856 protein-coding genes, 5 tRNA genes, 6 pseudogenes and 1 riboswitch (1 of these 868 cut by a window edge) are annotated in these 908,651 nt (G+C 63.8%); of the genes and pseudogenes, 469 read left to right on the forward strand and 398 right to left on the reverse strand.

The genetic code is table 11. From position 1 onward, the window contains the following. The first annotated feature begins 52 nt into the window (after positions 1–52). The 4 genes from A6B35_RS09975 (at position 53) to A6B35_RS09990 (ending at position 6,074) form a co-directional block, all read left to right on the forward strand. The gene (locus A6B35_RS09975) at positions 53–1,336 is read left to right on the forward strand and encodes an alpha/beta hydrolase (RefSeq protein ID WP_006203940.1); all 1,284 of its coding nucleotides are present in this window, start codon (positions 53–55) and stop codon (positions 1,334–1,336) included. A gap of 152 nt (positions 1,337–1,488) precedes the next feature. Further along, entirely contained in the window at positions 1,489–2,502 is a 1,014-nt protein-coding gene (locus A6B35_RS09980) for an Lnb N-terminal periplasmic domain-containing protein (RefSeq protein WP_040583287.1), read from the forward strand. A 305-nt stretch (positions 2,503–2,807) separates the two neighbouring features. Then, complete coding sequence (locus A6B35_RS09985) at positions 2,808–4,124, forward strand: hypothetical protein (protein WP_006203938.1); 1,317 nt, start codon at positions 2,808–2,810, stop codon at positions 4,122–4,124. Positions 4,125–4,166: 42 nt separating this feature from the next. Further along, the gene (locus A6B35_RS09990; RefSeq protein ID WP_006203937.1) at positions 4,167–6,074 is read left to right on the forward strand and encodes a mechanosensitive ion channel domain-containing protein; all 1,908 of its coding nucleotides are present in this window, start codon (positions 4,167–4,169) and stop codon (positions 6,072–6,074) included. Between the two features lie 75 nt (positions 6,075–6,149). On the opposite strand, the gene A6B35_RS09995 is transcribed toward A6B35_RS09990, so the two are convergent. The 12 genes from A6B35_RS09995 to A6B35_RS10050 form a co-directional block, all read right to left on the reverse strand. Then, a complete protein-coding gene (locus tag A6B35_RS09995) occupies positions 6,150–6,440 on the reverse strand; it encodes a hypothetical protein (RefSeq protein WP_006203936.1) in 291 nt (96 codons plus the stop codon). Between the two features lie 201 nt (positions 6,441–6,641). Beyond that, the gene (locus A6B35_RS10000) at positions 6,642–7,709 is read right to left on the reverse strand and encodes a glycosyltransferase family 4 protein (protein WP_006203935.1); all 1,068 of its coding nucleotides are present in this window, start codon (positions 7,707–7,709) and stop codon (positions 6,642–6,644) included. Next, positions 7,706–8,563, reverse strand: a complete 858-nt coding sequence (locus tag A6B35_RS10005; RefSeq protein ID WP_244425971.1) for a glycosyltransferase family 2 protein — start codon at positions 8,561–8,563, stop codon at positions 7,706–7,708. The genes A6B35_RS10000 and A6B35_RS10005 overlap by 4 nt, the downstream gene beginning before the upstream one ends. Before the next feature lie 239 nt (positions 8,564–8,802). Beyond that, positions 8,803–10,626 (reverse strand): glycosyltransferase, encoded by a 1,824-nt coding sequence (locus A6B35_RS36430; protein ID WP_202799454.1) that lies wholly within the window; start codon positions 10,624–10,626, stop codon positions 8,803–8,805. Positions 10,627–10,716: 90 nt separating this feature from the next. Then, positions 10,717–12,039, reverse strand: a complete 1,323-nt coding sequence (locus A6B35_RS10015; protein WP_006203932.1) for an NAD(P)/FAD-dependent oxidoreductase — start codon at positions 12,037–12,039, stop codon at positions 10,717–10,719. Between the two features lie 11 nt (positions 12,040–12,050). Next, positions 12,051–12,938 carry an ABC transporter permease gene (locus A6B35_RS10020; protein WP_050900768.1) on the reverse strand — a complete coding sequence of 296 codons (888 nt, stop codon included), beginning with the start codon at positions 12,936–12,938 and terminating at the stop codon, positions 12,051–12,053. Between the two features lie 11 nt (positions 12,939–12,949). Beyond that, a complete protein-coding gene (locus tag A6B35_RS10025; RefSeq protein WP_040583295.1) occupies positions 12,950–13,900 on the reverse strand; it encodes an ABC transporter permease in 951 nt (316 codons plus the stop codon). 106 nt (positions 13,901–14,006) lie between these two features. Next, the gene (locus tag A6B35_RS10030; protein WP_040583285.1) at positions 14,007–15,677 is read right to left on the reverse strand and encodes a peptide ABC transporter substrate-binding protein; all 1,671 of its coding nucleotides are present in this window, start codon (positions 15,675–15,677) and stop codon (positions 14,007–14,009) included. A 58-nt stretch (positions 15,678–15,735) separates the two neighbouring features. Further along, a complete protein-coding gene (locus A6B35_RS10035) occupies positions 15,736–17,067 on the reverse strand; it encodes an NAD(P)/FAD-dependent oxidoreductase (RefSeq protein WP_040583284.1) in 1,332 nt (443 codons plus the stop codon). Positions 17,068–17,069: 2 nt separating this feature from the next. Beyond that, the gene (locus A6B35_RS10040) at positions 17,070–17,753 is read right to left on the reverse strand and encodes an SDR family NAD(P)-dependent oxidoreductase (RefSeq protein WP_006203927.1); all 684 of its coding nucleotides are present in this window, start codon (positions 17,751–17,753) and stop codon (positions 17,070–17,072) included. A 38-nt stretch (positions 17,754–17,791) separates the two neighbouring features. Next, a complete protein-coding gene (locus A6B35_RS10045; RefSeq protein WP_167361597.1) occupies positions 17,792–18,511 on the reverse strand; it encodes a MarR family winged helix-turn-helix transcriptional regulator in 720 nt (239 codons plus the stop codon). 41 nt (positions 18,512–18,552) lie between these two features. Further along, positions 18,553–20,199, reverse strand: coding sequence for an ABC transporter ATP-binding protein (locus tag A6B35_RS10050; protein WP_040583283.1), 1,647 nt, complete (start codon positions 20,197–20,199; stop codon positions 18,553–18,555). 196 nt (positions 20,200–20,395) lie between these two features. Here A6B35_RS10050 and A6B35_RS10055 point away from each other — a divergent pair, with 196 nt between their 5' ends. Continuing rightward, the gene (locus A6B35_RS10055; RefSeq protein WP_006203924.1) at positions 20,396–20,788 is read left to right on the forward strand and encodes a GFA family protein; all 393 of its coding nucleotides are present in this window, start codon (positions 20,396–20,398) and stop codon (positions 20,786–20,788) included. A gap of 57 nt (positions 20,789–20,845) precedes the next feature. Here the strand turns inward: A6B35_RS10055 and A6B35_RS10060 are convergent, their stop codons facing one another. Next, positions 20,846–22,363, reverse strand: coding sequence for a winged helix-turn-helix domain-containing tetratricopeptide repeat protein (locus A6B35_RS10060; RefSeq protein WP_193364568.1), 1,518 nt, complete (start codon positions 22,361–22,363; stop codon positions 20,846–20,848). A 227-nt stretch (positions 22,364–22,590) separates the two neighbouring features. On the opposite strand from A6B35_RS10060, the gene A6B35_RS10065 reads away from it, so the two are divergent. Next, on the forward strand, positions 22,591–22,851 hold the full coding sequence (locus A6B35_RS10065; RefSeq protein ID WP_006203922.1) for a DUF1127 domain-containing protein: 261 nt from the start codon (positions 22,591–22,593) through the stop codon (positions 22,849–22,851). 102 nt (positions 22,852–22,953) lie between these two features. On the opposite strand, the gene A6B35_RS10070 is transcribed toward A6B35_RS10065, so the two are convergent. From A6B35_RS10070 to A6B35_RS10095, 6 genes are all read right to left on the reverse strand, one after another. Continuing rightward, a complete protein-coding gene (locus A6B35_RS10070; protein ID WP_006203921.1) occupies positions 22,954–23,994 on the reverse strand; it encodes an EscU/YscU/HrcU family type III secretion system export apparatus switch protein in 1,041 nt (346 codons plus the stop codon). A gap of 168 nt (positions 23,995–24,162) precedes the next feature. Continuing rightward, the gene (sctV, locus tag A6B35_RS10075; protein WP_006203920.1) at positions 24,163–26,331 is read right to left on the reverse strand and encodes a type III secretion system export apparatus subunit SctV; all 2,169 of its coding nucleotides are present in this window, start codon (positions 26,329–26,331) and stop codon (positions 24,163–24,165) included. Then, positions 26,328–26,519, reverse strand: coding sequence for a hypothetical protein (locus A6B35_RS36580; protein ID WP_006203919.1), 192 nt, complete (start codon positions 26,517–26,519; stop codon positions 26,328–26,330). The genes sctV and A6B35_RS36580 overlap by 4 nt, the downstream gene beginning before the upstream one ends. 137 nt (positions 26,520–26,656) lie before the next feature. Then, the gene (locus A6B35_RS10085) at positions 26,657–27,055 is read right to left on the reverse strand and encodes a hypothetical protein (protein ID WP_006203918.1); all 399 of its coding nucleotides are present in this window, start codon (positions 27,053–27,055) and stop codon (positions 26,657–26,659) included. Positions 27,056–27,093: 38 nt separating this feature from the next. Further along, entirely contained in the window at positions 27,094–28,095 is a 1,002-nt protein-coding gene (locus A6B35_RS10090) for a SctD/MshK family protein (RefSeq protein ID WP_006203917.1), read from the reverse strand. Between the two features lie 122 nt (positions 28,096–28,217). Next, positions 28,218–28,400 carry a hypothetical protein gene (locus A6B35_RS10095; protein WP_040583278.1) on the reverse strand — a complete coding sequence of 61 codons (183 nt, stop codon included), beginning with the start codon at positions 28,398–28,400 and terminating at the stop codon, positions 28,218–28,220. 214 nt (positions 28,401–28,614) lie between these two features. Between A6B35_RS10095 and A6B35_RS10100 the strand changes: the two genes are divergently transcribed. Continuing rightward, positions 28,615–29,469 carry a MurR/RpiR family transcriptional regulator gene (locus A6B35_RS10100; RefSeq protein WP_006203915.1) on the forward strand — a complete coding sequence of 285 codons (855 nt, stop codon included), beginning with the start codon at positions 28,615–28,617 and terminating at the stop codon, positions 29,467–29,469. Between the two features lie 75 nt (positions 29,470–29,544). Beyond that, a complete protein-coding gene (locus tag A6B35_RS10105; protein ID WP_006203914.1) occupies positions 29,545–40,692 on the forward strand; it encodes a LysM peptidoglycan-binding domain-containing protein in 11,148 nt (3,715 codons plus the stop codon). A 19-nt stretch (positions 40,693–40,711) separates the two neighbouring features. On the opposite strand, the gene A6B35_RS10110 is transcribed toward A6B35_RS10105, so the two are convergent. Both A6B35_RS10110 and A6B35_RS10115 read right to left on the reverse strand, forming a co-directional pair. Continuing rightward, complete coding sequence (locus tag A6B35_RS10110; protein WP_006203913.1) at positions 40,712–41,644, reverse strand: LysR family transcriptional regulator; 933 nt, start codon at positions 41,642–41,644, stop codon at positions 40,712–40,714. Positions 41,645–41,647: 3 nt separating this feature from the next. Next, positions 41,648–42,297, reverse strand: a pseudogene (locus tag A6B35_RS10115) (L,D-transpeptidase). Positions 42,298–42,536: 239 nt separating this feature from the next. On the opposite strand from A6B35_RS10115, the gene A6B35_RS10120 reads away from it, so the two are divergent. The 12 genes from A6B35_RS10120 to A6B35_RS10175 all read left to right on the forward strand — a co-directional run bounded on the left by A6B35_RS10120 (position 42,537) and on the right by A6B35_RS10175 (position 51,634). Further along, on the forward strand, positions 42,537–43,187 hold the full coding sequence (locus A6B35_RS10120) for a type III secretion protein (protein WP_244425970.1): 651 nt from the start codon (positions 42,537–42,539) through the stop codon (positions 43,185–43,187). 18 nt (positions 43,188–43,205) lie between these two features. Continuing rightward, positions 43,206–43,832: a hypothetical protein gene (locus tag A6B35_RS10125; protein WP_006203909.1), complete on the forward strand. Its 627-nt coding sequence runs from the start codon at positions 43,206–43,208 to the stop codon at positions 43,830–43,832. A gap of 100 nt (positions 43,833–43,932) precedes the next feature. Continuing rightward, complete coding sequence (gene sctJ, locus A6B35_RS10130; RefSeq protein WP_244425969.1) at positions 43,933–44,682, forward strand: type III secretion system inner membrane ring lipoprotein SctJ; 750 nt, start codon at positions 43,933–43,935, stop codon at positions 44,680–44,682. Then, the gene (locus A6B35_RS10135) at positions 44,679–45,296 is read left to right on the forward strand and encodes a SctK family type III secretion system sorting platform protein (protein ID WP_006203907.1); all 618 of its coding nucleotides are present in this window, start codon (positions 44,679–44,681) and stop codon (positions 45,294–45,296) included. The genes sctJ and A6B35_RS10135 overlap by 4 nt, the downstream gene beginning before the upstream one ends. A 4-nt stretch (positions 45,297–45,300) precedes the next feature. Continuing rightward, on the forward strand, positions 45,301–45,918 hold the full coding sequence (gene sctL / locus A6B35_RS10140; protein ID WP_006203906.1) for a type III secretion system stator protein SctL: 618 nt from the start codon (positions 45,301–45,303) through the stop codon (positions 45,916–45,918). Then, positions 45,915–47,273 carry a FliI/YscN family ATPase gene (locus A6B35_RS10145; protein ID WP_006203905.1) on the forward strand — a complete coding sequence of 453 codons (1,359 nt, stop codon included), beginning with the start codon at positions 45,915–45,917 and terminating at the stop codon, positions 47,271–47,273. Before sctL ends, A6B35_RS10145 begins: the two co-directional genes overlap by 4 nt. Next, positions 47,260–47,748, forward strand: coding sequence for a hypothetical protein (locus A6B35_RS10150; RefSeq protein WP_006203904.1), 489 nt, complete (start codon positions 47,260–47,262; stop codon positions 47,746–47,748). Before A6B35_RS10145 ends, A6B35_RS10150 begins: the two co-directional genes overlap by 14 nt. A 155-nt stretch (positions 47,749–47,903) precedes the next feature. Further along, a complete protein-coding gene (gene sctQ, locus A6B35_RS10155; protein ID WP_006203903.1) occupies positions 47,904–48,884 on the forward strand; it encodes a type III secretion system cytoplasmic ring protein SctQ in 981 nt (326 codons plus the stop codon). After that, a complete protein-coding gene (gene sctR / locus A6B35_RS10160) occupies positions 48,877–49,530 on the forward strand; it encodes a type III secretion system export apparatus subunit SctR (protein ID WP_006203902.1) in 654 nt (217 codons plus the stop codon). The genes sctQ and sctR overlap by 8 nt, the downstream gene beginning before the upstream one ends. 14 nt (positions 49,531–49,544) lie before the next feature. Beyond that, positions 49,545–49,814, forward strand: coding sequence for an EscS/YscS/HrcS family type III secretion system export apparatus protein (locus A6B35_RS10165; RefSeq protein ID WP_006203901.1), 270 nt, complete (start codon positions 49,545–49,547; stop codon positions 49,812–49,814). A gap of 9 nt (positions 49,815–49,823) precedes the next feature. Next, positions 49,824–50,639, forward strand: a complete 816-nt coding sequence (sctT, locus tag A6B35_RS10170; RefSeq protein WP_006203900.1) for a type III secretion system export apparatus subunit SctT — start codon at positions 49,824–49,826, stop codon at positions 50,637–50,639. A gap of 167 nt (positions 50,640–50,806) precedes the next feature. Then, complete coding sequence (locus A6B35_RS10175) at positions 50,807–51,634, forward strand: D-glutamate cyclase family protein (protein WP_006203899.1); 828 nt, start codon at positions 50,807–50,809, stop codon at positions 51,632–51,634. A 50-nt stretch (positions 51,635–51,684) separates the two neighbouring features. Here A6B35_RS10175 and A6B35_RS10180 read toward each other — a convergent pair whose 3' ends face one another. Further along, complete coding sequence (locus A6B35_RS10180) at positions 51,685–52,635, reverse strand: LysR family transcriptional regulator (protein WP_006203898.1); 951 nt, start codon at positions 52,633–52,635, stop codon at positions 51,685–51,687. Positions 52,636–52,726: 91 nt separating this feature from the next. Here A6B35_RS10180 and A6B35_RS10185 point away from each other — a divergent pair, with 91 nt between their 5' ends. From A6B35_RS10185 to A6B35_RS10285, 21 genes are all read left to right on the forward strand, one after another. After that, positions 52,727–53,635, forward strand: a complete 909-nt coding sequence (locus tag A6B35_RS10185; protein ID WP_006203897.1) for a dioxygenase family protein — start codon at positions 52,727–52,729, stop codon at positions 53,633–53,635. Positions 53,636–53,638: 3 nt separating this feature from the next. Continuing rightward, the gene (locus tag A6B35_RS10190; RefSeq protein WP_006203896.1) at positions 53,639–54,598 is read left to right on the forward strand and encodes a VOC family protein; all 960 of its coding nucleotides are present in this window, start codon (positions 53,639–53,641) and stop codon (positions 54,596–54,598) included. Beyond that, positions 54,595–55,254 carry an alpha/beta hydrolase gene (locus A6B35_RS10195; protein ID WP_006203895.1) on the forward strand — a complete coding sequence of 220 codons (660 nt, stop codon included), beginning with the start codon at positions 54,595–54,597 and terminating at the stop codon, positions 55,252–55,254. The genes A6B35_RS10190 and A6B35_RS10195 overlap by 4 nt, the downstream gene beginning before the upstream one ends. Further along, a complete protein-coding gene (locus A6B35_RS10200; protein ID WP_006203894.1) occupies positions 55,251–56,315 on the forward strand; it encodes a maleylacetate reductase in 1,065 nt (354 codons plus the stop codon). The genes A6B35_RS10195 and A6B35_RS10200 overlap by 4 nt, the downstream gene beginning before the upstream one ends. A gap of 26 nt (positions 56,316–56,341) precedes the next feature. After that, positions 56,342–57,616 (forward strand): ABC transporter substrate-binding protein, encoded by a 1,275-nt coding sequence (locus A6B35_RS10205; protein ID WP_006203893.1) that lies wholly within the window; start codon positions 56,342–56,344, stop codon positions 57,614–57,616. A 60-nt stretch (positions 57,617–57,676) separates the two neighbouring features. Further along, complete coding sequence (locus A6B35_RS10210) at positions 57,677–58,393, forward strand: ABC transporter ATP-binding protein (protein ID WP_006203892.1); 717 nt, start codon at positions 57,677–57,679, stop codon at positions 58,391–58,393. Continuing rightward, positions 58,393–59,094: an ABC transporter ATP-binding protein gene (locus A6B35_RS10215; RefSeq protein ID WP_006203891.1), complete on the forward strand. Its 702-nt coding sequence runs from the start codon at positions 58,393–58,395 to the stop codon at positions 59,092–59,094. The genes A6B35_RS10210 and A6B35_RS10215 overlap by 1 nt, the downstream gene beginning before the upstream one ends. A gap of 64 nt (positions 59,095–59,158) precedes the next feature. Then, a complete protein-coding gene (locus A6B35_RS10220; RefSeq protein ID WP_006203890.1) occupies positions 59,159–60,022 on the forward strand; it encodes a branched-chain amino acid ABC transporter permease in 864 nt (287 codons plus the stop codon). 9 nt (positions 60,023–60,031) lie between these two features. Then, a complete protein-coding gene (locus A6B35_RS10225) occupies positions 60,032–61,081 on the forward strand; it encodes a branched-chain amino acid ABC transporter permease (RefSeq protein ID WP_006203889.1) in 1,050 nt (349 codons plus the stop codon). After that, positions 61,081–62,835, forward strand: a complete 1,755-nt coding sequence (locus A6B35_RS10230) for an FAD-dependent oxidoreductase (RefSeq protein WP_006203888.1) — start codon at positions 61,081–61,083, stop codon at positions 62,833–62,835. The genes A6B35_RS10225 and A6B35_RS10230 overlap by 1 nt, the downstream gene beginning before the upstream one ends. A gap of 9 nt (positions 62,836–62,844) precedes the next feature. Beyond that, entirely contained in the window at positions 62,845–63,735 is an 891-nt protein-coding gene (locus A6B35_RS10235) for an intradiol ring-cleavage dioxygenase (RefSeq protein WP_006203887.1), read from the forward strand. 66 nt (positions 63,736–63,801) lie between these two features. Next, positions 63,802–64,620: an SDR family NAD(P)-dependent oxidoreductase gene (locus A6B35_RS10240; RefSeq protein WP_006203886.1), complete on the forward strand. Its 819-nt coding sequence runs from the start codon at positions 63,802–63,804 to the stop codon at positions 64,618–64,620. 71 nt (positions 64,621–64,691) lie between these two features. Continuing rightward, complete coding sequence (locus tag A6B35_RS10245; protein WP_006203885.1) at positions 64,692–65,999, forward strand: ABC transporter substrate-binding protein; 1,308 nt, start codon at positions 64,692–64,694, stop codon at positions 65,997–65,999. Between the two features lie 25 nt (positions 66,000–66,024). Beyond that, positions 66,025–66,753 carry an ABC transporter ATP-binding protein gene (locus A6B35_RS10250; RefSeq protein WP_006203884.1) on the forward strand — a complete coding sequence of 243 codons (729 nt, stop codon included), beginning with the start codon at positions 66,025–66,027 and terminating at the stop codon, positions 66,751–66,753. Next, the gene (locus A6B35_RS10255) at positions 66,750–67,478 is read left to right on the forward strand and encodes an ABC transporter ATP-binding protein (protein WP_006203883.1); all 729 of its coding nucleotides are present in this window, start codon (positions 66,750–66,752) and stop codon (positions 67,476–67,478) included. Before A6B35_RS10250 ends, A6B35_RS10255 begins: the two co-directional genes overlap by 4 nt. After that, positions 67,465–68,328, forward strand: coding sequence for a branched-chain amino acid ABC transporter permease (locus A6B35_RS10260; RefSeq protein ID WP_006203882.1), 864 nt, complete (start codon positions 67,465–67,467; stop codon positions 68,326–68,328). Before A6B35_RS10255 ends, A6B35_RS10260 begins: the two co-directional genes overlap by 14 nt. Further along, positions 68,325–69,350, forward strand: coding sequence for a branched-chain amino acid ABC transporter permease (locus tag A6B35_RS10265; RefSeq protein WP_006203881.1), 1,026 nt, complete (start codon positions 68,325–68,327; stop codon positions 69,348–69,350). Before A6B35_RS10260 ends, A6B35_RS10265 begins: the two co-directional genes overlap by 4 nt. Before the next feature lie 13 nt (positions 69,351–69,363). Then, complete coding sequence (locus tag A6B35_RS10270; RefSeq protein WP_006203880.1) at positions 69,364–70,380, forward strand: zinc-dependent alcohol dehydrogenase; 1,017 nt, start codon at positions 69,364–69,366, stop codon at positions 70,378–70,380. Positions 70,381–70,391: 11 nt separating this feature from the next. Next, positions 70,392–71,180, forward strand: coding sequence for an alpha/beta fold hydrolase (locus A6B35_RS10275; protein ID WP_006203879.1), 789 nt, complete (start codon positions 70,392–70,394; stop codon positions 71,178–71,180). A gap of 27 nt (positions 71,181–71,207) precedes the next feature. Continuing rightward, positions 71,208–72,428, forward strand: a complete 1,221-nt coding sequence (locus tag A6B35_RS10280; protein ID WP_006203878.1) for an acyl-CoA dehydrogenase family protein — start codon at positions 71,208–71,210, stop codon at positions 72,426–72,428. A gap of 63 nt (positions 72,429–72,491) precedes the next feature. Then, complete coding sequence (locus A6B35_RS10285) at positions 72,492–73,040, forward strand: flavin reductase family protein (protein ID WP_006203877.1); 549 nt, start codon at positions 72,492–72,494, stop codon at positions 73,038–73,040. A 125-nt stretch (positions 73,041–73,165) separates the two neighbouring features. On the opposite strand, the gene A6B35_RS10290 is transcribed toward A6B35_RS10285, so the two are convergent. The 8 genes from A6B35_RS10290 to A6B35_RS10325 form a co-directional block, all read right to left on the reverse strand. Continuing rightward, positions 73,166–74,662 carry an HAL/PAL/TAL family ammonia-lyase gene (locus tag A6B35_RS10290; protein WP_065518311.1) on the reverse strand — a complete coding sequence of 499 codons (1,497 nt, stop codon included), beginning with the start codon at positions 74,660–74,662 and terminating at the stop codon, positions 73,166–73,168. 249 nt (positions 74,663–74,911) lie between these two features. Next, positions 74,912–76,804, reverse strand: a complete 1,893-nt coding sequence (locus A6B35_RS10295; protein WP_006204263.1) for an ABC transporter ATP-binding protein — start codon at positions 76,802–76,804, stop codon at positions 74,912–74,914. Next, positions 76,804–78,690, reverse strand: a complete 1,887-nt coding sequence (locus tag A6B35_RS10300; RefSeq protein WP_425277667.1) for an ABC transporter ATP-binding protein — start codon at positions 78,688–78,690, stop codon at positions 76,804–76,806. Before A6B35_RS10300 ends, A6B35_RS10295 begins: the two co-directional genes overlap by 1 nt. A 151-nt stretch (positions 78,691–78,841) precedes the next feature. Next, positions 78,842–79,615, reverse strand: a complete 774-nt coding sequence (locus tag A6B35_RS10305; protein WP_006204265.1) for an SDR family NAD(P)-dependent oxidoreductase — start codon at positions 79,613–79,615, stop codon at positions 78,842–78,844. 39 nt (positions 79,616–79,654) lie between these two features. Beyond that, complete coding sequence (locus A6B35_RS10310) at positions 79,655–80,383, reverse strand: SDR family oxidoreductase (protein WP_006204266.1); 729 nt, start codon at positions 80,381–80,383, stop codon at positions 79,655–79,657. 1 nt (position 80,384) lies between these two features. Next, positions 80,385–81,431: a tagatose kinase gene (locus tag A6B35_RS10315; RefSeq protein WP_006204267.1), complete on the reverse strand. Its 1,047-nt coding sequence runs from the start codon at positions 81,429–81,431 to the stop codon at positions 80,385–80,387. 213 nt (positions 81,432–81,644) lie between these two features. Beyond that, complete coding sequence (locus tag A6B35_RS10320; RefSeq protein ID WP_006204268.1) at positions 81,645–82,880, reverse strand: ROK family transcriptional regulator; 1,236 nt, start codon at positions 82,878–82,880, stop codon at positions 81,645–81,647. A 15-nt stretch (positions 82,881–82,895) separates the two neighbouring features. Further along, complete coding sequence (locus A6B35_RS10325; RefSeq protein ID WP_006204269.1) at positions 82,896–83,852, reverse strand: sugar phosphate isomerase/epimerase family protein; 957 nt, start codon at positions 83,850–83,852, stop codon at positions 82,896–82,898. Between the two features lie 429 nt (positions 83,853–84,281). Between A6B35_RS10325 and A6B35_RS10330 the strand changes: the two genes are divergently transcribed. From A6B35_RS10330 to A6B35_RS10390, 12 genes are all read left to right on the forward strand, one after another. Continuing rightward, the gene (locus A6B35_RS10330; RefSeq protein ID WP_006204270.1) at positions 84,282–85,238 is read left to right on the forward strand and encodes a helix-turn-helix domain-containing protein; all 957 of its coding nucleotides are present in this window, start codon (positions 84,282–84,284) and stop codon (positions 85,236–85,238) included. 528 nt (positions 85,239–85,766) lie between these two features. Next, positions 85,767–87,182 (forward strand): extracellular solute-binding protein, encoded by a 1,416-nt coding sequence (locus A6B35_RS10335; protein ID WP_244425997.1) that lies wholly within the window; start codon positions 85,767–85,769, stop codon positions 87,180–87,182. A gap of 103 nt (positions 87,183–87,285) precedes the next feature. After that, entirely contained in the window at positions 87,286–88,167 is an 882-nt protein-coding gene (locus A6B35_RS10340) for a carbohydrate ABC transporter permease (protein WP_006204272.1), read from the forward strand. Beyond that, a complete protein-coding gene (locus A6B35_RS10345) occupies positions 88,167–89,003 on the forward strand; it encodes a carbohydrate ABC transporter permease (RefSeq protein ID WP_006204273.1) in 837 nt (278 codons plus the stop codon). Before A6B35_RS10340 ends, A6B35_RS10345 begins: the two co-directional genes overlap by 1 nt. 4 nt (positions 89,004–89,007) lie before the next feature. Further along, complete coding sequence (locus A6B35_RS10350; protein ID WP_006204274.1) at positions 89,008–89,247, forward strand: DUF2160 family membrane protein; 240 nt, start codon at positions 89,008–89,010, stop codon at positions 89,245–89,247. Between the two features lie 29 nt (positions 89,248–89,276). After that, the gene (locus A6B35_RS10355) at positions 89,277–90,320 is read left to right on the forward strand and encodes an NAD(P)-dependent alcohol dehydrogenase (RefSeq protein WP_006204275.1); all 1,044 of its coding nucleotides are present in this window, start codon (positions 89,277–89,279) and stop codon (positions 90,318–90,320) included. A 12-nt stretch (positions 90,321–90,332) separates the two neighbouring features. Then, positions 90,333–91,394, forward strand: a complete 1,062-nt coding sequence (locus A6B35_RS10360) for an ABC transporter ATP-binding protein (protein ID WP_006204276.1) — start codon at positions 90,333–90,335, stop codon at positions 91,392–91,394. Between the two features lie 573 nt (positions 91,395–91,967). Beyond that, positions 91,968–93,548 carry an ABC transporter substrate-binding protein gene (locus tag A6B35_RS10370; protein ID WP_040583393.1) on the forward strand — a complete coding sequence of 527 codons (1,581 nt, stop codon included), beginning with the start codon at positions 91,968–91,970 and terminating at the stop codon, positions 93,546–93,548. A 132-nt stretch (positions 93,549–93,680) separates the two neighbouring features. Continuing rightward, positions 93,681–94,538 carry a carbohydrate ABC transporter permease gene (locus tag A6B35_RS10375; RefSeq protein WP_006204278.1) on the forward strand — a complete coding sequence of 286 codons (858 nt, stop codon included), beginning with the start codon at positions 93,681–93,683 and terminating at the stop codon, positions 94,536–94,538. 3 nt (positions 94,539–94,541) lie between these two features. Next, entirely contained in the window at positions 94,542–95,381 is an 840-nt protein-coding gene (locus A6B35_RS10380) for a carbohydrate ABC transporter permease (protein WP_006204279.1), read from the forward strand. Between the two features lie 72 nt (positions 95,382–95,453). After that, positions 95,454–96,512: an ABC transporter ATP-binding protein gene (locus A6B35_RS10385; RefSeq protein WP_006204280.1), complete on the forward strand. Its 1,059-nt coding sequence runs from the start codon at positions 95,454–95,456 to the stop codon at positions 96,510–96,512. Positions 96,513–96,524: 12 nt separating this feature from the next. Continuing rightward, the gene (locus A6B35_RS10390; RefSeq protein WP_006204281.1) at positions 96,525–97,484 is read left to right on the forward strand and encodes a carbohydrate kinase family protein; all 960 of its coding nucleotides are present in this window, start codon (positions 96,525–96,527) and stop codon (positions 97,482–97,484) included. A gap of 65 nt (positions 97,485–97,549) precedes the next feature. Here A6B35_RS10390 and A6B35_RS10395 read toward each other — a convergent pair whose 3' ends face one another. After that, the gene (locus A6B35_RS10395) at positions 97,550–98,554 is read right to left on the reverse strand and encodes a sugar-binding transcriptional regulator (RefSeq protein WP_006204282.1); all 1,005 of its coding nucleotides are present in this window, start codon (positions 98,552–98,554) and stop codon (positions 97,550–97,552) included. Positions 98,555–98,730: 176 nt separating this feature from the next. Here A6B35_RS10395 and A6B35_RS10400 point away from each other — a divergent pair, with 176 nt between their 5' ends. The 6 genes from A6B35_RS10400 to A6B35_RS10425 all read left to right on the forward strand — a co-directional run bounded on the left by A6B35_RS10400 (position 98,731) and on the right by A6B35_RS10425 (position 105,260). Next, positions 98,731–99,534: a hypothetical protein gene (locus A6B35_RS10400; protein WP_139032238.1), complete on the forward strand. Its 804-nt coding sequence runs from the start codon at positions 98,731–98,733 to the stop codon at positions 99,532–99,534. Between the two features lie 134 nt (positions 99,535–99,668). After that, positions 99,669–100,301 (forward strand): hypothetical protein, encoded by a 633-nt coding sequence (locus A6B35_RS10405; protein WP_006204284.1) that lies wholly within the window; start codon positions 99,669–99,671, stop codon positions 100,299–100,301. A gap of 233 nt (positions 100,302–100,534) precedes the next feature. After that, on the forward strand, positions 100,535–101,863 hold the full coding sequence (locus A6B35_RS10410) for an NAD(P)H-dependent oxidoreductase (RefSeq protein WP_006204285.1): 1,329 nt from the start codon (positions 100,535–100,537) through the stop codon (positions 101,861–101,863). Further along, positions 101,860–102,894, forward strand: a complete 1,035-nt coding sequence (locus tag A6B35_RS10415; RefSeq protein ID WP_040583397.1) for a thiamine pyrophosphate-dependent dehydrogenase E1 component subunit alpha — start codon at positions 101,860–101,862, stop codon at positions 102,892–102,894. The genes A6B35_RS10410 and A6B35_RS10415 overlap by 4 nt, the downstream gene beginning before the upstream one ends. Next, on the forward strand, positions 102,894–103,892 hold the full coding sequence (locus A6B35_RS10420) for an alpha-ketoacid dehydrogenase subunit beta (protein WP_006204287.1): 999 nt from the start codon (positions 102,894–102,896) through the stop codon (positions 103,890–103,892). Before A6B35_RS10415 ends, A6B35_RS10420 begins: the two co-directional genes overlap by 1 nt. 3 nt (positions 103,893–103,895) lie before the next feature. Next, positions 103,896–105,260, forward strand: coding sequence for a pyruvate dehydrogenase complex dihydrolipoamide acetyltransferase (locus tag A6B35_RS10425; RefSeq protein ID WP_065518180.1), 1,365 nt, complete (start codon positions 103,896–103,898; stop codon positions 105,258–105,260). Between the two features lie 68 nt (positions 105,261–105,328). On the opposite strand, the gene A6B35_RS10430 is transcribed toward A6B35_RS10425, so the two are convergent. Then, the gene (locus tag A6B35_RS10430; RefSeq protein ID WP_006204210.1) at positions 105,329–105,835 is read right to left on the reverse strand and encodes a MarR family winged helix-turn-helix transcriptional regulator; all 507 of its coding nucleotides are present in this window, start codon (positions 105,833–105,835) and stop codon (positions 105,329–105,331) included. A gap of 93 nt (positions 105,836–105,928) precedes the next feature. Here A6B35_RS10430 and A6B35_RS10435 point away from each other — a divergent pair, with 93 nt between their 5' ends. Then, positions 105,929–107,395 carry an MFS transporter gene (locus A6B35_RS10435; RefSeq protein ID WP_202799456.1) on the forward strand — a complete coding sequence of 489 codons (1,467 nt, stop codon included), beginning with the start codon at positions 105,929–105,931 and terminating at the stop codon, positions 107,393–107,395. 19 nt (positions 107,396–107,414) lie between these two features. Here the strand turns inward: A6B35_RS10435 and A6B35_RS10440 are convergent, their stop codons facing one another. From A6B35_RS10440 to A6B35_RS10470, 7 genes are all read right to left on the reverse strand, one after another. Continuing rightward, entirely contained in the window at positions 107,415–108,422 is a 1,008-nt protein-coding gene (locus tag A6B35_RS10440; RefSeq protein ID WP_006204212.1) for a phosphoglycerate dehydrogenase, read from the reverse strand. Positions 108,423–108,525: 103 nt separating this feature from the next. Beyond that, positions 108,526–109,299 (reverse strand): SDR family NAD(P)-dependent oxidoreductase, encoded by a 774-nt coding sequence (locus A6B35_RS10445; RefSeq protein ID WP_006204213.1) that lies wholly within the window; start codon positions 109,297–109,299, stop codon positions 108,526–108,528. A gap of 10 nt (positions 109,300–109,309) precedes the next feature. Next, the gene (locus A6B35_RS10450) at positions 109,310–110,644 is read right to left on the reverse strand and encodes a dihydroorotase (RefSeq protein ID WP_006204214.1); all 1,335 of its coding nucleotides are present in this window, start codon (positions 110,642–110,644) and stop codon (positions 109,310–109,312) included. A gap of 15 nt (positions 110,645–110,659) precedes the next feature. After that, positions 110,660–111,583 (reverse strand): allantoinase PuuE, encoded by a 924-nt coding sequence (locus A6B35_RS10455; protein ID WP_006204215.1) that lies wholly within the window; start codon positions 111,581–111,583, stop codon positions 110,660–110,662. A gap of 12 nt (positions 111,584–111,595) precedes the next feature. Further along, positions 111,596–112,612 carry an NAD-dependent epimerase/dehydratase family protein gene (locus tag A6B35_RS10460; RefSeq protein ID WP_006204216.1) on the reverse strand — a complete coding sequence of 339 codons (1,017 nt, stop codon included), beginning with the start codon at positions 112,610–112,612 and terminating at the stop codon, positions 111,596–111,598. A 36-nt stretch (positions 112,613–112,648) separates the two neighbouring features. Beyond that, the gene (locus A6B35_RS10465; protein ID WP_006204217.1) at positions 112,649–113,416 is read right to left on the reverse strand and encodes an SDR family NAD(P)-dependent oxidoreductase; all 768 of its coding nucleotides are present in this window, start codon (positions 113,414–113,416) and stop codon (positions 112,649–112,651) included. Beyond that, positions 113,416–114,645, reverse strand: a complete 1,230-nt coding sequence (locus tag A6B35_RS10470; RefSeq protein WP_244425995.1) for an MFS transporter — start codon at positions 114,643–114,645, stop codon at positions 113,416–113,418. The genes A6B35_RS10465 and A6B35_RS10470 overlap by 1 nt, the downstream gene beginning before the upstream one ends. A gap of 368 nt (positions 114,646–115,013) precedes the next feature. On the opposite strand from A6B35_RS10470, the gene A6B35_RS10475 reads away from it, so the two are divergent. The 7 genes from A6B35_RS10475 to A6B35_RS10505 all read left to right on the forward strand — a co-directional run bounded on the left by A6B35_RS10475 (position 115,014) and on the right by A6B35_RS10505 (position 122,156). Next, positions 115,014–115,364 (forward strand): RidA family protein, encoded by a 351-nt coding sequence (locus tag A6B35_RS10475; RefSeq protein WP_006204219.1) that lies wholly within the window; start codon positions 115,014–115,016, stop codon positions 115,362–115,364. A 32-nt stretch (positions 115,365–115,396) separates the two neighbouring features. Then, on the forward strand, positions 115,397–116,827 hold the full coding sequence (gene hydA, locus A6B35_RS10480) for a dihydropyrimidinase (protein ID WP_006204220.1): 1,431 nt from the start codon (positions 115,397–115,399) through the stop codon (positions 116,825–116,827). Then, complete coding sequence (locus tag A6B35_RS10485) at positions 116,812–117,726, forward strand: nitrilase-related carbon-nitrogen hydrolase (RefSeq protein ID WP_006204221.1); 915 nt, start codon at positions 116,812–116,814, stop codon at positions 117,724–117,726. The genes hydA and A6B35_RS10485 overlap by 16 nt, the downstream gene beginning before the upstream one ends. Before the next feature lie 62 nt (positions 117,727–117,788). Next, complete coding sequence (locus tag A6B35_RS10490; RefSeq protein WP_006204222.1) at positions 117,789–119,063, forward strand: Coenzyme F420 hydrogenase/dehydrogenase, beta subunit C-terminal domain; 1,275 nt, start codon at positions 117,789–117,791, stop codon at positions 119,061–119,063. Continuing rightward, positions 119,060–120,223: an NAD(P)/FAD-dependent oxidoreductase gene (locus A6B35_RS10495; protein WP_006204223.1), complete on the forward strand. Its 1,164-nt coding sequence runs from the start codon at positions 119,060–119,062 to the stop codon at positions 120,221–120,223. Before A6B35_RS10490 ends, A6B35_RS10495 begins: the two co-directional genes overlap by 4 nt. Continuing rightward, positions 120,220–121,494, forward strand: a complete 1,275-nt coding sequence (locus tag A6B35_RS10500; protein ID WP_006204224.1) for a Zn-dependent hydrolase — start codon at positions 120,220–120,222, stop codon at positions 121,492–121,494. Before A6B35_RS10495 ends, A6B35_RS10500 begins: the two co-directional genes overlap by 4 nt. Beyond that, the gene (locus A6B35_RS10505; RefSeq protein WP_006204225.1) at positions 121,491–122,156 is read left to right on the forward strand and encodes a cysteine hydrolase family protein; all 666 of its coding nucleotides are present in this window, start codon (positions 121,491–121,493) and stop codon (positions 122,154–122,156) included. The genes A6B35_RS10500 and A6B35_RS10505 overlap by 4 nt, the downstream gene beginning before the upstream one ends. Here A6B35_RS10505 and A6B35_RS10510 read toward each other — a convergent pair. The 5 genes from A6B35_RS10510 to A6B35_RS10530 are packed head-to-tail and all read right to left on the reverse strand — an operon-like array spanning position 122,141 to position 128,596. Further along, on the reverse strand, positions 122,141–123,634 hold the full coding sequence (locus A6B35_RS10510) for an N-acyl-D-amino-acid deacylase family protein (protein ID WP_006204226.1): 1,494 nt from the start codon (positions 123,632–123,634) through the stop codon (positions 122,141–122,143). The two genes, A6B35_RS10505 and A6B35_RS10510, sit on opposite strands and share 16 nt — an antisense overlap. A gap of 30 nt (positions 123,635–123,664) precedes the next feature. Beyond that, entirely contained in the window at positions 123,665–125,206 is a 1,542-nt protein-coding gene (locus A6B35_RS10515) for a trimethylamine methyltransferase family protein (RefSeq protein WP_006204227.1), read from the reverse strand. A 20-nt stretch (positions 125,207–125,226) separates the two neighbouring features. Next, on the reverse strand, positions 125,227–126,198 hold the full coding sequence (locus tag A6B35_RS10520) for a D-2-hydroxyacid dehydrogenase (protein WP_006204228.1): 972 nt from the start codon (positions 126,196–126,198) through the stop codon (positions 125,227–125,229). A gap of 10 nt (positions 126,199–126,208) precedes the next feature. Continuing rightward, positions 126,209–127,117: a dihydrodipicolinate synthase family protein gene (locus A6B35_RS10525; RefSeq protein ID WP_006204229.1), complete on the reverse strand. Its 909-nt coding sequence runs from the start codon at positions 127,115–127,117 to the stop codon at positions 126,209–126,211. Positions 127,118–127,177: 60 nt separating this feature from the next. Continuing rightward, positions 127,178–128,596, reverse strand: a complete 1,419-nt coding sequence (locus A6B35_RS10530; protein ID WP_244425996.1) for an MmgE/PrpD family protein — start codon at positions 128,594–128,596, stop codon at positions 127,178–127,180. A gap of 184 nt (positions 128,597–128,780) precedes the next feature. Between A6B35_RS10530 and A6B35_RS10535 the strand changes: the two genes are divergently transcribed. From A6B35_RS10535 to A6B35_RS10545, 3 genes are all read left to right on the forward strand, one after another. Next, complete coding sequence (locus A6B35_RS10535) at positions 128,781–129,668, forward strand: LysR substrate-binding domain-containing protein (RefSeq protein WP_040583381.1); 888 nt, start codon at positions 128,781–128,783, stop codon at positions 129,666–129,668. A gap of 193 nt (positions 129,669–129,861) precedes the next feature. Beyond that, a complete protein-coding gene (locus A6B35_RS10540; protein WP_006204232.1) occupies positions 129,862–131,517 on the forward strand; it encodes an ABC transporter substrate-binding protein in 1,656 nt (551 codons plus the stop codon). 145 nt (positions 131,518–131,662) lie between these two features. Then, complete coding sequence (locus A6B35_RS10545) at positions 131,663–134,083, forward strand: GcvT family protein (protein ID WP_006204233.1); 2,421 nt, start codon at positions 131,663–131,665, stop codon at positions 134,081–134,083. A gap of 38 nt (positions 134,084–134,121) precedes the next feature. Here the strand turns inward: A6B35_RS10545 and A6B35_RS10550 are convergent, their stop codons facing one another. The 3 genes from A6B35_RS10550 to A6B35_RS10560 all read right to left on the reverse strand — a co-directional run bounded on the left by A6B35_RS10550 (position 134,122) and on the right by A6B35_RS10560 (position 137,293). Further along, complete coding sequence (locus tag A6B35_RS10550) at positions 134,122–135,027, reverse strand: allantoinase PuuE (RefSeq protein ID WP_006204234.1); 906 nt, start codon at positions 135,025–135,027, stop codon at positions 134,122–134,124. Positions 135,028–135,052: 25 nt separating this feature from the next. Beyond that, positions 135,053–136,120 (reverse strand): pyridoxal phosphate-dependent aminotransferase, encoded by a 1,068-nt coding sequence (locus tag A6B35_RS10555; RefSeq protein ID WP_040583376.1) that lies wholly within the window; start codon positions 136,118–136,120, stop codon positions 135,053–135,055. Positions 136,121–136,306: 186 nt separating this feature from the next. Further along, a complete protein-coding gene (locus A6B35_RS10560; RefSeq protein ID WP_006204236.1) occupies positions 136,307–137,293 on the reverse strand; it encodes an aldo/keto reductase in 987 nt (328 codons plus the stop codon). Between the two features lie 163 nt (positions 137,294–137,456). Between A6B35_RS10560 and A6B35_RS10565 the strand changes: the two genes are divergently transcribed. The 5 genes from A6B35_RS10565 to A6B35_RS10585 all read left to right on the forward strand — a co-directional run bounded on the left by A6B35_RS10565 (position 137,457) and on the right by A6B35_RS10585 (position 142,139). Further along, positions 137,457–138,671, forward strand: a complete 1,215-nt coding sequence (locus A6B35_RS10565) for an ABC transporter substrate-binding protein (protein WP_006204237.1) — start codon at positions 137,457–137,459, stop codon at positions 138,669–138,671. Positions 138,672–138,764: 93 nt separating this feature from the next. Further along, the gene (locus tag A6B35_RS10570) at positions 138,765–139,646 is read left to right on the forward strand and encodes a branched-chain amino acid ABC transporter permease (RefSeq protein ID WP_006204238.1); all 882 of its coding nucleotides are present in this window, start codon (positions 138,765–138,767) and stop codon (positions 139,644–139,646) included. Beyond that, a complete protein-coding gene (locus A6B35_RS10575; protein ID WP_006204239.1) occupies positions 139,643–140,686 on the forward strand; it encodes a branched-chain amino acid ABC transporter permease in 1,044 nt (347 codons plus the stop codon). The genes A6B35_RS10570 and A6B35_RS10575 overlap by 4 nt, the downstream gene beginning before the upstream one ends. Then, positions 140,683–141,411 carry an ABC transporter ATP-binding protein gene (locus A6B35_RS10580; RefSeq protein WP_006204240.1) on the forward strand — a complete coding sequence of 243 codons (729 nt, stop codon included), beginning with the start codon at positions 140,683–140,685 and terminating at the stop codon, positions 141,409–141,411. Before A6B35_RS10575 ends, A6B35_RS10580 begins: the two co-directional genes overlap by 4 nt. Continuing rightward, positions 141,408–142,139, forward strand: a complete 732-nt coding sequence (locus A6B35_RS10585; RefSeq protein WP_006204241.1) for an ABC transporter ATP-binding protein — start codon at positions 141,408–141,410, stop codon at positions 142,137–142,139. Before A6B35_RS10580 ends, A6B35_RS10585 begins: the two co-directional genes overlap by 4 nt. Positions 142,140–142,147: 8 nt before the next feature. On the opposite strand, the gene A6B35_RS10590 is transcribed toward A6B35_RS10585, so the two are convergent. Beyond that, on the reverse strand, positions 142,148–142,894 hold the full coding sequence (locus A6B35_RS10590; RefSeq protein WP_040583382.1) for a FadR/GntR family transcriptional regulator: 747 nt from the start codon (positions 142,892–142,894) through the stop codon (positions 142,148–142,150). Between the two features lie 113 nt (positions 142,895–143,007). On the opposite strand from A6B35_RS10590, the gene A6B35_RS10595 reads away from it, so the two are divergent. Together A6B35_RS10595 and A6B35_RS10600 are read left to right on the forward strand one after the other, a co-directional pair. Then, entirely contained in the window at positions 143,008–143,931 is a 924-nt protein-coding gene (locus A6B35_RS10595) for an NAD(P)-dependent oxidoreductase (RefSeq protein ID WP_006204243.1), read from the forward strand. A 189-nt stretch (positions 143,932–144,120) separates the two neighbouring features. Beyond that, positions 144,121–144,969, forward strand: a complete 849-nt coding sequence (locus A6B35_RS10600; protein ID WP_006204244.1) for an AraC family transcriptional regulator — start codon at positions 144,121–144,123, stop codon at positions 144,967–144,969. Positions 144,970–145,260: 291 nt separating this feature from the next. Here the strand turns inward: A6B35_RS10600 and A6B35_RS10605 are convergent, their stop codons facing one another. Continuing rightward, positions 145,261–146,064: a FadR/GntR family transcriptional regulator gene (locus A6B35_RS10605; protein WP_006204245.1), complete on the reverse strand. Its 804-nt coding sequence runs from the start codon at positions 146,062–146,064 to the stop codon at positions 145,261–145,263. A 3-nt stretch (positions 146,065–146,067) separates the two neighbouring features. Beyond that, the gene (locus tag A6B35_RS10610; RefSeq protein WP_040583384.1) at positions 146,068–147,504 is read right to left on the reverse strand and encodes an FAD-binding oxidoreductase; all 1,437 of its coding nucleotides are present in this window, start codon (positions 147,502–147,504) and stop codon (positions 146,068–146,070) included. A 155-nt stretch (positions 147,505–147,659) separates the two neighbouring features. Between A6B35_RS10610 and gloA the strand changes: the two genes are divergently transcribed. Beyond that, positions 147,660–148,073: a lactoylglutathione lyase gene (gene gloA / locus A6B35_RS10615; protein ID WP_006204247.1), complete on the forward strand. Its 414-nt coding sequence runs from the start codon at positions 147,660–147,662 to the stop codon at positions 148,071–148,073. Between the two features lie 101 nt (positions 148,074–148,174). Here gloA and A6B35_RS10620 read toward each other — a convergent pair whose 3' ends face one another. The 4 genes from A6B35_RS10620 to A6B35_RS10635 all read right to left on the reverse strand — a co-directional run bounded on the left by A6B35_RS10620 (position 148,175) and on the right by A6B35_RS10635 (position 152,887). Then, positions 148,175–149,143, reverse strand: a complete 969-nt coding sequence (locus A6B35_RS10620; RefSeq protein ID WP_006204248.1) for an ABC transporter permease — start codon at positions 149,141–149,143, stop codon at positions 148,175–148,177. A gap of 9 nt (positions 149,144–149,152) precedes the next feature. Beyond that, positions 149,153–150,655, reverse strand: coding sequence for a sugar ABC transporter ATP-binding protein (locus tag A6B35_RS10625; RefSeq protein WP_006204249.1), 1,503 nt, complete (start codon positions 150,653–150,655; stop codon positions 149,153–149,155). 5 nt (positions 150,656–150,660) lie between these two features. Continuing rightward, positions 150,661–151,644 (reverse strand): ABC transporter permease, encoded by a 984-nt coding sequence (locus A6B35_RS10630; protein ID WP_006204250.1) that lies wholly within the window; start codon positions 151,642–151,644, stop codon positions 150,661–150,663. A 160-nt stretch (positions 151,645–151,804) separates the two neighbouring features. Beyond that, positions 151,805–152,887 carry a sugar ABC transporter substrate-binding protein gene (locus tag A6B35_RS10635; RefSeq protein WP_006204251.1) on the reverse strand — a complete coding sequence of 361 codons (1,083 nt, stop codon included), beginning with the start codon at positions 152,885–152,887 and terminating at the stop codon, positions 151,805–151,807. A 199-nt stretch (positions 152,888–153,086) separates the two neighbouring features. On the opposite strand from A6B35_RS10635, the gene A6B35_RS10640 reads away from it, so the two are divergent. Both A6B35_RS10640 and A6B35_RS10645 read left to right on the forward strand, forming a co-directional pair. Then, a complete protein-coding gene (locus A6B35_RS10640; RefSeq protein WP_006204252.1) occupies positions 153,087–154,754 on the forward strand; it encodes a GMC family oxidoreductase in 1,668 nt (555 codons plus the stop codon). 161 nt (positions 154,755–154,915) lie between these two features. Then, entirely contained in the window at positions 154,916–156,409 is a 1,494-nt protein-coding gene (locus A6B35_RS10645; protein ID WP_040583378.1) for an aldehyde dehydrogenase family protein, read from the forward strand. 90 nt (positions 156,410–156,499) lie between these two features. On the opposite strand, the gene A6B35_RS10650 is transcribed toward A6B35_RS10645, so the two are convergent. Further along, complete coding sequence (locus A6B35_RS10650) at positions 156,500–156,733, reverse strand: hypothetical protein (RefSeq protein ID WP_006204254.1); 234 nt, start codon at positions 156,731–156,733, stop codon at positions 156,500–156,502. A 270-nt stretch (positions 156,734–157,003) separates the two neighbouring features. Between A6B35_RS10650 and A6B35_RS10655 the strand changes: the two genes are divergently transcribed. Next, complete coding sequence (locus A6B35_RS10655; protein WP_006204255.1) at positions 157,004–157,324, forward strand: hypothetical protein; 321 nt, start codon at positions 157,004–157,006, stop codon at positions 157,322–157,324. 25 nt (positions 157,325–157,349) lie between these two features. Here A6B35_RS10655 and A6B35_RS10660 read toward each other — a convergent pair whose 3' ends face one another. Continuing rightward, positions 157,350–157,541, reverse strand: coding sequence for a hypothetical protein (locus tag A6B35_RS10660; protein WP_006204256.1), 192 nt, complete (start codon positions 157,539–157,541; stop codon positions 157,350–157,352). Between the two features lie 157 nt (positions 157,542–157,698). Here A6B35_RS10660 and A6B35_RS10665 point away from each other — a divergent pair, with 157 nt between their 5' ends. Beyond that, positions 157,699–158,136 carry a VOC family protein gene (locus A6B35_RS10665; RefSeq protein ID WP_006204257.1) on the forward strand — a complete coding sequence of 146 codons (438 nt, stop codon included), beginning with the start codon at positions 157,699–157,701 and terminating at the stop codon, positions 158,134–158,136. Between the two features lie 36 nt (positions 158,137–158,172). Here A6B35_RS10665 and A6B35_RS10670 read toward each other — a convergent pair whose 3' ends face one another. The 8 genes from A6B35_RS10670 to A6B35_RS10705 form a co-directional block, all read right to left on the reverse strand. After that, a complete protein-coding gene (locus A6B35_RS10670; RefSeq protein ID WP_006204258.1) occupies positions 158,173–159,513 on the reverse strand; it encodes a PAS domain S-box protein in 1,341 nt (446 codons plus the stop codon). Positions 159,514–159,757: 244 nt separating this feature from the next. After that, entirely contained in the window at positions 159,758–161,107 is a 1,350-nt protein-coding gene (locus A6B35_RS10675) for an HlyD family type I secretion periplasmic adaptor subunit (protein ID WP_006204259.1), read from the reverse strand. Beyond that, positions 161,104–162,849: a type I secretion system permease/ATPase gene (locus tag A6B35_RS10680; RefSeq protein WP_040583379.1), complete on the reverse strand. Its 1,746-nt coding sequence runs from the start codon at positions 162,847–162,849 to the stop codon at positions 161,104–161,106. Before A6B35_RS10680 ends, A6B35_RS10675 begins: the two co-directional genes overlap by 4 nt. A gap of 70 nt (positions 162,850–162,919) precedes the next feature. Beyond that, positions 162,920–167,563, reverse strand: coding sequence for a DUF5801 repeats-in-toxin domain-containing protein (locus A6B35_RS36165; RefSeq protein WP_065518181.1), 4,644 nt, complete (start codon positions 167,561–167,563; stop codon positions 162,920–162,922). Positions 167,564–167,920: 357 nt separating this feature from the next. After that, positions 167,921–171,442: a DUF5801 repeats-in-toxin domain-containing protein gene (locus A6B35_RS10690; protein ID WP_006206443.1), complete on the reverse strand. Its 3,522-nt coding sequence runs from the start codon at positions 171,440–171,442 to the stop codon at positions 167,921–167,923. Between the two features lie 403 nt (positions 171,443–171,845). Next, positions 171,846–172,493 carry a LuxR C-terminal-related transcriptional regulator gene (locus A6B35_RS10695; protein ID WP_040584214.1) on the reverse strand — a complete coding sequence of 216 codons (648 nt, stop codon included), beginning with the start codon at positions 172,491–172,493 and terminating at the stop codon, positions 171,846–171,848. A gap of 238 nt (positions 172,494–172,731) precedes the next feature. After that, positions 172,732–173,340: an NAD(P)-dependent oxidoreductase gene (locus A6B35_RS10700; protein WP_006206441.1), complete on the reverse strand. Its 609-nt coding sequence runs from the start codon at positions 173,338–173,340 to the stop codon at positions 172,732–172,734. A 47-nt stretch (positions 173,341–173,387) separates the two neighbouring features. Beyond that, on the reverse strand, positions 173,388–174,026 hold the full coding sequence (locus tag A6B35_RS10705) for a DsbA family protein (protein ID WP_006206440.1): 639 nt from the start codon (positions 174,024–174,026) through the stop codon (positions 173,388–173,390). A gap of 111 nt (positions 174,027–174,137) precedes the next feature. Between A6B35_RS10705 and A6B35_RS10710 the strand changes: the two genes are divergently transcribed. Both A6B35_RS10710 and A6B35_RS10715 read left to right on the forward strand, forming a co-directional pair. After that, a complete protein-coding gene (locus A6B35_RS10710; protein ID WP_040584220.1) occupies positions 174,138–175,058 on the forward strand; it encodes a LysR family transcriptional regulator in 921 nt (306 codons plus the stop codon). Between the two features lie 69 nt (positions 175,059–175,127). After that, the gene (locus tag A6B35_RS10715; protein ID WP_006206438.1) at positions 175,128–175,397 is read left to right on the forward strand and encodes a hypothetical protein; all 270 of its coding nucleotides are present in this window, start codon (positions 175,128–175,130) and stop codon (positions 175,395–175,397) included. Between the two features lie 51 nt (positions 175,398–175,448). On the opposite strand, the gene A6B35_RS10720 is transcribed toward A6B35_RS10715, so the two are convergent. Next, entirely contained in the window at positions 175,449–176,390 is a 942-nt protein-coding gene (locus tag A6B35_RS10720) for a GlxA family transcriptional regulator (protein ID WP_006206437.1), read from the reverse strand. A gap of 87 nt (positions 176,391–176,477) precedes the next feature. Here A6B35_RS10720 and A6B35_RS10725 point away from each other — a divergent pair, with 87 nt between their 5' ends. Further along, on the forward strand, positions 176,478–177,623 hold the full coding sequence (locus A6B35_RS10725; RefSeq protein WP_006206436.1) for a DJ-1/PfpI family protein: 1,146 nt from the start codon (positions 176,478–176,480) through the stop codon (positions 177,621–177,623). 7 nt (positions 177,624–177,630) lie between these two features. On the opposite strand, the gene A6B35_RS10730 is transcribed toward A6B35_RS10725, so the two are convergent. The 16 genes from A6B35_RS10730 to A6B35_RS10805 all read right to left on the reverse strand — a co-directional run bounded on the left by A6B35_RS10730 (position 177,631) and on the right by A6B35_RS10805 (position 193,568). Then, on the reverse strand, positions 177,631–178,719 hold the full coding sequence (locus A6B35_RS10730) for a Gfo/Idh/MocA family protein (RefSeq protein WP_006206435.1): 1,089 nt from the start codon (positions 178,717–178,719) through the stop codon (positions 177,631–177,633). A gap of 56 nt (positions 178,720–178,775) precedes the next feature. Beyond that, the gene (locus A6B35_RS10735) at positions 178,776–179,540 is read right to left on the reverse strand and encodes an ATP-binding cassette domain-containing protein (RefSeq protein ID WP_006206434.1); all 765 of its coding nucleotides are present in this window, start codon (positions 179,538–179,540) and stop codon (positions 178,776–178,778) included. Next, positions 179,537–180,541, reverse strand: a complete 1,005-nt coding sequence (locus A6B35_RS10740; protein WP_040584213.1) for an ABC transporter permease — start codon at positions 180,539–180,541, stop codon at positions 179,537–179,539. The genes A6B35_RS10735 and A6B35_RS10740 overlap by 4 nt, the downstream gene beginning before the upstream one ends. Beyond that, positions 180,538–181,527 (reverse strand): sugar ABC transporter substrate-binding protein, encoded by a 990-nt coding sequence (locus A6B35_RS10745; RefSeq protein WP_006206432.1) that lies wholly within the window; start codon positions 181,525–181,527, stop codon positions 180,538–180,540. The genes A6B35_RS10740 and A6B35_RS10745 overlap by 4 nt, the downstream gene beginning before the upstream one ends. 444 nt (positions 181,528–181,971) lie before the next feature. After that, complete coding sequence (locus A6B35_RS10750) at positions 181,972–183,009, reverse strand: ROK family protein (protein ID WP_006206431.1); 1,038 nt, start codon at positions 183,007–183,009, stop codon at positions 181,972–181,974. Then, positions 183,009–183,731, reverse strand: a complete 723-nt coding sequence (locus tag A6B35_RS10755) for a ribulose-phosphate 3-epimerase (protein ID WP_006206430.1) — start codon at positions 183,729–183,731, stop codon at positions 183,009–183,011. The genes A6B35_RS10750 and A6B35_RS10755 overlap by 1 nt, the downstream gene beginning before the upstream one ends. Then, the gene (locus A6B35_RS10760; RefSeq protein WP_006206429.1) at positions 183,728–184,561 is read right to left on the reverse strand and encodes an alpha/beta fold hydrolase; all 834 of its coding nucleotides are present in this window, start codon (positions 184,559–184,561) and stop codon (positions 183,728–183,730) included. The genes A6B35_RS10755 and A6B35_RS10760 overlap by 4 nt, the downstream gene beginning before the upstream one ends. Further along, a complete protein-coding gene (locus A6B35_RS10765; protein WP_006206428.1) occupies positions 184,561–185,379 on the reverse strand; it encodes a sugar phosphate isomerase/epimerase family protein in 819 nt (272 codons plus the stop codon). Before A6B35_RS10765 ends, A6B35_RS10760 begins: the two co-directional genes overlap by 1 nt. Then, entirely contained in the window at positions 185,379–186,455 is a 1,077-nt protein-coding gene (locus A6B35_RS10770; RefSeq protein WP_006206427.1) for a Gfo/Idh/MocA family protein, read from the reverse strand. The genes A6B35_RS10765 and A6B35_RS10770 overlap by 1 nt, the downstream gene beginning before the upstream one ends. Positions 186,456–186,459: 4 nt before the next feature. Then, the gene (locus tag A6B35_RS10775; RefSeq protein WP_006206426.1) at positions 186,460–187,281 is read right to left on the reverse strand and encodes a sugar phosphate isomerase/epimerase family protein; all 822 of its coding nucleotides are present in this window, start codon (positions 187,279–187,281) and stop codon (positions 186,460–186,462) included. 58 nt (positions 187,282–187,339) lie between these two features. Then, a complete protein-coding gene (locus tag A6B35_RS10780; protein WP_006206425.1) occupies positions 187,340–188,182 on the reverse strand; it encodes a carbohydrate ABC transporter permease in 843 nt (280 codons plus the stop codon). Positions 188,183–188,187: 5 nt separating this feature from the next. Beyond that, a complete protein-coding gene (locus A6B35_RS10785) occupies positions 188,188–189,084 on the reverse strand; it encodes a carbohydrate ABC transporter permease (protein WP_006206424.1) in 897 nt (298 codons plus the stop codon). Positions 189,085–189,217: 133 nt separating this feature from the next. Then, a complete protein-coding gene (locus tag A6B35_RS10790; protein WP_006206423.1) occupies positions 189,218–190,465 on the reverse strand; it encodes an ABC transporter substrate-binding protein in 1,248 nt (415 codons plus the stop codon). Between the two features lie 112 nt (positions 190,466–190,577). Further along, positions 190,578–191,723 carry an ABC transporter ATP-binding protein gene (locus tag A6B35_RS10795; protein WP_006206422.1) on the reverse strand — a complete coding sequence of 382 codons (1,146 nt, stop codon included), beginning with the start codon at positions 191,721–191,723 and terminating at the stop codon, positions 190,578–190,580. Positions 191,724–191,813: 90 nt separating this feature from the next. After that, positions 191,814–192,764, reverse strand: a complete 951-nt coding sequence (locus A6B35_RS10800) for a PfkB family carbohydrate kinase (protein WP_006206421.1) — start codon at positions 192,762–192,764, stop codon at positions 191,814–191,816. Between the two features lie 3 nt (positions 192,765–192,767). After that, positions 192,768–193,568: a beta/alpha barrel domain-containing protein gene (locus A6B35_RS10805; protein ID WP_006206420.1), complete on the reverse strand. Its 801-nt coding sequence runs from the start codon at positions 193,566–193,568 to the stop codon at positions 192,768–192,770. Between the two features lie 162 nt (positions 193,569–193,730). Between A6B35_RS10805 and A6B35_RS10810 the strand changes: the two genes are divergently transcribed. The 3 genes from A6B35_RS10810 (at position 193,731) to A6B35_RS10820 (ending at position 196,905) form a co-directional block, all read left to right on the forward strand. Beyond that, positions 193,731–194,492: a DeoR/GlpR family DNA-binding transcription regulator gene (locus A6B35_RS10810; RefSeq protein ID WP_006206419.1), complete on the forward strand. Its 762-nt coding sequence runs from the start codon at positions 193,731–193,733 to the stop codon at positions 194,490–194,492. 267 nt (positions 194,493–194,759) lie between these two features. Then, positions 194,760–195,908, forward strand: a complete 1,149-nt coding sequence (locus A6B35_RS10815; protein ID WP_006206418.1) for a Gfo/Idh/MocA family protein — start codon at positions 194,760–194,762, stop codon at positions 195,906–195,908. 13 nt (positions 195,909–195,921) lie between these two features. Further along, positions 195,922–196,905, forward strand: a complete 984-nt coding sequence (locus tag A6B35_RS10820) for an alpha/beta hydrolase (protein WP_006206417.1) — start codon at positions 195,922–195,924, stop codon at positions 196,903–196,905. Here the strand turns inward: A6B35_RS10820 and A6B35_RS10825 are convergent. Next, a complete protein-coding gene (locus A6B35_RS10825) occupies positions 196,902–197,924 on the reverse strand; it encodes a LacI family DNA-binding transcriptional regulator (RefSeq protein WP_040584212.1) in 1,023 nt (340 codons plus the stop codon). The genes A6B35_RS10820 and A6B35_RS10825 overlap by 4 nt on opposite strands. A 269-nt stretch (positions 197,925–198,193) precedes the next feature. Between A6B35_RS10825 and A6B35_RS10830 the strand changes: the two genes are divergently transcribed. The 3 genes from A6B35_RS10830 (at position 198,194) to A6B35_RS10840 (ending at position 201,008) form a co-directional block, all read left to right on the forward strand. Continuing rightward, positions 198,194–199,144, forward strand: a complete 951-nt coding sequence (locus A6B35_RS10830) for a sugar kinase (RefSeq protein ID WP_006206415.1) — start codon at positions 198,194–198,196, stop codon at positions 199,142–199,144. Next, entirely contained in the window at positions 199,141–200,427 is a 1,287-nt protein-coding gene (locus tag A6B35_RS10835) for a D-tagatose-bisphosphate aldolase, class II, non-catalytic subunit (RefSeq protein ID WP_006206414.1), read from the forward strand. The genes A6B35_RS10830 and A6B35_RS10835 overlap by 4 nt, the downstream gene beginning before the upstream one ends. 92 nt (positions 200,428–200,519) lie before the next feature. Beyond that, the gene (locus A6B35_RS10840) at positions 200,520–201,008 is read left to right on the forward strand and encodes a nucleoside deaminase (protein ID WP_006206413.1); all 489 of its coding nucleotides are present in this window, start codon (positions 200,520–200,522) and stop codon (positions 201,006–201,008) included. Positions 201,009–201,028: 20 nt separating this feature from the next. On the opposite strand, the gene A6B35_RS10845 is transcribed toward A6B35_RS10840, so the two are convergent. Beyond that, a complete protein-coding gene (locus A6B35_RS10845; protein ID WP_006206412.1) occupies positions 201,029–201,568 on the reverse strand; it encodes an Lrp/AsnC family transcriptional regulator in 540 nt (179 codons plus the stop codon). A gap of 48 nt (positions 201,569–201,616) precedes the next feature. Between A6B35_RS10845 and A6B35_RS10850 the strand changes: the two genes are divergently transcribed. Further along, positions 201,617–202,807 (forward strand): MFS transporter, encoded by a 1,191-nt coding sequence (locus A6B35_RS10850; RefSeq protein WP_006206411.1) that lies wholly within the window; start codon positions 201,617–201,619, stop codon positions 202,805–202,807. Between the two features lie 69 nt (positions 202,808–202,876). Beyond that, on the forward strand, positions 202,877–203,302 hold the full coding sequence (locus A6B35_RS10855) for a GNAT family N-acetyltransferase (protein ID WP_006206410.1): 426 nt from the start codon (positions 202,877–202,879) through the stop codon (positions 203,300–203,302). On the opposite strand, the gene A6B35_RS10860 is transcribed toward A6B35_RS10855, so the two are convergent. Then, a complete protein-coding gene (locus A6B35_RS10860) occupies positions 203,299–204,414 on the reverse strand; it encodes an anhydro-N-acetylmuramic acid kinase (RefSeq protein WP_006206409.1) in 1,116 nt (371 codons plus the stop codon). The genes A6B35_RS10855 and A6B35_RS10860 overlap by 4 nt on opposite strands. Positions 204,415–204,739: 325 nt before the next feature. Between A6B35_RS10860 and A6B35_RS10865 the strand changes: the two genes are divergently transcribed. From A6B35_RS10865 to A6B35_RS10885, 6 genes are all read left to right on the forward strand, one after another. After that, on the forward strand, positions 204,740–205,429 hold the full coding sequence (locus A6B35_RS10865) for an SDR family NAD(P)-dependent oxidoreductase (RefSeq protein WP_040584217.1): 690 nt from the start codon (positions 204,740–204,742) through the stop codon (positions 205,427–205,429). Between the two features lie 74 nt (positions 205,430–205,503). After that, positions 205,504–205,641 (forward strand): hypothetical protein, encoded by a 138-nt coding sequence (locus tag A6B35_RS36170; protein ID WP_157999237.1) that lies wholly within the window; start codon positions 205,504–205,506, stop codon positions 205,639–205,641. 24 nt (positions 205,642–205,665) lie between these two features. After that, the gene (locus A6B35_RS10870) at positions 205,666–206,520 is read left to right on the forward strand and encodes a MetQ/NlpA family lipoprotein (protein WP_006206406.1); all 855 of its coding nucleotides are present in this window, start codon (positions 205,666–205,668) and stop codon (positions 206,518–206,520) included. A gap of 79 nt (positions 206,521–206,599) precedes the next feature. After that, positions 206,600–207,685 carry a methionine ABC transporter ATP-binding protein gene (locus A6B35_RS10875; protein WP_006206405.1) on the forward strand — a complete coding sequence of 362 codons (1,086 nt, stop codon included), beginning with the start codon at positions 206,600–206,602 and terminating at the stop codon, positions 207,683–207,685. Continuing rightward, positions 207,666–208,322 (forward strand): methionine ABC transporter permease, encoded by a 657-nt coding sequence (locus tag A6B35_RS10880; protein ID WP_006206404.1) that lies wholly within the window; start codon positions 207,666–207,668, stop codon positions 208,320–208,322. Before A6B35_RS10875 ends, A6B35_RS10880 begins: the two co-directional genes overlap by 20 nt. A 181-nt stretch (positions 208,323–208,503) precedes the next feature. Beyond that, complete coding sequence (locus tag A6B35_RS10885) at positions 208,504–209,523, forward strand: isopenicillin N synthase family dioxygenase (protein WP_006206403.1); 1,020 nt, start codon at positions 208,504–208,506, stop codon at positions 209,521–209,523. A gap of 266 nt (positions 209,524–209,789) precedes the next feature. On the opposite strand, the gene A6B35_RS10890 is transcribed toward A6B35_RS10885, so the two are convergent. Both A6B35_RS10890 and A6B35_RS10895 read right to left on the reverse strand, forming a co-directional pair. Further along, complete coding sequence (locus tag A6B35_RS10890; protein WP_006206402.1) at positions 209,790–210,905, reverse strand: aminomethyl transferase family protein; 1,116 nt, start codon at positions 210,903–210,905, stop codon at positions 209,790–209,792. A gap of 67 nt (positions 210,906–210,972) precedes the next feature. Next, the gene (locus A6B35_RS10895) at positions 210,973–211,749 is read right to left on the reverse strand and encodes an ABC transporter substrate-binding protein (protein ID WP_006206401.1); all 777 of its coding nucleotides are present in this window, start codon (positions 211,747–211,749) and stop codon (positions 210,973–210,975) included. A gap of 217 nt (positions 211,750–211,966) precedes the next feature. On the opposite strand from A6B35_RS10895, the gene A6B35_RS10900 reads away from it, so the two are divergent. From A6B35_RS10900 to A6B35_RS10920, 5 genes are read left to right on the forward strand one after another with little or no spacing between them, the layout of a single operon-like run. Beyond that, positions 211,967–213,352: an SWIM zinc finger family protein gene (locus tag A6B35_RS10900; protein WP_244426131.1), complete on the forward strand. Its 1,386-nt coding sequence runs from the start codon at positions 211,967–211,969 to the stop codon at positions 213,350–213,352. After that, entirely contained in the window at positions 213,349–214,794 is a 1,446-nt protein-coding gene (locus A6B35_RS10905; RefSeq protein ID WP_006206399.1) for a DUF5691 domain-containing protein, read from the forward strand. The genes A6B35_RS10900 and A6B35_RS10905 overlap by 4 nt, the downstream gene beginning before the upstream one ends. A 19-nt stretch (positions 214,795–214,813) precedes the next feature. Next, positions 214,814–215,893 carry an ATP-binding protein gene (locus A6B35_RS10910; protein WP_006206398.1) on the forward strand — a complete coding sequence of 360 codons (1,080 nt, stop codon included), beginning with the start codon at positions 214,814–214,816 and terminating at the stop codon, positions 215,891–215,893. Between the two features lie 5 nt (positions 215,894–215,898). Then, complete coding sequence (locus A6B35_RS10915) at positions 215,899–218,148, forward strand: DUF5682 family protein (RefSeq protein ID WP_006206397.1); 2,250 nt, start codon at positions 215,899–215,901, stop codon at positions 218,146–218,148. After that, entirely contained in the window at positions 218,141–219,382 is a 1,242-nt protein-coding gene (locus A6B35_RS10920; RefSeq protein WP_006206396.1) for a VWA domain-containing protein, read from the forward strand. Before A6B35_RS10915 ends, A6B35_RS10920 begins: the two co-directional genes overlap by 8 nt. A gap of 23 nt (positions 219,383–219,405) precedes the next feature. Here the strand turns inward: A6B35_RS10920 and A6B35_RS10925 are convergent, their stop codons facing one another. Continuing rightward, positions 219,406–220,131: an MgtC/SapB family protein gene (locus tag A6B35_RS10925; protein WP_006206395.1), complete on the reverse strand. Its 726-nt coding sequence runs from the start codon at positions 220,129–220,131 to the stop codon at positions 219,406–219,408. A gap of 193 nt (positions 220,132–220,324) precedes the next feature. On the opposite strand from A6B35_RS10925, the gene A6B35_RS10930 reads away from it, so the two are divergent. From A6B35_RS10930 to A6B35_RS10980, 11 genes are all read left to right on the forward strand, one after another. Next, positions 220,325–221,299, forward strand: coding sequence for a sugar-binding transcriptional regulator (locus A6B35_RS10930; protein WP_006206394.1), 975 nt, complete (start codon positions 220,325–220,327; stop codon positions 221,297–221,299). 45 nt (positions 221,300–221,344) lie between these two features. Continuing rightward, positions 221,345–222,790: an ABC transporter substrate-binding protein gene (locus A6B35_RS10935; protein ID WP_006206393.1), complete on the forward strand. Its 1,446-nt coding sequence runs from the start codon at positions 221,345–221,347 to the stop codon at positions 222,788–222,790. 157 nt (positions 222,791–222,947) lie between these two features. Continuing rightward, the gene (locus A6B35_RS10940; protein WP_006206392.1) at positions 222,948–223,871 is read left to right on the forward strand and encodes a carbohydrate ABC transporter permease; all 924 of its coding nucleotides are present in this window, start codon (positions 222,948–222,950) and stop codon (positions 223,869–223,871) included. 9 nt (positions 223,872–223,880) lie between these two features. Beyond that, entirely contained in the window at positions 223,881–224,738 is an 858-nt protein-coding gene (locus tag A6B35_RS10945; RefSeq protein WP_006206391.1) for a carbohydrate ABC transporter permease, read from the forward strand. 5 nt (positions 224,739–224,743) lie between these two features. After that, the gene (locus tag A6B35_RS10950; RefSeq protein ID WP_006206390.1) at positions 224,744–225,862 is read left to right on the forward strand and encodes an ABC transporter ATP-binding protein; all 1,119 of its coding nucleotides are present in this window, start codon (positions 224,744–224,746) and stop codon (positions 225,860–225,862) included. Next, the gene (locus tag A6B35_RS10955) at positions 225,859–226,983 is read left to right on the forward strand and encodes an ABC transporter ATP-binding protein (RefSeq protein ID WP_065518182.1); all 1,125 of its coding nucleotides are present in this window, start codon (positions 225,859–225,861) and stop codon (positions 226,981–226,983) included. Before A6B35_RS10950 ends, A6B35_RS10955 begins: the two co-directional genes overlap by 4 nt. Continuing rightward, entirely contained in the window at positions 226,983–228,536 is a 1,554-nt protein-coding gene (locus tag A6B35_RS10960) for an FGGY-family carbohydrate kinase (RefSeq protein WP_006201971.1), read from the forward strand. Before A6B35_RS10955 ends, A6B35_RS10960 begins: the two co-directional genes overlap by 1 nt. Before the next feature lie 10 nt (positions 228,537–228,546). Beyond that, the gene (locus A6B35_RS10965) at positions 228,547–229,587 is read left to right on the forward strand and encodes a 2-hydroxyacid dehydrogenase (protein ID WP_006201970.1); all 1,041 of its coding nucleotides are present in this window, start codon (positions 228,547–228,549) and stop codon (positions 229,585–229,587) included. Between the two features lie 45 nt (positions 229,588–229,632). After that, positions 229,633–231,150 carry a glycerol-3-phosphate dehydrogenase gene (locus A6B35_RS10970; protein ID WP_006201969.1) on the forward strand — a complete coding sequence of 506 codons (1,518 nt, stop codon included), beginning with the start codon at positions 229,633–229,635 and terminating at the stop codon, positions 231,148–231,150. Further along, a complete protein-coding gene (locus A6B35_RS10975) occupies positions 231,150–232,223 on the forward strand; it encodes a class II aldolase/adducin family protein (protein ID WP_006201968.1) in 1,074 nt (357 codons plus the stop codon). Before A6B35_RS10970 ends, A6B35_RS10975 begins: the two co-directional genes overlap by 1 nt. Positions 232,224–232,306: 83 nt before the next feature. Next, positions 232,307–233,248, forward strand: a complete 942-nt coding sequence (locus A6B35_RS10980) for a sugar phosphate isomerase/epimerase family protein (RefSeq protein WP_006201967.1) — start codon at positions 232,307–232,309, stop codon at positions 233,246–233,248. Positions 233,249–233,306: 58 nt separating this feature from the next. Here the strand turns inward: A6B35_RS10980 and fba are convergent, their stop codons facing one another. Further along, entirely contained in the window at positions 233,307–234,371 is a 1,065-nt protein-coding gene (fba, locus tag A6B35_RS10985) for a class II fructose-bisphosphate aldolase (protein ID WP_006201966.1), read from the reverse strand. A gap of 272 nt (positions 234,372–234,643) precedes the next feature. On the opposite strand from fba, the gene A6B35_RS10990 reads away from it, so the two are divergent. From A6B35_RS10990 to derI, 3 genes are read left to right on the forward strand one after another with little or no spacing between them, the layout of a single operon-like run. Beyond that, positions 234,644–235,414, forward strand: coding sequence for a DeoR/GlpR family DNA-binding transcription regulator (locus A6B35_RS10990; RefSeq protein ID WP_006201965.1), 771 nt, complete (start codon positions 234,644–234,646; stop codon positions 235,412–235,414). A gap of 42 nt (positions 235,415–235,456) precedes the next feature. Continuing rightward, a complete protein-coding gene (locus tag A6B35_RS10995; protein ID WP_244425920.1) occupies positions 235,457–236,185 on the forward strand; it encodes a triose-phosphate isomerase in 729 nt (242 codons plus the stop codon). 26 nt (positions 236,186–236,211) lie between these two features. Continuing rightward, entirely contained in the window at positions 236,212–236,655 is a 444-nt protein-coding gene (gene derI / locus A6B35_RS11000; protein ID WP_006201963.1) for a D-erythrulose-4-phosphate isomerase, read from the forward strand. Here derI and dhaL read toward each other — a convergent pair. From dhaL to mtnK, 5 genes are all read right to left on the reverse strand, one after another. Then, positions 236,652–237,290, reverse strand: coding sequence for a dihydroxyacetone kinase subunit DhaL (gene dhaL / locus A6B35_RS11005; protein ID WP_006201962.1), 639 nt, complete (start codon positions 237,288–237,290; stop codon positions 236,652–236,654). The genes derI and dhaL overlap by 4 nt on opposite strands. An 8-nt stretch (positions 237,291–237,298) precedes the next feature. After that, positions 237,299–238,306, reverse strand: coding sequence for a dihydroxyacetone kinase subunit DhaK (locus A6B35_RS11010; protein WP_006201961.1), 1,008 nt, complete (start codon positions 238,304–238,306; stop codon positions 237,299–237,301). Between the two features lie 73 nt (positions 238,307–238,379). Then, complete coding sequence (locus A6B35_RS11015) at positions 238,380–238,853, reverse strand: 6,7-dimethyl-8-ribityllumazine synthase (protein WP_006201960.1); 474 nt, start codon at positions 238,851–238,853, stop codon at positions 238,380–238,382. A gap of 76 nt (positions 238,854–238,929) precedes the next feature. Continuing rightward, positions 238,930–239,074: riboswitch (FMN riboswitch) on the reverse strand. 79 nt (positions 239,075–239,153) lie between these two features. Continuing rightward, positions 239,154–240,248, reverse strand: coding sequence for an S-methyl-5-thioribose-1-phosphate isomerase (gene mtnA / locus A6B35_RS11020; RefSeq protein WP_006201959.1), 1,095 nt, complete (start codon positions 240,246–240,248; stop codon positions 239,154–239,156). Beyond that, a complete protein-coding gene (mtnK, locus tag A6B35_RS11025) occupies positions 240,245–241,516 on the reverse strand; it encodes an S-methyl-5-thioribose kinase (RefSeq protein WP_006201958.1) in 1,272 nt (423 codons plus the stop codon). The genes mtnA and mtnK overlap by 4 nt, the downstream gene beginning before the upstream one ends. Positions 241,517–241,652: 136 nt before the next feature. Here mtnK and A6B35_RS11030 point away from each other — a divergent pair, with 136 nt between their 5' ends. The 3 genes from A6B35_RS11030 to A6B35_RS11040 all read left to right on the forward strand — a co-directional run bounded on the left by A6B35_RS11030 (position 241,653) and on the right by A6B35_RS11040 (position 245,326). Beyond that, the gene (locus tag A6B35_RS11030) at positions 241,653–243,164 is read left to right on the forward strand and encodes a sugar ABC transporter ATP-binding protein (protein ID WP_006201957.1); all 1,512 of its coding nucleotides are present in this window, start codon (positions 241,653–241,655) and stop codon (positions 243,162–243,164) included. Between the two features lie 66 nt (positions 243,165–243,230). Then, complete coding sequence (locus tag A6B35_RS11035) at positions 243,231–244,226, forward strand: ABC transporter permease (protein ID WP_006201956.1); 996 nt, start codon at positions 243,231–243,233, stop codon at positions 244,224–244,226. Positions 244,227–244,273: 47 nt separating this feature from the next. Then, positions 244,274–245,326: a substrate-binding domain-containing protein gene (locus A6B35_RS11040; RefSeq protein WP_006201955.1), complete on the forward strand. Its 1,053-nt coding sequence runs from the start codon at positions 244,274–244,276 to the stop codon at positions 245,324–245,326. A gap of 67 nt (positions 245,327–245,393) precedes the next feature. Here the strand turns inward: A6B35_RS11040 and A6B35_RS11045 are convergent, their stop codons facing one another. The 3 genes from A6B35_RS11045 to A6B35_RS11055 all read right to left on the reverse strand — a co-directional run bounded on the left by A6B35_RS11045 (position 245,394) and on the right by A6B35_RS11055 (position 249,812). Next, positions 245,394–246,464, reverse strand: a complete 1,071-nt coding sequence (locus A6B35_RS11045) for a D-alanine--D-alanine ligase family protein (RefSeq protein ID WP_040582702.1) — start codon at positions 246,462–246,464, stop codon at positions 245,394–245,396. A gap of 234 nt (positions 246,465–246,698) precedes the next feature. Continuing rightward, positions 246,699–248,753, reverse strand: coding sequence for a bifunctional aldolase/short-chain dehydrogenase (locus tag A6B35_RS11050; RefSeq protein WP_065518183.1), 2,055 nt, complete (start codon positions 248,751–248,753; stop codon positions 246,699–246,701). Positions 248,754–248,846: 93 nt separating this feature from the next. Next, positions 248,847–249,812 (reverse strand): sugar-binding transcriptional regulator, encoded by a 966-nt coding sequence (locus A6B35_RS11055; RefSeq protein WP_006201951.1) that lies wholly within the window; start codon positions 249,810–249,812, stop codon positions 248,847–248,849. Positions 249,813–250,004: 192 nt separating this feature from the next. Here A6B35_RS11055 and A6B35_RS11060 point away from each other — a divergent pair, with 192 nt between their 5' ends. The 5 genes from A6B35_RS11060 to A6B35_RS11080 all read left to right on the forward strand — a co-directional run bounded on the left by A6B35_RS11060 (position 250,005) and on the right by A6B35_RS11080 (position 258,804). Beyond that, positions 250,005–251,645 carry an acyl-CoA synthetase gene (locus tag A6B35_RS11060; protein WP_006201950.1) on the forward strand — a complete coding sequence of 547 codons (1,641 nt, stop codon included), beginning with the start codon at positions 250,005–250,007 and terminating at the stop codon, positions 251,643–251,645. Positions 251,646–252,041: 396 nt separating this feature from the next. Beyond that, the gene (locus A6B35_RS11065; RefSeq protein WP_006201949.1) at positions 252,042–252,650 is read left to right on the forward strand and encodes a TetR/AcrR family transcriptional regulator; all 609 of its coding nucleotides are present in this window, start codon (positions 252,042–252,044) and stop codon (positions 252,648–252,650) included. A 75-nt stretch (positions 252,651–252,725) separates the two neighbouring features. Then, positions 252,726–253,862, forward strand: coding sequence for an efflux RND transporter periplasmic adaptor subunit (locus tag A6B35_RS11070; RefSeq protein WP_167361598.1), 1,137 nt, complete (start codon positions 252,726–252,728; stop codon positions 253,860–253,862). A gap of 256 nt (positions 253,863–254,118) precedes the next feature. Next, positions 254,119–257,265 (forward strand): efflux RND transporter permease subunit, encoded by a 3,147-nt coding sequence (locus A6B35_RS11075; protein ID WP_006201947.1) that lies wholly within the window; start codon positions 254,119–254,121, stop codon positions 257,263–257,265. A gap of 189 nt (positions 257,266–257,454) precedes the next feature. Next, positions 257,455–258,804: an LLM class flavin-dependent oxidoreductase gene (locus tag A6B35_RS11080; protein ID WP_040582698.1), complete on the forward strand. Its 1,350-nt coding sequence runs from the start codon at positions 257,455–257,457 to the stop codon at positions 258,802–258,804. 71 nt (positions 258,805–258,875) lie between these two features. On the opposite strand, the gene A6B35_RS11085 is transcribed toward A6B35_RS11080, so the two are convergent. The 16 genes from A6B35_RS11085 to A6B35_RS11155 all read right to left on the reverse strand — a co-directional run bounded on the left by A6B35_RS11085 (position 258,876) and on the right by A6B35_RS11155 (position 276,387). Further along, positions 258,876–260,585 carry a trimethylamine N-oxide permease gene (locus tag A6B35_RS11085; RefSeq protein WP_006201945.1) on the reverse strand — a complete coding sequence of 570 codons (1,710 nt, stop codon included), beginning with the start codon at positions 260,583–260,585 and terminating at the stop codon, positions 258,876–258,878. A gap of 248 nt (positions 260,586–260,833) precedes the next feature. Then, a complete protein-coding gene (locus A6B35_RS11090; protein WP_006201944.1) occupies positions 260,834–263,203 on the reverse strand; it encodes a trimethylamine N-oxide demethylase in 2,370 nt (789 codons plus the stop codon). Positions 263,204–263,467: 264 nt separating this feature from the next. Further along, positions 263,468–264,094 (reverse strand): sarcosine oxidase subunit gamma, encoded by a 627-nt coding sequence (locus tag A6B35_RS11095; RefSeq protein ID WP_006204471.1) that lies wholly within the window; start codon positions 264,092–264,094, stop codon positions 263,468–263,470. Then, positions 264,087–267,071: a sarcosine oxidase subunit alpha gene (locus A6B35_RS11100; RefSeq protein WP_006204472.1), complete on the reverse strand. Its 2,985-nt coding sequence runs from the start codon at positions 267,069–267,071 to the stop codon at positions 264,087–264,089. Before A6B35_RS11100 ends, A6B35_RS11095 begins: the two co-directional genes overlap by 8 nt. Next, positions 267,071–267,346: a sarcosine oxidase subunit delta gene (locus A6B35_RS11105; RefSeq protein ID WP_006204473.1), complete on the reverse strand. Its 276-nt coding sequence runs from the start codon at positions 267,344–267,346 to the stop codon at positions 267,071–267,073. The genes A6B35_RS11100 and A6B35_RS11105 overlap by 1 nt, the downstream gene beginning before the upstream one ends. 17 nt (positions 267,347–267,363) lie before the next feature. Next, positions 267,364–268,617: a sarcosine oxidase subunit beta family protein gene (locus tag A6B35_RS11110; protein ID WP_006204474.1), complete on the reverse strand. Its 1,254-nt coding sequence runs from the start codon at positions 268,615–268,617 to the stop codon at positions 267,364–267,366. A 36-nt stretch (positions 268,618–268,653) separates the two neighbouring features. Next, positions 268,654–269,961 (reverse strand): type III glutamate--ammonia ligase, encoded by a 1,308-nt coding sequence (glnT, locus tag A6B35_RS11115; RefSeq protein ID WP_006204475.1) that lies wholly within the window; start codon positions 269,959–269,961, stop codon positions 268,654–268,656. A gap of 35 nt (positions 269,962–269,996) precedes the next feature. Continuing rightward, the gene (locus A6B35_RS11120) at positions 269,997–271,325 is read right to left on the reverse strand and encodes an FMN-binding glutamate synthase family protein (protein ID WP_065518184.1); all 1,329 of its coding nucleotides are present in this window, start codon (positions 271,323–271,325) and stop codon (positions 269,997–269,999) included. A 6-nt stretch (positions 271,326–271,331) separates the two neighbouring features. Further along, positions 271,332–272,063: a GltB/FmdC/FwdC-like GXGXG domain-containing protein gene (locus A6B35_RS11125; RefSeq protein WP_006204482.1), complete on the reverse strand. Its 732-nt coding sequence runs from the start codon at positions 272,061–272,063 to the stop codon at positions 271,332–271,334. 4 nt (positions 272,064–272,067) lie between these two features. Further along, on the reverse strand, positions 272,068–272,964 hold the full coding sequence (locus A6B35_RS11130; RefSeq protein ID WP_006204483.1) for a class II glutamine amidotransferase: 897 nt from the start codon (positions 272,962–272,964) through the stop codon (positions 272,068–272,070). Positions 272,965–273,048: 84 nt separating this feature from the next. Continuing rightward, on the reverse strand, positions 273,049–273,375 hold the full coding sequence (locus A6B35_RS11135) for a hypothetical protein (RefSeq protein WP_006204484.1): 327 nt from the start codon (positions 273,373–273,375) through the stop codon (positions 273,049–273,051). Beyond that, a complete protein-coding gene (locus A6B35_RS11140; RefSeq protein ID WP_006204485.1) occupies positions 273,372–274,061 on the reverse strand; it encodes a hypothetical protein in 690 nt (229 codons plus the stop codon). Before A6B35_RS11140 ends, A6B35_RS11135 begins: the two co-directional genes overlap by 4 nt. A gap of 51 nt (positions 274,062–274,112) precedes the next feature. Beyond that, the gene (locus A6B35_RS11145; protein ID WP_006204486.1) at positions 274,113–275,516 is read right to left on the reverse strand and encodes an APC family permease; all 1,404 of its coding nucleotides are present in this window, start codon (positions 275,514–275,516) and stop codon (positions 274,113–274,115) included. A gap of 14 nt (positions 275,517–275,530) precedes the next feature. Continuing rightward, positions 275,531–275,692, reverse strand: a complete 162-nt coding sequence (locus tag A6B35_RS34355; protein WP_006204489.1) for a hypothetical protein — start codon at positions 275,690–275,692, stop codon at positions 275,531–275,533. A gap of 16 nt (positions 275,693–275,708) precedes the next feature. Next, the gene (locus A6B35_RS11150) at positions 275,709–276,086 is read right to left on the reverse strand and encodes a hypothetical protein (RefSeq protein ID WP_006204490.1); all 378 of its coding nucleotides are present in this window, start codon (positions 276,084–276,086) and stop codon (positions 275,709–275,711) included. Positions 276,087–276,099: 13 nt separating this feature from the next. After that, the gene (locus A6B35_RS11155; RefSeq protein ID WP_006204491.1) at positions 276,100–276,387 is read right to left on the reverse strand and encodes a hypothetical protein; all 288 of its coding nucleotides are present in this window, start codon (positions 276,385–276,387) and stop codon (positions 276,100–276,102) included. Positions 276,388–276,671: 284 nt separating this feature from the next. On the opposite strand from A6B35_RS11155, the gene A6B35_RS11160 reads away from it, so the two are divergent. From A6B35_RS11160 to A6B35_RS11175, 4 genes are read left to right on the forward strand one after another with little or no spacing between them, the layout of a single operon-like run. Next, a complete protein-coding gene (locus A6B35_RS11160) occupies positions 276,672–277,805 on the forward strand; it encodes an aminomethyl transferase family protein (protein WP_006204492.1) in 1,134 nt (377 codons plus the stop codon). 40 nt (positions 277,806–277,845) lie between these two features. Then, positions 277,846–278,442 carry a dimethylamine monooxygenase subunit DmmA family protein gene (locus tag A6B35_RS11165; RefSeq protein ID WP_006204493.1) on the forward strand — a complete coding sequence of 199 codons (597 nt, stop codon included), beginning with the start codon at positions 277,846–277,848 and terminating at the stop codon, positions 278,440–278,442. Continuing rightward, on the forward strand, positions 278,439–279,404 hold the full coding sequence (locus tag A6B35_RS11170) for a PDR/VanB family oxidoreductase (protein WP_006204494.1): 966 nt from the start codon (positions 278,439–278,441) through the stop codon (positions 279,402–279,404). The genes A6B35_RS11165 and A6B35_RS11170 overlap by 4 nt, the downstream gene beginning before the upstream one ends. A 9-nt stretch (positions 279,405–279,413) precedes the next feature. Then, complete coding sequence (locus A6B35_RS11175) at positions 279,414–280,454, forward strand: heme-dependent oxidative N-demethylase family protein (RefSeq protein ID WP_006204495.1); 1,041 nt, start codon at positions 279,414–279,416, stop codon at positions 280,452–280,454. 47 nt (positions 280,455–280,501) lie between these two features. Here the strand turns inward: A6B35_RS11175 and A6B35_RS11180 are convergent, their stop codons facing one another. Further along, a complete protein-coding gene (locus A6B35_RS11180; RefSeq protein WP_006204496.1) occupies positions 280,502–281,212 on the reverse strand; it encodes a helix-turn-helix domain-containing protein in 711 nt (236 codons plus the stop codon). 320 nt (positions 281,213–281,532) lie between these two features. Here A6B35_RS11180 and A6B35_RS11185 point away from each other — a divergent pair, with 320 nt between their 5' ends. Continuing rightward, positions 281,533–282,891 (forward strand): NAD(P)-binding domain-containing protein, encoded by a 1,359-nt coding sequence (locus A6B35_RS11185; protein ID WP_006204497.1) that lies wholly within the window; start codon positions 281,533–281,535, stop codon positions 282,889–282,891. A gap of 17 nt (positions 282,892–282,908) precedes the next feature. Here the strand turns inward: A6B35_RS11185 and A6B35_RS11190 are convergent, their stop codons facing one another. The 9 genes from A6B35_RS11190 to A6B35_RS11230 form a co-directional block, all read right to left on the reverse strand. Continuing rightward, positions 282,909–284,888: an ABC transporter permease gene (locus A6B35_RS11190; RefSeq protein ID WP_006204498.1), complete on the reverse strand. Its 1,980-nt coding sequence runs from the start codon at positions 284,886–284,888 to the stop codon at positions 282,909–282,911. Further along, positions 284,885–285,964 carry a quaternary amine ABC transporter ATP-binding protein gene (locus A6B35_RS11195; protein ID WP_006204499.1) on the reverse strand — a complete coding sequence of 360 codons (1,080 nt, stop codon included), beginning with the start codon at positions 285,962–285,964 and terminating at the stop codon, positions 284,885–284,887. Before A6B35_RS11195 ends, A6B35_RS11190 begins: the two co-directional genes overlap by 4 nt. Positions 285,965–286,038: 74 nt before the next feature. Further along, positions 286,039–287,013, reverse strand: coding sequence for an ABC transporter substrate-binding protein (locus A6B35_RS11200; RefSeq protein ID WP_006204500.1), 975 nt, complete (start codon positions 287,011–287,013; stop codon positions 286,039–286,041). 397 nt (positions 287,014–287,410) lie between these two features. After that, positions 287,411–287,656, reverse strand: a complete 246-nt coding sequence (locus A6B35_RS11205; protein ID WP_006204501.1) for a hypothetical protein — start codon at positions 287,654–287,656, stop codon at positions 287,411–287,413. Positions 287,657–287,757: 101 nt separating this feature from the next. Then, positions 287,758–288,543, reverse strand: a complete 786-nt coding sequence (locus A6B35_RS11210; protein WP_006204502.1) for a glucose 1-dehydrogenase — start codon at positions 288,541–288,543, stop codon at positions 287,758–287,760. An 11-nt stretch (positions 288,544–288,554) separates the two neighbouring features. Continuing rightward, the gene (locus A6B35_RS11215; RefSeq protein WP_006204503.1) at positions 288,555–289,319 is read right to left on the reverse strand and encodes an SDR family oxidoreductase; all 765 of its coding nucleotides are present in this window, start codon (positions 289,317–289,319) and stop codon (positions 288,555–288,557) included. 123 nt (positions 289,320–289,442) lie between these two features. Continuing rightward, positions 289,443–290,951: a sugar ABC transporter ATP-binding protein gene (locus A6B35_RS11220; RefSeq protein WP_006204504.1), complete on the reverse strand. Its 1,509-nt coding sequence runs from the start codon at positions 290,949–290,951 to the stop codon at positions 289,443–289,445. Between the two features lie 50 nt (positions 290,952–291,001). Continuing rightward, complete coding sequence (locus tag A6B35_RS11225) at positions 291,002–291,940, reverse strand: sugar ABC transporter substrate-binding protein (protein WP_006204505.1); 939 nt, start codon at positions 291,938–291,940, stop codon at positions 291,002–291,004. A 132-nt stretch (positions 291,941–292,072) separates the two neighbouring features. Further along, a complete protein-coding gene (locus A6B35_RS11230; RefSeq protein ID WP_202799460.1) occupies positions 292,073–293,056 on the reverse strand; it encodes an ABC transporter permease in 984 nt (327 codons plus the stop codon). A 237-nt stretch (positions 293,057–293,293) separates the two neighbouring features. Here A6B35_RS11230 and A6B35_RS11235 point away from each other — a divergent pair, with 237 nt between their 5' ends. Continuing rightward, positions 293,294–294,256, forward strand: coding sequence for a sugar-binding transcriptional regulator (locus A6B35_RS11235; RefSeq protein ID WP_006204507.1), 963 nt, complete (start codon positions 293,294–293,296; stop codon positions 294,254–294,256). Between the two features lie 24 nt (positions 294,257–294,280). Here A6B35_RS11235 and A6B35_RS11240 read toward each other — a convergent pair whose 3' ends face one another. The 5 genes from A6B35_RS11240 to A6B35_RS11260 all read right to left on the reverse strand — a co-directional run bounded on the left by A6B35_RS11240 (position 294,281) and on the right by A6B35_RS11260 (position 300,817). Beyond that, the gene (locus A6B35_RS11240) at positions 294,281–294,883 is read right to left on the reverse strand and encodes a hypothetical protein (protein ID WP_006204508.1); all 603 of its coding nucleotides are present in this window, start codon (positions 294,881–294,883) and stop codon (positions 294,281–294,283) included. A 99-nt stretch (positions 294,884–294,982) separates the two neighbouring features. Beyond that, the gene (locus A6B35_RS11245; protein ID WP_006204509.1) at positions 294,983–296,476 is read right to left on the reverse strand and encodes a xylulokinase; all 1,494 of its coding nucleotides are present in this window, start codon (positions 296,474–296,476) and stop codon (positions 294,983–294,985) included. Between the two features lie 21 nt (positions 296,477–296,497). Continuing rightward, on the reverse strand, positions 296,498–297,820 hold the full coding sequence (locus A6B35_RS11250) for an NAD(P)H-dependent oxidoreductase (protein WP_006204510.1): 1,323 nt from the start codon (positions 297,818–297,820) through the stop codon (positions 296,498–296,500). A 448-nt stretch (positions 297,821–298,268) separates the two neighbouring features. Then, complete coding sequence (locus A6B35_RS11255) at positions 298,269–299,159, reverse strand: DUF427 domain-containing protein (protein ID WP_006204511.1); 891 nt, start codon at positions 299,157–299,159, stop codon at positions 298,269–298,271. A gap of 2 nt (positions 299,160–299,161) precedes the next feature. After that, positions 299,162–300,817: an ABC transporter substrate-binding protein gene (locus A6B35_RS11260; RefSeq protein WP_065518185.1), complete on the reverse strand. Its 1,656-nt coding sequence runs from the start codon at positions 300,815–300,817 to the stop codon at positions 299,162–299,164. A gap of 114 nt (positions 300,818–300,931) precedes the next feature. Here A6B35_RS11260 and A6B35_RS11265 point away from each other — a divergent pair, with 114 nt between their 5' ends. Further along, complete coding sequence (locus A6B35_RS11265) at positions 300,932–301,852, forward strand: LysR family transcriptional regulator (RefSeq protein ID WP_006200694.1); 921 nt, start codon at positions 300,932–300,934, stop codon at positions 301,850–301,852. 7 nt (positions 301,853–301,859) lie between these two features. Here the strand turns inward: A6B35_RS11265 and A6B35_RS11270 are convergent, their stop codons facing one another. The 9 genes from A6B35_RS11270 to A6B35_RS11310 form a co-directional block, all read right to left on the reverse strand. Continuing rightward, on the reverse strand, positions 301,860–303,887 hold the full coding sequence (locus A6B35_RS11270) for a dipeptide ABC transporter ATP-binding protein (protein ID WP_006200693.1): 2,028 nt from the start codon (positions 303,885–303,887) through the stop codon (positions 301,860–301,862). After that, positions 303,880–304,764, reverse strand: a complete 885-nt coding sequence (locus A6B35_RS11275; protein WP_006200692.1) for an ABC transporter permease — start codon at positions 304,762–304,764, stop codon at positions 303,880–303,882. Before A6B35_RS11275 ends, A6B35_RS11270 begins: the two co-directional genes overlap by 8 nt. Next, positions 304,761–305,651, reverse strand: a complete 891-nt coding sequence (locus tag A6B35_RS11280) for an ABC transporter permease (RefSeq protein WP_006200691.1) — start codon at positions 305,649–305,651, stop codon at positions 304,761–304,763. Before A6B35_RS11280 ends, A6B35_RS11275 begins: the two co-directional genes overlap by 4 nt. Before the next feature lie 74 nt (positions 305,652–305,725). Then, on the reverse strand, positions 305,726–308,068 hold the full coding sequence (locus A6B35_RS11285) for a molybdopterin guanine dinucleotide-containing S/N-oxide reductase (protein ID WP_040582222.1): 2,343 nt from the start codon (positions 308,066–308,068) through the stop codon (positions 305,726–305,728). Positions 308,069–308,199: 131 nt separating this feature from the next. Further along, a complete protein-coding gene (locus tag A6B35_RS11290) occupies positions 308,200–309,864 on the reverse strand; it encodes an ABC transporter substrate-binding protein (RefSeq protein ID WP_006200689.1) in 1,665 nt (554 codons plus the stop codon). A gap of 228 nt (positions 309,865–310,092) precedes the next feature. Further along, positions 310,093–311,277 carry a mandelate racemase/muconate lactonizing enzyme family protein gene (locus A6B35_RS11295; RefSeq protein WP_006200688.1) on the reverse strand — a complete coding sequence of 395 codons (1,185 nt, stop codon included), beginning with the start codon at positions 311,275–311,277 and terminating at the stop codon, positions 310,093–310,095. A gap of 1 nt (position 311,278) precedes the next feature. Further along, the gene (locus A6B35_RS11300) at positions 311,279–312,382 is read right to left on the reverse strand and encodes a mandelate racemase/muconate lactonizing enzyme family protein (RefSeq protein WP_040582229.1); all 1,104 of its coding nucleotides are present in this window, start codon (positions 312,380–312,382) and stop codon (positions 311,279–311,281) included. A 25-nt stretch (positions 312,383–312,407) separates the two neighbouring features. Next, positions 312,408–313,100, reverse strand: coding sequence for a GntR family transcriptional regulator (locus tag A6B35_RS11305; RefSeq protein WP_006200686.1), 693 nt, complete (start codon positions 313,098–313,100; stop codon positions 312,408–312,410). Positions 313,101–313,195: 95 nt separating this feature from the next. Then, entirely contained in the window at positions 313,196–313,984 is a 789-nt protein-coding gene (locus A6B35_RS11310) for a HalD/BesD family halogenase (RefSeq protein WP_006200685.1), read from the reverse strand. Positions 313,985–314,090: 106 nt separating this feature from the next. Here A6B35_RS11310 and A6B35_RS11315 point away from each other — a divergent pair, with 106 nt between their 5' ends. Continuing rightward, positions 314,091–315,026, forward strand: coding sequence for a LysR substrate-binding domain-containing protein (locus A6B35_RS11315; RefSeq protein ID WP_006200684.1), 936 nt, complete (start codon positions 314,091–314,093; stop codon positions 315,024–315,026). 95 nt (positions 315,027–315,121) lie between these two features. On the opposite strand, the gene A6B35_RS11320 is transcribed toward A6B35_RS11315, so the two are convergent. Genes A6B35_RS11320 through A6B35_RS11330 form a run of 3 tightly spaced genes read right to left on the reverse strand, consistent with a single transcriptional unit; the run spans position 315,122 to position 319,721 of the window. Continuing rightward, positions 315,122–316,273, reverse strand: a complete 1,152-nt coding sequence (locus tag A6B35_RS11320) for an efflux RND transporter periplasmic adaptor subunit (protein ID WP_040582227.1) — start codon at positions 316,271–316,273, stop codon at positions 315,122–315,124. Between the two features lie 14 nt (positions 316,274–316,287). Beyond that, positions 316,288–319,476 carry an efflux RND transporter permease subunit gene (locus A6B35_RS11325; RefSeq protein WP_006200682.1) on the reverse strand — a complete coding sequence of 1,063 codons (3,189 nt, stop codon included), beginning with the start codon at positions 319,474–319,476 and terminating at the stop codon, positions 316,288–316,290. Next, positions 319,470–319,721: a hypothetical protein gene (locus A6B35_RS11330; RefSeq protein WP_006200681.1), complete on the reverse strand. Its 252-nt coding sequence runs from the start codon at positions 319,719–319,721 to the stop codon at positions 319,470–319,472. The genes A6B35_RS11325 and A6B35_RS11330 overlap by 7 nt, the downstream gene beginning before the upstream one ends. A 247-nt stretch (positions 319,722–319,968) precedes the next feature. Here A6B35_RS11330 and A6B35_RS11335 point away from each other — a divergent pair, with 247 nt between their 5' ends. Further along, entirely contained in the window at positions 319,969–320,550 is a 582-nt protein-coding gene (locus A6B35_RS11335) for a TetR/AcrR family transcriptional regulator (RefSeq protein ID WP_006200680.1), read from the forward strand. Positions 320,551–320,850: 300 nt separating this feature from the next. Here the strand turns inward: A6B35_RS11335 and A6B35_RS11340 are convergent, their stop codons facing one another. The 6 genes from A6B35_RS11340 to A6B35_RS37155 form a co-directional block, all read right to left on the reverse strand. After that, entirely contained in the window at positions 320,851–321,873 is a 1,023-nt protein-coding gene (locus A6B35_RS11340; protein WP_006200679.1) for a LacI family DNA-binding transcriptional regulator, read from the reverse strand. Between the two features lie 50 nt (positions 321,874–321,923). Beyond that, positions 321,924–322,718: an ATP-binding cassette domain-containing protein gene (locus tag A6B35_RS11345; RefSeq protein ID WP_006200678.1), complete on the reverse strand. Its 795-nt coding sequence runs from the start codon at positions 322,716–322,718 to the stop codon at positions 321,924–321,926. 3 nt (positions 322,719–322,721) lie between these two features. Continuing rightward, positions 322,722–323,708 (reverse strand): ABC transporter permease, encoded by a 987-nt coding sequence (locus tag A6B35_RS11350; RefSeq protein ID WP_006200677.1) that lies wholly within the window; start codon positions 323,706–323,708, stop codon positions 322,722–322,724. Between the two features lie 121 nt (positions 323,709–323,829). After that, complete coding sequence (locus A6B35_RS11355; protein WP_006200676.1) at positions 323,830–324,762, reverse strand: sugar ABC transporter substrate-binding protein; 933 nt, start codon at positions 324,760–324,762, stop codon at positions 323,830–323,832. 249 nt (positions 324,763–325,011) lie between these two features. Next, positions 325,012–326,169, reverse strand: a complete 1,158-nt coding sequence (locus tag A6B35_RS11360; RefSeq protein ID WP_006200675.1) for a fumarylacetoacetate hydrolase family protein — start codon at positions 326,167–326,169, stop codon at positions 325,012–325,014. An 84-nt stretch (positions 326,170–326,253) separates the two neighbouring features. Next, a complete protein-coding gene (locus A6B35_RS37155) occupies positions 326,254–326,388 on the reverse strand; it encodes a hypothetical protein (RefSeq protein WP_280110130.1) in 135 nt (44 codons plus the stop codon). An 11-nt stretch (positions 326,389–326,399) separates the two neighbouring features. On the opposite strand from A6B35_RS37155, the gene A6B35_RS11365 reads away from it, so the two are divergent. The 7 genes from A6B35_RS11365 (at position 326,400) to A6B35_RS11395 (ending at position 333,921) form a co-directional block, all read left to right on the forward strand. After that, entirely contained in the window at positions 326,400–327,683 is a 1,284-nt protein-coding gene (locus A6B35_RS11365; protein ID WP_006200674.1) for an NAD(P)/FAD-dependent oxidoreductase, read from the forward strand. A 97-nt stretch (positions 327,684–327,780) separates the two neighbouring features. Beyond that, positions 327,781–328,668, forward strand: a complete 888-nt coding sequence (locus tag A6B35_RS11370) for an ABC transporter permease (protein ID WP_006200673.1) — start codon at positions 327,781–327,783, stop codon at positions 328,666–328,668. Further along, entirely contained in the window at positions 328,665–329,498 is an 834-nt protein-coding gene (locus A6B35_RS11375) for an ABC transporter permease (RefSeq protein WP_006200672.1), read from the forward strand. Before A6B35_RS11370 ends, A6B35_RS11375 begins: the two co-directional genes overlap by 4 nt. Positions 329,499–329,524: 26 nt before the next feature. Beyond that, complete coding sequence (locus tag A6B35_RS11380) at positions 329,525–330,595, forward strand: ABC transporter substrate-binding protein (RefSeq protein ID WP_006200671.1); 1,071 nt, start codon at positions 329,525–329,527, stop codon at positions 330,593–330,595. Between the two features lie 180 nt (positions 330,596–330,775). Further along, entirely contained in the window at positions 330,776–331,384 is a 609-nt protein-coding gene (locus tag A6B35_RS11385) for a cupin domain-containing protein (RefSeq protein WP_006206641.1), read from the forward strand. Next, complete coding sequence (locus tag A6B35_RS11390; RefSeq protein WP_006206640.1) at positions 331,374–332,459, forward strand: ABC transporter ATP-binding protein; 1,086 nt, start codon at positions 331,374–331,376, stop codon at positions 332,457–332,459. Before A6B35_RS11385 ends, A6B35_RS11390 begins: the two co-directional genes overlap by 11 nt. Before the next feature lie 34 nt (positions 332,460–332,493). After that, positions 332,494–333,921, forward strand: a complete 1,428-nt coding sequence (locus tag A6B35_RS11395) for an aldehyde dehydrogenase family protein (protein ID WP_006206639.1) — start codon at positions 332,494–332,496, stop codon at positions 333,919–333,921. 373 nt (positions 333,922–334,294) lie between these two features. On the opposite strand, the gene A6B35_RS11400 is transcribed toward A6B35_RS11395, so the two are convergent. Beyond that, entirely contained in the window at positions 334,295–334,996 is a 702-nt protein-coding gene (locus A6B35_RS11400; protein WP_006206638.1) for a GntR family transcriptional regulator, read from the reverse strand. A 235-nt stretch (positions 334,997–335,231) separates the two neighbouring features. Between A6B35_RS11400 and A6B35_RS11405 the strand changes: the two genes are divergently transcribed. From A6B35_RS11405 to ggt, 5 genes are all read left to right on the forward strand, one after another. Continuing rightward, positions 335,232–336,272 carry an ABC transporter substrate-binding protein gene (locus tag A6B35_RS11405; RefSeq protein WP_006206637.1) on the forward strand — a complete coding sequence of 347 codons (1,041 nt, stop codon included), beginning with the start codon at positions 335,232–335,234 and terminating at the stop codon, positions 336,270–336,272. An 87-nt stretch (positions 336,273–336,359) separates the two neighbouring features. Continuing rightward, a complete protein-coding gene (locus A6B35_RS11410; RefSeq protein ID WP_040584288.1) occupies positions 336,360–337,442 on the forward strand; it encodes an ABC transporter ATP-binding protein in 1,083 nt (360 codons plus the stop codon). After that, the gene (locus A6B35_RS11415; RefSeq protein ID WP_006206635.1) at positions 337,442–338,365 is read left to right on the forward strand and encodes an ABC transporter permease; all 924 of its coding nucleotides are present in this window, start codon (positions 337,442–337,444) and stop codon (positions 338,363–338,365) included. The genes A6B35_RS11410 and A6B35_RS11415 overlap by 1 nt, the downstream gene beginning before the upstream one ends. Beyond that, positions 338,362–339,162, forward strand: a complete 801-nt coding sequence (locus tag A6B35_RS11420) for an ABC transporter permease (protein WP_006206634.1) — start codon at positions 338,362–338,364, stop codon at positions 339,160–339,162. The genes A6B35_RS11415 and A6B35_RS11420 overlap by 4 nt, the downstream gene beginning before the upstream one ends. A gap of 19 nt (positions 339,163–339,181) precedes the next feature. After that, a complete protein-coding gene (gene ggt, locus A6B35_RS11425) occupies positions 339,182–340,768 on the forward strand; it encodes a gamma-glutamyltransferase (RefSeq protein ID WP_006206633.1) in 1,587 nt (528 codons plus the stop codon). A gap of 85 nt (positions 340,769–340,853) precedes the next feature. Here ggt and A6B35_RS11430 read toward each other — a convergent pair whose 3' ends face one another. Further along, positions 340,854–341,546: a FadR/GntR family transcriptional regulator gene (locus A6B35_RS11430; protein WP_006206632.1), complete on the reverse strand. Its 693-nt coding sequence runs from the start codon at positions 341,544–341,546 to the stop codon at positions 340,854–340,856. 189 nt (positions 341,547–341,735) lie between these two features. Between A6B35_RS11430 and A6B35_RS11435 the strand changes: the two genes are divergently transcribed. The 8 genes from A6B35_RS11435 to A6B35_RS11470 all read left to right on the forward strand — a co-directional run bounded on the left by A6B35_RS11435 (position 341,736) and on the right by A6B35_RS11470 (position 348,942). After that, positions 341,736–342,731, forward strand: coding sequence for an ABC transporter substrate-binding protein (locus A6B35_RS11435; RefSeq protein ID WP_006206631.1), 996 nt, complete (start codon positions 341,736–341,738; stop codon positions 342,729–342,731). Between the two features lie 9 nt (positions 342,732–342,740). Further along, positions 342,741–343,568: an ABC transporter permease gene (locus A6B35_RS11440; RefSeq protein ID WP_006206630.1), complete on the forward strand. Its 828-nt coding sequence runs from the start codon at positions 342,741–342,743 to the stop codon at positions 343,566–343,568. 1 nt (position 343,569) lies between these two features. Beyond that, positions 343,570–344,373 (forward strand): ABC transporter ATP-binding protein, encoded by an 804-nt coding sequence (locus tag A6B35_RS11445; protein ID WP_040584280.1) that lies wholly within the window; start codon positions 343,570–343,572, stop codon positions 344,371–344,373. A gap of 9 nt (positions 344,374–344,382) precedes the next feature. Beyond that, on the forward strand, positions 344,383–345,135 hold the full coding sequence (locus tag A6B35_RS11450; protein WP_006206628.1) for an ABC transporter permease: 753 nt from the start codon (positions 344,383–344,385) through the stop codon (positions 345,133–345,135). Next, positions 345,135–345,833 carry a fumarylacetoacetate hydrolase family protein gene (locus A6B35_RS11455; RefSeq protein WP_006206627.1) on the forward strand — a complete coding sequence of 233 codons (699 nt, stop codon included), beginning with the start codon at positions 345,135–345,137 and terminating at the stop codon, positions 345,831–345,833. Before A6B35_RS11450 ends, A6B35_RS11455 begins: the two co-directional genes overlap by 1 nt. After that, positions 345,826–347,346 (forward strand): acyl--CoA ligase, encoded by a 1,521-nt coding sequence (locus A6B35_RS11460; RefSeq protein WP_040584279.1) that lies wholly within the window; start codon positions 345,826–345,828, stop codon positions 347,344–347,346. Before A6B35_RS11455 ends, A6B35_RS11460 begins: the two co-directional genes overlap by 8 nt. Next, positions 347,346–348,329 (forward strand): 2-dehydropantoate 2-reductase, encoded by a 984-nt coding sequence (locus A6B35_RS11465; RefSeq protein ID WP_006206625.1) that lies wholly within the window; start codon positions 347,346–347,348, stop codon positions 348,327–348,329. Before A6B35_RS11460 ends, A6B35_RS11465 begins: the two co-directional genes overlap by 1 nt. Before the next feature lie 259 nt (positions 348,330–348,588). Next, entirely contained in the window at positions 348,589–348,942 is a 354-nt protein-coding gene (locus A6B35_RS11470) for a nuclear transport factor 2 family protein (protein ID WP_006206624.1), read from the forward strand. Positions 348,943–349,040: 98 nt separating this feature from the next. Here A6B35_RS11470 and A6B35_RS11475 read toward each other — a convergent pair whose 3' ends face one another. Both A6B35_RS11475 and A6B35_RS11480 read right to left on the reverse strand, forming a co-directional pair. Further along, the gene (locus tag A6B35_RS11475; RefSeq protein ID WP_006206623.1) at positions 349,041–349,520 is read right to left on the reverse strand and encodes an SRPBCC family protein; all 480 of its coding nucleotides are present in this window, start codon (positions 349,518–349,520) and stop codon (positions 349,041–349,043) included. Beyond that, positions 349,517–349,870, reverse strand: a complete 354-nt coding sequence (locus A6B35_RS11480) for an ArsR/SmtB family transcription factor (RefSeq protein WP_006206622.1) — start codon at positions 349,868–349,870, stop codon at positions 349,517–349,519. The genes A6B35_RS11475 and A6B35_RS11480 overlap by 4 nt, the downstream gene beginning before the upstream one ends. 175 nt (positions 349,871–350,045) lie before the next feature. Here A6B35_RS11480 and A6B35_RS11485 point away from each other — a divergent pair, with 175 nt between their 5' ends. Then, a complete protein-coding gene (locus A6B35_RS11485; RefSeq protein ID WP_006206621.1) occupies positions 350,046–350,393 on the forward strand; it encodes an ArsC family reductase in 348 nt (115 codons plus the stop codon). Between the two features lie 156 nt (positions 350,394–350,549). Here the strand turns inward: A6B35_RS11485 and A6B35_RS11490 are convergent, their stop codons facing one another. From A6B35_RS11490 to A6B35_RS11500, 3 genes are all read right to left on the reverse strand, one after another. Beyond that, positions 350,550–350,912, reverse strand: a complete 363-nt coding sequence (locus A6B35_RS11490) for a DUF488 domain-containing protein (protein ID WP_006206620.1) — start codon at positions 350,910–350,912, stop codon at positions 350,550–350,552. Positions 350,913–350,936: 24 nt separating this feature from the next. After that, on the reverse strand, positions 350,937–352,193 hold the full coding sequence (locus tag A6B35_RS11495; protein ID WP_006206619.1) for an aminopeptidase: 1,257 nt from the start codon (positions 352,191–352,193) through the stop codon (positions 350,937–350,939). Between the two features lie 84 nt (positions 352,194–352,277). After that, positions 352,278–353,192 carry a LysR substrate-binding domain-containing protein gene (locus tag A6B35_RS11500; RefSeq protein WP_040584276.1) on the reverse strand — a complete coding sequence of 305 codons (915 nt, stop codon included), beginning with the start codon at positions 353,190–353,192 and terminating at the stop codon, positions 352,278–352,280. 97 nt (positions 353,193–353,289) lie between these two features. On the opposite strand from A6B35_RS11500, the gene A6B35_RS11505 reads away from it, so the two are divergent. The 3 genes from A6B35_RS11505 to sbmA all read left to right on the forward strand — a co-directional run bounded on the left by A6B35_RS11505 (position 353,290) and on the right by sbmA (position 356,316). After that, positions 353,290–353,493 (forward strand): hypothetical protein, encoded by a 204-nt coding sequence (locus A6B35_RS11505; protein WP_040584286.1) that lies wholly within the window; start codon positions 353,290–353,292, stop codon positions 353,491–353,493. 284 nt (positions 353,494–353,777) lie between these two features. Further along, positions 353,778–354,935 (forward strand): YbfB/YjiJ family MFS transporter, encoded by a 1,158-nt coding sequence (locus A6B35_RS11510; protein ID WP_006206616.1) that lies wholly within the window; start codon positions 353,778–353,780, stop codon positions 354,933–354,935. Between the two features lie 121 nt (positions 354,936–355,056). Further along, positions 355,057–356,316, forward strand: a complete 1,260-nt coding sequence (sbmA, locus tag A6B35_RS11515; protein WP_006206615.1) for a peptide antibiotic transporter SbmA — start codon at positions 355,057–355,059, stop codon at positions 356,314–356,316. Between the two features lie 31 nt (positions 356,317–356,347). Here sbmA and A6B35_RS11520 read toward each other — a convergent pair whose 3' ends face one another. Beyond that, the gene (locus A6B35_RS11520; RefSeq protein WP_006206614.1) at positions 356,348–357,355 is read right to left on the reverse strand and encodes a polysaccharide deacetylase family protein; all 1,008 of its coding nucleotides are present in this window, start codon (positions 357,353–357,355) and stop codon (positions 356,348–356,350) included. Positions 357,356–357,558: 203 nt separating this feature from the next. On the opposite strand from A6B35_RS11520, the gene A6B35_RS11525 reads away from it, so the two are divergent. Both A6B35_RS11525 and der read left to right on the forward strand, forming a co-directional pair. Beyond that, positions 357,559–358,224 (forward strand): tetratricopeptide repeat protein, encoded by a 666-nt coding sequence (locus A6B35_RS11525; RefSeq protein WP_040584283.1) that lies wholly within the window; start codon positions 357,559–357,561, stop codon positions 358,222–358,224. 66 nt (positions 358,225–358,290) lie between these two features. Beyond that, on the forward strand, positions 358,291–359,718 hold the full coding sequence (gene der / locus A6B35_RS11530; protein ID WP_006206612.1) for a ribosome biogenesis GTPase Der: 1,428 nt from the start codon (positions 358,291–358,293) through the stop codon (positions 359,716–359,718). A gap of 241 nt (positions 359,719–359,959) precedes the next feature. On the opposite strand, the gene A6B35_RS11535 is transcribed toward der, so the two are convergent. Next, on the reverse strand, positions 359,960–360,880 hold the full coding sequence (locus A6B35_RS11535) for a LysR substrate-binding domain-containing protein (protein ID WP_006206611.1): 921 nt from the start codon (positions 360,878–360,880) through the stop codon (positions 359,960–359,962). A 113-nt stretch (positions 360,881–360,993) separates the two neighbouring features. Here A6B35_RS11535 and A6B35_RS11540 point away from each other — a divergent pair, with 113 nt between their 5' ends. From A6B35_RS11540 to A6B35_RS11570, 7 genes are all read left to right on the forward strand, one after another. Next, positions 360,994–362,295, forward strand: a complete 1,302-nt coding sequence (locus tag A6B35_RS11540) for an MFS transporter (protein ID WP_006206610.1) — start codon at positions 360,994–360,996, stop codon at positions 362,293–362,295. 143 nt (positions 362,296–362,438) lie between these two features. After that, positions 362,439–363,623, forward strand: a complete 1,185-nt coding sequence (locus A6B35_RS11545; protein WP_040584274.1) for a cell wall hydrolase — start codon at positions 362,439–362,441, stop codon at positions 363,621–363,623. A gap of 267 nt (positions 363,624–363,890) precedes the next feature. After that, positions 363,891–364,286: an AtpZ/AtpI family protein gene (locus A6B35_RS11550; RefSeq protein WP_006206608.1), complete on the forward strand. Its 396-nt coding sequence runs from the start codon at positions 363,891–363,893 to the stop codon at positions 364,284–364,286. A gap of 67 nt (positions 364,287–364,353) precedes the next feature. Then, positions 364,354–365,112 (forward strand): F0F1 ATP synthase subunit A, encoded by a 759-nt coding sequence (locus tag A6B35_RS11555; RefSeq protein WP_006206607.1) that lies wholly within the window; start codon positions 364,354–364,356, stop codon positions 365,110–365,112. A 66-nt stretch (positions 365,113–365,178) separates the two neighbouring features. Next, positions 365,179–365,403 (forward strand): F0F1 ATP synthase subunit C, encoded by a 225-nt coding sequence (locus tag A6B35_RS11560; protein WP_006206606.1) that lies wholly within the window; start codon positions 365,179–365,181, stop codon positions 365,401–365,403. Positions 365,404–365,468: 65 nt separating this feature from the next. Continuing rightward, positions 365,469–366,065: a F0F1 ATP synthase subunit B gene (locus A6B35_RS11565; protein WP_006206605.1), complete on the forward strand. Its 597-nt coding sequence runs from the start codon at positions 365,469–365,471 to the stop codon at positions 366,063–366,065. Positions 366,066–366,075: 10 nt separating this feature from the next. Further along, on the forward strand, positions 366,076–366,567 hold the full coding sequence (locus A6B35_RS11570; RefSeq protein WP_006206604.1) for a F0F1 ATP synthase subunit B: 492 nt from the start codon (positions 366,076–366,078) through the stop codon (positions 366,565–366,567). A gap of 303 nt (positions 366,568–366,870) precedes the next feature. On the opposite strand, the gene A6B35_RS11575 is transcribed toward A6B35_RS11570, so the two are convergent. Both A6B35_RS11575 and A6B35_RS11580 read right to left on the reverse strand, forming a co-directional pair. Then, a complete protein-coding gene (locus A6B35_RS11575) occupies positions 366,871–367,566 on the reverse strand; it encodes a ribonuclease HII (protein WP_006201973.1) in 696 nt (231 codons plus the stop codon). Between the two features lie 159 nt (positions 367,567–367,725). After that, the gene (locus tag A6B35_RS11580; RefSeq protein ID WP_006201974.1) at positions 367,726–368,880 is read right to left on the reverse strand and encodes a PA0069 family radical SAM protein; all 1,155 of its coding nucleotides are present in this window, start codon (positions 368,878–368,880) and stop codon (positions 367,726–367,728) included. Positions 368,881–369,029: 149 nt separating this feature from the next. Between A6B35_RS11580 and A6B35_RS11585 the strand changes: the two genes are divergently transcribed. Beyond that, on the forward strand, positions 369,030–369,533 hold the full coding sequence (locus tag A6B35_RS11585) for a glycosyltransferase family 2 protein (RefSeq protein ID WP_040582707.1): 504 nt from the start codon (positions 369,030–369,032) through the stop codon (positions 369,531–369,533). A gap of 204 nt (positions 369,534–369,737) precedes the next feature. Continuing rightward, positions 369,738–370,709: a hypothetical protein gene (locus tag A6B35_RS11590; RefSeq protein ID WP_006201976.1), complete on the forward strand. Its 972-nt coding sequence runs from the start codon at positions 369,738–369,740 to the stop codon at positions 370,707–370,709. 9 nt (positions 370,710–370,718) lie between these two features. Here A6B35_RS11590 and moaB read toward each other — a convergent pair whose 3' ends face one another. From moaB to A6B35_RS11620, 6 genes are all read right to left on the reverse strand, one after another. Further along, positions 370,719–371,270, reverse strand: coding sequence for a molybdenum cofactor biosynthesis protein B (moaB, locus tag A6B35_RS11595; protein ID WP_006201977.1), 552 nt, complete (start codon positions 371,268–371,270; stop codon positions 370,719–370,721). Then, entirely contained in the window at positions 371,257–372,153 is an 897-nt protein-coding gene (locus tag A6B35_RS11600; RefSeq protein WP_006201978.1) for a 4-(cytidine 5'-diphospho)-2-C-methyl-D-erythritol kinase, read from the reverse strand. Before A6B35_RS11600 ends, moaB begins: the two co-directional genes overlap by 14 nt. A gap of 25 nt (positions 372,154–372,178) precedes the next feature. After that, positions 372,179–372,364 carry a hypothetical protein gene (locus A6B35_RS11605; RefSeq protein ID WP_006201979.1) on the reverse strand — a complete coding sequence of 62 codons (186 nt, stop codon included), beginning with the start codon at positions 372,362–372,364 and terminating at the stop codon, positions 372,179–372,181. An 83-nt stretch (positions 372,365–372,447) separates the two neighbouring features. Next, positions 372,448–373,311, reverse strand: a complete 864-nt coding sequence (locus A6B35_RS11610) for a S49 family peptidase (RefSeq protein ID WP_006201980.1) — start codon at positions 373,309–373,311, stop codon at positions 372,448–372,450. A gap of 141 nt (positions 373,312–373,452) precedes the next feature. Further along, positions 373,453–374,253: a tRNA1(Val) (adenine(37)-N6)-methyltransferase gene (locus A6B35_RS11615; RefSeq protein WP_006201981.1), complete on the reverse strand. Its 801-nt coding sequence runs from the start codon at positions 374,251–374,253 to the stop codon at positions 373,453–373,455. Then, positions 374,253–374,477 (reverse strand): putative signal transducing protein, encoded by a 225-nt coding sequence (locus A6B35_RS11620; RefSeq protein WP_006201982.1) that lies wholly within the window; start codon positions 374,475–374,477, stop codon positions 374,253–374,255. The genes A6B35_RS11615 and A6B35_RS11620 overlap by 1 nt, the downstream gene beginning before the upstream one ends. Before the next feature lie 161 nt (positions 374,478–374,638). On the opposite strand from A6B35_RS11620, the gene A6B35_RS11625 reads away from it, so the two are divergent. The 5 genes from A6B35_RS11625 to A6B35_RS11645 all read left to right on the forward strand — a co-directional run bounded on the left by A6B35_RS11625 (position 374,639) and on the right by A6B35_RS11645 (position 379,649). After that, entirely contained in the window at positions 374,639–375,655 is a 1,017-nt protein-coding gene (locus A6B35_RS11625) for a polyprenyl synthetase family protein (protein ID WP_006201983.1), read from the forward strand. 81 nt (positions 375,656–375,736) lie between these two features. Next, on the forward strand, positions 375,737–376,405 hold the full coding sequence (locus A6B35_RS11630) for a GntR family transcriptional regulator (protein ID WP_006201984.1): 669 nt from the start codon (positions 375,737–375,739) through the stop codon (positions 376,403–376,405). A 266-nt stretch (positions 376,406–376,671) separates the two neighbouring features. Then, positions 376,672–377,271 (forward strand): biotin transporter BioY, encoded by a 600-nt coding sequence (locus A6B35_RS11635; RefSeq protein WP_006201985.1) that lies wholly within the window; start codon positions 376,672–376,674, stop codon positions 377,269–377,271. Positions 377,272–377,277: 6 nt separating this feature from the next. After that, entirely contained in the window at positions 377,278–377,694 is a 417-nt protein-coding gene (locus A6B35_RS11640; protein ID WP_006201986.1) for a DUF1284 domain-containing protein, read from the forward strand. A gap of 179 nt (positions 377,695–377,873) precedes the next feature. Further along, complete coding sequence (locus A6B35_RS11645; protein ID WP_006201987.1) at positions 377,874–379,649, forward strand: tetratricopeptide repeat protein; 1,776 nt, start codon at positions 377,874–377,876, stop codon at positions 379,647–379,649. A 53-nt stretch (positions 379,650–379,702) separates the two neighbouring features. Here the strand turns inward: A6B35_RS11645 and A6B35_RS11650 are convergent, their stop codons facing one another. Next, complete coding sequence (locus tag A6B35_RS11650; protein WP_006201988.1) at positions 379,703–380,164, reverse strand: GNAT family N-acetyltransferase; 462 nt, start codon at positions 380,162–380,164, stop codon at positions 379,703–379,705. Positions 380,165–380,305: 141 nt separating this feature from the next. Between A6B35_RS11650 and A6B35_RS11655 the strand changes: the two genes are divergently transcribed. From A6B35_RS11655 to A6B35_RS11665, 3 genes are all read left to right on the forward strand, one after another. Beyond that, positions 380,306–381,280: a glycine--tRNA ligase subunit alpha gene (locus A6B35_RS11655; RefSeq protein WP_006201989.1), complete on the forward strand. Its 975-nt coding sequence runs from the start codon at positions 380,306–380,308 to the stop codon at positions 381,278–381,280. Positions 381,281–381,679: 399 nt separating this feature from the next. Continuing rightward, entirely contained in the window at positions 381,680–383,848 is a 2,169-nt protein-coding gene (gene glyS / locus A6B35_RS11660) for a glycine--tRNA ligase subunit beta (RefSeq protein WP_006201991.1), read from the forward strand. A gap of 109 nt (positions 383,849–383,957) precedes the next feature. Further along, positions 383,958–384,278, forward strand: a complete 321-nt coding sequence (locus tag A6B35_RS11665; RefSeq protein ID WP_006201992.1) for a hypothetical protein — start codon at positions 383,958–383,960, stop codon at positions 384,276–384,278. A gap of 146 nt (positions 384,279–384,424) precedes the next feature. Here A6B35_RS11665 and A6B35_RS11670 read toward each other — a convergent pair whose 3' ends face one another. Together A6B35_RS11670 and A6B35_RS11675 are read right to left on the reverse strand one after the other, a co-directional pair. After that, a complete protein-coding gene (locus A6B35_RS11670; RefSeq protein WP_006201993.1) occupies positions 384,425–384,814 on the reverse strand; it encodes a hypothetical protein in 390 nt (129 codons plus the stop codon). A 139-nt stretch (positions 384,815–384,953) separates the two neighbouring features. Beyond that, positions 384,954–385,430, reverse strand: a complete 477-nt coding sequence (locus A6B35_RS11675) for a hypothetical protein (RefSeq protein ID WP_040582710.1) — start codon at positions 385,428–385,430, stop codon at positions 384,954–384,956. Positions 385,431–385,595: 165 nt separating this feature from the next. Between A6B35_RS11675 and A6B35_RS11680 the strand changes: the two genes are divergently transcribed. The 3 genes from A6B35_RS11680 (at position 385,596) to A6B35_RS11690 (ending at position 388,761) form a co-directional block, all read left to right on the forward strand. Next, complete coding sequence (locus tag A6B35_RS11680; RefSeq protein WP_006201995.1) at positions 385,596–386,561, forward strand: L-threonylcarbamoyladenylate synthase; 966 nt, start codon at positions 385,596–385,598, stop codon at positions 386,559–386,561. 18 nt (positions 386,562–386,579) lie between these two features. Beyond that, positions 386,580–388,010, forward strand: a complete 1,431-nt coding sequence (locus tag A6B35_RS11685; protein ID WP_006201996.1) for an FAD-binding oxidoreductase — start codon at positions 386,580–386,582, stop codon at positions 388,008–388,010. Between the two features lie 184 nt (positions 388,011–388,194). Next, a complete protein-coding gene (locus tag A6B35_RS11690) occupies positions 388,195–388,761 on the forward strand; it encodes a DUF6101 family protein (protein ID WP_040582704.1) in 567 nt (188 codons plus the stop codon). Between the two features lie 66 nt (positions 388,762–388,827). Here A6B35_RS11690 and ubiA read toward each other — a convergent pair whose 3' ends face one another. Both ubiA and A6B35_RS11700 read right to left on the reverse strand, forming a co-directional pair. Beyond that, on the reverse strand, positions 388,828–389,811 hold the full coding sequence (gene ubiA / locus A6B35_RS11695) for a 4-hydroxybenzoate octaprenyltransferase (protein ID WP_006201998.1): 984 nt from the start codon (positions 389,809–389,811) through the stop codon (positions 388,828–388,830). 51 nt (positions 389,812–389,862) lie between these two features. Further along, a complete protein-coding gene (locus tag A6B35_RS11700; protein ID WP_006201999.1) occupies positions 389,863–390,774 on the reverse strand; it encodes a LysR family transcriptional regulator in 912 nt (303 codons plus the stop codon). Positions 390,775–390,864: 90 nt separating this feature from the next. On the opposite strand from A6B35_RS11700, the gene A6B35_RS11705 reads away from it, so the two are divergent. Beyond that, on the forward strand, positions 390,865–391,659 hold the full coding sequence (locus tag A6B35_RS11705; RefSeq protein ID WP_006202000.1) for a phytanoyl-CoA dioxygenase family protein: 795 nt from the start codon (positions 390,865–390,867) through the stop codon (positions 391,657–391,659). Between the two features lie 162 nt (positions 391,660–391,821). Next, positions 391,822–393,105: a phosphoribosylamine--glycine ligase gene (purD, locus tag A6B35_RS11710; protein WP_006202001.1), complete on the forward strand. Its 1,284-nt coding sequence runs from the start codon at positions 391,822–391,824 to the stop codon at positions 393,103–393,105. 90 nt (positions 393,106–393,195) lie between these two features. Here the strand turns inward: purD and A6B35_RS11715 are convergent, their stop codons facing one another. Together A6B35_RS11715 and A6B35_RS11720 are read right to left on the reverse strand one after the other, a co-directional pair. After that, positions 393,196–394,311, reverse strand: a complete 1,116-nt coding sequence (locus A6B35_RS11715; RefSeq protein WP_040582705.1) for a glycoside hydrolase family 25 protein — start codon at positions 394,309–394,311, stop codon at positions 393,196–393,198. A 131-nt stretch (positions 394,312–394,442) separates the two neighbouring features. Further along, positions 394,443–394,679: a hypothetical protein gene (locus A6B35_RS11720; RefSeq protein WP_006202003.1), complete on the reverse strand. Its 237-nt coding sequence runs from the start codon at positions 394,677–394,679 to the stop codon at positions 394,443–394,445. 194 nt (positions 394,680–394,873) lie between these two features. Between A6B35_RS11720 and A6B35_RS11725 the strand changes: the two genes are divergently transcribed. The 6 genes from A6B35_RS11725 to A6B35_RS11750 all read left to right on the forward strand — a co-directional run bounded on the left by A6B35_RS11725 (position 394,874) and on the right by A6B35_RS11750 (position 400,725). Next, positions 394,874–396,643 (forward strand): acyl-CoA dehydrogenase family protein, encoded by a 1,770-nt coding sequence (locus A6B35_RS11725; protein WP_006202004.1) that lies wholly within the window; start codon positions 394,874–394,876, stop codon positions 396,641–396,643. A gap of 19 nt (positions 396,644–396,662) precedes the next feature. Then, a complete protein-coding gene (locus A6B35_RS11730) occupies positions 396,663–397,418 on the forward strand; it encodes a crotonase/enoyl-CoA hydratase family protein (protein ID WP_006202005.1) in 756 nt (251 codons plus the stop codon). Positions 397,419–397,660: 242 nt separating this feature from the next. Further along, positions 397,661–398,980, forward strand: a complete 1,320-nt coding sequence (locus A6B35_RS11735; RefSeq protein WP_006202006.1) for a hypothetical protein — start codon at positions 397,661–397,663, stop codon at positions 398,978–398,980. Then, positions 398,973–399,566 carry a hypothetical protein gene (locus A6B35_RS11740; protein WP_006202007.1) on the forward strand — a complete coding sequence of 198 codons (594 nt, stop codon included), beginning with the start codon at positions 398,973–398,975 and terminating at the stop codon, positions 399,564–399,566. The genes A6B35_RS11735 and A6B35_RS11740 overlap by 8 nt, the downstream gene beginning before the upstream one ends. Then, positions 399,563–400,141, forward strand: a complete 579-nt coding sequence (locus tag A6B35_RS11745) for a hypothetical protein (protein WP_006202008.1) — start codon at positions 399,563–399,565, stop codon at positions 400,139–400,141. The genes A6B35_RS11740 and A6B35_RS11745 overlap by 4 nt, the downstream gene beginning before the upstream one ends. Before the next feature lie 14 nt (positions 400,142–400,155). Further along, positions 400,156–400,725 (forward strand): hypothetical protein, encoded by a 570-nt coding sequence (locus tag A6B35_RS11750; protein ID WP_006202009.1) that lies wholly within the window; start codon positions 400,156–400,158, stop codon positions 400,723–400,725. Between the two features lie 22 nt (positions 400,726–400,747). On the opposite strand, the gene pdxH is transcribed toward A6B35_RS11750, so the two are convergent. Continuing rightward, the gene (gene pdxH / locus A6B35_RS11755) at positions 400,748–401,365 is read right to left on the reverse strand and encodes a pyridoxamine 5'-phosphate oxidase (RefSeq protein ID WP_006202010.1); all 618 of its coding nucleotides are present in this window, start codon (positions 401,363–401,365) and stop codon (positions 400,748–400,750) included. Between the two features lie 41 nt (positions 401,366–401,406). Here pdxH and A6B35_RS11760 point away from each other — a divergent pair, with 41 nt between their 5' ends. The 4 genes from A6B35_RS11760 to A6B35_RS11775 all read left to right on the forward strand — a co-directional run bounded on the left by A6B35_RS11760 (position 401,407) and on the right by A6B35_RS11775 (position 404,481). Then, positions 401,407–401,868, forward strand: a complete 462-nt coding sequence (locus tag A6B35_RS11760; protein WP_006202011.1) for an RT0821/Lpp0805 family surface protein — start codon at positions 401,407–401,409, stop codon at positions 401,866–401,868. Positions 401,869–401,969: 101 nt separating this feature from the next. Further along, positions 401,970–402,899: a DnaJ C-terminal domain-containing protein gene (locus tag A6B35_RS11765; RefSeq protein ID WP_065518186.1), complete on the forward strand. Its 930-nt coding sequence runs from the start codon at positions 401,970–401,972 to the stop codon at positions 402,897–402,899. A 108-nt stretch (positions 402,900–403,007) separates the two neighbouring features. Next, complete coding sequence (gene fabI, locus A6B35_RS11770; RefSeq protein WP_006204308.1) at positions 403,008–403,826, forward strand: enoyl-ACP reductase FabI; 819 nt, start codon at positions 403,008–403,010, stop codon at positions 403,824–403,826. A gap of 67 nt (positions 403,827–403,893) precedes the next feature. Next, positions 403,894–404,481 (forward strand): histidine phosphatase family protein, encoded by a 588-nt coding sequence (locus A6B35_RS11775; protein WP_006204309.1) that lies wholly within the window; start codon positions 403,894–403,896, stop codon positions 404,479–404,481. A 10-nt stretch (positions 404,482–404,491) separates the two neighbouring features. On the opposite strand, the gene A6B35_RS11780 is transcribed toward A6B35_RS11775, so the two are convergent. Next, positions 404,492–404,746, reverse strand: coding sequence for a DUF1344 domain-containing protein (locus tag A6B35_RS11780; protein ID WP_006204310.1), 255 nt, complete (start codon positions 404,744–404,746; stop codon positions 404,492–404,494). A gap of 183 nt (positions 404,747–404,929) precedes the next feature. Between A6B35_RS11780 and aroC the strand changes: the two genes are divergently transcribed. Both aroC and ribB read left to right on the forward strand, forming a co-directional pair. Then, the gene (gene aroC / locus A6B35_RS11785) at positions 404,930–406,030 is read left to right on the forward strand and encodes a chorismate synthase (RefSeq protein WP_006204311.1); all 1,101 of its coding nucleotides are present in this window, start codon (positions 404,930–404,932) and stop codon (positions 406,028–406,030) included. Positions 406,031–406,060: 30 nt separating this feature from the next. Beyond that, positions 406,061–407,161, forward strand: coding sequence for a 3,4-dihydroxy-2-butanone-4-phosphate synthase (ribB, locus tag A6B35_RS11790; protein ID WP_006204312.1), 1,101 nt, complete (start codon positions 406,061–406,063; stop codon positions 407,159–407,161). 55 nt (positions 407,162–407,216) lie between these two features. On the opposite strand, the gene A6B35_RS11795 is transcribed toward ribB, so the two are convergent. Beyond that, the gene (locus A6B35_RS11795) at positions 407,217–408,440 is read right to left on the reverse strand and encodes an MFS transporter (RefSeq protein ID WP_006204313.1); all 1,224 of its coding nucleotides are present in this window, start codon (positions 408,438–408,440) and stop codon (positions 407,217–407,219) included. Between the two features lie 120 nt (positions 408,441–408,560). On the opposite strand from A6B35_RS11795, the gene A6B35_RS11800 reads away from it, so the two are divergent. The 10 genes from A6B35_RS11800 to A6B35_RS11845 all read left to right on the forward strand — a co-directional run bounded on the left by A6B35_RS11800 (position 408,561) and on the right by A6B35_RS11845 (position 417,358). Further along, the gene (locus tag A6B35_RS11800) at positions 408,561–409,178 is read left to right on the forward strand and encodes a TetR/AcrR family transcriptional regulator (RefSeq protein WP_040583414.1); all 618 of its coding nucleotides are present in this window, start codon (positions 408,561–408,563) and stop codon (positions 409,176–409,178) included. 107 nt (positions 409,179–409,285) lie between these two features. Then, a complete protein-coding gene (locus A6B35_RS11805) occupies positions 409,286–410,272 on the forward strand; it encodes a hypothetical protein (RefSeq protein ID WP_006204315.1) in 987 nt (328 codons plus the stop codon). Positions 410,273–410,353: 81 nt separating this feature from the next. Further along, complete coding sequence (locus tag A6B35_RS11810; protein ID WP_006204316.1) at positions 410,354–411,280, forward strand: histone deacetylase family protein; 927 nt, start codon at positions 410,354–410,356, stop codon at positions 411,278–411,280. 3 nt (positions 411,281–411,283) lie between these two features. Further along, positions 411,284–411,535: an exodeoxyribonuclease VII small subunit gene (locus A6B35_RS11815; RefSeq protein WP_006204317.1), complete on the forward strand. Its 252-nt coding sequence runs from the start codon at positions 411,284–411,286 to the stop codon at positions 411,533–411,535. A 46-nt stretch (positions 411,536–411,581) separates the two neighbouring features. Next, a complete protein-coding gene (locus tag A6B35_RS11820) occupies positions 411,582–411,848 on the forward strand; it encodes a DUF2277 domain-containing protein (protein WP_006204318.1) in 267 nt (88 codons plus the stop codon). Positions 411,849–411,857: 9 nt separating this feature from the next. Continuing rightward, positions 411,858–412,778, forward strand: coding sequence for a pirin family protein (locus A6B35_RS11825; protein WP_006204319.1), 921 nt, complete (start codon positions 411,858–411,860; stop codon positions 412,776–412,778). A gap of 63 nt (positions 412,779–412,841) precedes the next feature. Next, the gene (dxs, locus tag A6B35_RS11830) at positions 412,842–414,800 is read left to right on the forward strand and encodes a 1-deoxy-D-xylulose-5-phosphate synthase (protein WP_425312830.1); all 1,959 of its coding nucleotides are present in this window, start codon (positions 412,842–412,844) and stop codon (positions 414,798–414,800) included. Between the two features lie 149 nt (positions 414,801–414,949). Continuing rightward, positions 414,950–415,243, forward strand: a complete 294-nt coding sequence (locus A6B35_RS11835) for a hypothetical protein (protein ID WP_006206351.1) — start codon at positions 414,950–414,952, stop codon at positions 415,241–415,243. 112 nt (positions 415,244–415,355) lie between these two features. Further along, positions 415,356–416,120, forward strand: a complete 765-nt coding sequence (locus A6B35_RS11840) for a TlyA family RNA methyltransferase (protein ID WP_006206350.1) — start codon at positions 415,356–415,358, stop codon at positions 416,118–416,120. Next, complete coding sequence (locus A6B35_RS11845) at positions 416,117–417,358, forward strand: class I SAM-dependent RNA methyltransferase (protein ID WP_006206349.1); 1,242 nt, start codon at positions 416,117–416,119, stop codon at positions 417,356–417,358. Before A6B35_RS11840 ends, A6B35_RS11845 begins: the two co-directional genes overlap by 4 nt. An 8-nt stretch (positions 417,359–417,366) precedes the next feature. Here A6B35_RS11845 and tldD read toward each other — a convergent pair whose 3' ends face one another. Beyond that, positions 417,367–418,779, reverse strand: a complete 1,413-nt coding sequence (tldD, locus tag A6B35_RS11850) for a metalloprotease TldD (protein ID WP_006206348.1) — start codon at positions 418,777–418,779, stop codon at positions 417,367–417,369. 135 nt (positions 418,780–418,914) lie between these two features. After that, positions 418,915–419,460 carry an invasion associated locus B family protein gene (locus tag A6B35_RS11855; RefSeq protein ID WP_040584183.1) on the reverse strand — a complete coding sequence of 182 codons (546 nt, stop codon included), beginning with the start codon at positions 419,458–419,460 and terminating at the stop codon, positions 418,915–418,917. A gap of 478 nt (positions 419,461–419,938) precedes the next feature. Here A6B35_RS11855 and coxB point away from each other — a divergent pair, with 478 nt between their 5' ends. The 13 genes and pseudogenes from coxB to A6B35_RS11915 all read left to right on the forward strand — a co-directional run bounded on the left by coxB (position 419,939) and on the right by A6B35_RS11915 (position 430,194). Next, a complete protein-coding gene (gene coxB, locus A6B35_RS11860; protein ID WP_006206345.1) occupies positions 419,939–420,772 on the forward strand; it encodes a cytochrome c oxidase subunit II in 834 nt (277 codons plus the stop codon). Between the two features lie 38 nt (positions 420,773–420,810). Beyond that, positions 420,811–422,463 (forward strand): cytochrome c oxidase subunit I, encoded by a 1,653-nt coding sequence (ctaD, locus tag A6B35_RS11865; protein ID WP_006206344.1) that lies wholly within the window; start codon positions 420,811–420,813, stop codon positions 422,461–422,463. Positions 422,464–422,536: 73 nt separating this feature from the next. Beyond that, positions 422,537–423,481, forward strand: a complete 945-nt coding sequence (locus A6B35_RS11870; RefSeq protein ID WP_006206343.1) for a heme o synthase — start codon at positions 422,537–422,539, stop codon at positions 423,479–423,481. Between the two features lie 2 nt (positions 423,482–423,483). Continuing rightward, positions 423,484–423,645, forward strand: coding sequence for a hypothetical protein (locus A6B35_RS34370; protein ID WP_081482316.1), 162 nt, complete (start codon positions 423,484–423,486; stop codon positions 423,643–423,645). 8 nt (positions 423,646–423,653) lie between these two features. Next, positions 423,654–424,283, forward strand: a complete 630-nt coding sequence (locus A6B35_RS11875) for a cytochrome c oxidase assembly protein (RefSeq protein ID WP_006206341.1) — start codon at positions 423,654–423,656, stop codon at positions 424,281–424,283. A 1-nt stretch (position 424,284) separates the two neighbouring features. After that, positions 424,285–425,166: a cytochrome c oxidase subunit 3 gene (locus A6B35_RS11880; protein ID WP_006206340.1), complete on the forward strand. Its 882-nt coding sequence runs from the start codon at positions 424,285–424,287 to the stop codon at positions 425,164–425,166. Positions 425,167–425,310: 144 nt separating this feature from the next. Continuing rightward, positions 425,311–425,781 carry a L,D-transpeptidase family protein gene (locus A6B35_RS11885; RefSeq protein ID WP_006206339.1) on the forward strand — a complete coding sequence of 157 codons (471 nt, stop codon included), beginning with the start codon at positions 425,311–425,313 and terminating at the stop codon, positions 425,779–425,781. A gap of 45 nt (positions 425,782–425,826) precedes the next feature. Continuing rightward, positions 425,827–426,213, forward strand: coding sequence for a DUF983 domain-containing protein (locus A6B35_RS11890; RefSeq protein WP_006206338.1), 387 nt, complete (start codon positions 425,827–425,829; stop codon positions 426,211–426,213). Next, on the forward strand, positions 426,210–426,965 hold the full coding sequence (locus A6B35_RS11895; protein ID WP_006206337.1) for an SURF1 family protein: 756 nt from the start codon (positions 426,210–426,212) through the stop codon (positions 426,963–426,965). The genes A6B35_RS11890 and A6B35_RS11895 overlap by 4 nt, the downstream gene beginning before the upstream one ends. A 70-nt stretch (positions 426,966–427,035) precedes the next feature. After that, positions 427,036–428,046 carry a 4-hydroxy-3-methylbut-2-enyl diphosphate reductase gene (ispH, locus tag A6B35_RS11900; protein WP_006206336.1) on the forward strand — a complete coding sequence of 337 codons (1,011 nt, stop codon included), beginning with the start codon at positions 427,036–427,038 and terminating at the stop codon, positions 428,044–428,046. 7 nt (positions 428,047–428,053) lie between these two features. Beyond that, positions 428,054–429,016, forward strand: a complete 963-nt coding sequence (locus A6B35_RS11905; RefSeq protein WP_006206335.1) for a homoserine kinase — start codon at positions 428,054–428,056, stop codon at positions 429,014–429,016. A 5-nt stretch (positions 429,017–429,021) separates the two neighbouring features. Further along, positions 429,022–429,552: a ribonuclease HI gene (gene rnhA / locus A6B35_RS11910; protein ID WP_040584195.1), complete on the forward strand. Its 531-nt coding sequence runs from the start codon at positions 429,022–429,024 to the stop codon at positions 429,550–429,552. Positions 429,553–429,592: 40 nt separating this feature from the next. Continuing rightward, positions 429,593–430,194, forward strand: a pseudogene (locus A6B35_RS11915) (histidine phosphatase family protein). Positions 430,195–430,196: 2 nt separating this feature from the next. On the opposite strand, the gene A6B35_RS11920 reads toward A6B35_RS11915, so the two are convergent. From A6B35_RS11920 to A6B35_RS11930, 3 genes are all read right to left on the reverse strand, one after another. Continuing rightward, positions 430,197–430,673: a DUF2938 domain-containing protein gene (locus A6B35_RS11920; RefSeq protein WP_006206332.1), complete on the reverse strand. Its 477-nt coding sequence runs from the start codon at positions 430,671–430,673 to the stop codon at positions 430,197–430,199. 98 nt (positions 430,674–430,771) lie between these two features. Then, entirely contained in the window at positions 430,772–431,254 is a 483-nt protein-coding gene (locus tag A6B35_RS11925) for a peroxiredoxin (RefSeq protein ID WP_006206331.1), read from the reverse strand. Between the two features lie 124 nt (positions 431,255–431,378). Beyond that, entirely contained in the window at positions 431,379–432,185 is an 807-nt protein-coding gene (locus A6B35_RS11930; RefSeq protein ID WP_040584193.1) for a protein-disulfide reductase DsbD domain-containing protein, read from the reverse strand. Positions 432,186–432,400: 215 nt separating this feature from the next. Here A6B35_RS11930 and A6B35_RS11935 point away from each other — a divergent pair, with 215 nt between their 5' ends. Further along, positions 432,401–433,009 carry a YqgE/AlgH family protein gene (locus tag A6B35_RS11935; protein ID WP_040584182.1) on the forward strand — a complete coding sequence of 203 codons (609 nt, stop codon included), beginning with the start codon at positions 432,401–432,403 and terminating at the stop codon, positions 433,007–433,009. A 3-nt stretch (positions 433,010–433,012) separates the two neighbouring features. Here the strand turns inward: A6B35_RS11935 and A6B35_RS11940 are convergent, their stop codons facing one another. The 4 genes from A6B35_RS11940 to thrC are packed head-to-tail and all read right to left on the reverse strand — an operon-like array spanning position 433,013 to position 439,220. Next, entirely contained in the window at positions 433,013–435,901 is a 2,889-nt protein-coding gene (locus A6B35_RS11940; RefSeq protein WP_006206328.1) for an EAL domain-containing protein, read from the reverse strand. 3 nt (positions 435,902–435,904) lie between these two features. Next, entirely contained in the window at positions 435,905–436,501 is a 597-nt protein-coding gene (locus A6B35_RS11945) for a GNAT family N-acetyltransferase (RefSeq protein ID WP_006206326.1), read from the reverse strand. Between the two features lie 14 nt (positions 436,502–436,515). Next, the gene (locus tag A6B35_RS11950; protein ID WP_006206325.1) at positions 436,516–437,808 is read right to left on the reverse strand and encodes a M16 family metallopeptidase; all 1,293 of its coding nucleotides are present in this window, start codon (positions 437,806–437,808) and stop codon (positions 436,516–436,518) included. A gap of 14 nt (positions 437,809–437,822) precedes the next feature. Next, positions 437,823–439,220 carry a threonine synthase gene (gene thrC / locus A6B35_RS11955; protein ID WP_006206324.1) on the reverse strand — a complete coding sequence of 466 codons (1,398 nt, stop codon included), beginning with the start codon at positions 439,218–439,220 and terminating at the stop codon, positions 437,823–437,825. A 128-nt stretch (positions 439,221–439,348) separates the two neighbouring features. Between thrC and A6B35_RS11960 the strand changes: the two genes are divergently transcribed. Beyond that, on the forward strand, positions 439,349–440,071 hold the full coding sequence (locus tag A6B35_RS11960) for a hypothetical protein (protein WP_006206323.1): 723 nt from the start codon (positions 439,349–439,351) through the stop codon (positions 440,069–440,071). 29 nt (positions 440,072–440,100) lie between these two features. On the opposite strand, the gene A6B35_RS11965 is transcribed toward A6B35_RS11960, so the two are convergent. After that, positions 440,101–440,790, reverse strand: coding sequence for an HAD family hydrolase (locus A6B35_RS11965; RefSeq protein WP_006206322.1), 690 nt, complete (start codon positions 440,788–440,790; stop codon positions 440,101–440,103). Positions 440,791–440,981: 191 nt separating this feature from the next. Between A6B35_RS11965 and A6B35_RS11970 the strand changes: the two genes are divergently transcribed. Further along, the gene (locus A6B35_RS11970; protein WP_006206321.1) at positions 440,982–442,115 is read left to right on the forward strand and encodes a site-specific DNA-methyltransferase; all 1,134 of its coding nucleotides are present in this window, start codon (positions 440,982–440,984) and stop codon (positions 442,113–442,115) included. A gap of 1 nt (position 442,116) precedes the next feature. Here the strand turns inward: A6B35_RS11970 and A6B35_RS11975 are convergent, their stop codons facing one another. Then, positions 442,117–442,731, reverse strand: a complete 615-nt coding sequence (locus A6B35_RS11975; protein ID WP_006206320.1) for an HAD family hydrolase — start codon at positions 442,729–442,731, stop codon at positions 442,117–442,119. Beyond that, positions 442,728–443,945, reverse strand: coding sequence for an A/G-specific adenine glycosylase (gene mutY / locus A6B35_RS11980; RefSeq protein WP_006206319.1), 1,218 nt, complete (start codon positions 443,943–443,945; stop codon positions 442,728–442,730). The genes A6B35_RS11975 and mutY overlap by 4 nt, the downstream gene beginning before the upstream one ends. Before the next feature lie 49 nt (positions 443,946–443,994). Between mutY and A6B35_RS11985 the strand changes: the two genes are divergently transcribed. From A6B35_RS11985 to smc, 3 genes are all read left to right on the forward strand, one after another. Further along, positions 443,995–444,504 carry a DUF721 domain-containing protein gene (locus A6B35_RS11985; protein ID WP_006206318.1) on the forward strand — a complete coding sequence of 170 codons (510 nt, stop codon included), beginning with the start codon at positions 443,995–443,997 and terminating at the stop codon, positions 444,502–444,504. A 141-nt stretch (positions 444,505–444,645) separates the two neighbouring features. Continuing rightward, positions 444,646–445,389 (forward strand): DsbA family protein, encoded by a 744-nt coding sequence (locus tag A6B35_RS11990; protein WP_040584180.1) that lies wholly within the window; start codon positions 444,646–444,648, stop codon positions 445,387–445,389. 108 nt (positions 445,390–445,497) lie between these two features. Then, on the forward strand, positions 445,498–448,956 hold the full coding sequence (gene smc, locus A6B35_RS11995; protein WP_006206316.1) for a chromosome segregation protein SMC: 3,459 nt from the start codon (positions 445,498–445,500) through the stop codon (positions 448,954–448,956). 167 nt (positions 448,957–449,123) lie between these two features. On the opposite strand, the gene A6B35_RS12000 is transcribed toward smc, so the two are convergent. From A6B35_RS12000 to A6B35_RS12035, 9 genes are all read right to left on the reverse strand, one after another. Continuing rightward, the gene (locus A6B35_RS12000; RefSeq protein ID WP_040584179.1) at positions 449,124–449,564 is read right to left on the reverse strand and encodes a DUF411 domain-containing protein; all 441 of its coding nucleotides are present in this window, start codon (positions 449,562–449,564) and stop codon (positions 449,124–449,126) included. A gap of 58 nt (positions 449,565–449,622) precedes the next feature. Further along, on the reverse strand, positions 449,623–449,901 hold the full coding sequence (locus A6B35_RS12005) for a copper-binding protein (protein ID WP_006206314.1): 279 nt from the start codon (positions 449,899–449,901) through the stop codon (positions 449,623–449,625). 12 nt (positions 449,902–449,913) lie between these two features. After that, the gene (locus tag A6B35_RS12010) at positions 449,914–450,393 is read right to left on the reverse strand and encodes a cupredoxin domain-containing protein (RefSeq protein WP_040584177.1); all 480 of its coding nucleotides are present in this window, start codon (positions 450,391–450,393) and stop codon (positions 449,914–449,916) included. A 36-nt stretch (positions 450,394–450,429) separates the two neighbouring features. After that, complete coding sequence (locus A6B35_RS12015; protein ID WP_040584176.1) at positions 450,430–451,791, reverse strand: multicopper oxidase family protein; 1,362 nt, start codon at positions 451,789–451,791, stop codon at positions 450,430–450,432. Between the two features lie 17 nt (positions 451,792–451,808). Continuing rightward, entirely contained in the window at positions 451,809–453,266 is a 1,458-nt protein-coding gene (locus tag A6B35_RS12020; protein ID WP_040584192.1) for a TolC family protein, read from the reverse strand. Beyond that, entirely contained in the window at positions 453,260–453,493 is a 234-nt protein-coding gene (locus A6B35_RS34375) for a hypothetical protein (protein WP_006206310.1), read from the reverse strand. Before A6B35_RS34375 ends, A6B35_RS12020 begins: the two co-directional genes overlap by 7 nt. An 84-nt stretch (positions 453,494–453,577) precedes the next feature. Beyond that, positions 453,578–453,991 carry a hypothetical protein gene (locus A6B35_RS12025; RefSeq protein ID WP_006206309.1) on the reverse strand — a complete coding sequence of 138 codons (414 nt, stop codon included), beginning with the start codon at positions 453,989–453,991 and terminating at the stop codon, positions 453,578–453,580. Positions 453,992–454,286: 295 nt separating this feature from the next. Beyond that, positions 454,287–454,361: transfer RNA gene (locus tag A6B35_RS12030), tRNA-Gln, on the reverse strand. 121 nt (positions 454,362–454,482) lie between these two features. After that, entirely contained in the window at positions 454,483–454,827 is a 345-nt protein-coding gene (locus A6B35_RS12035) for a VOC family protein (protein ID WP_006206308.1), read from the reverse strand. Positions 454,828–455,077: 250 nt separating this feature from the next. Here A6B35_RS12035 and ppdK point away from each other — a divergent pair, with 250 nt between their 5' ends. The 3 genes from ppdK (at position 455,078) to A6B35_RS12050 (ending at position 459,924) form a co-directional block, all read left to right on the forward strand. Beyond that, a complete protein-coding gene (ppdK, locus tag A6B35_RS12040) occupies positions 455,078–457,762 on the forward strand; it encodes a pyruvate, phosphate dikinase (protein WP_006206306.1) in 2,685 nt (894 codons plus the stop codon). Between the two features lie 105 nt (positions 457,763–457,867). Next, on the forward strand, positions 457,868–459,058 hold the full coding sequence (locus A6B35_RS12045) for a glycosyltransferase family 9 protein (protein WP_244426126.1): 1,191 nt from the start codon (positions 457,868–457,870) through the stop codon (positions 459,056–459,058). Positions 459,059–459,186: 128 nt separating this feature from the next. Then, positions 459,187–459,924: a polysaccharide deacetylase family protein gene (locus tag A6B35_RS12050; RefSeq protein WP_006206304.1), complete on the forward strand. Its 738-nt coding sequence runs from the start codon at positions 459,187–459,189 to the stop codon at positions 459,922–459,924. A gap of 63 nt (positions 459,925–459,987) precedes the next feature. Here A6B35_RS12050 and A6B35_RS12055 read toward each other — a convergent pair whose 3' ends face one another. Both A6B35_RS12055 and A6B35_RS12060 read right to left on the reverse strand, forming a co-directional pair. Then, positions 459,988–460,377 (reverse strand): DUF427 domain-containing protein, encoded by a 390-nt coding sequence (locus tag A6B35_RS12055; RefSeq protein WP_006206303.1) that lies wholly within the window; start codon positions 460,375–460,377, stop codon positions 459,988–459,990. 123 nt (positions 460,378–460,500) lie between these two features. Continuing rightward, on the reverse strand, positions 460,501–460,857 hold the full coding sequence (locus tag A6B35_RS12060; protein WP_006206302.1) for a hypothetical protein: 357 nt from the start codon (positions 460,855–460,857) through the stop codon (positions 460,501–460,503). A gap of 184 nt (positions 460,858–461,041) precedes the next feature. On the opposite strand from A6B35_RS12060, the gene A6B35_RS12065 reads away from it, so the two are divergent. After that, positions 461,042–462,670, forward strand: a complete 1,629-nt coding sequence (locus A6B35_RS12065) for a fatty-acid--CoA ligase (RefSeq protein WP_006206301.1) — start codon at positions 461,042–461,044, stop codon at positions 462,668–462,670. Between the two features lie 82 nt (positions 462,671–462,752). Continuing rightward, entirely contained in the window at positions 462,753–463,538 is a 786-nt protein-coding gene (locus A6B35_RS12070; RefSeq protein ID WP_040584174.1) for a DUF1499 domain-containing protein, read from the forward strand. 3 nt (positions 463,539–463,541) lie between these two features. Here A6B35_RS12070 and A6B35_RS12075 read toward each other — a convergent pair whose 3' ends face one another. Continuing rightward, positions 463,542–464,450, reverse strand: a complete 909-nt coding sequence (locus tag A6B35_RS12075) for an MBL fold metallo-hydrolase (protein WP_006206299.1) — start codon at positions 464,448–464,450, stop codon at positions 463,542–463,544. A gap of 114 nt (positions 464,451–464,564) precedes the next feature. Between A6B35_RS12075 and A6B35_RS12080 the strand changes: the two genes are divergently transcribed. From A6B35_RS12080 to A6B35_RS12130, 11 genes are all read left to right on the forward strand, one after another. Beyond that, on the forward strand, positions 464,565–465,158 hold the full coding sequence (locus A6B35_RS12080; RefSeq protein ID WP_006206298.1) for a biotin transporter BioY: 594 nt from the start codon (positions 464,565–464,567) through the stop codon (positions 465,156–465,158). A 256-nt stretch (positions 465,159–465,414) separates the two neighbouring features. Continuing rightward, a complete protein-coding gene (rfbA, locus tag A6B35_RS12085) occupies positions 465,415–466,296 on the forward strand; it encodes a glucose-1-phosphate thymidylyltransferase RfbA (RefSeq protein ID WP_006206297.1) in 882 nt (293 codons plus the stop codon). Next, the gene (rfbC, locus tag A6B35_RS12090) at positions 466,297–466,851 is read left to right on the forward strand and encodes a dTDP-4-dehydrorhamnose 3,5-epimerase (protein ID WP_006206296.1); all 555 of its coding nucleotides are present in this window, start codon (positions 466,297–466,299) and stop codon (positions 466,849–466,851) included. Between the two features lie 25 nt (positions 466,852–466,876). Further along, on the forward strand, positions 466,877–467,974 hold the full coding sequence (gene rfbB, locus A6B35_RS12095) for a dTDP-glucose 4,6-dehydratase (RefSeq protein ID WP_006206295.1): 1,098 nt from the start codon (positions 466,877–466,879) through the stop codon (positions 467,972–467,974). Further along, positions 467,971–468,876 (forward strand): dTDP-4-dehydrorhamnose reductase, encoded by a 906-nt coding sequence (gene rfbD, locus A6B35_RS12100; protein WP_006206294.1) that lies wholly within the window; start codon positions 467,971–467,973, stop codon positions 468,874–468,876. The genes rfbB and rfbD overlap by 4 nt, the downstream gene beginning before the upstream one ends. After that, positions 468,863–470,029, forward strand: a complete 1,167-nt coding sequence (locus A6B35_RS12105) for a DegT/DnrJ/EryC1/StrS family aminotransferase (RefSeq protein ID WP_006206293.1) — start codon at positions 468,863–468,865, stop codon at positions 470,027–470,029. Before rfbD ends, A6B35_RS12105 begins: the two co-directional genes overlap by 14 nt. Beyond that, the gene (locus A6B35_RS12110; RefSeq protein ID WP_050900890.1) at positions 470,026–470,529 is read left to right on the forward strand and encodes a GNAT family N-acetyltransferase; all 504 of its coding nucleotides are present in this window, start codon (positions 470,026–470,028) and stop codon (positions 470,527–470,529) included. The genes A6B35_RS12105 and A6B35_RS12110 overlap by 4 nt, the downstream gene beginning before the upstream one ends. Then, a complete protein-coding gene (locus tag A6B35_RS12115) occupies positions 470,507–471,433 on the forward strand; it encodes an ABC transporter permease (RefSeq protein ID WP_202799474.1) in 927 nt (308 codons plus the stop codon). The genes A6B35_RS12110 and A6B35_RS12115 overlap by 23 nt, the downstream gene beginning before the upstream one ends. Beyond that, complete coding sequence (locus A6B35_RS12120) at positions 471,430–472,170, forward strand: ABC transporter ATP-binding protein (protein WP_006206290.1); 741 nt, start codon at positions 471,430–471,432, stop codon at positions 472,168–472,170. Before A6B35_RS12115 ends, A6B35_RS12120 begins: the two co-directional genes overlap by 4 nt. 61 nt (positions 472,171–472,231) lie before the next feature. Then, entirely contained in the window at positions 472,232–475,948 is a 3,717-nt protein-coding gene (locus A6B35_RS12125; RefSeq protein ID WP_157999236.1) for a glycosyltransferase, read from the forward strand. A gap of 18 nt (positions 475,949–475,966) precedes the next feature. After that, the gene (locus tag A6B35_RS12130; RefSeq protein ID WP_006206288.1) at positions 475,967–477,142 is read left to right on the forward strand and encodes a glycosyltransferase family protein; all 1,176 of its coding nucleotides are present in this window, start codon (positions 475,967–475,969) and stop codon (positions 477,140–477,142) included. Position 477,143: 1 nt separating this feature from the next. Here A6B35_RS12130 and A6B35_RS12135 read toward each other — a convergent pair whose 3' ends face one another. Next, entirely contained in the window at positions 477,144–477,764 is a 621-nt protein-coding gene (locus tag A6B35_RS12135) for a class I SAM-dependent methyltransferase (protein ID WP_006206287.1), read from the reverse strand. A gap of 426 nt (positions 477,765–478,190) precedes the next feature. On the opposite strand from A6B35_RS12135, the gene rfbF reads away from it, so the two are divergent. The 8 genes from rfbF (at position 478,191) to A6B35_RS12175 (ending at position 486,623) form a co-directional block, all read left to right on the forward strand. Beyond that, on the forward strand, positions 478,191–478,961 hold the full coding sequence (gene rfbF, locus A6B35_RS12140; protein ID WP_006206286.1) for a glucose-1-phosphate cytidylyltransferase: 771 nt from the start codon (positions 478,191–478,193) through the stop codon (positions 478,959–478,961). Continuing rightward, positions 478,958–480,034 (forward strand): CDP-glucose 4,6-dehydratase, encoded by a 1,077-nt coding sequence (gene rfbG, locus A6B35_RS12145; RefSeq protein ID WP_006206285.1) that lies wholly within the window; start codon positions 478,958–478,960, stop codon positions 480,032–480,034. Before rfbF ends, rfbG begins: the two co-directional genes overlap by 4 nt. Then, positions 480,031–480,594, forward strand: coding sequence for a dTDP-4-dehydrorhamnose 3,5-epimerase family protein (locus A6B35_RS12150; protein WP_006206284.1), 564 nt, complete (start codon positions 480,031–480,033; stop codon positions 480,592–480,594). Before rfbG ends, A6B35_RS12150 begins: the two co-directional genes overlap by 4 nt. Beyond that, positions 480,591–481,817: a class I SAM-dependent methyltransferase gene (locus A6B35_RS12155; protein WP_006206283.1), complete on the forward strand. Its 1,227-nt coding sequence runs from the start codon at positions 480,591–480,593 to the stop codon at positions 481,815–481,817. The genes A6B35_RS12150 and A6B35_RS12155 overlap by 4 nt, the downstream gene beginning before the upstream one ends. Continuing rightward, on the forward strand, positions 481,817–482,707 hold the full coding sequence (locus A6B35_RS12160) for an NAD-dependent epimerase/dehydratase family protein (RefSeq protein WP_040584173.1): 891 nt from the start codon (positions 481,817–481,819) through the stop codon (positions 482,705–482,707). Before A6B35_RS12155 ends, A6B35_RS12160 begins: the two co-directional genes overlap by 1 nt. Positions 482,708–482,960: 253 nt before the next feature. Further along, positions 482,961–484,949 carry a nucleoside-diphosphate sugar epimerase/dehydratase gene (locus A6B35_RS12165; protein WP_006206281.1) on the forward strand — a complete coding sequence of 663 codons (1,989 nt, stop codon included), beginning with the start codon at positions 482,961–482,963 and terminating at the stop codon, positions 484,947–484,949. A gap of 180 nt (positions 484,950–485,129) precedes the next feature. Beyond that, positions 485,130–486,062, forward strand: coding sequence for a glycosyltransferase family 2 protein (locus tag A6B35_RS12170; RefSeq protein WP_040584171.1), 933 nt, complete (start codon positions 485,130–485,132; stop codon positions 486,060–486,062). A 3-nt stretch (positions 486,063–486,065) separates the two neighbouring features. After that, positions 486,066–486,623, forward strand: coding sequence for a sugar transferase (locus A6B35_RS12175; protein ID WP_006206279.1), 558 nt, complete (start codon positions 486,066–486,068; stop codon positions 486,621–486,623). Here A6B35_RS12175 and A6B35_RS12180 read toward each other — a convergent pair. Continuing rightward, complete coding sequence (locus tag A6B35_RS12180; RefSeq protein ID WP_006206278.1) at positions 486,611–487,555, reverse strand: NAD-dependent epimerase/dehydratase family protein; 945 nt, start codon at positions 487,553–487,555, stop codon at positions 486,611–486,613. The genes A6B35_RS12175 and A6B35_RS12180 overlap by 13 nt on opposite strands. An 18-nt stretch (positions 487,556–487,573) precedes the next feature. Beyond that, complete coding sequence (locus tag A6B35_RS12185; protein ID WP_006206277.1) at positions 487,574–488,839, reverse strand: O-antigen ligase family protein; 1,266 nt, start codon at positions 488,837–488,839, stop codon at positions 487,574–487,576. A 491-nt stretch (positions 488,840–489,330) separates the two neighbouring features. Here A6B35_RS12185 and cysD point away from each other — a divergent pair, with 491 nt between their 5' ends. From cysD to cysQ, 3 genes are read left to right on the forward strand one after another with little or no spacing between them, the layout of a single operon-like run. Then, positions 489,331–490,236 (forward strand): sulfate adenylyltransferase subunit CysD, encoded by a 906-nt coding sequence (gene cysD / locus A6B35_RS12190; RefSeq protein WP_006206275.1) that lies wholly within the window; start codon positions 489,331–489,333, stop codon positions 490,234–490,236. A 2-nt stretch (positions 490,237–490,238) separates the two neighbouring features. Next, a complete protein-coding gene (gene cysN / locus A6B35_RS12195; RefSeq protein WP_006206273.1) occupies positions 490,239–492,176 on the forward strand; it encodes a sulfate adenylyltransferase subunit CysN in 1,938 nt (645 codons plus the stop codon). 10 nt (positions 492,177–492,186) lie between these two features. Beyond that, complete coding sequence (gene cysQ / locus A6B35_RS12200; RefSeq protein WP_006206272.1) at positions 492,187–492,975, forward strand: 3'(2'),5'-bisphosphate nucleotidase CysQ; 789 nt, start codon at positions 492,187–492,189, stop codon at positions 492,973–492,975. A 3-nt stretch (positions 492,976–492,978) separates the two neighbouring features. On the opposite strand, the gene A6B35_RS12205 is transcribed toward cysQ, so the two are convergent. From A6B35_RS12205 to A6B35_RS12220, 4 genes are all read right to left on the reverse strand, one after another. Then, positions 492,979–494,148 (reverse strand): DegT/DnrJ/EryC1/StrS family aminotransferase, encoded by a 1,170-nt coding sequence (locus tag A6B35_RS12205; protein ID WP_006206271.1) that lies wholly within the window; start codon positions 494,146–494,148, stop codon positions 492,979–492,981. 329 nt (positions 494,149–494,477) lie between these two features. Then, positions 494,478–495,401 carry a carbohydrate kinase family protein gene (locus A6B35_RS12210; RefSeq protein WP_006206270.1) on the reverse strand — a complete coding sequence of 308 codons (924 nt, stop codon included), beginning with the start codon at positions 495,399–495,401 and terminating at the stop codon, positions 494,478–494,480. Beyond that, positions 495,398–495,844 carry an RbsD/FucU family protein gene (locus tag A6B35_RS12215; RefSeq protein ID WP_006206269.1) on the reverse strand — a complete coding sequence of 149 codons (447 nt, stop codon included), beginning with the start codon at positions 495,842–495,844 and terminating at the stop codon, positions 495,398–495,400. The genes A6B35_RS12210 and A6B35_RS12215 overlap by 4 nt, the downstream gene beginning before the upstream one ends. A 3-nt stretch (positions 495,845–495,847) precedes the next feature. Then, complete coding sequence (locus tag A6B35_RS12220) at positions 495,848–497,071, reverse strand: ROK family transcriptional regulator (protein ID WP_006206268.1); 1,224 nt, start codon at positions 497,069–497,071, stop codon at positions 495,848–495,850. Between the two features lie 269 nt (positions 497,072–497,340). Here A6B35_RS12220 and A6B35_RS12225 point away from each other — a divergent pair, with 269 nt between their 5' ends. The 10 genes from A6B35_RS12225 to bglA all read left to right on the forward strand — a co-directional run bounded on the left by A6B35_RS12225 (position 497,341) and on the right by bglA (position 513,503). Then, complete coding sequence (locus A6B35_RS12225) at positions 497,341–498,318, forward strand: sugar ABC transporter substrate-binding protein (RefSeq protein ID WP_425277682.1); 978 nt, start codon at positions 497,341–497,343, stop codon at positions 498,316–498,318. Between the two features lie 155 nt (positions 498,319–498,473). After that, a complete protein-coding gene (locus A6B35_RS12230; protein WP_006206266.1) occupies positions 498,474–499,535 on the forward strand; it encodes an ABC transporter permease in 1,062 nt (353 codons plus the stop codon). 2 nt (positions 499,536–499,537) lie between these two features. Continuing rightward, entirely contained in the window at positions 499,538–500,320 is a 783-nt protein-coding gene (locus A6B35_RS12235; protein ID WP_006206265.1) for an ATP-binding cassette domain-containing protein, read from the forward strand. A gap of 142 nt (positions 500,321–500,462) precedes the next feature. Beyond that, positions 500,463–502,925, forward strand: a complete 2,463-nt coding sequence (locus tag A6B35_RS12240) for a glycogen/starch/alpha-glucan phosphorylase (protein WP_006206264.1) — start codon at positions 500,463–500,465, stop codon at positions 502,923–502,925. 121 nt (positions 502,926–503,046) lie between these two features. Beyond that, a complete protein-coding gene (gene glgB, locus A6B35_RS12245; protein ID WP_006206263.1) occupies positions 503,047–505,260 on the forward strand; it encodes a 1,4-alpha-glucan branching protein GlgB in 2,214 nt (737 codons plus the stop codon). A 35-nt stretch (positions 505,261–505,295) separates the two neighbouring features. After that, complete coding sequence (gene glgC / locus A6B35_RS12250; protein WP_006206262.1) at positions 505,296–506,561, forward strand: glucose-1-phosphate adenylyltransferase; 1,266 nt, start codon at positions 505,296–505,298, stop codon at positions 506,559–506,561. Positions 506,562–506,582: 21 nt separating this feature from the next. Continuing rightward, entirely contained in the window at positions 506,583–508,028 is a 1,446-nt protein-coding gene (gene glgA / locus A6B35_RS12255) for a glycogen synthase GlgA (protein WP_006206261.1), read from the forward strand. A 3-nt stretch (positions 508,029–508,031) separates the two neighbouring features. Further along, positions 508,032–509,660, forward strand: a complete 1,629-nt coding sequence (locus A6B35_RS12260) for an alpha-D-glucose phosphate-specific phosphoglucomutase (RefSeq protein ID WP_006206260.1) — start codon at positions 508,032–508,034, stop codon at positions 509,658–509,660. 199 nt (positions 509,661–509,859) lie between these two features. Beyond that, positions 509,860–511,872: a glycogen debranching protein GlgX gene (glgX, locus tag A6B35_RS12265; protein WP_065518187.1), complete on the forward strand. Its 2,013-nt coding sequence runs from the start codon at positions 509,860–509,862 to the stop codon at positions 511,870–511,872. Next, positions 511,872–513,503, forward strand: a complete 1,632-nt coding sequence (gene bglA / locus A6B35_RS12270) for a beta-galactosidase BglA (protein WP_006203812.1) — start codon at positions 511,872–511,874, stop codon at positions 513,501–513,503. Before glgX ends, bglA begins: the two co-directional genes overlap by 1 nt. 9 nt (positions 513,504–513,512) lie before the next feature. On the opposite strand, the gene A6B35_RS12275 is transcribed toward bglA, so the two are convergent. After that, a complete protein-coding gene (locus A6B35_RS12275; protein ID WP_156788612.1) occupies positions 513,513–515,306 on the reverse strand; it encodes a pilus assembly protein TadG-related protein in 1,794 nt (597 codons plus the stop codon). Beyond that, positions 515,306–515,752: a TadE/TadG family type IV pilus assembly protein gene (locus tag A6B35_RS12280; RefSeq protein WP_081482331.1), complete on the reverse strand. Its 447-nt coding sequence runs from the start codon at positions 515,750–515,752 to the stop codon at positions 515,306–515,308. The genes A6B35_RS12275 and A6B35_RS12280 overlap by 1 nt, the downstream gene beginning before the upstream one ends. Before the next feature lie 479 nt (positions 515,753–516,231). Between A6B35_RS12280 and A6B35_RS12285 the strand changes: the two are divergent. From A6B35_RS12285 to A6B35_RS12300, 4 genes and pseudogenes are all read left to right on the forward strand, one after another. Continuing rightward, a pseudogene (locus tag A6B35_RS12285) lies at positions 516,232–517,329 on the forward strand (peptide ABC transporter substrate-binding protein); the annotation flags it as partial. A 477-nt stretch (positions 517,330–517,806) separates the two neighbouring features. Beyond that, the gene (locus tag A6B35_RS12290; RefSeq protein WP_006206673.1) at positions 517,807–518,730 is read left to right on the forward strand and encodes an ABC transporter permease subunit; all 924 of its coding nucleotides are present in this window, start codon (positions 517,807–517,809) and stop codon (positions 518,728–518,730) included. After that, positions 518,723–519,850 (forward strand): ABC transporter permease, encoded by a 1,128-nt coding sequence (locus A6B35_RS12295; RefSeq protein ID WP_006206672.1) that lies wholly within the window; start codon positions 518,723–518,725, stop codon positions 519,848–519,850. Before A6B35_RS12290 ends, A6B35_RS12295 begins: the two co-directional genes overlap by 8 nt. A gap of 17 nt (positions 519,851–519,867) precedes the next feature. Then, a complete protein-coding gene (locus A6B35_RS12300; protein ID WP_006206671.1) occupies positions 519,868–521,487 on the forward strand; it encodes an ABC transporter ATP-binding protein in 1,620 nt (539 codons plus the stop codon). A 27-nt stretch (positions 521,488–521,514) separates the two neighbouring features. Here A6B35_RS12300 and A6B35_RS12305 read toward each other — a convergent pair whose 3' ends face one another. Together A6B35_RS12305 and A6B35_RS12310 are read right to left on the reverse strand one after the other, a co-directional pair. Continuing rightward, entirely contained in the window at positions 521,515–521,856 is a 342-nt protein-coding gene (locus tag A6B35_RS12305) for a hypothetical protein (RefSeq protein ID WP_006206670.1), read from the reverse strand. 215 nt (positions 521,857–522,071) lie between these two features. Next, positions 522,072–523,961: a bifunctional sugar phosphate isomerase/epimerase/4-hydroxyphenylpyruvate dioxygenase family protein gene (locus A6B35_RS12310; RefSeq protein WP_006206669.1), complete on the reverse strand. Its 1,890-nt coding sequence runs from the start codon at positions 523,959–523,961 to the stop codon at positions 522,072–522,074. A gap of 160 nt (positions 523,962–524,121) precedes the next feature. Between A6B35_RS12310 and A6B35_RS12315 the strand changes: the two genes are divergently transcribed. After that, positions 524,122–524,793 (forward strand): TetR/AcrR family transcriptional regulator, encoded by a 672-nt coding sequence (locus tag A6B35_RS12315; protein WP_065518189.1) that lies wholly within the window; start codon positions 524,122–524,124, stop codon positions 524,791–524,793. On the opposite strand, the gene A6B35_RS12320 is transcribed toward A6B35_RS12315, so the two are convergent. The 6 genes from A6B35_RS12320 to A6B35_RS12345 form a co-directional block, all read right to left on the reverse strand. After that, positions 524,790–525,680, reverse strand: coding sequence for a shikimate dehydrogenase (locus tag A6B35_RS12320; protein WP_006204774.1), 891 nt, complete (start codon positions 525,678–525,680; stop codon positions 524,790–524,792). The two genes, A6B35_RS12315 and A6B35_RS12320, sit on opposite strands and share 4 nt — an antisense overlap. Positions 525,681–525,752: 72 nt before the next feature. After that, positions 525,753–526,517, reverse strand: coding sequence for an amino acid ABC transporter ATP-binding protein (locus A6B35_RS12325; RefSeq protein ID WP_006204773.1), 765 nt, complete (start codon positions 526,515–526,517; stop codon positions 525,753–525,755). Positions 526,518–526,542: 25 nt separating this feature from the next. Beyond that, entirely contained in the window at positions 526,543–527,322 is a 780-nt protein-coding gene (locus A6B35_RS12330; protein ID WP_425312838.1) for a transporter substrate-binding domain-containing protein, read from the reverse strand. A gap of 98 nt (positions 527,323–527,420) precedes the next feature. Continuing rightward, positions 527,421–528,071, reverse strand: a complete 651-nt coding sequence (locus A6B35_RS12335) for an amino acid ABC transporter permease (RefSeq protein ID WP_006204771.1) — start codon at positions 528,069–528,071, stop codon at positions 527,421–527,423. 13 nt (positions 528,072–528,084) lie between these two features. After that, positions 528,085–528,753, reverse strand: a complete 669-nt coding sequence (locus A6B35_RS12340; protein WP_006204769.1) for an amino acid ABC transporter permease — start codon at positions 528,751–528,753, stop codon at positions 528,085–528,087. 561 nt (positions 528,754–529,314) lie between these two features. Continuing rightward, a tRNA-Pro gene (locus A6B35_RS12345) sits at positions 529,315–529,391 on the reverse strand. 201 nt (positions 529,392–529,592) lie between these two features. Between A6B35_RS12345 and A6B35_RS12350 the strand changes: the two genes are divergently transcribed. After that, on the forward strand, positions 529,593–531,113 hold the full coding sequence (locus A6B35_RS12350; RefSeq protein WP_006204767.1) for a phosphomannomutase/phosphoglucomutase: 1,521 nt from the start codon (positions 529,593–529,595) through the stop codon (positions 531,111–531,113). A gap of 19 nt (positions 531,114–531,132) precedes the next feature. Here A6B35_RS12350 and A6B35_RS12355 read toward each other — a convergent pair whose 3' ends face one another. After that, complete coding sequence (locus tag A6B35_RS12355) at positions 531,133–532,020, reverse strand: NmrA/HSCARG family protein (RefSeq protein WP_006204766.1); 888 nt, start codon at positions 532,018–532,020, stop codon at positions 531,133–531,135. Between the two features lie 100 nt (positions 532,021–532,120). Between A6B35_RS12355 and A6B35_RS12360 the strand changes: the two genes are divergently transcribed. Both A6B35_RS12360 and A6B35_RS12365 read left to right on the forward strand, forming a co-directional pair. Then, entirely contained in the window at positions 532,121–533,020 is a 900-nt protein-coding gene (locus A6B35_RS12360; protein WP_006204765.1) for a LysR family transcriptional regulator, read from the forward strand. A 47-nt stretch (positions 533,021–533,067) separates the two neighbouring features. Beyond that, positions 533,068–535,308, forward strand: a complete 2,241-nt coding sequence (locus tag A6B35_RS12365) for an AGE family epimerase/isomerase (protein ID WP_006204764.1) — start codon at positions 533,068–533,070, stop codon at positions 535,306–535,308. A 72-nt stretch (positions 535,309–535,380) separates the two neighbouring features. On the opposite strand, the gene betB is transcribed toward A6B35_RS12365, so the two are convergent. Genes betB through betI form a run of 5 tightly spaced genes read right to left on the reverse strand, consistent with a single transcriptional unit; the run spans position 535,381 to position 541,659 of the window. After that, entirely contained in the window at positions 535,381–536,844 is a 1,464-nt protein-coding gene (gene betB, locus A6B35_RS12370; RefSeq protein WP_006204763.1) for a betaine-aldehyde dehydrogenase, read from the reverse strand. Positions 536,845–536,902: 58 nt separating this feature from the next. Then, on the reverse strand, positions 536,903–538,555 hold the full coding sequence (gene betA, locus A6B35_RS12375; protein ID WP_006204762.1) for a choline dehydrogenase: 1,653 nt from the start codon (positions 538,553–538,555) through the stop codon (positions 536,903–536,905). After that, on the reverse strand, positions 538,548–539,549 hold the full coding sequence (locus A6B35_RS12380) for a threonine/serine dehydratase family protein (protein ID WP_006204761.1): 1,002 nt from the start codon (positions 539,547–539,549) through the stop codon (positions 538,548–538,550). Before A6B35_RS12380 ends, betA begins: the two co-directional genes overlap by 8 nt. After that, complete coding sequence (betC, locus tag A6B35_RS12385; RefSeq protein ID WP_040583551.1) at positions 539,549–541,045, reverse strand: choline-sulfatase; 1,497 nt, start codon at positions 541,043–541,045, stop codon at positions 539,549–539,551. Before betC ends, A6B35_RS12380 begins: the two co-directional genes overlap by 1 nt. 23 nt (positions 541,046–541,068) lie before the next feature. Next, a complete protein-coding gene (gene betI, locus A6B35_RS12390) occupies positions 541,069–541,659 on the reverse strand; it encodes a choline-binding transcriptional repressor BetI (RefSeq protein ID WP_006204759.1) in 591 nt (196 codons plus the stop codon). Between the two features lie 202 nt (positions 541,660–541,861). Between betI and A6B35_RS12395 the strand changes: the two genes are divergently transcribed. Both A6B35_RS12395 and A6B35_RS12400 read left to right on the forward strand, forming a co-directional pair. After that, complete coding sequence (locus tag A6B35_RS12395; RefSeq protein WP_006204758.1) at positions 541,862–543,028, forward strand: acetyl-CoA acetyltransferase; 1,167 nt, start codon at positions 541,862–541,864, stop codon at positions 543,026–543,028. 28 nt (positions 543,029–543,056) lie between these two features. Continuing rightward, a complete protein-coding gene (locus A6B35_RS12400; protein ID WP_006204757.1) occupies positions 543,057–544,061 on the forward strand; it encodes an asparaginase in 1,005 nt (334 codons plus the stop codon). Here A6B35_RS12400 and A6B35_RS12405 read toward each other — a convergent pair. Beyond that, positions 544,054–545,430, reverse strand: coding sequence for a TIGR03808 family TAT-translocated repetitive protein (locus A6B35_RS12405; protein ID WP_006204756.1), 1,377 nt, complete (start codon positions 545,428–545,430; stop codon positions 544,054–544,056). The two genes, A6B35_RS12400 and A6B35_RS12405, sit on opposite strands and share 8 nt — an antisense overlap. A gap of 117 nt (positions 545,431–545,547) precedes the next feature. On the opposite strand from A6B35_RS12405, the gene greA reads away from it, so the two are divergent. Continuing rightward, positions 545,548–546,021 carry a transcription elongation factor GreA gene (gene greA, locus A6B35_RS12410; RefSeq protein WP_006204755.1) on the forward strand — a complete coding sequence of 158 codons (474 nt, stop codon included), beginning with the start codon at positions 545,548–545,550 and terminating at the stop codon, positions 546,019–546,021. A 6-nt stretch (positions 546,022–546,027) separates the two neighbouring features. Here greA and A6B35_RS12415 read toward each other — a convergent pair whose 3' ends face one another. From A6B35_RS12415 to A6B35_RS12425, 3 genes are read right to left on the reverse strand one after another with little or no spacing between them, the layout of a single operon-like run. After that, a complete protein-coding gene (locus A6B35_RS12415) occupies positions 546,028–546,255 on the reverse strand; it encodes an AbrB/MazE/SpoVT family DNA-binding domain-containing protein (RefSeq protein ID WP_006204754.1) in 228 nt (75 codons plus the stop codon). Positions 546,256–546,315: 60 nt separating this feature from the next. Then, positions 546,316–548,439 (reverse strand): methylmalonyl-CoA mutase, encoded by a 2,124-nt coding sequence (gene scpA / locus A6B35_RS12420; protein WP_006204753.1) that lies wholly within the window; start codon positions 548,437–548,439, stop codon positions 546,316–546,318. Further along, positions 548,436–549,878, reverse strand: coding sequence for a methylmalonyl-CoA mutase subunit beta (locus A6B35_RS12425; RefSeq protein ID WP_006204752.1), 1,443 nt, complete (start codon positions 549,876–549,878; stop codon positions 548,436–548,438). The genes scpA and A6B35_RS12425 overlap by 4 nt, the downstream gene beginning before the upstream one ends. A gap of 245 nt (positions 549,879–550,123) precedes the next feature. Between A6B35_RS12425 and A6B35_RS12430 the strand changes: the two genes are divergently transcribed. After that, the gene (locus A6B35_RS12430; RefSeq protein WP_006204751.1) at positions 550,124–551,671 is read left to right on the forward strand and encodes a helicase HerA-like C-terminal domain-containing protein; all 1,548 of its coding nucleotides are present in this window, start codon (positions 550,124–550,126) and stop codon (positions 551,669–551,671) included. Between the two features lie 51 nt (positions 551,672–551,722). Here the strand turns inward: A6B35_RS12430 and A6B35_RS12435 are convergent, their stop codons facing one another. Both A6B35_RS12435 and A6B35_RS12440 read right to left on the reverse strand, forming a co-directional pair. Further along, positions 551,723–552,364, reverse strand: coding sequence for a Kelch repeat-containing protein (locus A6B35_RS12435; protein WP_081482240.1), 642 nt, complete (start codon positions 552,362–552,364; stop codon positions 551,723–551,725). Continuing rightward, on the reverse strand, positions 552,268–552,768 hold the full coding sequence (locus tag A6B35_RS12440; protein WP_006204749.1) for a Kelch repeat-containing protein: 501 nt from the start codon (positions 552,766–552,768) through the stop codon (positions 552,268–552,270). Before A6B35_RS12440 ends, A6B35_RS12435 begins: the two co-directional genes overlap by 97 nt. A 267-nt stretch (positions 552,769–553,035) precedes the next feature. Between A6B35_RS12440 and A6B35_RS12445 the strand changes: the two genes are divergently transcribed. Then, on the forward strand, positions 553,036–553,971 hold the full coding sequence (locus tag A6B35_RS12445) for a LysR substrate-binding domain-containing protein (RefSeq protein ID WP_006204748.1): 936 nt from the start codon (positions 553,036–553,038) through the stop codon (positions 553,969–553,971). Positions 553,972–554,029: 58 nt separating this feature from the next. Here A6B35_RS12445 and A6B35_RS12450 read toward each other — a convergent pair whose 3' ends face one another. Then, positions 554,030–554,797, reverse strand: a complete 768-nt coding sequence (locus A6B35_RS12450; protein WP_006204747.1) for a hypothetical protein — start codon at positions 554,795–554,797, stop codon at positions 554,030–554,032. A 56-nt stretch (positions 554,798–554,853) separates the two neighbouring features. Further along, on the reverse strand, positions 554,854–555,336 hold the full coding sequence (locus tag A6B35_RS12455; protein ID WP_342342495.1) for a GlcG/HbpS family heme-binding protein: 483 nt from the start codon (positions 555,334–555,336) through the stop codon (positions 554,854–554,856). Here A6B35_RS12455 and A6B35_RS36175 point away from each other — a divergent pair. Both A6B35_RS36175 and A6B35_RS12460 read left to right on the forward strand, forming a co-directional pair. Next, positions 555,296–555,652 carry a hypothetical protein gene (locus A6B35_RS36175; protein WP_167361592.1) on the forward strand — a complete coding sequence of 119 codons (357 nt, stop codon included), beginning with the start codon at positions 555,296–555,298 and terminating at the stop codon, positions 555,650–555,652. The genes A6B35_RS12455 and A6B35_RS36175 overlap by 41 nt on opposite strands. 182 nt (positions 555,653–555,834) lie before the next feature. Continuing rightward, positions 555,835–556,836: an MBL fold metallo-hydrolase gene (locus A6B35_RS12460; RefSeq protein ID WP_244426028.1), complete on the forward strand. Its 1,002-nt coding sequence runs from the start codon at positions 555,835–555,837 to the stop codon at positions 556,834–556,836. A 76-nt stretch (positions 556,837–556,912) separates the two neighbouring features. Here A6B35_RS12460 and A6B35_RS12465 read toward each other — a convergent pair whose 3' ends face one another. Then, positions 556,913–557,953, reverse strand: coding sequence for a LysR family transcriptional regulator (locus tag A6B35_RS12465; protein ID WP_244897088.1), 1,041 nt, complete (start codon positions 557,951–557,953; stop codon positions 556,913–556,915). A gap of 65 nt (positions 557,954–558,018) precedes the next feature. Here A6B35_RS12465 and A6B35_RS12470 point away from each other — a divergent pair, with 65 nt between their 5' ends. From A6B35_RS12470 to A6B35_RS12490, 5 genes are all read left to right on the forward strand, one after another. Continuing rightward, the gene (locus A6B35_RS12470; RefSeq protein ID WP_065518190.1) at positions 558,019–558,765 is read left to right on the forward strand and encodes an RraA family protein; all 747 of its coding nucleotides are present in this window, start codon (positions 558,019–558,021) and stop codon (positions 558,763–558,765) included. Beyond that, entirely contained in the window at positions 558,758–559,768 is a 1,011-nt protein-coding gene (locus A6B35_RS12475; RefSeq protein WP_244425834.1) for a D-2-hydroxyacid dehydrogenase family protein, read from the forward strand. Before A6B35_RS12470 ends, A6B35_RS12475 begins: the two co-directional genes overlap by 8 nt. A 1-nt stretch (position 559,769) precedes the next feature. Continuing rightward, positions 559,770–560,558: an SDR family oxidoreductase gene (locus A6B35_RS12480; protein ID WP_006199684.1), complete on the forward strand. Its 789-nt coding sequence runs from the start codon at positions 559,770–559,772 to the stop codon at positions 560,556–560,558. Next, positions 560,555–561,913 carry an MFS transporter gene (locus A6B35_RS12485; RefSeq protein ID WP_244425836.1) on the forward strand — a complete coding sequence of 453 codons (1,359 nt, stop codon included), beginning with the start codon at positions 560,555–560,557 and terminating at the stop codon, positions 561,911–561,913. The genes A6B35_RS12480 and A6B35_RS12485 overlap by 4 nt, the downstream gene beginning before the upstream one ends. Before the next feature lie 87 nt (positions 561,914–562,000). Beyond that, positions 562,001–562,387, forward strand: a complete 387-nt coding sequence (locus A6B35_RS12490) for a RidA family protein (protein ID WP_006199686.1) — start codon at positions 562,001–562,003, stop codon at positions 562,385–562,387. A gap of 168 nt (positions 562,388–562,555) precedes the next feature. Here the strand turns inward: A6B35_RS12490 and A6B35_RS12495 are convergent, their stop codons facing one another. Both A6B35_RS12495 and A6B35_RS12500 read right to left on the reverse strand, forming a co-directional pair. Then, entirely contained in the window at positions 562,556–563,359 is an 804-nt protein-coding gene (locus A6B35_RS12495) for a L,D-transpeptidase (protein WP_006199687.1), read from the reverse strand. Between the two features lie 199 nt (positions 563,360–563,558). Then, positions 563,559–564,221 carry a haloacid dehalogenase type II gene (locus A6B35_RS12500; RefSeq protein WP_006199688.1) on the reverse strand — a complete coding sequence of 221 codons (663 nt, stop codon included), beginning with the start codon at positions 564,219–564,221 and terminating at the stop codon, positions 563,559–563,561. 151 nt (positions 564,222–564,372) lie between these two features. Between A6B35_RS12500 and A6B35_RS12505 the strand changes: the two genes are divergently transcribed. The 4 genes from A6B35_RS12505 to A6B35_RS12520 all read left to right on the forward strand — a co-directional run bounded on the left by A6B35_RS12505 (position 564,373) and on the right by A6B35_RS12520 (position 567,605). Continuing rightward, entirely contained in the window at positions 564,373–565,251 is an 879-nt protein-coding gene (locus A6B35_RS12505) for a branched-chain amino acid aminotransferase (RefSeq protein WP_006199689.1), read from the forward strand. A gap of 207 nt (positions 565,252–565,458) precedes the next feature. Next, positions 565,459–566,055, forward strand: coding sequence for a superoxide dismutase (locus tag A6B35_RS12510; protein ID WP_006199690.1), 597 nt, complete (start codon positions 565,459–565,461; stop codon positions 566,053–566,055). A gap of 152 nt (positions 566,056–566,207) precedes the next feature. Beyond that, positions 566,208–566,645, forward strand: coding sequence for a c-type cytochrome (locus A6B35_RS12515; RefSeq protein WP_006199691.1), 438 nt, complete (start codon positions 566,208–566,210; stop codon positions 566,643–566,645). 9 nt (positions 566,646–566,654) lie between these two features. Further along, entirely contained in the window at positions 566,655–567,605 is a 951-nt protein-coding gene (locus A6B35_RS12520; protein ID WP_006199692.1) for a c-type cytochrome, read from the forward strand. 50 nt (positions 567,606–567,655) lie between these two features. On the opposite strand, the gene A6B35_RS12525 is transcribed toward A6B35_RS12520, so the two are convergent. Further along, positions 567,656–568,045 (reverse strand): SET domain-containing protein, encoded by a 390-nt coding sequence (locus A6B35_RS12525; protein WP_040581859.1) that lies wholly within the window; start codon positions 568,043–568,045, stop codon positions 567,656–567,658. A 179-nt stretch (positions 568,046–568,224) separates the two neighbouring features. After that, positions 568,225–570,336 (reverse strand): S9 family peptidase, encoded by a 2,112-nt coding sequence (locus A6B35_RS12530; protein ID WP_006199694.1) that lies wholly within the window; start codon positions 570,334–570,336, stop codon positions 568,225–568,227. Positions 570,337–570,473: 137 nt separating this feature from the next. On the opposite strand from A6B35_RS12530, the gene A6B35_RS12535 reads away from it, so the two are divergent. Both A6B35_RS12535 and A6B35_RS12540 read left to right on the forward strand, forming a co-directional pair. Next, positions 570,474–570,845 (forward strand): SH3 domain-containing protein, encoded by a 372-nt coding sequence (locus A6B35_RS12535; protein ID WP_006199695.1) that lies wholly within the window; start codon positions 570,474–570,476, stop codon positions 570,843–570,845. 415 nt (positions 570,846–571,260) lie between these two features. Next, on the forward strand, positions 571,261–571,686 hold the full coding sequence (locus tag A6B35_RS12540; RefSeq protein ID WP_040581861.1) for a Ros/MucR family transcriptional regulator: 426 nt from the start codon (positions 571,261–571,263) through the stop codon (positions 571,684–571,686). Positions 571,687–571,825: 139 nt separating this feature from the next. On the opposite strand, the gene A6B35_RS12545 is transcribed toward A6B35_RS12540, so the two are convergent. Continuing rightward, entirely contained in the window at positions 571,826–572,254 is a 429-nt protein-coding gene (locus A6B35_RS12545) for a SufE family protein (RefSeq protein ID WP_006199697.1), read from the reverse strand. A 117-nt stretch (positions 572,255–572,371) separates the two neighbouring features. Further along, the gene (locus tag A6B35_RS12550) at positions 572,372–572,752 is read right to left on the reverse strand and encodes a DUF5330 domain-containing protein (protein ID WP_006199698.1); all 381 of its coding nucleotides are present in this window, start codon (positions 572,750–572,752) and stop codon (positions 572,372–572,374) included. Positions 572,753–573,285: 533 nt separating this feature from the next. Here A6B35_RS12550 and A6B35_RS12555 point away from each other — a divergent pair. The 3 genes from A6B35_RS12555 (at position 573,286) to A6B35_RS12565 (ending at position 576,207) form a co-directional block, all read left to right on the forward strand. After that, positions 573,286–575,016, forward strand: coding sequence for an ATP-binding protein (locus A6B35_RS12555; protein ID WP_006199699.1), 1,731 nt, complete (start codon positions 573,286–573,288; stop codon positions 575,014–575,016). Then, complete coding sequence (locus tag A6B35_RS12560; protein ID WP_006199700.1) at positions 574,991–575,776, forward strand: peptidoglycan-binding domain-containing protein; 786 nt, start codon at positions 574,991–574,993, stop codon at positions 575,774–575,776. The genes A6B35_RS12555 and A6B35_RS12560 overlap by 26 nt, the downstream gene beginning before the upstream one ends. An 83-nt stretch (positions 575,777–575,859) precedes the next feature. Then, entirely contained in the window at positions 575,860–576,207 is a 348-nt protein-coding gene (locus A6B35_RS12565) for a DUF1491 family protein (RefSeq protein WP_006199701.1), read from the forward strand. A gap of 15 nt (positions 576,208–576,222) precedes the next feature. On the opposite strand, the gene A6B35_RS12570 is transcribed toward A6B35_RS12565, so the two are convergent. The 3 genes from A6B35_RS12570 to A6B35_RS12580 all read right to left on the reverse strand — a co-directional run bounded on the left by A6B35_RS12570 (position 576,223) and on the right by A6B35_RS12580 (position 578,804). Next, a complete protein-coding gene (locus tag A6B35_RS12570; protein ID WP_040581835.1) occupies positions 576,223–577,284 on the reverse strand; it encodes a DUF2336 domain-containing protein in 1,062 nt (353 codons plus the stop codon). Positions 577,285–577,678: 394 nt separating this feature from the next. Continuing rightward, on the reverse strand, positions 577,679–578,227 hold the full coding sequence (locus A6B35_RS12575) for a DUF1254 domain-containing protein (RefSeq protein ID WP_006199703.1): 549 nt from the start codon (positions 578,225–578,227) through the stop codon (positions 577,679–577,681). After that, positions 578,220–578,804, reverse strand: a complete 585-nt coding sequence (locus A6B35_RS12580) for a DUF1214 domain-containing protein (RefSeq protein ID WP_006199704.1) — start codon at positions 578,802–578,804, stop codon at positions 578,220–578,222. The genes A6B35_RS12575 and A6B35_RS12580 overlap by 8 nt, the downstream gene beginning before the upstream one ends. A 371-nt stretch (positions 578,805–579,175) precedes the next feature. Between A6B35_RS12580 and A6B35_RS12585 the strand changes: the two genes are divergently transcribed. After that, positions 579,176–580,351 carry a DUF930 domain-containing protein gene (locus tag A6B35_RS12585; RefSeq protein WP_006199705.1) on the forward strand — a complete coding sequence of 392 codons (1,176 nt, stop codon included), beginning with the start codon at positions 579,176–579,178 and terminating at the stop codon, positions 580,349–580,351. 59 nt (positions 580,352–580,410) lie between these two features. On the opposite strand, the gene A6B35_RS12590 is transcribed toward A6B35_RS12585, so the two are convergent. Further along, positions 580,411–582,570: a transglycosylase domain-containing protein gene (locus A6B35_RS12590; protein ID WP_006199706.1), complete on the reverse strand. Its 2,160-nt coding sequence runs from the start codon at positions 582,568–582,570 to the stop codon at positions 580,411–580,413. A 156-nt stretch (positions 582,571–582,726) separates the two neighbouring features. Then, complete coding sequence (locus A6B35_RS12595) at positions 582,727–583,365, reverse strand: TetR/AcrR family transcriptional regulator (protein ID WP_006199707.1); 639 nt, start codon at positions 583,363–583,365, stop codon at positions 582,727–582,729. Positions 583,366–583,478: 113 nt separating this feature from the next. Between A6B35_RS12595 and A6B35_RS12600 the strand changes: the two genes are divergently transcribed. Both A6B35_RS12600 and A6B35_RS12605 read left to right on the forward strand, forming a co-directional pair. Continuing rightward, complete coding sequence (locus A6B35_RS12600) at positions 583,479–585,890, forward strand: GcvT family protein (protein WP_006199708.1); 2,412 nt, start codon at positions 583,479–583,481, stop codon at positions 585,888–585,890. A 12-nt stretch (positions 585,891–585,902) separates the two neighbouring features. After that, positions 585,903–587,456: a trimethylamine methyltransferase family protein gene (locus A6B35_RS12605; RefSeq protein WP_006199709.1), complete on the forward strand. Its 1,554-nt coding sequence runs from the start codon at positions 585,903–585,905 to the stop codon at positions 587,454–587,456. Between the two features lie 16 nt (positions 587,457–587,472). Here A6B35_RS12605 and A6B35_RS36185 read toward each other — a convergent pair whose 3' ends face one another. Both A6B35_RS36185 and A6B35_RS12610 read right to left on the reverse strand, forming a co-directional pair. Then, the gene (locus tag A6B35_RS36185; RefSeq protein ID WP_006199710.1) at positions 587,473–587,637 is read right to left on the reverse strand and encodes a hypothetical protein; all 165 of its coding nucleotides are present in this window, start codon (positions 587,635–587,637) and stop codon (positions 587,473–587,475) included. 102 nt (positions 587,638–587,739) lie between these two features. Then, positions 587,740–588,129, reverse strand: a complete 390-nt coding sequence (locus A6B35_RS12610; protein WP_006199711.1) for a hypothetical protein — start codon at positions 588,127–588,129, stop codon at positions 587,740–587,742. A 315-nt stretch (positions 588,130–588,444) separates the two neighbouring features. Here A6B35_RS12610 and A6B35_RS12615 point away from each other — a divergent pair, with 315 nt between their 5' ends. After that, positions 588,445–588,699: a hypothetical protein gene (locus tag A6B35_RS12615; protein WP_006199712.1), complete on the forward strand. Its 255-nt coding sequence runs from the start codon at positions 588,445–588,447 to the stop codon at positions 588,697–588,699. Beyond that, positions 588,696–588,962 carry a DUF1488 family protein gene (locus tag A6B35_RS12620; protein WP_006199713.1) on the forward strand — a complete coding sequence of 89 codons (267 nt, stop codon included), beginning with the start codon at positions 588,696–588,698 and terminating at the stop codon, positions 588,960–588,962. The genes A6B35_RS12615 and A6B35_RS12620 overlap by 4 nt, the downstream gene beginning before the upstream one ends. Before the next feature lie 302 nt (positions 588,963–589,264). On the opposite strand, the gene A6B35_RS12625 is transcribed toward A6B35_RS12620, so the two are convergent. Then, positions 589,265–589,750: a cupin domain-containing protein gene (locus A6B35_RS12625; protein ID WP_006199714.1), complete on the reverse strand. Its 486-nt coding sequence runs from the start codon at positions 589,748–589,750 to the stop codon at positions 589,265–589,267. Positions 589,751–589,853: 103 nt separating this feature from the next. Here A6B35_RS12625 and A6B35_RS12630 point away from each other — a divergent pair, with 103 nt between their 5' ends. From A6B35_RS12630 to A6B35_RS12705, 16 genes are all read left to right on the forward strand, one after another. After that, positions 589,854–590,564 (forward strand): TetR/AcrR family transcriptional regulator, encoded by a 711-nt coding sequence (locus A6B35_RS12630; protein ID WP_139032166.1) that lies wholly within the window; start codon positions 589,854–589,856, stop codon positions 590,562–590,564. 133 nt (positions 590,565–590,697) lie between these two features. Next, complete coding sequence (locus tag A6B35_RS12635; RefSeq protein WP_006199716.1) at positions 590,698–591,105, forward strand: DUF3168 domain-containing protein; 408 nt, start codon at positions 590,698–590,700, stop codon at positions 591,103–591,105. Positions 591,106–591,278: 173 nt separating this feature from the next. Beyond that, positions 591,279–591,578 (forward strand): hypothetical protein, encoded by a 300-nt coding sequence (locus A6B35_RS12640; protein ID WP_006199717.1) that lies wholly within the window; start codon positions 591,279–591,281, stop codon positions 591,576–591,578. A gap of 90 nt (positions 591,579–591,668) precedes the next feature. Beyond that, entirely contained in the window at positions 591,669–592,334 is a 666-nt protein-coding gene (locus A6B35_RS12645; RefSeq protein WP_006199718.1) for a response regulator transcription factor, read from the forward strand. Next, positions 592,318–593,751 carry an ATP-binding protein gene (locus A6B35_RS12650; protein ID WP_040581839.1) on the forward strand — a complete coding sequence of 478 codons (1,434 nt, stop codon included), beginning with the start codon at positions 592,318–592,320 and terminating at the stop codon, positions 593,749–593,751. The genes A6B35_RS12645 and A6B35_RS12650 overlap by 17 nt, the downstream gene beginning before the upstream one ends. Positions 593,752–593,869: 118 nt before the next feature. Continuing rightward, on the forward strand, positions 593,870–594,313 hold the full coding sequence (locus A6B35_RS12655; RefSeq protein WP_006199720.1) for a hypothetical protein: 444 nt from the start codon (positions 593,870–593,872) through the stop codon (positions 594,311–594,313). Positions 594,314–594,496: 183 nt separating this feature from the next. Further along, entirely contained in the window at positions 594,497–595,633 is a 1,137-nt protein-coding gene (ccmI, locus tag A6B35_RS12660; protein WP_006199721.1) for a c-type cytochrome biogenesis protein CcmI, read from the forward strand. A 3-nt stretch (positions 595,634–595,636) separates the two neighbouring features. Then, positions 595,637–596,080: a cytochrome c maturation protein CcmE gene (gene ccmE, locus A6B35_RS12665; RefSeq protein WP_006199722.1), complete on the forward strand. Its 444-nt coding sequence runs from the start codon at positions 595,637–595,639 to the stop codon at positions 596,078–596,080. Between the two features lie 5 nt (positions 596,081–596,085). Next, positions 596,086–598,068, forward strand: coding sequence for a heme lyase CcmF/NrfE family subunit (locus A6B35_RS12670; RefSeq protein WP_006199723.1), 1,983 nt, complete (start codon positions 596,086–596,088; stop codon positions 598,066–598,068). After that, on the forward strand, positions 598,065–598,529 hold the full coding sequence (locus tag A6B35_RS12675) for a cytochrome c-type biogenesis protein (protein WP_006199724.1): 465 nt from the start codon (positions 598,065–598,067) through the stop codon (positions 598,527–598,529). Before A6B35_RS12670 ends, A6B35_RS12675 begins: the two co-directional genes overlap by 4 nt. Positions 598,530–598,649: 120 nt before the next feature. Further along, positions 598,650–600,200, forward strand: a complete 1,551-nt coding sequence (locus A6B35_RS12680) for a Do family serine endopeptidase (protein WP_006199725.1) — start codon at positions 598,650–598,652, stop codon at positions 600,198–600,200. 207 nt (positions 600,201–600,407) lie between these two features. Beyond that, positions 600,408–601,082 (forward strand): response regulator transcription factor, encoded by a 675-nt coding sequence (locus tag A6B35_RS12685; RefSeq protein WP_006199726.1) that lies wholly within the window; start codon positions 600,408–600,410, stop codon positions 601,080–601,082. 7 nt (positions 601,083–601,089) lie between these two features. After that, positions 601,090–602,565 (forward strand): sensor histidine kinase, encoded by a 1,476-nt coding sequence (locus A6B35_RS12690; protein ID WP_006199727.1) that lies wholly within the window; start codon positions 601,090–601,092, stop codon positions 602,563–602,565. Further along, positions 602,565–605,591, forward strand: coding sequence for a bifunctional [glutamine synthetase] adenylyltransferase/[glutamine synthetase]-adenylyl-L-tyrosine phosphorylase (locus A6B35_RS12695; protein ID WP_006199728.1), 3,027 nt, complete (start codon positions 602,565–602,567; stop codon positions 605,589–605,591). Before A6B35_RS12690 ends, A6B35_RS12695 begins: the two co-directional genes overlap by 1 nt. Then, the gene (locus tag A6B35_RS12700) at positions 605,588–606,064 is read left to right on the forward strand and encodes an EF-hand domain-containing protein (protein WP_006199729.1); all 477 of its coding nucleotides are present in this window, start codon (positions 605,588–605,590) and stop codon (positions 606,062–606,064) included. The genes A6B35_RS12695 and A6B35_RS12700 overlap by 4 nt, the downstream gene beginning before the upstream one ends. 62 nt (positions 606,065–606,126) lie before the next feature. Further along, on the forward strand, positions 606,127–606,513 hold the full coding sequence (locus A6B35_RS12705) for an ester cyclase (protein WP_006199730.1): 387 nt from the start codon (positions 606,127–606,129) through the stop codon (positions 606,511–606,513). Here A6B35_RS12705 and A6B35_RS12710 read toward each other — a convergent pair. Both A6B35_RS12710 and pepN read right to left on the reverse strand, forming a co-directional pair. Further along, on the reverse strand, positions 606,510–608,831 hold the full coding sequence (locus tag A6B35_RS12710; RefSeq protein ID WP_006199731.1) for a PAS domain-containing sensor histidine kinase: 2,322 nt from the start codon (positions 608,829–608,831) through the stop codon (positions 606,510–606,512). The genes A6B35_RS12705 and A6B35_RS12710 overlap by 4 nt on opposite strands. 199 nt (positions 608,832–609,030) lie before the next feature. Further along, positions 609,031–611,676: an aminopeptidase N gene (pepN, locus tag A6B35_RS12715; protein ID WP_006199732.1), complete on the reverse strand. Its 2,646-nt coding sequence runs from the start codon at positions 611,674–611,676 to the stop codon at positions 609,031–609,033. Between the two features lie 180 nt (positions 611,677–611,856). Between pepN and A6B35_RS37510 the strand changes: the two are divergent. From A6B35_RS37510 to A6B35_RS12725, 3 genes and pseudogenes are all read left to right on the forward strand, one after another. Next, positions 611,857–612,000, forward strand: a pseudogene (locus tag A6B35_RS37510) (hypothetical protein); the annotation flags it as partial. 102 nt (positions 612,001–612,102) lie between these two features. Continuing rightward, positions 612,103–612,285: pseudogene (locus A6B35_RS37515) on the forward strand (hypothetical protein); the annotation flags it as partial. Beyond that, the gene (locus A6B35_RS12725) at positions 612,285–613,259 is read left to right on the forward strand and encodes a DMT family transporter (protein WP_006199734.1); all 975 of its coding nucleotides are present in this window, start codon (positions 612,285–612,287) and stop codon (positions 613,257–613,259) included. The pseudogene A6B35_RS37515 and the gene A6B35_RS12725, both read left to right, overlap by 1 nt. Before the next feature lie 48 nt (positions 613,260–613,307). Here the strand turns inward: A6B35_RS12725 and A6B35_RS12730 are convergent, their stop codons facing one another. From A6B35_RS12730 to A6B35_RS12740, 3 genes are all read right to left on the reverse strand, one after another. After that, positions 613,308–614,123 carry a helix-turn-helix domain-containing protein gene (locus tag A6B35_RS12730; protein ID WP_006199735.1) on the reverse strand — a complete coding sequence of 272 codons (816 nt, stop codon included), beginning with the start codon at positions 614,121–614,123 and terminating at the stop codon, positions 613,308–613,310. A 53-nt stretch (positions 614,124–614,176) separates the two neighbouring features. Beyond that, a complete protein-coding gene (locus tag A6B35_RS12735; protein WP_006199736.1) occupies positions 614,177–615,058 on the reverse strand; it encodes a uracil-DNA glycosylase in 882 nt (293 codons plus the stop codon). Positions 615,059–615,127: 69 nt separating this feature from the next. Continuing rightward, positions 615,128–615,772: a hypothetical protein gene (locus tag A6B35_RS12740; RefSeq protein WP_081482034.1), complete on the reverse strand. Its 645-nt coding sequence runs from the start codon at positions 615,770–615,772 to the stop codon at positions 615,128–615,130. Between the two features lie 197 nt (positions 615,773–615,969). Here A6B35_RS12740 and A6B35_RS12745 point away from each other — a divergent pair, with 197 nt between their 5' ends. Continuing rightward, positions 615,970–617,649 carry an electron transfer flavoprotein-ubiquinone oxidoreductase gene (locus A6B35_RS12745; protein ID WP_006199738.1) on the forward strand — a complete coding sequence of 560 codons (1,680 nt, stop codon included), beginning with the start codon at positions 615,970–615,972 and terminating at the stop codon, positions 617,647–617,649. Positions 617,650–617,753: 104 nt separating this feature from the next. Continuing rightward, positions 617,754–618,353, forward strand: coding sequence for a DUF922 domain-containing protein (locus tag A6B35_RS12750; protein ID WP_006199739.1), 600 nt, complete (start codon positions 617,754–617,756; stop codon positions 618,351–618,353). Between the two features lie 11 nt (positions 618,354–618,364). On the opposite strand, the gene A6B35_RS12755 is transcribed toward A6B35_RS12750, so the two are convergent. The 5 genes from A6B35_RS12755 to A6B35_RS12770 all read right to left on the reverse strand — a co-directional run bounded on the left by A6B35_RS12755 (position 618,365) and on the right by A6B35_RS12770 (position 622,202). Further along, the gene (locus A6B35_RS12755; RefSeq protein WP_006199740.1) at positions 618,365–619,396 is read right to left on the reverse strand and encodes an endonuclease/exonuclease/phosphatase family protein; all 1,032 of its coding nucleotides are present in this window, start codon (positions 619,394–619,396) and stop codon (positions 618,365–618,367) included. A gap of 102 nt (positions 619,397–619,498) precedes the next feature. Next, positions 619,499–620,959 carry an AMP nucleosidase gene (locus A6B35_RS12760; RefSeq protein WP_244425839.1) on the reverse strand — a complete coding sequence of 487 codons (1,461 nt, stop codon included), beginning with the start codon at positions 620,957–620,959 and terminating at the stop codon, positions 619,499–619,501. Between the two features lie 272 nt (positions 620,960–621,231). Beyond that, positions 621,232–621,426 (reverse strand): hypothetical protein, encoded by a 195-nt coding sequence (locus A6B35_RS12765; RefSeq protein WP_006199742.1) that lies wholly within the window; start codon positions 621,424–621,426, stop codon positions 621,232–621,234. Positions 621,427–621,466: 40 nt separating this feature from the next. Further along, entirely contained in the window at positions 621,467–621,619 is a 153-nt protein-coding gene (locus tag A6B35_RS36190) for a hypothetical protein (RefSeq protein ID WP_006199743.1), read from the reverse strand. A gap of 241 nt (positions 621,620–621,860) precedes the next feature. Beyond that, complete coding sequence (locus A6B35_RS12770; protein ID WP_006199744.1) at positions 621,861–622,202, reverse strand: DUF2147 domain-containing protein; 342 nt, start codon at positions 622,200–622,202, stop codon at positions 621,861–621,863. Between the two features lie 436 nt (positions 622,203–622,638). On the opposite strand from A6B35_RS12770, the gene A6B35_RS12775 reads away from it, so the two are divergent. The 3 genes from A6B35_RS12775 to A6B35_RS12785 all read left to right on the forward strand — a co-directional run bounded on the left by A6B35_RS12775 (position 622,639) and on the right by A6B35_RS12785 (position 624,501). Beyond that, positions 622,639–622,905 (forward strand): SEL1-like repeat protein, encoded by a 267-nt coding sequence (locus tag A6B35_RS12775; protein ID WP_006199745.1) that lies wholly within the window; start codon positions 622,639–622,641, stop codon positions 622,903–622,905. 223 nt (positions 622,906–623,128) lie between these two features. Next, on the forward strand, positions 623,129–623,311 hold the full coding sequence (locus tag A6B35_RS12780) for a hypothetical protein (RefSeq protein WP_006199746.1): 183 nt from the start codon (positions 623,129–623,131) through the stop codon (positions 623,309–623,311). Between the two features lie 68 nt (positions 623,312–623,379). After that, positions 623,380–624,501, forward strand: coding sequence for an ABC transporter substrate-binding protein (locus tag A6B35_RS12785; protein ID WP_006199747.1), 1,122 nt, complete (start codon positions 623,380–623,382; stop codon positions 624,499–624,501). Between the two features lie 61 nt (positions 624,502–624,562). On the opposite strand, the gene A6B35_RS12790 is transcribed toward A6B35_RS12785, so the two are convergent. From A6B35_RS12790 to A6B35_RS12825, 8 genes are all read right to left on the reverse strand, one after another. Then, on the reverse strand, positions 624,563–626,527 hold the full coding sequence (locus tag A6B35_RS12790) for an acetyl/propionyl/methylcrotonyl-CoA carboxylase subunit alpha (protein ID WP_006199748.1): 1,965 nt from the start codon (positions 626,525–626,527) through the stop codon (positions 624,563–624,565). 49 nt (positions 626,528–626,576) lie between these two features. Continuing rightward, a complete protein-coding gene (locus A6B35_RS12795; protein ID WP_006199749.1) occupies positions 626,577–626,951 on the reverse strand; it encodes a hypothetical protein in 375 nt (124 codons plus the stop codon). A gap of 120 nt (positions 626,952–627,071) precedes the next feature. Then, positions 627,072–627,602, reverse strand: coding sequence for an O-acetyl-ADP-ribose deacetylase (locus A6B35_RS12800; protein ID WP_006199750.1), 531 nt, complete (start codon positions 627,600–627,602; stop codon positions 627,072–627,074). Position 627,603: 1 nt separating this feature from the next. Next, complete coding sequence (locus tag A6B35_RS12805; protein WP_006199751.1) at positions 627,604–629,211, reverse strand: carboxyl transferase domain-containing protein; 1,608 nt, start codon at positions 629,209–629,211, stop codon at positions 627,604–627,606. A 9-nt stretch (positions 629,212–629,220) separates the two neighbouring features. Further along, entirely contained in the window at positions 629,221–630,129 is a 909-nt protein-coding gene (locus tag A6B35_RS35495) for a hypothetical protein (RefSeq protein WP_139032167.1), read from the reverse strand. Positions 630,130–630,139: 10 nt separating this feature from the next. Then, on the reverse strand, positions 630,140–631,303 hold the full coding sequence (locus A6B35_RS12815) for an isovaleryl-CoA dehydrogenase (protein WP_006199754.1): 1,164 nt from the start codon (positions 631,301–631,303) through the stop codon (positions 630,140–630,142). 65 nt (positions 631,304–631,368) lie between these two features. Continuing rightward, entirely contained in the window at positions 631,369–632,025 is a 657-nt protein-coding gene (locus A6B35_RS12820) for a TetR/AcrR family transcriptional regulator (RefSeq protein ID WP_006199755.1), read from the reverse strand. A gap of 71 nt (positions 632,026–632,096) precedes the next feature. Then, complete coding sequence (locus A6B35_RS12825) at positions 632,097–632,381, reverse strand: acylphosphatase (protein WP_006199756.1); 285 nt, start codon at positions 632,379–632,381, stop codon at positions 632,097–632,099. A 201-nt stretch (positions 632,382–632,582) separates the two neighbouring features. Between A6B35_RS12825 and A6B35_RS12830 the strand changes: the two genes are divergently transcribed. After that, positions 632,583–633,119, forward strand: a complete 537-nt coding sequence (locus A6B35_RS12830) for a MarR family winged helix-turn-helix transcriptional regulator (RefSeq protein WP_006199757.1) — start codon at positions 632,583–632,585, stop codon at positions 633,117–633,119. A gap of 53 nt (positions 633,120–633,172) precedes the next feature. Here A6B35_RS12830 and A6B35_RS12835 read toward each other — a convergent pair whose 3' ends face one another. The 3 genes from A6B35_RS12835 to A6B35_RS12845 all read right to left on the reverse strand — a co-directional run bounded on the left by A6B35_RS12835 (position 633,173) and on the right by A6B35_RS12845 (position 637,687). After that, on the reverse strand, positions 633,173–634,606 hold the full coding sequence (locus tag A6B35_RS12835; protein ID WP_006199758.1) for an HlyD family type I secretion periplasmic adaptor subunit: 1,434 nt from the start codon (positions 634,604–634,606) through the stop codon (positions 633,173–633,175). After that, positions 634,603–636,345 (reverse strand): type I secretion system permease/ATPase, encoded by a 1,743-nt coding sequence (locus A6B35_RS12840; RefSeq protein WP_050900688.1) that lies wholly within the window; start codon positions 636,343–636,345, stop codon positions 634,603–634,605. The genes A6B35_RS12835 and A6B35_RS12840 overlap by 4 nt, the downstream gene beginning before the upstream one ends. 151 nt (positions 636,346–636,496) lie before the next feature. Next, positions 636,497–637,687 (reverse strand): CAP domain-containing protein, encoded by a 1,191-nt coding sequence (locus A6B35_RS12845; protein ID WP_006199760.1) that lies wholly within the window; start codon positions 637,685–637,687, stop codon positions 636,497–636,499. Between the two features lie 383 nt (positions 637,688–638,070). Between A6B35_RS12845 and A6B35_RS35500 the strand changes: the two genes are divergently transcribed. Continuing rightward, on the forward strand, positions 638,071–638,211 hold the full coding sequence (locus tag A6B35_RS35500; RefSeq protein ID WP_156788614.1) for a hypothetical protein: 141 nt from the start codon (positions 638,071–638,073) through the stop codon (positions 638,209–638,211). Positions 638,212–638,303: 92 nt separating this feature from the next. Here A6B35_RS35500 and A6B35_RS12855 read toward each other — a convergent pair whose 3' ends face one another. Continuing rightward, positions 638,304–639,416: a pyridoxal phosphate-dependent aminotransferase gene (locus tag A6B35_RS12855; protein WP_006199680.1), complete on the reverse strand. Its 1,113-nt coding sequence runs from the start codon at positions 639,414–639,416 to the stop codon at positions 638,304–638,306. 257 nt (positions 639,417–639,673) lie between these two features. Between A6B35_RS12855 and A6B35_RS12860 the strand changes: the two genes are divergently transcribed. Continuing rightward, a complete protein-coding gene (locus tag A6B35_RS12860; RefSeq protein WP_040581830.1) occupies positions 639,674–641,359 on the forward strand; it encodes a tetratricopeptide repeat-containing sulfotransferase family protein in 1,686 nt (561 codons plus the stop codon). A 210-nt stretch (positions 641,360–641,569) separates the two neighbouring features. On the opposite strand, the gene A6B35_RS12865 is transcribed toward A6B35_RS12860, so the two are convergent. The 3 genes from A6B35_RS12865 to A6B35_RS12875 form a co-directional block, all read right to left on the reverse strand. Then, a complete protein-coding gene (locus tag A6B35_RS12865; RefSeq protein WP_006199678.1) occupies positions 641,570–642,745 on the reverse strand; it encodes a porin in 1,176 nt (391 codons plus the stop codon). 96 nt (positions 642,746–642,841) lie between these two features. Next, complete coding sequence (locus A6B35_RS12870; protein ID WP_006199677.1) at positions 642,842–643,081, reverse strand: GIY-YIG nuclease family protein; 240 nt, start codon at positions 643,079–643,081, stop codon at positions 642,842–642,844. A gap of 95 nt (positions 643,082–643,176) precedes the next feature. Then, a tRNA-Ser gene (locus A6B35_RS12875) sits at positions 643,177–643,267 on the reverse strand. A 454-nt stretch (positions 643,268–643,721) separates the two neighbouring features. Here A6B35_RS12875 and A6B35_RS12880 point away from each other — a divergent pair. Together A6B35_RS12880 and A6B35_RS12885 are read left to right on the forward strand one after the other, a co-directional pair. Next, complete coding sequence (locus tag A6B35_RS12880) at positions 643,722–644,876, forward strand: porin (protein ID WP_006199676.1); 1,155 nt, start codon at positions 643,722–643,724, stop codon at positions 644,874–644,876. Between the two features lie 239 nt (positions 644,877–645,115). Then, the gene (locus A6B35_RS12885) at positions 645,116–646,195 is read left to right on the forward strand and encodes a tyrosine-type recombinase/integrase (protein ID WP_006199675.1); all 1,080 of its coding nucleotides are present in this window, start codon (positions 645,116–645,118) and stop codon (positions 646,193–646,195) included. A 58-nt stretch (positions 646,196–646,253) separates the two neighbouring features. Here A6B35_RS12885 and A6B35_RS12890 read toward each other — a convergent pair whose 3' ends face one another. Next, on the reverse strand, positions 646,254–647,153 hold the full coding sequence (locus A6B35_RS12890) for an alpha/beta fold hydrolase (protein ID WP_006199674.1): 900 nt from the start codon (positions 647,151–647,153) through the stop codon (positions 646,254–646,256). 85 nt (positions 647,154–647,238) lie between these two features. Further along, positions 647,239–649,284: a lytic transglycosylase domain-containing protein gene (locus A6B35_RS12895; RefSeq protein WP_065518192.1), complete on the reverse strand. Its 2,046-nt coding sequence runs from the start codon at positions 649,282–649,284 to the stop codon at positions 647,239–647,241. Positions 649,285–649,577: 293 nt separating this feature from the next. On the opposite strand from A6B35_RS12895, the gene dapA reads away from it, so the two are divergent. The 3 genes from dapA (at position 649,578) to A6B35_RS12910 (ending at position 651,778) form a co-directional block, all read left to right on the forward strand. Next, entirely contained in the window at positions 649,578–650,459 is an 882-nt protein-coding gene (gene dapA / locus A6B35_RS12900; protein WP_006202220.1) for a 4-hydroxy-tetrahydrodipicolinate synthase, read from the forward strand. A gap of 25 nt (positions 650,460–650,484) precedes the next feature. Next, complete coding sequence (gene smpB / locus A6B35_RS12905) at positions 650,485–650,964, forward strand: SsrA-binding protein SmpB (RefSeq protein ID WP_006202221.1); 480 nt, start codon at positions 650,485–650,487, stop codon at positions 650,962–650,964. A gap of 91 nt (positions 650,965–651,055) precedes the next feature. Next, a complete protein-coding gene (locus A6B35_RS12910; RefSeq protein WP_006202222.1) occupies positions 651,056–651,778 on the forward strand; it encodes a glycoside hydrolase family 25 protein in 723 nt (240 codons plus the stop codon). 55 nt (positions 651,779–651,833) lie between these two features. Here the strand turns inward: A6B35_RS12910 and A6B35_RS12915 are convergent, their stop codons facing one another. Beyond that, positions 651,834–652,196 carry a winged helix-turn-helix transcriptional regulator gene (locus A6B35_RS12915; RefSeq protein WP_006202223.1) on the reverse strand — a complete coding sequence of 121 codons (363 nt, stop codon included), beginning with the start codon at positions 652,194–652,196 and terminating at the stop codon, positions 651,834–651,836. A 112-nt stretch (positions 652,197–652,308) separates the two neighbouring features. Between A6B35_RS12915 and A6B35_RS12920 the strand changes: the two genes are divergently transcribed. Beyond that, complete coding sequence (locus A6B35_RS12920; protein WP_006202224.1) at positions 652,309–653,325, forward strand: zinc-binding alcohol dehydrogenase family protein; 1,017 nt, start codon at positions 652,309–652,311, stop codon at positions 653,323–653,325. 7 nt (positions 653,326–653,332) lie between these two features. Here the strand turns inward: A6B35_RS12920 and A6B35_RS12925 are convergent, their stop codons facing one another. Beyond that, positions 653,333–654,004: a uracil-DNA glycosylase gene (locus tag A6B35_RS12925; protein WP_006202225.1), complete on the reverse strand. Its 672-nt coding sequence runs from the start codon at positions 654,002–654,004 to the stop codon at positions 653,333–653,335. Beyond that, a complete protein-coding gene (locus tag A6B35_RS12930; RefSeq protein ID WP_006202226.1) occupies positions 654,001–654,582 on the reverse strand; it encodes a LabA-like NYN domain-containing protein in 582 nt (193 codons plus the stop codon). The genes A6B35_RS12925 and A6B35_RS12930 overlap by 4 nt, the downstream gene beginning before the upstream one ends. A 315-nt stretch (positions 654,583–654,897) precedes the next feature. On the opposite strand from A6B35_RS12930, the gene rpoZ reads away from it, so the two are divergent. From rpoZ to A6B35_RS12950, 4 genes are all read left to right on the forward strand, one after another. Next, positions 654,898–655,299 (forward strand): DNA-directed RNA polymerase subunit omega, encoded by a 402-nt coding sequence (rpoZ, locus tag A6B35_RS12935; protein WP_006202227.1) that lies wholly within the window; start codon positions 654,898–654,900, stop codon positions 655,297–655,299. Between the two features lie 111 nt (positions 655,300–655,410). Further along, positions 655,411–657,639 carry a RelA/SpoT family protein gene (locus tag A6B35_RS12940; protein WP_006202228.1) on the forward strand — a complete coding sequence of 743 codons (2,229 nt, stop codon included), beginning with the start codon at positions 655,411–655,413 and terminating at the stop codon, positions 657,637–657,639. A gap of 24 nt (positions 657,640–657,663) precedes the next feature. After that, on the forward strand, positions 657,664–658,242 hold the full coding sequence (gene pyrE, locus A6B35_RS12945) for an orotate phosphoribosyltransferase (RefSeq protein WP_006202229.1): 579 nt from the start codon (positions 657,664–657,666) through the stop codon (positions 658,240–658,242). Positions 658,243–658,323: 81 nt separating this feature from the next. Next, positions 658,324–658,704, forward strand: coding sequence for a VOC family protein (locus A6B35_RS12950; protein ID WP_006202230.1), 381 nt, complete (start codon positions 658,324–658,326; stop codon positions 658,702–658,704). A gap of 113 nt (positions 658,705–658,817) precedes the next feature. Here the strand turns inward: A6B35_RS12950 and A6B35_RS12955 are convergent, their stop codons facing one another. Then, positions 658,818–659,321 (reverse strand): MarR family winged helix-turn-helix transcriptional regulator, encoded by a 504-nt coding sequence (locus tag A6B35_RS12955; RefSeq protein ID WP_006202231.1) that lies wholly within the window; start codon positions 659,319–659,321, stop codon positions 658,818–658,820. An 83-nt stretch (positions 659,322–659,404) separates the two neighbouring features. Here A6B35_RS12955 and A6B35_RS12960 point away from each other — a divergent pair, with 83 nt between their 5' ends. The 6 genes from A6B35_RS12960 (at position 659,405) to era (ending at position 663,707) form a co-directional block, all read left to right on the forward strand. Continuing rightward, on the forward strand, positions 659,405–659,920 hold the full coding sequence (locus tag A6B35_RS12960; RefSeq protein WP_006202232.1) for a DUF417 family protein: 516 nt from the start codon (positions 659,405–659,407) through the stop codon (positions 659,918–659,920). A gap of 205 nt (positions 659,921–660,125) precedes the next feature. Next, positions 660,126–660,710, forward strand: coding sequence for a DUF2062 domain-containing protein (locus tag A6B35_RS12965; RefSeq protein ID WP_040582772.1), 585 nt, complete (start codon positions 660,126–660,128; stop codon positions 660,708–660,710). Then, positions 660,707–661,120 carry a holo-ACP synthase gene (gene acpS / locus A6B35_RS12970; RefSeq protein WP_006202234.1) on the forward strand — a complete coding sequence of 138 codons (414 nt, stop codon included), beginning with the start codon at positions 660,707–660,709 and terminating at the stop codon, positions 661,118–661,120. Before A6B35_RS12965 ends, acpS begins: the two co-directional genes overlap by 4 nt. A 77-nt stretch (positions 661,121–661,197) precedes the next feature. Continuing rightward, entirely contained in the window at positions 661,198–661,947 is a 750-nt protein-coding gene (gene lepB / locus A6B35_RS12975) for a signal peptidase I (protein ID WP_040582773.1), read from the forward strand. A gap of 2 nt (positions 661,948–661,949) precedes the next feature. Beyond that, positions 661,950–662,705, forward strand: a complete 756-nt coding sequence (gene rnc, locus A6B35_RS12980; RefSeq protein WP_040582775.1) for a ribonuclease III — start codon at positions 661,950–661,952, stop codon at positions 662,703–662,705. Between the two features lie 69 nt (positions 662,706–662,774). Then, the gene (era, locus tag A6B35_RS12985; RefSeq protein ID WP_006202237.1) at positions 662,775–663,707 is read left to right on the forward strand and encodes a GTPase Era; all 933 of its coding nucleotides are present in this window, start codon (positions 662,775–662,777) and stop codon (positions 663,705–663,707) included. A 57-nt stretch (positions 663,708–663,764) separates the two neighbouring features. On the opposite strand, the gene A6B35_RS12990 is transcribed toward era, so the two are convergent. Next, complete coding sequence (locus tag A6B35_RS12990; RefSeq protein ID WP_006202238.1) at positions 663,765–664,565, reverse strand: CPBP family intramembrane glutamic endopeptidase; 801 nt, start codon at positions 664,563–664,565, stop codon at positions 663,765–663,767. Between the two features lie 245 nt (positions 664,566–664,810). On the opposite strand from A6B35_RS12990, the gene recO reads away from it, so the two are divergent. Continuing rightward, positions 664,811–665,572, forward strand: a complete 762-nt coding sequence (gene recO, locus A6B35_RS12995; RefSeq protein WP_006202239.1) for a DNA repair protein RecO — start codon at positions 664,811–664,813, stop codon at positions 665,570–665,572. 9 nt (positions 665,573–665,581) lie between these two features. Here recO and A6B35_RS13000 read toward each other — a convergent pair whose 3' ends face one another. Next, a complete protein-coding gene (locus tag A6B35_RS13000) occupies positions 665,582–666,046 on the reverse strand; it encodes an NUDIX hydrolase (protein ID WP_006202240.1) in 465 nt (154 codons plus the stop codon). Positions 666,047–666,308: 262 nt separating this feature from the next. On the opposite strand from A6B35_RS13000, the gene A6B35_RS13005 reads away from it, so the two are divergent. From A6B35_RS13005 to A6B35_RS13030, 6 genes are all read left to right on the forward strand, one after another. Next, positions 666,309–669,092 carry a DUF2339 domain-containing protein gene (locus A6B35_RS13005; protein WP_006202241.1) on the forward strand — a complete coding sequence of 928 codons (2,784 nt, stop codon included), beginning with the start codon at positions 666,309–666,311 and terminating at the stop codon, positions 669,090–669,092. Between the two features lie 137 nt (positions 669,093–669,229). Further along, on the forward strand, positions 669,230–669,748 hold the full coding sequence (locus A6B35_RS13010) for a sigma-70 family RNA polymerase sigma factor (protein ID WP_006202242.1): 519 nt from the start codon (positions 669,230–669,232) through the stop codon (positions 669,746–669,748). Then, entirely contained in the window at positions 669,745–670,536 is a 792-nt protein-coding gene (locus A6B35_RS13015) for an anti-sigma factor family protein (RefSeq protein WP_006202243.1), read from the forward strand. Before A6B35_RS13010 ends, A6B35_RS13015 begins: the two co-directional genes overlap by 4 nt. A 207-nt stretch (positions 670,537–670,743) precedes the next feature. Next, a complete protein-coding gene (locus A6B35_RS13020; RefSeq protein ID WP_006202244.1) occupies positions 670,744–671,850 on the forward strand; it encodes a peptidase C39 family protein in 1,107 nt (368 codons plus the stop codon). After that, positions 671,847–673,310: a RimK family protein gene (locus tag A6B35_RS13025; RefSeq protein WP_006202245.1), complete on the forward strand. Its 1,464-nt coding sequence runs from the start codon at positions 671,847–671,849 to the stop codon at positions 673,308–673,310. The genes A6B35_RS13020 and A6B35_RS13025 overlap by 4 nt, the downstream gene beginning before the upstream one ends. Before the next feature lie 17 nt (positions 673,311–673,327). Further along, entirely contained in the window at positions 673,328–673,600 is a 273-nt protein-coding gene (locus tag A6B35_RS13030; RefSeq protein ID WP_006202246.1) for a DUF3303 domain-containing protein, read from the forward strand. Positions 673,601–673,625: 25 nt separating this feature from the next. On the opposite strand, the gene A6B35_RS13035 is transcribed toward A6B35_RS13030, so the two are convergent. Next, positions 673,626–674,579, reverse strand: coding sequence for a LysR substrate-binding domain-containing protein (locus A6B35_RS13035; RefSeq protein WP_006202247.1), 954 nt, complete (start codon positions 674,577–674,579; stop codon positions 673,626–673,628). A 109-nt stretch (positions 674,580–674,688) separates the two neighbouring features. Here A6B35_RS13035 and A6B35_RS13040 point away from each other — a divergent pair, with 109 nt between their 5' ends. Then, the gene (locus A6B35_RS13040) at positions 674,689–675,579 is read left to right on the forward strand and encodes a fatty acid desaturase family protein (protein WP_006202248.1); all 891 of its coding nucleotides are present in this window, start codon (positions 674,689–674,691) and stop codon (positions 675,577–675,579) included. A gap of 13 nt (positions 675,580–675,592) precedes the next feature. On the opposite strand, the gene A6B35_RS13045 is transcribed toward A6B35_RS13040, so the two are convergent. From A6B35_RS13045 to ygfZ, 6 genes are all read right to left on the reverse strand, one after another. Continuing rightward, positions 675,593–675,895 (reverse strand): DUF6958 family protein, encoded by a 303-nt coding sequence (locus A6B35_RS13045; protein WP_006202249.1) that lies wholly within the window; start codon positions 675,893–675,895, stop codon positions 675,593–675,595. Then, complete coding sequence (locus tag A6B35_RS13050; RefSeq protein ID WP_006202250.1) at positions 675,888–676,424, reverse strand: GFA family protein; 537 nt, start codon at positions 676,422–676,424, stop codon at positions 675,888–675,890. Before A6B35_RS13050 ends, A6B35_RS13045 begins: the two co-directional genes overlap by 8 nt. After that, on the reverse strand, positions 676,421–677,056 hold the full coding sequence (locus tag A6B35_RS13055; protein ID WP_006202251.1) for a TetR/AcrR family transcriptional regulator: 636 nt from the start codon (positions 677,054–677,056) through the stop codon (positions 676,421–676,423). The genes A6B35_RS13050 and A6B35_RS13055 overlap by 4 nt, the downstream gene beginning before the upstream one ends. A gap of 195 nt (positions 677,057–677,251) precedes the next feature. Further along, positions 677,252–679,393, reverse strand: a complete 2,142-nt coding sequence (locus tag A6B35_RS13060; protein WP_006202252.1) for a putative bifunctional diguanylate cyclase/phosphodiesterase — start codon at positions 679,391–679,393, stop codon at positions 677,252–677,254. A 65-nt stretch (positions 679,394–679,458) separates the two neighbouring features. After that, positions 679,459–680,097 carry an HD domain-containing protein gene (locus A6B35_RS13065; protein ID WP_006202254.1) on the reverse strand — a complete coding sequence of 213 codons (639 nt, stop codon included), beginning with the start codon at positions 680,095–680,097 and terminating at the stop codon, positions 679,459–679,461. Continuing rightward, positions 680,097–680,957 (reverse strand): CAF17-like 4Fe-4S cluster assembly/insertion protein YgfZ, encoded by an 861-nt coding sequence (gene ygfZ, locus A6B35_RS13070; protein WP_006202255.1) that lies wholly within the window; start codon positions 680,955–680,957, stop codon positions 680,097–680,099. The genes A6B35_RS13065 and ygfZ overlap by 1 nt, the downstream gene beginning before the upstream one ends. An 82-nt stretch (positions 680,958–681,039) precedes the next feature. On the opposite strand from ygfZ, the gene A6B35_RS13075 reads away from it, so the two are divergent. Then, complete coding sequence (locus A6B35_RS13075; RefSeq protein WP_006202256.1) at positions 681,040–682,371, forward strand: dihydroorotase; 1,332 nt, start codon at positions 681,040–681,042, stop codon at positions 682,369–682,371. Between the two features lie 30 nt (positions 682,372–682,401). On the opposite strand, the gene A6B35_RS13080 is transcribed toward A6B35_RS13075, so the two are convergent. The 4 genes from A6B35_RS13080 to A6B35_RS13095 form a co-directional block, all read right to left on the reverse strand. Further along, a complete protein-coding gene (locus A6B35_RS13080; protein ID WP_040582788.1) occupies positions 682,402–683,205 on the reverse strand; it encodes a dihydrolipoyllysine-residue succinyltransferase component of 2-oxoglutarate dehydrogenase complex in 804 nt (267 codons plus the stop codon). Between the two features lie 237 nt (positions 683,206–683,442). Next, the gene (locus A6B35_RS13085) at positions 683,443–683,700 is read right to left on the reverse strand and encodes a hypothetical protein (protein ID WP_006202258.1); all 258 of its coding nucleotides are present in this window, start codon (positions 683,698–683,700) and stop codon (positions 683,443–683,445) included. A 353-nt stretch (positions 683,701–684,053) separates the two neighbouring features. Continuing rightward, positions 684,054–684,425 carry a TIGR02301 family protein gene (locus A6B35_RS13090; protein ID WP_006202259.1) on the reverse strand — a complete coding sequence of 124 codons (372 nt, stop codon included), beginning with the start codon at positions 684,423–684,425 and terminating at the stop codon, positions 684,054–684,056. A 48-nt stretch (positions 684,426–684,473) separates the two neighbouring features. Continuing rightward, on the reverse strand, positions 684,474–684,902 hold the full coding sequence (locus tag A6B35_RS13095; protein ID WP_006202260.1) for an NUDIX hydrolase: 429 nt from the start codon (positions 684,900–684,902) through the stop codon (positions 684,474–684,476). 112 nt (positions 684,903–685,014) lie between these two features. On the opposite strand from A6B35_RS13095, the gene A6B35_RS13100 reads away from it, so the two are divergent. Beyond that, positions 685,015–685,791 carry an SOS response-associated peptidase gene (locus tag A6B35_RS13100; protein ID WP_006202261.1) on the forward strand — a complete coding sequence of 259 codons (777 nt, stop codon included), beginning with the start codon at positions 685,015–685,017 and terminating at the stop codon, positions 685,789–685,791. Between the two features lie 67 nt (positions 685,792–685,858). Here A6B35_RS13100 and A6B35_RS34395 read toward each other — a convergent pair whose 3' ends face one another. Next, a complete protein-coding gene (locus A6B35_RS34395; protein WP_006202262.1) occupies positions 685,859–686,014 on the reverse strand; it encodes a hypothetical protein in 156 nt (51 codons plus the stop codon). 384 nt (positions 686,015–686,398) lie between these two features. Between A6B35_RS34395 and cysS the strand changes: the two genes are divergently transcribed. The 8 genes from cysS to A6B35_RS13140 all read left to right on the forward strand — a co-directional run bounded on the left by cysS (position 686,399) and on the right by A6B35_RS13140 (position 693,485). Beyond that, positions 686,399–687,847: a cysteine--tRNA ligase gene (gene cysS / locus A6B35_RS13105; RefSeq protein WP_006202263.1), complete on the forward strand. Its 1,449-nt coding sequence runs from the start codon at positions 686,399–686,401 to the stop codon at positions 687,845–687,847. Then, the gene (locus tag A6B35_RS13110; protein ID WP_006202264.1) at positions 687,844–688,230 is read left to right on the forward strand and encodes a VOC family protein; all 387 of its coding nucleotides are present in this window, start codon (positions 687,844–687,846) and stop codon (positions 688,228–688,230) included. Before cysS ends, A6B35_RS13110 begins: the two co-directional genes overlap by 4 nt. Positions 688,231–688,239: 9 nt before the next feature. Beyond that, entirely contained in the window at positions 688,240–688,731 is a 492-nt protein-coding gene (locus A6B35_RS13115) for a GFA family protein (RefSeq protein WP_040582789.1), read from the forward strand. After that, positions 688,728–689,204: a GFA family protein gene (locus tag A6B35_RS13120; RefSeq protein WP_006202266.1), complete on the forward strand. Its 477-nt coding sequence runs from the start codon at positions 688,728–688,730 to the stop codon at positions 689,202–689,204. Before A6B35_RS13115 ends, A6B35_RS13120 begins: the two co-directional genes overlap by 4 nt. Beyond that, complete coding sequence (gene pip / locus A6B35_RS13125) at positions 689,201–690,151, forward strand: prolyl aminopeptidase (RefSeq protein ID WP_006202267.1); 951 nt, start codon at positions 689,201–689,203, stop codon at positions 690,149–690,151. The genes A6B35_RS13120 and pip overlap by 4 nt, the downstream gene beginning before the upstream one ends. Continuing rightward, entirely contained in the window at positions 690,148–691,770 is a 1,623-nt protein-coding gene (cimA, locus tag A6B35_RS13130; protein WP_193364560.1) for a citramalate synthase, read from the forward strand. Before pip ends, cimA begins: the two co-directional genes overlap by 4 nt. Positions 691,771–691,853: 83 nt before the next feature. Beyond that, positions 691,854–692,783, forward strand: a complete 930-nt coding sequence (gene rarD, locus A6B35_RS13135) for an EamA family transporter RarD (RefSeq protein WP_006202269.1) — start codon at positions 691,854–691,856, stop codon at positions 692,781–692,783. Positions 692,784–692,798: 15 nt separating this feature from the next. Next, complete coding sequence (locus A6B35_RS13140; RefSeq protein ID WP_006202270.1) at positions 692,799–693,485, forward strand: glutathione S-transferase family protein; 687 nt, start codon at positions 692,799–692,801, stop codon at positions 693,483–693,485. Positions 693,486–693,497: 12 nt separating this feature from the next. Here the strand turns inward: A6B35_RS13140 and A6B35_RS13145 are convergent, their stop codons facing one another. Then, on the reverse strand, positions 693,498–694,496 hold the full coding sequence (locus A6B35_RS13145; protein ID WP_006202271.1) for a transporter: 999 nt from the start codon (positions 694,494–694,496) through the stop codon (positions 693,498–693,500). A 168-nt stretch (positions 694,497–694,664) separates the two neighbouring features. Further along, positions 694,665–694,955: a muconolactone Delta-isomerase family protein gene (locus A6B35_RS13150; protein WP_006202272.1), complete on the reverse strand. Its 291-nt coding sequence runs from the start codon at positions 694,953–694,955 to the stop codon at positions 694,665–694,667. A gap of 115 nt (positions 694,956–695,070) precedes the next feature. Between A6B35_RS13150 and A6B35_RS13155 the strand changes: the two genes are divergently transcribed. Then, the gene (locus tag A6B35_RS13155) at positions 695,071–695,955 is read left to right on the forward strand and encodes a LysR substrate-binding domain-containing protein (protein ID WP_006202273.1); all 885 of its coding nucleotides are present in this window, start codon (positions 695,071–695,073) and stop codon (positions 695,953–695,955) included. Positions 695,956–696,048: 93 nt separating this feature from the next. Here the strand turns inward: A6B35_RS13155 and A6B35_RS13160 are convergent, their stop codons facing one another. Beyond that, complete coding sequence (locus tag A6B35_RS13160) at positions 696,049–696,660, reverse strand: LOG family protein (RefSeq protein WP_006202274.1); 612 nt, start codon at positions 696,658–696,660, stop codon at positions 696,049–696,051. Positions 696,661–696,772: 112 nt separating this feature from the next. Here A6B35_RS13160 and A6B35_RS13165 point away from each other — a divergent pair, with 112 nt between their 5' ends. The 4 genes from A6B35_RS13165 (at position 696,773) to A6B35_RS13180 (ending at position 701,475) form a co-directional block, all read left to right on the forward strand. Next, a complete protein-coding gene (locus A6B35_RS13165; protein ID WP_040582779.1) occupies positions 696,773–698,323 on the forward strand; it encodes a LysM peptidoglycan-binding domain-containing protein in 1,551 nt (516 codons plus the stop codon). Positions 698,324–698,433: 110 nt separating this feature from the next. Then, positions 698,434–698,781 (forward strand): ArsR/SmtB family transcription factor, encoded by a 348-nt coding sequence (locus A6B35_RS13170; RefSeq protein ID WP_006202276.1) that lies wholly within the window; start codon positions 698,434–698,436, stop codon positions 698,779–698,781. Positions 698,782–698,800: 19 nt separating this feature from the next. Continuing rightward, positions 698,801–700,681: an ABCB family ABC transporter ATP-binding protein/permease gene (locus tag A6B35_RS13175; protein ID WP_006202277.1), complete on the forward strand. Its 1,881-nt coding sequence runs from the start codon at positions 698,801–698,803 to the stop codon at positions 700,679–700,681. Between the two features lie 452 nt (positions 700,682–701,133). Then, positions 701,134–701,475: an antibiotic biosynthesis monooxygenase gene (locus A6B35_RS13180; protein ID WP_006202278.1), complete on the forward strand. Its 342-nt coding sequence runs from the start codon at positions 701,134–701,136 to the stop codon at positions 701,473–701,475. On the opposite strand, the gene A6B35_RS13185 is transcribed toward A6B35_RS13180, so the two are convergent. Then, positions 701,454–702,323 carry an SMP-30/gluconolactonase/LRE family protein gene (locus A6B35_RS13185; RefSeq protein WP_006202279.1) on the reverse strand — a complete coding sequence of 290 codons (870 nt, stop codon included), beginning with the start codon at positions 702,321–702,323 and terminating at the stop codon, positions 701,454–701,456. The genes A6B35_RS13180 and A6B35_RS13185 overlap by 22 nt on opposite strands. A gap of 240 nt (positions 702,324–702,563) precedes the next feature. Here A6B35_RS13185 and A6B35_RS34400 point away from each other — a divergent pair, with 240 nt between their 5' ends. The 3 genes from A6B35_RS34400 (at position 702,564) to pssA (ending at position 705,439) form a co-directional block, all read left to right on the forward strand. After that, positions 702,564–703,421, forward strand: a complete 858-nt coding sequence (locus A6B35_RS34400) for a DMP19 family protein (protein WP_157999210.1) — start codon at positions 702,564–702,566, stop codon at positions 703,419–703,421. A gap of 500 nt (positions 703,422–703,921) precedes the next feature. After that, positions 703,922–704,620, forward strand: coding sequence for a phosphatidylserine decarboxylase (locus tag A6B35_RS13200; RefSeq protein ID WP_006202282.1), 699 nt, complete (start codon positions 703,922–703,924; stop codon positions 704,618–704,620). A 3-nt stretch (positions 704,621–704,623) separates the two neighbouring features. Beyond that, positions 704,624–705,439 (forward strand): CDP-diacylglycerol--serine O-phosphatidyltransferase, encoded by an 816-nt coding sequence (gene pssA / locus A6B35_RS13205; protein WP_006202283.1) that lies wholly within the window; start codon positions 704,624–704,626, stop codon positions 705,437–705,439. 219 nt (positions 705,440–705,658) lie between these two features. Here the strand turns inward: pssA and A6B35_RS13210 are convergent, their stop codons facing one another. Together A6B35_RS13210 and A6B35_RS13215 are read right to left on the reverse strand one after the other, a co-directional pair. Beyond that, positions 705,659–707,881 (reverse strand): AMP-binding protein, encoded by a 2,223-nt coding sequence (locus A6B35_RS13210; RefSeq protein WP_006202284.1) that lies wholly within the window; start codon positions 707,879–707,881, stop codon positions 705,659–705,661. Between the two features lie 141 nt (positions 707,882–708,022). Beyond that, positions 708,023–708,430 (reverse strand): tautomerase family protein, encoded by a 408-nt coding sequence (locus A6B35_RS13215; RefSeq protein ID WP_006202285.1) that lies wholly within the window; start codon positions 708,428–708,430, stop codon positions 708,023–708,025. A gap of 113 nt (positions 708,431–708,543) precedes the next feature. Between A6B35_RS13215 and A6B35_RS13220 the strand changes: the two genes are divergently transcribed. Beyond that, complete coding sequence (locus A6B35_RS13220) at positions 708,544–709,407, forward strand: LysR substrate-binding domain-containing protein (RefSeq protein WP_006202286.1); 864 nt, start codon at positions 708,544–708,546, stop codon at positions 709,405–709,407. 130 nt (positions 709,408–709,537) lie between these two features. Here the strand turns inward: A6B35_RS13220 and A6B35_RS13225 are convergent, their stop codons facing one another. From A6B35_RS13225 to A6B35_RS13235, 3 genes are all read right to left on the reverse strand, one after another. Next, complete coding sequence (locus A6B35_RS13225) at positions 709,538–710,425, reverse strand: DMT family transporter (protein ID WP_006202287.1); 888 nt, start codon at positions 710,423–710,425, stop codon at positions 709,538–709,540. Between the two features lie 94 nt (positions 710,426–710,519). Next, a complete protein-coding gene (locus A6B35_RS13230) occupies positions 710,520–711,407 on the reverse strand; it encodes a DMT family transporter (protein WP_006202288.1) in 888 nt (295 codons plus the stop codon). A gap of 150 nt (positions 711,408–711,557) precedes the next feature. Continuing rightward, positions 711,558–713,075, reverse strand: coding sequence for a S10 family peptidase (locus A6B35_RS13235; RefSeq protein WP_006202289.1), 1,518 nt, complete (start codon positions 713,073–713,075; stop codon positions 711,558–711,560). Positions 713,076–713,250: 175 nt separating this feature from the next. Between A6B35_RS13235 and A6B35_RS13240 the strand changes: the two genes are divergently transcribed. Further along, complete coding sequence (locus A6B35_RS13240; protein WP_006202290.1) at positions 713,251–713,757, forward strand: OsmC family protein; 507 nt, start codon at positions 713,251–713,253, stop codon at positions 713,755–713,757. Between the two features lie 217 nt (positions 713,758–713,974). On the opposite strand, the gene A6B35_RS13245 is transcribed toward A6B35_RS13240, so the two are convergent. From A6B35_RS13245 to A6B35_RS13315, 15 genes are all read right to left on the reverse strand, one after another. Next, positions 713,975–714,196, reverse strand: coding sequence for a hypothetical protein (locus A6B35_RS13245; RefSeq protein WP_006202291.1), 222 nt, complete (start codon positions 714,194–714,196; stop codon positions 713,975–713,977). Between the two features lie 135 nt (positions 714,197–714,331). Then, complete coding sequence (locus A6B35_RS13250; RefSeq protein WP_006202292.1) at positions 714,332–714,961, reverse strand: hypothetical protein; 630 nt, start codon at positions 714,959–714,961, stop codon at positions 714,332–714,334. 84 nt (positions 714,962–715,045) lie between these two features. Continuing rightward, positions 715,046–715,801 (reverse strand): SDR family NAD(P)-dependent oxidoreductase, encoded by a 756-nt coding sequence (locus A6B35_RS13255; RefSeq protein ID WP_065518193.1) that lies wholly within the window; start codon positions 715,799–715,801, stop codon positions 715,046–715,048. A 21-nt stretch (positions 715,802–715,822) separates the two neighbouring features. Continuing rightward, on the reverse strand, positions 715,823–717,292 hold the full coding sequence (gene purF, locus A6B35_RS13260; RefSeq protein WP_006203700.1) for an amidophosphoribosyltransferase: 1,470 nt from the start codon (positions 717,290–717,292) through the stop codon (positions 715,823–715,825). Between the two features lie 111 nt (positions 717,293–717,403). After that, positions 717,404–718,087 (reverse strand): CvpA family protein, encoded by a 684-nt coding sequence (locus tag A6B35_RS13265; RefSeq protein ID WP_006203701.1) that lies wholly within the window; start codon positions 718,085–718,087, stop codon positions 717,404–717,406. Positions 718,088–718,128: 41 nt separating this feature from the next. Beyond that, positions 718,129–719,547, reverse strand: coding sequence for a DNA repair protein RadA (gene radA, locus A6B35_RS13270; protein ID WP_006203703.1), 1,419 nt, complete (start codon positions 719,545–719,547; stop codon positions 718,129–718,131). Positions 719,548–719,789: 242 nt separating this feature from the next. Further along, entirely contained in the window at positions 719,790–721,280 is a 1,491-nt protein-coding gene (locus A6B35_RS13275) for a replicative DNA helicase (RefSeq protein ID WP_065518194.1), read from the reverse strand. Between the two features lie 230 nt (positions 721,281–721,510). Then, positions 721,511–721,795 carry a hypothetical protein gene (locus tag A6B35_RS13280; protein WP_006203704.1) on the reverse strand — a complete coding sequence of 95 codons (285 nt, stop codon included), beginning with the start codon at positions 721,793–721,795 and terminating at the stop codon, positions 721,511–721,513. A 146-nt stretch (positions 721,796–721,941) separates the two neighbouring features. After that, entirely contained in the window at positions 721,942–722,904 is a 963-nt protein-coding gene (locus A6B35_RS13285; RefSeq protein WP_006203707.1) for a small ribosomal subunit Rsm22 family protein, read from the reverse strand. A gap of 117 nt (positions 722,905–723,021) precedes the next feature. After that, the gene (locus A6B35_RS13290; protein WP_006203712.1) at positions 723,022–723,342 is read right to left on the reverse strand and encodes a YnfA family protein; all 321 of its coding nucleotides are present in this window, start codon (positions 723,340–723,342) and stop codon (positions 723,022–723,024) included. A gap of 80 nt (positions 723,343–723,422) precedes the next feature. After that, positions 723,423–724,712 (reverse strand): cyclopropane fatty acid synthase, encoded by a 1,290-nt coding sequence (locus A6B35_RS13295; protein ID WP_040583234.1) that lies wholly within the window; start codon positions 724,710–724,712, stop codon positions 723,423–723,425. Between the two features lie 300 nt (positions 724,713–725,012). Next, complete coding sequence (gene rplI, locus A6B35_RS13300; RefSeq protein ID WP_006203714.1) at positions 725,013–725,597, reverse strand: 50S ribosomal protein L9; 585 nt, start codon at positions 725,595–725,597, stop codon at positions 725,013–725,015. A gap of 255 nt (positions 725,598–725,852) precedes the next feature. Next, positions 725,853–726,101 carry a 30S ribosomal protein S18 gene (gene rpsR, locus A6B35_RS13305; RefSeq protein ID WP_006203718.1) on the reverse strand — a complete coding sequence of 83 codons (249 nt, stop codon included), beginning with the start codon at positions 726,099–726,101 and terminating at the stop codon, positions 725,853–725,855. Continuing rightward, positions 726,101–726,601: a 30S ribosomal protein S6 gene (gene rpsF / locus A6B35_RS13310; protein WP_006203719.1), complete on the reverse strand. Its 501-nt coding sequence runs from the start codon at positions 726,599–726,601 to the stop codon at positions 726,101–726,103. Before rpsF ends, rpsR begins: the two co-directional genes overlap by 1 nt. A 316-nt stretch (positions 726,602–726,917) precedes the next feature. Beyond that, the gene (locus A6B35_RS13315; RefSeq protein WP_006203720.1) at positions 726,918–728,843 is read right to left on the reverse strand and encodes an LTA synthase family protein; all 1,926 of its coding nucleotides are present in this window, start codon (positions 728,841–728,843) and stop codon (positions 726,918–726,920) included. Positions 728,844–729,122: 279 nt separating this feature from the next. Here A6B35_RS13315 and fabD point away from each other — a divergent pair, with 279 nt between their 5' ends. The 7 genes from fabD (at position 729,123) to gmk (ending at position 735,648) form a co-directional block, all read left to right on the forward strand. After that, the gene (gene fabD / locus A6B35_RS13320) at positions 729,123–730,064 is read left to right on the forward strand and encodes an ACP S-malonyltransferase (protein ID WP_006203721.1); all 942 of its coding nucleotides are present in this window, start codon (positions 729,123–729,125) and stop codon (positions 730,062–730,064) included. 60 nt (positions 730,065–730,124) lie between these two features. After that, positions 730,125–730,862, forward strand: a complete 738-nt coding sequence (gene fabG, locus A6B35_RS13325; RefSeq protein WP_006203722.1) for a 3-oxoacyl-[acyl-carrier-protein] reductase — start codon at positions 730,125–730,127, stop codon at positions 730,860–730,862. A gap of 202 nt (positions 730,863–731,064) precedes the next feature. Then, positions 731,065–731,301 carry an acyl carrier protein gene (locus tag A6B35_RS13330; RefSeq protein ID WP_006203723.1) on the forward strand — a complete coding sequence of 79 codons (237 nt, stop codon included), beginning with the start codon at positions 731,065–731,067 and terminating at the stop codon, positions 731,299–731,301. Positions 731,302–731,335: 34 nt separating this feature from the next. Beyond that, the gene (gene fabF / locus A6B35_RS13335) at positions 731,336–732,598 is read left to right on the forward strand and encodes a beta-ketoacyl-ACP synthase II (protein ID WP_006203724.1); all 1,263 of its coding nucleotides are present in this window, start codon (positions 731,336–731,338) and stop codon (positions 732,596–732,598) included. A 102-nt stretch (positions 732,599–732,700) separates the two neighbouring features. Next, positions 732,701–733,921 carry an endolytic transglycosylase MltG gene (gene mltG / locus A6B35_RS13340; RefSeq protein ID WP_006203725.1) on the forward strand — a complete coding sequence of 407 codons (1,221 nt, stop codon included), beginning with the start codon at positions 732,701–732,703 and terminating at the stop codon, positions 733,919–733,921. Between the two features lie 174 nt (positions 733,922–734,095). After that, on the forward strand, positions 734,096–734,986 hold the full coding sequence (locus A6B35_RS13345) for a YicC/YloC family endoribonuclease (RefSeq protein WP_006203726.1): 891 nt from the start codon (positions 734,096–734,098) through the stop codon (positions 734,984–734,986). A 5-nt stretch (positions 734,987–734,991) separates the two neighbouring features. Continuing rightward, positions 734,992–735,648: a guanylate kinase gene (gmk, locus tag A6B35_RS13350; RefSeq protein ID WP_006203727.1), complete on the forward strand. Its 657-nt coding sequence runs from the start codon at positions 734,992–734,994 to the stop codon at positions 735,646–735,648. Positions 735,649–735,861: 213 nt separating this feature from the next. Here gmk and rsmA read toward each other — a convergent pair whose 3' ends face one another. The 7 genes from rsmA to A6B35_RS35510 all read right to left on the reverse strand — a co-directional run bounded on the left by rsmA (position 735,862) and on the right by A6B35_RS35510 (position 744,000). Then, a complete protein-coding gene (rsmA, locus tag A6B35_RS13355; protein WP_006203728.1) occupies positions 735,862–736,698 on the reverse strand; it encodes a 16S rRNA (adenine(1518)-N(6)/adenine(1519)-N(6))-dimethyltransferase RsmA in 837 nt (278 codons plus the stop codon). Positions 736,699–736,708: 10 nt separating this feature from the next. After that, the gene (pdxA, locus tag A6B35_RS13360) at positions 736,709–737,737 is read right to left on the reverse strand and encodes a 4-hydroxythreonine-4-phosphate dehydrogenase PdxA (RefSeq protein WP_006203729.1); all 1,029 of its coding nucleotides are present in this window, start codon (positions 737,735–737,737) and stop codon (positions 736,709–736,711) included. Positions 737,738–737,811: 74 nt separating this feature from the next. Next, a complete protein-coding gene (locus tag A6B35_RS13365) occupies positions 737,812–738,744 on the reverse strand; it encodes a peptidylprolyl isomerase (RefSeq protein WP_006203730.1) in 933 nt (310 codons plus the stop codon). A 202-nt stretch (positions 738,745–738,946) separates the two neighbouring features. Further along, positions 738,947–741,367 (reverse strand): LPS-assembly protein LptD, encoded by a 2,421-nt coding sequence (locus A6B35_RS13370; protein ID WP_006203731.1) that lies wholly within the window; start codon positions 741,365–741,367, stop codon positions 738,947–738,949. Then, positions 741,367–742,452 (reverse strand): LPS export ABC transporter permease LptG, encoded by a 1,086-nt coding sequence (lptG, locus tag A6B35_RS13375; protein WP_192181349.1) that lies wholly within the window; start codon positions 742,450–742,452, stop codon positions 741,367–741,369. The genes A6B35_RS13370 and lptG overlap by 1 nt, the downstream gene beginning before the upstream one ends. Continuing rightward, complete coding sequence (gene lptF / locus A6B35_RS13380) at positions 742,449–743,651, reverse strand: LPS export ABC transporter permease LptF (RefSeq protein ID WP_006203733.1); 1,203 nt, start codon at positions 743,649–743,651, stop codon at positions 742,449–742,451. Before lptF ends, lptG begins: the two co-directional genes overlap by 4 nt. Continuing rightward, positions 743,638–744,000, reverse strand: coding sequence for a hypothetical protein (locus A6B35_RS35510; RefSeq protein ID WP_139032232.1), 363 nt, complete (start codon positions 743,998–744,000; stop codon positions 743,638–743,640). Before A6B35_RS35510 ends, lptF begins: the two co-directional genes overlap by 14 nt. 3 nt (positions 744,001–744,003) lie before the next feature. Here A6B35_RS35510 and A6B35_RS13385 point away from each other — a divergent pair, with 3 nt between their 5' ends. From A6B35_RS13385 to A6B35_RS13425, 9 genes are all read left to right on the forward strand, one after another. After that, positions 744,004–745,509: a leucyl aminopeptidase gene (locus tag A6B35_RS13385; protein ID WP_006203734.1), complete on the forward strand. Its 1,506-nt coding sequence runs from the start codon at positions 744,004–744,006 to the stop codon at positions 745,507–745,509. A 10-nt stretch (positions 745,510–745,519) separates the two neighbouring features. Beyond that, on the forward strand, positions 745,520–745,969 hold the full coding sequence (locus tag A6B35_RS13390) for a DNA polymerase III subunit chi (RefSeq protein WP_006203735.1): 450 nt from the start codon (positions 745,520–745,522) through the stop codon (positions 745,967–745,969). Positions 745,970–746,062: 93 nt separating this feature from the next. After that, positions 746,063–747,052 (forward strand): 3-oxoacyl-ACP synthase III family protein, encoded by a 990-nt coding sequence (locus A6B35_RS13395; protein ID WP_006203736.1) that lies wholly within the window; start codon positions 746,063–746,065, stop codon positions 747,050–747,052. 2 nt (positions 747,053–747,054) lie between these two features. After that, positions 747,055–748,041: an NAD-dependent epimerase/dehydratase family protein gene (locus A6B35_RS13400; protein ID WP_006203737.1), complete on the forward strand. Its 987-nt coding sequence runs from the start codon at positions 747,055–747,057 to the stop codon at positions 748,039–748,041. Then, entirely contained in the window at positions 748,038–748,862 is an 825-nt protein-coding gene (locus tag A6B35_RS13405) for an MBL fold metallo-hydrolase (RefSeq protein WP_006203738.1), read from the forward strand. The genes A6B35_RS13400 and A6B35_RS13405 overlap by 4 nt, the downstream gene beginning before the upstream one ends. Further along, on the forward strand, positions 748,859–750,109 hold the full coding sequence (locus tag A6B35_RS13410) for a F390 synthetase-related protein (RefSeq protein ID WP_065518195.1): 1,251 nt from the start codon (positions 748,859–748,861) through the stop codon (positions 750,107–750,109). The genes A6B35_RS13405 and A6B35_RS13410 overlap by 4 nt, the downstream gene beginning before the upstream one ends. A gap of 20 nt (positions 750,110–750,129) precedes the next feature. Beyond that, positions 750,130–751,257, forward strand: a complete 1,128-nt coding sequence (locus A6B35_RS13415; protein WP_040583192.1) for a GNAT family N-acetyltransferase — start codon at positions 750,130–750,132, stop codon at positions 751,255–751,257. Continuing rightward, on the forward strand, positions 751,254–752,252 hold the full coding sequence (locus tag A6B35_RS13420) for a Rieske 2Fe-2S domain-containing protein (RefSeq protein ID WP_006203694.1): 999 nt from the start codon (positions 751,254–751,256) through the stop codon (positions 752,250–752,252). Before A6B35_RS13415 ends, A6B35_RS13420 begins: the two co-directional genes overlap by 4 nt. 91 nt (positions 752,253–752,343) lie before the next feature. Then, a complete protein-coding gene (locus A6B35_RS13425) occupies positions 752,344–752,727 on the forward strand; it encodes a VOC family protein (protein WP_006203692.1) in 384 nt (127 codons plus the stop codon). An 87-nt stretch (positions 752,728–752,814) separates the two neighbouring features. On the opposite strand, the gene A6B35_RS13430 is transcribed toward A6B35_RS13425, so the two are convergent. Together A6B35_RS13430 and A6B35_RS13435 are read right to left on the reverse strand one after the other, a co-directional pair. Next, positions 752,815–753,978 carry an ATP-grasp domain-containing protein gene (locus tag A6B35_RS13430; protein ID WP_006203691.1) on the reverse strand — a complete coding sequence of 388 codons (1,164 nt, stop codon included), beginning with the start codon at positions 753,976–753,978 and terminating at the stop codon, positions 752,815–752,817. 99 nt (positions 753,979–754,077) lie between these two features. Next, positions 754,078–755,253, reverse strand: a complete 1,176-nt coding sequence (locus tag A6B35_RS13435) for an amidohydrolase (RefSeq protein ID WP_006202637.1) — start codon at positions 755,251–755,253, stop codon at positions 754,078–754,080. 105 nt (positions 755,254–755,358) lie between these two features. Here A6B35_RS13435 and A6B35_RS13440 point away from each other — a divergent pair, with 105 nt between their 5' ends. From A6B35_RS13440 to A6B35_RS13460, 5 genes are all read left to right on the forward strand, one after another. Next, positions 755,359–756,189 (forward strand): helix-turn-helix transcriptional regulator, encoded by an 831-nt coding sequence (locus A6B35_RS13440; RefSeq protein WP_006202635.1) that lies wholly within the window; start codon positions 755,359–755,361, stop codon positions 756,187–756,189. 158 nt (positions 756,190–756,347) lie between these two features. Continuing rightward, the gene (locus A6B35_RS13445; protein WP_006202634.1) at positions 756,348–757,616 is read left to right on the forward strand and encodes an ABC transporter substrate-binding protein; all 1,269 of its coding nucleotides are present in this window, start codon (positions 756,348–756,350) and stop codon (positions 757,614–757,616) included. After that, positions 757,616–758,551, forward strand: a complete 936-nt coding sequence (locus tag A6B35_RS13450) for a carbohydrate ABC transporter permease (protein WP_006202633.1) — start codon at positions 757,616–757,618, stop codon at positions 758,549–758,551. Before A6B35_RS13445 ends, A6B35_RS13450 begins: the two co-directional genes overlap by 1 nt. A gap of 14 nt (positions 758,552–758,565) precedes the next feature. Beyond that, positions 758,566–759,393: a carbohydrate ABC transporter permease gene (locus A6B35_RS13455; protein WP_193364561.1), complete on the forward strand. Its 828-nt coding sequence runs from the start codon at positions 758,566–758,568 to the stop codon at positions 759,391–759,393. Between the two features lie 85 nt (positions 759,394–759,478). After that, positions 759,479–760,375 (forward strand): aminoglycoside phosphotransferase family protein, encoded by an 897-nt coding sequence (locus A6B35_RS13460; protein WP_006202631.1) that lies wholly within the window; start codon positions 759,479–759,481, stop codon positions 760,373–760,375. 40 nt (positions 760,376–760,415) lie between these two features. Here the strand turns inward: A6B35_RS13460 and A6B35_RS37160 are convergent, their stop codons facing one another. The 3 genes and pseudogenes from A6B35_RS37160 to A6B35_RS13470 form a co-directional block, all read right to left on the reverse strand. After that, positions 760,416–760,682, reverse strand: coding sequence for a cytochrome b (locus A6B35_RS37160; RefSeq protein ID WP_280110135.1), 267 nt, complete (start codon positions 760,680–760,682; stop codon positions 760,416–760,418). A gap of 37 nt (positions 760,683–760,719) precedes the next feature. Further along, positions 760,720–760,959: pseudogene (locus tag A6B35_RS37165) on the reverse strand (cytochrome b/b6 domain-containing protein); the annotation flags it as partial. Next, complete coding sequence (locus tag A6B35_RS13470) at positions 760,940–761,416, reverse strand: MarR family winged helix-turn-helix transcriptional regulator (protein WP_006202630.1); 477 nt, start codon at positions 761,414–761,416, stop codon at positions 760,940–760,942. The gene A6B35_RS13470 and the pseudogene A6B35_RS37165, both read right to left, overlap by 20 nt. 97 nt (positions 761,417–761,513) lie before the next feature. Between A6B35_RS13470 and A6B35_RS13475 the strand changes: the two genes are divergently transcribed. The 8 genes from A6B35_RS13475 to A6B35_RS13510 all read left to right on the forward strand — a co-directional run bounded on the left by A6B35_RS13475 (position 761,514) and on the right by A6B35_RS13510 (position 767,051). Further along, positions 761,514–761,882 (forward strand): antibiotic biosynthesis monooxygenase family protein, encoded by a 369-nt coding sequence (locus A6B35_RS13475; protein ID WP_006202629.1) that lies wholly within the window; start codon positions 761,514–761,516, stop codon positions 761,880–761,882. 105 nt (positions 761,883–761,987) lie between these two features. Next, positions 761,988–762,320: an ArsR/SmtB family transcription factor gene (locus A6B35_RS13480; RefSeq protein WP_006202628.1), complete on the forward strand. Its 333-nt coding sequence runs from the start codon at positions 761,988–761,990 to the stop codon at positions 762,318–762,320. A 70-nt stretch (positions 762,321–762,390) separates the two neighbouring features. Beyond that, the gene (locus A6B35_RS13485; RefSeq protein ID WP_006202627.1) at positions 762,391–762,900 is read left to right on the forward strand and encodes an arsenate reductase ArsC; all 510 of its coding nucleotides are present in this window, start codon (positions 762,391–762,393) and stop codon (positions 762,898–762,900) included. 2 nt (positions 762,901–762,902) lie between these two features. Beyond that, the gene (locus A6B35_RS13490) at positions 762,903–763,592 is read left to right on the forward strand and encodes an aquaporin (protein WP_006202626.1); all 690 of its coding nucleotides are present in this window, start codon (positions 762,903–762,905) and stop codon (positions 763,590–763,592) included. Next, the gene (gene arsC / locus A6B35_RS13495) at positions 763,589–764,011 is read left to right on the forward strand and encodes an arsenate reductase (glutaredoxin) (RefSeq protein WP_006202625.1); all 423 of its coding nucleotides are present in this window, start codon (positions 763,589–763,591) and stop codon (positions 764,009–764,011) included. The genes A6B35_RS13490 and arsC overlap by 4 nt, the downstream gene beginning before the upstream one ends. A gap of 65 nt (positions 764,012–764,076) precedes the next feature. Continuing rightward, the gene (locus tag A6B35_RS13500) at positions 764,077–764,397 is read left to right on the forward strand and encodes an ArsR/SmtB family transcription factor (protein ID WP_006202624.1); all 321 of its coding nucleotides are present in this window, start codon (positions 764,077–764,079) and stop codon (positions 764,395–764,397) included. Between the two features lie 48 nt (positions 764,398–764,445). Beyond that, positions 764,446–765,840: an FAD-dependent oxidoreductase gene (locus A6B35_RS13505; protein ID WP_006202623.1), complete on the forward strand. Its 1,395-nt coding sequence runs from the start codon at positions 764,446–764,448 to the stop codon at positions 765,838–765,840. Beyond that, positions 765,837–767,051: an MFS transporter gene (locus A6B35_RS13510; protein WP_006202622.1), complete on the forward strand. Its 1,215-nt coding sequence runs from the start codon at positions 765,837–765,839 to the stop codon at positions 767,049–767,051. Before A6B35_RS13505 ends, A6B35_RS13510 begins: the two co-directional genes overlap by 4 nt. 57 nt (positions 767,052–767,108) lie before the next feature. Here A6B35_RS13510 and A6B35_RS13515 read toward each other — a convergent pair whose 3' ends face one another. Continuing rightward, on the reverse strand, positions 767,109–767,885 hold the full coding sequence (locus tag A6B35_RS13515; RefSeq protein WP_006202621.1) for an OmpA family protein: 777 nt from the start codon (positions 767,883–767,885) through the stop codon (positions 767,109–767,111). A gap of 150 nt (positions 767,886–768,035) precedes the next feature. After that, the gene (locus tag A6B35_RS13520; RefSeq protein WP_006202620.1) at positions 768,036–771,269 is read right to left on the reverse strand and encodes a DUF6212 domain-containing protein; all 3,234 of its coding nucleotides are present in this window, start codon (positions 771,267–771,269) and stop codon (positions 768,036–768,038) included. A 205-nt stretch (positions 771,270–771,474) separates the two neighbouring features. On the opposite strand from A6B35_RS13520, the gene A6B35_RS13525 reads away from it, so the two are divergent. Next, the gene (locus tag A6B35_RS13525; RefSeq protein WP_006202619.1) at positions 771,475–772,488 is read left to right on the forward strand and encodes a glycosyltransferase family 2 protein; all 1,014 of its coding nucleotides are present in this window, start codon (positions 771,475–771,477) and stop codon (positions 772,486–772,488) included. A 29-nt stretch (positions 772,489–772,517) separates the two neighbouring features. Here the strand turns inward: A6B35_RS13525 and A6B35_RS13530 are convergent, their stop codons facing one another. Together A6B35_RS13530 and A6B35_RS13535 are read right to left on the reverse strand one after the other, a co-directional pair. Then, positions 772,518–772,808, reverse strand: coding sequence for a hypothetical protein (locus tag A6B35_RS13530; protein ID WP_139032213.1), 291 nt, complete (start codon positions 772,806–772,808; stop codon positions 772,518–772,520). 140 nt (positions 772,809–772,948) lie between these two features. Then, positions 772,949–775,624 carry a DUF6212 domain-containing protein gene (locus A6B35_RS13535; protein ID WP_006202617.1) on the reverse strand — a complete coding sequence of 892 codons (2,676 nt, stop codon included), beginning with the start codon at positions 775,622–775,624 and terminating at the stop codon, positions 772,949–772,951. Between the two features lie 236 nt (positions 775,625–775,860). On the opposite strand from A6B35_RS13535, the gene A6B35_RS13540 reads away from it, so the two are divergent. The 3 genes from A6B35_RS13540 to A6B35_RS13550 all read left to right on the forward strand — a co-directional run bounded on the left by A6B35_RS13540 (position 775,861) and on the right by A6B35_RS13550 (position 780,049). Beyond that, positions 775,861–776,376, forward strand: coding sequence for a hypothetical protein (locus A6B35_RS13540; RefSeq protein ID WP_139032212.1), 516 nt, complete (start codon positions 775,861–775,863; stop codon positions 776,374–776,376). A gap of 85 nt (positions 776,377–776,461) precedes the next feature. After that, positions 776,462–777,265 (forward strand): hypothetical protein, encoded by an 804-nt coding sequence (locus A6B35_RS13545; RefSeq protein WP_139032211.1) that lies wholly within the window; start codon positions 776,462–776,464, stop codon positions 777,263–777,265. A gap of 765 nt (positions 777,266–778,030) precedes the next feature. Beyond that, a complete protein-coding gene (locus A6B35_RS13550; protein ID WP_157999211.1) occupies positions 778,031–780,049 on the forward strand; it encodes a sulfatase-like hydrolase/transferase in 2,019 nt (672 codons plus the stop codon). A 341-nt stretch (positions 780,050–780,390) separates the two neighbouring features. On the opposite strand, the gene A6B35_RS13555 is transcribed toward A6B35_RS13550, so the two are convergent. From A6B35_RS13555 to A6B35_RS13565, 3 genes are read right to left on the reverse strand one after another with little or no spacing between them, the layout of a single operon-like run. Continuing rightward, positions 780,391–781,365 (reverse strand): NAD-dependent epimerase/dehydratase family protein, encoded by a 975-nt coding sequence (locus A6B35_RS13555; protein WP_006202612.1) that lies wholly within the window; start codon positions 781,363–781,365, stop codon positions 780,391–780,393. Between the two features lie 26 nt (positions 781,366–781,391). Then, the gene (locus A6B35_RS13560; protein ID WP_006202611.1) at positions 781,392–782,441 is read right to left on the reverse strand and encodes a glycosyltransferase family 2 protein; all 1,050 of its coding nucleotides are present in this window, start codon (positions 782,439–782,441) and stop codon (positions 781,392–781,394) included. Next, positions 782,438–783,364: a lysylphosphatidylglycerol synthase domain-containing protein gene (locus A6B35_RS13565; RefSeq protein WP_006202610.1), complete on the reverse strand. Its 927-nt coding sequence runs from the start codon at positions 783,362–783,364 to the stop codon at positions 782,438–782,440. The genes A6B35_RS13560 and A6B35_RS13565 overlap by 4 nt, the downstream gene beginning before the upstream one ends. 442 nt (positions 783,365–783,806) lie before the next feature. Here A6B35_RS13565 and A6B35_RS13570 point away from each other — a divergent pair, with 442 nt between their 5' ends. Beyond that, entirely contained in the window at positions 783,807–784,376 is a 570-nt protein-coding gene (locus A6B35_RS13570; protein WP_006202609.1) for a DUF995 domain-containing protein, read from the forward strand. Between the two features lie 209 nt (positions 784,377–784,585). Here A6B35_RS13570 and galE read toward each other — a convergent pair whose 3' ends face one another. From galE to A6B35_RS13585, 3 genes are all read right to left on the reverse strand, one after another. Next, positions 784,586–785,572, reverse strand: a complete 987-nt coding sequence (gene galE / locus A6B35_RS13575; protein ID WP_006202608.1) for a UDP-glucose 4-epimerase GalE — start codon at positions 785,570–785,572, stop codon at positions 784,586–784,588. Continuing rightward, positions 785,569–786,609 (reverse strand): UDP-glucuronic acid decarboxylase family protein, encoded by a 1,041-nt coding sequence (locus tag A6B35_RS13580; RefSeq protein WP_006202607.1) that lies wholly within the window; start codon positions 786,607–786,609, stop codon positions 785,569–785,571. Before A6B35_RS13580 ends, galE begins: the two co-directional genes overlap by 4 nt. An 869-nt stretch (positions 786,610–787,478) precedes the next feature. Beyond that, positions 787,479–787,958 (reverse strand): carboxymuconolactone decarboxylase family protein, encoded by a 480-nt coding sequence (locus tag A6B35_RS13585; protein WP_006202606.1) that lies wholly within the window; start codon positions 787,956–787,958, stop codon positions 787,479–787,481. An 85-nt stretch (positions 787,959–788,043) separates the two neighbouring features. Here A6B35_RS13585 and A6B35_RS13590 point away from each other — a divergent pair, with 85 nt between their 5' ends. From A6B35_RS13590 to A6B35_RS13620, 7 genes are all read left to right on the forward strand, one after another. Beyond that, on the forward strand, positions 788,044–788,703 hold the full coding sequence (locus A6B35_RS13590; RefSeq protein ID WP_040582878.1) for a TetR/AcrR family transcriptional regulator: 660 nt from the start codon (positions 788,044–788,046) through the stop codon (positions 788,701–788,703). Positions 788,704–788,711: 8 nt separating this feature from the next. Further along, complete coding sequence (locus tag A6B35_RS13595) at positions 788,712–789,329, forward strand: hypothetical protein (RefSeq protein WP_006202604.1); 618 nt, start codon at positions 788,712–788,714, stop codon at positions 789,327–789,329. Then, complete coding sequence (locus tag A6B35_RS13600) at positions 789,326–790,192, forward strand: 23S rRNA (adenine(2030)-N(6))-methyltransferase RlmJ (protein WP_006202603.1); 867 nt, start codon at positions 789,326–789,328, stop codon at positions 790,190–790,192. Before A6B35_RS13595 ends, A6B35_RS13600 begins: the two co-directional genes overlap by 4 nt. Positions 790,193–790,331: 139 nt before the next feature. Further along, positions 790,332–790,784: a hypothetical protein gene (locus A6B35_RS13605; RefSeq protein WP_006202602.1), complete on the forward strand. Its 453-nt coding sequence runs from the start codon at positions 790,332–790,334 to the stop codon at positions 790,782–790,784. A gap of 177 nt (positions 790,785–790,961) precedes the next feature. After that, positions 790,962–791,576, forward strand: a complete 615-nt coding sequence (locus A6B35_RS13610) for a LysE family translocator (protein WP_040582888.1) — start codon at positions 790,962–790,964, stop codon at positions 791,574–791,576. Positions 791,577–791,860: 284 nt separating this feature from the next. Beyond that, complete coding sequence (locus A6B35_RS13615; protein ID WP_006202599.1) at positions 791,861–792,436, forward strand: TetR/AcrR family transcriptional regulator; 576 nt, start codon at positions 791,861–791,863, stop codon at positions 792,434–792,436. Next, on the forward strand, positions 792,433–793,269 hold the full coding sequence (locus A6B35_RS13620) for a DMT family transporter (protein WP_006202598.1): 837 nt from the start codon (positions 792,433–792,435) through the stop codon (positions 793,267–793,269). The genes A6B35_RS13615 and A6B35_RS13620 overlap by 4 nt, the downstream gene beginning before the upstream one ends. A gap of 7 nt (positions 793,270–793,276) precedes the next feature. Here A6B35_RS13620 and A6B35_RS13625 read toward each other — a convergent pair whose 3' ends face one another. After that, positions 793,277–793,876 (reverse strand): TetR/AcrR family transcriptional regulator, encoded by a 600-nt coding sequence (locus A6B35_RS13625; protein ID WP_065518199.1) that lies wholly within the window; start codon positions 793,874–793,876, stop codon positions 793,277–793,279. Between the two features lie 458 nt (positions 793,877–794,334). Between A6B35_RS13625 and A6B35_RS37350 the strand changes: the two genes are divergently transcribed. Beyond that, positions 794,335–794,499 (forward strand): DinB family protein, encoded by a 165-nt coding sequence (locus A6B35_RS37350; protein ID WP_342342497.1) that lies wholly within the window; start codon positions 794,335–794,337, stop codon positions 794,497–794,499. A 436-nt stretch (positions 794,500–794,935) separates the two neighbouring features. On the opposite strand, the gene A6B35_RS36435 is transcribed toward A6B35_RS37350, so the two are convergent. Next, positions 794,936–795,439, reverse strand: a complete 504-nt coding sequence (locus A6B35_RS36435) for a hypothetical protein (protein ID WP_193364556.1) — start codon at positions 795,437–795,439, stop codon at positions 794,936–794,938. Between the two features lie 186 nt (positions 795,440–795,625). Further along, complete coding sequence (locus A6B35_RS35515; protein WP_139032196.1) at positions 795,626–795,826, reverse strand: hypothetical protein; 201 nt, start codon at positions 795,824–795,826, stop codon at positions 795,626–795,628. A 291-nt stretch (positions 795,827–796,117) separates the two neighbouring features. On the opposite strand from A6B35_RS35515, the gene A6B35_RS13640 reads away from it, so the two are divergent. From A6B35_RS13640 to A6B35_RS13655, 4 genes are all read left to right on the forward strand, one after another. Further along, a complete protein-coding gene (locus A6B35_RS13640) occupies positions 796,118–796,714 on the forward strand; it encodes a glutathione S-transferase (protein WP_040582537.1) in 597 nt (198 codons plus the stop codon). A gap of 39 nt (positions 796,715–796,753) precedes the next feature. Beyond that, positions 796,754–797,215 carry a TfoX/Sxy family protein gene (locus A6B35_RS13645; protein WP_006201596.1) on the forward strand — a complete coding sequence of 154 codons (462 nt, stop codon included), beginning with the start codon at positions 796,754–796,756 and terminating at the stop codon, positions 797,213–797,215. Positions 797,216–797,288: 73 nt separating this feature from the next. Next, positions 797,289–797,711, forward strand: coding sequence for a GFA family protein (locus A6B35_RS13650; protein WP_006201595.1), 423 nt, complete (start codon positions 797,289–797,291; stop codon positions 797,709–797,711). 123 nt (positions 797,712–797,834) lie between these two features. Next, positions 797,835–799,106, forward strand: a complete 1,272-nt coding sequence (locus tag A6B35_RS13655) for an ROK family protein (protein WP_006201594.1) — start codon at positions 797,835–797,837, stop codon at positions 799,104–799,106. 210 nt (positions 799,107–799,316) lie between these two features. Here the strand turns inward: A6B35_RS13655 and A6B35_RS13660 are convergent, their stop codons facing one another. The 6 genes from A6B35_RS13660 to A6B35_RS13685 form a co-directional block, all read right to left on the reverse strand. Then, positions 799,317–800,792 (reverse strand): amidase, encoded by a 1,476-nt coding sequence (locus A6B35_RS13660; RefSeq protein ID WP_006201593.1) that lies wholly within the window; start codon positions 800,790–800,792, stop codon positions 799,317–799,319. Between the two features lie 14 nt (positions 800,793–800,806). Then, positions 800,807–801,766 (reverse strand): cyclase family protein, encoded by a 960-nt coding sequence (locus A6B35_RS13665; RefSeq protein ID WP_006201592.1) that lies wholly within the window; start codon positions 801,764–801,766, stop codon positions 800,807–800,809. Then, entirely contained in the window at positions 801,763–802,557 is a 795-nt protein-coding gene (locus A6B35_RS13670; protein WP_006201591.1) for an ATP-binding cassette domain-containing protein, read from the reverse strand. Before A6B35_RS13670 ends, A6B35_RS13665 begins: the two co-directional genes overlap by 4 nt. A gap of 2 nt (positions 802,558–802,559) precedes the next feature. Then, positions 802,560–803,624 carry an ABC transporter permease gene (locus A6B35_RS13675; RefSeq protein WP_244425911.1) on the reverse strand — a complete coding sequence of 355 codons (1,065 nt, stop codon included), beginning with the start codon at positions 803,622–803,624 and terminating at the stop codon, positions 802,560–802,562. A 54-nt stretch (positions 803,625–803,678) separates the two neighbouring features. Next, positions 803,679–804,608, reverse strand: a complete 930-nt coding sequence (locus A6B35_RS13680) for a sugar ABC transporter substrate-binding protein (RefSeq protein ID WP_006201589.1) — start codon at positions 804,606–804,608, stop codon at positions 803,679–803,681. A 433-nt stretch (positions 804,609–805,041) separates the two neighbouring features. Continuing rightward, positions 805,042–805,701 carry an outer membrane protein gene (locus A6B35_RS13685; RefSeq protein ID WP_006201588.1) on the reverse strand — a complete coding sequence of 220 codons (660 nt, stop codon included), beginning with the start codon at positions 805,699–805,701 and terminating at the stop codon, positions 805,042–805,044. Between the two features lie 412 nt (positions 805,702–806,113). Between A6B35_RS13685 and A6B35_RS13690 the strand changes: the two genes are divergently transcribed. The 6 genes from A6B35_RS13690 to A6B35_RS13715 all read left to right on the forward strand — a co-directional run bounded on the left by A6B35_RS13690 (position 806,114) and on the right by A6B35_RS13715 (position 811,271). Beyond that, the gene (locus A6B35_RS13690; RefSeq protein ID WP_006201587.1) at positions 806,114–806,878 is read left to right on the forward strand and encodes an SDR family oxidoreductase; all 765 of its coding nucleotides are present in this window, start codon (positions 806,114–806,116) and stop codon (positions 806,876–806,878) included. Next, positions 806,875–808,947 carry an excinuclease ABC subunit UvrC gene (gene uvrC / locus A6B35_RS13695; RefSeq protein WP_006201586.1) on the forward strand — a complete coding sequence of 691 codons (2,073 nt, stop codon included), beginning with the start codon at positions 806,875–806,877 and terminating at the stop codon, positions 808,945–808,947. The genes A6B35_RS13690 and uvrC overlap by 4 nt, the downstream gene beginning before the upstream one ends. Positions 808,948–809,087: 140 nt before the next feature. After that, on the forward strand, positions 809,088–809,684 hold the full coding sequence (gene pgsA / locus A6B35_RS13700; RefSeq protein WP_006201585.1) for a CDP-diacylglycerol--glycerol-3-phosphate 3-phosphatidyltransferase: 597 nt from the start codon (positions 809,088–809,090) through the stop codon (positions 809,682–809,684). A 1-nt stretch (position 809,685) separates the two neighbouring features. Further along, positions 809,686–809,943: a molybdopterin converting factor subunit 1 gene (gene moaD / locus A6B35_RS13705; RefSeq protein ID WP_006201584.1), complete on the forward strand. Its 258-nt coding sequence runs from the start codon at positions 809,686–809,688 to the stop codon at positions 809,941–809,943. A 4-nt stretch (positions 809,944–809,947) separates the two neighbouring features. Next, positions 809,948–810,427 (forward strand): molybdenum cofactor biosynthesis protein MoaE, encoded by a 480-nt coding sequence (locus A6B35_RS13710; RefSeq protein WP_006201583.1) that lies wholly within the window; start codon positions 809,948–809,950, stop codon positions 810,425–810,427. Between the two features lie 79 nt (positions 810,428–810,506). After that, positions 810,507–811,271 (forward strand): YbaY family lipoprotein, encoded by a 765-nt coding sequence (locus A6B35_RS13715; RefSeq protein WP_006201582.1) that lies wholly within the window; start codon positions 810,507–810,509, stop codon positions 811,269–811,271. Positions 811,272–811,391: 120 nt separating this feature from the next. Here A6B35_RS13715 and A6B35_RS13720 read toward each other — a convergent pair whose 3' ends face one another. Both A6B35_RS13720 and ndk read right to left on the reverse strand, forming a co-directional pair. Continuing rightward, positions 811,392–811,928 carry a class I SAM-dependent methyltransferase gene (locus tag A6B35_RS13720; protein ID WP_006201581.1) on the reverse strand — a complete coding sequence of 179 codons (537 nt, stop codon included), beginning with the start codon at positions 811,926–811,928 and terminating at the stop codon, positions 811,392–811,394. Between the two features lie 137 nt (positions 811,929–812,065). Further along, the gene (ndk, locus tag A6B35_RS13725; RefSeq protein WP_006201580.1) at positions 812,066–812,488 is read right to left on the reverse strand and encodes a nucleoside-diphosphate kinase; all 423 of its coding nucleotides are present in this window, start codon (positions 812,486–812,488) and stop codon (positions 812,066–812,068) included. 181 nt (positions 812,489–812,669) lie between these two features. On the opposite strand from ndk, the gene A6B35_RS13730 reads away from it, so the two are divergent. Next, a complete protein-coding gene (locus tag A6B35_RS13730) occupies positions 812,670–812,870 on the forward strand; it encodes a hypothetical protein (protein WP_006201579.1) in 201 nt (66 codons plus the stop codon). A 6-nt stretch (positions 812,871–812,876) separates the two neighbouring features. On the opposite strand, the gene bluB is transcribed toward A6B35_RS13730, so the two are convergent. After that, the gene (gene bluB, locus A6B35_RS13735) at positions 812,877–813,512 is read right to left on the reverse strand and encodes a 5,6-dimethylbenzimidazole synthase (protein ID WP_006201578.1); all 636 of its coding nucleotides are present in this window, start codon (positions 813,510–813,512) and stop codon (positions 812,877–812,879) included. Positions 813,513–813,645: 133 nt separating this feature from the next. Beyond that, complete coding sequence (locus A6B35_RS13740; RefSeq protein ID WP_006201577.1) at positions 813,646–814,335, reverse strand: glutathione S-transferase family protein; 690 nt, start codon at positions 814,333–814,335, stop codon at positions 813,646–813,648. Between the two features lie 116 nt (positions 814,336–814,451). Between A6B35_RS13740 and A6B35_RS13745 the strand changes: the two genes are divergently transcribed. The 3 genes from A6B35_RS13745 (at position 814,452) to A6B35_RS13755 (ending at position 816,814) form a co-directional block, all read left to right on the forward strand. Next, positions 814,452–814,964, forward strand: coding sequence for a DinB family protein (locus tag A6B35_RS13745; protein ID WP_006201576.1), 513 nt, complete (start codon positions 814,452–814,454; stop codon positions 814,962–814,964). Positions 814,965–815,191: 227 nt separating this feature from the next. After that, entirely contained in the window at positions 815,192–815,785 is a 594-nt protein-coding gene (locus tag A6B35_RS13750) for a hypothetical protein (protein ID WP_006201575.1), read from the forward strand. A gap of 240 nt (positions 815,786–816,025) precedes the next feature. After that, positions 816,026–816,814 (forward strand): GGDEF domain-containing protein, encoded by a 789-nt coding sequence (locus A6B35_RS13755; RefSeq protein WP_006201574.1) that lies wholly within the window; start codon positions 816,026–816,028, stop codon positions 816,812–816,814. Between the two features lie 88 nt (positions 816,815–816,902). Here the strand turns inward: A6B35_RS13755 and A6B35_RS13760 are convergent, their stop codons facing one another. The 6 genes from A6B35_RS13760 to A6B35_RS36195 all read right to left on the reverse strand — a co-directional run bounded on the left by A6B35_RS13760 (position 816,903) and on the right by A6B35_RS36195 (position 820,824). Further along, positions 816,903–817,205 (reverse strand): DUF982 domain-containing protein, encoded by a 303-nt coding sequence (locus A6B35_RS13760; protein WP_006201573.1) that lies wholly within the window; start codon positions 817,203–817,205, stop codon positions 816,903–816,905. A gap of 157 nt (positions 817,206–817,362) precedes the next feature. After that, entirely contained in the window at positions 817,363–817,548 is a 186-nt protein-coding gene (locus A6B35_RS13765) for a hypothetical protein (protein WP_040582535.1), read from the reverse strand. Between the two features lie 85 nt (positions 817,549–817,633). Continuing rightward, on the reverse strand, positions 817,634–817,936 hold the full coding sequence (locus A6B35_RS13770; RefSeq protein WP_006201571.1) for a hypothetical protein: 303 nt from the start codon (positions 817,934–817,936) through the stop codon (positions 817,634–817,636). 144 nt (positions 817,937–818,080) lie between these two features. Continuing rightward, the gene (locus A6B35_RS13775) at positions 818,081–818,398 is read right to left on the reverse strand and encodes a hypothetical protein (protein WP_006201570.1); all 318 of its coding nucleotides are present in this window, start codon (positions 818,396–818,398) and stop codon (positions 818,081–818,083) included. An 80-nt stretch (positions 818,399–818,478) separates the two neighbouring features. Further along, entirely contained in the window at positions 818,479–820,557 is a 2,079-nt protein-coding gene (locus A6B35_RS13780) for an ATP-dependent helicase (RefSeq protein WP_006201569.1), read from the reverse strand. Positions 820,558–820,656: 99 nt separating this feature from the next. Then, the gene (locus tag A6B35_RS36195) at positions 820,657–820,824 is read right to left on the reverse strand and encodes a hypothetical protein (RefSeq protein WP_006201568.1); all 168 of its coding nucleotides are present in this window, start codon (positions 820,822–820,824) and stop codon (positions 820,657–820,659) included. 133 nt (positions 820,825–820,957) lie between these two features. Here A6B35_RS36195 and A6B35_RS36200 point away from each other — a divergent pair, with 133 nt between their 5' ends. Then, entirely contained in the window at positions 820,958–821,125 is a 168-nt protein-coding gene (locus tag A6B35_RS36200; protein ID WP_006201567.1) for a hypothetical protein, read from the forward strand. 361 nt (positions 821,126–821,486) lie between these two features. On the opposite strand, the gene A6B35_RS13785 is transcribed toward A6B35_RS36200, so the two are convergent. Beyond that, positions 821,487–822,440, reverse strand: a complete 954-nt coding sequence (locus A6B35_RS13785) for a LysR substrate-binding domain-containing protein (RefSeq protein ID WP_006201566.1) — start codon at positions 822,438–822,440, stop codon at positions 821,487–821,489. A gap of 111 nt (positions 822,441–822,551) precedes the next feature. Here A6B35_RS13785 and A6B35_RS36205 point away from each other — a divergent pair, with 111 nt between their 5' ends. The 4 genes from A6B35_RS36205 to A6B35_RS13805 all read left to right on the forward strand — a co-directional run bounded on the left by A6B35_RS36205 (position 822,552) and on the right by A6B35_RS13805 (position 825,199). Beyond that, positions 822,552–823,385: a hypothetical protein gene (locus tag A6B35_RS36205; protein ID WP_006201565.1), complete on the forward strand. Its 834-nt coding sequence runs from the start codon at positions 822,552–822,554 to the stop codon at positions 823,383–823,385. Between the two features lie 58 nt (positions 823,386–823,443). Further along, positions 823,444–824,391, forward strand: coding sequence for a DMT family transporter (locus A6B35_RS13795; protein ID WP_006201564.1), 948 nt, complete (start codon positions 823,444–823,446; stop codon positions 824,389–824,391). Then, positions 824,384–824,587 (forward strand): hypothetical protein, encoded by a 204-nt coding sequence (locus A6B35_RS13800; protein ID WP_006201563.1) that lies wholly within the window; start codon positions 824,384–824,386, stop codon positions 824,585–824,587. The genes A6B35_RS13795 and A6B35_RS13800 overlap by 8 nt, the downstream gene beginning before the upstream one ends. A 165-nt stretch (positions 824,588–824,752) precedes the next feature. Continuing rightward, positions 824,753–825,199 (forward strand): Ros/MucR family transcriptional regulator, encoded by a 447-nt coding sequence (locus tag A6B35_RS13805; RefSeq protein ID WP_006201562.1) that lies wholly within the window; start codon positions 824,753–824,755, stop codon positions 825,197–825,199. A 131-nt stretch (positions 825,200–825,330) separates the two neighbouring features. On the opposite strand, the gene A6B35_RS13810 is transcribed toward A6B35_RS13805, so the two are convergent. Beyond that, a complete protein-coding gene (locus A6B35_RS13810) occupies positions 825,331–825,531 on the reverse strand; it encodes a hypothetical protein (protein WP_006201560.1) in 201 nt (66 codons plus the stop codon). Between the two features lie 343 nt (positions 825,532–825,874). On the opposite strand from A6B35_RS13810, the gene A6B35_RS13815 reads away from it, so the two are divergent. The 7 genes from A6B35_RS13815 (at position 825,875) to A6B35_RS13845 (ending at position 834,992) form a co-directional block, all read left to right on the forward strand. Beyond that, on the forward strand, positions 825,875–827,752 hold the full coding sequence (locus tag A6B35_RS13815) for an ABC-F family ATP-binding cassette domain-containing protein (protein ID WP_006201559.1): 1,878 nt from the start codon (positions 825,875–825,877) through the stop codon (positions 827,750–827,752). An 87-nt stretch (positions 827,753–827,839) separates the two neighbouring features. Continuing rightward, positions 827,840–829,984 carry a molybdopterin-dependent oxidoreductase gene (locus A6B35_RS13820; protein ID WP_006201558.1) on the forward strand — a complete coding sequence of 715 codons (2,145 nt, stop codon included), beginning with the start codon at positions 827,840–827,842 and terminating at the stop codon, positions 829,982–829,984. A 179-nt stretch (positions 829,985–830,163) separates the two neighbouring features. Continuing rightward, positions 830,164–830,973 (forward strand): agmatinase family protein, encoded by an 810-nt coding sequence (locus A6B35_RS13825; protein WP_006201557.1) that lies wholly within the window; start codon positions 830,164–830,166, stop codon positions 830,971–830,973. 62 nt (positions 830,974–831,035) lie between these two features. Further along, positions 831,036–831,809 carry a 4-hydroxy-tetrahydrodipicolinate reductase gene (dapB, locus tag A6B35_RS13830; RefSeq protein WP_006201556.1) on the forward strand — a complete coding sequence of 258 codons (774 nt, stop codon included), beginning with the start codon at positions 831,036–831,038 and terminating at the stop codon, positions 831,807–831,809. Between the two features lie 175 nt (positions 831,810–831,984). Continuing rightward, on the forward strand, positions 831,985–832,998 hold the full coding sequence (locus A6B35_RS13835; protein WP_006201552.1) for an ABC transporter substrate-binding protein: 1,014 nt from the start codon (positions 831,985–831,987) through the stop codon (positions 832,996–832,998). A gap of 159 nt (positions 832,999–833,157) precedes the next feature. Continuing rightward, complete coding sequence (locus A6B35_RS13840; RefSeq protein ID WP_006201551.1) at positions 833,158–834,012, forward strand: ABC transporter ATP-binding protein; 855 nt, start codon at positions 833,158–833,160, stop codon at positions 834,010–834,012. Positions 834,013–834,113: 101 nt separating this feature from the next. Then, positions 834,114–834,992 carry an ABC transporter permease gene (locus A6B35_RS13845; protein ID WP_006201549.1) on the forward strand — a complete coding sequence of 293 codons (879 nt, stop codon included), beginning with the start codon at positions 834,114–834,116 and terminating at the stop codon, positions 834,990–834,992. Here A6B35_RS13845 and A6B35_RS13850 read toward each other — a convergent pair whose 3' ends face one another. Next, positions 834,993–836,345, reverse strand: coding sequence for a sensor histidine kinase (locus A6B35_RS13850; protein ID WP_006201548.1), 1,353 nt, complete (start codon positions 836,343–836,345; stop codon positions 834,993–834,995). Then, entirely contained in the window at positions 836,335–837,003 is a 669-nt protein-coding gene (locus A6B35_RS13855; protein ID WP_006201547.1) for a response regulator, read from the reverse strand. The genes A6B35_RS13850 and A6B35_RS13855 overlap by 11 nt, the downstream gene beginning before the upstream one ends. A 484-nt stretch (positions 837,004–837,487) precedes the next feature. Here A6B35_RS13855 and A6B35_RS13860 point away from each other — a divergent pair, with 484 nt between their 5' ends. Further along, positions 837,488–837,721, forward strand: a complete 234-nt coding sequence (locus A6B35_RS13860; protein ID WP_006201546.1) for a DUF680 domain-containing protein — start codon at positions 837,488–837,490, stop codon at positions 837,719–837,721. Positions 837,722–837,818: 97 nt separating this feature from the next. Here A6B35_RS13860 and A6B35_RS13865 read toward each other — a convergent pair whose 3' ends face one another. Genes A6B35_RS13865 through purM form a run of 3 tightly spaced genes read right to left on the reverse strand, consistent with a single transcriptional unit; the run spans position 837,819 to position 840,138 of the window. Then, positions 837,819–838,343: a SixA phosphatase family protein gene (locus A6B35_RS13865; protein ID WP_006201545.1), complete on the reverse strand. Its 525-nt coding sequence runs from the start codon at positions 838,341–838,343 to the stop codon at positions 837,819–837,821. A gap of 11 nt (positions 838,344–838,354) precedes the next feature. Beyond that, positions 838,355–839,062, reverse strand: a complete 708-nt coding sequence (gene purN / locus A6B35_RS13870; protein WP_006201544.1) for a phosphoribosylglycinamide formyltransferase — start codon at positions 839,060–839,062, stop codon at positions 838,355–838,357. Beyond that, positions 839,059–840,138: a phosphoribosylformylglycinamidine cyclo-ligase gene (gene purM, locus A6B35_RS13875; protein ID WP_006201543.1), complete on the reverse strand. Its 1,080-nt coding sequence runs from the start codon at positions 840,136–840,138 to the stop codon at positions 839,059–839,061. Before purM ends, purN begins: the two co-directional genes overlap by 4 nt. Positions 840,139–840,398: 260 nt before the next feature. On the opposite strand from purM, the gene A6B35_RS13880 reads away from it, so the two are divergent. From A6B35_RS13880 to hdaA, 3 genes are read left to right on the forward strand one after another with little or no spacing between them, the layout of a single operon-like run. Then, positions 840,399–840,956 (forward strand): CDP-alcohol phosphatidyltransferase family protein, encoded by a 558-nt coding sequence (locus A6B35_RS13880; RefSeq protein WP_006201542.1) that lies wholly within the window; start codon positions 840,399–840,401, stop codon positions 840,954–840,956. Beyond that, positions 840,928–842,130 carry an AI-2E family transporter gene (locus A6B35_RS13885; RefSeq protein WP_006201541.1) on the forward strand — a complete coding sequence of 401 codons (1,203 nt, stop codon included), beginning with the start codon at positions 840,928–840,930 and terminating at the stop codon, positions 842,128–842,130. The genes A6B35_RS13880 and A6B35_RS13885 overlap by 29 nt, the downstream gene beginning before the upstream one ends. Beyond that, positions 842,130–842,834 carry a DnaA regulatory inactivator HdaA gene (gene hdaA / locus A6B35_RS13890; RefSeq protein WP_006201540.1) on the forward strand — a complete coding sequence of 235 codons (705 nt, stop codon included), beginning with the start codon at positions 842,130–842,132 and terminating at the stop codon, positions 842,832–842,834. Before A6B35_RS13885 ends, hdaA begins: the two co-directional genes overlap by 1 nt. A 245-nt stretch (positions 842,835–843,079) precedes the next feature. Here hdaA and A6B35_RS13895 read toward each other — a convergent pair whose 3' ends face one another. Further along, positions 843,080–844,090: a GlxA family transcriptional regulator gene (locus A6B35_RS13895; RefSeq protein ID WP_006201539.1), complete on the reverse strand. Its 1,011-nt coding sequence runs from the start codon at positions 844,088–844,090 to the stop codon at positions 843,080–843,082. Between the two features lie 118 nt (positions 844,091–844,208). On the opposite strand from A6B35_RS13895, the gene A6B35_RS13900 reads away from it, so the two are divergent. Continuing rightward, on the forward strand, positions 844,209–845,033 hold the full coding sequence (locus A6B35_RS13900; RefSeq protein WP_006201537.1) for an alpha/beta fold hydrolase: 825 nt from the start codon (positions 844,209–844,211) through the stop codon (positions 845,031–845,033). A 123-nt stretch (positions 845,034–845,156) separates the two neighbouring features. Here A6B35_RS13900 and A6B35_RS34435 read toward each other — a convergent pair whose 3' ends face one another. The 3 genes from A6B35_RS34435 to A6B35_RS13910 form a co-directional block, all read right to left on the reverse strand. Next, positions 845,157–845,354, reverse strand: a complete 198-nt coding sequence (locus A6B35_RS34435; RefSeq protein ID WP_081482111.1) for a hypothetical protein — start codon at positions 845,352–845,354, stop codon at positions 845,157–845,159. Positions 845,355–845,584: 230 nt separating this feature from the next. Continuing rightward, positions 845,585–845,661 (reverse strand) — tRNA-Pro (locus A6B35_RS13905). A gap of 109 nt (positions 845,662–845,770) precedes the next feature. Further along, positions 845,771–846,937, reverse strand: a complete 1,167-nt coding sequence (locus A6B35_RS13910) for a flavin-containing monooxygenase (RefSeq protein WP_040582554.1) — start codon at positions 846,935–846,937, stop codon at positions 845,771–845,773. Positions 846,938–847,240: 303 nt separating this feature from the next. On the opposite strand from A6B35_RS13910, the gene A6B35_RS13915 reads away from it, so the two are divergent. Continuing rightward, on the forward strand, positions 847,241–847,546 hold the full coding sequence (locus tag A6B35_RS13915) for an ETC complex I subunit (RefSeq protein ID WP_006201534.1): 306 nt from the start codon (positions 847,241–847,243) through the stop codon (positions 847,544–847,546). 56 nt (positions 847,547–847,602) lie between these two features. Further along, positions 847,603–847,679, forward strand: a tRNA-Arg gene (locus tag A6B35_RS13920). Positions 847,680–848,012: 333 nt separating this feature from the next. On the opposite strand, the gene A6B35_RS36590 is transcribed toward A6B35_RS13920, so the two are convergent. After that, a complete protein-coding gene (locus A6B35_RS36590; protein WP_006201531.1) occupies positions 848,013–848,288 on the reverse strand; it encodes a PilZ domain-containing protein in 276 nt (91 codons plus the stop codon). Positions 848,289–848,598: 310 nt separating this feature from the next. Then, positions 848,599–848,844 (reverse strand): DUF982 domain-containing protein, encoded by a 246-nt coding sequence (locus A6B35_RS13930; protein ID WP_006201530.1) that lies wholly within the window; start codon positions 848,842–848,844, stop codon positions 848,599–848,601. 433 nt (positions 848,845–849,277) lie between these two features. Between A6B35_RS13930 and A6B35_RS13935 the strand changes: the two genes are divergently transcribed. Further along, complete coding sequence (locus tag A6B35_RS13935; RefSeq protein ID WP_006201529.1) at positions 849,278–849,637, forward strand: ArsR/SmtB family transcription factor; 360 nt, start codon at positions 849,278–849,280, stop codon at positions 849,635–849,637. Between the two features lie 347 nt (positions 849,638–849,984). Here the strand turns inward: A6B35_RS13935 and A6B35_RS13940 are convergent, their stop codons facing one another. From A6B35_RS13940 to A6B35_RS13960, 5 genes are all read right to left on the reverse strand, one after another. Further along, positions 849,985–850,791: an ABC transporter permease gene (locus A6B35_RS13940; RefSeq protein ID WP_006201527.1), complete on the reverse strand. Its 807-nt coding sequence runs from the start codon at positions 850,789–850,791 to the stop codon at positions 849,985–849,987. Positions 850,792–850,794: 3 nt separating this feature from the next. Beyond that, complete coding sequence (locus A6B35_RS13945; RefSeq protein ID WP_040582531.1) at positions 850,795–851,628, reverse strand: ABC transporter permease; 834 nt, start codon at positions 851,626–851,628, stop codon at positions 850,795–850,797. Positions 851,629–851,652: 24 nt separating this feature from the next. Continuing rightward, positions 851,653–852,765, reverse strand: a complete 1,113-nt coding sequence (locus A6B35_RS13950) for an ABC transporter substrate-binding protein (RefSeq protein ID WP_006201525.1) — start codon at positions 852,763–852,765, stop codon at positions 851,653–851,655. 83 nt (positions 852,766–852,848) lie between these two features. Beyond that, a complete protein-coding gene (locus tag A6B35_RS13955; RefSeq protein ID WP_006201524.1) occupies positions 852,849–853,940 on the reverse strand; it encodes an ABC transporter ATP-binding protein in 1,092 nt (363 codons plus the stop codon). Positions 853,941–854,044: 104 nt separating this feature from the next. After that, entirely contained in the window at positions 854,045–854,932 is an 888-nt protein-coding gene (locus tag A6B35_RS13960; protein WP_006201523.1) for a LysR substrate-binding domain-containing protein, read from the reverse strand. An 82-nt stretch (positions 854,933–855,014) separates the two neighbouring features. Here A6B35_RS13960 and A6B35_RS13965 point away from each other — a divergent pair, with 82 nt between their 5' ends. The 3 genes from A6B35_RS13965 to A6B35_RS13975 all read left to right on the forward strand — a co-directional run bounded on the left by A6B35_RS13965 (position 855,015) and on the right by A6B35_RS13975 (position 859,234). After that, a complete protein-coding gene (locus A6B35_RS13965; RefSeq protein WP_040582529.1) occupies positions 855,015–856,619 on the forward strand; it encodes a zinc-binding metallopeptidase family protein in 1,605 nt (534 codons plus the stop codon). Between the two features lie 21 nt (positions 856,620–856,640). After that, complete coding sequence (locus A6B35_RS13970; protein WP_006201521.1) at positions 856,641–857,573, forward strand: dimethylarginine dimethylaminohydrolase family protein; 933 nt, start codon at positions 856,641–856,643, stop codon at positions 857,571–857,573. 221 nt (positions 857,574–857,794) lie between these two features. Beyond that, a complete protein-coding gene (locus tag A6B35_RS13975; RefSeq protein WP_006201520.1) occupies positions 857,795–859,234 on the forward strand; it encodes an FAD-binding oxidoreductase in 1,440 nt (479 codons plus the stop codon). A gap of 78 nt (positions 859,235–859,312) precedes the next feature. On the opposite strand, the gene A6B35_RS13980 is transcribed toward A6B35_RS13975, so the two are convergent. Both A6B35_RS13980 and A6B35_RS13985 read right to left on the reverse strand, forming a co-directional pair. After that, positions 859,313–859,522, reverse strand: coding sequence for a hypothetical protein (locus A6B35_RS13980; protein ID WP_006201519.1), 210 nt, complete (start codon positions 859,520–859,522; stop codon positions 859,313–859,315). Then, positions 859,519–859,695: a hypothetical protein gene (locus tag A6B35_RS13985; protein ID WP_006201518.1), complete on the reverse strand. Its 177-nt coding sequence runs from the start codon at positions 859,693–859,695 to the stop codon at positions 859,519–859,521. Before A6B35_RS13985 ends, A6B35_RS13980 begins: the two co-directional genes overlap by 4 nt. A 101-nt stretch (positions 859,696–859,796) precedes the next feature. On the opposite strand from A6B35_RS13985, the gene A6B35_RS13990 reads away from it, so the two are divergent. Then, positions 859,797–860,117: a hypothetical protein gene (locus tag A6B35_RS13990; protein ID WP_006201517.1), complete on the forward strand. Its 321-nt coding sequence runs from the start codon at positions 859,797–859,799 to the stop codon at positions 860,115–860,117. A 25-nt stretch (positions 860,118–860,142) separates the two neighbouring features. On the opposite strand, the gene A6B35_RS13995 is transcribed toward A6B35_RS13990, so the two are convergent. Next, positions 860,143–860,730 carry a TetR/AcrR family transcriptional regulator gene (locus tag A6B35_RS13995; RefSeq protein ID WP_006201516.1) on the reverse strand — a complete coding sequence of 196 codons (588 nt, stop codon included), beginning with the start codon at positions 860,728–860,730 and terminating at the stop codon, positions 860,143–860,145. 125 nt (positions 860,731–860,855) lie between these two features. Here A6B35_RS13995 and A6B35_RS14000 point away from each other — a divergent pair, with 125 nt between their 5' ends. After that, positions 860,856–861,671, forward strand: a complete 816-nt coding sequence (locus A6B35_RS14000; RefSeq protein WP_006201515.1) for an oxidoreductase — start codon at positions 860,856–860,858, stop codon at positions 861,669–861,671. 75 nt (positions 861,672–861,746) lie between these two features. Here the strand turns inward: A6B35_RS14000 and A6B35_RS14005 are convergent, their stop codons facing one another. Then, positions 861,747–862,454: an SOS response-associated peptidase gene (locus tag A6B35_RS14005; RefSeq protein ID WP_006201514.1), complete on the reverse strand. Its 708-nt coding sequence runs from the start codon at positions 862,452–862,454 to the stop codon at positions 861,747–861,749. A gap of 378 nt (positions 862,455–862,832) precedes the next feature. Next, positions 862,833–863,516 carry a transcriptional regulator NanR gene (gene nanR / locus A6B35_RS14010; RefSeq protein ID WP_006201513.1) on the reverse strand — a complete coding sequence of 228 codons (684 nt, stop codon included), beginning with the start codon at positions 863,514–863,516 and terminating at the stop codon, positions 862,833–862,835. A 205-nt stretch (positions 863,517–863,721) separates the two neighbouring features. On the opposite strand from nanR, the gene A6B35_RS14015 reads away from it, so the two are divergent. The 5 genes from A6B35_RS14015 to A6B35_RS14035 all read left to right on the forward strand — a co-directional run bounded on the left by A6B35_RS14015 (position 863,722) and on the right by A6B35_RS14035 (position 870,362). Next, on the forward strand, positions 863,722–865,320 hold the full coding sequence (locus tag A6B35_RS14015; RefSeq protein WP_157999204.1) for an ABC transporter substrate-binding protein: 1,599 nt from the start codon (positions 863,722–863,724) through the stop codon (positions 865,318–865,320). Between the two features lie 94 nt (positions 865,321–865,414). Then, entirely contained in the window at positions 865,415–866,371 is a 957-nt protein-coding gene (locus tag A6B35_RS14020; protein WP_006201511.1) for an ABC transporter permease, read from the forward strand. After that, positions 866,364–867,269, forward strand: a complete 906-nt coding sequence (opp4C, locus tag A6B35_RS14025) for an oligopeptide ABC transporter permease (protein ID WP_006201510.1) — start codon at positions 866,364–866,366, stop codon at positions 867,267–867,269. The genes A6B35_RS14020 and opp4C overlap by 8 nt, the downstream gene beginning before the upstream one ends. Then, entirely contained in the window at positions 867,266–869,335 is a 2,070-nt protein-coding gene (locus tag A6B35_RS14030) for an ABC transporter ATP-binding protein (protein WP_006201509.1), read from the forward strand. Before opp4C ends, A6B35_RS14030 begins: the two co-directional genes overlap by 4 nt. Before the next feature lie 130 nt (positions 869,336–869,465). After that, a complete protein-coding gene (locus A6B35_RS14035; RefSeq protein ID WP_040582526.1) occupies positions 869,466–870,362 on the forward strand; it encodes a dihydrodipicolinate synthase family protein in 897 nt (298 codons plus the stop codon). Between the two features lie 21 nt (positions 870,363–870,383). Here the strand turns inward: A6B35_RS14035 and A6B35_RS14040 are convergent, their stop codons facing one another. Then, positions 870,384–870,935 (reverse strand): dihydrofolate reductase family protein, encoded by a 552-nt coding sequence (locus tag A6B35_RS14040; protein ID WP_006201506.1) that lies wholly within the window; start codon positions 870,933–870,935, stop codon positions 870,384–870,386. Positions 870,936–871,011: 76 nt separating this feature from the next. Then, a complete protein-coding gene (locus tag A6B35_RS14045) occupies positions 871,012–871,461 on the reverse strand; it encodes a hypothetical protein (RefSeq protein WP_006201504.1) in 450 nt (149 codons plus the stop codon). 134 nt (positions 871,462–871,595) lie between these two features. Here A6B35_RS14045 and A6B35_RS14050 point away from each other — a divergent pair, with 134 nt between their 5' ends. Further along, positions 871,596–871,799 (forward strand): DUF3606 domain-containing protein, encoded by a 204-nt coding sequence (locus A6B35_RS14050; RefSeq protein WP_006201503.1) that lies wholly within the window; start codon positions 871,596–871,598, stop codon positions 871,797–871,799. Beyond that, the gene (locus A6B35_RS34445; RefSeq protein ID WP_006201501.1) at positions 871,796–871,975 is read left to right on the forward strand and encodes a hypothetical protein; all 180 of its coding nucleotides are present in this window, start codon (positions 871,796–871,798) and stop codon (positions 871,973–871,975) included. The genes A6B35_RS14050 and A6B35_RS34445 overlap by 4 nt, the downstream gene beginning before the upstream one ends. 17 nt (positions 871,976–871,992) lie before the next feature. On the opposite strand, the gene A6B35_RS36210 is transcribed toward A6B35_RS34445, so the two are convergent. After that, on the reverse strand, positions 871,993–872,139 hold the full coding sequence (locus A6B35_RS36210; RefSeq protein ID WP_006201500.1) for a hypothetical protein: 147 nt from the start codon (positions 872,137–872,139) through the stop codon (positions 871,993–871,995). A 588-nt stretch (positions 872,140–872,727) separates the two neighbouring features. Here A6B35_RS36210 and A6B35_RS14055 point away from each other — a divergent pair. Continuing rightward, positions 872,728–874,275 carry a tlde1 domain-containing protein gene (locus tag A6B35_RS14055; RefSeq protein WP_006201499.1) on the forward strand — a complete coding sequence of 516 codons (1,548 nt, stop codon included), beginning with the start codon at positions 872,728–872,730 and terminating at the stop codon, positions 874,273–874,275. A gap of 7 nt (positions 874,276–874,282) precedes the next feature. On the opposite strand, the gene A6B35_RS14060 is transcribed toward A6B35_RS14055, so the two are convergent. Continuing rightward, positions 874,283–875,038: a bestrophin-like domain gene (locus A6B35_RS14060; RefSeq protein WP_065518200.1), complete on the reverse strand. Its 756-nt coding sequence runs from the start codon at positions 875,036–875,038 to the stop codon at positions 874,283–874,285. 154 nt (positions 875,039–875,192) lie between these two features. Here A6B35_RS14060 and A6B35_RS14065 point away from each other — a divergent pair, with 154 nt between their 5' ends. From A6B35_RS14065 to A6B35_RS14075, 3 genes are read left to right on the forward strand one after another with little or no spacing between them, the layout of a single operon-like run. After that, on the forward strand, positions 875,193–875,978 hold the full coding sequence (locus A6B35_RS14065; RefSeq protein ID WP_006201497.1) for a ThuA domain-containing protein: 786 nt from the start codon (positions 875,193–875,195) through the stop codon (positions 875,976–875,978). Positions 875,979–876,034: 56 nt separating this feature from the next. Beyond that, the gene (locus tag A6B35_RS14070; protein ID WP_006201495.1) at positions 876,035–877,093 is read left to right on the forward strand and encodes a Gfo/Idh/MocA family protein; all 1,059 of its coding nucleotides are present in this window, start codon (positions 876,035–876,037) and stop codon (positions 877,091–877,093) included. A gap of 33 nt (positions 877,094–877,126) precedes the next feature. Then, positions 877,127–877,528: a GFA family protein gene (locus A6B35_RS14075; protein ID WP_006201494.1), complete on the forward strand. Its 402-nt coding sequence runs from the start codon at positions 877,127–877,129 to the stop codon at positions 877,526–877,528. A 3-nt stretch (positions 877,529–877,531) separates the two neighbouring features. Here A6B35_RS14075 and A6B35_RS14080 read toward each other — a convergent pair whose 3' ends face one another. The 9 genes from A6B35_RS14080 to A6B35_RS14115 all read right to left on the reverse strand — a co-directional run bounded on the left by A6B35_RS14080 (position 877,532) and on the right by A6B35_RS14115 (position 884,564). After that, entirely contained in the window at positions 877,532–878,260 is a 729-nt protein-coding gene (locus A6B35_RS14080; RefSeq protein WP_006201493.1) for an amino acid ABC transporter ATP-binding protein, read from the reverse strand. A 29-nt stretch (positions 878,261–878,289) separates the two neighbouring features. Next, on the reverse strand, positions 878,290–878,964 hold the full coding sequence (locus tag A6B35_RS14085) for an amino acid ABC transporter permease (protein WP_006201492.1): 675 nt from the start codon (positions 878,962–878,964) through the stop codon (positions 878,290–878,292). After that, complete coding sequence (locus tag A6B35_RS14090; protein ID WP_006201491.1) at positions 878,961–879,638, reverse strand: amino acid ABC transporter permease; 678 nt, start codon at positions 879,636–879,638, stop codon at positions 878,961–878,963. Before A6B35_RS14090 ends, A6B35_RS14085 begins: the two co-directional genes overlap by 4 nt. Before the next feature lie 125 nt (positions 879,639–879,763). Beyond that, the gene (locus tag A6B35_RS14095; protein WP_006201490.1) at positions 879,764–880,552 is read right to left on the reverse strand and encodes an ABC transporter substrate-binding protein; all 789 of its coding nucleotides are present in this window, start codon (positions 880,550–880,552) and stop codon (positions 879,764–879,766) included. A gap of 103 nt (positions 880,553–880,655) precedes the next feature. Continuing rightward, positions 880,656–881,819, reverse strand: coding sequence for a saccharopine dehydrogenase family protein (locus tag A6B35_RS14100; RefSeq protein WP_006201489.1), 1,164 nt, complete (start codon positions 881,817–881,819; stop codon positions 880,656–880,658). Then, positions 881,816–882,322: an Lrp/AsnC family transcriptional regulator gene (locus A6B35_RS14105; protein ID WP_006201488.1), complete on the reverse strand. Its 507-nt coding sequence runs from the start codon at positions 882,320–882,322 to the stop codon at positions 881,816–881,818. The genes A6B35_RS14100 and A6B35_RS14105 overlap by 4 nt, the downstream gene beginning before the upstream one ends. A 199-nt stretch (positions 882,323–882,521) precedes the next feature. Further along, positions 882,522–883,247 carry a 3-keto-5-aminohexanoate cleavage protein gene (locus A6B35_RS14110; protein WP_006201487.1) on the reverse strand — a complete coding sequence of 242 codons (726 nt, stop codon included), beginning with the start codon at positions 883,245–883,247 and terminating at the stop codon, positions 882,522–882,524. Positions 883,248–883,409: 162 nt separating this feature from the next. Next, positions 883,410–883,748 carry a hypothetical protein gene (locus A6B35_RS34455; protein WP_167361593.1) on the reverse strand — a complete coding sequence of 113 codons (339 nt, stop codon included), beginning with the start codon at positions 883,746–883,748 and terminating at the stop codon, positions 883,410–883,412. 147 nt (positions 883,749–883,895) lie between these two features. Then, positions 883,896–884,564: a phytochelatin synthase family protein gene (locus A6B35_RS14115; RefSeq protein WP_006201486.1), complete on the reverse strand. Its 669-nt coding sequence runs from the start codon at positions 884,562–884,564 to the stop codon at positions 883,896–883,898. A gap of 179 nt (positions 884,565–884,743) precedes the next feature. Here A6B35_RS14115 and A6B35_RS14120 point away from each other — a divergent pair, with 179 nt between their 5' ends. From A6B35_RS14120 to A6B35_RS14140, 5 genes are all read left to right on the forward strand, one after another. Further along, positions 884,744–885,169 carry an OsmC family protein gene (locus A6B35_RS14120; RefSeq protein WP_006201485.1) on the forward strand — a complete coding sequence of 142 codons (426 nt, stop codon included), beginning with the start codon at positions 884,744–884,746 and terminating at the stop codon, positions 885,167–885,169. A gap of 41 nt (positions 885,170–885,210) precedes the next feature. Further along, the gene (locus A6B35_RS14125; RefSeq protein ID WP_006201484.1) at positions 885,211–885,729 is read left to right on the forward strand and encodes a hypothetical protein; all 519 of its coding nucleotides are present in this window, start codon (positions 885,211–885,213) and stop codon (positions 885,727–885,729) included. 124 nt (positions 885,730–885,853) lie between these two features. Continuing rightward, on the forward strand, positions 885,854–886,597 hold the full coding sequence (locus A6B35_RS14130) for a 2OG-Fe(II) oxygenase (RefSeq protein ID WP_006201482.1): 744 nt from the start codon (positions 885,854–885,856) through the stop codon (positions 886,595–886,597). A gap of 175 nt (positions 886,598–886,772) precedes the next feature. Beyond that, positions 886,773–888,395 (forward strand): ABC-F family ATP-binding cassette domain-containing protein, encoded by a 1,623-nt coding sequence (locus A6B35_RS14135; protein WP_006201480.1) that lies wholly within the window; start codon positions 886,773–886,775, stop codon positions 888,393–888,395. 148 nt (positions 888,396–888,543) lie between these two features. Continuing rightward, positions 888,544–888,900 (forward strand): hypothetical protein, encoded by a 357-nt coding sequence (locus tag A6B35_RS14140; RefSeq protein WP_040582548.1) that lies wholly within the window; start codon positions 888,544–888,546, stop codon positions 888,898–888,900. A gap of 245 nt (positions 888,901–889,145) precedes the next feature. Here the strand turns inward: A6B35_RS14140 and A6B35_RS14145 are convergent, their stop codons facing one another. The 3 genes from A6B35_RS14145 to A6B35_RS14155 form a co-directional block, all read right to left on the reverse strand. Beyond that, positions 889,146–890,999 (reverse strand): adenylate/guanylate cyclase domain-containing protein, encoded by a 1,854-nt coding sequence (locus A6B35_RS14145; protein ID WP_040582522.1) that lies wholly within the window; start codon positions 890,997–890,999, stop codon positions 889,146–889,148. Positions 891,000–891,317: 318 nt separating this feature from the next. After that, entirely contained in the window at positions 891,318–893,915 is a 2,598-nt protein-coding gene (locus tag A6B35_RS14150) for a bifunctional diguanylate cyclase/phosphodiesterase (RefSeq protein WP_193364555.1), read from the reverse strand. Between the two features lie 371 nt (positions 893,916–894,286). Further along, positions 894,287–895,951, reverse strand: a complete 1,665-nt coding sequence (locus A6B35_RS14155) for an acyl-CoA synthetase (protein WP_006201474.1) — start codon at positions 895,949–895,951, stop codon at positions 894,287–894,289. Positions 895,952–896,113: 162 nt separating this feature from the next. Between A6B35_RS14155 and A6B35_RS14160 the strand changes: the two genes are divergently transcribed. Continuing rightward, on the forward strand, positions 896,114–897,673 hold the full coding sequence (locus A6B35_RS14160; RefSeq protein WP_006201472.1) for a serine hydrolase: 1,560 nt from the start codon (positions 896,114–896,116) through the stop codon (positions 897,671–897,673). A gap of 97 nt (positions 897,674–897,770) precedes the next feature. Here A6B35_RS14160 and A6B35_RS14165 read toward each other — a convergent pair whose 3' ends face one another. After that, entirely contained in the window at positions 897,771–898,058 is a 288-nt protein-coding gene (locus A6B35_RS14165) for a hypothetical protein (protein ID WP_006201471.1), read from the reverse strand. 901 nt (positions 898,059–898,959) lie between these two features. Here A6B35_RS14165 and A6B35_RS14175 point away from each other — a divergent pair. Next, positions 898,960–899,325 carry a VOC family protein gene (locus tag A6B35_RS14175; RefSeq protein ID WP_006201468.1) on the forward strand — a complete coding sequence of 122 codons (366 nt, stop codon included), beginning with the start codon at positions 898,960–898,962 and terminating at the stop codon, positions 899,323–899,325. A gap of 70 nt (positions 899,326–899,395) precedes the next feature. Here A6B35_RS14175 and A6B35_RS14180 read toward each other — a convergent pair whose 3' ends face one another. Together A6B35_RS14180 and A6B35_RS14185 are read right to left on the reverse strand one after the other, a co-directional pair. Further along, a complete protein-coding gene (locus A6B35_RS14180; RefSeq protein ID WP_006201467.1) occupies positions 899,396–900,331 on the reverse strand; it encodes a hypothetical protein in 936 nt (311 codons plus the stop codon). Positions 900,332–900,543: 212 nt separating this feature from the next. After that, a complete protein-coding gene (locus A6B35_RS14185; RefSeq protein ID WP_006201466.1) occupies positions 900,544–901,944 on the reverse strand; it encodes a winged helix-turn-helix domain-containing tetratricopeptide repeat protein in 1,401 nt (466 codons plus the stop codon). 122 nt (positions 901,945–902,066) lie between these two features. On the opposite strand from A6B35_RS14185, the gene A6B35_RS14190 reads away from it, so the two are divergent. Next, positions 902,067–902,402 (forward strand): hypothetical protein, encoded by a 336-nt coding sequence (locus A6B35_RS14190; RefSeq protein ID WP_244897093.1) that lies wholly within the window; start codon positions 902,067–902,069, stop codon positions 902,400–902,402. Between the two features lie 251 nt (positions 902,403–902,653). Continuing rightward, positions 902,654–903,820, forward strand: coding sequence for a KamA family radical SAM protein (locus A6B35_RS14195; RefSeq protein ID WP_081482113.1), 1,167 nt, complete (start codon positions 902,654–902,656; stop codon positions 903,818–903,820). 44 nt (positions 903,821–903,864) lie between these two features. Here the strand turns inward: A6B35_RS14195 and A6B35_RS14200 are convergent, their stop codons facing one another. Together A6B35_RS14200 and A6B35_RS14205 are read right to left on the reverse strand one after the other, a co-directional pair. Then, positions 903,865–905,733 (reverse strand): CHASE2 domain-containing protein, encoded by a 1,869-nt coding sequence (locus tag A6B35_RS14200; RefSeq protein WP_006201464.1) that lies wholly within the window; start codon positions 905,731–905,733, stop codon positions 903,865–903,867. Positions 905,734–905,739: 6 nt separating this feature from the next. Beyond that, a complete protein-coding gene (locus tag A6B35_RS14205) occupies positions 905,740–906,264 on the reverse strand; it encodes a FecR domain-containing protein (protein WP_006201463.1) in 525 nt (174 codons plus the stop codon). Positions 906,265–906,550: 286 nt separating this feature from the next. On the opposite strand from A6B35_RS14205, the gene A6B35_RS14210 reads away from it, so the two are divergent. Continuing rightward, positions 906,551–907,216 (forward strand): BA14K family protein, encoded by a 666-nt coding sequence (locus tag A6B35_RS14210; RefSeq protein ID WP_040582544.1) that lies wholly within the window; start codon positions 906,551–906,553, stop codon positions 907,214–907,216. A gap of 132 nt (positions 907,217–907,348) precedes the next feature. Further along, on the forward strand, positions 907,349–907,774 hold the full coding sequence (locus tag A6B35_RS14215; RefSeq protein ID WP_006201461.1) for a globin family protein: 426 nt from the start codon (positions 907,349–907,351) through the stop codon (positions 907,772–907,774). 61 nt (positions 907,775–907,835) lie between these two features. Here the strand turns inward: A6B35_RS14215 and A6B35_RS14220 are convergent, their stop codons facing one another. Further along, entirely contained in the window at positions 907,836–908,252 is a 417-nt protein-coding gene (locus tag A6B35_RS14220; protein WP_006201460.1) for an HD domain-containing protein, read from the reverse strand. A 101-nt stretch (positions 908,253–908,353) separates the two neighbouring features. Beyond that, positions 908,354–908,651, reverse strand: the final stretch of a protein-coding gene (locus A6B35_RS14225; protein WP_040582542.1) for an NAD(P)/FAD-dependent oxidoreductase. It continues 917 nt past the right edge of the window; 298 of the gene's 1,215 nt are visible here — the last part of the coding sequence; its start codon lies beyond the right edge, outside the window — the gene reads right to left on this strand; the stop codon is at positions 908,354–908,356.

Genomic DNA, 908,651 nt, shown 5'->3' on the forward strand with positions numbered 1-908,651 from the left:
TTGTTGAGGTTGCACACTTGGGGGCGCTTTGAGAGCCGGCGTTACAAGCAAATTGAAAGTCGGGCGTGCCACCAACGCATTGCTCGCATTTGCATTGGTCGGCCTGCTTTTCGGCTGCGCGTCCCGCCCGACGAATGTCTTGTTGCCGGTGGCCGATACCTCCCCGTCGTCCAGCAAGGTAGAGATGCTGGTGACGACGACCCGCGCTCGCTCCGCCAATCCCGCCGAGATGTATACCGGCGAGCGCGGGATAGCCCCCTCGTTCGCGGACGTTACGGTGTCGATCCCTCCGGCATCGGTGCGCAAGGTCGGCGAGGTCGCATGGCCCAAGAAGCTGCCGTCAAACCCGGCAACCGATTTCGCTGTTGTGAAAGCCGAAGAAATAACACGGGAGGGTGCGAAGGACTGGCTACGCGCCGCTGTCAGGAAGAGCCCGGACCACAGCGTGCTGGTGTTCATCCATGGCTTCAACAACCGCTTCGAAGACTCCCTTTATCGCTTTGCACAGATCGCAAAGGATACCGGCACCGACAGCGCTCCGATCCTGGTCACATGGCCTTCCCGAGGCAGTACGCTGGCCTATGGCTACGATCGCGAGAGCACCAACTACACGCGAGATGCGCTCGAGACGCTGTTCCAGTATCTCGCTCACGATCGCGAGGTAAAAGAGGTTTCGATCCTCGCTCATTCGATGGGCAACTGGCTTGCACTGGAATCCCTGCGCCAGATGGCCATCCGCAATGGCGGCCTCCCGGCGAAATTCAAGAACGTCATGCTGGCGGCACCGGACGTCGATGTCGATGTGTTCCGGACGCAGATTGCCGACATGGGCAAACAGCATCCGCAGTTCACCCTCTTTGTCTCGCAGGACGATCGCGCGCTCAAAGTTTCGCGACGGGTCTGGGGCAATATCCCGCGGCTCGGATCGATTGATCCGGAACAAGCTCCATACAAGGAAGAACTGGCGAGCAACAATGTGGTCGTCATCGATCTGACGAAAGTCAAATCCGGTGATCGTTTGCATCACGGCAAGTTCGCGTCGTCGCCGCAGATCGTGCAGCTGATCGGAAAACGGATGGCCGGCGGCCAGACCATGACCGACAGCAGGGTCGGCCTTGGCGACACGATCGTGCAAGCGACGACAGGTGCGGCGGCGGCAGCGGGCAGTGCTGCAGGGTTGGTGATTTCAGCACCTGTTGCAGCGATCGATCAGAACACCAGGGAAAACTATGGCAATCAGGTTGAGAGTTTAACCGGCACTCCTAGCAGCCTGGCCGCCAACAATCCCAACAAGGGTTGCACGTTGCGCGCGACTTCGAAGGGCTGCAAGAATTGATGATTCCGGGCCAGGGTGGCAGCGAGGCCTATTGATGCCCCATCTCGAAGTTGCTTCGAACGTTGCGTGAGAATGGCATTCGGACGGCAGCGAATGAACCCGGCCGCCCCTGAAGCAACCTTTCTGCTGTTCCCGTATGGCTGGATGGGGGAATGATGCGTAGCATCGCTCGAATTTCGCTCGCCATAATCCTGTCGCTGGCCATTGCAATTTTGACTGCCTGGGCCGGATTTGCCATGTGGTATCGCCTGCCTGCGGCAGAGCCTGTTCGGGCTGTGGCCAGCGCCCTTTTCATCTTGTTTGGCCTCGCCATCGTTGTCGCGCTCTTCAGCCGTTTTCGTATCAGGGCGTTTGTCCTGTTTCTCGCTGCGTTCACTGCGGTTCTGGTTTGGTGGAGCACCATCAAGCCTTTGGGCGAGACCGACTGGGCGCCAGATGTCGCCCGTCAGGTAACCGGCACCCGCGACGGAAATCTGCTGACGCTGAAAGACGTGCGCGACTTTGAATGGCGTAGCGACACCGATTTCACCGAACGCTGGACAACGCGGACCTACGACCTCTCCAACCTTCAGACCGTCGACCTCTTCATGTCTTATTGGGCTGGACCTAAAATGGCCCATGTCATCATGAGCTTTGGCTTCTCCGGTGGTGAGTATCTTGCTTGGTCGATTGAGGTGCGGCGTCGTGTTGGTGGCGAGTTTTCGCCCATAGCCGACCTGTTCAAGAGCAATCCCCTGGTCATTATCGCGGCCGACGAGCGAGACGTGGTCGGCGTCAGGTCAAATGTTCGGGGAGAGGATGTCCAGATCTATCGACTGAAAGCGTCGCCGGATGCGGGCCGGGCACTTCTGCTCGAGTACCTGTCGGACGCGAATGCTCTTTCCACGACACCGGAGTTTTACAATTCGATCACGACCAACTGCACGACCACGATTGTCAAGATGATGCGGGCGGTCGGTGACGCAGTTCCTTTCGACTGGCGCCTGATCGTCAACGGCTATCTTCCCGACTATGCATATGACCGCGGTGCACTCGACACCCGTGTGCCGCTATCGACCTTGAGGGAGTTGTCCCACATAGACGACCGTGCGCGGAAGTCAGGCCTTTCGCCGGATTTTTCGAGATTGATCCGGATTGGTGTGCCGTCTCCCCGCCTTGGCTATTGATCTGGGAAGGGCCTCGCTGGTGGGATCGAAGCGTTAACGGAGGCGTCTCGCTGATCTCGCATTGGTGGTACGCTTCGAGCGCAGTGGTTATTTTTGCATCGCCGAACACTTCTGGCCCAATGCTCTTGTTGCGAAGGCATTTCTGGCGTTGCCATTTTTCGAGATGAACACGCCGGGCATACCAGGGCACTGATTTACAATAGGTGTGCCGATTGGTGGAGAGCGAGCAACTGGCCGGACGGACCAATTTGCACTAGCGTTGAGGGCAGTGTGAAGCGCAACTTCCTTTCAAGCGAAGAGGCCCCATGCATCAGTCTGCCACTACCGATGTGACCGATCGATCTGATGATAACGTTGTTCATACGTATCAGAAGGCGCTGGAGGTCAATCTCGATGCGACGAGTTTCGGCTCGTTCGCCGAGATCGGCGCGGGTCAGGAGGTGGCGCGATGGTTTCTGCGCGTTGGCGCCGCGTCGGGCACGGTAGCCAAGACCGTCTCAGCCTACGACAAGAAAGTGAGCGACGACCTTTACGGCTCTGGAACGCGCTACGTGTCCGGGCCGCGGCTTGAGGCGATGCTCGATTTTGAATGGAAATCGCTTGTGCAACAGGTCGGTGATGCCCGCGGCAAAGACACGCGCTTGTTCGCTTTCGCCGATACCATCGCCGCCCGCAACTTTGCGGGCACCAACGATTGCCACGGCTGGATCGGCGTCCGCTTTCAGGATCAACCGCGGGCGGAGGCGAGCGACATTCTGCTACACGCAAACCTTCGCGACAATGCCAACCTGCTTCAGCAGGAGGCGGTGGGCATTCTGGGTGTGAACCTGCTGCATGCGCTGCTGAATGAGCGGGCAGCGCCCGGAGATTTGCCTGCAAGGATGTTCGATAACCTTGCAAATGATCGCCTCGAAATTGATCAGATCGTGATGCGAGGCAGCGCGTTCTCGGGTTGCGACATGCGCAAGCTGCATACGGCCTTGGCACGCGGCGGCCGGGCTGAGGCGGTGACGCTGGACGGTGATGGTGCGGCCGTCGCTGCCAACGAATTTCTGTATAAAAAGTCTGTGGCCATCGTGCCGTTGGTGAGCGACTCGCACGACAACCTTTCACCGGAAGCGATTGCGGCGTGCCTGGCAACGCTCCGCCGTGAGGTTGCTGGCAATCCTGAGGTGAAGGATGTGATCGACTTGCGTCTGATGGTCGTCGATTCTGATGCGTCGCTGCCTGCAATGGGCAAGGGTGCAGCGATGATGACGCGGCATCGCCAGTTGTACCGCGCCACCGCATTCGTACGTCGATATACGCAGGCCCCGTTGCGCTTTGCCGTGCCGCTGCCAGCCTTGATGCGGATTTTCGACGATGTGAGATATCAGCATCTGGAGGGGCGCCTGCTCGAGGGTATCGCGCGGCTTTTCGGCTCCGACGTGCGCGTGCTGGCCTATCCATGCCCTCGCGAGGAGTTGCTTCACCTGCTCAAGACCGAACCGGGACGCAGATGGGAGGTTGACGGCAGCGGCAAATGGATAACGGCCGATCAGTTGCGTCCGGCACCGCCGCTACGGCATCTTTATGAATATCTGCTGGCCAGTGGCTTCCTGGTTGCGATGCCTCCCAGCTAGCGATGGTATGTCGTGCGGGGCAAAAGGGCATAAAAGCTTGAATTGTTCGACGGTCGGGCGCTGGATAGCGAGACATCGGCCGAGGCGCTGAAGGGGGGAGAAATCGTGGACACGACGGCGGAACCGGACATTACTTCGTTGATTTCGGGCTTCGAACAGCTCGCCGAGCGCTTCGTCTCCGGACTGTTCGGGCGGTTTGCCGCCTTGGGCGACGTCCCCGTCGAGCTTGAAAGCCTGAGGGCCTCGCTTGTGGCCGGGGGAACATCGCTCCTCGCGCTCCTGTTCGAGATTGTGTTGGTTGTCTTGCTCGTCGCGAGCGTGTTCATCCTGCTCGCCCGGCGGCTCAGGAAGGCGAGTGCCACAAGTAGTGCATGGCGCAGATTCTTCGCGGGCGTGGCGGCTACTGTGGTGGCGCTGGTGATCGGTTTCATTGCTGCGCGGCTGCTGGCCGGTTCTGGCGTGCCTTTGCAAACCCTTCGCCTTTGGACGGTGGCGACCGTGCTCGGCTTCATCATCCTCGCCGCCGTCAGATCACTCTTGATGGCATCGCGGCGAAGCGAGTTCGCGGAGCGCTCCGTCCATCTGGCGGCGCTCGTGCGCGACCTCTCGCTTGCCATTGGCTTGGCGATCATCAGCGTTGCGCTGCTCGGGACGTTGCGGCTCTGGAGCGTCGGGCCGGCCTTGGGGGATCTGCTGCGAACAGGCTTGGGAATTCCGATCTACCTTCTGTTTGCATGGGCGGTATGGCGTCACAGACGCACAATGGCAGTCGCCGTCGCCGGTCCGCGCCCCAGAGGCCGCTGGCGAACCCTTCTCGCCAAAATGTGGCCGGCGATCGTGATCGCGTTCCTGATAATCACCTTTCTCAGCACTCAGGCCGCGCTGACCCTGGGAGCATCGCTTCGTGGGTCGGCCGTTCTGCTGACCGGGTTGGTGTTTCTCGCCGCGCCGCATCTCGACGCAATGATCGGGAACTGGGCGCAGCGCGGATTGGAGTCTCCTGACATCTCGATCTTGGCGGCGGCGGGGCGACAGACCGCCCGCTTCACCGTCGTGGCTATCATGATTGCCATGCTGGGAACGCTATGGGCGACACCGCTGGCTGCCGGATTCGGCATAGATCTGCGAGAGGTCGCCAAGGGCGCATCCGGTGTGGCGCTGATCATGTTGGTGGCGGCGTTTCTGTGGAACGTGGTCGGCACAGCGACGGCTCGCGCCTTGCGCGCGGAGTTGCCCGCCGTAAGTGGTGACGAGGAGGCGCTGGGTGCGCCGCGTTCACGGCTGGGCACGCTGGTGCCGCTGATCAGCGCGGTCGGCAAATCGAGCATTCTGGCCTTGGCGCTGCTCTCGATCCTGGTGTCGATCGGGGTCAATGTCTGGCCGCTGATCGCCGGCTTGAGCGTGTTCGGGCTGGCCATCGGCTTCGGCTCGCAGACTCTGGTGAAGGACGTGGTCTCCGGGCTGTTTTTCCTGATCGACGATGCATTCCGCTTCGGCGAATACATCGAAACGTCAGGCGCCAAGGGGACCGTGGAAAAAATCTCGGTTCGGTCGGTTTCCCTGCGCCATCAGCGCGGTGCCTTGGCGACAATTCCCTATGGCGAGATTGGCAAGATCCAGAATTTCAGCCGCGACTGGATGATCGAGAAACTGGTCTTTCGCGTCGCATTCAACACCGATGTCGAAAAAGTCCGCAAGATTTTCAAGAAGATCGGCCAGGAAATGTCGGCCAACCCGGAACTTGCCGCAGATATGCTCGAGCCGTTCAAGAGCCAGGGAATTGCCGAGGTTGAGGACGGCACGCTGGTCATCCGGGCCAAATTCAAGGCGAAAGCGGGCAGAAACTTCATGATCCGCCGCGCCGCTTTGATCGCCGTGCACCAGGCATTTCAGGAACACGGCATTCAGGCCGTCCCCAAGCCGCTCACATCCAATCCCGGAGCAGCCTGAGGTCTTGCCGCAGGGGATCGTGTTGCCCTGCGCCCGAGCGATAGACTCACGGACGGCGTGAGGGTGAGGCAAATCTCAAGGGGATCGATTGAAGGTCGGTTCCTCACAGTGATAGACGCGGCATTGACCGTCGCGTGTCGGGACCGAGGCGGCGATCGGCACGTCCGGCCAGTCGCATTCGTTGCCGAACTGGCGGACGTATCGATCGTAGGTGTTGCGGCCGGTGGTCAGAACCATCGAGCGATGGCTTTTGATCAGGGCCTGCGTCTGTTCGCAGGTCATCACGCGCGTGTCCGGTCGCGCATCGGCGGCGCTCGTGGCGCAAACTGCCATCCCGACAAGAAAGGCGACGGACAGACTTTTCATGGCCAATACAACGGAACTCCCGATTCAATGAATATGGACCGGTCTTGCAAAACGGCAAGGATATTTCTGCCGACGAAATCGAGGGGCGGGACATGCACTCGCGCCAACATAGACAAAGCATCAGCCGATGATCGACAAGTCGGCCAAAACCTACATCGTTAGTTAGCAGGGCCGTGAACAATCGAGTGGGAGTAGGGCGTACTAGGAGTGCTTCTTCGTAATTTTACGCAGAAAAAACAACGATTTACGCGTCATTCTATTCACCATCGGCGCTGCAAAGGTCAGGCCCGGCAGGGCACGTCTGAAGCCGTACATCTCAGGCCCGACCTCCCCGCCCGCATTAAGCAACGAGGCAAACATGTGCGCGTAGTTCTCCGCCAGCACGCCCCAATCCCACTCTCGGATCGTCTCGAGCATGCGGGCGGCCATCCGCGACCGGAGCGATGGCGTGTCCCGCAACAAAGCGAGCTTGTTCGCAAGCCCTTCCGCTGTTCCATCGAAGAACAGCCCGTTGTCGCCATCCCGGATCAGCTCGGGCATGGTTCCCACACGGGTCGTCACCAAGGGGACACCGCACGCCGCCGCCTCCAAGCAGGGATTGGGAGTGCCTTCGCTGCGACTGGCGCAGACATAAACGTCGAGCTCCCGATAGAAGTCGAGCATCTCGTCATGGCTACGCCAGTGTTGCTCCCGAACCGCAGTCAGCAGCCGCACGCCCGGCACGGCAGCGACCGCGGTCTCGATGACGTCGTGGAAGCCGCGATGTGCCGGACCATGGTTGCTCAGGCTTCCCGCCCATCCGACGCGGAGTTCGCCAGAATAGGGTTTTGGCTCTTGTGGGGGACAAAAGAATGTCGTGTCGACTCCATTGGGCGTGTAGTGGACCGGAACACGCAGGAGAGGAGCGTATTCGTGTTCGAGCTGCCGATTGTTGACAAACACAGCGCGCGCCAGCCGGTGCAGGGCAGCGAGGCCAGGCTCGCGGAACTCGCCCTCCAGCTCTCTGTGGCTGCAGATCCCGATGAGCAGTCTGTCAGACCGCCGGGCGAGGACCGATTCCGGCAGGGGCAGCTTCGCGAGTTGGAACCAATAGTAGATGAGCACGATGTCCGCCGCGTTCACGTCGGACTCAGTCACATCATGCTGAAATCGTTCGACGATCTCGAACCTTCCTTTCAGCACGCGCCGGAGATTTTGGGTCTTGCGATCGATCGCCCAGCCGGGTCGGTCCGCGATCGCCAGGATGCGGGGGAGGTGTGCATCGCTCACGAGGCGTACCGCTCAAGCCAGTGCGCCGACCATGGATTGGCCTCGTCCAGATCGTCGTCCGTCGCAGTGGCGCGCACCTTGGTGGCGTCCGGCAGCCGGATATCCTCTGATCGCAAGCGGGGTCGCCATCCGTGCCAACCACGACCAATGACCTCCTCGCTCAGGTACCGGCGGCCAACATACTTGCGCGCGGCGTGCTCTGCGCTCAGGAACAGATAATGCTTCATGCGAAAACGCTCGGGGTAGAGCCTCACCGGACCCCCGAAGCGTACGAGATGGCCGCCTGACCACGCAATCTCCATGGGGCCGTCCTGTTTCTTGTACGCACGGACGCAGTGTGGGGAGGTCGGCCGGAACGGGTAGTAGGTGCGCAGCGTGTGTTGATAATCGGGATTGTCGTGATTGGGGGCTTCCCTGGTAGGAATGAACGTGAACTCGGAAAACTCGATCGCGTTGCTGCCGAGTGCGTCGGCAGCCGCAATGGCGGAGACCAACGATGCGTATGAAGTCGGCGGAAGGTGGATCTCGTCAGCGTCAACATGCATGAACCAGTCCGCTTCGAGCGACTGAAACAGTTCCTCCTTGCGACGAAGAAGGTGCTCCCAGCGATACCAGCCGCTATGCGGGATGCTTTCGAATCCTATCAGTCCGGCCCCGCTGTAGCGCTGGGCAATCTCAAGCGTTCGGTCCGTCGACTGATTGTCGCAGACGTAGACCTGCACGCCTTGACGAAAGAGGTTCTCGAGACATCCGGCGATGAACCGTTCTTCGTTCCGTGTTGTAAGGACCGCGACGACTCGCGGGGAGTTCCGATCACGCGCAGCATTCGCAATGTGGGTGTTGAGATCGACCAAGTCCCTCAATCCTCTGTCGTGCGCTTCCGGATGCCATGCTGGCCGCTCAACTGATATGGCGCAATGACAGTCTAAAAACTCACAGCGGCCATGCCGGGCGCTATCACTTCCCAGCCTGAGGTGCAACACGCGCTCATAGCGGTTCCCGTCGCTCGGCTTCTCGGTAGCAGGGGCGGTCGCTGGCTACAGAGACGCCACGCCGAAAATGGCGCCGAGTGTGAACATTATTAGCCGACCAATCATCGTCCTCGGACCCATCGAAATGCAGCAGCGCAAAATTGGGCGGCCTCATTGAGAAGTCGAGATCTTGTGGAGATGAGTATGGCTCTCACAAAGATTTTGCATTTGGTGCCGCTACTGACCCACGGCTCCCGCAAGACAAGGTCTTTGTAATCTCGGAGAATCGAGATCAATTCGTCGGCGTGTGGTGCCAGCGTGCGACCCCGGACACTGTTCGGCCTGGCAACGGCCTGGAATGCCTCGCCAACGATCGATGGATTGAAGCGAGGTACCAGCACATCGCGCAACACGTACCGGCTTCGGACCGGGTCGCTCGGGAACGTCTGATAGACCTTCTTCAGGAAGCGCCAGCGGCTTCTGCTCATGCGAATGCTATAGGATGTGCTTTCGGAGTTGATGCACCAAACCGTGACGGCGCGATCGATAAAGGTGTTGGTAAAGCCAGCCCGGAACATTCTGAGGAAGAGGTCGTCGTCCTCGTACCCCATGAATTGCGGGTCAAAGCCCTGAACTGCCTTGAATGCTGCTCGGCTGATTATCGATGCGGAAGGCAGGACAAACATGTCCCCTGAGAGCATATTGAAGATGTCGGCCTTGGGATGCGAACTGTGCGCCTTGATCACGGTGCTGCGTACAATATTCCCATCACCATCGGCTTCCATGAGATCAGCATAGGCCCATCCAAAACGCTCATTGTCCTGGACCGCGGCTCGAAGAACCTCAATGTGATCGGGAAGAAAGAAATCGTCTTGATCAAGCAGGCAAATGTACGGTGACACAGTGGCGGCAACACCAGCATTGCGGGCCGCGCCTTGCCCCCCATTTTTTTGATCGACGACCCTGAAACCCAGCTCCTCGGCAAGTGCATGAAGGAACTCTGCTTCCTCCGGCTTGGAGCCGTCATTGACCACCACGAATTCAGCCGGCGCCAACGACTGCCGCTGGACGCTCTCCACCGCTCGGCGGACGTACTTCGATCCGTTGTAAAAGGGGAGGATCACTGCCACGTCAGATATGGCTGCTTGCGAAAGCCGCACCTGGGAGCCCTTGACGTAATCGGCCGGACTTGGCTTGACCACTATCGATGCCGCCCTCCGCATCGCCTCGCTAGCATCTATTCCAGAGAATTGGGCAAGTTCATCCACGAAGCGTTCTGGCTTTAGCAGCGCCTTCTCATAGGAGACAAGCATCAACGGGGCCGTTTGTCGAAGGGTAAAATCCGCAAGGTCTATTGACCACAAGGCGGCTCGCCGCAACTGATCGCGAAAATCGAAAACCATGGAGATTTCTTCCCGCTTTGCGATCGCCACAGGATCCCGAAACGGTATGATGAAACGAGGGTTGCGGAACCAGGACGCGTCAAGGGTCTGGTAAGCGGTTGGGCGCTTGAATGCCCAGACATCATGAGCGCTGTTGTAGGCCTCAATAACCAGTGAGATGTCGGCGGGGGTATCCTCGATAGCTTTTGCCAGCCGCAAATCTTCTTGGATCGCTTCGTCAAGATCGGCGCCGAGATAAACCCCGAGGGCCCCTAAGGCTTTGGCCACCATCGTTGTGCCGGATCGCGGGACACCAACAATGATGATTGTTGCATGCCTGCCTATCGGCGCGTCGTTCAGAACTGCGATACCGCTATTTTGCAATTGGTCAAGCATCGCCGCTTCTCGCAAATCGCATTGCATACAGCAAGCCCACAACCCAATCGGCCGCGCGAAGCGTTCGCGTAACGTCGTGCCTGGCTGCTGCCAGTCCCGCTGATGCCGTCCCAGTGTTGCCCATGTGCCGGCGGTCGCAGTCACAATCGCCGTGTCGCCCCGCTTCAAGAAAGGCCTCTACCGGCTCGGGCCGGACACGATCTATGGCGAGCCGACCGACCTTGACGATCGGGCGTTGTTATCTGAGAAAACGGTTTGCTAAGCGTGGGGTGGGAGTGGAGACCCGCTGGCCTTTGCCCGGATCCAGTCCGAAACGCGATAGTATCGCAACATGGCGGCGGGAGCGAAGGACATGAAGAAGGGTGCGCGTCGCAGCGGCTCGAGCTTCAGCGCCAGGTCTTTTTCCGGGACCCCCTTCGCCCATTCGCCCAGTATGCCGCCAAGCATGCTTCCGGTCGGCACGCCGCGGCCGGACAGGCCAGTCAGCGCGACGACGCCCGGCGCGAGTTGGTAGAGACGCGGGATGGTGCGCTTCTGCATGTCCAGCTCGCCGAACCAGAAGTACTCCCATCTCAGATCGCTGCCGAGCTGCGGATGGAGCCAGCGCAGGCGATCGGACATGAGGCGGTGGGTGAACGCCATGTCGCTTCCGCGCCGGCCCATCGGAAACATCGAGGCGACGATGCGTCCCTCGGCGTTGTATTTGTAGACGAAGATGTCGCCGCGGCCGTCATGCATCGTCGTGTTGCGCGGCAGGATGGTTTGGCGTTCGCTGGCGGTCAGCGGTTGGGTGGCGGCAACGAAGACCTTCTGCATCTTGTAGCTCCGGTCGAGGCCGGGCCATCCGTCGACGGTGTAGGCGCCGGTCGCAAAGATGACCTTGTCGGCGACGACGGTTCCTTCGCCGGCATGCACTGCCCAGGCACCATCCTGCCGCACGACATCGCGGACCGGCGAGCCCGTGTGGATCGTGCCTCCTTCCTCCATGACCGCGCGGGCCAGGCCTCTTGCATATCCCAATGGATTGAGGTGACCAGCCTCGGCATGAAACCAGCCGCCATGATATCGCGGGCTGCCGGTCATCTCCTCGCTCGCCTGCCTGTCGAGCACCCGCGTCTTGGCGCCGACCGCATTGTACTGCTGCGCCTTTGCTTCGAGCCTGCCGACGCCGCCGGGCGTGAGCGCGCCCATGACGTAGCCGTTCTGCTGCCATTCGCAGTCGATGGCGTAGCGCTCGATCATCCCCGCGACCTGACTGTTGGCCCCGGTCTGCCGGGCGATCAGCCTTTCGGCCCATGGCTCGCCCAGCATGGCACGCAGTTCTGGCAGGCTGTAGTGGGTGAAGGTTGGCGTGCAGTGGCCGGCATTGCGCCCCGAGCCGCCGAAGCCGATCTCCTGCGCTTCGAGCAGAACCACGTCGATGCCGTCGCGGGCAAGGTCGAGTGCGGTGGTCAACCCGGTGTAGCCGCCGCCCACGATGCAGACATCGGCCCGCCTGCGTCCTTGCAGCGGGCCGGTCTTTGGCGGCGGCGCCGCGGTCGCATACCAGAGCGAGACTTCAAACGGCGAAAACCTTGCCATGCCGGGAGGCCTCACAGCATGTCGCTTCGCGCGTCGAGCGCATCGCGCAATCCGTCACCGATGAAGTTGAAACTGGTGACCGCCAGGGTGATGGCGGCGCCGGGAACGATTGCCAGCCACGGCGCGCTATCGAGATATTGCTGGGCGCCGTTCAGCATGTTTCCCCAGCTCGGCAACGGCGGCTGGATGCCGTAGCCGAGGAAGCTGACATAGGCTTCCAGAAGGATGGCGCGGGCAACGGTGAGCGTGGCCGCGACGATGATCGGGCCGATCGCATTGGGCAGCAGCTCGCGAAACATGATGTGGCTGTTGCTGAGCCCGAGCATGCGGGCGGCGACGACGAAGTCGCGTTCGCGCAGCGAACGCACTTCCGCCTCGACGATGCGCGCGATTTCCATCCAGCTCGTTGCCGCGATGATCAGGGTGATCATGATTGGGCTCGGCTTGATGAAGGCCGCCATCGCCAGCAGCAGGAAGATGTTGGGGAAGGACAGCATCGCGTCGACGAAACGCATCAGCACCGTGCCGATGCGGCCGCCGAAGAAGCCGGCGGCGATCCCGAGCACGGTTCCGAAGACGGTGCTGATGACCATCGCGGCGAAGCCGACCAGCAGCGAAATGCGGCCGGCCATGAACAGGCGTGCCGCGATGTCACGGCCAAGCGGATCGGTGCCGAAGAAATGATAGCCCGTGAATGGCGGCGAGAACCGGCCACGCAGGTCGATGTAGAGATCGTCGAAGGGCAGCAGCCAAGGTCCGAAGACGCAGGCGAGGACCAGGACGATGATCATCACCAGGCCAAACATCGCCAGTCGATGACGGGCAAATCGGCGCACGCTGCGGCTATGCCACCAGCGTTGACTGGTGTGGGTGGGGATGAGGAAATCCGACTGGGTCATCTCTTCGTTCCTCAGCTCAATCGAATGCGCGGATCGACGAATGCGACGGTGAGGTCCGCGGCCAGATTGCCGACCAGGACGAGGACCGCGGACATCATCAGCAGGCCCATCACGACGGGGTAGTCGCTGTAGCCGAGACTATCGAGGAACAGCCGCCCCATGCCGGGCCAGGTAAAGACCGTTTCCGTCACCAATGCGCCACCCAGTATTGTCGGTAGCTGCAGCCCCAGCAGGGTGATCATCGGCAGCAGGGCGTTGCCGAGGATATGGCGAAGCAACACGCGTCGGGAACTCAGCCCCTTGGCCCGGGCCGTTCGAACGAAATCCTGGCTGATGACGTCGAGGGTCGCGGTGCGCATGTAGCGGCTCCACACGGCGATATTGACCAGCGCAAGAACGACGCTCGGCATGATGAGATGGATCGCGTAATCGCCGAGCGAGCCATCGCCGATCGTGTACATGTTGCCGGCCGGCAGCCATCTGAGCCGCAGCGAGAAGATGTAGATCGCGATCAACCCGAACCAGAATGTCGGGATCGACAGCGCCACCATCGCGCCGACCGTCGCGGCATAGTCGAAGATCGAATATCGCCTGAGCGCGCCCAGTACTCCGATCCAGCTGCCGACAAGAATGGCGATCGCGGTCGACACGCCCATCAGCAGCAATGTCGCGACAAGGTGCTCCCAGATGATGTCGAGTACAGGCCTGCCGTCCCGGTAGGAACGCCCCCAGTCGCCGCGAAGCAGGTGTGCCAGCCAGTCGATGTACTGGACAGGAAGCGGTCGATCGAGCCCCATTTGCGAGGCGATGCGATCGAGGTCGGCCTGCGTCATCCCTGGTGTCAGGGTGAATTGCGAGAGCGGTCCGCCCGGAGCCAGGTTCAGGACGGCAAAGCCGATCACCGAAACCAGCAGGAGCAGGACGAGGCTTTGCCAGAAGCGTCCCAGCAGATAGCGAAGCATGCCGGTTGTCTCCGTTTTGCTGTCCGTCGGATACATTCGCGCCAGAAGCGCCCTTGTCGGCCACCAAGGCCGAGCCGGTCATGCCGGCCCGGCCTCTTCTGTGCTTCTATGCCCAGTACCAGGTGGCCACGTCCCAGGAGTCGATGCGCACATTGATGTTCGGCACGACGCCTTCGACACCGGACTTGTGTCCGCGGACCGTCGCGTATTGGAACATCGGCAGGAATGGCAGGTCATTGCGCACGGCCTCCTGGATTTTCAGGTAAGCCTGTTTGCGCTTCTCCGGCACGAATTCGACACCGCCGGTTTCAAGCAGCTTGTCCACCTCCGGGCTGACATACTGCCAGGTATTCTGGCCGCCGCCGCCCTTGGCGGGAATCGACTTCGAGCTGAGGTAGTCCGAAGTGTCGGGATCGGAGCCGGTCAGGAAGTTGATGCCGACGACGACGGAATCGAATTCCGACTTCATCCAGTAGTCGCCCCACATCACCGCCGGCGGCAGGTTGGAGATCTCCACCTCGACACCGATGTCGCGATACGATTGCTGGATGAACTGCTGCGCCTGTTCGCGGATATGATTGCCCGCCGTGGTCGAGTTCTTGAACGAGAGGCGGACACCGTTCTTGACGCGGATGCCGTCCCCGCCGGGAACCCAGCCGGCGTCGTCCAGCAGTTTCTTTGCCTTGTCCAAATCGTATTCCTGCTTCGGCAGATCCGGATTGTAGTAGAAGGACTGCTGCGGCATGTAGGTTTCGGTCGGGGTCGGCAGCCCGTAGTAGAGGGCGTCGATGATCGTCTTCTTGTCCAGCGCATGGTACAGCGCCTGGCGAACGGCGAGTTCCTTGAACTGCGGGCGCTCCATGTTGAAGCTGAGCGACTCGATCGTGGCGGCGGGAATGACGGCGACCGCGGTGCTGCTCAACGCCTTGGCTTCCTCATAGTGGTCGGCGGTGATCCACTGCAGGCCGATGACGTCGATGTCACCGGTCTTGAACTGGGTGTAGAGCACGGTCAGGTCCGGAATGTACTTGTAGATCAGGCTCTTCAGGTAGGGACCTTCGGCGAAGTAGTCGGTGTTCGCGGCCAGTTCGATGTGGTCGCCGGCCATGCGCTTCACCCATTTGAACGGCCCGGTCCCGATCGGGGCATTGTTGAACGGCGCGGTGTTCTTGTCCTCGGCCGCACCTAGCACATGTTTGGGAACGATGAAGGTCGCGGCCAGGATCGACGGGTAGGGCGCGTAAGGCTCCTTCATCTTCCATTTGATCTCGGTTGGCGAGACGACAGTCAGGTCCTGGACAAGTTCGTGGCCGGCGCGTCGCCAGCTGAGAAACTTCGGGTCGACCAGCAGTTCGAGCGTGAACTTGACGTCCTCGGCGGTGAACGGCTGTCCATCATGCCACTTCACGTCGTCGCGCAGCTTGACGTGCCACTCGAGCCCGTCGGCAGAGATGCCGCCGTTTTCGACGGTCGGCACCTCCTTGGCGAGCGCGGGGAAGAAATTGCCCTTGGGATCGACGCCGAAAAGCGGATCGAAGACGCTGAAGTGGATGCCCTCGTCGACTTCGATATGTATCAGGTGCGGGTTGAAGACGGTGGGCTCCTGGGAAAAGCCGACGATCACCTGTCCCTTGGGCTCGCTCGGCGGCGTTGCCGCAAAGGCCCTGCCTGCTCCCGTCAGGCCTGGCATGGTTAGGCCGGCGGCACCGGCGATTGCCATTCCAAGCGCCTGACGACGCGTCGGTCGAAAGGTAGTGCTGCTGCTCTTGTCTGACATTGGAGGCTCCTTCTTTAGTGTTCCACTTTCGCTGCGTCACGCTCTCTTGTCGGAGCGATTATAATCCCGTGATCGGTGCGACCTTCGATCCGTCCGAAAACCGCGACCACCGGAAATCCCTGGGATCGACGATCGGTTGTCGCCCGGTGACGATGTCCGCCATCAGCCTGCCTGCCGCGGGCCCGATGCCGAAACCATGGCCCGAGAAACCGGTCGCCACATGGAAGCCGGGAACGTCGTCGACGGCCGAAATGACTGGGACGGCGTCGGGCGTGACGTCGATGTAGCCGGCCCAACGCTGCGCCACTTCTGCCTTTTCCAGAACCGGAAATGCCTTGCGGGCATTTGCAAGAACGCGCTCCGAGCTTTTCTTGGTAGGCTTGGGATCGAGCACGCGGCAGTATTCGAAGGGGCTCGCCTCGTCCATCGCCCAGCGGGTCGGCATCCTTGCCTCGTCAAGGAAACGGCCCCCCAGGCGGAATTGCAGCGATCGCCACTCGGTCTTCCAGGCCGGAAGAAAATCGCGCGCATAGCGAAAGGAGTTCGGCACGATGTCGACGAGATTGCTCATGCTGGAGGCGACGGTGTAGCCACCGTCCTGGCGCTTGCGTATGGCGAAGTTGTTAGCCCAGACGGCCTGGTCCGGTCCGTTCTCGACCGGGGTCGTGCGAAGGACCGTGTTAATGACCTTCAGCTGCGGCAGGTCGAGACCAAGCGTTCCGCAAAAAAGGTTCGACCACGCCCCTCCGGCAAGGACGACCGCCTTGCAGGCAATGAAGCCACGCTCGGTCACGACGCCCGAGACGGCGCCGTTCGTCGTCTCCACGCCGCGCACGGCGCATTCCGTCAGTATGGCGGCGCCGCGGTCGCGTGCAGCCTCGGCAATCGCAGGCGCGGCCTTCTGCGGCTCCGCGCGGCCGTCAGCCGGCGTGTAGAGCGCTCCTTTGACCTCGAGATTGGAGCCGGGGAGGAGGTTGCGCAGTTCGCCGGCGCCGATCATTCGCGACTCGAGCTGATAGTCCTGGAGATGGCGTCCCCAGCGCTCGTGCTGGTCGTATTCCTTGTCGTCCGCGCAGGTGAACACGATGCCGGCCCGGGCATAGCCGGTGTCTCGTCCCGTCCGTTCGGAGAGCCTCGCCCATAGCCGCAAGGCTTCCGCCATCAACGGAACCTCGCGCGGATCCCGCCGCGAAATGCGAACCCAGCCCCAGTTGCGGCTGGACTGTTCCTGTCCGATACCGCCCTTCTCGCACAGGGCGACCCGCAAGCCTCTCTCGGCCAGTTCCAATGCCGTCGAGGTGCCGATGATGCCACCGCCGATGACGACGCATTCCACCTCCTTTGGCAGCTCGGTATCTCCATGAACGGGGACGACGAACGGTCCGGGCATGCTCAGTAAGACTCCTCAAGCTGGCAATTGATGGAAAATTCCGCGACGCTCGCATGGTCGGGCAGATCGAGCAGCAGCCCGATGATCCGTGCGAGGTCATCCGGGTCGGTCATCAGCGCATCGGCGCGATCGGTGACGCCGCGGGCCATGTCGGTGGCGACGAAGCCGGGACAGACGGCTGTCGCCCGAATCCCGAGGTCCCACCCCGCCTGCCGGATGCCGTGGGACAGCGCGACGGCGGCAAATTTGGAGATCGAGTAGGAGCCTGCTGTCACCGACTTGACCCGCTTGCCTGACAGCGAGGCGAGAATGATCACCCGGCCCGCGCGGCTCGCCGCAAGCGATGCCCATGATGCGCGCACCAGACGGCGCGGCGCCTTGACGTTGATCTCGAACATGAGATCGAGATCCGCGTCGTCGGCGTCGATGACCGACTTCGGGATCATGATGCCGGCACTGGCGATAACCGCGTCGATCCGCTTGAAGGCATCGATCGTGCCGGCGACCCATGCCCGTTCGCTGCCGGCCTCCGCGGCCTCGTAGGGGAACACACGGACGCGCTCGCCATCGGCCCAGTCCGGCTGCACCGGTTCGCGCATGCCCAGCGACAATGTCCAGCCCGTTTCGAACAGGTGCCGCGCGCAAGCCGCACCGATACCGCGGCTGGCACCGGACACGAGCGCCACACGCTGGCCGTCTCGTCCCCTGCCTGCCGCCGGCGCCCTCACTGGTCGAGGCCCAGGGTGCGGCGATAGACGCGCCGCAAAATGTCCAGCAGGCGCTCCTGATCCTCCTCGGGCACGCCGGCGAAGAAATCGCTGGATTGCTTGGTGGCGATCTCGCGCACCTTGCGTGCGAGGTCCGCGCCCTTTTCGGTGATGTGGAGTTCCTGCGCGCGTCCGTCGTCCGGTGCGTTTCGGCGCGTCACAAGGTCATGGTCGATCATCTGGTCGACCAGCCTGCCCATGGCGGAGCGATCGCGCAGGATGAGCTGCGCGATGACCGAAGGCCGTATCCCCGGATGGCTGTCGACAAGCAGCAAGGTGGTGATCTTGCCGGTTCCCCGGGCGACGTCGAGACCCTCCAGCCGGTGATCGAGATCACGCGAAAGCGCTATGTTGATGCTCCGGATATAGAAGCTCAACGTGTCTTCGAGGACGTCCAGCCCGACCGTTTCGACTGGATGAGGCGGGGCTTTCTTCTTTGCCGGCATCGAACACTCTCCCGAGGCTGTCCTGACAGCCTTCATCGAGATCGCCGCAGCCCCAATCCGGGGTTGTCGAGGGTCTTCCAGGGCATGATTGAGCCGGTAGTGGACAAATGCAACTACTTTTAGTGGACAAACGCAACTATTCTGCTCGACAGCAGACTTGGACGGGCACGCGTCGGCGACCCGATCGAAGAACAGGCTTGCAGCCGCGCCTTTGCCGGCGCGGCCATTCATGGCTCAGGGAAGGTCAGGGGATATTCAGCGTCGTCGTCGCCTCAGGCGGCGGGGACCCATTCCTTGCCGGGAATGGCGGAGATCAATTGCCTCGTATAGGGGTGACGTGGTGACTGGAATATCTGCGAAGGCGGACCGCACTCCACGACCTCGCCGCGGTTCATCACCAGGATCTCGTCGCAGATGCGACTTGCCACCCTCAGGTCGTGCGTGATGAAGATCATGGCGATCTTCATTTCCTTCTGGATGCTTGCCAGCAGATCGAGGATCTGCGCCTGGATGGAGACATCGAGGGCCGAGACCGCCTCGTCGGCGACCAGAACCTTGGGGTCCATCATCAGGGCCCGCGCGATGCCGATCCGCTGGCGCTGGCCGCCCGAGAACTCATGCGGAAAGCGGCCATAGGCACCCTCGTCGAGCCCGACCAGACGCAGCAATTGCAGCGCCTTCGCGCGCGCTTCCCGGGCGGACAGGCCGTGCGCCATTGGGCCGACGGTGAGGATATTGGCGATCGTCTGCCGTGGATTGAGCGAGGCGAACGGGTCCTGGAAGATCATCTGGATGTGCGGCCGCATCGGCCGGAACTCGGAGTCCGAAAGCGCCGCTATATCCTTGCCGTCGAACAGGATGCTGCCCCCGTCGCTGTCGAGCAGTTTCAGCAGGACGCGGCCCAGCGACGATTTTCCCGAACCGGACTCGCCGACGATGCCTAGCGTTCTGCCCTGGCGAACTTCAAAGCTGACCTGCTTGACGGCGTGCACGATGCGGGACCGCGAGAAGAAGCCGATGCCCGGCCGATAGGTCTTGTCGAGTTTCTGCACCTCCAGCACGATCGGCGCATCGTCACGCGGCTTCGTTTCGCTCTCGATCATATGCGGGACGGCGGCGATCAGCCGCCTGGTGTAGGGATGGCTTGGATTGCCAAGCACGTCGGCGGCGGTGCCCTGTTCGACCATCGCGCCTTTTTCCATGACGATGACGCGATCGGCGATTTCCGCGACGACGCCAAAGTCGTGCGTGATGAACATGACGCTCATGTTCTTTTCGCGCTGCAGCCGTCGGATCAGGGCAAGGATCTGCGCCTGGGTGGTGACGTCGAGAGCCGTCGTCGGTTCGTCGGCAATCAAAAGATCAGGCTCGAGCGCCAGCGCCATGGCAATCATGACGCGCTGGCGTTGCCCGCCGGAGAGCTGGAACGGATATTGGTGCCGCAGGACCTCCGGCTCCGGCAGGCCGACTTCGCCAAGCAGGTCGACAACCGCCTTGGCGCGGGTCGCCGAGGTGCCGGACCGGTGTGCTTCCATGACCTCCGCCACCTGCTGGCCGACAGTCATCAGCGGATTGAGTGCTGAAAGCGGATCCTGGAAGATGATGGAGACCGAACGGCCGCGCAGGCTCCGCATCACGACTTCGCCGGCGCTGGCGAGATCGTGGCCCTTGAACCGGATGCTTCCCTGCGCAATCCGCACCGAAGACGGCAGCAGGCCCATGATCGCGTTTGCGGTCACCGACTTGCCGGAGCCGGACTCGCCGACGATGCACAGCATCTCGCCCTTGCGCATGTCGAAGGATATGTTTTCGACAGCGTTCTCACGCTCCATGTTTGCGGGCAGGCGGACCGTCAGGTTTTGAACAGAGAGAACAGTTTGCTCACTCGGCTCGCGGGAAGTCGTTTCGCTCGGCGGCATGGCAGGCCTTTCGAAATCCAGTGATCAGGCTGCGCATACTAGCCGCACCTCCCACCGATAGCGCAAGCCCGCATTTGCGAGATCGAGCGTTGTTGCTCTGTCGGGGAGGCGCGTCTCCGCCCCGCAGCGGGCAATTGCAATGACAGTGCTGCTCGTTGTAGCCATTCTGGCCGCCTGAGCCTGGAGGAGACGCAGCATGGACCGATTCACCGGCGGTTGCCTGTGTGGCAACGTCAAAATTGTGGCGTCGGGCACCCCATACCGGGTCGGCATTTGTCATTGTCTCGATTGCCGCAAGCATCATGGGGCGCTTTTTTATGCTGCCGCGGTGTTCCCTCAGGATGCGGTGACGATCGATGGCGAAACGCGCGACTACGCCGGCCGGTTTTTCTGTCCCCGCTGCGGCTCGTCCGTTTTCGCACGCACCGGGGACGAAATCGAAGTGCATCTGGGATCCCTGGATGCACCCGACCAACTGGTGCCAACCTATGAACTCTGGACCGTTCGTCGCGAAGCCTGGTTGCCGCCGTTTCCGCTCACAAGACGATACGAGCGCGACCGTGACGCCACGGGTCGCTTTGAGAAGTAGGCGGCACGACCGACAGCCTTCGGATCGAATGGCCATTTGGAAGATAACGCCGGCGCGTCACTCCGGAAGGCCGGCTTTGCGAAAGCCATCGACGAAATGCTCAAGCGTCGCGGCGTCGCGGAATGGCTCCGTCCAGACCCAGTGGCGGGTCGTGAAATGCGGATTGCCGACGAGGAACATTTCGACCTCCGCGCGCGCCTCGTCGAGCCGGCCGAGTTGCGCAAGGCTTGCCGCCAGGAAACGGCGTGAGCTTGTGCGATAGGTCTCGTCCCTGCGCAGTGTTTCGACGGCGGCTTCGTAGTCGCGTGCCGCATACTGCCCCTGGCCGAGTGTCAGATAGTACCAGCTTGCCGGAAACGGGTTCAGCCGGAACGCCTTGCGAATGTGCTCGAGGCCCTCCTCGACCCGCCCGGCCAAGACCTCGATGTCGGACAATGTCGCCCAGGCGTCGGCCTCGTTCGGGTCGAGCTCGAACGCCTTGGCGAATTCCGCATCCGCCTCGGCGAAGCTGCGCTCATAGGCAAGCAAATTGGCCAGCACCCAATGGCAGCCGGCATCGTTGGGATCGATCGCTACAGCCTTGCGCGCCAGTTCCAGAGCAACGCTACGATTGGGTTCGATGGGTTCGCCCCAATGCACCCATCCCATCCAGTGGTTCATGGCAAGCCAGCGATAGGCCTCGGCGTAGTCCGGATCGAGCGAAACCGCGCGCGTCAGCATCAGATGCGCTTCCCGCGCCGTCTGCGGCGAATCGTCGATCAGCTTGCGCGCCCGCACGCAGAGATCGTAGGCCTCGAGATTCTGGGGCCGATTGCGCGGCGGCGGCGCACGCAGCCGGCCGAGCAAAGCCTCCACGATCTTGGCCGTCACCTCGTCCTGAACGGCAAAGATATCCTCCAGGCTGCGATCGAAGCGTTCCGCCCATAGATGTTCGCCGCTCACCGCGTCGACCAGCTGGGCGTTGATGCGCACCCGCCCCGCGGCGCGTCGTGCACTACCCTCCAGCAAATAGCGCACGCCAAGGTCCTCAGCGATCTCGCGCACGTCCATCGCCTTTCCCTTGTAGGCAAAGGTCGAGTTGCGCGCGATGACGAACAGGCCGGAGATCCTGGACAGGTCGGTGATCAGGTCTTCGGTCAACCCATCCGCGAAGGAGTCCTGCTCCGGATCATTGCTGAAGTTGACGAAAGGCAGCACGGCTATCGATGGTTTCGCGGGCAGCGGCAAAGGTTTTCGCTTCGCGCCACCGAGCTGTTCGATGACCCCCGTGAAGCGGTAGCCGACGCGCGGAACCGTTGATATCCACTCACCGCCGTCGGCGGGCGGGCCAAGCAGCTTGCGCAACTGCGCGATCTGGACGGTGAGGTTGCCTTCCTCGACGGCCGTACCCGGCCACGCCGCGTCCATCAACTCGGCCTTGCCAAGGATCTCGCCGGGCCGTCCGACGAGCGCCGCAAGCAGCCTTAGTCCGCGGTAGCCAACGGCAACGGGGACATCGTTCCGAAGCAGCGTTCCCGCGCCGGAATCAAGTACGAACGGACCAAAGGCAAAGCGCTCTCCCTGCATACGGCGCATCTATAGAGCAATTCCAGAAAAAGTGTGAAGCGGTTTTGCGTCCGGAATTGCGTCAAAACAAAGAGTTAGAGCTGTTCGCCGGTTCCGTGAACCGGTGAACTGCTCTAGCCCGTTTGGAAGTTTTGAGAACTATTTGGGAGGGCTTAATTACGGCGGCGGTCGCATCCGGCAGAATTCAACCTCTTTCAGGTCGTGGGTCCCAGACCCGCAAGCCATAGGAGGTTGCCATGAACGATACCCTTGCGTCGGCCCCGCATCAGGCGGCGCGGCCGGGAACGCCCGTTGGGCTGGCGGAAATGTCGCGCCGGCACCTGACGACCCTGCGAAGCATTGTCGCGACCTGGCGCGATCGGACCTGGCGCGAGCGGATGCGCTTTCGTTGGGAACTTGAGCAAATGTCGAAGGACAATCCTCATTTGATCGACGATATCGGCCTGACGAAACGGCAGGTCGAGGCAGAGCTCGCCAAGCCCTTCTGGCAAGGATGAGACGAATGCTGCAAAGATGCTGGATCGCGGCGCCAGCCTGGCACGCGCGCATCGAGGTTCGCTGCCAAATCGGGAATTGACGCACGACCGCGGGTTTTCGCCTTATGTGAGCCCGTGCCGGACGAGATGGCGAACGACCGGCGAGAACATCTGCTGGCCGATGTAAGATCCGGTGTTCGCGTCCTCGAAGAGTGGTTCGGCGACGGCCGCATCATCGACTATCGCGATACCTGCCTGACGCGCTTGAGCCATTATCTCGTCGGCTGCGCGGCCCTGGCCCTTGCCGACGACCGTCGGCACCGGCGTTTCGCCCTTGACGTAGCGCAACGCCACGGCACGGTCGCCGGACACGAAGACGATGACCGCATTTTTCACACCCAGCTTCGCCGGCTGCATCACTGCTTCGCGCCGCTGTCGCTGCTGTTCATGGCGGATCAAGGGATCGCCTTCGAGATCCTTGTGCTCACGCTTGTATTCGGTCGTCGTCATGCGCATGTCTCGAAGGAACAGCCAGCGCTGAAGTGGAACATCGATCACGCCGATAACGACAAAGGCCAGCGCGGCGGCGATACCAAGGGGTACCAGCACCGCCTTGATGATCGGCTCCAGGCAGGACGGACCGCAGCCTGGCGCATCGAAGAGCGGCTGCAGCCAGGCGATCAGGATGAAGACGAACAGGCTTGCCAGCAGCACCACCTTGACCAGGCCCTTGGTGAACTCGACGACGTTGCGCAGCGACAGGATCTTCTGAAGGCCCTTCGCCGGGTTTATGTGATCGAACTGCGGCTTCAGCGGCTCAAACGAGAAGACCGGCCCGAACGTCCCCAGCATGCCGAAAGCCACGGTGAGAACGACGACGATCCCGACCAGCGGCAATGTCGCGAGCATCAGCAAAGAGAAGAAATGGCGGATGGCCCGCAGGCTGACCTCCTCGAACGAGCCGCCGGGCATCGTCACGGTCTGCACGAGTTCCGAAAGGTGCTCGAACAGCATCGGCCAGGAAAAATAGAGATAGGCGAGCGCTGCGAAAAAGGTGAAGCCGGAGGTCAGGTCGCGGCTCTGCGAAACCTGGCCCTTGCGGCGGGCGTCACGAAGCTTCTTGTCGGACGCCGGTAGTTTCTTTTCCTCAGCTTCTTCGGCCATGCTGCAATCTTATTGCACTGTTGTGGTTCCACTAACCGTCGCGATAGCGAGCCGGCGCAAATCCGTCCGCCTGGCGACAGCGGCTGGTCGAACGCCTGCTGCGGTATCGTGGATTGTCATGTCGTTCCTCTCCTGAATCCCCAAAAGTCCCCGTCCGTCCGGCTGGCGTCACGAGGTCGCCTCTTGTGTGGCCTTCGCCTGGGCCGACGGCAGCGACTGGGAGACATTGCGCGCGCCGGCCCTGCCGGAGCGGCCGGCGATCGTGGCCAATGGCTGGACATTGAATTCCTGCGCGAGCTCCTGGAAGGACAGAACCGGAAGCTCGATGGCATTGTGCGTGAGCAGGCTGCGCATGTGACGACGCACATCCATCGCGGCCAGCACGACCGGCGAGACATCGGCCGAGCTCTGCGACAGCGCCCGCTCGATCTCGGTGACCAAGGCCTGCGCATCATCGTCCGAAAGGTTCAGGAATGTACCGGTCGATGTGCTCTGCACCGCGTTTCGCAGGATATCCTCGGCCGACCGCTGCAGGACATAGGCCGCGATGATGTTGTTGCGGCCGGCGGAGCGGAAGCTGATCTGGCGTTTCAGGGATGTGCGGACATATTCCGTCAGCAGGACGACGTCCTGTTCGCGTTGGCCCCATTCGATCAACGCTTCGAGGATCAGGCGCAGATTGCGGATCGGTACGTTTTCGCCGACGAGCCGGCGAAGCACCTCCGCGATCTTCTGCAGCGGCACGATTTCCTGTGCCTGTCTGACCAGATCCGCATAATCCGGCTCCATGTCCGACAGCAGCCTGCGCGTCTCCTGGATCCCGACGAAATGGCCGGCATAAAGCCGAAGTGCATTGCCGGTCCATCTGGCCGCTGTTTCCGCCGGTGCGGAGAAGACGAAACCGGCTTCCTTCAGTGCCGATGTCTGGCTGTCGTCGACCCACACGAATTTGCGCTGACCGGCAATCGAAGCGCCTTTTTCGTAAGTCACTTCGAGCAGTTCGAGATGCGTTGCGTCCGCTTCGACAAGAACGCGGTCGGCAGGAATTTCGGCATCCAGAATGGGTGCGCCCTCCAGGTCGACGCGGATGCTTCGCGGTGAAAGCATCTCGTCGACCTGCATGCCGATGGCCGGAACGTCGACACCGAGATCGCCGAAGAGTTCGCGGCGCACGCCGTCGGCGAGCGCGGCAAATTCGGGCTCCGGGATCGAGCGTGCGAGATCGGTTCCGAGGCGGACGATCACGCGGTAGGAAGGAGGCAGTGTTCCGGCTCGGATTGCTGAAAGCGACGCGGAATTTTCCGGTTGTTCGGACATGGCGATCTGGCCGATATCTTTGGGCTCGGATTCCTTTGCGGTGCGGCGGTTGATTGAATAGGCGCCGGCTCCGAAGCAGGCGCCAAGGATCAGGAACACGATCGAAGGGAAGCCTGGCACCAGGGCGAGGCCGACCATGATCACCGCAGCGAGCCCGAGCGCCCGGGAATCCCGCAGCAGCTGGCTGGTTATCTGCCGGCCAAGGTCGCCCGTTCCATCCGCGCTGCCGACGCGCGTCACCATCGTCCCGGCGGCCACGGCGACGAGCAGCGCCGGTATCTGCGCCACCAGTCCGTCGCCGACGGTGAGCAGGGTGTAGGTCGCTGCCGCATCCCCCACCGACATATCGTGCTGCAGCGTTCCGACTGCGAAACCGCCGATCAGATTGACCAGAATGATTACGATGCCGGCGATGACGTCGCCCTTGACGAATTTCATGGCGCCGTCCATCGCGCCGAACAGCTGGCTCTCGCGCTCCAGCTGCTGGCGCAGACGCCGTGCCTCCGCCTGATCGATGTCGCCGTTGCGCAACTCGGCATCGATGCTCATCTGCTTGCCCGGCAGCGCATCGAGCGTGAAGCGCGCGGCGACCTCGGCGACGCGCTCCGCACCCCGCGCAACCACGATGAACTGTGCGACGGTGATGATCAGGAAGATGACGAGGCCGACCGCGATGCTGCCGCCGACGACGAAATTGCCGAAGGCGGTAATGATCTCGCCCGCGTCGGCCTGCAGCAGGATCAGTCGCGTGGTCGTGATCGTGATCGCCAGCCGGAACAAGGTGGCGATGAGGATGACCGACGGCAGCGACGAGAACTGGAGCGGGTGAGAAACATAAAACGATGCCAGCAGGATGAGCACGCTGATGGCGATGTTCGCGGTGATGAGGATGTCGACGAGAAACGTCGGCAATGGAATGAGCATCATCACCACTGCGACAAGCATCAGCACGGCGATGACCAGATCGCTTCGGCGTGACAGCCTGGCAAGGAATTGCAGAAGTCGCTCCGACATGGTCATCCGACGCCTCGTTGCGACAGGAAGCTGAGCAAGGCACTGTGCGCCTCCGCCTTGCGCCCGGCCACGAGCAAGGCGCGGCTCTTCAGCAATGCAAGCGCCGGGTTGTCCATTCCTTCCAAGGTCTCCAGCCTGGCAATCGTGGCCAGCGCCTTTTCCGCCTCGCCATCAAGTATGAGCAGGTGCGCCAATGTCCTGAGGACGCCGGCATTTCCCGGCGAGAGCTGTGCGGCGATAAGCAGGTACGCCGCGCCCCGCTTTGCCTGCCCATGACACCCGTAGAGATAGCCAAGGACATGCAGCAGATGGACCGTGTCATGCGGGTCGGTCAGATTCCGATTCCTTCCTGCATGCGACCAAGCAGTTCGCGATGACGCTCGATTTCATCCTCCATCAGCGTTCTGGCCAACGTCTTGAGCTGCTCGCCGCCCTCGAGGCCAGGGACCAGGTGCGTTACGAAATGCTGGAGAATAGGCACGGAGCGACGCAGGATGGCGGGCTCGGGAACAACGGGCATGACGAAGCTGGCGAGGATCTCGTCGAGCGATTCGCCGGCGGCACCTTGAGACGGCTGGAATTCCGCCGTTTCGGGCTTTTCCGCAGCGGCGGCCGATTTCGTCCCTTGAGCACGGTTTGCGGCTTTGTCGACGCCATTCATCCGGCGCCGGTTGATTGCCTGACCGCGCACGCCTTCCGCCTGCCGCACCTCGCGGCCGGCTGCGTCCATCCTTGCCGAATCGAGTCGCGGTCCTTCGAGCCGGCGGTTCACGGATATTTCAGCGCGACCGTGGCGCTGCCCTTGGTCAGCAGAAGTTCCGTCTCGCCGATGTGCTTGATGGTCCAGCCGTCATTGGTGAACGCGCCTTCGTGATAGCGGGCGCCGTCGGTCGCGATGACGTAAGGCCGATCGCCATACCAGATCGCCTGCAGCGTCAGGCGCGGAGCCTGCTCCGCATTGCCGACCATGACGTTGGAGACGAGGGGAATATGCGCGCCGAACGCCTGATCGAACCAGGATTGCGTTTCCGTCCAGGCACCATTCTTGTCGTTCGGGATCATGCCCGAGACCACGAGCCGTCCCGGCGATCGCTGAACGGTCAACGTGCTCATGCCGGATTGCTCGAGACGCTGCTTGAGCTGGCTCTCCGCTTCGGCGGCACTCTGGATTTGCGCCGGCGACGAATCGTCCAGGACTTTTTGGCCCGGCTCTCCGGCAAAGGCCATTCTGATTGGTTCGCCGTCGTGGGAGGATGCCTTTGCGCCGATGTCGGGCTTGGCGAAAGAGAACCCGTTCGCGGCGACGGAAACGGCGAATACGGCAAAGAGAACGCTGCCGGCAACCAGGACGGAGCGGTGGGAAAAGGACCACCTGTTCGGGGGGCGTTCCGGGTTGACCAGCCGGATACGGGCGTCGCCGATACTCAAGGTGAGCGGCAGCCTGCAGCTTCTGCCATGTCCCTCGCGGATGGTCTCGCCTGTGGCAAAAGTGACATCACCGCCGACGGCCTCGATTTCAAACTGGCTGCCCTTGCGCCGCAGCCTTGCGTGGATCGGCGCGATACCGGCATCCCTGAGGACAATGTCCGACTCCGTGCTGGAGCCGATCGTATAGAGCGGCTCGACCAGGCCGAGTTCGGCGCCGGCGTGAAATCCATGGATTACGCTGAGCGCAACGGAACCTCCGGATGCCGGGGAGGGGGCGACAATCGTTCGGAGCAGGCGCGCCGGCGCCGCATCCAGATATCTGCCGATAGGACTAGCGGTCATGCCACTTCATCTCCCGCCGATGACGATTTCAAATGCAGCCTGACGACGGCGTTGAACGATTTCTGCCGTGCAAGTACGCCGCCGGTTGCTTGCGGCGGCGTATGGGTCGAGAATTCCCTGCCTTAGGCCTTTTCAGCCGACTGGCCGAGCGTCCTCGCGGTGCTCATCAGCATGTCATGCTGGGATTTCGCGATCTCTTTCGTGATCTCCAGCCCAAACATGCGCTCCTGGTGCTTGATCATCTTGTCCAGGTTCTGTTCCGGCGACCCTGCAGAGCCGGACGTAATGGGAGAGGTAGCAGCCATCATTGTCTCCTTGAGGGACTGTTCAAGTTGCAAACTCCGGACTCACACCGCTGCGATCCGGCAGGTTGCGAAACCAACTTAAGGCAGCATGACCGAAATGGAAAGTCCAGTTGGAATATTTGAGCCACTTCAGTTCCAACTGTTGCGTTGCCGGCGTTCCAGGAGTAACCTGCGAACCGGGTGAATGGGGTATTTCAGGATGGAAAAAGGTCCTTTGGCGGAGCTGTTGGTCGAACGGTTCGAGAATATGCCGCCGCAGCTACGTGTCGCCGCGCGCTTTGTGCTGGATCATCCCAAGGATGTCGCACTGATGTCGATGCGCGAGCAGGCGCACCAGGCCGGCGTTTCGCACAGCACGATGATGCGGCTGGCGCGATGGCTCGGCCTTGATGGCTACGAGGACATGCGCAGCCTCTATGCGCGCGCGCTGCGTGAGACGATCGCCGGCGAGCCGGCGCGAAAGGGGCGGCGTGGCGATCCGGGATATTCGGCTGCAGGGGTCGTTGCCGACACACTCGCGGCCCAGATTTCAAGTCTCGGCGAATATGGCAATGCCATGCAATTCATCGCCGCCGCCGGGCTGCTTGCGCGATCACGCAATCTGTTCGCTCTCGGCTCGCGATCCGCTTATCCGGTGGCGAGCCACTTCGTTCACATCATGTCGTTTGTGGCTGGCGGCGACAGCAAGGTGACGCTTGTCGGCGAGATGGGTGGACAGGGTCTGGACGCCCTCCAGCATGCGGGACGTGGCGATGTGCTGCTTGCCGTAGGCATGGCGCCTTATGAGCGCACGACGATCGACGTGGCGCGCCAGGCGGCTAGGCAGGGCGTCGGCGTGGTGGCAATCACCGACAGCAGCGTGTCGCCGCTGACCCGGATCGCGCGGGAAACAATCATCGTTACGTCGAATTCGCAGTCGTTCTTCCGAAGCATGGCGCCGGCATTCGCCGCCGTCGAGATTCTGGCCGCATTGACGGCAGTGCAGTCTGAAACGAATGCCGCGGAACGGGTGAAACAGTCGGAAGAGCAGCTTGCTGCTTTCGGCATTTATTGGAAGCCCCCTCGATAAGACCTGAAGGGTTGCGATCGGCGGGCGTGCCGGCAGCCAGGCTGCCGGCGACAGTGATTTCCGGAGGTCGTCCAGATGGTTCGCCCGATAACGCTCACCAAGCCGGCCGTCCAGCCGCAAAAGGTCAACGCCTCGGCAAACGCCGCGCAGGTTGCGCGGCTGGAGGCGCAGGCAGCGCAGCTTCGCGAGCAGATCAGGCTTGCCAACAGGATGGGCGAGCGCGATTGGGCGGCACAGGCCCGCCAGGAACTGGCGCAGGTAAACACACAACTGAATTCCCTTCAGCCGCCGGCAGCAGCTCCGGCGGCGCCGGGTGTCAACGTCGTGAACGCCAGCAATGGCACATCCGGCAACGGCACGACGGTGGTGCCGGCACTCTATGTGCAGCCTGATCTCATGGCACCACCCTCGCTGACGCCGGTGAAACTTGACGGAAGCAAGCCCGAAGACAATGCCGCGGAGGCGACGACCGCCCGCAATATCGTCAACGACGTCACCGGCGGCAAAAGCATCGACCAGATTGCCTCTGCCCGCGGCATGACGCGCGAACAGGTCATCGCAGCGCTCAGGTCCGGCGGGATGACGGTTTCGACCACCGATCCGAACAGCGACGTGCAGACGACCAAAATTACCGATGCCAGCGGCCGCACCGTCACGCAATATTACGACTACCAGCACGACAGCTATTATACGAGCGTCCAACAACCCAATTGCGCGACGACCATGACGCCGGTCCGCGACGGGCTCGGACGCAAGGAAACCAGCAGCTACAATTCCGACACCGGCGCCGTCACGACGCGCTATGAAGACGATCTTGGCACGGGAACCGTCACCGAGCGGACGTCGCTGCCCAACGGCGCTTCGGTGGAAACGGTGACGCCGGGCGCCGGCCTGTCCCTTCCGGTGACCACCGTCATTGGCCCGGACGGCCGCAAGACCATACTGGCGACCGCGCAGGATCCGGGCGGGACAAGCACGCAGACTATCAAGGACGGTCTGGCCGAGGGGAAAAGCATCGAGCAGGTCGCGCAGGAAAACGGCCTCACCAGCGAGCAGGTGATCGCCGAATTGCAGGCCGCCGGCTATCAGGTCAAGACGCAGGCGCCGACGAGCGACAATGGCGACGTGCAGTCGGTCGAAATCGTCGACCCGCACAGCGGCGACAAGACCGTCTACTCTCACGACTATCAGCACGACGCGCGCACCGTCACGACCACGGCCGACGGCAAGGAAACGTCGCACTCCGTCGATGGCAACGGCAAGACCCGCAACAGTATGCGCGACACCAAAACGGGCGAAACCACGACCACGATCGTCGATCCGAAGGCCGGAACCGAAACCAAGATCGTCACCGACAAGGACGGCCGGGTGACGACGACCACCACCGAGAAGATCAATGGCGGCAAGCCTGTCGAGTACGAGGTCAAGCCAGGCGACAACCTGACCCTGATCGCTGAGCAATATGGCGTGACGCTGGATGATCTCAGGCGCACGAATCCGGAGCTTTTCGATTCGCCTCGCGACCCGGACATCATCCATCCGGGCGAAAAGATCACCATCGAAAACGGCACGCGCACGACCGTCGAGGTCACCTTCAACGGCTATACGCTGACCACCAAGCCCGATGGCAGCATGACGCTGCACAACAACACCACCGGCACCGACCTGAAGATCGAGGCAGGAAGCACGCAGGAGGCCCTGGCCAGGACCCTGCTGGCGGTGAACCCCAACAGCAGCGATCCCAAGGAGGCAAAAGAGGGCGAGGTCGTGAAGACCTTCGTCGAAGGGCTGCTTGCGGGCGAGGCCTTGCCAGCTCTCATCGACGCGGCGGAACAAGCCGGACAGGACAAAACGGACCTGATGACGAAATACGGTCCGGGTACCGTCATCGAACCCAAGCTGGACGGTGAGAACAGGGTTGTCGATCCGTTCGGCGATCCGCCGCAAGGCAACGCACCTTCCGGCGGAAAATGGACGCCGATGAAGATCGATGGCGTCTGGACCTGGGTCGATCCCCAGGTCGCGCAGGCCATCATTACCGAGAATATCGCACTGTCCCGCATCACCGAGACGCGCGCCCTGGCCGGCCAGCGGCAGGAGCAGTTCAACGTCCATATGCTCGACCCCGCCTACAAGGAAGCCGTCGATGGCGCGCAGACCATCATAAACAAGGCGCTGGCACCTCACGGCCTGCAATGGACCGCGCAGAAACCGAAGGGCACGCTTGCCGACGCACAGGCGCGGCTGACCAAGGCCAACACCTTGCTGCAGAACGCGCAGGATGCCCGCGGGGAATACGAAAACGCCGGCAGGGTTCTCGCGGATGCGATCGCCCAGCAGGGCGAACTCACGCCGCTGATCGATCCCAATGCGCAGGCCTTTACGTCGACGGACAATCCCGGCCCTGATCGGCAGACACAATATGCACAGGGGCTCGCCGACCACGCGAATGTCGACCAGCTCTTTTCCGAGGTTGGCTTGCATCTGAGCAAGGGCGACAAGCTCACCATCGACTTCCTGGTGGGGCAGGCCGAACTGAACGGCGTTCCCACGGATTCGAAGGAATACCAGGATCTCAAGGCGCTGCAGACGACGGCAGGCAGTCAGCTCGAACTGGCGCAGGCCTACCAGGACTACTTCGACGCCCATGCCAATGCCACGCAAGTGGGCGCGCAGCAGACGGGTCTCGAGCAAAGACTACTCGCCGAATACAATAGTGAGCACCAGTTTCTGTTCGAACAGGGAAAGAAACACCAAAGGGTCAGTGGCGATTATCTGGGTCTCTTCCAATCGCAAAAACTGGAGATCCGCGACGGCCAGGTGTGGGTGGTCAACCAGTTCGAAGAGGGCACGACAGAGCAGCAGCTCACCTACAGTCTGAGCGAAAAGAACGTCAGGGACGAGTACCGGGACCGGCAACTCAACAAGGACTGGCAGCAGCTTCTGGGCGGCGCCAACTCCAGCGGGCCGGTGTGCACGGCAAATGGCCTGGGAGCAGCGAAGGCCGGCGAGGAACAGGCGGCGAAGACCCTGAACGATGTCCTGGACAAGCAGATCGGCAACAGCATTACCGACCTGAACTCCAAGCTGACGACGCTGCAGACCAACTTCAACAATGCGCTGACGGAACACGGGCCGGGAACGGTCGATGCCCCCGCTGGCACGCTGCCTGACGGTGTGCAGCCGGTCGAGATCGATGTCGGCGGACAGACGATCAAGGTGGCGCCCGAAATTGCCCAGAAATACAACGAGATAGGGATCGATGCGCTGACCCAGGGCGGCAAGGCAGTCTGGATCGACCTGGATACACAGGATGACGATGCCAGTGGCCGCTGGGTCGATCCCGAACTGGCGGTCGCCAAGCTGAAGCTCGATGCGACAAGGCTGCAGATAACGCAGGCCGAGGATCTGCGCAGGGTGGTGCAGGGCTTCAGCGACTATCATGAGCTTCGGCTCAGCGATCCCTCGCTCTTGGCCGATCGCAACAGCACGGTGGACAAGACCTATCTCGACGAGCACGGGCAGCAGACGCTGGACGGCATCTATCAGCCAAAGTTCCAGCAACTGCTTGCCAGCGGTTACGACAACGAATTCCGGGAACAGGTCGGCACGGACCTTGAGGAAACGGTCTCCAAAAAGCTCGGCGTGAATGGTTCGACCGAGGAAGGCCGCGAGGCGATCGAGAATGTGACGGAGGAGATCCGAGATATCGGCGGCGACAATCCGTATGTGCGCAGTGTGCCGATATTCTATGTCGACGACGAGGTCGGGACGCAGCAGGCCGTGCTCTTTGCCGTGCGCGACGGAGACGGCAACACGCGCTATGTCGACGTCACCGGCAAGAAGTTCGACGACCTCGGGGATTTCCAGGACAACAACAACCAGTTTGGCGAGAACGGCAAGCTCGTCGTTCCCAAGGGCCTGGAGATGAAGGCGGGAGACGATGGCAAGGTCGCGCTTGAGGTCGTCAAGGCGCGCAACGTTTCCGTCTGGGACAAGGTTGTCGATCCGCTGGTTGGCATCGGGACCGGCATAGCCACCATTCTGTCGTTCACGCCGGCCGCACCGGTCGCTGCACCGCTGGCCTATACGGGCGCGGCCTATCTAGGAACCAGAGCGGTCATCAACCAGGTCAACCATCTGGAACATGGCGGCGAGTGGGACGATACCGAGTCGCTGATGAATGTCGCCAGCGTGGCGACCACGGTCCTGCCCATGGCTTCCAGCGGCCTGCGCACCATTGGAATGGCGGGAAGGGAAATGACGGCCGCCGGATTGGCCGGAAACCAGATGACGCGCCTGCAGGCCTTCCGCGGCAGCATAGGCGCGACACGGTCCGGTTCGCCACTGGCGCTCGAAACCCGAACCTACATGCAGTCGACCGCTGGTTTGAACAAGGTGGCCTGGTCGACGGATGTCGGCTCGGTGATTGTCGGCGCACCTTTGCTGGCGACATCGGCCTACGATCTCGTCGTCAATGGAGACCAGATGAACGGTCTCCAGCTTGCCAACGCGCTTACGGGTCTTGGCACCGGCATCACCGGCACCGGCCTCGGCATCCACGGTCTGCGCACGCTGCGGCCGGGAACGGGCACGCAGGCAAGCTCCAACGGTCCCGGCGCCAACCCGCCGCCGGGCAGCGGCGGAGCGCACCAGCAGCCGCCCGGCGGCAAGGGATCGCCGCCGTCGCAGCCGGCGCTTGGGCCCGGCCCTTCCGGCCGTCCCATGAATGTCTACGAGGCTGGCGCCGACGGTGTCTACAGGCCGACGGGAGAGCAAGTTTTCCACGATCCCAGCCACCCGGTGATACAAGGTGAAGTGATCAAGACCGATGACGCCAGCGGTGACGGTCCGACGATGCCGCCGGCCCATGATCCGCATGGGTCGACCCCGCCCGTCGCACTGCATCCCGCCGACGGCGATCCCATCGTTGTGCCTGGTAAGCCGACGGGAAAAGACGGATCGGTTCACCTCGTCTGGGATCCGGAGACGCGCAGCTTCACCGGCATGCCCGAACCCGACACCAGCGGCTACGTCTACACCAGCGGCAAGGATGTCACTCCGCCACCGCACTATCGCGATACCGATCCGGGCGGCAAGCCTCTTTCCCTCGAACAACTGGCGGCTCGGTACCAAAAGGAGAAGGAATACTATTCAAGCCGTGAGCTCGATCAACGATACGGGGACGCCAGACCCGTCCTGGAGGCGCTATCGGAGACACAGCTGCCCGAGCCGGCGGATGGCAAACCGACAAAACAGAAGAGATTTGGCGATTTCAGGGTATCGGCGCTGGGACGTGTCCGGATCAATACCGAGCCACTGAATGCCGTTCTTGACCTGATCCCCGGCGCGCGGCAAGTCGATCTCGGTTCGCCCACCTGGCGCTCCTACATGGTAGGCATCGGAAGGCAAACCAATTTCCGCGCAATCGGCCAAGCAGTCTCCGACGGCGTGAAATACAAATCCGCGGAGCCGCTTCGTGGTACGCTTGGCGAGGAGCTGGGCATTTCCATTCGCCCGAATGAGCATCGAAATGTCACGGCAGCGCAACTGAAGCTCTGGCCAGCTCAGCGCCAGATAGCCTTCCAATACAAAGGGTCGGACCTTCTCGATGCCGGACGCCAGGGGCTGTTCGGAGAAGCTGCAGATTCCGCGTTTGTGGTCGTGCCGCGCTCCGCGCGTCTGACGGGTCCGACAGCTGAGGGAGCGAACGTCAAAAGCTGGGGGGTAGATCTGACCTTCAGCCTCGCCCTTCGTGCGCGACCAGCTACATTGAAAGCTGGCGAGCGAGACTTTTTACATGTGCCAGCAGATGGTCGAAACAAGTTTATGCAATTCGAGGGCGATGTACCCTATAAGAAAGTCTATCAGGAGGATAAATACTACTTACCAAGTTTCATCGGTGTTGAGCAACGTTACGAGGTTGCTATGAATGCAACCGTGCCCAAGGACACGGTTGTGGTGTCGCAATTTGTTGATGAAAATCAAGGCGTTCTTGGTCGACTCAGATTGCGGGCTCATTTCGTCGTGAACGACGAGCGCGTGGCCAAGGATCTCGTCGACAATCCAGACATGAGCACAATTCGGGGCCTGGTTGAGTCAGGACAGATCGATCCCGACAAGTCGATTTTCTATGTTCCAGGATCAAGCAGCGGAATGCGTCAGTCTGCAGTTCCGGGACTGCCGTTGGAAGAGACAATCGTCAACTATAGTGGAAAAAGACAGCGCGTATGGAACGCACAATCCAGCAGGCTCGAGGTCATACTCAACGAAAAGTTCTTCAACTTTCTGCCCAGTCCGGATCGTATCTTGCTGCGGAAATTGCCGGCGCCGTTCAGCCACTACACGCCCTCGGACGGTTCGATTTACTTCAACCTCTTTGGCAAGCGGGAGGCGGTAGCGGCGACGGTCGACCGCACACTTGCGCTGTCGGCCCCGGCCCTTCGGATCGGGGTTCCCGGTATCCCTTTCCTCCAGCTTCCATTTGCGCTCAGGGGTGAGATCAGATTCTTTCATCGGACGCAGTTGCCGGAAGCCGCTCCGATCGTCGCGAAAAGTGACTTTGTTCAGCGGGATTTCGTCACCGAGGGCGAACTACCTCTGAGGATCGCCGTTCCTCGCTGGCTGCACGAACTCGACGCGCGTGCTGCCAAGGGCGGAGGTATCGCGTTTCCAAAGGGCGGCAGGGCCTCACTGGAAAAATGGCTGGATGAAATCGAAACCACCGCGACACCTCGGCAGAAAGGTGAGATTGCGGAATTTCGGGAGACCAGTTTGCCCTTGTTCGAGGATGAAACATTCATTCCCGCCGGCGCCATGCCTGCCTTGCGTACCTTCTTGATGGGACAGGCAAAACCCGTCGAAGCGCCACCTCCAGAGTTTGCCTACTTGATATCGCAAGACCTGCAGGCACCGCTCGTGCACTGGTACAGTGAACAGGGTGTGACCGAGACGCAGCGGCAGACCTGGTACGTCAACCGGCTTGGCGCGCTTTCCGGGGATGGCGCCGGCCCAGCCAGTTTCGCAAGGGGATCGGACGCAGGCGCCGCGCGAACGGCAGGCAGACAGGGCGACCTGAACTACCTGCGCGACGGTTCGATCACCGTGGATGGACGCACCGTCGATGCAGCCGCGCTCAAGCTTCCTGTCGCGTCCGATGCGTTCCTGGTGATTGCCGAGAAGGCTGACCTGCCCGGCGTGGATCGGCTGGTCCGTGACATCGAGAGTCATCCCAACTACCGCCGCGGCCAGGATGTCGTTCTATTCGTCTGCGGAGGAGGGACGCGGGAAAACAATCCCGATTCGTTCGTTCCCGTATCGCTTGCGAGGACTGTCGCAGGCAGGCTCGGCGGGCGCGTGCAGGCCGTCGACGGCGACGTCCATATCGGCGAGACGATCGCGCTGGATGGTTCCGCCCTCGTTGAGCTGCCAGGGCTACCAGTGATCGACGTCACCGGCGGACGTTCCGATCAGCAGCCGAACTATGACGCGCAGCGGCGATATTGGCTGTCAGACGGTGGGCGCGGCGTCCGTGTTGACGGCGCTTTCGACCCTGCGAACATGGCGCACGGCGCCAAGGTTGACGGCCGCATGGTCGACGGCAGGAGCCTCGGCGCCGAGGAGCGCAAGATGCTGGAGGCGGCGCCTCCGACGACCTATTCGCTGCAACAGGTCCGCAACATGCGGCAGCCCGAGAAATGGAAAGCCGGCGAGATCTACACGCGGGAACTCAATGGATCGAACGGAGAGGTGCATTTCCCGGTCGAGGCCAACCCGGATGGCCCCCACCCCGTCCTTGGCGAAGGTGGGCGATACGTTGATGCGCCTGTCTTCAAGAGCCAGGACGTCATCGAGGCGATCGAGGTCAAGACCTACCATCGCTGGACGACGATCAACGGTGTCGCGCAGATGCGCGAAGTACCGCTCACGCCGAAATTGCAAGAGCAGATCAACAAGGACGTGGCGCTGCGCAACGAGAACCCGGCCTATCAACCGCGCTGGGTCTTTCTCGACGCGCCGCCTTCGGCGGAGTTGCAGCGGGCGCTCGACGATGCGGGGATTGTCGGCAACATTTTCGGACACAACAAACCGGCCGCGGCAACACCGCAACCTCACTCTGCCACGACCAAATCCCGTCCAGGCCGAACCATGCTGCTCGAAGACGAGAGCGGCAAGGTGATCATCGCGGCAATGCTTGGCACCGAACCAAGGGGACCGGAACTGGTTTATGTTCCGCCTTCCGATGGACCGCGCGCGCCGACCGACGCGCCGGAGGTGGCCGACAAGACGCACATATTGATGCACGACCCCAACACCGGTGAGCCCGTGGTGCTGCCCTGGATACGCGGTGCTTCCGACGACCATGTGCCGGGAAGCCTGCCGGAAGAGGGCAGCCAGCCTGCCAATGCAGCCGAGGAAGCAAGCAATGCCGGCCGATCCTCGCGCGGCAATGTCGGCCCCTATGTCTTCCGCGCCGATACGCGTTCGCCGGGCGAGGTCAGCAACGCGGGCGGCTTCTCGCCACCGCCACCGACAGGAATATGGGTGGACAATCCGCAAGGCATCGCGCTGAGCAACTATGTCATGGGCAACACCCATGGCCGCTTCGTCGGTACGAGCCAGTCGGTCTCCGGGGCCAAGACCTTTGTCGCGGAAGAGTCGCGGGCCGCGCGCCAGCAAGGCTACACCTATCTTTACACGCTGAACCCAAGCAGGCCGCGCCTCCACGTCCCGATCGAGTTCGAGGCGATGGGCCGGCCCGTCGGCGACAGGATGGCCCGCGTCGACGAGACCGCAGTCGACGGTAGTGTGCCGTGGAGCGAGGTCTACGGGTGGCGGATGATGGACCCTGACGGCAACTTCGTCGGCGGTTTCTCCCGCAACGAGGATTTCGTTGCTCCGGGCGCATCGACGTCCAAACGCCCGCAGATCATCCTGCGCCCAGCCGACGAATTCTGGGATGTCAGCACCCCAACGGAGACGCCGGTGACCGAGGCCGTGGTCAACGAGGCGCCGCCTGTGGCCAGCGAAACACCGCAGGTGGTCAACACTGCCACTGAAGCAGCATCGCCAGGCGCCGCATGGCCGCCAGCGCCCGACCTGGGCAGGGCAGTCTTCGACCCTGCCAGCGGAAGGATCGTCAGCCTCGAGCTTCCGGCAAGCGCCGCCGCGGAACCGGGATTTGCGGAGCCCGTGCGGGCGCCGACCGGGCCGGAGGTCCGGTCGCTTTCGGCCGATCAGATTTCAGGGCTGACCGGCGCGCAGCTGCACGCGATCAAGCCGGAGCACCTCGCCAAGCTGACGCCTGAGCAGGTGGCTGCATTGAGCCCCGAGCAGATCGGCCAGCTGGCGTTCGATCAAGTCGCGGCGTTGCGGCCGAAGCAGTTGCGGGCGCTGAGCGCCGAACAGCTCCAGGCGATCAGGCCAAGCAGGTTGCAAGCCATTGCCCCTGGCCGCATCAGCGGCCTGCGGCCGGATCAGGTCGCTGCCCTCTCACCCGAGCAACTTGCTGCCTTGACCATCGAGCAGGTGCGCAAGCTGACGCCCGACCAGATCGCCGGGCTTAGCGACGAGCAGCGCAACGCCTTCTCGTCGGAACAGTTCGCCGCCATGAGACCTGCTCAATTCGGCCATCTCGATGCGACGCAGTTCGCGGCGTTGAATCCCGACCTTGTCGCGGCCCGCAATCCCGTGACAACGGCACAGCTGTCGCCAGACCACATCGCGGCGCTTACGCGTGAGCAGCTTGGCGCCCTGACCATTCATCAGATCGAGGCGCTGACAAAGCAGCAGATAGCGGCTCTGAGGCCGAAGCAGCTTGGCGAGTTGAGCCCCGGCCAGTTGCGCAAGTTCACGCCAACGCAGTTTGCCTGGATGTCGACGGAGCAGACGAACGCGCTTTCCGTGCTGCAGGTGACGACCTTCCGGGCAACTCACAAGAATGCCATGACGCCGGATCAGGCCGCGGCCGTCGACCAGGCGCTGAGCCATGCCCGGATGCGCGAAAACGCTCAGGCGCTCGCCACCTTTGGCGGCATGTCGACCACCTCCTACGCGTTGTGGAGTTCGTTGCCACCGACATGGACGGCCACCGCCGGAGCTGTGGCATTTGGCGTGCGAGGCTTCGTGTTCGGCACGCAGGCGATCTTTCCCAACGCGACCGCAAGTCACAAGCCGTTCGGGCGATTCCTCAACGCGCTCGGCGGGGCTACATTCATTGCCGCAGCGCCAGGCGCGGCGACCGGAATGGTCCAGGGCAAGGATCTTGTCGTCAATAGCACGTTCTCGCTCGGCAACGTCGTCTATGGCACGAAGTCGATGCTGCAGTCGTTCACCGGCAGGCCGGTGATCCGAAACATGGCCGAACATCTGGCTGGACCCGGTTATGTGCTTGGCTGCGCCGTCTATACGTTGCACTCGTGGCCGGCGCCGATCGCGACGGTCGCCGGCACCATGTTCACGTTCGGCTGCGCCGAATTCTGGGCGTCTGCCATAAGGACGGACCGGATGAATCGCCGTTCGGTGCCGCGAACCGATGGCGATATCGCGGCGGCGGCAAAGTCCGACAAAAGATGGGCTGCGGGGGATCGTTGGACCCTGGGCATCACCTTCGGCATTGGCATGCTTCTCTTCTCGCTTGACTCCCTGCTGGCGCAGCCTTGGGACAGCCCGGAAACCACTCCGCCACCCGATCCGAAAAACCCGGATGGCGATGCGTCGTCCCAACAGCCCGATGATCATCCGGATGTTCCAGATGGACCGAAAACCCCGCCCGAAAACTTCCCGCAACTTGTCGTGCTGGCGGATGACGGCCTGAATTTGCGGGCCCAGCCCGATGGCGATTCGACCGTGGTGACGGTCTTGGAGCCCGGCACGTTCGTCGAACAGACCGCGAAGCCGTCGACCGATCCGTCAGGGGAAGCCTGGATACCCGTCGAAGGATTCGGACCGGACGGCGAAATGCATAGCGGCTGGGTTTCCAGCGACCTTGTGGAGGCTCATCCCGCGGGCAGCAGCAATCCCGAGGGCCGCACCAATCCGACGCTGGAGAAAGACGGCTATCAGTGGGTCGAGGTCAAGAACGGCGACAGCATTCGCCTGATCGCCAAGACCCATTCAACAGATGTGGCGGAGACGGTAGTGCTCAACATGGACCATATCCTGAGCCCGGATATGATCTTCTCGGGCGATCGCATCTATCTGCCGGTCACATCGGTTGGCTGAGGAACAGCCGGCCCGGTTTTTAGCGATCGTCTAAAGGCTGCGCCTTGCCGGTTCTCGCGGCATAGGCGTGCGCGACGCAGGCGGCCAGCTTTGCCGCCCGCTCGGCTATCGGATTGGACGGTTCGGAAGTGTAGGAGGCGGTGAACTGCAAGTCGGACGGGTGCCACTCGCAGTCGACGATGCGCAGTTGGCCGCTTGCGGTGTAGTCCTGGACGACTTCCTCGGGGAGGGAGGCTATGCCGATACCGTTGAGTGTCATCTTGATGGAAGCGGCCAGCGAATTGGCCGGAAAGATACGCGGCGTCTCTTCCAGTTCGCCGGTCAGCTTGCGGTAAAGTTCGCTGTAGGGTCGCGTGGTGCGCGCATAGCTGATGATCGGAAACTGCATCAGATCGGTCAGCGTCAGCTTGCGTCGGTTCGGCAGTTTTAATTGCGGCGAGCAGACCCAGACGAGCGGAAAGGATGGCAGCTCGATATTCTCGATGCTGTACTCCAGAAGGGGCCCCATCAGCACCGCAAGATCGAGCCGGTGGGACATGAGTTCGTTGCGCAGCGTCGTCGTCGCATCCACGACGATATCCGTGTCGACAAGCGGATAGTTTGCCTGCAATTCCTTCAGGAAATCCGGAAGCCAGGTGTGCACGATGGTTTCGGCGACCCCGAGCCTGAGCACCCCTGCCGTCTCTGAAAGAGAGCTGGCCGTCAGTTGCAGCCGTTCGGCTACGCGCAGGACCCGCTGCGCAGGTGGCAGCAGCCGCTGTCCCTCGGCGGTCAGCCTGACGGTGCTGCTCTGCCGTTCGAACAGCTTGGCGCCCAGCGCTTCCTCGAGCCCGGCAATGCGCGTGGATACTGCCGGCTGCGTGGTGTTGAGGCGCTCCGCCGCCTTTCGAAAGCTTCCGAAAGTCGCCACCAGGAGAAAGGTTTCGAGCTGCTTGATGTTGAAAGGGATCACGAGTCAGTGCCGGACAATAATCTGAGCGCCGATCTTTACCCGGTCATATAGGTCGATAACGTCTTCATTGGTCATGCGGATGCATCCGGAGGAGTTGGCCTGTCCGACGGTCCAGGGCTGGTTGGTGCCGTGGACGCGATAAAGCGTGTTGCCGATATAGAGCGCGCGCGCCCCCAATGGGTTGTTCGGCCCTCCCGCGACACGCGCAGGCAGGAGGCGGCCTTTCGATGCTTCCCTTCCCTGGATCGCATTTCGGCCGGCGGCTGCCAATCCGGCCAGTCCATCTTGCTCGAAATCGTGTCGCGACCGGACCACTCCAGTCCCTCCTTGCCGACGCCCACCGCGTATCGCAGCGCCTTGCCGTTCCCCAGAATGTAGTAAAGGCGCCGCTCCGTGGTGTTGATCACGATCGATCCCTTTGGCTGAGCCTCGCTGAAGTTAACGATCTGCCTGGGGATCAGCGACCACGCGGGCAGCGTTCCTTCGTCCGACGTCTGGTCGGGAGCCGAAGGGGAGACCAGCACATTTCTCGCCTGATCGTAAGTCCAACTTCTAGGGTCATAGCCGCCGTTCGATTGGGCCTGTGCCGACACCGTGGCCGCAATCGATACAGCAGCAGTCAAGCCCGCAAGCAGGATCCTGTTTGCCGCCACCGAGACCGATCCCCTTCTGCATCCTGGCGTTTGAACCGGTGATCATGGGTCCGGTCTCAGCTGATTCCAGCGCGCACCATATCGCTTTGCTCACTGTTCACAACATTTGGCACCGAATACACAGATGCAATCCAATTGGACTTCCAATTTCTCGGTGCGCACGATAGAGTGAATTGGCGGGTAAACCATGAGACATGCGACGCGTGCCATCGCTCGTGCGTCCCTTTGTGATAGGACTGATGTTGACGCGACGCGGTATCTGCCACGCGGATCGGTTGTCGGGAGTAAGGGCTGCCTTTGCCGCCTGCGGCCTCGCCATGGTCCTGGCGTTCGGCCTTGTCGCGCGGCCCGCGCACGCCGCCGAACCACGCTGGCCTGCCGGCCCCTACAAATACATCACCGTCGACCAGTCGGTGACGGACGCGCTCGTCGAGCTTGGCCGCAACATGCGGGTGCCGATGCGTGTCAGCAAGCTTGTAAAGGGGCGGCTCAGCGCCAGCATGCCGGTCGGAACGGCCCGCGAGTTTCTGGAAGAGATCTGCAATCGATACGGGCTGGTCTGGCATTTCGACGGCATCGTCATGAACGTGGCGACCGAAGCCGAAGTCCAGACGGAGATGATCCCGCTTGATGCCAACGCGGCTGCCGGCGCCGAAGATCGGCTTTCGCGGCTGGGCGTCATCGATCCGAGGTTTCCGGTAAAGGTTTCCAAGCAAGACGATGTCGTCTCGGTATCGGGGCCGCCCTCCTACATCGAACTGGTCAGGAAGACACTCGGGGTTCCCGCGGCAACGGGCACGAAGCCCGAGCCGGGCAAGGTTGTTTCGGTCCGCGTTTTCCGCGGAAGGCAGGTGGAGGCGTATGATGTCCCCTCCACCAAGAAGAACTAGGGAACGGGAGGCAGGTTCATGCAGATCGCACCGATTGGAGCCCTGGAGGCTACGCTTGCAAACTTGACCACCAGCATAAGCGCGCAACAACAGGTCACCGCCGGCGCGACCGCGCAGCCGGCCAACCGAATGGTGGGCGCCAACCAGGAAAAGCACGATGCCGCGAAGGTCAACACGCCTGAGCGTGGTGATGTCGCCACGCGGGCAGGTCAGCAGGTGGCGCAGGCATCGTCCGGCACCAATCCGGCAATGGCCGGGCAATCCTCCAAATCGGAAAAGACCGAACCGATCGTCGAACACAAGCTCTTCGACTATCTGGCCGAGGTCGAGAAGGCGGGCGGCGGGGTGTTCACGGATCCGTCGGCTCTGTTCGGCTCCGCCGTTCAGTCGCTGGAAGGAACCATGCAGCAGGTCCAGAAAGCCCTCGGCCAGGCGAACGCCCCCGCCAATGCTGAAACGGCCGCCACGCAGGATGCCGCCGGCAAGACGTCAGGCAAGGAAGGCGAAGACACTCCGGCTAAGAACGCCGAGCAACTGCTTGAACGGTCGATTTCGGTGATGTGGGCGGCAGCCAATCTCGAAGTCGTAATGAGCAGCGTGACGGCCGTCACCTCGTCCACCAGCACGCTGATCAAGCAACAGTAGGCGCCGCGGAGTGTTCGTGCCCAAATCAGCCTCGCCGCGGCGGTCAACGCGATTGAGCCGATGCGCGGCCCGGTGCCGCGTCGCGCTCGTTGTCATGGGCATGCTTGTGCTCCAGGCCTGCTCGGTGGAGCTGTATTCCAACCTCAACCAGCAGCAGGCCAACGAAATCGTGGCCACGCTGATGCGTCGCGGGATTTCGGCCCAGCGCGAAGCTGGCAAGGACGGCAAGATGACGGTTTCCGTGCAGAAGGGCCGTTTCGCCGAAGCCATGGCGATCCTCGACGAAAGCGGATTGCCCAAGCAGGAATTCCAGACGCTCGGCGAGGTGTTCAAGAGAGACGGGCTTGTGTCCTCGCCGGTGGAAGAGCGAGCGACGATGATCTACGGCCTGAGCCAGGAGCTTTCGCAGACGATCTCGGACATCGACGGCGTGCTTTCCGCGCGCGTCCATCTCGTCCTGCCCGAAAACGATCCGCTGAGGCAGCAGCTGGTGCCGTCGTCCGCCTCCGTCTTCATCCGGCATCGCGCGTCCGTGCCGATGAACGAGCTGATCCCGCAGGTCAAGATGCTGGTGTCCAAGGGCATCGCCGGACTGACCTATGACAACGTCTCCGTCACGCTCATTCCGGTCGCCGCGCCAGTCCCCGAGCAGGAAACCGGCGAGGCAGGCTTCTCAAGTTTCCTCGGCCTTTGGCTGCATCCGGACAGCGTCGCCGCCGCGATGTGGTTGTTCTACGGGATGGCGGCGGCCATCTTCGCGTTGGCTGCCAGGCTGGCCTACCTCCAGTGGTATCGACGGCCCGATGTCTATGCGCTCGACGCTTCGACAATGCCCGTGAAGAAGACATGACCCAGACCGGCTCGAAGCAGACTGCCAGTCCGGAATGGCAGGCATTCATCTCCAACCCCGCATCCTATGTGGATGCGGCGCGGCTGGCGGAATGCTTTGACCGCACGATCAGCGAGGCCGCCTGCGAGCGCATGCTGCACTCGCAGCGCCTGCATGGGCGATTGTCGAAATTCCTGCTGGAGCGCTATCGGCTCTCTTGCGCCGCCGATGAACCGGCCGACGAGGTGGATCGGGCGATCGCCCTGTCGTCGAGCGAGGAGCTGGAGGAGCTCGCGCTTCGTTCGGGCGCGATCTACTGGGCCGGCAGCCTGGCTGCTGTCATCGACGGGCGCGAGGCCGATGCGTTGCAGGCAGCACTTGGCGCCGATCTCTGCACGTTCGCGGTCGCCAACCGCGATCTGGCCGGTCCAATGCAACCGTTGGAGCCCTTGGATGACATGCGTTCCCGTGTCTATGCCGACGGCCTGGCTTGTCTTGGCGCGTGGTGCAAGGCGATGCCTGGCGAGATGAGCATACGGGTTCGCCTCAAGCTGATGCCGCACGAGCTTGTCGACCGGACGGCTGAGCCGTTTGCCGAAGCCGGTCCGGCGATTGTCCGGCGGGCGATGGGCTAGCGTGATGGTCGAACCGGGCACAGCGACCACTGACATGCCGAGGCGCCCCTACGCCCGCATCCTGCGCGCCGCTGAGGCGCGCGCCTGGCAAGATGGACACGCCTTTCTCGACGAGGCGAGGCGTGATGCGCAACAGTTGCGCGACGCCGCCCGGCGAGCTTACGCGGCCGAATATGCGCAGGGTTATGAAGACGGCAAGGCGCAAGGCGATGCGGATGCCACGCGGCTGGTAAGCGAAACAACAGTCAAGGTGGATCGCTATCTTGGGGGGCTGGAAGCCGAAGTCATCAGCCTTGCCCTCGACATCGTCAGGCGAATGCTGGGAGAATTCGACGTCGGCACGCTTGTCGCCAAGGCCGCAAGACAGGCCGTGAGCGAAATTCGCCGCGCCAAATATCTGAAGGTCCGAGTTCATCCCGCTTCCGTCGACAGGGTTCGCGATGAGCTGGACGCGGTCTTGCGCGAGAGCGATCTGGGCATGACGGTCGAGATCGACGCGGACGATGCGCTGGCGGCCGGAGCCTGCATCGTTTCGACGGACTTTGCCGTCGTCGATGCAAGCGTCGACGCGCAGCTCAATGCCATAGCGGCCGCGATTTCGGCAAAGGCCAAGGTTCCATGACGGCGCCCGTTGCTGACATCGAAAGCCGTCTGGCGTCCATCGTTCCGAACCTGCGGTCCGGCCTTCGCGACGATGCCAGCCGGCCGAGGAGAGGGCGAGTGCGGCGGGTCACCGGCACGGTCATCCACGCCACAGTGGAGGAGGCTCGGATCGGTGAGATATGCGAATTGGTCGACCCCAGGACCGGCAGGACGACCAAGGCGGAAGTCGTCGGCCTCATGGACGAGATGGCGATCCTTGTTCCGCTTGGCGATCTGACCGGCCTTTCAAGCCTGACCGAGGTGGTTGCGACCGGAAAGGAGCAGTTGGTGCCCGTCGGGCCTGGCCTTCTGGGTCGGGTGATCAGCGCGCTCGGCGAGCCATTGGACGGCAAACCACTTTCGCCGGATGGCATTGTCGGCAGCTATCCAGTCAATGCCTATCCACCGTCTCCGCTCGAGCGCAGTTTGATCTCCGAGCCGATCCAGCTTGGCATTCGCGCCCTCGATGGCTTGCTCACCTGCGCGCGCGGACAGCGCGTCGGCATCTTCGGCGAACCCGGCGTCGGCAAGTCGATCCTGCTTTCCGACATCGTCAGCGGCACCGATGCTGATGTCGCCGTGGTCGCCCTTGTCGGCGAGCGCGGGCGCGAGGTGCGCGAATTCCTCGAACATCAGTTAGGACCGCAAGGGCGGGAGCGGGCAATCGTCGTCGTCGCGACCTCCGACCGGCCTGCCATCGAGCGCGTCAAGGCCGCCTATGTGGCGACCAGCATTGCCGAATATTTTCGCGACCAGGGCAAGCATGTGCTGCTGGCGATGGACAACATAACGCGGTTTGCCCGCGCGCAACGCGAGATCGGTCTGGCCTCGGGCGAGCAGCCGACGCGTCGCGGTTTTCCGTCTTCGCTGTTCGCGGTCCTGCCGCGCCTGCTTGAGCGCTCCGGCCCCGGCCGCGTCGGTTCCATCACCAGTCTCTACAGCGTTCTCCTGGAAGGCGACGGCACGCTGGATCCGGTCGCCGAGGAAATCCAGGCTCTTCTCGACGGCCACGTCTTCCTGTCGAACGAACTTGCGCAGCGCAACCATTTCCCCGCCATCGACGTCCTGCGCAGCCGGAGCCGTCTGATGGATGCCGTTGTGCCGCCGGCACATCGGGCTGACGCCAGCCGCCTGCGCGAGCTGCTTGCCCGCTACGCCGACATCGAACTTCTGCTGCGCGTCGGTGAGTATGAAAAGGGCAGCGATGCCGTAGCGGATGAGGCGGTGGCGAAGATCGACGCCATCAATGCCTTCCTGCGCCAGCCGTCCGCCACGCACGAGAGCATCGAGAAGACACGCCAACGCATGCGGGAGATCGTCCATGAAGGAGCGTGACATGATCGCTCGGTTGCGCGACCTCAGGCACCGCCGCGAAGCGCGCGCAAAAGAAGAGGTGATCAGAAGGCACGCCGCCGCGCACCGGGCCGCAAGAGAGGGTCAGGAGGCCGCCGCTGCGGTCACGGAGCACCTCCGGCGCACGGTCGACGCCGAAGATACAGCGTTTGGTGCACTGGTCGGACAGCCGGTAAAGGCGGCCAGCCTCCATCGGCTTCAGGGACGCTTCGAAATCGCCGCCAGAAAAACCGAGCAGTTGCGGGAAAGCGAGAAGATGGCCGGTGTCGCCGAGCAGCGACGGGAGGTGGAGTTGTCGGCAGCCCGCAAGGATCATCGCGCGAGCATGAAGGCCGTGTCGAAGCTGGACGGCCTGCTGGAGCATCTGACCAAACGCACCGCGCGGCGTCGCCTGGCGCTTGCCGAGCTTTCCGAGGAAGAGGAGCGCGGCCCACCGCGCTCGCCCGCAGAACGATAGTCCAATCCGTGACCGTGAATATGGATGTGATGCCTCAAGCCTTCGCGTCGGCAAAAACGAAAGCGCGGGTAAAACCAGCGAAACGCGCCGCCACGCGGTCGCGCGCTGGCGAGCGGCTGAAATTGGAATCCGTAGCGTCTGTGGACGTTGCGGCATTGAACGCCTTCTACCGCCGCCGTGCACCCGCCGAGATCACGATTGCCGGGAAGGTTATGGCAATCGCGGCCGTCTGGCCGGCGCCGAACCCTGGGGACCAGCGGCTGTGGACCATCGCGTTCACGGTCGGAGGCAGCGCCGGCAAATTGTGCTTGCCGCTTTCCGTCGTCGAACGGGGTCTCGCCAAGGCGGATGAACTGGTCGACATGGAACGACTGGCGCCCGCTCACGCCGCACTGCTGTTGGAGACCGCGTTCGAAGACGATCTCGAATGGATCGAGGCCAAGCTCGGTGAGAGGATCGCGATCACCTCGGTCGAACAGACAGGTACCATTTCGGGCGAACCCCCGTTCGCCTTTGCCCTGACCGGCAAGGATGAAGCGATAGATTGCGTCTTGAAGACGAATGACGCCGGCCTGGCGGTGCGGATCGGCCGCCTTCTCGACGAGGTCGGCAAGGCGAGGCCGCCGATCCCGGCTGAATTTCCGCTGCCGGTCTGCCTCCGGCGTGGCGCGCTTAAGATCACCCTTGGCGAGCTTCGAAGCCTGCAGGCTGACGATGTGGTGCTTTTTCGGGACGCGGAAGAAGAGCGTATGGCGGCACTCATCATTGCCGAGCGCTTTTACGCGCCGGTGGCCTTGACTGCCGATGGGCCGCAATTGCTTGCCGCGCCGACTGCAATCGCTGGATCGAATTGGGAGTGGAGCATGAACCAGAACACGCCGCCGCTGGCCGGCCAGACTTTGGAAGAGTCGACCCTGGACGAGGTGCCGGTCGCGCTCGCCTTCGAGATTGGCCGCTCGGCAATGCCTCTCGGCGAAGTAAGGCAGCTTGCGCCCGGCGCAGTCGTCGCGCTCGCCGATGTGACGGAGGCGACTGTCGACATCATCGCCAACGGCAAGCGTGTCGGCCGTGGCGAGATCGTGCGGATCGGGGAAAGCCTGGGCGTGCGGATCGTCCGCATGTTCGACGATGCTTGACAGTTCGCCCAACCTGCTCGGCATTCTGATCGCCGTCGGCGTCGTCGGGCTGCTGCCGCTGGCGGTCGTCACGATGACCGGCTTCCTGAAGATTTCGGTGGTGCTGTTTCTCATCCGCAACGCGCTCGGCGTCCAGCAGATGCCGCCCAATCTGGTGCTCTACGGCATAGCGCTCGTGCTCACGGTCTATGTCACGACACCGTTGCTGAGCGAGATGTCGGGCCGGCTTCAGGAAGGGCAGGTTCAGTTCCAGACCACGGACGACCTCGCCAGGGCGGCGCAACTGGTCAGGGAACCACTGCAGCGACACCTCATGAAATTTACCCAGCCGCAGGAGCGGCAGTTCTTTCTCGATGGAACGACCCGTTTGTGGCCGGAACAGGCGCGGCAGAATCTCAAGGACGACGATCTCTCGATCCTTGTTCCCGCCTTTGTCGCATCCGAGCTTACCCGCGCGTTCGAGATCGGGTTCCTGCTTTATCTGCCTTTCCTCATCATCGACATCGTTGTTGCCAATGTCCTGATGACGCTCGGCATGATCATGGTCTCGCCGGTTCTCATTTCGATCCCGCTGAAACTGTTCCTTTTCGTTGCCATCGACGGCTGGTCGCGGCTGATGCATGGCCTCATCCTGAGTTACGGCTGACGCTGGGGTTTTGCATGAGCAACGACTTCATCCTGGCGAAGGTCCAAAGCGCGCTGCTGACGGTGCTGTTCGCGTCCAGCCCGGCGATCATTGCTGCGCTGGCCGTCGGCATCCTTGTCGGCCTTGCCCAGGCGCTGACACAGATCCAGGATCAGTCGCTGCCGCAGACGATCAAGCTCGTCGTGATCCTGCTGGTCATCATCGTCTTCGGCCCGCTGCTTGGCCAGCAGATCGCCGAGCAGGCCTCGACGGCGCTGGACGAATTCCCCATCGTCACGCGTTGAGGCACGCGGATGCCGGTCGAGCCACTCTTCACGTCGGTCAAGGAGCTTCAGTTCTATCTTCTGGCAGGCGCTTTCGCGCTCGCACGCATGACCGGTTTCATGCTCCTGATGCCGCTCTTTTCGCGCGTGCCGCTATCCGGACTTCTGCGCAACGGCGTGGCGCTGGCGCTGGCGGTTCCGGTCTTTCCGATGATCGTGCACAAACTGACGAGCACCGACATCACGACGACGATGATCGTGCTCTACATGCTCAAGGAGGTCGTGGTCGGGGTAACGCTCGGGCTCGCAATGGGCATACCGTTCTGGGCGGCGGAGGCCGCCGGTGACATACTGGACCTGCAGCGCGGTTCCACGATGGGGACGCTGATCGATCCGATGATGACGCACGAGACGAGTGCCACCGGCACCTTGCTCGCCGTCATCATGGTCACGCTCTACTTGGCAGCCGGCGGCCTGCAACTTTCCCTGACCAGCCTCTACGACAGCTACGGCCTTTGGCCGATCGACCAACTTCTGCCTGTGTTCAGCAAGGATGCGGCCGAAATCTTCCTCGGTCTGCTGAACCGCATCCTGATGATGGCGCTGACCCTCGTCTTCCCGCTCGTCATCAGCATGCTCCTGTCCGACATCGTGCTGGCTTTCCTGGCGCGCGCCTCGCCGCACCTGAATGTCTTTGCGCTGTCGCTGGTCGTGAAGACGCTGGTCTTCAGCCTCGTCTTTGTCCTCTACGCGGCCTTCCTGCTCTTCTACATGAACCGCGACCTCGGCTTTCTGCACGAGGCCGGTCGCCAGATAGAGGCGATAGGTTGCCGCACATGCCAATGACCAAAAGATTTATTCGCAAACGCTAATGATAATGTCAGTCTCTGTTGGCCGGCCAATAAATACAATTTATCGTTGATGAAAGATTCTGACGATTGGACAAGCGGGCGACCCGCCGATGATCTTACGCCCTCTCGACGTGTCTGTAAAAGTGCATACTCCCGAAGGCCATGGCTCGCCAGACCACCACATTGATCTATGACAATTTACGACTGGTCGATGCGGATAAGCTGCGCAGACTGGTTAGAACGGGTGCCTATGAAGGGTACACAGGCGGGCTTGCGCGCGGCAAGCTACAGGCCAACGTCGTGATTGTGCCCCGCAGGTTCGCCAGCGATTTCCATCAGTTTTGCGTCCGCAACCCTAAACCCTGTCCCTTGGTGGGCGTGAGCCGTGCCGGCAGCCCATTGCTTCCAGCCCTGGGTGATATCGATATCCGAACCGATGCGCCTCAGTATAACATCTACTGCTTCGGCGAAGTGATCCGTCGGAAAACGGACATCATCGACCTGTGGCGGGATGATTTTGCCGCTTTCGCGCTCGGCAGCTGGCTTACCGTCGAGGCTGCGCTTGCAGAAAAGGGCGTGAAGCTTCGCCGTGTCGGCTACGGCAAAGCCTCCCCCAAGTTTCGAACCAGGATCGAGACCTGCCACGTCGGACCGTTTGGCGGCGAAATGGTCGTCTCCATGCGTCCGGTAAAACAGTGCGACGTCGACAAGGTTCGCGCTCTGACGGCACGCTTCCCGCATGCCCACGGCTCTCCCGTCCATGTCGGAGATCCATCGATCATCGGAATAAGGGATCTGACGGCTCCCGACTGGGGCGATGCGGTCGAAATCATGACAGGGGAGGTCCCCGTATTCTGGGCCAGCAGCCTGACCGCCCAGGACGCTCTTGCTCGTGCCGAACTTGCGATCTCGATCACGGTGTCGCCTGGGCACATGCTGATCACCGACGTGGATGCACGAGCGGACGCGGGCGGTTTCAAGGTCTACTAGACTTCAGCCTGCGATACGGGCGCAGTTTTCTGCCGGTAGGCGGATGCTGGCTAGCGCCCCCAGATGACGGCATTCTCATGCCGCTTGATGATGTGCTTCAGGTTCTCGAAGGCGGTCGTGACGTGGCCCGCGAAGCGCTCTGCCGCGGGCGAGCGTGGCCCGCCTACCCGACGCAGGATGCCGAGTGAGCGGCTGGGCTGCGGGATTTCATAGGGAAGCACGGTCACCCGGTTCTCCTTGCGCTGCGCGAAAACCACGGAGAATGGCAGCACGGCCAGCGCATCGGTTTCGGCAAGGAAGTTGATCACGCTCATCAGCGAGCCTCCCGAATAGCGAACGTTCAGGTCCGACATGCCGATGCTCATAAGGATCATCTGCAGGTCCGACATCAGCGGAGAGCCGGGCAGGGGAGCCACCCAGGGAAAGCTGGTCAGGTCATGCGCCCTGAGGCGGCGATTGCGCAGCAGTGGATGGTCGGGCCGGCAAGCCACGACGTTGCGTCCGGGCAGGATCTCGGTGAATTCGAAGCCGGGTCCGAGGTCGAGCACGCCGATCGGCACGATCCCGAGGTCGATCTGGTTGCTCTCCAGCGCCGCGACCATCTCGGGCAGGTTCATATAGCTTTGCTGGACGGTGACGTCGGGTTCGAGCTTCTGGAATTCTCCGATCATCCGGCTGATCATCGCATCCATGAAGAAGGGCACGCCGCCGACACGGACTATGCCCTTCGTGCCTTTCATAAAGCCCTGCACCGCATCCGACGCCTTGCGCGAGGCGGTGATGATCGTGCGGCCTTGCGCTGCCAGCTGGAAGCCGAGCGGTGTCGCCTGCAGCGGTCGACGGCCCTTGAGGAAGAGCGCCTCGCCCACCCGTGCCTCCAGCATGGCAAGCGATCGGCTCACCGCAGGCTGGGTCAGGCCCAGCATGGCGGCTCCTTCCGACACGCCGCCGGCATCCAGCACCGCGGCGAGCTGCATGAGGTGTCGCTCGTTCAGCTTCATAGCAAAACGCTATACAAGGGGCGCCACATCTCATCAAGCACCGCGTCGGGCCGTGCTATCCCGTTTGCCAAGGGAAGGGAGGTCCCGGCGGATGGACGGCCAGCACGACGGACCGCAAGGGGATGAATTCCCCAAGATGATCTCGACGCAGGCCGAGGAATTCTCGCGGCGTCTGGCGGCAATCGGACAGTCCCGCCTGGCAGCGGCGGCGCAGGCCGCCGTGGATGGTTTGCACGCGCTGATCGTGGAGTTGCGACCCTCTGGCGAGGAATTCCGGCAGGCGATCGATTTTCTGACCGAGGTCGGCCATTACGCCGACGCGCGTCGCCAGGAATGGGTGCTGTTTGCCGATGTCCTGGGCGTCTCCTCGCTGATCGAAGACCAGAACAGCCCGCGCCCAGTCGGGGCGACCCCAAACACCTTGGCCGGCCCCTTCTACCGGGCCGACGTGCCGGAGATGCCGCTCGGCGGGAACATCTCGCGCGATCACAAGGGCGAGCCGCTGGAGGTTGCGGGCCAGATCGTCGCGCTCGACGGCGAGGCGATCGGCGATGCGACGGTCGAGATCTGGCAGGCCAATGCCGAGGGTCTCTACGAGAACCAGGAGCCGGACAGGCAGCCGGAATTCAACCTGCGCGGACGCTTCCGTACCGATCCGCAGGGACGGTTCCGCTTCATGACGGTGAAGCCGAAGGGCTACACGCTGCCGTCGGACGGACCGGTCGGTCAGTTGTTGTCAGCGCTTGGCCTTGGCCTCGAACGGCCGGCCCACATCCATTTTCGCGTCTCGGCGGAAGGCTTCGAAACGCTGACAACCCACATCTTCGACCGGTCGGATCCTGCGATCGGCCGCGATGCCATCTTCGGGGTCAAGCCCGAACTCATGGCCGAGTTCCGCGCACTGCCGCCGAATGGAGGAAAGCGGAAGCATGCGCTCGACCTCAACCTCGTGCTCTGTCCGCAACGGCGGGGCGAAACCGAAACCTCTGGGAGGAGATGACTGATGGCACGTGTGAGCGGCTACCACCACCTGACGCTGTCGACCGACGGCGCTCAGGAAGATTTTGATTTCTATACCAAGGCGCTCGGCCTGCATTCGGTGAAGCGCACCGTATTGTTCGACGGCGTCATCCCTGTCTATCACCTCTATTACGGCTCGCCCGACGGCGATGCCTCGACGATCATCACCACCTTCCCGTTCCGCAAGCCGGGCGTCTATGGCCGCCGCGGGACCAACCAGTCGCGCACCATCATGCAGTCGATCCCCAAGGGAGCCGCGGATTTCTGGGTGGACCGGCTGAACGCGCGCGGCATCGAGGCCGTCAAGATCACGCGCTTTGGCGCCGACCGTGCGGCTTTCGCGCATCCCTGCGGCATCCCGCATGAATTGGTGGAAAGCGACAGCGATCCGCGCGCGCCCATCACCAACGAGGCGCAGGGCATCGGCACGGCGCATGGCATCAAGGGAATCTACGGCGCCGTGGTGGCGGTGATGGATCGCACCGCCATGGACGACTTCCTGACCATTGCGTTGCCGCTGGAGAAAGAGGCCGACAACCACGAGGGGCTGGTGTTCCGCGTGCCTGATGCGACCGGCGTTTCACAGCGTGTGGAGGTCATTGTCGACCGCGACAACCAGCAGGGCACATGGACGCTGGCGGGCGGCACCATCCACCACCTCGCGCTCAACACGGGCGACGAAGAGAACCAGTTGAAGCTGCGCGCTCATATCGAGGGTCTCGGCTTCACGGACATTTCGGAGCAGAAGGACCGCAACTACTTCAAGTCCTGCTATGTCCGCTCGCCCGGAGGCGCGCTGTTCGAACTTGCCTGGACCACGCCGGAAGGCTGGGCCAAGGACGAGGCGCCGGGCCAGATCGGCAAGACGCTGGTCTTCCCGCCGTGGTTCAAGGACCGCGAGGGCGAATTGCAGGCCGGTCTGGAACAGGCGGATTTCGTGTGAGCTCAGGCAGCGGTCCGCTCAGGGTTGGGTCCAGAGGTTCGGAGGCGAAGGCGATCTGCGTCTTCGTCCATGGCCGCGGCCAATCGCCGGAGGAGATGCAGTCCGATGTGCTGGCTCGGCTTTCCGCGCCGGCCGTGGCCTTCGTCCTGCCGCGCGCGCCGCTCGGCGCGTGGTGGGAGGCGCGTGCTGTCGACCCGTTGACGCCGGTCGCCCGCGCGCAGCTTTCCGACGCACTCGACCACCTTGCTGCCGCCGTAACCGCGGCTCGCGCGGAACTGCCTGGACGTCCGTTGCTTCTGGCAGGTTTCTCGCAAGGGGCTTGCCTCTCGATCGAGTATCTCTGTGCGGGCCTTCCACCACCGGACGCATTGGCGGCCTTCACTGGTTGCCGCGTCGGTGTCCCTGAGGATGCACGATCCGAAGCTGTACCGGCCGGTGTGCCGGTCTATCTCTCCGGCAGCGATGCCGATCCCTGGATTCCGGTCTCGGCCTTTGCCGATGCCGCGCAGTCGCTGGGCAGCAGTGGCGCGCGCCTGCGCGCCGATCTGTTCCCCGGCCGGAGCCACGAGGTCTCGAATGCCGAGATCGCGATGCTGGGCACGATCCTGGCGGACCTGTCCATCGGCCGGGGCCCGCGCATGGAGGCGGCGCGATGATGGACAATTTCATCTTTCCGGGTCTGGCGACACGGGTGGTCTTCGGCTCGGGCACCATGGCGCGCGCCGGCGAGGAAGTCCGGCGGCTTGGCCATGACAAGGTGCTGGTGCTTTCGACGCCGCATCAGGAGGCCGATGCGCAAAGGCTGGCCGCAAGCCTTGGCGACCTCGCTGCCGGAATATTTGCCGGCGCTGTCATGCATACGCCGGTCGAGGTGACGGAAAAGGCCGTTGAAGCCTTCCGCGCCAGCGGGGCCTCGGCGGTCGTCAGCCTCGGCGGCGGTTCGACCACCGGGCTCGGCAAGGCCATCGCCGTTCGCACCGGCGCCGATCAGGTGGTCATCCCGACCACCTATGCCGGCTCGGAAATGACCGACATCCTCGGCGAGACGGCGGCGGGCGAAAAGACCACCCGCCGCTCGCCGGACATCCGCCCGGAGACCGTGATCTACGACGTCGATCTGACGTTGAGCCTGCCGGCAGGCCTCACCGTCACCTCGGCGATGAATGCGATCGCTCACGCGATGGAGACCTTCTACGCCCCAGACCGCAATCCGGTGGTCGTGCTGATGTGCAAGGATGCCATGCTTGCCTTCCACGACGGTATCCCGCGGCTGATCGACCATCCGCAGGATCGCGCGGCGCGGGCGCAGGCGCTCTATGCGGCGTGGTGCTGCTCGACCGCGCTCGGTTACGTGTCGATGGCGCTGCACCACAAGCTGGCGCATGTGTTCGGCGGCTCGTTCGACACGCCGCACGCCGAAACCCACGCAATCCTGCTGCCCTATACCACCGCCTACAACGAAGCCGCGGTCCCCGATCTGCTGCGCCCGATCGCCGAAGCATTCGGCGGTGGCTCGGCCGGCGGCGGGCTCTGGGATTTCGCGCAGTCGGTCGGCTCTCCGCTGAGCCTGAAGGAGATCGGTATCCGGGAAGCCGATCTCGACCGCGCGGCTGCAATCGCGCTGAAGAATGCCTATGCGAATCCGAGGCCGATCGACCCGGGATCGATAAGGGAACTCCTCCAGGCGGCGTTCGAGGGACGCCGTCCGGGGGGCTGAGAAGAGGGAAGAGGGAGGAGAAGCAGATGATTACACGACGCAGCCTACTGAAAGCCTCGGCGGCGACAGGCCTGACGCTCGCCGGTTCGCGCCTGACGACGCCGGCTATCGCGCAAGGCGCCAAGATTCGCCTCGGCTATGTTTCGCCGCAGACAGGGCCGCTCGCCGGCTTCGCCGAGAGCGATGCCTACAACATCAAGGCTTTCCTCGCTTCCGAGGCGGGCAAGAACTTCGACGTCATCGTCAAGGACAGCCAGTCGAACCCCAATCGCGCGGCGGAGGTGGCCAAGAGCCTGATCGTCGACGATGAGATCAACCTGATGCTCGTCGGCTCCACGCCCGAGAACACCAACCCGGTAGCCACCACCTGCGAGGCGGAGGGCGTGCCGGTCATTTCGACCATGGCGCCGTGGCAGCCCTGGTTCATCGGCCAGCAGGGCAATCCGGCCGATCCGGCCTCATGGAAGCCCTTCGAGTTCGCCTATCACTACTTCTGGGGTCTCGAAGACATCATCGCCGTCTACACCGGCATGTGGAAGCAGCTTTCCACCAACGGCAAGGTGGGCGGGTTGTTTCCGAACGACGCCGACGGCAATGCCTGGGGCGACCCCAAGAACGGGCTGCGGCCCGGCCTCGATGCCGCCGGCTTCAACCTTACCGATCCCGGTCGCTATCAGAACCTCTCGGACGATTTCACCGCGCAGGTCAACGCCTTCAAGTCGGCCGATGTCGAGATCGCCACCGGTGTGGTCATCCCGCCCGACTTCACCACCTTCTGGAACCAGGCCCGCCAGCAGGGCTTCAAGCCCAAGGCGGTGACGGTGGCAAAGGCGATCCTGTTCCCGCAATCGGTCGAGACGCTCGGCGATGCCGGCAACAACCTCTCGTCCGAGGTCTGGTGGTCGGCCTCGCATCCGTTCAAGTCGTCGGTGACGGGCGAGAGTTCGGCCGAACTCGCGGCGGATTTCACCGCCAAGACAGGGCGTCCCTGGACCCAGCCGATCGGTTTTGTCCATTCGCTGTTCGAGGTGGCGGCGAACGTCATGGGGCGCGTTTCGGATCCGACGAATGCCGAGGCGATCGCAACGGCGATAGCCGCCACCGACATGACGACCGTGGTGGGCAAGGTGGCCTGGAGCGGAGCAGGGTTACCGCCGTTTGCCGCTAAGAACGTCTGCAAGACGCCGCTCGTCGGCGGGCAGTGGCGGAAGAAAGTCGGCGGCGGCTTCGATCTGGTGATCGTTGAAAATGCCGGCGCCCCGGAGATTCCCACCGCAGGCAAGATGGAAGCCCTGGCTTGACGCTTGCGAGGGCGGCGGATGCGCCGCCCTCGTCCAGCGCGCGCCCCGAGGATGACGGTGATGATACTCAGGCTGGAAAACGTTTCGAAGTCCTTCGGGGCCCTGAAGGTTGCGGATTCCGTGACCTTCACGGTGCCGCGCGGCGAGGCCTTGGGCATCATCGGCCCTAACGGGGCGGGAAAGTCGACGCTCTTCAACCTGATCACCGGCAATCTGCTTGCCAATGAGGGCCGCATCGAATTCCTCGGCCGTGACGTGACCCGTACTCCGGCGATGGAGCGGGTGCGCACGGGCGTTGGCCGCAGCTTCCAGATCCCGCAGCCCTTCGAGGGATTGACCGTGTTCGAAAACCTCTTGACCGCTGCCGCCTTCGGCCGGGGTGGGCGCGAGGCCGAGATGGTCGAAGACTGTGCGCACATCCTCGAGCAGACCGAGCTTCTCGGGAAGGCCAATGTGGTGGCCGGATCGCTGAGCCTTCTCGATCGCAAGCGCCTGGAGCTTGCCCGCGCCTTGGCGACGGGACCCGAGCTTCTGCTTCTGGACGAGATCGCCGGCGGTCTGACGGAGGGCGAATGCAAGGCTCTCGTCGCGACGATCCGAGCCATCCACGCGAAGGGAACCACGATCATCTGGATCGAGCATGTTCTGCATGCCCTGACGTCGGTGGTCGAACGGCTTCTCGTGCTGGACTTCGGGCGCGTGATCGGCATCGGCGCACCGGACGAGATCATGGCCTCGAAAGAGGTTCGCGAAATCTATCTGGGGCTTGAGGTCTGATGCTCGAAACGCACGGGCTCACCGCGAACTACGGCCAGTTCCGAGCGCTGTTCGGCGTGGATATCACCGTGGCCGCGGGCGAATGCGTGGCGATCATCGGCGCCAATGGTGCCGGAAAATCCACCCTGATGCGATCGATCGCGGGTGTGATCCGCAACGCGGCCGCCATGGTGGTACATCGGGGCGAACCCATTGGCGCGCTTTCCTCGGCCGAAATCATGAAGCGCGGCATCGCCATGGTGCCCGAAGGACGCCGGCTCTTTGCCTCGCTGACCGTCGAGGAAAACCTCCTGATCGGCGGGCAGGCGCGCAAGGCGCCGGGGCCGTGGAGCCTCGACGCGGTCTACCAACTCTTCCCGGTCCTTCGCGAGCGGCGCAAGAGCCCCGGCACCGCGCTCTCGGGCGGCCAGCAGCAGATGGTGGCGATCGGTCGGGCGTTGATGTCGAACCCCGAATTGCTGCTCTGCGACGAGATCAGCCTCGGCCTCGCGCCAGTCGTCATCCGCGATATCTACGCCGCACTTCCCAAGATCCGCGAAGGCGGCGCCGCGATCGTGGTGGTGGAGCAGGATATCGGCAAGGCGCTGGCGGTGGCCGACCGTGTCTACTGCATGATGGAGGGCCGCGTGACGCTGGTCTCGAAGGCGGCCGAGGTCACGCGCAGGCAAATCCATGCGGCCTATTTCGGAGAGGCGGCATGACGATGGGCCCGAACCGTCCTCTGCTTGTGCAGCGCAGCTGTGGCCTGGTCGAGGTGCTGCGGCGATGATCTGGCTGGACACCCTCGTGCAGGGAATTCTGCTGGGCGGGCTCTATGCGCTGTTCGCAGCCGGACTGAGCCTCGTCTTCGGCATCATGCGGCTGGTGAACCTGGCCCACGGCGACCTCATCGTCCTCGCCGCCTATCTGGTGCTGATGGGGGTCACGTTGCTCGGCCTCTCGCCCTGGGTCGCCGCCCTGGTCGCCATGCCACTTATGTTCGCGCTCGGCTGGCTGTTGCAGGCCGCCGTGCTGAATCGGGTGTTGGGCAAGGACATCCTGCCGCCGCTTCTCGTCACGTTCGGCCTGTCGGTGGCCCTGCAGAATGGGCTGCTCGAGGCCTTTTCCGCTGATAGCCGCCGCATTCCGGCGGGGACGCTGGAAGGGGCGTCGCTCGATCTCGGGCAAGTCACAGTGGGGGTGATGCCGCTGATGACCTTTGCGTCCGCGATTGCCGCCATCGTTGCCTTGAACGGCCTCTTCTATCACACCGCCCTCGGCCGTGCCTTCCGCGCCACCTCGGACGACGCCGTGACCGCCGGTCTGATGGGAATCGAGCCGAAGCAAGTGTTCGCTGTCGCCACCGGGATTGCGATGGTCGTGGTGACGCTGGCGGCGCTCTATCTCGGCATGCGCGCGAACTTCGATCCCTCAATCGGGCCGGCGCGCCTGATCTATGCTTTCGAGGCCGTGATCATCGGCGGCCTCGGCAGCCTGTGGGGCACACTTGCGGGTGGGATCATCATCGGCGTCGCTCAGACGGCCGGCGCGGCGGTGAATCCGGAATGGCAGATACTGGCGGGCCACATCGCCTTCCTCACCGTGATGCTGCTCAAGCCGCGGGGCCTGTTCCCGCGCGCGGTGGATTGAGGGGGCGGCATGTATCGGCTGACAACCCGCACCCGCGCCGGAACTGCCACGGAGATCGCCGTGCTCGTTGTGATCCTGGCTGGCCTCGCACTGCCCGCCGTGACCACCCGCGGCGTCATACAGGATCTGTTCTTCATCCTCACCATGTTGACGCTGGCGCAGATCTGGAACCTGCTGGCGGGCTATGGCGGCCTGGTTTCGGTGGGCCAGCAGGCCTTCGTCGGCCTCGGCGCCTATGCGCTGTTCGCGGGCGTGATCCTGCTGGACTGGGACCCGGTCCCGGCGATCCTGCTGGCGGGCCTTGCGGCGCTGGTGCTGGCCATTCCCACGGCCTTCTTCGCCTTCCGTCTCCAGGGCGCCTATTTCGCCATCGGCACCTGGGTGATCGCCGAGGTGACGCGGCTGCTGGTCGCGCAGCGGAAGGCGCTCGGCGGGGGCACCGGCATCTCGCTGCCGCGCGAGGCGACGAGCAATATCATGGGCACGGATGCGATCCGGGCGCTGTTCGGCGTGCGCGAAGCCGCTGCGCGCGACATCCTGGCCTACTGGTTGGCGCTGGTGCTTGCCGTGGCGGTCACGGGCGGCATCTACTGGCTGCTGCGCAGTCGCCTTGGGCTGGCGCTGGCGGCGGTGCGCGACAATGTCGACGCGGCCCAGTCGGTCGGCGTCGATGTCGCGCGCCTCAAATGGGCGGTGTTTCTGATCGCCGCGGCCGCCACCGGACTGACCGGCGCGTTGATCTTTCTGCAGACGGCCCGCATCTCGCCGGACGCGGCCTTCGCCGTCACCGACTGGACCGCATACGTCATCTTCATCGTCGTCATCGGCGGCATTGGCACCATCGAGGGTCCAATCCTCGGGGTGCTGGTCTTCTTTGCGCTGCGCTCGGCGCTGGCCGATTACGGCAGCTGGTACCTGATGACACTCGGCCTCATCGCCATCGTCGTGATGCTGTTCGCGCCAAAGGGGCTGTGGGGGCTGATCTCAGCCCGCAGCGGCCTGCACCTGTTTCCGGTCCGCCGCAGGCTGGCCGGTTTGAAGATCGAGGGAGGAATTTGATGGCGGATATCGAAACCGACGTGCTGGTCGTGGGCACCGGCCCGGCCGGCTCGGCCACGGCGGCACTTCTATCCAGCTCCGGCGTGGCCAACATGGTCGTGAACCGCTACCGCTGGCTTTCGAATACGCCGCGTGCCCACATCACCAACCAGCGCACCATGGAGGTGCTGCGCGACCTCGGGCCGGAGGTCGAGGCCGAGGCCATGATGCACGCCGCGCCGCAGGAACTGATGGGCGAGAACGTGTTCTGCGAAAGTCTCGCCGGAGAGGAGATCGGCCGGATGAAGAGCTGGGGCACGGACCCGCTTTCCAAAGCCGAACATCTCCTGTCGTCGCCGTCCTTCATGAATGATCTGCCCCAGACCTTCATGGAGCCGATCCTGTTCAAGACGGCGTGCGCGCGTGGGACGCAGGCGCGCATGAGCACCGAATATGTCAGCCATGTTCAGGATGCGGACGGCGTCACCACGACCTGCCGCGACCGGCTGTCGGGCAAGGACTTCACCGTACGGTCGAAGTTCCTTGTCGGTGCCGATGGCGGCAACTCGCTGGTGGCCGAGCATCTGGGCCTGCCGTTCGAGGGCAAGATGGGCGTCGGCGGGTCGATGAACATCCTGTTCAGAGCCGATCTCTCGAAATACGTCGCCCACCGTCCGAGCGTCCTCTACTGGGTCATGCAGCCCGGTGCCGATGTCGGCGGGATCGGCATGGGTCTCGTTCGCATGGTGCGGCCGTGGAACGAGTGGCTCATCGTCTGGGGCTACGACATCAACCAGCCGCCGCCGGACGTGACGCCGGCGCTGGCAACCGAGGTCGCGCGTCAGCTCGTCGGAGATCCGAAGCTCGAGATCGAGCTTCTGGGTGCCAACACCTGGACCGTGAACAACTGCTTCGCCACGCGAATGCAGAAGGGCCGCGTGCTCATCATGGGCGATGCCGCGCATCGGCATCCGCCTTCGAACGGGCTTGGCTCTAACACCTCGATCCAGGACGGGTTCAATCTCGCCTGGAAGCTCGCCAAGATCGTCAAGGGGCAAGCGGGGATCGGGCTTCTGGACAGCTACTCGGCCGAGCGTGCGCCGATCGCACGCCAGATCGTGACGCGCGCCAACCAGTCGATCGCCGAGTTCGGGCCCATCTTCGAATCCCTCGGCATGGACGGTGGCGTGGATCACGACAAGATCCACAGGAACATGGAAGCTCGCGCCGATGCGACCCCGGCCGCCGAAGTTCAGCGCGCGGCGCTCCGCAAGGCCATCGCCTTCAAGAAATACGAGTTCGATGCCCACGGCGTCGAGATGAACCAGCGCTATGTGTCGGGCGCGGTCATGACCGACGGCCAGCCCGAGCCGGCCTTCGAGAAGGACCGCGAGTTGCACTATGCGCCCACGACCTGGCCGGGCGCGCGGCTGCCGCATGTCTGGGTCTTCGAGCGCTCGGGCAGGAAGGTCTCGACGCTCGACCTTTGCGGGCGTGGCGAGTTCACGCTGTTGACCGGCATTGGCGGCGAGGCGTGGGTTGCCGCGGCAGAGACGGTCGCCGCGGAACTCGGTCTGCCGATTCGGACCCATGTGATCGGGCCGCGTCGCGCGATCGAGGACCATACGGGCGACTGGGCGCGCACCCGCGAAATCCGCGATGCGGGCTGCCTGGTCGTCCGTCCCGACCATCACGTCGCCTGGCGCTCCGTGGCGCTGGCGGCCGACCCTGCGGCCGAGCTGCGCCGGGTCTTCAAATCCGTTCTTGCACGCTGAGGAATGCCTATGATCGACGAACACGAGTACGGCTATTTCACCGAAGCGAACTCGGCCCAAGTCGTCGTGGCACGAAACAAGAATGCCAGGGATGAGCGGCTCGGCCAGGTGATGGAAGTCATCACACGCAAGCTGCACGAGGCGGTGAAGGAGATCGAGCCGACACAGGAGGAATGGTTCGGCGCGATCATGTTCCTGACGCAGACGGGCCAGATCTGCAACGAGTGGCGGCAGGAGTACATCCTGCTGTCGGATGTCCTCGGCGTCTCGATGCTGGTCGATGCGATCAACAACAGGAAGCCGTCGGGCGCCTCCGAATCCACGGTGCTGGGACCCTTCCATGTCGCCGATGCACCCGAATTGCCGATGGGCTCGAACATCTGCCTCGACCAGAAGGGCGAGCCGATGTTCGTGCATGGCCGCATCCTCGACACCGACGGCAACCCGATCGCGAGAGCCAAGATCGACGTCTGGCAGGCGAATGACGAGGGTTTCTACGACGTGCAGCAGAAGGGCATCCAGCCCGACTTCAACCTGCGCGGGGTGTTCCGCACAGGCACGGACGGGCGCTACTGGTTCCGCGGCGTGAAGCCCAAGCACTACCCGATCCCCGATGACGGGCCGGTCGGCAAGCTGCTGGGTGCGCTGGGCCGCCATCCCAATCGCCCGGCGCATCTCCACTACATCGTCGACGCCGAGGGCTTCGACCCGCTGACCACGCACATCTTCGATCCGGACGACCCGTATATCGATTCGGACGCCGTCTTCGGCGTGAAAAAAAGCCTGCTCGCCGAATTCCGCATGGTCGAGGACGCTGCAGCCGCCGCCAAGGTCGAGGTTGCGGCCCCGTTCTACGACGTGGAGTTCGATTTCGTGCTGTCGCGGAAAAAGACCAAGTAACCGCGCGCCGCCGGCGCCGCGAGGGCGTCGGCCTGCGGGTCGGTGTTGCGCAAAAGGGAGGAATGGATGGCTGCACTTGAGAAGATGTTCGATGTCAGGGGCAAGTCGGTGATCGTCACCGGCGGCGCCAGCGGCATCGGTCAGGCCTATGCCGAGATCATGGCCGAGCACGGGGCGAAGGTCTGCATCTTCGACCTGAACCCGGCCGGGCTGGAGAAGACCGTGGCCGCGATCAATGCCGCGGGTGGCGAGGTCTGGGGCCAGGTCGTCGACGTCGGCGACCGTGCGGCCATGGCGCAAGCTTTCGACAAGGTGGCCGAGAAGGCGGGCTCGATCGACGTCGTGTTCGCCAATGCCGGGATCGACGCCGGACCGGGCTTCAACACCCCGACGGGCGAAAGGAACCCCGAGGGCGCCATCGAGAACCTGCCCGACGAGCACTGGGACAAGGTGATCGAGATCAACCTGACCTCGGTCTACACCACGATCAAGCATGCCGTCCGGCACATGAAGCCGAATGGCGGCGGCCAGATCATCGTCACGTCGTCCATCGCCTCGCTGATCAACGAGAGCATCGTGGGCACGCCCTACATGCCCGCCAAGGCCGCTGTGAACCATCTCGTCCGCCACATGGCGATGGAGCTCGGTGCCTACAACATCCGCATCAACGCCATCCTGCCCGGACCGTTCATCACCAACATCGCCGGCGGGCGGCTGCGCAATCCGGCGGATCGCAAGGCCTTCGAGGCCCAGACACTGATCGGCCGGATCGGCGATCCGGAAGAGATCAAGGGCCTGGCGCTTTATCTGGCCTCGCCCGCCTCATCCTACGTGACGGGCTCGCAGATCGTCATCGATGGCGGTTCGCTGCTGCGGATGACCTGAGGAAGCTTTGAACTGAGGCCGGACCGCCGAGGGGGCGAGCCGGAAATATCTTAACAAGGGAGGAAACGACAGTGACCTACTACAACAAACTGGTGAAATCGGGCTTGCGGCCAAGCCGCCGGAGCGTGCTTAAAGGGCTTGGAGCGGGCGTTGCCGCCAGCACGCTGGCCATGCCTCGCTATGCGCGCGCCGCGACGGCGGGGAAGATCAAGCTCGGCTATCTCAGCCCCACGACCGGTCCGCTCGCCCTCTTCGGCGAGACGGACGGCTACACCTTGCAGAAGATCCGCGCTTTGCTTGGCGGTCAGCTGCAATCGGCCGACGGCAATACCTACGAGATCGAAATCCTCGATCGCGACGGCCAGTCCAATCCGAACAAGGCATCGGAAATCGCTGGCAACCTCATCCTGAACGAAGAGGTGCATCTGCTCGTTCCGGCGTCGACGACCGACACGATCCTGCCTGCTGCCGAGCAGGCCGAACTCTATGAGACACCTTGCATCTCCTCCGGCGCTCCCTGGCAGGCGGTGATCATGCCGCGCGGCGGCGGCAAGCAGACCTTCGACTGGACCTATCATTTCTTCTGGGGCCTCGACGAAGCGCTGAACACCTTCGTCGGGCTCTGGAACCATCTGGAGACCAACAAGAAGGTCGGCATGCTGTTTCCCCAGAACATCGATGGCGAGACTTGGGGCAACGACGAATATGGCCTTCCGGCGCCGACCCGCAAGGCGGGCTACGAGGTCGTGGTACCCGGCTACTTTCAGCCACGCACCAACGATTTCTCCGCGCAGATCGCCGAGTTCAAGAAGCAGGGTTGTGAGATCATCGGCGGCATCACCTATCCGGACGATCTCAAGACCTTCGTTACCCAGTGCAACCAGCAGGGCTTCAAGCCCAAGGCGGTGACTGTGGCGGCGGCGTTGCTGTTTCCAGGCGGCGTCGAGGCTATGGGACCCCTCGGCAACGGCATGTCCTCGGAGGTCTGGTGGACGCCGGCCTTCCCGTTCAAATCGTCGCTGACCGGGCAGGTCAGCCGCGACATCGCCGACCAATGGGAAGCCGATGCAAAGCGGCAGTGGACGCAGCCGCTGGGCTATTCGCATGCCCTGCTCGAGGTCGCCCTGGACATCCTGAAACGCTCTTCCAATCCGCTCGACCGCCAGGCGAACCGCGACGCGATGATCGCCACCGATCTGCAGACGCTGGTCGGCCATATCAAGTTCGATGGCTCGCCCCACAAGAACATCTGCAAGACGCCGATCTTCGGCGGCCAGTGGGTGAAGGGCGAGAAATGGCCCTATGATCTGAGGATCGTCGACAACACGGTCAATCAGCTCTTCGCGCCCCAACAGGCGATTCAGCCGATCGCCTGGTGACATGAGCCGGGACGCGGAGGGAGCTATGGATAGAGAAATCCTGCTGAAAGCACGCGGCGTATCGAAGTCTTTCGGCGCCGTCCGCGTCCTGCATGAGGTGAGTTTCGATGTGCATCGGGGCGAGGTGCTGGGCATCCTCGGCCCGAACGGAGCCGGCAAGACGACGCTGTTCAACATGATCAGCGGCGACATGAGGGCGTCAGGCGGCGAGATCCAGCTCGGCGATACCGCGCTTCGCGGCGAGCCGCCTTTCCGGCGCTGCAAGATGGGGATCGGGCGGACCTACCAGATCCCGCGCCCTTATTCCGGCATGACCACCTTCGAGAACCTGCTGGTCGCCGCCGCTTTCGGCGGCGGCCGGTCCGAAAAGAAGAGCTATGCCTTCTGCGCCCAGGTGCTGCGCGATTGCGAGCTCTCCGACAAGGCCAATGTCTCGGCGGGTGCACTGACGCTGATCGACCGCAAACGGCTGGAACTGGCGCGCGCGCTGGCTTCGGATCCGAAGCTGCTGCTTCTGGACGAGATCGCGGGCGGGCTGACCGACGATGAATCGAAGGCGCTGGTGGCGCTGGTGCGCCGCATCCGCGACCGTGGCATCACCATCGTGTGGATCGAGCATGTGCTGCACGCGCTGATGGCGGTGGCCGACCGGCTGTTGGTGTTGAACTTCGGCGAGAAGATCGCTGAAGGCGTGCCCACCGAGGTCATCGCGCTGCCCGAGGTCCAGCGCGTCTATATGGGGATCGAGGCATGACGACCGTTCTCTCCACTCACGGACTCTTCGCCCACTATGGGGATTTCCAGGCGCTCTACGGCGTCGACACCGAACTGCATCAGGGCGAGGCCGTTGCCCTGATCGGCGCGAACGGGGCCGGAAAGTCCACCTTCCTGCGCTCGATCATGGGCCTGCTCCCGGTCGCGCGCGAGATGGTGCGGCTGAACGGCGAACCCGTCGGCGGCACCGCGACCGACCGCATGGTGCAGAAGGGCGTCGCCATCGTGCCGGAGGGCCGCCGTCTCTTCACCGGCATGTCGGTCGAGGACAATCTGCGCGTCGCCGTCGACCAGGCCGCGCGCGTCGGCGCCAAGGGCGGATGGACGCTTCCGCGGTTGCACCAGCTGTTCCCGATCCTCAAGGAAAAGGCCCGCACCCAGGTGCAGAGCCTCTCGGGCGGGCAGCAGCAGATGGTGGCGATCGGCCGCGCGCTGCTCTGTCAGCCCCGCGTGCTGCTTTGCGACGAGATCAGCCTCGGCCTCGCGCCCAAGGTGATCCGCGAGATCTATGCCGCCTTGCCCGAGATCCGCGCCACCGGCACGGCGATGATCGTGGTCGAACAGGATGTTGGCCTCGCCCGGTCCGCGTCGGACCGTCTCTACTGCATGCTGGAAGGGCGCGTGACCCTCACCGGAAAGTCCGCCGACGTTACGCGCGAGCAGATTGGCAAAGCCTATTTTGGAGCGGGCCATGGAGTGGTTTGACGCATTGGTGCAGGGGATCCTGCTGGGCGGCATGTATGCCCAGTATGCGCTCGGCATGGCGCTGATGTTCGGCGTCATGCGGATCGTCAACATCAGCCACGGCGACCTGGTGATCCTGCTGTCGCTGATCGGCATCTCGATCGCCACGGCCTGGGGCCTTGGACCGCTGCCGGTGCTGATCGTGCTGGTGCCGTTGGCGGTGCTGATGGGCTGGGTGCTGCAGAAGGCCGTGCTGAACCGCGTGGTGGGCAGCGATCCGTTGCCTTCGCTGATCGCGACTTTCGGCCTGTCGATCGCGCTGCAGAACCTGATGCTTCAGATCTGGTCCGCGAACAGCCGATCGTTGCCGGGCCACGGGCTGGAAAGCCAGTCCATCGAGATCGGCGGCATCTATGTCGGCCTCCTTCCGCTGATCGTGCTTGCGGTTGCCACCGGGCTGACCTGGGGTCTCGACCTGATGCTGAAGCGTACGCGTTTCGGCCGCGCGCTCCGTGCCGCTTCGGCCGATGTCGAGGCGGCGGCGATGACCGGCATCAACCCGCGCGCCGTCTATGCGATGGCGACGGCGGCGGCGGTCGGTATCCTTGGCTTTGCTGCCGTCTTCCAGGCGCTGCGGTCGACCGTGGCGCCGGCCGACGGACCGGCCCAGCTGATCTATGCCTTCGAGGCGGTGATCATCGGCGGCATGGGCGCCATCTGGGGCGCTTTCATAGGCTCGATGGTCCTCGGCATCTCGCAGGCCATCGGCTTCCGCATCGATCCCGGCTTCGGCGTGCTCGCCGGACATATCGTCTTCTTGATCATGCTGGCGACCCGCCCGCAGGGCCTTTTTGGAAAGGCGTCACAATGAGCGCAATCCCCTATGCCGCGGCCGAGGTGCCCGAGGTCCTGGTCCAGCGCCAGACGCCATCGGGCCGCATTGCCATGACGCTGGCGGTGCTGGCGCTGATCGGTCTGGCCGCCATGCCGTGGTGGGCATCGACCGGAACGATCCGCTCGATGCTGGAGTTGTGCTGCTATATCGCCGTCGCGCAGATGTGGAACCTGCTTGCAGGCTACGCCGGCCTCGTCTCGGTGGGCCAGCAGGCTTTCATGGGCGCTTCCGGCTATGCGCTTTTCGTGCTGGCACAGACCTACGGCATCGATCCATTCGCGGCGGTCTTCCTTTCGCTTCTGGTGCCGGCGGTGCTGGCGGTGCCGATCTACCTGTTGCTTCATCGCCTCGACGGCCCGTATTTCTCGATCGGCACATGGGTGGTGGCCGAGGTTTTCCGGCTGACCGCCTCGAACCTGCCGCTCGTCAATTCCGGCGCTGGCATGTCGCTTCGGGTGATGAAGGACTATTCGGCGTTCGAGCGAAATGTCGCCATGTCGCTGCTCTGCGCGGGGATGCTGCTGCTCACGCTGGGCGGCAGCTACTGGCTGCTTCGCTCGCGCTTCGGCCTCGCACTGATCGCCATCCGCGACAATCCGGTGGCGGCCGCCAGCCAGGGCGTGAACGTCGCCAAGCTGCGCTTCCTGATCTATGTGGCGGCGGCTGTCGGCTGCGGTCTTGCGGGCGCGATCTACTTCATGGCGCAGCTGCGCATCACCCCGGGCTCGGCCTTCGATCCGATGTGGGCGAATGTCGCGATCTTTATCGTGATGGTTGGCGGTATCGGGTCGATCGAAGGCGTCCTGATCGGGTCTCTGATCTTCTTCATCGCCGACCGCTGGTTCGGTGAGTACGGCGCAACCTATTTCGTCGTCCTCGGCCTGATGACGCTCCTGGTGGCGCTATACGCCCGCTCGGGCATCTGGGGCCTGATCTCGAAACGATGGGACGCGCCATGGTTCCCGATCCAGCGCAAGCTGGTCGATCCGTATCGCTGACAGGGAGGATTTCATGAAAGCGGCCATCTTCGATACGGTCGGCAGTCCGCTGCGGATCGCCATGGTACCCGATCCTGCACCGGCGCCCGACGAAGTCCTGCTGCGCGTTGCCGCCTGCGGCATTTGCGGCAGCGATCTCCACATCACCGAGGACCCGGCGCCCTTCGGCATCGGCGGCGGTTTCGTCCTCGGCCACGAATTCGCAGGCGAGGTCATCGACACCGGAGCGGAGGTGACCGGCCTGCGGACCGGTGACCGCGTGGCCGTCGTGCCGATGCGCGGCTGCGGGCACTGCGAGACCTGCAGGCGAGGCGATCCGGCGCGTTGTCCCGAGATGGTGCTGATCGGCGGCGGCTATGCGCAGTACGTGACCGTCGCGGCGCGCCAGTGCCATATCCTGCCCGACGAAGTGGCGCTCGAGGATGGAGCGCTGGCCGAGCCGCTCTCGGTCGGGCTGCATTGCGTCATCCGCTCGGGCATGAAGCCGGGAGACCGGGTCGCCATCCTGGGCGCCGGACCGATCGGCCTGCTCGTCGCCTTCTGGGCGCGGCGGATGGGGGCGTCGCGTGTGGTCGTGGCCGACATCCACGATCATCAGCGCGAGCGTGCGCTCGCGCTCGGCGCGACCGGCTTCGTGCTTTCCGGCGAAAGGCTGGCCGAGAACCTCGCCGATCTCTGCGGCGGAGCACCCGATATCGTCTTCGAATGCGTCGGCAAGCGGGGTCTCTTGGGTGCCGCGGTCAACGCCGTCCGGCTGCAGGGCACGGTGGTCGGCGTCGGCCTCTGTATCGGCGGTGACGAATGGGATCCGTTCGTCGCGCTGACCAAGGAGGTGAGCCTGCTGTTCTCGGTCTTCTTCCATCAGCGCAACGAATTTGGCGTCGCGCTCGATGCCCTGCGCGGCGGGCCTTTCGCGCCGCAGGCGCTGATCACCGATCGGATCGACCTCTCGCCGGTTCCACAGATCTTCGAGAGCCTTCGCCGCCGCACCACGCAATGCAAGGTGCTGATCAAGCCGGACCTTGTCTGAGGAGAATGTGAATGGCCATTCAGTTCGAAACACTCGAATACGATGTCGGCGGTATAAAAACGGTGGTGAAGGCCATCGGCAAAGGCAAGCCGGTGCTGTTCCTGCACGGCGCCGCGACGCTGGAAGGCTTCGACTTCGCCGAAGGCCTTGCCGACCGCTTCCGCGTGCTCTGCGCGAGCCACCCCGGCTTCGGCTTTTCGGGCGCGGCGCCGCATGTGGCAGGCATGTCCGACATGGTTCTGCACTATCTGGACCTGCTCGATATTCTGGACCTGCCGGAGAAGCCTCATCTCATTGGGTTTTCCATGGGGGGGTGGATGGCGAGCGAACTCGCGGGCGTGGCGCGCGAGCGTTTCGACAGGATGGTGCTGATCGCACCTGCCGGACTGAACGATCCTGCCCACCCGGCCACCAATCTCGGCGAGGTCGCGCCACAGGATCTGCCGGCCTATCTGGCGCATGACGTCTCGGTGGCGCTGCGCTATTTCCCGGATGGTTCGGACCCCGCCTTCGCGGAGGCCTTCGGCGCCGATCGCGCGCGCGAAGGCGAGACGCTCGGCCGGTTGCTGACACCGTTCGGCATGGGCCACCCGAACCTGCGCCGCTTCCTGGCGCGCATCACCAACCCGACGCTGATCGTCTGGGGCACCGAGGACCGCATGCTGCCAGTCAGCCAGGCGCCGCTCTGGGTCGAGGCACTGCCCGATGCGCGGCTGATCCTGGTCGAGGATGCCGGTCACTTCGTGCAGCAGGAAAAGCCCGAAACGCTCAGCAAGATTGGCGATTTTCTCGCCGGCTAACCGCATTTGAAGGAGGAAGGGAAGACGATGAACAAACCGATCAAGCACGGATACTGGGGTACCACCGTCGACTATGGCGACATGCTGAAGACGATCGCGGAGATCGGACCGATCCTGGAAGCCAATGCCGCCGCCGATGAGGAGAGCGGCGAGCTGACCCAGGCCACGTTCGAGGTGCTGAAGCCGCTGCGGATGTCGCACATCTTCGCCGCCGAGAGCCTCGGCGGCGCGCAGCTGCCTCCCACCCAGGGCCTCGAACTCATAGAGGCGATCACCTGGCATTCGGGGTCGGCGGGCTGGGTTTCCATGGTGCATTGCTGCATCGGCGCAATGTCGGCGGCCTTCCTGCCCGACAGTGCGGTCGAGCGGCTCTTCGCGCCGGGCACCGACAACCGTTTCTCGGGGCAGGGCGCGCCGCTCGGCATGCTGAAGAAGATCGACGGCGGCTATAGGCTGAACGGCAAGTGGAGCTATGGCAGCGGTTTCAGCCACGCCACCTACAGCCACAGTGCTGCTTTCGTCGACGATGGCAGCGGCAAGCCCGCCAAGGACGAGAAGGGTAACGTGATCATCATGTGCGCCCATGCGCCGATCTCAGAGCACAAGCAGCTCGGCAATTGGGACGTTCTGGGCCTCGGTGGCACCGGCAGCATCGACTACGCGGCCGAGGACGTCTTCATCGCCGATGATCTGGTCTTCCCGATCATGACCGCACCGCCGCTGCGCCAGAAGGAGTTCTTCAGTCTCGGTGTCGTAGGCCTCGCCGCCATCGGCCATACCGGCTGGGCACTGGGGGCCGGGCGGCGGATGCTGGACGAGATCGCAAAGTTCGCCCGCACGAAGTCGGGCCGTGCCGGGTTGATCGGCGAGAGCGAGAAGTTCTGGCACGACTATGGCCGCGCCGAAGCCCGCTATCGCGCTGCCCGCGCCTTTGTCTTCGAAGTCTGGCGCGACATCGAGGCGACGGTCGAGGCCGGCAACAGAGTATCGACGCGGCAGATCAGCCTCGTCCATCTGGCCAAGTCCGAGATTCACGAGGTTGGCGTCGATATCTGCAACTTCGCCTACCGCGCCGGTGGCGGCGCGTCGCTGCGCGCCGGCGTGATCCAGCGTACCTTCCGCGAGATGATGGTGGCGGCCAACCACTTCACGATCGCGCCGTCGATCGTCACGTCGGCCGGCCGCGACATCGGTGGTGTCTGGAGCAACCATGTCTGGCAGTTCTACGACCTGATCGAGAAGAAGTAGTCCCAACGGCCGGGCAGCGGACGCCGCCCGGCCCCCTTGTCATGCTGCAGAAAAGATACGTCGATGAGCTTCCCGCATCCGATGACCGACGCCTTCCGCGAAGCCTTTCGCCATCATCCGGCCGGTGTTGCCGTGATCACGGCCGACCCCGGCGACCGACCGGTGGCGATGACCGTGTCCTCGCTGATCTCGGTAAGTGCCGCGCCGCCGGTCGTCGCCTTCTCGCTTTCGATGAAATCCACCTCGTCCGAGCCCATGCTGCGGGCCGAGACCATGGTGATCCACCTGCTCCGCTTCACCGATATCGACCTGGCGCAACTCTGCGCGTCGAGCGGCGCGGAACGCTTCCCGCCGGGGGGCGACTGGGCGCGGCTGCCCACGGGAGAGCCGCGCTACACCGGCGTTTCGACCTGGTTTCGCGCCCGCCGGCTCGGCGTCCTGCCTATCGAGGGCGCGACGCTGGTCGCGGCGGAGCTGCTGGAAGGCGAGGTGCATCCCGAGGAGGTCCTGCCGGAGGCGCATTCGCTGGTCTATCTCGACCGTCGCTGGCATCGCCTGCACAGGCAACTTGACGGCGTGGCCGAGCTTCTTGAGTCGTCGCGTTTTCTTTAGATAGGAAATCTATGCCGCAGGCCCCGGTTGAGGGTTGGGCGCATGGCGGTATGTCGTACTCATCGACCAGCCAACCCGGAAACTCGACTTCTGGAGCCGGCGGACCGAGACCTCGAGGTGCCGGCTCAGCACCGGGGCCCCACCACCATCCGGGCAATCCGCGTCATGTCGGCGCTCATCTCGCGGTCGTCGTCGAGCGGGCTGACGAGCGCGCGCACGGCGGCATAGGTGCGTTGCGGCCCTACGCCCATGCCGTCGACGACGCCGCGCAACTCCACCCCGGTCGCGGCAAAGATTAGCTCCATCGCAACCAGATAGCGCAGGCGCTCGATGATCTCGGCGGTCTTGGCCACCACCCGCGGCGCCATCGACGACTGATCCTCGATGCCGTCCGAAACGGCGAGCGGGCTGAGCGACATCGGATTGGCCAGATGCCGGATCTCGGCTTCCAGGCCGGCGAGCGGTTTCTGCAATTCGGCATAGCCCTGGCGGCTGCCGCCCCTGGCCGACAGGAAGCGCGGCAGTTCCGCCACCGTCGGCGACATCAGCTTCATGCAGCGGTTGGCGGTGCCTACCGCGCAATGCGCGAGGGCCTGGCCGAGCTGTTCCCAGGTCAGCGTCAACGCCGTAAGGTCGAAATTGCCGTTCGAGATGATCCGTTCGGCGGCAGGCAGGATAACCGGGTTGTCGCCGGAATGGGTCAGCTCGATCTCCGTCGCCAGCCTTGCCTGTTCAAACGCGTAGAGCAGGCCGCCCCACACCTGGGGCACGCAGCGATAGCTGAGCGGATCCTGGATGCGCCGCGCCGCGTTCTCCTTCCACAGCCCGCTCCCCTCGAGCTCCGCCCGCAGGCGCGCGCCGATCTCGCGCTGGCCGAACGCCGGTCGCGCCGACAGCGCGTCCTCGTCGATTGCCGTCAGCGATGAACGGAATGCCTCGTAGTTGAGCGCCACCGCGGCCATCGACCAGTCGATGAGGTGAGCGACGTCTTCGAGGTAGAGGCAGGCCGTTCCGGTCGAAAGGCTGTTGGCGACGATGATGGCGTGGCCGTCCTTCTCGCGCAGGTCGAGCGGCTCGAGCCCGGCAAGCGCCAGCCCCTCGGCGGACGGCATGACCTTGCCCTGGAACTCCACGTCGCCGTCGCCGCGCAGAGCCCTTGCCATATGGCCGAGAGGTGCGAGGTCCGCCGCCCCCATCGATCCCCAGGCGGGGATGACCGGGTGGACGCCGGCGTTCAGCGCCGCGACAAGGCCCATGACCACACGCTCGGAGGCGCCGGTGCCGCCCGCGGCCATGCCCGAGATGCGCGCCACCATCATTGCCCGCACCGCCTCGATCGGAAGAGCCGGTCCGATGCCCATGCTGTGGCTGAGCGGCACGCTATGCTGGAAGGCGATCAGATCGGCCGGCGCGAGCGGCGTGTCGACACAGGCGCCAAGACCGGTGGTGACGCCGTATATCGGCTTGCCGAGTTGCGTGAGATGCTCGATGACGGCGCGGCTCGCGCGGATGCGGCGCATCGCCTCCTCGCCCAGCACCAGGCGGGCGTTGCGACGTGCGATCTCGGCGACTTCCGCCGCGCCGAACGGCCTGGCGTCGAGCATTATCATTCTGAGCGTCATGCCCTGCATGTATCCTATGATTGACGTTCAGGAAATGGGCGCGGCCGCCGTATTCCATGATGGCTTCTGCGCCGGAAGGATGTGAAATGCCTGGCAGTGGCGCAGGACGAGCGCAGCCGCAATCATGGCGATGGCCGATGCTCCCGGTCTTGGGGATCAGCCTGCCATGGACCTCATCGGCAGGTATAACCGCCGTCCGGCTTCAAATCGTTCCAGACTGTGATGCTGCCACGCGCGAACCTGCGCCAGTCACGTCGCCTTGCCGACCGCCGCGTCCAACTCCAACTCGCCTTCTGAAATATCGTCGAACGAAGCGTAGTTCATGTTGTAGAGGCGGGCGTAGAGGCCCTTTCGTTCCATCAATTGCTCGTGGTTGCCGCTTTCGACGATCTCGCCGTTCTGCAGGACGATGATGCGGTCCGCGCCGCGGATGGTCGCCAGCCGATGGGCGATGACCAGGCCGGTGCGGCCTTCGAGCAGCTTTACCAGCGCCTTCTGGATCAGCATCTCGGTGTAGGAATCGATACTGGCCGTGGCTTCGTCGAGCACAAGGATCTTGGCATCGGCGACCAGCGCGCGCGCAAAACTGATCAGCTGGCGCTGGCCGAGCGAGAGGTTGCCGCCGCGCTGCTCGAGTTCGGTGTCGTAGCCATTAGGCAGATGCTCGATGAAGTCGTGCGCGCCCACGGCTTGTGCCGCACGCACCACCTCCTCGCGGGTCGCGACGGTTTTGTGATAGCGGATGTTCTCCAGCACCGAGCCGGAGAACAGGAACGGCTCCTGCAGCACCATCGCCACCTGCTCGCCGAGCGAATCCTGCGTCAGGTCGCGGACATCATGCCCGCCGACCAGGACCTGACCCGACCAGACATCGTAGAAGCGATGCACCAGCGCCATGGAGCTGGACTTGCCCGACCCGGTCGGGCCGACCAGTGCTACGGTCTCGCCCGGGTTGACGCGGAAGGAAACGTTCTTCAGCACCGGCAGGTTCTGCCTGTAGCCGAAGGTGACGTTCCTGAATTCGACCGAGCCGTCCATGTCGCGCGACAGCTTGACCGCTCCGTCCTTGTCGCTGACGTCAACCGGCACGTCGAGCACTTCGGAGATGCGCTGGCCGGAGGCCATGGCGCGCTGCATGACGCTGTACTGCATGGTGAGCGAGCGGATCGGGTCGAAGAAGCGCTGGATGTAGAACAGGAACGCCACCATGATGCCGACGTCGAGGCTGTGCGACAACACCATCGAGCCGCCGACGACGATGACCGTCGCCATGGCGACGCCGGTCAGCGTGTCGACGATCGGCACCATCACCTGCGCATATTTCGCCGACCGAAGATGGGCACGGAGATTGGCCAGCACCTTTTCGTCATAGAGGTCGAAATTGACATGCTGGCGTTCGAGGCTCTGCACCGTGCGCACGCCATGGATGCCTTCGGCAAGCGCGCCGTTGGCGATGGAGTTGGTCTCGTGCGCCGCCATGAAGGCGACCTTGGCGCGCGGCAGCCAGAACAGGCGCACGATGAACAGCACCGGCATGGTCGACAGCGTCAGCAGCCCGAGCCGGAAATCCAGCCACAGCAGCACGCTGACGATGCCGAACAACAGCACGATGTCGCCCACCGACATCACGGACGTCTCGAGGAATTCCTGCATGGAATTGACGTCGCCCTGCAGGCGCGACATCAGCCGCCCGACCTCGGTCTTGTCCATGAAGCTCAGCGAGACCCGCTGCAGATGGCTGAACATGGCGCGCCGCAGGTCGGACAGCACATTTTCGGCCACCTTGCCGACGACGCTCTCCTGCACATAGCTGGCGGCATAGTTGATGAGGATGATGACCGCAAAGGCACCGGTCGCAGAGATCATCACCGAGCGGTCGAGCCTGCCCGCCGCCATGCCATGGTCGATGGCGTATCGGATGACCAGCGGGATCGCCAGCTGCGTCAGCGTGAACACCAGCACCGCGGCGACCGAGATGAAAATCCGACCCTGATAGGGCTTTACGAAGCTCCAGATGCGCCGCACGATGCGCGGATCGTAGGCTTTGCCGAAAACCTCTTCCTCGTCGCGGTGCGAGCCGACGACAGCCTTTGTCGGCCGCCCGCTTGTGTCTTCCTTCTCGTCGTCGTTCTGCGTCGACATCAGGCGGCTCCCATGGCCGCAGGCCTGTCGTCGTCCGGCCGCAGCTGCAGGTCGTAGAGCGCGCGATAGCGTCCACCCAGCGCCAGCAGTTCCTCATGCGTGCCGCGCTCGACGATGCGGCCGCCCTCGACGAACAGGATCTGGTCGGCGTGCATCAGCGAGCTCAGCCGATGCGAGATGATGAGCGTGACCCGATCCTTGGCGAAGCGCTTCATCGCCGCCCGGATGCGCTGCTCGGTGCCGGCGTCGATGGCCGCGGTGGAATCGTCGAACACCAGCACCGATGGCCGCAGCATCAGGCTGCGCGCGATGGTCAGGCGCTGTCGCTGGCCGCCGGAAAGCGACGCGCCGCGTTCGCCGACGACCGTGGTGTAGCCCGCCGGAAGCCCGATGATGTAGTTGTGCAGCTGGGCGTATTCGGCGGCCTGCCCGATGCGGGTCTCGCGCGCCCAGGGATTGCCATAAGCGATGTTGTTCTCGATCGAAGTGGTGAACAGGAACGCGTCCTGCTGCACGACGCCGACCGCCTTGCGCAGCGATTGCAGCGTGACCTTGCTGATATCCTGTCCGTCGATGGTGATGGCGCCCGACGTCACGTCGTAGAAGCGCGGGATCAGGTGCGCGATGGTCGACTTGCCGCTGCCAGGTGGGCCGACGATGCCGATGGTCTCGCCGGACCTGGCCTCGAAGGAGATGCCGGACAGCGTCGGGCGGCCTGCGCCCGCGTAGCGGAAGCCGACATTGTCGAAACGCAGAACGCCGTCGTTGACAACGAGGTCCTTGGCATCGGGCGCATCCTCGATATCGAGTTCGGCATCGAGGAGTTCGAACAGCCGCGTGCCGCAGGTCGAGGCGCGGGCGAACGAATTGACCATCAGGCCGAGCTGGCGCACCGGCATCTGCAGGATGGTCATGAAGGTGAGGAACTGGGCCAGCGTGCCGACGCTGATTTGGCCCGCGATCACCTTCTGGCCGCCGAACCACAGCACCAGGCCCATGGCGGCCAGGAACGAGAAGTTCATGGCGCTGGTGTTGCTGACGCGGATGTCGACGCGCTCGGTGGCGAGGTCCAGCGCATCCTGCTTGGCGCGGTCGAATTTCTCCAGCTCGTGCCGTTGCGCCGCGAAGGCACGCACGACGCGAATGCCGCCGAGGTTCTCGTCCATCACCCGGCTCAGCACCGACAATCGCTGCTGCAAGGTCAGCCAGGTGCTGCGCAACTTGAGCTGGGTGACCGAGGATCGCCAGGCGACGAATGGCACGAAGCTCAGGCTGAGCAGCCCGAGCACGAGATCGGTGCTGATCAGCAGATAGGCGCCGACACCGATCAGCACGCCGAGCAACACCACGCGCAGGATGCCGGTGGAAAAGAACATGCGCACGCCGTCGAGATCGAGCAGCCCGAGCGTGATCAGATCGCCGGTGTGGACCTTGTCGTGGAAGGAAAAGCTCAGGCGTTGGATCTTTTCATAGAAGGCCAGGCGCAATTCATAGCCTGTCCGGTGGCCGACGGCCTCGCCAAAATAGTTCTGCGCCATGGTGAAGAGGCCGCGCAGGACGCTGACGACCAACAGGATGAGGGCGGTGTTCCAAAGCGCGTGCTCCGCAGCAGCATCGGCACCCGCGACCATCACGCCCTGCGCCTGATCGATGGCGCGTCCCAGCAGGCGCGGAATGAAAAGCTGCAGCGTCGCGGCGATGAAGGTCGAGACGATGGTGATCGCGACCTGCCAGGGATGGCGCAGCGTCATGCGCACGATGCGGAGCAGGGTGCTGAGACCCTTGCCCCACGAGGCTTCCGCAACGTGGGCAAACGATTTGCCGCGCTCCGGCGCGCCGCCGATGGCTTGCGTATTCAAGGAAAGTATCCAAACCAATCCGAGCATTAGCCCGGACGAATGAAGCAGACTCAATTAGATAGCTTGATGTTACGCTTGCCCGACTTGACCGTTCAAGTGCCAATGGCGGCATCGCACTGTGCCTGTGATCGCTGATGCAGCATCGAGCCGACCGCGAAGGAATTTCGGTGCCGCCGTCCTACCAGCATGTAAAGCCGGCATCGACAGGCACGACGGCGCCGGTCATCAGGCTGGCTGCGTCGGAGGCGAGGAACAGCACGGCGCTGGCGACTTCATGCGCCTGTCCCATTCTCCCCATCGGCGTGTCTCGCAGCCAGGCCTCGATCCGCGTCTTGTTTTCAGGGATCGCCAGAACCATCGGCGTCTCGATGTAGGTCGGCGCAACGGCGTTGACGCGCACGCCGTGCGGCGCCCATTCGGCGGCGATCGAGCGGGTCAAATGATGGACGGCCGCTTTCGAGACGTTGTAGGGCGTCTGCGGCTGCGGCCGATTGCAGATCGTGCCGGACATCGATCCGAGATTGACGATCGAGCCATGCCGGGCGGTGATCATGTGCCTGCCGAACGCGCGGCAGCACCGGAAGACGCCATTGACGTTGACGTCCATCATCCGCAGCCACAATTCGTCGTCCATATCCTCCAGTGAAATGCCGCTGCTGCCGATGCCGGCATTGTTGACGAGGATCGAAGCCGGCGTTCCTCGGGCAGCCAGCATGTCGGCAATCTCGGTCACTCTTGCCGACGAGGTCACGTCGCCGATCACAAGTTCGGCCTTGTGGCCTTTCGCGATCAGCTCATCCGTTCCGGCACTGCCGACCTGCTCGTCCGGTTCGATGATCACCAGCGAAGCGCCGGCCTCGCCAAGCGCATCCGCGCAGGCAAGGCCAATACCGCGGCCACCGCCGGTCACCACGGCGACCTCGTTGTCCACCCTGAAACGAGCCTGGTACATGGTCCTCCTCCCCAATTCCGATGCCGGCTTGCCGTGCTGTCAGATATCGAAGTTCGCCGGCAGGATGACGACGTCCCGGATCGTTACCGTGCGCGATCGCGTCAGCATGAAAACCAGGACCTCGGCGACTTCCTTCGGGTCAAAAAGTGTCCCCGCGGCGATCGCCCGGTCGAGGTTCTCCTTTGGCCAGTCTTCGACGAGCGGCGTCAGCACCGGCCCGGGAGCGATCGCGCCGACACGGATTCCGTGTTTCGCGACCTGCCGCCTCAGCGCGTGGACGAACGCCTGAACGGCGTGCTTGGAAGCAGTGTAGATCGGCTCCCACGGCACGGCCGTGTGGCCGGCTACGGAGCTGGTGACGATGATGTCTCCCGTGCCGCGTTCGATCATGTGCGGCAGGACCGCGTGAACCGTTCGGAATACAGCATTGACGTTCAGGTTCAGCATCCGGTCGAAGGCGTCCGGATCGCCATCCGTAAAATCGCCGCCGATATAGGCGCCGGCATTGGCATGGAAGGCATCGAGCTGGCCTGCCTTGTCCAGAATGGCCGGCATCATGCCCGCCACGCTTTTTGGGTCGGTGAGATTGACCACCAGCGGGATCGCGTTGGCGCCCAGTTCCAACGACAGGTTGTTCAACCGATCCTCGGCATAGTCGACAAGAACGACGCGTGCCCCCGAAGAAAGACAGGCCTTGGCGCAGGCCAGGCCGATCCCGGACGCCGCACCGGTGATTGCTATGACTTTTCCCGACAGATCCTGACCCATCTCAATCCTCCAGTTTACGTGCTTGGCCGCGCGCGGCCGTGTCCAGACTTGTGCTGTTTTTCGGGGTCACGGCGATGAACTCGTCAAGCTGCTTGCGTGACGCGGCACCTTCCATCGGACCCTGCATGGTGACGTTGCGAGCGCCCGCGGCATTGGCATACTCAAGCGCCTGGAACGCGGGCATGCCGAGGCGCCGGCAAGCGACGTAGGCGCCGCCGAAGCAGTCGCCGGCGCCCGTCGGGTCCACCTCGGTAACCCTGAACGCCGGACAATCGAGCCGCGTTCCGTCGGCGCCGAAGAATGTCGACCCGTGTTCGCCGCGCTTGAGAGCAATCTCCGTTACGCCACGGGCAAGGAGCGCGGTGATCGCGGCGGTTTCGCCTTCGACGCCGGCCGCCACGAACAATTCGTCGCCGGAGGGCAGGACAAGGTCGGCGGCATCGACGAGCCTGGCGAAGCGCTCCCGCGTTTGTCCGTGCCCGAGCAACTCCTTGCGCAGATTGGGGTCGAGGGAAACGGATCCGCCGCGCTGCTTGATGACGCCGATGGCATGATCCGTCATCTCCCAGACACCCGGGATGGCAAAAGCGGTACCCATGACGTGCAGGTGTCCGGCTCGCGCGAGCAGCGCCTGCGCCTCGACCGTCAGGCTGACGAGTGCGGCCGCGGATTTTCCGATGTTGTAGACGAAGTCGCGCGAGCCGTCGTCGCGATAGCGAACGAACGCGCTTCCGGTCGGATAGTCGGGGCTAACCGAGATGGCCGATATGTCGGCTCCGTCGGACCGGAGCCGTTCGATGTTGATGCGGCCGAAATCATCGTCGCCGACCGAGGCGACAATAGCCGCCGAGCCGCCGATCTTGGCGCACTGATCGATGAAGATCGCCGGCGCGCCGCTGGGGTAGGGGCCGATGAGCTCGATCGGTTCGAGGAAACCGTCGCCACGGCTTTTCGCCATGATCTCCACCAGGATCTCGCCGATGACGACCGTCGGCCCGAGTGCGTCCGCAGCGAGCTTGGTCTGACTTGAAATCGCATCTGCGGGCATCGCATGGCTCGGCTATTGGACACTTTCGATATCGGAGACGCACCTGCCGCCAGGTCTCGCGGCGCGCTCGCTGATCCTGGCAGCGAACAGCGGCCTGAGATGGTCACGATCGGGAATGCGCTGTTATTCCTCCAAAAGGCACACTATGGGCGTTTGTATGTTTATGCAACATATTAACCGGATTGGCGCCGTCGCGGCAAAGGCGACCGCGCACTATCTCCCTTCGTCTGCCTCCGGCTCTTCGAATTCCGCCGCATCGTCGGCGAAACGCTGGCTCTCCAGAGACAGATAACGCTGGTGCAGCATGCAGGCCGCACCGAAAGCGGAACCGACGGTTCCTTCATCGTTCACTGTGATCGATGGGAAGGGGAAACTGGATTCCTGTATGGCGTGGATGTGGGCGGCCACCCTGGCGGCCATCAGCGGATAGAGCGCCGCGACCGAACCGCCCAGCACGATCCGGTCGGCGTCGATGATCCGGCAGGCCTGCACAAGCCCTGTTGCCAGGGCCTTTGCCCAATGCTCGGCGATAGAGACGGCGCTGGGCAGGCGATCCTGGACATCGGCAAGGAAGTTGCCGAACGCCGGGTGGCTGAGGGCGGAGGTCTTGCGGTATTCGCCCATGATGGTTTCGAGGCCGATCAGTTGTTCCAGATTGCGGCGCGGACCCGGCGCGTCGCTGATGATCAGGTGCCCGATCTCGCCCGCCAGCCCGTTGGCGCCGCGAAAAAGATTGCCGTCGATGATGATGCCGCCGCCGACGCCGCTCTCCATCACGAGAAACAGCGTTACGCCTGAATGCGCCTCGCTGCGCCCGTAGGTCGCGCCGATGGCGAATGCGTTGGCGTCGTTCTCGGCAAGGACCGGAACGCGCAGCGGCAGGACGTCTCGTACCAGCTCGGCGAGATGAACGTTTCGCCAGCCGAGAAGCGGCGCCAGCCGGACCAGTCCATGCTTGTCCATCTGCGCCGGCGTCGAGACGCCAAAGCCTTCGCATCGCTCCAGTTTCGACGCCGGAATGGATTGCAGGGCCATGCTTACCGCGCGATCGACCGCGGCCTCGACGCTGATCGAGGGTCCGTCGAACGGTTCCACATTCGTCGAGACGATGTTGGTTCCGAGATCGATCTCGACCGTGCTGATATGTTCGACGCCGATCTCCACCCCAAGGAAGAATATGGCATCCGGCACCAGTTCCAGCATGATGCCGGGGCGGCCGACCCGGGCATAACCCGGTTGTTCGGGCGGATCCTCGATGGCTTCGCGCACCAGACCGTCAGCCGTCAGGCTGGCGATGATATGCCCCGACGAAGAGCGGTTGAGACGCAGTTTGCGTGCGAGTTCGGCCCGGCTCAGTCGTCCAAACTGGTGAAGGGCTCTCAGAGCCGCCACTTCATTGCTTTGTCGAATTCTGCGATGCGAACTGGCGGTCAACGCCGGATCATTCACGTAGGTTTCTCCAGGCTACCTGCGATCCGCCAGCTGCAAGCGATCGCAGGCCGTCATTTGGTACACGCCGCTCAAGCGTGCGGCAACTAATGGGCGGGCGTTCGTCGTTCGCCGGCGAACCGCCTCTTGCATTTTCAGGTCGATGAAGGCCTTGGCGTGCTTTGCCAGCGGCATGTTCTCGGTCCAGGTATCGCGCCAGATCGCGCAGGCCAGCGAAAGACCTTCGTCGACCACGGCGCTGGAGAACGATTCGAAGGTAATGTCGCGCTCGTAGCCGATATCGAGCAAGGCATCGAAGATGCGATCGAAATCGATCACCCCGTCGCCGAGATAGCCGCGATTGCTTTCGCCGATGTGGAAATAGCCGATCTTGTCGCCGGCCAGACGAATGGCCGCCGCCGGGTTCGCTTCCTCGATGTTCATATGAAACGTGTCGAGATGGAGCCTGACGTGATCAGAGCCGGTCGCCTTGATGAAGTCGAGGCCTTGTGCCGCCGTGTTCAGGAGGTTCGTCTCGAACCTGTTGACGACCTCCAGCACCAGATCGACGCCGGCCGCCTTTGCCGCTTCGGCCGTCCGCGCAATGGCTGCAATGCTGTTCTTGCGGCCGCGATCGCTTGGCATGGTCGAGTATTTCGTGTGCGCGGAATAGAGAATCCCGCCAAGCTTGGTGCCGCCGATATCTCGAACGGCCGCGACCGCGCCCGCGAGCAAGTCCTCGCCGGCCTTGACGACGGCAGCATCCTCGCTCGACACGTCGGCGCCTGGCGGAAGACCCATCGTGACGGCGATTTCGAGACCCAGTGCCTTAGCCTTTCCGGCGAGACGGTCGAGGTCGAATTTTTCGGGCCGAAGGTACGCGAACTCGATCAGCTGATAGCCACAGGCGGCAGAATTTTCCATCGCCTCCTCGAGCATGGCCTGAGTGCCGCCGCCGGTCCAAACGAATGAATGAATGCCCAATCTGCGCATGTGCAGCTCCTCCACGACACAATCTATGTTGCATAGCACAACAAAATATCCAAACCAGGTTCATGTCAAGAGTCATACGGAGTGCGTAATGGTTCCGCCTGTTTCCGCTTTTCGTGCAAAAATGATTGACAGCACAATGGAAAACTCTAATTTGTCTCGTTAAGCAACATATAAGTCTGGTAAAAACACCAGACGCATTGGAGGAGGATCTCGAACCGGCGCCTTGAGTGCGCGGTACCTTGTGTCATGTTTTCGGCGGATGGCATCGTTCACTGTATTTGTTCGGCGAGCTGTGCGCACTGAACGACCTGCAAGGCCTGTGAGGATTGGTCACCGTCTGATCGATGACGGCTTTCGATAATTTCGGGCAAGTGGGCGAAGGGGGCCGCGGATCAAGCGGTCGTTGCGTTACGGGGAAGGAGCCACTCAATGAAGCCCGCTCTGAAGATCGTTCCGGACTTCGAAATGGTCATATGTCCGCCGGCGGAATCGTTCCGCTGGAACATGCATGACTATCCGTTCTTCAAAGCCAAGTGGCATTATCATCCGGAATACGAACTGCACCTGACGCGAACGACCTCGGGCGTCATGATGGTGGGAGATCATATCGGGGAATTCGCACCAGGCTGCCTGGTCCTGACCGGGCCGAACGTCCCGCACAATTGGGTCAGCGACATTGAACCCGGGCAGACAATTCGCAATCGCGACATGCTGATCCAGTTCAGCCGCGAATGGGCCGATCGGGTCACCGGCTTCTGTCCTGAGCTCGGAACCATCCGGCCGCTCTACGACGACGCCGTCTACGGAGTGGAATTTCGCGGGGCCACCGCCCTCGCCGGGCAGCGGCTGCTCGCACAGATCGGCGCCGCCCAAGGTGCCGAGCGTGTGGTGCTCTTTCTGCAATTGATGATCACGCTGGCCCGCGATCCCGGCGACCGCCGCAGGCTCTCGCGGCTGGCGCCTACGTCCGCGCAGGCGGAATTGCCGCCGGAACTCGACGTGGCAATGCGCTATGTTCTGGACCACTATAGCGACGATATCGACCTGCCGTTCGTTGCAAGGCTCTGCGGGCTGGAACCGCAAGCATTTTCACGTTTCTTCAAGCGGCAGACGGGTCACACCTTTGCCCGTTACGTCATCCTTGCGCGCATATATGCAGCCTGCTCGCTGCTGACGCAGACTTATCGGCCGATCACCGACATCTGCTTCGAAGTCGGGTTCAACAACGTCGCCAATTTCAACAGGCAGTTCTTCAAGATCTGCGGACGCACGCCGTCGGACTACCGGCGCAATGCCCACAAGATCGGGACCGAGGCGCGCGCCGATCCGTTCAGGGAGATCCGCGCCTGGTCAGGCGGCGCGCGGGCAGTCGGCGAAAAAGTATAGATCGCCTGCAAACCACGCGTGGCACGCGGAGATGTCCCCGCACTAAGTTCATCGGAATGCCTCGGGGGAGCGAGGCCGCAGGCAGAACAAATTCTCGAGCGCAGGAGGATCCGTGTCGCTGAGCTTTCATCTCAGGCACCGGTCGGGGAGGATGTCTTTGCGGGAACCACAACCGCCGTTTCGTTGTCTTGAAGGCGTCGCCTCGCGCCAAGTGCTGCATCGTAGCGGCATTGCCGGCAGGGATCGGCGAATGGCGCCAAGATCGGTTGGTCGGACGCGCGACGGAGCCACTGCATTCGAGCGCGTGGACTTGGATTTGCCTCCCAGGGCCGGCACCCGGGGAGTTCTCTTTCCGGGTGCCGCTTTTCCGGCAGGACGGTCCGGTGCGCGTCGGCCTGAAACGGGTTTCAGCCATGTCCGGATGGCCAGGAGGTGCCGTTCCTGAGGGGTGGAACGCGGCGATCGCAGAATGGATGACTGACAGTCAATGTTTTGTTGGAGGAGTGAAAAATGAAACATGAACTCAGAATGGGCCTTGCCGCATTGGCAGTCGGCCTGATGACCAGCGTGATGCCCGCCAAAGCCGATTTCTGGTCGGACGCCGGTGCGAAATACAAGGGCGTGACACTGCACGGCGTGACCGAAAGCACGCCGCCTTCGAACTACATCAAGGACGTTCTTGCCCCCGCTTTCGAGAAGGCGACCGGCATCAAGGTGGAAATCGAGACCACCTCCTGGGACCAGATGTACGACAAGGCGATCAAGGACATGGAAGCCAAGACCGGCATCTATGACATGGTCTATATCGAGCAGGACATCATCTACGCCTATCTCGCCCGCGACTTCCTGGTCGACATCACGAAATCCCTGAAGGACGACCCGTCGCTGAAGGCGCCGGAGTACGACGAAACGCACTTCACGACATTTGCGAACTATTTCAAGAATGCCGACGGCGATCTTTTCGGCATTCCGATGGAAGCCTTCATCAAGCTCTATCTGTACCGGACCGATCTGTTCAACGATCCGGCGATCAAGGAAGCCTTCAAGAAGGAAACCGGCAAGGATCTGGTGCCGGCCAAGACCCATGAGGAATACACGCAGATCGCGGAGTTCTTCACCAAATGGGGCAAGGACCACAATCTGGAACTGTGGGGCACCACGGCACAGGCGCATACCGGCCACCCTGCTTCCTGGTATGAGTTCTTCGAGTCCATCGCGCCCACTTTCGGTGTCTACAACTGGGGCATCGACGCGTCGAAAAACTACTCGGCATCGGTCGCCAATGGCGGCACGATGAACAGCGACAAGGCCAAGGCCGCGCTCAAATACTGGCTGCATCTGCGCGACATCGCCCCGCCGGAATCCCCGGCAAGCACATGGACCGAAGTCGGCACCACCTTCGCGGCGGGCCGCGCGGCACAGGGCCTGGTCTACGGCGAGAACGCGGCATGGATCGCTGCCGACGCGGAAAAGTCGAAGGTCGTGGGCAATGTCGGCGTCGCCCTGCCGCCGCTGGCACCCGGCGTCATGGAGGATGCGGAAGCCGGCAAGGGTTATATCGGCTACTATGACGGTGGCGCCTTCGGTCTTCCGGTAACCTCGAAGAACAAGGAAGCAGCGCTGCTGTTCCTGCAGTATATCGGCCAGGATTCGGTCCAGGGCGATTGGGCGGTGGCAGCACCCCGCATCACCAACACGGCAACCTACGACGATCCGAAGGTGATCGAGATGGATAAGAAGCTCAACGGCTACTACACCATGCTCAAGAACGACGGAAAGCTGTTTGCCGGCGCACCGCCCTATCCGTTCCATGCGCAGGTGCGTGAAGCCACGGCGCCGATCTTCTACAAGATCCTGTTGGGCGAGGTCTCGTCCGACGATGGGCTCGACCAGATGGCTGCTGCCGCCGAGGCGGAACTGAAGAACCTCGGCTACCGCAAGTAGCTTCGTGAGCCTAAAATTCGGGCCGCCGTGAAGCGGCGGCCCGAATACATTTTCGCCGCCGCAAGAATGTCGCGGACAATGCGCCGGCCTGGGGAGTGGTTTCATGCGATCAAACAGAGTGGGATGGCTGATGCTCGCCCCGACGATTGCGATCCTGGGGATCTTCGGCATCGTCCCATTTCTGTACGTGCTCTATGTGGCCTTCCATCAATGGAACCCGTTCGGCGCAAACCCCTACATGATCTACAACGGCGCCGACAATTTCCGCCGTCTCGTCTTCGACAACGAATTCCTGACCTCGATCGCGTTCACGCTGAAGTTCGCCTTCTTCGCTGTCGTCAGCGAAGTCATCCTTGGCTACCTTCTGGCCCAGCTGTTCATGCGCGAGTTCCCCGGCCGGGGCCTGTTCCGCACGATCCACACCCTGCCGCTGATCGTGGCGCCGATCGTCGTCGGCTCGGTCTGGCGCCTGATGACGACGCCCAGCATCGGCATCATCCCGTATCTTTTGAAATCCTGGTTCGGCTACGACCTCAATATCGGCCGTGACGCGACCATGGCCTTTGCGCTGACCGTCATCATGGATATCTGGCACTGGACGCCGCTGGTGACGCTGACGCTGCTGGCCGCATTGGTTTCGCTCCCCAAGGAGCCGTTCGAGCAGGCGCAGATCGACGGGGCCAACAGGTGGCAGATCTTCTGGCACGTCACCTTGCCGATGATCCGCCCGGCGATCCTGGCGACGGTCTTCATTCGCCTGATGGACGCGCTGCGCACCGTCGACGAAGTGTGGATGCTGACCGGCGGCGGCCCCGGCGCCGCGACGCGCTATCTCGGCCTGCACATCTGGAAGATCGTGTTTCCCAAGACCGACTACGGCTACGGCTCGGCCACCTCGATCATCGTCCTGTACCTCACTCTGGTGATGTGCTGGCTGCTCTATGTCGCCCTTGTCGCCCGGCGCGACCAGAAGAGGCCTTCCTGATGCGCGCCAACCGCCCGGTTTTCTCCATTCTGCTGTGGACCTTGCTCAGCCTGCTGACGCTGTTCCCGATCTATTGGCTGTTCGTGATCTCCGTGAAGCCGGCGGTCGAGCTGTTCACCACGCCAAGCCTGCTGCTCGAGACAGTCTACTGGAAGAACTACGTCAAGGTTCTCGGCGACGACACGCTGCGCCGCTACATGTTCAACTCCATCGTGATCTCGAGCGGCAATGCCGTGCTGGTGACCGTTCTTGCCTTCATGGCCTGCTACGCGCTGTCGCGCTTCGATCTGGCCGGCAAGGAGAACATCTTCTTCTGGACGATCACCAACCGCATGGCGCCGGCGGCGGTGTTCCTGCTGCCCTTCTTCCTGCTCTTCACGCAGGTCTTCGTCATTGGCGAGTGGAAGCTCTACGACACGCGCACCGGCATGATCCTGCTCTACTGCACCTTCAACCTGCCCTTCGCCATCTGGACGCTGAGGCCGACGATCGACGCAATTCCCAAGGAACTGGACGAGGCCGCGACCGTCGACGGCGCCACGACCTGGCAGGTGATCCGCGAAGTCATCTTTCCGCTCGCGCGGCCCGGCCTCGCTGTCACCCTGATCCTGACCTGGGTGTTCGCCTGGAACGAGTTCCTGCTTGCCGCGACGCTCACCAGCTTCAACGCGCGCACCATCACCACCGGCCTGTCGGAATATGTCACGACGACCGGAACCGAATGGGGCACGATGGCGTCCATCGCCATCATCACGCTTATTCCAGCGCTGCTGATCTTCTCGATTGTCCAGCGGCACATTGTGGCCGGCCTGACCTTCGGCGCGGTCAAGGAGTAGTTCCATGGAGCACATGGTCGATCTCGATGAGGTGGACGACGAAGCCAACACCATCGTCGCAAGCCCGCAACGCACCGGTTTCCTGCCGATCGTCACCAACTGGTTCGACCGGGTTTTTGTCGGCATCTATCTGTTCGTTGCGCTCGAACTGTTCTGGATGCGCTTGCTCGAACAGTCGATCCCATTGTCCGTCTGCCACGTCCTGGCGATCGTACTGGGTGTGCTGATCGTCTGGCGCGGGTAGGGCGGAGACAAGAGGAGGAACGCAGGCTCATGAAGTCATTGGTGCTGGAAGAAAGGCTGAAACTGTCGCTGCGCGATTTCCCGATCGAGCGCGAGGAGGCGCTCGGCGTCCGCGACGTGCGCATCAAACTGCACACCGTCGGCATCTGCGGCTCGGATGTCCACTATTATACGCATGGCGGCGCTGGCCCTTTCCAGGTGAAAGCGCCGATGATCCTCGGCCATGAGGCATCAGGCATTGTCGTGGAGACAGGCGCCGAGGTGACGTCGCTGAAGCTTGGGGACCGCGTCTGCATGGAGCCGGGCATTCCCGACCCGAACAGCCGCGCGACGCGCATGGGCCTGTACAATGTCGATCCGGCGGTTCGCTTCTGGGCGACGCCGCCAATCCACGGCGTCCTGCGGCCAAGCGTCGTGCATCCGGAGAATTTCACCTTCAAGCTCCCCGACAACGTTTCCTTCGCCGAGGCGGCCATGGTCGAGCCGCTGGCCGTCGGCGTCCACGCCGCCACCAAGGCGCAGGTCAAGCCGGGCGATATCGCCCTGGTGATGGGCGCCGGGCCGATCGGCCTGGTCACGGCCCTGTCGGCGCTGGCGGCAGGCTGCGCGCGGGTCTTCGTGTCGGACGTGGACGACACCAAGCTTGAGCTCGCAGCGAAGCTCGGCGCCATCACGCCGATCAATGTCGCGCGTCAGGATCTGGCCAGGGAGATTCTGGCCGCAACCGACGGCTGGGGCGTCGAGATCGTGTTTGAATGCTCCGGCAGCCCGCGCGCCGCGGAAGGCGTCTTCGATCCGCTCTGTCCGGCCGGCCGGGTGGTGTTCGTCGGCGTGCAGATGCGTGGCATCAACTACGACGTCGGCAAGGCGATGGTGCGCGAGGCGCGCGTCGAGCATGTGTTCCGCTATGCCCACGTCTTCCCGCGCTGCGTTGCCATGCTGTCTTCCGGCGCAATCGACGTGAAGCCGCTGATCACGCGCACGTTCGACTTCGAAGACAGCGTTCGCGCGTTTGAGATCGCCGCATCCGCCCCAAAAGGCGAAGTGAAGATGCAGATTGCCTTGCCGCAATAGAGGGGATGCGAGTTGGCTGAAGTCACCGTCAGGAACATCGTCAAGCGTTATGGAAGCGCGCAGGTCATCCATGGTGTGAATGTCGACATCGCCGATGGCGAGTTCGTCATCCTCGTCGGCCCGTCGGGCTGTGGCAAATCCACCCTGTTGCGCATGATCGCCGGTCTCGAAGCGATATCGGGCGGCGAGATCAGCATCGGCGGCCGGGTGGTCAACGATGTGCTGCCGAAAGACCGCGACATAGCGATGGTGTTCCAGAATTATGCGCTCTATCCGCACAAGAACGTTGCCGACAACATGGGCTTCTCGCTCAAGATCAAGGGCAGGCCGAAGGCCGAGATCGACGCCAAGGTGAAGAAGGCGGCCGAAATCCTCGATCTCGGCAAGCTGCTCGACCGGTTTCCAAAACAGCTGTCCGGCGGGCAGCGCCAGCGCGTGGCCATGGGACGCGCCATCGTACGCGACCCGCAGGTCTTCCTGTTCGATGAGCCGCTGTCCAATCTCGACGCCAAGCTGCGCGTTGCCATGCGTGTCGAGATCAAGGAACTGCATCAGCGCCTCGGCACGACGATCGTCTATGTCACCCATGACCAGATCGAGGCGATGACCATGGCCGACAAGATCGTGGTGATGCGGGACGGCAAGGTGGAACAGGTCGGCGCACCGCTCGATCTCTACGACAATCCGGGCAATGTCTTCGTCGCCGGTTTCATCGGCTCGCCGGCGATGAATTTCATCAAGGGCAAGATCGAAGCGAAGAACGGCAGGCAGGTCTTTGTCTCGGACACCGGTTCCGTGCTGCCGGTCGAGGAGGGCAGGGCGCAGAGCGGCCAGCCGGTCATCTACGGCATCCGTCCCGAACATATCGACATCGCACCCGACGGTTTGCCGGCAACGGTTTCGGTGCTGGAGCCGACCGGCTCCGAGACGCAGATCTTTGCAAGGTTTGGCGAGGACGCCATTGACGCCATCGTCAAGGACCGGCTCACCGTCCGTCCCGGCGAAGAGGTAAGGCTGAAGATCGATCCGCGCCGGGTCCACATCTTCGACAGGCAAAGCGGCGCACGCTTGTGACGCGCTGCCCTCCGCAGTCATTGGCCAGGACCTGACCTGACGGCCGGGCATCCGGCCTGGCGGCCAAGCCGCAATCGAACGAACCGCGCCCTCTAACCGTCTTGACCCGACAGGTACAGCGGCCGACGGCTCGAATACGCGTGCCTCATTTCGGGTAACCGCAAGCGCTCAACTGGAAAAAATAGACCGTCGCCAGCCGCATGCGGCCGCGCATCAGAATCTCTTGGCACCCCTTCTCGCCGGTATGCGTGGGAGTCGCCAAGGAGCGTATTGACAAGGCTACGCTGATATGAACATTTGACTTTGTGAAAGTAACGATGTTCATGCGGGGCGAGCTTGACCCTGCTGAATATCGGGGGAGTTGGGAGGCCCGATCACATGGCTCAAAGCCGCAGTACCGCTCTGAAAATTCAACATAGGTCACCGTCCGGTTTGCTTGCCGGCCGGACAGGATACGCTGCGCTTGGATAGTCTGTGCGGGCCTGGATCGGTCCGTTTTTTTCGAACCTGGCATCGTCGTCGCCCCGCAAACGGTGCATGATATTTCTGAGCGGGCATTTGGGAGGATTTGCAATGCCTATTGGAACTAGGAAGGATGTGTCGCGTCGGTCGTTTCTGATGTCGACGGCGGCTGTAGGCGCCTCGGCCGTGGCGGTTGGCGGGGTCTCGCTGTTCAATGTCCGGCGCAGCTTCGCGCAGGACGCCATGAACCCTGCCGACGTGCTCGCCAAGATCAATGTCGGCGGCTACGTCAAGAAGGAATACCGCGATCTCTACAAGCTCGCCGACGGCGACGAGCTGTGGGACCCGGCCAAGGACTGGATCCGCACCGTCGACTGGGAAAAGGTCCGCGGCGAGTTCGCCGGCACCACGGTCAAGTTCGCGATCGGCGCCGCCGACATGGAATCCGCCGCCGACGGCCTGAAGCCGTTCGAGCAGCTTTCCGGCATCAAGGTCGAGCTGGTCCCGATCCCCGACGATTCGATGTACGACAAGGTGCTGGCGGAATTCATTTCCGGCAATGCCAGCTTCGACGCGCTGCAGTTCTTCTCGCCGTGGCTGGGCGACTTCGCCGGCCCGGGCTTCCTCGCCAAGCTCGACGACTATGCAGAGAAGTGGAAGCTGCCGCTTGACGATTTCTATGACACCTATCGCCTCAACTACGGCTATTTCGGCGACAAGGGCCTCTACGGCATCCCGTTCGACTGCGACATCCAGATGGTGCATGTCAGGCCGTCGCTGCTGAAGAAGGTGACCGGCAAGGACGCCGACACCAAGCTGACCGTGCCGACCTATGACGAGATGATCCGTCTGTCGGCCGAGCTCAACAAGGTGGAGAAGGGCGTTGCCGGGGTCGGCATGATGGGCGCTCGCGGCTTCTGGTCGACCTACACCTGGGAGCACATCGCCGCACAGCATGGCGTCGACCTGTTCAACGATTCCTGGGAGCCTGTCTTCAACAGCGACGCCGGCATCAAGGCGCTCGAAACCATCCTGGCGCTCAAGGCGTCGTCGGCCGAAGGTGTGGCCGGCTGGGGCTGGGGCGAGAACCGTGCTGCCTGGCTCGGCGGCCAGCTCGCCATGAACATCTCCTGGCAGGATTCCGGCACCCAGGCGACGCGCCCGGACCAGAGCCGCATCGTCGGCGACTGTCTCACCCTCTACGAGCCGCGCGTGCAGATTGAAGGCGCCCGTTTCGCGCCGCCGAACATCGCCGGTTCGACCTCCTGCGTCACCGCCACGGCCAAGAACCCGGAGGGCGCCTTCCTGATGCTCGCCTTCCTCACCACCGCGTCGATCATGGCGATGAACGAAGCCAACGCCAACGGCGTCGCGCCCGGCTACAAATCGGTGCTGAAGAACGAAAAGCTGCGCTCGGTCTCTCAGCCTGCCGCGGTGTGGGCCGATTCACTCGACTACGCCTGGTGCGCGCCGCGCATCCCCGGCATGTTCGAGATGGAGCAGGCGCTCGGCAACGAGATCAACAAGGCGATCGTCGGTCAGGCGACCCCGAAGGAGGCTCTCGATGCCGGCGCCAAAGCCTGGAAGGAGATCATGACCAAGAATGGCTTCTTCTCAGACAAGGAGCCGTTCAAGTATGCTGCGGTGGCGCCCGCGACCTGGGCCGGCAAGGGCAAGACCCCGCCGGTTTGACGGTCGATTGATGCTGGCTTGCCGACAGGTCCAGGGAGACTTCACGTAATGCAGGACTCCATGGTCCACAACAGTTCAGGATGGGCGGCGTCAGCCGCCCGTCCCGGCATAAGGCCCCGGCCCCGGAGCCGTTTGCGCCGCAAGGCGTTCCCCTACCTTCTGGTGGCGCCGGCGATGATCTTCCTGCTGGGCATCACGCTCTATCCCGGCGTCTACGCCATGTATCAGAGCTTTTTCTTCGTCCGCTTCAACGACTGGTCTTTCGCCGGGCTCGGCAACTACACCAAGCTCCTGTCGGACAACGAGTTCTGGCAGGCGCTGTGGAACACCTTCGTCATGGGCGCGATCGCGCTCAGCCTCGAATGCGTCATCGCCATCACAATCGCGGCCTTCGCCTATCGCGACCCCTGGGTGCGATCCTGGCGCATCATGTTTCTGATGCCGATGCTGTTCATGCCGTCGGCGGTCGCCTTCATCTGGAAGCTCGCCTTCAACGATGGGCGGATCGTCAGCGATCTCCTGATGCGTCTGGGGCTGATCGACGGCAATCTGGATTTTCTGGGTTCCATCTGGCTCGCCCGGCTGACCCTGATCGTCGCCGATGTCTGGCAGTGGACGCCGTTCCTGTTCATCATCTTTGTCGCGGCCCTGCAGGGGCAGGATGCGGAAATGGAAGAGGCGGCAAGGCTGGACGGCGCCAAATGGCGGCAGATATTCTGGAACATCTCGCTGCCGCTGATGATGCCGATCGTCGCCGTCGCGCTCATCCTGCGCGGCATCGACATCATCACCATGTTCGCTTCGGTCTTCATCATCACCGGCGGAACACCCGGCGGCGCCACCGAAACGATCAGCTATTTCATCTATCGCATCGGCTTCAAGACCTTCAATTTCGGCTATGCCTCGGCCATTTCGGTGGTCATGCTGGCGATAACGGTGACGGTTGCGCAGCTGTTCGTGAAACGCTTCTTCCGCTCGGGACGGGAATAGAAGATGGCCAGCAAAAGCCGATCCTCGGAGAGCCTGTTCCTGCGCTACCTCGTGCTGTCCGCCTGGGCCGTGTTCTGCCTGGCGCCGATCCTGTGGTTCCTGTCCATCGGATTGCGGCCGCGCACCGAGATCATCGCCGCCGAGCCCATCTACTGGCCGACCTTCTCCCTCGACGCCTGGAACATGATCTGGACCGACTGGCCGATGGGCAATTATCTGCGCAATTCGCTTGTCGCGGTTGTCGGCAGCGTCATCATCGACCTGCTGCTGGCGATCCCGGCCGCCTATTCGCTGGCCCGCTACACCTACCGGTTCCGCGAAGACATCGGCTTCTACATCCTGTCGACCCGGATGATGGCGCCGGCCATCGTCGCCATTCCGATCTTCTTCCTGTTCCGCAACATGGGCCTGCTCGATACGGTTTGGGCGCTGATGCTGGTCTATGCCGCGATCAACCTGTCGCTGGTGACCTGGATCATCCGCTCCTACATGCTCGACATACCGCATGAGATCGAGGACGCGGCCCGCACCGACGGCGCCTCGGACCTGCGCATCCTGGTGTCGATCATCGTGCCGATGTGCCTGCCCGGCATCATCACCGCGGCCGTCATCGCCGTCATCTTCGCGGTCAACGAATTCCTGTTCACCTTGCTCATCGCCTCGACCAAGAACGCCTACACGCTGTCCGTCGCGCTGGCCAACTTCACCGGCGGTTCGGACGGCATCATCTACAACGCGATCGCCCTTGTCGCCTTCCTCGCCTTCGTTCCGATCATGTTCCTGGTCGTGCTGATCCAGAAGCATCTGTCGCGAGGCCTGACCATGGGCGCGGTCAAGGGTTGATATCAGGCGTGGCCGCAATTGCCCTGCCTGGCTTTGCATGGCCGGCCCGCGAAGAAAAATGGAAAGACGGTTATGGCTCAGATTCAACTGAAGAATGTCACCAAGGGATGGGGAGCGGTCCTTGGCGTCGACAATGTCGATCTGGATATACGCGATGAGGAGTTCATGGTCTTCCTCGGGCCGTCGGGCTGCGGAAAGACCACGACGATGCGCATGATCGCCGGTCTGAACGACCTGACATCGGGCGAGATCTGGATCGACGGCGAACTGGTCAACGATTTCGATCCGCGCGACCGCGACGTGGCGATGGTGTTCCAGAGCTATGCGCTCTATCCGAACATGACCGTCTACGAGAACATTCGCTTTCCGCTCAGGATGCGCGGCATCCCCAAGGCCGAGCACGACCAGCGGGTGCGCCGCGCCGCCGACATGGTGGAACTCGGCGACTATCTCGACCGCAAGCCCGGCGCGCTTTCAGGTGGCCAGCGGCAGCGCGCCGCCCTTGCGCGGGCCATCGTCAGGCAGCCGCGCGTCTTCCTGATGGACGAACCGCTGTCCAACCTCGATGCCAAGCTTCGCAACGCCATGCGCGTGCAGCTCAAGCACGTCCAGCGTCAGTTGAAGATCACCACCGTCTACGTCACCCACGACCAGGTCGAGGCGATGACACTGGCCGACCGGATCGTCATCATGGACAAGGGACGCATCCAGCAGCTCGGCACGCCGGACGAGATCTACTCCAACCCCAGCAACACCTTCGTGGCCGGCTTCATCGGCTCGCCACCCATGAACCTGATCAAAGGCGAGGTGCGCGGCCAGCGGTTCTCTGCTCCAGGGGTGGAGATCGCCGGCGTCAACCTGGCCGATTCCCAAGGCGTCATTCTTGGCGTGCGGCCTGAAGATGCAAGAGTGTCCGCCGGCGCAACCGGCCATCTGAAGGGGACGCTCTACGGACTGGAACCGACCGGCGACCAGACCTTCCTGTCGGTCCGCACCGAGGCGATGGTCGTCGAGGTCAAGGCCGACCGCGACTTCCGGCAACCGCTCGATACGGCAATCGCCATTGAGCTCGATCTCGAGCGCCTCTATTTCTTTGACGCGGAAACGGGTCAGCGCATTCGCGCAAACTGACGGGACATCACGGTGCTCTACGATTACGCCTCCATCGGCTTCTTTACTTTCGATTGCCTCGGCCGGCCCGTACGCCGCATCCCGGGACCGACCGAATTCGATTTCCTGGAGGAGATTACCATTGCCGTTTCCGGCGCCGCGGGTGCCGCGGCGATCGTGGCGGCGAAATACGGAATGAAGGTGCTGGGCGTCGGCGGCGTCGGCACCGACGACATGGGCGACTGGGTGCTGGGCAAGCTTGGCCAGCACGGCGTCGACACCAGTCTGATGCAGAGGATCGACGGCGTCGGCACCTCGTCGAGCATCGTGGCGGTGCAGGACAACGGCCAGCGGCCTGCCATGCACATGCGCGGCGCGACCGGCTCCTTCGAGATCGCGCCGGACCAGTTCGACAAGGTGCTGGATGCGACCTTCGTGCATATCGGTGGCGCCGGCCTGATGGACCGCATGGACGGCGAGCCGACGGTCGACCTCCTGACCCGCGCCAAGCAGCGTGGCTGCACGACCACGCTCGACGTTGCATCCGCCCGTCACGAGGACATGTCGATGATCGCCAGGCTCCTGCCGCATGTCGATTATTTCCTCCCCTCGGTCGAGGAGGCGCGCCTGCTCTCAGGCCTGTCCGACACGCGGGACGTGGCGCGCTTCATGCTCGACCGAGGCGTGCGCTGCTGCATCCTGACCCTTGGCGAAGATGGCGCCTACTATCACCACGCCGACGGCACGCGGTTTCACATTCCCGCCTTCGAGGTCGAGGTGGTCTGCACCTGCGGCTGCGGCGATGCCTTCAACGCCGGCTTCGTGGCCGGGCTGCATCGCGGGCTTGGCGCGGAGGACTCCGTCACGCTCGCCCAGGCAACGTCGGCGCTCAACGCCACCGGGCTCGGCAGCCAGGCCGGCGTTCGCTCCTTCGACCACACCATGGAATTTGCGCGGAGCGCGAAGCGAAAGACCAACACGCTCGCCGCTTGAACTGGAGCATGATCGCGAACCGAAGGTCAGCGCAGCAAAAAGTGGTTTCCGGTTTTCGGAAGGCTCTATGCCGGCCCGTTGCTCTTCTTCTGCCGCCGCGATCCGCGCAGCTGCATTTTTTCGATCATGCTTGCCGCGGTCACTTCGTCGGTGATGAAAACCGTCGGCTCGACCAGCTTCATCACGCCGATCAGCGCGCCCACCTTTTCGGGCCCGCCGGAGGCAAGCAGGCGAATCGGCGCCCTGCGCAGCCGGTCGATGCCGACCGACATCACGCGGTCGTTGATCTCGTGATCGACAAGGTTGCCGTGTTCGTCGAAGAAATGGAACAGGAGATCGCCGATGGCGCCGGCCGAAACCAGCGAGTCGTGCTGGGCGTCGGTCAGATAGCCGACCCGATAGGAGGTGGCCGTCGACGTCGTCCCGCCGACACTGAGAAGCACGGCGTCGAGGTCCTCGGCCATTTCGAAGATGGTGTTCAGCCCGCAGCGCTCGATCAGGGTTCGCTTGGTCTCGGCGCTGTCGACGATGGCTGGTGCCGGCACCAGGAAACCCTCGCCCTGGAAGAGTTCGGCGAGCTGCCATGCAAACTCGGCCGGGTTGAAGCGGCGCGCCTGGATGATGCCGCCGAGCAGCGAATAGACCCGAAATCCGGTCAGCGACTGACCCTTGATGAAGGGCAGCGTGTTGTACAGCGTCCGTCCCCAGCCGACACCGACGCGCATGTTGGATGTCGCGATCTGCGAAATATAGTCGCCGGCGGCCGCGCTGATCACCGGCACGGGATCGGCCTGCGGGCTCGACAGCGGCGCCACGATCGCCTTCTGGATGCCGAACAACTCTTCCAGGCCGCGCTCGAGCTCCGTCGTGTCGGCGACCTTCGCATTGATCGTGATCTTGATCTCGTTGCGGGCGCGGGCATCCGCCAGAAGCCTGACGACCGTCACCCGGCCGATGTTGAGAATCGCGGCAATCTCGCTCTGGGTGAGCTGCTCGACATAGTACATCCAGGCGGTGCGCACACGAACGCGATCCGCCTGACTCGAGCCGCGAACGTTCTCGCCAAACATCAACTCGGGGTCTTTCGTCCCCCGTTTCCCTTGGCGCATGGTTCCCCTGGCTCCATCGTTCCGGCCCACCTGTCACAGCCGGAATACAGGATGCGCGGATGACGATGTCATAGCTTTGCAGGCCATAATTGTCTATCATTCCAAGGACCGTACAAAGCAGTCATAGGGACGGAAGCATGGCATCATTCTTGCCGGAGGAACTGCGGACAATGGTGAAGGAGCGCCTGCGCGACGCTCGTTTTCTGGCGCGCGAGATGCGTGCTTCGGCGCGAAAGGGGCAGGACAGCCAGACGCCCGAGGGAACCGATCATGCTGCGGGTCCAGCCGGCCTCGTGACCGCGATTGCCGACTTCTCCGACACTGCGCTTTCGGCGCTGGAATCGGTCGCCATAGGGCTGCTCTCTTCCGATCCCAAGGCACATTTCGGCAATGCGTCCGCCTATCCGCTGAGCCGGTATTTCGATGGTGAAAGTGCAAGCGCCCAGGCGATGTTCGCCCGCGATTGCTATTTTGCCGCCAAGCAGGTCCTGTTGGCGAAAGGCATCTCGAACCCGCACCTCAGCGAGGAACTGTTCGCCGAGGCCCATCGCCTTGCCGCCAAAGGGCAACAGCTGGGTCAGCAGCCATCGCCTTCCGGCAAGGCCGGGAACCCGGATGCGTCGCTCGACGATGTTGCGCTGCGGGCCGCGGCCATGGCCAGGGCCATCCTTCGCGCCCGTCCCGTCGAGGCCCCCGGGCATATCGAGGATGCGGCCAACGGCCGGATGCTGGACAGCAACATCTACAGTGCGGCAGCACTTGCTTTGGCTACGGCGGTCGCGAGCTACCATGAGGACGTGACGGCCGACGACGATATCTATCCGGGCGTCTGCGCCGCAGTCGACGCACGTTATGCGCTGTTCGCCAAAGCTCTGGCGAGCCAGGATCGGCCCGAGGACCTGGCGCACGTTTTCGCCGATCTGATCCCGCATCTTCCTTAGTTGGTCTTACGAAAAGGACGGGGTGGAATTCGGGCAAGGCGTTGAACCTTTGCCTTTCAATGGAAACACATGTACATGTGTGGCGGGCTCGGAGCCTGAGCAGATATGAACGTCGCCAGGGATGGAACGAGACAATGGACCTGACGCCGAAGGACAAATTGTCTTCGATACCGGACCTCCGGCATCGGCTCCGGCAGTTGCGCTGGTTTTCCAAGGCGTTCCGCAACAATGCGGAATTGGTGGAGGCGCATTTCGGCTTCACCTACCGGATCGATGAAAAGCTGTTGAACCAGGTCTTCTTCGATTGGCTCGCCGCAATCGACGCGCAGGATGAATCAGCAGCGGTTGACCGGGCCGACTACATCGTCTTCGTGGCCGGGCTAGCCTTGCGTGAACTGATCCGCACCAAGCCTGCGGTTATGGTTTCCGACGCCGGCAAGGGACAGGCGGACGATCAGGCGACGCTTGAGATCGTGCGTTTCTGGCCGGAAGGCTTTCTGTTCACGAATTTTTGCGTCTGTGCCATTGCCGCCGTCCAGGAGCAGGAATTCGGCGTGTCGCGCGATCTCGAAAAGGCCGCCTCGGATCTGCGCGTCTGGTGGTCCTACCGGGAGAACGCTGCAAAGGATCCGAGCATCTCAATCGCGTTCCTTGACCAGTTCGTCGGTCTGGAGCCGAACTGGCTTTTTCCCGCAATGGCGCAGGAGAGGGCGGCGATCAAGAAAGCCCTCGGCGCCTCCCGCGAGGCCATGCTCGGCCGCCCGTAGCCTTCGACCTCAGGATCCGTTTTCCGACCGATCGGCGCATCGGTTCCTGAAGCGACGCCCAGCGTTTGCCCCTGGGTCGAATGTGCTTGTCCAAAGGCCTTTGCGGCGACCGTCGCTTCGCGACTGCCATATTCGGTTTTCGCGCCGAAGATTTGTACATTCGTCTTGATATGGAGACAGATGTTCAGTATTTGTCGAACCGGAGGCAAGTCGCCTAAGGGGAGGATATCGCAATGACCATCAACGTCGCGCCGACCGGCCTTGCGCGCGATCTTGCCGAGCGCGCCAAAACGGGCAAGCCGATCCGCATCGGCCTGATCGGCTCCGGCGAGATGGGCACCGATATCGTCACCAGGGTCGCGCACATGACCGGCATCGAGATCGGAGCGATCTCGGAACTCAACCTGCCTGCAGCGGCCAAGGCGGTCGACATCGCCTATCAGGAGGCCGGACATTCGCGCGAAGTCTCCAGCGCTTCGGCCATGACCGCCGCGATCGAGGCCGGCAAGGTCGCGGTGACCGGCGACGCCGACCTCATCATCAACAGCGAACTGATCGATGTGGTGATCGACGCCACCGGCGTTCCGGCCGTCGGCGCCGAAATCGGCCTGCGCGCCATGGAGCACGGCAAGCACCTGGTGATGATGAATGTCGAGGCGGACGTGACCATCGGCGCCTACCTGAAGAGCGAGGCCGACCGGCTTGGCGTCACCTATTCGCTCGGCGCCGGCGATGAGCCGTCCTCCTGCATGGAACTGATCGAATTCGTCTCGGCCATGGGGCATACGATCGTCGCGGCCGGCAAGGGCAAGAACAATCCGCTCAACATCGATGCGGTCCCGCACGACTACGCCGAGGAGGCGGCCCGCCGCCACATGAATGTGCGCATGCTGGTGGAGTTCGTCGACGGCTCCAAGACCATGGTCGAAATGGCCGCGATCGCCAATGCCACGGGACTGGTGCCAGACAGGCCCGGTATGCATGGCCCGGCGGCGACGCTCGGCGAGTTGTCAAAAGTGCTGGTGCCGCAGAAGGACGGCGGCGTGCTGTCGAAGGTCGGCGTCGTCGACTATTCGATCGGCAAGGGTGTCGCTCCCGGCGTCTTCGTCATCGCCGACATGTCGCACCCGCGCGTCTCGGAGCGCATGGAAGATCTGAAGATGGGCAAGGGGCCCTATTTCACCTTCCATCGCCCCTATCACCTGACCTCGCTCGAAGTGCCGCTGACCTGCGCGCGCGTAGTCCTCTACGGCAAGGCCGATATGGTTCCGCTGGCGACGCCGGTGGCGGAAGTCTGCGCCGTCGCCAAGAAGGACATGCAGCCGGGCGACAGGCTCGATGCGATCGGGGAATATTGCTACCGCGCCTGGATCATTGCCGTTGAGGAAGCGCGGGCGGCCAAGGCGGTTCCCTGCGGCCTGCTTCAGGGCGGCTCGGTGACCGCGCCGATCCGCAAGGGCGATCTCATCACCTATGCCAACGCGACACCGGCGCCCGGCTCGAAGATCGCCGAGCTGAGAGCGCGGCAGGACAGGCTCGTCTACGGCGACAAGGGAGCATGACCATGGCCAGGAAAGCCGTGATGGAAAAGGCCGTGTCCACCAATCTGCCCTTCGCCTACCGGCACTATGATGCCGGACAGCTGAAGGAAGTGCTGCGCAAGATGTACCTGATCCGCCGCTTCGAGGAGGGCGCCGAGGATTGCTACATGCGCGGCCTCATCCACGGCACCATGCATCTGTCGATCGGACAGGAAGCAAGCGCCATGGGCATTTGCATGCCGCTTGCCGAGGACGACCAGATCACCTCCACCCACCGCGGTCACGGCCACTGCATCGCCAAGGGTGCCGAGGTCGGCAAGATGTTCGCCGAGTTCTTCGGCAAGACCACGGGCTACTGCAAGGGGCGCGGCGGCTCGATGCACATCGCCGACGTCGCCAAGGGCAATCTCGGCGCCAACGGCATCGTTGCCGGCGGCATTCCGATCGCTGTCGGTGCTGCCTTGTCGGCCAAGAGGCTGAAGACTGGCAAGGTCGTCGTGTCGTTCTTCGGCGATGGCGCCAACAATGAGGGCGCCTTCCACGAGGCGCTGAACATGGCGTCGATCTGGAAGCTGCCGGTCGTCTTCGTCTGCGAGAACAACGGTTACGGCATGTCGACGTCGACCGACCGCTCCACCGCCGTCAGGAACATTGCCGACCGGGCGGCCGCCTATGCGATGCCCGGAATCATCGTCAACGGCAACATCTTCTCGGACGTCGCCGAAGCCTCGCACGCGGCGGTCGAGCGCGCTCGCGCCGGCGAGGGGCCGACGCTGATCGAGTCCAAGACCTACCGCTATCGCGGTCACTCCAAGAGCGACCGCAACCGATACCGCACCAAGGAAGAGATCGAGGACTGGATGTCGAACCGCGATCCGATCGCGTTGTTCGAGGCCGAATTGAAGGAGTTCGGCATCATCGACGGCGAGGGCATCGAAGCCGTGCGCGAGGTGGTCAGGCAGGAGATCGCCGAGGCCATCGAATTCGCCAAGGCCAGCCCATCGCCGGATATCCGCGACCTTCAGGACTATGTCTATACGGAGCTGGCGTGATGGACGCCATGCTGCGCGAACTGAGCTATGCCCAGGCGATCCAGGAGGCGATGGCGATCGCGATGGAAGCCGACGAGCGCGTCTTCCTGATGGGCGAGGACATCGGCGTCTATGGCGGCGCCTTCCAGGTGACCGGCGACCTGGTCGAGCGCTTCGGCGCAGACCGCGTGATGGATACGCCGATCTCCGAACTCGGTGGCGCCGGCGTCGCCGTCGGCGCGGCGATGACGGGATTGCGGCCGATCTTCGAATTCCAGTTTTCCGACTTCGCCACGCTTGCCCTTGAGCAGATCGTCAACCAGGCCGCCAAGATGCGCTTCATGCTGGGCGGAGAGGTTTCGGTGCCGCTGGTGATGCGGTTTCCTGCCGGTTCGGGCACCGGGGCAGCCGCTCAGCACAGCCAGAGCCTCGAGGCCTGGCTGGGCCATGTGCCGGGGCTGAAGGTGATCCAGCCGGCGACGCCATACGACGCCAAGGGCATGTTGCTGGCCGCGATCGCCGATCCCGATCCGGTGATGATCTTCGAGCACAAGCTGCTCTACAAGATGAAGGGCCCGGTGCCGGAAGGCTACTACACGGTGCCGATCGGCAAGGCCGACATCCGGCGCGAGGGCCGCGACCTGACCGTCGTCGCCACCTCCATCATGGTGCACAAGGCGCTGGAAGCGGCGCAAGCGCTCGAGGCGGAAGGCATCGACATCGAAGTGGTCGATCTCAGAACCGTGCGGCCGATGGACAAGCGCACGATCATCGACAGCGTCAAGAAGACCTCGCGGCTGCTTTGCGTCTATGAGGCCGTCAAGACGCTGGGTGTCGGCGCCGAGGTCAGCGCCATGATCGCCGAGAGCGAGGCGTTCGATTTCCTCGATGCGCCGATCGTGCGGCTGGGCGGCGCCGAGACGCCGATCCCCTACAATCCCGAGCTGGAAAAGGCGACGGTTCCGCAGGTTCCCGACATTGTCGCGGCGGCACGCGACCTCGTGAAGGGGGTCCGCTAGAAGATGCCGGTCGAAGTCATCCTTCCCAAGGTCGACATGGACATGGCGACCGGGCAGATCTCGCGCTGGTTCGTCGCCGAAGGCGCCGCCGTCAAGCAAGGCGACGTGCTGTTCGAGATCGAGACCGACAAGGCGGCGATGGAGATCGATGCGCCGGCCAGTGGCGTGCTGCGCGACGTGACCGGCAAGGAAGGCGTCGATATTCCGGTCGGCGCGCCGGTTGCGTGGATTTATGCCGATGGCGAGGCCTATGGGGCCAAGCAAGATGCGGCGCCGATCTCCCCCCCTGTGGGGGAGATGTCGGCGAAGCCGACAGAGGGGGGCGCTGTCCCGCCAACGTTGCATTCTGTCACGCCCCCCTCTGCCCTACCGGGCATCTCCCCCACAGGGGGGGAGATCGGCCAATCGCAGTCGGGCGCACGCGCGACACCGCTTGCCCGACGTCTGGCCCGTGAGGCAGGTCTTGCCCTTGCCAGCATCATCGGCACCGGTCCGTACGGCCGCGTGGTCAAGGCGGATATTGACGCGGCGGTTGCCAAGGGCGGAACCAAAGAGAACCCAGCGGTGGCTCCTGAAGCTCCCGCCGCCACTGTCGCATCTGCCCCAGCCGTGAAGGCGATGTCGGACGATCAGGTGCTTCGCCTTTTCGAAGCCGGCTCCTACGAACTCGTCCCGCACGACAATATGCGCAAGACCATTGCGCGCCGGCTGGTCGAGGCCGAGAGCACGATCCCGCATTTCTACCTGACGCTCGACTGCGAACTCGATGCGCTCTTGGCGCTGCGCACGCAGCTCAATGCTGCGGCTCCCGTGAAGAAGACCGAGAAGGGCGAGGCGCCTGCCTACAAGCTCTCGGTCAACGACATGGTGATCAAGGCGATGGCCATGGCGCTGAAGGCGGTGCCGGATGCCAACGCGTCATGGACCGACAGCGCCATGGTCAAGCACAAGCACGCCGATGTGGGCGTTGCGGTGTCGATCCCCGGCGGCCTAATCACGCCGATCATCCGCCGCGCCGAGGAAAAGACGCTGTCCACCATCTCCAACGAGATGAAGGACCTGGCGAGCCGGGCGCGCAGCCGCAAGCTGAAGCCGGAGGAGTATCAGGGCGGCACGACGGCGGTGTCCAATCTCGGCATGTTCGGCGTCAAGGACTTTGCCGCCGTCATCAACCCGCCGCATGCGACGATCCTGGCGGTGGGTGCGGGCGAGGAGCGGGCGGTGGTCAAGAACGGCGAGATCAGGATCGCTACAGTCATGTCGGTGACGCTGTCGACCGATCACCGGGCCGTCGACGGCGCGCTGGGTGCGGAACTCCTCGGCGCCTTCAAGCGCATGATCGAAAATCCGATGGGCATGCTGGTGTGAAGCCGAAAACCACCGCCTGATTCACGGTGGCAGGCACTGTCGGCTTGATTGGGTACGGGCGCCCGGGTTCAACTGCCTCGGCGCGCCCGATCGTCGCTGCCTTTCGGCCGCGTCGCGATGAGGCCGGCCTCGATGGACCTGAGAAGTGCGATCGCTTCGTCGAGCCCGCTGGCGTCGCCGCCGGCGGCTGCAGAGACGGCGTCGCCCCATTCCTTGCGCACCAGGGCGTAGTTGTCGGCCCCGCGCCGCGTGCGGTGGACGCTGACGCCCCGGCGGTCTTGCGGATCGACATGGCGCTCGATCAGTCCCTTGCCTTCCAGGTCGCGCAGCACCGTGGAGGCATTGGTGCGCTGCAGCCCCGTCGCGGCCGCGATCTGGCTGGGCGTGGCCGAGGCGTGCGCCACCAGATGGCGCATAACCATACCCTCCGACTGCGAGAGCAGGAACACCCGCTCATCCCGGTAGCCACGGAACTGGATCTCGCGGGCAATGATGAGGATCAGGTCGGCCAGATCCGCCCACCGAATAGCCGTGGGCGGGGTTTTGCGTGCGGATGAATCACCGTCGGTTTTCATACCGCGGGAGTTTACAGCCTCCTGTCTGGTATGTATATGTGCATAATCATTATGTTCACATAACTATGTAGACATACACATCTGGAGACACGAATGACTCCCGCCTATTCCCCAAACGCGGCCTGGCACTCTCCCCGTTCCATGGCGCGCGCCGGAGGCCTGCACGGGTTCGGCGTCTACGTGCTGCTCGCCGGCGCCTTCCTGCCGATCGCCGACTTCTTCATCGTCAACGTGGCGCTGCCGACGATCGCCGCTTCGCTGAAGGCAACCCCGGCCGCACTTGAGCTGGTGGTGTCCGTCTATGGCGTGGCCTATGCCGCCATGCTGGTGCTGGGCGGCAGGCTTGGCGATCGTTTCGGCCGCCATAGCCTGTTTCTGGTCGGGCTTTGCGGCTTCATCCTGGCCTCGCTGGCCTGCGGCGTGGCACCCACCATCGACATCCTCATCGTGGCCCGCCTGGTCCAGGGCGCAACGGCGGCCATGCTGGTGCCCCAGGTGCTGGCGACTTTCCAGGCGACGCTGGAGGGCGAGCGCAAGACCCGGGCCATCGCGCTCTATGGCGCGACCTCCGGCATTGCGGCGGTCGTCGGCCAGCTCGCCGGCGGACTGCTGGTCAGCGCCGACCTGTTCGGCACCTCCTGGCGGCCGATCTTCCTGATCAACATCCCGCTCGGCATCATCGTGTTCTTCGCCTCGCGGCTTGTCGTGCCGGCCAACCGCTCGCCGCACCCGGCCGGCATCGACCTGCCCGGCACGGTGCTTTTCGCTGCGACCTTGACCGCACTTCTGGTGCCGCTGACCGAAGGCCATTCGCTCGGCTGGCCTGCCTGGACCAGGATGATGTTGGCGGCAGCCGTGGTGCTGGCCATCCTGACCGTCATTGTCGAACGGGCTGCCGAGGCACGAGGCGAGGTGCCGTTGCTGCCGCCGTCATTGCTCAAGCTGCCCTCGATGTCGCGCGGTCTCGCCATGATCACGCTGTTCAGCGTCGGCTTTGGCGCCTTCATGTTCGTCTTTGCGCTCACCGTCCAGAACGGGCTCGGCGCCAACGCATTCGAAAGCGGCCTCGCCATCCTGCCGATGGCGATCATGTTCTTCATCGGCTCCATGGTCAGCCCGCGCATGATCAACCGCTTCGGACGCGGCGCCCTGGCGGCGGGCGGCATCGTGCAGGCGCTTGGCCTGGCCCTGCTAGTCGCCATCATGGTCCTGGGCTGGCCGAATGTGAGCCTGATCGAACTGGCTGTGCCGCTGATGCTGATCGGCGCCGGACAGTCGATGCTGTTTTCAGGATTGTTCCGCGCCGTGCTCGCCGATGTTCCCGCCCACCTGGCGGGCGTCGGCAGCGGCGTTCTGATCACGCTGCAGCAGTCCGGCCTGGCGCTCGGGGTCGCAACCCTCGGCACGCTCTATCTGGCACTGCAGCCGGCGAGCATTTCGAAGGCATTTGGTATCGTCATCGCAAGCCAGTTCGCGATCATCGTCGTGCTGGTGCTGTGCTCAGGGCTGCTGCCGCGCTTCACCAGGCACCAGGTCAGCGCCCACCCCGTGGAAATGTGATTCCTCGGCGCCCGGGCGATCAGCGAGACGCTCGCCCGCGGCCGTCGGCCACGACGCAGCCGCTCGGCGGGTCCCTGCCGTTTAGCACCACGATCACGCATTGCGCCGCAACCATGTTTGTGCGCGCCAGCCCTTCGACCGAGGAGGCCGCCGAATGCGGCGAGGCCACGACGTTGGGCAGCGCGACCAATTCGTCGGACACGGATCTGTAGCCAGGGTCGGTCTCGCTCAAGAACACATCGAGGCCGGCGCCGGCGATCGTGCCGCCCTTCAGCGCCTCGAGGAGATCCCGATCCTCGACCAGGCCGCCTCTTGCCGTATTGATCAGCACTGCCGTCGGTTTCATCAGCGCCAGCGTGTCTTTGTTGATCAGGTTGCGTGTCGTCGCTGAGAGCGGGGCATGAAGGCTGACATAGTCGCTGTCGCGAAGCAGCGTCTCGACATCGACATAGGTGATGCCGTTCGCTTCGGCATAGGCTTCATCCACCGTCCGGGCGGACACCAGGATGCGCGCTTCAAAACCCTTGAGCCGCTGGACCACGTTGCGGCCGATGCGACCGAGGCCGATCAGGCCGACCGTCTTGCGGTACAGATCCGAGCTGATCAAGATCGTCCAGTTGCCGGCAACCATGTTCATCTGTGTCTCGCGCAGCCGCCGGCCGACGGCCAGCATGAGCCCAAGCGCATGGTCGGCCACCGAGGCATCGTTGCCGCCGGCGGCGATCGTCACCACGCGGCCGAGCGCACGGGCAGCCTCGACATCGACACGTTCGTAGCCGACGCCGCGGCGTGCCACGATCTTGAGTTCGGGCAAAGCCTCGAGCAATTCCCGCGTCACCCGCGCATGGCCGACGATCCATGCGTCGGCGCCGCTCAGGATACCCACCAGTTGGTCGTGCGTGAGGTGCCCGTCGCCCTCGACCTTGGAGGATTCGGCAATGTCGACCTCGCAACCATTCGCCCGCAGATAGGCAGTCGTCTCGTCATCGAAGAAGCGCTGGGTGACGACGACGCGAGGGATGGTCATGGGATGCTCCGAAAGTGCCGAGCAAGCGCGCTTGCGCAAGAGATCTCAGTTGATCGCCTGCCATGAAGCGACAGGAAAGATCAAGCCTGGTTTAGGTCTTCCGTCAGCCAGCCATCCAGCCGCCGTCAACCATCAAATTGATGCCGGTGACGTAGCTTGCCATGTCGCTGGCGAGGAACAAGGCGGCGCCCGCCACATCGTTCGGGCTGCCGAGCCTCGGCCAGGGTGTGCGCTGCCGTGAATAGTCGAGCGCGTCGGGGTCGTTGGCGACACCCGGCTTGCCGGTGATGATCTTGCCGGGCGCGATCGCGTTGCAGACGATTAGGTCGTCGGCGTGGTCGACCGCGATCTGCCGCGTCATCTGCACGATGCCGCCCTTGCTCACCGAATAGGGAAAATCGCCGGGGCAGGCGACCATGCCGTGCTGTGACGAGATGTTGATGATGCGGCCGCGCAAGTCATTGACGGGTTCCTGGGCGAGCATCTGCATGACGGCGCGTTTGCAGCAATGGAAGAAGCCCGTCAGGTTGACGCCGATGACGCGGCTCCATTGCTCCGGCGATGTCTCGATGAGGTTGGTGCTGGTGTAGATCGCCGCGTTGTTGACCATGACGTCGAGCCGTCCGAAGCGGGTGACGGTGGCAGTGACCAGCGCATCGACGGCGTTCCAGTCGGAAATGTCCGTCGCGATATGCAGCGCCGTCCCGCCGCTCGATTCGATCAGGGCGGCGGTGCTCTGGCCACCCTCGATCGGCAATTCGACCGTGTCGGCGATGACGACGCAGGCGCCTTCCGCCGCGAACTTCAAGGCGATCGCCCGGCCAATGCCGGAGCTGGCGCCGGTGACGATGGCGATCTTTTTCGCAAGCAGGGCCATGGTGTCTTCCTCAGCTTTCCCGGGTGACGATCTTTCCCTGCGCCGGGCCGACGAGCTTCTGGTTGCGCACGATCTCGTGGCCGCGCAGGAAGACGCTGGTCAGCCGCGCCTTGACCGTCCAGCCGTCGAATGGCGTGTAAGCCGCGCGGGAAACCTGCTCCGCATTCGAGATGGAACTGGATTGTCGCGGGTCGACGATCAGCATGTCGGCGTCATAGCCGGCGGCGATGCGGCCCTTGCGCCGGCCGAGCCCGAAGCGCTCCGCCGGATTGCGGGCGCACAGGCGCACCACATCGGGCAGCGTGATCAGCCCGTCGTCGACAAGTTTCAGCATGGTCTGCAGCAGCGTCTGCAGTCCCGGCATGCCGCCCGGAATGTCGGCGAAAGCCGCGTAGCTCGCTGCCTTTTCGGCCGGCGCATGCGGTGCGTGATCGGTCGCGACGATATCGATCAGCCCGGCGCCGAGCGCTGCGCGCAAGGCTTCGACGTCCTGCCGCGATCGCAGGGGCGGCGAGCCCTTCAGCCTGGCGCCTTGCGTTTCATAGTCGTCGGCGCTGAAGAACAGGTTCTGCGGCGTCGTCTCGACACTGGTATCCGCCCTGTCGCGCAGCCGGCTCCACGCCTCCACGCCCAGTTCCGAGTTGATCTGCCGGACATGAATGCGCGTCCCCGTCCTGGCGGCGGCAAGAACCGCCCGCCTGATGCCGCCGGCTTCCGCCTGCGGCGGCCGGCTGTCGAGGAAGGCCGCGATGGTTCCCCCCAAATTGCGTTCGATGCTGCTGGTCAGCATGGATTGATCGCCCGGCGAAATGCCGATCAGCGTGTCGGCCCCAGCGAAACTCCGCAGAGCGCCGGCGACCGCATCGAAGGTAGGAAACAGGAAGTCTTCGGGCACATCGGCGGTGAACAATTCGAACGACACCGGTGCGAGGTCGAGCAGGCCGGGGATCAACGACAAGTCGCGGCTGATCACGGCCTGCAAGCCGACATCGACATGGATACGGCCGTCGGCCATCGCCATCTTGTCGGCAAGCTGCCCGGCGCTGGCCGTCCACGGCTCGTCGGTAGGCATATCGAGCACTGTCGTCACGCCGCCAAGGGCCGCGGCATGCGTGCCGGAGGAGAAATCCTCCTTGTGCGTGAGCCCGGGTTCGCGCAGATGCGCATGCGCGTCGACCAGGCCGGGCAGCAGCAGGCTGCCCGAGGCGTCCAGCACCGTCTTCGCTTCCGCTCTTTCGCCAGGTGGAATGACCGCCGCGATCTTGCCGTCGGTGATGCCGACGTCGCGCCGGTCGGGCCCATCGGCGTTGACCACGGTGGCTCCGCGGATAAGCGTCTCGAACATGCCGCTTTGCTTCCGTCAGCCATGCTGCTCAAAGCGCGCATGGTTCTCGAGCCAGAAGCGCGCGATGTCCTCGCGGCGCATGAAGGCGGCCGCGGGTTTGCTCTTCACGTGCTCGATCACCTCGCGCAGTCCGGATGCCCGGTTGGGCTGGCCCATCCAGCGGGCGTGGATGCCGATCGTCAGCATGCGGCCGCCGGTCTCGTCGGCTTCGTCGAGCATGTAGTCGATCGCCGAGCGGCAATCCTCGGCAAAGTCGCGCGGATTGCTGTAGCCCGGCGCCACCAGATAGCGGCTGTCGTTGAGGGCCTTGGAATAGGGCACGACCAGGATCTCCGTGCCCTGATGGTCGAGGAAATAGGGCAGGTCGTCATTGCAGGGATCGGAGTGGTAGAGGAAGCCGCCTTCCCGCACCAGCAGGTCGCGCGTGTTGACGCTCGGAAATGAGCGGCAGTTCCAGCCCAAGGGCCGCCTGCCCATCAGTCTCTCGTAGAGCGCGATCGCCTCGTGCAACTGGCGCTCTTCCTCGCTGCGCTCCATCGTCGTGTAGTCGATCCAGCGCAGGCCGTGGCCGAGCAGGTCATGTCCGCGCGCATTCATCCATTCGACCACCGCCGGATTGCGCTCAAGGGCGATGGCGCAGGCGGAGATGGTGACCGGAATGTCGTAGCGGTCGAACAGCCGCGCCAGCCGCCACACGCCGGCGCGGCTGCCATATTCGAAATGCGTCTCGGTGCCGAGGTCGCGCACCGGCGGGCTGCTGGCGAGATTGTACTCGCCCCAATTGTCGTTGCGGCCGTCCTCGAGCCAGGAATACTCCGAGCCTTCCTCGTAGTTGAGCACCAGGTTGACGGCGAGCTTGACGCCGCCCGGCCAGGTCACGAAAGGCAGGCGCGGACCGTAACCTACGAAGTCGCGCGGCTGCTGGTGATCGGTCGGCATCTTCTGTCCTCCTCAGGCTTCGTTGGCGGCGATCCAGTCCATGTAGTCGTGGAAGGCCCGCTTGGCCGGTCTCGGCCGCCAGTCCGTGTCCCGCTCGATCCGGGCAAGGTCGTATTCGCCCCACATGCCGGTCTTTAGCGCGGCGTTCATGACGATATTCGCTCCCTCGGTCGGGCTGATTTCGGCCCTCAGGCCCGGAACACGCTCGGCCGCCCAGTCGATGAAGTCGCCGACCGTCGTCGTCGTGCCGCTGCCGATATTGTAGTGCCGGTAGCGCAGGCTTTTGGCATCGAGCAGCGCCATGATCGCCTTGGCGACGTCGCTCGACAGCACATAGTCGCCGAGCGGCTCAAGACTGTTCGGCCGGATTGTCTCGCCGTTGAGCGCCATATGCGCGACACGGTTCGGCAGATGGCGCACGTTGCGGCTGCCGGTGACGCGGTCCATCGGGCCGTAGATCGATGACAGCCTGACTGAAATGGCCGAAAGGCCGAACAGGTCGGCGTAGCGGTTGGTGACCATCTCGGCAGCGAATTTCGAGATGCCGTAGAGCGTCAGCGGCGCGACATAGCCGTCCTCGGGCAGCGGCTCGCCGTTCCAGTCCGGCCCATTGTGCCGATAGACCGAACCGGAGCTGACATAGACGAAGCGTTTGATGCCGGGCCGGCCGCGCGCCCATTCCAGCATGCGCACCGTGCCCATCAGATTGACGTCGACGATATGAGCCGGATCATGGGCCTCCGGCTGCATCTGCGGGTCGCTGGGGCGCGAATTCGGCGTCACCGTCGCGCCGTGGACGATGGCGCTGATGTTATGTGCATCGAGCACGGCTGCCCAGGCGGAAGGCTCCAGTATGTCCGCCGTCAGCACGGTCAGGCGGTCGCGCACCGGGGCAAAGAATGCCTCCGCGATCGCGTCGAGGCTGGAGCGGTCGAGGATGACGGCGCGGGCTTGCGGATCGCGGTCCAGCCATTCGCGCGCGACCACGCTCATGACAAAGCCGGTACCACCGGTGACGAGCAGCGTCATGGGAACTCCTTTGAAATTGAGCGAGTAGAGTCGGGATCAGCGCGTCGCATAGCCGCCATCCACGAGCATGTCGGAACCGGTGACGAAGGACGCGTCCGACGACAGCAGGAAGGCCGCCGCCGCGGCGATCTCGTCCGGCTCCGCGATCCTGCCGAGCAGATGGGCGGGGCCGAGACCTGCATTGGCCGCATCGAAGTCCGGAAATCTGCGCAGCAGCCGCGTCGTCGCCACTGCGCCCGGCGACAGGCTGTTGACGCGGACCTTGTCGGGCGCGTGGTCGACCGCCATCGCCTTGGCGAGATGGATCAGCCCGGCCTTGGCGGCGCAGTAAGCGACGGCCCTGGTGGTGGCGACGCGTCCGAATTGCGAGCCGATGAACACCACCGAGCCGCCGCCGCCTGCGGCGATCAATGGCACCGCGAACTTGCTCATCAGGAACGCGCCGGTCAGGCTGACGTCGAGTTCGCGTCGCCAGGCACTCTCATCGAGATCGACCACGGTGGCGTTCGTCGACGGCGCGGCCGCATTGTGCACCAGCCCATCCAGCCGGCCGAAGCGCTCCTTGGCGATGTCGACGGCGCTGCTGGCGGAGAGGGCGTCGGTCACATCGCAGCGGCAGGCGACCGCCGCAGCGCCAAGCCCGTCGGCAAGGGCCCGCGCCGCCCCGGCATCATGGTCGGCACAAACCACGCTTGCGCCTTCGGCAACGCAGCGCTGCGCGATGGCCGCGCCAATGCCGCTCGCGGCGCCCGCGATCAGGACGACCTTGTCTTTCAGGCGGTTCGTTGCGGGATTGTTCGTCATCAGACCTGGTCCTCGACAGCTTGCGCGATCGGCGTCGCGACCGGCCGGCGCAGAAGATTGTAGCAGGCCGCGAGCGTGACCAGCACCGCGCCGCCGCCGAGCAGCAGGAACATCGCCGGCGGTCCGATATGCGCCATCAATCCGGCGGCGACGCCCGGTGTCGCGACATTGCCGATCGAATAGAGCAGGAGCAGCGTGCCGGACGCGGCGACCATGTGCCGGCTATGGAGTTGCGATGCGCCGAACGCCATGGCCACCGGATAGATCGTCAGCGCCGTGGCGCCATAGACGAAGAACAGCACGAACAGTAGCGGCACCGAAAGGGTGCCGACCCAGGCGATCATGGCGCAGGCTGTCACCGATACCAGCCCCTGCACCAGAAGTATCAGGCGTCGGTCAAGGCGGTCCGACAGCCAGCCGACCGGGGTCTGCGCGACCATGCCGGCAATGCTTATCGTGGTCACCAGCCAGACCGTCGCCGACGCCGACAATCCGATCTGCGTCCCATAGATCGGCGTCAGCACGAAGACGTTCATGTTGGTGATGCCGCCCTGGAAAATGGCGACCACCGTCACCGGGGCCAGCCGGAACAGCGCCAGAGGCCCGAGCCGCCTGTCGACCTTTGCGCCGGCTTCCGGAGCCGGATCGGCCGTCACCGAAGGCAGCGCCGGCCAGCGCAGCCCGGCGAATTTCGGCACGAACGCCAACAGCACCGTTGCCGCCGCGACCGAAAACAGATGCGACGACTGCGGACCGACCAGCGCGACAAGCACCTGTCCGAGCAGCACCGCGATCGCCGTCGTCAGCATGTAGATCGAGAACATCGTGCCGCGATTGTGCTGCTCGGCATAGAGGTTGATCCAGCTCTCGCAGATCACGAACATCGAGGCCATCGACATGCCGCCGAGCAGCCGGAAGCAGAACCAGCTCGGCACGAAATCGGTGAAGACGAAGCCCGCCGCCGACAGCAGCGCGGTTGCCAGGATCAGCAGGAATGTCCGCTCATGGCCGTAGCGGGCGACCAGTGGGCGCGTGATCAGGCATCCGATCAGGAAGCCGACCGGATAGGCGGTGAGCACGATCTGCACGATTTCGGGGGCGATGCCGGGCTTGCCGAGGTAGAACGATACTGCGGTCGTCAGCATGGCGCTGCCGATGCAGGCAAGACAGACGCTGGCCATGATCGGCAGCATGGCGCGGGAGCGCTCGGCGTTCCGCCACAAGTGCATCGCGGATTGAGCGACCGATCCCATGAATGCCGCTGTCGGCCGGCTACGATACGCGCCGGCGACGGGAGACGAGCCCGACAATCGACCCGGGCACGACAATCGGCGCAGGCCAGACAATCGGCGCGGCATTGTCATGCATTGCGGCGGTTCCCCCTTGGCGGTGCCGCTGATCCGCGGCTGGTTGCAGAAGCTATACCCCGCCAAGCACGCGACAAACGAAGATTGACACGGCTATGACCATAATTTTTTTGGCCATCCTTGTCGCCGAAAGCCGCATCTTGCCGCTTCCCAGGCTTTACAGTCGTTTTGTCCGCTCCGTACCATAGTCAATCTGCCATGATCGATTACCCGCCAAGGGAGGAAACCGCATGACCATCGAACGTCTTGAGAATGGCCCACGCTTCTGCCGGGTGCTTCGCTACAACGGCACCGTCTATGTCGCCGGCCTGACGGCGGACGACCTGTCCGGCGACACCACCGCGCAGACCGAGCAAATCCTCGCCAAGATAGACACCCTTCTGGCCAAGGCCGGCAGCGACAAGTCGAAGCTTCTCAGCGCCCAGATCTGGCTGCGCGACATTGCCGATTTCGAGATGATGAATTCAGCATGGGACGCCTGGATCGACAGGAGCGCCATGCCGGTACGCGCCACGGTGGAGGCGCGCCTTGCCGGCGATCAGTATCGCGTCGAAATCATGGTCACGGCGGCTGTCGGCTGAGGGGCCCGTCCGCGAAGGGGGCGGCAAAACCAATGCATGAGCTGGTGATCAAAGGCGGACGCGTTGCCCTCGACGACGATTGGGCCGAATGCGACATCGGCATCGACGAGGGCCGTATCGCCGCTATCGGCAATGGCCTGTCCGGCAAATCGTTGCTGGACGCCAGCGGCCGCTGGGTCATGCCCGGCGGCATCGACGCCCATTGCCATCTCGACCAGCCGGTCTGGGGCGGCGCGGGCAATGCCGACGACTTCGAGTCAGGCACCATCTCGGCGGCGTTCGGCGGCACGACCTGCATTGTGCCGTTCGGCATGCCGGGTCCGGACATGACCACGATTGGCGCGGTCGACCGCGCTCTCGAGCGCGCAGCGGGTCGGGCTGTGATCGACTACGGGCTGCACGCCGTGGTCACCATGGGCACCGGCGCCGATGTCGAGGAACAGCTTGCGCAGCTCGCCGGTCGCGGCATCGCCTCGGTCAAGCTGTTCATGACCTATCAGGGTTTTGCCGTCGACGACGACCTCTTCTTCAGGGTCCTCGACGCCGCGCACGGCCTCGGCTGGATCGTCATGGTCCATGCCGAGAACGATGCCGCCATCCGGCGCACGCGCCGGCGCCTGATCGATCTCGGCCGCACCGACATCCGCTACCATGTCGTCGCCCACAGCGAGACCATGGAGCGCGAGGCGACGCATCGCGCACTGGCCTTCGCCGAAATGACCGGCGCGCGCATGACCATCGTCCATGTCTCCTCCTGGCAGTCGGCCGAGGAGATCGCACGGGCGCGGACGCGCGGCGTCGATGTGGTCGCCGAAACCTGCCCGCAATATTTGTTCATCGGCGCCGCCGACCTCGACCGGCCGGCGATAGATGCGGCGCGTTTTGTCTTTTCGCCGCCGCCGCGCTCGCCGCGCAGCCATGAGCATCTGTGGCAGGACTTGATCGATGGCGGCATCGACCTCTGGTCCTCCGACCATTCGCCCTATTTTTTCGCCGACAAGATCGGCGGAGCCGAAACGCCCGGTTTCACCACCACGCTGAGCGGTATTCCCGGCATCGAGACCCGCCTGCCGTTGCTGTTCTCGGAAGGGCTTCTGGCCGGTCGCCTCACGCTTGCCCGCTATCTCGACCTCACCTCGCGCAAAGCCGCATCAGTTTATGGTCTAGAGGACCGCAAGGGCAGGATCGCGGTTGGGCTCGACGCGGATCTGGCGCTATGGGATCCCACGGCGCGCTGGACGCTCGGCCACAAGGCTCTGCATTCGCGCGTCGACTTCACGCCCTACGAGGGCAAAAGCGTGACCGGCAAACCGACCACCGTGCTGGTGCGCGGCGTGCCGGTGATCGCCGACGGCGTGCTTCGGGCGCAGCCGGGCTTCGGCCGCTTCGTAGCGAGGACAGCCGCCGACCCGGCTCAATCTGGAAAACCTGTCGAGGATACGACGCCATGGCTAGATTCCTGACGATTGCGGTCTGCCAGACAGGCCCCATCCAGCGCAGCGCCTCGCGCGCCGAGACGGTCGGCCGCCTCGTCCATCTGCTGGAGAAGGCCGCTGCCGCCGGGGCGGAGATCGTGGTCTTCCCGGAGATGGCGCTGACCACCTTCTTTCCGCGCTGGCGCATCGACGACACCGCCGAGATCGAGTCCTTCTTCGAACGGTCGATGCCCGGGCCGGTAACGCAGTCTCTTTACGATGCCGCCGCCCGCTTAAAGGTCGGCTTCGCGCTCGGCTATTCGGAACTCGTTCAGGAAGACGGCCGGACGCGACGCTTCAACACCATGGACCTGGTCGGACCGGATGGCGGCTTCATCGGCCGCTACCGCAAGATGCATGTGCCGGGGTCGAGCGAGCCGGAAGCGGGCACGACCACGCATCTGGAGCGGCGCTATTTCGAACCGGGCAATCTCGGCTTCCCTGTCTTCGACTATTGCGGCGTCCGCGTCGGCATGGCCATCTGCAACGACCGCCGCTGGCCGGAGACCTACCGGATGCTCTGCCTCAATGGAGCGGAGGTGGTGCTGCTCGGCTACAACACGCCGCTGCTGCTCGACGAGGCGCCGGCACTGGCGCATCTGCGCATGTTCCACAACCATCTGCCGATGCAGGCCGGCGCCTATCAGAACACGCTGTGGGTCGCGGCCGCCGCCAAGGCGGGGCTCGAGGACGGCCAGGCGCTGATCGGCGGATCCTGCATCATCGCGCCGACCGGCGAGATCGCGGCACAGGCGCTGTCGCTCGACGACGAGGTCATCGTCCACCGCGCTGACCTCGACCTGATCACGACCTGCCGGAAGGTCAATTTCGACTTCGCGCTTTATCGTCGGCCGGATCAGTATCGCTTGATCGCGGAACAGGTCTGATGCCAGTGAACCTCAGTCAAGCCAGTCGAACACACGGCATAGAACCGCCTCCGGCCAATCCCTTGTCGTTGAGCGAGATCGTCGAGAACGGGCTGTGCATCGGCTGCGGACTTTGCCGGTCGCTTGCCGGCCCCGGCGCGGTCGAGATGGTCATGACGCCGGAAGGACGCGAGCGGCCGGTGGCGAGGCAGGCGTTGGACAAGTCGACGCTGATCCAGATCAACGCCGTCTGTCCGGGAACGCGCATCGCCGGTCCGCCGCAAGCGCAGATAAGTGAAGCCGCGCTTACGGATCCCGTCTGGGGACCCGCCGAACGGCTCGTGCTCGGCTGCGCCGGAGACTCCACCGTTCGGTTCATCGGCTCTGGCGGCGGGGTGCTGACGGCGCTCGGCCAATTCCTGCTGACTTCCGGCCGCGTAAAATTCATCCTCCATGTCGCGGCATCGCGGTCGGCTCCGATGCGCAGCGAACGCCGGCTAAGCTTCGACGCCGCCTCGGTGCTTGAAGGCGCGGGCTCGCGCTATGGGCCTGCGGCGCCGCTGTTGGATTTTAGTGAAATCCTCGATCGCGGCGAACCCTTCGCGCTGATCGCCAAGCCCTGCGACGTCACCGCCGTGCGCAATCTGGCGCGGCTCGATCCGCGTGTTGACGAGCAGATGCGTTATGCGCTGGCCTTCGTCTGCGGCGGTGCCTCCGACCTGTCGAAATCGGAACAGGTGCTGCAGCGGTTTGGGCTGCGCGAGGACGAGCTCGCGCTGTTCCGCTATCGCGGGTACGGCAATCCCGGCCTCAACCGGATCGAAGCGAAGGATGGCCGCGCCTTCGAACTCAGCTACCGGCAGCTGTGGGAAGACGAGGACAAATGGATGATCCAGCCGCGCTGCAAGATCTGCCCCGACGCCATCGGCCAACTGGCCGATATCGCCGTCTCGGACGCCTGGCTGAATGGCGGACCGGCGGTCGAGGATGAACCGCTCAACGGCATCATCATACGCACCAGGCGGGGCGTCGAGCTGTTCGATGCGGCTGTTGCCGCCGGCGCGTTGGCGATCAAGCGCGAGACCAGCTTTGCCGAACTCGGCGAACTGCAATCGCATCAGGTGCGCAAGCGCCGCGCCGTGTGGGCCCGGCTGAAGGGCATCGAGATCGCAGGCAAGCCTGTGCCTGTGGTGACCGATCTCGCCTTGGAAGACTGCGCCCGGCAGAATGCGCTCGCCGACAATCTGACTGAGGGCCGCGGCGCCCGCGACCGTGCCCGGCGCGGCCGTTTGGGCGAGCCGCCTGCCGTATCGCGTGACGATGCCGGTGCAGCCATGTTGAAGGAAGGTTTTTTATGAGCGCCGCCGAGCAGACCGAGGTCATCGTCATCGGCGGCGGCATTGCCGGCGCCGGCGCCGCCTTCGAGATATCCCGTACTGCCAAGGTGGTTCTGCTCGAACGGGAAAGCCATTGCGGCTACCACACCACCGGCCGCTCGGCGGCGAGTTTCACCGAAAACTACGGCAATGGCATCATCCGCCGTATCGTGCTGGCGAGCCGGGCGTTCCTGACCGAACCGCCGGCTGGTTTTTCCGATTATCCGCTGCTCAGCAAGCGCGGCATGATCACAGTGGCGCGCAGCGATCAGCTCGACCTTCTGCAGCAGGAGCTGGAGACGGCGCAGGCGCTGGTTCCCTCGATCGTCGCCATGACGCCAACCGAGGCGATTGCGCGCGTGCCGGTGCTGCGCGCCGACTATCTCGCCGGCGCTTACATCGAACCGTATTCGATGGATATCGACGTCAACGGCCTGCACCAGGGTTTTTTGCGCGGCGCCCGTGCGTGCGGCGCGAAGATCGTCACCAATGCCGGCGTCACCGGCATCAGCCGGCAAGGCGGCCAGTGGCGGGTCGAAACGCCAGCAGGGACGTTCCTTGCGCCACGGATCGTCAACGCTGCCGGCGCCTGGGGCGACGAGATCGCGATGATGGCCGGCGTGCGCCCGATCGGCCTGCAGCCGAAGCGCCGCACAGCCTTCAACATCCCGGCGCCCGACGGCGTCAGCATCGCCGACTGGCCTTTGGTCAACGATGTCGGCGCCGAATTCTACTTCAAGCCGGATGCCGGCCAGTTGCTGGTCTCGCCGGCCGATGCGACGGCGTCAGCGCCGATGGATGCCTATGCCGAGGATATCGATGTCGCGATCGGCGCCGAGCGCCTCGGCCAGGCGACGACGATCGAAGTGCAGCGCGTGTCGCGTTCCTGGGCGGGCTTGAGGACCTTCGTCGCCGACGGATCGCCGGTCGTCGGACCCGACGACGAGGTCCCGGATTTCATCTGGCTGGTCGGGCAGGGCGGTTACGGCATCAAGACCTCGCCCGCTTTGTCGCGCGTCTGCGCCAGCCTGATGGCGGGCGGCGGCCTGCCGGACGATGTCGCCAGGCAAGGCGTGGCGCTGGCCGATCTGACGCCGCGGCGGCTGCGGATCGCTCGCCTCCAGAAAGCGTTCGCGTCATGACCAGCTTAACGACGGGCGGCAGGCTGGCCGGGCAGGTGCTGGACAGGCTGGCCGCAGCCACCACCGATGCACCGGGCATAACCCGCGTGGCTTACGGTCCGGGTGAGCGGCTTGCCCACGCAATGGTCCGCGAGGAAGCAGAAAAGCTCGGCGCAGTGGCGCGTGTCGATGCCGCCGGCAATCTCTATCTGACGCTGAAGGGCCGCAATTCCGAGCTGCCGGCGATCGTCATCGGCTCGCATCTCGACAGCGTGCCGCATGGCGGCAATTTCGATGGCGCCGCCGGCGTTGTCGCGGGGCTGGCAGTGATGGCCGAGCTTGTCGGCCAGAACATGCAGCCGTCGCGCGATCTGATCCTGCTGGCGACCCGCGCCGAGGAAGCCGTGTGGTTTCCGCTGTCCTATCCCGGCAGCGAGGCGGCGCTGGGTCTGCTGCAGCCGCGGGCGCTCGAAGCCAGGCGATCCGACAGCGGCCGCACCTTGGCCGATCATATGCTGGAGGAAGGCTTCGATCCCGACGCGGTCAGGCGTGGCGTTGCCGGCATCGACGCCAGCCGTATCGCCGCCTTCGTCGAAGTCCACATCGAGCAGGGGCCGCGTCTGGTGGCCGCCGAGGTGCCGGTCGGCATCGTCACCGGGATTGCCGGTGGATTCCGCTATGTCGATGTGAAGTGCCTCGGCGCCTATGGCCATTCCGGCGCCGAGCCGCGCTTTGCCCGTCATGACAGCGTGCTCGGCTTTGCCGATCTCGTCGCAGGCCTCGAAGCGGAGTGGGACGCGCTTGAGCGCGACGGCCATGAGGCCACCATCACCTTCGGCCGCGTGGAATCAGATCCGAGCCAGCATGGCGGCAGCCGCGTGCTCGGCGAACTCCGCTTCACGCTCGATGTGCGAAGCGCCGACGCCGCCGTGCTGGAGCGGATCGAGGCGCGGCTGCAGGCGCTCTTCGCCGAGGTCGGCACCAGGCGCGGCGTCACCTTCGAGGCCGGACCGCGTTTTACCTGGGATCCGGCGACGATGTCGCCGGCACTCATCGCCGGCCTCGACCGCGCCGCCCAGGACATGCAAATGCGTGTGCCGCATGTGCCGAGCGGCGCCGGGCACGATGCAGCGACATTTGCCAGCGCCGGTGTCCCGACCGCCATGCTCTTCGTGCGCAACGAGAACGGCAGCCACAACCCACATGAAGCGATGGACATCGCCGATCTCGACCAGGCGATCCGTCTGCTTTCCCGCTTCGTCACCGACTTCGACAATTTGGATCAGCCATGAACCTTGCCGCGACTGCCTTGCTCGTCATCGACCTGCAGAACGAATACCGCCCCGGCGCCGCCTGGCCGGTCATCGGCTACGACGCGGTGCTCGCCAATGCCGCCCGCCTGATCGCGGCAGCGCGTGCGGCGGGCGTTCACGTCATCCACGCCCAGGCCTGGGTGAAGCCGGAGGAGCGCGATGGTTATGCCAGGCAGGAGGAAATCCTGACCGAGGAATTCCGCTCCGCCGTGGCCGGCAGCAATGGCGCCGAGATCTGCGCCGAGGTGGCGGCATTGCCGGGCGATATCGTCATCCACAAGCACTGGCCGAGTTGCTTTCGCAGGACCGATCTCGCCCAGCGCCTCGCCGAACTCAAGGTCGAGAACCTGATGGTCACCGGCGTGCTCACCGACAGTTGCGTGACCGAGAGTGTGTTTGACGCCGTCTATCAGGGTTTCAGGGTCTGGTTGGTCAAGGAGGCCTGCGGCAGCATGACCGAGGCCATGCATCGCACCGGCATGCTCGACATGGCCAACCGCCTCTATGGCGGCGGCATCCTGCGCATGCCGGAGGCGCTGAAGGCGCTGGCCGGCCAGCCTTTCGACGGCTGGCGCTGCACGCGGCCGGTGGAATTCACCTACACGCTTGAAACCGTCGACCGGCTCTACGAAGCCTTGTGATGGGCGCCGCAGTCGCATGCGCTGACCTTCACCGTTTTGGCTGAAGGCGAGGGGCGCAGGACGGTGCCCGGCAACGCCCCGGTCGCCTTGCCGTCGCGCCACACGGACACGCCATTGACGAAGACATGCTCGATGCCGGCGGCTGGCTGACGCGGCTCCTCGAAGGTCGCGGTGTCGATGATCGTCTGCGGGTCGAAGACCGTCAGATCGGCGAAATTGCCCACCGCCAGCGTGCCCCGCTCCTGGATGCCGAATTCGCGCGCCGGCAGGCCCGTCATCCGGAACACCGCCTCCTCCAGACTGAACAGGCCGACATCGCGGGCATAGTGGCCAAGCACGCGCGGAAACGTGCCCCACAGGCGTGGATGCGGATGGATGTCGTGCGGCAGCCCGTCCGAGCCGATCATGGTGCGCGGATGGACGAGGATGGTGCGGACGTCGGTCTCGTCGAGCTGGAAATAGACGGCGCCCGCCGGCAGCAATCGTTGGCCCGCCTCGCGTTCTGAACAATTCCATTCGCGCGCAATGTCGGCGATCTCGCGCCTGGCCATCTCGGGATGCGGGTCGGACCAGGTGATCAGGATCTTCAACCCGGTGTCGCAGCGCTCCAGCCTGAGCACGGTCGAGCTTGCGGCATAGGGATAGACGTCCATGCCGATGTCCATCGTCTGCCGCGCCCGGTCGATGCGTTTCAACGACGGACCACTCTTGCCGAAATTGGCGCGACCCGTGCATTGGTGGTGCGAGATCACCAGCTTGCCGCCGGCATGGTCGGCGATGTCGATGGCCTCCTCGATCGCCTCGTCCATGGTCTCGAAATAGTTGCGCGTATGGGTGACATAGGGCCCGCCGAGGCTTGCCGCCGTTGCGGCCAGCGCCTTGACCTCTTCGGTCGAGGATTTGACGGCCGGCGGATAGTCGAGGCCGGTGCTGAGCCCGAAGGCGCCTTCAGCCATCGCCTGCGCCACGGCGTCCTGCATCAGCGCCGTCTCCGCTTCGTTCGCGGCGCGGTCGGTGACCGGCATGCAGCGCTGGCGCAACGTCGTGTGGCCGACGAGCAGGGCAGCGTTGGTGGCGATGCCGCCTTGCTTCAGCTCGGCGACGTAGTCGGCAAAGCGGTCGAAGCGGAAATTCTCCTGGCCGCCGACCAGCGTGAACGGCGGTGGCGGTGCACTGTCCAGCAGCAGCGGGGCAAGGCTGATCCCGCAATTGCCGGCGATCACGGTCGTCACGCCCTGGCTGATCTTCGGGTCCATGCCGTGCGGTGCCAGCAGGGCGCCGTCATCATGGGTGTGCACGTCGATGAAGCCAGGCGCCACGATCTTGCCCGCGGCGTCGATCTCCAGCGCGCCATGCGCATCGCTTAGCCCGCCGATGGCGGCGATCCTGTCGCCGGCGATGGCGAGATCGGCTTTGAAGCGCGCCGAACCGTCGCCTGAAATCAAGGTCGCATTGCGCAGGATGAGGTCATAGGACATCAGGGCATTTTCCTCTTTCCGCAGGCCACCCTAGCCTTCCGGATTGGCGGCGATCTCCTCGCGGCGTCGCGCGACATAGGCGTCGAGCTCTTCGCGGATCGCGGCGTCCATGACCGGCTCCTCGTAGTCGTGCAGCGCCTGCTGCCAGAGCTCGGTCGCCCGTTCGAGCGCGTCCTTGCCGCCCGCTTCCTGCCAGGCGCCATGGTTCTGCCAGTTGGACAGCATCGGCTGGTAGAAGGCGGTCGTGTAGCGCGACATGGTGTGCTCGGCGCCGAAGAAATGGCCGCCGGCCGGCACCGACTTGATCGCTTCGAAGCCGAGATCGTCCTCCTGGAACGGCAGCGGCCGCAGGAACTCCATCATGTTCTGCAGGATCTCGACATCGAGGACGAGCTTTTCATAGGAAGCCGTCAAGCCGCCCTCCAGCCAGCCGGCCGCATGGTAGATCAAATTGGCGCCGCCGAGCACCGCGCCCCAGGTCGCCATTTCCGTCTCGTAGGCGGCCTGCAGGTCGACCACATTCGACGCATTGGCGTTGGAGGTGCGGTAGGGCAAATTGTAGCGCCGCGCCAACTGGCCGGCGATGATGTTGGCCTTGGCATTCTCCGGCGTGCCGAAGGCCGGCGCCCCCGACTTCATGTCGACATTGGAAGTGAAGGCGCCGTACATCACCGGCGTGCCCGGGTTGACGAGCTGGGTCAGCACCACGCCGAACAGCGCTTCGGCGTTCTGCTGGCAAAGTGCTGCCGCCAAGGTCACCGGCGTCATCGCGCCCATCAGGGTGAAGGGGGTCACCGTCACCGGCTGGCCGTGCTCGGCCATCGCGATCAGGCCCTCGGCCATGGCGTCGTCGAACAGGCGTGGCGAGTTGATCGAAATGATCGTCGTCACGCCCGGGGACGCCCGCATCGCCTCGACGCTGATGCCGCGCGCGATCGCCATCATGTTGATGCCGTCCATTGCCCTGGCGCGGCCGATCGCCGTACAGTGGAAGGAGAGGTCGCTGAGCGTCAGATTGGCATGGTAGGTGTCGAGATGACGCGAATTGGTCGGCAGCTCCATCGGCGCCACCACCTGGTTGCCGATGATGTGGATGGCATTGAAGTGGTGCGCCAGCCGGATGAAGTTCTGGTAGTCGGGCAGATTGCCCTGGCGGCGGCCGTTGATGCGGTCATGCACATTGGGCGGACCGGCCACCAGCCCGAACACCAGCGAATTGCCGCCAAGATGGACCTGCTTCTCAGGATTGCGGCTGGTCAGCGTGAACGAGGATGGAACCGCCCGCAGCGCTTCGCGCACCAGGCTTTCGTCGATCCTGATGGTCTTGTTCTCGCGGTCGACGATGGCGCCTGCTGCGGCGAACAGGTCCATCACCCGCTCGCTCATGACGCGGATGCCGAGTTCCGACAGGATGCGCATCGACGTGTCGTGCAGCCGCTCCATCCGCTCCTCGTCGAGCAGCTGCATCGGCGGATAGGGGTTCTCGACATGCTGCCAGGGCAGCTGCGCGATGCCGCCACCGCCGCGTTCCAGCCTCGACCTGCGGCCCCCGCCGCGCCTGTCCTGCGTCATAAGTCTCTTCCCCTTTCAGCTCAGTAGCCGCGCTCCGGGTTCACCACATTCTCCAGCGGTTCACCGCTGCGGTAGCGCGCCAGATTGTCGGCGAACATGCGCACCGACTTGACGTCCCAGCCGTCATAGACCGCCGCGCAATGCGGGGTGATGGCGACATTGTCGTAGCCCCACAGCGGATGGTCGGCCGGCAGCGGTTCGGTCGCAAAGACGTCGAGCGCCGCACCCTTGATCCGCTTGCCGTCGAGGGCTTCGAGCAGCGCGGCCTCATCGACCACGCCGCCGCGCGAGATATCGATCACTACGGCGGACGGCTTCATCGCGGCGAAGGCCGCCTTGCCGAGCAGGCCGCGCGTGCTGGGCACAAGCGGCACGCAACAGACGATGAAATCGGCGCGTCCAAGCAATTCAAGCAGCGCGTCCGGCCCATGCACCTCGTCGAGGCACGGCATGGCTTTTGGACGCGCGCGAATACCCAGCGTGTGCAGGCCCATCGCCTGCGCGCGGCTGGCGACAGCCGTGCCCGTCTTGCCAAGGCCGACGATGAGAACCGTCTTGCCTTCGATCGGCTCGACGCGGCCGCCGCTGCCCCAGAGACGCGCCTGCTGGCGGCGTTCGAAGCCGCGCAGGTCGAGCGAGAAGGACAGCATGGCGCCGAGCGCGTATTCCGCCAGCATGCCGGCGGCGACGCCGGCGGAATTGGTGACGGTCAGCCGTTTCGGATCCCAGGGCCCGAGGTGATCCGTGCCCGAGCCGCCGATCGATACCCATTTCACGGTCGGGCTTTCGGTTAGGGCCTGGCGCGGATATCGCGGCGTGCCGTCGAAGCGGATGGAATAGACAACTTCCGCTGCCACGCGCTCGATCATCTCGCGCAGCGCCGCGTAGCTGTCGCAGGCGTGGACCGCGAGATCCGGATGCGTCTCCTTGAGCACGGCAAGTGCCGCGTCCGGGCGGTCGGTGTGCAGGATGACGGACGGGCGAGGGGACATGCTGCCGCTCTCAGCCCCGGCCGATGTGATCGGCCGCAGGACCGAGCGCGGTCAGCAGTTTTTCGCCGCTTTCGAGCGTCGCATTCTCGTGCGGTGCGCGCAGGTTCACCCAACGCCTGTCGCCGGAACGAACCGCCAGCACCGCCTTCATCGCCGGGATCAATCCTGCATCCTGGATCACCTTCCGGAACGCCTTGATCGCCGCATCCGCCTCGGCAACATCCTTGCCGGCGCGCGCCGCGTCGTAGACCGCCCGGATGGCAGCCGCATTGAGGTTGACGGTCGCAGAGATGCAGCCCGCCGCGCCGCTGGCAAGGCCCTTGGTCAGCTGCGCCTCCGAGCTCGGGAACACCGCGACCTCGGGTGCCGCGGCAATCACCGCCGCCGTGTTGCTCCAGTCGCCGGCGCTGTCCTTGTAGGCGACGACGGTGTCGGGAAACGCTTTACTTAACCGGGCGGTCAGGGCCGGGCTCACCGGCACGCCGGAGTTCTGCGGGATGTGGTAGAGGATCATCTTCAGCGCCGGATTCGCCACCTTCTCGATCAGTTCGCTGTAGTAGCGGGCCTGGCCGCTGTCGCCGGCGGCGGTGTAGAAGAAGGACGGCAGCACCATCACCCCGGCGCAGCCGAGGCCGACCGCATGCGCCGACAGTTCGACGGTTTCAGGCAGCGCCGTGACGCCGGTGCCGGGCATCAGCCGTCTCGGCGAAATGCCGGCCTCGACCAGCCATTCCAGCGCCTGCATGCGTTCGCGCAGCGAGATTGACAGCGCCTCACCCGTAGTGCCGAACGGCGACAGGAAATGCGCGCCCTGGTCCAGTACCCATTTGGCATGGGATACCCACAGATCGCGGGCGATGCTGCCGTCATCTTCGAACGGCGTCAGGATCGGTGCGATGGTTCCTTGCGGGCGGGTCATGGATGTCCTCTTGTGCGTGATCGTGTTCGGTGTCTGACCACCGCCGCTGCCGTCCGGGCACTACCACGCCGGCCGCTGATGCATCTTGGTGATCACCGGAGGATCGTAGAGCAACACCGAGAGATCGGAGAAGAGGCCGTCCGGGTCGCTGAGCGACAGCACTGCATCGCGGATCGCGCCGGCGCGGCCCTGTCCAAGCACAGGTGCCGCGAACTCCATGTATTTGGCCTCGATTTCAGCATCCGTCAGCGGCGCCTCCGGTCCGCCGCGTGCATGGACATCGCCCGACATCAGGACCCGCCCGTCGGTCGTGGTGACGACGACATCGGCCCAGCGGCCTGCCGGGAAGCGGGCGGTGTGGCGTTCCGATTCCGAGACCGTGATGCGGCTCAGCATATCCGCCACGGCGGCGTCCTCGAGCCCATTGCCGGAGATGTGCTCCAGCCCGATGCGGCCATGCATGATGAAGGTCGCGACGGCGAAGCGCAGGCTGTATTGCGCCTTCGACGTCGTGTCCGGCATGCCGTCGAACAGCGTTGCCGCATAGCGGAAGCTGTTGACCTGAATGTGCTTGATGTCGGCCGGCGACAGATGATGCGCCAGGCAAAGCCCGCGCGTCGCGTCGATGGCCGCATGCGCCCAGCGGCAGATCGGATACGGCTTCACATATTGGTGCAGCACCTGCCAGAAGGCGCCGAGATCCTGCCAATGTTCAGCGACTTCGGGCGCCTCGACCGTGATCGCAGGCGCGCCGGTGAAGCCGCGCTCGGCGAGCACCGCGGCCGACAGTCCGGTCAGCGCACCGACGCCGGACCCGTCATGCAGCATCGTCGGGGTGGCGATCTCGCGCATCATCTGGCTGCGCGGGCCGTGATATTCGGCAATGCCAAGCGCCTCGCGCAGTTGCCCGTCGCTGAGCCGCCGCAGCCGCGCCGCCACGGCGGCCACGCCGAGGGCATTCCAGGCGCCAGACGTATGATAGTCCGACACGGTCGCATGCAGCGCGATGCCGGCCCGGCCGGCGACTTCGTAGCCGACGATCAGGGCCGCCAGTGCCTCCGGGCCGGTGAGATCGGGACGGGACTCGGCAAGCGCCGCCAGCGCCGGCACCACCACCACGCCGATATGACCCTTGGTCGGGCTGTATCCGTCATGACCGTCGAGATTGTCGATCTGCGTCGCCGCCGCGTAGGCAGCACCCGCAATGCTGACGCGACGGCCATCGAAAAGCATACGCGCCGAATGCTGCGGGTCGCTGGAGCCGTAGAGCAGGGTAGCCCCATCGCGGGCGATCCTGCCCGCTTCCATCGGGCCGGCAGCAATGGCAATCCCGATCGTGTCGAGCAGCAAATAGCGTGCCTGTTCCAGCACCGCTGTCGGGAAAACCGACGCCGGCCGCCGCAACACGAAGTCGGCCAGGCGAACGGCAATTTCGGCACTCGCGTCAGGCCCTTCGCGCCGATGGGGCGACACTGCCACTGCTCTACTCCCTCTGTCGTCACGACATCATTAATTTGGGTTCATCGTGCTTTCACGCAATTAGTTTGGCGGCTTTGGCCAAAAATATCTACGTCTCGTCGCCTGCGCGCGATTGAACGGCGGCCCGTCCGTGCGATACCTACCCCGTGGGATAGTTGTCCCACGCATGTCGCAGGAGTTCGAGATGAAGCCGCCGCCCCCTTTGAACTATATCCGCTCCTTCGAGAGTTCGGCCCGTCATCTGAGTTTCACTTTGGCTGCCAAGGAACTTGGCTACACGCAGGCCGCGGTCAGCACGCATGTCCGCTCGCTCGAGCACTATATCGGCCGGCAGCTGTTCATACGCTACCCGCGCAGCCTCAAGCTGACCGAGATGGGCGAGGCGTTCCTGCCGACGCTGCGTCAGGCGCTGGATCAGATCGACCAGGCGACGGAGGCGATCGTCACCTCGTCGCGCAACCGCACCGTGGTCGTCTCCTGCCCGATGAGCCTGGCGGAGAACTGGCTGGCCGGCTGCATGGCAGCCTTCCGCAAGAAGCATCCCGAAATCGAGATCGTGCTGCATGGCACGATCTGGGAGGATCTCAGCGAACAGATCGCCGACATCACCATCTCGACACGGCGTTTCGACGATCGGCCGCCGGCCGGCATCCCGCTCTGGAACGACGATCTGGTTCTGCTCTGTGCGCCGGCACTGCTCGATGGCGAGCACGCGCTGAAGGTACCGCCGGACATCCTCAAGGTCGACTGGATCTTCGTGCATGGCCGCCAGGAATACTGGCAGGTCGTCACGTCGGCGCTTGGCGTCGACATGGAGGAATACGACAAGGGCCTGACCACGAACGCCTCCAACATCGCGCTCGAACTCGCCGCCATGGGGGCGGGGCTCGTCGCCACCCAGCGCTCGCTTGCCCACGCCTATCTGCGGCGCGGCCTGCTCGTCGAACCGTTCCCGATCCGGCCGCCGAGCCCGTGGAATTACTACCTCACGGAGAACCAGCTTTCGAAGGGAACCATCGCGCGCACGGTGCGGGAATGGATCCTTGCGCGCGCCCAGGAGGACAGCGCCTGAAGCTGTCGATTGCCGGGGATCGCCTCCGCACGAAAAAATTTGAGACGTCAATGGCATTGTTTTATTAGGTCTCAATAGCCGGTTTTCTGCGGTTTGCTCGGGCTTGAGCCCTTCCGGGATTTTTGCATCGCCTCTAACATTCTCCTCGCAATGGGGAATGTAACGGGCGGAAAGCCCAAACCGGAGAATCACAATGACGATTTTCAAGAGCAACGGTGACCGCGTCCCGGCCGTCATCGAAAGCTACGCAGAAGAAGTCAGAAGCGGCAGGATGGATCGCCGCGAATTTCTTGCCTTGGCGAGCGCGATGGGCGCCTCCACGGCGCTTGCATACTCGATGGCCGGTATCGCACCCGCCCGGGCCGCTGCCCCGGAGCCGGGCAAGAAGGGCGGCATCCTGAGGATGCAGATGATCATCAAGGACATGAAGGACCCGCGCCTGTGGGACTGGTCGGAAATGGCCAACGTGATGCGCCAGTGCAATGACTACATGATCCGCTACACCACCGACTTCACCTTCGAGGGTCATCTGCTCGAGAGCTGGGAGGTCAGCGACGACGCCACCGAGTACACGCTGCATGTGCGCAAGGGCGTGAAATGGTCGAACGGCGACGAGCTCAACGCCGACGACATCGTCGTCAACATCGAGCGCTGGTGCGACAAGGCGGCCGAGGGCAACTCGATGGCCGGCCGCATGGCCACGCTGATCGACCCCGCCACCAAGAAGGCCATTGCCGGCGCCATCACCAAGGTCGACGAGTATACGGTGAAGCTGAAATGCGGCCAGTCCGACGTCACCATCATTCCGGGCTTCGCCGACTATCCGGCGATCATCGTCCATCGCAACTTCGACAAGGATGGCGCGGACATGACGAAGACGCCCGGCACCGGCCCGTATGAGCTGATCTCGTACAAAGTCGGCGAGTCGGCCTCGGTCAGGCGGCGCAAGGACTTCACCTGGTTCGGCGGCGAAACCTATCTCGACGGCGTCGACTGGACCGACTATGGGGCGGACGCTTCGAACCCGGCTATCGCCAGCGCCTTCGAGGCGGGCGAGATCGACTGCAATTACCAGACGGTCGGCGGCACCGTGGACCTCTACGACAGCATGGGCCTGGTCAAGGAATCCGTCGTCACCGCCGGCACGATCGTGCTGCGCACCAATGTGACCAACAAACCCTATGACGACAAACGGGTGCGCAACGCCATCCAGCTCGCCGTCGACAACGAGACCGTGCTCAAGCTCGGCTACAGTGGCCTTGGCCAGGTCGCCGAAAACCACCATGTCTGCCCGATCCATCCGGAATATTACGAACTGCCGAAAGTGCCGCGCGATCTCGCCAAGGCCAAGGCGCTGATGACCGAGGCCGGTCAGATGGATCACGAGTTCGAGCTCATCTCCTACGATGCCGACTATGTGAAGGACCCTGCCGACGTCGTCGCCGCGCAGTTGCGCGAGGCCGGCATCAAGGTGAAGCGGACGATCATTCCGGGAACGTCCTTCTGGAACGACTGGACGAAATATCCGTGGTCGACCACCGAATGGGGCATGCGTCCGCTTGGCGTGCAGGTGCTGGCGCTTGCCTATCGCAGCGGCGAAGCCTGGAACGAGTCCGCCTATGCCAATCCCGACTTCGACAAGAAGCTCAATGCGGCACTGGCCGTCGCCGACCCGGCCAAGCGCAAGGAGCTGATGAAGGACGTCGAGTTCATCCTGCAGGATTCGGGCGTTCTCGTGCAGTCGTTCTGGCGTTCGCTCTACCGCCACCACGCCGCCTATGTGAAGAACCTCAAGATGCATCAGACCTTCGAGTTGCAGCTGGATACGGTCTGGCTCGACAAGGCGTAGCCGAGGGTGACAGCAATGGTCCAGGGACGGCCTCCAATCGCCCCTGGACATACGCCGGGCGACGGCGCCAACCAATCAGGACAATCGCAAGGCGCTGGCCGCAGCGCTAAAAGACAGTCGCCGAACAAAGGGAAGAAATCTGGATATGCGTACTCATGCACAAGCCGTTGTCATTGGCGGCGGCCTGATCGGCTGCTCCATCCTCTATCATCTCGCCAAATTCGGCTGGTCCGATGTCGTGCTTTTGGAGCGCGACGAGTTGACGTCAGGTTCGACATGGCATGCGGCGGCCAACATTCACGGCCTGCATGATTCCACCAACATCAGCCGCCTGCAGCACTACACCATGGCCTTGTACAAGGAGCTGGAGACCGAGACCGGCCAGGGCTGCGGCATCTTCCAGCCGGGTTCGCTCTATCTCGCCCAGACCGAGGCGCGCGAGCACCAGCTGCGGCTCCAGGAAGCCAAGGCGCGGCGCTACAAGATGAATTTCTACGAGGTCGCGCGCGACGAGGCGGAGCGGCTGCATCCGCTGGTCGATTTCGACGGCATTCGCTGCATCATGTACGAGCCGGAAGGCGGCAACGTCGACCCGTCCGGCGTCACTGCGGCCTATGCGGCGGGTGCCCGCCAGCGCGGCGCTGAGATCCATCGCTTCACGCCGGTCACCGCGACGGAGGCTCAAGCAGACGGCAGCTGGATCGTGCGCACGCCGAAGGGTGATATCCGCACGCAATGGGTGATCAACGCCGCCGGCCTGTGGGGTCGCGAGGTCGCCGCCATGGCCGGCCTGCAACTGCCGCTGATCCCCACCGAGCACCAGTATTTCGTCACCGAGACGATTCCCGAAATCGCCGCCATGGGCCGCCGGCTGCCCTCGGTCGCCGACCGCGACGGCGAATATTACCTGCGCCAGGAAGGGCTCGGCCTGCTCATCGGCGCCTATGAGCGCAACATGAAGTTCTGGGCCGAGGAAGGAACGCCGCTCGACTTCGGCCATGAATTGTTTCCCGACGATCTCGACCGCATCGAGGACAATATGGTGCGCGCCATTGCCCGTGTTCCAGCGGCCGGCACGGCAGGCGTCAAGCGCGTCATCAACGGCCCGATGATCTGGTCGCCCGACAGCGCCGTGCTGTTCGGCCCGGCGCCGGAATTGCAGAACTACTTCTGCTGCAACGGCATCATTCCGGGTTTCTCGCAGTCGGGCGGCATGGGCAAGCTGGCGGCCGAGTGGATGATCGAGGGCGAGCCTTCGCTCGACATGTTCGCGTGGGACATGGCGCGCTTCGGCCACTGGGCCGGCAAGGCCTTCACCAAGGCCCGCGTGCAGGATCAGTACAGCCACCGCTTCAAGATCCATTTCCCCAACGAGGAGCGCGCCGCCGGGCGCCCGGTCCGCACCCGCCCTGCCTATGACATGCAAAAGCAGATGGGCGCCGTCTTCGGCCTCAATTTCGGCTGGGAGCACCCGCTCTGGTTCGCCGCCGAGGGCGAACCGCGCGAGGAGACGATCGGCTTCACCCGCCAGAACTGGTGGGGGCCGGTCGGCCGCGAGGCGCGCATGCTGCGCGAGCATGCCGGCATCATCGACGTGTCGAATTTTGCCAAATACGAGGTCAAGGGACCGGGCGCGGAAGCCTGGCTCAACGCGCTATTCGCCAACCGCATGCCGACGGAGATCGGCCGCTCCTGCCTGACGCCGCTGATCGGCAAGCGCGGCGGCATTGCCGGCGACTTCACCGTGACGAAGCTCGCCGATGACGAGTTCAGGGTGTTCGGTTCAGGCATGGCCGAACGCTTCCATCAAAGGTTCTTCAAGGCTGTCCCGCTGCCCGAAGGCACGACGTTCCGCTCGCGCACCGAGGACTTTTGCGGCTTCAACGTCGCCGGCCCGAAGTCGCGCGAATTGCTGCAGCGGCTGACCAATGCCGATCTGTCGACGCAAGCATTTCCCTTCATGCGCTCGCGCCAGATCACCGTCGCCGGCGTCGATGTGGTGGCGCTCCGGGTCTCGTTTACAGGCGACCTGGGCTGGGAACTCTATTGCCCGGCAGCCAGCCAGGTCGAACTCTACAGCGCCTTGCTCAAGGCGGGCAGCGAAGTCGGTGCCGGGCCGGTCGGCTCGCGCGCGCTGATGTCGCTGCGGGTCGAAAAGGGCTACGGCAGCTGGAGCCGCGAATATTCGCCCGAATACTGGCCGCAGGAGGTCAAGTTCGACCGGCTTGTCAAAATGGACAAGGGCAAGTTCCTCAACCGCGACGCCTACGCCGCCATCGCCGACAGGCCGGCGCGTGACGAGCTGATCATGCTGTCGATCGACGCCAAGGATGCCGATGCGACCGGCGGCGAGCCGATCTTCCTGCAGGACGGCACGCCGATCGGCCAGGTCTCCTCAGGCGCCTATGGCTACTTCGTCGAGCAGTCGCTGGCACTCGGCTATGTCAAGGCCGGCTCGGCGAGGCCCGGCGACAAAGTGTCGGTTGCTATTCTCGGGCGCCCGCACGACGCCGTGCTTTTGAGTGAGCCGCCCTTCGACCCCGAAGGCAAGCGGCTACGGGCATAGAGAGACCCGTTCGGCGGTCTCAAACCGCCGCATGATCCTCAGCCGCCGAACCGGTTCAGCCAATGTTGGGCAAGGTCCGAGCGGCGGCAGATCCAGATGTCGGGATTGGCCTTGATCTTGTCGAGGAAGCGGGCCAGTCCAATCATGCGGCCCGGCCGTGCCGCCAGCCGGCAGTGCAGCGACACCGTCATCATGCGCGGTGTCGTCCGGCCTTCCGCCACAAGCCAGTCGACCGCATCGCCGACATATTCGAAGAACTGGCTGCCGGTCTCCAGGCCCGAGCCGCGCGAGAAGCGGCTGTCATTGTTGTCGAAGCTGTGCGGGACGACCAGATGTCGCCTGGACCCGACCTCGACGAAATAGGGCAGGTCGTCATTGTAGTCGTCGCAATCGAACAGGAAGCCGCCATGCTCCACCACCAGCCGGCGCGTGTTGAGGCTGGGCCGGCCGGTGTACCAGCCGAGCGGGCGGATGCCGGTGATCCGCTGCACGGCGTCGACCGTCATCGCGATGTGTTGCCGCTCTTCCGCTTCGCTCAGCGGCGCGTAGTCGATCCAGCGCCAGCCATGACAGACGATGTCGCTGCCGAGTGCGGCGATCGCCTTGCCGGCGTCCGGATTGAGCTCCAGCGCCCGCCCGACCACATAGAAGGTCGGAACGATGTTCTTATCCCCGAACAGCGACAGCAGTCGCCAGACGCCGACGCGCGAGCCGTACTCGTAGAGCGATTCCATGTTGCGGTTGCGCAGGCCCGGCACCGCGGGCGACACGGCAAGGTCCGACAGGATCGCCTCGGAAACATTGTCGCCTTCGTCGATGCTGTACTCGGCGCCTTCCTCGTAGTTGACGACGATGTTGAGCGCCAGCTTGGTGCCGCCGGGCCATTCGGCCAAAGGCGGCTTGTCGCCATAGCCGACGAAGTCACGGGCGGGCAGATACGGCATGTCTCAACTCTCCCCTCGGATACAGCTATCCGCCGCGCCTGTCGGTCATGATGCGCAGCGCCCGGTCCATCATCTCCTGCGGGCCGACCGTTGCGCGCAGGCAGTCCGTGAGGCCGTAGCCGCCGAGGCTGCGCACGATGAGATCGGCATCGCGTAAGGCACTTTCGGCGGCCTCGGCGGCGGCTGCGTCGGGGAACCGGATCAGCACGAAGTTCGTCCGGCTTTCGGGTACATCATATCCGGCAGCCCGCAGATCATGCGCGAACCGGTCGCGAATCCCGGCTGTGCGGGCCACCGTTTCGCGCACATAGGCCTGGTCCTCGACGGCGGCGACCGCCATTGCGAGGCTCGACGTGGTGACCTGGTTCGAGTTCTGCATCTTGCGCACTTCGGCCGCCACCGCAGGCGGAAACAGCCCCCAGCCGACGCGCGCGCCGGCCAGGCCATAGGCCTTGGACAGCGTGCGCAACACGACGGTGTCGCCGCGCCCGACGAGCGCAAAGATCGGCCGCGCATCCTGGTCGTCGAACTCGCCATAAGCCTGGTCGATCACCAAGAGCACGTCGCCGCGCAAGGCGGCGCGCAAGCGCAAAAGTTCGGCGTTGCGGATGCGGGTGCCGGTCGGATTTCCGGGATTGCAGACGAAGACGATCCGCGTCGCCGGCGTCACGGCAGCGAGAATGCTGTCAACCGAAACGGCAAAATCCTGTTCCGCCGCCTTGATGTAGGCCGCATCGGCGCGCGCCGCGGCGGAGGCCGCGAAATTATAGGCATAGGCGGTGCCCAACACCTCGTCGCCCGGTCCCGCGAACGCCGCGATGGTGCAACTGATCAGGTCCATCGAACCGGCGCCGCACAGGATCAGCTTGCGTTCGACCCCATAGGCCTGCGCGATCGCCTCGCGCAGCGCCGTCCAGTCCGGGTCGGGATAGAGATGGCTGCGGGCAATCGCGTCCTGGCCGGCGGCGATCGCCTTTGGGCTGGGCGGAAAGGCGCTCTCGTTCTGGGCAAGGGTTGGCCGGTCGTAGCCACCGAAATTCGCCAGAGCGAAGGCGGACATGGCCTCTATGTGAGCGGCAGCCTTCAGAGGCATGGCAGGCCCATGGGAACTTTGCTGGCGGTCATCTCGTGAACTACCCCTGCCGGACTGGCTCATCAGGCAGGCTACAATCCGCCGGCGCGTTCACAAGCAAAAACTAGCCGCGCAATGGCTCCGAAATTCTAGCCCTTGTGGAGGCGCAGCCGCTATGGCGTCGCTCCAATGTCCGCGCGCTGGCTCTCACCAGCGCTGATGCACATGCGGCTTGATGTCCTGGTCGTAGATGGCCCGGACCTTGTCCATGACCGCGCCGGACAGTGGCGGCAATGCCGCGGCTTCGGCATTGGAGCGGGCCTGGGCTCGATTGCGTGCACCCGGGATGACCACCGTGACCGCGTCGAACATCAAGATCCAGCGCAGCGCGAATTTGGCCATCGTCGTATCGTCGGAAACCAGCGGCCGGATGCGCTCCACCGCTGCCAGCCCGACCTCATAGGGCACGCCCGAGAAGGTCTCGCCGACATCGAAGGCCTCGCCGTTGCGGTTGAACTTGCGGTGGTCGCTGTCCTCGAACCTGGTGTCGGCCTTGAACTTTCCCGACAGCAGCCCGCTCGCCAGCGGCACGCGGGCGATGATGGCCACATCGTTCTTCTTCGCCAGGTCGAAGAACAATTCCGCCGGCCGCTGGCGGAAGGCGTTGAAGATGATCTGCACGCTGGCGACGCCCGGATATTGCATCGCCTTCAGCGCCTCTTCGACGCGCTCGACGCTGACGCCGTAATTGCGGATCTTGCCTTGCTCGACGAGACGGTCGAGGCGCTCGAACACTTCCGGATGGTAGTAGAGGTCAGTCAGCGGGCAATGCAGCTGCACCAGGTCGAGCGTGTCCGCCTCGAGATAGCCGAGGCTGCGGTCGACCCAGTCCGTCAGGTTCTCCTGGGTGAAGCCTTCGACCGTCTGCTGCGGCAACCGCTTTCCGGCCTTGGTGGCGATGAAAGGCCGATCGCCGCCGCGTTCCTTCATCACCCTGGCGATGAGTTTTTCGGAGCGGCCATCGCCATAGACGTCCGCCGTGTCGATGAAGGTGACGCCGGCGTCGAGAGCGGCGTGCAGGGCGGCCACCGCATCGTCGTCATTGACCTCGCCCCACGAGGCGCCGATCGCCCATGAGCCAAAGCCGATCTCGCTGACCTGGCGTCCGGTGCGGCCGAATTTCCGTGACTGCATTTTCCGTTCCTCGTTCCTGCTCGCGTGCGATTCTCAATTTCGCCCGCGGCATCTAACCGAATGATGACACGATTGACATCCGCTCTCGACAGATTTACCAGATTACAGGGTTGTATGACAACCCGGTAAGAATGCAAGATTTTGGAGTCGGGAGGACCTCAAATTGAAAACCGTTCTGAAACTGGGCGTGTCGGCGGCATTCTGCCTTGGCTCGCTTGCCTATCCAGCATTGGCCGAAGACAACATCGTCAAGATCGGCGTCGTCGCGGCGGAGTCAGGGTCGTTCGTTTCCGCCGGTCATACTTTGCCGGCGGGCGTCGGGCTTGCCGTCAAGCAGATCAACGACGCCGGCGGCATCAAGGTCGGCGGCAAGACCTACAAGCTTGAAATGGTCAAACGCGACGACCGCACCGACATCGCCACCGCCATCGCCGCCACCCAGGAGTTGGTGCGCGACGTGAAGGTGCAGGCGATCTTCGGGTCGGAAACACATGACTTCACTCTGGCGATGGCCAAGATCACGCAGCCGGCCAAGATCATCCATTTCGCCGGCAATTCGACGTTGGCGAAAATCCTGACGCCGGATTCGGTCAAGCCGGGCGGCGAGGATCACTATCTCTTCCAGTCCGAGCCGCAGGAATTCCAGCGGTCTGGATCGACGGCGAGCGGCGTGCTCACGCTTCTCGAGCCGTTGCTCGGCTACAAGCCGAAGAAATCGGTGATGATCGTCGGCAACGACGCGACCGGCCAGTTCCTGTCATCCTACTATTTCAAGGCATTGAAGGCCGAGGGGCAGGACGTTCCCGACATCATCTTCTACCCACCGGACACGACCGACTTCTCGCCGTTCCTGACCCGCGCCAAGAGCCTCAATCCGGACATCATCCATTTCTGGTACAATGGCGATTCAACGCTGACGGCGCTGCCGCAGGCGCTCGAACTGGGTGCTGCCAAGAGCTACTTCCTGTTCGGCGTCGACCCCGGCATCTGGAAGGAGAAGCAGCTTTCGGCCGATGTGCCGGTGGCGATGAGCTGTGTTCCGGTCTGTTGGGGCGAATCCTCCAATCCGAAAGCCAAGGCCTATTTCGACGCTTATTTCGCGGCCGGCGCTCCGCACGGGGTGACCTCGTCGGTGTCGCTGCTCTATCACGACTATGTCCACTTCCTGGCCGAGGCGTGGGAGAAGGCCGGCAGCTTCGATCCGGACAAGACGGTCGAAGCACTGCTGACCCTCCACCATCAGGGCGTGGTCTCGGATGACCTGACTTTCAACCCAACCCATCAGGTCACCCATGCCACCGAGGTCTGCGCCGCGGCGCCCGGCGGTGACATCTCCTGCTCGATGCAGCAGCCGCCGGCAGAAGCGCCGAAGAGCTGAGCTCCTGGGGCCGATCCTTGTACTGGCGGCGCAGTTCGCGCCGCCAGTACCCATCCGGGCAGACCAGGTCGCCGGCCACCACGTCAACAGCGGATGCGCGCCGTGGACATTTTCATACAGCAAATATTGAACGGGCTTTCCATCGCCAGCGTGATCACGCTGATCGCCGTTGGCGTCACCCTGATCTTTGGCCTGACCGGCATCATCAACTTCGCCCATGGCGAGTTCCTGATGATCGGCGGCATCGTCACCTGGCTGGCTGTCAGTGCCGGCCTCGGCTTCCCGTTGGCGGCTGTGCTGGCGATCCTGGCGGTCGGGCTGATGGGCTACATTCTCGAGCGCGGCATTTTCCGCTTCACGCTGGAACGGCCGACCAACGGCTTCATCGTCTCGCTCGGCCTCATCGTCGTGCTGCAGCATGTCGTCGTGCTGTTCTGGAACCCCAACCAGAAAAGCATCCCGCGCCCGCTGACCACGGTCTGGGAGGTTGGCGGCGTGCGCATCGCTTCCGTGCGCGTCATGGTCATCCTGATCACCGTCGCCGTGGTGGCGCTCAGCTTCAGAATGATCACGGCCAGCCGCTACGGCCGGGCGCTCAGGGCAAGCGTCGAGGACCGTGACACCGCGGCGTTGATGGGCATTCCGGTGCGCCGCTACATCACCGGCGTGTTCGTGCTCGGCAGTGCGCTGGCCGGGCTCGGCGGCGCGCTGCTGATCGCGCTGTTTCCGATCACGCCTTTCACCGGCGGCACCATGGTCATGAAGGGCTTCGCCGTCGCGCTGATCGGCGGGCTCGGCAACATCTATGGCGCTGTCGCCGCCGGCCTCATCCTCGGCATCGTCGAAGGCTTCAGCGCCGGCTACGGCTTCTCGCAATGGACCGATGCTTACTCCTTCGTCCTGATGATCCTGGTGCTCCTCTTCCGTCCGCACGGCCTTTTCGGCGGCACCAGCGGACCCAGGATGGCGTCATGATTGCAAGCAGACAGCCAAACGGCTCCGCGATATCCGCCCTGCGGTCCCTGCTGCCGGTTCTGGTGGTCCTTGCGCTGATCGCCCTGGTGCCGCTGCTTTCGCCCAGCAACCGCTTCCTGTCGCTGGCGATCTCGGCCGGCATCAACGTCATTGCGCTCTACGGGCTTTCGGTGCTGTTCGGCCAGACCGGCATCCTGTCGATGGGCCATGCGGCACTTGTCGGTGTCGGTGCCTATACGGCGGCGATCCTGGCGCGTGACCTGTGCACCGGCTTCTGGCTGGCGCTTCCGGCGGCAGCGCTTGCGAGCGCCCTGTTCGCGATGATCGTTGGCATTCCGTCGCTGCGGGTCGGCGGCCATCATTTCGTCATCATGACCTTCGCCTTCGGACAATTGCTGGCCATCGTGCTCACCAATGGCGGCGACTATACGGGCGCCGCGACCGGCCTCGACCTGGTCGGTCCGGTCACCCTGTTCGGCGCCGATATGAGCGACCTGACGCGTTACTATCTGATGGTGGTGGCTTTCGTGGCGGCCGCGGCGGTGGCGAGCTGGGCGATCATCAATTCGCCCTATGGCCGCACGCTGCGCGCCATCAGGGAGAATGAGAGACTTGCCGCTTCGCTCGGCATCAATGTCGGCCGGCACAAGATCGGCGCCTTTGTCGTCAGCGGCATCTTCGCCGGGATCTCTGGCGTCCTGCTCGCCCATTTCCTCGGCCACATCTCGCCAACCCAGTTCGCCTCCTTCCCCAGCATCTATCTGGCACTGATGGTGATGATCGGCGGCGCCCGTCTGATTGCCGGTCCGCTCGCCGGCGGCATTCTCGTCGCCTTCCTGCCGGAGGTGCTCAATCTCGATCCGGTGCAGTCGCGCATCGTCTACGGCGTCTGCCTGATCGCCGTCATCCTGCTTCTCCCCGAGGGATTGATCGCCGGCGTCGGGCAGGTCTTTCGCAGGCTGTTGGCGAGCGGGCAGCCGAAGCAGGAACGCGAAGAGCTCGACACGGCCAGCACCACACCTTCGGAAGTGCGGCGATGAGCCCGATCCTCGAAATCCGCGGGCTGAGCAAACGGTTCGGGGGCGTCACCGCATTGTCGGGCGTCGACCTCGCGATCGAGGAAGGCGAAATCCTCGGCGTCGTTGGCCCGAACGGTTCTGGAAAGACGACCTTGTTCAACGTCGTCACCGGCGTCCACATGCCCAGTGGCGGCAGCGTGTCGTTCCGCGGGCGAGACATCACCGGTCTCAAGCCGCATGCCATATCGCGGGCAGGCATCGGCTACACATTCCAGCAGGCAATGGCCTTTGCCGGCCTGCGCGTGCTGGAGAACGTGCAGATCGCCGGCGAGCATGTGCGGGTGAATGCAGGCGCCAGCCATCATCCCTGGCCGACACCGCTGGCGCTGCTCGACTTCGTCGGCCTCGCGGCGCTTGCGGATGAGAGGGCAGGGGTGTTGCCTTTCGGCAGCCTGCGGCTGCTCGGCCTTGCGCTGGCCCTGGCGAGCCGGCCGGCGCTGCTGCTGCTCGACGAGCCCGCCGCTGGTCTCAACGATCGGGAAACAGCCGCCCTCGTCGGGCTTGTCCGCCAGCTTCCCGGCCATGGCATCACAGTGTGTGTCATCGACCACGACATGAAGCTGATGCAGATGCTGTGCCGGCGCCTCGCCGTGCTCGACTTTGGCTCCAAGATCGCCGACGGGCCGACCGGCGCCGTGCTTGCCGATCCCAAGGTCCTGGACGTCTATCTCGGAGGCGATTTGTGAGCCTGCTCGCCATTTCCGAGATCGTCACCGGCTACGGTCCGACCATCGTCAACCGAAACGTCTCGCTGACCCTGGCCCAAGGCGAGATCGTCACCATCCTCGGCCCCAACGGGGCCGGCAAGTCGACGCTGCTGAAGGCGATCGCCGGGCTGGTCAGGCCGCGCGCCGGAAGCATCAGTTTCGATGGTGCGGATGTGACTGGCCTTCCCGCCGACATCATGGCGAGACGCGGCGTCGTGCTGGTGCCGGAGGGCAGAAAGATTTTCGTCGATATGACGGTCGAGGAAAATCTCCGTCTCGGCGCCTATTCGCGCAAAGACCCTGACGCCGTCGAGGCCGATTTCGCGACGATGCTGGCTTTCTTCCCGATTCTCGCCACCAAGCGGCGCGACAAGGGCGGCTCGCTGAGCGGCGGCCAGCAGCAGTTGCTGGCCATCGCGCGCGGGCTGATGACGAGGCCACGCGTACTTCTGCTCGACGAACCATCGCTCGGCCTGTCGCCGCTGCTGGTCAAGGAGATCAAGGCCATCATTCTGGACATCGGCGAGCGCTTCGGCGCCTCGGTGCTGCTGGTTGAGCAGAATGCCGGCCTTGCGCTGGCGGTCGCTGCGCGCGGCTATCTCATGCAGAACGGCCGCATCGTCGTCTCCGGGCCGATCGCTGAATTACGCGACATGTCGCTGATGCGCGACCTCTACCTTGGCGGCGTGGCGCAAGCCGCGTCATGAGCAAGCACTCAGTCGTGCCCGGCCTTGTCGCGCAGCGTCTCGAAGCGGGCATAGCTCTTGGTCAGATGACTGCGCATGGCGCGACGCGCGGCATTGACGTCCCTGGCCTCGATCGCGGCAAGGATGGCACGATGCTCATGCTGCATGCGGGTCAGGTATTTTTCCCGCTCGGCATCGGTCATCCGGTCGAGCCGCGTCCATTGGCGCGGGATCATCGCGCTGCCGAACGTGTCGAACAGCCGCGTGAAATTGGCATTCTGCGTTGCGGCAAGGATGGCGCGGTGGAAGCCGAAATCCTCTTCCAGGCCGGCGCTGCCGGCGCGGACCGCGGCATCGAGCGCGTCGAGCCGGGCATTCATTTGCCGCAGCGCGTCGTCGTTGCGCCGTTCGGCGGCAAGGCCGGCCGCTTCCACCTCGATGCCCATGCGCAATTCCAGAACGCGCAGCACCTCGTCGATCGATTCGAGATCGTCCGGCAGGATGGAAAAGGTCCGCGGCGGCGGGTCCTTGGCGACGAAGGCGCCGAGGCCCTGGCGCGTGGTGATCAGGCCTCGGGCGCGCAGCGAGGCAAGCGCCTCGCGCACCACCGTGCGGCTGACGCCCGTCGCCGCGACGATCTCCTGCTCGGTCGGCAGCCGCTGGCCGGGCGCCAGATCGCCGGATTCGATCTGCGCAATCAGCGTGTTGACCAGCCCGCTCCTCAGATTGGGCGCTTGCGGTATGGCGTCGAAAAGCCTGGTCTCGTTTTCCGCCATCGCGGCCGACAGCCCCCGGTCCGATTCTCTGGCGAAGGATTGCATCGACAGATGCGCGCCGCAAGGTGACGAAATGTGGACCTGCAGGCGCAGGACCATGGTTGGAGGATTGCATGAAGGAACGCATCGGCTTCATCGGACTGGGCAGCATGGGCGCCGGCATGGCCGCCAATCTGCTCGAAAAGGGCTGGCCGCTGACGGTCTGGGCCCATCGCAGCCGCGATGCGGTCGACCGGCTGCTGGCGGCCGGCGCCACGGAGGCGAAAAGCCCTCGCAAGCTCGCCGAGGCCTGCGACACGGTCATTCTGTGCGTCACCGGTTCGCGCGAGGTGGAAGCGCTGGTGAAGGGGACGGACGGGTTGGCCGCCGCCGCGGACGGACGAGCCGCCGCCAGCAAGCCGCTGCTTGTCATCGACTGCTCGACCTCCAATCCATCCTCGACGACAGCGCTTGCCGCCGAACTCGCCCAGCAAGGCGTGACGCTGATCGATGCGCCATTGGCGCGCACGCCCAAGGAAGCCGCCGAAGGCAAGCTCGACGTCATGGTCGGCGGCCCGGCCGGCGCCGTCGCCCGGGCACGGCCGGTGCTCGAAGCCTTCGCCGCGCGCATTGTGCACACCGGGCCGACCGGCAGCGGCCACACCATGAAGCTGCTCAACAATTTCGTCTCGATGGGTTATTCCGCCATCTATTCGGAGGCGCTGACGCTTGGCGTGAAGGCCGGGCTGACGCCGCAGGTCTTCAACAGCGTCATCTCCGGCAGCCGCATGGATTGCGGCTTCTACCAGGCCTTCTTCGACTTCGTCCTGAACCGCAACGAGAACGCGCAGCGCTTCGCCATCGTCAATGCGCTCAAGGACATGACCTATCTCGCGTCCTTCGCCCAGGCCGGCGGCGTCGCCAACCCGATCGGCGCCGCGGTACGCAACGGCTTCGCCACCGCCGTCGCCACCGGCCATGGCGAAAAGTTCGTGCCGGCATTGTCGGATATTGTTGCGGGGTTGAACGGGGTGTCGCTGGTGGAGCCTGCGGAGTGAACATCGGCTAGGGTGCTCCCCCTCTCCGTCTCGGCTTCGCCGAGCCACCTCTCCCCCACGTTGTGGGGGCGAGGAACACCCAAGCTTTTCGAGGCTGCAACCTCGGAGACTAGCGTTTCCTCGCCCCCATGAAATGGGGGAGAGGTGGCTCGGCGAAGCCGAGACGGAGAGGGGGCCTCGCGCTGCCACATGGGGACTAGGCTGCGTGAAGGCACCTTGCGGATAGGCAGATCAGGCGCGCTGCTGACGGACACTCTCGCGGCGTTCTCGAAATACCATTTCCACCGGCAGTTCACGTCCACCTTCGGGGTGTCCGTGCATCGCTATGTCCAGCTCGCCCGTCTGAAGCGCGCTTCGTACAGGCTTGCCGAGAGCGACGCCCAAAGCGTCACCGATATAGCGATGGATGCCGGTTACGACGCACCGGATGCCTTCGCCCGCGCCTTTCGGCAACGGTTCGGACAGTCGCCTTCGTCGTTTCGGAAGTCTCCCGACTGGGGGTCGTGGCTCATGGCCTTCGGGCCGCTCGAAAAAGCAAGGACCACGCTCATGCAGATAATCTTCGAACCCGACGACGTGACGATCCGCGATGTGCCGCCCACGCCGGTGGCGATCATGGAGCATCGCGGTGACCGGGCGACGCTCCAGGACACCTTCCAGCGGTTCAGGGCTTGGCGCAAGGAAGCGGGCCTGTCGCCGGAGACAAGCCATACTTTCATGGTCTTCCGTTCCGAAAGGGAGCCCGCGAATCCGGCCGACTACAGCATGGACATATGTGCCGGGACCGATCAGCCGATCGAGGCCAATGACGCGCAGATGAAGGCTGGCGTGATCCCCGGCGGACGCTGCGCGGTGCTGCGCTATCCCGGCAACACCAACAATCTCGAACCCGCAGCACTATTTCTCTACCGTGAATGGCTTCCGGCCAGCGGCGAGGAAGCACGCGATTTTCCGATCTATTGCCAGCGACATCTGTCCCACTTCCCGGAGGGGCCGCTACGCGAAGTGGTCCTTGAACTCTTTCTGCCGCTGAAATAGCGCGGTGGGGGTGGGCACGTAGCCGTCCAAGGCGTGTCGCGGTTGAGCCGCTAACTGAGTGAAATTGGATATGGCGCTCCCCCACTCCGTCTCGGCTTCGCCGAGCCACCTCTCCCCCACAAAGTAGGGGAGAGGAAACCCAAGCTTTTCAGGGCCGCGACCTCTGAGATTGGCATTTCCTCTCCCCCATGAAATGGGGGTAGAGGTGGCTTGGCGAAGCCGAGACGGAGTGGGGGCTGGCGCTGCCCTTAGGCGATTGGCTAGGTTCAGGTAAGGCGTCTGGCGAGAACTTTATCCCCCAGCCCGCGCGCGGACAGCCTTCCGCAACCTCGAATGCCGCACTGGAGACGCCACCTCTTTCGCCGGCACTGCTACCTCCGCCGCCTCGCCATCATGCAGTCCAACGCGCAGTGCCGCACCTGCCAGATGGTCGCGCATCGCCGCTTGCGCCCCTTCCACATCGCCGTTTCGGATGGCAGCAAAAATGCGCTCGTGTTCGCCGAGCGTGATGCGCGCCATGTCGTCGGACTTCTGCTGGTTGCCGGCGGCGAGAATGCTTTCGCGCACCCGCTCGGACACGAAGACCAGGAACTGGCCCATATAGGAATTGCGCGTCGCCTCGGCGACGGTGCGGTGGAACTCGAGGTCGCTGCGCAGCCAGGCAACGCTGCCGTAGGGGGCGGCACGCATGCCGGCCAGCGCCTCGCCCATCGCCGCAAGATCGGCTTCGCTGCGCCGTCTGGCGGCAAGGGCTGCCGCCTGCACTTCGAGGATGCCGCGCAGTTCGAACAGGCTGCGGAAGGAATCGGCCCGCTGCAGCGCCTCGTAGTCGATGGTCAGCACGGTCGGGTTGTTGGCATCGGTGACGAAGGCGCCGCGCCCCTGCTGCGACCAGATGCGGCCTTCCGAGCGCAGCCTGGCGATCGCCTCGCGCACCACGTTGCGGCTGACCCCGAATGTGGTCGCCAGCGCCTGCTCGGTCGGCAACTGGTCGCCGGGCTTCAGACGTCCCTGCGCGATCTCGCGCGAGATGGAACTCGCGACCAGGGTCGAGAGATGCGGACCACGATTGACCTTGTCGAGCTTCAGCGTCATCGCTCACCTATAGTCGAGGGAGGATTTGGACGCCAGAATGCGGCCATTGCTCAAGATGCGGCGCGGGTCGAACGCGTCCTTGATGCCGGCCGCAAGATCGAGCGCCACCGGGTCGATGCGGTCGAGGAACGCCTTCTGCTTGACCCGGCCGATGCCGTGCTCGGCGCTGATCGAGCCGGCATAGCGGTCGACGATGGCAAAGATCTGCTCTTCCGCCTCTTCGAACAGATGCTCGACCGCTTCGGCTGCCATGCCTTCCGGCGGCACGACGTTGAGATGGATGTTGCCGTCGCCGACATGGCCATAGGTGACGGCGAGCGCGTCCGGGCGGGTCCGCTCCAGCGCCGCCAGTGCGTCGGTGACGAAATCGGCGAGTTTTGAGATCGGCACCGAGACGTCGGTGCGCAGATAGCGGCCGCCGCGTCCCTGGCGCTCGACCATGATCTCGCGGTAGAGCCACAGCCGCTCGCCCTGGGCGCGGCTCGACGCCATGACGCCATCCTCGACGAGATCGGCGGCACCGGCCAGAAAATCCCTCAGCATGGCCTGGAGGTCGACCAGCCCGCCGGAAGAAACCTCGACCAGGACGTAGACCGGGTAGGGCCTGGCGAGCGGATCGGCGAAGTCCGGCCGGGCCTGCAGCGTGATCTCGATGCCGCCGCGCAGGATCAGCTCGAAGGCCGTCAGAAGGTCGCTGCAGTCGCGCCGCGCCCGCGCATAGAGCGCCATGGCTTCCTCGACCGAGCGCAGCCCGATCAGCGCGGTTTCGATCTGCGTCGGTCGTGGATAGAGTTTTAGCGCCGCCGCGGTGACAATGCCGAGCGTGCCTTCGCTGCCGATGAAGACCTGCTTCAGATCATAGCCGCGATTGTCCTTGCGCAGCACCTTCAGCCCGTTCCAAACCCGCCCGTCGGCCAGAACCACCTCCAGCCCAAGTACCAGGTCGCGCGTCATGCCGTAGCGCAGCACGTTGAAGCCGCCGGCATTGGTGGCGACATTGCCGCCGATGCGGCAGCTGCCCTGCGCCCCGAAGGTGATCGGCAGCAGGCAGTCGTTTTCTTCCGCGGCGCGCTTGGCGTCCTCGAGAATGCAGCCGGCCTCGACCACCATGGCGAAATCGATCGGGCTGACCGAGCGGATCCTGTTCAGGCGCTCGAGCGAGATCACCACTTCGCCGCTGTCGGCCGCCACCGCCGCACCGACGAGACCGGTCAGGCCGCCCTGCGGCACGACCGGGATGCGCTCCTCATTGCATCGCCGCATCAGCGCCGACATCTCCTCGACCGAAGCCGGACGCGCCACCGCCAGCGGGCGGCCGAAATGGTCGCCCGACCAGTCGCGGCTGTAGCGCGCCAAATCCTCGTCGGCGGTCAGCAGCCCGCCGTCCGGCAACGTGCCGGCCAGCGTGGCGATCAGCGATGCGGGCTGCACGGCGTTCATGATCTGGCTCTGCGATCCCTCGGAAAACGGCTGGACAACCATTGTACTTGTAGTGTTATCATACAACCCTGATTAAGAACATCAAGCGGAGCCCCACCATCCGTTTGATGCGGATGATCAGACAGACAAATCGCCTGACACGGAGGACTTTCCCCATGAGCGACGCCGCAGGCCGCTTCCGCTACATGCACACCATGATCAGGGTTCTCGACCTCGACAAGTCGATTGCCTTCTACACCGAGGTTCTCGGCATGACATTGCTGCGCCGCGACGACTATCCCGGCGGCAAGTTCACCAACGCCTTTGTCGGCTACGGTCCGGAGGACAAGGAGGCCGTCGTCGAACTGACGCTGAACTGGGGCAGGGAAGAGCCTTATGAGATCGGCACCGGCTTCGGTCATCTGGCGCTCGGCGTCAACGACATCTACGCCGTCTGTGCGGAGCTCGAGAAGCGCGGCGCCAAGATCCCGCGCAAGCCCGGACCGATGCTGCATGGCACCACCCACATCGCCTTCGTCGAAGACCCGGACGGCTACAAGATCGAGCTGATCGGCCTCGACACGATGTAGTGATCTGGGCAATGACCTGACTAAGCGGGGCCGCGTCGGCATTGCGCCGTTGCGGCCCCGTCCGTTCCGCGCTTGCTTGGGAGGCGATGCGCAGGGCACTGTCACTTGATGACCGCGATCTTGCTGCGGTCGATGGTGATGGCGACGGCGGCGATGAGCACCGCGCCGAACACCATGTTTTCCAAAAAGATGTTGATGCCGACGAAGGTCATGCCGATGCGCACGATCGAGATGATCAGCGCGCCGACCGCCGTGCGGGCAACCCCGCCCAGCCCGCCGGTGATGGCCGTGCCGCCGACGATGACGGCGGCAATCGCCGGCAGCAGCAGCTGATTGGCAAGAACCGGCGAGCCGCTCGACAGCCTGGCTGCCAGCACTACGCCGGCTATTGCCGCCAGCATGCCGGAGGCCGCGAAGGCGACGATCTTGGTGCGGTCGACATTGATGCCGGCGGCCCAGGCGGCCGGCTCGCCGGCGCCGACGGCGATCGCCTGGCGGCCGAAGCGCGTGTAGCGCAGCGCCAGAAAACTGACGATGCCGATCACCGCGGAAATCAACACCACCACCGGCACCCCGGCGACCGTCGCATTGATCCAGGCGGTGTTTTCACGGCCGGCTTCCTCGATGGTGATGGCGCGGCCGTCGGAAACCCAGAGCGCGATGCCGGTCACCACACCGCCCGTGGCCAGCGTCGCCACGAAGGACGGTACCCGCAGCTTGACGTGGACGATGCCGCTCAAGATTCCGAAGGCGAGGCCGGACAGGATCGCCACCGGAAAGGCGGCGAGCCCGAGCGAGGGCAGCAACTGCGCCAGGATCACGCTCGCCAGCGAGGCGACCGCCTGGATCGACAGGTCGATGCCGCCGAGCAGGATGGCGAAGGTGACGCCGGTCGCCAGGATGAACAGCACCGCTGTGTTGGCAAACAGCAGCGCGGTCGTCTCGGCGGTCAGGAAACCGGGCGCCGCGATCTCGATAATCAGCAAGAGGCCGACAAGCAGCACCAGCGGTATGGCGCCATGCGTCCATTTGCTGTCGAGGAATGGCCTGAGCGAAAAGATCTCATTCATCGGCCGGCCTCACACCATCGCCCGCAGCAGGTCGACCTGCTTTGGCTTGTTTCCCGGACTGGCGTCGAACCGCGCGGTGATCTCGCCGTCGCGCATCACCAGCACCTGGTGCGACAGGCCGATCGTTTCTTCCAGCGTGTCGGAGATCAAAAGGATGGCGACGCCTTGCTCGCAAAGATCGCGGACCAGTTCGTAGACCTCTTCCTTGGCGCCGACATCGAGTCCCCGCGTCGGATGGTCGAGCACGAGGATGCGCGAGCCTGCCGTCATCCAGCGCGCCAGCACCACTTTCTGCTGGTTGCCGCCGCTGAGCTTGCGGCAGGCGGCGTCGGGGCCGGGCGCCTTGATGCGCAGCCGCTTGATCCAGTCGGCGGCGAGCCGCCGCTCCTTGCCATAGTCGATCGCGCCATGGCGCATGACGCTGGAGAGATCGGCCAGGGAGATGTTCTCCGCGATCGACAGGAACATCACCAGGCCTTCCAGCCGCCGCTCGCGCGGCACATAGCCGATGCCCTTGCGCACGGCCGGCTCGGGCGAGCCGAAATGCACCGCTTCGCCGGCGATCTTCAATTCGCCCGCGCTGTGCTGGAGCAGCCCGCCGATCGTGCGCGTGACCTCCTCGCGGCCCGAGCCGACGACGCCGGCAATGCCGACGATCTCGCCGGCACGGATCTTGAGATCGACGCCGCGATAGGCACCGGCGGCACCCAGCCCCCTGGTCTCGACCCGGATCTCATCGCGTGGCTGCTGCTGGCGGGCCTCGCGGTAGTATTCGGCCTGCAGCCCGCGACCGACCATGATCTCGTGCAGTTCCGGCGCGGTGACGTCGGCGGTGCTGTGCTCGGCGACCACCGCGCCATCCTTCATCGTGTAGACGCGGTCGGAGATCGCCAGCACCTCGTCCAGGCGATGCGAGACGAAGACGAAGCTGGCGCGGGATTTGAGCGCGCGAACGCGCGCAAACAGCACCTCGATATCGGCGCCGTTGAGCACGGAGGTCGGCTCGTCGAGCAGGATCAGCAAGGGCCGTTCGACCATTTCCTCCAGCGTCAGCGCCTTGGCCAGCTCGACCATCTGGCGCGCCGCGAAGGTGAGCTCTGAGGTGCGCCGGGTGACGTCGATGTCGACGCCGATCTTGGCAAGCTGGCGGCGCGCCGCATTGTTCATGGCGCGCCAGTTGACGATGCCGAGACGCGTGAAGCGGTCTTCCTCGCCGAGATAGATGTTTTCGGCCACCGTCAGGTTGAGCACCAGCGACTGCTCCTGGAACACCATGCCGATGCCGTGTCGTGCGGCGTCGCGCGCATTGCGCAGCTTGAGCTGCTCGCCGTCGAGAGTGAGGCTGCCGCCATCCGGCCGGTAGGTGCCGGCCAGCACCCGCATCAGCGTCGATTTGCCGGCGCCGTTCTCGCCGATCAGCCCGACGACTTCGTTCGGCCGAACCTCGATCGAGACATCGCGCAAGGCGTGCACGCCGGGAAAATTCTTGATGATGCCGGATGCCTTCAGCATGGCGCTCACTTGACTATTCTGAGGCGGACGCGGTCGAGCGACAGCGCCACCGCGGCGATGATCATCAGGCCCTGCACGGTCTGCTGGATATAGGGCGAGATGCCGAGCAGGATCATGCCGTTGGCTAAAACGGTGACGATCAAGACGCCGATCAGCGTGTTGACGACGCCGCCTTCGCCGCCGGTCAGCGCCGTCCCGCCGACCACGACGGCGGTGACCGCGGCGAACAGCCTGCCGTCGCCGATGACGGCGTGCGACTGGCCAAGCTGGGCGGCGGCAAGCACGCCGGCAATGCCGAAGAAGAAGCCGGCCAGAGCGAAGGCGGCAATGCGCACGCGCGTGACGTTGACGCCGGAGAGCTTGGCAACATCCTCGTCGCCGCCGATCGCCAGGATGTGGCGGCCGAGCTTGGTGTAGTACTGGATGATGGCGGCGAGCAGGAATGCCCCGGCGGCGACCCAGACCGCCAGCGGCAGGCCGAGCAGACGGGCGAGCGCCAGCTCGCGGATCGAGGCGTCGTTCAGCCGGATCGCCGAGCCGCCGAGCATGTAGACCGAGAGCCCAAGGCCGATGAACCACATGCCGAGCGTGGCCATGAAGGAAGGAATCCGCAGCACGGTCTGCGCCAGGCCGCTGACCAGACCCATGGCGGTGCCGGCAGCGATTGCGGCCAGCACCGCCAGCCAGCCATAATCATTGCCGTTGCTGTCATTGGCGGCGAGCAGCACCACCACCATGGCCGCCACCGACAGCGTGCCTTCGACCGACAGGTCGATGCTGCCCATCAGGATGATGAAGGTCAGCCCCATCGCCAGCGTCAGCGGCACGGCCGCGGAATTGGCGACGCGCACGAGATTGCGCAGCTCGATGAAATTGGGGTTGGCGATAGAGATCAGCACGCACAATGCGATCAGCACCGCCAGCGGTGCCAGGCTGCGCCAGCGCCTGCCGCCGAACAGGGCGGCGATACGGCCCGGGAAGAGTGTCATAAGCGTTGTCCGCTCGATGTCCGAAACGGACTTCAGGGGTTCTGTATCGATTGTCAAGAAACCGCTTCCCATCTGCAGAACGGCAGTCGCCGAGCAACGCACGGCAACTGCAAAAGGGAGCGGGCCGCCGCCAGGGAGTAAGCGGGCCCGCTCCAACGGGTCAGGTGCGGATCGCTCCGGTCACCCGACCCCACAGATCGTTCCAGTCCACTGTCGGCTGCGCCTCGACATTGGTCTTGTAATATTCCTCGACATTGTCGTGCGAAATCAGCACCGCCTTGCCGTAGAATTCGCGGTGCTCCGGCGGTTCCTTGGTGGGATCGAACTTGCCGATCTTGGCGTTGTAGCCGATGGCCAGGCCCATGCCGCCCTGCCAGAACGGATCCGAGGTCACGGTGCAGGCGAACTCGCCCGTGCGCACCGCGTCGACCGCCGTCTTGATGCCGTCGACGCCGACGATCGGCACCTTGCCGGCAAGGTTTTCGGCGCGCAGCGCTTCGAGCGCGCCCGAGCCCATATCGTCATTGGCCGCCCAGATGCCCTTGATGTCGTCGCCGAAGCGGGTGAGCAGATTGCCCATCAAATCGAAGGCTTCGGTCGATTTCCAGTTGGCGACCTGGAAGTCGAGCAGCTTGATGTCGGGATTGGCGGCAAGTGCCGCGTCGAGGCCCTTCTTGCGTTCGATCGCCGCGGTGGTCGAGATCAGGCCGCCGAGCGCGACGATGCCGCCCTTGCCGCCGATCGTCTTGAACAGGATCTCGGCGATGGTCTTGCCGCTCGAGATGCCGTCGAACTCGATATGGGAGACATAGTTCGGATTGAAGTCCTTCGGGTGCAGGTCCGGCGGCTTGTTCCACTGCGTCACGACATAGGCGCCCGCCTTGGCGCAGGCCTCGACGATCGGCCGCGCATCCGGCGTATCGTTGGGGTCGGAATTGAGCACCATGTTGCCGCCGGTCTTGGCCAGCATCGCCTTGATGTCGGCAATGCCCTTCTCGCTGTTGCCTTCCGAGACCAGCGTGACGTGCTCCAGCCCGACAGCCTTGGCGTAGGCCTCGGCGCCGGTCTTCCAGACGGCATGGTAGGGGTTGGATAGCGAGCGGATCGACGTCACCAGCGTCGGCTTGTCCTGCGCCCGCAACACCCTCGGCATCGCGACGGCCGCCAGGCCGGCGGTGGCGCCCATCATCAGCGTCCGGCGGCTGACCATGCCGGAACGCGCGGAAATTGTCCTGTCCTTCATTCTCGAACCTCCCAGTTGAAATCGGTGTTTTTCCGATCGGCGACATGCGCGGGGAGCGCCGGGCTCTTCGGCAGGGGTTGCCAAGTTCCTCCACTTGTACGACAACCCTTCAACACGGCAACCATACCCTTTCTCTTGACGCGGCACAAGGGACTTGAGATCGTCGGGCGCGCCAGGGCCGGAAGCAACGGGAGGAAAAATGCCGGACTACATCATCGTCGGCGGCGGCTCGGCCGGTTGCGTTCTTGCCGCAAGGCTGAGCGAGGATCCGGACCTCTCGGTCGTCCTGCTGGAGGCCGGCCCGCCCGACACCGACCGCTACATCCATTTGCCCGTAGGCTTCTTCAAGATGACGTCCGGCCCGCTGATCTGGGGCTACGAGACGGCACCCGGCAGGATGATCGATGGCCGCACCATGGTCTATCCGCAGGCGCGTGTCCTCGGTGGCGGTTCCTCGATCAACGCCCAGGTGTTCACCCGCGGCTGCCCGCAGGACTATGACGGATGGGCGACCGACGACGGCTGTGCCGGGTGGAGCTATGCCGAGGTGCTGCCCTATTTCCGGCGCTCCGAGGGCAACGACACCTTTGCCGGCCCGCAGCACGGCATCGAGGGGCCGCTCGGCGTTTCCAGCGGTGCGCCGCATCCGCTGACGCGCGTCTTCGTCAGGGCCGCACAAGAAGCCGGCCTGCCGTTCAGGGCCGACTTCAACGCCGGAGAGCAGGAAGGCGCCGGCTTCTACCAGACCACGACGCGCAACGGTAAGCGCTCAAGCACGGCCGTCGCCTATCTCAAGCCCGCGCTTGGCCGCAGGAACCTGACGCTGCGCACCGACGCCACGGTCAGCCGCATCGTCGTCGAGAACGGGCGCGCCATCGGCGTCGAGATCATCGTCAACGGCCGCCCGGAACTGCTGCGCGCCGGGCGCGAGGTGATCGTCACCGCTGGCGCCATCGGCTCGCCCAAGCTCTTGATGCTGTCGGGCATCGGCCCGGCCGCCCATCTCGGCACGCACGGCATCAAGGTCGGCCACGACCTGCCCGGCGTCGGGCAGAACCTGCATGACCATATGGATGTCGACGTCGTCGCCGAGCTCAATGGGCCGCACGGCATCGACCGCTACAAGAAGAAGCGCTGGCAGGCGGTCGCCGGCCTCGAATACGCGCTGTTCGGCAAGGGGCCGGTGGCGTCCAACATTGTCGAGGCCGGCGCCTTCTGGTGGGGCGATCGCGCCGAGAAGACACCCGACATCCAGTTCCATTTCCTGCCCGGCGCCGGCGTCGAGGAAGGCATCGGCTCGGTTCCTGGCGGCAATGGCTGCACGCTGAATTCCTACCATGTGCGGCCGCGTTCGCGCGGCAGCGTCACGCTGAGATCGGCGGACCTGCGCGAGCCGCCGGTCATCGATCCCAACCCGTTCGCCGAGCGCTACGATCTCGACCGTGCCGTCGAGGGCATCGAGATCAGCCGCGAAATCCTGTCTCAGCCGGCTTTTGCGCCCTTCATCCGGCGCGAACACCTGCCGGGGGCGGGGACGACCGGGCGCGCGGCGCTGGAAACCTTCGCCCGGGAGCACGGGCGCAGCGCCTACCATCCGGTCGGCACCTGCCGGATGGGCGGCGATGCGAAAAGCGTCGTCGATCCCGAGCTTCGTGTGCGCGGCCTGCAGGGCTTGCGCGTCTGCGACAGTTCGGTGATGCCGCGCATCGTTTCCTCGAACACCAACGCCGCCGTCATCATGATCGCCGAAAAGGCGGCGGATTTGATCGCCGGGCGCACCACAGGCGCCATGGCTTCGGCGTCGCAGGAGTCTCACTCGCCCCGAACCAGGGAGCGGGATGGAAAGCCTGTGCCGGCCGCTCACTGAGAGGCTCCAGCGGTGCAGGCAGAGCACCTGCGCGCCGCGGAAAATGCTCAAGCCGGCGATCGAATCCGGGACGCCGGCAGATCGACGCTCCCAGCGATTGCCTTTGTTTGAATGACGGTCTTCACTTAGGCTGAGCCCACGCGAAAATCGGGATTTGCAAGATGACGGTGTCGGCCAGAGATTTATCCTTGCGCGTCCCCATCGACGGCCGGCATCGCAGGATGCTGATCGACGGCAAATGGTGCGATGCCGCAAGCGGGCGCAGCTTCGAGACGCGCAATCCCGCCACCGGCGCGGTGATCGGCACCGTGCCGCAAGCCGATTCCAAGGATATCGACCTGGCGGTCGCCGCTGCCCGCCGCGCCTTCGAGGGCCCTTGGAGCCGGTTCAAGCCCTATGAGCGCCAGCTTCTGCTCTTGAAGATTGCCGATCTCATGGAGCGCCATTGGGAGGAGATCGCGCTTTCCGACACCACCGACATGGGCATGCCCATCGTGCGCACGCTTGCCAACAAAAACCGCGTGCTTGGCATGCTGCGCTTCTATGCCGGCATGGCCACATCCATCCACGGCCACACGATCGGCAATTCGCTGCTCGGCGACATCGTCTCCTACACGCGCAAGGAGCCGGTCGGCGTCGTCGGCGCCATCATTCCCTGGAATGCGCCGACCGCGGCTTCGATCTGGAAGATCGGCCCGGCGCTGGCGACCGGCTGCACGATCGTGCTCAAGCCCTCGGAGGAGGCGCCGCTGACGCCGCTCTTGATCGCCGACCTGATGCAGGAAGCGGGCGTGCCGGACGGCGTCGTCAACATCGTCACCGGCACCGGTGCCCAGGCCGGCGCGCCGCTGGCCGCCCATATGGACGTCGACAAGCTGGTCTTCACCGGCTCCACCGCCACCGGCCAGGCGATCCTGCGCGCCTCGGCCGCCAACATGAAGCGCGTTTCGCTCGAGCTTGGCGGCAAGTCGCCGGTGATCGTCTGCGCCGACGCCGATCTCGAACGCGCCGTGCCGGTCGCGGCGATGTCGGTCTTCGCCAATTCCGGCCAGATCTGCATTGCCGGCTCGCGGCTGTTCGTCGAACGGCTGATCTACGAGGATTTCGTCGAACGGGTCGCTCAATACGCGGCAAAGCTCAGGATCGGCGACGGCGCCGATCCGGCAACCGAGATCGGACCGCTGATCTCGCCCCGCCAGCTCGAACGCGTTACCGGCTTCATCGAGGACGGCACGCGGCAAGGCGCCAGGCTGCTGACCGGCGGCGCGCGCATCACCGAAGGCGTGCTTGGCTCGGGAAATTTCATCACGCCGGGTGTTTTCTCCGGCGTCACCGACGACATGCGCATCGCCAGGGAAGAGATCTTTGGTCCGGTCATCTCCGCGCTGCCGTTCGATACGCTGGACGAGGCGGTGCGGCGCGGCAACGACACGCCCTATGGGCTTGCCGCCGGCGTGTTCACGCGCGATGTCGGCAAGGCGCATCAGCTGGCCAACCGCCTGCGCGCCGGCTCGGTCTGGGTCAACACCTACCACGCGCTCGACCCGGCGGTGCCCTTCGGCGGCTACAAGATGAGCGGTTACGGCCGCGAAGGCGGGGCCGAGCACCTCGACGAATATCTGAACACCAAGGGCGTCTGGATCAGGACCGACTGAGTCACGGGTTCAGCGCCAACGAAGCGGCGCCGAGGCAAGCCAAGATACAGGATGCGACCTGGAGCAATTCCAGCAAAAGTGCGCTCCAGCCTACTCAACCGGTCCGTCGGTAATTTCGGAATTGGGCAGGATGCCAAAGTCCTGGGACTTGGAACCTTGCGCCGCCGTCAAGAACCCGTCCGCGTCGAGGCCTCGTCGCAGCAATTCTCGAACTGCGGCTGAGCGGCTTGGCATGCGTTTTTCGAAACGCCAGTTCTCCAAGGCTGCCAATTCCTCGGCCGTCAGCATGATCTGAAGTCGTTCGGGTCGTTCCAAGTCAGCCATTGACGCCTCCCATTGCCGGAAACGAAAACGAGACAAGTTAGTATTTGGCTCAGTGACAGTCGAGTTAGTGCTTGGCCCCTTTGCCGTCAAGAGTGTTGGTGCAGCGACCAACGCACAAGCCCAACGATGAGCAACAGGCGTCTACTGCGTGATCGGCTTTATCTACTAACTAATTGATTTTAATAGTGAATTTTTGAGATTCTGCTTGCGCTCCGATTTCGCATGGCGCATGCTTGGCCTCAAGGAAATTGGTCCTGAAAGGGCTTTCCCATGCGCAACGAATATTCGGCTCAATTGCGGGACGATCTCAATGTCCAGGTCCTGGCCGCGCTGCATTCGCGAGGCATTGTCAATGTCGCCGCCGTGGCAGAGGAAGTGCGGCGGCGCAATCTTGCCGAAAACATTGCGCTTGAAGACGTCGAGTTTCTTGTCGTGCAGGTGTCCCAACTCTATGGGGCGCACATGGAATTCGATGGTCTGACCGCCATTATTGAGGAATGCGGTTCGCTAGACAACGGCCAACCAAATGCGAACGGCGGTTTCGGCGTCCAGGATGAGGCAACCGAATCCGCTAGAGATCCCATGCAATAGGTTGGCCGCTCGAACCGCCTTCGCTTTATCGAGGCGGTTGACGCGGTCGCTTCATCAACAATCGGGCCTCACGCACCAGGGAATTGCGGTTGGTGCCGATCAAGGCGATCAGCTCGCGCGCCTGCTCAAGGGTGATGCCGGTTTCCGCGGCCAATGAGCTTGCCAGGGAGGTCTCTTCGCCTACCTTGCGGGCATGGTCCCGTTCGTCGTCGTCCATGGCCTTGGTCCTCCCTCGATACGGAAACCCTCGGGCAGGGACGATGGTTCCTTCCCTGGACGAGCGACCACTCAAAATCCGTCAGATCGAACCGGCGACGCATCAAGCAGCAGTTTCATGAGTTTACGGCCTGGACGACACCTTGGAGATTGGACACATGGCGCTCAAGCGGATGGACAACGTCGGAATCGTTGTCGAAGACCTCGCAGAGACGATTGATTTCTTTCGCGAGCTCGGCCTCGAGCTCGAAGGGCGGGCAACGATCGAAGGAGAATGGGCCGGACGTGTAACTGGACTGGGCGATCAGCGTGTCGAGATTGCCATGATGCGCACACCAGACGGCCACAGCCGGCTCGAGCTCTCCCGCTTCCTCACGCCGCCTGTCGTCGCGGATCATCGCAACGCCCCGGTCAACGCCTTAGGCTACCTCCGCGTCATGTTCGCCGTGGACGACATCGACGAGATGCTTGAAAGGCTCCGCAATCGCGGCGCGCAGCTCGTAGGCGAAGTCGTCCAGTATAAGAACGCTTATCGGCTCTGCTACATCCGCGGGCCTGGAGGGCTTCTCATCGGACTCGCCCAAGAACTCAGCTGAGCACAATTCCGGGCGCTACGACTTTCCTGGAATTGCCTAGGCCAAGGCGGCGGCGAAGGACGTCTCCACCGACGACATCGGCGCCTCGAGCGACCAGACGACCCCTCCTTTGTCGAATTCCAGGCTGCTTGTGCCCCTCAGCGCCTGCGGCGCGACGCGCTTGAGGACGACTGTGCCGAAACCCTGGCGCGCCATGCCGTCGACGACCGGCCCGTCCAGCTCACGCCACACCAGGCGGAACATGCCGATGCCGTCGGCTGCATCCGCCACCTGCCATGCGATTTCGACCCGTCCGCCTTGGTGCGACAGGGCGCCATGCTTAGCCGAATTGGTGGCAAGCTCGTGAAAGGCAATGCCGAGATACTGCACCGCGTTCGGCTCGAGCACGATCAGCGGTCCGCTCACCGAGACCCGGTCCTGCGCCGCGAAGGGTTTGATCTGCGCCCCGACCAGTTCGGCGACCGTGGCGCCCCGCCACTCGGCGCTGACGAGGAGGTCGTGGGATTCCGAGAGCGCCATGATCCGCTCGCGCACCTGGTCGAGGAATGCCTGCGGCGTGCTGGTCTTCTTGGTGGTTTCGCGGATCATCGAGATGATGACCGAATACTGGTTCTTCACCCGATGGTTGACTTCGCGCATGAGCAACCGGATGCGCCGCTCGCTTTCCTTGGTGGCGCTGATATCGCGCGCGATCTTCGAGGCGCCGATGATGCGGCCGATGCCGTCGCGGATTGGCGAAACGGTGAGCGACACCGGGACGCGTGAGCCGTCCTTGCGCTGGCGGACCGTTTCGTAGGACGGCACACGTTCGCCGGCACGTATGCGGCTGATGATCGAGACCTCCTCGTCAAGATGGTCGTGCGGAATGAGCATCGTCACCGGCCGCCCGATCGCCTCGGCGGGCGTGTAGCCGAACAGGTGTTCCGCCGCATCGTTCCAACTGGTGATGATGCCGTTGATGTCCTTCGAGACGATCGCGTCCATCGACGAGTCGACGATAGCGGCAAGGCGGATACGGGCCTCGTCGGCCTGCGTCTGCGTGCGCATATCGATGAGCGTGTTCATGGCGCCCACGACTTTGCCCTTTTCATCGCGCAGCAGAACCGGGTGCGCCCTGAACGGTATCAGCTCGCCGTCCGGCCGTTCGGCGATCGCCTGGCCCCAGCGGACATCCCGCTCTTCCAGCAAGGCGATCGCCATCGGGCATTCGCTATGCTCCATGATGCGGCCATCGAGGTGACGCAGCTTCCAGGATCCGCACCATTGGTCCTTGCCGAGGACCGGGCGATGCCCCCAGAGCTCAGCCGCCGCTTCATTGAAGAAGGTGATGTGGCCCTGCTTGTCGGTCGTATAGACGGCGACAGGCAACCCCTGCATCAGCTCGGCAGAGTTCCCCGGAAGCCCGTCTGCCTGCTGGATAAAATTCAATTTGAGATCTCACTGTTCGAACAATAGCCTGGCAGCCCTGACGGACCACCAGCTAAAGCTAAAATGCGCATCACGCGTTTCGGTTCCGGGTCAGGTGTTTTACTTTGGCGCCGCTTGCGAGCGGTGGAATGCGAACCGCTCTGCATCCGGATCGGGGCCGGTCTTCTATCGAGCCAGAGAAGCCGTCGGGCGGCTATTTTTCCCGCAGCGCGCGGCGGAAGTTCTGCGTGATCGGCTCGGCGAGGTAGGAAAGTACGGTGCGGGCACCCGTGCGGATCATCGCCTCGCTCGACATGCCGGGCAGCAGCTTGCGGCCCTCCAGCTTGGCGAGTTCGCTCTTGTCGATCAACACGGTCGCGGCGAAATACGGTGCCCCGCTGCGCTCCTCCACCATGCGGTCAGCCGACACGATTTCCACAACGCCATCGAGTGGCGGCAGGTTGTAGCGGGCAAAGGCCGGGAAGCTGATGCGCGCGGGCTGTCCGGGGGCGATCGTCTCGACATCCTCTGGTTTGACCATGGCCTCGACCACGAGTTGTTGTCCGAGCGGCACGACCGTCATCAATGTCTCACCTGGTTTAACGACACCGCCCGCCGTGTGGACCTTCAGGTCCATGACGATGCCGTCGACCGGTGCGACGACATCGGTACGGGCAAGCACGTCCTTGGCGGAACGCTCCTGCTGTCTGAGGTCGAACAACTCCGCCTCGACCTTGCTGAATTCCTCGACGGCCTGGTTCAGCCGCACTGTGTTGAGATTCAAGATCTGCATGTCGATCTCGGCCATGGCGCTTCTGGAGCGAGCGATTGCCGCGACGTTGGTAGCGCGCTCCCCCTCGATCTCCCGCTGTTGTCGCCTGAGCAACAGCTTCCGCTCGCGGGTGGTCAGCCCCTTCTTGAGCAGGCTCTCAAGGTCTTTGGTTTCAGCCTCGATCGCCTCGATCTGCTTGTCCTCGGTGACGATAAGCTCCTCCAGTCCCGTTATTGCTTCCTCGATCTGGTGATGGCGCTGGCTGAGAATTTCCCGCTCGTCCTTCAGATTGTGGTGCTTCGCCGCGAACACGTCACGCTGTGCGGCCAGCGCGTCCTTTACCGCGGCGGCGGGGTTTGCGAGCAGCGCCGGATCAAACACGATCTCGGCCTTGCCGTCACGCTCGGCCCTCAGACGCGCGGCCAGCGCCTCACGCGTTGCTATCCGGTTCTGGATCAGGTCAAGCTGCGCCATTGGCTGCGTGCTGTCGAGCCGGATGAGGATCTTGCCCGCCTTGACGATATCGCCGTTGGCGGCGTTCAGCTCCGCGATGATGCCGCCCTCGAGGTGCTGGATGAGCTTGCGGTCGCCGGCGACCTTGATGACGCCTTGCGCCACCGCGGCGCTGTCCAACGGTGCCAGCGCCGCCCACCCCCCGGCCACGCCGAAGAACAGGAACATGATCGCGAACCCGGTGCACGTCACGCCCGTGAGACGCAAGGGTACCGGTTCCGGCAAGGAGGGCGGCGGGACGGGCAGCGGCACGATATTCGTGTCTGTTTTCGTTGTCATGCCTGGTTCGCCACTCTAGCTGGCATCTGGCTCACCTTGCGGATGCGCGCGGTGAGTTCGTTGAAGACATAGTCACGTGGACCGTAGAGGTCTTGCTGGCCCCGGTGGAGGACCAGTACCTTGTCAACCATCTCTATGATGTTCGGCCGGTGCGCGATCAGGACAATGGTCGTGCCCGCCGCCTTGACCGTTCGGAGGGCGGCGATCAATGCCTCCTCACCATCGCGGTCGAGGTTGGAATTGGGCTCGTCCAGGATAAGGAGTGCCGGCTGGCCGTAGAGTGCCCGTGCCAACCCGATGCGTTGGCGCTGCCCACCCGACAGTGCCGCGCCGGATTCGCCGATCTCGGTGGCGTAACCCTTCGGCAGTCCTTTGATCAGCTCGTGAACGCCCGCCAACTGCGCGGCCATGACCACGTTGTTGAAGATCGCCGGGTTGAGCTTGGCGAAGCGGCAGATGTTTTCGCCGACGGTGCCGGCGAAGAGCTCGATGTCCTGCGGCAGGTAACCGACATGGTGACCACGGTCCTCCGCCGCCCATTGGGCAACGTCCATGCCGTCCAGCAACGCACGCCCGGCGGATGGACGCCAGGCACCGGCCAGTATTCGCGCCAGGCTCGTCTTGCCAGCCGCGCTCGGGCCGATCAGCGCCATCGCTTCACCCGGCTCGAGGTGGAAGCTGATCCCCTTCAGGATAGGCTCGCCACCCTGTCGGGCAAGCACAAGGTTGTCGGCCTCGAACCGGCCTTTCGGTCGTGGCATTGGCAGAACCTGTGTGGCCTCCGGGTGCTGTCCGGCGACTGCGGTGAGACGCCGGTAAGCGGCACGCGCTCCGACCGTCGCCTTCCATGTGCCGATCGCCTGCTCGACCGGGGACAACGCGCGACCCATCAGGATCGAGGCGGCGATCATGACACCGGGCGAAGCCTCGTTGCGAAGTGCCAGATAGGCACCAAGGCCCAGTATGGCCATTTGCAGAGCCAGCCGGTGACAACGCGCGATGGCCGCGATGGCGCCGCCACGGTTGGCGGCAAGAACTTGCCCTTTGTTTGCCTCGTCCTGCAGCGCCTTCCAGCCCTCCTGCAGTGGCTTCAACATGCCCATCGCCTGGACGACCTCGGCGTTGCGGATCGCCGCCTCAGCCTGCACATATGCCCGCGACTGTGCGCTTGCGGCATCGGTCAACGGCTTGCGTGTGAGGTATTCGTTGAGCAACGCCAACGCAAACAGAGCGATCCCGCCGACCAGCGCCAACCAACCCAGCCAGGGGTGCATGAGGAATATGGCGGCGAAAAATAGCGGTGCCCAGGGCGCGTCAAGGATCGGGAAGATGCTCGGGCTGGTGAAGAAATTGCGTACTTGATCCAGGTCGCGCAGCGGACGGGCGTTGGCCTGACCGGGCGCCGAGGCGGCATACTCTACCGATGCGGTCAGGAGAACGGGTGCCAGCCGTGCATTCATCCACGATCCGACTTTAGCCAGGAGACGCCCGCGCACCATCTCCAGCCCCGCCATTGCCGCGAGCGCCAATGCCGCCATCAGCGACAGCATCACCAACGTCTCAAGGCTGTGGCTGGTCAACACGCGGTGGTAGACCTGGAGCATGTAAAGCGCCCCGGTCAGCATCAGCACGTTTATGCCGCCGCTGAACCAGATAAGCGGCAGGATGGCGCGTCTGGCCTCTTTCATCACCACCTGCAGGGCAGGGGGCTGTTGATTGGTTCGTGTCGCGGCAGAATTCATCCCGTTATACTCACAACAGATCGCGGGTGGCAGTGCGGGGGCAGCATTGGCCGCCCCCGTTGGTCAAGTGTCAGGCGACGTCAACCAGTATGTGCTGCACCGCCGTCTGGTCCGCGTCCGCGTCCTCCACCTGGAAGGCGAAGTCGAGGTGGGCCTCCGGCGTCTCGGTCACGGTCGTGGAAAAGCCGATATCCGTGATCTTCAGCACGTCGTTGTCGGCACCGTCGAAGTTCACCAGGCTGGTGGTCGCATTGCTGCCGCCGCCGGCGCCTGTCGTCCTGTTGAGGTCGATCGCCGTGCCGTTGCCGGTGATCCCGTTGCCCGACTGCATGATCTGGACGCCCTGCAGCACGTACTCTTCGCCGGCTGTGTTGTAGTCGTTCTGCTCGAGGATCACGAGGCCGTCATTGTTGTCGAGCGTGAACTCGCTCGAGTACGGGGTCGGGACCTGGCCCTTCTTGAAGATGTCGGCATTCGACACGTAGACAGCCCGCGTGATCGAGGTGTCGTCCCCGGTGCCGAAGATGTTGTCGGCACCGTTGTCGACCAGGTTGAGGATCAGCATCAGGTCCTCGCTGTTGCCGATGCCGTCGAACTTGATGGCCATGGCGCCGGCGGTCGCCGTCGGGGTGGTAGCCTCGCTCTGGATACCGACGTTGCTGTTGAAGAACCGCAATGTGAGCAGTTCGCCTTTCTGGATCGTGTCGCCGGCGACACCGTTGGTGGTCTGCGTCGCGGACACCCAGTCTTCCAAGTTGTTGCTGACCATGTCGTGGGTGCCGGCTGTCGGCAGCGAGTTGAACGTGGTGTCGCTGGAAGACCCTTCACCGTTGTTCGTCAACGAGAACGTCTTGTTCTTGTTGTTGAGCGAGTTGGCGGTGAACTGCACGTAGAAGTCTTCATCATTCGGCGTGTTCGCGTCATCCGCCTGCAACTTCTCCAGCACGATCTGCGGGTGGCCCGTATTGCTCGTAGGCTCCTTGGACAAGAGCTCACTGGTGTGGATTATGTCGAAGCTGAAGCCTTCGAGCGGGTCGTTCAGGGTGATGGTATAAGTGTCGTTAGCCTTGTCGAAGACGAGGGTGCCGCCCGCCGTGCCCGCCTGGACGCCAGCCGCCGGGTCCTGGTCGTAGGTGAAGCTGAAGTTGAACGTCGCGGAGGTGGCACTCTCCGATTGAAGCGTCACCTCCGGGGTGAGGACATTGCCGCCGCCGCCGCCGACGATCGTGCCGCTCAGTCCGATCTGGACGCCGGCAAGCGCGGGATTCTGGTCGACAAAGTCGGAACCGCCGCCCGCGTAGAACGCGTCGGTGTGAGCATCCGAACCGATGTCGTAGCCCAAGGCTCCGCTGGCCGACGCGCCGGCCGTGTTGGCCAGGGTCTCGTTTTGGATGCCTGGGGCAACGGGGTCACCGTCGAACGGCACGGGGATCGTCGGAGCATCATCCTTGAAGACGAGGTTCTTGCCGATGTCGACACTGTCCGAGGCCTGATCGCCGTCGCCGTCGGTGATGGTCGCCGTCAAGGTGACGAGATCATCGGACGCCAACGTAATTTCCTCATCCGGCCCGCTGTCGGGCGCGTGTGTGACAGAACGCGCCTGATCGAGCGTCACGGTACCATCGGCAGCCACGCTGATCGTGAACATCAGTACGTTGCTGGCGTTGCGGGCCTCGATGACGCTGCCGTTGACGACCAGGTTGACCACTTCGCCGGTGACCGAGTCGATCAGACCAGAAGGACCGGCGACCGCGCTGAGTGCGTAGGTGATCGTCCCGGAACTTGCCCCGCCGTCAGCACCGGGATCCGACGTGAAGTTACCCGCGAAGCTCTCCGAAGCGTCGGTGCCAAAGTCGGACTCGTCAACCGTGAGCGTAGGCTCCGTGCCGCCTGCCACGATCGTCGGCCCGTCATCCTCGAAGGTGAAGGCATCGCCGATATTGGCTGTCGCATCGTCGGTGTCGCCGTCGCCATCGGTGGCGGTGGCGGTCAGCGTCACCAGGTCGGCCGCAACAAGAGCCGCCGCCGAGGCGCCGCTCTCCACCGGATCGGCCGTGTCGTCATGGACGACCGAGCGGTTCTGGGTCAGCGTCACCTGGCCGGTGGCGTCGACGCTGATCAGGAAGGCGACCGTGGTGGTGTCGTTCTCCAGATAGCCTTCGACCGCGCCGCCGGCGTTGAGGCGCAGCAGGATGTTGTCGCCGCTGATCGTGTCGTCGAGGCCGCTGTCGACGCCGGCGCTCTTGACGCCGAGCGTATACGTCAGGGCGTCGGCGTCCTGGACGTTGTTGTCGTCACTGTCCTTGAAGCCGTCGGTGCCGAAGCTGGCGCTGAAGATGGTGGAGAAGTTCGCCGAGGTGGTATCGGGGATGTCGGTGTCGTCGGTGGTCAGCGTCGGGGCCGTGCCCTCCGCCGTCACGGTCGGCCCGTCATCCTCGAAGGTGAAGGCATCGCCGATATTGGCTGTCGCATCGTCGGTGTCGCCGTCGCCATCGGTGGCGGTGGCGGTCAGCGTCACCAGGTCGGCCGCAACAAGAGCTGCCGCCGAGGCGCCGCTCTCCACCGGATCGGCCGTGTCGTCATGGACGACCGAGCGGTTCTGGGTCAGCGTCACCTGGCCGGTGGCGTCGACGCTGATCAGGAAGGCGACCGTGGTGGTGTCGTTCTCCAGATAGCCTTCGACCGCGCCGCCGGCGTTGAGGCGCAGCAGGATGTTGTCGCCGCTGATCGTGTCGTCGAGGCCGCTGTCGACGCCGGCGCTCTTGACGCCGAGCGTATACGTCAGGGCGTCGGCGTCCTGGACGTTGTTGTCGTCACTGTCCTTGAAGCCGTCGGTGCCGAAGCTGGCGCTGAAGATGGTGGAGAAGTTCGCCGAGGTGGTATCGGGGATGTCGGTGTCGTCGGTGGTCAGCGTCGGGGCCGTGCCCTCCGCCGTCACGGTCGGCCCGTCATCCTCGAAGGTGAAGGCATCGCCGATATTGGCTGTCGCATCGTCGGTGTCGCCGTCGCCATCGGTGGCGGTGGCGGTCAGCGTCACCAGGTCGGCCGCAACAAGAGCCGCCGCCGAGGCGCCGCTCTCCACCGGATCGGCCGTGTCGTCATGGACGACCGAGCGGTTCTGGGTCAGCGTCACCTGGCCGGTGGCGTCGACGCTGATCAGGAAGGCGACCGTGGTGGTGTCGTTCTCCAGATAGCCTTCGACCGCGCCGCCGGCGTTGAGGCGCAGCAGGATGTTGTCGCCGCTGATCGTGTCGTCGAGGCCGCTGTCGACGCCGGCGCTCTTGACGCCGAGCGTATACGTCAGGGCGTCGGCGTCCTGGACGTTGTTGTCGTCACTGTCCTTGAAGCCGTCGGTGCCGAAGCTGGCGCTGAAGATGGTGGAGAAGTTCGCCGAGGTGGTATCGGGGATGTCGGTGTCGTCGGTGGTCAGCGTCGGGGCCGTGCCCTCCGCCGTCACGGTCGGCCCGTCGTCGTCAAAGTTGATGAAGGAGCCGACCTCTTCGGTGTGGGCATTGGGGGTCGTCGCCGTGAAATGGAACTCGGTGATGTCGAGCCCTTCGTTTGCATCGACCCCTTTAACCTGCAGCCGATCCATCGGGGTGCTGGTGGTGACATCGACGGTGGTGACGTTATCGAGCCCGGTGATGGTGACGATGCCGGTGCCGAGCCCGCTGACGGTGACGTTGCCGCTGCCCGTAGCATAGGTGCCATCGGCGATGATGACGGAGGCAAACCCTGATTCACCCGTCAACTTGACGCTGGTGATGTTCACGGAGCTGGTCGCGGTGCCGTTAAAGAAATCCGTGCCTTGCTCGTTACCCGTATTGTTGAAGGCGCTGATGCTGACGTCCACACGCGCATCCGGATTGGAAGGCGTGACCTGGTTGACCGTGAACCCGGCCTGCGTGATTGTCTCGAGATGGCTGCCGTACTGGATTTCGTCGGCGTCGCCTGCTGCCAGGGTACCGCCGGTCACAAAGTCGACCTGAAGCGTTTCGTTCGGATTGATGCTCTGGTTGTTGATGCCGAAGCCCTGTGTGCTCACGTTGGCGGTGCCACCGTTCAGACCTATCACCAGAAGCTGCTTGGTAGCGTCACCGGACGAATTGATCAGGTAGAAATCATGATTGCCGGACTCGGCGGCCGAGCCTAAGAAATTGGCCACACTGGTGCCGGTAACCGAGGCGAACACCTTGTTGGTCAGATCGATGCGGTCGTCCGCGTTGGCCGTGTCCGGATGGAGCAACGGCACATACTGGACCGTGTACAGGTCCGCATTGGTGTTGCTGGTGCTGACCAGCCCAAACGAGAAGGCGAGCGGCCCGGTCTCTGCGGGCTCGGCGGTTGGGTCGGAGGTACCGATGACGCCGATCACGACGTTCGCATTCGTTGGGTCCTGGAACAGCCAGACATAATCGCCATCGACCGTCCGGATGTTGCTGTTGACACCGGCGGTGGTGGAAAATGGAGTCCCGGAGGCGCTCTGCGTGAGAACGACCGAGGAGATGGTCTCCCCTGCGCTCGCCGTCGCCTGCACGAAGTTGGCCTGGTAGGCGACCTCCGGTGAGGTCAGCCCGCCGGCACCGTCGAGAGTCAGGAGATATTGCAGCGTGGTGTTGCTACTGTGCGGCAAAACGGACGGGTTAACATCGTCGTCCTGAAGCCCGGTGGTCTCGTCGATGATGATGTCTTGGGTCAAGATGTCGAGTGCCATGGAAAGTCTCCCCGGTTTAAAACCCAACAAGAAAGGCCGGAATGCACCTAACCGAGCGCATCCGGTCGCGTACTGCGGCCCTCAAACCTCATTGTCTCGCCGATCAAGAGGGCGCGTCCATTCGCGTTTCGATAGTGTTATGGTCAATGTCCGCACCTGATCGAACGATATACATCCTTTGATAGATCAAGCCGGGGACAGGCCTTGGTCGGGCGACGCGCTGGAAACGTCGGAGCACGAGCTTTGGGAAAATCAAAGCTTGAACAAAGGCTTGGGCGGCAGCACGGTTCAGCTTATGCGGCCGCCGCCCTGGCTTTCCAGACGGGGGCAGCATTGGCTGCCCCCGTTGGTCAAGTGTCAGGCGACGTCAACAAGTATGTGCTGCACCGCTGCCTGGTCGGCGTCCGCGTCCGCCACCTGGAAGGCGAAGTCGAGGTTGGCATCCGGCGTCTGGGTCACGGTCGTGGTGAAGCCGATGTCCACGATCTTCAGCACGTCGTTGTCGGTGAGGTTGAAGTTCGCCGTGCCGGTGCTGCCGCCGCCGGCGCCTGTCGTCCTGTTCAGGTCTATCGCCGTGCCGGTGATCCCGTTGGCGGACTGCATGATCTGGGCACCCTCAATCACCCAGTTCTCGCCGATACCGTTATAGTCGTTCTGCTCGATGATCACGAGGCCGTCATTGTTGTCGAGCGGGAAGTCGGTCGCGTAGCCGGCCGGCACCTGCCCGGTCTTGAAGATATCGCCGTTCGAGACGTAGATCGCCTTCGAGGTGTGCTGCGTACCGTCGGCGCTGACGAGGTCGAGGATGACCATCAGGTCCTCGCTGTTGCCGATGCCGTCGAACTTGATGGCCATGGCGCCGGCCGTCTGGTTCGGGGTGATGTCCTCGGTGGCGATACCGGGGCTGTGGTCGAAGAACCGCAGCGTCAGCAACTCGCCTTTCTGGATGGTGTCACCGGCAACCCCGTTCGTGGTCCGGGTGGCAGACACCCAATCCTCGTGGTTGTTGGTGACCAGGTCGTCGGGGTTCCACGCGGTGTCAGCGGGTGTCGCGTCGTCACTGTCGCCGGTCTCGTTCAGACCGAACCCGATCTTGTTGGTGGTCGAGTTCGCCGTGAACTGCACGAAGAAGTCCCGGTCGGTCTGATCGGGTGTGCTGTCGGCCTCGAAGAGCTTCTCCACCACGATGTTCGGGTGACCGGTGTTGCTCGTTGGCTCCTTGGACAGGAGTTCACTGGTGTGAAGAATGTCGAAGGTGAAGCCTTCGAGCGGGTCGTTCAGGGTGATGGTATAAGTGTCGTTAGCCTTGTCGAAGACGAGGGTGCCGCCCGCCGTGCCGGCCTGGACGCCAGCCGCCGGGTCCTGGTCGTAGGTGAAGCTGAAGTTGAACGTCGCGGAGGTGGCACTCTCCGACGCGAGCGTCACCTCCGGGGTGAGGACATTGCCGCCGCCGCCGCCGATGATCGTCCCGCTCAGTCCGATCTGGACGCCGGCAAGCCCGGGATTTTGGTCGACAAAGTCGGAACCGCCGCCCGCGTAGAACGCGTCGGTGCGGGTATCCGCGCCGATGTCGTACCCGTAGGCTCCGCTGGCCGACGCGCCCGCCGTGTTGGCCAGCGTCTCATGCTCGATCCCTGGGGTGCCGGGGTCACCGTCGAACGGCACCGTGATCGCCGGCCCGTCGTCCTCGAAGTTGAAGGCATCGCCGATGTCGACCGTATTGGGGGCGCTGTCGCCGTCACCGTCGGTGGTGGTCGCCGTCAGTGTCACCAGGTTGGCCGCCATTGTCGCAGGCGTGTCGGCCTCGTCAGGATCGGTCGGATCGCCATGGACGACCCCCCGCGATTGATCGAGCGTCACATTGCCATCGGCAGCGACCGAGATGCGGAACACCTCATCCGTGCCGGCACGGCCAACAATGTCGTCGCCTTCCAGGTTGAGAAGCACCTGCAGGCCGCTTTGCGTGTCGAACAGACCGCTGGCCACATCTGAGCCTCCGCCGAAAACGCCGAGCGCGTAGGTCAGGCCGTCGCCGGTGTCCGCCGGTCCATCGTTTCCGAAGGTGGCCGTGAACAGAACCGAGAAATCGCCCGTGTCGCTGGTGGTATCCGACTCGTCGACCGTCAGCTCCGGTACCGGTATGACGGACCGCACGATGGACAGCCCGTCATCCTCGAAGGTGAGGTTCTGGCCGATGTCGAGGGTGGCCGATTGGTGGTCACCGTCCTTGTCGGTGATGGTCGCGGTTAGCTGGACCAGGTCGTCGGCCGCCAGGGTCGTGCTGTCGTCGGGGTCGTTGGCGTCCGCATGGACCACCGCCCGGAGCTGATCGAGGGTGACGCTGCCCGCGGCATTGACGGAGACCGTGAACACGATCGCGCCGCCGACGCCTGCCCGGCCGACCACCTGGCCGGACTCAAGGCTGAGCACCACCGCCTGGTTGGTCGCCGTATCGACCAGCCCAGTTGCGCCGGCATTGAAGCCCAGCGCGTAGGTCAGCGTGCCGGCCCCGTCGACGCCGAAGACCGAGCTGAAGTTGGCCGCAAAGCTCTCCGTGTCGTTGGTCCCCAGCAAGGTCTCGTCGACGGTCAGCGTCGGCTCCGTGCCGGTCGTCGAAATGCTCGGGCCGTCGTCGTCGAAATTGATGAAGGAGCCGACCTCTTCGTTGTAGGCATTGGGTATGTCACCGGAGAAGTGCACCTCCTTGATATCGAAATAGTCCTTCTCGGTGTCGATATTCTTGATCGTGAAGCGGTCAAAGGTCCCGCCAACCCCGCCCGCGGTCGTGAAATCGACCGTCACGCCCTCGCCGACATCCTGAAGGATCAGTCCGGCGCCGCTGAGATCAACCGTGATGCCCAGGGCCGTGGCTGTTGTTGCGACGCCGTTCAGCTTGAACGTCACTGCCGTGATATTGATTTCGGTATCGTTGTCATCACCTGGGAACGCAGAGCCTTCCGCGTTGTCGTTGTTGTTGTAGGCGTGGATCTCCATGTCGGCCTTGGTGTTGGTCGGCGTGGACTGCGAGACCGAGAAACCCGCGCCGGAGACGTTCTCGATATGCGCGGTGTAGTCGGGCGCGGTTGGCGCGTCGGTAAAGTTCTTGCCAGCGCTCTGGGTGCCGCCGGTGATCAGGTCGATCTGAAGCTCACGGCCAAAGCGCACGTCCTGGGATGAGACACCCAGGCCTTGCGTGCTGACGTTGACTTCAGATTGCGCGCCATTGTCGTGAGCCGTGACAAGGATCTTCTGCGTGCTCGCGACGTCGGCGTCGAGGATATACCAATTGTTGTGTCCAGGAGGGGCGTCACCAAGCTGGCTGAAATTGACCACGGACGTCCCCGTGACCGAGGCGAATACCTTGTCGGTCAGATCGATGCGATCGTCCGCGTTGGTCGCGTCCGGTTGGAACAACGGCACATACTGGACCGTGTACAGGTCCGCATTGGTGGCGCTGGTGCTGACCAGCCCAAGCGAGAAGGCGAGCGGCCCGTTCGCGGCCGGCGCGACGGCCGGGTTGGAAGTACCGATGACGCCGATCACGACGTTTGCATGCGTTGGGTCCTGGAACAGCCAGACATAATTGCCATCGGCCGTCCGAATGTTGCTGTTCACGCCGACGGTGGTGGAAAACGGGGTCCCGGAGGAGCTCTGCGTGAGAACGACCGAGGTGATGGTTTCCCCCGCGCTAGCCGACGCCACCACGAAGTTGGCCTGGAAGGCGACCTCGGGGGCCAGCCCGCCCGCGCCGTCGCGACTTAGGAGATATTGCAGCGTGGCGTCAGTGCTGTGCGGCGCAACGGCTGGGTTGACATCGTCGTCCGTGAGACCGGTGGTCTCGTCGATGATGATGTCTTGGGTCACGATGTCGAGTGCCATGGAGAGTCTCCCCTTTTTTAAACGCATCAAGAAATCGGGCCCAGCCCCGGGATGCCGGAATGCACCTGCCCGAGTGCATCCGGTCGCGTCCTGAAATGCGGCCCTCCAACCTCATTGTCTCGCCGATCAAGAGGGCGCGTCCATTCGCGTTACGATGGTGTTATGGTCAATGTCCGTACCTGATCGAAGGATGTACATCTTTCGATAGATCAAGCCGGGACAGGCGCTTGTCGGTCGACGCGCTGGAAAGCATCGGACCAAGAGCGAATATCGGGTTTTGGAAAATCGGACGCTTGAGCAGAGGCTTGGGCGTTAGTGGGTTCAGCGTGAGCGGCCGCCGCTCTGGTTTTCCGGCCCGCTGCAGGCGCTTGCTGACGCCGGCGGCCTCGCCGCCCGACCGAGGTTACGAGAGCAGGCGGTTTTGACCGGCTCCTGTGTCAGAACTTTTGCCATGCGCCATCCAGGCCAGTTCCGCCCGGCTGCCGAGGTTAAGTTTGGCGTAGACGTGGTGCAGATGCATCTTCACGGTGCCTTCGGACACATTCAGCTGTTGCGCGATGGTCTTGTTGCGCAGTCCGCGCGAGACGAGATCGGCGATTTCGCTCTCGCGCCCGGTCAGCCTGGACACTGCCAGCTGTTGCGATCTCGACATCAGCAGCTGCTGGACGATCTTGTTGTCGATCCACTTCTTGCCTGCCGCCACCGCATTCACGCATTCGACGAGATAGCGATTGCTGATGCCTTCCAGCAACAGGCCGTCGACGTCGAGCGCCTGTATCTCCTTGATGTCGAATCGGCTGTTTGGCTGCAGGATGAAAATGATGCCGAGAGCATCGTGGCTGGCTCTCAGCCGCGACGAAAGAGTGGCCGTCTGCGGATCCGCGATATCCAGGCCGATCACGACCATATCAGGTCGGTGACGCTCCACATGCGGGAGAACGTCTATCGAGCGGTGGCACTCGGCAACGACACTGTGTCCGGCCTTCCGCAGAATCCACTCCAGACCGGCGAGATACACCCCCCGCGGGTCCGCAACAACCAAAGTCGACATGCGAACACCGTCCGTAAAAAACGCAACGAACTTGTCTAAATATGCCCGAAAGCAGGAAACCAGAGCTTCAGAAGATTGTCAAGAAATCCCTAATATAACCATGGCTATACTAAAACTTATGGGCGTGCCCGGTCAGGCAATCGTCCCGCACGCTCATGTGTCGGGCGGGCGCCGCCAACGCTGTCGTGGAGCGCCCGCCTGCTTGTTTCCGGGCCGGATGCGTGGCCCGATCCGCCCGTCAGTAGCCGACCGTGAAGCGCTGGCGGATATGCTTGGGCGTCTCGATCTCATTGGTCATGACGATGGCATAATCCTCGAAGGAGATGCTGCTGCCTTTCTCGGACGCCAGCAGGCTGTCCTTGCCGAGACGGAACTGGCCGGTGCGCTCGCCCGCGACGAAAAGTGCCGACGGCGAAAGGAAGGTCCAGTCGAGATCGTCGATCGCCTTGAGCGTGTCGAGGAAGTCGGCGCCCTTCTGGGCCTCTGCCTTGTAGATGGCCGGAAATTCCGGCGTGTCGACCAGGCGCTTGCCGGGGGCGACCTCGAGGCTGCCGGCGCCGCCGACGACAAGGTAGCGCTTGACGCCGGAAGCCCGCACCGCCGCGATCAGCCCGTCGGCGTCGCTGGCGAGGAAATGCACGGAGCTGACCACGGCGTCATGGCCCTCGATCAGGGCGGCGAGGCCGTCCGTGTCGAAGACATCGCCCTTCGTGGCGGTCACGCCGGGAAGCGCTGCGATCTTTTCCGGGTTGCGGGCGATGGCGGTGACGGTGTGGCCGCGATCGGAGAGTTCCTTCAGGATGCGCGAGCCGGCCTGGCCGGACGCGCCGATGAGGGCGACTTTCATGGGATTTCCTTTCTGATTGGGGGAGGTGGCTTGGGAAGAATCCGGGCTCACGCCGCCTGGATATGGGCGATGAGATTGTCGTAGCTGCCGAACAACGCATTGGCGCCGATCAGGCGCGGCGCCTCGTTGCGGATGACGGCGAGCGAGGGAACGCCATTGGCGTGCAATCGCCGGAACAGCGCGCGCCCACGGCCGACCAGCTCGCGATGCGCCGCCAGGAGTGCCTCGGCCGGCGCCTTCAGCATCTCGGCCGCATCCGCCATGCCGGCGTCGGTCAGCACGTCCGCGACGCCGTTCACCGTGACGATGTCACGGCCGTCGACATAGCGGGCATGCTGGATTGCCTTCAGCGCCGAAAGCCGGCAGTTGGGGTCATTTACGCCGGCCGCAACAATGCCGAGGGTGGCCGCGCCGGAGTCGAGCAGCGTGCCGCGAACATTCAGCACATTGTCGAGATAGGCTTGAGTAAAACGCTGGCCGCTTAGCCGCTCGATGCGCTGGTCGTTGTCCCAGGCATGGGCGGCGAATCCCGCATCCATCGGCCGCGCGCCGGCGCCCGAGAACAGACCGGTCGGCAGAAGGTCGAGCGCGATGCCGCTTGCTGCAAGCCGGTCCAGCATCGGCGTGGCGCCATAGCACCAGCCACAGAGTGGATCGAAAAGATAGGTCACCGTGGCATTGGTCATGGCTGTCTGGTCCGAGGATGTCGTTTGTCTCGGACCTAGATGGCAGTTCGCCTGGTTGCGAAAAACCGCGGTCAATCATACAAACTGTCCGATCAAATCAGACAATCGCCGATGACCGACCTTCTGAACCTCAACCGCCTCGTCTATTTCACCACCGTGGTCGAAACCGGCTCGTTCACCGCCGCGGCCGATCGGCTCGGTGTCGCCAAGGCGGTGGTCAGCCATCAGGTCGGCAAGCTCGAGCAGGAACTGGGCGCGACGCTGCTGCGTCGCACGACGCGGCGCGTCACGCCGACGGAGGAGGGGCGCCTGTTCTATGACCGGGCGGCGATCATCCTGCGCGAGGCCGAGGCCGCCTATGGCGACATCTCGCAAAGCGCGGCCAGGCCGACCGGGATGCTGAGGCTGACCGCTCCGCTCGACTATGGCGAGATGGTCGTGGCGCCGACCATCGCCGCCTACCTCAGGAAGTATCCAAAAATGCGTGTCGAAACGATTTTCGACGACGCGGTGAGCAATCTCGTCGACGAAGAGATCGATCTCGGCATCCGCGTCGGCTGGCTTGCCGATTCCTCCAACCTGGCGCGGCGGCTGGGAACCTTGCAGCAATTCGTCGTGGCGAGCCCGGAGCTTGCCGCCCGGCTGCCGGCGGATGCCGGTCCCAAGGTCGCAAAGTCGCTGCCCTGGGTCGGCAACGCCCAATTGCGCGGCATCGGCCAATGGCTGTTTTCGAAGGACGGCGAGACGGTGCTGGCCGAGCTCAATCCGGTCGTGAGCTGCGACAAGACCCCCGGCGTGAAGGCCTGCGTGCTGGCCGGTATCGGGCTCGGCATCTTTCCGGATTACAGCGTCAGCGACGACATTGCCGGGGGAAGGCTGGTCCGGGTATTCGCCGACTGGAGCTTGCCGACCGGCGGCATCCATGCCGTCTTCCCGCCGGCGCGCTTCAGGCCGGCCAAGGTGCGCGCCTTCGTCGATATGCTGTTGGCGGCCGAGAAGAAGCGTGCGCGCGGCTCCGTCCCGGGTCGCTGAGGGAACCTTTGTTCAGCTGGCGCTTTTGGGGATATGATGGAAGCCCAGACGGCCAGGAGGGTATCGCCGATGACGACGAAACGTTTTGCGATCTGCGCTCTCGTTCTTGGGGCGGCCTGCGGCATTTCCGGCGCCGCAAACGCTGGAAGTCGCGAGCATCGGCCACAGCCCGAACGCTATGTTCCCGCCGAAGGCGATATCATCGACATCCTGTTCGGCGGCCCCCGCTACTATGACAAGCAACTGGTCACGACAGGCAGCGAACCGTGCTCCTACCAAAGGGTGGGACCCGACGCGCATGCGCTGAACAAGATCAACGATCACCATTGCGGGAAATAGCTGCCGCGGAAGCCTCGGCGACTTCGTTCTCGCGTCCGGACGCGGCAGGCGTCAGCTTCGGGCCGCGGTACGCCTGAGTGCTTGAGGCGGTTGGCCGAAGGCCCTCAGGAAGGCACGGCGCATGCGCCCCGGGTCGCCGAAGCCGCTGGCCTCGGCGATGCGATCGAGCGGCGTGTGACTGGTCTCGAGCGCCATCCGCGCGGCTTCGAGCCGCAGCCGTTCAACGGCCTTGGCGGGCGTGGTGCCGGTCTCGGCCGCGAAGGCGCGCGCGAAATGCCGCGGGCTCATCGCCGCTCGATCGGCAAGGCGCTCCACCGTCAGCGGCTCGGCGAGCTTTGTCCGCATCCACTCGATCAGGTCGACGAAGCGGCCCGTCCGCCCGCCGAGGTCGACCAGCGCCGAGAATTGCGACTGGCCGCCGGGCCGGCGTTGATGAACGACGAGCTGCTGCGCGGCGCGGCGCGCAATCGCCGGGCCGAGATCGTCCTCGATCAGCGCGAGCGCCAGGTCGATGCCGGCCGAAATGCCCGCCGAGGTCCAGACGCCGCCATCCTCAATGAAGATCCGCTCCGCATCGAGCCTCACCTTCGGATAGCGGCGGGCGAAATCGTCCGTGCTCCACCAATGGGTGGTGGCGCTGCGGCCGTCGAGCAATCCCGCCTCGGCGAGCAGGTAGGCGCCCGTGCACACGCTTGCCGTCCGTCGCGGATTCGTGCGCCGCAGCCAGGCGACGATCTGCTCGGCCGCCGCCATGGAGCGTATGATCTCGCCGCCGGAGATGATGGCGGTATCGAGCGGCTCTTCGGCCGACAATGGCCGGGCTGAAAGCCGCATTCCGGACGAGCTCTCTATCTCGCCGCCGCCGGGCGCCAGTATCTCGAGAGCGTAGCTTCCGGGGCAAAAGTGTTCCGCCATCTCGAATGCCGCCGCCGGACCGGCCGCATCCAGCAGCTGGAACCCGGGGTGGATGATGATGCCGATCTTCCGCAGCATGGCAGTTTTCGCCCGATATATGTCATTTCGGACAAAGCGTAACGGCACTAGGCTGAACGTCAAGTCGCGCTATCGGGAGAGCAGATCATGAGTTTGCGCATCGTGGTGTGGAGTGGTGGTCTGGGCATCGTCCTGCTTTTGCTGGCGGTCGGCGCCGCGTGGCTGCTGTCGCTGCCTTCGGCATCCTTGGCGGCCGTTCCGCCGGCAATCGACAGCCAGGAGGCGGAGGCCGCCGTCGCGGCTCTGAAGCCGCAGAAGCGTGAGCGGCCGCTGATCGCCATCGTCGGCATCAACGACGCCACCGAGACCACCGACTACCTCATGCCCTACGGCATCCTGCGGCGCGCCGATGTCGCCGATGTCGTGGCGCTGGCGACCGGGCCTGGACCCGTAAAACTGTTCCCGGCGCTGCAGGTCGAGCCGGATGCGACCGTGGCCGAGTTCGACGCGCAGCATCCCGAAGGCGCCGACTACGTCATCGTTCCCGCCATGATGCGGGACGACGATGCCGACGTGCTGAAATGGATCAAGAGCCAGGCAGCCAAGGGCGCCACCATCATCGGCATCTGCGCCGGGGCCAAGGTGGTCGGGGCCAGCGGGCTGCTCGATGGCAAAAGGGCGACGACGCATTGGTATTCGCTGAACGAGCTGCGCGAAAAGCACCCGACGATCCGCTATGTCGCGGACCGGCGCTTCGTCGTCGACCAGGATGTCGCGACGACGACCGGGATCACCGCGTCGATGCCGATGATGCTGACCCTGATCGAGGCCATAGCCGGCCGCGACAAGGCAGAGGCCGTCGGCCGCGACCTTGGCCTGGCGCAGTGGGATGCGCGGCATGCCAGCGCTGCCTTCACATTCACCCGTCCCTTCGCGCTGACGGCGATCGGCAACACGCTAGCCGTCCTCGGTCACGAGCAGCTCGGCATCGAACTGGCCCCCGATATGGACGAGGTGTCGCTGGCGCTGGTCGCCGACGCCTGGTCGCGAACCTATCGCTCGCGGGCGGTGACATTTGCCGCAAAGGACGCTGCGATCGTCAGCCGCAACGGCATCCGCGTCCTGCCCGACCAGGTCGCAGCGAATTGGCCGGCGGAGCGCCTGATACCCTCCATGGTCGGTCCGCGGCCGGCGAAGGCCCTCGACCAGGCGCTTGGCGATATTTCCGCCCGCTACGGCGCACGCACGACGGACTTCGTTGCCATGCAGCTCGAATATCCCGGACAGCCGTGAAGCGGCTTCAGGCGCGCCCGCCCGTCGTCTTCATCCGCTCGATGATGTCGGCCATCAGTGCAAGGTCGCGGCGCGAGTCCGCGAGATCGGTCAGCGGTTTGGTGCCGTCGGTGATGTGGCGGTGGAAGATTTCCAGTTCGTTGGAAAAGGCGTCGCCGTAGAGCGGTCCAAAAGTCTTCGTCACCGGGCCGAGCGTGCCAGCCTCCGTCACCTCCAGCCGCGTCGGCAGGCTGCGGATATAGGGCGTATCGTAGATGATGCGCACGCGCCTGGTGTTCGAGCGCACTTCGATCATAGCATCGAACAGGCCGAGATCGTCGACCACCGCGTCGTAGCAACAGGCGAAATGGCCATAGTCGAAGGTCACGCTGGTGTTGGCGCCGCCATTGGTGCGGTGCGCGGCGAGCACGCCGGCCGGCTCGCCGAGCAGTCCGCGCATCGCCGAGATATGGTGCGAGGAGAGCGCCGTCAGCCCGCGATAGGCGCGCACCAGGTCGGCGGGTGCATCGGCGCCCACCACCTCGCGGATCAGAGCATCGCGCTCCTTGGCGCCGCGCGCCAGCAGGGCAGGGTCGATGTCCTGGGGATAGAGGATGTCCTGGCTCTTCTTCAGGAAGTGCCGGCCCTCGGAGATCAGGTCGAAGATGCGGACATGGGTGATGTCGGCGAAGGCGGGCAATTCATCCTTGGCCGCCAGATAGGCCGGCGCGTAGCGGCGCATGTAGCCGACGAAAATGGTCTTCGCGTAATTCGTGGTCAGCGCCAGCAGCTCGTCGATCTCGCGCACCGTCAGGCAGGCAGGCTTTTCCAGCAGGATATGTTTGTTCGCCGCGATCGCCGCGCGCACGAAGCGGCTGTGGGTGTCGTCGGACGACAGCACGAAGACCGCGTCGATGTCGGGCGAATTGATCAGCGCCTCGGCCGTCTCGAAAGCCTTTGCCGTCGGATATTGCGACGTGCACAGCGCCACCAGGCTCGGCGAGACGTCGTGGACGCCCGCGATCACCCAGCGGTCGCGCTGGTCCGCCAACACCGGCAGATGGATCGACTGCGCGACCTCGCCTAGACCCACAAGTCCGACACGGATTGGTGCCACTCGCAAACTCCCTTTGATTTCAAGTTCGGTGCCGGCAGAGCAGCCAGCCGTTGATTTCACGCCGCGCCGGTGACCAGCGCAACGAGCTCATTGCCAGATGTCTCCGAGGCGCGCACCGTCGCCACCATCTTTCCCGCCCGCATCACCCAGATCTGGTCGGACAGGCGACGCACCTGATCGAAATTGTGGCTGACCAGGATGACGCTCACCCCTTGATCCCGCAGCCGCCGGATCAGCGCCTCGACATTGGCCGTCTCCTGCACGCCAAGTGCAGCCGTCGGCTCGTCCATGACCACCAGCTTGGCGCCGGAGCCGGCGGCGCGGCAGATCGAGATCGCCTGCCGCTGCCCGCCCGACAGGCGCCTTACGCGCTGGTTGACCGAAGGCATGTTGATCGACAGGCGCGACAGCATGGCGCGCGCCTGCGTCCTCATCGCCTTGCGGTCGAGCAGCGCGAAGGGCCCGATCCGGCGCACGATCTCTCGGTTGAGGAACAGGTTCTGCGCCACCGTCAGCTCGTCGATCAGCGCCAGGTTCTGGTGCACCGTCTCGATGCCGGCCTTGCGCGCCTCGTCGGGATTGCCGAAGGGTTTTGGCTGGCCGTCGAAGAAGATCTCTCCACCGTCAGGCACATGCACGCCGACCAGGCAGCGGATCAGCGTCGACTTGCCGGCGCCATTGTCGCCGATCACCGCCGTGACCTCGCCGCGCCGCGCCTGGAAGGCGACGTCGGTGAAGGCGCGGATGCCGCCGAAATGCTTGCTCAGCCCTTCGCAGGCGAGGATCGCTTCCGAGGAGGGGATGTGATGGACGGCGCTCATTTCTGGTACCGCATGATCAGCGCCGCCAGCACCACGATAGCGCCCACGGCGAGCGGTTGGTAGAAGGCCGAGACGCTGAGCAGCGTCAGCCCGTTGACGAGAGCGGTGAGCATCAGCGCGCCGATCGCCGGCCCGAGGATGCTGGCGCGGCCGCCGAACAGGCTGACGCCCCCCAGCACCACGGCTGCCACCGAATTGAGGAGAAGACTGGTGTTGATCAGCGGCTCGGCCGAGCCGATGCGCGCCACCAGCAGAATTGCGGCGATGCCGGCGCAGAAACCCGAAATCGCATAGGCGGCGATCTTGACCCGGTCGGTGCGAATGCCGAGCGCGTTGGCGCTCTCGGTCTGGCCGCCGGTGGCCAGCAGATGCACGCCGAAGCGTGTGTGGTAGAGCGCGATATGCGCCACTATGACGGCCGCGATCGCCACCCAGACGGGATAGCCGAACGGTCCGAAACGACCCGATGCCAGCTTGAGCAGGAAGGTCGAGCCGACCATCGTCGGTTCGCCGCCCGACAGGATCAGGCCGAGGCCGGTGATGCCCGACAGCGTGCCGAGCGTCACCACGAAGTCGGGGATGCGCCCGGCGGTGATCAGCAGGCCGTTGAGAAAGCCGACAGCGCTGGTGGCAAGGACGGCGAGCAGGCAGGCGAGAAAAATGCCCCAGCCGGCGGCGTTGACCAGGCCGAGGATGATGGCGCCGAGCATGACAGCTGCCGCCAGCGACAGATCGATGCCGGAGGTCGCCACGACGAAGGTCTGGCCGATCGACAGCACGACCAGGGTTGCCGCCGCAAGCAGCAGCGCCTGCAGATTGGCGACGCTGAGGAAGACCGGCTGGGCGATGCCGAAGACGATGACGAGGCCGACAAGGCCGACGACCGATGCCCAGTCGGCCCAGAAGGAAGGATCCAGGAGGAGAGCCGACAGGGAGGGGCGGCTCTCCTCCGCCGCGCCCGCCGTCACTCGAGCGGGCGCGTTTTGTTCAGGTGTGCTCACTTCAACATCTCGCGGAAGGGATCGGGATAGTCGCCGCCCGGCGCCGGGAAGTTCTTTAGCGAGGCTTCGGCATTGTCCTTGTTGATCAGGAGCACCGGCGCCGGCACGTTGGCGGGCAGTTCCTTGCCCATCGCCGCCACCTTGCAGGCCTCGACGCCCATGGCGCCCACGACATAGGGATATTGCGCGACGGTGGCAGTGAGCTCGCCGGCGGCGATCGATTTCAGCGCGTCGACGATGCCGTCGAGGCCGATCACCTTGACGTCCTTGCCCGAGGTCTGCACGGCGCGTTCGACGCCGAGCGCCATGATGTCGTTGGCGGCGAAGAAGCCGGCAAGATCCGGGTGCGCGGCCAGGATGTCGGTGGCTGCGGTCAAGGCCTTCTCGCGGTCCCAATCGGCGCTCACCATCACCACAACTTCGAGCTTGCCTTCGACGGCCTGCTTGAAGCCCTTGATGCGGGCGTTGGAGCCGACATCGCCGACGATGCCCGCCACCAGGGCGACTTTAGAGCCGTTGGGAACCAGCTTCAGCATCTCCTCGCCGGCCAAAGCGCCGGCGGCGACATTGTCGGTGCCGATATAGGTCGAGATGGCGAAGCCGGCGGCCTTGGCCTGCTCGGCGTCGATGGTGCTGTCGATGTTGACGATCGGTTTCTTCTTCTGGGCGACAGGCACCAGCGCCTGGACGAGATTGGAGACGCTGATCGGGTTGACCAGGTAGCAATCGAAATCCTGCATCGCCATGGCGGTCAGCCGGTCGGCCTGTCCGGTCGCGTCGCCCATATTGGCGGCCGCCTGCACGGTGACGTTGACCCCGTCTGCCTTGGCCTGGTCCTCGATGCCCTTTTGCATGGTTTGGAAGAACGGGTTGTCGAGACCCTTGACGATGGCCGCGACCTTGGCTGCGTCTTCGGCGTGGGCTGGTACGGCAAGCGTCGCGGCAAGCAGGCCCGCGCCAAGCGACAGGCAATTGAACATGCGCATATGTCTTCCTCCTCCGGATTTCTGGTTGTCGGCTCGTTTTTCTGCGGATGGTACGCTTGACAGCACACAAGCTGCCCCGGCGCTTGCATTGGAAAAATGATGACCGGCCAGATGCCCACCGCGAGTGGCGCGGGTTGCGACCCCGGTTCGGGTCTCGTCTGTGTCAGGCATTGCTCCTCCCAGAGCGCTGGCCGATGCCTTGCCAGCATTTCCGCATGTTTTAGAAAAATTTGACACGCGTCAAGAATTAAAGTGGTGTGCAGTGCGTTTTGATGTGCTGCGCTGCAGCAGGAAGAGCTGGGGAGAACAACAAGCGCTGGCGCGAAGAATCGCAACGATCTTCGTTCTGCGTCCCTCGATCACCCGCGGTCCTCGACGTCGAGGCCGATACCCCTGATGATCTCGACCGATCCCTAGGATTTGCGCGCGCCGCGTAGCTTCAGCTCAGCGATGGCTTGCCTCTCTGGCACCGGCACGTTTGCTCGCGCCGTTCTTGTCGTCCTCGTTCTGGACCATCGCCAGCGCCGTGCCCGGCTCGCCTTCCCACAGGATCAGGCTTGCCGCGCCAACCAGGCCGGCCCGGTCGCCGAGTTCAGCCGGGACGATCGGCACGTCGCGATAGGCTTGCATGGCCCGCGTTTCCACGGTGGTTCTGATCAGCGGCGCCAGCAGATCGAAGCCGTTGGCGAGACCGCCGCCCATGACGATCAGATCAGGCGAATAGAGATGCAGCAGATTGGTGAAGCCGATGCCCAGCCACTTCGCCTCGGCCTCGACCAGCTCGAGTGCGGCGGTATCGCCGGCGCGCGCCGCCTCGACGACATGCCTGGCCGAAACGTCGCCGTCGTTAGACAGTTGCCGGAGCAGCGAGCCGTCGCGGGGCGCGGTGAGCTTGGTGGCGCGCCGCCCGAGCGCCGTCCCCGAAGCGACCGCCTCGAAGCAACCGACAGCGCCGCAGAAGCAGCGTTCGCCTTCGCCGGTGATCGTCATGTGGCCGATCTCGGCCGCCAGCCCGCGCCTGCCGTGATAGATATGGCCATCGGCAACCACGCCGCCGCCGATGCCGGTCGACACGGTGACGAACACCAGCGATCCGCTGCCGCGGCCGGCGCCGAAGCGCCATTCGCCAAGGGCGGCCGCGTTGGCGTCGTTCTCCAGCCGAACCGGCAGTCCGAACTGCCGGCTGAGAATGTCGATCAGCGGCACATTGTGCCAGCCGGCCAGCGTCGGCGGCCCGATGACGATGCCGGCCTTGGGGTCGAGCGGCCCCGGCGCGCACATGCCGATGCCGACCACCTTTGCCTCCGGGTGCTCCTTGAGCAGGGTGCCTGCCAGCGCGATGATCTGGCCGATCACCGCCTCCGATCCCGCACCCGCCATCGTCGGCGCCGAAACACGCGCCACGACGTCGCCGCTACGCTCGACCAGCGCGCCGCGCAGCTCCGTGCCGCCGAGGTCGAAGGCAAGCGCAAGCGTGTTCATCAGGCGGCGACCTTCAGCCCGTGCAGCCAGGCCATGCGCTGCGCAAGATCGGGATCGCCGAAGGCCAGCGAGCCCAGCACCACGGTCTCGGCGCCGGCGGCGCGCAGCAGTGGCACCGTCTCGTGGCGGATGCCGCCGTCGGCGGCCAGCACGATGTCGGCCTCGCGGCCGGCCTTTCGCATCAGCGCGCGCGCCTCGATCAGGCGCGGGCAGGCCTTGTCTGACAGGCTCTGCCCTTTGACACCGATCGAGGTGCCGAGCAGCGTCACGAAAGTCACTTCGGGCAGGAAGGGCGTGACGGCGGCAACAGGCGTTTCCAGCCTGAGCACAACGCCGGCCTCGGCGCCAAGCTCTCGCGCCAACCTCACCGCGCGCAGGCCTGCCTCGCCGTTTTCGGCGTGCACGCTGATCAGGTCGGCGCCGGCCTCGATGAACTGCCGCGTCTGCTCCTCGACGATCTCGGCCTCGACCATCAGATGCACATGGATCGGCCTTGCCGTCAGCTTGGCGATCCGCGCCACTAGGTCGGGGAAGAACAGGAAGCCCGGCGTGAAGCGGGCGTCCGCCACGTCGATGTGGTGGAGGTCGACGTACGGATCGATGCGCTTCAGGTCGCGCTCCATATTGGCGAGGTCGGCCGACCACAGCGAGAACTCGCCGATCAGCCGGTTGCGTGGCAGGGCGGCTATTGCCGAGGGGCCGGACAGGGGTTTGGTGGTCATGACGGAATGAGGCTCCGGAAGTTGGCGTGGGCGTGAAGGAAGGCCGTGATCTCAGCGTGCAGCTCGGCGAAATGCCTGGTGCTGTCGAGCGCCTTGGGCGCGATGTCGGCAAAGATGGCGTTGGGAATGGCGGCTGCCAACGTATAGGCGGCAGACAGCGGGTGCACGGCATCCATCGCGTTGCCGATGACCAAAGCCGGAATGTCGAGGGCCTCTGCTTCCCTCGCGAAGACGCCCGGTCCGTCGGCGGCAATGTCGGCAAGCACTTGCGCGAACGCCAGCGCGTCCGGCCGGTCGAAATAGCCCAACAGCGAAGCGAGATTGTCGGGCGCCTCGCGATAGAGCCGCAAGGCGGTCTCGGATTGCGCGAAGGTCGCCCTGGCCTTGTCCGGTCCATGATCGAGGATGAGGCCGGCGACCTCGGCGATCGGCTGCATGTTGGCCGGTGCCTTGCCGAACGTCCAGGCCGGACGCACCAGGACCAGGCCAGCGACGCGGTCGGGATGGCGGCATGCGAGGCGCAGCGCGATTCCCGCCCCCATCGAGACGCCGCCGGCGACAAAACGCTCGAGGCCGGCCTGGTCGGCGGCGGCGAGCACATCATCGGCGAACATCTGGAAGGAGAACGGCCGGCTTCTGCCGAGCGCCGAGCCGCCATGTCCGCGGCATTCGAGCGTGACGCGCCGCAAGCCGGCGCCGGCGGGGAAGGATTGAGCGACCTGCGCCTCGCCGCCGCCGAGGCCATGCTGGAAGACGACCGCCAGCCCGTTGCCCGTATCGGAAACCCGCAGCGTGGCGCCATCGCGGAGCAGGGTCATCGGGCGCGCCATCACACCAGCCCTTTCAGGAGGCGGGCAACACCGGGCGCTTCCTCGGCCGAAAGCCCATGCGTCACCAACGGGCCGTCAAAGCCTGTCGCCTTGAGCCGTGCGATGAAATCGGCGAAATCGACGACGCCTTGCCCGGCGGTGGCGAAGCGGCCATCGGCAAAACGGTCCTTGGCGTGGGCCATGGCGACATGGCCGGCCGTGGTTTCGATGGCGGTCGTGACGATGGCGCGCGCCTCCTCGGTATCCGCCTGCTCGAACAGGTTCGCCGGATCGAGCACGATGCGCAGCCGCTTCGATCCCGTTTCGGCGATGAGGCGCATCGCATCCGCCGCCGAGGTGACGATGTTGGCCTGCTCGGGCTCGATGCCGAGATCGACGCCGTGGCGTTCGGCGAGGTCGAGCGCCTTTTCCATTTCGCGCGCCATGTCGGCCCAGGCCGAGGGATCGGCATTGTCGGGGTGATGCGCCCACTGGTCGTCACGGTTGCGCGTTCCCGTGCACAGCGTGACCAGCGGAATGGAAAGTGCTGACGCGGCCTCGATGACTGCCGCCAGCCGACGCAGGCCGTCCTCGCGCACCGCTCTGTCGGGATGCGCCATGTTGTAGGTGCCGGACAGCGCCACCAGCGCGACGCCGGTGGCATCGGAGGCGGCCGCGATGGCACGGATGGTATCCAGCGGAACCTTGTCCGGCATCGACGGCAGGCCGGCGCAGGCCAGATTGAATTGGGTGACAGCAAATTCCGCATCGCGCACCGCGGCCAGCACGCCGGCCGGCTCGCTGCCAGGAAAGGTCTTGGCGAACACCCCGATTTGCATCAGACCGCTCCCGTGATGCTGGCGATCTCGACGCGCTCGCCGCTTTCGACCGAGCGGGCGATCGCCACCATGGCGCGGATCGAGGCAAGCCCGTCATCGACGTTGGCGCCGCGCATCGGCTTGCCGTCGAGCACCGTCTCGGCGAGGCCCTCGAGCTGGCGCCGGAAGAAATGACCATCGGCGCCGAGCGGCTTGCGCGAGGTCGCGTCCTTCTCGTGGAAGATGTCGACCTCGCTGGCGCGGAAATACCAGGGATTGAAGGTCTTCGCGATCACCGAGCCGTTCTCGCCATAGAGCTGGAAACCTTCGTGCCAGTCCATGCGCACGGCGACGGTGAGGTCGAGATGGCCAAGCGCGCCATTGGCGAACTCGGTTTCGACGAACCAGCAATAGGCGCCGAAGCGCTCGTTGAGGCGCGCGCGCACTGCCACGATCTCGCCGCACAGGAAGCGCGCCGTGTCGACCAGATGCGAGCCATGCGCCAGCATGAAATATTGCCGCAGATCCGCCTTCGGATTGCCGGCCGGTTTCCTCGCCAGCTTGCTGGTCACCGGCAGCGGCTGCACCGCGTCGGTGTTGGTGTAGCGATGCGTGGAATCGCAATACCAGGCTTTCAGCGCCAGGATCTCGCCCATCTCGTCGCGGACGAAATCGCGCGCCGCTTCCAGCGCCGGGTCGAAGCGCTTCATATGGCCGACCTGCAGCATCTTGCCGGAAAGCTTGACGGCATCGGCAAGCTTCTGGCCCTCTTCGACCGAAACGCCGATCGGCTTTTCGCACAGCACGTGCTTGCCGGCTTCCAACGCCTTGATCGACATCGGCACGTGATAAGCGTCCGAGGTGGCGACGATCACCGCTTCCAGTTGCGGGTCGGCGAGCATGGCGTCGTAGTCGCCATACATCTTCTCGGGCTCATAGGTCGCGCCCATGCGCGCCAGCAGGTCGGGCGCGGCATCGCAAATCGCGTAGAGATCGGCATTGCTCGCCTTCACGCAGGATTCCAGATGCGCGAACTGCGCGATCGGCCCGCAGCCGAGCACTCCGACACGAAGGCGACGGTCTTGCTTGCGGATCATCGTCTCAGGCTCCGTAGCCGCGCATGGTCTGGCGATTGGCCTTGACCGCTTTGGCCGGATCGGCGGCAGCGGTTTCGGATTCCTCCTCCAGCACCAGCCAGCCGTTGAAGTTGGGCGCGGCACTGGCGATCTCGATCACCTTCGCCGTATCGCAGACGCCCTCGCCGAGCATCGCCCAGATGCCCTTGGCATCGACATCCTTCAGGTGCACGTAACGGATGCGGTCGCCATAGGTGGCGAGCGTGTCGGCTATGTCCTTGTGGCCGCGCAAGATGTGGCCGGTGTCGGGCACCCAGCCGACCAGCGACGGATCGAGCAGGCCGAAGATGCGGTCGTAGTCGGCACGGTCGAACAGTAGCGTGTTGTGGTGCGAGCTCGGATGCACCGCGACCTGGACGCCGGCCTTGCGCCCGAGCTCGCCGGCTCTGTTGTAGACCTCGGCAGCAATAGCGAACTTGTCGTCGCGCGGCCCGTCGGACACGACCGTCGCCGAACCCATCGAGACAAGCGCGCCCGGAAAGGCCGCGGCGAAATCGATCCAGCGCTTGGCGGTCTCGAGATCGGCGCCGATCTTTTCCTTGAGCGTAAAGCCGCTGTTCGAACCGAAGGCGAAAGAGACCAGCGTCAGTCCAGATGCCTTTAGCGCGGTCTCGAATTCCGCCGGTCTGCCGGCATAGCGGCCGATCATCGTGTCGGTGATCTCGATGCCGGCATAGCCGCCGTCGGCGATCGCCTTGAGCAGGTCGTCGGGGCCGCCGGTGAACCGGTCTCCGAGCATCTCCCAGGTAAAGGTCTGGCAACCGACTTTGAGGTCTTTCACGATCATCCTTTCATTCCTTGATTCCACCTTGGGTCAGCCCTTCGATGATGTGGCGCTGGACATCCTACTTGACCGAGCCTGCGGTCATGCCGGCGAGGAAGAACCTCTGGGCAATGAGGTAGATGAGCAAGAGCGGTAGCGAGCCGAGCACGCTCATCGCCATCATCTGGTTCCATTCGAAGGCGTGCTGCCCCATCAACAGCTGGATGCCGATCGGGACGGTGCGCATGGACGTTGACTTCGTCAGCGTCAGCGCAAAGAGAAATTCGTTCCAGCACAACAGGAAGGTGTAGACCGACGTCGCCACGATACCAGGCAGTGAAATCGGGACGATCACTCGCCAGAGTGCGGTCCAGCTGGAGCCGCCGTCGACAGCCACCGCTTCATCGAGATCGCGGGGCAAGGTGTTGAGATATCCCGTCATCAGCAGGATCGCGTAGGGCAGCGTAAACACCAGGTAGGTCAGGATCAGTGCGACGTAGGTGTCGAAGATGCCATACGAGACGACAAGTCCGAAGAAGGGGATCAAAAGCGTGATCGGCGGGATCGTCTGCGTGCTGATGATGAGCGTGTTGAGGCTGCCCTTGCCGCGGAAATTGAAACGGCTGAACCCATAGGCCGCCAGCAAGGCGATCAGCACCGTCAGCACGGTCACCGCTCCGGCCACGAAGTAGCTGTTGAAGAAGAAACGCAGCTTTACCGGGTCGCCAAGGATGGCCGCATACGCTTCCAGCGTGAAGGCCTTCGGCAGGACGGTTGGCGGCAGGGCAAAGATTTCGGTATTCGACTTGAACGAGCTGCTCAGCATCCAGTAGATCGGGAAGGCCGCGAAAAACAGCCCTGCGGCAAGCGCGACATGGAGCGCGACGGTGATCAGCCTGTCTTTCGGCGTGTGCCTTTTCCTCATGGTGACTACCGAGCCTTTTGATAGCGGATGTAGAACAGCGTCAGGCCGAGCGAGATCAGCAGGATGACCACGGCGCTCGCCGACGCCTGCGACAGGTTGTAGCTCGAGAACGCCAGCTTATAGGTGTAGGTGCTGAGGACCTCGGTCGAGTAGATCGGACCGCCGCCCGTCGTTATCCAGATCAATGGGAAGACCTGCATGGTCCAGATGAAGTCGAGCAGCGAGATGCTGATGATGATCGGCATCAGCTGCGGGATGGTGATGAAGATCAGCTTCTGGTAGGCCTTCGCGCCGTCGATATCGGCGGCCTCGTAGAAATCCTTGGGAATGCCCTGCAAGCCTGCGAGCAGGCTGACCATGAAAAGCGGGTAGCCCGCCCAGATATTGGCGAAAGTGACGGCGTGCAGCGCGGTCTCGGGCGAGGAAAACCACTCGACCTTGGAACCGATGACGCCGATCTGCATGAGAACGCTGTTCACGACACCGTTCGGCTCGAGCAGGAGGCGCCAGATCACCGCGATGATCACCGCGGTGAACAGCCAGGGCAGTATGTAGAGCACGCGCAGGACATTGCGCAGCGTCGGATTGATGCGGTCGCTGTTCAGCATGAGCGCGAAGACCATGCCGATGGTCATGTGGAAGATGACACTCATGCATGTGAAGTAGAGCGTATGCCACAGCGAAGCCCAGAACACCGGATCGTTGAAGATCGCCTGGTAGTGCTTCAGTCCGGCAAAGGACGGGTCGCGACGCAGCACCGCGCTGTTCTGGAACGAATAGCCGATCACCGTCACCATCGGCAGCAGCATCAGAAGGCCGATGATCACCAGCGAGGGCGACAGATAGAGATAGGGTGCGACCGCTCGTTTCAGTCTGTGGTGGGAGCGCTTCTGCCGGGTCATGTGCCAACCTTGGGATACGCCTTCAGGAGAAGGCGAGCTTCGCAAACAGGTTCGTCTCGCGTTGCCGGTGCATTGTTGCCGGGAGGCCTGGCCGAAGCCAGGCTCCCCGGTCGAAGATCGTAAAACAGGTCGATCAGAATTTCGCCATCCAGCCCTTCTGGGCGGCGGCGGCCGCTTGTTCCGGAGACTGCTCGCCGGCGAGCATCTTCTGGGCTTGCACGTCGAACTGGGTCATCAGGTCTTCAGCCACCGGCAGGCCCGTGAACTCATTGGCGAGGTAACCGGTTTTGAAGATTTCGAAAGCCTTGCCGAAAGCCTTGTCCGAGGTCACGAAATCGGGCTTGGCGTTGACGTTGCCCGGGAAGGCGTTGGCCAGCGATACGAGCTTGGCGTTCACCTTTTCACTCATCAGGTATTGGACGAGTTTCCAGGCCTCTTCCTGATGCTTCGAGCCCGCGGAGATGCCAATGCCCCAGGAGGCATAGGGAAGGCCGCGCTTGCCGGTATAGCCGTCCACGACCGGTACCGGGATGAGGTCGAAGTTCAGCTTGGGATTGCGTTCGCGGATGAGGTTCACATGCGCCAGCGAGTCGATCATCATCCCGACCCGGTTGTTGACGAATTCCTCGACCTTTTCCTGTTCGGTCTTGGTGGCGATGCCGGGCGAGATGGTGCCCGCGTCATTGAGCGATTTGACGAAGGTCAGCATATCCACCACCGGCTTGCCCTCGAGAGCGGGCTTGCCGTCCGCCATCATCGATTGACCCGATGCCCAGACCCACGACATCATGTCGTTCTGGACACCGGACGGCGTTTGCAGCGACAGCGGCAGCACCCAGCCATACTGGTTCTTGTCGGCATGGGTCATCTTCTTGGCGGCTTCGAGAAACTCGGCCCGGGTCGACGGAAGCTTGGTGACGCCCGCCTGGGCGGCGAGGTCCAGATTCACGAAGACCGGATAGACGAACGAAGCCACGGGAAACATCACCGCCTTGCCGTCCACCTTGACGATATCCGCGACCTGGCTCTTGTCGAACCCGCTTGCATCCATCATCGGGTTCATGTCGGCAAGCGCATTCTGTGCGTTCAGATTGTTCACCCAGGCGCCGTCAAGACCGACGATGTCGCTAAGCGTTCCGGTTGCAGCACCAACCGAGATCTGGTCTCGCGTGGTCGCATAGGGGCCGCTGACCAGCGTCACCTTGATGCCCGGATTCGCGGCCTCGAATTCGTCCATGATTTTCCGCAAGGAGCCTGCGGGCAGCTCAGGCTCCCACCATTGAGTGAACTCCAGCGTCGTGTCCGCCATGGCGCTGGTTGCGCCAAGCAACCATGCGGCCGCGGCCATTTTCAGCATCGCGGGTTTTATCCGAAACATCATTTTCTCCTCCTTCTTCAAGATCGGCCGCACAATGCGAACGATCGTCTGCTTTATTCAGAAGTCTTCATTCGCAGGCGCCTCGCTCCTCGCCTGCGGGCCTCGCCGCAATTCTTCAGATCGCCAGATGCGTCTCGGGATCGAAGAAATGGAACTTGGTATCATCCACGGCCAACCGGATTTCCGAGCCGGAGTGGATGGCGCTGACCGGTTCGAATCTCGCCACCGCGTTCGATGCGAGACCAAAATCCTCCGCCGCGTCCGGATCGCCGGAGTCCACCCGGACCGCGTCGATGTTCAGGTGGACGATATGTTCAGAGCCGAGCTCTTCGATCGAAGTCACCTTTGCCGGTATCGTCTGATACTTGCGGCCGGATTCGAGGTTGCTGTCATAAAGATGCTCCGGTCGGATCCCGAACACGACCTTGCGCCCCTCATAGGACCTCAGGGCGGGCCTGCCGACGAAAGCTGCATCCTGCAGCCGCATGGAGAAGTCGCGAGAAACGAGCGCACCGCCCTTTAGGGTCGCTTCGAAAAGGTTCATCGACGGAGAACCGATGAAGCCTGCGACAAACGCGTTCACCGGCGACTCATACAGTCTCTTGGGCGTGTCGACCTGCTGCAGCACGCCGCCCTTCAACACCGCGACCCTGTCGCCCATCGTCATCGCTTCGATTTGGTCGTGGGTCACGTATATGGTCGTGACCCCGAGCTGCTTTTGCAGGCTGGTGATTTCGGCGCGCATTTGAACACGCAGTTTCGCGTCCAGATTGGAAAGGGGCTCGTCCATCAGAAAGGCGGCTGGCTCGCGCACCATGGCGCGGCCCATGGCAACCCGTTGGCGCTGTCCGCCTGACAGGTTCGCGGGTTTGCTGTCCAGCAGAGAAGTCAGCTGAAGGGTTTTGGCAATCTCGTCCACGCGCTTCCTGCGCTCGGCCTTCGGCTTGCCTGCCAGCCGCATCGAAAAGGCGATGTTCTCGAACACTGTCATATGCGGGTAGAGCGCGTAGCTCTGGAAGACCATCGCGATGTCGCGGTCCTTGGGCGGCATGTCGACGACGTCGACTCCGCCGATCCGAAGGCTGCCGCTGGTGATGTCCTCCAATCCCGCGATCATTCGCAACGCGGTGGATTTGCCGCAGCCGGACGGCCCGACGAGAATCAAGAACTCACCGTCCTCGACCGATAGGTTCAATTGGTCGATTGCGCGAAAATTGTTCCCGTAGGTTTTGCAGATATTCTCAAGAATGACTTCTGCCATATTCCTCCCTCCACAAGTCTAAGCCACTGATTTTAATAATTCTCCTCGGCTTATGTTCACTTGCGAAATGTTTCCTCGGATAGTTCCAGCCTATGTTCCAGTATCGGCATGCGCACATTTCAGTTCGACTGCCGACGGCGCGTTCGTCGATGCCAGGAGTTCCGTGACCTGGTCGTCGGTCGGAAGCGCCTCGCGCCCGCCACGCCCCGTTATCGAAAGGGCCGCCGCCGCGGCCGCGAATGCCACCCGGCCTGCGGTGTCGGCTCCACGCGTCAACGCATGGGCATAGGCGCCATGAAAGCAGTCACCCGCGCCGGTCGAGTCGACGACGACAACCCGGTGCGGGGGCAGGTGCCAGAGACCTGTCTCTTCGCGTCCGCGATAGTAGACGCCCTTGCCGCCATCGGTCAGAACCACGGCGGACCGCGACGGCAACCACAATGCTTCGAGCATCTCGGCGGGCGATCGGCACCCTGTGGCAGTCCGCGCAAAGCCGAGGGGAAGAATGAGATGGTCGCAGAGCGCGATCAGCCGCTCCGTGGCTGCGCCGCTGCTCCATTCGATATCGCCGAGGATCGCAAGGCCGAGATCGCGAGCCCGAGCCACGACATCCAGCGACCGGATCGCGTAGCTATCGACGATCAGCACGGTCGCGCGGCTGAGGATATCATCCGGAAAGTCCGGATCGGTGCCCAGCATCGCTTCGTCGTCATACGCGATGAACCGCTCCCCGTCCGAGCCGACGGTGATGCGCGAGCGCACCGGGCGCGCGTCCGGGTGGCGCGGCGCGAATGCGGTTTCAACGCCGCTTGCAACGAGATCGCACAGCACGGCGTCGTCCGCGGCATTGCCCAGCCATCCGACGAACCCGGCGCTTCCGCCGAGCCGCGCGACGGCGACCAGCGCCGTCGCGACATTTCCCCCGAAGGCTCGGGCGCTTTGCAGAACCTTCCCTTTGCCCGCCGACAACGGCTGATCGACATAGACGATGTCGTCTATCGCGATAGCGCCGAAGCCGAGGATTGACGGGACGGTTGGCATCGTTCAGGCACCCGCCTTCGCCAGGGCGTCTTGCGCCGAAAGGCCGTCATGGATGACGCCGCGAAAGGCAAGTGCCGCCTTCTCCGGATCGCCATGCCCCCAGAGATTGCGGCCCACCACGGCACCGCGCGCGCCGGCACGGATGGCGTCCGCCGTCTGCTGAAGCGCGCCGAGCAGCGTATCGGTCTTCGGACCGCCCGCGATCACAACCGGCACCGGGCAGGTCCGGACGGTCTCTCGGAACGACTCGAAATCGCCCGTGTAGCCGATCTTGATCACGTCGACGCCGGACTCGTAGCCAATGCGCGCCGCATAGGCGATCTCGTCGGGGGTGAAGACGATTTTGGCTCCGTCGGTGAAATCGCGAGGGTAGATATGCGCCACCACAGGCATGCCGTAGCGGGCCGCTGCATTTACCGAATCGGTCAGCCAGCGTATGTATTTGCCCTCGGTCGCGCCGCGCACCGGAATGGCCACGGCCAACGCATCGGCCCCCGCGCGCACCGCATCCTCGGGCGTTGCGATCAACTCGCTGATGCGATCGTCCGCAGTGAAGCAGCCCGCCTGAATGACCAGGGAAGCTTTGCCCGCATATTGCGGCCACAGATGGCGCGCGGTGCCAGGCTGGATGCTGACGTAGTCGGGCTTGCCCATCATGACGCGTGCGAGCGCACCCGGCAGGTCGGCAAGGCCGCCTTTGCGCACGTCGCCATAGCCGACGAAGTGGTCGACCGCGCCACCAAAAAGGTTCCCCGATGGATGCGAGAAGAGGCGCGCAAGGCGCACTTTGGTTCCTAGGCTCATGAGTGCAAAATTTCCCAATCGTTTGATTTCAAAATCATGGACCCAATGTTTCCGAAAGAAATGAGAAACACAATCTTTCGAAAGCTTTCGAATTTGCGTATTTTTGGTAAGGTGAGTTGAGGCCAGAGCGGTTGCTTGGCGCGGGGAGGCAAGGGCAGGGCAATGTTGTCGGAGCAGAGACGCCAATCGATCCTGGGTGAGGTGCAACGCAGCGGACAGGTTCGCATCAAGGACCTGTCAGACGAGTTTGGCGTATCGGAAGTCACGGTGCGCTCCGACCTCGAGATACTGGACCGCAAGGGACTGCTGACCAAGACCCGTGGCGGGGCGGTGACCCGGACCACCGATTCGACTACGGCCGCGTTCGCCCGGCGGATGCAAACGAACCTCGACGCAAAGAAGCGCATCGCCCGGGCGGCGGTAGAGCTGTTCGAGGACAACCAATCGGTCATTTTCGACGGCGGCTCGACATTGATGCAGGTTGCCATGCAGTTACCGCCGCTCAGCAATGTCGTGGTCGCGGCCACGGCCATGAATATCGTGCAGCATCTTATGCATCGCCCAGGGCTCGACGTTCATATGATCGGCGGCCGTGTCTATCCCGACACGGTGAGCACGCTGATCACCGATGCCGATACGGCTCTCGGCGGCTTGGTAGCGCATCAGGTCTTTGTTGGAGCGCATGCGATAGACTCGTCACTGGATGTGGTCGACGTGAACGAAGACATGGCGCGAACGAAGCGAAACCTCGTTCGCATGGCCCGGCGCGTTGTCCTCCTCGCCGATTCGAGCAAATGGGGCGTCAGCGGGACCTCCAAGGCATTTTCGCTGTCGGCCGTCGATGTGGTGATCACCGACGATGGCCTGCCCGGTCCAATACGTAGCCAGCTTGATATGATCGGGGCCAAGGTGATCTATGCCTGAACCCGTCTCGGTCCCTGACCGCGACGGAAAGATTCAATGCGCGCATGACCCATAGCTTCGTATCGGCGGTCGGCCGTTTTTTCATATCGGTCATTTTCTCCTCCCAGGGCTGGCAGCCTCCCGATTTTGCGCCAGCATTCCCGCATGTTCTATAAAAATTTTACGCGCGTCAAGATTTAAAATGTTGTATAGCGGCTTTCGACTATGATCCGTTGCCGGCGCGACGGTTCAGCGAGACCATTTCCGCATTGGGAGGTACGATCGAAAATGCACGGAAAATCAAAGACGAAGCTCGGTATCGGCGTCATCGGATGCGGCAATATCTCGATGACCTATCTGCGCAACGCGGCCCTGTTTGGCGGGGTTGAGCTGCGGGCCTGCGCCGACATTTCGGCCGACATGGCCGCGCTCCGCGCCAAGGAATACGGCATCCGCGCGCTTGACGTCGATGCGCTGCTGGCCGATCCGGACATCGACCTGGTGCTGAACCTGACGATACCGGCGGCGCATTTCGACATTTCGCTTTCCGCACTTTCGGCGGGCAAGCACGTCTTCACCGAAAAGCCGCTGGCGACCTCTGCCGCCGACGGCCGCCGTCTTGTCGCCGAGGCGGTGAAGCGCGGGCTGCTGCTCGGCTCGGCTCCCGACACCTTCCTCGGCGCCGCCGGACGGCGGGCGCGCCGGCTGATGGACGAGGGCGCCATCGGTCGTGCCGTCACCGGCACTGCCTTCATGATGGGGCGCGGCATGGAGCATTGGCACCCCAATCCGCAATTCTACTACCAGCCCGGCGGCGGCCCGGTCTTCGACATGGGGCCTTATTACCTGACCATGCTGGTCAATCTGCTTGGCCCGGTCGAGCGTGTCATGGCGATGGCGACGCGCGGCCAGGAGGAGCGCCTGATCACCGCCGAAGGCCCTTACAAGAACACCAGCTTCAAGGTTGGCACGCCGACCAACATCCTGTCGTTGCTCGAGTTCCGCTCCGGCGCCACCGTCACCTTCGGCGCCTCCTGGGACGTCTTCAAGCATTCCAACCACCCGATCGAATTGCACGGCACCGAAGGTTCGCTGAGGTTGCCCGATCCCGACACGTTCGGCGGCACGGTCTCGCTGTCGGCGCGCGGCGCCGACTGGGTCGATTTCGCCAGCGAGGCCGAGCCCTACGGCGCGCGCAACTGGCCCTATACCGCACCCGACCGCGCCAATTACCGCATGCTCGGCGTCGCCGATCTTGCGCGGTCGCTGACCGATGGACGCAAGCCGCGCGCCTCGGGCGAGCTGGCGCTGCATGTGCTGGAGATCATGGAGGCGATCCTGGCCTCGGGCGAGAGCCAGGGATCGGTTGCCGTCGTTGGCACCGTCGACCAGCCGCCGCTGCTTGGCGAAGACGAGGCGGCAAGCCTGCTTGCCTGACGCGGAGGTTCGAATGACATCGATCCTCTCGGCAATACCGTCCCTGTCCGTGCTCGACCCGGAAGCCCGGCATGTGCTCGACCTCGGCCGGCAGGCAGACGCCCCGCCTTTCGAGGCCGGCACGCCGCAACAGGCGCGCCGGGCCTATGATGAAGGTTTTCCGGATCTGCAGGGCGAGCGCGAGCCGGTGGCCTCGGTCAGCGAGCGCACCATCGCCGGACCCGGCGGCCCGTTGACGCTAAGGATCTATCGCGGGCAGGGTGCGCATGATGCAGACACGCCGGCACTGCTCTATCTGCATGGCGGCGGCTGGGTGATCGGCAATCTCGACTCGCATGACGAGATCTGCCGCTGGTTCGCCAACATGGCGGCTAGCGTCGTCGTCTCGCCCGCCTATCGGCTGGCGCCGGAGCACAAGTTTCCAGCGGCGGTCGAGGATTGCCTCGCCGTGCTGTCCTTTATGCGCGACGCCGCCGGCGAGCTCGGCATCGAAACACGGCGCATCGCCGTCGCCGGCGACAGCGCCGGCGGCAACCTCGCGACCGTGCTCAGCCTGCTCGCGCGGGGTGATCGCGTCCGGTTGACCGCGCAATTGCTGTTCTATCCCAACACCGACGCCGCGCAGACGGCCGACAGCTATCGTCGCTTCGGCGAAGGTTTTGGCCTCACCGCGTCAACCATGGCCTGGTTCCGCGATCACTACATCCGCAATGTCAGCGATATCGACGACTGGCGCGCCTCGCCGCTCAAAGCCGAAAGCCTCGCCGGAGCGCCGCCGGCCTTCATCGCCCTCGCCGGCCACGACGTCCTCGCCGACGAAGGCGAAGCCTATGCCGGACGTCTGGAAGAGGACGGCGTGCCGCTCGTGCTGCGCCGCTGGCCGGGCCAGATCCACGGCTTCGTCTCGATGGGCCGTCATGGCCCGGCGGCGCGGCAGGCAGTGGCCGCAGCGGTCGCCGCATGGCGCGGCTTCGATCCGGCTTTCGGGAAGGCTTAAGCGGATTGACGCATCACCAAGGTTGCGTCGAGGCTGACCTTGGGCGCGACCGCCGTGTCATCCTCGTTGAGCAAGGCGAGCAGCGTCTCGACGCTGCGCCCGGCCATGGCGGCAAAATCCTGCGCCATGGTGGTGAGGCCGGGACATGTGTAGCGGCTCAGCGGATGATCGTCATGGGCAGCGACGCGCAGGTCGCAATCGCCCTTGCGGCCAACCTTGAGGCCGCGCGCATAGGCCGCCGCCATCACGCCGAAGGCGAGACGGTCGTTGTTGCACAGGATGGTCTTGCCCGGCAGGCCGCCATTGGCGAGCATCTTTTCCGTCTGCTCGTAGCCGATCCGTTCAAAATCCCACGTGTAGTCGTCGGTGTCGCCGATGACGACAGGCTCATGCCCGAGCCGCTTCATCGAGCCGACATAGCTCTCCAGCCGTTCCGGCGAATTGTGGTTGACATGCGGGATGTCGAAATAGACCGGGGCGTCGCCGGACCGGCACAGATATTCGACGATGGTCGAGATGCTCTGGGCATTGTTGTTGCCGACGAAAGGCGTTCCGCCTTCGAGATAGGTGTCGAAATAGACGACCGGTATCGCCTGCGTCAGCTTCTCCAGCGTGCGGCGGTCCGAGCGCAGGCCGAGCGGCGCGATCAGCGCCCCGGAGACCTTCAGCGACAGGATGGTTCGCGTCGCCTCCACTTCAAGCTCGCGCGAGCCGTGCGAGGAGATCACGATCGGCCAGTAGCCCTCGTCGCGCAGCCGAAGCTCGATGCGGCTGACCATCTCCGAATAGAACGGATCGGCCACCGTCGGCACCATGATGCCGATGCTGCGGGTGCGCTTGCGGTTGAGGTTGCGGGCAAACAGATTGGGCTGGTAGTCGGATGAGCGCAGCGCCTCTTCGATGCGCTTTCGTGTCGCCGGCTTGACGCTGGTCGGATCGTCGAAATATTTCGACAATGTCGGCCTGGAGACGCCACAGGAGCGGGCGAAATCCTCCATCGTCTTGTGCGTCATAGGCATTGAACCCCTCGCGTCATGGACATCCAATCCCTGGCGCTGCCCGGCACCTAGATACGGTGCGTCGGCTCGCAACTGCAAGGTGAAATTTTACAGATAACTCCAGCAGTTTCAACGCGTATTGATAATTTATTCCACGCGTCAATTTATTAATTGACGCAAAAAAGTGCAAGCCGTATTGACTCCATATGTCGGTTGCCGCCAGGCAGAGCTGCGCGGCTGACAGGTCGCCAAGTCAGACTGCGGCGAAACGCCGGGAGGAATTCCGCGAGATGAAGAAGCTGGTCTCAGCCGGCGAGATCCTCGTCGAGATCATGGCCGAGCGCATTGGCCAGAGCTTTCTCGAGTCCGGTCCGCTGCTTGGTCCCTATCCGTCCGGCGCGCCCGCCATCTTCATCGGCCAGGCCGCGGCGCTCGGCCAGCCCGCCGGGCTGATCGGCGCGGTCGGCGAGGACGATTTCGGCCAGTTGAACATCGAGCGGCTGCGGACCCTGGGCGCCGACGTGTCGGCGATCGCGGTCCACACGGGCCATGCGACGGGCACCGCCTTCGTCACCTACCGGGCCGACGGCAGCCGGCACTTTGTCTTCAACATCCGCAACAGTGCTGCCGGCCTGGTCGGCATCGATGCGGCCGCGCAGAGCATGCTGGCCGGCACCGACCACGTCCATGTCATGGGCTCGTCGCTGTTTTCCGACCGTGCCACCGAGGTCGCGCTCTCGGCAATATCGACGGTCAAGGCCAAGGGCGGGACCGTCTCCTTCGATCCCAACATCCGCCGCGAGATCATGCAGGCCTCCGGCATGCGCGAGGCGCTCGACCAGGTGCTCAAGCAAACCGATGTCTTCCTGCCGAGCGGCAACGAGCTGTTCCTGTTTTCATCGGCCGGCGACGAAAAGGGCGCGGTCGACGACCTCCTGCAGCGCGGTGTGTCCTGCATCGTCCTCAAGAAGGGCGCCGATGGCGCCGCCTACCACGACCGGCACGGCACGGTTGCCTTGCCGGGCTTTGCCGTCGACGAGGTCGATCCGACCGGCGCCGGCGACTGCTTCGGCGCCGCCTTCGTCTCGTTCTGGCTGCGCGACGCGGCTCCAGTCGAGGCGCTCAGGATCGCCAATGCCTGCGGTGCGCTCGCCGTCACCCGCAAGGGGCCGATGGAAGGTATTTTTCCGCTGGCCGAGGTCGAGGCTTTCGCAACCACCGCCGGGAAGGGCCAGCCATGAGCGCCGCGACGCAGAGATTTGCCGGCATCGCGGCGAAGCGCGCCGCGGGCGAGAAAGGCGGCATCGCCTCGATCTGTTCCGCGCATCCGCTGGTGATCGAGGCGACGCTCCGCCACGGCGCGGCGCGCGGCTCCGACGTGCTGATCGAGGCGACGTGCAACCAGGTCAACCACGAAGGCGGCTACACCGGCATGACACCGGCCGGCTTCCGCACATTCGTAGAGGGGCATGCGAAGAAGGCCGGCTTTCCGCTCGATCACCTGATCCTCGGCGGCGACCATCTCGGTCCCAACCCGTGGAAGCATCTTCCTGCCGCCGAGGCGATGGCGAAGGCGAAGGCGATGATCGACGCCTATGCCGGCGCCGGTTTCACCAAGCTGCATCTCGACACCAGCATGGCCTGCGCCGACGATCCCGCCGCGCTCGCCGACGAGACGATCGCCGCCCGCGCCGCCGCGCTTGCCGCCGTCGCCGAGGCGGCGGTCGCACGCATTGGCGGCGAGAAGCCGGTCTACATCATCGGCACCGAAGTGCCGGTGCCGGGCGGCGCGCTCGAAGCGCTCGACCATATGCATGTCACCGAGCCTGATGACGCCTTGCGCACCGTCGAGATCCATCGCCAGGCATTTTCGCGCGCCGGGCTCGATGCCGCCTTTGCCCGTGCGGTCGGCGTCGTCGTCCAGCCCGGCGTCGAATTCGGCAATGCCGAGATCATCGCCTATGCGCCGCAGATGGCGACGGAACTGGTCGCGGTGCTGGACCGCATGCCGCAATTCGTCTTCGAGGCGCATTCGACCGACTACCAGCCGGACGCAGCACTTGGCGCTCTGGTGCGCGACGGCTTTGCCATCCTAAAGGTCGGCCCCTGGCTGACCTTCGCGCTGCGCGAGGCGCTGTACGGGCTGAGCCACATCGCCGGCGTGCTGGCGCCGGACCCATCCCGCGAAAGCCTGCCGGCGGCGATGGAACGCATCATGCTGGCCGCGCCCGACAATTGGCGCAAATACTATCCGGGCACGCCGGACGAACAGCGCGTCGAGCGGCATTTCTCCTTCAGCGACCGCATCCGCTACTACTGGCCGGCGCCCGAAGCGCAGCGCGCGACGCAGACGCTGCTCGAGGCGCTGGGCGACCGCGAGATCCCCCGCACCTTGATCGGCCAGTACCTCGGACAGCTCGATGCGGCGGTTGCGGCGGGCCGGGTCAAGCCCACAGCGCATGAACTGCTGATCGGCAGCATCACCCGCGTCCTCGATATCTACGCCGGCGCGACCGGGCAGTAGCGGGCTCATCGCCCGTTGACTGAATCTGCCGAATTGAGTCGGCGGATTGTTCGCCACTATGCTATCAAGCGGCACTGCCGGAGGATCGGCCGATGCCGCAACGCCCCTATGATGAGCGCCTGCTCCGTCAGGCATTCGACGTCGCGCGCAAGGCCCGCGATGCTGGCGAACATCCCTTTGGTTCGCTCCTCGCCGACAAGGACGGCAATGTGTTGCGCGAGCAACTCAACGGTTACAAATCCGGAGGGGGCGACCGCACCGCTCATGCCGAAAGTCTGCTGGCCCGGTGGGCGGGGATGAATTTCAGCCTCGAAGAGCTGGCCTCTTGCACACTCTACACTTCGGCCGAACCTTGCGCGATGTGCTCAGGGACGATCTATTGGGCGGGCATCGGACGGGTCGTCTTTGGGCAGAGCGAACATGACCTCAAGGCCTTGACGGGTGCACATGACGAGAATCCCACGCTCGACCTGCCCTGCACGATCGTCTTCGAAGCAGGGCAGCGTCCGACGGAAGTCGTCGGCCCGCTGCTTGCCGACGAAGCGGCGCAACTCCAGGCCGATTTCTGGAAAGCCAAGTAAGCTCGTTTGCCGAGCGCGCTCTAGTACAGCGGCTGGGCCATGTGCCTTGGCGTCGGCCATTCGGTTGTGATGCCGGGCTGGACAGGCCGCTCGAGATAGGTCGACAGCACGACATAGCTTCGCGTCGAGGTCACGCCGGGTGTCTCGTACAGGCGCGACAGCAGGCCCTCCAGCGCGCGTGTATCCTCGGTGCGCACCTTGAGCAGCATGCAGGTGTCGCCGGCGACGGAATGGATCTCCTCGACTTCCGGATATTGGGAAACGGCCATCAGTTCCGGCGTCTTGCCCCAGCCCTTGGTGTCGATATGCACGAAGGCGAGCAACGGCTTCTTCACCGCCTTGGGATCGATGATCGCCGCGGTGCTGCGGATGGCGCCGCTGCGGCGCAGGCGCTTCACCCGTTCATGCGCCGCCGGCGGCGACAGGCCGACCCGGTCGCCGAGATCGGCGTAGCTGATCGTCGCGTCGTCGACCAGAACGCCTAATATCTTTCGGTCCGTCGCATCGACGTCCCGGGCCGCCGGCCGGTTCCGCTGAATGCCATCTGTTTCTTCATCCATATGGAAATTCCTTGTTGATGCTGAATTTCATTCGGACATTATGGTCGTATGTCGAACAGTGATCAATCAGCAATTTTCGTGGCGGCGCCCCGGCCGCCGATCCCGGCGATCGCCTATCTGCTCACCGGATGCATTGCCGTCATCGGCTCGAACTCGCTGGTCCTCGGCCCGATAGCGCCGGCCGTGGCGGCATCGTTTGGCGCAAGCGTGCCGGCGGTGATGATCGCATCCGCCGCCTTCGGTCTCGGCACCTCGGCAAGCGCGCTGTTCCTGGCGCGATACATCGATCGCATCGGCGCCCGCCGCATGCTGCAAGGGGCGCTGCTGCTGCTGGCGATCGGCCTGGTCGCCTCCGCATTGGCGCCGACGGTGACGGCGCTGGTCGCCGCCCAGCTCGTCGCCGGCATAGCCGCCGGCATTGCCATGCCGGCGATCTACGCCAGCTCGGCGGCGATCGCGCCGCCCGGCCGCGAGAGCGGCACGATCGGCGTCGTGCTGACCGGCTGGACGCTCTCCATGGTGGCCGGCGTCTCGCTGTCGGCCGTGATTGCCGATCTCGTGCATTGGCGCGCCGTCTTCGGCACGGTCGCGGTGCTTGCCGCCTTTGCCCTGGCCGGCCTGACCCTGACGTCACTCAGCGACACCAGGAAAAGCGGTCCGGCGCCGACGCCGTTTGGAGCCTTGGCCGTTCCCGGCATCGTGCCGCTGCTCGTCGCTTGTGCCGCCTTCATGACCGCCTTCTATGGCGTCTACGGCTATCTCGGCGATCACCTTCACAGCGGGTTGGGCCAGCCGGTCAGTGCCAATGGCTGGGCGGCACTTGCCTATGGCGCCGGCTTCGGCGCGGCCGCACTTCTCGACGGCGTCATCGATCGCCTCGGCGCGCGCCGCGTCATGCCTTTCGCCTATCTCCTGGTCGCGGTCGTCTATGTCGCGATCGCCGCGGCCAGCGGCAGCTTCGGGCTGACGCTGGCGATGGTGGCGGTCTGGGGCCTGGCCAACCATTTCGGCCTGAACGTGCTGGTGATGCGGCTCACCGCGCTCGATCCGTCGCGGCGCGGCACCATCATGGGCCTGAACAGCGCGGTGACCTACTTCGCCGTCTTTGTCGGCACGACAGGCTTCGGCCCGCTCTACACCGGCTTCGGCTTTGCCGCCTCGGCGATTGTCGCAGCCCTGCTGATGCTGGTCGCCGCCTCGGCGGCGGCGTGGCGTTCGCCATCCCCCATCCGGGCGTAAGCGGCAAGGCTTGCGTCCTCATCCGGTCCTTCGCTACAGGTTTGGCTCGCTATCCGAGCCGGGCCTGCGATGAAGACGACGCTTGAGACCACTGCCGATCCCTTGCCGCAAGAACTCGCTTTCCTGGGCGAGCGGCTGACGGCCTTCAACGACAGCGATGTCGGCGCGTCCAGGCGAAAGGCGCTTGCCGTCTTCGTGCGCGACGAAGGCGGCAAGATCGTCGCCGGCATTTCCGGCTACACCGCCTGGGGCTGGCTCTTCGTGCAATGGCTCTGGGTCGACGAAAGGCTGCGCGGCCAGCACTTGGCAGGCAACATGCTGGAGGCGGCCGAGCGGGAAGCGATCGTGCGTGGCTGCCACGGCGCCTGGATCGACACCTTCAATCCGAAGGCGGCCAGGGCCTATGAGCGCCAGGGCTACCAGCCGTTCGGCACGCTGCCCGATTTTCCCATCGGCCGCAGCCGCATCTTCCTGCAGAAGAAACTGGCTGGCTAGCCCGCCAGTCGTCCGCCGCGCATCGGCTGGGGCACGCCGGTCGTACTCGGAAAGCTGATCGGCAGGCCGCGCAGCACGCGCATCGCCAGGAAGGCGAAGCATTCGGCTTCGACCGCATCGCCTTTCCAGCCGAGCGTCTCGGCCTTCACCGCTTCGACGCCGGCGCGGCTGGCGAGCATCGCCATCATCGTCGGGTTGTGACGGCCACCGCCGCTGACCACCAGTCTCATTGGCCGATGCGGCAAAAGGTCGAGCGCCTTGCCGACGGCAGCAGTGGTGAAGGCCGTCAACGTTGCCGCGCCGTCCTCGGCATTGAGCCCGTCGGCCATCGCCGCGCCGAAGTCGAAACGGTCGAGCGATTTCGGATAGGGCTTGGTCAGATAGGGGTGCTCAAGCAGCTTGGCCAGACGCGCTTCGTCCACCGTGCCGGCGCGGGCCAGGGCGCCGTCGCGGTCCATGTCGCCAAGCCCCTTCGCCTTGATGAAATCGTTGAGCGGCGCATTGGCCGGGCCGGTGTCGAAGGCGACGACATTGTCCTTGCCGTCCCACCAGGTGATGTTGGCGACGCCGCCGAGATTGAGCACCGCCATGTCGCCGCTGGCGTCCGCCGCGCGCAGCAGCGCGGTGTGGTAGGCCGCCGCCAGTGGCGCGCCTTGTCCGCCAGCGCGCATGTCGGCCGAGCGGAAATCATAGGCGACCTTTGTGCCCAGAATGGCGTGCATCAATTCGCCGTCGCCGAGCTGGCGGGTCTGGCCGAGCCGGCCGACCTGCGGAGCGCGATGCAGCACGGTCTGGCCATGGAAGCCGACGACGCCGATGTCGGCCATGATGAGACCGTAGCTTTCGACGAGGTCCTTGACCGCCGCCGATTGTGCCCGCGTCAGCGCTTCTTCCGCCTCGCGGAAGATCGCCGGCTCCGGTCCGGTGAAATTCCATACCCGCGCCTGGCGCAGCGTCTCCTCCAGCAGGGTGCGGATCGATTGCGGGTAGGGCGCCAGCGTATAGGTGCCGAAATCGGCGATCCGCTCGCCATCGGTCTTGATCAGCGCCACGTCGATATTGCCGTCAAGCACGGTGCCGGTCATCAGGCCGACGGCCCAGATTGGTTCCATGGTCAAATTCCTTGATTGAGCATGATCTTTATCCGAAAAACCGGTTCCCACTTTTCGGGATCATGCTCCTAGCCTCCGTTGACGAGATCGCCGCTGTCGAGAAGACGTGTCGGATGGTTCCGGCTGGCGGGCAAGGTCCAGCCTTGTCTTTGTCGAAGTCAATCCACAGACCGTTGCCGGCGGAACCGGTATTTTGGTTTCTGCGCCTGTCTGGCTCAACAACGGCAGCAACGCCATCTCTTGCCTGTCGCCCGCGAAGGCGCGACGCTACGAGCAGCGTCTGGCGAAGTGCTTCCGCCGGAGGCTAACCAGGGAGGAAAAAATCATGGCATCCGACGTCGCAGTGATAGCAGGCGCGGGGCAGGGGCTCAGCGCCTCGCTCGCGCGCCTTCTCGCCAAGGAGGGTTTTCGCGTCGTACTGGCCGCCCGCAACACCGGCAAGCTCGCCCCGCTGGTCGGGGAGACCGGAGCGCTCGCCGTCGAAACGGACGTCGCCGATCCGGCCTCCGTCGCAAGCCTGTTCGACGCCGCCGACAAGGTCGGCTCGCTGGCCCTTGCCGTGTTCAACGCCAGCGGCCGCACGCGCGGCCCGATCGCCGAACTCGATCCGGACGCCGTCAAGCAGGCCCTTTTGGTCGGCGCCTATGGCGGCTTCCTGGTCGGCCAGCAGGCGGCGCGGCGGCTGTTGGCGCGCGGTTCCGGTTCGATCCTGTTCACAGGCGCCACCGCCAGCCTCAAGGGCTTTCCCGGTTCGGCCGGCTTTGCCATGCCGAAATTCGGCCTGCGCGGCCTGGCGCAGTCCATGGCCCGCGAGCTTAGCCCGAAGAACATCCATGTCGCGCATTTCATCATCGACGGCGCCATCCAGCCGCCCGGACAGGCCGAGGAGCCGGACCGGCCGGATCGCCGTCTGTCGCCGGACGCGATCGCCGAGACCTATCTCGGGACCCATCGCCAGCATCGCAGCGCCTGGAGTTTTGAAGTCGAACTAAGGCCCTGGGTCGAGACGTTCTGATCTTTCGATCCGAAGCCGGCGCCACGATTCTGCACAGCACCTGTCGCTCGCCGCCTGCCTTATGCCACACGCTGGTGGGCGTGCTCGCCGTCGCAGGATCTTTGAGAGAATATTCCCTGCTTCGCGTTGAAGAAGAAAAGCGGTTCTTTGATCGCAAGCGCAGCATTGCCGATCTTGTCATCAAGGCTTCGCATCCCGCCTGGCCGATATGACTTCAGCATTGCAAGGAACGCATCATGTCCGAACGCGGAAACGCTTTTAAGCCTTTCGTTTCAACATCAGTCACCAGGCGCGCAGGTCTTGCCGCGCTTCTGGCTTCGGCGCTTGCCATTGTTGCCTTGGCTGCGCCGACTCCGTCCTTCGCCGAGGACAAGAAGGCGATCAAGGTCGGCATCATCAGCGGCGAGGATGAGGATGTCTGGCGTGTCGTCGTAGCCCAGGCCGCCGAAAAAGGCCTGACGATCGACACCGTCGTCTTCAACGACTACACACAGCCCAACGAGGCGCTAGAGCGTGGCGAGATCGACGCCAATGCCTTCCAGCACAAGCCCTATCTCGACAACCAGATCAAGACTCAAGGGTATCACATCGTCCCGGTCGGCTATACCGGCGTCTGGCCGATCGGCCTCTATTCCAAGAAATACGCCAAGGTCGCCGACCTGCCCGAAGGCGCCGTCATCGGCCTGCCGAACGATCCGTCCAACGAGGGCCGCGCGCTGCGTGTGCTGCAGAACGAAGGCGTCCTCAAGCTGAAGGACGGCACCGGCATCCTGGCGACCACCGCCGACATCGCTGAGAACCCGAAGAAGGTCATCATCAAGGAACTCGATGCCGGCATTGTCGGGCGTTCGGTCGAGGATCTCGACGCCGCCGTGGTCAACACCGACTGGGCGCTGAAGAGCGGCCTTGGGCCTGACAACCGCATCGCCCAGGAGCCGGTGGCCGACAATCCCTACCGCAACTTCATCGCGGTCAGGGCCGGCAACGAGAACGAGCCCTGGGTCAAGACCTTGGTCGCTGCCTACCAGAACGAGACGGTCAAGGCCGAGTTCGACAAGGTCTACAAGGGCACCGGGATCAGCGCCTATTGATCGGCGCATGGCAGAAACAGGCGGTCCGCCACGGAGCGGGCCGCCATCGCATTTGCGGAACGCTGAGACGGAAACAAAGATGAACCAGCATGTCACAGCTGAAGTGGCGGATCGGGCCTATTCCACTGCTTCGGAAGACGTCGTCCGTCTCACCGATCTGAAGCGACGCTTCGGCGCGACGCCGGCGCTCGACGGCGTCTCGCTGACGGTGCGCAAGGGCGAGATACTCGGCATCATCGGCCGCAGCGGCGCCGGCAAGTCGACGCTGATCCGCTGCCTGAACGGGCTGGAGCGGCCGGATTCCGGCGAGGTGTTCATCGAGGGCCGCGAGATCAGCCGGCTTGGCGAGCGTGAGCTGCAGCCGCTGCGGCGCCGCATCGGCATGATCTTCCAGCACTTCAACCTGCTGTCGGCCAAGACCGTCGAGGACAATGTCGCGTTGCCACTCAAGCTCGAGGGCCGGCCCAAGGCCGAGCGGCTGGCGCGTGCCGCCGAACTCCTGGACCTCGTCGGCCTGTCGGAGAAGGCGAAAGCCTATCCGGCCTCGCTGTCGGGCGGCCAGAAACAGCGTGTCGGCATCGCCAGGGCGCTCGCCGCGCGCCCCGCGCTGCTGCTTTCCGACGAAGCGACCTCGGCGCTGGACCCGGAGACGACGCGCTCGATCCTGGCCCTGCTGAAAGACATCAACCGGCGGCTTGGCCTGACCATATTGCTCATCACCCACGAGATGGAGGTGATCCGTTCGATCGCCGACCGCGTGGCGGTGATCGACGCCGGGTGCATCGTCGAGCAGGGCCCGGTCTGGTCGGTGTTTGCCGACCCGCGTTCGGAAATCACCAAAAGCCTGCTCGGCGGCATCCGTCCGCAACTGCCGGCCGAGATCGCCAGCCGGCTCGTGCCAGGAGCCGGCGGAGACGCGATCCTCAGGATCGACGTCGCCGGCGAGGCCGCGCGGGCCCCGCTGCTATCGGACCTTGCCGATGCCCTGCCGGGTCCGTTCCGCCTCGTGCATGGCGGCATCGACCATGTCCAGCAGCAGCCGGTCGGCACGCTGTTCCTGGCGGTGGCGGGCAACGATGAAAATCATCTGTCGCAAGTGATCGCATTCCTGAAAGCCCGCCAGGCGCGGGTGGAGGTGCTTGGCCATGTCGCCGGTTCTGTTTGAGCTTCTCATTCGTTCGATCTGGGAGACGGTCCTGATGACCGGGGCCTCCGGCCTCATCTCGCTGGTCTTCGGCCTGCCGCTGGGCCTGGCGCTGGTCGCCACCGATCGCGGCGGCATCGCCGAAAGCCTGTGGGTAAACCGCGCGCTTGGCGCGGTCATCAACGGCTTCCGTTCCGTTCCCTTCATCATCCTTCTGGTGGCGCTCATCCCGGTGACGCGGCTGATCGTCGGCACCTCCATCGGCACCTGGGCGGCCATCGTGCCGCTGTCGATCGCTGCCACACCCTACTATGCCCGCATCGCCGAAGTGTCGCTGCGCGAAGTCGATCACGGGCTGATTGAGGCGGCGCGCGCCATGGGCGGCAACCGCTGGACGATCATCCGCGAGGTGCTGGTGCCGGAGGCGCTGCCCGGCATCGTCGCCGGATTCACGGTGACGCTGGTGACGCTGATCGGCGCCTCGGCCATGGCCGGTGCCATCGGCGCCGGCGGACTGGGCGACCTTGCCATCCGTTACGGCTACCAGCGCTTCGAGACCAGCGTCATGGTGGCGGTCGTCATCGTCCTCATCATCCTGGTCTGCGGCATCCAGTGGGCCGGCGACCGCCTGGTCGCCAGGCTGGACCACCGCGCATGACCGGATTGGCCGGGCGCAAGCAGGCTGGGTATCCGTTCGGACGTTCTTTGCCCGCAGGCGGCAAAATGCAGGCCGGCGTTCTCCCATCGGCGTCGAGTTTGGATCGTCCGTTGCTTGGATCGCAAAGGCCTGCGTGCCACCGTGGCGGTCAGGCGCAACGCCCCGCATAAGGAGCCTGAGCATGCCCAGAATTGTCCCTGTGCTCGATCTTGACCGCCTCGAACAGGGCGCATCGGAGCGCCGGACCTTTCTATTCGACCTGCGCACCGCCGCTCGCGATGTCGGCTTCTTCTATCTCAGCGGCCACGGCATATCGGCCTCGGAGATTGCCGACGTGCTCGATGCGTCGCGCCGCTTCTTTGCCTTGCCGGAGGCCGACAAGCTGGCCATCGAAATGGTCAAATCCTCGCAATTCCGCGGCTATACGCGCGCCGGCGGCGAACTGACCAAGGGCAAGGCCGACTGGCGCGAGCAGCTCGACATCGGCGTCGAGCGCCCGATCATCCCGCAAGGTCCGGGCGTTCCCGCCTGGACGCGGCTGCAAGGGCCGAACCAATGGCCGGCGTCCCTGCCGGAGCTGAAGCCGGCGCTGCTGGCATGGCAGGCGAGGGCGACCGAGGTGGCGATCCGCCTTTTGAAGGCCTTTGCCCAATCGCTCGACCAGGCCGAGGACGCTTTCGATCCGATCTATCGCGACGAGCCCAACCACCGCATGAAGATCGTGCGCTATCCCGGCCGTGACGCGACCGGCGACGACCAGGGCGTCGGCGCGCACAAGGACGGCGGCTTCCTGACCCTGCTGCTGCAGGACGAGAACAAGGGCTTGCAGGTCGAGTATGACGGCAGCTGGGTCAATGTGGACCCGCTTCCCGGAACGCTGGTGGTCAACATCGGCGAGCTGCTCGAACTGGCTTCCAACGGCTATCTTCGGGCGACCGTGCATCGCGTCGTCACACCGCCGCCTGGTGTCGAGCGGATCTCGCTTCCGTTCTTCTTCAGCGCTCGGCTCGACGCGACGATCCCGCTGCTCAACCTGCCCGAGGATCTGGCGGCCGAGGCGCGCGGCCCGGCCAGTGATCCCGACAATCCGCTGTTTCGCGATGTCGGAACCAACGTGCTGAAAAGCCGGCTGCGCTCGCATCCCGATGTGGCGAAGCGGCACTATGCCGACCTGCTGGAAACGGCTGCCGCTGCCGGCTGATTTTGCTGCAGCAATGGAGCCGAATTTTTCGCCGTTGGCCCCTTTTTTGGAATTCTGTTCGTCGCAAATGCGCCTGGGCAAGCCCACATAGAGTGTATCGTTCGGCGGTTTTCCTCCCATTCCCCGAACGGTGTTCCCCTCTGAAGGTTTGACCTTCATTTTTGGCCGGGCATTCGCGCCCGGCCTTTTTCTTTTTGAGTGGTCGCCGGCCACATGGCACTGCCATCATCTTCGGGGTCGGCGATTCAATCAAAAGCTGAGCCGCTTCAGACTCTCAGCCGCGAGCCCTCGGGATCGAAGAACGGCATCGGCGCTACGGTCGCTCGTGTCGGTGTCCCATCGATGTCGATGCTGAGCTCGGTGCCATTTGCAGTGAACGGCAATTTGAGATGCGCGGTCGCCAGCACCTTGCCCAGGGAATAGCCATGGTCGCTGTAGGTCACCACTCCGGCATCCTTGTCGCCGGCCATGACCCGGGCGTTGGTTGCGGCTGGCTTGTCGCCGTCGAGGATCAGGCCGGTCCAGCGCTCGTCGACACCCTGGTCGCGAACCTTGAGCAAGGCGTCGCGGCCGACGAAATCGCCCTTGTCGAACCGGATCCAGCGATCGAGGCCGACATGGAACGGTGTGCGGCTTTCGTCCATGTCGATGCCATGCGCGGGATAGGCCTTCTCCAGCCCCAGCGTGAACATCGCCAGCACACCATATGGCTTGAGGCCGAAATCCCGGCCGGTCCGCATCAGCATGTCCCAGACGGATGCCGCCTCGTCGGCCGGCACGAACAGCTCGAAGCCGAGTTCGCCGGTCACGCCGGTGCGCGAGATCAGCACGGGCGTCTCGCCGATGCGCCCTGAGGTGAACGACCAGCGTTTCAGTCCATCCAGATCGGCGTCGGAAACCAGCACCTTCAGCAGTTCGCGCGAGCGCGGCCCCTGGATCGTCGGGAAGGCGATGGCCGCGGTGATGTCGGTGACATAGGCCTTGCGCCCTTCGGCATGATGCAGCAGCCAGGGCAGCATCTTGAGGCGGTTGACCGAGCCGGTCACCAGCATGAAATGCTCCGGCGCCAGCCGGAACACGGTGAGGTCGTCCATGATGCCGCCGTCCTCGCGGCACACCGTGGAATAGCGCACTTGGCCCGGCTTCATCGCAGATGCATCATTGACGATGACATGGTTGACCAGCGCCACGGCATCCGGCCCCTTGATGTCCATCTTGCCCATGGTGCTGAGGTCCTGGACGCCGACATTGGCGCGCGTGTTCAGGTGCTCGTCGGCGATGCCGGAATAGTATTTGGCCGAGATGAAATCGCCGCCGACCCGACCCATGGTCGCGCCCAGCCCGACGATGCTGCCGTAGAAAGGGGATCGCCGCTCAGCCAAGGAGGTCTCCATCGTTCATGAAAAACGGCAGCGCCGGGCGGCGCTGCCGAAGTGGACTGTCGTGAGGTCAGGTACCGTAGACGTCGAACGAGAAGTACTTGTCGTTGATTTCCTTGTACTTTCCATTGGCACGCAGCGCATCGATGGCGGCGTTGAGCTTGTCGGTCAGCTCCTTGTTGCCCTTTTGCAGTGCGATGCCGACGCCGGGCCCGTGAATGGCCGGATCGGCCGTCAGCGTGTCAAGCAGCTTGCAGCAGGCGCCGTCGGGCTTCTTCAGCCATTCCGTCAGGATGATCGAGCCATCCATCATCGCGTCGAGCCGGCCATTGGCCATGTCGGTGCGGGCATCATCGCCGGTCGGATAGGCTTTTATGGTCGATCCGCTGTATTTCTGCTCGGCGAAGTTCTGATGGATGGTCGTGCTCTGCACGCCCATCGCCTTGCCTTTCAGATCGTCCGGCGAGGTGCCTGCGATGGTCGACTCCTTCGGCACGGCGATGGCCGGCGGCGTCTGGTAATATTTGCGGGTGAAGTCGACCTTTTCAGCCCGCTCCGGCGTGATGGTTATGTTGATGATGGCATCGAACTTGCCGGCCTGCAGCGCGGGAATGGAGCCGTCGAAATCCTGCACGACGAACTCGCATTCGGTTTTCATCTCGGCGCACAGCGCCTTGCCGAGATCGATGTCGAAGCCGCCCAGCGTACCGTCGGCATTGGCGTAGTTGAAGGGCGGATAGGCACCCTCGGTGCCGAGCTTGAGTTTCTTGTCCTGGGCGAAAGCCGCGCCCGAGGCGAGGCAGAAGGCAACTGAAGCGGCAAGCACGAAACGACCGAAAAGACGCATGGTCCAGATCTCCGTTGACCAGCGAAGTCTACGGTCTTTCAGGCCCGCGGCGGAGACGGAAACGACATATCATGCGCCGATCACGGCGCGATGTCGGCTCTTCAAAACACGCAGCTCGGCCCGCAAGTCCGACCTACAAGAATTCTTCACAAACGGCTACCTATACTGGCGACGACGTTTGGTTCGGGGTCACGAGGGGGGCGGCTTGGAATTCGACTTGAAAACCATAGAGGCGCTGGCTCCCGACCAGGCGTCGCTCAGTGCCGCCTCCAAGCTGACCAAGCGATCGAACTGGCCGCGCCTCGAGAAGAATGAGCAGCAGGCCCTGATCTGGGGCGAATGCCAAGGCTCCGGCTCCAACCCTTATCGCGTGGTGGTCGATACCGGCGATCACGGCTACAAATGCACCTGCCCATCGCGAAAATTTCCCTGCAAGCACACGCTGGCCCTGATGTGGATCGCCGCCACGGCACCAGCCAGCTTTGCTCCCATTGAAGCGACGCCGGAATGGGTGAATGACTGGCTTGGCCGGCGCCGCAAGACCACGTCGCAGCCTGCGGGACCCGCACCCGGCGCGGCAGCCAAGAGCATCGACGACGCTCTGCAGCCGGATGAGGCTGCCGTCGTCGAAGACGCCGCGGCCGTAGAACGCCGCGAGGTGGCGCAGCGCAAGCGGGCGCAAGAGACACGGTCCGCGGTGTCGGCGGCGCTCGATGAACTCGACCAGTGGATCGCCGACCAGTTGCGGCTTGGTCTGTCCGGATTTGTCGACGCCAGCAGCGAGCGCTGCCGCCGCATTGCCGCGCGGCTGGTTGACCTCAAGGCAACCGCGCTTGCCGGGCGCATCGACGAGATACCGTCGCGGCTGATGGCGCTGCGCAGCGAGGAGAGACCGGACGCGGCGATCCGCGAGCTCGGCAAGCTGGTGCTGCTGGCCAAGGCCTGGCGATCGGAGCCTGACGACCCTGAACTGAAGCGGCTCGTATCGACGTCCGAAACCCGTGAACAGATTCTGGCCAACCCGGACGCAAGGCAGGTGGAAAGCCACTGGGAGGTACTCGGCGAGAAGATCGAAACCCGCCGCGACGGCTTGGTCAGCCATTCGACCTGGTTGCTCGATCTGAACAGCGTGACGCCGAAATTTGCCCTGCTGCTCGACTATTTTCCCGCATCGGCGGGACGCAGATCGAATGCCTTCGCGCCGGGCGACCGCTTCAACGCCCGGCTGGTGTTCTATCCATCGCGCGCACCGCTGCGCGCGCTGGTGGCGGAGCGCATTGGTGACGTCACTTCCGGGGCGGCGTGGCCTGATTTCGGCGCGTTGAAAGACCCGCTCGCGGCGCGCGCTTCCCAGCAGGATGGTGCGCCATGGCTTACCGACAATCCTCTCATCCTGCCTCCCGGCGCGATCTCGCTCGACGACCGCGGCACCGCCTGGTGGCAGGCCGCCGATGATCCGCATGGGATCGCCTTGCCGATCGCCGGTGCTGTCGACCAAACCTTGCTCGGCATCGACCTTGGCGCTGCCGCGGCTCTGTGGAATGGCGCCAGGCTTGACCTTCTGGCGGCGCAGAGCAGGTTCGGGAGGCTCGATCTATCGTGAACGAACTCGAGCAGACAGGCCTGGCGGCAATGCGCGACTGCTGGATCACCGGCGGACCGACATTCGACCTCGCTCCAGCCGCGTGGAAGGAGATCGCCGGCACCGCTGGCCCCGACGAACGCGAGCGCCGGCTGCTGGCGATCGCGGCACAGGCGCTCGACATCGGCTTGCGGCCTGCGGCACCGAAGGTTCTGAAGCGTCGTCCGGCGCTGCCGGCACTTGCCCTGCCCATGCTGCCGGAGCGGTTGCGACCGCTGTTGAGGGCCGCGTTGAAACAGGCCGCTGACGCAAGGCGCAAGGTGCGTGTGGTGACGCTGGTCGCCAGCCGGGGCTTCGTGCTCCATCCGATGGACTGGATGCCTGCCGTGTCGGACCAGAACAGCCCGGACGTCTATGCCCCGTGGATCGACTGGCAGGCCGGTGTCGAAGGGCAGGCGCATGCCCCGCGCGAGAACCTGACGGCGGAAAACTGGGACGACTTCTATCCCGCGGCGCGCCGCATCGCGCTGGCCGACATGCGCCGCATCGAACCGGCCGCGGCACGGATGCTCATCGAGACCAAGGGATCGAGTGAGCCGGCGGAGGTCAGGCTCGCGCTCATCGAGCTCATGCGCTTCGGTCTCGCCCTCGAGGATGCGCCCTTCCTGAAAGGCCTTTCTACCGACCGTTCCGGCAAGGTGCGCGAACTGGCTGGTCGGCTGCTGGCAAGGTTGGGTGAGCACGGTCAGCATGGCGACGGTGGCGCGGATGACCCCATTGCCGAACTCGCCGCCTTCATCGCAGAAGGCAAATCCGGCTTCATCCGCCGCCGCACCACCTACACGCCGGCAAAACTCAAATCCCCGGCGCAGGAACAGCGTCGCGCCCAATTGTTCGAGACCTGCAACCTGGTCGACCTCGCCGCACGGTTCGGTGCCACCGAACCCGAATTCATCGGCGCCTGGCAGTTCGGCGCCGACAACAATGCCGACATCCTGATCGCACGAATGGTTGCCGCCTCGGGCAGCGACGCCGCGGTGACGCATATGGCGGATACGCTTGTCGCCGATGGTGGCAAACCGGCGCTGTTCGTCCTCCACCTCATGCCGCGTCTGGACAGCCACAGAAAGCGTGTCCTCGTCAGGCTGATCCTGAAGGACTGGAAATATCCTGGTGCGCTCAACCTTGCCGAAGGCATCGAAGCAAGCTGGCTGGAATGGGATGACCTGACAAACGGGCAAGTGCTTCCGGCACTGCGTTCGGTCATCGGCGCAACCGACGACGCCATGCGCCGCGGCCTCGACGATATCCTCGAAACGATGGGCTTCCTCACCACCACCGCCGCGGCGGCAAGGCTGATCGACGAGGTCGTCGCAGCCGGCATGCCGCCCGCGGCTCCTTCACTCGCTCTCCTGCGTCTCAACGCAGCGCTGGCCGAACATCCGTCTGCAACCGACACATGATCAATCCGGAGAAGAAACCATGAACGCAGCCATCCGTCTCCCGGTCGAGCAGGCCTATGCCAGTGAACTGCAAGCGCTGGCGCGCGGCGACGACAAGCAAAAGCCCGCCGGCTGGAGCCTCTCGCCAAAGGCCGTCCTGACCTATCTGCTGGGCGGCAAGGCCAGCGACGGCACCGTGATCACGCCGAAATATGTCGGTCGCCGTCGTTTGATGGAAACCGCCGTGGCGACTTTGGCCACCGACCGTGCGCTACTTTTGCTCGGCGTTCCGGGCACCGCCAAATCCTGGGTCTCGGAACATCTCGCCGCAGCCATCATGGGCGACTCGACGCTGATCGTGCAGTGCACGGCCGGAACCGACGAGAACCAGATCCGCTATGGCTGGAACTATGCCCAGCTTCTGGCGAAAGGCCCGAGCCAGGAAGCGCTGGTGCCGACGCCGCTCTTTCGCGCCATGCAGGACGGCAAGCTGTGCCGGCTCGAGGAACTGACGCGCATGGGCTCCGACGTACAGGACACGCTGATCACCGTGCTGTCCGAAAAGATGATGCCGATCCCGGAGCTGAACACCTCGATCTATGCCCAGCGCGGCTTCAACATCATCGCCACGGCAAACAACCGCGACAAGGGCGTCAACGAGCTGTCCTCGGCGCTCAAGCGGCGCTTCAATGTCGTGGTGCTGCCGCTGCCCGAAGACATGGCGGAGGAAGTCTCGATCGTCTCCAAGCGCGTCGGTGAGATGGCTGGCGGCCTCGACCTGCCGGTGCCGAAGAATGTCGCCGAAGAGATCGCCCGCGTGCTGACCATCTTCCGCGAATTGCGCTCAGGCTCGACCGCCGACGGCAAGGTGACACTGAAGACACCGTCGGGCTCGCTGTCGACGGCAGAGGCCATCGCCACCATGGTTGGCGGCCTCAGCCAGGCGGCCTGGTTCGACGGCGGCAAGCTCGGCGCCGAAGGCCTCGCCGCCAGCCTCGTCGGTGCGATCGTCAAGGATCCGGTGCAGGACAAGGTGGTGCTGGAAGAATATCTGGAAACGGTGCTCAAGAAGCGGCCCGACTATTCCGGCTACTATGCGGCGCTGAACGCGGCGATCTGACACCGATGAAGTACAGCGACATCGCCTATTTCGGCATACGCCATCACGGGCCCGGCTCCGCCGAAAGCCTTGTGCAAGCGCTGCAGGAATTGCGGCCGGTCGCCGTCCTGATCGAAGGGCCGAGCGACGCTTCGGCGTTGTTGCCGTTGCTGGCCCGCCCGGAAATGCAGCCGCCGGTGGCATTGCTCTGCTACCCGGAGGACGACCCGGCCTCGACCAGCTTCTGGCCGTTCGCCGAATTCTCTCCCGAATATCAGGCGGTCCTCTGGGCGGTCGGCAACAAGGCGGCGTTGCGCTTCATCGATCTGCCGTCGTCGGCGCGGTCGCCCGCCGAGGCGATCGATGCCGCGGAAAACACCGACACTGCCGAAGCCAGCGACGCCGGCAATGACGAGGACCCGCATCGCCGTGATCCGGTCGGCACGCTGGCGCATGCCGCCGGCTACGAGGATGGCGAAAGCTGGTGGTCGGATATCGTCGAACAGAACCCGGAGCCGGGCCCGATTTTCGCGGCCATCGCCGACGCCATGACGACATTGCGCGAAGGTGAAGGGTCGATCGCAAAGTTCGAAGCCAGGCGCGAAGCGCATATGCGGCTCGAAATCGCCGCGGCGCGAAAGGAGTTCGAGGGGCCGATAGCGGTGGTCTGCGGCGCATGGCACGTGCCGGCGCTGCAGGCAGCGCACGCCCAGAAAGCCGATCAGGCGCTGCTCAAGGGCATTGCCCGGCGCAAGAGCACGATGACATGGGCGCCGTGGACGGGGCCGCGCCTGGCGTCGGGCCTCGGCTATGGTGCGGGCGTCGTGGCGCCAGGCTGGTGCAAGCATCTTTGGCGCACGCGCGGCCGGCATGACGGGGCAACCCTGTGGCTGGCGATGATTGCGGCGGTGCTGCGCGAGAAGGGGCATCTGATCTCGACCGCATCCCTGATCGAGGCGGAGCGGCTCGCCCGTACGCTCGCCGCCATTCGCGAGCGGCCGAAGTCCGGCTTCGAGGAATTGCGTGACGCTTCCGTCGCCGCTTTGTTCAACGGCGAAGCGCTGCTATGGGCGCTGGTCGAGGCCGAGCTGCTTCTGGGTGCGGACGTCGGTGAAATCCCACCCGACACCCCGCTGGCGCCCTTGATCGAGGATCTGCAGCGCAACCAGAAGGCGGCGCGGCTGAAGCCCGAGGCGCTGGAGCGCGAACTGTCGGTCGATCTGCGCAGCGAAAGCGGGCTTTTCCGTTCGACATTGCTGCACCGCTTGAGCGTACTTGGTGTGCATTGGGGCAAATTGACCGACGCCGGGCGCAGCCGCGGCACCTTCCGCGAACGCTGGACGCTGGCCTGGGAGCCGGAATATGCCGTTCGGCTGGTCGAGAACCTTGTCTACGGCCCGACCATCGAAAAGGCCGCCAATGGCCGGCTGATCCAGATGATCGGCGCCGCGGCAACCCTCGACACGCTTGCCGCCCTGGTGCAGAGCGCGATCACGGCCGACCTGTCGGAAGCCTCGAGCGCCGGTCTTGTTGCGCTGGAGGCACGCGCGGCGCACAGCAGCGAATGCCTGGAAATCCTCGCCTCGGTGCCGCCGCTTGCCGACATCATCCGCTATGGTGAGGCGCGCAAGACGGAGACGCACCGCCTGTCCGGCCTCATGGAGCGGCTGATCGTCGAAGCGGCGATCGCGCTGCCCTATGCCGTGCGCGATCTCGATCAGCAGGCTGCCGCTTCACTGGTCGGCGCCCTGCGCAAGGCCGACGAAGCCATCAGGCTGATCGAACCCGGGGACGATGTGCTGAACGGATGGCGCGACGGGCTGGCCGCCGTGCTCGATGGGCCGCGATCGACGGCGCTGCTGGCCGGTTGCGCCGCGCACTTGCTTTACGAGGCCGGCCAACTGTCCGCAGAAGCCGCTGCCGGACTGCTCGGGCGACGCCTGTCGCCCGGAACGCCGGTCATTGAAGCGGCTGGGTTCTTCGAGGGTTTCTTCAGCACCGCCGGTCAACGGCTCATCTATGACGAGGGTCTGCGCGGCGCGGTCGATGCGTGGCTGAAATCGCTCGACGAAGAGGCTTTTGTCGCGCATCTGCCATTGCTGCGCCGCGTCTTTTCCAATCTGGACAGCATGGAGCGCCGGCGGCTGATCGAGGCGGTTCTCGGCCGCGCGGCGCGCCTGCCGGCTGGGCTGACGCCGGCACCGGATGGTGGCGAGGCCTGGCGCCGGCACCTGGAACGGCTCGGACCATTGCTCATGGGGGGTGGCAATGGATGACGAGGCCGAAATGAACGAGCCTGGTGCACTCACGCCGGACGGCGAGAGGGAGCGTCGCTGGCGCCTGGCGATCGGCGCCGCCGACGAAACATCGCCGGCCCTTTCCGAAGACGACAAGCGGCTCTCGGCCGCACTCGACGCCCTCTATGGCGATGGCGCTGGCGATGCTGCCGCCGATCCGCGCAAGCGGCGCGGCGGGCTCGGCCGGTCGGCACCGCGCGTCGCGCAATGGATGGGCGACATCCGCTCCTTCTTTCCGGCGCAGGTCGTGCAGATCGTCCAGAAAGACGCTTTCGAACGGCTGAACCTGAAGCAGATGCTGATGGAGCCGGAATTCCTCAAAGCGATCGAGGCCGACGTCAATCTGGTTGCCGACCTGATTTCGCTTCGCTCGGTGATGCCGTCCAAGACCAAGGACATCGCCCGCACCATCATCGCCGACATCGTCGCCAAGCTGATGCAGCGGCTCGAGCAGAAAACCGCTGAAGCGATACGCGGCGCGCTCGACCGGTCGAGACGCACCAACCGCCCGCGCCAACGCGATATCGACTGGCCGCGCACCATCTCGGCAAACCTTCGCCACTACCAGCCCGAACACAAGACCATCGTGCCGGAAAAGCTGGTTGGCTTCATGCGCAAGCAACGCCGGCTGGTCGACCTCGACGAGGTTGTACTGTGTGTCGACCAGTCCGGTTCGATGGCGAGCTCGGTGATCTACGCTTCGATCTTTGCGGCGGTGATGGCGTCGCTGCCGGTCGTGCGCACCAAGCTTGTCTGCTTCGACACCGCGATTGTCGATCTCACCGAGGACCTCAGCGATCCCGTCGAAGTGCTGTTCGGCGTGCAGCTTGGCGGCGGTACCGACATCAACCAGGCGGTCGCCTATTGCGCCGAGCGCATCGAGCGGCCGACCAAGTCGCATTTCGTGCTGATCACCGACCTCTACGAAGGCGGCAACGGCCAGGAATTGTTGCGCAGGCTGGCAGCGCTGGTCCGGTCCGGCGTCAATGTCGTCGTGCTTCTGGCGCTGACCGATCAGGGCCGCCCAGGCTATGACCCGGCTATGGCCGGTTCGGTCGCCGCGCTTGGCATTCCGGTCTTCGCCTGCACGCCGGACCTGTTTCCGGACATGATGGCGGCGGCCCTGCGCCGGGAGGATATCGGCGCCTGGGCGGCGGGGGCCGATATCAAGGTCGTTCGCGCCGAGACCGAAGCACCGACAGCAGGCGAATAGAGTTCATTGGCCGTCGGTCGCGGTCAGGCGGTTTTCTCGCCGACCAGTTCAAAGCGTTCGACCTCGCAGTGCTGGCCGACCATCGCCAGCACGTCCGTCGAGGGTTCGATCGCATCGGGCTGTTTCCATTCGAGGCTGAAGGAAAACAAAAAGCGCTCGCGGCCGGCGTCATGCTCCATGCCGACAAAGCGCGCCTCATAGCCGAGCGGCCGCACCATATCCTGGACATCGGGCGGCAACCCTTTCGCCCAGGACACCGACAGGATCGCATGATGGTCGCGCGGGATCCGGAGATCGACCCATCTCAAGGCCTGGAGCGTCACCAGGGTGAGCAGCGTCGCAATCCCCGCCAGGCCGAACTGGCCACCGCCAAACGCCAGTCCGATCATCGTCATGATCCACATCGTCGCGGCGGTGGTGACGCCGGTCACGAGGTCGCCGCGCCGAAGGATGGCGCCGCCGCCGATGAAGCCGACGCCGGTCAGCACTCCGAGCGGAAATCGCAGCACATCCATGCGGCCGAAGGAATCCGTTTCCTTGCCCGCGATGTCGAGCAGGATGTTGGCCTGGATCATGGCGATGGCAGCCGCAAGGCCGACAAGGATGGTCGTTCGAAGCCCGGCGGTGCGGCCTCGCGACTCCCTGTTCAAGCCGATGAGGGTGCCTGCCAGCAGCGTCAGCAGAAGCCGCGCGGCGAGGTCGGGCCAGGTTGGATGAAGCGGCATCTCGCAGCAAAACGGCTCGAACATCGTTTCCACCTTGGCGGCCTGGGCGCGCCCGCGTCCTACGTCGCGTCCCCACCGTCCCTCAACATCGCTGGGGCAGTGATGGTTCCCCTCGCCGCCGCCACCCCTTTTGCACGATTTGAACAGGCGACGCTTGACTCCGGCAAAGCCTTGTGAAAAATTTTGCAGCAACTGATAAAAATATCAAAGGGCGGAAATGGTTGGGTTCGGCAACGGCCTGCTGCGCGACGATGAGACCAGCATGGCGACCCGCGCCGCCTGGCTCCACTATGCCGGCGGCCTGACCCAGTCCGAGGTCGCCAAGCGGCTCGGGCTGACCAGCCTCAAGGCGCACCGCCTGATCACCAAGGCCAACCAGGAAGGGCTGGTCAAAGTCTATATCGACGGCGAAGTCTCCGAATGCGTCGCACTCGAGGACCAGCTCTCCGGCCGCTACGGCCTCGACTATTGCGAGGTGGTGCCGGACTTCGATTCCGAGGACCTGCCGCTCAAGGCGCTGGGCATTGCCGGCGCGCAGTTCCTCAAGCGCGAGATCGAGCGCGGCGAGGGCACGCTGATCGGCGTCGGCCACGGCCGCACGCTCGCCGCCTGCGTCGAATACCTGCCGCGCATATCGGCCGAGGGAATCCGCTTCGTCTCGCTGCTCGGCGGCCTGACGCGGAAGTTTTCGGCCAATCCGCATGACGTTATCCATCGCCTGGCTGAACGCACCGGCGCCGAAGCCTATGTCATGCCGGTGCCGATGTTCGCCAACACCGCCGAGGACCGCACGGTGCTGCTCGGCCAGAAGGGCATCAGCGAGGTCTTCGATCTCGCTCGGTCGGCCGACCTTTTGATCGCCGGCATCGGTACAGCCGAGCGCGAGGCCTCGCTGGTTGCCACCGGCATGATCGAGAAGGGCGAGATGGAGGAGACCCGCGGCAACGGCGCCGTCGGCGAGTTGCTCGGCCATTTCTTCGACGCGGCCGGAAAGCCGGTGGCGACGACGGTGTCTAGCCGGGCGCTGGCCCTGGCGCGTGAAGACATCGCCAACCGCAGGATTGTCGCCGTCGCCGGCGGCAAGGTGAAGGTTCGTGCCATCAAGTCAGTGCTGGAGGGCCGCTATCTGAAGGGCCTGATAACCGACGAGCGGACGGCGCGATCGCTCGTGGAACAGACGCCGGTCGGGTAGCCGGCAAAGCTTTGGTTGAAACTACCCTGTGGAGGAGAAGAGAAGATGTATGAGAAAGAGAAAGACCTGATCGACGCGTTCATGCGCGGACAAGTCGATCGCCGCGGCCTGATCAGGGGCCTCGGAGCACTTGGCCTTGCCGCCGGAACGGCCGGCACGCTGCTCAACTTCGGACAGACCCGTGCGCTCGCCGCCGATTTCGACTGGCAGGCGCACAAGGGCAAGACCATCAAGCTCTTGCTCAACAAGCATCCCTATGCCGATGCGATGATCGCCAACCTCGAGAATTTCAAGCAGCTGACCGGCATGAACGTCGTCTATGACGTGTTCCCGGAAGACGTCTATTTCGACAAGGTCACGGCGGCGCTGTCGGCAAGCTCGCCGGAATACGATGCCTTCATGACCGGCGCCTACATGACCTGGACTTATGGCCCGGCCGGCTGGATCACCGACCTCAACGAATGGATCAAGGATCCAGCCAAGACCAATCCGAACTATGCCTGGGACGACTTCCTGCCCGGCGTCAGGAATTCCTGCGCCTGGAACGGCAAGCCGGGCGGCGAACTGGGTTCGGAAGACGCCAAGCAGTGGTGCATTCCGTGGGGCTTCGAGCAGAACAACATCACATACAACCACGGCATGTTCGAGAAGGCCGGCGTCAAGGTGCCCGGCAACATGGACGAGCTGGTCGCCGCGGCCGCCAAGCTCACCAAGGACGTCGGTGGCGGCGTCTACGGCATCGGCGTGCGCGGCTCGCGCTCCTGGGCGACGATCCATCCCGGCTTCCTGTCGGCCTACGCCAATTTCGACCAGAAGGACCTGAACGTGTCGGCCGACGGCAAGCTGTCGGCCGCCATGAACACCGCCGAATCCAAGGCTTTCCACAAGCAGTGGGTGCAGATGATCCAGGAGAGCGGTCCGAAGGACTGGTCGACCTACACCTGGTATCAGGTCGGCACCGATCTTGGCGCCGGCGCCTCGGCGATGATCTTCGACGCCGACATCCTTGGCTACTTCATGAATGGCGGCGACAACAAGATGGCCGGCAAGCTCGCCTTCGCCGGCTTCAAGGCCAATCCGGCCGCCAAGGCGCCGACCCCGAACATCTGGATCTGGTCGCTGTCGATGTCCAACTTCTCCAAGGACAAGGACGCCACCTGGTACTTCATGCAATGGGCCTCCGGACCCGAGCATGCGCTGTTCGGCGCCACCAAGATGGACTTCGTCAATCCGGTCCGCCAGTCGGTCTGGAAGGACGATGTGTTCCGCGAGAAGCTGAACAAGAGCTATCCCGGCTATGTCGAGATGTTCGACGCCTCGGCACCGGGCGCCAGCATCAAGTTCACGGCGCAGCCGCTGTTCTTCGACCTCACCACCGAATGGGCGGCGACGCTGCAGAAGATGGTGGCCAAGGAAGTGCCGATCGACGAAGGCCTCGACAAGCTGGCCGAGAGCATCAATGGTCAGCTCAAGGAAGCTGGTCTCGGCTAAATCGCGTGGCGTCTGGCCCGTTCCGGCGGGCCAGTTCGCCCACGCTGTTCTAGGTTTGCGACGCGGTGTCTGATGACATCGCCAATTCGCCCGACCGGCCGCCTGGCTCCCTTGGCGGCCGGCAGGGCGAAGCAACAGGAATGATGGAGCACAGCGGATGACCGCGGCGACAGTGCAGAGGGCCAGACCCTCCGGCTTCAGGATCAGCAAGCGGGCTCTGCCCTACCTCCTCAGCCTGCCGGCCCTGCTGGTCTGCATCGGCATCCTGATCCCGTTCCTGACCTCTGTGGTCTACTCCTTCCAGCGCTACCGGCTGAGCCAGCCCTGGGCACGGCAGTTCAACTGGGGCGACAACTACATCTCCTTCTTCACCGACCCGAAGTTCTGGAACACGCTGCAGGTCTCGCTGCTCTATGCCGGCATCACCGTCGTGCTCGAACTGCTGCTCGGCCTCGCCATCGCCATGCTGCTGCAGAAGCGCTCGACGCTCAACAATTTCATCTCGATCATGCTCTTGATGCCGCTGATGACGGCGCCGGCGCTGGCCGCACTGATGTGGAAGCTGATGACCAATCCGGGCTTCGGCGTGCTGAGCTATCTCGCCAGCCTCATCGGCCTGCAGGATTTCCGCTGGGCTTCATCGCCGTCGACGGCGCTGTTGACCGTCGTGCTGGTCGACATCTGGGTCTACACGCCTTTCATCATGATCCTGCTGCTGGCCGGCCTGCGCAGCCTGCCGACACAGCCCTTCGAGGCGGCGGCCCTTGATGGCGTGCCGAGGAGCTTCGTCTTCTTCCGCATCACCCTGCCGATGCTGACGCCCTACATACTGACGGCGACGCTGTTTCGCCTGCTCGATTCCATCCAGCAATTCGACATCATCTACGCTATGACCCAAGGCGGGCCCGGCGACACGCTGACTGTCTTCCAGGTCGAGGCCTATCTCAACTTCTTCCAGTCGACCAATGTCGGCCGCTCGGCGGCACTGATGATCATCCTGTGGGCGATCACCTATTTCCTGTCGAACATCTTCATCAAGAACTGGCTGCGGCTGCGCGAACGCGCCCGCGGGCAGGCATAGGAGGCCGGGATGGAACACACCTCGCTTCTCGAACGCGTCCTGCGCGGCATAGCGCTGACGCTGGTCGTCATCTTCTTCATGTTTCCGATCGTCTGGATCTTCATGATGTCGTTCCAGACCAACGAGACCATCCTGCGCATTCCGCCGCAGCTGGTCTTCGAGCCGACCTTGGCCAACTACACCGCCCTGATCACCGGCAAGCTGGAGACGGCATCGGGCACGCTCGACATCGCCTTCATGCGCAACCTCTGGAATTCGGTGTTCCTGTCGGTCACATCGGTTGCCGTCGCGCTGCTGCTCGGCGTTCCAGCCGCCTACGCCTTTGCCCGGCACAAGTTCCGCGGCTCTGAGGATATCGCCTTCACGCTGCTGTCCTTCCGCTTCGCGCCGGCGCTGCTGGTGCTGCTGCCGCTGACCCTCTACTTCCAGAAGCTCGGGCTGGCCAACACCTATTTCGGCCTGATCTGGGTCTACCAGCTGATCTGCCTGCCGCTGATCCTGTGGATCGTGCGCGGCTATTTCGAGGACATTCCGGCCGACATCGAATACGCCTATCGCATCGGCGGCCATTCCTGGTTCGCCACCTTCCGCAAGATCGCGCTGCCGCTCGCCGGCCCCGGCATCGCGGCGGCGGGCCTGCTCGCCTTCATCTTCGCCTGGAACAATTTCGTCTTCGCGCTGGTGCTCGCTTCCGCCGACAAGCAGCCGGTGACCGTCGGCGCGCTCGCCTTCATCACTTCCTCGGGCATCCAGTACGGCCAGATCTCGGCCGCGATCGTGCTGTCGATCACGCCGACGCTGGCGCTTGCCCTCTACGCGCAGCGCTACCTCGTCGAAGGCCTGTCGCTCGGCGCGGTGAAAGGATAGGTCCGATGGCAAGCCTTGAACTGAAAAATGTCGTCAAGCGCTACAAGAGCCAGACCGTGCTGGACGATCTGTCGCTGACCGTCGCCGATGGCGAGACGCTGGTCCTGTTCGGCCCATCCGGCGCCGGCAAGACGGTGCTGCTGCGCCTCGTCGCCGGCGTCATCGATCCCGATGAGGGCAAGATCCTCATCGGCGGCGAGGACATGACCGACGTCGATGCCGAGTTCCGCGGCGTCGGCATGGCGTTCCAGAATTTCGCGCTGTTTCCGCATATGACCGCCTTCGACAACATCGCGTCGCCGCTCGAAGCCAGGCACTCCTCGAAAGGCGTGATCAAGGCCGGCGTCGAGAGCGTCGCCAAGCTGCTCAAGATCGACCATGTGCTGAGCCACAAGCCGCGAGCCCTGTCCAATGGCCAGAAGCAGCGCACCGCACTTGCCCGCGCTCTGGTCGGATCGCCGCCGTTGCTGCTGCTCGACGATCCCTTGCGCAACGTCGACGCCAAATTGCGTTTCGAGATGCGGCTCGAACTGCCGAGGCTTTTGCACGATCGTGGCGCGACCGTCATCTATGTCACCCAGGACTACAAGGAGGCGATGGCGCTCGGCAACCGCATTGCCGTGATGTCGCAAGGCGTCATCCGGCAGCTCGGCACGCCCGAGCAGATCTATCGTGAGCCGGCTAATATCGAGATCGCCAGGCTGTTCGGCGACCCGACCATCAACCTGCTCGACGTCAAGCCGGCGCGCGATGCCAAGGGCATCTATGTCGGCCTGTCGAATGTGCAGGTCCATCTCGCCGGCGCCTTTGAGGCAGCGGTCGGGCGCGACTGCGTCATCGGGCTGCGGCCCGAAGCGCTGAGCTTCGTCAACGAGGCCACACCCGGCGCTTTTCCGGTGACGGTCGAGGCCGAGACGCCGCTCAACGAGAAGATCGTCACGCTGGTGCGCACCGTGCGCGGCCGCGAAATCCTGGTCTCGCGTCCGGCCGGAGCCCCGGGCCAGGCCGAAGGCAAGGCCCACATCGCCGTCGACAGCAAAAGCGCGCTTCTGTTCGATCACGCGAGCGGCGAGCGCATCGGTGCCAACAAGGTCGTCAATTTGCGCAGCGGAGAAGCGGCATGAGCGCCAGCGCAATCACCATTTCCGGCGTCGACAAGTTCTATGGTCCGATCGACCGTGGCGTGCACGCGGTCAAGAACCTGACGATGGAGATCGCCAAGGGCGAGATCGTAGCGCTGCTCGGCTCGTCCGGCTGCGGCAAGACGTCGACACTACGCATGATCGCCGGCTTCGAGGAGGTCTCGCGCGGCGCGATCTCGGTTGGCGGCCGCAAGGTGCATACGCTGGCGCCGGTCAAGCGCAATGTGGCGATGGCCTTCGAGGGCTACTCGCTCTATCCGCCGCTCACCGTACGCGAGAACATGGCCTTTGCGCTCAAGGCGGCCCGGCTGCCGAAGAGCGAGGTCGACGCCAAGGTCGCCAGCATCGCCAAATTGCTCGAGATCGAGGACATACTGGAGCGCTATCCGAGCTCGATCTCCGGCGGCCAGCAGCAGCGCGCCAGCCTCGGCCGGGCGCTGATCCGCAATGCCGACCTGCACCTGCTCGACGAGCCGATGGGCCAGCTCGAGCCGCAGCTGCGCGCCGTGCTCCGCGGCCGCATCAAGCACTTCATCAAGGAGCGCGGCCTGACCGCGATCCTGGTCACGCACGACCAGACCGAGGCCAATGCGCTGGCCGACCGTATCGCGGTGATGGAAGGCGGCGTGCTGCAGCAGTTCGACACGCCCGACATGATCAAACGGCGGCCAGCCAATTTGTTCACGGGCACCTTCGTCGGCGAACCGCCGATGAACGTCTTCGAAGCCTATGTCGGCAATACCGTCGGCAAGATCAGTCTTAAGCTGCCCGATGGGCTGTCGCTCGACTACGACAAGGACGCTTTCAGCGCCCCGGTCCGCGACCAGTTGCTCAACCGCGAGCGCGTGGTGATCGGCGTCAGGCCCTATGCGGTGCGTCGCTCGAAGGACGGCGTGCCGGCCACCGTTTCGGCCAACCAATGGCTCGGCGACCAGACGCATATCGCCGCCGATTTCGCCGGCGGCTCGCTGGTGCTGGTCGAGCACGACCGCACCCGGCTGGAGCTGGGCGCGCCGATCAATGTCAGCATCGACCCGAAGAACCTGCATGTCTTCGACCAGGCGAGCGGCAACGCGATTTCGCACGGGATGGAGCTTGCCTGATGCGGGATGTGCTGATCGGCATCGACGCCGGCACGTCTGTCATCAAGTCCGTCGCCTTCGACACGGCGGGCCGGCAGATCGCGGCCGCGGCGCTGCCGAACAAATACGAGACACTGCCCGGCGGCGGCGCCGAGCAGGATCTGGCGCGCACCTGGGCCGATACGGCGACCACGTTGCGCCAGCTTGCCGACAAGGTGCCTGATCTCGCCAGCCGCGTCATCGCCGTCGCGGTGACCGGGCAGGGCGACGGCACCTGGTTGATCGACGCCGAGGGCGAGCCGGTCGCCAAGGGCTGGCTATGGCTCGACGCGCGCGCCGCCTCCGTGGTCGAGGAGATCCGTGCCCGGCCCGAGGACCGGCTGCGTTTCGAAAAGACCGGCAGCGGTCTCGCCGCCTGCCAGCAGGGATCGCAGTTCGCGTTCATCAAGCGCAACATGCCGGGCATGCTCACGAGCGCCGCGACGGCGTTCCACTGCAAGGATTGGCTCTATTTCCGGCTGACCGGCGAGCGCGCCACCGATCCGTCGGAAGGGACCTTCACCTTCGGCGACTTCCGCACCCGCGATTACTCCGACGATGTGCTCGATGTGCTCGGCGTCGGCGATCTCCGGCATCTCCTGCCTGACATCGTCGATGGCACCAGGCAAAGCGCTGCGCTGTCCAAGGCGGCCGCCGATGTCACCGGCCTGCTCGCCGGCACGCCGGTCGTGCTCGCCTATGTCGACGTCGTCTGCACCGCGCTTGGCGCCGGCCTGTTCGACCGGCAGCGCAAACCGGGCTGCACCATCATCGGCTCGACCGGCATGCATATGCGGCTTGCCGAGACGGCCGACGAGGTGCAGCTGAATGAGGCCGCGACCGGCTATACGATGGCGATGCCGGCGCCCGGCGTGTTCGCGCAACTCCAGTCGAACATGGCGGCGACGCTCAACATCGACTGGGTCCTCGGCCTCGCCTCCGGCATCCTCGCTTCGCAAGGGATTTCGCGCTCGAATGGCGAAATGATCGCGCTGGTCGACCAGTGGATCGCATCGTCGAAGCCGGCGTCGCTGATCTACCAGCCCTACGTGTCGGAGGCCGGCGAGCGCGGGCCGTTCGTCGATGCCAATGCCAGGGCCGGTTTCGTCGGCATTTCCTCGCGCCACGGCTATGCCGACATGGTGCGCGCCGTCTTCGAAGGACTGGCCTTCGCGGCGCGCGATTGCTACGCCGCCATGGGCCCGCTGCCCAAGGAAGTCCGCCTTACCGGCGGCGCGGCGAGAAGCCCGGCCCTGCGAAAAATCCTGGGTGCCGCGGTTGGCGCCGACATCCGCACCAGCGAGCGCGAAGAGGCGGGCGCGGCGGGTGCCGCGATGATCGCGGCGGTGTGCGTCGGCCAGTACCGGACGATGGACGATTGCGTCGCCGAATGGGTCACGCCGCTGCTCGGTGCGGCCGAGCCGAGCGACCAAAAGCTTGCCGCCATCTACGAGGCGATGGCCCCGTCCTACACATTGGCGCATGAGGCGCTGCGTCCGGTCTGGCGGTCGATGGCCGCGTCGAAAGCACATTGAGAAGTCGAGCATGCAGAAGAAAATAGCGATCATCGGCGACCGTTTCATGCTTCCGGACGTGTTCCGGTCGGAGATCGAGAAGGCCTGCGGCAACAGCCTCGATATCCGCACGCTCGAAATGGCCTGGCCCGACGAGCCGATGGAGTTCGGCAATCCGGCTCTCGGCCTCGACAAGGTCAAGGAGTATTTCGGCAATCCGGACGAGGTGGTCGATTTCATCGGCGACGCCGAGATCTTCGTCACCCAGCTGTCGCCGCTCTCCGACGCCATGATGCGGCGCCTGCCGGCGCTCAGACTGGTCGCGGTGTCGCGTGGCGGTCCGATCAACATCGACATGGCGGCTGCGAAAACGCATGGCATCACCGTCGTCAACGTGCCGGGACGCAATGCCAGCGCGGTCGCCGAGTTCACTATCGGCGCCATCCTTGCCGAGACAAGGCTGATCCGCGTCGGCCACGAAGCCTTGCGGAAGGGCGAATGGCGGGGCGATCTCTACCGCGCCGACCGCACCGGCCGCGAGCTCAGCGAAATGACCGTCGGCGTCATCGGCTACGGCAATATAGGCACGAAGGTAGTGCGCCTGCTGCGCGCCTTCGGCTGCCGCATCCTGGTCTCCGATCCCTATGTGCAGCTGAGCGCGGACGACCGCAATGCCGGCGTCGAGCTGGTCGCCCTGGACGATCTTCTCGCTCGCTCCGACGTGGTCACGCTGCATTCGCGGGTGACGGCGGAAACCCGCGGGCTGATCAACATGGACACCATGGCCCGGATGAAGCCCGGCGTGATCTTCATCAACACCGCGCGCGGCCCGCTGGTCGACTATGACGCGCTCTACGATGCGCTGGTGTCCGGTCACATCGCCAGCGCCATGCTGGAGACCTTCGCGGTCGAGCCGGTACCGTCGGACTGGCCGCTGCTGCAACTGCCCAACGTGACGCTGACGCCGCATATCGCCGGCGCCTCGGTGCGCACCGTCACCTACGCCGCCGAGCAGGCGGCCGAGGAGGTGCGTCGCTTCATCGCCGGTCTGCCGCCGGTCAATCCGTGCTAAGGCCGCCGCCATGAAACGGACAGTCTGCAGCGAAGGTCTGGCGCGATGAGCGGCGACAGCGAAATCGTCGACCTCTTCGTCATCGGCGGCGGCGTCAACGGCGCCGGCATCACGCGCGACGCCGCCGGCCGCGGCCTGTCCGTCATCCTGTGCGAAAAGGACGATCTGGCCGAAGGCACCAGCTCGCGCTCGGGCAAGCTTGTCCATGGCGGGTTGCGCTATCTCGAATATTACGAGTTCCGCCTGGTGCGCGAGGCGCTGATCGAGCGCGAGGTGCTGCTGGAATCTGCGCCCCACATTATCTGGCCGATGCGCTTCGTGCTGCCGCACAGCCCCGACGACAGGCCGGCCTGGCTGGTGCGGCTCGGCCTGTTCCTCTACGACCATCTCGGCGGCCGCAAGCGGCTGCCGGCCACCCGCACGCTGAACCTGCGCACCGCGCCCGAAGGCGCGCCGATCAAGGACGCCTTCAGGCGCGGCTTCGAATATTCCGACTGCTGGGTCGACGATGCCCGCCTCGTCGTCATCAATGCGCTCGACGCCGCCGAGCGGGGCGCGAAGGTCTTCACCCGCACCGCCTGCACTGCTGCCCGCCGCGAGAACGGCCTGTGGTCGGTGGAAATGCGCGACGGCAGGACCGGCGTCAGAACCACGGTCAGGGCTCGGGCGCTGATCAACGCCGCCGGCCCCTGGGTCAACGATATCGTCAACCGCGTCGCCGGCCAGAACTCCAAGCGCAATGTGCGGCTGGTCAAGGGCAGCCACATCGTCGTGCCGAAATTCTGGGAGGGCCGGCAGGCCTATCTGGTCCAGAACAACGACAAACGGGTGATCTTCATCAACCCCTACCAGAACGATCTGGCCCTGATCGGCACCACCGACATTCCCTATGACGGGCGGCCCGAGGACGTGACAGCGGAGGAGAGCGAGATCGACTACCTGATCAAGGTCGTCAACCGCTACTTCAAGCGCGGCCTTGCGCGCAGCGAGGTCGTCTATTCGTTCTCGGGCGTCAGGCCGCTTTACGATGACAACGCCGACAATCCGAGCGCGGTGACCCGCGACTACATCTTCGAGCTCGACGCATCGGCGGGCCAGGCGCCGCTGCTTTCCGTCTTCGGCGGCAAGATCACCACCTTCCGCAAGCTGGCCGAGCATGCGCTGGACCGGATCCAGCCATTCTTCCCGAAGATGGGCAAGGCGTGGACGGCAAAGGCGCATCTGCCGGGCGGCGACATCGCCAATGCCGACTTCGAACAGTTCCTCGGCGATCTCGGCCGCGACTATCCGTGGATGCCAGCTTCGCTGGTCAAGCATTACGGCCGGCTCTACGGCACGCGTACCCGCGCGCTGGTCGGCGCCGCCGGCTCGCTCGCCGACCTCGGGCGGCCTTTCGGCAAGGATTTTTTCGAGCGCGAGGCGAGCTACCTCTTCGCCCACGAATGGGCGCTGACGGCGGCCGACATTCTCGACCGGCGCACCAAGCACGGCCTGCATCTCAGCGCCGCTGAGCGAGCCGCCTTCGAGGACTGGTGCGCGAACCAATTGGCGAAGGCCGGCTGATGGCTTCTAACATTGATCACGATGCCGCCGAGTTGGAGGCGCTGCGCGCGCTGTCGGCCAGCGTCGGCGCCGACCCGCTGCTGGTCCAGGGCGCCGGCGGTAACACCTCGCTCAAGGAGGCCGGCCTGCTGTGGATCAAGGCGTCCGGCACCTGGCTGATGAACGCGGCCACCACCGACATCATGGTACCGGTGGAACTGGCCCCCTTGCTCGATGCGGTGGCGCGCAAGAGCCCGGCAGCCGAGAAGGCCGATCAATTCACACCGGCGGATCTCAACCCGCACCGGTTGCGGCCTTCGATCGAGACCACGGTGCATGCCTTGCTGCCGCAGAAGATCGTCGTCCACGTCCATTGCGTCGAGACGATCGCGATCGCCGTGCAGGCCAATGCGGAGGCGCTGCTTGAAGAACGTCTGCGCGGGCTCGACTGGGCCTTCGTGCCCTATCGCCGGCCGGGGCTGCCGCTGGCGCAGGGGATTGCGGAGCGGCTGCAGCCTCGCACCAATGTGCTGGTGCTTGGCAATCACGGGCTGGTCGTCGCCGCCGACACGGTTGCCGAGGCGAGCCTGCTGCTCAGGCGCGTCACCGGCCTGCTCGCCCGCCCGCCGCGCGCGGCACCACCGCCCGATGTCGACGCGCTGATCAGGCTCGCCATGGGCAGCGGCTACCGGCTTCCCGTCGCGGTCGAGGCGCATGCCGCCGCCACCGATCTCGCCAGTTGTCGCATCGCCGCATCCGGCAGCCTCTATCCGGACCATGTCATCTTCCTCGGCGCCGGATCGGTGATCGCCGGTCCGAACGAGAATGCCGCCGCCGTCGTGGCCAGGACAACGGGCGCCGGGCAGCCGGCCCCGGCTTCCATCCTCTTTCCCGGCAAGGGCATCCTGATGCGCAGGGATGCCAATGCCGGCGCCGAGGCGATGGCGCGCTGCCTTGCCGATGTCGCGGCGCGCATCGATCCTGCGGCGCGCGTCAACTATCTGAGCCTCGAGCAGAATGCCGAGCTCTTGAACTGGGACGCCGAGAAATACCGCCAGGAACTCAACCGCCGCAGCGCCGCCACGTTGCAATGACGGCGCTCGGCCTCGATGGTGGCGGTCCGGATGATCGTGCCGTCAAGCACGATACCCGGCAGGCCTGAACAGGAGTTTCGAATTTGGCCTTTACGCTGTCCCTCAACACCAATCCGCTGGTCAACCGCTTTGCCGATCCGGACGATCTGATCGACGCGATCGCCTATGGCATCGGCATCAGGGACGTTCAGCTGACGCATGAATTCGTCAATCCGGGCTGGCCGCCGGCGACGATCGCCAAGTTTATCCGCCTGTTCCGGTCGGCGCTGGATCGGACGGGCGTGCGCATCACATCGGGCATGACCGGCCCCTATGGCCGGCTCAACCATTTCGGTCATCCCGACGCCGATGTGCGCCGCTACTATGTCGACTGGTTCAAGACCTTCGCCGACATCTCGGCCGAGCTCGGCGCCAGCGGCATCGGCACGCAGTTCGCCATCTTCACCCACCAGGATTATGACGATCCCGAGCGCCGCGCGAAGCTTCTCGACATCGCGCTCGAATGCTGGCGCGAGGTCGCCGACCACGCCAAGGCCGCCGGGCTGACCTATTTGTTCTGGGAGCCGATGTCGGTCGGCCGCGAATTCGGCCACACGATCGAGAGCTGCCGGGCGCTGCACCAGGAGATCGAGGCGGCCGGCATGGCCATTCCGCTCAAGATGATGGTCGACATCGACCATGGCGACGTGACCTCGAGCAATCCGGCCGACATCGACCCCTATGCCTGGGCCGAGGCATTTCCCAAGGAGTCGCCGATCATCCACATCAAGCAATCGTCGATGAACAAGGGCGGCCACTGGCCGTTCACCGCCGCCTACAACAAGGACGGCCGCATCACGCCGGAGAAATTCCTGGAGACGGTGCGGCGCGGCGGCGGCACCGACAACGAGATCTGCCTCGAATTGTCGTTCCGCGAGCGCGAGCCGGTCGACCATCAGGTCGTCGCCATGATCCGTGAATCGGTCGACTACTGGACGCCTTTCATCGACGCCGGCAGGGCGGACCTGTCGCCGCGGGCAAAATGAAAGGGCGGGAGTCGATCGGACCCCGCCCTTTGCACCGGTCATTCCGGTCAGATAGAACTCAGCCGAACTTCGGGTCGAGGCTGCCCGACTTATAGCGCTTGGCCATTTCGGCGACCGGCAGCGGCTTGATCTTCTGGGCATTGCCGGCGGTGCCGAACTGCTCGAAGCGCTCTTTGCAAAGCTTGCGCATGGCAGCCATGGCCGGCGTCAGATATTTGCGCGGGTCGAACTCCGAGGGGTTCTCGGTCAGAACCTTGCGGATCGCGCCGGTCAGCGCCATGCGGTTGTCGGTGTCGATATTGATCTTGCGCACGCCGTGTTTGATGCCGCGCTGGATCTCTTCCACCGGCACGCCCCAGGTCGGCTTCATCTGGCCGCCATACTTGTTGATGATTTCCTGCAGATCCTCCGGCACCGAGGACGAGCCGTGCATGACCAGATGCATGTTTGGCAGGCGGCGGTGGATCTCCTCGATCACGTTCATGGCCAGCACCGCGCCATCAGGCTTGCGGCTGAACTTGTAGGCGCCGTGGCTGGTGCCCATGGCGACCGCCAGCGCATCGACATGCGTGTCCTTGACGAACTGCACCGCCTGTTCGGGATCGGTCAGCAACTGGTCGTGGCTGATAGCCCCTTCGACGCCGTGGCCGTCTTCCTGCTCGCCGCCGCCGCTCTCGAGCGACCCCAGCACGCCGATCTCGCCTTCCACCGACACGCCGCCCCAATGCGCCATGTCGACGACACGCTTGGTGATGCCGGAATTGTAGTCATAGTCGGCCGGCGATTTGCCGTCCTCCTTCAGCGAACCGTCCATCATCACCGAGGTGAAGCCGTACTGGATCGCGGTGACGCAGGTGGCTTCGTTGTTGCCGTGGTCGAGATGCATGCAGACCGGGATGTCGGGGTGGATTTCGACCAGCGCGTCGATCAGCTTGGCCAGCACCACGTCATTGGCATAGGCGCGCGCGCCGCGGCTCGCCTGCAAGATGACCGGCGACTTGGTCTCCTCGGCGGCCTCCATGATGGCAAGGCCCTGTTCCATGTTGTTCATGTTGAAGGCCGGCACGCCATAGCCGTGTTCGGCGGCATGGTCGAGCAATTGTCTCAATGTGATGCGAGCCACCCAATAGTCTCCCGTGTCTGGTTTCGAATTCGGTTGCTGGCTGGTCGACCGTCGTCCAGCCCGTCGATGCTTCTGGCCGGATTTCCGCCGGACCGCAACAGTCCGGCGCGTCGCAGGGAGCAATTCTTGTTACAGGATCGCGATCATCGGCGGAAAGGATATCCCATAGAAATATAACATTATCACAAAAATTTTGATGCAAACACGCATTTCGGGCGTTATATGTCTGATAGTGATTGAACGCGCAGCTTGTTGCGCGAGAAAGCGCCGGGATGAAGAGCGACGGCCGCCGCCAGGGCATCATGGATTTTCTGATGGACGCCGGTACGGCGTCGGTCGACGACCTTGCCTCGCGCTTCGGCGTTTCGAAGATGACCGTGCATCGCGATCTGGACGAGCTGGAGGAAAGCGGCTTCCTGCGCAAGGTGCGCGGCGGCGCCTCGATCCAGCCGAGCGGCCTGTTCGAGAGCGATTTCCGCTACCGGCAGAAGCAGGCGGCCGAGGAGAAACAGCGCCTGGCGGCCGCAGCGGTGGCGATGATCGAGCCGGGCCAGACCGTGATCATCGATGACGGCTCGACGGCGGGCGGCATTGCCGGTCGCCTCGCCGATCTTCGCCCGCTGACGGTGATCTCCAACAATCTGGCCGTCATCCAGGAACTGGCCGGCGTTGGCGGCATTACGCTGATCGCGCTCGGCGGCCAGTACAGCAAGAAGTTCCATGGCTTCTTCGGCCTGCTCACCGAGGACATGCTGAAGTCGCTGCGCGCCGATGTCGCCTTCCTGTCGTCGTCCGCCATCCATGGCGCCTCGGCCTTCCACCAGGACCAGGAAGTGGTGCAGACCAAGCGCACGATGATGGCCGTCGCGGCGCGCAAATACCTGCTGGTCGATCACGGCAAGTTCGGTCGCACTGCGCTGCATTTCCTGACCGATCTCAGGGCGTTCGACACCGTCTTCACCGGTCGCGAGCTGGAACCGCAGGTGCGCGAAGCGCTGGATGGCGCGGGCGTTTCGCTGACGGTGGTTGGCAACAAGGATTAGGGAGCAGTACGCGTGGTCTACTGGGTCGGTACAAGCTGGAAGATGAACAAGACGCTCGCCGAGGCGCTCGACTTCGCGCGAGCGCTAGCCGGCTTCGTGCCGGGTTTCGACGAGCGCATCCAGCCCTTCGTCATTCCGCCGTTCACGGCGGCGCGCGAGGTCAAAGCTGCGTTGTCGTCGACGCGCATCAAGGTCGGCGCGCAGAACATGCATTGGGCCGATGCCGGCGCCTGGACCGGCGAGATCTCTCCGCTGATGCTGACCGATTGCGGGCTCGATCTGGTCGAGCTTGGCCACAGCGAACGGCGCGAGCATTTCGGCGAGACCGACCATGCCGTTGGCCTGAAAACGGCGGCGGCGGTCAAGCACGGGCTGGTGCCGCTGATCTGCGTCGGCGAAACGCTTGCCGAGCGCGAAGGCGGCAGGGCCGATGCCGTGCTGACCGCGCAGGTGCAAGGCGCGCTGCAGTTTCTCGACGGCGAGGCAAAGGGCGCAAAGATCCTGTTCGCCTATGAGCCGGTCTGGGCGATCGGCGACAAGGGCATTCCGGCCAGCTCCGACTATGCCGACAGGCAGCAGGCGCTGATCAAGGAGGTGGCCGGCAGTCTTTTGCCTTCGGTACCGCCGGTTCTCTATGGCGGCAGCGTCAATCCGCAAAATGCCGCCGAGCTGATCGGCCAGCCCAATGTCGACGGCCTGTTCATCGGCCGCTCGGCCTGGCAGGCGGACGGCTACATCGACATCCTCCAGCGCGCCTCGGCGGCGATCTGAATCCATCGAACAGAAAGGACAAGAAAATGAAAATAGCCATTGGAGCCGATAGCGCCGGCAAGCCGCTGCTCGACGTCATCGCGGCCCATCTCGCCACCAAATCCGGCCTTACGGTTAGCGATCTCAGCCAGGCCGGCTACTATGCCGACCTGTCGCAAAAACTGGCGCAGACGATCGTCGATGGTGAGAACGATCGCGGCATCCTGTTTTGCGGCACCGGCATTGGCGTGTCGATCTCGGCCAACAAGGTGCCGGGCATCCGCGCCGCACTCACCCACGACACCTATTCGGCCGAGCGCGCGGCGAAATCCAACAACGCTCAGATCATCACCATGGGCGCGCGCGTCATCGGCCCGGAACTGGCCAAGGCGATCGTCGACACCTGGCTCGCATCCGAGTTCGACGAGAAGGGCCCGTCGGCCGGCAACGTCCAGGCCATCAATCGCCTGGACGATGCGAAACAGGCTTAGGTCAGGCTCTTTCGCATCGCGGCGATAACGGTGACCGCCGACGCCGCACCCGGATCGATATGCCCGAGCGAGCGCTCGCCGAGCCGGGAGGAGCGGCCCTTGGCGGCGATCATGTCCTTGGTCGCTTCCGCACCACGCTCGGCCGCAGCAAGCGCGGCGTCGAGGCTTTCAGCCAGGGACTTGCCGGCGGCATGCGCGGCGGCCGCCGCTTCGGCCGCCGGCTGCCAGGCGTCGATCATCGTCTTTTCGCCGATCTCGGCCTTGCCGCGATCCTTGATGCCTTGCGCCATCGCCTGGAACAGCGCGATGACGTCGGCACCCTCCAGTGCCGCCTTGCCCTTGACGGCGGCAGCAGCGCGCATGAACGCCGTCGCATAGAGCGGGCCCGACGACGCGCCGACGGCATTGAGGAAGGATTTTGCCGCAGTATTGAGCAGCGCTGTCGGTTCAACCGCAGCGAGGTCGAGCGGCGCCAACGCATCGCGTACCGCATTGAAGCCAAGCTCCATGGCGATGCCGTGGTCGGCGTCGCCGATGACGCCGTCGAGCTGGCAGAGCCGGTCCTTGTCAGCCTCGATCGCCACCGCGATGGCATCGAACATCTGCTTCAGCCGGGCCGTGTCGATGGCTGTCATGGTGTGCCTCAGCCGGCGCGGAACATGGCGCAGTCGCAAGGGTGGTCGAGCATCGTCTGCAGCTCGCCGTCGAGATGCTCCAGGGTCACCGAAGCGCCGGCCATTTCGAGCGAGGTGCAGTAATTGCCGACCCAGGTCGCATGGATGGCAACACCGATGTCGTCGAGCCGCTGCTTGACGCGCCGGTTCATGATGTAGAGCTCCATCAGCGGCGTCGAGCCGAGCGAGTTGACGAGCACGGCGACCTTGTCGCCGCGCGACGGCGCCATCTCGGCAAGGATCCTGTCCAGCATCTCGTCGGTGATCTCGTCGGCCGTCCTGAGCTTGCCGCGCGCGATGCCCGGCTCGCCATGGATGCCCATGCCGATCTCCATCTCGTCGGCGCCGATCTCGAAATTCGGCCGCCGCGTTTGCGGCAGCGAGCAGGGCGACAGCGCCACGCCCATGGTGAAGGTGTGGTCGTTGGCCTTCCTGGCGATGCGCTCGACTTCGTCGAAGGAGAGCATCCGGTCGCAGGCCGCACCAGCCGCCTTGAAGATGAAGAAATTGCCGGCGACGCCGCGCCGTTTGTCGCGCTGGTCGCGCGGCGCGGACGCGACGTCGTCGGTGGTCAGCACCGTGCGCACGTCGATGTCGTCCATATCAGCCATCTCGGCAGCCATGTCGAAATTCATCACGTCGCCGGCATAGTTGCCATACATGAACAGCACGCCGGCGCCGCCGCTCACCGCCTTGGCGCATTCGAGGATCGGGTCCGGCGGCGGCGAGGCAAAGACGTTGCCGATGGCTGCGGCATCCGCCAGCCCCTTGCCGACAAAGCCGAGAAAGGTCGGCTCATGGCCCGAGCCGCCGCCGATGACGAGGCCGACCTTGCCGGGCCGTGGACCGTCACGAGCGACGATCGAGCGCGGGCTGCCGTCCACGCTCTTGAGGTGGCGAGGATGCGCGGCGAGGATCCCTTCGAGCATCTCGTCGACGGAGCGGTTGCCGTCATTGATGATCTTCTTGGTCTGCACCGGAATCCTCCCGCCTCGGTATTTTCCCAGATATTACCGGGTGTTGCCGGGATTGCCACCCGGCAAGGGCGCTTCAAGCCGCGATCTGTTCCCGCGCGGCGAGAATCTCGACGCAGGCCTTGGCCGCCTCTTTGCCCTTCACCTGAAAGTGCTCGAAGAAGAAGCGGTGATGTTCGGCGCTGTCGTGATAATTGTGGGGCGTCAGCACCGCCGAGAGCACCGGCACGCCGGTCGCCAGCTGCACATTCATCATGCCGTCGATGACGGCGCCGGCGACGAAATCGTGCCGGTAGATGCCGCCATTGACGACGAAGGCGGTGCCGAGGATCGCGACATAGCGGCCGGTCCCGGCCAAAGTCTTGGCATGCAGTGGAATCTCGTAGGCACCCGGCACGTCGAACACATCGACGGCAAAGCGGCCGCCGCCGAGAACGGCAAGCTCGGCCTCGAACGCCGCCACGCACTGGTCGACGATGTCGGCATGCCAGCGTGCGCGAATGACGGCAACGCGAGCGATTTCATAGTCTTTTGGGGAATGCTGATTCATGGGTCCATCCTTCCGTTTCGAACCAGAATCAGGACGCACGATACGAAAATCCGGACCGCGCAAGCGGCCGTCTTCCGTTCGTTCTCTTCCATCCGGACTGTGACCGTCGGCTCCGGAATCACACCGGATCTGCTGACCCTCCTGTTACCGGGAGGCGCTCGCGGGCTTGGGTCGAAACCCTTACCGCCGGTGGGGACTTTCACCCCGCCCTGAGAACATTGACGGCATTTGTATGGAAGGGCAGTGCGTTGCTGTCAATCGCCGACAAGTGTTGGAACAACGATCCGTTCCATCTGCCAATCAGCCGCGCTCGGGGAACATCGCCTTCAACCCTTCGCGCGAGGCCTTGGCGATGCCGCGTTCGGTGATCAGGCCGGTGACCAGCCGCGCGGGCGTCACGTCGAAGGCGGGGTTTGCCGCCGGCGTCGCTTCCGGTGAGACACGCACCTGGGCGATATCGCCGGACGCGGTCTTGCCCCAGACCAGCGACACCTCGTCGCCGGAGCGCTCCTCGATCGGGATTTCGGCGAGACCGTCGCCAACCGTCCAGTCGATGGTCGGGGAGGGCAGTGCGACATAGAACGGCACGTCGTTGTCTGCGGCGGCAAGCGCCTTGAGATAGGTGCCGATCTTGTTGCAGACGTCACCACTGGCAGTCGTGCGGTCGGTGCCGACGATGACCATGTCGATCTGGCCGCGCTGCATCAGATGGCCGCCGGCATTGTCGACGATCAGCGTGTGCGGCACGCCGTGGCCGGCCATCTCCCAGGCGGTCAGCTGGGCGCCCTGGTTGCGCGGCCGCGTCTCGTCGACATAGACATGGACGGGAATGCCGGCCTCGGTCGCCAGATAGATCGGCGCCGTGGCGGTGCCGTAATCGACGGTTGCCAGCCAGCCGGCATTGCAGTGGGTCAGGATGTTGACGGTTTCGCCCTTCTGCTTGCGCCCCGCGATCGCCTTGATGATCTCAAGCCCGTTCTCGCCGATGGCGCGGTTCAGCCCGACATCCTCGTCGGCGATCTCGGCGGCGCGGCGGTAGGCTGCCTCGGCGCGTTGTTCTGCCGGCAGCGGCTTGAGGAAGCGCCGCATTTCGTCGAGCGCCCAGCGCAGGTTGATCGCTGTCGGGCGTGTCTCGTGCAAGATCTCCCAGACGGCATCGAGCGCCGCATCCGACGGGTCCTCAGTCATCTGGATGGCGACGCCATAGGCGGCGGTGACGCCGATCAGCGGCGCGCCGCGCACCCACATGTCGCGGATGGCGGTGGCGATGCCGGCAACGCTGCCGATCTTTTCGACGCGGAAATCATGCGGCAGCCAGCGCTGGTCGATGATCTCGACCGAACGCTTGTCGTCGCTCAGCCAGATGGTGCGGTAATGGCGCTCGCCGACGTTCAAATGCTGTTCTCCCGTTCGATCAGCGCGGCCAGAGTGTTGACCTCGTCGATGCTGTGGATCTGGCGCCGGTTGACGGCGAGGTGACGGCCGAACTTCAGCGCCTTTGCCTCACATCTGGCGCGCATGTCTTCGTCGGCAATGGTCTCGAAATCGGCATTGTGGGCGAGACCGAGGATGCGCCGGTGCACCTCGATGCCGGCAAAACCCAGAAGGTCGGTCCAGATCGAATGCTGCACATGGTCGAGCGCCTGTTCGGCGCCGAGCCGGTCACCCTGATCCTCGAACAGGCTCTTCTGGTAGAGCATGCCACTGCGCTCGGTCCGCCATAGATGCGAGAATTCGGTGCGGAACACGGCCCATGTCTCGACGACGACATCGAGCAGATAGGCGCGCATGGCGTCGCGCTTGCCGTTCTGCTCATGGCCGCTTTGCGAGAAGAAGGACATCCAGAAATTGGCAAGCAGCATGCCGACGTCGAAGGCCATCGGGCCGTAGAAGGCGAACTCCGGATCGATCATCCGGGTTTCCTGGTCGGTGACCATGATCGAGCCGGAATGCAAATCGCCATGCAGCAGCGTCTCGGCATTGGCGGCAAAGAGATGCTTCAGCCGCTGCGCCTCGACCTTGAGGTCGCGGTCGGCGCGCAATTCGGCCACCAGGCTGTCGAGCTGCGGGCTGGTATGGCGATTCATTTTCGCGTCGAAATAGGGGTCGGAGAACACCAGGTTCTCGGTGATGTCGCAAAGTTCGACATTGTCGGCGAACAGCGCCAGATCGGCCTTGCGATCCTTGGCCGCCATCGAGAGGTCGGAGCCGCGGAACAGGGTTCGCGCCATGAACAGGCCGATATCCCGAGCGATGTTCGGCAATTGCCGGCCTTCGATCAGCGCCCGCCGCAGAATGATGTGCGGCGACAGATACTCCATGATGATCAGCGCCTGGCCTTCGTCGAAATGATAGATCGCCGGCACCGAGCCGGGTGCGCGCGCTTCCTGCCTGGTCAGCGCATGATATTCGAAGAAGGAGCGCTTCAAGGGCAGCGGCCAGCTGTCGCCGACAAGGCGGACATAGGGCAGGGCCTGCTTGACCACCGCCGCGCCCGTCGCGCCTTCGACGATAAACACTAGGTTCAGATTGCCGTCGCCGACCTCGCGCACTTTCCAGCGACTTGTGTCCTTGCCGATCTTCGCGGTGAGCGCGTCGTTGGCGCCAAGGCGCGCCGGCAGCGTCTCGACCGATAGTGCTTCGAACGGCAATTTCTGCGTCATCGTCATCCTCCCGCATATGCGCTCCGAACATAGCGGAGGCATGGCGGCCGGGCCAAGCTAGGAAGCCATCTGGCAATTGTCAATCGTGTTGACAATTGCCGATACAGCCCATAGCGTCACGGTCAGGGAGGAACGAATGGGCGCTGATGCCGTGTTCCGTGTGGACGGCCTGAGGAAATCCTTTGGCCAGAACGAGGTGCTTGGCGGCATCTCGGTCGAGCTGCATGCCGGCGAGGTCACCGTGCTGATGGGCGCCAACGGCGCCGGCAAGTCCACCCTGGTCAAGATCATCAGCGGGGTCTACTCGCGCGGAAGCGGGAGTATGCAACTCGCCGGCAAGGTGTTCGATCCGCAGACCCCCGCCGAAGCCATCCGCGCCGGCGTCGTCACCGTGCATCAGAACATCAATGACGGCGTGGTCGCCGATCTCGATGTCGCCACCAATCTGACGCTGGACAGGCTGAGCGGCAAAGGCGTGCCGACATTCTTCAATCCGGCCCGCGTGCGCCGCGAGGCCAAGGCCGTCGCCGACCGCATGGGGCTGGCCATCGACCTCAAGGCCAGGGTCAGCGACCTGTCGTTGGCTGACCGCCAGATGGTGGCCATAGCCCGCGCCATGGCGCACCGGCCGAAAGTACTGATCCTCGACGAGCCAACCTCATCGCTGTCCAGCGCCGAGGCCGACCGGCTGTTCGCGCTGATCGACCGGCTGCGCGAGCAGGGCGTCGCAATCCTCTACATCTCGCACCGCATGTCGGATATCCGCCGGCTGGCCGACCGCATCATCTCGATGCGCGACGGCGTGGTCAGTGGCGTGTTCGACCGGAAGCCGCTCGACTATGAGGGCGCCGTCAACGCCATGCTCGGCCGTAAGATCCATCTCGACCGCGTCGTCGCCCGCAATTCGGCGCACCCCGTGCTGACGGTCGAGGGCTTGCGCATCGCGCCGGGTGCCCGGCCGATCTCGCTGACGCTCGGCGCCGGCGAGGTCGTTGCGGTCACCGGTCTCGTCGGCGTCGGCAAGACGGCGCTGGCCGAAACCCTGTTCGGCGTGCGCAGGCCGCTGTCCGGCGCCATGACGTTGAACGGCAAGCCCTACGCGCCGGGATCCACGGGCGAAGCGATCGCGGCCGGCGTGTTCCTCGTCGCCAAGGACCGCGGCGAAAACGGCATCGTCGGCGGCTTCAACATCGAGCGAAACATCAGCCTGCCGTTCCACAGGCGCATGTCGCGTTTCAGTGTTCTCAAGCGCCGCATCGAACGTGCCACCGCCCGCCGCCAGATCGACGAGCTTGGCATCGTCTGCCGCTCCGAGAAGGACGAGATGTCGGCCCTTTCCGGCGGCAACCAGCAAAAGGTGATGGTCGCCCGCTGGATGGCGCAGGAGGCAAGACTGTTCATCCTAGACGAGCCGTTCCAGGGCGTCGACATCTCGGCCAGGCGCGATATCGCCGCCAAGCTGCGGGCAAGCGCTGACGGCCGCGCCACGCTGCTGTTCGTCACCGAGCTCGACGAGGCGCTGGAGACGGCCGACCGCATCCTGGTGATGTCGGAGCAGACGATCGTCGGCGAGCACCGGAATGCCGACATCGACCTCGAGCGGTTGCTCGCCGAAGTGGCGGGCGGCCCGCTGCACAGTGCGGCATGAGTAAAGGACATGGAATGGAGCAGGCATGAGTTGGGCTAAGACGACAGCAGCGCGCGGGTGCGCCGGATGATGCTGCGCGACCATGCCATCCGCTATGGCTTCATCGTTCTTCTGTTCGGGCTGATCGCTTATTTCGCCGTCGCCGCCGACGGTTTCGTCTCGCCGCAGAGTGCTGTCTTCATCTTCCAGTCTGTCGCCATCACCGGCGTGCTGGCGCTCGGTGTCACCGCCACCCTGGTCGTCGGCGGCTTCGACCTGTCGATCGGCTCGGTCGCCACCAGCGCCATGATGGCGGCCTCCTATGTGATGGTGGTGCTCGAGCAGAACGCCGTCGTCGCGGTCGTCGCCTGCCTGCTGATCGGCGTTCTCGTCGGTCTCATCAATGGCTGGCTGATCGTCTACATGCGCGTGCCGGATCTCCTGGCGACGCTCGGCATGATGTTCCTGCTGGTCGGCCTGCAGCGCATCCCGACCGAGGGACGCTCGATCGCCACCGGCATGACCATGCCCGACGGCTCGGTCGCCAACGGCAAATTCTCCGACGCCTTCCTGGCGCTCGGCCGCCACCGCTTCGACTTCTTCATCCCGAACCTCATTCCGGTATCGGTCGTCGTGCTGCTCGTGCTCGCCGTGCTGATCTGGTTCTTCCTCGAATACACCCGCTTCGGCCGCATGATGTATGCCGTCGGCAGCAACGAACGCGCCGCCGAACTCGCCGGCGCGCCTGTCAAGGCATACAAAATCTGGGCCTACGTCATTTCGGGAGTTTTTGCCTCGATCGGCGGGATTTTGCTCGCTGCCCGGCTTGGACGCGGCGACATCGCCTCGGGTAATAATCTGCTGCTCGACGCGGTGGCGGCAGCGCTCATCGGTTACGCGGTCCTCGGGGCCGCCAAGCCCAACGCCTTCGGCACGGCCGTCGGTGCTGTGTTCGTCGGCGTGCTGCTGCAAGGGCTGACGATGATGAACGCGCCTTACTACACGCAGGATTTCGTCAAGGGCGTGGTTCTCGTTGTCGCCCTTGTCTTCACCTTCGCCCTTTCCGGCAGGGGCAAGAGATAGGGTTTCGACCGGGGCAGATTTTGGGTTCAACAAATGGAGGAAACAAAGTGACGATCACAAGAAGATTTCTGGGAAAGCTGGCGCTCGGGCTTGCCGGTGCCACGATGCTGATGCAGGCGCCTGCTCTTGCCGCGGACAAGCCGGCGCCGTTCGACAAGCCCGGCGTCAAGATCGCGCTGGTGCGCTATCTCTCGACCGGCGACTTTTTCCAGGCCTATCTCTCCGGCGTCGAGGCACAGTCGAAGGCGCTCGGCGTCGACCTGCGCGTGCTCGACAGCCGCCAGGATGCGGCCCTGCAGGCCGACATGGTCGACCAGGCCATCGCGCTCGGCGTGCAAGGCATCATCATCCAGCACGGGCTGACGGAATCGATGAAGGACGCCGCCCAGCGCGCGGTCGATGCCGGCATCAAGGTCGTCGCCTTCGACGTCAATGTCGAAAACCCCAAGATCCCGCAGATCGAACAGTCAGACCGCGACCTGGCGCGCCTCGCGCTCGAACAGGCGGTCAAGGACAATGGCGAAAGCTGGAAGGCCGGCTATGTCTACGTCGCCGGCATCGCGCCGCTCGACCGCCGCAACGAGACCTGGGTCGACGTCAAGAAGAAGTTTTCCGGCATCAACGAAGTCGCGATGTTCGGCACGCTCGACAACCCGATCGCCAACTCGGTCGCCAACCAGGCGCGCTCGGTGCTGTCGGCGCATCCCGACATCAAGGTGATGTTCGCGCCCTATGACGAGTTCGCCAAGGGTGTGAAGATCGCCGTCGACGAGGCCGGCATGAACAAGGACATCAAGATCTATTCGGCCGACATCTCGACCTCCGACATTGCCGCCATGCGCGAGCCGGACAGTGCCTGGGCGGCCACCGCGGCCACCAACCCGGCCGTCGTCGGCCAGGTCTCGGTGCGCGCGCTGGCGCAACTGCTCGCCGGTGAAGACCCCGGCCACAACGTCATCGTGCCGCCGACGCTGATCACCCAGAAAGACCTGGTCGACAAGGACATCAAGAACATGGAGGACCTGTCGGCCAAGCTGCCGCAGTTCGCCCATGCCGACGTCGCCATGCCGGCCTGGATGCCGAACCCGAACGCCAAGTAATCTTTGGCCTATTGGCAGAGGAAAAGAGCGGCTCGTGGGCCGCTCTTTTTGTTTGAGCTCTCGCTCTTCAGCCCGATCGCCCGGCGCGCGCCAGCCCATGCGCCACCAGCCGGTGGATGACTTCCGGATAGCTGACGCCGCTTGCCGCCATCGCCTTGGCATACATGCTGATGTCGGTGAAACCGGGAATGGTGTTGAGCTCGTTGATGACGAAATCCATGTTCGGCGTGACGAAGAAATCGACGCGGGCCATGCTGTCGCAGCCGACCGCGCGAAACGCCTTTGCCGCCGTCTCGCGGATCCTGGCCTCGATCTCCGGCGGCAGTTCGGCAGGCACCTTCAGTGCCGCCCCATCCTTGTCAATGTATTTGGCATCGTAGCTGTAGAAGCCGTGGCTTTCGGCCGGCACGATTTCGCCGGGGCGGGAAACGAACAGGCCGCCTTCCGTGTCCTCCAGCACGCTGCATTCGATCTCGCGACCACGAATGAACTCTTCCGCCAAAAGCTTGCGGTCGTGCTCAAAACCTTCGGCGAGCGCCCCGGCGAATTCCTGGCTGGCCGAGACCTTTCTGACGCCGACCGAGGACCCTTGCCGCGCCGGCTTGATGAACAGCGGCAGGCCGAGTTCGGCTTCCAGCGCGGCGAGGGAAGGTGCCGCACCCTCGTCGATCGTCACCGAGCGCGCGACAGGCAGCCCCGCAGCCTTCAGCAGTCGCTTGGCAATGTCCTTGTCGAGCGCCGTGGCCGAGCCAAGGATGCCGCAGCCGGCAAGCGGCACGCGTGCCACCTCGGCCAGCCCCTGCACGGCGCCGTCCTCGCCATGCAGGCCGTGCAGGACGGGAAACAAGATGTCGATGACAGGCAATTCGTAGGGCGCGCCATTGGCGGGGATCGCCAGCATCCGTCCGTGCCCGCCAGGCACCAGGCAGACCTCCGTACCAACAGACGGCGTTGTCAGTTCGCCGTCCTCGAAACTGCTCAGCAGCCATTGCCCGTCGCGGGTGACGAAGACGGGAACGGCATCGTATTTCCCCGGCTCCAGCGCGGCCATGACATTGGTCGCTGAGAGTACGGACACGTCATGCTCGGCCGAGCGCCCGCCGAAGAGCACGCCGATACGAAGTCTTTTCGCTGCCATATAGACCAACTCCACCAATGATCAGGGTTGGAGCTCCCATGCGAAACACAAGGCGCCCCTTAAACTGTTGAGCAATAAGCGAAGGATTGGAGCGGGATTTCGACCGGTTGAAGCAGTTTTTCAGCACAAAGTGTGAAAACGGTTTTCCGTCTGGAACCGCGTCAAGACCAGGAGACGGAGCGGTTCGTCGTTTTCGTGAAACAATGAACCGCTCCAAGGCATGTCCTTACATCCCTAGCGCAGCGCCGCCGCGATGTTGCCGCCGTCGACCGTCGTCACGTCGGCGGTGGTCCGCTCGGCCAGCGCCTGGTGCAGGAAGGCCTGGGCGACGTCCTCGGCCGTCACCTCTTGTCCCAGCAGATTGCCGGACATGTATTCCTTCTCCGACAGGCCGCGCGCGCCCGAGCGGCTGGCGATCATGGCGTCGGTCAACAACCCCGAGCGGATGCGGTCGGCATTGACCGCGTTCGAGCGGATGCCTTGCGCGCCGTAATCGAGAGCATATTGCCTGGACAGGAACAGCGTCGCCGCCTTGGGGATGCCGTAGGCGCCGAATTTCGGCCCCGGATTGACCGCCTGCTTGGAGGTGTTGAACAGGAGCACGCCGCCGGTGCCCTGTTCCAGCATGATGCGTACGGCGTTCTGCGCCGCAGACTGATGGGCGAAGAAATTGAGCTCGAAGCTCTTGCGCAGCAGGGCGTCGTCAAGCTCGCCGATCCGGCCTTCCCAGGCAGCGCCGGCATTGGAGACCAGGATGTCGAGGCCGCCGAAGACGGCGACTGCCTTGTCGAAGGCTGCGCGCAGCTCGGTCGGATTGGTGATGTCGGCGCCGACGCCGATCGAGCCGTTGCCGGCCTTCTTGGCCGCTTCCGCGGCCTTCGCCGGATCGAGATCGACGATGACGGCGTGCGCGCCATTGTCGGCGAACAGCTTGGCCGTGGCCGCACCGATCGCGCCGGCGCCGCCGGTGACCAGCAGCACCTGGCCGGTCAGCGGCTTCGGCTTGTTCGAGGCAAGCTTGGCCTGCTCCAGCGACCAGTATTCGAGCGGGAACAGATCGGCCTTCGACAGCGGATGGAAATGGCCAACGGCTTCGGCGCCGCGCACCGCCTCGATCCACATCTCGCCGACATCGGAAGCGATCCTGGCGTCCTTCAGCGTGCGGCCGTGGCCGAACATGCCGAGGCCGGGCACCAGCGTCAGCCGCGGCATCGGATCGAGCATGGTGCGCTTGACGTCGTCGAGCGCGTCATTGGTCTCGAAATAGGCGCGATAATCCTTGGCGAAGGTCTCGACATGGCTGCGGATGATGGATTTGTAGTCGCCGATCTTGTCGCCGTCCGGCGCCGGCACTGCCATCGGCCCGGTCTTGATGCGGATCGACAGGTCCGGCGTCGAGACGCCGCGTCCGGCATAGTCGGCAATCCTGGCCGAGTTGATAAAATCGACGATGGCGTCGGAGGTGCGGAAGTCGCTGATCATGCGGTCGAAGCGACCGTCGCCGCGCGAGACCGCCACCGCGCCGCGCAGCATTGGCGCGATGTCGTGCGGTTTCGCCAGCCTTGCCGGCAGCGCCGCTTTTTCGCTGCGCGGCTTGCCGTTCTGCGCCACATAGTCCTCGGCGACATTCACATAATGGATCATCCGGTCGTAGGCCTGCTTGGCATCGTCGCCGAAAGTGAAGATGCCGTGCTTGTCGAGGATCAGGCCTTCGACGCTCGGGTCGGCATCGAAGACATCGCCCGCCGCATTTGCCAGGTCGAATCCCGGCATGATGTAGGGCACGTAGCCCATCTTCTCGCCAAACACTTTTCGCACCAGCGGCTCGCTGTCCTGTTGGTCGACGATGGCAAGAATGGCAGTCGAGTGCGTGTGGTCGACGAATTTGTGCGGCAGGAAGGCGTGCAGCAGCGTCTCGACCGACGGGTTGGGCGAGGCGGGGTCGATGAGGTTTGCCCGCTGCAACGCCACCATGTCCTCGTCGCCGAGTTTGTTCAGCGCGCGCGCCTTGAGGAGCGCGCCCATCTTGACCGCCGGCAGGCCCTGCGGCTCGATCACGGCCATGTCCCAGCCGCTGCCCTTGACGCAGAGCACATCCCACTCGTCGCCGACGAGGTCGGTGGCCTTGGTCTTGCAGGAGGTGTTGCCGCCGCCGTGGAGCACCAGGCGTGGCTCGCCGCCGAGCAGCCGCGTCGTGTAGACGCGCAGCGCCAGATCGCGGCTGATGCCCTTCTTCGCATAGTCGGCAACCATCTTTTCGGCGTCGCCGTCATTCCACAAATTCTTCATTTCACTTCGTCCGCTTTGCTGTCTTTGGTTGCTGTGAACAGGAATGCCGCGACGCTTTGATGACAATGCGCCGGCGGCAAGGATTGTGTCCGTCTAGGAGGCCTTTTCGGTCGCAGCTCCCGCGTGCTCCAGCAGCCGCTTCGCCATACGCGCGCCGACCACGAGATGCGTGCAGAGCCCGCCGGCAAGCGCTGCGAGCAGCGGTTCGAACTTGCTGTCCTCCTGCACCACCATCAGCCGCTTTTCGATCTGGCGCAGCGACGACAGGGCCGCCGAGATGACGCGGCGATTGTAGCTGCAGTCGAGCGCCTTGCCGGCGGCGTCGATGATTTGCCCAGCGATGACGCCGGCCGCACCGGCGTCGCGCAGTAAAGCCATCTCGCCGACGCTCAGCGCGCCGCATTTGACGACATGGCTGTCGGCATCGACCGTGCCGACCGAATAGAGCGCGAGATCGCAGTCGCTTATCCCGGACAATTGCTCGCGGATCACCGGCTCGGCGCGCAAGCCATGCGCCAGCGCTTCCGTCGTCAGCACCAGCGGCGCGTAGAAATTCAGCCCCTTGGCGTTGAGCCGGCGCGCGATTTCCATCGTGCACTGGTCCGGGCGGTAGGAATAGGGCGCGCCGAGATTACCGCAGAGCTGCACCACCGTGACGTCCTGCAGGTCGGCATAGGACATGATGTCGGCGATGGTGTAGATGGTTCGGCCCCAGGCGACGCCGATGCGGTCGCCCTTCCTGACCAGTTCGAGAAAGACGCTCGCCGCCAGCACCGCGATGTCGGTCGACGGATCGATGACATAGTCGTTTTCCGGCGCGATCCAGACAGCGTCGAGCTTTAGCGCGTCCTCGAGCCGGCGCGCCATGACGTCGTCGGTGAAGAGCTGGGTCGAGGTCGAGATGTTGACGATGCCGGTCTCGCGCGCCTTGCGCAGATACATGGCGACCGAAGCGCGCGAAATGTTGAGCTGGTTGGCGACCTGGTCCTGCCGCAGGCCATGGGCATAGTAAAGCCAGGCGGCCTTGTGGATAAGCTGTTCTGCCGGTCGGATCGCCATGCCATCTCCTCGGCTGACATTATTCACGGCTCTCGACAAAAGTCAAATTGAGCAGAGGCATGCGATGCTCGCCCGCCCGCCGAATCTGGATCATCATTGTGCCAAATGCACCATGTCGTGGCATCGTTGTTGGTGACGCGGCGCGAGGCCTGTGATTAGAAAGTCGGCAATATAGACATTGGGGAGGATGGGATGGGCAATCCCTACGAACAGGATCTCGACAGGAACGCCGCCAACCACCAGCCGCTGACGCCGCTGACCTATCTGGAGCGCGCGGCCAGGACCTATCCCGACCATGTTGCCATCATCCATGGCAGCCAGCGCATCGCCTATCGCGATTTCTGGCGGCGTTCGCTGAAGCTCGCCTCGGCGCTCTCGAAGCGCGGCATCGGCAAGGGCGATACCGTGACTGTGATGCTCTCCAACACGCCGCCGATGCTGGAAGCGCATTTCGGTGTGCCGATGACCAAAGCGGTGTTGCATTCGCTCAACACCCGCCTCGATGCAGCGGTAATCGCCTTCCAGATCGACCATGCCGAGACGAAAGTCCTCATCGTCGACCGCGAATTTTCGGGCGTCATGAAGGAGGCTCTGGCGCAGGCCAAGGCCAGGCCGCTGATCATCGACTATGACGATCTCGAATACGCCACTGATGCTCCCTATCCGAAGGGCGAGCGCATCGGCTCGCTCGACTATGAGGCGTTCGTCGCCGGCGGCGACGAGGATTTTACCTGGGCGATGCCCGACGACGAATGGGACGCCATCTCGCTCAATTACACTTCGGGCACGACCGGCAACCCGAAGGGTGTCGTCTACCACCATCGCGGCGCAGCGCTGATGGCCTACACCAACACCATCCATGCCGGCATGGCCAAGCACGCGGTGTATCTGTGGACGCTGCCGATGTTCCACTGCAATGGCTGGTGCTTTCCCTGGACGCTCGCCGTGCAGGCCGGCACCCATGTCTGCCTGCGCTGGGTGCGGCCGAAGCCGATCTACGATGCGATTGCCGATCATGGCGTCACCCATCTCTGCGGCGCGCCGATCGTGATGTCGGTGCTGATCAATGCGAAGGACGAGGATAAGCGCCAGTTCCCGCAGATGGTCACATTCAACACGGCCGCGGCACCGCCGCCGGAGGCGGTGCTGTCGGGTATGGCCGATGCCGGCTTTGCGGTCACCCATCTCTACGGCCTGACCGAGACCTACGGGCCGGCGGTCGTCAACGAATGGCACAATGAGTGGGACGGGCTGGAGAAGGGCCCGAGGACAGCGAAGAAGGCCAGGCAGGGCGTTCGCTATGCGGCGCTCGAGGGTCTGACTGTGATGAACCCCGAGACGATGACGGAGACGCCGGCCGACGGCGAGACCATCGGCGAGGTCATGTTCCGCGGCAACATCGTCATGAAGGGCTATCTGAAGAACCGCAAGGCAACCGACGAGGCCTTCGCCGGCGGCTGGTTCCACTCCGGCGACCTCGGCGTCATGCATGCCGACGGCTACATCCAGCTCAAGGACCGATCCAAGGACATCATCATTTCGGGCGGCGAGAACATCTCCTCGATCGAGGTCGAGGACGCGCTCTACAAGCATCCCGCCGTCGCCTCCTGCGGCGTCGTCGCCCGGGCCGACGACAAATGGGGCGAGGTGCCGGTCGCCTATGTCGAACTGAAGCCTGCCAAGACGGCGACCGAGGCCGAGATCATCGATCACTGCCGCGCCCTGCTTGCGCGCTTCAAGGTGCCGAAGGCGGTGGTGTTCGCCGAGATTCCGAAGACGTCGACCGGGAAGATCCAGAAGTTCCGGCTAAGGGAAATGGCGAAGGGCACCTGACTTCGTCATCCTAGGGTGGAGCAGTCGCGAAGCGACGTCGCGGAAACCCTAGGATCCATGCCGCGACCTTACGGCCGTGCTCCAGCGGTCGAGAATGACCGGCGGCGGACGTCAGGCGTGTATCGGCGTAACTTCTTGATACCGCTGCATTCTTCGACACGCGTCACGGCATGGATCCTAGGGTCTGCGCCGCGTCGCTGCGCTCCTTGCTTCGCCCTAGGATGACGACCGGATCAGCGCCATTGGCCAATCGCGAACGTTGGTCATTGCCTCTTTGCGACTGTCACCATCTGTCACCAATTATACGCGTACGTCGAATCCGCGTTGACATCTCACGAATTTCGATTTACGACTGATGAAAATTGAAATTCGTCACTCGTAATTTGACAGAGAGCCATGCCCGAGATCGCCAACATCGTGGCCGACCCGACCCGCCAGGAGAATGTCACCCGCATTCTCGACTGCGCCGAACGCCTGTTCCGCCACTATGGCTACGGCAAGACCAATGTCGCCGACATTGCCCGCGAACTCGGCATGTCGCCGGCCAACATCTACCGCTTCTTCGCCTCCAAGGTCGAAATCCACCAGGCCGTTTGCGGCCGGATGCTCGGCGCCAGCTATCAGATGGCCTACGAGATTTCCCGCCTGCCGATCAGCGCCGAGGAGCGGCTGCGTCGCTACGTGCATGCGCAATACAAGATGACGATGGAGGTCATGCTCGACGATCAGAAGGTGCATGAGATGGTCATCGTGGCGCTCGAGCGCGACTGGGGCGTCATCGACAAGCATGTCGACAGCATCCACGATCTGTTCGCCGAGGTGATCCGCCAGGGCATCGAGGCCGGCGAGTTCGCCGAGCAGGATCCGGTGATCGCGTCGCGCTGCTTCGGCGCCGCCACCGTCATCCTGTGCCATCCGCAGATGGTGGCGCAATGTCTTGCCAAGACCAACCGGGCGATGCCCGACGACCTCATCGATTACGCGATCAAGGCCTTGAAGAAATAGCCGCCGCCCGCCGGGCGCCGGAAGACAGTTCATCTCCAGTTTGGGAGTACTAAGGTGTCTTTGTCCAATTCCATCATGAGCAGGCTCCCGGCAGTCGGTCCGGCCGTGCTCGTCGTCGCGGTACTTGGGCTTGCCGGCTGCAGCCAGGAGAAGGCCGAAGTCAAGGATATCATCCGGCCGGTCAAGGTGGTCGAGATCGGTCAGGCGCAGACCACCCGCGAGCTCGACTATTCCGGCTCGGTGCGTGCCCGCACCGAGATGAACCTCGGCTTCCGTGTCGCCGGCAAGGTCACCGAGCGGCTCGTCGACATCGGCCAGCATGTGACTTCGGGCGATGTGCTGGCCCGCATCGACCCCTCCGACTACGACTTGTCGGTCAAGAGTGCGGCGGCGAGCCTCGACGCTGCCGAGCGGCAGGTCGAGACGGTCGATCTGACCAAGAAGCGCGCCGAGCAGCTCTACGCCAAGAACTTCGCGTCGAAGTCGCAGCTTGAGCAGGCGACACTGACCTACAATCAGGCGGTGGCGACGCGCGATGCTGCCCGCTCGACCCTTGCCCAGGCCCGCAACCAGGTCGGCTACACCGATCTCAAGGCAAGCCAGGACGGCATCGTCACCACCGTCACCGCCGATGTCGGCCAGGTGGTTGGCGCCGGCACGCCGGTCATGACCGTCGCCGTCGACGGCGAGAAGGAAGTGCTGATCGCCGTTCCGGAAATGGATATCGCCGAATTCAAGCCGGGCAAGGACGTCAAGGCGAGCTTCTGGTCGGACGATGCGCTGACGCTTGCCGGCAAGGTCCGCGAGGTTGCCGGCAGCGCCGATCCGCAGTCGCGCACCTTTGCCGTTCGCGTCTCGCTGCCCAACGATCCGCGCGTGCTGCTCGGCATGACCGCCAATATCGAAGCCTCGGTGGCGAGCCGGCAGCAGATGGTGTCGGTGCCGCTCAGCGCGCTCGCCGAGAAGGACGGCCAGAAGATCGTCTGGACCGTCGACCGCAGCAGCGGGACGGTGCATCCGCGCCCGGTCAAGGTCGGCGACTTCACCGCCGATGGCGTCAATGTCGCCGACGGTCTGAAGCAGGGCGACGTGGTGGTTGCCGCCGGCACCCAGTTCATGACCGAGAACCTGAAGGTCAAGCTCTCCGGTGATGCAGCGCAGCAGGCCGCATCGGCGGAAAATGATGGCGAGACCACCAGCAGCCTGCGCTAAAGCCCAGGCAAAATGAAAACCCACTTGTCATCACCTTTGGCGGAAGCCGCAGGGGTCTGGTGGGTCACGGTTTCCGGGCGACGAGTGCCCGATTGTCGAGACGTCGGGTCGATGTAACCCCCACATCCGTCCTCGCGTCCCAACGCGACGAGTGTCTCTCCGCTCGGAAAGCCTCGTCGCCCGGAAGCCAGCATCGGAAATTCCGTGAGCATGCCGCGCGCATGCGCCGACAATCAATTGGATTGGACTGACGCCGATGACCACCGACACGAATGAAAAGAAGCCGTTCAACCTTTCGCGCTGGGCAATCGGACACCCGAGCATTGCGCGCTTCCTGTTTGGCCTGATCATCATTGCCGGCGCGCTCGGCCTGATGCGCATGGGCCAGAAGGAAGATCCGGATTTCACCTTCCGCGTCATGGTCGTCCAGGCGGTCTGGCCAGGCTCCTCGATCAAGGAGATGGAAGACCAGGTCGTCAACAAGATCGAGCGCAAGCTGCAGGAAACGCCGCATCTCGATTTCGTGCGCTCCTACACCCGTGCCGGCAGTGCCATCATCACCGTCCAGATCAAGGGCGACACCAACGCCGACCAGGTGAAGGATGCCTTCTACCAAGTGCGCAAGAAGGTCGGCGATATCGCCGCCGATCTGCCGCAAGGCTTGCTCGGTCCCTATTTCAACGACGAGTTCGGCGACACCTTCATCACGCTGCATTCGATCAGCGGCGACGGCTACAGCTATCCCGAGCTGAAGAAGTTCGCCATCCAGGCGCGCGACATGCTCTTGACGACGCCCGGTGTCGAGAAGGCGGTCATCATCGGCGACCAGCCGGAGAAACTTTATATCGACGTTTCGTCCAAGGCGCTCGCCGAACGTGGCCTGACGCTCACCGACCTGCAGAATGCCATCAAGGGCCAGAACAATGTCGATCCGGCGGGCTCGGTCGACACCGGCCTGCGTTCGGTGCGCATCTCGGTTGAGGGCGACGTGACCAAGGCGGCCGACATCCGCGAGCTGCGCCTGCGCGCCGGCAGCCAGGTGACGCGTCTCGGCGACATCGCCACGGTAACCTCCGGTCTCGAGGATCCCTACCAGCGCAAATACCGCTTCAACGGCCACGAGAGCGTCCAGGTCGGCGTCGTCATGGCCAAGGGCTTCAACGTCAGGGACGTCGGCAAGGACGTCGAGGCGACCTATCAGCGCTTCGAGGAAGGGCTGCCCTATGGTGTTGCGGTCGACCAGATCTCCGACCAGCCCGAGGTCGTCAAGGATGCCGTCAACGAGTTCATGGAGGCGCTCGGCGAGGCGCTGCTGATCGTGCTCGTCGTTTCGTTCCTGTCGATCGGCTGGCGCTCCGGTCTGGTGATCGCGATCGCCATTCCGCTGGTGCTCGCCGCCACTTTTGCCATCATGTACGAGATCGGCATCGACCTGCAGCGCATCTCGCTTGGCGCGCTGATCATTGCGCTCGGCCTGCTCGTCGACGACGCCATGATTGTCGTCGAGATGATGGAACGAAAGCTCGAGGAAGGGCTGGTCAAGATCGAGGCGGCGAGCTTCGCCTACTCCTCGACCGCCTTCCCGATGCTGACCGGCACGCTGATCACCACCGCCGGCTTCATCCCGGTCGGCTTCGCCGCCTCGACGGCCGGCGAATATGTGCGCACCCTGTTCTACGTCGTCGGCATCGCGCTGGTCGTGTCCTGGTTCGTCGCGGTCTATTTCACGCCGTGGCTCGGCTACATGATCCTGAAGCAGCGCAAGCATGCCGGCAATCATCACGATGCCTTCGACACCAGCTTCTACCGGCGGCTGCGCGCCACCGTCGGCTGGGCGGTGCGCCACCGCATCATCGTGCTGGCAATGACGCTGATGACCTTTGCCGGCAGCCTGTGGGCGTTCCAGTTCATCCCGCAGAATTTCTTCCCGCAGTCCTCGCGTCCGGAAATCCTCGTCGATCTCTGGCTGCCGGAAGGCACCTCAATCAAGGAGGTCGAGACGCAGGCCAAGGCGCTGGAATCCAGGATGATGGACGACCAGGACAAGCGCTTCATCGCCACCTATATCGGCGAGGGCGCGCCGCGCTTCTTCCTGCCGCTCGACCAGCAGCTCAGGAATCCGAACTTCGCCCAGCTTCTGGTGATGGCCAAGGACGAGCCGGCCCGCGAGAGGCTGATCGTCAAGCTGCGCACCATATTGGCGCAGGATTTCCCCTCGATCCGTTCCAAGGTCGACCGCCTGTTCCTCGGCCCGCCGACGGGCTGGCCGGTGCAGATGCGCGTCATGGGTCCGGATCGCCAGGAGGTGCGCCGCATCGCCGATGAGGTGAAGGCCAAGTTCCAGGCCAATCCGCTGCTCGGCGCCGTCCACGATGACTGGCTGGAGCCGGTGCCGGCAATGAAACTGGTCATCGACCAGGACCGCGCCCGTGCACTCGGCGTCAGCTCGCAGCGCATCCGCCAGATGCTGCAGGCAACCATGTCCGGCGCGCCGCTCGACGACTTCCGCGACGGCGAGGAGACGGTCTCCATCGTCGCCCGCGAGCCGGAGGCGAGCCGCAAGCTGCTGTCCTCGGTCGACTCGGTCTATATCCCGACCGACTTCGGTGGCTTCGTGCCGCTGTCGCAGGTGGCCAAGGTCGTTCCGGTGCTGGAGCAGGGCGTCGAATGGCGTCGCGACCGCTTGCCGACCATCTCGGTGCGCGGCACGCTGCCGGACGGCGTGCAGTCCAACGATGTCGTCACCAAGATGTACAACGACATCAAGGGCCTGCGCGACGGTCTCGCGCCCGGCTACAAGATCGAGATCCAGGGCGGTGCCGAGGATTCGGCCGAGAGCCAGGCTTCGATCGCCGCCAAGGCGCCGATCATGCTGGCCATCATCGTCGTGCTTTTGATGATCCAGCTGCAGCATTTCGGCAAGGCGATGCTGGTGCTGGCCACCGGCCCGCTCGGCATCATCGGTGCGGCGGCGGCCCTCCTGATCAGCGGCGCGCCGTTCGGCTTCGTCGCCATCCTTGGCGTCATCGCGCTGCTCGGCATCATCATGCGCAACTCGATCATCCTGGTCGACCAGATCGACCAGGACATAGCCAGAGGCATGGAACGCTCGGAGGCCATCATCGGCTCGGCTGTCCGCCGTTTCCGGCCGATCGTGCTGACGGCGATGACGGCGGTGCTGGCGCTCATCCCGATCTCGCGCGCTGTGTTCTGGGGTCCGCTCGCCTACGCCATGATGGGCGGCATCCTTGTCGCCACCGTGCTTACCATCCTGGTGCTGCCGGCTGCCTACGCTCTGTTCTTCGGCCGCGAGCCCAAGAAGGCGCGGGACGAAGAGCAGGCGCCGGAACCCGAATTGATCGAGAGCAGCGAAAGGCCACAACTGGCACTGGCCGCGGAATAAGGTGGCAGCCTTGGATCATCCGCCATCGCCACTGGCCGATGGCGGATGATCCGTATCACAAGCCTGGCGGGCGAAAAATGCTCCCCAGCACCGGCTTCGCAAAACACAATTCCTTTTCAGCGGGCCGATAGAGGCCGATTCTGTGGCGATATCGAAGCGGCAACGCTCGGCATCACTGGATCATCTCCCATGGCAGAAAAACGGCAATTGCGTCTCGGCGCCTTCATGCGTCCGGTCAGCCTCCACACCGGCGCCTGGCGCCATCCGGGCGCCTATCCCGACGCCAACTTCAATTTCGCGCATCTGAAGCGCTTCGCGCAGACGCTCGAGGCGGCGAAGTTCGATGCCTTCTTCATGGCCGATCACCTGGCCGTGCTCAACATGCCGATCGAAGCGCTGCGGCGCAGCCACACGGTGACCTCCTTCGAGCCGTTCACGCTGTTGTCGGCGCTCGCCGCCGTCACCGATCACATCGGCTTGGTCGCCACCGCCTCGACCACCTTCGACGCGCCCTACCACATCGCCCGCCGCTTCGCCTCGCTTGATCACATCAGCGGCGGACGCGCCGGCTGGAATATCGTGACGACGTCCAATCCCGACGCCGCGCTGAATTTCGGTCTCGACGAGCATGTCGAGCATGATGAGCGTTACCACCGGGCGCGGGAATTCTACGATGTCGTCACCGGCCTGTGGGACAGTTTTGCCGACGACGCATTCATCCGCGACGCCGAGAGCGGGCTCTATTTCGATCCGGCGAGGCTGCATGTGCTGGACCACAAGGGCGAGCACCTCTCGGTGCGCGGGCCGCTCAACATCGCACGCCCGGTGCAGGGCTGGCCGGTGATCGTCCAGGCCGGTGCCTCGGAGGCGGGGCGGCAGCTGGCCGCCGAAACGGCAGAGGTGATCTTCGCCGCCCATGCCGATCTTGCGGCGGGGCAGCGCTTCTTCGCCGACGTCAAGGCGCGCGCGCAGAAACTCGGCCGCTCGCGTGACGATATCAAGATCCTGCCCGGCGCCTTCGTCATTGTCGGCGACAGCGTCGAGGAAGCGCGGGCCAAGCGGGCGAAGCTCGACAGCCTGGTCTACTATGAGAGCGGCATCGCGTCGCTGTCGATCGCTCTTGGCCATGACGCGTCGGCCTTCGATCCCGACGCGCCCCTGCCGGAAATACCGGAGACCAATGCCTCGAAGAGCAGCCGCGAGCGCGTCATCGAACTCGCGCGGACGGAGAACCTCACCGTCCGCCAGCTTGCCCAGCGGCTGGGCGGCTATTCGGGACTCGCCTTTGTCGGCACGGCGAAAACCATCGCCGACGAGATGGAGGAATGGCTGCTTGCCGACGGCTCCGACGGTTTCAACGTCATGTTCCCGTATCTTCCTGCCGGGTTGGACGACTTTGTCGAGAAGGTGGTGCCGGAGCTGCAACGTCGAGGCATTTTCAGGCGGCAGTATGAGGGATCGACGCTGCGCGAGAACCTCGGCTTGAAGCGGCCGCCCAACCGGTTCTTCGAAGACGCGACAGTCCGCAAGGCCGGCTGATACCGGCCTGGAGGAGACGCCCAAAAAGAACGGGCGCGCCGAAGCGCGCCCGTTTCATTGAAGGTTCGGCGTCAGATGACGAACAGCCAGTTGGCGAGCAGCATCACCACCACGCCGGCGACCAGCGTCAGATAGGGCAGCATTCCCGCCTTCCTGACCTTGAGATCGGACGAGGTCATGCCGAGATCGGCCAGCATGTGGTCGGGGAATTTGCCCTTGTCCTGGATGTAGTGGCGGAAGCAGAACACCGGGATGATCAGCGCCGCGGTGATCAGGCCGGCCCACAGCGCCATCGGGTTCCAGACCTTGGCGCCGGCGCCCATGAAGATCGCATTGACATAGGCGAAGATCGCGCCAACGCCGAGCAGCCAGCTCGGGGCCTTCCACGGCCGTGCGATATGGCCGTTGTCGATGCGGTGGATCCAGCCGGCATTGAGGTTGAGGAAGTTGAAGATGATGTAGCCGCAGTTCGACACGGCGAGGATGAAGAAGAAGCTCGTCGCGTCGGCTGAGGCGATGGCCAGCACGATCAGGTTGAAGACGAGGTCGGTCCACATCGCCCGCGTCGGCGCGCCGTGTTCGTTGACGTGGCTCAGATAGCGCGGCAGCCAGCCGTCGACGGAGCCCTGGTAAAGCGTGCGCGAGGAGCCGGCCATCGCCGTCATGATGCAGAGCACCAGCGCCAGGATCATCAGCATGACGAGCAGGCTGTGGATCAGATTGCCGCCGCCGACCATGCCGGCCAGCGCATCGGCAACGCCGGAGCCGTCGACGATCGGAGTCGCCAGCATGCCGTTCAAGCCAAGCACGCCCTGGAAAGTGAAGGGCACCAGGATGAACAAAAGCATGCACAGCAGGCCGGAGTAGAAGATCGCCTTGAACGTGTCGGTGCCGGGGTTCTTGAACTCCGACGTGTAGCAGACGGCGGTCTCGAAGCCGTAGGTCGACCACGCGGCGATGAACATGCCGCCAAGCACCAGCGTCCAGCCGGCGATGTTCCACGCGCCGGGTTCGGGCGCGTAGGCGGCGGCCAAGGGCACCAGCGGCGAGAAATTCGCCCAGTTGATCTGCCCGGTGAAGATCGGCACCACGCCGACGATCAGCATCGGGATGATGACCAAAAGGCCGATATATTTCTGCACATTGGCCGTGCCGAGAATGCCGCGATGCTGGATCGAGAAGATGATCAGCATCAGCACAGCGCCGATGAAGAAGGTCGAGTTGAAGGTGAAGGAGACTGGACCCAGCGTGTGGCTCCACAGCGACCAGGTGCGGATCGCCGGTGTTGCGGCAGCGGTCACCGCCGCGATGGCGTCGGCGGGAGCCGTTCCAACATGCGCCGCGATGTAGGCAGCGACTTCCGGCGAGGTCTCGCTGAACACCGGCAATGGCGCCAGCGCATTGAGGATGTAGGCGGCGGCGATCGAGCAGCCGAGCGACAGCACCGGCGACCAGGCGAACCAGTTGCACCACACCGAGAGCGGCGCGATGAACTTCGAATAGCGCAGCCAGGCGGTGGCGCCGTAGATCGAGGCGCCGCCGGACTTGTTCGGGAACAGGCCGGCGATTTCCGCATAGGTGAAGGACTGCAGGAAGCCCATGATCATGGACACGATCCAGATCGCGAAGGCCAGCGTTCCGGTCGTGCCGGCAATGCCGCCGATCGAAAACAGGACGAGGGCTGGAACGCCGCTGGCCACCCAGAAGGCGCCGCGCCAGTCGATGTTGCGGTGCAACTGCCCTTCGGCAGGCTGCACCAAGGCAGTGGTTACCGTGCTCATGTGTCTGTGGTCCCCTTTTTGTTGTCCCCGCCGGCGACGCCTCGGCTTCGCGAAGCTTCCCCCCGGCACAATATGACGACTGTTGGTGTTTCCACTCAGTCGTTTTTTTTTCTTAACAGTGAACATTGATCCGGCGCGCTTTCACGTCAAGCGTTTTGTGGACATGTGCACATCACTGTGACCGCGCACCCACCTCGGCACCGGTGGGTCCCGTATGGCGGGCTGGTTTATTGGGTCTCAAGCTGGCGTCAGGAGCGCGGTTTGGTCTTCTGCGGGTCGTAGTGGGCAAAGGCCACGACTCGCGCCGGCAGCCGCTTGGCATGGCCGTCGAGCTTGCCGATCTCGACCTCGGTGCCGACAGCCGCATGGGTGACGTCGAGCCGCGCCAGCGCGATGGTCTTGTTCAGCACCGGCGAACGCATGCCCGAGGTGACGACGCCGATCTGGGCGCGGCCGATATGGACGCAGTCGCCATGGCCGACCGGAACGTTGGCATCGATGTCGAGGCCCACCAGCTTCGCCTGCGGGTGTTCCTTGCGGCGGATCAGCGCCTCACGGCCGATGAAGTCGTCGGTCTTGGTCTTCAGCGGCACGGTGAAGCCGATGCCGGCCTCGAACGGATCGGTCTGGTCGGAGAACTCGTAGCCGGCGAAGATCAGCCCGGCCTCGATACGCACCATGTCGAGCGCCTGCAGCCCCATCGGCTTCAGACCGTGCGGCTGTCCGGCCTCCCAGATCGCGTCGAAGACTTTTTCGGCGTCGCGCGGATGGCACCAGATCTCGTAGCCGAGTTCGCCTGTATAGCCGGTGCGCGAGACGACAACCGGGATGCCGTTGCCGCCGCCAATGCGCGCGACGGCGAAGCGGAACCATTCCAGCTCGTCGATCGACGGCTGCAGCGGCGAGGTCCAGATGACTTCTCTCAGGATGTCGCGGCTCTTCGGCCCTTGCACGGCGACATTGTGCATCTGGTCGGTCGACGAGCGCACCAGCACGTTGAGGCCGAGTTTTTTCGCGGTCTCGCGCAGCCATTCGCCGGAAAGATCGTCGCCGCCGACCCAGCGGAAATTATCCTTGCCGAGCCGCAGCAGCGTGCCGTCGTCGATCATGCCGCCGTGCTCGTAGCACATGGCCGAATAGACGACCTGGCCGACGCCGAGTTTTTTCACGTCACGGGTCAGCGTGTATTGCAGCAGCGCCTCAGAGTCCGGGCCGGTGACCTCGAATTTGCGCAGCGGCGACAGGTCCATGATGACGGCGTCCTGCCGGCAGGCCCAGTATTCGGCGATGGGATCTTCCTTGGCGAAGGCATTGGCCAGCCAGTAGCCCCTGTACTCGACGAAGTTGCGGGTGTGCTTGGCAAAGCTCGAATGAAAGGCTGTCTCGCGGGTCATTTTCGGTTCCGAATCGGGCGTCATGCGTCTGGCGATCGCTCGCGAGAATTTGTGCTGGCCGGAATAGGTCCGCACATGGATGTCGGTGAGGTTCCAGCCATTGGCCGGCGTCGTGTCGTCTGGGCAGGCGGAGGACACGCAGACGATGTCGGTGAGAGCGCGCAAGAGCACATAGTCGCCCGACCGCGACCATGGCTCGTCCGAGACCATGACGCCATGCGCGTCGATCGCCGTGTTGAAGAAGAAGTTGATCGCCATCCAGCCCGCGCGCGGCGTGACGCCCTTGTCGGACAGCGCGCGATTGAAATTCTCGGAGCAGTTGGTGTGGCCGGGATAGCCGATGTCGTCGTAATATTTGGCGGCACAAGCGAGCGCGAAAGCGTCGTGGCGCCCGCACGTGTCCTGCACCACCTCAACCAGCGGCTCCATGTCCTGGTCGTAATATTTCGAATGCAGGCCGGGCATCGGATAGCTCGATCCCATCAGCGTGCGGGTCGTCGTTACGTCGAGCGGATGATCGCGCCCCTTGTCGAGCTTGCGCGCCGAAAAGCACTGGAAGTCGGTGCATTGGCGGCCGTCGACGTCGATGATCTGCAGATAGTCGCCGGCCTTGACGAAATAGGATTCCGCCGTCGCCGAATGGACGCGCAGGTCGAGCACGGGATCGGCGAGCGGATCGGCCAGTTGCGATCTCGCTGCCGGGCGGATCGTAGCGCGGCGAACAATCACGGTAAGCGGCGTGGCAGTGTCATGGCCGTCGACCAGCATCGGTCCGCCGGGTGCGGCGATCAGCATCGCGCCGTCGCGTGCGACGGTGAAACTTTGTTCGGTGCCGGCGGGCGTTGCACCGCCGAACACGCGCACCGCCTTCGCCTGGTCGAGCTGCACCTGGCGGCGCTCGAGGCCGCGGCGCACAGCCGAAAGACTGTCGTCGCCGTCGACCAGCAGCGCCTTGATGCCAGCGGCATTGCTGTTGGACTTTTCGCCGAAAATAGCGGGATCGGTCGCGCCACTCTTGTCCCAGGCCAGAAGCTCGCAGGCTTGTCCGCCCTCGACATTGCGCACGCTGATCGTGTCGCCGGCCTCGACCTCGATGAGCACGGCGCCATTGCCCTGGATCGTATAGCGCTCCATGCCGGGCGGCAGCGCGATCTGGCCGGGCCTGAGGATCAGGCTCGGCCGTGGCGGTCCGATGGTGACTGCAGGGTAGGGCGACTGACTCATCTCAGCCTTGCGGTTCGAGAAACAAGTTTGCCTGTGTGTAAAATTATTTTAGCAGCAAGAATAGCAGTGCGGTCGGATTTGGCAAGGTGGAGGTGGCACAAGCTCCCCCTTCTCCCCCTGCGGGAGAAGGTGTCGCCGAAGGCGACGGATGAGGGGTGCTCCAGGGAACGCCAGCGTCTCACTCCGCTGGAACACCCCTCATCCGTCTCGGCGCTCCGCGCCGATCCACCTTCTCCCACAAGGGGAGAAGGGAAGAACGCAGCGCTACGCCAATTCCTCCGAACGCGCGATCGTCACACCATACTCAGCAGCCGAGTCCAGCATCGTGTGCCAGAGGCTTTCGGCAAAGGTCGCGAACACCAGCAGGTTGAACACCGCCTGCCCATCCGTCCGGTCATTGCCGCGCCAGAGCGTGACGCTGGTGTGGTCCATCGAGGTCGCGGCGGCGGCGCCAATCGGGAACGATGCCGGATGGAGATCGATCGACGACAGCTTGGCGAGCATCGCGCGCACCTTGGCGCCGGAAATGCTGATCAGCACCCGGGCATGAGATTGGTCCGACAGCGAGGCGGAAGATGCAAAGGCCTGGCTGAGCTGTTCGATCGCATGCTTGCCGCCTTTCGACAGCACAAGGAACTGGTCCGGTCCGGACCAGATCAGCGCGGCATCGGAAATCTGCACCGCCTCGGGCCTGGCCGGTGCCGCAACACCGAAGCGGGCCTTGGCCGCCCCTGCCATGTCGGCCGCCTTGCCACGCCGCGCCATCACCTGCACGAGGTCGAAATTGCGGATCTCGGTCAGCGACACGCCGGCATCACCGCGCGCGCCATAAGGTCCTGCGACGAGCGCGCGTTCGAGCGGGCTGCGGACTTCCCAGGAAAACTCAGCCACGCTGGCGCCCTCCATCCGGATCGTAGAAGACGGGGTTGCAGAGCTCGACCTCGTAGTCCTCGCCGCGCAGCGGATCATGGGCATGGACGATTTCGCCGATGCGTTCGCGGCCGCGTTCGACCAGCCCGAGCCCGATCCACTGGTCGAGCGTCGGCGAGAAGCAGACCGAGGTGACATAGCCCTGGTCGTTGTCCGGGCCAGGCGTCTGGCCCTTCGGGATGATGTGGGCGCCGGAGCGCAGGCGGCGCGCCTTGTCCGTCGGCTTGATGCCGACCACGACCTGCCGGTCAGGCGCGACCAGCGCCTCGCGGCCGGCCATGACGCGGCCGATAAAGTCCTTCTTGGTCGACATCATCTTGCCCAGGCCGAGATCGGCGGCGGTCGTCGTGCCGTTCAGTTCCGGTCCCGCGACATGGCCCTTTTCGACGCGCATGACACCGAGCGCCTCGGTGCCGTATGGGGTCACGCCGAATGGCGCGCCGGCCTGCATCAGATTGCGCACCAGCGCCTCGCCGTAACGCGCCGGCACCGAAATCTCAAACGCCATCTCGCCGGAGAAGGAGATACGGAACAGCCTGGCCTTGAGGCCGCCACGCAGCGCCACTTCGCGCGCGCCCATGAACGGGAAGCCCTCGTTCGACAGGTCCTCGGCCGGATCGACGATTTCCTTGAGCAGATCACGGGTCTTCGGTCCGGCGACGGAAAATTGCGCCCACTGGTCGGAGACCGAGGTCAGCTGGACGTCGAGTTCCGGGAACAGCACCTGGCGGCAGAATTCGAGGTGCTGCATCACCAGTCCGGCCTTGGCCGTGGTGGTGGTCAGGAAATAATGGTCATCGGCCAGCCGCGATGTCGTGCCGTCGTCATAGACCAGGCCGTCCTCGCGCAGCATCAGCCCGTAGCGCGCCTTGCCGACGGCAAGGTTGGAGAAGCTGTTGATGTAGACGCGGTCGAGGAAGGTTCCGGCGTCCGGGCCGTGCACATCGATCTTGCCGAGCGTCGAGACATCGCAGAAGCCGACGCCGCCGCGCACCGCCTTGACCTCGCGGGTCACCGATTCCAGCCAGTCTTTCTCGCCGGCGCGCGGATACCATTGCGCCCGCTTCCACAACCCTGTGTCGACGAAGATGGCGCCCTGTTCGGCCGCCCAGTGATGCGACGGCGTCAGCCGCGTCGCATGAAATGTCTCGTCGCGGTGATGACCGGCGAAGGCGCCGATGGCGACCGGCACGTAAGGAGGCCGATAGATCGTCGTGCCGGTCTCGGGAATGGATTTGCCTGATACCGCGGCCATGATGGCGAGACCGGCAATGTTCGAGGTCTTGCCCTGGTCGGTCGCCATGCCGAGCGTCGTGTAGCGCTTCAGGTGCTCGACCGATTCGAACCCCTCGCGTTGCGCCAGTTCGACATCGGAAGCGGTGACGTCATGCTGGTAATCGACAAAGGCTTTGCCCTTGCCGGCGACATGCCAGAGCGGGGTCAGCGAGTAAGCCTCGTCGTCGGCGCTCGGCGCCGTGCCCGCCTTGCCGTTGCGCCCCGCATCGCTTGCCGCCGCAGCGCCGGCTGCAAAACCTTCGCGCAGGCAGGCGCCGAGCCCAAAGGCGCCATTGGCGGCACCCGCCGCCACCATGCCGGGAGGCGCGCCATCCGGCACGAAGGCGGCGATATGGTCCTGCCATTTCGGCCGGCCGCGATGGTAGGAGGTGAGCCCCACCGCCGGGTTCCAGCCTCCGGAAACGGCAAGCCCGTCGGCTTCGACTTCAGCGCGCGCGCCGCCGGTCATCGAGACCGAGATTTTTTTGACACCGTCCTTGCCGCCTTCGACACCGCTGACAGACCCATTCAGCACGGTGAAGCCGCCCTTGGAAGCCAGCGAACGATGGGCGGGCGAGACCTCCGCCCGGGCATCGATCACGGCGGCGATCTGCAGGCCGGCGCCGAGCGCTGTCTCGGCCGTGCGCCAGCCATCCTCGTTGTTGGTGAACAGTGCCACGCGCTTTGCCGGGGTCGCCGCATAGCGCGTGACATAGGTCCGCATGGCCGACGCCATCATCACGCCCGGCGTGTCGTTGCCGGCAAAGACGATCGGCCGTTCGATTGAACCAGCCGCGACGACACAGCGCTTGGCTACGATCCGCCACAGGCGTTGGCGCACCTGGTGCTCGGGCGGTGAAGGCAGATGGTCGTTGACCCGCTCGATGGCGCCATAGGTGCCGCCGTCATAGACGCCGAACAGGGTCGTGCGGGTCATGATGCGGACATCGGGCAGCGCTGCGAGTTCAGCCAGCGTCCGTGAAATCCATTCGGCTGCCGGCAAACCATCGATCGTGCCGCCATCCGACAGCAGCCGGCCGCCAAGGGCAAAATCTTCCTCGCACAGGATGACGCGAGCGCCTGAACGGCCGGCGGCCAATGCCGCCGCCAGCCCGGCCGGGCCGGAGCCGGCGATCAGCACATCGCAATGCGCCCAGGCCTTGTCGTAATGATCGGGGTCGGCAATGCCGGCGGCGCGGCCAAGGCCGGCGGCGCGGCGGATCGCCGGCTCGTAGATAGCCTCCCAGAATTTCGCCGGCCACATGAAGGTCTTGTAGTAGAAGCCGGCGACAAAGATCGGCGCGAACAGCTGGTTGACCGCCATGAAATCGTAGCGCAGCGACGGCCAGCGGTTCTGGCTGGCGGCTTCGAGGCCTTCATAAAGCTCGGCCATCGTCGCCTTGGTGTTCGGCTCGCGCCGGGCGCCTGTGCGCAGCTCGACCAGTGCGTTGGGCTCCTCCGAACCGGCGGTGAGGATGCCGCGCGGGCGATGATATTTGAACGAGCGGCCAACCAGCTTGACGCCATTGGCGATCAATGCCGAGGCAAGCGTATCGCCCTGGTAGCCGACGAAGGTCTTGCCGTCGAAACGGAAGCTCAGCGGCGCCGAGCGGTCGATCAGTCCACCATTGCTCAGCCGATGTGTCTGCGGGCCGCCGACCATCACGCACCAACCTTGGCGGCGCCGACGCCCGCCGCCGGTTCGACGACAGAAATCTCATGCGTCAGCGTATTTCGGGTGACCTTCAGCCAGGCCCGACAGCCGCCGCCATGATACCAGTGCTCGCTCATTGCGCCGGCAACATTGTCGCGCAGATAGACGTAGTCGAAGACCGCGTCCTCACCGGCATCCACCGCCGGCCGGGCAGGCTTGGCATCGCCCAGATAGGTGAACTCGCCGAGTTCGCGTTCGCCGCAGAAGGGACAGGTAATACGCATGCGCTTCTACACCGCCTTCAATGCAGGTTCGGTTGGGCGCCCTGGCCCTTTTCGTCGATCATCGCGCCGCGCCGGAAACGGTCGAGGCGGAATTTTTCGGCCTCCTTGTGCAGCGTGTCACGGGCGAGAAGATGAGCAAAGACCAGGCCGGAGCCGGGCGTCGCCTTGAAGCCGCCATAGCACCAGCCGGCGTTGAGATAGAGCCCGTCGACCGGCGACTTGTCGATGATCGGCGAGCCGTCCATCGACATGTCCATGATGCCGCCCCATTGGCGCAGCAGCCGCACGCGGCCGATCATCGGCATCAGCGCCATGCCGCCCTCGCAGACGTCCTCCATGACAGGCAGATTGCCGCGCTGGGCATAGGAATTGTAGCCGTCGATGTCGCCGCCGAAGACCAGCCCGCCCTTGTCGGACTGGCTGACATAGAAGTGTCCGGCGCCGAAGGTCATGACGCCGGGCAGCAGCGGCTTGATCGCCTCGGAGACGAAGGCCTGCAGCACATGGCTTTCGATCGGCAGGCGCAAGCCGGCCATCGCCGCGACACGCGATGAAGAGCCGGCCACCGCCATGCCGACCTTGCCGGCGCCGATCTTGCCGCGCGTCGTCTCGACCCCGGTCACCTTGCCGTTGGCATCGCGCGAAAAGCCGGTGACTTCGCAGTTCTGGATGATGTCGACGCCGAGCGCGCTTGCCGCATGGGCATAGCCCCAGACGACTGCGTCATGACGCGCCGTGCCGCCGCGTCGCTGCAAGAGCCCGCCCTGCACGGGAAACCGCGCATTGTCGAAATTGAGGAACGGCATCATCTTCTTGACTGCCGCGAGGTCGAGCAGTTCGGCGTCGATGCCGTTGATGCGCATCGTGTTGCCACGCCGCGCATAGGCGTCGCGCTGCGCGTCGGAATGGTAGAGATTGATGACGCCGCGCTGGCTGACCATCGTGTTGTAGTTGAGGTCCTGCTCCATTCGTTCCCACAGCTTCATCGACAATTCGTAGAAGCCGGTATTGCCGGGCAGGCCGTAATTGGAGCGGATGATGGTGGTGTTGCGGCCGGCATTGCCGGAGCCGATCCAGCCTTTTTCGAGCACGGCGACATTTTTGATGCCGAACTCGCTGGCGAGGAACCAGGCGGTGGCCAGCCCATGGCCGCCGCCGCCGATGACCACCACGTCGTAGCGATCCTTCGGTGTGGCGTCGCGCCAGGTGCGCTGCCAGTTCTTGTGGCCGGAAAGGGCGGCGCGGGCGAGCGAGAAGATCGAGTATTTCATAAAATCATTCCGTGGCCGCTCACACCGCTGGGACTGCTAAATATCCAGCGTGTGGTCGCGCTCCCACTGCGTGAAGTGTGAAGCATAGGAATTCCATTCCTGGTGCTTCAGCTTTAGATAGGCCGACGAGAATTCCTCACCCAGCGCCGCCTTGAGCGATTTGTCCTTGTCGAACTCGCGCAGCGCGTCGAGCAGGTTGAGCGGCAGCTTCGGCGCGCCCTTCACCGTATGGCCGAACTGGTACATGTCGATGTCGTAGCGCTTGCCGGGATCGGCCTTCGAGCGGATGCCGTCGAGGCCGGCGGCTATGATGACCGCCTGCAGCAGATAGGGGTTGGCGGCACCATCCGGCAGCCGCAACTCGAAGCGGCCGGGTCCGGGCACGCGCACCATGTGGGTGCGGTTGTTGCCGGTCCAGGTCACCGTGTTCGGCGCCCAGGTGGCGCCCGAAATGGTGCGCGGCGCGTTGATGCGCTTGTAGGAATTGACCGTCGGATTGGTGATCGCGGCCAGCGCCGAGGCATGCTTCATGATGCCGCCGAGAAAGTTCTTGCCCTTGGCCGAGAGACCGAGCTCCATCGCATTGTCGGCGAAGACATTGGTCTTGCCGGCCTTGTCCCACACCGAGATATGCGCATGGCAGCCATTGCCGGTCAGGCCCTGGAAAGGCTTTGGCATGAAGGTGGCGCGCAGCCCGTGCTTTTCGGCCACGGACCTGACCATGAACTTGAAGAAGGAGTGCTTGTCGGCGGTTGCTAAAGCATCATCGAAGGCCCAGTTCATCTCGAACTGGCCGTTGGCGTCCTCATGGTCGTTCTGGTAGGGGCCCCAGCCGAGCGCCAGCATATGGTCGCAGATCTCGGCGATGACATCGTAGCGGCGCATCACCGCCTGTTGGTCGTAGCAGGGCTTTGAGGCCGTGTCGTACTGGTCGGAGATCACGCTGCCGTCCGGCGAGATCAGGAAGAACTCGGCCTCGACGCCGGTCTTGACATGCATGCCGTCGCCGGCCGCCTCGGCAATCAGCCGCCTCAGCGTGTTGCGTGGCGTCTGGTCGACCTCCTTGTCGTCCATGATGCAGTTGGCGGCGACCCAGGCCACCTCCGGCTTCCATGGCAGCTGGATGACCGAATCCGGATCCGGCACCGCCAGCATGTCGGGGTGCGCTGGCGTCAGGTCGAGCCAGGTGGCGAAGCCGGCGAAGCCCGCACCATCCTTCTGCATGTCGGCGATGGCTTGCGCCGGAACCAGCTTGGCGCGCTGCCCACCGAACAGGTCGGTGTAGGAAATCATGAAATATTTGACGCCGTGCTTCTTGGCGAATGCGGCGAGATCGTTCCCCATTATAGTTCCTCGCTTATGGTATTTTTGGATAGTGTCTAGAAGCCGTTCTTCCCTGGTATCCAGTTGGTGCCGGCGAGCGGCACGCCGGCCATGGCGGCGGCTTCGATGGTGAGCGCGACGAGATCCTCGGGCTCGAGATTGTGCAGGCTGTTCTTGCCGCACGCACGGGCAATCGTCTGCGCCTCCAGCGTCATCACCTTCAGGTAATTGGCCAGGCGCCGCCCGGCGGCGATCGGGTCGACCCGCTTCATCAGTTCGGGATCCTGCGTGGTGATGCCGGCCGGATCGCGTCCCTCATGCCAGTCGTCATAGGCGCCGGCGGTGGTGCCGAGCTCGTTATAGTCGGCCTCCCAGCGCGGGTCGTTGTCGCCGAGCGCGACAAGCGCCGCCGTGCCGATCGACACAGCGTCGACGCCGAGCGCCAGCGCCTTGGCGACGTCGGCGCCGTTGCGGATGCCGCCGGAGACGATCAGCTGCACCTTGCGGTGCATGCCGAGATCCTGCAGCGCCTGCACCGCCGGCCTGATGCAGGCGAGCGTCGGTTGGCCGACATTTTCGATGAACACTTCCTGCGTCGCCGCCGTGCCGCCCTGCATGCCGTCGACGACGACGACATCGGCGCCGGCCTTTACCGCAAGCGCGGTATCGTAATAGGGGCGGGCGCCGCCGACCTTGACGTAGATCGGCTTTTCCCAGTCGGTGATTTCGCGCAGCTCGAGGATCTTGATCTCGAGATCGTCCGGTCCGGTCCAGTCGGGATGGCGCGAAGCCGAGCGTTGGTCGATGCCTTTCGGCAGCGTGCGCATTTCGGCGACGCGATCGGAGATTTTTTGGCCGAGCAGCATGCCGCCGCCGCCGGGCTTGGCGCCCTGGCCGACGACCACCTCGATCGCATCGGCCCGGCGCAAATCGCGCGGGTTCATGCCGTAGCGCGACGGCAGATATTGATAGACCAGTTGCTTTGAATGGCCGCGCTCTTCCTCGGTCATGCCGCCGTCGCCGGTGGTGGTCGAGGTGCCGGAAAGCGTGGCACCTCGGCCGAGCGCTTCCTTGGCGGGACCGGAAAGCGAGCCGAAACTCATGCCGGCGATGGTGATCGGGATCTTCAGCTCGATCGGCTTCTTGGCATGGCGCGAGCCGAGCACGACGCTGGTGTCGCAGCGTTCGCGATAGCCTTCCAGCGGATAGCGCGAGATCGAAGCGCCGAGGAACAGAAGGTCGTCGAAATGCGGCAGCTTGCGCTTGGCGCCGGCGCCACGGATGTCATAGATGCCGGTGGCCGCGGCGCGGCGGATTTCGGAAAGCGTGTAGTCGTCGAAGGTCGCGGATTTGCGCGGCGTCGTCGGCGGGTTGCGATAGGTCATCTTACCTCAATACGCGTCGGCGTTGTCGATATTGAAATTGTAGAGCGTGCGCGCCGAGCCGTAGCGCTTGAACTCCGACGGCTTGACGTCGGTGACGCCGGCGCGGTCGAGCAGGCCCTGCAGCAGTTCGATATGCTCGGGCCGCATCTCCTTGGCGATGCAGTCCGCACCGAGGCTCTCGACCTTGCCGCGCACGAACAGCCGCGCCTCGTAGATGGAATCGCCGAGCGCATCGCCGGCATCGCCCAGCACCACCAGATTGCCGGACTGCGCCATGAAGGCCGACATGTGGCCGATATTGCCGTGCACGACGATGTCGATGCCTTTCATCGAGATGCCGCAGCGCGACGAGGCGTTGCCTTCTATGACCAGCAGCCCGCCGCGGCCGGTAGCGCCGGCATATTGGCTGGCGTCGCCTTTGATGGTGATCGAGCCCGACATCATGTTTTCGCCGACGCCGGGTCCGGCCGAGCCGTGCACGGTGATGGTGCCGCCGGCATTCATGCCGCCGCAATAATAGCCGACGCTGCCGCGCACATCGATGGCGACCGGCTGGTCGACGCCGACGGCGACCGAATGGCTGCCTTTCGGGTTGAGCACTTCCCACGCCGTCTCGTTCGAGCCGGGGGTCAGCTGGTGGAGCGCCTGGTTGAGCTCGCGCAGCGACAGTTCGGCGAGGTCGAACACCCTCGCATGGCTTTGGTCGCGTGTTGCCTTGGACACGTTGGTTGCCGGCATCAGCTCAATGCTCCCAGAAATAGACGGTTGCGGGCTCCGGTTCCCAGACCCTTGCATTGTCTATGCCAGGCAGTTTGGTGAGCGCACGATATTCGGAGCCGAAGGCGACATATTGGTCGGTCTCGGCCATCACGGCGGGCTTGCAGGCAATCGGGTCGCGCACCACGCCAAAACCGTTCTTGGTGCCGACGACGAAGGTGAAGAAGCCGTCGAGGTCGGAAAGCGTGCCTTCCAGCGCCTCGCCCAGATTCTTGCCATGCGCCATCTTGGAGGAGAGATAGGCGGCTGCCACCTCGGTGTCGTTCTCGGTCTCGAACTTCATGCCGTCGCGGATCAGTTCGCGGCGGACATTGTTGTGGTTGGACAGCGAGCCATTATGCACCAGGCACTGGTCGGCGCCGGTCGAAAACGGATGCGCGCCCATCGTCGTCACCGCCGATTCCGTCGCCATGCGGGTATGGCCGATGCCATGCGTGCCGGTCATCGAGCGCACGTCGAAACGCTCGACGACGGCTTCCGGCAGGCCGACTTCCTTGTAGATTTCCACCACGTCGCCGGCGCCCATGATGCGGATGTCGGGGCGCAGCGCCTGGATGGTCTCGCGCGCTTCGTCGATCTTGGCGGGCGTGGTCCTGATGACGGCGTGCGTCGATTTCACCGCGATGCTCACCGGCGCGCCGATGGCCTTGGCGACTTCGGCGTCGAGGCCGCGGAAGTCGCGTTCGGGCTTGGCCGACTGGATGGTGATCTTGGCCTCGTTGCCGGACGGCGCGCCATAGATGGCGATGCCGGCGCTGTCGGGACCGCGGTCGCTGAGCGAGATCAGCATCTCCGACAACATCGCTCCGAGCTTCGGCTCCAGCGCCTTGTCCTTAAGGAAAAGTCCGACGATTCCGCACATGTCAGCCTCCGACGTTTGCAGCTAGAAGATGATGTACCGAATGCGTTGCCGAAATTCAATCATATGAAAAAAATTTTCCTCTAGTTACGTATGCGGCTCAATGCCGCTCTGCGCATCATCGCCGTCGTGGCGGGCACTGTGAAGCCATTGCGCATGGCGGATGCGCGCCATCTTGTAGGCATCCAGGATCGAAAGCGCGTAGATCAGGAAGCCGCCGGCGTGGCGGCCGATGAAGCTGGCGTCGGCTGGCGCAATCTTGGTCGTCACCCAGGCCAGGATGACCATGAAGAACAGGAACTGCAGGCCGCGCACCGGCACGCCCAGAATGACATGACCGCTTGCCGGCAAAACGATCGCCGCGCCGAGCACGAGATACGGATTTACCGCGGCTGAAGTCGTCGAACTGGTCATGCGGCCTGCCGTTCACTCTGGTTGATGGCGTCCCGAAGTGCCGACGCGGATGCAAGCAGTCTCGCGATCAGATCGGGATCAATGCCGGTTGGGCCAAACTCGGCTTGCCGGAACACGCCGTAGCGCGCCCGCTCGGCCTCGGCCAGCAGCCAGACGATGCGCACGCCTTTCGGCGTGATCAGCAGTTCCTTGGCGCGCCCCTCGGCGAAGGTTTCGAGATGGCCGGCGATGATGTCCTGCGGGAAACGCACGCCCTTGCGGTCCGTGCGCAGCACCGCTTCGGCCGGAAACTCGGCGGTCTTCGGCAGCGTATGGTCGAGGTGATCGAAATTCGAGAATGTCGTCGGCGAACCCGGTCGCATCATCATGTCGAAGGTGCCGGGCACCACCACCGGTTCGGTGACCGAAATACTGAGCCAGCGCGCCGGAAGTTTTCGCGTTGCCAGCGTGTCGACGATGGTGCGGATTTGCACCCGCCTTCCGTTCCACGAGCCGGCCCAGGTGACGACTCCAACTGTGCCGTCCGAGAAGTCGACGGCATCTGCGATGACTGTGCGGATGCTGACTGTGTCGGCGGCAAGTGCTGCCGAGGCCCTGTTGCGGCTGGCGCGCGCAAGCCAGGCGATGTGGACAACGAGAGCCAGGGCGAGCACCCCGGTGAGCCATGCTGACGTCACTTCAGACATCCCGTCATGCAAAGGCTCGCCCTGCCTTGGCGCGAGCCTGTCCGGTCTCGATCAATAGCCCTGCGGCTTCGGCCACGGCATGGTGAACTGGTCGCCGCGGCGCACGAATTTGTAGCGATAGAAGTGGAACCACAGTGAGATCAGGAAATAGAAGGCGACCATGGCGATCAGCTGCGAGCCGAAGCCGAGGAAGATCGCAAAAAATGTCACCACGCACAGGCAGAACAGCACGATCGCCGGCAGCGGGTGGAAAGGGTGCGTGTAGCCGCGGCGGATCGAGCCCAACGGCCACTTTTTCCTGAACATAACGATGTTGATGCTCATGAAAGTATACTGCAGCACGCCCGACAGGATCGAGAAGGTGATCGCCTGGTTGAGGTCGGCAATGAAGGCGAAGGCCAGCGCGATCGGCAGCAGGAACAGGATCGAGCGGTAGGGCGTGCGGTATTTCGGATGCACCGCCGAGAACCAACTCGGCAGGTAGCGGTCGCGTCCCAGCGAGAACCAAGCGCGCGCTGCATCGTTGATGCAGCCATTGGCGGAGGCCAGTGCAGCAAGCAGCGTCGCGATGAACAGCAGGTTCTCGAGCAGCGGGCTGCCGGTCAGTTTGCCCGCGTCCCAAAGCGGATAATAGGTGATACCGAGATATTCCCACGGCATCATCGAGGCGCAGACATACCAGGTCATGGCGGCGGCGATCAGAAGCGTGATCATGCCGGCCATCGTGCCGTAGGGCAGTGAACGGGCCGGCGAGCGCACTTCCTCGGCGGCCTGCGTCGTGCCCTCGATGCCGAGGTAGTACCAGATGCCGAACTGGAAGGCGGCGATGACGCCGATCCAGCCATAGGGCAGCGCGTTGCCGGGTGTCACCAGCTCGTTCAGCTTCAGCACCGCCCCTTGCGTCCACGGGGTGACGGAGAAGAACAGGATGACGATCGAGACATAGGCGATAGCGGTGATGATGAAATTGACGTTGAGCGTCATCAGCACGCCGCGGTAGTTCAGCCACGCCAGCACTACGATGGTGGCGGCAATGAAGGAATTGTGGGTGAGCCCCTCGACGCCTGCCTTGGCGACAATTGTGTCGCCGAGCAGGATGGCATCGGAAACCTCCAGCATCGTGTAGGCGAACACCAGGAACAGCGCGACGTTGAAGGCCATCAGCGGCCCGACGATGTGCTTGGCCTGCGCATACTGGCCGCCTGCGGCCGCCACCGTCGACGTCACCTCGGAATCGATCATCGCGACCGAGGTGTAGAGCAGCCCGACGATCCAGCAGACGATCAGCGCCGCCAGCGCACCGCCCTTGTCGGCCGAGAAATTCCAGCCGGTGAATTCGCCAACCAGGACGATGCCGACGCCGAGCGCCCAGACATGGGCGGGGCCGAGCACCCTAAGCAGCGAAACCCTGTCGCCATTTGTTGCCGCTCCTGCCGTTTCAACCGCGACCGTCATCGCTCAATCCCCACTCAGATCCGGTGTTTTTCGGAGACGGCTTCAAGCTCGCCTTCGCGCGATGAGGTCAGCACATCCTCTGAGAAGGTCGTGTCGACCTTGAACCAGTCGTAGAGCATCCACAGCGCGAGCACGATCGAGATGCCCCAGCATGCGTAAGAGAGTGCCATCCACATGAGCGTGCTTCCCCGGTTATTTGTCGTCGAACTTTTCGTTGATGACGTCGCGGTATTCGCGGTCGGATGCGCGGAACAGGAAGACGAAGTAGCCGATCAGGACGGCCGCCATGATGATCAGCGTCGGCCAGTCGATGATATAGTGGAAGCGGTTCTGGATGATGTCGTGCGCGGTCTCGGGCGTGTAGCCGAGTTTCTCCCAGATCGACGCCATGGTCGGGTTCTGGCCCAACGCTTCCCAGGTCTTGGCGTCGAGCGCGTCGATGGATTTTGCCGCGCCGGCCAGGCCGAGCTTGAGCGGCAGCCATAGCGCCACGAAGATGGCGACCACCACCACGACGATATCGAAAACCTGTCCGGCCTTGCTTTGCTCCGGCGGTCTATAACGGGACATCTCTTCTACCCCCTCAGGACTTGCGGTTGCGGTACGCGTCGGCGTTCTTGATATCGAGCCCGTAGATGAAGTCCTTGTCTTCCTTGTAATGGTTGACCATCGCCAGGATGGCAGCCGTGTTGAAGATCAGCACTGCGGCGGCGGCGACCGCGACGACAAGCTTGATCCCGCCGTGGGGGATGTATGGCCATGTCATCACGAGCACGAAGAGAATCGTCGCCCACAGGCAGACGATCAGGAGCACGGAACCACGCACGTCGGAACGGTACAGCGCTTCGATGCGCTGCTGCAGGTCGGACATCGGTTTCTCCCTTTTTTCAACGCCGGCTTCCGAATCGGCCGCGCTTTTCGCTCTTTCAAGAGAGTGAAATTTTTTTCATAAGTTCTGTCCGATTTGCCGAATTGTCAAGACGGTTTTACGTTTGGTTAACCGCTAGTTTGGTGCTCCGAATTTTGCCTGACAATGAAATTATTTGCTTACGGGTATTGCAGGGCTCGGGCGTTTGCGATCAATATTCGACCAAAGCTCCGGCCACCGCGCACGGAGCAGGGAACATCAACGACTTTTGAACGGAGGACGAGCGGATGACGGCATCCTGGAGATTTTCGACCTTGGCTGATCGCCATCGCGCGCTCGGCTCGAAGCTCGAGGACTGGAGCGGCATGGGAACCGCCTGGACCTACGACAAGGACGCCGACGAGGAATACGTCGCCATCCGCACCAAGGCCGGGCTGATGGATGTCTCCGGCCTGAAGAAGGTTCACATCACCGGGCCGCACGCCGCGCATCTGATCGATCTCGCCACCACGCGCGATGTCGAAAAGATCTATCCCGGCAAGTCGGCCTATGCCTGCATGCTGAACGAGGCGGGAAAATTCACCGACGACTGCATCATCTACCGCATCAGCCCCAATAGCTGGATGGTCGTGCACGGCTCTGGCACCGGCCATGAGGAACTGCAGCGCGCTTCCGTTGGGCGCGATGTCTCGCTGCGCTTCGACGACAATCTGCACGACCTCTCGCTACAAGGCCCGACCGCAGTCGACTATCTGGCCAAGCATATGCCGGGCATTCGCGACCTCAACTATTTCCACCACATGCAGACGCAGCTGTTCGGTCTTCCGGTGATGATCTCGCGCACCGGCTACACCGGCGAGCGCGGCTACGAGATCTTCTGCCGCGGCCAGGATGCCGGCACGATCTGGGACAGGATCCTCGACGAGGGCAAGAGCGCCGGCATCATTCCCTGCCGTTTCACCACGCTCGATATGCTGCGCGTCGAAAGTTATTTGCTCTTCTACCCCTACGATAATTCCCAAAAGTATCCGTTCGACAATGAAGGCCCTGGCGACACGCTGTGGGAACTCGGCCTCGACTTCACCGTCAGCCCCGGCAAGACCGGCTTCCGCGGCGCCGAGGAGCACTATCGCCTGAAGGGCAAGGAGCGCTTCAAGATCTACGGCGTTTTGCTGGACGGCAAGGAGCCGGCCGACGAGGGTGCGCCGGTCTACCGTGACGGCAAGAAGGTTGGCGTGGTGACCTGCGCCATGTATTCTCCGCTGGTCAAGAAATCGATGGGCATTGCCCGGCTCGACGTGGATTGCGCCGTCAAGGACACCAAGCTCGAGATCCGCAACAAGAGCGGCTCGATCAGGGCCACAGCGCAGCCGCTGCCGTTCGACGATCCCAAGAAGACCAAGCGCACCGCCAAAGGCTGAGGCACGATCAACAGCGAGGGGCTCGAGGCACAAAGACAGAATGGCAGCCAAAAGCATCATCAGCCGGCCGGTTTACGGAACCCTGTCTCCACAGGCCGGCAAGCATCATCTTTTCGTGGCGGATGCGGAAGGCGCGCTCGCGATAATTGGGATGGCCAAGAACGCTCCGGCAGGCTTTTTCGACGGAGCGGAAATCGTCTTCATCCCCGGCTCCGACGGCAAGTATGTGGCGGCACTCGAAGCGCTGAAGCCGGCACAATTGCATCTGGCCCCGTCCTTCCCCAGCCTGCTGCCGCGGCTCAGGCAGACGCTGACCAATGCGCATATGGGCCTGCGGCTCTATCTGTCGGGCACCGAAGGCCTGATCGGCCAGGCCATGCAGGTGGCGCTCGAAGCCGGCATCGACCACACCTCGATGCAGACCGAGCATCGCGGTTCGCTGGCGCGGCGTATGCAGTGCGTGCACTGCAAGGGCATCACCGAGAACGTGACGACGCAGCCGGCGAGCTGTTCGCATTGCGGCCTGCTGCTTCTGGTGCGCGACCACTATTCCAGGCGCCTCGCCGCCTTCCAGGGCGTTTGCATCAACGCCGAGGACCGCAGCGAGATTCCTCCGATGGAGGAGATTTTTCGATGAGCACAGGAACAACAAAACTCGATGTCGTGGTCAGCGACGTCGTCCCGGTCAACGAACTGGTCACCCGTTTCCATTTCCGCCGGCGCGACGGCGAACTGCTGCCGACTTTCTCCGGCGGCGCCCATGTCGTGGTCGAGATGCGCGACGGCGAGCGCACCAGGCTCAATCCCTATTCGCTGATGGGCTCGCCGCTAAACACAAGCGAATACACGATCTCGGTGCGTCGCGACGATGTCGGCCGCGGCGGCTCGCTGTTCATGCACCGGAGCGTCAAGCCGGGGCTGGAGATGGTGATCAGCTATCCTGTCAATCTGTTCTCGCTCGATCTGCGCGCCAGGAAACATCTGATGCTGGCCGGCGGCATCGGCATCACGCCATTCATGGCGCAGACCTCGCAGCTTGCAGGGTCGGGGGGCAATTTCGAATTGCACTACACCTGCCGCACCGCCTCGCTCGGCACTTACGCCGATGTGCTGCAGCAGCGCTACGACCGCAGGGTCAGGCTCTACCACGACGACCTTGACGAGCGCATCGATCTCGACCGGCTGTTGTCCTCGCAGCCGCTCGGCACGCATCTCTACGTCTGCGGCCCGGCCGGCATGATCAACTGGGTGCGCGACCGCGCGGCCGCCCTTGGCTGGCCGTCTGAGACCGTGCATTTCGAGCATTTCGCGGCACCGCAGCCGGGCGCGCCCTTCGACGTGACGCTGGCCGTCACCGGCAAGACCATCCGCGTCGGCTCGCAGCAGAGCCTCCTGGAGGCGATCGAGGCCGCCGGCGTTGATCCGCCCTATCTCTGCCGCGGCGGCGTCTGCGGCCAGTGCGAGACCAATGTCGTCTCGCATGACGGCAAGTTTATCCACAACGACCACTGGCTGAGCGAGGAAGACCACCGCTCCGGCTGCAAGATCATGCCCTGCGTGTCGCGCTTCGAGGGCAAATCGCTGGTCTTGGAAAGATAGGAGGCGAGCTTGGGCATCACCTTTCGCAAGGAAACGTTCCGCGACGATTTCACCTTCAGGAACAGCCCGGAGCACATCAGGCGGTTTCCGTTCCCGTTCCACGAAGACAGCTACATGTATGCCGTCAACATCGAGCCGCATGTCGTCGGGCCGAAGGGCAGCGTGCTCGAAAACCTGATCGACGTCGACGAGCACTATGTCGCTGAGATGCAGGACCGTGCTTTGGTGCTGGCCGAGGACCCGCTGCGCTGCCAGTCGCTGCCGCATATGACGCTCGCCGGCTGGGATCTGCTCGAACTTCTGATGGAGCAGCAGGCGCTCGGCTATCCCGAGCATTTCACGCTGACGCGCGACGGCGACCGCTGGCGCTGGATCAACCGGCCGCTCGGCATCGACGACACCTTCACGTTCGGCGACACCTCGACGCTGCCCTACGGGCCGATGGAATACATCACCCGCCAGAGCCAAGGCGATTTCTGCATCCTCGACCAGCGCGACGGCAATCTGTGGATGGATGCCGGCATGGTCACCACCCAGGCCGACTGGTCGCTCGATTTCGACATCGGCATGAACTTCTTCGAATGGCACGCGCCGGTGCCGCTGGCGCATGAGAAGGGGATCTTTATCCGTGCGCTAAAATTCCTAACCAACATCCAGCAGGGCAAGCCGGCCAGGCGCCTCAACTGGACGATGACCATCAATCCGCGCCTAGACACCAGCCCCGAGAATTACCACAAATGGGGTCCGGACCGGACCACGGTGACGCCCGAGAATGTCGGCGACAAGGTGCATCTGCGCGTCGAGCTGCAGAGCTTCTGGCGGCTGCCGCGCTCCAACGGCGTCGTCTTCCCGATCCGCTGCTATCTGATCAAGATGGACGAGCTGGTGACGCAGCCGAAATGGGCACGGCGCCTGCACCGCGTCATCCGCGACCTGCCGGAGGAGCTCGCCACCTACAAGGGCTTGACGCGTTATCGACCGACGCTGGTTGAATGGCTGTCGAAGCTGGATGATGGGAGTGCGACATCACCGGGTTTCGGGCCTGATTGAAGCTGCCCGCCCGCAAAGCTGCTGATCTCCTCCACAGGGGGGATTGGCTAACCCGCGCTGCTCTGCGGATAGCAGATGATCGACAGATAGCGCATCGGCAGCCGCGTCAACTGCTCCGGCCCGTGCGGCGCGTCGGCGTCGAAGAACAGGCTGTCGCCCGGCTTCATCGGGTAGAGGTTGCTGCCATGCCGGTAAACGACCTCGCCCTCCAGCATGTAGAGGAACTCCATGCCTTCATGCTGGAAGGTCGGGAACACGTCGGAATCCTCGGTCAGCGTGATCAGATAGGGCTCGACGACGACGCCGCTGGTGTTGGAGCCGATATGTCCCAGCAGATTGTACTGGTGGCCGGCGCGCGTGCCGCGGCGCTCGACATCGAGCCCTTCGCCGGCCTTGACGAAGACGGCGCTGCGCTCCTCCTCGAAGCGGCGGAAGAACGCGGTGACGGGAACCCCGAGCGCCCTGGACAGTGCCTGCAGCGTCGTCAGCGACGGCGAGGTGATGCCGTTCTCGATCTTCGACAGCATGCCCAACGAAATGTCGGTGGCGACCGCCAGATCGGCGACAGTGATGCCGAGCTTCTTGCGGAACGCCCGCACCTCGCGGCCGATCGCCACTTCCAACACCTTTTCGCGCGTGTCGCGAATGGCGTGCGGGTTCTGGGTCAGCGGCGTGCGGATAGCCCGTCCGTCGCCTGCCTTCGGCAGCGGCTTGGCCGCCGCGACACGAGGCTTGGGATCGGAACTCTTCTTCGCCATGTCGCCGCCTCGCGCTTCGCGGATTTATTTCACTCAAGGTGAACATATTCGCTGCCGATATAGAAGAGCAACCACCACGGCAAGCCATCCACGGCCGAATTGTGCGTTGCCGGCCTGCCACTCAACCGATAGCTTTTTCACCGGAAGTTGCCTGTGCGGAACGCGCTTTCCGCACAAGGCCTGTTGACAGCACCGAAGGGCCAATTACTGTCCTGTGAGTGAAATTTGTTTCGTAAGAGCAATTCCAGGAAAAGTGTGAAACGGTTTTCCGTCCGGAATTGCGTCAGACAAAAGTCGAAATCAGGAACGGGAGGTCCGCCATGAAAAGTCGCGTTGCCGTCATCGGAGCCGGGCCGTCCGGCCTGGCGCAGCTCAGGGCCTTCAAGTCGGCCGCCGACAAGGGCGCCGAGATCCCCGAAGTCGTCTGTTTCGAAAAACAGTCCGACTGGGGCGGCCTGTGGAACTACACCTGGCGTACCGGCCTCGACGAGCATGGCGATCCGGTGCATGGCTCGATGTACCGCTACCTCTGGTCGAATGGGCCGAAGGAATGCCTCGAATTCGCCGACTACACGTTCGAGGAGCATTTCGGCCGGCCGATCGGCTCCTACCCGCCGCGCGCCGTTTTGTGGGACTACATCAAGGGCCGTGTCGAGAAGTCAGGCCTGCGCCAATGGGTGCGCTTCAACAGCCCGGTGCGTATGGTCACCTTCTCGGACGAAACCAAAAAATTCACCGTCACCGCGCATGACCGCACCAACGACGTCACCTACTCGGAAGAGTTCGACAACGTCGTCGTCGCCTCAGGGCACTTCTCCGTTCCGAACGTTCCCTATTTCGAAGGCTTTTCGACGTTCAACGGCCGCATCCTGCACAGCCACGATTTCCGCGACGCCATGGAATTCAAGGGCAAGGACATACTGATCATCGGCCGTTCCTATTCGGCCGAGGATATCGGTTCGCAATGCTACAAATACGGCGCCAAATCGATCACCTCCAGCTACCGCTCCAAGCCGATGGGCTTCAAATGGCCGGAGAACTGGAAGGAAGTGCCGCTGCTGCAGAAGGTCGTCGGCAAGACGGCCCACTTCAAGGACGGCACCACCAAGGATGTCGACGCCATCATCCTGTGCACCGGCTATCTGCATTCCTTCCCGTTCCTCACGGACGATCTGAAGCTCAAGACCGCCAACCGCATGTGGCCGGACGGTATCTATGAGGGTGTCGTCTGGGAGAAGAACCCGAAGCTCTCCTACATCGGCATGCAGGACCAGTTCTATACCTTCAACATGTTCGACGCGCAGGCCTGGTTCGCGCGTGACGTGATCATGGGCCGCATCAAACTGCCCTCGGCCGAGGCGATGGCGGCGCATGGCGCGAAATGGCGCGCTCGCGAGGAAACGCTCGAAGACGCCGAGCAGATGATCTGGTTCCAGGGCGACTACACCAAGGAATTGATGGACCAGACCGACTATCCCGGCTTCGACGTCGAGGCGGTCAACCACACCTTCATGGAGTGGGAACACCACAAGATGGAAGACATTATGAGCTTCCGCGACCACGCCTACCGCTCACTGATGACCGGCACCATGGCACCGCTGCACCATACGCCCTGGCTGCAGGCACTGGACGATTCGATGGAGAGCTATCTCGAGGTGAAGGGCGTGGCGGCGGAATAACCGTCGCGCCCAGCGGCCTATCCCAGCCTTGCCCGTGCCTTCGCCGTCCAGGCGCTGAACAGTCGGTCGGCGACGATGCCGATGAAGGCGATGGCGAGACCGGCGACGATGCCGCGGCCGGAATCGGCCTTGGACAGGGCGATGAACACCTCCTGGCCGAGATCGCGCGTGCCGACCATGGCGCAGATGATGATCATCGCCAGCGCCATCAATATGGTCTGGTTGACGCCGAGCATGATCTCGGGCAGCGCCAGCGGCAGTTGCACGCGAAAGAAGGTCTGGCGCGGGGTGCAGCCCGAAACCTTGGCCGCTTCGATCAGTGCCGGCGGCACCTGGCGGATGCCGTGATTGGTGTAGCGGATGGCCGGCACGACGGCGAAGGCGACGGTGGCGATCATGGCGGTGACGTCGCCGACCCGGAACAGCATCACCACCGGAATGATGAAGCAGAAGGACGGCAGCACCTGCAGCGTGTCGATGATTGGTGTCACGGTCTTTTCGAAACGATCGCTGCGTGACGCCATCAGCCCGATCGGAATGCCGATCAGGCACGAGATGAAGGCCGAGAGGCCGCAGAGATAGACCGTCGCCATGGTCTTTTCCCACAGCCCGGTGATGGCGCAGAAGGCGGTCAGCGCCGCAACCAGGAAGGCCAGGCGCAGGCCGGAAAGCTGGTAGCCGGCAAGGCCGAGCAGGAATACGGCACCCAGCCACGGAAAGCCCTCGCAGAAGGCGCGCACCGGGTTCAGCACGTTGAGGATCAGCGCCACGCGAAACGCTTCGATCGTGTCGAAGAAGTTGATCGTCACCCAGCTCACCGCCGCCTTCCACAAAGGCGCGGTGGTGAAGGTGATCGCCTTCGGCACCGCGGCGAAAGCCGGCACAGACAGGCTAAGCAACGTGGTCGCGGCAAGGATGGCAACGGCCAGCGTCAGATTGGGATAGCGGCGCCAGAAGTCCGGGCTTGCCGCCTGATAGATCTGGCCCTGCGCATGATTGTGGGCAATGGCCTGGCTCAGCCGGTCGAGCGCAATCGCCAGCGCCACGATGGCAAGGCCCGCTTCCATCGCCTCGCCGACCTTCAGCGCGCGCAGCGCCAGAAGCACGTCGTAGCCGAGGCCGCCGGCGCCGATCATCGAGGCGATGATCACCATGTTGAGCGCCAGCATGATGACCTGGTTGACGCCGACCATCAGCGTCGGCCGCGCCGAAGGCAGCAGCACCCGCCACAGTTTCTGCCGTGCCGTGCAGCCGGCCATCTCGCTGAAATCGTCGATCTCCGACGGCACCCGCGCCAGCCCCAGCATCGTTGCCCGCACCATCGGCGGCGTGGCGAAGATGGCGGTGGCGATCATCGCCGAAACCGGGCTGTTGCCGAACAGAAGCAGCATCGGGATCAGATAGGCGAAGGTCGGGATCGTCTGCATGAGGTCGAGGGCAGGGGAGATGATGAGCCGCTCGGCCCAGGGCTTGCGCCAGGCCCAGATGCCGACGAACAGGCCGGTGACGATGCAGAACGGCACCGCGATCGAGATCAGCCCGAGCGTCAGCATGGCGCTGGTCCATTGGCCGAACAGCGCGATGTAGGCAAAGCAGCCGCCGACCAGCACGCCAAGCTTCCAGCCGCCGGCGGCGCGCCCGGCCAGGTATGCGGCGGCGCACACGCCGACCCACGACAGGCGGGGCAGCGCAAAAGCTTCCGCGCCGTGGCCGATCTTGAAATTCTTGGCCAGAAGATTGAGCGCGAAATCGAGCGGCACGCCGAGCACCGCGGTGATCGAGCGCGTCAGCCAGGAGAAATTCGACTTCACCCAGCGCATCAGCGCGCTGATCCAGTCGGCGACCGGGACAACCGCTTCGGTTGGATAGTTGACGGCCCACGGCATTCTGTCCTGCAGCAGGAACACCACAAGCACTGCGATCAGCGCGAGCGCCCAGATCGCCAGCCAGCGTTGGACCGGCGGCCTCGCTGCGCTGGCGCTTGCCGTCACCGTCATGCGCCGGCTCTCTTGTGCTCGATGCCGGCCAGCAGATCGATCACCGCTTGCGGCGTCACTTCGCCGATCGGCTTGCCGGTGCCGTTGACCACCGCGAACGGCTTGCCGGCGGAAACGATGCTTGCTGAAAAGCTGGCGATCTTGGCGTCCGGCGCCACAGTGCCGCCGTGGTCGCTACCATCGCAGGCACGCATCAGGCTGCGCGCCGAGATTACCTTGGCGCGGTCGACGTCGCGGGTGAATTCGGCGACATAGTCGGTCGCCGGATTGACCACCAGCTCCTCCGGCGTGCCGATCTGGATGACCTCGCCGTCCTTCATGATGGCGATGCGGTCGGCGAGCCTTATCGCCTCGTCGAAATCATGGGTGATGAAGACGATGGTCTTGTGCAGCATGGTCTGCAGCCGCATCAGTTCGTCCTGCATCTCGCGGCGGATCAGCGGATCGAGCGCCGAGAACGGCTCGTCGAGGAACCAGATCTCCGGTTTGGTGGCGAGGCTGCGGGCGATGCCGACGCGCTGCTGCTGGCCGCCGGAAAGCTCGCGCGGATAGAAATGCTCGCGGCCGCGCAGGCCGACAAGCTCGATGACTTCCTGCGCCCGCTTCTCGCGTGTCGGCCGGTCCTGACCTTGAATGCTCAGAGGAAAGGCGATGTTGTCGAGTACATTGAGATGCGGCAGCAGCGCGAAATTCTGGAACACCATGCCCATGCGGTGGCGCCTGAGTTCGATCAGCGCCGCGTCCGAAATCTTCAGCAGATCCTTGCCTTCGAATTCGACCTTGCCATGGGTCGGCTCGACAAGCCGCGACATGCAGCGCACCAGCGTTGACTTGCCCGACCCGGAAAGCCCCATGATGATGAAGATCTCGCCCTGGCGTATTTCGAGATCGACGGCGCGCACAGCGCCGACCAGGCCGGCCGCTGCGATGTCGGCAGGGCTGGCCTTGCCGTCGCGCTGGCGAATGAAATCGGCCGCGTTCGACCCGAACAGCTTCCAGACATTGCGGCAGGCAAGTTTTATTGGACGGGCATCCTTCGGCACGCCAACTGCCTGCGATTCAGTCGCTTCCGTCATCCAATGGTCCTTCTGGAAAATGGGACAGAGACCCGGCGGCTAGGGCCGGATCCCGTGGCTTCCAGTTGGAACGATCACTGCGCCCAGGCTTTCCAGTCGGCTTCGTGGGCGGCGATCCAGGCGGCGGCGACCTCTTCCGGCGTCTTGCCGTCGAGATCGATCTCGCCACTCATCTTGTTGAGTTCGTCGGTGTCGACCGTGTAGGCCTTGGCCACCTTGTAGGCGACCGGCCATTTGTCCTTCATGCCGGCCCAGGAATACTTCCAGATCTCGCCATGCGGCTTGCCGCAATCGTATTTGGCGTCCGGGTTCGTGCCCCATTTCGGGTCGGTATAGCACTCCGGCGTGTATTCGGGGAATTGCACCCATTCGCCCTTGTACTTGGCCGGCGCCCAGTGCGGCGAATAGATCCACAGCATGATCGGCGCCTTGCGCTGGTAGGCCGAGTCCAGCTCGGCGAACATCGCCGCATCGGTGCCGGCATGGATGACGGTGAAGGGCAGTTTCAGCGCCTCGACGCGTTCGTCGTCAAAGCCTTCCCAGGTCACCGGGCCGCCGACATAGCGGCCCTTCGGCGTCGTCTCGGCCGTCGAGAAGGCTTCGGCGCATTTCGGATCCTTCAGCGCTTCCCAGTTCGGCAGGCCCGGGCATTTCTCCTTCATGTATTCGGGGAACCACCATTCTTCCTTGGCCTTGGGGCCGAGCGCGCCGAGGCGTTCGGTCTGGCCGGTGGCGTCGGAGGCCTTCATGGCCTCGCCGGCGGTCGTGTCCCAGAATTCCAGGCCGACATCGAGATCGCCATTGGTCAGGCCGGTGGTCAGGCTGGAGAGGTAGTCGGCGGTCGGATATTCGACCGTGTAGCCGAGCTTTTCGAGGATGCCGCCAAGGATCTTGGCGTTGAGGTTGACGCTGGTCCAGTCGAACAGCGCGATCTTGATCGGGTCGTTGGATTCCGGCGCCGCTGCATGGGCCGGTGGGGTCAGCGCGCTTGCCGCGGCAAGCGCAAGTGCTCCCATTGAGAATTTCGAAATCACGCTGCGAAGTAACATGCTCGTTCTCCTGTCAAGCCGTGTGGAAATTATCGCTCGTTCCCGTCTTCTTGTGTTTTGATTTCATTGTGTTGGCAAAAGCCGCAGGCGCGCAAGGCGCCAATGCATTGATTGTCGGGCAGGCGCGGGGGAATTGGTGAAAATTGGATTCCGGAGGAAGCCGAGGGACGCCGTCATGACTGCCGGCGGGCTGCTGCCGAAGCAGTCATCAACGGGTCGATCGCCACTTCCGCGGCGCTCCGAAACGTCCCAACCATCGAGATGGTCCCACAATCCCCAGCCACCAGCACCGCAAACCGTCCGGCTTGCCGCAACCGTTTCATGGGATGAAATTATATATACCAACGTTCATGCCGCGCAACGCATAAAGCCCCTCGGCAGTGTCTCAGTTTGAAATTCACTGACCCAAGTCGGTGCCGCCGTCCGGCGATCTGCTCGCCAGGACCTCATCCGTCAGAAGCCTCGCAAGATGGTCGCGGCTCATGCCCAACGTTTGCTTGAGAAACAACAGGAACACGCGCGCCCTGTCTGTTGACAGGCCGCTCGCCTCTGCCTGGGCGATTACCTCTTGCTGATGCTCTATCCGCTGTTCGAGCTCGCGGATGTACTGCTCGACCCTGGCGATGTCGTCCTCGATGCGCATGCCACGATGATGGCGGCAGAGATAAACAAAAGCTAGGGGTGCGATCGGCGACCCGTCACCGGCTTGCCGGTCGGCGGTCGCTCAAGGCACGATCAGCCTGCTCACGACATGATCAGGCCGCCATCGACATTGATGGTCTGGCCGGTGATGTAGGTCGCATCGTCGCTGGCCAGGAAGCTGACCAGGCCGGAGACGTCCTCGCCGCTGCCGGCGCGGCCCATGGGGATGTTCCTCACCCATTCCGCCATCAACTCGCCCGGCTTGTAGTCGCCCATCAACCTGCCCCAGGCGGCATCGTTGTAGGCCCACATGTCGGTGTCGATGATGCCGGGGCAGATGGCGTTGACGGTGATCTTCTCCTTGGCCACTTCCTTGGCCAGGCTCTGGGTGATGCCGACGACGCCGAATTTCGATGCCGCATAATGCGGCGTATAGATAAAACCCTGCCGCGCCTGGCCCGACGCGGTGTTGATCAGCCGGCCGCCGTCGCCGTGTTTGCGCATGTGCGCGATCGCCTCCTGGCAGCACAAGAACACGCCCTTGGTGTTCACTGCCATCACCTTGTCCCATTCGGCCTCGGTCATGGCTTCGATCCGGGCGATGGTGATGACGCCGGCATTCTGCACGGATATGTCGACGCGGCCGAATTGTTGTTCGGCGAGGTCGTAAAGTGCGGCGACTTCGTCCTTCTTGGTCACGTCCATCCGCATCGAAGCGACCTTCGCGCCCGCCGCCTTCAGGCTGGCCGCGACTTCGTCGACGCGCGGGTCGATGGCGCTGACGACGACCGCCGCACCTTCGGCCGCGAAACGCTTGGCCATCGCCGCACCAATGCCGCCGCTGGCGCCCGTGATGACCGCGGTCTTTCCTTCAAAACGCCTCTGCACTTCTAGTTCTCCTACCAGCAGACAAAGCCGCCATCGACGATCAGGTCGATGCCGGTGACGAAACTCGAAGCGCGGCTGGCCAGGAACACGGTCGGGCCGACCATTTCCTCCGGCATCGCCATGCGCCCCATCGGTGTGTCGCGCTCGAAGATCTTGACCTGGTCGGCGACCTCCGGCCGCTTGTTCATTGGCGTCAGCGTGTAGCCGGGGCTCACCACATTGACGCGCAGGCCGCGATCCGCCCATTCCATGGCGAGGCTCTTCGACATGTGGATGACGGCGGCCTTCGAGGAATTGTAGTGCGCCTGGGTCAGGCCTCGATTGACGATCGACCCCGACATCGAGGCGATGTTGATGATCGAGCCCTTGCGCCGCTTGAGCATCGCGCGCGCCTCGGCCTGGCAGGACAGGAACACGCCGCTGACATTGACGTCGTAGATTTTCTGCCATGTCTCCAGCGGCAGCGTCTCGGCCGGTTCGGCGCCGGCGATGCCGGCATTGTTGACGGCTATCGTCAGCGCGCCGAGTTCGTTTTCGGTACGCTCGACCGCTGCCGCAAGATCGTCTTCCGAGGTCACCGTGCCGGTCAGCACGAGCGTCTTGCGGCCGAGTGCGGTGATCCTTTGCGCCGTTTCGTCCAGCCCACCCTTGGAGGTGTGGCCGAAGCAGGCGATATCGGCACCGGCTTCCGCAAGCCCGATGGCGATCGCTTGGCCAATGCCGCTGCCGGCGCCGGTCACCAGCGCCACATTTCCGTTGAGATCGAATAATGTCATCGTCGGTTCCTCTCCTCCAACCGCCGGAATTCCTCAAAGGGAAGGGGCGCCAGTCCTGCTGGCGCCCCGCGCGGTCCGGTGCCTGGGAGGGTATCACCTGCTGCGCTTTGTTCCGATTGCTTTCTAGCTCGTCGCGAGCTCCATCACCGCGACATTGCTGGCTTCGCTCCGCTCGAGGATGCCGCGCTGGCGGCCACGGCTCAGCACCAGCACGCGATGCGAGAGGCCGAGCACCTCCTCGAGGTCGGAGCTCACCACCACCACCGCCATGCCGGAGCGGGCGAGGTCGGCGATCACATCGTAGATCGCGGCACGCGCGCCGACATCGATGCCGCGCGTCGGCTCGTCGAGGATGAACACCTTGGGCGGACGCGACACCCATTTGGCGATGATCACCTTCTGCTGGTTGCCACCGGAAAGTTTTGAGACCGCCTGGTTCGGCCGGCCCTTGACGCCGAGCCTGGAGATGCCGGCCTCGGCGAATTTCTGCACCGCCTTGGGAAACACCCAGCCCTTCGGCGCGACATGGTCGAAATTGCCGAACGCCAGGTTCTCGCCGATGGTCTGGTCGAGCACCACGCCTTGCGCCTTGCGGTCTTCCGGCACCAGCACGACGCCGGCCTTGATCGCCGCTGCCGGGCCGCTGAGATGCACCGGTTGGCCTCCAACGCGCACTGAGCCCGACGAGATCGGATCGGCGCCGGCGATCGCCCGTACCAGCTCCGTGCGGCCGGCGCCGATCAGCCCGGCAATGCCGAGGATTTCGCCCGATTTCACCGAGAAGCTGACATCATTGAAACTGCGCTCCGGCGAGGACAGGTTTTCGACCTCGAGCAGCGTGTCGGTGCCCGGCGGCGACAGCGTCGGGAACATCCGCTCGACGCTACGGCCGACCATCTGTTCGACCACGGTGCGCACGGACACATCGGCGCGCTCGTGCCGGGCGACGATGCGCCCGTCGCGCATCACCACCACGCGGTCGGCGATCTGCGCGATCTCGTCCAGCCTGTGGCTGATATAGATGAAGGACATGCCTTCGGCCTTGAGCTTGCGGATCTGCTGGAACAACAGTTCCGTCTCTTCGCCGCCGAGCGCCGCCGTCGGTTCGTCGAAGATCAGCAATTCGGCATTCAGCGTCAGAGCCTTGGCGATCTCGACCTGCTGCTGGGCGGCGATGCGCAGCGTGCGCACCATGCGCTCCGGCGAGACGTCGAGGCCGAGCCGCTTCAATTGCGCCGAGGCCTTTGCATTCATGGTCGCGCGGTCGATGCGGCCGCCGCGCATCGGCAGGCGCCCGACATAGACGTTCTCCGCCACCGACAGGTCCGGCAGCAGCTTCAATTCCTGATGGATCATGCCGACGCCGGCCTCGATAGCCGCGGCGGGATTGGCGGGGGAATAAGGTTTCCCCCGCCAGATTATGGAGCCGGCATCGGACTTGGTCGCGCCGGCGATGATGTTCGAGACGGTCGACTTGCCGGCGCCGTTCTCGCCGAGCAGCGCCACGACCTCGCCCGGCCGCACCTCGAAGCTCGCATCGGCCAGGACCTGGACCGGTCCGTAGCTCTTGCAGAGGCCGTTGACGAACAGCCCGTTGTGGGGGCTTTCGCTTTGGCGGGGATCAGGCGACATCGTTGTGCTCGTCAACTCTCAAACATGCCAAGTCTCAAACATGCCAGGTTTCAAGGGTGCTTGGCGATGAACTGCTCGACATTGTCCTTGGTGGTCAGCGTCGCGTCCTGCAGCTGCTCGGCGGGAATTGTCTCGCCGGCCACCAGCTTGATCGCCGCATCGACGGCGAGCCGACCCATGCCTTGCGTCTGCTGCGTCGCGGTAACGTCGAAGACACCGTCCTTCAGCGCCTTCAGCGCCGCCACGTCGCCGTCGAAGCCGGCAACCCAGACCTTGTGGCCGGGATTGGCGACCTTGACCGCCTGCGCGGCACCCAGCGCCAGCGCGTCTGCCTGGCCGATGACGATCGACACGTCGGGATGCGACTGCAAGAGATCCTGCGTCAGCTTGAAGCCTTCGTCCTGGTGCCAGCCTTCGCTCCACAGCTCGCCGACCACCTTGATATCGGGGTAGCCCTTGAGTGCTTCGCCGCAGCCCTTCGAACGGTCGACTTCCGGTGTCGTGCCCTTCTGGCCGTGGATGATGATCAGCTCGCCCTTGCCGCCGGCCTGCTTGGCGATGTAGTCGCACACCGCCTGGGCCGAGGCGACGCTGTTGGTGGCGATGAAGGTGTCGCCGGGCGCGCCGTCGGCGTTGCGGTCGACATTGACCACCGGGATGCCGGCGGCCTTGGCGGTCTTGGTCGGCACCGTGGCGGCGGTGGCACCGGCCGGGATGTAGATCAGCGCGTCGATGTTCTGCGTGATCAGGTCCTGCACCTGGCTGACCTGCGTTGCCGAATCGCCCTTGGCGTCGACGGTGACTACTTCGATGCCCTTCTCCTTGCCATAGGCTTCGACGGACTGCTTGATCTGGTTGAAGAAGTCGGCCTGCAGATTGGCCACCGCAAGGCCAAGCTTCTTGGCCTCTTTGGCCGAGGCCATGTCGGTGAGGCCGAGCAGCGGAACGATGGCGGCCGCGGCAAGCAAGAGTGAACGTTTGGTCAGCATGGTTTTCCTCCGTTGATATTCAATCTGTCCCGCCTGCGCAGCTCAGCGCCCCTTGGCCGAACATTCCCAGTTTCGGATCGACCGATCCGTTTCCGCCCGGATGCCGGGCGAATTCCTATTGCGCCCCGCTCTTCACTGCGCTCGCCGCCGCCAGGTGTCGGTGGCCACCGCCAGCGCGATCACTACGCCGATCACCACCTGCTGGATGAAGGGCGAGACGCCGAGCAGGTTGAGCCCGTTGCGCAGCACGCCGATGATGAGCACGCCGACGGTGGTGCCGCCGATCGAACCGACGCCGCCGGAGAGACTGGCGCCGCCAATCACCACCGCCGCGATCGTGTCCAGCTCGTAGCCGAGACCTGAACTCGGCTGCACGGAATCGAGCCGTGCGGCGAGCACGATGCCGGCGAGACCGGCCAGCACGCCGCAGATCGCATAGACCCAGTTGGTCAACGACTTCACCGGAATGCCCGACAGCCGCGCGACCTCGGCGCTGCCGCCGATCGCATAGAGGCTGCGGCCGGTGGCGCGGTAGTTGAGGAAGATGGCGAAGATGATCGCCAGCACGATCATCAGCCCGACGGTGACCGACAGGAAGCCGAAATGGCGGATGATCGACAGGTTGGTGAACCAGTCGGAAAAGCCGACTATCTGCGAGCCGTCGGTGATCATGTTGGCGAGGCCGCGCGCCACCGACATCATCGCCAGGGTGGCGATGAAGGGCGGCAGCTTGGTGAGCGTCACCAGCAGGCCCGAGACCAGGCCGCACAGGCCGGCGACGAAGAGCGCCGCGGCGATGCCGGCGGGCAGTCCGAGATTGAGATAGTCGGGATGAGCGACAAAACCCATCACCATGGAAGCCAGCGCCAGCACCGAGCCGACCGACAGGTCGATGCCGCCGATCAGGATGACCAGCGTCATGCCGATCGCCATGATGCCCAGCACCGTGATCTGGTCGAGCACGTTGAGGATGTTGCGCACGGTCAGGAATGTGTCGGTGGTCAGTGTCAGCGCCAGGCAGAGCAGCACCAGGCCGATCAGCGGTCCCATGGTTCCGGCGAACAGCGCCGAAAGCTTCGCGCCGGTCGCGCCTTGAGCGCCGGTCGTGGCTTTCAGATCGCTTGCATCATTGCTCACGGTCACTTCGTCTCCTCCGTCAGCGAACCGGCGATGGCTTGCCGCTCGCTCTTGTTCACCAGGCACCTCCCTGTGAACAATTTATCCTTGATATGCAATTTTGTTCAGCTAAACTGTTCATCAGAAAATTGTCAAGTGCCGCGAACGCATTCGACAGCGGTTTGCGCGGCAATGCGGTTTGCCTTACGGGAAGCTTTTTGCGGGAGGGCAAGAAAGATGGCGACCATGGAGAACGAGAGGGCATCGCGCTTTCCGGACGCCGAACTGAAGGCCCGCGCGGCCTGGCACTATTATGTCGAGGGCCTGACGCAGGAGCGGATCTCCGAGATCCTTGGCATAGGCCGCATCAAGGTGCATCGCATCCTCTCCGCCGCGCGCGAGGAGGGGGTCGTCCAGTTTCGCATCCGCGACAGCGTCGTCGAATGCGTGCAACTCGAGGAGAGCCTGAAGCAGCGCTACGGCCTGAGCCAGGCCGTGGTCGTGCCCTCGGCCGCCGACCGCAGCAATGCGCCGCTGATGATCGGCCATGCCGCTGCTACCTATCTGGCCGACAATGTGAATATCGGCGATGTCATTGCGCTCGGCTGGGGCCGCACGCTGAAATTCGCCATCAAGGAACTGCCCAGGCGGCCGATCGCCAGGACCACGGTGGTCTCCATGCTAGGCGGCCTCACCCATGCCCAGCCGCTCAACCCGACCGAAAGCGCCTGGGAGTTCGCCGAAAAGATCGGCGCCGAATGTTTCCTGCTGCCGGTGCCGGTCTATGCCGACAAGCCGGAGCAGCGCGACGCCTTCATGAGCCAGCGCAGCGTCCAGGACGTCGTCTTCCGGGCGCGCCGCGCCAACATCGCCGTGCTCAGCGTCGGCTCGTTCTCCAACGACAGCCCGATCGCCAATTACGGCTTCATCAAGCCGAGCGAGCTCGAGGAATTGCAGGCGGCCGGCGCCGTCGGCGATATCCTTTGCCATTTCATCGACGCCGAGGGCCGGCCGGTCGACCATGAGGTCAACCGCCGGGTCTGCGCCTATCCGCTGCAGGAGCTGTCGGACATTCCGAACATCATCCTGGTCTCGGGTGGGCAGGAGAAGGTGGCCATTATGCGCGCCGCGCTCGCCAACACCAAGATATCGGTGCTGATCACCGACGAGGACGCGGCCAAGGGCCTGCTTGGTCGCTGAGGTCTGGCATTCAGTCGCGGTTCTTCAAAACTCGCAGGGTTTGGGGCGGCTGTCGTCGGACCAGTCCGCGAGGGCGATCGGCGCGAACTTTCCTTCGACCGGCTTGCCGTCGTCCAGATCCTGCGAGGCGATGCCCTTGCCGGTGAGAAAATCGATGTCGCAACCGCCGAGCGTCGTCTCGACCGTGCCATCGGATTTATGCACGTTCCAGTCCCAGTCGCGGCTGTAGCCGGCGACCAGGAATTTGCCTTCGCGATAGACGATCGTCAGCGTCGCCTCCGTCGATTTGTTGGCGCCGCAGCCGAAACACGAGGTGATGACCAGCGATTCCTTGCCCTTGCTTTCGAGCGCAAGAATCCGCTCCTCCGTAAGCGACTTCTTGACGAAGTCAGGTTTGCGCGAAGGGTCGAGTTTTCCCTCGCCGGCAGCCAGATAGATGGAGAGCTCCGCTTGCCCGTTGTCGGCATCCTGCGCGATCACGGCCCGATCCATTTGGCCATCAGCGTCGATGTCGAGTGCGACCTCGAATGGCGGTTCGGTAGGTTCGCTGTCGGCGAGCGCGGACATCGGGATTGTGGCAAGGGCGACCATCCAGGACAGGGCCGCGAGATGAGATGCAGTCTTCATGGCTGCAAATCTAGCATTGGCTGGACAAGACGCAAAAGTGGCTCCGCTGGCAGACAGAACACCAGGAGTTCTGGATCTGGAAAACTGGCGCCGTCGACTCTACGCCGAAGCGTTGGCGAGCCGTGCGTGGATGTCACGCGTCGCGTGATAGAGGTCGCGGTAGATCGCTTTGCGGGCGCGGTAGCCCGGGACCAGTTCATCGACGGGATCGACATGTCTGGTCGGCGCCGCGGTCATCGCTTCGGCCGCCGCCTCGGGCGACGCAAACCATCCGACGGCCGACGTCGCCAGCATCGCGGCACCCAGCGCCGCCGCTTCGTTGACCGGCGACACGGAGAGTGGCCGCTCGAGCACGCTGGCCATGATCCGCATCAGCAGCGCCGAATTGGTGCCGCCGCCGGCCGCGATCATTGCCGCCGGCTTGCCGCCGGTCTGGCCTTCCATCGCCTCGCTGGCGATGGCCTGCTCGAAGGCTATACCTTCGAGGGTCGCGCGGAAGAGATGCCTGGGCTCATGATCGAGCGACAGGCCGACGATGGCGCCACGCGCAGCGCCGTCCCAATAGGGGCTCATCACGCCAGCCCAGTAGGGCATGACCAGCAGGCCGTCGCTGCCGGCAGTTACATCGACCGCCGCTTTCTCCAGCACCGCCGCCGAGGCCGAACCGGTGGTGCGCACGATCCAGTCAACCAGTTGCATGCCCGAGCGCAGCACCGTCTCCAGCATGAAGCCGGAGCCGGTGGGTGAGACCAGGGTGCGGAACGCGTCCGACTTGGTGACAGCGCCGGAATAGCATCCGCTGACGACGCCGGAGCCGAGCGAGAGGTAGCTCTTGCCTGCACCGTAGACGCCCATCCCCAGGCCCATCGCCTGGCCATCGCCGGCGCCGGCAACGATGGGCGTGCCGGCCCTCAGGCCGGTCAGCCCGGCAACGCTCTCGGCCAGTCCGCCGCAGATTTCGCCCGGTCCGATCAACTCCGGCAGTTGCTCCGGCCGAAGCCCGGCGGCTTCGACGAGCTTGGGATGCCAGGCGCCTGTCGCGACGTCGAGCAGCCCGAGCGGATCGGCACTTGCCGTGCTGGTGACCAGCCGACCGGTCAGCCGGTGCACGAAGAAACCATGCACGTCGACAAGGGCGGCCGCCTTGGCCAAAACCTCGGGCTGATGTTCGGCGAGCCATGCGGCGGCGTAGAGCGCCGGCGTCGGGTCCGGCGGCTTACCGCTCCAGTCGCGGATGGCCTCGCGGCCAAGCTCCGCTGAAAGCCGCGCCACCTGCGGGCGGGCGCGTTCGTCCAGCCACAGGATCGCCGGTATGAGCGGCTTGCCGGCGCTGTCGATCAGCGTGAAGGTCTCACGCTGATGGGCGATCGAAATCGCCGCCACGCGCTTGGCGCCGATCTTGTCGGCAACCTGCTTCAGCGCCGTGACAAGCGCTGTCCACCAGTGCTCCGCATCCTGCTCGAAATGGCCGGGCTTCGGATTGGAAAGCGGATAGGTCTCGCGCGCCTGGAAGAGCTCCGCGCCGTCACGCGCAAAGGCGATCGCCTTCACGGCCGTCGTCGAGGCGTCGATCCCGATTACGACATCGTCCATCAGGCGAGGATCCGGTGGAGATCAGGCTGCGTTGGTGACGAACCGTCCGTCCGACTGGTCGAGACGACGGCGGATCTGGGTTATCACCATCGAATCGTCGGGTACACAGTTTTCATAGGTCAGGAACTCGCCGGTCTTCACAGGCTTGACCACCTTGGCGCGTTCGGCGAGGCCGAGCGGCAGCGCGCCCTTGGCGCGTGCGCCCTCCCAGGTCATGGCGAAACCGCGATAGTCGTTCTCGCCGATCATGCCGAGCGACTGGCCGGTGCCGAGGTCGCTCTTGGCCACCGCCACCGCTTCGGCCACCGGATGGTCGAGCGGCTCCATGTCGGCCCGCTTGTAGACCACGGCGCGCGCTGCCGACAGCGGCACTTCCAGGCTGGTCAGATGGTAGGGCCGGAAGATCGTGAAATAGGGGCCCTTGCCGACCTTGAGGTCGACCATCCTCTCAAGCACGCGCGGATGCCTGGTCTCGATGATGCAGAACACGCCGGGCGCCACGCCCTTGCCGATCGAATAGTCGACCACGCCCTTGCGGTGCAGCACGCCGCCATCCTCGCGCGGGCAGAGCACGCTGGCCAGCTCTTCAAGCGTCGCCGTCGGACCGTGCATGCCCGGCACGTCGGGCACCAGGCCGGTGGCATTGGCGATCGCCACCATCTCGATCGCCGTCTTCGAACCGTCGACGAACTCGACCAGCATGCGCGCATTCATGTTGCGCTCGCTGGCCTCCTTCTCGTAGTCGGCGGGCATGGCGTCGATCTTCAGCGGGTTGTTCTTGCCCTTGCCGGCGGCGATGATGTTGAAGCCGAGGCTTTTGGCAAAGCCGATGATCTCCAGCGTGCAGGCGGGCTCGTCGCCGGCCGCACCGGTGTAGACGACGCCGGCTTTGCGCGCTTCCTCTTTCAGGAAGCGCCCGATGGTGATGTCAGCCTCGACATTGAGCATGACAATGTGCTTGCCGTTCTTCATCACTTCGAGCGCGAACAGCGTGCCGATATTGGGATTGCCGGTGGCGTCGATGATGACGTCGATGCGTCCGGCGGCGGCCAGCGCATGCAAATCCTCGGTCACCGCGATCTTGCCGGCCTCGATGGCGCGGTCGATGGCCGCGGCATTGGGCGCCTGGACGATGTCGGAACGGTCGTGGCCGGCAAGCAGTGCCGCATCGATCGCCGCCTGCGGCCGGACCTCGGAAATGGCGCCGATGCGCATCCCCGGCATCAGTGCGACCTGGACGACGATGTCGGTGCCCATCTGCCCGGCGCCGGCCAGCCCGATGGTGATCGGCCCCTGCTTTTCAGCGCGCTGCAAGAGTTCCGCTGCGAATTGCGGATGGGACATATCGCTTCCTCCAGTTCCAGACGCGCCGCTGCGTCGCAATCATCTGTTGAACATTCCTATTTCCATTTGAAAAATATTTCAACCGAGAAAAGGGGTGGAGTGGGAGGATTCAGATCGGGGGGCTGCTCGGTGTTAGGGCGACGGAGGGTGCCGGGTTGACTGTCCCGTCATCAGCCCAGGACGGATGGTTCGCAACCTTCGAGATTGGCCGACGCCTCCCCTCCGGTCGTCATCCTCGGGCTTGACCCGAGGATCCATGCCGCGACATCAGCCGAAGAACGCGACGGCGCAAGAAACGTCTGCACCGCTGCATTCTTCGGCTGGTGTCACGGAATGGATCGCACGGTCTACGCGACGGAGCTTCGCTCCTGCTTCGCCCTGGGATGACGAAGCGTTGGCTGTTTCAGCCAATCTCGCCGGCTGGCGCTAGCCGTCGACTAAGGACTGGTCAAAAATAGCCATCCGATGCGGCCGTCGCCTCTTTCGGGATCTCGACGCCGTCGACCAGAATCTTGTCGACCAGTTCATGGTGGAAGCAGACCAGCCCCTTGATGCGTTCGGCCTCGTGCACCGGCTCGGGATAGTACCAGACGAGGTTCTCGTGGCGCTTCTTGGAGGTCGTCACATGATAATAATTGGAGATGCCCTTGTAGGGGCAACGCGAAATGTAGCGGCTGGGCGCGAACATATCGAGCCTGGTGTCGGAAATCGGCAGGTAGTGGCGCACCGGATGGCCGGTTTCGAACAGGAACACGCCACGCCGTGAATCGGCAACCTGCTCGCCGTCGAGGATGACTTGCACCCGCCGCGACGAGGGCAGGCAGTCGACCCGGCGGAACGGATCGCGGGCATGGACGAAGATCTCCTCGTCCTCTTCGAACCAGTGGCCCATCTTGCTCCAGGTGAAGGACATGTAGTCTGAGATTGGCGGGCAGCCCTTGACCGGGTCGAGATAACGCCAGGCGCCGTCCTCGACCAGCGTGATGCCGGTGTTGAGCGAATAGTGGGTGGCGACGCCCTTGAACGGGTCCTCCGTCGTGGTCTTGCTGGGCAGCAGGAACTCCTCGCGCACGTCACCGATCGGGAAGTAGTAGACCGGCAGGTGATCGGATTCGTAGAACACCAGCGCCTTGGTCGTGTCGGCGACGGTCATCGAGCCGACCTGCACCCGCAGCCGTTTCGGCGACGGCATGGTGAAGGCGACGTAGCCCGGCTCGAATTCGTACTGGACGATGGTGTCGAGCAAGGGGAAGTGCGGCCCGCGACCGCGCAAATGGGGCTTGCGAATGGTGGTCTCCCGTTTCTTTTCTTTCGTGACGTGGCGTTGGTGCGCGGTCATGATCAGCTTATGGACACACGGTCGAGCAGCAGGCCGGCGGCGATCGGCGGCAGGCCGCTGACATTCTTGCGCACCGGCACCAGCAAATCGGGGAAGTAGCTGAAGATGACAGGCGTCTCTTCGAGCAGCAGCTTCTGGATGTCGGAGGCGGCCTTGCGCTGCGCATCGAGGTCGAGCGCCTTCAGATAACCGGCGACCAGCCCGTCATAGGCGCTGTTCTTGAAATGCGCCGCGTTCCACGGCCCATCGCTGACCAGCGGGCTTTTCAGGAACACGTTCGGCACGCTGCGGTGTGCGTAGTCAGTGATGCCGAGCGGGCTGTCCAGCCAGTCCGACTGGCCGAACACCGCCTTGCCGTAATATTTGTCCTGGTCCTCGATGTTGAGCGAGAGGCGTGCGCCGACTTCCTTGGCGAAGTTCTGGAACAGCTGCGCGTAGCCCGGAATGTCGGAATAGCGCAGTGTCGTCAGCGTCATGTCGAAGCCGCCGCCGAGCCCCGCGGCTTCCATGAGCTGCTTGGCCTTGGCGATGTCCTGCGTGCGCTGCGGGATCGACTTGTCGGTCGCCGGGAAGGCCGGCGCGAACGGGCTGTCATTGCCGGTCGCCGCCATGCCGCGGCACAGCCCGTCGACCAGCTTGGAGCGGTCGATAGAGAGCGCCAGCGCCTGGCGCACGCGCTTGTCGGTGAAAGGCGCCATGTCGCAGCGCATGTGCAATTGCCGGTGCGCGGTCGAGGCGACGCGCAGCACGGTGATGTCGGGGCTGTTCAGCACCACCTGGCTGACATCGAGCGGCACGGCATCGAGCAGGTCCACTTCGCCCGCCTGCAGTGCCAGGATGCGCGGTTGCACGTCGCCATAGAACTTGAATTCGAGCCGGTCGGGCAGTGCCTTCTCGCCCCAATAGTCGGGGTTGCGGATAAAGCTCGCGCCGACCTTCGGTGTGTAGCTCTCCAGCCGGAACGGGCCGGTCCCTTCGAAGGTCTTCTCGTAGTCGCCCTTGTAGCTCGCCGGCAGGATGACGGCGTTGTAGTTGTCGATCGACACCGAATAGGGAAAGCTGCCGTTCGGCGCATCGAGATGGAAGGCGACAGTGTGGTCGTCGACCTTCTGCGTGCCACCCTTCGACAACAGCCCCTTGAACACCGACAGCGCATTGGATGAGCCGCTCGGATCGGCCAGCCGGTCGAAGGTCGCCACGACATCGTCCGCCTTGAAGTCCTCGCCATTGTGGAATTTTACGCCCTTGCGCAGCTTGAAGGTCCACACGCTGCCGTCGTCGTTCGGCGCCCAGCTCTCCGCCAGTACCGGCTTCAGCGTCAGGTCGGGCAGGGTTACGCACAAAAATTCGGCGGTCTGGAAAACCAGCTGATAGCTGCCGCTGTCGTAATAGGTGACTGGGTCGATGGCGCCGCCCGGCGTGGCGATGCCGGCGCGCACGGTGCCGCCCGGCTTGCCTTCGGCGCGCGCCTCGCCGGTATCGAGACCGAGCGCCGAGGCAATGCCGCCGAGGAAGGGCAACGACAGGCCAAGCACGCTGCCATGCCTGAGGAATTCGCGGCGGCCGATCCTGCCGGCCAAAAGCTCGTCGATAGCGGAATTTTCGATTGCGGTGAGGTTCCGGCGGGCGGTATCGATCATCCTGAAATGCTTTGGCATGGCGGCATTCCTTGCTTATCGTGGGGGCTCGGCCATCTAGGTCACTGTTGATCCCACCCGGAAAGCGATATTTTTTGATGGGGGTCATCGAAATCTTCGATGCAAGGTGGAGCCATGGACACAGAAAATCTGCGCAGTTTCCTAGAGGTTGCCGCGCATGGCAGCTTCACCGTCGCGGCCAGCCGGCTGAACCTCGCCCAATCTACCGTCAGCGCGCGGATCAGGGGTCTTGAGGAGCAATTGGGGCGCAAGCTGTTCGTGCGCGACCGCGATGGCATCACGCTGACGCCGGCCGGCCGGCAGTTCCTGCCACACGCATCCTCGATCACCCGCACCTGGGAGCAATCGCGGCAGGACATCGCCGTCCCCGATGGCTACGAAACGCTGCTCAGGCTGACCGCACCGGCCTATCTCTGGGACCGCATCACCTCGCCCTGGATCGCCTGGATGCGCGAAAGGCGCCCGAATGTGGCGCTCAGGCTCGAAGGCAGTTTCCCGGATCTGGCGATCGACCAGATGGCCGAAGGCCTGCTCGACATCTGCATTCTCTATTTGCCGCGGCCGCATCCCGGCATCGTCTATGAGACGCTGGCGGTCGACCAGGTGGTGCTTGTCCAGCACACGGCGCAGACCGGGCCGTGGACGGAAAACTACATCCTCATGGATTGGGGGCTCGAATTCCGCGTCGAGCACGACCGCGCTTTTGCCGGCCTGGTCAAGCCGGCCATCTCGGCCGGGCTGGTCTTCATCGGGCTGCAGCACGTGCTGTCGCAGCAGGCGGCCGCCTATCTGCCGCTCAGCGCCGTCAGCGGCCATATCGAGCGCGGCGAGCTGAGGCGCATCGAGGGCGCGCCGGTGTTCCAGCGGCCGATCTATCTCGCCTATCCGTCGAACCCGGCCTCGTCGGACACGCTGAATGTCGCGCTGGAGGGATTGCGCGATCTTGCGCGGGACTGGACGACCGGCGACGGCTTTGCCGAAGGTGACCGTGCCTTCAGCATGGCGGATTCAATCGCGCAGAACGATCGCCTTTAGCCGATCGTCAGGCAGGTTCCGCCTGCATCGCCGGCTTCTGCAACCTTGCCAGCTCGGCATAGGGAATATGACAGCGGATCGAATGGCCGGGCTCAGCCTCCGCCAGTGGCGGCTCCTGCGTCTCGCAGATCGCGCCGATCTTGCGCGGGCAGCGCGTCTGGAACACGCAGCCCGGCGGCGGATGGGTGGCGCTGGGGATTTCGCCGTCGAGGCGGATGCGCGAGGTCTCGGTCTGGTCGAGCTTCGGCACCGCCGAAAGCAGCGCTTCCGTATAGGGGTGGTGCGGGCCGGAAAACACCGCCTCGGATGGCCCCAGTTCCATGATCCTGCCGAGATAGAGCACGGCGATCTGGTCGGAGAGATACCGCACCACGCCGAGATCGTGCGAGATGAAGATGTAGCTGACATCCTCCTTCGACTGCAGGTCGGCGAGCAGATTGAGGATCGCCGCTTGCACCGAGACGTCGAGCGCCGAGGTCGGCTCGTCGCAGACGACGATGCGCGGCTCGCCGGCGAAGGCGCGTGCAATGGCAACGCGCTGCTTCAGCCCGCCCGACAGCTGGCGCGGCTTGACGGCGAGATGCCGATCGGTAAGCCGCACCGAACGGATGAGTTCGTCGAGGCGGGCCTGCAATGCAGCGCCGCGAAGCCCGGCCAGCCGCTTCAGCGCCCGGCTGATCAGATGTCGGATCGAGTGCGAGCGGTTGAGCGCCGAATCCGGGTTCTGGAAGACGATTTGCATCGCCTTGATCTGGTCGTCGGTGCGGTTGTCCAGCCGTGGCGCCAGCACCTTGCCCTCGAGCCTGATCGAGCCGCCTTCGTCCGGCGGCACCAGTCCGAGCAGCAGCCTGGCGAAGGTCGTCTTGCCGCTTCCGGATTCGCCGACCAGGCCGAGCGTCTCGCCCGGTCGCAGGCTGACGGAAACATCCTTCACCGCCCGCAGCGCATGGCCGTGGCTGGCATAGGTCTTGTTCAATCCCTCGACATGGAGGACCGGTTCCGATTTGGCCTTCGCTACGGCCGCAACGTCGCTTGGTGTTGCACGCGGCAGCGCCTGCGCCTGCTCGTGGTAATGGCAGCGCGACAGCCTGCCGCCCAGATCATAGAGCGGCGGTAATTCGCTACGGCAGCGGTCGGTGGCCAGAGCGCAGCGGTCGGCGAAGGCACAGCCTTTGATGTCGGCGCCGATGCCGGGCAGGAAGCCCGGGATGGTGTCGAGGCGGCCCTGGTCCTTGCGCTGGCCGCCGCGCGGCAGGCAGCGCAGCAGCGCCACCGTGTAGGGATGGCGCGGATCGTTGAACACGTCTTGCGTCGAGCCTTCCTCGACCAGCATGCCGGCATAGAGCACTCCAACCCGATCGCACATTTTGGAGACGACCGCGAGGTTGTGGCTGATGAACAGGATCGATGCCGACAGTTCCTGCCTGAGCAGCGCGATCAGGTCGAGCACTTCGGCCTCGACAGTCGCGTCGAGGCCCGTCGTCGGCTCGTCGAGGATCAGCATGGTCGGATCGTTGGCCAGAGCCATGGCAATCGCCACGCGCTGCTGCATGCCGCCAGAAAGCTGGTGCGGATAGCGCTGCATGACGCTTGCCGGATCGGAGATGCGCACCCGGTTCAGCATGGCGATAGCCCGGTCCGTGGCGGCTTGTCCCGCAATGCCGCCAAGCTCGAAAATCTCGGTCAGCTGGCGGCCGATGCGCAGCGACGGATTCAGCGCCTTGCCGGGGTCCTGATAGACCATCGACACGCTTTCCGCGCGGGCGCGCCGCAGCGCTTCGCCATCAAGCTTCATCACGTCCTGGCCGTCGAGCGAGATGGCGCCGCCGGTGATCGAGCCGTTGCGCGGCAGGTAGCGCACCACCGAAAGCGCTACGGTGGACTTGCCGCAGCCGGATTCGCCGACCAGCCCGTAGGCTTCGCCCTGGCCGATGGTGAGGTTGAGGTTGCGCAACACCGCCCGGTTGCGGCCGGCGACGCGATAGGCGACGGAGAGGTCGGAGAGTTCGAGCGCGTTGCCGGCTTTCTCAGTCATTGAACGCTCCGTGGACGCCGTCCGCCGCCAGGTTGACGCCGATCACCAGCGTGGCGATGGCCAGAGCATCGAACAGCACCGTCCACCAGAAGCCGCCGCCGATCATGCCGTAATTGCTGGAGATCGAGAGCCCCCAGTCGGGGGAGGGTGGCTGGATGCCGAAGCCCATGAAGGAAAGCGTGGCGACGGCAAAGATGGCATAGCCGAGGCGCACCGTCGTTTCGACCAGGATCGGCGGGATAACGTTGGGCAGGATCTCGACGAACATCGTGTGGAAAGCGCTTTCATGGCGAAGTTGCGCTGCCGCGACATAGTCGAGCTCGCGTTCGGCCAGCACCGCCGAACGCACTGTACGCGCGATGATCGGCGCGAAGCTGAGGCCTATGACGACGATGACGGTCGTCTTCGAGGTGCCGAGCGCGACGATGGCGAGCAGTGCCACGATCACAACGGGGATCGCCATGAAGGCTTCGAGGATGCGGCTGATGATGTCGTCGACGATGCCGCGGAAATAGCCGGTGAACAGGCCGAGCGCGGTGCCGGCCACGGTCGCCAGCAAGGTGGCCAATGGCGCCACGGTGAGAATGTCGCGCGAGCCGACGATGACGCGCGAGAACACGTCGCGGCCGATCTGGTCGGTGCCGAACCAGTGCTCGGCCGAAGGCGGCGCCAGCGCGTTGATGATGTCGTCGGCGAGCGGGTCGTAAGGGACAAAATGCTCGCCGAACAGAGCGCATGCGATCCAGAACAGCACGATGCCGAGGCCGGTGAGGAACGTGCCGGACCGCAGCAGGGAGAAAAAGACCTCCGCCATCGGACCGCGCCGCCCGGCATTGTCGGGCGCCGGCATGCCGGCAGGGCTGTCGGTGGCGCTCATTGGTCTGTCCCCAGCCGGATCCGTGGGTTGAGCACGGAATAGAGGAAGTCGGCGGCCAAGGTGGCCACCGCATAGACGATGCCTATGGTCAGGATGCCGGCCTCCAGGATCGGGAAATCCTTGCCGCGCGCGGCGGTGAAGATCAGCGAGCCGATGCCTTGGTAGCGGAACAGCGTCTCGATGACGACAAGGCCGCCGATGAGGTAGCCGGTCTGCGTCGCGATCACGGTGATGGTCGGCAGCAGCGCGTTGCGCAGCACATGCCGCCAGATCACCGTCCGCCATGGCAGGCCTTTCAACACGGCGGTGCGCGTATAGTCGGAATCCAGCGCCTCGATCATGCCGGAGCGCGCCATGCGGGCGATATAGCCGAACAGCACCAGGAACAGCGGCAGCGACGGCAGGATCAGATAATAGAGCTGGGTGAAGAAGCCGGCATCGCGCGGCCATGCGGCGGAGATCGGCAGCCAGCGCAGCCAGACCCCGAAAATCAGGATGAGGATGATGCCGGTGACGAACTCCGGCAGCACCGTCACCGACAGGCCGCCGAGGCTGATGATGCGGTCGAGCGGCCGGTTGAGGTTGAGCGCGGCAATGACGCCGCCGAGGATGCCGATCGGCACCACCAGCACGAAGGCGACCGCCGCCAACTTCATCGAATTGCCCAGCGCATCGATGACGAAGGGCGCCACCGGCGAGCGGAAGATGTAGGAGGTGCCCATGTCGCCCTGGAGGAAATTCCAGATCCAGCTCGCATATTGGGTGAGCAGCGGACGGTCGACGCCGAGCGTGTGATTGAGCGTGTCGACGGCGCGTTGGTCGGCGAACGGCCCCAATATGGCGCGACCGACATTGCCGGGGAGCACCTGGCCACCCAGGAAAACCATGATGCTGAGCAGGAACAGCGTGACGAGCGATAGAGCCAGGCGCCGGACAAGGAAGGAGAGAATGGCATCGACTCCTATGAAAGGCCGGCGATGCCGGGGACGTCGGACAAATTCAGTATGACAGGCGGCTCGAACGCCGTCACCGGCGGAACGGCGCCAACAAATCGTGACACCTGGACCAGCGTCGAATTGCAGGTCGGCGACTGGGCAAGGCGCGACGTGCCCCGGTCTGCCGTCAGCACATTCGGGTTGCCGTGCTTTTCCAGGCTGGGTGATTGCCCGGGTTCGGCGGGGTCGAACCATGCGCCGGTCGGCAATTGCACGACGCCGGGGATCACGCCGTCGGTCAGGATTGCCCCGGCCAGGCACGATCCGCGATTGTTGAAGACGACGACGATCTCGCCATCCAGGATGCCGCGCGCGGCGGCGTCGGTTCGGTTGATCCACAGCGGCGCGCGGCCCGACACCTTGCCGGCGCGGCTGACCGAGCCGTGGTCGTACTGGCTGTGCAGCTTGTCGGCCGGTTGCGGCGACAACAGATGCAGCGGGAACCGTTCGGCAAGGCCGCTGCCAAGCCATTCCCGCGGCTCGCGCCACACCGCATGGCCGGGGCAGTCGTCATAGTCGAAACCATCGACCGTCGCGGAATAGAGCTCGATACGCCCCGACGGCGTCGCCAGCCGGTGGCGCTCGGGGTCGGAGCGGAACGGCCCCAGGAACGTCTGCGAGGTGATGCGGCGGGTGAGCTCGGCGTGGCCGTCATCCCAGAAACGCTCGAAAGGCGGCATGTCGACGCCGGCGGCGTTCGCATTCTCCCTGGCCTGGGCGTAGAGCAGACGGATCCACTCTTGGGCATCGCGCCCTTCGGTGAAGGTTTCGCGCACGCCAAGCCGCGTCGCCAGATCGGCAAAGATCCGGTAGTCGTCGCGCGCTTCCTCCACCGGATCGAAGGCCTGTTTCATGGCGACCATCAGGTTCTCGCGGTTCGAAAAGGCGAGGTCGTTGCGCTCCAGCGGCGTCGTGACCGGCAGCACGATGTCGGCATGGCGCGCCGTCGCCGTCCAGAAGGGCTCGTGGACGATGACCGTCTCGGGCCGCTGCCAGGCCTCGACGAGCCGGTTCAGGTCCTGGTGGTGGTGGAACGGATTGCCGCCGGCCCAGTAGACGAGCCTGATATCGGGATAGGACAGCTCAGCGCCGTTGAACGCGAACGAGCCACCCGGATCGAGCAGCATGTCGGCGACACGCGCCACGGGTATGAAATCCGGCACGCCATTGCGGCCCTGCGGCACGGACGGCCAGCGAAAGCCAAGCTCCGGCCGTCCGGCGCCGTTCGTCGATGAATAGCCGAAGCCGAAGCCGCCGCCCGGCAGTCCGATCTGGCCGAGCAGTGCTGCAAGCGTGATCGCCGCCCAGTAGGGCTGCTCGCCATGGTCGGCACGCTGCAGCGACCAGCTGACCATCAGCATGGTGCGCTTGGCGGCCATCTCCCTGGCCAGCGCGACCATTTTCTCCGCTGCCACGCCGCTGAGCGCCGCCGCCCAAGCCGGATCCTTCGGCTGGCCGTCGCTTTCGCCCATGACATAGGCCCGCACGGCCTCGAAGCCGGTGCAGTAACGTGCCAGGAAGGCTTCGTCGTGGCGGCCCTCGCTGACCAGGACATGGCACAGCGCCAGCATGATGGCGGTGTCGCTGTTCGGCCGCAGCGGCAGCCATTCGCTGTCGACGCCGCGCGGCGCGTCGTCGCGCACGGGCGAGACATTGACGAGCCTGGCGCCATTGGCGACGGCCCTTTGCAAGGCCGCCGCGGCTTCGTGGCGTGCCGCGCCGCCGCCCTGGATCTGCGCGTTGCGCCACGGCAGGCCGCCGAAGGCGACGATGAGCTCGCTGTGCCGTTCGATCCCGTCCCAGGTGGAGTGATTGCCGGTCAGGCCGTCGGTCCCGCCAAGCACATGCGGCAGGATGATCTCGGCCGCACCATAGGAGTAGCTGAGGACCGAGCTTGTGTAGCCGCCGATCGTGTTGAGGAAGCGGTGGACCTGGCTTTGGGCATGGTGGAACCGCCCGGCGCTCGCCCACCCATAGGAGCCGGCGTAGATCGCGGTGTTGCCATGCGCGGTGCGGACCCGGTCAAGCTCGGCCGCGACGATATCGAGCGCCGTTTCCCAGGGCACTTCGACAAAGGGTTCGCTGCCGCGCCTGCCACGAGCCGCCGATCTGCCCCCTTCGAGCCAGCCGCGCCTGATGGCGGGGCGAGCGACGCGCATGTTTCCTTGCGCGGCGCCGAGCATTGATTTGCCGATCGGCGACGGATCGGGATCGCCGCTCCACGGTTCCACACCGACGAGCCTGCCATTCTCGGCGCTGACCTCGTATGTCCCCCAATGCATGGTGGTGAGCAAGGATCTGGACTCCATGGGACGCGTCAATCTGGATCATCGCGCGATGGCCGATGCCGGGCAAGGCGCTACGCGCCTGTCCCGGCTGGTCTCAAGATGCCAGTCCCTGGCATGGGGCTGGCGGTCGCGGGATCAGCTCTTCCTCCCGCTCAGGCCTTCGACGCCTTGTCGAGGAACAACTGCGACATGGCGGTCGGCTGCACGCCGGTGACGCCCTTCGCCGTCGCCGTCAGATAGTCGTAGAAATAGCCGAAGATGACCGGTGTTTCCTCGAGCAGCAGCTTCTGGATCTTGCCGGCCGAGGCCTTCTGCGCCTCGAGGTCGAGTGCCGCGATGTAGCTGGTCGCCAGCGTGTCGTAATCCTTGTTCTTGAAATGCGCCGCATTCCAGGTGCCGTCGCTCTTCAGCGGTGCTGCAAGATAAACGTTGGGCACGCCGCGGTGGCCGTAGTCGGTGATGCCCATCACCGAGTCCAGCCAGTTCGACTTGCCGAACACCGCATCGCCGTAATAGGCGCCCTGGTCGAGGATGTTGAGCTCGAGCTCGATGCCGATCTCCTTGACCCAGTTCTGGATGAGCTGGGCATACTCGGGGATTTCCAGATAGCGCTCGGTGGTCAGCGTCACCTTGAAGCCCTTGCCGGCGCCGGCCGCTTCCATCAGCTGCTTGGCCTGGGCGATGTCCTGCTCGCGCTGCGGCACGCTCGGATCGGTCGAGGGATAGGCAGAGGCGAACGGGCTGTCGTTACCCTCAAGGGCGCGGCCTTTCATCAGGCCGGCGACAAGCTTCTTGCGGTCGAGACTGAGCGCGATGGCGCGGCGCACGCGCGGATCCTTGAACGGATCGGAATCGCAGCGCAGGTGCAGCTGCTGGTGCGCCACCGATTTCAGGCTGATGATGTCGACATTCGGATCGTTGAGCAGGCCGACGCCGGCCAGCACCGGCATCTGGTTGATGATGTCGACCTGGCCGCCCTGCAGCGCCAGGATCTGTGGCTGCATGTCGGCGAAGAAGGTGAACTCGGTGCGCTCCGGCAGCGCCTTCGTCCCCCAATAGTCCTCGTTGCGCACGAACGAGGCGCCGACCTTGGGCGTGTATTTCTCGATCCTGAACGGCCCGGTGCCGTCGAAGCTCTTTTCGTAGTCGCCCTTGTAGCTCGCCGGGATGATGACGGCGTTGTAATTGTCCGACGACACCATGTAGGGGAAGTTGCCGTTCGGCGCGTCGAGATGGAACTCGACCGTATGGTCATCGACCTTCTTGGTCGCGCCCTTTTGCAATATGCCGCTGAAAACCGACAGCGCGTTGGACGAATTGGCCGGGTCGGCGAGGCGGTCGATGCTGGCCACCACGTCGTCGGCCTTCATCTCGCCGCCGCTGTGGAACTTGACGCCCTTGCGCAGCTTGAAGGTCCAGACCGTGCCTTTGTCGTTCGGCTTCCAGCTTTCGGCCAGCGCCGGCTGCAACACCAGGTCGGGCCCGTCGATGCAGAGGAACTCGGCGACTTGCTGCATCACCAGCAGACCGCCGGCGTCGGCGATGGTCACCGGGTCGATCGCTGCTGCCGGCACGCTGCTCGCCACGCGGATGGTCGCACCCGGAGCGCCCGCTGCGCGAGCGAGCGAGGGCATGGCACCGAGGCCGGCGGCCGTGCTTATGCCGCCCAGCAGCGGCAGCGACAGGCCGAGCAGGCTGCCGTGGCGGATGAAGTCGCGGCGGCTGACGCGGCCGTCGATCAGCCCATCGATGAGATGATTTTCGAGCGGCGAGCGCGTGCGCCGGATGAGCTCGAGAAGGCGATAATTCTTGCTCATGGGTTTAACCCTTTCCCCTGTGTTCTTGTGATTGACGAATTCCGTGGAGTTCTCCTGGATCCCGGCCGTCAATGTGGTCTTCGACCGGAACTCTAGCTCTATCCGGTCCTGCGCGGGCCGGATTTTCGAAGCACTGCTTCCACCCGTTCGTCCCGCGTTACGCGATCCTTGTCGCTGCTGCGGGCTTCTCTTGTTGTATCCGTCTCCTGTTGGTTTGTGTGATCACTCCTAGTTCAACGGCAGGCGCCGATACGTGCCGGGCTTCGCCGGGTCGTGATACTTGTTGCACGGCCCGTTCTCGACAAAGTCGCGATGGCAGGCGGCAAGCTTCTCGCGCGACAGGGTGACGCCGAGGCCGTGGCCTTCGGGCACGCGCACGACATTATTTCGCGGCGAAAGCGGCCCTTCCTCGATCACGTCAATAGGCCACATGCGAAACAGCGACTGGTTGGGTTCGCGGATCCATCCGAGGGCTGCGCACAGATGCAGATAGCAGGCGCTGCCGATGCCGCTGTCGCCGCTGTAGCACCAGAAATCGATGCCGGCATGCTCGCAGGCACCAACGAAGCGCAGCAGCCTGCCGATGCCGCCATGCGCCGTCGGATTGCCGACGAAGGCATCGGGCACTTTGATCTCCATCGCGCGGGCAATATCGACGTTGTGGGTCGAGAACGGGATCGAGCAATGGCGGCGCAATTCGCGCATCTCCTCGACGGTTGCCACCGGATCCTCCCAGTTGCGCACGCCGAGCTCTTCCAGCGGCCGCGCCAGCCGCCTGGCGGTGGCCAGCGAATAGGCTTGGTTCGAATCGATGCGGATCATCGCCTCGTCGCCGAGTTTTCTGCGGATCAGCTCGACCATCCTGAGCGAGATCTTGGGATCCTGCGTTGAGAACTTGCCTTCGAAGAAAGTCGTGCCGTGGGTCTCGTTCAGTTCGACGCAGTAGTCGGCGACTTCCTCCGGCGTCGTTTCGCCCTTCACTTTCTGGCCGTTGCCGCGTAGCGAGAAGTAGTCGGTGAATGGGATGTCCTTGCGCACCGCGCCGCCGAGCAGCTGATAGAGCGGCTGCTTCCACGCCTTGCCGCGCAGGTCCCACAACGCCATCTCGATGGCGCCGAAGGCCATGATGCGGCTGCGGTCGTTGATCGACTGCACGCCGGTCCAGTAGGGCAGGCAGGCTTCTTCCGCGCCGGCGATATCGAAAGCGTCGCGGCCGGCGAGCCGTGGCGCCAGCACGTCGTTGATGATCGCTGCTGCAGCCGGCGTCGGTGCTTCGCCGAGGCCGATCAGACCGTCCTCGGTCTCGACCTCGACGATTGTCGGCGAGAAGCCGTCGAGTTCGCCGAACACCCAGGCATAAGGCGCTTCGAGCCTCAGATTGATCGGCGTCGCCTCTATGCGGCGGATCTTCATCTCAGCCGATCTCGAAGAAGGGCTTGCCGAGCAGGTCGGGCACGACATCGATGCCGAGGCCCGGACCATCGGGAATGCCCATGCGGCTGCCAGTCACCGGCGGCATGTTGGAGGCGGTGCGCACCGTCACCCATTCGTGGAAGGCAATGGCATGCAGCCGCCGCTCCTCCGGTGTCGACAACGACAGATGCGCCATGGCGGCGGTGTCGATCTCGGCGCCGCCGGTGTCCTCGACCGTGATCATGAAGCCGAGATCGACGGCGAGGTCGCGGATCTGGCGGGTCTTGGTCACGCCACCCAGCCGCGAGATCTTCAGCGTCAGCCCATCGGCGGCGCCCTTGCGGTGGATGTCGAGCATGTCGTCCAGCGAGGCGACGGATTCGTCGAGCACCATCGGCTTGTCGAGCGAGCGGCGCACCGACATGTTCTCGTCGATCGTGGTGCAGGGCTGCTCGAACGTATAGTCGATGGCGCGCGTCGCGTCGACAAACTGGCGCGCCTGGTAGGGCGTCCAGCCGGCATTGGCGTCGCAGAAGATGACGGTGCCCTTCGGCACGGCATCGGCGACGGCGCTGACGCGCTCGATGTCGTCACGGACATTGCCGCCGACCTTGACCTGCAGCCGGTGAAAGCCCTGGCCGACGATGCGCTTGGCGAGTGCGGCCATTTTATCGACCGTGCCGTGCGTGACCACCTTGTAAAGCTCCGCCGTCTCGCTCTCGCGGCCGCCGAGCAGCGTCACCAGCGGCACGTCGGCGGCGCGTGCGGCGAGATCCCAGCAAGCCATGTCGAGAGCCGACTTGATATAGGGATGGCCCTTGAACACCGTGTCCATCAGCCGGCCGATGCCGGCCAGGCCGCGCGGGTCCTGGCCGATCAGATGCGGTGCGATTTCGACCACGCCCGCACGGGTGCCGGCGGGGAAGGCCGGCGAATAGAAATTGCCGAGCGGCGCCATTTCACCCCAGCCCGTCACCCCGCTGTCTGAGGTGATGGCGACGATCACCGCGTCGAACGCGTCGGCGATGCGCCCCTTTGACATGCGGTAGGGCCCGTCCACGAAGGGCTGCACGACATGGTAGGCTTTTATGGTTTTGATCTTCACGTTGTTGTCCAAAGTTCGGGATTGGTCAGGCGCCCTTCGATGCGCGCTTTTCGAGGCCGCGCGCGTAGGCAAGGAGCTCTTCGAAATCGAGGTCGATATGTTCGCGGGCATGACGCTGGGCGGCACGCATGTCCTTGCCCTTCAGCAACTGCACATAGGTCTCGTGGACGTCTTCCGAGGGCACCGGCTCGTTGCGGGCCCGCTGGTGGAGGGCGAAATACATCTGCAGCCGGCTGGTCAGCCGTTGCCAGGTTTCCAGGAGCACCGAATTGTCGGCCCATTCGTAGATCAGGCCGTGCAACTGTAGCGCCGTTTCGATCTGGCGGGTTGTGTCGAGATCGCGGGTCGCTTGCTTCACCGCTTCGTGGCGCCGGTCGAGCTCGTCGAAGAAGCGCTGGTCGCGCAGCTTCCAGGCGCGCTCGATGGCAAGCTCGTCCATCACCTTGTTGAACGAATAGGCGTCGTCGATGTCCTTGGCGGTCACATTGATTACGAATGTGCCGGCATAGGGGATGCTGGTCAGGATGCCCTCCTGCACCAGCTCGCGCATCGCCTCGCGCAGCGGCGCGCGGCTCACCCGCATCTGCTCGGAAATCCTCAGTTCGTTGAGCTTCTGTCCCGGCTCCAGCTGGCCGGTCAGGATCGCCCGCCTGAGCAGCGCCACGATCTCGGCCCTGCGCGTCGTATCCGCAATCGGACTGAAGTCCAGCTTGGCCATGCGCTCACTCCGGGAGAACCGGAGATAAGACAAGCAGATTGTCGACAATCTAGCAATAGCGAGTTTCTTGGTTGCCCGTTTTTGATGGCGGTGCGCTATGCAGCTCTTCCGTAGAAGCCCAGCCGCTCCTCGGCACTGAACATCACGCCCGGTTTCTCATAGTAGGAAAACACAGCGATCATCCGCTCGCGCTCGCCCTCGACGGTGGTGACGCGATGCGCGGTGTTCTTGCCGCGAAAGACGTTCAGCGTGCCTGCCTTCATGCGCAATATCTTCGCCTCGGGGTCGCGCCCTTCGAGCAGTTTGGCGACGCCGTCATAGTTCGGATTGTCATCCGAGCGCAGGTCCGTGCGGTATTCGAGGTCGCCGCCACGCTCGGCGGCCTGCAGCAGAAGCGTCGTGGTGAACTCCGAACGGTCGAAATGCCAGTTGAGCGCCTCGCCGGCGCGGTAGCCCATGACATTGGTGCGGGCCAGCGGATCCAGCATGACATGCAACTGCTGCTTGCCCATCGCCGCCGCCAGGAAGCGCAGCAGCGGTTCGTACTCGTAGATGGCGAGCACGGTGCTGCCGGGGATCTGGTCGGCGCAGACGGTGTGGCTGACGGTCTCGACCTTGCGCAGCGCCGGGTGGTCGGGGGCAAGCTCGGGAATGTCGGGCTTGAAGTAGATATTGTGCATGCGCTTGTGGATGTGCGAGCGCGTGTCCATGACGGGCCGGACTTCCTTGACGGCCCGTTCGGCGACGCCGGGGCGCAGAAAACCCTCCAGATTGAACATGCCGTCGGCTTCCAGTGCCGCAACGGACTGATCTACAAGGTGTTTCCATTCGGGGCTGGCCTCGCGGTCGAGCGGGTAGCGGTCCAGGTCGAGAATGTCTTTCATCGTCGCGTCCTCGTGAAATCCTGCAGTCACTAGACAGCAAGGAAATCTTTCCCTCAACGCCGAAAATTGTTAGTCTCTCATAAGAAAAACTTAGGGATGAGACGACATGGAAAAGCTTCCGCCGCTGAATGCGGTGCGGGCGTTCGAAGTCGCGGCGCGCACCGCCAGTTTTACATTGGCCGCCACCGAACTCGGCGTCTCGTCGGCTGCGGTCAGCCAGCAGATACGCAATCTGGAAAACTGGTTCGGCAAGCAGCTGTTCGTGCGCAGCGGCAACCGCATCGCGCTGACCGATGCCGGCCACGCCATCTACCCGCAGGCGTCGCGCGCGCTTGGCGACATCGCCGCGATCGGGCGGCGCATGCTGGAAGGCGGCTTGCGAACCCGCCTCGTCGTCAGCGTGCCGTTTTCTCTGGCTGAACTGTGGCTGGCGCCAAGACTGGCCGTGCTTCTGGAGGCCTTTCCGCAGATGGCGATCGACGTTCGGGTCGAGGATGACCCTGTCGACATAGCGCGTCAGAACATCGACCTGCGCATCAGCTATGGCGACTATCACTATCCCGGCTTGAAGCTCGTCCGCCTCGTCCACGACGAGGTGCTGCCGGTCTGCGCGCCGGACTTCTGGCACCGCCACGGCAATGGCGCATCCGGCCTCGAGGGCGTGCACGACAGCATGTTCATCCACACCAACTGGGGTCCGAACTATGCCACGCATCCGAGCTGGGCGGACTGGTTCGCGGCGTCGGGACAAAGTCGCTCGCCCGATCCCTCGCAAGGACGGCGCGTCGGGCTGTCCAGCCTGGCGATCGCCTCGGCCCGGCTCGGCCTCGGGATCGCGCTTGGCCAGCGGGTCATGGCTCGCGCCGATCTGGAGGCCGGGCGTCTCATCGCACTGTCACCGGTCTCGGTGCGGCTTGGTCATCCCTACTGCGCCTTCATGCTGCCGGCGAAGGCCGAGCGTGCCGACGTCGCCGGCCTTGTCGAACTGCTTGGAGCAATTCCAGGAAAAGTGCACAGCGGTTTTCCCGGGAAAAGCGTGTAGCGCTTTCCCTGAGGAATTGCGTAAAAACAAAAATAGCAAAACGGCGCCCCGGCTTGAGGCCGAGGGCGCCGTTGGACCGGGCCTGACGGGGGTTGTCAGGTGGCCGGTTTCTGGGGCAGCGGCGACACCGGCATTCCGGGTCCGATCTTCTGCAGATTGCCGGTGATGACCTGATCGCCTTCGGCAATGCCGCTGGAGATGGCGATGAGATCGCCATTGACCGGCCCGAGCGACACGATGCGCTGGTCGACCGTGTTGCCCTTGCCGAGGACATAGAGGTATTTGCCGAGCTGGCTGGAGCCGAGCGCCACCTGCGGCACCATCAGCGCGTCCGGCTGTTCCTTGATGTGCAGCCGCACCCGGACATACTGGCCGGGCAGCAGCGTGAACTTCGCATTGCCGATCGTCGCGCGTGCCGTGATGGTGCCGGTCGAGTGGTCGACCGTGTTGTCGATGAAGGTGAGCTGACCCTTCTGGCTCGGCTCCGTCTCGCCGGGAAGCAGGATATCGACATCGATCGGGCCCGCCGCCCTGGCCTGCTCGATCTGTGCCAGGTCCGTTTCGCTCGGATTGAAGGTGACGTAGATCGGGTCGAGCTGCACCAGCGTGTTGAGCACCGTGCCGGCGACGCTGACCAGCGTGCCGACCGAGGCCTGGTTGCGGCCGATGCGGCCGGGGAACGGCGCCTTGATCTCGGCATAGCTTAGATTGAGCTCAGCCGTCCGCACCGCGGCCTGGTTGACCGCCAGCGAGGCTTCGGCTTCGCGCAACGTGCTGGTGCGCTGGTCGAAACTGTCCTTGGCGAGATAGCCGCTCTTGGCGAGCTCGGTGCCGCGGCCGAGATTGGAGCGCGCATAGTCGAGCGTTGCCGTGTCGCGCTGCACCTGTGCCTTGGCCTGGTCGAGAGCCGCCTGGAAATCCTCCGGGGCTACTCTATAGAGCAGGTCGCCCTGCTTGACGTCGCTGCCGTCGGCGGCTGCCTGCTCCTGCAGATAGCCCGGCACGCGCGCCTGCAGCGTGATGCTGCGGATCGGCTCGGTGCGCGCCGCATAGTCGAGATAGATCGGGATCGTCTTCCTGACGACGTTCACCACCGGCACCGGCATGACGAATGCGGCCGGAGCCGGGGCTGCCCCTGCGGTGCCGGCATTGACGCCGAGACTGCCCATGTCGAGCAGATGCACGCTCGCCACCGAGATTGCGCCCAGCGCGACGGCCGTCCCCAAAGCGATTTTCCATTTACGCATTTTGGTCTCCAATCCTATTCGGCTGCTTCGGCCAGGCGCATCGGCGCTGGTTCGGCAGTCGGTTCAATATTGTCCTGTTCATGTGCGGTCGTGGGCTCGCTGCGCTCGCGGCCTTCGCGCAGCCGTTCGATCACCGCGTAGAAGACGGGCACGAACACCAGCGACAGGATTGTCGCTGCCACCATGCCGCCAAAGACGGTGGTGCCGATCGACTGCCGGCTTGCTGCACCGGCGCCCGTGGCAAACATCAGCGGCAACACGCCGAGGATGAAGGCGAAGGCCGTCATCAGGATAGGCCGCAACCTTAGCCGTGCGGCTTCCATCGCCGCGTCGACGATGGTGAGGCCTTCCTCGCGTCGCCGCCTTGCGAACTCGACGATCAGGATCGCGTTCTTGGCGGCGAGGCCAATCAGCATGACGAAGCCGATCTGCGAGTAGACGTCGATCTGCATGCCGCGCAGGAACAGGGCTGCGAAGGCGCCGAACAGGGCCAGTGGCACCGCCAAGAGCACCATGAACGGCATCGCCCAGCTTTCATACTGCATCGCCAGGATCAGGAAGACGAAGACGATGGCGAGGCCGAAGACGACCGACGCGATCGAGCCTGCCTTGAGTTCCTGGAAGGTGATGCCGGTCCACTCGAAACCGAAATCCCTTGGCAGCGCGGTGGCAGCGGCCCGTTCCATCGCGGCAACCGCCTGACCCGAAGAATAGCCGGGCGCAGCGCCGCCATTGATCGTGGCCGAGGCGTTGTTGTTGTAGTGCGGCACGGTTTCCGGACCGACGAACGGCACCAGCTTGCCCAACGTCGAGAGCGGCACCATGCCGCCAGACGCATTGCGCACATAGAGCCGCGAAATGTCGGCCGCACCCGCACGTGCATCCTTGTCGGCCTGGATGGTCACCCGGAAGGTGCGGCCGAACAGGTTGAAGTCATTCACGTACAGCGAGCCGAGATAGATCTGCAGCGTGTTGAAGACATCGGGCAGGTTGAGGCCGAGCAGTTTGGCCTTGCTGCGGTCGAGGTCGTAGTTGAACTGCGGCGTCGAGGTCGAGAACGGCGAGAACAGCTGCTGCGGATTGATTTCCGGCTGCTTGCGCGCCTCGGCGATGACGGCTTGCGTCGCATCGTTGAGAGCCACGCTGCCGCGCCCGGTGAGATCCTCGACGACGAATTCGAAGCCGCCCGTGGTGCCGATACCCGGGATCGAAGGCGGATCGAAGGACAGCGCGAAGGCTTCCGGTATCTGCATCAGCTTGCCGCGCACATCGGCGACGAGCTTCGATGCGCTCTGGTCGGGGCCGCGTTCCTCCCAAGGCTTCAGGATGGCGAACTCGACCGCCGAGTTCGACTGTGCCGCGCTGGTCAGGAAGTTCAGGCCGCTGATCGAGCCGACGATGTCGACGCCAGGCGTCGCCTGCAGAATGTCGCGCGCCTTCTGCGCCACCGCGTCGGTGCGTTCCAGCGAGGCGCCGTCAGGCAACTGGATGACGACGAAGAAGTAGCCCTGGTCCTCGACCGGAAGGAAGGTCGAGGGCAGCTTCTGCCAGACGAAGTAGGTGGCGACCAGCCCGGCCGCGAACAGGCCGAGCATGATCCAGCGCAGCCGGATCAGGATGCGCACGCCATGGGCATAGGCATGCGAGAGCTTGTCGAAGCCGGTGTTGAACCAGCGGAACGGCGCGAACTGCGTCTCGCCGCGATGGCGCAGGAAGGCAGCACTCAGCGCCGGGCTGAGCGTTAGCGAGTTGAAGGCCGAGATGCCGACCGAAATCGCCACTGTCAGTGCGAACTGGTTGTAGAGCTTGCCCGAGACGCCGGGGATGAAGGCGACTGGCACGAAGACGGCCATCAGCACTGCTGTGGTGGCGATGATCGGTCCGGTGACTTCGGCCATCGCGGCCTTGGTCGCCGCCAGCGGTTTGAGACCCGCCTCCAATTGTCGTTCGACATTTTCCACCACCACGATGGCGTCGTCGACAACAAGGCCGATGGCCAGCACCATACCGAGCAGAGAGAGCATGTTGAGCGAGAAGCCGAGCATGTACATGACGACCATGGTCGCCACCAGCGACACCGGAATGGCGATGGTCGGGATGATCGTCGTGCGCCAACTCTGCAGGAAGATGAACACCACCGCCACGACCAGCACCAGCGCTTCGCCGAGCGTGATCAGCACGTCATGCATCGAGGCCGAGACGAAGCGCGTCGTGTCATAGTGCATGGCATAGGAGACGCCTTTGGGGAAACGCGCCGACAGTTCCTGCATCTTGTCCTTGACGCGCTGCTGCAGGTCGAGCGCATTGGAGCCCGGCATCTGGTAGACGGCGAGCACCACGGTCGGGTCCTTGCCGAAGAAGGCGGACGAGGAATACTGCAAGGCGCCGAGCTCGATGCGGGCGACATCCTTCAGCCGCACCAGCGAGCCGGTGTCGGTGTTGGCACGCACGACGATGTCGCCGAACTCTTTTGGGTCGCTCAGGCGGCCGACAGCGCTGACCTGCATTTCGAAAGCAGTGCCGGCGGGCGCCGGTGACTGGCCGATCTTGCCGGCCGCCACCTGGACGTTCTGTTCCGAGATGGCGTTCTGGACGTCGACTGCGGTGATGCCGAGATTGGCAAGTTTGTCCGGGTCGAGCCATACGCGCATTGAATAGCGCCGCTCGCCGAAGATCTGCACGTCGCCGACGCCTTGCAACCGCTTCAGCGGATCGACCACCTGCAGATAGGCAAGGTTGCTCAGCGCCACCGGGTCGACCGATTTGTCGGGCGAGGTCAGGTTGACGATGAGAACGAAGTTCGGGTTCTGCTTCTTGATCGTCACGCCGCCCTGGTTGACGATCGCCGGCAGCGACGAGGCGGCTTGCGAGACGCGGTTCTGGACGTCGACGGCCGCCGTGCTCAGCGGATAGCCGACATCGAAAGTGATGGTGATGGTCGAGGAGCCGTCATTGGAGCTCGACGACGACATGTAGGTCATGCCTTCAACGCCGTTGATCTGCTGCTCCAGCGGCGTCGTCACCGTATCGGCGACCACCTGCGCGCTGGCACCCGGATAATGGGCGCTGACCACGACCTGCGGCGGCGTAATGTCGGGAAACTGCGAGACCGGCAAAAGGAAATAACAAATCGCCCCGGCGAGCACCATGATGATGGCGATCGCCGACGCGAAGATCGGGCGGTGGATGAAATAGTTCACCATGACACGCAGGCCTCGTTGAATGCTTTTGCTTCGCCAAACGCGTTGGCGATTCTGGACAGCTGCCGGCTGCGCGCCGTCTCATCGGGAAAGCGCGCCGCCGCCTTGCGGGCTGGCGCCTGCGCGGCCGCCAACGAACGCAGCGTCGCCTCCAAGGCGCGCGGATCGACGCGGTCCGCCTTCATCACCAGCCGGATCATCGGATCCCGGATGGCTTCATCGATCGTCAAATCCTTGCGCTGCGACATAGGAGCGGCTCCTGGCTGGCGATTCGCATCGGATGATCGCGAACCGTTTTTCTCGTTCTCACCGGCCGAAGCCGCATGACATGCAGTGTTCTTGCCCTATTTCGCCCCGGCAGGACCCAACGGCGATAACCTGTCGTTGACGGGAGGCAAGATGGGTGTTACCAGTAAGTAACATCGCTAAAGTTACAGACCGGTAACACCCTAGTCAAGAGGTGAGCCGAATTTTTAGGGAGACAAGGAGACTTCGATGGCAGACGGCACGACGGAACGCGTTCGCCCCCGGGATCGTATCCTGGAGACGGCGCAGGACATGTTTCACAAACATGGCATCAAGGGCGTCGGCGTCGACGCCATCACCGAGGCCGCCGGCACCAACAAGATGACGCTGTACCGTCATTTCGAGTCCAAGGACGACCTGATCATCGAATGCCTGCGCGCCACCGCATGCAAGGCCGCCGCGATATGGGACGCATTCGAGGCCGAATATCCCGGCGACAAGCTCGCGCAATTGCATGCCTGGGTTCGCAAGGCCGCCGATATGCTCAATGCCGACAGCCGCGGCTGCGACATGGCCAATGCCGCCATCGAACTCAGCGAGACCGACCATCCGGCGCGGCGCGTCATCAAGGAATTGAAAGAGGCCCAGCGCGACCGGCTGGTGTCGCTTTGCCGTGACGCAGGCGTCGGCCAGGCCGAGCTTCTCGCCGACACGCTGTCGCTGCTCCTCGAAGGCGCGCGCGTCTCGATGCAGAGCGTCGGCGCCGAAGGCCCGAGCGCGCAATTCGTGCGCATGGCGGAAGGTTTGATTGCGTCGTTCCGGGCGCGATAGGACCAAAGCTTCGCGTTTTTGACGCTGAAGAATCCTGAATCTGTACCCCGGAACGAAAAAAGCCCGCTGCCGGGAGGAGGTGGCAGCGGGCTCGATTTCGAATGAGACGCGGGAGGAGGTGCGCCGCATTCAGCGTCGGCATCGCATCTGGGAGGAGTAGATGGCCGACACCCAGATATCTACCGATTGCTTAATGATTCGGCAACCATAAAAGTTGCATAGCAGGTGTGCAGAATTGCCGCATCAGCCACCAATCCTCCGACAAATCCGGACAAAGCGACCTTTCTGCGGCGCACTAACCTATTGAACCGGCACGTTTTCCTTGAAGATCAGGCGTGGCTCGATGAATTTTTTCGTCAGGTAAGGCGCCGAAGACGCGATCGAGCCGAGCAGGCGGATGACCGACTGTTCGGCGATCAGCCGCGCATTCTGGTCGATGACGACATCGGCGATATCGTCGACCAGATAGCCGCGCGTTTCCCTGGTCAGGTCGTGGCAGATGAACACCGGCTTCTTCTTCGGCCTTGCCTCCAGCAATGCCTTTGCCACACCCGAGCGACCGGCGCCGACGCAGTAGATGCCGAGCAATTCCGGCTCATTGTGCAGCGCCTTCATCGTCGCGGTGTAGCTCACCTCCGGCTCGTCGTTGATCTCGACGGCGCTCGAGACGGTGAGATTGGGGAATTCCTCTGAGAGTACGGAGCGGAAGCCCATCTCGCGCTCCTCATGGCCGCGATAGGAGCGTGAGCCGACGACCATGGCCAGATGTCCGGTGCGGCCGCCGAGGAACCGGCCCATCAAAAGTGCCGCGGTGCGGCCGGCGACCCGGTTGTCGATGCCGACATAGGCCGAGCGCGGTGCCGCCGGAACGTCCGAGACCAGCGTGACCAGGCGGATGCCGGCCTCGACCACCTCGCGCAGGATGTTGCGCGTTCTCGGATGATCGACGGCGATGACTCCGACGCCGTTCGCCTTGAGCGAGAGGTTTTCGATGGCGCCCTGCAGCGCGCCGGGCGCGATGCCGGCGAGGCTGTGGATGCGGCATGAAGCGACCAGCGGCAGGCGCGCCGCATAGTCCTCGATATGTTTGGCCAGATCGATCATGAAGGCGTTCGAGCCGATCGGCAGGAAGAATTCCAGATGCGCCGGCCTCGACGGCAACGCCACCTGGTCGACCACGGGCAGGTAGCCGAGCTGCCTGGCAGCCTCCATCACGCGCTGCCGGTTGGCGGCACTTGCACCCGCCCGGTTGTTCAGCACCCGGTCGACGGTCGCGGTCGACAGCCCGCAGCTTCTGGCGATATCGGCAACGGTGGCTTTCATTGTCACAGTCATAGGAGCTGCTGCGATCCTGTGCCAGCGATGGGTGGTGCTCAGCCTGGCCGTTGCGTGTCCTCTGCGAGAGCCGCGCGGATTTCCTTGTCGGACATGCCGGTGATGATCCGCTCGACCTCGGCGACATTGGTCTTCTTCGGATCGATGTCGTCTGCCACGACCTTGCCCATGCGCATGACGACGATGCGGTCGACCACCTGGAAGACATGATGGATGTTGTGGGCGATGAAAATGCAGGAGTGCCCGGAATCGCGGGCGCTGCGCACGAAGCTCAGCACGCCTTGCGTCTCGGCGACGCCGAGATTGTTGGTCGGTTCGTCGAGGATGATCAGGTCGCTGTCGAAATGCATGGCGCGCGCGATCGCCACCGCCTGCCGCTCGCCGCCCGACAGCGAGCCGATCGGCGTCGTTGGCGGAATGTTCTTGGAGATGCCGACCTGTTTCAGCAGGTCGCGGGCGACCAGGTTCATGGCCTCCTGGTCCATGCGGTTGAGGAAGCGCGGCGGCTTGATCGGCTCGCGGCCGAGGAACAAATTGCGGGCGATCGACAGCTGTGTGACCAGCGCCGAATCCTGGTAGATCGTCTCGATGCCGTGGGCGATGGCATCGCTGGTGCTGCGCAGATTCACCTTCTTGCCGCGGATGAAGATGTCGCCGCTGGTCAGCGGCACCGCGCCCGACAGCACCTTGATCAGCGTCGACTTGCCGGCGCCGTTGTCGCCGAGCAGGCCGACGATCTCCTGTTCGTTGACGTGGAAATTGGCGTCCACCAGCGCCTGCACGCGACCGTAGGACTTGCGGATGTTTGTCATGCGGATGAGCGGTTCAGCCATGGTTCACGTCCCTGCCTGATGCCGGCGTTCCAGCCATGAGTGGAGCGCCATCATGCCGAGGATGATGGCGCCGATGAAGATGTTGTAGGCAAGCCCCGGCACGCCGATCAGCACGATGCCGTTGCGCATCACGCGCAGGATCAGGATGCCGAGCACGGTGCCGATGATCGTGCCGCGTCCGCCGGTCAGCGCCGTGCCGCCGATCACCACCATGGCGATGACTTCGAGCTCGTAGCCGGTGCCGCTGTTGGGGTTGGCCGCCGAGGTGCGCAGCGAGGAGATGACGCCGGCAAGCGAGGCCATCAGCGACGACAGCACGAACAGGCCGATCTTGACGCCGTTGACGTTGACGCCGCGGGCGCGCGCCGCATTGGGGTTGCCGCCGGCGGCCTGGATCCAGTTGCCGGTGCGACTCTGCGTCAGCACGTAGCCCAGCGCGATCGCGGCGGCGATGAACCAGAACAGCGACATGTAGACGCGGAACGGGCCGATGAAGAAATCGCCGACCAGCGCTTCCGCCAGCCAACTGCCTTCGGCGCTCCAGGTCCGCTGCGGGAAGCCATCGGTGACGAAGAGCGCGGTGCCGCGCACCACCAGCAGCATGCCGAGCGTCACCAGGAAGGAGGGGATCTTGAGTTGCGTCACGAACCAGCCATTGACCAGTCCGATGAAGGCGGCAACCACAAGCGCGACGACGAGCCCCATCTCCAGCGAGGTGACACCGCTGTTGAACAGCGTCCACATCAGCACCGGCGAGAAGCCGAACAGCGATCCGACCGAGAGGTCGAATTCGCCCGATGTCATCAAAAGCGTCATCGTCAGCGCGATCAGGCCGAGCTCGACGGTGAAGGCCAGTATGTTGGAAATGTTCTGCGGCGACAGGAAGTCCGGATTGATACCCCAGAAGACGACGAGCTCTATGACGAGCAGGACGAATGGCCCGAATTCCGGCCTGCCGATCAGGCCTTGGATGAGGGAACGATTTTCCACGAGCAACCCGCGACATGAATGGAATGGGCTGAGACCTGCACCGTAGATGACGGCGCGGGCTCGGCGACGATAGCGTCCAGCGCCGCGCGTCGAAAGACGCGCGGTGCTGGTAGTCGAGGGGTTATTTGCCGGACAGGATCTTGTCGTACACCCCGGCGGTGTCTTTTTCGTACAGCGCGCCGGTGATGACGTTGAAGCCCGGAGGAATGCCGCTGGCAGCCATGTTGGCCAGTGAAAGCGCGACATAGCTGGTCGCCTGCGGGTCCTGCCACTGGCCGGCATTGACGTAGCCATTCAGCACTTCCTGCGTGGTGTCGAGCGAGTTGCCCCAGCCGACGACCGGGATTTCGCCAGGCTTGACGCCGACCTGGTCGAACACCCGCTTGATCGAGCCGGTGACGAGGTCGCCGAGGCCGATGATCGCCTTGACCTTGGCCTTGTTGGCGGTGAGGTAATCGACCATGCGGTTGATCACTTCGGCCTGGTCGAGCGTGGCTTCGGTGATTTCGTAGGTGATGCCGAGCGGCTCGAACACGCTCTTGATGCCTTCCTCTTCCTGCACGCCATAGGTGGCGCCGGGAACTTCGACCGGCATCCAGACGAAATCGCCCTTCTTCACCAGGCCCTTGTCGACCAGATACTGCGCCCAGTGCCTGCCGAAGGTGACGTTGTCGCCGCCGACATAGGCATTGAAATTGGCTTTCGGGTCGGGCGTGTTGAAGTTGATGATCGGGATGTTGGCGGCGCGCGCTTCCTTGACGATCTCGACCAGGCTGCCCGGGTCGGGGCTGGTGGTGACGATGCCGTCTGCCTTGGCCGAGATGGCGGCACGCACCGCCTCCTGCTGCGAGGCCACGTCGTTATTGTGGAACGAGGTGTTGACGGTGTTGCCAGTGTCCGTCGCCCATTGCTTGGCGCCGGCCAGGAAGTAGGTCCAGACCGGGTCGGCCGGGCCGCCATGCGAAATCCAGTAGAACGTCTTGGCTTGCGCCATTGCCGGAATGGCAATGAGCGCGATCAAGCCAAGCACGAGCAGTCTTAGCCTCGACAGCATTTGATTTCCTCCCATGTTGAAAACGATCCCCCCGTCAGGCGCGATGCGGCCCAAGGATCGCATCTCCTGCCAGCGCCGACCGGGTGCCCTCAGAGCATTCCCTTTTCCGGCCACTGGCAAGCCTCCATCTGCCAGTGGACGTTGGCGCACGGCGCTGCGCCATCAGCAATCCCATCAGATTGCATCAGCTGAGGTGATATTTTCCGAGAGCTCGGGGCCTCGCTCCCGGTCGCGGGTGAGGCGGGCCGGCTAGATCAGACCGGCCTTGGCGAGGTCGCGCATCAAATGGCTGGCGCCATAGGTCCAGTGCGGACAGTCGGGCGACAGCCGCACACGATTGACCAGCGCGCCGAATTTCTCCGACGAGATGGTGACGATGTCGCCAACCTTGTGGGTAAAACCCTTGCCCTTTTCGCCGCGATCCTTCGACGGCACGAACATGGTGCCGAGATAGAGCGCCAGCCCATCCGGATACTGGTGGTGCGGCCCCATTGCGGCGGCGACAAGCTCTTCCGGCGAGCGGCTGATCTCGGCCATCGAGCTTGCGCCCTCCAGCGAAAATCCGTCCTCTCCCTCGACCTTCAGGCGCACGATGGCTTGCTTCACGTCGTCGATGGAGAAGGTGTCGTCGAAGAGCCGGATGAACGGGCCGAGCGAGGCCGAGGCATTGTTGTCCTTGGCCTTGCCGAGCAGCAGCGCTGAACGTCCCTCGACGTCGCGCAGATTGACGTCGTTGCCGATCGTGGCGCCGACGATCCTGCCGCTGCTGGCGGCGATCATGGCGATCTCCGGTTCCGGATTGTTCCAGGTCGACACCGGATGCAGCCCGACATCGGCGCCGAAACCGACCGAGGCCATCGGCTGGCATTTGGTGAAGATCTCCGCGTCGGGACCGATGCCAACTTCCAGATATTGCGACCAGGCGCCGCGCTGGATCAGCTTGGCCTTGATCTCCATCGCTTCCGGCGAACCGGGCTTCAGCTTCGACAGATCGTGGCCGATCAGCCCGGCAATGTCGGCGCGGATGGCGTCGGCCTTTTCCGCCGAGCCGCGCGCCTGCTCCTCGATGACCCGTTCGAGCAGGCTGACAACGAAGGTGACGCCGGAGGCCTTGACCGCCTGCATGTCGACCGGGGAGAGCAGATAGGGCTTTGCCGGATCGCGCGTCGCCGCGAAACTGTTGGCGGCAATCGCGTCGAGCGAACCGATCGGCTTGCCCTTGGCGGCGCGAACATAGCCTGCGGGGTCGGCCATTTCGCAGACATCGCGAACGGTTGGCGCCGTGCTGGAGGTGATGTCGAGGACCGTGCCGTCGCGCACCGTGACCACCAGCGGATAGGACGCTTCGCCTGTCCGAGCCCGGCCGATGAACAGGCCGTCGGCGGGCAGGTGGCTTGGATTGGTCATGTCTGCGGTCTCCCAGTCTGGTTATGGCCGTCCGCCTTGGCTGAAAGGCGGGCCGATCGGCGCGGCACTTTCGTCGGATTCCGGTCAAAGGTCTATCCCGTTCGTGATGCGGGTTTCGACAGGGCCGGCCGGAAAATTACCCACAGGCGTCGCAACAAGATCGAAACGCTCTTTCAAATATGTGAAATCGACAATAGAATTTTCACGCACAATCAACATCAAGGTGATCCTTGCCCGCAGCGTTTTCCGATCCGATCTGGCAAAAGCCCAAAGCGGTAATCGCACTTCCGTCGCTTTTCCCGGCCGGCAGCCCTGTAGATGTCGTCATCGTCGGCGGCGGCATCATGGGCCTGTCGACCGCCTTGCACGCGGCGCGCCTCGGTCTTGCAGTCCAGGTGCTCGAGGCCGGCGCGATCGGCGAGGGCGCGTCGGGGCTGAATGGCGGCCAAGTCATCCCCGGCCTGAAGTATGATCCGGAATGGCTGCTTGAGCATTTCGGGCCCGAACGCGGCGCGGCGCTGGTCAATTTTGCCGCCTCGACAGCCGATGCGGTGTTCGACCTCATCCGCGACGAGAGACTGGCGGTGCCGTTCGTTCGCAATGGCTGGATCCAGGCCGCGCACACCGAGACCGCGCTGAAGGCGGCAGCCAACCGCGACCGCCAGTGGCGGGCGCGTGGCGCCGATGTCCAGCTTCTGAGCCAGGCGGAAATCGCGGCGATGACCGGCGCGCAGGGCTATCTCGGTGGCTGGCTCGACCGCCGCGCCGGCGTCATCGACCCGCTCGCCTATACGTCGGAACTGGCGCGCGTCGCCACAGCCGCCGGCGCCCGGATCGCCGAGCGCCAGAAGGTGGTGAAACTTGGCAGGGAAGCCGGCTTTTGGCGCGTCTCGACCGCAAACGGCGCCGAACTGCGGGCGAAGGCGGTTGTGCTTGCAACCAACGCCTATACCGGCGGGCTGCTTCCCGGCTTGGCTGAGACCATCGTGCCGCTGCATTCCTTCCAGATCGCGACGGTGCCGTTGTCTTCCAACCTCGCGGCGACGATTCTGCCGGAAGGGCAAGCAGTGTCGGATTCGCGCCGCATCCTCGTCTACTACCGCAAGAGCGCCGACGGCCGGCTGGTGCTCGGTGGGCGCGGCCGCATGGCGCTGCCGACCAGTGAGGGTGACTGGGTGCATCTCGAACGGGCGCTGGCCAGGCTCTATCCAGCGCTTGCCGGCGTCGCGATAGAAAAGCGCTGGTTCGGACGCGTGGCGATGACGCCGGATCACTTGCCGCATATCCACGAACCGGAGCCGGGCCTGCTCGCCGTGGTCGGCTGCCAGGGCCGTGGCGTCGGCCTGATGACCGCGCTCGGCGGGCGGATGGCGAGCTACCTTGCGAATGGCGACATCAACCAGCTGCCGTTCCCTCTGTCGCCAATCCGGCCGATCCCATTCCATGCCTTCCGCCAGATTGGCGTCGCCGCGACGATCGCCTGGTATCGCATGCTGGACGCCTTCGAGCGCTGATTTCGAAGGCGGCGCTTGGGCGCCTTGCGATTCAACTTGACAGTTTCATGAATATGAAAAAAGCTAAGCCGGTTTCATAATTCCGTTGGACGGTTCGATGTCGACCATCGCAGCAGGGCAGTCGCTGCCGGAATCCCGGTCTTCACCGGCTTTCCGCTTCGCGATGCTGCTGCCGGGCGGGCTGGTCACTTTCTTCCTCATCCTGTTTGCCCTCGGCCTCGTGCTCTTCCTCGCCTTTCGCGGCAATGACGGCTCACTGCTCGGGGCCGGCCTCACTGTCGCGAACTTCGCCACGGTCGCGTCTGATCCGCTGTACTGGACGGTGACGCTGCGCTCGCTGGTCATCGCCGGCCTGGTGACGCTGGCGACCGTCGTCACCGCCTATCCCGTCGCCTATTATCTCGCCTTCCATGCCGGGCGGCGGCGTGGCCTGCTGCTGTTCCTGGTGACGCTGCCGTTCTGGACCAGCTATCTCCTGCGCGTCTTCGCCTGGAAGATCGTGCTCGCCTACAATGGCGTGCTGAACTCGGCGCTGATCGAAAGCGGCATCTGGTCCGAGCCGACGCTTGCCTTCCTCAACACGCCGGCGGCGGTCGTCGTCACGCTCGCTCACGCCTATGCGCCGTTCGCCATCCTGCCGATCTATGTGGCTCTGGACACCATTCCGAAGTCGCTACTCGAAGCGGCGTCTGACCTTGGCGCAAAACCTTTCACCAGTTTCCGCCGCGTCGTGCTGCCGAATTCGATGCCGGGCGTGCTGGCGGCGGCCCTCGTCGTCTTCGTGCCGACGGTCGGAGACTATGTCACCCCGGCCATGGTCGGCGGTCCGGCCAGCACCATGATCGGCTCACTGATCCAGTCCGAGTTCGGCAAGGCCAATGACTGGCCGTTCGGCGCCGCACTTTCGGTCTGCGTCATGCTGGTCATCCTGTGCGTGGTTCTGGTCGCGCGCGGTGCCGACCGCAGATTTGGCAGCCGCACATGAGCGCGGCGCGCACCGAGGCCAATGCAGGCGGCCGCTGGCTCGGCGCCTATGTGCTTGCCTATCTGGTCTTCCTCTATCTGCCAATCCTGCTGATCCCGCTGTTTTCCTTCAACGATTCCATCCAGGCGGCGTTTCCGCTGCACGGTTTTACGCTGCAATGGTACGCGACGCTCTACGGCAATCCGGCCCTGTCGGGAGCTTTGGCCAACAGCCTCGTCATCGGCACCATCGCCGCCAGCGGCGCCACGCTCTGCGGCATCACCGTGTCCTATATGGATCTCTATGGAAGCTCGCCGCTGGCGGCCGCCATCAGCGCCATTGCCCGGCTGCCGATCCTCATCCCCGGCGTCATCGTCGGCATTTCGCTGCTGATCCTGGTCAACCTCGTCGGCTTCGGCCCGTCGCGCATCGCCATCGTGCTCGGCCACATATTGGTGGCACTGCCGACGACCGTGGTCGTCATGCGCAGCCGCTTCGCCGCCATCCCGAAAACCATTCGCGAGGCGGCACTTGACCTTGGCGCCTCCGACTGGACGACGTTCCGGCGCGTCATGCTGCCGCTCAGCCTGCCCGCCGTGTTGTCGGCCTTCATGCTCGCCTTCCTGACCTCCTTCGATGAGTTCATCGTCGTCTTCTTCCTTGCCGGCACCGAGCCGACGCTGCCGCTCTACATTTGGAGCCAGCTGCGCTTTCCCCGCTCGCTGCCGACCGTCATGGCGCTGGGCACCGCGATCCTGGTCGTGTCCTTCATCATTGCCGCCCTTGCCGAATTTTTGCGCCACCGCGGGCTCGGGACCGCCCGCCGGGCAGCCGCCGCCAATCCAGCTTGAGCATAACAACGAAGAGGAGAACGAAAATGGCATTCGACCTGAAATCGATCACCGGAAACAAGGCGCGAGCCGGTCTCGCCGCTCTCGCGCTGGTACTGTCGTCGACGGTCGCCTTCGCCGGCGACAAGCTGCAATATTTCACCTGGTCGGGCTACGAACTGCCCGACTTCAACAAGAGCTTCCTTGCCGCCCATCCCGATGGCGTCGAGGCCTCGATCTTCGGCGATGACGACGACGCCTTCACCAAGGTCAAGGCAGGCTTCCGCCCCGACGTCGCGCATCCCTGCTACGACAAGGTGGCGCGCTGGAACAAGGAAGGCCTGCTGCAGCCGATCGACACCAAGCGCATTAAGAACTGGGATTCCATCTTCCCCGTCTTCAAGAACCTGCCCGATTTGCAGGCCGGCGACGGCAAGGTCTGGATGGTGCCGTGGGATTGGGGCAACACCTCGATCCTCTACCGCACCGACCTGGTCAAGGACCCGGAAGCGAGCTGGAACCTTTTGTGGGACAAACAGTATGCCGGGCGCATGGCGACGATCGATGCCGTGCATGACACGCCTGTCGTGGCAGCACTTCTCGCCGGCGTCAATCCGTTCGACATGACGCCCGAGCAAATGGACAAGGTGGCGGAGAAGCTGCGCGAGCAGCGTCCGCTACTCTCCAACTACACGACAGACATGACCTCGGTGGAGCAGGCGCTGGCGAGCGGCCAGCTGGTCGCCGCCATGACGTGGAACGCCTCGGCCACCTCGCTGAAGAAGCAGGGCGTGCCGGTCGAGTTCATGAAGCCGAAGGAAGGCATGCTGACCTGGTCCTGCGGCTTCGTCATGCTCAAGGACGCCAAGAACGTCGACCTTGCCTATGACTTCATCAACAGCCGGCTGGAGACGGATTCGGGCAAATACCTGATCCAGGCCTATGGCTATGGCAGCTCGACCAGTTCGGCTTTCGCCGCCGTGCCGAAGGAGGAGTTGGACAAGCTGCAGCTGCCGTCCGACCCGGAGGTGATGCTGAAGACCACAATCTTCACCGGCCCGATGAAACAGAATGACGACCTCGCCAAGATGTTCGAGAAGGTCAAGGCGGGCGGGTGAGCAGCGCAGACCTCCCCTTCTCCCCTTGTGGGAGAAGGTGGCCGCGAAGCGGCCGGATGAGGGGTGTTCCAGGGAATGCAGACGTCTCATTCCGTCGCCCAGCCCTCATCCGTCTCGGCGCTGCGCGCCGATCCACCTTCTCCCACAAGGGGAGAAGGGAAAGCAAACGAGGACGAACGGATGGACATGCTGGACGAGGCGGCTGAAAGGCCGAAGGACGATGCCGACGTGCGGGTCGGCCGGCGCGTGCGGGCGTTGCGGCTGGAGCGCAACCTGTCGCTGGCCGAGCTTGCCGGAAAGGCCGGCGTGTCGATCGGCGCGCTCAGCCAGATCGAGCGCGGCATGTCCTCGCTGCGGGTCAAGGTGATCTGGCCGCTGGCCGCCGCTTTGGACATCGAGCCCTCGGCGCTGATCACTGACGGCAATGATGCCGTCAACGATCTCTACTGTGTCCGTGCCGACAAGCGGCGGCAGATCCCGGTGAAGTCGGAGGGCATCGCCAAGGCGCTGCTGTCGCCGCCCGCCGCCACGCTCACCGGCATGCTGGTGAGCGTCGAGGCCGGCGGCGGCACCGCCGATGCCTATGCGCATGCCGGCCATGAGTTCGGCTATGTCCTGTCGGGCGAGGTCGAGCTGGTGGTGGATTCGACCACCTACGGGCTGAAGGCCGGCGACAGTTTTGCTTTCAAGAGCACGCTTCTGCACGCCTTCCGCAACCCGGGCGCCGAGCGCTGCCAGATCCTGTGGGTCAACACGACCAAGCCGTCAGAGGTGCGCGATGGCGCCTGATGCCCTGGTGCGGCTGGACGCGGTCTCGAAGATTTTCCCCGGCGGCATCGTCGGGCTTGATGCCGTCGACCTCGACATCGCCCGCGGCGAATTCCTGACCTTGCTTGGCCCCTCCGGCTGCGGCAAGACCACCAGCCTGCGCGTCATTGCCGGTTTCGAGAGCCCGTCGAGCGGCAAGGTGCTGCTCGAAGGCCGCGACATCACCGCGCTCAGGCCGTTCGATCGCCCGGTCAACACCGTGTTCCAGGACTATGCGCTGTTCCCGCACATGAACGTTGCCGAGAATGTCGGCTTCGGCCTGTCGCTGCGCAAGCTGTCAGGGACGGAACAGGCCAAGCGCGTCGGCGAAGCGCTCGACATGGTCGGCCTCGGCGACAAGATCGGCGCTCGCGTCTCCGAGCTGTCGGGCGGCCAGCGCCAGCGCGTCGCGCTCGCTCGCGCCATTGTCTGCGAACCGCGCGTGCTGTTGCTCGACGAGCCGCTGTCGGCACTGGACGCGCATCTGCGCGAGCAGATGCAGGTCGAACTGAAGCGGCTGCAGTCGCGGCTCGGCACCACCTTCGTCATGGTCACCCACGACCAGACCGAAGCCTTGTCGATCTCCGACCGCATCGTCGTCATGAACAAGGGCCGCATCGAGCAGATCGCCCCGCCGGCGACCCTCTACGATCGGCCCGCCACCAAATTCGTCGCCAGCTTCATCGGCACGATGAACCTGTTGCAGTCGCGCTTTGTCGACCGCGACGGCGACCGCCTGCGCTTCACCGCAGGCGCCTTGCCCTTGGAGGCCATTTCCGAAACCGGCGAGGCACCCGGCGAAGGCGCTGTGCGCACCATCGGCGTGCGTCCCGAGGACCTGCTGGTGGCGACCGAGGCAGCCTCCGGTACCGCGCCGGCGCGGGTCAACAGCATCGTCTTCCACGGCCGCACCTTGCGTCTGCATGCCGAATTGGGGCAGGGGATGCCGGTGGTGATCGACGCGCCGCGCCGGGCCGAGGGTTTTCAATTCAGCGTCGGCGACGTGGCGCATATCAGCCTGCGCCGTGGCGCCAACTGCCCTATGCTCTCCAGCTGATCTCCTCGCCATTTCCAGATATCGGAGCCCTATTGTGAGCAATCATCTGAATTTCTTCATCGACGGCAAATGGGTGGCGCCCGTGGCGCCGGCAACGCTGGACGTGATCGACCCCTCCACCGAAGAGGCCTACACCAAGATATCCGTTGGCTCGAAGGCCGACGTCGACAAGGCGGTTGCTGCCGCCAAGGCCGCCTTCCCGTCCTTCTCGCAGACCAGCAAGGCTGAGCGCCTGACGCTGCTGAAGCGCATCCTCGAAGTCTACAACGAACGCTACGAGGACATCGCCCAGGCCGTCAGCCAGGAAATGGGTGCGCCGATCACCTGGGCGCGCGAGGCGCAGGCCTGGGCGGGCAGGGCGCATATGGAAGCCACCATCAAGGCGCTGGAGGAGTACGATTTCTCGGAGAAGCGCGGCGGCACCATGGTGGTCAAGGAGCCGATCGGCGTCTGCGCGCTGATCACGCCCTGGAACTGGCCGCTCAACCAGATCGTCTGCAAGGTGGCGCCGGCCATCGCCGCCGGCTGCACCGTGGTGCTGAAGCCGTCTGAGATCGCACCAATCAGCGGCATCGTCTTCTCGGAAGTGATGGAGGCCGCCGGCACGCCGAAGGGCGTCTACAACATGATCAACGGCACCGGCCCCGATGTCGGCCAGATCATGGCCGGTCATCCCGATGTCGACATGGTCTCATTTACGGGTTCGACCCGGGCCGGCATCATCGTCGCCAAGACGGCGGCCGAGACGGTCAAGCGCGTGGCACAGGAGCTCGGCGGTAAGTCGGCCAACATCGTGCTGCCGGATGCCGATTTCGAGGCCGCCGTGCGTCAGGGCGTCAATGCCTGCTTCGGCAACAGCGGCCAGTCCTGCGATGCGCCGACGCGCATGCTGGTGCCGGCCGGCCGCCATGACGAGGCGCTGGCGATCGCCAAGCAGGCCGCCGAAGCGCACAAGGTCGGCGATCCGCGCTCGGAAGAGACCAAGCTCGGACCGGTCGTCTCCAACCTCCAGTTCGACAAGATCCAGCGGCTGATCGAGGCCGGCATCAAGGAAGGTGCGACGCTCGTCACCGGCGGTCCCGGTCGGCCGGAACACCTCAACCGCGGCTACTATGTGCGCCCGACCGTGTTCGGCCATGTCACGCCGGGCATGACCGTCGAGAAGGAAGAGATTTTTGGGCCGGTGCTCTCGGTCATTTCCTACAATGACGAGGACGAGGCGGTGAAGATCGCCAACGACACGGTCTACGGCCTTGCCGCCTATGTGCAGTCGCAGGATATCGACCGCGCCCGCAAGGTCGCAGCCCGCCTGCGTGCCGGCCAGGTGTCGATCAATTATCCGGAGTGGGACACGTTCGCGCCCTTCGGTGGCTACAAGCAGTCGGGCAACGGCCGCGAATATGCCGACTGGGCCATCCACGACTTCCTCGAGGTCAAGGGCATCATCGGCTACGGCGCCTGACGTCTCAGCTGGCTTCCTCGCCCCCATGAAATGGGGCCTCCGGAGGGAGAGGAAGGGAGCCGAGGTCGGCGAACTCGCGCCTTTCCTCTCCCCCGTCGATCGGGGGAGAGGTGTCGAGCGAAGCTCGACGGAGTGGGGGTCGACCTGGCTCGACCGTTGTCGCTTCAAGCTGGGGCGATGCCTGGTCCTGATTGAGGCCCTCTGGTGGTTGTCAGCGGCGGCGCATTGGAGGACCGGCTTCCCCCACTCCGTCGCTGCTTCGCAGCGCCACCTCTCCCCCCTCCGGAGGGAGAGGAAAGACGCCAAGGTCGGCGAACTCGCGCCTTTTCGTCTCCCCCGTCGATCGGACCGCTCCGCGGGGCGAGGAACCTTCTCAAGACGCCTTGGCGAAAAACCCCTGATAGTCGGATTTGGCCTGCAGCAGGCGCAGGATGTTTTCACGCGACCCGCGAACATGCGCGCGGGCGCGCTCGCCGGCCAGTGCGACGTCGCCTGCGCAGATCGCGTCGACGATGCCGGTGTGCTCCTCGCGGGTGAGCTGCCACTCGTCGAGCCACAAAAGTTCCGTCCACACATATTGCTGGCACTTGTCGAGGATGCCGCACAGCATGCCGTGCAGCATCTCGTTGCCGCCGATTTCGGCGATGACGCGATGCAGGTCAATGCCGACCTGCAGCTCCTCGAATTGCTCCCTGGTGCTGCGGTCGGGGATCGCCGCCAGCCGCTCGCATTCGGCCAGCATGTCTCGCAGCCGCGCCTTGTCGGCCGCGGTCGCATTGGCGGCGGCGAGTTCGGTCGCGCGTCCATCCAGCATTTCGCGAATGTCGAAGGCTTCGCGAAACATGGTGAGGTTGAATTCCGTCACCACATAGCCCTGGCGTGGCCGGCCAACCACCAGCCCGTCGCGCTCGAGCCGGTTAAAGGCTTCGCGCACCGGGGTGCGGCTGACGTTGAGGCGCGCCGCCATGTCGTTCTCCGTCACCCGGGCGCCGGGCGGAATCTGCCCGGTGATGATCAGCGCCTTCAGCGACTCGAAGACCGAGTCGCGCAGCGTGTTCTTCCTCTCCTTGATCAAGCGTCCCGCCTCCAACCGTCTTGCCACGGATTCGCAGTTTAGAGCCTTTTACCTCCCGCTTGAACAGAACCGTTCGAGAAGGGCTAAAAGCTCTGAACCGACGCCTCCCTTACCCGCCGCGAAAAAATCAGATGGCCCGTGTTGACATCGGTTTTCGGCAGGCTACACTCAAAATTGTATACAAATTCGCATACCAAATCAACGATAATGGGAACACCGGTTCGAGAAGCGAAAAATGACCAGGATATCTTGCATTCACAGTCTGGCGCTCGCGGGGCTGCTGGCGTCGGCCGCCGTTCCGGCGATGGCTGCCGATACGATCACCGTCGCGTCATGGGGCGGCACCTATCAGGAAGCGCAGACCAAGGCCTTCTTCAAGCCGACGGCCGACGCACTCGGCATCACAATCAAGGAAGACACCACCAACGGCCTCGACGATGTCCGCCTGCAGGTCACCGGCAATGCCGTCAAATGGGACATCACCGAACTCGGCGCCGACGAATGCGCGCGCGGCTCCAAGGAGGGCCTGTTCGAAAAGCTCGACTACAGCGTCATCGACAAGAGCGGCATCAATCCGAAGCTCGTCCATGACGACTGGGTCGGCATCTCCTACACCTCCGTCGTGCTGATCTACCGGACCGACGTCTTCGGCGACAAGGGACCGAAGACATGGGCCGATTTCTGGAACGTCGAGAAGTTTCCGGGCCGCCGCGCGCTGAGCGGCAGTCAGGCGACGGAGACGCTGAGCGTTGCAGCACTCGCCGAGGGAATCCCGATCGACAAGGTCTATCCGGTCGACATCGACGGCGCGCTCAAATCCGTCGACAAGGTCAAGGGCCATATCGATGCCTGGTGGACCTCCGGTGCACAGGCCATGCAGCTCGTCAAGGACGGCGAGGTCGACATGGCGAGCATCTGGAACGGCCGCGCCGGCACCTTGAAGAAGGAAGGCGCGCCAGTCGCCTTCTCCTTCGATCAGGGCGTTCTCACCGCCGACTGCATGGTCATCCCCAAGGGCTCGAAGAACAAGGACATCGCCATGAAGGCGCTGGCCAAGTTCGTCAGCCCCGAGCTCCAGGCCAATCTGCCGCTCTATGTCGACAACGGACCGGCCAACGAGAAAGCCTTCGAGACCGGCAAGATCCCGCCGGAGCGGATCAAGGACATCAATTCAGCTCCCGAGAACGTCAAGAAGCAGGTTCTGCAGGATCCCGCATTCTGGCGCGACACGCTGGTTGAGGCGACGGAGAAGTTCAACAATCTGGTCCAGCAGTAGACAGGCAGCCTGATGGAAGGGAGCGGGGCCGAGGCGCTGCTCCGTTCCGTCTGCGCCATGAATGATCCGGAGCCCAGGGAGATGCTTTTGTCCATTGCGCCGTCCGCGCTTCCCATCGGTATCAGCGGCATCGAAAAACGGTTCGGCGGCGTTTCCGTGCTGCGCGACCTGTCGCTCGATGTCGCGGCCGGCGAATTCCTGACGCTGCTTGGTCCTTCGGGTTCGGGCAAGACGACGCTGCTGATGATCCTGGCCGGCTTCGTCAGGGCAAATTTCGGAAGCATCAAGGTCGGCGGCGAGGAGATAATCACCACGCCGCCGCACAGGCGCAACATCGGCATGGTGTTCCAGAACTACGCGCTGTTCCCGCACATGAACGTCTTCCACAACATCGCCTTTCCGCTGAAGCAGCGCCGCGTGTCCGCTGCCGACACGGCCGAGCGCGTCGAAAAGGCACTGGATCTCGTGCAGCTGAAAGGTCTGGGCGAGCGCCGTGTCGACCAGCTTTCGGGCGGCCAGCGCCAGCGCGTGGCGCTCGCTCGCGCCATCGTCTTCGAGCCGCGCATCGTGCTGATGGACGAGCCCCTGTCGGCGCTCGACAAGGGGCTGCGCGAGCATATGCAGATCGAATTGCGCAATTTGCACCGCCGGCTCGGCATGACCACCGTCTATGTCACGCACGACCAGCGCGAGGCGATCACCATGTCGGATCGCATTGCCGTCATGAATGCCGGGCGCATCGAGCAGATCGACCGCCCCGAAGTGCTCTACGCCAGGCCGCAGACCCGGTTCGTCGCCGGCTTCATCGGCGATTCCAGTTTCATCCCGGTCGAATGCCGCAATGGCAGTGTCTGGTACGAGGACAGGAAGATCCGCATGGCGGCAATGGCGCCGTCCTCCGGCAGCCACCTGATGGTGGTGCGGCCGGAAAAGTTGCGCCTGGTCACCGACGCCGAACCGTCGGGCAGCGTCAACGTGCTCCCGGCGACGGTCGGAGACGTCATCTACCAGGGCGACAGTTTCGTCTGCTACGCGGTGCTCAGGGACGGGCAACAGGTGACGCTGCGCGACTATTGCCGCAGCGACGTGCTGGCCAAGCTGCCAAGGCCCGGCGAGCCGGTCAATCTCGGCATCGACGCCGAGGACGTGGTGCTGGTGGCGGCGGACTGATGAGCATGCAATCCGCACGCTTTGAAGATCTCGGCGGCCCGCACGGGACGCTCAACGCCGATGCACTGCGTGCCGATGCGCGTCGGGAATCATTCGGTTTGCTGGCGCTGTTGTCACCTGGCCTGCTGCTCGTCTTCACCGTCATCATCGTGCCGATCGGCTGGCTGTTCTGGCTTTCGCTTTACGACGAGACGGGCGCGCTCAGCGCCGCCAACTATGCGCGCTTCTTCGAGCAGGCGTCCTACATCAGGACCTTCATCACCACCTTCAAGGTCGCCTTCTTCGTCACCGGCGCCTGCGTGCTGCTGGGCTATCCCTTGGCCTACATGCTGTCGCAACTGCCGCGCCGGGCGGCGTCGATCTGCCTGATCTTCGTCATCCTGCCGTTCTGGACCTCCGTGCTGGTGCGCACCTATGCCTGGCTGGTCATCCTGCAGCGCAAGGGGCTGGCCAACAGCTGGCTCATCGACCTCGGTGTCATCAGCCAGCCGCTGCCGCTCGCCAACAATTTCGCCGGCGTTATTATCGGCATGACGCATATCATGCTGCCGTTCCTGGTGCTGCCGCTCTACGCCTCGATGAAGACCATCGACACCGATTGTCTGCGCGCCGGCATGAACCTCGGCGCCAGCCCGGCCGCCACCTTCCGCCAGATATTCTTTCCGCTGTCGCTGCCCGGCCTCGCCTCCGGCGTCGTCATCGTCTTCGTGCTCTGCCTCGGTTTCTTCGTCACGCCGGCGCTAATGGGCGGCGGCAAGGTCATCATGTGGGCGATGCGCATGGAGCAGACCACCAGCCTCTACTCCAACTGGGGAGCCGGTGCCGCGCTCGGCGTCGTGCTGCTGGCAGTCACGCTGGCGCTGCTCGGTCTCTTCCAATGGCTGCTCGGCGCGCGCGCCACCGGCGTGTGGAGCTCGCGATGAGCGCGGAAACCAGCCTGCCCATCTCGCACAGGCAACGCCTCTGGCTCTATGGGCTCGGCGGCCTTGTGCTGCTGTTCCTGATCGCGCCGTCGGTCATCATCGTCATCATGTCTTTTTCCGGCTCGACGCTGCTGCAATTCCCGCCTGAGCAATGGTCGCTGCGCTGGTATGAGAGCTATTTCGGATCGGTGGAATGGCGCGATGCCACCATCGTTTCGGTTAAGGTCGCTGTCATGACGATGATCGTGGCGACGCCGCTCGGCACCGCCGCCGCCTACGCCATCAACATCGGCACGCTGCGAATGACCGGCGCCATCAATGCGCTGCTCACCGCCTCGCTGATCATTCCGGTGATCCTCATCGGTATCGGCACCTTCTTCCTCTACGCCCGCATCGGCCTCAACAACACGCTGACCGGCCTCGTCATCGCACATACCGTGCAAGCCTTGCCGCTGGTGGTGCTGACCGTGCTTTCCGGCTTGAGGTCCTACGACATGAACCAGGAGAAGGTGGCGCGCAGCCTCGGCGCCAACCGCTTCTCGGCCTTTCGCCAGGTGACGATGCCGCAGATCCGCTTCTCGATCGTGTCGGGCGCGCTGTTTGCCTTCATCACCTCCTTCGACGAGGTGGTGGTGTCGCTGTTCATTTCGGGCGGCGAGACCACGACGCTGACGCGCCGTATGTTCAATGCGCTGCGCGACCAGATCGATCCGACCATCGCCGCCATTTCGACTTGCCTGATCGTGCTATCGATCGTTTTGTTGTCCGCCGCGCAGATCTTCGGCCGCGGGCGTTAAGCAGGGATATCCAGAAAGCATGCGTGATTTCCAGTTTCCAGGCCGTTCGCCAGTCCGCGCCACCGAGGCGATGGCCGCGACCTCGCATCCGCTGGCGACACTAGCCGCCATCGACATGCTGCGCTCCGGCGGCAACGCCATGGACGCCGCCGTCTGCGCCGCCGCCGTCCAGGGGGTGGTCGAGCCGCAATCGACCGGCATCGGCGGCGACTGTTTTGTCCTCTATTGCCCGAAAGGGCAGGGCGAGGTGCTGGCCTTCAACGGTTCGGGCCGCGCGCCCGCCGCCGCGACCGTCGACTGGTATCTGGAGAACGGCTTCAGCGAGCTGCCGAAGCAAGGTCCGCACGCGGTAACCGTGCCGGGCGCCGTCGACGCCTGGTGCCGGCTCTTGGAGGATCATGGCCGCAAGAGCATAGCCGACGCGCTGGCACCGGCGATCCGCTACGCCGAAAACGGCTATGTCGTGCATGATCGCGTCGCCTTCGACTGGGAAGATCCGGAAACCGATCTGTCGCTCGACGAGGTGGCGGCGCGCATCTTCCTGCCCGGGGGCAAGCCGCCCAGGGCGGGCGACGTCCACCGCCAGCCGGAGCTCGCCGAAACGCTGCGCATCATCGCCAAGAGCGGTCGCGCCGGTTTCTATGAAGGCGCGGTGGCGGAAGACATTGTCGGCCGGCTGCGCCAACTCGGCGGCCTGCATACGCTCGACGATTTCGCCGCGACAAAGGGCGACTACAAGACGCCGGTCGGCACCTCCTATGGCGGCTACGGCATTCATCAGATGCCACCGAACAACCAGGGGCTGACGGCGCTGCTGATGCTGAACGTGCTCTCCGGCTTCGAACTCGGCGCGCTCGATCCCAATGGCGCGGAGCGGCTGCACCTCGAGATCGAGGCCGGGCGGCTGGCCTACCAGGACCGCGATGCATTTATCGGCGATCAGGACCATGTCGCGGTGCCGGTGAAGGAACTGTTGTCCGGCACCTATGCCGACAGGCTGCGCGCCGCGATCGATCGCGAGCGCGCCATGACGCATCTGCCGCGCCTCGACCTGCCGGGCAGCGACACGGTCTACATCTCCATCGTCGACCGCGACTTGAATGCAGTGAGCTTCATCAACTCGACCTATTATTCCTTCGGCAGCGGCATTGTCGGACCGAAGACCGGCGTCGTCCTGCAGAACCGTGGCTCCAGCTTCCGGCTCGATCCGAACCATCCCAACAGCATCGCGCCCGGCAAGCGGCCGATGCACACGATCATGCCCGGCATGATGACGAAGAATGGCCGTGCGGTGATGCCGTTCGGCGTCATGGGCGGCGGCTACCAGCCCTTCGGCCATGTCCACCTGCTCACCAACATGATCGACTTCGGCATGGACCCGCAGCAGGCGCTGGACGCGCCGCGTGTGTTCTACAACAACGGCGTCGTCGAGGCGGAGCGAAGCGTTCCGGCCGACGCGATTGAGGGCTTGCGCCGGCGCGGCCATCAGGTGATCGAGCCCGATCACCCTCTGGGCGGCGGACAGGCGGTGCTGATCGACTGGGAGAAGGGAACGCTGACCGGCGCGTCCGACCCGCGCAAGGATGGAATGGCGCTTGGCTACTGAGGCCATGCGATTCTGGCGCCCGACAGGATCACGCTCACCCCATGACGGGCTGAGCCGACGGATCGTCGAAACGGCAGCGCAGTTACTATTCAGCCGCCTCATGTGCCGGAATCAAACGCCGACCAACCTGGACCAGATGCAGGCGCATCGCGGCCGCGGCGCCCGCAAGATCGCGGTCGGCAATCGCCTCCACGATCTTCTCGTGGTCGGCGAAACTGTGATGGTCGGCCGGGGGGCGCGAGCCATCGGCACGCAGACGGCCCCAGACTACGGTACGCCGCACCGCGTTCAGCACGTCGAACAAGCCGAGCAGCACGTTGTTGCTGCTCGCCTCGGCGATCTGGCGGTGGAGCAGATTGTCGATGTTTTCATACTGCCGCCACGTCGCCGCTTCGCGGGTCTGGGCGAGGGATTTCCGCATCGCGGCTATATCGTCAAGCGTGGCGTGCAGGGCTGCCTCGCGCGCGATTTCCGGCTCGATGATAAGACGCGCGCGCATCACATCGGCGGGGTTGGTGCGCCCGGCGATTTCCGAAATGCCGATCGTCTCTTCGATCGGGCCGCTTCCGACGAAGGTGCCCTTGCCGACGTGACGCCAGATGCGGCCGTCCTTCTCAAGCACCGCCAGAGCCTTGCGCAAATCGCCCCGCGAAACGCCGAGACTCTCGCAAAGCTCCCGTTCGGCCGGCAGCCGCGTCTCGCCGGAAAGGTCCATCTGCGCCAGATAGGCCTGAAGCTGTACCAGCGCTGCGTGACCGCCGTCTCCGACAATGTCCATTGGTTTAACCAATTTGCCGATTGATTCCTATCCTTGGTGATAAATCGATAGCGTGAGGCCGTCAATATCCGAACTGCGAACCGTGGATCGTGTGTCAACTCGGTCGAAGGTGAATTATTGCTTGACCAATCTGGCCAAAATCCTTAACCATTTACAATATTGGTTACAAGAAAAACGGGAGGAATCAACATGACCAAGCTGTCCAGACGTGCCGTCCTTGCAACAGCGCTCGCCGCGGCGATCGGCAGTGCAATGTCGATCGAGGCTGCCAGCGCCGGCGATATGCGGATCGCGTTCGGGGATTTGCCGGGAATCGAATCCATCCAGACGCTCACCGCCATCGAACGCGCGAAGGAACGCGGAGTGAACGTCGAACTGATCGTGCTCAACGATGAAGACCTGGCCGCCCAGGCCATCGTCGGCAACCAGGCAGATGTCGGCATCGGCGCACCCTACACGCTGATCCAGAAGGCGGGCGTGCCTATTCGCCTGTTCGCGCAGATTTCGACGCTGCGCTTTTTCCCGGTGGTCAACAGTGAGTTCTACAAGGAGTGGAAGGATCTGGACGGACAGGACGTGGCGGTGCAGGCGCGCGGCTCCGGCACCGAGGCCGTCATGCTGCTGATGGCCAAGACCCACGGCATCAAGCTCGGCACTGTCAGCTACGTCCCCGGCTCAGAGGTCCGGCGCAATGCGCTTATCCAGGGCACCCTGAAAGCCTCGATCGTCGACGCGGCCAATCGGCGCGCGCTCGAGACGGAAGCGCCCGGCAAGTTCATCGTGCTGCCGGTCGATGACCTCAGCGCCACCGACGAAGGTCTGTTCGCCACCGCCGACTATCTGAAGAACAATGCCGCCGATGTCGATATCCTCGTCGAGGAATTGATGAAGACGGGGCGCGAGATCACCGAGACCCCCGCCGTCGCAGTCGAGTTTCGCAACAAGTACAAGCTGCTGCCCGACCTTGGCGCCGACGCTGACACGGAAATCTCCGAGTACTACAAGGAATCGGCCACCGCCGGCAGCCTGGTGCTGAACGGCGGCGGAGCGGAGGCCGCAGCCGACGATTTTGCGTTCTTCAGCCTTGCCGGCCAGATCGAAGGTGAGCCGGCCTCCCTTAAGGTCGAGGATTTCTGGGATGTCGCTGCTATCGACCGCGCCGTCGCCAAGCTCGGCAAGAAATAGGTCTGGCGGATGGCAACCGGCATCAGGACGGAGAGTGAGGCAGTCGGCCTCGCGACCCGTTCGACACGCGGCGAAGTGGATGGATGGCGGGACCAGCCAGTTCTCTTGAGGCTGGTCTCGATCGCCCTTTTTGCGGGCATCTGGGAAATCGCCGGCCGCATACCGGTGAGCTTTGCGTTTCCAACCTTCTCAGCCACTTTCACCGCATTCATCGGGCTGATCGCCGACGGCAGCCTGCCGTTGGCGTATGTCTCGACGCTGCAACCCTTGCTGCTCGGTATAGTGCTGTCGGCTTTCCTCGGCGTCGGCCTAGGAACGCTGTGCGGCCTGTGGCGCACAGGAGAATGGCTGCTGATCCCGGTGTTTATCGTGCTCCAGGCCGCGCCCGTCGCCGCCTTCATCCCGATGGTGACTTTCGTCTACGGCATCGGCATGACCGCCAAGACGCTGGCTGTGATGATACTGGCTTTGCCGGTCATCGTGCTCAACACTTATAAGGCGGTGCGAAACGTCAACGAGTCGCTCGTCGTCATGTGCCGCTCGTTCCTCGGAACGCGCTGGCAAGTGGTCACACAGATCGTCCTTCCCGACGCCAGCCCGGTCATTTTCGCGGGTCTGCGCCTGGGTGTGGCGGCGGGCTTTGTCGGCGTCGTGCTGGCCGAACTGCTGATCACGCCGACCGGAATCGGCGACCTGATCACCTTTCACCGTTCGCGCGCCGACTATGCCGAAATGTATGCAACGATTGCCTCGATTATCGCGCTTTCGACCCTGACGCTGATTGTGCTGCAGTGGATCGAGGTCCGTGTTTTCAGGCCCGAGACAAGAGGAGCCTGAGATGCGCGCTGCTGTACTGCGAAAGGAACCGTCATCGATGCCCGCACCAATCGATCCGATCGTCGAGGTGAGGGGAATCTCCAAGAGCTACGGGAGCACCGAAGCTTTGCGCGGCATAGACCTCGACTTTCCGCGTGGCAAGCTGACCAGCCTGCTCGGCCCGAGCGGCTGCGGAAAAACGACGCTTCTCAAGATCATCGCCGGGCTGATCAAGGCCAATGCCGGCTCGATCGCGGTCGACGGCAAGGTGGTCACCGCGCCGGGCCCCGAGCGTGCCTTCGTGTTCCAGGACTTTGCGCTGATGCCGTGGGCAACCGCGCTCCGCAACGTCGCCTTCGGGCTCGAACTGCGCGGCAAGGCAAGAGCCGAGCGCGAGGAGATCGCCCGCCACTACATTGCCGAGGTCGGGCTCGCCGGGTTCGAGGATAAATATCCACACCAGCTTTCGGGCGGCATGCGTCAGCGCGTCGGTCTCGCGCGCGCCTTGTCGGTCGACGCCGACGTGCTGCTTCTCGACGAACCGTTCTCGGCTGTCGACGAGCAGAACCGGCGGAAATTTCAGGAAGACCTGATCAGGTTGCGCAGCAACCAGAACAAGACCTTCATCTTCGTCACGCACTCGATCGAGGAGGCGGTTTATATATCCGATCGCATCGTGCTGCTGTCGCCCCGGCCGGGCAGGGTTTCGCAGATCATCGAACCCGAGATCGACCGCTCCGGCGACCCGGACCTCATCCACCGCGACAAGCACTATCTCGATACGGTCCAGGAAATCTGGCAAGGGTTGAAGCAATATGCCGAATGAGGCCCTGAGATGACCCTGTTCGGTTACCGCGTCCCGATGATGGCATCGCTGCTTGTCTGGTGCGTGCTGTGGGAGATCGTCGGCAGGCTCGACCTGGTCTTCCTGCTGCCGCCACTCAGCGAGGTTCTGAGTGCGGCCGTGGGTCTGGTGCAGACTCCTTCCTGGCAGAGCGCGACGGTCACGACGCTGCGCGCCTTTTTCACCGGAATGGTCCTGTCGATCGTGATCGGCGTGCCGCTCGGCATTCTCATGGGCCGTGTGAAGATCGCCGACGACCTGCTCGGCATGTGGGTCAACATCTTTTCCAGCGCCCCGCTCTCGGCCCTGGTGCCGGTGCTGATGATCCTGTTCGGCTTCGGCGAAAGGACGATCGTCGCGGCGGTATTCCTGTTTGCGATCTGGATCATCGTCCTTGATACCCGCGCCGGCGTACGGCACATCTCGCCGTCGCTCATCGAGATGGCGCGATCCTATGGCGCCTCGCGACGGGCGCTGTACCTGAAAATCATCCTCTGGGCCGCGCTGCCGGAAATCCTCGCCGGCATAAGGCTCGGCCTCATCCGCGGCGTGAAGGGCGTTGTGATCGGCCAGCTTCTGGTCGCCATCGTCGGCTATGGCGCACTCTTCGAGACCTTCTCGCGGAATTTCCGCATGGCCGAGTTCTGGGCCCTCACCATCATCCTTTTCGCCTTCGCCCTCCTGATCGCCGAACTGATCGAGCGGGCCGAAGCCAAAGTCGAATACTACGCAGGAGCAAGATAATGAACATTCACGGCGCAGACTACGCAATCGAACCGACCACGATCCCGGCCATCCCGGTCGCTCAGTCGGACAAGCTGTTTCCGGTGCATCGGGTCTATTGCGTCGGCCGCAACTATGCGGCGCACGCCGTCGAAATGGGCCACGATCCGAACAAGGAGCCGCCTTTCTTCTTCCAGAAGAACCCCGACAACCTCAACACATCCGGAGAATTTCCCTATCCGCCGGCTTCCAGCGACGTCCACTATGAAATCGAGATGGTGGTGGCGTTGAAAAGCGGCGGCAAGGACATTCCGGTGGACAAAGCGCTCGACTGCGTTTTCGGCTACGGCGTCGGCCTCGACATGACGCGGCGCGACCTGCAGGCCGTGGCCAAGGATCTCGGTCGGCCCTGGGAGGTCGGCAAGGCCTTCGAGGCGTCGGCGCCATGCACCCCGCTGGTTCCTGCAAACACAATCGGCCATCCCGCCCAAGGGGCGATCTGGCTGGACCTGAACGGCCAGCGCAAGCAGACGGGCGATCTCAACCAGATGATCTGGAAGGTGCCTGAAATGATCAGTTACCTGTCTGGCCTGTTTACGCTCATGCCCGGAGACATTATCCTTTCGGGGACGCCGTCCGGCGTCGGCGCCGTCCAGCGCGGCGACATTCTCACCGGTCATATCGACACTGTTGGCGACATCGAGGTCAGGGTTGTCTGAAACGAATTCAATCATCGCACGGATCGCCGCAGGTACAGACGGCGCCCCGGCGATTTCAGCCCCCGATCGCACAACCCTCACGCATGGTGGATTGCGCCGCCTGATCCACGAGACGGCGGCGCGGCTCAATGCGCTCGGCCTCGGCCGTGGTGATCGGGTGGCCATCGTGCTGCCCAACGGACCGGAGATGGCGACGGCCTTCGTCGCGGTGGCGGCCGCCGCTTCGACGGCGCCGCTCAATCCCGCCTACCGGGCCGACGAGCTCGATTTCTATCTCTCCGATATCGGCGCCAGGGCAATCCTCGTCGCCAAGGACGAAAGCGGTCCTGCGGTCGCCGTTGCCGAACGCCTCGGTATCCGCGTGCTGCGGCTCGTTGCGTTGCCTGATGCGCCGGCTGGCAGCTTCACCATCGAGGGCGAACCGGTCGGTCCGTCTGTTTTGCCCGGGCTGGCGCAGGATGGCGATATCGCGCTGCTGCTGCACACGTCGGGCACCACGTCGCGCCCTAAGCTGGTGCCGCTCAGCCATGCCAACCTTGCTGCCTCGGCTGCCCATATCGGCGCGACGCTCGGCCTGACCGCCGCCGACCGCTGCCTCAACATCATGCCGCTGTTCCACATCCACGGGCTGATCGCGGCGGTGCTGTCCTCGCTCGCCGCCGGCGGCAGCGTCTTCTGCACGCCGGGCTTCAACGCGCTGCGTTTCTTCCATTGGCTCGGCGAAGCAAAGCCGAACTGGTACACGGCAGTACCCACCATGCATCAGGCGATCCTGCCGCGCGCCGCACGCAATGCTGAACAACTGGCTGCGGCACCGCTCCGCTTCATCCGCTCGTCCTCGGCCTCGCTGCCGGCGCAGGTGATGGCCGAGCTCGAAGCGACCTTCTCCTGTCCGGTGATCGAATCCTACGGCATGACCGAGGCCGCGCACCAGATGGCGTCGAACCGCCTGCCGCCTGGCCAACGCAAGCCTGGCAGCGTCGGCGCCGCCGCCGGACCGGACGTTGCGGTCATGGCTCCCGACGGGCGCTTGCTCGAAACCGGCGAGACCGGCGAGATCGTCATTCGCGGCCCCAATGTCACGGCCGGCTATGAGAAGAACCCTGACGCCAATGCCAGCGCCTTCGCCCATGGCTGGTTCCATACAGGCGACCAGGGCGTGCTCGACGAGGACGGTTATTTGCGCGTCACCGGACGGCTGAAGGAGATCATCAACCGCGGCGGCGAAAAAATCTCGCCGCTCGAGGTCGACGGCGTGCTGATGGATCATCCGGCGGTGGCGCAGGTCGTCACCTTCGCCATGCCGCATGACAAGCTCGGCGAAGAGGTCGCCGCCGCCGTCGTGCTGCGCGAAGGTTTGAGCGCCAGCGAAGCCGACATCCGCTCCTTTGCCGCGACGCGGCTCGCCGATTTCAAGGTGCCGCGCAAGGTCCTCATCCTCGACGAGATACCCAAGGGCGCGACCGGCAAATTGCAGCGTATCGGCCTTGCCGCCAAGCTCGGTCTCGGCTGATGCGCGTTACCGTTTTCGGCGCCGGCGCCATCGGCGGCTACCTCGCCGCCAAGCTTGCGATCGCCGGCAAGGTCGATCTGTCGATCGTGGCGCGCGGCGCGCATCTCGATTCGATCCAGGCCGATGGCCTTCGGCTGGTCGAGGACGGCCGTGAATCCGTTGCCCCGGTCAGGGCTGCCGCGCGGGCCGAAGAGCTCGGCGTGCAGGATTATGTCGTGCTGGCGCTGAAGGCGCATTCGGTCGGCCCGGCGCTCGACCAGATCGCGCCGCTGCTTGGGCCGGACACCGCCGTCGTCACCATGCAGAACGGCGTGCCCTGGTGGTATTTCTACAAGGCCGGCGGCGCGCTCGAAGGCACCCGCATTCAGGCCGTCGACCCCGGCGGCACGATCTGGCAGCGTCTCGGGCCGGAGCGCGTCATCGGCTCCGTCGTCTATCCCGCCGCCGAGGTCGACGCGCCCGGCCTGATCCGCCATGTCGAGGGCACGCGCTTCTCGCTCGGCGAGCCATCCGGCGAGAAGAGCGAGCGTGTCACGCGGCTCGCCAGGGAATTGGTCGCGGCGGGCTTGCAGGCACCGGTTCGCGACGACATCCGCGGCGAGATCTGGGTCAAGCTCTGGGGCAATCTCTCCTTCAATCCGATCTCGGCGCTGACCGGCAGCACGCTGGCGTCCATCGTCGCCGACGAGGCGACGTGCGCGCTGGCCCGCGCCATGATGCTGGAAGCGCAGGCGATTGGCGAAAGCCTCGGCGTGCGCTTCCCCGTCGCGGTCGACCGGCGCATCAAGGGCGCCGGCGATGTCGGCGAGCACAAGACCTCGATGCTGCAGGATCTCGAGCGCGGCCGGCCGATGGAGATCGACGCGCTGGTCACGGCGGTGCAGGAGCTTGGCCGGCTGACCGGCCAACCAACGCCCACCATAGACAGCGTGCTGGCACTGGTCCGCCGCCTCGCCATCGAACGCGGCTGCTATCAGGCATAGGGGAGCGGGTTGCTCCAAACCGGATATGGACGGTGCGCGACTTCGTGCACATCGACAGTTTCCTGCGGCAAGGACGGTATCGACTTCACGGGCGCTGGCAATTGAGCGGGCACGACGATGCCTTGGCCGCTCTTTGAGCATCACAAATCGCTCAGACATTGCTTCCATCCTGACATGGGTTGTCAGCTACCGAACGGGCCGCCGGTGGCAGGCCAGCAAGCGGTTCCCTATCTGGATTGCGTCTGGACAGGAGGAACACATGACCACTGCGGAAATTGCCAAGGATTTCACAGAGCTTCTCAAGCGGGGCAACAACGAAGCTGCTGCCGAGAAGTACAATGCCGACAACATCGCGAGCTACGAAGCCATGGACGGACCGATGGCCGTCTGCGAAGGCAAGGACACCGTCAAGCAGAAGGGCCAGTGGTGGCAAGAGAACCACGAAGTCCATGGCGGTTCGGTCGAGGGCCCCTATGTCAACGGCGACCAGTTCGCGGTCCGCTTCAAGTTTGACATAACGCCCAAGGCTACCGGCGAGCGCGTCACCATGGATGAGGTTGGCCTGTACACGGTCAAGAACGGCAAAATCACCGAAGAGCGCTTTTACTATTGAGGCCGGAAACACCACCGGCTTGCTGGTGGCTGCGCGCTTCGCTGCATGATTCAAAAATTAGGCGGCCAGGACGGTGCCCTGGCCGCCATATGGCAATCTCAGATCGTCTTCACATAGTCCGCAAGCTGGTCGAGCACCGTGCCCCAGCCATCGTAGAAACCCATCTCTTCATGGTTCTTGCGCGTCGCCTCGTCGCGGTGAATGGCGGTCGCGGTGTAGCGTGTCGCCTTGCCTTCCGGCTGAAACGATATCATCGCGGTGATGAAAGGCTCGCCCGACGGCCGATAGCCGGGCAGCAGCGCGTCGGTCCAGACGAGCCGCTCGTTCGGCACGATCTCGAGATAGCAGCAATGGCGGTCGTTGACTTGCTTGCCATCCGGCGACTGCATGCGCGTCCGGAACAACCCGCCGGGCCGAAGCTCGATCTCGCAGTCGGTGATGATCCATGGCTTCGGCGTGAACCACTGCTTGACATGCTCCGGCGTCGTCCAGGCGCGCCACAACAATTCGCGCGGCGCATCGACGACACGTTCGAGCATGAGGTCCAGTCTGGGGTCCGGCTTGAACGGATAGCTCATTTTTCTGTCTCCTTGAGGGTCATGACATAGGCGTCGAACTGGTCGAGGCGGCGCTCCCAAAGAGCGCGCTGCTCGGATAGCCAGTTTTCAGCCAGCTTCAGCGGTTCGGGCGAAAGCCGGTAGGTCCGGACGCGGCCGGCTTTTTCCGAATGCACCAGCCCGCAACCTTCCAGCACCTTGAGGTGCTCGATGAAGGAGGGCAGCGCCATTTCGAAGGGCTCCGCCAACTCGCTGACCGAAGCCGGGCTTCGGTTCAGTCGCTCCACCACAAGACGGCGCGTCGGATCGGCAAGGGCGCGGAAAATGCCGTCGATCGGTGGCGGACTGGGAGTCGCCGTCTGCAGGCTCATGCCTCTTCCTTCCTGCGGATCGCGCACCACTGCGAGCGCTTCGAAAATTACTTAGGAAAATTCCTTAGTATTGGCAAGGCCGAAATTCGCAGATGCGGACAAAGCCATTGGCAAAACGGGAAGGGCGGGCCTAGCTTGCCGTCAGATTCGAAAACCCATCGTTCCGAGGTTTGTCTTGACGATCACCATGTACGGCATCACCAATTGCGACACGATCAAGAAGGCGCGTGTCTGGCTGGAAAGCCACGACGTACCCTATCGCTTCCACGACTACCGGGCCGAGGGGATCGAGCCGGCCAGATTGAACGGCTGGGTCGGCAAGGTCGGCTGGGAAAAGCTGCTCAACAAGGGCAGCACGACGTTTCGCGAGCTGCCGGACAAGGACAAGCTGGGCCTCGACGAGAAGACGGCCAAGGCGCTGATGCTGGCGAAACCGACGATGATCAAGCGGCCGGTATTGGAAGTCGGCGACCGTATTTTGGTTGGGTTCAAGCCGGATGTTTATGAAGAAGCCGTGAAGTAGTGGCAGCCCCCATCGCTTCGTCATCCTATGGCGGAGCAAGGAGCGAAGCGACGCGGCGCAGACCATAGGATCCATGCCGTGACTTTCGAGCGTTGCAACGGTCCAGGTTCTGCTCCGCTGCATCCTTCGGCCGAGGTTACGGCATGGATCCTCGGGTCAAGCCCGAGGATGACGAAGTAGGTAGCCCGCCAGCGCCACTGCATTGTTGTGCGCTTCGTCATGCGCACCAAAAAGCAGCGTCACCCGGCCCTTGCTGAGCAGGGCGCGCAACTGCTCGACCGCCTCGTCATTGGCATCCAACTCGCCGCCATACCGCTCCTGAAACTGCGTCCAACGCTCGGGCTCATGCCCGAACCATTTGCGCAGTTCATCGCTGGGAGCCACATCCTTCATCCATAGCGTCAGCGCCGCGTCCTTCTTGGCAACCCCGCGCGGCCAGATGCGGTCGACAAGTACCCGCTGTCCATCGCCTGGCTGAGCTGGCTCATAGACGCGCTTGACCGCAATATCGAAGGCCATCGCAACCTCCGACAGGCTGACCCCTCAGGCCCATTCGCCCTTGCGCATCACCGGCACGCGGCTGCCGTCCTTGGCCACACCGTCTATGTCGATCTTGTCCGAGCCGATCATCCAGTCGATATGGATGAAACTCTTGTTGCCGCCGCGCTGGGCGATCTCGTCCTGGCTGAGCGAGGCGCCGTCGACGAAGCACTTTGAATAGCACTGTCCGAGCGCGATGTGGCAGGCGGCGTTCTCGTCGAACAGCGTGTTGAAGAACAGCAGGCCGCTGGCCGAGATCGGCGAGGAATGCGGCACCAGCGCCACTTCGCCGAGCCGGCGCGCGCCCTCGTCGGTGTCGAGCACCTTCTTCAGCACGTCTTCGCCTTTCGAGGCCTTGGCCTCGACGATCCTGCCCTCCTCGAAGCGCACCGAGATCTCGTCGATCAGCGTGCCCTGGTAGGACAGCGGCTTGGTCGAGGAGACATGGCCCGAGACGCGCCGTGCATGCGGCGTGGTGAACACCTCTTCGGTCGGGATGTTGGGGTTGCAGGTGACGCCGTTCTTGGCCGTCGAGGCGCCGCCCATCCATTCATGGCCGTCGGCCAGCCCGACGGTGAGGTCCGTGCCCGGCCCGGTGAAATGCAGCGCATGGAAATTATGGCCGTTCAGCCATTCGGTGCGGCTGCGGAGCGCCGCATTGTGTGCCGTCCAGTTGCCGATCGGATCTTCCACGTCGACGCGCGAGGCGGCGAAGATGGCATCGGCGAGCTTTGCCACCGCGACGTCGTCGGCGTCATCGGGGAACACCTGCTTGGCCCAGGCGAGGTCCGGAAAGGCGACAATGTTCCAGTTGATGTCGAAGCCGGTGATTTTCTCCAGCGCCGGCTGATAGGCCATCGAATTCGCCTTGTTGGCCCGCGCCACCTTCGAAGGATCTTGCGCCGACAGCAGCGACGGGTCCTCGCCGCGCACTGCAAGCCGTGCGGCATTGCCGGCAAAGGCCTTGGCCATGCCTTCATAGAGCCAGCCGGCGGCGCGGTCGAAACCGGCATCGGCCCCGTAGCGGAAGCGTGCCAGCGTGATCTCGTCGTCGTTGAAGATCGGCGTCACCAGCCCGGCGCCTGCCTTGTAGGCATGCTCGACGATGCGCCGCGTCAAGGGCAGGGCGGCGATCGAGGAGGTCAGCACCAGGTCCTGTCCCGGCTGCAGTTGAAGCCCGACCTTGATGGCGACCTCGGCCAGCCTGTCGAGCTTCACCGGGTCGATCGTTGCGGAAACGCCGCGCGAATGTGTGGTCATGATCCTGCCTGCCGTGATGTGGGGGTCTGATCCATACATAGACCGGCGCCGCTATCCTTTCCACCGCATTGCTGTGGACCAGTGTCAGGCGGCGCTGTAGAGCGTCCGGAACTGCGCCATGGTCGCGTCGATCTCTTCGCGGATCCAGGCCTTGAAATCGCGCACCTTGCGGCTTTCGGCCTTGGTCGCCGAGGTCACCATCCAGTAGCCCAGCCCGCTCTCGGCGCGCACGCCGAAGGGCGCCACCAGCCGGCCGTCGGTGAGAGCGTCGGCCGTCAGCAATTGCCAGGCCAGCATCACGCCATGGCCGGCGATCGCCGATTCCAGGCAAAGCATCGGGTCGGTGAAGCGCGCGCCCTTGAGGAAGGTGACAGGCTCGACGCCCGCCGCTTCGAACCAGCTGTCCCAGCTGATCATCGACCGCTCGTCGGCGATGGCGCAGGTCTGCGCCAGATCCTCGATCGACCTGAGCTTGGCCGCGATCGACGGCGCGCAGACCGGGAAGACCTGCTGCGCCAGCAGCAGTTCGGCGCGCACGCCCGGCCATTTGCCGTCCCCCATCCGGATGCCGATATCGATGTCGGAATGGTCGAGATCGGCGATCCGGCCCGAAGCGTCGATGCGCAGCAGCACGTTCGGATGCCTGGCAAAATGCCGCGACAGCCTGGGCAGCAGCCATTTCGAGGCGAAGGCCGGCGCGACCGAAACCACCAGTGTGCATTCGCTCGCCTCGCCGGCCAGCGCCACAGCCTGCGCAAGCTCGCGGAAGCCGGCGCTGAGACGCGCCGTGAAGACGCCCCCGAACTCCGTCGGAACCAGACCGCCCGGCGTCCGTTCGAACAGCGTCTGGCCGAGCTGCTTTTCGGTGCGCTTGATCTGCTGGCTGACGGCGCTGACGGAAACGTTGAGCTCGGAAGCCGCGGCGGCGAGCGATCCCAACCGGGCGACGGTTTCCACGGCGCGCAGGCCGTTCAGGTGGACGCGGTTGAGCATAGCCATGAAGTTTTTCTAAACTGATATGGCCGAAATCTCAATTGAAATACCGGGTTGAAAGGCAGATTTTATGGAGGCAAGCCAGACCTTGGAGGCAAAGGCGATGAAGATTTTATCATTCCTGAAAGTCTTGTCCGTCTCCGGAGCAGGGCAAGACCCGCGTCATGACGAGATCGCCCGCTGGGTTATCGACCCGCTGTCGCACCCGGTGCTCGACACCATGTCGGAGCGCGAACTGGGCGACGTGCCGTTCCGGCTGACGGCGCGGCGCACTGCCTACGAGGCGGTGACGGCAGGCTGCGGCTAAGATCGCATGATGTCGGCGCCGCCCCTCATCGCCCTGCCGGGCACTTCTCGTATAGTGACGGGGAGAAGGACGCTGACATCGATGGTTTCGCCAATCGCCGGCGTTGCAGAAAATTGAGCCGAGGTTGCGGCCAGACCCTTCTCCCCGTCACTATACGGGGAGAAGGTGCCGGCAGGCGGATGAGGGGCAGCGCGACGGCGAAAATCGCCCGCGACGGAGCACGGCCGCGCTGGCCCAACACAAGCGGATTGTCTCACCGGCGCATGCACCTATTGTGCGCTGCAATGAAAACCGCTTCGCCCTTGCGCCTCGCCATCGCCGGCATGCTGGCGCTCGCTGTCGCCATGGGCATCGGCCGTTTCGTCTACACGCCGATCCTGCCCGGCATGATGGAAGAGCTTGGCCTGACGCCGGCCGATGCCGGCTGGATCGCGTCCGCCAACTATCTCGGCTACCTCGTCGGCGCGATGGCCGCGGCAGGCGGCTGGGCGCATGGGCGCGAGCGACTGCTGATGTTCTCCGGCCTTGCCGCCAACGCACTGCTTGCCGCTCTGATGGGGCTTACGGATACGATGGCGGCCTTTCTCGTCATCCGCTTTCTTGCCGGTCTGGCCAGCGCCTTCGTCATGGTGTTCATGTCGAGCATCGTCTTCAGCCATCTCGTCCGGGCCGACCGCAACGATCTGCAGGCCCTGCATTTCGGCGGCGTCGGCCTGGGCATCGCGGCCTCCTCGGCGCTGATGGCGGTTCTCGTCACCGACCATGCCGGCTGGGCGGCGGGCTGGCTGTGGTCGGCGGCGATTTCCGCTTGCGGCCTGGTGGTCGTCGTCTGGCTGGTCGGCTCCACCTCGACCGCCAACGGCGTCGCCGGCCGTGAGCCGCCGCTGCCGAAGGACGACAGGCCGCTGCTGAAGATGATCGTCGCCTATGGTCTGTTCGGCTTCGGCTATGTGGTGACGGCGACCTTCCTGGTCGCCATCGTCCGCCAGGGCGGCGGCGGGCGCGTCTTCGAGGCAGCCGTCTGGATGGTCACCGGCCTTGCCGGTCTTCCTTCGCTCTGGCTCTGGCAGAAGGTTGCCGCAAGGGTCGGGCTCTATGCCGCCTACGCCCTGGCCTGCCTCGTCGAGGTGGTCGGCGTCGCCGCCAGCGTCGCGGTCGGCGGCCATGCCGGGCCGCTGCTGGCCGGCGTTCTGCTCGGCGGCACCTTCATCGCTCTCACCGCGCTCGGTCTGCAGACGGCAAGACACCTGGTTCCCCAGGCGCCACGCCGTATCCTGGCGATGATGACGGCCGCCTTCGGCATTGGCCAGATCATCGGCCCGATCGCCGCCGGGCTGCTCGCCCAGGCCTCCGGCAATTACGTGCTCGCTTCGGTCATGGCGGCCGTCGTTCTTTTGGCGTCCGGTTTGATCGCGTGGTCGGCTGCGCCAAAATCGCCATGATTTGTGGGCTTGCTCGGTGCCGGGCATCGGGCACGGGCATTTTCTTTCCAACTAATGTGTGAGCTTATGCCCGCCGAACAGCAACCCGCTGATTTGCGATTCGACCGAGGAACCCGCCACAGTGTTCGTATCCTTTTTTCCGCAGCCGAAGCTCTTCTTCACCTCGGCCGCCGTCTGGAGTCTTGCCGCGGTCCTGTTCTGGTTTTTCGGCGGCGAACAATTAGGCGCCATCTTCGGGCTGCCGCCGGCCGCGGCCGACGCGCCGCCCATCATCGGCATCGCCGTGATCTGGTCCAAGCCGTTCCTGTGGTTCTATCTCTACTTCATCTTCTGCGTTGGGGCCTTCTACGCGTTCTGGCGCCTTTACGCGCCTCACCCCTGGCAGAATTGGTCCATCCTTGTAGCGGCCTTTATCCTGTTCCTCATCTATTTCAACGTGCAGATCAGTGTCGCCGTAAACAACTGGTACGGTCCGTTCTTCGATTACATTCAGGGCCTAATTTCTAAAACGATAGAATCGACCAATGCCGAGTTCTACGCCCAACTGGCCACATTCGCCTGGCTGGCGCTGGTTGGTATGAATGTCAGCGTGATCAATGCCTTTATCGTCAGCCACTGGATTTTCCGTTGGCGTATGGCGATGAATGGTCACTTCATGGCGAACTGGAGCAAATTGCGCCACATCGAGGGCGCCTCTCAGCGCGTTCAGGAAGACACAATGCGGTTCGCTCAGATCATGGAGGATCTCGGCACCAGCTTCGTTCAGTCGATCATGACTCTGATCGCGTTCCTTCCCGTGCTGATCAGACTTCAGGTCCATATCAGCGAATTGCCTGTGATTGGCGCCATTCCTCAACCCCTCGTCGTCGCCGCGATTGGATGGTGCTTGTTCGGAACCATTTCGGTAATGGTCGCCGGTCTGAAATTGCCAGGCCTCCAGTTCCGCAATCAGCGCGTCGAGGCCGCTTATCGCAAGGAGCTGGTGTATGGAGAGGATCACGCCGACCGCGCTCAGCCTGCCACCACAGCAGAATTGTTCAATAATGTTCGAAGGAATTACTTCCGGCTTTACTTTCACTACATATATTTCAATGTGGTTCGTTACACATACTTGCAAGCCGACAATATATTCTCATTTCTTATCATGGGGCCGTCGATCGTGGCGCACAGGATATCGCTCGGCGTCCTGAATCAGATACCGAATGCCTTCGGCAAGGTGACGGGGTCACTGCAGTTCCTGCTCAGCTCGTGGTCGACCATCGTCGAGCTTCAGTCGGTGCACAAGCGCCTTCGCGCCTTCGAAGCAACGCTGGAAGGCGAGCCGCTGCCTGAAATCGATCAGCGCTATCTCGCGAGGCAGGGCGCCGAAGACCCGGCCTGATCACACTTTGGTTAGGAGAAGCGTGGGCGGCTCAGCCGCCCACCGCTGCCTGTCTGTCGCCGGCGCGTTGCCGCGAAACATAGTCGCGAAAACTGATGCACTCGACATCGGCCTTGGCGCAGACTTCGCCGGCAAAGCGCTCCAGCGCGTTCCAGTAGGCGCCGTCGTTCATCAGCGTGAAATGGAAGCCGAGTTCCAGTGGTATGCGCTTGCCCTGGTATTGCCTGTCGAAGGCGGCGCGGAAGGCGTCGTAGGTCCGCTCGGCGAATTCCGCCGCTCCGCTCGGTCGCTCGAAGCCGCCGGAATGGCGGACATAGAGATTGTAGTCCATGGCGATCACCGGTCTTGCCTTCGGGCCCTCCGGAATCTGCGGCAGCGAAAAGCGCGTGATGCCGTAGCTTGTCGGCGGCTGCGCCGGGCCCTTCGAGACGCCGCTGGCGTCGAACTGGAAGCCGGCCGCGGGAAGTGCTTGGTAAAGCGCCTTGTTCGTCGACAGATAGGGCGCGCGAAAGCCGACCACCGCATGCCGCGCGAAAGCGCGCCAGCCTGATGGCTCGGGCGCAATGCCGTTGATCGCATAGGCATTCTCGAGGATGTGCTGGAAAGAACCGAATTCGCTCAGCCAGTCGGCCTTGCTCCAGCCCTTGCCGTCGAAATGGCCACAACCATGGCTGCCTATGTCGTGGCCTTCCGAAGCGGCAAGCCGGATCTGCTCGAGACGATCGGCCACGTCCTGCTTCGAGGCGGCAAAGCCGATATTCGATTTGCCGGCGCTCTTGCCGGGCGCAATGTATTCCGAGCGCGTTTGTGGCGAGAGCAGGAAGACGCAGGACAGAAAATAGGTGAAATGCGCGCCGGTGCGCTCAGCCAGTGCCCGGCTGCGCTTCCACTGCGAAATGTCGCGGGCGCTGTCGAACGAGATGATGACGACCTGCTTCGGCTTCAGCTTCGCCGGCGTGGCGGGCGGATCGGCAAAGGCACCGCCTGCCATCGCAAGCGAGGCAAGAGACGACGCAACAACGCGGGACAGAAGAGGCATCGGCAAAGATCTGGATATCCGGAAGGTCGAGGACCGGCTAGCGGCGAAATGTGGCACGGATGCGGTCACCCCGCGGAGCTGCTCTTTGCCGCGCCTCGACCTCTATCCGCCGATTTTCCTGCCAAGCCCCTTCCATGCCGACAAAATTTCGCTAAAACGCGGGCTCAAGAAGCGCCCCGGCCGGGGCTGCAATGGTTTTGATGATGTCGGACGACAGTTTTATCCGCGAAGTCAACGAAGAGATTCGTCGCGAACAGGCGCAGGCGCTGTGGGACCGTTTCGGCCCGGCCCTGCTTGTCCTTGCCATCCTGGTGGTGCTCGGCACCGCTGCCGTCGTCGGCTACCGCTATTGGGATGAGAGCCGCGCCAACCGCTCGGGCGATGCTTTCTCGCAGGCGCTGAAGCTCGCCAATGACGGCAAGAGCGACGAGGCGCTGGCCGCGCTGGATTCGCTGGAGAAGGACGGCTACGGCGCCTATCCGCTGCTCGCCCGCATGCGTGCGGCGACCGTCAAGGCCGACAAGGGCGACGTCGATGCCGCCGTCAAGGATTTCGACGACGTTGCCGCCGACACCGCCATTCCTTCGGGCATCCGCGACATGGCTCGCCTCAGGGCGGCACTCCTGCTCGTCGACCACGGCTCCTTCGCCGACGTCTCCAGCCGCGTCGAGGCGCTGACCGCTGACACCAACACGCTGCGCCACACCGCGCGCGAGGCGCTCGGTCTTGCCGCCTGGAAGGAAGGAAAGTCTCAGGACGCGCTGAAACTGTTCGACCAGATCGCCTCGGATGACGGTGCCCCGCGCAATGCGCGCCAGCGGGCGACCTTGATGTCCGAGCTGATCCGCGGGTCGGGCAGCGCGTCGTAGTGCATGTCGCCCAAAAGTGCGCAGCGGTTTTGGGATCAACGACATGCACCAAAAATGTAGAGCCGGATGACATTCAAAGTCGCCATTATCGGCCGGCCTAACGTCGGCAAATCGACTCTTTTCAATCGGCTGGTGGGAAGGAAGCTGGCGCTTGTCGACGACACGCCGGGCGTCACCCGCGATCGCCGCGTCCATGCGGCAAAGCTCTACGACCTGCATTTCGACGTCATCGACACTGCCGGCTTCGAGGACGCGGGTGCCTCGACGCTGCCCGGCCGCATGCGCGCGCAGACCGAGATCGCCATCCGCGAGGCCGATCTGATCTTCTTCACCATAGACGCCAAATCCGGCTTGCTGCCCGACGACAGGACCTTTGCCGAGGTGGTGCGTAAATCCGGCAAGCCGGTCGTGCTGGTCGCCAACAAGGCCGAAGCGAAGGGCGCCCAGGGCGGCATGCTGGAAGCCTGGGAGCTTGGCCTTGGCGAGCCGATCCCGGTCTCGGCCGAACACGGCCAGGGCATGCCCGATCTGCGCGACGCCGTGATCGCGGCCCTCGGCGAGGAGCGCGCCTTCGGCGAGGAAGAGGACGACGTCGAGGAGGTCGCCGCCAGCGAGGTGCTGATCGGTGAGGACATCACCGACCCGGATGCCGAGCCGAGCTATGACGACACCAAACCGATGCGCATCGCCGTCGTCGGCCGCCCGAATGCCGGCAAGTCGACGCTGATCAATGCGCTGATCGGCGAGGAGCGGCTTTTGACCGGACCGGAAGCCGGCATCACCCGCGATTCCATCTCCGTCGACTGGGACTGGCGCGGCCGCCGCTTGAAACTGTTCGACACCGCCGGCATGCGCCGCAAGGCCAGGATCCACGAAAAGCTGGAAGTGATGTCGGTGCAGGACGGCCTGCGCGCCATCCGTTTCGCCGAGATCGTCATCATCGTGCTCGATGCCACCATCCCCTTCGAGAAGCAGGATCTGCAGATCGCCGACCTGATCATCCGCGAGGGCCGCGCGCCGGTGATCGCCTTCAACAAATGGGACCTGATCGACAAGCCGCAGGAACTCCTGGCCGAGTTGCGCGAGAAGACCGAGCGGCTGTTGCCGCAGGCGCGCGGCATGCAGGCGGTGACCGTCTCGGCCGAGACCGGGCGCGGCCTCGACAAGCTGATGGATGCCGTCATCCGCACGCACAAGGTGTGGAACAGCCGCGTCTCGACCGGCAAGCTCAACCGCTGGCTGGAAGGCATTCTGGCGCATCATCCGCCGCCCGCCGTCGCCGGCCGCCGGCTGAAGATCAAATATGTCACCCAGGCCAAGACCCGCCCGCCGGGTTTTGTCGTCCAGTGCTCGCGGCCCGATGCGATGCCACAATCCTATGTGCGCTACCTTTCGAACAGCCTGCGCGAGGCCTTCGACATGCCCGGCGTGCCGATCCGTATCGCCTTGCGCACCTCGGACAATCCCTTCGCCGGCAGGGCCAAGAAGCGCTGAGGCCTTCGGGCGTTGGCGCCAACGCCTCTCCATCGTCATCCACGGGCGGAGCAAGGAGCGAAGCGACGCGGCGCAGACCCGAGGATCCATGCCGTGACTTCGAGGTGCTTCCCACGGTGCAGAATTCTGCTCCGTTGCGTCCCTCGCGCGAGGTAACGGCATGGATCCTTGGGTCTCCGCCGCGTCGCTTCGCTCCTGCTCCGCCCAAGGATGACGAAGTCGATAGGCTGCGGCCAAGATGTCACGCGGCGCTTGGCAGCTTCTCCTTTGCCTCCGCACTTTCGGGCAGCGCCTGCAGCGTCGCTTGCAACAATATGTCGGCAAGGCGCGCCGCAACGGGATCGAGCTCTGCCTCCTTTTGATGCAGGACCAGTGCCATCTTCGGCAGCGCGGGCAGCCCAAGCACCAGCGGCGCCATTGCCCTGACATTGGCGGGCAGGCCGATATCGGTGCGGATCGTCAGTCCGAGACCGGCTGCGACCGCCGCCCAGATGCCGCCAAGGCTTGGGCTCGAGAACGCCATCCGCCACGACAGGCCGGCGCGGTCGAGCGTTTCCGTCGCCACCGTGCGCAGCAGGCAAGGCGCTTCCAGCGCCACCAGCGGCAGCGGCTCGCCTTGGCGCAGTCCGGCCTCGATCAGCCTTGCCGGGCCGACCCACCGCATCTGCACATCGGCGACATGCCGGCTGTAGGGCAGCGTCGCGCCATTGTGCCAGGCCAGTGCGATGTCGAGGCTGCCTGCCGTGATCCGCTCGGCGAGCTCGTGGCTGCGTGCGATCCGCGCCTCGATCTTGACCTTGGGATGGGCGCGGGCGAAGCGCCCGAGCACTTCCGGCAGCACCGCTTCGCCGAAATCCTCTTGCAGCCCGAGCCGCACCCAGCCTTCCAGCTCGATGTCGTGGATGGCCGACGCCGCCTCGTCATTGAGCTCGATCAGCCGCCTGGCGTAGCCAAGCATCGTCTCGCCGGCTTCCGTCAGCGCCAGGCCGCGCCCCGCCTTGCGGAAGATCGGTGTTGCCGCCTGTTCCTCAAGCTTCTTCAATTGCGCGCTGACCGCCGAGGTCGAGCGCCCCAGGCGATCGGCGGCCTTGGCGAAGCTGCCAAGCTCCATGCCGGTGACGAAGCTTCTGAGGACGTCGAGGTCGAAGGTTACGCGTCGCATGACGATAATCCCGTTTTTCGGGAATGAATGTCAAAAACTTCCCGATATTCAGGATGAAGCTATGGCGGTAGAGACGGTGCGTCAAGATCCTAGACCATCACAGGAGCCGCGCCATGTCGGTCATCGCAGCACACGCAAACCGCCTCCAGGGCAGGCCCCGGCCGGGCATCGTCACGTCTGCCAACAAGGCTTCTCCCCACAGGAATCACCGCTGGAAGGTGCTGGGCATCGGCGTCGCTGCCAATGCCAGTTTCTCCACCATCTTCAGCGGCATTCCGGCAACGGCGGTATTCATGCGCCAGGGCTACCACCTCGGCAACGGCCAGCTCGGCCTCGCCCTTGGCCTTCTCGGGCTGGGTGTTGCGCTGAGCGAACTGCCCTGGGGCCTGCTCACCGACCGCTGGGGCGATCGCGGCGTACTGCTGACGGGGCTTGGTGCAACCGCGGCCTGGCTCCTGCTCATGGCGTTCTTCATCGTGCCGTCGGCATCGCATGTTCCAGATGTCGCGGTGCTTGCCGCCAGCCTGCTGGTTGCAGGTCTGCTCGGCGGCAGCGTCAACGGCTCCAGCGGCCGCGCCATCATGGCCTGGTTTCAGGAGGGCGAGCGCGGCTTTGCCATGAGCATCCGGCAGACCGCGGTGCCACTCGGCGGCGGGCTCGGGGCGCTTGTCCTGCCGTCGCTGGCGTCGGCCTACGGCTTTGCCATGGTGTTTGGTCTTCTGGCCTCGGCATCGGCGGTCTCGGCATTCTTCGCCTGGCTTTGGCTGCATCAGCCGCCGGCGGGAGACGATGTCGGCAACGCCGTTGCGGCAAAACCAGCCGGTCCGGCGCCGCTGCGCAACATCGAGGTCTGGCGCCTCGCCACGGCCATCGGCCTGCTCTGCTTTCCGCAGGTGGCGGTGCTCACCTTCGCCTCCGTCTTCCTGCACGATTTCGCCGGCATGGGCACGCTGGTGATCAGCGCCAGCCTGGCTGCGGTCCAGACCGGCGCTATGATCCTGCGTGTCTGGAGCGGCCGTTTCACCGACCGCCACCGCAACCGACGCCCGTTCCTGCGGCTCTGCAGTGCGCTGAGCGCGCTCGCCTTTGCTGCCCTTGGCCTGCTGGTCCTGGCAGCAGCCGCCACGCCCGGCTGGCAGCCCGCGCTGATGCCGGCTATCGCGGTGCTTCTGGTCGTGGCCGGCATCTCGGTCTCCGCCTGGCATGGCGTCGCCTACACCGAACTCGCCACGCTTGCCGGCGCCAGCCGCGCCGGAACGGCGCTCGGCCTCGCCAACAGCTTCGTCTTCATCGCCTTCTTCCTGGTGCCGGCGGGCATTCCCGGACTGCTGCTCGTCTCGTCGTGGGCGGGCGTATGGCTGGCGGCGGCAGCCTGCGCGCTAATCGCCTGGCCGATTTTCCTCCAGCCGGCCTGATTTTCTGCTCGGTTGAGGGGGCGCCGGCTGCGTCTCGTTTCGGATCAACATCAAAAAAACACGATCGAACCCGTTAACGCCCCATCAAGGTTAATGCATCATTTTGGCTCTCCAGAGGGTCAGTTGCGTTTCTGGAGAGTTCCGTGCATCGACGTGTCTTGAAACGGCTGGCCGCCGTCGCCGGTGAGAAAAAACGTTCCTTCCTGTCTCCTTTCATCATCGGGCTCGGCATCTGGGTCGGCTTCCCGACCGTCGTTGCCTATCAAGACATGACCAGCCTGGTCTCCGGCCTGGAGAAGCCGAACGCCCGCTGGAACGCCTATGTCGAAAAATCCGTCGCCGGTTCGGTGCACGCCGCCGAAATGCCGTTCGTCGATTCCGTCTCCACCGGCTCGATCTCCGGGTCGGGCGTGAAGTTGCCCGGCATCGGCAGCGTATCGTTTCGCGGCAAGGGCAATGTCGCCGGCACGACACCCGACGAGGATCGTATCGTGCGCGCCGACAAGAAGGGCCGCATCGTCCAGATCTCGCCCGTAGCGCCGCCGAAGAACTTCAACGCCGGCTCGATCTTCGAACGCACCTCCTCGCTGCTGCGCCCAAGCATGGACAGTGGCCTGAAGCTCGCCTTCGCCAAGCCTGGCATCAAGGGCAAGGAGATCCAGATCGCCCAGGCCTTCCACATCCGTGAGGAGGAGAAACCTGATCCCGGCGTTCCGGCCATGCTGGCGGCTCTCGTCAACAATGACAAACCGGATGTGCTGGCCACCGCCTATGCGCAGGCCGAACCCGACTACGCCAAGGCCTCGCCCTTCGAGGCCCTGCTGCAGGACGAGCAGCCGAACAACGGCCGCTTCATCCCGCCGATGAGCAAGGGCGATCACGCGTGGATCCAGAACCCGCTGCCGGCCAGCGTCTTCTCCAAGAACGAGCAGGCATGCCTTGCCAACGGCATCTATTTCGAGGCGCGCGGCGAATCTGTGCGCGGCCAGGCCGCCGTCGCCCAGGTCATCCTCAATCGCGTCCGCAACCCGGCCTATCCGAATTCGATCTGCGGCGTCGTCTACCAGAACGACCACTGGTACAATCGCTGCCAGTTCTCCTTCGCCTGCGACGGCCGCAAGAAGCGCATCGACAATCCTGTCGCCTACAAGACCGCCCAGGATGTCGCCATGGCCGTCACCGCCGGCAAGATCTTCATTCCGGAAGTCGGCTCCTCGACCCATTATTACGCCAACTATGTCCATCCGGGCTGGGCGCGCACGATGAAGAAGATGACCAAAATCGGCCTGCATATCTTCTACCGCACCTATGGCGGCGGCTGGAGCTGAGTATTCCCTGAACAGGCGTTCGCGGCGAGCCGGAGGGGCTTCAAGACCCGGCGGCCAAAGACCTGCCGCCGCAAGGATTCGGCAGGCACATGCCCGCAACTGCGGCGGGCACGATGTCGCACCTAAATAAGTGATTGATTTAACTATGAAAAATACATCACATTGAAGTTCGGCCCGTGGCTTGACGGGCGCGGACCCTCTAACTATGTTGCCGGCGACTTTGGTAGCGGACGGACGGCGACGATCTGACCGGGCAGGGGGGTTGCGATGGCCGACAAAAACGGGCCAGACGGAACCGGAGAAACCGGCCGCGGCAAACAGCACGAAGCCGACATCCGCGACGACGATCTTGAGCGCCGCCGGCGCGATCTTGAAGCATCGCTTGCGACAAGACGGCCGGACCGGCTCGAGGGGAAAGACGCGAAAGCGAGCAGTGTGGCCGGATATGGCCAGGCGCTCAAACTATCCAGCGAGTTCATCGCCGGCATAGTGGTGGGCGTCGGTCTTGGCTGGTTCTTGGATCGTATGGCGGGAACATCGCCATGGGGTCTGATCGTCGGCCTGCTGCTGGGTTTTGGCGCCGGCGTGCTCAATGTCCTGCGCTCGGCGGGAGTTGTGGCGGAATTCGGACAGGGCGATAAGACGCGCGATCCGAAAGACTAGGACGAGGCGCTGTCAAAGGCGCGAAACAGGACACTGAAGCCGCACGCGGCTTTGACGGGGATGTAAAGTGGCTGCTGACAAGGTCGATCCGATTCACCAGTTCCATATCGTCAAGCTGATTCCGATCAACATCGGCGGCTACGACCTGTCCTTCACCAATTCGGCGCTGTTCATGGTCGCGACGGTCGCCGTCGCATCGGCTTTCCTCTATCTCACCACCTCGAGCCGTAGCCTTGTTCCGGGCCGCCTGCAGTCGGTTTCGGAGATGGCCTACGAATTCGTCTCCAACATGCTGAGGGACGCCGCGGGAACGCAAGGGTTGAAGTTCTTCCCCTTCGTCTTCTCGCTGTTCATGTTCGTTCTGGTCGCCAACCTGCTCGGCCTGTTTCCCTATTTCTTCACCGTCACCAGCCACATCATCGTCACCTTCGGCCTCGCCGCGCTGGTCATCGGAACCGTGGTCGTCTACGGCTTCATGAAGCATGGCCTCGGCTTCCTGAAGCTGTTCGTGCCGCATGGCGTGCCGGTGTTCCTGCTGCCGCTGGTGGTGCTGATCGAAGTGATCTCCTTCGTGTCGCGCCCGGTCAGCCTCTCGGTTCGTCTGTTCGCCAACATGCTGGCCGGCCACATCACGCTCAAGGTGTTCTCCGGGTTCGTCGTCAGCCTCAGCGCGCTCGGCGCGGTCGGCGTCGCCGGTTCGGTTCTGCCGCTGGCCATGGCCGTGGCGCTGACGGCGCTTGAGTTGCTGGTCGCCTTCCTGCAGGCCTACGTCTTTGCCGTGCTGACCTGCATGTATCTCAACGACGCCCTGCATCCCGGGCACTGACGACAAGTTTCCGGCATTGCCGCCGGATGGAAATGCAACGGAATTATAGATCCAAAGGAGTTTGAAATGGACGCAGAAGCAGCAAAGTACATCGGCGCTGGTATCGCTTGCCTCGGCATGGGCGGCGCGGGCATTGGCCTCGGCAACATCTTCGGCAGTTACCTGGCGGGCGCTCTGCGCAACCCGTCGGCCGCCGATGGCCAGTTCGGCCGCCTGATCTTCGGCTTCGCCGTGACCGAAGCTCTGGGCATCTTCTCCCTTCTCATCGCGCTTCTGGCCCTGTTCGGCTGAGCACTCGGGAAGATTGTACAGGCCGGCCGCGATCCTGCGGCAGGCCTGATATCAGGGGATAGTCCATGTTCGTGACATCTGCCTTTGCAGAAGAGTCAGCGCCGGCTGCCGAAGGCACCGCCGGTGCGGGAGCCGAAACGCATGCCGGCACCGCGGTGCCCGGCGAGGCGCACGGCACCTTCCCGCCATTCGATCCGGCGACGTTCCCGTCGCAGCTTCTGTGGCTGGCGATCACCTTCGGGCTGTTCTACCTGTTCCTGAAGCGGGTGGTGATGCCGCGTCTCGGCGGCATCATCGATGTCCGCAACGACCGCATCACGCAAGACCTCGACCACGCCGCCAAGCTGAAGGGCGAGGCCGACGCCGCCGTTGCCGCTTACGAGCAGGAACTGGCGGAAGCCAAGACCAAGGCCAACGCGATCGGCCAGCAGGCCAACGACGCCGCCAAGGCCGAGGCCGAGACCGCGCGCAAGAAGGTCGAGGCCGCCCTCGACAAGAAGCTTGGCGAGGCCGAGGCCAGCATCGCTTCCATCAAGGCCAACGCCATGAAGGAAGTCGGCTCGATTGCCGAGGACACCGCTTCGGCGATCGTCGAGGCGCTTGTCGGCGGCAAGGCCAGCAAGGCCGAGATCGCGGCTGCGGTCAAATCCGTGGCCCGGTGAGGAGCGCATCATGGACGCCACATCTCTCGCGACAGTCTGGGCTACGGTTGCCCTGGTCATCTTCCTCGGCGTTGCCGTCTACATCAAGGTGCCGGGCCTGATCGCCAAGGCGCTCGACGCCCGCGCCGCCAAGATCAGCAATGAACTCGAGGAAGCCCGCCGGCTGCGCGAAGAAGCCCAGCAGCTGCTTGGCCAGTATCAGAAGAAGCGCAAGGAAGCCGAGCAGGAGGCCGCCGACATCGTCGCCGCCGCCAAGCGCGAAGCCGACCTGCTCGCCGCCGAGGCGCACAAGAAGACCGAGGACTATGTCGCCCGCCGCACGGCACTTGCCGAGCAGAAGATCGGCCAGGCCGAGCGCGAGGCAGTCGCCGAAGTCCGCGCCAGCGCCGTCGACATCGCCGTCGAAGCGGCCCGCGCGCTGCTTGCCGGCAAGATCGACGCCAAGGCCGGCGCCGACCTGTTCAAGGCGTCGCTGCAGGACGTGAAGGCCAAGCTGAACTAGACAGCTAACGCCGCCGTAGAATCAAAGCCGCCCGGGCAACCTGGCGGCTTTTTTGTTGCGTGCGGCGGGGGAGATTGGCGAAAGCGGCTGGGCGCGCAATCTCCCCCCTCGTGGGGGAGATGCCCGGCAGGGCAGAGGGGGGCGCGAAGGATCGCCAGCGTTTGATTTCGTGATGTGTCGGCAATCAAAATTGCGGCTGGTACTAGGGCGCTACTGACCGACGCTGGAGGGACAGCGCCCCCCTCTGTCCTGCCGGACATCTCCCCCACGAGGGGGGAGATTGGCAGCTTCGCCGCCGCCGCCTCACTCCAACCCGGCGAAGCTCTCGTCTTCGACCACCTCGGCTCCGCCCAGCCGGAACGGCGCGAACGACACACGGTGCAGCCGCGCCACTGGGCCGTGCGCTTCGATCGCCGTGCGATGGCGGGCCGTGGCATAGCCCATATGGACCTCGAAGCCGTAGCGGTCGTGGTGGTTGCCGCAGCCGCACATCATGCGGTCGCGCATCACCTTGGCGACGATCGAGGCGGCGGCGATCGACTGCGAGCGCTGGTCGCCCTTGATCAGCGCGCGCCCGGCGCAGGTGAGGCCCGGCGGCACGTCACGCCCGTCGGCCAGCGCCAGCTTGGGCTGCACCGAAAGACCGGCGACCGCGCGGCGCATCGCCTCCAGGCTGGCCTTGAGGATATTGCTGCCGTCGATGCCTTCGGCACTGATCGAGGCCATCGAGACGGCAAAGGCGGATCCGAGGATCCTGGCGAATAGCGCCTCGCGCTGCAGGTGCGTCAGGCGCTTGGAATCGTCGAGCCCTTCCGGGATGTTGGCGGGATTGAGCACCACCGCCGCTGCGACGACCGGCCCGGCAAGCGGTCCGCGACCGGCCTCGTCCATCCCCGCCACCGGCCACAGGCCTTCGGCCATCGCCTTCGTCTCGAAGGAGAAATCGGGCTTCTCGACGATTTCGAAAAGAAGCGGAGAATCGGAACGCGCGCGAGCCATGTTGCGGCGAGGTTCGCATCGGCTCCGATTCTCCGCAAGTCCCTCCGGGTCGGGGTGGGGCGCCGGACCAGGAGGGCACCGTCTGCAGGCCGGGGGGACAGGGCCGGACGGGATCCTTTTCTCATGCACCGGCCGGCGAAGGCCGGTGCACGATCTTCCTTAAAGCAGCATCAACTGCTCCGTGGCATTGGCCGCGGCGACGAACTGGTCGGTCCTGAGCGTCCGCCGCTCGGCGTTGAGGCCGAGCCGCTTGGCGGTGATCTCGAAGCGGCGGCCGATCTGCCAGGCATAGGGTCCCGCACCCTTCATGCGCTTGCCCCATTCCGAATCGTAGTCCTTGCCGTCGCGCATCGAACGGATCAGCGACATCACGTGGCGGTAGCGGTCGGGATAGTGGCGCAGCAGCCAGTCCTTGAAGATCGGCGCCACCTCCAGCGGCAGGCGAAGTATTACATAGCCGGCCTCGCGCGCGCCGGCGGCGCGTGCCGAATCGAGGATGCGCTCCATCTCCGGATCGGTCAGGCCGGGTATGATCGGCGCCACCATGACGGAGGCCGGAATGCCTGCGTCCGAAAGCTGCCGGATCGCCTCCAGCCGCTTGGTCGGCGTCGACGCGCGTGGTTCCATCGTTCTGGCCAGCATCCGGTCCAATGTCGTCACCGACAGCGCCACCTTGGCCAGGCCCCGTTCGGCCATGCGCGACAATATGTCGATGTCGCGCGTCACCAGCGCCGATTTGGTGACGATGCCGACCGGGTGGCCGCGGGCTTCCAGCACTTCCAGGATCTCGCGCATGATCCGGTACTGTTTCTCGATCGGCTGGTAGGGATCGGTGTTGGTGCCGATAGCGATGGTGCGCGGCTGGTAGCCGGGCTTCGACAATTCCTTGTCCAGCATCCGTGCCGCGTCCGGCTTGGCGAACAGCTTCGATTCAAAGTCGAGCCCCGGCGACAGGCCCATGAAGGCGTGCGTCGGCCTGGCGAAACAGTAGACACAGCCATGCTCGCAGCCGCGGTAGGGGTTGATCGAGCGGTCGAAGGAAATGTCGGGCGATTCGTTGCGGGTGATGATCGTACGCGGCTTTTCGACCTGCACCTCGGTCTTGAAGGGCGGCAGTTCCTCCAGCGAATTCCAGCCGTCGTCGAAGACATGCCGGCTGACCGGCTCGAAGCGGCCGGACGGATTGATGCCGGCGGAGCGGCCGCGATTGCGGTCCGGCCTGACGCGCATGCCGCTCTGCTCGATCATCGCATTCGCCATCTCGGCTCTCCCGGCCCCGAAGGCTGCAATGTCGGCACGCACGATCTGTTCCATCTTTGCCCTCTCCCAGGGACTGTCGGCAGGCTGTCGAATCGCTCTGTTCATGAAAATAATCCTATTTTCTCGAGGAGAACAAAGCAAGAACTTTTTATGCCGCGATGCAAAACTGGCGCGGCGCATGGCTTTCCGCTATTCGGCTAACCATGCTCAGTGTTCTCATCGAAACCATGAACGACGAAGAGGGCCTTGCCCGCACGCTCGCCTCGCTGATCGGCGGCGCGGTCGAGGGCGTGGTGCGCGATGTCATCGTCTGCGACAACGGCTCGACCGACCAGACGCACCGTGTCGCCGAGCATGCCGGCTGCCACTATGTCGCCGGCGGCATCGCGGCCGGCATCAGGCAGGCCAAGGGCGACTGGCTGCTGTTGCTGGAGCCTGGCGCGCGGCTTTCGGAAGGCTGGATCGACGAGCTTGTCGCCCACACCGCGAGGCAAACCATGCCGGCGCGGTTTGCGCGGGCGCGTGGCAGCCGCACGCCGTTCCTGGCACGCGTCTTTTCAGGCAACAGGGCCTTGGCCGAGGGGCTGGTGATCAGCAAACGCCAGGCCACAGCTCTGTCGAAAAGCGCCCGCAGCGCCGAGGCCATTGCGCGCGGCCTTGCGACAAGGAGGCTCAACGCGGAGATCTGGGTCGCGCCGTCGAAGTGAGGCTCTTTTGCCCCGCCTTCGCGAACGGACGGAGTTTCACCGGCCCCACGGCCACGTGAATTTATTGCAGTTGCGTTGTCTATTGTGCATTGCACAAAACATGGCGTGGGCGTAGCTTTCCCTTCACGCGGGACAATCGGGTTTGGGTAATGCCGGAGCGGTGAGCAACGCTGCGTCGGCGCCGCATTCATACCCGAGGACCCGATGACCTTTACAAGCCCTGACAAATCCGGCGCCGCCAGCTTGGAGGCAATTGCGCGAAATGGCAGCATGTTGCGCCGTATGGCCGCGCGCATCCCGACCTATCTGACCGACCTTCGCGAGAATCCCGCCTGGCTGCCGATGTTCGTCCTCGCCCGCACCATGCCGGGGCGGCGCCTGCACTGGCTTGGTGCCAAGCAGGCCAAGCCGGCACGCAACGAGGATACGATGTTCGCCGGCGTCGACCGCGCCGCGGCCGTCGGCGCATTGAAAGCGGACGGGCTGTTTTCAGGGCTGGTGCTGCCGCAGGCCATTCACGAGGAAATCGCCAGCTTCGCCGAGCGCACGCCGTGCTTCGGCAATTTCGACCGTCGTCTCGAATTCATGCCGGGCGAGCATGCCGAGGCCGAAAAGCGTTTTGGGCGCCCGCTGCTCAGCGGGCATTTTTTCGAGCGCATCCTCGATTGCGATGCTGCTTTGGCCATTCAGCGCGACCCGCTGCTGCTTGATATCGCCGCGCACTATCTCGGCGGCCAGGCGAAGTTGATCACGACGCGCGTCTGGTGGAGCTTTCCGACCGGCGCGGCCTCGGAGGCCGACAAGAACCTGGCGTCGCTCGGCAAATACCACTTCGACCTCGACGACTGGCGGATGCTGAAATTCTTCTTCTATCTCAAGCCCGTCGATGCCGACACCGGTCCGCATGTCTATGTCCGCGGCAGTCACAAGCGCCGCGCCGTAAAGCATCAGCTGACGCTGCTCGTCGGCCATCCGGCGCAGGACGTCCTCGACGTCTATGGCGACGACAGCCCGGTGACGCTGACCGGCGAAGCCGGCCTCGGCTTCGTCGAGGATCCGTTCGGTTTCCACATGGGCACCGTGCCGACGCGCACGCCGCGTCTGATGATGGAAGTCGGCTTCGGCGTCTCGGCGCCGTCGCGCCGTCGCTTCCACGGCGAGCCGGTCATCCGCTGATCCGGGATCTTATCCGGTCTTGCCGCGCCTGAGATGCTCGTCCAGGCGGGGCATGATCTCGACGAAGTTGCAAGGCATGTGCCGGTAGTCGAGCTGCGGCTTCAAGATGCCATCCCAGGCGTCCTTGCAGGCGCCGGGCGAGCCCGGCAGCACGAAGACGAAGGTGGCGTTGACGACGCCGCCGGTCGCCCGGCTCTGGATCGTCGAGGTGCCGATCTTGTCGTAGGAGATGCGGTGGAAGACTTCGGAAAAGCCGTCCATGCGCTTTTCGAAGATCGGCTCCAGCGCCTCCGGCGTCACGTCGCGGCCGGTGAAACCGGTGCCGCCGGTGGTGATGACGACATCGATATCCTTGTCTTGTGACCACGCTAGAACCGTGCCGCGGATCTTGTCGCGGTCGTCGGTGACGATGTCGCGGGCGGCGAGGATGTGGCCGGCCTCCGCGATACGGTCGGCCAGAGTCTGTCCGGACTTGTCGTCGGCGAGGCTGCGCGTGTCGGAAACGGTCAGAACCGCGATGCGCACCGGAATGAAGGGGCGTGTCTCGTCAATCCTGGCCATGGGCGTCGGCCTCCATGCTTCGCGTCGCGGCGACGAACCAGTCGGGATGACGGCTGCGTATGTCGAGCGCGGCGCGCTTGGCGACATTGCCGGTCTCGAACAGTCCGAAGCAGGTGGCGCCGGAGCCCGACATGCGGGCAAATCCCGCACCGGCCTTGTTCAGCACCGACAATGCCTTGCCGATGGCCGGCTGGATCGCGCGGGCTGCCGGTTCGAGATCGTTGCGCGTGATCTCCAGCCAGCTGCGGATGCTGTGGAAGTCGATTCTGCGCGGCAGCGGCGGCAGCATGTCATTGTCCGGGCTGGAAAGCGCGTTGAACACCTCGGCCGTGGAGACGGCGGTGCCTGGATTGACCAGAACTAGGCCGAGCGCCGGAAAATCCGGGACGCTCGACAGCTCGTCACCGATGCCGCGCGCGACCAGGGGTTTTGCCGCCAGGCACATGGGGATGTCGGCGCCAAGCGCAAGGCCGATCCGCGCCAGTTCGCCGTCATCGATGTCGAGCTCCCAGGCATCGACGAGCCCGCGCAGGACCGCCGCCGCATCGCTCGATCCGCCGCCGACGCCTGAAGCAACCGGCAGGTTCTTTTCCAGCCTGATGGCGACAGGCGGCGTCCGCTGCAGGCCGGCTTCCCGCCGCAGTGCCTCGCGTGCCTTCACCACCAGATTGCTGTCGTCGAGCGGGACCGCGGACGCGTACTTGCCGGAGGCGGAAAAAAGATCGCTGTCGGCGCGCCCGATCTCGACCCTGTCGCCGAAGCGGGTGAAGACGGCGAGGCTCTCGATCAGGTGATAGCCGTCGGCGCGCCTGCCGGTGACATGCAGCGCCAGATTGATCTTGGCGGGCGCAAGCCAGATCCGGGCTTCGGCCTCGGCGTTCAATGTGTCGGCTGCAAGGGAAATGCTGTCAGTCCTTGGCCAGGCGGTATTCGCCGGTCTTTGGATCCTTGACCAGCGTTCCCATCGTACCGTTGGCCGCCTGCTTTTCGGTGCGCCGGATCTTGGCCGTCACGCGTTCGGCTTCCCTGACGAAGGAGCGGTAGCCGACATAGGCAAGCACGCCAACGGCGACGAAGAAAATGATCTGCGGCATCTCAAAACTCCTCCCTCGAAAAGGCGGCGAAGGCGGCCGGTCGGGTCGGTCAAGCCGATATGCTAGACGGTTTCACCGTTTTTTCAAAGCCCGAAGCGCGCCCATAGCGCGCGCTCTTCCGCCGCATCGATGATGCCGCTGGCAGCCGCTGCGGCGATATCGGGCGCCGAAAAGCCGCTGCGCGAGCCGAACAGGCCGAAGCGGCCGAACAGGCCGCGCGGCGCCGTGATCAGCTTGAGCTGGGTCTTCGGCCCGAAGCGGGTCTTGAGCACCGTGCGCATGTCGCCCAGCGCGTCGACAAGGCCGAGTTCCAGACCCTTCTTTGCGGTCCAGAACAGGCCGGTGAACAGGTCCGGGTCGTCCTTGAGCCTGGTGCCGCGCCGCTCCCTGACGAGGTCGATGAAGGTCTCATGCACCTCGAGCTGCAGCGCTTTCAGCCGCTCGACGTCTTCCTTCTTCTCCGGCTTGAACGGGTCGAGCACGGCCTTGTTCTGGCCGGCCGTGTGCACGCGGCGCTCGACGCCGATCTTCTTCATCAGTTCGGGAAAGCCGAACGAGGCCGACACCACGCCGATCGAGCCGACGATGGAGGAGGGGTCGGCGAAGATCTCGTCACCGGCGACCGCGATCATATAGCCGCCCGATGCCGCGACGTCTTCGACGAAGACCAGCACCTTCTTGTCCTTTTCCGTCGCCAGGTCGCGGATGCGCTTGAAGATCAGCCGCGACTGCACCGGCGAGCCGCCAGGCGAATTGATCGAGATGGCGACGACGGGCGCATCGAAGGAAAACGCCTTTTCGATCAGGCCGGCGGTCGATGCCAGCGACAGGCTCGGCCGGAATTGGCCGCCGCCAGGCATGATGGTCCCCTGCAGCCGGATGACCGGAACAGTGACGACACTGGAGCGCCAGGATTTCGGCAGCAGGCGGTTCAAAAGGCGTTTCACGAGGGGAGGATCTCCGGGGCAATGTGCAAAGAGCAAGACAAGGTCAGGTTCGGTCAATTCTTTTTTTCGGACGGCGCGGCAATCTTGCTCCGGGCATGTAGGGATTTTCCGGCCAACAGCAATGCCATGTGGCCGGCAGGATCAATCGCCGAACAGCGACGCCAGTCCGTTGTTGATCATCTCCGTCCGTTCCGCTGGTCCGTTGCCCGTTTCACCATGCAGCATCAGCGGCGGGCGGATCGACAGCTTTCCGCGCGCGCCGAGCGCTGCCCTGACGACGATACGGATCGCCGCCGCCTCGGGGCGAGGGTGGACAGAGAGCATTTCGGCATCGCCGAAGCGGCCCTCGATCGCATCGAGAAGCGCGCCGAGCTGCTCCGGCCGGGCAATGACGGCCAGCCCGCCGCGCGGCCTCACGACCGCTGCTGCACTGCGGATCCAGTGCTCGAACAGCCCGTCCTCCATGACATGGGCCTGCTTGCGCAGCGGGTCGGGCGTGGCGCGATCCTCGGCGGCGTTGAAGGGCGGGTTCATGATGACGAAATCGAAGGAATTGTCGGCAAGGCCGGCGTCGCCTCTCGCCTTGCCCGACAGCGTGACATCGGCGGCCAGCACCGAGGCGCGATCGCCGAGATGGGCATTGCCGGGATGGGCAAGCGTGGTCGCCGCGTATCCCGCCATTTCCTCGGAGCGTTCGACCAGCACGGCCCGGGCGGAAGCACAGCGCGACAGCACCGCCAGGCCCGCAGCACCGGCGCCGGCGCCGAAATCGGCAAGCCGGCCGGCGAAGGAGGATGGCACGGCAGCGGCCAGCATCATGGCGTCCATGCCGGCGCGGTGCCCGCCCGACCGGGGCTGCACCAGCCAGAAGCGGCCGCGATGGAAGCCATCGACCGTGTGGGCCGGCGTGTCCGGAACAAGGGTGGCGGTTGAAGCGGACATTATTGTCGGCGGATCTCGTTGGCGATGCCGGCATCCGTCAGAATGCGCCGCGCTGCATCCGCCTGGTCGGCGTCGACCATGACGCGCCGGGGCAGGATGCCGATCGAACCATCGAGCACGCTCATGTTCTGGTCGGCGACGAAACAGGCAATGCCGGCGTCGCGCATCAGCGATTCGACAAAGGAGATGATCACGGCATCGTTGGTGCGGATGAGCTCTATCATCGGACGAAAATCGCAGGTTGCGGCGTTCCTGTAAACGTGGGCGATCGCCTTGCCGGTTGCAACCGCGCCAATTCGCCTCTTGCCGTGCCCGTGGGTGCCGCCCTAGAGTCCATCCGGGACAGGGTGCCGTCGTGCGCATGGAATAGACGGGAGTGTTTGTGGTGGGTGTCGTTCTCAACATCGAAAACGGGAAGCGGGAAGCCGCCTCCATCAAGGACCTGATCGACCTGACGGCGGCCGATATGGGGCGCGTCAACGAACTCATCCTGTCGAAGGCCGGTTCCGACGTCGAGATGATCCCGGAGGTCGCCAACCATTTGATCTCGTCCGGCGGCAAAAGGCTGCGGCCGATGCTGACGTTGGCGGCCGCACAGATGTTCGGCTATTCCGGCGAAGGCCACGTCAAGCTCGCCACATCGGTCGAATTCATGCACACCGCCACGCTCCTCCATGACGACGTCGTCGACGAGAGCGGTATGCGCCGCGGCAAGAAGACCGCACGCATGATCTGGGGTAACCAGGCCAGCGTGCTGGTCGGCGATTTCCTGCTCGGCCAGGCTTTCCGCATGATGGTCGATGTCGGCTCGCTGGAAGCGCTCGACATCCTGTCGAGTGCGGCCTCGATCATCGCCGAGGGCGAGGTGATGCAGCTTGCCGCCGCCAAGAACTTGGAGACCACCGAGGACGAGCATTTCGCCGTCATCAAGGCCAAGACCGCGGCGCTGTTCTCGGCCGCCGCCGAAGTCGGCCCGGTGATCGCCCAGGCAACGCGCAACGATCGCGCGGCACTGCGCTCCTATGGCATGAATCTCGGCCTTGCCTTCCAGCTCATCGACGACGTGCTGGATTATGGCGGCTCCAGCAAGGAGCTGGGCAAGAATGTCGGCGACGATTTCCGCGAAGGCAAGGTGACGCTGCCGGTGATCCTCGCCTACCGGCGCGGCACCAAGGCCGAACGCACCTTCTGGAAGCGCGCCATCGAGGACAATGTCACCGACGATGCCGGGCTGGAAAAGGCGATCGGCCTGATGACCCGCCACGGCGCCATCGCCGACACGATCGGCCGCGCCCGCCATTTCGGCGAGATCGCCCGCGACGCGCTCGCGCCGCTGGAGGCGACGCCGCAGAAATCGGCGCTGATCGACGTCATCGATTTCTGCATCAGCCGGGTGAACTGAGGTCCGCGCCGAGGCAACTTTGCCGCGAAATCCGCAACGGCCGTCTCGACAAGCCGTCGCGATGCAAATTATCTATAAATCATGGCAAAGACCGCAGACGACACCATCGCCGTCCGTATCAGCAAGGTGCTGGCGGACCGCATCATATCGGGCGCCATCGAGCCGGGTGCCAGGCTGCGGCAGGACCATATCGCCGAGGAATTCCAGACCAGCCATGTCCCGGTGCGCGAAGCGTTCCGGCGTCTGGAGGCGCAAGGGCTGGCGATCGGCGAGCCGCGCCGCGGCGTGCGTGTCGCGTCTTTCGACCTTGGCGAGGTCAGGGAAGTCGCCGAAATGCGGGCGGCACTCGAAGTGCTGGCGCTGCGTCATGCCGCGCCGCACCTGACAGCAGCCATTCTCGATCTCGCCGAGGAGGCGACCAAGGCTGGCGACAAGTCTCGTGACGTCCGCTCCTGGGAGGAAGCCAACCGCACCTTCCACCGGCTGATCCTGGCGCCATGCGGCATGCCGCGCCTTCTCGCCACCATCGACGATCTGCACGCTGCAAGCGCCCGATTCCTGTTCGCCGCCTGGCGCTCGGAATGGGAAATCCGCACCGACCAGGACCACCGGGCGATCCTGAGCGCGCTCCGCCAGGGCAATGCCGAATCGGCCGCCGCCACCCTTGGCCGGCATGTGCAGTGGATCGGCCAGAAGCCGGTCAAGACCGCCTCCGGCAGGACCCGCGACGCCTTCGCTATCGTCGGCTAATGCATGTCGCCCAAAAGTGTGCAGCGGTTTTGGGATAACGACATGCATAAAAACAATAACCTAAAGCGCGTCGCGTGAGGCCGTTCAGGCGCGACGCGCTTTAGGGATCGGAATATCAGCTGAAGGCCAGCGCCGGGCGCAAATGCCCCAATGCGATCTCGGAGCTTTTTCGGGACGAGGGCTTGCCATCGCGCCGTAAATATGGATTCGATAATAGATCGAATAAAGAAATTATCTATAAATTCAAATCAGCTAAGGAAACCGCCGTGACCGATATCACTTTTTCGTCTTCAAAGCCGTCCTTCAGCCCGCTGCGCCTGCAAGACCGCTCGCTTGGCTGGCAGGCTGGCGCCGTCGTCCTCGGTACGTTCTTTCTGGCGCTGTCGTCCTACATCGAAGTGCCGATGGTGCCGGTGCCGGTGACCATGCAGACCTTCGCGGTGACGCTGATCGGCGCGCTCTATGGCTGGCGGCTTGGCGCCATCACCATCACTGCCTGGCTCGTCGAAGGCGCGGTCGGTTTCCCGGTGCTGGCTGGCGGTGCTGCCGGCGTGCAGCATTTCCTCGGGCCGACGGGCGGCTATCTCTTCGCCTTCCCGCTCACCGGCGCGCTCGTCGGCTGGCTGGCCGAGCGCGGCTGGAACGGCAACCGGGTGATGCTGGCCTTCGCCGCGATGGTGCTCGGCAATCTCGCCTGCCTGGTTCTCGGCACGGCGTGGCTTGCCGCCATGATCGGCGCCGAACAGGCCATCACCTTCGGCTTCCTGCCCTTCATTGTCGGCGGCTTGCTGAAGTCCGCGCTCGGTGCCGCCACGCTCAAGTTGTTTGCAGGCAACAAGACCAACCCGGCCAAAACCGCATCATAGCCGGCGATGACCGTCAGGCTGCGCGCCCATCATCTGCTTTGCGTGCTGACCTATGTCGGCAAGGGATACAGCGCCGCCTTCATCGCCAATTATGACGGCATCGCCGAGCGTCTTCGCCGGGGCGAGGACATCCTGATCGTCTCGGGTCCGGACGATATCTGTGCCCCGCTGCTCGGCGAACCGGAACCGCACTGCCTGCGCGAAAGTGCTGCCGAGCGGGACCGGCTGGCGGCGCGGGACGTGGAGCAATTGCTGGGCCGGCCGATCCGGGTCGGTGCCAGCCTCAGCCTCGACGCGGCAACCCTGGCCAGCATGCGCGCCGCCTTTTCGGCCGGGCTGACGCGTGAGGCCTGCCAGGGCTGCGAGTGGGCCGGCCTGTGCACCACTGTTGCCATCAACACCTATCGCGATACCAGGGTGTAGGGTCCGCGTCCGCAATCTGCTATGATGCGCCGTCGCCATGGTTTGTTGATCGGGTGACCCGATTGTGAATTCGGCCCGGATTGAAGCCTGACCCCAAAAAGGCCATGCTTTACCCGGAAAAGTGCGAGTCTATGGCGGTCCCACCGACTTGGGGATTGCGTCTGGCTGAAAGGGATACGATGCGGCAAGGACGTGCGCGCTGGCTCACAGGGCTGGCAATTGTGGCGGGCATGGCGATCTCGGCTCTGCCGTCGCACGCCAAGGAAACCAGCGAGCCGGTCAAGATCACATCCTTCTCGGGAGCCTATCTCGCCGCCCGGATCGCCGAGGGCGACAACGACCTCGACAGCGCCATCGCCTATTACAAGCAGGCGCTTGCCTTCGCGCCCGGTGACACGGCGCTGCAGCAGAGCCTGATGCTGTCGCTGATCGCGCAAGGCCGCTTCGAGGAATCCCTGGTCTATGCCGACAAGCTCAAGGAAGTGCCCGATGTCGAGCGCTTCTCGCGCATGGCGCTGGCCGTCGATTCCTTCCACAAGAAGGATTTCACCAAGGCGCAATACTGGCTCAAGCTGTCGCTCGAATCCGATCTCGACCGACTTTTGTCCGGCGTCATGAGCGGCTGGGCCATGGAAGGCGCTGGTGAAGCCAGCGGCGCCATGGCGTTCATCGACAAGCTGCAGGGACCGGACTGGTTCGGCCTGTTCAAATCCTACCATCGCGCTTTAATCGCCGACGTCGCGGGCCCGCCCGAAAAGGCCGATCAAATCTACGCCGCGACCCTGGCAGACACTGCCGCCGGCGGCGCTGCTCCTGAAACATGGATGCGCAACGCGCAGGCCTATGCTTCCTTCCTGTCCCGCAGGGGCGACAAGGCCAAGGCGCTGTCCGTGCTCGACCAGGCCGAGGCATTTGCGCCGGGCAAGCTGGAAATCACCACGCTTCGCGACAGGATCAACAAGGGCGACAAGATCGAGCCTCTCGTCGCCGGCCCGTCCGAAGGCGCCTCCGAGATCCTGCTTGACCTCGCCACCGCGCTCAACCGCGGCGGCGGCGAGCCGTTCGTCCGCCTCTATCTGCAATATGCGCTGGCGCTGAAGCCCAACAGCGATGCCGCCCTGGTGCAACTCGCCGCCGTCGCCGAGCAGCTAAAGGACGGCGAGGGCGCGATCGCGCTCTATCGCCGTATTCCTAATTCTTCGCCGCTGAAGGAGCTTTCCGACCTGCAGCTCGGCCTCAACCTCGCCGATCTCGACCGCCACGAAGAGGCGATCGCTCATCTGAAAGCGTTCGTCGACAAGCATCCCGACGACATGCGTGGCTATCTGGCGCTTGGCGGCGTCTATTCCTCCAAGGAGGATTTCCGCTCCGCCGCCAATCTCTACGACAAGGCGGTCGAGGTGCTGAAGACGCCAACCAGCGCCAACTGGAACATTTTCTACCAGCGCGGCATCTCCTATGAGCGGCTGAAGGAATGGCCGAAGGCGGAGCCGAATTTCCGCAAGGCGCTGGAACTGCTCCCCGACCAGCCTCAGGTTCTGAACTATCTCGGCTATTCCTGGGTCGACATGAACATGAACCTCAAGGAAGGCTTGGCGATGATCCAGAAGGCCGTCGATCTGCGGCCAAGCGACGGCTACATCGTCGATTCGCTGGGTTGGGCCTATTTCCGCCTTGGCAGATTCGACGACGCCGTGCGCGAAATGGAGCGTGCCGTGTCGCTGAAGCCGGAAGATCCGGTGCTGAACGACCATCTCGGCGACGCCTACTGGCGCGTTGGCCGCAAGCTGGAAGCCACTTTCCAGTGGAACCAGGCGCGCGACCTGAAGCCGGATCCCGATGTGCTTGCCGCCGTGCAGCAGAAGCTGCTGAAAGGCCTGCCGCCGATCGAATCCAACACGGCGCAGGAGACCCCGAAGGTCAAACCCGAGCCGACGCCCGCCCCGAAGGGGTAAGCGGCCACTGATATCCGTTTTGCGCGGGGCTCTTCGGAGCCCCGCTTCGTTTTTCAGAACAGCTTGCGGTAGACGACAAACCCGGAGCGTTCGCCGATCTTGTCATAGAGCTGCATCGCTGTGTGATTGGTCTCATGCGTCAGCCAGTACACGCGGCCCGAGCCGGCGGCTCTGGCGCGTTCGTAGACAGCGTTGATAAGCGCCCGGCCGACGCCTTTGCCACGCGACGCCTCTGTGGTGAAAAGGTCCTGCAAATAGCAGTTCGGCGAAATCGCCGTCGTGCTGCGGTGGTAGAGATAGTGCACGAGGCCGAGCAGGCGGCCCTCGCTCTCGGCCACCAGCGCGTGCACCGGCTCGTATGCATCGAAGAAGCGCGACCAGGTCATCCGCGTGATCTCGCCGGCGAGCGCTGTCTCGCCCGAGCGTCCATAGAAAGCATTGTAGCCGTCCCAAAGCGGCAGCCATGCCTCGTAGTCCTGTTGCTCGATAGGGCGCACGATGGTCGGGCCGGGCATGGCTGGACCCTTGCCGTTGAAGCTGCGGGTGAGCAAACGGCCGTGGGCCGTGATCGGCAATGGGCCAGCCGATCGCAAAGCGTTCAACCTCGCGGCGTCAAGGCACCCCGCCTTGACGCTCGCCGGCCCGGCAACTAGGGAATGCTTCATTCCGCGCTTTCCGAGGCCGCCGTGACGATCGACATCCCAACCCATATGCATCCCAGCCGCTCCTTCCAGGGGCTTATCCTGACCTTGCACAATTATTGGGCGGATTATGGTTGCGTCATCCTGCAGCCCTACGACATGGAGGTCGGCGCCGGCACCTTCCATCCGGCAACGACGCTGCGCGCACTGGGGCCAAAGCGCTGGAACGCCGCCTATGTGCAGCCCTCGCGCCGGCCCAAGGATGGGCGCTATGGCGAGAACCCGAACCGGCTGCAGCACTACTACCAGTACCAGGTGATCCTGAAGCCCAACCCGCCCAATTTGCAGGAGCTCTATCTCGGCTCGCTCAAGGCCATCGGCGTCGACCCGCTGCTGCACGACATCCGCTTCGTCGAGGACGACTGGGAAAGCCCGACGCTGGGTGCCTGGGGGCTCGGCTGGGAGTGCTGGTGCGACGGCATGGAAGTCTCGCAGTTCACCTATTTCCAGCAGGTCTGCGGCATCGAATGCGCGCCGGTGGCAGGCGAACTCACCTACGGGCTGGAGCGGCTGGCCATGTATGTGCAGGGCGTCGACAATGTCTACGACCTCAATTTCAACGGCCGCGACGGCGCCGAGAAGGTCACCTATGGCGACGTCTTCCTGCAGGCCGAGCAGGAATATTCGCGCCACAATTTCGAACATGCCGACACGGCGATGCTGCTCAGGCATTTCGAGGACGCCGAAACCGAGTGCAAGGCGCTGCTCGATGCGGGCGCGCCGGCTTCGAACGACAATCTGGCGATGCACCGCATGGTCCTGCCGGCCTATGACCAGTGCATCAAGGCCAGCCACGTCTTCAACCTGCTCGACGCCCGCGGCGTAATTTCGGTCACCGAGCGGCAAAGCTACATTCTGCGGGTGCGCAATCTGGCCAAGGCCTGCGGCGAGGCGTTCTTGCTGACGCAGGCTGGCGGGCTGGCCGCCTGAGATCAGACGCGCTTCATCATTTCGAGAGGCGCGGCGATCGGGGAGAGGATCTGCCCACTCGGGCCTGCCATTGTCCGCAGCGCTTGCCTGACACCCGGCATCGAGAAAGCACCGTGAGCCTGCGCGGCGAAGCAGGCGCTAAGTGCGAGGATCTGCAAAAGTCTCGATGCCGTTTTCATGGTCGTTCAGCCAATAGTTCCCTGCCTGAGCGTTGGTCGCTTCAGCGCTGCGTTTGGTTCATGGGGTGTCTGCTCTTAGGACGGGCGGGCCCGCTTGGTCCCGACAAAGACCTGAAAATTTCCTGAAAATAGATCGGATTGGCGATCGGCAGGCAGGGTGACAGCGGCCAGCCGAGTTGCTATGCCCGCCCCGGACCTTCTTGCCGCGCGAGCCCTTGCTATGCCTGACCTGCTTCTGGAACTTCGCTCCGAGGAAATCCCCGCGCGCATGCAGCGCAAGGCGGCGGGCGACCTCAGGAAGATGCTGACCGACGGTCTGGTTGAGGCCGGGCTGACCTATGAGGCGGCGCGCGAGTACTGGACGCCGCGGCGGCTTGCGCTCGACATTCGCGGCCTGACGGCGCGCTCGAAGGACATCCACGAAGAGATCAAGGGGCCCGCCACCTCGGCGCCGGAGCAGGCAGTGCAGGGTTTCCTGCGCAAGGCAGGCCTCGCCTCGATTGCCGACGCGCATGTCCACTCCGACCCGAAGAAGGGCGATTTTTATGTCGCCCACATTTCGAAGCCGGGCAGGGCGGCGGAAGCGATCATCGCCGACCTGGTGCCGGGCATCATCCGCGCCTTCCCCTGGCCGAAATCGATGCGCTGGGGACCGGCCTCGGCGAAGCCCGGCTCGTTGCGCTGGGTACGGCCGCTACAGTCGATTCTCTGCACCTTCGGCCCGGAGACCGAGGAGCCGGTGGTGGTCGATTTCGAGATCGACGGCATCCGCTCGGGCAACGTCACCTACGGCCACCGCTTCCATGCGCCGGGCGAAATAACCGTGCGCCGCTTCGACGACTATGTGTCCAAGCTGGAAGCGGCCAAGGTCGTGCTCGATGCCGACCGCCGCAAGGAGATCATCCTGGCCGATGCGCGCAACCTCGCCTTCGCCAACGGCCTCGACCTGGTCGAGGACGAGGGGCTGCTGGAGGAAGTGTCCGGCCTGGTCGAATGGCCGGTCGTGCTGATGGGCGAATTCGAGCAGGATTTTCTCGCCATTCCCGCCGAGGTCATCCGGCTCACCATCCGCGCCAACCAGAAGTGCTTCGTCAGCCGGCCGCAGGGCGCCGTCGAGGATCTGTCCAACCGCTTCATCCTCACCGCCAACATCGAGGCGAAGGACGGCGGCAAGGAGATCGCATACGGCAACGGCAAGGTGGTGCGCGCGCGCCTCTCCGATGCGCTGTATTTCTGGAAGACCGACCAGGGCGACCTGCCCGATCTCGACCAGCTCGAGGCATCGGCGGAAAAGTTCGGGCTTGATCTCAAAAAGCCGCTCGACCAGCGCATGGCCCGCCTCGACCATCTCGGCGTCACCTTCCATGCCAAGCTCGGCACGCAGGGCGAACGCGTGGAGCGGATCAAGAAGCTGGCCGAAGAGTTGGCGCCGATCGTCGGCGCCGATCCCGCGCTGGCGCGCCGTGCAGCCATGCTTGCCAAGGCTGATCTCACAACAGAGGTGGTCGGCGAGTTTCCGGAACTGCAGGGCGCCATGGGTCGCAAATACGCGCTGCTGCAGGGCGAGCATCCTTCCGTCGCCGCTGCCATCGAGGAACACTACAAGCCGCAAGGCCCGTCCGACCGCGTACCGACGGATCCGGTGTCGGTCGCAGTGGCGCTCGCCGACAAGCTCGACACTCTGGTTGGCTTCTGGGCGATCGATGAAAAGCCGACGGGGTCGAAGGATCCCTATGCGCTGCGTAGGGCGGCGCTGGGCGTGGTGAGGATTGTGGTCGAGAACGGCATCCGGCTGCCACTGACACCAACCTTCGAAAGCGCCTACGAAGTGGCGGACTATCTCGCGTCGAAGGCTGGCGGGGCCAATGGCTCCGACCTCCTGTCGTTCTTCCACGACCGCCTGAAGGTCTACCTCCGCGACCAGGGCGCGCGGCATGATCTGATCGATGCTGTCATCACGCCGCAGTCCGACGACCTGTTGCAGATCGTCCGCCGCGTCGAGGCGCTTGGCTCCTTCCTCGACAGCGAGGACGGCAAGAACCTGCTTGCCGGAACCAAGCGCGCTGCGAACATCCTGGCCGCCGAGGAGAAGAAGAAAACGGCGATCGCCGAGACTGTTGAGCCGGCGCTGTTTCGCGAGGATGCCGAGAAAACGCTGTTTGCAGCGGTGAATCAGGCCGAGAAGCAAGCCGGCGAAGCGATTCAAAACGAAGACTTTTCCGCCGCCATGCTGGCGCTTAGCGTGTTGCGTGAGCCGGTTGATTCATTCTTTGAACGCGTTCTCGTGAATGATGAGGACCAGGCCGTGCGCGCCAACCGCCTCGCGTTGCTTGCTCGCATCCGCGCGGCGACCGGTCAGGTCGCGGACTTCTCCAGGATCGCTGGCTAAGCCGCAGGAAAAAATTGTACCGGCCGGCCATTCGAGCCGGCTTACAGTCATATGACGATGATCTCCCCGTGGCAGAACGGTCATGTTCCCCCAACCCACGGAGGCATCCATGAATTCCGATCACGACATCGAAGTGACAGAAGAAGGCCCGGCCGCCGCCAAGGCGACTGAATCCGCTTCCGAAAACATTCTCGACCAGGCCGCCGCCGCGGCGGTCGAAGCCACCGATCCGTCCGACGACGATGAGGAAGGCGACGACGAAGACGGCGAGGACGCCGACAAGGAAGCCACCCTCTCGGACGACGACGAGGATGAAGACGACGAAGAAGACGACGAGGACGAAGACAGCGTGAAGGCCGAAGGCGGCGACGCTGGCGAAAAAGACGAGTCCGAGGACGACGAGGACGACGACAAGGAAGAGGCGGCCTGAGCCATTTCTGCCCGCCGAGTTACGAAGGGGGGCGGCGCTTGCGCGCCGCCCTCTTTGCGTTTGTCTTCCAGACTCTGACGTCCGTCAGTCTGACTTGGTCGGTCTTCCAGAAGTTGACTTGGTCAATCTTCCAGAAGTTGACCTGCTCAATCTTCCAGGATGCTGACGCGCACGCTGCGCGCATAGACATCGACCTGGATCAGCGGTTCGCCATTGACGATGGCGCGCCGTGTCGAGGAACTCATCGCGCCGCCGCGCTCCAGCATGCGTTGCAGATCCGCGCGGTCGTCATTGCTCCTGAACCAGTCGTCGCCCTCGTCGTCGCTGTCGCGTCGGTGGAACTTGTGCCAGTTGGCGCGGTCCTGCCGCACCATCTGCGCCGCACTGTCCAGCGGGAAGCCATCGCTAGCCTGGTGGTCGCGTTCGGAAATGCGCGCGACATAGGATCCGAGCATGTCGTCGGCCTTCGCCGCACTTGTACCCAGCGCCGACGCCAGCAACAGCCCGGCGACGGCAAACGCTCTTGCCTTGTTCATGATACCCCCCTCTGAAACCCCCGATTTCTCCTGCCGGAGCCGCTCGAGCAAATACGAGCGGGCCGCGACAGGGAGACTGGAGAAGGGGATCGCTCACCGGATGCCTGCCCCGGGCGACCGATCCGCCTCCGCTGGCAGCTTACATGGCTTTTCCGACGGGAGCTATCGGTGCCGGCTGTGCTGCCGCCGGTTCTGGTTGCGTCGTGGGCTGCTGCTCGCCGTTCGAGGCAGTCGCCGCCGGCTTGTCGTCTGACGCGGGTTTGGTGCCTGCCGCGGGCTTGGTGTCTTCCGCTGCCGGTGCGGCGGTCGCTTTGGCCGGTGCGGCGGCGGGCGTTGCAAAGGCACCGCCGACGATGCCGCCGCGAATGATCATCGGGCTCTGCATGTGAGGCTTTTCGGGGATCGCCGCCACCTTCTCATTGGTGACGTCGGGCACGGCCTCGCCCAATGCCACGACCGATGGCGCGGAAGCGATCTTCATCGGCTCGGACGTCCCGAGCTTGACGACGGACGGCGTCGTGGTCGACGCGCCGAGGACAAGAATGGACGAGGCATGCGCCCCGCCGGTCGTTGCCGCCAGACCGATGCCAAGCATTGCAAGCATACGCTTCGACACGATGAAAACTCCCCAAACCCTTGGAGCCGACATCCTATTCCCGGGGGATTGATGCCCACTTGCACGAAAGCATAGCATTTTAGAGATTGATAATTCGCCAACGCCCGCACTTGCCCCGTGGACGCCGCCGTATTACGCAGCCCGGCATCTGCAGAGGTGACGAGATTGGCTGAGATACTTGCCGTCGGCGAGGCGATGGAGCGGGCGCTGGCGCTGCTGGAAGGCGGCGATGTCGTCGCCATCCCGACCGAGACCGTCTACGGGCTGGCCGCCGATGCCACCAACGGCATCGGCGTCTCGCGCATCTTCGAGGCCAAGGGTCGCCCGCGCTTCAACCCGCTGATCGCTCATGTCGCCGATATCGCCATGGCCGAGCGCATTGCCGTCTTTGATCCGCTGTCGAAAAGGTTGGCCGAGGCATTCTGGCCGGGGCCGCTGACGCTGGTGCTGCCGCAACGGTCCGGCAATGGCATCCATCCGCTGGTCACGGCAGGGTTGGACACGATCGCGCTGCGCATGCCGAGGGGTTTTGGCGGCGAGCTGATCGCCAGGCTCGGCCGCCCGCTGGCCGCGCCCAGTGCCAATTCCTCGGGCCGGATCAGCGCCACCACGGCGGAGGCCGTGGCGACCGACCTCGGCGCGAAAATCAGGCTGGTCGTCGATGGCGGTGCGACGCCGGTCGGGCTGGAATCGACCATCGTCAAGGTCGAGGGCGAAGACTTGCGCTTGCTGAGGCCCGGCGGCGTTGCTGCAGGGGATATCGAGGCGGTGGCCGGCATCAAGCTGCTGCGTGGAATGGCGGCCGGCATCGAGGCGCCCGGCATGCTCGCCTCGCACTATGCGCCAGGCGCCGCGGTACGGCTCAATGCGGGCCAGGTCGCCGGCGGCGAAGCGCTGCTCGCCTTCGGGAAACGCCGCGCGGGAGGCTGGCAGGATGCCATCGCCCTGCGCAACCTGTCCGAGAGCGGCGACCTGCGCGAAGCGGCCACCAACCTGTTTGCCCATCTGCAGGCGCTCGACCAGAGCGGCGCCACGACCATTGCCGTCGAGCCGATCCCGTTCGACGGGCTGGGCGAGGCGATCAACGACCGGCTCTTTCGTGCCGCCGCCCCACGTGACAAGGCCGATTGAGGGCCATAGTTTCTGCCCATGAACGACGCCCCTTCCGATCTTGCTCCCGCCCTCATCGACCGCTTCGCGGCGATCGTTGGCGAGAATTATGCGCTGCGCGACCAGCAGGACATCGCGCCCTACCTCACTGAGCGCCGCGGCCTATGGCACGGCCGGACGGCGCTGGTGCTAAGGCCGGGCAGCGTCGAGGAGGTCAGCCATATCATGCGGCTGGCGACCGAGACCGGCACGCCGGTCGTGCCGCAGAGCGGCAACACCGGGCTGGTCGGCGCCCAGGTGCCGGATGCCTCCGGCCGCCAGATCGTGTTGTCCTTGTCGCGGCTCAACCGCATCCGCGAGATCGACGTGCTTTCCAACACGGTGACCGCCGAGGCCGGCGTCATCCTGCAGACGCTGCAGGAGGCGGCCGATGCGGCCGGCCGGCTGTTTCCGTTGTCGCTCGCCGCGCAAGGCTCCTGCCAGATCGGCGGCAATTTGTCGTCCAACGCCGGCGGCACCGGCGTGCTTGCCTACGGCAACGCGCGCGAGCTCTGCCTTGGCGTCGAAGTGGTGCTGCCGACCGGCGAGGTGTTCGACGATCTGCGCAAGCTGAAGAAGGACAACACCGGCTACGACCTGAAGAACCTGTTCGTCGGCGCCGAAGGCACTTTGGGCATCATCACCGCCGCCGTGCTGAAACTCTTCCCCAAGCCGAAGGGTAGGGAAGTGGCATTCGCCGGCCTGTCGTCGCCCGAGGCGGCACTTTCGCTGTTCGGCCTGGCGATGGACCGGGCCGGTGCTTCGCTCACCGCTTTCGAACTGATCGCCAAAAGACCCTACGACTACACGCTGAAACATGCGCAAGGCGTTACGCGGCCGCTGGCCGAAGACTGGCCTTGGTATGTGCTGATGCAAGTGTCCTCGGGCCGTTCGGAGGAGGACGGCAGGGCGCTGATCGAGGAGGTGCTGTCGGCCGGTTTAGAGCAGGGCATCGTCGGCGACGCGGTGATCGCGGCAAGCCTCTCCCAGGGCGACGCCTTCTGGAATTTCCGCGAGGTGCTGCCCGAGTGCCAGAAACCCGAGGGCGCCTCGATCAAGCACGACATTTCCGTGCCGATATCATGGATCCCTGAATTCATCGGAAAGGCCGCCGGCGCGGTCGCTTCGGTCAGTCCCGATGCGCGCGTCGTCTGTTTCGGCCATATGGGCGACGGCAACCTGCACTACAACATCTCCCGGCCGGTGGATGGCGATGACGAGGCCTTCCTCGGTCTCTACCACACCATGAACAAGGCCGTGCACGATGTGGTGCGTTCCTTCCATGGCTCGATCTCGGCCGAGCATGGCATCGGCCAGCTGAAGCGCGATGAACTGATCGCGACGGCGCCGCCGATGGCGATCGATCTGATGCGCCGCGTGAAGGCTGCCTTCGACCCGGCCGGCATCATGAATCCCGGTAAGGTTATCTGATCCTTCCAACATGTTGTTGTTGGTTGCATTCCGATAACCATCGCCTGAGATCAGCAAAATTTAACCGACTTTCTTAAGCGCAGCGGTAAGAAGCCCGCGCTAATATTCCTGCACAAACGAGGTCGGAAAAACCGGCCCGGAGAGAACCGGAAAACGGCCCTCAGGAGTAACAGGAAGGCAATCGATGAACACTGGACTGAAGCCAGTCTGGGCCGGACGTAACATGCGTCTCGACCCATTCCGCCTGCCGCAGATGGTGAGCTATGCGACGCGCGACGACTATGGCGACGTTACCTTCACCATCGACCAGCGTGGCGCCGTCATTCGCCGCATGCTGGAGATGAGCGGCGTGCCGGCGATCATCGCGCTGCCCGCCAACGCGTTTCGTGGCGTCGCCGCCCGCGCGATGGAGGATCCCGAGGGCAACGTCACGGTGACGCTCGAGCTGCTGCACAATGATCCGATGCTGTCGGTGCCGCTGCTGGTGGCCGACGATCTCGACGACGTCGCCGCCGACTGGCGCGCCTGGGCCGACGCCTACCGTCTGCCGATGCTGCTGATCGAGGCCGACGGCATCGCCCGCACGCTGGAGGAATCGCTCGGCGCCGCCATCAAGGCGCTGCCGCCGCAGGACCGCCGCAAGGGCCGCGTCTCGACCATGCGCCGCCCGCGCTTCCTCGCCCGCCGCAGGGCCGGCGATCTCGGCCTCCGGCTGGTCGTCGACGGCCAGGAGATTATTGCGCCCGAGTGATTGGCGGAACCGCCAATGACAGCCCTCTTCTCCCCCGTATAGTGACGGGGACAAGGGAAAGCGCTGCTACACCAGCGGCTTCAAAGCCACCCAGAGCGAACCGCCGATCAGGCCGAGGAAGATCAGCCAACCGACCTGGTTGTTCGACCTGAACAGCCGCAGGCATTGATCAGGATTGTCGATGTCGAGCACGGCGATCTGCCGTGCCATATGCGCGCCGGCGGCGATCAGCCCGGCCAGCGCCGGCACCGGCGCCTGCGCCGAGGCGAAGGCGATGGCGAAGCAGATGAGTGCCCCGCCGTAGAGCCCGACCAGCCAGATCTTGGTGTTGTCGCCGAACAGCCGCGCGGTCGAGCGCACGCCGACAATGGCGTCGTCTTCCTTGTCCTGATGCGCATAGATCGTGTCGTAGCCGATCACCCACAGGATCGAGCCGATATAGAGCATGATTGCCGGGCCATCGAGGTCGCCGAATTCGACTGCCCAGCCCATCAGCGCGCCCCAGGAAAATGCGAGGCCAAGCACGAATTGCGGCCAGTTGGTGAAGCGCTTCATGAACGGATAGATGGCGATGACGGCGAGCGAGGCGATGCCGAGCGGAATGGCAAAGCTGTTGAACTGCACGAGCACGGCCAAACCCACCAGCGCCTGGATGACCAGGAACACCCAGGCCTGCTTGCGCGTCACCTTGCCTGCCGGCAGCGGCCGCGACCGCGTGCGCTCGACCTGGTTGTCGATGTCCTCGTCGACAATGTCGTTATAGGTGCAGCCGGCGCCGCGCATGGCGATGGCGCCGATCAGGAACAGCAGCAGATACCAGGGTGCCGGCAAGAGCGTCAGCAGCGGGTCGGTGGGACGGGGATAGGCGCTGGCGGCAAGGGCGGCAGACCACCAGCACGGCCACAGCAGCAGCTGCCAGCCGATCGGCCGGTCCCAGCGGGCAAGCTGCGCATAGGGCCACAGCCAGCGCGGCAGCGCCCGGTAGGCCCAATGGCCGCTCGGCGCATCGGCGACACGACCCTGGGCTGCTTTCGACTGGATCGGTTCCATGCTGCTGGAGTGGCAGCAGTGGGCAACGCCGTCAAGCGTCAGGCGAAGCCATCACCCGGTGAAAACATCGTGACTGGCGAACCACTCCTTCGCCACCTCGGTGAACGCCAGCGCCGCCTTCGACAGCCGCTGGCGCGTGTCGTGGGCGAGGATGATGCGCTGCATCGGCAGCGGATCGGACAGCGGCTTGCACACCAGCGGCAAGCCGTCATAGCTCATGTCGCCATGCGGCCTGGTGTAGCTGACGGCGACGCCGAAGCCGTTGGCCACCATGCTGCGCTGCAGTTCGAACGAGCTCATCGTCGAGTGCGCGACCGGCGACAAGCCACGGCTCAAGAACAGGTCCAGCATGTGCTGCCAGCTGTGCGGCTGGTCGGTGGTGATCAGCGGATGCGCCGCAAGGTCGGCGAGGCTGACCGTCGCCTGGCTGGCCAGCGCGTGGCCTTGTGGCAGAAGCGCATGCGGCCGCAGCTCGTGCAGCAGGATGCGGGCGAAATGCGCCGGCAGGCCGAGATCATAGGTGAGGCCGAGATCGATGGCGGAATCACCAAGCCGCCGTCCCAGCGTCTCGAAGGTCTCGTCGCGGACGATGACGGTGACGGCGGGGCAACGCTGCGCAAACAAGCGGATCAGCGCCGGCGCGAAGTAGGGCGCAAGATCCTCGAAACAGCCGAGCACCAGCTCGCCGCCAACATCGGCTTCACGCGTTCCAAGCCCTACTAGTTCGTCCGCTTCGGCAAGCACCTGTTTCGCCTTCGCCACCGCGCCGCGGCCGAACGAGGTCAGCGCAATGCCGCTGCCGCGCTGGCGCACGAACAGTTTCTGGCCGAGCGTCGCTTCGACATTGTCGATTGCCACCGAGATCGACGGCTGTGAGACGTTCAGCATCCTTGCGGCCGCGGTGACGCTGCCATGGCGCGCCACGGCGACGAGGTAACGCAGCTGGGTAAGGGTCAATGTCATAGGGTAAATCTATAAGAGCGATGAGAAGTTATTATTTTACGCGATGTGTGGTGGCTGCGATAGTCGGTCATCAAGCAGAGGAGAGACGCGATGGCCGCCCAACACATCGATGCCGCAACAATTGCCGACTACCAGCGCGATGGCGCAGTCTGCATCCGCGGCGCCTTCAAGGACTGGGTCGAGACAATTGCCGCCGGCATCGAGCGCAATATCCAGAACCGCAGCGCCACCGCTTCCGACATCGCCAATGGCCGCGGCAGCTTCTTCGACGATTACTGCAACTGGGAGCGCATTCCCGAATTCGTCGAGGTGGTGCGGAACTCGCCCGCCGCCGAACTGGCGGCCGCCGTGATGCAATCGCGCAGCGCCCAGTTCTTCCACGACCATGTGCTGGTCAAGGAACCGGGCACGCAGAAACCGACGCCCTGGCACCAGGACATTCCCTATTATTTCGTCGACGGAAGGCAGACGGTGAGCTTCTGGATCCCCATCGATCCGGTGAAGGAGGCGACCTTGCGGCTGATCGCCGGCTCGCACAAATGGGACAAGATGATCCTGCCGGTGCGCTGGCTCGACGACAGCAACTGCTACGCCGGCGAGGGTGATTATTTGCCGGTGCCAGATCCCGACCAGGATTCCTCGATGAAAGTCCTCGAATGGGAGATGCAGCCGGGCGACGCCATCCTGTTCGACTTCAGGACCGCGCATGGGGCGCGCGGCAATTTGACCGCGGCCCGCCGCCGGGCGCTGTCGCTGCGCTGGGTCGGCGACGATGCGCGCTACGTCGAGCGACCCGGCCGCACGTCTCCTCCCTATCCCGGCCACGACATGAAGCCCGGGCAGAAACTGCGCGAGGACTGGTTTCCGGTCGTCTTCCAGAGCTGATTGGCCGGATCACCTTCGTCGGGCACGAACTTGCCTCTTCGATCCCATCGGCGGGCAATGTTCCCGTGCGCAAATGCCGCCAAAGTGTCGAGACGCCTTGACCCGTCGCCCCGAGACCAATAGCGGGTTCTGGACGAGGACGATCGGCAGCAAGAGGTGGCCATGAATGTTCTTCTTCTCGGCTCGGGCGGCCGTGAACATGCGCTCGCCTGGAAGATTGCCGCCTCGCCGCTGCTGACAAAGCTCTACGCGTCGCCCGGCAATCCGGGCATTGGCGGTGAAGCCGAACTGGTCAAGCTCGACGTTGCCGACCACTCCGCTGTCGCCGCCTTCTGCCAGGAGAAGAAAATCGACCTGGTCGTGGTCGGGCCGGAAGGGCCGCTGGTGGCCGGCATTGCCGACGATTTGCGCGCCTGGGGCATCCGCGTGTTCGGTCCATCCGGGGCGGCGGCGCGGCTCGAAGGCTCCAAGGGTTTCACCAAGGACCTTTGCGCCAGATACGACATCCCGACCGCCGCCTATGGCCGCTTTGGCGATCTGGCCTCGGCGAGAGCTTATGTCGAGAAGACGGGCGCGCCGATTGTCATCAAGGCCGATGGTCTGGCCGCCGGCAAGGGCGTCACCGTGGCCATGACGCTCCCCGAGGCACTGGCAGCACTCGACGCCTGTTTCGACGGCTCCTTTGGCGCCGCTGGCGCCGAGGTCGTGGTCGAGGATTTCCTCACCGGCGAAGAGGCAAGCTTCTTCTGCCTGTGCGACGGCACCACCGCGCTGCCCTTCGGCACCGCGCAGGACCACAAGCGCGTCGGCGAGGGCGATACCGGCCCCAACACAGGCGGCATGGGCGCCTATTCGCCGGCGCCTGTGATGACGCCTGAGATGGTCGAGCGCACCATGCGCGAGATCATCGAGCCGACCATGCGCGGCATGGCCGAGCTCGGCGCACCGTTTGCCGGCATTCTCTTTGCCGGGCTGATGATCACGGACAAGGGACCGAAGCTGATCGAATACAACACCCGGTTCGGCGATCCGGAATGCCAGGTGCTGATGATGCGGCTGAAGGACGACCTGCTGGTGCTGCTCAACGCCGCCGTCGACGGCCAGCTTGCGCACAGCTCGGTGCGCTGGCGCGACGAGGCAGCGCTCACCGTGGTGATGGCGGCGAGGGGCTATCCCGGCACACCGGAAAAAGGCTCGGTCATCCGTGGCCTCGAGGAGGCCGCCAGCGACGGCGCTCAGATCTTCCACGCCGGCACTGCCATCAATGGCGGCGCGCTTGTTGCCAATGGCGGCCGGGTGCTCAATGTCACCGCGATCGGCGCAACCGTCGGCGAAGCGCAGAAACGCGCTTACGCCGCGCTCGACCGCATCGACTGGCCGCAAGGCTTCTGCCGTCGCGACATTGGCTGGCAGGCGGTGGCACGCGAAAAGGTTGGTGCCAACTAGAGCAATTCCAGGAAAAGTGCATAGCGGTTTTCCGTCCGGAATTGCGTAAAAACAAATGCTCCAGGCTCGCGCACCCAAGTGGCAAAGCCTTCAGCGCCTGCGACGATCCAGTTCCGTCGAGGCAGTGCTGACCGGGTCTGCCGCTGCGGCGAGGGCGGCCTCGATCTGCGCGGTTGAACGCTGCTCGGTCCGCTTCCAGGCAACATAGTCGGCAATGCCGAAGCGTGGCCGCCGCGGCACCGTCTTGACCACCGGCATGCGGAAGCCGTCACGGAATTTCTGCCAGCGCGCGCCGAGCACCGAGACCATCTCCTCGAATGTCGGCGGCGTCGCCACATCGGCGTAGGTGATGGTGAATTTGCCGGCGAGCCCGTCCGCGCGTGAAATCGGCACAGGGATCGAAGCAAGATAGTCCGTCGGCACATCGATCAGCCCGCCGAAGGCCCATTGCGCGCGCAACTGGTCGCCGTTCATCGGCGCGACATTGACGTCGATGTCATTCGGCGTGCCCGCCACCCGGTAGGGACAGTGGAAGCGCCCGCAATTGGCTTGCGCCGAGAATTGCCAGAGTGCGTAACCCTGCCAGTTGCCCATCGGAAAATGCACGTCGATGTCCGGCTTGTAACGCGCATACCAGAGCGGCAGCCGCGACAGGAGCCGGTATTGGTAGCGATTGTCGGCAATGTACTGGGCGGTCTTGCCGTTGGTGTAGAGCACCGGGAAGCGGCCAACGCGCCGATGCACCTGACGCACGAATTCCTCGGCATCCTCCAGCGATATCCACTGCGTCGGGTCGTTGCCCTCGAGGTCCAGCGCCATCAGTTCGTCCGGCGCCGGCTCGGCGAAATCGATGAAATTGTTGGCCTGTTCGACCGGATTGCCGGGACGCGCAAGATGATAGGCGCCCCATTTCAGGCCGAGCGCCTTGGCCACGACCTTGCGCGTCTGGAACAGTTCGCGCGTCACCGCATGGCGTTTCCACAGCGCCTTGCAGAGCCGCACTTCCGTCTCGTCACCCGAGCAGAAATAGGGCGGCGGCAACCCATCGGAGGCCTTGTTGATGAAGCCGACGACGCGCTTGTCGGTGGCAAGCTGCCCCCAGTCGATGGAATTGTATTCGTAGGCGTCGATCACCAGCGCGCGGTCGGCATTCTTCCACGGCTCGGAAAAATCCGAGGCCTTTGCTGCCAGTGTCAGCGCCACCATTGCCGCGAGAGCGAGCGCTGAGCGGCGAAGAAGATGCGCCGGCGTTTTCAAACAGGGAGTCCCCGCTGATCAAATACCGATGGTGAACCGCTATGGTTAAGGAAATGCTTTTGTAGCGCGGCAACCGACTGTCACCGGCGTATCAGCGGCTGGATCTCGAACGGGTCGGGCGCCGGTTCTTGCGACAGCATCCCCTCGGCTGCGCGCTTGCGATGGTGGGCGAGCGAGCATTGCGGCGAGCACAATATGCCACGATCGGACCAGTAGGCGGCGCCGTTCTCCAGTCTGCCATGATGATACCAGAACCCCGCGGCCCGGTAGGGCAGCCCGCATTCGATGCAGCGATAGGCGTGGGGTCTGGCAAGCATGGGTGGTTCCGTTCCAGTCTGTCGCCGGCCGAATGCCGGGCCGACCTCGATTCTAATACGCCCCGCCGCGATTGCAAAATCCGCGTGACAAAGTTTGACGTTTACGTAAAAAGAAGATGGGAGCGAACGGCCAATGGTTTTGTGGCCGCGCCGGCCCTAGGGTCGGCGACGGAAAGTGAGGAGGAGAAAGCGGCATGTATCGGGCACCGGTCGAGGACATCGCCTTCACGCTCAAGCACGTGGCCGGCCTGAAGCCGGCGCTGGAAGCCGGCACGTTCGGCGATCTCGGCGAGGACCTTGTCGATGCCATCCTGGCCGAGGCCGGCCGCTTCGCTACCGACGAAGTGGCGCCGCTCTACAAAATCGGCGACGTGCAGGGCGCGGTGCTGAAGGATGCCGCCGTCACCATGCCGCCTGGTTGGAAGGATCTCTACCGGCGTTGGATAGAGGGCGGCTGGAACGCGCTGTCCGGCCCGGAGGATTATGGCGGCCAGGGCTTGCCCACCATGCTCGGCGTCGCCGCGCTCGAAATGTGGAACTCCGCCGCCATGGCCTTCGGCATCGGCCCGACCCTGACCATGGGCGCGGTCGAAGCGCTCGACAAGCACGCGTCAGAGGCGCTGAAGGCCAAATATCTGGCAAAGCTCGTTTCCGGCGAGTGGATGGGCACGATGAACCTGACCGAGCCGCAGGCCGGTTCCGACCTCGCCGCCTTGCGCAGCCGCGCCGAGCCGGCCGGTGACGGCACCTACCGCATCTTCGGCCAGAAGATATTCATCACCTATGGTGAGCACGATTTCACCGACAACATCATCCATCTGGTGCTGGCAAGGCTGCCCGACGCACCGGCCGGCACGCGCGGCATCTCGCTGTTCCTGGTGCCGAAATTCCTGGTCGGCGACGATGGTGCCCTCGGCGCGCGCAACGACGTTTTCTGCTCGGGCCTCGAGCACAAGCTCGGCATCCATGCCTCGCCGACCTGCACCATGATCTACGGCGACGGTTTTGCAGGCGCCAAGCCCGGCGCCATCGGCTGGCTGATCGGCGAGGAGAACAAGGGCCTCGCCTGCATGTTCACCATGATGAACAATGCCAGGCTCTGCGTCGGCATGCAGGGCGTGGCGGTGGCCGAGACGGCGACGCAGAAGGCGATCGCCTATGCCAATGAGCGCCGCCAGGGCAAGGCATCCGACTTTGCCGGCGCGGGCATGGCGCCGATCGTCCATCACCCCGACGTGCAGCGCAACCTTTTGACCATGCAGGCGCTGACCCAGATCGCCCGAGCCATCAGCTACTCCTGCGCGCATGCCATCGACCGGGCCCGTGTCGCCGAGGGCGAGGCCGCCGCCAACTGGCGCGACCGCGCCAATCTGCTGACGCCGCTCGCCAAGGCCTTTTCGACCGATGTTGGCGTCGATGTCGCGTCGCTGGGCGTCCAGGTGCATGGCGGCATGGGCTTCATCGAGGAGACGGGCGCTGCCGCCCTTTACCGCGACGCCCGCATCGCGCCGATCTACGAAGGCACCAACGGCATCCAGGCGATCGATCTGGTGGCGCGCAAGCTGCCGCTCGGCGGCGGCGAGCATGTGCATCGCTATATCGGCGAACTGAAGGCGGTAGCCGACGCGGTGCGCGTCTCCAACGTCGCAGGCTTTGGCCGCACTGCCGACAATCTCGATCGGGCGCTTGCCGATCTCGACGCGGCGACGCGCTTCCTGCAGAAGTTGCTGGCCGATGGCCGCTCGGACGAGGCGTTGGCCGGCGCCACGCCCTATCTCCGACTGATCTCGCTTGCCGCCGGCGGCGCCTATCTGGCGCAAGGTGCGCTTGCCGACCATGGCCGCGTCGCGCTCTGCCGCTTCTTTGCCGAAAACCTGCTTGGCGAGACGCGGGCCTTGAAGGAGCGCGTCATCGGCGGCGCCGAAAGCCTTGCCGCAGCCGGCAAGACGCTGATTTCTGCCTGACGTTCACAAGGAAAAGACCGTGACAGACCATATCCTCGTCGAGCGCCAGGGCGCCATCCAGATCATCCGCATGAACCGTCCGGACAAGAAGAATGCCCTGACGCGCGGCATGTACGCGACAATGTCGGCTGCCCTTGCCGAAGGCGATGCCGATCCGGCGGTTCGCGTGCACGTCTTCCTTGGCGTGCCCGGCGCCTTCTCCTCCGGCAACGACCTCGCCGACTTCATGGTCATCGCCACCGGCGGCGAGGGCGGCACCGAGGTCTGGGACTTCCTGATGGCCCTGGCCAAAGTGGAAAAGCCCATAGTTTCGGGCGTCGACGGCATAGCGGTCGGCATCGGCACCACGATCAACCTGCATTGCGACCTGACCTTCGCCACCCGGCGCACCGTCTTCCGCACGCCCTTCGTCGATCTGGGCCTGGTGCCGGAGGCGGGGTCGAGCCTGCTTGCGCCGCGGATCCTGGGGCAGCAGGGCGCTTTCGCGCTGCTTGGTCTCGGCGAAGGCTTTTCCGCCGAGCGGGCGAAGGCAGCCGGGCTGATCTATGAGGTGGTCGAGGAAGGCGCACTGGAAGCTGCCGTGCTGGAAGCCGCCAGCCAGATCGCGGCCAAGCCGCCGCAGGCGCTGAAGATCGCGCGCGACCTGATGCGCGGCTCTCGCGAGGACCTCGTCGCCCGCATCGGGGTGGAGAGCGAACACTTCCGCGAGCGCCTGAAATCCGATGAGGCCCGCGCCGCTCTCACCGCCTTCATGATGCGCAAGAAGGCGGGCTGACCGAGCTGTCGCCGCGTGGCGCTCTGGCATCACGGCGAGCACGGCAGAGTTGCGCCTTGTCTGGGGAAACTCGCGCCTGGCGTGATTTTTGGTCTGTACACGCGAGTCTTCGCGCCCTATCTGACTAGCGGGCGGTTGGGGTGTCCTATGAGGTGGAGAGGACATGACCCGAGGCATCTTCAATCAATGCGCAATTTGCCGAAATGATTGCCGGCGCCCATTGATGCGTTGAACGCCTCGACATGCTTGCCGATGCCGTAAAGCCGCTCGGGCTGACGCTCAAGCTCTGGTGGCGCTTTTGGCCGCAATTGGTCGCCATCGTGCTGCTGGGCATCGTGTTCGGCGACCTGTTCATGCAGGTCGCGGCGCGTACCGCCTTTCTCAACCACATGGCAGGGCTGGCCTTGCTGACGCTCGTCGCTTTGACGCAGCTCATCGTCACGGTCGCCATGTTCCAGACATTGCTGCCGGCGCTGCCCGCGACACGTGCCGCGCAACAGGCGGCACACGATGAAAGCTCGGGCGAGGCGCGCGGCGGCAGCGCGCGTCTGGCCCGCATGGTGACCGTCGCGCTGCTGCCCTTTTTCGCCTACTACGCCGCCTGGGGTTTTCTAGGCGACACGGTGCGGCAATATTCGCGCGTCGCGCTCGACATGGCTCCGTTCGGTGAAAGCGCAGGCAACGTGCTCGATGTCCTCGATTCGCGATGGCTGGTCTTTTCCGTCGCGATCTCGTGGTTGGTCCGGCGCTTCGCCACCACGATGCAGAAGCGCGGTGGGGCGCGGTCCTTCTGGCAGATCGTCGTGGTGATCTGCGAGACCAACTGGATCTTTATCGGCCTCTACGTGATCTCGCGCTGGAAGGACGAAATCCTCGGCTGGATCATGAGCCGCAACTTGTTTTCCGTCCTGCAGGCCACGGCGGACGGCATGGCCAACCCTGTTCCCAGGGCGTTCGCCGAGCCGATGGTTCCCGTGGAGGTCACTTCCATCGACACGACAACCAAGCTCATCGGCCTGTTCTTCTTCATGCTGCTGCCGGTCATCTGGCTGGTGCTGGCCGCGCTCATCTACGGCTACGATGTCCGCGACGACAAGGAACTGATGCGCGTGCACCAGCGCGTCGAACGTCTCGGCGAGCGTTACCGCGCCATCCCGAAATTCCTGCGCGACTTTGCCGAGCACTTCATCTCCGGCTATCGCTCGCGCTACCTGCCGATCGCCAATGGCGTGCGCATCACGCTGAGCTCCGGCGTCGTGCTGATCGTCACGCTGATCGTCGGCTATCGGCTGATCGACTGGCTGGCGGCCTGGGCGTGGCTGGGCATGACGCGCCTCATCGGCCCGCATGATCTAGACACCTGGCAAGTTCTTTCCGAGGGCGTTTCGCTCTTGTTCGGCAGCCCGTTCCAGGACTCATCGACCGGCATCCTCGTCGAGCCGCTTCGCATCTGCTTCCTCGCCGCGATCCTCGAAACCGCATTCGCGCTGCCAACGCGCCAGACCGATGATGGCGCGCAACTGTCCGATCCGAAGGGCAGGGTCGAGGCCCACAATGTTTGAGAACGCCGGTTCCCGCCTGAAAGCCTGGCTGGTGGCCGGCATCGGCACCGCGGCAGCGTTGGCCCTCGCTGGTGTCCTGGGCGCGTTCGGCGCGAGACACGAGCCGATGCAGCTCCTGGCGCCGACCGGCCGGATCGAAACCGGCCAGTGGCTGCTGCGGCCGCTCCGCGCCTATACCGCCGAAGGCGAGAACCTCTACGGCGCGCCACTCAAGCCTGGGGCCAGGGCGCTGGTCTTCGAGGTCGAAATGACGAACCGCACGGCGAAGTCCAGCAAGGATTACTTCGATGTCCTGCAGGCGAGCCAGGCCACGGTCGATCCATCGTCCAAGCCTTTCATCGTGCTGACGCGCGATTCTACGCTCTCGCCAGAATTGCATCCCGGCATGCCTGAGCGCATGGCCTATATCTGGGAGCTGCCGGGCGGGTCGGCTCCGCCGGCGAGCCTCGACCTGACGGTGATCCGCAAAACCTACAAGCAGCGCGACAACCTCTACGGCTTGCCAGGCTGGTTCAATCCGGCGCCGGCCGGCACGCTGACACTTCCCGTCGGCTCCGGGCCCGACACGGCGGACATCCAGCCATGATGCGCAAGACGGCCAACATCGTCCTGCTGCTCGTTGCGGTGGCATTTTGCTACGGCCTGCAAGTATCGAAGCCGCATTATGGTGACCTGATCGGACCGATCCCCGCGCGTGGCAAGATGGCTGAGACGATCGTTGGGCGGAACTTCGAGGCGCGTGCCGAAAAGGTGGCATTCGCCCGCAACCTCAAGGCGGATCGCTTCGGTGAGACCAAGATCCTGACAACCGGTGGTGTCTGGGCCGTGGTGACGGTGGAGTTTGCGGCACGGGCGCAATCGACGTCCGTTGCGGTCGCGTCCTGGCGCGGTCCGACGGGCCTTGCCTATGATCAGACCGAGCGGATGTCGTTTGCCGACGGGCTTCTTCCCGTGGCCATCGACCCCGGCCTGCCGAAGAAGGCAAGGCTGGTCTTCGAGTTGCGGCCGGACGAGGCCAGCAACGCGACCTTGCTGATTTCGGAGAAGCTGATGTCGGCGCTCGATTCGCAGGCAGAGATTTCACTCGGGCCGGTTGTCATCGCACCCGATGGCTTGCCTGCTGGCACAGTCGACACCTTGGATATGTCGCAGCCGATCTGAAGGACTGGCACGGAATGACAGCACAGGATCTGGTTCAGCAAAGTGGGCTCGGCGAGCGGAAATGGCGACGCCGCAGCCTTTGGGCGCTGCTTCTGCTGATCCCCTTGACCTTTGCCGTCGAGGTCTATGACAGCATCAAGGCGCTGCTGGCCGACAATGACCTGTTTGCGCGCCGCGTCGCCTGGGGCCAGAGCGTGCATTTCGGCGGCAGCGACTGGAAACTGACCGACCTGCGCGGTGCCTTCGGCATGGCGAACCTGCCGCCGGATTCCGTGCCTGTTCTGGCTGACTTCTCGGTAAAGGTCGGCGATCCCGATCTGCAAAAACTCTGGCTTGGCTGTAAGGTGATGCTGATCGACGCCGCCGGCCGGCGCTGGGCGCCGACATCGGCAGTGACGCTGAAGGCGCCCGGCGACGTGCAGACCTGCACGTCGGCGATCTTCTCCGGCGCCAAGAGCGGCGACACGCTCAATTTGCGCGAGACCTTCCTGGTGCCGAAGGACGTGACGAAGACGATACGGCCGGCGGTCGGCCTCGCCAGCGAGCGGCCGCATTTCCTGTTGTTCCAACTGGAAAAGGATTGATTTCCTGCGCCCATCCGAGGGGCTAGGGATATAGTCGCGTCTTGTCCCAGCCGCCTGCGGCATTGCGCGAAAAGACGAGGCGGTCGTGCAGGCGGAATGGCCGGTCGTGCCAGAACTCGATCGCTTGCGGCACGATGCGGAAACCCGACCAATGCTTTGGGCGCGGAATCTCGCCGATCGGGTAGCGCGCCGTGTATTCGGCGACCGCCTTTTCCAGCGCGAAGCGGCTCTCCAGCGGCCGCGACTGTTTCGACGCCCAGGCGCCGATGCGGCTGCCGCGCGGCCGCGTCGCGTAATAGGCATCCGCCTCGGCATCGCTGACGATCTCCACCGGTCCGCGCACGCGCACCTGCCGGCGCAGCGATTTCCAGTGGAAGCACATCGCCGCCTTCATGCTGCCAAGAATCTCGCGGCCCTTGGCGCTCTCGAAATTCGTGTAGAACACAAACCCGCCTTCATCGAACCCCTTGAGCAGCACCATCCGCACATCCGGCATGCCGTCGGCATCGACGGTTGCCAGCGCCACGCCGTTGGCGTCGTTGATCTCGCTCTTCGTCGCGTCGTCGAGCCAGGCGCCAAACAGTCGGAAAGGCTCGGCGGCCTCGGTAAAGTCACTGGTTGTTAACTCAGTTTCGCCCATAGTTTTTCTCAAATTGTCACGCTGGCTGGGGAGGTTGCCGATTGTTGCGTATCGCGCAAGCTTTTGACAGCAGGCAATGGGGCGTTATCGCTTCGGCCAGCGCCAAAGCCGCGATCGTGATGGTCGCGCTGCCTCTTGCCGCGTGTGGCGCCGGCGGCTTCAGCCTGGAAAAGGCCGAGGTCGACCGTTCGATCCTGACCAGCAGCACACCTGCTTCCGCCACCCCGACAGATCAGGACCGCGATTCGGACCAGACCACGATCGGCAATGCAGTGTCTTCCGCCGACATCGAAGAGCTCGGCGGCCAGGCGGTGCCATGGGCGAATGCGGGCACCGGCTCGCGTGGTTCGATCACCGAACTGGTCGAATTGAAGGACGTGGGCCAGACCTGCCGCCGCTTTACCGCCTCGCGCGAGAGCTTCGACGGCGTCTCGCTGTTCAAGGGCGAATTGTGCATGGCCGGAGCCGGCGGCTGGCACATGCAGGACTTCAAGGCGCTCTGATTCTCCACGGCCATTTCTCTCCTTGCGCTACTGGAATTTCTTCCTATGCGAGCGCATATAGGGGGCAACCATGGACTCACTCCTTCTCCAGGGCAGGAAGCATGCGCGACCCCTATGAGGTCCTGGGCGTTGCCAAGAACGCATCGGCCAAGGACATAAAATCGGCGTACCGCAAACTCGCCAAAAAACATCATCCGGACCAGAATCCGAATGATCCCAAGGCGAAGGACCGTTTTGCGGCCGCCAACCAGGCTTACGAGATCGTCGGCGACGAAAAGACCCGCGCCGCCTTCGATCGCGGCGAGATCGACGCCGACGGCAAGCCGCGCTTCCAGGGCTTCGAGGGCGCGGCGGGCGGTGGCGATCCGTTCGCAGGCTTCCGCCGCCAGCAGGGTGCCGGCGGTTCGCGATTCGAGTTCCGCTCGGGGCGTCCAGGTGGCGATCCGTTCGACGGCAACAGCGACATCTTCAGCCAGATCTTCGGCGACGCCTTCTCTGGCGCGCGCGGGCCGGGTGCGGGCGACCGCCGGCAGCCGGCGGCAGGCGCCGACCTCAACGTGACGCTCGATGTCACCATCGAGGAGGCGGCCATCGCCGAGAAGGTGACGGCGATGTTCCCCGACGGCCGCAAGGTGGCGGTCAAGCTGCCGGCCTATGTCGAGGATGGCCAGACCATCCGCCTGAAAGGCCAGGGCGAGCAGGGGCCGGGACAGCCGGGCGACGCGCTGGTCAAGATCCGTTTCCGCCGCCATCCGCGCTACCGTGTCGAGGGCCGCGACCTGCATGCCGATCTGCCGGTGGCGCTGGCCGATGCCGTGCTGGGCGCCAAGGTGGCGGTCGAAACGCCGACTGGCCGGCTGGCGGTCAATATTCCGGCATGGTCGAGCTCGGACAAGGTGCTGCGGCTGAAGGGCAGGGGCCTGCCGGAAAAAACCGGTGGCCATGGCGATCTCTACGCCCATGTCAGGCTGATGCTGCCCGAGGCCGGCGACAGCGAGCTCGAAGCGCTGATGCGCCGCCGAAAAGGCTGATCGAGAGAGTTTTCTCCGCTGGACTGTCCGTTTTGAACGCTTGATGGGGCCCTGTGCCTGTGCGATAGGGCACTCCACAAAGCAGACATTCTTGCGGAGAGCACTCATATGGCGGGTGGACAGGGCCTGATGGCCGGCAAGCGCGGGCTGATCCTCGGCGTCGCGAACAATCGGTCGATCGCCTATGGCATCGCCAAGGCCTGCGTCGATCACGGCGCCGAAATTGCGCTGACCTATCAGGGCGAAGCCTTCAAGAAGCGCGTCGAGCCATTGGCGGCCGAACTCAACGCCCATGTTGCCGGCCATTGCGACGTCACCGATCCGGAAAGCCTCGATGCGGTGTTCGCCGACATCGCCAAGCACTGGGGCAAGCTCGACTTCCTCGTCCATGCCATCGCCTTTTCCGACAAGGACGAGCTGACCGGCCGCTATGTCGAGACGACGCGCGACAACTTCCTGCGCACCATGGACATTTCGGTCTATTCCTTCACCACCATCGCCAAGCGCGCCGAGCCGCTGATGACCGATGGCGGTTCGCTGCTGACGCTGACCTACTACGGTGCCGAAAAAGTGATGCCGCACTACAACGTCATGGGCGTCGCCAAGGCGGCGCTCGAAGCCAGCGTGCGCTATCTGGCCGTCGACCTCGGCGCCAAGAAGATCCGCGTCAATGCCATCTCCGCCGGTCCGATAAAGACGCTGGCCGCATCAGGCATCGGTGACTTCCGCTACATCCTGAAGTGGAACGAGTACAATTCGCCGCTGAAACAGACGGTCACCCAGGAGGAAGTCGGCGATTCCGGCGTCTATTTCCTGTCCGACCTGTCGCGCGGCGTCACCGGCGAGATCCATCATGTCGACTCCGGCTACCATGTCGTCGGCATGAAGGCGGTCGACGCCCCCGACATTTCGACCGTCAAGGACTAGTCTTCCGACTGAACCCCTTGCGACCAAGCCTGGGCGAAGAAGCCTGGCCCGAGCCTCGGAAGACCTGATGTATCCGCTCGTCTACTTTGTGCGCCACGGCCAGACGCAATGGAACGCCGAGTCCAGGCTGCAGGGTCAGGCCGACACAGATCTCAACGCGCTCGGCCGCGAGCAGGCGAGCCGCAACGGACAGCGGCTGGCCGGGCTCGTCCATAATCCCGAAGAATTCGACTTTGTCGCCAGCCCTATGCGGCGCACGCGCGAGACGATGGAGCGCCTGCGCGCGGCGATGAAGCTCGATCCGCTTGCCTATCGCACCGAGCCGCTGCTCGTCGAGTTGAGCTTCGGCGACTGGCAGGGCTTCACCTTTGCCGAACTCGAGGCCAGGGATCCCGGCTCGACCAGGCAGCGCAGCCTCGACAAATGGAACTTCCAGCCGCCCGGTGAGGGCGCCGAGAGCTACCAGATGCTGCTCGAGCGGGTGAAGCCGTGGTTCGACGCGCTCGATCGCGACACGGTCTGCGTTACCCATGGCGGCGTCGTGCGCGCGCTGTTTCGCGTCGTGCTGGGGATGTCCACGCGGGAGGCGGTCAGGATGGACGTGCCTCAGGATCGCCTGCTCCGGCTGCAGGGCCGGAGCCTGGAGTGGCTATAGGGCGCTAGACTTACTCGGTGTCCGGAAGTTCCATGTCGGTGACGACATTCTCGCCGTTCGTCACGTCATAGGCGAGGACGATGTCCATGCCGGGCTTCAATGCATCGAGATCGGTCTCGGCATTCAGCTTGTAGGACTTGCCATCTTCCAGCGTCAGCGTCAGCGTATCCTTGTCGATCTTCTTGATCAGGCCTTCGGTCTGGCCGGCGAAGGCGGCAGTGGAAATCAGCAGCGTGGCGGCAACAGCGCCAATCAGGGTACGCATCGTCGTCCTCATTATCATTGCGCCGGCATGGGTAGCGGCGGATCCTCAACGGCGGATGGAAGAGAGCAGAAACCAACCGAATGTGTCAAAACTAAAACCGCCAGATCACAGTTTGACCACTGTGGAAAACGCCAATAGAAGGCAGGCTTGAACCGGCTCCGCCGCCGGGCAGGGCACTTCTCCATGTCTCACAACACGTTCGGCCACCTGTTCCGCGTCACCACCTGGGGCGAAAGCCACGGGGCGGCACTCGGCTGCGTTGTGGACGGCTGCCCCCCCGGCATCCGCTTCACTCAGCGAGAGATCCAGGCCGAGCTCGACAAGCGCCGGCCGGGCCAGTCACGTTTTGTGACGCAGCGCCGCGAACCCGACGAGGTCAAGATCCTGTCCGGCTTCATCCTCGACGAGGACGGCGAGACGATGATCACCACCGGCACGCCGGTGTCGATGCTGATCGAAAATGTCGATCAGCGCTCCAAGGACTATGGCGAGATCGCCCGCCAATATCGGCCGGGCCACGCCGACTACACCTATGACGTCAAATACGGCCTGCGCGACTACCGTGGCGGCGGCCGCTCCTCGGCGCGCGAGACTGCGGCGCGCGTGGCGGCCGGCGCGCTTGCCCGAAAGGTCGTGCCCGGCATGGTGGTGCGTGGCGCGTTGGTGTCGATGGGTGAAAAGTCGATCGACCGCGCCAACTGGAATTGGAACTTCATCGGCGACGCCGAAAATCCATTCTTCACGCCCGATCCGGCCTCCGTTCCCGTTTTCACGCAGTATCTCGACGGCATCCGCAAAGCCGGCTCCTCGGTCGGTGCGGTGATCGAGATCGTCGCCGACGGTGTCCCGGCCGGCCTCGGCGCGCCGATCTATGCCAAGCTCGACCAGGACATCGCGTCGGGCCTGATGTCGATCAACGCCGTCAAGGGCGTCGAGATCGGCAACGGCTTCGAGGCCGCCCGCATCACCGGCGAACAGAATGCCGACGAGATGCGCATCGGCAATGATGGCAAGCCGGTCTTCCTGTCCAACAATGCCGGCGGTATCCTTGGCGGCATCTCGACGGGCCAGGCGATCGTCGCCCGCTTCGCCGTCAAGCCGACCTCGTCGATCCTGACGCCGCGCAAGTCGATCGACAAGGACGGCAAGGACGTCGAGGTCATGACCAAAGGCCGCCACGATCCTTGCGTCGGCATCCGCGCCGTGCCGATCGGCGAGGCGACGGTTGCCTGCGCGATCGCCGATCACTATTTGCGTCATCGCGGCCAGACCGGGCGCGTCTGACCTTCAACCTGCAAGCGGAAGCGAGCGTCGATGCCTTACGACCAGAAAAAAATCGTCGAAGCCCTACGCGCCTTCGAACGCGGCGAGATCGTCGTCGTCATGGACGATGACGGGCGCGAGAACGAGGGTGACCTGATCGTCGCCGCCGTCCACTGCACGCCGGAAAAGATGGCCTTCATCGTCCGCAACACGTCCGGCATCGTCTGCACGCCAATGCCTCGCGAGGAGGCAAAACGCCTCAATTTGGCGCCGATGGTGGCCGACAATGATTCCGCCCACACGACGGCCTTCACCGTGAGCGTCGATTTCAAGCATGGCACCACGACTGGCATCTCGGCCGACGACCGCACACTGACCGTGCGCAACCTTGCCAACGGCAATGTCGGCGCCTCCGATTTCGTCCGCCCCGGCCACATCTTCCCGCTGATCGCGCGCGAGGGAGGCGTGCTGATGCGCTCGGGCCATACCGAGGCCGCGGTCGACCTCTGCAAGCTCGCCGGCCTACCGCCGATCGGCGTCATTTCCGAACTGGTCAACGATGACGGCACGGTCAAGCGCGGCCCGCAGGTGCAGGCTTTCGCCGAGGAGCATGGCCTGAAGCAGATCTCGGTCGCCGACCTCATCGCCTACCGGCAGCGCAAGGAAACGCTGGTCGAGCGCGTCGCCTGCTCCGACATCGATACGGCGGGCGGCAAGGCGCAGGTCTTCACCTATACGCTGCCCTGGGATTCCATGCACCACGTGGCGATCGTCTTCGGCGACATCCGCGACGGCGAGGACGTGCCGGTGCGGCTCCATTCCGAGGATGTCGTCAGCGACGTGTTCGGCACCAGCCATCGGCTCGACGGCGTCATGAAGGCGATGGGCGAGCGCAAGCGCGGCGTCATCGTCTATCTGCGCGAAGGCTCGGTCGGCGTTGCCCATCAGGAGCGCAAGCGCCCGGCGAGCGGCGAGCGCGAAGACCATGAAGAGGCGCGCCGCCGCGAGAACGAATGGCGCGAGATCGGCCTCGGCGCGCAGATCCTCAAGGATCTCGGCATTTCCTCGATCAATCTGATCGCCTCGCGCGAGCGCCACTATGTCGGCCTCGAAGGTTTTGGCATCCACATCGCGAAGACCGAGATCCTCTGAGGATCGACCGCCAAAGGATAGCGCCCGGCCCGCTCGAAACCGGGCGCTTCGGGGATCATTCCGCGGGAACAGCGGCCGGCTCGCATCCGGCGAGATCGCAATCCGGCTCGCCTAGGATGCGCTGGCCGATGAGCACGGTGGCCAGTGCGATTGCGCCCGCCGCCACCGACACGAAGAACCCGTTCCGGGCTCCGAACTCATCCACCACCGCGCCGGCGGCAAACGCGCCCAGTGCCATGCCGATGCCGATACCAGTCATCACCCAGGTGATGCCTTCGGTTAGCATCGCTTCCGGCACGTGCCGCTCGATCAGGCCGAAGGCGGTGATGAAGGTCGGCGAAATCGCCACGCCACTGATGAACACGGTCAGCGCCAAGAGCGGCACCGTGCCGGCGGTCAGCGGCAGCAGCGTGCCGAGCGCGACGAGGGCGACCGCGATGGCGAGCTGACGCTGCAGCGGCGCCTTCAGATTGAGCGCGCCGACGACGAGGCCGAGCACGAACGATCCCAGCGCATAGACGCCGATGACGATGCTGGCAGCGCCGGGCTGGCCGAGCTCCTTGGTGATCGCCACCGTGCTCACTTCCGTCGTGGCAAAGGTCGCGCCGACGAAGATCAGGGCGAAGGTGATGATCTGCACCGGCCGCAGGCGGATTGCCGAGCCGCTCGAGGCATGGTCCACCGGCCGCACTTGCGGCTCGGTCGAACGCTGCAGGATGAAGGCCGTCGAGCCAAAGGCAAGGAACAGCGTGCTCACCAGCATGCCCGCCTCCGGAAACAGAGCGGCGCTCAGACCCACCGACAGCGATGCGCCGGCGATGTAGACCAGTTCGTCTGCCGCCGACTCGAAGGCGAAGGCGGTGTTCATCTCCGGCCGGCCGCGGAAAAGCTCGGTCCAGCGTGCGCGCACCATGGCCGGCATGCTGGGCATGGCGGCCGCCGCCAGAGCCGATACGAACAGCGTCCACACCGGCCAGTCCTGATTGGCCGCCGCGATCAGGATCGCAAAGGCAAGCACGGTGAGGATCGTGGTGGGAACCACGATCCGTGTCTGGCCAAGGCGGTCGACCAGCCTTGAGATTTGCGGCGCCACGAAAGCGTTGCTCAGCGCGAATGTCGCCGCGACAGCGCCGGCCAGCCAGTATTCGCCATGTGTTTGGGAGAGCATGGCCACGATACCGATCGGCGCCATGGCGATCGGCAGGCGGGCCAGGAAGCCGGCGGCGGCAAAGCCCTTGGCTCCAGGGGCGCGAAAGATTTCCGAGTATGGGTTTTGCATGGCTTGGTTCCTCGACAAAGGCCAATTCGACAATTACATACGATGCGTATGACTATTAGATAGATCATACGTCGCGTATGTCAATTGGCATACGATGCGTATGTAAGTAGGTCCAGACCCATGCACAGACCCCGCAAGGAGATGATCGCCGAGACGCGCGCCAAGCTGATCACGGCCGCCCGCCAGGCCTTCGGCACCATCGGCTACGCTGAGGCCTCGATGGATGATTTCACCGCCTCGGCCGGGCTGACGCGCGGCGCGCTCTATCATCACTTTGGTGACAAGAAGGGACTGCTGCAGGCGGTTATTGCCGAGATCGACGGCGAGATGGCGGCGCGGGTCAACGAGGTGGCGGCGCGGGCGCCGACCCGCTGGCAGAGCTTCGTCGACGAATGCACCACCTATATCGAGATGGCGCTGGAGCCGGAAATCCAGCGCATCATGTTCCGTGACGGCCCGGCCGTGCTCGGCGATCCTGCACTTTGGCCGAATGCCAATGCCTGCGTCGGGTCAATGACCGATCATCTGACCGCTCTGCAGCAGGATGGGGTGGTCGTAACAGGTGTCGACCCCGAGACCGCCGCGCGGCTGATCAACGGCGCCAGCAGCCAGGCGGCGCAGCGGATCGCCAATTCGAACGACCCCGAAGCGACCTCGAAGACCGTGGTGGCCGCCTTCAGGCAGTTGCTCGAAGGCTTGCTCAAAAAGGCTGACGGGCCCGCCGACCAGCGTCGATAAGCCAAGGATTTGCACCGGTTTTGCGGCCGCGCGGCGCTAGCCGAGATTGACAATCGCAAGGTTGAGATCATCCTCTGCGGCCATCTCTGAGGCGGGGGATTCGGGCGATGTGGGACTTCAGCATCGGCAGGTCGGTGTCCATCATGATCAGGACATGGCCCTTCATCGTCTTCCGCATGATTGTTTATTTCGGCATCACGCTGGCCTACATCATGGCGACCGGCACCGGCGCCAGTGTCGGCTACGGCGTCGGGCACATCTCCACCGACCCCGACGGCCCTCTGTCCTTTGCGCTATGGGGCGGCGTGGTCGGCTTCGGCGTCGTTTCGATCGCCGTCTACTGGATCCGCGAATACATCCTCTACATCGTCAAGGCCGGCCATATCGCGGTCATGGTCCACCTGATCGACGGCCAGGACGTGCCTGGCGGCCAGGACCAGATCTCCTATGCCAGGGCCGTGGTGACCGAGCGCTTCGCCGAGGCCAACGTCCTGTTCGTGCTCGACCAGCTGGTCAAGGGTGCTATTCGTGCCATCACCGGCCTGATCGGCGGCATCGCCGCCTTCCTGCCCATTCCGGGCCTGAGCGGCCTGGTCAGCTTCATCAACACCGTCATCCGCATGTCGCTGACCTATGTCGACGAGATTATCCTCGGCTACAACATCCGCATCAATTCCACCTCGCCCTTCGAGACGGCCAGGCAAGGCATCGTGCTCTATGCGCAGAACGGCAAGACCATGGTCAAGAACGCGATCTGGCTGTCGGTGATCATGTGGGGCGTGTCCTTCGTCATCTTCCTGTTGATGCTGGCGCCCGCCGGCGCGATCCTCTGGTTCATGCCGGGACAGCTCGCCGGCTGGGCTTTCGTGCTGGCCATCGTCTTTGCCTGGGCCTTCAAGGCAGCCTTCATCGAGCCCTTCGCCATCGCCTCTTTGATGCAGGTCTATTTCAGCACCATCGAGGGCCAGGTGCCCAATCCCGAATGGGATCGGCGGCTGTCGGAAGCCTCCTCGAAATTCAGGGAACTCAAGGACAAGGCGCTGGCCTCGTTCGGCGGCTCGCGCTGGACCCAGCCGGCAACCAATAACCAATAGTCTCACCTAATCCCTGTTGAACATCACGCGAGCTGGGCGCGAAAACATGGTCAAAACGCCCGCACGCGCCTATATCGGGGCATGGTCACCAGGCTCTACACCCACCCGATCTTCCTCGAACACCTGACGCCATCGGGCCATCCGGAGCGGCCAGACCGCTTGCGCGCCATCGAGCGCGTGCTCGACGACGAGGCCTTTGCCGCGCTCGACCGGGTCAAGGCGCCTGAAGGCGACGAGGCAACCATCCTCTATGCCCACCCCGAGGATTTCGTCGCGCGCGTCCGCGCCGCGATCCCCGAGACCGGCATCGTCTCGATCGATGCTGACACCAGCGCCAGCCCCAAAAGCTGGCAGGCAGCGGTGACGGCGATCGGCGCGGCCAACGCAGCCGTCGACGATGTCTTCGAGGGCCGCGCCGCCAATGCCTTCGTCGCCGCGCGGCCGCCCGGCCATCATGCCGAGAAGACCACGGCGATGGGCTTTTGCCTGTTCAACACCGCGGCGATCGCGGCGCGCTATGCACAAAAGAAGCATCAGGCCGAGCGCGTTGCCGTGGTTGACTGGGACGTCCATCACGGCAACGGCACGCAGGACATTTTTTGGGACGATCCGTCGGTGCTCTATTGCTCGACGCACCAGATGCCGCTTTATCCCGGCACCGGCGCGAAGAACGAGACGGGCGCCGGCAACATCGTCAACGCGCCGCTGGCACCACGCACCGGCAGCGAGGTTTTTCGCGATGCCTTCCTGTCGCGCGTCCTGCCTGCGCTCGACGATTTCGCCCCCGACCTGATCATAATTTCAGCCGGTTTCGACGCGCACCATCGCGATCCGCTGGCCGAGATCAACCTGACCGAGGAGGATTTCGACTGGGCGACCGGCCAGCTGATGGAGCGTGCCGGGCGCCACAGCGGCAACCGGCTCGTCAGCCTGCTCGAGGGCGGCTACGATCTGCAGGGGTTGGCATTTTCGGTCGCCGCCCATGTCGGGCGGCTGATGAAGGGATAAAGTATGGCAGGCGAAGGCAATGACGACGTCAAGGCGATGAGCTTCGAGCAGGCGCTCGACGCGCTGGAGAAGATCGTCGACGATCTGGAGCGCGGCGACGTTCCGCTCGACCAGTCGATCCGTATCTACGAGCGCGGCGAAGCGCTGAAGGTGCATTGCGACCGGCTGCTGAAGGCGGCGGAAGACAAGGTCGAGAAGATCAGGCTGTCGCGCGACGGCAAGCCGGTGGGAACGGAGCCGCTCGACGCCGATTAGTTGGAACGGGGGCGGGGCAAGGGAAAACAGGCAAGGAGTTCAAGCGATGTGCAGAAACATCAAGACCCTGTTCAACTTCGAGCCGCCGGCGACGAATGATGAGGTGCATGACGCAGCACTACAGTTCGTGCGCAAGCTGAGCGGCTCAACCAGACCCTCGAAGCGCAACGAGCATGCCTTTAACCATGCCGTGGAAGCAATCGCGGCCGCTGCGCGCGAGCTGCTCGATTCGATGGAAACCACCCAGGAGCCGCGCAATCGCGAGGAAGTGGCGGCCAAGGCGAAAGCCAAATCCGCGCTCCGCTTCGCCTGAGGAGACCTGATGAGCTTCTTTCCCGGCAACGACCCGACACCTGGCGATGCCTTCGCCTGCGACCAGATCGAGCTGATGGTCATTCCGAATGCCAAGGACATTGGCGGCTTCCAGGTCCGTCGCGCCTTGCCGACCGCCAGGCGGCGGCTGGTCGGTCCCTTCATCTTCTTCGACCGCATGGGCCCGGCCATCCTGCGGGCCGACCAGGCGCTCGACGTGCGTCCGCATCCGCATATCGGTCTGTCGACGGTGACCTATCTGTTCGACGGCAAGATCAGGCATCGCGATTCGCTCGGCACCGAAATGGTGATCGAGCCCGGCGACGTGAATTTGATGACCGCCGGGCGCGGCATCGTCCATTCCGAGCGCACGCCGGAGGAATTGCGCGGCGCGTCGATGTCGATCTCCGGTCTGCAGACCTGGCTGGCGCTGCCCGACGGCAAGGAGGAGGTCGCCCCGGTCTTCGAGAACACGGCCGCCCTTCATTTGCCCGAAATCGATGCCGAAGGCATCAGCGGCCGCGTCGTCATCGGCGCGCTTTCGGGTCTGCAATCTCCGGTCACGACCGCCTCGGACACGCTCTATGCCGATCTGAGACTGGCGCCCGGCGCCAGCGTGAAAATCCCGGCCGATGCCGAGGAGCGCGCCATCTACACGCTGGAAGGCGAGGTTTCGATCGCCGGCGACCGCTTCCCGGCCGAGCGGTTGCTTGTATTCAAACCCGGCGACGAAATCGTCGTGTCGTCGCAGACGGGCGCCCATTTCATGCTGTTCGGCGGCGCCTCGCTCGGCTCCAAGCGCTACATCTGGTGGAATTTCGTTTCGTCGTCGAAGGAACGCATCGAACAGGCGAAAGAAGAATGGAAGACAGGCCGCTTCGACATCGTTCCTGGAGATGAGGAAGAATTCATTCCGTTACCGAACAATTAACGCCAGAGCTGCCCGCGTCACTGACACGCATTTACATTCGCCGGCGGGCGGCATATTTCGCCCATGATCGACGCGCATGAACTTCAGGTTTCAGCAGGCCCTTTAACAGTGAACGCAACGCTGCATACGCCGCTTCTCGACAAGGTCCGCATTCCGGCCGACCTGCGCACGCTTGACGAAGGCCAGCTGCCGCAGCTGGCTTCGGAACTGCGCGCCGAACTGATCGATGCCGTGTCGCACACTGGCGGCCATCTTGGCGCCGGCCTTGGCGTCGTCGAGCTGACGGTGGCGCTGCACTATGTCTTCAACACGCCGGACGACCGGCTGATCTGGGATGTCGGCCACCAGGCCTATCCGCACAAGATCCTGACCGGCCGCCGCGACCGCATCCGCACATTGCGCCAGGAGGGCGGCCTTTCCGGCTTCACCCGCCGCGCCGAGAGCGAATACGACCCGTTCGGCGCCGCGCACTCCTCGACCTCGATTTCCGCCGGCCTCGGCATGGCGATGGCGCGCGACCTGTCGGGCGGCCGCAACAACGTCATCGCCGTCATTGGCGACGGTGCCATGTCGGCCGGCATGGCCTATGAAGCAATGAACAATGCCGGCGCGCTCGACGCCCGCCTGATCGTCATCCTCAACGACAACGACATGTCGATCGCCCCGCCAACCGGTGCGATGAGTGCCTATCTGGCGCGTTTGGCTTCCGGCAGAACCTATCTGGGCTTGCGCGATTTCGGCAAGAAGCTGACCTCCTACCTCGGCAAGCGCGCCGATCGCGCCATCACCAGGGCGGTCGAGCACGCGCGCGGCTACGTTACCGGGGGCACGCTGTTCGAGGAACTCGGCTTCTACCACATCGGCCCGATCGACGGGCACAATCTCGAGCACCTGATCCCGGTGCTGAAGAACGTCCGCGACAATGGCGACGGCCCGGTGCTGATCCATGTCGTGACCCAGAAGGGCAAGGGTTATGGCCCGGCCGAAGCCGCCGCCGACAAATATCATGGCGTCAACAAGTTCGACGTCATCACCGGCGCGCAGGCCAAGGCGCCTGCCAACGCGCCGAGCTACACCAAGGTCTTCGCCGAAAGCCTGGTCCAGGAAGGCCGCGAGGACGACCGCATCGTCGCCGTCACCGCCGCCATGCCGAACGGCACCGGCCTCGACCTCTTCGGCGAGGCGTTTCCGAGCAGGACCTTCGACGTCGGCATCGCCGAGCAGCACGCGGTGACCTTTGCCGCCGGCCTCGCCACCGAAGGCTACAAGCCCTTCGCCGCCATCTACTCGACCTTCCTGCAGCGCGCCTACGACCAGGTCGTCCACGACGTGGCGATCCAGAAGCTGCCGGTGCGCTTTCCCATCGACCGCGCCGGTTTTGTTGGCGCCGATGGCGCCACTCATTGCGGCGCCTTCGACACCACCTTCCTGGCGACGCTGCCGGGTTTCGTCGTCATGGCGGCGGCCGACGAAGCGGAGTTACGCCACATGGTGCGCACCGCCGCGCACTATGATGACGGCCCCATCGCCTTCCGCTATCCGCGCGGCAATGGCGTCGGCGTCGAAATGCCGGAGCGCGGTTCCGTGCTCGAAATCGGCAGGGGCCGCATCGTCAGGGAAGGCACCAAAGTGGCGCTGTTGTCCTTCGGCACGCGCCTGCAGGACTGTCTGCTGGCCGCCGAGGAGCTAGGTGCCGCCGGTCTTTCCACCACCGTCGCCGACGCCCGCTTCGCCAAGCCGCTCGACGAGGATCTGATCCGCCGGCTCGCTCGTTCGCACGAGGTTCTGGTGACGGTGGAAGAGGGCGCTGTCGGAGGCTTCGCCAGCCACGTGCTGCAGTTCCTCGCCCATGAAGGCTTGCTCGAAAGCGGGCTCAAGGTGCGTCCGCTGGTGCTGCCGGACGATTTCACCGACCACGCCAAGCCCGAGAAGATGTACGCCGACGCCGGGCTGGACTCGACCGGCATCGTGCGCACCGTCTTTGCCGCGCTCGGCCATACCGCGCACGCACAACGCGCCTGAATCAAAATCTCAAGCTTCTGAATCAGTTTGCCGGCTTGCGGTTGTAACGCCCTGTTTACGCTGCTATTTGGCGTTTTGCTTACCGTGTCTTTTGGCCGTTTCTCAACGCCGCCCTGCTAGAAGGTAGTCCGGCATGGGGACGACAAGGAATGAAAACGCTTTTGTATGGCATGGCGCTTTCGGCCGTCATCGCAGCACCTGCGATGGCCGAAACGCGCTACGACCGCAATCTCGAAAAGGCGGTGCTGGACATTGTCGCCGGCAAGATCGGCGACATCCGCGGCGGCTTTTCCTACAAGCAGCGGCCACAATTCGTCGTCGTGCCGGACGCTGTCGCAACGCCGGCGGTTCCTGCCGAACATCCGGGCAGGCAGGCTTCCGGCGACCGCAATGACGGTCTGGCGCCGGCGGTCGAGCGGCCGGTTTCGCGAACCATCTTCTGAAGCAATTCCAGGAAAAGTGCGTAGCGGTTTTCCGTCCGGAATTGCGTAAAGCAAAGAGACCACCTCTTTCCAACATCCTTGCGTTCATCACCGGCTTTCGCCATGAAGGCCGATGAACTCCCCTCTGCCAGCCAGCACGCGCCAGCGGCTCGACGAACTGCTCGTCGAACGCGGCCTGTTCGCCAGCCGCTCTCGTGCCCGCGACGCGATCGAGCGCGGCACGGTGACGGTCGATGGCACCATCGCCCGCAAGCCTGGCCAGACCGCCCTGCCGCAATGCCTGATCGCGATCGACGACCCGGCGCAGGGGTATGTGTCTCGCGCGGCGCTGAAGCTGATTGCCGGGATCGACCATTTCGGTTTCGATCCCGCCGGCTGCGAAGCGCTCGACATCGGCGCCTCGACCGGCGGCTTCACGCAGGTGCTGCTCGAACGCGGTGCGGCGCATGTCACGGCGATCGATGTCGGCCATGGCCAGATGCATGCCGACATCGCAGGCGATCCACGCGTGACGGTCATCGAGGGCCTCAATGCCCGCGACCTCACCGTCGGTGATCTCGGCGGCCGCATTCCGGATTTCATCGTCTGCGATGTCAGCTTCATTTCGCTGAAGCTGGCGCTGCCGCCAGCCCTCGCGTTGGCCGGCAGCGGCGCTCGCGCGGTGCTTCTGGTCAAGCCGCAATTCGAGGCCGGCCGCGCGGCGATCGGCAAGGGCGGCCTGCTGAGGGATCCCTATGACGCCGCCCGCGTTGCCGGCGTGCTGCAGGACTGGTTCGACAGCATGCCCGGTTGGCGCTCGCTGGGGCTGCATCTGTCGCCGATCGAGGGCGGCGACGGCAATCGTGAATTCCTGCTTGGTGGGATCAAAGATCGATGAGCGCGCGCTTCACCATCGCCAGGCTGGGCTCGCAAGGCGATGGCGTCGCCGCGACCGAAACCGGCGAGGTTTTCATTCCCTTCACGCTGCCCGGCGAAACCGTCAACGCTGCGCGCGAAAAGGATCGCGCCACGCTGATGTCTGTGCTGGAGGCTTCACCGCTCAGGATCGATCCGGCCTGCAGGCATTTCACCGATTGCGGCGGCTGCGCCGTCCAGCATCTGGAAGCCGAAGCCTACCGCCAGTGGAAGCGCGACAAGGTCGTGCATGCGCTGAAGAGCAAGGGCATCGTTGGCGATATCGGCGCCTTGGTGCCGTGCGCGCCGGCGACGCGCCGCCGCGTCGTCTTCTCCGCCCGGCGCACCGACGCCGGTATGCGGCTGGGTTTCGTGCGCGCGCTGTCGTCGGAAATCATCGCCATCGAGGAGTGTCCGATCTCGCTGCCCGTGATCGTCGCTGCGCTCGATCGTCTTAAGAGACTTGCCGAACTGGTCTGCGCCACCACCAGATCGTTCCACATGACGGTGACGGTCACCGGGTCCGGCCTCGACGTCGCGGTCCACGAATCCGGCAAGCTCGGCGAGAACCAGCGCCGCGTCGCCTCGAACTTCGTCATCGCCGAGGGGCTGGCCAGGCTTTCGGTCGACGGCGAGATCATCGTCGAGCCGAAGAAGCCGGTGGTGCAGTTTGGAACCGTGGCAGTCGCGGTGCCGCCGGGCGCCTTCCTGCAGGCCACCGAGGCGGCTGAGCAGGCCATGGCAGATATCGTCGGCCAGCATCTGTCGCGCGCCAAGAAGGTCGCCGACCTTTTCGCCGGTTGTGGCAGCTTCGCGCTACGCCTGGCCGCGAAGTCGGAGGTCCACGCGGCAGAAGGCGACGCGCCGGCTCTTGCGGCCCTCGACCGCGCCTTCCGTTTCGCCAATGGCCTGAAGCGGGTGACCAGCGAACGCCGCGACCTGTTCCGGCGTCCGCTCACCTTCAAGGAACTCAATGCCTTCGACGGGCTTGTCTTCGACCCGCCGCGTGCCGGCGCCGAGGATCAGTCCAAGCAGATCGCCCGCTCCGACGTGCCGTTCGTCGCCGCGGTATCCTGCAATCCGGTGACGCTGGCGCGGGATTTGCGCATCCTGCTTGACGGTGGCTATGCGCTGAAAAGCGTAACCCCGATCGATCAGTTCCTATGGTCGCCGCATGTCGAGGCGGTGGCGCTACTGGAGAAGCCGAAGAAGAGGCGGTAGTTCGCGCGTCAGACCCGCGTGCCGCCGACCGTCATCTGGTTCATCCTGAGATGCGGCTGGCCGACGCCGACGGGCACGCCCTGTCCGGCCTTGCCGCACATGCCGATGCCGTTGTCGAGCTTCATGTCGTTGCCGATCATCGACACCCGGTGCATGGCATCCGGCCCATTGCCGATCAGCATCGCGCCCTTGACCGGCTGCGTCACCTTGCCGTTCTCGATCATGTAGGCTTCAGTGCAGCCGAACACGAACTTGCCCGAGGTGATGTCGACCTGGCCGCCGCCGAAGGAGACGGCATAGATGCCGTTCTTGACCGAGGCGATGATCTCGTCCGGCTCCATGTCGCCCGAGGTCATGTAGGTGTTGGTCATGCGCGGCATCGGCTGATGCGCGTAGCCTTCGCGCCTTCCGTTGCCGGTCGCCTTCATGCCCATCAGCCGCGCGTTCTGGCGGTCCTGCATGTAGCCGACGAGCTTGCCGTCCTCGATCAGCACATTGCGGGCCGATGGCGTGCCTTCGTCGTCGACGGTTAGCGAACCGCGCCGTTCGGCAATCGTCCCGTCATCGACGACGGTGACGCCTTTGGCTGCCACCTGCTGGCCGAGCAGGCCGGCGAAGGCCGACGTCTTCTTGCGGTTGAAATCGCCCTCCAGCCCGTGGCCGACGGCCTCGTGCAGCATGACGCCCGGCCAGCCGCTGGAGAGCACGATGTCGAATGTGCCGGCAGGCGCCGGGATTGCCTCAAGATTGACCAGCGCCTGGCGCAGCGCCTCCTTGGCGGCATGCTTCCAGCTCTCCTCGACCAGGAACTCGCCGAACGCCTTGCGCCCGCCCATGCCGTAGGAGCCGCTCTCCTGGCGGTCGCCGCTGCCGACGACGACGGATACGTTGATCCTGACCAGCGGACGGACATCGCGCACCATCTGGCCGTCCGCGCGCACGATCTCGACATGTTGCCAGGAAGCGGCGAGCGAGGCTGTTACCTGGCGCACGCGCGGATCCTCGGCGCGCAGCCAGGCATCGATTTCCTGCAGCAGCTTGGCCTTGGTCTCGAAGGAAGGCGAGGGGATCGGGTTCTCCTCGCCATAGAGATGGCGGTTGGTGCGCGCCGGTGCGGCGGCAAGCGTGCCGGAATAGCCGCCCTTGACCGTCGAAACGGCGTCGGCAGCCCGCAGCAGCGAGGCTTCGGAAAGGTCGCTCGAATGCGCATAGCCACTGGCCTCGCCGGCAACCGCGCGCAGACCGAAACCCTGGTCGGTGTTGAAATTGGCGGTCTTCAGTCGACCATTGTCGAACATCAGCGCTTCGCTCTCGCTGTATTCGAGGAACAACTCGCCGTCGTCGGCGCCGTTGATGGTCTCGGCGACGATCTGTTTGATGCGATCGTAGGAAATATCGAATTGGCCGATCAGGCTGTTCATGGCAGGTCCGTCCGCGGGAGGATTGGGCGTTTTCCCCGATGTAGGCGCGAAGGCGCGCCGAGACAATCGGCAATGGCGCCAATCACAATGACGTCAGACGGGTGGCGCCAGCGCAATGGCGATATTCATCGCGGATCAGGGGAGGGCGACGAAGCCGTCGGCAAAGCCCTTGAGGTCGACCGGAATGCCGATGCCTTCCTCAGGCGTTTGGAAGACGATGAAGGTGGCCGACGTGCCGGTCTTCAGCGTGTCGAGCAGCGGCTTTTCGAGAATGACCTCGGCATAGCAACCGTCCTGGAAGCAGCGCACGAAATAGGCCCGGCCGATATCCTTGCCGTCGACATTGAGGCCGAGACCGTTGGGCAGCAGCACGCCGAGCGGCGCCAGCACGCGCAGGATCTCGGCCTTGTTGTCGGCGGTGCGCAGCACGACCACCGACAGCCCCATCTCCGGGCGGTCTTCGGCGACGACGTTCTGCATCATCACGCATTGTTCTGACGTCGCGCCCGCAGGTGTGTCGCAGATGATAGACCACGCGCCATGCGTCGAGCGCACCGTGCCGCTAGGCTGGGCGGCGTTGGCTGGGCCGATGCCCGACAGGCCGGTACCAAACAGGGCGGCAAGAAAAATGGCCTTGGCCAAAGTTCTCGAACACCCAAGTTTTGAAAGCCAAGAGATCATGACGGCTCCATTGCGAATCACGGCACTTTAAGCCGCGCCAAGGCCAAGTAAAGGACGAGACCGCCGCCCGTCCGCCCGGACACCGGCAATAATGCGCTTTTCCAAGCCAAATTCGCCCGAATTGCGACCGCCCCGGCGCATGGTGCCAAGCATTCCGGAAAGTAGCGGTTGGCGTCCGCGCGTCAACGATTGACGAGAGGCGTCTTGCGGCCAAAAGCGACGGCCGAGGCTTGCGCGCAAAAATGCCGCACGGTTTCGGCCGCTCCTTTCTTGCGGAGGGAAATAGAGTATGGTTTGAACCACCCTTGGGACTGTCCGGGATTCCCATCCCGGCGTGGTTCGTTATTCTTGCGGTCCGATCGCGAGGAACTGGGAGATGATGAGGGCGATGAGAAAATTCCTAGCTGGCGCCAAGTCCTTAGCAAGCGCCAAGTCTCTAGCAAGCGCCAAGTCTCTGGCAAGTGCGGCAGCCGCTGCCATGGTCGTGGCCGGTGCGAGCACCGCTCAGGCGGCCCAGCCCCAGCCGTGGGAGATCGGTTTCCAGCCGCCCGCAACCGACATGATGCGGCAGATCGAGTGGTTCGGGAACTACACGATGTGGTTCATCGTTCCGATCACCGTCCTGGTGCTCGTTCTGCTCGCCTACTGCATCTGGAAATTCCGTGCGAGCGTGAACCCCACCCCTTCGCAGACCAGCCACAACACGCTGATCGAAGTGATCTGGACGGTCGGTCCGGTCGTTATCCTGCTCTTCATCGCCATCCCCTCGTTCCAGCTGCTGACCGCGCAGTACACGCCGCCGGAAGAAGCCAAGCTGACCATCAAGGCGACGGGAAACCAGTGGAACTGGGACTATGAGTACCAGGTCGACAAGACGCTCTCCTTCAACTCGGCCATCCTTCAGGAAGGCGATCGCAAGGCCGCCGGCAAGGAAGATCGCAAGGTCTATCCGCGCCTGCTCGCCGTCGACAACGAGATGGTGGTGCCGGTCAACACCATGACCCGCGTGCTGGTCACCGCGACCGACGTCATCCATTCCTTTGCCATGCCCGCCTTCGGCATCAAGATGGACGCTGTTCCCGGACGCACCAACGAGACCTGGTTCAAGGCGGAAAAGGAAGGCCTCTACTATGGCCAGTGCTCGCAGCTCTGCGGCAAGGACCACGCCTTCATGCCGATCGCGATCCGCGTCGTCTCCGATGCGCAGTACAACACCTGGCTGGCGGCAGCCAAGACGGACCTTCCCGGTGCCAACAAGGCGCTGATGGCCGAGGTCGACGGCACAAACAAGGTTGCGGCCGCCGGCAACTGATGCCGCGACCGAAATAAGATCAGGGAACGGAGCCGAACATGGCAGACGCTGCAGCTCACGACGATCACGATCACAAGCCGTATCACGGCTGGGTCCGGTGGGTGTATTCGACCAACCACAAGGATATCGGTACGCTCTATCTGATCTTCGCGATCTTCGCGGGCATCGTCGGCGGCGCTCTGTCGGTCGTCATCCGCATGGAACTGCAGGAGCCGGGCATCCAGATCTTCACCGGTCTGGCGCAGATGGTCTACGGCATGAACGGCGATGCCGCGATCGACGGCGGCAAGAGCATGTACAACGCCTTCGGCACCGCGCACGCGCTGATCATGATCTTCTTCATGGTCATGCCGGCGCTGATCGGCGGCTTTGCCAACTGGATGGTGCCGATCATGATTGGCGCGCCTGACATGGCCTTCCCGCGCATGAACAACATCTCGTTCTGGCTGCTGCCGCCAGCCTTCATCCTGCTGATCGCTTCGGCCTTCATGCCGAGCGCGCCGGGCGCCTACGGCGTCGGTGGCGGCTGGACGCTCTATCCGCCGCTGTCGACCTCGGGTCAGCCCGGGCCGGCCATGGATCTGGCGATCCTGTCGATCCACATCGCCGGCGCCTCGTCGATCCTCGGCGCCATCAACTTCATCACCACCATCTTCAACATGCGCGCACCGGGCATGACGCTGCACAAGATGCCGCTGTTTGCCTGGTCGGTGCTGATCACCGCTTTCCTGCTGCTTTTGTCGCTGCCGGTTCTGGCCGGCGGCATCACCATGCTGCTCACCGACCGCAATTTCGGCACCACCTTCTTTGCGCCGGACGGCGGCGGCGACCCGATCCTGTTCCAGCACCTGTTCTGGTTCTTCGGTCACCCGGAAGTCTACATCCTGATCCTGCCGGGCTTCGGCATCATCAGCCACATCGTCTCGACCTTTTCGAAGAAGCCCGTCTTCGGCTATCTCGGCATGGCCTATGCCATGGTCGCGATCGGCGCGGTGGGCTTCATCGTTTGGGCGCACCACATGTACACGACCGGGCTGTCGCTCGACACGCAGCGTTACTTCGTCTTCGCCACGATGGTCATCGCGGTGCCGACGGGCGTGAAGATCTTTTCCTGGATCGCGACGATGTGGGGCGGCTCGATTTCGTTCAAGACGCCGATGCTGTGGGCGCTGGGCTTCATCTTCCTGTTCACCATCGGCGGCGTCACCGGCGTGCAGCTGGCCAATGCCGGCCTCGACCGCTCGCTGCATGACACCTATTTCGTCATCGCCCACTTCCACTACGTGCTGTCGCTTGGCGCGGTCTTCGCCATCTTCGCCGGCTGGTACTACTGGTTCCCGAAGATGACCGGCTACATGTACTCGCCCGTCATCGCCAACACCCATTTCTGGGTGACCTTCGTCGGCGTCAACCTGATCTTCTTCCCGCAGCACTTCCTCGGCCTCGCCGGCATGCCGCGCCGCACCATCGACTATCCGGACGCGTTTGCCGGCTGGAACTGGGTGTCGTCCATGGGGTCCTATATCTCGGCCGTCGGCGTCATGATCTTCCTCTATGGCGTGTTCGAAGCCTTCCAGAAGAAGCGGATCGCCGGCGCCAACCCATGGGGAGAGGGTGCAACGACGCTGGAATGGCAGCTGCCTTCGCCGCCGCCGTTCCATCAGTGGGAACAGCTGCCGAAGATCAAGTAGGCGGCTGCTCGCGAATACGAAACCGCCGGCACGCCGGCGGTTTTGGCCAACGGAATGATGGACTTAAGTACGCATGGCCCTTGTCGACAAACCATTGATTGACGAAGCGGGCTTTCGCATGTCGGAAGCCACCGCGGGCGATTTCTTCGCCCTGCTGAAGCCGCGCGTCATGGCGCTGGTGGTGTTCACGGCCTTTGTCGGGCTGGTCGCGGCGCCCGTGACCATCAACCCGCTGCTGGCGGTGATCGCGATCCTGTCGATCGCCATCGGTGCTGGCGCCTCGGGCGCGCTCAACATGTGGTACGACGCCGACATCGATGCAGTCATGACCAGGACCGCAAGCCGCCCCGTCCCTGCCGGCCGCATCCAGCCCGGCGAGGCGCTGACCTTCGGCCTGGTGCTTTCCGTGCTGTCGGTGATGACGCTCGGCGTCCTGGTCAACTGGCTGTCGGCGAGCCTGCTGGCCTTCACCATCTTCTTCTACGCCGTCATCTACACGATGTGGCTGAAGCGCTGGACGCCGCAGAACATCGTCATCGGCGGCGCCGCCGGCGCCATTCCGCCCGTCATCGGCTGGGCCGCGGTGACCGGAACGATCAGCCTCGAAAGCCTTGTCCTGTTCCTGATCATCTTCCTGTGGACGCCGCCGCATTTCTGGGCGCTGGCGCTGTTCAAGTCCGAGGACTATGCCCGGGCCGGCATCCCGATGATGCCGAACGTCGCCGGCCAGGCTTCGACCCGGCGCCAGATCTTCGCCTACGCGCTGATCCTTGCGCCCATCGGCGTGCTGCCATGGGTCCTAGGCTTCACGACGCCGGCCTACGGTATCGCCGCGCTGCTGCTCGGCGCAGGCTTCGTCTGGTATGCGTGGAAGGTGCTGCGCATGAGCGACAGCGACCGCGAGATGAAGCCGGCCAAGGCTTTGTTCGGCTACTCGCTGCTCTATCTCTTCGCCATCTTCGCCATTTACCTTGCCGACAGCGTCGTCAGCCGCGCGCTTGCCATCGGCGGAGCATGATCATGGTCGACAAGAAACTCGAACTCATCACGTTGACGGAACGCCAGAAGAAAGCCCAGCGCAACCGCTCCGCCGCCATTGGCCTGGCGCTGGCGGTGCTTGTCGTCATCTTCTACGTCGCCACCATCGTGAAATTCGGTCATACCGGCGGCGCGGCGATGTGAGGCCGAAGATGACCCGCCAGACAGTCACCGATCCCGCAAAGAAGAACACCAACCGCGTTGTCGCGGGCGTCTGCATTGCCTTCTTCGCCGGCATGATCAGCATGGCCTACGCCGCCGTGCCGCTCTATGCGATGTTCTGCCAGGCGACCGGTTATGGCGGCACGACCAAACGCGCCACGCAACAATATGCGAACCGCGTGCTCGACCGCGATGTCGCCATCCGCTTCGACGCCAACACCGCCGGCGTTCCCTGGCAATTCCAGCCGGTCACCCGTTCGATCACCATCAAGATCGGCGAGACGGTCCAGGCGCACTACACCGCGACCAACAAGTTCGACCGCCCCGTTACCGGCCGCGCGACCTTCAACGTGCAGCCGGAACTGGCTGGCCCCTACTTCAACAAGGTGGAGTGCTTCTGCTTCACCGACACGACGCTGAAGCCCGGCGAGACGCTGGACATGCCGGTCGTGTTCTACGTTGATCCCGACATCGTCAACGTGCCGGAACTGAAGGACTTGAAGACCATCACTCTGTCCTACACCATGTTCCCGGTCGAAAAGAACAAGCCGGTCGCGTCCTCAGCGCCGGCGGCAAGCAGCAACAAAGTTTCAGATACCGAAGCAAATCTCGGGGGTTGATATGGCCGACGCGCACGCAAAACCACAGCATGACTACCATCTCGTCGACCCGAGCCCGTGGCCCTTCCTGGGCTCCATCGGCGCGCTGGTGACCGCTATCGGCGGCGTCGCTTATATGCAGTATCTCAAGGCCGGCGATTTCCCGATCTTCGGCTACAACATCGCCAATCCGTGGCTGTTTTTCATCGGCCTCCTGATCGTTATCTACACGATGTTTGCCTGGTGGTCGGACACCATCAAGGAAGCGCATGAGGGCCATCACACCCGCGTCGTGTCGCTGCATTTGCGCTACGGCATGATCATGTTCATCGCTTCGGAAGTGATGTTCTTCGTCGCCTGGTTCTGGGCTTTCTTCGACGCCAGCCTGTTTCCCGGCGAGGTCCAGAATTACGCCCGCACCACCTTCACCGGCGGCGTCTGGCCACCAAAGGGCCTCGAAGTCCTCGATCCCTTCCACCTGCCGCTCTACAACACCATCATCCTCCTGCTGTCGGGCACGACCGTCACCTGGGCGCACCATTCGCTGCTTCACGGCGACCGCAAGGGCCTGATCAACGGCCTTGTGCTGACCGTCGGCCTCGGCATGCTGTTCACCATGGTGCAGGCCTACGAGTACATCCACGCGCCGTTCGGCTTCAAGGACTCCATCTATGGCGCCACCTTCTTCATGGCGACCGGCTTCCATGGTTTCCACGTCATCATCGGCACCATCTTCCTGGCTGTCTGCCTGGTGCGCGCCATGAAGGGCGACTTCACCCCGAAGCAGCATTTCGGCTTCGAGGCGGCGGCCTGGTACTGGCACTTCGTCGACGTGGTCTGGCTGTTCCTGTTCGCCTCGATCTATGTCTGGGCCTCGAACGGCGCGCTGATCGAAGGCCACTGACCAGGGCAATTCCAGGAAAAGTGCGTAGCGGTTAGGCTCGGCGCCTTCGCCGTAGCCTTCCGTCCGGAATTGCTTCAAGCAGACAAGGTTCACGATTTGCGAAGGCGGCTGCGGCGACGTGGCCGCCTTCTTCATTTCGGCGCAATGATCGTCGATCGAATGCCGATGCGGCTGACCATCCCGTTTGCTATCTGTGCATCAACACTCGCTGCGGCCCCAGCCCTTGCCGGGGACACGGTCGACCTTGTGCGCGTCGACAAGTCGGAGCGGCGGCTGGAACTGATCGGCGATGGCAAGATATTGCGCACCTACGGCATCGCGCTGGGTGGCGACCCTGTCGGGCACAAGCACAGGGAAGGTGACCAGCGCACGCCCGAAGGGCGCTATGTGCTGGATTGGCGCAACCCCAACAGCATCGCCCACAAGTCGATCCACATCTCCTATCCGAATGCCGTGGAGATAGCGGCTGCGAAGGCGGCCGGCGTCGATCCCGGCAGCATGATCATGATCCATGGCCAGCCCAACGGCTATGGCTGGTGGGGCTGGCTGCTTCAATTGGTCGACTGGACCGACGGCTGCATTGCCGTTACGGACTCCGATATGGATGAAATCTGAACCATGGTGGCCGATGGAACGCCAATCGAGATCGAGCCGTAGAGCATGAGCGACGACAAGGCGATCTGGCCACCCATCGAGCCGATCTCGGCCGGCCTGCACGGCCGCTGTCCGCGCTGCGGAGAGGGCCGGCTGTTTTCCGGGTTCCTGACCGTCGGCAAGCGCTGCACGAATTGCGGCCTGGATTATTCCTACGCCGATGCCGGCGATGGACCGGCGGTGTTCGTCATCCTGATCATCGGCTTCATCGTCGTCGGGCTGGCGCTGTGGGTGGAAGTGACGCTGAGCCCGCCGCTGTGGCTGCATCTGCTGATCTGGATACCGTTGGCGCTGGTGCTGTGCCTGACGGCGCTCAGGCTGATCAAGGGCGTGCTGTTGACGCTGCAATACGCCAACAAGGCGGCCGAGGGCCGGCTGGACCGCAGCGAATGAGCGAGGCATCGGCCAGGAGTTCCGGCCGTTCGCGGCCGAAGACGGCATTGCTGCTCGGCCTCGGCCTTGTCGTGTTCGTCATCCTTCTGGCGCTAGGGACCTGGCAGCTCCAACGCCTGCACTGGAAGGAAGGCCTTCTCCAGACGATAGACCAGCGTACGCATTCGCCGCCGCGGCCGCTGGCCGAGGTCGAAAGCCAGTTCGCTTCGTCTGGCGATGTCGACTACACGCCGGTGACGGTGTCAGGCACTTTCCTGCACCAGGGCGAGCGGCACTTCTATTCGACCTGGGACGGTGCTGCCGGTTTCGACGTCATCACGCCGCTGCAACTGGATGACGGCCGTTTCGTGCTGATCAACCGGGGCTTCATCCCTTATGACCTGAAGGACGCCGCCAAGCGGCCGCAGGGGCAAGTGACGGGCAAGGTGACGGTGACCGGGCTCGCCCGCAATCCGCTGCTGGTGAAGCCGTCGATGATGCTTCCCGACAACGATATCCAGAAGAACATCTTCTACTGGAAGGATCGCGATGCGATGGCGTCGAGCGCCGGCCTGCCGGCCGCAGCCCGGCTGGTGCCGTTCTTCATCGATGCCGACAAGACGCCAAACCCCGGCGGCCTGCCGGTCGGCGGCGTCACCATCATCGACCTGCCAAACAGCCATCTGCAATATGCTTTCACCTGGTATGGCCTTGCCGCTGCCCTTGCCGGCGTCCTCATCTTCAGGCTTCGCCGTCCGGCGAAAGCGGAATGATCGTTGCCGCCGCCCTTGACAGGGCAGGGGTGCACACCTCATTTCGGCTCTGAACAACCGGCCCGGATTCATGCTTCACACCACGACCAAGCCCCCACTGACGATCAGGCTCTGCCAGCCGCGCGGCTTTTGCGCCGGCGTCGACCGCGCCATCCAGATCGTCGTGCTGGCGCTGAAGAAATACGGCGCGCCTGTCTATGTCCGCCACGAGATCGTCCACAACCGCTACGTCGTCGAGGGCCTGCAGAGCCTGGGTGCCGTCTTCATCGAGGAACTGTCGGAGATCCCGGCCGAGCATCGCCAGAGCCCGGTCGTGTTTTCGGCGCATGGCGTGCCGAAATCGGTGCCGGCCGATGCGCAGGCCCGCAACCTGTTCTATCTCGACGCCACCTGTCCGCTGGTCTCCAAGGTCCACAAGCAGGCAATGCGCCACCAGCGGCTTGGCCGCCATGTGCTTTTGATCGGCCATGCCGGGCACCCTGAAGTAATCGGCACCATGGGCCAGCTGCCGGACGGCGCCGTCACGCTGATCGAGACCGAGGCGGACGCCGCAAAGCTTGCGCCTGCCGATCCCGAGGCACTCGGCTTCGTCACCCAGACGACGCTGTCGGTCGAGGACACCGCCGGCATCATCCGGGCATTGCAGGATCGCTTTCCCGCCCTGCATGCGCCGGCAGCGGAATCGATCTGCTATGCCACGACCAACCGCCAGGAGGCGGTCAAGGAGACCGCGGCGGGTGCCGATCTCTATCTGATCGTCGGCGCGCCCAACTCCTCCAATTCGCGCCGTCTTGTCGAAGTCGCGGAACGCGCCGGCGCCACGATGTCGCTTCTCGTGCAGCGCGCTTCTGAAATTCCGTGGAATGACATCGCTGGCATCTCGACGCTCGGCCTGTCGGCCGGTGCGTCGGCGCCGGAAATCATCGTCGACGAAATCATCGATGCCTTCCGCCAGCGCTTCGATGTGACCATCGATCTGGCGATCACGGCAACGGAAACGGAGGACTTTCCGGTCATGCGGGTGTTGCGCGATGTCGAACTGACGAAGGCCGACATGGCTTTCGTCAACGGAGCCGCGTGAACAGCCCATGGCGGTCTACACCGATGTCAGCGAGGGCGAGCTCGGCACGTTCCTGCAGGCCTATCCGGTCGGCGAACTCCTGTCCTACAAGGGCATTGCCGAAGGCACCGAGAATTCGAATTTTTTGCTGCACACGACGAGCGGCTCCTACATCCTGACGCTTTACGAGAAGCGCGTCGACAAGGCCGACCTGCCGTTCTTTCTGGGCTTGATGGGCCATCTCGCCAGGAAGGGCATTTCCTGCCCGCTTCCGGTGACCGCGCATGACGGCAGCGTCATCGGTGCGTTGGCCGGCCGGCCGGCGGTCATCATCACCTTCCTCGAGGGCCTGTCGCTGCGGCGGCCGACGGCGGCGCATTGCGGCGAAGTTGGCAAGGCGCTGGCCGAACTGCATCTTGCCGGCCAGGACTTTTCCATGACTCGCCGGAATGCGCTTGCCATCGATGGCTGGCGCAAGCTGTGGAACGCCTCCCATGCCCGCGCCGACGAGGTCGAGCCGGGGCTGGCGGCCGAAGTCGATGCCGATTTCGCCGATTTCGAACGCAGCTGGCCGAAGGACCTGCCGCAGGGCATCATCCATGCCGACCTTTTTCCCGACAATGTCTTCTTCCTCGGCGAGAAGCTGTCCGGGCTGATCGACTTCTATTTCGCCTGCGACGACCTCTATGCCTATGACGTCGCCACGTGCCTCAATGCCTGGTGCTTCGAGAAGGATTTTTCGTTCAACCTGACCAAGGGCACCGCGCTACTGGCCGGTTACCAAAGCGTTCGGCCCCTAAGCAGCGAGGAGAAAGCCGCGCTGCCGATCCTGGCGCGGGGATCGGCGCTGCGCTTCATGCTGACCCGCCTCTATGACTGGCTGACCATCCCCAACGGTGGGCTGGTCATGAAGCGCGACCCGACCGAATACATTCGCCGCATGCGTTTCCACCGGGCGATCCGGTCCCCTTCCGAATACGGGCTGACATGACTGACATGACCAAGCGAGTTGAAATCTTCACCGACGGCGCCTGTTCGGGCAATCCCGGACCCGGCGGCTGGGGCGCTATCCTGCGCTTCAACGGCAAGACCAAGGAACTGTCGGGCGGCGAGGCCGAGACGACCAACAACCGCATGGAACTGCTCGCTGCCATCTCGGCGCTCAATGCGCTGAAGGAGCCGTGCGCGGTCGACCTGCACACCGACAGCAAATACGTCATGGACGGCATTTCCAAGTGGATCCATGGCTGGAAGAAGAATGGCTGGAAGACCGCCGACAAGAAGCCGGTCAAGAACGGCGAGCTCTGGCAGGCGCTGGACGAGGCCAACAGGCGCCATCATGTGACCTGGAACTGGGTCAAGGGCCATGCCGGCCATGCCGAGAACGAGCGCGCCGACGAACTGGCGCGCGAAGGCATGGCGCCGTTCAAGAAGGGCCCGATCAAGCCAGCCGCAGCACCCAAGCCAACTGCACAGGCAAAGTCGCCAGTGGCCGCAAAAGCGCGGCGGTCGACCCAGAGCTATTGAATTCCGCAAGCGGCCCGCTCTCTGGCAGGAGACCTCCATCGTGCCGGTCGCATACTACATCACGCATCCCCAGGTTCAGATCGATGCCGGCATTCCGTGCCGCAGTGGGGGCTATCCGACATCGGGCGAGCAAGAGCCTCTGCAATGCTCGACCAGCCATGGGTCGGGTCGATCCGGCGCGTCGTGTCGTCAGGCGAACGCAAGGCGATAGAAACCGCCGAGATCCTGGCAAGGCATCTGCGCCTTGCGGTCGAGGTGAGGGACCGGATGCATGAGAACGACCGGTCGGCAACGGGGTTCCTGCCGCCGCCGGAGTTCGAAGCCGTTGCGGACCAGTTCTTCGCCAATCCAGACAGCAGTATTCGCGGATGGGAGCGGGCAATCGATGCCCAGCATCGTATTGTGAGCGAGGTCGAAGGCGTGCTTGGCGCCAACGGCGCCGACGATATTGCCTTCGTCGGCCATGGCGGCGTGGGAACGCTGCTGCTGCTTTCTCTCAGCGGTCGGGAAATCAGCCGCGAAGCGGATCAGCCGGCGGGCGGCGGAAACTACTTCGCTTACGATATCGGAGCACGCCGCGTTGTTCACGGCTGGCGGCCGATCGATGGCCCGGCGCAACGCGTTGACGACCAATTCAGCTGAATCTAACGGATCAGCAGCGCCGTGCCGTAGAGGCCAAGCGCGAACACTGTGTGCGACACCAGATTGAGCGCCCGGACCTGCATCGGGTTGGGGCGCTTTGAGGCCGCCCAGCCGGCACCCATGCCAGGCGCGAGCAGGAACCAGCCGGCGCCGACGGTCACCATGCCGAGGATGAAGGCCGGCAGGAAGGTCGGCGCGGCAAGCCAAGCCGTTCCCGCCAGCAGGACGAGGATGATGCCGTAGGCGATGCCGACGGCATAGTGGAAAGCCCAGCCCAGCGCCACTTCCTGTGCGTAGGGCGATGCGTCCGCGATATCGTCGTGAAATACCTTGTTCCTCAAGTGCCAGACCCAGCGGCCGACCGGCCCCCAGTTCGGCCGCGGCTGGGCAAAGGCTACATGAAGGAAGAAGGCCCAGATATCCATCAGCACCGTCGCGCCAATGCCGATCGCCAAGCTGCGCCAGACAATATCGAACATCGCTGAGGTCCCCCAAAGGTGAAAATCCAGAAGCACCTACACGCGCGCGACCGTCACGCCAAGGCGAACCCGACGACCTTCATGACTGCGCTAGAGGTTCAGAGCTGTCCCAGGATATGCGCCGCACCCGACTCGTCGACGCCGGGCTTGGTCTCGACATTGAGCGCAGTGACCTTGCCGTCGTCGACGATCATCGAAAAGCGCTTCGAGCGCAGCCCCATGCCGCTTGCGGAAAGGTCGTTGTCGAGGCCGATCGCCTTGGCGAAATCGCCGCTGCCGTCGGCGAGATAGAGGATTTTGCCTTCACCGCCGCTGAAGCGTGCCCAGGCGCCCATGACATGCACATCGTTGACGGAGACGACGGCAATGCTGTCGACGCCGCGCGCCAGGATGGCGTCATGGTTCTCGAGGTAGCCGGGCAGGTGGTTGTTGCTGCAGGTCGGCGTGAAGGCGCCGGGAACGGCGAACAGCACGACCTTCTTTCCGGCGAATATCTCCGCCGTCGTGATCGGCTTGGCGCCGTCGGCGGTCATCGTCTTGAAAGTCGCGTCGGGCAGCTTGTCGCCAACGGAGATGGTCATGGATGCCTCGTTCAATGTGTGGGGAAGGGACCTGTCCTTGCGATAGCGAAGTCGGGCGTCGCCCGCAACGGCCATGGCGCCTGGCGCAATGGATGTTGCCGTCTGTGCATCCGCGGCTCTGCCATCACGGGAAAGGCAGCATGCCTTCGACCGCGCCTTCGGCGCTTGTCAGCGTGTAGTAGAGCCCGCCATCGGTCGGTGTCGTCGACGGCCGGTCTAGGATCGGCACCGTGAACAACAGCTTGCCGTCTTTCTCGCTGCGAACCGGGGCACCGAACATGTAGTCCCTTTCACCGGCGACGAAGAAGTCGGCGGCTTCCGGGTCGCCTGGAAAGCTCGCCTCGACGATCAGTGTCTCGTGGTCGCCGGGCAGCACGTTGATGCCGAAATCGGGCCGTGGAGCAGCCGGCAGGGTGGCAAGCGCTGCCTTCACCTGTGCAGCGTCCTTGGCATTGTCCGGATCGGCCCCGGGATCGACGCTCAGCCTTGTCTGCACCGGAATGCAGATCGTCTCGCAAATGCCGAGGAAGATGTTGGCGTCGATGACAGCCGGCTGATCCGGCGCCGACAGCGTGAAGGTAATCGGCAACGAAACCGGATGGTCGTAGCCGGCCCACTTGCCGTAGCCGTCGTCGTGACGCTGCGGCGGCGGAAATGAAAACCGCGCGTCGGAGATGTTGGTGCTGGCCGAGATATCGATCTGCGGTGGCACGCCGGCATCGCCAGGGTCGCGCCAATAGGTTTTCCAGCCGGGCTTGAGCGCAATGTCGAGCACGCCCTGGATGCGTCCGGCTTCGTCGGGCTTGCCGCTGGTCACAAGCCGTACCTTGCCGCCCTCGCTGTTGTACCAGACCGAGGAGGAGGCCAAGGCCGGAAGGCCCGTTCCCAAGACGACAGCAGTGCTGGCGAGCAGGATTCTCAAGCTTTGCATGGCCGTGATTTGATCGTCCGTTCGTGGCAGCGCAATGACCTCATGACCCATTCGGTATCATATTTGCGTGACATCGCAGCTAGGGTTGTTGGCGCTGGACTTTCAACCCGACGATGCGCGATCCGCGAGTCCATCTGCTCCGGGCACGGGCGGCCGACCTCAAATCGCGCTAGGCGCATCTTTTCGGCGCCCCGGAAACGCGTTACCCTCACGTCATGGACTTGTTGCGCCACAAGAAGACGGCTGCTGGACGCGGCTTTCTCGACGACCAGTTCCTGATTGCCATGCCCGGCATGAAGGACGACCGTTTCACGCGCTCCGTCATCTACGTTTGCGCCCACAGCGACGAGGGCGCGATGGGCCTCATCATCAACCAGACGCAGCAGATGCTGTTTCCGGACCTTCTGGTGCAGCTCGGCATCATGAACGAGCAGGAGGCGATACGCCTGCCGGCGCAGGCGCGCGACTTCGTCGTGCGCAATGGCGGGCCGGTGGATCGCAGCCGCGGCTTTGTCCTGCATTCCGGCGACTACCGGGTTGAATCGTCGCTCAGCGTCTCCGACGACATCTGCCTGACGGCGACCGTCGATATACTGCGCGCCATTTCGTCGGGCCGCGGGCCTCGCCGCGCGCTTATGGCGCTTGGCTATTCGGGCTGGGGTGCAGGCCAGTTGGAAAGCGAGATCGCCGAGAACGGATGGCTGACCTGCCCGGCCAGCCCCGAGCTTCTGTTCGACGCCGACATCGAGCGCAAATACGACCGCATCCTCGCCTCGATCGGCATCGATCTGGCGCATCTCAGCCTGGCCGCCGGTCACGCCTGAACATCACGCCTGAGTCAGCGGATACTGTTCCTTCAGCGTCTTCAGCACCTGGTCGCCCGGCATCGGCGCGCCGAACATGAAGCTCTGCACATACTCGCAGCCCATCTGGCGCAGCTCCAGCGCATCGCTCTCGTCGGAGATGCCTTCGGCCACCACCGACAGGCCGAGCTCATGCGCCATGTTGACCATGGATTTCAGCAACACCGCGCGCTTCGGCGTCGCATCGTCGACGAAGCTCTTGTCGATCTTGATGGTGTCGAACGGGAAGCGCGTCAGATAGGACAGCGACGAATATCCGGTGCCGAAATCGTCCAGCGACAGGCCGATGCCGAGCTGCTTCAGCTTGTTCAGCACATGCGATGTCTGCTCGGGATTGTCCATCACCAGCGATTCGGTAAGTTCCAGCCGGAAGCAGCGCGGCTTCAGATTGGCGCGCGCGATGACCGAGCGGACGTCACTGACCAGGTCGCGGCGGATGAGCTGGCGGCTGGAGAGGTTGACCGAAACCGAGAGTGGCGCGTCGCCGATCTGCTTTTGCCAGGTCGCCAGGTCCTCGGCCGCCTGCTGCATGGCGAACAGGCCAAGCTGCACGATCAGGCCGCAGTTTTCGGCGACCGGAATGAAATCCCCCGGCGGGATCATGCCGCGGCGCGGATGGTCCCAGCGCAGCAACGCCTCGAAGCCGGCGACGCTGCCGTCCTCCAGGCGCACGATCGGCTGGTAGGCGAGCGTGAATTCGCGCCGCTCGATGGCGCGGCGCAGGTCCGATTCGAACTGCAGCCGGTCGGTGCCGACGGTGCGGAAGGCGGGCCGGAACGGCTCGATCCTGTCGCCGCCGAAGCGCTTGGCCTGGTGCATGGCAAGCTCGGCGTCCTTGACCATGTCCTCGGCCGAAGTCTGCGCCGTGGTCCAGGTGATCAGCCCGATCGAAGCGGTGAGCACGATCTCGCGCTTGGCGAAGGTGATCGGGTTGTTGATCGCGTGCTTGATGGCGTCGGCAACGGCCGCGATGCGGGCCGGGTCCTGTTCCGACAGAAGCATCAGCGCGAACTGGTCGCCGGCAAAGCGCGACAGCGAATCCTTTGGCTTCAGCAGCCGGTGCAGGCGCCGCGCGATGGTCAAAAGGATGGTGTCGCCGGCCGAAATGCCCAGACCGTCATTGACCTGCTTGAAGCGGTCGATGTCGATGACGAAGACCGTCGGGCGCACCTTCTCCTCGGTGCGGGCGATCGAGATGATCGCCTCCAGCCGGTTCATGAACAATTCGCGGTTCGGCAGGCCGGTCAGATTGTCGTGCACGGCATCGTGCAGCAGCCTTTCCTCGGACTTCTTCTGCTCGGTCACGTCGACCATGGTACCGACGCAGCGGATCACTTCGCCGTCCGAGCCGATCACTGGCCGCGCGCGCAGCGAGAACCAGTGATAGTGGCCGTCGGCGCCGCGCAGGCGGAAATTCTGCGAGACCCGGCCGCGCCGGTGCTCCAGCACCACGTCGAGCGTGGTGCGGAATGTGTCGCGGTCGTCGGCGTGCAGCACCGGCAGCCAATTACGCGCCGCACCCCCCAGGCTGTTCGGCGTCAGGCCAAGCTGCACGCTGACATCGGGTTTTGTCACCACGCGGTCGCGCAGCACGTCCCAGTCCCAGACGATGTCGCCTGATCCGGCGACGGCCAGCGCCTGGCGTTCGAGGTCGGAGAACAGGCCCTGATGCAGCGCGCCGCCGGCAAAGGCATGCTGCATGACGGTGAAGCCGATCAGCAGGATGATCAGGATAAGCCCGCCGCCGAGTGCCGGCTGGGCGATGTCGTTGTCGAGCATGCCGGTGATTGCCATCCACGACCCGCATAGCCATAACAGCACCATCACCCAACTGGGCACCAGCATGATGGCGCGGTCGTAGCCGCGTATGCCGAGGAAGATGATCAGGCCGAGCCCGGTCACCGCGGTGGCGGCGAAGGACAGCCTGGCGATGCCGGCCGCGACCGCCGGATCGATGATGGCGACGCCCGCGATCAGCACCAGCCCGAGGATCCAGACCAGCGCGCCGTAGCTGAAATGGCCATGCCATCGATTGAGGTTGAGATAGGCGAACAGGAACACCACGAAGGTCGCCGCAAGCGCCACCTCCGTTCCGGCCCGCCACATCTGCTCATTGCCCGGCGATATCTCGATGACCTTGTTGAGGAAGCCGAAATCGACGCAGATATAGGCAAGCACCGCCCAGGCCAGCGCCGCGGTCGCCGGGAACATCGAGGTTCCCTTGACGACGAAAAGGATGGTCAGGAACAGCGCCAGCAGGCCGGCGATGCCGATGACGATGCCGCGAAACAGCGTGTAGGAATTGACCGAGTCCTTGTAGGATTCCGGATCCCACAGATAGACCTGCGGCAGTTTCGGCGAGGCGAGCTCGGCGATGAAGGTGATCACCGTGCCGGGGTTCAGCGTCACCCGGAACACGTCGGCGTCGGGGCTGGTCTGGCGGTCGAGCGCGAAGCCTTCGCTGGGCGTGATGGCGGCGATGCGGGTCGAGCCGAGATCGGGCCAGAAGATGCCCGAATTCACCAGCCGGAAATGCGGTGCCACGATCAGCCGGTCGAGCTGCTGGTCGGTGGTGTTGGCCAGCGCGAACACCGCCCAGTCGCCGGTCGAGCGCGCGTCATTGGCCTCGACCTCGATACGCCTGACGATGCCGTCGGGTCCCGGCGCGGTCGAGACCTGGAAATTTTCGCCCTGGTTCCGGTAGATTTCGACGGCGCCGGACAGGTCGAGCGCCACGTCGTCGCGGGCGATCTTGATCGGCTCGACGGCGAAGGCCGAAGACGCCGCGCAGAGCGTCACGATCGTCGCCAGGAGGAGCGCGAACAACGAGCCGATTCGCAGGAAATTCGTCAAAAATCAGCCCTTCGTTCCAGCGCCCGGCGGATCGTCCGCGATCCGGGCGTAGAGGTAGTGGTCCTGCCAGATGCCATTGATCCGGAGATAGGATCGCAGAAGTCCTTCGCGCCGGAATCCGGCTTTTTCAAGCACGCGGATCGACCGGGCGTTGTCGGGAATACAGGCAGCCTCGATCCGGTGCAACCTCAGCGTATCGAAAGCGAATTGCGACACCAGCTTGACCGCTTCGGTCATCAGGCCGCGGCCGCCATAGCGCTCGCCGATCCAGTAGCCGATATGGCCGCTTTGCGCGACGCCGTGGCGGATGTTGCCGAGCGTGATGCCGCCGGCAAGCTTGCCGCTGCTCTTCTCGAAGATGAAGAAGGCAATAGCCGTGCCTTGCGCATAGTCCTCGCGGTAGCGGCTGATGCGCAGCCGCCATGCCGTGCGGTCAAGCTCGTCCGGCGTCCAGCGCGGCTCCCACGGCTCGAGGAAGCCGCGGCTTTCGCCGCGCAGCGCCGACCATTCGCGGTAGTCGTTGGTCAGCGGCACGCGCAGCGTAATCCGGTCACCCTTCAGTGCCGGCAGATCGCGGCGAAAGAAAGGGAGCGCGAACATGGCGCTTGGGAGGTCTAGACGGCGAGCTTGCGGGCCGTCGTCTGCGTGCCCGAAAGCGAGTCGAGGATCGCCTCATAGGGCGCAAGCGTACCCACGGGGCCGACGGCGGTGAGCGTCGGCTTGGTCGAAAACAGTCGCGCCGACAGATCGGTCAGCCGCTCGATGGTCAAGGCCGAAAGTCGCTCCATCAGTTCTTCCTTGGCGATCGGCCGGCCGAACAGGAGCAGTTGCCTGGCGATCTGCGAGGCGCGGCTGGCCGGGCTTTCGGCCGACATGATCAGCCCCGCGCGATACTGCGCCCGGGCCCGGTCGAGCTCTTCCTGCAGGATGTTTTCGCCCGCCTTCTGCAACTCGTCGATGATGACGGGCACAAGCTTGGCGATGTCGCTCTGCCCGGTCGCGGCATGGACGCCGAAGATGCCGGTGTCGGAAAAGCCCCAGTGGAAAGCATAGACCGAATAGCACAGGCCGCGCTTTTCGCGGACTTCCTGGAACAGCCGGGACGACATGCCGCCGCCGAGGATCATCGACAGCACCTGCGAGGCGTAGAAGTCGCGCACATGGTAGGCGCGGCCCTCGAAGCCGAGCACGATCTGCGCATCCATCAGGTCGCGGTCCTCACGGAAATCGCCGCCGACATACTGCGCATATTGTGGAATGTTGCTCTCGGCCTTGGCGCGGAAGCCGCCCAGATGCTTCTCGACTTCGCGCACGAAATTGTCGTGCTTGATGTCGCCGGCGGCCACGACCACCATGCGCTCGGCGCCGTATTGGCGCTCGATGAAATTATGCAGCTGCTTGGAGGTGAAGGACTTGACGGTCTCCGGCGTGCCGAGGATGGAGCGGCCGATCGTCTGATGGCGGAAGGCGGTTTCGGTGAAACGGTCGAAGACGATGTCGTCGGGCGTGTCGTGCGCGGCGCCGATCTCCTGCAGGATCACATGCTGCTCGCGCTCCAGCTCCTCCGGGTCGAATTCGGACTCCTGCAGGATGTCGGCAAGGATGTCGACCGCCAGGGGCACATCGTCGGAGAGCACCCTGGCGTAATAGGAGGTCGTCTCGACGCTGGTGGCGGCATTGATCTCGCCGCCGACATTTTCGATTTCCGAAGCGATCTCGAAGGCGGTACGGCGTTTCGTACCCTTGAAGGCCATATGCTCGAGCAAATGGGCCATTCCGTGCTCTTCTTCGCGCTCATTACGGGCGCCTGACTTGACCCAGGTACCAAGGGCAACGGATTCGAGACTTGGAAGGGTTTCGGTTGCGACTGTCAGGCCGTTCGACAGACGGCTTACCTCAACACCCATATGGCTAGTACTCCCTAACGCGCCGCCCGCGTGTGGCGTGTAACATAATCTTCCACCATTTTCAGGTCGGATGGAAGTACCGTGTATTTTTCGTCGGCTGACATCAAGGAGCCAAGCCATGCGGGCAGGGCCGGCGACACGCCGCAGGCCGCTTCGACGGCGGCAGGAAACTTGGCCGGATGCGCGGTGCCCAGCACCACCATCGGGATGGCACCGACGGCCTTGCCGACCGCGACATGCATGGCCGCGGCCGTGTGCGGGTCGAGCAGATAATTGCTGGCTTCGAGCGTCGAGCGGATGGTGGCGGCGACCTCGTCGACGCCGGCTCGGCCGGCATCGAATTCGGCCCTGATGCTGGCGATTTGGCCTGTCTCGATGGTGAAGGCGCCGGACTGCTTGAGCCCGTTCATGTAGCGACGCACTGTCGCGGCGTCGCGGCCTGCCGCCTCAAACAGCAGGCGCTCGAAATTCGACGACACCTGGATGTCCATCGACGGCGAGGTGGTGGCGAAGACGCCCTTGGTGCGGTACTCGCCGCTCGCAAGCGTGCGCGCCAATATGTCGTTGTCATTGGTGGCGATGATCAGCCGCTCGATCGGCAGGCCCATCCTCTTGGCGGCATAGCCGGCGAAAATGTCGCCGAAATTGCCGGTCGGCACGGTGAAGGAGATAGGCCTGTCCGGTGCGCCGAGTGACAGCGCGGAGGAGAAATAATAGACGATCTGGGCCATGATGCGGGCCCAGTTGATCGAATTGACGCCCGACAGCGAAACCCGGTCGCGAAAACCGTGGTCGTTGAACATGTCCTTCACCAGGCCCTGGCAGTCGTCGAAATTGCCTTCAAGGGCCAGCGCATGGACATTGGCGGCGGTCGACGTCGTCATCTGCCGCTGCTGCACCGGCGAGACCTTGCCGTGCGGGAAGAGAATGAAGATGTCGGTGCGGTTGCGCCCGGCAAAAGCGTCTATTGCCGCACCGCCGGTGTCGCCGGAGGTTGCGCCGACGATCGTTGCACGCTGGTCGCGCTCGGCCAGGACATGGTCCATCAGCCGGGCCAGCAGCTGCATCGCCACGTCCTTGAAGGCCAGCGTCGGGCCGTGGAAGAGTTCCAGCACGAAGGCATTGGCGCCGGTCTGCACCAGCGGGCAGACGGCCTCGTGACGGAAGGTCGCATAGGCTTCGCGCACCAGCTTCTCGAATACTGGCGCCGCGATTTCACCGCCGAGGAACGGCGTCAGCACGCGGATGGCGAGGTCGGGATAGGCAAGGCCGCGCATGGCGCGGATATCGGATGCCGAAAACTGCGGCCATTCGCGCGGCACATAGAGCCCGCCGTCGCGCGCCAGCCCGGCCAGCACCGCGTCGGAAAATCCAAGCACGGGCGCATCCCCGCGGGTACTCACATATTGCATCGTCACATTCCGTTCTTGCCGGGCGTTTCATTCACCGCAAGGTGGTTAATTTTCCGAACCGGATCAGTCGCATTTTTGCCGCGCGGTTGATATACGTCACCAGCTTTGCGAGAGGGAAGTGCAGTTTCATGGCGTTTTATTCGTTCAACAACCGCTTTGTCGCGGGTCTGGCGCTCACCGGCTTTATGCTTGCCGCCGCCGGTTGCCAATCGAGCGACAATGGCGTTCTCAACCTCGGCTTCGGCAAGAAAGACACCCAGGCGCCACCGCCGCCGCAGGATCCCAAAGTGCTCGCCAGCCAGTTGCGCGCCTACTGCCCGAAGGTGACGTTGCGCGACGGCACGGCTTACTTCAGCACCTATGCCAAGGGCTCGGCCAAGCCCAGGAAGAAGACCGACGCCGCGCAAGATGCCGCGGCTGCCGCCCAGCCGGCGCCCGACGGCACCATCGTCGATCCCGATCGCGATCCCGCCAAGGTCATCTACCAGGCCTCGATCACCGACGTGACCCGCGACTGCAGCAACGCCAACGGCCAGTTGTCGATGAAGATCGCCGTCGCCGGCAAGGTCGTTCCGGGACCGATGTTCGCGCCGGGCACGATCACCATGCCGATCCGCGTCGCGGTGATGCATGGCACCGAGGTGCTCTATTCGCAGATCCATCCTTACCAGATCCAGGTCACCGACCCCTCGGCCGCCACGCAGTTTGTCTTCACCGACCAGAACGTCGTGGTGCCAGAACCGACCGCGCAGGACTACCAGGCCTTTGCCGGCTATGACGAGGGCGCGCCGAAAGCCGCGACGGACAAGCGGAAGGGCAAGAGGAAGCAAGCCGCCCCCGCGACGAACTGACCCGCTTAAGAGCGGCTGCGGATTGCCTTTCAGGCGTCCGCGGACCACTCAGACAAAGCGGCGATCACGCTTTTCAGCTCCGCCCAGCGGCGAATGACGGTTTCCGCGCCGGCCTCGGTCAGCGCGTCGGCATGGCCGGGATAGCTGTGCCCGGCGCCGGTGAAGCCGATGACGCGCATGCCGGCCGCCCTGGCGCCGGCGACGCCGTGCACGGAATCCTCGATGACGAAGGTGTTTTCCGGCTTCGCGTTGAGCTTTTCGGCGGCAAGCAGGAACACGTCCGGGGCCGGTTTGGTTTTGCCGGTCGGTGTTTCCATCGCCGAGAAGATGCGGCCGGCGAAGAACGGCAGCAGATGCACTTTCTCCAGCATGAACTCGATCCGCTCGGAGCGTGAGTTGGAGCAGATGCAGCGCGGCACGGTCACCGCCGCGACCGCTTCGCGCACGCCGTCGATGGCGCGCACGTCGCTGCGCAATTTGCGGTCGACCAGCTCTTCGGCGCGGTCGATCAGCGAGACCTGGAACGGGATGGCGGACTTCTCCTCGACCCGCATCATGATGTCCTTGAAGGTCAGCCCGGCATAGGTCTCGGCCAGTTCCTCCGGCGATATCTCATAGCCGGCCAAGGTCAAAAGCTCGGCTTCGATGCGCGCGGCGATGATTTCTGAATCGACGAGCACGCCGTCGCAATCGAATATGACAAGGTCTGGCTGGGGCATGGCAATCCGAACAAGGGAAGGATGGTGGGCGGCCCGACTGGGCTCAGGCGGCGCGGCATACACCAACAGGCCGGGCTTCGCAAATTAACCGGGCCCGGGCGGCCGAACCGGTTCCGCCCTTCACCGAATATTTACGCTGATCGGTAACCATAACGGAGAGTAAAACAGTAACGCGTGCCTTGGGTGTAACAATGTCAGCCGTGCGTCTTCTCGACGAGCTTTCCCACGCTCCCCAGCAATCCGAATGGCTGGACACGATCCTGAAGGGCGATTGCGTCGCGGCACTCGACCGGCTGCCTGAAAAATCAATCGACGTCATCTTCGCCGATCCGCCCTACAACCTTCAGCTCGACGGCGACCTGCACCGGCCCGACCAGTCCAAGGTCGACGCCGTCGACGACGATTGGGACCAGTTCGAGAGCTTCGAAGCCTACGACGCCTTCACCCGCGCCTGGCTGCTGGCGGCGCGCCGCGTCTTGAAGCCGAACGGCACCATCTGGGTCATCGGCTCCTACCACAACATCTTCAGGGTCGGCGCCCGGATGCAGGATCTCGGCTTCTGGATCCTCAACGACGTCGTCTGGCGCAAGACCAACCCGATGCCGAACTTCCGCGGCCGCCGCTTCCAGAATGCGCATGAGACGATGATCTGGGCCTCGCGCGACCAGAAGGGCAAAGGCTACACCTTCAACTACGAAGCGCTGAAGGCATCCAACGACGACATCCAGATGCGCTCCGACTGGCTGTTTCCGATCTGCACCGGCGGCGAGCGGCTGAAGAACGAGAACGGCGACAAATTGCACCCGACGCAGAAGCCGGAAGCACTGCTGGCCCGCATCATGATGGCCTCGACCAAACCGGGCGACATCGTGCTCGATCCCTTCTTCGGCTCCGGCACCACCGGCGCGGTGGCAAAACGCCTCGGCCGCCACTTCGTCGGCATCGAGCGCGAGCAGGCCTATATCGATGCCGCCAACGAGCGCATCGATGCCGTCCGGCCGCTGGACGGCGAGGATCTCACCGTGCTTACCGGCAAGCGCGCCGAGCCGCGCGTTGCCTTTGTCAGCCTCATCGACACCGGTCTTATGCTGCCCGGCGCCACGCTTTACGACGCCAAGAAGCGCTGGGCGGCCAAGGTGCGCGCCGACGGCACCGTGGCGATCGGCGACAGCGCCGGCTCGATCCACAAGATCGGCGCCGAGGTGCAGGGTCTGGACGCCTGCAACGGCTGGACCTTCTGGCACTATGAGCGCAGCGGCGGCCTCACCCCGATCGACGAATTGCGCCGCATTGCCCGCCTCGGCATGGAGCGGGCAGGGGCCTGATTCAGCTCAGCTTGATCCCAAGACGCTCGAGGTCCGCCTTGAGCGTTTCGGCGTCGGTGAACAGCACCGCTTGCCAGCCGGCAGCCTTGGCGCCGTCGACATTCTTCTGGCTGTCGTCGATGAACAGCGTCGCTTCGGGCTGGAGGCCGAATGCGGCGATGTGATGGTCGTAGATGGCGCGGTCGGGCTTGATCTGGCGGATATCGCCCGACACGGTCACGCCGCGCGGACGGTTCAGAAAATCGAAGCGCTGCCGGGCTTCGGCAAGCGTGTCGGTGGCGAAATTGGTCAGCATGGTCACGTCATGGCCAGTATCGATCAGCTTCTCCATGATGGCGACGCTGTCGTCATAAGCATGCGGCACCATGTCGTGCCAGTGGCGGCGGAAACTGCGAATATTTTCAGCATGATCGGGGTGTTCGGCGATCAGCAGCGCCTCCGCCTCTTCCCAGGTCCGGCCACGGTCCTGCTCGATGTTCCAGTCACTGGTGCAGACATTGTCGAAAAACCACTTTCTCTCTTCGGCATCCGGGATCAGGCGGCTGAACGGGATATTAGGATCGTAATGGATCAGCACTCTGCCAATGTCGAAAACGATGTGGCGGATTTCAGTCATGCAGGCCTCTTTGCGGTATGTGGCGACGGTTTTTTCGTCGCGCCGGGTATCGCAGCCTCGATTGCCTTTTTCATGACAGTCGGCAACGCCTCGCCTGAAATGTCCGATGGCAGCGACCAGAAATGGCCGGCTGGGGTGTCGCCGCTCACCTGCGCTTGAAAGACGTCGAGGTCGAGCGCGAAATGGGTGAAAACATGCGCGATCTGCCCGGCACGCCGCCAGTCGGCGGCAAACGGCGCCGCGGCCGCCGTAGTCGCGCCGTCGACGCGCGCCGTCCAATTCGTGGTGGGAACCTCGGTCATGCCGCCGAGCAAGCCCTTGTCCGGGCGCTTGCGCAACAGGATGGCGCCATCGCCACGCACGGCCACGAAGGCCGCCCCGCGCCGCAAGGGTTTTTCCGCCTTCGGCAAGCGAACCGGGAAGCGTTCGGGATCGCCTGAAAGAATGGCGCTGCAATCCGCCCGCAGCGGGCACAGCATGCAGTTCGGCCGGCGCGGCGTACAGATCGTCGCGCCCAGATCCATCATCGCCTGGGCGAAGTCGCCCGGTCTTTTGTCCGGAACCATGCGCTCGACAAGCGCGCGGATCTCGGGCTTGGCCTCGCTGAGCGGCGTGGCGATCGAAAACAGCCGGGAGACGACACGCTCGACATTGCCGTCGACGACGGCCGCCGGCCGGTCGAAGGCGATCGCCGCGATCGCCGCCGCCGTGTAGGCGCCGATCCCCGGCAGTTCCCTGAGGCTAGCTTCGCTGTCCGGAAAGCTGCCGCCTCGGCGCGCAACGAGATCGGCGCAGGCCTTGAGATTGCGTGCCCGTGAATAGTAGCCGAGACCGGCCCACGCCTTCATCACGTCTTCTGTCGACGCGGCGGCCAGCGCCTCGACATCAGGCCATTTCTCGACGAAAGCGCGAAAATAGGCTTTGACCGCCTCGACCGTGGTCTGCTGCAGCATGACCTCGGACAGCCAGACGCGGTAGGGATTGGGTTTTGTACCTGACGCCAGCGCGCGCGGCGCAATGCGCCACGGCAATTCGCGGTGATGCGCGTCGTACCAGGCAAGCAGGTGCGGCGCGATCCCACCAGATCCAGCTTTGCTGCTATCTCCCGACGCAGCTTTGCTGCTGTCCTTGGAGGCGGACCTGCCGCTCTCCCCGGAGGCGGCCTTGCCGCTCTCCCCGGATGCGGTCTTGCGAGGCTGGGCGAGCGGTGCCATTGATCGGAACTGCACCTGGCTGGGTTAGGGTGGTGACTGGAGAACGCACATGGCAGGGAAAAGGCCCTTCGGCAATCCCGTTCCGGTGAGCGATCTCGCGACCGAGATCCTTGATCCGGTGCTGCGCAAGCGCGCCGGCATCTCGATTGGGCTGGTCCAGTCATGGGAGGAGATCGCCGGACCCCGGCTTGCCGGCCGTTCGCGCCCCGAGAAGATCCAGTGGCCGCGCCGCCTGCATGAGGACGATCCATTCGAGCCGGCGGTGCTGGTCATCGCCTGCGAGGGCATGGCCGCGCTGCATTTGCAGCACGAGGCCGGCGAGATCATCAACCGCGTCAATGCTTTCCTTGGATTCAATGCCATCGGCCGCATCAAGATCCTGCAGAAGCCGGTGCTGGCCGAGAAAGCCCGGCCGAAACCGGCTCTCAGGCCGCTGACATCAGCCGAGAAGGCCAAATTGTCCGATACGGTCGGCAAGATCGAGGACGATGGCTTGCGCGCCTCGCTGGAGCGGCTCGGTGCCACCATTCTTGGCGAAAGGAAACCGCGCGGGTCATGAACGCGTCATCTATCTCGCGCATTCGTGATCATGCATATAGTCTTTGGCGATTGGAATGGGGACGGCGATGCCTTAATTCGCGCCAACTCTCGCCTTTTCTAGCCTTTGCATTGCAAAATCCAACATTGTCAGGTGATTCGCATGATCCGTTCCCCGTTTGGCCAAAGCTTGTCTCGCAGAAACCTCTTGTCTTCGCTGGCCGCCGTTCCGGCTGTGGTTCTGCTTGCCGCTTGCAGTGACTCGGACGAGGAGGCCAAGGCGGCGAATGTGAAGCCTGCCGCTCCCGCCACCCCTGCGACACCAGCCACGCCGGCCGCCGTCAAGGTGCCGGAAGCGCAGGGCACGGTCGACATGGCCGAACTTTTGAAGCCCGGCGCGTTGCCCGACAAGCAGCTCGGCAAGGACGACGCCAAGGTTACCATCGTCGAATACGCCTCGATGACCTGCCCGCATTGCGCGCATTTCAACGAGACGACCTTCCCTGAGTTGAAGACGAAATACATCGACACCGGCAAGGCCCGCTACATCCTGCGCGAATTTCCGTTCGATCCGAGTGCCGAGGCCGGTTTCATGCTGGCGCGCTGCGCCAAGGACAACTATTTCCCGATGGTGGACGTGCTGTTCAAGCAACAGGCCAACTGGGTTGGCGTCAACAACACCAAAGACGCATTGCTGCAAATCTCGAAGCTCGCCGGTTTTACACAGGAGTCCTTCGAGGCCTGCTTGACGGACCAGAAACTTCTGGACGATGTGAGAGCGGTCCAGAAGCGCGGCGCCGATGAATTCAAGGTCGACTCGACGCCGACCTTCTTCATTAATGGAAAGACCTACAAAGGGGCGATGTCGATTGAGGAAATGTCGGCCATCCTCGACCCTCTGCTCTGACGTCCAGGCAGCGCCGAAGCGGCTGCGCTTCGGCGTGCGCTCGCCTATGCCTTGCCGCGGGATCAACCGCGAAACACCTTTGCCTAATCCGCTTATGGGGCGGCGCGAATGAAGTTTTCGCGCCTTCGCCTCCTCGGTTTCAAATCCTTCGTCGAACCCGGCGAGTTCGTCATCGAACGCGGCTTGACCGGCATTGTCGGGCCGAACGGCTGTGGCAAGTCGAACCTTGTCGAGGCGCTGCGCTGGGTGATGGGCGAGAGCTCCTACAAGAACATGCGCGCGTCGGGCATGGACGACGTGATCTTTTCCGGCTCGGGAACACGTCCGGCCCGCAACACCGCCGAAGTCACGCTTTTCCTCGACAACAGCGACCGCAGCGCGCCTTCGGCCTTCAATGATGCCGATGAGCTGCAGGTGTCGCGCCGCATCGAGCGCGAGGCCGGCTCGCTCTATCGCATCAACGGCAAGGAAGCGCGCGCCAAGGACGTGCAGCTTCTGTTTGCCGACCAGTCGACCGGCGCGCGCTCGCCTTCGATGGTCGGGCAGGGCCGCATCGGCGAACTGATCCAGGCCAAGCCCCAGGCGCGCCGCGCCCTGCTGGAAGAGGCGGCAGGCATTTCCGGCCTGCATACGCGCCGCCACGAGGCCGAGCTTAGGCTGAAGGCGGCCGAGCAGAACCTGGAACGGCTGGACGACGTCGTCGGCGAGTTGGAAAGCCAGATCGAAAGCCTGAAGCGCCAGGCGCGCCAGGCCTCGCGCTTCAAGAACCTGTCGGCCGACATCCGCAAGGCCGAGGCGACGCTGCTGCATCTGCGCTGGACGCTCGCCAAGACCCAGGAAGGCGAGGCGCGTTCGGCGCTGGCGGTTGCCACGACGCTGGTCGGCGACCGTGCCGCCGCTCAGATGGCGGCCGCCAGGGAACAAGGCATCGGCGCCCACCGGCTGCCGGATTTGCGCGACGCGGAGGCCGCCGCCGCCGCCGCCTTCCAGCGCCTGTCGATCGCCAAGACGCAGATCGAGGAGGAAGCGGGCCGCATCCGTGCCCGCCAGGCCGAACTCGAGCGCCGGCTGCAGCAGCTTGACGGCGACATCGCCCGCGAGGAGCGGATGGTGCGCGACAACGCCGATATCCTCGAGCGTCTTCGCACGGAGGAGGCCACGCTCAATTCCGAAAATGCCGGCGCAGCCGAGCGCGAGGCCACCACGCGCGGCGCCTTCGAGCAGGCGGCAGCCACGCTCTCGCAGAGCGAAGCGAAGCTTGCCGCGTTGACCGCCGAACGCGCCGAGGCCGCCGCCTCGCGCAACCAGATCGAGCGCACCTTGCGCGAGACCGCCGAGCGTCGCGACCGCTTCGCCCGCCAGCTTGCCGAAGTCGACCGCGAACTGTCAGAGATTATTTCCAAGGTCGCCGGCCTGCCCGATCCGGCCGAGAAGCGGCTTCTGGTCGAGGACGCCCAGGCGCTGCTGGAAGAGGCCGAGGCCAGCGCATTATCAGCCGAGCAGGCCGTCGCCGAGGCACGCGCGGCCGAAAGTGCCGCCCGCCCGCCGCTTCAGGATGCCAAGGCCGAATTGGCGCGCATCGAGACCGAAGCCCGCACGCTGGCCAAGATCCTGAACGCAGCGAGCGGCGATCTCTTCCCCTCCGTTCTCGAACAACTCAGCGTCGAGCGCGGCTATGAGACAGCGCTGGGTGCCGCGCTTGGCGAGGATCTCGATGTCCCGCTCGACCGCAGCGCTCCGGTGCATTGGGGCGAAAGCGCGGTCCAGCCCGGCGATGCCGCGCTGCCGGAAGGCATCAGGAGCCTTGCCAGCGTGGTTCGTGCCCCGGCACAGCTTGCCCGCCGCTTGGCGCAGATCGGCATTGTCGACGCCGCGGACGGCCGGCGGTTGCAGGCCCTGTTGGCTCCGGGACAGCGGCTGGTCAGCCGTGAAGGCGCGCTGTGGCGCTGGGACGGGCTGACCGCCAGCGCCGACGCGCCGACCGCGGCCGCGCAGCGGCTGGCGCAGAAGAACCGGTTGGCCGAGCTCGACGCCGAGGCGGTCCAGGCGACCCTTGTCCTGCGCGAGGCCGAGGCAGCACTCGCCCAGGCCGAGCAGGCGCTTCGCCAGGCGAGCGAGGCCGAGCGCAACGCCCGCCAGGCCGGCCGCGATGCCCAGCACGGGCTGGACGCCGCCCGTAACGCGCTGGCCGAGGCTGAAAAGGCCGGCGGCGAACTGGTCAGCCGGCGCGCTGCCCTCGACGAGGCCCGCGCCCGCGTCGTCGACAGCCATGAAGAGACGGCGGCCGCCTTCGTCGAGGCGGAAATGCTGCTGCAGAGCGCGCCCGATCTTGGCGACCTGCAACTGCAGCTCGAACAGTCCTCGGCCAATGTCGCAAAAGACCGTGCCACGCTGGCCGATGCGCGTGCCGTCCATGAAGGGTTGCGGCGGGAAGCCGAGGCGCGCACGCGCCGCCTCGAAGCCATTGGTGCCGAACGCCGCAACTGGCTGGAGCGGGCCGAGAACGCCTCGACCCAGATCGCCGCCCTTGGCGAGCGCAAGGCCGAAGCCGAGACCGAGCGCGAGCGGCTGGCCGACGCGCCCGACGAGATCGACGCCAAGCGGCGCGCGCTGCTGTCACAGCTGGCCGAAGCCGAGTCGCTGCGCCAGGCGGCGGGCGATCGCCTGCAGGAAGCGGAAAACAAGCAGGCCGAACTCGATAAGGCTGCAACGGCGGCGATCCAGTCGCTGGCCGAAGCCCGTGAATCCCGCGTCCGCGCCGAGGAGCGACTGACGGCGGCCGACGAGCGGCGGCTGGAGGTCGAGGCGCGCATCCAGGAGACGCTGAACACGCCGCCGCATCTGGTCATCCGCCATACCGGCCTGGAAGCCGACGACGCGATGCCCGAAATGGCCGAGATCGAGCGCCAGCTCGACCGGCTGAAGATCGAACGCGAACGGCTCGGCGCCGTCAATCTGCGCGCCGAGGAGGAGCAGAAGGAACTGTCTGACCGCTTGGAAACCATCGTTTCCGAGCGCGAGGACATCATCGAGGCGATCCGCAAGCTCAGGCAGGCGATCCAGGGCCTGAACCGGGAGGGGCGCGAGCGGCTGCTCGCCGCCTTCGAGGTGGTCAACGGCCATTTCCAGCGGTTGTTCTCGCATCTGTTCGGCGGCGGCACGGCCGAACTGCAGCTGATCGAATCCGAAGACCCGCTCGAGGCAGGGCTCGAGATCCTCGCCCGCCCGCCCGGCAAGAAGCCGCAGACCATGACGCTGCTCTCCGGCGGCGAGCAGGCGCTGACGGCGATGTCGCTGATCTTTGCCGTGTTCCTGACCAATCCGGCGCCGATCTGCGTGCTCGACGAAGTCGACGCGCCGCTCGACGACCACAATGTCGAGCGCTTCTGCAATCTCATGGACGAGATGGCCAAGACCACCGAGACGCGCTTCGTCATCATCACCCATAACCCGATCACCATGGCGCGCATGGACCGGCTGTTCGGCGTCACCATGGCCGAGCAGGGCGTCAGCCAGCTGGTCTCGGTCGACCTGCAAGCCGCCGAGGCGATGCGCGAGGCGAGCTGAGGCGGTCGGGCGAGCAGCCCGGATTCGATCTTATTTTTTGTTGGCAGGTTTGGCTGGGTTCTTGGAAGCTTTTCGCTTTCTGCCTCGCGCCACACCCGAATTGCGGGCACTTGTGAAGGACGTTGGGACGAGCCAAGTCGGGTCCGGCAAGGGCGTGTGCTGCACTCCTAATTTCCGGCATGCTGGAAGATAACGGCGCTTCCATCCTTGCTAACTGCGAACACGTCGTAGCTGGCGTCGGGATCGCTGCCCATGCCCAGCGAGCCTTTCGGCATACCCGGTACCGCAAGACCGGCGATCGCGGGCCGCTCCTTCAGCAGGCGCGCGATGGCATCAAGTGGCACATGGCCCTCCACATAGTAGCCCTCGATCAGAGCTGTATGGCAGCCCTGCAGCTTGTCCGGAATGCCCAACGACTTTTTCATCGGCGCAAGGTCGTCGCTGTCATGCAGCGTTATCTTGTAGCCGGCCTGTCGCAGCGCCGCGGCCCACGCGCCGCAGCAGCCGCACCACGGATTTTTGTGCACGGCGACGGCGGGCTTCGTGGCAGCCCGGGCGCTGCCGGTAGCGACTGTTGCCAGCAACAGCAATAAGGTTCGTCTGTTCATCGCAACCACCTTCCTTGGGGACGGCCGGAGGTCGCAAGGTCGGCCTCCGGCCCTCATGCTACTTTATTTCAACGACGGTGATGCGCCCATTGACGCGGTCGGCCACGAACTCGATGGCCTGTCCCGGCTTGACCTTTTCGAGCATCGCGTCGTCGGCGACGACGAACACCATCGTCATGGCCGGCATGTCAAGGTTTGCGAGCGGGTCGTGCTTGATCGTGATTTTCTTCTGCTTGGCGTCGACCTTGGTGACTTCGCCTTTGGTGTATTCGGCGGCGAACGCATGGCCCGCTAGGCCCAGCATCAGGGCGGCGATTGTAACAACTGTCTTTTTCATAGGGTGTCTCCTTTACTTGGTGGCGACCTCGATGTCGCCTTTCATGCCGGCCTCGTAGTGGCCCGGGATCAGGCAGCCGAACGCAAAAGTCCCGGCCTTGGTGAAGGTCCAGACGATTTCCCCGCGCTTGCCCGGCGCAAGGCGGATCGCATTGGGATCGTCATGTTCCATCTCGGGGAACTTCTCCATGACGGCCTTGTGCTCGAGGATGGCCTTCATCTTGTCCATGACGAACTCGTGGTCGGTTTCGCCCTTGTTGTAGAACTTGAGGCGCAGTGTCTCCCCTTCCTTCGCGGTGAAGGATGCGGGCTGGAAGATCATTTTGCCGTCCGCCGTCTCCGACATGGTGATGTTGACGGTGCGTTTGGCTTTGCCTGCCTTGCCCGGCGCGCCGATGGCGAGTTCGTCATGCGAGTGGTTGCCGGTGCCGCCGGCAAGGGCGGGGGTGGCAGCGGCTATCATCAGAAGGCACAGGGCCGATTTCAGTTTCATGCAGTCTCTCCTGTTTTTCTTGGTCATGGTTTTCATTCATCCCTTTGTCCCGTGCCCGGCATGGCCGGCGGGCGGGACAACGGTCATTGCATCCTTGGCGGAAGCGGGCGCCGGGAGTGCGCCCGTCCATTCCCAGGCGACGGTGCCGGCGGGGTGCTCGTACCATCCCGGGTCTGCGTAATCGGTCGCTGACAGTCCCTCGCGGACCTTGACGACCGAGAACATGCCGCCCATCTCGATGGGGCCGAACTGGCCCCAGCCCGTCATCATCGGGATGGTGTTGTCGGGGAGCGGCATTTCCATTTCGCCCATGTCGGCCATGCCGCGATTGCCCATGGCCATGTACTCGGGCTGCACACGCTTGATCTTCTCGGTGAGCTGGGTCTTGTCGACGCCGATGAACGTCGGCACGTCGTGCCCCATGGCGTTCATCGTGTGATGCGACTTGTGGCAATGGACCGCCCAGTCGCCAGGATGGATGGCGTCGAACTCGTAGGCGCGCATGGCGCCGACAGGAATGTCGATCGACACTTCCGGCCAGCGCGCCTCCGGTCGCACCCACCCGCCGTCTGTGCAGGTCACTTCGAAGTCGTAGCCGTGCATGTGGATCGGGTGGTTGGTCATGGTGAGGTTGTCCACCCGCACCCTCACGCGGTCACCCTTCGCCGCGACAAGATGGCTGATGCCCGGAAACACACGGCTGTTCCAGCACCACATGTTGAAGTCGGTCATCTCCATAACGCGCGGCACATAGGAGCCGGGGTCGATGTCGTAGGCATTCAGCAAAAAAACGAAATCGCGGTCGACGCGGTGCAGGGCGGGGTCTTTCGGGTGGATGACGAAAAACCCCATCATCCCCATTGCCATCTGCGTCATTTCGTCGGCATGCGGGTGGTACATGAAGGTCCCGCTCTTCACGAGATCGAACTCGTAGACGAAGGTTTTGCCGGTCGGAATGCCGGGCTGGGTAAGGCCGGTCACCCCGTCCATGCCGCTCGGCAGGATCATGCCGTGCCAGTGGACGGTGGTGTGCTCGGGCAGCTTGTTGGTGACGAAGATGCGCACGCGGTCACCCTCGACGGCCTCGAGAGTGGGTCCCGGCGACTGGCCGTTATAGCCCCACAGATAGGCAATCATGCCGGGCGCCATCTCGCGCTCGACGGGCTCCGCCACAAGGTGGAACTCCTTGACGTTGCCGTTCATCCGGTGCGGCAGTGTCCAGCCATTCAGCGTTACGACGGGCTGGTAGTCAGGCCCGCTCTTCGGGAAGAGCGGCGGCTGCATGTCAGGCGATTCCATAAGGGCGGCTTCGGGCAGCCCCATGGCGGAAGTCCTGGTCCAGGCGGCGGCGCCGGCCAGCAGCGCGCCGCCGCCCAACAATTGTCGTCTTGTAACCATGGGAATGGTCCTTCTGGTTAGTGTCCAGCGCCGTCGCCGTCGGCGGCGGACGCGGTTACTGTTTCTGATGAAGCGGCGGCGCCGCCGCCGTGAACGGCGGTGCCGAGATTGACGTCGGCGATCCAGAAAGACTGACGGGCCCGCAGCGCCTGGATGTTGGCCTCGATACGCGCGCGCGTATCGGCCAGCAGCTCGAAGGTATTGGTGATCATCCCGTTATAGGTGAGCACCGACTCCTCTTCGATTTTCTTGCGCAGGGGCACGACGCTGTTCCGGTAGTGCCGGGCGATGTCATAGGTCGAGCGGTAGGCATCAAAGGCAGAGCGGGCCTGCGACCGCACATTGACGGCTTTTTCAGCGAGCCGGTTTGCTGCCTGCATGTAGGCAAGCTCTGCCTTGCGCATACGCGGCTTGCCGGTGTCGAAGACCGGAATGACGAACTCGACCTCGATCCGGGGCGTGGCGACGTTCTTCGTCTCGCCGTCTTCTTCCTCCTCGCGCTCCACCTCAACGCCTGTCAGGAGCTCAAGGTCGGTCAGATAGCGGGTGGCCTCTGTCAGCTTGTATTCACGGGCGAGCGCTTCCAGTTCCAGGCGCGCTATCTCAAGATCGACACGCTGCTGCAGCGCTTCGCGCTCGATCGCGCTCCTGCCATAAACGCCCTTCGGCAGGCCCGGAAGACGAACTGGGAGCTTGTAGGCGATATCCTGCCCCCAAAGGCCCATGAGCCGCGTCAGTTCCTCACGCGTCTGGCGCGCATCGAGCCGGGCCTGCGCCGCCTCCCCGGCGAGCTCTGCGTTGAACACGAACTCCCGCGCCTGCCCTGTCTTGGAAAAAGCTCCTGTTTCGCCCAGCTTGCGGGCGAGCTCCGCTGCCGCATCCGCCGAGACCTGCGCCTGTCCCAGCAAGCCGACGGTCTCCTGCGCGGCGACCGCATTGACCCAGGCCCGCCGCGTATCGGCGGCCAGCCTCATGGTCTCTTCGGCCGCGCGGAGCTGCGCCTGCCGGAAACGGGCATCCGCGACGGCGACGCGCTTCACGCGGGTCATCAGCGCGAGAATATTGCTGACAACCGCGGCCTCCACCGTGCGCACCGCGTCGAGCGTCATGATGCCGACCGACACGCGCGGATTGACGAGAAGGCTTTCCTGCCAGACGTCGGCCGCCGACAGGCCGATATCGGCATAGGCGGCCTGCAGGCCCTTGTTGTTGAGAAGCGCGACCTGAACCGCCATGTCAGGCCCGACCGGCCCTGACTTGACAAGGCGGCCGACCTGCTCGGCAAGGGCCTGAGCCTGCGCGTTGGACTGCACCCACACGGGGGTCTTGCCGGTGGCTGCACGACTGCGCATGGCGACCGTGGTGAAGCCCGATTGGGGGTCGCTGATGTCAACCGAGCCGGTAGTGGTGGCGCAGCCCGCCGTGAGCAGCGTCGCTGCGCAGGCTGAAAAAATGCGGAAAGGCAGCCTCACGATCCCGCTCCCTTGCCGGCCGGAGACAGATTGTCGTTGAGCCTGCGCCAATCCTGTGGGTCGGTCGGCTCGCGATGAACGTAATTCACGACTGGATGATAGTGAGTATTTGTGATGCCGAAGGCGGGATCAGCCGGACTGAAGGCCGGGAGGGCGGCCTCGGGCGGCACGGCATTGCAACCCGCAAGGGCGAGCGACGCGCCGAGCGCCGCGCATACAGGAATGTTCATTGGGGAACCTGAAGCTGGAACGATGGGTCTGCGGCGGCGGCAACAGCCGGAACGCCGGGCACACTCCGCCTGTGGGCGGACTCGTCAGCTGATGGTTCGGGGCGGTTTGATGACGGACGAAATCTGGCCGTCAGGCAGGGCGTGGGTAAAGTCGAACCGGAATCCGCCGGCTTCGGGCGCATGGATCAGGGGCGATAAGGCCGGCATCGCCTGGCTCATGACGCAATGCATCTCACAGCACAGATCTGCAGAGGCCGGCTGGTGATGGTCGCTGCCGCCCTTATGCTCGTGCGCGCTTCCGGCGGAATGCTGCGCGGCATCATCATCCATGCCACTGACATCGTGCCGGTGGCCGGCTGCAGCTGTCGCGACACTCTCGCTTGCAGCCGCTGTGGCGGCGGCCGCCAGTCCCGGCTGCCAGATGGCAAGCAGAAAGAACATGCACGCGACGACAGCGCGCGCAGCCTTTCCGCAGGGAATCATCGGGTATCCGACCATCGGGCATCTTTCGGCACGTGCAGGACGCAAAGTCAACACAAGGCACAGCGCGCGCAAGTGCAGCGCACGATTTGGTAGGACAGGATTTGGGTTAAATGACGGCATCGTATGCCTGATCTTCTGCTTCTCATGACCGGCCCGCGACCGCTGCTCTCCGCCAGCCGTAGGGTGCGAATGCAATCACGGTGAGGTTCGCGCAAACTTCAGGCAACCTTTTGACTTACTTGCTGAATCGGCGGTGGCGGCGGCGTCAAGCGAGGCCACCAAGACGAGATTTTCTACAGGGCATCCAGTTTGGCTGGGGCGCCAGGATTCGAACCTGGGAATGTCGGTACCAAAAACCGATGCCTTACCACTTGGCGACGCCCCAATAGCCATCAGAGTCGCTTGTGCGGCGCGTTATTAGCAGAGCAGCCAAAAAGCACAATGGCAATGAAGGGTGGTGTCGCCCACCTGATTTCGCAGTCCACAGCCGCGGCCAGGAGCGGCGTCTACTCGCTCCAGACCGCCATTTCGTTACCGGCCGGATCGATGAAATGGAACCGCCGGCCGCCCGGGAACGAGAAGATCGGCTTGATGATGGTGCCGCCGGCATTTTCGACCGCATCCATCGTTTCTTCCAACTGCTGGGAATAGAGCACGGGCAGCGGCTTGGCCGGCGCTTCGCCGGCATCGGCCTGGAAACCGCCGTCGAGCCCTTCGGCAAAGGCCGAATAGGTCGGCCCGTAATCGGTGAACGACCAGGAAAAGGCGGCGCTGTAGAAAGCCTTCACACTATCCAGCGTACCTCCGGTCGCCGGCATTTCCAGATAGTCGAGTTTTCCCGTCAGTTTCATGATCCACTCCATACAATGTTCTTGTTATGTTCTATTCCGTTACCTCCGATGCCGCAAGTCTTTTTGACGCAGCCTTCGCTTTAATCGGTTGTAGGGGTTTTTCTTAATCGATTGTAGGCGCCGGCCGACTTTGCCCATGCCTTGCCTTTCGCAGTGCAGCATCATATCGCTCGATCTAAGACGCGTCGGAACCTGGGCCATCGTCCAGGTTTCGCCGATCTTTCCAATCTCCGGCATCTGGAGGGTGAGCATGACCAAGTGGGTTTACACTTTCGGCGATGGTGCCGCGGAAGGCCGTGTCGGCGACCGCAACCTTCTGGGCGGCAAGGGCGCCAACCTGGCCGAGATGTGCAGCCTCGGCCTGCCGGTGCCGCCGGGCTTCACCATCACCACCGAGGTCTGCAACGCCTACTACGCCAACGGCCGTACCTATCCGGCTGAGCTGGAACCAAATGTCACGGTGGCGCTGGATCATATCGGCCGGCTGACCGGGCGCCGTTTCGGCGACCCGTCGAAGCTGCTCCTGGTTTCAGTGCGTTCAGGCGCCCGCGCCTCGATGCCCGGCATGATGGACACCGTGCTCAATCTCGGCCTCAACGACGAGACGGTCGAGGCGCTGGCCACCGATTCCGGCGATGCACGCTTCGCCTATGACAGCTACCGCCGTTTTATCCAGATGTATTCCGACGTCGTCATGGGCCTCGACCATGACGTGTTCGAGGAGATCCTCGAGGACCAGAAGGCGAGCCTCGGCCACGAGCTCGACACCGAACTGACGGCGCTGGAATGGCAGGGCGTGATCGCGCTCTACAAGGCCAAGGTGGAGGAGGAGCTCGGCAAGCCGTTTCCGCAGGATCCGAACGAGCAGCTGTGGGGCGCGATCGGCGCGGTGTTTTCGAGCTGGATGAACAACCGCGCCATCACCTACCGGCGCCTGCACGACATACCCGAAAGCTGGGGCACGGCGGTCAACGTCCAGGCCATGGTGTTCGGCAATATGGGCGATAGCTCGGCCACTGGCGTCGCCTTCACCCGCAATCCCTCGACCGGCGAAAAGCAGCTCTATGGCGAATTCCTGGTCAATGCGCAGGGCGAGGACGTCGTTGCCGGCATCCGCACGCCGCAGAACATCACCGAAGCTGCCCGCATTGCCGCCGGCTCCGACAAGCCGTCGCTGCAGAAGCTGATGCCGGACGCCTTCCAGTCCTTCGTCACCATCTCCGACAGCCTGGAAAAGCACTACCGCGACATGCAGGATCTCGAATTCACCATCGAGCGCGGCAAATTGTGGATGCTGCAGACCCGCTCCGGCAAGCGCACCGCCAAGGCGGCGCTCAAGATCGCCGTCGAGATGGCCAGGGATGGCCTGATCACCAAGGAGGAGGCGGTCGCCCGCATCGATCCCGCCTCGCTAGACCAGCTGCTGCATCCGACCATCGATCCGAAGGCCGCGCGTGACGTGATCGGCATCGGCCTGCCGGCTTCGCCGGGCGCCGCCACCGGCGAGATCGTCTTTTCCTCAGGCGATGCCGAGGACGCCAAGGCGCAAGGCCGCAAGGCGATCCTGGTGCGCATCGAGACCAGCCCCGAGGACATCCACGGCATGCACGCGGCGGAAGGCATCCTGACCACGCGCGGCGGCATGACTAGCCATGCCGCGGTGGTGGCACGCGGCATGGGCAAACCTTGCGTGTCCGGCGCCGGCTCGCTGCGCGTCGACTACAAGACCGGCACGCTGATGGCGATGGGACAGACCTTCCGCAAGGGCGACATCATCACCATCGACGGCGGCAACGGCCAGGTGCTGAAGGGCGCGGTGCCGATGCTGCAGCCCGAACTGTCCGGCGATTTCGCCGCCATCATGGAATGGGCCGACGCCGCGCGCCGCATGAAGGTTCGCACCAATGCCGAAACCCCGCTCGATGCGCGCATGGCGCGCTCCTTCGGCGCCGAAGGCATCGGTCTCTGCCGCACCGAGCACATGTTCTTCGACGGCGACCGCATCGTCGCCATGCGCGAGATGATCCTGGCCGACACCGAGAACGACCGGCGCGCCGCCCTTGCCAAGCTGCTGCCGATGCAGCGCTCGGATTTCCTCGAACTGTTCGAGATCATGGCCGGCCTGCCGGTGACCATCCGCCTGCTCGATCCGCCGCTGCACGAATTCCTGCCCAAGACGGAAGGCGAAGTGGCCGAGGTCGCCGCCGCCATGAACGTGTCGCCGGAAAAGCTCAGGCAGCGCACCGAAGCCCTGCACGAGTTCAATCCGATGCTCGGCCATCGCGGTTGCCGCCTGGCCGTCTCCTATCCCGAGATCGCCGAAATGCAGGCGCGCGCCATCTTCGAGGCCGCCGTAGAGGCCGGCCAGAAGGCCGGTGCGCTGGTGGTTCCCGAAATCATGGTGCCGCTGGTCGGCCTGGTGAAGGAGCTTGACTACGTCAAGGCGAGGATCGATGCCGTCGCCAAGAGCGTCATGGAAGAGACCGGCATCAAGATCGACTATCTCACCGGCACGATGATCGAACTGCCGCGCGCCGCGATCCGCGCCCATGTCATCGCCGAGGCGGCCGAATTCTTCTCCTTCGGCACAAACGACCTGACCCAGACCACCTTCGGCATCTCGCGTGACGACGCCGCCTCGTTCCTGGAGACCTATCGCCAGAAAGGCATCATCGAGCAGGATCCGTTCGTGTCGCTTGACATAGACGGCGTCGGCGAACTGGTGCGCATGGCCGCCGAAAAGGGCAGGGCGACCAGGCCCGGGATCAAGCTCGGCATTTGCGGCGAGCATGGCGGCGATCCCGCTTCGATCCGCTTCTGCGAGGAGGTCGGCCTCGACTATGTGTCGTGCTCGCCCTATCGCGTGCCGATCGCCAGGCTGGCCGCCGCGCAGGCAGCGGTGCTGGTGGCAAAGGCATCTGCGCCGCGTGCCTGATGGCCGCGACTATTGCCATGGATGACCGATCGATGACTGTCGATTGGCTCCGGCTGCGCGGTTGCCAACTTACGATTTTGTGAGCAAAGTCACGCGAAGTTGCGCGTGACGGTCCTCAATCTCGACATCGTTTCCGCCCAGTTTCCCAAGCCCGACCCCCGGTGCCCGAAACAGATGCTGCAGTTTTCCCCCGCTCCCGTCCGCTCGATCCTGATCCTCCAGACCAAGTACTTGGGCGATATTGTCCTCGCCTCCACGCTGGCGAAAAACCTGCAGCTCGAATATCCGGGCGTCAGGATCGTATTCCTCTGCGAGGCGCGCTTCGCAAGTTTCCTCACCGCCCACGGCATCGCCTCCGAAGTCGTCACCTTCAGCCGCGCGCGCCTGCGTGGTTCACCGCTGCAACGCGGGCGTGAATTCTATTCGATGGTGCGCGGGCTGCGCCGGCACCGCTTCGACATGACGATCGACCTGAGCGATTCGAAAACCTCCCGGGTCGTCGTCAGGCTCGTCAACGCCAGGACCAGGGTAGGCTATCACCCGACGGACAGGCCCTTGCGCTGGTACGAGCGCAATCCGGCAAACATTCGGGTCACGCGGTTCGGCTACGGTGAAAAGCACTATCTCTACCGCTACCTTTCGCCGCTGGAGGCGCTTGGGATCGATCTGCGCGTCAGAACGCCTTCGATCGACCCGCTGCCGCTGGAAACGGCTCGCGTCCAGGACTTGCTGAACAGGCACGGGCTCCGGCAAAACGCCTTCGTCGCGGTGCATGCCGGAGCGAGCTTCCGCGGCCGGCGATGGCAGCCGGAACGCTTCGCCACCGTGATTGACGAAATCTCGCGCGAGACCGGGCTGGACTTCGTGCTTGTCGGCGGTCCGGACGAGCGCGCGCCGGCTGAACAGATCGTCGCCGGGACCGCCTCGGCCGTCGTCAACCTCGTCGGCGTCCTGTCGCTCGAAACACTGCTGGCATTGCTGAAGGAAGCGCGGCTGTTCCTCGGCAATGAGAGCGGCCCGATGCATATGGCCGCCGCGGCGGGAACCCCTGTTGTCGGCCTTTTCGGCCAGACCAGGCCAACCCGCTGGGCGCCGGTCGGCGCGCCGAGCATTTGCCTCCAGCCTTCGATGCCATGCGAATGCGTGGCGCGCGATCTGTGCCGTTGGCCGGACCCAAGCAAATCCTGCTGTGTCTGGCGCCTGGAGGTCGAGCCTGTCATCGAGGCCGTGCGCGAAATCCTGGCGCAGACCGAGGTCGCTGTACAACCGCCGCCCGTGGTTCGCGCCACTCGCTGAAAAGCCACACGCCAGGAAATTGTCGCCACGGCCGCTTTTGGCATGCGCGCCGTCCCGATTTTCGCCTTGATGCGGGCTTTCCTGGCGCGGCTCCCGAGGGGATCCGCTTCAATATCCGGAAATCAATCATGCGCCTGCTCGGAAAATATCTTTGCGCGATAGCGATCTCGGCCTGCACCGTGTCGGCAGGTCACACCGCACCGCTTCTCGAACCTACGCTGCATTTGACGCCGCAGGCCGGCAGCGGCCGCGTGGCGCTGACGCTGGACGCCTGCGGCGGCCAGACCGACACCAGGATACTCTCGGCGCTGGTCGACAACAGGATCCCGGCGACGATTTTCGTCACCGGCATCTGGCTGAAACGCAATGAAGCGGCGATCGAGATCATGCGCGCGCATCCCGATTTGTTCGAACTGGAGAACCATGGCGGCCGCCATATTCCGGCAGTCGACACGCCGCGAAAAATCTATGGCATCCGCAGCGCCGGCAGTCCCGACGCCGTGCTGGCCGAAGTCGAATCGGGCGCCGCAGCCCTCGCCCGCACCGGCGAGCCGGCGCCGAAATGGTTTCGCGGCGCGACCGCCGAATACAGCCCATCCGCCATCGCCATGATCCGCAAGCTTGGTTTCAAGATCGCCGGCTTTTCGATAAACGGCGACGGCGGCTCTTTGCTGGGTGCGAAGGAAACCGCCCGGCGCATCGCCGCCGCCAAGGATGGCGACGTCATCATCGCCCATATCAACCAGCCCACCCATGCCGCCGGCGAAGGCGTGGTGCAGGGCCTGCTGTCGCTCAAGCAAAAGGGCCTGACCTTCGTGCGGCTCGATGAAGCCGATGGCGTAGGCAATGACGGCACCACCGACTGATCGGATCAGCCTGATTTGAGTCTCAACGCACGCACCCTTGGGTGGGTGCTCGGCTCGGAACGCTTAGGCGGGCGTGGCTTCGATCGTCACCTTGCTGGGATAAAAGGCGCCGTGATTGCGGATCTCCGTCATCTCGTCGAAGGGCCGCTCATAGGCCCACATCGCGTCCTTGCCGGCCTCTCCGGCCGGCAGTGCGCTCCAATAGCTGGCATCTCCCTTGTAAGGGCAATGCGTCGAGTGCTCGGTCTTGGCCAGCCGGCTGAAATCGATGTCGTCGAAGGGAATGTAGAGAACCTGGGCATAGGGCGGCTCCGACAGGAGCTTTGCGGTCGTCGACGTGGCGATCACCGTTTCGCCGGCATACACCCTGACTGTGCCGTGATAGGGCTCGATGGTGATGACCTTGTCGGGATTGCGCTGGAAGCCGGGTGCGGGATTTGCGATCTTGTCCATTGGCGGGTTTTCCTTATCCGGGATGAGGCCGTCCGGAATAGGTGTGTCGGGCAAGCGCCAAGCGCAAGGCCAAGCAAAATCCAAGCCTGGCCGGCGGTCAACTAGCCTTGTCCCGAGAAACGTTCAGGCCGCGGTCTTGAACACATCCATCAGCCCGGCATAGGCGGCAGCGATGCCGGCCACCGGATTGGTGCTTCTCGACGCCGTCTCGACCTTCAGCGCGCCGCCGACCGTTGGCAGGGTCAGCAGCAGGAACTGGCGGTTGCCGCCATCGCCCACGCATGCCGCTGCGACATGCTGGCCTTCGCCGCCATTGTCGACGCACATCTTGAACAGCAGCGTGCCGCCGACCGCCTCGAGGGCGCCGCCGACAACCTCGACGAATTCATCTTCGGAGACGGTTTTGGTGTCAGGCACCAAATCGGCCAGACTTTCGGCAAGTGTGTCTTCAAGTGCCTTGTCGTCGAGCTGCGCGTCCATGCGAACCTCTTCCATTCGCCAATCGCACCCCTGCCCGTTAACAGAGCTTAACGCCGACGATGGCCGGATTGTGGCGGTTTTCCTTGTCATTTCGGCCAATGCACCGGGATGGCTGGACAATCTGTCGGTTCGTCCCACAATGGGGCAAAAGCATAGACGTAAAAAGCGCAGGGGAGGAACAGACATGCTCGGACTGATGCAGGAATGGCCGCTGCTTTGCCACAAGCTGATCGACAATGCCGAACGCCAGCATGGCAGCCGCGAGATCGTGTCGCGATCGATCGAAGGGCCGATCGTGCGCACCACCTACGCCGAAATCCACCGCCGCGCCCTGAAAGTGGCGCAACGGCTTGAGCGTGACGGCTTCGCGCTTGGCGACCGCATCGCGACGCTGGCCTGGAACACGGCACGCCATATCGAGGCCTGGTACGGCATCATGGGGATCGGCGCGATCTATCACACGCTCAATCCGCGGCTCTTCCCCGAGCAGATCGCCTGGATCATGAACAACGCCGAGGACAAGGCAATCTTCGTCGACCTGACATTCGTGCCGCTGCTGGAGAAGATCGCCGGATCGGTCAAATCGCTGCAGCGTGTGATCGTGCTGACCGACGGCGCACACATGCCTGAGACGGCATTGCCGAACGTCGTCGCCTACGAGGAATGGCTGGCCGAGACGGACGGCGACTTCGCCTGGAGGACCTTCGACGAAAACACCGCCGCCGGCATGTGCTACACTTCGGGCACGACGGGCGATCCCAAGGGCGTTCTCTACAGCCATCGTTCGAACGTGCTGCACGCCATGATCGCCGCCATGCCCGACGCCATGGGCATCTCGGCCCGCGACACCATCCTGCCGGTGGTGCCGATGTTCCATGCCAATGCCTGGGGCCTTGGCCAGAGCGCGCCGATGATCGGCGCCAAGCTGGTGATGCCCGGCTGCAAGATGGACGGTGCCTCGATCTACGAACTGCTCGATACCGAGAAGGTGACCTTCAGCGCCGCCGTGCCGACCGTGTGGATGATGCTGCTGCAATATCTGGAGGAGACCGGCAAGCAACTTCCCCATCTGGGCAAGGTCGTCATTGGCGGCTCGTCCTGCCCGCGCGCCATCACCAAGAAATTCCAGGACAATTACGATGTCCAGGTCATTCATGCCTGGGGCATGACCGAGATGTCGCCGCTCGGCACGCTGTGCACCATGAAGCCGGACTATGAAGGGCTGAAGGGCGAGGCGCGGCTCGATATCCAGGGCAAGCAGGGCTACCCACCCTTCGGCGTCGAGATGAAGGTGACGGACGACGACGACAAGGCAATGCCCTGGGACGGCAAGACCTTTGGGCGGCTGAAGGTGCGCGGGCCGGCAATCGCCCGCGCCTATTATGGCGGCGTCGGCGCCGAGCAGTTCGACGCGGACGGCTGGTTCGATACTGGCGATGTCGCGCATATCGATCCGGGCGGCTACATGCAGATCACCGATCGCGCCAAGGACGTCATCAAATCGGGCGGCGAATGGATCTCGACCATCGATCTCGAAAACCTCGCCGTCGGTCATCCCGATGTCGCCGAGGCGGCGGCCATCGGCGTTGCTCATTCCAAATGGGGCGAGCGGCCCTTGCTCGTCGTCGTGCGCAAGCCGGGCAAGGAGCCGAGCAAGACCGATATCCTCGATTTCATGAACGGCAAGGTGGCCAAGTGGTGGATGCCCGACGACGTCGCCTTCGTCGGCGAGATTCCGCACACCGCCACCGGCAAGATCCAGAAGATCACCTTGCGCGAGCAGTTCAAGGACTATCGCCTGCCGACGGATTGATGGGCATGATGCGCCTTTCGGCTTCAAGCCCGAGCCAAAACGTTTTAAGTCTCGGTTCGGGCATGGGGCGGTGCGGCTGAGAATGGTTAGTATTCCTGAACGACAGACGTCGCGAGCGGCCGGATGGTCGCGCGGGACAGCGGCTTTTTCGCTGGTCCTTTTGCTCACGGTGCTCGTCGGCCACCGATTCGATCTCGTCGAAACACCAGTATTCCTCTGGGTACTGGCGATCGTCGCGCTGCTCGCCGCCTTTGCCCTTTTGTTCGCCGGACTTGCCTTCTCCAGGCTGTGGAATTTCGGCGACCGCGGCGGCCGCGATCTCTCCGTCGGCGCCCTGCTGGCGCTTCTGGTGCTCGCCCCCTATGGCGTCGCCGCCTATTGGGCGACGATCTCGCCGCCACTGAGCGACATCTCGACCGATTTCGACGACCCGCCGGCGATCGACACGTCTGACCGCACCGTGGGCATGAACGTTCTATCGACGCCGACGCCAGGCGAGCAAAGCCTGCAAGGCGATGCCTATCCTCTGGTCACCAGTCGCAGCTACAATTTGCCCTTCGAGACTGTCGTCGATGCGGTCGAGACCGTGCTCGACCGGCGCGACTGGCAGCTTCAGGCGCCATATCCAGAAACTGACGGGCAAAGCGAAGTGACGATCAATGCGCTCGCCAAAAGCTTCGTTCTGAGCCTTCCGGCCGATGTCGCGATCCGTGTGACCGACGACGGCGACACGGTCGTCGTCGACATGCGGTCCGCCTCGCGCTACGGCCAATACGACCTTGGCGACAATGCTGCCCGCATCGTGGAATTCCTGGGGGAACTTGACCAGGAAGTGGCCGGCCAGGTGGGCGCAGCGCCGGCCGAATAATGTCTACAGTGCTGGCCTGAAAATGCCGTCGATGGCCGGGTCGCCATCGGTGACGACAAGGCCGCGCGCCACCAGATCTTCCAGATGCGCAAGCACCGACAGCCCGGCGGCGCCATGCAGGCGCGGGTCGGTGTCGCGATAGATTGCCGCAACCATCGCCTTGATCGTCCTGTCGCCGCCCCGGATGCGTTCCAGGATCGCCCGCTCGCGCATCTTGCGATGGGTCTTCAGGCCGCGCATGAAGCTGCGCGGCGCCATCACCGGGCCGCCGTGGCCGGGTAAAAGCAGACGGTCGCCGCGCTCGATCAGCCGGTCGAGCGAGGCCATGTAGTCGGCCATGGCGCCGTCCGGCGGCGCCACGATCGAGGTCGCCCACGCCATCACGTGATCGGCCGAAAACAAAACGCCGCTTCCTTCCAGCGCAAAGGCCGCGTGATTGGCGGCATGGCCCGGCGTCAGCACCGTTCTGATCGTCCAGCCGTCGCCATCGACCAGCGTATCGTCTTTGAGCGCCATGTCCGGGGCGAAAGCCATGTCGGCGCTGGCGTCGAGCGGGTTGATCTCGCCGATGCGCAGCGGCCGCGCCGGGCGATGCGGCCCCTCCGCCAGCACGATCGCCCCTGTGCGCTCCTTCAGCCGGGCCGCCAACGGTGAATGGTCGCGATGCGTGTGGCTGACGAAGATGTGGCTGACCGGCCGCTGCCCGATGGCTCCGAGCAATGTCTCGAGATGCGCAGCGTCATCCGGTCCGGGATCGATGACCGCCAGCGTGTCCCGCCCGACAAGATAGCTGTTGGTTCCGTGAAAGGTGAACGGGCTCGGGTTTCGGGCGGTGACGCGCTGGACGTCTGGCGCGACGGTCACGGCCTGGCCGTAAGCAGGATCGAAGCTGGTGTTGAATTTAAGGGCCATGAGGGGCGGGGAGCTCTGTTCCTGAGGTGGCAAAACCGATTGCCGCATAACACGGAAGCCAATATAGGAAAATACGAGGCCGCATGTTGGCGGCTGACCGGAATGGGGAAGACCATGGCAATTGCAACGACGATGCGTCCGCTTGTTTCTCTGGCTCTGCCTGAAAAAGGCGCGACACGCTTCGCGACGCAGCTGTTGCTGGCGATTGCCGGCACGCTGCTGCTGACCTTGTCGGCCAAGACGAAGGTCGTGCTCGGCCCGGTCGATATTTCGCTGCAGACGCTGGCCGTCCTCCTGATCGCCTCGGCTTTCGGCCTGCGCCTCGGCGTCGCCACGCTGCTTCTTTACATGGCCGAGGGTGCCATGGGCTTCCCGGTCTTCCAGGGCACACCGGAAAAGGGCATCGGCCTGGCCTATATGGTGGGCTCGACCGGCGGCTATCTTGCCGGCTTCGTTGTCATGGCCGCCATCGTCGGCTGGGCCGCCGACCGTGGCTGGGATCGTCACCCGGTCAAGCTTTTCAATGCGATGCTGGTCGCCGAAATCGTTATGATGGCGATGGGCTTTGCCTGGCTGGCGCTACTGATCGGCGCGGAAAAGTCATGGCAGTTCGGCGTCGTGCCTTTCATCGTAGGCGACCTGATCAAGGTGGCGCTCGCAGCCAGCCTGGTCCCGGCAGTATGGTCGCTGCTGTCGAAGCGGCCCTGACATTTATTAGCGGCCCTGACATTTATCAAATGAAAGCCAGCCGGCGGAGATCCCGCCGGCTTTTTCATGCGTTGGCCACTGCCAGGTGGTGGCGGAAACAGGTGGTCGGTTCCTCCGGCCAACTTCGGCTGCAGCTCGTTTCGCCGGTGAGATCACCAGGCGCGACCCGCAGCGAGATTGACAAGCCATTGCGCGAAACCTAAGCACGGGCAACTTGATGTCAGGGCGGGGGCCTCGGCAATTCAAGGAGATCTTGTTGAAAGGAATTATCCTTGCGGGAGGCAGCGGAACACGTCTTTATCCGCTAACATTAGCGGTCTCTAAGCAAATCCTGCCAATATACGACAAGCCGATGATCTACTATCCGCTGAGCGTGCTGATGCTCGCCGGCATCAGGCAGATTTTGATCATCTCAACTCCACGTGACGTGCCGGCTTTCCGGGAATTGCTCGGCGACGGCTCGGAGTTCGGGCTTGAGCTCACCTATGCGGAGCAGCCGCATCCCAACGGGCTCGCCGAAGCCTTCATCATCGGCCGTGAGTTCATCGGCAAGGACAGCGTGTCGATGATCCTTGGCGACAACATCTATTTCGGCGAAGGGCTGTCGCAGCTTTGCCGCACGGCGGCGGCCCGCGAAAGCGGCGCGTCGGTATTCGCCTATCATGTCGACGATCCGCAACGCTATGGCGTGGTGTCGTTCGACAAGCTCAGCGGCACCGCCCTGACGATCGAGGAAAAGCCGCAGACGCCAAAATCCAACTGGGCCGTCACCGGCCTTTACTTCTACGACAATGACGTCGTCGACATCGCCTCGACGATCCGGCCCTCGGAGCGCGGCGAGCTTGAGATCACGGCGGTCAACAACGTCTATCTCGAACGCGGGCACCTGCACGTCCATCAGCTCGGCCGCGGCTATGCCTGGCTCGACACCGGCACCCATGACAGCCTGCATGAAGCCTCGTCTTTCGTGCGCACGATCGAGCACCGCCAGGGCATCAAGGTCGCCTGCCCGGAGGAGATCGCCTTCGAACAGGGCTGGCTGACGGCAGACAAGGTGCTGCGGCGCGCCACCCGCCTCGGAAAGAACGAATATGCCGCCTATCTACGCAGGCGCGTCACCGACCTGACGGAGAAGTAGGTGCTGGAGGTAAGGCAACTCGGTCTCGACGGCGTGCTGGAGATCGTACCGAAGCGGCACGGCGACGAGCGCGGCTTTTTCATTGAAACCTGGAATGCCGAGCGCTTCGCCGAGGCCGGCATCGACCTGCGCTTCGTGCAGGACAATCACTCCTATTCCGCCGCCGCGGGCGTGGTGAGGGGGCTGCATTACCAGCTTCCGCCGCGCGCCCAGGACAAGCTGCTGCGCGTCATCAGAGGCAAGATCCTCGACGTCGCGGTCGACATCCGCCGCGGCTCGAAAAGCTTCGGAAAATGGGTCGCCCTCGAAGTCTCGGCCGAGAAGGGCAACCAGATCCTGGTGCCGAAGGGCTTCGCCCACGGTTTCATCACGCTCGTGCCGGACACCGAGGTTCTCTACAAGGTCACCGATACCTATTCGCCGGCGCATGACCGGTCGATCCGTTTCGACGACGCCGCAATCGGCATTGAATGGCCGACGGTATCGGGCGGGTTCCAGCTTTCGGACAAGGATCTCAAGGCGCCGCTCCTTGCAGCCGCGGAGGTGTTCCCGTGACGACTGTGCGCGTAAGGAGAGCGGCATGAATTTCCTGGTGACTGGCGGCGCCGGCTTCATCGGCTCGGCCGTGTGCCGGCATTTGTGTGCCAATCCGGCCTACCGGGTGACCAATCTCGACAAGCTCACCTATGCCGGCAACCTTGCCTCGCTGCGGCCGATCGAGAATGCGCACAATTACCGCTTCGAGCAGGCCGACATTTGTGACGAGAGGGCGGTGCTCGACATATTGCGCCGCGACGACATCGACATCGTCATGAACCTGGCCGCCGAGAGCCATGTCGACCGCTCGATCGACGGTCCGGGCACCTTCATCGAAACCAACATCGTCGGCACCTACCGACTGCTGAATACGACCCTGGAATACTGGCGCGGCCTGCCGGAGGACCGCAAGACCCGCTTCCGCTTCCACCACATCTCGACCGACGAGGTGTTCGGCGATCTTCCCTTCGACGGCGGCATGTTCGTCGAGGAGACGCCCTATGCGCCGTCCTCGCCATACTCCGCCTCCAAGGCGGCGTCGGACCATCTGGTGCGCGCCTGGCATGAGACCTATGGCCTGCCGGTCGTGCTTTCCAACTGCTCGAACAATTACGGCCCCTATCACTTCCCCGAAAAGCTCATTCCGCTGGTCATTCTGAACGCGCTCGACGAAAAGCCGCTGCCGGTTTACGGCGCCGGCGCCAATGTGCGCGACTGGCTGTTCGTCGAGGATCACGCGCGCGCGCTCGAGCTTGTCGCGACAAAGGGGCAAGCGGGCGAGAGCTACAATGTCGGCGGCAATTCCGAGCGCACCAATCTGAGTGTCGTCGAGACCATCTGCGACCTGCTCGACCTGAGAAGGCCGCGCGCCGGCGGCAAGCGCTACCGCGACCTGATCTCCTTCGTCACCGACCGCCCCGGCCACGACCGCCGCTATGCCATCGACGCCTCCAAGATAAGTCGTGACCTCGGCTGGTCGCCAAAGGAGAATTTCGACAGCGGCCTGGCAAGGACGGTCGACTGGTTCCTCGACAACAAATGGTGGTGGGGACCGATTCGCGAGCATCGCTATGCCGGCGAGCGGCTGGGCCAGAGCCCGGTTGAAGACAGCCCGGCTGAAGGCAGGAAGGGCGCGGCGTGAGGCTTGTCGTTACCGGACGCGAGGGCCAGGTCGTTACCAGCCTGAGCGAGGTGGCGCGCGCGGTCACGGGCGTGGAGGTGATCGCCGTCGGCCGGCCGGCGCTCGACCTGGCGCGGCCCGAGACCGTATTCGAGGCGCTGGCGGCGGCAGATCCGGACATCATCGTTTCGGCCGCCGCCTACACCGCTGTCGACCAGGCCGAGGACGAGCCTGACCTGGCCTTCACGGTGAACGCCGTTGGCGCGGGCAAGGTGGCGGAGGCAGCAGCGCGCCTCGGCGTTCCTGTGATCCATTTGTCGACCGACTATGTTTTCGACGGCGCAAAGGATGGCGCCTATGTCGAAACCGACGCCACCGGTCCGTGCAACATCTACGGCGCCTCCAAGCTTGCCGGCGAACTGGCGGTGGCTGCGGCCAATCCACGCCACCTGATCCTGCGCACGGCATGGGCTTACAGCCCCTTCGGCAGGAACTTCGTCAAGACCATGCTGCGGCTGGCCAGCGAACGCGACGAGATAAGGGTTGTGGCCGACCAATGGGGAAATCCAACCTCGGCACTCGACATCGCCGACGCCGTTGTGCATGCGGCGGCGATGCTGCAGGGCGACAACAACTTTGCCGCCTGCGGCGTCTATCACCTGGCGGGCAGCGGGGAGACGAACTGGAGCGGCTTTGCCCGCCATATCCTAGACACAAGCCGCGCGTTTGGTGGCCCCTATGCGCGGGTGACGGACATCGCCACCAACGACGACGCGACAAAGGCGAAGCGCCCCGGCAATTCGCGGCTGTCGAGCGCGAAATTCACCGCCATATTCGGCTGGACAGCGCCGGACTGGCGGCAGTCGACGCAAGCGGTGGTTTCTCGGCTCCTCATAGGAGACGAGGTAAATGTGGACCTATGACAAGCAGGCATCGCCGGAGGATTTCATGACCGTTCAGCTATTCGTACCAAGTTTCCGCATTGAGGAGTGCCTTTCGGAAATCCGCGAGTGCCTTGAAAAAGGATGGACGGGGCTCGGCTTCAAGACCGCTGAATTTGAGACGGCGTGGAAGAACTATACCGGACTTCCGCATGCCCACTTTCTGAATTCCAACACGGTCGGACTTCACTTGGCATTTCAGCTTTTCAAATCCAAATACGGATGGAAAGACGATGACGAAGTCATCACAACACCGTTGACGTTTGTTTCGACGAATCACGCCATTCTCTATGCGGGCCTGAAGCCGGTATTCGCAGACGTCGATGAGTACCTTTGCCTGGATCCTGACAGCGTCAGCAAGCTCATCACCGACAAAACAAAGGCTCTTATATTTGTCGGCATGGGGGGCAATGTGGGGCGGTATCAGAAGATATTGGAGATCTGTCGCGAACACGACATCAAGCTGGTGCTTGATGCAGCTCACATGTCGGGCACTCGTGTCAACGGAAAGCATGTAGGCGGCGATGCCGACGTATCGGTATTCAGCTTTCAGGCGGTCAAGAACCTGCCTACCGCCGACTCAGGAATGATCTGCTTCAAGGAAGCGGAGGACGATGAGCGCGTTCGCAAACTGACTTGGCTGGGCATCAACAAGGATACATATGCTCGCACCGCCGCTCAGGGAGCTTACAAATGGATGTATGATGTCGAGGAGGTTGGGCACAAATATCATGGCAACTCGATCATGGCTGCCATGGCCATCGTCCAACTGAAATATCTCGATATCGACAATTCCTTCCGCCGCCAGCTGGCGGTTTGGTACCACCGGCATTTTGATGGGCATAATCGCGTAACGGTCGTTCCAACCGCGAAGGGTTGTGAGTCCGCCCAGCACCTTCTTCAGATACGCGTTAAGAACCGCGACGTCCTGATGCTTGCGCTGAACGAGCACGGTGTCTATCCGGGCGTTCACTATCGCGACAACACGGACTATCGGATGTACGCCTACGCTGCAGGCACCTGCCCGAATGCGGCGGCCGCAAGCAAGGAAATCATCTCGCTGCCGCTTCATCTTCGCATGAGCAAGGCGGATGTGGATCTGGTTTCAGAATTGGTTCTCAAATACGCTCAATGAAACGGCAAATTACTCCCTTTGGAGACGGCACGATTGTCTTGAGGCTTGTGGAAGAGCGAGATCTCAAGACGATTCTCGATTGGCGCAATCGTGACGACGCACGCGTGTGGTTCAAGACGTCCGACAAACTCACATTTGACAGCCACCTTGCCTGGTACAAGCGCTACCTCCAAAAGGAGGATGATCTTTTCTTTCTGGTTGAAGCGGACGGCCGGCCGGTCGGCCAATGTGGGATTTATGATATCGATCACAACGCCGGAAGCGCCGAGATCGGGCGATTTCTCGTTGCTCCGGAAATGGCCGGGAATGGCTATATCAAGCGCTCGTGCTCGGAACTCGTGCGTTTCGGAACGCGTGTTTTGAAACTGCCCTATGTTTTCCTCGAAGTGATGGAGCAAAATACAAGGGCTATCGAGCTCTACACGCGATGCGGCTTCGTAGAAGAAGGCCGCTCCGACGGCATGATCCGCATGGGCTTTGGCCGAGATAGAGCTTCATGACCCCAACGCGAAACTCCACGCCGACGCTGGTGGGATCGCCCGCCATGGCCGCGTGACTCAAAACGAAACGGCAAACCCGGTGCGGTTCATGAAACATAGCTATTCAAGTGCGGACAAGAGCAGGCTGCTCCGAGATGTGATCCGCTCGCTGCTGCTGCATCGCGTCTGGTTTTTCATCGGCATGCAAGACGTCAAGCGTCGCTACCGTCGTTCGTTCATCGGTCCATTATGGATCCTTCTCAATCTTGGCGTGTATGTTGGGGCCATAGGCTTCGTTTATGGTGTCATGTTCGGCCAAGACCTGAAGGCCTTTCTCCCCTACCTGATGCTGGGTTTCGTCACCTGGGGGCTGATTTCCGCGTCTATCGTCGACGCTGGCTCGGTATTCGTAAGTGCGGAAGGTTATATAAAGCAGTTTTCATACCCAAAACAAATTTATATCCTGCGGGCGATCGTCAGCAACAGTATGAATTTCGCAATGGGTCTAGTAGCTGTGGCTGTCGTACAGCTATTTCTCGGTACTTTCGAATTTGTCGGATGGCTGTTGGCCATACCAGGTTTTCTGCTGATCTATATAGCGCTTCTGGGGCACACAACTATTTTTGCTTATCTAGGCACTGCCTTCCGTGATCTGCCTCATGCCCTAGCCGCTGTGTTACAGGTGGTGTTCTATCTAACTCCGATCGTCGTTCCCGCCAGCGTTCTCAAGAGCCACGGCATGGAATTCGTTTATCTCGTCAATCCGATCTATCATTTGATTGAAGTCGTGCGTCATCCAATACTGAATTCAGACTTAGCGCCGCTGTCTACATATGGCTTTGTGTTTGGTTATATTCTGGTGGTGTATTGCGTTGGCTGGTACGTGGCTTGGCGGTTGGACAAGAAAGTGGTGTTTCTCCTTTGACGCAGAACTTCATACGATTACAGAACGTCGGCGTACGTTTCACTGGCGACATGAGCACCGACGGGCTGATAGGCTGGCTTGCCAGAAAGCGGAGTGGCGTGTCGACCCCCGGCACCTACAATGTTGAGGCGCTGAAGGACGTGACGATCGCTATCGAACAGGGCGAGCGGGTGGGGCTCGTCGGCCTCAATGGGGCAGGCAAGAGCACGCTGTTGAAGGTCATGGCGGGCATCTACACGCCGACCAGCGGTATCGCTGAGTCGGAGGGACATGTTTGCCCGATGTTTGAGTTCGCAACCGGTTTCGAAATGCATCAAACCGGTCGAGACAATATCCGCATCCGTGGGTTGCTGCTTGGTATGACGCCCGATGAGATTGAGGCGAAACTGCCGGAGATCGAGGACTTTACCGAGCTTGGAGAGTTCCTGGCATATCCCGTGCGCACGTATTCGGCAGGCATGTTCATCCGCCTAGCGTTTGCCGTATCGACAAGTATCAATCCAGAAATACTTCTCATAGATGAGGTAATGGGAGCCGGTGACCTCCGCTTTGCGAACAAGGCAAAACGTCGCATGTTCGAATTCATGGAGCAGGGCAAGATACTTGTCTTCTCGTCTCATAATTTTGATTTATTGAAGAGTTTTTGTGCTAGGACAATTTGGCTGGAGAAAGGGCAAATAATCATGGACGGAAGTACTGAGGACGTGATCGCCAAATATGAATCCTCACAGAGATAGTTAGGTTTCCGCCACTGCGGGACGATACGTTATGCCTGCGGAGTGCGGGTTCGGGGGTAACATGAAATTTGGCGATTGTGGCCACGATCTTTTCATAAGGCGCATAGAAGAAGGCAAGCCGGCACCCGAAGTGACGGTGATCCTTCCCACATTTGCGCGTGCTAACGGGCCTCTGCAGCTTTCGATTGAGAGCGTTCTTTCGCAGAGCTATGGCGACTTCGAACTCATCATCGTCGATGACGGTTCGCGCGATGGTACCGCCGATGTACTAAATGAGTATCAGCTTGCCGATTCCCGGGTCATCATCCACTCATATAAGTATAACAGTGGTCTTCCGGCCCTGCGCGTGAATCAGGCTGCGCTTCACGGTCGCGGCAAGTACATTGCCTATCAGTTTGACGATGATCTTTGGACGGATGACAGCTTGAAGGTGCGCATGGCGTGGCTTGAACGCCAATCCGTGCCAAGCGTCGTCTATGGCAGCTGCGACGCTTATCGCGCGACGGACGACGGCGAGATCTTTCAGCGTGTGCTGGGGCAGGAGTTCAACTACAGCCTCCTCCTGCACGGCAATTACATCGCAAACAACACAGTAGTCCACCATGCTGCTCTCTTCGAGAGACACGGCATGTACGACCCTCACTTGGTGGCCAGGCGATATTCGGACTACGATCTTTGGCTGCGTTTCGGAAGAACTGCCCCCTTCCAATGGGTGGATGCGACGTGCTCGGTCGTTCGCGCCAACATGGAGAACTCGCTTGGCCGGGATGTGCAGGCAGATTTCACGCGTACCTCGAAATACCTACAACTTGCTCGAGACAACCAGCTGAATCCCGTAAATATTGCTCACTATGACCTGATTGCAGCCGATCAGTGGGGATTTAGATTCTCGACTGCAGAGATACAGCGGTACTATAGAGAAGAAGCATTGCCTTTTTTGTCTAAGTTCAACGACTACTGCGCCATTGAAGAGTTGGCTGTAGTGGCGTCAGGAGCAATGGATCACAAAAGGATACTGGTGACAAAGCCAGACTACAGTACGTCTGTAGATGTAGCGATTAGGAATTTCGAGAATATTGGAAACCAAAGGGGTTTTACCAGTACATTCGTCAAGGAATTGGATGTTAAATCGTTCGACATATCGGAAACGGACATCGCCATTCTATATCGCACTGTTGGGTCGGCAGAAAGGCTGTTGACTGACAAGGATCGAAAGAGCGTTCCCTGCGCCTATCTCATGGATGACAACATGATTCGCTTCCACGAAGTGGGGCCGGAACATTCCTCTATCGCGCCTGGCACCCCGGCATACCGCAGTATCATTGCGCAAATATCTGGCGCTAGCGCTGTCATCGGCTATAGCGATGAAATTATTGACGATTTTGCGGAGTACAACAATCACACAATTCAATTGAAGACTAACATTAATGGTGATTATGTACGACGTAGACAATACAACAGAGCAGGAAAAATCAAAATCGCTGTTTTCAGTAACGCGTTCCGCAAGACGGTTCTTGCAAAGCTTTGGCCAGGATTTCAGCGCGTTGCTGCGCGCCATAAGGAGAGTATTGAATTTCATTTCTGGGGTATTGACCCAGGAGACTTTCCAGTTTTGGGCTGCGATGTCCATTTCAAGCCGTTCACTCATTCCTACTACGGGTATCTTGAAGCGCTACGGAGGACCTACTTTGACATTTCGCTGACACCTCTTGAGGGCGAGACTCGTGCAGAAAGGAGCAAGAGCCCTGTCAAACTGTTGGAATCTGTCGTCGCTGGAGCGGTCAGTATCCTGAGTGATGTCGCCCCCTACAGTCGGTTGCCAAATGAGGTTTGCGTCAAGGCTCGAAACACGCCGGACGAGTGGGCAGGCGCCATCGAAAGTCTCATTGCGCTTAGGGCGGACGAGCGGGACGAAATTCTCGAACGGGCGCGGACCTATGTGGAAAACCGCTATACGACAGAGGTGCAGTATTACGACTTTTATGGCGCCCTCGCCGCAACAGAGCTTCATGCGCATTTGAAGGATAAGGCAATTCTCTACGCGTTTCATGAGGCGGCTCTGGGAGGGGCAACTCTTCATTTGCTAAGGCATGCGGCACTTGTATCCTCATTCGGCTTCAGGGTTGTTGGTTTGGTCCAGCAGGACGAGAGGTTTGGACCGGAGTTTGCTCGTCTCTGGCGCGAGGCAACAAAGGATGCCCCCTTGTTGGAGGAAAGCTGGCCCCATGGAGCCAATAGCGCCGATGACTCCAGGGCGCGTTCACGAGATGTGACGGATTTGGAGAGTGCCGAACGCATTGGGGAGAAATTGGCCGAGCTTGATGTAGGTCTTCTTCATTTCGCCACATGGCAGCCAGCCATGACGGCACTCGGATCGGAACTTGGCGTTCCAGTTGTCGCCAGCGTTCACCAATACTATGAGGGGGCTGATACACGGGCCTTCGCTCATGCAGTTCATTGTTCCTCGGCAACACATGGTGAACGATGGAAGAAGGCGTCGGGGATCCCTGTGCGCCGCATTGTCTGCCCCGTCGACGAGGTCTATTTTTCGCTTTTCCGGCCACGGGAGGCTCGGAACTTTGCCATACAAGATCCGCTGCAGGTAGTCGTATCGGGAACGCTGCAGCCCCGTAAGAATCAACTCGCTGCCATCAAGGCAGCGCTACTTCTGCGCGAGGCTGGACATGACGTTAGAGTCCACGTGATCGGTTACGATGACCTCCACTCTGAATACGCGAAGGCATGTCGCGTTTATGTGGCGGAACAAGGTCTGGAAAACCACGTCATTTTTCATGGGTTCGTTTCCGACCCGGAGCGCTTCTACGCGAGTTGCGACTTGTTGCTTATTTCCGCGCTGGACGAGTCCATGCCGCAGACGATGCTTCAGGCCATGGCGTCCGGTGTCGCTGTTGTATCGGCACGCGTTGGGGGCGTGTCCGAATTGATCAAACATCGCTACAACGGCTTGATCGCCAAGGATGCATCTCCCGAAGAACTGGCGAATGCCGTCAAGGAGTTCCTGGGGTATTCAGATGCACGGCGAGCGGAGATGTTGCGCAGTGCCTACCGGACTATAGGCATTCTGGGACGCTCCAGCTATGTACGCGCGGAATTGATGGACCTCTATGGGAGCGCTGTCCGCAGGTCGGCCTCCGAGAGGTTAACCGAGGCGATCACAGACATCCCGATGGCTCGACTGGGTATGCTCCCCGGGAGGTTCGAACCCGCTGTGGCTTCCACAATTGCCAGGCTCCATTCGGAAGTGGAAGCCCAGCATTTCTCGCGTTCGCTCAGGCTGGCGAGAGCCGTCACTGGGCGGTCGAGCGAGATGTGGGATTTGATTTCCTCCACCTTTGCTCCGCTTGATCTTTTCACCCGGCAGCACTTCGGCCGGACGCGACGTGATGAACTGCGCCTGAGCGAGGATCTTTCGAGTATATCCTACAGGGAGTATACCGTCCATTTTGCACTTCCCTCTCTAGCGGCCATCCATCTTGGCATCGTGCCGCTCGTCCGCGCGTCGGCGGGGCTTGTAGGCATCGAGATCGTGTCAAGCAAAGACAAGATTCTCGGTTCGACCGTGCGCTCTCTCGCCGACTTGGAAGAGGGCCTGCCCGCGAAATTCTCGCTGAACATGCCTGTGCGCGATCTCGAGGCAGGATGGCGGCTCCGGGTCTTCGTACGTGAATCGGACGTACCGGTCACCATCTATGAAGTGGTGCGGCCAGCAGTGCTCTACGGTGCGCTGAAGCGGTTCCCTTTCGCCAAGTTCGACTAGCGACGGCCGACGGTAGCCATGTCCAGCCTTGTTAACATACTGGTCATAATCGAGGCGGAGATCGCCACTACGCACTTGATTGAGCAGATTATGAAGGCCTGCGGCGAGCACGGCATCGGCCATCGAACGCAGTTTCTTGACCGACTACAAGCCAGTGATATCACAGCGGATAGCATCCCTCTTTTCGTCCGATGCGCAGATCCTTTGGTCTTGTCGTGGACGCAGGCCCTGGTCGACGCAAATCGACCATATGCATATTACATTGACGACAATTTCTGGCGTATCGTTGGGCATACCCCTCTGGCGGCGTACTATCGGCATCCGCTGGTGAGGGCGTCATTAAAGTTTGCGATCTCCCATGCGAAAGCGGTAATTGCCAATTCCGTCGAGTTGGGCCGATTTCTGTCCAGTTTCAGCAATCATGTGACAGTTCTGCCGACCTTTTTCGATTTCTCTCTCATTGAGGGAGTGAAGCCATCCCTCACCGACGAAATGCGGATCGGCTTCGCGGGAAGCCCCTCACGTGTTGACGATCTCGATTTGATATCAAACCTTATTGGGCCAACCCTGGAGAGATTTCCAAAAACAGTGTTCGAATTTGCTGGCGTCCTTCCAAAAGGCGTTGCAGTTGGAGAGCGCGTCCGCTTCTTTCCGCACAATGGCGATTACAATGCGTACATAAGGTTTCAGGCGGAGCGAAACTGGGCGATAGGACTAGCGCCGCTACTGGATCACGAAGCCAATCGTGGCAAAACCGACAACAAATACCGCGAATATGGCGCGTGTCGCATCACCGGAATTTACTCCGACATTCCGCCCTATAGCGATGTTGTGAAGCACTCAGTCACCGGTTTGCTGGTCAACGGCGCCCAATTGTCCTGGTCCGAAGCGCTTACGACCCTTCTTGAGCAACCGGACAAGCGAGCGACTTTGGCAAATGCGGCTTTTGCGGACGTCAAGTCGCGCTATGACGTCTCACATGTTTCTCATCAGTGGGCGGGATTTTTCAAACAGCTTGCCGAGCACCGTTCAGGAGACGCCAAACCTCTCTATCAGAGCAGTCTGAAAGCCAAGAGATTCTGGAGGCGGTTTGAGCGAATAAAGCTTCATCTTACTATAATTTATGAGGAGGGTGGAGTTCCCTTGGTAATTCAACGCATCGTCAGAAAGCTACGGCGATACGGGAAGGCATAAGTCAGGGATGGAGCGTGACGATATAGGCTTGGCCCCCCGAGCTAAGACTTGCCAACTCGATACTGTCCAGTTTTTTCCGTCCGACTGTGCGGATGATTTTCTGAACATAGTCGTCTGAATATCTTCGGTGCAAAAACTGAACGCCATTGATCGTTTCGTAGTTTTCCACGATATCACGTCCGTCGCTCGGCCAAGTCGTGAAGATGCATGTCTTCTTTGCTACGCGAAACAGTTCGCTCACGAACGGCTTGATCTCCGGGATGTGACCAAGCACCTCGAAGGACAGCACGACATCGAACTCCTGATCTCTGAAAACAAGCTCGTAACCGTCGCCATAAAGAAATTGTCCTTGAGGGAAATTTTGTCTCGCTATCTCGAGCATCTTCACGGACGAATCGACGCCTGTGTATCTTGAGGTGACAGGTAGGGTCGTCACAAGCTTCTCGTATACGAGGCCGGTTCCGCAGCCCACTTCCAAAATGGACGTTTGAGCGGTGGCATAGTGAGAGACGATGTCGGCCAATTGTCCGCGATGAGCAATCTCATTGGCGGAATCCTGCCAGATCGCCTGGAGCTCTGTGGCAATATTGCCGATATCCCATTTCTCCCAATCCCTGCTCATTGCACAATTCCTCAGTTCTTGAAGATCGCGCCAGGAAGGCTGTTGCCCGGCCGCAGCACAATCTGGGGTCTATGTTGGCCCGAATTCGAGCGGCGCTCTGGCAGTCACTTCACTACCTTCATCGCCGATCGATAAGGGTTGAAATCGCTACCTATCCAGTATGCCCTTTCTGAGGCGGTGTTTCCAAAGCAAGAACAACGGGTCGGAGCTGCCAAGAACGGATATCGGGCCGTCGTTTCACCATTCATGAAGGCGGTTGTGCGAGGCTCCGTCGGGGAGCTACCCTATCATCCGGTGGTGAAGCATCCGTTCCCCGATGGCACGGCATACTATCCATCGAGGATGTCGCCAACAGCAGCGTGGGAAATAGGGCCAGCAAACTAGGCGCTCGTAGTCGACGCCTTCCCGGATCTATGGAGCTTATGAATGAAAGCGGTGATACTCGCCGGCGGACTCGGTACGCGATTGGCGGAAGAGACGTCTATTCGACCCAAGCCATTGGTGGAAATTGGCGGCCGACCGATTCTTTGGCATATTATGAAGAGCTATTCAGCGCACGGTATAAATGAATTTATAGTTTGTTGCGGTTATAAAGGATATATGATCAAGGAATATTTTGCAAATTACTTCCTGCATATGTGTGACGTAACCTTTGACATTGCGAAAAACCAGATGGTAACTCATCAGAGTCGAGCCGAGGATTGGAGGGTTACGGTTATTGACACTGGAGATAGCACCATGACGGGAGGACGCCTCCGTCGCGTGCGTGAATACATAGGCGATGAGACTTTCTGCTTCACCTATGGCGACGGCGTTGGTGACATAGACATTGCGGCAACCATTGAGTTTCATCGTCACCACGGCAAACTCGCAACGCTTACGGCCGCGACACCGCCCGGCCGCTTCGGCGCGCTTAACCTGGACGGTGATGACGTCAAATCATTTCAGGAAAAACCGAAGGCCGATGGGGGAGTGATCAATGCAGGGTTCTTCGTCTTGGAGCCGCAGGTGATCGACCGCATCTCCGGCGACGCGACGGTTTGGGAGAGGGAGCCCCTCGAGACCCTCGCGTCAGATGGTCAACTTGCTGCCTGGCGCCACAATGGCTTCTGGCAACCCATGGACACGCTACGTGATCGTCACCAGCTCGAGGCGTTGTGGGAGGGCGGCAAGGCGCCATGGCGAGTGTGGCAATGACAGCCGTCAATCCCAACCCGGATTTCTGGGCCGGCAAAAGAGTTCTTGTTACGGGTCACACCGGCTTCAAGGGTAGCTGGATTTGCATCTGGCTTTCGACGATGGGAGCGAGGATCACGGGGCTCTCGTTGGACCCGGACACCACCCCATCGCTCTATGACATCGCTGGAGTGAGCAGGTTCCTTGAGGCAGACTTGCGCTGCGACATTCGCGACGCCGGCAGGCTACGCGACGCAGTTTTGTCCGCAGAGCCCGAAATCGTGCTGCATTTGGCGGCCCAACCGCTGGTGCGCCGCTCATATTCCGACCCGCTTGCGACCTATGCAACGAACGTCATGGGCACCGCGCATCTCCTGGAGGCCGTTCGACATACGCCGTCCGTCAAGGTCGTTGTCAACGTCACCACCGACAAATGCTACGAGAATCGCGAATGGGTTTGGGCCTATCGCGAGGACGAGGCGATGGGAGGTCACGACCCCTATTCGAGCAGCAAAGGCTGCTCCGAACTTGTAACCGCGGCGTACCGCCGTTCGTTCCTGGCCGCGGCGGGCGTTGGCGTCGCGACTGCCCGCGCCGGCAACGTCATAGGTGGCGGAGACTGGTCGGCAGACAGGTTGGTGCCAGATTTTCTACGCGCCATCGATCGCAATGAAACACTCGTCATCCGATCGCCCGAAGCGACTCGTCCTTGGCAACACGTGCTCGAGCCATTGTCTGGCTATCTGTTGGTGGCCGAAGCGTTGTGGCGCGACAATGTCGGCTTCGCCGAAGGCTGGAATTTTGGACCGGACGAGGATGATGCCAAGCCGGTACGCTGGATCGTCGAGACACTGCATGCCTTACTTCCGCAGACGCGCTGGGAGACCTTCGACGGCGAGCGCCCGCACGAGGCAGGCATGCTGACCCTGTCGAGTTCAAAGGCCCGGGCCAGATTGAAATGGCAGCCCCGCTGGAGACTTCGTCGCGCGCTCGAAGCGACGGTTCAATGGCATGACGCCTGGACGCGCGGCCAAGACATGGCTGAGCTGTGTCGGGAACAGATCGGCAGCTATCTGGATAGCCCCGTCCCATGAGCGCGCGTTTTTCCGTCGAGCAAACGCCCCTGACCGGGCTTCTGTTGATTGCGCGGAAGGTCATCGGCGATCATCGCGGCTACTTGGAGCGGTTGTTCTGCACCACCGAGTTTGCCTCTTTCCTCGATGGGCGCAAGATTGCCCAGATCAATCACACGTTGACACGAAACACCGGAGCGGCGCGCGGCATGCATTTTCAGCGTGAGCCCTATCAAGAGACGAAGATCGTGTCGTGTTTGCGCGGCGAGGTCTTCGACGTTGCCGTCGATCTTCGGAAGGGGTCTGCCACATTTGGCAAATGGTATGGCGCTGTTCTAAGCGCCGAAAATCATAGCAGTCTCTACATTCCCGAAGGCTTCGCCCATGGCTTTCAGACGCTATGCAGCGATTGCGAGATGCTCTATTTCCACACGGCTCCCTACGCCGCCGAGGCGGAGGACGCCGTCAACATGCTCGATCCCGCATTCGGCATCGAATGGCCCTTGGCCATCACCGAGCGCTCGGCTCGCGACGAAGGCCATCCTTTCATCACAAGCGCATTCGAGAGTTTGAAGACATGATTTGTAGACACTGCCGTGCACCGGTCACGCAGAGCTTCGTCGACCTAGGCAGCGCGCCCCCTTCGAACGCATACCTAACTGCAGAGGCAATGCGGGGTCCGGAGAAGTGGTTTCCGCTCCACGTTCTCGTTTGCACTCAATGTTGGCTGGTGCAAACAGAGGATTTTGCAAGGTTTGACGAACTGTTTGACCAGGAATATGCGTATTTCTCCAGCTTTTCGGCCTCCTGGCTTAAGCATTCCAAGCACTATTGTGAGGCAATGACTGCACGGTTCGGCCTCAGCGCCGCTAGCCACGTGGTCGAAGTTGCCGCCAATGACGGCTATCTGTTGCAATATTTCAAGGCAGCCGACATTCCATGTCTTGGCATCGAACCTACTGAAAGCACTGCCAGGGCAGCGCGCGAAAAGGGGATCGACATAGTCCAGTCGTTTTTCGGCGAGGCACTCGGTCAAAAGCTAGCGAACGAGGGCCGGGGTGCTGACCTTACCGTCGCGAACAATGTGCTCGCTCACGTGCCGGATATCAATGATTTCGTGAAGGGGTTTGCGAGGATCTTGAAACCGAACGGCGTTTCGACTTTCGAATTTCCTTCCCTGCTCAATCTACGTGATCTCGTCCAGTTCGATACGATTTATCATGAGCATTTCTCCTATCTATCTTTGACCGCAGCAGATCAAATATTCGACGCGAATGGCTTGTCTGTCTTCGATGTCGAAGAGTTGTCGACTCATGGTGGCAGCTTGCGCGTATTCGCGCAGAGGAAAGACACGGGGAAGCACGAAAAACGCGCCTCTGTTGAAGCGATGCTGGAGCGTGAGAGGGCTGCGGGACTCACTTCTCGCGAAGGCTATGCCGGTTTCCAGGCGAGAACCAATCATGCAAAGAACGCGCTGCTTTCATTTCTCATCGCAGCGCGGGACGACGGAAAGAAGGTCGTCGCCTACGGTGCCGCTGCAAAGGGTAACACATTCCTCAACTACGCCGGTATTCGGCCGGACCTGATAAGCGTTGTGGTGGACCTCAATCCTGCCAAGCAGGGGAAGTTCATGCCAGGAAGCAGGATTCCAATCGCCGGCGAAGAAAAGATTCGCGACGAAAAGCCAGACTACATAGTTATCCTTCCATGGAATCTGTCTGAAGAGATAACCAGCCAACTTGCATACGTCCGCGAATGGGGTGCACGCTTTGTGACGTCCATACCTGAACTCAAGGTATTTTGATGCGCGTCGCGGTAACAGGCGCGACAGGCTTTATTGGACGTCATGTCCTGGCCGAACTGTGTCGGCGTGGTCATGAAACGACAGCGTGCGTGCGCGACGCTTCGCGTCTGCCGGATGAATTCCTGCAGATGGGGACGGGAGTCCGGCAGATTGCCATAGGCGCTGGCGACGAGCCTGACTGGCCGAGCTTGGGTTCGCCGGACGTGCTTATCCATCTTGCATGGGATGGATTGCCGAACTACCACTCGCCGCACCATTTTGAGAAAGAGCTGCCGGACCAGTACTCATTCCTCGCTCGGCTCGTAAAGACCGGATTGCCGGCGCTAACTGTGACAGGAACTTGCTTCGAATATGGTATGCAATCTGGTGCTCTCGGTGAGGAGACCATATGCTTACCGAGCAATTGCTACGGATTTGCCAAGAACACCTTATACAAGAAATTGCAATTTCTCTCGGCCAAACATAGCTTTAATCTCGTTTGGGCACGATTATTTTATCTGTATGGTGACGGTCAGTCCTCCAACTCGCTTCTTTCGCAATTGCGTAATGCGGTTGCAGAAAGAAAGAAAGTCTTCGACATGTCCGGCGGTGAGCAGTTACGCGACTATCTGCCGGTGACTACCGTTTCAAGGTTTCTTTGTACACTTGCGACGCTGGGGCAAGACATTGGCCCGATCAACATCTGCTCGGGGAAGCCGATTTCGGTTCGTAGATTGGTTGAGACCTGGATTCGGGAATATGGCTGGAAGATAGAGCTCAACCTTGGCCACTATCCCTATCCAGACTATGAGCCGCTGGCCTTCTGGGGAAAGACCGATAAGCTTTCGACTTTCATCTCAATAGCCGATGCGGTTCAACCCGCTTCGATGGAAGTATCAAAAGCGCCCTGAGCGCAAATACCTTTGCCGCTGCCGTCTATGACGGCTGCAGCGGAGCCTGGGCACTGTGGCAGCCCTGCACCCCAATCCCTTACCCCGCTTCTTTGCAGAAAAATTCTCTGGTGATGCCCCCAACTCCGCGCTATGCGATAGAGGGCGGCGGGTTGAAGATTTGGCACTCTGATAGGTGGCCGGTGGCGGATGACAGTCGATCTGGCGCCACTTTAGCGCTACTATCTTCGCGCCTGGAGTTCAGTACTAGCCAATGACCTCATATGTAGAAGCCGTGTCCGGACTTCGGCCGAAGATACGGCGCGCCATCATCATGCTTCAGGACATCGTCATGGTCCTGATCGCGATGGTGCTCAGCCTGGTGCTGTCGCGGTCGAATCTTTCGTTCGATACGTTCTCACCTACGGGCCTGGCATTCTGGGCGAGCATTGTCGTTCTCAGCCATTTGCTGTTCAGATATTGCGGCCTCTACAACACCGTGTGGCGGTTCGCCTCGACGCCCGACTTCTTCAACATCCTGAAGGGCTGCGCGACCTTGACTGTGCTGCTCTATAGCGCCTCGCTGGCGTTTCGGGCCTTCCAGCCGGTGATCGGCCTCAACGAGCGCCAGTTCATCGTCTTCTTCCTGGTCTCCTTCACCATAATATCGGCGCCCCGGCTCTACTACCGGTTCCTTCGCGACGGCGCGAGCTGGCGCATCCTCGGCCGCGGCACCAACAACAAGCTGGTCAAGCAGGCACTGTTCATCGGCAGGCTGAGCGAGGCCGACGTGATCATCCGTTTCACACGCACGGCGCAGCCGGCCGAATATGCCATCGCCGGCATCATGGCCATCGAGAGCGAGGCGCGGCGGGGCACGCGAATCCAGGGCGTTCCGGTGGTGGCGCTCCGCCCGCGCCTTGTCGAAGTGCTGGAGGAATACGCCAAGGGCACCGAGAATCTCGATCTGTTGATTTTCGGCAACGGCGCCGAACGCGAGATCGAGGAATATTCGGAGCTGGTTCGCGTCGCCCGCCACAGCGGCATTGCCGTCGTTCAGTTCTCCGGCTTCTCGGAGCTCGGGCAGGGCGGCAAGCTGGTCCTCGACGCTGTCGAGATGGAAACGATCCTGCGCCGCTCGACCGTTCCGCCCGACATCGAGCGTATCGGCGCTTTCGTCGGCGGCAAGCGCGTCCTGGTGACGGGGGGTGCCGGCTCCATCGGTCGCATCCTGGTCAAGCGCTCGCTGGAACTCGGCGCCGAGGCCGTTCTGGTCGCCGATATCTCGGAATTCGGCATTTTCCAGCTCGACCAGTCCATCGAGGAAAAGGACCATGATCGGCTGAAATGCCGCATCATCGATGTCACCGACCGGCGCCAGATGACGCGCGTCGTCAGCGAATTCAAGCCGGCCATCATCTTCCATGCCGCGGCGCTGAAGCACGTGCCGCTGCTCGAGGAGAACTGGGAATCGGCCATTCAGACCAACATTTTCGGAACGCTCGCCTGCGCCGAAGTCGCCGCCAAATGCGGGGTGCCGCAGTTCCTGCTGATTTCGAGCGACAAGGCGGTCGACCCCACCTCGGTGCTCGGCATCACCAAAAGGGCGGCCGAGCAGATCGTCAGTTCCTTGCATGGGACGCATGCCACCGGGCTCGGCGGGCGGCGCTCCGGCACCAAATTCATCGCCGTGCGCTTTGGCAACGTGTTTGGCTCCAACGGCTCCGTGGCCACCATCTTCCAGGCGCAGATCGAGGCGGGTGGCCCAGTCACCATCACCGACCGGCGCATGACGCGCTATTTCATGACCGTGGCCGAGGCCGTCGACCTTGTCATCATGTCGGCCGCCGATTCGGAGCGGCGCGAGGGCAAGGACGACTATGCCATCTATATGCTCGACATGGGCAAGCCCGTGCCGATCCTCGAGGTCGCCGAAACCATGATCCGCATGGCCGGCAAGAGCCCCTACTCCGACATTCCGATCCGTTTCACCGGCATCAGGCCCGGCGAGAAGCTGCACGAGACGCTTCAGGGCGAGAACGAGGAGATCGTCAAGCTCGATATTGCCAAGATTTTCGGCCTGCGGACCGATGTCGTGGAATGGCCCAGGATCCAGGCCGCGCTGACGATGCTGCAGGTGGCGATGCGTGACCAGGACAAGGCGGCGGCACTTGCCGTGCTGGCCGGACTGTATCAGGCTGAGAAGCCAATTGAGGGCGCGCGCCAGGAAACCAGACCGAAAACAGTCGGACAAGTCGGCTAGAGCATGATCCCGAAAAATGGGAACCGGTTTTCGGAAAAGATCATGCTCAAACAAGAAAATAGAGCCCCATCCCGATTCTATCGGGATGGAACAGCCTCTAGACTCTGTCGCAGATGGCCGTGATTGGCTATTGAAACCAATCCGATAGCCATTTCGGGCAGTTCAGGTGATTCTAAACCCGTGATCAGACAAGACCAGCGCGTGGCCGTTCTGTTGGGGACGAAGGACGGCGCGGCCTTCCTCGCCGAGCAGCTGGAGTCGCTGCTCGCGCAGTCGCATCCCCACATCGACCTGTGGGTCTCCGACGACGGCTCCACGGACGGCACGACCGATCTGATCCGCGCGTGGCAGGCCCGCTGGCACAAGGGCCGGCTGACCCTGATGGAAGGACCGCGCCGGGGCTTCGCCGCCAATTTCCGTTCGATGATCGTCGATCCGCGCATCGATGCCGACTGCTACGCCTTTTGCGACCAGGACGACGTCTGGGAGCCCGACCGGCTGGAAAGCGCGCTGCGCTGGATCGAGACACTGGATGCGGCGACCCCGCTTCTGTTCTGCTCCAGAACCGCGACCATTTCCGAAACCGGAACCGCCGAAGGCCATTCGCCGCTGTTCGGGCAGCCGCCATCGTTTCGCAATGCCCTCGTACAGAGCATCGCCGGCGGCAACACGATGATGATCAACCGCACCGCGCGTGACCTCCTGGCCAAGGCATCGGCAAGGACGGAGTTCGTCAGCCACGACTGGTGGGCCTACCTGATCGTCACCGCCGCCGGCGGCATTGTCCGCTACGATCCGCGGCCCCTGGTGCGCTACCGCCAGCACGCGGCAAATCTGGTTGGCGCCAATGTCTCCTGGAGGGCAAGGCTTTCCAGGCTCGCGCGCCTGTCCAGGGGCGAGTTTGCCGGCTGGACCGACACCAATCTCGGCGGCCTCGCCGTCAACCGCGATATCCTCACCAAGGATGCGGCGGCCTGCCTCGGCCTGTTCATAAGGGCACGCAAGGGCAATGTGGTTCGCCGCTTGCGCCTGCTGCGCAGGAGCGGCGTCTACCGACAGACGTTGTTGGGAACGCTTGGGCTTTATCTGGCTTTCCTCTGGCGCCGGATCTAGAGCATGAACGCGAAGCGCAGGTCCGCCTCAGCGAAGCGAGCCTTCGATCTGGTGATCGCAGCGCTGATGCTGGTGGCGACGTCGCCCGTCCTGCTGATCGCCATACTGGCCGTCAGAATGTCTTCGCCAGGGCCGGCGCTGTTTTCCCAGGTCCGGGTCGGGCAGGGCGGTGCACCCTTTCGCTGCCACAAGCTGAGAACGATGTACGAGGGAACGCCGTCCTTGCCCACGCATGAGGCGCCGGCAAATGCCGTCACCGCGATAGGCAAGGTTTTGCGCGGGACCAAGATCGACGAGTTGCCGCAGCTCTGGAACGTCCTGAAAGGCGAGATGAGCCTGGTCGGCCCGCGCCCATGCCTGCCCACGCAGACGGAACTGATCGGGCACCGCAGAGAGTTGGGCGTGCTGCAGGCGTTCCCCGGCATAACCGGCCTCGCCCAGGTCAGGGGGATCGACATGTCGGATCCCAAGCTCTGCGCCGAAACCGATGCCGAATATCTGAAGACGGCCTCAATCGGCCTGGATATCCGCATTCTCATCGGCACAATCTACCGGGGCTGAGCGGTACCTGATCTGTGGCGCCGCGCAAGTTCAGCCAGCCGCTCGAGCGTATCGGTCTGTGGCACCCAGCCTTCGGCAACCAGCAGCGACGGATCGCAAATCTGTGTCGCTGTCATCGCGTCCCATGCCTTGCCTTTGCCGAGCAAGGTCGCTGCCGCCCGTATCGGGCCGGCAGGCACGGCAGAGAGCCGCAACGAGAGCCCAAAACCCTGCCGGAAGGCGCCGAGGACTGCCGAGATTGGGAGAGGAGGGAGGTCGCAAGCGACATAGACGGGCCGAAGCGGCTGCGGACGGCTCAACAAATAAACCACAGTCCGCGCTGCCGCTTCGCATGACATCAACGATCGCATGCCGCTAAAGAGCGCAGCGGGCAGCGGCAAATTCACAGGCATGCCACCCAGGCGCATCAGCGTCGCCAGGTTTCCCTTCATGCCTTCGCCATAAACCGGCGGCAGGCGGAGCGCCGTGGTATCGGAGGGCCTGGACGCGTAGGCGTCCAGCGTCCTGATCTCGCCTTCGCGCTTCGAACGCCCATAGGCGCATTGCGGGGCAGGGGGTGTTTTCTCGTCGATGGTGCCGCTGAAGCCGGGACCGGCCACCGCCCGTATCGACGACAAATAGACGAAGCGTCCGCCGGCCTGCACGGCGGCAGCACGCGCCAGCCGTCCGGTCAGATCCGCGTTGGCACTCAGATAGTCGGCCTCGCTTGCATCGCGGTCATTGTTCAGGGCGGCGCAGTGAACGACATGCCTGACGTCCTGCGTGATGGCCGTGAACGCCGCGGCCGGCGCATCTGGGGCCGGCAGCAGGACGGCATCGCTTGCCGGCTCGGGATGGCGGGAGGCGATCCGCACCTCGAACCCGGCTTCGCGGAGTTGTTGCACGACCTGGCGCCCTATTAACCCCGTCGCGCCTGTGACCAGCACTTTCATGGCCTCGTCCGAAAACCGTCAGCCAACTGCCGATGCTTCCGGCAATGGCTGCCGACGCCCCGAGGCAAGATATGTCCCGCAGACCAGGAACACCATCAAGGTCGAATCGAGAATGTCATGGCCGACCAGGATGCCGGTCAGCCCGCCGATCAGATAGGTGATCACGGTGACGACGAGCATCGTTGCGCCGAAGCGCTCGAGCGGATCGGCGCTGATGCGCAGCACCCTGGCCGCATTTCTGGCGGCAACCACGAATATCCCAGCCAGCGCGACGGCGCCCAGAATTCCAGCCTCTACCATGACCGTCAGGAAGCCGTTGTGGAAATGGCTGAAGCCGCGGTCCATGCCGAACTGGTCCTGGAAACCCTGATGCATGAGGTCACGGCTGGCGGCGATGCCATGTCCGAAAATCGGCATCTCGCGGAATGCGCCAAGGCCGATCTGCCAAAGCGCCACGCGCAACCCGAGTGCCGTCGAGTGGTCGCCCTTGGTGTTCAGCGCATCCCAGTCGCTGAACAGGAAATCGGCGCGCTCCACTATGATGGGAAAGCCGACCGCCGCGATCACCAGACCGATCCCGGCGGCGATCAGCAGCAGGCGCATGGAATTCTTGCCGGTGAGCTTGCGCCGGTTGATCAGAAGCACGACAATGCCGGCGATCAGCATGGCCAGCCAGATGATGCGCGAACCCGAACAGACAATCGCAACAGCGCCGGCCAGCGCCGCCAAGATCAACGGCTTCCACGCCCTCTCTATGCCCGACAGGGCGCCGGCCAGGCACATCATGACGCTGAGACAGGCGACGGTCGCGAATACGATCGCATTTCCCGCCCCGCCTTCAGCCCTCATGCCAAGCCAGTAATATTGCACGATGGCCAAAGCCAGGGCGCCAAAACATGCCGCCATGCTGGCCAGCACGACAATGCGCGCAAGGGTGGCTTTTTCGGTAATGCTCCAGGTCGAGTAGGAGAGGGGGAAAAACAGCAAGGTTATCAGCGGCAGGAAATAGACCGCGTCGGCCCTGAGCGTATTGTTGACGATCGAAGCGAGGATCATCGCGGCGCAATAGGCATAGATCGCCACGGTCATCGCCAGCATCGGCCGGTCGATATTGAAGCGCCGCCGCTTCACGGCGAGCAGCAGGACGGACCACAGGGCGCCGCCGCTGAACACGAAGCTGACCACCGACCCCAGAACCGGCGGAGAAAAGAAGCAGACGATCGAGAAGTAGATGTTGATCTGCGAAGGCGTGAAGTGACGTCGTATGGATGAAAGCCGGTTCAATGCTCTGGTTCACAATTGCGGGGGTTGGGGGACGCTGCTTTCTGGTGGCAGCAAACAAGATCACCTTCGAAATCCAGGCGCCGCAAGGCGGCCGCCGGCCCATCTTCTGCGTCCGGTATAGCGGCTGGGTCCGATTTTCGATAGTGCGGCGAGGCCCGGCTCCTGATCAAAAATCACCGGCATGGCCGTTACGCCCCCGTGACACCTCCTGCCGCCGGGCGGCATCTTGCGGCGGCAATAGTTTTTCGCTGCCTTTCAGGCCTATCAACTCGTTAGGCAGGAATTTCCGGTTTTTAAGCTTTGCGTGGAAAATTCATTCTCTATCCGCCCGGTAGCGGACCTCTCTTGCATTGTTCCCGGCAATGGCGATCTGCTAGAACGCCGGCACGAAATCATAATGTCCAGACGTGAAGCTTGAACCGGGCTGTTGAAAAACTGTGCCTGATGCGTCGATGCAAGGTCTGGATGGCACGAGAGAACGCTCACAGTCCATGAACATCGCACTAACGCACCTGCAGCGGCTTGAGGCCGAATCCATCCACATCTTCCGCGAGGTTGCGGCGGCCTTCAGCAAGCCGGTCATGCTCTATTCGGTGGGCAAGGATTCCTCGGTGCTGATGCATCTGGCAATGAAGGCGTTCTATCCCGCCAAGCCGCCTTTCCCGTTTCTGCATGTCGACACGACCTGGAAGTTCCGCGAAATGATCACCTTTCGTGATCAGATGGCGCAGAAGCTCGGTTTCGACCTTCTGGTCCATGTCAACGAAGATGGGGTGCGCGACAACATCAATCCCTTCGATCATGGCTCCAACACCCACACCCATGTGATGAAGACCGTGGCGCTGCGTCAGGCGCTCGACAAATACGGTTTTGACGCCGCCTTCGGCGGCGCCCGCCGCGACGAGGAGAAGTCGCGCGCCAAGGAGCGCATCTTTTCCTTCCGCAACGCCCAGCACGCCTGGGATCCGAAGAACCAGCGACCGGAAATGTGGAAGATATTCAACACCCGCATCGCAGCCGGGGAATCGATCCGCGTGTTTCCGTTGTCGAACTGGACCGAGCTCGACATCTGGCAGTACATTCTGCAGGAAAACATCCCGATCGTGCCGCTCTATTTCGCCAAGGAGCGCCCGGTCGTCGAGCGCGACGGCATGCTTATTTTGAAAGACGACGAGCGCATGCAGTTGCGACCGGGCGAAACGGTGGAGAACCGGCTTGTGCGCTTCCGCACCCTTGGCTGCTATCCGCTGACCGGCGCCATCGAATCCGACGCCGACACACTTGAGGCCATTGTTGGCGAGATGCTGACGGCGCGCACCTCCGAGCGCCAGGGCCGCCTCATCGACCGCGATGAAGCCGGCTCGATGGAAAAGAAGAAGCGCGAAGGGTATTTCTGAGCATGCGCCACATCCTGGCCAAGAGCCTCGCCCCGACCGACAGCATCCGCGAATACATGGCGGCGCAGGAGAAGAAGTCGCTGCTGCGCTTCCTCACCTGCGGCTCCGTCGATGACGGCAAGTCGACCCTGATCGGCCGCCTGCTGTCGGACACCAAGCAGATTTTCGAGGACCAGCTCGCCGCGCTCGAGCGCGATTCGCGCAAGCACGGCACCACTGGCGACGACATCGACTTCGCGCTTCTGGTCGACGGCCTCGAGGCCGAGCGCGAGCAGGGCATCACCATCGATGTCGCCTATCGCTTCTTCGCCACGCCGAAGCGCAAGTTCATTGTTGCCGACACGCCCGGCCACGAACAGTACACGCGCAACATGGCGACCGGCGCATCGACTGCCGATCTCGCCATCGTGCTGATCGACGCCCGCCAGGGCGTGCTGCGCCAGACCAGGCGCCATTCGATCATCGCCTCGCTGCTCGGCATCCGCCACATCGTGCTCGCCGTCAACAAGATCGACCTCGTCGGTTTCGACCATGGCGTCTTCGATCGGATCGTCGAAGACTACAGGCAGTTCTCGCAGGAACTCGGCTTCCAGACGGTCATGCCGATCCCGATGTCCGCCCGCTACGGTGACAACGTCACCGGCCGCTCCGACAAGACGAAATGGTATTCCGGCCCGACGCTGATCGAGCATCTCGAAAATGTGTCGGTCGACGAAGCTGCCGCCGAGCTGCCGTTCCGTTTCCCGGTGCAGTATGTCAACCGCCCCAATCTCGACTTCCGCGGCTTTGCCGGCACCATCGCGTCCGGCACGGTTGCACAGGGTGACGAGGTCGTCGTCGCCAAATCCGGAAAATCCTCGCGCGTCAGGCGCATCGTCGCGCATGGCGGCGATCTCAGCCAGGCGGTTGCCGGCCAAGCCATCACCTTGGTTCTCGACGACGAGGTCGAGGTCTCGCGTGGCAACATGCTGGTGTCGCCGGCAGCCAGACCGCAGGTCGCCGATCAGTTCGCCGCCAACATCGTCTGGTTCGACGAACACGCTCTGCTGCCAGGCCGCTCCTACATCCTGCGCACCGAGACCGACCAGACCAGCGCCACCGTCACCGACCTGAAGTACCGCGTCAACGTCAACGACTTTGCCCATGAGGCGGCGAAGTCGCTGGAGATGAACGAAGTCGGTATCTGCAACATCTCGACCCGGTCGCCGATCGCCTTCGACACCTTTGGCGAGAACCGCACCACCGGCGCCTTCATCCTGATCGACCGCATCACCAACGCCACGGTCGGCGCCGGCATGATCCTGCATTCGCTGCGCCGCGCCGAAAACATCCACTGGCAGTCGCTCGATGTCGGCAAGCATGGCCGCTCCGACCTGAAGAACCAGCGCCCCGCCGTGTTCTGGTTCACCGGGCTTTCCGGCTCGGGCAAGTCGACCATCGCCAATCTGTTCGAGAAAAAGCTCTTCGCCTCGGGCCGCCACACCTACATCCTTGACGGCGACAATGTCCGCCACGGCCTCAACCGCGATCTCGGCTTCACCGATGCCGACCGCGTCGAAAACATCCGCCGTGTCGCCGAAGTGGCGCGCCTGATGGCCGACGCCGGGCTGATCGTCATCGTATCCTTCATTTCCCCGTTCAGCGCCGAGCGGCGCATGGCGCGCGAATTGATGGCCGATGGCGAATTCATCGAGGTGTTCGTCGACACGCCGTTCGAGGAATGCGCCAGGCGCGATCCGAAGGGCCTCTATGCGCGGGCGCTGAATGGCGAGATCAAGAATTTCACCGGCGTCGATTCACCGTATGAAGCTCCGGAAAAACCCGAAATCCATCTCGAGACACTCGGCAAATCTGCCGAGGAGATGGTAGAGGCCCTGGAACTCTGGCTGAACGAGCGCGACATTGCCGAAGATCAATACGACAACGGCGGCGGTATCTGACGACGAGGCGATGCTCGGCGTATTCGAGCGCCTTGCGCTGGAGGCCGGTCGCGAGGTCATGCGCGTCTTTCACGAGGGCTGCGCGGTCGATCGCAAGTCCGACAGTTCACCGGTGACCGAAGCCGATCGCGAGAGCGAGAAGATCATCCTCGCCGGCCTGCGCGCCGCATTTCCAGAAATTCCATGCGTGGCCGAGGAGGAAGCCTCGGCCGGAGTCATGCCGAGCGATCTCGGTGATGCCTTCTTCCTGATCGATCCACTCGACGGCACCAAGGAATTCGTCAACCGCAGGACCGATTTCACCGTCAACATCGCGCTGGTTCGCCATGGCGTGCCCGAAGTCGGCGTCGTCTTCGCGCCCTGCACCGGGCGCTTCTTCTCGGGACGGCCGGGCAGGGCGGAAACAATTGAAGTCGATGGCGATTTTCGCATCGTCGGCCGCCGGCCGATTTCTGCGCGAGTGGTCGCCGAGCCGCCTGCCGTCGTTGCCAGCCGCTCCCACAACACGCCGGAAACCGACGCCTTCATCCGTGATCTCGGCGCAGCCGAGATCGTCTCGGTCGGTTCGTCACTGAAATTCTGCCTCGTCGCGGCAGCCGAGGCCGATATCTATCCGCGCTTCGGCCGCACCATGGAATGGGACACGGCGGCCGGCGACGCGGTGCTGCGCGCTGCAGGCGGCGTGACGCGGACGCTGGACGGCAAGCCGCTGGCTTACGGCAAGCGCAAGCAGGCTGACGACGCGGATTTCGCCAACCCGCATTTCATCGCCAGCGGGAAGAGCGTCGGCGCAGCCTGACGGCTAAGCCGCGGCTACGTGCGCCGAGTTCGAGCCGATATAGTTGCGGATCGTCTCGATGATGCGGTCCTGGTCGGCTTCGCTGAGATAGGGATGCATCGGCAGGCACAGGATGCGCTTCGGCAGTTCTTCCGAGGCGGCAAGGCCGGTCGGTGTGCGTGGATAGTCGCGATAGGCGATCTGGCTGTGCAGCGGCTTCACGTAATAGATGACCGAGGGGATGCCCTTTTCGCCCAGATGCGCCTTCAGCCCGTCACGCTTCGGCGTTTCGATGGCATATTGCGCCCAGGCTGACCGGCTGCCGTCCAGATTGCGGGACGCCTTGACGATGTCGCCGAGGCCTTCGGCATAGCGCTTGGCGACCACCTGCCGGGCGACCATCTCGTCTTCCAGGATCGCCAATTTCTCGATCAGGATCGCTGCCTGCAGCGTGTCGAGCCGCGAATTGATGCCGACGCGGACATTGTCGTATTGCGTTTCGCCCTTGCCGTGGAAGGCGAAGGAGCGAAGCTTGTCGGCCATCGCATCGTCATTGGTGAACATCGCGCCGCCGTCGCCATAGCAGCCGAGGGGCTTCGCCGGATAGAAGCTGGTCGAGCCGACATGGCCGAAGGCGCCGCACATCCTGGCGTCGGCGGAACTGCCGATCGACTTGCCGTCGAGTGAGCCGCCCATCGACTGGGCGGCATCCTCGATCACCAGCAGCCCTTCGCGGTTGGCAATCGCCATGATCGCCTCGTAGTCGGCGGCGAGCCCGAACAGGTCGACCGGGATGATCGCCTTCGGCTGCAGCCTTCCTTCCTTCTTGATCATTGCGATCGCCGCCTCGAGGCTGGCGATGTCGATGTTGTAGGTTTCGGGATCGACGTCGACGAACACCGGCTCGGCCTTGGCCAGCGCCACGACTTCTGCCGTCGCGGCAAAGGTGAAGCTCGGCACGAAAACGGCATCGCCGGGACCGATGCCGGCGGCGAACAAAGGCAGCAGCAGCGCGTCGGTGCCGTTGGCGCAGGCCACGACATGTTTGATGCCGACATAGGCGGCGAGCTTGTTCTCGAATTCCGTGACCTGCGGCCCAAGGATGTAGCGGCCATCTTCGACGACATGGTCGATCGCGGCTTTCAGCCGGTCGCGGATTCGTTCGCGCTGCGCGCCAAGATCGATGAACTGCATGTCTGCCTCAAAACGGATTGGTGCGTGTCGCCCAAAAGCTCGCCCACGGGCCGGACCCGAGGGTGTGCCGATTTCGGGACAACGACACGCACAACAACTTGATCGGCCCGCTGGTACCAGACTTGGCGCGGTCGAGAAAGCCGAACCGGCCAAACCGCGAATTGCCTAGGTGTCGCAGTCTGTTACCGCGATTTCAGGTGCATTGCCGCAGGATGCCGGAATTCCGGCCTTCGCTGGGCGCGAGCCGTCCCTTCCATCGCGTCTTTTCGCCTCGCGAAACATAAAGTGATCAGTTGGCAAAGCGCATTTCCGGCCGTTCTGCACTCCGGTCAGGCGATTTCATGCCGCCAGGGCGGATTGGCGCCGGCCCGCGATACGGTCACCGCTGCGGCCTTGGCGCCGAGCGCCAGCGCCTGGCGGATCGCGTCCTCGGGCAGATCGCCGATCGCCGCCTTGGTGAGCAGGCCCTGTTCGTGCAGCGAGGCGAGGATGCCGGCGTTGAAGGTGTCGCCAGCGCCGACCGTGTCGACCACCGTGACCTTCTGAGGCATGACCGTGACCTTGTGCTCCCGGCTATAGCCGACAGCACCTTCGCTGCCATGGGTGACGACGATCAGCTTCGGCCCGCGATCGAGCCAATTGCGGATGACGTCCTCATGTGAGCCGGCTTCGCCGAACCAGTTCAGGTCCTCGTCCGACAGCTTGACGATGTCGGCCATGGCCATCATCGAGCGGATGCGCCTGAGGTGCTTGGCCTTGTCGGGGATGAAATTCGGCCGGATGTTGGGGTCGAGCATCATGACGCGGCGCTCGTGCTCGCGCCGCATGAACTCCTCATAGGCCGATCCGGCCGGCTCCGAGATCAGGCTGATGGCACCGAACAGCATGGCCTCGATCTCGGCGCCGAGTTCCGGCAGATCCTCGATGGTCAGCATGCGTCCGGCAGTGTTCTCGTCATAGAAGGTGTAGGTCGCCTGGCCGTTGTTCAGCCGCACGAAGGCAAGCGTCGTCGGACGGGGCGAGGTGTGCGCGTAGGTCGAGCTGACCTTGCTTGCCCCAAGCGCGTCCCGGAACTGGCCGCCGAACAGGTCCGACGACAGGCCGGAAAAGAAGCCCGCGGGCGCCCCCAGCCGGCCGAGCGCGATGGCCGAGTTGAACACCGCGCCGCCGACATAGGGCGCAAAGGCGGGTTCGCCGTCCGTGGTGGTGCGCGGCAGCATGTCGATCAGGGCTTCGCCGCAGCAGAGGATCATTGTTTCTTGGTCTCCGGCGGATAGATCACACCCTTGCGGATGATGATGTTGGCGTAGAGCCTGGGTTCGCTGGTCGCCACGATCGCGTGCGCGGCCTTGACCCGTGCATAGAAGTCGGGACCGGCCAGCGCAACCACCTTGTGGCCCGGCGCGCGCCTGGCGCAGACCGCCTCCATCTCGTGATGAACCGGATCGGCAAGCGTGGGATCGCCCTTGACCGAGGCGCGAAACAGCGCTTCCGGCACGGCGTCGTCCACCGGCAGGACGCTCAGTATGGCGTCGAGCACCGGGACCAGCGAATGACCGTCGGCGCGGATGAGCCGCTTCGCCTGTTCCTCGGCCGGATAATTCCCGTCGACAAGCGCGATCTCGTCGCCATGGCCCATGGAGCGCAAAATTGCCAGAAGCTCCGGACCGAGCAGCGCCGGAATGCCGATCAGCATGGCTCAGGCGCTCCTGGAAATCGTGGTCGAGCCGATCAGGAAGCGCTCGGAAAGCGGCAGGCTGGCGCCGCCCAGCGCCCGCGCATGGATGCCGACCGTGCCTTCGCGCACGGCGGGAAGCTTGAGGCCTTCGCCGTCGATCCTGCCGATCGCCTCGATGACGGCATCGACGAGGCGGCGGCGTACGGTGAGCGGCATCCAGCCGTCGATCACCGCCGCTTCGAAATCGATCACCGAGGACGCCGCGACGATGGCATAAGCGAGCGCCTGGGAGGCGGTGGCGATCCACGTGTCGAGCTCGTCGCCGATGTCGCCCCAGTCCTGCGGCGAAGTCCACAGATGCGAAGCCTCGACGCCGCGCCCATTGAGCGCCTTTTCCAGCATGGCGATCGAGGCGACGTCGATCAGCTGCGTCGGCTTGCCGTCGGGTCCGGGCACTGGCATTGAACCCAGCGCGCCGGCATTGCCCGTCGGACCGCCGAAAAGCCGGCCGTTGAGCACGATGCCGCCGCCGGCAAAGGCGCCGATATAGAAATAGACGAAGTCGCGCGCCGCCGCTTGGCCGAAGACAAGTTCGGCGCCGCAGGCCGAAGTGGCGTCGTTCTGCAGATAGACCGGAAAATCGCACTGTGCCTGGATGTCTGAGCGGATGTCGCGATGGCGCCATTCGTCCATGACCTCGCGCGGCGCACCCGCCGTGTCGGCCCAGTTCCACAGTTCGAACGGCATGGCGATGCCAAGCCCTGCGATGCGCTTGTCCTGCGCCGGCGTCAGTTCGCCGCGCATCGTCTTCATGCCGGCGGTGACGAATTCCACCGTCTCGCGCGGCGCCGGATAGCGGTAGGAGTGGTGCAGCATCGAGCGCACGGTGCCGAGGAAGTCGATCAGCACCAACTCGGCGCTGCGACGGCCGATCTTGAGGCCGATGAAGAAGGCGCCTTCGGGATTGAGCGCCATGGGGATGGAGGGTTGGCCGATCTTGCCGCGCAGCGGCGCTTGGCGCACGAGCAGGCTGTCTTCTTCCAGTTCGCGCATGATGACCGAGACGGTCTGCGCCGAAAGGCCGGTCATGCGCGCTATGTCGGATTTGGCCAGGCTGCCATGCTGGCGCACGAGCGACAGCACCAGCCGCTCATTGTGGTCGCGCATCCCGCTCTGGTTGGTGCCACGGTGCAGACGGCTCTCGGCTGCCTCGGGCGAACCGTGCCTCGCAATGCCGGTCTCCACCCTTGTTCCTCCCGTCGTTTCCCCACACTGCTTTTGGGCCAGAATGGGCGAACGAGGCAAGTGTGTCAATAATAAATAAGAGTGATTTAATTATTGACACGCCACGCGGACTGGTGTCTGTTGGGGCAGCGTCCACGCTGGGAGAATATCGTTGGATGCGCTTGAGATGCCGGTTGGCCGGCATCCTGAATGGTTCCCATGGGAGGAAGATCGTGACCAAGTCAAAACTGTTGAAATCCACCGTGTTTGCCGCGGCCGGCCTCGGCCTGATGGCTTTTGCATCGACGGCATCGGCCGCCGGTGTCGGCGCCTGCCTGATCACCAAGACCGACACCAACCCCTTCTTCGTCAAGATGAAGGAAGGCGCCACCGCCAAGGCCAAGGAGCTCGGCGTCGATCTCAAGACCTACGCCGGCAAGATCGACGGCGACAGCGAGAGCCAGGTGGCGGCGATCGAGAGCTGCATCGCCGACGGCGCCAAGGGTATCCTGATCACCGCTTCCGACACCAAGGGCATCGTGCCGACGGTGAAGAAGGCGCGTGACGCAGGCCTGCTGGTGATCGCGCTCGACACCCCGCTTGATCCGATCGACGCCGCCGACGCGACCTTTGCCACGGACAATCTGGAAGCCGGAAAGCTGATCGGCGCCTGGGCCGCCGCGACGCTCGGCGACAAGGCCAAGGACGCCAAGATCGGCTTCCTCGACCTGTCGCCCTCGCAGCCGACGGTGGACGTGCTGCGCGACCAGGGCTTCATGATGGGTTACGGCATCGACGTGAAGGACCCCAACAAGATCGGCGACGAGGATGATCCGCGCATCGTCGGCCATGATGTGACCAACGGCAACGAAGAGGGTGGCCGCAAGGCGATGGAAAACCTTCTGCAGAAGGACAATACCATCAACGTCATCCACACCATCAACGAGCCAGCCGCTGTCGGCGCCTACCAGGCGCTCAAAGCCGTCGGTCTCGAAAGCCAGGTGCTGATCGTCTCGGTCGACGGCGGCTGCCCTGGCGTGAAGTCGGTGACCGAAGGCGTGATCGGCGCCACCTCGCAGCAATATCCGCTGCAGATGGCGGCGCTTGGCATCGAGGCGATCGCCGCTTTCGCCAAGGACGGCACCAAGCCGAAGCCGACCGAAGGTAAGAACTTCTTCGACACCGGCGTCAACCTCGTCACCGACAAGCCGGCCAACGGCGTGAAATCCATCGACACCAAGGAAGGCCTCGCCAAGTGCTGGGGCTGATGGCTGCCTGACAGCCAGCAACAACCTGACGGCCGGGGGCTTGATCCCCGGCCGCATCGGGTGGACGATGTGTCACTGTAAACGCGAATAATCCCGGCAGCAGACCGGAAAGGCGTGGACGGGCGTCGGCATGTGGCCGAGCCCAGGGAGGAAACATGGCTCAGGCTCAGGAATTCGAGAAGGTTCTCTCGGGCAGCGATACAAGCGTTGCCGCGTTTGACGAGCACAAATCGGCCGTCAAGCGCGCTCAGCATTTCCTGCATTCCACGCCGGCCGCGGTGCCGCTGATCGTGCTGGTCCTGTCGATCATCATTTTCGGTATCACCATCGGCGGGCGTTTCTTTTCATCCTATACGCTGACGCTGATCCTGCAGCAGATCGCCATTGTCGGCATTCTCGGCGCGGCACAGACGCTGGTCATCCTGACCGCCGGCATCGACCTGTCGGTCGGCGTCATCATGGTGATTTCGGCCGTGATCATGGGCAATTGCGCGGTCACCTACGGTATGCCGGCCATTCTTGCGGTAACCATCGGCCTTGCCGCTGGTGGTGCCTGCGGCCTGCTCAACGGGGTGCTGGTCGCCTACATGAAGCTGCCGCCCTTCATCGTGACGCTTGGCACCTGGAACATCGTCATGGCCACCAACTTCATCTATTCGGCCAATGAGACGATCCGCGACACCGACGTCGACACCCAGGCGCCGCTGCTGCACCTGTTTGCCCTGAGCTTCAAGGTCGGCACGGCCGTGCTGACGCTCGGCGTCATTGCCATGGTCGTGTTGGTGATGGTCCTCTGGTACGTGCTCAACCACACCGCATGGGGGCGTCATGTCTACGCCGTCGGCGACGATCAGGAGGCCGCGAAACTGTCGGGCATCCAGACCAAGAAGGTGCTGATGACGGTCTACGCCCTTGCCGGGCTGATCGCCGCTTTCGCGGCCTGGGTCTCGATCGGCCGCAATGGCTCGATCTCGCCGTCGGCCGCCGTGACCGACTACAATCTGCAGGCCATCACCGCGACGGTGATCGGCGGTATTTCTCTGTTCGGCGGACGCGGCTCGATCCTCGGCACGCTGTTTGGCGCCATGATCGTCGGCGTCGTCTCGATGGGCCTCAACATGCTTGGCGCCGATCCGCAATGGAAAGTGCTGCTCACCGGCGTGCTGATCATCGGCGCCGTGGCGATCGATCAATGGATCAGAAAGGTTTCGGCATAGTCATGACCCAGGAACCCATCCTCACCGCGCGCGGCCTGGTCAAGCGCTATGGCCGCGTCACCGCCCTCGACAATGCCGATTTCGACCTCTATCCGGGCGAAATCCTTGCTGTCATCGGCGACAACGGCGCCGGCAAGTCATCGCTGATCAAGGCGATTTCCGGCGCGGCCGTGCCCGACGAAGGTGAAATCCGGCTTGAAGGCAAACCCGTTGCCTTCAAGTCACCGATGGAGGCCCGCGAAGCCGGCATCGAGACCGTCTACCAGAACCTCGCACTGTCGCCGGCACTGTCGATCGCCGACAACATGTTTCTCGGCCGCGAAATCCGCAAGCCGGGCCCGCTCGGCAACTGGTTTCGCATGCTCGACCGTCCGGCGATGGAAAAGCGCGCCCGCGACAAGTTGACCGAACTCGGCCTGATGACCATCCAGAACATCAGCCAGGCGGTGGAAACGCTCTCGGGCGGCCAGCGCCAGGGCGTCGCGGTGGCGCGCGCTGCTGCCTTCGGCAGTCGCGTCGTGATCATGGACGAGCCGACGGCCGCCCTTGGTGTCAAGGAAAGCCGCCGCGTGCTGGAATTGATCCTCGACGTCAAGAAGCGTGGCCTGCCGATCGTGCTCATCTCGCACAACATGCCGCATGTCTTCGAGGTCGCGGACCGCATCCACATCCACCGGCTCGGCCGACGACTCTGCGTCGTCGACCCGAAGCAGATTTCCATGTCGGATGCCGTGGCCCTGATGACCGGCGCCAAGAAGCCGCCCGAGGACGCACTGGCGGCCTGATCTGCATCGACGGGTAAATTGCCGCAGGGGAGCCAGGTGGTTTCCTGATCTAAATCGATTGAACATATGCTGCAATGCACTAGGATGGGCTGGGACTAGCGGTGAAAGCCGGTATGATCGCGGTACGATCACGAGAGGCAGCATGACGCGCACGATGACATCCCAAGCCCCCGTCCTCGAAATCCCAGACCCCAAGACGCTCGCTGACGAAGTCCTGCTGGCGCTCAAATACAGGGTTGGCAAAGGCACCAACGTCGCCACGCAATACGACTGGCTGACCGCCTCGATCAAGGTCGTCCGCGACCGCATCGTCGATCACTGGATGCAGGCGACGCAGGAGGCCTACGCCCAGCAGGAAAAGCGCGTCTACTATCTGTCGCTGGAATTCCTCATTGGCCGCCTGATGCGCGATGCCTTTTCCAATCTCGGCCTGATGGACAATATGCGCGAGGCGCTCAAGTCTCTCGGCGTCGACCTCGACCTCATCGCCGGGCTCGAACCGGATGCAGCGCTTGGTAATGGCGGTCTCGGCCGGCTCGCCGCCTGCTTCATGGAAAGCATGGCCACCGTCGACATTCCCGCGCATGGCTACGGCATACGCTACGCCAACGGCATGTTCCGCCAGGAGATCCATGATGGCTGGCAGGTGGAGCTGCCCGAAACCTGGCTCGACCATGGCAATCCTTGGGAGTTCGAGCGCCGCGAGCGCTCCTTCGAGGTCGGCTTCGGTGGCTCGGTCGAGTCGATCACCACGAAGGACGGCCGGCTCGAACGCCACGTCTGGAAACCGACCGAGCATGTGCTGGCCGTCGCCTACGACACGCCGGTGGTCGGCTGGCGGGCCAACCGCGTCAACACGCTGCGCCTGTGGTCCGGCATGCCGATCGATCCGATCCTGCTCGACAAGTTCAATGCCGGCGACCACATCGGCGCGCTTGCCGAAAGCAACAAGGCCGATGCCCTGTCGCGCGTGCTCTATCCGGCCGATTCCCACAAGGCCGGGCAGGAGTTGCGGTTGCGGCAGGAGTATTTCTTCTCCACCGCCTCGCTGCAGGACATTCTCCAGCGTCATCTCAGCCAATATGGCGATCTGCAGTCGCTGCCTGACAAGGCGGCGATCCATTTGAACGACACCCATCCGGCCATTGCCGTGCCGGAACTGATGCGTCTGTTGATGGACGTCCACGGCATGGATTTCGACCAGGCCTGGGACATCACCAAGCGCACTTTCGGCTACACCAACCACACGCTGCTGCCCGAAGCGCTTGAAAGCTGGCCCGTGCCGCTGTTCGAGCGGCTGCTGCCGCGCCACATGCAGATCGTCTACGCCATCAACGCCGAGGTGCTTCTGGAGGCGCGCGCCACCAACAAGTTCTCGGGCGAGCAGATCAGCCGCATCTCGCTGATCCAGGAAAATGGCGACCGCCGGGTGCGCATGGGCAATCTGGCCTTTGTCGGTTCGCACTCGATCAACGGCGTCTCGGCTCTGCATACCGAATTGATGAAGGAGACGGTCTTCGCCGATCTCCACAAGCTCTATCCCAAGCGTATCAACAACAAGACCAACGGCATCACCCCCAGGCGCTGGCTGATCCAGTGCAATCCCGGCCTCACCGCGCTCACCCGCGAGGCGATCGGCGACCGTTTCCTCGATGACATCGATGCGATCAAGGGGCTTGACGCCTTTGCCGACGACGCCGCCTTCCGCGAAAAGTTCGCCGCCGTCAAGCGGGCGAACAAGGCCAGGCTCGCCAATCTGGTTGCCGACCGGCTCGGCATCAGGCTCGATCCCTCGGCGCTGTTCGACATCCAGGTCAAGCGCATCCACGAATACAAGCGCCAGCTGCTCAACATCCTGGAAGCGGTGGCGCTCTACGATCAGATCCGCTCGCACCCCGAGCGCGACTGGATGCCGCGCGTGAAATTCTTCGGCGGCAAGGCGGCGCCCAGCTACCACAACGCCAAGCTGATCATCAAACTCGCCAACGACGTCGCCAGGGTCATCAACCGCGACCCGGCGGTGCGCGGCCTGCTGAAAGTGGTGTTCGTGCCGAACTACAATGTCAGCCTGGCCGAGATCCTGATGCCGGCCGCCGACCTCTCCGAGCAGATCTCGACCGCCGGTATGGAAGCGTCCGGCACCGGCAACATGAAGTTCGCGCTCAACGGCGCGCTGACCATCGGCACGCTCGACGGCGCCAATGTAGAGATCAAGGAATGCGTCGGCGACGACAACATCTTCATCTTCGGCCTGACCACCGCCGAGGTCGCCGAGCGGCGCAACAACGGCTACGATCCGCGCGCCGTGATCGAGGCCTCGCCGGAACTGTCGCAAGCGCTCGCCGCCATCTCGTCGGGCGTCTTTTCGCCTGACGATCCCGAGCGCTACCGCGAGTTGATCAACGGCCTCTATGGCAGCGACTGGTTCATGGTGGCGGCAGACTTCGACGCCTATGCCGCCACCCAGCGCGACGTCGACACCGTCTGGCGCAACAGTCCCGACTGGTACGCGCGGGCGATCCGCAATGTCGCTCGCGTCGGCTGGTTCTCGTCCGATCGCACGATCCGCCAATATGCGAAAGACATCTGGAACGTGCCCGCCTGATATGCTTGCATGAGACCACGAACAATGTGGTCGGCGTGCATGTCGCCCAAAAGTGTGCAGCGGTTTTGGGACGACGACATGCACAACAACAAAGGTGCCGCCCGGGGAGGGTAACTGCCTGATGAGGAAGCCGCGCGCGACCGCTGCGACAAGCGGGCCGGACGGACTGGCGCCAGCCGGCGATGTCGCGGCGATTGTCGCCGGCACGCATGGCGATCCATTCGCGGTGCTGGGCGTGCATGAAGCCGGTAAGGGCTTTGTCGCCCGCTGCTTCGTGCCGCATGCCGAGTTCGTCACCGCCTATACGCTGACCGGCAAGAATGCCGGCGAACTGTCCCGGCGCGACGATGGCGGTTTCTTCGAGGGCAAGCTGTCGCTCAGGAAACGCCAGCCGCTGCGCTATCACGCCAGGAATGCCGGCGGCGACTGGTGGCTGACCGATCCCTATTCCTTCGGTCCGGTGCTCGGCCCGCTGGACGATTACTATATCGCCCAGGGATCGCACCTCAGGCTGTTCGACAAGCTCGGCGCTCATCTCATCGACCATGAGGGCGCGTCGGGCGTGCATTTCGCCGTCTGGGCGCCCAATGCGCGGCGCGTCTCGGTGGTCGGCGACTTCAACGAATGGGATGGTCGCAGGCATACGATGCGCGACCGCCGCGACACCGGCATCTGGGAGCTGTTCATTCCCGACATCGGCGCCGGCCGGCCCTACAAATACGAGATCATCGCGCCCGATGGCGTGCGCCTGCCGCTCAAGGCCGATCCGTTCGCCTTCAAATCCGAGCTGCGCCCGGCCACCGCTTCGGTGACGGCGGTGCCACCGGCGCACGAATGGGGCGACGAAGCGCACCGCAATTTCTGGCGCAATGCCGATCCCCGCCGCGAGGCGATATCGATCTACGAGGTCCATGCCGGCTCGTGGCAGCTGCGCGACGACGGCACATTCCTGTCATGGGACGAACTCGCCGACCGGCTGATCCCTTATGTCGCCGAAACCGGTTTCACCCATATCGAGTTCATGCCGATCTCCGAACACCCCTATGATCCGTCCTGGGGTTATCAGACGACCGGCCTCTACGCGCCGTCGGCCCGCTTCGGCGATCCGGACGGTTTTGCCCGTTTCGTCGATGGCGCCCATCGGGCCGGCATCGGCGTCATCCTCGACTGGGTGCCGGCGCATTTCCCGGTCGACGCGCATGGGTTGGCCAATTTCGACGGCACCGCGCTCTACGAGCATGCCGACCCGCGCAAGGGTTTTCATCCCGACTGGAACACGGCGATCTACAATTTCGGCCGCCGCGAGGTGGTGTCTTTCCTCGTCAACAACGCGCTGTTCTGGGCCGAGAAATACCATGTCGACGGTTTGCGCGTCGATGCGGTCGCCTCGATGCTCTACCTCGATTATTCGCGCAAGGCCGGCGAATGGATCCCCAACGAGAAAGGCGGACGCGAAAATCTCGAAGCGGTCAGCTTCCTGCAGAAGATGAACAAGGAGATCTACGGCCATCATCCCGGCGTGATGACCATCGCCGAGGAATCGACCTCATGGCCGAAGGTGTCGCAGCCGGTGCATGAGGGCGGCCTGGGCTTCGGCTTCAAGTGGAACATGGGCTTCATGCACGACACGCTGGAGTATTTCTCCAAGGAGCCGATCTTCCGCAAGCATCACCACAACGACATCACCTTCGGCCTGGTCTACGCCTTCTCCGAGAATTTCGTTCTGCCGCTCTCCCATGACGAGGTCGTGCACGGCAAGGGCACGCTGCTCGGCAAGATGGCCGGTGACGACTGGCAGAAATTCGCGACGCTGCGCGCCTATTACGCCTTCATGTGGGGCTATCCCGGCAAGAAGCTGCTGTTCATGGGCCAGGAATTCGCGCAGCGCCGCGAGTGGAGCGAGGCGCGCGCGCTCGACTGGAACCTGCTCGATTTCAGGCTGCATCGCGGCGTCTGGCAGACCGTGCGCGACCTCAACTACCTCTACCGTTCGCGCCCGGCGCTGCATGCGCGCGACTGCGAGCCGGAGGGGTTCTCGTGGCTGATCGTCGACGACAGCGCCAACTCGGTGTTTGCCTGGCTGCGCAGCGCGCCGGGCGGCAACCCGATCGCCGTCATTTCCAACTTCACGCCGGTGGCTCGCGACAATTACCGCGTGGCGTTGCCGCAGGCCGGCAAATGGCGCGAGATCATCAACACGGATGCTTCGGACTATGGCGGTTCGGGCCAGGGCAATGGCGGCGAGGTCGAGGCACGGGCGGAAGGAGGAGGCATATCGGTGACGATGCTTTTGCCGCCGCTGTCGACGACCATGCTCGAATTTGTTCCGGACTGAGTGATGTTTCAGACTGAGTGACTTGGGAGGGTAATATGGCAGACACGAAACGGACCCAGCCGCTGGCGCGCGACGCTATGGCTTACGTGCTGGCGGGCGGGCGCGGCAGCCGCCTCAAGGAATTGACAGACCGGCGCGCCAAGCCAGCGGTCTATTTCGGCGGCAAGACGCGCATCATCGATTTCGCGCTCTCCAATGCTCTCAACTCAGGCATTCGCCGCCTCGGTGTCGCCACCCAGTACAAGGCGCATTCGCTGATCCGCCACCTGCAGCGTGGCTGGAACTTCCTGCGCCCCGAGCGAAACGAAAGCTTCGACATCCTGCCCGCCAGCCAGCGCGTTTCGGAAACGCAGTGGTATGAGGGCACGGCCGATGCCGTCTACCAGAACATCGACATCATCGAGGCCTACGGGCCCGAATATATGGTCATCCTCGCCGGCGACCACATCTACAAGATGGACTATGAGCTGATGCTGCGCCAGCACGTCGACGCCAATGCCGACGTCACTGTAGGCTGCCTCGAAGTGCCGCGTATGGAAGCGACCGGCTTCGGCGTCATGCATGTCGACGCCAAGGACAACATCATCGCCTTCGTCGAAAAGCCGGCCGACCCGCCCGGCATTCCCGACAAGCCGGAGTTCGCCCTGGCCTCGATGGGCATCTACGTCTTCAAGACCAAGTTCCTGATGGAGCAGCTACGCCGCGATGCCGCCGAGGCCGGCTCGAGCCGCGACTTCGGCAAGGACATCATCCCCTACATTGTCCAGAACGGTAAGGCGATCGCCCACCGCTTCGCCAAATCCTGCGTGCGTTCGACCGCCGAGAACGAGGCCTATTGGCGCGATGTCGGAACAGTCGACGCCTATTGGGAAGCCAATATCGACCTCACCGACGTGACGCCGGAGCTTGACCTCTACGATCGCGACTGGCCGATCTGGACCTATGCCGAATTGAAGCCGCCGGCAAAGTTCGTGCACGACGAGGATGGCCGGCGCGGCTCGGCTGTCTCCTCGCTGGTGTCGGGCGATTGCATCGTGTCCGGCGCTTCGCTGAAGCGCAGCCTGATCTTCACCGGCGCCCGCATCAATTCCTATTCGACGCTGGAAGAAGTCGTCATGCTGCCCGACGTTCATGTCGGCCGGAACGCAAAGTTGAAGCGCGTGGTCATCGATCACGGCGTAAGGGTACCGGAAGGGCTGGTGGTCGGCGAGGATCCCGTGCTCGACGCCAAGCGTTTCCGCGTCTCGGAGAAAGGCATCTGCCTGGTCACGCAGGACATGATCGACAAGCTGAAGCTATAGGCAGGATTGGATTGTAGGCGCATGCAGGTTCTGTCGGTCACGCCCGAGATCTTCCCGCTGATCAAGACCGGCGGGCTTGCCGACGTAACCGGCGCGCTGCCCATTGCGCTGGCCGGCAAGGGCGTGGCCATGCGCACGCTGATCCCCGGCTATCCCGTTGTCATGGGCGCTTTCAAGAAAAAGAAGGCCGTCTATCAATACCCGCTGCTGCAGGGCGGCAAGGCCTCGATCCATGCCGTCCAGGTCGCCGGGCTCGACCTGTTCGTGCTCGACGCGCCGCATCTGTTTGACCGTCCCGGCGGCCCTTATGGCAATGCGACGGGCGCCGACTGGCCGGACAATTGGCGGCGCTTCGCCGCCTTGAGCCAGGCCGGCGGCGACATAGCCGGTGGCGCCATCTCCGGCTACCAGCCCGACATCGTGCACGCCCATGACTGGCAGTCGGCGATGACGCTGGCCTATATGCGTTACGGCAAGGCGGTCGGCATACCGTCGCTGATCACCGTGCACAATCTCGCTTTTCAGGGTCAGTTCGGCGCCGGCATCTTCGGCGAGCTTGGCCTGCCGGCGGTGGCGATGGCGCTCGACGGCGTCGAATATTACGGCGGCGTCGGTTTCCTCAAGGCCGGCCTGCAGGCCGCCTGGGCGATCACCACGGTGAGCCCGACCTATGCGCAGGAGATCCGCTCGGCCGAATTCGGCATGGGCCTCGACGGCCTGATCAACATGCGCTCGACCGATCTCTACGGCATCGTCAACGGCATCGATGTCGACATCTGGAACCCGGAAACCGACAAGCATCTGGTGGCAAATTATTCGGGCGCGACGCTCGAGGCGCGGCGCGCCAACCGGACGGCGGTCGAGGACCGCTTCGGCCTCGAGCGCGACGACAGCCCGATCGTCTGCGTCGTCAGCCGGCTGACCTGGCAGAAGGGCATGGACATACTCGCCGCGGTCGTCGACGGCGTCGTCGCGGCCGGCGCGCGGCTGGCGATCCTGGGCTCCGGCGACGCCGGTCTCGAAGGTGCACTGCTCGCCGCCGCCGCCCGCCATCGCGGCCGTATCGGCGTCGTCGTCGGCTATGACGAGGGGCTCTCCCACACCATGCAGGGCGGCTGCGACGCGATCATCATTCCGTCGCGCTTCGAGCCTTGCGGGCTGACCCAGCTCTACGGCCTGCGCTATGGCTGCGTGCCCATCGTCGCCCGCACCGGCGGGCTTGCCGATACCATCATAGACGCCAATGAAGCGGCGATTTCGGCCGGCGTGGCGACCGGCTTCCAATTCGCGCCGAACAATGCCGGCGCGCTGCTGCACGCCATCCGCCGGCTGGTCGACGCGCATGCCAGCGCCGCAACCTGGCAATCGATCCAGCGCCAGGGCATGAAGGCCGATGTCTCATGGGACAAGAGCGCCGAAAAATACGTCGAACTCTATCGCTTGCTGCTATCGAAAAGGGCTGCCTGAGGCATGATCAGAACCGTCGCCACCAAACCTTATCTCGACCAGAAGCCCGGCACCTCCGGCCTGCGCAAGAAGGTGCCGGTGTTCCAGCAGGAGCATTATGCCGAGAACTTCATCCAGTCGATCTTCGACGCGCTGGAGGGATTTGAGGGCAAGACGCTGGTGATCGGCGGCGACGGCCGCTTCTACAACCGCGAGGTCATCCAGAAGGCCATCGCCATGGCCGCAGCCAACGGTTTTGGCAAGGTGATGGTCGGGCAGGGCGGCATATTGTCGACGCCGGCCGCTTCGCATGTCATCCGCAAATACAAGACCTTCGGCGGCATTATCCTGTCGGCCAGCCACAATCCCGGCGGTCCGCATGAGGATTTCGGCATCAAGTACAATGCCGGCAATGGCGGCCCGGCGCCGGAAAAGCTGACCGACCTGATCTTCGAAAAGACCAGGACGATCGCGAGCTTCAAGATCACCGATATCGGGCCGATCGACATCGACAAGATCGGTACCGTCAAGGCGGACGGCATGGCCGTCGAGATCATCGATCCGGTCACCGACTATGCCGAGCTGATGGAAAGCCTGTTCGATTTCGACGCCATCCGCGCCAATTTCAAATACGGCTTCCGCATGCGCTTCGACGCCATGCATGCGGTCACAGGACCCTATGCCAAGGAGATCCTCGAACGGCGGCTTGGCGCTCCCAATGGCACCTGTCGCAACTTCAAGCCATTGCCGGATTTCGGCGGCCATCACCCCGATCCGAACCTGGTCCATGCCAAGCATCTCTACGACGAGATGATGGGGCCGGACGCGCCGGATTTCGGCGCCGCCTCCGATGGTGACGGCGACCGCAACCTGATCATCGGCAAGGGCATCTTCGTCACGCCGTCGGATTCGGTGGCGATGCTTGCCGCCAACGCCCATCTTGCGCCCGGCTACAAGGAAGGCCTCAAAGGCATCGCCCGCTCGATGCCGACCAGCGGTGCGGCCGACCGCGTCGCCGAAAAACTCGGCATCGGCATCTACGAGACGCCGACCGGCTGGAAGTTCTTCGGCAATCTGCTCGATGCCGACATGGCGACGATCTGCGGCGAGGAAAGTGCCGGCACCGGCTCCAACCATGTCCGCGAGAAGGATGGCCTTTGGGCGGTGCTGTTGTGGCTGAACATCCTGGCGGTGCGCGGCGAAAGCGCTAAGCAGATCGTCATCGAGCACTGGGCGACCTACGGCCGCAACTATTATTCGCGCCACGACTATGAAGAGGTCGAGACCGATCGCGCCAACAAGCTTGTCGACGAATTGCGTGCCAAGCTTGGCTCGCTGCCGGGCACCAGCGTGCGCGGCATGACAATCGCCAGCGCCGACGACTTCGCCTACCACGACCCGGTCGACGGCTCGGTCAGCAAGAACCAGGGCATCCGCGTGCTGTTCGAAGGCGGCTCGCGCGTCGTCTTCCGCCTGTCCGGCACCGGCACCTCGGGTGCGACGCTGCGCGTCTATATCGAGCGCTACGAACCGGACAAGGCGAGGCACGATCTGGACACGCAGGAGGCGCTTGCCGATCTGATAGCGGCCGCCGATGATATTGCCGGGATCAAGAGCCACACCGGCCGCAACAAGCCGAGCGTGATTACTTGAGGGTGGTTGAGAGGGCTACCCCTTCTCCCCTTGTGGGAGAAGGTGGCCGAGCGAAGCTCGGTCGGATGAGGGGGGCTCCAGCTCGGCGCAAACCGGCGTTCAAATCATTGATGCCGCACTCCTTCCAACACCCCTCATCTGTCTCGGCGCTGCGCGCCGATCCACCTTCTCCCACAAGGGGAGAAGAGGAGGCGCGCCCATGACCTCGCTTGGCGCAACCGTCAGCCGCGAGGGCATCCGTTTTGCCGCCTGGTCGTCATCGGCGAGGCGCCTTTGGGTCTCGATCTTCGACGAGACTGGAAGCCGCGAAACCGACCGGCTCGAGCTCCAGCCGGAAGGTGAGGGCGTCCATGCCCTGTTCGTCGCCGGCCTCGGCGCCGGCACGCGATACGGCCTTCGCGCCGATGGCGATTATGCGCCCGAGCGCGGTCTGTGGTTTGATCCGGAGAAGTTGCTCGTTGACCCCTATGCCGTTGAGATCGACAGGCCTTATGCCTATCACTGGCGGCTTGCCGCGCGGCGCAACGAGGGCGCCGACACCGCGCCGTTGATGCCGAAGGCCGTGGCCAAGACCTTGCCGAAGCAACTGCCTGTCTTGCCGCCCCTGTTCCGACCTGGTGGCCTGGTCTACGAAGTGCCGGTGCGCGCCTTCACCATGCTCCATCCGGATATCCCCGAGAGACAGCGCGGGACGATTGCGGCCCTTGCCCATCCTGCAATCATCGAGCACCTGAAGAAACTCGGCGTTGGCGCCGTCGAACTGATGCCGGTCACGGCCTCGATCGACGAGCGGCATTTGCCGCCGTTGGGCTTGAGCAACGCCTGGGGCTACAATCCCGTCACCTTCATGGCGCTCGATCCGCGCCTGGCCCCAGGCGGGCTGACCGAATTGCGCGACACGGTCTCGGCACTGCGCAAGGCCGGCATCGGCACCATCCTCGACCTCGTCTTCAACCACACCGGCGAAAGCGACCGGCTCGGCCCGACGCTGTCGCTGCGCGGCCTCGACAACCGCGCCTACTACCGGCACGAGCCGGACGGCAGGCTGGTGAACGACACCGGCACCGGCAACACAGTCGCCTGCGATCACCCGATCGTCGCGGAGATGGTGCTGGACACGCTCCGTCATTTCGTCCGCCATGCCGGGGTCGATGGTTTCCGCTTCGACCTCGCGCCCATTCTCGGCCGCATCGACGGCGTGTTCGAGCCGGCCGCGCCACTGCTCAAGGCCATCGCCGACGACCCCGTTCTCGCCGACAGAGTGCTCATATCGGAGCCTTGGGACATCGGCCCGGACGGCTATCAGCTCGGCAATTTTCCAGCGCCCTTCCTCGAATGGAACGACAGATACCGCGACGATGTCAGGCGCTTCTGGCGCGGCGACGCCGGCATGGTCGGCGCGCTGGCGACAAGGCTCGCCGGCTCGTCCGATGTGTTCGCCAAGGCAGATCAGTCGGTGAACCGCACGGTCAACTTCATCGCCGCGCATGACGGCATGACGCTGGCCGACCTCGTCGCTTACGAGCGCAAGCACAACGCGGCCAATGGCGAGCAGAACCGCGACGGCCACAACGAGAACCTGTCGTGGAACAACGGTGTCGAAGGCGAGACCTCGGATACTGGGATTGCCGAAGACCGGTTCAACGATCGTTGCGCGCTGCTCGCCACGCTGTTTGCCTCGCGCGGCACGATCATGCTGACGGCGGGCGACGAATTCGGCCGCACGCAAAAGGGCAACAACAACGCCTATGCGCAGGACAATGCGATCACCTGGCTCGACTGGGCTGGACGCGACCTGAAGCTGGAGCGCCATGCAACGGCGCTCGCCGCAATGCGCCGCGCCGCACCAGCGCTTTCCGGCACAGATTTCCTGACCGGAGAGCCGCCGGCGGGTTCGGACGTTCCCGACGTCGCCTGGCTGACCGAGACGGGAGCACCGCTTGGCGAGGCGGACTGGCACGATCCGCGGCGGCATCGCCTGGTCATGCTGCTTGGCGGCGCCGGCGCTAGCGATGGCCGCTTTGCCGTCATCGTCAATGGCGACCGCCGCCAATCGATGTTCACGCTGCCCGGGCGCGATGGATTTCAGTGGGTTCCCGCGATCGAAGCCGCCGCCGACGCCGCCGACATCGCACGGCCTGTGCCTGGCCGGGCGGTGATTTTCATGATTGAGCGCAAGGCCGGGCGTGCTCGCGCCGGGAAGGATTTGTGATGGCTGAGGGAAATGCCGAGTGGTGGCGCGGCTGTGTCATCTACCAGATCTACCCGCGCTCCTTCCAGGATACGACGGGCGATGGCAGTGGCGACCTGCGTGGCATCACCAACCGTTTGCAGCATGTTGCCTCGCTTGGCGCCGACGCCGTCTGGCTGTCGCCCTTCTTCAAGTCGCCGATGGCCGACATGGGCTACGACGTATCCGACTATCAGGACGTCGATCCGATGTTCGGCACGATCGAGGATTTCGACGCGCTGATCGCCGAGGCTCACCGGCTCGGGCTTAAGATCATCATCGATCAGGTCTTGTCGCATTCCTCTGACAAGCATGAATGGTTCGTCGAAAGCCGCGCCAGCCGCGACAATCCCAAGGCCGATTGGTATGTCTGGGCCGACGCAAGGCCCGATGGCAGCGCGCCCAACAACTGGCTGTCGCTCTTCGGCGGCCCGGCCTGGGAATGGGATGCCACGCGGCGGCAGTACTATATGCACAATTTCCTGGCCTCGCAGCCGGACCTGAATTTCCACAATCCCGAGGTTCAGGACGCGCTGCTGGAAACGGTGCGGTTCTGGCTGGAGCGCGGCGTCGATGGCTTCCGGCTGGACACGGTCAACTACTATTTTCATGACCAATGGCTGCGCGACAACCCGCCTCTGGCGGCAAGCGTCGCCGGCACCAACGAGGCCACCACCACCTATGCCTTTCAAATGCATTTGTTCGACAAGACGCAGCCAGAAAATCTGACTTTCCTCGGGCGCTTTCGGGCGCTGCTCGACGAACATGGCGGCCGCGCCGCGGTCGGCGAGGTCGGCGACGAAGATCGCTCGCTGCAGACGCTCGCCGCCTATACCTCCGGCGGCGACAAGCTGCAGATGTGCTACACTTTCGACCTGCTCGGCCCGCAATTCTCGGCCGCGCATATACGCGGCTGCGTCGAGGCGTTCGAGACCGCGGTCGCCGACGGCTGGGTCTGCTGGGCCTTTTCCAACCACGACGTGGTGCGCCATGTCAGCCGCTGGACGCGCCCGGGCGGCGACCCCGAAATGGTAGCGAAATTCTCCATCGCGCTGCTCTCCTGCCTGCGCGGATCGATCTGCCTCTACCAGGGCGAGGAACTCGGCCTGGAGGAGGCGGAACTTGCCTTCGAGGATTTGCGCGATCCGTTCGGCATCCGCTTCTGGCCGGGCATCAAGGGCAGGGACGGTTGTCGCACGCCGATGGCCTGGGAAGCGGGCGCCGACAATGCCGGCTTCACCTCTGGCAAGCCCTGGCTTCCCGTGCCGGTCGGTCATCGCGCCTGCGCCGTTGACATCCAGAACGGTGAGCAGTCGTCGGTGCTTGCCGCCTACCGGGCGATGCTGGGCTTGCGCAAGCGGCACCCGGCGCTGGTCACCGGCTCAATCCGCTTCCTCGATGCCGAAGGCGATGTTCTTGCCATTATCCGTGAAGGCGGCGGCGAGACGCTGCTCTGCGTCTTCAACTTCGCCGACGAGCCGGCAAGCTGGCCGGTTCCGCCTCATCTGGGCGCTGTCGAGGCGATCGATGTTGGAATGGTTGCCGCAGGTGCCCTTGAAGACCACGCATTGGTGCTGCCGCCTTTGGCTTGCTTCCTCGGACGGATGATCTGACCGCGGGCCCTACTGGACGAGCACGGACCGCCCGCAAGTGGCACCGGTGACGCGGATATCGGCTTCGCCGACATGCACGCCGAGCGCTGCGAGGGTGTTGGAGACCAGGTCGTCGACCGGCGCGGTCACGCCGTTGAGCAGCGTCACCACGGCCGGCTTCACCGTGCCCAGCAAGGCGCTCACGTCGATGCCGAGCCCCAGTGCGCTCACCGAAAGCGACAGATTGTTGACCAGCGAGGTGGTCAGCGACTGCGTCAGGTTCTTCGTCGACACCGTCTTGATCGCCTTGTTGGTGATGTCGGTGCTGGTGAAGATCAGGTTCGTTGGTGTCATGTTGGTGGCTGAGAAGGCCGACGATCCCTTGATCTGCAGCAGTTTGAGATTCAGCAGCAGCAGCTTGACGCTGACATCGGCGATCTCGGCGTCGCTGAACGATTGCGGCCTGGTGAAGTCGGCGAAGCCGCTGGCGTCGGCATCGGCGAGATGCGCGGCAACCACGCCTGGCTGCGCGGCAATTGTGACCTTCAGGCTGTCGGGACGCCCGGTCGGGCAGCTTATGTCGGTCAGCTTGGCTTCGGCATAGGCCACTTCGATATGCAGTGGCAGGTTCACGGCGAGCAGCTTGATGCCGCCGCCTAGATTCATGATTCCACCGTTGCCGTTTCCGTTTCCGATGCCGACGCTGGCCAGGAGCTTGATCCGCGTCTGCGCGGTGCGCACGACGGTGCCGGTCCCCCCCACCGTCAGCCAAGGCGAGGATTGCGGCGGCTCGCCAATGGCGATGCTGAGCGTAGTGGACGTCAATCCCGGCAAGGTGGCGCCGAGATTGACCTGGACCTGGTTGGTGCCGTTGGCCAATGCGGCCGCCGCCGTCACCATGCTCATCGCGCTTGCGGCGACGCTGAGCCCGGCCGGTTTCTGCCCGACGCCAAGGTTGCCGACCGAACCCAAATTGATGAATTGGCTGAGCGGGATCTTGACTTTGTTGGTGGCGCCGGAGGCCATCGTCTGCAGCGCGATCCTGGCTGTGCGGTCGAGCCCGGGGACATTGGCCATGGCAGTGGCGATCTGGCCGACCGTCGCCTTCGAGGCCAGAACGTCCGAATAGCTCACGCCTGTCAGCTTCAGCTCGGTCGCGAGTTGATCAGTGAAGGAGAGCACGTCGATATCGGCCGAGATCAGCGCATTGTAGTCCATCACGCTGAGCGAGATGTTGCTGCCCAGGAGCCCGCCGAGCAGTGCGTTGAGGATGCCGCCATTGACGCTGGCCAGCCGCGATCCGATCGAAAATGCGGCCTCGGCCTGGGCGCTCGCCGTGGCTGTGGTGCCGATGACGGGCGCCTCCATCATCGAAGCCGAGAAATAGAGCGTGCCGCGCTTCTTCAGCGACACCTGGACGGCGTTGTAAGGCAGCTTGCCGGCCTCGAACCGGCTTCCGGCGGCAATCGAGCTGACCCCGGAATAGCGGCCCGGCACCACCTGGATGACCGCCTTGCTGACTGTGGGATCGACAATTGTGCCCTGTTTCTGGACGGCGACCGAGTTGAACCCGTTATCCTTCAGCGTCGTCAGCACCGCCAGTTCGGCGTTGTTGATGTTGGCGGCCGCCGTGATCGCCGCCAGGTCGACGATCGACTGCGCCGCGCGCCGCTCGTTGAACAGCGCGCCTTCGTCGATCGCGAAGGCTGCCAGCACCAGCGCAACGGGCGCGCTCACCGCCGTCATGATCGCGAAATTGGCGCGCCTGTCGGCGATCAGCTGCCTGATCGATCCCAGTATTGATCCGGCGCTGGCAAAGCCCATCATATGCCCCCGACGCGGATCGTCGATTGACGCTGGATTGTCACCGACGGCATCGGCAGGCTCTGAAAGAGGTTCCAGATCGGCAGATCCCGCGCGTCGTAGCTGACCGACACAACGAATTGACTGCCGTCGATGACGCTGTCCTTGGCATCGACCGTCAGTTTGCTGGCGTTGACGAAAGGATAGCCGGTGACGTCGTGAGCGATGAAATCGGTGACAAGAGCCTTTCGCTCGGTTTGGTCTAGTCCCGCAATTGCCGTTCGCGCCGCATCAGCGGCGATCTGCTGCACCGAGTGGCTTGCTCCGAAATAGATGCCGTATGCAACCATGCCGAGCAGAAGCAGGATGAAGATCGGCGCCAGCATGGCGAATTCGATCGCCGACGTTGCCGCGGCGTCTGTCCGGAAACGAGACCATGAAGGGCAGTTTTTGGGGTTCTGCAGCATCATCACAGCATGCCAAATCCCGATTGCAAAAACAGAAAACAGCCCGAGCAACCTTTGGGTGTGCCAAGTTGAAAGGCGCTAGACTTTAGATATCGCTGTTTTAGCGGAAGATTGCTCACTTTGCGTCAAGCAAGACTCGGTTGAAATCGCATTTCCGTCTGTCTAGTCTCCTGCCACCAGCCGCCGGACAGGGAACCGGTGGCGCGCTCAAAAGGGGCCAGACATCGGTTCCGGGGCGTCAACACGTAAAGGCGCGCCGACGGCAGTGCCACAGGGAGAACTTCATGCTGAGAAACATGCTGAAGGCGACAGTGTTCGCCACCACGATGGCTTTGACGGCCGGCACGTTCTACACGCCGGCTTTCGCCGAGACCGTCTATAACAGAGGCAGCGCCGCCGAAGCGGAGACGGTCGATCCGCACAAGACCTCGACCGTCTACGAAGCCGATATTATACGCGACATGTTCCAAGGCCTGGTCATGCACGATCAGAAGACGAACCTCATTCCGGGCGCCGCCGAAAGCTGGACGGTGTCCGACGACGGCACCGTCTACACGTTCAAGCTGCGCAAGGACGGCTTATGGTCGGATGGCAGCCCGGTGACGGCTGAAGACTTCGTCTACTCCTTCCGTCGGCTGGAAGATCCGGCGACCGCCGCCGAATACGCCTCGATGCTCTATCCGGTGAAGGGCGCTGAGGACTTCAACACCAAGAAAGGCAAGCCCGAGGATATGGGCGTCAAAGCGATCGACGCCAACACCCTGGAAGTGACGCTGAAGGCGCCGACGCCTTATTTCCTGGAGATGTTGACCCACCAGGCGACCTACCCGGTCAGCAAGGCCTCCATCGACAAGCTCGGCGCCGAATGGATCAAGCCGGGCAAGCTGGTTTCCAACGGCGCCTACACGCTGGCCGAATGGGTCCCCAACGACCACATGAAGCTGGTCAAGAATCCGAAATTCTGGGATGCCGCGACCGTCAAGATGGACGTGGTCAACTATATCCCGACAGAAGATCGTTCGTCGGCGATGAAGCGCTTCGAAGCCGGCGAACTCGACAGCTACGGCGATCTGCCGACCGAACAGCTCGCTGACCTCAAGACCAAGTTCGGCGATCAGATCCGCGTCGGACCGTATCTCGGCACCTACTATTATGCGATCAAGACCGACAAGGCGCCGTGGGACAATGTCGAACTGCGCAACGCCATCTCGATGGCGATCGACCGCGACTTCCTGGCTGAGAAAGTCTGGCAGAACTCGATGCTGCCCGGCTATTCGATGGTGCCTCCCGGCATCGCGGGCTACACGCCGGCATTGGCCAAGTTTGCCGACATGCCGCAGATCGACCGCGAGGACGCCGCCAAGAAAATCCTCGAGAAGCTCGGCTATACGCCCGAGCATCCGCTGAAGATGGAGATCCGCTACAACACCTCGGAAAACCACAAGAACACCGCGGTTGCCATCCAGGAACAGCTGAAGCCGCTTGGCGTCGAAGTCACGCTGCTCAACACCGACACCAAGACCCACTACTCCTTCCTTGAGCAGAAGGGCAACTACGACGTGGCGCGCGCCGCCTGGATCGCCGACTACAAGGATCCCGAGACCTTCCTCGGCATCACCCGCAAGGCCAGCGGCAACAACTATTCGAACTACGTCAGCCCGGCATATGAAGCGGCCATGGACAAGGCTGCGGCTGCCGGCGGCAAGCCCGAAGAGCGCATGAAGGACCTCGCCGAAGCCGAACGCATCCTCGTCGACGATGTCGGCCAGATCCCGCTTCTCTACTACAGCTTCCACGATATCGTTTCCTCGAAGCTGCATGGCTTCGACGACAATGTGATGGACATCCATCCGTCCCGCTTCGTCTCCAAGGACTGACAATCATCCTTGACTGGACCGCCGCGCCTCATCTGGGCGCGGCGGGCTGGTCGGTCATCGCATCGCTCCGAAAGTCGTGGTCGATTTTTGGCAAGCCCGGTGCGAAGATTGGAGGCGCCGGAGCGTGGCAATGCGTCCGCATTGACGTAATGTCGCTCTGGCCGAAGCGGGGCGCCGATGCTGCGATATATCTTCCGGCGGCTTCTGACCGCCATACCGACGCTATTCGTCATCGTGACCATGGCGTTCTTCCTGATACGCGTCGCACCAGGCGGCCCCTTCAATCAGGAGCGGGGCTTGAGCCCCGAGATCAGGGCCAATCTGGAAGCTCAGTTCGGCCTCGACGATCCGCTCTGGCTGCAATATGCCCACTATCTCGGCAATCTTTTGCGCGGCAATTTCGGGCCGAGCTACAATTTGCCTGACTTCACCGTCACCGAACTCTTCGCCAAGGGCTTGCCGATTTCAGTCCAGCTCGGCGCCTCCGCGCTGATCCTGGCGCTGCTGCTGGGTTCGGTGCTCGGCACCATTGCCGCGCTCAACCAGAACAAGCTTGGCGACTATACGGTGATCGCGCTGGCGACCGCCGGCAGCACCATCCCTACCTTCGTCATCGCTCCGGTGATTCAGCTGGTGTTCGGATTGACCTGGAAGCTGTTGCCGATCGGCGGCTGGGGCGATGGCGCCTTCATCAATAAGGTCGGGCCGGTGCTGACGCTGGCTTTGCCGCAGATCGCCATCGTCGCCCGCCTGATGCGCGGTTCGATGATTGAGAGCTTGCGTTCGCATCATATCCGAACGGCGCGTGCGCTCGGCCTCTCCGACTGGTCGGTGGTGGTCAAGCACGCGCTGCGCGGCGCCATCCTGCCGATCGTTTCCTTCACCGGTCCGGCGGCCGCGGCGCTGCTCACCGGTTCGGTCATCGTCGAGACCATTTTCTCCATTCCCGGGGTCGGCCGCTATTTCGTCGATGCCGCGCTCAACCGCGACTACACGCTGGTGATGGGGACCGTGGTGGTGATCGCGCTCTTCACCATCGTCTTCAACCTGATCGTCGACGTCATGTATGCGGTCGTCGATCCGAGGGTGCGCTATGACTGATATCGCGGCCACCGCCGCTCCGCCGGCCATCGTCGGCCGCTCGCTCTGGGGCGATGCCTGGGCGCGGCTCAAGGCCAACCGCGCCGCCATGTTCAGCCTCTATTATCTGGCCTTCATTGGCGTCATCAGCGTCTTCGGGCCCTGGTTGGTGCCGCATCAATACACCACCATCTACGCCGACTACGTGCGCACGCCGCCAAGCTTTTCTGCCTATCCGAAGGCAGACATGATCGAGACTGCGCTCAAGGATGCCATCAAGCGCATGCGCGTCGACATCAAGGAGTGGAAGCAGGAGGGCGATCGCGTCACCGTAACCGTCACCTCAACCAAGCCGGTCGACGAGCGCAACATCCGCTATCTCGACCGCTCCGATGCCTTCGACGATACCAAGATAGAGAGCAAGTCGCCCGACGGGCTCGAACTGACGATGACCACCTCGGTCAAGCAGCAATATTTCCTGTTCGGCACCGACAACACCGGCCGCGATCTGTTGTCCCGCACGCTGATGGCGGGGCGCATTTCGCTGGCCATCGGCCTGCTTGCCGGCGTTGTCGCTGTGGTCATCGGCGTCCTCTACGGGGCGGCGGCCGGCTTTTCCGGCGGCAAGATCGACGAGGTGATGATGCGCATCGTCGACGTGCTCTATTCGCTGCCCTTCATCTTTTTCGTCATCATGCTGGTGGTGTTCTTCGGCCGCAACTTCGTGCTGATGTTCCTGGCGGTGGGTGCGGTGCTATGGCTCGACATGGCGCGCATCGTGCGCGGCCAGGCGCTGTCGATCCGGCGCCAGGAATATGTCCAGGCAGCCGAGGCCATGGGCGTCGGCCAGCGCGGCATCCTGATCCGCCATGTCATCCCCAATTTGCTCGGACCGGTGGTGATCTACATGACGCTGCTGGTGCCGCAGGTCATCATCCTGGAAAGCTTCCTGTCCTTCCTCGGCCTTGGCGTGCAGGAGCCGATGACCAGCTGGGGCGTGCTGATATCGGTTGGCGCCAAGAACATCGGCACCGCCAACTGGCTGCTCCTGTTCCCCGCCTTCTTCCTCGTCTCGACGCTGTTCGCGCTGAATTTCGTCGGCGACGGCCTGCGCGACGCGCTCGACCCGAGAGATCGATAAAGATGGGAACCGTTGATATGGGAACTCCCGAAACGATCCTCAGCGTCAAGGACCTTCGTGTTCGCTTCCGCACGCTCGACGGCGCGGTCGAGGCCGTCAAGGGCATCAACATCCACGTCAAGGCAGGCGAAACCGTTGCCGTGGTCGGCGAATCCGGTTCCGGCAAGAGCCAGACGATGATGGCGGCGATGAGCCTGCTGGCTTCCAACGGCGAGGCGACAGGTCACGTCGATTATCGCGGCCGCAACCTTTTGACGCTGAGCAAGTCCGACCTCAACAAGGTGCGCGGCGCCAAGATCAGCATGATCTTCCAGGAGCCGATGACCTCGCTCGATCCGCTCTATTCAATCGGCAACCAGCTGATGGAGCCGATCCGCAAGCATCGCGGGCTGAATGCGGCCGAGGCGCGGGAAGAGGCGCTCAAGCTACTGCGGCTGGTGCATATTCCAGATCCCGAGCGACGGATGAAATCCTATCCGCACGAAATGTCGGGCGGCCAGCGCCAGCGTGTCATGATCGCCATGGCTTTGGCCAACGATCCCGACATCCTGATCGCCGACGAGCCGACGACCGCGCTCGACGTCACGATCCAGGCGCAGATCCTGGTGCTGCTCGCCGAACTGCAGCGCAAGCTCGGCATGGCCATCGTCTTCATTACCCACGATCTCGGCATCGTCCGGCGCTTTGCCGACCGCGTCTACGTCATGCGCCAGGGCGAAGTGGTCGAGGAGGGCGACGCCGAAGCGCTCTTCGCCAGCCCGCAGCATGCCTACACCAAGATGCTGCTTGCCGCCGAGCCGACCGGCACCAAGGCGCCGCCGCCGGCCAACTCGCCGGTGCTGCTCGAGGGCAGGAATGTCGAGGTGACCTTCAAGATCGGCGGCGGCTTCCTCGCCGGCGAACCGCTGCTGCTACGCGCCGTCGACCGCATCTCGATCCGGCTGCAGCGCAACCAGACGATCGGCATCGTCGGCGAATCCGGCTCGGGCAAGTCGACGCTCGGCCGCGCTTTGCTCAGGCTGCTGCCCAGCGACGGCCTGATCCGCTTCGGCGACCGCGACATTTCCGGTGCCGACCGCCAGGCGATGCGGCCGCTCAGGCGCGAAATGCAACTCGTCTTCCAGGATCCGTTCGGCTCGCTGTCACCGCGCATGACCGTCGGCCAGGTCATCACCGAAGGGCTCCTGGTGCATGAGCCGAACCTTTCGGGCAAGCAGCGTGACCAGCGCGCTGTCGAGGCCTTGCTTGAAGTCGGGCTCGATCCCAATTCGCGCAACCGCTATCCGCATGAATTCTCCGGCGGCCAGCGCCAGCGCATCGCCATCGCGCGAGCCATGATCTTGAAGCCGAAACTGGTGGTGCTGGACGAGCCGACCTCGGCGCTCGACCGTTCCGTGCAGAAGCAGATCGTCGAACTGCTGCGCAAGCTGCAGGCCGATCACGGATTATCCTATCTGTTCATCAGCCACGATCTCGCCGTCGTGCGCGCCATGGCCGACTACATAATCGTCATGAAACAGGGCAAGATCGTCGAGGAAGGGCCGACCGAAGAGATCTTCAGCAATCCGCAGGCCGCCTACACGCAGACGCTGATGAACGCGGCGATCGATGTCACGCGGTTTCGGTTGAGCGCCTGAGGCGACAGTCGTCCGACGGCATGCGCGTCATTGCGAAGATGGACACTGGCGCTTCCTTGCCGCGACGATGGCTAGTTGTTGCTGCTGAAGCCGTTCGATCCGGGCCGTCTCGCGGTTGGCGACCGCGGTCTTGACGGTCGAGCCGCCAAGCAGCCAGCGCGGGACGCTGGTGTTGGCAACCTTGCCGCGGGTGATGGCGGTCTGCGAGATGTCGCTGGCGGTGTCGCCGAGCGCGCTGTTGAGCTCGGTGCACGTCATCTTGTCGTATTTCGCCGGGTCGAGCGATCTTCCCGTCGACGAACAGCCTGCTGCAAGAAGGAGCATAGCGGCCAGGCTGAATGGCAAGGCGGCCGTCGACGTCAGCTTCATGTCTTGTCCGGTCTCGCCATTCCTGACTCCCTCATACCCGTGCAACTAGGGCAGGGCGCCATTAGGTCAAAGTGAGGGCTTGCTGTCGAGCATCATCGCGACTGGCCACGATCCGGCCCGCATTTGGAGCTGCTCGATTGATGTGGAGGGCGGCGGGAGAAACCGACCCGGCTTGAAAATACTATGGTATCTATGATGCGTTGGCTCCCAAGTGTTCAGAACTTCGGTAGACCCTTCGGCTGGGAAAGCCGCCTTTGCGCTGCGATCCGAAACGCGGCATTCATCGCTCCATAGCCTTTATAGCCGCCGCGTCGCTCCACGATCTCGAAGAAGAAGCCTTCACCATACGTGCGGCTGTAGATCTGGAGATATTCCCCCGTGCCATCCCGATCGTAGAGAATGCGGTTTTCGCGCAACCGGTCAACGAAGTCCGGATCCAGGCCGAAACGCGGCTCGAGGTCGTCATAGTAATTCCGCGAGATGGGCAGAGCCAGAAAGCCGAGTGCAGCAAGCGCGCGGGCTGTCTCGAAAATGTCGCCGGAGGCAAAGGCGAGATGCTGGATGCTCGAGCCAAAACCTTCGGCCAGGAAGTTGCCCGCGAAGGTCTTGCGATTTTCCACACCGTTCAACGTCAGACGGAATCCACCATCACTGCCCTCTACGGCCTGGCTTCGGACAAGACCGCCGGGATCGACGATGTCGACCATTGGCGTTCGCCGGGTATCGAAGATCGATGTGTAGAACAGCAGCCATGTCAGCATTTCGTCATAGCGGGTCGTCTGGGCGATGTGGTCGATATGGATCAGGCCGGCCCCTTTTGGGGTCGATTCCTCGACCGCATCGAATTCGCTTTCCCAGATATTGGCGAGTGCGCTGGAACCGTCGAGGAAATAAATCACGCCGTTTCCGACACCCTGGATCGCCGGCACCGCCACCTCGCCCGGGAGGCGCGGCTCTGCGAAAATATCTGCTCCCAGCGCGGATGCGCGCTCCACCGTGGCATTGGCGTCTGCGACCTTCATCCCGTAGGCATAGGCATTGGCGCCGTTTACGGAATAGGAAGAGTTGGCAAAGCCCCGGTTGTCGGTATTGATGACGAGGCGAATATCGCCTTGCCTGTAGAGGTCCACCTTGCGGTTCCTGTGCCGGCCGGTTCTGGCGAAGCCGAGAGTGGCGAGAAGTGCTTCCAAATCCCGCTGCTCGCTTTCCCTGCTGGTGAATTCGACGAATTCGATGCCTTGCGCCGCAACCCGCTCAGGCATTGACGGAACAGCAAGGCGAATATCCTCTTCCTGTCGACGGACCTGATCCATCAGAAAAAGCAGCGACCGATGCCCGTCACCGGCGATCGAGCGCGGCGAGCCGCCACGAAACTGGTCATTGAAGATTTCCAAAGACAGAACGCCATCGTAGCCGGTCGCCGCGACAGCGCGCATGAAATCCACCACCGGCAAATCGCCCTCGCCGGGCATGTTGCGGAAATGACGGCTCCAGTAGAGCAGATCCATATCAATCAACGGTGCATCCGCAAGCTGAACAAGGAAGATCTTATCGCCGGGAATGGAGCGAATGCTGTTGACGTCGATCTTGCGGGCAAGAGTATGGAAGGAATCGAGGATGATGCCGACATTGGGATGATCCGCCCTGCGGACGATCTCCCAGGCATCGCGATGGTCGCTGATATGCCGGCCCCAGGCGAGTGCCTCGTAGCCGACACGCAATCCCCGCTGCGCCGCGCGCTCTCCCAATTCGCGGAAATCGGCTGCGGCGCGGTCGATACCGCCAAGCGCGATCGGCGAAACATTGGAGCAGACCAGCATCAGGTCGGCGCCAAGTTCCGTCATGAGATCGAATTTCCGTTCGGCGCGATCGAAGACACGCGATCGATGCGGCTCCGGCATGCCCTCGAAGTCCCGAAAGGGCTGGAACAGGGTGATGTCCAGTCCGTTATCGCGAACCATCTGCCCCACGTCTTTCGGTGGGGCATCGTAAGCCAGGAAATCGTTCTCGAAAATCTCGACTCCCGAGAATCCGGCTTGGGCGATAGCCGCTAGTTTTTCGGGGAGGTCGCCGCTGATCGACACCGTCGCGATGGAAGTCTTCATGGCCGATCCTCCCGGAATCATGCTCAAGTTCGCCGACTTGTCTTCCTCACGGTTCTTCTGTACCAACTGGTTAAGATTGTCAATCATTTTGTACTAACAGGTTAAAACATATCTTCTGTCCAGCATACGATCCGGGTATGGTCACCTTTTAGAGGAAGAAATGGAGAGCCGGGTGAATAAGCCGCAGGGCAAACGGGATCCTGAAGGAGTGCGCGAAGACATCCTTCGCGTTGCCATGCAGGAGTTTTCCGAAAACGGCCTGTCTGGCGCGAGAATCGATGAAATCGCTGCCAAGACCAGAACATCCAAACGGATGATCTATTATTATTTCGGCGACAAGGAAGGGCTCTACACGCGCGTGCTGGAAGAAGCCTATCGCCATGTTCGCGGCGATGAGGCCGATCTCGAGCTGGATACGCTCGATCCGATCGAGGCGCTGGACCGTTTGGCTCGGTTCACCTTTCATCACCACCGGCAGAACCCGGCCTTCATTCGCATGGTGATGATCGAAAATATTCACCACGGGCAATATATCGAGCGCTCGCAGAGCATCCGTGAGCTCAACCGGCCGGCCATTGAGAAATTGCAGTCACTGCTCGCCCGCGGGCAGAGGGACGGTGTATTCAGGCCTGACATCGACGCGCTCGAACTGCATTGGCAAATCAGCGCATTGTCGTTCTTCAATGTTTCGAACCGGGCAACCTTCTCGCATATTTTCGGTCAGTCTCTCTGGGCCGACGAGGCGCACGACACATTGTCGCGCCACGTTGCCGCGATGGTTCTGCGCTATGTCTCAAAACTCGAGGCGTTGGCCAGACGAGGTGATGGCTAAGCCTCGTCTGTCGCCTGCACCGGTCGGACGCGTGCGTCGAAAAGCTCGGCAAAATGGATTTGCATGCGTTCTGCGTCGGGTTCGAGGCCGGTGAAAAGCCGGAACGCGCCGACGGCCTGAAAGACGGTCATGCCACCGCCCGAAAGAATGCGGCAGCCGCGACGGGCCGCCGCCGCCAGCAGATTCGTAACCAGCGGCATGTAGACGATGTCCGCCACCCAATGGCGGCTTTCCAAAAGCGTTTCGTCGATGGGAATGCCGGGATGGCTCTTCATGCCCGTTGGTGTGGCATGAATCAGCCCGTCCGAGGCTGCCATGGATCCGGCGAGATCCACCGTCGGTGCAGCTCGGTCTCCATCAAAGCGTCCATTCAGGGCGTCGGCAAGCTGCACCGCACGGGTGGGATCACGATCGAAGATATCGAGACTGGCGATGCCGAGCTTGAGCGCGGCATGGGCGACAGCGACGCCGGCGCCGCCCGCTCCGAGAAGCAGTGCATGATCACGCCGCGCATCCGGGAGACCGCGCCTAAAGCTCTCGTAAAAGCCGTACCAGTCCGTATTGTGTCCGGAACGCCTGCCGTTGCGGAATACCACCGTATTGACCGCCCCCAGCATACGGGCGTCCTCCGACAGTTCGTCGAGAAGCGGCAGCACGGCCTGTTTGAAAGGGTGGGTAATGTTGGTGCCGGAGAAGCCACGGTCCTCGAGTTCACGCAGCAGGTCCGGCAGGGCGCTCTCGGGAAGATCGCGCTCATGAATGTCCACCCGCTCATAGCGATAATCGAGCCCATGACAGGCGCCTTCGCGCTCATGCAGTGCCGGCGTCTTGGAAAGTTTGAGGTCGGAGCCGATCAGTCCGACAAGCACAGTGCGTTTGTCCGCCATTTGATTTCCAGAAGGAGATAGGCCGGCCTTCGGGCCGTGCCCTGAAAAATGCCGGAATCCGGTTGCGATCGGTCAATGGTGAGCGAGAATTTCGCCGAGAAAGGCCTTGGTTCGATCGTGCCGGGGGGTGCTGAAGAATTCGTCAGGCTGCGCTTCCTCGATCACCTCTCCGGAGGCCATGAAGATGACGCGATCGGCCACCTGCCTGGCAAACCCCATCTCATGGGTCACGCAGATCATCGTCATGCCGTCGCGTGCCAGGCCGATCATCGTATCGAGCACTTCCTTGACCATTTCGGGGTCGAGTGCGGATGTGGGCTCGTCGAACAGCATGACCTTCGGTTCCATGCAAAGCGCCCGGGCGATGGCCGCCCGCTGCTGCTGCCCGCCTGACAATTGCGCCGGATATTTGTCCGCCTGATCGCCGATGCGCACCTTGCCGAGATACTTGGTCGCGATGTCCCGGGCATCCGCCTTCGACATGGCTCTCACCCGCATCGGGGCGAGCATGCAGTTTTCAATGATTGTCATGTGCGGGAACAGGTTGAAGCTCTGAAACACCATGCCGACTTCGCGCCTGACGGCATCAACGGTCTTGCCGCTGTCGTCCAGAGTGAGTCCCTCCACGACGATCCTGCCCCTTTGGATGTCCTCCAGGCGGTTTATGCAGCGGATCAAGGTGGACTTGCCGGAACCCGACGGCCCGCAAAGGACGATCTTCTCCCCCTTGTGGACCGAGAGGTTGATATTCTTCAAAGCATGGAAGGTGCCATACCATTTCTCGACGCCCTCGAGTGCGATCAGGGCCTGTTCTGAGCCGGGTTCAATATGCGGCATGGCGACGTCCTCCTCGGATTGTCGATCATTTCACGGTGTAGGGGACATCCGGCATGGAGTCCGGGAACTTCGGAACCTCGCGCTTCATCCACTTGGCGTAGATCTTGGCATGTTCGCCATCGGCCGTGATCTTGTCGAGAAAGGCGTTGACGGCCTCGTTCCAGTCTTTTTCGCCGAGGCGCGTGCCAGCACCGTTGTAGAGTGTCTTGAGGTCGAACTTGCTGCCATAGGTTCCGGCGCTGGCCGCATCCAGGCGATCGCCGTAGAACTGGTTGCCGCCAACGACCTGAACCTGGCCTGCAAGCAGCGCCTGGATCGTTGCCGCGTCATCGTCGAAACGCAGAACGGTCGCAGTGTCGCCGACGCCGGCGGTAATTGCAGTGTCCATGGCGCTCGACTTCGGCACGCCGATCGTCAGGCCGGCGAGATCCTTGTAGTCGGCGACCTTCATCGTCTTCGCCGCATAGATGGAAAGCACATTGCCCGCATAGGGCTTGCTGTACTGGATCGACTTTGCCCGTTCGGCAGTCATGCCCATGGTGGCGAACAGGACGTCGACCTTGCCGGTCACCAGAGAGGGAATGCGATTGGCGACCGCAAGCGGGATGAACTCGACCTCCACGCCAAGTTCCTTGGCAAAGGCGCGACCGATGTCGGCATCCAGGCCGTCCTGAACGCCGCTCGAATTGACGAAGCCCCAGGGAGCATTGTCGCCCTGGATGCCGATGACGACCTTGCCGTTCGCCTTGGCTTCCTCGACGGTTCCGGCATTTGCCGGAAATGCAGCTACCAGTGGAAGCAGCATGGCTCCCGCCGCGGCAATAAGGACGCTTCCGCGACGCAAGGCATGTCTCAATTTGTCGATCATTTTCTTCTCCTCTTCAACAAAGCTCGGCGAATTCCTCATCGTGCCGACTTGGCAAGCCGGCGTTCCATGCTTGCGCCCCACAAAGAGAGCGGCCAGCACAGCGCGAAATAGATGGCTCCAATGATCGCGAAGACCATTAGCGGCCGGAAAGTCTGGTTGGAAACGATCTGGCCGGCGCGGGAGAGCTCGACGAAACCGACGATCGCGGCGAGCGACGTTCCCTTGACGAGCTGCACCAGAAAACCGATCGTGGCAGGCAAGGATATCTTGAGCGCCTGCGGCAGGATTACATCCTTCATGCGCGAGACATAGTGCAGTCCGAGCGCCTTTCCGGCTTCCGTCTGGCCCTTGGGGACCGACTGAATGCCGCCACGCCAGATTTCACCCAGGAATGCGCTTGCATGCAGGGTAAAGGCGATGGCGACGGCAATCCACGCGTCCACATTGACGCCGAGAAGTCCGATACCGTAGTAGACGACGAAGAGCTGCATAAGCAGCGGCGTTCCCTGGAAGACCGCGATATAGGCGGCTCCAGCCCGCCACAGCACGGCATGGGTCGAGACGCGCGACAGGGCGACCCCCAGGCCGAATAGACCCCCGCCGGCAAAGCCGATCGCGGCCAGAGCTATCGTCCATTTCAGTCCCTGAAGCAGGAAAAGCAACTCGTTTACGCCGATACTTGCCATGACCCGCCCTTTCTCATCGAACCGGATAGCTGAAGAGCAGCTTGGATATCGCGGAAAACAGCGCCATCATCAGCCCGGAAATTGCGAGATAGATCAGTGTGATGCTGAAATAGACCTCGAAGGAGCGGAAGGTGTCGGACTCGATCCGCTGGGCAACCGAAGTCAGTTCGTACGCCGCAATCGACGTGCATACCGATGTCGTCAGCGTGAGCATGATGAACTGGCTGGTCAGTGAAGGATAGATCGCCCTGAAGGCCGGCTTCAGCACGATATGGCGGAACACCTGCGCCTTATGCAGCCCGAGCGCCAAGCCGGCTTCGATCTGTCCTTTGCCGATACTCTCGACCCCGCCGCGAATGATCTCGATCGCATAGGCGCCGCCATTGACGGCAAGTGCGATGATCGCTGTCGCCGTCGGGTTCAGCCGGATCCCGAACTGCGGCAGGGCGAAGAAGATGAAGAAGATCTGCACCAGGAAAGGCGTGTTGCGGATGACCTCGACGAACGCGATGGTCGGGATACGAAGGAGGGAGGATTTGGATGTACGTGTGAGAACGCCGAGGACGCCGATCAGCGTCGCAAGCGACATCCCCGCGACGGCAAGACCGATAGTCGACAACGCAGCCAGCAACAATTCAGGCAGCCGCTCATAGACGACACCGAAGTCGAGCACATAGCCCATCAATTCCTCCCGGACGCCTCCTCAAGCGGCAAAGTATCCCGACCGCTCTATGGCGAGCCGTTCTCTCATTGCACATCTTTGTACCATCTGGTTAATAGCCGTCAAGCCATTTTGTACCAATCAGTTAAATCATTTTGCCGCAGGCTTCGAGCTCGGTCTGAGGAATCCTCAGTCCACAGTTGCATTCCCGTGACCTTTGGAGATGGCACGAAGTTCAAAAGGGCCCATGTCGCAAAGCGGCGCGAGCGCTCGGAAGCTGAACGTTTTCAGCAGAGACGACATGATCTCGAGCGCGAATGCCATCGGCAGCGTCGCCTGCAGCGGACCATGAACGACAAGTCCCGCATAGCCTTCTTCGTTTACGCTGTAGTCGCGATCGTAGTGGATCCGATGGCCGTTGAACGTGAGGGCCGAATACCGGAACAGAAACGGTGAAGACGTCCCAATTTACCAAATATGCGTCCGCCAGCCACACAGAGCGGCCCTGGACGCTTTCCATTTTTTTCTGTGGGGAGATCTATGGGGCAGGTAGTCTTCGGGTTACCTAACCCTTTGATTTTCTGGTCGGAGTGGCAGGATTTGAACCTGCGACCCCCTCGTCCCGAACGAGGTGCGCTACCAGGCTGCGCTACACTCCGTGACCAGACCGCGGGCTTATAGCCGCCGTACTTCGTTCCTGCAAGCGGCAATGGCAGCGCTTCTGTCGCATTTCGTCCGCTTTCGTCCGGCATGGCCGGAAAGCCCGGATTTTCCCCCGGGGATAAACACGGTCTAAAGGCTTGCGTGCTAAGCCGCTGCCTCGATAGATCGGATTTTCTGCCGCCTGGAGTTCTGCTGTCTTGCCCCCAAAAATCGTTGGCGATGCCCGGCCCAACAGTTTCGAATTCGAAACCGACGCGCTGATCAAGGCGTCCGGCTTTCGCGAATACGACGCGCGCTGGTGGTTCGGCCATCCGGGCTCGACGGTGCAGCCGGAGCTAAATTTGATCGGCGTCCAGGCGCTCGGCATGGGGCTGGGCACGCTGATCCGTCGTCTCGGCGCCGGGCCTGACATCGTCACCGGGCATGATTTCCGCTCCTATTCGCTCAGCATCAAGCTGGCACTGGTCTCCGGCCTGACGGCCGCCGGCGCCAGGGTGAAGGATATCGGGCTGGCGCTGTCGCCGATGGCCTATTTCGCCCAATTCGCGCTGGATACGCCCTCCGTCGCCATGGTCACCGCCTCGCACAATGAAAACGGCTGGACCGGCGTCAAGATGGGTGCGGCGCGGCCGCTGACCTTTGGCCCCGAGGAGATGGGTGCGCTGAAGACAATCGTGCTGGCAGGCGATTTCGACCTTGCCGGCGGCGGCTCCTACGAATTCGTCTCCAGTTTTCGCGCGACCTATCTCGACGACCTGGTCGGAGACAAGCGCATAGCGCGCAAGCTGAAGGTGGTCTGCGCCTGCGGCAACGGCACCGCCGGCGCCTTCGCACCGGAGGCGCTGGCGCGCATCGGCTGCGAGGTCATCCCGCTCGACGTCGAGCTCGACCACTCCTTCCCGCGCTACAACCCGAACCCGGAGGACATGCAGATGCTGCATGCCATCAGGGACAAGGTTCTGGAGACAGGGGCCGATGTCGGCCTCGGTTTCGACGGCGATGGCGACCGCTGCGGCGTCGTCGACAATGAAGGCAACGAAATCTTCGCAGACAAGGTCGGCGTGATGCTCGCGCGCGATATTTCGCGGATCCATCCCGGTTCGACCTTCGTCGTCGACGTCAAGTCGACCGGCCTGTTCAACACCGACGGCGTCTTGCACGCCAATGGCGCCACGACCGACTACTGGAAGACCGGCCATTCCTACATCAAGCGCCGCGTCGCCGAACTCGGCGCCGTCGCCGGCTTCGAAAAGTCCGGCCATTTCTTCTTCAACCCGCCGATCGGCCGCGGCTATGACGATGGGCTGATCACCGCTATCGCCATCTGTCAGATGCTCGATCGCAGCCCGGACAGCTCGATGGCTGATCTCTACCGCGCGCTGCCGCTGACCTATGGCACGCCCACCATGTCGCCGCACTGTGCGGACGATGTGAAGTATGGCGTGGTCGAGCGGGTGGTTTCCGACTTTCAGGCAATGCAGCGCGACGGCGCTATCTTCGCCGGCCAGAAAATCGCCGCGCTGATCACCGTCAACGGCGTGCGCGTCGTCGCCGAGGACGGCACCTGGGGTCTGGTGCGCGCCTCCTCCAACAAGCCGGAGCTGGTCGTCGTGGTAGAGAGCCCGGTATCGTCGGAGCGGCGTCGGCAGATGTTCGAGGCCGTCGACGCCGTGCTGCGTCGCAGCCCCGAGGTTGGCGCCTACAACCAGACCTTTTAGGTTCAGGCCCCGCGAATTGTCAGATGGCGGCAGATGCCCGCTCGAGAGCGCTCCAGTCGAATGCGCGCGCCCAGTCGGCAAAACTGTGCCAGCGGACCTCCGGGAATTCCTTGTGCAGGGCGGCGATATCGACGTCGTAACCGATACGGTCGAACCATTCGAACATGAGTGCCGCATCCTCGCTCTGCTCGCGGGCCACGGCGATCGGGATTTCCTGATAGCTGATGGGCCGGCCGATGGCTTGCGTCAGGATCTTCGCCTGTTCCTCGCCGGACAACTCGTCCCCGGCAAAATCAAAGCGCTTGCCGAACACCTGTTCGCGCCGCTCGACCAGAGCGGCAACGAAAGCGCCGATGTCGGCCAAAGTGACCAACTGGAGGACGCGCCTCGGAGGCATCGCAAAGGCATACGTGCCCTGGCTGAGCGCGCCGATCGACCATGGCGCGACGATATTCTCCATGAAGGCGACCGGCGCGCTGATCGTGTAGGGGACGCCGAGCCCGACGATATGCTTCTCAACGAGATACTTGCTTTCGAAATGCGGGATGCCGGTGTGCTTGTCCGCGTCGGCAACCGACGAATAGATCAGATGCCCGACGCCGGCAGCCTTCGCCGCATCGGCGGCGATCATCCCCTGGCGCGTCTCCTCTTCCATGCCGGCCTCATAGCTGTTGCCCATCAGGAACATGGTGTCGACGCCGCTTGCGGCCCTCACGACGGAGGCTGTGTCGGCGAGATCGCCGCCCACGACGTCAGCGCCCGCCAACGCCAGCTGCCTTGCGGCGTCGCTGTCCGGCCTGCGTGTCAGTGCCTTGACGCGATGTCCTTTCGACAGCAGGGCGCGCGCAACCGCGCCGCCTTGCTGGCCGGTGGCGCCGGTCACCAAAATGCTTCGTTTGCTGGTCATTGAGTTCTGCTCCTTCGTTGCGGTGGAGCAAACTTAGGGACTGCCATATTGATGCATAATTGCCTATAATTGAAAAAACTTTGTCCCACATTCGGATACAATGCTCGATCTCAACGATATCGTCGTTTTCGCTCGCGTCGTCGAAGCCGGCAGCTTCACCGCTGCCGCGCGCCTGCTCGCCATGCCCAAGACGACGGTCAGCCGCCGCATTGCCGCGCTCGAGCGCGAGGTCGGCGTCCGTCTTCTGCAGCGCACGACACGCAGCCTCAACCTGACGGACGCCGGGCGCCTCTACTATGAGCAGAGCAGCCAGGCGTTGCGGACGCTCGAGGAAGCAAATCTGCGCCTCGCGGAAGCAAGGGCCGAGCCTTCCGGCACGATCCGCATTTCAGCGCCCGTCGGCTTCGGGGGATATTTCCTCACCAGCGCCGTGGTCGACTTTCTGGCGATGTATCCGAAGGCCAAGGTCGAGCTCCGCTTGACCGACGACAGGCTCAATCTGGTCGAGGACGGGATCGACCTCGCTTTCCGCACTGGCGTCCTGCAGGATTCGACTCTGATCGCCCGCAAGCTCGGCTCGACCCACAGGCTGCTCTGCGCCAGCCCGGACTATCTCGCGCGTCGCGGCGTGCCGGAAGCACCCACGGATCTCGCCGGCCACGACTGTGTCATCGCGGGTGCCTCGGCGGCCGGCGCTCATTGGGTGCTGGAGGGGCCGGACGGTCAGGTGACGGTCGCCGTAGACGGGCGCTTCGCAGCCAACGAGATGCAGGCAGTCGTTGCGGCCACGATTGCGGGCTTCGGTATCGCGCAATTGCCGCACGGCATGGCCGAGGCGCTCATCAGCGAAGGGCGCATGAAGCGTGTTCTCAAGGATTACACGACGCCGGCTGGCGGGCTGCATGTCCTTTATCCGAGCAGCCGCCACCTTTCGCCGCTGGTCAAGGCTTTCATCGAGCTGGCGGCCGAGCGCATTTCCAATCGGCTAAACACAGCTTAAAGGCATGTGTAGTAAGCAGCAGCCACAACCTTGAGCGCGAGACCTGAATGAGCGAGCGGATCGTCAGTTTTGTCATGAGCGGCGGCGTCGGGTCGCGGCTCTGGCCGCTGTCGCGCGAGGACAATCCGAAGCAGTTCCACGACCTTTCCGGCGATGGCTCGATGCTGGCCAAGACCTTGCGCCGGCTGACGGCAAGGCCGGATGGCGAGACGCCGATCTTCCTGATCGCCGCCGAGCGCCATGCCGAGCGCGTCCATTCCGATCTCGCCGGGCTTGACCTTGCCGGCGGCGGCCCGCTGTTCGAACCGACCGGCCGCAACACCGCCGCCGCTGTCGCGCTGGCTACGTTGCGCACGCTGTCGGAATTCGGCGACAGCCTGGTGCTGGTGGTGCCGTCCGACCATGAGATTTCCACCACGCGGCAATTCTGGGAGAGCATCGAAGCGGGTGCCGCGGCGGCCAGCGATGGCCGGCTGGTGGTGTTCGGCATCAAGCCCAACCAGCCCGAGACCGGCTACGGCTATATCGAGGTATCGGGCGACAAGGCCGGCATCTTCGACGTGTCGCGCTTCGTCGAAAAGCCCGATCTCGCGACCGCGCAGAGTTATCTCGAGGCCGGAAACTTTTACTGGAACACCGGCATCTTCCTGTTTCGCGCCGGCGCCATGCGCGATGCGTTTGCGGCGTTCGAGCCAAAAATCTGGCAGGCGACAGAAACGGCCTACAAGGCGGCGACATCGGACCTCTCCGGCCTCTACATGCCGCTGGAACTCTACGCGGCCATTCCCTCGACCTCGATCGACTACGCCATCATGGAGCGGGCGACGGGCATCGCCATGGTGCCGGCCGGCTTTCGCTGGAACGACCTTGGCTCCTGGCAGTCGCTGCTAGATGTCGGTCCGTCCGACAGCCAAGGCAATGTCATCGTCGGCGATGTGGTCGCCATCGACTGCGAGAACTCCTACATCCGCAGCGACGGTCGGCTCCTGTCGGCCATCGGCATGAAGGACGTCGCCATTGTCTCGACCGCCGACGCCACCTTCGTCGCCCCGGTCAGCCACAGCCAGCACGTCAAGAAGATCGTCGAACAGTTGGAAAAGTCGGGCCGGCTGGAGACCCGCTTCACGCCGGCGCATGATCGCGTCATCGAAAGCGGCGCCTGGCGGCGGCGTGTTCGTCACTGGCTGTTCGAAGAGACCTTGCCGCTGTGGTCGACATCAGGTGTCGACGAGCGCCATGGCGGCTTCCACGAGGCGCTCGGCTTCGACGCTGCACCGCTGCTGAAGCCGAAGCGCATGCGTACGCAGGCCAGGCAGGTCTACGCCTTCGCCGTCGCCAAGGCGCGCGGCTGGACTGGCCCGGCCGACCGGCTGATCAGCCACGGCATCGACTTCATGGCCGGCAAGGGCCGCACCGACAGCGGCGGTTGGGTGCGCACTCTGAATGTCGACGGTTCGGTCGCGGATTCCGCCGAGGACGCCTACGATCATTCCTGCGTTCTGTTGGCACTGGCGCACGCTCATATGTCGGGCAATCCCGATGCCTTGCTGCTCGGCGAGGAGACCTTCGCCTTCCTCGATGCCCATCTCGAGGATGAGCGCATGACCGGCTTCCTGGAGACTTCGAGCGGCGAGGGCGAGCGACGCTCCAACCCGCATATGCATCTGCTTGAAGCCTTCCTCGCCTGGCATCAGGCGACCGGCGAGCGTGCGTATCTGCGCCGCGCTGCACGCATCATCGACCTTTTCCGCAGCCATTTCTTCGATCCGGAAAGCTGGACGCTGGGTGAATATTTCGACGCCGGCTGGAAGCCGGTGGCCGGCGAGAAGGGCGCCTGGACCGAGCCTGGCCATCATTTCGAATGGGCCTCGCTGCTGGTCGATTTCGCCGACCGCAGCGGCCAGACCGAGCTTAGCGGCTTTGCCCGAAAACTCTATGCCTCGGCGATCGCCAACGGCCTCAACCGCGCCACCGGCCTGTCCTACGGCGCCGTCTCCAGGCAAGGCCTGCCGCTCGATCTTGTGTCTCGCAGCTGGCCGCAAGCCGAGGCGGTCAAGGCGGCGATCGCGCTGGATGGCGCAGGCGGGCCGGACCTCAAGCCCGAGATCGAGGCGCGCGTCGGCCGCCTGTTCCGCTGGCACATCGACCCGGCGCCGCTGGGTCTCTGGATCGACCGCATCGACGAGCGCGGCCGTTCGCTCGCATCAGACGTGCCGGCCAGCATCTTCTATCACCTGGTCTGCGCGTTGACGCAGTATCTGGATGGGACGGCGGAGAAGGGTAGCTAAGAGGTTGAAGCCGCCAAACATCCCTCGAAAGGGGGAGATCGGCTGTCATGTCGGCTTTCGCAATCGCCAACCTCAATATGGGCTCGCCACGTCCCCTGTCTCGACATAAATCGCCTTTAGTTGCGAGTAGAGCGCCAGCGCCGCCAGCGAATTCTCCCGCCCGATTCCGGATTGCTTGAAGCCGCCGAAGGGGATTTCCACCGGTGTCAGATTGTAGGCGTTGATCCAGCAGGTGCCGGCCTGTAATTCGGCGATGACGCGATGGGCGCGTTGCAGATCGCGTGTGAAGACGCCGGCGGCAAGCCCGAACTCAGTGTCGTTGGCGCGGTCGATCACCTCGTCCTCGCTGTCGAACTTCAGCACGCTCATCACAGGCCCGAAGATCTCGTCGCGGGCGATGCGCATCGTGTCGGTGACGCCGGTGAACACAGTCGGCTCGACGAAGAAGCCGCCCTGGAAACCTTGCAGGGAAGGCACATTGCCGCCGCAGGCAAGCGTCGCGCCATCCTGCTTGCCGGCCTCGATGTACGAGATGACCTTTTCATGCTGCGCCTTGTTGACCAGCGGTCCCATCTGCGTTTCCGGATCGAGCGGGTCGCCAATGCGGATCTTCTTGGTCCGTTCTACCAGCCGGTCGACGAAGCGGTCGTGGATGGCCTTCTGCACGAAGACGCGCGTGCCGTTGGAGCAGATCTGGCCGGTCGAATAGAAATTGCCAAGCATGGCGCCGCCGATGGCATTTTCGAGATCGGCGTCGTCGAAGACGATCAAGGGCGATTTGCCGCCGAGCTCCATGGTGGCGTGCTTCATCTTCGAGCCGGCCAGCGACAGCACCTTGCGGCCGGTCGGCACGGAGCCGGTCACCGAGACCTTGGCGACGACATCATGGCCGACGAGGCCGGCGCCGACATCGCCATAGCCCTGCACGACGTTGAACAGCCCGTCGGGCAGGCCGGCCTCGGTGTAGATCTCGGCCAGTGCCAGCGCCGACAGCGGTGTGTTCTCCGACGGCTTGAACACCATGGCGTTACCCATGGCGAGCGCCGGCGCGGATTTCCATCCGGCGATCTGGATCGGGTAGTTCCAGGCGCCGATGCCGACGCAGACGCCAAGCGCCTCGCGCCTTGTGTAGGCGAAGGGTCCACCGAGATCGATGGACTCGCCATTGAAGGCAGCGACCGCGCCGCCGAAATATTCCAGGCAATCGGCCGCCGACGGCGCGTCCGCCACCAGCGTCTCCTGGATCGCCTTGCCGGTATCTAAAGTCTCGATGCGGGCGAGATCGGCATTGCGTGCGCGCAGAATGTCGGCGGCGCGGCGCAGGATGCGTCCGCGCTCGACAGGCTTCAAACGTGCCCAGGCGGGCTGTGCCGCCCGCGCGGCCTCGATCGCCAGTTCCAGCACGTTGGGCGTCGCCGAATGCAATGTCGCGATCGTCTCGCCGGTGGCCGGATAGATGACCGGCAACGGCGCACCGCGCTCGTCGTCCAGGTAGCGGCCGTTGACATAGTGCGATGCCGTTGGCTGGGCGCGCATGGCTGTTCTCCGATTTTCATTCGCGACATGCGGATCGTTCAGTCCGCCCGACAATGCTCTATCTGTCCGACACCTGCCAGCGCGGATTGATCCAGGGTTCCTGGTTGGACGGCGCCAGCGGCGTGCGGCCGAGGATGTGGTCGGCGGCCTTCTCGCCGGTCATGATCGACGGCGCATTGAGGTTGCCGTTGGTGACGCGCGGGAAGATCGAGGAATCCGCGACGCGCAATCCCTCGACGCCGATGACCCGGCATTCCGGATCGACGACGCTTGATTGATCGTCGGCACGACCCATCTTGCAGGTGCCGCAAGGATGGTAGGCGCTCTCGGCGTGATCCCGGATGAATGCGTCGAGATCCTCGTCCGATTGGACATGGCTGCCAGGCGAAATCTCCTTGCCGCGGAAGCTGTCAAAAGCCTGCTGGCCGAAGATCTCGCGCGTCAGCCTTATGCAGTGGCGGAACTCGGTCCAGTCGTCTGGATGCGACATGTAGTTGAAGCGGATCACCGGCTTCGATTTCGGGTCCGGCGAGCGCAGCGTCACCGAGCCGCGCGACTTCGAGCGCATCGGTCCGACATGCGCCTGGAAGCCGTGCGATTTTGCCGCCGCCTTGCCGTCGTAACGCACCGCCGCCGGGATGAAATGATACTGGATATCAGGATAGTCGACACCGGCCTGCGAGCGCACGAAGGCGGCCGCTTCGAAATGATTGGTGGCGCCGAGGCCCGTCTTGAAGAACAGCCACTGCGCTCCGATCAGCGCCTTTGAGAACGGATTGAGCACTGAGTTCAGCGTGATCGGCTTGGTCGATTCCTGCTGGATGTAGAGCTCCATATGATCCTGCAGGTTGCGGCCAACGCCAGACCTGTCGGCCACGACCTGTATACCGTTTTCCTGAAGATGCGCGCCCGGGCCGATGCCGGACAGCATCAGGATCTTGGGCGAATTGATCGAGGAAGCGGCGACGATCACTTCACGTCGCGCCTTAATGACCTGAATCTGTTTGTGAGCTTCGATCTCGACCCCGATGGCGCGCTGATTCTCGATGATCACCCGCCGGGCGAAACCCTTGAGCAGGCTAACATTTTTTCGCCTGAGCGCCGGCTTCAGATAGGCGCTTGCCGCCGACCAGCGGCGGCCGCCGCGTATCGTCTGCTCCATCGGCCCGAAGCCTTCCTGCTTGGCGCCGTTGTAGTCGTCAGTCAGCTCGAAGCCGGCCTGGCGGCCTGCTTCGACGAAGGCGCCGTAGAGCGGATTGCGTCGCGGCCCGCGCTGCACATGCAGCGGACCGCTCTTACCCCGCCAGCCGTCCTCGCCGCCATCGGAGTCCTCCATGCGCTTGAAGTAGGGGAGCACGTCGGCAAAGCCCCAGCCGGTCGCACCCTCTTCGGCCCAGTGGTCGAAGTCGCGCGCATGGCCGCGCACATAGACCATGCCGTTGATCGAGGAAGAACCGCCGATGACCTTGCCGCGCGGCGTCGCCAGCACGCGGCCGCCGAGGTGCGGTTCCGGTTCGCTGGCAAAACCCCAGTCGTAGAGGCTCATATTGAGCGGGATCGACAGCGCCGACGGCATCTGGATCAGCGGCCCGAGATCGGTGCCGCCGAACTCGATGACGATCACCGAATTCTTGCCGTCTTCCGACAGCCGGTAGGCCATGGCCGAGCCGGCCGAGCCGGAGCCGATGATGACGAAATCTGCTTCAAGCATGGTTCATATGCGCCATGAAATCGGCGAGCGAGACATTGCCGCCGGTAGCCACAACAAGGACGGTCCTTCCCGCCACATCGACTTTGCCCCCGAGCAACGCCGCCAGCGATGCAGCGCCCGACGGTTCGAGCACGAGTTTCATCCGCTCGAAGGCGATCCGCATTGCGTTGCGCACCGACGCGTCGTCGACGGTGATGCCGCGAACGCCGGCCGTCTTGACCGCCGCAAAGGGTGCCTCACCGGGCCGCCTCGACATCAGCCCGTCGCAGATCGATTTCGGTCCGATCGGCATCGTCTCGATGGCGCCATGCGCCAATGACGAGCCCATGCCGTTGAAACCCTCCGGCTCGACGCCGATGATTTCGGTGGCCGGCGACAGATAGTGGAAGGCGAGGGACACACCACCGATCAGTCCGCCGCCGCCGACCGAGCAGAACAGCAGGTCGGCACTGGCGCCCTTGGCATCTAGCTGCTCGAGGGCTTCCAGCCCGGCGCCGGCCTGGCCGGCGACGATTTCCGGATCGTCGAATGGATGCAGCAGCGTCAGGTTCTCCGTCTCGGCGATCTCACGCGCCTTGGCGGCGGCGACCTCTTCACGCGCGCGTTCGCCATGGTCGGTCAGCACGACGCGCGCGCCATAGCCCGCCGTCGCGTCGCGCTTGGCGGCCGGCGCGTCGATCGGCATGACGATGGTGACGGGGATGCCGAGTGCCTGACCGGCAGCCGCCAGCCCTTGTGCGAAATTGCCCGAGGAATAGGCGACGACGCCCTTTTTGGCCTCGTCAGGCGAAAGCCGCTTCAGCCGCCAATAGGCGCCACGCACCTTGAAGGAACCGGCCCATTGCAGCGATTCCGGCTTGATGAAGACGCGGGCAGCGCCCGTCTCGCGGGCAAGTGCGGCCGACTCCAGCAGCGGCGTGATCTGCGTCGCCTTGGCGGTGACCGCGTAGGCTTGCCTGAGGTGATCGAGGGAGGGGACGAGCATTGTTGTCATCATTCGCCTCGCGGATACCTTTTGCTCTCTTCGAGATTGTCGAGGTTCATGTGGTTGCGCATGTAGCGCTCCGAGGCCTTTTGCAGCGGCTGGAAGTCCCAGGGGTAATAGGCGCCGTTGCGCAGCGCCGGATAGACGACCCAGCGGCGCGCCTGGCTTTCGCGCACGGCGGCGTCGAAACCGGCCATGTCCCAGCGCGCCCGGACCTTGTCCATGAAATCAGCCACCAAGGCCGCATTGGCCGGGTCGGCGGCAAGGTTGTCCCGCTCGAGCGGGTCGGCTTCGAGATCGAACAATTGCGGCGGATCGAGCTCGCAATGGACGAATTTGTATTGGCCGTCGCGGATCGCCACCAGCGGCGCGTAGGAGCCTTCCGCTGCATACTCGATCAACACAGGCGCGGCCCGCGGCCCGCCCTTGGTAAGCGGCAGCAGCGACTGGCCGTCGGTCCACGGCGCGATGGCGCCGATGTCGATGCCGGCGAGGTCGCAAAGCGTCGGCGTCACATCGAGATTGGAGACCGGCGCTTCGACCAGACCGGCCGGCACACACTTGCCGCCAATCATCAGCGGCACCCGCACCGAGCCTTCGAAGAAGCTCATCTTGAACCACAGGCCGCGCTCGCCGAGCATGTCGCCATGGTCCGAGCAGAACAGGATGACGGTGTCATCGAGCATGCGCGTGCGCTTGAGGACGTCCAGCAACTCGCCGAGCTTGTCGTCGACATAGGAGATGTTGGCGAAATAGCCGCGCCGGGAGCGACGCACCTGCTCGCGGGTAATGTCGAAGGAGGGGTAGTCGGAGGCATGATAGAGCCGCTGCGAATGCGCATCCTGCTCGTCATGCGCGATGAACCCGGTTTCAGGGTCGAGCGCCTGGCAATGTTCGTAGAGATCCCAGTACTGCTTGCGCGCCACGTAGGGATCGTGCGGGTGCGACAGCGAAACGGTGAGGCACCAGGGCCGATGGTTTGCATCATCCTGTTCGCGCGAAAGCTGGTAGAGCTTCTGCGTGGCCAGGAACACGACCTCGTCGTCATATTCCATCTGGTTGGTGGTCTCTGCGACGCCGGCGCCGGTCACCGAGCCCATATTGTGATACCACCAGTCGATGCGCTCGCCGGGCTTGCGGTAATCCGGCGTCCAGCCGAAATCGGCCGGATAGATGTCGGTGGTCAGCCGCTCCTCGAAACCGTGCAACTGGTCCGGCCCGACGAAATGCATCTTGCCGGACAGGCAGGTGTAGTAGCCGGCGGCACGCAGATGATGCGCGAAGGTCGGGATGGAGGACGCGAATTCGGCGGCATTGTCGTAGACCCCGGTGCGCGACGGCAATTGCCCGCTCATGAACGAGGCGCGGCCCGGCGCGCAGAGCGGCGAGGCCGTATAGTTGTTGGCAAAGCGCGCCGAGCGGGCGGCCAGCGCTTTCAGATGCGGCACATGCAGGAAGTCGGCCGGTCCGTCCGGGAACAGGGTCCCGTTGAGTTGATCGACCATGACGATGAGGAAATTGGGTCGACTCACTGCGCGCTCCGGCCGTCGAGTTTGGTTTCGAGATAGTCCTCGACCAGCGCGATCGCCGTCGCTGCATCGGGCACACCGTCCTTCAGCGCGCGCCTGATGTAGAGCCCGTCGATCAGTGCTGCTGTCGCCTCGGCGACGCGGTCGGCCTCGTTGCGCGGCAGGATGCCGGTCAGGCCGCTCAACAGGTTGGAATGCAGCCGCCGCGCATAGACCTTGAGCAGCCGGCGAAGTGCGGCCGATTTCTGCGCCTCGACATAGAAGGCGAGCCAGGCGGCGATCGTTTCCGGCTGGAACTGGAGATCGGAGAAATTGACGGCGACAACCGCCGAAACACGCTCGCGTGAGGTTTTGGCCGAACCCAGGGCGCGCAACGTGTCGGCGGTCAGTTCGGCCAGTATGTGCCGCATCGTCGCCAGCAAAAGCTCGTCCTTGGCGCCGAAATAGTGATGGGCAAGTGCCGACGACACGCCGGCGCGGCCGGCGATCTCCGACATGGTCACGTCAAGAGAGCCGCGCTCTCCGATCGCCGAGATCGTCGCGTCGATGAGCGCCTTGCGGCGCAATGGCTCCATTCCGATTTTCGGCATTCTTGTTCCCAGTTCCTACCGGCATGATTATTTTTTATTGACGGATCAATCAACAAAAAATCGACAGACCAAAAGCGCTGCACCAAGCGATTGTTCGGTTCCGGCCCTTCACGGAGCGGCAGATATGGTTCACACTTGAACAATGCTTGAACGGCGCGCCGCTGCCTAACGTGCTAGGCTGGCGCTGAGGTTGGAGGTTGAGATGACCGCATGCATCGTCGGCTGGGCGCATTCGCGCTTCGGCAAGCTCGAAGGCGAGACGCTGGAGGGCCTGATCGTCAAAGTGGCAACGGACGCGCTCGACCATGCCGGCATCGGTCCGGACGATGTCGATGAGATCGTGCTCGGCCATTTCAACGCCGGCTTTTCCCCCCAGGATTTCACCGCAAGCCTGGTGCTGCAGGCCGACGACCGGCTGCGCTTCAAGCCGGCGACCCGAGTCGAGAACGCCTGCGCCACCGGCTCGGCGGCGGTCCGGCAAGGCATCCGCGCCATCGACGCCAATGCCGCCCGCGTGGTGCTGGTGGTCGGTGCCGAGCAGATGACGACGACGCCCGGTCCCGAAATCGGCAAGAACCTGCTCAAGGCATCCTACCTGCCGGAGGACGGCGAGACGCCGGCCGGCTTCGCCGGCGTGTTCGGCAAGATCGCGCAGGCCTATTTCCAGCGCTATGGCGACCAGTCGGACGCACTCGCGATGATTGCCGCCAAGAACCACAAGAACGGCGTCGACAACCCCTATGCACAGATGCGCAAGGATTTCGGCTTTGAGTTCTGCCGCCAGGAAAGCGAGAAGAATCCCTTCGTCGCCGGACCGCTGAAGCGCACCGACTGTTCGCTGGTTTCCGACGGTGCGGCCGCTCTGGTGCTGGCCGACACTTCGACGGCGCTGAAGATGCGTCGCGCGGTCGCCTTCCGCGCCAACGAGCATGTGCAGGATTTCCTGCCGATGTCGAAGCGCGACATTCTTGCTTTCGAGGGCTGCGAGCAGGCCTGGAACCAGGCGCTGAAAAAAGCCGGTGTGACGCTGGACGACCTCTCCTTCGTCGAGACGCATGACTGCTTCACCATCGCCGAGCTGATCGAATATGAGGCGATGGGCCTGGCCAAGCCGGGCGAGGGCGCGAAACTGGCCCTGGACGGCACGACGGCAAAGGACGGCCGGCTGCCGGTCAACCCTTCCGGTGGGCTTAAGGCCAAGGGCCATCCGATCGGTGCTACCGGCGTGTCGATGCATGTGTTGACTGCCATGCAGCTTGTCGGCGAGGCTGGCGGCATCCAGGTGCCGGGCGCCAAGCTCGGCGGCATTTTCAACATGGGCGGTGCCGCGGTCGCCAACTACGTTTCCATTCTCGACCGGATCAGGTAGAAGCGGCCCGCATTTCGCGGGTGATTTCATGACAAATCCTGTTCTGGTCGAGGTTTTGCGCGGCGCGGTGGTCGAGAGCGGCCATCGCGGTGCGGTCTCCGTGTTCGATGCCGACGGCAAGCCCGTCTGGGAGCTCGGCGACACGGCGCGTCCGGTGTTTCCGCGCTCTGCGGTCAAGGCGATCCAGGCCCTGCCGCTGGTCGAAAGCGGTGCGGCCGATGCCTATGGCTTCGGCGACCGCGAACTGGCGCTCGCCTGCGCCTCGCATTCCGGCCAGCCGGCACATGCCGAACTGGCCGACGCGATGCTGGCCAAGGCCGGCCTTGACCGGACCGCACTCGAATGCGGCGCGCACTGGCCGATGGATCATGACGCGACGGTGGCGCTGGCGCGCACCGGCGGCGTGCCGAACCCGCTGCACAACAACTGCTCCGGCAAGCATGCCGGCTTCCTCTGCACCTGCGTGCACACCGGCATTGCGCATCGCGGCTACGTCAAGGCGGGCCATGCCTTCCAGGAGTTGGTCCGCGACGCCATGCAGGCGGTGACGGGCGCCGCCCATGATGTCGATCATTGCGGCACCGACGGCTGCTCGATCCCGACCTATGCCGTGCCGCTGAAAAACTTTGCGCTGGGCTTTGCCCGCATGGCGACCGGCGCCGGTTTCGAGCCGGTGCGCGCCAAGGCGGCGAAGCGGCTGTTTTCCGCCTGCATGGCCGAGCCTTTTCTCGTCGCCGGCACCGGCAGGGCCGACGTTGCGTTGATGCAGGCCGCGCCCGGCCGCATTTTCGTCAAGACTGGCGCCGAAGGCGTCTACTGTGCGGCAGTTCCCGAACTGGGCCTGGGCATTGCGCTCAAATGCGACGACGGCGCCGGCCGTGCCGCCGAAGCCATGACCGCTGCCGTGCTGGCGAAGCTGCTGCGCGCCGATGAGGCGCTGGCGGCAAAGCTGATCGAACAAGCCAATCCGGCGATCGAGAGCCGCATCGGCGCCAAGGTGGGTTCGCTCCGACCGACCGCGGCGCTCAGCTGACGTGGTTGCGCTCGACGGTCAGATGCGCATAGCCGGCATTGCCCAGTGAGGCGAGGTCACCCGTCGCCGGCTCCGCCCAGCGCTGGCCGATGATGGCGCCGTTCCTCGCCCCGTCGATGACATTGTCCGAGATGACTGCCGTTCCGGCGCCTTCGACCACTGACACGACGATGCCGGTTCCAGCCTTGCGGATGATGTTTCCGGTCGCCACGACATTGCGCAGATACGACCCCCAGCCGATCTGTATACCGTAGAGCGGTGCGTTCTCGACGACATTGCCGGAGACGGTGGTGTCGGCCTCGACGCTGATGCCGACGCCGAAGCCGGGGGCATCGGCGGGGTAGGGGCCTGTGGTCGAGAGGTTACGCACGATGTTGTTCGAGCACACTCCCAGGCGGCCGCCTTCGTTGAAATTGACGATCGAGATGCCGTTGGCCGCGCCATCGATGATGTTGTTGCCGATGATCGCGCCTTCAAAGGAGAATTCGGAATAGAGCGCGGTTTCCCCGGACCGCGAGCAGGTGTTGCCGGTGACCTGCAGGTTGCTCGAACTGTTGGCGCGGATCGCCGAGAAGGCGCAGTCCGAAACGATGTTGCCCGAAATGGCGACATTGCCGGCGCGGAAGGTGTTGATGCCGTTGCCGTTCTGGCCGGTGCCGACGCTGCGCGCCTGGATGCGCTGGACGCGGTTGCCGCTGACGATGGTGCCGTCCTCCGCCTGCTGCCAGCGATGCACGAGGATGCCGCCATTGCCGCAGTCGGACACGGTGTTGCCCGATATCTCCAGGCCGCCGGCCTCGACCGAATAGATGCCGGCGTCCGCCGCGCCCGAAATGTCCGAACGCCCGATGCGACCGGTCACATGCTCCAGCGCCAGACCGTTCTTGCCGCTGCCGGTTACCTGGCAATTGTCGATCACTAGGTGGCCGACGCGACGCAGGTCGAGCAGCCCTTGCGCATAGTCGGCCATCCAGCGGTTGGCACCGTCGAACACCAGCCCGCTGAGTTCGATATGCTCGGCCTGCTCGGCCATCATCAGATGGCCGTTGCCGCCATAGACGATCCGCGTCGCGCCCGGCACGCCGGAGAGCCTCACACGGGCTGGAAGCGTCAGATTCGACACGACATAGGTTCCTGGTGGCAGGAACACCGGCAGGTCGTGCTCGGTGGCGTCGCGCAGCAGCTTGGCGAAAGCCTTGCTCTGGTCGTCGACCGCGCCGGGCTGTACGCCAAGCTCGGTGGCGTCGATCGAGCCGCGCATCGAGGCCTTCTCGATGCCGGGCAGGACTTTTGCCGAGGCCTTGCCCAGCGCGAGGCCGATGACGGCAAAGCCGGCGGTTCCCGTGAGCAGCGTTCGTCTGTTCAACATCGGCACAGATTCCTGGTGTTTGCCGCTCAATCGCAGGAAACGTGCCAGGCCGGACCGACCTGGCCGGAACGCAGGCAATGGCTTGTGAAGTCACTGTCACACGCCTAAGTTTGGTTTATGAGCAGGGCCTTCACCCGAGAGGAAGACAGCGAAAACGCCATTGCCGGCATTGGCGAGCGGCCGGTCAGCCAGCACCGCAATCTGGTGACGGAGCGCGGTCTCGCGCTGATCGACTCTGAATTGACCGAATTGCGCGACGAACTGGCGAAGGCCGAGAAAAGGGCCGACCGCGAGCGCATCGCGCTGGTGTCGCGCGACCTGCGCTACTGGACCGCCAGGCGCGAAGGCGCCGAGCTGTCCGTGCCGGAGCCGGGCAGCGACCTGGTTCGTTTCGGCATGGGCGTCACGCTTGAGGGCGATGACGGCAGGAAGGTGCACTGGAAGATCGTCGGCGAGGACGAGGCCGACCCGGCCAAGGGCTCGATTTCCCATGTCTCGCCGATGGCCGTAGCGCTGTTCGGCAAGAAGGTCGGCGACGTGGCAAGCGTCAACGGCAAGGAATGGGAAATCGTCAAGCTGTCGGACGGCTGACTTCGTCTACTTTGCCAGCTTTTGCAATGCGACCTCATACTTGTCCATGACATCACGAGCGGCATGCATCTGCCGTTCGAAGTCGTCACCGCCCACCGGCCTTAGAGTGATGCCGTCGTCGGTTTCGATGATCTGGAGTTGATCGCCCACCTGCAGGTTCAGGTTGTTGAGCATTTCCCGTGGCAAGATCACGGCATCCGATCCGTCGTCGAGCTTGTGGATGATCGTCTTCACGGTTGCCTCATTCTGGTTGTATATTTCATCTAATACAACCTGCTTAGAGGTGCAGCAACCTTATCCTGCCGCCAGCAACCGATCCATCAGCCGGTCCGCCGCTTCCGGGATGACCGTGCCCGGCGGGAAGATTTCCGCCGCACCTGCTTTGAGCACGGCGTCGTAGTCCTGCGGCGGGATGACGCCGCCGGCGACGATCAGCATGTCGTCGCGGCCGAGCTTCTTCAGCGCGCCCTTGAGTTCGGGGATGAGCGTCAGATGGCCTGCCGCCAGCGATGAGGCGCCGATGATGTGCACGTCATGCTGGACCGCGAGCCTGGCGATCTCTTCCGGCGTCTGGAACATCGGCCCGACGGTGACGTCGAAGCCGAGATCGGCGAAGGCGGTGGCGATGACCTTCTGGCCGCGATCGTGGCCGTCCTGTCCCATCTTGGCGACGAGGATGCGCGGCTTGCTGCCGGACTTTTCCTCGAAGGCCGCGATCTTGTCCTGTAGCCGGTCGACAGCTGCATTGTCGCCAAGCGCGTTGCGATAGACGCCGGAGATCGTCTGCACCGAAGCGACATGGCGGCCGAACACTTTTTCCAGCGCCAGCGAGATCTCGCCGACCGTGGCATTGACGCGCGCGGCGCGTATGGCGAATTCAAGCAGGTTTTCGCCGCTCTCCGCCGCGCGGGTGAGTGCATCCAGCGCGCTCTCGACCGCGCCGACATCGCGCGTGCCCTTCAGGCGTTGCAGCTTCGACAATTGCCGGGCCCGGACCTCGGCATTGTCGATCTTCAGCACATCGACCTCGATATCCTTCTCCGGGCGATGTGCATTGACGCCGACCAGGGTCTGCTCGCCGGAGTCTATACGCGCCTGGGTGCGGGCGGCGGCCTCCTCGATGCGCAGTTTCGGGATGCCTTTCTCGATCGCGGCGGCCATGCCGCCAAGGCTCTCGACCTCCTCGATATGGGCAAGCGCGCGCGCCGCCAGATCATGCGTCAGCCGTTCGACAAAGGCCGAGCCGCCCCACGGATCGACGATGCGCGTCGTGCCCGATTCCTTTTGCAGGATGAGCTGCGTGTTGCGGGCGATACGCGCCGAATGGTCGGTCGGCAGCGCCATCGCCTCGTCGAAGGAGTTGGTGTGCAGCGACTGGGTATGGCCTTGCGTCGCCGCCATCGCCTCGACCATGGTGCGCGTGATGTTGTTGTAAGGGTCCTGCGCCGTCAGCGACCAGCCCGACGTCTGGCAATGGGTGCGCAGCGACAGCGATCGCTCGTCCTTTGGCGCAAAATTCTTCTTCATCAGGTTCGACCATAAAAGCCGCGCGGCCCTGAGCTTGGCGACCTCCATGAAGAAGTCCATGCCGACGGCCCAGAAGAAGGAAAGCCGTGGCGCGAAGCGGTCGATGTCGAGGCCGGCGGCGACGCCGGCACGGGCATACTCGATGCCGTCGGCAATCGTGTATGCAAGCTCGAGGTCGGCAGTCGCCCCCGCCTCCTGCATGTGGTAGCCGGAGATCGAGATCGAATTGAACTTCGGCATATGCTGAGACGTGTAGGAGAAAATGTCAGACACGATCCGCATCGAAGGCTTTGGCGGATAGATGTAGGTGTTGCGTACCATGAACTCTTTCAGAATGTCGTTCTGAATGGTTCCGGCGAGATCCTGCGGCGCAACGCCCTGTTCTTCCGCCGCCACGATGTAAAGCGCCATGATCGGCAGCACCGCGCCGTTCATGGTCATCGACACCGTCATTTCGTTGAGCGGTATGCTGTCGAACAGCTGGCGCATGTCGAGGATGGAATCGATGGCGACGCCCGCCATGCCGACATCGCCGGCGACGCGCGGATGGTCGCTGTCATAGCCGCGATGGGTGGCGAGGTCGAAAGCGACCGACAGGCCTTTCTGGCCGGCGGCAAGATTGCGCCGGTAGAAGGCGTTCGATTCCTCGGCCGTCGAGAACCCGGCATATTGCCGGATCGTCCACGGCTGCTGGACATACATGGTCGGGTAGGGGCCGCGCACGAAGGGCGGCAGGCCGGGATAGGTATCAAGATGCGGGACACCCTTGAGGTCGCCCTGGCCGTAGAGATGCTTGACGGCGATGCCTTCCGGCGTCAGCCGCTGGCCCTTGACCTCGGCCGGCATGCGTCGTGGCGCCGACCAGCCGATCTGGCTGAAATCCGGGATCATGATCCGGCTCCGATCGACTGATCGATGCGGACCGGAAACAGCGGCTCACACACTGCCACGCCCTCGGTCAGGGCTGGCCGCCGCTCGGCCGGCAGCGTCTCGACCGGACGCTCGGTGCCGGACCGGAAAACCGTCGTGCCGACGATCGCGCGTTCTCCCGATCGGTACTCGGCGTTGCGCTTTGCGGACGCGGTCTGGACGCGATTCTGGATGTATCCCTGCTGCAGGCTGACCAGCACGCCACCCTCCGCCTCGATCCGCTGGAATTCCTCCCAGGCGGCCGCGCACAGATCGGCGGTCAGCGCCTCGACGGCGCCCGAACCGCTCGCCGGATCGGCGACATGGTCGACATGGCTTTCATTGGCCATGATCAGCTGCGTGTTACGGGCGACGCGACGGGCAAAGCCGGCCGGCAGTCCGTGCGCGATCGTATGCGGCAGGACGGAGATGGAATCGGCGCCCCCAGCGGCCGCGGCAAAACCGGCGATCGCGGTGCGCAATATGTTCGTCTCCGGGTCGGCCGCGGTCATCATGCGATAGGACGTCTCGGCATGGATGCTGGCCGTCGAGGCCGGGATCGAGCAGGCTTCCTGGATCCGTGCCCACAGCCGGCGCAAGGCGCGGACCTTGGCCATCGACAGGAACTGGTCCTGGTCGACGCCGAGCGCGAAGCCGATATGGGGTGCGGCGTAGACCAGCGGCTGGCGCGCCTGCTCGAACATCTTGAGATAGGAGACCGCCGACGCTAGCATCGTGCCGAGTTCCTGCGCCTCGGTGGCACCGGCATTGTGGAAGACGCGCCCGTCCGCCTCGAGCAGCACACCCGGAACGCCCATCGAGAAGAAATGCGCCAGCGATTGCGGCATCGAGGCCTGCAGGGCCTCGATCGACATGCGCAGCCGGCCGGTGCCGGCGAAGATCGCCGCCGGATCGATGCCGAAGGACAGGTTGAGCTTTGCCGGGTCGGAGCGCCGCTTGCCGAGGAACGCCACCAGCCAGTCGGCCACGGCGCGGCTCCAGGGATGGGCGTCGATACGGATCTGCACGCGGTTGAGCGGCACGCCGTCCAAAACCGTTTCCAGCGCCTCGGCCGTCCTCGGCAGGCCGTAGCCGAAAGCATTCGGCGCGCCTTCGAAAACCAGCGACAGCCCGGTCGCGCCCTGCGCGACGTCTTCCAGCGCCTGCGTCTTGGCGCGGCCGATATCCGGATCGTCGATGCGCTGGCTGACGATCCATGCCAATTTGGGGTTTGCCCGCACCAGCGGCTCAGCCGTGACCGAACGCTCGTAGAGCGGCTCGATGCGGATGCCGTCGTCGCTATGCGACACCAGCTTGTCCTCGAAGGATCCGCCGGCAAGCGCCTTTTCCGCCAAGGTCAGCCAGCGCTGGCGCTCAACGTTCGGAAGATCGACATCCATGGTCAAGGCGCCGGCGCCCATTGCATTCCCCGTTTTCTCGGCTGCATCAGCCGGGAGCCCAGTCTAAAGTCCCCGGTTGGATATCACAATGCGGCATCCGTTCCGCAAGTTCCCGACGATAGCTAACCGATTGCCAAACATGTACAAAATCCGCAAGTTTCGAAAAGGCCAATTTCAATGGCGGCCATTGCCGCTGCGCGGTAGCGTTACTATACCTCGGATAAGCCCGACATTTTCGACGGATCAGTTTGCGGAGACCGGACATTATGGCTGACGACAAGAGCATTTTCATCGGCGCCAGCCGCAAGCCCGATGACAGCTACCAGCGCGCCGAGCAGCTCCTGCTGCAATACGGCAATCGCCATGGCCTGATCACCGGCGCTACCGGCACCGGCAAGACGGTCAGCCTGCAGATCCTGGCCGAAGGCTTTTCCAATGCCGGCGTGCCGGTGTTCTGCGCCGATATCAAGGGCGACCTGTCGGGCATCGCCATGATGGGCACGGCGCAGGATTTCCTCGTCAAGCGGGCCGAGCAGATCAAGCTCGATCCCTACGACTTCCAGGAATTCCCAGTCATCTTCTGGGACCTGTTCGGCGAGCAGGGCCACCCGATCCGCGCCACCATATCTGAAATGGGGCCGTTGCTTCTGTCGCGGCTGATGAACCTTTCCGAGGCGCAGGAGGGCATCATGAACATCGCCTTCCGCATCGCCGACGAGGAAGGCCTGCTGCTGCTCGACCTCAAGGACCTGCAGGCGCTGCTTGCCAACATCGCCGAGCGCGCCGAGGAGATCAGCTCCCGCTACGGCAATGTGACCAAGCCTTCGGTCGGCGCCATCCAGCGCACGCTGCTGGTGCTGGAGCAGCAGGGCGCGGCGCATTTCTTCGGCGAGCCGGCGCTGCACATCGCCGACATCATGCGCACCACACGCGACGGGCGCGGCGCCATCAGCGTGCTGGCCGCCAACAAGCTGATGATGAACCCCAGGCTCTACGCCACCTTCCTGCTTTGGCTGATGTCGGAACTGTTCGAGGAACTGCCCGAAGTCGGCGATCCCGAGAGGCCGAAGCTGGTCTTCTTCTTCGACGAGGCACATCTCCTGTTCGAAGATGCGCCGAAGGTGCTGGTCGACCGGGTCGAGCAGGTGGTGCGCCTGATCCGCTCGAAGGGCGTCGGCGTCTATTTCGTCACCCAGAACCCGCTCGATATCCCCGAAACCGTACTCGCCCAGCTCGGCAACCGCGTCCAGCACGCGCTGCGCGCCTATACGCCGCGCGAGCAGAAAGCGGTCAGGACCGCCGCTGACACGTTCCGCCCCAATCCCGATTTCGACTGCGCCACGGCGATCACCCAGCTCGGCACCGGCGAGGCGCTGGTCTCGACGCTGGAAACCAAGGGCGTGCCGTCCATGGTGCAACGGACTCTGGTCCGGCCACCATCGTCCAGGCTCGGGCCGATCACACCGGACGAGCGCCGCCAACTGATCGCCGAGAGCCCGGTCTCCGGCCGGTACGACCACACCGTCGATCGCGAATCGGCCTTCGAGATGCTGCAGAAGAAGGCCAAGGACGCGCAGGAGGCGGAAGAACAGGCGCAGCAGGCCGACAGCGGCCGCTCGCGCTGGACCATTCCCGGCTTCGGCAATGACGATCCCGCGCCGCAGTCAGGCGGCCGGCGCGCGCCGGCGCCACGGCCGTCCGACCGCCAGACCGTGGCGGAAGCCGCGATCAAATCGGTGGTGCGCTCGGTGGGATCGTCGGTCGGGCGGGCGATCGTGCGCGGGATTCTAGGGAGCCTCGCGCGGGGGCGCTGAACAGCATCGACCTAAAGCCCGCATATCGATCGGGATCGGCATTGAATTGAACTACTTGGGCACGGTGTAGAACTCGTGGGTGTTCATCTGAGCATTGATCCCAGGCATGCCGTCGGACTGGAAGGAGCCACCGGCGACATGGAACTCGTTGCCAATGAAACCGGCTACGAAGCCGTGGCGGGCAATCTGCATATGCGGTAGGGTCTGCCACGTGTCGGTTGCGGGATCGTAGGCCTCGAAGGCCCAGAACGTGCGCTTGCCCGCCGGGTCCTGGTACTCGCCGCCCGTCACATAGATCTTTCCACCATAGGCGCTGCCCGACACCCCGCCCCGCGGCGTGGGGGAACGGCCCTTGTAGGTCCAGGAATCGGATTTGGGATCGTACTCCTCGACCAGATCGGTGACGTCGCTCTTGGTCACGAAGGGCAGACCAATTCGACCGTCAATCGCATAAATTTTTCCACCGACAGCAGCGGCGAGAAAGTGATTGCGGCCGGTCTGCATGGGAGCCCGGCTTGTCCAAGTGCTGGATGCGGGGTCGTAGACCTCGACAGTCCTGCCGACGATGTTGGGAACGTCGGCCCAAAGGGGCTCCTTCATGTCACGGCCATGCTCATGGGCATGCGCGCCGCCGACGACGTAGATTTTTCCGTCGAGCACCACAGCCGCTGCCGCTCCGCGGGCAGTTGGCATAGGTGGAAGCCTGACCAGCCGTCGGTCTTCGGATCGTAGACAAAAGCATCAGCTGTCGGTTGCCATTCTTTGGTGCCCGGCTCTCCGACGAAACCGCCGAACACATACACTTTGCCGTCGTAAGCTACAGTTGCAGTATGATGGGCCGGCTCGGGCATTGCCACTCTCTTCGACCAGGCCTTCGTATTTTCGTCATACATCACGACCGTGCCGACGGGCATAACCTCCGGCACGTCGATGCCGCCAATGACGAACCACTGATTGCCAACCACAGCGCTGGAATTCTCGCTCTGAGGCTCAGGCATCGGCGTTCCCATCTGCCATGTACCATCCTGGGCGAACGCTGGCGCAAGATTGAGTGCCAGACTTATCATCGCAGCGGAAACCAGCAATTTCGTCTTCATAGGAAGCTCCTTGGTTGCGGTTAGGCGCCGACCCGGAGTTGCCTGAACGCCTTCGTCTCGCAACAGGAGGTAGCTGAACGTATGAACAGGTAGAATTATCGATTGCGGAATGGGCTCTTTGGGTCCGCCGAACAATGTGATGCTCAACCTTGCTATTCCGAAGCGGCCTTGGCAGAGCTTCGGCCGCGACGCCGCGCCGGTCAGGAAATTGAAGTTTGAGCACTTGCCGAAACGTCAATCGACCGCACGCCCCAGCGAGGAGGACAAATGCACAAGCCAGAACTGCGGGAGCTCATCGCCTTCGCGGAGGCCGCTCGGCAATTGAACTTTACCAGGGCCGCCGCCGCACTGGGGGTGTCGCTACCCAGCTTCAGCCAAACGCTGAGGGGTCTGGAAGAGAAGCTCGGCGTGAGACTGCTCACACGAACCACCCGTAGCGTGTCGCTGACCGCGGCGGGCGAAGAGCTTCTCACCAACATAGTCCCGATATTGAGCGGACTGGACAGTGTCCTCGACGGATTGAACAAGTTCCGTAGCGCTACGGGCGGGAAACTGAGAATTCTGGGTTCACGGACGGCAACAACTGTCCTGATAGCCCCTCTTATCGGCCGCTTCCTTGCAAGGCACCCCGAAATTGAGTTCGAAATCCTTGTCGAGGATCTTCACCTTGATCTGGTGGAACACCGCATCGACGCGGGCATTCAGGTCGGAGAACGCATCGAGAAGGATATGATCGCCGTCCGGATCGCCGAACCTTTCAACGAACTTCTCTTCGCTGCGAAAGACTACCTGATGGCTCATGGCGAGCCCAGCGCGCCGGGCGCGCTGGTGGATCACCGGTGCGTTCGCCTTCGATCCCCGTGGGACGGCACGATCCAGCCCTGGACCCTGCACAAGGGGGATGAGAAGGCCGAACCCGTCACCGGCACGCATGTCGTGGCCAACGATCTTCGTGCGGTTGCCAGTGCAATTGCCGGAGGCGCAGGAATCGGCCTGGTGCCGGCCGTTCTTCTGCAGGAGGAGCTGCGATCGGGACGCGTCGTGACTGTCCTCGAGGGGTGGGGTTCCCCGATCTCCGGGATTTACTTGTACTATCCCAGCCGCCGACAGATACCTGCAGCCCTTGCTGCCTTCATAGCGTTCATGAAGCAGAATCGACCCGCGCTACATGTACCTGCAAAGAGAAAGCCGCAGGCGCAGTAGAAACTTTGGAGAGCAGCGGCAACCTGTTGGGTGGCCGCCGCCCCAAAGAAAGCGGAGTTCAGGGTTGCGGAACGAGGATGTCGCGGGAATAGACAGGCAACGATACGACCGAGACAAGGCTCTCGCTGCCGTCGAAGATCGCGGTCAACTTTCCGCCTTCGGCCTTCAAGGACAGGCTGCGGAGATGGTTTGCGTCGCCGGACTTCACAACGTCAGTCGCCTCCTTGTAGCGATAGATGCGCGAGAATTCCGGCTTGAGTTGCGAGTAGACGTGACTGTCGCCCTTCTCCAGGGTCATCGGGCCACGTTCGAATTCCGTTTGCAGTGAAACCTTCTCACCGCCGCCTTCGAAGTTCCAGTTCTCGCTCACCGTCGTCGGGCTCGAGTTATAATGAACCCCACGATTGACGTCGTCTTTGGCCGTTTCGGCAATGCCGTAAGGACCGGCTCCACCGCGCGAAAGGCCATCGAACAACATCAGCACGCTCTCGCTGCTTCCCGTCTTGTGAACCGGGATGCCGAAAAGCACGTAGCGGTACGGAGCCCCGACTGTACCCTTGGGATCCACCGCATAAAGCTGATCCACAAATTCAATCTGGAGGTTGGCGCCAGCGGAAGGTGCTGTTGTAAACGGGCTGAGCTCCCAGCCCAATGGCAGGAACTTGGAGAGCGCAGCCGTCGAAGCCTTGTAGTAGAGAACCGTGCGGACATCGGAATTGCTTCCGCTGTAGAGCTCGGCGGCGTTTGCGAGCGAGGGCAATGCAAGCGCAATGGTGAGCGCGGCGGCCGCGGCAAGACGGTTGCCCAGCGATTTGAGATGCATCATGTCAATGGTTCCTTTGAAGTGCGGCAGCTCCGTCCGGAGCCGTCGCTGAACGAGGATCAAAAGCCGGCAAGGCCGGCCTTGGCGCACTGCTCGTCCTGCGCGCCCGTGCCGCCACTGGCCGAGATCGCACCGACGATCTTGCCGTCCTTCATGACCGGAATGCCGCCAGGCGCTGCGATGACGTGATCCATGTTCAGCATGAAAGGACCCATCTTGGCCGTGACGTCGAAGAAGTCGCGTGTCGGACGCTTGTAGACGGCTGCCGAAGTTGCTTTGTCCAAGGCGATCTGGGCGCTCGCCACCTCGGTGTTATCTGCCTTTTCGTAGTAGACCAGGGCGCCGTGCGTATCGACGACGGCGATGGCCATGAGCCACTTGTTGGCTGCGCATTCCTTGACAGCGCCGGCGGCAACCTGCTTGGCCTCCGACAGGGTGATATCGGGACCATAAACATCAGCGTCGCTGGCAAATGCTAAGGTGGTAACCGAGAGAAAGCCAATGGCTGCTGCTGCGGCCGCGGCCGATTTTGACATAGACATAGTTGAACCTTTCGTTGGTCATGCGACCTTGTTTCGTCGAGACGAAGCGAAGGTCGTTGCCGCTTCACGAGAAGACCTGACGGGCGCTCATCGATCATTGGTAGATTTGAATGCCGTTGGTCACTGGACGTGGATATTCCTGGCCGTTCCGCGAATGAATGACGACTTCCGAAATGGAGTATTTGGGGATCTGGAAGAATGGGTTTGCACGGACAATGACGCGGTCGATAGGCGGCACACGAACGCGATGAATTGCGCCCAACGCAAGCCGCCTGGTGTGCAACGGTTAAGCCGCCGTTATTCAACCGAGTTATGATGCTGCCCCTAAACTCTGAATTGGACGGGGTTGGCCATCTCGGCGACGGTACGCCCGCAACAGCCGGGCCGAGGCGTGCAGAGCTTCGGCGAGTGTGCAGCGAGGCGGAAGTCAGCTGCAGTGCCCCGACAAACGCAAACAGAGGTCCGAAAATGGTCGCTCCCCGGATACCGCTCGATCGCTTGTTCGACGACACCAAAGGCTCTGTCCAGCTGCCCAGCGGCGACGCCGTCAATCCTACCCGCCGCGCCTTTTTAGCAGCTGGTTGTCTTTGCCTGGCCTGCGGTTTTGCGACGCCCCTGCTCGCAGATGCGCCCATGGTGAAAAGCCAGGCACCCGGGTTCTATCGGCTGGCGGTCGGTGATTTTGAGCTAACGGCGTTATCCGACGGCAGCAATATGCTGCCCGCTACGAAGTTGCTGCAGGGCGACCCGGCTCGGATCGAAGAAGCCCTGAAACGCAACTATCTCGGCGACCTCGTCGAAACCTCGCACAATTCCTTTCTCGTCAATACCGGAGCCAAACTGGTCTTGATCGACGCCGGTGCAGGCTCGCTATTGGGGCCAACGACGGGCCATCTGCTCGCCAATCTGCGCGCCTCGGGCTATCGGCCTGAGCAGGTCGACGAGCTTTACCTTACACATCTGCACACGGATCACGTTGGCGGTCTCATGATTGAGGGCCAGAGGGCCTTTCCCAATGCCATCGTACGAGTCGAGAAGCGGGACACCGATTACTGGCTGAGCGAGGACAATATGAGCGCTGCTCCGGCCGAGGCGAAGCGGTTCTTTCAGGCGGCGATGGCGTCGATCACGCCATATATGCGAGCCGGCAAGCTCGCCGTTTTCGAAGGCGACACCGATCTCGTGCCGGGTGTGCGCGCGCAAACAGCCTATGGCCACACGCCCGGACACACCATGTACGTGGTCGAGAGCAGGGGCGAGAAGGTAGTGCTGTGGGGCGATGTCGTGCATGTCGCCGCAGTGCAGTTCAAAGACCCTTCCGTCACAATCCAATACGATGCAGATGCATCCGAGGCCGAACGCGTGCACGAGCTCGCATTCGCTGATGCGGCCGAAAACGGCTACATCGTGGGCGGTGCGCACATATCGTTTCCTGGGCTGGGCCATGTGCGACGCGACCCCGATAAAACCTACACATACTTGCCTCTAAATTACGGATAGGGTGGTCTATCACCTCAAAGCGGAAGTGAATTCGCGCAAAAGACCTCCTGGAGGCCCATCCCGCTCACAAGACAGCTTATGCGGGCCTGGCGGAGGCCGTTTCTCCAATCGGCGGGCCGTCGAACGGCGAACCGCAGACATCTCCCACCAGCGATCGAAACCATTGGTGGGCAGGGTGTGTGTGCAATCGTTCGTGCCAGATCAGCTTGTAGAGCAGTTTCTCCGTTTCGAACGGCAAGTCGCGCACCACCAGCTCGTGCTTGTCGGCAACGGCACGCCACGGTCCGCTGAAGAAGCCAAGCGGCACGCAGGTCAGAAGGTCGCTGCGTGAGACGATCCTCAGCGCGTCGGCAAAGTGATTGACGACCACGGCGATCGTCCTTGTCCGTCCGGTCAGGCCGAGCCATCCATCCACCAGTCCCAGCTCCAGGCCGGACGGGGTTACCAAGACATGCGTCGCGGCGGTGAACTGATCCAGCGCCAGCCCGCCAGCAAATTCGTGCCCGCTGCGCATTGCGCAGACATAGCGATCCGTCCGCAGGCTTTGCACATGAACGTCTCTTGGCAGAGAGGCAAACATGCCAGCGGCGCAGTCAAGCGTACCGCGGTCGATCCCTTCCAGGGAGCTTTCATGGGTATGAACCGCAAAGGAAACACGCGCGCGTGGGGACGCTGCCTGTAGCTTCAGCGTGATTGCGCTGACGCCTTCCATGGCAAGACTGTCGGTGACGGCAATTCGAAAACTGGTCGCATCCGATGCGGGGTCGAAGTCGTCGGGCGCGAAAGAGGCGCGGATTGCCGTAAGCGAGCGATGCAGTTCGGGCCACATCGCGACCATGCGGGCCGTCGGCTGGACACCCGTCGCCGTCTTGAGGAAGAGCTGATCCTTCGTCAGCTTGCGGGCGCGACGCAACGCGTTGCTGACCGCCGGCTGGCTCATTGCCAGGCTCGCGGCCGCACGTGTCACGTTTCGTTCCAGCATGATGGCCTCGAGGACGGCGATCAGGTTCAAGTCGAGGCGCACGTTATTCACCCAGGAAATGACGCTAGTGTCTAATTCTAAATTGGACGTGCTCGCCGCGGCAAGCAATCCTGTTTCGAACGAGCCGCCGAACACGTGCGAGTGACTGCGCGCGCCTCGCAACCGGTGATAAAAGCTCCGTCCAAAATAGAGGATACGCCATGAATGATCTCGCTTTCGCGGACGTGCTGCCGAAACTGACCGGCAAGATCAGCGCCGACCGCATCCGGCTGATGCGGACGCCGCGTCCGCCGAAGGAACTGATCGACGGGTTCAAGCGGATCGGCGACGCCACCAGCGTTGTTTCGGATATTTTGGATGAGCTCGGCATCACCGGCGCGATCGGCGCATCGCTTCTGAAGCCGACCCTGCCTTCAACGTCTATCGTCGGTCCAGCGCTGACGGTACGCAACATCCTGCAGCGCGAGCATGTCTACGAGACGGCGCGAAACCACGTCAATCGGATGGCGGAGTTCGAAGCCCACAATCTGGCACTGCCGGGCGACGTGGTGGTCATCGACGGCGTCGCCGGCGTTTCGAACATGGGCGGAATCTCGGCCCAGACGGGAAAAAGACAGGGGGAGGCAGGCGCTATCGTCTCCGGAGGCATTCGCGACCTCGGACATTCGCGACGGGTCGGCTACCCGCTTTGGGCCACCGAGATCACGCCGGTCACCGGCAAATGGCGGATCGAAACCGTGGAGATCAATGGCGACATCCAGATCGCCGGCGTCCGGGTTGCTCCCGGCGATATTGTGGTCGCGGACGAAACCGGCGTCTGCTTCATTCCGATCGCCCGGGCAGCCGAGGTCCTCGCAAAGGCGCTGAAGAAGTCAGCTTTTGAATGGGCGAAGTGCGAAGCAATCGACGCAGGCACCGCCGTCGCGGACCTGCCGGGCAATGCATAAAGCGATGGATCATCCAGTGAAAAAGCTCCGCGTCGCCATCATCAACGATTACCAGGACGTGGTGCGGACTCTGGACTGTTTTTCCAGGCTGGAAGGCCATGAAATTACCGTCTGGACCGATATCGTTGACGACATCGAACTGCTGGCAAATCGTCTGTCCGATGCGGATGTGCTTGTGCTGATGCGCGAGCGCACCAGGATCGATGAAGATCTGCTCAGCCGCCTGCCCAATTTGAAGCTCATCAGCCAGAACGGCCACATCCCCCATATCGACCTGGCGGCGTGCGACCGGCATGGCGTCGTCGTTTCGTCCGCCCTCACGACGCGCCCGTCCTATTCGACGGTGGAGTTTACCTGGGGGCTGATCCTTGCGGCGATGCGCAACATTCCTTTCGAGAGCGCCTCGCTGCGGCAAGGCCATTGGCAGACGACCATCGGGCTGGGCCTGAGAGGCCGTGTCCTGGGCATCTATGGTTTCGGCCGGCTGGGCTCGATGGTGGCGCGCATCGGCAAGGCCTTCGGTATGGATGTTCTGGTTTGGGGCCGCGAGGGCTCGCTGGCTCGTGCCAGGTCCGAGGGGTTTGACACCGCCGCGGACAAGGACTCGCTGTTCAGCCTGTCGGATGTCCTCAGTTTGCATCTGCGGTTGAATGCCGAGACCGCCGGTGTGATTGGTCCTGACGACCTGGCCTTGATGAAGCCCACGGCCCTGCTTGTGAACACCAGCCGCGCCGAGCTGATCGAGCCGGGGGCTCTGGTGGCGGCGCTAAAGAATGGCCGCCCCGGCAAGGCGGCCGTCGACGTGTTCGAACGCGAGCCGCTCACCAATCCGGACGACGGCTTGCTCCGGCTCCCCAACGCACTATGCACGCCGCATCTCGGCTACGTCGAGCGCGACAATTACGAGTTCGCCTACGGCAACGCGTTCGACCAGATCGTGGCGTTTGCCGAGGGAAGCCCGATCAACGTGCACAACGCCCACGGCGCAAAACAGGATCACTGAAATGAACCTCGAACTCGAAGCCAAGGTCGTCCTGATAACTGGCGGCAGCAAGGGAATAGGGCTGGCTTGCGCGCGCGCCTTTGGCAGGGAAGGGGCCCGCGTGGCGATTGTGTCGCGCAGCCAGCAGAACCTGGACGCCGCGAAAGCAACGCTGGCTGCCGACGGCCTGTCGGTAGCGAGTTTCGCGGCTGACCTGTCGGACGAACTCGCGGCAAAGGAGATGGTCGCAGCACTCGAGGATCAGGTGGGGCCGATCGCGTCCCTGGTCAATTCAGCCGGCGGCGCCAGGAGAGTTCCTCCGGGCGAGTTGGCGCCGGACAAATGGCGCATCGCGATGGACGCGAAATTCTTCACCTACATGAACGTCACGGACAACGTCCTGCCCCTGATGGTGGCACGGCGCGCCGGCACGATCGTCAATATCGTCGGCACCGGCGGCAAAATCGCATCACCCATGCATTTGCCGGGAGGCGCCGCCAACGCGGCGCTGATGCTCGCCTCGGCGGGACTGGCGGCGGCCTGGGGGCACGCAGGGGTAAGGGTCAACGTCATCAATCCCGCCGCCACCATGACCGAGCGTCTGCAGTTGTCGCTTGAGGTCGAATCCAAAATGACGGGCAAGACGCCGGAGGAACTGCTGCGATTGAACGAGCAGCGCATCCCGCTGCGGCGCTACGCAACTCCTGAAGAAGTGGCCGACGCCGCGCTCTTTCTCGCCAGCGCGAGATCCTCCTACGTGACCGGGGCGTCGCTGACCATGGACGGAGGTCTAACTCCATTGGTCGTTTGACCCGGCCCCACTGCAAAGAAAACTTACGGGAGGAAGATATGTTTGCTTGGTACAGGGAATTGACGGAACGGGAGCGCAACACCTTTTGGGGCTGCTTCGCCGGCTGGGCCGTCGATGCGATGGACGCGCAACTCTTCAGCTTCGTGCTGCCAGTTCTCATCGTTGCCTGGGGGATGACGACGGCGCAGGCCGGCTATCTGGCCACGGCAACGCTGCTCTCCGCGGCGATCGGAGGATGGGCCTGCGGGTACCTCGCCGACCGTTTCGGCCGTGCCCGCATCATGCAGTTCACGATCCTGTGGTTCTGCGCCTTCACTTTCCTTGCCGGTTTCGCGCAGGACTTCCAGCAGCTGATGGTCCTGCGCATCATGCAAGGACTGGGCTTTGGCGGCGAGTGGGCCGCCGGGGCGGTTCTCATGGGCGAGATCATTCGCGCCGAACATCGCGGCAAGGCCGTGGGCACCGTTCAGAGCGGCTTCGGCGTCGGATGGAGCGCGGCCGCCATATTGGCAGGCCTGGTTCTGGCGCATTTGCCTCAGGAGTATGGATGGCGCGTTCTCTTGATGATCGGTGTTCTGCCCGGCGTTCTGGTTCTCTATTTGCGCCGCAAGATCGAGGAGCCCGAGATTTTCGTCAAAACGCGCGCGCATGTCGAGAAGACCGGCACTCGTCCGGGATTGGGCGCGATATTCCAGCCGGAAACCTTGCGGATAACGATCCTGTCATCATTGCTTGCGTTCGGCGTGATCGGTGTCGGCGGTGCGATCGTCAACTGGCTGCCAACCTTCATGAAGACCGTGCGCGAACTGTCGCCGAGCACTTCGGGATACTACGTGTTCGTGGTGACCGGTGGCTCGTTTTTTGGATTTCTGGCGAGCGCATACCTGTCCGATCGTCTGGGACGGCGTCGCACGTTCCAACTGTTTCTGCTGTGTTCCTGGCTGATCACCATCGCCTACATGTTTTTGCCGCTCTCTGGCTGGCCGCTGGTTGTTCTTGGCGCGCCGTTCGGCTTCTTCACCATCGGAAACTATGCGACGCTGGGGCCGTTCTTCACCGAGTTGTTCCCCTCCGCCATTCGCGCCAGCGGCCAGAGTTTCGCCTACAATTTCGGCAAGGCGGCCGGCGCGGCGGCAGTGTCCACTATCGGAATACTGGCGCAATACATCACCCTGGCGGAGGCAATCGGCCTGGTGGCGTTGCTGGGCTACAGCATTGCTTTTGTCGCGACCCTTATGCTGCCCGAGACGCGTGGAATCCAACTCACTCCCGGCTATGAGCCCCTTGCGCCGCGCCAGGACAGCGGCGTCTCTTCGCCGTCCGCCGAGGCCGCCATTGTGCGCGCGAGACGATAGCCGGCCGGTTCCGGGTTGCTCTTGCAGCAACCTGAAGCGTCCCACGAATTGTCCCACGGATCAGATCTCGCGGAGGATCATCAGACCATGCGCAAGAGCATTTCGGTGAAAGGCCTGAGCCACAGGCATCCGGTCCCCAATGCCTGTCGGATCGGCAATATGGTGTTCTCAGGCGCGGTTCACGGGGTGAGCCCGATCACGCACGAATTGCCGTCCGGAATGGCAGATCAGTCCGCCAATGTGTTTGCCAATATGCTTGCCATCATCGAGGCCGCCGGCGGCAGCGTGGAGGACATTATCAAGGTGGAAATCTACCTACGCGACAGCAGCGACAGGAATGCCGTGAACGAAGAATGGCTGCGGATGTTTCCCGATCCGCAGTCGCGTCCGGCCCGGCACGTTCGGCCATTGCCGCCGGATAGCCCGTCTCTGGTGCAATCCGAATTCATTGCCGTCGTCGAGGACGTCGCCTGATCTCAACACCAAAGCTGGTCTGCGGCTGGAAGAGCTATTGATGGGGTAGTTCGTCAGCCGCACCGCGAGTGCCCGCTGCGCGCCGATCCACATTCGATGTTCACGCGAGCCCCCAAGGCGGCGACTTCCGCCGCCCTGTACAAACAGGTCGGAAAATCTGGTCGCTGTTCAGTCCACCGGCCCGAGCAGGATCGATCCGTCAGGCACGCCGGCGTCGATCGGAATCGCCCTGCGGTTCGCCGTAGCCACCATCGGCTGACCGATATTGGCGGTAACGATCACCGGGGTCTTCGAAGGCACGCGGTCGTAGAGATCGATGATGTCCTGGTTGATTAGCCGGACGCAGCCCGAGGATACCGACTTGCCGATCGAGTTCCATTCCGGCGAGCCGTGCAGGCGGTAGAGCGTGTCGACATTGTCGTGGAAGAGATACAGCGCGCGTGCGCCGAGCGGGTTCTTGAGTCCGCCGGGCATGCCACCATTGTCGGCACTGTATTGCTCCAGTTCAGGCTGGCGAGCGACCATTTCGTCCGGCGGCGTCCATTTCGGCCATTTCTGCTTCCACTGGACGACGGCGTCCCCGGCCCATTCGAAGCCGGCACGGCCGAGGCCGACGCCGTAGCGGATCGCCTGGCCGCCCTCACGCACGAGATAGAGGTGGTGGCCAGTCGTATCGACGATGATGGTGCCCGGCTTCTGGCCGGTCGGATCGGGAACGATCTGGCGCAGGAACTGTGGGTCGATCTTCTGGTACGGTATGGCGGGAACCTCGAAGCCTCCATCGCTGATCGGACCGTACATCATCGCATAATCGGACAGGGGCGGCTCGACATAGGCCGGCGGTGGCGGCTCGACCGGCTGCTGCCCGACCGTGCCACAGGCGGAAACCGCGACCGAAGCGGCGCCGAGCGCGGCGGCATTAAGAAAGCCGCGGCGGCTCAGGCGAAGGGAGGACGAATCGGGTGTGAACATGGTCGCCTTTTCTAGGTCTTAGTTTGCAAGAAAGCGTGAATGTACCGAGCGTGCGGTCCACCTAACGGTTGGCGGCGATAGGCGGTTCCGATTCTGGCCTGACAGTGGACAAACAAAGGCAAAGCTGTGACTGCAATGCATCTGTTGCCCAACAGCAACAGGCCGCGTGACAGGCCTTGAACCATGGGCGGGCGCGGTCTCAGCCACCGGTCAGCAGACCTTCTAGAGACGGCAGGATCAGCGACGGCGGAAAGTCCCGGTATTCGTCGGGCTGGTCGGCGCGGTTGATCCAGACGGTGCGGAAGCCGAATTTGGTGGCGCCGGCGACGTCCCAGCGGTTGGAGGACTGGAACGACACCGCAGCCGGGTAGAGACGCCACCCTGTGCTCACCATGTCGTAGACCGACGGGTCGGTCTTGAAGCGCCTGACTTGATCGACCGAAAAGACGTCGTCCAGCACCTGGTCGAGCGCCGCCGACTTGACCGCCGCCTCCAGCATCTCCGGCGAGCCGTTGGAAAGGATGGCGAGCTTTGCGCCCGACGCCTTGAGCGCCTTGAGCACGGCCGGCACCTCCGGGTAGCAGTCGAGACGCCAATAGGCGTCGAGCAGCTTGGTCCGTAGCCCTTTGTCCGCTGAGGGCACCTTGCGAAATGCGAAATCAAGCGCCTGCTCGGTCAGCTCCCAGAAATCGGCATAGGCGCCCATCAGCGTCCTGACCCAGGAATATTCGAGCTGCTTGGCGCGCCAGATTTCGGACAGCAACTGGCCGTCCGGCCCGATCTGGTCGGCATGGCGGCGCACGGCGGCATGCACGTCGAACAACGTGCCGTAGGCGTCGAAAACATAGGCAGCGTGATGCATAGCGACAGTTTTGAGGCGAGCAGGCAAAAGGCGCAAGCATTGATTGCAAGGCGCTCATGCTGGCCTGAACGATTCTCGGCGATGCCGGTTGACGGCGGCCGTCAAAGCATCTTCCTATGCTGCCCCGGAATATCATCCAGGGAAGCAAGCGATGACACTGGCAGCTGCGGCGCAATCCGCGACATGGACCTTCGTCGACGGCGACTGGCATGAGGGCAATGTCGCCATTCTGGGACCGCGCAGTCACGCCATGTGGCTTGGCACCAGCGTCTTCGACGGTGCCCGCTGGTTCGAGGGCGTCGCGCCCGATCTCGAACTTCATGCCGCTCGGGTGAATGCGTCGGCAATCGCGCTTGGCCTGAAACCCACCATGACCACCGACAAGACCGTCGGGCTGACCTGGGACGGGCTGAAGAAGTTCGACGGCAAGACGGCGGTCTACATCAGGCCGATGTACTGGGCCGAGCATGGCGGCTATATGGGCGTGCCGGCCGATCCCGCCTCGACCCGTTTCTGCCTCTGCCTCTACGAATCGCCGATGATCTCGCCGGCGGGCTTTTCGGTCTCGGTGTCGCCGTTCCGGCGTCCGACCATCGAGACCATGCCGACCAACGCCAAGGCCGGCTGCCTCTATCCCAACAACGGCCGTGCCATCCTCGAAGCCAAGATGCGCGGCTTCGACAATGCGCTGGTGCTGGACATGCTGGGCAATGTCGCCGAGACCGGGACCTCGAACATTTTCCTGGTCAAGGACGGTCATGTGATGACGCCGGCCGCGAACGGCACGTTCCTGTCCGGCATCACCCGTTCGCGCACGATAAACCTGCTCGGCGACTACGGTTTCAAGACCACCGAAAAGACACTGTCGGTGCGCGACTTCCTCGAGGCGGACGAGATATTCTCGACCGGCAACCATTCCAAGGTCGTGCCGATCACCCGTATCGAGGAGCGCAACCTGCAGCCGGGGCCGGTGGCCAAGAAGGCGCGCGAACTCTATTGGGACTGGGCGCATTCGACGTCCGCCGCCTGAAGCCGCCAGCCGACTTGCGGCGCCACCGCCCGCCTCGCTTGCCCGCCGTTTGTTTTGACGCAGGGTCCGTTCGCAAAACCGTGTGACAGTTTTCCGGAACCTCTCTAGAAAGGGAACCGGCGCTTCATTCCGGAGTTGTCCCTAATCATTCCAGACCTATGTTAGTCCGGTATCGACACCGGATTTTTCCATGAGGGAGTATCATCCATGGCTTTCGAATTGCCCGCTCTGCCGTACGACTACGAGGCGCTCCAGCCTTACATGTCGAAGGAGACGCTGGAATACCACCACGACAAGCACCACAAGGCCTATGTCGACAACGGCAACAAGCTGGCCGCCGAGGCCGGGATGGGCGACCTGTCGGTCGAGGACGTGGTGAAGCAGTCCTTCGGCAAGAATGCCGGGCTCTTCAACAACGCCGCCCAGCATTACAACCACATCCATTTCTGGAAGTGGATGAAGAAGGGTGGCGGCGGCAACAAGCTGCCGGGCGCGCTGCAGAAGGCCTTCGACAGCGACCTTGGCGGCTACGACAAGTTCAAGGCGGACTTCATCGCCGCCGGCACCACCCAGTTCGGCTCGGGCTGGGCCTGGGTTTCGGTCAAGGACGGCAAGCTGGCGATCTCGAAGACGCCGAATGGCGAGAACCCGCTGGTCCATGGCGCCACGCCGATCCTCGGCGTCGACGTCTGGGAGCACTCCTATTACATCGACTACCGCAATGCCCGGCCTAAGTACCTCGAGGCCTTCGTCGACAGTCTCATCAACTGGGACCACGTCCTCGAACTCTACGAAAAAGCCTGATCGCACTTTCGAAAAGCCCCGACGTCCGGGGCTTTTCTTTTTCGGCGTTTGAAACAACATCCGACAAATAGCGGCCACGGAACGGGAATATTCAGGTCATCCAGGCCGTTGTCGTTCTGTCTCGAACTATCTTCACCCATGGAGCCAATTGAATGAGAAAGCTTGTCATCGCCATCTCTATGCTCGCCTTTGCCGGTTCGGCGGCGTTTGCCGACCCGATCATGGATCGCCAGGCCCTGATGAAGGAACGTGGAAAGATTGCCGGCGGATTGTCGAAAGTGGTCAAGGGTGAGGAGGCTTTCGACTCGGCCGCGGTGCTCACTGCCTTGCAGTCGCTGCAGGCGAATGCCGAGAAAATTGACGTCGATGCCCTCTTCCCGGCCGGCAGCGACAAGGGTGACACCACGGCATCGCCGAAGATCTGGGAAGACACGGCCGGCTTCAAGGCGGCCAACGATAAATATGTCGCCGACGTCAAGGCGGCGGTCGCGGCCGCACCCGCCGATGTCGATGCCCTGAAGGCGCAGTTCAACACAATCGGCGGCGATTGCGGCACCTGCCACGAGGGCTACAGGATCAAGAAGGGCTGACGGCGGGCAATGCCCGTACTGAAAAAGCTCATCGGCGCCGCCCTCGTTCTGGGCGGCGTCGGCGCTGTTGCCGCATGGTTCCTGTCGGCACCGGTCAGGCTCGACGCTGAAACCGTGGCGCAGCTCGGCCGCGGCGATGTGGCCAAGGGCAAACGCATCTTCTATGCCGGAGGCTGTACCTCCTGTCATGCCAAGCCCGGTTCGCAGGGTGAGGCGCGTCTGCAACTGGCCGGCGGTCTCCAGCTCAAGACGCCGTTCGGCATTTTCGTGCCACCAAATATTTCGCAGGATGCCAAGGACGGCATTGGCGCCTGGTCGGAGGAAGACCTGGCCAACGCCATGCTGAAAGGCGTCTCGCCAGGCGGCGAGCACTTCTATCCGGCGTTTCCCTACGCGTCTTACGCCCGCATGAAACCATCTGATATTGCCGACCTCTACGCCTTCCTGAAGACGCTTCCGGCGGTGGCCGGCAAAGCACCGGGCCATACGCTCGGCTTCCCCTTCAACATCCGCCGCGGCATCGGCCTGTGGAAGCTGCTCTATCTCAGCCCGCAGCCGGTGATCGCATTGGCTGAAGGCACGCCGGACAAGGTGATGGCGGGCCGCTATCTGGTCGAGGGGCCAGGCCATTGTGGCGAATGCCACACGCCGCGCGACCTGGCAGGGGGAACGAAGAAGGCCGAGTGGCTGGCGGGCGCGATCGCCGCCGAAGGCAGCGGTATCGTGCCCAACATCACCTCGGGCGAGGGCGGCATCGGCGACTGGTCGGAGGCCGACATCGCCAACTATCTCGAAACCGGTTTCACACCGGATTTCGATTCGGTGGGCGGAGCGATGGTCGACGTGCAGCGAAACATGGCCCAACTGACGCCCGAGGACCGTGCGGCCATCGCCGCCTATCTCAAGGCGGCCCCGCCGCATCCCAATGGCTATCCGGCTCGAAAGAAGCCGGAGAGCTAGTTTTCGACTGGAGCAACTCCGGGAAAAATGCGCAGCGGTTTTCCGCCCGGCTACGGGTGGCGGTCGCCGAGGAAATCGAAGCCGCTGTCGAAGAAGTGATTGTAGTCGCAAGTCAATTCCTCGCCGGGCGCGATGTCGCGCAACGCGTAAGTCTCCTCGGGCGAGGAGACGTCGCAGTTCGGTTCGTCGGCATGGTTCATGTAGCGCGCGTCATCGGCTTCGAAGACGATGTATCCGGGGTTGCGCCGATCAGGATAGGAGTAGCGGTCGAGATAACCCTTCACCGGCCCGGACTCCCCTTCGTAGGTGTCGACCTCGATCAGCCGGTCAAACCGGGGGTCGAGCTTCCAGACCAGCGTGCCGCGTGGAATGTGTTTCTTGGCGAAGACGCCGATGCCCTGGATGGGCGATTTGTCGAGATAGACGTCGACGAGCAGCATGGCGGACCCTTGCGAGATTGCGACTGGCAGGTGCGGCTCTGAAAAAGCCGGGCATTGGGTAGCGCGCGGCGATGGCAATTGCGAGCGGAAAATCAGCGGCGCTTGCCGCTGATTCAAAGCTTCGAAAAAGGTCATGCGCAAATCAAAAAATCATTACCCAAGGCGGGGGCGCATCGCATTCACCCAGCCAGATCGGCCTTGCCGGTCACCTTGAGCGCGAAGGCATAGGTGTAGGCGATCTCCTCCAGCCTGGAAAAGCGCCCGGAGGCGCCGGCATGGCCTGAGTCCATGTTGATCTTGAACAGCACCGGATTGTCGCCGCTCTTGCGCTCGCGCAGCCGCGCCACCCATTTGGCCGGCTCCCAATAGGTGACGCGCGGGTCGGTTAGGCCCGCCAGTGCCAGCACCGGCGGATAGTCGAGCGCGCCGACATTGTCATAGGGCGAATAGGCAGAGATCGTCCGGTAGTCCTCCGCCGATGCGATCGGATTGCCCCATTCCGGCCATTCCGGCGGCGTCAGCGGCAGCGTCGCGTCGAGCATGGTGGTGAGCACATCGACGAACGGAACCTCGGCGACGATGCCGCCAAAACACTCCGGCGCCATGTTGGCGATCGCCCCCATCAACATGCCGCCGGCCGAGCCGCCTTGCGCGACGATACGGTCATGCGCGGTGTAGCGCTCGGCCACGAGATGGCGGGCGCAGGCGATGAAATCCGTGAAGGTGTTCATCTTGTGCTGCCGCTTGCCGTCGTCGTACCAGCCATAGCCCTTGTCCTTGCCGCCGCGGACATGGGCAATCGCATAGACGAAGCCGCGATCGACCAGTGACAGGCAATTGGTGTTGAAGGCGGCCGGCACGGTGATGCCGTAGGAGCCGTAGCCGTAGAGCAGGCAAGGTGCCGTGCCGTCGAGCGGCGTGTCACGGTGATGGATCAGCGAGATCGGCACCAGTTCGCCGTCGGCGGCGGGCGCCATCAGCCGACGCGTGACATAGTGGTCCGGGTCGTGGCCGGACGGTACTTCCTGGGTCTTCAGCAGCACCCGCTCGCGTGTGCGCATGTTGTAGTCGAAGACCTGCGCCGGCGTCGTCATCGACGAATAGGTAAAGCGCATGAACTCGGTGTCGTATTCATAGGATCCGGACAGGCCAAGCGAAAAGGCCTCCTCGTCGAACGAGATGAGATGTTCCTCGCCGCTCTTGCGATCGCGCACGACAATGCGCGGCAAGCCCTCCTTGCGCTCGAGACGGACCATATGGTCCTTGAAGCCGATCACCGACAGGATCAGCCGGCCGGCTTCGTGCGGGACCAGCTCCTGCCAGTTGGCGCGCACCGGATCGCTGGCCGGCGCCGTCATGATCTTGAAGTCCTTGGCGCCGTCGGCGTTGGTCAGGATGAAGAAGAGGTCGCCGCCTTCCTCGAGATCGTATTGCAGCCCGCTCTCGCGCGGCGCCACCAGCTTCGGCTCGGCAAGCGGATCGCCGGCGCGCATCAGCCGGTATTCGGATGTCTCGTGATCGTTGATGCCGATCAGGATCCATTCATTGGAGCGCGTGCCGCCGACATCCATGAAGAAGCCGGGATCGGTTTCCTCATAGACCAGCCGGTCGTTTTCGGTTCCGTCGCCAAGCGCATGGAACACCACCTTCGACGGGCGATGGTTGGAATCGAGGCGGGTGTAGAAGAAGCCGCCGTCGCCGGCATCCCAGACACCGCCGCCGCCCGTGTCGGGGATCTGATCCGTCAGTTCCTTGCCGCTGGCGAGATCGCGTACGCGAAGCGTGAAGAATTCAGAGCCCTTGTCGTCGAACGCCCATAGCAGCTTCCCGTGGTCGGCCGAATGGTCGACGCCGCCGAGCCTGAAATAGGCCTTGCCCTCGGCTTCGGCGTCGCCATCGAGCAGGATCTGCTCGTCGCCGCCATCGCGCGGCGTGCGGAAATAGCGCGGCTGCTCGCCGCCGAGCTTGAAGGACGAGCCGTAGGCGTAAGCGCCATCCTTCATCGGCACGGTGGAGTCGTCTTCCTTGATGCGTCCCTTCATCTCCGTGAAGAGCCGCTTCCGCAGCGGGGCCAAGTCGGCCGTCAGCGTTGCCTGGTAGGCGTTCTCGGCTTCGAGATGAGCGCGGATGTCGCCGTCGAGCAGGGAAGGGTCCCTGAACATCGCCTGCCAGTTGTCGGCGCGCAGCCAGCCATAGTCGTCGGTGCGGGTGAAACCATGATGCGTGTCGAAGACGGTCCGTTTCTCGGGCTGCGGCGGGCTGGCGGTCGGAAAGGCTGGTGTCCTGGTCATTGCGTCTCGCTGGGAAGTTGTTTGAATGGCACTCGCTGGGAAGTTGTTTGAATGGCAAATGAACACGCCGATCAGCACCGGTTCAAGGGCAGGACGGCAGGATCAGGGTGGCACTCAGGAGATGGGCCGGAGGAGAGATGATGAAGTTCTATGTTCGCACCGCTGCGGCTCTTGCCGTTGCTTCGACTGTTCTGGCCTTCACCGGTCAGTCTCATGCAACCGTCTTCGCGGCTTGGCAAGTGGCCAACGTGCCGTTCGGCGACACGCTCAACGCGCGCAAATATCCATCAGGTGAATCGCAGAAGCAGGCTGCCTATCCCAACGGGACAGTCTTGCAGATGACCGGCAAATGCACCGGCGGCATAAACCTGCTTGATATTGCCGGCCAGCCACACTGGAAGCAGGAACAGAAGATCCGCTATCGCTGGTGCGAAATCTGGCATGACCCGGCGCAGAACGGCCATTTCGTCACTGGCTGGGTCTATGGGAAGTACATCACGCCCCGTTGACCGGCCCTGGTTCCCTGCCGCTCAGGTCACGCGCACCAGTAACGCACTGCAACCCATGATTTCATTAGGATCGGGAAACCTTTCGACCTGTTTCCGGTCAAGCAAAGCCGAAGCATTACGCTTCTTTTAGCTGTTGCTGCTGATGTAACGGGGACCTGACGTCGCGTCAGCCGCGCTGGTCTGGCCGAAAAAATCTCGCTAAGTTACACATCGCACGAAAGTTTGAAGCTGAACGGCGAATATTTGATTATTATCGCTGAATATAGCGCAATATGCGAATTGACTTACTTGGTTCATAGGCTCATTAAGATTCCCCGACGCGAATCGCAGGGTCTCTCACCTGCAAGAAAATTCGCGCGATGCCCTGCCAAAAAAGGGCGCAGTTAGAAACAACTCTCGTTGGGGTCTGAATATGATGGATATCGTCGAAACACCTTCCAGAAACAGTGATGCGCTGATCGAGCTGACCGCCGATGTGGTGGCCGCTTATGTCAGCAACAATCCCGTGCCGGTCGGCGAACTGCCGAACCTTATCGCCGATGTCCATGCCGCTCTCGGGCGCGTGGGCGGAACCGCCGAGGCACCTGTCGCCGACAAGCAGAAGCCTGCGGTGAACCCGAAGCGCTCCGTCCATGACGACTACATCGTCTGTCTTGAGGACGGCAAGAAATTCAAGTCGCTGAAGCGCCACCTGATGACCCACTACAATCTGACGCCCGATGAGTACCGCGAGAAGTGGGGCCTGGACGCAAGTTATCCGATGGTTGCTCCCAACTATGCCGCGGCCCGCTCGCAGCTTGCCAAGAAGATGGGTCTTGGCCGCAAGCGCAAGGGCCGCTGATATTGGCACTTTGCTGATTTCGTTTCGACGACAAACGGCGCCTGTGTGGGCGCCGTTTTGCTTTGAAGGCCGGCGCTGATGTGCAGCTCAATCGCCCGACCCTGCGACGGCCAGCCTTCCCAAAATCCGACTTGTCCGGTTAGGCGGTCAGCTTCAGCGCCGCATCGGCGTCGCGCTTGATGCGCTTGACCATCGAGCGGAGGCCGTTGGCGCGCTGCGGCGACAGGTGCTCGTCGAGGCCGAGGCCCTTCAGCGTCGCTTCCGCGTCGGTCGCCCGGATTTCGCTCGCCGGCCGTCCCGAAAACAGCGCCAGCATGATGGCGACCAGGCCGCGCACGATATGGGCGTCGGAATCGCCCTTGAAAGAGATGACCGGATCGACGCCCGGTTCCTGTTCGGTGGTCAGCCAGACCTGGCTGACGCAGCCCGGCACCTTGTTGGCGGGGGTACGCTCGGCATCGGGAAATGGCGGCAGCGCTTCGCCCAGTTCGATCACATAGCGATAACGGTCTTCCCACTCGTCGAGGAGGGAAAAGTCGTCGCGGATCGTCTGGATCGTCGTCGTCATCATACCGGATATAGTCATCCGGCACTGTCGCGTCACGGAAAAAGAAGAAAAACACCGCAGGCGTCGAGAGGTCGGACGCGCCTGCGGTGTCGCCAAGATCTGCGGCAGGAAAAGGTCTCAGTTGGTCGTCGGCAGTCTTGCCGGTATCTCTACTGTCGCCGGCAGGACGATAGTCTCGGCCACACTGCCGGTGGCAACCGTGGTGTCGGGTCCGGCAGCCTGCTGATCGCTTGCCTGCTGGTCGTCCAGCATGGCGGCCGCGATCTTGGCGGTCTCCTTGGCCCGGGCGGTAATCGTGTGCATGGCGGACTTGCCGGTCTCGCAGACATCGGGTTTGCGCTCGCAAATGCCGGCGATGTCGCCGACCGCTTCGCGCGCCGCAAACAGGGCCTGGATAGGCCCGACGCTCTCGTGACCGGCCTCGTCGGTGCCGACATTCAGCGGCAGCGCCAGCAGCACCAGCGAGAACCAGAAAGCCGCCCTTATAAGAAAGCCCATCGCAATGCCCTCTCGTCCGTGACCGGATCATGCATCCGTCGGCATGACCTCTTTTATGGGCAGTATGGTGGCACACCCGCGCAAAGGACGGCTTGCGCCGAAACCGAAGATTTTCCTCAAATTTTAGGCAAATTCGAAACGATTGGTTTTGCAATCGATTTGACTTGAAAGTTGTCGATTTTGTTCATCAAGCAATAACCATCCATCTGTTTGATTTTTATGTATATTCTCGGGAGCGGAGTGACGCTGCCGGCCAAGGCCGAAGGCACGGCGGCGCCCGATCCGCATAACGCTCCATTTACCATGACGGCAGATCGCCGGGCTTTGCCGTGCCGGCGTCCCGATATTTGCCGCGGGCCTGGCGTCGGTCGGGTCCTGCCTTATCCATTCCTTAAACGCTCAATGAGAGTTTCAGATCAATAAGGGCGACCTGCAAAAAGCAGGGCAATTCACGACCGGGTGCGAGTGCGTTGAGTTCGATTACGGCCAGATACGTCGAATTGCCTGGCGCGATAGCGGCCGGCTGCGAACGTATGGTTCATCCGACCATCACCGTGCCGGATGAGCGCTTGCGCCAGCGCCGGTTCATCGGCGTCATGCTGGCAGCCCCCTTCCTTGCCGCAGGCGCCGCGGTGACGCTGGTAACCTCCAGCCTGGGCGCGGCCGTCACCGTGGCTGCGATCTTCGCTACCTTCGGCCTGTGCTGGTTCGCCGCCTTGCTGGTCGCCGCGACGGGGCGGATGGCCTTGGCCGGCCAGGCGGCGCTCGCGATGGGCGGCCTCGTGCTTGCCGGCGCGACCTTTGCTGCCGGCGGCCTGGCCTCGCCGATTGCCCTGCTCGCACTGGCATTGCCATTCGAGGCCTGGTGGATCGGCGGATCGCGGCGCGCTGGCTGGTGGGGCGCGCTATGCGCTTTCGCAGCGATCCTGCTGCAGCCCTTTGCCGGCTCCATCCTGCCGCTCGGCGCGACGGAAATCGCGGCCTGGCACTGGCTGCTGCCGCTGGCCTGGGCGTTGACGCTGGCTGTGCGGCTGACGGCGCTGCGCAACCCGGCAAACGCTGGGCATGCAACCCCTGCCGGCGACCATCTCGAGGATATGATCGATGCGGTCGTCCTGCGCGTTGCCAGGCATGGCGAGGTGCTGGATGCCTCGGCCAGGGCGCGCAGCATTCTGAAGCTGCCGCCGGAGCTTCTGTTCGGCGCCGGCCTGTTCGAGCGCGTCCATCTTTCCGACCGCGTCGCCTACCTCAGCGCGCTCGCCGACATGCGCGACGGGGCTGTGGCGCGGCGGGTCGACCTGCGCGTCCGGCTGCCGCGCGACGGCGCTTCGTCCGACAATTTCAGGCCGTTCCGCCTCGACCTGATGCGGGCCGACCATCAGCAGGATGCGTTCACGCTGCTGCTGCGCGAAAACGACGACGTCGCCGGGCTGCGCGAAGAGCTTGCGGCGGCAAAAGAGGCGACCGCGGCCGCCGAAGTGGCCAAGGGCCGCTTCCTGGCGGTGGTCAGCCACGAGCTTCGCACGCCTTTGAATGCCATCATCGGCTTTTCCGACATGCTGCTGCATGAGATGTTCGGCGCCTTCAAGGATCCGCGCCAGAAGGAATATGTCGGCCTGGTCAGGGACTCCGGCCAGCATCTGCTCGGCGTCGTCACCTCGATTCTCGATGTCTCCAGGATCGAGGCCGGCGCCTACGCGACCGAGCCGGAACCGTTCCGCTTCGTCGAAGCGGTCGACATGTGCCGGTCGATGATGCAGTTGCAGGCCGAGGCCAAGAGCATCCGCCTTACGACGCAGATCGCCTCCGACTCTGGCGAGATCAATGCCGATCGCCGCGCCGTGCAGCAGATCCTGATCAACCTCGTCTCCAACGCCATCAAGTTCACGCCCGACGGCGGCGATGTCTTGGTCGGCGCCAAGCGGGTTGGCTCGCGGCTGCATTTCTGGGTCAGCGACACCGGCATCGGCATTGCCGAGGAGGATTTTGAAAATCTCTGCAAGCCGTTCATGCAGATCCAGAACGACTATACGCGCCGCTTCGAGGGAACCGGTCTCGGCCTGTCGCTGGTCAAGGGCCTGGTGGCGCTGCACGACGGCACGATGTCGATCGAGAGCGTGCTGGGCGAGGGCACCACGGTGACGATCAGCCTGCCGGTGAACGGGCCGAAGGGACGTTCGAAGGGCAAGGACGGCGGCGTGCTGGCGATGCCCGCGGTGATGACGAAGGGGGACAGGAATGGCTCGCTCCGCAAAACAGGCTAAGGCGGTCAAGCGCCGCGGCAGTGCCTTCGAGGACGGCGCGATGGCCGTCGGCGGCATGATCTCGCGCAACCCTGTCCTGGTCGGCGGCTCGACCGCCTTCCTGGTCACGTTGTTCTACGTCTCGGCCAATGCGCTCTGGTACCAGCCGTTTCCGCATGCCGGCGCCTTCTTTGCCACCAGGAGCATCGAGGACTTTCCGCGCACAGGCTCGGACGAGCCCGAAACCACCATCAACATCGTGCGTCCGGCGCCGGTCAAAAGCGACCCGACAATCGAAGAGGTCCAGGGCATATTGAAGGACCTCGATTTCTACTCCGGCACCGTCGACGGCATTTCCGGTCCCAACACGCGAAAAGCCATCCAGGCCTACCAGCAGAAAGTCGGTCTGCCGGCCTCGGGCGAAATCGACGCCGTACTGCTCGATCAGCTCGGCGCCAGGCAGACGACGGCGGGCATTCCTCATCCGGTGCCGCGGCCCGTGGACACCGCTGCCGCTCCAGCCGACTCCGATCCGACGCCCGCACCCATCCCGGCGTCAGCGCCGGCCAATGCAGAGGCGCAGGCGCCCGATGCCCGTATCGTCAAGATCCAGGCCGGGCTCAAGGCCTTCGGCAATGACGACATGCAGCTCGATGGCGTCGTCGGCGCCCGCACCAAGGCGGCGATCAAGGAATTCCAGTCGCTCTTCGGCCTGCCCGAAACCGGCGAGCCCGACGAACTCGTCTACGTCAAGATGCGCGAGATCGGCCTGACCAACTGACCATGGGGGCAGTGGCTGACCGAACCGTTCCTGTTTCCGGCGCGATGCTGTAAGGAGCCGCGCATGTCGACCGGGAACCTTCCATGCGTGTAACCACTGATCTATGGGTGTCGGCCCTGTTGCGCCGGGTGTTTGCCGCTGGCGGTTTTGCCGCCGTGGTCAAGCGCGGTGCGGCCGAGGCCGGCGCCGTCTTCGTGTTTGCGCGGAGCAGGCTGGGTGAGGTCGCCCTGTTCGGGCCGGCGCCGCAGACAAGCTACGATTCGGCGAAGCCCGACGACCGCTTCTTCACCTTGCTCGGTTCGGGCGACGATGCCGCAATGCTCGACGCCAGGCTGGAGCGGGAGAAGAAATTCGATCCTGATATCTGGGTGGTCGAGATCGAGGCCGGCGCCGTTCCGGTCGAGGAACTGCTTTCGGTCAAGACGGACTAAGGCTTGGATCGATCTCTAGGATGCCTTGCGGCTGGCGGCCGGATCGTCGCCGTTCGACGACTGGCGGCTCTCGGCATTCGCCACTTCGGGGCCATTGCCACGGATCGCCCGCGACAATGTCTCTGCCTTCCAGCTGCGCACCCTGTCCAGCGCCGCCTCGCGATGCAGCAGCCGGTAACGGTCGAGGAACAGCCGGATTGCCTGCGGATGCGGAAACTCCCTCGGGAAGACGGCGACCGCGATCAGAAAGGCCCGGTCCTCGCTGAGATCGAGTGCCCTGAGCGCGGTAAGCAGCGCGGCATGGCTCGACTGTTCGATCAGCGACCGCGCCGTCTGGAAATCGATGTCGAGCGCATCGGCGAGCGCGGTCTGGAAGAAGGCGGCATTGCCGGTCAGCGCCGTCTCGCGCAGCTTGACGTAGCTCGCCTGGCCGAGGAACGGGTTGACGCTGACATCCTCGCCGGCCGTATCGGGGCGCATCATGGCGCGCAGCCGGCGCCTTGCGTTCTCGGCGGCATTGCCGCGCGGCTCCCGCGTTTCCGCGTCGGCTGCTGCAGCGGCCGCTTCCTTCGCCGGCACCGCTTCTGCATTGCCCGGCGCCGCCTCGGTTTTCGCCGGCATTGCCGTCACGATCGTCTGCGGCGGCCGCATCCTGACCAGCGTCGGCTTTTCAAGCGCCTTGATCAGATCGGATATGGTCGGGTTCAGGTCCTTGCGCCGCGCAATGGCACGCGCATGCGGCAGGCCGTGCCGTCCGATCAGCGCGATGAGGTCGATGTCGCTCAGCGCCCGTGAGCGGATCAGCAGGGGAGCGGCGGTATCGACCGGCTCTTCGGCCAGGCGCCGCACCAGGGCGCTTGGCGCATACTCGCATTCGGAAAGTGCTGCGGCGACATAGCGGCGCGATTCGACCGACACCTCGTCGAACAGCGGCAGCGTCAGATCTTCGAGCTGGGCGATCTCGCGGCGCGAGGGCCGGGTGAGTGAGCAGAATGCCGACACCACGGCGCGGAACAACCTTTCGGCCTTTCCCGCTTCAGCCCGAATAGCGATTTGCCTGAAATCCGAAGATGACACGGAGGATACGCCTGACACTCGACACGACTTGGACCACGCTCGACCGGGACTGTGTCGGTTTCGCGATTACCAAGAACAAAGATCAAGTTAGCGACGATCCGTTAGCGCTCCGTTAACCCTCTGCCCGCCTTAATCATATTTGGAGGCGTTGCGTTGTGCTCCGGGGCAACCGAGAGGAATGCGCGAACCATGGGCATGGTACTGTCTTTCGTGCCGCGAACGGCACCAACCAATCGAGCAAGTCAAAACACCGGTACGCCGGCGGCGGTGATCATTTTCCCCGGCGTCCGCTACGAACCTTCGCCGCTAACTGGCGATGCGAGGCCAAGCGGTCCGGACAAGCCGGGTGCGCCGAAGACTCCTGTTCCGCATCACTAGGGCGCTGCGGTCGAAATCAGTAGTCCTGCAGCTCGCAGGAACTCTGCTCCAGAAACTGTGAGACGACAGGCTTCCAGCTGTCGTCGGGCACGAAGGAGCGGATGACGAAGATGCCTTCCTCGATCGGCGCTTCGACGAAGATCGCGCCCTGCAGCTCCTCGGGGAGTTCCCTGCGCACATCGATCATCTGAGCCGGCGTCAGCACCACGGTGTCGAGCACACCGCCGGTGGCGCTGTGGTCGTTGAAGGAATAGAGGTTGTGGCCGCTGCGGTCATAGACGGAGACCGACCAGAACGGCACGTTGCCAGGCGCCTTGATTCGCACCATGCCCTCGGCGAGGTCGAAGCGGCAGGCCGCGGCGTAAAACAGCGGATCGACGGATTTCACCACCGGAGCGCCGCCGGCCTCTGCGTCGAGCCTTGTCATCTTGTAGAGGTCCGAAGCCATCGCCAGTCGCGACCATGCGTCGCGTTCGGAAAACTCCGGCACCAGCATCAAGACGACGATATGCACGATGCCGGCGCCAAGCAGACCAAGCAGGACGGTGTGCAGCAGCTTACGCATTACAGCCGGCTTTCACGATCCTGGGCAGCGTCACATCGGAAAGGCCGGTGCTGCTGGCGATCGGCGTGTCGTAGAAGGTGAGCACGAAATACATCCGTCCGAAGCCCTCGGTCAGAAGCCAATTGCCGGGGGCCGGGCGGTTGCCGACGGTGATGATCACCGAATTGTCGGGCTGGCGCAGCACCTGATAGGACTGCAGAGCCGCAAGCCTCGGCCTGTCGGTGTCGACCACGCCGAGCGATTGGTCGGCGGCATAGAGGGTCCAGAAACGGGCAGTTGGGAAGCCGCCTTCGATCATGTAGGCGCATTCGCGCCTGAGCTGGTCGCCGCCGGCATCGCGTTCGGCGATGAAGGAGAGCCCCTCGGCCCGGCCGAGCGCCAGCACGCCCTCGCGTGCCACGCGTGCCTTCGAATAGGGGTCGGCCGCTTGCGTGCCGATCTCGGGGAAGGCGGTCCACTGGCCGATCCTGATCGCGCCAACGCCGTCCTGTGCCTTCAGCGCATACCAGACGCTGCCGCCGCCGCCGCCGATGGCGATGGCAAGCGAAAGCAGCGTGAGGAATGCATTCTTGAGCATGAAGGGCCGGAAACAGAGGAGGTTGCTCGGGATATCGCGGCGCGGGGCCTCGTGGCAAGCCGGCTTGCTCTAAAGGCGTCGCGATATTTTCAGCTGATGCCGGCCTGTAAATGGTGGCTTCTTGCGCTTCCCGCTCATCTAAATGGCACACTGCCTTCAAGTCGTTTCTACCGAACAAGGAGAGTGGCATTCCCCGTGTTGACGACCGGCTTGTCATGGACGAGCTCTCCGGCACTGCGCCCCTCTGATTTTCGATGCCTCCTGCGGCGCAGCACGTGGCCATCCAATCACTGACTTGTCAGGCTGCCAGTTCGCGCCGATCCGATGCCTGCGCTTGAAGCCGCCGCCATTTCGTTCCACATCGACAGGGGATGAAGGCCGAGACAGAAGAGCGGCGTTGGAATTTGGTGTGGGCCTTGCCCGCATCGCTGATCATGCATGCGCTCATCGCAGCATTTCTGGTCTACAGCCTGCCGAGGCCTGCCCAACAGCCGGATCAGGAACAGCCGGTCAATGTCGCGCTTGTGCCTCCGCCCGAGCAGCCGAAACCGAAGCCCCCGCCGCAGCCAAAGGAACCCAAGGCCGAAAAGCCGCCGGAACCGAAGCCTGAAAAACCGCCCGAGCAGAAAGTTGAAAAACCGCCCGAAAAGCAGCCGCCGAAGCCACCGGCGATCGCGGTGCTAAAGCCCGTTTTTCAGTACGGCGACAAGGATACCGGCCCGAGGAAATCCCTGGATGGAGGCGGCGATCGAGACAACACGCCGGCGCCGGCCAAACAGGATGATTCGAAGCCGCCTGCCGTGCCGAAGCCTGCAGAGAACCAACCGGCCGCGCCGGCAGAAGCCGATCAGCGGCCAGATCCAAGCAAGGCCGACGAGAAGCCGGTAACCACCCCTACGGACGCCAGGCCCACGCAAAGCGAGGAGAAGCAGGCAACCGATAAAAAGCAGGCAGATGAAAAGGAGGCAGGAGCGCAAACCGCAGAAAAGCAAACAGCCGCCGCTCCGACGCTGTTGGGTGCTGAGAGCGGCGATAAAGTCGAGCTTCCGGCCGCGGCCGAAAAGCCGAAGCCCAAACCCGCAAATGCCATGAAGTTCAGGCCTGCAAAGGTATCGAAGCCCAGAAGCAACAGCGCCGGGACGCCAGGCTCCACCAACGCTGCCGCTGCCGGATCGCCGATCTATTCGGGCCTTCCGGGTGTTCGAAAGCTCTACTCGCAGGGCGCTACCGGCGATGCGCTGGCCGCAAGCTCGATGACCGGCGCGCCTCGCGATCAGCGGGTCGCCAACCTTTGCGGCAGCGTTTTGAACCAGGAATTGCGAAACGCCTCTTATTCTCCCAAATGGCTGCCATCCATTCCGCTGAAGGCGGGCAATGTTCTTAACCCTCCGGAGGCCGCCTTCAGCACGACAACCACATGGTACCGTTTACGCTTCCGGTGCGAGGTCGACGCCGATGCGACAAGGGTCTTGTCGTTCAACTTCCGCGTCGGCGATGAGATCCCACCCGGCGAATGGGGCCGTCTCAGATTGCCTAGTCTCCACTAAAGCATGTCTCCCGAAAGTGGGAACCGGTTTCGAGACAAAGACGTGCGTGGAATCAAAACCTATAGCGCCGACAGCGTCTCCGGCGCCTTGGGCGGCTCGAGCACGGGCGCTGCCTGGAACATCTTGGTCATCTCCCGCAGCGTCTGCGTGGTGCGGCTGGACAACACCGGCGGGCGCTCGGCGGCGGCTTCGGCCTCCGCCTGCTCGGCGTTCTTCTTTGCCGCCTCCTCGGCCTTGGCCGCGACTTCCGGATCGACGAAGGGATGATCGAGGCCGGGGATCGGCTTCAAGTCGATGTTCTGGTGCGCGTAGACCATCAGCCGCTGCCACACCATCGCCGGCAGCGTGCCGCCGGTCATGTTCTTGGTCGGGGTGAAGTCGTCATTGCCGAGCCAGACAGCGGCGGTGTAATTGCCGGTGAAACCGACAAACCAGGCATCGCGGTAGGATTGCGTCGTGCCGGTCTTGCCGGCGACCACGATGTTGGGAAGCAGGGCGCGCCGTGCCGTGCCGATCACCGGCACCGCCGCCAGCATGGTGTTCATGTATTTCAGCGCCTGTTCCGACAGCACGCGGTGCGGCGGCGGCGCGTCCTTGGCCCAGTCGTAGACCACCTCGCCGGTACGGGTGACGAGCTGCGTGATTCCGTGCCGCGAGCCGACGAAGCCGTTCTGCGCGAACACGCTGTAGCCGGTCGCCTGGTCCATGACGGTCATGCCCGACGTGCCGAGCACCATGGTCTTGTGCCCTTCGAGCGGCGACTCCACGCCCATCGCTTCGGCCATCGCCTTGATCGGGCCGATGCCGAGATAGTCCTTGGCCAGTCGCACCGGCACGGTGTTGATCGATTTGGCGATCGCCGTGATCAGCGTCACGTTGCCGGCCGAGCCGCCATTGTAATTGTGCGGCGACCAGCCGCCCCAGCTGATCGCGCCGCCGGAAACGACGGAATCCGGCGTGAAACCATGCTCCATGGCGGCGGCATAGACGTAGGGCTTGAAGGAGGAGCCGGTCTGGCGCAGCGCCTTGGTGGCGCGGTTGAACTGGCTGGCGCCATAGTCGCGGCCACCGACGATCGCCCTGACCGCGCCATTGGTTTCGATGACCACCACCGCCCCTTCGGTGACGTTGTATTCCTTGCCGAACTGGCGCAGGTGGAATTCGACGGACTCTTCGGCCGCCTTCTGGATGTTGGCGTCGAACGTGGTGTGGGCGACGAGCGAGTGCTGACCGGACTTGGCGGCGACCTTCTTGACCTCGTCGAAGGCCCAGTCGAGGAAATAGTCCGGGCTCTTCTGTTCGCCGCGATCGACGATGTCGGCCGGATGCAGCCTTGCCTGCAGCACCTGGCCTTCGGTCATAAACCCGGAATCGACAAGGTTCGACAGCACCACATTGGCGCGGGCGCGAGCGGCGGGCAGGTTGATATGCGGTGCGTATTTGGTCGGGGCCTTGAACAGGCCGGCCAGCATCGCCGCCTCGGCGAGGTTGAGATCCTTGACGCTTTTGCCGAAATAGAAGTCCGCCGCCGCCTCGATGCCGAACGTGCCGCCACCCATATAGGCGCGGTCGAGATAGAGCTGCAGGATCTCCTTTTTCGACAGATTGGCCTCCAGCCACAGCGACAGGAAGGCTTCCTTGATCTTGCGCTGCAAGGTGCGCTCATTGCTCAGGAACAGGTTTTTGGCCAGCTGCTGGGTGATGCTGGAGCCGCCCTGGACGACGGAATTGGCCCGCACATTCTCGAAGATAGCGCGCGACAGGCCGAGCACGTCGATGCCGTAGTGGTCGAAGAAACGCCGGTCCTCGGTCGCCAGCACCGCCTTGATGACATGGTCGGGCATCTCGTCGACCGGCACGGAATCGCGCTGGATGATGCCGCGCTGGCCGATCTCGTTGCCGTAACGGTCGAGGAAAGTGACGGCGAAGTCGCCCTGGGTGCGCCAGTCGCCGGTGGTGATCTGGAAGGCTGGCAAGGCCAGCGCAAAAAGCACCACGATGCCGCCGGCGCCCAGCGTAAACCCTTCGCTCAGCACTTCGACGATGCCGCGCCGCCAGCCTTTGACACGGAAACGCCGGGAAAAGATGGTCGCTGCTTCCCAGAACTGGCGTGCCTTGAAGCCGATCTCGTAGAGCGAGGAATCGAGCCACGCATCCACCGCCAGCAGCGCCGCGGCGATCGGACCTCTTCTCTTGCGTGGCATCAAAGGACTGGTCATTCCAGAATTCCGCCCCACGCCGTGACCTGATTTCAGGACGGCGCCCCGGAGAACTATTCGTCCATTCTAGCACTGCTCACAAGGGCAGCGAAGCCACACCGCGCGGTTTGTTGGCTGGGGAGGGAAGGCTTCGAGCCTGATAGTGCCCGGCCGATGTCAGCGCGCCGCAACGAAGCGCATGAAATGCGCCACGTCGGCCTCGCTCGGCTCCTGGCCGGTGAAGCTGCGCAGATAGGCGGCGAGATGGCTGACCCGGGCCTCGACCGGCTCCTTGAGATCGAGCACGTAGTAGCCGATCTGCATGTAGTAGAGGACGCGGGCGCGGATGAAGGCGTCTTCCTCGTCATAGCCGTGTCGGCGGTACATGTCGCGGATGGCGACGAGGCGCTCGTCGTCGGCCTGGTCGATCATGCGCCGCACATCGTCGGAGCGGCGCGCCCATTCGCGGATGGCGAAGTCAAGCCGGGGATCGAACAGGCGCTCGTCGGCCCAGCATTCGAAGACGTTCATGACCCCCATGATGATGCTTTCGGCCGGGCGCCCGGCGCGTTCGACGATCGCCTTGGTGTTGGTGTCGTGCCAGTGCGCGAGCAGCTGGTCGAGCAGATCCTGCCGGCTCTGGAAGTACCAGTAGAAGCTCGAGCGCGAGACGCCGAGCTTCTGGCCGAGCGGCAGCACGCGCACGCTTTCGATGCCGTCCGAAATCAGCGTCTGCAGCGCCAGATTGATCCAGTCCCAGCGCGTCACCTTGATGTTGCCTGGCGCCGGCTCGTCCTGGGGTGCAATCATGATCATGTCCGCACAAGTGCCATGGCGCGCAGCGGCGTGCAAGCGGTCTGTACACAAGTGTCTAGACACATATGTACAGTGCCTGTATGGTGAGAGCCTCTAACGAGAGGGAGAGGCTCGTGAAGTCGCACTATCGCGCAGTTGTCATCGGGGGTGGGGTGGTTGGCGCCTCGGTGCTCTACCATCTGGCGCGCTTCGGCTGGAGCGACGTGGCGCTGATCGAGCGCGCCGAACTGACCGCTGGTTCGACCTGGCATGCGGCTGCCGGGTTCCATGCGCTGAACGCCGACCCGAACGTCGCGGCGTTGCAGGACTACACGATAAAACTCTATCGCGAGATCGAGGCCGAGTCCGGCCAGAATGCCGGCCTGCACATGACCGGCGGCGTCAACATGGCCAGCGACCCCGCCCGCTGGGAATGGCTGAAATCGGCCTGGGCGGTGTTCCAGTCGGTCGGCATCGAAACGGCGCGGCTGGTGACTCCCGACGAGATCAAGGAGATCTGCCCGATCGTCGATGTCAGCGATGTGCTGGGCGGCCTCTACGATTCCAACGAAGGCCATCTCGACCCCTACGGCACCACCCATGCCTATGCTGGAGCAGCGAAGAAGCGCGGCGCCGAAATCATCCTGCGCAATCGGGTGCTCGACCTCAAGCAGCGCGCCGACGGTGGCTGGGACGTCTTCACCGAACAGGGCATGATCGTCGCCGAGCATGTCGTCAACGCCGGCGGTCTCTGGGCAAAGCAGCTCGGCCGCATGGCTGGCGTCGAGCTGCCGGTGACGCCGATGGAGCATCACTATTTCGTCACCGAGGACATTCCGGAGGTCGCCGCCCTCGACAAGGAACTCGGCCTCGCCGTCGATCTCGATGGCTTTGCCTATCTCCGCCAAGAGCGCAAGGGCGTGCTGCTCGGCGTTTACGAGCAGAACCCGAAGCATTGGAACATGGACGGCGCGCCCTGGGATTACGGCATCGAACTGATCCCGGAAGACATCGACCGCATCAGCCCTGAACTCGCCAAAGCCTATGAGCGCTTTCCCTGCCTCGCCACCGCCGGCATCCGCAAATGGGTCAACGGCGCCTTCACCTTCACGCCCGACGGCAACCCGATCGTCGGGCCGGTGCGCGGCTTGCGCAACTACTGGGTCGCCTGCGGTGTCATGGCCGGCTTCAGCCAGGGCGGCGGCGTCGGTAAATCGCTGGCCGAATGGATGATCCATGGCGAGCCGCAGGCCGATATTTTCGGCATGGACATCGCCCGCTACGGCGCCTTCGCCGCCAACCGCGAATATCTGAAGCAGACCACGCGGCAGTTCTACGCCCGCCGCTTCGTCATGACCTTTCCCAACGAGCGCCTGCCGGCCGGCCGGCCGCTGAAACGCCCCGGCGCCTATGACGGCATGACGGCGGCCGGATGCGAATGGACGGCCTCATGGGGCCTGGAGATCCCGGCCTATTTCGCGCCGATGGGGTTTCGCGAAAACACCACGCTGAAGCGCTCCAACGCCTTCGACATCGTCGGCGACGAGGCGATGCAGGTGCGCCGCGCCGCCGGTCTCGTCGATACCTCCGCCTTCTCGCGCTACTCGGTGTTCGGACCGGGCGCGGAAGCCTGGCTCGACCGGTTGCTGGCCTGCAGGCTGCCAAAGCCGGGGCAGGCGAGGCTGGCGCCGATGCTCGGCCATGACGGAAGGCTGAAGGGTGACCTCACCGTCTTCAACTGGGGCGATGGCCGATACTGGATCATGGGCTCCTACTATCTCCGGGAATTCCACATGCGCTGGTTCGAGTCGCATTGTGCCGACGGCGTTTCTGTCACCGACATTTCCGACACGGTCTCAGGTTTCCTCGTCACCGGGCCGCATGCCCGGGAAATCGTCGCGCGCACCACGCATCAGGATGTCTCGGCGAACGCCCTGCCGTTCATGGCCTGCGGCGCGTTCGACATCGGCATGGCGCAAGCACGTGTCGCGCGGCTGTCGATCGCCGGTGAGGTAGGCTTCGAGATCAATTGTCCGGCCACCATGCATGCCACCTTGCGCGACACGTTGCTTGCCGCCGGCGAGGATCTCGGCCTGGCGGAAGTCGGCTTCTATGCGCTGAACGCGCTCAGGCTGGAAAAGAGCTTCGGCATCTGGTCGCGCGAATTCACGCAAGCCTACACGCCTGCGCAGACCGGCCTCGACCGTTTCATCGCCTTTGGCAAGGGCGATTTCATCGGCCGCGAGGCGGCCCTCAAGGACAGGGGCGCCGCCACAAGGCAACGCCTGGTGACGCTCGAGGTCGATGCTGTTGACGCCGACGCCAGCGGCTTCGAGCCGGTCTGGCATCAGGGCCGGCGCGTTGGCTTCGTCACCTCGGGAGGTTATGGCTACACGGTCGGCAAGAGCCTGGCGCTGGCGCTTGTCGACCGAGATCTTGCAGCCGAGGGTACCGCCTTGTCGGTGCATATCGTCGGCGTCGAGCGGCCGGCGCGCGTCATTCCGGCTTCGCCCTACGACCCCGAGGGCAAGGCGATGCGACAATGAGGAGGAACTGCCATGGTCGATGACGCTGCACGCGACACCAGGCGCGAGCGCCGGCGTGGACGCACCGGCGAGGCCGGCAGCGAGTCCAGCCGCCGCCCGGACTATCGCGCGCTGAAAAACCCGTTCTTGCCGCAGTCGGTCTTTTCGGACGACCAGGTCGCCGCGATCCACGATACGGCACTGCGCGTGCTTGAGGAACTCGGCATCAAGGTGCTGCTGCCCGAGGCGCGTGAGCGTTTTGCCCGCGCCGGCGCGCTGGTCGACGAGGACAGCCAGATGGTGCGCATCGGTCGCGACATCGTCGCGACCGCACTTGCCACGGCGCCAAAGTCCATCCGGGTGCTGGCGGGCGACCGTAGCCGCGACCTGATGCTCGAACTCGGCTCGATGACCTTCCTCGCCGGGGCCGGCGCGCCCAACGTCACCGATCTCGAACGCGGCCGGCGGCCGGGAACGCTTGCCGCTTTTGAGGAATTGACCAAGCTGATCCAGCATTTCGACGTGCTGCATATGCTTTGCCCGTGCATCGAGCCGCAGGACGTCGACAATCGCTTCCGCCACTACGCCGTCAACCGAGCCCAGCTGACGCTGTCGAACAAGGTCCCCTTCATCTTCGCCCGTGGCACGCCGCAGATCGAAGACGGGTTCGAGATGATCAGGCTGGCGCGCGGGCTCTCCGAAGACGCATTCCTTGCCGATGCTCATTGCTACACTGTCATCAACACCAACTCGCCGCGCCAGCTCGACATCCCGATGGCGCAAGGCATCATCGATTTCGCCCGCGCCGGGCAAATATCGATCATCACCCCCTTCTGCCTGGCGGGCGCCATGGCGCCGATCACGGTCGCCGGCGCGCTGACGCTGCAGCATGCCGAGGCGCTGGCGGGCTTGACCCTCGCCCAGATCGTGCGGCCCGGCGCACCGGTTGTCTACGGCTCGTTCTCCTCCAATGTCGACATGAAGTCCGGCGCGCCGGCCTTCGGCACGCCGGAGCATGTCAAGGCGACGCTGGGGGCTGGCCAGCTGGCGCGCTTCACCGGACTGCCCTGGCGCTCGGGCGGTGGCAGCGCCGCCAACATTTCCGACGCGCAGGCGGCCCACGAGACGCAGTTCGCACTGTGGGGCTCGGTGTTGGCCGGCGCCACCGTCTGCATCCACGCTGCCGGCTGGCTCGAAGGCGGCTTGAGCGTCTCCTTCGAGAAGCTGATCACCGATATCGAGGCGCTGCAAACCGTCGCCGAACTCTGCGCATCAACACCTGGCGACGAGGATGCGATTGGCTTCGAAGCCATAACCGAAGTGCAGCCGGGCGGGCATTTCTTCGCGGCCGGCCACACAATGGTGCGCTACCGCACCGCCTTCTACGAGCCGCTGGTGGCCGACTGGTCGAATTTCGGCAACTGGACGCAGGCCGGCTCGAAGAGCGCGACGGAGCGCGCAACGGGTATCTGGAAGCGGCTGGTCGCCGACTTCCAGCCACCGACATCCGCCGCTGCTACGTCAGGCATCCTCGATGAGTTCATCGCACGCCGCACCGAAGAGGGCGGCGCGGCACCCGTCTCCTGACCAGAGCAAGCGCCCGCTACATCGGGCGCTTGTCGCCGGCCTTTTGGGGGTCGCGGCGTATCGTGCCGGCGTCGGCCTTTCGATGCTTGTCGGCGGCAAGCCGGCGAATGCGGTCGAAGCGGCTTTCCTCGGCTGGTTCGGTTGCCAGTACAGAATTTGGCTTCGGTACGAACGTAATCATTTGTCGTTCTCCTTGCCGCTGGGTCGCGCCGGGGAAGATCCCCCGGCGGCTGTCTTTCAGGCTCTCATGCAGAGTTCGTCTGTCTCGAAGGGGTCGAAGAGTTCATGCCGCGAGAGCAACCGCACAGCTCGTGGCGCCCAGCCTGTCGGGCGATGCTTCTCCGGGCATGGTCGCCCAGCCGCCCGTCTCAATGAACTGCCGCTTCTTGTAGCTGTCGGTCAGGGCCTTGAACTCGACAAGCTTGGCGGCCGCATCGGGCGCTGCGTTGAAGCGATCGACACAGATGGCCGAGGCCAGTTTGCCCCGCGCCACATCGCCGGCCGTTGCCGACAGTGAGCGCGAGGTGCCGCCTGTCACCCATCCACCCCAGTTGAAACCGATGATCAGGGTGGCGACGAGGGTTACCGCGCATGCCCAGAAAAGCGTGGACTTGGCCGGCTGGTAGTCTTCCCAGCGACGCGCGAGAGATGGCTTGCTGCTTTGTGTGGACACGGAACGAGTTCCTTCCTGATTGGGTTGAGATAGGTCGCCCGGCCGGTCGCGGAGCGGCCGGAATTTCATGGAATTTCTTTCTGGAGCCGGCATGAGCGGCCGCTGCTCCTGTATAGCGCATTGGCACTCGATAGATAGGAGTGCCAAGAATTATTCGTGCGATACGTGGAAATATTGAAACGTATTATTTTACCAGATCGCTTTCCGATATTCGCAATATCTAAAATATTTCCAAGTTTGAATTCTGTCGCCCGAATGCCTATTTATATCGAACAAGTTCGTTTTCACGATTTCGAGCGCAACGGAGATTTGGCGATGGCCGATGGCAATCAAAGTATCATGGAAAAAGCTGAAGCGCGCTTTGTCGACAAGCAGAAAAAGACTGCAGAGCGAAACAAGGCCACGGCCGAATATATGTCCGAGGCCAAGGCCCGGATCATCAAGACGGCAAGGCTGCGCGAATTGCGGCTGGCCAAGGAAGAGGCTGATCGCGTGGCTGAAGCCCTGAACCCGACGCCGAAGAAGAAGCGGGTGGTCAAGAAGGTCGCCGCAACGGAGGTCAAGTCATGAGCCTTACATTCCCCAATCGCAGCCGCAGCTATGACGAGGCGGGTCGGCGCATCCGATTTGTCGGCCATGATGGCATGTTCCAGATTTCCTTCTCGGTGGCTGCGGATGCCATGTCGAAGATGCGACCCGAAACCGCAGCCGACGAGGCCGGCTATCTCGCAGCCTTCGATACGGCCAGCAGCGCCATATACGACGTCGCCAGGACGGCCTACGACCGCACCCGTAAGAGCATATATGTGCTGACCGCGGCTGATTTTCGCTAACTGGGTGCGCGGGCGGCTCCCCGAAGACGAGTTGCTTGGCGGCGCATGCCGCGGACACCGTTATCGATCCAACTCGCTGCACCAGCTCGATTCCCGATGGCGCTGGGCATCATCGATTTCGCCCGCGATCACGCCCTTTACAGTTCCAGCTCGCGCCGTCGACACCGCCGGCCTGCTCGACGACTTCATCGCGAGCCGCACCGCGGAGGGCGGGGCGCCTCCGGTGTCTTGAGGCCTTCCATCAAGGTCGCCGGATCACACGCTCCAGCCTCCGGCTCGCAGGCCATCAAAGACTTCTATCCTTACCGTGGCGTTGGCGCAGCGGCTGGTCGGGCCGATGTCAGTCCAAAGCGGGCGCACAGGCTCGCAACACTCTCGAAGTCCATGTCCAGTTCGTATTTCCGCAGCAGGTCGCCGGACTTTGTCCTGTCGGGCCAGATGGCGGCCAGTTCGCGGAAATAGTCCTCGAATCCGGCCGGCGAAATCACCTCGATGATTTCGCATGGCGTGTCGCCGGCATTCCAGAACGTATGCCACTGGCCGCGCGGCTTGAACACCCATGTGCCCGGACCGGCGGTAACGACATCATCGCCGAGCAAGGCGCCCAGCTTGCCGCTCAGCACATATGAGTATTCGTCTTCGCGGTGATGCCGGTGTAGCGGCGCCGCCAGCGCGCGCGGCGCCAGCGGATGATGCACGATGGAGAAGCGCTCGCCGGTATCGGACCCGTCTATTTTCCAGCGGATTCCGAAACCACCCAGATCGAAGCGGTCGCCCGCCCCAGGCATGATTATGATTGGCCCCGGTGCCGGTTTTGCAGCCGAACGAGTCGTCGCATGATGGGGATTGTGGTCAGGCAATACGCGTTCCATATCATCCTCCCGGAAATGGGTGTACGCTGCCGATCACTCATTTCTAGGCGCTCTTCCAACCCATGTCAATATCAGTGATCACATGAGTTTACCGAAAGAAGGCCAACGGCGCTCCTACCGATTGCAACGCCGCGCGGTCAAGCAGGCCGAAACCCATCTCGCACTCGCCCGCGCGGCCTTCGAGTTGCACAGTTCGGTGGGCCCATCGCGGACCACGGTGAGCGCTATCGCCGAGAAAGCCGGCGTGCAGCGGCTGACCGTCTATCGCCATTTTCCCGACGAGGAAGCGGTCTTCAGTGCCTGCTCCGCCTATTCCTTCGGCCAGGACCCGCCGCCCAACCCCGAGGTCTGGCGATCGATCGCCGACCCGGACGCCAGGCTGCGGACGGCGCTCCTGCAGCTCTACGGCTACTACAGCCGCAAGCGCCAGTTGCTCGCAAATCTGTATCGCGATGCCGAAATGCCGGTTGTCGCTGCGGCACTCGTCCGCCGGCGAGAAGTTCTCGCAAAAGGCGTCACGATCCTCGAATCGGGTTGGCTCGACCCGGACAGCGAAACCGCACGTCTGCTTGTTGCCGCGATAGGGCATGCGCTGGACTTCTCGACGTGGCGCTCGCTTGTCGAAAACCAGGGCCTTTCAGAAGACGAGGCGGTAGAAGCCATGCTGGTCCTGATCCGTTGCGTAAGCTCGAGTTCGGCGGACTGCCGCGCCGAGAAACCATCAGCCTGAAGGCCAGTATCGGCTGATTGGTGGGTTCCTTTGGAATGGCGTGATCTGGCAGAATGCGTCGAACGCGGCTACGCTGCTAGCGAATGGCGGTAGCAAAGGCTTGTTCAAGACGTAACGGGCGAGGGAGAAAACGATGACGGCGCCCGACGATTTGCTGCAGGCCCTGTTCCTGAGATTGAAGAGCGATGCCTCGCTGTCGGTGCTGCTGGGCGGCGCCGGATTGCTCGAGCAGGCGACCGAAAACGCCGCCTTCCCCTATGTGACCTGCGGCCACACCAGCGCCTTCGACCTCGACACCGGCGCCGACAACGATGCCGATCAGCTTGTCACGCTGCATGTCTGGTCGAAAGCCCATGGCGGAGCCGAGACGCGTGTCATCATGGACACTATCGAGGCGCGCCTTGCCGACGCGGCCTTGGCCATCGGCCCACATGGCCAGACACGCCTGTCGCTGGAATTCGCCGAGGCCCGCTATGACGAGGATCTGGCGGTCCATCATGGCATGCTGCGCTTTCGCGCCATCACGCAGGAAAACGTCTGACGCGCTTTCAATATCGGTGAAACGGAGTCTACACTGAACCTTGGCCGATTTCACTGGATTGGGCGGTGGAATCTCAGCTTGATTGTCTCGCGTTGCAGGGGTGTGGCGGGCATGTTTTTTCGGGCGTTCACCGTTCATTTCACGTTCAGCACCGATGCGTTACAACGCTGACCATGAAAACGCTTCGCTCCCATTTCCGAACCGCGACACTGGCGCTTGCAGCGGTCGGCCTGTTGGCGTCGCAGGCGACGGCAATGCCGGTCGTCGCGCCCGCCGACACCCAGCCGATCATGCTGGCTGCGTCGGACTGCTATGCGATCGGCCAACAGGTGGCCGAGCAGAATGGCGGTACGCTGGCCAAGGCCTCGCAGTCGACGCGCGGCGGCCAGCCGGTCTGCGTCATCGTCGTGCTGGTGCCGGGCAAGGACGGTCAGCGTCCGCGCCGCTCCGAAATCGTCGTTCCGCTGAACTGACCCGATCTTCCGTCTTACAGGCCTCCGTTTCCCAGGCCGCCGGAATCGGCCTATACCTCACCCCGGATCCGTCAACAGGTGCTAACCGCCATGCGCGTGCTCGTCGTCGAAGATGACAAGGATCTCAACCGGCAGATAGCGGATGCGCTGGTCGATGCCGGTTACGTCGTCGACCGCGCCTTCGACGGCGAGGAGGGCCATTTCCTCGGCGACACCGAACCTTACGACGCGGTCGTCCTCGACATCGGCCTGCCGCAGATGGACGGCATCAGCGTCGTCGAGCGCTGGCGCCGCGGCGGCCGCAAGATGCCGGTGCTGATCCTGACGGCGCGCGACCGCTGGAGCGACAAGGTGTCGGGGATCGATGCCGGCGCCGACGACTATGTCACCAAGCCGTTCCATATCGAGGAGGTGCTGGCGCGGGTGCGGGCGCTTATCCGCCGCGCCGCCGGCCATGCCTCGTCGGAATTGACCTGCGGGCCGCTGCGCCTCGACACCAAGGCCTCCAAGGCCGATGTCGACGGCCAGCCGTTGAAGCTGACCTCGCATGAATTCCGGCTGCTGGCCTATCTTATGCACCATATGGGCGAGGTGGTGTCGCGCACCGAACTTGTCGAACATCTCTATGACCAGGATTTCGATCGCGACTCAAACACCATCGAGGTCTTCGTCGGCCGGCTTCGCAAGAAGATGGGCATCGACATGATCGAAACCGTGCGCGGCATGGGCTACCGCATGCGTGAGCCGGAGGCGTAAGGCGGAACCTCTCACCTCAAAACCGGTCGTCTCCAAGACGCTTTTGGCGCGGTTCTGGCCGCGCTCGCTGGCGTTCCGCGTCATTGCCTTCTCGACCCTGTGGGCGATCCTGACGTTGGTCGTCATCTTCACCCTCATCACCACGCTCTACCGCCAGGCCAGCGAGCGCGGCTTCGACAGCCTGCTTTCGGCGCATCTGTTCAACCTGATCGGCTCGGTCGGCGTTTCCGAAAGCGGCCAGCTGACCGGAGCGCCGGACCTCGGCGACCTGCGCTTTTCCGAACCGAATTCGGGCTGGTACTGGTCGGTTGAACCGGCCTCCGAGGGTGTGCATGGCGAACTGCACTCCTCCTCGATGACCAAGGCGATTCTTTCGCCGAGCGTCGCCGAGGTTCCCTTCAACGCCAGCTTCCAGCGCAGCTATGGCGCCGAAGGCATCCATGGCGAGGAGCTGGAGGTGTTCGAAAGCGAATTCGTCCTCGATGCCAAGAACCGCGCAGCGCGCTTTCGCGTCATGGGCAACCAGACCGAACTGGAGCAGGAGATCGCCAGCTTCCAGCGCCGCCTCCTGACCTATCTCTCGCTGTTCGGCGTCGGCATGATCGCCATCAACGCCTTCGCCATCCTGATCGGCTTGCAGCCCTTGCGCCGCGTCCGCAACGCGCTCGCCATGGTGCGCGAGGGCACGGCGCAGCGGCTCGACGGCAGTTTTCCGGCCGAGATCGAACCGCTGGCCAACGAGACCAACGCACTGATCGAGAACAACAAGCGCATCGTCGAGCGTTCGCGCACGCAGGTCGGCAACCTCGCCCATTCGCTGAAGACGCCGCTGGCCGTGCTGCTCAACGAGGGCCGAGCGCTCGGCGGCGCCAAGGGCCAGCTCATCACCGAGCAGGCGGCCTCGATGCAGAAGCAGGTCGACCATTATCTGCAGCGGGCGCGCGTCGCCGCCCAGCGCGACAGCGTCGTCTACCGCACCCCGGTGGCGCCGCTGGTCCAGCGCATGGTGCGCGTGCTGCAAAAGCTCAACCCTGAGACAACCCTCACGCTTTCACTGCCGTCCACCGACATCATCTTCGGCGGCGAACGCGAGGACCTGGAGGAACTCTTGGGCAATCTCCTCGACAACGCCATGAAATGGGCCAGGGGTGCGGTCGCCGTATCGGTCTCGCCTGTCCCCGGCAAGGATGCAAATTTGTTCGAGATCGCCATCGAGGATGACGGCCCGGGCATTCCCGAGGACAAGGCGCGCGAGGCGCTGAAGCGCGGACGGCGCCTCGACGAAACCAAACCGGGCACCGGGCTCGGCCTTGCCATTGTCGCCGACCTCGTCAACGAGTATGGAGGCGGTCTGGCGCTGGAACGCTCCGCCATGGGCGGGTTGAAGGCGGCGGTGCGGTTGCGGAGCCTTCAGTGATGCTATTTTCAATGGTGGGCTGCGGCCAAATTTCCGACAAATATCAATACTATGGCCTTGCCGGCTTCCCAATGGCGCGGCCCCCAGTTCATCCTGCTCGAGAAATCCGGTTGTTGGCATGAAGATTCGCGTCGCGCTCCTTTCCGCACTGCTCGCCGTTTCCGGCTGTGGGACGTTGGGCAAGGGCGGCCCTGGCGCGGCGGTCACGCCGGCGCCTGCCGCGACGCCTCCGGCCGGCAGCAAGGTGGCGACGACGATCATTTCGGCCATGGCCGGTGGCCTTGTCGGCGGATCGATCGGCTCCGGCCTGAGCGATGCCGACAAGCGCAAGGCGCTGGAAGCCGAATACAAGGCGCTCGAATACACGGCGAGCGGCCAGAAGGTGACATGGAAGAGCGACAGTTCGGGCCGCTCGGGCGAAGTCGTTGCCGCCCAGCCCTATCGGGTCGGCTCGCAGGATTGCCGGCAATACACCCATACGGTGTTCAGCGGCGCCGCCGGGGCCACCGCGCGCGGCACCGCCTGCCGCAATGCCGACGGCAGCTGGACGCCGCTGACCTGATCAATGCTTGTCGCCCAAAAGTGCGCAGCGGTTTTGGGATAACGACATGCATCAAGAGGAAGCCGGATCGGCTTCAGATCCGATCCGGTTGACATCGGTCAAGGACAGACGGCGCACGTGCCGTCAAAGCGTCGCAGGATGCCCATGTTGGCAGGGCAGGGCTCTGCCGGTATTGGATGAAAGATGCTGTTCTGGGTCATAGCTGCAATCCTCACGCTGGGCGCCAGCCTTGCGGTGCTGCTGCCGCTGGCCGGCGGCCCGAAGGGCGCGTCGGCCCCCGGCGACCACGACCTTGAAGTTTATCGCGATCAGCTCGCCGAGCTTGACCGCGACGTGGCGCGCGGTCTGATCCAGCCGGCCGAGGCCGAGGAGGCGCGTGCCGAAATCGGCCGTCGCATCCTGCGCCTGGGCACCACCGGTCAGGCCGGCACGGCCGCGCGGCGGCCGTCGGTGACGACAAGGCTGGTGGCGACGGTGGCGGTGCTGGCGGTTCCGCTGATCAGCTGGGGGCTTTACATCAAGCTCGGCTCGCCCGATTTGCCTTCGCAGCCGCTCGCCGAACGGCTCGCCAAGAATCCTGCCGACTCCTCGGTGGACGAGCTGGTGGCGCGCGCCGAGGCGCATCTGGCCGCCAACCCTTCCGATGGCCGCGGCTGGGACGTGCTGGCGCCAATCTATCTGCGCCTGCAGCGTTATTCCGACGCGGTGGCCGCTTATCGCAACGCTATCCGCCTCGACGGCGTCAGCGCCACCCGCCAGTCCGGTCTCGGCGAGGCGATCGCCAATGCCGCCGGCGGCATCGTCTCGGCCGAGGCACAGGACGCCTTCGAAGCGGCGCTGAAGCTCGATCCGGCCAATGCGAAGGCGAGCTTCTACCTGGCGATGGGCCTGGCGCAGGAAGGCCGTGCCGCGGAGGCGACGGCGGCCTGGCAGAACATGCTCGGCACGCTCCCGCCGGAATCGCCCTGGCGCCGCGCCGTCGAGCAGGCGCTGGCCGAAAACGCGAAGAGGACGGTCGCGTCGGGAACGCCCGCCAACGGCCCGGATGCGCAGGCGGTCGAAGCGGCGCAGTCGATGTCGCCGCAGGACCGCCAGGCGATGATCGAGACCATGGTCGCCGGGCTCGACGAGAAGCTCAAACAAAACCCGCGCGACACGGAAGGATGGATGCGGCTCATTCGTTCCTATGTCGTGCTTGGCAAGGCCGACCAGGCGCGCGATGCGCTGAGCCGCGGCATAGCCGTCTTTGGTGCCGACAGCGAGGAAGCGAAAAAGTTCACCGCCTTTGCCGCCTCGCTCGGCCTGACGGCGACGGAGTAGACGATGACGCGCAAGCAGAAGAGATTGTCGGTGATCGTCGCGGGGCTGGCTTTCCTCGGTGCCGCCACGGGTCTCACCTTCTACGCACTCGGCCAGAAGGCCTCCTATTTCTACATGCCCGGAGATCTCGCCACCGCAACCGTCCAGCCTGGACAGCGCATTCGGCTCGGCGGTCTGGTCGAAAGGGGTACGATCGAGCGCGGGCAGGGCGCGACCGTCGCCTTTTCGGTGACCGACAAGCAGAAATCGGTGAAGGTCACCTATACCGGCATCCTGCCCGACCTGTTCCGCGAGGAGCAGGGCGTCATCACCGAGGGCAGCTTCGGTCCGGACGGCGTCTTTGTCGCCGACAGCGTGCTGGCCAAACATGACGAGCGCTACATGCCCAAGGAAGTCGCCGACGGCCTCAAGGCCAAGGGCGTCTGGCAGGAGAGCAAGAGTGAGTAACGCGTTTGGTTGAAACCGGACATTTCGCCCTCGTCCTCGCCTTCGCGCTGTCGCTGGTGCAGATGCTGGTGCCTCTCTATGGCGCGCGCGCCGGCAACCAGAAGATGATGGCGGTCGGCGGTCCGGTGGCGGTGACAGGCTTCGCGCTCACCGCGCTCTCTTTCGCGGCGTTGGCAATAGCCTACGCAAGCTCCGACTTCTCGGTGGCGAGCGTCTGGGAGAATTCGCATTCGCTGCAGCCACTGATCTACAAGATCACCGGAACCTGGGGCAATCACGAAGGCTCGATGCTGCTCTGGGTACTGATCCTGACCTTCTTCGGCGCCCTTGTTGCCGCCTTCGGCTCCAACCTTCCGGCAACGCTCAAGGCCAATGTGCTGGCCGTGCAGGGCGCTATCGGCGCCGCCTTCTTCCTGTTCATCCTGGCGACGTCCAATCCCTTCACCCGGCTCAACCCGGCACCGATCGAGGGCCGCGACCTCAATCCGGTGCTGCAGGATCTCGGCCTCGCCATCCATCCGCCGCTGCTCTATCTCGGCTATGTCGGCTTCTCGATCTGCTTTTCATTCTCGGTCGCGGCCCTCATCGAGGGCCGAATCGACGCCTCCTGGGCGCGTTGGGTACGGCCGTGGACGCTGGTCGCCTGGATGTTCCTCACCGGCGGCATCGCCATGGGCTCCTACTGGGCCTATTACGAGCTCGGCTGGGGCGGCTTCTGGTTCTGGGATCCGGTCGAGAACGCCTCCTTCATGCCATGGCTGGCGGGCACGGCGCTGCTGCATTCTGCGATCGTCATGGAAAAGCGCTCGGCGCTGAAGATCTGGACGCTGCTGCTCGCCATCCTCACCTTCTCGCTGTCGTTGCTCGGCACCTTCCTGGTGCGCTCAGGCGTGCTGACCTCGGTGCATGCCTTCGCCACCGACCCGACGCGCGGCGTCTTTATCCTCTGCATCCTGACGCTGTTCATCGGCGGCTCGCTGGCACTGTTCGCCTTGCGCGCCTCGAGGCTGACGGCCGGCGGCCTGTTCCATCCGATCTCGCGCGAAGGCGCTTTGGTACTCAACAATCTGTTCCTGACCACCGCCACCGCCACCGTCCTGGTCGGCACGCTCTATCCGCTGGCGCTCGAAGCCGTCACCGGCGGCAAGATCTCGGTCGGTGCGCCGTTCTTCGACCTGACATTCGGCCCTCTGATGCTGCCGCTGCTGGCGATCGTGCCATTCGGGCCTTTGCTTGCCTGGAAGCGCGGCGATGTCTTCGCCGCCGCCCAGCGCCTGATGGCGGCCTTCGCCGCTGCACTTGCCGCCATGCTGGTGACGGTCCTGTTCGTCGATGGCGCCTCGGTGTTCGCAGCCCTTGGCGTTGGCCTCGCCGTCTGGCTGGTCTGCGGCGCGCTCACCGATCTCGCCGTCAAATCGGGCTTCGGTTCGGTGACGCCTGCCATCATGCTGCGGCGTTTCGCCGGCCTGCCACGTTCGGTGTTCGGCACCGCGCTCGCCCATCTCGGCCTCGGCCTGACGCTGCTCGGCATCGTCGGCACGCTCAGCTTCGGCACCGAGAAGATCCTGTCCATGCATGCCGGCGAGACTGTCGAACTGTCCGGCAACACGCTGCGCTTCGAAGGGCTCTACCCGGCGCTGGGACCAAATTACAGCGAGGATCGCGGCCGCTTCGTCGTCATCGGCGCCGACGGCAATGCCAAGGGCGAAATAAGCTCGGCCAAGCGCTTCTTTCCGGTGCGCCAGACGACCACGACCGAGTCCGGCATCAGGACGATCGGGTTCAGCCAACTCTATCTGTCACTCGGCGACGAGGGCAATGACGGTTCCGTCGTCGTCAGGCTGTGGTGGAAGCCGCTGGTGACGCTGATCTGGGGCGGCGCCCTGGTGATGATGGCGGGCGCGGCAATGTCGCTGATGGACCGCCGCCTGCGCGTCGGCGCGCCGTCGCGCCGCAAGAAACTCGTGCCTTCCGCGAGCCTGTCATGACGGCAAGGGTCTCGCTGGCTTCGCTGGTGCTGTTGCTGGGCCTGCTGTTCGCCGGCAGCGCCTTCGCGGTGAAGCCCGACGAGGTGCTCTCGGATCCCGCGCTGGAGGCGAGGGCGCGGACCCTGTCGGAAGGGCTGCGCTGCATGGTCTGCCAGAACCAGTCGATCGACGAATCCGACGCCGATCTCGCCCGCGACCTGCGCATCCTGGTGCGTCAGCGGCTTGTCGCAGGCGACACCGACCAGCAGGTGATGGACTACGTCGTTTCGCGCTACGGCGAGTTCGTGCTGCTGAAGCCGCGCTTCAGCCTGAGCAATGCCTTGCTCTGGGGCACGCCGGTGCTCTTGCTTCTGGCCGGCGGCATCTTCATCGTGCTCACGGCGCGATCGCGCCGTTCGACGGCAACGAAGGCCCTGACCGCCGAGGAGCAGGCGGCGCTGGACAAGATGCTGCGCGACTGATCGCCAACATTACAAAAGTTTCATGCACCGGAAATGGCGCCGTAATGTGCGCCTCTCTATTCCTCTCGATCGAGGATGTCCTGGCTAAGCCGCATCCAATCAAAAGAGGATACGAGACCCATGAATATTGCCCCCAATTCATATTCCCGCACCCGCAAGCGCCTTCTGGCCGCCGTTGCCTCGCTGGCCGTTGCTGGCGCCGTCGGCTTTGGTGTCGTGACCACTGGAACGGCTCCGGTTCTGGCCGATGCCGTGCGTGTCGAGGCGCCGCAGGTTCCCGGCTTTGCCGACATCGTCGAGCGCGTCTCGCCGGCGGTGGTCAGCGTCAAGGTCAAGGCCAAGATCGAGCCGGCGGCCGATGATGGTTCCGATCAGTCGGACGACCAGGACGGCATGAACAACCTGCCCGACAACCCGCAACTGCGTCGCTTCTTCAAGGAATTCCGTGGCTTTGGCGACCAGGGCGGCCAGTTCGGCAACCGCCGCTTCAGCCGCCGCGACCACAGCAACGACCAGCCGCGCCCGGTGGCGCAAGGCTCCGGCTTCTTCATCTCCGATGACGGCTATCTCGTCACCAACAACCATGTCGTCGAGGAAGGCTCGGCCTTCACCGTGGTGATGAGTGACGGCAAGGAGCTCGACGCCAAGCTGATCGGCACCGACCCGCGCACCGATCTCGCCGTACTCAAGGTCGATGGCGTCGGCAAGTTCACCTATGTCGACTTCGCCGACGATTCCAAGCTTCGCGTCGGCGACTGGGTGGTGGCCGTCGGCAATCCGTTCGGCCTTGGCGGCACCGTGACCGCCGGCATCGTCTCGGCCCGCGGCCGCGACATCGGCGCCGGTCCTTATGACGACTTCCTGCAGATCGATGCCTCGGTCAACCGCGGCAATTCGGGCGGCCCGACCTTCAACCTCAACGGCCAGGTCGTCGGCATCAACACCGCGATCTTCTCGCCCTCGGGCGGCAGCGTCGGCATCGCCTTCGACATCCCGGCTTCGACGGCCAAGCAGGTCGTCGAGGACCTGATGAAGAACGGCTCCGTCCAGCGCGGCTGGCTCGGCGTCGAAATCCAGCCGGTCACGTCCGACATCGCCGAGTCGCTCGGGCTGAAATCCGAGAAGGGCGCACTGGTGTCGAGTGCGCAGGACGACGGCCCCGGCAAGAAGGCCGGCATCGCCGCTGGCGATGTCATCACCCAGGTCGACGGCAAGGACGTTGCTTCGCCCAAGGAACTTGCCCGTCTGATCGGTGCCTACTCGCCCGGCAAGCTGGTCGACGTCACCGTGTGGCGTGACGGCAAGAGTGAGACCATCAAAGTCGACCTCGGCAAGCTGCCGGCAAGCGACAAGCAGGCTTCGGCCGATCAGCAGCAGCCCGCCGCTCCGGCAAAGCCCGACACGCTGGCCGATCTTGGCCTCACCGTTACCAAGTCCGAAAAGGGCAAGGGGCTGGTTGTGACCGATGTCGACCCGGACAGTGACGCTGCCGATCGCGGCATCCAGCCCGGCGACATCATCACCTCGGTCAATTCGGTGGAGGTGAGCGGAACCGACGATGTCACCAAGGCCATGACCGACGCGGTGAAGTCGGGCCGCAAGGCGGTGCTGATGCAGATCACCCGCGACGATACCAACCGCTTCGTCGCCCTGCCTGTCGCCAAGGGCTGACATTCGAAACTTTTCCGGTGCGGCGGTTTCAACACCCCCGAGCCGCCGCACGGGAAAGCACGGGGCCTGAATGCGTTAGTCAGTCATCGTGTTCCGCCCCCGGCGGCAGCGGGCTTCCCATCGCCCGCTGCCGCTCTAATTTAAGAGGCCCAGACGCACATGCCGGCCACCACTCATTCTTCCAGCGAAATCGCGTATAACGGCTCTATGAAGATTCTTGTCATAGAAGACGATCGCGAGGCTGCGGACTATCTCGAGAAAGCCTTTGCCGAGGCCGGGCATACCGCCCATGTCGCCGGCGACGGCGAGACCGGCTTCACGCTTGCCGATGCCGGCGACTATGACGTCATGGTGGTCGACCGCATGCTGCCGCGCCGCGACGGCCTGTCGGTCATCGCCGGCCTGCGTTCGCGCGGCAACACCACGCCGGTGCTGATCCTGTCGGCGCTGGGCGAGGTCGACGACCGCGTCACCGGCCTGCGCGCCGGCGGCGATGACTATCTCACCAAGCCCTATGCCTTTTCCGAGCTGCTCGCCCGCGTCGAGGTGCTGAACCGTCGCGCCAGCGCGCGCGAAGCCGAAACCGTCTACCGGGTCGGCGATCTCGAACTCGACCGTCTCTCGCACTCTGTGCGCCGCGCCGCGCGCGAAATCACGCTGCAGCCGCGCGAATTCCGCCTGCTCGAATATCTGATGCGCCACGCCGGCCAGGTTGTGACGCGCACCATGCTGCTCGAAAATGTCTGGGACTATCATTTCGATCCGCAGACCAACGTCATCGACGTCCATGTCTCGCGGCTGCGCGGCAAGATCGAAAAAGGCTTCGACAAGCCGATCCTGCATACGGTTCGTGGCGCTGGCTACATGCTGAAGAGCGGCTGAACCCAGCATGGCCCTTTCCCTGCCGGCCATCATGAGAACGACGGCGGCGCGGCTCTCGGCGCTCTATTTCCTGCTTTTCGCCCTCTGTGCGGTTCTGCTGGTCTTGTACATGACCTCGCTGTCGGCGCGCATGCTGACCGCGCAGACGCAGGAGACCATCAATGACGAGGTGCTCGGCCTTGCCCGCGCCTATCAGCGCGGCGGGCTGCCGGTGCTGGTCCGCGTCGTCGAGGCCCGCTCCCGCCAGCCCGGCGCCAACCTCTATCTGATCGCCGATACCAACGGCCAGATCCTGACCGGCAATGTGCAGAGCCTGGAGCCGGGGGTGATCGAGACCGAAGGCTGGACGACGGAGCCGTTCTCCTACCGGCGCTTCGGCGAGGGCGAACTCGAACGGCAGCGCAATACGGCGGCCGACCAGAACGAGACGCAGCCCGGCCAGAACGAAGTCCAGGCCGAGGGCGAGAAGGGCCACAACGCAATTGCACTGGTGCTGCGCCTGCCCAACCAGATGATCATGCTGGTCGGCCGCGACCTCGGCGAACCCGAGCGGTTCCGCGCCGTCATCCGCCGTTCTCTGATGTTGGCGCTGGGCATGATGGGGCTCGGCGGACTGCTGATCTGGTTCTTCGTCGGGCGCGCGGCGCTGAAGCGCATCGACAGCGTCTCCGAGGCCAGCCGCCGCATCATGGGCGGCGACTTGTCCGGGCGCCTGCCGGTCACCGGCGCCGGCGACGAATTCGACCGCCTGTCCGAGAACCTCAATGCCATGCTGGCCAGGATTGCGACGCTGAACGAGGGGCTGAAGCAGGTTTCGGACAACATCGCCCACGACTTGAAGACGCCGCTGACAAGACTGCGCAACCGCGCCGAGGCGACGCTCTCCGGCAAGCACAAGACCACCGACTATCGGCAGGCGCTGGAAGGCACGATTGCCGAGTCCGAGCAGCTGATAAAGACCTTCAACGCCATCCTGATGATCTCCAGGCTGGAGGCGGGCTATTCCTCCGAGAGCACCAGCCGCGTCGATCTCGCCGCCGCTGTGCGCGACGTCGTCGAGCTCTATGAGCCGGTGGCCGAGGAGGCGGGCGTGACGCTGGAGAGCTCGGTCGAGGGTGATTTTGCCGTCAACGGCAATCGCGAACTGATCGGCCAGGCGCTGTCGAACATCGTCGACAATGCGATCAAGTACTCGACCGACGCGACCGGCAAGCCCGCGGTGCGCGTGGCGCTCGGGCGCGTCGGCGGCGAAATCCGGCTTTCGGTTACAGACAACGGCCAGGGCATTCCCGACGACGCCGACCGCGCCCGCGCGACCGAGCGTTTCGTGCGGCTGGAAAAGAGCCGCTCGCAGCCGGGGTCGGGCCTGGGCCTCAGCCTCGCCAACGCAATCATGACTTTCCATAACGGCAGGCTTGATCTTTTACCCGCCAATCCCGGATTGTCCGTGGTCATGGGTTTTCCCGCACGGGAGAACCATTGATGGCGGCGAGGAAGCCTGTGAAGCGGATCGAAACCGAATGGCATCTGCAACCGGTGGCAAGGCTTTTGCCGCTGGATGAAAGCCGCGCCCGGCGTGAATTGTCGGAGATCGCCGACGCCGCCGAGGAAGAGGACCTGCCCCGGCTGGCGAAGTTCCTGGCAGCCGAGGGCACCGTTCAGGATCTCCTCGCCGCGGTCTTCGACCTGTCGCCGTTCCTGCGTGATGCAGCGCGCCGCCGTCCCGGCATTCTCGATCAGCTGTTCGACGCCGATGTCGAGGCCCGACTGATCGCGATCGGCGAGGCGATCGGCAAGGCGGCCTTTACTGATTCCGTTTCGGAAACGAGCCTGATGATGGAGTTGCGGCTGTGCAAGGCCGAAGCGCATTTCCTGATTGCGCTCGCCGATCTCGCCGGCGAGGCCGAGCCCGCGCTGACGGTCCGCCGCCTCAGCGATCTCGCCGACGCCTGCACCCGCGCCGCGGTCGATTTTTTGCTCCGCGACGCGCATGGGCAAGGCAAGCTCGAATTGCCCGATCCTGAAAATCCGGCGCGCCAGTCCGGCTGGATCCTGCTCGGCATGGGCAAGCTCGGCGCGCATGAACTGAATTTTTCCTCCGACATCGACCTCGTCGTCTTCTTCGATCCGGAGGCGCCGGCGGTGACCGATCCGCTCGATGCGACGGAGCTGTTCTCGCGTCTCACCCGCCGCCTGGTGCGCATCCTTCAGGACCGCACCGAACACGGTTATGTTTTCCGCACCGATCTGAGACTCCGTCCCGATCCCGGTTCGACGCCGCTGGCGATTCCCGAAGAGGCTGCGCTTCACTACTATGAGGGGCGCGGCCAGAACTGGGAGCGCGCCGCCATGATCAAGGCGCGCCCGGTGGCCGGCGATCTCGCCGCCGGGGCTGCTTTCCTGAAGGAGTTGCAGCCCTATGTCTGGCGCAAATACATGGACTACGCCGCGATCGCCGACGTCCATTCCATCAAGCGCCAGATCCACGCCCACAAGGGCCATGGCGAGATCGCGGTCAAGGGCCACAACGTCAAGCTCGGCCGCGGCGGTATCCGCGAGATCGAGTTCTTCGTCCAGACGCAGCAGCTTATCGCCGGCGGCCGCTTCCCGGAGCTGCGCGGCCGCGAGACGGTGCCGATGCTCGGCCAGCTCGCCGCGCGCGGCTGGATCACCGCCGACGCGCGCGATGCTTTGACCCGGCAATACTGGTTCCTGCGGCGCGTCGAGCACGCCATCCAGATGGTCGCCGACGAGCAGACGCATATCCTGCCCGACAGCGATGAGGGGCTGGAGCGCATTGCCCGCATGCTGGGCATTGCCGAAGCCAAGACCTTCTCCGAAGCCTTACGTTCGTCGCTGCAACAGGTCGAGCGCCACTATGCGGCACTGTTCGAGACCGCGCCGGAACTGTCGGCCGGCGTCGGCAACCTGGTCTTCACCGGCGATGTCGACGATCCCGATACGCTGCAGACCTTACAGCGCCTCGGCTTCCAGAGGGCGAGCGACATCTGCCGCGTCATCCGCGGCTGGCATTTCGGCCGCTACCGCGTCACCCAGTCGGCCGAGGCGCGAGAGCGGCTGACCGAACTGACGCCGGCGCTCCTCAAAGCCTTCGGCCAGACGCGCCGCGCCGACGAGGCTTTGGTGCGCTTCGACGAATTCCTCGCCGGCCTGCCGGCTGGCATCCAGCTGTTTTCGCTGCTGCAGTCCAATCCTGCTCTGCTGAAACTGATGGCGACCATCATGGGCGCCGCGCCCCGGCTGGCGGCGATCATCACCAAGCGTCCGCATGTCTTCGACGGCCTGCTCGATCCGGCGCTGCTGAACGAACTGCCCAATCGCGCCTATCTGTCGGCGCGGCTGGCGGCTTTCACCGAAGGTGACAGGGCTTACGAGGACGTGCTCGACCGTCTGCGCATCTTTGCCTCCGAGCAGAAGTTCCTGATCGGCGTGCGCCTGCTCGCCGGCTCCATCAGCGCGAGCCGTGCCGGCCGTGCCTTTTCCGACCTCGCCGACCTCACCATCGACGCCGCTCTGCAAGCGGTGAGGGCCGAATTCGCGCTACGCCACGGCCGCATCGCCGGCGGCACGGTTTCGCTGCTCGGCATGGGCAAGCTCGGCAGCCGTGAGCTTACCGCCGGCTCGGACGTCGACCTCATCCTGCTCTACGATCACGACGCGGATGCCGAGGAATCCGACGGCGACAAGCCGCTGGCGCCGTCGCACTACTACACAAGGATCACGCAACGGCTGATCGCCGCCGTCTCGGCGCCGACGGCCGAGGGCGTGCTTTACGAGCTCGACCTTCGCCTGCGTCCTTCCGGTAACAAGGGGCCGGTCGCCACCCACATCGATGCCTTCAAAAAGTATCAGCGCCAGGACGCCTGGACCTGGGAGCATATGGCGCTGGCGAGGGCCCGCGCTATCGGCGGCGATGCCGCGCTGTGCGCCGAGGTCGAGGCCGAGGTGGCCGCCGTGCTTGCCTTGCCGCGCGATGCCTCCAAGGTGATGGCCGAGGCGTCGGAGATGCGGGCGCTGATCGAGAAGGAGAAGCCGCCGCGCGATCTCTGGGACATCAAGCTGATCCCCGGCGGGCTCATCGATCTCGAATTCCTTGCCCAGGTGGCGGTTATCACGGGCCACGTCGAGGCCGGCAGCAGGGTTACCGCGACGGCCGACATCCTGGCGCGGCTGGCGCCGGACTTCGTCGGCGCCGACATCAGGCAGGAGTTAAGCGATGCCTACCGGCTGTATCTGGCGCTGACCCAGATGATCAGGCTCTGCCTCACCGGCGTCTTCGAACGCGACGACGTTCCGCCGGGCCTGTCGGATCTGCTTCTGGCGGTCACCGACCTGCCGGATTTCGGTGTGTTGGAAGCACACCTCAAGGAGACGTCGCGAAAGGTCAGAAAGGATTTCGACCTTTTGCTTCGTGCGGGACAGCCGCAACAACGAGCGGCGGTTACCGATCGCATCGGGGGTGACGATGCAACAGGAGAAGACCAATGAGAAAGTCAACCAAACTTGCCCTCGCTTTCGCAGCCCTTGCCGGCGCCGTCGGCACCACGGCCTATGCCGAAAACAATGCCAGCGCCAAAATGCGCGACTACATGATGATGCGCCTCGACAAGACGATGAGGGACTCGAACGGCACCATCACCTTCGACCAGTTTTCCGACGCCATGAATGCCCGGCTGAAGAAGATGGTCGCCGACAATGGCGGCAAGCTCACCGTCGCCCAGCTCGCCGATGCGCTGGAGAAGGCGCGTTACGAGCGCATGGCCAAACGCATCATCGAACGCTACGACACCAGGGGCGACGGCACGTTGACCATCGACGACATCACCAGCCGCCAGAAGAAGGTCTTCGCCATCCTGGACAGGAACAATGACGGCAAGATCGAGAAGAGCGAACTGCCAAAGGGCGGCCGCTTTGGCCGTCACCGTCCATCGGGCGGCAACGACGAAGACGGCATGCAGTGACCCCGGCTACCGGCTCCGGCGGCACAAGCCGCCGGTGCTTGTGGGAAGACAGGCCGATTGCCGTGACCAAAGTCGATCTCGCCAATATCTACCGCGACTACATCGCCTGCCTGAACAGCCAGGATTGGTCGAAGCTCGGGCAGTTCGTTGACGACGAAGCGATCCACAATGGCCGGCGGATCGGCTTGTCGGGTTATCGCGAAATGCTGGAGAGGGACTTCGAGGACATTCCGGACCTCTATTTTGATGTCCGGATGCTGATCTCCGATCCGCCCTACATAGCGAGCCGGATCGCCTTCGACTGCAGGCCAAGGGGAAGGTTCCTTGGCCTGGACGTAAACGGCAGGAGAGTGTCGTTCGCCGAGAACGTGATCTACGAATTTCGCGGCGGAAAGATCGTGGAAGTGTGGTCGGTTATAGATAAGACCGCCATCGAAGCTCAGCTTTAGGCCGCTGCCTTCACCGCCGGCGTCGCCTTCTTGACCGGGATGCGCACCGACACGATGGTGCCGACGCCTTCGGTCGAGCGGATCTTCAGCGCGCCGCCCTGCAGTTCGGCCAGCGAGCGCGAGATGGCCAGCCCGAGGCCGGATCCGGCATGGTTCTTGGAGAACTGGTTCTGCACCTGCTCGAACGGCCGGCCGAGCTTGCCCAGCGCTTCCTTGGGGATGCCGCAGCCATTGTCCTCGATGGTCAGCACCAGCGCGCCCGAGGTGTTGCGCGCCCTGACCGAGATGTGGCCTCCCTGTCCGGTGAACTTCACCGCGTTCGACAGCAGGTTGATGACGATCTGCTTGATCGCGCGCCGGTCGGCGTAGAGCCGCATCGAATCGGCGATACGGGTTTCCACCGTGATCGATTTCTCGGCCGCCTGCAGCGAGACGACGCGCACGGTCTCCTTGATCAGCGGGCAGAGGTCGATCTCCTCGCGGTCCACCGAGAACTGGCCGGCCTCGATCTTCGACATGTCGAGTATGTCGTTGATGACGCCGAGCAGGTATTTGCCGCTGCCGTTGATGTCGGTGGCATATTCCTCGTAGCGCGGCGAGCCGAGCGGCCCGAACAGGCCCTGTTCCATCAGTTCGGAAAAGCCGATGATGGCGTTGAGCGGCGTGCGCAATTCGTGAGACATGTTGGCCAGGAATTCGGATTTGGCCCGGTTGGCCGCCTCGGCGCGCTCGGTTTCCTTCATATATTTGCGGTTGAGCTCGACGAGTTCTCGCGCCCGTTCCTCCTCCGCCCGGCGGGCAAGGCTGAGATCGTGGATCGTCGCCATCAGCCGGCGCTCGCTGTCGACCAGCTTTTCCTGGTGCAGCTTGATCTGGGTGATGTCGGAGCCGACCGAGACTGTGCCGCCATCCCTGGTCCGCAGTTCGTTGACCTGCAGCCAGCGGCCATCGGCAAGCTGCCGCTCCAGCGTCACGCCGCCTTGCGGTCCGTTGCTGTTGGCGAGCCTGCGCTCCGAGGCGAAGGCCAGCATGTGCTCTTCCAGCGCCGTGCGCGCCGCGCCCGGCATCACGTCGCGGTCCGAAAGGCCGTTGTCCTTCTGGAATTTGGAATTGCACATGATCAGGTGCTCGGAAGCATCCCACAGCACGAAGGATTCGTTGATATTCTCGATCGCTGTCCTGAGCCTGAGATCCGCGGCTTCCGAGCGCAGCGCCAGATGCCGCTGTTCGGTGACGTCGACGGCAATGCCGATCAGCTGGATCTCCGGCGCTTCGGGGTCGATCACCTGGGCCCTGGCGCGCATCCACACCCATTGCCCGTCGGCGTGCCGCATGCGGAACACCTGGTCGATATGGTCGATCTCGCGCTCGACGATGCGGTTGGCAAGATCGAACAGGTCGCCATCTTCGGGATGGATGATCTCGTCGACCTCGCCGAACGACAGCATCGTATCGCAGGGCTCGTAGCCCAGCATGTCGTACATCGAGCGCGACCAGTACATCTTGCCGCGCACCATGTCCCAGTCCCAAAGGCCGCAGCGGCCGCGCACCAGCGCCATGTCGATGCGCTGGTGTGCTTCGAGGTAGATGCGGTCGGCGGCCTGAGCCCGCGCCGCCTGGCCGAAATAGGCATAGAGGATGATGATCAGCACGCCGGCCGTCAGCACGAACAGCGTGACGTTCAGGGAGACTGTCTTGCGCCAGCTGTCGAAGACCGCTTCCTGCGGCACCAGCACGGCGGCCGCGTTCTTGCGGCTCGCCGTCAGGCTCACCGCGGCGTACCAGTTCTGTCCGCCGATGCTGACGTTCATCACTCCTGCGCGCTCGCCGAACATGAACAGCGGCTGGCCACCCTGGACGAGGCTGTCGAGCGAGCGCCCTTGCCAGCCGGTCGACAGAGGCGACACGGCAATGATCTTGAAGGCGTCATCGGTGATCGCCAGCACATGGCTTCGGCCCATGGCGCCCAGCCGGCCGGCATTCTCCAGAAGGTCCAGTGCACCGGTGGAGGCGGCATTGGGGTCGGCGGCCATCGCGCTCGCCATCTGGCCCGCCGCCAGCGAGAGAATGGCCCTGGTGTCACGCTCCACTTCGTCGCGCTCGTTCATCAGCGACAGGACGCGCAGTGCCGCGATAACGACCAGGAACAGGATGATGAGGGCAGGGATCGAACGGCGCAGCAAGGGCTCGGCTGCCAAGAGCCGCCGGTAGGCGGGTTCGGCGATCAGCCGCGTGTTGCCCGCAAGGCCGTCGCCCCGCGCCTCACGCCGCTCAAAAGCCGTCCCTCCGGGCGCGCCCCACGCGTCCGCCTTGGCCATAAATGGCTACTCCCCGAATTCCCTGTGCTTGACGATCCGGCAACACCGCACGTCCGAATCGTCTCTAAGGAATCAAAGGTGATTCGCCTTGTCCAGAGGCGCGGCCAAAAAAGATTAAAAATCGACTAAAATAACGCCTTTCTGATCCGGCAGGCGCGATCTTCCCTTCTTCCCCCACAAAGGGGGAAGGGAGGGGGGCTCACGCCAGCGTGCGCTCCACAATGTCGCGCAAATCGGCAGACAGGTTTTCGGCACTGGCGATCTTGAGCAGCGCCTCCCTGGCCTTGGCCTGCCGGACCGGCTCGAGCGAGCGCCATGAGCGCAGCGCCGTCGCCAGTCTGGCCGCCACTTGCGGGTTGCGTTTTTCGACCGCGAGCACCGTCTCGGCAAAGAAGCGGTAGCCTTCGCCGTCGGGACGGTGGAAGCCGGTCTGATTGGCGCTGGAGAACGTGCCGACCAGCGAGCGCACCCGGTTCGGATTGGCCATCGAGAACCCGGCGTGCTTGGTCAGCGCGCGCACCGTCTCGACGGTTTGCGGACCGGGCACGCCGGCCTGGATCTGGAACCACTTGTCCATCACCAGCGCATCACCGCCATATTTCGTCTCGAAATCAGCCAGGGCTCTCGCCGCCTCGGGCGAGCCGCGATGGCGGTGTGCAAGCACGGTCAGCGCCGCGGCGCGGTCGGTCATGTTGGTGGCGGAACGGAAATGGCGTGCCGCGAGTTCGGTGCCTTCCGGCAGCAGTGTGAGATAGTCGAGCAGGATGTTGCGCAGCGACCGCCGCCCGGCGCTCGCCGCATCCGGGCTGAACGGCCCTTTGTCGGCAAGGCGGTCGTAGAGACTCGAGAATGCTTGCCCGTTGACCTTGGCGATCGCCAGCGCCAGCGCCTCGCGGGCGGTGAAGATCGCGTCCGGGTTGATGCCCTTGCCGATGTCGCGGGCGATGTCGGCTTCGCCGGGAAGCGCCAGCGCCAGCGCGCGGTAGGCCGGCTCCAGCGTCTCGTCGCCGGCGATCTTGCCGGCGAGTTCGGTCAGCCGCGCTGTGTAGGCCGGCTCTCTGCCGCCGAGGATCTGGCGGAAGGCCGCAATCAGTGCGTCGGTTAACAGCGTGTTGAACGCTTGCCAGCGCGAGAAGCTGTCGCTGTCATGGCCGGCCAGGAAGAACTGGTCGTCGGCCTTCTGCTCGACCGACAGCGTGATCGGCGCTGAGAAGCCGCGGTTGAGCGACACAGCCGGGCGCTCGGCCACGCCCGAGAAGCGCACGACCTGCCGGCGCTTGCGGATGTGGATGACGCCGTCCTCGACGGTGGCGCCCTCGACGCCTTCATAGGCAACCGGTCTGCCATCGGCGCCGACCAGGCCGAAGGCCAGCGGAATGTGCATCAGCCGCTTGCGGCTTTCCGACGGCGTCGGGGGCACCGACTGCTCGATCTCCAGCGTGAATTCCCGCGCAGCCGGATTGTGCGTCGAGCTCACCGTCAGGTTCGGCGTGCCGGCCTGATGGTACCAGAGCGCAAATTGCGACAGGTCGCGCCCGGAGACATCCTCGAACACTTTCAGGAAATCCTCGATCGCCGCCGCCTCGCCGTCATGGCGGTCGAAATAGAGGTCCATGCCGGCACGGAACGCGTCATCGCCGAGGATGGTGCGGATCATGCGCACCACTTCCGAACCCTTTTCGTAGACCGTGGCTGTGTAGAAATTGTTGATCTCGCGGTAGCGGCGCGGCCGCACGGGATGTGCCAGCGGCCCCTGGTCCTCGGGGAATTGATGCGCGCGCAGCGTACGCACTTCGGCGATGCGCTTGACTGCGCGCGAGCGCTGGTCGGCGGAGAATTCGTGGTCGCGAAAGACCGTCAGCCCTTCCTTGAGGCAGAGCTGGAACCAGTCGCGGCAAGTGATTCTGTTGCCTGTCCAATTGTGGAAATACTCATGCGCGATGATCGCCTCGATATTGGCGAAATCGGCATCGGTCGCGGTCTCCTCGTTGGCCAGCACATATTTGTCGTTGAAGATGTTGAGGCCCTTGTTCTCCATCGCCCCCATGTTGAAGTCGGAGACGGCGACGATGTTGAAGACGTCGAGATCGTATTCGCGCCCGAAGGCTTCTTCATCCCATGTCATCGACCGCTTCAGCGCATCCATCGCGTAGCCGGCGAGCCGCTCCTTGCCGGGCTCGACATAGATGCCGAGTTCGACCGTGCGCCCGGATAGGGTGACGAAGCTGTCGGCCACCTTGCCGAGCGCGCCGGCCACCAGCGCGAACAGATAGGATGGCTTGGGGAAGGGATCATGCCAGACCGCATAGTGCCAGCCGTCGGCAAGGTTCCCGCTGCCGGCCGGGTTGCCGTTGGACAGAAGCAGCGGCGCCTCGTCCAGCTTAGCCTCGATGCGCACCGTGTAGACCGACAAGATGTCGGGACGGTCGAGGAAATAGGTGATGCGGCGAAAGCCCTCGGCCTCGCATTGCGTGCAATAGACAGAGTTGGAGCGATAGAGGCCCATCAGCGTTTCGTTGCCCGCCGGCGCGACTTCGGTCTCGATCAGCAACTGGAAGCGGGGCGCCGCCGGCGGCTGGGAAATTGTCAGTTGATCCGGCGTCGCCAGGAAATCCGTGGACTGAAGCTCGCTGCCGTCGATGGCGACACGGATGAGCGTCAGCCCGTCACCATCCAGAACCAGCGGCGCTGATGCCGCGACGCCGTCGCGACGTTCGATCGTCAAGGTTGCGGTGACGCGGGTCGCCTCCGGGGAAAGGCGGAAAACAAGGCTGGTTTCCAAAATGAGATAGTCGCTGGGGCGATAGTCTTCGAGCCTGAAGACATGGCCGGTATCGGTGCGCATTCCCTTGGGTTTCCCGTCGATTTGCGTGGCGGAAAGTGTGTCCGCTGGTCCAAAAAGTTTGAAGTCCGCGCTCTTTACACGAAACGGTCACTCGACAAAACTGCACCAGTGCCTATTTCAGACACTCGTTTCCCCAATCATCGCGAGGCATTCATGACCGTCGTCACACCGAAATTCGGCATGGGCGCTTCCGTGTTGCGGCGCGAGGATCAGGCTTTCATCAAGGGTGAGGGGCGTTACACCGACGACATCAGCCCTGCCGGCCTGTGCAGCGACAGGGTCAATTATGTTGGCGATGCCGTCGCCTTCGTCGTTGCCGACAGCCGCGCACTGGCGCAGGACGCGGCCGAGATGATCGAGGTCGACTACGACAGCGAGGATGCCGCCTCCGGCACCGCCATCGCGTTGGATGAAGGCACGCCGCCGCCTTCGACCACCAACGCACTGGGCATCAAGGGTGCCGGCGAGGCCGGCACGATCGGCGCGACGCCGGCCGCGCTCAACACGGTGACCGACGCACTCTGGCGCGCCTACGGCATCAGGCACATCGAGATGCCGGCGACGCCGGCGCGCATCTGGGCGGCGATCCAGGAAGCATCGCCGGCGTGATGGCGGAGAAGAGGGCCGAGCCGAAGGTTGGCGGCGATCATGCCGTCGGCCACAGCACATTGCGGGGCATCGCGCTCAAGATCGTTTCGGTGGCGGTCTTCGTCGGCATGTCGACCTGCATCAAGGCGGCAGGCACGGTGCCGGCGGGGCAGATCGTCTTCTTCCGCTCCTTCTTCGCCATCTTTCCGATCATCGCCTTCCTCGCCTTCAGGGGAAAGCTCGGCACAGCGTTCACGACCAAACGGCCGTTCAACCACATCGCGCGCGGTGTCGTCGGCGTCGGCGCCATGGGGCTCGGCTTCTTCGCGCTGACCAGGCTGCCGCTTCCCGAGGCGATCACGCTCAACTATGCCCAGCCGTTGCTGGTGGTGGTGTTCTCCTCGATCTTCCTCGGCGAGGCGATCCGCGTCTATCGCTGGAGCGCGGTCGCGGTCGGCCTTGTCGGCGTGCTGATCATCTCCTGGCCGGAACTGACGCTGCTGCGTTCGGGCGCTGCCCTTGGCGACCAGGAGGTGCTTGGCGTCATTGCAGCGCTGATTGCCGCGGCGATTTCGGCCATCGCCATGCTTCTGGTGCGCAACCTCGTCCAGACCGAGAAGACGGCGACCATCGTGCTCTGGTTCTCTTCGACGGCGAGCGTCATGTCGCTGTTGTCGCTGCCGTTCGGCTGGCAGGCGCTGACGCCGGGCCAGACGGCGCTGCTGGTCGCGGCGGGTTTCTGTGGCGGGCTCGGCCAGATCCTGATGACGGCGGCCTATCGCCATGCCGAGGCCTCGGTCGTGGCGCCGTTCGAATACACCTCGATGATCCTCGGCGTCGTCGTTGGCTACCTGGTGTTCGGCGACGTGGCGTCACTCAACATGCTGGCCGGCGGCGCGATCGTGGTGGCGGCCGGCATCTTCATCATCTGGCGAGAGCGGCAACTGGGCCTCGAGCGCACCCGCACGCGAAAGGCTACGCCGCCGCAGGGGTGAGGCTGACTTCGTTCTGTCGAGTTCCTTCGAACCCCGCGACCTTTCCGGTTACGACACCTTCGCCGCCCGCTCCTTCGCCAGCCGCACCAGCACCGTTCTCGTCGGCTCGTCGGCCGGGAAAAAAGATTCGATCGCCAGTTCCGACAGCGTGACGTCGAGCGGCGTGCCGAAGACGGTGATGGTGCTGATGAAGGACAGAACCTGGTCGCCATGCGCGAGCCTCAGCGGATGGACGATACCATCAGGCTCGACCGAAACGGGACGCCCGTCCTTGAGGCCGGACGGATAGGACCGCAGTTCGCGCTCCAGTTCGACAAGGACGGGATCGCCGCTGGCATCGTTCTGGTGCTTCAGCCGCTCCAGCAGATGCGTCCGCCATTCCGCCAAATTGACGATGCGCTGCGCGACGCCGCCCGGATGCAGGCTGAGCCGCAGCACATTGACCGGCGGCTTGAGCAACGACGCTTCGCTGATATCCGCCAGCAACGGGCCGATGGCGGCATTCGCCGAAACCAGGTTCCAATGGCGGTCGACCGCCAGAGCAGGGAATGGCTCGTGCCCCTTGAGCACGGTCTCGACTGCCGCCATTGCCGGCGCCAGCGTCGCATCGGTGAGCGACCGCTCGCTGAAGCTTGGCGCAAAGCCCGCCGCCAGCAAGAGCTGGTTGCGTTGCCGCAGCGGGATCGACAGCTGTTCGGCCAGATGCAGCACCATGTCGCGCGAGGGTGCCGCCCGGCCGCTTTCGACGAAGCTCAGATGCCGCTGCGATATCTCGGCTTCCATGGCGAGGTCGAGCTGAGACATGCGCCGGCGCGTGCGCCATTCGCGGATGAGGCTGCCGGCGGAGGTCTGAGCTGTTGTCATGGGCCATGGTTAGGCCGGTGCGCGGCGCATTTCAATTACCTGGAAGGTTATCGCTAGGTGAGCGCCCGCAGCTTTGCCTTCACCTCGAGAAAATCCCGCCAGGCCAGCTTCTTGTGCGCCGGCGTCCTGAGCAGATAGGCCGGGTGCAGCGTCGGCATGGCCGGAATGGCGGTGCCCGACGCCGTGGTATGGACGCGCCAGTTGCCGCGCAGTCGCAAGATTCCTTCGGTCGTGTTGAGCAAGGTCTTGGCGGAGGGGCCGCCGAGATTGACCAGCACCTTCGGATTGACCAGCTCGATCTGCCTTTCGATGAACGGGCGGCAGATCTCCGTCTCATGCGGGGTCGGCGTGCGGTTGCCCGGCGGCCGCCACGGGATGACATTGGCGATATAGGCCGAAGTCCGGTCGAGGCCGATCGCCGCCAGCATGCGGTCGAGCAGCCGGCCGGAGCGGCCGACGAAGGGCAGGCCTTCGAGGTCCTCGTCCCGGCCCGGCGCCTCGCCGACCAGCATCAGGTCCGCGTTTGGGTTGCCGTCCGCGAACACCAGGTTCTTGGCGGTGAATTTGAGGTTGCAGCCGTCAAAGGCCGCCATGTGCTGGCGCAGTTGCTCCAAGGTTGACGCCGTCGCCGCCAGTTGCCGTGCAAGTGCGGCCTGCGCCTCGTCCGGTACCGTCGCTGCGCCAGCAGGCGCGCGCGCGGGTGGCGCGTCCGGCAACCGGCTCATGTCGGGCCGTGACGGCGCTGATGGTGGTTGTTGTTGAACGTTTTCGCGCGCTGGCGCCGCTGCCATCGGCGTGCGCTCCGCCGGTTTCGGTGCCGCCTCGGCAAACCGGTTCACCGGCGCGTCCTCGAGCGCGTCGTCGACGCCGGCGCTGGCATAGAAGGCGAGCAGGTCGGCGAGGTCGGATCGGGTGATGGGGGAGGCGGCAGTCATGCCGCCACCATCGTTCGCGCGGCATGAATTTGCAAGGTTGGACCGCGGGTTGAAATATGGCGGAATACTTCACCCGGTTGGTATGCGCGGATCCTGCACCAGATAAAACGTCCAGCGCGGCGTGTAGTCGGTGATCAGGAATTCGAAGCGGCCCGTCATCAGCGGATCGATCTTGCCATTCTTGAACAGCAGCCGGTCATAGGGTTCGAAGTCGCGGTCGAAATCGGCAAAACTGCTCGATATGATGTTGTCGGGCGTCTTGTTGCGCTGGTCGAACGACAGGCCGTCGCCGAACACGCTCGGCTGGTTGAGGATCTCCTGCAGCTCGAACTGGAACTCGACCCAGGCCTGGCCGCTGTTGTTGAGCACTTCGATGCGCATGTACATGATGCCGTTGGCTACATCGCCGGCCCTGCCGAACGCCTCGATCGGTTTGGTGGTCCGGATGGTCAGCGTCACCGGCGTCGCCGAATTCAGTTCTTCGGTGATGACGATCGGATCGTCCTTGGTACCGATGCCCGAAACGCCGGTGATGTGGAAGCCGCCGAGTTCGTCGGAAAAGGAATAGGCGCCGGTCGCCCAGACCTTTAGCTGCTCGCCATGGGCCTCGGTGGCAACCAGCGGCGAAAGGAGCAGAAGAGCCACGCGGCAGGCCTGGCCGGGCATGGAGAAAAAGCGCGTCAATGAAAAGCCGGATGGCTCTGGCGGGCGCATGGCGCGAAGTATGGCCGATAAGCAAGCCGCCGAACAATTGAAAAAGCTGCAGCCGGATGTTTCTACCCATCAGCCGCGACTTTTTGTCGAAATCGGTATTGTCACGCCAGCGCCGGTTTCCCGTCGCGTATTGATGCGCTATGCAGCGGATAAGCCAGCAAGATACCCGGATGGGATAAGCCAGTGCGGAGGGGTTGATGAGCGACATCGAACGCGAGAGCATGGAATTCGACGTGGTCATCGTCGGCGCGGGCCCGGCCGGCCTTGCCGCCGCGATCCGCCTCAAGCAGGTCAATCCCGAGCTTTCCGTCGTCGTTCTGGAAAAGGGCGGTGAGGTCGGCGCCCACATCCTGTCCGGCGCCGTCGTCGATCCGATCGGCATCGACCGCCTGCTGCCGGGCTGGCGCGAGGAAGAGGGGCATCCCTTCAAGACGCCGGTTACCGACGACCATTTCCTGGTGCTCGGCCCTGCCGGCTCGTTCCGCCTGCCCAACATCCTGATGCCGCCGCTGATGAACAATCACGGCAACTACATCGTCTCGCTCGGCAATGTCTGCCGCTGGCTGGCGACCAAGGCCGAGGCGCTCGGCGTCGAGATCTATCCGGGGTTTGCCGCAGCCGGCCTGCTCTATAACGACGCGGGTGCCGTCACCGGCGTCATCACCGGCGACATGGGCGTCGAGAAGGACGGCACGCACGGCCCGGGCTTTGCGCCGGGCATGGCGCTGATGGGCAAATATGTGCTGATCGGCGAGGGCGCGCGCGGCTCGCTGGCCAAGCAACTGATCGCCAAGTACAAGCTCTCCGAAGGCCGCGAGCCTGCCAAGTTTGGCATCGGCCTCAAGGAACTCTGGCAGGTCAAGCCGGAGAACCACAAGCCGGGCCTGGTGCAGCATTCCTTCGGCTGGCCGCTCGACATGAAGACCGGAGGCGGCTCCTTCCTCTACCATCTCGAGGACAATCAGGTCGCGGTCGGTTTCGTCCTCCACCTCAATTACAAGAACCCGTATCTGTCGCCGTTCGAGGAATTCCAGCGCTTCAAGACCCATCCGGCCATCGCCGGCACCTTCGCCGGCGCCAAGCGGTTGGGCTATGGCGCGCGCGCCATCACCGAGGGCGGCTTTCAGTCTGTGCCGAAACTGTCTTTCCCTGGCGGCGCGCTGATGGGTTGTGCTGCGGGCTTCGTCAACGTGCCGCGCATCAAGGGCTCGCACAATGCGGTGCTCTCCGGGATGCTGGCGGCCGAGCATGTCGCAGAGGCGATCGGCGCCGGCCGCGCCAATGACGAGCTTTCTTCCTACGAGGCGGCATGGCGCGCGACCGACATCGGCAAGGACCTGAAGAAGGTGCGCAACGTCAAACCGCTGTGGTCGCGCTTCGGCACCATCATCGGCGTCGGCCTCGGCGGCCTCGATATGTGGCTGAACACGCTGTTCGGCTTCTCGCCCTTCGGCACGCTGAAGCACGGCAAGGCCGACTATGCGACACTGGAGCCTGCCGCCAAGCACGAGAAGATCGCCTATCCCAAGCCCGACGGCGTGCTGACCTTCGACCGCCTGTCCTCGGTGTTCCTGTCCAACACCAATCACGAGGAAAACGAACCGGTGCATCTGCTGGTCGCCGACATGGCCCTGCAGCAGCGCTCCGAGCACGACGTCTTTGCCGGCCCTTCGACGCGCTACTGCCCGGCCGGCGTCTATGAATGGGTCGACAAGGACGGCAACGCCGCCGCGGACCCGACGGCCAAGGACGTGCGCTTCGTTATCAACGCGCAGAACTGCGTCCACTGCAAGACCTGCGACATCAAGGACCCGAACCAGAACATCAACTGGGTGCCGCCACAAGGCGGCGAAGGCCCGGTCTATCAAAACATGTAAGCCACGCGCCAACCGGGCCGTCTTGCCAGAGCATGTGAGACATCAGGACTGTTGAATCTGCCACGCGCTTATGTTTCCATTCCCGGACGATACGGAGATGGCCAATGCGCCTGGCGGTTCTGACATGCCTCGTGGCGATCGCCGCCCTGTGCGGTTCCGCTGCGGCCGCCTCGGCCGGCAGCAAGGTGGTGGTCAAGACCAAAACCTATGACATCACCGGGACGACGGGGCTGGCGCTGATGGAAGCCATGGACCGCAAAGGGCCGAAGCACGGCTTCATGACGCATGCCATCGCGCAGACCGGCTATACCGTCGACTGGGACCTTGACGACGGCCAGGACAATGGCGTCTGCCGCATGCGGCGGGCCAACGGCACGCTCAATCTGTTCTATACCTATCCCCGTGTCGCTTCAGCCACGACGCCAGCGCTGCAGAAGCGCTGGAAGCGGTTCTTCGCCGGCGTCCGCGCTCATGAGGAGACCCACGGCCGCATTGCCCGGGAGATGATGCGCGCCACCGAGAGATCGATCCGGGGGCTGAAAGTTGCCGACGACCCGTTCTGCTACAAGACACGGCGCGAGGCGCGGCAGCGTATCAAGGCCGCCTATGCCGTATATGAAGCGAAGCAAAACGCTTTCGATGCCCGCGAGCATCGGAACGGTGGTCATGTCGAGCACCTCATTATCGCTTTGATCAAGCCTTGAGAGTGCGCGCTTCAGCTGCGCGTCTTGACGACCTGTCTCAACAAGGCGAGCGCAGTCTCATGCTCGTCAGGCTTCTTGTCATCGGGCCGCAGCGAGAACTCGACCATGATCGGAAGATGGTCGGAGCCAGTGTCCTCCAGCCTCGACGCTGAATGAATGACGACGGCACCCTTGCTGAAGACCTGATCGATCGGCAGCCCGGCGTAGCGCCGCAGGAAGTCCGGCAGCCGGAGAAGGATCCAGCTCGGCCCGGCCGAGGGCATCACTGTCAGCCCGCCGAGTGCTGCGACGCGCCGCACGGCCGCGCTCCACGGCACGGCGTTGCAGTCGCCAGCCATGATCGCCGTCTCGCCGAGCGAGGAGAGTTGCTGTGACAACTCGCCGATCTGCCATGATTGTTCCCGCGGCCATGGCCAGCTGAGATGGATGGCGGCGACATCGACGGCGCTGCCGCCGAAATCGACCTTCGCGATGGCCATCGCGCCGCGCCGCTCACAAATCGGCTCGGTGCCGGCGACGAACGGTCGTCTGGACAGCAGTGCGACGCCGAACACGCCGTTGGGATAGGGGCAGAGGATCCGATAGGGATAGGCGCTGGTGATGTAGCCAAGCTCGGTCGTCCACATCTCCGACACCTCGTCGAGGGTAATCACGTCTGGGTTGATCCGCCCGATCAGCGACAGCACCTTCTTCGGCGTCGGATTGTCGTAGCGCAAATTCATCTGCAGCAGTCTGTAGATGGGCTGGTCGACCGGCTTGCCGACATAGGCGGCCTGCACCTGCCACAGGCGCGGCAAGGCGTTCGACGTCGTGGTAAAGGCCGCCACCGCAAAGACGAGCGCCGCGGCCGCCTGCAGGCGAAACGAGGTGGCAAGCAGCGGCAAGGCAAACAATGCCATCAGCACGGCCAGATGGACGCGGAAGTGGGAGAATGAATCGAAAGCCGGATGCAGCGTGCCAAAAAACCCGGCCACCAGCGCGACCGAGAGACCCAGCATTGCCAGGAACGCCATCGAAGCCATCATGTTTCGCACGCGTGCCATCAGACCAGGGTTTGCCTCGCCGAGGTGTCCAGCCTGTTTATCGGCCAAAATGCGGCCCAATCAAGATGACCGAATGCCTCGCCGGGAGCCTGCGGGCCGTGCCTACTGGAAGGCCGTCTCCGAAAAGCTTCGGAGCTTGCGCGAATGCAGCCTCTCCATCGGCATCCCGGCCAGTTTTTCCATCGCCCTGATGCCGATGGTCAAGTGCTGCGCCACTTGCCGCTTGTAGAATTCGGTCGCCATGCCGGGCAGCTTCAGCTCGCCATGCAGCGGCTTGTCGGAGACGCACAGCAGCGTGCCGTAGGGCACGCGGAAGCGGAAGCCGTTGGCGGCGATCGTAGCCGATTCCATATCGAGCGCGATCGCCCGCGACTGCGACAGCCGCTGCACCGGCCCGCGCTGGTCGCGCAGCTCCCAGTTGCGGTTGTCGATGGTGGCGACGGTGCCGGTGCGCATGATGCGCTTCAAATCGTAGCCGGAGAGCCCGGTGACTTCCGCCACCGCCTCCTGCAGCGCCACCTGGATCTCGGCCAGCGGCGGGATCGGCACCCAGACCGGCAGGTCGTCGTCCAGCACATGGTCTTCCCGGACATAGGCATGCGCCAGCACATAGTCGCCCAGCGCCTGCGTGTTGCGCAGTCCGGCGCAGTGGCCGAGCATCACCCAGGCATGCGGGCGGAGCACCGCGATATGGTCGGTGATCGTCTTGGCGTTCGAAGGGCCGACGCCGATATTGACCATGGTGATGCCGCCATGGTTCGGCTTCTTCAAATGATAGGCCGGCATCTGCGGCAGTCGCTGCGGCGGCGTGCCTTCGCCGGGCATGCTTGCCCCGGGGCGGGTGACGACATTGCCTGGTTCGACGAACTCGGCATATCCGCCGCCGCCATTGGCCATCAACTCGCGCGCACGGCCGACGAACTCGTCGATGTAGAACTGATAATTGGTGAACAGCACGAAGTTCTGGAAATGCTGCGGCGTGGTCGCCGTATAATGCGACAGCCGGTGCAGCGAATAGTCGATGCGCTGTGCCGTGAACGGCGCCAGCGGCCGCGTCTCGCCGAACGCCACTTCGAAGGTGCCGTTGGCGATCTGGTCGTCGGTTCCGTCGAGGTCCGGCACGTCGAACAGGTCGCGGATCGGACGCTTGATGCGTTCGGCGGCAGTGCCGTCGACATGGGTGCCTTCAAGGAAGGCGAAATGCAGCGGGATCGGCGTGGTCGATTCGGAAACCGTGACCTGAACGCCGTGATTGCGCATGATCAGGCGAAGCTGTTCGATGAGATAGCTCTCGAAGAGCATCGGCTGGGTGATGGTGGTCGAGAAATGGCCTGGCGTCGGCATATGGCCATAGGCCTGCCGCGAGTCGATCTGCGTGAAGGAACTCGTGGTGACGCCGATCTCCGGGTAGAAGGCCCGGTAGCGCTTGTTGTTGTCGCCGCCTGCGGCCAGCGCTGTGAAGGAATCGCGCAGGAATTTGGTGTTGCGGTCGTAAAGCGCCTGCAGGGCCGCGACCGCCTTCTTGGCATCGTCGAAGCTCCGCTTGCCGAAAGGCTCCGGCATGACGACCGATTCGATGGCTTGGGGGTAGATTCGCTTTTCCATGGCTCAATATAGAGATTTGGAAGAGCCCTTGGGAGGGGTCGAAAGCCGCGAAGAAGACCAAAGCGTCGATTTCTTCTCCCACGGTTCAAAGGTGTGTTGAGATTCAGGTCAGGCCGAGCCGAAAGTGGTGGGTTCCGAGAACCGGCGCGGAGCGTACTTAAAGTACGTGAGCACCGGAAGCGCAGGAAGCCGCCATTTGCAGGCCGGCATCACCTGAATATCAGCAGACCTTAGCCGCGCTGCAGGCTGACCAGTAACACAAAGCCGACGCCGTTCTTTTTCAATGCCGGGGCCTCGATCGTCGAACCGGCATCGGCGCGCAGCATCGGCACGGCCAGCACCGGGGCGGCGAGAAGCGTCAGGATGAGCGCTGTCCGCGGCAGGAGCCGAAGGATCTTCAGGGCGCTGGTGGCGATGCGGTTCATGGTCGTTTGCTTTTCTCTGGGTTTCTGGTGCTTTGTCGTTTCAGTGGCGAAGATGGTTCGAACAGCCGAAGCTGCAGGAATTGGCTGCGTCCCAGGAGCGGGCCGGACGGCCTGCTTCGGCGACGAGGATGGCGAACAACATGCCGAACAGGCTCATCAGCAGGCAGACGATGGTGAGGCGGCGAGCGAGCATTGGCGTGGTGTCGTCCTTCAATGCCGAGGAGAATGCCCAAATGCCTCTGAACCGGCTCTGATGCCGGCGTTCATCTGCGGTTCAAATTGATTGACGGTGTTTTGGACCGTCGCGCAGGCGCGTGAGGTCGAGGCCGTGCGCCTGTCCGCTGGCGACAACAAGTCGGCGGCGCTACCGCGCCGCGCAAAAAGAAACGGGGCCGCGAAGGCCCCGTTCTCCCATTCCTTGGTGGCGAAGACGATCAGAGCTTGTGCCAGGTCTGGCTCTTGCAGATCAGTCCGCCGAGCACGCAGCCGCTCATCTTGAGCGAGGTGCCCGAAAGCGTCGCCTTGCCGGAATAGGTCTTGTCGTTTGCTGGATCGGTGATGCTGCCGGCATACTTGTTGTCGCCGGCAGGTTTGAGAGAGCCGATGGTCTTGCCGGCATATTTGCCGGTCTTCAGCGTGATGGAAAACGAACCGCCGCCGGCGATGGCTGCGGTATCGCCGGCCTGTGTCTTCCAATTGCCTTCGATCGGGTCGGCCCATGCCGCACCGGTCATGATCAAGGTGGCCGCCAGGGCCAGGCTCACTTTTCGAAACATGTCTGTCCTCCCTATGGGTTTCGGTGGGGCTCCGTTCCGCCTTCCCGCCCCTTACGCAAACGTAAGCTAATCCAGCTCCTGGCAAAACAAAAGCGGTGCCGCCACGGAAGGTTGCGGGATTTATTAGCTACCGGTCGGCGAACAAATGAAGCGATCCAAGCAGGGCCTTTGGTTCTCGTGGTTAGCGGAGTCTTGATCCCCGATCTCGGAATTTTCGTCAAATTTTTCTCAAGCAGGCAGAATAGCTGGCTTTGTATCCTTAACGAATTTCCGTGTTTACCTCTTGTTTTAGCTTTGTTTTCCTCAAATTAAGCACGCCATTTAACGACGGATTCAAGGCTCGGCGGCATTCTCGAAAGCATCGAAAGAGCGGCCCCCCAAGGGACACCAAGGGACAGAAGGAGGCAGCTCTCGGGAGCCAGACAGGGGATTTGAAATGGCACGTTTTGAAATGCTTGAAGCCGGCTTCGGCGCCATGGGGGCAACTGCCCAGGCCGACATTCTTTTCGAACTGGGCATGATGTATGCGACCGGCCGCGATTGCGAGACCGATGTCGTCGCCGCCCACAAATGGTTCAACATCGCCGCCATCAAGGGTTCGGTCCGCGCCGCGGAATTGCGCTCGGAATTGTCGGCCGCAATGTCCAAGGTCGAGATCGCCAAGGCGCTGCGCGAAGCGCGCGAATGGATGACGATGCACTAAGCACCGGGCTCCCGGTGCCCAAAGATCACGTGCAGCGAGATCACGGGGCAGGAACGCTTTTGGTCAAGGCCGCGAAAGACGGCCGGCCCACCAGGGACAAGGCCGCGAGAAGACGGCCATACGAACAAGACCAAGAACACGGCAGGCCAAATCCGGTCAAGCCGTGCGGCAGGCAGGGAAGTAAGCGGGGTTTCGGGGCGCGGGGGCGTTCGGGGAAGCTCCATTGGCAAAAGCCGCGACCGGCCGGGACAAGGCCGGCGCGGCTTTTGGCTGTTTCGGCCAGGCCAAGATCATGGTCATACAACAAGACCAGGCCGCGTCGATGACTGAAGTATGTTCGGCGGTGATACTGCGCAGGCCCAATCGAGTGCCGGCGATGCGCCAAGACATGCCGGGCGAAGGGTGAAATTGTCCCGCCTCTGTGGAAGAAGCGTGGCCGGAAGGGTCGCGCGTGAGTGGAGGAGCACTATCACCATGAAAAAAATGGGTATTTTGAGCGCGGCCGTATTAGGTCTGATGATGAGCGCACCGGTTGCGTTCGCCGACGATATCACCGTCTCTGTTGTCGGCCCGATGACCGGCCAACTAGCCAACATCGGCGACCAGTTCAAGCAGGGCGCACAGGCAGCCGCCGACGCCATCAATGCCGCCGGCGGCGTCAACGGCAACAAGATCAAACTCGACATCCAGGACGACCAATGCGATCCGAAGCAAGCTGTGTCGGTCGCCAACCGCATCGTCGCCGACGGCACCAAGTTCGTCGACGGCCATGCCTGCTCGGGTTCGAGCATTCCGGCCTCGGCCGTCTATGCCGAAGCCGGCACGCTGATGATGAGCCCGGCGTCTTCCAACCCGGAGCTGACCGATGCCGCGGCAAAGGCCGGCTGGCCGACGATCATGCGCCTCTATACGCGCGACGATGCGCAGGGCGCTTTCATCGGTCCGTGGATCGCCAAGAAATACGCCGGCAAGAACGTCGTCATCCTGCATGACAAGAGCGCCTACGGCCAGGGCGTTGCCGACGCCGTCAAGGCGACGATGAATGCCGGTGGCCTCAACGAGGTGAATTACGAAGGCATCAATGCCGGCGAGAAGGACTATTCGGCTCTCGTCACCAAGCTGAAGGAACTGAAGGCAGACGTGGTCTATTTCGGCGGCTACCACCCCGAAGCCGGCCTCATCCTGCGCCAGGCTGCCGAGCAGAACGTCAAGTTCCAGCTGATCATGCCGGACTCGATCGCCTCGCCGGAATTCTGGCAGATCGCCGGTCCGGCCGGCGAAGGTACCATGTTCGTCTTCCCGTCGGACCCGCAGGCCAAGCCCGAAGCCAAGGACGCCATCGCCAAGATCAAGGCGGGCGGCTTCGTGCCGGAAGGCTTTACGCTGTTCTCCTATGCCGTGGTCCAGGCCTTCGCCGAAGGCATCAAGCGCGCCGGCAGCGATGACCCGGCCAAGGTCGCAGAGGCGCTGAAGAACGGCCAGCCGATCAGCACAGTGGTCGGCGAAGTCACCTTCGACGAGAAGGGCGACCTGAAGAACGCCAGCTACGACATCAACCAGTGGCACGACGGCAAATACGCGCCGATCCAGCCGTGATCTTCTCTGCCTGACAGTCGGAAATGGCCGGGCTTGCCCGGCCATTTTCATTTTCGGGCAGCTATCCCTGGTCCTGCTCGGCAAAGCGCACCAGCACGGTGCCGTCGCTGACCTGCGCGCCCTCGACCGCGATCTCGGCGATCACGCCGTCATGCGGCGCGGCAATCGTGTGTTCCATTTTCATCGCTTCCAGGATCAGCAGCGGCTGGCCCTTGGTGACGGCGTCGCCTTTGCCCACGCGCACCAGCTTGACCAGGCCCGGCATCGGTGCCCGCAGGGTGTCCGAAGCGGCGGCGGCTTCGTCCGCCTTGGCCAGTGGATCCGGCACCGCGAAATTGTAGCTGGTCGCGCCCTCGAACACGGTGATGTGGCCGGGCCAGCGGGCGAGGCGAGGGACGGCGCGAAGATCGTGCGAATTGACTGCTTCATAGGGAGCGTCCAGCGCCACCTCGAAGCGTCCGTCGGGCCGCACCGAAACTCGCGCGAGGATATCCTCCTCGCCATGGCGCAGCCGCGTGCGCCGCGCCACCGTGTGGAAATGCGCATAGCCGGCAAGCGATGACCAGGGATCGTCGAACGCAGCCTGCGCCCCGGCGCCGGAGGCTGCGAGCGCTGCCGCGGCGACGGTCTCGCCGCTCGGCGGCGGGACGACGGTCAGCGCCTCCTGATGCCGGCCGATCAGACCGGTGTCGACATCGCCGGCCGAAAAATCTCTATCGGCTGCCAGCGCCGCCAGAAACGCGGTGTTTACGGTCGAGCCGGCGATCTCGGTCTGCGCCAGCGCGGAGCCGAGCGCAGCGAGTGCTGTTGGCCTGTCCTTGCCGTGGACGACCAGCTTGGCGATCATCGGGTCGTAGAAGGGCGAGATCGCATCGCCCGCCCGCACGCCGGTCTCGATGCGCATGGTAGCGCCTTCGGGTGCTGCGTCGGGAAATTTCAGATGATGCAGCGTGCCAGTCGCCGGCAGGAATCCCTTTGCCGCGTCCTCGGCATAGATGCGTGCCTCGATGGCGTGGCCGGAAAGCGTTATCTCGCTCTGTGTCTTCGGCAGCTTCTCGCCGGCCGCCACCCTGAGCTGCCACTCGACCAGGTCGGTGCCCGTGACCATTTCGGTGACGGGATGCTCGACCTGCAAGCGGGTGTTCATCTCCATGAACCAGAAGCGGTCCGCCTTCAGCCCTTGCGAGGCATCGACGATGAATTCGATCGTGCCGGCGCCGGAATAGCTGATCGCCTTGGCGGCCTTCACCGCCGCTTCCGTCATCGCCTTGCGCAATGCCGGCGTCATGCCGGGAGCGGGTGCTTCCTCGATCACCTTCTGGTGGCGGCGCTGCGCCGAGCAGTCGCGCTCGTAGAGATGCACGGCGTTGCCGAAATTGTCGCCGAACACCTGCACCTCGATGTGCCTGGGCTTGTCGACATATTTTTCCACCAGCACGCGGTCGTCGCCGAAGGCCGCCTTGGCCTCGCGCCGCGCGCCCGACAGCGCTTCGGAGAAATCGTCGGGATGCTCGACCCGCCGCATGCCCTTGCCGCCGCCGCCGGCGCGCGCCTTGATAAGCACGGGATAGCCGATCTCGCGCGCCTTGGAGGCGAGCAGCACGATCTCCTGCGCCTCGCCATGATAGCCCGGCACCACTGGCACGCCGGCCTTTTCCATCAGCCGCTTGGCCGCGTCCTTCAGCCCCATCGCGCGGATCGAGGCCGCCGACGGGCCGATGAAGGTGAGTCCCGCCGCGGTCACCTGATCGACAAAGTCGGGGTTCTCCGAGAGGAAGCCGTAGCCGGGGTGGATCGCCTGCGCGCCCGTCGCCAAGGCCGCGGCGACGATCTTGTCGCCGCGCAGATAGCTTTCGCCGACCGGCGAGGCGCCGATATGCACGGCTTCGTCGGCCATCGCGACATGCATGGCTTTGGCGTCGGCGTCGGAATAGACGGCGACACAGCGCACACCCATCTTGCGCGCCGTGCGGATCACCCGGCAGGCGATCTCACCGCGATTGGCGATCAGGATCTTGGCGAACATGGAGCCTCCCGGGTTTGCTTCGGGCGGCGCCAGTCTGGCAGGAACCAGCCTACTTGGAAGCTGCGATCTCGCAAGCGCCGCCGGTTGTGACCTTGTAATGAGCGCGGGTGGCCTTGCAGGATTTCATCGCCAGATCCTCGGCCGCCTTCTGCGATTGCGCATTCAGGTGCGCGCCGCAGATGATGTAGATCGACGTCACCCGCATGTAGGGGGTGGTCGCATAGGCCGAGTGGCCGCTGGCCGCCACATAGGCATTGTATGCCTTGGTGCAATCGGATTTCGGGTTTCCCGACAAAGTCGGGTGGAAACGGATATCGCCCTTGTTCCCAGCCAGCGATGCCGCCGACCCGATGCCGGGTATCGCAAATATAAGCAATCCTGCAAGTATCGAGACAGTCGTCCTGCGAAAGTGTTTCAGTTCCATTTTCATCCCATGCCCATTGGAAAGTGCAGGATGAGCAATAGCGCCTAATTTCCGGCGCCGCCAGTTCTGGAACGAAAAATCGCACTTCGAGCTGTGGATCGATCGCTTCGGCCATGCAGTCTAGGCTCCACGATGGGCAGCAACGACCTGCCGGTATAGTTCTGCCGTCTGCTCGTCGAAACAACAGAAGATGACGGTTTCGGGAACCGTGTTCTTATCGAGGAAGGCGTCTACCGTGGCGACAGCAATCTCCGTCGCCTCATCTTTCGGGTAGCTGTAGATGCCCGTCGAGATCGCCGGAAACGCCACCGTCCGGCAATCGTTGGCGGCGGCGAGTTCGAGCGAGCGGCGGTAGCACGAGGCGAGCAGTTCGGCCTCACCCTTGCCGCCGCCTTGCCAGACTGGTCCGACCGTGTGGATGATGTAGCGCGCCGGCAGCCCGTAGCCGTTGGTGAGTTTGGCGTCGCCCGTCTTGCAGCCGTTCAGCATCCGGCATTCGGCCAGAAGCTCAGGACCGGCCGCGCGGTGTATGGCGCCGTCGACACCGCCGCCGCCCAGAAGCGACGAATTGGCGGCGTTGACGATGGCGTCGACCTCGAGCTTGGTGATGTCGCCGGTGTGGACGCAGATCCTGCTGCCGACCTCGCTCATCTCACATCCTGAACACGCCGAAGCGTGTCTCCTCGATCTCGGCATTGAGCGCGGCCGAGAGGCTCAGCGCCAGCACCTCGCGCGTCTTCGCCGGATCGATGATGCCGTCGTCCCAGAGCCGCGCCGAGGAATAGAGCGGGTGGCCTTCATGTTCGTATTTCATCAGGATCGGCTTCCTGAATTTTGCTTCCTCCTCGGCGCTCCATTCGCCGCCCTTGCGCTCGATGCCCTCGCGCTTGACCATGGCCAGCACCGTCGCCGCCTGTTCGCCGCCCATCACCGAGATGCGGGCGTTCGGCCACATCCACAGGAAGCGCGGTGAATAGGCGCGGCCGCACATGCCGTAATTGCCGGCGCCGAACGAGCCGCCGATGATCATGGTCACCTTCGGCACCTTGGCGGTGGCGACCGCCATGACCAGCTTGGCACCGTCCTTGGCGATGCCGCCGGCCTCGTATTTGCGTCCGACCATGAAGCCGGTGATGTTCTGCAGGAACACCAGCGGGATCTTGCGCTGACAGCACAGCTCGATGAAATGCGCGCCTTTCAGCGCGCTTTCCGAAAACAAGACGCCGTTGTTGGCGATGATGCCGACCGGCATGCCGTGCAGATGGGCAAAGCCGGTGACCAAAGTGGTGCCATAGTTCTGCTTGAACTCGTCGAACTCCGAACCGTCGACGACACGCGCGATCACCTCGCGCACATCATAGGGCTGGCGCAGATCGGTCGGTACAATGCCGTAGAGCTCATGCGGATCGTGAAGTGGTGGAATCGATTTCTGTAAGTTCAGGCTTACGGCCTTGTTCCGATTCAGGTTCTTGACGATGCGCCGGCAAATAGCCAGCGCGTGTTCGTCATCCATCGCGTAGTGGTCGGCAACGCCGGAGAGTCGTGTGTGTACGTCGGCGCCGCCGAGTTCCTCGGCGCTGACGTCCTCGCCGGTGGCAGCTTTCACCAGCGGCGGGCCGCCGAGGAAGATGGTCGCCTGGTTGCGCACCATGATCGTCTCGTCCGACATCGCCGGCACATAGGCGCCGCCCGCCGTGCACGAGCCCATGACGCAGGCGATCTGCGGAATGCCCGCCGCCGACATGTTGGCCTGGTTGTAGAAGATGCGGCCGAAATGCTCGCGGTCGGGAAACACCTCGTCCTGGTTGGGCAAATTGGCGCCGCCGCTGTCGACCAGATAGACGCAAGGCAGATTGTTCTGCAGCGCGATCTCCTGCGCGCGCAGATGCTTCTTCACCGTCAGCGGATAGTAGGTGCCGCCCTTCACCGTGGCGTCGTTGATGACGACCATGACCTCGGTGCCCTCGACACGGCCGACGCCGGCGATGAGGCCGGCTGCGGCGATCTCCTCGCCATACATCGACCATGCAGCGAACTGCCCGATCTCGAGAAAGGGCGAGCCGGTGTCGAGCAACTGGGCAAGGCGCTCGCGCGGCAAAAGCTTGCCGCGGCCCTGGTGGCGCTCGCGCGCCTCATCCGAGCCGCCGCGCTCGACGCTCGCCGCTTTCTCCGCGATGTCGGCAACCAGCGCCCGCATGCGCTCGGCATTGGCGCGGAAAGTTTCGGAGGAGGGGGAGATCTGGGTCTGGAGTACGGCCACCGTTGATTCCTATTGCTCGGCCACAACTTGCAGCTTGCCGTCGCGGCGTTCGAAAATGTACTCGGATAGAAGATCGGGTTCTTCCTTGAAAATTTTGTCGATCAAGGTGCGAGCCATCTGACTTGCGTTGGGCAAACGCTTGTCGAAGACGAAAATCGCGTCGCGTCTCGGAATGGCTATCAGCGCGCCACGCGGAAATTGAGGACCGAGCAGGGACCAGAATTTGTCGGTCAAAAGAAGCGCCGGTGAGACGGCCTCGTCGTCTTCGACAGTGAAGATGGATACCCCGTCGACGAACTCGCTTTGCCTGACCTGCGGCATCAGTGTGTTGATGTTTTCCAACGCAAGCTCACGAAGCTGAGCAAGAGAACGACCGCCAACATCGGAAAGCGATACGCTGGCAAGCGAGTCCGCGGCATCGATCTGGTAGAGAATCACGACATCGCCGGCCAAATCCTCAAAGGCGGGCCCGCTTCCGAGTTCTGCCTCTTCTGGCTTCATGGCGTCGAGGTGTTCGCGGGGCCGGATATTCGCTATCAAATGAGCGGCATCGAAATCGTTGCCTTCAGTGTCGGCAAGGACGACCACACGTAGAAAACGTTGGATCTCCTTTTCGGCTTCGGCCGCTGGCAGGCCACGAATGCGGCCAAGCAGATTTGTGACGTCAACCTGAAGTTTCTGATCTTTGCCTGACGATTGTGTGCTGGTTACGCTGAGCCGAGCGGGGTCGGCGGGGTCGGGAATGGCTTCCTTGACACGGCTGTCTGTCTTCAGACGGGAGATGACGTCAGTCCGCAGTGCCGCAACGTCTCGAAACTGCAGCAAATCGGAAGAGGAGGCACCCGCAAACCCCGACAACGGAATCAATGCGATGACAGTGCGTGTCGCTATTCCAAGGTATTTTAACAAACCAAGCATTTGAAATCGCTCACGCCCCCTCCGCCATGATTTCCCGTCCGATCAGCCAGCGGCGGATTTCGCTGGTGCCGGCGCCGATCTCGTAGAGCTTGGCGTCGCGCAAGAGCCGGCCGGTCGGATAGTCGTTGATGTAGCCATTGCCACCAAGCAGCTGCAACGCATCGAGCGCCATCTGCGTCGCCTTCTCGGCGGCAAACAGCACGCAGCCGGCGGCGTCCTTGCGGGTGGTCTGACCGCGGTCGCAGGCGGCGGCGACGGCATAGACGTAGGCGCGCGCGGCACTCATCACCGTGTACATGTCGGCCAGCTTGCCTTGCACCAGCTGGAACTCGCCGATCGCCTGGCCGAACTGCTTGCGCTCGTGCACGTAAGGGATCGCCACGTCGAGGCAGGCCGCCATCAGCCCGATCGGGCCGCCGGCAAGCACCGTGCGCTCATAGTCGAGGCCCGACATCAGCACCTCGACGCCGCGTCCTTCCTCATGCAGCACATTGTCGAACGGCACCTCGACATTCTCGAACACCAGCTCGCCGGTATTCGAGCCGCGCATGCCGAGCTTGTCGAGCTTTTGCGCCACCGAAAAGCCGGCCATTGCCTTCTCGACGATGAAAGCGGTTATGCCGCGCGAATGGCGCTCCGGATCGGTCTTGGCATAGACCACCAGGGTCTCGGCGTCCGGCCCATTGGTGATCCACATTTTCGAGCCGTTCAGCACATAGCGGTCGTTGCGCTTTTCGGCGCGCAGCCTGAGCGAAACGACATCCGAGCCGGCGCCGGATTCCGACATTGCGAGAGCACCAACCTTTTCGCCGCTGCAGAGCGGCGGCAGATATTTTTCCTTCTGCGCCGGCGTCGCCCAGCGGTTGATCTGGTTGACGCAGAGGTTGGAGTGCGCCCCATAGGAGAGGCCGATCGAGGCCGAGGCGCGCGAGATCTCTTCCACCGCAACCACATGGGCAAGATAGCCCATGCCGGTGCCGCCGAAATCGGGATCGGCGGTGATGCCGAGCAGGCCGAGCGCGCCGAGTTCGGCCCACAGATGCGCCGGGAATTCGTTCGAGCGGTCGATCTCGGCCGCGATCGGCGCGATCCTATCCTGGGCGAAGCGCCGCACCGTGTCGCGCAGCGCCTCGATGTCTTCGTCAAGCCCGAAGCTGAGCGTGTTCGTGTACATGCCGTTCCTCCTGCCGCATGACCCCGAAAATCGACTTCGATTTTCGGAAAGGATCATGCGCGAAATCAAAGTGCTACAGCGTCCTTCGCGCGTCCGAAGGGACGCGCGGCGCTGTAGGTGTTAGTGTCGATCCTTGCGCCAACGAGGCGCATTGTCATCGAAAGATATGACGCCGTGACCTCGGCGATCGACAGCCGCTCGCCCGGCCGGAACCAGACGATGACGCCGGTCATCATCTGGATCAGCGCCATGGCGGTCAGGCCGGTATCGTCGATGTCGAAGGCGCTGGTCTCCACGCCGTCGCGCAGGATCGCGCGCAGTTCCTTTTCGTAAGCTGTGCGCATGCGCAGGATCTGCGTCAGGCGCTCATGCGACAGGCTGCGCAGCTCCATGTTGGAGACGTGCGTGGCGTGGCGGCGTTCGATGTGGAAGGCGATGTGGTTCCGGACATAGGCGGCGAGCCTCCGCGCCGGGTCGGCCGTTGCCGGACGTGCCGCCTCCCACGCGGAGCTAAGCCCCTCCATGTGCTCTCGCATCAGCGTGAACAGCAGATCTTCCTTGGTCGGAAAATAGCGGTAGAGCGCGGCTGCCTGTACGCCGACCTCGGCCGCCAACTGGCGCATCGACATCGCTTCGTAGCCGAGACGCGCGATCAGGCTGACCGCCGCCTCGCGGACGGCAGCCTCGGTCTTCTCGCCATCGGAACCGGTCGTGCGGGCCATGCTCACCTCATTGAGGCAAATAATAAAACAAACGTTCAATTAATTCAAGGGTGCGCAATCGCGCGCCCTGTTCACACAACGATCGTGAAGTTCGTTGGCGCGTTCCAGGAACTGAGTTCCTCGACGTCGACGCGCGAAACCGAAGCGCCTGCCGGGCCGATCCAAAGGCGATCGATCATTGACGAGACCGCGGCTTCGGCTCCCGCCAATCGTGCCGTCACCGAACCATCGCTTTCGTTGCGCACCCAGCCGACAAGGCCAAGTCCAATCGCCTCGCTTCGCGCCCAAACCCTGTAGCTGACGCCTTGCACTCTACCGTAAACGCGTGCCTGCACGGCCTTTTGCCGATCACTCATCGCTCGCCCCGAAGCGTCTTCATGCACTGTGCGCATGAATCTGGCGCTTCACCCGGCGAATGCAAGCAGCTTCCAACAGGAATGCGTGGGCCGAGCGCCCGATCTCCGGGCTGCGGATGTATGACATGATCCAATAAATAGTTGACTTGGTCAAATAACTGGAGATGAATCAACGGCGGATATACCTGAGGAAGGCCTGACATGCCGGTCGAACGAAATGCCCTGGTCGGCGACATCCGCCGCTTCAACCGATTCTATACCGGCCTGATCGGGTTGCTCGACGAGACCTTGACGCACAGCGCCTATACGCTGACCGAGGCGCGGGTGCTGTTCGAGCTGGATCGCAGGTCGGGCGCTCCTGCTGCCGATACGGGTGGCACGGCGGGTTTTCTTGCCCGGATGTTCCATCTCGATATCGGGCCGGCGGCCTCCGAAATGGCCAGGGAATTGCGGCTCGAACCGACTTATCTGACGCGCATCCTGCGAAAATTCGCGGCTGCCGGCCTGACCGAAATGCGCGCCGACCCGAACGACCGGCATCGCCGCCGCCTGTCCCTGACGGCTCGCGGCAATCGGGCATTGGCAAGGTTGCAGATGACGGCGAACCAAGACCTCGCCCGCCTGACGGCCGGCCTTGCCGATGACGAAGCCCAGCAGCTTTCAGACGCGCTGAAACGGGTCACGCGCCTGCTCGGCGGCGACATGGGTGAAACCGCAACGAGCGGAAATCGCCAATAGGCATGCCGCTTGGCGAGTGCGCACGCGCTCCCGAAAGTCGGGCCGTGCGCTAGCTAGTCGCCGCGAAACGCGCGGCTGGCCTGGTCGGTCAGCGGCTTGAGCAGATAGGAAAGCACCGTGCGGTCGGTGGTCCTGAGAAAAACCTCGGTCGGCATGCCTGGCTTCAGCTCCAGCGGGCCTGCCTCTTGGAGGCTCCTGGCCGACAGCACGATGCGCACGGCATAGTAGGAGATGCCGGCCTTCTGGTCTTCGATGAGATCGGGCGAGATGCGGTCCACCTCGCCTTCGACCTCCGGCGTCGTCTGCTGGCTGAATGCCGAAAGGCGAAGCGTCGCCGGCTGTCCGATGCGCAGTTGGTCGATGTCCTGAGGCGCGACACGCGCCTCGACCACCAGCGCGTCGGCCGTCGGCACGATCTGCATGATCGCTTCGCCGGGCGAAATGACGCCGCCGACCGTATGGATTGCCAGCTGGTGCACCCGGCCGGATTGCGGTGCGCGGATGTCGATCTGCTTCAGCGATTGCTGGGCCGCGATCTGGCGCTCGCGCAGCTCGCTCGCCTTGGCGTCGATCTCGCGCATCTCGCTTGCCACCTCGCTGCGCATGTCCTGGTCGATCTGGATGATCGCCAGTTCCGTCTCGCTGATGCGTCCGCGCGTCTGCGCGGCCGCGGCGGTCAGCTGGCCATCCTCGCCGTCGAGCCGCGCCTGGGCGCGCTCGCGTTCGGCCAGCCGCGAAATCGGCACCAGCTTCTTCTTCCACAGGTCCCGCATGCCCTGCAGTTCGACCTTGGTGAGCGCGATTTCCTGCTGCTTGCTCTTCTGCTGGGCTTCGATACCGGCGATCTCCTGCCGGAATTGCACGACGCGCTCGCGCAATTGCGAGACCTGGCCGTCGCGTGCCTGGCGCCGCAAGGCAAACAGCTTGTTCTCGCCGTCGATCAGTTCGGCGATCCTGGGGTCGGCCCCGCGTGCCGCAAACTGGTCGGGATAGGCGATCACCGTGGCGCCGTCGCGTTCGGCTATCAGCCTGGCGCGGCGGGCAGACAGCTCGTCGAGACCATTGTCAACGATGGCCAGATTGGCACGTGCCACCGTGTCGTCGAGCCGTACCAGCACGTCGCCGGCCGCGACCATGCTGCCATTCTTCACATTCAGCGCGCCGACCACGCCGCCTTGCGGATGCTGGACGGATTTGACGTTGGAATCGACGACCAGATGGCCGGCCGCGACCACGGCGCCGGAAAGATTGCTTGTCACCGCCCAAAGGCCGAGTCCGCCGACCAGCAGGAGGGCAGCGATGCCGCCCAGCCTCACGTTGCGGTCAATGGCGAGCCGCAACCGCTGCTGTTGCGGCGACGCGGCCTCGGCCGGCTTTGCTCCCTTGTCGAGAAAGGCAAGCGCCATCGACCTTGCGCGCAACGCCACGTCCCGGGCCCTATGCAGGCCCTCCGTTGCAAAGCCGGGCATTGCAAGCGCCATCTTCATCCCGCAGTTCCCACCGCATGAAGCGGCACGGCTGCAGGCTGCAGCGCCTGCCGCGCTATCTCGCTCTTCGGGCCGAAGGCCTGCTGCCTGCCGCCGCCGAGCACCAGCAGATGGTCCAGTGCGGCAAGCGCACTCGGCCGGTGCGCCACCACGATGACGATGCCGCCGCGCGCCTTGATGCCTTCGATGGCTTGCTTCAGGGCCTGGTCGCCGGCCGCGTCGAGGTTGGAATTCGGTTCGTCGAGCACGACCAGGAACGGATCGCCGAACAGCGCGCGCGCCAAGGCCACACGCTGGCGCTGGCCGGCCGAAAGTGCCGCTCCGCTTTCGCCGATTTCCGTCCGATAGCCTTCGGGCAGGCGCAAGATCATTTCATGGACGCCGGCGGCTCGCGCCGCCGCGATGATCGTCGCCGGCACGGCATCGTCGTCGAAACGCGCAATGTTCTGGCCGACCGTACCGGCGAACAGTTCGACGTCCTGCGGCAGGTAGCCGATATGGCGGCCGAGCGAGCGCGCCGGCCATTGCTCGAGGGCCGCACCGTCGAGCCGGACCTTGCCGCGCATCACCGGCCACACGCCGACCAGCGCGCGCGCCAGCGAAGATTTCCCGGAGCCGCTGGGGCCGATCACGCCAACGCCCGATCCGGCGCGCAGCGAGAATTCGACGTCCTGCACCACCAGGCGCCGGTCGCCGGGGGCCACGACGCTGATGCTCTCGACCGAGAGCTCGCCGGTCGGGGCAGGCAGCTCCATCCCGCTCTCCAATGCCGGGAGCGCCGCAAACAAATCGTCCAGGCGCCGCCAGCTCTGGCGGGCGTTGAGGAAGCCCTTCCAATGCGCAATGACAAGCTCGATAGGCGCCAGCGCACGTGACGTGAGGATTGAGCTGGCGATGATGATCCCGGGCGTCGCCTGCTGGTGGATGACCAGATAGGCGCCGAGCGCCAGCACCATCGACTGCAGCATCATGCGCAGGATGCGTGACACCGCGCCCAGCCCGCTTGTCAGGTCGCTGGCGCGCTCCTGCGCCTCGCGAAAGTCGGCATTGGCCCGGCTCCAGCGGCTAGCCAGCCTCTCGCCCATGCCCATTGCGGCCAGCACCTCGGCGTTGCGGGTGCTCGACTGCGCGATCGCGCTGCGGCTGGTGCTGAACCTCGACATCGCCTTGGTCGGCCCGCGAACCAGACGGTCGGTCAGCACCGTCAGCGACACCAGAAGAAGGGCGCCGATGAGCGCTGCAACACCGATCCACGGGTGGAAGAGAAAACAGATCACCACATAGAGCGGCATCCATGGCAGGTCGAACAGGGCGGCGGGGCCGGGGCCGGAGAGGAAGCCGCTCACCTGGTCGAGATCGCGCAGCGCCTGCAGCCCTTCGCCACGGTCGCGCGTGCGCAGCGGCAGGCGCACCACGCAGCCGAAGACGCGGCTGGAGATAGTCTCCTCGATGCCGGCGCCTATGCGCGTCAGCACCCGTGCCCGCACCGCTTCGAGAATGCCCTGAAAGGCGTAGAGCACGGCCACCAGGATGATCAGCGCCACCAGCGTGGGCACGCTGCGGCTGGGCAGTACGCGGTCATAGACCTGCAGCATGAACAGCGAGCCGGAAAGCATCAGCACGTTGATCAGGCCGCTGAAGCCGGCAACGGCAACATAGGCACGGCGGAAGGAGGCAAGAGCCTCCCGCAGCTCGGAGCGAGCCTTGCGATTCGGGTCTGGCGAAAACGGATGAAGCAGTATCTTTCCCTCAACTGTACCCGGCCATCGGCATCTGGCGGTCTGGAAATCCGAACGCTGCCGTCAGAATGGCTAGGCGTCAAAATCTCCTTCAAATTCGCGGCGGCCCGCGCCTGAAGCACGGACCGCCAGGCAGTCTTGCAGTTCGCGGTCAGCCCACGAGGTCTGCCGTCTGATGGTTTGTCATCTGAGCCAGGATCTTGGCCACCGCGGCATGCGCCGCGTCGCCGGCATCGGCAACGATGTGGCCGTCAGCCGGGAGATGCGCCTGCAGCGCCGCCACCGCGCGATCTATCGCCTGGTGGAACTGGCCGCCGCCATCGAGCAGGTCGGAAACATCGTCTCCATTGGTGTGCGCGGCGATGGCCTGACGGAATTGCAAATGGTCGCCGGCAAGCGGAGCCGTATGCGAGGTATCGCCGTCGGCAGTCTCATTGGCGCCGAGAGTGCCTTGCTTCGCCGCCGAATGGGTCTTGAAGAAGTCGGCGAGCCAGCTTTTGGTGGTGCTGCCGGCATTGTTGCTTCCCGCATCCGCAACGGTGGTGGGAGCAGTCGAGGCCGCTGGCTGCGTGTGGCTCGTGTCGGAACTGGCATCGTCGGCCGAGGCGGTCGCCGCAAGCGTGCCCGACTTCATCGTCGGATCGATCAGGTCGCGTTTGACGTTCTTGGTGCCGATCGTCGCGGTCTGCGTCGAGGTGGCGATGTTCGCGCCCGAGAATGTCACCGTGTAGGTGCCAGGCTTCAGCACCAGATCATAGCCGCCGGCAGCCGATGTCGTGGTCTTGAAGGTCTGGCCGGCGGAATTCTTGGCCGTCACCGTGATGGCGCCGAGCCCTTCGCCCGGATCGTAGAAACGGTCGCCATCCTTGTCGTCGAAGGTGACGCCGGTCAGGAACAGGTCGGTGCCGGTCTTGGCGAAGTCCTCGGTGACGAAGGCGCTGCTGCGGCCCTTGTAGTCGCCGACCTCGAAGCCAAGGCCGACTTCGCGAAAGTTGGGATTGAGGATGTTGGCCCGGTGTCCCGAGGAATTCATCAGATTGGTATGGAGGAGCTTGACCTCGTCGACATAGCCGGTCGGGGCGCGGGTCGTTGCCCAGGCGATGTTCTCGCCGGTGGCCCACGATCCGGACAGGACATAACCTGCAGCCTTCATGCGCGTCGTCGGCGACGAGCCACCGGAACCGGTATGCGAAAAAATGTCGGTTGCCAGCATCCACCGGTCGTGACCCTCGGCGGCTTCGCTGAGGTCGTTGTCGAAGGCCAGAGGCTGGGCACCTGTCTTGGCACGCTCGGCATTGATGAGTTCGAGCAGATACTGCTCGTTGGCACTGTGTTGCGGCATTGGTATCCCCGTGGGTCCTGATTGGTATTGAGCCCCTGTGCGTCCCGTCACCCATCCTTGAGCAGGATATGTGTTTATGATTTGGCGCTAAAGTAAACAAATTAGAACATACGCACATATATCGTGTGCAGCATTGCCTATTCGCCTGGCAAGGTTGAAATCAGTTGTAGGATCAGTTTCCGGCAGAGTTCTCAAGTTCTTCCCGCACCTTGGGCGGGTGATGATCTGCTCGGACCATGGCCCGTTTTCGAGGGACCTATGTTTTCCAGGCGCCGGCTCTTCCGAGGACCCTTAACAGCCGGAATTTGCTAATATATCTCCCGCACGGGAGAGGCGCGAACGTCCGGAAGCGGATGGAGTTACAAGATAGGATCGAGAGGCGAATGAGCCTCGGCAAGAACAGGTCGCTCAGGGAGGATATCTTCGCGTCACCCTGGCAAGGACCGATTGTGCACGGGCGAGACGGCTTCGAGGTGGATATTGGGTTTCGCACGGTTCGCTTTGGCGCGAACGGCACGCTCTGAGCTTGGCAATCAAGGAAGGCCGGCGTGCCGACGGACGACCGATTCGATGCAATGCGAAATGAGTGCGCGTCGACTGCGCGAACGGGAACCGACTAGTTCCCCCGCGCAGTAGCCAGCGCGCCCGGAAATTCCTCGGCAAGAATGTCGAGCTCGTGATCAAGGCCGACGCTGACCCTGATGCACCGGTCGAGCACCGGCACCATGGGCTTGCGGATGAATATGTCGCGCGCCAGCAGCCCCTGCAGCACTTTCAACGCGAAGGCGCCGTCGTTGCCGCAGTCGATGGTGACGAAATTGGTCGCCGAAGGCAGCGGATTCAATCCGTTTGTTTCAGCGATCCCGGCGATGCGCTGCCGTCCAGCGGAGACCCGCGCCACCACGCTCTCGAGATAGGCTTGGTCGGCAAGCGCCTCGACGCCGGCAGTCTGCGCCATGCGGCTGACGCCATAATGGTTGCGGATCTTCTCGAAATCGCGGATCACCTGGGCGTCCGCCACCGCATAGCCGCAGCGTATGCCGGCCAAGCCGTAGGCCTTCGAAAAGGTGCGCATGCGAATGACGTTCGGCCTGGAGACATCGATCGGTGGCAGTGCCGAGGCCGGCCCCAATTCGCCATAGGCCTCGTCGAGCACCAGCATGGTGGTTTCGGGCAGCGCCTCGATGAAGCGGATGATCTCGGCTGCCTCCCACCAACTGCCCATCGGATTGTCGGGGTTGGAGAGATAGACCAGCGGCGCCTTGTCCCTGACCGCCGCCGCGAGCAGCCTGTCCAGGCTTTCCTTGTCGTCCTCGTAAGGCACCGCAACCAGACGGCCGCCGACGCCGGCAATGTGAAAATTGAACGTCGGATAGGCGCCGAGCGAGGTCACCACCGCGTCACCGGGCGCCACATACATGCGTGCCACCAGGCTGAGCAGACCGTCTATACCTTCGCCGACAACCACATTCTCGGCACCGACGCCGAGATGCCGAGCCACCGCCTGCTTCAGGTCGAAATTGTCGGGGTCGCAATACATCCACATGTCGCGGGCAATCCCGGCCATGCGCTCGATGACCCGCGGCGAAGGGCCAAAGCTGCTCTCATTGGCGCCGATTCGGGCACGAAAAGCACGACCGCGATCCCGCTCCTGCGCCTCCGGCCCGACAAACGGCACCGTCGAGGGAAGTGCCGCGATGAGCGGCGTAAGGGGAGGGCGCTGACGCATTGCAAAGGCTCGCGAGAAGGGCTTTCTTGCTAGCGTGGCCAGTGGGCGTGTGCAAGTTCGATGTGGAGAGGGCAGGTGTGTACTGCGAATCGACGCTGCCTCCCTCCAGAGCCTTCCGTTCGTCAGTCTCGGCTGGACACCGGCAAACTGCGTCTGGCACACTCCAGGTCAGACTGCGACTTGCGACGGCCCAGGCCACAGCCGCCGCCGTTCGCCAAAGGCTGGATTCTCCTGGCCGCTTTTGCTAGCGAGACAAAATGAACAGCCGATTGCCGCCCGCCTGGGCCAAGCACCTCAAAGCCCAACCCGCGCCGCCAAAGGCCGCGCCGCCACCGAAAGCTGGATCGCCAAAGCCCCAGCCCTCGAGGGCCGGTCCGTCTCGCGCGCAAGCTGATGACATGCTGTTGAGGCAGGCGCTGGAGCTTCAGAAAGCCGAGCGGTTGCCGGAGGCCGAGGAACTCTGTCACCGCGTTCTGGCAAGAACTCCCGAACACGCGCTTGCTTTGTACATACTGGGAACGCTAGGTCTCGATTTCGACGCCGACCTGGCCATAAAGTATTTCGAGCGGGCTGCGGCCCGAGAGCCAGGCAATCCCTACTACCAACTAAGCCTCGGCGAAGCCTGGTTGAAGGTTGCTGACTATTCGCCAGCAATCAAGCATTTTCAGCGCGCATGCGAACTGAAGCCGGATCTGGTAGAGGCGCTTTTCGGATTGGGCCAAGCCTACCACAAGTTTGGCAAGGCTGAGATGGCTTTGGCGACCTATGAACGGGTGCTCAAAATCAAAAGAGATCACCCCCAGGTTCGAGTGGGCATGGCAAGTGCGCTAAGCAGCCTGGGAAGGATGGACGACGCTGCAGTCTGTCTAAGAGAAGCCATCGGCGAGCGCTTAAGTGCGCCGGCGGCTTACCATGCGCTCGTCAACACGCGAAAATTCTCGACTGAGCCGCCCGAGCTCAAGTCCATTCTTCACGAACTTGACGATCCTGGTGTTGGCGACGCCGGCTCACATGACCTTCATATGGCTGCGGGCAAGCTTTTGAGCGATCTCAAGCGTTTCGACGACGCTATGGATCATTACCTGAAGGCCACGACATTCGCCGCGCGGAATTTCGACATCGCATCCTATCGCAAGAAGGTGGACTCCCTGATCGAGATTTTCGACGCAGAACTCCTGGCTGCCAAGGCGGGCTTTGGCGACCCCTCCGACGTTCCGGTATTCGTTCTTGGGATGCCGCGTTCTGGAACGACGCTGACGGAACAGATCTGCTCGAGCCATCCAGACGTTCATGGTGCCGGAGAACTTCTCAAGCTCAGGGGAATGGCGGTTGCCAGCGGGCTGCGCGAGGACATTGATCGGAGTTTCAAGCCACTGATCAAGTCGATGACAATCGAACAATCGCGAACGATGGCGCAGGATTACCTGGCGTTTTTGAGGCAATATTCCCATACTGCGCTGCGGGTTGTCGACAAGATGCCTCATAATTTCGAACTTGTCGGCCTGATCGCGATCCTATTGCCGAATGCTCGCATAATTCACTGCAAACGTGACGCGATCGACAATTGCCTGTCTTGTTTCACTTCGAACCTTAACGAAACACACGATTATACGTCAGACCTTCACGGATTGGGCCTGTATTATCGTGAATATGATCGTCTAATGGAGCACTGGAAGACGCTCCTGCCGGGACGAATATTTGAGAATCGCTATGAGGAACTTATTTCGGATCAAGAGGCGCAATCGCATCGTCTGATTGAGCACCTCGGGTTGCCCTGGGATGACGCTTGCCTGCGCTTCTTCGAAAAGGAGGGCTCCGTCAGAACGATCAGCCGCTGGCAGGTTCGCCAGCCGATTTATACGTCGTCGGTCAAGCGTTGGAAAAACTACGGAGACCGAATCCAGCCGTTGATCGACGCGTTGGGTGACCTGGCGGAAACCTGAGCAAGTGCCCGCCAGGGTCAAGGCTGTTTTCATTCCGTCGAACCATCGAAGTAACTGGTGAAAGCTTTCGTCGCGGCAGGGTTGCAACTGGGTCGGCGGCCATCCTGCCACATTCGCCTAGGAGCACTGGAAGTCTACCAGCGAAGCCGCTCTGGCGACAAAAAACCCGGCGGTTGCCCGCCGGGTTCGATTTCAGTCAGGCGTGGCCTGTTAGAACGAGCGCTGGAAGCGGAGGATGCCGCCGACGCTGTTCTTCTTATCCGCATTGGTCCAGTTGCGATTGTCGGCATCGCCAAACTTGCCGTCGTGGTCGTAGTCGACTTCGGCCGTGACAGTTAAGCCGGGTACGATGTCGTAGGCGATGTTCGCCGCGACGCCATAGTTCTTGTCGTCGTCGGCAGACGCTTGCAGGTTGAACGAGGTCTTCTCGTTGAACTTGTAGGTGCCGCCGCCCCACACTGCCCAGTTGCCGCCCCACGGCTTGTAGAAATTGCGGTCGATGTGGTCGTCGGTGCCGTAACCGGCCATGATGAACAGCGACAGTTCATTGGTGGCATTCACGTCCAGGCGAACCTTGCCGGCCCACTCTTCCCAGGTACTGTCGTAGGCGCCGACAGCAATGATATCGCCCCAACCCTGCGTGTATTTCACGCCGCCGACGACGTGCGGCACGTAGCTGTCGATCGTGTCATTGCCGGACGTGGCATTGAAGACATAGTTGCCAGCCCCATCGAGGACGGCAGCGCCAGCATCACCCGAGCCTTCTTCGAGCGAGAGAACCGCGGAGAAGCCGTTGCCGGCGTCGAAGTAGTACTGGACGACGTTGGTGTCGAAGCCGCCGTAAGGCACGATCGTGTCGTTGATGACGCTGCCGGCGTAGCCGATGAACGTATCGAAGGCCGATTCGTCCTTGCCGACGCGCAGGCCACCGAGCTGGATCCAGGCGAAGTTCAGCGTGATGCCCTTGTTGACAGCGTCATTGCCGAAGTCATCGCCATAGCCGTTGGAATTGCCGAAGTTGATACGGGTTTCCGTATAGGTCTTCAGGGTGCCGAGCTCGGTTTCCTGGCCGGTCCAGGTCTTCAGCGTGAAGCGGGTGTTCTTGTACCAGGTGTCCTGTTCCTTGGGGTCGCCGAACTGGTTGAAGGCGCGAGCACCATCGAACGAGCCGACGTCGCCGGCGCCGATGTCGTAGCGGACATAGCCGCCGATGCGCAGGCAGGTTTCGGTGCCGGGGATGTAGAAGTAGCCCGAGCCGTAGACGTCGCAGATCTTGACGTATTCAGCCGGTTCCGGCTCGGCGACGACGACGGCGTCGGCGGCGCGCGCACCGGAAACTGCGATCAGGGCCGCAGCGGAGCCAAGGAGAAGGCTCTTGATGTTCATTTTCTGACCTCCAGTCAGAATCGAACCTGGAGGTCGGCGAAAAGCAGCTCGTTGTGCCGTTTCTCTTTTTAATTCAAATAGATAATCTTTGGATCGTCAGTGAGGCCAAAAACGTTTGCCCGAGGCCTTGCCCGATCCAGTCTTGAAATATCGCTCGAGTTGCCGGGCGTTGGCCTCGGTTTCGACCGCAATGTAGGCCCTCAAGGTGACGGGCAGATGAGCCTTGGTCGAAGTGACATGGCCTGATCGATGCGATTCGAAACGACGTCGAAGGTCGTTGGTCGATCCGACATAGGTATCGCCGTTGTGGAGTTGCAGAAAGTAGACGTACCACATGGTCCCCCTACGCTACTTCGTAGCTTCGGGCGACACTCCTACGCCCAAAATGCGGTTTCGGATGGCCTGCCACCCGAAGCCCGCAGGGCGTAGGGTGGCGGAGAGGATGGGATTCGAACCCACGAGAAGCTTTTGACCTCTACTCCCTTAGCAGGGGAGCGCCTTCGACCACTCGGCCACCTCTCCGTTGCGCCGCTGGATAAAGAAAAGCGCCGGCACAATCAACAGCTGGCGCCATTATCGCAGAAAAATCCGGCCTAGCCTGACGGACAGCCTACGCCATGCGGCGATTCTGCGGCAATTCCCTGGCTGGCGACTCGGGCGCCTTGGCCGCAATTGCGGCGGCGCCGTCGCCGGATTCGGCCGCATTGCAAGGGCCGCGGCAGCCCAGATGGTTAACGAGAGCTTTCGGAGTGAGGCCAAATCGTGTCATTTGTGCAACAACGCCGGGGGATAGCGCCCGAACTGCCCTTTTGCCGGTACGATCGTGGTTGAACGCCGCCGCCTCATGGGTAATGTCGAATTCGAAGGAGCGGCGCGGTGCGCATCTTTTTCGGTTAGTGGGGATGGGGCAGGGAACGCTGTCCTTCAGCAAAGAATACCCAGACCCGTTTTTTAACTTTTGACTGGAGGTCAGAAAATGAACATCAAGAGCCTTCTCCTTGGCTCCGCTGCGGCCCTGATCGCAGTTTCCGGTGCGCGCGCCGCCGACGCCGTCGTCGTCGCCGAGCCGGAACCGGCTGAATACGTCAAGATCTGCGACGTCTACGGCTCGGGCTACTTCTACATCCCCGGCACCGAAACCTGCCTGCGCATCGGCGGCTATGTCCGTTACGACATCGGTATGGGCGACGTCGGCGCGTTCACGGGTGCGGAGTCGGTCGATCACCAAGATGGTGACGTGCAGGACACCTGGTACAAGAATGCCCGCGCCACCTTCAAGACCTGGACCGGCCAGGAAACCGAACTCGGCACGTTGAAGACCTACACCGAGACCCGTTTCAACTTCGGCAACAACAATCGGCACGCCGACACCACGACGGGGCCCTTCGATAGCAATCCGGCCGGCATGAAGAGCGTCTCGCTGAACTTCGCCTGGATCCAGCTCGGTGGCCTGCGCGTCGGTAAGGACGAATCGGCCTTCAATACGTTCATCGGCTACGCCGGCAACGTCATCAACGATACGCTGGTTCCCTACGGCGGCTTCGACACCAACGTCGTCCAGTACTACTTCGATGCAGGCAACGGCTTCTCCGCCGTCCTCTCGCTCGAAGAAGGCGCTGGCGTCGTCGGCACCATCGACAGCTACGTTCCGCATGTCGTCGGCGGCGTGAAGTACACGCAGGGCTGGGGCGCCATCACCGGCGTCGTTGCTTATGACGCCAACTACGAGGAAGTGGCCGGCAAGGTCCGCTTGGACGTCACTCCGATGCAGAACCTGTCGCTGTTCATCATCGGCGGCTACGGCACCGACGACAATCTGCTGGATGATGCGAACAACGCAATCGACGCTGGCGGTCGCGGCTTCTACAAGCAGTGGTCCGGCAACTGGGCAGTCTGGGGCGGTGGTACCTACACCATCAACGAGAAGACCTCGTTCAACGTCCAGCTGTCTTATGACGAAGGCAAGAACTTTGGTGCCGCGGCGAACATCGCCTACGACGTCGTCCCTGGCCTGACGGTCACGGCTGAAGTCGACTACATCAACGTTGGCGACGACACCGTCTCCGACTGGACCGATGCCCGTGACGACGACGCCATCGGTGGCATGCTCCGCTTCCAGCGCTCGTTCTAAGGGCTGGTACTACACAGGTGAAATCCAGCCCGGGCGCATCAACGCCCGGGCTGGATTGTTTTCGTGACTGGGTCAACGCAAACGAAAGGATGGGGGTATCGGTAGCTGAATAGAGTCCGTGGGACGATTTCGTGGGATCCGTTGATGGGCGGGTGAAATCACAACTGCGTGATTCAAAACTCTTGAAAGGGCGCCTCCAAGCGGATAGGGCTGATCTATCCATTCGGGGGTTGCAGCGAATGATGACGACCGAAGCGATTCAAGAGGAAACACCCTCTGATCATTTTTCGATGTTTTCTTCTCAAAGCGCAAAGATCAAATACAGCTTTAACAAGATAAGAGAAGTAAAGTCGTATAGGGTCGGAGAGCTTTTTTCAGCCTATCGAGACATACTTTGGGATGATGGGCGGCATAAATACAATGTCAGCTCCTTCATCGGCGAAATAGACGAGATCCTCCTTGGGGAACGTTTCAGCGCCTTTGACCAAAGCACCCTGGACAACCTTATCGGCACCTTGCGCCAGCGCGGCAACAGCAACGCAACCATCAACCGGAAGATGGCTGCCCTTAGCAAACTGTTGCGCAAGGCTCATAAGATGGGAGATATCCACAGCCTGCCCGAGTTCCGCCGCCAGAAGGAGCGGGCGGGACGGATTCGTTTCCTTGAAAAGGACGAGGAGGCAAGGCTGTTCGCGGCCATCAGAAGCCGCAGCGAGGATGCTTACCGCCTTTCTGTCTTCCTCGTCGACACCGGCTGCCGCCTCGGCGAAGCGCTCGGGCTGATCTGGAACGACATCCAGGAACACCGCGTCTCGTTCTGGATCACCAAGTCCGGCCGTAGCCGCACCATTCCGATGACGGCTCGTGTCAAGGAGGTGATCAAGCTGCCGGTCACCGAAGGTCGCCGGCCGAAGGGTCCGTTCACCAAGCTCAGCCAGGCGCAGTACCGCGCCATCTGGAACGATGCGAAAGCCGAGGTCGGCCTCGGCGCCGACGAACAGGTGGTGCCCCACATACTGCGCCATACCTGCGCTTCGCGTCTCGTCCAGGGCGGCATCGACATCAGGCGCGTCCAGATGTGGCTCGGCCACCAGACGCTTTCGATGACCATGCGCTACGCCCATCTGGCCACCAACGACCTCGATGGCTGCGTCGTCGTGCTGGAAACGCCGCGCAGTGAAGGGACGGCCGGCGGCACGGAGAATTCGGCGTTCTCGTCTCCGCTGACCACGCCGACATCGGCAGGGCCCAGGCAAAAGAGTGAAGCGGGCACGGCGAAGGCGGCCAAGGCGGCCGGGAAAAGTTCCAAGGCCAAATAGCTCCGCCAAACTTTCCTATACTGCAATAACGACCCCGAGACCGACTTGGTCTTGGGGTTTACTTTGCCTGAACCTGCTGTTCGACCCGATCCAGGAATGCGGCGATCGCGTCCGGCAGGTCGCCGGTTTCCAGGAAAGGCGCGTGGCCCTGACCATCGACCGTGATCGCCTCCATGCTGGGATGGCGTTTTCGCATCTCTTCCAGCGTCGCGGCCGATAGCAGCTTCGAGTTGCCGCCGCGTATGGCAAGCAGCGGCACGGCGGCGAGCGCTTCGAACTGCGGCCAAAGATCGGGTAGCGGCTTGCTGGGGTCGAGGCCGGCCAGCGTGTCGACCAGCCGCGGGTCGAAATCCGGCAGCAGCCCCTGGTCCGTCTCGCGATAGAGCGCTGACACCATCCGCTCCCAGTCCGCTTCGGTCAGCGCCGGAAAGTCGCCACCATGCGCTCGCCGCTGGGCGTCGATCGCTGCGGCAAATGTCTTCGGCCTTGGTCCACGCTCGAGATAGGAGCGGATATGGGCAAGGCCTTCGGCCTCAATCACCGGGCCGATGTCGTTGAGCACGATGGCCTTAAACACGGCCGGCCGAATCGCGCCGAGCACATGAATGATCAGCCCGCCGCGCGACGTGCCAATGAAGGCCGCTTGCTCGATGCCGAGGCCCGCCAGGCCGGCGAGGACGTCACCGGCTTCGACACCGACATTATAGCGGCTAATATCGGGGTCGTAGGCGGACTGCCCGCGCCCGCGATAGTCGAAGGCGATGACTTTTCGTGGGTTCTTCTCCTGCCTCGACAGATGCAGCGCCAGTTCATGAAAGTCGCGCGCATTGCGGGTCAGGCCGGGCAGGCAGACGACCGGCCAGTGGCCCGAATTCGCCTCGCCGTAGATGCGGGCATGCAGCCTGAGCCCGTCCGGCGCGGTGTAGAAGAAATCGGAAAAACCTTGGTCATCTTGCATATGCACTCGATTCCCCGCCGTTGTCGGATCGTTTCCGACTGCTACAGCCGAGGGCAGGGGGCGGTCAAATGGAGAAGGAAGGGCCTCAACTCCGCCCGTTCACCAAATCTCCCACGATGTCGTACCTCCCTGAAATGCGCATCTTGTAGACCTCGTAATTCTCCATCACGCGCTGCACGTAACTTCTTGTTTCCGTGTAGGGAATCCGCTCGATCCAGTCGACGACGGCGTCAACGTCCTTGCCGCGCGGGTCGCCGTACTTCGCCACCCATTGGGCGGCGCGGTTGGGACCGGCATTGTAGCCGGCGAAGGTCAGCACGTAGGAGCCGTCGAAGCGCTCGAGCTGCTCTCCGAGGAAAGCCGAGCCCAGGGTCGCATTGTAGCCGGCATCGCTGGTCAGCCGGGTCTGCGAAAATGTCAGTCCCGCCTTCTTCGCCAGTTGCCTGGCGGTGCCCGGCATCAATTGCAGCAGCCCGCGCGCGCCGGCGCTGGAGATGGCGCCGACATTGAACTCGCTTTCCTGGCGCGCAATCGCATAGGCCAGCGCCTTGCCCGAGCCGGAGATGTTGGCGGTGTCGGGAATGACGCCCAGCGGATGCGACAGCGCCCCGACATCGATGCCGCGCGCGCCGGCGATCTTGCCGATCTTCAGCGCCATGAAATGGTTGTCCTGCTTTTCCGCCAGCACGGCGAGCAGCGCCAGTTCGCCCGGACTGGTCAGTTGCCCGGCGAGGTCGCGGTAGAGCGTTTCGGCGTAGCGGTCGTAGCCTGCCTCCTGCAGCCGCTTGATGGCGCTGACGGCCTCTCGGGCCGCGAAGTTCTGTCGGTCAGCGGCGCTCGGCGAGGGATAGGCGATGTTGAGGCTCCTCAAGCCCACGCGCTCGCCAGCAAGCTGGCCATAGAAGGTGGTGCCGTAAGCGGCGGCGCGAGAGAAAAAGTCCTTGGCGTTGCCGGGGCCACCGACCTCTGCCGCGCGGCCGAGCCAGTAATAGGCGCGCGACAGCGACATCGGCCCCTGCGCCAGGTTGGCAATGCGCGCGAAATGCGTGGCGGCGGTGGCGGGATCGTTGAGGCCGCGCAGCGCGTACCAGCCGGCATGGAACTCGGCCTCGGCGGCGTTGGCGGCACTTTCGGCGGCATGCGCGGCGACAATTCTGTAGGCGGTCTTCATGTCGCCCTGGTCGACCAGCTCGCGCGCCAGCACCCGGCGCTCCACCCACCAGGCGTCTGGATCGACCAGCGCCTCGCGGTCGCTCGGCGCCTTCATCACCACGGCCGCCGCATCGGCAAACTTCTGCTGCTTGCGCAGATATTCGGCCTGCGCAAAGAAATAGCCGGCCGAACGCTGCGCGGCGGGCACCGCATTCAGCAGCTTGGCCGCATTCTTGTCGCCCTTGGACACGGCCGCCCAAGCATCGGCTAGCGGCTGGGCGCCGGCGAGGCCGGCGATGCGCAACGCCGAGCTGACCCTGTCGGCATAGAACATGCGCTCCATGCGGAAGCGATGGTCGGCGGCCGGGATCAGCGCGCCGAACTCCTTGGTGACCGCAGTCTCGTCCTTGGCCTCGAGCTTTTCCGTGCGCCAGAATGGCGACAGCACCGAACGCGCTGCCTTGGCATTGCCCAGCGCGACATAGGAGCGGGCAAGGATAATCACGCCTTCCGGTGTCAGCGGCTGGCTGCCGTCGAAGGCCTTCACCGCGGTCTGCGGCGAGGGGTTCTCGCGATAGAGCGCGCGCTCGCTGTTCTTGCGCAGCGCGATCGTGCCCGGCCAGTTCGGCAGCATCTTGGCGGCGTCGGCGATGTCGCCGCTCGGCACCTGGTCGCCGCCATAGAGCGCGATCGCCCAGGCCAGTATATGGCGGTCGAGCGAATCGGCCGGCAGTGCCTCGCGCACCTGGCGCGCGCCGCCAATGTCGTTGGCCGCCAGCCTGTCGAGGCCGCTCTTCAGCAGGGCGATGCTGGGCGAGGGGCGCGCATCCTGTCGGCCCGGATCCGACTGGCTCTGCAAGTCGGGCATCGGGATCGCCGACGTCAGTTGCACATCGACGCTACCGCCGATCGCCATGCCCGGGATCAGCGCGAGCGTGGCGCCCAGAAGCGCGAAACGATGAGGCCGCCGGGTCGGCATTATCTTGTCCTTACGCACTACCAGCAAGGCTGAGACGCCTCGAAGCCTAGACTTAGGTCGTGAAGAGCACGTGAATGAAAGGTTGTCGAGGTCGTTCGAATTGCGCCCGCTGGCACCATGGCAATGCTTGCCGCGCAACAATGTCGAGACTATGGTGCGCGGCTTCGCTTTCGGCTAGAAGGCGCGCACTATAGACCGACCGACAAAACACCAATGCATGTCGCCCAAAAGTGGATACCGGTTTTGGGACCGCGACATGCATAAACCAACGAAGTCCCAAGGAGTTGGACGACATGCTGAGAGGCTCGCTGACCGCGCTCGTGACACCGTTCGAAAAGAGCGGGCGTTTCGACGAGAAAGCCTTTCGCGCGTTCGTCGAATGGCAGCTCGCCGAAGGCACAACTGGGCTGGTGCCCGTCGGCACCACCGGCGAGTCGCCGACGCTGTCGCATGACGAGCATCGCCAGGTCGTCAAAGTGTGCATCGAGGTCGCCAACGGGCGCGTTCCGGTCGTCGCCGGTGCCGGCTCCAACAACACCGAAGAGGCCGTCGGGCTGGTGCAATATGCCGAGAAGGCGGGCGCCGATGCGGCTCTCGTCGTCACGCCCTATTACAACAAGCCGACGCAGCGCGGTCTCTATGCGCATTTCGCCGCCGTCGCCAAGGCGACCAGCCTGCCGATTATCATCTACAACATCCCGCCGCGCTCGGTGATCGACATGAGCCCGGAGACGATGGGCCAGTTGGCACACGACTTCAAGAACATCGTCGGCGTCAAGGATGCCACCGGCAAGGTCGAGCGCGTTTCCGAGCAGCGCGCCACCTGCGGCAAGGATTTCATCCAGCTTTCCGGCGAGGACGCCTCCGCACTCGGCTTCAACGCCCATGGCGGCGTCGGCTGCATCTCGGTGACGTCGAATGTCGCGCCGAGGTTGTGCGCCGAATTCCAGGAAGCCACCCTTTCCGGCGATAGCGCCAGGGCGCTCGACCTGCAGGACCGTTTGCTGCCACTGCACAAGGCGATCTTCATCGAGCCTGGCCTGTGCGGCGCCAAGTACGCGCTGTCGAAGCTGGGCAAGGTCGAAAACGTCGTGCGCTCTCCGCTGGTGACGATCGAGGCTTCGACCGCCGAGAAGATCGATCAGGCCATGAAGCACGCCGGCTTGATAAATTAGGGATGAGGCGCCACCTCTCCACATCATGAATCAAGTCAGAAAAGCCGATCCCAACAACAAGACCGTTGCGGAAAACCGCAAGGCGCGGTTTTCCTATGAGGTGCTCGACACGATCGAGGCCGGCCTGGTGCTGACCGGCACCGAGGTCAAGTCGCTGCGCCAGGGCCAGGCCAACATCCAGGACAGCTACGCCTCGGTCGAGGGCGGCGAGATCTGGCTGATCAACTCCTATCTGCCGGAGTATCTGCAGGCCAACCGCTTCAACCACGAGCCGCGCCGGCGCCGCAAGCTGTTGCTCAACAAGCGCGAGATGGCGAAGCTGTCGCAGAGCGTCGACCGCGAAGGCATGACGCTGGTGCCGCTGAAGATCTATTTCAACGACCAGGGCCGCGCCAAGCTCTTGCTCGCCGTCGGCCGCGGCAAGAAGCTGCACGACAAGCGCGAGACCGAAAAGCAGCGCGACTGGTCGCGCGAGAAGGGCCGGCTGCTGAAGGAACGTGGGTGAGAAACATCAGGCGATAGCCTGAAAAAAGCCCCAAGCGTTTGGCTTTCAAGTTTCGAACAGCGGAGCCAGAGAAGCGCAACAGGGGATAGTCTTGAAGAACCGGATCATCCTCTGGGGCGCGGCTGGCTTGGTCCTTGCGGGTCTCGTCGCAGCGGGTGGGTTTCTCTACTTCCGCACCTTCTCGCCGGACCGCGACAGATATCCGGTCAGGGGCATCGACGTTTCCCATCATCAGCACCAGATCGATTGGCGGCGCGTAGCCGCCGACGATGTCGCCTTTGCCGTCATCAAGGCGACCGAAGGCGGTGATCATGTCGACGATGCCTTCGCCGCTAATTTGCGCGAGGCCCGCGCCGCCGGGCTCGCGGTCGGCGCCTATCACTTCTTCACCTTCTGTCGGCCGGGCGCCGACCAGGCGAAGAACTTCATCTCGGTGGTGCCGCGTGACGGGCCGCTGCTGCCGCCGGTTGTGGATATCGAATTCGGAGGCAATTGCCCGAAACGGCCGTCGCCCGAACAGTTGAACGCCGAACTCCAGGCTTTCCTCGGTCCGGTGGAAGCAGCCTTCGGTAAGCCGGCGATCATCTATCTGATCGACGAGGCGGCGGATGCCTATTCCGGACAGATCGCCAGCCGCCGGCGCTGGGTCCGTTCACTGGCGCTGTGGCCGGGCCATGACGACTGGATTTACTGGCAATACCACAACAGGGGTCGCGTCGATGGCATCAGCGGCGATGTCGACCTGAACGTCCTGCAGGGCGGGCAGGAAAAGCTGGCCGAACTCTTCTCTGCAGAAACGCTGCGATCTCCTTGAACAGATTCAGGAACATTGCTGCCGTCAGAACACCTGTGCTGTAGGAATGCTGCGCTCACGCCGCCGCTTGTGACCTCTGCGGATCAATCGTCACATTCGCGTCACCCCAGGCTTTGAGCGCTGTGACTACCGGCTCCAGGCTCTTGCCGCGCTGGGTCAGGCTGTATTCCACCTTCGGCGGCACCTCGGCATAGACCTTGCGGGCAATCAGCCCATCCGCCTCCATCTCGCGAAGCTGGTTGGTCAGCATGCGCTGCGTGCAATTCGGGATACGCCGGCGGATCTCGTTGAAGCGCAGTGTGCTTTCCAACAGATGGTAAAGCACGACGCCTTTCCATTTTCCGTCGATATAGCGGAGCGTGCCCTCGACGGTGCAGCCGGGGCTGCAATCGAATCGCTCATGGCGAATGCGCGGCATGACGGTATCCTTTTCGACACTATGTGCTTTATATGTGCATTCTTGCACTTTGCGCACATAATCCGCATCTCTGCTCCAGACAACGCTCAACAGCAATCGCGGAGAAACCAGAATGCGCGCCGTCGGCTATAAGATACCAGCCCCCATCACTGATGAGGCGTCCCTCGTCGATATCGACCTGCCGAAGCCGGAGCCGAAAGGCCGCCAACTGCTGGTCGAGGTGAAGGCGATCTCGGTCAATCCGGTCGACACCAAGATCCGCAAAAGCGCCAAACCCGAAGTCGGAAGCTGGCGCGTGCTTGGTTGGGACGCTGCCGGTCGGGTCGTCGCCACGGGGCCAGACGCCGGCCTGTTCAAGCCCGAAGACGACGTCTTTTATTCGGGTGCGCTCGCGCCGCAAGGCACCAATGCCGAGTTCCATCTCGTCGATGAGCGCCTTGTCGGCCGCAAACCGGGTTCGCTCAGCTATGCGCAGGCTGCGGCGCTGCCATTGACCGCGATCACCGCCTGGGAGGCGCTCTTCGACCGCCTCGATGTCAAGAAACCTGTCACCGGTGCCGCGAACGCCATCTTGATCATTGGCGGCGCCGGCGGCGTCGGCTCGATCACGGTGCAGCTTGCGCGCCAACTGACCGATCTGACGGTGATCGCTACCGCATCGCGGCCCGAGACGCGCGACTGGGTGCTCGGGCTTGGTGCTCATTATGTCATCGACCATTCGAGGCCACTCGCCGCTCAAGTCGCGCCCCTCGAGATCGGCGCGCCGGCCATTGTGTTCTCGACGACCAATACCGACAAGCATTTGGCCGACATCGCCGAATTGATCGCACCGCAGGGCCGTTTCGGGTTGATCGACGACCCCCAGACGCTCGACATCAATCCGTTCAAGCGCAAGAGCGTTTCGGTCCATTGGGAACTGATGTTCACCCGCTCGCTATACGAGACGCAGGACATGGCCGCGCAGGGCGAGCATCTCAACGAACTGGCACGGCTTGTCGACGACGGTACTATCCGCACCACGCTGGGTGAGACATTCGGCACTATCAATGCCGCCAATTTGAAGCGCGCCCATGCGCTGATCGAGACCGGCAAGGCCAAAGGCAAGATCGTGCTGGAGGGGTTCTTATAGGCCGGCGTTAGCTCCGCAGGAATTCCGCGATCTCGCTGAAAACCTTGACGAACATCGCTTCGGTCAAAACACCGGTGTTGGTGTTGTAGCGCGAGCAGTGATAGCTGGAAAACAGCGTGATGCCGCCGGCTTGTAGCTGTCCGCCATGTTTGAACGGATAGGTGGCGACGCGCTGTCCTAGTGCCCGCACCGTCGACTGATGCGCGATCGAGCCCAGCGCCAGCACGGCGCGCAGGTTTGGGAAGCGCGCGATGGTCGGCACCAGGAATGTCCGGCAGGTGGCGATCTCCGCACCCACCGGCTTGTTTTCCGGCGGCACGCAGCGCACCGCATTGGTGATCGCGGTGCCGACGAGTTGCAGCCCGTCATCCGGCCGCGCCTTGAACTCGCCGCGTGCAAGACCGTGCGCGATCAGCGTCGAATAGAGCAGGTCGCCGGCATAGTCGCCGGTGAAGGGGCGCCCCGTCCGGTTCGCGCCGCGCAGGCCGGGCGCCAGGCCGACGATCAAAAGCCTGACGGCATCCTCGCCTTCGGGCGGCAGAAAGGTCGGCACCGGCGCGTTGAACCAGGACGGTTCGCGTTGCCGCCAGTCGGCGATGAAATCATGCAGCCGCGGGCAGAGCGGGCAGTCGCGGCCGGGTTCGGGGGAGGTAGCGGCGACCAAGGCCGCCGCCGTCAAAAATCGTCCTCGTCGACTTCGGCCGGCTCGGGCCGGCGCACCGGCCGCTCGGACGGATCGCGGCCGACTTCGTTCTTCAGTGTCATCAGGTCCATGAAATGATCGGCCTGGCGGCGCAGATCGTCGGAGATCATCGGCGGCTGCGAGGCCATGGTCGAGACGATCGAGACCTTGCGGCCGCGCCGCTGCAGCGCCTCGACCAGGGTGCGGAAATCGCCGTCGCCGGAGAAGATAACGTAGTGGTCGACGACATCGGCGAGTTCCAGCGCATCGACGGTCAGTTCGATGTCCATATTGCCCTTGATCTTGCGGCGGCCGGTCGAGTCGGTGAATTCCTTGGCCGGCTTGGTCACCACCTTGAAGCCGTTGTAGTCGAGCCAGTCGATCAGCGGCCGGATCGAGGAATATTCCTGATCCTCGACCAGCGCCGTGTAATAGTAGGCGCGCAGCAGATAGCCGCGCTTTTGGAAGCTCGACAGAAGCTTGCGATAGTCGATGTCGAAACCCAGCGCCCGCGAGGTGGCGTAGAGATTGGCGCCGTCGATGAAAAGGGCGATTTTCTCACGAGGGTCGAACATGGAAAAATTTCCTTTTCGAAAATAGGCGGTCGTCTAAATGCGTGCGTGACTATCGGCCGGTCTCTGAAAATAGACCTTATGGCCTTCCTTATCCGAGATAGCGCCAGTTTTACGGCAATCCAAGCTGCATTGCCGCATTGCAAGCAATTGTGATCGGTGCGCAATCGTCGCTGCCAGGCGTGTCGCCAGATCTGGTACCGATCCGTCTTCCGCCCGGGCCAGGGGCGTGTATTGCCAAGAAGCTTGTATTTCGGCGGCGTTCGGGTTATGGACCGCGCCTGTTTTCCATCAAATCCAGGCTGAAAGGGGCAATTCATGGCCCGCGTAACCGTTGAAGATTGCATCGACAAGGTCGACAACCGCTTCGAACTCGTGCTCCTGGCCGGCCACCGCGCCCGCCAGATCAGCCAGGGCGCGCAGATCACCGTGCCGCGCGACAACGACAAGAACCCGGTCATCGCTCTGCGCGAGATCGCCGACGAGACGCTGTCGCCCGACGATCTCAAGGAAGACCTGATCCACTCGCTGCAGAAGCATGTCGAGGTCGACGAGCCGGAAGCCGACGGCGAGGTGATCGCCGATCAGACCGGCACCGCCGTTGCGGCGACCGATGCCGACGACGCCGAGGACAACATCGCTTTCGACCGCATGACCGAGGAAGACCTGCTTGCCGGCATCGAAGGCCTGGTCCCGCCGGAAAAAAGCGACGACTATTGATCTTCGCCGACGCTGCCGACACTTTCGCGTCGGCAGTTTCGTGGCTATCTATGACATGCGCCGGATGCATATTCGGCGCATGATTCATTTCAGCACCGCGAGATCCCGCCCATGATGCGTCAGTATGAGCTTGTCGAGCGCGTCCAGCGCTACAAGCCTGACGTCAACGAGGCGTTGCTCAACAAGGCCTACGTCTATGCCATGCAGAAGCATGGCCATCAGAAGCGCGCTTCCGGCGATCCTTATTTCTCGCATCCGCTCGAAGTCGCCGCCATCCTCACCGAAATGCATATGGACGAGGCGACGATCGCCGTTGCCTTGCTGCACGACACGATCGAGGACACCACCGCGACCCGGGCCGAGATCGACGAACTGTTCGGCCCGGAAATGGGCAAGCTGGTCGAGGGCCTGACCAAGCTGAAGAAGCTCGACCTTGTCTCCAAGAAGGCCGAGCAGGCGGAGAATTTGCGCAAGCTGCTCCTGGCGATCTCGGAAGACGTGCGCGTGCTTCTGGTCAAGCTCGCCGACCGCCTGCACAACATGCGCACCCTCGACCATGTGCCGGAAGCCAAGCGCCTGCGCATCGCCGAGGAGACAATGGACATCTATGCGCCGCTGGCCGGGCGCATGGGCATGCAAGGCATGCGCGAGGAGCTGGAGGAGATCGCCTTCCGCTACATCAATCCGGAAGCCTACCGCGCCGTCACCGCCAGGCTGGCCGAGATCTTCGAGCGCAACAAGGGCGTGCTGTCCGAGATCGAGAAGTCGCTGTCCACCCTGTTCGAAAAGCATGCGATCAAGGCCGGCGTGAAAAGTCGCCAGAAGAAGCCGTGGTCGGTGTTCCGCAAGATGGAGGCCAAGGCGCTGTCCTTCGAGCAGCTGTCCGACATTTTCGGCTTCCGCGTCGTCGTCGATACGGTCGAGGACTGCTACCGCGCGCTCGGCGCCATCCACACCGCCTGGTCGATGGTGCCCGGCCGCTTCAAGGACTACATCTCGACGCCGAAGCAGAACGACTACCGCTCGATCCACACCACCATCGTCGGCCCGTCGCGCCAGCGCGTCGAACTGCAGATCCGCACCCGCGAGATGAACAAGATCGCCGAATATGGCGTTGCCGCGCATTCGATCTACAAGGACACCGGCGGCAAGACGAACGGTGCCGCCCACGCGATCTCGAAGGAGACCAACGCCTATGCCTGGCTGCGGCGCACCATCGAGCAGCTGGCCGAAGGCGACAATCCCGAGGATTTCCTCGAGAACACCAAGCTGGAACTGTTCCAGGACCAGGTGTTCTGCTTCACGCCAAAGGGCATGCTGATCGCGTTGCCGCGCGGCGCGACGCCCATCGACTTCGCCTATGCCGTGCACACCGATGTCGGCGACACCTGCGTCGGCGCCAAGGTCAACGGCCGCATCATGCCGCTGATGACCGAATTGAAGAACGGCGACGAGGTCGAGATCATCCGCTCCAAGGCGCAGGTGCCGCCGGCGGCCTGGGAATCGGTGGTCGTCACCGGCAAGGCGCGATCCGCCATCCGCCGTGCCACCAAGAATGCCATCCGCAAGCAGTATTCGGGTCTCGGCGCCCGTATCCTCGAACGCGCCTTCGAGCGCGCCGGCAAGAGCTTCACCAAGGAAGGCCTGAAGCCGGTGCTACACCGGCTGGCGCGCAAGGACATCGAGGACGTGTTGGCCTCGGTCGGCCGCGGCGAACTCGCCTCGACCGATGTCATGAAAGCGGTGTTCCCCGACTACAAGGACGAACGCGTCACTGTTGCCGCGCCCAAGCAGCGCGAGGAAGGCTGGTCGAAGATCCGCAATGCCGCCGGCATGCTGTTCCAGATCCCGGGCCGCGCGGCACGCAAGGACAAGGACCAGCCGCGCGACGGCGCAGTTCCCATCCGCGGCGTCCGCGGCGACCTGCCGGTACGCTTCGCGCCGGAAGGCGCGGTGCCCGGCGACCGCATCGTCGGCATCGTCCAGCCGGGAACCGGCATTACCATCTATCCGATCCAGTCGCCGGCTCTGCAGGCCTTCGACGACCAGCCCGAGCGCTGGATCGACGTGCGCTGGGACATTGACGAGCGCACCAAGGAGCGGTTCCCGGCCCGCGTCTCGGTCACCGCCATCAACGCGCCGGGCTCGCTCGCCGACATCGCCCAGGTCGTTGCCTCCAACGACGCCAACATCCATACATTGTCTATGGTGCGCACCGCGCCCGACTTCACCGAAATGCTGATCGATCTCGAAGTCTGGGATCTGAAGCACCTCAACCGGCTGCTGTCGCAGCTCAAGGACAATTCGAGCGTCAGCGATGCGCGGCGCGTCAATGGCTGACAATCTTTTTAGGGACAAGGCAGGATGAATACCGACGAAGTGCTGGGCATTTTCCGCGAGGCCGGCGCCGTTCTCGAAGGCCATTTCATCCTGACGTCGGGCTTGCGCAGCCCGGTCTTCCTGCAGAAGGCCCGCGTCTTCATGCATGCCGACAAGACCGAGCGCCTGTGCAGTGCGCTGGCCGAAAAGATCCGCAAGGGCGTGCCCGGCCGCATCGACTATGTCGTCGGCCCGGCGATCGGCGGATTGATCCCGGCCTATGAGACCTCGCGCCATCTCGGCGCGCCGGCGATCTGGGTCGAGCGGGAAGGGGGCGAGTTCAGGCTGCGCCGCTTCGAAATCGCCAGGGGATCGCGCGTCGTCATCGTCGAGGACATCGTCACCACCGGCCTGTCGATCCGCGAGACCATCGACTGCCTGCGTGAGCTTGGCGCCGAGGTGGTGGCGGCCGCCTGCATCATCGACCGTTCGGCCGGCAAGACCGATGTCGGCGTCCCGCTGATCGCGCTGGCCGAATATGAGGTTCCTGCCTATCCGGCCGACCGGCTGCCGCCCGAACTCGCCGCCATACCGGCCGTCAAGCCCGGCAGCCGCAACATCTGATGTCGCCATGCATGAAAACAAGCACTTGAGCGCTTCGCCTGAATCTCTTCGGGAGCGACGCACGCTGACCGCGACGCCGTGATGATCGCCGGCATCGACCATTTCGTGCTGACGGTTCGTTCGGTGGACGACAGCTGTGCCTTCTACCAGCGTGTGCTTGGCATGAAGCGGCACGACGAGCCGAACCGGCCAACGGCGCTGCTGTTTGGATCGCAGAAGATCAATCTGCACGAGGTCGGGCGGACCTTCGAGCCGAAGGCCAAGGCGCCGACGCCGGGCTCAGGCGATTTCTGCTTGGTCGCCGCTAGGCCGCTTGCCGAAATCTGCGCCCGGCTCGCCGCCAACAACGTTGCCGTCGAAGTCGGCCCGGTCGAGCGTACCGGCGCCCGCGGCCCGATGATGTCTGTCTACTTTCGCGATCCGGACGGCAATCTCGTCGAGGTCAGCGATTACAACAGGTAACCCGGGAACGAAGCATCGGCAAGGCCGGGTTGCGGCCAACCCTGTTCACACCCGCCGCAGCGGTTAGGTCATCGTCCAGGTATGACGAAAGCTTGGTCTGCCAAAGCCACAGCTCAGGCCAGTTCGGCTTCCACAGGGCAGTCGAGGCAAGCGGTATAGTTGCAGAGCCGGCAAACACGGTATGCATGGTCCTCGGTGCTGACGAGCCCACGCAGCAGCTTAGCGGCAAGTTTGCCGAATTCCTGCAACTCCTCCGAGCTTAGAACGGCGAGCGCTGACGCGAGCCCCGTCTGACGAGCAGCAAGGATAGCGCTGCAGGTCGTCTCGCCCAAAGGCGTAAGCCTTAGCGCTACCGCGCGATGGTCGTCAGGCGCCGAGAACCGAGCCGCCAATCCTTCCGCGACCAGTCGATCGACCAGTCTAACGGTGCCCGAATGGGACAGCGACAAGGCGCGGCGCAGCCTCTCGATCGACAGGCCCGGTACGTGGCCAATCAGGGTGATCGCCGAAGCCGCAGGGCCTGGCTCCGGTGCTTTGGCTTGAGCGTCTCGCTGCAAGGTGTCCGCAAAGGCGAGCGCCAGGGCGCCAATCACATTTTCAATCTTGGAATCGGCCATCGGCAAAAAATATATGCTCGGAGCATATACATCAAGGGCGAATTATTATATGCTTGGAGCATACAAATCGAAGGAGGAAGGCTATGGTTACCTCTGCAACCGCCAACGCGCCGTTCGTGGCGCGTCTCAACAAAGCTGGCAATCGCCTCGCCGCCATCGGTCGCGCGGTAACCCTTTTGGGGGTGGTGCTCCCTCTGCTGCTCATTGGCATTTTGAAATTCACCGCAATCGAGATCGAGGCGCTTCGGCCATTCGTCGAGAATACGCCTTGGCTGGCATGGCTCTATCCCGCACTCGGATTTGCGGGGGCCTCCTACTTCTTGGGCGTGGTCGAACTGGCCACCGCGCTTCTGCTGGTGGCATCTGTCCGCAGCGTCTGGGCTGGCCTCGTGGGGGGTGCCATCGGTTCAGTCACCTTTGCGCTGACGTCCTCGACAATGCTCACCCTGCCGATTTGGGAAACGGGATCCGGAGGGTTTCCCTTCCTCAACGGGTTAGGTGCCTTTCTGATCAAGGATGTCGCCTTGCTCGGAGTGAGCTTGGTCATATTGGGGAGCAGCCTTCAGCAACTCGTATCCGACCTCGACCGGGAAAGTTGATCGTCGGGCCGCGCCTTCCATACAGGCGCCCTGAAGTCGTCTCCTGTGGCAGAGCATCGCGGCAGCGTTTCGTTGTCTTGGGGCTTGGGCGTCGCTATATCAAAGTCGTTGTTGCCTTTGGGACCTCAAAGCGCAAGATATGGCAGTGGTGCCCGGCCGGGATGGCCGGAGTTGCCGGCGTTGACAAATCAGGAACTGGAACAGAGTGCTTTTTCGACGCCGCGAGCCTGATGGCCTTTTGGAGCGGGTGCGTACCTATCTGTGGCCGCGCCGCTCGTTCTCGCGTTCGCTTCAGTATTTCTCCAAGCGTATCCTGCGGCTGAAGGCAACGCCGCACGCGGTCGCCGCCGGTGTCTCGGCCGGCGTCTTCGCCTCGTTCTTCCCGCTCGGCTTTCACTTCGTCATCGCCGCCGTGCTTTGCTGGGTGATCGCCGGCAATCTGGTGGCTGCCGCGCTCGGCGCGGTGTTCTTCGGCAATCCGCTGACTTTCCCACTGCTGTGGGGCGCATCCTGGGAGACCGGCAAGCTGATCCTGCACGAGCACCTGCCAAAGCATGGGCCACCTGAGCATCTTGGCGAAATGATGCACACGCTTTCGTTTGCGAGGTTGTGGCACCCGGTGCTGGAGCCGATGCTGATCGGTGCCGTTCCGCTCGGCCTGGTCTTCGGGTTTGTGTTCTACGGCATCACCCGCTGGGGCATGACGGTCTTTCGCGAGCAACGGAAGAGGCGCATGGACGAGCGGGCGCAGAAGGCCAGGCACGGCGGACGGGAAGTTCCCGCGGAATGATCATCGGCATCGGCAGCGACCTGATCGATATCAGACGCATCGAGAAGTCGCTGGAGCGCCACGGCCAGCGCTTCATCCAGCGCATCTACACCGAGGTCGAGCAGGCCCGCTCAGAAGCTCGCCACGGGCGCGCCGCCTCCTATGCCAAGCGCTTCGCCGCCAAGGAGGCCTGTGCCAAGGCGCTGGGCACCGGCCTGGCGCAAGGCGTGTTCTGGCGCGACATGGGCGTCGTCAACCTTGCCAGCGGCAAGCCGACCATGGCGTTGACTGGCGGTGCTGCCGCAAGGCTGGACAAGATCCTGCCTGCGGGGCACCGCGCGTCAATCCACCTCACCATCACCGATGATTTTCCGCTTGCTCAAGCCTTTGTGATCATTGAGGCGTTGCCCGTCGAACAAGCGCCACATTGATTGCATCTGACCACCGGCATGACGTTGCCCAGCGCGCGCCGAGACTCTATACCATCCAACGCACAATCGAGGACGACATGAGGGTGGCTGAAAAATCCGAGAAGAAATCCGGCGGGCTTGGCGAAACCGTCAGCGTCATCATTCAGGCGTTGGTGCTTGCGCTGGTCATCCGCACGCTCCTGTTCCAGCCGTTTTCGATCCCGTCCGGGTCGATGCGGCCGACCCTGCTCGAAGGCGACTATCTGTTCGTCACCAAATGGTCCTACGGCTATTCGCACTATTCGCTGCCGTTCGGCCCCGACATCTTCTCGGGCCGCATCTGGGGCGCCGCGCCCAAGCGCGGCGACGTTGCGGTGTTCAAGTTCCCGCCGGACCCGTCCGTCGACTACATCAAGCGCGTCGTCGGCCTGCCGGGCGACAAGATCCAGGTCAAGGACGGTCAGCTCTTCATCAATGGCGTCGCCGTGCCGCGCGTGAAGACGGGACAGATCGACAACCCTGACATCACCGAGGCCCAGGGCCCGGTCGACGTCTATCGCGAGACGCTGCCCAACGGCGTCTCCTATGACACGCTCGACCTGACGCCCAATTCGATCGGCGACAACACGCGCGAATTCGACGTGCCGCCCGGCCATTATTTCATGATGGGCGACAACCGCGACAATTCCTCCGACAGCCGCTTCACCGTCGGCTTCGTGCCGGAGGAGAATCTTGTCGGCCGCGCCAACATCATCTTCTTCTCGATCGCCGACGGCGCCAGCCCGCTCGAGATCTGGAAATGGCCGTCGCTGATGCGCGTGTCGCGCCTGTTCAACTTCGTCGACTAGGCATGGCGGCGACAAAGCGGTTGACCGCCGATGCGCTCGCCGAAGCGCTCATGCAGCGCACCGGCCACGCCTTTGCCGACCGCCAGCGTCTGCAGCGCGCGCTGACCCATGCCAGCGCCCGCTCCACCCATGCCGGCGTCGACTATGAGCGCTTCGAGTTCCTCGGCGACCGCGTTCTCGGCCTTGTCGTCGCCGACATGCTGCTCGCGGCATTTCCGGACGCCGCCGAGGGCGAACTGTCGCTTCGGCTGAACGCCCTGGTCAATGCCGAGGCGCTGTCCGAGATCGCCGAGGAGATCGGCCTGCCGGAGCTGATCCGCGCCGGTTCCGACGTGCGCGGTCTCGACGGGCGCAAGCGCGTCAATTTGCGCGCCGATGCGCTGGAATCGCTGATCGCCGTGCTCTATCTCGACGGCGGCCTGGAGGCGGCTCGCGCCTTCATCCATAAATTCTGGCAGCCACGCTCGCTGGCAATCGGCGCCGCTCGTCGCGATGCCAAGACCGAATTGCAGGAATGGGCGCATCAGGCGGCGGCGGGCGCCATGCCGGCCTACCGCATCGACGGCCGCGAAGGGCCTGACCACGATCCGCTGTTCACGGTCAGCGTCAAGGTTGGCCAGTTTGCGCCGGCCATTGGCAGTGGCCGCTCCAAGCGAGAGGCCGAGCAGGCGGCCGCCGCAGCACTGCTTATGCGCGAAGGCGTCTGGGTCGCATCGGCGCAAAAATCGGAATCGATTTTTGGAGAGCACGATGCGTAGATTGAAAGCCTTAGAGCGTCCTTTGCGCGTCCAAGAGGACGCGCGGCGCTCTAATGAAGGGAGCGCGGCATGACCGCCACCGAAGACCTCGCTCCGGCGACAGAAGGTCCCGCCACGCGCTCCGGTTTCGTCGCGCTGATCGGCGCGCCCAATGCCGGCAAGTCGACGCTGGTCAACCAGCTGGTCGGCGCCAAGGTGTCGATCGTCACCCACAAGGTGCAGACCACCCGCGCCATCGTGCGCGGCATCGCCACGCATGAGAACGCGCAGATCGTCTTCGTCGACACGCCGGGCATCTTCAAGCCGAAGCGGCGGCTGGACACGGCCATGGTGACCACCGCCTGGGGCGGCGCCAAGGATGCCGATGTCGTGCTTTTGCTGATCGATGCCGAGCGCGGCATCAGGGGCGATGCCGACGCCATCCTCGAGCGGCTGAAGGATGTGCGCCAGCCGATGGTGCTGATCCTCAACAAGGTCGACCGCGTCAAACACGAGGCGCTGCTGGCACTCGCCGCGGCCGCCAACGAACGCGTGCCGTTCAAGCGCACCTTCATGGTCTCGGCGCTGACCGGCTCCGGCTGCAAGGACCTGCTCGACTATCTGGCGGAGACGCTGCCGGCCGGTCCCTGGTATTATCCCGAGGACCAGATCTCCGACCTGCCGATGCGCCAGCTGGCGGCCGAGATCACCCGCGAAAAACTGTATCTCAGGCTGCATCAGGAACTGCCTTACTCCTCCCATATCGAGACCGAGAAATGGGAGGAGAAGAAGGACGGTTCGGTGCGTATCGACCAGACCATCTATGTCGAGCGCGACAGCCAGAAGAAGATCGTGCTTGGCCACAAGGGCGAGACCATCCGCGCCATCGGCCAGGCGGCGCGCATGGAGATTGCAGGCATCCTCGAACAGAAGGTGCACCTGTTCCTGTTCGTCAAGGTGCGCGAGAACTGGGGCGACGACCCCGAGCGCTATCGCGAAATGGGGTTGGAGTTTCCGCACTGACGGCAAAAAAGACGCGGCGCCCGGATAAGGGCGCCGCACTCATTTTGCGGTTTTTGTTCAGCCCGCAGCGACGGCAAGCTGCGTCTTTGGACGGCGGATAAAACTTTCGGTGCCATAGCAGGCGACGATAGCGACCGCGATCACCGCCCAGATCGCAACGCCGATCCACTGCTGCTGCACATAGTCGCCATCGACGAACACCTTGCCGAGGAAGCGCACGCTGTTCTGGTGCGTGACGTGCATGATGAAGGCGAGCAGCACGCTGCCGGTGTTCTGGTAGAGCCAGGTGAACACCACCGCCGCCAGCACCACGTTGATCGTGCTGTAGAGCGAGAGGTCGCCGACCAGGCCAAGCGGAAAATGCCAGACGGCCCAGATCACGCCGAGGATGAGGCTGCCGGTGAGCGCCGAATCACTGGCAAGCAGGCGAGGCGTCGCAAAGCCGCGCCATCCCGGCTCTTCGCCGAGCGGGCCGCTGAAGACGGCATAAAGCGCGATGATCGGCAGCATCTCGGCCATGGCGGGAATGTTGCCCCACGCCGGTGCTGCCGCGCCGAGCAGCGGGTTTATCAGGGTCGAAGCAAGCTGCGCTCCGAACGGCAGGCCGAACGCCACCAGATACCAGAAGGGATGCACCCGCCATTTCACCATCGAGGCAAGGATGGCCTTCACCGAACCCCAGCCGCCGGACAGGGCCGCGACGATGAAACCGGAAACGATCGGGCCGAAGGTGAACCAGGGTATGCTGTCGCCATTCGACAGCCAGAACGGGATGAAGGCCAGCCAGGTCAGGCCGAGCGTCAGCGAAAAGAAGGATATCAACTGGTGCCTTCGCACCAGGTCCAGGAAGGAAGTCATGTCGGGTCCTCTCAGCGGGCAGGTGGTCACGAGAGGTCGCCGGGCTGCCCGATCGGTCGACATGCATCTGGAACGAGCCGGTCGAATTGTTCGGCGGTCGGTCAACCTGTGCTTACTGCCGCCAGCGCGGTCAAAAATCCCGAGCGCTTTCCGATCGATTTCCGATATTTGCCATTGGCAGCATTCCCCGGGCCCGGCCCGGTCCAATCTTGATTTCGCCGTCCGATCGGTGACAAGCTCCCGTCATGGAATGGCGCGACGAGGGAATCATTCTCGGCACCCGCAAGCATGGCGAAACCAGCGCCATCCTCGAGGTGATGACGCGCGCCCATGGCCGCCATCTCGGCCTGGTGCGCGGCGGCCGCTCGCGCAAGCAACAGCCGGTGCTGCAGCCCGGCAACCGCGTCGACCTGCTCTGGCGGGCGCGGCTCGACGAGCATCTCGGCACCTTCCAGGCCGAGGCGATCGAGATGAACGCCGCACGGCTGATGGACAGCGCGGTGGCCGTCTACGGCCTGCAGACCATGGCCGCGCATCTGCGCCTGCTGCCCGAACGCGACGCCCATGGCGGCCTCTACGAGACGCTGGCCGTGATGATCGCCCATCTCGACGATGCCGACGCCGCCGGCGAACTGGCGGCGCGTTTCGAACTGCTCATCCTCGACGAGCTCGGCTTCGGCCTCGATCTCAGCCAGTGCGCCGCGACCGGAACAAGGCAGGATCTCGCCTATGTCTCGCCGAAATCCGGCCGGGCCGTCTCGCGCGCTGCTGGTGCTGCCTGGCACGACAAGATGCTGGCGCTGCCGGCCTTCCTTCAGCGCTCAGGCCCCCGCGCCGACCAGGCGGCGCTAGAAGACGCCTTCAGGCTGACCGGCTTCTTCTTCACCCGCCACGTCTACGAGCCGCGCGGCCTCGAGCCGCCCGATGCCCGTGCAGGCTTCCTTGCAGCGCTGCGCAAGCACCATCTGCCTGGCAAGGCAATTGCCGTGGAGGTTGCCGGACAGTAGCGGAAGCGTTTAACCGGCTTTCTGCCGCTCCACGAAATCGTCAAGGATGGCGCGCTGGCCTTTCAGGATCTTGAGGCCGGCCTCCGGCAAAGAAAACCAGCCGGCTTTGTCCACTTCTGGAAACTCCTTCATCGAGCCGGACCTTGGCGGCCACTCCATCGTGAACATGTTGCTTCTGATAGCGTCTGCGTCGACCTCCGCTTCGACGCTCCATGCGATCACGATCTTGCCGCCCGGTTGACGATAGCTGCCGACAGGCTCGAAATGTCCATCGATCGCGAAGCCGAGTTCCTCTTCGGCCTCGCGTTGTGCGGCCGCCAGTTCACTTTCGTTCTCGCCGACAAGCCCCTTGGGGATCGACCACGCGCCGTCATCCTTTCTTGCCCAGAACGGGCCGCCGGGATGGACCAGCAGAAACTCGAGAATGCCGGCGTTTCTCCTGTAGATCAGCAGGCCTGCACTTCGATTCGGCATCGACAATCCCCATCGCTTTTGCCGCGAGCAGCCGAGGATACCACGAGTATTTGGCAGCTGGCGGCAGGCAACCTCCTTGTCAGCCCATCCCAGGTCCTTTTCGACGCGACGGTAAGGGATAAAGGCTTTAAGCCGCTGGCATTTGCCGACGAAACATGCTCGATCTTTCCTGCCACCCATCTGGCAGTGCGTTGAGCCTAGGGACCGGCCGTCCGGCCGCCGCATTTGTCAGTGACAACTGGCCTGGTTTGGGGGAGCCGCCATGTTTGAGAGCCTGATCGGCCTTGCCGCCATCATCGCCCTGTTCGTCATCATTTCGCGCCAGCAAAGCCGCATCGGCCTGATCGAACGCGAACTCGGCGCGCTGCGCAGCCTCGTGCTTTCGAGTGCGGTGCCGTCTGCCGCCAAGCCAGCCGAACAGGTGGCGACCGACGGCAAGCCCGCAGATGCTGCCCCGGCAGCTGCTGCAGTTGCCGATCTTGCCGCCTCACCGGCGAGCGACGCCGTTTCGGCAGAGACACCGGCAGTCCCAGCCGAGGCTGCAAGCGGCGGTGTCGTGGCCGGACCGTGGGACAAGGACGAGGCGAAGCCGGCGGCAGAGCCCGCCGAGCCGGCGGCGGCAAAGGCCGCGCGCCAGACCGACGTCGAGACGGCGCTCGGCACCCGCTGGGCGGTCTGGGTCGGCGGTATCGCGCTGGCATTGGGTGGGCTGTTCCTGATCCGCTACACCATCGAGGCCGGCATTTTCGGCCCCGGCGTGCGGCTCGCCATGGCCGCGCTCCTCGGCCTGGTACTGATCGCCGGTGCCGAGTTCATCCGCCGCACCGGCTTCAAGGTGCCGGTGCAGGGCGCTGCCGGCGCCTATATCCCGGCGATCCTGACGGCCGCCGGCGCCTTTATCCTGTTCGGCACCGTCTATGCCGCACATGGCATTTACGGCTTCATCGGTCCAACGGTCGCCTTCACCTTGCTTGGCGTCATTGGCGTGGCGACGATCGCCGCCGCCTTGGTTCACGGCCAGGCGCTGGCCGGCATCGGCCTGGTCGGCGCCATGGTGACGCCGGCGCTTGTCGCCGCCGAGGCGCCCAATCCCTGGGCGCTGTTCGGCTATCTAAGCGTTGTGCTCGCCGCCACCGGCGTCATCGCCCGCATGCGCGACTGGAAGTTGCTGATGGCCGCGGCCTTCGCCGGCACCGGCATCTGGACCATCTTCTACATGACCGAAGCGCCCGGCGTGAACCTCTCCACCGTCCTGTTCATCAATGCCGTCACGCTTGCCTTGCTCGCCTTCGTCTGGCTCGGTCGCCGCGACGAGGCAGGGCCCGCAAGCCCGTTCGACTGGCCGTCCATCGCGCCGGCTTTCTTCGTCGCCTTTTCGGCACTGGGCCTGTCCGTCGATCCGGCCTTCGCCGCCGCCGGCTATGCCTTGCCGGGCGCGGTTCTGCTCGCCGCCATGCTGGCCGTCGCGCTCTATCGGCCAACAGCGCTGCCGCTTCTCCATGCCGCCGGGCTGGTCACGGTGATGATCTATCTCGGCATCATCCCGCCGACCTCCATAGGGTCAGATTTTGTCGGCGGCAGCCTCGGCGTCGACGGCCAGCCGGCGGTGGTGTCCGATGCCTTGACGCGCAACATCGGCATCGGACTTGGCCTGCTGTTCATCGCCGCCGGCTTCTGGGCCGCGCGTCGATGGGCGGCCTCTATGCCGATCCGCGCCGCGTCCTGGGCGGCATGGGGCTCCATCGCCCCGCTGGTCGTTCTGCTGGCGCTCTGGTTCACCTTCGGCAATCTCGATCGCGATCTTCTCTACGCTGCGGTTGCTGCTCTTCTGGTCGTCGTCTTCGCTGCCGGCGGCGAGTGGATCGCGCGCGCCGAAGAGCCGCCGCTCAAGGGCGGCGCTTCCGTGTCTTTCGCGCTTGGTGGCGCGGCGGTCGCCGGCCTGCTGATGCTGCATATGGCTTTCGGCTCCGGCTGGACCACCGTTCTCATTGGCGCCGCGGCCATCGTGCCGGCGCTGGCGACGCGCTGGCGGTCCTATCCGGTGCTCGGCTGGATCTCGGTCGCCGCGGTCATCGCCGTGCTCGGCCGCGTCGCCTTCGACCCGACGATCGTCGGTGCCGGTTTGCTGTCGACGACGCCGGTCTTCAACTGGCTGCTGCTTGGATATGGCGTGCCGGCGCTGGCCTTCGGCTTCGCCGCCTGGCAACTGGCCCGCACCACCAATGGCCGGCCGCGCCTGGCCATGGAAGCAGCGGCGGCGCTGTTTGCGCTGCTCACGCTCGCCATGCTGGTGCGCCACGCCATGCATGGCGGCGTCATCGACACGGGTGCGATGACGCTCGCCGAACAGGCGATCTACACGCTGATCGCCATCGGCGCCGGCGCCATCCTGGTCGCCATCGACATGCGCTCGCCAAGCTCGGTGCTGCGCTATGGTTCGATGGCCGCCGGTGTGGTTTCGGTCGCCTTCATCGTTATCCGGCATTTCGTCGTGCTGAATCCATTGTTGTCAGACGAATCGACTGGCCGGATCCCGGTGTTCAACCTGTTGTTCCTCGCCTATCTCCTGCCGGCGGTCGCCGCCGGGGGACTGGCGCTCTACGCCAGGGACAAGCGGCCGAAATGGTATGCGCAGATGCTGGCCGTGGTGGCGGCCATGCTTGCCCTGGCCTACGCCACGCTGTCGGTCAGGCGGCTGTTCAAGGGCGAGTTCATCGGCCTGTGGAGCGGGCTTGGCCAGCTCGAGACCTACACCTATTCGGCGCTGTGGCTCGCCATCGGCGTGGCGTTGCTCACCGCCGGCGTCTGGCTGAAGTCGCAGGTGCTGCGCATCGCCTCGGCGGCGCTGATTGCGATTGCCGTGCTGAAGGTCTTCCTCTTCGACATGTCGGAGCTGGAAGGCGTGTTGCGCGCGCTGTCCTTCATCGGTCTCGGCGCTGTGCTGATCGGCATCGGTCTGTTCTACCAGCGGCTGCTGACGAGGGCAGCCAAGGACGCGGATAAAGACAAGCAGGAACAGGCAGATTCCACTCCCATCCGGGAATAAATCGCTCGCTACCAACGTTATTCCTTTGCTTGGGTGACTGGAGCGCCGACCGCTTCGCGCTGGCCGCTTGCGCCGCGCCGTGAAGGCGCGTTCAAATGCGATGAAATAAAATAGAGGCGACCTCGAAAACAGCGGTCATGAACGAGAAGAAGGCAGCGATCCTTGGCGAAATACCGCGTCTGCGCCGCTACGCACGCTCGCTGCTGCGCGACCGCGATTCCGCCGACGATCTTGTCCAGGACTGCCTGGAGCGCGCGTTGGTCAGGCTCGACAACTGGCAGACGGGAGAAAGCCCCAGGAGGTGGCTGTTTACGATCATGCATCATTTGTTCATCGACCAGATGCGCAAGGTGAACCGCCGCGGCGAGGCGCAGATGCTGCCGCTCGAGGCCGGTGAGGCGCAGGCCGCTCCCGCCGAGCAGGTCGAAAGCATCGCCTCGCGCGAGATCATCGACGCATTGCAGGCGATCAGCCCCGACCGCCGCGCCGCCCTGGTGATGGTCGCCATCGAAGGCTTTTCCTATGCCGAGGCCGCCAACATCCTCGGTGTGCCGGCCGGCACGCTGATGTCGCGCATCGCGCGCGGCCGCGAAGAGTTGCGCAGTCTGCTCGACGACAGCGCGCGCCGCCGCTCGATAAGGGTTGTCGAGAAATGACCCGGCGCGATTTCTCCGAACGCGATATCCACATGGCCCTCGACGGTGAGCTGCCGGGCGAGGAGCGCATGGCCTACGACAGCTGGCTCGAGACCAATCCTGAGATGAAGGCCAGAAGCGTCCGCTACATCGCCGACCGGGCGGCACTGCGTGCCGCCTTTGCCGGCGTGATGGACGAGCCGGTGCCGGCAAGGCTGAGGCAAGCGTTGCTCGGCGAAGCGACGGTGAAGGCGGCCGCCTGGCGCTCGCGCTGGTGGCTTTCGGCGGCTGCGGCCGTGGTGCTGGTGGCCGGCGGGCTCGCCGGTTATGTCGCCGGCATTGACGGTGTCGGCAGGGGAGACGGCGCGGACGATCAACTGGCCGAGCAGGCGATCGCCGCCCATGTCATCTATGCCGCCGAGAAGCGCCATGCGGTGGAGGTGCCGGCCAGCGACAAGGATCATCTGCAGACCTGGCTGTCCAACCGCGTCGGCCTGAAACTGGTGGCGCCCGATCTGGCAGCCGAAGGCTTCCAGCTCGTCGGCGGCCGGCTGCTGCCCGCCGGCCATGGCAAGGCGGCGATGCTGCTCTATGAGGACGCCAAGGGCGAACGCATCTCGCTGTTCGTCACCGCCGAATCGGCCGACAAGGCCAAGGGCACCTATATGGCTGAGAAGGACGGCCCAGAGGCCGTCTACTGGCTGGACAAGGGCTATGGCTGCGCCGTTGTCGGCTCGCTGCCGCGCGAACGACTGGCCGCGGTGGCCAAGAGCGCCTATGGCCAGCTTCTGGCCGGTTTGGCGAGCTGAACCGGCTGCTGCTTTCCGCGGCCGGCGCCCTCTCGAAGCGGCGGTTCTTTCAGCGCCTCCGTGTTGCTGGACCACCATGCAACCTGTCACAATTCGGCCCTAATCGGGGTGCGAAAGCGCTTGATCAATACCGGCGCATCGGCTGGTATGACCGATGTTTCGATCCGGGCCGTTTCCACAACCCAATCAAGGTTTTCTGAGCCCCGCATGCCTGCCGAGATTCGCAAGGCCCGCGCGTCCGACGTCGATGACCTCGCCGCCATCGAGAAGGCTGTTTTCGCGAGCGATCGCATCTCGCGACGTTCGTTCCGACAGCTGATCGAGCGCGAGACCGCCGAGATGCTGGTCGCCGAAAGCGATAGCCGAATTGCCGGCTATGCGGTGGTGCTGTTTCGCAAGGGCAGCGGTGTCGCCCGGCTCTATTCCATCGCCATCGGCCCCTTCTTCGGCGGGATCGGCATTGGCCGCCAACTGCTGGCGGCGGCTGAAGAAGCGGCCTTCGAGCACGACCGCATGTTGCTGCGCCTCGAAGTGCGCGAGGACAATTTGCGCGCCATACGCGTCTACGAGCAGGGCGGCTACCGCAAGATCGGCCGCGAGCCGGGTTACTATGAGGACGGCGCCACGGCGCTGCGCTACGAGAAGACCTTGCGCGGCGAGATCCCGGTCGCCACCAAAGTGCCGTTCTACCAGCAGACCTGCGAGTTCACCTGCGGCCCATGCTGCCTGATGATGGCGATGGCCAATTTCGATGCGGCCTTCGTGCCCGACCCGGTCATGGAAATCCGCCTGTGGCGCGAGGCGACGACCGTGTTCATGATGTCGGGGCCGGGCGGCTGCGAACCGTTCGGCCTCGCCGTCTCCGGCTATGAAAGCGGGCTTGCGGCGGAGATCTACGTGTCCTTCTACGGCGCGCTGTTCCTGCAGTCGGTGCGCAGCGAGGACAAGCGCCGGGTGATGGAACTCGCCCAAGTCGACTTTCGCCGCCGTGCGGAACAATACGGCATCCCGGTGAATTACCGTCCATTCGCCCTCGATGATGTCCGCAGCGCGATCGCCGAGGGAAAGCTGGTGCTGGTTCTGATCAGCGGCTTCCTGATGTTCGGCAAGAAGGTGCCGCACTGGGTGCTGGCCATCGGCGACGATGGCGACCATATCCTGATCCACGATCCCTGGGTCGAGGACGAACGGCAGGAGACCATCCTTGATGCGGCCAACATTCCCGTGCCTTACGGCATCTTCATGAACATGGCGCAGTTCGGCCGCGACGGACTGCGAGCCGCCATCACTTTGGGGAAGCGCGACACACAATGACCTGGGTCATACTAACTGGCAGGCAGAACGACCTCGACCAGGTGGCGACGCCGCACAAGATCATCACCAACCGTGACTATCTTGCGCATCCGGCGCTGTTTCGCGGCCAGCGGCCGAAGGTGATCAACCTGTCGAACAATTATGGCTACCAGAGCCGCGGCTACTATGCCTCGCTGCTCGCCGGTTCGCGCGGCCACAAGGTCATCCCGACGGTCGAGACGATGATCGACCTGTCGGAGCGCAAGCTCTACGAGCACGCGCTGCCGGAACTGGAGCTGGCGCTGAACAAATGCCGCAAGGATCTCGGCGGCGCTTTCCCGCAAAAGGTCTGCATCTTCTTCGGCATCGGCCCGTCGAAAATATGGGACCGTTTCGCCAAGCTCCTGTTCGACTGGTTCCGCGCGCCGGCGCTGGAAGTCCACATCAAGGACAGCGCCGAATGGGCCTCGATCCGCAAGATCGGCTTTCTTCCGCTGGCCAGGATGACCGAGGACGAAGAGACCTTCTTCCTGCAGTGCCTGGAGACCTACACCAACCGCGAATGGCGCGACACCAAGGGCCGCACGCCGGCGCGTTATACGTTCGCGACGCTGGTCGATCCGCATGAGGAACTGCCGCCGTCGGAGATATCCTCGCTGCGCTATTGGGCCAGGATCGCCGAAAAGATGGGCGTCGAAATCGAGCCGATCACCAGGAAGGATTTGGCCAGGCTCGCCAATTACGACGCGCTGTTCATCCGCGAGACGACCTCGATTTCCAACCACACCTACCGCTTTGCCCGCCGCGCGCAGCAGGAAGGCATGCCCGTCATCGACGATCCGCTGTCGATGATCCGCTGCACCAACAAGGTCTATCTCAACGAGCTGATGACCTACAACAAGGTGCCGGTGCCGCCGACGGTGATGATCGCCGGCACCTCGGACCTCGAAGTGGCGGCGCAGACGCTGGGCTTCCCGCTGGTGCTGAAGATCCCGGATTCCTCCTTCTCGCGCGGCGTCAAGAAATGCGAGAACCTGGAAGAATTGAAACAGCTCGCCACCGAGTGGCTGGAGGATTCCGATCTCCTGATCGCCCAAAAGTTCATTCCGACCGAGTATGACTGGCGCGTCGGCGTGCTCGGCGGTCAGCCGCTGTTTGCCGTCCACTATCTGATGGCCAAGAAGCACTGGCAGATCGTCAATCACAAGGCCAACGGCAAGCCCGACCAGGGCGGCATCAAGACCTTCACGCTGAAGGAGACGCCGTCGCATGTCGTCGAGACGGCGGTGAAGGCGGCGCGCTGCATCGGCGACGGGCTCTATGGCGTCGACCTCAAGGAGACCAAGGACGGCGTCTTCGTCATCGAGGTCAACGACAACCCCAATCTCGACCATGGCTGGGAGGATTCCGGCGAAAAGGACGAGGTCTGGGTGCGGCTGACGCAATGGTTCCTGGAACGGCTCGACCGACCGGGGCGGTAATTCAACCGGGGGGAAAGATGCAGTTCATCGTAATCGAGGATTTTACCGGCTGCGATCGGAAGGAGATTTACCGTCGCTTCCGCGACCGTGGTCGCCTGAAGCCGGACGAACTTGTCGTGCACCATAGCTGGATCGCGGCGGATATGAGCCGATGCTTCCTGCTGGTGGAGGCCGATGACGTTACCCTTTTGCAGCGCTGGGTCATCGAATGGGCGGATCTGGTGGAGTTCGAGATCGTTCCGGTGGCGACGAACAAGGACATGACAGAGGCATTGAGCGGGCACCTCTGACCGGGCGGGAAATCTTCGGCCTCTGCTAAGGCTTTGTCCCCAGTGTCGGCGAACCCACCGACCGCTGGCACTCTTCGGTCAGCCATGTCCTGAACGCCGCCACCACCTCGCGCCGGATGCTTCGCTGCGGGATCGTCAGGCAATAGGGTTGGCTGAGCACGAGCGCGCGTCCGACGGGCCTGACCAGCCGGCCGTCTTCGAGCGCTTCGGCGCAGTAGATGCCTTGCGCGAGCGCGATGCCGAGGCCGGATATGGCGAGGTCGAGCGCCGCCCGCGACGAGTTCGCCGACAGGCCGCGCTGCCCGGCCCGGCTGGGGGCAATGCCTGCGGCCTCGAACCAGCTGCGCCAGGACGGAAAGGACGCGCCGGTCGGCCCCCAATCCGTATGGATCAACGGCAGGCCGGCGAGGGTACCCGCAGTTTCCGGACCGCCGATCCCGCGGGCAGTGCCTGGCTCGCTGGCGATGCCTGGCGCGCAGACGGGATAGACGGCATCCCTGACGATCTCCTCAGTGACCTCGTCGCGATAGTGGGAACGCCCATAAGACAGCCGGATGTCGATCAGGTCGTGGTCGAACGATACTGGATCGTCTTCGCCCCTCAGAGCGATGTCGACCGCGCCATGGCCGGCGACGAACTTCGCCAGCCGCGTCGACAGCCAGCCCATCGCCATCGAAGGCGGCACCGAGACGACCAGCCGCGAGCGTAGCTCAGCACCGCCCAATTCGCGCGACACGCTGCCGATCTCCTCGAACGCCGTCGTCAGCCTGGGCAGCATCTCGCGCCCCGCATCGGTCAGCACGGCGCGGCGGTTCACGCGCAGAAACAGCTTGCGGCCCATCTGCTCCTCGACGGTGCGGATGAGCTGGCTGACCGCTGCCGCCGAAACCGAAAGCTCCTCGGCCGCCGCAGCAAAGCTGCCGCAGCGCGCCGCCGCTTCGAAAGCCTGCAACCCGCGCAAGGATGGAAGTGCGACCATGGTCCCTAACAGATAAGTTAAGCTTATCTATCTGGCAGAAATCCTCGTTTTGCGAAAGCTATTTTGTCGATTACGGTCTTTTCGATCGGCAGGCAAGGAACGGAACACAATGGACCATCGCGACGTGATCGCATCGTTGACGCAGCAGCAGCGCGACCGGCTGACTGCCAAGTCGGATCGCCTCGGACTGGTTCATCTCGCCGCGCATTGGGGCGCGATCGTCGTCCTCGGCGCGCTGATCGCCGCGAAAGTGCCGTTCTGGCCGCTGCTGATGCTGCCGCAGGGCATATTGATCGTGTTCCTGTTCACGCTGCTGCACGAGACGATCCATCGGACCGCCTTCGAGACGCAGCGATTGAACGATCTGGCGGCGCGCGCCGCCAGCCTGGCGATCGCGCTGCCGGCGGACTGGTTCCGCTATTTCCACTTTGCGCACCATCGTTTCACCCAGGATCCCGAGAACGATCCCGAACTCGCCTTTCCAAAACCGGAAACCTGGCGGCAGTACCTGGTCCACGTCTCCGGCATTCCGGTGTGGTGGGGGCATGTCAAGACGCTCTACCTCAACGCCACCGGCCAGTGCAGCGGCAGCTACGTGCCGCCGAAGGGCCACCCCAAGGTGCGCGCCGAGGCTCGCGCCATGCTCGCCTTCTATGCCGTCCTGCTCGTGCTGGCGCTATGGTTCAAGGCGACGGTGCTGCTCTACGTCTGGATCGTGCCGGCGCTGCTCGGACAGCCGTTCCTGCGCCTCTATCTGCTGGCCGAACACGGCCGCTGCCCGCTGGTCGCCAACATGCTGGAGAACACCAGGACGACGCTTACCAACTGGTTCGTCCGCAAGCTCGCCTGGAACATGCCCTACCACACCGAGCATCATGCCTATCCGGGCGTGCCCTTCCATCAGCTGCCGCAGTTTCATGCCCTGATCGAGCGCCACCTCAAGGTGGTCGAGAACGGCTATGTCAGCTTCCACGGCAAGTATATCGGCACGTTGAGCTAACGCGCCCTTGGGTTTAGATCGGCTCGTGCCTGAAAAGATGAACCGGCTTCAGGCGCGCACGTTTGATGACGCCTTTTGCCTCAAGGTCGAGCTGGACGGCCTTCAGCCACCATCCCGCCGTTTTGCCTTCAGGGAAAAGGTCGTCGGGAAGGTTGGGCAGCAGCGCCTCTTTCGCGTCGGCCACCTTCAGTCCCGGCGCCTTGCCCGGCAGGACGGCAAGTAGCGCCCCACGCATCACCACATATTTCGCTCTATTGACCCATACAGTTCGCCCGGGCGTGTTGACGTTCTCGATTTCGACCTTGTCGTCAGGCATGGATCTTCCCCGACACTTCAATCTTCGGATTGCGGAAACCCATTGCGATCCACGCCCCCAGAAGCTTCGCGTAGAACGACAAAGTATGGCTCCTCAGATTGGGGATGTCCTGGGGCAGGTTGGACGCGTCAGGCAGGTCGCCGGCCATTGTGCGCATCTCGGCCTTTGGGCGGGCGTCGTCCGCCCATAAATGCAGATAGACGCTCAGCCAATGCGCGCCCTTCATTTCGAGGAAGATCGGCGTGTTGCAGCAGGTCGCAACGACACGGCGCGAACCTGCATCGGCGGACAGCCGGAACTCTCTCAGGTGCTCCGTGCCGGACAGGATCCGGACACGGTCCTTACGATACTCCGCACAAGGCGTCGCGCCGTAGGATGTAAGAACGCTCTTCGCACCGGGGAGCGTCGCCAGCCGATCTGCCGCAGCCCGGCAACTGTCGCACAGGCACTCGGACACCAGGATCGGGCTTCCCTTCAACTCCAGGCGCGTCTGTCCGCAGGCGCAACTGATCTGCGTGGTTTCGCTCATGCTGCGTTCTCCTCCGTGATGTGAAACAGGTGCCGGATGTACCGGTCCAGATGGTCAAGGCTTTCCCGCGCAAGTTCCGGATCGTTCCCTGCCTTCGCCAGGACGAACCCGCCCTGAATGATGGTTTGCGTGTGCCGCGCGAGGCTCTCCGCCGTCCAGTCACCGATGATGCCGCGGTCCCGTCGTGCCGCCTCGATATCGGCCTCGAGCGTTGCCGCATGGCCGAAAATGCTTCGGCCACAGGCATCGCGAATGTCCGGGGAACTTGCGTAGATCTCCTGCGCCATCGTACCGACCAGGCAGGTGAACTCGGCCAGATCGCCGGCGATGATTGCCTTGCGAAAGGCAACGTAGGCGAGGACGCGCTCCAAAGGATCGGCCGGGGCGTGATAGGGCGCGTCCGCGAAGAAAACAGACGTCGTCTCGGCCCAGAACTCGGCAGCCGCAACGCCCAGAGCCTCTTTGCTCCCGAACTGATGGAAGAACGCTCCCTTCGTGACGTCGGCTGATCTGCAGAGGTCATCGACCGCTGTAGCTGCGAAGCCTTTGGTACGAACGATATCCCGCGCCGCCTCGAGGAGCCGGGTTCGTGCGCTGCCGCGTTCCGGTGAGTGCTTGGTAGGTCTCGACATCTTATATAAATACCGTACGGTCGGTATTTGTCAATCGGCTGGCTCGGCACGCTGCAATTTCAACAACATGACGCTAAGCGTAAAACGGACATGCTTTCCAACCGCGAAGCAGCAATTCACTCTATCGAGGCGAGAAACTCGAAGCGGTCGTAACGCCTGACCAATTTTTGGGTCCCGAGCCTGGGGCGGTGTCGTCTACCCGGACTGACGCAGCGCTGCCGCGGATCTCAACAGCCGGTTGATGTCCGCCGCCTTCGACGGCACGCCGATCAGATAGCCCTGCGCCTCGACGCAGCCTGCCTCGCGCAGCATGTCGAGCTGCGCTTCGGTTTCGACGCCTTCGGCGGTGACCGTGATACCGAGCTGCGCGCCGAGCCCGATAACCGTGCGCACGATCGCCGCCGTGTCGCGATTGTCCATGTCTCGGATGAAGGAACGGTCGATCTTGATCTTGTCGACGGGAAAACGCCTGAGATAGCCGAGCGACGAATAGCCTGTACCGAAATCGTCGAGCGCGATGCGGATGCCGAGGTCGCGCAACTGGCTGAGCGTCTTCAGCACCGTGTCGCTCTCGTCCATCAGCACGGTTTCGGTGATCTCCAGCTCGAGTCGGTCGGCCGGCACGCCGGAAAACGCCAGTGCCGAAATCACGCTGCGGGTGAAGGTGCCGCTTTTGAGCTGCACCGCCGAGACATTGACCGCAATGCGCATCGCATGCGGCCAGCCGGCGGCCGCCGTGCAGGCTTTTCTCAGCGCCCAGTCACCCAGTTGCACGATCAATCCGGTTTCTTCGGCGGCCGGGATGAAATCGTCGGGCGCTACCAGGCCGCGTGCCGGCGAACGCCAGCGCATCAGTGCTTCCGCGCCAACGATGTCGCCGGAGGCGATGTTCATGATCGGCTGGAAATCGAGCTCGAATTCGCGCCGGGGCAGCGCCGCCTCGAGGTCAGTTTCGAGCACCTGGCGCTCCCGCACCATGGCGTCCATGCCGGGTTCGAAGAAACGGTAGACGTTGCGGCCTTCGCTCTTGCCCCGATAGAGCGCCATGTCGGCGTTCTTCAGCAGCGTGTCGGCGTCCTTGCCGTCGTCCGGGTAGAGTGCGATGCCGAGGCTGATGCCGATATGCATGTCGCGGCTCTTGTCGCGATAGGGCTTGCCGATGACCTCGACTATGCGCCTGGCCAGGCGTTCGGCGTCGGCCGCGCCTTTGACGTTGAACTGGATGATGGCGAACTCGTCGCCGCCGAAGCGGGCCACCACATCCGTCTCGTTGCGCAGGCAGCGCATCAGGCGCTCGGCCACGCATTTCAGCAGCCAGTCGCCGGCCGGGTGCCCAAACGTGTCGTTGACGGCCTTGAAGCGATCGAGGTCGAGCGAGAGGATCGCCAGCGGTGCGACCGTGGGCTCGCTCAGGGCTTGGTCGAGGCGCTCGCGGAACATCGAGCGGTTGGGCAGGTTGGTCAGCGTGTCGTGATGCGCAAGATGCGTCATGCGCTCTTCGGCTTGGCGGCGCTCGGTGATGTCGTCGAACGTTGCCACCCAGCCGCCGCCGGCAAGCGGCCGGCGCGCTATCAGAAGGGTCCTGCCGTCGGCAAGGCTGCGGTGGGTCGAACGCGACTCGCCGGCCTGCAGGCAGGTCATGGTTTTCGAAATTTCCCCGTCGATATCGATCTCGGCATAGATGCCGAGACGCACCAACTGCACCAGCAGCTCGCGGTGGCTCATGCCGAGCGGGAAGTCGGCCGGCGTGACGTGATAGAGGTCGAGGAAGCGCTCGTTGCGCACGATCAGCCTGGCCTCGGTGTCGTACATCAACAGGCCTTGCGACATGTTGGCCAAAGCGGCGTCGAACCGGCGGTGCTGCTCCTTCAGCTCCTGCCCGGCGCGCCGCTGTTCGGTGATGTCCTCGTAGATCGACACCCAGCCGCCCGACGCCAGCGGCCGGTGCGAGATATTGATGATGCGCCCGTCCGACAGCACCTCCTCGTAGGTCGAGGGCCTGGCCTGGTCGATATAGGGTTTGCGGATGGCATAGAGCTCCTCGGCGCTGTGCGAGGCAACGCCGATATCGACGCTGTGCTGGAGAATGTCGAAGAAGCGTATGCCGGGCCGCACGATCCCGGCGTCGAGGCAGAAAATGCCGAGATAGTTGCCGTTGCAGATGATCATCCGCTCGTCGGCGTCGAACATGCACAGTCCGTGCGACATGTTCTCGACGGCCGCCGAAAAACGCTCGTTCTGCTCGCGCAGTTGGTCTTCGATCCGCCGTGGCTGGCCGATGCTTCCGGCGCTCCGCCTGCGCGCGGGCAAACCAGCCTTGACGTGTGCGACGGGCATGTAGGCGCCTGCGGACCGTGATCTGACACGATACTGTGGTAGTCGCCGGTTAATTTAGCGTTCGTTCAGTCAGCCGAATGCACGGTAACCGGTGCCTGGCGCTTCGCTTCGAGCGCCGCGTACCGCTTGAGGAATGCGGCCTGCGCCCAGGTCACCGAGCGTGGCGTGAAATCGAAGCTGTCGGCGTTAAAGCCGCGCGGGCGGCCGAAAAACTCCGTCGCCTCGCGGGTGGAGAAGCCGGCAAGCAGCGTCGCCTCGTAATAGGCGGCGATCTGGTCGGCGCGTTTGATCTCCTTGCGCAGACCGGCACCGAGCTCGGCCGGCAGCGAAAAGCGCAGATGGATGGCGCGCTGCAGCCTCAACTCGCAGTCCTTGTAGGAGCCGCCCATCACCGACTTGAACGGCGAGATCATGTCGCCGATGACATATTCCGGCGCATCGTGCAGCAACGCCGCCAGCCGGGCGCCGGCCGAAGCTGCCGGCATCAATTCGCCAAACAGCGACTCGACCAGCAGCGAATGCTGGGCGACCGAAAAGGCGTGCTCGCCGCTGGTCTGGCCGTTCCAGCGGGCGACGCGGGCAAGCCCGTGCGCGATGTCTGATATCTCGATGTCGAGCGGCGAGGGGTCGAGCAGGTCGAGCCGCCGTCCCGACAGCATACGCTGCCATGCGCGTGGCGGCGCCCCGGCACGGTCGGCCGCCATCAGGCCTCCTCCGCGCCGACGGCATCCTGCGGGAAGCCGAACTTCGCCCAGGCCGGTATGGCGAGCGTCACCGCGATTTCGCCAGCCATGACCGGCTGGCCGCTGTCGAGTGCTGCCTTGACGCGGTCGATGCGGGCAATGGCGAGGCCTGCGGCCCCCTGGGTCGAGCCGAGCGTTCCAACCGGCCGTCCGGAGACCGTCAGTTCCGTGCCGGGCGCGGGCAGGGGAGCTTGCGCGGAGGCGATCAGCACGCGGCGCCTGGCGGTGCCGCGATGTTGCATGCGCGAGACCACCTCCTGACCGACATAGCAGCCTTTCTTGAAGCCAACGCCACCGGTCTCATCGAGCAGCACGTCATGCGGAAAGGCATCGCCGAGCGCATAGTCGCTGCCGCTTTCGGCAATGCCGTGGGCGATCCGCAGAGCCTGCCATGCGGCGGCATCGCTGGCCCCGGCCGCGCTCCCATATCGGCGCCTGACGGCGATGTCGCGGAAGCGCGTGTCGGAGACTTCGGTTGAATCAGAATGTGAAGCGGCTGGTTCACTTCCCCACGCGACGCTGACAAGTGCCTGATCGGCCTTGGCAATCTCAGCCTTGGCGCGCAAGCGGTAGAGCATCAGCCGGCGTACGAAATCGTCGGCAACGTCGGTGCGGCAGTCGAGGACAAGGCCATCCTCTCCAGCACGCGAGATCAGGAAATCGAACAGGATCTTGCCTTGCGGCGAAAGCAGCGCGCCAGGCTTGGCCTCGCCGGCAGCCAGCACGTCGAGGTCGGTGGTGAGGATGTTTTGCAAGAAATGCTCGGCATCTGGGCCTGACACGGAAACGAGCGCACGGTCTTTCAGCAGGGCAATGGGCATGGGGGGACAAAAGCCTGATCTTGCAAAACGGTCGGCCTTTACGTAAGCCGACGACACTCCCCCCGCAAGAGACCGGACGCCCATGGCCAGCACCTACGATCTCATCCTGACAGGCGGCACGGTGGTCAACCATGACAGCGAGGGTTTTCGCGATATCGGCGTCAAGGACGGTCGCATCGCGGCAATAGGTGATCTCGGTCAGGCCTCCGCCGGCGAGACGATCGACTGTCGCGGCCTGCATATCCTGCCCGGCGTCGTCGACAGCCAGGTGCATTTCCGCGAGCCGGGGCTCGAGCACAAGGAGGATCTGGAGACAGGCTCGCGCGCGGCGGTGCTCGGTGGCGTCACTTCCGTCTTCGAGATGCCCAACACCAATCCGCTCACCACTAGCGAGGCGGCACTTGACGACAAGGTGCGTCGCGCCTCGGGCCGCATGCATTGTGACTTCGCCTTCTGGGTCGGCGGCACCCGCGACAATGCCGGCGACGTGGGCGAACTCGAACGGCTGCCGGGCGCGGCCGGAATAAAGGTGTTCATGGGCTCGTCGACCGGCGATCTGCTTGTCGAGGACGACGAGGGCGTCGCCGCGATCCTGAAAAACACGCGCCGCCGCGCGGCCTTCCATTCGGAGGACGAGTTCCGCCTGCGCGAGCGGTTGGGCGAGCGCATAGAAGGCGACCCGTCCTCGCATCCCGTCTGGCGCGACGAGATCGCCGCACTGCGCTGCACCGAGCGCCTGGTGCGCATAGCCCGCCAGGTGCGCGCCCGCATCCACGTGCTGCACATCTCGACTGCCGAGGAGATTTTGTTCCTCGAACAGCACAAGGATGTCGCGACCTGCGAGGCGACGCCGCACCATCTGACGCTCGCCGCCGACGACTATGCGCGCCTGGGCACGCTGATCCAGATGAACCCGCCGGTACGTGCCGCGCGCCACCGCGACGGCGTCTGGCACGGCATTCAGCAAGGCATCGTCGATGTGCTCGGCTCTGACCATGCTCCGCACACGCTGGCCGAAAAGGCAAAGCCCTATCCGGCCTCGCCGTCCGGCATGACCGGCGTGCAGACACTGGTGCCGATCATGCTCGACCACGTCAATGCCGGCCGGCTGACCCTGCAGCGCTTCGTCGATCTCTCCAGCCACGGCCCACAGCGCATCTTCGGCATGGCCAGGAAAGGCCGCATCGCCGCCGGCTACGACGCGGACTTCACCATCGTCGACCTGAAGCGCCGCGAGACCATCACAAATGCGCAGGCGGGCTCAAAGGCTGGCTGGACGCCCTATGATGGGAAAGAAGTGATTGGCTGGCCGGTTGGCACCGTCGTGCGCGGCCGGCGTGTGATGTGGGAAGGCGAGATCGTAACGCCCGGCCAGGGCAGGGCGGTGGAGTTTTCCGAGGCGCTGCAGGGCTAGCCTACCTCCCAGAGGGGCAGGGCGAGCCGCTCAATCCCCGGCGACGAAGAACATCCACTGGCCGGTCGGCGTGATGCCGACACGGTAGAAGATGTAGGCGCCGAATTGTTTCATGCCGTCAAAGTCGCCGGCGGTCACGATCTTGAACAGCTCGACGCGCTGCCTGGCGTCGAGTTTGTCGAGTGGCAGCGCGAAGAAATAGGGCCAGACATAGAGCTCCTGCGGCGTGCCTGCATCGACATGGACATAGCCGGCGCTAAGCACCTCTTCCATGATGGCCAGGATTTCCTGGCCTTCGCCGTCGCCGGACAGCCCCTTGAGGAAAGCGATCGGGTCGCCGTCGATGTCGCCAAGCGACAATTGCGTCATCTGATCGCCCGCGCCGATCAACGGCCTGAGCTTCTCGATGTCGCCGCTCCGGCAGGCCTCGACGATCAGGTCGCGCATGCGCCTGACTGGCTCGGGCAGCCTGGTGAGGTCGTAGATGACTTCCGGCGGCGGCGTCTCCGGGTCGGTGCGTGGGGTGGCCACGCCGCCATCGTTCGCCGGTCCTTCCGGCTCGCTCTTTTCGGGCTCGTCGGCGGGCGTCGGCTCCTGGGCTGCGGGCGGGGTCGTGCCGAGCGGATCGGGCGCCGGCACGGCGCTTCCGGGCGGTGCCATGTCGTCGTCGGCGGGTGGCGTGACGGGCGAGGGAAGCTCTTCGCGCTTGATCTCGCTCAGCGCGTGAGCCGGGCCGGTCGTGAGACAGAGCGCCAGCGGAACCGCGGCGCAGAAAGCAGCGAGCCAGATGCTGAAAACCAGGCCACGCGGCTGGCCTGAGATCGAAAAATTCACCGCCTGCATCTCCTCAGAGCAATTCCAGGAAAAGTGCATAGCGGTTTTCCGTCCGGAATTGCGCAAAAACAAATACCTAGAGCGGGTCGGCAATTCTATCAAAAGCTGAACCGCTCTAGTGCCCGGCTTTCCGGGCCGTTCAAGCGCCCCCGAGCCTGTCCGGATGTCCCGGGCATGATGCCCAAACGGTGCGCCGTCGTCAAAGAACCGTACGTCGTTTAAGGGACGCGGCGGCGTCTAGTGTCGCAGCCGCTCCGGCTCGAAAGCGCCAGCGACCACCTTTTCACGCATGCGGTCGAGCAGGGCAAGGGCCGAGGTCTCGCCATTGGCGCGCAGCATCTCGCCGAACGCGGTTTCCAGCGCCGCCTCGGCAATGATCTCGGGCTCGATTCCGGCCGACAACCCTTCCGCCCAGGCCTCGCTGTGGCTCTCCACGGCGGTCAGGCGCTTTTCTTCCCTGACCAACGCGTCGATGTCGTTGACGGCATGTTCCATTGCGATGTCCACCCTTTTCAAGCGGCGATCCGTGGGTGCGGATCAGGCTTGGGCTGTCCCTTTAATGCGCAGGTCTCAGTAACTGTTTGTAAATACGACATTTTTTTGGTCGTGCTCTACAAAGTCCGTCGCGTTGCAAAAACCTGCCTTCGATCGTTTTCAAACTTAGCCGATTAGACCGGCGAGCGGCATCAAAACCTTCAGTTTGAGTTAATTCCACATCTGCACGATAACGTTTCGTTAATATAGTTGCAGAAGTGCAACATCAGGATTGCACCAAGACGTCGGTGGACACAAGCGGGCAGAGATGAAAAGCCTGTTGGTATCGAGCGGGACAGCGACCCGGATGCCGGTCAGTTGCCGTAGCGCGAGGCGATGTCGCGCGTCAGCGTCTCGCCTTCCTTGGTGTAGCGGCTGATGGCTTCTATCGCCGACGCCGTGCATTGCGTGTAGGTGCCGCCGAAGGAGCGGTAGCCGCGGTTGAAGCTGGCGATGAAGCGGGCGCGCCGCTCGGGATCGGGATTTTCCGATTCGAGCAGCCTTTCCATCTCGACCCGCCACTGGTTGCCCTTCTCGCCGCATAAATTGCGCAGGAAGTGCAGCGAACCCAGAACTTCCGCCAGCCGCATCAGCCCAGGTTCGAACGGCGCCTCGGTGGCTAAAGCCGGCCGCGCAGCGGTGCTGGCGGCGAGGCATGCGGCGAGAAACAGCGAGGCTCGGGTCATCAGGCTTTGTGGCCAAACAATTTGTCGCCCGCAAGACGATTCTCGTGGCTAGATACCGGCATCCTTGTTGGTTCCGAATAGTTCCTTCGCCACCTCAAACACCGAGCCTGCGAGCGGTAGCGCGGCCATCTCGCCGAGCGTATAGAAGGCAGCGGTCTCGGCATCGTCGCTGGCCATCGCTTCGCCGCCGGCATGGGTGGCGCCGAACACCGTCAGCAGATAGTCGACCGGGTGGTTCTCGCCACTGCCGTCGATGTGGATTTCGCGCAGCGGCCGGTAGTCCTCGGCCAGCAGCCCGGTCTCTTCGAGCAATTCGCGGGCCGCCGCTTGCGCAAGCGTCTCGCCGGGCTCGACCTTGCCGCCCGGAAAGGCATAAACCCCTTGCGAGGGCGGCCTTGCCCGCTTGACCAGCAACACCGTGTCGCCGCGCACGACGGCAACCGAGACTGCCGGAACTGTCTTTCGCCTCTCGTCCATCAATCCTCGATCTGCAGCCCTTGTGGACCAGCAGCAAGCAAACAGCTTTAGCGGTTGCGCAACGCCGGTTCCATCGCCACTTTCGCGTCTGATCGATTCAACGGGCTTGCCAATGTGCGGACGCTTTGCCTTGACCGCGACGCCGGACCAGACCGCCGCTCTTTTCGGCCTGGCGGAACTGGAGGATTTTCCGGCGCGCTACAACATCGCGCCGACGCAGCCCGTGCTGATGACGCTTGCAGGACCGCCGCGGATGCCAGGCTCGAACCTGCCGGACCGGCAGGCGATGCTGGTGCGCTGGGGGCTGATCCCGGCCTGGGTCAAGGACACCAGGGAGTTCCCATTGCTGTTCAACGCTCGCTCGGAAGGGGCGGTGGAAAAGGCCTCGTTCAAGGCCGCCATGCGCCATCGCCGCGCTCTGGTGCCGGCGTCGGGCTTTTACGAGTGGCGGCAAGCCGGAGATAAGGGGGCTGGCGGCAAGAAAGGCCAGCCCTACTGGATCCGGCCGAAGCATGGCAGGCTCGTCGCCTTCGCCGGGCTGGTCGAGACCTATGCCGAACCGGGCGGCTCGGAGATGGACACCGGCGCCATCCTCACCGTGCATGCCAATGCCGACATCGCCCATATCCACGACCGCATGCCGGTGGTGATCGCGCGTGAGGATTTCGACCGCTGGCTGGACTGCCGCACCCAGGAGCCACGCCACGTGGCCGACCTCTTGCGGCCTGTACAGCCCGATTTCTTCGAAGCGATTCCTGTTTCCGACCTCGTCAACAAGGTCGCCAACACCGGACCGGAGGTTCAGGAGCGGGGCGTCATCGGACCGGAGCCCGAGAGGGTCAGGCGCCAGAAGCCTGGCGCGGACGAAAGTCAGATGACCCTATTTTGAAGCCGTTGCGATCGGGCGCGCTTCGACGCCTCTGTTGCCGGGCGCTCGGCGCCGGCTGCGTGCCTGTTCAGGCAGCGCGCGGCGACACGATCTTCTGCGTCGGCTTCTTCTTCTTCGCGGTGTGGAGAAGGGCGGCGACGATAGCGGCCGGGCCGATCGCGCGGTAGTGGCTGGCGAGCGCCGGTTGTTTGGCGCGGTTGGATTCCTGCTTGGTTCGGGGCATTGCTCTCTTCCCTGGTAACATTTCCGTGTCTGCGTTTGATCGCCGATTCCGACCAAATCGTGACGTCTGGTGACCTAGCCGGCGAATGTTTCATGACTGTGCCGACATGTTTAATAAAATGTTTCAGTGCCTCATTTCCTGTGATCCACCGACTCTTTTGGCTGATGTTGCGACTTGACGGCAACACCGGGCAAGGCGATAAAGCCGCGCATGAAAACGTTTTTCGCCATTTGTGGCATTTGCATTATTGGCTAGCCTCGCGCTGGTCCGGACGTTTTCGCCTCATCTTTCCCCAGATTGGACAAACGCCCCGGCCAGCAGGCTGGAATCGGTTTGCGCCTCGGCGCAAGCCCATCCAGAAACCAACGGACCGGGAAGGCACGCATGTCTGACGCATCGAAGGGTCTCAGCCTCTACAACACGCTGACGCGGGCCAAGGACGATTTCGTCCCGATCGATCCGCTGAACGTGCGCATGTATGTCTGCGGCCCGACGGTCTACGACTTTGCCCATATCGGCAATGCGCGGCCGGTGATCGTCTTCGACGTGCTGTTCCGTTTGCTGCGTCATCTCTACGGCGGAAGCCACGTCACGTATGTGCGCAACATCACGGATGTCGACGACAAGATAAATGCGCGTGCGCTGCGCGATTTCGGCGACGAGATTTCCTCGGGAAAGCTCTCGCTCAACGAGGCGATCCGCAGGGTCACGGAAAAGACCGCCGACCAGTACCACAAGGATGTAGCGACGCTCGGCTGCCTGGAGCCGACGGTCGAGCCGCGCGCCACCGAATTCGTCGAGCCGCGTGCCGACGGCAAGGCCGACATGATCACGCTCATCGAGCGCCTGATCGAGCGTGGCCATGCCTATGTCGCGGCGGGCGAAGTGCTGTTCGATACCGCCTCGATGCCCGATTACGGCCAGTTGTCGAAGCGCAATCTCGACGAGCAGCAGGCCGGCGTCCGCATCGCCGTCGACGCGCACAAGAAGAACCCCGGCGACTTCGTGCTGTGGAAACTGTCCTCGCCGGAAGAGCCGGGCTGGGACAGTCCGTGGGGCAGGGGGCGGCCGGGTTGGCACATCGAGTGCTCGGCGATGTCGGCTGCCTATCTCGGCGAGGTCTTCGACATCCATGGCGGCGGCCTCGACCTGATCTTCCCCCACCACGAGAACGAGATCGCCCAGTCGCGCTGCGCCCACGGCACCGATGTCATGGCCAACATTTGGATGCACAACGGCTTCCTGCAGGTCGAGGGGCAGAAGATGTCGAAGAGCCTCGGCAATTTTTACTCGATCCACGAACTCTTGGAGACCGAGACCTTCGGCGGCCGCAAATGGCCGGGTGAGGTACTGCGGCTGGCAATGCTGATGACGCACTACCGCGAGCCGATCGACTTTTCCGTGCGCAAGCTGGAGGAGGCGGAGAACACGCTGCGCAAATGGAAGCGCGCGGCGGACCTCGCGCCGGAAGTGGCACCTCAGTTGCCGGCCGAAGTCGTGGAAGCGCTGTCGGACGATCTCGCCACCTATGCCGCCTTTCAGCGGCTGACGCAGCTTGCCGGCGAGGCGCTGGATGCCGGCGGTGGCGACAACGCCGCCGCCGCTTCGCTGAAGGCCGCCCTTGCCTTCCTCGGCTTCGATGTCGGTGCGGCCAAGGTCGACGAGGCCGCGATCGCCAGAGCCATTGCCAGGCGCCTGGAACTGATCGCCGCCAAGAACTGGGCCGAAGCCGATCGCATCCGCGACGAGCTTCTGGCGCAAGGCGTGCAGTTGAAGGATGGCAAGGACCCTGTCACAGGCGAACGCATCACCACTTGGGAGGTAAGAAGATGATCGACCATCTCGGCATCACCGTTTCCGATTTCGACGCGTCGAAAGCGTTCTACGACAAGGCGATGGCGCCGCTCGGCGCCGCGCTGCTCTACATGGTGCCCGAAGAATACACCGGCGGCGCCAAGGTCGGCGGCTATGGCCGGGACCGGCCGGTGTTCTGGCTGAGCACCGGCAAGGACAGACCGAGGGACCATCAGCATGTCGCCTTCACCGCGCGCAGCCGCGCCGAGGTCGACGCCTTCCATGCCGCGGCCCTTGCCGCAGGCGGCAAGGACAATGGCGGGCCAGGGCTGCGCCCGCACTATCACCCGAACTATTACGGCGCCTTCGTCTTCGATCCAGACGGCAACAATGTCGAGGCCGTCTGCCATGATCCGGAGTGAGGGGCCATGATGAGCCTCGACAATCGGCCGGTCTACGCAGGCGGCTGCCAGTGCGGCGCCGTGCGCTTCCGCGTCGAGGGCACGCTCGGCGATGCCTCGATCTGCCATTGCCGAATGTGCCAGAAGGCAAGCGGCAATTTCTACCTGCCGCTGGTGTCGGTGCGTGGCGCCAAGGTCGACTGGACGCGCGGCGAACCCAAGCGCTTCCGCTCATCCAATGCTGCCTGGCGTGGCTTCTGCGCCGATTGCGGCACGCCGCTGACCTTCGAGGCGCCCGACGGCACGGCGCTGGCGATTGCCGCCTTCGATGATCCGGCCGGCATCGCGCCGACCATCCAGTGGGGCATCGAGGCAAAGCTGCCCTATGTCGACGCTATCCCGCAATTGCCTGGCGAGGACACCTCGGCGGACATCTCGTCCGCCCCCTATCTGGCCGAACTCGTCTCCTACCAGCATCCCGACCACGACACCGAACAATGGCCGCCGAAGGAAAGATCATGACCGAGACCGTTCGAACAGGCGGCTGCCAGTGCGGCGCCGTGCGTTTCCGCATCAAGGGGGCGCTCGGACGCCCGTCCATCTGCCATTGCCGCATGTGCCAGAAGCAGTTCGGCTCCTTTTTCGGCGCGCTGGTGACAGCGCCCAAGGACGGCGTCGAATGGGTGCGCGAGGAGCCGAGCTACTTCCAGTCCTCGGTCAACATCGATCGCGGCTTCTGCGCCCGCTGCGGCACGCCGCTGACCTACCGCCAGCCAGGCGGGCTGGAGATCGCCATCGGCGCCTTCGATGACCGCTCGGATCTCGCGCCGCAGATCCAGGTCAATTATTCCGCGCGGCTGCCCTGGGTGGAAAAGATCTTCGAGGCGCCGGTCCACGACGACCCCGACTATTACGCAAGGCAGGAGCAGATCATTTCCTTCCAGCATCCCGACCACGAGACGGTCAACTGGCCGCAGCAGGGCCTGAAACTATGAGCTTGCGTACCCTCTATCCCGAGATCGAAGCCTACGAGTCCGGCATGCTCGATGTCGGCGACGGTCACCAGGTCTATTGGGAGCGCTCCGGCACCAGGGGGGCGAAGCCCGCGGTGTTCCTGCATGGCGGCCCGGGCGGCACCATATCGCCAAAGCACCGGCGCCTGTTCGATCCAAAGCTCTACGACGTCGTCCTGTTCGACCAGCGCGGCTGCGGAAAGTCGACGCCCAACGCCTCGCTCGAAGCCAACACCACCTGGCACCTGGTCGCCGACATCGAGCGGCTGCGCGAAATGTGCGGCTTCGACAAATGGCTGGTCTTCGGCGGCTCCTGGGGCTCGACGCTCGCGCTCGCCTATGCCGAGACGCATCCCGATCGCGTCAGCGAACTGGTCGTGCGCGGCATCTACACGCTGACCCGCGCCGAACTCGAATGGTACTATCAGTTCGGCGTCTCTGAGATGTTCCCCGACAAGTGGGAACGCTTCCTGGCACCGATCCCCGAAGCCGAGCGCGGCGATATGATGGCCGCCTACCGCAAGCGGCTGGTCGGCAGCGATCCCAAGCGCCAAGTCGAGGCCGCCCTTGCCTGGAGCCTATGGGAAGGCGAGACGATCACGCTGTTGCCGGAGCCGGAAACCAGCGGCAAGTTTGGCGAGGACGACTACGCCGTCGCCTTCGCCCGCATCGAGAACCATTACTTCGTCCACGCCGGCTGGCTGGAGGAGGGGCAACTGCTGCGCGACGCATGGAAGCTGAGCGACATTCCCGGCACAATCATCCACGGCCGCTATGACATGCCGTGCCCGGCGCGCTACGCCTGGGCGCTGCACAAGGCGTGGCCGAAAGCGGATTTCCATCTGATCGAAGGCGCCGGCCATGCCTATTCGGAGCCCGGCATCCTCGACCGGCTGATCCGGGCGACCGACCAGTTTGCAGGGAAATGATCATGGCTCGCGAGCGCCTCTTCCTGTTTGACACCACCCTTCGCGACGGCCAGCAGACGCCGGGCATTGATTTTTCCGTCGAGGACAAGATCGCCATTGCAAAGCTGCTCGACGAATTCGGCATCGACTATGTCGAGGGCGGTTATCCCGGCGCCAACCCGACCGACACGGCCTTCTTCCAGCAGAAGCGCACGGCGAGCGCCAAATTCGTCGCTTTCGGCATGACCAAACGGGCGGGAGTCTCGGCGTCCAACGACCCCGGTCTGGCCGCGCTCGTCCAGTCGAAGTCCGACGCCATCTGCTTCGTCGCCAAGAGCTGGGACTATCATGTCCGCGTCGCGCTCGGCTGCACCAACGAGGAGAACCTCGAATCCATCAAGGCATCCGTCGAGGCGGCGGTCGCTTCCGGCAAGGAAGCCATGGTCGATTGCGAGCATTTCTTCGACGGCTTCAAGGCCAATGCCGACTATGCGCTGGCCTGCGCGAAAACAGCTTACGACGCCGGTGCACGCTGGGTGGTGCTGTGCGACACCAATGGCGGCACGCAGCCCTCGGAAGTGCGTGCCATTGTCGACAAGGTCATCGCGGCTGGCATTCCTGGCGACCATTTGGGCATCCACGCTCATGACGACACCGGCCAGGCGGTGGCGAATTCGCTGGCCGCCGTCGAGGCCGGCGTGCGCCAGATCCAGGGCACGCTGAACGGCATCGGCGAGCGCTGCGGCAACGCAAATCTGATTTCCATCGTGCCGACGCTGGCGCTGAAGCCGGCCTTCGCCGACCGTTTCGAGACGGGCATTTCGGCTGAGGCGCTGACCGGCATCTCCCGACTGTCCCGCGCCTTCGACGAATTGCTCAACCGCGCCCCGGAAGCGCAGGCGCCCTATGTCGGGGCGTCGGCCTTCGCCACCAAGGCCGGCATCCATGCCTCCGCGCTCGCCAAGGAGCCGGCGACCTACGAGCACGTGCCGCCGGAGGCGGTCGGCAACCGCCGCCGCGTCATGGTCTCGGACCAGGGCGGCAAGGCCAATTTCCTCGCCGAACTGAAGCGGCGCGGCATCGACGTGCCGCGGGACGATCACCGGCTCGACGCACTGATCGCGGTCGTCAAGGAACGCGAGTCCGAGGGCTATGCCTACGAAGGCGCCGACGCCTCCTTCGAGCTCCTCGCGCGCAAGATGCTGCACGGCCTGCCGGAGTTCTTTGCCGTCACCTCGTTCCGCTGCATGGTCGAGCGCCGCTTCGACGCCAACGGCCAGCTCAAGACGGTCTCGGAAGCGATCGTCAAGGTGATGGTCGACGGTGAGGAGAAGATGTCGGTGGCCGAAGGCCATGGCCCGGTCAACGCGCTCGACATCGCGCTGCGCAAGGACCTCGGCAAATACCAGAACGAGATCGCCGACCTCGAACTGGCCGACTTCAAGGTGCGTATCCTCAATGGCGGCACCGAGGCGATCACCCGCGTGCTGATCGAATCGCACGATGCGACCGGCGCCCGCTGGTGGACGGTCGGCGTCTCGGAAAACATCATCGACGCCTCCTTCCAGGCTCTGATGGATTCGATCGTCTACAAGCTGATGAAGAACCGCGACATGGCGGGGCTGGTGGCGGCGGAGTAGGGTTGAACCATCAGCAAAAGTCCATTGATCCATCAGTAATTTGCGATGGTCTTGGGCAGGCCGCTGGGCCATAGCGTTGGGCCATGGCAATCGAAACAGCTCACCTCGACGAAGACGCCAAGGCTCGCCGCGGCTTTCTGCTGGCTTTGGGTGCCTATCTCCTGTGGGGGATGCTGCCCTTCTACATGAAGGCGGTCGCGCATCTGCCGCTCATCGAAGTCATCGCCCACCGCATCGTCTGGTCTGTGCCGATCGCCGCCGCCGTGCTGGTCTGGGCCGGTCGCACCGCCGATTTCAAGGCGGCGATCCGCTCGCCGCGCAGCATCGCCATGGCGGCGCTGACGGCGACGCTGATCTCGGTCAACTGGGGCATCTATGTCTGGGCGATCGCCGTCGACCGCACCGTCGAGACCGCGCTCGGCTACTACATCAACCCGCTGGTGGTGGTCGTGGTCGGCGCGGTGCTGCTGGGCGAGCGGCTGGACCGACTTCAGATCGCGGCGGTGGTGCTGGCCGCGGTCGCCGTCACGGTGCTGACCATCGAGGGCGGCAAGCTGCCCTGGGTGTCGTTGGCGCTGGCCTTTTCCTTCGCCGCCTACGGCTTCTTCCGCAAGACGCTGCCGATCGGCCCGAGCCAGGGCTTTCTGCTCGAAGTGCTGCTGCTTTCGGTGCCGGCGCTTTGTTACATCGCCTACCTGATCGCCACCGGGCAGGACCATTTCGTCTCCAGCACCGCCAACGACACGGCGCTGCTCATCGGTTGCGGACCGGTCACTGCGGTGCCGCTGCTGCTGTTCGCCTTCGGCGCCAGGCTGCTGCGCCTCTCCACCATCGGCATCATGCAGTACATCGCGCCGACCATGGTGTTCCTGATCGCCGTGCTGGTTTTCGGCGAGCCGTTTGGCGGCACCCAGGCGATAGCCTTCGCGCTGATCTGGACGGCGCTGGCGATGTATAGCTGGTCGATGTTCCGCGGCCGCGAAATCCGGCCGGCGGCACCGGCAGCTCGGTAGGGCAAGGGGGTTCCGATGTACGTTCTGCATATCGCCAACAAGAACTACTCGTCATGGTCGCTGCGTCCGTGGGTGCTGATGCGCACCCTCGACATCCCGTTCGAGGAGCGGCTGACACCATTCCCGACCGGATCGAGTTGGAACTTGTACCGGCCGTTCTCGCCCAGCGGCCGGGTGCCGTGCCTGGTCGACGAGGGTTGGGCGGTCTGGGATTCGCTGGCCATCGTCGAGTATCTCGCCGAGCGCCACCACGGCGTCTGGCCGGTCGAGGCCAAGGCGCGGGCCTGGGCTCGCTCTGCCGCCGCCGAGATGCATTCGAGCTTTACCGCGTTGCGCAACCTATGCCCGATGAGTTGCGGCCTGCGCGTCGAGCCGTTTGCGATGTCCGATGCGCTGAAGCACGATCTCTTCCGCCTTGGCGACCTGTGGAATGACGGCCTTGCCCGCTTTGACGGGCCGTTCCTGGCCGGCGACCATTTCACCGCTGTCGATGCCTTCTTTGCCCCGGTGGCGTTTCGGGCGCAGTCCTACGGCCTGGCTTTCGAGGGCGCGGCCGCAGACTATCCGGCGCGATTGCTCGACCTGCCGGCGATGCGTGAATGGTATGAAGCAGGCCTTGCCGAGACATGGCGCGAGCCCGACCACGAGGCGGAAGTCCGCGCCGCCGGCACCATCACAATGGATCTTCGGGCCACGGCGTAGCAGGACGGTGCGCTACATCCGCCCAAGCCGCCTGACGAAAAGATAGACGGCGGCGGCGACAAACAGCGCCACCGCGGTCACCACCCAGAACCCCATCGGCGTGTCGACCAGTGGCAGGTCGCCGACATTCATGCCGAACAGGCCCGAAATGATGGTCATCGGCAACAGCACCGCCGTCATCACGGACAGTATGTAGAGCAGCTGGTTCGACTGCATCGTCAGCTTGGCCATCATCTCGTCCTGCAGCAGCCGTGTGCGGGCCTGCAACTGTTCCCCGTCGTGATAGAGCGTGTGCGCCCGGTGCGAAAGCCGTGCGGCCATATCGTTGATCGGGTCGGGCAGATCGTTGCGATGCGAATGGTCGAGATGCCTGAACAGGCTGGTCAGCGTCGCCATCTGCCGGTGGATCACCACCAGCTGCCGGCGCGCATCGACCAGCGACTGCCGCTCGCTGTGCCATGCGTCGCACACGATGCGGTCCTCGATGCCGTCGAGCGTCTCGGAGAGGCCGCCGAGTTCCGCGGCCATGCCGTCCAGCGACTGGCCCATGACCGCCTCGATCAGTTCGGCGGGCGAGCGGAATTTTCGTGTGCCGTTCTCCACCGCCTTGCGGATCGTATCGACCGACTGAAGCGGCTGCTTGCGGGCGCCGATCAGCATCGTTTCGTTGAGGGCGAAGCGGAAATGGCCGAGGCCGCGCGCCTCCGCCGAATAGTCGTGGCGCAGATCCGGCAAGTCGCCATAGAGCCAGTCGTCCTCGAGGTCGATGTGGCAGCCATGGCTGGCGGTCAGGAAGGCCTCGCGCACAGGGGCCGGCAGGGCCTGCTCGGAGGCGATCTCATGGCGCGCGCGCATGTCGGAGAGCTGGTAGCTGCGCCAGGTCCAGTGCGCTTGCGCGGCATCCTTCGTCCGCACGCCCTCGGCGGTGAAATGGTAGAGGAAGAACAGCCCGTGCTCGTCGGGCAGATAGGGAGACAGGTCGCTGCCTTCCGGGTTGAGAGCGATATTCATGGTCGCTTCGCCAAATGCAGGTTTCCAAGACAGCCGGCACGGGCAGGCTGCGAAATTCCTAGCATGCGGCAGCCCGGTTTCGTGTGACGGTTTCTTGACAGCCGATCACAGACTCGCGGGCGCCGACCGACGGCGTCGAGCGCCGCCGGCCGCGCCGTCTGATGCCGTTCAGCGCTTCGGGCCGAAGCCGGGATAGGGGTTGAGCGGCACGACCGCGGCAATGTCCATCATGCCGGCCCTGACCAGCGGCAAGGTGGCGAGATGGCCGCGCACGTCGGCATCGCTGCCAGCCTCGAACATCATGCCGCTGCCGGGAATGTCGCCGCGGTTCCACACCTGGCGCACCGCACCTTCGGCATAGAGCGTGCGGCGCTGTTCGGCCTCGCCGGGCAACAGCGGGGCGAAATCGGCGTCGCTGAACTTTTCGGTGTTGCGGGTGAGAAGGGCAAAGAACTGCATGGCGGTCTCCTGTGGTTTCCGGTTGGGATGGCAACAGTGTCGCCGCCACTGGTCAGACTGTCCAAGACTGATTAGGCTAAAGTTCAGACCCACAAGGACTAGCCTCAGGAGAAAAATGTTCGACCTGCGCCAGCTCCGTTACTTCGTCGCTGTGGCCGAGGCCGGCACTGTCGGCCGCGCCGCCGAACTGCTGCATATCTCGCAGTCGCCCTTGAGCCGGCAGATCATGCAGCTCGAAGAGCAGCTGGGTGTCGCCCTATTCGAAAGGGCAAAGCAGCGGGTTCATCTCAATGCCGAGGGACAGGCCTTCCTTGCAGAGGCGCGCGCGCTGCTGGCCAGTGCGCGGCGCCTGGAGGAGCTTGGCCGCGATCTTGCGAGCGGTGCTGCCGGCCGCCTCGCCATCGGCTATGTCGAGGGCGCGGTGCATGCCGGGCTGGTCGCCGGCATGCTCAGGCAGTTCCGCCGCGACCGGCCCGACTTCCATCTGCGATTGATGAGCCAGCGCTCGGCCGTGCAGGTCGAGGGGCTGCGCCGGCGCACGCTCGACCTCGGCCTCGTCTATTCGCCGCCGGCCGATGATGATCCCGACATTGCCTCGTTGCTCGTCAGGCGCGAGCCGCTTGTGTTGGCGATGCCGCAGGGCGATCCGCTTGCCGATGTCGTCGACATCCTTGCGCATCATCTCGACGGCCGCACCTGGATCACCGTGGTGCGCCAGCCCGACGATACCAATCGCGGCCAGTTCCTGGCCGCCTGCGCCAAGGCCGGCTTCATGCCTGAGATCGCCTACGAGACGGCCGATCCGCTGACCTCGCTCGGCCTGGTCAGCGCCGGGCTCGGCCTGGCGACGGTGCAGGCCAGCCTGCAAAGCGCAGCCCCGCCCGGGATCGTCTTTCGCGACTTGCCCTGGTTCGAGCGCACCGTCTCGATCCATCTCGCCTGGCGGCGGCGGGACAAACGGGCAGTGATCACCGACTTGCGGACGGCAGTAGGGCAGTAGGGCAGTAGGGCAGTAGGGCAGTAGGGCAGTAGGGCAGTAGGGCAGTAGGGCAGTAGGGGCTGACTTTCCTTACTGCCCTATTCCCCTATTGCCTTACATTTTGTCTATCACCGACTGCACACCCTCGGTCGGCGCGTCGACGGACGATCCCGCCACCATGATGGCGGCGACGATCGCTTCGGGGTCTTCGACCACCAGCGGTTTGACCCGCTGTGCCGTGTGGATGAAGCCCTCGGCCGACATATGGTCGATGAGCGAAAGCATCGGATCCCAGAACCCCTTGATGTTGGCGAACACGATCGGCTTGCGGTGATGGCCGAGCTGGCCCCAGGTCATGATCTCGACGATCTCCTCGACCGTGCCGATGCCGCCCGGCAGCGCCACAAAGGCGTCGGATTTTTCGAACATCCTGTGCTTGCGCTCGTGCATATTGTCGGTGATCACGAGTTCGTCGAGCCGGTCAAGCGCGGTTTCGGTTGCTTCCCTGTTGATCAGGAAGCGCGGAATGATGCCCGTCACCTTGCCGCCGGCCTTGAGCGCGCCTTCAGCGACGGCGCCCATGATGCCTTTGGTGCCGCCACCATAGATCAGCCGCAGACCGGATCTGGCGAGCGAGCGGCCGAGCAGATGTCCGGCCTTTGCATAGGTTTCATCGCGGCCCGGAGACGAGCCGCAATAGACGCAGACGGATCGAATCGTGTTCATACGATGATTGGTGATAGGGACGGCAGACGGGGTCAAGCCCGGACGGGCTTTTTCTTGTCGGACTCGCTAAAACAGGCTAGACCGGCGTTAGGTGGCTAAGGGGTAGGGAAATATGGCAATTAATCCTTTGAAGGCGTTTCTGTTCGCGGCGGGTGGGACCGTTGCGGCCGCAGGAACCGCCTATGTATCGGGCGCGCTCGATCCATATCTCAATCACACGCCGCCGGCCGAGATAGCTGCGCTTGCGCCGGCCGATAGCAAGCCGGCGGAAACAAAACCGGCCGACGCAGGCACCGAAGGCCGATTGCCGGCGGCACCGGCGCCCGCTGCCGACGCCTTGGCACCCGCTGCCCCTGCTGCTCCGGCGGCGCCCGCGGCAGAGGCTCCGGCGGCACCAGCCGCAGTGCCTGCGGCTCCCGCCGCTGCCGGGCCGATCGCGCCGACCTTCGATGTCGTTCGTGTCGAAGGCAACGGCTCGATTGTCGTCGCCGGCAACGCGGCGCCCAATTCCAAGGTCGAGATCCTCAACGGTGCGACGGTCCTCGGCTCGACGGTTGCCGGTGCCGACGGCGCCTTTGCCATCATCCTCGACGATCCGCTGAAGCCCGGCGACTACACGATCACGCTGCGCTCGACGACCGGCGACGTCGTGACCGCCTCGGCGCAGACCGCCGTCGTCTCGATCCCGCAAAATCCCGCCGGCCAGGTGCTGGCCATGGTCGAGGAGCCCGGCAAGCCGTCCGAGCTGCTCAGCGTCCCAGCGCCCGACACCAAGCCCGCAGCACCCGCCACCGGAGACCAGGCAGCCGCGCCGGCGACCCCAGCACCGGCGCCTGAAACGCCTGCTGCAGCAGCGCCGGCGCCGGCCGCGCCAGCCGCGGTTGAAGCCGCGCCGGCGCCCGCAGCGGCACCCGCCGCATCGGTTGCCGAGCCCAAGATCGTCGTCGAGGCCGTCGAGATCGACGGCAACAAGATCTTCGTCGCCGGCATCGCCGATCCCGGCCGCAAGGTGCGCGCCTATGCCAACGACATCCTGCTCGGCGACGCGCTGACCTCGCCCGACGGCCATTTCCTGGTCGAGGCGACGCGCGACATTCCGGTCGGCAGCTACACCATTCACGTCGATGGCCTGGACGCCGACGGTGTGAAGGTGGTGGCCCGCGCCGCCGTGCCGTTCGAACGCGAGCCGGGCGAGTCGGTCGCCGCCGTCGCCCCGGCAGAAACCAAGCCTGCCGCGCCGGCAACCGTGGCCGAAGCCCCGGCCGCGCCGGCAACGGAACCTGCGGCACCCGCAACGGAGCCGGCCACGCCGCCTGCGGCCGCTGATGCGACAGCCCCCGCGGCACCCGCGGCCGAGGCTCCCGCCGAGGTGGCGGCGGCGACGCCCGCCGTGCCCGAGACGGTGGCGCCCAAGCTCGAACCTGCCGACGGCTCCGTCATCATCCGCCGCAAGGATACGCTGTGGCGGATCTCGCGGCGCGTCTATGGCCGTGGCGTGCGCTATTCGACCATCTATCTCGCCAATCAGGACCAGATCCGCGATCCCGACCGCATCTGGCCCGGGCAGGTGTTCAAGGTCCCGCAAAAGTCGAAGGAGGGCGAGGACGCCGACCTCAAGGCAATGGGCGACCAGATGACGACACCTCCGGCCAAGACGAATTAAGGCTGCAGGGGTGCGAGTAATCTCCCCCACGTGGGAGATTTGCAGTTCCGGCAACCTATCCATCGGCATAGCTTGCTCCATCATCGTTCATCGTCTATCGCCGATGGACGATGACCGAATCCCTGGCTGAACCAGACCGCGCGGCGAGTGCGCTACCCACCTGCACCTCTGACAGCCGTATTGTCGCGGCTCGATTTGCGGCGCTTTCGCATCCGGCGCGCATCGAGATCCTCAAGCACCTTTCGGCCAGCCGCTCCTGCTGCTGCCGCGAGGTGGTCGACCATCTCGACCTGGCGCAGTCCACCGTGTCCCAGCATTTGAAGATTCTGGTCGAAGCCGGGCTCGTGCGCTTCGAGCCCGATCGCCAGCGTTCGCGTTACGAAGTCGACCACGCCGCGCTCGCCGATGTGTCGGCGTCGCTCGCGGCACTGGTCGATTCCTGCTGTTCCGGCGGCTAAGAATAAGAAGGCAAAAAGAATGGCCGAAAAAACCGTCTCCGACTCCTCGACCTTCAGCACCTTGCGCAATCTTTGGCCCTATATGTGGCCGGCCGACCGCGCCGACCTCAGGGCGCGGGTCACCTGGGCGACGCTTCTGCTGGTGGTCGCCAAGCTGACGCTGGTCGCCGGGCCCTATTTCTTCAAATGGGCGACCGACGCGCTGGCCGGTGACGCCAAGTCTGCGCCGCCGCTGCCGGCGTTTCTCTTGGCGCCGGTAATGCTGGTCATCGCCTACAATGTGCTGCGGCTGGTGCAGCTCGGTTTCAATCAGCTGCGCGACGCGCTGTTTGCCCGCGTCGGCCAGTATGCGGTGCGCCAGCTCGCCTTCCGCACCTTCGTCCACATGCACCAGCTGTCGTTGCGCTTCCATCTCGAGCGGCGCACCGGCGGTCTGTCGCGCATCATCGAGCGCGGCACCAAGGGCATCGAGACGATCGTGCGCTTCATCATGCTGAACACGGCGCCGACCATCCTCGAATTCGCGCTCACCACGGCCATCTTCGCCTACACCTATGGCTGGAAATACGTGGTTGTGGTGGCGGTCACCGTCTCGGTCTATGTCTGGTTCACGGTCAGGGCCAGCGACTGGCGCATCTCGATCCGCCGCGACATGAACGACAGCGACACCGACGCCAACACCAAGGCGATCGATTCGCTGCTCAATTTCGAGACCGTCAAATATTTCAACAACGAAGCCATGGAAGCCGAGCGCTTCGACCGCTCGATGGCGCGCTATGAGATATCGGCGACCAGGATCTGGACCTCCCTCGGCTGGCTGAATTTCGGCCAGGGCGTCATCTACGGCATCGGCACCGTCATCGTCATGTGCATGTCGGCGCTGGAGGTGCAGGCCGGCACGCAATCGGTCGGCGACTTCGTCTTCATCAACGCCATGCTGATGCAGCTTTCGGTGCCGCTCAACTTCATCGGCTTCATCTACCGCGAAATCCGCCAGGGGCTGACCGACATCGAGCAGATGTTCGAGCTGCTCGACGTGCCGCAGGAGATCGTCGACAAGCCCGATGCGAAGGCGCTCGCCGTCTCGGCCGGCAAGGTCGAATTCCGCGACGTGCATTTCTCCTATGATCCGAACCGCAAGATCCTGAAGGGCGTCTCCTTCGAGGTGCCGGCCGGCAAGACGGTCGCCATTGTCGGGCCCTCGGGCGCCGGCAAGTCGACCATCTCGCGGCTCCTGTTCCGATTCTACGACATTCAGAGTGGGGCGGTGCTGATCGATGGCCAGGATGTCAGGGACGTGACGCAGGAAAGCCTGCGCGCGGCGATCGGCATGGTGCCGCAGGACACCGTGCTGTTCAACGACACCATTGCCTACAACATCCGCTACGGCCGCGTCGGCGCCAGCGAGGAGGAGGTGCGCAAGGCGGCCGAACTCGCCCAGATCGGATCGTTCATCGAGCGGCTGCCGGACGGCTACCGCTCGATGGTCGGCGAGCGCGGGCTGAAACTGTCGGGCGGCGAGAAGCAGCGCGTGGCGATCGCCCGCACCATTTTGAAGGCACCGCCGATCCTGATGCTCGACGAGGCGACTTCGGCGCTCGACAGCCACACCGAGCAGGAGATCCAGGCCGCGCTCGACCTCGTCAGCCGGGGCCGCACCACCATCGTCATTGCCCACCGGCTGTCGACGGTGATCACGGCCGACGAGATCATCGTGCTCAAGGACGGCCAGATCGCCGAACGCGGCACCCATGCCGAACTGATGCTCAAGCACGGCCTCTATGCCTCGATGTGGGACCGCCAGCGCGAGGCGACCGAAGCCGAAGAGCGGCTGCGCATCGCGCGCGAGAGCGACGAGCTCGGTGTCATCGTGCGCAGGCGGACGTCGGAGGTGGGGTAGGGCGATGCTGAAGCTGCCGATCTCCCCCTCGTGGGGAGATGCCCGGCAAGGCAGAGGGGGGCGCGCGCGAAGGATCGCCAACCCGTCGCTGTCGTCATCCTAGGGCGAAGCAAGGAGCGGAGCGACGCGCGCAGACCCTAGGATCCATGCCGTGACGCTAAGGCGTTGCAACAGTTGAAAATTCTGCTCCGTTGTGCCCTTCGGCGAAGGTCACGGCATGGATCCTCGGGTCAAGCCCGAGGATGACGAATTGCGGCGGGAGCGCCAAGCCAAACGGCACACGCCGGCGGGACAGCGCCCCCCTCTGTCCTGCCGGACATCTCCCCCACAAGGGGGGAGATTGGAGCTCCAACGCCCCGCCAAAAAATTCCCTTGACCTCAACTTACCTTGAGCTTGCAAACCATCTCCGAGCCTCCTGCCAAGCAAGCCATTCCAATTGGAGATGAATGAGATGAGCACCAACAATCACCACAACGGCAGTGTCTTCAGGGTCGACAAGTTCGTCGTCCCGGCCGACGCCCGCGAGGAGATACTGCGCAAGGTCAGGGCGACGCATGAATTGCTGCGCCTCCAGCAGGGCTTCGTGCAGGATTTCCTGCTCGAGCAATTCTCCGGACCGGGCGAATTCAACCTGGTCACCATTGTCGAATGGGAAAGCCAGGCGGCCGTCGACAACGTCGTGCCGATCGTCAAGGCGGCCCACGAGCAGGCCGGCTTCAACCCCCAGGAGACGATCGCCCGCCTTGGCGTCAGGGCCGATATCGCCAACTATCAGCGCCTGCCGGAGCTGTAGGAAGGATAGCCCGCTCCGGGTGCCGGCGCCTCGACGCTGAGCACATGGCCGGTGCGGGCGTCGCTGATCATGTGCTCGAAGCCACGCCATTCGGCGGCGACGATGAACAGCGTCTTGCCATCGGTGCCGCCTAGCATGCAGGCGAAGCAGCCGCGATCGGCATCGACGGTTTGCAGCACCTCACCGCCTTCGCGCACCCTGACGCAATGTCGGTTGGGCACGTCGGCATACCAGACCGCGCCCTCGGCATCGATGCATATTCCATCGGGAAAGCCGTTGCCGAGATCGGCCCACACCCGCCTGTTGGCAAGCCCGCCATCGCCGCCGATGTCGAAGGCAGTCAACCGGTTGGCATGGGATTCGGCGACGATCAGCGTCTTGTTGTCGGGTGTCACCGCCATGCCGTTGGCGAAGGCGATGTTCTCGGCCACCTGGCGGATCGTGCCATCCGGCGTGATCAGCACGATGGTCCCCGGCCCGAAATGCTCGCCCGGAGCAGGCGCCGGCCCGCCGCCATTGACATAGATGTTGCCGCGCCCGTCAACGACGATCTCGTTCCACGGGCTCCTCGACAGCTCTCGGAGATCGGCATGGGTGACGAGGGTCCCGTCCGCCTCCTGCCTGAGCAGCAAGCCCTCACGTCCCGAAACCACCAGAAGCCGTCCATCCGGCATCCAGTCGATGCAATAAGGCAGGACGGCCGGAACGGTGAGCATGACTTCGCCCCGGCCGTCCTTATCGACGGCGACGATCTCGCCGGTGCCCCAGTTGCAGAGCCAAAGCCGACCATCGTGCCATCGCGGCGACTCGCCAAAAGCGAGGCCCTCTGTGATGACCTCGGCGTTCATGGTGGCTGATTTCGATTTCGAGAATGGCATTGCTGGCCCCTTTGTCGCGAAGCGCTTTCCTGCCAAGGACGGTTGAGCGTATGGCGAGCCGACATGGTCGTCGACAATTTGAGCGGACCATCGTGCGCCTCCGGCAAACATGATCAGATTTGAGCGTCTTTCTTACTCAAGGACAGCTGATATTGTCGCGTCGGAAGCAACCTCGTCCGCACTGGCTTTCCGGCCATGGAAGGATTTTCGATGTTCGGTTTCTTTTCCCGCAAATCCAAAAAAACGCCTGACAGGCTGGCATCAAATTCTGGAAGGGGATTGAAGTTCGGCCTGCCGTTGCCGGTTGTGGTGCCTCGTTCGAAGGTCGAAGCCGCTGGTAGAAAGCCGTTTGATCTCGTCTTCGCTGTCATGCAATTCGCCACAACGATGGTTTCCAAAGGCCTCTATCGGTATCCAGAGATCAACCCTAAGGCGATGCAGGTCTATCACGCCCACTGGTACTCCTCGGAGGTAAAGAACGGCGGCCACAGTCAATTCATCCACAATGCGGGCCAGGAAATCGATGCGATGGTTGCCAACGCTCGAGCTGGCCTCGCCGCTAGTGGTGCGAAGGGGCAACTGGCAACTCTGGAAAAGATGTCAGCCTGGGTTGCCGAGCACCCTGATGAGGCCGCCAAACAGACGGGCTTTGAGGGCGGTCGCGACGGTCTTCTGGATACGCTTGATGACGCGTTCTACGACGCTGATGAAGCCGCGCCGATGGACAATTTGGTCGCGCGCTGGATCGCTTCTTGGCCCGATTTGCAAGTTGTCGATGATGACGATTACGACGATGCCATCAATCAATTGGAGATGGCTAACCCCTCAGCGCGAAGGCAGGCTTCTTCACAAGTCGGTTGGCGATCTGGTCCGCCAGATGTTGGGTCGGTGCCACGTCGGCGCCGGCCTTGCTTGCGCAAAGATATCACCACCGGAAATCAAGCTGGCATTCGGCATGTCAAGGGTGCTGACTGTCGACAGGCAGGAGCAGATGGTCTCCCAACTCCGAACCAGTGCAAAGGAGCTCCGGCTATGCGTCGCGACAGAGACACACGTCGCTGTTTATGAGCAGGTCGCGCCGGAAGACCCTCCAGTCGCACGCCCGGGGGAGAATCCGTTCGGAGTTAACGCCCCGCGAGTCGGCATAAGGCTTGGTCGCGCCGAAGACTCAGAGATCAACACGGTTATCGAACTGGTGGAAAGGTATCATGCTCCGGTCGCTGTCGATCTTCTGTTGCGCAAGGCCGGATTCGACCCCGCTGAAGCCGCTGTTTCAGCGAACTCAATAGTGCAAACGGCGGAAGGGCCAATCGTGAACTGGGTGGTGCTAGCGTCTGGCAAAGCCTTCCTCTTCGTATCTTCGCCGAATGGCAGTGTGCTCATGCGTAGCAAAGATGACGAAAAGCTAGCCGAGGCTACGATGCCGGAACTCGACGAGCACTTTGATCGCTCCGCTGCCGCGGGCTAGGTTCTCCAGCCGCCACCCCAGCCTCCCCCATTGTTGCGTTGCGACGACGGGGGCTTTCGGCTATTGAGGCCGGACCTGAAACAAGGGCTGCCCCCATCCCATGAGCCTCGTCGACACGATCAAGAATGCGTTCGTACCGATCCATCGCGAGGGCTATCCGTTCATCGCCGCCTTCGGTGCGGGCACGCTGTTTCTCGGCTATTTTTCCTCGATCCTGTTCTGGATCGGGCTGATCCTGACGGCCTGGTGCGTCTATTTCTTCCGCGATCCCGAGCGCGTCACGCCGGTCGACGACCGGCTGGTGGTGAGCCCGGCCGACGGCATCATCTCGGCGGTCGGCCCGGCCGTGCCGCCGCGCGAACTTGGCCTCGGCTCCGGTGAAATGACCCGCATCTCGGTGTTCATGAATGTGTTTTCCTGCCATGTGAACCGCGCCCCGGTGCGCGGCCGCATTTCAAAAATCGAGCACCGGCCCGGAAAATTCCTCAATGCCGAGTTGGACAAGGCGAGCACCGAGAACGAGCGCAACGGTGTCGTCATCGACAGCCCCAACGGCACCGTCGCTGCGGTGCAGATCGCCGGCCTGGTGGCGCGGCGCATCGTCTGCTGGGCCGAGACCGGTGGCTCGATCGCCATCGGCGAGCGCTTTGGGCTGATCCGCTTCGGCTCGCGTGTCGACGTCTTCCTGCCGGTTGCCGCGACGCCGCGCGTTGCCGTCGGCCAGACGGCGGTCGGCGGCGAAACCGTGCTGGCCGAATTCGGCGGCGCTGCCGCGACGCCGCTCGTCAGGATCTCGTAAGCGGTGGGCGTGCCCTTCAAGAAGTTCGAGGCGCATGGCAGCGGCGGTCCGCGCATCCGCGAAATCCCGATGCGCATGGTGCTGCCCAACCTGGTCACCGTGCTTGCCATCTGCGCCGGCCTGTCCGGCATCCGCTTCGGCTTCGAAGGTCGCTTCGAGCCGGCGGTGGTGATGGTGCTGCTCGCCGCCTTCCTCGACGGCATCGACGGTCGCCTGGCGCGCATGCTGAAGGCGACATCGAAATTCGGCGCGCAGATGGATTCGCTGGCCGACATCGTCAATTTCGGCGTCGCGCCGGCGCTCGTCCTCTATGCCTTCATGCTCGATCGTGCCGGCTCGTTCGGCTGGATCGCGGCACTTCTGTTCACCATCGCCTGCGGCTTGCGGCTTGCGCGATTCAATGTGCTCGACGAGGAGACCGACCGGCCGATCTGGCAGACCGAGTATTTCGTCGGCGTGCCGGCGCCGGCGGGCGCGGTGCTGGTGATGCTGCCGCTCTATCTGTCATTCCTGAGGCTCGGCATCGAGCCCAGCCGTCCTGTCGCTCTTGTCGCCACCGGCTTCACTGTCCTGGTTGCTTTCCTGCTGGTCAGCCGGCTGCCGGTCTATTCCGGCAAGAGCATCAAGGTGCCGGGCGACAAGGTGCTGCCGGTCATCCTCGCCGTCGTGCTCTACGTGCTGCTGCTGATGACTTACCCCTGGTACACGCTGACCGCGTCGGTCGCCGGCTACCTTGCCTTTCTGCCGTTCAGCGTGCGCGCCTATTCGCAGCGCGCCAAGCGCGAAGGCGAGAAGGTGCCGCCTTCGGATATCGGGTAGCACTCTTCGTCATCCTAGGGCGGAGCGACGCAAAGCGGAGCGCAGACCCTAGGATCCATGCCGTTGCCTCCGCCGAGGAACGCAGCGGACCAAAACTCGCAGCCGACGTTTGCTCGTTCTGAATAGCAGCGGTACCGAAAACATCACGGCATGGATTCTAGGGTCTACGCCGCGTCGCTTCGCTCCTTGCTTCGCCCTAGGATGACGAAGACGAGGTTCCTACGCTGCGGCGCTCAGCCCCAGCCGCTCGATCACCAGCTTGCGGGTCGAGACATAGTCGGTCTTGCCCGAGCCCAGCACCGGGATCTCCTCGACCTTGACGATGTCGTTGGGCACCATCAGCTCGGCTGCGCCGGCCTGCTTGCCAAACTTGCGCAGTTCCTCCGGGTCGGCGTCGTCGGCGGTGGTGACCAGCACGATGCGCTCGCCGCGCCGTTTGTCCGGCACCGCCACTGCCGCGTGGCGCTCCTCCGGCCACAGCGACTGCACCAGCATCTCGACCGCGCCCAGCGACACCATCTCGCCGGCGATCTTGGCGAAGCGCTTGGCGCGGCCGCGAATGGTGATGAAGCCATCGCGGTCGACCGAGACGATGTCGCCGGTGTCGTGCCAGCCGTCCAGCGACTGGAGTTCACCCGGCCGGTCGGCGGTCATGTAGCCCATCATCAGGTTCGGCCCGTCGAGCCAGAGACGGCCGGCATCGTCGATGCCCTCGACCGGCTCGAGCTTCATGCGTATCGCAGGCAGCAGCCGCCCGACCGTGCCGTCGCGGCCATGAATGGCGGTGTTGACGGCGACCACGGGAGCAGCCTCCGTCAGGCCAAAACCTTCGATGATTGCCGCCTGGAAACGCTCGCGGTAGACGCGCCGCGTCTCCGGCTTCACCGCCTCGGCCCCGGCGACGACGAAGCGGAGGCTGGAGAAATCGCCGTCCTTGGCGGTGCGCGCATAATTGGCGAGGAAGGTGTCGGTGCCGAACATGATGGTCGGCTTCACCTTGCGGGCGATCTCGGGAATGATCTTGTAGTGCAGCGGCGAGGGGTAGAGGAACAGTTTCACCCCGGTGACCAAAGGCAGGATGGTGCCGCCCGTCAGCCCGAACGAGTGGAACACCGGCAGCACGTTGAGCAGGATGTCGGCCGGCGAGATGGTGATGCGGGCTTCGGCTTGCATGGCGTTGGCGTGGAGGTTGCGGTGCGACAGCACTACGGCTTTGGGTGTGCCTTCCGAGCCTGAGGTGAACAGGATCACCGCCGGCTTGGCCGCATCCTGCGGCTGCAGGGGAAAGCGCCACAGCACTGCTGCGGCCAGCTTGTCCAGCGCCGTCACGCTCTCGCGGACGTCCTCCAACCACAGCATCCTGGCGCCGCCTGCCTCGACCGCCTCGACGATGTCGGCGAGGCCGGCTTTCTCGATGAAGGCGCGGGAGGAGACGACGGTGCGGATGACGGCGGTGCGCACGGCGGCGGTCACGCTGGCCGGCCCGGCGGTGTAGTTGATCATCGCTGCCACCCGGCCGGCCGACAAAAGCCCGACGAAGGACAGCACCACGCCATTGGCGTTGGGCAAAAGCAGCCCGACTGCCTCGCCGGGCGCTGTCACCGCTTCGAAGCGGCGGCCAAGCACGCGTGCGCCGATGAACATTTTGCGGTAGCTCATCGCGCCCGAGATGACGTCCTCGATGATCGGATGCGAGGCGCCGACACGGTCCGCGGCGTCGCGCATCGCCAGGAACAGGCCGCGATCGAGACTGCTGCCGAACAGCCGCGCCTCGGCGACACGGTCGAACAGCGCGTTGGTGTTCGAGGCCTGGTCCGGGTTGCGCGCCAAGAGCTCGGCAATGGTCATCGGCTCCAGCACGCTGATCGACAGCCGCGGAAACCAGTGACGCGGCGCCCTGTCCGCCGGCGTCAGCGACACCGGCAGGTCGCGTGCGCCGGCAACGAAGATTGGCACGATCCGGGCGTCGGCCTGCATGGCGATGCGGGTGATGGCGCGAAACAGCCGGAACGCCTTGACGTCGGGCTCGACCGCTTCGGGCAGATAGACGGCCAAGCGCCCCTTGCCCTTCAGCACCCGCACCAGCCGGCGGCTGACGAAAACATGTTCGGCATTGAAGGCGATGCTGCGGCCAAGCTCGCGCCACGGCTCCAGCCAGGGCGATCTGGCCGAGGCATCGTCGAGGATGTGCAGCGTGTCGTCCGGCAGCAGCGACAGCATCAGCGCCGGCTCGAAGCGCGACTGGTGCGAGACCACATAGATCACCGGCGCCGGCGCATTGCGGGCGATCCTGATGCGCTCGTCGGCGATCCGGTAGGCGAGCTTGAACGGCACGTAGAGCAACGCCTGGGTAAAACGCAGGCCAAGGCGGAATTTCTCGACCACGCCGATCAGCAGCCAGGCCACAACGAGACCCGCAAGCAGCGCCAGTGTCAGGATCATGCCGCGTCTCTCCCAACGTCCTCCATGCCGCGGCTCTTTGGCGGCCGCTTCGAGGGCAGAGCCTAGCGGAAGTGGTGGCGGCGTCAATGTGGACTGAGTGCCCTCTGACCTTCTCCCCACGAGGGAGAAGGTGGAGAGGTGCTAGGCCGCATTCAACCTCCCGCTGATGAAACGAAACTCCTGTGTCTTACCGCCATAGCCATAGGCCGCCGCCGGCACTTCGTGCACGAAGGCGTAGCTTTCCTCGTGCACATGACCCAGCAAGCGGCCGAAGGCGGCGAACACCGCCCGGAGATAGGCCTCCAGCTCGAGCTTGGTGTTGGTGCCGTCGACCACCTTGATGTCGAGCCAGAACGTGTTGGAGCCATGCTCGGCCAGCGACTTGCCGCCGGCGAACCAGTGCTGCGGATCGAGATAGTTGATCGCGACCGCGGTGATGGTCGGATCCTTGCGCAGATGCGTGGCCGTCAGTTCGGTGACTTCCTTTGCGATTGCGGCGGACAGTTTGGCATCGGGCTTGCCGGTGACGCTGATAGTGATGATCGGCATTGTTTTCTCCTCGAGTTGCTGCGGCCTCTGTTCGCCGTTGGGGAAACCATGTCACGATCATCGAACCAAAAAAATCGAATTGTTTTCAACTTATAATTCGATACTATCGAATTATGCAGACACTGGATCCAGACCTTCTCAAAACCTTCCTCGCTTTCGTCGACGGCGGTTCGCTGGGGCAGGCGGCGTCTGTCGTCGGCCGCTCGCCCTCCGCGGTGACGACGCAGATGCAGCGGCTGGAGGAGATCGTCGGCGAGTCATTGCTTCTGGCGCAGGGGCGGGGGCGCGGCCTGACGCCGGCCGGCGAGGATCTGGTCGGCCATGCCAGGCGCATTCTCGCCGTCCACACGGAAGCCTGGCTGGCGCTGAAGGGCGCGCGCGCCGATGGCCGCGTCGCCATCGGTACCACGCAGGATTTTGCCGACAGCGGCCTGCCGGAACTGCTGCGAGCCTTCGCCGCCAGCCATCCGCGGGTCAGGATCGAATTGCGCGTCGGCCGTTCCGCCGAACTCGCGCAGGCGCTGCAGTCCGGTCTGCTCGATCTGGCGATCACCATGCGCCAGGCCCAGGCGCCGGACGAAATCGGCCTGCTCCGCGAGCCGATGCTCTGGCTCTGCTCGCAAAAGGGGCTGGCCGCGCGGGAAGAAGAGATACCCCTGGCGCTGCTCGATCCGAATTGCGGCTTTCGCGAAGCGGCCCTTGCGGCCCTCGATGCCGCTGGCCGCCGCTACCGCATAGCCGCCGGCAGCGCCAGCCTTGCCGGCCTGCGCACGGCGGTCAATGCCGGCATCGCGCTGACCTTGCGTACCGCGCGCTTTGCCCATTCCGGCATCGTCGAAGCGCCGCGCGCCCTTGGCCTGCCGCCTGTTCCATCAGCCGAATTCGCCATCCGGCTGCGCCAGGGTGCCGATCTGCCGGCGCGGGATCTGGCGGCGCTGCTGAGCGGCAACCTCGCTTTGACCGGCAGTACCGGTTGATCCAAAGAAAAAGCCGACCTTACGATCGGCTTTAAGTAGGACGGGTCGAGGGGTTTGGGGGGACTTGGGGGTGACCCGTCGCACCAACAATGCCCGAGTCGGATGATGGTTCCGTGACTGCGAAAATATTTTAGCCGTCGGCTGCGCTCCGTCTGGCCACCAGCCAGTCGCGGCCGGCATGGGCAAACACCGCACACAGCACGATGGCACCGCCGATCATGCTGGCGGCCGGCGGGATCTCGGCCAGGAACAGGAAGGCGAACAGGATCGCGAACGGCACCTCGGCCGACCCCAGCAGGCCGGATTCGGGCGCCGGGATCAGCCGCGAGCCCTCCGTCCACAGGATCGAGGCCATCGCGAAGGTGGCGCCGAACGTGGCGAGCAGCACGGCATCCCCAGTTGAAACGGCCAGCGGATCGGTGACGAACCAGCCGAGCAGAAACAGAAGGAATGCCGACACAGCACCCGCCCAGACCACCGGCGTGTCGCGGAAGGCGCGCACCATGATCATGTAGAGTGCGCCGCCGATGGTCATCAGCAGCGCCAGGCCGTCGCCAAGCAGGTGGCCGGTGCCGAACCCGGACCCGACCATGATCGCCACGCCGCACAGCGACACCGCAGCGGCGGCCAGCGTTTGCATGCGGAACGGCTCGCGCACCAGGATGAAGGCAAGCAGCGCGGTGATGAAAGGCGCTGTGGCATAGATGATGGCGACATTGGCGACATAGGTGAATTTGAAGGCAGCGATGAAGGCGATGCTGGCAAGCGCCCCTTCGACTGCCAGCAGCCAGCCGCGCCAGCCGAGGCGCAGGCTTTCGCGCCCGTCCGCGCGACGGCGTCGCCACAGCACATAGGCGGTGATCAGGATCGAGCCGACAAAGCCACGCCAGCAGGTGATGGTCAGCGGGTCGGCATGAATCGATTTGGTGAGAACCCCGGTTAGCGCGAAGAAGGCCGCCGACGCCGACACCAGCATGATGCCGAGCGTTCGCTCGGCGGCGGTGTCGGTGGATGGCATGCTCAGAGCCTCTGTCATTTCAGCAGACTACGCCGTCACGTCCTGACACCATCCTGTCAGCAGCGATCCGTTGTCCACGTCTCAGTGTCATATCCTACAGCCGCTTGCGGAAATGCTCGTTGCCGACGATCAGCAGGCCGGCACCGATGATCAGCGCGGCCCCCAAGAACACTTCGCGGCGCGGCACGTCGCCCCAGATGGCGAAGCCGAGCGCGAAGGCCCAGACCAGCGACGTGTATTCGAACGGCGCCACGATCGACACCGGCGCCCGCTTCATCCCTTCGAACAGCAGGAATTGCGCGACGCCGCCGAGCGCGCCGACGCTGATGAGCAGCAGCAACTGGCCGCCATCGGGCATCTGCCACACGATGAGCGCCGGCACCGCCGAAAACACCAGGAAGTAGAAATTGTTGAGGATGAGCTGGATCATCGTCCGCTCCTGCATTGCCGTCTTGCGCAGCAGCACCACGGCGATGCCCCACAGCAGCGCGGCCGCCAGCACCAGAAGGATCGGCATGGACAGGCCGAGATGGGTGGGGTCGCAGGCCACGAACACGCCGGCAAAGCCGATCAGCACCGCCACCCAGCGCAGCAGCGGCACCTTTTCGCCGAGCATGAACACCGACAGCACGGTGACGATGATCGGGGCGGCATAGTAAACTGTGGTGAGCTCGGCCAGTTGAAGAGTGCGAGCGGCGTTGTAGTAGCAAAGCCAGGCGGCAAGCGTGAAGGCGCTGCGCACCAGCATCGGCCGTATGATGGGCGAGCGCGCTGTGTCGGCGAACACGCGCCGCCCGCCGATCACCGCGCAGCCGGCGAGCACGGTGATGCTGCGGAAGAACATGATCTGCCAGACGCTGATGCCGACGACGAGCAGCTTGATTGCAGCGTCCTGCGTCGAAAACAGGAAATAGGCGCCACCGGTCAGGAGGATGCCGGCAAGCACCCTTTCGCGGGTTTCCAGAATGGCGATATCGGCCATGCGACGGGTCCGGCAGCTGTCGAGAGAAGGAAGCCTGCCCAATCAAGCTCCACACCGCAGGCTATACGGGCGAGAGCCAGCGCGGCGCTACGCCAGCGCCGGCCTTGCGTTGGGGCAGGGGTTCCATGGCGAGCCGCGCTGTCGCGAGGCTCACTGCGTCGCCTGATAAAGCTCCGAAGCGGCCTCCTTCAGCGCGCGCCGTCCGTCAGGCCTGAAATACATCATGTGCCCGCCCTCGACGACATCGAGGCGGATCGGTTTGGCATTGGCGAGCGACGGGATCTGGTTCACCAGGTAGCGCGAGGCGAGATAGGGCGTGACAAGGTCCGTGTAGCCGTTGACGATGACGACGCCGAGCGCCGGGTTCAGCGAGCGCGCCCGCTGCAGATCGTCCATCACGCCGACATAGCCTTGCCGCGAGGCGCTGGTGCCGTAGTCCCAATTGTGGCTGATCTCGCCATTGAGCAACCGGTAGCTGACATCGGTGCGAAAATTCAGCTCGTCGCGGGCATAGGCGACGAAGGCCGAGGTCAGCACCGGCACGCTGCGGTCGAGCACCGGGTCCGGGCCGGCGATGCGGGCGCTCTCGGGCGCGATGTCGGCTGTCGCGATCGTGCCGTCATAGGGGCTGAGCACCTTGCCGCTGGCGCGGGCAAACTCCCTTGCGAACAGGCCGGTCGGGATACGCGCGAAATTCCGCTGGACGAGGTCGAGCGACAGTCCGGTGAACTCCGCCACGCGCTGGCTCGCCAGCCGCCCGCCCTGCTCCAGCCCGCTGGCCAAGGCCGTAAGGTAGTCGCCCATCGCATAGTGCTCGACCTCGGTGAGCTTCTCGCGCAGCGCATCGCCGCTGACGCCTTCGGCGCGCAGGCGCACCGCCGCCAGCGATGGCAGTTCGAGCGCCCAATGCAGCGGCTCGAATTCGTCCGGCTGCACCAGCATGAACTCCAGCGCCGGCGAGATCAGCACGATGCCGTTCGGGCTGATGCCGATATCCTCCTGCAGGGTCCTGGCAAGCAGTGCCGCGCGGAACCCGCCATAGCTTTCCCCGGCGAGGAAGAGCGGCGATCCGGTGCGGCCGTTCTGTGCAAGAAAGAGCCGGATGAAAGCGCCTACCGAACTGGCATCCTGGTTGACGCCCCAGAAGTCGTGCGTGTCCTGGCCCGGTGCCTCCCGGCTGTATCCGGTGCCGACCGGGTCGACGAAGACGAGGTCGCTCATGTCGAGCCAGCTGTCCGGATTGTCGATGAGCCTTTGCGGCGAGGGCAGGAACTCCCCGTTGGCACGGGTCGCAATGACGCGTGGGCCGAGCGCGCCAAGATGCAGATAGGCGGACGCCGCTCCCGGGCCGCCGTTGAACACGAAGGTGATGGGCCGCTGCGGCTGGTTCGCTGCGTTGTCCGGCGGCCGCAGCGTGTAGGCGACATAGAAGATCTCCGCCGTGACGTCGCCCTTGCCGGAAAGCAGCGACAGCGTGCCGGCTTTTGCCTGATAGTCCAGCTTGCGCCCGGCAAGCGTGATCGAATGGCTGGTGGTCTGCGGCGATGGCAGCAGCGACAGGACGCCGCCCGTGGGCGCCGGCCGTTCCGCTGTTTCAGCCAGGACTGGCTGCGCGAAGGCGGCAAGCGACAGCAGGATCAGGGGGACGAGTTTCAGCTTGAATGGCATGACGCCTCCGCGAGAACGACTGTCGCATAGGTATGACCGGGGCGGTCGAAGTCAAAGGAAATGACGGATGGATGGTCGTTGGTTCGGCATCGCCAAAGTCGAGTTCCTTCGCGCCCCCGCTGTCCCGCCAGCATATCGGTGCTATCAAAGCGTGAAGGACTCGGAAGGATTGAACATGGACGCCACCGCACTGAAGGCCATGCAGGCGCCTTTGAAGGAAGCCTATCGCGACGATGCTTCGCGGGCGCTGATCACGCTTCGGGCCAAGGGTTCGATCGAAGACCAGTCGATCGCCTGCAAGGTCGAGACGGGCAGGGCGCTGGCCATTGCCGGCCTGCATCCGGCCACCGGCGGCTCCGGGCTCGAACTCTGCTCCGGCGACATGCTGCTGGAGGCGCTGGTGGCTTGCGCCGGGGTGACGCTGAAGGCGGTGGCCACCGCACTCGAATTCAGGCTTGGCGCCGCGACCGTCGAGGCCGAAGGCGACCTCGACTTTCGCGGCACGCTTGGCGTGGCCAAGGATGCGCCGGTCGGCTTCCGCGCCATCCGGCTCAATTTCAGTCTCGACACGGATGAACCGCAAGAGCGCATCGATGCGCTGCTGAAGCTCACCGAACGCTACTGCGTGGTGTTCCAGACGATCAGCAACAAGCCGGAGATGACGGTTTCAGCGCGGCGCTGACACTGCCGATCTCCCCCCTTGTGGGGGAGATGCCTGGCAAGGCAGAGGGGGGCGCTGTCCCGCCGGCCTCTCGCCCCTGTTCTATCAAACCGAGTCGCTTCGCAACGGGTGGACTAAATGAAGGTAGGCGATCCTTCGCGCCCCCCTCTGTCCTGCCGGACATCTCCCTCACGAGGGGGGAGATCGGCTGTCTTCCCGGCTTTCGCTAACTTCCCCTCTACTGCGCCGCCGGCTCCTCGGCGTCGCCTTCGTCGGTGAACGGCGAGGCGCTCGGCACGCAGTTCACCGCCCAGCCGGCCGGCGTCGGTTGCTTCTGGTATTCGGTGATGGCGTTGGTGCACTGGTCGCGCGTGTCGAAGGTGCTGGGCAGCACCACCATGCCGCCCTGCGGGCCGGCGATCACCAGATACCAAACAAGTGCGACGCTGGGAGCAGCCATGGGAATTCCTCGCTTTGCTGTTGTGGGAGTCGCCGTGACCCTAGCAACTCCGACCGGGTGGCGGAAGCGCGCGTCGTGCGCGTCGCTCCGCCCCGGCATCACAGCCGCGTGATGTCAGCCGTTCCCGAGTGCCGCTCAGTTCACGGCAAAGCAGTAGAACAGGCCGTCGCCGCCGGTGCCTTGCAGCGCCTCCTGGCTGCAGCCGCCGCGCGAGGCATGCGAGGAGTTCCACGACTTGGCGGCCGCCGAATCGTCAAGCCCGGTGCGGTCGTGGTGGCCGACCATCGCCACGCCGTCCGCGCCGCTCATCGTCCAGTCGCCGCAGGTCTGATCGGCGATCTTGGTGCCGTCGGGCTTGGAGCCGGTCAGCACGTCGTGCCGGTTCGGCTTGTCGCCGCGGCCGTTGACCACTTCGCCTTTTTCATTGAGCGCCGTCTCCTTGGTGATGGCGTTGGCGTCGCCGTGCAGCGAGGCGACATCGTCGGCGATCTTGACGCCCTTGGCGTTGACCCATGGGCCCTTGCCGATGCGGTCGCGCGCATCGGCGTCGCTGGTCGAGAGATAGGCAGCCCAGATCGTGCCGGTGACCCCTACGGCCTCGGCCAGCGCGGCGCAATGCGCATCGGCGCCCTTGATGCCGCCAAGGTCGGCGCCCTTGCCGGAGCCGACGCTGGTGACGAAGAAACTCATCGTCGCGCCCTGTGAATAGGCGACGCCAGCTGCTGCGAGGAAGGTGGCGGCGGTGGCGAGAAGCAATCTGCGCATAGTGGTCCTCCGTTCTTCGGGTTCGAATGTTCTACATTCGAAGAACGTCACCGAGCGCGGAATTCTTCCACCTGAAATGCCTGTTTATTCCGGCTGCCGGTAGGCGACAAAGCGGTTTTGCTTGGCCTGGAAGATCAGCCCGGTCTCTTTCAGGTCCGGGCTCGCCAACGGCACGATGCGTTTTGCGATCTCCGAAGGATGCGGCAGTGTCTCCGGATCCTCGCCGGGAACGGCCTGTGCGCGCATCGCGGTGCGGGTGGCGCCTGGATCGGCGGCATTGACCCTGAGCGGAAGGCTCTGCGTCTCATGCGCCCAGGAGCGCATCATCGTCTCGACCGCCGCCTTCGAGGCCGCGTAGGGCGCCCAGAAGGCGCGCGCCGAGTGCGCCGCGTTGGAAGACAGGATGATGGCGCGGCCGGCGTCGGAGAGCCGAAGCAGTGGGTCGACCGAGCGGATCAGCCGCCATGTCGAGGTGACGTTGATGGTCATCACCTTCTCGAAGGTTTTTGCCTCGACATGGCCGATCGGCGAGATGACGCCGAGCACGCCGGCATTGGCGACAAGGATGTCGAGTTTGCCCCAGCGCTCATGGATGGCGCCGCCCAACCGGTCGATGCCGGCCATGTCGGCGAGGTCGAGCGGCACCAAGGTGGCTTCGCCCTTGCCGGTCTTGGCGCGTTCGGCCTTGATCTCGTCGTCGAGCTCTTCCAGTCCGCCGACGGTCCGCGCCACCGCAATCACATGCGCGCCGGCGGCGGCTAGTTCCTTGGCGATGAAATAGCCGATGCCGCGCGAGGCGCCGGTGACGACCGCGGTGCGGCCGGAGAGGTCGAGGCTCATGCGATATTTCCGTAAGGGTGCCTATGCCCCGCTCGTCGCCAGCAGCGACAGCGTGCGCACATTGTCGTGGCCTTCGAAGTCGAGCAGGCGGGTCGGGTACTGGCCTGTGAAGCAGGCGTCGCAGAATTGCGGCTGCTCATTGTCGCGGCCGGCCTCGCCGACGGCGCGGTAGAGGCCGTCGATCGACAGGAAGCCGAGCGAATCGACGCGGATGAACTCGGCCATCTCCTGGATGGACATGCGCGACGCCAGCAGTTTCGACTTCTCCGGCGTGTCGACGCCGTAGAAGCAGGAGGCGCTGGTCGGCGGCGAGGCGATGCGCATATGCACCTCCTTGGCGCCGGCGTCGCGCACCATCTGCACGATCTTCTGGCTGGTGGTGCCGCGCACGATGCTGTCGTCGACCAGCACCACGCGCTTGCCCTCGATCATGCGGCGGTTGGCGTTGTGCTTCAGCTTGACGCCCATGTGGCGGATCGAATCGCCGGGCTGGATGAAGGTGCGGCCGACATAGTGGTTGCGGATGATGCCGAGTTCGAAGGGGATGCCTGCGGCCTGGGAAAAGCCGATCGCCGCCGGCGTGCCGGAATCCGGCACCGGCACGATGATGTCGGCGTCGACGGGGCTTTCCTGCGCCAGTTCGGCGCCGATGCGCTTGCGCACCTCATAGACGTTGCGGCCCTCGACCGAGGAGTCCGGCCGCGCGAAATAGACATATTCGAAGATGCAGAAGCGGGTCTTCTGCGGCTCGAACGGGAACAGGCTCTCGATGCCCTTGGCGGTGACGACGACCATCTCGCCCGGCTTGAGGTCGCGCACGAAGCGGGCGCCGATGATGTCGAGCGCGCAGGTTTCGGAAGCGAGGATCCAGGCGCCGTCGAGGTCGCCCAGCACCAGCGGGCGGATGCCCAGCGGGTCGCGGCAGCCGATCATCTTCTTGGCCGTCATCGCCACCAGCGAGAAGGCGCCTTCGACCTGGCGCACCGCGTCGATGAAGCGCGAGTTGAGATCGCGTTCCTTGCTGGTGGCGACGAGATGCAAGAGCGTCTCGGTGTCGGAGGTCGACGAGAAGATCGCGCCCTGCTTCTGCAGCGCGCGCTGCACGGTCATCGCATTGGTCAGATTGCCGTTGTGGGCTACGGCGAAGCCGCCATCGGCAAGCTCGGCGAAGAAGGGCTGGATGTTGCGCAGGCCGGCACCGCCGGTGGTGGCATAGCGGGTGTGGCCGATGGCGCGGTTGCCTTGCAGGCTGTCGATGACGCGCTGCTTGGTGAAGGTGTCGCCGATCAGGCCGACATGGCGTTCGACATGAAATTGGCTGCCGTCATAGGAGACGATGCCGGCGGCCTCCTGGCCGCGATGCTGCAACGCGTGCAGGCCGAGCGTGACGATGGCTGCGGCATCCTGCCGGCCGAATATGCCGAACACGCCGCATTCGTCGTGGAAATGGTCGTCGGCCTCGGCGGAAAGCAAATCGTCTGCGTCTGCCATGTGGGGCTCAAGCTCCGCTAAAATCGCCATATAAGGTGATAGCGCGTCGAAAGCAACGCATGCCGCGCGGCGTTCACATCATCGTCAGGCCCGGCCCTCGTTGGCCAGGCTTCAGTTTGCCGGCGCCGCGGGCGCCGGATTGGCGGGCTGGGCCGGTGCATTGTCGGCCGGCGCATCGCTTCCGCTGTCGTCGGGCGCCGGGGCATCGGCGTCGTCGCCGGTTGCCGGTGCTTCCGTTGTCGGCGCGGCTGGGGCCTCTGTGCCGGCCTCGGGCGCCGCCGGCTGATTCGGATTCAGCTTCTTCAGGATCGTGTTTTCCGGATCCTCTGGCAGCAGGCTTTCCAGCTTGGTGCCGATCTGTTCCAGCAGCGGCCGCGACTTGGCGTTGGCGACCCAGGCCGGAGCCTTGGCGCCGGCCAGCCAGTTGAAGAACAAAAGCGCCACCGCGACCACCAGGATGCCGCGCGCCGCGCCGTAGAGGAAACCCAGCGTGCGGTCGAGCGCGCCGATCCTGGAATCGATGATCCAGTCGGCGAGTTTCATGGTGATGACGGAAACGACGATCAGCGCGATGACGAAGACGATGGCGGCAGCCGCCGCCATGGCGATCTTGTCGTTGTCGACATAGGGCTGAACGTAGGGCAGAACCGGCTTGTAGAAGAAGAACGCCGCTGCCGCCGCCGCTGCCCAGGAAACCACGGACAGCACCTCGCGGGAGAAACCGCGAACCATGGCCAGCATCGCCGAGACCAGGGTGAAGCCGACGAGAATTCCGTCAAGCAGCGTAATCGGCATGTCTTTCGCCCCTGTCTTTTTTCACAGCTCGACGAGCCGCGTCACTCTTCCTCGTCGGCGCGGCTGCGCCGTGAGCCGGCTATGCGCGCCACGAGATCGGCAAGCTCGGTGGGCTGGAAAGCGCTGGCCCCGATCCCCCCGGCCCCATTACCACCGACAAGTTCCTCACTGCCCAAGGGCAGAACCGCGCTTCCAAAACCCAGCTTTTCGGCCTCCTTGAGGCGCTGCTGCGCGTGCGCAACTGGCCTCACAGCGCCCGACAGGCTGATTTCGCCGAAATAGACGCAATCGGCCGGAAGGGCAAGACCGGTGAGCGACGAAACCAGTGCCGCCGCCACCGCGAGATCGGCGGCCGGCTCCGAAATCCGGTAGCCGCCGGCGACGTTGAGATAGACATCGTGGGTGCCGAAGCGCACCCCGCAATGCGCTTCCAGCACGGCCAGCACCATCGACAGCCGCGCGCCGTCCCAGCCGACGACGGCGCGGCGCGGCGTGCCGAGCGAGGAGGGTGCGACCAGCGCCTGGATCTCGACGAGCACCGGACGCGTGCCTTCCATGCCGGCGAAAACCGCGGCGCCCGGCGATTTCGCATGGCGTTCGCCGAGGAACAGCTCCGACGGATTGGCGACCTCGCGCAGGCCCTTGTCCGACATCTCGAAGACGCCGATCTCGTCAGTCGGTCCGAAACGGTTCTTCACCGTGCGCAGGATGCGGTAGTGATGGCCGCCTTCGCCCTCGAAATAGAGCACGGCGTCGACCATGTGCTCGACGACGCGAGGGCCGGCGATCTGGCCTTCCTTGGTGACGTGGCCGACCAGCACGATCGCAGCGCCTGTGGATTTCGCATAGCGGATCATCGCCTGGGCGGCGGCGCGCACCTGGGTGACGGTGCCCGGCGCCGAATCGGCGAGGTCGGTCCACAGCGTCTGGATCGAATCGAGGATCACCAAATCCGGCCGCTTGCCGTCGGCGATCGTCGCCAGGATGTCCTCGACATTGGTTTCGGCGGCAAGCTCGACGGGCGTGTCGGCGACGCCGAGTCGCTGGGCGCGCAGCCTGATCTGGGCGACGGCTTCCTCGCCCGAGACATAGACGATGCGGTGGCCTTTTGACGCCAGCGCCGCTGCGGCCTGGGTCAGAAGCGTCGACTTGCCGATGCCGGGATCGCCGCCGACCAAAAGTGCCGAGCCGCGGACAAAACCGCCGCCGGTGGCGCGGTCGAGCTCGCCGATGCCCGACACGATGCGTGGTGCATCCTCGATGTCGCCGGACAGGCTGGTCAGCACCACGGCGCGGCCCTTGCGGGCATTGCGCGTGTTGGCCGGCCCCGAGCCGATGCCGCCGGCGGTGCCTTCCTCGACGAGCGTGTTCCACTCGCCGCAGGCATCGCATTTGCCGGCCCAGCGCTGATGCACGGAGCCGCAATTCTGGCAGATGAACTGGACGCGGGATTTAGCCACGCTCTGACCTTCCCGCCAATTGGGGAGCGCTGTGATCCTTCGCGCCCCCCTCTGTCCTGCCGGACATCTCCCCCACGAGGGGGGAGATTGGCAGTCGCTCGCGGCGGCGCTCTTTTCTGCAACGTTGAAAATTGGCGAAACCCGACGCGCTGTCCGGTCTCCCCCCTTGTGGGGGAGATGTCCGGCAGGACAGAGGGGGGCGCCGTAGAGCGCTGCGGTTTGGTGCGACGTCCACCAAGCGGCTACTCAAACCGATCCGGCAGATGATGCTCCTCGGCAAGATCCGAGAAGCGGGTGAACTCGCCCTGGAAGGCGAGGCTGACCGAACCCGTCGGGCCGTGGCGCTGCTTGGCGACGATGACTTCGGCCTTGCCGCGCATCTCGTTCATCTCGTTTTCCCACTTGACGTATTCGTCGGTACCGGGCTTCGGCTCGCGGTTCTTGAGATAGTACTCCTCGCGATAGACGAACATCACCACGTCGGCGTCCTGCTCGATCGAGCCGGATTCGCGCAGATCCGACAGCTGCGGGCGCTTGTCGTCGCGGCTTTCGACCTGACGCGACAGCTGCGACAGCGCGATGATCGGCACACTGAGTTCCTTGGCCAGCGCCTTCAGGCCGGTGGTGATTTCGGTGATTTCCTGCACGCGGTTCTGCGAGGATTTGGCACTCGATCCCTGCATCAGCTGGATATAGTCGATGACGATGAGGTCGAGGCCGCGCTGACGCTTCAGCCGGCGGGCGCGGGCGGACAGCTGGGCAATGGAAATGCCGCCGGTCTGGTCGATGAACAGCGGGATCTTCTGCATGGTCTGCGAGCAGGCGACCAGCTTCTCGAAATCCATCTCGGAAATCTCGCCACGACGGATTTTTGACGACGGGATCTCCGTCTGCTCGGAAATGATACGGGTGGCGAGCTGCTCCGACGACATTTCCAGCGAGAAGAAGCCGACGACGCCGCCATTGGCGGCCTTGAACGAACCGTCGGCCTGCTGCGCCGGCACATAGGCCTCGGCGATGTTGAAGGCCATGTTGGTGGCCAAAGACGTCTTGCCCATGCCCGGGCGGCCGGCGATGATGATCAGGTCGGACGGCTGCAGGCCGCCCATGCGGCGGTCGAGGTCGCGCAGGCCGGTGGCGACGCCCGACAGATGCCCGTCGCGCATATAGGCGGCATTGGCCATGTCGACGGCGGTCTTGACCGCGTCGGTGAAGCTTTCGAAGCCACCGTCGTAGCGGCCGGTCTCGGCCAGCTCGAACAGGCGCCGCTCGGCATCCTCAATTTGCTCGGAGGGCGCCATGTCGACCGGCGCGTCATAGGCGATGTTGACCATGTCCTCGCCGACGGTGATCAGTGCGCGGCGCGTCGCCAGGTCATAGATGGCGCGGCCATAATCGGTGGCGTTGACGACGGTGACGGCCTCGACGGCAAGCCGAACGACATATTGCGCCACCGTCATGTCGCCGACCTTCTCGTCGGCAGGCAGGAAGGTTTTTAGCGTGATCGGCGTCGCCACCTTGCCCATGCGGATGAGCTCGGCAGCAATCTCGAATATCCTGCGGTGCAGCGGCTCGTAGAAATGCCCGGCTTTGAGGAAGTCGGAGACGCGGTAGAAGGCATCATTGTTGACGAGGATGGCGCCGAGCAGCGCCTGCTCGGCCTCGATATTGTTTGGTGCCTCGCGATAAAGCGGTGTTTCCGCCACGCCGAACTTGCGCGCTGCCTCAGCCATGATGTCCCCGAATTTCGATCCCGCATTCTCGATATCAGAACGGACAAAAGCCGGTGCTGACTTATCTGCAACAGTGCCTGTCCAACCAGCTTTGATGCCCACTGTTCACAGGAGAGGCACACCGTCCACAGGACAGAATTCCCGTGCTCCGATTCCGATTGACTCGGCAAGGTGGTGATTCTGCATATGATAGAACAAATAAGGAACAAATGCAACTTGCAGGTAGTGTCTCAGTTTGAAATTTGCGGGATGATCAGCACGGCGACGACTTCGATGAGGGGGATTACCACGTAGATGGCAAGGAAGCCGGCAATCCCCACCCCGATTTTGACCAGCCAAGACGAATGAGGGGGCGCCCTCCAAGCGAAATATGCGCTCGCGACGCCCAAACCCAATGCGACAATGCCAATGAGCGGAGACCGCGTCATTGGCAGCATTTGATCACCAAAAACCAGAAAGATCGCGCTAATGAAGATTAGCTGGGCCGCGAGCCCAAATAGAAACGCGCGTTTCATACGGCCCTCCCGGTGCTATCTTTTATCGGCATCAGGCGACAACTTTCGTTTTGTACGGACCGCACTTGCCCGGCTTCGGGGCAACAGCATCCATCTTGTCGCAAAGGTCGCTCATTGACCATAGCGTTTGCGAAACGCCAGCGGCTTTAGACCGCATCGCCCCAGTCCAGCCGCCGCGCCGCTTTGAACGCATCGCCGTCGCGCTTGGTGAAGAGTTTTTCGCCGGCGCTGCCGTCCGGTTCGCAAAGCTTCAGCAACACCTTGCCGGAGCCTGATCTCGGCGGCGCGATCACCCGCGCCGCGCGGGAAGGAGCCGGCTCCCGCGAGGCCGCGACATAGATGAACTTCTCGTCCTCCCATGGCACGTCGGCGTCCTTGGCCAGCCGATGCAGGCGCGAGCGGGCGACGCGGCGCGAAAAATGGCACCAGTCGGGCTGGGCGAGCGGGCAGGGCACCTCATGCGGGCATGGCGCCAGGATATGCGCGCCGGCTTCGATCAGTTGCCGTCGCACCGCAAGGATGCGCTGCCAGCCAGCCGACGTGCCCGGCTCGACGATCAGCAGCGTGTCGGCGGTCAATTGCCAGAGCCGGTCGACCAGCTTCGGCAGCGATGCTGGCGTGATCTCGTCCAGCACATAGGCACAGCTGACCAGATCGGCCGGTCTGAGGCCGGCAAGGTCGATGGTGGCGTCGCCGGCAATCCATGATGTCTTGGCGGTGATCGCGTCGGCGGCGAGCGTCTCGCCGACCTTGCGCACCGCGGCACTGGCTTCCAGCAGCACCGCCGCTTCGAGATCGGGCCAGAGATCGGCGGTAGCCCAAAGCACCGTGCCGGGGCCGGCGCCGACGTCGAGCAAGGTCTTTGGCGCAAAGCCAGGCTGGGCCTCCGCCAGCGCGTCGAGGCTGGCGCGCACGGCGGCGTAGGTCGCCGGCAGCCGCGTCGCCAGATAGGCTCTGACCGCAAGGTCCTCGGCCATATGCAGGCGGCCGTCGCGCAGTTCGGTGCGATAGCGGTCGGACAGCGTCCTTGCCGCCTGTTTCAATACGGGCAGGGGCACCTTGTCGAGCAGGCGCTCGACGCCCTGTCTGAGGAGAGCAGGCAGTTCCACGGCTCAGGCTCCCTTAGAATCGGATGATTTCAGGTCGAATCGACCTGAAATCATCCGATTCTAAATCAAAGAGATAGAGCATGATGTCGTCCGAAAACCGCTTCACACTTTTCGGCATCATGCTCTAGGCGCGAGCAGGATGACCGAGGCGCCGACGATGCAGAGTGCCGCCCCGCCAAGATCCCATCGGTCGGGACGCACACCTTCCACCAGCCACAGCCAGTCGAGCGATGCCGCGATGTAGATGCCGCCATAAGCGGCATAGGCACGGCCCGCGGCATTGGTGTCGACCAGCGCCAGCAGGGAACCGAACAGCGCCAGCGACACGAGGCCGGGCGCCAGCCACAACGGTGACCTCTCCAGCCGCCACCAGGCCCAGAACGAGAAGCAGCCGGCGATCTCGGCAAACGCGGCTGCGATGTAGATGAGGTAGGTCATGAAAGGTCTCGCGATAACGAGACCTTTTTCATGCCTGGTAGGGCCATGGCAAGACCAAGCGGCGCCGGGCCGCCGGCGCGCTACTCGCCGTCCGCAACCTTGCGGCGGCGGGTCGGCTTGGCGACAGGCGTCTGCTGGCGATGGCCCATGTCGCGCATTTCCAGCGCCTTCTCGCATTTGCCCATGTAGTCGCGCGTCATCGGCAGCGTGTCGTTCTTCTTGGCGAGCTGGATCTGGAAGATCACCAGGTCCTGCCAGCGGAAGGCCGCTTCCGAGGCGGCCAGATAGAACTCCCACATGCGGCAGAAGCGCTCGTCGTAGATCGCCTTGGCCTTGTCGCGGTTGGCGGCGAAGCGCTCGCCCCAATGCTTCAGCGTGTCGGCATAGTGCAGCCTGAGCATCTCGACGTCGGTGACGACGAGGCCGGACTTCTCGATCGCCGGCATCACCTCGGACAATGCAGGGATGTAGCCGCCCGGGAAGATGTATTTGCGGACGAAGGCGCTGGTCGCCCACGGCACGCCGGAGCGGCCGATCGTGTGCAAGAGCATGACGCCGTCCGGCTTCAGAAGCGTCGCCGACTTTTCGAAGAAGGTGCGGTAGTGGTTGACGCCGACATGCTCGAACATGCCGACCGAGACGATCCGGTCGAAGCGCTCGTTGAGCTCGCGATAGTCCTTCAGGTCGAAATGGACGCGGTTTTGCAGGCCCAGCGCATGGGCGCGGTCGGTGGCGACACCATGCTGTTCGGTCGACAGGGTGACACCTTGCACGTCGACGTCGAAGGCCTTCGCCAGATAGATGCCGAGCCCGCCCCAGCCGGAGCCGATGTCGAGCACCGTCTGGCCGGCCTTCAGCCTGAGCTTGGCGGCGATGTGGCGCTTCTTGGCGGCCTGCGCCTCGTCGAGCGTCATGTCGGGCTGCTCGAAATAGGCGCAGGAGTACTGCATGTCCTCGTCGAGGAAGAGCCGGTAGAGGTCGCCCGAGAGGTCGTAGTGGCGCTGCACGTTGCGGCGCGCGCGAGTGGCGGTGTTGATCTGATGCAAGCGGCGGAAGGCATGGCGCAGGCCCTCGATCGCCTTCGACCAGGTGGCGTCGATGCCGCCGCTGCCCATGTTCTGGAAGGCGATGCGCATGACGCCGAGCACGCCGCCCTCGAGAATGTCGAGCTCGCCGTCCATGTAGGCTTCCGGCACCGCCAGCATCGGATCGAAGGTGATGGCGCGTTCGGCATGCCTGGTCTTGATGTGCATGTGCACCGGCTCGCCGCTGCCGTCGCCGAAAACCACCGTCAAACCCTTGGGGCCGGTCACCTTGAGATTGCCGGTACGCACAAGACGGTCGAGAACGCGCTTCAACAGAATATTCATGACCAAATGTCCCCTCACGGTCAGACAAGCTGCTTGCGCATGGCCCCCGAAATCGACGCCGATCTCGGAGAGGATCATGCACCAGACAAGGTTTCTACAGCGTGCTTTCCCCGTCCAAAGGGCGCACGGGCGCTATAATCTGCAACAAGATATAGGGGTTCGAAAAGTTCCATTTGGCACAAAAAAGCCCGGGCGCGAGGCCCGGGCATTGGTCCACAAAGGCTAAATGCCGACAAAGTGATCAGAGCGGTGCTCTGACACTGTGATCAGAGCGCCGCTCTGACACTCCGTCGGGCGTGATCAGGCGTTCTCTTCGCCGCCTTCGAACTCGGCGTTCGGGTCGAAGAAGTTCTCCGGCCGCGCATTGTCGTTGATGTCGTCGCCATAGATGGCTTCGGCGGTGGTCAGCGTCTCGCCCTTGGCCTGACGCTCGGCTTCGTCGGCCGTGCGGGCGATGTTGAGCGTGATGGTGACCTCGACTTCCGGATGCAGCGCGATCGCCACATTGGTCACACCGATGGTCTTGATCGGCTGGTTGAGCTGGATCTGGTTGCGGTTGACCGAGAAGCCCTCGGCCGTCAGCAGGTCGGCGATGTCGCGGGTCGACACCGAACCGTAGAGCTGGCCGGTCTCACCGGCCGAACGCACGGCGATGAAGCTCTTGCCGTCGAGCTTCTCGGCAACCTGCGCGGCTTCCGACTTGCGCTCGAGGTTACGGGCTTCGAGCTGGGCGCGCTGGCCCTCGAACTTCTTCTTGTTGGCTTCGTTGGCGCGCAGCGCCTTGCCCTGCGGCAGCAGGAAATTGCGGGCAAAGCCGTCCTTGACCTTGACGGTGTCGCCCATCTGGCCGAGGCGGGAAACGCGTTCGAGAAGAATGACTTCCATGGTTTTGTTCCTTCGTTTGGGCGCCCGAAGGCGCTGGATTTCTGGAACAGGTCAGGAAGCAAAGGGGCGTTGCCGCCGGTGTCGCTGTCCTGCCTGTCGCGGCAGTTAGAGGCTTTTCACCTCAACTCGGGATTTCAATGCATGTCGCCCAAAAGGTGGTCCGGTTTTGGGACAACGACATGCATCATCAAAAACAACCCTGCGGCGCCCGTCGCCGTGGGGAAAAGCGGGCGGCAAGCCGCCCGCTTCGAGAAATTAGCGAACCACGTAGGGCAGCAGGCCGAGGAAGCGGGCGCGCTTGATCGCCTTGGCGAGCTCACGCTGCTTCTTCTGGCTGACGGCGGTGATGCGCGACGGCACGATCTTGCCGCGCTCGGAAATGTAGCGCTGCAAGAGACGCACGTCCTTGTAGTCGATCTTGGGCGCATTGGCGCCGGAGAACGGGCAGGTCTTGCGGCGGCGGTGGAACGGGCGCCGGGTCGGGATCTGGTTGATGTCGACCATTATTCTGCACCCCCTTCAACGCCTTCGCGCGGACGGCGCGGACCACGATCGCCACCGGCGTCGCCGAACGAGCGCGGCGGACGATCGCCACGGTCGCCGCGATCGCGGTCGCCGAACGAACGCGGGCCGCGATCGCCACGGTCACGGTCGCCGAAGCCGCCGCGTTCCGAGCGCTCTTCGCGCTTCTGCATCATGGCCGACGGGCCTTCCTCATGCGCCTCGACCTTGACGGTCAGGAAGCGCAGCACGTCCTCGGACAGGCCCATCTGGCGCTCCATCTCGTTGAGCGCTGCCGGCGGGCAGGAGAGGTCCATAAGCGTGTAGTATGCCTTCCGGTTCTTGTTGACCCGGTAGGTGAGGGACTTCAGTCCCCAGTTCTCGACCCGGCCGACGGACCCGCCATTGGCGGAGATGACGCCCTTGTACTGTTCGACAAGCGCATCGACCTGCTGCTGCGAGAGGTCCTGCCGGGCAAGGAACACATGTTCGTATAGAGCCATAGTGTATCAGTGCCTTTCTTCGTTTCTCTCCCGGATCCTCGCGGCAAAAGCCTCTGCAACTTCTCTGACCGCTGATCCCCAGCAAAAGGGGGAGCGGGAAGAAAGGAGCATTTCGAGACGGTCGAGAGCGGAGACACGGGAGGCGGAAGCGCTTCTGGCTTCACACACCGCTTTTCGAGAAAAGCAACGGCCCTCCGTTCAGCCCCCAGCAAGGACCGGCAGATTGCGGGCGTCTATACAGCAATCCGGCTGGAAGGCAAGGGCACGCGGCGTTGCAGACAGCGTCCTTGGCGTCGCAGGGCCGAAGACACCAGGCTCAGCTGGTGTGGGTGACCGGCTTGTCGACCGTTTCCGGGAAGAAGTCGGGCGCCGCGCGGCGCTTGCCGAACATCATGTCGTATTGCAGCAGGCGGAAATCGTTGATCGCCGGGTCGATCTTCTTCTGCCGCGCCCAGTCGGGGGTCGCCTCGCCGGCCGGCGTCAGGAGAAGGTTGCGGTCGACGACGCGGTAGCGTTCGCGCAGCGCGCCGAGGAAGCCGGTGTAGTAGGGATGCGTGATGCCGGCCGTGGTCAATATGTGGTATGGCAGGAAGGCCGGGCTGACCGCGCCCATGTCCTCGGCCGGACCGGTGCGGTTCGACCAGATGATCAGCGGCGTCTGGTGATGCTCCAGCATCTGGTCGGCCGGCTCCTTGCGCGGCGCGACATTGTCTTTCATGAAGCCGGTCTCGACATAGACCGGTCCGAGCGGCGGCAGATGGTCGCCGAAAAACGCGATCACCGTCGGACGTTCGCGTTTCCTGGCCCATTCGATCAGGCGCTCGAGGCCGCGGTCCGCATCGGCGGAGCCTTCGGTGTAGCTGAGCAGCGATTCCCGCGCCCATGTGCTGATCGGCGCCTGCACCTTGTGGGTCGGATTGTAGTAGCGATACGGCTCGTAGGGACCGTGGTTCTGCAGGCTGACGGCGAAGAAGAAGACCGGGTCTTCGCTGGCATCGGCCTCGCGGATGATCTCGTCGGTCATCGCCGCGTCGGAGGCCAGCGGCCCGCGCTTCTGCATCGGCGGCAAGGTCTCTTCCGAGCGGAAGTCGTTGAAGCCGAAATCGGCATAGACCGCGCCGCGATTCCAGAACCAGTTGGTGCCGGGGTGAATGGCGCGCGCCCTGTAGCCCTCGCTCTTCAGGAAGGTGGCCAGCGAGGGCGTCGGCGCGCGCACATATTGCTGGTAGGGGATGGAGCCGGCCGGTAGGAAGGCATTGGAAAAGCCGGTCAGCGCCTCGAATTCGATATTGGCCGTCATGCCGCCGAACTCGGGCGAGAACATGTAGCCCGAGCGCAGCGCCCGCACATTGGGGATCGGATCCGGCGTGATGGTGACGCCTGGCAGCCTGGTCGGATCCCAGAAGGATTCGCTCATCACGACGATGATGTCGGGTTTGTCGGCGGGCACCGATGCCGTCACCCCGGGCCTGTCGATCGCCGCGATCGCCTTGTCGGAATAGCCAGCCGGCGCCGAGACATGCGCCATCGGCACATTGAGCGCGAAGGCCAGCGCGAAGCCGTTGGAGGCGTAGTTTTCCTTCTGGTCCCACATGATCGGGATGATCTGCAGCCGGTCGCGCGTCCACGAGAAGGTGGCGTAGTCCATGATCGAGACGAAGAAGGCGAGCAGCGGCACGGTCAGCGTCAGCCTGGCAAGGCGCCCCTTGCGGCTGAGGATCGGCACCCGGCGCCGCCACTGCCGCCAGCCATAGACGAGCAGCGACAGGCCGCCGACGATGCAGATCGCGATGGCCAGCGCGGTCATCGGTCGCTCGCGCACCAAAAGCGGCATCAGCGACATGATCTGCCTGGAATACAGGAAATCGGTCGGGTAGAGCGGGTCGCCGAGATAGTGCGACTTCTGGTGGCCGACAAAGGCCAGCGCCAGCGTCAGCGGCGCCACGATCATCAGGCTCTGGTGGCTGCGGCCGAGCACGGCGTCGAGACCAACCAGCACCAGCGCGAACACGATGATGGTGGTCCAGCCCGGTTTGAAGGGTTGCAGGAAGAAGCCGACCGTGCCGTAAAAGTCGCCGCGCACGATCCATTCGATGGCAAAAACCAATATGGCGGAGGCGAGCAGGCTGATCAGGCCATACCGGACGACCGGCCACTTCCGCCCCGGCAGATAGCCGGTGGACGGATCGCCTTCCAGAAACTGCGGCGCGTGTTTGGCCACGCCCTTTCCGATCCTTGCCACTTCACTTCCCCCGGCCCACGCAACGCGTCTTTCCCACTCGCGTCACTGATCTGTCATAGAACTGTCATCCAAAAGCTAGCGGCTGTGGCGAAAATAAGAAGAGCCAGCAAACGATTCGTGAGCGGTTTTCATCAGGTGTGATCGCCAAAAAGGCTTTCGGAACAGGGACTCGGCCGGTTTTTCCGGCCGCAACGAAGGCTGAAACGCTGCCCGCGGGCTTGACTTGGCCGTCCGCCTTGCGTCACAGGCAGGGAAAAACCAGCCTCTGGAGAAGCCCAAATGGCCGTCGCATTCACCTTTCCGGGACAGGGCAGCCAGGCTGTCGGCATGGGCAAGGACCTGGCGGATGCCTTTCCCGAGGCGCGCAAGGTCTTCGAGGAAGTCGACGACGCGCTCGGCGAAAAGCTGTCGAACCTGATCTGGGAAGGGCCGGAAGAGACGCTGACGCTGACCGCCAACGCCCAGCCGGCGCTGATGGCGGTGTCGCTGGCCGCCATCCGGGCGCTGGAAGCGCGCGGTTTTTCGCTGAAGGACAAGGTGTCTTACGTCGCCGGCCATTCACTGGGCGAATATTCGGCCCTTGCCGCCGCCGGCTTCGTTTCGGTCGCCGATGCGGCGCGGCTGCTGCGCGTGCGCGGCAATGCCATGCAGGTGGCGGTGCCGGCCGGCGAGGGCGCCATGGCGGCCATCATCGGGCTGGAACAGGCCGATGTCGAAGCCGCGTGCGCCGAAGCCGCTCAAAGCTCAGTCTGCCAGATCGCCAACGACAATGGCGGCGGCCAGCTGGTGATTTCGGGCGCCAGGGCCGCGGTCGAGCTGGCGGCAAAACTCTGCACCGAAAAGGGCGCCAAGCGGGCGCTGATGCTGCAGGTCTCGGCCCCCTTCCATTCGGCGCTGATGGCGCCGGCGGCCGAAATCATGCGCGAGGCGCTGGCCGGCGTGGCAAAAAACGCGCCGCTGGTGCCTGTCGTCTCCAATGTCTCGGTCACACCGACCAGCGATCCCGACGAGATCGCCCGCCGCCTGGTCGAACAGGTGACCGGCCGCGTGCGCTGGCGCGAAACGGTGGAATGGTTCGGCGCCAATGGCGTTTCAACACTCTACGAAGTCGGCGCCGGGAAGGTGCTGTCGGGGCTGGCGCGACGCATCAACCGCGATGTCGCCACCGCCGCCGTCGGCACGGCAGCCGATGTCGAGGCGGCGCTGGCGGCGCTTGCATAATCCACTGGCGATTTGACCCCACCCATGTGAAGGGTGTCGTCTGAGATTCAGGAGACAAAAATGTTCGAACTGACCGGCCGCAAGGCGCTCGTCACCGGCGCAACCGGAGGCATCGGCGAGGCGATCGCTAGAGTGCTGCACGCGCAGGGCGCCATCGTCGGCCTGCACGGCACGCGCGTCGAGAAGCTGGAGACGCTGGCCGCCGAGCTCGGCGACCGGGTAAGGCTGTTTCCGGCCAACCTGTCCGACCGCGACGAGGTCAAGGTGCTCGGCCAGCAGGCGGAGGCCGAGCTTGAAGGCGTCGACATCCTCGTCAACAATGCCGGCATCACCAAGGACGGCCTGTTCGTGCGCATGTCGGATGCCGACTGGGATGCGGTGCTGGAGGTCAACCTCACCGCCGTGTTCCGGCTGACGCGCGAACTAACCCATCCGATGATGCGCCGCCGGCATGGCCGCATCATCAACATCACCTCGGTGGTCGGGGTGACGGGCAATCCCGGCCAGACCAACTACTGCGCCTCCAAGGCCGGCATGATCGGCTTTTCCAAGTCGCTGGCGCAGGAGATCGCCACCCGCAACATCACCGTCAACTGCGTCGCCCCGGGCTTCATCGAATCGGCCATGACCGACAAGCTCAACGACAAGCAGAAGGAGACGATCATGGCGGCAATCCCGACCCGGCGCATGGGCACCAGCGCCGAGGTTGCCTCTGCGGTCGCCTATCTCGCCTCCAATGAAGCGGCCTATGTGACCGGCCAAACCATCCATGTGAATGGCGGCATGGCCATGATCTGACGGACCAAGGTCCGGCGGGTTGTGAAAAGGCCCATTTCGGCTTGGACCTCGGCCATTTTTCGTGTAATGCGGCCCGCAACCCGGCGGTTCGGGCAAAAACCGGTCCTGTTTGTTGTGTTTCCGGCAGGGCCATCTTTCAGCTTGATTAGCGGCATTCCGCCCGCTAACGAAGACAGACAACCAAAAGACGAGGATGCCCCAAATGAGTGACACCGCAGAGCGCGTCAAGAAGATCGTCATCGAGCATCTTGGCGTCGACGCCGACAAGGTGACGGAGCAGGCGAGCTTCATCGACGATCTGGGCGCTGACAGCCTCGACACGGTCGAACTCGTCATGGCGTTCGAAGAAGAATTCGGCGTCGAGATCCCGGACGATGCGGCCGAGACCATCCTGACCGTCGGCGATGCCGTGAAGTACATCGACAAGGCCTCGGCCTGAGGCTTTTCGCAGGCATCACCGGGGAGGACCTGCGATGAGGCGTGTCGTCGTCACGGGCCTTGGCCTGGTTTCGCCGTTTGGCATGGGCTTCGAGCATGGCTGGAAGGAACTGCTGACCGGCCGCAGCGCCGCCAGGCGCGTCACCGAATTCGAAGTGGAGGATCTTGCCTGCAAGATCGCCCACGTCATTCCGCGCGGTGACGGATCCAACGGCACGCTCAATCCCGAAGCCGTGCTCGAGCCGAAGGAACTGCGCAAGATCGGCGACTTCATCCTGTACGGGATCGCGGCCGCCGACGAGGCGCTGAAGGATTCCGGCTGGGAGCCCCAGACCGAGCAGGAGCGCTGCGCCACGGGCGTCATGATCGGCTCCGGCATCGGCGGCCTCGAGGGCATCGCCGAGAACGCGCTGATCCTGCACGAGCGCGGACCGCGCCGCATCAGCCCGTTCTTCATTCCGGGAAACATCATCAACCTGGTGTCCGGCCAGGTGTCGATCCGGCACGGGCTGAAGGGCCCGAACCACGCCGTCGTCACCGCTTGCTCGACCGGCGCGCATGCCATTGGCGATGCCGCCCGGCTGATCATCTTCGGCGATGCCGACGTGATGCTGGCCGGTGGCGCCGAATCGCCGGTTACCCGGCTTTCGCTTGCCGGCTTCGCAGCTTGCCGGGCGCTGTCGACCGAGCGCAACGACACACCGGAAAAAGCCTCCCGTCCCTATGACCGCGACCGCGATGGCTTCGTCATGGGCGAGGGCGCCGGCGTCGTCGTGCTCGAGGAGCTCGAACACGCCAGGGCACGCGGCGCGAAAATCTATGCCGAGGTCACCGGCTACGGCCTGACCGGCGACGCCTACCACATCACCGCGCCCGCCGAAGACGGCGACGGCGCCTTCCGCTGCATGACGGCGGCGCTGAACCGGGCCAAGCTGTCGCCCGCCGACGTCGACTACATAAACGCGCACGGCACCTCGACCATGGCCGACACGATCGAACTCGGTGCCGTCGAGCGGCTGGTCGGCAACGCGGCGTCGAAGATCTCGATGTCGTCGACCAAGTCGTCGATCGGCCATCTGCTGGGTGCGGCGGGTGCGGCCGAGGCGATCTTTTCGATCCTCGCCATCAGGGACAACATCGCGCCGGCGACCATCAATCTCGACAACCCGGAACGCGAGACGGCAATCGACCTGGTGCCGAACACGCCGCGTTCCAGACAGATCGACGTGGCGCTGTCCAATTCCTTCGGTTTTGGCGGCACCAACGCCTCGCTCGTCTTCCAACGCTACAATGGCTGAACGGCCGGCAGGCAGGCGTACTCGCACCCTGTCGTCATTTTTGCCATATTCGCCCCTACTCTGCCCCAGGGGATTCGTCGCAATGACAGATGGTAGGGCGCTATGAACACAAATCCGGGCGGCGGAGAATTCGGACAGCAGCAGGCCGCGTCCGGTCCGATCGTGCCGAAGACGGCCGCCGAGGCGCTGCGGCCCGAGGCCGGCACGCCGCCGCCGAAGCGCTCTCGCGCCTCGCGCAGCCAGGTCGTCGTGTTCATGAACTTCGTCATCTCGATGGTGATGCTGATGGTTCTGGCCGCTGGGGCCGCGCTCTATTTCGGCAAGCAGGCCTTCAACGAGCCCGGCCCGTCGGCCGCCGGCGACACCTTCCTGGTCAAGCCGAACACGCCCGTCCAGGATATTGCCGAGCAACTCGAGCGGCGCGAGCTGATCAGCGACGCCCGCATCTTCCGCCTCGGCGTGCGCGCCTATGGCAATGATTCGGTGCTCAAGCCCGGCGAGTACGAGATCAAGCCCGGGGCTTCGATGCGCGACATCATGGAGCTTCTGAAGAGCGGCAAGTCGGTGATGTATTCGCTGACTATTCCCGAGGGGCTTACGGTCGAGCAGGCACTGCAGCGCGTTGCCCAGGAAGATACGTTGAGCGGCGACATGCCCCAGACCGTTCCGCCCGAAGGCAGTCTTGCCACGGACACGTTGCGCTTTACGCGCGGCTACTCGCGCCAGCAGATTGTCGACAAGCTGCTGGCCGACCAGAAGAAGCTGGTCGAGGAGGTCTGGCAGCGGCGCGCCCCTGACCTGCCTTTGGCCAATATCGACGACTTCGTCACGCTGGCCTCGATCGTCGAAAAGGAGACGGGCAAGGGCGACGAGCGTTCGCGCGTGGCCGCCGTCTTCCTCAACCGGTTGGCCAAGGGCATGCGGCTGCAGTCCGATCCGACGATCATCTACGGCCTGTTCGGCGGCAAGGGCAAACCCTCCGACCGCCCGATCTACCAGTCGGACATCGACAAGCAGACACCCTACAACACCTATCTGATCAACGGCCTGCCGCCGACGCCGATCGCCAATCCGGGCCGTGCGGCACTCGAGGCGGTCGCCAACCCGTCCAAGACCGACGACCTCTATTTCGTCGCCGACGGCACCGGCGGCCACGTCTTTGCCACGACGCTGGAAGAGCACAACCAGAACGTCGCCCGCTACCGGGCACTGCAGAAGAAGCAGGCCGAAGACGCCGCCAAGGCCGGAGCCAAGGTGGAAGGCCAGACCGATGCCCCCGCCGATAGCGGCGACGCCGGTGGCGATGCGGGGGCCGCCCAGTAGCGCCGGGTGGTTTTGAAATCGTCCCTTGCGGGTTTGACGCAAGCGATGCGCTGATTTTTGAAGAAAACGTACGGCGCCGGCTTGAAGGCACCAGTCGTTTCGGCATTTTGTAGCCGCGCGTGGTTTGATCGGGAACGGGTTCCGGGATCACGCGCCAAGGGGCGTACGGGCATCATGAATTTGCAGAGCATGACCGGTTTTGCGCGCGCGGTCGCCGAACATCAGGGCACCTCGATCGCCTGGGAGGTCAAGTCGGTCAACGGCAAGAGCGTCGAGGTCAGGCTGCGGCTGCCGCAAGGCTTCGAGCGGCTGGAGCCGGCCGTCAGGCAGACGATGCAGAAGCGATTTTCGCGCGGCAACTTCCAGGCGACGCTGACCGTCGGCCGGGCCGCCGGTGCGCAGGTGCAGCCCGTGGTCAACGAGGTCTTCCTGAAGGATTTGGCGGGACTGGCCAAGCGGCTGCAGGAGCAGTTCGGCGTTGCCCCTGCGACGGCCGATGGGTTGCTGGCGCTGCGTGGCGTGCTCGACATTCCCGAAGCCGTCGAGACCGAAGAGGCGCGGGCCGCGCTCGATGCGGCGATCCTGTCGGCGCTGGACGTGGCGCTCGCCGGGCTTGAGCAGGCGCGCCAGAGCGAGGGCGATGCGCTTCGTTCGCTGCTCGGCGGCCATATCGACGCCATCGAGGCGCTGACGCTGAGGGCCGAGGCCGATCCGTCGCGCGAGCCGGCGGCGATCCGCGAGCGCATTGCCGAGCAGGTCCGCATGCTCATGGATGCCGCCGCCAATCTCGACGCCAGCCGGCTGCATCAGGAGGCTGCCTTCCTCGCCACCAAGGCCGACATCCGCGAAGAGATCGACCGGCTGAAGACGCATGTCGCATCGGGACGGGTGCTGCTCGCCAATGGCGGCGCCATCGGCCGCAAGCTCGATTTTCTGGCGCAGGAATTCAACCGCGAATCGAATACGCTGTGTTCTAAGTCGAACGCCGCCGCGGTGACCGCCATCGGGCTCGAACTGAAAGCGGTCGTCGATCAGTTTCGCGAACAGGTCCAGAATCTGGAGTAGCCCGAATGGTCGCCAGGGATTTGGGTTCCCGCATCCGCCGCCGCGGTCTGATGCTGGTTCTGTCGTCGCCGTCCGGCGCCGGCAAGTCGACGATCGCGCGCAATCTTCTGGAAAGCGATTCAAGCCTCGAGCTGTCGGTCTCGGTCACCACCAGGCCGCGGCGTGGCAGCGAGATCGAGGGCGTCCACTATCATTTCCGCACCATGCGCGAGTTCGAACGGCTGCGCGATTCCGATGCGCTGCTCGAATGGGCCGAGGTGCACGGCAATTGCTACGCGACGCCGCGCGAGCCGGCGGAGCTGGCGCTGGCGCAAGGCCGCGACATGCTGTTCGACATCGACTGGCAGGGCGCCCAGCAGCTCAAGGAGAAGATGCGCGCCGACATCGTCTCGATCTTCATCCTGCCACCGTCGATGAAGGAATTGAAGGCGCGGCTGAAGCGCCGCGCCGAGGACCAGGAATCGGTGATCGAGACCAGGCTGAAGAACGCCCGCAACGAGATCGAGCACTGGAAGGAATATGATTTCGTCATCGTCAACGACGATCTCGACCGCGCCTTCGCCGAGGTGCGTGGCATCGTCATCGCCGAGCGGCTGAGGCGCGACCGCCGGCCCGGTCTTTTCGACTTTGTTTCGGGGTTGCTGGACGAGCAGACGGAGTAGGGCACGGCGGCGGAGCGCCAATCTCCCTCCTTGTGGGGGAGATGCCCGGCAGGGCAGAGGGGGCCCTGTCCCTCCAGCGTTCGAGTAATTTAGACTCCATCCTCAGCCGGCTGACGGCCGTTGGCAGGTTCGACCAGACAGAGGCAGCGATCCTTCGCGCCCCCCTCTGTCCTGCCGGACATCTCCCCCACGAGGGGGGAGATTGGCAGCTTCTTACACCGCGTTCGTCAACCTTACGAATTCCTCGACGCTGAGCGTTTCGGCGCGCCGCGTCGGGTCGATGCCGGCGCGGGTGAGCAGGGCTTCGCCGCCAAGGCTTTTCACGCTCTGCCTGAGCATTTTCCGCCGCTGGCCGAAGGCGGCTTCGGTAGCGCGGCCGAGCTTCTTCACGTCGGTGGGCAAGGGGCTCGTGCGCGGCACCAGATGCACCACCGACGACGTCACCTTGGGCGGCGGCGTGAATGCCTGCGGCGGCACGTCGAAGGCGATCCTCGCCTCGGTGCGCCAGCCGGCCAGCACGCCGAGCCGGCCATAGGCGTCGCTGCCGGGGGCGGCGACAATACGCTCGGCCACCTCGCGCTGGAACATCAGCGTCATCGAGGCGTAGAAGGGTGGCCATGCCGTCACCGTCAGCCAGCGGATCAGCAGTTCGGTGCCGATATTGTAGGGCAGATTGGCGACGATCTTCACCTGGCCGCCTTCCGAGGCGGCCTCGGCAAGAGACGAAAAATCCGTCTTCAGCGCATCGCCCGGGATGATCTCGAGCCGGCCTGGATAGTGGTTCGAGACCTGCGCCAGTGCCTCAAGGCAGCGCTCGTCGCGTTCGATGGCGACGACCCGCCTGGCGCCGCTGAAAAGCAGCGCCCGCGTCAGCCCGCCCGGGCCGGGGCCGACCTCGATCACAGTGGTCTCGGTGAGGTCGCCGGCGGCGCGTGCAATCTTGCCGGTCAAATTCAGGTCGAGCAGGAAATTCTGGCCAAGCGCCTTCTTCGCCTGCAGCCCATGGCGTTCGATCACCTCGCGCAGCGGCGGCAGCCCGTCGATGCTCATGCAGATGTGCTCATGCGGCAGCTGCTTCCGACCCGCTGTCGGCAAGCCGGCGGGCGAGCCGCAGCGCCGCGATCAGGCTGTCGGCGCGCGCAATGCCCTGGCCGGCGATGTCGAAGGCGGTGCCGTGGTCGGGCGAGGTGCGGATGAAGGGCAGGCCGAGCGTGACGTTGACCGCCTCGTCGAAGGCCAGCGCCTTGGCCGGGATCAGCGCCTGGTCATGATACATGCACAGCGCCACGTCATAGCTGGCGCGCGCATGGGCATGAAACAGCGTATCGGCCGGCAACGGCCCGAAGGCGTCGATGCCTTCCGCTCTCAGCTGGTCGACCGCCGGACGGATGACGCGCTGGTCCTCCAGGCCCATCGACCCGCCTTCGCCGGCATGCGGGTTGAGGCCGGCTATCGCCAGCCTCGGCCTGGCGATGCCGAAGCGGCTTTCGAGGTCGGCGGCGGTGATACGGGCCGTGGCGACGATCAGCTCCGTCGTCAGCGCCTTCGGCACCTCGGCGAGCGGGATATGGATGGTGACCGGAACGGTGCGCAATTCCGGACCGGCAAGCAGCATCACCGGCGTTACCTCGGCGCCTGTGTGGAGCGTGGCCAGGTGCGCCAGATATTCGGTGTGGCCGGGAAAGCGGAAGCCGGCATCGTAGAGCGGCTTCTTGGCGATCGGACAGGTGACGACCGCCGCGGCGCGGCCGCCGAGGCAGTCGGCCACGGCGCGGTCGATGGCCTCGATGGTGCCGGCGGCGTTGGCCTTGTCGGGCCTGCCGGGTCTGTCGACCTGGGTGGCGTCGAGCGGCACGACCGGAAGGACGCGGTGAAAGATCCGCGCTGCTTGCTCCGGCATGGTTTCCGCGATCGCCACGTTGGCGCCGATCTGGCGCGCCCGCGCCGCAATCAGCGCCGGGTCGGCAAGCAGATAAAAGGGCGGCACGCCGGCGCTGTCGCCGGCCTGCCATGCGGCGATGGCGATCTCCGGGCCGACACCGGACGGATCGCCGACGCTCAAGGCCAGCGGGGCATCTGTCCGGCGCATGTCTATGCTGCTTTGCCGGCCGACCTGTCGGGACCAGGAGAGGGCAGGGTTCTGTCTTCTTGTCCGACCACGGCCTAGCGCTCGACGATGCGGGCTTTTTTCCGCAACTCCTCGACGTACTTCTTGCTGAGATCGTCGGCGTTCTTGTCGTTGTTGCCTTCGCTCTGGAACACCATCTGCGCGGTCTTGTCGTCCGACACTTCGCGCGACGAGCAGATGCCGATGAACTCGACGCCACGCTCCGTCTCGCGCGTGGGGGTGGCACCGCCGACCTTGGTTGCCTTGATCTGGTCGGCCCAGTCCGCCGGCAATTGCGGCGCCAGCACCCGGCCGAGGTCGCGAACGGTGACGTCGATCAGGCCCTTGGCGAATTCGCGCGTGGTGTTGCAGCCGCTGAAGCGGGCGCGCATGGCATCGGCCTCGCGCTTGCGCTTGCCAAGGGTTGCGCTGCGTTCCGACGCCGGCACCACGAAGATGACCTGCTGCAGCATGTATTCCATGGCGGTCGGCTTGGAGCCGCCCTTGTCGAGCATGCGCCTGACCGCGTCCTGTTCGGTCACGGAGCCGCCGTCACCCGAACGATAACGGGCCGAAAGTGCCTGGTTCCAGGCCATCTGGGCGCGGATGAATTCCTTGAAATGCTCCTTGCCGACACCCGACTGCGCCATGACGCCGTCGAGTTGCTTGAGCTGCATCTTGTTGTTCGTGGCGAAGCGCTGGTAGGCGGCGTCGACCTGCTCATCGGTAACCCGGATGCCGAGGCGCTTGACCTCGGCCATGCGCAGCGTCTGGTCGATCATTTCCTCGGCGGCGTCGCCCTTCTTGCGCTGCAGTTTCAAGAACGCTCTCCGGTGCGCAATGTCGCCGGTGGTGATCGGCACGCCGTTGACGACGTACTTGATCTCGCTGGCGAAAGCCGGCGGCGTCATGACCGTAATCGAGACCGAGGCTGCCGCGATCAGCAGCGCGAATCCTGCCGAAAACAGATATTTCCTCATCGAGAGCATCCCAAATATTCCATCCCGCTCCTGCAGCGCCGCGCGTTCCTCGGACGCGCAAAGGACGCTGTAGCATCTTAACTTTGCGCATGATCCTTTCCGAAAATCGAGATCGATCTTCGAGGTCATGCGCTGTGATCGAAACCCGTGCCCGCTCTATACGGCGAAACGATGTCACCAGCGCATGGGCCTGCCTGCTGCTGGCCCGTCTCTACTGGATCGTGTCGATCGAGCTCTGTGACGTGCCGAAATCGCCGAGCGTGCGGAACGACAGGTTGAAGCCGACATTCTGCGACACTTCCTTGGTGACGGTGTCGCGCGATTCGGAGAACGTCATCAAATAGGTGAAGCAGGAATCATTATAGGCAAAACCGACGCCGTCCTTGACCAGCACGCTTTGCTTCAGGTCGTAGGTGCCGGTGCCGAAGACGCGCCAGTTCTCGGCAAGATGCGTCGAGGCGCCGAGCGTGACCTCGTGGCGATCGGTGGTGAAGCCGTAGAGCGGCTGCGCCTGGATGAAGGCATATTTGGCGCTAAGCGAAACCGGCAGGCCGGAATAGGCGGCCTTCACCTCGGCGCGCCGGACGTCGAAGCTCTGCTCGTCGAAACGGCCGCTGAGCGAGCCGGAGAAGCCGCCCGGGCTGTTGAAGCCGATCAGTCCGACATAGTCGGAGGTCGGCTTGTCCAGTCCGGAGTAGGCGCCGACATTGACGAGGTCGGGCGCAGTGAACGAATTCTGGCCGGCCAGTTGGTAGGATTGGCCAAAGATCGCGTTGGTGCTCCAGCCATTGTCGTAGGCGCCGGAATAGCGGAACCCGACATTGGCGCGCGTGCCGCCTTCCACGCGGTCATAACCGGAGAACTTGTCGCGCTCGAACAGCGTCGAGGCGTCGAAGACGAAGCTTTGCGCGTCTTCGTTGGGCACCGCGAGACCGCCGACATATTGCTCGTTGGGGCGCACGAACACCTGCGCCATCGGCTCGACGATATGGCTGGAACTCGGCATCGAGAACAGCACCGGCCAGCGCATTTCGAGCCCGGCGGTCGCCATGTAGCGCGCCAGCGACGTACGCATATTGTCTTCGACGCCGAGATTCGTCGCCATCTCGTTGATGGCGGCGAGCGAGTTCGAGGTCGCGTTGACATAGCCGGCGTCACCGCGCAGCGCCAGCAGCGGCGTCAGCTGCAGGCCGCCATCGGTGGTGAAGGTGCGCTTCCATTCGGCTTCGGCGGTCAGGCGGCTCGACTGGCCTTCGATGCCGCGCACCCGCTCGACGGGCGTGCTGTCGTTGTAGGCAGTTTCGAAGGCTTGATCCAGCCGGTCGCGGCTGATGACCCGCGCGTTGACGTTGAACGACAACTGCCCGCCGGCGACAGACATGTCGGGGATATAGGCATAGTCGAGCGACGGCAGCACCCATGGCTGTTGGGCGGCGCGGGCGGACGGATTGCTGGAGAGCGTGTTCTCCTGGACCTCGAAGCGCATGGCGCGCACATCGAAGTAATTGCGGCCGTCGAGGCCGGTCAGGTAGATCGTCGACTGGTGTGTGACGTCGCTGAAACCGTCGATGGAGTAGGTGCGCGAAAAATTCTTGTCGCTCTGTAGCAGCACGTCCCAGCCGAAATCCCAGCGCGGATTGATGGCGAACTGGCCCTTGGTGCCCATCATGCCGCGGAACTTGTTCGGATCGCTGGCGGGGCCGGAATCGACATTGACGCCGCTGCTGTTGATGAACTCTTCCGGGCTCTCCTGCCGGATGCCGGCGATCTTCAGCGCGTACTCGCCATTGTTGAAGCGCTGGCGCCACTCGGCCTCGCCGAGGAAGCCCTGCTTGGTGTAGCCGGTGCCGGTGACGGTGAGGTCGTAAGTCGGCGACAGTGCGAAATAGTAGGGGACTTTGACGCCGAAGCCGAGGTCGGTCTTGTAGTTGATGCCGGGGATCAGGAAGCCGCTCTTGCGCTTGACCGTCGGGTCGGCGATCTCGAACGCCGGCAGATAGGCAAGCGGAAAGCCGAAGAACTCGAAATTCGCGTTCTCGAAGCGAACCGTCTTCTTCTCGCCGTTCCAGATGATCTTGCGCGCCTTGACGCGCCAGGTCGGCGCCTTGTCCGGCTTGTCCTCGCAGGGTTCGCAGGCCGTGTAGACGCCATTGTGGAAGGTCGTCAGCACGCCGCCCATGCGCTCGGCGCTTTCGGCGGCGAAATAGGCCTTCTCCGGGGTTTCGACGCGCAGCGCGTTGACGAAGCCGTCGGCGAAATCGTCGGTGATGTCGATATGCTCGGAATTGATCTTGGTGCCGTCGCTGTTGATGATCTCGACGGCGCCGCTGGCGACCATGCGCTTGGTGTTGCGGTTGTACACGACGCGCTGGGCGACGAGCTTGTTGCCGCCATAGTCGATCTGCACGGCACCGACGGCGGTCACGGTCTGATCGTCGTTGTTGTAGACAAGCGTATCGGCGGCAAGCAGCATCTGCGAGCCGGAAGGAACGTTCGTCGCCATGTCCGTGACGTCCTGCGCCAGCGCAGGGGCCAGCGGGACCGCACAGGCGAACAGGCATGCCAAGGCGCTCGCCCCATAAAGGCGCGCCAAACCGGCCTGCCTATGGCTGCGCAAAACCGCCTCCCTCACTAGCCGTCTTCCTTGTAAAGCAGGAACGTCACCCCGAAGAACATAGCCACGACAACCGGAACCCATGCAGCCACGGCTGTGGGCACGAATCCCGCCACGCCGAATGCCTTGACCAATACCGAAACGACATAAAGCAGAAAGCCGGCGAGGACGCCACCCAGAATCATCGTCGCCGACTGCCCCATCCTTGCAAATCGCATTGATACTGTTGCCGCAATCAGCGTCATGGCGACGAGAAGGAACGGCAACGCCACCAGCGAATCAAACTGCATGGCGAACGCATTTGCCTTGAGGCCGAAGGAACGGGCAACCTCGATCTTACCCGGCAGGTCGTAGAAGGGGATCGTTTCCGGCCGGGCAAGCCGCTCCTGCACGAATTCCGGCTTGAGATTGGTGTCCACGCGGTCGGTCGCTTCGGAGCGGATGGTGCCGTTCTTGAAGACCTTGACGTCCTGCAATTCCCAATAGCCGTCGCGCAGGAAGGCACGCGCCGCGTCCTTGCGCTCGACGATGTTGCCTTGCTGATCGAGCACGAAGAAGACGGTATCCGCCATCTCCAGGCCCTGGTTGAGAATGGCGCGGGCACCGATGATGGTGTCGCCGGAGGCGGTCTTCTGCCGGATCCACGGGGTCGAATCGGCCGAAACGGTGTTGGATTTGCCGGCGCGCAGCTGGTTTTCCATCCGCTCGGACCAGGAGAAGGCATGCGCCGCCACCGGGTTGAGCACGCCGACCGACAGCATGCCGACCATCAGCGCCCCGATGCAGCACGGCAACAGGAACTGCCAGGCCGAGACGCCGGCCGAGCGGGCAATGACCAGCTCGTATTTGCGGTTGAGCGACACCAGCGTCGCCATCGCCGAGAACAGGCCGACGAACGGCACCGTCTGCAGCATGATCATCGGCATCCTGAGCGCCGAAATCGCGAACGCCGTGCCGTAGGTAAAGCCCGGCAGGCCGGTCGTGCGGCCGGACAGCTCGGTGAAGTCGATCAGGAACACCAGTGCCAGAAGGCCGAGGAAGAACCACACCGTGATCGACACGTAGCGGAAGAAGAAATAGCGTCCCAGCGTCCAGCCCATCAGCCGGCTCCCTGGCCGGAGGCGCCGCGCTTGGCGAAGCGCAGTTTGAGCGCCGTCCAGGTTTCGCTGGCACGGCCGGCGAGGTTGGTCATCCAGTCCGCCCAGGCGACCGGCAGTTCCATGGTCCGTGAGGAGAGGATGAACCAGCCGGCGATCGCCGAGGCGACGATCGGCACGCCGAAGACCATATAGGCGTATTGCGGAACCTTGTCCGCTTTGCCGGCGGCGAAGAAACCAAGCCAGCGCACGAACAGGGCAATGACGATTGCGGTGATCAGCGGGTGGATGCGCGCCTCGCGATGCGAACGCGCGTCGCCCGCCACCGCCAGCGCGATCAGCGCGAACACCAGCGAGTAGGACCATTCGGAAAAACGCTGCTCGAGTTCGGCCGAGTACTCGCCCGGGTTGCGCTGGAACATCTTGTCATTGGGGCTCGGGTTGAGCAGGTACTGGGTCGTGCGGTCCTTCGGCAGGAGCGTGATTTCGTTGGCGGCCGACATGAAGGCCGAGAGGTCGAAGGCGTAGGAGGTGAAGCGGATGACCGAGAGGTCGCCGGTCAGCGTCTTGCGATGGATGACCCCGTCATTCATCATCAGCACCTTCTCGTCGCCCTTTTCGACGATGCTGCCGCTCTTGGCGTAATAGATCAGGTTGGCGCCTTCCTCGCGCGAATCGGCGACGAAGATGCCGCCCAGCCTGTTGTCGGGCAGCCGTTCGCCGACCTGCAGGAACAGGCCGTCGTCGATCTTGCGGAACGTGCCCTCCTGGATGATCAGCGACACCAGGTCGGCGCGCGAAGCCGCCACCAGCTGCCGGTTTTTCTGCCTGGCATAGGGGTCGACGCCATTGTCGACGACGAAGGAAAACACGCTCGCCGCCAGCGCCAGCAGCAGGATCGGCCGCGCGATGGTCCAGCGCGAGGCGCCGGCGGCATTGATCACGGCCAGTTCCGAATCCGTGTTCATGACGCTGAGCGTCTGGGCGACCGCCACCACCAGCGCGAACGGCACGACGATCGGGATGATCGACGGGATGATCAGCGCCGCGACCTCGAAGAAGGTCAGCGCCGACTGGCCGCTGTCGGTGACGAGGTCGATCTTGGCCAGCACCTGCGTCGTCCAAACGATCGCCAGCGTCCAGGTCAGCGCAGCCAGGAAGACCGCCGATGTCCGACGCATGATGTAGCGTTCAACGACCTTCATGAAGGCTTTTCTCGATTTTGCCGAACGGCATCATGCCCGCGGACAAGGTAGTCATCCGGCGACGCCTGCACAACTGGCTCCATCGGCGGCTCGATCCGGTTTCTCGTCCCACGCCACTCGCCCCGGCGCGCGGAGTGTCGGCTCCAATGGATAAAAAATGCAAAACATTGATGGTTAACAACAAGTTGCGACAAGGGATCTGGGTCATGCCGCGGCGAATCCGATAGTGATCGAGGCGCGCATATAGGCTGCGATTTCGGCCAAAGTCTTGCCAAATGCCGTAAAACGACCAAATGTCGCGCACTCTTGAAAGCCGTTGTCCGGCACCCAGCACCCCTGAAAGCAGCACCTGATGAATTCGACACCTACGATCGCCTTCGCCAAATTCGCCGCACCCCAGACCGCAACGTCGAGGAAGGGCAGCGTCTTCGTGCTGGCGACGGACGATGGCGGCGTCAGCGATGCCGCCAAGGCCTGCGATCCGGCCGGCACGCTTGCGCGGGCGTTTCCGGCGGCGGATTTCTCCGGCAAGTTCGGCAGCGTCGTCGAGGTGTTCGCGCCCGAAGGAACAGCACTCGACCGTCTCGTGGCGGTCGGCGCCGGCAAGGCTTCCAGCCTCGATGATCATGCATGGCTGAAACTCGGCGGCAGCATCGCCGCATCGCTGCGCAAGGCAGTCGAGGTCGCCGTCGTGCTCGACGTTGCTGGCGCCCAGGCCGGCGGCAGGCAAGCGGCGAGCGTCGCGGCCGGCATCCTTTTGCGCAGCTACGCCTTCGACAAGTACAAGACCAAGAAGGACAAGGACAACGGCCAGCCGAAGAAGCCGGCCAAGGTGACCATCCATTGCGCCGATCCTTCCGCGGCGAAAAAGGCCTTCGCCGACGAGGTGGCGGTGATCGACGGCGTGCTTCTGGCGCGCGACCTGGTCAACGAGCCGGCCAATGCGCTGGGCCCGGTGGAATTCGCCGCCCGCGCCAAGGAGTTGGAGGCGCTCGGCGTCACCGTCGAGATCCTGACCGAGAAGGAAATGAAGAAGCTCGGCATGGGCTCGCTGCTCGGCGTCGCTCAAGGCTCGCCACGCGGCGCCCGCATGGCCGTCCTGCAGTGGAACGGCGGCAAGGCCAAGGCCACCCCCGTCGCTTTTATCGGCAAGGGCGTCACCTTCGACACCGGCGGCAATTCGATGAAGCCGGCTTCCGGCATGGAGGACATGAAGGGCGACATGGGCGGTGCCGCCGCCGTCACCGGGCTGATGCATGCGCTGGCCGCGCGCAAGGCAAAGGCCAATGTCGTCGGTGTCATCGGCCTGGTCGAGAACGCGGTCGACGGCCATGCCCAGCGCCCCGGCGACATCGTCACCTCGATGTCGGGCCAGACCATCGAGGTGCTGAACACCGACGCCGAAGGCCGCCTCGTGCTGGCGGATGCGCTCTGGTACTGCAACGACCGCTTCAAGCCGGCCTTCATGGTCAATCTGGCGACGCTGACCGGCGCCATCATGGTGGCGCTCGGCCAGCACTATGCCGGCCTGTTCTCCAACAATGACGAACTGGCCGAGAGGCTGGCCAATGCCGGCCAGGCGACGCAGGAGCGGCTGTGGCGCATGCCGCTGGGGTCCGAATACGACAAGCTGATCGATTCCAAGAACGCCGACATGAAGAACATCGGCGGCCGCTATGGCGGCGCCATCATCGCCGCGCAGTTCCTACAGCGCTTCGTCAAGGAAACGCCCTGGGCGCATCTCGACATCGCCGGCACCGCGATGGGCTCGCCGCCGAGCGAGATCAACCAGTCCTGGGGCTCGGGCTTCGGCGTCCGGCTGCTCGACCGGCTGGTGCGCGACCACTACGAGGGATGAGGCCAACGCCATGGCCGAAGTCCTGTTCTATCACCTGACGGAATCGACGCTGGAAGATGCGTTGCCGGGGCTGCTCGAGCGCAGTGTCGACCGCGGCTGGCGTGCAGTGGTGCAGACCGGCACCGAGGAGCGGCGCGACGCGCTCGACCAGCACCTGTGGACGTTCCGCGACGATTCCTTCCTGGCGCATGCGACCGACCGCGAGGCCTATCCGGCCGAGCAGCCGATTCTTTTGACCACGGGGCAGGAGAATCCGAACCAGGCGCAGATCCGCTTCCTCGTCGACGGCGCGGCACCCTCGGATCTCGGCGGCTACGAGCGCGCCGTCTTCCTGTTCGACGGCCATGACACGGCGCAGCTCGAAGGCGCGCGTGGCCACTGGAAGATGATGAAGGATGCCGGCCATACGGTGACCTACTGGCAGCAGACGTCCGATCGGCGCTGGGAGCGCAAGGCTTAGGGGGTTGGCCGCGCGTCTTGCGAACGACACTGTTATCGCCGAACGATCCGATCTAAGGGTTAGATAGACGCGAACTCATTCGGCGGGTTGAGAATGCGGGTCAGGATCATCGGAACCGGCGGGGCGGTGCCGGCTTCATGCGTGACGTCCCGTACGCTCGAGGAAAAGCTTGGCCTCGGCCCGGGCACGCTCGAGGCCGCCACCGGCGTTGTCGAACGCTATGTCTGCGAGGCTGAATCGCAGATCGATCTCGCTTGCGCCGCGGCACGCCTGGCACTCGCCGATGCCGGGATCGAGGCCGGCGCCGTCGATCTCATCATCGGCGGCTGCGGAGTGCCTTACCAGCCGCTGCCGTCGACGGCGCCCTTGGTCATGCAGCGCCTCGGCCTGGCGGACGGTTCGGCCGCCGCCTTCGACGTCAACAGCACCTGCCTCGGATTTCTCACCGCATTCGAGACCGCTGCCCGCCTGATCGAGGCCGGGCAATGCGAAACGGCGCTGGTGTTTTCTTCCGAGGTCGCCTCACGGGCTCTGCCTTGGAAAGAACAGCCGGAAGTCGCAGCATTGTTCGGCGATGGCGCCGCTGCGGCGGTGCTGCGCAAGGCCGAGCCGGGCGAGGGCAGGGTGGCGGCAAATCTGATGCGCACCTATCCCTCGGCCTGGGAGGCCTGCGGCATCGGTTCTGGCGGCACCCGTTTCGACTTCCATCGCCAGCCGGACGAGTTTGCCCGCCACAGCCTTTTCCATATGGACGGCAAGGAATTGTTCCGCGTCACCTCGCGCCATTTCAATGGCTTCGTCACCGAATTGCTCGAGCGTGCCGGCTGGCGGCACGAGGATGTCGACCTCGTCGTGCCGCATCAGGCAAGCCCGTTCGCGCTCGCCCACATGGCGCGCCAGACCGGCTTTGCGCCGGAAAAGCTCGTTGACATCTCGGCGCGCTACGGCAACCAGATAGCTGCCTCCATTCCCTTCGCGCTCGATGTCGCGCGACGGCAAGGCCGGGTCGTGCCGGGCGCGAAGCTGCTGTTCCTGGGCACCTCCGCCGGCGTGTCCTTCGGCGGCATGGCGCTGGAAGCATGAGCATGGGACATGTGCTCGTCACCGGCGCCAGCGGCTTCCTCGGCGCTCATGTCATGGCACGGCTGGCGGCCTCCGGCACGCCGGCATTCGGCCTTGGTCGTGACGCGGCGCGTTGTGCCATGCTGGAGGCAGAGGGCCATCAAATCATCCGCCATGACCTGTCGGCGCCGTTCGACGTGAAACTCGATCCGAGGCTCGCCAAGATCGACCGGATCGTTCATTGCGCCGCACTCTCGGCGCCGTTCGGCCGGCTCGCGGATTTCGAGGCGGCCAATGTCACGGCGACCCGCAACCTCCTCGATTTCGCGACACGGCAAGGCATCGGCCGCTTCGTCCATATCTCCAGCCCCTCGGTGTGCTTCGCCTATCGCGACCAGCTCGATCTTGCCGAAGACGCGGCCTTGCCCGACCCGGTCAACCACTATGCCCGCACCAAGCGTGAGGCCGAGCGGCTCGTGCTGGCAGCACCCGCCATCCACCCGGTGGTGCTGAGGCCGCGCGGCATCTATGGCGCCGGCGACCGCGCTCTCCTGCCGCGCCTGCTCAAGGCCGCAAAAAGCCGCCCGCTGCCACTGTTTCGCGACGGCCGGGCGCGCATCGATCTCACTTATGTCGGCGATGTCGTCGACGCCGTGCTGGCGGCCTTGTCGGCGCGGGCCGAGGCCGAAGGCCAGATCTTCAACGTGTCCGGCGGCGAGGTGCTGCCGGTGCGCCGCATCGCCGACGCCGCCTGCGCGCGGGTCGGTTTTGCGGTGCGCTGGCGCAAGATGCCGCTGTGGCCGGCGATGCTGGCGGCCGGTGCGATGGAGGCGGTTGCGTTGAGGCTGCCCGGCTGTCCCGAGCCGCCGGTGACGCGCTACGGCCTTGGCCTGTTCGCCTATGCCCAGAGCCTCGACCTCTCGAAAGCGAAACGCGTGCTGGGCTGGGCGCCGAAAATCTCCTTCGAGGCAGGGCTCGACCGCACGTTCACCGGGGGAGGCCTGGCTTGAAGATCGTCTTTGCCAACAGCGCCTGGGTGAGTGCGGCCGAACGGCTGATCTTGCGCGGCGGCAGCTGGAAGAGCGTGCGGCTGCGCGTCCGCTACGGTCTGATCCTGCATCCCGTTGCCGGGCCGGTGCTGGTCGACACCGGCTACACGCCCGAAGCGGTCACCCGGCCGGGACGCGGCACGATGCTGCGCCTTTATGGCGCATTGCTGAGGCCAGAACTCAATGCGGCCGAGCAGGTGCTGCCGGTGCTGGCGCGCTTTGACCTCGCGCCCGGCGACATCCGCGTCGTCATCGTCACCCATTTCCACGCCGACCACATTTCCGGCCTGTCCCTGTTCCCCAATGCTCGCTTCATCGCCAGCGACGCTGCCTGGGCGCGGCTGAAGGCACGGACAGCCTGGCAGAATTTGCGCCATGGCGTGTTCACCGAACTGTTTCCGGCCGATTTCGAGAGACGGCTCGATGGACTATCGTCAAAGCAGCAGGTAGCACCCCATGATGGCGTGCCCGGCGGGGCCGACCTGTTCGGCGACGGCAGCGTGGTGGCGGTCGATCTTCCCGGCCATGCCGACGGCCAGTTCGGCTTGCTCTTCCCCGATAGGAAGCGTCCGCTGCTCTACGCCGTCGATGTGCAGTGGCTGCTCAGCGCATTGAAGGAGGAACGCACGCCGGGTTTTCCAGCAAGCCTGCTGGCCGAGGATTTTGCCGCCATCGAGCCGACCAGCGTGATGCTGCGCCGCTTTCTGGCTGCCGGTGGCGAGGTCATGTTCTGCCACGATCCGGCGCCGACGCAATATGATCTGGGCGGCGAGGGCGGATGAACGGGCTCGCCGAAGCGCTCCGGTCGTTTGCCGTCACCCGATGGGTGTCGCGCAAGAGCCGTCCCGCCTTCGAGCGCTGGCAGGCCGCCGCCTTGCGCCGCTGGCTCGACCGCGACCTGCCGCTGGCGCCATTCTATGGCAAGGCACCGCATCACCTCGGCGAGCTGCCGGTAACCGACAAGGCGCTGCTGATGGCGAATTTCGAGCGCTTCAACATCGGCGGCGTGTCGGCTCGCGATGCCTGGGCCGCCGCTTCCGCCGATGGCCGCCTCGGCGACCTGACGGTCGGAGCGAGCACCGGGACATCGGGCAATCGCGGCCTGTTCGTCATTTCCGAGGTGGAAAAATACCGCTGGCTGGGCACGATCCTGGCCAAGGCGGTGCCGGACCTGCTCTGGCGTGGCATGCGCGTCGCCGTCATCCTGCCGCAGAACACCGGCCTCTACGACAGCGCGCGCAAATCCCGGCGTATCGACTTGCGCTTTTTCGACCTGACGCTCGGGCCGGAACATTGGCGCGCAGCACTTCAGGATTTCGCGCCGACGGTGATCATCGCGCCACCCAAGGTGCTCCGGTACTTCGCCGCAGCCGGCTTTCGGCTCTCGCCAGAGCGCGTCTTCTCCGCTGCTGAGACGCTCGATCCGGTCGATCGTCCTGTTATCGAGGCCTTCTTCCGGTTGCCGCTCGACCAGATCTACATGGCGACCGAAGGGCTGTTCGCGGTGACCTGCCGGCAGGGCGGGCTGCATCTTGCGGAAGACTCGGTCTTCTTCGAATTCGAGCCGGCCGGCGACGGGCTGGTCACGCCTTTGGTCACCGCCTTCCGCCGCCAGACCCAGATCATGGCGCGATACAGGATGAATGACCTGTTACGGCTGTCGGATGCTCCATGCCGTTGCGGCTCGCCGCTGCGCACCGTGGACGAGATCGTCGGCCGCATGGACGATGTCTTCCGGCTCGCCTCGGCGGACGGGCCGATCCTGCTGACGCCCGACATCCTGCGCAACGCCGTGCTGAAGGCCGATCGGCGCATCGACGATTTCCGCCTGATCCAGACCGCGCCCGATGCGATCGAACTCAGGCTTGCACCGGAGCTCGCCGACGAAGTCGCAACCGCCGCGCATCAGGCGGTGCGCACGCTGCTTACGGCGCGCAAGGCGACAGCGGCGGTCGCTCTCATTCGCGTGCCGCTGCCGCTGGAGACCGCCCGCAAGCTGCGCCGCGTCGAATGTCGGGTGCCGCCGTGAGCCGGCCGGATGCTGCCACGTTGGATGGCTCGCTTCAGCAGGCGGACCGGGTCGAGAACAGCCCCGCCAAAGTCCGGGCGTTCGTCGAGCTTTTCAACGGCATCCCGGTGCGTGATCTCGTTGCCAATCTGACGGTCTCGGTCGAGACCTTGGAGATCGCCGGCCGCGTCTTCCCGCTGACGCTGAACGATGCCAGCGAGGCGCCGAACTGCTACATCTGTTGCCCGTCCAGCGCCTATATCGACTACGCCGTCGACGAGACACGAAACTTCGTCGCGCATCCCTTGCTGCGGCGTGCGCTCAGGGCGCTGATCGGCGCCTGCGCGCCGCTGGTCAGGGCGAGTGGCCTCGACCATCAGGCGCAGGTCAACAACTGGCTCTATTCGACCAATCCGGTGCCCACGCTCGATCGCGCCGCGGTCCTAGCACTACGCGCCAGCCTTGCTGCGCGGTTCCCCGACCGCGCGATCGTCATCCGCTCACTGAACGAGATCGCCGATCCCGCGACCATCGCGGCGTTGAAGGCCGAAGGTTTTCGCATGCTGGCGGCCCGCCAGATCTACATCTTTGCCGACCGCAGCGCCGCGCCGGCCATGACCAACGACATGAAGCGCGACCGCAAGCGGCTGCGCATGACCGGCTTCGAGAGGGTTGGCAATGGCGATTTCGGCGAGGCAGACTATGCGCGCTCAGAAGAACTCTACCGCATGCTCTATCTCGACAAATACACGCCGCTCAATCCGCACTACACCGCCCGCTACATCGGAGAGATGCACCGTCGCGGCATCCTCAGCCTGGCAGGCCTGCGCCGGCCGGGCGGCGAACTCGTGGCTGTCACCGGACTGTTCGAGAACGGCCGCACGTTGACCCAGCCGATCGTCGGCTACGACACCGGCCTGCCGCTCGAGGAAGGCCTCTACCGTATGGTGATGGCGATGGCGCAGGACCATGCCACGGCGCGCGGCCTGTTCTTCAACATGAGTGCCGGTGCCGCCGACTTCAAACGCCGGCGCGGCGCCGTGCCGGCGATCGAGTACAACGCCGTCTATGCCGGCCATCTGCCGCGCCGCCGCCGCGTGGCGATCCGCATCATGGAAACCGTGCTGGCGCGGATCGGCATCCCGCTGCTCAGGAGGTTCGAATTGTGAGCGAGCGTCAAAAAAGCAAGAATCATTGGCAGGCGGTGGCGCTGTCAGCCGACATCAGGGGCAAGCCGAAACGCATCCTGTTCGACGGCGCGCCGCTGGTCCTGTTCCGCTCGGCGCAGGGCATTGCAGCGCTTTTCGACCGCTGCCCGCACCGGCTGGTCGAACTGTCGACCGGCAAGGTGGTCGGCGGCGAGATCGAATGCCCCTATCACGGCTGGCGCTACAATGGCGAGGGACGCTGCACCGCCATTCCCGGCCATGTCGGCGAGATGCCGCATTACCGGGTGCGCAGCTTTGGCGCCATCGAACGCGACGGCGTCGTCTTCGTGTCGTCGGGCGCGCCGGAAAGCGAACCCTATCTCCACTGCATGCAAGGCAAGGACATCGTCGTGCGGCGGGTGCGCTCCTCGACCCAATCGAAGGTCATCGACGCGGCCGAGAACATCCTCGACGCCACCCACACCCACTTCACCCACAAGGGCCTGCTGCGCGGCCTGAGTTCGAAGCGTCATCTCGTGCGCGTCGAAGTGACCGGCGGCGAGGGCTGGGTCGAGGCCTGCTACACCGGCGAGGAGCGGCAGCAAGGACTGATCAGCCGGCTGCTGGAGGGCGAGCGGACGAAAACCATCGGCCGCTTCCGCCACCCCGGCATCGCCGAGCTGGAATATTGGGGCAAGGGCGGGCTGGCGCTGGCGACGACCTTCCATTTGCGCCAGGCCGACGAGCGCACCGTCGAGGGCGTCGGCTGGCTGATCGGCCCGCGCCAGGGATGGCTGGGCGAGATCAAGGCGCTCGCCTTCAAGCCGCTGTTCAACATCGCCCTCGAGCAGGATCGCCGCGTGCTGAAATCGGCGAGCGACAATGCCCGCTTCGAGACGCCGGCGCGCCCGGCGATCGGTCCGCTCGATTTCCTGCGCCGCGACATCGCCGCCATCATGGACGGCGAGATGCCCGCATCCGCCGCCGGGCCGCGCGTCCACCAGATCGAACTTTAGCAAGGGCCGATTTTGGAATAACGCCTGTTTTCGAGCCTCCGACTGGTGCTAGCTTTCTTGGCAATGTCAGCCTTCCTGGAGTGCCCAATACGTGATCGACCACATAACCATCGCGGTCAGCGACCTGCAGACGAGCAAGCTCTTCTACGAGCGAGCGCTTGAGCCATTGGGTTATCGCCTTTCCTTCGGCAAGGAGGGCGTGTTCTGGGCCTTTGATGTTGGCGACGGCGCCCTGTTCGAGATCCAGATATCGGACAGCAAACCACCCCTGACGCATTTGCACGTCGCTTTCCGGGTCAACAGCAAGGCAGAGGTCGACGCGTTTTATCGGGCTGCTCTCGACGCGGATGCCACCGACAATGGCGCGCCCGGCCCGCGCCCGGAATACGCCGCGAACTACTATGCCTGCTTTGTTCTCGACCCAGATGGCTACAACATCGAGGCCATGGTCAATGAGCCTGTGACGCCCGCGTAACAGAAACATTGGCGCCGGCTGAAGGCGTAGCCTGCGGAAAAGCCAAGCCTTGGCAACGGGATAGCCAGGTTTCCTGAATCAGATGATTCAACTCTGCAGTGGGCCGTTCCATTCCATGTCGCGGGTCGAGGCGGCCTGCAGGCTGATGCGCTCGCGCCATGCCGTGCCTGCGATCTCCGCCAGCGCCCGCCACTGCGCTTTCTTCGGTGCGGGGTCGTCCGGCCAGTCGAGCAGGTCGTCGGCCTCGCGCATCGCCTGGCGGAAGCCACGAAGCCCACCGGAACGCAGCGCCGCTGGCAGTCCGTAGATCCACATGGCGAGCCGCACCGTCTGCGGCTTGGCGACATCGGGCTTCACCTCCGCGCCGTCCCCCAGCAGAGCGTCGGCGAAGCGCGACGGGTCGCGAAAGAAATGCAGGCCGCTGACGGCGCGCGGATTGCACTCCAGCGGCAGCACCCGGCCATCCGCCTCGCGCATAAGGTCGAAGGAGATCTGCCCGTTCCAGCCCGTTGCCGCGACGATGCGTTCTACGAGATGCCGCGCGGCCGCATCCTCGACCCGCTCGAAGTAGATGCCGGCGCCCCTGCCGGCGCGATAGAGCGAGCGGTAGAGCGAGAACGCCTTGAGGGCACCGTCGCGCGCCACCGCATAGGCGCTGATCTCGTCGCCGGCGATGAACCGCTGCGCCACCCAGGGTGCGGCGGGCGACGGGCCGATGGCGTCGAGCGCGCCGGGCGAGGGGCGGAGCAGCACCTGGCTGGCGAAGCGCGACCAGACCGGCTTGAACGCCAGCTCGCGCGATCGGCCGCGCACCGCCTCCAGATCGGCGGCCGATTGCAGCAGAGTCGTCTCCGGCACGGCCAGGCCAAAACTCTCGGCCAGGCGGATGAAGGCGTGCTTGTCATGCAACTGGGCAAGCCGGTCGATGCCGGGCGCGAACAGGCGGGCAGGGATGGCACGCTCGCGCCAGGCAAGGGCGAGATAAAACACCTCCTCGCAGGTCGGGATGACGAGGTCGACGCCTTCGGTGCGCACCAGCGTCTCGACGGCCTCGGCGTAGGCCGTCGGCTCGAAGCGCGGCGGCGGCAGCCGGTGATAGCGCGCGCAGGCGCTGCTGGCGGCGGCGATCGGGTGGGCCGGGCTGTCGGCCAGGATCACCCGGCGTCCGGCGCCATGCAGCAGCCGCGCCAGATGCAGCGCCACCGGCGCGCGAGCCCCGGTGACGAGTATGGTATTGTCGGGCCCCGGCATCGGCAGGCTATTCGCAATCGTTACGGTCGCCGCGAGGCTTGCTCGAAATCCGAGCGCTTGGCAACGGGCACCTGCCGGTTCAAGCCACCCGCAACGTTGTCATCCGCCAGGGGGCAGCGCGCGCTCGACGACGTTGAGGAAAAAGCGGATGCCGATCGGGATGACGGCGTCGTTGAAGACGAAGCGGTCGCCATGCAGTCCTTCGCCCGGGCCGACATCGCCGGCGCCGATCCAGGCGTAGGCACCGTTGCCGACGGCTTGCAGCAAATAGGCAAAATCCTCGCAGCCCATGCTCGGCTGGAACTCGGTTAGGACACGATCCGCGCCGACTGTGTCGGCGGCGGCTTGCACCGCCAGTGCCGCCCCATCGGGCGAATTGACGACTGGCGGATAGCCACGCTTGTAGGTGAGCGCGGCGCTCGCCCCATGCATTGCCGCGCAGGCCTGCGCCACGCGCTCGATCTCGGCAGCGCAATGATCCGACAGCGCCCGATCGTAGAAGCGGCAGGTGCCCTCGACCTTCACCTCGCCAGGCACGAAATTGTTGAAGCGGCCGCCATGGATCTGTGTCACCGACAGCACGGCGGGCGACAGCGGATCGACGCTGCGGCTGACCAGGCGCTGGATGGCGGTAACGAAGCTCGCCGCCGCCAGCAGCGGATCGTCGCCCAGATGCGGCATCGCCGCGTGGCAGCCGTTGCCGCGAAAGGCGATCTCGAAATCGTCGACCGCCGCCATTTGCGGCCCGGCGCGCACGCCGACATGGCCTTCCGGAAAGCCCGGCCAGTTGTGGACCGCAAACACCTGCTCGACCGGAAAGCGGGCAAGCAACCCGTCCTCGATCATCTTCTTGCCGCCGCCCAGCACCTCCTCGGCCGGCTGGAACACGAACACCACCGTGCCGTCGAAACTGCCGCTCTCGGCAAGCAGCCTTGCGGCGCCGAGCAGCATCGCCATATGGCCGTCATGGCCGCAGGCATGCATGACGCCGTCCTTGCGTGAGGCGTACTCGACCTTGGCGGCTTCCTTGATCGGCAAGGCGTCGAGCTCGGCGCGCAGCGCGATCGACCGGCGGCTTGTGCCTCTGGTCAGAGTAGCGACGACAGCGGTGACGCTGATGTCGGTATGAACGGCAAGGCCAAATTCTCTAAGCTTTCCCGCGACGAAGGCTGCCGTCTCGTGTTCGGCAAAGCCCAGCTCCGGATTGGCATGGATGTGCCGCCGCCAGCCGATCGCCTCCGGCACGATCGCCGTCACCCTGTCGTTCTCCTGCATTGTCGCTCTCCGCGTCATCCTGTGTCGCCTGGGATATCCGGTTGCCTGGCTCCTGGTCTTGAACGGGATTGACGGGCCACGTGCTTTCGAGAAGGCTGGGGTACCATGAGCGACGCCAGCGAACAGAGAGAACGCGATGCCGCGAGGCTGACGCGGCATGCCGGCCTTGGCGGTCTCGAAATGCTCGCCGCCCGCTACCGCGACCATGCCTATGCGCTGCACACCCACCCGACCTATGTCTTTGGTGTCGTCGTCGGCGGTGTCGAAAAGCTGAGGATCGGCCGCCGCAGCCATCTGGCGCCGGCGGGCTCGATCATCACCGTCAATCCCGAAGATCCACATGACGGCGAAAAGGGCTGCGCCTCCGGCTGGGCCTATCGCACCTGCTATCCCGATGTGGTCCTGATGCGCGAGATCGCCGACGATCTGGAATTGCCGGGCTTGCCGATGTTCGCTGAGGGAATCTTGCAGGCGCCCGACCTGGCGCGAGCCTTCGTGCGCGCGCACCGTCTGGCGGGCCAGGCGCTTGAGCAGGAAGCGGCGATGCTGGTGGTGCTGCGCGAACTCGTCAACCGCTTCGGCGACGGCAAGGGCAACATTCATGCATCGGACGGCGGCGAGGCGAAGAGGCGCTTCCGCCTCTATGGCGAGCTGATCGAGTCCGATCTCGCTGCCGGCTTCGACCTTGCGCGCCTGGCCAGCGCCGCCGGCGTCAGCCGCTTCCAGGTCATCCGCGACTTCCATCGCGCAGCTTGCATGACGCCGGGACAGTACCTGCGCGACCGCCGCATCCGCGCCGCCTCAGTGCTGATGCGGACCGACATGCCGCTGGCCGAGATCGCCGTCGCGACCGGCTTTGCCGATCAGAGCCATCTGACCCGAGTGTTCAAGACCATCAAGGGCCTGTCGCCGGGCGCCTGGCGCGCCGCCGCATAAGGCAACAACCACAAGTCGAAAATGAACCAGCCGATATAGGGAACCCAACACGCATCTTCGCAGTTCAATGCGGGAGAGGGCGGGGCGCGTCGTGAGCAGCCGGCACGGTCAGGCATGGCCTGTCCGTTTCGGTCGGCTGCCGGAGGAGACCCGCCGCCATGAAGTTCTTTCACGCACTGCTTGCGTTTGCCGTCGCTGCCGTCTTGGCTGGGAGCCCGGCCCGGGCCGTCGACCTCTCCATCGTGTCGGGCGACACCGGCAACGGCCTGAAGGTGCTTCGCGACATCCTCGACCAGTACGAGAAGAAAAGCGGCAACAAGGTCACCATCATTCCGATGCCGACCTCGACCACGGACCAGTTCGGCCAATACAGGCTCTGGCTCGCCGCCCACAACAGCGACATCGACGTCTATCAGACCGACGTCATCTGGGCGCCGCAACTGGCCAGCCAGCTCGTCGACCTGACCGCTGCGACCAAGGATGTCGTCGCGGCCCATTTCCCGTCGATCATCCAGTCGCAGACCGTCGACGGCAAGCTGGTGGCGCTGCCGATATTCACCGACGCGCCGGCGCTCTACTACCGCAAGGACCTGCTGGACAAGTATGGCGCCAAGCTGCCGGGAAGCTGGAGCGAGCTTGCCGCCACCGCCAAGCTGGTCATGGACAAGGAACGAGAGGCCGGCCACAAGGACATTTGGGGCTTCGTCTTCCAGGGCAACGCCTATGAGGGGCTGACCTGCGACGCGCTCGAATGGGTGATGTCGAACGGCGGCGGCCAGATCGTCGAGCCGGACGGCACGGTCTCGATCAACAATCCGCAGGCGGCGGCCGCCCTCGACATGGCCAAGGGCTGGGTGGGCACCATCGCGCCTCCGGGCGTTCTCGCCTATCAGGAGGAAGAGTCGCGCGGCGTCTGGCAGACCGGCAACGCGGTCTTCATGCGCAACTGGCCCTACGCCTATTCGCTGGGCGAGAGCGAAGGCTCGCCGATCAAGGGCAAGTTCGACGTGACCACGCTGCCGCCCGGGTCGGGCGAGGGCGCCCGCTCGGCGGCAACGCTCGGCGGCTGGAACCTCGCCGTTTCCAAATATTCGAAGAACCCGGAGGCGTCGATCGAGCTGGTCAAATGGGTCGCCTCACCTGAGATGCAAAAATACCGCGCGCTGAAGGCATCCTATCTGCCGACCATCCAGGCGCTCTACGACGATGCCGACATCGCCAGGGAGCAACCGGTCATCCCGCGCTGGAAGGACGTGTTCCTCAATGCCGTGCCGCGTCCCTCGAATGAGGCCAAGGTCAGGTACAACGAGGTGTCCAACGCGTTCTGGACCGCCGTGCACAAGACGCTCTCCGGCGAAGGCACGGCCGCCGACAACCTCGCCGATCTCGAAGTGACGCTGACGAAGCTGAAGGGCGCCGCCTGGTGATGCAGGCGCGTTCCAGGCTGATGCGCCAGCGCGTGCGCGCGGCGTGGCTGTTCCTTGCCCCAATGCTCGTCGTGCTCGCCGCTGTCGCCGGATGGCCGCTTCTGCGCACCATTTATTTCAGCTTCACCGACACTTCGCTGGCCGACCTTGAGGCGGGGCGCTGGATTGGCTTTGCCAATTATTTCTCGGTGCTCAGCATGCCGAGCGGCCGGGTTCTTTACGACGGCCTGCTCGTCGACCCAGCCTGGTGGCGCGCCGTCTGGAACACGGTGCGCTTCGCTGTGATCTCGGTGACCTGCGAGACGGTCCTCGGCATGATCGTCGCACTGGTGCTCAACGCCGAGTTTCCAGGCCGCGGCTTCGTGCGCGCCGCTGTCCTCATCCCCTGGGCGATCCCGACGATCGTCTCGGCGAAGATGTGGCAGTGGATGCTCAACGACCAGTTCGGCATCATCAACGACGTCCTGCTCAGCCTCGGCCTGATCGGCACGAAGATCGCCTGGACCGCCAGCGGCGATACGGCGATGGTCGCCGTCCTCATCGTCGATATCTGGAAGACGACGCCGTTCATGGCGCTTCTCATCCTCGCCGCGTTGCAGATGCTGCCGCGCGAGATCTACGAGGTTGCGCGGATCGATGGCGTGAGCCCCTGGCGGGTGTCCTGGAAGGTGACCTTGCCACTCATCCGGCCGGCACTGATGGTGGCGGTGGTCTTCCGAGGCCTCGACGCGCTGCGTATCTTCGACCTGATCTATGTGCTGACGCCGAACAATGCGCACACCAAATCGATCTCGGTGTTTGCGCGCGAGAACCTGTTCGAGTTCGACAAATTCGCCTACGGCTCCGCCGCCTCGACGCTGCTTTTCCTCATCCTCGCCTTGCTGACCATGTTCGTGCTGTGGCTCGGCCGGGTCAGGCTGGACAGGGACTATTGATCATGAGGCCTTTGATCATGCGGATCGTCAGCCGCGCCGCCTTCTACCTGCTCGTCGCGGTCATCGTCATTATCGCGGTGTTCCCGTTCTACTACGCCGTCGTCACCAGCCTGAAATCGGGGACGGCGCTGTTCGAGGTCGACTATTGGCCGAAGATGATCAGCGTCGCCAACTACCGGACCGTCCTCACCGACGGGACCTTCCCGCGCAACCTCCTCAACTCGCTGGTCGTCTCCGGCGCCGTCGTCGCCATCTCGCTGTTCCTTGGCGTCACCGCCGCCTATGCGCTGGCGCGCATCCGCTTCCGCGGCCGCTCGCTTCTGCTGTTCGCCATCCTCTCCGTCTCCATGTTCCCGCCGGTGGCGCTGCTTGCCGGCCTGTTCGAGCTGATCCGTACGCTTGGCCTCTACAACTCGCCACTGGCGCTGGTCTTTTCCTACATGATCTTCACTTTGCCGTTCACCGTCTGGGTGCTCACCGCCTTCGTTCGCGACCTGCCGCTCGAGATCGAGGAGGCGGCGATCCTCGACGGCGCGACGCCCTGGATCATCATCACCCGCGTTTTCCTGCCGCTGATGTGGCCGGCGCTGGTCACCACCGGGCTGCTCGCCTTCATCGGCGCCTGGAACGAGTTCCTCTTCGCGCTCACCTTCACCTCCAGCAACGAACAGCGGACCGTGCCAGTCGCCATCGCGCTTCTGTCCGGCAGTTCGCAGTTCGAGATCCCCTGGGGCAACATCATGGCCGCGTCGGTGATCGTCACCGTGCCGCTTGTTGTCCTCGTGCTGATCTTCCAGCGCAAGATCATCTCCGGCCTCACCGCGGGTGGCGTGAAGGGTTGAGCGTTCTTTGGCGATGGCTCTCGTTTCGCGCCGCTCAGTCCTTGGCTAGGGTCACCGGATACTTTCATCAACAAGCAGTGCTCGAATGCATCAAGACGTCTCGATAGACACCCCGCTCGTTCGCCGGCTGATTACCGCGCAGTTTCCGCACTGGGCGGACCTGCCGGTGGAACCTGTCGAGCCGGGCGGCTGGGACAATCGCACCTTCCGTCTCGGCGACGACATGTCGGTGCGCCTGCCGAGCGCGGCGTCCTATGCCGCGCAGGTCGAGAAGGAGCAGCGCTGGCTACCCCGGCTCGCGCCGCATCTGCCGCTGCCGATCCCGGTGCCGCGGGCCAAGGGTGTGCCCGGGCAAGACTATCCCTGGTCCTGGTCGGTCTATGGCTGGCTGCGCGGCCAGCCGGCAGGGAACGGCGGGATTGCCGATCCCACCCAGTTCGCCCGCTCGCTGGCCGATTTTCTGCTCGCCCTCTACCGCATCGATGCCAAGGATGGCCCGCCGGCGGGGCAACACAATTTCCATCGCGGCGGCCGGCTTGCGGTCTACGACGCCGAGACCCGCACCGCACTGTCGGCACTGACCGGGTGCATCGACACGGCTACCGCGCAAGAGGTTTGGGCAAGTGCGCTTGGCTCCGAATGGCAGCGTCCGCCGGTCTGGGTCCATGGCGACGTCGCTTCAGGCAATCTGCTGGTCGAGGACGGAAGCCTCTGCGGCGTCATCGATTTCGGCAGTTCGGCCGTCGGCGATCCCGCCTGCGACCTGGTGATCGCCTGGACGGAGTTTTCCGGGGAGAGCCGGCAAGCCTTCCGCGATGCGCTCGCCCTCGATGAGCAGACCTGGGCGCGCGCTCGAGGCTGGGCCCTTTGGAAAGCTCTCATCACCGCTTCCGGCCATGACGGCAACCAGCGCGAGGCGGAAAAATCCTGGACGGTCATCGACGAGGTGCTGGCCGACCATCGGCGGGTTTATCGTCGATAAACCGACTTGGTCACGCAGGAGAACTTTCGCCGCGATCAGGCTACGCGCCATACCACATGCGCCGGAGCAGCCCGTCACGCCGAATGAACTGGTGGTAGAGCGCCGCTCCGGCGTGGAACACTAGCAGCGCCACCAGCACGAAGGCGCCGAAGCCATGCGGCGCACGCGGCGGATAGTCGGTGAAATTCGGCAACGTCGCGTTGCTCTGGCCGAAGATCACCGGGGCAGCACCGCTCAGGACCATCATGCCGATGCCGCTGGCGGCCATGCCGAGAATGATAATGTAGGATAATGTAGAAAGTGACATGCACAAGGCGTGCGATGCGTTCCTGCCAGGTTGGCGATCCTTGCGCGGGAAGCGGCCGCAGATCGAAGCGCCACCACCAGGCAATGCGGAACGCCGTCAGCAGCAAGACCACGGTCGCCACCGGAATGTGGAAACGAAGGAGGTCGGTCTTCGCAGCCGCATCCATCGCATTGGCGGCCCTGAAGCCGGAGCCGAGCAGGGCCAGGATCAGGATGGCGCTCAGCCAGTGAATGGACACCGCTACGGTGCCGTAGCGGTCAGCTCTGCTCTTCTGCATCCATGTCTCCTTCGAGTTTCCGGCGCAGCGCCGTGATCACGGCGTGCATTGTGTTGAGATCCCTGACCACGAGCCCGTCGGCGAGCCTGTTCACCCAGGGCGCCTGCAGGCGCATGGCTGCGTCGAAGGCCTGTCTTCCCTTGTCGGTCAGAACGACGAGTTGCGCCCGCTGGTGATGCGGGTTGGCCCCGAACGCGACGAGCCCTTCCTTGTGCAGGTCGTTGACGATGCGCTGCACGTTCTGGCGATTGGCGCCGAGATCGCGTGCCAGCCAGGCGACTGGCTGCGGCCGCTCGGCGATGACGATGGCGCCGAGGACCTGCCAGCGGGCGCTGGTCAGGCCGAGGCCGGCAACCAGCCTGTCTCCGGCAGCGAGCATTCGGCTGTTGAGCCTGAACAGGTCGAGAACGAGATCGTTCAAGGCGTCACCGGCCGGGGTTCGAATGGGTTCGCTCATTTGTCATCCTATATCGTGATTGACATCATAGTGTCAAGTTGGTATGTATGCATCATAACAGAGTGACAGCATAACACCACTTAGACGGAGCCTTATGATGACTGCGATACGCCCAATGGACCCTGCCTTCCCCATCGACCGTCAGGTCGCGATCGACGCCAGCGCCGTCGTGCTGGTCAATCTTTTCACGCTCGACAAGGCCGACGAGCAGACCTTCCTCCAGGTGTGGCAGGACGATGCCGCCTTTATGAAGCAGCAGCCGGGCTTCATCTCGACCCAGCTCCACCGCGCGATCGGCGACAGCCCGACCTATTTGAACTATGCCGTGTGGGAAACGACCGCCGCCTTCCGCGCCGCCTTCACCCATCCGCAGTTCAGGGCCAAGATCTCGGCCTATCCGTCCTCGGCTGTCGCGTCCCCGCATCTGTTCCAGAAGGTCGCGGTGCCCGGTATCTGTGTCGCCTAGCAACAACGGACGTGAAGCCGTGGTACCGGCTTCCACGTCCGTCTGTCATCCAGCTGTCACAAGGTCGCGTTAGGCATCCTTAAATCCGGATTTATGGATATATGGATGGACAAGGAAGCAGCTCTTCGCGCATTGGCGGCGCTGGGCCAAGACACGCGCCTCGAAGTCTTCCGGCTGCTGGTGCGCACCGGGACAGGCGGTTTGCCCGCCGGCGATATCGCTGCGCGGCTCGACATCGTCCAGAACACCATGTCGGCGCATCTGAAGGTGCTCGACCATGCCGGGCTGGTCAGTGCCGAGCGCGAGGGCCGCAGCATCCGCTATGCACCGGATATGACCGGCTTTCGCGACCTGCTCGCCTATCTGATGGAGGATTGCTGCAACGGCGCTCCGGAGCTCTGCCAGCCCATCATCCAGGCGGTGACCTGCAAATGTTAGAGCATGATCCCGAACCGAAGGACCGTTTTCGAAAAAGATCATGGTCAGACAAGAAGATAGGGAGGAATTGATGAGCGATCAGATCTACAACGTCTTGTTTCTCTGCACCGGCAATTCGGCGCGCTCGATCCTCGCCGAGGCGATCCTCAACCGGGTCGGCGCCGGCAGGTTCAAGGCCTATTCCGCCGGCTCGCATCCCAAGGGCGAGGTCCATCCATTCACGCTGCAGCTCTTGAAGACGCTCAACCACGACACCTCCTTTGCCCGTTCGAAGGACTGGGAAGAATTTGCGGTCTCCGGCGCACCAGAGATGAATTTCGTCTTCACCGTCTGCGACAACGCCGCCAATGAATCCTGTCCGGTTTGGCCGGGCCAGCCGATGACCGCGCATTGGGGCGTGCCCGACCCCGCCGAAGTCGAGGGCACCGATGCGGAAAGGCATCTGGCCTTCGCCGAAGCCTACCGCATGCTCAACAACCGCATCTCGATCTTCGTCAGCCTGCCGATGAGCACCGTCGGCAAACTGGCCTTGCAGAAGCGGCTGGATGAGATCGGCCGCGATCTGCCAAGGGCCGGCTGAGCATGACCCTCGATCTGCCCCGCCGTCTCGTCGCCGAAGCCCTCGGCACCGCGATGCTGGTCGCCGCCGTCATCGGTTCGGGCATCATGGCCGACCGGCTCACCGACGATGTGGCATTGGCCCTGCTCGGCAACACCATCCCGACCGGCGCCATTCTGGTGGTGCTGATCACCATTCTTGGGCCGGTCTCCGGCGCCCATTTCAACCCGGCGGTGACGCTGGTGTTCGGGTTGCGCCGGGAGATCGAAACCAAGGCTGCATTGGCCTATGTCCTGGCCCAGATCGCCGGCGGCATTGCAGGCACGCTGATCGCGCACGCCATGTTCGGTCTGCCCCTGGTCGAGCTTTCCACCACCGTGCGAAGCGGCACGGGGCAGTGGATCGCCGAACTGGTCGCCAGTTTCGGCCTCGTCTTCACCATCCTTGCCGGTCTGCGCGCCCGTCCGGACTCGATCCCGTGGCTGGTCGGTCTCTACATCACCGCAGCCTACTGGTTCACCGCTTCGACCTCCTTTGCCAATCCGGCCGTCGCCGTCGCGCGCGCCTTCTCCAACACCTTTGCCGGCATCCGGCCGCTCGATGTCCCGGCCTTCATCGTCGCCGAGCTTGCCGGCGCGCTGCTGGCCATGGCGCTGGCCGGCTGGCTGCTTGCCGAACCGAAACCGTTGCCTCAGATGAGACCCACCGCATGACCATCACCATCTATCACAACCCTCAATGCGGCACCTCGCGCAACACGCTGGCCATCATCCGCCAGTCCGGCGAGGAGCCGGAGGTGATCGAATATCTGAAGAACCCGCCGTCGAGGGAAAAGCTCATCGAACTGATCGCCGCCATGGCAATGACGCCGCGCCAGCTATTGCGCGAGAGCGGCACGCCCTATGCCGAGCTGAACCTCGGCGATGCCAAATGGAGCGACGACGAGATCCTCGATTTCATGCTGGCGCACCCGATCCTGATCAACCGGCCGATCGTGGTGACGCCGCTCGGCGCCATGCTGGCGCGGCCGTCGGAAGCTGTTCTCGACATCCTGCCCAATCCGGATATCGGCCCTTTCACCAAGGAGGACGGCGAGGTGGTGATCGGCGCCGACGGCAAGCGGGTCGTCTGAGCCTATTTCGAATTTCTTCGAAATTCGGTTGACGACCGGCTGATTCTGGGCGTACGGATATTTCCATGAAACTCGAACAAGCAGCAAAACAGCTCGAGGCGCTGGGCAACCCGACGCGGTTGAAACTCTACCGCATCCTGGTCCGGGCCGGCGAGGCGGGCAAGCCGGTGGGCACTCTGCAGGAAAATCTGGGCATTGCCGCCTCGACGCTGTCGCATCATTTGCACCGCCTCATCCTGACCGGCCTTGTCTCGCAGGAGCGGCAGGCGACGACGCTGATCTGCCGCGCCAACTATCCGATCATGCGGGATCTGGTCGGCTTCCTCGCCGACGAATGCTGCGCCGATGCCGCCAGCAATCCCGCCGCGGGAGAGGCGGCGGCATAATTTTTTGCCTTATATTTCGATAGTCCCGGAATTATGGAAGGTAGCAAAATGAACAAGCATAACGATCTTCCGGTAGCAGTCATCGGTGCCGGCCCTGTCGGCCTGGCGGCAGCCGTCCATCTGCTTCGCCAGGGCCTGCCAGTGAAGCTCTACGAGGCCGGCGGCGACATTGCCACCAACCTTCGCGATTGGGGCCATGTCAGGATTTTTACGCCCTGGCGCTATTGTGTCGATCGGGCGGCGAGGGAGTTGCTGGAAGAGCATGCCTGGAACATGCCTGATCCCGAGGCGTTTCCCACCGCCAATGAGCTTGTCGATCTCTATCTCGAGCCGCTGGCGAAACTCCCCGAGTTGGCGCCGGTGATCGAAACCGGCGCTCGAATTGTCGGCATCTCGCGCTGGGGCGCTGACAAGGTGCGGAGCAGGGGGCGTGAGGCACGGCCCTTCATGCTGGTGGTCGAGACTGCCAATGGCACCAGGCGTGAAGGTGCCCGCGCCGTCATCGATGCTTCGGGCACATGGCAGTCGCCGAACCCGCTCGGTGCCGGCGGCCTCGCGGCCGAGGGCGAGATGGAATTCGCCGATCGCATCGCTTACGGCATCCCCGATATTCTCGGTCGCGACCGCAGCGTTTACGCCGGCCGCACCACGCTGGTCGCCGGCTCCGGCCATTCGGCGGCCAATGCCTTGCTCGATCTCGCCAGGCTGGCGGATGCCGAACCTGGAACAGCGTCCATCTGGACGGCTCGCGGCACCGACCTCGTGCGCATCTATGGCGGCGGCGATGCCGACCAGTTGCCGGCGCGTGGTGAGCTTGGCGCCGATGCGCGCGAACTTGCCGAAAGCGGTCGCGTCACGCTTGTCACCGGTTTTGCCACCGTGGCCATTCGCGACGAAGGCGGTCGCCTGATCGTCGAGGGCGAGACGGAAGACGGCTTGCGGCGGATCGGCCCGGTCGACCGCATCATCGCCGCCACCGGGCAACGGCCCGACCTCACGCTGACAAGGGAGCTTCGGCTCGATCTCGATCCATGGCTGGAAAGCGTCAAGGCGTTGGGGCCGCTCATCGATCCCAACGAGCATTCCTGCGGCGACGTGCCCCCGCACGGTCACCGCGAACTCAGCCATCCCGAGGCAGATTTCTATACGGTCGGCATCAAGAGCTACGGCCGGGCGCCGACTTTCCTGCTTTTGACCGGTTACGAACAGGTGCGCTCGGTCGCGGCCGCTTTGGCAGGCGACACCGCGTCCGCCGATGCTATGCGACTGGTCCTGCCCGAGACCGGCGTCTGCGTGGTGCCGGGATCGCTCGCCTCGGCCGAAAGCGCGTCTGACGGCTGCTGCGGCGGCCCGGCGCCGCAAGAGGTGGATGCGTGCTGCGTCGCCGATGTCGAGGCGAAGACTGCCGGCAAGAGTGGCTGCGGCTGCGGCGTCGCCGCATGAGCATTGCGTCGGGCATGCGTAGCCGCGGCACGATCATCACCGTGCTTGGGCTGACGCAGATCATGGCGTGGGGCTCTTCCTACTATTTGCCGGCGGTCATTGCGCCGAAAGTGGCCGCAGAGACCGGTTGGCCGCTGGCTTGGGTGGTCGGCGGCCTGTCGCTCGGGCTTCTGGTCGCCGGCTTGATCTCGCCGCGAGTCGGCTCCTCGATCGAACGTCATGGCGGCCGCAATGTGCTTGCTTTCAGCGCCGTCTGCATCGGCGTCGGCCAGATCGGCCTGGCGGCGGCGCCGACCGTTGCGGCCTATGTCGGCGCGTGGCTCGTGATCGGGCTCGGCATGGGGGCTGGGCTCTATGACGCGGCCTTCGCGACGCTTGGCCGCCTGTACGGCCACAGCGCGCGTTCGGCGATCACCACCTTGACCCTGTTCGGCGGCTTCGCCAGCACCGTCTGCTGGCCGATTTCCGCCTTCCTGATGGCCGAGATCGGCTGGCGCGGCGCCTGCCTCGTCTACGCGGCGGTGCAACTGCTTGTCGCTCTGCCGCTCTATCTCGCGCTGCTGCCGCGCGGGGTGCCACCGCGCGGCAGCAGAACCGAAGCGGAAGGAAACGCCAAACGCGCGCCTGTGGGTGATCCGTCCTTGGCGCTGATGATCGTGCTCGCCGCCACCATCACGCTTGCCGCGGTGATCTCCTCGACGATGTCGGTGCATCTGCTGGCGATTCTGCAGGCCGGCGGCCTGGCGCTTGCCGCCGCCGTCGGCCTTGGCGCCCTGGTCGGCCCGTTCCAGGTGACGGCACGCGCCATCGAAATGATGATCGCGCGCTACCATCATCCCATCTGGACCAAGCTTGCTTCGGCGAGTTTCGTCGCCATAGGCATCTCTGCACTCTGGATCGGCATGCCGGCCGTGCCGGTGGCGCTCGGCTTTTACGGCGCCGGCATCGGCCTTGAATCGATTGCGCGCGGCACCTTGCCGCTCGCATTGTTCGGTCCGTCGGGCTACGCGAAATTGATGGGTCGCCTGGCCATGCCGAGCCTGATCGCCCAGGCCGCCGCGCCGTCGATGGGCGCGGTGCTGATGCAATGGACGGGAGCGCAAGGCACGCTCGCCGTACTTGGCGGCCTTGCGCTGCTCAACGTCGTGCTGGCGTTCGGCCTGCGCTGGTTGTTGGGCCGCAACAGGGGCATTCTGCTGCAGCCGGGGTAGCCGATCGCTCGAGAACGCGCGGTGAAGGCGCCAGCCCGATCCGGACTCCACAAGCCACTACATCAGGGACGCGGTCGCCAGACGACTGGTCGCGACGTTCGGCTTCTTGTCGCCTACGTACTCAACGTTCGTGTCGATGAGCCGGTCGCTGTCGATCCCGGCCGCGGTCAAAATATCCACGATCGCCTTCACGCGCTTCTTGGCCAGTTCCTTGTTTTTCTTTGCGGCGCTGGAGCCGGTGAATTCCTTGGCAGCCAGGCCCGTCAGTTCGACATTGCAGCGCGAGTCTCGGATGCTGGCGGCAAACTTGTCGAGGTCGTCCTTGATCTGCCGTGAAATCACGGAGGACTGGTTGTAGAAAAAGAGGTTAATCTGGACAGGGTCGCGCTTCTCATACTGCCGGCACGATATCCCTTGCTTCGGGAGAGTGTATAGGATGGCGCTCCGCGCCGTGTTGGTGTCGGCGGCGCCGTCGTCGACCCAATGCGAAAGCGCCAGCACCATCTCCGGCTTGACGCCTTGCGCCTTGAGAAAGTCGCCGGTCGCACTCAGCCTGCGGCCGGCAATGTCGTAGGCCTTGTCGTAGCCACCTTCCTTGCTCGCCGTTGCATAAAGCCTATAGCCGCAATCGTGCCCGGCCTCCTTGATGAAAGCCGTCAGCGCGTTCGCGGCTTCGTCCGATATCTTGCCGTCTCCCTTCTTGAACAGGACACGGAACGAATTCCACTGGGTGCATTTAGGGCCAACATCAGGTTCCTGGGCGGCCGCTCCGAAAGACAAGATGCTCCCGGCAACGACTATAAATGCCAGGACAAGACTGAATGACATCTTCATTTTCAAGGCGCCTGCTGTGCACATACTGAACCTACTGCCGTTCCCATGATTTCGACAGGTTAGAGCAATTCCAGGAAAAGTGTGTAACGGTTTTCCTTTGGAATTGCGTAAAAACAAACATCCAGGTCTGCACCGTCGACGATGCCGTCCTCAGTCCCACACCAGCAGCAGCTTGCGCCAAAAGGCGTTGGATGGCATCGGCTTCGAGCCGCGCGGCAGCCGGATGGCCAGATAGATCGTCAGCCATTTGCGATCGATCTCCCGGATTGAAACCTTCAAATCATGCAGCTCGAAAGGTTTCGAAACCCGCGTCCATCCGGAGAACGCCAAGACACCGACCGGGGCATCGCCTTTCCATACGAGCTTTTCTTCCTGCCTGCCCAGCGCCATGGCGAACTCGAATGGAGACGCTTCCTCATGAGCGATCTCTACTGTTGCTATGACACTTCTGGCGAAGGCCGGGAAAGCAGAGTTGAGGGCGGCAACAACCGGGCCATGCGTACTCGGTCGCAGGAATATGCCGCCATTGTCGCCGGCGACAAGCAACGCCGGCAGATCGGAGGGATGGTCGGTCACCAGCGTCGAATGCTTCAGCTCGTCACTGGTCATTCGGCGCATGCGTCGGCGTTGCTGCGGCGCGCCGAGGCGCGGACGCCTCGCGCCGGTCGAAACGGCATGGCGGATCTGGATGCCCGAAAAGCCGCCGAGCACCCGTGCATTCGGGAGGCTGCCGCCGCACCTGACCGCGAGCAGCAGATCGCGCCTGTCGGTCGCCGGCGAACTGACAGTCGCCATGATCTCGCGCGACTCGTGCGCTCGGCTGACATCGGCCCAGCCGCTTCCGCCATCACTCTCAAGGAGTTGGGCGAGATTGCCGAAGGTCTGGCTTTCCGCATCCACGATGGCGAGCTGAAACTGCGCACGACCGGTCAGTTCCTCATCGAGGTAAATCCAACAGGTCGCGCCAGTGACGCCCGGCGGGCAGACGCCCTTCAGCAAAGCCATGCTGATATTGCTGCCCTTGGCTTCGAGAAACAGCTGGTCCGGCGATTGCTCGACATAGCTCAGCAGGGCCGGATCGTCATCGGGATACGAGCCGATATGAGCCAGGCGCAGGGGTTCGGCGGAGAGATACTGCTCGCGGTAGAGCGAGGAATGCAACTCCGGCACGGTTTCCTCGGCCGCTGCGTTGAGCATTTCGACGACACCCAGGGTGAAGTCGGGGCGCCCGGCATGGGCGAGCAGCGAAACTGCGGTATCCGCCCTGCCTTCGCGTGCCGCGATCTCGGCCAGCAGCTGCATCGCGTCCGCGCTGTTGGGGGAAACTGCGCTCAACCGGAGATATCGTTCGTCCTTGACCCGAAGCTCCAGATTCCAGAGGTTGAGTTCTTTCTCATGATTGGCGGTGTTCGAGCTGATGCCGAGTTGCACGAACATGTCCGTATTCGCGAACTTGTGCTTTCGGAAGACGTTGATGATCGGCTTGCGGTTCCGCAGCCACTCGGCATTTCGGTTCATGCCGGTCGGCGATGAGCGATACCAATAGAGGGGCTCCGGGACGGTGACAATCTCCAGGCCGGCTTGGTCCGCGCGGAGGAAGAATTCCCAATCGCTGGCCGAAAAGCCTCGCTCCTCGTTGAGGTAGCCTATCTTGTCGAAAACCTCGCGCCGGAACATCGCGTTGGCATCGCCATACGGATTGGTGATCAGGGCGATGTCCGTAGGTCCGCCGACCGGAAAATAGAGCATGTAACCGCTCTTCGTATCCGGCGGCACGAAAGGTTCGTTGAGCCACTTGGCGAAGGTCGTGCAGATATCGGCACCGGACTTTTGCATGCCGGCAACGAAGGCACTGACGGCGTTCGGGAACAGCACGTTGTCGTCGTCCAGGAACAGGATCAGCGAACCCTTGGCCGCGCGGATTCCGGTGTTGCGCGCCTTGCCGAGGAAGCCGTTCTTCTGCCGGATGATCCGCCAGCCGCGCTGCACGAACTCCGGCTCGATCTCGGCCAGCAACTGGACGGCAGCTGGATCGGTGCTGCCGTCGTCAACGAGGACCAGTTCGATGTTTGGGTAATCTTGGCGCCGAACCGAGGCAATCGCCTGGGGCAGCAGGCTGGCGCGATTGTAGTGCGCCGTAATGATTGAAACGAGCGGTGGCCGGCTCCGGCTTCGGCCTGGGGCCTTGGCGGGTTCCCTGCGGAATTTCGCGTGCAGCCTGCTCCAGGCTTTTTCACGCACGTCCCGTTTGTGCAGCGGCCTGGCCGGGCCGAACGATCGGCTTTCCAGCACTGACGCAATCTTGGCCGCGATGGCCGACGCGGACGCCTCCATCATGATGGCATCGGCCGATCTCGGATGGAGCACGTCGCGAACGCTGCCGACATCCGTCGCGACAAACGGGATCTCCTCATCGAGGCATGTCACCACATCGAGCGGAAGCTGAGCAGCCGTGTGCGTAATCGCCACCAGTGCATGGCTCTGCCGGAGATATCTGAAGATCTCGGGTTCGTCTCGAATGGGCAGGAGCTTCAGCTTGAACGGCCACTGCTGCGCCCGGCGAACGATCATGCCGCCCGAATGTTCGCCCAGCACATGACCGAACGCGCCGACGACGGTCACCGCCAGGTCGGCCACGCCGCTGTCGGCCAGGCGGTCGAGCGCATCGCAAAACAGCGTCAGTCCGCCGCGCGCCTCCGTGCCCGAGAAATGAACAATTTCGGCTGTCGGCCGCTCGCGCGGCCGGTAATGATCGACGGCGAAGTTCGAACGCCACTCCTCAGGCTCAAGCGGCGCGGCAATGTGACGGCTGGCGGGCAGTTTCCATCCCGCCTTGGTCATCCAGTCGAGCAGGGACTGGCCGGTGACGACAAGATGGTCGCAGGTCTCGGCCGACGTCTTTTCCATGTGCGCGACGGTCATCTGGTCCTTCTGCTCGACCGCGCGGGCATTGGCCTCCAGCTTCCACATGAGCGGCTCATGGGCGAGCACGACGATCGCAGGCGGAGCGGGAAAAACGCCCGTCCGCTTGGCGACGGTGGGGAAATGCGCCAGGCCGCCCTCGAGCGAAAAATAGACGACGTCGAAATCATTCTGCTTGAGGTAGTGGTAGACGGCGACCGAGTTCTTGTCGCTCGCCTCATTGCCGCGCAGCAACTGGGGCGATGGCGGCAGCAATTCGAGCCGCACCAGGAAATTGTCGAAGCACCATTTGCCCAGCCTGGCGATCTCGTTCGCATCAGGCTGGCTGCCGAGCGGGCTCGGCACCCAGAGCAGGGTCACGGTGTCGCCGGTTCTCGCCAGATGCTGCGCCAGCGCGTAGCTTGCCGACCCGGGATCGGCAGTCACCGTCGAGCCGAACTCAACCTCCGAAACGATACACACGTTGCGAGGCTTCTGATTTGCTTGTCGCTTGCCCTTGGGCGTCGCGCCTGCCTTAGAACCAACGCTCAATCAGTCCCCCGATTAGTCCGTCTGTCAGCCTGCCCCGCTCGAAACAGTCTTGCCAACAGTTGGATAACACTTTGATAATTGTCTTGCGGGCATAACGCACGTGTCTTTCGCGCGCAAACGGATTGAAGACGTTCGGATGATTGGCCTTCTACCCCCAAGACATCTCGCGCGGCTGGATGATCGGCAGATCGACATAGCCGATGGCGAGATCCTGTGCTTTGTCGGCCTGCGCAACGAAGCGACGTTGTTGCCGCATATCCTCGACCACTACCGCGGCCTTGGCGTCGACCGCTTTTTCTTCCTGGACAATGGTTCGACGGACGGCACCCGTGAGCTGATCCTGGAACAGCCGGACAGCCACTGCTTCCACACCGAGGGATCGCATTTCGCCGAGAACATCGATCCGCCGCGATGGATCAACACGCTCATGAACGTCTTCGGCACCGGCCATTGGTGCCTTTCGGTCGACGCCGACGAGCTTCTCGTCTATCCCGATCTTGGGCGGGTAAACCTGCGCCAGCTTTGCAGCTATCTCGACTCGACCGGCGCCGAAGCCGTGATCGGCTCGATGATCGACATGTATGCCGACGGCCCGCTGGCCGAATACAGCTATGACGGCACGAAACCGCTCATCGAGGCTTCACCCTACTTCGATCCGGAGCCCGGATGGCTGCGAGCCCGCGACGGCTTGTATCCGCCGGAGCAGATGTTCGGTGGCGTGCGGGAACGCGTTTTCTGGCACGGCCGGTTCAAGCAGACGTTTCCCCCGTGCCTGACGAAGGTGCCGATCGTGCGATGGGGGCGGGGCACGCACTACCACGTGGCGCAGCACACGATCAGCAAGGTCCGGTTCAGCGAACTGCGCGTCGCGTTGCTTCACTTCAAGTTCGTCTGGGGGTTCCGCCAAAAGTCGGCGTCGTCGCTGAGCGAGAACACGCAACTGAAGGAAAAGACGCTCGAGGAGCGCGCCGCTTACATGGAAGCGCTGGAGCGCGATCCGAAACTGGCGCTCCGCAACCATCGGTCTGTGCGCTATCGCGGCGACGCCGCGCAGCTCGTCGATCTCGGCTGGATGAGAACCTCGGATCGCTATGCCGAATTTGTGTCGAGCCTGACTGCGCGGCGCCTTGACGGCGACGCGACCACCTGACTGCCAAAACGGGAAGACGCAGCTAAGACCTATCCGCCGTAGCGGCCGCCGCCATCGCCACCGTTTCCATTCCCACCTTCCGCCGCAAACTGGGACAGGCTGTTGAGCGCAAGCGCCTTACAGGCCGTCGGAGCATTCGGATAACGGTGCAGATAGTCCTCGAGCGCCTCGATGGTGCCGACCTTAAGCGCCTGCTCGCAAGCAAGCTCGGCCTCCTTGACGGGAGCAACCGCCAATTGCGCCTGCGCCACGTTGGAAAAAGCAACGCTGACGCCCAGAACACTAAGTCCACCCAACAGTAGCGATTGGATTTTACGCATTACACACCCCTTCCACTTCGAACCCCATAGCCCCTTGATAATATTAGTTGTTAGTAATTTGTCAACCATAACAGCGGCCAAGCAGCCGTTCTCTTGGGGAATGGTTAACGGGTCTCGGGGCCTGCTCGCCCGCTGGATTGCTATCCGCTGAGCGTCAGCTTTCGAAAGAAGGCATTGGTCGGAAAACCATTGGGCGTCGCCGCAAAACGCACCGCAAGAACGATAGAAAGCGGCATCTTGCGCCTGGCGTGAAGCATCACCACCAGGGGGTGGCGCACGAATTTGTCTTTCACGGTGATCCACCCCGAAAAGGCAATCGTTTGGGCGGCGATGTCCTGCTGCCAGTCTATGGTTCGATCGGGGCGGGCGAGAGCCAGGGCGAAGTCCATTGCCGGTGCGTCGGCATGCGCGACTTCGACGATTGCTTCTATCTTGCGGAAGAAGGGCGGAAAATGATGATCAAGCGATGCGGCGACCGCACCCTCCAGATGCGGACGCAGGAACACTCCACCGCCATCCGGTGCGACCAGCAGCAAGGGGAGAGGCGAGGGGCGCGGTGTGAGCAGCCGTGCGCCCCTCAACATGTCGAAGCCGAGAGTGTTCGAGCCGACATCTGCGCTGTCCGGGTCACGGCGCTCATCGGCTTGGGGGCGTCCAAGCAAGGTGGCTGCCGTGTCGGGGCGACCGACCGATGCGGCAATGGCGGCAAGTTTCGCCATGGCGGCATCGCTGTTCGGCTCGACGTCGCAGAGCTCCAGATATTTCCGATTGGCGGGTGTATACTTCAGGTTTTCGCGCGCGCTTTCGATCTCGGATTGCGCCGTATTCTGGGCGATGGCCAACTTGTAGAGCTGCCCCAGATCACCGAATTGGCTTGACTTGAACGCTTCCATGACGGGGAGGCGATTGTCGTACCAATTCGACGTCCGGAACATTCCGTCAGGCTTCGAGCGGTACCAGTAGAGCGGTTTTGGAATAGGCCTGAGCTTGAGCCCGGCAAGCGAGGCTCGCGCAAAGAATTCCCAGTCGTGCATGGCGTAGCCCGGTTGCTCGATCCAGAACCCGATCTGTGCAAAGACGGATCGACGCACCATCGCATTGGCATCGCCATAGACATTGTGGATCAGGCCAAGCGTGTCGGGACCACCCAATGGCAAATACTGGATCAGCCCATCGGCCCGGTCCCCGGGCACGAAATCCTCATAGAAGATCAGTTGGAACGCGGTGCAGATGTCCGCGCCTGAAATTGCCATGGCGCGCACGAAATGCTCGACAGCCTCCGGAAACAGCGCGTTGTCATCGTCGACGAACAGGATCAGCTCGCCATGCGCGGCACGGATGCCGGCATTTCGCGCCGCGCCGAGATGCCGCTGCGGCCGCCGCAGGATCTTCCATCCGCGCTGACGGAAGGTCGGCTCCAACACATCCAGCAGTCGCCTGGCTTCGTCTAGGTCGCTTCCGTCGTCGACCAGCACCAGCTCCAGCTGATCGTAGGTTTGCGCTTCGATCGCCGCGATCGCCTGTTTCAGATAGAGCGGCCGGTTGCGATGGGCCATGACGATCGAGACCAGCGGTGACGATCCGGCGCCTTTATGGATGCGCCTCCGCTTGGCCGGCGTCGGCACATTGCGCGTATCCAGCCATGACTGACGGCATTGGCCGAGGCTGTCGATCGGCAATGGGCGAGGGGGATCCTTGAGCGCCGCCAGGATCGCCTGCGCCAAAGCGGCAGCGTCGGCATCGACCAGTCGCGGTTGCCTTGCCTGTGGCTTCCAGGTCTCGGCGTGCGCGCCGACATTGGTTGCAACGAATGGCAATCCCGCTTCGATACATGCGGCGACGGCTCCGCCGGTCGATGCGGCTCGGGCGGGTATGACGGCAAGCGCGCCGGCGCGCGTGGCGTAGTCGAGCTTTGCCGCAAGGTTCGCGCGCGGCACCATGTTGAGCTTGAACGGCCACCGCTCGGCGCGTCGCAGAAGCAGGCCGCCACTGTGCTCGCCCATGATCTTTCCGAATGGTCCGAATGCGGTGACCGTCAGGCCTTTGGGCGCCGTCGGCGCCAGGATGTCCAATGCATCGCACAACAGCGTCATGCCATCGCGAAGGTGCCATCCGGCAAAGGCGACAAGTTCTTTTGAGCTTTGTTTCCCGACCGACGATCGCACGCCTGCCTGGTCGATCCGATCCTGGAGCAGCGGCGTCACCACCGCCTTCTTCACCTTCCAATCTTTCGACAACATCCACTTGCGCAGTGCGGCAGACGCGCAGATCGTGCGATCAGCCATCTCCGCGCAATATTTCTCCATGTAGGTCACGGCAATTGCGTCGGTGCTTCCCATGAACGCCCTGTCGGCTTCATGCGCCCATTCCAGCGGCGCCTGGGCAATGACCACAACCGGCGGAGCGGCAAAGGCCCCGGTCTCGACCGCCAGCAGCGTATAGTAGGGCAATCCGCCCTCGAGGGGCGCGTAGACCAGATCGTGGCCGGACCGTTCGAGGTAGTGCAGCAGCGCAGCGGACTGGCTCTCGGGCGTCGCCAGCGAAGGAAGCAGCTGATCGGACCTGTCGAGCACTTCCAGTCGGACGGAGGCTGCCTCAAACTCACGGTGACGCGCTGCCACCTCCTCGGAGGAAGGCACATCGCTCCCCGGAACCCATAGCAGGGTGACCTCGTCACCGTCCCCGGCGAAAAGCCTGGCCAGTTCCGCCGTGGCTGTGTCGTCGTCGCCAGGCCCGATCGCCCGCGTCACGACACAGACACGGCGAGGCCTGCCTTGCGGCTCCAACGGCCTCCGCTCCTTGCCACCAACGGCCATCGAAGTTCCTCTGATCCAATTCCGCCGAACGCGCTTCCGCAGCGCGGTCCATCGACAATGATGCCTGCGCCGGGTTTACTTTTCAGTGATCATCCTTCAGCGCCATTGGTAAACCAAATCGTCAAGCAGGTTCTAAAACACCTGTACAATCAATCGACTGTTACAACTTTAGCGATGCGGAATAATCAATCTTTACGCCTCCCGGCTAGGCATTGACGGCATAGCAGGAGGCGCAAATGAAAACGACAATGAAGTTTCTCGGCGCGCTCGGTTTGATGGGCGCACTGGTCTCGGCAAGCACTGCAGGTGAATTGCTGCGCCCAAGCATCAAGCTCGGCACTGCCAACGTCAAGACGATCAGCGGCGATCGCGGCGGCTATGTGATCGACTATGCCATCCGTGTGCTGAAAATGCGCCGCAGCGGCGGCTTTGTGCGCTTCAACGGCGCGTGCGACTCGGCCTGCACCCTGTACCTGGCCATGCCCAAGGGCAAAGTGTGTGTCACACAGAGGGCGTCGTTCGGCTTCCATCTGCCCTATGGCGCTGGGGCGCGGGGCAACCAGGTAGCCGCGAATTTCATGATGAAGAACTACCCGGGCTGGGTTCGCAGCTGGATCGCGAAGCGCGGTGGGCTCAAGGGCTCCATCGCGACCATGACATACGCGGATGCCAGCCGCTATTTGCCGACCTGTCCGTCCGAACAGCGTGTGGCCATCGCAAACCTGGGTCCGACACGCCTGCGTGGCGGCTGATCGCAAGAGCCGGTGCTGAAAAGTATCGCGACGGCGGGTGCGCTCGATAGCGCCCGCCGTTGTTGATTCATCTGGCGGCTGAGAATTGAATGAACAGGTCATTTGTGTATTTTCGGGCGCGTCTTCGTTGTATCGGGGCCTGGTGCGAATGCAGTCTCGTCAAAAGTTCGTGCTGATCGCATCGCCAAGAACCGGTTCCCAGGCACTCAACCGCCATCTCAACCAGTATGACGGGATGGTGATGCACGGCGAGGTCTTCAATTCTGGTTTCGTCGGTCTGCGCCACGACTACCACGAGAAGATGAACCTGCCGCGGGAAAGCGTCGAGGTGCGGGATGCCGAACCCGAGCAGTTCATTGCGCGGATTTTCGACGATCCGGCGGCCCGCTTTGTCGGCTTTCACATTTTTCCCGAGCAGACGCGCCCCGCCATTCTTCCCGTGCTCGAAGATGAGAGCATCAAGAAGCTCTGGCTCTTCAGGAACCCGGTGGCATCCTTTGTTTCATTGCTTGAGGCCGAGGCTTCCGGAGTCTGGATTCTTCATGCCTCGGAACCGTTGCCAGCCGGCGTCTACCGGCAAAAAGTGCATTTCGACATCGATCGGTTCAATGAGTATCTCCGCGACCTGAACCTGTTCCGAACCAAGATCAAATCCGTCCTGTTCGAAACCGGGCAGCCGTATTTCCCGATCCACTATAGTGATATCGCCGACCCTCTGGTTGGCAACGCGATCATAGCCTATCTCGGCGGCGACCAGCGCCTGGACCATTTCGAGATCGATATCGTGAAGCCACCACCGCGCCCGTTTGTCGAGCGCATCGAAAATTACTGGGAATTCACCGCTTATTTCAGAGCCATTTCTTCGGAAGCTCTATACGCGTTCGGGTGAAGTCCGGGCGGCGACGTCCATCGGCGAGGCCACGATCGTCGCGCATGTCTTGTCGCCCATGTCTTGCGGTGTCGGAAATTCGCCGGCTTTCCAATTCTTGCAGAGGCTTGAACCTGCCGACGGCCGCAAAAACACATCGGCATTCAACGCATTCGGTTAACCAGTTCTCAAGAGACGTGGTTAACGAACACTTGATTTTGTTGACTCTTTTCTAGCTCGGGCGGATTCTGGCAGCGGGGTTTGAACCTACCGGTCGTGAATTGGCCGGAGCGCAAACTGGCGGCGGGTATTTGTATGAACATCGGCGGCAGCATGGGGTCGGCGAGCCGACCTGAGAGCGGCTTGACGCAATCGAAGGCGGGCAGGTCTTTGTCGCCAGATATGCGCTTCCGGCGCATGTGCCTGCAGATTATCTGCACGGCCCTGTTGTCGTGGTTGCTTCTGGGTGCCTATCGAAGCGCCATCGTCGATCCGCAGACAACGATCCAGGGCCTTCTGGCGTCCATTCCAAAGGGGCTGGCAGCAAGCTACTACGATCTGATCGTCATTGCCTCGCTGACCGCTGTGGCCGTGTTCCTGCTTTTCCTGGCAAAGGCCAGCCGCCTCGCTTCCACCGTCGTCGCCTTCCTGTTCTACCTTGTCATCCTGGTGTCACTCGGCTGGGGATTTGCCAACATCAATCTCGTCAAGATGCTGGGCGAGCCATTCACGTTCCAGTGGCTGGTCTATGGCGACTTCCTCCAGAATGCCGACGCCAGGAACGCCATGGGCGATGCGCTCAACATCCGGGACTTCGCGATCGTTTCCGGGTCCATCATTCTGGTCCTCGTTCTTGGCTACGCCGCGGCCCGAATGTGTCTGCGCCTGAGCGCCACCGGCCACAGGGTCTTTCTGGGTGCGCTCGTCCTGGGTGTCGGCGCGGCGTTGGTCGGTACTGGATACCACGTGCGCGCGGAGGCGCTGCCGGCGGCCAAGATAGACAATCCGATCCTGTATTTCGTTGAATCGGCCCTGCTCAGTCCGACGCCAGTCGTGCTGACCATGAACGCTTCCACCAACGACCCGGATGTCGCCAGCGTCGGTGAGCGTCCGCCGGAAACGTCGAGCTTCAAGGCGCCGACGCCAAACCCGATCAAGAACGTGCTGATCTTCATGATGGAGTCGGTTCCGTCCAAATATATCGAGACGTTTGGCGGCCAATATCCCGTCACTCCAAACATAAAGAGCTACGCAGGGGACTCCATCCGATTTGACAATATATACGCGCATGCGCCTTCCACGCATTACTCGATATTTTCTCTGCTCACCTCGATGTACAACGACATTTCATACTATGGCATGACCACCAGGTATCCCTACCTGCCGCTGGATTCGATCTCCAATACGCTCTCCGCACACAGCTTTCGCACCGGGTTTTTCTGGAGCGCGGATTCCCGCTTCCAGCGGGTCGATGAGTTTCTGCTGAACAAGGGGCTGGACACGATTCAGGATTACCGGGGGCAGAAATGCACCACGCCGACCTTCAAGCTCAGCTCCGAGCAGTGGAAGAACATGGACTACAACAGTGATCTCTGCACGGCGCGGTCGATCATTGACTGGATGAACAAGGATTCGGGAAATCCTTTCTTCGGCATCATGTTCACGGCGATGACCCACTATCCTTACATCACCGACAGCCCGATGTTTTCGAAGATGGCGCCTTCCAGCCACGACAACGGGCTGGTCCACTACTCGGATGATGAAAAATTCAATGCCTACCTCAACGCCCTGAAGGTCGGCGACGCGGCGCTTGGCGAGATCCTTGAATCGCTGAAGCAGTCCGGCAAGCTCGATTCGACGCTTGTCGTCATACTGGGCGACCACGGCGAGGCGTTCGGGGAGCACGGCGACTATGTTCATGCCAGCGCGATCTACGATGAGAACGTCCACATTCCGCTCATCATGATCAACAAGCATCTTTTCCATGACGAGGTCGCGCATCCGGTCGGCGGCATCGTCGATGTCGCCCCGACCATCTTCGACATACTCGGACTTCCGCTGCCGAAGCAGTGGCAGGGGCGCAGCCTGTTCAGCCAGCAACGGCCGAACAAGACCTTCTTCTTCAATCCCTGGGCTGGTTTCCTGTTCGGCTACCGCGAGAATGATCGAAAGGTCATCTTCAACGCCACCACCGGCAAGGTCGAGGAGTATGACCTCAAGGCCGATCCCCAGGAACGAACCAACCTGTTCAAGGTCGATGCGGGCGACCGCAGCGCACTGCTGCAGCCCATCGCCGGATGGGTGCAGTCGCAGCGGCTGCGCGTGGCCAACCTGGTCGCGGAGGCGGCGAAAGACGCTGGGCGTTGCACCGTCACCAGCCTGGAGATCGACGCTGCCGGCACCGAATTCCAGGGGCCGCCGCGCCTGGACGTTCTCGTCGACGGCAAGCCCGTGGCCCAGATTGCCGTTTCGGGCAGGCAGAGCAAGGCCGTAACGCCCGACGAGATCGGTGCGGAGCTGCAGGCGGCGTCGGCCGATGCGCAGCCATTCTTTGTCGACCTCAGCGCGGTGCCGAGCCCGCATTTCATCGAGCTTCGTTTTGCCAATGATCTGTGGGCGGGGCAGGGCAACGCGGGCGATCGCAACCTGTTCATCAAGAGCATCAAGGTGAACGGTCAGTTGGTGCCAAACAGCAGGCTGCACGTCGACAAGGAAACGACAGGTCGCACTGACGGCAGCGGGACCAGCATGTACAACAGTGGCTCGCTATGGATCAACGGCCCCTTCGTTGAGGGATGCGTGTAGAACTGGGCACACCTGAAGCGCGTCGAACGGACCGCGTTTTGAGGCGCACAGCAAAACAATCGATCGCATTTTAATAGTATCCGGCGCAGCGGCGAAGGGCGGTGCTCACCACGCCGTTTGCCTGAATCTTAACAAGCGTCGTCTAATATCTCGCGGAAGGAAAGGGCTGTTCACACGGCGCAAAAGGCGATCAGCGTGAATCTGTCGCCGCTCGCCCTGGATCTGTGGCCCGAGCGGCTTCGGCCAGCGCTCGAGCTACCGTTCACGTTACTGATTTCAGCCGGGGGCACGAGCCGGGGGGGCGCGAGCCGGGGGCAAGAGGTTGGCGCAGGCTCTGCCCGCTACCTCTTGCCCTCCGGTCGCCATTCCTGGCGATACCAATCGACGAAATTCCGCAAACCTTCCTCGATCGGCACCTTCGGCTTGAAGCCGAAATCCCGCTCCAGCGCACTGGTGTCGGCATAGGTCTTCTCGACCTCGCCGGCCTGCATGGGCTCGTTGTGGCGTATCGCCTTGACCCCGAGCAAGCTTTCCAGCGTGTCGATGAAACGACCGAGATGGACGGGCTGGCTGTTGCCGATATTGTAGAGGGCGTGCCCGCCGATTGGCGGCTTGTCGAGGACGGCGACGACGCCGTCGACGATGTCGTCGACATAGGTGAAGTCGCGCCACATCTCGCCATGGTTGAAGACCCGGATCGGCGTGCCCGCAAGCATCGCCTCGGTGAAGATCCAGCTCGCCATGTCGGGCCGGCCCCACGGGCCGTAGACGGTGAAGAAGCGCAGGCCGGTCTGCGGCAGGCCGAACAGATGCGAATAGGTCGAGCTCATCAGCTCGTCGGCCTTCTTGGTCGCGGCGTAGATCGACACCGGGTCGTCGACGCGGTCGCCCTCCGAAAACGGCACCTTGGTGTTGCCGCCATAGACCGAGCTCGACGAGGCGTACACGAGGTGCTCGATGTCGGGCGCGGCCCGGCAGAGTTCGAGAATTTCCAGATGGCCGGCAATGTTGGCGTGGATGTAGGCGCGCGGATTTTCCAGCGAATAGCGCACGCCCGCCTGGGCTGCCAGATGCACGATCTTGCGGACCGGCCGCTTGCCAAGCACCGCGGCCAGGACGCCCGGTTCGGCAACGTCCAGCTCGTGGAACGAAAATCCCGTCCTGCCGGAAAGCCGGGCGAGCCTTGCTACCTTCAGCGCCGGATCGTAATAGGCGTTCATGTTGTCGACGCCGACGACCTCGTCGCCGCGGTCCAGAAGCCGCTGGCAGACATGACTGCCGATGAAGCCCGCGGCACCGGTCACAACTATGGACATAGAACCCCCCAGAGCTTGCGATCAGGTCACCGGCTGGGGCGATACCAGCCGTCGCCTTCATTTTCACCGGGCGCCGATTGCGGACGCGCGACATAGGCCGACGACCCGTTCGCCTCGTGATAGACGCGCGCCAGCATTTCCGCCAGCACGCCCGACGTCACCATCTGCACCCCGGCGATGAGCAGGAAGAAGCCGGTGAACAGCATCGGGCGCGTTCCGATGTCCTGGCCGAAAAACAGCTTCAGGCCGAACAGATAGGTAAGGATCAGTGAGCCCAGCGCGCCCAGCACGATGCCGATGCCGCCGAAGAAATGCCCGGGCCGCGTGCGATAGCGCATGAAGAAATACATGAAGACCAGATCGAGCACGACCCTGAAGGTGCGCGAAATGCCGTACTTGGACTGGCCGTGTATCCGCGCATGGTGCGTCACCACTTCCTGCGCGATGCGCCGTGGTGTCGTCACCGTGGCGAGCCAGGCCGGGATGAAGCGGTGCATCTCGCCATAGAGCCTGACGCTGCGGATGACGTTGCCGCGATAGACCTTGAGGCTGCAGCCATAGTCCTTGAGGCGCACGCCGGTGACGCGCGCAATCAGCGAGTTGGCGATGCGCGAAGGCAGCCTGCGCATCAAGAGCCCTTCCTGGCGGTCCTTGCGCCAGCCGACCACCAGGTCGAGATCCTCGGTCAGCAGGCGATAGACCATGCGCGGGATGTCGAAGGGGTCGTTCTGCAGGTCGCCGTCGATCGTGGCGATGACCTCGCCGCGCGCCGCGTCCATGCCGGCCTGCATCGCCGCCGTCTGCTTGTAGTTGCGCACCAGCTCGACCGCATGCACATGCGGGCCGTAGTGCGCCGCCAGGCGCTTGATCTCGCCTGGCGTCGCGTCGGTGCTGCCGTCGTCCACCAGCACCACCTCCCACGGTTGGCTGTAATGCTCCATCGCCTGGTGAATGCGCGCCAGCAGCGGCTCGACGTTTTCGGCCTCGTTGTACATGGGAACGACGATCGACAGCGTGTGCTCCGGCATGACCGCGCCCTCGGGCAGTCCCGAAGCGGGGATGGGCAATACATTCATGGCGATGACTTCCTTGCAGAGCCGACGGCCGGGTTTCCCGGCACGGTCGATTTCGAGGGAAACAGCCATGCGATCGCGCCTGTCGCGATGGCTGAGCAGAAGATGAACAGATGTAGTGCCAGCGCCGCCTGCAGGCCACTCCTGATGGCAATGCCGGAATAGAGCAGCGCCGCCGCCGCTCCCGCCTCATAGGTGCCGAAGCCGGCGACGCCTTGCACTGGAAGAATGGCTGCCGCCTCGGCGCCGACGGCCCCGGGAAAGGCGGTCTGGAAAGACGTGCCCAGCAGCATGGCCAGCAGCCAACCCTGCACGGCAAGCTTCAGCGCCCAGTTGGCGACCGTCCACCACCAGCCGTAGCGCGACCGCCCGGTCGCCTCGGTGAAAATGTCGCGCAGCATGCCGAGTTTCGCCACGATCCTGCCGCGTGCCGCCCAGTCATGCGGGGCGCGCGCCCATCGCGGCAGATACCAGGCGGCCGCGATCAGCGCCGCGATCCCCGCCGCCCTCAGCGCGGGATTGAGGCCCGGCCACACCAGGCAGGCGAGCACGCCAACGACGAAGGCGTCCTGCAGCCTGAACCACAGCAGCGAGGCGCTGGCGCGCATGAGCGGTATGCCGAAGACCTGCCGCAACAGCAGTGGAAAGGCGGTCTCGCCGCCGCGGAAGGGCACCACGTTGATCATGGCATTGTGGATCAGAATGACGCGCAGGCAGGCGCCGAAACGGCCGTTCACCTCGTCGCGGAACTCGTCGCAGACGCGCAGCGCCCGCAGCACATAGGTGACGAACAGCGCCAGCGCAACAGCCGCGAATGCGCCGGGTGTGATACTGGCGAAGGCATCGCCGACCATCTTCCCGCGCGAGTCGCTGGCGAGCCAGGCCAGCAGCGCCAGCGTCACGACAATCGAGACTATTCTTTTCAACCAATTCTCCGCCGCTTGCGCGGGCCTATGGTGCTCGGCGGCGCCGGACTCATTGTTTGCTGCACCCGTACCCCGCACCGCTCGTTTGTCGAGTGCGCGGGCAGATCCGCGGAAGCAACCGTGAGCCTCGACGTTTTCGGCCGCGTTGAAGTGTGGCGGTCTTATAGATCACCAGACTACGCGAATCCACCAACTTGGTCGTCGACGGACATGGGGCATGCCGACGGGGCGTCGACAGTATCGGCATGCACCGCAAATCCTTGATTTTGCAGTCCGTCACGAGAGTTCGCCACGTTCGCGACCGGGCTTCCCGGAAAGGTTGACATCGTCCTTCGCGCGACGATTAATAGTGTGCAGGTAGTAACGGCAGTGCCTTGCAATCCCCGGGCTCTTCCAGGAAATATTCGGCCAACCCCACACCGTTGAGAAGCGAATACCGAAAATGCGATCGCTCGCCATGACAACCAAAAGGGGATCTCGGGCGCAACCCCATCGCCGTGCCGCATCCCTTGCGCCCCTCCTGGCCATCTGCTGTCAGGTTGCGCTTCTCGGAACCGCGAATGCGGCCGCCAAGGACAAAGCGCCTGCGGAGGCAGATGCCTCGGCCGCTGTTCCGTCCGCCTATGAGCTGAAAGTTCTTTACCAGAACCGCACCTGGGTCTGGAAGGATGGCGCGGCCTACTTTGCCAAGGACAACAGGCGCCTGCGGGCCTGGACCAGCCAGGACACCACATGGGTCGCGGAAGGCAGGTGGCTGGTCACAAAGGACGGCAAGATGTGCATGGAAGCCGCCTGGCGGTCCAAAGACTACGCCGGCGAGATTGGGCGCACATGTTTTAGCCACCGTATCAACGGCGGCAACATCGAGCAGCGCAAGGATCCGGATGGGCAGTGGTACAGCTTCAAACACTCTGCCGAAGAACCCAGCGACGAATACAAGAAATTCGAGCAAGGCGACACCAAGGGCGCTCAATTCGAAGAGACCCGCAAACTGGTCGATTCCAAGAGCTAGCCCCGGGCAGGAGCAAGTCATTGGATCAAGCATAGATCAGGCTCGCTGAGACTAAAGCCCTCACTCCAGCTCAGCGAGCCCACGCCCCGACAAGCTACATACTGGGACGACAACCAGCCTTGCGGGCTGGTATTTCTGACCGGCGCATTTCACGTGCCATGCGGCCCATAAGGCCGTGGCAAGTACCGGGAAAAACCATTGCAGTGACATCATCGGACTGCCTCCAGCCCGAAGAAGGGCGCGGCCGTCCTGACGATCGTATCGATGTCGGAAAGTTCCGGCACGAAGCCTAGATGTTCGCGTGCGTTGACCGGGTCGGCGTAGAGCTCGGCCGGATCCCCCGGTCGCTTGGTCCTGTAGACAGCCGGAACCGATTTCGAGGTCATGCGGCTGACCGCCTGCAGGATCTCCTTGATCGACACGCCCCGGCCGGTGCCGAGATTGACCGACAGGTTTTCGCCGCCGGCCTCGAGATGCATGAGCGCCTTGAGATGCGCGCGGGCGAGGTCGCTGACATGGATGTAGTCGCGCACGCAGGTGCCGTCCGACGTGTCGTAGTCGGTGCCGAAAACCTCGATCTCGTCGATCATCCCGGACGCGGCCATCAGCACCCTGGGAACGAGGTGGGTTTCGGGCGAGTGCCACTCGCCGAGCTCTCCGTCGGGATCGGCGCCGCAGGCGTTGAAGTAGCGCAGGATCGCGTATTTCATTCCGTAGGCCACCGCGTAATCGCCGATGATCTGCTCGCCCATCAGCTTGGTCCGGCCATAGGGACTGATCGGATTTTGCGACGATGTTTCGCGCACCGGCAATGCTTCGGGCACGCCATAGGTTGCGCAGCTGCTCGAGAAGATGACGTTCTGGATGGAGCCTGCGCGCGCCGCGTCGAGCACGGCGATGGTGCCGGCCACGTTGGTCGAATAATATTCGGCCGGCTCGCGGACCGACTCGCCGACATAGGCGAGTGCCGCGAAGTGGATGATCGCCTTCGGCCGGTAGGTCGCGATCGCCTGGCGCAGCGCCTCGCCGTCGCGGATGTCACCGACGACGAGCGGGCCCCAGGCGACGGATTTCTCATTGCCGCGGCTGAGATCGTCGTAGACCACGGGCAGGTAACCGGCGGCCGATAGCAGCTTGCAGGTGTGGCTGCCGATGAAGCCGGCCCCACCGGTCACCAATATGGGGCGGCGTGTCATGACATGGCGGCCTCTTTGACAGGCCGGCTGCCGTAGAGTAGGGCGTCGAAATACTCCACCGTGTGCGCCAGGCCCTGGCTCAGGCTGACCTGCGGCTCCCAGCCGAGGTTCTGCCTGGCGAACGAAATGTCGGGCTTGCGCTGCCTGGGATCGTCGACCGGCAGCGGCCGGTGCACGATCCTCGAGCGGGAATTCGTGTAGTCGATGACCAGCCTGGCCAGTTCCATGACGGTGAATTCGACCGGATTGCCGAGATTGACCGGATGCGCTGGCGCATTGGGGGCATTCATCAGCCGGATGAAGCCTTGGATCAGATCGTCCGCATAGCAGAACGAGCGCGTCTGCAGGCCGCTGCCGTAGACGGTCAGGTCCTCGCCGCGCAATGCCTGGACGATGAAATTCGACACCACGCGGCCGTCATCGGGCTGCATGCGGCGGCCATAGGTGTTGAAGATGCGCGCGACGCGCACATCGATGCCGTAGGTCCGCGAATAGTCGAAGAACAGGGTTTCGGCCGAGCGCTTGCCTTCGTCGTAGCAGGATCGCGGGCCGTGCGTGTTGACGTTGCCGAAATAACCTTCGGGCTGCGGATGCACCAGCGGGTCGCCATAGACCTCGGAGGTGGACGCCTGGAATATCTTGGCGTTGTGCCGCCGGGCAAGTTCCAGGAGGTTCATCGAACCGAGCACGCTCGTCTTGAACGTGTGGATCGGGTCGGCCTGGTAATGCGGCGGCGAAGCCGGGCAGGCGAGGTTGTAGATTTCGTCGACCGGGAGGTCGCGGGGCAGCGGATCGATGATGTCGTGCTCGATGCACAGGAAGCCCGGATCGCGCTGCAGGACGTTGAGATTGTATCGCTTGCCGGTGTGGAAATTGTCCACCGCGATGACTTCGTAGCCATCGCGCAGCAGTCGCTCGCACAGATGCGAGCCTAGAAATCCTGCGCCTCCGGCGACCAGAGCGCGGCCGCGATTGAAACTGCCGCCCCGCCGGCCGGTTCCCACACCGGGCTTCAGAACCTTGATCACTTTACTCATGGCATCCCCCTTGAGCGCCGCAAAACGCTACCCCCGAGGCCGGGACAAAGCTTCGCCCGGCCACGTCCCAAAGAACGTGGCGAAAACCTCCGCTCGCGCGGAATCGCCATCAATGATGTGCGTAAATAGCCTGAGTTAGCGGAGATCGTGCCGCACGGCTTATTGGCTGCCGCTCAGCATTCAATACCCCTGATCGCGACCGCGCGTCTGGTTGCCACCATCGCCGATTGCTCGCCCAAATTGCACACCCAACGCATATGAAAATATACCTGTGGACAACATAGTCAACTAAATTAGAGATTCGTTAACCGTATTCATTGGCGAGTGGTTAATCATGGGCGAGGTCGACCGTCTCTCCTCGGTGCAAGCATCGCATTGGCAGGGACCTGGAAGACGGAAGTGATTGGTGCTCATTTGCCAGGCTTGCAAAGCAGCGCCTGAAAGTTCGCCGGGGGAAGTCAAGGTTTGGTGACTCTCGCGCATGGAAGAGCTTACAGACACGCCCCCGGTGGTCCGCGATCTGCTTGGGTAATGATAAAATCTTAAATATTCGCGGCCGGGGCCTGGCTCTGGACCCGCAGGAAGCAGTGCGATTGCTGACCGAAACCGCTCGGGCTGCAAATATGCGTGGCGGCTCCGAGGTAGGGGTTCATGCGCACTTGGTTCAATCACATGCGGGGCCATACCCCGGATCATTGGGCAGGCGCTGACACATTCCGTTATGCCGAGGTCGGCTATTTTAGCGATGGCTGTTTGATCGAAATGCAACGTCTACGCGATCCGGCCGTCACAAAAAACAGGCATGGCCCGCCGTTGGCGGACCATGCCTGACGTCTCCTGGTGACAGCGATCTTTGCCGCCGGCGGGATCTATTCCCCGCCCATTTCCTTCTTAAACGTGTCGAAATCGACCTGCATGCCGTTGAAGACCGTGCTCCAGTGGCGGGTCAGCGCGGCCATGGCTACGGCTTCCTGGATTTCCTCGTCGGTGGCGCCGGCGCGCTTGGCGTCCTGCGTGTCCGACCAGATGCAGTAACTGCACGGGATCTGCGCCGCCACGGCGAGCGAGATCAGCGACTTGACCTTTGGCGGCAGCGCCGTCTTGTCGCTGAGCTGGATGGCCTTGACCTCCGCCCATGCGCCGGGCAGACCGGCGTTCGGGAACTGCTTCAGGAAACTCGGCACGCCGCCCATGGTCGACTGGATGTCCTTGATGGCAGCGTCATAGTCGTCGGCCTGGGCAGGTGCGGCGGCCAGCGTCAGGGTGAGTGCGCAGGCAGCGGCAAGCACGGATGCGGACGCATAGCGAAGGCAGGAATGCGCGGATGAAACTATGAGACAGGCAGACATGGTTTTCTCCTCTGGTGTTTGTTAGCCTTACGATGTAAGGTAATGCGGAAAATGAACCTTACAGTGTAAGTTGTCAAGCGGCGCCATGGACTCGTCGATCAAGAAAGAGCGACCACGCGGGCGGCTGTCCCGCGAGATGATCGAGGATGCGGCATTCGAGGTCATCGAGAGGGAGGGCCTTGCCGGCTTTTCGATGCGCAAGCTGGCGGCCGACCTCGGCTGCGAGGCGATGAGCATCTATCACCACTTTCCGTCGCAGGCGCATCTGCACGAAGCCTTGGTCGACCGGCTGATCGGCTCGCTCGAAATGCCCGACGCCGGTCTGCCCTGGCGGCAAAGAATGCACATCGCCATGCACGACTTCCGCCGCATCGGCCGCGAGCATCCGGCCTTCGCGCCGTTCCTGGTCACCTACCGCATGAATTCGCCGACTTGCCTTACCTGGCTGAGCGACATCCTCGGTCTGTTCGAGGCCGGAGGCTTCGGCCCCGAACTGAGCGCACGGCTGTTCCGCACTGTCGGCTACTATCTGATGGGTGCGATCCTCGATGAGACCGCTGGCTATGCCAAGGGCCCGTCGGCGGCCACCACCGTCAGCGACGAACAACTGGCGCGGGATTTCCCGAATGTTGCCGCCGCCGGGCGCTATTTCGGCGCCGCCGAATTCGACCGGACATTCGACCTCGGCCTCGATATGCTGCTCGACGAGATGGAGCGCGCCCTTGGCGGCGCCAATTCGAGGTAGCCTGGCGCATGCGCTTTCTGTTTGTTCTGATCCTGCTCGCCGGAGCCGCCATCGGCGTTGCCTATCCCTGGGCGATGAGCAACTTCTCCGGCCATGAGATCGGCACCTGGCGGGTCTATGAGAAGGGCCAGTTCAGGCCGGTGACAGTGCCGCTTGCCGCAAGCGACGCGCCGGTCAGGGTGCTGGTCGACCTGACCGCCAGGGCCGAGCGCATCGTCTCGCAGCAGCGCACCGTGCTGACGCTGACCGCCGCAACCGGCGGCCGCACGGCACTCGCCTCGACGCTGCAGTTCAACCACACCGACAATCCGCGCCAGCCCAGCCCGCAATCGCCGGACAAGATCTTTCGCGACGAGGCGGGCGTGATCGAGACGGTCAGCCCTGGCGCCTATCTGTTCACCGTCGGCCTTGGCGATGCCGAGAACATTCCGATACGCGCCGTCGACCTCGTGCTGCGCGCCGGCACCGGCGAGATCGACGAAAGGGCAAGGCCGGTCGGCTTCTCGCTGATGGCGGCCGGCCTGATCGGGCTGGTGCTGGCGATGGTCTTTGGTCGTGGCGGCGGCCGGCCGGAGAACCCGAACTCGCAGCCGCCACCGCCGCGCTGGGGCAGGGGCTCGAAGTGAACTACCGCCACGCCTACCATGCCGGCAACTTCGCCGACGTCGTCAAGCATGTCGTGCTGACGCGGCTGCTCGAATATCTCAAGCAGAAGGACAAGGCGTTCCGCGTCATCGACACCCATGCCGGCATCGGCCGCTACGATCTGTCGTCGACGGAGGCGCAGAAGACCGGCGAATGGCAGGGCGGCATTGGCCGGCTGGTCGGCGCAAACCTGGATGCCAAGGCGGCCACCCTACTGGCGCCCTATCTGGAGGCCGTTCGCGCGCTCAACCCCGATGGCGGCCCGGATGGCGGCTTGAAAAAATATCCGGGCTCGCCGCTGATCGCCAGGCATCTGCTGCGCAAGCAGGACCGGCTGACGGCGATCGAATTGCATCCCGACGATGCGAACCGGCTCAAAGCGGTCTTCGCCAGCGATTTTCAGGCGAGGGTGATCGAGCTCGACGGCTGGCTGGCGCTCGGCGCGCATTTGCCGCCGAAGGAAAAGCGCGGCCTGGTGCTGATCGATCCGCCATTCGAGGAGGCGGGCGAATTCGACCGTCTGGTCGACGGGTTGGTCAAGGCCCACAAGCGCTGGCCGGGCGGCATCTATGCGCTGTGGTATCCGATCAAGGACCGCAAGGCGGTCATCGCCTTCAGGAAGGCGCTCAAGCAGACAGGCATCCCCAAGCTGCTCGACATAGAATTCGAGATCAGGCCGGCCTCGTCGGAGCCCAGCCTCGACGGCAGCGGCATGCTGGTGGTCAACCCGCCCTTTACGCTTGAGGGCGAGTTGCGTCTTCTGCTGCCGACCCTGCACAGATTGCTCGTGGTCGGGCGACCGGCGGACTGGTCGCTGCGCTGGCTCGCTGGGGAAGCGGGGTAAAGGCGGCAGCGGTTTCCCACCTTGCGAAGCCATCTCTGGCGGATGGCGAGCTCGATGCTGGAAACCATCATCATCACAACCGCTTGACCGCCGACCGGCGAATCCGCACAGTGCGCGCAATCGACCTTGAGAGGCTGTCATGACTCGCTTCGCCAAATCCGCCCTTGCCGCACTGATTTCGCTTTGCACGCCGCTCGCCACCTCGCTCGGCTTCACCCAGGCGGCACACGCCGCCGATCTTTCCGTCTATTCCGACGAGGACGGTGGAGTATGCGGCGAGGCCTGGGTGCTGAACAAGATCACCAGCCGCTTTTCCTACCAGGTGCGCCACGTGCCGCATCTGCCGGATGTCGCGATCACCGATTTCCGCCGCATCCACCAGCACCGCTATCTGCCGGCCAGCGAACAATGGCCGATTGGCCGCCGCTATTGCGGCGCCACGGTCGCCCTGTCGGACGGCCACGACCGCACCATCTGGTACCTGATTGAGGAAGGGCAAGGTTTCGCCTCGATTGGCGACAATGTCGAATTCTGCGTCGCGGGCTTCGACCGCTGGATGGTCTACAACGGCCGCTGCCGCGTCCTGCGCTGAACGCAGCTTTCCGATCCCGGACATATTCGCGCCTGCGGCCAGAAATAGGTCGCAGCGCTCCGGTGTTACATGTTGCCGGCAGCAGCCCTGTCGAAGATCCTGATTTTCCTTCTATCGCCGGCCGGCAAATCGGCTAGTCTGAACGCCCGAGAGCAACAGCCACTTTCGGGTACCTTCATGGATCTTGCGACCCTCCTTGCTTTTGCGGCCGCCTTCTTCGTGTTCGCCGCCAGCCCCGGCCCTGACAATATGACGATCGTCGCCCGCACGATCTCCGGCGGCGCGGCATCGGGCATCGCCTATGGTGCCGGAACTGTGGTCGGCATCCTCATATTTCTGCTGCTCGCCGCCTTCGGCCTGTCGATCATCGCCGCCAAGATGGCGGTGGTCATGACAGTGCTTCGCTATGGTGGAGCGGCCTACCTGATCTGGATGGGCGTCAGGCTGTGGACGGCGGTCCCCGTGGTGCCGGAACTGCAGCCCGTTTCGGGCGGGCGCGGGTTGTTGACGATCTTCGCCACAGGCATTGCCCTCAACCTCGGCAATCCCAAGATGCCGCTGTTCTACGTGGCGCTGCTGCCGAATGTGGTAGGCGCATCGCTCACCCCCGGACACGTCGGCCTGCTGATGGCGGTGATCCTGGCCGTCGAGGTGGTGGTGATCGGCGGCCACGTCATCCTTGCCGGCCGCGCCCGCAGCCTGTTGCGCACGCCCAGGATCGTGCGCCGCGTGAACCGGGCGGCGGGCGGCGTGATGATCGGCGTCGGCGTCGCCGTGGTCGCCACACGCTGAGGTCCGCTGCGGACGAGCGTGCTGACCACCAACGCTAGCGCCGCCCCTCATCCGCCTGCCGGCACCTTCTCCCCTATAGTGACGGGGAGAAGGGGGCTGGCCGCGAAGTTGGCGCTTATCCTGCAACACTGGCGATTGGCGAAATCCGTGACGAGCGTCCTTCTCCGTTCACGGGGAGAAGATGGCGGCAGCCAGATGAGGGGCGGCGCTGACCTCTACCCGTTGACAAGAGCCGTCATCATCTTCTAAAAAGAGACAGACCTGTCTCATCACATGGCGCCATCATGACCCCTTCACCATCCTCGGGCAAACGCCAGCATGTCGTCGAGACGGCCTATACGCTGTTCAAGCAGGGCGGTTTCCACGCCACCGGCATCGACCGGATCATCGCCGAGGCAGACATCGCCAAGATGACGATGTACCGCCACTTTCCCAGCAAGGACGAGCTGATCGTCGAGGTGCTGGATTATCGCACCGGGCGTTTCGACCGTCAGCTCGACCGGCTCGAGCAAGAGGGCATCACAGCCGAACAGAAGATTGAAAGGATCTTCGATTGGCATGAGCGCTGGTTTCGCAGCGCCGACTTCCATGGCTGCCTGTTCGCGCATGCGCTGGCCGAATTCGGCGATCCCGGGCATCCGGTGTTCAAGGCAGTTGCCAGGCAGAAGAACGGCCTGAGATCGCGCATGCAGGCAATCCTCGAGGATGTGATGCCGCCCGACCGTGCCGCAGGCGCGGCCGCCGCCTTGCTGATGCTGATCGAGGGCGCCACACTGATGGCGCAGATGGGGCAGCCGGCCATCGGCAATGCCCGCAAGGCTGCGGCAGCCATCATCGCCGCTGCGAGCGGCCCGCTATGAGCGCGACCGTCGTCGGGCTGGCGCTGTTCGCGGCCATCCTGCATGCCAGCTGGAACGCCTTCCTGCGCACCGGGGCCGACCGGCTGTGGACGGTCACCGTCATGAGCTTTTCCAGCACGCTGGTCGCCATCCCCTTCGCCCTCTCCCACGCCCTTCCGGTGGCGGCTGCCTGGCCCTATGTCGTGCTCTCGGCGTGCCTCCAGGTCGGCTACAGCGTGTTCCTGGTCGCCGCCTACAGATATGGCGAACTTGGTCAGGTCTATCCGATCGTCCGCGGCAGCGTGCCGCTGCTCGTTGCGCTCGGCGGTTTCTTTCTTGCCGGCCAGCATCTGACCATGCCGGAGATCGTCGGCGTCGCGCTTGTTGCCGGCGGCATCATGGGGCTTTCGCTGGGCAGGGGGAGGGCGTCGACGACATCGATCCTCTATGCGCTGGCGACCGGAGCGATCATCGCCGCCTACGCGACGGTCGACGCGATCGGCGTTCGCGCGGCGCAAGACAGCGGTGCCTACACGGCATGGGTGCTGGTGTTCTACGGCGCCTTGCTGCCGGCGACCTTCACCGCCATGCGCGGCAGGCTCGCTGTCGACCTCGGCGCGCCGGAAACCTGGAAGGCGCTGGGCGGCGGTCTGTTCGCGCTGCTGGCCTATGGCGTCGTGGTTGCCGCCTTTGCGCTGGGGCCGGCCGGACCGATCACGGCGATCCGCGAAACCAGCGTCGTCTTCGCCGCCTTCATCGGGCGGCTGTTCCTTGGCGAGATGCTCACGCCAAGGCGCGTTGGCGCCTGCGCCGTCGTCGCCCTCGGAGCCATATGCCTCGGCTACCGGCCGTGACGCTGCCTCACCGCGGCGCGGCTCTGTGCTGTCCGGACAGGTAAGCGCAGATCAGATCGACGAGTTGCTTCTGCAATTCCGGCGCCTCCAGCATGCCGCGTCGCGCCGCATTGTGGATCACGCCCTCGACCGCGGAGGAAAGCACGCGCGCCACCGTCTCGGTGTCTTTCGTGCGTCTGCGATACTGCGCCACGGCCGCCGCGTAGTGTTCGAGATAGCGCGACTGGAAAGCGGCATGCGCGGCCCTTGAGCCGCGATCGCCTGGCGCTTCGTCGAGCAGCACCTGGTGCAGGGTCGGATGGATGCTGTGCGCCGCGATCATGCCGCGCGTGAGTTCGCGCGCGAATTGCCGGAGCGGTTTCTCGTCGCCTGCCGCATCGCTGATAACGGCGAGGACCTGATCGAAGTGCCGGCGCCGGATCGCCTCGACCAGTGAAAGCTTGTCGGGGAAATACTGGTAGAGCGAGCCGATGCTGGCACCGGCCGCCTCGGCCACCTTGTTGGTGGTGAAGCCGGCCCATCCGAGATCGCTCAGAACGCGAGCACCCGCCTCGATGATCGCCTCGACGGTTGCCCTGGAACGCGCCTGGCTCGGCTCCTTGCGCATGCGCGAGCGCGGCTTTGCAATGCGAGTAGACATGCCGGCTCCCTCTCCGCAAGAATATAAACAACATACTCACATTTTCTGGAAAGGGATATCGATCATGAGTGCCCTGGTCTTGCTTCGCAGCCTCTTCACCTATCAGGCCTGGGCCAATGACGAGTTGCTGGAGAAGCTCGCGAGCCTCGACTCACATGCACACGGCAAGGAACGCCACGCCGCGATCCGTCTCCTCAATCACAACCTCGTCGTGTCAAAAATATTTGCGGCGCATCTCACCGGCGTGCGTCACGGCTACAGCGCCGACAACACCGAGGACACGCCCGCGCTCGACGCGCTACGCACCGATGTCGCGGCAGTGGATCGCTGGTATCTGGACTATCTGGAAACCGTCGCGCCGGACCATCTGTCCGAGCCCGTGCCGTTCGTCTTCACCGACGGCGACATCGATGTCGCGCCAGGAGATGCTGACCCATGTCATCATCCATGGCGGCTACCATCGCGGCGAGATCGGGCGCCTGCTCTCGCAGATTTCCATCGCACCGCCATGGGACACGTTCGCCGTTCATCTCCACCAGACCGAGCCTTCGCGCCGCCTGCAGGCGGTGATAGAGCCACTAAGCGTTTGATCGTAATAGAAGTTTCGGCCTGACGATGTCGGCTTGAATGCATTCTTTCGCGTGCGCCATGATCTCCAGAAAATGCGAGCATAAAGCTCGCTTTTAATTTCATGCCGCAAGATGATGCGACGTCGCGGCTGTCGTGTTGCTATCCTCTACAGCCTTCGTCGTCGCACTGGACAAGACGAAGCGAGCGATCCGGAAACTCTTCATTATCTTCGCAACGCGCAGTCGATGTCTGCGCTCGAAACGGTGCGAAAAATCCTGCGCGCATCGACAAGATCGACCAAGATAGAGCGTGAAGAATTTCCCGCGTAGAACTTCGTTGCGAGATCAAAGATGGGTAGTGAAATTCTTCGACGGTCAGCACGTTCGCATTGCGCTCGTAACCGAAATTTAATCTGCTAAAATCAATGTAATGCTTCGCTGGCTAGACACGCGCGAGTCAGATAAGCATGACGCGCCGGGTCACTAACGGCCATCGGCAACAACGCAAGGGGCATCGCATGGCTAAGCAGTCATCCAAAGCGCCGGCATCCAAGGCACCGGCAAAGAAAGCACCAGTAAAAGCAGCAGCGGCGAAGGCCGCCACTGCAGTGAAGAAAGCAGCACCCGCTGCCAAGCCGAAGGCGGCAGCGCCCAAGGCAAAAGCAGCACCGGCAAAGAAGCCGGCTGCAAAGGCTGCGGCGAAACCCGCAGTGAAGAAGGCAGCACCGGCCAAGGCCAAGGCTGCACCGGCGAAGAAGGCAGCACCTGCCAAGAAGCCGGCTGCAAAGGCTGCGGCAAAACCTGCGGCGAAGAAAGCAGCGCCAGCCAAGGCTCCGGTCAAGGCAGCCGCGGCGAAGTCTTCGGCACCGGTGAAGAAGGCAGCGCCTGCCAAGAAGGCGCCTGCGAAGGCCGCGAAGAAGTAATCGCGTTTCTTCGCGCGCCGGGGACAGTACCGGGACATGAGGGCGGGTGCCTTGGATGCACCGCGCTCTCCGCACCGGTGTTGAGGCGCACGAAAAGAGGGGCGGACGTAGATATCTTTCGCAGCTCCCAGGACTTCGCCCCACGGCGAAGTCCGGTGGGGCTTTTTTGTTGCCGTGAAGGACGCGCAAGAAGGGCCGGCTACCTCGGCATGGCGAGAGCCTTTTCAAGCACGTGTAGTGCCTCGGTTGGCATTTTCTTCCTCACGCCACTCTGGCAGTCCGGCAACCATTATGCGCTCGATGCGCCTTTCGATTTTCGAAACCATCTCCGCGCCCAATTGCTCGCGCTTTGCAAAAGCAAGGTTGTTGCGTTGAATCGCAAGCGATTTACGCCAGATCTCCTCAGACTGGTATTTGGTTTCCACGTGACGACCTCATGCTTTCCGCTAGGCATATAAGGAGTTCGGCCCGGATCGCGACAAGCGCGCGCTCAAATTTCAAACTGAGATACTAACCAAGCACGGTATTGCGGCCGGCAGCCTTGACGGCGAACGCGAGATCTAGCCCACAACCTTCACCACTAACACGTTCGTGTAGACGCCCATGTGCTCTCGCTCGCCGAAGCCGATCTCTGGCGGCTGGTTTTTTCCTTTCTGGCTGTTGCGTGGGCGAGGGCGCCCGGTCAACAGTGCCGGTCCGCAAACAGGGAACCGATCATGCCGAAGCTGCTCTACGCGTCCACGTCCCCCTATAGCTCCAAGGTGCGCATGGCGGCACTCTATGCCGGCATCGCTGTCGATCTCGTGCCTGTGAAGACCGAGGACAAGCCGGCCGAGCTGATATCAGCCAATCCGCTCGGCAAGATCCCGGTGCTGGTGCTCGACGATGGCCGCTCGATCCATGACAGCCGTGCCATCACCCAGCACCTCAACCGGCTGTCGAAGAGCGCGCTGTTTCCTCGCAACCCCGACAAGCGGCTCGAGGCCGAGGTGCTGGAGGCCATGGCCGACGGCATCTGCGATTGCGCACTGTCGATGGTCTATGAGCGGCGCACGCGGCCGGAGGAGATGGTCTATCAGCCCTGGCTCGACCGCCAGTGGGCAAAGATCACCGCAGCCCTCGACCTGCTCAACGCCAACCCGCCGAAACTGCCGAAGAAGATCACCGCCGGCCAGATGGCGCTGCGCGCCTGCCTCGGCTATCTCGCGCTGCGCTTTGCCGGCAAATGGGAAAAGGGTCGCGGCCGGCTGACCCGCTGGGCGGCGCGCTTTGACGAGAAGTTCCCGGAGCTGAAGGGCGCGGTGCCGGGGTAGAAGCTGCGCATCTCCCCCACGAGGGGGGAGATCGGCAGCTTGGCCGCCGCGCTCCACTTCCATATTGACCGCATTCATGCTTGCCTGTCGCTTGCAAATCGCACACGGGCGGTGAGCATGCCGAGATCAGTCACCACGACCAGCAGCACAGCGGATCCCATGCTCGAGCGTCTGCGCGCCGCGCTTGGCCAGCGCGCCTTCACTGAGCAGAAGATGTTCGGCGGCACCTGCTTTCTCGTCAACGGAAACATGCTCGTCGGAACCTCGAAGCGCGGGCTGCTGGTCCGCGTCGGCAAGGCCGCGCATGAAGCGGCGGTCGCACGTCCGCATGCACGCCCCATGGAAATGGGCGGGCGTTCGATGGAAGGCTACGTCCATGTCGCGCCGGAGGGCACAGCGACAAAAGCCGATCTTGGCGGCTGGGTCGATCTCGCGCTGGCATTCGTCGGCACGCTTCCACCAAAATCGAAACCCGCCAAGGTCGCAAACAAGCGCGCCTGAACGGATGGCGCAGCGCACTCTGGGTTCCGCCAGGTCAATGTTGCCGAGGGGCGCACGGCGAGGAGAGGGTGCGATGGTCCATCTTACGGGAAATTGCATGTGCGGGGCAGTCGCCTGGACCTACTCCGGGGCCTTGACGCGCAACCTGGTCTGTCACTGCGCCGATTGCCAGCGCGCCACGTCCTCCCCCGTCACGGCCTTCCTGGGCATGAAGCCGGAGCATCTGAACTGGACCGGCGAAATTGTGCATTACGAGAGCACCCCAGGAACATTTCGGGGATTTTGCTCGTCCTGCGGCACAAGGCTCTATTTCCGCTCCCGGAAATGGCCTTTGGAAATTCACGTCCACGCCGCCACGATGACCGACCCGGGCGAATACCAACCAGACGCGCAGGTCTTCATGCGCTCGCGGGTGAAATGGCTCGACCGACTGCAGTCGCTTCCCGCTCATCAGGGTTTTCAGCAAGCTCCGTCGAATTCTGCCGATACGCCCTGAGGTCGGAGCGAACGCGCGCCTGCCTGAACGGACAAGTTTGTTGCCCGCTCGTACAAAGTTCTCGAAACCGGCAAGCTCTTGGGCTAGAAAGGTTTTTAAGAATGGCGGCGTGAACCCTTTGTAATGAACATTACCGACGACGACAGCCCGAATGGCGCACGCAACGCCATGTTCACGCCGCCTGGGGATGGCGCCGGCGCGGAGCGGGCAGGGCGGCCGCGCAAGGCGCTGCTGTCGTCCTCGATGGTCGGCTCGACCAATCGCGGCCGCGTGCTTCAGACCCTGTTCGATCTCGGTCCGACCAGTCGCGCCGATCTGGCGCGGCTGGCCGGCGTCAACCGCACCACCATCTCCGGCATCGTGCAGCCGCTGATCGACGACCAGGTGCTGGTCGAAAGCGATCCGATCCCCGCCAATCCGGGCGGCGGCAAGCCGGCGCGGCCGCTGTGGTTCTCGCCCAAGGCGCGTCCGATCTGCGGCGTGCTGTTGATGCCGGACGCGGTGCATGCCTGCGTGTCGACGCTGGATGGCAAGATCGAGGCGGAGCGCAAGATGGCGCTGCCCGACGGCAGGGGGCCGGTCCAGCCGATCATCGAGACGATTGCTGAGTGTGTAGGCGACACGCTGGCCAAGGCGCGGCGCACGCCCTTCGGCATCGGCGTCGGCGTCGGCGGCATGGTCGACACCGATCGCGGCTCGATCGTCACCGTCAACCTGGCGCCCGCGCTCGACCGCTATCCGCTGGCCGACGAGCTTGGCCGCCGCTTCGGCCTGCCGGTCAAGCTCGACCACCATCCGCGCGCGCTGCTGCTCGGCGACCGCTGGTTCGGCGCCGGGCGCGGCGTCAGGCAATTCGCCGTCGTCTTCACCGGCGAGGTGCTCGGCGGCGCGCTCTATTTCGACGGCCATCTCTATCGCGGCACGGCAGGGGCAGGAGGCGAACTCGGCCACACCTTCGTGCAGCTCGACGGCGAACTCTGCCGCTGCGGCCGGCGCGGCTGCTGGGACACGATCGCGACGCTGAGCTGGCTCAGGCGCGAAGCAGCCAGTGCGGGCCTGCCCGAACCCGAGCTGATCGACGCTGGCCGTCTCGTCGATATGGCCGCGCACCAGGTACCGGGCGCCGAGAAACTGCTCGACCGCTATGCCCGCAATGTCGCCGTCGGCATCGCCAACCTGCAGCAGACGGTGGCGCCCAACATCTTCATCCTGCATGGCGATGTCGTGCTTGGCGGCGACCGCCTGCTCGAAGCCATCGCCGCCCATGTCCGTGCCATGGTGCCGGCGCGGCCGGGAGGCAAGATCGAATTCATCGCCGGTGACGCGGGCGATGGCGCGGCATTGCTGGGTGCTGCGGGGTTGGTGATTTCGGAGCTTCTGCAACTGCCAATTTAGGGGGGCCGACGTCCCCTTCTCCCCTTGTGGGAGAAGGGGCCGAGCGAAGCTCGGTCGGACGAGGGGTGTTGGAAGGATCGCTGCGCCGAAGAATTAAACGCTTGAAAGCATGCTATTTTTCCACGCTGCGTTTCTTCGCGCACCCCTCATCCGTCTCGGCGCTGCGCGCCGATCCACCTTCTCCCTCAAGGGGAGAAGGGGAAGTCCGCGCTACCCCATCAGCCCCGGAAAACTCCCGAACCACGGCCGCATGCGCTCGAACCGCGCAGCCATGTTCAGCACGCTTTCGTCGGCATGGCGCCGCCCGATGATCTGCATCCCGACCGGCAGGCCCTGTGGCGTCAGCCCGGCCGGAACCGAGATCGCCGGGTGGCCGGTATAGTTGATCGGGTAGGTCATGCACCAGCCGATCAGCGGATCGACTGCCTCGCCATTGATCGAGGTCGGGCCGATCGTGTTGCCGTCGGTCGCGTTCTTCACCGGCGGAATGGCCAGCGTCGGCGAGACGATCAGGTCATGCGTTTCGAACAAATCCTCGAGCCCGTCGCTGACGCCGGTGCGTAGCAGGTCGTCGAGCGCGTGCTCGACCGCCGACACTTTGTAGGCGCCTTCCAGCATGGCCAGGAATTGCGGCGTCAGCACTGCTGCGTGTTCGCCCTTCAGGTCGATGCCTTCCTGCTTCCAGTAGACGGCGATCGCCGCATAGTGGATCGAGATCGTGCGCACCCAGAGCGCCGCCAACTCCTTGTGGTCGGCCTTGAAATCGGGCTCGACCTCATTGACCTCGACGCCGCCCTGCCGCATCGCCTCGACTGCGTCGGCAATGACGGCTGCTACGTGGCGGTCGACCGGAAAATTGCCGAGGCGCTGGCTGTAGGCGACGCGCAGCTTCCGCGCCGGCGCCTGCACGGCGCCGATATAGTCGACGCCGTCATCGGGCAGGCTTAGCGGGTCGCGGCTGTGCGGACCGGCCATCACCTTGGCCATCAGCGCGGCGTCGGCCACGGTACGCGTCAGCGGTCCGATATGGACCAGCGGATGCCCCCACAGGAAGCCGTCGGGACGGGTCACCGAAGGGATGCGGCCGAAGGACGGCTTGAAGCCGACGCAGCCGCTGAACGAGGCGGGGATGCGCACCGACCCGCCGCCGTCCGTGCCTTGCGCCAGCGCCGCCATGCCGTCGGCCACCGCCGCGGCACTGCCGCCCGACGAGCCGCCGGAATTGTAGCCGATCGCAAACGGCGTGCTGGTCGGACCGAAACGCAGATTGTCGGTGATGCCCTTGTGGCCGAACTCCGGCGTGTTGGTCTTGCCGAGCACGATGGCGCCGGCACCGAGCAGGCGCTCGACCGCAGCCGCGCTGGTCTTCGGCACCCGGTTCTTGACCGCCCGCGATGCCATCGATGTCGGCACGCCGGCGACGTCGTCGAGATCCTTGATGCCGACCGGCACGCCATGCAGGGGGCCGAGCGGACCGCCGGCCATCACCGCCTTTTCGGCGACGCGCGCGGCATCCATCGCCTTGTCGCCGAGCACCAGCGTGTAGGCGTTGACCACCGGGTTGCGCGCTTCGATGCGGCGCAGATACGCCTCGGTCACTTCGACAGGCGACAGGTCACGGCGGCGGATGCGCTCGGCCAGTTCCGTGGCCGGCAGGAAGCAAAGCTGCGTTTCTGCAGAAGTCATGAAGCCATTTCCGTCTATTTGATGAACACTGGATTTGCCGAGCCGCCGGTGCCCTTGCTGACCTTGGCGGGGCCTGCGCAGTAAAAACCTTCGTAGCGGCGGTCGGCGGCACAGTCGGCCGCCAGCGCATCGAGTGACGCCATCTCGGTGAAGACGACGCCGAGATTGCGCATCAGCGCCGCGTGCAGCACCAGCATCAGGCCGGTCTCGGGTTCGTAGGTCGTCTCGTTGGCCAGCGTGTCGGTGACCAGGCTGGGGATCTGCATCTCGTCGAACCAGCGCACCAGGTCGAGGCTGAAGGTCAGGCCGGGCTCCCAATAGTTTTCACCGACCGTCTGACTGCCCGCCGCCAGCGCACCGACCCAGCCGGTGCGGACAAGCAGGATGCTGCGCGGCAGGATCTCGACACCTTGCGCCCGCGCGCACTCCATCAGGTCCAGATGCGTGAAGGTCTCGGCGCGTTCGAGCGCCGGCTTGCCGCGGAAGCGGGCAATGTCGATGAGCACGCCGCGGCCGACGATACCACGCTCGGCGATCGGCATGATGCCGGCCCTGGTCATGCCGCCATTGGTGCTCGATGCCGGAAAGCCGTTCCACAGCGTGTCGTCGAACCACATGTGGCCGAGCGCATCGCAATGCGTGCCGGCCTGGGTGAAACCGTTGACGTAGTCGTCGGCGAATTCGAGGCCGCCGGGCAGGGGATGCCAGTGGCCGTTCTCGAAGCCGGCCTTGTCGGCGACCATGAAATGCTTGGCCGGCCAGCGGCCGGGAAACACCGCATCGCCATCATGGGTGGCGATTGGCACGCCGAGCGTGAAGGTGCGGCCGTGGCGCACGCTCGCCAGGCCGCGCTTGACCTCGTCGGCAGTGAGATAGTTGAGCGCGCCGATCTCGTCCTCGGCGCCCCAGTATCCCCAGCGGTTGGGCGCGTCGGCGAGCAGCCGGCGCAGCGTCATCGTGTCGGTCGCGCTCATGCGCCAGTCTCCGCGATTGCCGCTCGAGGCGTCATCGCCTCCCTGGCGCCGGTGATGTAGGCGACCACGTCCTCCATATTGGTGGCGGCGCTGGCGAGGTCGGCAACCTTGCGGCCGCGGCGCATCACCACCACCCGGTTGCACACCTGCCAGAGGTGATCGAGATTGTGCGTGACCATGACGATGGTCAGCCCCTGGGCGCCGAGCCGCCTGATCAAGTCGAGCACCTCGCGCGATTCGCGCACGCCAAGTGCGGCGGTCGGCTCGTCGAGCAGGAGCAATTTGTGGCCCCAGAAGGCGCCGCGCGCGATCGCCACCAGCTGGCGCTGGCCGCCTGACATGCGGTCGACCGGCTTGCTGCGCACGCCGGGGATGTCGATGTTGAGCTGCTCGAGGCCGCGTATCGCTGTGTCGCCCATCGACTTCCGGCGGATCCAGCGCAGCAGCGCCGGACCGCGGCCAAGTGCCAGCTCGCGCCCAAGGAAGAAGTTCTCGGCCGCGGTGAAGGTGCCGATCAGCGAAAGGTCCTGATAGACTGTCTCGATGCCGAGGCGTTGCGCCTCGGCCGGCGGCGACAGTTTCTGCGGCCGCCCTTCGAGGATCACCTCGCCGGAGGTCGGATCATGCGCACCGGCAAGGATCTTGATCAGCGTCGACTTGCCGGCACCATTGTCGCCGACCAGGCCGATGATGTCGCCCCTGGCGATGTCGAGCGAGACATTGTCGAGCGCCTGGATGCCGCCGAAGCTGCGGCAGATGTGGCGGAGCGAAAGCAGCGAAGCCTGGCCCATGGCTACCCCCGTCCGTAGCGGCGGCCGATGCCGCCGAGCGCCACCGCGACGACCAGCAGCGAGCCGGTGAACAGGAATTGGGTGAAGATCGGCGCACCGATCATGGCGAGCCCATTGTTGCCGACCGCGACCGTCAGCACGCCGATCAGCGTGCCCAGGATGTGGAACTGGCCTTCCCTGAGTGCCGCCGAGCCGAGAAAGGCGGCCGAGAACGAGGTCAGCATGAAGCTGTCGCCCGCCGTCACCTGTCCGGAGCCGAGATTGGAGGCCATCAGCACGCCGCCGATCGCGGCGCAGGTGCTGGCAATGGCGAAGGCGACGATACGGCTGCGGTCGACGGCGACGCCGGCGCGACGCGCCGATTCCGGGCTCACCCCGATCGCCTTGATGTGCTGGCCCTGCACTGTGCGGTTGAGGATCACCCACAGCAGCGCCAGCACCACGGCCATAATGATGACCAGATGCGGCACCCCGGCAATGCGGCCGATGGCGATGCCGGTGAATTCCCGGCTCTGCGTGAGCTGCAGCGGGATGCCACCGGAATAGGCGTAGTTCAGGCCGACGACGATGGTGCCGGTGCCTAGCGTGGCGATGAAGGCGTTCACGCCGATCTTGGAGACGACGATGCCGTTGACGATGCCGATCAGCGTGCCGAGGCCGACGACAAGCACGATGGCGAGCGGGATCGACAGGCCGCTATAGCTCAAGAGCCCGACCACGAGCAGTCCGCAGAAGCTCGCGACATAGCCGATGCTGAGGTCGAAATCGCCGGCCACCAGCGGCACAGTGAGGCCGGCCGCGACAATGGTGCCGATCGCCATGTCGTTGATGATGTTGCGGAAATTGCCGATGGTCGCAAAGGTGCCCGGCTGCAGCACCGAAAAGATCAACAGCATCGAGCCGAGCACGATGATGGTGCCGTAGGTGCCGAGCAGGCGCATCAGAAGCGCCCGCCGGTCGCGCGTGCCGGGAGGGAGATACCCGACCTGCGTGACCGGCGATGCGCCCTCCGCCGGAGCGGAGGTATCGGGCAGGGAATGGTCAGCGGACATGACAGCTCTGTTCATGATGGAATTCGGGTCCGGCTTGGCTTGCCCGGCCGGACCGTCAATCTGCAGCGTTTACTGCGGATTGTCCTTCATGAACTGGTCGACATTGTCCTTGGTGACCAGCGTGTAGCCGGGCACGAAGGATTTCGGCTGCCACTTGTCGCCGGCCGCCAGGATGTCGGGGATCTGGTCGACCAGCATCTTGCCGGCGGAGGTCAGGTCGACGCCGAGCGTCGCGGTCATCGTGCCGTCCTTGACCGCCTGCACGGCGGGCGCGGTGGCGTTGAACGAATAGACCTTCACGTCGCTGCGGCCGTTCTGTTTCAGCGCCGCGATGGCGCCCATGGCGTTGTCGTCATAGCAATTGAAGATCGCGAACGGCCCCTTGGCATTGGCGTTAGCGGCGAGCCATGCGCTGGTTGCGGCCTGCGAGGATTCGGCAGCACCCGGGATGCTGATCTCGTGCGAGGTCGCCTTGAGTCCCGGCTTGGCCTTCACCGCCGCATCGAAGGCATCGGCGCGCTCGCGGCACGGTATGCCGGGGTGATAGGTGAGGTCGAGCAAGGTGCCGGTGTCGCCGACATCCTTCAGCATCAGCTCGATCAGCGGCGGTGCGGCACCCGTGCTGGCCGAAAGCGCAATGCCGTCGGCCATGCCGCCGCCGGCCGAAAGCACCGGGATCTTCGCATCCGCCGCCGCCTGCAGACCGGCGGCAAGGCCGGTCGAATCGAAGACGGTGACGATGATGGCGTTCACCTTCTTGGTCGCCAGCTGCTTGATGCTGGTGATCGCCTGCGAGGGATCGCCATTGGCATTGAGCGTTTCCACCGTCCAGCCCTTGGACTGGGCCTCCTTGGTCATGGTGTCGACCATCTGGTTGGTGTCGACGTCGGAGGTCGAGAAGGTGACGATGCCGATCGTCAGCTTGTCATCGGCATGGGCAGCCGGCGCGAGACATGCCGCGACCAGCGCCGCGGCCGAAAGTTTCTGAAAGCGGTTCACGTTCCTATCCCCTGTTTGACCGAGTGTTCCGGCTCGCATCTCGACCGCACGGAGCCCCACGGGGCCTTGAGTGCGGTCGCCACAGATTAGGAATGTTTGTTCGTGCGAGCCACGTACTAACTATAGGCATAAGCCGCAGAGTGACGCAACGGCAAATTGGGGGCTTCCCTTCTCCCCTTGTGGGAGAAGGTGGATCGGCGCGCCAGCGCCGAGACGGATGAGGGGTGAGGGGTGCTGGAAGAAACGAGACTTCAGAAAGTTAAATGATTCGAGGTGCTTATGCCTTCAGCGCAGCGATCCGTCCAACACCCCTCATCCGTCCGAGCTTCGCTCGGGCACCTTCTCCCACAAGGGGAGAAGGGAAGAACGCATCGCCAGGCACAAAAAAAGCCGGGCGCGAGGCCCGGCTTTTTCGTGTCGTGGCTTGAACGACTTAGAACTTCATACCGACGCCGAAGGTGACGCGGTTGTCCTTGACCTTGACGTTGCCAAGAGAGCCGAAGTCCTTGTCGCCGTAGTCGGTGTAGCGGTACTCGACACGGCCGAACACGTTGTCGGTGATCTTGATGTCGGTGCCGACGCCGGCGGTCCAGCCGAACATCGCATTGCTGTCGTCGGTGCCGGTGACGCTATCCGTGATCTTCTGGTTCTTGCCGGCGAGACCGCCGGTGCCGTAGAGCAGGATTTCCGGGGTCACGGAATAGCCGAGGCGGGCACGCAGCGAGCCTTCGAAGCCGCCCTTGGCGTCGATGCCGTCGCTGTCGCCCTTGACGCCGTTGTAGCCGAGATCGGCTTCAGCGCCGTACACGAAGTTCTCCTGCTGCCACTGATAGCCGCCGAAGACGCCGCCGACGAAGCCCTTGGTCTTCACGTCGACGCCGGCGTCACGGGCATCGGCATGGCCACTAAAGCCATAGCCGGCGCTGATACCAGCATAGGGGCCGGCCCAGGAAGCGACCGGAAGTTCGGCAATTGGAGCTGCCGGTGCAGGCGGCTCTTCCGAGACCACGTCCGCCGCGTAGGCGGTTCCACTGAGGGCGAAGAGCCCGAGTGCGACAGCCAGCGGCCGTGCGAATTTGAGATTGGCTTGCATTGTTCTTTACTCCTTAAGCCACAGGACACAGGCTTGTTTTTCACGATCGCCATCGATCCGTCCGGGGGGTGAAACGGATCTGGCGTTCGTATGTTCCAAATGTCGTGTCAAAATGCGGCTGAAGCGAACCTGAACTTGGGTCATTCCCCGGCGCGAATGAGGCTGAACCTTGACGTTGCATCTTCGCAACAGCGAGATGTCAGGACGCTTGCCATGCTGCACTGCACTCGGCTTGGTGCAAGGAGTCCAGCGCCCTATATTGCGGTCCAGTTGGCCGAGTCTCGGCCGGAGCCGAAATGCCGATCGGGCGGCTTTGCCACAATCCTGCCCCAGGTGGAAACGGCATTTAACCCCTAGGCGCGTCATAATTTGCCGGCGGCCGGAATCGAGGCCGCGATTGAGGATTGACAGGATGAGCGAAGCCGCCGGAACGGCGCTGGTGACAGGCGGGGGAAAACGGATCGGCAAGGCGATCGTCGAGGATCTGGCCAGGCACGGTTTTGCCGTCGCCATCCACGCCAACGGTTCGCTGGCCGCAGCAGAGGCGCTTGCCGCGCGGATCCGGGATGAGGGCGGTCGCGCCGCCGTGGTCGGCGCCGATCTCACCGACATGGGCGCGGTCGGCGACCTCGTGGGACGCGCCGAGGCAGCGCTCGGCCCGGTCACGCTTTTGGTCAACAACGCCTCCCTGTTCGTCGACGACAGCATCGAGGATTTCGACTGGGCCGTATGGGACCGCCACTTCGCCATTCATGTGAAAGCCCCCGCGCTTCTGGCGCAGAACTTCGCCCGCGCGTTGCCGCAGGGCGAGGAGGGGCTGATCGTCAACATCATCGACCAGCGCGTCTGGCGGCCGACGCCGCGCTACTTCTCCTATGCGCTGTCGAAGTCGACGCTGTGGAGGCAGACCGAGATGCTGGCGCAGGCGCTGGGACCACGCATCCGCGTCAACGCCATCGGCCCCGGACCGACGCTGAAGAACGCGCGCCAGGAAGACAGCGATTTTGCCGCGCAGGTCGACGGGCTGATCCTGAAACGCGGCCCTGAATTGCCCGAATTCGGCGCCACCATCCGCTATCTCTGGGCGGCGCGCTCGATCACCGGCCAGATGATCGCGCTGGATGGCGGCCAGCATCTTGCATGGCAGACGCCCGATGTGACAGGCATGGTGGAATGAGTCCCGCAGACCACAAACACAAGCAGCGCGGCGCCGCCGACGATCTGCCGCCCGAGATCGACCTCGAGGACGAGTCGGCCGAGGAGATCGCCGAGCCGGAAACCACTTCGGCCGCACCCGACGTCGCATTCACGGCAATAGACTGGACGTCGCATGCCGGCGATGCCGACGGCATGGTCGGCGCCGAAGTCATCCAGACCTTGGTCAAGCGGCTGCCCAACGCGCCCGGCGTCTACCGCATGATGAATGCGGCCGGCGACGTGCTCTATGTCGGCAAGGCGCGCAGCCTGAAGAAGCGGGTGACCAACTATGCGCAAGGGCGGTTCCACACCAGCCGCATCGGCCGCATGGTGCGCGAGACGTCGACGATGGAATTCGTGGTCACCCGCACCGAGATCGAGGCGCTGCTGCTCGAAGCCAATCTGATCAAGCGCTTGCGGCCGCGCTTCAATGTGCTGATGCGGGACGACAAGTCGTTCCCCTATATTTTGGTCACTGGCGACCACGTCTCGCCCGGCATCTACAAGCATCGCGGCGCGCGCTCGCGCAAAGGCGACTATTTCGGCCCCTTCGCCTCGGCCGGCGCCGTCGGGCGCACCATCAATTCGCTGCAGCGCGCCTTTCTGCTCAGAAGCTGCACCAACTCCTTCTACGAGAACCGTACACGGCCTTGCCTGCTTTACCAGATCAAGCGCTGCGCCGGCCCGTGCACCGGCGAGATATCGCACCAGGACTATGCCGAGCTGGTCGCCGAGGCGAAGGATTTCCTGTCCGGCCGCAGCCAGAAGGTGAAGACGGAAATTTCCGGCGCCATGCAGCAGGCCTCGCAAGACCTCGATTTCGAGCGCGCCGCCATCTATCGCGACCGGCTGGCAGCGCTGTCGCATGTGCAGAGCCACCAGGGCATCAACCCGCAGACGGTGGAAGAGGCGGATGTCTTCGCCATCCACCAGGAAGGCGGCCAGGTCTGCATCCAGGTGTTCTTCTTCCGCACCGGCCAGAACTGGGGCAACCGCGCCTATTTCCCCAAAGCCGATCCGGCGCTGGAGGGATCGGAAGTGCTCGGCTCGTTCCTGGCGCAGTTCTACGACGATAAGCCGACGCCGCGCGCCGTTCTTCTGTCGCATGGCGTCGAGGAGCAGGAGCTTCTGGCCGAGGCGCTCTCCACCCGCGCCCGCCGCAAGGTGTCGATCTCGGTGCCGCAGCGCGGTGAGAAGAAGGACCTGACCGACAATGCGCTGCAGAATGCGCGCGAGGCGCTTGGCCGCCGGCTGGCCGAAACCTCGACGCAGGCGCGCCTGCTCACCGGCTTCGCCGAGACCTTCGGCATGGCAAGGCCGCCGGTGCGCATCGAGGTCTACGACAATTCGCACATCATGGGCACCAACGCCGTCGGCGCCATGGTCGTCGCCGGGCCGGAAGGGTTCGTCAAGAACCAGTACCGGAAGTTCAACATCCGCTCGACCGAGATCACACCGGGCGACGATTTCGGCATGATGCGCGAGGTGATGGAGCGGCGCTTTTCGCGGCTGCTGAAGGAGCATGGCGATGCGCCGCAAGGCGGTGAGGCCGAGGGCGAGACGGAAGACGACATCGAGGGCAATGGTGGCTTCCCGGCCTGGCCCGACGTCATCCTGATCGACGGCGGCCAGGGCCAGATGAGTGCGGTGCGCAAGATCCTGTCCGATCTCGGCATCGAGGACCGCGTCGTGGCCATCGGCATCGCCAAGGGCCAGGACCGCGACGCCGGCCGCGAGCGTTTCTTCGTCAGGGGCAGGGACTCGTTTTCGCTGCCGGTGCGCGATCCCGTGCTCTATTTCGTCCAGCGGCTGCGCGACGAGGTGCATCGCTTTGCCATCGGCTCGCACCGCGCGCGGCGCAAGAAGGAGATGGTCAAGAACCCGCTCGACGAGATCAGCGGCATCGGCCCCGGCCGCAAGCGCGCACTGCTGCTCCATTTCGGCACCGCAAAGGCGGTCAGCCGCGCGGCGGTCGAGGATCTGGTCAAGGTCGACGGCATTTCCGAGCAGGTGGCCAGGCTGGTCTACAATCATTTCCATGAGAGTTGACGAGGTGTATCGCTATTCAGCCGGCCTGAGCTGAATTTCGATACGCCCCGGGTCTTTTCGGCTGGCCAATCGAAATTGTTCTGTTGACCCCCCACATTCGCTTCTGATTTGAGTACGCAGGCAGAAAGAGTCCCAAAAATATGGCCCAGCGCGCGTTCAACCTGCCCAACATGCTCACCTACGCCCGCATCCTCGCGGTGCCGCTGGTCGTGCTGTGCTTTTTCCTTGAGGGCCATCTGAAGTCGAGCGACTTCGCCCGCTGGTTGGCTCTGGCCATTTTCCTGCTCGCTTCGATCACCGATTACTTCGACGGCTATTTTGCACGCGCCTGGAAACAGACCTCCAACATCGGCAAGATGCTCGACCCGATCGCCGACAAATTGCTGGTCGCCACCTGCCTGCTGCTCTTGGCCGCCGACACCGACCGCCATGCCGGCATCGCCGGCTGGTCGCTATGGGCTGCGATCATCATCCTGTGCCGCGAGATCCTGGTCTCCGGCCTGCGCGAATATCTGGCGGCCCTCAAGGTCTCGGTGCCGGTCACGCAACTCGCCAAATGGAAGACCACCATCCAGATGGTCGCCATCGCCTTCCTGCTAGCCGGCCCGGCCGGCGACAAGATCTTCCCGCTGACCACGCAGACCGGCCTGGTGCTGCTGTGGATCGCCGCTCTGGTCACGCTCTACACCGGCTATGACTATTTCCGTGCCGGCTTGAAGCACATCATGGACGAGTGACGTGGCAACCAAGCTCATCTACTTCGCCTGGGTGCGCGAACGGATCGGCAAGCCGGAAGAGGATGTCGAACTGCCCGCCGGCATCGAGACGGTAGCCGACCTGCTGCGCTGGCTGAAGTCGCGCGGCGAGGAATATGAGCACGCGCTGCAGTATCCCGACGTGATCCGCGTCGCCATCAATCAGGAACATGTCGAGCACCGCGAGAAGATCGCCGGCGCGCGGGAGATTGCTCTGTTCCCGCCGATGACCGGGGGCTGAAACCATGTCCGGCGCTGTAGTGCCTGTCGTGCGCATCCAGCGCGAAGATTTCGACGTTGCCGCCGAGATCGCCAGGCTGAGCGAAGGCCGAGCCGACATCGGCGCCGTGGTGACATTCTCCGGTCTCTGCCGCGACGAGCAGGGCCGGCTGTCGGCCCTCGAACTCGAACATTATCCCGGCATGGCCGAGGCCGAGATCGCCCGTATCGCCAGCGAGGCGATCGAACGCTGGCCGCTGCACGGCCTCACCGTCATCCACCGCCACGGCAAGGTCCGGCCGGGCGGGAACATCGTTCTCGTGGTGACGGCTTCCGCGCATCGCCAGGCGGCATTCGAGGCGGCGAACTTTTTGATGGACTACCTGAAGTCGCGGGCGCCGTTCTGGAAGAAGGAGCACCATGCCGACGGTTCCGCGGGCGGCTGGGTCGACGCCAAGGAGATCGACGACAAGGCCGCCGGCCGCTGGAAGGCGCCGTCCAAATAAACTCTCCCGCAGCCATTCATTGACCGCAATCCTTTGGCCAATTTGCTGCCATCGGTCAGCCTGGGCAAGGGAGAAGGTCATGCTCGACAGGATCGCCGAATTCTTCATCTTTGGTTTTGTGCCGCTGGTCGTCGGCATGCTGGCGGTGCCGGAAATGTCCAACGCCGCCGATAAGACCCTGAAGGGCGAGGTGATGTATCGCGAGCGCATCGCATTGCCGCCCAATGCCGTGCTCTCCGTCCAGCTTGCCGACGTGTCGCTGGCCGACGCGCCGGCGGCGATCATCGGCGAGCGCAAGGTGGCGCCGGCCGGCCAGGTGCCGATCAGGTTCGAGATCAGTTTCGATCCCCAGGTGATCCGCCCGAACATGACCTATGCGCTGCAGGCGCGCATCACCGTCGACGACAGGCTGATGTTCATCTCCGATACGCGCCATCAGGTCGACCCGCTGAGCGATGCGCCGCAGACGATCATGCTGAAGATGGTGGCGCCGGACGACAAGGCGGCCGGCGCTCTGCTCGGCCAGAGCTGGCTGGTCGAATACATCGACGGCATCGGCGTGATTGCGGAGCCGCAGGCGACGTTCCGGGTGAGCGAAGCCGGCAAGGCCGGCGGCAGCGGCCCCTGCAACGTCTATTTCGCCACCGCGAAGGTCGACGGTTCGACGATCGCCATCAGCGAGATCGGCTCGACCTTCAAGGCCTGCGCGCCTGATGTCATGGCCGAGGAAAAGGCGCTGTTCGAGGCGCTGGCCAGGGCGGCGTCCTACCATGTCGATGCCGGCAAGCTCACCATCACCGACAAGGACGGCAAGGACATCCTGCGCTTCAACGCCGCGAGCTGAGGTTCCTTTAAACGGCGCTGAGGGGCTCAAGGCACCACTTGCGTAAGCAGCGTCAGGTGCTCGCTTGCTCGAACATTGCACCATAGTGATAGGGCGCCACCTCGACCAAACCGGCGAGTTTCAGGCCCCCCGCAGCGGCATCAGCGATGGTCTGGTCGGGCGACAGTCTGAGCTCGGTTCTCGGGCCACGCGGCTCGCCCAGCACCGTCGTCTTTTCGCGCGGCTGCTGGTGCCAGTTGACGATGGCAAAGCGTCCGGCAGGGGCGAGTGCCTCGCGCACGGCGTGCGCCAGCCGCGGCCGGTCCGGCACTGGAAGGCGTTGGCCATGAAGACGAAGTCGACCGGCCGAGGTGCCAGGCTGGCGAGTTCGTAGGCATCGCCGGCGACGAAGTCGCAATTCGTCACACCGGCATCGGTCAGCCGTCGCTGGGCCGCCCCCAACTGGTCGGCGTCGATGTCGATGGCGATGACGCGGCGGGCGACCCTGGCGATTGGCAGCGTGAACCAGCCGTCGCCGCAGCAGAGGTCGATCACCTCCATGCCGGGCTCCAGCCCGGTTGCCGCGAGCACGTCGGCGGGATCGGGCCAAAGCGCCTCCCACCAGGCACTCGACGGCATCTCGGTGCCCTGAAAGAAACCGGGAATGGCGGTGGTCATGATCGGGTCGGCTCCAGTATGCCCTGAACCGACCTTAGCGCAGGCAAATCCCCCGCGGGAGTGCCGGACGGGCCCCGCCGCTCCAAAGAAAAGGCCGGCGAAGCGCCGGCCTTTGGATCAGATCTGGCGATGCCAGCTCAGCCGACGATCTCGGTATCCGAGAACCAGTACTTGATCTCCTGCGCGGCGGTCTCCGGCGCGTCCGAGCCGTGCACGGAATTCTCGCCGATCGACAGCGCGTGCACCTTGCGGATGGTGCCTTCGGCGGCGTTGGCCGGGTTGGTGGCGCCCATCACTTCGCGGTTCTTGGCAATGGCGTTTTCGCCTTCCAGCACCTGGACGATGGTCGGCGCCGAGGACATGAACTCCACCAGCTCGCCGAAGAACGGACGCTCCTTGTGCACGGCATAAAAGCCTTCCGCCTCGCGGCGGCTCATCCACACGCGGCGCGAAGCGATGACGCGAAGGCCGGCATCCTCAAGCATCTGGGTGATGGCACCGGTGAGATTGCGCCGCGTCGCGTCGGGCTTGATCATGGAAAAGGTGCGTTCGATCGCCATTGGGTCGTCCTTGCTTTTTGAGAATGGGAATTGGAGTGGCGGGCTCTATACAAGCCGCTTCGGTCCTTGCCAAGGGGAGGCGGCTTCTGGCCAAGGCCGGATGTTTGCGGGATAATTAGACGGCTGCACGCGGGGCCCGGGCGCCGGGTCGGGGAGCATCGCGGCAGCGGAGCCGAAGGCGATGCACTGGCCTTACGTCAAACGCGGCGACTTCACCGGCATCCTCTTCGTGGCCGTTCTTTTCACCGTCATCACCCTGGTCCTGCTGTTCCTGCCCCAGCTGAAGCAGGATTTCGGCCTTGGCCCGGAATGGCAATGCGCGCGCATCGAGGTGGGCGATCCAATCTGCGTCAGGCTGGTCCAAGAGAATGAAGCGAGTTAGCCGGGGCTATCGCCTGATCACCACCGGCGGCCGCCGCTGCTCCCAGCCCTCGCGCTGCAGCGTCGGCACGTCGTGCTCCTCGCTCGGATAGCCGACGCAGAAATAGCCGATCAGCGTCCATTCGGGCGGCGTGTCGAGGATCTCGGTCATCTCGGCCGGATCGAGGATCGAGACCCAGCCGACGCCGATGCTTTCCGCGCGCGCCGCCAGCCACAGCGTGTGCACCGCCATCACCGCCGAATAGTCAATCGTCGCCGGCATGGTCAGGCGGCCCAGACCGTGGCCTTGCCCCGTTGTGCGGTCGGCGAAGACCGCGAACTGGCAGGGCGCCTCGGCAAGCCCGGCGAGCTTGAGGCGCGCGTAGAGCGCCGCGCGCTCGCCCGAAAAGCATGCCAGCGCCTCGGCGTTGCAGCGCTCGAAGCAGCGTTTCACGGCGTTGCGCCGCTCCGGACTTTCGACCACGACGAAGCGCCAGGGCTGGCTGAGCCCGACAGACGGCGCAACGCTGGCAAGCTCGAGCAGCCGCTCCAGCGTGCCTTCGGCCAGCGGCGTCGGCTTGAAGCGCCTGACGTCACGGCGCCAGCGCAGCAGCGTTTCCAGCCCGGTGCGAAAGTCGTCGGAGAAATCCGGACTTGAGGTCATGCCGCTATATTGCCTTCGTTGAGGTCGCCCGGATTCACCGGCCGCTGCTTCTTGGCCTCGATCAAGGCAGCGATGAGGCGTGCAAAGCGACGCAGGCGCGCCCGCCTTGTCGCATTTCGGAAGCGGTGGGCGGTTACGCCGCCGCCACCGTGCGGCCGAGGCCGCCATTGAGATCGAGGCAGCGTTCGAACCATTGCGCCACGATGTCGCTTTGCTCCAGCAGCCGGTAGGGCGAGGCGATGCGTGCCCATTGCAGCGCGCCGAAGACGATGTAGTCGGCAAAAAGCGGCGAGGCGCCGCCAATGAAAGGCTGGTAGCCGAGCATCGAGCGCAATGGCTCCAGCGAGGCGCGGAATGCGTTTAGTCCGGCGTCGCGGCCAGCCACCACCTCTTCCAGCCGCTTGCCGAAGCGCTGCTCGCGGTTCTGGCGGAAATATGCGGCATTCGGCTCGTCCTGCATGGCGTGCAGGTCCATGACCGCCACGGTGTTGATGTAGGGATGGATGGTCAACTGCGACCAGCGTTCGATGAAGCGCGCCATCGCCTTGCCGCCGTCGCCGGAAAACAAGCTCGGCCGCTCCGGATAGGTCTCGTCGAGATAGAGCGCGATGGCGAAGGAATCAGCGATCACCTTCTCGCCATCGCGGATCACCGGAACGAGCTTCGAAATACCGCCCTCGACGGCAGGCACTTCGAGGAAGCGCGTCGGCACGCTGGAACTGGTGAGCCCCTTGTGGGCGAGCGCCATCGCGATCTTCCAGCAATGCGGGCTGAACGGGCGGGCAGTGTCGCGCCCGACAAGTTCATAGAGCACAATGGTCATTGGCGGAGCCGTTCCTCTGGTTGGAGCAAAAGCATGACTGATGGAGCCATTCCGTTTCCATCACAACATCCTTTGCTCTAGGTAGAGCCGGGATTCGAAGCGAGCCGGTGAAAGAGATGAAACAGCATTTCATGATGTTTGCGGCCTACAATCAATGGGCCAATGGACGCATCTACGAGGCCGCCGCCGATCTCGTGGACGAAGAATTCGAAAGGGATGTCGGCGCCTTTTTCGGCTCGATGGCGGGCACGCTCAACCATCTGCTGGCCGCCGACCGTGTCTGGATGAAGCGCTTCACCGGCGAGGGCGACGCACCTTCGAGGATCGACACGATCATCCACCGCGCCTTGTCTGTCCTCAGCCTGGCACGCGAAGCGGAAGACAAGAGGATCATCGACTGGGTCGGCGGCATGAGCGACAAGGCGCTCGCCGGCCGCTTCTCCTACATGACGCTTACCGACATGCGCACCGTCTCGCAGCGGTTGGCGCCGGCGCTGAGCCACTTCTTCAACCATCAGACCCACCATCGCGGCCAGGCGCATATGATCCTGACCGTACTCGGCCGACCCTCGGTGCCGCTCGACCTGATGCTGTTCCAGCGCAGCGAGGAAGGCCGCGCCTATGCCTGATTTCGGGATCGGGCATGTAGCATATTAGGAACTTCTAAGTTTTAGAATAAAGCATGATTTGTTTTAGCGCATTAATGAAATATTCAAAAACCAGGATTCAATGAAACAGAAAGAGCGGTGAAACTGAAGTGCATCTCCAAGCGTAGCCCTTGCTGCATGAGCAATATAGCGGATTTGTTCCCAGGAAATTGCGATGCAGGAACTGGATGGCAACAAAGGAGAGTGTCATGCATAGTATCGTTCGGAAAATCGCTGGAACTTTTGCGAGTGGAGCGATTATCGTTATTCTCGCCGCTCCTGCAAATGCGGCCGAGGTTGGCCTTGGTGGCCTTGGCGGCGTTTCCGTCGGCGGCAATTCAGCCAACGGCAATGTGGGCGGCGCCAATGGGGCCAACGCGGATGCTTCCTTCGGCGGCAGCAGCACCAGCGCCAACGTTTCGATCGGCGGCTCGGGTGCCGCCAATGCCAATGCCACCCTTGGTGGCGGCGGTGCCGGGGTTGCGGCGTCCCTGGGCGGGACCAACGGCGTAGGGACCAATGCGTCCCTGGGCACCAGCAATGGGGTCAATGGAGCGCTGGGAACGACGCTCGGCGGCACGAGCGCCAATGTCGGTGTCGGCACCGGGGTTGGAACACCTGGCATTCCCGGCGTCCCCGGCACTGCGGCAAATCCCGGCACGCTGGCTCTGCCCGGCGTCGTCGCCCAGATGTCGACCAGCCAGCTGACGCGCTTGAAGAAGCGCTGCGTCGACGTGCTCAGCAGCGAAGGCACCTATGACCGCGAGCTGCGGCAGCTGTGCCTGCTGATCTCGCGCCGGTAGCGCGCCTGCCACGCGTTGACGACAACGTCCGGCAGTCTGAAGGCCCGCCACTTAAGTGGCGGAAGGCCCGCCACTCGGATGGCGGGCCTTTTTTGCGCTGGTCCGGCCAATAAATATTAGTTTGTCGAACATTAGTGTCTTTGCGGGGAAAAGTTTAACCATGTTCGGATTGCAACGCCGATCTTAGGATTTCATTTGCCTTCCCGCTTCAGGATGATCTGACGTAGCGGGAGCAATGGCATGCGCATCGATTTGTCCCCGACAAGCTGGGGCAGGGTCATAGTGGTGACGGTGGTCGGCACGGCGATCTGCATTGGCGCTGCGTTCTTCGTCGATTCCTTCAATTTCCCCCATCTGTCGCCCGAAGCGCTGTGGCACGCGCAATTGACCGACCTGTTCCTCCCGCTGGTGCTGGCTGGTTCGTTTTTCTTCTTCCTGATGTACAAGATGCGCCAGCTGGCCATCGCCCAGAAGGAATTGAGCATCGTCGCGGCCACCGACAGCCTGACGGCGGTGTTCAACCGCGGCGCGTTTTCGATGCTCGTCGAAGCCTATCTCGACCAGGCCCGCAGCCAGGCGGTCGTCAATGCCGGCGCGTTCCTGATCGTCGACGCCGATCATTTCAAGACCATCAACGATCGTCTCGGCCACGATTGCGGCGACCAGGCGCTGAAGCTGATCGCCAAGACGATCCAGGACCAGTTGCGCGGGGCCGACATCGTCGGCCGCATTGGTGGCGAGGAATTCGCGGTCTTTCTTCCCGGCGCCGACTCCTCGCAGTCCTGGCTGGTCGCCGAGGGCATAAGGCGGCGGATCCGCGAGGTGGAATTCGCCCCGGGCGGTCGGCCTTGCCCACTTTCGGTAAGTATAGGCGGCATCGCCTTCAGCGGCCCGACCACCTATGCCGACATGTTCCGGGTGGCCGACGAGCACCTCTACAAGGCCAAGTCGAACGGCCGCGACCAGGTCAGCTTCGAAACGACCGGGCTGCGCGGCCCAGCGGTCGGCGACGCCGCGACCGTCCACTGAAACCAGTGAAATAGCAAAAATAGTAAGTGCTGAGCAGCTATCCGCCTGCGCGTTTATCCAGTGCCATCAGCTATTCCACCATTCACGATCACGCGGCGTAGCCGCCAAAACCACGCGCGACCGGCTTGACCGAGACGGCGGGCTGGGCTGCAGGCCAGAGGACACCGGCGGTCACCGCAAAGGTGATCAGCGCATCGCGCGCCGCCTCGGTGGAGATATCGCCGGCACGTGCCGCTTCGCAGGCCTTCACCGCCGCGCCATAGCTCAGGCGGCGCCGCGACGGCGGGAATTCGGTCAGGAATTCGTGCATGTCGAAGAGCGACGCGATCATGCGCTTGTGACCGGCGCCGACGGTGACGGCGACCGGGGTGAAGAACATCCTGTCGTGCATTCTGGCCTCTCGGGTTGGGCGAAAAAGGCGGCGGTCGCCGCTCTTCCGGTTGGGTCGAACGCCAGAGAACGCGGAGGGTGACCTGAGGTTCCATGGTGAGGGGCTTTTTTCGGGGCAGTAGGGCGCTGGTCGAGGCGTTGCGCTAAGTCCGAAAGACCTATGGAACGGAAGCGGTCGTCGTCATGTGGCCCGGAGCGAGTGGCGGCCCCTCAAAATGCGCCGACAGCACCAGGAACAGGATAGCAATGCCGGCGATAAGGGCGGCAACGACATTGACGAACAGCCTCCCGGCGAGTTGCCCCAATCTCTGCCGCCAACTCATGGCGGATGGTACGAAACGCATCCCTGCCTCCCTTTGGCGGATGCCAATGCAGCTCTCAGGCATCCGCTACGCGCCGAAGTCACGGCGCGAGCGGTGCCAACCGGTCTCAGTCCCAGCCTCTGTGCAAGCCACAGCTCCAGACTCTCTTGATGACCAGGCGGTTGTGATGCCAACGCTTGTGCACTCTCACGCCGCAGTCGCGGTGGTGGCGGTGATGGCGCCAGTAGCGCCTGTCGTCGTTGTCGCGCATGGCGAACTGGCGGTGATGATGGCGGCGCCATTGGTAACTGTCACGATCACGGCCCCAGCCGTCATCGGTGGTGATCGTCACGCTTGCCGCCTGCACCGGAACCGCCGTCGGCGCCAGCGTTGCCATGGCGAGCATGGTTGCGAGGATCAGCTTTCTCATATCGGCCTCCTTTGCATTAGGCTTTGCTAACCGAAATCCATCCGGCGGCCGATGGTTCCATCGCAATCAACCGCTAAAGTCCCGGACGCATGTCAAGAAAGGGCATTTGTCGAGGGGGCTGCTTGTCGCGACGCTGGTGTCGGATCAGTCCGTCTCGTCGGGCGCGCGAAGGACCAGATAGTCGGTGGAAACGGCACTAGGCCCGGTTCCTCGCGTGACGCGCACGGTCGCCAGTTTCTGTCCGGAGAGACTTGCGTCGGCGCTCGCCCCGGGCATCGGTATCGTTCCGTCGACCGGCCGGCATTGGCCGACCATGCCGGTGCCTTGCAGCCTGCGGGGCAGGGCGGCGGTGCACGCGGCGATGTCCGGATAGACGACAGGCTGTGTCTGAGCCGGGTGACAGAAAACCATGTCCGGACTGCATGAAAGCAGGATCATTGCCGCCGCCACTACGGGTTCCATTGTCGCGCTCCGCCTGAACGCGGATAACGCAAGGCGCGGTCTTTGGTTGCCGGCAAAGGACAGTCGGTGTCCGAGGGCGCCTATTTCCACATGCCGCGCATGCGCGCGCCAAGGTCGACGCGCACCTGCGGCTGGCGGCGCGGATCGTCCTTGGCCTGGACGCTCGCCCACGCCGTCTGTTCGAAGGCGGAAAGGATCGAGGCCGGGATGAAGCGCGTGCGCGAGGCATAGACGTGACGGTCGCCGCGCGCCGCCTGGCCATGGACGAAGAAGCGCTGCGGCATGACCAGATGCAGGCTGTCCTTGGCTCGTGTCATCGCCACATAGAGCAGCCGGCGCTCCTCCTCGATGTCCTCCTTGGTGCCGACACCGAGATCGGCCGGAATGCAGCCGTCGACGGAATTGAGCACGACAACATTCTTCCACTCCTGGCCCTTGGCCGAATGAATGGTCGACAGCATGAGATAATCCTCGTCGCGATGCGGCAGCCCGGCCTGGTCGCTGGTCGCATCCGGCGGATCGAGCGTCAGCTCGGTGAGGAAGCGCTCGCGCGAGGCGTATCCGGATGCGATCTGCTCGAGCTGCAGAAGGTCGGCCCGCCGCGTCGTCGCGTCCTCATGGATGCGCTCCAAATGCGGCTCATACCAGAGCCGGACCTGTTCGAGATCGGCAGGCCATTTCGCGCCAGTCCGCAAGCCGGAATAGAGCGCGATGAAGGCCGGCCAGTCTTCCGCCGCGCGCTGCGGCGGCCGGCAGCGGGCGAGCCCCATCGCCTCGTTGAGCGACGTCGCCATCGCCTCGACGATCTGCGAGGCGGCCGAGGGACCGATGCCGGGCAGAAGCTGCAGCACGCGAAAACCGGCGACGCGGTCGCGTGGGTTTTCGGCAAAGCGCAGCATCGCCAGCATGTCCTTGACATGGGCGGCGTCGAGGAATTTCAGCCCGCCGAACTTGACGAAGGGGATGTTGCGGCGCGTCAGTTCGATCTCCAGCGGCCCGCTGTGATGCGAGGCGCGAAACAGCACAGCCTGCGATTTCAGCACCGTGCCGGCCTCGCGCTCGGCCAGGATCGCCTGGCAGACATAGTTGGCCTGCTCGGCCTCGTCGCGCACGCTGACCAGTTTCGGCTTCTGCGAGGATCTGCGCTCGGTCCACAGGTTCTTGGTGAAGCGCTCGGAGGCCTCGGAGATGACCGCATTGGCCGCGGCCAGAATGGTCTCGGTCGAGCGATAGTTGCGCTCCAGCGTGACGATCGCGGCTGCCTGAGCGAACTGTTTTGGGAAATCGAGGATGTTGCGCACTTCGGCGGCGCGGAAGGAATAGATCGACTGCGCGTCGTCGCCAACCACCGTCAGCCCGGAGCCGTCGGGCTTCAGCGCTGTCAGGATCGAGGCCTGCAGCCGGTTGGTGTCCTGATATTCGTCGACCAGCACATGGTCGAAGCGGCCGCTGAGATGCGCCGCGATCTCCGGCTCGGCCGCCATCTGCGCCCAGTAGAGCAGCAGGTCGTCGTAATCGAGCACGTTCTGCGCCTGCTTGGCCTCGACATACGCGGAAAACAGCGCCTTCAGCTGTTCTGCCCAGCCGGCGCACCAGGGAAACGCCGAACCCAGCACCTCACCGAGCGGCGCCTGCGCATTGACGGCGCGCGAATAGATCGCCAGGCACGTGCCCTTGGTCGGAAAGCGGCTTTCCGTCTTCGAGAACCCAAGCTCGTGGCGGGCGAGGTTCATCAGGTCGGCGGAGTCCTCGCGGTCATGGATGGTGAAGGCCGGATCGAGGCCGATCTCCATCGCATAGTCGCGCAACAGCCGCGCACCTATGCCATGGAAGGTGCCGGCCCAGGTCAGCGCGTCCGTGATGACCGAGGCGTCGCGCCCAAGCACCTCGCCGGCGATGCGCTCGACGCGCTTCGCCATCTCCGCGGCGGCGCGGCGCGAAAACGTCATAAGCAGGATGCGGCGCGGGTCGGCGCCTTTGACGATCAGATGCGCGACGCGGTGGGCGAGCGTGTTGGTCTTGCCGGACCCGGCGCCCGCGATCACCAGCAGCGGCGCGGCAACCATGCCGTCGCCATGCTCGACCGCCTGGCGCTGCTGGTCGTTCAGCTTGGCGAGATAGGCAGGCTGGAAGGTCGAATCACGGGCAGCGAAGTTCATCGCCCATCAAGCATTGTTTCCGCTTTGTTCGCAACGGATTAAGCTGCCGATCTCTTCCCTCGATGGGGAGATTGGCTGGGCCGCCGTCGACTTCGCAATCTACCGCCTCGGCTCCACGCCCATCGCCGCCGACTGGCGCCGCAGCGCACGGCGCTCGTCGCCCGGCATCGGCAACGGATCGAAATCATCCGGCACCTCGTCGATGACCTTCCTGGTGAAGCGATAGGTCGCATAGGCGAACAGGCCAACAATCAGCAGACGGATCATGATCAAATCCTCCTTCGGCGGACCAACCGGAGAGAGAGCATTTTGTTCCGCCCTCCCTGCGGCTCGGCTTGCCGTGCAACCAAACCGGCACCGCGTCGTTTGCCCTGAAAGGGGCGAACGAGAGGAGGTTGTCATGAAGAAGCTTCCGATGCTGCTGGCCTTGGGGCTTGCGCTCGCCGCCTGCGACAACAACATCCCGCCGACCAAAGCGCCAGTCGACCAGAATCCGCAGGTCGACAAGAATGCGGTACCCAAGTCGGCGACTGGCGGTGATCAGGCTGGCACGCCACCGGCGCCATAGCGATGATGCCTCTCAGGGCAAGAGCGTGTGGCCCGACCAGGACATCGGGCGGGAAATCACGCTGGCCACAAAAGAAGGCCGGCGCTGCTTGGGAGGAAGCTGAAAGCGCCGGCCAAGCGGGAAATCAGGCCCGCCGCACAAGGAAAGATAGCTGAGTCTTGCCGTTGCGTCATGGTACGAATGCAAACAGCCGTCGGGCTGTTGCAAATGTGCATCGCGTAGGTGGGTTTGCTCGAGGAAACGTTTCGAAATTCATTTGTTGCCTTGCACTATGCAAGTTGCAAACTTGAACTTTCGCCAAGAGGCAATCGAATGATGTATTTGCTTTGATGTTCGTTCGGCGGTTCTGGTGGGCCGCCCCTCACTGCTGGCGTTCGCCGCTCATCTCGATGTCCAGCTGGCGTTGCGTCAGCGCTGCCTCGGCCATCACCCATTGCTTGAACAGCACCACCTTGCGCGCTGCCAGCGTCGTGTCCGGGCTGACGAAATACCAGCCGGCAGTGTTGGGATGGTGGACCGCGAACGGCGCCACCAGCCGCTCGGCGCGGATGTCGCTCGCCATATAGGCGCGGTTGGCCACGGCGAAGCCCATGCCCGCATTGGCCGCCTCGTAGGACATCATGCAGGAATCGAAATAGATGCTTTTGGTCTCGCTGAGCACAAAGCTGGCGCCGGCAAAGCCCAGCCATGACTGCCAGTTCTGGGTGCAGGTGTCGGAATGCAGCAGCGTGAAATACTGCAGATCCTCCGGCGTCACCTTGGACAAAGGCTTGTCACCGAGAATTTCGTGGAACAGCTTGCGGCTGCATACCGGCGTCAGGTCTTCCTTGAACAGAAGATCCGCCTTCATGTCGGGGAAGTGGCCGTCGCCATAGCGGATTTCGAGGTCGAATTCCGACGTCGCGAATTCATGCGTGGCATAGGAGGTCGAGACCCGCATCTCGATATCGGGATATTGATGCTGGAACGCCGGCAGGCGCGGGAACAGCCAGCGCGCCGCGAAGGTCGGCAGCACCGAAATCTTCAGCACATGCGCCTGCGACTGTCCGGTCGCCTCCATGCTTGCCGCCACGATCCGCTCCAGCGCTTCGCGCACGCGCGACACATAGGTCTCGCCCTCAGGCGTCAGCGAGACGGCATTGCCGCCGCGCTGGAAGATCTTGAAGCGCAGCTGGTCCTCGAGGCTCTTGACGCGCTGGCTGACCGCGGAGGCGGTGATGAACTGCTCTTCGCCGGCGCGCGTGAAATTCCTGTGCCTCGCGGCACTCTCCACGATTTTCAGCGAATTGAGGTTGACCTGACTGAGCAGACGCACGGTTTCGACCTTAAGCTGGGCTTAGGGTAGCACCAGCATTCCTAATTTTACAGGGGGTGCTAATTTAATCGACTGTCGTTCAAGTGTTGTCCCCGATCCTGGAGAAGTACAATGAACGCACATACCATCCCGGAATTGCGGTATGCGATGAGCCGTGAAGCCATCATCGGCCACGAGACGGCCTGGAAAGTGTCTAGTTTCGGCGTCGCGCAGTATCGTCACGGCTATGACCCGGCGCTGCTTGCCGCGATCGAGGAGGCTGCGCTCAAGCTCAAGGCCAGCCACGCCGTGCACAAGCACCTCGACCTCACCTTCATCACCGGCGCCGACCGTTTCATTCCCGAAATCAAGGAGTTGCTGCACGATAAGATGCGCCTGGAGCGGCTCTCCGACATGATGGGCACCAAGCTCGAGCCCTATCCGCTGTCGATCGTCGGCTCGACCGTCACCTTCATGAATCCCAGGGATGGCGCCGTCGATTGGCATTGCGACGGCGTTCCGGTCACCGAACTCATTCCGCTGTCGATCAGCGATCCGCTGGTCGGCGGCCATCTCGAAATCTATTGCGACGATTCAGAGACCGGCCGCGCCATCCTCGAATCCGGTCGCGAGATCCCGCGCAACCGCGTCATGCGCATCGACCACAAGATGAACTACGCCACGCTCGGCCAGTTCCTCGGCGTGCTCCACCGCACAGCTCCGATCCAGCTCGGCGAGCGCGTCACGCTGGTGCTCAACCAGCGCTCGGTTGCAAAGCCCTATGTCGACGACAACCGCATGTTCTATCTGGCCGCCGACAACGACCAGGACCGCGAATGGGTCAACGAGCTGGCCGAGGACGTGTGGACCAACCAGCTGCCGGCCTACCGCCGCCACGAGGAGGAACGCCCGGTGCCGCAGCCGCTCGACGCGGCCATGCCGGGCGGCGCAAGGGAATCATGGTAAGCAGGCCATGGGCGGGAACCGGTTTTTGCTGAGCTGACCTTCGATTTCGGAACAGATCATGGTCAAACAGGAGCATACACTCCCGTCCCGGTCCGCCCTGGGCGCGTCGGGCTCGAGGTCTGCGCTGGTCTTTGCCGTCGGCGCGGTCGCGCTGTGGGCGACCAACGCGCTGGTCGGCAAATCCCTGCTCGCAAGCCATTCGGTGTCGCAGGTGCAGTTCCTGCAATTTGTTGGCGCCGCCCTGGTCTTTGCCTTGATCCGGCTGATCGGCCGGCATGGCGGCCGGCGACGGATGCCGCAAGATAACGGGGCGGGGATGAGTGCTGCTCTGGTGCCGTTCGCCGTCGGCATCATCGGCCTTGTCGGTACCATGATCCTGCAATATGTCGCCTTCGCCTCGATGCCGGTCATCGAGGCCAATCTTGTCGCCTACACCTGGCCGCTGATGGTCGCGGCGGCGATCATCGTCCTCGACAGGCCGCGTCGTCCGGCGCTGCTTGGCATCACCGCCGCGCTCGGCTTCGTCGGCGTCGCGCTGGTGATTTCGGGCGGGCGTGAACAGTCGTGGTTCCAGGGCAATCTCGCCGGCTATCTCGCCGCCTTCGGGTCGGCGCTGTGCATGGCCTTCTACTCGATCGTCGTCGGTCGCCTTGCCACGTCACCGGACCGCCTGCTGCTGCCTTCGGCGTTGGTCGGCGTGGCGCTGACATTCCTGTGGTGCGTTCACGACGGTGTCGCCTGGGACATCGGCCCATACCTGCTTGCCGGGCTCTATCTCGGCGCTGGTCCGATGGGCCTCGGCTACTATTTCTGGTCGCGGGCACTGAAGCTCGACCAGGGCGGCAAGGTCGCTGTCGTCGCCTATCTCACGCCGATCGCCTCGACCCTTTTGCTTACGCTCTCGGGCGAAAGGCTGACGATGACGGCCATTGCCGGCGCCGTCCTCGTCATCGGCAGTTGCATTGCGGTTGGCATCGAAGGTTCGGAGGCCGAAAACCATGCTTGACGAGGATGAACGCCGCGCTAGACAGGAAGCGCACTGGCTGGTCAGGGAGTTCGGCGCCGAGGCGCCGCTCTATGCCGCAATGAAGGCAGAAAAGGCGATTGAGCAGAAAGATTTCGGTCGTTGTGCCCGTTGGAAGCGTATTCTCGAGATTCTGTCCGATTCCGTACACTCAAAGTCGACCGCTTCCAAGTATTAGATTTTCTAATTTGCGCCGCCGTAGGCGGCTATGAAAATATCGGATCGTATTGAGTCTGCATGGGTTACTGACTCTTGATGGTCCGTTGGGGAACGGGGCGAATCGATACATCCAAAGAAGTCTTCAAAAGAGCTGGCGACTTGATCGCCAGCAGAGGGAAAAAAATTGAACAATATCGATGACAGGACTGCAATCGAACTCACCGCCGACATTGTCTCGGCCTATGTCGGCAACAATCCGCTTCCGGCCGCCGGCCTGCCGGACCTGATCGCCAGTGTCAGCGCCTCGGTGCGCAAGCTGGCTGGTGCCAGCGCCGTCAAGGAGAGCGTGGCGCAGACGCCGGCCGTCAATCCGAAGCGGTCGGTATTTCCGGACTACATCGTCTGCCTCGAGGATGGAAAGAAGTTCAAGTCGCTGAAACGGCACCTGAGCACCGACCACGGGCTGACTCCGGACGAATACCGCGCCAAATGGGGTCTGGCGCCAGACTATCCGATGGTGGCGCCCAGCTATTCCGCGACCCGCTCGGCGCTGGCGAAGTCTTCTGGTCTCGGCCGCAAGCCTGCCGTGGCTGCTCCGGCCAAGGCGGCCAAGCGCAAGGCCAAGAGCTGATCGCGAACTATGTGATATGTCGCCCAAAGTGCGCGGCACTTTTGGGCGACATGCATAAACCAAAGGCTTGAAGCGCGTCGCGTGAATCCGTTTCAACGCGATGCGCTTTGACGTGCTCCAACGTTGCCCTATCAGTTTCTCGGTTCCTGCGGCGTCTGAGCGCCCATCCGTTTCGGATCTTGCGCGTTCGCCAGATTGTCGGCTTCGACCGCCGTCATCTCGAGAAAATACACCAGCATGTGATAGCGCGTGCGCGATAGCATTTTCGCCAATTTCCGGGTGATGTCGGCGACATATCTGAGCGCGCGCAGATCGTTCGCTGACTCGTCCATGTGGGCTCCTGACCAAGTAAAATTCTTCTTGGCGCCCAAGTCGAATCGAGGCCCAACGACAAGGTCACAGCATCGGCGCAAAAATTGAAATCAATTCTTCGAAAGACATCGTGTCCGGAGCAAAGTTTTTCTGGTCCTTGCGCATCCGAAGCGCACGCGATGCGCTAGTATATGTTGAGGCTGAACTTCAAGTTGCCTGTTGAATCGATTTACTGCTCGGCAACGTGGGTCGGGCCGATTCAGGTGGTGCTGTCTGGCCGTCCGACGTCGACGGCGAGGCCTATTCGGCCAGCCCAGCCGCAAGCCCTTGCGAAGCGTCGGTGTCCCGTGCAAAAGCGCGGCCATGCTTGTTATCAACGACCTTTCGCTCCGCATGGCCGGGCGCCTGCTTCTCGACCACGCCTCGCTGACCTTGCCGGCAGGCACCAAGGCCGGCCTCGTCGGCCGCAACGGCACCGGCAAGACGACGTTGTTCAAGGCAATCACCGGCGATTTCCCCTCCGAGACCGGTTCGATCAGCCTGCCGAAGAACACCCGCATCGGCCAGGTGGCGCAGGAAGCGCCGGGCACCGAGGAGCCGCTGATCGAGATCGTGCTCAAGGCCGATGTCGAGCGCCAGGCGCTGCTCGAAGAGGAAAAGACGGCGACCGATCCGCACCGCATCGCCGACATCCACATGCGGCTGGCCGACATCGATGCGCATTCGGCCGAGTCCCGCGCCGCCACCATCCTGGCCGGCCTCGGCTTCGACGATGCGGCGCAGCGCCGCCCGGCCTCGTCCTTCTCCGGCGGCTGGCGCATGCGCGTGGCACTGGCAGCCGTGCTGTTTTCCGAGCCCGATCTGTTGCTGCTCGACGAGCCGACCAACTATCTCGATCTCGAAGGCACGCTGTGGCTGGAGAACTACGTCTCCAAGTATCCGCACACCGTGCTTTTGATCTCGCACGACCGCGACCTACTCAACCGTGCCGTCAACTCGATCGTCCATCTCGACCAGAAGAAGCTGACCTTCTGGCGCGGCGGCTACGACCAGTTCGAGCGCCAATACACCGAGCAGAAGGAATTGCAGGAGAAGGGCCGCGTCAAGCAGGAAGCGGCGCGCAAGCACATGGAGTCCTTCGTCGAGCGCTTCCGCGCCAAGGCTTCCAAGGCCAGGCAGGCGCAGTCGCGCATCAAGGCGCTGGAGAAGATGAAGCCGATCGCGGCGATCGTGAACGACACTGTGCAGCCGTTCTCCTTCCCCGAGCCGGTCAAGACCGTGGCCTCGCCGATCATCGCGCTGAACAGCGTCAATGTCGGCTACACCGAAGGCCAGCCGATCCTGAAGAAGATGACGCTGCGTATCGATGCCGACGACCGCATCGCGCTGCTCGGCGCCAACGGCAACGGCAAGTCGACCTTCGCCAAGCTTTTGTCCGGCCGCTTGAAGCAGGAGACCGGCACCATGACGGTGGCGCCCGGGTTGAAAGTGGCGATCTTCGCCCAGCACCAACTCGACGATCTCAGGCCGGAGGAAAATGCCTATGAGCATGTCCGCCGGCTGATGCCGGAGGCACCGGAATCGAAGGTGCGCGGCCGCGTCGCCCAGTTCGGCCTGACCACCGAAAAGATGAACACCGCCGCCAAGGACCTGTCGGGCGGCGAGAAGGCGCGGCTGCTGATGGGCCTGTCGGCCTTCGAAGGGCCGAACCTGTTCATCCTCGACGAGCCGACCAACCATCTCGACATCGACAGCCGTGAATCGCTGATCCATGCGCTGAACGAGTTTCCCGGCGCCGTGATCCTGATCTCGCACGACCGCCATCTTTTGGAAGCGACGGCCGACCGGCTGTGGCTGGTCAAGGACGGCGCGGTCAATCCGTATGATGGCGACCTCGAGGACTACAAGACGCTGGTAACCGGCGTCTCCGGCGACCGCCGCGAGCGGCGCGAAGCTGACAAGGCGTCGAAGGCCGACCGCCGTCGCGAGGCGGCCGCGAGACGCGCCGCCTTCGAGCCGCTGGCCAAGGAAATCCGCGCCACCGAAGCGCTGATGGACCGCATCCGCAAGCGCATGGACCTGATCGAGGACGAACTCGCCAATCCGGCGATCTACGAGAAGGATCCGTCGACTGCGACACGGCTAGCCAAGGAGCGCTCGCAGCTTGCCCAGACGCTGGCCGGCAACGAGGAGAAATGGCTGACCATGTCGGCGGAGTATGAGGAAGGCACCGCGGAGTAGGGGTAGCGTGAGCTCCCCCACTTGGGGGGAGATTGGCTAATCGTCTGGCCCTACACGCCACCCGCGAAACCCGCTACACACCCGCCCATGAACCAGCACGCCAAGCTTCGCATCGGCCATTCGGCCTGTCCGCATGATTGCCCGTCGACCTGCGCGCTCGAGGTCGAACTGCTCGACGACAAGCGCATCGGCCGCGTCCATGGCGCCAAGGCCAACAGCTATACGGCTGGCGTCATCTGCGCCAAGGTTGCGCGCTATGCCGACCGTGTCCATCACCCTGATCGCCTGCTGAAGCCGCTGGTGCGGGCCGGCGCCAAGGGCGAAGGCGCCTGGAAGGAAGCGAGTTGGGAAGCCGCGCTCGACCTCGTCGCCGAGAAGTTAATCGCGGCCGAGGAAAGGCACGGCTCGCAGACGGTCTGGCCATATTTCTATGCCGGCACGATGGGGCTGGTGCAGCGCGACGGCATCGACCGGCTGCGCCACGCGAAAAAGTACTCCGGCTTCTTCGGCTCGATCTGCACCAACCTGGCCTGGACCGGCTGGATGGTGGGGGCGGGCGCGCTGCGCGGACCCGACCCGCGCGAGATGGCCAAGTCCGACTGCGTTGTGATCTGGGGCACCAATGCCGTGGTCACGCAGGTCAACGTCATGACCCACGCCATCAAGGCGCGCAAGGAGCGTGGCGCCAAGATCGTCGTTATCGACGTCTACGAGAACGCGACGATGAAGCAGGCCGATCTCGGCCTGGTGCTGAAGCCCGGCACCGATGGCGCGCTGGCCTGCGCGGTCATGCATGTGCTGTTCAAGGAAGGCATGGCCGACCGCGTCTATTTGGAAAAATACACCGACGATCCGCGTGGTCTGGAAGAGCATCTAAAGGAGCGCACCCCGGAATGGGCGGCTTCGATCACCGGGCTCGACGTGGCAGAGATCGAGACCTTCGCCCGCCTCGTCGGCACGACCAGGAGAACCTATTTTCGCCTTGGCTACGGCTTTGCGCGCCAGCGCAACGGCGCGGTCAACATGCATGCGGCGTCCTGCATCGCCGCCGTCACCGGCAGCTGGCAGTATGAAGGCGGCGGTGCCTTCCACTCCAATTCCGGCATCTTCAAGCTGAACCAGGATGTGCTCGAAGGCACCGCGATGCGCGACCCCAGCGTCCGCCATCTCGACCATTCGCGCATCGGCCCTGTGCTGACCGGAGCGGCGGACGCGCTCTATGGCGGCCCGCCGGTGACGGCGCTGCTGATCCAGAATACCAATCCGGTGAATGTCGCGCCCGAGCAGCGGCTGGTACGCCAAGGCTTCCTGCGCGACGACCTCTTCTCTTGCGTGCACGAGCAGTTCATGACCGATACGGCAAAACTTGCCGACGTCGTGCTGCCGGCGACGATGTTTCTGGAGCATGACGACGTCTACAAGGGCGGCGGCAACCAGCACATCATGCTCGGCCCGAAGCTGATCGACCCGCCGGAAGGGCCTCGCACCAACCACTTCGTCATCGAGGAACTTGGCAAGCGGCTCGGCGTCGCCGACCGGCCGGGCTTCGGCCTCACCGAGCGAGAACATATCGACATCATTCTCGGCAAGCGCGGGCTGGGCAGCTTCGACAGCCTGAAAGAGCAAAAATGGGTCGACCTGCAGCCGGATTTCGAGACCGCGCATTTCATCAATGGTTTCGGCCATCCGGACGGAAAATTCCGCTTTCGCGCGGACTGGACCGGGCAGGCCGCGCCCAACCGGCCGCCGAAGAGCATGGGCCTGTTCGGCCCGGTGGAACGGCTGCCGGAACTCCCCGATCATGTCGACTTGATCGAGGTGGCGGATGAAGCGCACCCGTTCCGGCTGACGACCTCGCCGGCGCGCAACTTCCTCAACTCGACCTTCGCCGAGACGCCGGTGTCGAAGGCCAAGGAAGGCAGGCCGGAACTGCTGCTGCACCCCGACGACGCAGCCGCTCTCGGGCTTGCCGATGGCGCCCGCGTCGAGGTTGGCAACCAGCGCGGCGAAGTGGTGCTGCATGCCAAACTGTTCGACGGCATCAAGCGCGGCGTGGTGATCGCCGAAGGCATCTGGCCGAACAGCGCGCATGAGCGCGGCGAAGGCATCAACGTCCTGACCGGCGCCGATGCGCCTGCGCCCTATGGCGGTGCGGCGCTGCACGACAACAAGGTCTGGCTGCGCAAGGCGGAAGAGCTGGGCGCCCAGAGCAATTCCAGGAAAAGTGCGTAGCGCTTTCCCTTGGGAATTGCGTCAAAACAAAGAGATAGAGCGGTTCGGCGTTTCCGTGAAACGATGAACCGCTCCAGCGGTGGGTTCCACATTTGGCATCTGGCCCAAATGCCTGCCGTCGCGGCTGCCAGCTCCCGCGTCTATAGAGGCTCCCCTCAGCTGAGACGAAGGAGGATGCCATGGCCGGGATTTCGCTGCTGGGAATACCGCATGACGAGAATTCGTCCTATCTGCGCGGCGCGGCGGCAGCGCCGGCACTGATCAGGCGCGAATTGCAAAGCGACGCCCACAGCTCGTGGAGCGAAACCGGCTTCGATCTGACGGATCGCTTCGTCGACCATGGCGACATCGACTTTACCGGCGCGGGCGACCCGTGGGAGCGGATCGAGGCCGAGGTCGGACGCGCGCTGGATGCTGGCCATCCGCTGATCAGCCTCGGCGGCGACCATGCCATCGCCTGGCCGGTTCTGCGCGCCGTGCGTCGCCGCCACCCAAGCCTGACGATCGTCCAGATCGACGCCCACCCCGACATCTATCCCGCCTATCAGGACAATCTGCGCTCGCACACCTCGTCCTTCGCCCGCATCATGGAGGAGCAGCTGGCCGACCGGCTGATCCAGATCGGCCTGCGCACCCTCAATGATGACCTTCGCGACCAGATCGGGCGCTTCGGCGTCGAGGTGGTAGAGGCGCGCCATTTCAGCGAAGGTCTGCGGCTCGAGCTCAAGACGCCCGTCTACCTCTCGGTGGATCTCGACGGTCTCGATCCGGCCTTTGCGCCTGGCGTCTCCCACCGCGAGCCGGGCGGACTGTCGACCCGGCAGTTGATCAGCCTCATCCAGGGCATCGACCAACGAATCGTCGCTGCCGATGTCGTCGAATACAATTCAAGCCAGGATGTCTCCAACCTGACGGCACTGGTTGCCGCCAAGCTGGTGAAGGAGATCGCCGGCATGATGCTGAAGACCAACGGCGCGACTGCCGGCTGAATCAATTTGGCAAGGCGGCGTGCTAGACGATTGTTCCGACTCGCCTTTCAACAGGAAATGCCATGCCACCCCTCAGGATAGCCATTGCCGGCGCGCTCGGCCGCATGGGCCGGCAGATGGCGGTGGCCATCGAGGCTGATCCCCGGCTGGCGCTGGCCGCTCGCTTCCATCGGCCCGGCGCCGCCGGCGAGGGGTTGGTCAGTCGCGACGAGGCCCTGGCCGCTGCCGACGTGGTCATCGACTTCACCACGCCGGCCGCTTCCGTGGCACTCGCCGAAGCCTGCGCCGCCCGTGGCGGGCCGGCACTGGTGATCGGCTCGACCGGCTTCGACGACGGGGAGCTCGCCGCGATTGCCGCTGCGGCCAAAACCATCGCCATCGTGCGCTCCGGCAGCTACTCGCTCGGGCTCAACGTGCTGGTTGGACTGGTCGAGCAGGCGGCAAGCGCACTCGGTCCCGAGGATTGGGATGTCGAGATATTCGAGGCGCATCATCGCTCCAAGGTCGACGCGCCGTCGGGCACGGCGCTGATGCTGGGTGAGGCCGCTGCCAAAGGACGTGGCATCGACCTCGGCGTCGTGGCGCGGCGCACCCGCGTCGGCATCATCGGCCCGCGCCCGCAAGGCGAGATCGGCTTCGCGGTGATGCGCGGCGGCAGCATCGTCGGGGAGCACAGTGTCGGCTTCTGCGCCGAGGGCGAGGTGGTCACCCTGTCGCATTCGGCCGGCGACCGTATCATGTTCGCGTGCGGCGCCATCGCCGCGGCGCTATGGGTGGCCGGACGCCCGCCCGGCCAATACGACATGCGCGACGTGCTTGGGTTCAACGCCTCGTGATGAGCAATCCTGGCTGATTTCGACTATTTCCCGTCATCGAACGGCTGAAAGCCAGCTGAAAGCTTGGCCATGCCATGACGGTGCCGCGGTGCTTACCGCGTGACCGGTCCTGGTGGCCGGCGAGGAGGAAATGCGGCGCAGCCTTTTGGCGCGCCGCTCAGGTGGAGGAAGTTTTGTGACCGGTATCATCTCGAAGTGCGCCTTGCGTTCAGCGGCGCTGGCGTTGGCCATCGCTGCCACGGGTGCCTCGGCGGCATCTGCGGCCGACAAGATCACCATCATCGTCGGCGGCATGGAAAAGCAGATCTATCTGCCGGCGGTGCTGGCCCAGCAGCTCGGCTACTTCAAGGACCAGGGGCTCGATGTCGAGCTCGTCAATTCGCGCGCCGGCGTCGAGGCCGAGAATGAACTGCTGGCCGGCGCTGTGCAGGGCGTCGTCGGCTTCTACGACCACACCGTCGACCTGCAGTCGAAGGGCAAGTACATCCAGTCGATCGTTCAGTTCAGCCAGGCGCCGGGCGAGGTCGAGCTGGTCTCCGCCAAGCACCCGGAGATCAAGTCGCCGGCCGACTTCAAGGGCGCCACGCTCGGCGTCACCGGCCTTGGCTCCTCGACCGATTTCCTCAGTCAGTACCTTGCCATCCGCAACGGGCTGAAGCCTGGCGACTACACGCTGCTGCCGGTCGGCGCCGGCAACACCTTCATCGCCGCCGTCAAGCAGGACCAGATCCAGGCCGGCATGACCACCGAGCCGACCATCGCCCAGTTGCTGAAGACCGGCGAGGCCAGCGTCCTGGTCGACATGCGCACGCCCGAAAAGACCAAGGAAGCGCTCGGCGGGCCCTATCCGGCGGCGTCCTTCTACGTCCAGTCCGCCTGGCTCGATGACCACAAGGACGAGGCACAGAAGCTCGCCAATGCCTTCGTCAAGACGATGAAATTCATCGCCACGCATTCGGCCGAAGAAATCGCCGACAAGATGCCGAAGGATTATTACGCTGGCAACAGGGACCTCTACGTGCAGGGGCTGGCCGGCGGCAAGGCGATGTTCACGCCCGACGGCCGCATGCCGGCGGACGGCCCGCCGACCGTGCTCAAGATCCTCTCGACATTCTCCAAGAGCCTGCAGGGCAAGCAGATCGACCTGTCGAAGACCTACACGACTGCGTTCGTCGACGCCGCCAGGTAGCGTCGCACCCACGGGCATCGGTTTCCGTATCGCCCGTTGAAGAACAAGGGTTTGCGCCGTTCGCCTGAATCAAACCGGCAGCGCGGCCCTCGCCAGACCACCAGGAGACCCGCGGCTGCGCCGTGGTCTCCCTTGCCCCCACTGCGACAGGAGTGTGCCATGCAACTGCAACCCATGGCGGCCGAGAGGCTGTCTCAGGCCGCGCCGCCGGCCGATGCCGCGATCGCCATCGACGATGTGACGCTGCGCTTCGTCACGCCCGACGGCCACATGATGACGGCGATCCGCGACTTCACCATGACGGTGGCGCGCGGTGAGTTCGCCTGCGTCGTCGGGCCGACCGGCTGCGGCAAGTCGACGACACTCAACCTCGTCACCGGCCTGCTCAGACCGACCACCGGCAATGTCCGTGTCATGGGCAACCCGGTCACCGACATCAGCCGCGACATCGGCTTCGTCTTCCAGGCCGATGCGCTGTTTCCGTGGCGCAGCGTCATCGATAATGTCGCCGCCGGTCCGCTCTATCGCGGCACACCGAAGGCGCAGGCCTATGAGCGGGCGCGCGACTGGATCGGCCGCGTCGGCCTCGGCCGCTTTGAAAAGCATTATCCCCACCAGCTCTCCGGCGGCATGCGCAAGCGCGTCGCGCTCGCCCAGACCTTCATCAACCAGCCCAAGATCCTCTTGATGGACGAGCCGTTCAGCGCACTCGACATGCAGACCCGCACGGCCATGCAGGATGAACTTCTGGGTCTGTGGTCGGAGCAGAAATCCTCCGTCGTCTTCGTCACCCACGACCTCGAGGAGGCGGTGGCGCTGGCCGACAAGGTCTATGTGCTGACGGCGGGGCCGGGCACGGTCAAGAGCGTCTACCGCATCGACCTGCCGCGCCCGCGCGTCATGGCCGACATCCGCTACGATCCGAAGTTCATCGAGATCGCCAAGGTGATCTGGAACGATTTGCGCGAGGAAGTGCAGCTCGGCCAGTGCCGCACTTTGCAGACCGGCCATTAGAGCGGGTCGCTGACCCGCTCTAATGGTTTTGTTTTTTCGCAATTCCGGACGGAAAACCGCTTAGCATTTTTCCTGGAATTGCTCCGAGAGGAGAAACCGCCATGACCGCCATCTCTCCCACCGCCGACCATGCCGCCACCCGCGACGCCTCCATCGCCGTTGCCGAAGGCCGGGCGAAGGCGCGGCTGCGCCGACGCCATGCGCTGGTCATCGGCTTGCGCCTGGCTATCCTCGTCGTCTTCCTCGGCCTGTGGGAACTCGGTGCCGATTACAATTTCATCGACCCGTTCTTCTTCGCCAGCCCCTCCGGAATCTGGCAGCAGATCTGGTCGTGGATCACCGAAGGCACCTCGCAAGGCCCGCTCTGGCTGCAGATCTATGTGACGCTGGAGGAAACCTTCCTCGGCTTCGTCATCGGTGCCCTTGGCGGCATCGCCGCCGGCATCATCCTTGGCCGGAACAGGCTGCTCGCCGATGTCTTTTCCATCTACATCAAGATCGCCAATTCGGTGCCGCGTGTCGTGCTCGGCTCGGTGTTCATCATCGCGCTTGGCCTCGGCATGGCTTCCAAGGTGGCGCTGGCGGTGGTGATGGTGTTCTTCGTCGTCTTCGCCAATGCCTTCCAGGGCGTGCGCGAAGCCGACCGGGCGATGATCGCCAACGCCCAGATTCTTGGCGCCTCGCCGTTCCAGATCACCCGCACCGTCATCATCCCGTCGGCGATGAGCTGGATCCTGGCCAGCCTGCATGTCAGCTTCGGCTTCGCGCTGGTCGGCGCCGTGGTCGGCGAATTCCTCGGCGCCAAGCAAGGCATGGGTCTGCTGATCTCGACGGCGCAGGGCGCCTTCAACGCCAATGGCGTGTTTGCCGCCATGATCATCCTGGCGGTGATGGCGCTGGTGGTGGAATTCATTATCACCCGCTTCGAGAACTATGTCGTCAAATGGCGCCCGGCTCCGTTCAACGAGCAGGGGGCCTGATCAGGCCAGGGGCAGCCGCACCTCGACCACCAAGCCGCCGGCCGCGCCATCCGCAAGGGTGACGCGGCCGCCGGCATTTTCGACCACCTCGCGCACGATTGCCAGGCCGAGCCCGCTGCCTTCCTCGGTCGCGCCGGCGATGCGGTAGAAGCGCTCGAAGACATGCTCGCGCTCGTCCGCCGGGATGCCCGGCCCGTCGTCGGCGACCGTCAGGACCGCTTCGCCATTGATGGAGGCCAGCTTGACGGTGACGGTGCCGCCGGCCGGCGTGTAGCGCAACGCATTATCGACCAGGTTGACGATCATCTCGCGCAGCATGGTGCCGTCACCGACCACCGTCACCGGCCCGGTTTCGTCAAGACCGAGATCGATGTTGCGCGCGAGAGCCGCAGGCGCCTGCGTCTCCAGCACATGGCGGGCGGCCTCGGTCAGGTCGACACGGTCGGCGCGCGGCCGCCGGCTGCCGGGCTCGGCCCGCGACAGGGTGAGCAGCTGTTCGGCCAGCCGCGCCAGCCGGCCGGAACTGGCCTGCAGCGCCACCAGTGCCTCCTGGCGCGCCTCGGCGGCACCTTCGCGCAGCGCGTAGCTCGCCTGCGTCGACAGCAGCGCCAGCGGCGTGCGCAACTGATGCGCGGCATTGGCGATGAAGCGGCGCTGCGCCGCCATCTGCGCTCGCACGCGTTCCATATAGACGTTGAGCGCATCGATCAGCGGCCGGATCTCGCTCTGCGCGCCGGTGACTTCAATCGGATCGAGGTCGCTGCGGCTTGGCGAGCGCACGGCGTCGCGCAGCCGGATCAGCGGCGCCAGGCCGCGGCGCAGGCCGAGCAGCACGAAGACGCCGGCAATCGCCACCAGCGCCAGCTGCTGGCCGAAGGCGCTGAACCACAAATGCCGTACCATCGCATCGTGTCCGGCCAGCGTGACGCCGACGGTGACGGCTATCGGCGAGTCCGCGCCGGCGCCGACCACCGCATGGCTGTAAGTCAGCAGCCGCAGTTCGCGGTCGCGATAGACGGTTTTCATGCTTGGGCGCCCCGGCGCCACCGGCAGGTCGGGATAGCCGGTCAGCAGCCGCCCGCCGGCGGTCTCGACACGATAGTAGACGCTGTCGCGGTCGCCGGTGTCGAACATCTCGATCGCCGCCGGCGGCACCGTGGCGTCGAGCACGCCGTCGACGATGGCGACCTGCTCGGCGATCGCGCGCGCCGACCCTACCAGCATGCGATCCGTGACCAGGTCGGCGGTCGCCAGCGCGCTGCGGTGGCTGGTCCACAGGTTGATGGTGGCGAGCCCGGCGAGCGGCAGCACCACCCAGGCCAGCAGCTGCAGGCGGAGGCTTCTAACTTGCATCGCGCAGCAGATAGCCGAGGCCACGCAAGGTGGCGATCTGGACCCGCGATCCCTCGAGCTTCTTGCGCAGCCTATGCACATAGATCTCGATGGCGCTGGGGTCGGCGTCTGTCTCGAAATCGAAGATCGCCGACGACAGCGCCGCCTTGCTTACCGTCCGCCCCGCCTTGACCATCAATTGCTCCAGCACCGCATGCTCGCGCGGCGTCAGCGCCAGCGTGTCGCCGGCCACCGAAAACAGCCGCGTGTTGGTGTCGAAGACGAGATCCCCGCAGGCGACGACGGGCGCGGTCCGGTCGTTAACGCGCCGCAGTTGGACGCGGATGCGTGCCTCCAGTTCCTCGATCTGGAACGGCTTGGCCAGATAGTCGTCGGCGCCTTCGTTGAGGCCCTTGACGCGGCCGTCGAGGCTGGCGTTGGCGGTCAGCACGATGACCGGCACCCGGTTACCACGCGCCCTGAGCATGCGCAGCACCTCCATCCCGCCCATGCGCGGCAGCGCCAGGTCGAGGATAACCAGCGCATGGTCGCCGGCGGCCAAGGCATGCTCGACATCCTCGCCGTCATGCACGACGTCGACGACATAGTTCGCCTGGCGCAAGGTCTTGCCCAGCCAATCGGCCAGTTCGCGATTGTCTTCGACAAGCAGCAGCCGCATTTTCTATCGCTGTTCAGGAATGCTGCCCGCCGGGTCTCATCGGCCTTCGACGAACGCGGCCAGGCAGCGTCCGATTGGATGCCAGTGCACAACGGATAATATCGATCCGCCCGCAAGGCAAACACCTTAGCTGGCACATCGCCGCAGTCCCTTGGGTGCACAATTTCCGCCAGGCGCCATGAAACCGAACTGTTCGGTTCGATTTATGTTGACGCACTGTGCATAACGGTGTGAACGTCGACCCAGCGAATTTTGACGCTTGCGTCGGGCACTTTCTCATAAATTATTGATATCGCTTCGAAACATTGTGGCAGCCAGAGTCTCTATCCCGATTTCAAGCGCCGCGTCGGAGGTTTTTCAGGCACATCTTCGTGACTGGAAATGGCAACACCACAGACCCATTTCGGGGTGGTCCGAGCGACGCGAATTCCTCCCAAGGCACGCCACTTGACGGACAGACTAGTGAACTACCGGAGTACATGAAATGACCAAGATCGCTCTTACCGCCGTCGCCATCCTCGTTGCCACGGGCAGCGCCTTCGCCGGCAGCGACCACTATGGTTCGAACAACGTCAACCAGCCGGCCGTCACCGCGCCTGCCGACAACCTCGACCACAGCTTCACGGCTTCGATCCGCAAGCCGGTCGAGCACAACGGCTTCAAATTGACGCCCGATTCCAACCAGCCTGAATCCGGCCAGGGCATCTGGGGCCGCTGATCTGTTCGGCAATCGCCGATCGGTTCGGTCCTTGAAAGACCTCAAAGCGGCGGGCTAGTCCCGCCGCTTTCTGCCGATCTTCTGCAACGAAGCGCGGCTAGCCCAATTCCTTCGGCCTGATGCAATGCGTCAGCCAGCCACTGCCGAAGGTGAGGTCAGCCCACTCGCCGTCGAAGTCAAAACGGGCCAGCGCCGCGGTCGGGAATTTCTCCTCGAGCTTCTTCAGCGCCTCGGCATCCGATCCGTCGCCGGCAAGCCGGCGTGCGAACTCTTCCAGCCCGGGATTGTGGCCAAGCACCAGAAGGCTGCCCGCCTTTGGCTTTGCCTGCCGCACCTTGGCCAGGATGTCCGCCGCGGTGGCTTCATAGAGCGCCAAGGCAAAATCCGCAGGCACTTTTTTTGGCAGCTCCGCCGAGACCAGCCGCCAGGTGTCGCGGGTGCGCAGCGCCGACGAAACCAGCGCCAGGTCCGGCAGCCAGCCGCGCCGGGCCAATTCGCGCCCCATTAGCGGCGCCGTCTTCAACCCGCGCGGTCCGAGTGGCCGGTCTATATCGGCGAGCTTCGGGTCGTCCCAGCTCGACTTGGCGTGGCGTAGCACAAGCAGTTGCCTGGTTGTCGCCATGCCAGCCTCTCCTACGGGGTGATCCGCGCCAGTTGCTCCAGATCGCGCTCCTCGCGCAGCGGGTCCGGCGCCATCACCACCGAGGTGCCGTTCTCCGCATCGTCGGCGAAATGCGCGAGCACTGTGTGGCCCTTCTCCATGCGCGCCTTGCCTTCGGCGACCAGTCCAAGCGCCAGCGGATAGAGCCGGTGCTCGGCCTTCAGCACCCGCGCGGCCAGCGTATCCTCATTGTCGCCGACCATGACCGGCACCGCCGCCTGGGCGATGATCGGGCCGTCATCCATGTCCAGCGTGACGAAATGCACCGTGCAGCCATGGATGCGCATGCCGGCACGGAGTGCCCGGGCATGGGTGTCCAGCCCCTTGAAGGCGGGCAGCAGGGCAGGGTGGATGTTGACCATCCGCCCCAGCCATTTCTCGACAAAGCGCGCACCGAGGATGCGCATATAGCCGGCGAGCGCCACGATCTCGGCGCTGAAGCCGATAAGCGCGGCGTCGATCGCCCCGTCATGGGCTTCCTTGCTGGCATAGTCGGCGCGCACGATGACCTTGGTCGGGATGCCCCGTGCCTGCGCGATGGCGAGGCCGGCGGCATTGGCCCGGTCGGAGATGACGCCGACGATCTCGGCCGGATAGGCCGGGTCGCTGGCCGCGGCAATCAGCGCCGTCATGTTGGAGCCGCGTCCCGAAATCAGCACCACGGTGCGTTTCTTGCTCATACGCCGATCGAGCCCCGATAGATCACGCCGGCGTCGCGGCGTGGCACGATGCGGCCGATCGGCGTCACCGTCTCGCCGGCCTCCTGCAGCACGGCCGCGACCTGTGCCGCTTGGCCTGAGGCGACGGCCAGGATCATGCCGATGCCGCAATTGAAGGTGCGCATCATCTCTTCCGGCGCGACGCCGCCGGTCTTGGCCAGCCACGAGAACACCGCCGGCACCTCGATGGCCTCGAGGTCGAGTTCGGCGGAGAAATCCTTCGGCAGCACGCGCGGAATGTTTTCCGGGAAGCCGCCGCCGGTGATGTGCGCCAGAGCCTTGATGCCATGCGTGTTGCGGATCGCCTTGAGGATCGACTTGACGTAGATGCGCGTCGGCTCGAGCAGCGCCTCGGCCAGCGTCGACTCGTCGTTGAACGGCGCCGGGTCGCTCCAGGCAAGGCCGCTGACGCCGACGATGCGCCGCACCAGCGAAAAGCCGTTGGAGTGGAGCCCCGAGGAGGCGAGGCCCAGCAGCACATCGCCCTCGACGATGTCGTCGGTCGGCAAGAGCTGGCCGCGCTCGGCGGCACCCACGGCAAAGCCGGCAAGGTCGTAGTCGTTGCCGTGATACATGCCGGGCATCTCGGCCGTCTCACCGCCGATCAGCGCGCAGCCGGCCTGGCGGCAGCCCTCGGCAATGCCGCCGACGATCGCCGCCCCCTGGTCGGGGTCGAGCTTGCCGGTGGCGAAATAATCGAGGAAGAACAGCGGTTCCGCGCCCTGCACCACGATGTCGTTGACGCACATGGCGACAAGGTCGATGCCGATCGTATCGTGTTTGCCGGCGTCGATGGCGATCTTCAGCTTGGTGCCGACGCCGTCATTGGCGGCGACCAGCACCGGATCGGTGAAGCCGGCGGCCTTGAGGTCGAACAGGCCGCCAAAACCGCCGATCTCGCCATCGGCGCCCGGCCGGCGCGTCGCGCGCACCAGCGGCTTGATCTTCTCGACCATCAGATTGCCGGCATCGATGTCGACGCCCGCCTCGGCATAGGTGAGCCCGTTCTTGCGCTTGGATGTATCGCGCTTCGTCATATCTGGCTCGTCGCTGTTTCCACTCTGCTTGCGGGCTCTTCGCATGAACGGTTTCGGTCCGCAAGGATAACGCGCCGGCGCGGGAGATTTGCCCCCGACAAAAGCGGCGTTCGGCGTGAGTCGATCTCCCCCGCAAGGAGAGATTGGCCTCAACCCCAGCTTTCGCCGATCGCCAAGGTCGGAGAATGAGGAGCTTGGTTCTTGCGCCCACTCCCCATCTCCATCATCTATCAACAAAACAAAAGCGACGGGGCACACTGTTGACCATCCCCAACATGATCACGATCATGCGCTTCGTGCTGGTGCCCGCCGTGGTGTTGGCCATGTTGCAGGCGCACTGGGGCTGGGCCTTTGCCGGCTTCCTCGTCGCCGGCATCTCCGACGGCGTCGACGGCTTCATCGCCCGCCGCTACAACCAGCATTCCGAGCTCGGCGCCTATCTCGACCCGATGGCCGACAAGGTTCTGCTGGTCTCGGTTTTCGTGGTCATGGGCTTCATCGGCGAGCTGCCGCTGTGGCTGGTCGTCACCATGGTGTCGCGCGACGCGCTGATCATCTGCGCGGTGCTGTTGTCGACCGTGATGGCGCATCCGGTCGCGATGAAGCCGCTGTTCGTGTCGAAGGCCAACACCGCCGTCCAGATCGTGCTGGCGGCGGTGGTGCTGGGCGAGCTTGCCTTCGACCTCCATCTCGACCCGCTCAGGCCCGCGCTCATATTGCTGTCCGGGGTCTTGACCGTGGCTTCGGCCGCAGCCTATCTCGTGGGCTGGCTGAGGCATATGAGCGGCTATGGCGAAGGTTCCAAACCGGGCACCTGATCAGGGATCGATCGAAGCGGCCGCCGAGGCCGCGGCGGCCGGCGAAGCTGCGTCTCTGGCGTTCCGCCGCCAGATCTTCTTCTGGCTGGCCACGGCCGTGCTGCTGGCGCTGTTCCTCTATGTCTTCTCCAGCATCCTTCTGCCGTTCGTCGCCGGCATGGTGCTGGCCTATTTCCTCGATCCGGTCGCCGACCGGCTGCAGCGCATCGGCCTCTCCCGGCTGATGGCGACGGTGGTCATCCTCATTGTCTTCATCGTCGTCCTGGTGCTGGCCTTCGTCATCCTGGTTCCGGTTCTGGCCACGCAGATGGCCGATTTCGCCGGCAAGCTGCCGGAATATCTGACCCGCTTGCAGGGCCTGATCACCAGCTACGACCCAAAATGGCTGGAACAGAAATTCGGCGTCAATGCCAATAGCCTGCGCGACGGGCTGAACTCGCTGCTAACCTCCGGCTTTGGGCTGTTGACCACCGTCTTCACCTCGATCTGGAGCTCGGGCGTGGCGCTGGTCTCGGTGGTCAGCCTGTTCGTGGTCACGCCCGTGGTCGCCTTCTACATGCTGCTCGACTGGGACCGCATGGTGGCGATCGTCGACAATTGGGTGCCGCGCGACTATGTCCAGACGGTCAGGACGATCGCCAGGGACATCAACACCGCAACCGCCGGCTTCGTGCGCGGCCAGGGCACGCTCTGCCTTGTGCTGGGAGCCATGTACGCCATCGGCCTGACGCTCACCGGGCTCAATTTCGGCATTCTGATCGGCCTGTTTGCCGGGCTGATCTCCTTCATCCCCTATGTCGGTTCGCTGACCGGGCTGGTGCTGGCCGTCGGCGTTGCCTTCGTTCAGTTCTGGCCCGACTGGACCATGGTTGTGGCGGTAGCCATCGTGTTCTTCGTTGGCCAGTTCATCGAGGGCAACATCCTGCAGCCGCGGCTGGTCGGCAAAAGCGTCGGCCTGCATCCGGTGTGGCTGATGTTCGCCCTGTTTGCCTTCGGCGCGCTGTTCGGCTTCGTCGGCCTGTTGATCGCCGTGCCGGCCTCGGCCGCCGTTGCCGTGCTGGTGCGCTTTGCCATTGCCCGCTATCTCGAATCGCCGCTTTACAAGGGCCATGCCACCGAACCTGTCCCGCCGCTGCCGGCCAACCGCCGCAAGGGACCGCGTGGCCAAGCCTGATGGCTGACCAGAAAACCGACCCGCCGCGCCAGCTGCCGCTCGATCTCGGCCACGGGACCGGCTATTCGCGCGACGAGCTCGTCGTTTCCGGCACCAACAGCCAGGCCGCAGCCCTTGTCGACCGTTGGCCGGATTGGCCTTCGCCGGTGGTGGTGCTGGCCGGCCCGGCAGGTTCGGGCAAGACGCATCTGGCCTCGATTTGGCACGCGCGGGCCAAGGCAGTGGCGATCGAGGCAAACCGCATCGAAGACTGCATCGCCGGCCTCGGCGAAAGGCCGGCGCTGATCGACGATGTCGACAAGGCGCGGATCGACGAGGCCGGCTTGTTCCACCTCATCAACGCCGTGCGCGGCGCCGGCTCGACCCTGCTGTTGACGGCACGGCGTTTCCCGCTCGCCTGGGGTGTGGTGCTGCCTGACCTCGTCTCGCGGCTGAAGGCGGCGGCAACGGTCGAGATCCACGAGCCCGACGACCTCCTGCTCGCCGGTGTCATCACAAAGCTGTTTGCCGACCGCCAGGTCGAGGTCGAGCCGCATGTCGTGCAATATCTGGTTCGGCGCATCGAGCGCTCGCTGGCGACCGCCATGCGCGTCGTGGAGCGGCTCGACCGCATAGCCCTGGAACGCAAGACCCCGATCACCCGCGCGCTCGCCGCCGAGACCGTCAGCGCCATGGACGAAGGGCAGGGCGAGTTCGAGATCTAGGCGCTTGCAGGCCATCGCCGCTGTCCCATTTCGGGATGCTATTGCTGGCATCCATCTTGCAATACCAGTTTGCCGGCTTAACCCCCGGTCCTGATTGCGTTCCAAATCAGGTTGTAGGCTCGCCGGGAGTTGTGGCTGTTGGGGTCCTCGCCCGGCGAGCTCGCCTTCTTTTGTCATCCGATTGGGCGTATCGATCCCGCCTCAGATGCTCAGGACGGGCCGGCCGACCAGCTCGCTGCCATACCTCAGCCTTCTTCGCCGGCCTGCGTGGCCCGCTCCACGCCAAAGCGCCTGCGGTAGTCGCCCGGCACCAGCCCCGTTATCCTGGCGAACACCTTGCGGAAGGAGCCGGGGTCGTCGTAGCCGACTTCCCACGCGATCTGGTCGACGGATCGCGTCGTCATTTCCAGCATGTCGCGCGCCTTGCCGACGCGCAGGTGCTGGCAATATTCGGTCGGCTTGAGGCCGGTGGCGTTGCGGAAGCGGCGCAGGAAGGTCCGCTCCTCCAGGCCGGCCTGCTCGGCCATCGAGCCGAGCGTGACATCGCGCGCGCCTCTTGCCTGCAGCCAGTGCTGCACCTTGAGGATCGCCTCGTCGCCATGGTTCAGCCGCGGCGCGAAGGGGCTGTAGAAACGCTGCTCGCGTCCCGGCGGATCGACCAGCATAAAGCGCGCCGTCGCCATCATGACCGCCGGACCAAGCACTCGGTCGACCAGCTTGAGGCCGAGATCGGTCCAGGCCATGTAGCCGCCGACGGTGATGATGTCGCCATCGTCGATGACCAGCCTGTCGGCGTCGAGCAGGATATCGGGAAAACGCTTCGCCAGCGCCTCGCTGTAGGCCCAGTGCGTCGTCGCCACACGGCTGGACAGCAGGCCGGTTTCGGCAAGCACGAAGGCGCCGGCGCAGACCGAGCCCAGCGTCGCACCCGCCGCGTGGCGCGCCCTCAGCCACTCGGCATAGGGCGCAGCCGCTTCGCGCGCGATCGGCTGGCCGAGGGTCGGCGGCAGGATGGCCATTGCCGGCCCGTTGTCGGGCCCGGGCACGCTGCTCGCCGGCTCGCTGTCGAAGCTGCGGATGACGGCATCCTCCTGCAATTGCCAGTGGCTGATGCGAAGCCGTGGCGCCTGTGTCGAGCGCGCCTGCGCCATCTGGTCGGCAAGCATGAAAAGATCGGTGAGCCCAAGCACGGCCGCCTGCTGCACGCCGGGATAGATGACGAGCCCGATTTCGACCGAATCACGCACAGCGGCCATCTGTCAGTTTTGCCTCGTTCGATGTCTGTTTTGCCAATCCTCACCATGGCCGAGCTTCTCTAGCTTGTCCACAGAAGGAGCGAACCTTCCCCGACAAACCAACTTCAGGAGCAGAACGATGAGCACATTCACCACCAGCGACGGCACCGAGATCTTCTACAAGGACTGGGGCACGGGCCAGCCGATCGTCTTCCATCACGGCTGGCCGCTCAGTTCCGACGACTGGGACAACCAGATGCTGTTCTTCCTCGACAAGGGTTTTCGCGTCATCGCGCATGACCGGCGCGGCCATGGCCGCTCCTCGCAGACCGCGACCGGCAACGAGATGGACACCTATGCCGCCGACGTTGCGGCACTTGCCGAACATCTTGATCTCAGCAATGCCGTCCATATCGGCCATTCGACCGGCGGTGGCGAGGTGGCGCGCTACGTTGCCCGCCACGGCGGCGGCCGCGTCGCCAAGGCGGTGCTGATCGGTGCGGTGCCACCCATCATGGTCAAGTCCGAGAGCAACCCGGGCGGCCTGCCGCTAGAGGTCTTCGACGGCTTTCGCGCGGCCCTTGTCGCCAACCGGGCCCAGTTCTTCCGGGATGTTCCGGCGGGCCCGTTCTACGGCTTCAACCGCGAGGGCGCCAAGGTTTCGCAAGGGGTCATCGACAATTGGTGGCGCCAAGGCATGATGGGCGGCGCCAAGGCCCATTACGATTGCATCAAGGCCTTTTCGGAAACCGACTTCACCGAGGATCTGAGGAAGCTCGACGTGCCCGTCCTGATCATGCATGGCGGCGACGACCAGATCGTGCCGATCGAGGATTCCGCCCTGCTTGCGGCAAAGCTGGTCAAGCGCGGCACGCTGAAGGTCTATGAGGGCCTGCCGCACGGCATGTGCACCACCCATCCGGAGATCATCAACCCGGACCTGCTGGCCTTCATCCGGAGCTGACGCGGCAGTGCCGATGCAGGCGTGGCGGCCACGACGCGGCCGCCTTTGGAGACAAATGGCCGCTTTGGCGGTCATGCGCGGCGAGAAGAACCTTCGCCGCGCCTCACTATCGTATCCTGGAAGCTAGCGTCCCGATTGTTTTCTGGCGGCAACCGCGCACAGGAATGCCAGTGCGGCAGCGTCACATGCCGTGCGAGACGGACCTTTGGCGAAAAGAACCGCGTCCGCGGCTGGGATCGTCAGGCCATATTTTTTGGCGAAAGAGGTAACTTCGTATGGTTGATCGTCAGCTTGACTGCGTCTCTCGAACTCATATTCCATGCAGTGTCTCCTCCCGTTCTACGACCCTGTCCCCTCCTTGGTCAGACGCAAAAATTTAACCACCGACGGCCGGCGCAAGTCCAGCAATTGGGAATTGTGCTAAAACGATACATTCTGAAATCGCGCTCCAACGGCGGTTGCAGGAAACCGCGCGGGATCGAACGGCAGCATGGCAGCCGAGGCGACGGACCTGTCGTCATCGCCGGGATCGTATCGTTCGTGTAGGGAAATGGTCGGAGTGGAGAGATTCGAACTCCCGACCCTCTGGTCCCAAACCAGATGCGCTACCAGGCTGCGCTACACTCCGAGGCCTTGCGGCGTATAAGGTTCCGGGCCTTGCCGCGCAACCCCTAAAACGCAACCGCAACAAACGGCTGCGGCGTGACGGTGCAAAGCACGCCGGGGTCGCCCGCCGCCTAGCGCTTCTGCCGGGCGATCCTGCGGGCGAGCGCGTCGCCCTGGATGCCGGCATTGGAAAAACAGCCGCGGATGCTCGGCCGCATGCCGGTGAACCACAGGCCGGGCAGTTTCGGATCGCTGTCGGAACCGTTGAACAGCGGCACCCCCTTGCCGTCGAGCACGCCGAGCTTGCCGACCATCGTCTCCAGCCCGGTGCGGTAGCCGGTGGCGGCAATGACGACGTCGGGCGCGATCGTCTGGCCATTGTCGAGAATGACGCCGTCCGACGTGAACTCGCGCAACTGCGGCACGACGATGATCCTGCCTGCCTTGATGGCGGCGGCAGCGCCGTCGTCGGCGGCGATCGCTGTGTAGTCGCCGGCCAGGCGGCTGGCGCCGCCCGAAGGCGATGCAGGCAGGCCAAATTTGGTGAGGTCGCCGAGGGCGAGCCGCTGCGTGGCCGCGATCACGGCGTCGGCGAGCCACACCGGCAGGCGCGCCAGCAGCGGCGAAAACCGGTGCACGGCGATCTTGCGGCCGATGCGCTTGGGCAGGAGTGCCGGGCCGCTGCGCGCCGACAGCCACATCTGACCGGGATTCGCCCCGGCGAGGTGATTGAGCGCGTCGAAGCCCGAATTGCCGGCGCCGACCACCAGTACCGTCTTGCCGTCATAATCCCTGGCCGAGCCGAAATCCGCCGAATGGACAATCCGTCCGGCAAAGCCCTCCATGCCTTTCCACTGCGGAATGAAAGGCTGGCGGTCGCGCCCGGTGGCCACGACGACATGGTGCGCGCGCCGCGGGCCGGTGCTGGTCCGCACGATCCAGTGATCGCCGCCGGATACGATCTCGTCCACGGCAACGCCGAACGCAACCGGCAGCCGGTGTGTCTCGGCGAATTCGTTGAGGTGGCGGATGACGGCAGTTCGGTGCGGAAAGCCGGGCGTGCCGGTGGGGTAGGTGACACCCGGCAGCGCGGAAAGGTCGCGATGCGTGTTGAGATGCAGGTTCTTGTGCCGCCGGTGCCAGGGCTCGGCCAACCGGTTCTCGCGCTCCAGCACCTGCACCGCCACGCCGGCCTTGACCAGCGCGTGCGCGGCAGCGAGCCCGGCGGCGCCGCCACCGATCACGATCGCGCCATCGAAGATTGCCGGCTCGCCGGGCCGCAAGGTTTCCGCCACCATGTCCGTCATTGTCATAACCGTGATTGCCACGCCAGTGTATCCGACATATGCCGCATGCGGCGCCGCGCCAACTCGACGCGATTGTAAAACCGTCGTCCCACGCGATTGTGAAACCGTCGTGTCGACGCGATTGTGAAATCATCGTCCGACGCGGCCCCAAAACCTGTCGGCCTTGCCGCCGGCGCCATTGCACAGTAATGACGGGTTGGCGCACGACCCCGAGACCCTGAATCGGGTTTTTCGAGGGCAGGCGCCGGTTCAGGAGTGCCTGGAGCGTCCGCCCCAGGGAGCAACGAGGTGGTCATGTCCGCGCGCATTTTCAGCCCAGCCAAAACCGCGATGCAGTCCGGCAAGGCCAAGACCGGACATTGGGTGCTGGAATTTGACCCGGCGCAGCGCAAGAAGATCGACCCGCTGATGGGCTACACCACCTCGGGCGACATGCTGAGCCAGATCAGGCTGACCTTCGACACCAGGGAAGAAGCGGTAGCCTATGCCGAGAAGGAAGGCCTCGCCTTCCGCGTCGAGGAACCGAAGGAACCCAAGCGCCGGCAGATTTCCTATGCGGAGAATTTCCGCTATGACCGCAGGACGCCCTGGACGCACTGACCGGCATTGCCGGGCACGCCCGGGCGTGAAGACTTCAGCCGGCACGGCCGGCCAGCGGTCCCGTAGCTCAGCTGGATAGAGCACCGGCCTTCTAAGCCGATGGTCACAGGTTCGAATCCTGTCGGGATCGCCAATATTTCAATGGCTTAGGGTTTGTGGGGCGAGCGTGTTTCAACAACTCGGGCGGCGCTGAAACTGGAAGCGGTTGGCCGGAAAGTTCACCTGGCCAAGGTGTGAGATTCAGGTCAGGCCGGCATCACCTGAATCTCAACACCCTTTAGTGCAGATAGCCCAGAAGCCACAGGATGATGATGACCGGTATCGGAATCCCGATGAGCCAAAGTAGCGCTCCTCGCAGCATGATGTCCTCCTTCGCTTTGCAGGAGGGAACGCGCCCCGACTGGCTTGGTTCCGCGAGCGTCATCGGCCCGCCTTGGCCGGTGAGGCAGCAGAGGCACGTGATGGGTCAAATGTCCGGAGAGCCACCATAGAGCTGCACCCCAAGGCGCTCGCTTCTCCTCCACCGGACGACGGCGCGATAGGTGGCGCCGTCAGCTTGTATGTGAAGCACAAAGCGATCCGGTATTTTCACGCCGGCAGCGACGCGCAATTCAGCTCCATTTTCGTGCTGATTTCTAACGGAGCAGCCTATCTCGGCGTCCTCCGTTGTGATGGTCGCTTCCTTCAGCACAATCTCTCGTGCATGAAGGCGCCGCTCTTTGCGGGGTCCGGACGGGTCCATTCGATACCTCACTTCTCTCCCGGAAATCCTGCAGCCCCAAGTCTTCCAGCTCTAAGCCTTCCAGCTCTAAGCCTTCCAGCTTCCTCGCCTCGAAGATGCTTCACGCGGCCGCTCGGACCGTGGCAGGCATGCTCACGCATCGGACCTCATGCAACTTGAATTTCAATTAATATCGTAGAGCTGTTTCCATTCCGTTAGCGGTCGCTAAAGCGTTTGCGGATACCTTCCGACCCCGGCCGCCGTTCTGGTCGGCAGGCAGAACCAACGACAGCGTGCGACGGCGCTGAACGCGGCAAGCGGGTTACTCGGCCTACTCGACCAGCACATGCGCCTCACGGGCTGCGCCGACAAACGCATCCATGGCCGCATCGGCCGGAAGATCACCGCTCATGGCACGGCGGCAGGCGCGCAGCGCCGAGCCGTGTTGCGCACTCCCGGCGTCACGCCATTGGCCTGTCAGCAATTCGACTGCCTGCTGTGCATTGGAAATGTGCCGGATCGAGCCCGCGATGCCCACCGAAACCGGAACCGGCCTCGAAAACCATCCCTGGGTCATGGGTAAAACCCTTGCTGTTATGACCCAACAAAACGCACCATGCGGCACTAGGTTTCATCGCCGCGTCTCAACTGGCCGTGAACTCCCCGTTGCCGCTGATTTCTCCCTTGTGGCCGTCGCGAAACATGCGGCGCACTGTAAATGCGGCTCGAAGAACTCGTTATATTCTTGCTGAAAGAGCGCGGCGCTGGTACTTGTTGGCGGCGCAGATTCAAAAAGATCGAATCTGCGCCGGCTTGCGTAACGGATAAAATCGCGCATGCTGTCCCGGCCATGATCCCGAATGGTGGCAACCTGTTTCGAGAAGGATCATGGTCAAACGAGAAGCAGAGCCCCGTCCCGTAAAATGGGATGGTTAGCTCAGGCAATGCTCTGGATGTCTGATGCCATTGCCCCCATGGCGTTCGGAAGAGCAAGGCATATGGGGAAATAAATGGTCTCGAAGCAACTTACTTCCAACGCCGAAACAGCGGCCGCCTTCCTGTCCGTAATGGGCAACGGCAAGCGGCTTTTGATTATGAACTATCTGGCCGAGGGCGAATTGTCGGTCGGCGTTCTCGCCGATAAAGTCGAGCTCAGCCAGTCCGCGCTCTCGCAGCATCTTGCCAAGTTGCGGAGGTTCGGCATCGTCGAAACCCGCCGCGACCGGCAGATGGTCTACTATTCCTGCAAGTCGGCCGCCGCGCGCGAACTGCTCGCTTTGCTAGACGGCTTGCTGGCAAAGGAGAGGCCGCTCGCGGGCCGCCATCAGCAGTACGTCACCGAAAGGCAGCGCCGGCCGCAGGCAGCCTGAGGGCCGGACACTGGTATCCGCCGGGCACGCCTGTGCCCGGCGACGCGGCCTTAAGGCCCGTAGCTGATGGTCAAGGCGGACAGCGTTGGGTCGGGAACGCCACCGCTGTTGAGGTATTGTCGGCGCTGCGGAGATGATCGGGATCATCGACAGCGCGGCGGCCGCCGGGTTGGGCGACCCCGTATTGCGCTCACATGGATCGTCAATGAACTGTCGGGCCTGGGCATAGCACTCGAGCCGGGGCAAGTGGTGATCACCGGCACCTGCGTGACGCCGATAAGCGTCGAGGCCGGTGACGAAGTCACCGACGACTTAGGCAGATTTGGCCGCGTCTCGGCGAGGTTTGTCTAGTTTCCCCCGCGCTGCCTGGCCACGGCGCTTCGCACCGCCAGCACCAGCACGGTGATGATGATCAGGATCACCGAGAGTGCTGCGATCGCTGGGTCGATGTTGTCGCGCAGGCCCATCCACATCAGCCTTGGCAGTGTAATTGCGTTGACCGAGGTGATGAACAGCGTCACGCCGATCTCTTCCCAGGACAGCACGAAGGAGAGCAGCGCGGCGGTGACGATGCCGAACTTGATGTTGGGCATGATGATGCGCGTGGCGCGCTCCCACACGCTGGCGCCAAGGCCACGCGCGGCAAGGTCGATGCGCCGGTCGAGCTGGCTGAGCGAAACCAGGATCAGCACGGTGGCGAAGGGCACCGTCATCACCGAATGCGCCATGGCAACGCCGAGCCAGGTGTCGTAGCCAAAGAACGAACTGAAGCCCGAGATGGAGGTGAGCAGGAAGTAGAGCGTGATCGCCGAAACCACCGGCGGCACCACCATCGGCAGCAGAACGAAGCCGACGAGTGCGGCGGTGAAGCGCGGCTGGAACATCCAGACGCCAAGGCTGAAGCAGAGCGCCAGCACCGTCGAGATGGCGCTGCTGACGATGCCGATGCGGATCGAGAGCAGGATGGCGTCGATCCAGCGCGGATCCTCGATCAGCGCCCGGTAGTGGCGCAGCGACAATTCCCCGGTCGGCATCGCCAGCATGCGGCTTGGCGTCAGCGACACCGGGATGACGGCAAGCAGCGGCAACAACAGGAACAGCGCCACCAGGACGGCGAGGATCAGTGAGACGGGTCCGGGGCGATAGGTCGGCATGGGCTACACCAACTGCTTCGGCCGCACGTAGCGGAACAGCAGCGCCATCAGCGCGCCGACGAACAGCACCAGCACGACGCTGATCGCCGCACCCAGGCCCCAGTCAGGGCTCTGGAAGATGCGCAGGTAGATCAGCTCGGCGATCATCACGCTGCGGCCGCCGCCGAGGATCGCCGGGGTGACGAAGAAGCCCAGCGAGAAGACGAAGACGATCAGCGCCGAGCCGATGATGCCGGAGCGCGTCATCGGCACGAACACCGACCAGAAGGTGCGCATGCGGCTGGAGCCAAGCCCGCGCGCCGCCAAAAGCACGCGGTCGTCCAGGCTGCGCATGGCAGACGCCAGCGGAAACACCGCGAAGGGAATGAGGAAATGCGTCATGCCGACGATGACGCCGAATTCATTGCGCACCAGCGCCAGCGGCTCGGAGATGAAGCCGATCGATTGCAGCCACGTATTGATCAGGCCGCGATTGGACAGCAGCGCCACCCAGCCGAAGGCGCGCGTCAGCACCGAGATCCAGAAGGGAACGAGAATGCAGAACTCGGCCACGATCCGCTGCACCGGGCTGCCGCGCACCCAGACGACGGTGATGGCATAGGCCGCTGCCACCGACACCAAAGTGACGATCAAGGCGATGCGCAGCGTGCGGATGAACACTGACTGCACCAGCGGGTCGGTGGCCAGAGCGCCATACTGTCCAAGCCCCGGCGTCGGCAGCGTGACGCTCCACTTGACCACGCCAAGGAACGGCCAGGCGTAGGCGAGCACAAGAAACAGGAGCAACGGCGCCATCAACAGCGCCGCGCCCATCCTGTCGGAGAGGGTGCCTCTCATACCGGTCCGATGATCCCAGCCCGGTCAGGCCGAGATGATCTTGGTGTATTCGTCGAGCGCCGGCCCGTAGTTCTTGGCGTACCAGTCCATGTCGAGCGCGATCTGCTTCTTCATGTTCTCGGGGTCGACCGGATTGATGCGCTTCTTGTCGGCGGGGATCAGTGCGTCGGCGGCCGGATTGGCCGGGCCCTGTCCGAGCTTGTCGAACATGACGAGCTGCTTTTCTGGGTCCTGGGCGCTGGCGATGAACTTCATCGCCGCGTCCTTGCCGCCGGGATTGCCCTTGAGCACGGCGAGCGCGCCGGGCGAGATCAGGCCCTGGTCCCAGATGAACTTGATCTTGCCGCCCGAGTCCTGCTCGATCAGCGAGGCGCGGGTCGACCAGACGATGGCCATCGAGGCTTCGCCGTTGAGCAGCACGCTCTGGCTCTCGGCGCCGCCACCCCAATAGGCGACGACGTTCTCCTTGAAGGCGGCGATCTTGTCATGCGCGCGCTTCAAGTCGAGCGGGTAGAGCGAGGCCGGGGCGATGCCGTCGGCGAGAAGGGCCGCTTCCCAGCTCGACACGCCCCATTTGTAGAGCGAGCGCTTGCCGGGGAACTTCTTGACGTCGAAGAAATCGGCCATGCCGGTCGGCGCGTTGCTGCCGTACTTTTCCGAGTCGTAGGCGATCACATAGGAGAAGAAATAGGTCGAGGCGGCATATTCCCAGCCAAAACCCTCGCGCATCTTCTTCTTGTCGACGATGGCATAATCGATCGGCTCGAGAGCGCCCTGGGCGCCGAGCGTGATGGCCGAGAACGGGTCGACGTCGACCAGGTCCCAGGTCGGCGCGCCGCTCTTGAACTGCGCGGCGATCGCGCCTTCGGTCGGGCCCGAGCCGTCCATCTTGACGGCTATGCCGGTCTCCTTGGTGAAGGCCTGGCCGTAGGCGGCGTCATAAGCGGTGATGGCGTCGCCGCCCCAGTTCACCAGCACCAATTCCTTGGCCTGCGCGAAGGCGCCGGTCGAGCGCAGCAGCATCGGCGTGCCGGCCAGCACCAGCGCCGCCAGTTGCGTGAACTGCCGGCGCGAGATCTCGCCGCTCCTTGCCCTGGCGGAAAGGGATTCGATCGCATTTCTCTTGGTGTCGTTCATGTTAGTTCCCCTTTTTTCGTTGGTCGTTTGGGTAGTTGGCGCAAGTCCCGGAATCATCGCTCGAGGATTCGTCGCCTTGGTCGTCATCCTCCGTCCGGAAGCAGGAAACCTTTTTCCGCCGGCCAGGTCAGCCAGACGGAATTGCCCTTGCTGAGTGCGGCCGCCGCAACCTCGTTCGGCACCGAGACCGTCACCCTGGCGCCCTGGCGCGTCGTCAGGTCGAGCCTGGTCGCTGCACCCAGATAGGTGGAGGCTATTGCCGTGGCGGCAATGCCGTTCTCGCCCACCGCCGCTTCGCGCGCGATCGACATGTGCTCGGGCCGGATCGCCAAGATGGCGTTACCGCTGACCGCGTCGGCATTGCCGCGCAGGCTGACGGCGCGGTCTTCGCAAAGCCCGACAGCACCATCGTCGGCAGCCCGCACGCCCTTCAGCGGCAGCATGTTGATCTCGCCGAGGAATTCGGCGACGAAGCGGTTGGCCGGCCGGTCGTAGACTTCGTCCGGCGCGCCGACCTGCAGCAGTTTGCCGTGGTTGAAGATGGCGACACGCGACGACAGCGCCAGCGCCTCGCTCTGGTCGTGGGTGACGAAGACGAAGGTGGTGCCGGTTTCCTGGTGCAGCCGCTTCATCTCGGCCTGCATCTGGCCGCGCAGGCTCTTGTCCAGTGCCGAGAACGGCTCGTCGAGCAGAAGCACGCCCGGCTCGAACACCAGCGCGCGGGCCAGCGCCACGCGTTGCTGCTGACCGCCGGAAAGCTGCGCCGGCAGCTTTGTTTCGTGGCCCCTCAGCCCGACGCGCTCGATCATCTCGCCGACACGGCGCTTGATCTCGGCCGCCGATTTTTTGCGCACCTTGAGCGGGAAGGCGATGTTGGCCTCGACCGACATATGCGGGAACAGCGCATAGCCCTGGAACACCATGCCGGCGGCGCGCTGCTCGGCCGGCCGCTCGGTGATGTCGACGCCGTCGCTGAAGAGGCGGCCGTCGCTCGGCTTCACGAAGCCGGCAAGGATCATCAGGAAGGTGGTCTTGCCAGAGCCGGAGGGCCCGAGCAGCGTCAGGAACTCGCCGCGGCCGATATCGAGCGTCAGATTGTCCAGCGCACGGAACGAGCCGAAGCTCTTGCCGATCCCGATTGCCTTGATCTCTGCGGCCCGGCCGGGTTGCTGCATCCTGCCTTCGTCCTCACTCGTGTTGAAATCGTAGGGCAGGGCGCCGCCTCACCGCAACCGAATAGTTTTCGCCTGATCGGCAAATTTGATTCATCTATCGTGGGTTAGAGCCGGCTCTCCGACAGCTTCGACCTCAGCCACCCCCCAAACGCCTCCAGCACCGGATGGCTCGCCTTGGCGTGTTCGGACACCAAAAAATACGAGCGCGGCGATTTGATCGCGATGTCGAAGGGGCGCACCAGGCGGCCTTCGCTGAGTGCCCGGCGGCTGGTCAATTCGTCGCCCATGGCGATGCCCTGGCCGGCGATCGCTGCCGAGAAGACCAGGTTCATGTCGGAAAAGAAGATGCCGCTTTCAGTGTCGGGGTTCTCGACCTTCGACAGCGCCAGCCAGCGCGCCCAGTCCTCCGTGTCGCCGAGATGGAGCAGATTGGCGCGCAGCACGTCGGCCGGCTTGGAAAAACCGCCAACCTTGTTGAGCAGCGTCGGGCTGCACAGCGGTGTGAACGAGATCTCGCACAGCAGCTCGGCCGCCCGGTTCGGCCAGTTGCCGACGCCAAAGGCGATAAAGGCGTCGGCGTCCGGATTGCTGACATCGTCGAGACGCCGCGGCGTAAGGACGTGCAGCGCGACGTCCGGATACATCTGCCGGAACTCGCCGATATGGGTGCATAGGAACAGCGAGGCGAAGCCCGGCGTGCAGGAGACGCTGAACGAACCGCCGACGCCGGTGCCGGCATGGCGCGTCACCGCGTCGCCGAGCACGGTGAGCGCCTTGCGCACGTCGCTGGCATAGCGCTGGCCGCGCGGCGTCAGCGCCACGCCCTTGCCGATGCGTTCCAAAAGGTCGAAGCCGAGGTCGCGCTCGAGCAGCCGCAACTGGTGGCTGACGGCACTGCGGGTCAAGTGCAATTCGTCGGCGGCGCGCCACACGCTGCCGTGGCGGGCAAAGCTGTCGAGGGCGCGCAGCGCCTGGGTGGAGGGTATTCTCAAGAAGCCTCAGGTGAACCGAATTTGCATGAGCCGGGAAAACATATCACTTTTTAGGAAGCCGCTTCACTGCTTTCTTTGAGGGATGGAGAAACCGGTGGCGACCTCGGCGCAAGCGACCGCGCTTGCCTGCATCGACGGCATCCAGCCGCTGCTGTCGGTGTGGACGCGCACCATCTTCGACTTCGGCGAGACCGCCTGGCGCGAATACCAGTCGGCCGCCTGGTATGTCGATCGGCTGAAGCGCGAGGGCTTTTCTGTCGAGGAAGGCTCGGGCGGCATGCCGACCGCGTTTTGTGCCCATTGGACGAACGGCGTCGGCCCCACCATCGGCATGTATGCCGAATATGATGCCGTGCCCGGCAACTGCCAGGACGCGGCGACGGTGCAGCGTCCGCGCCCGGATCTCGGCTCGGAGGCCGGCGGCCACACCGACCCGCATTCGGGGCTGGGCATTGCCAGCCTCGGCGGCTTGCTCGCCACCAAGGCGGCGATGCAGCAGCACGACATTCCAGGCACGCTGCGCTTCACCGGCGAGCCTGCGGAAAAGGTGAGGGGATCGAAGCCGATCCATGCGGCGAAAGGCTATTATGACGGTCTCGCCGGCATGATCTCCTTCCACCCTTTCTACATGCTGCCGCTCTGCAACACGGCGCGCTGGGACACGCATTGTGGTGCCGCCTACGCGATGATCTACCGTTTCATCTGCGACCGGCCGGAGCGCTGGGCGAGGCCGGCCGGCGGCGCGGCCCCCATCCCGCAGTCGCATTCCGCGATCCGGGCGCCCGGTGCCAACGACGCGCTGATGATGATGTATATGGCGTCGAAGGCGCTGCGCGATTCCATGCTGCCGCACCAGGGCGGCTGGTCGATCAGCGAGGCGATCCTGACCGCCGGGCAAGCAACCGCCGACAATCTGCCGGCGGGGCTCTCCGAGATCCAGTACATGATCCGCGTGCCGACGCTCGAGATGGCCGAGCAGGTCACCGCCGTGCTCGACCGCAACGCCGAAGCTGCCGCCACGATGAGCGGCTGCCGCTACGAGCGGCATTTTGTGTCGAAGTCGCGGCCGGGGCTCGCCAATCACGCCATGGCCGGCATTGTCTTTGAGGCGCTGTCGGCGGTCGGTCCGCCGCGCTGGGACGAAGACGCCAAGGCGGTCGCCCGCGAGATCCAGGTCAATGCCGGCCGCATGGGAAGCGACGAGCCGTTCATCGACGAACTGGAGCGGCTGATCGAGCCGCAGGCGGCGGAAGCCATCCTGCGCCGCGACCTGCCGCCTTCGCAGGTGAATTCGACCTCCGATGACTACACCGATATGTCGTGGCACGCGCCGACGGCGCGTTTCTACGTCGCCCGCCCGGCGTTGCGCTCGGAGACCGGCTATCCCTATCCGTCCTGGGTGATGAATGCGCTGGGCGGCATCCCCGCCACCATCAACCCGATGGTTGTTTGTGCGTCAAAGACCATCGCGCTTTCAGCCCTTCGTCTGCTCGAAGACAAGACCGCCCGCGATGCCGCGATGGATGAATTCATCAACCGCACCGGCGGCGGCATTGGCGGCGCGAACTGGATCGCACCGCTCTGCGACTACGAACCGCCGATCAACTTCCGCTGGCCGGAATATGTCACCACACCGCGCGGGCGCGACTGGTGGATACCGAGCGGCCAACCCAACCAAACCGCATGATCAAAGCACGAGGAGAACCCCATGACCGTCCATGACCGCATCGTCGCCGAACCGTTCTCGCTGCAGCGCCGCAACCCGGCCGGCGGCACCAAGCCGCTGACCGCCTGGGGCTTCGCCAACGAGACCGACGTCCTGACCGACGTGCTGCTCGGCTCGCCCAATTTCCTGCGCCATCTGTCGACCAGCTCGCTGTCGCGCAAGCATCTGCGCGAGGCGCCCTGCAACGTCCAGATCGCGCAGGCGCAGCACAAGGACCTCGTCGCCGCCTACGAGCATTTCGGCGTCAACATCCACTGGCACGAGCCGACGCCGGAACTGCCGATGCAGGTCTATTCGCGCGATTCCAGCGTCATGACGCCTTACGGCGCCTTCATCACCGCCATGGCCAACTGGTGGCGGCGCGGCGAGAACTATGCCGCCATCCGCACCTATGAAAAGCTCGGCATCCCGATCTACGACATGGTCACCGCCGGCACCTTCGAGGGCGGCGACTTCAACGTCATCGAGGAGGGCGTCGTGCTGATCGGCTGCGGCGGCGCCCGTACCCAGGAAGAGGGCGCCCGCCAGGTGCAGGCCTGGTTCGACAAGGAAGGCTGGGAAACACGGCTAGCCTTCATCGACGAATACTATGTCCATATCGACCTGATGGTGGTGCCGATCGCCGAGAAGCTGACCGCCGTCTGCCTCGCCTGCACCGAGCCCGGCATCGTCGACTGGCTGAAGGGCAAGGGCCACGAGATCATCGACGTGCCCTTCCAGGACACGATGGCGCTCGGCTGCAACTTCATGTCGCTGGGCAAGGACAGGGTGATCGCGCCGACCTCCAGCCAGACGCTGATCGGCCAGCTCAGGGCGCGCGGCTTCGAGGTGGCGGCGATCGACATGAGCGAGATTTCCAAGACCGGCGGCGGCATTCACTGCATGGCGCAGGCGCTGAAGCGGGTGAAGGCGTAGGGGCGGCCTTGAAAGGCCAGGCAATCTGCAGGCCGCCGGCAGCCCTCTGTCTGTTGGAGAGAGGGGTGCATCGTAGAGTCCTGAATTGTCCCACTTCATCTAGCTCAGACTATTGCTCTGCCACGCGGGCCTCGCTGCCCGCCAGAACTTGCGGGATGCCGAACATGAGCGCACACTAAAATTCGGGGGAAGGGGTTCACCAACAAGATCGGGAGGAAATCATGAATGCCATGAGCTTCACTACCCTTGAACGCGGCAAGACGACAATCGATGCCGCGGCCCTTGAAGCACTTTCGGCACAGATACGCGGCACGGTGCTGCGGGAAGGCGACGCCGCCTACGATGACGCACGCAGCATCTGGAATGCGATGGTCGACCGGCGGCCAGGCCTGATCGTCTGTTGCGTCGGCGCCTCCGACGTCGTCGCCGCCGTGAATTTTGCCAGGCAAAACGGACTTCTCGTCTCCGTGCGCGGCGGCGGCCACAACATCGCCGGCAGCGCCGTCTGCGATGGTGGCCTGATGATCGATCTGTCCATGATGAAGTCGGTACGGGTCGATGTCGCGGCGCGGCGGGCCTGGGTCGGCCCCGGCGCCACGCTTGCCGATGTCGACTGGGAAACACAGGCCTTTGGACTGGCGGTGCCGACCGGCATCAACTCGACCACAGGAATTGCCGGCCTGACGCTGGGCGGCGGCTTCGGCTGGATCACCCGCAAATTCGGGCTGACCATCGACAATCTCGTCTCCGCCGACGTGGTCACCGCCGACGGCAAGCTGCTGCGCGCCAGCCACAACGAAAATCCCGACCTGTTCTGGGCGCTGCGCGGCGGTGGCGGCAATTTCGGCGTCGTCACGGCGTTCGAGTTCCAGCTCCACCAGTTCGGGCCGCAGGTGCTGTCGGGGCTTGTCGTCCATCCCTTTGCCGATGCCGAAAAGGTGCTGCGCGAATATCGCAAGGCACTCGAAACCGCGCCGGACGAACTGACCTGCTGGGTGGTCATGCGGCAGGCGCCGCCGCTGCCCTTCCTGCCAGACGAATGGCACGGCAAGGAGGTGCTGGTGCTGGCCATGTGCTATTGCGGCGACATCCAGGCCGGCGAAAAGGCGACGCAGACGCTTCGCGCCATCGGCACGCCGATCGCCGACGTCGTCGGCCCCAATCCGTTCACCGGCTGGCAGCAGGCCTTCGACCCGCTGCTTACGCCTGGTGCCCGTAACTATTGGAAGAGCCATGACTTCACGGAGCTTTCCGACAGTGCGATCGAGGTCACCACGGCGGCTGTATCCCAGCTTCCGGGTCCCGAATGCGAAATATTCTTCGGCCATGTCGGCGGGGCGGCGGGCCGCGTCAGGGCAGATGAAACGGCGTTCCCGCAGCGCAGCTCGCATTTCGTCATGAACGTCCACGCCCGCTGGCGCGAGCCGGCAATGGACAAGGCATGCATCGACTGGGCCCGCGGCATCTATGAAGCAGCACGGCCCTATGCCGCCGGCACGGCCTATGTGAACTTCATGCCGGAGGACGAGATCGATCGGGTCGAAGCGGCGTATGGCGACAACTATCGCCGGCTGCTGGAGATCAAGCAGCGCTACGACCCGCAGAACCTGTTCCGCATGAACCAGAACCTGCGTCCGAAGGAAGGTCTGCGCGCCGCCTGAGACCGGCATCCGTCCGGGACGGTGCGGGCAGCCGCGCCGTCCCGCCAATGGATTTGCATGGTGGCGGCGCGGCCGCCGTCAGCCCAGGACCGGCGGCGTGTCGTCATAGCTCAGCGTCACCAGTTCGGGGTGGCGGTGGGCAAGCGCGACGATCTGCGTCTCCAGCTCGCAATTATAGGCCATCAGCGCCTTCACCGTTTCGAGTGGGCTGGCGTAGCGGGCGATCAGCTTTTCCGCCTCGGCGTGAAGCTCCGCCTCGGCGTCGGGGTCGAGATGCAGGATGCTCATTGCGGCCGCCTCGGCGCCGAGAGCGCATCGAGGCGCTGCTGCAAGTGTCCGTTGAGCACGATCATTTCCTTCAGGGCTTTCACCGCATCGCCCTTGTAGTGCGCGATGAAGTTTTCGGCGGTTGCCTGCAATGCCGCCTCCTGGCGGCTGTCCAATGTCACGATCTGGTCCATGTCAAACACCTCCTTGAACCTGGTGCCGACAGTGAACAAAAAGGGAACAAAAATGTCAAGGTCGAATTGACTTTGTCAGGAATGAGTTCCTATTTTTAGCAATGCCTGATACAGATGGAAGACGAAAGCGCGGCAATGCCTGGACGCTCGGCAAATCGCACGAGAGAGGCGATCTCATCCTCATCCGCTGCGGTCACTGCAACATCAAGCGCTGGTATGAGCCGTCCGATCTGATCAGGCTGTTCGGCGACGTCGACATCGACCTGATTGACGGTCACATGCTTTGCGAAAAATGCCGCAACAAGGAATTCGTCCGTGCCGAAGCCCGGCACCTCACCGCACGCGAGCGCGTCGGCATCCGGGTGCGGCGGCTGGCCGAGATAAGGGTGGTGCGGCGGGTGGTGTGGAAGGATGAGGAATGAGAAAGGCAACGCACCCACCGAACCTCTAGACTCCCTCTTCATCCCCAGGTGGCTGCATCAGCGTCCGCGCCGCGTCCGCTCCGGCCGCAAGGATACGATGCGACAATTCCGTCCCCTCCACGGCGCGGGCCAGCTGAAGCGCTCCGATGAGGGTGGCAAAGATGCCGAACGCAACGCTCTCCGGATCAGAGATTCGCGGCGGTAGATCCGCCGACACCTGGCGCACCAGGGTCAGCAAGCGCTCGGTATAGAGTTGACGCGTTTCGGCTGGCTCACGCGCGATTTCCGGCAGCAACGCGGCAGAGGCGCAGCCCTTGCCGGGATTGTCCCGGTGCGCCGCCGACAGATATGCGTCTATGGCCATTGTCAGACCACCGGAGGCCAATGCTTCCCGTATCTGGTCCGATTGATCCTCCAGAGCCGCCGCCACCGTTTCACGGACGAGCGCCGCCTTGGATTGAAAGTGGGGATAGAAGGCCCCGTTCGTCAGCCCGGCGTCGCTCATGATTTTTGCGAGCCCCGACGCCGCGATGCCGTCGCACCGAAAACGCTCAGTGGCGACCTCCATGATCCGGCCGCGTGACGCGTCCTTTCGACCCTTTTCGTAGCGCATGGTCTCTCCTTCCAGATTTGCTATTGCATTAGGATCATAATTTGATATTACGATCATAAGTCAATCGGTGGAAACAAGCTAGACCCTTTCGGCAGCATTCCACCCTGAGAGAAGGAAAAACGAAAATGACCAAAACCGATCGTGGCGTCGCGCTCGTCACAGGAGCGTCGACGGGCATCGGGCGGGCAACGGCCAGCGCTCTGCAGCTTGCCGGCTTTCGCGTCTTTGGAACCAGCCGTCGCGCTGTCGCCGAAGAGGCCGACGGCGTTACCATGCTGACCTGCGATGTGACCGACGAAGCCTCCGTGGCAAAACTGGTCGATGAGGTGCTGGCCAGGGCCGGGCGCATCGACCTGCTCGTCAACAATGCCGGCATCGGCTTGCTTGGAGGTGCGGAGGAATCCTCGACCGCCCAGGCTCACGCGCTGTTCGATGTGAACGTTTTCGGCGTCCTGCGGGTGACCAACGCGGTGTTGCCGATCATGCGACGTCAAGGAAAGGGCAGGGTCATCAACATGAGTTCGATTCTGGGTCTGATCCCGTCTCCCTTTAACGCGCTGTATGCATCGACGAAGCATGCCGTCGAAGGCTACTCCGAATCGCTCGACCACGAGCTGCGCACTTTCGGAATTCGGGTGGTGCTGGTCGAGCCCGGCCTTACCCGCACGTCGTTCGAGGAGAATGTCACGAAACCTGATCGGCTGCTTCCCGTCTATGATTCGGTGCGCCCTCGCATGGAAGCGTTGATGCGGAAGTGGATAGAAGGCGGCGATGCCCCCGACATTGTCGCAAGGACGGTGGTGAAAGCCGCGACGGATGCAACACCGCGCAGGCGCTACACCGCTGGAAAACAGGCGGGCCAGGTTCGGTTCCTGCGCCGTTTCCTCCCCGAATCCATGGTCGACAAAAGCCTGCGGAAGTTCAACGAACTGCCGGTCTGAAGCGGGCTAAATGGGCCGGAGTGATCCACCGATTGTCGATCGCGTCTTTGGTAGCGAGCCTGCTCGGGTTGGCCCTTAGAGCAACGACAGTTGGCTGTTTGTGTCGCCCGCCGGAAACTTGATCTGCGTCGCCGGCTTCTCGACGATCACCAGCGCGTCGTCAGACGCGGTGCGCTGCAGCTTTCTCGCCTCGGACCACGGCGCGCCGAGCCACGTCTCCGTCTCCTCCGGCGTGGTCAGGATCACCGGCATCGCCTTCTCGTGGATCGGCGCGATCAGCGCGTTCGGCTTGGTGGTCAGGAAACCGTAGAGCTCATGCTCGCCGGATCCCTCCTTGACCTTGCGCACGCCCTGCCAGGGCGTCCATAGGCCGGCGAAAAAGAACAGCGGGCGCTCTTCGCCGAGCGCGAACCAGTAGTTCCTCTGGACGCCTGTCTCCGGGTCTTTTTGGCCGGGCGTGGGACTCGGTTCGGCAAAGCTGGTCACCGGCACGACGCAGCGGTTCTCGACGCCGAGAAAGGGCTGCCAGTGGCCATATTGCGGGTTGCGGATGTTGGTCGTGCCGGAATCGGCATTGCCGCGCAAACGCTCCGGCGGCGTCGGCATGCCCCAGCGCAGATTGGCGAGTTCGCGGGTTCCGTCGGCCGCGTTGCGCACCACGGGCGCGAACTGGTTGGGATAGATATCGATCGAGGGCTCAAGGTTACCGGCAATGTCGCGCAGTGCGCGGGTCCACTGGCGGATGGCCTCTTGCGAGGTGGTGATATTGTAGAGATTGCACATATAGGCAGAATTGCGGAATTGGCCCGGCTTCGCAACGGGGGCGTGGGTCGGGCCGGCGCTCTTTCAGATATCCACACGGGCGAGGTCGGTGGCCCGGCTGCCGGGGGGGGGATGTATGGGTTGGCCGCCGGGCCTGACCGGCTTCTGCGACCTCGCCGGCTAACATGAACATGCGCTGAAGCTAATGTAAGGGCAATATCGACCAACGGCCCTGGTAGCCTAGGACCAATGACTAGGGTGTGTTGATATTCAGGTGATGCCGGCCTGCGAACGGCGGTTTCCTGCGCTTCCGGTGTTCACGTGCTTTACGTACGTTCCGCTCCGGTTCTCGGAAACCACCATTCTCGGCGCGGCCTGGCCTGAACCTCGATACACCCACTAGTCCTGTTTCGACGGCCCTGCATTGAACTTGCGCCGGGCGTTTTCCAGATGCTCGCGCATTGCTCGTCCCGCCGCTTCCGGGTCGTGACGCTCGATCGCCTCGAATACCGCCTGGTGGCCGGCGAAACTCCGGCGGTTCTCGATCTCAGTGTTGGCCATGTGGATGCGCTGGTTGATCAGCCATTCGACCAGCGCCTCATGCGCGGCGAGGAAGATCGGATTGCCGGGAATCTCGGTCAGCACGCGGTGAAAGGCGACGTCGGTGACGGCGAAGGCGCGGGCGCGGGGGATGGCGCGTTCGTTCTCGGCAAGGGCCGCGCCAAGTGCCGCGATCTGCGTGGATGTCGCCACCTCGGCGGCATGGCGCGCGATGGAAACTTCGAGGAACAGGCGCAACTGCTCGAAATGGCCGATGCCGTCGGGCTGGTCCATCAACAGATGCGCCGTTCCGGTCAGCTGCTCCAGCATGCTGCGTGGCGTCGGCCGCGTCACCTTGGGTTTCTCGCCGCTGTTGATGCGCACCAGCCCCATCTTCTCAAGCGCGAACAGCGCCTCGCGCACCGAGGGGCGGCCGACATCGAACATCGTCATCAGTTCGCGCTCGGACGGCAGCGAGGCGCCGACCGGATAGACCTCGTCGCGGATCATCTCCTCCAGGCGCAGGCGAACCTCGTCCGACAATTTTTTTCGTACCGGCATATTGTGCATGGTCTACCTTTTAAGCTATTATACCAGTTGTCGCAAGTGAAGACTTACGCGACCGAAGGGTTGGAGGGGTCGCCGCTGGCTGATGGCGCGGCGGCCGGTGCGACAGGCGAGGCCTGGCGCGGGAGCAGGGGCATGGCCCCCAATTTCGGCCGCCGGAAAACAACGGGAGGAGAATTCTATGAGACGACTGTTGATGAGCCTTGTGCCGGCGCTGGCCATGATGTTTGCCGCCGGTGCCGCCAGGGCGGATGGCGGCACGTTCCGTTCGGCGATGCGCACCGGCTGTATCGAGATGGGCACGCTGCACACCACCTGCGGCCATAGGCTCGACGAGACGGTGCTGCAGGGCCTCGTCCACATCAAGTGGACCGGCGACGACGTGCAGCCGATGCTGGCCGAAGGCTGGAAGACGCCGGACGGCGGCAAGACCTACATCTTCAACCTGCGCCATGGCGTCAAATGGCATGACGGCACGCCCTTCACCGCCAAGGACGTGGTGTTCAGCCTCAACCTCTACGCCAACCCCAAGGTCGGCTCGCCCTGGTCGCAGAAGCTTGGCGCGGTGGCCGGATATAAGGCGTTTCAGGATGGCTCGGCCTCCTTGCTTGCTGGGGTGAAAGCTCTCGACGACATGACCGTCCAGGTCGAGCTCGACAGCGCCAAGCCGCTCTGGGTCCAGTTGCAGCTTATCGCCATCAGCATCTTTCCCGAACACATTCTGGGCAAGGTCGCGCCGCAGGACATCAAGGGCAATGCCTTCTGGGTCAACCGCGTCGGCACCGGCCCGTTCATCTGGAAGAAATACGAGAGCGACCAGTATGTCGAGGTCGACCGCAGTCCCGACTATTTCCTCGGCGCGCCCAAGCTCGACCGCATCATCTACCAGATCTACAAGGACGTGCCGCCGATCATCGCCGCACTGGAGACGAAGGAAGTCGACGCCATGTCCTATGAGGGCGGCGGCGTGCCGATCTCCGAACTCGCCCGGCTGCAGAAGCTCGACTATCTGACGGTGCTGCCGAAATTCTCCGCCGGCCTGCCGACCTATCTGCAGTTCAACCTGGCCGACAAGCGCTTCGCCGATGTCAAGGTGCGCCAGGCGATGCTCTACGCCATCGACCGCAAGGCGATCATCGAGACCGTCAAGCAGGGCGCCGGCGAATTGTCGAACACGCTGTTCCCGCAGGACTGGGCGCGCGCCAAGGACCTCGATCCCTACGACTACAATCCCGACAAGGCCAAGCAACTGCTTGCCGAAGCGGGCTGGGACGGCAGCCAGCCGGTCGATTTCATCTACTATTATTCCGACCAGATGAACGTCGACACCATCACCGCCATCCAGAGCTATCTGGCCGCCGTCGGCGTCAACATCCAGCCGCGCCTGCTCGATCCGGCGGCCATCAACCAGGTCTATGCCGACGGCACTTTCCAGATGGGCTTCTTCGCCAACGGCATGGGGCTCGATCCCTCGCTCGGCTCGCCGCTGGTCGTCTGTGGCGCCAAGCCGCTCGGCTTTGGCTACTGCAACCCGAAGCTCGACGAACTGTTCAACAAGGGTCTGGAGTCGGCGGATCGTGAAGTGCGCGCCGAGGCGTACCAGGAAGCCTCGCGCATCCTCAACAAGGAATTGCCCAAGGCCTGGCTGTGGAACGAGGTGCGGCCGCTCGCCTTCAACAACCGCATCGTCGGCCTTGCCCAGCACTTCAAGGAACAGCCGCTCGTGATCTTCAACCACGCCGTCTACAACGAAGTCGAGAAGTGGGAAGTGGCCAAGTAGGCCGCCGAGCATACTCGACCGCCATGGGGCTCCGGCCCAGCGGAGCCCCATGATTCCCCGCTTTCAACACTCGCGCTTGGCATAGGAGAGGCCGGTGCTCAGCTATCTCTTGCGCAAGCTCCTGCTCGGCGTGCCGGTGCTGTTCGGGGTCACGATCATCGTCTTCGCCATCGCCCACGCCATGCCGGGCGATGCGGTGCTGGCGATGATCACCGCCGAGGCGCCGTCGAGCGAGGAATTGATCGCCATGCGGCGCGGCGAGCTCGGCCTCGACCAGCCGCTCTACATCCAGTACCTCAACTGGATCGGCCAGATCCTGCACGGCAATCTCGGACGCTCCTTCGTCAATGGCCGCAGCGTCGCCGCGATCATCGGCGAACGGCTGCCGATGACGCTGGAGCTGATGGGCGTGGCGCTGCTTGCCGCCTTCGTCATCGGCACCACGCTGGGCGTCATCTCGGCGCTCAGGCAATACCGGCTGACCGACTATTCGCTGACGCTGGGCGGCTTCGTCGGCGTCTCGATCCCGGATTTCTTCATGGGCCTGCTCCTGGTCTATGTCTTTGCGCTGGAATTGCGCTGGCTGCCCTCATCGGGCATCTCGACCGCGGGCGAAAGTTTCTCGCTGGCCGACAATCTCAGGCACCTGGTCCTGCCGGCGGCAGCACTTGCTCTGTTCCGCGCCGCGATCTTCATGCGCTATGCGCGTGCCGGCATGCTCGAAGTGCTGAACCAGAGCTATATGCGCACCGCCAGGGCCAAGGGGCTCAAGCCCAGCACCATCGTGCTGCGCCACGGCCTGCGCAACGCGCTGATCCCGCTGGTCACCGTCTTTGGCCTGGCTTTGCCGACGCTCTTCGGCGGCTCGGTGGTGATCGAGACCATCTTCCAGTGGCCGGGCATCGGCCTGATGTTCATCGACGCGGTGGTGAACCGCGACAGCCCGGTGATCATGGGCTACGTGCTGATCACCGCCATCATCGTCATGCTGGCCAACCTTGCGACCGATCTCGCCTACAGCGTGCTCGACCCGAGGGTGAGCTATGACTGAGGCCGCCATCGATACCGGCATTGCGGCAGGCGCCTCGCGTGGCCTGTGGGGCGAGGCGGCGCGCCGCTTCCTGCACCACCGGCTGGCAACGGTCGGGCTGGTGGTGCTCACCATCATCGTGCTCGCCTGCATATTCGCGCCGCTGATTGCCCATTACGGGCCGAACGACATCGACCTCAGGGGTCGCAACCAGCCGCCGGGCGGCGTCCATTGGCTCGGCACCGACGGCACCGGGCGCGATATCTTCGCCCGCATCCTCTATGGCGGCCGCATCTCGCTGTCGGTGGGCTTTATCGCCGTGGCGATCTCGGCTGCCATAGGCATCTTCGTCGGCGCCGTCGCCGGCTATTTCGGCGGCAAGGTCGACCTCTTCCTGATGGGCCTGATCGACATGGTGCTGACCTTTCCGCGCCTGGTCATCATCATCGCCTTCGTCGCCGTCGTCGGTCCCAGCATCCTCAACACCATGCTGGTCATCGGCCTGCTCAGCTGGCCCTCCATCGCCCGGCTGACGCGCGGCGAGATACTTTCGCTGCGCAACCAGGAATTCATCCTCGCCGCGCGCTCGCTCGGCACCTCGCCCTCGGTGATCATCCTCGAACACATATTGCCCAATGTGCTGAGCCCGATCCTGGTGGCGATCACGCTCGACGTCGCGACCGTCATCCTGCTCGAAGCCTCGCTCTCCTTCCTCGGCTTGGGCGCCCAGGCGCCGGCCGCCAGCTGGGGCAACATGCTGCGCGACGCCCGCACATTGTCGATCCTGGAGAGCCAGCCCTGGATGTGGATCCCGCCCGGCGCGATGATTGCTGTTGCCGTGCTCAGCATCAACTTCGTCGGCGACGGCCTGCGCGATGCGCTCGATCCGCAGCACATCATCGGCGGAGGCGGCAAATGATGCACGCCGATACGCTTGCGCGTGACAAGGTGGAAGCGGCCGGGCAGGGGCCATTGCTCGACGTGCAAGGCTTGAGCGTCGCCTTCGGCCCCGAGGGCCGCGCGGTCTATGCCGTCAACGACGTCTCCTTCCAGCTTGCCGAGGGCGAGTCGCTGGCCATCGTCGGCGAAAGCGGCTCCGGTAAGTCGGTCACCATGCAGACGTTGATGGGCCTGATCCGCAAGCCGCCAGGCCGCGTCACCTCGGGGCGCGCGCTGTTTCGCGGCCGCGATCTTCTCGCCATGCCGGACAGCGAGCTGCGCCAAATCCGCGGCCGCGACATCGCCATGATCTTCCAGGATCCGATGTCGTCGCTGAATCCGGTGCTGACCATCGGCCTGCAACTGACCGAGGCGCTGCGCGAGCACCAGGGGCTCAGCGAAAGAGAAGCCGAGCGCCAGGCGCTCGACATGCTGGATCTTGTCGGCATCGCCAATGCGGCGCAGCGCATGCAGGCCTTTCCACACCAGTTCTCAGGCGGTCAACTGCAGCGCATCGGCATTGCCATGGCGCTGGTCTGCAAGCCCTCGATCCTGATCGCCGACGAGCCGACGACGGCGCTCGACGTCACCATCCAGGCGCAGATCGTCGAGCTGGTCGCCCGCCTGCAGAAAGAACTCGGCATGGCGATCATCTGGATCAGCCATGACCTCAGCCTCGTCGCCGGCTTCGTCGAGCGCGTAGCGGTGATGTATGCCGGCTCGATCGTCGAGACGGCGCCGGTGGAGCGGCTGTTTGCAGCACCCACCCACCCCTATACGATCGGCCTGCTCAATTCGATCCCGTCGCTGACGGCGGCAAACACCAGGCTGGTGCCGATCAAGGGCGCGCCGCCCAACGTCACGTTGGCGCCGACCTTCTGCGCCTTCGCGTCGCGCTGCGACCATGCCGTCGCTCGCTGCCGCGAGGCAAAGCCGGTGCTGGAGCCGGTCGTATCGGGCCACGCCGCCGCCTGCTGGCGCTGGCGCGAGTTGCAAGGTTTTCCACGCGCCCCGGGTTCAGTCATGGCGACCGCACAGGCATCCGGCGCCGCGCCAAATGAGCCGCTGCTCACCGTCTCCGGCCTGAAGGTGCATTTCCCGATCCGCCGCGGCGTGCTCCGCCGTCAGGTCGGCGCGGTGCGCGCCGTCGACGGCGTCAGCTTCGAGGTGCTGCGCGGCGAGACGCTGGCACTGGTCGGCGAAAGCGGCTGCGGCAAGTCGACGACCGGGCGTGCCGTGCTCGGCCTCGAACGGCCGAGCGAAGGTGAGATCCTGTTCGAGGGCAGGGACTATGCCGAGGCCACGGCCGAGCGGCTGAAAGAGCGCCGCCGCGACATGCAGATGGTGTTCCAGAATCCGTTCGGTTCGCTCAATCCGCGCATGACCGTCGGCCGCATCATCGGCGAAGGCCTGCGCGCCCAGAAGATCGGCACCCGCGCCTCGCGCGAGGCGCGCGTCAGCGACCTGCTGGCGCTGGTCGGTTTGCGCGAGGCGATGCGCGACCGCTATCCATTCGAGCTCTCCGGCGGCCAGCGCCAGCGCGTCGGCATCGCCCGCGCGCTCGCCGGAAGCCCGAAATTCATCATCGCCGACGAGCCGATCTCGGCGCTCGACGTCTCCATCCAGGCGCAGATCGTCAATTTGCTCGACGATCTGAAGGCGCGGCTAGGGCTGACCTATCTGTTCATCGGTCACGATCTGTCGATGATCCGCTATCTCAGCGACCGCGTCGCGGTGATGTATCTCGGCCGCATTGTCGAGACCGGCACCACGGCTTCGGTATTCGGCACGCCGCTGCATCCCTATACGCGGGCACTTTTGTCGGCGATCCCGGTGCCCGATCCGAAGGCCGGCGGCACGCGCCGGCGGATCGTGCTCGGCGGTGGCGTTCCCGATCCGTCAAAGCCGCCATCCGGCTGCCATTTCCATCCTCGTTGCCCGAGGGCGAGCAAGATATGCGCCCAGGTTGCGCCCGAGCCGCGCGACTTCGGCTCATCCGCCTCAGGGCAACACCTCGTCACCTGCCACCATGCCGGGGAGGTGTAAGCGATGCTTTCAGAGCGAAGCTGGTTACCGAAAAGGTCATGCCGAAACAAGACGATAGAGCCGGAACCGGAATCAACGGATCAGGCTCCGATATCTCCTGCAAAATCCTGAAAGCACCGAGGGTTCAACAATGACGAGAGAATTGGCGGGCATGTATGCCGCCTTGATGACCGGCCTCAGCGACGCGGGCGAGTTCGATCCGCAGCGCCAGCGCAACATCAACGACTATGTGCTGCGCCAGGGGCTGGCCGGCCTCTATGTCGGCGGCAGCAGCGGCGAGTCCGGCCTGCTGACGGTCGACGAACTGCTGGCCCAGCAGGAACTGGTCGCCGAGAACGCCAAGCCAAGTGGCACAACGCTGATCGCCCATGTCGGCATGCCCAATCTGCGCGATTCCGTTTGCCTGGCGCGGCAGGCCGAGAAGCTGGGCTACCACGCGCTGTCGGCGCTGCCGCCGCATTCCTACCCGTTCTCCGACGAGGAAGTGTTTGGCTATTACCAGGCCTTGGCCGGTGCCACCGGCCTGCCGCTGATCGTCTACGAGATCCCCTTGCGCACCGGCCGGCCCTTGCCGCTGGCGCTCTTGGTGCGATTGCTCGATCTCGCCAATGTCGTCGGCATCAAATACACCTCTACCGACCTGTTCAAATATTCGCTGCTGCGCAAGCGGCAGCCGCAAAAACTGTTCTATTACGGCTTTGACGAGATCTATGCCGCCGCCGGAATGCTCGGCACCGAGGGCGGCATCGGCACCACGTACAATCTGCTCGGGCGGCTCTATGTGGCGGTGGACCAGGCGGTGCGCGCCGGCGACCTTGCCCGTGCCCGCGCCCTGCAGATGGTGTCGCAGGACTTCGTCGAGGCGCTGATGGAAACCGGCGTGCTGCCCGGCATGAAGGCGGCTTTCCGCGTCATCGGTGTCGACTGCGGCCCCACGCGGGCGCCGATGGCACCGGGCGTCAGCGACGCAGAAGCCCGCATGCGCGAGGTCCTGGCCCGCCCGGCGATCCGGGAATGGCTGGCCTGAGGCAAGCGACGCCGTTGAAGCTCAGGCTGGTGCGTAACGCAGCAGCGTCACGCCCTGGGAAAGGCTTTCCGTGCCAAGCGGCGTCAGCTTAAGCGACAGGCCGGCGTGGAAGTACGGCTTGCCGCCGCCGAGCACGACCGGTTGCATGTAGAGCCGATACTCGTCGATAAGGCTCGATCGTGCCAGATGCGCGGCAAGTTCGGCACCGCCGACGCCGATCTCACCATCCGTCTCCGCCTTGAGATTCTTGACCACGGCCTCGGCGTCACCGCTTGCCAGCCGGGCGTTCGGGCCAACGTCCCGCAGCGTCGTCGAAAACACGATCTTCGGCGTTTCCCGCCAGGCACGGGCAAAATCCCGCTCGACTTCGGCGCCGGTCTCGCGGTCCGGGCTGTCCCAGAAGCGCATCGCCTCATACAGCCGTCGTCCGCAGAGCATGATCGATGTCTGTCTCATCTCATCGTTGAAATGCCGGTGCAATTCTTCTTCGGGCACCGGCAGGTCGATGTTTCCGTCCGGCCCGGCAATGTAGCCGTCCAGCGACATCAGCATGGAATAGATGATCCTGCCCATCAGCACCTCCTTGTCTCACCAAGGATACAATACTGATTGCATTTTGCAATCGGTGTTCACACGTGACGGATAAAAGTCACCCGACGCGGCGCAGCGCCGAAAGGAACAGCAACAACAGCGCCAGCGCATTGAGGCAGGCGGCGGCCGCATGCGAGTATTCCCACTGCCGCCGCAGCATCTCCCAATTGTCGGGCAGCATGGTCCAGTTGCTGGTCGCCCGGTTGGCTGGGAACGTAAACGTCCAGAAAGCGAACTGCGTGGCGCCGATGGCGATGAAGGCGAGGGCGACGAGGCCGAAGGCGCCGCCCGAACGGTAGAGTAGCACCGCAAGTGCCGCGGTCGAGAGAAGCGCTCCCAGCACGACGATACCGAACAGGCTCCAGCCGTCATAGGCGCGCTGGGCGGCAAGGTAGCTGTTGCCGTCGAGCCTAAGCTTGCTGAACATCGCAAAGACATGCGCGCCGGCCGGCACGAAGGCCAGCGCCGCGAAGATGAAGCTCACCACCCTCAGACCGTAGATCGCCATGCCGATCCTCCTTTCGAGGAGACAGCTAGCGCGGCAGGCAGGCTTGGGAAGGAGACGAGGCGGCTGGCAGAACTGCCGGCGAAGGGAACCTGTCGGTCGCCCCTGCCGTTGTGCCGTAAGCAGGGAGGTGCGTTATGAACAAGTTCGGCAAGGACAACATTCCGCGAGACGATCAGACCATCGACCCGGACAACGTGCTGGACGTCGAGGCGCTGGCGCTGCGAACCGGCATCACCGGCGATCAAGCGCAGGCGCTGGTCGACCGCATCGGCAATGACCGCGCCGCATTGGAACAGGCGGCACGAGAGCTGAAGCAGCAGGAAAGTGAAAAACCGTGACGGCCAACCGCAAATCCCTACGCAAGTCAAAGACCGAAAGCATGGAGCGGAAGGCAATGCGCCTGGCCGAGACCACCGATGTCTCGCCCAAGCAGGCCAGGGATTTGATGCGCGAGCACGGCAAGGACAGCGAAAAGGTCGACAAGGAAGCGAGGAATTTCAAGGCTGAAGGCTGAGCCTTCGACGCCTCGGTTCAGAAGCCGAAGAACTGCTTGCCGACCATGTAGCCGAGCGCCACCACCGCCAGCGGGAACAGCGCCGGCGCTACCTTGCCGAGGGGCGACGGCCTTGTCTCGTTGGCTGGACTATTGGGCTTGGCGTTATTGAGGTTCTTGGTCATTGGCTCGTGGTCGACGGATCAAGCATATTAGCTTCTGCTCAACAGCTTAATTTTTGGCAAACAGGATTCGGCAAACCAGCGGCTGGCAGCGCTTGTCCTGCCGCCGCCCGCCCTTCCGCCGGACACCGCGAATGGTCGCGCAAACAGTTCGCGGCCTCGCGCACCAGAACGCGCCGGCAAAGGCACCACACCCAATATTTCATTAGTGAAATCTAATATGATCGATTCAAATGGCTGTTCCGCACGACCGCTCGTGCCGGGGTTTCTTGACTTGATCGACAAAAACGGGCAGCAAGGCAGGTGAGGGAGAGCATTTTTACCATAGCGAAGACTGTGGAGGGCTCTTTTTCGTATCGACCGCCGTGCAATCGGCGACCGATGGAGGGATTGGTTAACCAACTTTGTCCATCTTTTGATTCAATCGGCAACAGACGCAGGAAGGTGCAGGGGGCACCAGGCGAACTGTAATCGAGACGGATGCCAGGCCCATAAGCCGGCACGCCGATTGAGAGTGGTTGTATGGCGTTTGTGCGTTTGAAAGACCGGGGTGACAATCCTGATCGTGGATTGACTTCGAAGAAGCCCGGCTTGCGCTGGGTCACGGTTCCCGCCGTCGGAGCGGTGATCGCTCTTTGGTCGGTGGCGACCATGGCCGGCCTCGATTCCGTCGGCACCTCGCTCAGCGCCGCTTCCAGCGGACTGCCGCAAAGCCTGCTTGCGCCAAGAACCATTGCGTTTGCCGATCCGCGCCGGACGCTCGCCTGGGCACCCCAGTTTTCCGCCAACGGCCGGCCGGCTTCCCTGCTCGGCCAGTGCGATGCCGGCTGCCTGCGAGCGGCTTCCAGCTTCGGCCACGACGGCAAGATGGCGCGGCTGCAGCCGGCGGCAAAGCCGGACAGCATCGCGCCGAAGACACCGAATGCCGTCGCGCTTGCCGCTCTGCCCGGCGACCGCTTCGACGGCGTGGTGGCGAGGGCAAAACTGTCGCCGCAAAAACTCGCCGCCGCCTTCTCCCGTGCGCAAAACGGGCCCTTCATGCTGGCGAGCCTGCCATCCGATGCCCGCTTCGCTGAGCCCGTTGTTCGCCTGCCTGACCAGAACGGCCCGGCTTCAGTGCGCTTCGGGCCGCAAGTGGCTGAGATAGAACGCTCGTCGCGCCTGGCCCTTGCGCTGGCCAATGCCATGCCGGAGGCCGCCGATATGTTGGCGCCGCCGCCGTCCGTTGCGCTGGCAGCACCTGACACGCAGCAGGCCGAGGTTCAGGTAGCCTCGCTGCCGCCACAGGACGAGATGCCGGATGCAATTCCGTTGCCGACTGGCCGGCCGCGGGCGGAGATCGACCAACCGGCCCAATCTCCCAAGATCGAGTCCCCCAGGGCCCGTGCCTCCAGGACAGAGACCGAGGCGCCAAAGGCTCAAGTCCCAAAGGCGCAGGCTGCAAAGCCCACCAGGACCCAGTCGGCCAAGGCCGCGGATGTGCCGACGGCCGAGGCACCGCGCGCGCCGGCCCGGTCGCCACGCAGCGCCGAGCACGGGGTCCTGCCGGGCGTGCAAGCCAACCAGGTCGTGCAAGCCAGCCTGGGCAAGCCGGCCAAGCCAGCCAAGCGGTCGAAGGCCCAGGACGGCGAAATGCTGGCCTATGCCAAGCCTGACATGCCCGAGCGCGGCGCAGGCGGCGTGTTCGGCAATTTGTTCACCAGCAGGCCCAGCATGGGCAGCGGCGTTGCCGTCTACGACATCTCGGCGGCGACGGTCTACATGCCCGATGGCTCGAAGCTCGAGGCGCACTCGGGGAAGGGCGCCATGGTCGACCAACCGCGCTTCTCCAACCGCAAGAATTCCGGCCCGACGCCGCCCGACACCTACAATCTGTCGCTGCGCGAATCGCGCTTCCACGGCGTCGAGGCCATCCGGCTGACGCCGACCAGCGGCAGGAACAAATATAACCGCAATGGCCTGCTCGCCCATACCTATCTGCTGCGCAACGCCCCAGCCCAATCCAGCGGCTGCGTGGCCTTCAAGGACTATGGCCGCTTCCTCGCTGCCTTCAAGAAGGGCAAGATCAAGCGCCTCGTCGTTGTGCCGCGCATGTCCAAGTCCTTGACGCAGGTCGCCCAGGAAGGGCGCCAGGGCTAGCCGGACATCACTGCGTCATTTCCGCCAGCGCCCGCTGCAGCGGCGCCGGTGAGATTTGGATCGGCCCCGAGAACGGCAGGTCCATATCCAGGATCAGATAGAGTGCTGAGGCGACCAGTGCTGCCGACACGATGAAGGTGCAGACGACGGTGGCGTTGCGTGGCGCCCGAAAGCCGAAGCTGGCGAAGATCAGCGTCAGCCACGCGACGAGCAGCGCGATCAGCGGCGCGGGGATCGCGCCTTCCGACTGTTCGACAAGCACCCAGCGTTGCTCGATTACCTTCTGCAGCTGCTGGGTCGCATTTTGCAGCAGGGTCGCATGCCTGGCCTCCGGCGGCGTCAGTGCCGCCAGCATGTCGCCGACCTGGTTGAGCAGCAGCTCGGATAGCCGGTTGGCGACGACCGGAGTCTGCTGGCTGGGGGAGGTGGCATCGACAACTCGCTGCGCGTAGGCGGCGAGCGACTGGCGTGCCGGGTCCGTCTCGGGTCCGTATTGCCTGAGCGAGCGGTCGAGCAGGATCAAGTCCGTTGCGAAGACGTGGACGTTGTGGTCGATGGATTCGAACGTGTTTTTGGCCGAGTTGATCATCAGGCCGAGCACCAGCGAGGACATCACCACGAACAGGTTCGCGGCATGCCGCACGACGGCGCTCGTGTCGTCCTGGCGATGGTGGCTCGGAAATCTCTCATAGATCATCAGGCTGGTCAGCGAAGCGCCGGCCAGACAGATGAAGATCCCCAATCCAATCAGGCCCTCCCTCATGGCTGATATTGTGCACGACATTAGGAAAATGTCGCGCTGAATCATTTTGGCAGGACTGGCGGCTACGGCGTTGCGCGAAAAGCGCTTTCAATGCCCGCCGAAGGCACTATGTATGACCGGGGTGGCTCCGGCTTCACACCATCAAGAGGATGTCATGACAATACGCGCTGTCGTCTGGGGCGAGAATATCCATGAGCGCACCAATGAGGTGGTCGCCTCGATCTATCCCGAAGGCATGCACGCCACCATCGCCAAGGCGTTGAACACGGACACTGGCATTTCCGCCTCGACCGCGACGCTGGAGCAGCCGGAGCACGGCCTGCCGGCCGCGCGCCTGGCCGAGACCGACGTGCTGCTCTGGTGGGGCCACAAGGATCATGGCGCCGTCGCCGACGAGGTGGTCGAGCGCGTGGCGCGCCGGGTCTTCGAGGGCATGGGGCTGATCATTCTGCATTCCGGCCATTTCTCGAAGATTTTCAAGCGGCTGATGGGCACGCCCTGCACGCTGAAATGGCGCGAGGCCGGCGAGCGCGAGCGGCTCTGGGTCACCAGCCCCAGCCACCCGATCGCCGAGGGCATCGGCGAATATTTCGAGCTCGAGAACGAGGAGATGTATGGCGAGCAGTTCGCCGTGCCGGAGCCGCTGGAGACGGTGTTCATCTCCTGGTTCCAGGGTGGCGAGGTGTTCCGCTCGGGGCTGACCTACAGGCGCGGCGCCGGCAGCATCTTCTATTTCCGGCCGGGCCATGAGACCTATCCGACCTATCACGATGCCACCGTGCAGAAGGTGCTGCGCAACGCCGTGAAATGGGCGCACAACCCGCAAGGTGCGAAGCCGGCCATCCTCGATGCGCCGAACGTGCCGGTTGACAAGGCGCTGGAGCCGATCGTCGAGCGCGGCGGAAAACTCCACGCCACCGGCGAAGCCGGCTTCCGCTGAGGACGCCGGCGCGGCCTGATCGTTTAATCTCCATTTCTGGCTCCAGGGAGCAAAAAATGCGGCTTTTGATACTCGGCACCGGCTGGATGGCGCAGGAGCATGCCCGGCAGTTCGGCAAGATAAAGGGCGTCGAAATCGTCGCCGCCGTCGATGTCGACGCGGCCCGCGTCGGCGAATTCGCCGACAGCTTCGGCATCCCCAACCGCTTCACCACGCTGGAGGAAGCGCTGAAATGGGGCGGCTTCGACGCGGTCGCCAACGTCACGCCGGACCGCATCCATCATCCGACCACAATGGCACTGATCGCCGCCGGCAAGCCGGTGCTGTGCGAAAAGCCGCTGGCCGAGAATTTCGGCAAGGCCAACGAGATGGCGGATGCCGCCAAGGCCGCCGGCATCGTCAACATGGTGAACCTCACCTATCGCAATGTCGCAGCACTGCAGAAGGCACGCGCCATGGTGCTTGCGGGCGAGATCGGCACGGTCCGGCATGTCGAGGCGTCCTATCTGCAGAGTTGGCTGGTGTCGAAATTCTGGGGCGACTGGCGCACCGATCCGAAATGGCTGTGGCGGCTGTCGCGCGATCACGGCTCCAACGGCGTGCTCGGCGATGTCGGCATCCACATCCTCGATTTCGCCAGCTACGGCGCTGCCCTCGACATCGACCATGTGTTCTGCCGCCTCAGGGCCTTCGACAAGGCGCCAGGCAACCGCATCGGGGAATACGGGCTCGACGCCAATGACAGCTTCGCCATGACGCTGGATTTCGCCAATGGCGCCTTCGGCGTCGTGCACGCCAGCCGCTGGGCGACCGGCCACTTCAACGAACTGAGGCTCCGCATCTATGGCGACAGAGGTGGCCTCGAAGTGGTGCACAATCTGGAAGGCTCGGAGCTCAAGGCATGCATGGGCGCCAACATCGAAACAGCCAAATGGCAGGTGCTCGATGCCGGCACCGTGCCGACCAACTACCAGCGCTTCGTCGACGCGGTGCTGAGCGGCGTCCAGCCCGAGCCGTCCTTCCACCACGCCGCCGAATTGCAGAAGGTGCTGGACCTTGCCGTCGTCTCGGACGAGAAAAGGGCGGAACTGAGGGCCCACGCCGACACGCAGTGAGGCCTTTCTGTCTGGTCTGGAAAGGAGCCAGCCATGGTCACGCGTCGCGCCGAATGTTCATGCGGCCAGCTGTCGGCCACTTGCGTGGGCGAACCGGTCCGCATCTCGGTCTGCCATTGCCTGGACTGCAAGCGGCGCACCGGCAGCGCCTTCAGCTTCAATGTCCGCTTTGCCGAAGACGGCGTATCGGTCCAGGGACGATCGGCGCAGTTCACGCGCATCGGCGAAGCGGGCGGCCGCGTCACCTACAGCTTCTGCCCAGACTGCGGCACCACGGTGCATTACCGGATCGATGTCCAGCCCGGCGTAATCGCCATCCCGGTGGGTGCCTTCGCCGACCCATCGTTCCCGCCGCTTTTCCAGTCCTTCTACCACGACAGCCGGCGCTGTGAGTGGGTCGAGATCCGCACCGAGCCTTTGGCGACGTTCGGCTGAAGCCTAGTGCCGCAGGATCCTGCTGAGGAAGGCGCGGCTGCGGTCCGTCTTGGGGTCGGAGAAAAATTCATCGGGCGTGCCGCTTTCGACGATGGCGCCGGCATCCATGAACACCACGCGCTGCGCCACCTTGCGGGCAAAGCCCATCTCATGCGTCACCACCATCATGGTCATGCCTTCTTCGGCCACCGCGACCATGACGTCGAGCACTTCCGAGATCATCTCGGGGTCGAGCGCCGAGGTCGGTTCGTCGAACAGCATGATCTTTGGACGCATGCCGAGGCAGCGCGCGATCGCCACGCGCTGCTGCTGGCCACCGGAGAGTTGCGCCGGATAGGCATCGACCTTGTCGGCCAGGCCGACCTTGGCCAGCAGCTCGCGCCCGGCCTGCTCGGCTTCGGTGCGAGGAATCTTGCGCACGTGAATCGGCGCCAGCGTCACGTTCTCTAGCGCTGTCTTGTGCGGATAGAGATTGAACGACTGGAAGACGAAACCGATCTCGGTGCGCAGCCGCGTCATGTTGGTGGCGGGGTCGCCGAGCCGCTGGCCGTCGACCACAAGATCGCCGTCCTTGATCGTCTCCAGCCCGTTGATGCAGCGGATCAAGGTGCTCTTGCCCGAGCCGCTCGGGCCGCAGACGACTACGACCTCGCGCGGCTCGACGCTGAGCGTGATGTCCCGAAGCACGTTGAGCGCGCCGAACCATTTGTTAACGCCGCGAAACTCGATCATGCCAGTACCATTTTTGCTGGGGCTCGACGTCACAACTGCACCTCGCCATGTGCCGCGCCCATGCGGCGTTCCAGCCGGCGGGCCAGCATGATCAGCGGGTAGCAGACGATGAAATAGCCGACGCCGACGAGGAAGAACACCAGGAGGCCGTTCGGCACACGCTGCACCACCAGCCAGCCGACGCGGGTGAGGTCGGTCAGCCCGATGGCCGAAACGACCGAGGAATCCTTGATCAGCAGCACATATTGCCCGACCAGCGGCGGCAGCACGATGCGCATCGCCTGCGGCAGCACCACCTGGCGCATCCGCTGCCAGCGCGACAGGCCGGATGCCAGTGCGGCCTCGACCTGGCCGGTCGGCACCGAGCGGATGCCGGCGACGACGATCTCACAGATGAAGCAGGCCGCCAGATTGGTCAGCGCGATGATGCCGGCGGTGAAGGCGTCGAGCTCGATGCCGAATTCCGGCAGGATGAAGAAGATCAGGAAGATCTGCACCAGGAACGGCGTACCGCGGATCAGGTCGACCCAGGCGCCGATCGCCGCACTGATCAGCCGGTTGCCGCCGGTTCGCAATATGCCGAGACCAAAGCCGAGCAGCGTGCCCAGCACCAGGCTGATCAGCGACAGCACCACGGTCATGCCGAGGCCGCGCAGCGCCAGCGGATAGCTCCCGGCGAGGCTTTGCAGCTGCTGCCAGATCATGTGCTGCTCCTTGCCGGCTGCAAGCCGAACCAGCGACCGGAGAGCGCCGCCAGCCCTTTCAGGCCGTAATAGAGTAGCAGGTAGAAGGCGGCGATGGTGATGAAACCTTCCGCCGGCATGAAACGATCGGAAGCGAGCAGCTGGCCGGCGCGCGTCAGTTCGGAAACCGAGATCAGCGACAGCAGCGCCGAATCCTTGACCAGCACGATCGCCTGGCCGAGCAGTGGCGGGATCGTCACCTTGAACGCCTGCGGCAGGATGACGAAGCGCATGCGCTGGACATAGGTCATCCCCGAAGCGACGCCGGCTTCCACCTGGCCGCGCGGGATCGACAGGATGCCGGCGCGGATAATCTCGGCGACATAGGCGCCGCTGTTCAGCGACAAAGCCAGGATGCCGACGACAAGCTCGGGCAACACAAAGCCCAGCCGGGGCAGGCCGAAATAGAGGAAATAGAGTTGCGCCAGCAAAGGCGTGGCGCGCACCGCGTCGATATAGGCCTTGGCCGGCACGCGAAACAGCCGGCCGCGCTGCAGGTTCATGGCAGCGAGCACGATGCCGACGGCAAGCGCCCCGGCAAAGGACAGCGCCGACAGCCACACGGTCGTGACGAGGCCCTGCCCGAACAGAGGCAGGTATTCGACGATGGTGCGGAAGCTGAAATTTTCGAGCATGGGGCGCGCGGTGATGAAGAGGGATGGCGATTGGCGAATAGTGAATAGCGAATAGGGGAGTAGGGAGCAGCAATGCGTGGCCGGAACGGCCATTCACCTTTCCCTACTCGCTACTCCCTAATTCCTCAGTGATCTTTCTTCCAGGCGTCGGAATTGACCCAGTAGTCGAGGTTCTTTTGCAGGCGGCCGTCGACGCTGACCTGGTCGAGGAACAGGTTCATCCAGACCAGCAGGTCCGGCTCGTCATAGCGCGTGGCGAACGCAAGCGGCTCCTTCGACAGGAGGTCCGGCATGATGGTGAAGCTGCCGGCCGGATAGGCGGTCGACTGACCCTTGACCGCCGAGACGTCGTTGACGCCGCAATCGGCCTGGCCGTTGTTGATGGCGTCGAGCAGCAGCGGGCCGCCGCCCTTATAGCTCTTGATGTCGGCATCGGGGAAGGCGGTCTTGGCCTCCTTCTCGCCGGTGGCGCCAAGCAGCACCGCGATCTTGGTGCCCTTGGCCTTGCAGTCCTCGGTGGTCTTGAACTTGCTGTCGGCCTTGGTGAAGACGGTGCTGCCCGTATACATATAAGGTTTGGTGAAAGCGACCTTCATGCCCCGCGCGAGCGTTGGCGTCATGTCGGCGACCAGCAGGTCGGCCTTGCCCGAGAGCAGCGCCGGGATCAGACCATCCCAATCAAAGTCGAGGAAGGTGATCTTGACGCCCATTTCCTTGGCCATCAGCTCGGCAAGTTCGACCGAACTGCCAGTGCGTTCGCCATTGGCGCCGACCAGCGAGAAGGGCGGTCCTTGCGTCTGCACCGCGACGCGCAATTCGCCGCGCTTGGTGATGTCGTCCAGCGTTCCGGCACTGGCAACGGCGGTAAGGCTTGCAAGCGCAAGTCCGGCGATGAAAAGCTTGGCAATCTTCATGTGGCATTCCTCCTTGTTGTCGTTTGTTATTTTCACCCTTCGGGGTGCTTTTTGAGCGGCAGCGCCGTTGCCGGCGGCGACCTCCGTCCGAAAATCTGTCTCCTCAGTCCCAGTCGACCGTTTCGGCCACCCGGATGCCGCGCTTGGCCAGTTCGTCGAAGAAGCGGCCGTCGGGCACATGCAGCAGCGGGTTGAGCAGGCCGGGGGTAGTGATCTCGCCTCGCTCCAGCATCTGCGCCACGATGCTTGCGGGGTAGCCGACGCCAAGACTCATGCCGAACAGGCCGGATTGGAGGTCGCGTTCGATGATCAGCTCCGAGGTCACCGTCTTGCGGCGGGCGCCTTCGCTGCCGGAAAAGACGTTGCGCATCACGCAAAGGTCCTTCTCGTCGGCGCCATACTGCAATTGCGGGCCGAGCAACCGGCCGAGAAATTCGCGTGGGCTGGCACTTAGGCCGGGCAGCTTGTCTTCGGAGAGGAATCCAAGCTCCTTCAGCGGCGCCCAGAACGCCGACCAGCCAGGCCAGCGCAGCGTGTAGCGGCCTGAGCGCTGCAGCCCCCTAGCGGCGGCCAGCATCTCGACGTAATGCAGCGCATCGCCATTGGGGAAGGCTTCCAGCCGGCCCAGGCCCGCGACCTCGATCTCGTGGATGAAGCGGTTCTCGTGCTGCCGGCCGGCTGGCACCGCGACCCGCTCGCCGTCCTCGATCATCACGCTGTCGCGGTTCTGGCTGACCAGAACCATGTCGAAGTTCCAACTCACCTTGTAGCAAAGCGGCTTGGCCATCGCCTTGGGTTCGGGGATGCCGCCGCAATAGGAATCGATCGATGTGATGCTGTCGAACTGCCTTGCGGCGCGCGCGTAAAGCACGAGGTCGATACCGGGGTCGAGCCCGCATTCGGTCATGATCGAAACGCCGGCCTTTTTCGCCGCCGGTGCCAGATCGGCGATGGCCTTGCCGTAATTGGTGGTGACCAGCGGCGTGCGCGTCGCGATCGCCGCCAGCACCGCCTCGCGCATCAGCGGCTGCGGCAACAGATCGATGACCGCATCGACATCGGCCAGCACATTAACGAGTGCCGGGCCGATGGCACCCTCGGGCACGACGAAACGCACGCGCGACAGGTCGGTGAGACCGCCAAGCCGGGCAGGGCCGTCAGAGGCGGTGTCGACGCAGACGATTTCTTCGACATCGGCGCTGACAGCGAGATCGGCGATGGCCGCCCGGCCTTGCAGGCCGAGGCCGCCCAGAACCGCGATCTTCATGCCGGCTCCTTGGGGGCAACGTCTTCCGACCAGCAGCCTTCCGGCAGGCTGACCCATTTGTTGCAGGAGGCCATGACGACGAAGGTCTCGCTGCGCATGACTTCGCCGGGCTCGCCGGCACCCGGGATCAGTTCGCTGGTGACGCGGTAGAGATCGGCGACATCGCCGGCCACGGTGACGTCGACGATGATGTCGAAGCGCCCGGTGACCACGGAGGCCGAGTTGACGAAAGGCAATTCCGAAATGCGCTGCGCCAGTTCCCTGGCACGGCCGCGTCCCTGCGCATTGATGCCGACGATGGCAGAGATCAATTCCGGGCGCTCGGTCAGGTTCAGCAGTCCGACGATCTTGAGCAGGTTGCGGTCGAGCAAATTGCGCAGCCGTGTGCGCACCGTCGGCACCGAGACCGCCATTGTCTCGGCGAGCCGATTGATGCCGGGCTGTGCATCCTGCGACAGCAATTTGACCAGTCGGCGGTCGGTCTGGTCGAGGTGTTCCCGCAAAGGTCAAAACTTTCACAAAAGAGAAGAATTTTGAGACGTTTTATTGCTTATATGAAAATATCATAGGGGCAATATTTTAAAACAGCAAGGGCGGTTCCGACGGTTGTCAACACGCCGGATACACGCGACGCCCGATCAGGTCGCATCGCCGCGCGAAACATCGTTTCGGCGCAAAGGGTCTACCTGGATGGATCAGCGACTATCGCCCAGCCCGGAAGATCGCCACCGCGGACGCCGTCAGCGCCGCATTGCCGGATGCAGTCGTTCCGTCAGGCAACTCCTTGCCATCCTCCAACCCCACCCGTGTCGATAACTTCCGTCTGGCCGCCCGCTCGACGAAAGGCCACACGGTCGCGTTCTCGCCGTGCAGCAGGATGGAGCGGCGGATGCCGGCACGCTGCAACACTTTTTCGATGCCGTTGGCGATGGCAAAGGCCTCGTCCAGCGTCTGCTCTGAAATCTCGATCAGGATGCGCAGCACCCGTCCGCCATGGTCGAGGCTAACCAGGCGCTCGGCGTCGGCGATCGACGCCAGCCCGGCCTCGATGCCGATGCCGCGTTGGCGCAGGCTCTCCATCACCAGCGGCGCCGCCGCCTCGCTGAGATTGACCGAGGCATAGTCCGGCAATTCGCGCCAGCCGGCGATGGCCGCAAGCGTGCGCTGGTCGTCATTCTCAATCCAGGCGCCGGTGGAAACCCCGATCAGCGTGCCCGGGCAGGCGCGGCGCAGCGCCAAAACCGTCGCGTCCATCGCCGCCGGTGCCAGGCTTTCGCGGCCGTCGAGCCCGCGCGCATGCGCATGCAGCTCGGCCGCACCGGCGGTCACAGAAGCAGCACCGTCGCGCGCCATGGCGTCGGCACCGAGCGGCAGTTGCGGATGAAATTCGGCGCCGCGCGCGCCATTGATGCAGGTCTGGACAATCATCGGAAAGCAGCCCGGTTGCGGTCGCGACCAGTCTAGCCGAGGCCGGCGACAACCGGAATCAGGCAACCGATCATTCCTGACAGGCGATACGCTTCCGCGCACCGACGTCCGGCAAGATCCAGAAACACATCTTGCGCGGGTCTACGCGCTGACCGCGATCCCCTAGTTGCAGATCGGTGGCCGCAGGGAGACGTCTTCCCTGTCCCACAAGCAGGAGGAGGGAAGCGGCCAAGCGCGCTGCCTGGCTAGCCAAAGGCAGTAAGAACCGGAATGAGCGCCGGCAAGAAAACTGGCAGATGAACAGCCGACCAGGCGCTGATGCGCACCCGATGGGTTGCTTTCCCGCCATGAAACTTCATCATTTGCCACAGCGGCGAACCATTGGGCCTCACTCGACGTCAAACCAAAAAGGACGCGACCAGAGTAGTCGGCGGGCTCATCGACGGTCGTGTCGAACACCGCCCAGGTGTCGGGCGGCTCCTGCACTGCGACGAACCTCATTTGAGCCTCCATTGTGCGAAGAGGCTAATATAGCAGTCAGTGCCCTGCGGCCGTGTGAATGAGCCCACATATGGAAGCTGCGCCTTCGCGCTTGTTCGTATCGGCTTGAAATCGGGCAATTTTTTACGCCCTGGATGCACCCAGGCGCTACTCGATCAGCAGCAAGCCGCGCTTCTTGTCGCCATCGCTGTCGATCGTGTCGATGGCCGAGAACAGACGTTCACGCTCGACCAGCCAGGGCTTGTAGCGCTCGTTGACATCGAGGACGAAAACCATGTCCTCGGCCTCCAGATAGCCACCGATCGGGGAAAAATGGCCGCTGCCGGCGCCGAAGATCTTCTCGCGGGTGAAGTTGACGATGTAACGGCGGCCCGGGTCGTTGGCGCGCTTCATGTGCTCGCGGAATTCGTCGGCGCTCAGGTTGCGCAGCACGGAGACTTTCCGACTGGTCTTCGTTCGGGCGACCTCGGCAACCTCGTCCAGGGTGAGCCCGACGATGCAAAAACCTGTCCAGCACTTTCCCGTGCCCTCGAGGACTTCGGCCTCGCTTGTCTCCTCCTCGCCGATGGAACGGAATGTGTTTGCGACGCTGGCCGGACCGCACCGCGAGCTGTTCGATTGCCAGTCAAGGCTGGCGTTGAACGTGGCCGCCACCGGCAGCTTCCAGGCGCTGTCGATCAGCGCAGGGGTACGGACAACCGACGATTGGATTGCGTCGGGCGAAACCGCGGTCTGGCCAACAAGCAACAGGGCGCCGCCGCCAAGCAGGCCAAGGCCGGCAACTGCAATCAAACCAAAGGCGAGACCGCGATTCATTGCCGAACCTCGAAACAGTGCAGCAACAGGACAATTCAGAAGTGCCACAGCGTAGCGAAATCGGAGACAACAGTCGATGTTGCGGCGTCGACCCCGGGCGTACCATATAGCGGGGCAGGGCGCGCGCCACGGCGGCTGCGCCCTTGATTTTTGTCTGCCGCGGTCGAAAGGATTTTGCCATGGGTGAACTCAAGGTGAGGACCCGCGTCACCGGCGCGCTGGCCGTCCTGCCGCCGGGCGGCCTGCCGGTCGTCACCACTCCGACCGGCGGCACGGTCGATGTCGTCACCGCGGTCAGCGCGCCGGGTTTCAATCCGCTCGACCTGCTCTACGCCTCTTTGGCCACCTGCATGGTGCTGAGCGCCCGCATCGCCGCCACGCGCCTCGGCGTTGCCGACCGGCTCGGCGAGGTGAGGGCGGAGGTCGGCGGCGAGAAGGCGAAGGACGAGCCATCGCGGGTCGAGACGTTCAACATCAGGCTGGAGATTGCCGGCGACCTCGACTTGGCCACCAAGCAGCGCATCGTCGAGGATGCCGAGGCGATTTGCACGGTGTCCAACACGTTGCGCACCGCGCCGGAACTGCATGCCACGCTTGCCGGCTGAGGCCGCGCAAAATTGGGGTTCAACCAACCAAGGACCATCCGATGGCCATGATCCCGCCGATCGACTACGCGACGGCGTCCAACGAAATCCGCGCCGAGCACGACAGAGAACTCGCGCTGCGCGGCCGCATGACCAACATGAAGCGCATCCTGCCGCCGGCTGCCCACCGCATCTACGCCGAATGGTTCACGCTACGCGATCTGCTCAAGCCCACGCTCGACGACCGCGCCATCTGGCTGTTCTCGAAAGCGGTCTCGGAAACCATGCGTGCCGAGATCCCCGTCACCTTCTTCCGCCGCGCGCTGATCGACTCAGGGCTCGACCCCGAGAACATCGAACCGACCGCCGACGAGGCGCTGCTGATTGACTTCGGTACTGCGGTCGCCACCGACGCCAACGCGGTTTGTGATGCTATCTGGGCCGGGCTGAAGGCACGCTACGATGAGCCGACGCTGGTCAACCTCGTCGCCTTCGCCGGCATCATGGTGGCGACCTGCGTGTTCACCAATGCGGTGCGCGTCGATCTCGATCCGGAGCTGGAGGGTTATCGGAGGCGGTGATACTGCCGATCTCCCCCACGAGGGGGGAGGTTGGCAGCTCCGGCCTTTCCGCAGGAAACGGGTGGCTCCCTCCTGCCGTCCGCCCCATCTTCATGGGCAACAAAAGCGACCGGGAGCGAAACCCATGACCATCCATTCGATAAGCGCTCGTCGTGCAAATCGTTCGGCGGAGGCGCGTGTCGCCGATCAGGGCTGGCGCGAACTGGCTAGCGAACTGAACAACCATGGCTGCGCCGTCATGGAAAAGCTGCTTTCGCCCGAGGAATGCGCCGGGATCGCGGCGCTCTATCCGCACGAAGAGCACTTCCGCAGTCATGTCCACATGGCACGTCACGGTTTCGGCAAGGGCGAGTACCGCTATTTCCGTTACCCTTTGCCTGATCTGATCGGCGCCTTGCGCACCGCGCTCTATCCGCGTCTGGCCGAGGTCGCCAACGACTGGAACGAGCGCTTGGGGCTGGCGCAGCGCTATCCTGCGGACCACGCCGCATTCCTCAAGCAATGCCACGACAACGGCCAGACGCGGCCGACGCCACTGCTGCTGCAATACGGCCCCGGCGACTTCAACTGCCTGCACCAGGATCTCTATGGCGATCTTGCCTTTCCGCTGCAGGTGGCGATCCTGCTGTCCGAGCCGGGCAGGGATTTCACAGGCGGCGAGTTCGTGCTGACCGAGCAGCGCCCGCGCATGCAAAGCCGCGCCGAGGTCGTGCCGCTGACCCAGGGCGACGCTGTGGTCTTCGCCGTCCACAATCGCCCGGTACAAGGCACCAAGGGCCATTATCGGGTCAATCTCAGGCACGGCGTCAGCCGCCTGCGCTCGGGCATGCGGCACACGGTTGGCATCATCTTCCACGACGCGAAGTAGAGGCCTGGAGCCGAAGCTGCCAGTCTCCCCGCGAGGGGGAGATCGGCTGTCACTGCCGCCGTCGCCAGTCTTCACTGTCGGCGCTGCGGCGCTTCTGCCTCTTCCCCCGGCACCCTCATTCGCGTATGGCCCCGGGCAAATCCCTCAACCTCGCATCGGCCTCCCGGAACACCCCATGATTCGTCTCGAAAGCATCGGCAAGCAGAATGGCCGTCAGATCGTCTTCATCGAGGCTTCGGCCGCGCTGCAGAAGGGCGAGAAGATTGGCCTTGTCGGCCCCAACGGCGCCGGCAAGACGACCTTGTTTCGCATGATCAATGGCGAGGAACAGCCCGACGAGGGCCAGGTGCAAGTCGATCGCGGCGTCACTATTGGTTATTTCAGCCAGGATGTCGGCGACATGGCAGGCCACAGCGCAGTCGCCGAAGTGATGAACGGCGCAGGGCCGGTCAGCGACGTGGCGGCCGAAATGGCGGAACTCGAGGCGGCCATGGCCGATCCCGACCAGGCCGACCGGATGGACGAGATCATCGAAAAATATGGCGAGGCGCAGCACCGTTTCGAGGAGCTCGACGGCTATGCGCTCGACGGCCGCGCGCGTGAGGTGCTCGACGGCCTCGGCTTTTCCCAGGAGATGATGGACGGCGACGTCGGCAAACTCTCCGGCGGCTGGAAGATGCGCGTGGCACTGGCCCGCATCCTGCTGATGCGGCCGGACGTCATGCTGCTCGACGAGCCGAGCAACCATCTCGACCTCGAAAGCCTGATCTGGCTGGAGCAGTTCCTCAAGGGTTACGACGGCGCGCTGCTGATGACCTCGCACGACCGCGAGTTCATGAACCGCATCGTCAACAAGGTGGTGGAGATCGACGCCGGCTCGCTCACCGCTTACTCGGGAAACTACGAATTCTACCAGCAGCAGCGGGCGATCGCTGACAAGCAGCAACAGGCGCAGTTCGAGCGCCAGCAGGCGATGCTGGCCAAGGAGATCGCCTTCATCGAACGTTTCAAGGCGCGCGCCTCGCATGCGGCCCAGGTGCAGAGCCGGGTGAAGAAGCTGGACAAGATCGACCGCGTCGAGCCGCCGAAGCGCCGCCAGATCGTCAATTTCGAATTCCAGCCGGCGCCGCGTTGCGGCGAGGACGTGGTGACGCTGAAGAACGTCCACAAGGGCTACGGCAGCCGCTCGATCTATGAGGGGCTGGATTTTCAGGTCCGCCGCCGCGAGCGCTGGTGCATCATGGGCGTCAACGGCGCCGGCAAGTCGACGCTGTTGAAGCTGGTGGCCGGCGCTTCCGATCCCGATGCCGGCACGGTGGCGCGCGGCCCTAGCGTCAAGATGGGCTATTTCGCCCAGCACGCCATGGAGCTGCTGGAGGGCGAGCGCACCGTGTTCCAGACGCTGGAGGATAATTTCCCGCAGGCCGGCCAGGCGCCACTCAGGGCGCTTGCCGGTTGCTTCGGCTTTTCCGGCGACGAGATCGAGAAGAAATGCCGCGTGCTGTCAGGCGGCGAGAAGGCCCGGCTGGTGATGGCGCTGATGCTGTTCGATCCGCCCAATCTGCTGGTGCTGGACGAGCCGACCAACCACCTCGACATCGCCACCAAGGAGATGCTGATCACCGCCCTCTCGCAATATGAAGGCACGATGCTGTTCGTCTCGCACGACCGCCACTTCCTGGCCGCACTCTCCAACCGCGTGCTCGAACTGACGCCCGAAGGCATCCACACCTATGGCGGCGGCTATACGGAGTATGTCGAGCGCACCGGGCAGGAAGCGCCGGGGTTGCGGAGCTAGGGGAGGGTGGCTATTTGAGCGGCCGCGGGCATCCGACACGCGATTGCTCGATGTCTGCGTAAAGGTCAAAGCAGTCCCTCGGGAGGCTGTCCGGTTCCGGGTTGTGAAAACGGCGTACTTCTCCACAATGCTTGGGAAAGGCTTCGGGATGAGAATTGCAATGTCCGTCGCATTGGCCGCGACAGTGGCTGGATGCGCGACTTCGCCGGTCGACTATGACGCGACGCTTTCGCAGCAAGACCAGAAATGGGCGTCGCCGGAATGCCAGCAGGCCCGCGCGGCGGCTTCCGCCTATGCCGTTCGCGAAAAAACGCACCCGGGTTGGGAATTCGTCGCGCTTGGCCCGTATGGGTTGGGGATCATAGCAGCCGCCAAGGAGCAGGAGCAGAAGCAACGAAAGCTGCTCGCCCGCGAGTTGCACCTGCAATGCTCGAGTCTTCCCCTGCCGAAGGAGTTGCAGGGCGAATTGAGCCCTGCGGGCGCAAGCCAGACGAAATATCCATAGCCAGAGCTCGCCACCTTCGGGACGAAGCGGAGGCGCCCGCGAAGGGCTCAAGCGACCCGGAGCGGCGCGCTTGCAGAGCCGATTTGGCGGCTCGTAAGCGGATGTTGACTGGAACCAGTGACTTTGCCGCGTTCTTGTCGCTCCAATTGAAATCGGCTACCGCACTAGCTGACCCCGCTCCAGTCACTGCCAAAGCCGTGGGCTTCTCCAAGCCGCCGATCAGCGGCATGGAAGTGGCATGTCCCTTAGCCTGCTTGAGCGCGGTGAACGTCCAGACGGGGCGATTCTGACGTCGCGACTTTGCCAAGCTGGAAGACCTCCGTCGCTTCGCCGCGCCCCCGCAACCTGTGCTTGCCCGCCGGGATCGTTTCGAACTCTTCGTCGAGCCGCGACGCGGTCTCGCCGGAAATCGCGATGGCGGTCGCGGCATCCGGGTCGAGCTGCTTGCCGAGATCCTGTAGCCGCTGGCTGACGTTCACGGTGTCGCCGACTATCGTATAGTTGACGCGGTCGGATGCGCCAATGTTGCCGACAATGACGGAGCCCGTATGGATGCCGATGCGGACATGAAGCGGAGGCCGGCCTTCGCTGGCCGCTTCCAGATTGTCTTTCTCCAACTGCTCGCGAATGGCCGCGGCGGCACGGACGGCCGCGGCGGCATGGCCCTTCAGACGGTCCGGCGCGCCGAAGAATGCCAGCATGCCGTCGCCCAAGAACTTGTCAACCGTGCCGCCATGCGTGTCGACCGCGCGGCACAGGATTTCAAAATGATGGTTGAGGAGCCTGGCCGCAGCGGCAGCGTCCATCCGCTCCGACAACGTGGTGAAACCGGCGATATCGGTGAACATGACAGTGACGACCGCCTCGCGCGGTTCGGCGATGCCGATCTCTCCGGTGCGCACCAGCTTGGCCACCAGCGAGCGCGGAATATAGGTCGAGAATGCACGCAGTCCGATCAGCATAGCATTGAAGGCCGAAGCCTGGTTGTCCAACTCCAGCACCCTGCTGCGCGGCAGCGGGGTCACGCCGTCGAGATCGAAATCGGCGACGCGCGTGGCCTGGCCGGCGATCGCCTGGATCGGTCGCGACAGGCGCCTGCCAAGCAGGATCGCTACTATGACCGCCACGGCCATCGCCCCAAGACCGAGCAGGGCCGATCCCATAACGCGCTCGATCTCGTCGCTGATCTGGCTGGTCTCGAAATACGCGCCGAGCGTCCAGGGCTTGTCGCCATAGCCTGCGATCTTGCGGGTAATGGCGATGTACGTGGTGTCGCCGCTCCACTCGGACGCATTGTCCACGCTGGGGTCGATCTCGGCGATTTCTATGTCGCGGGCGCGGCGCGTGTCGAACTCCTGCCCTACCTTGCGCGAGCTATATGCGGCCAATACCGGATCGCCATACGTGGCCAGCGGCGTCAGTGGCAGGACGCCATTCTTCAGAGCGTCGGGATCGGCCAGCCTTTGGTCGGCGAGCACGCGATCTTCGCCATCGAGAATGAAGGCATGCGTGCCAAATCGCGATGACAGTTCCCGCGTGATATCGGACAGTTTCTGCAATTCGACCGCCGCGATCACCCAGGCCTGCGTCACGCCATTACGTGCCAGCGGCACGGAGACATGCGCGTACAGGCCGAACTCGTTGGCCACGAACGCACCCCATTGGCGTCCGTCGACCTGTCTGCGTTGCTCGAGGGCGGCGCGGACTTGGGACGACTTCTCGGGCTCGGCCGGAAAATGCTCGATCGCGCCCGTTGAAACGTTGTTTTCGACGGACCGCGCGGCGCCGCGGCAGACGAGGTCGGGGGTGCAGATCAGCGTCGCCTCGACCCCCGAAGCGGCAGCCAGAGCACCGGCAACGGTTGCAGACATCGCCTTGTCGTCGATCTGGAACTCGCCCTGGGCATACAGCTGCGCGATGCCGTCCACCGCGTTCTCGGCGTCTCCCATCTCGGCGCGCAGCGAGTCCTCCATCGCATCGATCAGGAGTGTCGACTGGGCGCCGAGCAAGTCGAACGTGTTGCGAAAATTGGCGCCGACCGACAATGCGAGCACGCCGCCGACCGACAGGAATACGAGGCTGCCAAAACTCAACGCCATGATGACTGCAATGGGGATGCGACGCCGCTTCTTTGCGGGGCGGGCCAGACGCACTGGTTGTGCGGAGGTGCTCATGCAGCCAATGTCGCAATGCGCCACCGAATTGCAAGCCCGGTGACGGCCTTAAAGAAAGGGCGCGCCCCGAATGCACGAGCCTCCTTGCTTCGGTGCCCAACGCACTTCGGAAAAAAGTTCATGGCGCGGCCGCGACTTCCAGAGTGGCGCCGGCTATGTCCGCTTCCAGGCGGTGGCAATGCTGACCTTAACGGCCGATACGAGGCGCAAAGCCGCTGTGGCTGAGGGCGTAGGGGCGCCCCGTTACCCTACCGCCAGCCATTTGCGCGACTGGGCAAAGGCCTTGAAGGCCTTGGCGTCCATCGGACGGCCGAAGGCGTAGCCCTGCAGGATGTCGCAGCCCAATTCCTTCAGGATGCGCGCGTGCTCCATCGTTTCGACGCCTTCGGCCACCACTTCGATGCCGAGCGATTTGCCGATCTCGATGATGGACGACACCAGCCGCCGCTGCGCCCTCGAGTCGATGATCGGCGTGATCAGCTGGCGGTCGATCTTCAGCCGGCGCGGCTGCAGCTTGAGCAGGCTGACGATCGAGGCGTGGCCGGTGCCGAAATCGTCGATCTCGATGTCGATGCCGAGTTCCTTGATCTGCTCGATGTTCCAGGAAACGAAATCGTCGTTCTCGTCGAGGAAGATCGACTCGACCAGTTCGAACGACACGGTCCCTTCCTTGATGGCGAGCCCGCGCAACCCCTTGATCAGGTCCCGGTCCTCCAGGCGCCTGGCCGAGACGTTGACCGACACGCGCGGGATGTTGAGCTGCGACCAGCGCTCGAAATTCTCCAGCGCCTGTTTGAGGGTGACGCTGTCGATCAGCGCCACGACATTGAGCTCTTCGGCCACCTTGAGATAGGCGGCGGGGGCGAGGATGCCGCGCCGCGGATGCCTCCAGCGCGACAACGCCTCGACGCCGACGATCTCGAGCGTCTTGGCGTCGAACTGCGGCTGGTAGTACGCGATGAATTCGTTCCGCTCCAGCCCGCCCAGGATTTCATCGGCGGTCTGCTTGGTCCGAACGATCTCGCTCTGCAGTTCCTCGTTGAAGAATTCGTAGCGATTGCGGCCATGGCTTTTCGCCCGGTAAAGCGCGAGATCGGCATTGACGAGCAACTGTTTGGCGTCGACCCCGCTGTTGGCGGCAATGCCGATGCTGACGCCGAACCGGCACTGGTGGCCCTGGTAGGTGATCGGCTGCCGCATCTCTTCGATGATGCGGTCGGCGAGTTCGGCAAGCTTGTCGTCGCCACGGCCATGGCTCACCACCACGAACTCGTCGCCGCCGATGCGCGCCACGAAATCGGCAGCCCCGGCATTGGCCTTGATCACCTTCGAGGCATGCAACAGCATGGCATCGCCCGCCGCGTGGCCGAGCGTGTCGTTGATCTGCTTGAAGCGGTCGAGGTCGAGATGCAGCAGCGCCGTGCGCTGGTCGGCTTCGCCGCTTTCGGCCAGCATCTCGTCGAGATAGCGGCGATTGGGCAGGCCGGTCAGCGAATCGTGAAGCGCCACATGCTCGATGCGCGCCTTGGCGGTCTCCAGTTCGGCGTTCTTCGATTCCGACAGCTGCCGCTCGCGCACCAGGTTCTCGTTGAGCAGCACGTCACTGGTCACGTCCCATTCGGCGCCGATCATCTTCGGCGTGCCGCCAGTGTCCTGGAAGAATGTCGCGCGCGTGCGGACATGGCGGATATGGCCGTCAGCATGGACGAGGCGGTATTGCGAGGAGTAGAGGCCCTTGGTCGCCGCGGCCTGGTCGAAATCCAGCCGGGCACGCTCGATATCGTCGGGATGGATCGTCCCCGACCAGTCATCATAGGCGCGCGGCTTGCCGTCGGCGGGCCTGCCGTAGATCTCGTTGACGCGGTCGTCCCACACCAGTTCGTTGGTGGCGAGGTCGTGCTCCCACACGCCGATGCCCGAGGCCTCCAGCGCCAGCTCCAGGCGGCCCGACAGGCGTCTCAACTCGGCATAGTTTTTCTGCCTTTCGCCGAACAGCCGCCCGGCCACCAGGATCGGCAGCACCACCAGCACGCCGGCAAGCGCCATGAGTGCCTGCAAGGTCCGCTCATTCTTCGGCGCTGCTGGCCAGCCGCCCTTGGGAATGGCCGAAATCCGCCAGGAGCCTGAAGGCAGCTGCACTTCGGCCGTCACGGGCTCGCCGGCGATGACGTTGTCGCCGCCAAAGAAACGTTCGCCACCGCCGCCCAGCGCATCCTTGCCGGTCAGCGCGACATCGATGTCGAGTTGGGGGTCGTTGAGGCCGCTCGCCGCGTAGAGCCTCTCGACATCGACTACCGCCGAGACGATCCCCCAGAAGCGCTCGCCGCCGCCCGCCGTCGGTACGAAGACCGGGATGCGGCCTATGAAGCCGCGTCCGCCTTGCGCCAGGTCGACCGGGCCGGCGAACACCAGCATGCGTCCGTCGCGCGCCCGAAGCGCTGCCGTGCGTTGCGCCTCGTTCTTGCGGTAATCGAGCCCGATCGCCTTCTCGTTGCCTTCCATCGGGTACATCAGCGAAATGACGAGGTCCGGCGCGCCGGCGATGTTGCGCAATTGCGATTTCTGCTCGAACAGATTGCCGGCGAGCGAGGCAAATCTCTGCTGGCCCATATAGGGCTCAGTGACGATGGCCGATACCAGGCCGCGCACCAGCTGGAGATTGCCGTTTATGTTGCCCTCGAGCTTGGCGCGGATAATGTTGACCTTGGCCAGCACATCGGCGCGCGCCAGTTGATCGGAGACTTGTCTGTTCTGCTGGTCGGCAAACACGGCGCAGATCAGAAGCACGACAAAGGCTATCGCCGCCGGCAAGTTGGCGGCAGAAAAAACGGCCTGTCTCACGCGGCCGAGATTGAATCCCGTTCTGGTCAATTCGACCCGAATACCTTTCCTGGACAATAGCCCATCGGACGAACCTAGTAGAAAGTGCTTAAATTTAACCTTCCAGGCCGGCCGCAAGTTTCAGCATCGGGCCTATCCTGTGATGCCGGCTATACGGAAATATCTCGCGTACGGGCAAGAAGCACCGGGGCTGCGGAACTTGAGGCGCACGCTGGCGATGCCGGCCTTGCCGATCAGTCGAGCCCGGCGACTCGCAGTTCTCGATGTAGCGGGCTCGATCCTTTTCGTGGACGATGGGTGGTATTTCTCGACCCAGTCCACGGACACGGATGGATGCAGGCGATAGGGAGATCGTCGGCAAGTTGGGTGGCCTAGGCCACTCCCTTCCGCTTTTCCACCTCCGCCTTGCGCAACAAAAACCGCTGGATCTTGCCGCTCGGTGTCTTCGGCAGTTCTACAACGAACTCGACCTCGCGCGGATAAGCGTGCGCCGACAGTCGCTTCTTGACATGCTGGGCGATTTCCTCGGCAAGTTCCTCGCTGCCCTTGTAGGCGGGCGCCAGCACCACGAAGGCCTTGACGATCTCGGTGCGCTGCGGATCGGGCACGCCGACCGCAGCCGCCTCGTTGACCGCCGGATGCTCGATCAGCGCGCTTTCGACGTCGAACGGGCCGATGCGATAGCCGGCCGAGGTGATGACGTCGTCGGCCCGGCCAATGAAGGAGACCGAGCCATCCGGCTCGTACTCGACCGTGTCGCCGGTGCGGTAGTAGCCGCCTGCTATCGCCGGCGTCTCCGCCTGGTGATAGCCGTCGAACCAGCGCAGCGGGGAGTTGTCGATGTCTACGGCGAGAATGCCGGGCTGGTTGGGGCCGAGCTCGTTTCCCGCCTCGTCGAGCACGACCATGCGGTAGCCCGGCATGGCAAAGCCGGCCGAGCCGGCGCGCACGGTGTGCGTGAGGCCGTGGTGGTTGTTCACCATCATGCCGTTCTCGGTCTGGCCGTAATGGTCGTGGATGGGCGCGGCGAGATTGGCGTCGAACCAGCGGATCACTTCCGGGTTGAGCGGCTCGCCGGCGCTGCTCACCACCCGCAGCTTCCCCTTGACCCGGGCGGCCGCTTCCGCGCCCTCGGCCATCAGCAGGCGATAGGCGGTGGGCGAGCCGGCGAGGCTGGTCACCCCAAGGCGCTCGACGATGTCGTAGGTGCTTTTGGCGTTGAAGGCGCCCTCGTAGAAAGTGGTGGCGATGCCGAGCTGCAAGGGGCCGGTGATGGCGTAGTAGAGCCCATAGGCCCAGCCGGGATCGGCGATGTTCCAGAACACATCGTCTGGGGTGAGCCCGATCGCGTCGCGCATATAGGCGCCGAAGGCGAGCAGGGCGTTGAGCGGCACCGGCACGCCTTTCGGGTGCCCAGTCGTGCCGGATGTCGACATCATCATGAACAGGTCGGACCCCTTGCGCATCACCGGCGGACAGTCGGGCGAGGCGGCGGCAAGTGCGGCGCGGAAATCGATGTCGCCTTCGGGCAGGGCATCGCCTGCAGCGAGAATGGTCGCGACGCGCGGATGGTTCTCGACCTCGTTGAGCTTGCCGCGATTGGCCGGGTTGGTCACCACCAGCTTGGCGCCGCTGTAGCCCAGCCGGTGTTCGATGGCCTTCGGGCCGAAGGCGGTGAACAGCGGCTGGTAGACTGCGCCGACGCGCCAGGTGCCAAGGATCAGCGCCATCAGTTCCGGAATGCGCGGCAGCATGCCGGCAACGACGTCGCCCGGACCGACGCCGAGATCCTTCAGCATGGTGCCGACACGGCCCGACATGCCGGCGAGGTCGTCGAAGCTGAATTCACGAAGCTCGCCGCCGGCGGAAATGGCGCGCAATGCCAGCCGGTTTTGTCCCGTGTAGCGGCCGCAGCATTCGACATAGGCGTTGATGCCGGTTGCGGGGTCGCCGTGGAGCCGGGCGACTTCATCTTCGAGGCGAAAGTGCGCGACGGCATCTTCATAGCGCGGCAAGCCGGCCCGAGCTTTGGTCATGATATCCTCCCTCGGTGGCGTCCCTAAGGGACCGCCGCTGTAAGATTGCCCGAAATCGTGGCGGTGGTCGATTGCGGCGATAGTCGATTGCCGGGCAAGCATTGGCCTCGCCCGCGCCGGCCTGTACTATGGCCAGGTGAATGCAGGGGAGGAGGCTCGATCGTGCGGCTGGATCGGAATCTCTGCCATTGGCGCATCTGGGCCTTCATCGCCTTCATGGCGTTCTGGCCGCGTGCGGCATCGGCCGACGACATCACGCCCGAACGCATCGCGGCTGCCCTGTCGAAGCTCGAAGCGCTGGCCGAAGCCGCCGTCGCCGACGGTACCGTGCCCGGTCTCGCTATCGGCGTCGTGCACGATGACGAAGTGATCTTCCTCAAGGGTTTCGGGCATCGCGAGGCCGGCAAGCCTGAGGCCGTCGACGCCGACACCGTGTTCCAGATCGCCTCACTCTCCAAACCGGTCTCCGCCACCGTCGTGGCGGCGCTGGTCAGCGACGGGATCGTGTCCTGGGATTCGGAGATCGCCGACCTCGATCCGGCCTTCCGGCTGGCCGATCCCTATCCGACCAGCCAACTCACCATCCGTGACCTCTTCGCGCATCGCAGCGGGCTTCCCGGCACTGCCGGAGACGACCTCGAGGACATTGGCTACGACCGCGCCGAGATCCTGCATCGGCTGCGGTTCGTGCCGCCATCGTCGAGCTTTCGTGCCGGCTACTCCTACAGCAATTTCGGACTGACCGAGGGTGCTGTTGCCGCAGCGAAGCCGACGGGAAAATCCTGGGAGGAGGTCGCCGAGGAAAAACTTTACCGGCCGCTTGGCATGGCCTCGACCAGCTCCCGCCATTCCGACTTTGTCAAGCACGCCAATCGCGCCGCGCTGCACGTGCCGGTCAATGGCGCCTGGGCGGCGAAGATCAAGCGCGATCCGGACGCGCAGGCGCCGGCGGGCGGTGTCAGTTCCACGGCACGCGATCTCTCGCAATGGGTGCGCCTCATAACCGGCAACGGGGTCTATGCCGGCAAGACGCTGATTGCCGCCGATGCGCTGGCGCAGACGCATGTGCCGCTGATGACGCGCGGCAAGAACCCGGTCTCCGGCGGCGAGTCCTTCTACGGCCTCGGCTGGAATGTCGAATTCGGCCGGCACGGTCCTAGCTGGGGCCATGCCGGCGCCTTCAGCGTCGGCGCGCGCACCCTCGTGACAGTCTTCCCGAAGGAGAAGCTTGGCATCGTCATCATCGCCAATGCCTTTCCGACAGGCGTGCCGGAGGGGCTATCCGACAGTTTTGCCGACCTCGTCTTCGACGGAACGGTCGAGAAGGATTGGATCAAGGCATGGGACGGCATCTATGCCGGCCTCTTCGGTCCGGCGGTCGAGGCGGCCAAGGCCGCCTATGCCGCGCCACCGTCCCCGGCAAGGCCGGCCGGGCCGGCCGGTGCCTATGCCGGACGCTACGCCAACGACTTCATCGGCGATGCGGTCGTGTCGAGTGCGGGAGACGGCCTTGTGCTCAAGGTCGGCCCGGCTGGCGCCCGGTCCTATTCGCTGACGCATTTCGACGGCGACCTGTTCTTGACCTTTCCCGATGCCGAGACACCGGACAGGCCAACGGGCGTCAACTTCGTCGTCGGCCCGGACGGCAAGGCGTCGGCCATGACGATAGAGTTTCTCGACGACAATCATCTCGGCACGCTGCGGCGCGTCGGCGACCGGTAGACAGTGGACATGCCGGCGCAAGCGTTGAAGCCGAGCTTTTATCCAGCTAGTGCCGACCGCTTCGACGCGACGGGCGCGCCAAGAGCCGTATCTGACTCTACGTTCCCTTCACGATTCTCGGTTTGGTCGGTCGACGGGACTGAGCCGCGCTCTCGAGGGCCAAGGCCAACCGCTTCTCGTCTTCGATGGCGCGGTCGACTGCCTCGATTTCCTCCTGGAGCGCCTTCAGCTCGGCTCCGTAGCTGGAGCCGTCGCTGTCCCCGATCTGAAAGCCACTTGCCCGCATTGCGTCGCGAGTATGGTGCACGTTGCGGACACCCTCGCGTCGAGTCGCGACCAGGATTTCCCTGAACTCTCCAAGACGTTCAACGTGATTGCGAGTCATTGCGTTCTCCTATCTCGTCGTCATCGTCGCCGTCGGCGATTCAGCACGGCTTACGGCGCAGAAGGTGACTACAGCAGATACTCTCGACAAAGCATGAGTGCGGAAGTTCAAATTTGAACGTCTTGCAATAACGTGGAGCGCGGCAGCGGGAAATTGGCTGCGGAATCGTACGGTGAAGGTCCCATGATGTTTCTCCTTTGCCACCACGGCCGGAAGGAAACGGATGGATCGCAGAGCTCGCTTCCGGGTGGCCGGAACCGGGACGGCAGCGTCTGGCTTCCTGTGTAGTGAACGCGAACGTCCGTTCAGGGCAGCGAGCGACGCGCAGTATTTACCTTAACGTGAGGGCAGTAGAGAGATCTTGACCCGAGGTGCGAAAAAGCACCGCAAATACAGCTGATTGGTTATGACGTAGGTATTCTCGCAGATGTGGTATTGGCCGTCTGGGGAATCCTGCACGCGATCCTTCGGGATGATGAAATTATGCGGCAAGTAAATGTAGCCGCCATCAATTCTGGACCGTACCGAAGAGCTAGGTATGGCGCGGCAATCGGATCCGCCGCAGCACTTGAATTTCGTCAGTGGGTCAATCCTGTCTTCGTACCAATCATGGGCGTTGGCGCCTGTTGCCGCGGCGATGCACATTGCCGTGAAGATGAACCTCCGCATGGCGTTCCTCAGGTGTCGGCAGGCGCTGCTGGTTCGAGCGTCTATGTATATTAGCCTTCCACTAAAAATACCATTGGTCTGCGAATGACCGGGCCGTACGACCGACATTGGGTCGCCTACCAAATGGCGCTTTCTTATTTGCGCCAGGCCGCCCGCTGCACTCAGTTCCACCGACAGGAAACCTTTTGTGTGAGTTGACCGTTGGTAGCTGCAAAACCGAGGAGAAGGCTGAATGGCATCCGTCCGATACATCGTTGCGGACGTCAACGAGGCGGTCGCGTTCTATCGAGACAATCTCGATTTCAAGATCGAAAAGCACAATCCGGGCAAGTTCGCCGCGCTGCTGCGCGACGACCTGACACTGTATCTCAGCGCCCCAGGTGCGGGGAGCGGTGGTCAGGCGGGCGGCGATCCGAAGCCGGGCGGGTGGAACCGATTTATGATCGTTACGAACGAGATCGATCTCCTCATTGAGCGGTTGCGCGGGGCTGATGCACGATTCCGCGGCGAAATCAGCGACGGCGGTGCTGGCCGCGCCATCTTGCTCGAAGATCCATCGGGCAACGTCATCGAGCTATTCGAGTTCAAGAAGGACTGAGCCTGACGCAGAGCTGACTGCGGCGGGCTGTTGGTTTTGATAAGGCGGTGGGTTCGCCGACGGCTCGTTCTCAGTTCGCCTGGCCGTAATGGAGCAGTTTGAAGCAGTCGTCGCTTCCCGACTTCGACTGCGTCAGCAAGGGCTTCGCGCGGTCGATCCATTCCTGGTGCGATCTGGCATCGGCTTCGATCGCATCGGCCGGTGCAAGGGCGACGAAGCCGCGCCCCTTGCTGAACAGCCAGCACGCGCGGCCGAGATGTCTCCTGCTGCTGAGGCGCAGCAGGTCGGCATCGTAGAAGATATCCAGCACCTCCTGCTTGATCTTGCGCTCCTTTTCAGGATTGGCGACCGCCGCCTCGACCGGCTCGCCGCCGATCGCGTCCAGCAAATCCTTGTAGTCGAGGGCGAGCTGGGTGGTGGCATATTTGATGTCGTTCTCGTCGCGCACGATGTTGAACCACAGCGTCGGGTCGAGCTCGTTGACGACGAACGAGGTTTCGAAATCGCGGGATAGATTGAGGACCTCGAACGCCTGGACATCGACGTCGCGTTCGACCAGAAGGATCTCGGCGACCTGCTTGCCGAGTTCCGCCCCTTGGGCGCTGACCGCGGCGTTGGTTCCACCAAGGTCCGGACTGACATAGGGCCCGCCTTGATCCAGCAGCGCGTCGAATTCGCCGAGCGATGCGACGACAGGGGTGCCGCGGGCAATGCGCGCCGCCAGTTTGGCCATCACCTGCTGCAGCTCCGTCTCGCGTCTTTTCTGGTCCTGATAGTTCTGCTGGAAGAAGAAGATGAACAGGGACACGCCGATGCCGATCAGGATCACGCCGAGCTGCGAAAAGATGTTGCGATAGTATTCCAGCAGCTTTTCGCGATGGCGCACGTCGTCGCGCACGCTGTGCGCGACGCGAAGATTGACGATCAGCGAAAGGATCAGCAGCCCGGCACCGACCAGGATGAGGCCGCCGATGAGGAGGTAGCCATGGCCCGTGCCGAAATCCATTCGCCCGCCCTGAACCCCAGGCTGCGCAGATTAATGCCATTTTGCTGAAATACCTATGGGTTCGTAGAGCATCGCAGCGCTCGGCAGGGAAACGTCGCTTCTCGATGACGAAGGATTTTGCCGACATGCCGCAGTTCGATCGGGAGCCTGGGCCGGCGCGCCCTGCGAGAAGCTGCATTTCCAATGCGAAAACGACCACCCGCCGGCGCGGCCTAGGATTGCTGCTCATACGCAGCAAGTGCCTTGGCGACGCCGGCAACGAGATGTTCGACATCGCTCGCATGTTCGAAGGCGACCCCGGTTTGCGCAAACGCCAGCGGCGAATAGTCAGGCGCTATCCGCTTGACCTCCGCCATGATGCGCTGAGCTTCCTTCAGGTCTCCGAGTTGCGCGTGGCACCCCGCCAGCCTTGTCAGTCGCCAGGGGGTCTTCGAGGGGACCTTGGACATGCTGACAAGCGCGGCCTTGTAATCTCCAACGGAGTATTGCGCGATGGCGCGATCATAGTGGTACCAATCCGGATGGATCGGGTTGATCCGTATCGCACTGTCAAGCGCCGCGAGTGCTTCGAGAGGCCTGCCTCTCATCGTGAGCAAGAACCCCATTTGCGCAATCGTATCGGCGTCATACGGATTGAGGTCGAGCGCGCGTTGAAGGTGATGTTCGGCCGCGTCGAACCGACGGGCGGAGATGAAAGCCTGGGCGAGTACGCGATGACAGCGTGGCTCTTCCGGCGCCAGGGTCACCGCACACTCCGCGCGGTCGATCACCGAACCAAGCAACGCCGGGGATGCCTCGGCATAGCCACCGATAATAAGGTCAGCGAGCGCGATGTAGGAATGCGCCAAGGCATAGGTCGGGTCCTTTTCGACCGCAGCCTGGAAGAAACCGCGCGCAGCCTGATTGTCATCATCACCATAACCGCGCAGCCGGGCCAGTCCACGCAGGAGAAGCTCGTATGCGGCCAGGCTTTCGGGAGGCTTTGGGCTTGCCTGCTTGAGATCTGCATCGTCGAGCCGAGCGACCAGCCGGTTCACCACACGGCGGGCGATTTCTTCCTGCATGTCGAAGACCTGGCCGCCAGACGCGGAAAAGGTATCGCTCCAGAGGACTCCACCCGTCGAGGCAGTAATGAGACTGACAGTGACCCGCATGCCGTCTGCCCGGGTCGTCGCCCTGCCGCGGACCAGGTAGGTTGCGCCAAGGCTGTCGCCAACGGCACGCCAATCGGACGCGGAATCCGAGACAAAGGCAAATCCGGAATTGCGCGCCAGCACGACGACCGTTCCGAAGCGAGCCAACGCATTGACAATGTCCTCGGCGAAACCGTCGACCAAGGGGGTGTCTTCCGGCGCACCCTCATTGCTGAAACGCAGCACAGCAACACTCGGCTGTCCGGAGCGCACTTGCTTTGGCGCGTCGGGAGGAGAGAAGACGTAGCCGCGCTTGGCGACCGTGCGGATAATGGTTTGGCTTTCGTCCTGCAGCGCCTTTCGCAACTCCCTGACCGCCTGCGTCAGGGAGTCCTCGGTCACAAAGACGTCGGGCCACACCGCTGACATCAATTCAGACTTGGTCGCGACACGCCCGACATTCCTGCTGAGGTAGGCCAACAGGTCAAACGCCTTGGAGCGCAGAGCAACAGGTTTCCCGTCGCACAAAAGCAGCCCGCGGGCAAGATCAAGCTCGCAACTGCCAAGTGCCAGTGGTACGTGCCCTGGGTTTTCTCGCGACATTGAATGCCGATCTGACCAGCTCGACCAAACGCTGCCTGATTGGGGTCTCAATCGGCGCGGACGTCAAGGGATCAGGAGAATTTGATCCGACTTCACCTTGGCTGGAAGCCATGCGCCTCTCTACGGCTATGATCTCCAGCATTTCGAACATTGTTCCAGGCATGGGCGCACAAGGGGACCCAGCCATGACGGTGGATGCAAATTCCAGGAGTTCCTGCCGGGCGGCTTGGCGCGTGTTCTCATTCGGTGACATGTTCGACCTCATCCGGTTCGCTCTTGAGAACAATGAAGCCAAGGAACGGGCGCGTACCGGAAGATTTCTGAAATTCTGCTGAATTTCTCCTGTCGATCCACCGTACTTGCCGGGGGAAGCGGCGGTCACTTTCGCATCCGGCACCGACTATCGCGGCGCCGGCTTTCGACGCATCGCTTTCCAGTCCGTAAAAATTTATGGTTTCGCAGGATGTGCAAGGTCGATCCCGCGCGGTCGCCAGGGGCATGGCGTTTGTCTCGGCCATGCATCGAAGGCTTTTGCGCGCTGGCCGCAATGCTGTATCGAGCAGCGCAGGAATTCAAGGAGCCTTCGATGACTTTCAACGATGCCGCGCCGACGGGCACAAGCGGCGGAGCGACGGAAGCGGCCTCCGGCACTGCCGATGCCGTAAACGACGGTACGGCGGCCGGCGATGCCTCTTGGCAGGACGACGTCCGCGCAGGTGTGCGCCATGTGCGCGATCTGGCGTCGCTGCCGCTGTCGCCGGCCGAGCGCGCGGCAGCGCAAGCGGCGGCCGCGAACCACAAGGTTCGCATCCCAAAAGCCTATCTCGACCTGATCGACTGGAACGACCCGCAAGATCCCATCCGGGCGCAGGTCATTCCGTCGCCGCAGGAACTGGCGGAGCAGGACGGCGAGCTCGACGATCCGATCGGCGACCATGACTTCAGCCCGGTGCCGCGGCTGACGCATCGCCATGCCGACCGTGTCCTGTTGTTCCCGACCTATCAATGCGCGGTCTATTGCCGGTTCTGCTTCCGTAAGGAGTCGCTGACCTCGATCGGCCGCGGCTATACGCGCGAAGTACTCGAGCCGGCCTTCGCCTATGTCGCGGACCACCCCGAAATCCGCGAGGTGATCCTGACCGGCGGCGACCCGCTCGCGCTGCCCGACAAGGCGCTGGTCGAGATCCGCGCCCGCATCGAGGCGATTCCGCATGTGCGCCTGTTGCGCATCCACACCCGCGTGCCGGTCGCGCTGCCGTCGCGCGTCACATCAGGGCTGGTCGCGGCCTTGCAGGGGCGGCTGATGGTCACCGTCGTCACCCATTTCAACCACGCGCGGGAGGTCACGCCGGCGGCCGAAACCGCCTGCCGTACCTTGCGCCACGCAGGCTTCGTGCTGCTCAACCAGAGCGTTCTGCTCAAGGGCGTCAATGACACTGTCGAGGTGCTGGAGGAGCTCTGCCGCGAACTGATGTACCGCCTCGGGATAAAACCGTACTACCTGCACCACGGTGACCTCGCGCGCGGCATGGCGCACCGGCGCACCACAATCGCCGAAGGCCAGGCGCTGGCCGAAGCATTGCGCCGGCGCCTGTCGGGCATCTGCAATCCCGTCTATGTGGTGGACCTGCCGGACGGCGGCGGCAAGGTGCCGCTCGGGCCGTGCTATGTCGAGGGACGCGAGGGCGAGACGTGGCGCATTCGCGGGCAGGATGGCGAGGTGAGGACGTATCGGGAGGTTGTGGGCGAGTAGGGCAGCCTTAAAAAAGGTTGGGTTCGCCCGCGGGGCGAGGAGCCCTACTGCAGCGTCCGCGCACTCTGCCAGAACCAGATTGCCAGCGAACCCGATCGCCCACGGATTTGTGTTTCCACAGGCCCTCTCAGAACACCGGATTTGAACAGTGCGCAGTCGCGACCGGCGGCTTCAAGCATCTTGTCACTCACCGCGACTTCGGCATTCTGCTCGGCCGCGATCTCCATCAGCCGACTGGCGACGTTGACCGTGTCACCGGTGGCTGCGATGTGCTGACGGGCTTCGCCGCCAAGTCGAGAGGCAACGATCGTTCCGTGGTGCGCTCCGATCTTGAAGCCGAGTCGCGATGCCGTCGATGCCGGCAACGAGACCAGCCAATCGTTGGTGCGGCTGGAGAGCCGTGCACAACAGCGAGCCGCATTGAAGGCGTCATTTGCCGCTGGTTCCGGCAGGCCGAACAGGATCATGGCGCCGTCACCCATGAAAGAAGTGACGACGCCACCGCAGTCTGCCACTTCCTTGTTCACCAACCCATGAAACGCGTTCAGAAGTTCGCGTGTGGCGCTCGGCCCCAATGTTTCACTCAGCCCGGTGAAGCCGGACAGGTCGATGAACAGGATAGCGGCGTCTGCCCGCACAGGTTCCTTGAGGAAGTCGCCATGTCTGGCGAGCCACTCGCCCAGGCCCGGAGCTTCAACGCGTTGCAGCAATTCGCTCTGCGCGGCGAAATATTGGGCGCGGTTCCTGCCCAGCCAAAGTTGTGCCGAACCGAACAGGAGAGCCGGCGGAACGGCAGCGGCCATCGGCAGCGCAGCACTCAGCCAGATATGGTGTGAGAAGGCGGTCATATTGACCACGAACCAGATCAACACCACGCCGGCGACCGCCGCCAGGCCGATGGCGTTTCGCCGCCATGCCAGCAGCCCGACGAGAACCATGGGCAGCACAACTGCAAAGCCGGCATCCGCAAGACGAACGGACCGGTCGCGCACGATTCCGTCGTCGGTCGCCAGATGGGCGATCGCCGTCGACATGACTTCGACGCCCGGAAGCACGGGATCGAACGGAGTCGGGAAAACATCGCCGGCGCCGGTTGCCGTCGCTCCGATCACGACAATTCGATCCCGGATGATGCCGCGATCGAGTTGGCCCTCCAGCACGGTCGCGGCGCTGATCGTGCGGATCGTGCCGCGCGGGCCATAGAATGTCAGCGGCAGGATGTGACCGATGTCTGTCCTGACCCGGCGGCTGCCCAGCGACAGATGATCGGGCGCTATGGCTGGATCCTCGCCCGCAGCCAGGGCAGCAACACGCAGGGAGAAGGACGCTTCCAGCCGATCTCCGGCCCGAAACAGCAACGGCACGAAGCGCGGCGTTCCCGTCCGGTCGGTGACCACGTTGACGACGCCGACGGCGGCGGCATCCGAAAACGCTTTCAGCGGCCACAGAAACCGCTCGGCATCCGGCACGCGGGCGAGGGGCCCTTCGCCCTCGGCCACTGCCCATTGTCTGCCTCCCGGGTAGACCGCTGCCGCGGCGATGACGCTGGCACTCCTGCCCAGCGAACGCGCGAGCGCCGCGTCATCGTCTTTCGCCCCGGGATCGACCAGCAGAAGGTCGAGCGCAATGGCTTTCGGCTCAAGGCGCGCGATCGAATCGACAAGCCGGGCAAGCGTGGCGCGGCTGAGCGGATAGCTGCCCTCAACGCGCACCGTTTCGTCGTCGATCGCGACAATGGTGATCAGCTCCGGTGGCTTTGCCGTTCCTCGAACGAGCGTTCGAAGATCGGTCATCGTCGCTTCGACGCGATCGAGAAACCCCAGATTGCCGCGCCAGTGCGCGAAGCCCAGGCCGGCGCCCCAAAGACCGGCCAGTATGAGCGCGATCAGCGTCGCAAGCGCTCGACCGCTCATCCTCGCTCACTGACCCAGACGAGCCATCAAGGCGGAAACGCGCTTGGCCGGCCAGCGCTTGACGGTCAGTTTGCCTACGTCGACGCCTTCGCCCGGCGCCAGCACCACGCCGGCATTGGACGCCGGCCGTTGCACGGCGACGCGGCCTCTGAGGACAAAGACGGACGTCTTGCCCTGGCCGACGTCGACCGTCCATCTTGTGCCGCGCACCGCGGCGATCGCCTGCGGGGTGACGACCACGAAACCGCCCTGGACCCCGCCGGCAGGAGCCTCGAGCAGCAGCGCCTTGCGCCGCAGTCTCACCGCATCGGCATTGCCGTTCCGATCGCGGTCCACCAGCGAAAAACGCGCGCCGTCTTCGACGATGATGGTAAGGCCTTCCTGGCACCGCAGGATCTGTCGAGCGGTTCCGGCCACCGGCTCGAACCTGCACCCCGCCTCGCTCGACTGCGCAAAGGCGGTATCCATCCAGAAGACACCGGCAAAAATGCCGGCCACCAGCCTACGGAAGTATCGGCCCCTTGCGCTCATGAACCCCTCCTTGCTTCGCGAAAATCTGCGGCAGGAAAATCGTCTGCCGTCAGCCTGACGGTATGCGCACGAGCCGGCACTTGCAGCGGCGTAGCCCTGAAGCAGCAGGATACCGACCGGCAATCCTAACACGACAACCTGCTCCCGCGCTAAGGCAGACGTGCGACGGGGAGGTGGGTTCACGGAGGTGTGGGGGCAAGCTCGGGTTCCTCGCTCGCCCCCAGGCTCCCTGGAACCGGACTCAATATCCCGCATTGTATGAGCGGGGCCTCAAGGAGTGCGCGGCGTGAAAGCTTTGTTGGGAATAGTCGGTGGCTTCGTGCTGACCCTTGCCGTCTTCGCCAGCGGCCTTGCCTTCGCCGTCTGGCTTCTCGCCGCAAAGCCCGTGCGCCAGATCACCCACAGCGCGGGCGTCGCGGAACTCTGGACCAAGGACGCGCGCCCTGTGAACAAGGCGGCGCAGACCTTGGAGCGTATCCCGGCCGAGCCGGCTGCGATGCCTGACGCCAAAGCGGAAGCGGCCGCCGCGTCGCAGACCACAGCGGCGACGACCGACGCCATCGAGACCTCCGCCATCCAGCCTTCGACGGATGAGGAGCAGGCCTCGGCAGGACTGCCCGCCGCCCATGTCGAATGGTGCGCGAGCCGCTACCGCTCCTATCGTCCCGGCGACAACAGCTACATGTCCTACAGCGGAGAGCAGCGCACCTGCTTCTCGCCCTATCTCGACCCCGGCACCGCCGGACCCACGGCGCAACCTCCCGCCGATGCCGTCAGTTACGTCGAGGCGAACGACGCTTCTATGGACGGCTACGCCACGACATATGAGACGGACGCCGTCCAGCTTTCGCCCGACCACGTGGATTATTGCTTCAGCCGCTACCGCTCCTACCAGCCGGAAGACAACACATACCAGCCTTATTCCGGTGGCCCGCGCCGGCAGTGCGAATAGGGAGTGACGGGGGTGCGAAAACAACCGAATACAACCTGAAACCAGACTGAAACACCGACGCGGACGGGCGACATGCCTGCGAAACGCCCCGAGGGGATGGTCACCCAGGCCAGAACCCAGAGGAGTGCGCCGATGACACCCGACCAGATCCGACTTGTGCAGGACAGTTTTCGCGAGGTCGTTCCGATTCGCGCGGCTGCCGCCGCTCTGTTCTATGAACGCCTGTTTGCGATCGACGAAAACCTTCGGGCGCTGTTTCCGGTGCGGGACATGACCAAGCAGGGCGCCAAGCTGATGGCTAGCCTGGGTTTCGTCGTGCATGGGCTGGATCGTGCCGAGACCATTTTGCCGACCGTGCGCGAACTCGCCAAGCGGCACGTCACCTATGGCGTTGAAGAGCATCATTACCCGATCGTCGGGCAGGCGCTGATCGAGACGCTGGCGGCCGGCCTCGGACCCGCCTTTACGCCGCCAGTGCGCGAGGCCTGGGAAGCAGCCTATGGCCTGCTCGCGAGTGTCATGATCGCGGCCGCCCGCGAGGACCAGCTCGCGGCGTGACGTAACGCGATGGGCTGCGGCCGAAGGCGGTTCGTTTCACCCATTCCAACGGAGCGGGCATTCAACCGCCGAACTCTTCATCGAGGACGCGCAGGCCGTCCTCGTATTTTGACGTCGAGGCACCAATCTGGCGTGCCTGCCAGAGATTGTCGGCAAGGTCTGCGCGCTTGACCGCGAGTGCCACCGGGTTGGCGGCTGCCCTGCGTACGAAAGCGAGATCGTCCTCTTCGGATCGTCGGGTGAGCGCGTCAACGGCCGATACGATCGATGGTCCGAAGCCTGCCTCTTCGAGCCGGTCACGGCTCCAGCCCTCACTCTTCTCGAGAACGTCATGCAGGTAGGCGACAGCCTTCTGGTCAATCGTTTCGACCGCGTCGGCAACCCGGTGGCAATGCTCGATATAGGGTTGCCCCGTTTTGTCCGTCTGCCCGGCATGGGCTTTTTCAGCGATCTTTGCCGCCTGGTAGAGAACGCTCATGGCCTCGATCCTGTATCGCCTATTGGATTTAACCGGGAATTGCGCCGCGGGTTCCACGCGTCCGGTGGCTCGCCACGTTCAGGGCTCGTTTGCCGTGCTTGTCAGGAGCGAGCGAAAGCGAAGAGCTTCGCATCGCTGTCCTCGGCACCGCCGATCGCCGACAAAACGATCTCCGATGCGATTTGCGAAAAGGTGATGCCATTGCCACCATAGCCCATGACGGCATGAACGCGCGGGTGCCCGGGCAGCGCACCGATATAGGGCAGCCCCGTTGTCGTCGTGCCAAACGAACCGGTCCAGGCAAATTCGGGGGTGGGATCGAGCTGCGGCAACAGCCGCGATAGCTTTGCGGCCAGTCGTTCGGCCTTGCCGGCGATGAGCCGATCGCGCTTTCCTTCG

This window comes from Mesorhizobium amorphae CCNWGS0123, assembly GCF_001686985.1.
Taxonomy (GTDB): domain Bacteria; phylum Pseudomonadota; class Alphaproteobacteria; order Rhizobiales; family Rhizobiaceae; genus Mesorhizobium; species Mesorhizobium amorphae.

Coding starts and splice junctions, on each gene's coding strand:
- A6B35_RS12920 (WP_006202224.1), top strand. CDS start 652,309: ATGCGCGCCGTCGGCTATAAGATACCAGCCCCCATCACTGATGAGGCG.
- pepN (WP_006199732.1), bottom strand. CDS start 611,676: ATGCGCACCGATACCGGCCATGTCTTCAGGCTCGAAGACTATCGCCCC.
- A6B35_RS11895 (WP_006206337.1), top strand. CDS start 426,210: ATGAGCGAGGCATCGGCCAGGAGTTCCGGCCGTTCGCGGCCGAAGACG.
- A6B35_RS12755 (WP_006199740.1), bottom strand. CDS start 619,396: ATGGCACGCGTGCGAAACATGATGGCTTCGATGGCGTTCCTGGCAATG.
- rpsF (WP_006203719.1), bottom strand. CDS start 726,601: ATGGCTCTATACGAACATGTGTTCCTTGCCCGGCAGGACCTCTCGCAG.
- A6B35_RS13275 (WP_065518194.1), bottom strand. CDS start 721,280: ATGGCTGAGGCAGCGCGCAAGTTCGGCGTGGCGGAAACACCGCTTTAT.
- A6B35_RS11665 (WP_006201992.1), top strand. CDS start 383,958: ATGAATTCCGATCACGACATCGAAGTGACAGAAGAAGGCCCGGCCGCC.
- A6B35_RS13250 (WP_006202292.1), bottom strand. CDS start 714,961: ATGCGCAGATTGCTTCTCGCCACCGCCGCCACCTTCCTCGCAGCAGCT.
- A6B35_RS13970 (WP_006201521.1), top strand. CDS start 856,641: ATGACCGTCCATGACCGCATCGTCGCCGAACCGTTCTCGCTGCAGCGC.
- A6B35_RS10635 (WP_006204251.1), bottom strand. CDS start 152,887: ATGAAGGACAGGACAATTTCCGCGCGTTCCGGCATGGTCAGCCGCCGG.
- A6B35_RS10990 (WP_006201965.1), top strand. CDS start 234,644: ATGAAGAGCGACGGCCGCCGCCAGGGCATCATGGATTTTCTGATGGAC.
- A6B35_RS11720 (WP_006202003.1), bottom strand. CDS start 394,679: ATGCTTGCCAGACCCCACGCCTATCGCTGCATCGAATGCGGGCTGCCC.
- scpA (WP_006204753.1), bottom strand. CDS start 548,439: ATGATCCCGGATTTCAGCCAGATCGGCTGGTCGGCGCCACGACGCATG.
- A6B35_RS11215 (WP_006204503.1), bottom strand. CDS start 289,319: ATGACATTATTCGATCTCAACGGAAATGTGGCGCTGGTGACCGGCGCC.
- A6B35_RS13570 (WP_006202609.1), top strand. CDS start 783,807: ATGCGATCGCTCGCCATGACAACCAAAAGGGGATCTCGGGCGCAACCC.
- A6B35_RS11615 (WP_006201981.1), bottom strand. CDS start 374,253: ATGTCCGCTTCAACCGCCACCCTTGTTCCGGACACGCCGGCCCACACG.
- tldD (WP_006206348.1), bottom strand. CDS start 418,779: ATGAACAGCCTGATCGGCCAATTCGATATTTCCTACGATCGCATCAAA.
- A6B35_RS10840 (WP_006206413.1), top strand. CDS start 200,520: ATGCCGCAACGCCCCTATGATGAGCGCCTGCTCCGTCAGGCATTCGAC.
- A6B35_RS10405 (WP_006204284.1), top strand. CDS start 99,669: ATGGACCTGACGCCGAAGGACAAATTGTCTTCGATACCGGACCTCCGG.
- A6B35_RS12130 (WP_006206288.1), top strand. CDS start 475,967: ATGTCCAGCCTTGTTAACATACTGGTCATAATCGAGGCGGAGATCGCC.
- A6B35_RS13935 (WP_006201529.1), top strand. CDS start 849,278: ATGGTCTCGAAGCAACTTACTTCCAACGCCGAAACAGCGGCCGCCTTC.
- A6B35_RS13930 (WP_006201530.1), bottom strand. CDS start 848,844: ATGACCCAGGGATGGTTTTCGAGGCCGGTTCCGGTTTCGGTGGGCATC.
- purN (WP_006201544.1), bottom strand. CDS start 839,062: ATGAGCAAGAAACGCACCGTGGTGCTGATTTCGGGACGCGGCTCCAAC.
- A6B35_RS10230 (WP_006203888.1), top strand. CDS start 61,081: ATGGCGGATATCGAAACCGACGTGCTGGTCGTGGGCACCGGCCCGGCC.
- A6B35_RS10210 (WP_006203892.1), top strand. CDS start 57,677: ATGATACTCAGGCTGGAAAACGTTTCGAAGTCCTTCGGGGCCCTGAAG.
- A6B35_RS13885 (WP_006201541.1), top strand. CDS start 840,928: ATGGCGAAGGTTCCAAACCGGGCACCTGATCAGGGATCGATCGAAGCG.
- A6B35_RS11685 (WP_006201996.1), top strand. CDS start 386,580: ATGAACGACGCCCCTTCCGATCTTGCTCCCGCCCTCATCGACCGCTTC.
- A6B35_RS10095 (WP_040583278.1), bottom strand. CDS start 28,400: ATGGCTGCTACCTCTCCCATTACGTCCGGCTCTGCAGGGTCGCCGGAA.
- A6B35_RS10485 (WP_006204221.1), top strand. CDS start 116,812: ATGGCTAGATTCCTGACGATTGCGGTCTGCCAGACAGGCCCCATCCAG.
- A6B35_RS12540 (WP_040581861.1), top strand. CDS start 571,261: ATGGATATCGTCGAAACACCTTCCAGAAACAGTGATGCGCTGATCGAG.
- A6B35_RS12865 (WP_006199678.1), bottom strand. CDS start 642,745: ATGAACATCAAGAGCCTTCTCCTTGGCTCCGCTGCGGCCCTGATCGCA.
- A6B35_RS13185 (WP_006202279.1), bottom strand. CDS start 702,323: ATGAACGCCGAGGTCATCACAGAGGGCCTCGCTTTTGGCGAGTCGCCG.
- A6B35_RS11885 (WP_006206339.1), top strand. CDS start 425,311: ATGATCGTCGATCGAATGCCGATGCGGCTGACCATCCCGTTTGCTATC.
- A6B35_RS13505 (WP_006202623.1), top strand. CDS start 764,446: ATGAACAAGCATAACGATCTTCCGGTAGCAGTCATCGGTGCCGGCCCT.
- A6B35_RS14165 (WP_006201471.1), bottom strand. CDS start 898,058: ATGACTCGCAATCACGTTGAACGTCTTGGAGAGTTCAGGGAAATCCTG.
- A6B35_RS11815 (WP_006204317.1), top strand. CDS start 411,284: ATGGCAGGCGAAGGCAATGACGACGTCAAGGCGATGAGCTTCGAGCAG.
- A6B35_RS10200 (WP_006203894.1), top strand. CDS start 55,251: ATGATGGACAATTTCATCTTTCCGGGTCTGGCGACACGGGTGGTCTTC.
- A6B35_RS11540 (WP_006206610.1), top strand. CDS start 360,994: ATGTCGGTCATCGCAGCACACGCAAACCGCCTCCAGGGCAGGCCCCGG.
- A6B35_RS10850 (WP_006206411.1), top strand. CDS start 201,617: ATGTCGAACAGTGATCAATCAGCAATTTTCGTGGCGGCGCCCCGGCCG.
- sctR (WP_006203902.1), top strand. CDS start 48,877: ATGCTTGACAGTTCGCCCAACCTGCTCGGCATTCTGATCGCCGTCGGC.
- A6B35_RS12110 (WP_050900890.1), top strand. CDS start 470,026: ATGAAACGGCAAATTACTCCCTTTGGAGACGGCACGATTGTCTTGAGG.
- A6B35_RS11855 (WP_040584183.1), bottom strand. CDS start 419,460: ATGATCTCTTGGCTTTCAAAACTTGGGTGTTCGAGAACTTTGGCCAAG.
- A6B35_RS10265 (WP_006203881.1), top strand. CDS start 68,325: ATGAGCGCAATCCCCTATGCCGCGGCCGAGGTGCCCGAGGTCCTGGTC.
- cimA (WP_193364560.1), top strand. CDS start 690,148: ATGATCATGGCTCGCGAGCGCCTCTTCCTGTTTGACACCACCCTTCGC.
- A6B35_RS11255 (WP_006204511.1), bottom strand. CDS start 299,159: ATGACCGCGCACCAACGCCACGTCACGAAAGAAAAGAAACGGGAGACC.
- A6B35_RS11135 (WP_006204484.1), bottom strand. CDS start 273,375: ATGACCAGTTCGACGACTTCAGCCGCGGTAAATCCGTATCTCGTGCTC.
- A6B35_RS11105 (WP_006204473.1), bottom strand. CDS start 267,346: ATGCGTATTACCTGTCCCTTCTGCGGCGAACGCGAACTCGGCGAGTTC.
- A6B35_RS13295 (WP_040583234.1), bottom strand. CDS start 724,712: ATGAATATTCTGTTGAAGCGCGTTCTCGACCGTCTTGTGCGTACCGGC.
- A6B35_RS34375 (WP_006206310.1), bottom strand. CDS start 453,493: ATGAACATTCCTGTATGCGCGGCGCTCGGCGCGTCGCTCGCCCTTGCG.
- A6B35_RS11690 (WP_040582704.1), top strand. CDS start 388,195: ATGAACACTGGACTGAAGCCAGTCTGGGCCGGACGTAACATGCGTCTC.
- A6B35_RS13620 (WP_006202598.1), top strand. CDS start 792,433: ATGAGCGCGACCGTCGTCGGGCTGGCGCTGTTCGCGGCCATCCTGCAT.
- glyS (WP_006201991.1), top strand. CDS start 381,680: ATGCCTGACCTGCTTCTGGAACTTCGCTCCGAGGAAATCCCCGCGCGC.
- A6B35_RS09985 (WP_006203938.1), top strand. CDS start 2,808: ATGCATCAGTCTGCCACTACCGATGTGACCGATCGATCTGATGATAAC.
- A6B35_RS11510 (WP_006206616.1), top strand. CDS start 353,778: ATGAAAACCGCTTCGCCCTTGCGCCTCGCCATCGCCGGCATGCTGGCG.
- A6B35_RS10920 (WP_006206396.1), top strand. CDS start 218,141: ATGGATGACGAGGCCGAAATGAACGAGCCTGGTGCACTCACGCCGGAC.
- A6B35_RS13220 (WP_006202286.1), top strand. CDS start 708,544: ATGCAGACACTGGATCCAGACCTTCTCAAAACCTTCCTCGCTTTCGTC.
- A6B35_RS10790 (WP_006206423.1), bottom strand. CDS start 190,465: ATGATGTTTCGGATAAAACCCGCGATGCTGAAAATGGCCGCGGCCGCA.
- A6B35_RS10015 (WP_006203932.1), bottom strand. CDS start 12,039: ATGGCAAGGTTTTCGCCGTTTGAAGTCTCGCTCTGGTATGCGACCGCG.
- ctaD (WP_006206344.1), top strand. CDS start 420,811: ATGGCAGACGCTGCAGCTCACGACGATCACGATCACAAGCCGTATCAC.
- A6B35_RS10120 (WP_244425970.1), top strand. CDS start 42,537: ATGTTGACGCGACGCGGTATCTGCCACGCGGATCGGTTGTCGGGAGTA.
- A6B35_RS12635 (WP_006199716.1), top strand. CDS start 590,698: ATGACGGCGCCCGACGATTTGCTGCAGGCCCTGTTCCTGAGATTGAAG.
- A6B35_RS13840 (WP_006201551.1), top strand. CDS start 833,158: ATGCAACTGCAACCCATGGCGGCCGAGAGGCTGTCTCAGGCCGCGCCG.
- A6B35_RS12260 (WP_006206260.1), top strand. CDS start 508,032: ATGATCAGAACCGTCGCCACCAAACCTTATCTCGACCAGAAGCCCGGC.
- A6B35_RS13770 (WP_006201571.1), bottom strand. CDS start 817,936: ATGAGAAAGCTGATCCTCGCAACCATGCTCGCCATGGCAACGCTGGCG.
- A6B35_RS11990 (WP_040584180.1), top strand. CDS start 444,646: ATGATCCGTTCCCCGTTTGGCCAAAGCTTGTCTCGCAGAAACCTCTTG.
- A6B35_RS14220 (WP_006201460.1), bottom strand. CDS start 908,252: ATGAGCGTTCTCTACCAGGCGGCAAAGATCGCTGAAAAAGCCCATGCC.
- A6B35_RS13810 (WP_006201560.1), bottom strand. CDS start 825,531: ATGGACGAGTCAGCGAACGATCTGCGCGCGCTCAGATATGTCGCCGAC.
- A6B35_RS10625 (WP_006204249.1), bottom strand. CDS start 150,655: ATGCTGAAGGCATCCGGCATCATCAAGAATTTTCCCGGCGTGCACGCC.
- recO (WP_006202239.1), top strand. CDS start 664,811: ATGGAATGGCGCGACGAGGGAATCATTCTCGGCACCCGCAAGCATGGC.
- A6B35_RS10570 (WP_006204238.1), top strand. CDS start 138,765: ATGCGCGCCGTGGACATTTTCATACAGCAAATATTGAACGGGCTTTCC.
- A6B35_RS10315 (WP_006204267.1), bottom strand. CDS start 81,431: ATGCCCGCAGATGCGATTTCAAGTCAGACCAAGCTCGCTGCGGACGCA.
- A6B35_RS12625 (WP_006199714.1), bottom strand. CDS start 589,750: ATGCCTGGGGCGGGCGACCGCTTCGATCTGGGTGGTTTCGGAATCCGC.
- A6B35_RS10700 (WP_006206441.1), bottom strand. CDS start 173,340: ATGAAAGTCGCCCTCATCGGCGCGTCCGGCCAGGCCGGCTCGCGCATC.
- A6B35_RS12480 (WP_006199684.1), top strand. CDS start 559,770: ATGAACCTCGAACTCGAAGCCAAGGTCGTCCTGATAACTGGCGGCAGC.
- A6B35_RS11305 (WP_006200686.1), bottom strand. CDS start 313,100: ATGGCCAAGCTGGACTTCAGTCCGATTGCGGATACGACGCGCAGGGCC.
- A6B35_RS11585 (WP_040582707.1), top strand. CDS start 369,030: ATGCTCAGTGTTCTCATCGAAACCATGAACGACGAAGAGGGCCTTGCC.
- A6B35_RS13100 (WP_006202261.1), top strand. CDS start 685,015: ATGTGCGGACGCTTTGCCTTGACCGCGACGCCGGACCAGACCGCCGCT.
- A6B35_RS13525 (WP_006202619.1), top strand. CDS start 771,475: ATGATTGGCCTTCTACCCCCAAGACATCTCGCGCGGCTGGATGATCGG.
- betC (WP_040583551.1), bottom strand. CDS start 541,045: ATGGTCGATCAACTCAACGGGACCCTGTTCCCGGACGGACCGGCCGAC.
- A6B35_RS12955 (WP_006202231.1), bottom strand. CDS start 659,321: ATGGCCGATTCCAAGATTGAAAATGTGATTGGCGCCCTGGCGCTCGCC.
- A6B35_RS11315 (WP_006200684.1), top strand. CDS start 314,091: ATGGAAAAGCTTCCGCCGCTGAATGCGGTGCGGGCGTTCGAAGTCGCG.
- A6B35_RS13955 (WP_006201524.1), bottom strand. CDS start 853,940: ATGCAGCAACCCGGCCGGGCCGCAGAGATCAAGGCAATCGGGATCGGC.
- purM (WP_006201543.1), bottom strand. CDS start 840,138: ATGACGAAGCGCGATACATCCAAGCGCAAGAACGGGCTCACCTATGCC.
- A6B35_RS11130 (WP_006204483.1), bottom strand. CDS start 272,964: ATGTGCGGAATCGTCGGACTTTTCCTTAAGGACAAGGCGCTGGAGCCG.
- A6B35_RS12155 (WP_006206283.1), top strand. CDS start 480,591: ATGATTTGTAGACACTGCCGTGCACCGGTCACGCAGAGCTTCGTCGAC.
- A6B35_RS10795 (WP_006206422.1), bottom strand. CDS start 191,723: ATGGCAGAAGTCATTCTTGAGAATATCTGCAAAACCTACGGGAACAAT.
- A6B35_RS11310 (WP_006200685.1), bottom strand. CDS start 313,984: ATGAAAGACATTCTCGACCTGGACCGCTACCCGCTCGACCGCGAGGCC.
- A6B35_RS11050 (WP_065518183.1), bottom strand. CDS start 248,753: ATGAAGAATTTGTGGAATGACGGCGACGCCGAAAAGATGGTTGCCGAC.
- A6B35_RS14030 (WP_006201509.1), top strand. CDS start 867,266: ATGATGCACGCCGATACGCTTGCGCGTGACAAGGTGGAAGCGGCCGGG.
- A6B35_RS13820 (WP_006201558.1), top strand. CDS start 827,840: ATGAACCAGCACGCCAAGCTTCGCATCGGCCATTCGGCCTGTCCGCAT.
- A6B35_RS12290 (WP_006206673.1), top strand. CDS start 517,807: ATGCTGCGATATATCTTCCGGCGGCTTCTGACCGCCATACCGACGCTA.
- A6B35_RS10725 (WP_006206436.1), top strand. CDS start 176,478: ATGAGTTTGCGCATCGTGGTGTGGAGTGGTGGTCTGGGCATCGTCCTG.
- thrC (WP_006206324.1), bottom strand. CDS start 439,220: ATGCAATATGTGAGTACCCGCGGGGATGCGCCCGTGCTTGGATTTTCC.
- A6B35_RS11870 (WP_006206343.1), top strand. CDS start 422,537: ATGGCCCTTGTCGACAAACCATTGATTGACGAAGCGGGCTTTCGCATG.
- A6B35_RS13150 (WP_006202272.1), bottom strand. CDS start 694,955: ATGCAGTTCTTTGCCCTTCTCACCCGCAACACCGAAAAGTTCAGCGAC.
- A6B35_RS11780 (WP_006204310.1), bottom strand. CDS start 404,746: ATGCGTACCCTGATTGGCGCTGTTGCCGCCACGCTGCTGATTTCCACT.
- A6B35_RS11440 (WP_006206630.1), top strand. CDS start 342,741: ATGGCAACCGGCATCAGGACGGAGAGTGAGGCAGTCGGCCTCGCGACC.
- A6B35_RS11355 (WP_006200676.1), bottom strand. CDS start 324,762: ATGCTGTCGAGGCTAAGACTGCTCGTGCTTGGCTTGATCGCGCTCATT.
- A6B35_RS12215 (WP_006206269.1), bottom strand. CDS start 495,844: ATGCTGATCGGCATTCCGGCGCTGCTCGGTCCGGAGCTTCTGGCAATT.
- A6B35_RS13555 (WP_006202612.1), bottom strand. CDS start 781,365: ATGTCCATAGTTGTGACCGGTGCCGCGGGCTTCATCGGCAGTCATGTC.
- purD (WP_006202001.1), top strand. CDS start 391,822: ATGAATGTTCTTCTTCTCGGCTCGGGCGGCCGTGAACATGCGCTCGCC.
- A6B35_RS10785 (WP_006206424.1), bottom strand. CDS start 189,084: ATGACCCGGCAGAAGCGCTCCCACCACAGACTGAAACGAGCGGTCGCA.
- A6B35_RS10180 (WP_006203898.1), bottom strand. CDS start 52,635: ATGAAGCTGAACGAGCGACACCTCATGCAGCTCGCCGCGGTGCTGGAT.
- A6B35_RS14060 (WP_065518200.1), bottom strand. CDS start 875,038: ATGAGGGAGGGCCTGATTGGATTGGGGATCTTCATCTGTCTGGCCGGC.
- A6B35_RS10665 (WP_006204257.1), top strand. CDS start 157,699: ATGGCGCTCAAGCGGATGGACAACGTCGGAATCGTTGTCGAAGACCTC.
- A6B35_RS12010 (WP_040584177.1), bottom strand. CDS start 450,393: ATGAAACTGAAATCGGCCCTGTGCCTTCTGATGATAGCCGCTGCCACC.
- A6B35_RS11475 (WP_006206623.1), bottom strand. CDS start 349,520: ATGAGCTATCCGTTCAAGCCGGACCCCAGACTGGACCTCATGCTCGAA.
- A6B35_RS13950 (WP_006201525.1), bottom strand. CDS start 852,765: ATGAACGACACCAAGAGAAATGCGATCGAATCCCTTTCCGCCAGGGCA.
- A6B35_RS13040 (WP_006202248.1), top strand. CDS start 674,689: ATGGACCATCGCGACGTGATCGCATCGTTGACGCAGCAGCAGCGCGAC.
- A6B35_RS13760 (WP_006201573.1), bottom strand. CDS start 817,205: ATGCACGACAGGATGTTCTTCACCCCGGTCGCCGTCACCGTCGGCGCC.
- A6B35_RS12160 (WP_040584173.1), top strand. CDS start 481,817: ATGCGCGTCGCGGTAACAGGCGCGACAGGCTTTATTGGACGTCATGTC.
- mtnK (WP_006201958.1), bottom strand. CDS start 241,516: ATGACGCAGAAATTGCCGTTCGAAGCACTATCGGTCGAGACGCTGCCG.
- A6B35_RS14205 (WP_006201463.1), bottom strand. CDS start 906,264: ATGAGCGCAAGGGGCCGATACTTCCGTAGGCTGGTGGCCGGCATTTTT.
- A6B35_RS10335 (WP_244425997.1), top strand. CDS start 85,767: ATGGGCCTTGCCGCATTGGCAGTCGGCCTGATGACCAGCGTGATGCCC.
- A6B35_RS10045 (WP_167361597.1), bottom strand. CDS start 18,511: ATGAATGGCCGCGCCGGCAAAGGCGCGGCTGCAAGCCTGTTCTTCGAT.
- uvrC (WP_006201586.1), top strand. CDS start 806,875: ATGAGTCCCGCAGACCACAAACACAAGCAGCGCGGCGCCGCCGACGAT.
- A6B35_RS13915 (WP_006201534.1), top strand. CDS start 847,241: ATGTCCGCGCGCATTTTCAGCCCAGCCAAAACCGCGATGCAGTCCGGC.
- A6B35_RS12685 (WP_006199726.1), top strand. CDS start 600,408: ATGAAGATTCTTGTCATAGAAGACGATCGCGAGGCTGCGGACTATCTC.
- A6B35_RS13585 (WP_006202606.1), bottom strand. CDS start 787,958: ATGTCTGCCTGTCTCATAGTTTCATCCGCGCATTCCTGCCTTCGCTAT.
- A6B35_RS13330 (WP_006203723.1), top strand. CDS start 731,065: ATGAGTGACACCGCAGAGCGCGTCAAGAAGATCGTCATCGAGCATCTT.
- A6B35_RS13500 (WP_006202624.1), top strand. CDS start 764,077: ATGAAACTCGAACAAGCAGCAAAACAGCTCGAGGCGCTGGGCAACCCG.
- A6B35_RS12615 (WP_006199712.1), top strand. CDS start 588,445: ATGGCCGATGGCAATCAAAGTATCATGGAAAAAGCTGAAGCGCGCTTT.
- A6B35_RS11240 (WP_006204508.1), bottom strand. CDS start 294,883: ATGAAGACTGCATCTCATCTCGCGGCCCTGTCCTGGATGGTCGCCCTT.
- A6B35_RS11415 (WP_006206635.1), top strand. CDS start 337,442: ATGAGCATGCAATCCGCACGCTTTGAAGATCTCGGCGGCCCGCACGGG.
- A6B35_RS13400 (WP_006203737.1), top strand. CDS start 747,055: ATGGGACATGTGCTCGTCACCGGCGCCAGCGGCTTCCTCGGCGCTCAT.
- A6B35_RS13825 (WP_006201557.1), top strand. CDS start 830,164: ATGGCCGGGATTTCGCTGCTGGGAATACCGCATGACGAGAATTCGTCC.
- A6B35_RS11055 (WP_006201951.1), bottom strand. CDS start 249,812: ATGGCGATCCGACCGGCAGAACAGCTTATCCACAAGGCCGCCTGGCTT.
- A6B35_RS11565 (WP_006206605.1), top strand. CDS start 365,469: ATGTTCGTGACATCTGCCTTTGCAGAAGAGTCAGCGCCGGCTGCCGAA.
- A6B35_RS10885 (WP_006206403.1), top strand. CDS start 208,504: ATGCCCAGAATTGTCCCTGTGCTCGATCTTGACCGCCTCGAACAGGGC.
- A6B35_RS12280 (WP_081482331.1), bottom strand. CDS start 515,752: ATGCTGCAGAACCCCAAAAACTGCCCTTCATGGTCTCGTTTCCGGACA.
- A6B35_RS11045 (WP_040582702.1), bottom strand. CDS start 246,464: ATGGCAGCGAAAAGACTTCGTATCGGCGTGCTCTTCGGCGGGCGCTCG.
- A6B35_RS12820 (WP_006199755.1), bottom strand. CDS start 632,025: ATGGCCCGCACGACCGGTTCCGATGGCGAGAAGACCGAGGCTGCCGTC.
- A6B35_RS12275 (WP_156788612.1), bottom strand. CDS start 515,306: ATGGGCTTTGCCAGCGCCGGATCAATACTGGGATCGATCAGGCAGCTG.
- A6B35_RS13240 (WP_006202290.1), top strand. CDS start 713,251: ATGGACGCCACCGCACTGAAGGCCATGCAGGCGCCTTTGAAGGAAGCC.
- gloA (WP_006204247.1), top strand. CDS start 147,660: ATGAGCGACGCCGCAGGCCGCTTCCGCTACATGCACACCATGATCAGG.
- A6B35_RS12440 (WP_006204749.1), bottom strand. CDS start 552,768: ATGAAGACGAAATTGCTGGTTTCCGCTGCGATGATAAGTCTGGCACTC.
- fabF (WP_006203724.1), top strand. CDS start 731,336: ATGAGGCGTGTCGTCGTCACGGGCCTTGGCCTGGTTTCGCCGTTTGGC.
- opp4C (WP_006201510.1), top strand. CDS start 866,364: ATGACTGAGGCCGCCATCGATACCGGCATTGCGGCAGGCGCCTCGCGT.
- ppdK (WP_006206306.1), top strand. CDS start 455,078: ATGACCAAGTGGGTTTACACTTTCGGCGATGGTGCCGCGGAAGGCCGT.
- A6B35_RS11725 (WP_006202004.1), top strand. CDS start 394,874: ATGTATCGGGCACCGGTCGAGGACATCGCCTTCACGCTCAAGCACGTG.
- A6B35_RS11450 (WP_006206628.1), top strand. CDS start 344,383: ATGACCCTGTTCGGTTACCGCGTCCCGATGATGGCATCGCTGCTTGTC.
- A6B35_RS14200 (WP_006201464.1), bottom strand. CDS start 905,733: ATGAGCGGTCGAGCGCTTGCGACGCTGATCGCGCTCATACTGGCCGGT.
- A6B35_RS12105 (WP_006206293.1), top strand. CDS start 468,863: ATGTGGACCTATGACAAGCAGGCATCGCCGGAGGATTTCATGACCGTT.
- A6B35_RS12520 (WP_006199692.1), top strand. CDS start 566,655: ATGCCCGTACTGAAAAAGCTCATCGGCGCCGCCCTCGTTCTGGGCGGC.
- mltG (WP_006203725.1), top strand. CDS start 732,701: ATGAACACAAATCCGGGCGGCGGAGAATTCGGACAGCAGCAGGCCGCG.
- cysQ (WP_006206272.1), top strand. CDS start 492,187: ATGCTCGGCGTATTCGAGCGCCTTGCGCTGGAGGCCGGTCGCGAGGTC.
- A6B35_RS13720 (WP_006201581.1), bottom strand. CDS start 811,928: ATGACCACCGCCATTCCCGGTTTCTTTCAGGGCACCGAGATGCCGTCG.
- A6B35_RS11735 (WP_006202006.1), top strand. CDS start 397,661: ATGCTTGCCGATGCCGTAAAGCCGCTCGGGCTGACGCTCAAGCTCTGG.
- galE (WP_006202608.1), bottom strand. CDS start 785,572: ATGACACGCCGCCCCATATTGGTGACCGGTGGGGCCGGCTTCATCGGC.
- A6B35_RS12745 (WP_006199738.1), top strand. CDS start 615,970: ATGAGCGACATCGAACGCGAGAGCATGGAATTCGACGTGGTCATCGTC.
- A6B35_RS12065 (WP_006206301.1), top strand. CDS start 461,042: ATGCTCGGACTGATGCAGGAATGGCCGCTGCTTTGCCACAAGCTGATC.
- A6B35_RS11795 (WP_006204313.1), bottom strand. CDS start 408,440: ATGCAAAACCCATACTCGGAAATCTTTCGCGCCCCTGGAGCCAAGGGC.
- A6B35_RS10805 (WP_006206420.1), bottom strand. CDS start 193,568: ATGAGCCTAGGAACCAAAGTGCGCCTTGCGCGCCTCTTCTCGCATCCA.
- A6B35_RS13625 (WP_065518199.1), bottom strand. CDS start 793,876: ATGCGCAAGGAGCCGAGCCAGGCGCGTTCCAGGGCAACCGTCGAGGCG.
- A6B35_RS12380 (WP_006204761.1), bottom strand. CDS start 539,549: ATGACAACAATGCTCGTCCCCTCCCTCGATCACCTCAGGCAAGCCTAC.
- A6B35_RS13090 (WP_006202259.1), bottom strand. CDS start 684,425: ATGACCCGAGCCTCGCTGTTTCTCGCCGCATGCCTCGCCGCCAGCACC.
- pip (WP_006202267.1), top strand. CDS start 689,201: ATGAGCTTGCGTACCCTCTATCCCGAGATCGAAGCCTACGAGTCCGGC.
- A6B35_RS11640 (WP_006201986.1), top strand. CDS start 377,278: ATGACCGTCAGGCTGCGCGCCCATCATCTGCTTTGCGTGCTGACCTAT.
- A6B35_RS12530 (WP_006199694.1), bottom strand. CDS start 570,336: ATGACCAGGACACCAGCCTTTCCGACCGCCAGCCCGCCGCAGCCCGAG.
- A6B35_RS12325 (WP_006204773.1), bottom strand. CDS start 526,517: ATGCCGCATATTGAACCCGGCTCAGAACAGGCCCTGATCGCACTCGAG.
- A6B35_RS37155 (WP_280110130.1), bottom strand. CDS start 326,388: ATGTTGATTGTGCGTGAAAATTCTATTGTCGATTTCACATATTTGAAA.
- A6B35_RS12050 (WP_006206304.1), top strand. CDS start 459,187: ATGCGCCTGCTCGGAAAATATCTTTGCGCGATAGCGATCTCGGCCTGC.
- A6B35_RS10995 (WP_244425920.1), top strand. CDS start 235,457: ATGAACAAGACGCTCGCCGAGGCGCTCGACTTCGCGCGAGCGCTAGCC.
- A6B35_RS13170 (WP_006202276.1), top strand. CDS start 698,434: ATGACCGAATCCCTGGCTGAACCAGACCGCGCGGCGAGTGCGCTACCC.
- A6B35_RS10590 (WP_040583382.1), bottom strand. CDS start 142,894: ATGGCGGAAAACGAGACCAGGCTTTTCGACGCCATACCGCAAGCGCCC.
- A6B35_RS10930 (WP_006206394.1), top strand. CDS start 220,325: ATGGTTGGGTTCGGCAACGGCCTGCTGCGCGACGATGAGACCAGCATG.
- A6B35_RS10910 (WP_006206398.1), top strand. CDS start 214,814: ATGAACGCAGCCATCCGTCTCCCGGTCGAGCAGGCCTATGCCAGTGAA.
- A6B35_RS10460 (WP_006204216.1), bottom strand. CDS start 112,612: ATGACGCTGCTCGTCACCGGTGGTACCGGCTTTGTCATGAGCGTGGTC.
- A6B35_RS10670 (WP_006204258.1), bottom strand. CDS start 159,513: ATGCAGGGGTTGCCTGTCGCCGTCTATACGACCGACAAGCAGGGCCAC.
- A6B35_RS14110 (WP_006201487.1), bottom strand. CDS start 883,247: ATGATTGTCCAGACCTGCATCAATGGCGCGCGCGGCGCCGAATTTCAT.
- A6B35_RS12495 (WP_006199687.1), bottom strand. CDS start 563,359: ATGTTCACACCCGATTCGTCCTCCCTTCGCCTGAGCCGCCGCGGCTTT.
- A6B35_RS11065 (WP_006201949.1), top strand. CDS start 252,042: ATGCCCGAGATCGCCAACATCGTGGCCGACCCGACCCGCCAGGAGAAT.
- A6B35_RS10770 (WP_006206427.1), bottom strand. CDS start 186,455: ATGATCCGCAAGCAAGACCGTCGCCTTCGTGTCGGAGTGCTCGGCTGC.
- A6B35_RS11960 (WP_006206323.1), top strand. CDS start 439,349: ATGGCGTTTTATTCGTTCAACAACCGCTTTGTCGCGGGTCTGGCGCTC.
- A6B35_RS13145 (WP_006202271.1), bottom strand. CDS start 694,496: ATGAATATCGCTCTCAACCCGGAAGGCAGCGACCTGTCTCCCTATCTG.
- A6B35_RS13075 (WP_006202256.1), top strand. CDS start 681,040: ATGGCCAGCACCTACGATCTCATCCTGACAGGCGGCACGGTGGTCAAC.
- A6B35_RS13015 (WP_006202243.1), top strand. CDS start 669,745: ATGACCCGGCGCGATTTCTCCGAACGCGATATCCACATGGCCCTCGAC.
- A6B35_RS10820 (WP_006206417.1), top strand. CDS start 195,922: ATGACATCGATCCTCTCGGCAATACCGTCCCTGTCCGTGCTCGACCCG.
- A6B35_RS14065 (WP_006201497.1), top strand. CDS start 875,193: ATGACAATACGCGCTGTCGTCTGGGGCGAGAATATCCATGAGCGCACC.
- A6B35_RS10955 (WP_065518182.1), top strand. CDS start 225,859: ATGAGCGCCAGCGCAATCACCATTTCCGGCGTCGACAAGTTCTATGGT.
- A6B35_RS10410 (WP_006204285.1), top strand. CDS start 100,535: ATGACCATCAACGTCGCGCCGACCGGCCTTGCGCGCGATCTTGCCGAG.
- A6B35_RS10550 (WP_006204234.1), bottom strand. CDS start 135,027: ATGCCGTATCTGCCCGCCCGTGACTTCGTCGGCTATGGCGACAAGCCG.
- A6B35_RS13850 (WP_006201548.1), bottom strand. CDS start 836,345: ATGCAAGTTAGAAGCCTCCGCCTGCAGCTGCTGGCCTGGGTGGTGCTG.
- A6B35_RS13395 (WP_006203736.1), top strand. CDS start 746,063: ATGCGGGTCAGGATCATCGGAACCGGCGGGGCGGTGCCGGCTTCATGC.
- A6B35_RS11185 (WP_006204497.1), top strand. CDS start 281,533: ATGAAAAGTCGCGTTGCCGTCATCGGAGCCGGGCCGTCCGGCCTGGCG.
- A6B35_RS11825 (WP_006204319.1), top strand. CDS start 411,858: ATGAGCTTCTTTCCCGGCAACGACCCGACACCTGGCGATGCCTTCGCC.
- A6B35_RS13030 (WP_006202246.1), top strand. CDS start 673,328: ATGCAGTTCATCGTAATCGAGGATTTTACCGGCTGCGATCGGAAGGAG.
- A6B35_RS11345 (WP_006200678.1), bottom strand. CDS start 322,718: ATGGCTGAACCGCTCATCCGCATGACAAACATCCGCAAGTCCTACGGT.
- A6B35_RS36175 (WP_167361592.1), top strand. CDS start 555,296: ATGGCTGCTGCTGCGGCCGCGGCCGATTTTGACATAGACATAGTTGAA.
- A6B35_RS13410 (WP_065518195.1), top strand. CDS start 748,859: ATGAACGGGCTCGCCGAAGCGCTCCGGTCGTTTGCCGTCACCCGATGG.
- A6B35_RS11090 (WP_006201944.1), bottom strand. CDS start 263,203: ATGAGTCAGTCGCCCTACCCTGCAGTCACCATCGGACCGCCACGGCCG.
- A6B35_RS11140 (WP_006204485.1), bottom strand. CDS start 274,061: ATGTCTGAAGTGACGTCAGCATGGCTCACCGGGGTGCTCGCCCTGGCT.
- A6B35_RS12505 (WP_006199689.1), top strand. CDS start 564,373: ATGACACTGGCAGCTGCGGCGCAATCCGCGACATGGACCTTCGTCGAC.
- A6B35_RS11405 (WP_006206637.1), top strand. CDS start 335,232: ATGACCAGGATATCTTGCATTCACAGTCTGGCGCTCGCGGGGCTGCTG.
- A6B35_RS13450 (WP_006202633.1), top strand. CDS start 757,616: ATGCAGGCGCGTTCCAGGCTGATGCGCCAGCGCGTGCGCGCGGCGTGG.
- A6B35_RS11630 (WP_006201984.1), top strand. CDS start 375,737: ATGGCAAAGACCGCAGACGACACCATCGCCGTCCGTATCAGCAAGGTG.
- A6B35_RS12340 (WP_006204769.1), bottom strand. CDS start 528,753: ATGGGCTATGTGCTCGACTTCGGTGTCGTCTATGAGCGGCTGCCTGAA.
- A6B35_RS11260 (WP_065518185.1), bottom strand. CDS start 300,817: ATGCCAAAGCATTTCAGGATGATCGATACCGCCCGCCGGAACCTCACC.
- A6B35_RS10305 (WP_006204265.1), bottom strand. CDS start 79,615: ATGTACCAGGCTCGTTTCAGGGTGGACAACGAGGTCGCCGTGGTGACC.
- A6B35_RS12940 (WP_006202228.1), top strand. CDS start 655,411: ATGATGCGTCAGTATGAGCTTGTCGAGCGCGTCCAGCGCTACAAGCCT.
- A6B35_RS13165 (WP_040582779.1), top strand. CDS start 696,773: ATGGCAATTAATCCTTTGAAGGCGTTTCTGTTCGCGGCGGGTGGGACC.
- A6B35_RS12525 (WP_040581859.1), bottom strand. CDS start 568,045: ATGCTGCTCGTCGACGTCTATCTCGACAAATCGCCCATCCAGGGCATC.
- A6B35_RS12825 (WP_006199756.1), bottom strand. CDS start 632,381: ATGAGTGATCGGCAAAAGGCCGTGCAGGCACGCGTTTACGGTAGAGTG.
- A6B35_RS12545 (WP_006199697.1), bottom strand. CDS start 572,254: ATGACGACGACGATCCAGACGATCCGCGACGACTTTTCCCTCCTCGAC.
- A6B35_RS12575 (WP_006199703.1), bottom strand. CDS start 578,227: ATGCGTAAGCTGCTGCACACCGTCCTGCTTGGTCTGCTTGGCGCCGGC.
- A6B35_RS10960 (WP_006201971.1), top strand. CDS start 226,983: ATGCGGGATGTGCTGATCGGCATCGACGCCGGCACGTCTGTCATCAAG.
- A6B35_RS12320 (WP_006204774.1), bottom strand. CDS start 525,680: ATGGCGGACAAACGCACTGTGCTTGTCGGACTGATCGGCTCCGACCTC.
- A6B35_RS12455 (WP_342342495.1), bottom strand. CDS start 555,336: ATGTCTATGTCAAAATCGGCCGCGGCCGCAGCAGCAGCCATTGGCTTT.
- A6B35_RS10735 (WP_006206434.1), bottom strand. CDS start 179,540: ATGAGCGCCGTCCATCACATCCCCTCCTCGGAAGCGATCCTCGCCTGC.
- A6B35_RS11985 (WP_006206318.1), top strand. CDS start 443,995: ATGGCAGGGAAAAGGCCCTTCGGCAATCCCGTTCCGGTGAGCGATCTC.
- A6B35_RS10090 (WP_006203917.1), bottom strand. CDS start 28,095: ATGACCGCTAGTCCTATCGGCAGATATCTGGATGCGGCGCCGGCGCGC.
- A6B35_RS11505 (WP_040584286.1), top strand. CDS start 353,290: ATGAAGATTTTATCATTCCTGAAAGTCTTGTCCGTCTCCGGAGCAGGG.
- A6B35_RS10035 (WP_040583284.1), bottom strand. CDS start 17,067: ATGCCCGGACCGTTCGTCGTCCCCGTTCATGGAGATACCGAGCTGCCA.
- A6B35_RS12405 (WP_006204756.1), bottom strand. CDS start 545,430: ATGTTGAACAGACGAACGCTGCTCACGGGAACCGCCGGCTTTGCCGTC.
- A6B35_RS12500 (WP_006199688.1), bottom strand. CDS start 564,221: ATGCATCACGCTGCCTATGTTTTCGACGCCTACGGCACGTTGTTCGAC.
- A6B35_RS13895 (WP_006201539.1), bottom strand. CDS start 844,090: ATGGCCGCTGTGCGTGATTCGGTCGAAATCGGGCTCGTCATCTATCCC.
- A6B35_RS13945 (WP_040582531.1), bottom strand. CDS start 851,628: ATGAGAGGCACCCTCTCCGACAGGATGGGCGCGGCGCTGTTGATGGCG.
- A6B35_RS11385 (WP_006206641.1), top strand. CDS start 330,776: ATGGACATGCTGGACGAGGCGGCTGAAAGGCCGAAGGACGATGCCGAC.
- A6B35_RS10445 (WP_006204213.1), bottom strand. CDS start 109,299: ATGGCCCTGCTTGCGAAAAAGATCGCCATCGTCACCGGCGCCAGCTCC.
- der (WP_006206612.1), top strand. CDS start 358,291: ATGACATTCAAAGTCGCCATTATCGGCCGGCCTAACGTCGGCAAATCG.
- A6B35_RS13530 (WP_139032213.1), bottom strand. CDS start 772,808: ATGCGTAAAATCCAATCGCTACTGTTGGGTGGACTTAGTGTTCTGGGC.
- A6B35_RS10330 (WP_006204270.1), top strand. CDS start 84,282: ATGAAGCCCGCTCTGAAGATCGTTCCGGACTTCGAAATGGTCATATGT.
- A6B35_RS11375 (WP_006200672.1), top strand. CDS start 328,665: ATGAGCGCGGCGCGCACCGAGGCCAATGCAGGCGGCCGCTGGCTCGGC.
- A6B35_RS10385 (WP_006204280.1), top strand. CDS start 95,454: ATGGCTCAGATTCAACTGAAGAATGTCACCAAGGGATGGGGAGCGGTC.
- A6B35_RS13005 (WP_006202241.1), top strand. CDS start 666,309: ATGTTTGAGAGCCTGATCGGCCTTGCCGCCATCATCGCCCTGTTCGTC.
- A6B35_RS12400 (WP_006204757.1), top strand. CDS start 543,057: ATGACAAATCCTGTTCTGGTCGAGGTTTTGCGCGGCGCGGTGGTCGAG.
- A6B35_RS34435 (WP_081482111.1), bottom strand. CDS start 845,354: ATGGAATATGAGTTCGAGAGACGCAGTCAAGCTGACGATCAACCATAC.
- A6B35_RS10710 (WP_040584220.1), top strand. CDS start 174,138: ATGACCGACCTTCTGAACCTCAACCGCCTCGTCTATTTCACCACCGTG.
- A6B35_RS11500 (WP_040584276.1), bottom strand. CDS start 353,192: ATGGCTATGCTCAACCGCGTCCACCTGAACGGCCTGCGCGCCGTGGAA.
- A6B35_RS14215 (WP_006201461.1), top strand. CDS start 907,349: ATGACACCCGACCAGATCCGACTTGTGCAGGACAGTTTTCGCGAGGTC.
- A6B35_RS13595 (WP_006202604.1), top strand. CDS start 788,712: ATGCGCTTTCTGTTTGTTCTGATCCTGCTCGCCGGAGCCGCCATCGGC.
- A6B35_RS12335 (WP_006204771.1), bottom strand. CDS start 528,071: ATGGCAAGTATCGGCGTAAACGAGTTGCTTTTCCTGCTTCAGGGACTG.
- dapB (WP_006201556.1), top strand. CDS start 831,036: ATGCCACCCCTCAGGATAGCCATTGCCGGCGCGCTCGGCCGCATGGGC.
- A6B35_RS13800 (WP_006201563.1), top strand. CDS start 824,384: ATGCTTGACGAGGATGAACGCCGCGCTAGACAGGAAGCGCACTGGCTG.
- A6B35_RS12425 (WP_006204752.1), bottom strand. CDS start 549,878: ATGGGCGCCGGCGCCTTGACCATGGATGTCGATCTTCCGAACGTTGAG.
- A6B35_RS11925 (WP_006206331.1), bottom strand. CDS start 431,254: ATGACCATCTCCGTTGGCGACAAGCTGCCCGACGCGACTTTCAAGACG.
- A6B35_RS12510 (WP_006199690.1), top strand. CDS start 565,459: ATGGCTTTCGAATTGCCCGCTCTGCCGTACGACTACGAGGCGCTCCAG.
- A6B35_RS13475 (WP_006202629.1), top strand. CDS start 761,514: ATGACTGCGATACGCCCAATGGACCCTGCCTTCCCCATCGACCGTCAG.
- A6B35_RS10070 (WP_006203921.1), bottom strand. CDS start 23,994: ATGGCCGAAGAAGCTGAGGAAAAGAAACTACCGGCGTCCGACAAGAAG.
- lptF (WP_006203733.1), bottom strand. CDS start 743,651: ATGAAGGTCGTTGAACGCTACATCATGCGTCGGACATCGGCGGTCTTC.
- A6B35_RS14075 (WP_006201494.1), top strand. CDS start 877,127: ATGGTCACGCGTCGCGCCGAATGTTCATGCGGCCAGCTGTCGGCCACT.
- dhaL (WP_006201962.1), bottom strand. CDS start 237,290: ATGACAGCCATCGACACGGCCCGGCTGAAGCAGATGTTCGATGCCATC.
- A6B35_RS10765 (WP_006206428.1), bottom strand. CDS start 185,379: ATGCAAATCGGGGTGTTCGCCAAGACCTTTCCTGGCAGCGAGCCGGCC.
- A6B35_RS12765 (WP_006199742.1), bottom strand. CDS start 621,426: ATGAACCGCATCGCCACCAGCGCCCTGAAGATCCTTCGGCTCCTGCCG.
- A6B35_RS10870 (WP_006206406.1), top strand. CDS start 205,666: ATGTCCGAACGCGGAAACGCTTTTAAGCCTTTCGTTTCAACATCAGTC.
- cysS (WP_006202263.1), top strand. CDS start 686,399: ATGTCTGACGCATCGAAGGGTCTCAGCCTCTACAACACGCTGACGCGG.
- A6B35_RS11340 (WP_006200679.1), bottom strand. CDS start 321,873: ATGAAAGCCACCGTTGCCGATATCGCCAGAAGCTGCGGGCTGTCGACC.
- A6B35_RS13065 (WP_006202254.1), bottom strand. CDS start 680,097: ATGGCGGCCGACCGTGCCGGGGCGCCGCCACGCGCATGGCAGCGTATG.
- A6B35_RS13345 (WP_006203726.1), top strand. CDS start 734,096: ATGAATTTGCAGAGCATGACCGGTTTTGCGCGCGCGGTCGCCGAACAT.
- A6B35_RS13255 (WP_065518193.1), bottom strand. CDS start 715,801: ATGAGCCTCGACCTCTCCGGCCGCACCGCGGTCGTCACCGGCGCCTCG.
- A6B35_RS13435 (WP_006202637.1), bottom strand. CDS start 755,253: ATGCAGGAGAACGACAGGGTGACGGCGATCGTGCCGGAGGCGATCGGC.
- A6B35_RS36590 (WP_006201531.1), bottom strand. CDS start 848,288: ATGGACCCGTCCGGACCCCGCAAAGAGCGGCGCCTTCATGCACGAGAG.
- A6B35_RS12675 (WP_006199724.1), top strand. CDS start 598,065: ATGACGGCAAGGGTCTCGCTGGCTTCGCTGGTGCTGTTGCTGGGCCTG.
- A6B35_RS12240 (WP_006206264.1), top strand. CDS start 500,463: ATGACGCGCACGATGACATCCCAAGCCCCCGTCCTCGAAATCCCAGAC.
- A6B35_RS11930 (WP_040584193.1), bottom strand. CDS start 432,185: ATGCAAAGCTTGAGAATCCTGCTCGCCAGCACTGCTGTCGTCTTGGGA.
- A6B35_RS10775 (WP_006206426.1), bottom strand. CDS start 187,281: ATGATCGTGAAAGACCTCAAAGTCGGTTGCCAGACCTTTACCTGGGAG.
- A6B35_RS11280 (WP_006200691.1), bottom strand. CDS start 305,651: ATGGTTTTCCTGGGTGGCCAGGTGCTCCCCGGCAATGTCGGTCGCGCC.
- A6B35_RS11250 (WP_006204510.1), bottom strand. CDS start 297,820: ATGTCCCATCCGCAATTCGCAGCGGAACTCTTGCAGCGCGCTGAAAAG.
- A6B35_RS10925 (WP_006206395.1), bottom strand. CDS start 220,131: ATGTTCGAGCCGTTTTGCTGCGAGATGCCGCTTCATCCAACCTGGCCC.
- A6B35_RS13265 (WP_006203701.1), bottom strand. CDS start 718,087: ATGCCGATTACGCTGCTTGACGGAATTCTCGTCGGCTTCACCCTGGTC.
- A6B35_RS10895 (WP_006206401.1), bottom strand. CDS start 211,749: ATGCGTCTTTTCGGTCGTTTCGTGCTTGCCGCTTCAGTTGCCTTCTGC.
- A6B35_RS10235 (WP_006203887.1), top strand. CDS start 62,845: ATGATCGACGAACACGAGTACGGCTATTTCACCGAAGCGAACTCGGCC.
- A6B35_RS10705 (WP_006206440.1), bottom strand. CDS start 174,026: ATGACCAATGCCACGGTGACCTATCTTTTCGATCCACTCTGTGGCTGG.
- A6B35_RS11575 (WP_006201973.1), bottom strand. CDS start 367,566: ATGGCTCGCGCGCGTTCCGATTCTCCGCTTCTTTTCGAAATCGTCGAG.
- pyrE (WP_006202229.1), top strand. CDS start 657,664: ATGAATACCGACGAAGTGCTGGGCATTTTCCGCGAGGCCGGCGCCGTT.
- A6B35_RS14000 (WP_006201515.1), top strand. CDS start 860,856: ATGACCAAAACCGATCGTGGCGTCGCGCTCGTCACAGGAGCGTCGACG.
- A6B35_RS11435 (WP_006206631.1), top strand. CDS start 341,736: ATGACCAAGCTGTCCAGACGTGCCGTCCTTGCAACAGCGCTCGCCGCG.
- A6B35_RS13750 (WP_006201575.1), top strand. CDS start 815,192: ATGCATAGTATCGTTCGGAAAATCGCTGGAACTTTTGCGAGTGGAGCG.
- A6B35_RS12690 (WP_006199727.1), top strand. CDS start 601,090: ATGGCCCTTTCCCTGCCGGCCATCATGAGAACGACGGCGGCGCGGCTC.
- A6B35_RS11965 (WP_006206322.1), bottom strand. CDS start 440,790: ATGCCCCAGCCAGACCTTGTCATATTCGATTGCGACGGCGTGCTCGTC.
- A6B35_RS11705 (WP_006202000.1), top strand. CDS start 390,865: ATGGCCGCCCAACACATCGATGCCGCAACAATTGCCGACTACCAGCGC.
- A6B35_RS14195 (WP_081482113.1), top strand. CDS start 902,654: ATGACTTTCAACGATGCCGCGCCGACGGGCACAAGCGGCGGAGCGACG.
- A6B35_RS10215 (WP_006203891.1), top strand. CDS start 58,393: ATGCTCGAAACGCACGGGCTCACCGCGAACTACGGCCAGTTCCGAGCG.
- A6B35_RS10755 (WP_006206430.1), bottom strand. CDS start 183,731: ATGACCACCAAACCCCTGTCCGGCCCCTCGGCAATAGCCGCCCTGCCA.
- bglA (WP_006203812.1), top strand. CDS start 511,872: ATGGCTGAGGGAAATGCCGAGTGGTGGCGCGGCTGTGTCATCTACCAG.
- A6B35_RS12800 (WP_006199750.1), bottom strand. CDS start 627,602: ATGAGCGAGGTCGGCAGCAGGATCTGCGTCCACACCGGCGACATCACC.
- A6B35_RS10370 (WP_040583393.1), top strand. CDS start 91,968: ATGCCTATTGGAACTAGGAAGGATGTGTCGCGTCGGTCGTTTCTGATG.
- A6B35_RS34455 (WP_167361593.1), bottom strand. CDS start 883,748: ATGAGGTTCGTCGCAGTGCAGGAGCCGCCCGACACCTGGGCGGTGTTC.
- A6B35_RS11270 (WP_006200693.1), bottom strand. CDS start 303,887: ATGACTGAGAAAGCCGGCAACGCGCTCGAACTCTCCGACCTCTCCGTC.
- A6B35_RS10750 (WP_006206431.1), bottom strand. CDS start 183,009: ATGAACACGCTTGCGCTTGCCTTCGACCTCGGCGGCACGGAGCTGCGC.
- A6B35_RS12230 (WP_006206266.1), top strand. CDS start 498,474: ATGGCTCAGGCTCAGGAATTCGAGAAGGTTCTCTCGGGCAGCGATACA.
- A6B35_RS11290 (WP_006200689.1), bottom strand. CDS start 309,864: ATGAGCAAGAATTATCGCCTTCTCGAGCTCATCCGGCGCACGCGCTCG.
- A6B35_RS36435 (WP_193364556.1), bottom strand. CDS start 795,439: ATGTCCCGGTACTGTCCCCGGCGCGCGAAGAAACGCGATTACTTCTTC.
- A6B35_RS13660 (WP_006201593.1), bottom strand. CDS start 800,792: ATGACTTCTGCAGAAACGCAGCTTTGCTTCCTGCCGGCCACGGAACTG.
- A6B35_RS12000 (WP_040584179.1), bottom strand. CDS start 449,564: ATGAACAGACGAACCTTATTGCTGTTGCTGGCAACAGTCGCTACCGGC.
- A6B35_RS12950 (WP_006202230.1), top strand. CDS start 658,324: ATGATCGCCGGCATCGACCATTTCGTGCTGACGGTTCGTTCGGTGGAC.
- A6B35_RS12725 (WP_006199734.1), top strand. CDS start 612,285: ATGGCGGAGAAGAGGGCCGAGCCGAAGGTTGGCGGCGATCATGCCGTC.
- A6B35_RS12210 (WP_006206270.1), bottom strand. CDS start 495,401: ATGATCCTCTGCTGCGGCGAAGCCCTGATCGACATGCTGCCGCGCACC.
- A6B35_RS14125 (WP_006201484.1), top strand. CDS start 885,211: ATGGCCATGATCCCGCCGATCGACTACGCGACGGCGTCCAACGAAATC.
- dxs (WP_425312830.1), top strand. CDS start 412,842: ATGATCGACGCGCATGAACTTCAGGTTTCAGCAGGCCCTTTAACAGTG.
- A6B35_RS12960 (WP_006202232.1), top strand. CDS start 659,405: ATGGTTACCTCTGCAACCGCCAACGCGCCGTTCGTGGCGCGTCTCAAC.
- A6B35_RS12870 (WP_006199677.1), bottom strand. CDS start 643,081: ATGTGGTACGTCTACTTTCTGCAACTCCACAACGGCGATACCTATGTC.
- A6B35_RS13560 (WP_006202611.1), bottom strand. CDS start 782,441: ATGAATGTATTGCCCATCCCCGCTTCGGGACTGCCCGAGGGCGCGGTC.
- A6B35_RS13515 (WP_006202621.1), bottom strand. CDS start 767,885: ATGAAGATGTCATTCAGTCTTGTCCTGGCATTTATAGTCGTTGCCGGG.
- A6B35_RS11075 (WP_006201947.1), top strand. CDS start 254,119: ATGACCACCGACACGAATGAAAAGAAGCCGTTCAACCTTTCGCGCTGG.
- coxB (WP_006206345.1), top strand. CDS start 419,939: ATGGTCGTGGCCGGTGCGAGCACCGCTCAGGCGGCCCAGCCCCAGCCG.
- A6B35_RS09980 (WP_040583287.1), top strand. CDS start 1,489: ATGATGCGTAGCATCGCTCGAATTTCGCTCGCCATAATCCTGTCGCTG.
- A6B35_RS11035 (WP_006201956.1), top strand. CDS start 243,231: ATGATGCTGCGCGACCATGCCATCCGCTATGGCTTCATCGTTCTTCTG.
- A6B35_RS11890 (WP_006206338.1), top strand. CDS start 425,827: ATGAGCGACGACAAGGCGATCTGGCCACCCATCGAGCCGATCTCGGCC.
- A6B35_RS10975 (WP_006201968.1), top strand. CDS start 231,150: ATGGCTTCTAACATTGATCACGATGCCGCCGAGTTGGAGGCGCTGCGC.
- A6B35_RS13060 (WP_006202252.1), bottom strand. CDS start 679,393: ATGCCCGTCGCACACGTCAAGGCTGGTTTGCCCGCGCGCAGGCGGAGC.
- A6B35_RS13910 (WP_040582554.1), bottom strand. CDS start 846,937: ATGGTGGCGGAAACCTTGCGGCCCGGCGAGCCGGCAATCTTCGATGGC.
- A6B35_RS13180 (WP_006202278.1), top strand. CDS start 701,134: ATGAGCACCAACAATCACCACAACGGCAGTGTCTTCAGGGTCGACAAG.
- A6B35_RS11805 (WP_006204315.1), top strand. CDS start 409,286: ATGTGGGACTTCAGCATCGGCAGGTCGGTGTCCATCATGATCAGGACA.
- A6B35_RS14050 (WP_006201503.1), top strand. CDS start 871,596: ATGAACAAGTTCGGCAAGGACAACATTCCGCGAGACGATCAGACCATC.
- A6B35_RS13210 (WP_006202284.1), bottom strand. CDS start 707,881: ATGATCCTGACACTGGCGCTGCTTGCGGGTCTCGTTGTGGCCTGGCTG.
- A6B35_RS10020 (WP_050900768.1), bottom strand. CDS start 12,938: ATGACCCAGTCGGATTTCCTCATCCCCACCCACACCAGTCAACGCTGG.
- A6B35_RS10440 (WP_006204212.1), bottom strand. CDS start 108,422: ATGACCATCCCTCGCGTCGTCGTCACCCAGCGCTTCTTCGATGACGAG.
- A6B35_RS10845 (WP_006206412.1), bottom strand. CDS start 201,568: ATGGATGAAGAAACAGATGGCATTCAGCGGAACCGGCCGGCGGCCCGG.
- A6B35_RS12770 (WP_006199744.1), bottom strand. CDS start 622,202: ATGTTTCGAAAAGTGAGCCTGGCCCTGGCGGCCACCTTGATCATGACC.
- A6B35_RS11560 (WP_006206606.1), top strand. CDS start 365,179: ATGGACGCAGAAGCAGCAAAGTACATCGGCGCTGGTATCGCTTGCCTC.
- A6B35_RS11245 (WP_006204509.1), bottom strand. CDS start 296,476: ATGGACGATGTCGTAATCGGGATCGACGCCTCGACGACGGCCGTGAAG.
- A6B35_RS11170 (WP_006204494.1), top strand. CDS start 278,439: ATGAGCACAGGAACAACAAAACTCGATGTCGTGGTCAGCGACGTCGTC.
- A6B35_RS11320 (WP_040582227.1), bottom strand. CDS start 316,273: ATGCGTAAATGGAAAATCGCTTTGGGGACGGCCGTCGCGCTGGGCGCA.
- A6B35_RS14145 (WP_040582522.1), bottom strand. CDS start 890,999: ATGGCGTTGAGTTTTGGCAGCCTCGTATTCCTGTCGGTCGGCGGCGTG.
- A6B35_RS10580 (WP_006204240.1), top strand. CDS start 140,683: ATGAGCCCGATCCTCGAAATCCGCGGGCTGAGCAAACGGTTCGGGGGC.
- A6B35_RS13000 (WP_006202240.1), bottom strand. CDS start 666,046: ATGCCGAATCGAAGTGCAGGCCTGCTGATCTACAGGAGAAACGCCGGC.
- A6B35_RS10220 (WP_006203890.1), top strand. CDS start 59,159: ATGATCTGGCTGGACACCCTCGTGCAGGGAATTCTGCTGGGCGGGCTC.
- A6B35_RS36185 (WP_006199710.1), bottom strand. CDS start 587,637: ATGATTACGTTCGTACCGAAGCCAAATTCTGTACTGGCAACCGAACCA.
- A6B35_RS10945 (WP_006206391.1), top strand. CDS start 223,881: ATGGAACACACCTCGCTTCTCGAACGCGTCCTGCGCGGCATAGCGCTG.
- betB (WP_006204763.1), bottom strand. CDS start 536,844: ATGCGCGCCCAGCCAACGGCATCGCACTATGTCAACGGCCGCTACCTG.
- A6B35_RS10800 (WP_006206421.1), bottom strand. CDS start 192,764: ATGCCAACCGTCCCGTCAATCCTCGGCTTCGGCGCTATCGCGATAGAC.
- A6B35_RS14120 (WP_006201485.1), top strand. CDS start 884,744: ATGGGTGAACTCAAGGTGAGGACCCGCGTCACCGGCGCGCTGGCCGTC.
- A6B35_RS12225 (WP_425277682.1), top strand. CDS start 497,341: ATGGCTTTTGCATCGACGGCATCGGCCGCCGGTGTCGGCGCCTGCCTG.
- A6B35_RS12585 (WP_006199705.1), top strand. CDS start 579,176: ATGAAGGCCGAGACAGAAGAGCGGCGTTGGAATTTGGTGTGGGCCTTG.
- A6B35_RS13215 (WP_006202285.1), bottom strand. CDS start 708,430: ATGCCGATCATCACTATCAGCGTCACCGGCAAGCCCGATGCCAAACTG.
- A6B35_RS13200 (WP_006202282.1), top strand. CDS start 703,922: ATGAGCCTCGTCGACACGATCAAGAATGCGTTCGTACCGATCCATCGC.
- A6B35_RS10880 (WP_006206404.1), top strand. CDS start 207,666: ATGTCGCCGGTTCTGTTTGAGCTTCTCATTCGTTCGATCTGGGAGACG.
- A6B35_RS12620 (WP_006199713.1), top strand. CDS start 588,696: ATGAGCCTTACATTCCCCAATCGCAGCCGCAGCTATGACGAGGCGGGT.
- cysD (WP_006206275.1), top strand. CDS start 489,331: ATGAACATCGCACTAACGCACCTGCAGCGGCTTGAGGCCGAATCCATC.
- A6B35_RS12165 (WP_006206281.1), top strand. CDS start 482,961: ATGACCTCATATGTAGAAGCCGTGTCCGGACTTCGGCCGAAGATACGG.
- A6B35_RS12930 (WP_006202226.1), bottom strand. CDS start 654,582: ATGTTCGACCCTCGTGAGAAAATCGCCCTTTTCATCGACGGCGCCAAT.
- rpoZ (WP_006202227.1), top strand. CDS start 654,898: ATGGCCCGCGTAACCGTTGAAGATTGCATCGACAAGGTCGACAACCGC.
- A6B35_RS10290 (WP_065518311.1), bottom strand. CDS start 74,662: ATGACGCTCAGAATGATAATGCTCGACGCCAGGCCGTTCGGCGCGGCG.
- A6B35_RS10470 (WP_244425995.1), bottom strand. CDS start 114,645: ATGCACTTGTGGCGGAACGCCGAGCGCTCCCGCGCCATGCTGCCGATC.
- A6B35_RS13490 (WP_006202626.1), top strand. CDS start 762,903: ATGACCCTCGATCTGCCCCGCCGTCTCGTCGCCGAAGCCCTCGGCACC.
- A6B35_RS12360 (WP_006204765.1), top strand. CDS start 532,121: ATGCTCGATCTCAACGATATCGTCGTTTTCGCTCGCGTCGTCGAAGCC.
- A6B35_RS11110 (WP_006204474.1), bottom strand. CDS start 268,617: ATGAAATACTCGATCTTCTCGCTCGCCCGCGCCGCCCTTTCCGGCCAC.
- A6B35_RS13290 (WP_006203712.1), bottom strand. CDS start 723,342: ATGACCTACCTCATCTACATCGCAGCCGCGTTTGCCGAGATCGCCGGC.
- A6B35_RS10455 (WP_006204215.1), bottom strand. CDS start 111,583: ATGCCGACCGATCACCAGCAGCCGCGCGACTTCGTAGGTTACGGTCCG.
- A6B35_RS10745 (WP_006206432.1), bottom strand. CDS start 181,527: ATGCGCATGTTCAATTGCCTGTCGCTTGGCGCGGGCCTGCTTGCCGCG.
- A6B35_RS11180 (WP_006204496.1), bottom strand. CDS start 281,212: ATGGCGAAGAAGAGTTCCGATCCCAAGCCTCGTGTCGCGGCGGCCAAG.
- A6B35_RS13010 (WP_006202242.1), top strand. CDS start 669,230: ATGAACGAGAAGAAGGCAGCGATCCTTGGCGAAATACCGCGTCTGCGC.
- A6B35_RS12015 (WP_040584176.1), bottom strand. CDS start 451,791: ATGGTTACAAGACGACAATTGTTGGGCGGCGGCGCGCTGCTGGCCGGC.
- glgC (WP_006206262.1), top strand. CDS start 505,296: ATGGCAGACACGAAACGGACCCAGCCGCTGGCGCGCGACGCTATGGCT.
- A6B35_RS13845 (WP_006201549.1), top strand. CDS start 834,114: ATGACCGCCATCTCTCCCACCGCCGACCATGCCGCCACCCGCGACGCC.
- A6B35_RS13110 (WP_006202264.1), top strand. CDS start 687,844: ATGATCGACCATCTCGGCATCACCGTTTCCGATTTCGACGCGTCGAAA.
- A6B35_RS10510 (WP_006204226.1), bottom strand. CDS start 123,634: ATGTCCTATGACCTCATCCTGCGCAATGCGACCTTGATTTCAGGCGAC.
- A6B35_RS11190 (WP_006204498.1), bottom strand. CDS start 284,888: ATGACGGTGACGGCAAGCGCCAGCGCAGCGAGGCCGCCGGTCCAACGC.
- A6B35_RS10760 (WP_006206429.1), bottom strand. CDS start 184,561: ATGGCGCGCCCGATGACCCTGCTCCGCGATGGCGCCACGCTGCGGGTT.
- A6B35_RS13160 (WP_006202274.1), bottom strand. CDS start 696,660: ATGAACACGATTCGATCCGTCTGCGTCTATTGCGGCTCGTCTCCGGGC.
- A6B35_RS10680 (WP_040583379.1), bottom strand. CDS start 162,849: ATGAATTCTGCCGCGACACGAACCAATCAACAGCCCCCTGCCCTGCAG.
- A6B35_RS13975 (WP_006201520.1), top strand. CDS start 857,795: ATGAATGCCATGAGCTTCACTACCCTTGAACGCGGCAAGACGACAATC.
- A6B35_RS10270 (WP_006203880.1), top strand. CDS start 69,364: ATGAAAGCGGCCATCTTCGATACGGTCGGCAGTCCGCTGCGGATCGCC.
- A6B35_RS12075 (WP_006206299.1), bottom strand. CDS start 464,450: ATGGCCCTTAAATTCAACACCAGCTTCGATCCTGCTTACGGCCAGGCC.
- A6B35_RS10285 (WP_006203877.1), top strand. CDS start 72,492: ATGAGCTTCCCGCATCCGATGACCGACGCCTTCCGCGAAGCCTTTCGC.
- A6B35_RS12135 (WP_006206287.1), bottom strand. CDS start 477,764: ATGAGCAGGGATTGGGAGAAATGGGATATCGGCAATATTGCCACAGAG.
- A6B35_RS10380 (WP_006204279.1), top strand. CDS start 94,542: ATGGCCAGCAAAAGCCGATCCTCGGAGAGCCTGTTCCTGCGCTACCTC.
- A6B35_RS12560 (WP_006199700.1), top strand. CDS start 574,991: ATGGCTCGCTCCGCAAAACAGGCTAAGGCGGTCAAGCGCCGCGGCAGT.
- A6B35_RS12355 (WP_006204766.1), bottom strand. CDS start 532,020: ATGACCAGCAAACGAAGCATTTTGGTGACCGGCGCCACCGGCCAGCAA.
- A6B35_RS14005 (WP_006201514.1), bottom strand. CDS start 862,454: ATGTGCAATCTCTACAATATCACCACCTCGCAAGAGGCCATCCGCCAG.
- A6B35_RS10165 (WP_006203901.1), top strand. CDS start 49,545: ATGAGCAACGACTTCATCCTGGCGAAGGTCCAAAGCGCGCTGCTGACG.
- A6B35_RS13445 (WP_006202634.1), top strand. CDS start 756,348: ATGAAGTTCTTTCACGCACTGCTTGCGTTTGCCGTCGCTGCCGTCTTG.
- gmk (WP_006203727.1), top strand. CDS start 734,992: ATGGTCGCCAGGGATTTGGGTTCCCGCATCCGCCGCCGCGGTCTGATG.
- A6B35_RS11650 (WP_006201988.1), bottom strand. CDS start 380,164: ATGCCCGGCCCGACCATCGTGCGCCCTATCGAGCAACAGGACTACGAG.
- A6B35_RS12150 (WP_006206284.1), top strand. CDS start 480,031: ATGAGCGCGCGTTTTTCCGTCGAGCAAACGCCCCTGACCGGGCTTCTG.
- A6B35_RS11820 (WP_006204318.1), top strand. CDS start 411,582: ATGTGCAGAAACATCAAGACCCTGTTCAACTTCGAGCCGCCGGCGACG.
- A6B35_RS12470 (WP_065518190.1), top strand. CDS start 558,019: ATGAATGATCTCGCTTTCGCGGACGTGCTGCCGAAACTGACCGGCAAG.
- A6B35_RS10030 (WP_040583285.1), bottom strand. CDS start 15,677: ATGTCAGACAAGAGCAGCAGCACTACCTTTCGACCGACGCGTCGTCAG.
- A6B35_RS34395 (WP_006202262.1), bottom strand. CDS start 686,014: ATGCCCCGAACCAAGCAGGAATCCAACCGCGCCAAACAACCGGCGCTC.
- A6B35_RS11420 (WP_006206634.1), top strand. CDS start 338,362: ATGAGCGCGGAAACCAGCCTGCCCATCTCGCACAGGCAACGCCTCTGG.
- A6B35_RS12005 (WP_006206314.1), bottom strand. CDS start 449,901: ATGAAAAAGACAGTTGTTACAATCGCCGCCCTGATGCTGGGCCTAGCG.
- A6B35_RS12315 (WP_065518189.1), top strand. CDS start 524,122: ATGGAGAGCCGGGTGAATAAGCCGCAGGGCAAACGGGATCCTGAAGGA.
- A6B35_RS11810 (WP_006204316.1), top strand. CDS start 410,354: ATGGTCACCAGGCTCTACACCCACCCGATCTTCCTCGAACACCTGACG.
- A6B35_RS13980 (WP_006201519.1), bottom strand. CDS start 859,522: ATGAGCATCCTGCATCTCGACCCCGACGCCGAGGCGGAGCTTCACGCC.
- A6B35_RS12435 (WP_081482240.1), bottom strand. CDS start 552,364: ATGCCAACTGCCCGCGGAGCGGCAGCGGCTGTGGTGCTCGACGGAAAA.
- A6B35_RS11750 (WP_006202009.1), top strand. CDS start 400,156: ATGACAGCACAGGATCTGGTTCAGCAAAGTGGGCTCGGCGAGCGGAAA.
- A6B35_RS10050 (WP_040583283.1), bottom strand. CDS start 20,199: ATGCCGCCGAGCGAAACGACTTCCCGCGAGCCGAGTGAGCAAACTGTT.
- A6B35_RS10640 (WP_006204252.1), top strand. CDS start 153,087: ATGCCGGACTACATCATCGTCGGCGGCGGCTCGGCCGGTTGCGTTCTT.
- A6B35_RS37160 (WP_280110135.1), bottom strand. CDS start 760,682: ATGTCACTTTCTACATTATCCTACATTATCATTCTCGGCATGGCCGCC.
- A6B35_RS10500 (WP_006204224.1), top strand. CDS start 120,220: ATGACCAGCTTAACGACGGGCGGCAGGCTGGCCGGGCAGGTGCTGGAC.
- A6B35_RS11125 (WP_006204482.1), bottom strand. CDS start 272,063: ATGCCGGCAACCAACGTGTCCAAGGCAACACGCGACCAAAGCCATGCG.
- glgB (WP_006206263.1), top strand. CDS start 503,047: ATGAGGAAGCCGCGCGCGACCGCTGCGACAAGCGGGCCGGACGGACTG.
- A6B35_RS13990 (WP_006201517.1), top strand. CDS start 859,797: ATGCCTGATACAGATGGAAGACGAAAGCGCGGCAATGCCTGGACGCTC.
- A6B35_RS13230 (WP_006202288.1), bottom strand. CDS start 711,407: ATGGCCGATATCGCCATTCTGGAAACCCGCGAAAGGGTGCTTGCCGGC.
- rpsR (WP_006203718.1), bottom strand. CDS start 726,101: ATGGTCGACATCAACCAGATCCCGACCCGGCGCCCGTTCCACCGCCGC.
- A6B35_RS11525 (WP_040584283.1), top strand. CDS start 357,559: ATGTCGGACGACAGTTTTATCCGCGAAGTCAACGAAGAGATTCGTCGC.
- A6B35_RS11975 (WP_006206320.1), bottom strand. CDS start 442,731: ATGACTGAAATCCGCCACATCGTTTTCGACATTGGCAGAGTGCTGATC.
- A6B35_RS12450 (WP_006204747.1), bottom strand. CDS start 554,797: ATGATGCATCTCAAATCGCTGGGCAACCGTCTTGCCGCGGCCGCCGCG.
- A6B35_RS12565 (WP_006199701.1), top strand. CDS start 575,860: ATGCGTGTAACCACTGATCTATGGGTGTCGGCCCTGTTGCGCCGGGTG.
- A6B35_RS11765 (WP_065518186.1), top strand. CDS start 401,970: ATGCGCGACCCCTATGAGGTCCTGGGCGTTGCCAAGAACGCATCGGCC.
- A6B35_RS11430 (WP_006206632.1), bottom strand. CDS start 341,546: ATGGACATTGTCGGAGACGGCGGTCACGCAGCGCTGGTACAGCTTCAG.
- A6B35_RS13995 (WP_006201516.1), bottom strand. CDS start 860,730: ATGCGCTACGAAAAGGGTCGAAAGGACGCGTCACGCGGCCGGATCATG.
- A6B35_RS10815 (WP_006206418.1), top strand. CDS start 194,760: ATGCACGGAAAATCAAAGACGAAGCTCGGTATCGGCGTCATCGGATGC.
- A6B35_RS13815 (WP_006201559.1), top strand. CDS start 825,875: ATGCTTGTTATCAACGACCTTTCGCTCCGCATGGCCGGGCGCCTGCTT.
- A6B35_RS10300 (WP_425277667.1), bottom strand. CDS start 78,690: ATGCTCGGATTGGTTTGGATACTTTCCTTGAATACGCAAGCCATCGGC.
- A6B35_RS10175 (WP_006203899.1), top strand. CDS start 50,807: ATGGCTCGCCAGACCACCACATTGATCTATGACAATTTACGACTGGTC.
- mutY (WP_006206319.1), bottom strand. CDS start 443,945: ATGGCACCGCTCGCCCAGCCTCGCAAGACCGCATCCGGGGAGAGCGGC.
- rnc (WP_040582775.1), top strand. CDS start 661,950: ATGGCGGCGACAAAGCGGTTGACCGCCGATGCGCTCGCCGAAGCGCTC.
- A6B35_RS12775 (WP_006199745.1), top strand. CDS start 622,639: ATGGCACGTTTTGAAATGCTTGAAGCCGGCTTCGGCGCCATGGGGGCA.
- A6B35_RS11935 (WP_040584182.1), top strand. CDS start 432,401: ATGGACTTGTTGCGCCACAAGAAGACGGCTGCTGGACGCGGCTTTCTC.
- A6B35_RS12830 (WP_006199757.1), top strand. CDS start 632,583: ATGCCGGTCGAACGAAATGCCCTGGTCGGCGACATCCGCCGCTTCAAC.
- A6B35_RS13155 (WP_006202273.1), top strand. CDS start 695,071: ATGTTCGACCTGCGCCAGCTCCGTTACTTCGTCGCTGTGGCCGAGGCC.
- A6B35_RS11520 (WP_006206614.1), bottom strand. CDS start 357,355: ATGCCTCTTCTGTCCCGCGTTGTTGCGTCGTCTCTTGCCTCGCTTGCG.
- A6B35_RS13965 (WP_040582529.1), top strand. CDS start 855,015: ATGGAGAAACCGGTGGCGACCTCGGCGCAAGCGACCGCGCTTGCCTGC.
- smc (WP_006206316.1), top strand. CDS start 445,498: ATGAAGTTTTCGCGCCTTCGCCTCCTCGGTTTCAAATCCTTCGTCGAA.
- A6B35_RS13795 (WP_006201564.1), top strand. CDS start 823,444: ATGGTCAAACAGGAGCATACACTCCCGTCCCGGTCCGCCCTGGGCGCG.
- A6B35_RS12740 (WP_081482034.1), bottom strand. CDS start 615,772: ATGCGCCCGCCAGAGCCATCCGGCTTTTCATTGACGCGCTTTTTCTCC.
- A6B35_RS10595 (WP_006204243.1), top strand. CDS start 143,008: ATGAAGGAACGCATCGGCTTCATCGGACTGGGCAGCATGGGCGCCGGC.
- A6B35_RS10065 (WP_006203922.1), top strand. CDS start 22,591: ATGAACGATACCCTTGCGTCGGCCCCGCATCAGGCGGCGCGGCCGGGA.
- A6B35_RS10825 (WP_040584212.1), bottom strand. CDS start 197,924: ATGCCTATGACGCACAAGACGATGGAGGATTTCGCCCGCTCCTGTGGC.
- A6B35_RS10950 (WP_006206390.1), top strand. CDS start 224,744: ATGGCAAGCCTTGAACTGAAAAATGTCGTCAAGCGCTACAAGAGCCAG.
- A6B35_RS14040 (WP_006201506.1), bottom strand. CDS start 870,935: ATGGGCAGGATCATCTATTCCATGCTGATGTCGCTGGACGGCTACATT.
- A6B35_RS10125 (WP_006203909.1), top strand. CDS start 43,206: ATGCAGATCGCACCGATTGGAGCCCTGGAGGCTACGCTTGCAAACTTG.
- A6B35_RS36165 (WP_065518181.1), bottom strand. CDS start 167,563: ATGGCACTCGACATCTTGACCCAAGACATCATCATCGACGAGACCACC.
- A6B35_RS13460 (WP_006202631.1), top strand. CDS start 759,479: ATGCATCAAGACGTCTCGATAGACACCCCGCTCGTTCGCCGGCTGATT.
- A6B35_RS10545 (WP_006204233.1), top strand. CDS start 131,663: ATGCGTACTCATGCACAAGCCGTTGTCATTGGCGGCGGCCTGATCGGC.
- A6B35_RS13035 (WP_006202247.1), bottom strand. CDS start 674,579: ATGGTCGCACTTCCATCCTTGCGCGGGTTGCAGGCTTTCGAAGCGGCG.
- A6B35_RS36210 (WP_006201500.1), bottom strand. CDS start 872,139: ATGACCAAGAACCTCAATAACGCCAAGCCCAATAGTCCAGCCAACGAG.
- A6B35_RS10240 (WP_006203886.1), top strand. CDS start 63,802: ATGGCTGCACTTGAGAAGATGTTCGATGTCAGGGGCAAGTCGGTGATC.
- A6B35_RS12845 (WP_006199760.1), bottom strand. CDS start 637,687: ATGCCGCAACACAGTGCCAACGAGCAGTATCTGCTCGAACTCATCAAT.
- A6B35_RS13900 (WP_006201537.1), top strand. CDS start 844,209: ATGAGCACATTCACCACCAGCGACGGCACCGAGATCTTCTACAAGGAC.
- A6B35_RS10560 (WP_006204236.1), bottom strand. CDS start 137,293: ATGCAGTCACGGAAATTCGGCCGCACCGGACGCCAGGTCAGCGAGATC.
- A6B35_RS11950 (WP_006206325.1), bottom strand. CDS start 437,808: ATGGGTGTTGAGGTAAGCCGTCTGTCGAACGGCCTGACAGTCGCAACC.
- A6B35_RS11480 (WP_006206622.1), bottom strand. CDS start 349,870: ATGAGCCTGCAGACGGCGACTCCCAGTCCGCCACCGATCGACGGCATT.
- A6B35_RS14090 (WP_006201491.1), bottom strand. CDS start 879,638: ATGCTCGAAAATTTCAGCTTCCGCACCATCGTCGAATACCTGCCTCTG.
- A6B35_RS12490 (WP_006199686.1), top strand. CDS start 562,001: ATGCGCAAGAGCATTTCGGTGAAAGGCCTGAGCCACAGGCATCCGGTC.
- rplI (WP_006203714.1), bottom strand. CDS start 725,597: ATGGAAGTCATTCTTCTCGAACGCGTTTCCCGCCTCGGCCAGATGGGC.
- A6B35_RS10430 (WP_006204210.1), bottom strand. CDS start 105,835: ATGAAAACCGACGGTGATTCATCCGCACGCAAAACCCCGCCCACGGCT.
- A6B35_RS10280 (WP_006203878.1), top strand. CDS start 71,208: ATGAACAAACCGATCAAGCACGGATACTGGGGTACCACCGTCGACTAT.
- A6B35_RS13610 (WP_040582888.1), top strand. CDS start 790,962: ATGGATCTTGCGACCCTCCTTGCTTTTGCGGCCGCCTTCTTCGTGTTC.
- A6B35_RS10620 (WP_006204248.1), bottom strand. CDS start 149,143: ATGAATGAGATCTTTTCGCTCAGGCCATTCCTCGACAGCAAATGGACG.
- A6B35_RS12235 (WP_006206265.1), top strand. CDS start 499,538: ATGACCCAGGAACCCATCCTCACCGCGCGCGGCCTGGTCAAGCGCTAT.
- A6B35_RS13590 (WP_040582878.1), top strand. CDS start 788,044: ATGGACTCGTCGATCAAGAAAGAGCGACCACGCGGGCGGCTGTCCCGC.
- A6B35_RS12580 (WP_006199704.1), bottom strand. CDS start 578,804: ATGCTCAAGAATGCATTCCTCACGCTGCTTTCGCTTGCCATCGCCATC.
- A6B35_RS12300 (WP_006206671.1), top strand. CDS start 519,868: ATGGGAACTCCCGAAACGATCCTCAGCGTCAAGGACCTTCGTGTTCGC.
- A6B35_RS12055 (WP_006206303.1), bottom strand. CDS start 460,377: ATGGACAAGATCGCAAATCCCGCACCCGGCTTCCAGCGCAATCCCGAC.
- A6B35_RS11550 (WP_006206608.1), top strand. CDS start 363,891: ATGGCCGACAAAAACGGGCCAGACGGAACCGGAGAAACCGGCCGCGGC.
- era (WP_006202237.1), top strand. CDS start 662,775: ATGACCGCCACCGAAGACCTCGCTCCGGCGACAGAAGGTCCCGCCACG.
- A6B35_RS10860 (WP_006206409.1), bottom strand. CDS start 204,414: ATGGAACCAATCTGGGCCGTCGGCCTGATGACCGGCACCGTGCTTGAC.
- A6B35_RS10260 (WP_006203882.1), top strand. CDS start 67,465: ATGGAGTGGTTTGACGCATTGGTGCAGGGGATCCTGCTGGGCGGCATG.
- A6B35_RS14140 (WP_040582548.1), top strand. CDS start 888,544: ATGAGAATTGCAATGTCCGTCGCATTGGCCGCGACAGTGGCTGGATGC.
- A6B35_RS11145 (WP_006204486.1), bottom strand. CDS start 275,516: ATGACGGTCGCGGTTGAAACGGCAGGAGCGGCAACAAATGGCGACAGG.
- A6B35_RS11360 (WP_006200675.1), bottom strand. CDS start 326,169: ATGACCAATCCAAGCCACCTGCCCGCCGACGGCCTGTTCATCGGCCGG.
- A6B35_RS10325 (WP_006204269.1), bottom strand. CDS start 83,852: ATGCGCAGATTGGGCATTCATTCATTCGTTTGGACCGGCGGCGGCACT.
- A6B35_RS13535 (WP_006202617.1), bottom strand. CDS start 775,624: ATGGCCGTTGGTGGCAAGGAGCGGAGGCCGTTGGAGCCGCAAGGCAGG.
- A6B35_RS11490 (WP_006206620.1), bottom strand. CDS start 350,912: ATGGCCTTCGATATTGCGGTCAAGCGCGTCTATGAGCCAGCTCAGCCA.
- A6B35_RS11700 (WP_006201999.1), bottom strand. CDS start 390,774: ATGACATTGACCCTTACCCAGCTGCGTTACCTCGTCGCCGTGGCGCGC.
- A6B35_RS10675 (WP_006204259.1), bottom strand. CDS start 161,107: ATGACAACGAAAACAGACACGAATATCGTGCCGCTGCCCGTCCCGCCG.
- A6B35_RS13055 (WP_006202251.1), bottom strand. CDS start 677,056: ATGTCGAGACCTACCAAGCACTCACCGGAACGCGGCAGCGCACGAACC.
- A6B35_RS13715 (WP_006201582.1), top strand. CDS start 810,507: ATGCTCGACAGGATCGCCGAATTCTTCATCTTTGGTTTTGTGCCGCTG.
- rarD (WP_006202269.1), top strand. CDS start 691,854: ATGGCAATCGAAACAGCTCACCTCGACGAAGACGCCAAGGCTCGCCGC.
- A6B35_RS11155 (WP_006204491.1), bottom strand. CDS start 276,387: ATGTCCGACCTGCAGCAGCGCATCGAAGCGCTGTACCGTTCCGACGTG.
- A6B35_RS12205 (WP_006206271.1), bottom strand. CDS start 494,148: ATGCAGTTCATCGATCTTGGCGCGCAGCGCGAACGAATCCGCGACCGG.
- A6B35_RS10575 (WP_006204239.1), top strand. CDS start 139,643: ATGATTGCAAGCAGACAGCCAAACGGCTCCGCGATATCCGCCCTGCGG.
- A6B35_RS11590 (WP_006201976.1), top strand. CDS start 369,738: ATGACCTTTACAAGCCCTGACAAATCCGGCGCCGCCAGCTTGGAGGCA.
- A6B35_RS10340 (WP_006204272.1), top strand. CDS start 87,286: ATGCGATCAAACAGAGTGGGATGGCTGATGCTCGCCCCGACGATTGCG.
- A6B35_RS13385 (WP_006203734.1), top strand. CDS start 744,004: ATGAATTCGACACCTACGATCGCCTTCGCCAAATTCGCCGCACCCCAG.
- A6B35_RS10690 (WP_006206443.1), bottom strand. CDS start 171,442: ATGGCACTCGACATCGTGACCCAAGACATCATCATCGACGAGACCACC.
- A6B35_RS11150 (WP_006204490.1), bottom strand. CDS start 276,086: ATGTCCCGTTATAGACCGCCGGAGCAAAGCAAGGCCGGACAGGTTTTC.
- A6B35_RS10420 (WP_006204287.1), top strand. CDS start 102,894: ATGGACGCCATGCTGCGCGAACTGAGCTATGCCCAGGCGATCCAGGAG.
- A6B35_RS13045 (WP_006202249.1), bottom strand. CDS start 675,895: ATGCCTGACGACAAGGTCGAAATCGAGAACGTCAACACGCCCGGGCGA.
- A6B35_RS11165 (WP_006204493.1), top strand. CDS start 277,846: ATGGCAGCCAAAAGCATCATCAGCCGGCCGGTTTACGGAACCCTGTCT.
- aroC (WP_006204311.1), top strand. CDS start 404,930: ATGTCTCACAACACGTTCGGCCACCTGTTCCGCGTCACCACCTGGGGC.
- A6B35_RS12605 (WP_006199709.1), top strand. CDS start 585,903: ATGGTCGATGACGCTGCACGCGACACCAGGCGCGAGCGCCGGCGTGGA.
- glgX (WP_065518187.1), top strand. CDS start 509,860: ATGACCTCGCTTGGCGCAACCGTCAGCCGCGAGGGCATCCGTTTTGCC.
- A6B35_RS10150 (WP_006203904.1), top strand. CDS start 47,260: ATGAAGGAGCGTGACATGATCGCTCGGTTGCGCGACCTCAGGCACCGC.
- A6B35_RS13940 (WP_006201527.1), bottom strand. CDS start 850,791: ATGCCGACCTATCGCCCCGGACCCGTCTCACTGATCCTCGCCGTCCTG.
- A6B35_RS13690 (WP_006201587.1), top strand. CDS start 806,114: ATGAGCGAAGCCGCCGGAACGGCGCTGGTGACAGGCGGGGGAAAACGG.
- A6B35_RS13485 (WP_006202627.1), top strand. CDS start 762,391: ATGAGCGATCAGATCTACAACGTCTTGTTTCTCTGCACCGGCAATTCG.
- A6B35_RS13550 (WP_157999211.1), top strand. CDS start 778,031: ATGGGCGATGCGCTCAACATCCGGGACTTCGCGATCGTTTCCGGGTCC.
- A6B35_RS13095 (WP_006202260.1), bottom strand. CDS start 684,902: ATGGACGAGAGGCGAAAGACAGTTCCGGCAGTCTCGGTTGCCGTCGTG.
- A6B35_RS34355 (WP_006204489.1), bottom strand. CDS start 275,692: ATGTGGATGGCACTCTCTTACGCATGCTGGGGCATCTCGATCGTGCTC.
- A6B35_RS34370 (WP_081482316.1), top strand. CDS start 423,484: ATGGTCGACAAGAAACTCGAACTCATCACGTTGACGGAACGCCAGAAG.
- betA (WP_006204762.1), bottom strand. CDS start 538,555: ATGCTTGAAGCAGATTTCGTCATCATCGGCTCCGGCTCGGCCGGCTCG.
- A6B35_RS10475 (WP_006204219.1), top strand. CDS start 115,014: ATGACCATCGAACGTCTTGAGAATGGCCCACGCTTCTGCCGGGTGCTT.
- A6B35_RS11905 (WP_006206335.1), top strand. CDS start 428,054: ATGGCGGTCTACACCGATGTCAGCGAGGGCGAGCTCGGCACGTTCCTG.
- A6B35_RS12640 (WP_006199717.1), top strand. CDS start 591,279: ATGAAAACGCTTCGCTCCCATTTCCGAACCGCGACACTGGCGCTTGCA.
- A6B35_RS13280 (WP_006203704.1), bottom strand. CDS start 721,795: ATGAAACGCGCGTTTCTATTTGGGCTCGCGGCCCAGCTAATCTTCATT.
- A6B35_RS11920 (WP_006206332.1), bottom strand. CDS start 430,673: ATGTTCGATATTGTCTGGCGCAGCTTGGCGATCGGCATTGGCGCGACG.
- greA (WP_006204755.1), top strand. CDS start 545,548: ATGAGCAGGGCCTTCACCCGAGAGGAAGACAGCGAAAACGCCATTGCC.
- A6B35_RS13650 (WP_006201595.1), top strand. CDS start 797,289: ATGGTCCATCTTACGGGAAATTGCATGTGCGGGGCAGTCGCCTGGACC.
- A6B35_RS14115 (WP_006201486.1), bottom strand. CDS start 884,564: ATGAATCGCGGTCTCGCCTTTGGTTTGATTGCAGTTGCCGGCCTTGGC.
- A6B35_RS12180 (WP_006206278.1), bottom strand. CDS start 487,555: ATGAAAGTGCTGGTCACAGGCGCGACGGGGTTAATAGGGCGCCAGGTC.
- A6B35_RS10435 (WP_202799456.1), top strand. CDS start 105,929: ATGACTCCCGCCTATTCCCCAAACGCGGCCTGGCACTCTCCCCGTTCC.
- A6B35_RS10715 (WP_006206438.1), top strand. CDS start 175,128: ATGACGACGAAACGTTTTGCGATCTGCGCTCTCGTTCTTGGGGCGGCC.
- A6B35_RS13855 (WP_006201547.1), bottom strand. CDS start 837,003: ATGCGGCTGCTGCTTGTCGAAGACAATCGCGAACTGGCCGATTGGCTG.
- A6B35_RS10520 (WP_006204228.1), bottom strand. CDS start 126,198: ATGTCCCCTCGCCCGTCCGTCATCCTGCACACCGACCGCCCGGACGCG.
- A6B35_RS11745 (WP_006202008.1), top strand. CDS start 399,563: ATGATGCGCAAGACGGCCAACATCGTCCTGCTGCTCGTTGCGGTGGCA.
- A6B35_RS10275 (WP_006203879.1), top strand. CDS start 70,392: ATGGCCATTCAGTTCGAAACACTCGAATACGATGTCGGCGGTATAAAA.
- arsC (WP_006202625.1), top strand. CDS start 763,589: ATGACCATCACCATCTATCACAACCCTCAATGCGGCACCTCGCGCAAC.
- A6B35_RS10650 (WP_006204254.1), bottom strand. CDS start 156,733: ATGGCTGACTTGGAACGACCCGAACGACTTCAGATCATGCTGACGGCC.
- hydA (WP_006204220.1), top strand. CDS start 115,397: ATGCATGAGCTGGTGATCAAAGGCGGACGCGTTGCCCTCGACGACGAT.
- A6B35_RS37350 (WP_342342497.1), top strand. CDS start 794,335: ATGCTGACCCATGTCATCATCCATGGCGGCTACCATCGCGGCGAGATC.
- A6B35_RS11120 (WP_065518184.1), bottom strand. CDS start 271,325: ATGACCTATCGCAACCCGCCGACGACGCCGCGCAAATCCGCGACCTTC.
- A6B35_RS12590 (WP_006199706.1), bottom strand. CDS start 582,570: ATGACCAGTCCTTTGATGCCACGCAAGAGAAGAGGTCCGATCGCCGCG.
- A6B35_RS12125 (WP_157999236.1), top strand. CDS start 472,232: ATGAAATTTGGCGATTGTGGCCACGATCTTTTCATAAGGCGCATAGAA.
- A6B35_RS13245 (WP_006202291.1), bottom strand. CDS start 714,196: ATGGCTGCTCCCAGCGTCGCACTTGTTTGGTATCTGGTGATCGCCGGC.
- A6B35_RS10345 (WP_006204273.1), top strand. CDS start 88,167: ATGCGCGCCAACCGCCCGGTTTTCTCCATTCTGCTGTGGACCTTGCTC.
- A6B35_RS13655 (WP_006201594.1), top strand. CDS start 797,835: ATGAACATTACCGACGACGACAGCCCGAATGGCGCACGCAACGCCATG.
- A6B35_RS13775 (WP_006201570.1), bottom strand. CDS start 818,398: ATGGAACCCGTAGTGGCGGCGGCAATGATCCTGCTTTCATGCAGTCCG.
- A6B35_RS10630 (WP_006204250.1), bottom strand. CDS start 151,644: ATGACACTCTTCCCGGGCCGTATCGCCGCCCTGTTCGGCGGCAGGCGC.
- A6B35_RS14035 (WP_040582526.1), top strand. CDS start 869,466: ATGACGAGAGAATTGGCGGGCATGTATGCCGCCTTGATGACCGGCCTC.
- A6B35_RS10495 (WP_006204223.1), top strand. CDS start 119,060: ATGAGCGCCGCCGAGCAGACCGAGGTCATCGTCATCGGCGGCGGCATT.
- A6B35_RS13120 (WP_006202266.1), top strand. CDS start 688,728: ATGACCGAGACCGTTCGAACAGGCGGCTGCCAGTGCGGCGCCGTGCGT.
- A6B35_RS35500 (WP_156788614.1), top strand. CDS start 638,071: ATGAGCCTCGGCAAGAACAGGTCGCTCAGGGAGGATATCTTCGCGTCA.
- A6B35_RS10875 (WP_006206405.1), top strand. CDS start 206,600: ATGAACCAGCATGTCACAGCTGAAGTGGCGGATCGGGCCTATTCCACT.
- A6B35_RS13480 (WP_006202628.1), top strand. CDS start 761,988: ATGGACAAGGAAGCAGCTCTTCGCGCATTGGCGGCGCTGGGCCAAGAC.
- A6B35_RS11880 (WP_006206340.1), top strand. CDS start 424,285: ATGGCCGACGCGCACGCAAAACCACAGCATGACTACCATCTCGTCGAC.
- A6B35_RS13225 (WP_006202287.1), bottom strand. CDS start 710,425: ATGCCATCCACCGACACCGCCGCCGAGCGAACGCTCGGCATCATGCTG.
- A6B35_RS11875 (WP_006206341.1), top strand. CDS start 423,654: ATGACCCGCCAGACAGTCACCGATCCCGCAAAGAAGAACACCAACCGC.
- A6B35_RS11945 (WP_006206326.1), bottom strand. CDS start 436,501: ATGTTCGCGCTCCCTTTCTTTCGCCGCGATCTGCCGGCACTGAAGGGT.
- A6B35_RS11445 (WP_040584280.1), top strand. CDS start 343,570: ATGCGCGCTGCTGTACTGCGAAAGGAACCGTCATCGATGCCCGCACCA.
- A6B35_RS14135 (WP_006201480.1), top strand. CDS start 886,773: ATGATTCGTCTCGAAAGCATCGGCAAGCAGAATGGCCGTCAGATCGTC.
- A6B35_RS10310 (WP_006204266.1), bottom strand. CDS start 80,383: ATGGGTCAGGATCTGTCGGGAAAAGTCATAGCAATCACCGGTGCGGCG.
- A6B35_RS11390 (WP_006206640.1), top strand. CDS start 331,374: ATGGCGCCTGATGCCCTGGTGCGGCTGGACGCGGTCTCGAAGATTTTC.
- A6B35_RS11775 (WP_006204309.1), top strand. CDS start 403,894: ATGTATCCGCTCGTCTACTTTGTGCGCCACGGCCAGACGCAATGGAAC.
- A6B35_RS10915 (WP_006206397.1), top strand. CDS start 215,899: ATGAAGTACAGCGACATCGCCTATTTCGGCATACGCCATCACGGGCCC.
- A6B35_RS11330 (WP_006200681.1), bottom strand. CDS start 319,721: ATGTCGCAGCGCAAGGATTTGACGATCGATGAAGCCATCCGGGATCCG.
- A6B35_RS11200 (WP_006204500.1), bottom strand. CDS start 287,013: ATGTTACTTCGCAGCGTGATTTCGAAATTCTCAATGGGAGCACTTGCG.
- A6B35_RS11835 (WP_006206351.1), top strand. CDS start 414,950: ATGAAAACGCTTTTGTATGGCATGGCGCTTTCGGCCGTCATCGCAGCA.
- A6B35_RS13765 (WP_040582535.1), bottom strand. CDS start 817,548: ATGCGTTTCGTACCATCCGCCATGAGTTGGCGGCAGAGATTGGGGCAA.
- A6B35_RS12695 (WP_006199728.1), top strand. CDS start 602,565: ATGGCGGCGAGGAAGCCTGTGAAGCGGATCGAAACCGAATGGCATCTG.
- A6B35_RS10255 (WP_006203883.1), top strand. CDS start 66,750: ATGACGACCGTTCTCTCCACTCACGGACTCTTCGCCCACTATGGGGAT.
- A6B35_RS14100 (WP_006201489.1), bottom strand. CDS start 881,819: ATGAAGATCGCGGTTCTGGGCGGCCTCGGCCTGCAAGGCCGGGCGGCC.
- A6B35_RS11370 (WP_006200673.1), top strand. CDS start 327,781: ATGTCGACCATCGCAGCAGGGCAGTCGCTGCCGGAATCCCGGTCTTCA.
- A6B35_RS11220 (WP_006204504.1), bottom strand. CDS start 290,951: ATGTCGCCTGATCCCCGCCAAAGCGAAAGCCCCCACAACGGGCTGTTC.
- purF (WP_006203700.1), bottom strand. CDS start 717,292: ATGGCAGACGCAGACGATTTGCTTTCCGCCGAGGCCGACGACCATTTC.
- A6B35_RS12915 (WP_006202223.1), bottom strand. CDS start 652,196: ATGCCGCGCATTCGCCATGAGCGATTCGATTGCAGCCCCGGCTGCACC.
- A6B35_RS11100 (WP_006204472.1), bottom strand. CDS start 267,071: ATGGTCGGCGGCCCGCAGACACATCGGCTGAGCAATGGTGGACTGATC.
- A6B35_RS14155 (WP_006201474.1), bottom strand. CDS start 895,951: ATGACCAAAGCTCGGGCCGGCTTGCCGCGCTATGAAGATGCCGTCGCG.
- A6B35_RS12710 (WP_006199731.1), bottom strand. CDS start 608,831: ATGGCCAAGGCGGACGCGTGGGGCGCGCCCGGAGGGACGGCTTTTGAG.
- A6B35_RS11285 (WP_040582222.1), bottom strand. CDS start 308,068: ATGGAGTCCAGATCCTTGCTCACCACCATGCATTGGGGGACATACGAG.
- A6B35_RS11160 (WP_006204492.1), top strand. CDS start 276,672: ATGACGGCATCCTGGAGATTTTCGACCTTGGCTGATCGCCATCGCGCG.
- A6B35_RS10830 (WP_006206415.1), top strand. CDS start 198,194: ATGAAGAAGCTGGTCTCAGCCGGCGAGATCCTCGTCGAGATCATGGCC.
- A6B35_RS10965 (WP_006201970.1), top strand. CDS start 228,547: ATGCAGAAGAAAATAGCGATCATCGGCGACCGTTTCATGCTTCCGGAC.
- A6B35_RS10425 (WP_065518180.1), top strand. CDS start 103,896: ATGCCGGTCGAAGTCATCCTTCCCAAGGTCGACATGGACATGGCGACC.
- smpB (WP_006202221.1), top strand. CDS start 650,485: ATGAATCAAGTCAGAAAAGCCGATCCCAACAACAAGACCGTTGCGGAA.
- A6B35_RS10355 (WP_006204275.1), top strand. CDS start 89,277: ATGAAGTCATTGGTGCTGGAAGAAAGGCTGAAACTGTCGCTGCGCGAT.
- fabI (WP_006204308.1), top strand. CDS start 403,008: ATGGCGGGTGGACAGGGCCTGATGGCCGGCAAGCGCGGGCTGATCCTC.
- A6B35_RS13020 (WP_006202244.1), top strand. CDS start 670,744: ATGCCTGCCGAGATTCGCAAGGCCCGCGCGTCCGACGTCGATGACCTC.
- A6B35_RS13780 (WP_006201569.1), bottom strand. CDS start 820,557: ATGAACTTCGCTGCCCGTGATTCGACCTTCCAGCCTGCCTATCTCGCC.
- A6B35_RS12445 (WP_006204748.1), top strand. CDS start 553,036: ATGCACAAGCCAGAACTGCGGGAGCTCATCGCCTTCGCGGAGGCCGCT.
- ubiA (WP_006201998.1), bottom strand. CDS start 389,811: ATGGAACCGATCCAGTCGAAAGCAGCCCAGGGTCGTGTCGCCGATGCG.
- A6B35_RS10605 (WP_006204245.1), bottom strand. CDS start 146,064: ATGACGCTGAAGCTCGACAAGGTCAATCGTGGTCCGCATCTCTCGACC.
- A6B35_RS13985 (WP_006201518.1), bottom strand. CDS start 859,695: ATGGACCAGATCGTGACATTGGACAGCCGCCAGGAGGCGGCATTGCAG.
- A6B35_RS10225 (WP_006203889.1), top strand. CDS start 60,032: ATGTATCGGCTGACAACCCGCACCCGCGCCGGAACTGCCACGGAGATC.
- A6B35_RS10660 (WP_006204256.1), bottom strand. CDS start 157,541: ATGGACGACGACGAACGGGACCATGCCCGCAAGGTAGGCGAAGAGACC.
- A6B35_RS12305 (WP_006206670.1), bottom strand. CDS start 521,856: ATGAAGCTGACGTCGACGGCCGCCTTGCCATTCAGCCTGGCCGCTATG.
- A6B35_RS14095 (WP_006201490.1), bottom strand. CDS start 880,552: ATGAAGATTGCCAAGCTTTTCATCGCCGGACTTGCGCTTGCAAGCCTT.
- A6B35_RS12645 (WP_006199718.1), top strand. CDS start 591,669: ATGCGCGTGCTCGTCGTCGAAGATGACAAGGATCTCAACCGGCAGATA.
- ccmE (WP_006199722.1), top strand. CDS start 595,637: ATGACGCGCAAGCAGAAGAGATTGTCGGTGATCGTCGCGGGGCTGGCT.
- A6B35_RS12035 (WP_006206308.1), bottom strand. CDS start 454,827: ATGAAACTGACGGGAAAACTCGACTATCTGGAAATGCCGGCGACCGGA.
- A6B35_RS14180 (WP_006201467.1), bottom strand. CDS start 900,331: ATGGATTTCGGCACGGGCCATGGCTACCTCCTCATCGGCGGCCTCATC.
- A6B35_RS11235 (WP_006204507.1), top strand. CDS start 293,294: ATGGCGACCATGGAGAACGAGAGGGCATCGCGCTTTCCGGACGCCGAA.
- A6B35_RS12880 (WP_006199676.1), top strand. CDS start 643,722: ATGAACATCAAGAGCCTTCTCCTTGGCTCCGCTGCGGCCCTGATCGCA.
- A6B35_RS10940 (WP_006206392.1), top strand. CDS start 222,948: ATGACCGCGGCGACAGTGCAGAGGGCCAGACCCTCCGGCTTCAGGATC.
- A6B35_RS10395 (WP_006204282.1), bottom strand. CDS start 98,554: ATGTTTGGCGAGAACGTTCGCGGCTCGAGTCAGGCGGATCGCGTTCGT.
- A6B35_RS12700 (WP_006199729.1), top strand. CDS start 605,588: ATGAGAAAGTCAACCAAACTTGCCCTCGCTTTCGCAGCCCTTGCCGGC.
- ccmI (WP_006199721.1), top strand. CDS start 594,497: ATGCTGTTCTGGGTCATAGCTGCAATCCTCACGCTGGGCGCCAGCCTT.
- A6B35_RS13430 (WP_006203691.1), bottom strand. CDS start 753,978: ATGCCGGGGCCCGACAATACCATACTCGTCACCGGGGCTCGCGCGCCG.
- A6B35_RS10465 (WP_006204217.1), bottom strand. CDS start 113,416: ATGACGAACAATCCCGCAACGAACCGCCTGAAAGACAAGGTCGTCCTG.
- A6B35_RS10970 (WP_006201969.1), top strand. CDS start 229,633: ATGAGCGGCGACAGCGAAATCGTCGACCTCTTCGTCATCGGCGGCGGC.
- moaB (WP_006201977.1), bottom strand. CDS start 371,270: ATGGCCAGGATTGACGAGACACGCCCCTTCATTCCGGTGCGCATCGCG.
- A6B35_RS13670 (WP_006201591.1), bottom strand. CDS start 802,557: ATGGGCCAGGCTTCGCTGCTTTCGCTCCGCCACATCTGCCGCAGCTTC.
- A6B35_RS13605 (WP_006202602.1), top strand. CDS start 790,332: ATGACTCGCTTCGCCAAATCCGCCCTTGCCGCACTGATTTCGCTTTGC.
- ggt (WP_006206633.1), top strand. CDS start 339,182: ATGCGTGATTTCCAGTTTCCAGGCCGTTCGCCAGTCCGCGCCACCGAG.
- pdxH (WP_006202010.1), bottom strand. CDS start 401,365: ATGGGCGAAACTGAGTTAACAACCAGTGACTTTACCGAGGCCGCCGAG.
- A6B35_RS10295 (WP_006204263.1), bottom strand. CDS start 76,804: ATGTCGACGCAGAACGACGACGAGAAGGAAGACACAAGCGGGCGGCCG.
- A6B35_RS12835 (WP_006199758.1), bottom strand. CDS start 634,606: ATGAAGATGGCGCTTGCAATGCCCGGCTTTGCAACGGAGGGCCTGCAT.
- A6B35_RS12550 (WP_006199698.1), bottom strand. CDS start 572,752: ATGGGCTTTCTTATAAGGGCGGCTTTCTGGTTCTCGCTGGTGCTGCTG.
- A6B35_RS13755 (WP_006201574.1), top strand. CDS start 816,026: ATGCGCATCGATTTGTCCCCGACAAGCTGGGGCAGGGTCATAGTGGTG.
- A6B35_RS10025 (WP_040583295.1), bottom strand. CDS start 13,900: ATGCTTCGCTATCTGCTGGGACGCTTCTGGCAAAGCCTCGTCCTGCTC.
- A6B35_RS13740 (WP_006201577.1), bottom strand. CDS start 814,335: ATGACCATTGTGCTCTATGAACTTGTCGGGCGCGACACTGCCCGCCCG.
- A6B35_RS36200 (WP_006201567.1), top strand. CDS start 820,958: ATGAAGAAGCTTCCGATGCTGCTGGCCTTGGGGCTTGCGCTCGCCGCC.
- A6B35_RS11670 (WP_006201993.1), bottom strand. CDS start 384,814: ATGAACAAGGCAAGAGCGTTTGCCGTCGCCGGGCTGTTGCTGGCGTCG.
- A6B35_RS11265 (WP_006200694.1), top strand. CDS start 300,932: ATGGACACAGAAAATCTGCGCAGTTTCCTAGAGGTTGCCGCGCATGGC.
- A6B35_RS10720 (WP_006206437.1), bottom strand. CDS start 176,390: ATGCTGCGGAAGATCGGCATCATCATCCACCCCGGGTTCCAGCTGCTG.
- cysN (WP_006206273.1), top strand. CDS start 490,239: ATGCGCCACATCCTGGCCAAGAGCCTCGCCCCGACCGACAGCATCCGC.
- A6B35_RS13860 (WP_006201546.1), top strand. CDS start 837,488: ATGACCAAGATCGCTCTTACCGCCGTCGCCATCCTCGTTGCCACGGGC.
- A6B35_RS10515 (WP_006204227.1), bottom strand. CDS start 125,206: ATGACGCAGGACAGGCGCGGCGGGGGCCGCAGGTCGAGGCTGGAACGC.
- A6B35_RS10505 (WP_006204225.1), top strand. CDS start 121,491: ATGAACCTTGCCGCGACTGCCTTGCTCGTCATCGACCTGCAGAACGAA.
- A6B35_RS10855 (WP_006206410.1), top strand. CDS start 202,877: ATGAAGACGACGCTTGAGACCACTGCCGATCCCTTGCCGCAAGAACTC.
- A6B35_RS13615 (WP_006202599.1), top strand. CDS start 791,861: ATGACCCCTTCACCATCCTCGGGCAAACGCCAGCATGTCGTCGAGACG.
- glnT (WP_006204475.1), bottom strand. CDS start 269,961: ATGGGGAACGATCTCGCCGCATTCGCCAAGAAGCACGGCGTCAAATAT.
- A6B35_RS12895 (WP_065518192.1), bottom strand. CDS start 649,284: ATGCCGACCCGGCGGCCTCATCGTTTCGCGCTTCTGGGCGCCACGCTC.
- A6B35_RS10400 (WP_139032238.1), top strand. CDS start 98,731: ATGGCATCATTCTTGCCGGAGGAACTGCGGACAATGGTGAAGGAGCGC.
- A6B35_RS12750 (WP_006199739.1), top strand. CDS start 617,754: ATGCGCCTGGCGGTTCTGACATGCCTCGTGGCGATCGCCGCCCTGTGC.
- A6B35_RS12990 (WP_006202238.1), bottom strand. CDS start 664,565: ATGACTTCCTTCCTGGACCTGGTGCGAAGGCACCAGTTGATATCCTTC.
- fabG (WP_006203722.1), top strand. CDS start 730,125: ATGTTCGAACTGACCGGCCGCAAGGCGCTCGTCACCGGCGCAACCGGA.
- sctL (WP_006203906.1), top strand. CDS start 45,301: ATGGTCGAACCGGGCACAGCGACCACTGACATGCCGAGGCGCCCCTAC.
- A6B35_RS11205 (WP_006204501.1), bottom strand. CDS start 287,656: ATGCGCATCGAGGACGACATCGCCAGGGTCGAGCAGTACATCCGCGAG.
- A6B35_RS10250 (WP_006203884.1), top strand. CDS start 66,025: ATGGATAGAGAAATCCTGCTGAAAGCACGCGGCGTATCGAAGTCTTTC.
- A6B35_RS14175 (WP_006201468.1), top strand. CDS start 898,960: ATGGCATCCGTCCGATACATCGTTGCGGACGTCAACGAGGCGGTCGCG.
- A6B35_RS12080 (WP_006206298.1), top strand. CDS start 464,565: ATGGCAATTGCAACGACGATGCGTCCGCTTGTTTCTCTGGCTCTGCCT.
- sctT (WP_006203900.1), top strand. CDS start 49,824: ATGCCGGTCGAGCCACTCTTCACGTCGGTCAAGGAGCTTCAGTTCTAT.
- A6B35_RS12595 (WP_006199707.1), bottom strand. CDS start 583,365: ATGATCATGATTGCACCCCAGGACGAGCCGGCGCCAGGCAACATCAAG.
- A6B35_RS10555 (WP_040583376.1), bottom strand. CDS start 136,120: ATGCCTCTGAAGGCTGCCGCTCACATAGAGGCCATGTCCGCCTTCGCT.
- A6B35_RS11465 (WP_006206625.1), top strand. CDS start 347,346: ATGCGCGTTACCGTTTTCGGCGCCGGCGCCATCGGCGGCTACCTCGCC.
- A6B35_RS14130 (WP_006201482.1), top strand. CDS start 885,854: ATGACCATCCATTCGATAAGCGCTCGTCGTGCAAATCGTTCGGCGGAG.
- A6B35_RS10655 (WP_006204255.1), top strand. CDS start 157,004: ATGCGCAACGAATATTCGGCTCAATTGCGGGACGATCTCAATGTCCAG.
- betI (WP_006204759.1), bottom strand. CDS start 541,659: ATGCCGAAAATCGGAATGGAGCCATTGCGCCGCAAGGCGCTCATCGAC.
- A6B35_RS12475 (WP_244425834.1), top strand. CDS start 558,758: ATGCATAAAGCGATGGATCATCCAGTGAAAAAGCTCCGCGTCGCCATC.
- sctJ (WP_244425969.1), top strand. CDS start 43,933: ATGCTTGTGCTCCAGGCCTGCTCGGTGGAGCTGTATTCCAACCTCAAC.
- A6B35_RS12680 (WP_006199725.1), top strand. CDS start 598,650: ATGAATATTGCCCCCAATTCATATTCCCGCACCCGCAAGCGCCTTCTG.
- A6B35_RS14080 (WP_006201493.1), bottom strand. CDS start 878,260: ATGATCGAGTTTCGCGGCGTTAACAAATGGTTCGGCGCGCTCAACGTG.
- A6B35_RS14045 (WP_006201504.1), bottom strand. CDS start 871,461: ATGGCGATCTACGGTCTGAGGGTGGTGAGCTTCATCTTCGCGGCGCTG.
- A6B35_RS14085 (WP_006201492.1), bottom strand. CDS start 878,964: ATGATCTGGCAGCAGCTGCAAAGCCTCGCCGGGAGCTATCCGCTGGCG.
- A6B35_RS13540 (WP_139032212.1), top strand. CDS start 775,861: ATGAAAACGACAATGAAGTTTCTCGGCGCGCTCGGTTTGATGGGCGCA.
- A6B35_RS12730 (WP_006199735.1), bottom strand. CDS start 614,123: ATGACAACAGCTCAGACCTCCGCCGGCAGCCTCATCCGCGAATGGCGC.
- A6B35_RS11070 (WP_167361598.1), top strand. CDS start 252,726: ATGAGCAGGCTCCCGGCAGTCGGTCCGGCCGTGCTCGTCGTCGCGGTA.
- A6B35_RS12060 (WP_006206302.1), bottom strand. CDS start 460,857: ATGGACGCGCAGCTCGACGACAAGGCACTTGAAGACACACTTGCCGAA.
- A6B35_RS13390 (WP_006203735.1), top strand. CDS start 745,520: ATGGCCGAAGTCCTGTTCTATCACCTGACGGAATCGACGCTGGAAGAT.
- A6B35_RS13865 (WP_006201545.1), bottom strand. CDS start 838,343: ATGGCGACAACCAGGCAACTGCTTGTGCTACGCCACGCCAAGTCGAGC.
- fabD (WP_006203721.1), top strand. CDS start 729,123: ATGGCCGTCGCATTCACCTTTCCGGGACAGGGCAGCCAGGCTGTCGGC.
- A6B35_RS10935 (WP_006206393.1), top strand. CDS start 221,345: ATGTATGAGAAAGAGAAAGACCTGATCGACGCGTTCATGCGCGGACAA.
- A6B35_RS11470 (WP_006206624.1), top strand. CDS start 348,589: ATGACCACTGCGGAAATTGCCAAGGATTTCACAGAGCTTCTCAAGCGG.
- A6B35_RS12790 (WP_006199748.1), bottom strand. CDS start 626,527: ATGTTCGCCAAGATCCTGATCGCCAATCGCGGTGAGATCGCCTGCCGG.
- A6B35_RS11085 (WP_006201945.1), bottom strand. CDS start 260,585: ATGAGCACGGTAACCACTGCCTTGGTGCAGCCTGCCGAAGGGCAGTTG.
- A6B35_RS13115 (WP_040582789.1), top strand. CDS start 688,240: ATGAGCCTCGACAATCGGCCGGTCTACGCAGGCGGCTGCCAGTGCGGC.
- A6B35_RS12855 (WP_006199680.1), bottom strand. CDS start 639,416: ATGCGTCAGCGCCCTCCCCTTACGCCGCTCATCGCGGCACTTCCCTCG.
- hdaA (WP_006201540.1), top strand. CDS start 842,130: ATGGCTGACCAGAAAACCGACCCGCCGCGCCAGCTGCCGCTCGATCTC.
- pgsA (WP_006201585.1), top strand. CDS start 809,088: ATGGCCCAGCGCGCGTTCAACCTGCCCAACATGCTCACCTACGCCCGC.
- A6B35_RS10085 (WP_006203918.1), bottom strand. CDS start 27,055: ATGGACGCAGCCGGCCGCGAGGTGCGGCAGGCGGAAGGCGTGCGCGGT.
- A6B35_RS11740 (WP_006202007.1), top strand. CDS start 398,973: ATGTTTGAGAACGCCGGTTCCCGCCTGAAAGCCTGGCTGGTGGCCGGC.
- A6B35_RS13085 (WP_006202258.1), bottom strand. CDS start 683,700: ATGGAACATGCCGTCAACGACATCGACGCGTTGGTCAGGGAAGAAAAG.
- A6B35_RS10645 (WP_040583378.1), top strand. CDS start 154,916: ATGACGGTGTCGGCCAGAGATTTATCCTTGCGCGTCCCCATCGACGGC.
- A6B35_RS11495 (WP_006206619.1), bottom strand. CDS start 352,193: ATGACCACACATTCGCGCGGCGTTTCCGCAACGATCGACCCGGTGAAG.
- A6B35_RS11570 (WP_006206604.1), top strand. CDS start 366,076: ATGGACGCCACATCTCTCGCGACAGTCTGGGCTACGGTTGCCCTGGTC.
- acpS (WP_006202234.1), top strand. CDS start 660,707: ATGATCATCGGCATCGGCAGCGACCTGATCGATATCAGACGCATCGAG.
- A6B35_RS11715 (WP_040582705.1), bottom strand. CDS start 394,311: ATGGTGGCGCTGACACTGGCAGCAAAGGCCTCGGATTTTTCCGAGCCG.
- ribB (WP_006204312.1), top strand. CDS start 406,061: ATGCCTTACGACCAGAAAAAAATCGTCGAAGCCCTACGCGCCTTCGAA.
- A6B35_RS11845 (WP_006206349.1), top strand. CDS start 416,117: ATGAGCGCGCGCTTCACCATCGCCAGGCTGGGCTCGCAAGGCGATGGC.
- A6B35_RS13025 (WP_006202245.1), top strand. CDS start 671,847: ATGACCTGGGTCATACTAACTGGCAGGCAGAACGACCTCGACCAGGTG.
- A6B35_RS10610 (WP_040583384.1), bottom strand. CDS start 147,504: ATGAACGCCGTGCAGCCCGCATCGCTGATCGCCACGCTGGCCGGCACG.
- A6B35_RS36205 (WP_006201565.1), top strand. CDS start 822,552: ATGAACGCACATACCATCCCGGAATTGCGGTATGCGATGAGCCGTGAA.
- A6B35_RS12860 (WP_040581830.1), top strand. CDS start 639,674: ATGAACAGCCGATTGCCGCCCGCCTGGGCCAAGCACCTCAAAGCCCAA.
- ygfZ (WP_006202255.1), bottom strand. CDS start 680,957: ATGCCCATTGCCCTGCTGAAAGACCGTGCGCTCGTTTCCGTGTCAGGC.
- A6B35_RS10350 (WP_006204274.1), top strand. CDS start 89,008: ATGGAGCACATGGTCGATCTCGATGAGGTGGACGACGAAGCCAACACC.
- A6B35_RS12785 (WP_006199747.1), top strand. CDS start 623,380: ATGAAAAAAATGGGTATTTTGAGCGCGGCCGTATTAGGTCTGATGATG.
- A6B35_RS10810 (WP_006206419.1), top strand. CDS start 193,731: ATGTTGTCGGAGCAGAGACGCCAATCGATCCTGGGTGAGGTGCAACGC.
- A6B35_RS11645 (WP_006201987.1), top strand. CDS start 377,874: ATGCGGCAAGGACGTGCGCGCTGGCTCACAGGGCTGGCAATTGTGGCG.
- A6B35_RS11800 (WP_040583414.1), top strand. CDS start 408,561: ATGCACAGACCCCGCAAGGAGATGATCGCCGAGACGCGCGCCAAGCTG.
- A6B35_RS10135 (WP_006203907.1), top strand. CDS start 44,679: ATGACCCAGACCGGCTCGAAGCAGACTGCCAGTCCGGAATGGCAGGCA.
- A6B35_RS12175 (WP_006206279.1), top strand. CDS start 486,066: ATGAACGCGAAGCGCAGGTCCGCCTCAGCGAAGCGAGCCTTCGATCTG.
- glgA (WP_006206261.1), top strand. CDS start 506,583: ATGCAGGTTCTGTCGGTCACGCCCGAGATCTTCCCGCTGATCAAGACC.
- A6B35_RS12760 (WP_244425839.1), bottom strand. CDS start 620,959: ATGCCGGAGCCTTTCGGCAAGCGGAGCTTCGACGATGCCAAGAAGGCG.
- A6B35_RS11015 (WP_006201960.1), bottom strand. CDS start 238,853: ATGAATCAGCATTCCCCAAAAGACTATGAAATCGCTCGCGTTGCCGTC.
- A6B35_RS11655 (WP_006201989.1), top strand. CDS start 380,306: ATGCTTCATTCCGCGCTTTCCGAGGCCGCCGTGACGATCGACATCCCA.
- A6B35_RS11275 (WP_006200692.1), bottom strand. CDS start 304,764: ATGAGCGCCACCGACAGCCCTGCCGGCATGCCGGCGCCCGACAATGCC.
- A6B35_RS13050 (WP_006202250.1), bottom strand. CDS start 676,424: ATGAGCGAAACCACGCAGATCAGTTGCGCCTGCGGACAGACGCGCCTG.
- A6B35_RS12365 (WP_006204764.1), top strand. CDS start 533,068: ATGAGCGAGCGGATCGTCAGTTTTGTCATGAGCGGCGGCGTCGGGTCG.
- A6B35_RS10450 (WP_006204214.1), bottom strand. CDS start 110,644: ATGTTCGAGACGCTTATCCGCGGAGCCACCGTGGTCAACGCCGATGGG.
- A6B35_RS10105 (WP_006203914.1), top strand. CDS start 29,545: ATGGTTCGCCCGATAACGCTCACCAAGCCGGCCGTCCAGCCGCAAAAG.
- A6B35_RS10865 (WP_040584217.1), top strand. CDS start 204,740: ATGGCATCCGACGTCGCAGTGATAGCAGGCGCGGGGCAGGGGCTCAGC.
- A6B35_RS10205 (WP_006203893.1), top strand. CDS start 56,342: ATGATTACACGACGCAGCCTACTGAAAGCCTCGGCGGCGACAGGCCTG.
- A6B35_RS10415 (WP_040583397.1), top strand. CDS start 101,860: ATGACCATGGCCAGGAAAGCCGTGATGGAAAAGGCCGTGTCCACCAAT.
- A6B35_RS13640 (WP_040582537.1), top strand. CDS start 796,118: ATGCCGAAGCTGCTCTACGCGTCCACGTCCCCCTATAGCTCCAAGGTG.
- A6B35_RS12395 (WP_006204758.1), top strand. CDS start 541,862: ATGACCGCATGCATCGTCGGCTGGGCGCATTCGCGCTTCGGCAAGCTC.
- lepB (WP_040582773.1), top strand. CDS start 661,198: ATGAGGGTGGCTGAAAAATCCGAGAAGAAATCCGGCGGGCTTGGCGAA.
- rfbB (WP_006206295.1), top strand. CDS start 466,877: ATGAATTTCCTGGTGACTGGCGGCGCCGGCTTCATCGGCTCGGCCGTG.
- A6B35_RS13470 (WP_006202630.1), bottom strand. CDS start 761,416: ATGAGCGAACCCATTCGAACCCCGGCCGGTGACGCCTTGAACGATCTC.
- A6B35_RS10535 (WP_040583381.1), top strand. CDS start 128,781: ATGAAGCCGCCGCCCCCTTTGAACTATATCCGCTCCTTCGAGAGTTCG.
- A6B35_RS10835 (WP_006206414.1), top strand. CDS start 199,141: ATGAGCGCCGCGACGCAGAGATTTGCCGGCATCGCGGCGAAGCGCGCC.
- A6B35_RS12555 (WP_006199699.1), top strand. CDS start 573,286: ATGGTTCATCCGACCATCACCGTGCCGGATGAGCGCTTGCGCCAGCGC.
- A6B35_RS11840 (WP_006206350.1), top strand. CDS start 415,356: ATGAACTCCCCTCTGCCAGCCAGCACGCGCCAGCGGCTCGACGAACTG.
- A6B35_RS10060 (WP_193364568.1), bottom strand. CDS start 22,363: ATGCGCCGTATGCAGGGAGAGCGCTTTGCCTTTGGTCCGTTCGTACTT.
- A6B35_RS10525 (WP_006204229.1), bottom strand. CDS start 127,117: ATGACCCGCCCGCAAGGAACCATCGCACCGATCCTGACGCCGTTCGAA.
- A6B35_RS11295 (WP_006200688.1), bottom strand. CDS start 311,277: ATGAAGATCCGCCGCATAGAGGCGACGCCGATCAATCTGAGGCTCGAA.
- A6B35_RS12795 (WP_006199749.1), bottom strand. CDS start 626,951: ATGGAACTGAAACACTTTCGCAGGACGACTGTCTCGATACTTGCAGGA.
- A6B35_RS12430 (WP_006204751.1), top strand. CDS start 550,124: ATGGCTGACGACAAGAGCATTTTCATCGGCGCCAGCCGCAAGCCCGAT.
- rsmA (WP_006203728.1), bottom strand. CDS start 736,698: ATGAGCATCGACGGGCTGCCGCCGCTGCGCGAGGTGATCGAACGCCAT.
- sctV (WP_006203920.1), bottom strand. CDS start 26,331: ATGACCATGTCGGAGCGACTTCTGCAATTCCTTGCCAGGCTGTCACGC.
- A6B35_RS10540 (WP_006204232.1), top strand. CDS start 129,862: ATGACGATTTTCAAGAGCAACGGTGACCGCGTCCCGGCCGTCATCGAA.
- A6B35_RS12815 (WP_006199754.1), bottom strand. CDS start 631,303: ATGTACACGAACACGCTCAGCTTCGGGCTTGACGAAGACATCGAGGCG.
- A6B35_RS11380 (WP_006200671.1), top strand. CDS start 329,525: ATGGCATTCGACCTGAAATCGATCACCGGAAACAAGGCGCGAGCCGGT.
- A6B35_RS11620 (WP_006201982.1), bottom strand. CDS start 374,477: ATGATAGAGCTCATCCGCACCAACGATGCCGTGATCATCTCCTTTGTC.
- A6B35_RS12070 (WP_040584174.1), top strand. CDS start 462,753: ATGGTTAGTATTCCTGAACGACAGACGTCGCGAGCGGCCGGATGGTCG.
- A6B35_RS12310 (WP_006206669.1), bottom strand. CDS start 523,961: ATGAAGACTTCCATCGCGACGGTGTCGATCAGCGGCGACCTCCCCGAA.
- A6B35_RS12655 (WP_006199720.1), top strand. CDS start 593,870: ATGAAGATTCGCGTCGCGCTCCTTTCCGCACTGCTCGCCGTTTCCGGC.
- A6B35_RS13675 (WP_244425911.1), bottom strand. CDS start 803,624: ATGAACAGAGCTGTCATGTCCGCTGACCATTCCCTGCCCGATACCTCC.
- A6B35_RS12735 (WP_006199736.1), bottom strand. CDS start 615,058: ATGACTGCCGCCTCCCCCATCACCCGATCCGACCTCGCCGACCTGCTC.
- A6B35_RS12890 (WP_006199674.1), bottom strand. CDS start 647,153: ATGCAAGATGACCAAGGTTTTTCCGATTTCTTCTACACCGCGCCGGAC.
- A6B35_RS12295 (WP_006206672.1), top strand. CDS start 518,723: ATGACTGATATCGCGGCCACCGCCGCTCCGCCGGCCATCGTCGGCCGC.
- A6B35_RS13365 (WP_006203730.1), bottom strand. CDS start 738,744: ATGCTCTCGATGAGGAAATATCTGTTTTCGGCAGGATTCGCGCTGCTG.
- ndk (WP_006201580.1), bottom strand. CDS start 812,488: ATGGCGATCGAACGCACCTTTTCCATGATCAAGCCCGACGCGACGCGG.
- rfbG (WP_006206285.1), top strand. CDS start 478,958: ATGACAGCCGTCAATCCCAACCCGGATTTCTGGGCCGGCAAAAGAGTT.
- A6B35_RS10145 (WP_006203905.1), top strand. CDS start 45,915: ATGACGGCGCCCGTTGCTGACATCGAAAGCCGTCTGGCGTCCATCGTT.
- A6B35_RS14070 (WP_006201495.1), top strand. CDS start 876,035: ATGCGGCTTTTGATACTCGGCACCGGCTGGATGGCGCAGGAGCATGCC.
- A6B35_RS12535 (WP_006199695.1), top strand. CDS start 570,474: ATGATGAAGTTCTATGTTCGCACCGCTGCGGCTCTTGCCGTTGCTTCG.
- A6B35_RS10055 (WP_006203924.1), top strand. CDS start 20,396: ATGGACCGATTCACCGGCGGTTGCCTGTGTGGCAACGTCAAAATTGTG.
- A6B35_RS13440 (WP_006202635.1), top strand. CDS start 755,359: ATGAGCGACGCCAGCGAACAGAGAGAACGCGATGCCGCGAGGCTGACG.
- A6B35_RS11325 (WP_006200682.1), bottom strand. CDS start 319,476: ATGGTGAACTATTTCATCCACCGCCCGATCTTCGCGTCGGCGATCGCC.
- A6B35_RS12885 (WP_006199675.1), top strand. CDS start 645,116: ATGATGACGACCGAAGCGATTCAAGAGGAAACACCCTCTGATCATTTT.
- rnhA (WP_040584195.1), top strand. CDS start 429,022: ATGACCAAGCGAGTTGAAATCTTCACCGACGGCGCCTGTTCGGGCAAT.
- A6B35_RS13685 (WP_006201588.1), bottom strand. CDS start 805,701: ATGCAAGCCAATCTCAAATTCGCACGGCCGCTGGCTGTCGCACTCGGG.
- A6B35_RS10185 (WP_006203897.1), top strand. CDS start 52,727: ATGGACGGCCAGCACGACGGACCGCAAGGGGATGAATTCCCCAAGATG.
- A6B35_RS11455 (WP_006206627.1), top strand. CDS start 345,135: ATGAACATTCACGGCGCAGACTACGCAATCGAACCGACCACGATCCCG.
- bluB (WP_006201578.1), bottom strand. CDS start 813,512: ATGACCTCAAGTCCGGATTTCTCCGACGACTTTCGCACCGGGCTGGAA.
- A6B35_RS11605 (WP_006201979.1), bottom strand. CDS start 372,364: ATGCCGCAGATCATTTTCTTCGTCGCCGTTGGCGTGCTTGCCTATGTC.
- A6B35_RS10190 (WP_006203896.1), top strand. CDS start 53,639: ATGGCACGTGTGAGCGGCTACCACCACCTGACGCTGTCGACCGACGGC.
- A6B35_RS35495 (WP_139032167.1), bottom strand. CDS start 630,129: ATGCTTGGTTTGTTAAAATACCTTGGAATAGCGACACGCACTGTCATC.
- A6B35_RS11060 (WP_006201950.1), top strand. CDS start 250,005: ATGGGCAATCCCTACGAACAGGATCTCGACAGGAACGCCGCCAACCAC.
- A6B35_RS12515 (WP_006199691.1), top strand. CDS start 566,208: ATGAGAAAGCTTGTCATCGCCATCTCTATGCTCGCCTTTGCCGGTTCG.
- ispH (WP_006206336.1), top strand. CDS start 427,036: ATGCTTCACACCACGACCAAGCCCCCACTGACGATCAGGCTCTGCCAG.
- rfbF (WP_006206286.1), top strand. CDS start 478,191: ATGAAAGCGGTGATACTCGCCGGCGGACTCGGTACGCGATTGGCGGAA.
- A6B35_RS11080 (WP_040582698.1), top strand. CDS start 257,455: ATGGCAGAAAAACGGCAATTGCGTCTCGGCGCCTTCATGCGTCCGGTC.
- derI (WP_006201963.1), top strand. CDS start 236,212: ATGAAAATAGCCATTGGAGCCGATAGCGCCGGCAAGCCGCTGCTCGAC.
- A6B35_RS11225 (WP_006204505.1), bottom strand. CDS start 291,940: ATGCTGACCAAACGTTCACTCTTGCTTGCCGCGGCCGCCATCGTTCCG.
- pdxA (WP_006203729.1), bottom strand. CDS start 737,737: ATGCGCCGGACAGATGCCCCGCTGGCCTTGAGCGTCGGCGATCCGTCC.
- A6B35_RS36195 (WP_006201568.1), bottom strand. CDS start 820,824: ATGATCCGTCTGCTGATTGTTGGCCTGTTCGCCTATGCGACCTATCGC.
- A6B35_RS11535 (WP_006206611.1), bottom strand. CDS start 360,880: ATGCGACGCGTAACCTTCGACCTCGACGTCCTCAGAAGCTTCGTCACC.
- A6B35_RS10600 (WP_006204244.1), top strand. CDS start 144,121: ATGGGGACTAGGCTGCGTGAAGGCACCTTGCGGATAGGCAGATCAGGC.
- A6B35_RS13710 (WP_006201583.1), top strand. CDS start 809,948: ATGTCCGGCGCTGTAGTGCCTGTCGTGCGCATCCAGCGCGAAGATTTC.
- A6B35_RS13175 (WP_006202277.1), top strand. CDS start 698,801: ATGGCCGAAAAAACCGTCTCCGACTCCTCGACCTTCAGCACCTTGCGC.
- A6B35_RS09995 (WP_006203936.1), bottom strand. CDS start 6,440: ATGAAAAGTCTGTCCGTCGCCTTTCTTGTCGGGATGGCAGTTTGCGCC.
- A6B35_RS12025 (WP_006206309.1), bottom strand. CDS start 453,991: ATGGTCGGATACCCGATGATTCCCTGCGGAAAGGCTGCGCGCGCTGTC.
- A6B35_RS11580 (WP_006201974.1), bottom strand. CDS start 368,880: ATGGAACAGATCGTGCGTGCCGACATTGCAGCCTTCGGGGCCGGGAGA.
- A6B35_RS14015 (WP_157999204.1), top strand. CDS start 863,722: ATGAGACGACTGTTGATGAGCCTTGTGCCGGCGCTGGCCATGATGTTT.
- A6B35_RS12330 (WP_425312838.1), bottom strand. CDS start 527,322: ATGCTGCTTCCACTGGTAGCTGCATTTCCGGCAAATGCCGGAACCGTC.
- A6B35_RS13730 (WP_006201579.1), top strand. CDS start 812,670: ATGCACTGGCCTTACGTCAAACGCGGCGACTTCACCGGCATCCTCTTC.
- A6B35_RS11195 (WP_006204499.1), bottom strand. CDS start 285,964: ATGACGGAAGCGACTGAATCGCAGGCAGTTGGCGTGCCGAAGGATGCC.
- A6B35_RS36190 (WP_006199743.1), bottom strand. CDS start 621,619: ATGCTCGCTCGCCGCCTCACCATCGTCTGCCTGCTGATGAGCCTGTTC.
- A6B35_RS13140 (WP_006202270.1), top strand. CDS start 692,799: ATGTACGTTCTGCATATCGCCAACAAGAACTACTCGTCATGGTCGCTG.
- A6B35_RS13745 (WP_006201576.1), top strand. CDS start 814,452: ATGAAACAGCATTTCATGATGTTTGCGGCCTACAATCAATGGGCCAAT.
- A6B35_RS11335 (WP_006200680.1), top strand. CDS start 319,969: ATGGCAGACGGCACGACGGAACGCGTTCGCCCCCGGGATCGTATCCTG.
- A6B35_RS34400 (WP_157999210.1), top strand. CDS start 702,564: ATGTTCGGTTTCTTTTCCCGCAAATCCAAAAAAACGCCTGACAGGCTG.
- A6B35_RS13235 (WP_006202289.1), bottom strand. CDS start 713,075: ATGCCATTCAAGCTGAAACTCGTCCCCCTGATCCTGCTGTCGCTTGCC.
- A6B35_RS11970 (WP_006206321.1), top strand. CDS start 440,982: ATGTCAGCCGTGCGTCTTCTCGACGAGCTTTCCCACGCTCCCCAGCAA.
- dapA (WP_006202220.1), top strand. CDS start 649,578: ATGCTGAGAGGCTCGCTGACCGCGCTCGTGACACCGTTCGAAAAGAGC.
- A6B35_RS13510 (WP_006202622.1), top strand. CDS start 765,837: ATGAGCATTGCGTCGGGCATGCGTAGCCGCGGCACGATCATCACCGTG.
- A6B35_RS10695 (WP_040584214.1), bottom strand. CDS start 172,493: ATGTCGACTTTGGTTGTTGCGGACCCGCGGGGGGTGTATCTCGCCGGT.
- A6B35_RS10780 (WP_006206425.1), bottom strand. CDS start 188,182: ATGAGGAAAAGGCACACGCCGAAAGACAGGCTGATCACCGTCGCGCTC.
- A6B35_RS11030 (WP_006201957.1), top strand. CDS start 241,653: ATGGGCGCTGATGCCGTGTTCCGTGTGGACGGCCTGAGGAAATCCTTT.
- A6B35_RS13580 (WP_006202607.1), bottom strand. CDS start 786,609: ATGAGTAAAGTGATCAAGGTTCTGAAGCCCGGTGTGGGAACCGGCCGG.
- A6B35_RS13665 (WP_006201592.1), bottom strand. CDS start 801,766: ATGAGCGCGACCGACACGATGACGCTGCGCCGGCTGCTCGCCGACGCG.